We start from the raw sequence: 917,230 nt of genomic DNA, 5'->3' as shown, positions 1-917,230 counted from the left end.
GGGATTATCACGGTGAGTTCGACTACAACTTGCAATGGAAACCGTTGGGCGGCTTTCCTATTACCTTCGGCTGGCTCTCCGCGGTGCGAAGCGGCCAGATTAAGCTGCACCGCGGACTCGACGTCGGCGTGCCCAACCTGATCCTGCGCTCCGACCACAGCGTGGTCGAGGCGTCCGACGTGGTCGCACTGCAACGCGGCGACGCGGTCCTCGACGTCAACCACATCGCGCGCTGGGCCGGCTGCATCGGCAACCACAGCACCATCGTCCCCATCGTCGACGCCAAACACGATGTGTTCCTGTCCATCCGGGAACCACGCCAGGTTGCCTACCAACAGCTCGACTCCTGGCTGGACGACCATCTGGGCGCGGCCGACGTCGCGTCGCAGAACCGCTGAAGGGCTACTGCATGGAAAGCTACGACCTCGCGATCATCGGAACAGGTTCCGGCAACAGCATTCTCAACGACTGGTACGCCAAGAAGCGGGTGGCGATCTGCGAGCAGGGCACGTTCGGCGGCACCTGCCTCAATGTGGGATGCATTCCGACCAAGATGTTCGTCTACGCAGCAGAAGTCGCCGGGGCCGTCCGCTCCGCGGCGCGTTACGGGATCGACGCCCACATCGACCGGGTGCGCTGGGACGACATCGTGTCCCGGGTCTTCGGCCGCATCGACCCGATCGCGATCGGCGGTGAAGACTACCGGCGGGCCCAACCCAATGTCGACGTCTACGACGCTCACACCCGGTTCGCCGGGGTGCACGACGACGGCCGATACCTGCTCATCACCGACGACGGAGCGCAGTTCACCGCCGAGAAAGTGGTGATCGCGGCGGGTGCTCGTGCCGTGGTGCCGCCCGCCATTCTCGACTGCGGGGTGCATTACTACACCAGTGACGACATCATGCGAATTGCGGAATTGCCGGAGCATTTGGTGATTGTCGGGGGCGGCTTCGTGGCATGCGAGTTCGCGCACATCTTCTCCGCGCTCGGTGTGCGCATCACGATGGTGATTCGCGGCGGCTCCCTGCTTCGGCATCTCGACGACACCCTGTCGCGGCGATTCACCCGGATCGCATCCAGCAAGTGGGAATTGCGCAGCCATCGCAACATCCTCGGCTCTCATCAGAATGACGCCGGCATCGTTCTCGAGCTCGACGACGGCTCCGAATTGCAGGCCGACGCCGTGCTGGTGGCCACCGGCCGGCGGCCGAACGGTGACCAGTTGGACGCCGAGAAGGCCGGGATCGAGCTCGACGACCGCCGGGTCATCGTCGACCAATACCAGCGAACCTCAGCACGTAACGTTTTCGCGCTGGGCGACGTGTCGTCACCGTACGAACTCAAGCATGTCGCCAACCATGAGGCACGCGTCGTACAGCGAAACCTGCTTTGCGACTGGGACGACACCGCGGCCATGGTTGCCACCGATCATCGTTACGTGCCGGCCGCGGTGTTCACCGACCCCCAGATCGCCTACGTCGGGTTGACCGAGAATGAAGCAGTGGCACAGGGTTTCGACGTGTCTTGCAAAATCCAGGACTACGCCGACGTCGCCTACGGCTGGGCTATGGAAGACACCGACGGCATCGTCAAACTCATTTCGGACTCCAACACCGGGCAACTTCTCGGAGCGCACATCATGGGCCATCAGGCCTCATCGATCATCCAACCGCTGATCCAGGCGATGTCCTTCGGTCTGAGCGCGCACGATATGGCGCGCGGCCAGTATTGGATTCACCCGGGCCTGCCGGAGGTCGTCGAGAACGCACTGCTGGGGCTTTCGGACTGACCTCGTGGCATCCTCGATCTGCGATGTGCTGCCCGCCGCGGCCGCGCTACTCGGAGCAGCGCACCAGACCGACGCCTTCGGCCTGAGCGAGTACGCGGGAGATGTGCGGCGGGTCGTCGTTGTGCTCGTCGACGGCATGGGTTTGCAGTTGCTGCCCGAATTAGCAGACGGCGCACCGTTACTCGCGTCGGTCCTTGCCGGCGAGACGGGCCGCCTGGACGAGTTGGTCTGCACCTTCCCCTCGACGACGCCGACCAGTCTGGCGTCGCTGGGTACCGGGGTCCCACCTGGGCAGCACGGGCTGCTGGGCTTCACCGTCAACGTTCCAGGCACCGACCGGGTGCTCAACCACATTTTCTGGCGGGACGATCCGCCCGCTGCCCGATGGCAACCCGTTCCGACGTGGTTCGAACGCTTGCGGCCGGCAGGCTTCGACGCCCGCGCCGTGCTGCCCGCGCCTTTTATCGGCAGCGGACTGACCGAATCGGCATATCGCGGAGCCCAATTCTGCCCGACAAGCTACGACGACGATTACGCCGATGCCGTGATCCAACAGGTCAGCGACGCAACGGGATTGGTCTACGCCTACACCTCGGCGCTGGACACCGCCGCCCACCTGTTCGGCGTTGGGTCCACCGAGTGGCACGCCGCCGCGACGTATGTCGACTCGCTGCTGGCCCGTGTACTCGACGCGTTGCCACCGGACGCCGCGCTGCTGGTCACCGCCGACCACGGAGGCGTGAACGTGGCTGCCGACGCACGGGTCGACCTGGACGCCGACCCGCGGCTGTCGGCGGGGGTACGGGTGGTCGCCGGCGAGCCGCGGGTCCGCTACCTGCACACCGAACCTGGTGCCGCGCCCGACGTCATCGCCGCCTGGACGGAGCTGCTCGCCGGCCGGGCCGAGATCTACAGCCGTGACAACGCCGTCGCCGCAGGGTTTTTCGGCCCGGTCCGGCCCGAGCACCTGGCCCGCATTGGTGACGTCGTCGTCATCTGTCACGACATCGCGGTGCTGGCGGGTCGACGCGAACCGCCCGAGGTAGCCCAGCTGGTCGGCATGCACGGCGGTGCGACGCCCGTCGAGATGGCGATCCCGCTGATCAGTTTCCGCGGCTGAAGTCGGCCTTGCGCCACGCCGACCGGCGCAAGAGCCGTAATCCGTTGAGGCCGACGATGACGGTCGAGCCCTCGTGCCCGGCGACGCCGAGAGGTAAGGGCAAGGTGCCCAGCAGATCCCAGACAACCAGCACCCCGATGAATGCGGCGGCGATTACCAAGTTCGCGGCCACGACTCGTCGGGCGCGCCGGGACAGGTTGATCGCGGTTGGGATTGTCGTCAGGTCGTCCCGGATCACTACCGCATCGGCCGTCTGGAGTGTGAGATCGGAACCTGCCCCGCCCATGGCAATCCCACAGTTCGCCGCGGCGAGCGCGGGAGCATCGTTGATACCGTCGCCCACTACCGCCAGCTTGCGTCCCACCGCTTGAGCCTCGCGGACGATGCGGACCTTGTCGTCTGGCAACAATTCGCCGTGTACCTCGCGAATACCGATCCGCGCGGCGAGCTGGTTCGCCGCAGTCTGATTGTCGCCGGTCAACAGCATCGGTGGCGTGCCGGTAACGCGCGATGAGGCCTCGACGGCCGCCGCGGCTTCGCTACGTACTTGGTCGCTGATAGCTAGCGCGCCAATCGGATTCGCATCACAGGTGACGATCACTGCGGTGTAACCCTTTGCCTGCAACGTGTCGGCGACCTGCTGGTCAAATGCGCCCGCAACCGAATTCGGCGAGCTCACGCCGATTACGTGATCACTGACCCGGGCAGTGACGCCGCGCCCAGGAGTCGCGACGAAGTCGGTAGCGGCGGGCATCTGGAGGCCATGACCCCGAGCCGCGTCCACGATCGCCGCGGCCAGCGGGTGTTCGCTCGCATGCTCGGCCGCGGCGGCCAGCCGGAGGGTCTGTTCCTCGGTGTAGTTCGGGTCGAGCACGCGGATCTCGACGAGGGCGGGCGTGCCCCGGGTCAACGTGCCGGTCTTATCGAACGCGATCTGCGTGGTGCTACCCAACTCCTCCATCACCACAGCCGATTTGATCAGCACGCCGTGCCGTCCGGCATTGGCGATAGCGGCCAACAACGGTGGCATGGTGGCCAGCACCACCGCACAGGGCGAGGCGACGATCATGAACGTCATCGCCCGTAACAGGGCCTCCTGCAAGCGGTCGCCGCCCAACAGAGGAATCACGAAGACTGCGACGGTGACTGCAACCATGCCGACCGAATACCGCTGTTCGACCTTTTCGATGAACAGCTGAGTGCGCGCTTTCGTCCGGCTGGCCTGCTCGACCAATGACGCGATTCGCGCGACGACGGAGTCTTCGGCGAGACGATCGACGCGGATGTGCAGTGCGCCGGTGCCATTGAGTGTCCCAGCGAATACCTCTTCGCCGGCCGCTTTGTCGACCGGAAGAGGTTCACCGGTGATGGTGGCCTGATCGACTTCGCTAGCTCCCGACAGCACCGTGGCATCGGCGGCGATCCGCTCGCCCGGACGGACGACCACCACGTCGCCGATCCGCAGGGCCGCGGCGGCGACAGTCTCCTCAGAGCCGTCCTCGCTCACCCGTGTTCCCATCTCCGGTGCAAGGTCGAGCAGTCCACGTACCGAGTCCTCGGTTCGCGCCGTCGCCAAGGCCTCCAGCGCGCCTGAGGTCGCGAAGATAACGATCAGCAGTGCACCGTCGGTGATCTGTCCGATCGCCGCGGCGCCGATCGCCGCAACGACCATCAGCAGGTCGACGTCGAGGGTCTTGCCCACCAACGCCTTGAGTCCGGCCAGCCCGGGCTCCCAGCCCCCGGCCAGGTAGCAGCCGAGATACAGCGCCCACCACACCACGCGTGGGGCTTCGGCCAACTGCACAGTCAAACCGGCCAGAAACATCGCCAGAGACAATGCCGCCCAACGCATTTCCCCCAATGCGAACAACCCGGTTCGCCGCGTCGGCACCGTCACGGCAGCGACCCCCGGGCGCTGTGACGTAGTCGTCGGCACCGCCATGGTCCACCCCCGAATCCTTCACCGTACGAGCCGGCCCGACAATAGCAGAAAACATGAACACGTCTTCATGTGTGCTAGTCGGCTATGCTGAGCCGTCATGGGGCACGGAGTCGAAGGACGAGACCGGCCGGTCGCACGGCTCGATGCCGACGCGGCATCCCATGTCGCCACCACCCTGCAGGCCCTCGCGACGCCGAGCCGGCTCCTGATCTTGACCGAACTGCGGCAAGGCCCCCTGCCGGTGAACGAGCTCGCCGACACGATCGGGCTCGAGCAGTCCGCTGTCTCGCATCAGCTGCGGCTGCTGCGGAACCTCGGTCTGGTGGTGGGCACGCGCGCCGGCCGCAGCATCGTCTACAGCCTGTACGACAATCATGTCGCGCAACTGCTCGACGAGGCGATCTATCACAGCGAGCACCTGCGCATGGGATTGTCCGACCGTCCGAAATCGGCCGGCTGACCGGTTACAGCGGGGTGGTGTAGGCCGCGCTGATTCCCCCGTCGACCAGATAGCTCGCCGCAGTGATGAACGACGCATCGTCACTGGCCAAAAACGCGACCACGGCGGCGATCTCGTCGGCCTCGCCGAACCGGCCCATCGGGACGTGCACCATGCGTCGGGCGGCGCGGTCAGGATCCTTGGCGAAAAGCTCCTGCAGCAGCGGGGTATTCACCGGCCCGGGGCACAGCGCGTTGACCCGGATGCCCTGACGGGCGAATTGCACACCGAGCTCGCGCGACATCGCCAGCACCCCGCCCTTGGACGCGGTATAGGAGATTTGCGAGGTGGCCGAACCCATCACCGCGACGAACGAAGCGATGTTGACGATTGACCCACGTTCCGCGGGCACCATGTGGCGTAGCGCCGCCCGGCAGCACAGGTACACCGACTTCAGGTTCACATCTTGCACTCGCTGCCAGGCCGGCAATTCGGTGTTTTCGATCAGGTCGTCGTCCGGTGGTGAGATGCCGGCGTTGTTGACCGCGATATCCACCGCGCCGTGCTCGCGAGCGACCGTATCGAACAGCGCGTTGACGGATGCCTCGTCCGAAACGTCAACGGGCACAAATGAACCACTCAACTCGTCCGCCGCGGCGGTCCCGGTACGTTCGTCGATGTCGGCGACGACCACGGTGGCTCCCTCGGCGCGCAGCCGGCGCGCAGACGCCAACCCGATACCGCCGCCACCACCGGTCACCACGGCGGTCCGGCCCGCGAGCCGTTGCGTCAGATCAACAGTCATCCGTGCCGTTCCTCCTCACTGGCGCCGCTCAGGCGGTGCACTGTTCCGTCACCGGCACGCGTCATGGATGCCGCTCCTCCCCTTCGCGTAATCTCGCGCCGCCTCCACGATTGCCGAGAACAGTCGCAGGTCGTCCAAGCTTTCCTCGGGGTGCCACTGGACCGCGAGGACGAAGTCGTCACCGGGCAGTTCCAGAGCCTCGACCACACCGTCTGCGTCCCAGCCGCTGACGACCAGGCCCTCGCCGAGTTCCGCGATGGCCTGATGGTGATAGCACCGCGCATCCACGGATTCACCGACCAGCGACGCCAACCGGGTGCCGGCCACGGTGCGAACCGGCAGCGTGGAGAACACCGCGTTGCCGGCCCGGTGTCCGCTGTGCCCGATGACGTCGGGCAGGTGTTGGTGCAGGGTTCCGCCGAAGGCGACATTGAGTACTTGCGCGCCACGGCAAATGCCAAGCACGGGAAGCCTTCTCCCGAGAGCGGCGCCCAACAACGCGAACTCCCAGTCGTCGCGTTGCGGCGCGGGCTTGTCGTTGTTCGGATTCGGCTCTTGTCCGTAGCGTGCGGGGTCGATGTCGTTGCCGCCGGTGATCAGCAATCCGTCGAGGCCGTCGAGCACCCGCTCGGCGATGTCGGCGTCGACCGGCTGGGGCGGCAGCAGCACCGCCGCACCGCCGGCGTCGGTGACGCCCTTGAAGTACACCTCGGGCAGATAACCGGCCCGCACATCCCACACGCCCATCTGGGCACGGGCGAGATAGGTGGTCAGCCCGATCACCGGAGGTCTAAAAGCGCTCAAAGCCGCGCACCCTCTCCCAGTCGGTGACCGCCTTGTTGAACGCGGCCACCTCGACGCGGGCGTTGTGGACGTAGTGGTCGACCACCGGATCACCGAACGCCTGCCGGGCAACCGCCGACGCGTCGAACAGCGCCGCAGCTTCGGCCAGCGTACCCGGCAACCGCCCGGACTCGTCGTCCGTCACCGCGTCATAGGCGTTGCCCGTACACGGTTGCGGCAGCGGCACTTCCTGTTCGATACCGTGCAGTCCGCCAGCGATAAGCGCCGCGACAGCCAGGTACTGGTTCACGTCGCCGCCGGGCACCCGGCACTCCACCCGCAGGCTATCGCCGTGACCGACGACCCGCAGTGCGCAGGTCCGGTTGTCGAGTCCCCACGAGACCGCGGTGGGCGCGAAGCTGCGATCGGCGAAACGCTTGTAGGAGTTGATGTTCGGCGCATAGAGGAGAGTCAGCTCGCGAAGCGTGGCCAGTTGACCGGCCACGAAGCTCCGGAAGGTGGACGACATGCCGAGCGGGTCGCGGTCGTCGGCGCACACCGCGACCCCGTCCAGCGACCTCAACGACATGTGGACGTGACAGCTGTTGCCTTCGCGCTCATCGTATTTGGACATGAAGGTGAGCGACTTGCCGTGCTGGTCGGCGATCTCCTTCGCGCCGTTCTTGTAGATGCCGTGGTTGTCGCACGTGACGAGGGCCTCGTCGTAGCCGAACCCGAGTTCCTGCTGCCCGCGATTGCACTCCCCCTTGACCGCTTCCCACCGCAAACCCGCGCCCTGCATGTGCCGGCGAATGTCGCGCAGCAGCGGCTCGAGTCGGCTCGACGCCATCACCGCGTAGTCGAGGTTGTAGTCGCTGGCGGGAGTCAGATCTCGGTAACCGCTCGACCACGCCTGCCGGTAGGTGTCGTCGAACACCATGAACTCCAGCTCGGTGGCCGCATACGCGCGCAAGCCGTGCTCGCGCAACCGATCCAGCTGCCGGCACAGGACCCGTCGCGGCGCCGGCTCGATGAGCCGGCCATCGTGCCAGAGCAAATCAGCGAGCACCAGCGCTGTACCCGGCAGCCACGGAATGCGTCGCAGCGTGGTGAGATCCGGCTTCATCAGCATGTCGCCGTACCCGGTGTCCCAGCCGGCCATTTCGTAGCCCTTGACGGTATTCATGTCCACGTCGACGGCGAACAGGTAGTTGCAGCATTCGGCGCCCGCTGCGGCGACATGGTCGGTGAAGAAGGCCGCTGATACCCGCTTCCCCATGAGCCGGCCCTGCATATCGCTGAACGCCACGATCACCGTGTCGATCTCACCGGCAGCGATTTGCCGCTCGATCTCTTCGTGCGACAAGGTCACGGCGTGATGGTACTGGTCACCAAGTGCTGGTGCGCAGGACGATCTCGGCGGCTAGCTGCGCCGTCGACTCCTGCGCGTTGCGCCGTCCGAGCAACTCGACCACCCGGTAGTCGCCGTAGACGAACCGCTGGCTGGCCTGCGCAATCGAATGCGCCGCGGAACTGCTGACCAGAGCGGTCGTATTGATCTCGACGGGCGGGCATTCTTCGTCGCGTACGACGCCGGCGTGGTCGGCGACCCGCGGGTGACCCCGGTCGATCACCACCAAGCCGGTGAAACGGTCCAGCCGGGTCGCCGCCAGCTCCCACGCCAGTTCGGCTCCATCGCGGTCACCGACCAGTACGCCCCAGCTGACGTCGAGCACATCGAGGATGCCGACCACCGACTTGGGTGTCAGGCGGGGGTCGGGAGCGATGGCGATGGTGCGCAACGAGGCGGTGTGCAGTCGCTCGCAGACCGGGTCGTACGCCGGCAGCGCCCGCTGGGCGGCGCACAACAGCACCACGACGGAACCCTTCTCCGGACCGGTGTCACAGACCTGGATGGGGAACCCGTCGACGGTAGTCATCATCGCCGAAGGCACTCCCGCAAATTACAGTGAATTGCCCCGCGCGCGGACCGTTTTCGACCGGATCGGTAGCCGAGTGGCGAACCGAAACCCATCCGCAACATGCGACGCGCGACGCCGTCGTCGAAAGGCCTTGATTGGTGCAGTCATTGGCGGCGGTCACCGCAGAGCGGACACGATCGTCGGACGCTGCGGCGGGCCGTCGTCCAGCAGTTCGGTGATCGCTGCGACATCAAGATGCGCGTCCAACAAATCGGCCATCAGGTCTAACTGGGCATCGCGTCGCGCGACGACGTCGGTGTCGCCGGCAACCACGAACCCCTCGCGGCCCGCCGCGGCGGCGGCGTCGCTCAGCCACTGCCGCCGGAAGTCGTCGTTGTCGAACAAGCCGTGCCAGTGGGTTCCGAACACCTGACCACGCCGATAGCCTTCGGGCACCCCGTCGACATCGAACCAGGTCTCCTCGGTGCAGCGGTCCACCCGCCCGTGGTGAATCTCGTAGCCGTGCAAGCCGTCCTGTCGTCGGCGCAGCACCTTGTCCGGCGCGAACGCGATGTCGGCATCGAGCAGCCCCATCGCCTCGACCCGCCCGGAGCGACTCTCGACCGAGTCGTCGATCGAGCGGCACAGCATCTGAAATCCACCGCAGATGCCCAACACGGCGCGGCCGGAGGCGACATGAGCGCGAATTGCCTGGTCAAGACGCCGCGCGCGGAGCCAGGCCAGGTCAGCGACCGTGGCCTTAGTGCCCGGCAGCACGATCACGTCGGTCTCTGCCAGGTCGGCCGGCTCGCGCACCCACCGAACCAGGACGCCGGGTTCGCAGGCCAACGCCTCGACGTCGGTGGAGTTGGAGATCCGCGGCAACCGCAGCACCGCAACGCGCAGCCACTGCGACCCGCGAGGCGGTTGCGGCGTGCCGAGCACACGATGGGCCAGAACCGGAAGGGCGTCCTCGGTGTCGAGCCACAGGTCGTCGGTGTAAGGCAGAACGCCGTAGGTGGGACGGCCGCTGAGCTCGGCGAGTTGGCGCAGGCCGGGCTCGAGCAGTGTGACATCACCGCGGAATTTGTTGACGATGAAGCCGGCGATCAGCGCCTGGTCTTGCGCCTCGAGCACCGCCACCGTCCCGAACAAGTGCGCGAGCAGCCCCCCGCGGTCGATGTCGCCGACAACCAGCACTGGAAGATTCGCCGCACGGGCCAAACCCATGTTCACCAAGTCGGTTGCGCGCAGGTTGATTTCGGCCGGCGATCCGGCTCCCTCGCAGATCACTGCGTCGAAATCGGTTCTCAGCTTGGCCAATTCGTCCTGCACCACGGCGGACAACTCGTTGCGATGTGACCAATATCCGGCGGCGGTGGTACTCCCGGCCACCTGGCCCCTGACCACCAGTTGCGAGCTCATGTCGCCGCCCGGTTTCAGCAGGATCGGATTGAATCGCACACTGGGCGCCAAGCCCGCGGCACGCGCCTGCATCGCCTGAGCCCGGCCGATCTCGCCGCCCTCCACGGTGACCGCCGAGTTGTTCGACATGTTCTGTGCCTTGAACGGCGCAACCCGAATCCCTCTGCGCGCCAGTAGTCGGCACAACCCTGCGACCACCATCGATTTGCCCGCGTCGGATGTGGTGCCGGCGACCAGAAGCGCCCCGCTCACGTCACGGCAGGGTAAGAATTTCCGCGCCGGACTCGGTGACCAGCAAGGTGTGCTCGAATTGCGCGGTCCATTTGCGGTCGGTGGTGACCACCGTCCAGTCGTCGTCCCAGATCTCGTAGTCCAGCGACCCGAGGTTGATCATCGGCTCGATGGTGAACGTCATGCCCGGCTCGAGGATGGTGGTCACCGCCGGCTGGTCGTAATGCAGCACCACGAGCCCGTTGTGAAAGGTGGTGCCGATGCCATGGCCGGTGAAGTCACGAACGACGTTGTAGCCGAACCGGTTTGCATACGACTCGATCACCCGGCCGACGACCGACAGCGCGCGGCCAGGTTTGACCGCCTTGATCGCCCGCATCGTGGCCTCGTGGGTGCGCTCGACGAGCAGCCGGTGCTCCTCGGAGACGTTACCGGCAAGGAAGGTGGCGTTGGTGTCGCCGTGTACGCCGTCGATGTAGGCGGTGACGTCGATGTTGACGATATCGCCGTCTTCGATCACTGTGGAGTCCGGAATGCCGTGGCAGATGACCTCATTGAGCGACGTGCAGCAAGATTTGGGATAGCCCTTATAGCCCAGTGTCGAGGGGTAGGCGCCGTGGTCGATCATGTACTCGTGGGCGATGCGGTCCAATGCGTCAGTGGTGACGCCGGGCGCGACGGCCTTGCCGGCTTCCGCGAGCGCCTGGGCGGCGATCCGCCCGGCGACCCGCATCTTCTCGATCACCTCCGGCGTCTGGACCCACGGCTCGGTGCCCTCCTTAGCGGTCGGTTTGCCGACGTATTCCGGGCGCGCGATTGTTTTGGGCACGGGGAGCGTCGGCGACACCACGCCGGCGGACAAGGCGGAGCGGACAGGCATGTTGTCAGGGTATCCGCATCTGGCCGGGTCAGGCGCGGCCCCGCCGGCGCACCAGCGACCGGCGTGGTCCTTTGACCTTGACCGAGCCACACACCACGCGTCCGGTGAGCACCACGTGCGGAGTGCCTTCGGCCGGCGCCCCCTTGCGCCGGTCACTGGCACTGCCGCCGTACACCTCGACGTCGTCGATCGAGGCGCTAGCGCCGTCGGGCAATCGAATCTCCACCGATCCGAACCTCATGTCGAGTTCGATCACCACCACGGGTCCCGCGAATCTGGCGTTGACCAGATCCAGCTCCACCGAACCCATCCGCCGCACCAGCGCCAACCGGGTCGGGACGGTCCATTCGCCGTGACGCTTGAGCGACCCGGCCCAGCCGCGCAACTCGACCCGGTCGGCGGCGGAGGTGACGATCGCCCCTGGCCCGGGCAGGTCTAGGACCAGGCTGTCGAGCTCATTGCGGGTTCGTGCATACGACACGTGAGTCGACCGTTCCTCGAACTCGCTGATGTCAATCAGCCCGAGGGCGACCGCGTTGTGCAGGCGACGCAGCGTGCCGTTGCGATCGGCATCGGAGACGCGCAGCTCGGACAGTTCTTCGGGACGAGTCATGGCTTTATCAATCTACCGCCGCCGTCCGGCCAGCATCCAGGCTGACTGGACGACGACCCTGCGCAGACGCCGATTTGATACCGACAGTACGAAAAGGGAGCTTTATGGGAACCCGTTCTGAGCCTCATTTGCGTGTCGGCATTCCTGATTAATGCGTATTGTTTCAACCTTGTTGAATAAATCGACGCCGGTGATCGAAGTGTCAAAACAATTGTTGGTACCTCTCAGGCGATAAGTTCAAACATTTGGATCAGATATCTGATTTATTGGATGCTATCTCAAATAGTGGGACAGCGGCACAAGCGACTCGATCCGTTGGAAACCGGCCTCCCCGTACAGGTTGGCATCTGAACAACGCGCTGATCTGCGGATATATCCTACGATTTGGCGTTCGACATTCTGGCGATACTTCCGCAGGGCCGTCTGTTTTCGACGCTCCGATGCTCCGAACTCCTCGAACTGCGGGTAAGAGAACGCTTAACGCGAAGACATGTTCGGCTGAGTTTTCACCTGAAAATTCGCTTAACAAAGCTTCGATAGTTGTTATAAGCTTCGTTTCGTCGGACGGCTCGTCCGCCATGAGGGGGAGAAAGACTCATGTGCGAGCCATCGGCTGTGGGGCGGCAACCCCACAATCCACAAGGACAGACACCTAGATTGGAGGCTCGCACATGAGTCGCAAGCAGTTTAACGGACGGGGCCCTCGCGCCGCGTTCACTTTCACCACCGCGGTAGGGGGTGCAATTGCGACGGCGGCCCTCGGTATGGGCGCCGCGAACGCCGCACCGTTCGTCGACCCCTACGGCCCGAATGACGCCTACGCGGAATTGTTCGGCGCAGCGGGCACTCAAGGCGCAGACAACCACCTGCTGGACGTGAATGCGGCGCTCGCCAACCCGGCCGAATACCAGATCTTCGTCAACGACGTTCACGCATTCGAAGAAGCGCCGTTCGAGCACGGGATTTCGAACCTGATCAACGCGATCGACCCCAGCGCCTTCTACGAGCAGACGACGGCCGGTGTCACTGGCACCATCGCTGAAAGCGGCGGCGCCTACCTGGTTCCCGACGACGCGCTGGGATACCTCGCCACGGGCCTGGACTATGGTCTGCTGACCCCGACAGGCTTGAACTACGTGCTCACCCCGCTAATCGACATTCTGCTAGGTGAGCCACCGGCGGGTGCCGCGGCAGCAGCCGTCGACACCCCGTACGTCGACACCTACGCTCCGGGCGACGCCTACACCACGTTGTTCGGCGCTGAAGGTGCTCAGGGGGCGGCGAACCACCTGTTCGACGTCAACGCCGCACTGGCCAACCCCGAGCAGTACCAGATCTTCTACAACGACGTCGTGGCCTTCGAAGAAGCGCCGTTCGAGCACGGGTTGACGAACCTGATCAACGCCATTGACCCCAGCGCCTTCTACGAGCAGGTGTCAACCGGCATCACCGGCACCATCGCTGACAGCGGCGGCGCCTACCTGGTTCCGGATGACTTCCTGGGCTACCTGGCCACCGGCCTGGACTACGGCCTGCTCACCCCGACGGGCCTGAACTTCGTTCTGACCCCGTTGATCGACATTCTGTTGGGTGAGGCTCCGGCGTCAGTCGCGTCGGCCATCTGATCCATGTGATTCCACCTCGATGAGGGGTGGTGGTCTGGATCGGTGGGGAAGGGGGGTCTTCCCCACCGGTCCAGACGCCAGACGTCGAGCCAGCATCGGATTAACCCAGAGCCCCTGGAGTCTGCGAGCTCGGCGAAACAAAACCCTGTCGCCCGGTCGCCCCTCGCGGCCGGGCGACAGCTTTGTCTAAGCCATTGCGGCCGAGACAGATTCAGGCCAGATAGTCGCCGGGCATCGACTCGAACATGAACTTGGTCATCCGAACGGCATACTCCGAACTGCCGCCGCCCACAATCAACGACGCGAAGGCCAGATCACCGCGGTACCCCGCGAACCAGGAGTGCGATCCGCCGGGAAACTCGGCCTCACCGGTCTTGCCGTAGACCTCGCCGCAGCCGGCGATCTCCTTCGCGGTGCCATTGGTCACCACCAGCCGCATCATCGGACGCAGCCCCTCAACCATCTTCTCGGTGATCGGCGTGCTGTCACCGGTGATCGTCGTCGGGCGTCCCTCAATGAGCTTGGGCACCGGGGTCTTTCCGGCGGCCACCGTCGCCGCGACCATCGCCATGCCGAACGGCGAGGCCAACACTTTGCCCTGACCGAAACCGTCCTCGGTGCGCTCGGCCATGTCGACGGTCGGCGGCACCGAGCCGGTCACCGTGCTGATGCCGTCGATCTGGTAATCCAGGCCTATCCCGTATTGGTTGGCAGCCTGACTCAGCCCGCGCGGCGGCATCTGGCTGGCCAATTGCGCGAAGGTGGTGTTGCAGGAACTGGCGAATGCGCGCGACATCGGCACCACGCCCAGATCGAATCCGCCGTAGTTGGGGACCACCCGCTGCCCGATGTCGAGATGACCCGGGCAGCCCAAAAGCGTGTTGGGGCTTGCCATGTCACGCTCGAGCGCCGCGCCCGCGGTGACCATCTTGAACGTCGACCCCGGCGGGTAGAGCCCGGTGGTGGCAAGCGGACCGATTGCGTCGGCCGCGGAATTCTGTGCGACAGCGAGGATCTCCCCCGTAGACGGCTTGATCACCACGATCATCGCCTGCCGGCTCTGATTGTCCACCGCCCGCTGAGCGGCGTTCTGCACGGCGCGGTCCAGGCTGATCGATACCGACGGGGCCGGTGCGGGCGGAACCTCGTGCAGCACAGCCAAATCGACGTTGTTCTGGTTGATGCTGACGACCCGCCAGCCCGCCTCACCGTCGAGTTGCTCGATCACCGACTTCTTCACCTGGTTGATCAGGGCCGGCGCGAAGTGGTAGTCGGTCGGCAGTAGCTCGGCCTGCGGTGTGATCACGACGCCGGGCAGGCTGTTCAGCGCTGGGGCGATGCGGTTGTTGTCGTCGGTGCGCAGCGTGATCAGGTCGACTGGCTTGCCGGTGCCGCTCGCCTGCTCGGCCAGGCGCTGCGGGTCGTTGAGCGTGTCGTCGAGGGGGTGCAGCGCGTCGACCACCGATCGGGCGGTGCTGATCAGGAACGCGCCGGCCTTCGATGCGTCCAGCGTGTAGTGGTAGAGGTAGCCGGGTGCCAGAACGTCGGTACCGCCGACCTCGTTGACCGAGGCCCGTTTGGGCGGGTCGGCCCGCAGGGCGAGCGTCTGATGCTCACCGAGGCGCGGATGAAGGTCGGTGCTGCTCCAGCGCACCTGCCAATGACCTTCGTAGCGGGCCATTTTCAGCTGGCCGTCGTAGGCCCACATCCGATTCTTCGGCAGATGCCAGGTGTAGCGATAGCTGACCGAACCGGTGTCCTCGGCATACTTCGATCCAGTGATCTGGGTGTCCAGATGGCTCGCCTGCAGGCCGGCCCACGCGGCATTGAGCGCCTCACGCGCGTCACTGGGGTTGTCGCTGAGGTCGGCCGCCGCCCCGGTGTCACCGGTGGCCAGCGCGGTGAAGAACTTCTGGGCCGCCGGTGCAGGCCCTTCCTGTTTCGGCGTGCAGGCCGACATCGCGGACGTGATCAACACCGCCACACCGACTGTGGCAGCTGATGCGAATGTGAATTTTGTTGCCATTGTGGCTGATGTTAGAAAGACGCAGCCTCGATGCGGCGGAGGCGCACCGAGACAAACTCGTTATCGAGCCGAGTGTGAGTCGGAGGCGACGAGTGTGCGCACTGCGCGGCCGTCAGCGGCCTGTCGTCGCCAACGATTCACACTCGGTAGACGCGGGCCGAATTAGTCGAGCAGAATCGTGGCGAAGGTGCCGACCTCGGTGAAGCCGATGCGGTCGTACGTCGCCCGCGCGACTGTGTTGAAGTTGTTGACGTACAAGCTGGCCGTGCGCCCGGTGCCGACGATAACCGCCGACAGCGTCGCTGTTCCCGCGGTCCCGAGTCCACGACCACGCCACTCCGGATGCACCCAAACCCCTTGGATCTGGCTGACCGTCGGCGATTGCGACCCGACCTCGGCCTTGAAGACCACCTCGCCGTTTTCGAAGCGGGCCCATGCCCGGCCGGCCGCGATCAGGCTGGCCACCCGTCTGCGGTAGCCACGGCCACCGTCACCGAGCCGCGGGTCGACGCCGACCTCGCCGATGAACATGTCGATCGCCGCGACCAGGTAGCTGTCCAGTTCGTCCGGCTTGACCTGCCGCACACCGGGGTCGATCGCACAGGTCGGCATCGTGGTCAGGGACATCAACGGCTGATTGTCACGCACATCGCGGGCCGGACCCCAGGCCGGCTCGAGCCGGTGCCACATCGGCATCACCAACTCAGCCCTCCCGACCAGCGACGAGCAGCGCCGCGATCCGGTCAGCGCCGCGTCGGCGAAGGCGTAGAGGTCGGTGAGCTCGCCGCGCAGCGGAATGAGATTGGCGCCGGCGTAGCACAGCGACTCGTCGGGACCGCGACGCGTCCACAGCTCCCCACCGATCGAGTTGGGATCCATGCCGTAATCGGCCACCCTGGCGGCGACCATGCAGGAGCCGACCGGGTCGGCGTCGAAAACCCGGCGCACCGCGGCGCCGTCGCGCACAACTGACACCCGTCGCTCGCTGACGCGGCGGATGGGTGGAGCCGACATGCTGACTCTTTCTGCGACGGATCGAGGCCGGATAAGGCCACCGTCAGCTTACGGTTACAACTGGCGAACCGCTTGCCGTTGATCCTTCAGCTCCCGATTCGTTGGCCAATCGCATTGCCTCTTCGATCAATGTCTCGACGATCTGCGCCTCGGGCACCGTCTTGATCACTTCGCCACGGACGAAGATCTGGCCCTTGCCGTTGCCCGACGCGACACCGAGGTCGGCCTCGCGCGCCTCCCCCGGCCCATTGACGACGCAACCCATCACGGCCACGCGCAGCGGGACGTCGAGCCCGTCGAGGCCGGCGGTGACTTCGTTGGCCAGGCTGTAGACGTCGACCTGCGCGCGCCCGCACGACGGACACGACACGATCTCGAGCCCGCGGGGCCGCAGGTTCAGCGACTCCAGGATCTGGGTGCCGACCTTGACTTCTTCGACCGGCGGCGCCGACAGCGACACCCGGATGGTGTCGCCGATCCCCCGCGACAACAGCGCACCGAACGCGACGGCCGACTTGATGGTGCCCTGAAACGCCGGGCCGGCCTCGGTGACGCCCAGGTGCAACGGGTAGTCGCATTGTGCGGCGAGCTGCTCATAGGCCGCGACCATCACCACCGGGTCGTTGTGCTTGACGCTGATCTTGATGTTGCCGAAGCCGTGCTCTTCGAACAGCGATGCTTCCCACAGGGCGGACTCGACGAGCGCCTCGGGAGTCGCCTTGCCGTACTTCTCCATGAACCGCTTGTCCAGCGATCCGGCGTTGACGCCGATACGGATCGGAATGCCCGCTGCACCGGCGGCTTTCGCGACTTCGCCCACGCGGCCGTCGAATTCCTTGATGTTGCCGGGGTTTACCCGGACGGCGGCGCACCCGGCGTCGATTGCAGCGAAGATGTACTTCGGTTGGAAGTGGATGTCCGCGATGACCGGTATCTGACTCTTCTTGGCGATCGCGGCGAGAGCGTCGGCGTCTTCTTGACGGGGGCAAGCGACCCGGACGATGTCGCAACCGGCGGCGGTCAGTTCGGCGATCTGCTGAAGGGTCGAGTTGACGTCGTGGGTCTTGGTGGTGCACATCGACTGCACCGAAATGGGGTGGTCACTTCCCACGCCGACATCCCGGACCATCAGTTGTCGCGTCTTGCGCCGCGGCGCCAATGTGGGCGCCGGGGCGGCTGGCATACCCAGACCTGTGGTCACTATCTCTCCTATTGGAAAAGCCTGATTGGGTTGACCACGTCTGCGGTCACCGTCAACAGCATGTAGCCGACCACCAGAACCAGGACTACGTAAGTTGCCGGCATCAGTTTGAGGTAGTTCACCGGTGCCGCCGCGACTTTGCCGCGGGCCGACCTTACGAGGTTGCGCAACTTCTCATACAGCGCGATCGCGATGTGGCCGCCGTCGAAGGGCAGTAACGGCAACAGGTTGATGACGCCCAGAATGAAGTTCAACTGAGCCAAAAACAACCAGAAGGCCATCCAGACACCGTGATTGACGGTGTCTCCACCGATGATGCTTGCCCCGACGACACTGATCGGAGTGTCGAGGGAACGCTCGCCACCGCCGATGGCGTGGACAAGCGCGCCGATCTTGGTGGGGATGGCGACCAGCGACTTGCCCAGCAGCACAGTCAGATTGCCGGTGAAGCTCAGCGTGCCGGGTACCGCGCTGACCAGGTTGTAGTGGGTGGGCCCAGGCTGGGTGCCCACTACCCCCATCACGCCGATCGTGGCAGGCTTCGCACCGCCGCCTTTGCCGGTGGTTACCCAGCGCTGCTTCTGCTGAATGTCGACGTACTTGGTCATGGTCTGACCGTCGCGCTTGATGACGACGGGAACGGTGCCGCGCAGTTTCTGCACCACTCCGGCCATGTCGGAGAAATCGGACACCGGGGTGCCGTTGACCTTGAGCACCACGTCGCCGGCGCGAATCCCGGCGGCAGCCGCCGGACCGTCGCCGGCGCACTTCTCGAAGTCGCCCTGCTTGAGCTCGCTTGCCGCGCAGGCAGTTTGGCCGATGACCGCCGTGGGGTGCAGGTTGGGCAGGCCCCACGTCACCGCGATGGCGTAGATCAGTACCAGGCCGATGACGAAGTTCATGCCCGGTCCGGCGAACAACACCGCGACGCGCTTCCAGGTCTTCTGCCTGTACATGGCGCGGTCGTGCTCGTCAGGCTGTAATTCCTCGACCGACGTCATGCCGGCGATGTCGCAAAAGCCCCCGGCCGGGATCGCCTTGAGGCCGTATTCGGTCTCGCCGCGGCGGGTCGACCACAGGGTCGGACCGAAGCCCACGAAGTAACGGCGGACCTTCATCCCGGTGCCCAGGGCGACCCACATGTGGCCGCATTCGTGCAGCGCCACGGATATCAGGATGGCCAGTGCAAACAGCACGATGCCGATTACGAACATCATCGAACCGGTGAAACCTCCTGTGTGATCGCACTACGCGCGCGCTCGCGGGCCCAGCGCTGCGCGTCGAGTACGTCTTCCACGGTAGCGGGTTCTGCGGCCCACTGGTCGGCGGCGCTCAGGACATCGGCGATTGTCTGCACGATGGCCGGGAAACCGATTCGGCCGGCCAGGAAGGCCTCGGCCGCTTCTTCGTTCGCGGCGTTGTAGACGGCGGTCATGCAGCCGCCCGTTTCGCCGGCCTGCCGGGCCAGCGCGACGGCCGGGAACACCGCGTCATCCAACGGCTCGAACTCCCAGGTTGACACCGTCGAGAAGTCGCAGGCCGCGGCGGCCGCCGGCACCCGGTCCGGCCAGCCCAGAGCCAGCGCGATCGGCAGTTTCATGTCTGGCGGGCTGGCTTGGGCGAGCGTCGACCCGTCGGTGAACGTCACCATGGAGTGCACGATCGACTGCGGGTGCACGACGACGTCGATGCGGCTGTACGGAATGCCGAACAGCAGGTGGGCTTCGATGAGCTCGAGCCCCTTGTTGACCAGCGACGCCGAGTTCAATGTGTTCATCGGCCCCATCGACCAGGTCGGATGCGCGCCGGCCTGTTCGGGGGTGACGCCTTCGAGCTGGGCGGCCGACCAGCCGCGGAATGGTCCGCCGGACGCGGTGAGCACCAGTTTGGCGACCTCGTCGGCGCTGCCGCCGCGCAGGCACTGCGCCAACGCGGAATGCTCGGAGTCGACCGGCACGATCTGGCCGGGTTGCGCTGCCGCCAGCACCAGCGGGCCGCCGGCGATCAGCGACTCCTTGTTGGCCAGCGCCAGACGGGCGCCGGAAGCCAGCGCGGTAAGGGTGGGTTGTAGGCCGAGCGCACCGACCAGCGCGTTGAGCACGACGTCAGCCTCGGTGTTCTCGATAAGCCGGGTCGCGGCGTCGCTTCCCCGGTAGGTGACGTCACCGATTGCCTGCGCCGCGGCCTCGTCGGCGACGGCGAGGTTGCTCACCCCCGTCTCGGCGCGCTGCCGGGCCAGCAACTCCGGATGCCCGCCCCCGGCCGCCAGGCCGACCAGTTCGAAGCGGTCCGGGTTGGCGGCGATCACCTCGAGCGCTTGGGTGCCGATGGAACCGGTGCTGCCCAACACCAGGATCTTAAGCCGGCCGCTGCCGCCGAGCCCGCGGCCAGGCGCAGTTTCGGCGCCGTCACCGTGCAAAGTCACCCGTTCATTGTGCCGCGCTGCCGGTGCGACCGACGAACTTGCATATGCCAGAATGTGCAAGCATCCCGATCCCTACCCGAGGAGTGTGTCGTGGCCGGTACCGAGGTGGAACGCACGGGCGGTTACGTCAACGGCGTCGACGTCGCCGAGGTGCCGTCCGCTGCCTGGGGCTGGAGCAAGATCAGCCACCGCAGTTGGCACGTCTATGGCATCTTACTGATCGGCCTGCTGGTCGCATTCCTGCGCGGGAACCACGTCGGCCACGTCGAGGACATCTGGGTCATCGGCTTTGCGCTACTGGGCCTGTTCTTCCTGGTACGCGACTGGTGGGGCCGCCGGCGCGGCTGGCTCAGGTAGGCAGTTCCGCGGCCAACTGGCCGCACGCGGCGGAAATCTCACGCCCGCGGGTATCGCGCACCGTGCAGGCCACCCCGGCCGCCCGCACTCGCCGAACAAACTCCCGCTCCACGGGTTTCGGGCTGGCATCCCATTCGCTGCCCGGAGTCGGGTTGAGCGGGATCAGATTGACATGCACCAACGGACCCAATGCCCGATGCAGTCGCTTGCCCAGGAGATCCGCGCGCCACGGCTGGTCGTTGACATCGCGGATCAGCGCGTACTCCACCGACACCCGCCGGCCGGTCTGGTCGGCGTAGTAGCGAGCGGCATCCAACGCCTCGCTGACCTTCCACCGGTTGTTGACCGGCACCAAAGTGTCGCGCAGCTCGTCGTCGGGTGCGTGCAGCGACAGCGCCAGCGTCACCCCCAGCCGCTCGTCGGCAAGTCTGCGGATCGCCGGAGCCAGGCCGACCGTCGACACCGTGACCGACCGGGCCGAGATGCCGAAGCCGATCGGTGGCGGACCGGTGATGCGACGAACCGCGGCCAGCACCCTGGTGTAGTTGGCCAGCGGCTCCCCCATTCCCATGAACACGATGTTGGAGAGCCGGTCGCTCCACTCGTCGCGCAACGTGGCGGCCGCGGAGCGCACCTGCTCGACGATCTCGGCGGTCGACAGGTTGCGGGTTAGACCGCCTTGGCCGGTCGCACAGAACGGGCAGGCCATGCCGCAGCCGGCCTGCGAGGAGATGCAGACGGTGTTGCGCTTGGGATACCGCATCAGCACCGACTCGAAGGTGGTGCCGTCGACCGCCCGCCACAGTGTCTTGCGGGTCTCTCCGGCGTCGGTGGTGACCTCCCGGGCAGAAGTCAGCAGCGTCGGGAACAACGCCTCCGCCACCTGGCCACGGACCGCAGCCGGCAGGTCGGTCATCTGCTGCGGGTCGGCGATGAGGCGGCCGTAATACTGGTTTGCCAACTGCTTGGCCCGAAACGCCGGCAGACCCAACTCGGTGACGGCGGCGGCGCAACCGGCATCGTCGAGGTCGGCCAGGTGGCGCGGTGGCAGCGCGCGGCGCGGCGCGTCGAAAATCAGCTCGTGCTTCACGGAAAACCTCAGCGCAGCAATGTCAGGACGGTCCAGGTGGCGACCGCCGACGGTAGCGCTCCGTCCAGCCGATCCATCAGGCCGCCGTGGCCGGGCAGGATCCGGCCCATGTCCTTGATACCGAGGTCGCGCTTGATCTGCGATTCGACCAGGTCACCCAGCGTGGCGGTGGCCACGATCGTCAGACCGAGCAGCAGTCCGACCCACACCGGCCGGTGAGCCAACTGGGTCGCGGTCAACGTGGCCGCGGTAATCCCGAACAACAGCGAACCTGCCAGCCCTTCCCATGACTTCTTCGGGCTGATGGTCGGGACCATAGGGTGCTTGCCGAACAGCACACCGACCGCGTATCCGCCGACATCGGAGGCGACGACGCCGATCATCAGGCAGAACACCCGTCCGGAGCCGTCCGCCGGAAACGCCAGCAAGACGCTGAACGACCCAAACAGCGGCACCCAGGCCGCGAGGAAGACGGTCGCCGCGACGTCGCGCAGATAGTTGCCCGACGGCGAATCCGTCGAACCTTGCGGTGCGGTCGTCGAGCCGAGCGCCAGTCGCCAGAACATGCAGATTACGGCGGTGGCACCGAAGGCAGCCAGCAGACCGTACGCATGCTGATACCAGGCCAGCCAGACCATGGCTTCGCCGCCAAGTAGCAGCGGAACTGCGGGTATCAGATAACCGGCCTCGCGCAGCCTACGCACCACCTCGTGGGTGGCGACGGGCATCGCGACGGCAAGCAGTAAAACCCACAGGTAACGGTCCTTGATCAGGATCGCGATGATGCTGAAACCGATAGCGGCGCCTACCGCGATCGCAGCCGGCAGATTGCGGCCGGCCCGCGACTTCTTCGGCTTGGCCTCCTGCACCGCGTCGTCGGCGGGAAGGTCTGCGCCGGTATCGGTCTCTGCCACGGACGTCGTCTGCTGATCGGCCATTAGACCTCCAGCAGTTCGCCTTCCTTATGCTTGACCAGGTCGTCGATCTGTGTCACGTACTGCTGAGTCGTCTTGTCGAGGTCTTTCTCGGCGCGCGACACCTCGTCCTCACCTGCTTCGCCGTCCTTACGGATACGTCCCAGTTCCTCCATCGCCTTACGGCGGATGTTGCGGACGGAGACCTTGGCGTCCTCGCCCTTGGCCTTGGCCTGCTTGACCAGTTCGCGGCGGCGTTCCTCGGTCAATTGCGGCACCGCAACACGGATCAGCGTGCCGTCGTTGGTCGGATTGACTCCGAGGTCGGAGTTGCGGATCGCCGCCTCGATGTTGCCTAGCTGGCTGGCCTCGTAGGGCTTGATCACCACCAGCCGCGCTTCCGGGACGTTGATGCTGGCCAGCTGGGTGATCGGGGTGGCAGCGCCGTAGTAGTCGATGACGATGCGGTTGAACATGCTGGGGTTGGCCCGGCCGGTTCGAATCGTCGAGAGCTCGTCGCGGCTGACCCCGACGGCCTTTTCCATCTTCTCCTCGGCGTCGAAGAGGGTCTCGTCAATCATTTAGCGCCACTCCTCCTCATCGCGCTGCGCGCTCTGCATCGTCGTCGGCGTCATCTACCGCCACTCCTCCTCATCGCGCTGCGCGCTCTGCATCGTCGTCGGCGTCATCTAGCGCCACTCCGCCCTTCACGTTGTCACCAACGTTCCGATTTTCTCACCCGAGACGGCCCGGGCGATATTGCCGTCGGTCAGCAGGTTGAAAACCAGAATCGGCATGCGATTGTCCATGCACAAACTGAACGCGGTGGCGTCGGCCACCTGCAGACCGCGATCGATGACTTCCCGGTGAGTGATCACGGTGAACAGTTCGGCCGCCGGATTCACCCGCGGGTCCTCGGCGAATACCCCGTCGACCGCCTTCGCCATCAACACCACGTCGGCGCCGATCTCCAGGGCCCGCTGCGCAGCGGTCGTGTCCGTCGAGAAGTACGGCAGGCCCATGCCGGCGCCAAAGATGACTACGCGCCCCTTTTCCAGGTGACGCCGGGCCCGCAACGGAAGGTACGGTTCGGCCACCTGGCCCATGGTGATCGCCGTCTGGACTCGGGTGACAATGCCTTCTTTTTCCAGAAAGTCTTGCAGCGCAAGGCTGTTCATGACCGTCCCAAGCATGCCCATGTAATCCGACCGGGTACGCTCCATGCCTCGCTGTTGAAGTTGCGCCCCGCGAAAGAAGTTGCCACCTCCGATGACCACCGCGACCTGAACACCGGTGCGGACCACTTCGGCGATCTGGCGGGCGACCAGCGCGACGACATCCGGGTCCAAGCCCACCGATCCCCCGCCGAACATCTCGCCACCGAGCTTGAGCAGCACCCGGGTGTAGCGGGATCGATTTGACGACTCGGCGCCGTTGTTGCCCTGCTCCGCCATCTGACTCCTCGCACCGGAAGGCGCCGTCGGACTGCCTTCACTACGGCTGTCCCCTAAACAGCCGGGTCTATCCTGCCCTATCGGTCAGCCGCGCGTCCCGAGAGTCGGCACCGGAGATCAGTAGCCGTCCACGGTCCCATTGCCGAGGCAGATTAGTTGCGAAGCCGTCACCGCCGCGCGGTCGACGACGTTGCGGGTGTCGATCACGACCGCGCCGGGTGCGACGCGTCGCTCGACGGCTTCCCAGTCCAACTCGGCGAATTCCGGCCACTCGGTGAGCACTACGACAGCGTCCGCGTCCTTGGCCGCGACGTAGGGGTCGCGCGCCGTGGTGACCGGCAGGCGCTCGGCGTCGATGCTGTCCAGCCGCGGGTCGTAGGCGACGACCTGCGCTCCGGCCTGCTTGAACGCCGAGCAGACAGCGACCGCGGGCGAATCCCGAACGTCGTTGGTCCCCGCCTTAAACGTCAGTCCCAGCGCGGCGATTTTCGCTCCGTCGAGCCTGCGGTGGAGCTGCGTACGCACGGCACCGGTGACACGTTCGATCTGATCGGCGTTGGTCCGGCGTGCCGACTCCACTTCCGCGAGCACCACCCCGTGTTCGGCACAGGTGTGCAGCAATGCCGCGGTGTCTTTGGGTAGGCACGAGCCTCCCCAGCCAGGACCGGGGATCAGGCAATCCGGCCCAATTCGTTCGTCGCTACCCATACAGCGCGTGACGTCGCCGATATCGGCGCCCACGTGGGTGCACAGCCCGGCCAGTGAGTTCACGAACGACAATTTGACCGCCAGGAAGGCGTTGCTGGCGTACTTGGCCAGTTCCGCGCTTTCGACGCTCATCCGCAGGATCTGCTGGCCGGGATACAGCTTGGCGACGCGATCGGCGGCGGCTTCGGCATCGGCGGAAGCACCGATGACGACGCGATCGGGATGTAAACAGTCGGCGACGGCGTGACTCTCGCGCAAGAATTCCGGGCTGACGACGACGTGAATGTTGTGAGGTGCCAGCATTTGTTCGAGCCGACGGCTGGTGCCCACGGGCACAGTGGATTTCACGACGACGACCGTGTTGGGCGGCAACGCCCCCGCCAGAGAGCGAACCACATCCTCAACCGGCCCGAGGTCGGTGGTGCCGTCGTCATTCGTCGGTGTCGGAACGCAGACGAAGACGATGTCGCGATCGCCGAGCCGGCGGTAGTGCCTCGTGAAGCGCAACGTGCCACGTTCCAGACCGTCGCACATCAATTCAGCGAGCTCCGGCTCTGCGATCCCCGGGTGTCCCGCGCGTAGAGCAGCCACCCGGTCGGGATCGACGTCCATACAGAACGTGTCAATGCCCTTGGCGGCCAGACAAACCGCCGTTGTCAATCCGACGTATCCCGCGCCGACCACTCCCACCTTCACACTCATGCGCACTCCTGTAGCACCAGCTGAGTAGCTTCGATCACCTGCAGCGGCGTAATGCGCAACAATCCGGGGTCCGGATGTTCGGCGTGTGGGTCACCGCGCTGGCCCGCCCACACGGTGACGTGCCGGCCGTCGCCCCGCGGCCCCCACCGGTTCGGCGGCGTCGGCCCGAACAGCAGTACGGATGGCGTGGCGGTAGCGGTGGCAATGTGCCCCACGCCGGTGTCCCCGCAGACCAGCAACTGACAGTCACTGATCAGCGCCACCATTCCCATCACGTCTAATTCCCCTGCCAGTAAAGCGGATTCGGGAAGCCGCGCCTGGGTGACTACCGCTTCTGCGAGCACCCGTTCTTCGCGCGATCCGGTCACCACCACCCGATGCCCGGAATCGGCCAATGCGCACGCGACCGCGGCGAATCGTTCGGTCGGCCAGCGTCGCGCGGGCGCCGCGGCCCCAGGATGTATGACGACGACGCCCGCGCGCTTCGGATAGCCGCTGGGCCGGTCGATGTGTAGATCGCCCGGATCGCAGCTGATTCCGTGCCATTCCAACAGCGCGCACCATCGGTCGACCTCATGCACGTCCTCGCGCCATGGCGGATCGGTGACAGACGGATGGCGTGAATTCTGGTACGCGAGCAGACGTTTCGGTCGTGTCGCGAGCAGGTCGTCGACGCTCTCCGGTCCGTTTCCATGCAAGTCGACCGCGAGATCCGGCGGTGCGTAGGGCCAGGTGAGGTCGCCCAGCCCACGCGTCGGCAATACCTGGTCCACGGCACCGGCAAACATCGCCAGCGGTTCCAGTGATTTCGGTGTCGCCAACACGATGCGGGCCGACGGATAGCAACGGCGCAGACCGCGCAGCGCCGGAAGCCCGGTGAGCAGATCGCCGAGACCGAGTGCACGCAGGACCAGCACGGTTGCCGGGTCTGTTGTCACGGCCATGAGGATTCTTCCGACGAGCACACCACCATCTCGCGTATCTCGCTGCCGGGCGGCTGGCTAAGCGCGAAAACAACAGTCTCGGCGACGTTTTCGGGGTTGTTGAGCTTTGCGTCCGGCGGTGGCTTGTACTGCGCGTCGCGACCGTCGAAGAACGGTGTCTCCATGCCGCCGGGGATCAGCAGGGTGACTCCGACCTGGCCGGCCAGTTCGGCGGCCAGTGCCCGAGTGAAACCAACCACCCCGAACTTGGAGGCGCAGTAGGCGGTGGCGTCGCTGACGGCCTTGATCCCCAGCGTCGACGCGCAGGTCACCAGCCGGCCTCGGGTGGTCTTCAGAAACGGCAGGGCGGACCGGACGACCGCGGCGGTACCGAGCAGGTTGACATGCAACACCCGCTCCCAGTCTTTCGCTGCGACGGTCGCCAGCGGACCGCAACTGTCGACCCCGGCCGGGGTGAAGACGCCGTCCACCCGGCCTCCCACTGAGTCGGCCAACTCGCGAACGGCCTCCTCGACCGTTGCAGTGTCGGCGAGATCCGCCCACGCGTAGGGCACGTCATCGGAGGGCTTGACGATGTCGAGCACCAATGGCGTGCCCCCATGACGCCGAACCGCGCGCACCGTCGCCGCCCCCAAACCCGAAGCGCCGCCGGCGATCAGCACATTGCCGAGTGTCATTTGTTCACCTTCCTGATCAACGGACTGCGGAAATCAATTTCGACGACGAGTAGCCCGGGACGGTGGCCAGTAGCACCACTTCACCGCCGTGCCGCCGCACCACGTCGGCTTCCGGAAGGTCTTGACCGTCATAGTCGCCACCCTTCACCCAAATGTCTGGCCGCAGCTTTTCCAGCGCCGCGGTCGGCGACGTCTCGGAGAAGATCGCCACGCCGTCCACACATCCCAGGGCCGCCAGCACCCTGGCCCGGTCTTCGGCCGTAACCACCGGTCGTCCGGGGCCCTTGATCGCCTGCACAGATTCGTCCGAGTTGATCAGCACGATCAGAGCGTCACCGAGATCGCGGGCCCGCCGTAGTAGTCGGACGTGTCCGGTGTGCAACAGGTCGAAGCATCCGCCGGTAGCAACCACGCTCCCACCGCCTCGTCGCACCCGCTCGGCAAGCGCCTGAACCGATTTCATTCCGGATACGGCCCCGGCCGAACCAGTCAGTCCTGTCCCGCCGTCGATCGAAAGCACGCTCGAGACCCCAGTGGCCCCACCGGCGGCGACGAACCGCGAAGCCGCGGCGACTGCCTCGGTGGCCGCTTCCAGTTCGTCGGCGCCCTCGATCAGCGCGGTGGCGGCCGCGACGGAGAACCGATCGCCGGCACCGCACGTGTCGTGGTGGGCGGCCCCGGTGCTTTCGGGCGGATGAATGTGATGCGCGGAGCGTTGCCTGTCCGCGAACATGGCGCCGTGCGCACCAAGCGTGACGCTCACCGCGGTCGCCTCCCACTCCGCACGCAGGGTCGCCGCCAGTTGGCCGCCGCTTACCTGGGGCCCCGAAAGCTGCCTCGCCTCTGAGTGATTCGGCGCGATGATGGGGCATCCGGGCGTCGGTCGCGAGCCGCGGGGATGTGGATCCCACACCACCGGCGCCTGGACGGCCCCGAGGATTGCGCGCAGCGGGCCGTGGGCTGCCAACCCGTGGCCATAGTCGGCTACACAAACCGCAGCTGCGTCGTGCAGGACGGCCGCGACGTCGTCCGGTAGAGCTCCGTCGGCCGCGTAGCCGTCGCCATGGTCGACACGCACTACCGAGTGGCCGCCTGCGCGGACCCTGATCTTGCTCACCGTGGCACCGCGCAGCGGGACGCCGATCACCCGGATGCCGGGGTGATCATCGGCTAGGAGTCGGGTCAGTGCGTGACCGGCTGGATCGTCACCGACGGCGGTGATCAGCACCACGTCGGGGTAGCCGCGCGCAGCCAGCACCGCGGCCAGACCGGCGCCACCGGGTCGGTGCCAGATCCGGTCGGGTTCCACCACCGGTACGGGCGCTTCGGGCGACAGCCGATTGGCGGTACCGTCGACGTCCACGTCGAGCATCGAGTCACCAATGATCACAAGGGGTTTCATGCCGTTTGGACTCCTGTTCGTAACAGCGACTCGTCGAGTGCCATGCACAGACCGTGCACCAAGACCAAGTGCATTTCCTGCACGGTGGCCGTCGACTCGGCGTCGACGCCGATTCCGTCGTCACACATCGTCAGCAGCGGGTTGGGCGCCGGCCCGGTCAGCGCCCAGGTGGTGACCCCGATCTCGTGCGCGGCCCGGACCGCGGCAAGGACATTGGGGCTGGTGCCACTGGTCGACAGCGCCACCAGAACGTCGCCCGGGCGACCATGGGCCCGTACCCCGCGGGCGAACATCTCCTCGATGCCGTAGTCGTTGACGATCGCGGTGGCGGCGGAGCTGTCGGCGTGTAATGCGATGGCGGACAGTGGCTGTCGTTCGTCTTTGAAGCGGCCGACAAGTTCCGCGGTCAAATGTTGGGCCTCGGCCGCGCTCCCGCCGTTGCCGCAGGCCAGCAGCCGTCCGCCGGCGCTGAGTACGGCGGCTAGGTGGGTGCCCCAATCGCACAATTGTGTACTGGCATAACGCATTCGCGCGACCGCCGAGACCAGGTCGACGAAATGACGTTCGATCATGCGGCACCTCGATTCGTCAGGCCGGTGACAGCAGCGACGACGTCGCCGGCGGCGATGTCGTTCAGGCAGGGATGCCCCGGCACCGGGCAATCCCGGGCACGTGTGTTGCGGCAGGCGGCGTTCTGATCGCCCAGCACCGTCACCACGGTTCCGTACGGCAGCCAGCGCGCAGCGGGCACCACCGGCGCGAACAACGACACAATCGGCGCCCGCACCGCTGCCGCGAGGTGCGCCGGTCCGGTGTTCGGCGCCACCACGGCGCGAGCACCGGTGAACACCGTGGCGAGTTGAGCCAGCGTGGTTCGCCCGCCCAGGTCCACTGCGATGCCGGACGCCACGGTCGCGGTCAATTCGCGGTCTGCTTCAGATCCGGTGACCACGACGTCGTATCCGGCGGCAACCAGCGCGCGCACGATCTCGGTCGACTTTGCGCTCGACGGTTGGCGAGCCGGGACGGCGGCCGCTGGGTGGAACACCACGTAGTCCCGGCCACGCAGTGCCGCAGCCACATCAGGAGGTAGGGCGGCCGGGTGAGCGATCTGCAGGCCGGCGTCATCATCGGCCGGTAGCGGCCAACCTGCCGCCGCTGCCAGCGACAACGCGCGCAGCGGCTCGGCGACGTCGTTGTCGACGCGGTGTCGCAGATCCAGCAGCCGCCCCGGGTAGTCCTCACAGATCGCCCCGATCCAGGGAACCCCAGCCATCCGGCAGATCAAGGCGAGCGGCAAAGGCGATTGGTGAAACGAGGTGAAAATCAGCACCGCGTCGGGCTTTTCGTCGGTGATCTCGTCGGTCAGCGCCGTCACCGCGTCCGCGGTCACCGGCGCCGCGTCGAAATCGACCCAGCCAGCGGCCCACTCGATCACCCGGTCGACCCCCGGCAGCATCCGTGCGGCCGCGCTGCCCCGCCAGGAACACCACCCTGTCGTGGTGGGCCGAGACCGCACGGACCGCGGGTCCGGTGATCAGGACGTCACCCAGGCTGTCGAGCCTGGCCACCATTGCGGATGTCATGCCAGCCCTTTCAGCACCAGAGTGACCGCGTCGTTCAGCGTCGCCGCAACGTGGGCGCTGGAACGGGCGTGGCGGATCTCCGCGGGCAGGGTTCGCTCGGTGGGAACGAGGATCGCCTTGGCTTGCGCGGCCTGTGCGGCCTCGACGTCCCTACCGATGTCGCCGATCACCACACAGCGGCGCGGATCCAGGCCCAGCTCAGCGGCCGCCGCAATCACCATGCCGGGTGCGGGTTTTCGGCATTGGCAGCCGCCGTCGTGCAGGCATACCTGCCAGTTGTCGAAGGGCCCCAGTAGTTCCTCGACGCGGGTGTTCACCGCAAACAACTGGGCGCCGGTGATCAATCCTTTCGCGACCCCGGATTGGTTGGTGATCACTCCCAGCAGCAGACCACGCTTACGAAGCCGGTGCACGGCGCGTTCGGCGTCCGGCAGCGGAACGACGCCGCGCGGATCGTTGAGATAGGGGCCGTCTTTGATCAGCGTGTCGTCACGGTCGAACAACACCGCCAACGGTGGATCGCGCCGCTCGTGGCGGAACAGCCAAGTGCCCCATGCCCGTTGCGCCGTCGCGACCGGCGGGATGAGAATGCTCGAAAACACCATCGCGATCACCTCGCGAGCAGTGCGGGGACCGGGTGCGATGCGCCGCAAGGTGAAGTCGAGGGTGAGCGCCAACCAGGCCGTCGCGGCGCCGACCGCCAGGTAACGGTGTCGCGTGATGGCCGCGGCGATCGCGACCAATGCTGCCGCGGTGGTCGCGACGTGAGCGCGCAAGCGGCCCCGGGATTCACCGATTTCCGCACGCCACCGACGACCGTATTTGCGGCGCATCAGAGCGTCGTCGCGATTGCCGCGCTGCGCGCGGATACTGCTCCAGACCGTCGGCCGCCCATCCGCGATGGGGTGCTCGGCGGTACGCGTACCCGGCACGATGCGTCCACAGCACCGCGTCATGCGTAGTCCGAGGTCGGAGTCTTCCCGATAGGCGCGCGGAAAGCGCTCGTCGAAGCCCCCGCATTGCACCAGGGCCCGCCGCCGGTATGCCATATCTGCGGTGATCCATTGCGCCTCAGCAAGTCTGAGAGTGCGACGCTCGTCGTCGCTGGGGCGTTTGCCTTGTGGCAGCTGCACTACCAGCCTGCCCTGTGAACCCACCACCGCCTCGTCCACGCCGCGCAGGTCGCTCGTCAGTTGCTGACACCAATCAGCACTCGGCACGACGTCGTCGTCGAGGAAATTGATCCACTCAGTCGCGCACTGGCGCCATCCCGTGTTCCGTGCAGCCGCCGGCCCGCGACCACCCGAGCGAACCACTGTGACGGGCAGGCTGTTAGGCGGCAATCGAAGTGGCTCCTTCGGCAGCGGCCGGTCGTCCACAATCACGATGGCCGACGGGCGTGGTCCGTGTCCCTGGTCTAATGCGGCGAGCAGCCGGTTCAGCGACGGCCGGCCGATGGTCGGGATCACGATCGAGTAGTCCGTCATTGCGCGTGCCGCCGAACGATGAAGGGGCCGAGCGCCAACACGTCGATCGGTGCGCTGCCGAAGCACTCGAGCGCATCGCGTGGGCTGTCGACCATCGGACGTCCTGCGGTGTTGAAGCTGGTGTTGACGACGACCGGCACCCCGGTGATCGAGGCGAATTCGGTGATCATCCGATGCAAGAGCGGTTTGTCGGTGTCGACGGTCTGAATGCGTGCGGTGCCGTCGACGTGGGTGACCGCAGGTATCCGGTCGCGCCATGGCTCGGCGACGTCGTGGACGAACAACATGTACGGGCTGGGCAGGGGACCGCGCGAAAAGATGTGCGCTGCTTGGTCGGCTAACACCATGGGGGCAACCGGCCGGAACTGCTCGCGCCCCTTGACCCGGTTGAGACGTTCGAGATTGTTGACGTCGCGCGGGTCGGCCAGCAGCGAGCGGTTGCCCAGAGCCCGAGGGCCGAATTCCGAACCGCCCTGGAACCAGCCGACAATCAGGTTGTCAGCCAGCGCCTGCGCCACGTCCGCGGCCATGACGTCGGGGCGGTAGTGGGCAATGTCGGCGTCGTCTAACGCGGCCGCCAATTGCTCATCTGCCCAACTGCGACCGAGAGACGCCGACGGCATCGGCGTGATCGGTTCCTGATGTTCGGCGGCCAATGCCAGCGCCGCGCCCAGCGCGGTGCCAGCATCTCCGGAGGCCGGCTGGACCCAGACGTGAGGGAAGTCGCCCTCGTCGAAAACACGGGTGTTCGCTACGCAATTCAGCGCCACTCCGCCAGCCAGACACAATGTGTCCGAGCTGGTCCGTTGGCGCAGCCAGCTGACCAGTTGCAGCAGAACGTCTTCGAGTACCCGCTGCACACTGCATGCCAAATCGGCGTGGGCGGTGTCGAGCTGTTGTGCTCCCGGCGCTCGCGGTTCGGTGAACACAGTCCAGTCGACATTCGGGGCACGAAATGTGCCGTCGCCGCACGAGTACACGTGTTCGGCAAGTTGTTCGGCATACGTGGGACGTCCGTAGGAGCCCATCGCCATCACCTTGTACTCGTCGCTCGATCGCGTGAAACCCAGGTGCTCGGTGAGACTTTCATAGAGCAGACCCAGCGAGTGTGGAAGCTCCTGAGTGGCAAGCACATCGAGCTTGCCGTCGGAGTACTCGCCCGCCAGCATCGAGGTTGACTCACCGCGGCCGTCCACGACGAGCACGGCACTGTCGGGGCGTGGTGAGGCCAGCGCCGTCGAGGCCGCATGCGCGACGTGGTGACGGACGTGGCGGACCACGCCCGGGTCTAGTCCAGGTAGTGCCGTGGCCAGGAATTGCGGCGCCCGCCGGGCATACGACGTTCGCAAATGCTCCCAGTCGCGATCCTGGCCCTCGATCGGGCCACCGGACACTTCGGCCAACGCCGGATCATAGGAGTAGCCGACCGCATCCAGGTCCGCGGCGTCGAGGCCCGCGTGCCGCAAACACCAGCGCGCCGCGGCCACGGGAAGCTCCCAGGTGGAAAACGGCACCGCTTGCTTTCCGTGCTTGCGGCGCGAAAACCGCTCTTCCTCGGCGGCGGCGACCGTCTTCCCGTCGATGACCAGAGCAGCGGCTGGATCGTGAAATACGCCGTTAATACCCAAAATTCGCACGGCACCCCCTTGAGAGTCGGAATCACCAGATGGTGAGGTGCGCCCGAGGGGCACCTACCCGCGCTTCTTGGGGGTAAAGATCAGAGACTGACTAGCGTCGGGCTAGACGGCCACCTGCGTTGACTCGAAACGTGTGCGGAACCAGCCGACGGTTTGCGCCAGGCCGTCTTCGGCGCGCACGGTCGGTTCCCAACCCAGCTGCTCGCGTGCGGTGCGAATATCCGGGCAGCGCCGCCGCGGGTCGTCCTCGGCAGCCGGGATGTGATGAATGGTGGACGCACTGTTGGCGGCGTCGCGGACGACGTCGGCGATCTTTAATACGGACAATTCTCGCGGGTTGCCGATGTTCACCGGCCCGGCGATATCGCTGCCTGCCAATGCAACCAGTCCCGCAACGGTGTCGTTGACGTGACATAGGGAGCGCGTCTGGTGACCGCTGCCCGCGACGGTGATCGGCTCGTTGCGCAGCGCTTGACGGCAGAACGTGGGGACCATTCGGCCGTCGTCGGCACGCATCCCCGGCCCGTAGGTGTTGAAAATCCGTGCGACGCCGATGTTTGCGGCCTGAGAGCGGTGATGCGCGAACACCAACGCCTCGGCGAACCGCTTGGCCTCGTCGTATACGCTCCGCGGTCCCACGGAATTAACGTTACCCCAATAGTTTTCGTGCTGCGGATGGACGAGCGGGTCGCCGTACACCTCGCTCGTCGACGCCAGGACGAAGCGGGCTCGGCTGTGTTGCGCGATGTCGAGTGCCACCGCGGTACCGTCGGCGCCGACTCGAAGCGTCTCGATCGGCAGCCGCAAGTAGTCCGGCGGCGATGCCGGCGAGGCCAGATGGAACACGGCGTCGAACGCAATGCCTCGTATTTTCTCGCCGGGGTGCTCGGTGATGTCGTGTTCGATGAAATCCAGACCGCGACGGTTCTGCAGATCTGCCACGTTGTCCGGCGAGCTCGTCGACAAATTGTCGATGCAGACCACTCGCGCCCCGTCCGCCAGCAACCGGTCACAGAGGTGAAAGCCGACGAAGCCGGCTCCCCCGGTGACCAGGACATGACTGAGCGGACGCATCTGCGGCGGATACCCACACCACCGTCGAGCAAACCGGTTCAACGGCGATGGGCGGATTGACATGACAGCCAATGGTTTTTGACACGGCGCTTCAGCCGTACTGTTGCCGCTGCCCGGACGCGATCGGCTGATGGCTGGGCACTACGCGGCGATACATTTTCTCGGTGTCGGCCGCAATCCGGTCCCATGAATAGCGCGCCTGCGCGCGCTCGTACCCGGCGGCGGCCCAGCGGCGGAGTCGCCGAGGGTCGGCGAGCATCGAGTTGAGGGCGTCCGCGCACGCCTGCGGATTCTTGGGCGGTATCAGCACGCCGGTCGTTCCGTCGACGACGGTATCGAGCATGCCGCCGACCGCTGTCGCCAGCACTGGCAGTCCGCAAGCCATCGCCTCGACGGGAACGATGCCGAAGGGCTCGTACCAGGGTGTGCACGCCACCACGTCGGCGGAGCGCAGCACGGCGGGCATGTCGGCCCGGCTCACCGATCCACAGAGCCGAACCCGGTCGCCGACGCCCAATTCCGCGGCCAGCGAAGACAATCGGCAGGCTTCCTGATCGGACGACAACTCCTCAGCTGCCGGTCCACCGACAATCAGCAGTTCAGCGTCAGGGACTGCGGCCATTGCCCGGATCAGCACCTCGAAACCCTTGCGCGGTACCAACCGGCCGATCGAAACAATTCGAGCGCGGGATCCACGTGTCTTGCGTTCGCCGTCAGGGTGGAACCTGCTGATGTCAACTCCACAGGGAATCACCGAGATTCGTGACCGTGGACGCCCCAGACGCACCAATTCGAACACTTCGTCGGTGCAGGTGGCCGCCACCCAGTCGGCGGTTTGCGCTATCGAACGTTCCAGCGTCAGACGCGCCTGCGGGCTGGTGTCCTCGGCCCCCTGGTTGCGCCGCTTGACGACTCCGAGTGCGTGGAAGGTCTGCACCGTCGGTATCGCAGAGCGACGAACGGCGCGCAGCGTTGCGATGCCCGACATCCAGAAATGTGCGTGGGCGACGTCGGGCTCGGCGCGGTACCACTGTTCGGCCAGGAATCGCCCGAAGTCCGGCATGTGCACTAGCAGTTCGTCTTTCGGCACGGGCTGGGCCGGGCCGGCCGGCACGTTTACCACGGTGTAGCCGTCAGGTGTTTGCACCCGCTCGGGAAGATCGGGGCTGTCGCACCGGGTATAGACCTCGACGTCGTGGCCGCGGCGGGCAAGTGCCGCCGACAGCTCGGCGACATGGACGTTTTGCCCGCCGGCGTCGACTCCGCCCAGCGCGGCCAGCGGGCTGGCATGTTCGGACACCATGGCGATCCGCATCGTATGACCTTGTTCCACAGCAGTATTCGCGTTCACCGAATCACCTCCTCGATCAGCTCGTCCCACTGGTGTAGGAACCGGCTCAAGCCGAAACGCTGCAGTGCGAAGTTGCGGGCCGATTTGCCGGCGGCGCGTGCCGCCTCGGGGTCTGCAACGTACTGGCTGAGCGCGTCGATCAATGCGTCGACGTCGGCGCTGACCACGCCCGCCTCGCTCGGCACGACAAGTGGCGCCATCGTCGATGCCACCGCCACCACCGGCATACCGAGAAACATCGCCTCGATCAGCGACAAGCCGAGCGATGTCCAACGAGCGGTGTGCACATACACCCGTCTGCGAGAGACCTCGTCATAGAGCGCCGGTGGAAGCAGATCACCGAATCCCCGAATGTTGTCTCCGGTCAGTTCATCGCTGCCCATGCCCCACACGTCTATCGGCACATCGCGCGACAGCCGCGCCAGTAAATCGGCCCCCACCACGCGGCCCCGACGGACCGGCTCGTTGATCATCGTTGCCGCAGAAGGCAATTCACCGCTGTATCGATAACCGGGATCGATGATCCCATGGTCGATGACAGCAGTGGGTGCAGTACCGCTGTCCCACATCAACCGGTTGAAGTCGGTGACGTGGACGACGGTGATGTCGTCCCGACCGCTCAACGGATGACGGCTGCCCGTCGGCGACGGGTGCGGCGCATTGTGTTCGACGTAGACCGCGGGCACGTCGACGCCTGGGCGCCGCCCTGACCACGCCGCCGACAAATCCAAATCTTCGGGTCGTTGAAGCACCACGATGTCGATCGCCTCGTCACGAAGATCATCCGATCCGACCTCCGCGGCGTGCGGCCAATTCCGGCCCGACAGCCCGCGGCCATCGGCATCTTTGGCCTCGTTGACCGGAATGACGTAGCGGTGGTGGCCCTGCACGAACGACTCGGTCCACGAGCCGTGCACGTGCCAAAGCAAAATATTGAGCGGTGCCGTAGTCGGCATAGCAAACCGGCTTCCCGACCTCTTTGACCGTCAAACATTACCTAGCACCGCTTCGAATCGGTGTATCAGCGAGAACGCGTGAGGCCTCGCGTGGCAGGACCTTCCAGCAGTGTGCCGTCCGGCGCAAAGCGCGAACCGTGCAGTGGACAGTCCCACGAGTTTTCGACGCTGTTCCAGTTGACGATGCCGCCTAGGTGCGGGCAGACCGGTGAAACTTGATGCCGCTCGCCGTCCACGGCTGACTCAGCCCGCAGATGCCAGGGCGGACCGCTGACGACGCCACCTTGGTCGGCCGGCGACTTCGGTGAGCGCACGATCGGCGCCAGCCAGCCTTTGGTCATCTGGAAGCCGACTTCGAGATTGGCTTGCATCGCCGTGGTCAGTCCCGTGACCTCGTGCGGACTCCAGGCCGCGAAAGCGCGCGCCCAGTCCATCCGGCCACCCAGGATCCGGCTGCTGAGTATTAGTGCCGCGGCCACACCACCGGTGAGTCCCCATTTGTTGAAACCTGTTGCCACGAAGATGCTCTCGCTGCCCGGAAGGATCGGGCCGACGTACGGCAACCGGTCCACCGGTGTGTAGTCCTGCGCCGACCAGCTGTGCGTCACGGTTGCGCCCGGGAAATGGCTTCGGGTCCAGGACTTCAGTTCGTCGAGTTCGGCATGAGGGCTTTTTCGGCCCACGGTGTGCCCGGCGCCGGCAACGACGAGTCGTTCACCGCCGTCGACCGGCGCGTAGCGCACAGAGCGAGTCGGAGAACCAGCGGAAAGGAACATCGGCCGGGTGATGGCACCGGGTACTTCGAAAGCGAACCCGTAGGACCTGCTGGGTTTCAGTCTGGCGAAGAAGCCACCACGGTCCAGAATTGGGACACCCGTGGCCAGCACACACCGTTCGGCCTCGACGTCCACGTCGCCCTGCGCCGCGGCGACTCGAACCCGCACAGTCCCGTGACGCGGTAGGGATACCGAGCGCACTCTGGCGCCTTCCACCAGCTTTCCGCCGCGGTTGGTCAGCTCGCCAATCAAGCTGTCCAGCAATGGCATTGGGTCGAACTGCGCCTGATCGTCGAGCCGAACTCCGCCGTGGAACGGAAAGGGGACATCGGCGTCGTCGTCCCACACCGTGTCCAGTCCGACGAGCCGACTGGCGACCAGCTCGGCGCGCGCCCGCGGGACTTCGTTGGCGGACTGCGCATAGGTGTACGTTGGTTCGCGTTGCACGGGAACGGAATTGGTCTCGCAGTACCGCAACAGCCAGTCCTGGCCCTCGCGACTTCCCTGGATGTAGTCGCGCGCCAACGCAGGGCCGTGCCGAGCAACGATCGTCGAGAGATTCGTGCCTTGCAGCAAGCTGATCTTGCCGGTGGTGTTGCCGGTCGTCACCGCGCCAGGGGTGCGGGCCTCCAAGACCAGGACGTTCTTCCCTGCCCTGGCCAGCAGCACCGCGGTCACGAGGCCGGTGATGCCGGCGCCGACCACGACGATATCCGCAGCGGATTGATCCAGTTCTGATTTTTTGTGCTGGCCGTCGTGGCCGGCCAACCATAGCGAAGATGTCATTGCGCTTCGGGTACCCGACCGGTGAGAGCCGAAACCGCTGATGGACGTGGCAAAAAGACCGCCCAGCCAACGATTTCGTGTGCGACCTCACATCGGCCGCAGGAGGCCACGTCACCAGCGCCGCGAGCGTGGCCTAGGCGCTCAGCACCGCCGCGGAGGTTTGGTCTTCCGGACCCGCGGGAATGCCGCCGATCGCGGTGCGGTTCGGTGAGCGACGCTCGCCGGAGTCGCATCCAACCGGTCCAGCCGTCGGCCGGTGACCGAGACAGCAGTAAGACATGAGCCAAGAGGAGGACTCGATGTCGGACGACAACAAGAGCGGTCCAGAAGAAGGCATCAAGGGCGTCGTTGAAGGCGCTAAGGGCCTGGCCAAAGAGGCAGTCGGCAGTGTGGTCGGCAACAAAGACCTCGAGCAAGAGGGCGAGGCCCAGCAGGACAAGGCCGAAGCGCAACGCGACGCAGCCAAGAAGGAAGCCGAAGCGGAGGCAGCCCGTGGCGGCGCCGAGGCTGCGGAGAAGCGCCAGGAGTCGCACCAAAACTGAGCACGTCGGAAAAGGGGCTCGGTCCGCCATGGATCGGGCCCCTTTTGCCGTCTCTTCATAACCATGCGTGATTACGCGTCTTGCAAGCGGGGTAGCCGCACCGTCATCACCGTTGCCCAATCCGCCTATCCCGCCAGGAGGAAGCCGATGCAACGCGGAAGTGCCAAACATGGGCCGCACACCGACGACCAGCTCAAGGATGAGCTGCGCGGAACGGTGCAAGGAAACCGCTCAAGTCGCGTCGAGGAGTGGCGCGATCCAGAACCGCCGGCCGACGACGACCCAGATGTGGGCAACACCGTGCCGCGTGCGGACGAGATCGACGAGGACTAAGCGATGAGCTTCCCCAAGCAACAACAGACCCCGCCGGGCAGTCAATCCCGGATGGACCCGCGTCCCGACTGCGGCGAGGACAGTTACCGCGGATCGGGAAAACTGTCTGGCAAGAAAGCGGTTATCACCGGCGGCGACAGCGGTATTGGACGCGCCGTCGCCATTGCGTTCGCCCGTGAGGGTGCCGACGTGCTCATCTCCTACCTCGACGAAGACGAGGACGCCAAGGAGGTGGCGAGCTACGTCGAAGACGCCGGCCGCAAGTGCGTGTTAGTCCCCGGCGACTTGTCTGACCCCGCGCATTGTCGGGCGGTAATCGACCGTGCAGCACAGGAATTCGGCAGTGTGGACATACTGGTCAACAACGCCGCTTACCAGATGACGCACCAGTCGCTCGACGAGATCACCGACGAAGAATGGGATTACACCTTCAAGCTGAACGTGGGTGCGTTCTTCTACCTCACAAAGGCGGTGTTGCCGCACATGAAGCCCGGCTCGTCGATCATCGGCAGCTCGTCGGTCAATTCGGATAGCCCCAATCCCACATTGGCGCCTTACGCGGCTACCAAAGCGGCTATCGCCAACTTCTCGGCGAGTTTGGCCCAACTTCTGGGCAGCAAGGGAATTCGTGTCAACAGCGTTGCCCCAGGGCCGATCTGGACGCCACTGATCCCGTCGACGATGCCCGAGGAAAAGGTTGCCTCATTCGGAGAAAACACGCCCCTGGGCAGGGCCGGACAGCCCGTCGAGTTGGCACCGGTCTATGTCATGCTCGCCTCCGACGACGCCAGCTATGTCTCGGGCGCGCGGATAGCGGTCACCGGCGGTCGGCCGATCCTGTAACTGCAGAGTTGATCATCAGTGCCGCTCAGTTGCCGAAGTTCCCGGCCTGGGCGCCGACCACCTGCGCGGCGCCACCTTGAGCACCCAGCTGACGGGCTGCGTAGTCGGCCCCCTGCCCGATGACATCTGAACCGTTTGAATATGACTGGTGCGCCGCGAAGTTCATACCATCCGAGCACACGGGATCCTCGACCGCGCACACCTGAAGGGTCTTGGCTTGATAAAGGGGCCCGATGATGATCTGCGGTTGGCCGAGGAAGTTCATCGCGCGCACGTTCGGCGTTCCGAAGAACACGACGGCCGCCACGTGGCTGGCGACATCGGGGCTCAACGGCTTGGGGATAGTCGCTGGGTCGATATCGGCGGGAATCGAATCAGGGACGGCCGGCGAGGTGACGAACCCCATGACGGCCGCACCCTGCGAGTATCCGCTCAACACCATCTTGGTGTTCGGGCAGCTTGCGGCCATCGAAACGACATGTCCACCAGCATCTCTGATGCCGTCGAGACCCGTGGACCACTGGTCGCTGGCGGGATAGTTCACCGCGTAGACGTCCATCGATCGGCCGCCGAGGCGCTCCCGGAGCGCATCGACGAACGCCTGTCCGGTCGGGCCGACACCAGGCTCGTCACCGGTTCCGCGGGCGAAGACCACCTGGATGTCTGGGCAAGGCTGCGCCGATGCAGTAGCGGTGCCGGCGAGAAGGCCGAAACTGGCCGTCGTTAGGAGAGAAGTGATGAAATAGCGAAAAAAGTTACTGGTGCACATATTTGGCGAAATCCCAATCGAGTCATGATTTGGACAGGATCATTCGGCTCGCTGCGCCCGTTCCCCCGCGGCGGATAGCAACGCGCTCAATCGGGCACGGACAAGGGCCCTGACTAAACCTCCCCTATGCCTGGACAATGCGAGAAACCACAGCGCGTCACCCTTCGCTGGGTGGCGCGATCGGTTGGGACCGCGGATGCCGAGTTAAAGGAAGTTTGAGCGCCGATACCCGAAAACAGTGGCGCATGAGGACACTTCGCATCAACCGGCACCAAGCGGGCCGAGGTGATGGCTGCCCTGACGTCTGAAGACAGACCGCTAGTCCGCTCTTTATAACATAGGCGCAGTCGACCTGCCAGCGGCCAACCGACATTCCACAGCAACTTCGCAGAAGTCAACGCACCAACAGTTCATGGTTCCAGGTATCGAAATGCCTTTGTGCGGAACGGTTTTCGCTACCGTCTCGAACAGCTTTCCAAAGCCGCGTTATTTGCCGCGCACTTTTCGGTTGTGCTTCTTGATTGCGTCTACCAGTTGCGCCTTGTCCATTGTCGACCGACCGGCGATGTCAAGCCTGCGAGCAACGTCGAGCAAATGCTTTTTGCTGGCGTTCGCGTCGACACCCTCGGCCGACGGGCCGGAGTTGTCCGGTCCTCCGCCCTCGGCGAGCTTGTCCGACGGCCCCTTCTTCTTCTTGGGCAGCCAGCGGTCGCCGACTTTCTCGAAACTGTGTTTGAGTGCGGAATAGGCGACTCGATAAGCCCGCTCCTCGCTGCCGTACTCGTCGGCAGCCGCGTCATGAGCCTTGGCGAACGTGCGCTGCGCCTTGGAGTTGGATCGCTCTACGGTGCTGGGCAACTCGTTCTTTTTCGGCTGGCCGTCCTTGGTGGTTTTCGGCATTGTTAACCTTTCGAATTTGTCATCCCTCAGCCGACTGCTGAGCTTTTGCGTAAGCCAGTTGCAAGAAGTCCGCACCGGCCAGTGCGGTGAAACTTCCCGCGATCAACCGCGTGAGTCTGGGCGCGAAGATCAGTCCGATGACGAACCCGGTCGCTATCCACACGTCGAGGCAGAACGGGCAGGTGAGCAATTCGCCCAGACTGTGTCGGAGTTGGCTGGAATCGCGGGTTTCCTCGTGCACCTCTGCCGGCCCCGCGGTGCCCTCGTAATGCGCGAACGGCGCGCGCAGCGGGCTGGTCACGGCATCCTTCGTGATGGTGCGCGAGAGTTTGTGCGCGCCAACGGCAACAGTGAACAGGTCCTGGGGTCGCCAGCCGTCGGGCAACGTACGGCCGGTCGCGACCGTGCCGATGCCCGCCAGCGCGACGATACTGATGTAGGTGCTCATGACCGCGACGTAACCGCCGAGCGGCCGCGTGTGGTCGCCGCGATAGGCGTCTGCCTCGCGGCGCGCGCGCCGCGCGATGTCACCGGCCAGTTGTTGGGTGTTGGCCACAGTCGCTCCTTGGAATTGCGCCCGCGAATTCGCCCGTGCGTGTGGCGGGCGGTCCGGGGATCCCAGTTGGCTGCGGGATTGGCTGAGTTTTCAGGTCTGGTGCGGGGTACCCACCGTCTGCGCCGAATCAACCGAAAGGTCCCTTGCAATGGCACCGAACGCCGTTCTCTTCGATGTCGACGGCACGCTGGTCGACTCCAACTACCACCACGTCGTGTCATGGCACCACGCATTCCTCGACATCGACCAAGAAGTGCCATGCTGGCAAATCCTGCGGCTGATCGGCCGATCGGGTGACGAACTGGTCAGCGCGCTACTCGGCGACGAGCTCGCCGACAAGCACGGTGAACACCTGAAGAAGCTGCACACCAACTACTTTGTCGACTCCGCACCGCTGGTGCGCCGTCTTCCTGGCACCCGGGAACTGCTGGAGGCGATCGCCGAGCGAGGTTGGCGGTCGGTGCTCGCGACGTCGGCCGGCGAAGAAGAGCTGTCGGTCCTGCGAGGCGCGCTCGACGCGGACGACCTGATTACTGCGGTGACGTCGGCGGCCGATGCCGAACGCGCCAAGCCGTACCCCGACATCGTGGCCATCGCATTGCAGCGCGTCGACGCCCAGCCCTCGGAAGCGGTGTTCGTCGGCGACGCCGTCTGGGATGTTCATGCCGCCAAGCGCGCCGAGGTTCCCGTCGTAGCGGTGCTCAGCGGCGGAACCGCGCGCCAGGACTTGGAGGAGGCGGGGGCCGCCGAGATCTACGACGGACCGCCCGAGGTGCATACACACCTCGGGCGGATCGCCGAACTGTTTGGAAAATAGGGAGTTTCGTTGGCCAGTGACTAACCCAGGTGGGCAGAGAGCAGCCAGGCCGGCACCGACTTGCGTCCGTTGCCCTCGTCGCGAACATCGGAGAAGGGGAACTCGGGGCTGTCGGTGTGGGCAAAGTTGGCGTGGATTCTCGCCGGTCGAATCTCGTCGATGACCCAATACTTCGAAACCACCGCACGCAGCTCGTCTTCGGTAACCGGATTAGCGGGACCACCGTTGCCTGTATTCGCGAAGACCAGCACGTAGTAGGACGCCCCAGGCGCCGCGGCCCGCACAATCGATTGCTGGTATCCCTCGCGTAGCTCGACGGGCATCGAGTGGAAAAGCGTGCTGTCCACGATGGTGTCGAAGCGGCCTTCGGAACCCGCCGGATAGCTCGTGAAGTCAGTGATGTCGGCCACCTCGAGCGAGACGTTGGTCAGGCCCTGCGCCGCGGCATGCTCCCTGGCCAATTTGATCGCGGTGGGCGAGGCGTCCAGGCCGACTGCGTTGTGCCCTAACGCTGCCATGTGCAGTGCAAACGCCGCCTCGCCACAGCCGGCGTCGAGCACGTCGCCGCGGATCTTCCCCTGATCGATGAGCGCGGCAATCTCTGGCTGCGGCTCGCCGAGACTCCACGGCGGGCGGGACCCCATGCCGAACTCGCTTGCCTCGCCGCGGTAGGCCGGATCGAAATCGAAGTCGAACTTCTGCGTCTCAGTCATACCCCATATATATCAACGTCATTGATATGTGTCAACATCGTTGATATGGGCGCCTCAGAGAACGCACCACTCGGCTATTTGTTGTTCCAGGTGATGGCTGCTCTGCGGCCGGAAGTGTCGGCCGCACTAAGTCCGCTGGCCCTGACGCTGCCGGAATTCGTCTGTATGCGAATGCTTTCCATGACACCGGGGCTTTCCAGCGCGGAGCTCGCGCGGCTGGGCAATGTCTCACCTCAGGCGATGAATACGGTGCTGCATCGGCTGGAGAACGCGCAAATCGTGAGCCGACCCGCGTCCGTGGCGTCGGGCCGGGCACTTCCGGCGTCGCTGACCGCTGACGGCCGGGCGCTGTTGAAGCGGGCCGAAGCAGCGGTAGGCGATGCAGACGCCCGGGTGCTGGCCAAGCTGACGCCCGCGCAGCAGCGCGAGTTCAAACGGATGCTCGCGACGCTGGGACCCGACTAGACCGCCGCGTCGATGCGCGCCCAGGGCCGGGCGTCTTCGAGTTCGTAAGCCAGTTCCAGCAGTCGGGCCTCGTGGCCCATCGGCGCGGTGAACATCATGCCCACCGGTAGCCCGGCGGCGGACATGCCGAGCGGCAGCGAGATGGCCGGCTCCCCCGTCACGTTCTGCAGCGGGGTGAATGCGACCCACTCCTGCAGTCGGTCGATGATCTGGTCGTAATCCGCCATCGGGTCGAGGTAGCCGATCTGCGGCGGCTGGTCAGCCAGCGTCGGTGTCAGCACGATGTCGTAGGTGCGGGCCAGTCGCTGGGTGTACCGGCGTGTGCGGGACAGCCGGATCAGCGCGAGCGGCAATTTGTGCAGGTTACGACGGGCGTGCCGGTCCAGTCCCCGAGACAGGTTGTCCAGCCTGGTGACGTCGAAGCCGTCGCACGTCCGCTTGTTCTGCTGGATCTGGCCTAGCGCCAGCAGCCCCCAGTACAGCACGAAATCGGAGACGAAACTGGTTGGTACCGGCGGCTTTTCGAGGTGATCGACGTGGTGGCCCAGCTCTTCCAGGAGCGCGGCGGATTTCAAAGTCAGCTCGCGAACCTCTGGGCTGGACTCTCGAAGCAGCGAATGGGTGATCACAGCGATCCGCAACCGTTGCCTGCCGGGGTGCTGCACGTCGCCGATCGGACGGAGTTTTGCGGCAGGCCAGATTCGTTCGGCTTCCCGGTAGAACGCCGCGGTGTCGCGCACCGACCGGCTGACCATCCCGTTGGCCACGATCCTGATCGGCATCTGCCTGACCTCTTTGTCCAGCGGCAGCCGGCCGCGTGAGGGCTTGAGACCGACAAGTCCGTTGCAGGAGGCGGGAATTCGAATCGACCCACCGCCGTCGTTGGCATGCGCGATCGGCACGATGCCCGCGGCGACGAAGGCCGCGGAACCCGACGACGACGCGCCCGCGGTGTGGTCGGGGTTCCACGGATTGCGCACAGCTCCCAGCCGAGGGTGTTCGGCCGAGGCGCTGAAACCGTACTCCGACATCCGGGTCTTGCCCAGCGGCGTCATGCCAGTCCCCAGGTACATCTGGGTGAATTCGCCGTCGGCGGGCGCCGGACGCGGCGGCCAGGCGTCGGTGCCACGCATCGTCGGCATCGCGGCGACGTCGACGTTGTCCTTGACGAATGTCGGCACGCCGCTGAAGAACCCCGGCTTCGGCGGCGCTGCGGCCTCGGCACGAGCCTGGTCGAACGCCTGATACGCCAGCCCGTTCAGCGCCGGGTTGACCGCCTCGGTGCGGGCGATGGCCGCCTCGATGACCTCGACCCGGCTCACTCGTCCGGCGCTGAGAGCCTCGACCACACCAACGGCGTCCAAGTGGCCGAGCGCGTCATCGGCGAATGCGTGCACCATCGCCGACGATGCTACTGCTGGCCTACCTCGAAACGGACGAATCGCGTGACCGTCACACCGGCTTCGTCAAGCAAGGCCTTGACGGTCTTCTTGCTGTCGGACACCGACGGCTGTTCAAGCAGCACGACGTCCTTGAAGAACCCATTCAGCCGGCCCTCGACGATCTTGGGCAGCGCCTGCTCCGGCTTGCCCTCTTCCTTCGCGGTCTCCTCGGCGATGCGACGCTCGCTGGCCACCACGTCCTCGGGGACGTCGTCCCGGGACAGGTAGCGAGCCTTGAGCGCGGCGATCTGCAACGCGGCGGCGTGCGCCGCTTCGGCATTACCACCGGTGTACTCGACCAGCACGCCCACGCCCGGCGGCAGATCCGCCGCGCGCTTGTGCAGGTAGGTCTCGACGGTGCCGTCGAAGTACGCGACCCGGCGCAGTTCGAGCTTCTCGCCGATCTTCGCGGACAGCTCGGCGATCACCTGCTCGACGGACTTGGCACCGACGCTGGCGGCCTTGAGGGCGTCGACGTCGGTCGCCTTGGAGGCGGCGGCCGCGGCCACAATCTCCTCGGCGACCTTTTGGAACTCGGCGTTCTTGGCCACGAAGTCGGTTTCGCTGTTCAGCTCGATCAGCGCGCCGTCCTTTGCGGCGACCAAGCCCTCGGCGGTGGCCCGCTCGGCACGCTTGCCGACGTCCTTGGCGCCCTTGATGCGCAACGCCTCGACGGCCTTGTCGAAGTCGCCGTCGCTCTCGGAGAGTGCGTTTTTGCAGTCGAGCATTCCGGCGCCGGTCAGCTCCCGAAGTCGCTTGACGTCGGCAGCGGTGAAGTTAGGCACTTCTCAGCCTTTCCTAGGAAGGGTCAGGGGTTGATTCTGATGCGACGGCGGCGGCCTGCTCGGCCGGTGCAGCGGTCGCGGTTGCCGAAGCGAGCAGCTCCTGCTCCCATTCGGCCAGCGGCTCGGCGGCGTCGGCATCCGGCTTGCCGTCGGTGCGGCCGGCGCCGGCGCGGGCCTGCAGGCCCTCGGCGACCGCGGCGGCGATCACCTTGGTCAGCAGCGCCGCCGAGCGGATCGCGTCGTCGTTGCCCGGGATGGGGTAGTTCACCTGGTCGGGATCGCAGTTGGTGTCCAGGATCGCGATCACCGGGATACCCAGCTTGATGGCTTCCGCGACCGCGAGGTGCTCTTTGTTGGTGTCGACGACCCACACCGCCGACGGGACCTTCGCCATGTCGCGGATACCGCCGAGGCTGCGCTCGAGCTTGTTCTTCTCGCGGGTCAGCATCAAGATTTCCTTCTTGGTGCGACCTTCGAAGCCACCGGTCTGCTCCATACCCTCGAGCTCCTTGAGCCGCTGGAGACGCTTGTGCACGGTGGAGAAGTTGGTCAGCATGCCGCCCAGCCAGCGCTGGTTGACGTAGGGCATGCCGACGCGGGTCGCCTCGGCTGCGATGGATTCCTGGGCCTGCTTCTTGGTGCCGACGAACAGGATCGTGCCACCGTGGGCGACGGTCTCTTTGACGAACTCGTACGCCTGGTCGATGAACGTCAGCGTCTGCTGCAGGTCGATGATGTAGATGCCGTTGCGGTCGGTGAAGATGAACCGCTTCATCTTGGGGTTCCAGCGCCGGGTCTGATGCCCGAAGTGGGTGCCGCTGTCAAGCAGCTGCTTCATGGTTACGACAGCCATAGTGGCTCATGTCCTTTTGTCGGTTGATGCCCGGCGACGGGTGAAGTCGGGCCCTGGCGGCTGCTGCGATGCCGAACCCGTCTGAGACGGGACCGCTCGGCACGCGGTGCGAACTCCTAGTGGCACGGGAGACGCGATGCAGACGCGCGAAGTCAGCTCGTAATACGGGCTGCGCAGAGCAGTTTACACCGTTCGGCCAGGTGCTTTGTCCACACCGCTGGCTGGCCGGTTCGGCCGGCCCGCGATCAACTGACCAGGTGCGAAGCGCGTTGGTCGTGGCCCTGGCGTTGGCCTGCGCGCCGGGGGCCTACGCGGACGACGTTCGGCTGCGCTGGCCGCTACGGCCCGCACCCACTGTGACGCGGGCCTTCGACGCCCCGGCGGCGAAGTGGAACCCGGGTCACCGCGGCGTGGATGTGGCGGGGGCGGTCGGGCAGCCCGTGTACGCCGCGGGCGACGCGACTGTGGTGTACGCGGGCACGCTGGCCGGCCGTCCACTGGTGTCGCTGGCTCACCCCGGCGGCTTGCATACCAGCTACGAGCCGGTGCGGGCCGCCGTGCGAGTCGGTCAGCGGGTGGCGGCCGGAACGGTGATCGGCGAGCTGCTGGCCGGGCACCAAGGTTGCCCCGCCGCAGCATGCCTGCATTGGGGCGCGATGTGGGGCCCGGCGTCGCGCGCCGACTACGTCGATCCGCTGGGAATGCTGGCGTCGACGCCGATCCGGCTCAAGCCGTTGCATCAGTAGTCACACCTGCACCCGCCGAGTCGGTGTGTGCTTTCTGCCCACCTCATAGCGACAACTTGAGTGTGCGCCCCGGTTGTCGCTACGAGGTGGGCACGAAGCATGCCGCTCACCGGAGGGGGCCGGTGCGGCCTATGTGACTCAGGCGCGCGGATGCGCCTGGTCGTGGACCGCGCGCAACCGGGCGACCGTGACATGCGTATACAGCTGTGTGGTTGCCAGACTGGAGTGGCCCAGCAGCTCTTGCACGACGCGCAGGTCGGCGCCGCCCTCGAGCAGATGCGTTGCGGCGCTGTGCCGTAGCCCGTGCGGCCCCATGTCGGGCGCACCGTCGACCGCGCCGACGGTCTCGTGCACCACGGTGCGTGCCTGCCGCACGTCGAGGCGCCGCCCCCGCGCTCCGAGCAGCAACGCCGGGCCGGACTCCGCGGTCACCAACGCCGGCCGCCCGTCGGCCAGCCAGGCGCGCAGCGCCTCGGCAGCCGGCTCCCCGAACGGGACACTGCGCTGCTTGTTGCCCTTGCCGAGCACCCGCAGAATCCGGTGGGAGGTGTCGATGTCGTCGATGTCCAGGCCGCACAGTTCGCTGACCCGAATCCCGGTGGCGTACAACAATTCCACGATCAGCCGGTCCCGCAACGCCAACGGGTCCCCTTGCTGGGAACCGGAGGTGGCGGCCGACAGGGCGGCCAGTGCCTGATCCTGTCGCAGCACCGCCGGCAGGGCACGTCGCGCCTTGGGCACCTGCAAGCGACTCGCAGGATCGTTGGCCAGCAACCCGCGTCGCAGCGCCCACGCGGTGAACGTCTTGACCGCAGAAGTCCGGCGGGCCAGCGTGGTCCGAGCCGCCCCCGCGCCGGCACCAGCGGCAAGCCACGACCGCAGCATCGGCAGGCTCAACGCCGACAATCCGCGCCCCGGCGCGCGCTCGTCGAGAAAGGCAAACAACGACCGCAGGTCGCCCAGGTACGCGCGGCGGGTGTGCACCGAACGCAGGCACTGCAGTTCCAGGTAGCTGTCGAACTCGTCGAGGATCGCCTCCACTACCTCACCGTCGCAGAGACCGGCGGAGCGACTCAGGTGACGCGCCGCAAGGTGTCCGGAGTGAGATCTTTCAGCGTCGGATAGCCGTCGACCGCCATGGTCAAGTCCGTCTCGGCCAGCAGCGACCGCAGCACGTGCACGATGCCGTCGACGCCGTCGAGCGCCAAACCGTAGGCGTACGGACGCCCCACTCCGACCGCGGTAGCACCGAGCGCGAGCGCTTTGACCACGTCGGCGCCGCTGCGGACCCCGGAGTCGAACAGCACCGGCACGCCGTCGGCGGCCTCGACCACGCCGGGCAGGCAGTCCAGCGCCGCCAATCCCCCATTGGCCTGGCGGCCGCCGTGATTCGAGCAGTAGATGCCGTCGACGCCACCATCGATCGCGCGCCGGGCGTCGTCAGGGTGGCAGATCCCCTTCACCAGCAGCGGCAGCGTGGTCAGCGAACGCAGCCAAGGCAGGTCGTCCCAGGTCAATGGGTTGCCGAAGATCGATATCCATTTCAGCACCGCGCCCTGCGGGTTCTCCTCGGGCGGCTGCGCCAGGCTGGCCCGAAACACCGGGTCGCTGGTGTAGTTGGCCAGACACTTGCCGCGCAACTGCGGGAAGTTGGACGTGCCGAGGTCGCGTGGACGCCACCCGGTGACCCAGGTGTCCAACGTCACGACGATGCCTTTGAAGCCGGCGGCCTCGGCGCGGTGGACCAGGCTGGCGGCCAGGTCCCGGTCGGTGGGCGTGTAGAGCTGGAAGAAGCCCGGGGTGTCACCGAACTCGGCCGCGACGTCCTCGAGCGGGTCTTCGGTGAGCGTCGAGGCCACCATCGGCACACCGGTACGGGCGGCGGCCCGCGCGGTGGCCAGGTCTCCGTGACCGTCCTGGGCGCACAACGCGATCACGCCGATCGGCGCCATGAACAGCGGGCTGGGCAGCGTCAGCCCAAACAGGTCGACCGACAGGTCACGTTGCGCGGCGCCGACGAACATCCGCGGCATCAAACCCCAGTGCCCGAACGCCTCGGCGTTGATCCGCTGGGTGCGTTCGTCGCCCGCGCCACCGGCCACATACGACCAGATCGACGGCGGCAACGCCTGTTCCGCCTTCGCCTCGATGTCCGCGAAGATCATCGGTAGCTTGGGCACCACCCCGCCGAGGCCCTGCAGGTATATCTCGTTCTGATAGTCGCCGAATGCCATCCGTTGAGCATGCCAGCCGGCGATCGGGCTGACGAGGCTCTACTGCGCGCCGGCCTCGGCCGCAGCGAGTTCCTTCTTCCACTGCCGGAACGTCTCCTCGGTGCGGCCGCGCCGCCAGTATCCCGATATCGACGCCCATTTCGCGTCGACACCGCGCTCCTTGCGGATGTAGGGCCGCAGGTTGTGCATCACCGCCTGCGCCTCACCATGCACGAAAGCGTGCACCTGCCCGGGCATCCAGAACGCGGTCTTGACGGCCTCGACCAACGGCGAATTGTCGCCGGCGCGGTCCGACCCGACCAGGTCGGCGCGCCCGCCGCGCAGGATCCAGTTGATCTGGACACCCTCCGGTGCGGTCAGCGGAATCTCGTCCTCGGGCTCGGCGACCTCGATGAACACCTGACCAATTGCGTTGGGGGGCAGAGCTTCTAGCGCGACACTGATCGCCGGCAGCGCAGTCTCGTCGCCGACCAGCAGATGCCAGTCGGCCGCCGGGTCGGGGCTGTAGGCCCCGCTGGGGCCCATCACGTACATCGGCTGACCGGGCTGAGCCGCGGCCGCCCACGGTCCGGCGGCACCGTGCTCGCCGTGCACCGCGATGTCGACGGTCAGCTCACGAGCGACCGGGTCTGCGCGGCGAACGGTGATGGTGCGCACAACCGGCCTTCTGGATTCCGGCAACTCGTTGAACGAGTCCAGCGTCAGCGGCTGCGGCAGAGCGGCGACGTCGACGTCGTCGGACACGAAAACCAGCTTGACGTAGGAATCGGTGAACTCACTGGGGGTGAAGGAGTCGAACCCTTTGCCGCCCAGCGCAATTCGCACCATGTGGGATGTAAGTTGTTCGGTGCGCACCACTTCAAACGTGTGCACTGGTCGACCGGGCACCTGGTTCCTTTCATTGGGGCACTGACTCGACTATAGAGGCGTACCACCACGCGCCGGTTGCCTACGATTTCGGACGATCCGCCAGCAGCCGTCGACACGCTCGGCCAGGCCCGCGAGCTCGAGCATGGCCAGCGGAGCCAGAACTCGCTCCGGGTCGACGGCCGCGGCGACGGCAATTTCTTCGACGGAGGCGCTCCCGCGGCCCGGCAGCGCCTCATACACTCGCCGCTCCTGTTCGCTGAGCTCGTCCAGCGGACTCAGCGGTCGAGTGGGCTCTGGCGCCCACTCACCCATCCGGCCGACCAACTCGACGACGTCCTCCGCGCGGGTGATGACCTCCGCACCCGAGCGAAGCAGCGCGTGGCAACCGCTCGACGCCGACGATGTCGCCGGCCCCGGCACCGCGCCGACGACGCGGCCGAGCGCTCGCGCCCATGCGGCGGTGTTGGCGGCGCCACTGCGCAGGCCGGCCTCCACCACGACCGCCGCCCCGGCGAACGCCGCGACCAGCCGGTTGCGGGTCAGGAATCGATGCCGTGCTGGGCGCATGCCCGGCGGATATTCGGTGACCAGCAACCCGGCCGTGGCGATGCGATGAAGCAGGGCGGAATGCCCTGCCGGGTAGGGAACGTCGACGCCGCCCGCCAGTACGGCCACGGTGAGGCCGTCGACGGAAAGTGTCGCTCGATGCGCTGCACCGTCGATCCCGTAGGCGCCGCCGGAGACGACCGCGACGTCGCGCTCGGCCAAGCCGACCGCAAGGTCGGCTGCCATGTGTTCGCCATAGCTGGTTGCCGCACGGGTGCCGACGATCGCCGCAGCCCGTTGTGCGACCTCGTCGAGTCGGGCCTGCCCAACGACCCAGAGCACGAGTGGCGGCATGCCCTGCGGTCTGGTCGCGACGGCGGCGCCCCCAAAAGCGGCAAAGGCCAGTCCCGGCCATTCCTCGTCGTCAGGTGTCAGCAACCGGCCCCCGCGGCGTGCCAGCACTTCGAGATCCTCGGCGGCGCGGTCGATGTCCCGCCTGGCTTCGGTGCGTCGCGCCGTCTTGTCGTCGACGTCACCCCTGCGCACCCGCTCGGCGGCGTCGACGGGACCCACTCGGGCCACCAGGTCGGCCAGCTCGGCGCAGGGCGGTTCGACGACCCGGGACAGGTAGGCCCATGCTCGCTGCGTCGCGTCGCTCATCGCGGTGACCCCGGCTGCCGGAAACTGAAGGCGGTGGCCACCTCGTCGCGTCCCGGCGATGTGCGGCCGGCCAAGTCGGTCAACGTCCACGCCACCCGAAGCGTTTTGTCCAGGCCACGGATGCTCAAGACGCCGCGGTCCATCGCGGCCCGCAGCGGCGCCATCGCGGCATGGCCCGGGCGGAATTTTCGCCGCAGCAGCGTCCCGCTGACCTCGGCGTTGGTGCGGAATCCATACGCCAGCCATCGTTGCGCCGCCGCGTCGCGGGCCGTTGTCACCCGGTGCCGGACATTCTCCGTCGACTCCGGTTCCGTACCGGCGAACACACTCATCCGCACCGGATGCATCTCGACCCGCAGATCGACGCGGTCCAGCAACGGCCCGGACAGCCGGCCAAGATAGCGGCGTTTGACCCCGGCCGCGCAGATGCAGTCTTGGGGATCGGCCGGCGCGCAGGGGCACGGGTTGGCCGCCAGCACCAGCTGGAAGCGGGCGGGATAGCAGGCCACACCATCGCGTCGGGCGAGACGAATCTCGCCCTCTTCCAACGGCGTTCGCAGCGCCTCCAACGAGCTGACACCGATTTCGGCGCACTCGTCGAGAAAGAGCACCCCGCGGTGCGCGCGGCTCACGGCGCCGGGACGCGCCATTCCTGTCCCGCCACCGACCAGGGCGGCGACGCTGGAGCTGTGGTGAGGCGCCACGAATGGTGGCCGGGTGATCAGCGGTGTGGCGTCTGACAACAGACCGGCCACCGAATGGATCGCGGTGACCTCCAGCGACTCGTCATCCGACAGCGGCGGAAGGAGTCCCGGAAGGCGTTGCGCCAGCATGGTTTTGCCCACACCGGGCGGTCCGGTCAACATGAGGTGATGCGAACCGGCCGCCGCGACCTCGACGGCGAACCGCGCCTGGGTCTGCCCCACCACATCGGCCAGGTCGGCGGGCTGCTCCGGCTCGGGCGCCGGCCTGCTGATCCGTTCCTCGAGCTGGGCCGAACCCTTGAGCCAGGCCAGTAGGTGGGCCAAGCTGCGCACACCCCAAACGTCGATCCCGTCGACCAGGCTTGCCTCCGCAAGGTTCTCGGCCGGCACCACGGCGACACCCCAGCCAGCGCTTTTCGCCGCCAGCACCGCCGGCAGCACACCGCGCACTGGCCGAACGCGGCCGTCCAGCGCCAATTCCCCAAGGACCACCGCGGTTTCCAGATGTCGCCATGGCTTTTTGCGCTGCGCCGACAAGACCGCCGCCGCGAGCGCCAAGTCGTAGACCGATCCCATTTTCGGCAACGTTGCCGGTGACAACGCCAATGTCAGACGCGACTGCGGCCATTGGTTGTTGTAGTTGGTGATCGCGGCCCGCACCCGATCTCGCGACTCCTGCAGCGCCGCGTCGGGCAGACCGACCAGGTGCACGCCGGGCAAGCCCGAGGTGATGTCGGCTTCGATTTCGACGATCTGGCCGTCCAGCCCGAGAACTGCAACTGAGAACGCGCGTCCGAGCGCCATCAGCCGATGCCTTGAAGATGGTTCAGTTCCGGGACTCGCTGCCTACCGATCCGCACGCCGATGACGTCGATGCGTACTGCATTCCAACGCCGGTTCTGACCGGCCAGCCAGAGGCCCGCCAGGCGCCGCAACCGGCGGGCCTTCTGCGCCGTCACCGCTTCGGCCAGTCCGCCGAAGCCATCCCCTGTGCGGGTCTTGACCTCCACGAAGATCACCGCGTCCGCGACGGGGTCGACAGCGATCAGATCCAATTCGCCGTACCGGCAACGCCAATTGCGGGCCTCGATCCGCAGCCCGATTCGCATCAGGTGTTCAGCCGCCACTTGCTCGCCGAGTGCGCCGATCTCGGTTCGCGTCCACGTCGTCATGTGGCCACCTTGCGACCGGTCACCGACGCAGATCTGCGCGGACTGTCCGACATTGCCGGTTTATCCCCAGTTGGCTGGCAATCCCCAATGAGCACGGGCGGGTCCCGTTGATCCGCGATTCAACCGCCATTAACATCCCGTTCAGGCGAAGAAGCCCGCCGTTTCCAGCTGATGGCTTCTACCCGAGCGGGTCAGAAGGCGGGGTGGTAGCCCTGAGTCACGAGCTCGCTGCTCTGCGACCTGTCGATCGAAATCGCTTGCCAGCATTCGCTTTTGACAGGCACCCGTTCGATCGCAGTCCCTCCAGAGAGGAAATCCGATGTTGTTTGTCACCACTCAACCCGAAGCGCTGGCCGCGACGGCTGCCGGCCTGGCGAGTGTCGGCGCCTCGCTGAGCGCCGAAAACTGTGCCGCGGCGGCCCCGACAACGGGCGTGCTCGCACCGGCCGGCGACCCGGTGTCGGAGTTGACGGCATCCCAGTTCGCCGTGCACGCGCAGATGTATCAGGCGATCAGCGCCCAGGCCGAGGCGATCCATCACCAGTTCGTCAGCACGCTGCACGACAACGCCTCGGCATACGCCGCCGCCGAAGCCGACAACGCCTCAGCGGCCCGTTGAGTTAGGACAGCACAATGGATTTCGCGATGCTTCCGCCGGAAGTCAACTCCGCACGCATGTATGCCGGCCCCGGGCCGGGGCCGATGCTGGCAGCGGCGTCGGCCTGGGACGCGCTGGCAGCTGAGCTCCAGTCCACCGCTGCGTCCTATCGCGCTTCGATCACCGAGCTGACGAGTGGGCCCTGGCTGGGCGCGTCGTCGACGGAGATGGCTGCAGCGACCTCTCCGTACGTGGACTGGATGGCGATGACGTCCGCGCAAGCCGAACAGACCGCCACGCAGGCGCGGGCGGCGGTGGCGGCGTACGAGGCCGCGTTTGCGATGACGGTGCCGCCCGCGGTGATCGCGGCCAACCGGAACCTGTTGATGGCGTTGATCGCCACCAACGTGCTGGGTCAGAACACCGCCGCGATCGCAGCCACCGAAGTGCAGTACGCCGAGATGTGGGCCCAGGACGCGGCGGCGATGTACGGCTATGCCGGATCGGCCGCCGTAGCGTCGACGCTGACGCCGTTCGCCGAGCCGCCGTCGACGACCAATCCGGTGGCCGGAGCGCAGCAAGCGGCGGCATCGATCCTGTCGACCGGCTCGCGGGTGCTCGATGCCATTCCGCAAGCCCTGGCGTCCGCCGCAGCACCTGCGGCCGCGGACCCGACGGCCCTGATTCCGCTGTTGACCGTTCCGCTGACGGCGACCGCCGTAACCGTTGGCACAGTGGGCATTTCGGCATCCTTCACGTCGTTCGGCACCACGTATCGCGGCTTGCTGATCAACGCCGACCGCGACTACGACAACGGCAAAGGCCCGTTCACCGGCAACGGACCAGGTGGAACGATGCTGCCGCAATGGATCATCAGCGGTAAGGGTGGCGTCGGCGCCCCGTCGGACGCGGTCCCCTCGACAGAAGGCGCTCTCGGGCAGGCGAACAAGGTTGGCCGGCTCTCGGTGCCGTCCTCGTGGACCGTCGCCGCCCCCGAACTGCGTCCGGCCGCGTTCACGCTGCCCGTCACCACTGCCGAGGCGGCGCCGGTGGTCGGCGGCGCGGGCAACCTGTTCAGCAGCATGGGTCTGGCCGGTGCGGCCGGCGGGGCGGTCGGCAGCACCGCATCGGTCGGTCGCGGCAACGAACGTGTCCGCGTCACTCCCCGACAGAGCCCAACTCCGGCGCCGAAGCCGAGCGACGCGGTGACGGCGATCGCCACCGAGTTGCAGGAGCTGGCCGCGCGGGCACAGTCGCTGCTGGCCAAGCTGGCCGAATCGGGACTAGTGAGCACCGAAGAGATCACCGAGCAGAAACGACGCTTCCTCGGCTAGCCCCGATCAGCTGCGGGCGGGCACGTCCTTCTTGGCGGCCCGCAGGCTGTCCTTCTCGGAGCGTGCGGTGGCTGTCGCCTGGGCGATGCGAGAGCCGACGTCGTAGGCGACGATCTGGGCGGTGGCGCCGTCGACCCGGCTGATCGCCCCGGCCATCTTGTCGGCGGTGCGGTCGTGCAGCAGCCGACCGACCAGCGGGGCGTACGTACGGCGCGGCAAGAGCACCGTCACCTTGGTGCCCGGGTCGTCCTCGATCTCGCGCATCACCAACTCTTGTGCCGCACGGCTGAGATAGCGGTCCGGACACTCGAGCATCTGCAGCGGGATCTCGTCCTGGAAGTGCTGCCAGCGATCCTGCAGTCGTTGCGCGTGGCGAGTGTCGATGATGAAGTGCACCGCACGCAATTTGTCGGCGTGCAATCCGCTGGCGTAGTGCAGGGCCTCGATCGTGGCGAAGTCGAAGTGGTCCACCAGCACGACGACCGTGTGGTGCGGATACTTCTGCAGGTCGTGCGGCTCGGTCAGCTGCATCTCTAAAACCGCGTTCTCGCTGCGATATTCGCGGTTGAGCCGCATCAGGGCCACCACCAGGATCGGGAACACGACGCACACCAGCCAGGCGCCCTCGGTGAACTTCGCGATCGCGAAAATCAGCACGATAATCGTCGACAAGACCGCTGCCGAGAGGTTGATCGCCAGCTTGCGACGCCAACCGGGATCGCGATGACCCAGGTGGTACTTCGTCATGCCGTAGCCACAGATCGAGAAGCCCATGAACACGCCCATGGCGTACAGGGGCACGACCGCGTCCACAGAGCCGTCGGTGACAAGCACCAGGGTCGTGGATGCCACCGTGAGCACGATGATGGCGTTGGAGAACACCAGTTTGTGTCCGCGCTTCATCATCGGCCGCGGCAGGAAGCTGTCCTCGGCGACAAAGCTGGTCAACGCCGGGAATCCATTGAAGCTGGTGTTGGCGCCGAAGAACAGGATCAATGCGCTGGCCGCCTGCAGCATGACGAACAGCACGTTGCCGATCGCGCCGCCGCCGAACACCGCCCGCGCGATCTCCGACAGCATCGACGGGTACCCGGCGGCGTAGGGCGTCGCGTGGGTAACGTGAGCCAGCCAGATGACGCCGAACAGCAGAAATCCGAGCAGACAGGCCATCATGGTCAACGCCTTGCGCGCGTTGGGGCCCTGCGGCTGACGGAAGACGTTGACCGCGTCGGCGATCGCCTCGACGCCGGTCAACGATGTGCCGCCGTTGGCGAACGATCGCAACAACACCAGGATCGTCGCGCCCATGATGAACCCGTTGCCCTGGTGAATCGTCACGGCCCCCGGGATGTGCTCAGGGTCGTATGTCGGGAGATTGCCGATGATTTCGCGGACCACGCCGGTGACGATCAGCGCCGTCATCATCGCGGCGAACGCGTAGACGGGCACCGCGAAGAGCCGGCCGGCCTCTTTCATGCCGCGCAAGTTGCCGAACGACAGCAGCAGCAACGCGCCCACGGTGATCTCCAGGTGGTACGGCCCGAGGCTGGGAACGGCGGAGACCACCGCGACCGTGCCGGCCGAACACTGGATGGCCACCGTGACCACGTAGTCGATGAGCAGCGCCGCCGAGGAGAGTTGGGCGATTTTCGGCCCGAAGTTGGAGCGCGCCACGACGTAGGAGCCGCCGCGCTGGGTGTAGACCATGACGACCTGCCGATACGACGCGGTGACCAGCGCCAGGATCAGCAGGATGATGCCGCCGAGCGGCAGGATCAGGGTGAACGCCGCGAGCCCGGCGGCGGGCAGCAGCTCGATCAGGATCTGCTCGGGACCGTACGCCGTCGACGAGACCGCGTCGGGCGAAAGAGCGCCTAGCGCAATGGGATTCGACAAGGCCTCGTGTTCGAGATCCTCGTTGATCAGGGGCTTGCCCAGAAAAAACCGCTTCCATGCGTCGACGAATGTCGGCGGGGCCTTGTGCTCGTCAGCCAGCTCTACCACGGTGATGTCTTCCCGCCCTCACGGCCAAAATCTTTACGCAATACTTACGCTCGTGAAGGGTAGCGGCTCTTGCTGGAATAAGCAGAACCAAGTGGGCTTTACCAGCGACTATTCTCAGCCAATTACCAGGTCAACGCACCGCCGTTGACAGCCTGCAGTCAGGACGCGGGTGTCGTGGCCTGCGTCTTTTCCGAGCTGTCCGGCGAATGACCCGCTGCGTCGGCGTCGCCCGCCCGGATCGCCCGGGCAATCCGGGAGCCAATGTCGTAGGTCACAATTTGTGCGCTCGCGCCCGGGATGCGGCTGATCACTCGGGCCATTTTGTCGGCGGTGCGGTCGTGCAGCAATCGGTCCGCGAGCGGTGAGTACATCCGCCTCGGCAGCAAGGCCGTCACCGTGGCATCCGGGTAGTCCCGTTTGACCTGCTCGACCAGCCGGTAGGCGGCCCGCGTGAGGTTTCGGTCCTCGCAGTCCACCATCTTCAGCTCGACGTTCTGGCTGAACCGCGCCCAGCGAACCTGCAGCCGGGCCGCCCGCGCGTCGTCCATCACGAAATGAACGGCGGTCAGCCGGTCGGCGTGCAGGCCACGGGCATAGCGCAACGCCTCGACTTGAGCAGGATCGATCGAGTCGATGAACAGCAGCACTCGATGCCGCGGATGCCTGGTCAGATCGGGACGCTCGAAGCGGGTCAATTCCAGCACCGACGCCTCCGCGCGGTACTGCTTGTTGAGTTGGATCAAGGTGAACACCAGCGCAGGAAAGACCACGACGATGAGCCAGGCGCCCTCGGTGAATTTCGCGATGGCAAAGATCAATACGACGACCGTCGACAGAATCCCGGCCGACAAGTTGATAGCCATCTTGAAGCGCCAGCCGCTGTCCCGGTGGGTCAGATGGTGTCTCGTCATTCCATAGCCGGCCATTGCGAACGCACTGAACACGCCCATCGCGAACAGTGGCACTAGCGCGTTGACCGACCCCCCGGTGGCCAACAGCAACACCACCGCCAAAACCGCCAGCAGCAGAATGGCATTCGAAAACACCAGGCGGTGACCACGTTTCATCAGCGGGCGTGGCAGGAAGCTGTCCTCGGCGACAAAATTCGCCAGGGCGGGAAAGCCGTTGAAGCTGGTGTTGGCGCCGTTGTAGAGGATCGCCGCACTGGCCGCCTGCAGCATGAAATACAGCACGTTGCCGATCAATCCGTTGCCGAAAACCGCTCGCCCGATCTCTGACAGCATGGACGGATACCCCGCGGAGTACGGCGTCGCGTGGGTCACGAAGGCCAGCCACGCGACCCCGGCGAGCAACAGCCCGAGGATCCACGCCATGATGGTCAGCACCCGGCGCGCGTTGGCACCTTCCGGTTTCCGAAACAGGTTGACGGTATTCGAGATTGCCTCGACCCCAGTCAGCGACGAGCCGCCATTGGCGAACGCCCGCAGGATCACCAGCACTGTCGCACCCATCACCAGGCCGTTGCCCTGGTGCACCGGGACCGCCCCGTCGAGGTGGGCCGGGTCATAGGTCGGCAAGCCCCCGAACGCCGCGCGTACCACCCCGACCACGACCACCAGCGTCAGCATCGCGATGAACCAGTACGTCGGCACCGCGAATGTCCGGCCGGCCTCGCGCAACCCGCGCAGGTTGGCAAAGCAGAAGACCAGCACCGCGGCGATGGTGATGTCGAGGCTGTAGGGACCCAATGTCGGGATCGCGGAAACCACAGCCACCGTGCCGGCCGCGCACTGGATGGCCACGGTGACCACGTAGTCGATCAACAGCGCCGCCGCCGCCACTTGCGCTACGCGCGGTCCGAAGTTCTCCCGGGCCACGATGTAGGAGCCGCCGGCGCGCGTATAAGCCATCACGACTTGGCGGTAGGAGGCGGCGACCAGGGCCAGGATCAGCAGGAGCACGCCGGTGATTGGCAAAAGCAACACGAACGACGCCATGCCCGCCGCCGGCAGCAACTCGACCATGATCTGCTCGGGGCCGTACGCGGTCGACGAGATCGCGTCAGGCGAAAGTGCGCCCAGCGCAACGGGATTCGAAAGCTTTTCGTGCTGGAGTTCGTCGGTGATCATCGGCTTGCCGAGCACGACTCGCTTCCACCCGTCAACCAATGACGGTGTGATCTTGTAGTCGGCACCCGGACCTGTCACCAGGCATTCCTAACCGATCCGAAGGCTTCGTGCCGCGCTGAGTGGGGGCTCTGCCGTTATCCTTAACGGCATCTTGACGGCCGCCGATTCGGCAAGCGGGCGCGCAGGAAGTCGACCGAAACGGTCGATACGGTGACACGTGGCGCAAACGGCTTGAAATGATGTGCGGGTGATGGACGAGGCAAACAACGGTTCGGGCGCGAGGCCGACGGCAGCAGACCCTGCCACAGTTTTTTCTGCGCTGGCCGAGATCATCTACCAGGGTTCGGAATCGAACCAGATTTACGCGGCCATCTGCGTCGCCGCAACGCTCGTTGTCACCGGTTGCGATCACGCGAGCCTGCTGGTCCGGCGGGACGGTCGCTACGTCACCGTCGGCGCCAGCGACGCCATCGCGCAGCGCATTGACGACATGGAGCGCGCGGCCGGGGACGGGCCGTGTGTCGACGCGATCGAGGAAGAGACGCCACAAATAGAAAGCGACCTCACCAATCCCAACCAGTGGCCTCAGTTGGCGGCCAGGATGGTCGCCGAGACGCCGGTGCGGGGCGCGATGGGTTTCCGGATCCTCGTCGACAAGCGCAAGACCGGCGCCCTGAATCTGTTCAGTGACACACCGGGCGTCTTCAACACCGAAGCGGCCGGGCAGGCCGTGGTGTTGGCGTCTTTCGCCAGCGTGGCGATCAATGCCGTCGCGCAGGGCGAGGACGTCTCCACATTGCGGCGCGGGCTGCTGTCCAACCGGGAGATCGGCAAGGCGGTCGGGATGCTGATGATGCTGCACGGGGTCGACGAGCAGGAGGCGTTCAACATCCTGCGGCGGTACTCGCAGGACCTGAACATCAAGCTGGCCGACGTGGCTCGCTCGGTGATCGAGAGCCGCGGCAAGCCGGCATTCGGTCAGGGTAACCGGGTGTAGCGCGGGGACTGCCTATTCGGGCAGCCGCAGCTCAGGCTTTTCGACCTCTTCGATGTTGACGTCTTTGAAGGTCACGACGCGTACCTGCTTGACGAACCGGGCCGGCCGGTACATGTCCCACACCCACGCATCGGACAACCGCAGCTCGAAGTAGACCTCGCCGTCGGCGTTGCGGGGAACCATCTCGACGCTGTTCGCCAAATAGAACCGGCGCTCGGTTTCCACCACGTAGCTGAACTGGCCCACGATGTCCTTGTATTCGCGGTACAGCGAGAGCTCCATCTCGGTTTCGTACTTTTCGAGATCCTCGGCACTCATCAGCTCAACCGTCCTTCTCCGTCGCGTGGTTGATCGACCCGTCCCATCTTTCCGCACTCGTCGTGGATCCGCCGACCTGGCTGGTCATCGACGTCCGGCGCGCACTCAGCGACGACCCGGGCACCCGAAGGGGCGGCTACCCGCCGCACGTTGATGAACGAATACCGGTGCTCCGGGCAGGGGCCGAGCTCGTTGAGCGCCGCCGAGTGAGCCGGGGTGCTGTAGCCCTTGTGCACGGCGAATCCGTAGCCGGGGTGCTCTGCTTCCATGGCCACCATCAGTCGATCCCGGCTGACCTTGGCCAGCACGCTGGCAGCGGCGATACAGGCCGCCGCAGCGTCGCCGCCGATCACCGGCAGCGACGGCACCGCCAGTCCCGGCACCCGAAATCCGTCACTGAGCACATAGCCGGGACGCACCGGCAAGCCTGCCACCGCGCGGCGCATGCCCTCGATGTTGGCCACATGCACACCGCGCCGGTCGACCTCCGTCGACGGGATGAACACCACGTGGTACGCCAGCGCGTAACGACGAATCAGCGGATACAACTTCTCCCGCGACGCCTCCGTCAGCTTCTTGGAATCATCAAGAGCGGCAAGGCTTTCCAATCGGTTGGGGCCCAGCACGCAGGCGGCTACCACCAGCGGCCCGGCGCAGGCGCCGCGCCCGACCTCGTCGACACCGGCGACCGGCCCGAGGCCGCTGCGGTACAGCGCCGATTCCAAGGTGCGCAGTCCCGACGATTTGCGGATCACCGTCCGCGGCGGCCAGGTGGTCGCCATGGCTAATGGTTCTGCTGAGGATTCACCGCTCGGACAGCACCCCAGCGCGACGGCGGCCACACAATGAATCGAGCCTTGCCGATGACGTTGTCGACCGGCACCGTGCCGGCCATCGGGTCGCCGGTGCACAGGAGGCCGTTGATCGCATCTTGAGGGGTGCTGGTGCAGTGGGCCCGGGAATCGGCAGAGTGCGTGCGATTGTCGCCCATCACCCACAGCCGACCCTGCGGGACGTGGACCGGCCCGAACTCGGGACCGAGGCAGGGGTAGACCGCCGGGTCGGCGTTCAGCGTGGCCGGGTCCAGGTACGGCTCGTTCAGCCGTTTGCCGTCGACCGTCAGCCCGGTGTTGTTGCGGCACTCCACAGTTTGACCGCCGACCGCGATGACACGTTTGACCAAGTCGTTCTCGTCCGGCGGGACAAAGCCGATGAACGACAGCGAATCCTGCAGCCACCGAATCGCGGCGACGTGGGAGCGAATCGACTTGTAGCCCACATTCCATGGCGGCGGCCCCTTGAACACGATCACGTCACCGGGCTGCGGCGAGCTGAAATCGAAGGTGACTTTGTCGACCATGATCCGATCGCCGACGCAGCCCGAGCAGCCGTGCAGGGTGGGTTCCATCGACTCCGACGGAATCAGGTAAGGACGGGCCACGAACGTCAACATGACGTAATAAAGCGCCAGCGCGATGATCGCGAGGACGACGGTTTCGCGCAGTGCCGCGCGCTTTTTGTCCACGTGTTCGTCGTCGTGGGCCGGCTCTGAGACCGCCGGCTCCGGAGTGGACGGGGAGTTCTTCGCGACTACTGGATCGGCCGGACCGGAATCGGGTTGACCCTCGGGCGAGTCGGTCGTGTCAGTCACCGGTTTAGCGTAGCCAGCGGTCCCATGCGAGCGGGCAGCGCCGCCACCGAAACCCGGATCGCGCCGAGAATCAGCGCTTTTCCTTGATCTTGGCCTTTTTGCCGCGCAGCTCGCGCAAGTAGTACAGCTTGGCGCGACGCACGTCGCCGCGGGTCACGACGTCGATGTGGTCGATGTTGGGTGAGTGCACCGGGAAGGTCCGCTCGACGCCGACGCCGTAGCTCTCCTTGCGCACGGTGAAGGTCTCGCGGACCCCACCGCCCTGGCGGCGCAGCACCACGCCTTTGAACACCTGGATACGCTCCTTGGCGCCCTCGATGACCTTCACGTGCACGTTGATCGTGTCGCCGGGGCTGAAGGCGGGGAGGTCATCGCGCAGCGACGTCTTGTCGACGAAGTCCAGCGTGTTCATTTCGACAGACACTTCCTTGCGGTCGCGGCCCATGCTGCTGCGCTCCGCGCAGACGGCGCGTGAGCAGGCAACTGAGCCGATGGATTCGGACATCTGGGAGTCTCGCAGGGGGCGGAAGCGGGCCGGCCGGCCGGCAACCGCCGGAGACAACTGGTCAATTGTGCCAGATCAGGCTCACGCAGCGAAATCAGGCCGGATCGCCGTCGCTGACTGGCCCGACCCGACGTCGCGCGCGTGCGACGCAGGAGTGGTACACAAGTGCCTGTCATGACTATCCGAACGTGGTTTCCGGTGCTGCTCGTCGCCTCGGCGTTGGCGACGTCTGCCGGCTGCGCGAAGGCCAGCGGTGAGCCTCTGGCAGCCAGCTTCGACGGGCTCGCCACCCGCATCGCGCAGGCGACCAGCGACGCCGCCAGCCGCGGCGCGACCATCTCCGTCGCGGTGCTCGACCGCGTCACCGAGCGGATGGTGGCGGGCGGCAACGACCCATTGGCGGCGATCGCATCGGTAACCAAGCTGTTCATCGCCGACGACCTGCTGTCGCAGGAGTCGAACGGCCCGATGTCTGCGACGGACCGCCAGGCTCTGGACAGCATGCTGCGGTCCTCTGACGACGGCGCCGCGGAGAGGTTTTGGGCCGCGCGCGGCGGCGACACGATCGTCCATGGCGTTGCCGACCGCTATGGGCTGGCATCGACCCTTCCGCCGGGAGACGGGCAGTGGTGGAACACGATCAGCTCCGCGTCGGATCTGGTGCGCTATTACGACCGGCTGCTCAACGGCACCGGCGGGCTGTCGGCCGATCGGGTGAACGTCATCGTCGACGACTTGGCTGGGTCGACGGCCACCGGCACCGACGGCTATCCGCAACGCTTCGGCATCCCGGATGGGCTCTACGCCGAGCCGGTGGCCGTCAAACAGGGCTGGATGTGCTGCCTGAACGGCGGCAGCTGGATGCATCTGTCCACCGGCATCGTCGGCGCCGACCGGCGCTACGTCATGGTGATCGAGTCGCTACAGCCCTCGGACGACGCGACGGCGCGGGAGACGATCACGCAGGCCGTCAAAACGATGTTCCCGTCCGGGCAGATCGCTTAGTCCTGTCCCCGCTGCCACAGGTCGGGACGGCGTTCGCGGGTGCGCTGCTCGGCGGCCTGCCTACGCCACGCGGCCACGCGGGCGTGATCGCCGGACAGCAGCACGTCGGGCACCTCGAGTCCGCGCCAGTTCGGCGGCCTGGTGTAGGACGGCCCCTCGAGAAGCCCGTCGGAGTGCGAATCATCCTGGTGCGACAGTGGATTGCCCAGCACATTCGGCAACAGGCGCACCACGGCCTCGATCATCACCAGCGCCGCGGACTCGCCGCCGGCCAACACGTAGTCCCCGATCGAGACCTCCTCGACACGCATCCTTGTGCCGGCGTCGTCGACAACGCGCTGGTCGATACCCTCGTAGCGGCCGCAGGCGAACACCAGATGCGACTCGCTGCCCCACCGCTGCGCGGTCGCCTGGGTGAACAACCTGCCCGCGGGCGTCGGGACAACGAGAAGCGTTTCCGGTGAACAGATCTCGTCGAGCGCGTCACCCCAAACCGGCGCCTTCATCACCATCCCCGGCCCTCCGCCGTACGGCGAATCGTCCACCGAGTGATGGACATCGTGCGTCCACCGGCGCAGGTCGTGTACCGCGAGCTGGACCAGCCCGGACTCGATCGCCTTGCCGGGCAACGACTGGCGCAGCGGATCCAGGTAGGACGGGAAGATCGTGACGACGTCGATTCTCATATCGCCGCGACCTCAGTTCTCCAGGTCCAGCAGACCGTCGGGCGGATCGATCTCGACCACGCCCTCCTCCAGCGACACCGACGTGACGATGGCGCTGACGAACGGCACGAGCAATTCGGGAGCCTGCTCGCGCTTGACCGCCAGCAATTCACCGGCCGCGGTGTGCAGAACCTCGGTGACGGCGCCCAGTTCGAGGCCTGCGGTGGTGCGCACCCGGAGACCTTCGAGCTGATGGTCGTAATAGGTGTCGTCTTCGTCGATGGGCGGCAGGTCCGCGGAGTCGATGACGAAGACAGTGCCGCGCAGCGCGTCGGCCGCATCGCGGTCGGCCACGCCTTCCAGCCTCAGCAGCAGGCGGGCGCCGTGCGGGCGAACCGTGTCGACTGTGTAGGTGCGTTCCCGACGATCAGATCCTTTGGCCCGCAACCTCGCTCCCGGCGCGAAACGCAGTTCGGGATCGTCGGTGCGTATGTCGACGACGAGTTCACCGGCGACGCCGTGCGCTTTGACTACGCGCCCGACCGTCAGCTCCACGCTACTGGTCGGTGTCCACCACGTCGACGCGAATGCCACGGCCGCCGATGCCGGCGACCAGCGTGCGCAGCGCGGTGGCAGTACGTCCGCCCCGGCCGATCACCTTGCCGAGATCTTCGGGGTGAACGTGCACCTCGACGGTCCGGCCGCGCCGGCTGGTGACCAGGTCGACGCGCACATCGTCGGGATTGTCGACGATCCCGCGGACCAGGTGTTCGACGGCGTCAACGACAACGGTGCTCATGGCCGTGATCAGCTCTCGGCCGCGGGTTCGGCCTGCTCGGCGGCGGCCTCAGGCGCGGCTTGCGCCGTTGCGTCAGCCGGCTTCTCGGCGGCCTTCTTCGCCGGGGCCTTCTTCTGCTTGGGCTTGGCGGCCTCGGCGTCGGGTCCGCCGTCGGCGGCGGCCAGCGCAGCGTTGAACAGCTCCAGCTTGGTCGGCTTGGGCTCAGCGACCTTCAGGCGTCCCTCAGCACCGGGCAGACCCTTGAACTTCTGCCAGTCACCGGTGATTTTGAGCAGCTTGAGCACGGGCTCGGTGGGCTGAGCCCCGACCGACAACCAGTACTGGGCGCGCTCGGAGTCGACCTCGATCAGGCTCGGCTCTTCCTTCGGGTGGTACCGGCCGATGACCTCGATGGCGCGGCCTTCGCGACGGGTTCGCGCGTCGGCGACCGCGATGCGGTATTGCGGGTTGCGGATCTTGCCGAGCCGGGTGAGTTTGATTTTCACAGCCATGGTGAAGCGACTTCTCCTAGAAAGTGTCACGCTGCAATTCAGCGATGCGGGCGGGAGTGCCCGGATCCGGTTTTGCCTCGCGTGTGTGACCGGCCGGCAAGCACTGCAAACGCAGCGGGTCGCGCGACGGACAGCCGCCTATTGTGCCAGAGCCGGGGGCTAGGTCAGAAATCCGCGTGGCGGCGGATCGCTACACGACTTTCTGAATGCACTTGGTCTCGACCCGGCGTGTCATCCGCCAGCCGTCGGCAGTGCGAGAGAACTCGTCGTCGTACCAAAGCCCGCAGAACATCACTTGATCGTTCTCACCGCCCAATGCCATCGGGTTGAAGCAGATCGTCCGCGACGACGCGGTGTCGCCGTCGATGCGGACCGAGAAATTTCCCAGCATGTGCATATACATCGGGAAATTTGGCAGAACCTCGGCAAGCCATGCCTTGACCTCGGGGAACCGGCCCTCGATTCCGCCGAGGGCGGTGTAGTCGATGTAGGCGTCCGGGGTGAAAACCGCGTCGAGATCGTCGAAACGGCGGGTGTCGATAGCCGTTGAGTAGTCGACGAGCAGCTGCTGGATTTCCATCCGGTCCGAGATCTCGGCGTGGCTCAACATGGCTCCATTGAACACACCGCCGGTCGAGGATGCGGCAAGCTCCGCAAAGCCGACGAAGGCAGCCGAGCCGATGTTCCGACGGCGACCGCAGTGGGTGTCGCAGCCCGGTAAGGTCCCCTGCCATGCGGATGCTGATCGTCGCAATCGCGGCCGTGCTCTCCCTCGTCACTTCGGCGTCGACCGCGTCGGCCGACGCCGGCGTGCAGCCGGTCGGCTCAGTGCCGATTCCAGACGGCCCGGCGCAGACGTGGTTGGTGGCCGACCTCGACTCCGGCCGGGTACTCGCCGCGCGGGACGAAAACCTGCGCCACCCACCGGCGAGCACGATCAAGGTGTTGCTGGCTCTGGTGGTCCTCGACGAGCTGAGCCTCGACTCGACGGTCGTCGCCGATGCGGCGGACAGCCACGTCGAGTGCAGCTGTGTCGGCGTAACGGCGGGTCACACCTACACGACGCGTCAACTGCTGGATGGGTTGCTGCTGGTGTCTGGCAACGACGCCGCTAACACGCTCGCGCACATGCTGGGCGGTCTGGATGCCACGGTCGCCAAGATGGACGCCAAGGCAGCCTCGCTGGGGGCCGTGAACACGCATGCCTCGACGCCATCCGGCCTGGACGGTCCCGGCGGTTCAGGCTGGTCGACCGCTCACGATCTAGCGGTCATCTTCCGCGCCGCGATGGCCAATCCCGTGTTCGCTCAGATCACCGCGGAACCGTCCGCGTTATTTCCCGGGGATGGCGGAGATCACCCGATCGTCAACCGCGACGAGCTGTTGACGCGTTATCCAGGCGCGATCGGCGGAAAGACCGGGTTCACCGACGCCGCCCGTAAGACGTTCGTCGGCGCTGCCGCTCGCGGCGGACGCCGTCTGGTGGTAGCCATGATGTATGGGCTGGTGCGCGAAGGCGGGCCAACCTACTGGGATCAGGCTGGCGGCCTGCTCGACTGGGGCTTCGCTCTGAACCCGCAATCGGGAATCGGCACGCTGTAGGCCTGCTACGACAATGTCGGCGGTTTCGGCTAGTCTTCCAGTGCCGTGGCAGTCTATTGCACAGGAGTTCAATGAGGGTCCGCGGCATCTCGTCGACATGCGTCGACATCGTCCGTGGGTTGAGTCGACAGCCATTACCAGCGATGTCTGCGATGCCAGCCGGCTCCGCAGACGTCCGTGAGGAATGAGAGATCGATGATGACCGAAAACCAACACGCCGCGTCCGGTTCGCCACCTCAATCCGAAAAGGACGACTTCTTCTCCCACGAATCCGAGGTCGAAGGGCTGGCGGTGGTGTCCGTCGGCGGCAGTGTCGACATGTTGACCGCCCCGAACCTGTCCGAAGCGATCGATGCCGCGTTGGCGAAGAAACCCAGAGGCTTGATCGTGGACCTGTCCAAGGTCGAGTTCCTCGGTTCGGCGGGCATCAGTGTCCTGATGAAGACCCGCGACACACTCGGCGACGCCACCCCGTTCTGCGTTGTCGCCGACGGGCCGGCTACCCACCGGCCGCTCACCTTGCTCGGGATCAACGAGCTGATGAGCCTGTGCCGCCACCTCGACGACGCGGTCAGCAAGCTCAGCGGGAGCTGACCGCCGGGCGGGTACCGCTCAGCAAAGAGACCAGTAACGCAATGCGCCGCTCTTCGATCTCGGGTTGAGGCAGCACAGCCCGCAGCATCGCGGCGCCGTCGAAGGTGTTGGTCAACAACGCAACCATCACCGGGAAAGTGTCTTCGGCCAGATCGTCGGCACCAGGCAACGCACGCGCGGCATCGCAGATCTTGCTGGTGTACTGCTCGAGCACGTGCTGCAGCGTCGCGTTGAGCTTTTCGTCCGTGCGCGCGGCGATCATCAGCTCGTAGAGGACCGCATTGGTGTCGTTGCTGGTGATGTCCCGCAGGATGGTCAGCCCCCTCTCCAGCGCAGGGCGGTCGGACGGAATCGCGGCGACTTGCTTGCTGAACGAATCCAGTTGTCGCCGAAGCACTTCGTACGCGGTGGCGGCCATGAAATCGCCCATCGTGTCGAAGTGCCGGAACAGGGCCCCGACGGATACCCCGGCGCGCTTGGTGATGACCGCGGCGGAGGCCCGCGCGTACCCGATCTCTATGATCGTCGCGATGCTCGCCTCGAGCAGGCGTGCCACGGTTTCTTCGCGGCGTTGCTGCTGGGTCCGTGCCATAGCTTCCCCTATGCCACCGCGCCCGCGAGCTGGCGATGCGCCGAGCCCGCTCGCAGGTATCGGCCGGATTTCACGGTCGTACCGTAACCTTCGCGAAATTGCCCGTCGCGGAACACAATTGCGCCTCCGACACCCGTCGCGACCACGGCAGCGTCGTTGCGATTGACCATCCGGCTCAGGTCGCCGTAGAACGGCACTTTCTCCTCGTGGTAGGCCTCCACCGACTCGTCCAGGCCAGCCGGATCGATGACGACGAAGTCGGCGCGGTCGCCTTCGCGAAGCGTGCCGGCGTCGAGCCCAAACCATTCGGCCACTTCACCGGTGAGGCGATGCACGGCACGCTCGACGGTGATGAAGGGCCGACCCTGGTGGTAGGCGTCCAGCGTGCGCTTGAGGAATTTCACCGGGAAGTTGTAGAACGCCATGTTGCGCAGATGCGCACCGGCGTCTGAGAAGCCGAGGTGGATGCTGGGCTCGTTGGCGAGCTTGTTGAGTTGTTCGGGACGATGGTTCGCGACGGTGGTGGTCCAGCGCACGTTGCGCTCGCCGTTTTCCACCAAGACATCGAGGAACGCGTCCAGCGGGTGCAGTTTGCGTTCGTCGGCGATGGCGCCGAAGCTCTTGCCGATCAGGGACGCGTCCGGGCACTCGACGATGACCGCCTCGTGAAAGTCCCTGTGCCACAACGACGGGCCGAGCTTGACGCGGTCGAACTGCCGCCGGAATCGCCGGCGGTACTCCTCATCGGCGAGCAATTCGTTGCGCTCCAACTGGTCGCGCAGGTGCAACGCGGCGGTCCCGGCGCCGAACTCTTCGAACACCGGAAGATCGATCCCGTCGGAGTACAACTCGAACGGCACCGGCAGGTGCTGGAAGCGCACCTTGGAGCGCAGCAGGAAATTCGTCAGCCGGGTGAGCCGGCCGAATACGTGCACGGCCAACGGCATTGACTTGGCGTCGGCCGACACCAGCAGGCTCATGCGAACAGCCTTGCGCAGACCGAACAATGGGCTACTGGACAGGAAGAACAGCAACCCGGACTCGGCTTTCGCCACATTGGGCGCGCTCTGCAGAATGCGGCCGCGTTTACGCAACACCTTGATCAGCTTGCGGCGCTCCCGCCACGTGGCGAAGGTGGACGGCAGGGCGCGGGAGCGGAAGCGATCGCCGTCGAGTTTGTCGATCGCGGCGTCCATCCCGGACATGCCGAGCATGCCGGCCTTGAGAGCGTCGTCGAGCAGCGCCGCCATCGTGTCGAGTTCGGCGACGGTGGGTTCGACGTCGGGCGTTGTCGCACGTTCGAGACCCAGCACCGCGGTCCGCAGATCCGAATGACCTAGCAGCGAGCTGACATTCGGTCCGAGGGGCAGATTGTCGAGGGTCTGCACATACTCTGCCGGATTCGACCACGTCTTATCCTGCAGAGCGCCCAGAACGAACTTGCGGGGTACCGCCTCCACCCGACTGAACAGGTCGGCGGCATCTTCGGCGTCGGCGTAGACCGTCGACAGCGAGCACATTCCCAGCAGCACCGTGGTGACTCCGTGTCGCACCGATTCACGCAGGCCGGGATCCAACAGCACCTCGGCGTCGTAGTGGGTGTGCACGTCGACGAACCCGGGCACAACCCACTTGCCTCTGGCGTCGATGACCTCGGGGCAGCCCGCCTCATCCAGCCGGCCGGACGACACGGTGACCACAACACCGTCTCGGATGCCCAGCGAGCGGGTCTGCGGCGTCGCGCCGGTGCCGTCGAACCACAATCCGTCGCGAATGATCACGTCGTAGGCCATATGCGCCACTCCTCCACCTCGTCGGGGTGAAGCGACGCTAACATAGAGAGTAAGTACTCACAATCTTTCGTGGCGGAGCCGCCCTCGACGGTGAGGCACCCGCAAACGGCTCGGCAAAACGCCGTCAAGGCGTCTGTGTCTCGAAAACCGTTGCCGCAGTGTGGTTACCGCTGTCCGCATAGGCGATTCGCCGATGCATGTCCTCCGGCATATCGGGGAGCTCGGCGAGATCGAACCACCGGGCCTGGACGCTTTCGTCGTCGGCCGGGAACGGGTCACCAGACAACCAGTCCATACGGAACACATGGTCGAGATACTGCGCGTGGTCGCCGTTGACATGGACGATTGGCCGCGTCACGTGCACCCAGGCAAGCCGACGCGCGACGGCTTCGATACCGGCCTCCTCCAACACTTCTCGCACGGCACAGTCCGCCGGATTCTCCCCCGGCTCGACGATCCCGGTGATGGGAGTCCATGCGTGGTTGTCGGACCGCTGCACCAGCAGCACGTGGTGGTCGCGAATCACCACGGCGGTGATCGCCGGCAACCACAGCAGCGAATGGCCGATGTGGCGTCGAAGCTCGACGATGAATTCGGGGATCGGCACCATCCCTGTCTAACAGAGACAATGCACTCGAGGTTTCAGGCACCTTCGGAAGGACAACCGCTATGCCAGTTGCTCGGATCGACCTCGTCGAGGGCAAGTCCGTCGACTATCGGCGGACTCTCGCCGACGTGGTCTACGAGAGGATGATCGAGCGATGGGCAACGGCGTGGCGACCTATGCCAACCGGGTACCGACCGACCGGATCCGAACTCCGTCTAGGCCTGGTCTCGCAGACAAGCCGACTCAGAAGCGCCGGCCGCGCAGGATCACCACGTCGGGCCGATTCAGCACCGACGGTCCCTGACGCGGATCGTCCTTGAAGCACAACAGATCTGCCGACGCGCCGTCGTCGAGACCCGGGCGGCCCAGCCACTGCCGCGCATCCCAGCACGCCGCGCCCAGCGCTTCGGTCGGGCTCATGCCGATGCCCTTGAGGGCCTCGACCTCGTCGGCGATGCGTCCGTGGGCGATCATCCCCCCGGCGTCGGTGCCGGCGAAGATACGCAGCCCGGCGTCGCGCGCGGCGGCCAGCCGCGGGTAGGCGTTGGCGTACAGGTCCCGCATATGTGCGGCGTAGACCGGATACTTTCCCGCGGCGTCGGCGATCCCGGGGAAGTTTTCGACGTTGATCAGCGTGGGCACCAAGGCAGTTCGGTGTTCAACCATCAGCTCGATGGTGTCGTCGGTGAGCCCGGTGCCGTGTTCGATGCAATCGATCCCGCCGCGGATCAGACCGGGCAAGGCGTCCTCCCCGAAGACGTGCGCGGTCACCCGCGCGCCGTGGGTGTGAGCGGCGTCGATTGCGGCCTTGATCACGTCGTCGGACCACAGCGGAGCCAAATCGCCGATCCCGCGGTCGATCCAATCGCCGACGAGCTTGACCCAACCGTCGCCGCGGCGAGCCTGCTCGGCCACCGCCGCCGGCAACTGGGACTCGTCCTCGATATCGATCGGCAGACCGGGAATGTAGCGCTTCGGACGGGCCAGATGCCGACCCGCGCGGATGATGCGTGGCAGGTCGTCGCGCTCGTCGAGGCTGCGGGTGTCGACAGGCGAACCGCAGTCCCGCAGTAACAATGCACCGGCATCGCGCTCGGCTTCGGCCTGTGCGATCGCCTCGTCGACGTCCACACCTCCACCCGGACCCAAGCCGACGTGACAGTGTGCGTCGACCAGCCCGGGCAGGATCCAGCCGCCGTCGAAAATCGTGTCGGCACCGGCCACCGGCTGGTGGCTCACCCGGCCGTCGACGATCCACAGTTCGATGGGTTCTTCGTCGGGAAGCCCGATCCCTCGAACGTGCTGCGGCACTAGTGGTTGCCCGGGAACTTCAGCTTGGACAAGTCGAAATCGGCCAGGCCCGGCGGCAGTTCGTCGAGACCCTGCGGCATGTTGGACAGGTCCGGAAATCCGGCCGGCATGCCGGCGCCGAGCGGGCCCCGTGCCTTGGGCGGCGTCGGGCCTCGCTGCTTTTTGCCCTTCTTACCCTTGCCCTTTGCGTTCTTCCGGGTTGCCGATTTACGCCCCAGCCCAGGGATCCCCATGCCGCTGACCATCGACGACATCATCTTGCGCGCCTCGAAGAAGCGGTCGACCAGCTGGTTGACCTCGGACACCGTGACGCCCGAACCGTTGGCGATGCGCAGCCGTCGGGAGGCGTTGATGATCTTCGGGTCGGCGCGCTCCTGCGGGGTCATGCCGCGGATGATGGCCTGCAACCGGTCGAGTTGCCGGTCGTCGACGGCGGCCAGCGCCTCTTTCATCTGGCCCGCCCCGGGCAGCATGCCCAACAGGTTGCCGATCGGACCCATCTTGCGAATCGCCAGCATCTGCTCGAGGAAGTCTTCCAGCGTGAGCTCGCCCGATCCGATCTTGGCCGCTGCAGCTTCGGCCTGCTGAGCGTCGAAGACCTGCTCGGCCTGTTCGATCAGGCTCAGCACGTCACCCATGCCCAGGATGCGGCTGGCCATCCGATCCGGGTGGAAGACGTCGAAGTCTTCCAGCTTCTCGCCGGCTGACGCGAAAAGGATCGGCACACCGGCTATTTCGCGGACCGACAGTGCCGCTCCACCCCGGGCGTCGCCGTCCAGCTTGGTCAGCACGACACCGGTGAAACCGACGCCTTCGCCGAAGGCCTGCGCGGTGGCCACCGCGTCCTGACCGACCATCGCGTCCAGCACGAAGATGGTCTCGTCTGGTGAGACGGCATCGCGGATGGCGCCGGCCTGAGCCATCATCTCCTCGTCGATACCCAACCGCCCGGCGGTGTCGACGATGACGACGTCGAAGTGCTTGGCCCGTGCCTCGGCCAGACCGGCTGCGGCGACGGCGACCGGGTCACCGGGCCCGGCGGATTGGTCGGCGTCCGCCGAGGTGCCCGGGTGCGGCGCGTACACCGCGACGCCGGCGCGCTCCCCCACGATCTGCAGCTGGTTGACCGCCCCCGGACGTTGCAGGTCGCAGGCGACCAGCAGCGGGGTATGGCCCTGCTTGCGCAGCCAGAGCGCGAGCTTGCCGGCCAGCGTGGTCTTTCCCGAACCCTGCAGACCCGCCAGCATCACCACGGTCGGGGGGGTCTTGGCGAATGCCAGCTGACGGGTTTGACCGCCGAGGATGCCAATCAGCTCCTCGTTGACGATCTTGACGACCTGCTGGGCCGGGTTGAGGGCGCCGGAAACCTCCGCACCCTTGGCGCGGTCTTTGATACGGCTCACGAAGGCTCGGACGACGGGCAACGAGACATCGGCTTCGAGCAGCGCCAGCCGGATTTCGCGGGTGGTGGCGTCGATGTCGGCGTCGGTCAGCCGGCCCTTGCCGCGAAGTCCTTGCAAAGCACCGGTGAGCCGATCAGACAGCGATTCAAACACGCGGTCAAGCTTAATCGCTGGCCGAACGTCAAGTTGCCGGGCCGGATTGCCTGTGCCGGTCCCGCGGAGTCGACGCTGGACACACTGAGCGTGCTCGAGCCGATCGAGGGATCCTGCGACGACGCGCGACCGGCTAAACCTCCGCTGCCGCCGGCTCCTCCAGGACCGCGAGCAGCCGGTGCTCGATCGCGCTTCGGGTGCTCGACCCGGGTTCGCCGGTCGCCTTCGCGGCGGCGCTGTGCTGGGGCAGCGCGATGCAGAACACGTCGTCCACCATCGACCCGCGGGTGGACACCTTGGCCCAGTCGATGTCGACTCCCGCCCGCTCCAGGGCACCGGTGAGCAAGGCCAGCAGACCCGGGCGGTCGTTGGCCCGGATTTCGATGATCAGCCGACCGGGCGTGCCTTCAAACCACAGGATGCGTGGCGGCGCCGACGGTTGATGCACCGGAACTGCCGTCGGCGCGTCACCGATCGGCTTGGGTTTGGTGTCGGCAGAGCGCTGCTCCAGCGTGCCAAGCACGTCAGTTTGGCCACCTAGCGCACGAATCAGCTGCTGGCGCAACAACCCCGCGGCGGGCGGGCTGCCAAAGTGAGGTGCGACCACGAATTCGCTGATCGCGACGCCGTCTTGGACGTTGATCGAGGCCGAGTGCACGCGTAGGGAGTTCAGCGTCAGCACACCGGCCGCCTTCGAGAGCAACCCACGCTGGTCCGGGGCGATCACTACCGCCTGATATAAGCGCCGGTCGGCGCCGGGCCGCAATTCGACGTGCACCTTACGATCGGCGGCCAGCGCGAGGTACTCGGGGTCGAGGGGGTCGGCGTGCGGCAGCTCTTCCCCGTTCATCGCCATCCGACTGCGTCGCACCAGATCCGCGACCAGCGAGGCCTTCCAGTCGCTCCACACTCCTGGCCCGGTGGCCAGCGAGTCGGCTTCGGTCAGCGCATGCAGCACGTCGAGCAGCACCGGGTCGCCGTCGAGCGCTTCGCAGACCGTGGCGATCGTCTGCGGATCGTTGAGGTCTTGGCGAAAGGCAACCTTGGCCAGCAGCAAGTGGTGCAACACCAGCTTGGACAGCGCCTCGACGTCCGAGGGCCACATGCCCAACCTGGTGCCGATCTGGGTGGCGAGCTGTGCTCCGAGCACGCAGTGGTCGGCGTCGCGACCCTTGCCGATGTCGTGCAACAACGCCGCCAGGATCAACAAGTCGGACCGGGCCACCCTGGTCGTGAATATCCTTGCCCGCGAGACGGTTTCGGCGAGGTGGCGATCAACGGTCCAGATATGCACCACGTCGCGCGGCGGAAGATCTCGCACCGCCCCCCACTCGGGAAACAGCCTGCCCCACAGGCCGGTACGGTCCAGCGTCTCGATCACCGCGATGGTGTCCGGTCCGGCGGTCAACATCACCAGCAGATTGTCCAGTGCGTCGCGAGGCCAAGGCGTCGGCAGTTCGGGTGCCGTATCGGCCAGCCGTGTCAGCGTGGACACCGCGATCGGCAACCCGGTGACGGCCGAGGCCGCAGCCACCCGCAGCAACAGGGCGGGGTCGCTTTGCGGTCGGGCATCGCGAGCGAGCACGATCTCGCCGGCGTACTCCACCACGCCCTCGTCGAGCGGTCGGCGAGGGCGGCGCCGGATCGCCGACATTCCACGCCGCGGCAACGCGTTGGAGGCGGTCCGCAACCCCGCGTCGACGCGATAGCTGATGGTGCGTCCCACGTCGGACAGCACTCGCGACAGATCGAAACGATCACCGTAGTGCAATGCAGCGCTGATCTCGTCGGCGAACTGGGCCAGCACCTGGTCGTGGCCGCGACCCGACACCCGGTGCAACTCGGTGCGGACATTCAGCATCGTCAGGTGGGCCCCGGTCAGCGAGCCCAGCGGGTCATCGGCCTCCCCCACCGCCAACCGGTCGGTGAGATGGGCGATGGCCAGCGCGTCGAGGAGCTGGATGTCACGTAGTCCACCCCGCCCGGATTTGAGATCGGGCTCGGCGCGGTGGGCGATCTCCCCGAAGCGACGCCATCGCGCGTGGGTCTCGTCGACAACCTCGCCGAAGATGGATTGGATACCCGACCGCCACTGCCGACGAATGCCCTCGATGAGGCGGCCGGACAGCTCCTCGTCGCCGGCGATGTGGCGGGTGTCGAGCATAGCCAGGCAGGCCGAGACGTCCACGCTGGCGACCTTCAGCGTCTGGGCCACCGTCCGCACGCTGTGATCGAGGCGAATGTTCGCATCCCACAACGGGTACCAGAGCGAGTCGGCGACGTCTCGAACCGCGTCGGTGTTCATGCCGTCGTGCAGGAGCAGCAGGTCCAGGTCGGAGTAGGGCACCAGCTCGCGGCGGCCGAGCGAACCCGTGGCGACTATTGCAAAGCCGCTGCCCGGCATGATTCCGATCTCGGAAGCCTTTGTGGTCAGCCAAAATTCGTGTAGCTCGCCCCACGCTTCCCGCAGCGCGGCCGAATCCAACTCGTTCGGGCCCCGGGCCAGCAGCTTCTCCCGGGCCGCAGCCAAATCCGTTGCCGCACCAGAAAGCTTTTCCGCCACGGCCGGTCGTCCTGACGGATCGGGTGATTCTTCGTGCTGCTTCATTCCCGTCCTGGTCGGGTCGGCCCCACCGCCGGCATTGTTATCCGGCGGTTGTCAGATCGCGTCGGCTCCGCGCTCGCCGGTGCGCACCCGGACCACCGTCTCGACCGGGCTGACCCAGACCTTGCCGTCACCGATCTTGCCGGTGCGCGCGGCCCGCACGATGCTGTCGAGGGCTTTGTCGGCGTCGTAGTCCTCGACGAGGACCTCGACGCGGACCTTGGGCACGAAGTCGACGGAGTACTCCGCACCTCGGTAGACCTCAGTGTGCCCCTTCTGACGCCCGTAGCCCTGGACTTCGCTCACTGTCATCCCGATGATACCGACCTGCTCCAGGCTGGCTTTGATGTCTTCGAGCGTGAATGGCTTCACGATTGCGGTGATCAGCTTCATTGTTATTCCGCCTCTACTTTGTCGCCCACTCGATTATTGTCAAATGTGCTTTCGGGCAAACTTGCGTGCGGAAGAACGCCAGAGCCGGTGCCGCCCGCCGTCGCGAAGTCGTAGCCGGTCTCGGCGTGCTGAGACTCGTCGATACCCGCCGATTCGCCTTCAGGGCTCAGTCGTAGCCCGATCGTGTACTTGAGTATCAAAGCAAGGATGAGGGTGACGACGGCGGAGTAGCCCATCACGCTGAAGGCGCCGATGGCCTGCTTTTCGAGCTGCTCCCAACCTCCGCCGTAGAACAATCCCTTGACCGCGGCGGGAGCCTCGGGCGTGGCAACCAACCCGACGAGCAGCGTGCCCGCCAGACCGCCGACCAGGTGGACGCCGACCACGTCCAGTGAGTCGTCGAAGCCGAGCTTGAACTTCAGTCCGACAGCCAGCGCGCAGAGCACGCCGCCGACCGCGCCGATCACCAGAGCCCCGAGCACGTTCACCGAGGAACAGGACGGCGTGATGGCGACGAGCCCGGCGACGATGCCCGAGGCCGCGCCGAGCGTGGTGGCGTGGCCGTCGCGGATACGCTCGGTGGCCAGCCAGCCCAGCATCGCCGCGGCGGTGGCCACGGTGGTGGTGATGAAAGTCGATGCGGCAACGCCGTTGGAGCTGGTGGCCGAGCCGGCGTTGAATCCGTACCAGCCAAACCAGAGAAGGCCGGCGCCGAGCATCACGAACGGGACGTTGTGCGGCCGGAACAGCGTCGTCGGCCAGCCCTTGCGTTTGCCGAGGACGATGGCCAGCACCAAACCGGCCGTACCGGAGTTGATGTGCACCGCGGTTCCGCCGGCGAAGTCGATCGCTTTCAGCTTGTTGGCGATCCACCCGCCGTGCTCGGCCGTGACACCGTCGAACGCGAACACCCAGTGCGCAACCGGGAAGTACACGATGGTCGCCCACAGCCCGGCGAACACCAACCAGGAGCTGAATTTCAAGCGGTCGGAGACCGCTCCCGAAATCAGGGCGACGGTGATGATGGCGAACATCAGCTGGAAGGCCACGAAGACGTTCATCGGCAAGGTGCCGGCCAATGGAATGTCGGTCGCGGCTTTACCCGCCGCTGCGGCCGCGGAGTTGCCGCCGATGAGGCCCTTCAGCCCGAAGTACTCCAGCGGGTCGCCGAAGAAGTTGTCTTTGTCGTCGCCGAACGCGATCGAGTATCCATAAAGCACCCACAGCACGGTCACCACGCCCATGGCGCTGATGCTCATCATGATCATGTTGAGCACGCTTCGGGCACGCACCATACCGCCGTAGAAGAATGCCAGTCCCGGGGTCATCAACAGCACCAGTGCGGAACTTGCCAGCATCCAAGCGGTATCGCCGGTATCCGGCTGGCCCATTGTCGGGAAACTCACTCGCTTTCACCTCCGGTCAAGGCATGAACGGCCGTCAGACAAATGCCTGTGGCCTGCAGGAGAACCTTGCAAAGCGGTTGTTACAGAACGCGGCGCTGAAAGGTTTCGTCGGTGTTACATCTGCCGCGCGTCTACTAGCCAGCGGGGATCGCAAGCTCGGCCAAGCCGAGCGCAGCGGGTCGCCGCAAACTAACCCAGCAGTGCGTCGACGAACGCGGCAGGTTCGAACGGCGCCAGATCGTCCGGTCCTTCACCCAGGCCGACCAGTTTGACCGGCACACCGAGTTCCTGCTGGACACGAAAAACAATGCCGCCCTTGGCCGTGCCGTCCAGCTTGGTCAGCACGGCCCCGGTGATGTCGACGACATCGGCGAATACGCGCGCCTGCGCCAGCCCGTTCTGACCGATCGTCGCGTCGAGCACCAGGAGCACCTCGTCGACAGCTGCCCGCCGCGTCACCACGCGTTTGACCTTGCCGAGTTCATCCATCAGCCCCGTCTTGGTGTGCAGCCGTCCCGCGGTGTCGATCACCACGACATCGGCGCCCGCCTCGATGCCCTTGTCGACTGCGTCGAAGGCGACGGCCGCCGGATCGGCGCCCTCGGGTCCGCGCACGACATCAGCACCCACCCGTGACGCCCACGCCTGCAACTGATCGGCGGCGGCGGCGCGGAAGGTGTCGGCGGCGCCCAGCACCACGCGTCGCCCGTCAGCCACCAGCACCCGCGCGAGTTTGCCCACGGTGGTGGTCTTTCCAGTGCCGTTGACGCCGACCACCAACAGCACCGACGGGTGGTCGTCGTGCGGCAGTGCACGCACCGAACGGTCCAAATCGGGCTGCAGTTCGGCGATCAGCACGTCCCGCAACACCGCGCGGGCATCGGCTTCGGTGTGGACGTCCCGGCTCGCGAGTTGGCCACGCAGCTGCTCCACGACCGCACTGGTGACCGTTGGGCCCAGGTCGGCGATCAGCAGGGTGTCTTCGACCTGCTCCCAGGAATCCTCGTCCAGGTCACCACCGCCGATGAGACCGAGCAGGCTGCGCCCCAATGCATTTTGCGATCGGGCGAGCCGTTCGCGCAGCCGTTCCAACCGGCCTTCGGGGGGCGCGATCTCCTCTGCTGCCGGTGCCTCCACCGGCTCGGCGGGCGCGGCGGGCTCGGCCGCGGGTACCGGCTCAGCCGGCGGCGGCTCGACCGGTGCTGGCGTCGTATCGACTTGCGGCAGCTGCACATCGGCGACCGGGCGCTTGGGCGCGTCACGCGGAACAGTCGCGTCGTCGCCAATCGAGGGCAGCCCGGTGGTGTCGATGCGTTCGGGAGTTTCGGTGCGGCTGAACGTAATTCCCGACGACGCGGTGTACCCGCCGGAGCGATCCAGGGTGGGTGTCTGCTCGGGCCCGGAGAGGCTGATCCGGCGTCGCCGGTATCGAACCAATCCGATTACCAGGACGGCGATGACGATCAGTGCGGCGACAACCGCGATCGCGATCCAAAGAGCTTGCGGCAACGTATTCCTCGCTTATGTTGCGGTGACCAGCTGGTTGACCTGCTGACCACGCATCCGTTGGGAGATCACCGTGGTGATGCCGTCGTCGCGCATCGTCACGCCGTACAGCGAGTCGGCGACCTCCATGGTGGGCTTCTGGTGGGTGATGACGATCAGCTGCGATTTGGCGCGCAGCAGCTCGAACAGACCGATCAGCCGCCGCAGGTTGGTGTCGTCGAGCGCCGCCTCGACCTCGTCCATGATGTAGAACGGCGACGGCCGGGCCCGGAAGATGGCGACCAGCATCGCCACCGCGGTCAGCGACTTCTCGCCGCCGGACAGCAGCGACAGCCGCTTGACCTTCTTGCCCGGCGGCCGGGCCTCGACCTCGATGCCGGTGGTGAGCATGTCGTCGGGGTTGGTGAGCAGCAGGCGGCCCTCGCCGCCGGGGAACAGTGACGCGAACACACCTTGGAACTCGCGCTCGACGTCGACGTAGGCGTCGGTGAACACCTGCAGGATGCGGGCGTCGACTTCGGCGACGACGTCCAGCAGGTCCTTGCGCGCCGCTTTGACGTCTTCGAGCTGGGTCGACAGGAAGTTGAACCGCTCTTCCAGCGCCGCGAACTCCTCGAGCGCCAGCGGGTTGACCCGGCCCAGTTCGGCCAGCTCACGCTCCGCGCGTTTGGCGCGACGCTCCTGAGTGGACCGGTCGAACGGCAGCGGCGCCGGTGCGGTGACCTGCTCGCCGCGCTCGCGGGCCTGCTCGTATTCGGCCATCTCCAGTTCGCTCGGTGGCAGCGAAACCTGCGGACCGTATTCGGCGACCAATACGTCGGGCGACATGCCGAATTGCTCGAGCACCATCTGCTCGAGTTGTTCGATCCGCAGCGCCGCTTGGGCTTTGGCAACCTCGTCGCGATGCAGCGCTTCTGTGAGCACCCCGATCCGGGTGCCCAGTGCGTTCACCTCGTCACGGACCGCGGCCAACGCCGTCGAGCGTTGCTGACGCTCCGCGGCCAATACGTCGCGGTGCTGCGACGCGGCGCCCACCACTTGAGTCAGCCGATCGGCCAGGAGCCGCCCGGCCTGGGAGACCGCGGCCGCCACCTCGGCAGCGCGTTGGCGGGCAGCTCGGGCCTGCTGGGCCCGCACCCGTGCCTCGCGCTCCGCGGCCGCCGCTCGACGCAGCGAATCCGCTTTCCCGCGAACCGCATTGGCGCGTTCTTCGGCCGTACGTACCGCAAGCCGGGCCTCCACCTCGACGCCGCGGGCCACCTCGGCCGCCGCGGCGATCTGCTGACGCAGTTCACCATGACTGGGTTCGCCGGAAACCTCTTGCGGCTGTTCGGCATTGCCGAGCCGGATCTCGAGCTCACCGAGTTCGGCAAGGGTCTCGGCGCGCCCCGCCTCCAGTTCCTCACGCTGACGCATCAGCCGGTGCCACTCCTCGTCGGCGGCCCGGGCGTCCTGACCAAGTCGGCCGAGCTGCTCGTAGATCGCCGAAATCGCGGCGTCGGATTCGTTGAGCGCAGCCAGCGCCTGCTCGGCGGAGTCCTGGCGTGCGGTCTGCTCGCTCATGGCCCCGGACAGCGCCGCGCCCAGTTGGTTGGTCTGCTCCTCGGCGGCCGCGAGTTCGGCTCGCGCTCTGGCGATTTCGGACGTGATCTCCAATGTCGAAGGTTTACGGTCCGAGCCGCCGTTGATCCACCCGGCACCCACCAAATCCCCGTCGCGGGTGACCGCGCGCAATTGTGGTCGCGCGGCAACCAGCTCCATGGCCTCGGACAGGTCGCCTACCACGGCGACCCGCGACAGCATGGCGACCATCGCGCCGCGCAGTCGCGAGGGTGCCTCGACCAAATCGAGCGCCCAACGAGCACCGTCGGGCAAGGCGCCCAGCGGCCCCGGCTCGTCAGCAGGCCAATCGCTGAGCACGATGGCGGCGCGACCGCCGTCGGCCTGTTTCAGCGCGGTCACCGCATCGGCGGCCGCGGTGAAGTTCTCGGCCGCCAGCGCGTCGGCCGCCGAACCCAGCACCGCGGCCAGTGCCGCCTCGTAGCCCACCTGCACTTTCACGAGCTTGGCAATTGAACCGAAAAGCCCTGCTTCACTACGATTTTGAGTAAGCCAGGCAGCGCCGTCTTTACGCTCGAGGCCAACCGACAACGCGTCGATCCGGGCCCGCAGCGACGCGACTTGACGCTCGGCGCCACGTTCGGCGGCCTGCAGCTCGGCCACTCGCTCGTCGGCCTGTCGCAGCGCCGCGACCGTCCGGTCATGATGCTCGTCGAGACCGACTTCGCCTTGGTCCAGCTCTCCGACGCGGCCCTGCACGGTCTCGAATTCCGCCTTGGCGTGTTGCGCGCGGGCCGCCGCTTCCTCGATGCGTTCTGACAACTTGGCGACACCGTCGTCGATCGACTCGACTCGCGCCCGCATGGTCTCCACCTGGCCCGCCAGCCGGGCCAGGCCTTCGCGGCGATCGGCTTCTGCCCGTACCGCCGCCAGGTGAGCCTGCTCGGCTTCGGAGGCGGCGCGCTCCCGATCGGCCAACTCCGCGCGTGCGGCGGTGAGACGCGCGCGGGTGCTTTCGAGTTCGGCGAGCAATTGCTGCTCTGCCGCGGCGACCTGCTCGGCCTCGGCCTCTAATTCGTCGGGGTCCGGTCCACCGGTCGTCGCGGTCTCGACATCCAGATGCTGCGCCCGCTCACTGGCGATCCGCACGGTCGCGCTGACTCGTTCGGCCAAGGCGGACAACCGAAACCACGTCTGCTGCGCCGATTCGGCTCGCTCCGAAAGTCGGGCCAGCGCCTCTTCGTGCGCGGCCAGTTCCTCCGATGCCACGGCCATACGCGCCGAGGCTTCGTCGTGCTCGCGGCGCAGCGTCGCCTCTCCGTGGTTGGTGTTGTTGAGCTCGGCCTGGCGGGCGACCACATCGTCGGCGGCCAGACGCAACCGGGCATCGCGAAGGTCCGCCTGGATGGTCTGGGCGCGCCGAGCCACCTCGGCCTGCCGTCCAAGCGGCTTGAGCTGGCGACGCAACTCCGTGGTCAGGTCGGTCAGACGCGCCAGGTTGGCCGACATCGACTCGAGCTTGCGCACCGCCTTTTCCTTGCGCTTGCGGTGCTTGAGCACACCGGCGGCTTCCTCGATGAATGCCCGACGGTCCTCCGGCCGCGATTCCAGGATTTCGTTGAGCTTGCCTTGGCCGACGATGACGTGCATCTCCCGGCCGATGCCGGAGTCGCTGAGCAATTCCTGGACATCCATCAAACGGCAACTGCTGCCGTTGATTTCGTACTCGCTGGCACCGTCGCGAAACATCCGGCGGGTGATCGACACCTCGGAGTACTCGATCGGCAGTGCGTTGTCGGAGTTGTCGATGGTGACGGTGACTTCGGCGCGACCCAGCGGAGCCCGCGACGACGTGCCAGCGAAGATGACGTCTTCCATCTTGCCGCCGCGCAACGTCTTGGCGCCCTGTTCCCCCATCACCCACGCCAGCGCATCGACGACGTTTGACTTGCCTGACCCGTTTGGTCCGACTACAGCGGTGATACCGGGCTCAAACCGCAGAGTCGTCGGCGAGGCGAAGGACTTGAAGCCCTTCAGCGTCAGGCTCTTGAGGTACACGGCGTGCCAGACTACCGCTCCGCCCGACGACGATGCGGGACGCCGCGCATCCCGAGGTGGGGGTACCTCCCGGCTGAGAGGAAGAGCCGGGCTAGCGTTCCGAGAAGCCGCTGATGGCTTCGCCGCGCGGCGACCAGTCGGCTACGACGGTGTCGACATGGCCAGGAGTTTCCCCACTCTGTAACAGCAGTAACAGCTGTTCACACGGGTCACGTGGGCCTTGGGCGACCACCTGCACGCGGCCGTCGGGCCGGTTGGCTGCGTAGCCGGTCAGACCCAGCTCCAACGCCCGGGACCGGGTCCACCAGCGGAACCCCACTCCTTGCACTCGTCCATGCACCCAGGCGGTGAGCCGGACATCCTCATTGTCCGACATCGACGATCCGGAAGTTGACCTTCGTTCCCGCTTTAAGCGTTCGACCGACCGTGCACACCTGGTCGACAGCACGCTGGACCACCGTGAGCACGCGCTCTTTGTCGGCGTCGGCCAAACCCGACAGGTCGATTTCGAGCGCCTCGTCGAGCAGCGGATAGACTTCCTGCTCGCGGTCGGCGTCGCCGGAAACCCGAACGGTCGCGTGGTAGTCGTCACCGAGCCGGCGGGCCAGCGGCGAATCGCTCGACATCCCGCTGCAGGCGGCGAGAGCGATCTTCATCAGCTCGCCGGGCGTGAACACGCCGTCGACGTTGTCGGATCCGATGAGCACCTCTGCGCCCCGCGAGCTACGGCCGGTGTAACGGCGCACGCCGGTGCGCTCGACCCACAGTTGCGTCATGGTTCATTTCTACCTGTCGATTGACTCTGCGCTCAGGGCACGGGGCACTCGCACTTGGCGCCATGGACGCAGAGTCAACGCGCGACGGTCAGGCTCGCGGCCGCGGCTGACAGCGTGGGCAGTAGAACGACGATCGGTTCATGAACTTGTCCCGGCGGATCACCGCTCCGCAGCGCTTACACGGTTTACCCTCGCGGCCATATACATTCAGCGACCGGTCGAAGTAGCCGGACTGTCCGTTGACGTTGACGTACAACGAGTCGAACGACGTTCCGCCCTGGGCCAGCGCGTCGCGCATTACCTCGGCCGCCGCGTCGAGCAGCGTCGTCAGTTGTGGTCGAGTCAGCTTTTCCGCCAGCCGGGCACCGTTGATCTTCGCTCGCCACAGCGACTCGTCGGCGTAGATATTTCCGATGCCGGAGACCACCGTCTGGTCGAGCAACTGACGCTTAATCTCAGAGTGCTTGCGGCGCAACACCTTTACCACCGCATCAGTATCGAACCGGGGATCCAGCGGGTCGCGTGCCACGTGCGCGACGGGGATCGGAACCACGCTACCGTCGACAGTGACCAGATCGGCAAGCATCCAACCGCCGAACGTCCGTTGGTCGACGAAACTGAGCGTGGTCCCGTCGTCGAGCAGCGCGGCAATGCGCAGGTGGCCGGCGTTCGGGATATCGCCGAGCAACATCTGGCCGCTCATACCCAGATGAACGACCAACGCCTGCTCCTCGCCGCTGGGCGCATCGAGTGTCAGCCACAGATACTTTCCGCGGCGTTCTGTTGCGCTGATGCGTGCATCCAACAGTCGAGCGGTCAGGTCCGCGGGGCCGGCTTCGTGGCGACGGACCGCACGCGGGTGATGCACCCGGACGGCCGTGATCGTCTTGCCCACCACATGGGCCTGCAGACCCCGCCGCACCACCTCGACTTCGGGTAGCTCGGGCATCTAGCCGGCAGGCTCCCCGGGAAGGGCGCTCTCGTGTTGGTCGAGCTCGCGGCACGCCTGCTCGGCCGCCTTCTGCTCGGCTTCCTTCTTGGTCCTTCCGACCCCGAAGCCGTACTCGGTGTCCATCAAAACCACCACCGCGGTGAACTCGCGCTTGTGGTCGGGCCCAGTTGCGGAGACGCGATAGGACACCGCGCCGAGGCCGCGGGCCGCCGCCAACTCCTGCAAGCTGGTCTTCCAATCCAAAAGGCCTCCGGCATCGAGTAATTCGCTGAACAACCGCAGAATTACCTGCCGCGCCGCGTCGATGCCGCTATGCAGGTAGATTGCGCCGAGCAAAGACTCGAGGCTGTCGGCGAGAATGCTCGACTTGTCCATCCCGCCGGATTTCAGCTCGCCCCGGCCCAACAGCAAATGCGCGCCTAGTCCCTGATCGGTCAGTGAACGCGCAACCTCGGCCAGCGCCTGGGTGTTGACCACACCCGCACGCATCTTGGCCAGGTCGCTCTCCGGACGTTCTGGGTGCCGGTGGTAGAGCTCGTCGGTCACGGTCAGCCCGAGCACCGCGTCGCCGAGGAACTCCAGGCGCTCGTTGGTGGGCAGGCCTCCGTGCTCGTAGGCGTAGCTGCGGTGGGTCAACGCCAAGGTCAACAATTCGCCGGGCAGCTCGACGCCGAGCGCATCGAGCAGATCACTCACTACCGGCCCCGTCGTTCTCGCCCAGCATCGTCGTCAACTTCGCCCATCGCGGGTCGATCTCGTCGTGGTGATGCCCCGGCTCGGCGGTCGCGAGTGCGACGCCACACTTGGCGCACAGCCCCGGGCAGTCCTCCTGGCACACCGGTGAGAATGGAAGTTCCAGGCCCACAGCGTCGATAATCGGCTGCTCGAGGTCGACGGTGTCGGCAACGACGTGACCGACCTCGTCTTCGTCGGTGGTCGCCCGCGTGAGACTGTCCGAATAGGCGAACAGCTCGGTCAAGTCCACGTGAATCTGCTGCTCGAACGGAGCCAGGCAGCGCGCGCACTCGCCCGTCAGAGGTGCGGACATGGTCCCGCTCACCAATACCCCTTCGGACACCGACTCGACTCGTAGATCGAGGTCGAGCGGCGCACCGGAGGCGATACCGATCATGTCGAGACCCATGCGCGCGGGATTGGCGACGGTCTGCCGTAACAGGAACATCGCCCCTGGCCGGCGACCGAGCCGCGCGATGTTGACGACCAGCGGCGAGTCCGAACGCGGTTGAGCCGTCTGGCTGTGTTGGCGCGCCATGTCTGCGATTCTACGGGCGCCTACCAGCGGCTACCGCTGCGCGTAATCGTGGACGCCCGCCGCCGTGCGCAATTGGTGGCGGCCGCGGTTGACCGAGCGCAGGGTGGTGTTGAGGTGCTCCTCGAACTCGGCGAGCTTGCTGTCGACGTAGATGTCGCATTCGCCACGCAGCCGGTCGGCCTCCACGTGGGCGGCGTCGATCAACCGGGCGGACTCGGCGTTGGCCGACTGCACGACCTCGGTCTGCGACACCAGACGCTGCTGCTCTTTGATGCCCTCCTGCACGGCCTTCTCATAGGAGATGTTGCCGTTCTCGATCAGCCGGTCGGCCTCGGACTTCGCCCGCGTGACGGCGGCCTCGTACTCGCGCTTGGCCGACGCAGCCAGGCGCGCCGCTTCTTCGCGGGCCTCGCCGAGCATCCGCTCGCTGTGCTGGCGGGCTTCGCCGACCATCCGGTCGGCCTGCGCCTTCGCGTCGGCCAGAATCCGGTCGGCTTCCGCGCGGGCATGGTTGACCATCGACTCCGACTCGGCACTCGCCGACGACACCGTCGAATCCGCATGCGCCTTCGCTTCGTGCAGCAGCGAGTCGCGGGCGTCAAGGACGTCCTGAGCGTCGTCGAGCTCACCAGGAATGGCGTCCTTGATGTCATCGATCAGCTCGAGGACGTCGCCGCGGGGCACCACACAGCCCGCAGTCATCGGGAGGCCACGCGCTTCCTCGACAATGGCGCTCAGCTCATCGAGCGCCTCAAAAACTCGGTACACGGCAACACCCTCCCGGCTTCGTTGTTGTTACCAGTGTGCCTGGTGTTGCATATGTGACTGCGTTGCCAGGCTCGGTGTGTCGGGCTTTTTCCGGTATCGAAACCGTCCTCACTACCTGCACACTTGGGTGATTATGTCGACTTCTACTCGGTGGCGGCAATCCCGGATGACCTTGAGCGGCGAGGTCAGTCGCTCTGGAATACCCCTAGGGGGTATTTGGTTGGAGGCGTTATGACGCACGATGTGCTTGCTGCGGTGGGTCACGCCCTGGCGCTAGCAGGGTCGATGACGTGGGAAATTCTCTGGGCGCTGATCCTTGGATTCGCGCTTTCAGCGGTGGTTCAGGCGGTGGTGCGCCGTTCGACCATCGTGTCCTTGCTCGGCGACGACCATCCACGGACATTGGCCGTGGCGGCGGGTCTGGGCGCGGCATCCTCGTCGTGTTCCTATGCCGCGGTGGCCTTGGCCCGCTCCCTTTTCCGCAAGGGCGCCAATTTCACCGCCGCAATGGCGTTTGAGATCGGTTCGACCAATCTGGTGGTCGAACTCGGCATCATCCTCGCCCTGTTGATGGGTTGGCAGTTCACCCTTGCCGAATTCGTCGGCGGCCCGTTGATGATCGTGGCTGTGGCCCTGTTGTTTCGACTTTTCGTGAGGTCGCGACTTGTCGATGCCGCCCGCAGACAAGCTGACCGTGGATTGGCTGGATCAATGGAAGGCCATGCCGCCATGGACATGTCGGTGGCTGGCGACGGATCGTTTCTGCGGCGCCTGCTGTCCCAAGACGGCCTGACGGCGGTATCCCATGTCTTCGTGATGGAGTGGGCCGCCATCCTTCGCGACCTGATCGTCGGCCTGTTGATCGCCGGGGCGATCGGCGCCTGGGTACCCGAGTCTTTCTGGCAGCACTTCTTTTTCGCCAATCACCCGGTGTTGTCGACGTTGTGGGGCCCGGCCGTCGGCCCGCTCGTGGCGATCGCCTCGTTCGTCTGCTCGATCGGCAACGTGCCGTTGGCCGCGGTGTTATGGAACGGCGGCATCAGCTTCGGCGGCGTCGTCGCGTTCATCTTCGCCGACCTGCTGATACTGCCGATCTTGAACATCTATCGGAAGTACTACGGCACCAAGATGATGCTGGTACTGCTGGGCACCTTCTATACCGCGATGGTTTTCGCGGGGTACGTAGTCGAGTTCCTTTTCGGCACAGCAGGTCTCATCCCCTCGGAGCGCCATGCCATCGTGATGGAGTCCGGGATCTCCTGGAACTACACCACCTGGCTGAACATCGGCTTTCTCGGGTTGGCGGCGCTGCTCGTCGTCCGCTTCGTGGTTACCGGTGGCCTTCCCATGCTGAGGGCGATGGGCGGCTCCCCTGACACCGAGCACGAGCACCACCACCACCACTGCGATTGACGGGCTCGCAAACCTGACCCAATTTGCCAGGCACCGCACAGACCGGGCTAGGTTAACTCATGCCGAGTGCAAATAATTCACTTACTATGATGCCCAGGATTTGACGGACGTTGCCGCCCGAATGCGGGGGCCTGTGCGGTGACCACGCGATCGGATCGGCCGATCTCGACTGGAAGCTGACGGGCGGGCGTATGGCAGTGCGAGCTGCGATTCGGCGGGCCGACGAGCTGTCGGTCACCGCTTTTCTCGGCGATCTCCTCGATGCGCCGGTTGCCATGGTGATCGAGGGCGAAGCGGGAATCGGCAAGACGACACTATGGCTCGACGCGTTGGAGCGCGCCCGCGAACTCGGGTTCACGGTGCTGACCGCCCGGTCCGCCGAGGCCGAGTCGGTGTTGGCCTATGCCGGATTGGCCGACCTGCTGGCCGACATCGACGACTCGATCCTTGCCGATTTACCCGCACCGCAACAGCAAAGCCTGGATGCCGCCCTGCTACGTGGTAGCGCGTCGTCGGCGTCGAGCGATGCGCGAGCGGTCGGTGCGGCGTTTGTAGGTGTGCTCGAGCGCTTGGTCACGTGGTCTCAGCGCCCCGTGCTCGTAGCTATCGACGACCTGCAGTGGATCGACGTTTCCAGCGCCGACGCGGTGAGCTTCGCCGCTCGCCGCTTACCACGGGGGGTGGGACTGCTTGCCATTACTCGGAGCAATACGGTGGCGGCCCACGTGCAGCTTGCCCATCCTGACGCGGTACGTCGGATCAAGTTGCGCCCGTTGAGCGTTGGCGAGTTGCACCAAGTGCTGACCGTTCGGTTGGGAACCTCGTTTTCGCGGCCAACCCTGCTGCGTATCCACCAGATCGCCGGCGGAAACCCTTTCTACGGTCTGGAATTGGCTCGCGAGATCGACCCGAGGATCGGATCCGACTCCTTACAGCTTCCGAGCAGTCTCGCCGATCTGGTGGGCTCACGTATTGCGCGGATCGGCCGCGACGCGCTAGACGTGTTGCTGGCTACCGCCAGCGTGCCCGCGCCGACCGTAAGACTGCTGGCTCAAGCCACCGATAAGACCCCCGAGCGGGTGCTGGAAGTGTTGAGCGAGGCCGAAACTCACTCCGTGGTCGTCATTGACGGTAATCGGGTGTCGTTCACCCATCCTTTGTTGGCTCATGGCGTTTACAGTGAGTCGTCGCCGCGGCGGCAACGCGCCATCCACCGGAAGCTCGCGGAGCTCGTCGCCGAACCCGAACTGCGGGCACGCCATCTGGCGCTGTCGGATACCACCGGCGAGCCCGAAACCATCACAGCCCTGGACGCGGCGGCTGAGATCGCTAACGCCCGAGGTGCACCCGCGGCCGCAGCCGAATTACTCGACTTGGCAATCAATCTCGGCGCCACCGACCCGGCGCGCAGAATTCTGTGCGCGACACACCACTTCGCGGCCGGCGGCACCGGGCGCGCGCGTCTCATGCTCGAGGACGTGGTCGCCGATCTACCGGTCGGCTCACTTCGCGCCGAGGCTCTCTACCAGCTGGCCCTGGTCCGGCTTCACGAAGACGGTTTCGCCGACGCGGCAGAGCTTCTGGAGAGCGGACTACCGGAGCCGGGCACCGATGACCTATTGCGCGTCCGGATGTTGATCATGCTCGCCTATGCACTGTTCAACGCGGCGCAACCCGGTCATGCACTGGACCGCGTAAGCCAGGCGGTGACCGAAGCCGAGAAGGTAGCCGTGCCCATCCTCCTCAGTTCGGCCCTGGGCATGCACGAAACCTTGGGATTTCTCGCCGGACGTGGATTCGATCAAGCGACCATCCGGCGTGCGGTCGAACTCGAGGACCCGAATGCGCCGATTCCCGTGCCCTTCCGGCCCAGCGTTCAGGTCGCGCTGCTGCGCGGCTGGACTGGCGAGTTCGAACACGCCCGCAACGTGCTGGCGGCCGCAGGCACCAGATGCGTCGCTTTGGGTCAGGAACATGAATTGGTCTTCGTCGCCTTTTCACAGGCGATGATGGACCTCTGGCGCGGAGATCTGCACAGTGTCGCGATCGCCGGAGACGAAACGGTCGAGCGCGCATCGCAGCTCGGCGGCGACTTTCCGATGTTCATCGGCTTGACGATCCGCGGGGCGGCCGCCGCTTATGGCGGCCGTGTGACAGAGGCAGCGAACGATCTCGATGAAGCCATCGCCGCTGCAAAGCGTTGCGGGTCGATGCGAATGGGTGAATGGGCATCCACACTGCGCGGATTCGTGGAGAATTCCCTCGGTAATCACCAGGCAGCCCTGGACATCCTCGAACCGATGCTGGTCATGACCCGGATGCTGCCCGAAGCCACCGAAATCATCGCCGCGGCCTACCTCCCCGAAGCCGCCGAGGCTCTGATCGGCGTGGGGAGAATCGATGACGCCGAGCCGCTGATCGACACGTTGGAGGCCAACGGTCGCCGCCTGGACCGCGCCTGGATGCTTGCCACGGCGCTGCGCTGCCGCGCAATGTTGTGGGCCGCCCGGGGCGATCTCGACGCCGCCATCACGGCGGCCGAGCAGGCCATGACCGAGCACAAGCGCCTCCCCATGCCCTTCGAGATGGCGCGCACCCAGCTCTTGCTCGGACAGATCCAGCGCCGGCAGCGTCGACGCGAAAACGGGACCGCGACACTGCGCGATGCGCTGACCACTTTCGAACAACTCGGCACGGAGCTTTGGGCCGAACGCGCCAGAACCGAGCTGGCGCGCGGGATCGGAAGCAGACAGCGCGGAGAGGGATTGACCACGTCAGAGCGGCGTATTGCGGAACTTGCCGTATCGGGAATGACCAATCGCGACATCGCGGCGGCACTGTTCATCAGCCCGAAGACAGTGGAAGTCAACCTGAGTCGCGTCTATCGCAAGCTCAAGATCCGCTCACGCATGGAGCTTCAGCGAGCTTGGAACTCCGGCAGGGCCGACCAATAACTTTGTTCGCGAAATTAACTGGAGGCAGGCAAGCACGCTCGCAGCGACGCGCTACGCGCCAGCTCGACTGCGCGACCCTGCGGGTTGGCCGCACGCCGAGGCGCCGTCTGCCGGTGGATTCCCGGCGCGGTAAAGCAACGATTTGAGCTGGCGCCGATCGGCAGGGCTGAGATGGGCCAATAGCTGTTCATCGGCGGACGCAACCGCTTCTTCCGCCCGCTTGAGTAGTGCCTTGCCCTTGCGGCTCAGCTGCGCGGGTAGCGCGCGGCCCGAGGATGCCGTCGCCGGGCGGGTCACCAGTCCAGCGTCCTGCAAGCCCTGCAGGACCTGGTTCATCGCCTGGGCAGTCACGTGGGTGTGCCGGGCGAGTTCGGCGCTGGTGCGGCCCGGGTCTTCGTCCAAGATCCGCATGCAGACGAACTCGGGAAGGCCTAGACCCAGCGGGCGAAGTGCCTGCACCGCATGCGGCCGGAGTCGGGCCATCAGACCGCGGACCAGAAAGCCCAAGGGTTGATCCACGAAGTCGCTCATCTCGACCATGCTGACACGAAACCGCAGCTCTGGTGCCGCATTGGCCGGCGCGCCGGCTGCCCACCCGAGGCAATATCAAGTTTCTTGACACCGAAGAGGAGGGCCGGTATCAAGGAGCTAGATATCCAAACCGGCGACCGGGTCACTTCCGCCCCGGCGCCGTTACCTGAAGGAGGACAAGGATGTTCGGTGGAGGATTTGCGGGCGGCCCAGGATTTGCCGGCGGCCCAGGATGGGGTGGCCCCGGCTTCGGTTGGGGCGGACACGGCGGACCCGGCCACGGCTGGGGCGGACCCGGCGGGCCTGGATTCGGCGGACGCCACAAGCGGGTGGTGGTCGGTACGGCCGCGCTGCTGCTCGACGGGCCGGCGACTGCGGAGCAGATCGTGCAGCGGGTTTCCGAGGCGACCGACGGCGCTTTTGCGCCGCCGCAGGGAATCGTCGAGCTTGCCATCGGTAAGTTGGCCGGTCGCGGGTTCGTGACCGTCGACGACGGGGTCGCTACCCTGACCGAACTGGGCCGAAACGTATTGCAGTGGAAGGGAATCAGCAGCGAGTCCATCCACGCCAGGCTGGCCCAGGCCGGGAAGTTCGGCGACCTCGCGAAGATCCGCTGGGGCTTGGTCGAGCTCGCCGGATTGGCACGCACCATTCACTGGTCGGGCACCGACGCTCAGAAAGAGAAGCTGGCCGAGGCACGGACCAAGGTCCTGACAGCGATCACCGAGGCGAAGAAGTCACTACACGCCGCGCTCGCGGAAAGCTGAGATCACGAACGAGCAGCGCGGCCGCGGCATTCGCCCGGTCGCGCTGCTGGCTACTGCCCGTTGGTCTTTCGCAGTTTGGCGGCCAGCCGGCGATTCACCGCATCGGGCAGTAACTGGGACACGTCACCGCCTAGCGTCGCGACCTCTTTTGCCAACGATGACGACACGAACGAATACTTCGGGGCGGTGGCCACGAAAAACGTGTCGACGCCGGCGATGTGCTTGTTCATCTGTGCCATCTGCAGCTCGTACTCGAAATCCGTGCCGGTACGTAGACCCTTGACGATTGCCGTCATTCCGCGGGACGTTACGAAATCAACCACAAGCCCCCGGCCGGGCTCGACACTCACGTTCGGCAAGTGGGCTGTCGACTCTTCGATCATCGCGATCCGCTCGTCGACATCGAACATGCCCTTCTTCGCGGGGTTGACCAGGATCGCCACCACCACCTCGTCGAACTGAGCCGCTGCTCGCTCAAAAACGTCGATGTGACCCAGCGTCACCGGATCGAAGGAACCTGGGCACACCGCGCCGCTAGTCATCGGCGCCGCCCCTCGTCCGACCGTCGGATCGCACTGCCCTGTTGATCGAAACCGGCGCCATGCCCGATGACGGTACACGCCGTTCACATCCGTTCGGCCAGCTCCAAGCGGGTGTCGCCATAAAGCCGCTGCTGCCAGGGATCCCACCCGTCGGGCCAGCTCAAGGGTGGACTTCCGACTGCGCGCTCGACGACGACGAGACTTCCCTCGCGCACCCAGCCGTTGGCGGCCAACGCGACCAGCAATTGCTCGATGACCCGGGTGTCGACATCGTAGGGTGGATCCATGAGCACCAGGTCGACCGGACGAGTGGCTTTCGCGGCCAGCATGGTTGCCACCTGCCCGCGCCGCACCGTTGCCCCCGGCAGTCCGAGGGTAGCGATGTTGCGTTCGATCACCGCCGCCGCGCGGCGGTCCGACTCGACGAATAACGCCGAGGTTGCACCCCGCGACAGCGCCTCGAGACCGAGCGCGCCCGAACCCGCATAGAGGTCGAGCACCGCGAGACCGGCCAAGTCCAGTTGCGCGGACACGATGTTGAACAGCGACTCACGCACCCGATCGGTGGTCGGCCGGGTACCGTGCGGCGGCACCGCGACCCGCCGTCCCCCGGCGATTCCACCGATGATGCGCGTCAAATGCCGGGACTCCTCATCGGCGCCGCTCTTGCGGCGCATGACCCCGTCGTCGGCGCGTCAGGCGAGCACCACCAGCAAGTCCCCGCCCTCGACCTGGGCTGTGTCGGAGACCGCGACCCGTTCGACGGTGCCGTCGGCTGGCGCGGTGATCGGCGCTTCCATCTTCATCGCCTCGATGGTGGCGATGGTCTGGCCGGCGCTGACTTGGTCGCCGGCAGAGACCCCAACGGTGACCACCCCGGCGAACGGCGCAGCGACGTGCTTGGAATTGCCCTTCTCGGCTTTCTCCGCGGCGGGTACTTCGCTGGCGATGCTGCGGTCACGGACTTCCACTGGCCGCAGCTGACCGTTGATGATGCACATCACCGTGCGCATGCCGCGTTCGTCGGGCTCGGAGATCGCCTCGAGCCCGATCAGCAGCTCGACACCGGGCTCGAGCTGCACCCGGTGCTCCTCCCCCTGGCGCAGGCCGTAGAAGAATTGGTTGGCCGACAACCGCGAGATATCGCCGTAGGTTTCCCGGTGTGTCTCGAATTCCTTTGTCGGGCCGGGAAAAAGCAGGCGGTTGAGCGTGGCTTGGCGTTTGTGGCCGTGCAACCCGAGGTTGGTTTCGTCTTCCGGGGTCAATTCCTGGACCGGCTTCGGTTCGCCACGTCCGGCCAACGCCTTGGAGCGCAACGGTTCTGGCCATCCGCCCACCGGGTCGCCGAGGTCACCGCGCAGAAAACCGAGGACAGATTCCGGAATATCGAATTGCTCGGGATGCGAAGCGAATTCATCAGCGCTCAGGCCCGCGCCCACGAGTGCCAGCGCAAGGTCACCAACCACCTTTGACGAGGGGGTGACCTTGATCAGCCTGCCGAGGACCCGGTCGGCGCCGGCATAGGCCTCTTCGACTTCCTCGAACCGGTCGCCCAGCCCCAGAGCGATTGCCTGCTGGCGCAGATTCGACAGCTGCCCACCGGGGATCTCGTGGTGATACACCCGCCCGGTCGGTCCGGGCAGACCGGATTCAAAGGGAGCGTAGACCTTTCGCAGCGCCTCCCAGTACGGCTCCAGCCCGCAGACCGCCGACAGCGACAAACCGGTGTCGTAGTCGGTGTGCGCGGCGGCCGCCACGATCGAGCTCAACGCTGGCTGACTGGTCGTTCCCGCCATCGGCGCCGCCGCGCCGTCGACCGCGTCGGCCCCTGCCTGCCACGCCGCAATGTAGCTGGCCAGTTGACCCCCCGGCGTGTCGTGGGTGTGCACGTGCACCGGCAGATCGAATCGACTGCGCAGGGCCCCGACCAGCTCCCGGGCGGCCTGGGGGCGAAGCAGCCCGGCCATGTCCTTGATCGCCAACACGTGCGCGCCGGCCTCGACGATCTGGTCGGCCAGCCTCAAGTAATAGTCCAGCGTGTAGAGGTCTTCGGCCGGATCGGACAGGTCGCCTGTGTAGCACATCGCGACTTCGGCTATCGCAGAACCTGTTTCGCGTACCGCATCGATTGCGGGACGCATCGACTCGAGGTTGTTCAGCGCGTCGAAAATCCGGAAGATGTCGATTCCGGTGGCGGTCGCCTCGTCGACGAACGCAGAGGTGACCAGCTCCGGGTACGGCGTGTAGCCAACGGTGTTGCGGCCCCGCAGCAACATCTGCAGGCAAATGTTGGGCATCAGCTCGCGTAGCGTGGCCAGCCGCTCCCAGGGGTCTTCCTTCAGGAAGCGCAGCGCCACATCGTAGGTCGCGCCGCCCCAGCATTCGACGGACAGCAGCTGGGGCATGGTCCGCGCGATGTAGGGTGCGACGAGCCCGAGTCCGCTGGTGCGCACCCGGGTCGCCAGCAGCGATTGGTGAGCGTCGCGGAAGGTGGTGTCGGTGACCCGGACTCCTGACGAGTCCCGCAGCCAGCGCGCGAACCCCTCGGGGCCCAGTTCGACCAGCAGTTGCTTGGAGCCGGCCGGCGGCGTTGTGGTCAGGTCGATGTCGGGCAGCTTGTCCTGCGGGTAGACCGCCGACGGCCGGGAGCCGTGCGGCTTGTTGACCGTCACGTCGGCCAGGTAGTTGAGGATCTTGGTGCCACGGTCGGCCGACGAGCGCGCCGTCAGCAGCGCCGGATGCTCCTCGATGAACGCGGTCGTGATGTCGCCGGCCTGGAAATCGGGATCGTCCAGGATCGCTTGCAGGAACGGGATATTCGTCGACACCCCACGAATGCGGAATTCGGCGATCGCGCGCCGCGCCCGATTGACCGCGGTCGTGAAATCGCGACCCCGGCAGGTCAGCTTGACCAGCATCGAATCGAAGTGGGCGCTGATCTCCGCGCCCAGATTGGTTCCGCCGTCGAGGCGTATGCCCGCACCCCCGGGGCTGCGGTAGGTGGTGATCCGTCCGGTGTCGGGCCGAAATCCATTGGCCGGGTCTTCGGTGGTGATGCGGCATTGCAGCGCGGCCCCACGCGGGCGAATCGACTCCTGGCGCAATCCCAAGTCCTCGAGGGACTCCCCTCCCGCGATGCGCAGCTGGCTGGAGACCAGGTCGACGTCGGTGATCTCCTCGGTCACGGTGTGCTCGACCTGGATCCGCGGGTTCATCTCGATGAAGACGTGGTGGCCGCGCTCGTCGAGCAGGAACTCGACAGTGCCCGCGCAGCTGTAGCCGATGTGCCGGGCGAACGCCACCGCGTCGGCACACATCCTGTCTCGCAGCTCTTCTGGCAGATTCGGCGCGGGCGCCAACTCGACGACCTTCTGGTGGCGCCGCTGCACACTGCAATCGCGCTCGTAGAGATGAATCACGTTGCCGTAGTTGTCGGCCAGAATCTGAACCTCGATGTGGCGAGGGTTGAGCACAGCCTGCTCGAGGTAGACAGTCGAATCCCCGAACGCCGACTCGGCTTCCCGACTCGCCGCCTCGATGGCTTCGGGCAACGCATCGGCATCGGTGACTCGACGCATGCCACGACCGCCGCCGCCGGCAACGGCTTTGACGAACAACGGGAACTCCATCCCGTGTGAGGCGGACACCAGTTCGTCGACTGACGCCGACGGCGCCGACGATGTAAGCACCGGCAGACCGGCTTCGCGGGCCGCGGCGACCGCGCGGGCCTTATTGCCGGTCAGCGACAGCACGTCGGCTTTCGGGCCGACAAAGATGACGCCCTTCTTCGCACATTCGGCGGCCAGTCGCGGGTTCTCCGACAAAAACCCGTAACCCGGATAGACCGCGTCGGCGCCGGCACGCCGCGCGGTGTCGACGACCTCGTCCACAGACAGATACGCCCGCACCGGATGGCCGACCTCGCCGATTTGGTACGACTCGTCGGCTTTCAAGCGATGCAACGAGTTTCGGTCTTCGTACGGGTACACCGCTACCGTGCCGACGCCCAGTTCGTAAGCGGCCCGGAAAGCCCGAACGGCGATCTCGCCGCGATTGGCAACCAGCACTTTGGAGATCAACGTACGTTCCTGCTCCTCTAATCGAGACGGCGTGTTGTTCAGATCAGCGTGGACCAGTAGTCCCAGAATCGAACCACAATCAACAGAAAGACGACGGTGAACCAGATTGTGGCGATCGACCACCGCCAGTGGTGGAGTTCGTGCACGACAACTCCCTGGCGGTCATCGGACGGCCCGAACGCGACCGAGGAGACCACCACCAACAGCGAAAGCGTCGCCACCCACACCACCATGCAGTACGGGCAGAGCGCCCCAATGCGGTAGAGACTTTGAAAAATCAACCAGTGCACAAAGGCGGTGCCGAGCAGGGTGCCGATGGTCATACCGATCCAATACCAGCGCGGCAGCGGTACTTTCGCGACCGCCAGCACTCCGGTGAGGGTCACGACGGCGAACGCCGCGATACCGATCAGCGAGTTCGGAAATCCGAACGCGGACGCTTGCGGCGTCGTCATCACCGAGCCGCAAGCCACGACGGGGTTGAGATTGCACGACGGCACATACGCCGGGTTGATCAGGAGTTCGATCTTCTCGATCGTCAGGGTGGCCGATGCGATCAGGCCCAGCACTCCTGCGACCAAGATCAACCACGCGCCGGTCGTCGACAGCGTCGCCGGCCGACGGCCGGAATCTTCAACCGGCTCACCGGGAATGGCTGCCGACGGGGCGGTCACGACGCTGCTGGGGTGGCAGCCGAATCGATTCCCGGGACGTTACCGACGATTTCTTTGATCTTGCCGACAAACGCTTCGGGCGTCGAGAATTCGTAGTCCTGTCCGTTGATACGGACCGTGGGCGTGGCGTGAATGCCCGCCGATGCCACGAGGCCGTCGACCATCGGAAGATATTTGCCGTCCTTGATGCACTGGGGAACGTTGCCCACCACACCCGCCTCACGGGCCAGCTCTGTCAGCTTGGCGTTGTCGGGGAACGACGTCCCAGTCTCAGAGGGCTGAATGTCTTTGGTGTACAACGCGGTATGGAATCGGCGGAAGGCATCGATTGACTCATCGGCGATGCAGTAGGCGGCGTTCGCGGCGCGCGACGAATAGTCCTGATTCTGCGGCCGACTCAGGAAACCGGTCATGTAGTAGTCGGCGGCGATGGCGCCGTCATCGATCAGCTTGGAGACCGTCGGACCGAAACCGCGCTCGAAGTTGCCGCATGCCGGGCAGAGGAAATCTTCGTAGAAGGCGACGACGGCCTTCGGGTCGTGGGTGCCGTCCTTGGTCACCAGCTTGCTCGAGGTCACCCGGATCGCGCGTGCGCCTGTCGCGGCGGTCTTCTTGTCGTGCGAGATGACGATGTAGCCGACCAGCACGACGGCGAACAGGATCACGATCGAGGTGAGGCCGATCCTGACCAGCAGATCGCGTCGACGACTCGCGGCGTTCAAGTCGTACTTGGGGCGGTTTGATTTGGCGGCTTTTTCGGCCATGGGTTTGCTCACCATTCCGGGTTTGTCGACATCGCTGTCCGACCGCGGTGCGGGCGGGATCGCGCATAAGCCTACCTACGGCCGCAATTGCCGGACTCAGACGCGGGTGAGGTGTGCCCGCAACGCCGAGATCAATTCGGCGGTGGCCAGCGCGCTGCCACCCCCAAGCGGGAAGAGGCTGGCGAATCCGTGCGTCAGCGATCGCATCGAACGCAGGTCGACTCCGACGCCGGCCGCGCTCAGCGCCGCGGCATAGCTCTCGCCCTCGTCGCGCAGCGGGTCGAAACCGGCGGTCGCGATCAATGCGGGCGGCAGCCCCGACAACGACTCAGCCAGCAGCGGCGAAATGCGGGGATCGGTGGCAGCGGCGTCAGAGGAGCCCAGGTACTGCTCGGTGAACCAGTCGATGTCCGCTTTGGTGAGCAGGAATCCGTCGGCGAACAGGGTCAACGACCGAGTCTGCGCCGTGAAGTCGGTGCGGGGATAGATCAGCCACTGCAGGACGGGCTGTTGTGCACCCTCGTCGCGCGCGATCTGCGAGACGACCGCGGCCAGGTTGCCGCCGGCACTGTCGCCGCCCACGGCCAACTTGCCGGGGATTCCGCCCAACCGCTCGGCATGTTCGCAGGCCCACCGGAACGCCGCGTAGGCGTCGTCGACAGCGGCCGGAGCCGGGTGTTCGGGGGCCAGTCGGTAATCGACCGACAGCACATGGACCCCGGCGTCCCTGCAGGTCAACCGGCAGAGTGGGTCGTGGGTGTCGAGGTCGCCGATTGTCCAGCCGCCGCCGTGGTAGAAGACCACCAACGGCGCGGGGCCCGACGTCGCCGGGCGGTAGTGCCGAGCGGGAATCGAGCCGGCCGGTCCCGGAATGGACACGTCGCTGACAGCGACGTGAATCTGGGGTCCGCCGAAACCCTGTGTCATCTCCCGCATCTGGGTTCGCGAGATGTTGACGTCGCGGCCGATCACCAGCCCGTTCATTCCAAACGCGCGCATACCGGCCAGCGCCAGCTGCAGCGTCGGATCGAGGGTGTTGCCATCGATGGTCACGTCACGGCCGCCGGAGAGCAGTCGTTTCGCGCGGGTGGGCACCCACGGGATCACCCGGAGGCCGGCCGCGGTCGCCGCGGCCTGCAACCTCGCGGCCCATCCGCCCGCCTTGACCTGCGAATCCGAAACGCCTGGCAGACTTCGTGTCATGTCGAGTTCCTTGAGTCCTTCGGTCCCACTGAACGACGGTAATTCCATCCCCGTGCTCGGCTTCGGCGTTTTCAAAGTCCCGCCCGCGGACACCGAGCAGGCGGTCAGCACCGCCCTACAAGCCGGGTACCGCCACATCGACACCGCCGCGATGTACGGCAACGAACGCGAGACCGGCCGCGCGGTCGCCGCATCGGGCATACCCAGGGACGAACTGTACTTGGTCACCAAGTTGTGGAACTCCGAGCAGGGCTACGACAGCACACTGGCCGCCTTCGACCTCAGCATGGACCGGCTGGGCATCGACTACCTGGACCTTTATCTAGTGCACTGGCCCATGCCGAAGCGGAACAAATTCATCGACACCTTCAGGGCGTTCGCCCATCTTCGAGACCAGGGCCGGGTCCGGTCCATCGGCGTCAGCAATTTCGAGCCCGAGCACCTCACCGCGCTGGTCGACGCGACCGGGATCGTCCCCGCCGTCAACCAGGTGGAGCTGCACCCGCGGCTGCCGCAGACCGAATTGCGCGAGGTGCACGCCCGCCTGGGCATCGCCACCGAGGCGTGGGGCCCACTCGGCCAAGGTTCGTTGCTCACCAACCCCGCCGTCACCGCTGTGGCCGAGAGACACGGCCGCACCACCGCGCAGGTTCTGATTCGCTGGCATATCCAACTCGGTAATATCGTCATCCCGAAGTCGGTGAATCCTGAGCGTATTGCGAGCAACTTCGACGTGTTCGATTTTGAACTGAGCGAAAGCGACATGGCGTCGATCTCTTCGCTCGACGACGGAAACCGGCTTGGTCCAGATCCACGAACCTTCGATTTCACAGGCAGGTAAAGATGTCGGGCGGCGCTGACGTAGTCCCCTCCGTTGCACTCAACGACGAGAACACAATGCCGGTACTCGGCCTCGGTGTCGCGGAGTTGTCAGACGACGAGACCGAGCGAGCGGTCTCCACGGCACTGGAGATCGGCTACCGGCTAATCGACACCGCCGCCGTGTACGGCAACGAGGAAGCCGTCGGCCGTGCGATCGCGGCCTCCGGCATTCCGCGCGCCGAACTGTTCGTCACCACCAAGATCGCCAACGCCGACCAGGGTTTCCAGACGTCGCAGGACGCCGTCAAGGTCAGTTTGGACAAGCTCGGCCTCGACTACGTCGACCTGTTTCTCGTGCATTGGCCGATGGCGGCCCTGGGTAAGTACGTCGACACCTTCGGCGGACTGATCCAGGCTCGCGGCAATGGCCACACCAAGTCGATCGGGGTGTGCAACTTCACCGACGAGTACCTGGAGACGGTCATCGACCTGACGTATGTCACGCCGGCTGTGAATCAGATCGAGTTGCACCCGTTGCTCAACCAGGCCGAGTTGCGGGCCTCCAACGCGGCACGCAATGTCGTCACCGAGGCCTACAGCCCGCTCGGGGTCGGCAAGGTGCTGGACAACCCGACGGTGACGTCGATCGCCGGCGAGTACGGGCGCAGCCGCGCGCAGGTGCTGATCCGGTGGAGCATCCAGTTGGGCAATGTGGTGATTCCACGCTCTGCCAATCCCGAGCGGATCGCCGAGAACTTCGACGTCTTCGATTTCGAGTTGACCGCCGACCACATGGAGGCGCTGAACAGCCTCAACGACGGCACCCGGGTGCGGCAGGATCCGCTGACCTACACCGGCGCCTGATCAGCCGCTCGGGCACGTGCCCGCGGCTTGGCGCAACACGTTGCTTGACACCAGATCAATCGGCAGCCCGTAGCCGCGCGACACCGCGATGAACTGCACGGCGTACTGACAGTGGAACGCCGCGTTGGGCGGCATCCACAGCGCGGGCTGGGAGTCACCCTTGTCCTGGTTCGCCTGACCTTGCACGGCAAGGAGATTCGCGGGGTCGTTGGCGAAGCGGATCCGCTGCGTCAGCGGCCAGTCGTTGGCCCCCATGTCCCAGGCCAGCGCCAGCGGCACGATGTGATCGATCTGCACCGCCTCACCGACTTTGGCGCCGCGGTGAAAATTGATGCTGGCGTTGGTGTATGGATCGTGCAGGGTGCCGGTCTCGACGGCGTTGGGGCAGCGCTTGGTCCACACGAAGGTCTTGTCGACGAGGTCGCGGTTGAGGATGTCGTCGCGGGTATCACATCCGTTGTGCCCGCCCGGTGCGTCGGTGTCGTCGGTCCAGGCTTCGCCGAACGCGGCGCGGTGGTAGTCGTAGTGCCGTGCTCGCCACGGCACCACAGTGATCCCGCCGAGGACGTCGACACCGGGTTGCACGGTCGGCACGTCGGCGCGGGCCGCGAACTCCCGGTCGCGCTCTCCCGCCGAGGTAGCCACCACCTGGTAAGCGACCAGCACGGTGAGGATTGCGGTCGCCGAAAGCCAGAGCCACGCTCTGTGCGTCACGACTTGTCCAGGAATTCGATGCGTTCGTTTCCGGTGAACGGAGCGGCGAGTAACGCCAGTCCTCGCTGCGCCGCCGGATCGCCGTAAGCTCGTTCACAGAAGTCCCGAGCCGCTTCGATCACTTCGCGGTGATCGATCAGCGACAGCAGCTTCAACGTGATCGCGCGACCGGACTGGCTGCGGCCCAACACATCTCCTTCGCGGCGTTCCTGCAGGTCCAAATCGGCAAGCTGGAATCCGTCGAGGGTTCCCGCGACGGCGCTGAGCCGGCGACCGGCGCGCGATTGCGGCGGCATCCAGCTGGCCAGCAGACAGATACTTGCGTGTTCGCCTCGGCCGATTCGGCCGCGCAATTGATGCAACTGGCTGATGCCGAAGCGGTCCGCGTCCATCACCAGCATCACGGTCGCGTTGGGCACGTCGACGCCGACCTCGATCACGGTGGTGCACACCAGCACGTCGATCTCGCGGGCGCGGAACGCGGCCATCACCGCGTCCTTCTCGTCGCCGCTCAACCGCCCGTGCATGAGCCCCAGCTGCAGGCCAGAGAGCTGCTCGCGACTCAGCCGGTTGTAGAGCTCTTCCACTGTCGCCGAAGGTCTTTGGTTCGTCTCGCTCTGGCCGCCGCTGTCGCTGTCGTCGATCCGCGGCGCCACCACGTAGGCCTGACGGCCCTGGCGCACCTCTTCGATGATGCGATGCCAGGCACGGTCGAGCCAGGCGGGTTTCTCGTTGACGAAGATCGCGGTGGTGGTGATCGGCTGGCGGCCCCGGGGCAACTCCCTCAACGTCGACGTCTCGAGGTCACCAAAGACGGTCAGCGCCACCGTCCGCGGTATCGGGGTGGCGGTCATCACCAGCAAATGCGGCGTGATGCCGGCAGGAGCCTTGGCCCGCAATCGGTCTCGTTGCTCGACGCCGAACCGGTGCTGCTCGTCGACGACCACCATGCCGAGGTTGTGGAAGTCGACGCTGTCCTGCAGCAGGGCATGGGTACCTACGACGATGCCGACCTCACCGCCGGCGATCTCGGCCCGAACCTGCTTCTTTTGGGCTGCCGTCATCGATCCGGTCAACAACGCCAGCCTGGTCGCGTTGTCGTCGCCGCCGAGCTGGCCGCCCATTGCCAGCGGGCCGAGTACATCCCTGATAGACCGGAGATGTTGCGCAGCAAGGACTTCGGTCGGTGCTAGCAACGCGCACTGATAGCCGGCGTCGACCATCTGCAGCATCGCCAGCACCGAGACGATGGTTTTGCCCGACCCAACCTCGCCCTGCAAGAGGCGATTCATCGGCCGATTCGCCGCGAGCTCACCGGACAACACGTCGAGTACCTCGCGCTGCCCGGCGGTCAGCTCGAACGGCAGGCGATGCAGCAGTTCGTGTTTGAGTCCTTTCGGAGTGGACGGAGCCGGCGGACCCGACTGGGCGAGTTCGCCGTGGCGCCGACTGACCAGGGCCCATTGCAGGCCGACCGCCTCGTCGAAGGCCAACCGTTCCTTCGCCCGGCGCCGATCGACATCGCTCTCGGCTAGGTGGATAGCGCGCAACGCCTCGTCTTCAGAAATGAGATTATGTGTGGCACAGATACTTTCGGGCAACGGATCGGTGACCGGGTCGAGCAGCTCCAGCACCTGCCGGACGCAGTTGAAGATGTCCCAGCTCTGCAGCTTCGCGCTGGCCGGGTAGATCGGATAGAACGTGCGCTCGAAGGCTTCCTGCAGCACTTCACCGCTCACCGCCTGCGAGGCGTCGGCGATCATCTTCAGCGACCGGCTCCCATGATTGCGTCCGTCCGCGGAGTCCAGCACCAGAAAGTCAGGGTGGGTGAGCTGCATGGCGCCGCGGAAATAACCCACCTCACCGGAGAGCATCACGCGGGTGCCCTTGGACAGCTGATCGGTGATCCACTTCTTCGGGTGAAAGAAGGTGGCGGTCACCTTGCTGCGACCGGAGCCGACAGTGACGCGAAACAGTTTGTCCCTGGGGCGCTTTTTGATCGGGAGCAACGCCGCGTCGGTGATCACGTCGACCAGGGTGACGTGCTCGCCCTCCGGCGGCTGCTCGGCGTCGGCACCGCGGACAGATGAGCCTTCGACGTAGCTGCGCGGGTAATGGCGCAGCAGATCATCGACGGTCTGGATGCCGAAGACCTCGTCGAGCTGGCCGGCGGCCTTGGCGCCGACGATGAAGTCGAGGCGGTCGCTGAGCGCCGCCACGGCTACTCGACCCCGATCAGTAATGCGTCGCCGCGATGCCCTGTGCGATAGATGGCCAGCTCGATGCCCGGGTGCCGGTCGTGGACGTGCGCGCGCAGCGCCGACTCGACGGCGTCCTGATCGATGCCGTGGCCGACCAGCACGGTGATCAGCTCGCCGCCGGCACCCAAGAGCAGGTCGATCAGGCCGGCCGCGGCGGAGGCCACATCGGGGGCCACGATCAGCACCTCGTCGCCCGCGATGCCCAGGCCGTTGCCCGGCTCACAGGTGCCAGCCCACGTCAACGCCGTTTCGGTGGCGACGCGCACGGCTCCGTGCCGGGCGCTGCCCGCTGCCCTGGCCATCGTGTAGCCGTCGTCGACTGCCTGACGCCCGGGCTCGTGCACTGCGAGCGCGGCCAGCCCCTGCACCATCGAGCCGGTCGGCAGCGGCACCACATCTATGCCCCACCCGATCGCGGCGGTGCAGCCCGCCACGAGTTCCTCAGCCAGCACGTAGCCGTTCGGCAGCACCATCACCTGAGCGGCGCCGGTGTCGACGACCGCGCGCAGCAGCTGCTGAGCGGTGATGACGGTCGTCGGATCCTCGGCGAGCGGGTCGGGCCGCAGCACACAGGCGCCCTCGTCGTCGAACAGTTCGGCCGCGCCGTCCCCGTCGACGACGGCCAGCACCGCCCGCTCACGCGTCCAGCTACCTGGCGGCAATCCGCTGGTGCCGCTGGTCAGCAGTGAAATCTGGATTCGGCGCGGGTGCCCGGACCCCAGGCCCGCCTCGATCGCGGCACCGGCATCGTCGGTGTGGACATGTACCGAGTAGCCGCCCACCACGCCCGACGTCGCGATGGCCACCGATTCGCCGAGTTCGTCGAGCCGTTCGCGCAGTTGATCGGCTCCGTCGTCGTCGCACCCACCCAGCAGGTACATCACCTCGAACTGCGGCGCCGGGGGTTTCGCGGCGAGTTCGGCCGCGGGCTGTCGCGGTGCCGGCTCGTAGACGGCTCGGCTCGGCGCCTGTCCCGTGACCGTCGAACGCAAGGCGTCGAGGAGGACCAGCAGACCCCGACCGCCCGCGTCCACCACGCCGGCCTCCCCCAGGACGTCGAGCTGGTCAGGCGTCTTTTCCAGCGCCACCACCGCCGCGTCACCGGCGGCGATGACCGCTGCGGACAGGCCCGCGCTCGCCGCCTCGTCGACCGCCTCACCGGCTGCCTTGAGCACCGAGACGATGGTTCCCTTGACCTCGTGGCCGCCCATCGAGGCGACAACCAGGTCGACCCCGCGGTGCAAGGCGGCGCCGAGCAACGCCGCGTCGATCTCGGTGAGTTCGCCACCGGATTCCGCGGCCGCGTGGGCGGTGACATCGGCGATGCCCCGAAGAATCTGCGACAGAATGACCCCCGAATTGCCTCGCGCGCCGTTCAGGGCGCCGGCAGAGAGCGCAGCGGCCGTTTTCACCACGTCGTCAGACTTCGTCTCGGTATTGGCCTCCGCCAACGCCGAGCGCATCGTGAACAGCATGTTCACCCCGGTGTCGGAGTCGGCGACGGGAAAGACGTTGAGCCGGTTGATTTCGTCGATATGGGTGATCAAATCTCCGACCGCGGTGTGCGCCCAGTCGCGCAAGGCGGACGCGTCCAGCGCGCGGCTCGGCCCCGACCCCATCTCCGAACCACCTCCTCACGCGCCTCTCGGTGCGCGCCAGCCTATCCAGTCGCGGCGACAGCACAGGTCACCCGACACCTACCGGTTGTTGATCGTTTTGGCAGTTCCGCCTCGTTACGGCTATTCTTGCCAGGTTGTCCGGCCACCCGTCCAGGTTGCGCGCTGCGACGATGCAGGCCGGAATGGCCTGAGGAGAAGCAGGGCCTTTGGCCCTGGCCCAAGAGTCTGAGGAGTTTCACGTATGGCTGCCGTCTGCGATATCTGCGGGAAGGCCCCCGGCTTCGGCAAGTCGGTGTCGCACTCCCATCGCCGGACCAGCCGCCGGTGGGACCCCAACATCCAGAGCGTTCGCGTCGCCGACCGCCCCGGCGGCAACAAGCACCGCGTCAACGTCTGCACGTCGTGCATCAAGGCCGGCAAGGTCGTTCGCGGCTAGACCGTCCGGGACCGGCTAGGGCAGCGTCCAATCGACCGGTTCGGCGCCCATCTGGGCGAGTAATTCGTTGGCGCGGCTAAACGGCCGCGAGCCGAAGAATCCACGTGCCGCCGACAGCGGTGACGGGTGTGGTGATTCGATCGCCAGGCAGTCGCTGCCGGACAGCATTGGCTTGAGCGTCGAGGCGTCGCGGCCCCACAGGATCGCCACCAGTGGCTGACGCCGATCCACCAACGCGCGAATGGCACATTCGGTCACCGCTTCCCAGCCCTTGCCCCGATGCGACGCGGCATTGCGGGGTTGGACAGTCAACACTCGGTTGAGCATCATCACCCCGCGCCGCGACCACGGCGTCAGGTCGCCGCACGACGGTGCCGGCAACCCCAGGTCGCTGGTGTACTCACGGAAGATGTTCTCCAAGCTCCGCGGCAATGGACGTACGTCGGGAGCCACCGAAAAGCTCAGCCCCACAGCGTGCCCGGGGGTCGGATAAGGATCCTGTCCGACGATGAGCACCCGCACCTGGTCGAAGGGAAAGGTGAACGCGCGCAACACATTCTCTCCGGCCGGCAGATAGCCTCGACCGGCCGCGACCTCCTCGCGGAGGAACTGGCCCATCTTGGCGACCTGCTTCTCTACCGGTTGCAGCGCCGTCGCCCAGCCCTGGTCGACGAGTTCGCGCAGTGGTCGTGCGGTCACGCGGCTACCCTACTGGGCAAAAGACTGCCAGCCCGCGGCTCCCCGCCACGGCTCCCCGTCGACGAGCACGCTCGGTGGCCCGTCGAGCACTCGGCCGATAGGCCGCCATCCCATCGGAATCGCGCCAGCGAAGGCCGCGACCAGAGCGTGGTCTTCGCCGCCCCCGAGCACCCACTCCCACGGATCTGCACCGACGGCCTGCGCGGCGCTGGCCAACGCCGCGCGATCGGAGCGCAGCGTGTCGGTACTGAGATCGATTGACACCCCCGATGCCTCTGCCACGTGACCGAGGTCGCCGACCAGGCCGTCAGAGATGTCGATCATCGCCAGGGCGTCGGCCTCGGCGGCCGCGCGACCTTGCCCGTACGGCGGGCACGGCACGAGGTGTCGTCGACGGAGCTCGTCAAAGTCTTCAACACCGTTGTCCCACAACGCAAAACCCGCCGCAGACAAGCCCAGATGGCCGGTCACGGCGAGTTGCGAGCCCGGCCTTGCCCCCGATCGCAACACCGGCGCCCGGCCGCCGAGGTCACCGAGCACGGTGACCGACAGCACCCAGTGCGGGCTGCCGACCAGGTCTCCCCCAACGATGCCGGCGCCGACCCGCACGGCCTCGTCCCACATGCCATCAACGAGCGCATCGACCTGTGCGGCCGGGGTGTGCGCCGGGGCGCCGAATCCGACCACGAATCCGGTGACCCGTCCACCCATCGCCTCGATGTCGGCGGCGTTCTGTGCCACCGCTTTACGACCGATGTCGCGGGGGGTCGACCAATCCCGCCGGAAGTGGCGGCCTTCGACGAGCATGTCCGTCGACACCACCACGCGTCCGTCGCCGGCCGCGACCACCGCGCCGTCATCACCCGGTCCGATCAGCACGTCACGTGACGCCGCTCTACCGCGCGTCAGCCGCTCGATAACCCCGAACTCGCCGACATCGCCGAGCGTTGGGCCCAACCCATCGCTGTGCACACCGACAACGGTAGTTTCTAAAGCGCCTGAACCGAGCGGGGGGCGGTGGGAATGCCTGACGTTGAAGACGGCCCGTCACGGGCGGTGCTGATCGCTGCGTTGGTGGTGGCGATCGGCACCATCGGTGTCATCCTCGGCATCGCCGCGACCCGCCACCGGGTGGCGCCGGCGGTCGTCGCCGCCGTACCCGCACCAGGTGCGCAGGACCCGTTGTGCCACAACCTCATTGAGGCACTGCCCCAACGACTCGGTGATTACACCCGGGCTCAGCTCGCCCAGCCCGCCCCCGCCGGTGCCGCCGCGTGGCAGCCCGCGGGCGACGGGGATCCAGTGGTCTTGCGGTGTGGGTTGGATCGCCCGGCCGAGTTCGTCGTCGGGTCGCCTGTCCAGGTCGTCGACCGGGTGCAATGGTTCGAGGTCAGCCAAGACCAGCGATCGACGTGGTACACCGTCGATCGCGCGGTCTATGTCGCGCTGACGTTGCCGCCGGGCTCTGGGCCGACGCCGATCCAACAACTTTCCGACCTGATCGACCGCGTTGTGCCGGCCCGTCCGGTGGACCCCGCGCGGGGCTGATCGACCGACTTCTCCTCGGGCCGCGCCACGGCCCGCATCGTCGTCGGCGGCTGAACTAGCCGCGGCCGAATCATGCGCATCGAGTGTGCATCCTGGGATTCCAGTGTGGATCCTGGGCGGACAAAACGGCTATTTCGCCGCCGTCAGCACACACTCGACGACGTAGCTACACAGTCGAAGGGTCGAGCGCCGCGTACGGTCTAGCGCAGGCCGATTCCGCGCGACAGCGCGGTCTCCACCATCGTCGCCAGCAGTGTCTGGTAATCCATTCCGCTGGCCGCCCACATCCGGGGATACATCGAGATCGTGGTGAATCCCGGCATCGTGTTGACCTCGTTGATCATCGGTCCGTCGTCGGTGAGGAAGAAGTCCACGCGCGCCAGGCCCCGACCGTCGATTGCGGTGAACGCGCGAATTGCCAATTCCCGGACCGCATCGCTGACGTCGTCGTCGATCTTGGCCGGCACATCCAGCTCGGCGGCGTCGTCGAGGTATTTGGTCGAAAAGTCGTAGAAGGAATCTTCGCGCCCGCGCACCCCGGCCACCCGGATCTCACCGACCGTGCTGGCTTGCACTGTGCCGTCCGGGAATTCGAGCACACCACATTCCAGTTCGCGACCGACGATCGCGGCCTCGACGATCACCTTCGGGTCGTGCTGCCGGGCGTAGGCGATTGCCTCGGGCAGTTCGTGGCGGCCGGTCACCCGGCTGACGCCGATCGACGAGCCACCGCGGGCCGGTTTGACGAACGCAGGAAAGCCAAGTCTTTCGAGCTGTTCGGCGGCCAGGGCGGATTCCGACGGTCGCAATACCGCGTAGTCGCCGATCGGCAGTCCCTCCGCCACCAGCAGTTTTTTGGTGAACTCTTTGTCCATGCCGGCCGCGCTGGCCAGTACTCCGGCGCCGACGTACGGCACGCCCGCAAGTTCGAGCAGACCCTGAATGGTGCCGTCCTCGCCATACGGCCCATGCAGAACCGGGAAGACCACGTCGACCGACGCCAATACCTCGGCTCCACCGGGCGACAGCGAAACCAGCTGGCCGGCGCGTCGCGGATCGGCGGTCAGCGCCAACTCGGTGCCCGACTTCGAGGTCACCGTCGGCAATTGCCGGTTGGCGATCGCCAGCGCGTCGGGATCGCCGTCGGTGAGCACCCAGGAGCCTTCGGGTGTGATGCCCACGGCGACGACCTCGAATCGATCCGGGTCCAGGTTGCGCAGGATGCTGCCGGCCGAGACACAGGAAATAGCGTGCTCGTTGCTGCGTCCGCCGAAGACGACGGCGACCCGGACGCGGCCGGAATCGGGCGTCTTGGAGGGCAGGCGGGCGTCCACAACCTAGAGAGGCTACCGTCTGGCACGGCGGTACTGGTTACAAGCTCATTCCGGCTTGGTGCTGCGGCCGAGCAGGGCGATTACCGCTTGATCGACCGAAAGCCCCTTGTGACAGACCCGGTGGACCGCGTCGGTGAGCGGCATTTCGACGTCGTAGCTGGAGGCCAGCGCCAGCACGGACTCGCATGACGTCACACCTTCGACGACGTGACCACCGCGTGCCTCCATCGCCGACGTCAACGTCTCACCCTGGCCGAGGCTTTCGCCGAAGCTGCGGTTTCGCGAATGCGGAGATGTGCAGGTGGCGACCAGGTCGCCGACCCCGGCCAGTCCGGCCAGTGTCGCGCCTTTGGCGCCGACCGCGATGCCGAGCCGCATGATCTCGGCGAGCCCGCGAGTGATGATCGCTGCAGCGGTGTTCTCGCCCAGGCCGACCCCGGCCGCCATCCCGCAGGCCAACGCGATCACGTTCTTGCAGGCACCCCCGATTTCGGTGCCGATCACGTCGGCGTTGGTGTACGGCCGGAAGTACCCGGCATTCAGCATCCGCTGCACCGCCACGGCCCGGCCGGAGTCGCTGCAAGCAATCACGGTGGCGGCGGGCTGGCCGGCCGAAATCTCGCTGGCCAGGTTCGGGCCGGAGATCACGCCGACCTGTGACGTGTCGATCCCCGTCACGTCGACAATGACCTGACTCATCCGCATCAACGTGCCCAGCTCGATGCCCTTGGCCGCGCTGATCAACGTCGCGCCACTCGCGAAGTGGTCATTCCACGTTTCGAGGTTGGCTCGCATCGTCTGAGCGGGCACCGCCAACAGAACGGTCGTCACGCCGTCCAACGCTTGGCTCGCGTCGGTGGTGGCCGTGATGCCCGGCGGCAAGTCCACCCCCGGCAGGTAGCCGGCGTTACGTCGGGTGGAGTTGATCTCGGCGGCGACGTCGTCGCGGCGCGCCCACAGCCTGACCTCATTGCCGGCGTCCGCGAGCAGCTTGGCCAACGCCGTTCCCCACGCGCCCGAACCCATGACCGCTACGGCTTTTGTGGTGGGCATGTGTGCGCTGGTCCCGTCTTGTCAGTCTGCTCTAACTCCCGGCGCTTCACCGTAGCCCAGCGACGATGCAGGCCGGCACGGCCTGAGGAGGCGGGCAGTCCAACTCCAGCCCAGCGACGATGCAGGCCGGCACGGCGAGCGCCGCGACCGTCCGACGACGGATCCTGGCAGGATGGTGCGGTGAGCCCCAGCCGATCCGACGGAGACGTCGGCGTGATCGTGGCCGTCAAGCGGCTGGCTGCCGCCAAGACCAGGCTCGCTTCGATGTTCCCTGCGCCGGTCCGACAAGACATCGTGCTCGGAATGCTGGTCGACACGCTCACTGCGGCAGCGAGGGTGAGTGCGGTGCACTCGATCACCGTCGTGACGCCCGACGACGTCGCGGCCGCGGCGGCGGTCGAGCTCGGGGCCGCGGTGATCGCCGACCCGACGCCAGTCGGTCACCTGGATCCGTTGAACAATGCGATCACGGCCGCCGAACGGGTGGTTTCCGAGTCCGTCGCGAATGTTGTTGTCCTGCAGGGCGATTTGCCTTCACTGCAAACGCAGGAGCTGGCCGAAGCGATTGCCGCGGCACGAGCGCACCGGCGTAGTTTCGTGGCAGATCGGCTCGGCACCGGGACCGCGGCGCTATTCGCCTTCGGATCTCCGCTCGACCCTCGGTTCGGCCTCAATTCGTTTGAGCGACATAAGCTTTCGGGCGCTGTCGAACTCACCGGCGGATGGCCGGGACTGCGCTGCGACATCGACACCCCCGACGATCTGGCGGTCGCACGGCGACTTGGGCTGGGACCGGCGACGCACAGTGCGATCGAAGGGCTCTCTCACCAGGCCGGGTAACGACGGGTGAACGGTGGCTCAACGGCAAATGTCCCGCTCCGAGTCGGTGGCAGCATCACCCACCCATGGGGAATGATCGCAAGGGTGACTGACATCGAGACCCACGGCACCCCCGTCGCCGCCGAATGGCCTGCCGCCGACTCCGCGCCGGGAGCGCCGCCCGCCACCACGGCTGCCGCGGTCGAGAACGCACTTCCCGAAGACCGCTACCTCAACCGTGAATTGAGCTGGTTGGACTTCAACGCCCGGGTTCTCGCGCTGGCCGAGGACACGTCGCTGCCCCTGCTGGAGCGCGCGAAATTCTTGGCAATCTTCGCGTCTAACCTCGACGAGTTCTACATGGTCCGTGTCGCCGGCCTCAAGCGCCGCGACGAGATGGGACTCTCGGTGCGCTCTGCCGACGGACTCACTCCGCGCGAGCAACTTCGCCGCATCGGCGAACAGACCCAGCGAATCGCGACGCGCCACGCCGAAGTCTTCCTGAATTCGGTCGAGCCGGCTCTGGCTGCCGAAGGCATTCGGATCGTCACCTGGGCCGATCTCGACCAGCCCGAACGCGACCGGCTGTCGACCTACTTCACCGACCAGGTCTTCCCGGTCCTCACTCCCCTAGCGGTCGACCCCGCCCACCCCTTCCCGTTCGTCAGTGGCCTGTCGCTGAACCTCGCCGTCACCGTCAAGCGGCCCGACGACGGCGGTCAGCATTTCGCCCGAGTCAAGGTGCCCGACAACGTCGATCGTTTCGTCGAACTCGACGAACGGGCCGGATCCGAGGATTCGAGCGGCCCGAAAGAGGTCCGCTTCCTTCCGATGGAAGAACTGATCGCGGCTTACCTCCCGGCATTGTTCCCCGGCATGGAAATCGTTGAGCACCATGCGTTCCGGGTGACCCGCAATGCCGACTACGAGGTCGACGAAGATCGCGACGAAGACCTGTTGCAGGCGCTGGAACGCGAACTGGCGCGACGCAGATTCGGGTCGCCGGTGCGCCTCGAAGTCGCCGACGACATGACTGACCACATGCTCGAGTTGTTGTTGCGCGAACTCGACGTGAACCCCGGCGACGTGATTCAGGTGCCTGGGCTGCTCGATCTTTCGTCACTGTGGCAGATCTACGGCGTCGACCGTCCGGCGTTGAAGGATGGAGCTTTTGTCCCTGCGACTCATCCGGCATTCGCCGATCGGGAAACACCGAAGAGCATCTTCGCGACATTGCGCGAAGGCGACGTGCTGGTGCACCACCCGTACGACTCGTTTTCGACGAGCACGCAGCGTTTCATCGAGTTGGCCGCCGCGGATCCCAACGTGCTTGCGATCAAGCAGACGCTGTACCGCACCTCGGGCGACTCACCGATCGTGCGCGCGCTGATCGAAGCGGCCGGTGCCGGAAAACAAGTCGTGGCCCTGGTCGAGATCAAGGCCCGGTTCGACGAGCAGGCCAACATCAAGTGGGCGCGCGCGTTGGAGCAGGCCGGGGTTCACGTCGCCTACGGGCTGGTCGGTTTGAAAACGCATTGCAAGACCTGTCTGGTCGTGCGCCGGGAAGGCTCGACGATCCGGCGGTATTGCCACATCGGCACCGGAAACTACAACAGCAAAACGGCCCGGCTGTACGAAGATCTCGGCTTGCTGACCGCTGACTCAGACATCGGCGCCGATCTGACCGATCTGTTCAACACGTTGACCGGGTACTCCCGAAAAGTCTCGTACCGCAATCTTCTGGTCGCGCCCCACGGTATTCGCAACGGAATTATCGAACGCGTCAACCAAGAGATCGCCGCGCATGAAAAAAGCGGTAACGGACACATCCGGCTGAAGATGAACTCCCTCGTCGACGAGCAAGTCATCGACGCGCTCTACCGGGCGTCTCAGGCCGGCGTTCACGTCGACGTGGTGGTGCGCGGCATCTGCGCGTTGCGGCCAGGGGTGCCGGGCTTTTCCGAGAACATCGCTGTGCGCTCGATCCTGGGTCGGTATCTGGAGCATTCCCGGATCTTCAATTTCCGCGCGATCAACGAGTTCTGGATCGGCAGCGCTGACATGATGCACCGCAACCTCGATCGCCGGGTCGAGGTGTTGGTGCAAGTCAAGGATCCCCGCCTGACTGCTCAACTGAACGACATCCTCGATTCAGCACTGGACCCGGCGACCCGTTGCTGGGAATTGGGACCCGATGGCCATTGGAAGGCCATGCCGCAGGCCGGCCAGTCGGTCCGCGACCACCAGGTGGCGCTGATGGACAAGCACCGCAGCAGCTAACTGCTGCGCAGCCGCTAAGCTTCTGGCCGCGGGCCACCCGGGGCTCGAATTGACCTGCAGGAGTTCAGGTGTCGACACAAACCTCGTCGAGTCGCTCGGCGGGCAAGATCGTTCTCGCTGCGGGCGGCGTGCTCTGGCGCCCCGGTCATCGCGAGTCCGGCGAGGAAGTTGCGGTGATCCACCGTCCGCGGTACGACGACTGGTCCCTGCCCAAAGGGAAAGTCGATCCCGGTGAGACCGAACCGGTGACGGCCGTTCGCGAAGTCTTCGAAGAGACGGGTCATCGGGTTGAGCTCGGCCGGCGGATTGCGACGGTGAGTTATCCGATTGAGCCGCGCACGAAAAGGGTGCAGTACTGGTCGGCTCGCAGTATCGGCGGCAGCTTTGCCCCCAATAACGAGGTGGACGATCTGATCTGGCTGTCGGCCGCCGCCGCGATCAAGAAGGTGTCGTATCCATACGACCGAAAGGTATTGCGGCGGTGGGCCAAATATCCTGCAGACACGAAGTCGGTCTTGATCGTGCGGCACGCCACCGCGGGCAGTAAGTCGCGTTTTTCCGGCGACGACAAGCTACGGCCACTGGACAAGAAGGGCCGCGCGCAGGCCGAGGCACTTGTCGCGCAGCTGTCCGCCTTCGGTCCCACCGACGTCTACTCCGCCGACCGGGTGCGCTGCCACCAGACGGTGGAGCCGCTGGCCGAGGAGTTGGGCGTCACCATCAACAACGAGCCGAGCCTGACCGAAGAGGCCTACGCCGACAATCCCAAACGCGGTCGACGCCGTGTGTTGCAGATCGCCGAATCACACCGGACACCGGTGATTTGCACGCAAGGCAAGGTGATCCCAGACCTGATCGCATGGTGGTGTGAGCGTGACGGCGTACGGCCGGACAAGTCGCGCAACCGCAAGGGCAGTACCTGGGTGCTGTCGTTGGTAGACGGGCGACTGATCGCCGCCGATCACATCGGCAGCGCTCTCGCCTCGAACACCCTATCCTGACACGTAAATTCGCCGCGGACGGCTCGTTGGAGCCCGCTCCGCGGCGAATTTACGTGTGATGCGGTGAGTGCCTAGCGACGACCGCGGCGTGCTGTGGCCTTCTTGGCCGGAGCCTTGCTGGCCTTTTTGGCCGGCGCCTTCTTGGCGGCGGTCGTGGTCCGCTTGGTCACTGCCTTCTTGGCCGGAGCCTTCTTCGCAGCGGTCTTCTTGGCGGCGACCGTCTTCTTGGCCGGAGCCTTCTTCGCCGCGACCTTCTTGGCCGGAGCAGCCTTCTTCACCGCCGCCTTCTTGGCCGGAGCCTTCTTCGCAGCGGTCTTCTTGGCGGCGGCCGTCTTCTTGGCCGGGGCCTTCTTCGCCGCCTTCTTTGCTCCAGTTGCCACGACGCCTCTCTTCACTGCCGGTCCATCCGATGGGAGTTTTTGTGCGCCAGAGACAACGGCTTTGAACTGAGCACCGGGCCGGAAGGCCGGAACCGAGGTCGGCTTGACCTTCACGGTCTCACCGGTGCGGGGGTTGCGGGCCACTCGAGCGGCACGGCGGCGCTGCTCGAACACACCGAATCCGGTGATCGTGACGCTCTCGCCCTTTTGCACCGCGCGCACGACTGTGTCGACGAAATTCTCGACGGCCGCGGTTGCATGCCTACGGTCAGTGCCCAATTTCTCAGTGAGTGTATCGATGAGCTCTGCCTTGTTGACCATCCATATCCTCCGAAGCTAGTGGCCCTCTTTGGGCCGACTAGCAAACACGGTAAACCCTCAGGTGCCTGATTTCCAAGAGCCACGCGCAATTTCAATGGCTCACGGCGAATTTTTTGGGAATCCGCTTGCCCCCCTTGGGAGGTGGCGCGGTGGTCAAATACGCCCCTGGGGCGCCGTGAATTCGGCCTCGATCGAGCCGTTAAGAAGCGGGCAAAGTCTTCGGCTTCCAGTCCGGGCGGGCCGCCTCGTAAGCTTCGATCTGATCGCGTTTACGCAGCGTAAGGGCTATGTCGTCGAGTCCTTCAAGCAGACGCCAGGCGGTGTAATCGTCAATCTTGAACGGCACCACCACCGTTCCCGCCGACACATTCCGATCTTGAAGATTTACAGTGATTTCCAACCCGGGGCTGCTCTCGATGAGCTTCCAAAGGAGTTCCACATCATCTTGAGCAACTTCGGCCGCTAACAGACCGGCCTTCCCCGCATTGCCCCGAAAAATGTCACCGAAGCGCGACGAGATCACTACCCGAAAGCCGTAGTCCATAAGCGCCCACACCGCGTGCTCGCGTGAGGAGCCGGTGCCGAAATCGGGCCCGGCAACCAGTACTGAACCCCTGTCAAATGGGCTGAGATTCAAGATGAAAGAAGGATCGTTGCGCCAAGCCGCGAACAATCCGTCGACGAAACCCGTTCGGGTGACTCGCTTCAGATAGACCGCCGGAATGATCTGGTCCGTGTCGACATTGGAGCGTCGCAACGGCACTCCGATCCCGGTGTGGGTGTGAAATGCGTCCATTGTGGTTATCCCTGTCGTCAATTCAGGTCGGCCGGCGCGGAAAGCGTTCCGCGGACCGCGGTGGCAGCGGCAACCGCCGGTGACACCAGATGCGTACGGCTGCCCTTGCCCTGGCGGCCTTCGAAATTCCGGTTCGATGTGGCGGCGCAGCGCTCGCCAGGGGCCAGCTGGTCAGGGTTCATACCCAGACACATCGAGCAGCCGGCCTGGCGCCACTCGGCACCCGCGGCGGTGAAGATCTGGTCCAGGCCTTCACTTTCGGCCTCTGCGCGCACCCGCATCGAGCCGGGCACGATCAGCATGCGAAGGCCGTCGGCCACTTTCCGGTCCCGCAAGATGTCGGCGACCGCGCGTAGATCCTCGATCCGGCCGTTGGTGCACGATCCGACGAACACGGTGTCGACCGCGATCTCACGCATCGGCATCCCAGGCCGAAGGTCCATGTACGCCAGCGCTTTCTCGGCCGCCTGACGCTCGTGGTCATCGGTCATCAGCTCGGGGTCCGGCACGCTGGCTCCCAGCGGAACACCCTGACCTGGATTGGTGCCCCACGTCACAAACGGCGTCAACGACGCGGCATCCAGGTAGACCTCGGTGTCGAATTCGGCGCCCTCGTCGGTGCGCAGCTGATCCCAATATGCCTGCGCCGCATCCCACTGCGCACCGGTCGGAGCGTGCGGGCGACCGCGCAGGAATTCGTAGGTAGTGGCATCCGGTGCCACCATTCCCGCCCTGGCCCCGGCTTCGATGCTCATGTTGCAGATCGTCATCCGGGCTTCCATGGACAGGGATTCGATGGCGCTGCCGCGGTATTCGATGACGTGGCCTTGTCCGCCACCAGTGCCGATCTTGGCGATCACCGCCAGAATGATGTCCTTGGCGGTCACGCCGGCCGGCAGTTGTCCGTCAACGTTGACGGCCATCGTCTTGAACGGCCGCAGCGGAAGCGTCTGCGTCGCCAGCACGTGCTCGACCTCGGATGTGCCGATGCCCATTGCAATTGCGCCGAACGCGCCGTGCGTCGAGGTGTGACTGTCGCCGCACACGACGGTCATGCCCGGCTGGGTCAGCCCCAGTTGCGGGCCGACGACGTGGACGATGCCCTGCTCGATATTTCCCATCGGGTAGAGCCGAATCCCGAATTCCGCACAGTTCCGGCGAAGCGTCTCCACCTGATTGCGGGAGACGGGATCGGCGATCGGCTTGTCGATGTCGATCGTCGGCACATTGTGATCCTCGGTGGCCAATGTCAGGTCTGGGCGGTGGACCGGTCGACCCTCGAGGCGCAGTCCGTCGAAGGCTTGCGGACTGGTCACCTCGTGCACCAGATGCAGATCGATGTAGATCAGGTCGGGCTCGGTGCCACCTCCCGATGCCACCACATGGTCATCCCAAACCTTCTCCGCCAGCGTGCGCGGCCGCCCGGCAGACCCCGGGGCCGAAGTTTTCGTCACGAGCTCATCCCAATTCGTTGATCTCACTATGCGAGACGTTAGTATCTGTCTGTGAGACAGGATAGCGGCATTGGGGTGCTCGACAAAGCCGTGGGGGTACTGCAGACCATCGCCGAATCGCCCTGCGGTCTGGCCGAATTGTGCGAGCGGACCGGACTGCCCAGGGCGACCGCGCATAGGTTGGCCGCGGGCCTGGAGGTTCACCGCTTGCTGGCGCGTGACGGCGAGGGGCGCTGGCGACTAGGTCCTGCGGTGAACGAACTCGCGGCTCGGGTCAGCGACCCCCTGCTGGCGGCGAGCGCCGCGGTGTTGCCGCGATTGCGTGAGATCACCGGCGAGAGCGTGCAGCTGTATCGCCGCGAAGGCACCTCGCGGGTGTGCATTGCGGCGGTGGAACCGCCTGCGGGTCTTCGCGATACCGTCCTGGTCGGCGCGCGCCTGCCGATGACGGCCGGCTCCGGAGCCAAGGTGCTGTTGGCCTTCAGTGACGACGCCACCCGGGCGGCAGTGTTGCCCGATGCGAAGTTCAGCGATCGCACGCTGGCCGAAGTACGGCGGCGTGGTTGGGCGCAAAGCGCCGCCGAACGTGAACCCGGGGTGGCGAGCGTGTCAGCGCCGGTGCGTGACGCGCACGGTTCTGTGGTCGCCGCCATCTCAGTGTCGGGACCCATCGACCGCATGGGGCGCCGACCGGGCGCGCGTTGGGCCGCCGATCTTCTCGCAGCCGCCGACGCGTTGACGAGGCGGCTGTGACGCGCTCCTCTGCGGTGCGGCACCGAGTGTGCGTTCACGGCGACGACACGCCGCGGTGACCGCGCCGCTCGTACACACTCGAAACCGGCATCGCACACTCGCGTTAAGGCCCGGCGCGTGACCTGAGACACTGTCGCGATGGGAACCAACCAGCGCGCGCAGATCGTCATGTCCGAGTCGGAGATCGCCGATTTCGTCAACAACAGCCGTACGGGCACCCTGGCCACCATCGGGCCCGACGGACATCCGCACCTGACCGCGATGTGGTACGGCGTGGTCGACGGTGAGATCTGGTTGGAGACCAAAGCCAAGTCGCAGAAGGCCGTCAACCTGAAGCGCGATCCACGGGTGAGCTTCATGATCGAGGACGGTGACACCTACGACACCCTGCGCGGGGTCTCATTCGAAGGCTTCGCCGAGATCGTCGACGAGCCGGACGCGATCTTCCGTGTCGGCGTCAGCGTGTGGGAGCGCTACACCGGTCCGTACAGCGACGACATGAAGCCTGCTGTGGACATGATGATGAACAAGCGGGTCGCGGTCCGTATCGCCGCCCAGCGAACGCGCTCGTGGGATCACCGCAAGCTGGGGATCCCGGCGATGCCGGTGGGCGGCTCGACCGCACCGTCAGCCGGCTAGATCAGCCGGCTTGGAGGATGAAGTAGCCCCGATGGGATTCGAACCCACGCTACCGCCGTGAGAGGGCGGCGTCCTAGGCCGCTAGACGACGGGGCCGGACCAGTACCGAGCAGCCAGCATAGCTCACTGCCGAACGCCCACCTAATCGCTTGCGGTGGACCATTTCTGCTGGGGTACCAGGACTCGAACCTAGAATGGCTGAACCAGAATCAGCTGTGTTGCCAATTACACCATACCCCATTGGCTGCCTAAAACCGCTGGTCAGAGGCTTGTCGGTCGACGTCGTGCGGTCGAACGATCGCTGCTCCCAGCCGTGATGGGCCGACGAGCAGACTACCAAACAAATTCCTCACCTCTGACCAACGCCCGACTCCCCTGCCGCGGCACCGGGCGCCACGTTCGGCACGTCGCTTCGGCCCCTACTAATCCTGCTTTTGCACAACGGGATTCGACAGCGTCCCGATTCCGCCGATGGTGATGTTGACGGTGTCACCGTCCACGATAGGGCCGACACCGGCGGGGGTCCCGGTCAGGATGAGATCACCCGGCAACAGGGTCATCACTGCGGAGATCCATTCCACTATTGCGCCCACGTCGTGGATCATCAGCGACGTCCGGCTGTCCTGTTTGACCTCGCCGTTGACGTCGGTACGCAGCTCCAAATCAGCGGGGTCGATCTCGGTCTCGATCCACGGGCCGACCGGGCAGAACGTGTCATGGCCCTTGGCTCGGGTCCACTGGCCGTCGGATTTCTGCTGATCACGCGCGGACACGTCGTTGGCGATCGTGTAGCCAAGGATGCTCTCGGCGGCGCGGTCGGCGGTGACGTCCTTGCAGGGTCGGCTGATGACCGCCGCCAGCTCACCTTCGAAGTGCACCGGCGACGCATTGGACGGCAATCGAATTGGCACGTTGGGTCCGATGATCGCGGTGTTGGGCTTGAGGAAGATCACCGGGTCCGGCGGCGCCTCGCCGCCCATTTCGGCGATGTGGTCGGCGTAGTTCTTGCCGATGCAGACGACCTTGCTGGCCAGGATCGGGGCCAGCAGTCGCACATCAGCCAACGGCCAGGAGCGGCCGGTGAAGGTTGGGGTGCCGAACGGGTGCTCGGCAATCTCGCGGACGGTCATGTCGTCGGACTCGCCCTCGATGGAGACGAATGCGACGCCATCGGGACTGGCAATTCGGCCAAGGCGCATTCGCTTTAGCCTAGTCGGCCGACAATGCACGCCGAAACGGCGGGCTGAGGAGGCCGACCACAGCGATCCCGCTGCTTGTGTAAGCATTGATCATGACTTCGGACGCGGTCCCACTCAGCGTGGGCCGACGCTGGACGATCGTCGTCATTTCATTGCTGGTGACCGCGAGCGCGTTCGTCTTCATCAACGGCGTCGCGTTTCTGATCCCCGCGCTAGAAGAGGATCGCGGCACCCAACTCGGCGAGGCGGGCTTGCTGTCATCGATGCCGAGTTTCGGCATGGTGGCCACGCTGATCCTGTGGGGCTATCTGCTCGACCGGGTGGGCGAGCGGATCGTGCTGACCCTTGGGTCAGCACTCACGGCGGGCGCGGCCTACGCGGCGGCCAACACGCACTCCACCGTCGGCTTCGCGGCCTGGCTGTTCGTCGGCGGCATGGCGGCCGCGAGTTGCAATTCCGCCGGGGGCCGACTGGTCTCGGGATGGTTCCCGCCGGAACAGCGTGGCCTCGCAATGGGTGTTCGGCAGACCGCCCAGCCACTCGGAATCGCGTTGGGCGCGTTGGTAATTCCCGAATACGCCGAAGCCAGTAAGTCGGCGACGACGGCGCTGCTCTTCCCGGCGGTCCTGTGTGCGGTCGCCGCGGCACTCAGCGTCGTCGCGATCACCGATCCGCCACGCAAGGAATGGGACGAGGCCACCGCAGAGGAATTGGCCAACCCCTATCGCCGATCGTGGGTGCTGCGACGCATTCATGCCGTCTCGGCCCTGCTGATGGTTCCCCAGACGGTGACGGTCACGTTCATGCTGATCTGGCTGATCGCGAACTACAAATGCTCAATCGCGTTGGCGGGCTGTCTTGTGACGGTGTCGCAGGTGCTGGGCGCGCTGGGCCGCGTCGCGGTCGGGCGGTGGTCGGACCGGGTCGGATCACGACTGCGGCCGGTGCGCATCATGTCGGTCGTCGGTGTGCTGGTGCTGATCGGCCTGGCATTCGCCGATCATCTGCGTGCATCGATCGCGGTGCCGTTGATGGTTGCCGCGTCGGTCGTCGCCGTCCTCGACAACGGCTTGGAGTCCACGGCGATCACCGAGTACGCGGGCCCGTTCTGGAGTGGACGTTCACTGGGCCTGCAGAACACCTATCAGCGCTTGATGGCGGCCGGCGCGCCGCCGGTGTTCGGCGGATTGATCGCGTCGCACGGGTATCCGCCGGCATTCGTTGCGTGCGCGGTGTTTCCGCTTCTGGCGGTGCCGATCGTGCCGGCCAGGACGTTGCCGCCCGGCTTGGAGGTCAGAGCGCGGACGCAATCCTTTCGCCGACTTCGGCGGTGGATAGCTTTACGCTCGGGCGACTGGCCAGATGGGACGCCACGGCCTGGTCCACTCGCGCGGCGGCAGCGTCTTCGCCGACGTGGGAAAGCAGCAGCGCCACCGACATAATCGCTGCGGTCGGGTCGGCGACTCCCTGGCCGGCGATGTCCGGCGCGCTGCCGTGCACCGGCTCGAACATCGACGGGTTGGTCCGGGTGGCGTCGATGTTCCCACTCGCCGCGAGCCCGATTCCCCCGCACACCGCCGCGGCCAGGTCGGTGATGATGTCGCCGAACAGGTTGTCGGTGACGATCACATCGAAACGGCCCGGGTCGGTGACCAAATGGATGGTGGCGGCGTCGACGTGCTGATAGGCCACCTCGACGCCCGGATACTTCTCGCCGACTTCGTCGACGGTCCGCGACCACAGCGAGCCGGCAAACGTCAGCACGTTCGTCTTGTGCACCAGCGTCAGATGCTTGCGACGTTGTTGAGCTCGCGCGAAGGCATCCTCGACGACACGGCGGATCCCGAACGCGGTGTTGGTGCTGACCTCGGTCGCCACCTCGTGCGGGGTGCCGACGCGGATCGCGCCGCCAGTACCGGTGTAGGGACCCTCGGTGCCCTCGCGGACCACCACGAAGTCGATGGCTGGTTCACCCGCCAGCGGGCTGCTCACGCCCGGATACAGTCGGCCTGGCCGAAGGTTGACGTGGTGATCGAGTTCAAATCGCAGGCGTAGCAAAAGCCCTCGCTCCAGCACACCGCTGGGAACCGAGGGATCGCCGATCGCGCCGAGCAGAATCGCGTCGTGGTCGCGCAGTTCGGCGATCGTCGAATCGGGCAGCAGTTCACCCGTGGCGTGGAACCGCTTGGCGCCCAAGTCGTAATGGGTCTTTTCGACGCCGGGCAGGACCACGTCGAGCACCTTGACTGCCTCGGCAATCACCTCGGGCCCGATCCCGTCACCCGGGATGACGGCGAGTCTCACGACAGGTCAACCACTTCGAGTTTGTTGGCCGCGACGGCGGACCGGATCTCGGTGCGGACATCTGCGGGGATGTCGCGGTCGACGCGCAGCAGGATCGTCGCGCCCGGGCCCTCGGCATCCTCGGACAGCTGAGCGGCCTGGATGTTGACCCCCGCGGTGCCCAGCAGCGTACCGATCTTGCCCAGCGCCCCAGGCTGATCGGCGTAGTTGATGACGAGATAGATGCCCTGCGCGCGCAGATCGAAGTTGCGGCCGTTGATCTGGACGATTTTTTCCACCTGCTGTGGGCCGGACAGCGCGCCGGCCACGTTGACAACCGAACCGTCGGCGGCCACCGCGCGCACATCGACGACGCTGCGGTGGTTGGGGCTTTCGGTGGCAGTGCTGAGGTCGGCGGCCACGCCACGCTCCTCGGCGATCGCCGGGGCGTTGACGAACGTCACCTGGTCTTCGATAACCGCTGAGAAGAGGCCGCGCAACGCCGAAAGCCGAAGCACCTCAACATCTTCGGCGGCAAGCTCGCCACGGACCTGCACCGACAACGACGACGGCAGTTCCTCGGTGAGCGCGCCCGCGAGCAGACCCAGTTTGCGCACCAGGTCCAGCCAGGGCGCGACCTCTTCGTTGACCGTGCCGCCGCCGACGTTCACCGCGTCGGGAACGAACTCCCCCGCCAACGCCAGCTTGACGCTCGCCGCGACATCGGTGCCGGCGCGATCCTGGGCCTCTTCGGTGGAGGCACCAAGGTGCGGCGTCACCACGACCTGAGGCAGCTCGAACAGCGGGCTGTCGGTGCACGGCTCCTTGGAGTACACGTCGAGTCCGGCGGCACGGACCTGCCCGCTGGAGATCGCGTCGGCCAGAGCGGCTTCGTCGACCAGTCCGCCGCGGGCGGCATTGACGATGATGACGCCCGGCTTGGTCTTCGCCAACGCGTCCTTGTCGATCAACCCCGCGGTTTCGGGGGTCTTCGGCAAATGCACGGAGATGAAGTCGGCGCGGCCCAGCAGTTCGTCGAGCGACAGCAATTCGATGCCGAGTTGAGCGGCCCGTGCCGCCGACACGTAGGGGTCGTAGGCCACGATCTTGGCTTCGAAGGCGGCGAGCCGCTGCGCGACCAGTTGGCCGATGCGGCCGAGTCCTACCACTCCGACCGTCTTGCCGAAGATCTCGGTGCCCGAGAACGACGAACGTTTCCACTCGTGCTCGCGCAGCGTGGCGTCGGCCGCGGGAATCTGGCGGGCGGCCGACAGCAGCAACGCCAGGGCATGCTCGGCGGCGCTGTGGATGTTGGACGTCGGCGCGTTGACAACAAGCACACCCTGTTCGGTGGCGGCCTTGACGTCCACGTTGTCCAGCCCGACGCCGGCTCGGGCGACGATCTTCAGTTTCGGCGCGGCTTTGAGCACCTCGGCGTCGACAGTGGTCGCGGAGCGGACCAGCAGGGCGTCGGCTTCGGGCACCGCCGCGAGCAGCTTCTCGCGGTCCGGGCCGTCTACCCAGCGCACCTCGACCTGGTCGCCCAGCGCGGCGACGGTTGATTGGGCAAGTTTGTCAGCGATGAGAACAACAGGCAGGCTCACGCGGGCAAGCCTAATGGCAGCGGTTGTGCGCAGTTGCGTCACGGTCGCCGATCGGTGCTCCTAGCAGCGTCGAACGCGCACTCAACGCGAAAAAATCGCCAAAATGTCGCTCTGAGCGCACGTTCGACGCGATGTCGGTGCCGGGGTGAATCCTGTCAACAAGTACGACGACAGGAGATGCAGCAATGTGCTGGAGATGCGATCATCCCGAGGCCAGCATGCAGGATTGGCTGGACCTGCTCCGCCAGACGGTGGAAACGCACGGCTGGGCGGTGCAATTCGTGGAGAGCATAAGAAGCCCTTTCGCCTACACGATCGGTTTGCATCCGCAAGGACTGCCCGAATTACTGGTGACAGGACTGACGCCGCAACGGGCGACGCTGACCCTCAACAGCGTCGCCGATTATCTGGTGAACGGTGGGCGCCCTGTACCGGGCGACTTCATCACGCTCGGCGCTGAAGTGGAGCTTGCTGTCGTTCAGGTTGACCACCCCGAAGCGCACCTGAACATGGCGATGGCGCTGTACGGAAAAGACGTAAAGGCGCTGCAGCTGGTCTGGGCGGACGCGCAGGGGCACCGACCCTGGTGTCCCGAATTCAGTAACGGCGGATTACGCCAACCGGTGTTCGGCGTTCGCCCCGACTTATCGGATGGGTTCGCAACGTCGTGACGCCGAGTGTGAAGCCGCTGCGAAACCTTCACGAGGTAATCGCAGCAGCTTCACACTCGACGCGGAAACCTAAGCGGTTTCGGTGATCGGCCGGTCGACCCAGCTCATGAGGTCGCGCAGCTTCTTACCGGTGACCTCGATCGGGTGCTCGGCGTTCTCCTTGCGCAGCTGTTCGAGCTGCTTGTTGCCGCCCTCGACATTGGCGACGAGCTTCTTGGTGAAGGTGCCGTCCTGAATATCGCGCAGGATGCCGCGCATCCGCTCCTTGGTGTCTGCGTCGATCACGCGCGGACCCGACAGGTAGCCGCCGAATTCGGCGGTGTCGGACACCGAGTAGTTCATCCGCGCGATGCCGCCTTCGTACATCAGGTCGACGATCAGCTTGAGTTCGTGCAGCACCTCGAAATAGGCCATCTCCGGCGGATAGCCTGCCTCGACCATCACGTCGAAACCGGTCTTCACCAATTCCTCTGTGCCACCGCACAATACGGCCTGCTCACCGAACAGGTCGGTTTCGGTCTCGTCCTTGAAGGTGGTCTTGATGACGCCCGCGCGGGTACCGCCGATGGCCTTGGCGTAGGACAGGGCCAGCGCCTCACCGTTTCCGGTGGGGTCCTGGTCGACGGCGATCAGCGCCGGCACACCCTTGCCGTCGACGAACTGCCGACGCACCAGATGGCCGGGGCCCTTCGGCGCCACCATCGCGATGGTCACGTTGCCTGGCGGCTTGATCAGGTCGAAGTGGATGTTGAGCCCGTGACCGAAGAACAGGGCGTCGCCGTCGTTGAGGTTGGGCTCGATGTCGTTCTTGAAAATGTCGGCCTGCGCGGTATCGGGCGCCAGCAGCATGATCACGTCGGCCCACTTGGCCACCTCGGCGGGGGTGTCGACGGTCAGGCCTTGCTCCTCGACCTTGGGCCGCGACTTCGAGCCCTCCTTGAGCCCGACGCGGACCTCGACGCCGGAGTCGCGCAGGCTCAGCGAGTGCGCGTGCCCCTGGCTCCCGTAACCAATAACGCCGACCTTGCGGCCCTGAATGATCGACAGGTCGGCGTCGTCGTCGTAGAACATCTCCAAAGCCACGTGAATGTCTCCTTTTATCTCGGCTTTATTGCAGTGAATGACTTATTTGGCGGTACTGATGGCCCGCGGCCCTCGGGACAGTGCCACCACTCCGGACTGAACGATCTCGCGGATGCCGAACGGCTCGAGCACCTTCAGCAGCGCCTCCAGCTTGCCGCGGTCGCCCGTGGCCTCGATGGTCAGCGACTCCGGCGACACGTCAATGACCTTGCCGCGGAACAGGTTCACGGCCTCGATCACCTGGCTGCGGGTGCCGGCGTCCGCGCGGACCTTGATCAGCGCCAACTCGCGAGACACCGAGCTGTCGTCGTCCTGCTCAATGATCTTGATGACGTTGATCAGCTTGTTCAGCTGCTTGGTGATCTGCTCGAGCGGGGTGCTCTCGGCGGAGACCACGATGGTCATCCGCGACATGTCCTTCTGCTCGGTGGCGCCGACGGCCAGCGACTCGATGTTGAAACCACGCCGCGAGAACAACGCGGCGACGCGCGCCAGCACACCGGGCTTGTCTTCGACCAACACCGAAAGGGTGTGAGTCCGCGTCGTCGTGCTCATCAGGCGTGCCCCTCGACGCCGTCGTCGAACAGCGGACGGATCCCGCGGGCGGCCTGGATCTCGTCGTTCGAGGTCCCGGCGGCCACCATCGGCCAGACCTGCGCGTCGGCCCCGACGATGAAGTCGATCACCACCGGCCGGTCGTTGATCGCCCGCGCCTGGTTGATCACGTCGACCACGTCTTCCTCACGCTCGCAACGCAATCCGACGCATCCCAGCGCCTCGGCCAGCTTGACGAAGTCGGGGATCCGGCGCGAGTGGGTGGCCAAGTCGGTCTGCGAGTAGCGCTCCTCGTAGAACAGGGTCTGCCACTGGCGGACCATGCCGAGGTTGCCGTTATTGATCAGCGCCACCTTGATCGGCGCACCCTCGATGGCGCAGGTCGCCAGCTCCTGGTTGGTCATCTGGAAGCAGCCGTCACCGTCGATCGCCCACACCTCAGCCTCGGGCCGGGCCATCTTCGCACCCATCGCGGCAGGGACAGCGAAGCCCATGGTGCCCAAACCGCCTGAATTGAGCCAGGTTCGGGGCTTCTCGTAGGACACGAATTGCGCGGCCCACATTTGGTGCTGTCCGACGCCCGCGACGTAAATAGCGTCGGGGCCGGCGATCTGGCCCAGTTTCTCGATGACGTACTCGGGGCTCAGGCTGCCATCGCTCTGCGGTCCGTAGCTCAACGGGTAGGTGGCCTTGACCTCGTCGAGGTAGCTCCACCAGTCGGCAATGTCGATCTTCGAGGGTGCGTCATGGTGCCGCAGCGCGCCGATCAATTCCGTGATGACGGCTTTCACGTCACCGACGATCGGCACGTCGGCGTGACGGTTCTTGCCGATCTCGGCGGGGTCGATGTCGGCGTGGATGACCTTGGCCTCCGGGGCGAACGAGTCGAGCTGCCCGGTAACCCGGTCGTCGAAACGGGTGCCCAACGCGATCAGCAGGTCGCTTTTCTGCAGCCCGGCCACCGCCGAAACGGTGCCGTGCATACCCGGCATGCCCAGGTGCTGGCGGTGGATGTCCGGGAAGGCGCCGCGCGCCATCAGCGTGGTCACCACCGGGATGCCGGTCAGCTCCGCCAGCTCTCGTAGCTGCTCGGTGGCCTCGCCGCGAATGACCCCGCCGCCGACGTAGAGCACCGGCTTGCGCGCGGCAGCGATCAGCTTCGCGGCCTCGTTGATCTGACGGTTGTGCGGCTTGGTGTTCGGCTTGTAGCCGGGCAGATCCATCCGCGGCGGCCAGCTGAAGGTGCACTGGCCTTGTAACACGTCCTTTGGGATGTCGACGAGCACGGCGCCTGGGCGTCCACTCTTGGCGATATGGAAGGCCTCCGCCATCACCCGGGGAATCTCGTCGCCGTCGCGGACGAGGAAGTTGTGCTTGGTGATCGGCATGGTGATGCCCGAGATGTCGGCTTCCTGGAAGGCGTCCGTCCCGATCAGCGACCGCCCGACCTGGCCGGTGACGGCGACCACCGGAATCGAGTCCATCTGGGCGTCGGCCAGCGGCGTCACCAGGTTGGTGGCACCGGGACCGGAGGTTGCCATCATCACGCCGACCTTTCCGGTGGCGTGGGCGTAGCCGCTGGCCGCATGGCCGGCGCCCTGCTCGTGGCGGACCAGCACGTGGCGCAGCTTCTTGGAGTCGAAGAGCGGGTCGTAGACCGGAAGCACCGCACCGCCGGGGATCCCGAAGATGACCTCGACGTCGAGCTCCTCCAGCGACCGGATTACCGACTGTGCGCCGGTAAGTTGCTCGGGTGCAACATGTTTCGGCCGAATCGTCGGCGGCTTGGGGGCAGCTTTCGCCGCGTCGGAGGCGAGACTGGCGATCTCCGGCGACGCCGGCTTGGCGGGTGCGCTCACGGTTCCCTCTTAGTCCTCATGGTCCTTGGTCTTGCTCTGGAAAGTCGTAGATGATCGTCCTGTTGACGCCACATCGATGGTGGGCAACAAAAAACCCCCGTCAGCTCAGCAGCTGCACGAGGGTTGCGCGTTGGTGGACTCGATCAGTCAGGCACCAACGCGCATGTGGATTACTACGAGCTTTCCAGAAGTGTTCATCGCCCCACGACGGTAGCTGCAGTACTGGTCAAACGTCAAATTCCGGTGGCCGGCGGGATCGTCGACCGGCTCGGTGCCATGATGCATCCATGGCCACCGATTCAGCGGAAAACGCCGAACACGCTCCGCCGGTGGTGCTCAAGATCTCGCCGATGGCCCACTTTGCGGTGGGATTCTTCGCCCTCGGACTGCTCGTGCCGGTGCTGACCTGGCCGGCGACAGCTCCGCTGCTGATCATTCCGGTGCTGTTGTCGGCGTTGATCGTTCGGCTCCAGACGCAGGCCGATGAGACCGGCGTCACGGTGCGCACATTGCTCGGCAGCCGGTCGGTGCGGTGGGAGGACATCGACGGCCTGCGATTCAGCCGGGGCGCCTGGGGCCGCGCCCAACTGAAGGACGGTCACCAGGTGCGGCTGCCCGCCGTCACGTTCGCGACCTTGCCGCAGCTGACCCGCGCCAGCGCCGGCCGGGTGCCCAACCCGTATGCGGACTAACCGACCGGGTTGGCGCCGTGCAGCAATACCCACAGCCCGACACCGGCGCCGATTCCCACCACCAGCGCCGCAAACGAACCGATGAACGGTCTGCGGGCCCATCCCCGGCTGGCGTCGAAACCGTAGCGGCCCGGCCCGACCAAGATGACAGCGGCGGCCATCACGATCAGCGAGATCTCGTACTCGTGGCCGTTGGGCAGGAAGTACGGGAACGACCGATGACCGTGCTGCGCGGAGATCCCGGCCAGCACGCTGTTGGTCAGGTAGGCCAGCGCGCCCGCAGCGGCGATCGGCGTGAACAGGCCGAGCACCAGCAGGACACCCGCGCCGATCTCGCCGCCCGCGGCGCAGTACGTCAGGATGTCCGCGTGGTGGTAACCGGCGTCGGACAGCGCGTTCTTCAACCCGCCCAGGCCTTCTCCACCCCACCAGCCGAACAACTTCTGCAACCCGTGAGCGAGGAATACGGCACCGAGACCCACACGGAGAATGAGCAGGCCAAAATCCTGGGTGCCGCGGCGGCCGGCCGCGCGAACCCGCTCGTCGTCGAAGTGCTGGTGTTCGTCGATGCCGTCCGGCGCGAACACAGGGTGCCCGCCGGTGGGCTGGGGTTGGTACGGCAGCGGTTGATGACCGCCGATCACGCCGGCGCCGCTGCTCGACGAGCGAACGCCGCCGGAGTCAGCGGAGTCGTAGTGCGGGATCAGCGTGGTCTCGAAGTCGCCTGCGTAGGTCTCTGATGGCAGGTCGTCTTCGGGGTCGACCAATTGCGCGGCGGTCGGCCGCTCGGCAGTTGGCAGCGCGGACGAGTCCTGTCGTTGCCAATGTGCGTCTTTCGATTGACTGCTCACCCGTGCCAGGGTAAGGGCAATCTCCTGCAAATCGGGGATTTGAGCGGGGCTTTCGCGGACGTGATTTGCGTGCCGGACGACGGGAGTCGGTGTTTGCGGACGGATCCGGTCGGCGTTGGGCACCCGTCACGGGCGCAGACGACGGCATGTCCGTAACCTGGCAGTCATGCGGTTGTTGTGGACGGGGCGACGCGGAGTGCCCGCGCTCTGCTCGGCGATGCTGGTCCTGGCTGGTTGCGCCCAGTTCAACGACATCCAGTCCCAGCCGTTCACCACTGAGCCCGAGCGGCATGGCGCGCCGAGTTCCTCACCTCCTCCACCTCCGCCGCTGCCCGACAAGCCGTTCCCCAAGGAATGCCCGGCTCCCGGCGTGATGCAGGGCTGCCTGGAGAGCACCAGTGGGCTGTTGATGCAGCCCGACAGCAAGTCCGCTCTGGTGGCCGAGCGGACGACGGGCGCGGTCAAGGAGGTGTCCGTCAGCGCCGAGCCCAAGGTGAAGACCGTCATTCCGGTCGACCCGACCGGCGACGGCGGATTGATGGACATCGTGCTTTCGCCGACCTATTCGCAGGATCGATTGATGTACGCCTACATCAGCACCCCCACCGACAACCGGGTTATTCGGATAGCCGACGGCGACATTCCCAAAGACATCCTGACGGGAATTCCCAAGGGCGCCATGGGCAATACCGGCGCCATGCTTTTCACGAGCCCCACCACGTTGGTCGTCATGACCGGCGACGCCGGCAACCCGGCAGCGGCCAATGACCCGGCGTCGTTGGCCGGCAAGGTGATTCGCATCGAGCAACCCACCACGGTGAACCAGGCGCCACCGACGACCGCGCTCAGCGGAATCGGTGTCGGCGGTGGCATGTGCACCGACCCCGTCGACGGCTCGCTGTTCATCGCCGACCGGACGCCCACGGCGGACCGACTGCAACGGATCACCAAGGACTCCAAGGTGTCCACGGTGTGGTCCTGGCCCGACCGACCCGGAGTCGCGGGTTGCTCGGCACTGGACGGCACGGTGTTGATCAACCTGGTCAACACCAAGCAGACGGTCGCCATCCACCTCGCGCAGGGCAGCGGTGCCGTGACCGGTCAACCGGACGTCGTCCGGCAGGACACCCACGGTCACGCATGGGCGCTGAAGATGTCGCCGGACGGCAACATCTGGGGCGACACCGTCAACAAGACCAGCGGCGACGCACAGAAGCTGGACGACGTTGTCTTCCCGCTGTTCCCGCAGGGCGGTGGATTCCCGCGGGCCAACGACGACAAGACCTAGCGCGGTTGATGTCAGGCTTCGTGGCCGGGCGTGAGCCCCGCGACGTCGCGAGAGCTGACCAGATCGTCTGAGTCATCGCCCACCGCCCCCGCGACCGGTTCCAACAGGTAACCGACGTGATCGCCGAGCTCGATGCGCTCCAGCGTCCTGCCGACGAACCAGGCCGGCGCGTCGTCGAGGACCGGCATGCCCTCGGGTCCCGTATGCCATGAACAGCGCTCGAACTTGTCCACTTCGTCGCCGGTTTCGCCACCGAACAGTCGCGCCACGTCGACGTGGCGACGTTGCATCACATGCACTGCCAGGAACTCCGACTCGGCCGCGATCCGGCACGTGTGGTTGGACTTGGAGATCGCGGCCAGGAACCGCTGCGGATGAATGCTGGCCTGAGTGGCGAATCCGACCAGGCAACCCGATGGTTCACCGTCGGCCTGAGTCGTCACCACAAACATGGTGTCGTCCAGCAGGTCGACGAGCCGGTCAAACGCTTCGTTGTCCATTTATGTTGCAGCCGTGCCGCTTTCGTCTATTCGCGAGATGAATTGTTCGATCAGCGCGCTCACGAGTGCGGGATTTTCCAGCCCGGCCAAATGAGCCACGCCGTCGAGCACGTGAACGGACGCCCCCGGGATGGCATGGGCCATCTCGATCGCGTCGCGCGGCGGGAAGGTCGCATCTTCGACACCTCCGACCACCAGCACAGCTGTTTGTATGCGGCTCAACAGTTCCCGTTGGTCGGGTCGGCGCGGGACCACACTCTTCACTGCCCACGAGGCCGAGGCTATGTTGACCGACTTCACCGTTGCGCTCACGTGCTCGACGACGTCGGGCCGTTCTCGCATCGTGGTGGGGCCGAGAAACGCTTTAAGCACGGGACGGATCAGCAGCGGCCCGATCCCGCCGGTCCACTTCGCGGTCTGGAGCAAGATCGCGAATTCGATCTTCTGCCGGAGGCTGGCGCGACCGGCGGTGCAATTCATCAAGACGGCTCCCCCGACCCGGCCGGGATACGTCGCGGCGAAGGTCGCCCCGATCATGCCGCCCCAGGAGTTCCCGACGAAGTGCGCCTTGTCCAGGCCGACGCCGTCGAGGATGTCGGCTACGCACCGGGCGCAGTCGTCAAAACCGAAGAGCCCAGTCAGCGGCTGACTTCCACCTTGGCCGGGAGGATCGACGAGCACAACCTGGTGGTCGGCAATCAGCCGGTCGGCCACGCCGTACCACATGTCGCCTGTCATCAGCAGGCTCGGCCAGAAAACGATCGGCGTCCCAGATCCGCCGACTTGCAATCGGATTCGGCCGAGCGCGGTGTCGACCGTTTGTTCGCGGAGTTGCTGTCCAATACTTGTCATGTCGCTGCGGTCCCGTTCTGCGTCCGCCGGCCATCGGCTCGAGCTTGTGCGCCACCGAGTCTCTCATGGCGCCGCGCAATTGAGGGGTATCAACTTTTGCGGGGCCGTCAGTAAAAGTTCCTCCGAGAATTCGGGCCGCACGAACAATGACATCAAATCAATTCGGGCGTTTCACCGTGTCTGAGGCCGGGTATTGACCGACAATAATTTGGGCACGAGCCCTCGCAGTGAAAAGAGCGGTCGATGATTCAAACCGGCGTCGCGTCATATGAGGAATTGCTGGCCGACTTCACTGCGGCGCTCGAGACGGCCTTGTCCGGCGTGGGACCCAGCCCGACGTGTGCGACCCTGAGTCCGACTTTGTTGATGAGCCTCGAAGACATCGCCGGGGCCGTGCGCGGTAGGCGACCTACCCAAAGCCTGGTCACCCTGGCCTGCGCCGCGTTCACCGTGTATGCGGCCGACAGGAGTCCAATGCGGCAGTCTTATCGGGTGCGCCGGGAGGCGGCGGCGCCCGCGGTGCTGAAGCGCCGCGTCGTCGCGCAATCGGCCTGATCGTCGCTTACTACTGCGGGCTGAGATCGCCGGAGTCGACGAAGACCAGACCGCCCCCATCGAGGGCGACGGCCCACCGGCGACTCGCGTCGGCGATGAGCTCGTCGCCGATCGTGACACTGGTTCCGGCGTCTTGCCCGAAGTCGTCGACAATTTCGCCGGTTTTTTCGTTACTGCTGCCCGGATAAACCCGCACTCGCGTACCGACATTTATCTCTGAGTCAGAGTTGTTCACCGCAGTGCCCGATTCTTGACCTTCACCAGCACTCACGACGAGCCCCCATTCACGATCGCTTTGCTCAGGCGTCGGCCGCTTGTTGAGTGGGCCGCTCGACGGATCACAATATCCCCTCGAATACCCCGTTGCGTAACCCTCAAGCCACTTCGGCCGGGCGTTTCTGCCCGCCGGCACCACCGACGTCGTCGACGCGTCCACCACGGCCGCTCCGGCCCATGGGGCGTCAGGGTTCTCACCGATGAGTGTGAACGTACCTGCGAGCACGACGCGAGACTGCCTTGCTATTCGATCGGCTCGTCGCCAAGCACGGTGGTGCGCAACATTTCGCGTTGCGAGTCGGGGTCGTAGGGAGCAGCGCGGTGTAGCACACCCCGGTTGTCCCAGATGACCGTGTCGCCGATCGACCAGGAATGGCTGTATATCTTGTCCGGCGAGGTCGCTCGGCGCAGCAGGCCATCTAAGAGGGCGCGGCCCTCGTCACGGTCCATGCCGACGATGTAGTCGGTCGACGCGCCAAGCACTAACGACTTACGGCCGCTGCGATGCGTCCAGACCAGAGGATGCTCGTGGGTGGGGCGGCCCCGCCAACGCTCGACCTGCTCGGGCGTCGGGTCCGGATAGACCCGGCTTTGTGACGCTTCCAAGGAATGCACCACCCGCACAGAGGCGAACCGTGACTTCTCTTCATCGCCCAGCGCGTCGTACGCCGCATAGGAGTTGGCGAATTCAGTCTCGCCGCCCGACTCGGCGACCTGCACGGCCGAGAGCACCGTGGCCTTCTGTGGGCACTCGTCGCGCAGCGGTGTGCAGCCGTCGATGTGCCAGTCGAACGTCGCCTTGAGATAGGCCGCGGAGGCATTCTTGGATTTGTCCAACGTGACCGGGTAGATGCCAGGGACAGCGTGATGGCCGTCGGACGAGTGGTCGATTTCGCCGAGACGCCGGCAGAAGACAACCTGCGCCTCGGGATCCAGGTGTAGTCCGCGGAAAACCAGAACGCCGTTGTCTTCCAACGCATCTAACACCGATTGACCGACCGAGTCGTCGTGTGCCAGTGCGTCCGAATCCAAGCCGACGACCTCGGCGCCCACCGTGTCGTTGAGTTTGGTGATGGTGAGCAGACTCATGGTCGCTCCTCTCGGCAGGGGGATGCGTCAGGGCGTGGGTTCGCCGGTGCGGATCATGACCGCGTCGGCAGCGTCGACCGGCGTGGGCTGATGCATGACCTCGACGGCCATCGCGACCATGATCAGCGAATAGATCATCTGCAGCAGGTGCAAGACGTCGTCAGGCAAGTCGTCGAGGGGGAACTTGTCGCAATACTCGATGGCTTCTTCGAGGCGCGGAAAGAACGCGTCGTAGAACTCGTGGAGTTCGGGCATCGAGGCGCTCACCCGAGCGTCCCACCGCTCGGTCTCGGTGGCCAGACACCACCGCTGCGCGAAGCCCTCTAGTTCAGCGAATGCGCTGGGCAGCAGCGTATCTGACATGATCACACCTGCGCTGTCATGCGCTCACGGCGATACGCCTCGACCCACTCGACGACCACCTTGTGCAGGTGGCGAACCAGGATCTCCTGATCGTTGAGAGGAAAGTCGTCGACGATGCCGTATTCCAGCGCCGCCTGGGTGCCGCCGAGCATGCCGGCATCCTGCAGTGCGAACTCTTTGAGGACCACGGAGGCCACCTCATGCTCGATGCGTTCGCGCACGGTACGCGCCGGGTGGAAGTAGGTGTAGGCCTCGAAGCGGTGGGTGTTGTGAGAGGTGGGCCAATAGCGGTAGAGCAGGTACCAGCCGCCGTAGATCAAGATCTCGATGTTAGGGAAGATCTGGAAGTTGCTGATGCCCCAGGGTTCGATGCCGCCGGGGTTGAGTCCGGCCGGCAACTCGCCGATGTCTGGTGTGCGCCACGGCCCGACGAGTCCGCTACGCGTCGCACGCTCGATTGGGTACATGTACTCGGGCGGTAACAGCCAACGGCGCCGGCCTGCGGTCGAGACCAAGCGGTGTGGACCGTCCAGTTGGAAGTGCCCGCAAGTGAATCCGGCGTTCGGGTCGCGCACTTCTGACGGCACCTGCTGCGAGTGCAGCGAAGGCACGTGGTAGTACTCCTGGAAAGCGTCGGCGAAGATCTTCCAGTTGCTGTTGTTGTGCGCCACCCACTCGTACCGCTCGGTGAGCCTGGCGAATGGGTAGTCGTCGAGCGCGGTGATCATCGGCCCGAGGAATTCGCGCAAACCCTGGCGAGGCTCGGGGTCGAAGTTGATGAACACAAAGCCGTTCCACACCTCGCAGCACACTGGACGCAAGCCGTACTCGGCCGGGTCGAGGTCGAAAAACTCCGACTGCTGCTGGACGAACGTCAGCGCACCTTGTAGGTCGTACCGCCAGCCGTGGTACTTACAGGTGAACTGGCGACAGGTGCCACGAGTCTCCGCGCCGGGAAAATCATTCCACACCAATTTGTTTCCGCGGTGGCGGCAGACGTTGTAGAAGGCGCGAATCTGATCGTCCTTGCCTTTGACCAGAATCACCGACGTGCCGACGATGTCGATCTCTTTGGTGAGGTAGCTGCCCGCACGCGGCAGTTCCTCCACGCGGGCGACATTGAGCCAGGCCCGTTTGAAGATCGCGTCGCGTTCGAACTCGTAGAACTCCGCAGACGTGGAGTCCCTGAACGACACCGGTCCCGTCCCCAACTCGGGATAGTGCTCGGTCCAGGAACCTTCCGGGGGCCTGCCAGCCCTGGTCATCACCGCCTCCTCATGTCACATCACCGCTCCGCCGTTGACACCGAGCACCTGGCCGGTGATGTAACGGGCTTCGTCGGAGCACAGAAACCCCACCGCAGCAGCGACATCCGCGCTATTGCCGAGGTAACCCAGCGGGATATTGCTCGCCATCTGCTCGTTGGAGGGGAGGTATCCGGCCGCCTGACCCTCATGTTGCATGGGAGTCTCGATGCCCGACGGCGGAATGTTGTTGACCGTGATTCCCTGTGGCGCGTATTCGCGAGCCAGCGACTTGGTCAGGGTGATCACCGCACCCTTGGACGCCGCATAGTGGGCGGCGAACGGGGAGCCACGCTGCGCGCTGGATGACGAGATCATCACGATCCTGCCCCACTGCGCGTACACCATGTCAGGCAGCGCGACCTGACAGCAGTGAAAGGTACCGGTCAGGTTGACATCGATGATGCGCGACCAGGATTCGACGGTGATGTCAGCGAAGGGCGAGAACCTGAACTGGCCCGCGCTGGTCACCAACACGGTCACCGAGCCGAGTTCGCTGCGGACCTTGGCAAAGGCATGCTCGACCCCGGCGCGGTCCGTGACGTCGACACCTACCCCGATCGCGGTGATGCCGTCGGAGCGCAGGTCGTCGGTGACTCGTTGCGCGGCGGCCTCGTTGACGTCGAGGACCGCTACGTTCATGCCGCGCCGGCCCAGTTCATGGCAGGTCGCCTCGCCCATTCCTGACGCGCCGCCGGTGACCAGCGCAACCCTGGTCATTCGTAAACCACCCGCAGGGTTCGGCTGGTCGGAAGCGACTGGCACGTCAGCACCCAGCCTTCCTCGAGTTCGTCGGCGTCGAGCGCATCGTTGTTGAGCATTCGCACGCTGCCTTCGGTTACACGCGCCATACACGTTCCGCAAGAGCCGATTTCACACGACGACGGAGCGTTGAGGCCGGCCATCCGGGCGGTTTGCAGGACGGTGTCGCCATCGGCGTACGGCACCGTCACCGTTTGCCTGCCGAGTTCGATGGTCACCGACTCGGTACTCACGCCGTCGGCGGACAGCGGCTGGGCGGGACACCGCGTCGTGGAGGGCGAATCATTCATCGCCGTCAGAGTATCAACTACTTGTCATTAATCTCAAGTACTAGATATTTCCCCGTTGCACGACGACGCTTCCCGTCAGTTGTCGACGTGATCGGTGAAAAGTTGATGCCCGGTGCCCCTTTCGACGACACGGCCGAGGAGATCGCGCAGCGTTTGTTGCTCGTCGGCCGTGAGCACGCCGAACACTTCTTGGTGCGCCTCGATGGCATCGTTGACGACGGTTTCGGCGACCTCGCGGCCTTCCGCGGTGAGGTAGGCCTGCAGGATGCGCGCGTGCTGCGGGTCCTGTTTCCTCTCGACCAGGCCGCGACGTTCCAGCGCGGTGAGCGCAAGCTGCACTCCCTGCGGACTGATCAGCAGGCGGCGGGCCAGCTCGGCTCCCGACAGCCCGGGCTCATTGGCCAGCTGGCGCAGCACACCGATCTGGGCCGTGCTCACGCCGTGGACTTTCATGGCGTCGTTGATCGTGGTGAGCGAGTAGTAGAACGCCTGCTTGAGCAGCCACAGAATGTTGTCGGTGAGTTCCACGGTGACCCCTAGGCGGCAGGCGACTTGTAGATCTGCCCATTCTTCATGACGAAGCGCACGTCGAGGGTGGCAGCGATATCGGCGAATGGATCTCCGGGCACGGCGATGATGTCGGCGAGGTAGCCAGGCGCGAGTCGGCCGAGTTCGCCATCGGCCTCGATGAGTTCGGCCGCGACGATGGTCGCCGCCCGAATGGCGTGCGCGGGAGTCATTCCACGAGCGACCAGAGCACCGAGTTCTTTCGCGTTCTGGCCGTGGGGAATCGCCGGTGCGTCCGTGCCGCAGGCAATGCGCACACCGGCCGCAATAGCCTTGGGCAGCATGGCTTTTGCGCGCGGAAACACCTCGAGCGCCTTCGTGCGCAGTTCCGGTGCAATGCGATCGATGGCCATCGCGTCGGTCAGATACGTCGTCGAGACCAGGAATGTGCCGTGGTCGACCATCATCTGGATGGTCTCGTCGCTGGCCAGAAAGCCATGTTCGATGCAGTCGATGCCGGCACGGATGCAGGCCCGAATCGCGCTGTCGCCGACCGCGTGCGCCGCGACCCGAACACCGGCGCGGTGCGCTTCGTCGGCGATCGCGGCGAACTCGGCGTCGGAATATTGCTGCGCGCCGGGCGCGGTGCTGTGTGACATGACTCCGCCGGATGCCGACACTTTGATCAGCTTGGCGCCGTGTCGAATCTGATACCGCACGCAGGCGATGACGTCTGGAACGCCGTTCGCGATGCCCTCCGCAACCGACAACGGCATCACCCCGGGCGCGAGCCGCTGAAACACCGTGGGGTCCAGATGGCCGCCGTAGGGAGTGACGGCGTGACCGGCGGGATAGATTCGTGGGCCCACGTGCCAGCCTTGGTCGATGGCACGCTGCAAGGCGACGTCGAGCAGATAGCCGCCCGTCTTGACCATCAGGCCGAGATTGCGCACGGTGGTGAAGCCGGCCTCGAGTGTGGTGCGCGCGTTGACCGCTCCGCGCAACGTGCGATATGCCGGGTCATCCTGGACGCCGTGCATCGGCGAAGGCAGGCCTTCTGGACCACCGGGACCGCCGATGAGCAGGTTGAGTTCCATGTCCATCAGACCGGGCAGCAACGTGACGTCGCCGAGGTCGATGACCGTGGCCGAATCCGACAGCGGCGCTTCGGGATTGATCGCGGTGATCCGCTCGCCGTCGACCAGGATGAGCGCGGGCGTACGGATTTGGCCGGCGGCGACGTCGGCCCAGCGCGCTGCCCGCAGGACCGTGGGGGCGGTCACGGAACGGGCTCGGAGATGCAGTCCAGGGTCGAGGCGCCGGAGTCGGGAACACGGGGCTGCTTCCAACACTCCACCGGAAACGACACCATGATCATCGAATACAGCAGGTGCATGAGATTCTGCACGTCGTCAGGCAGGTCGTCGAGCGCGAACTTATCGCAAAACGCAAGCGCCTCTTCGGCCCGAGCGGTGATCGCGTCGTAAAACGCCTTCATCTCCACCATCGAACTTGCCAACCGCTTGGCGTATCGCTCGCGTTCGCTGGGCAGACACCACTCGGAAAACGGTTCCAGGTCGGCAAATTCCGCAGGCAACATCACGACGACACCCCCGCGGCCGCGCGGCGGTATTCGTCGATCCACGCCGCGGTTTCCTTGTGCAGGTGGCGCAGCAGGATTTCTTGGTCGTTGAGGACGAATGTGTCAACCACGCGCGATTGGATCATCGTCTGCGTCGCCTCCAGGGTGTTGGCGTCTTGCAACCCGTATTCCTTGAACGACACCGCTGCCAGTTCCTGGGCGACGCGCTCACGCGGTGTGCGTGGCGCCGGAAAATACAAAGTGCCTTCAAAGACGTGGCTGTTGAACGACGTCGGCCAGTAGTGGTAGGTCAGGTACCAGCCCTGTCCCCAGAACAAGATCACGAAATTGGGGAACAGCTGGAACGAATCCAGGCCCCACGGTTCGCATTTCGCGGGGTTCAGACCCTCTGGCATCGGGCCGAGGTCCGGCTTGTCCCAGGGCCCGAACAGGCCACTCTGGCAGATGTCCTCGATCGGCTTGCGCATGTCGGCCGCCATTTCCCAGGCGCGCACACCGGACGTGCTGACCAATCGATGCGGTCCGTCCAGGCGATAGTGCGGAGCCTCGAATCCTGCCTCCGCAGCGGCTTTCGAGTACGCGGTAGGCGACTGGTTCGCGTGCAGCACCGGCGCGTGATAAAACTCCTGGAACGCATCCATGTACAGCTTCCAGTTCGCTTTGACCTCCGAGCGGTAGGCCCAGCGTGAGGTCATCCGGTCGAAGGGATAGCCCTCCAACGCGGTGATCATGGGGCCCAAGAACTCTCGCAGCGATTGTTCCGGCTTTTCGGCGAAGTTGACGAAAATGAAGCCTTCCCACACCTCGCAGTGCACCGGCACCAGACCGTAGCGGCTTTTGTCGAGGTCGAAGAACTCGCTTTCTTGCTGCACGAAGGTGAGGTTGCCGTCGAGGTCATAACGCCAGGCGTGGTATTTGCACGTGAACTGACGACAGACCCCGCGCGTCTCCTCCAGCGGCATGTCGTTCCACACCAGCTTGTTGCCGCGGTGGCGGCACACGTTGTGGAAAGCCTTGATCTCGTCGGAACCGTTGCGCACCAGGATGATCGACGTGTTGGCAACCCGGAGTTCCCTGGTGATGTAGCTGCCTTTGCGCGGAAGTTGTTCCACCCGGCCTACATTGAGCCACGCGCGCTTGAAGATGGCCTCGCGCTCGAGTTCGTAGATCTCGGGACTGATGGAATCCTCGTACGAGACGGGCCCGGTACCCAACTCCGGGTAGTGCTCCGTCCAACTACCTTCGGCAGGTTTGGGGAATCGAGCCACAGCCGCTCCTCACTGGTCGGACTGGCACGGCGCTTACTCGAAACCGCTACGTCCGCAGTGGGTTAGCCGCACCCGCGGAGCCGACGGTATCCCCTCACGACGTCAATAGCAAGTAGTTGATACTCTCCCTCTTGGTCGTGCTCGTCGAGGGCTTCTCGCGTGCGGCGAATAGAGTCAAAAAATATGTGTTCCCAGTACTCCTGCACAGAGGACGCGAATGGTTGATCTCGAGTTCGACGACACGGTGGCCGTGATCACCATCAATCGTCCCGGCGCTCGCAACGCTATTGCGCCGCAAACCATGGACCAGCTCGAGGAGGCGATAGCGGGCGCAGCCGGCGCACAGTGCCTGGTCATCAGGGGTGAGGGCGAGAAGGCGTTCGTCTCAGGCGGAGATCTCAAAGAGCTGAGCGCGTTACGCACCGAGGAGCAGGCGGCGGCCATGGCATCGCGGATGCGGTCCATCTGCGACGAGCTTGCGCGCTTTCCCGCCCCGGTCGTCGCCGCATTGAACGGCCACGCGCTGGGAGGCGGGGCGGAGGTCGCCGTCGCCGCCGACATCCGGGTCGCCGCCGACGACATCAAGATCGGGTTCAACCAGGTATCCCTCGACATCATGCCCGCCTGGGGTGGGGCGGAGCGGCTCGCGACGCTCGTAGGCCGTGGCCGCGCGCTGATGCTGGCCGGTAGCGGAACGATCCTCACCGCGCCTGAAGCCGAGAAGTTCGGGCTGGTTGATCTGGTACTGCCCCGGGCGAGCTTCGACACCGAGTGGCGATCCTTGGCGCGGTCCCTGGCGAACAAGCCCGCCGGCGAGATCAAGCGCGTCATCGCCGGCGTGTCGGCAGACGATGCCATCGCCGCGTTCGCCGCCCTATGGGTTTCCGACGAACATTGGGCCGCGGCAGACCGGGTGATGAATCGCAGCCGATCGAAGTCATGAGCGTCGTCGCGATGGCCAAACTATCGGCGGCCTAGCGGGTGTCGTTGGTGGTGGCCGACTCGACCAGCAGCCGCCCGGCGGCGGTGTATGGATCACATCGACCCTCGGCGACCGCGGCGGCCAATTCCGCGAGTTCGGGATGGCGGTGCAGGCGAGTCTGTGCAAGCGACAGGATCTGCGCCCTGGCACGCGACGCCCGCCGGGCGGGCGTGTCCGCGCGGTGGTGGGCGTCGATCGCGTCCATGAGTTCGGTGACGCCCTCGGAACGGGCGGCCACGAGCGTGAGAACGGGCGCCGATGTCTCGGCGCGTAGATCGCGGGCGGTCTCCTTCGCGCCGTCGCGATCGGCCTTGTTGACGACCACGATGTCGGCGACTTCGAGCAGCCCCGCTTTCGCGGCTTGCACCGCGTCACCCGCCCCAGGGTTGAGGATCACGATGGTGGGGTCGGCGACGGCGGCGATCTCGATCTCCGACTGGCCGACGCCGACGGTTTCGAGCACGATCAGGTCGTAGGACAGCGCCGCAAGCAGCCGGATCGCCGCGGGCACCGCTGCCGCCAGACCGCCCAGGTGACCGCGAGTGGCAATCGAGCGGATGAACACGTCGGGATCGTCGATATGGGCGGCCATCCGGATGCGATCGCCGAGGATGGCGCCGCCGCTGTAGGGCGATGACGGATCCACCGCAAGCACCGCGACGCGTTGATCTCGAGCGCGGTAGGCGCCCACCAATACCGCGATCGTCGTCGACTTCCCCGCGCCCGGCGGACCAGTGATGCCGACCACGCGAATCGGCGCGGCGCCCAGGGCGTCCAGCACCTCGTCGCGGCGGGGGCCTTCGACCAGGCTCAGCAGGCGCCCCGTCGCCCGGGCAGAGCCGTTCAAGGACGCCTGAATGAGCTCAGAGATGTTCACGTGTCACCGACATACATCCCTCGAACTCTAAAGACTCGCTTTGCCGTGCTCACCGAGAAGCGGTGGTGCGCCGTAGTCGGGCTCGTAACCCTCGACCCGAATTGGGCTGCGGATCAATCGAAATGCTCCCGCGTTGATAACGACTTCGGGGTTGGCGGCCAGCGCCTCAGGCAGCGTTCGGACGGCGGCGACCGGCACACCGAGTGGACGCAACCGCGCTTCCCAGTTCGCCGCGGTATCGGTGGCCAGCGCGGCGCTCACCAACGCGAGAACCTCGTCGCGCCGCGCCGACCGCTCCCGCATCGTCTTGGGGCCAACAATATTGGCCTCCGCGGCGAATAGCCGCCAGAATTTGTCGTGCGTGATGAATAGCGCCAGGTAACCCTCTGCGGTCGAAAATAGCTGAGCCGGAACGTAATACGAATGAGCACCCATCGGTAGCCGTCGCGGCTCGCTGCCGTCGTTGAGGTAGGCGGACGCGCGATAATTCAGCTGAGAGAGCATCACGTCGCGCAGCGACACCTCCACCTGCCCTCCGCGACCGGACAGGATCTGGGCCAGCAGCCCAAGCGCGGCAGTGAGTCCGGCGGAATTGTCCGCAGCGGAATACCCCGGCAAGGTCGGTGGCCCGAGAGGATCACCGGTCAGCGCTGCGATGCCGGTCGTCGCCTGGATGACGTAGTCGAATGCCGGATCGTCTCCCGCATCCAGCCCGAAACCGGTCAGTGCTACGCATACGATCCGGTCGTTCCACACCCGCAGCGCTTCGTAGTTCAGGCCGTATCGGTGAATCGCGGATGGTTTCAAATTCGCCAGCACGGCATGGGATTCGGAGACGAGTTCGCCGAGCTCGCGCTGGCCTGCCTCGGACGTCAGATCCACACAGATGCTGCGCTTGCCCCGGTTGAGGCTGGCGAAATAGGAATCCCCGACCTGTCGGGAGATATCGCCACTCGGAGGTTCGATCTTGACGACCTCGGCCCCCAGATCCGCCAGCATCATCGTGGCGTACGGCCCGGCCAGCATGTGTCCGATCTCGAGGATCCGGATACCGGAGAGCGGTCCGGTCACATCAGGACCCGAGGTGGCGCACCGAGCCGCATCAGGCCTCGTCCCCGTCTTCGGTCAATGCCTTGACGTCGCGGACGAGCGTCTCCAGCGACGTCCCGGTCGGAAACACCGCTGCCGCACCGGCATCCAGCAATTTCTGCACGTCGGCCTGCGGGATGGTGCCACCGACGACCACAGCGATGTCGCCGGCGTCCGCGGCCCGCAACGCGTTGATCGTGCGGGTGGTCAGGGCCACGTGCGCCCCCGACAGGATGGAAAGCCCGACCAGCTTGACGTCCTCTTGCAGTGCGATCGAAACGATGTCCTCGATTCGCTGACGGATTCCGGTGTAGATGACCTCGAACCCGGCGTCACGCAGCGTGCGCGCAACGATCTTCGCACCACGGTCGTGTCCGTCCAGACCGGGTTTCGCCACCAGGACGCGTGCCCCCATCGTTACCCTTCCTTTTTCGCGCAAACGCAGAGCGGCGCAAGCACTTTCAGAACACCACCGGTTGCTGGAATTCGCCCCACACGGCTTTGAGCGCGGTGACCAGCTCTCCGACAGAGCAGTAGGCATTGGCGCAATCGATGAGACGGGGCATCAGATTCTCGGTGCCCTCGGCTGCCCGCGACAGCGCGGCCAGCGTCTCCTTGACCGCGACCGAGTCACGCTCGGCTTTGACTTTCGCCAAACGCTTCAGCTGGAGGTCGCGACCCTCGGCGTTGAGCTCGTAGGTATCGATGTCGGGTGAGGGCTCGTCGGTGACGAATTTGTTGACGCCGACCACGGGGCGCTCGCCCGACTCGACCTCCTGGTGGATCTTGAACGCCTCGTCGGCGATCAACCCCTGCAGGTAACCGTCTTCGATGGCGCGCACCATGCCGCCGTGCTTTTCGAGGTCGTCCATGATCTCGATGATCTTGGCCTCGGTGGCGTCGGTCAGTGCCTCGACGAAATACGACCCACCGAGCGGGTCGGCGACCTTGGTCACCCCGGTCTCGTAGGCAAGGATCTGCTGAGTGCGCAGCGCCAGCGTCGCGGACTCTTCGCTCGGAAGAGCGAACGGCTCGTCCCACGCGGCAGTGAACATCGATTGGACGCCGCCGAGCACCGCGGCCAGTGACTCGTAGGCAACTCGGACCACGTTGTTCCGCGCCTGCGGCGCATAGAGCGACGCGCCCCCCGCGACGCAGCCGAAGCGGAACATCGATGCTTTGTCCGTCGTGGCGCCATAGCGTTCCCGCACGATGGTCGCCCAGCGGCGCCGGCCCGCGCGGTATTTCGCGATCTCCTCGAAGAAGTCGCCGTGGGTGTAGAAGAAGAACGAGATCTGCGGTGCGAACTTGTCGATGGTCATGCGACCGCGTTCGACGACGGTGTCGCAATAGGTGACCCCGTCGGCCAAGGTGAAGGCCATCTCTTGGACGGCATTGGCGCCCGCGTCGCGGAAGTGAGCACCCGCGACGGAGATCGCATTGAACCTCGGCACTTCGGCGGCGCAGAACTCGATCGTGTCCGCGATGAGCCGCAGTGACGGCTCCGGCGGCCAGATCCACGTGCCCCGCGACGCATACTCCTTGAGAATGTCGTTTTGGATCGTGCCGGTGAGCTTTTCGCGGGGCACGCCGGTCTTTTCCGCGGCGGCGACGTAGAACGCCAGCAGGATTGCCGCGGTGCCGTTGATGGTGAAGCTGGTGCTGATCTTGTCCAGCGGTATGCCGTCGAACAGCAATTCGGCATCGGCGAGCGTGTCGACAGCGACACCGACGCGGCCAACCTCTTCGCCGTACTCCGGGTCGTCTGAGTCATAGCCGCATTGCGTCGGCAGGTCCAGTGCGACGGACAGTCCGGTGCTGCCCTGGTTCAGCAGGTAGTGATAACGCTTGTTGGATTCTTCGGCGGTGCCGAATCCCGAATACTGACGAAAGGTCCAGGTTTTGCCGCGGTAGCCGGACGCGAAGTTGCCGCGCGTGAACGGGAACTGTCAGGGCGCCGGCTCGGGCGCGCGATCGCTCGGCCCGTAGACGGACTCCAACGGAATGCCAGACGGAGTCTGCACCACGTCACTCATTGCCGACCCGGGCGTGAAGACACTCGATCACCGTCGTCAATTGCATTCCAGACCATCCTGCGATGTGGACACTGCCGATAGGTAGTGCGATTGCTGCAACAGTGTATGTCAATGCGATTCTCTTTTTCTGAGAGCGTCATGCTTTTCCACCGTGGGTCGGTTCTCACCCGACCAATGCTCCACGCTCAGCTCAATCTCAGCTAACATCTAGCTGCCTGTGGGGGGCCGACGCGCGTAGGAGACGCCATGGACATCACCGCTAGCCCTTGGACCACCGCAGGATTTGCGGTCGCACTGGTTGCCGCCGGTGCGCTGGGCGCCTCGGCTCCCGACCAACCCGGTGTGCAAACCCGCGCCGTGCGACTCGTCTCGGGAGACGTCCCCTGGGACCAGGTGCTGCAGACCGCACTGGCCAACTCGACCGACATCTACGACCACTTCTCCCCCGCCGCATTCGCCGATCTCCAGCAGTTTGCCGCGAACGTCCCGGCCTACCTCGAGGGCACCCGCAATTTCGATACCGACCTGGGCCTGGCGTACACGGCAGCAACCTCGGTGTTCCTCCCGTCGAATCCCGAGCCCTACATCTACTCCTCGGTCGCGCCAACCCCCAGCAACCTCACCATCGAAACGCTGTTGGGAAACATCCCGATATCACTCCCGGGCAAAGACGACCTGATCGGAATCCTGACCAACGGACTCCCCTACTCGATCGGGTTCTGCCCGCTCTGTCTCAGCGGAAACATTGATGTGTTGTCGCTTCTCGTCGGCAGCGACACCGCCGATGCGATCAAGCCGTATCTCGAGTTCTCGGGATCGCCGCTGAGCGGCATCCTGTGGGGCAGCTTCGGGACCACCGTCGGCCCACTCGTGCAGCTACACGACGACATCACAACCATCAGTGCCGCGCTCAGCGGCGCAGCTCCCGACTACACGACCGCGCTCAACGAACTGCTCGACGTGCCGGCGAACTTCAGCAACGCGTTCCTCAACGGCTACGGCCAAATCGGTCTCGGGACCCTCCTGGAGGATTTCGGAGCGACCGCGCCCTCGGGACTGGACGTCAACGCCATCCAGCTCGATCTCGGCGGGCTGCTCAGCCCGGCCGGCTCGCTGATCGACGGGATCGGCTTCACCCAATCGATCGGTGACTGCGATCTGCTGTGCGTGTCGCTCAGCGTCCCGTCGACTGAAGTCGGACCGCTCGCGTCACTGTTCCTGCAAGACCAGGCGATCGCGGAGGCGATCAACTGGGACGGCGTCGGTCAGCCGCTGGCCGCTCTATTCAGCGAGCTCACCGGGACGTTCAACTAGCTGCAGGCGGCAAGCACCAATTCGCGCACCCGCGCGGCGTCGGCCTGACCCTTGGTGGCTTTCATCACGGCGCCGACGATCGCACCGGCCGCCTGCACCTTGCCACCGCGAATCTTCTCGGCCACATCGGGATTGGCGGCCAGCGCTTCGTCGACCGCCGCCTGGATCAGCGAGTCGTCGCGCACCACGGCCAACCCCCGCGCCGTCATCACCTGCTCGGGCTCGCCCTCGCCGGCGAGCACCCCCTCGATGACCTGACGAGCCAGCTTGTTGCTGAGCTTGCCCTCGTCCACGAGCGCCACCACCGCCGCGACTTGGGCTGGGCTGATCGGCAATTCGTCGAGCTCCACGCCGGCCTCGTTGGCCTTCTGCACCAGGAAGTTGCCCCACCACGCACGCGCGGACTCGCTCGACGCACCCTGCTCGACCGTCGCGATGACGAGCTCGACAGCGCCGGCGTTCACCAGGTCGCGCATGACCTCGTCGGAGATGCCCCAATCCTGCTGGATCCGCTTGCGGCGTAACCACGGCAGTTCGGGAATGGTCTGGCGCAGCCGGTCGACGAGCTGGCTACTGGGCGCGACCGGCTCTAAATCAGGCTCGGGAAAATATCGGTAGTCCTCCGCGGTCTCCTTGGTGCGGCCCGCACTGGTGAAGCCGTCCTCGTGAAAGTGCCTGGTCTCTTGGACGACTCGGCCGCCCGACTCCAGGACGGCGGCTTGGCGCCGCATCTCGTAGCGGACCGCGACCTCGACGCTTTTGAGCGAGTTGACGTTCTTGGTCTCGCTGCGGGTGCCGAACTCGGTGGTCCCGATCGGTCTCAGCGACACATTGGAATCGCATCGCATCGAGCCCTGGTCCATTCGGACATCGGAAACGTCCAACGCGCGCAACAGGTCTCGCAGTGCGGTGACGTAGGCACGGGCGATCTCAGGGGCCCGTTCACCGGTCCCCTCGATCGGCTTGGTGACGATTTCGATCAGCGGGACTCCGGCCCGGTTGTAGTCGGCCAGTGACGTCGTCGCACCGGCGATACGTCCGGTGTCGCTGCCCAGGTGCGTGAGCTTGCCGGTGTCCTCTTCCATGTGCGCACGTTCGATGTCGATCCGCCAGATGCTGCCGTCATCGAGCGGAACGTCGAGATAACCGTTGACCGCGATCGGCTCGTCGTATTGCGAGATCTGGTAGTTCTTCGGCTGGTCCGGGTAGAAATAGTTCTTCCGGGCGAACCGGCCCCAGGGGGCGATGTCGCAGTTGAGCGCCAACCCGATCCTGATGGCCGACTCGACGGCGGCCTCGTTGAGCACCGGCAGTGATCCGGGGAGCCCGAGACACACCGGGCACACGTGCGTGTTCGGCTCGGCGCCGAACTCGTTGGCGCAGCCGCAGAACATCTTGGTCGCGGTGGACAGTTCGACGTGCACTTCCATGCCCATGACCGGGTCGTAGCGCGCGATCACGTCCTCGTAGTCGAGCAGCTCCGCACTCGCCATGGCCGCTGAAGTCATGGCAACGATCCTAATTGGCCGCCGGATTGGTCGCGCGATCGCCGCTGACACCGTCGCCGCCGGTCAGCAGCGCATGGTCGAAGACGGTCCGAGACGCGATCGCGTCGTCGCGGACGTCGCGGAAGTTGACGACGATCTGCTCGGCGAGTCGCCGCAGCTTGACGTTGCTCGACTGCGAGCGCCATCTCAGCAGGTCGAAGGCCGCATCCTCGTCGAGGCCGTAGACGAGCATCAGCATGCCTTTGGCCTGCTCGATCACCGCACGATGTTCGGTGATCTCGGCTACCCGTTCGGTGATCAGATCTTCGCGCGCCTTGTCGGCGCTCGGCGTGATGTCCACGTAATAGCCGTGGGTGCCGACCACCGTGTCCTGATCGTCGGTCAGCTGATCACCGACCACTACCATCTGATGGGTGACACCCTTGGTGTCTACGATGCGGTGGCGGGTGCTGAACGCGCAGCGGCTGTGCCGCATGGAATCGATGGTCTTGGCGACCGCGCGGCGGTCGTCGGGATGTTTGTGCCGCAACACCAACTCCGTCGTCGGAGTCACCTCGCCGGGCTCGTAGCCATGCATCCTCTGCACCTGCTCCGACCACTCCCAGCGCTCGTCGTCGAAGTAGAAGCGGAACCACCCGACCCGCTGTGGCGCACCCGCGAATGCCTGGCCGACCTCGACCTCGCGGCCGTCGAGTTCCGGGGCCATTACGACCGGCCCTCGCCGCTCGAAGGCTCGACTGCCTTGACACGGGACTGGCGGTCCAGCGCGGAGGCCCGCTGCGATGCGATGGTCTGCCGCAGGGTGTCAGCAGCGTCGCGGCACAATTCGCGGGAGCGGCTCTGCTCGCGCCGTGCTCGCTCGATGGTCACGGCAACGTCGGGTTTGCTTACCCGCGGCTGCGGACGTATGCGCGGTGATCGTGGATCGGCCAGCGCTGCGATACGACGGGCCGTACGGCCTCGGTGCGCTTTTTGCCGACACGCCGACGAGCAGTAGATCGCGTCCGACCGACCACGGAACCCGATTCCACATCCCCCGCACGACAAGAGTTCGGTCACGGACGATACGTTACAGCTAGCCGTTACGTAACGACTGTGTTCCGGCACTCGGTCACTGAAATAACAGCCGTGGGCGAGCGCCGTCTAGCCGAAGAAGGCGGCCGCGTCGTCGTAGCGGGTCTGCGGCACCAGCTTGAGCTGTCGTACCGCGTCGGCCAATGCCACCCGGCCGATCTCCTGTCCGCGCAACGACACCATCTGACCGTATTCACCGGCGTGTGCGGCATCGGCGGCGTTGACACCGAACCTGGTGGCAAGCACGCGGTCGTAGGCGGTCGGGATGCCGCCGCGCTGGACATGGCCGAGCACGGTTACCCGGACCTCTTTGTTGATTCGCTTCTCCACCTCGACGGCCAGCTGCGCGGCGACACCGGTGAACCGCTCGTGCCCGAACTCGTCGGTGCCGCCCTGGGCGAGCTTCATCGACCCCTCGGCAGGTTTGGCTCCCTCGGCGACCACGCAGATGAAGTGCGCGTCGCCACGCTGGAAGCGGCGCTTGACCAGACGACACACTTCGTCGATGTCGAACGGCTGCTCGGGGATCAGCGTCATGTGCGCTCCCGAGGCCAGTCCGGAGTTGAGCGCGATCCAGCCGGCGTGGCGGCCCATCACTTCGACCAGCATCACCCGCTGGTGCGACTCGGCTGTGCTGTGCAGCCGGTCGATGGCGTCGGTGGCCACCGTGAGTGCGGTGTCGTGGCCGAAAGTCACGTCGGTGCAATCGATGTCGTTGTCGATAGTCTTAGGGACCCCGACGACCGGCACGTTCTCTTCGGAGAGCCAGTGCGCGGCGGTCAGCGTGCCTTCACCACCGATCGGGATGAGCACGTCGATGCCATTGTCGTCGAGCGTCTGCTTGACCTGATCGAGCCCGGCCCGCAACTTGTCCGGGTTGACCCGCGCGGTGCCGAGCACCGTTCCGCCCTTGGCCAGCAGACGGTCGTTGCGGTCGTCGTTGGCCAACTGGATGCGTCGGTTCTCCAACAGTCCGCGCCAGCCGTCCTGAAATCCGACCACCGACGAGCCGTACCGGGAATCGCACGTACGTACCACCGCCCGAATGACCGCGTTGAGTCCAGGACAGTCACCGCCCCCGGTGAGAATTCCGATCCGCATGCACTTATCTTGCCCTCCGCACGCCGTCGGAGCAGGACATCGGTGGGGCGACGGTCTGGAGCGGGATACCGCCGGCTAAATCGCGGTTGGCAGCGCACCCCGAGCGGCCTCGTAGGCAGCCCCCACTCGGTAGAGCCGATCGTCGGCCAATGCGGGCGCCATGATCTGCAGCCCGACCGGCAGGTTGTCGTCGTCGGACAAGCCGGACGGCACCGACATTCCGCAGTGTCCGGCCAGGTTCAGCGGCAACGTGCACAGGTCGAACAAATACATCGCCAGCGGATCGTCGACCTTCTCCCCCAACGGGAACGCGGTCGTCGGGGTCGTCGGAGACACCAATACGTCGACCGACTGATACGCGGTGTCGAGATCGCGGGCGATCAGGGTGCGCACTTTCTGCGCCTGGTTGTAATACGCGTCGTAGTAGCCCGCCGACAATGCGTAGGTGCCAATCATGATGCGCCGCTTGACTTCTGGGCCGAAACCGGCAGCGCGGGTCAGCGCCATCACTTCCTCGGCGCTGTGCGTGCCGTCATCGCCGACCCGCAGCCCGTAACGCATCGCGTCGAACCGGGCCAGGTTGCTCGACACCTCCGAGGGCAAGATCAGGTAATAAGCCGGCAGCGCGTGGTCGAAATTGGGACAGTCGACCTCGGAGACGTCGGCGCCGAGCGCGGTCAGCTGCTCGACGGCTTTGTTGAACGACGCCAGCACGCCCGGTTGATATCCCTCACCGCGCAGCTGCTTGACCACTCCGACGCGCACGCCGCTGAGATCGCCTGCGGCACCCGCCCTTGCGGCGCCGACGATGTCGGGCACTGGGGCGTCGATCGACGTGGAGTCGCGTGGATCGTGTCCGGCGATCACCTGATGGAGCAGCGCGGTGTCCAAGACGGTGCGCGCGCACGGGCCGCCCTGATCAAGCGACGACGCGCAGGCCACCAGGCCGTAGCGCGACACGGTGCCGTAGGTCGGCTTGACCCCCACGGTGGCGGTCAGCGCCGCCGGCTGGCGGATCGAACCGCCGGTGTCGGTGCCGATCGCCAGCGGCGCCTGGAACGCTGCGAGCGCCGCGGCGCTACCGCCGCCCGACCCTCCGGGGACTCGATCGGTGTTCCACGGATTGCGGGTCGGGCCGTAGGCCGAGTTCTCCGTCGACGAGCCCATCGCGAACTCGTCCATGTTGGTCTTGCCGAGGATCGGAATGCCCGCGGCGCGCAGCCGCGCGGTCACGGTCGCGTCGTACGGCGAGCGCCAGCCCTCGAGGATCTTCGAGCCGCATGTGGTGGGCATGTCAACGCTGGTGAACACGTCCTTGAGCGCCAGCGGGACACCGGCCAAGGCCGACGCCGGTTGCTCACCGGCGGCCAGCGACTTGTCCGCGGCCGCCGCGGCTTCCAACGCGGTCTCGGCAGCCACGTGCAGGAAGGCCCGGTATTGCTGGTCGGTTGCCGTGATCTGGGCGAGAAAGGCCTGCGTGACCTCGGTAGACGACAGTTCCGTGGCGGCGATTTTCTCCGCCAGCGTCGCCGCATCCAGGCGGATGATGTCGTCGCTCACTGCGGTTCCCCGAGAATCTGCGGGACAACGAAGCGGCCGTCGAGCGCTTCGGGCGCCTGGGCCAGCGCCTCTTGTTGGGTCAGGCACGGCGTGGTCTGGTCGGGGCGGGTGACGTTGACGGACTTGAGCGGGTTGTCGGTCGCCTCGACGCCGGTGACGTCGACGGCCTGGATCTGGCCCACATGGGTCAAGATCGCGTCGAGCTGGCCGGCGTAGCTATCCAACTCGTCGTCGGTCAATGCCAGCCGGGCCAGTCGGGCCAGGTGGGCTACCTCGTCGCGGGAGATCTGGGACACGACAGAAAAGCCTAGCCGGGCGACGATGCGGCCCGCGCCGGGCCGCTGTGGGGGTACCTCCCAGCCGCGCAGCGGCGAGGGGGCGAACCCGGCACTCACGCCCAGCCGGGCGACGATCGGTGAACCTGGCCCGTGGGGCATCCGCCGACATGCCGAGCGCACGCCGCTGTGAAACAGTGTCCGCGTGTCGTCGTATCTGCTTCGGGTCCAGTTGGCCGACCGGCCAGGCAGCCTCGGCTCGTTGGCCGTGGCGCTGGGATCTGTGGGCGCAGACATCCTGTCGCTGGACGTCGTCGAGCGGGGACCGGACTACGCGATCGACGACCTGGTGGTCGAACTTCCGCCGGGCGGCATGCCGGATACGTTGATCACCGCAGCCGAAGCCCTGCAGGGCGTGCGGGTCGACAGCTTGCGACCACACAGCGGATTGCTGGATGCGCACCGGGAACTGGCGCTCATCGATCACGTCGCCGCCGCGGGCAACACCGCCGCCAAACTCCACGTGCTCGTCACTGAGGCACCGCAGGTGCTTCGGGTGAGTTGGTGTTCGGTGCTGCACAAAGCCGACGGCGGATTCGAGCGCGTCGCCGGCAGCGCCGGAGCGCCGGAAACCAGTCTCAGTGACGTGCCGTGGATGCCGATCGACCATGCCACTGCGCTCGACGCCACCGAGGACTGGGTACCGCAGGTCTGGCGCGACTTGGACACCACGTTGATCGCAGCCCCTCTGGGCTCCGACGACACGGCAGTGATGCTCGGCCGGCCGGGCGGCCCCGCCTTCCGTCCCTCCGAGGTCGCCAGGCTCGGTTACCTGGCCGGGATCGTCGGGACCCTGCTGCACTGAGTAGTCGGAAAACGGGGTATGCCCTCGAGCGTGAATCTGCTATCCGACGACCAGATCGCCGCGCTGTCGCCCGCCGAGCGACGTCAGCTGATCCAGCGCCTTGAGCGACCACTGTCGGACATCCTGCCGACCGCCCAAGCACACCGGATCCGCTGGAGCTGGCTGGGGTTCATGATCGGCGGGACTCTGGTGCTGATTCCGTGGATTGTGTATCTGAGCTTCGCGTTGCCCGACGACTATTTGGTGCACGACTGGACGGCGACCTGGGTCGGCTTCGACCTTCTGCTGCTTGGTTTGATGGCCGCCACCGTCGTGTTCGGGATGCTGCGCCGACAGGTCATGTTGCTGACTGCCTTCGCGACCGGAACGTTGTTGATCTGCGATGCCTGGTTCGACCTGATGACGGCCGGAGCCAACGACTTTCGGGTCGCTGAACTGACCGCGGCGCTTGGCGATGTGCCGATGGCCGCGGTACTGATCACCGGCACCCTGCGGCTGTTCCGATTCACCGCGATTCGGCTGTGGCTGCTGGAGCCGCACACCCCGCTGTGGCGCCTCCCACTACTCCCCTGACCCAGAAGCGCCTTCCTCCAACAGCTTTCGAAATCCGTCCTCGTCGAGAATCGGCACGCCGAGTTCGACTGCCTTGTCGTACTTGGAGCCGGGAGAGTCGCCTGCGACGACGTAGTCGGTCTTCTTCGACACCGAACCGGCCGCCTTGCCGCCCCGCGTCAGGATTGCCTCCTTGGCATCGTCGCGGGAGAAATTCGGCAGTGACCCGGTGACGACAATGGTCAGGCCCTCCAGCGTGCGCGGCACGCTGGAGTCACGCTCATCGGCCATCCGCACCCCTGCCGATCGCCACTTTTCGACGATCCGGCAGTGCCAATCGACGGTGAACCACTCCGTCACAGCGTCGGCGATGGTCGGACCGACGCCCTCGACTGCGGCCAATTGCTCGGTGGACGCAGAGGTGATCGCATCCAGGTCGCCGAACTCGGTGGCCAGCGCCCGCGCCGCCGTCGGCCCGACGTGCCGGATCGACAGCGCCACCAGCACCCGCCACAGCGGCTGCTTCTTGGCCTTCTCGAGGTTGGCGAGCAGGCGTTTGCCGTTGGCGGACAGCGTCCCCGCTTTGGTGGTGAACAAGTCGGTGCGCAGCAATTCGTCTTCGGTGAGGCTGAACAGGTCGCCCTCGTCCTCGATTACCTGTGCCTTCAACAGGGCGGTGGCGGCTTCGTAGCCGAGCCCCTCGATGTCGAACGCACCGCGACCCGCGACGTGGAACACCCGCTCGCGCAATTGCGCCGGGCAGGACCGCGAATTGGGGCAGCGAATATCGGCGTCGCCCTCCTTGGCCGGCGCCAACGGTGTGCCGCATTCGGGACACGTTGTGGGCATGACGAATTCGCGCTCGGAGCCGTCGCGCAGATCGACGACAGGGCCGAGCACTTCAGGGATCACATCGCCGGCCTTGCGGAGCACCACCGTGTCCCCGATCAACACGCCCTTACGTTTAACCTCCGCGGCGTTGTGCAGGGTGGCCAAGCCGACCGTCGACCCGGAGACGGTCACCGGCGTCATGAACGCGAACGGGGTGACACGCCCGGTGCGGCCAACGTTGACACGGATGTCGAGCAGTTTGGTCTGGACTTCCTGCGGCGGGTACTTGTAGGCGATCGCCCAGCGCGGTGCCCGCGACGTCGAGCCGAGCCTGCGCTGCAGCGCTACGTCGTCGACTTTGACGACGACACCGTCGATTTCGTGGTCGACGTCGTGGCGGTGCTCGCCCCAGTAAGCAATGCGCTCGAGCGCACCGGCCGCGTTCTCGACGCGGGTGGTGTGGTCGGAAACCGGTAGGCCCCAAGCCGCCAGGGCCAGATACGCGTCATGCAGGCTATCCGGCCGATAGCCCTCGACATGGCCCAGACCGTGGCAGATCATCCGGAGTTTTCGACGAGCCGTGACCGCCGGGTCCTTCTGGCGCAAAGATCCGGCCGCGCTGTTACGCGGGTTGGCGAACGGAGCCTTGCCGTCCTCGACGAGCGCGGCGTTGAGAGCCTCGAAATCGTCGAGGCGAAAGAACACCTCGCCGCGCACCTCCAAGACGTCCGGCACCGGGTGGTCATCGCTGGGCGTGAGCCGTTCGGGTACGTCGTCGATGGTGCGCGCGTTCAGCGTGACATCTTCGCCGGTGCGCCCGTCACCGCGGGTTGCGGCCCGCACCAAGCGGCCGTTGCGATAGACCAACGCCAAAGCAACGCCGTCGATCTTGAGCTCGCACAAAAAAGGAACGTCGCTACCGACTTCGCCATGGACGCGGCCGGTCCACAGGTCGAACTCTTCGGCGCTGAACACGTTGTCCAGGGACAACATTCGCTCGAGGTGATCAGCGGAGGTGAAATCGGTGGCGAACCCGGCACCACCGACCAGCTGGGTCGGCGAATCAGGTGTGCGCAGTTCGGGATGCTCGTCTTCGAGTGCGGACAACCGGCGCAGCAGTACGTCGAAGTCCGCGTCGGAGATGATCGGCGCGTCGCGCACGTAGTAGCGGAACTGATGCTCGCGCACTTCGTCGGCCAGTTCGCGCCACGTACGACGTATCTCCGGCGGGACAGGATCGTCCTCGGGTGAACTCACCTGGGCAGGCTATCGGAGGTCGCCGACAGCCCAGGTCAGCTAGTCGCGATACAGGTCGGGGAAGTCCGATTTGAGCGCCCCAAGCTTGGGCAGGTCATTGGCGACGATGTACGGGTTGTTCGGATGCAGCCTCAGATAGTCCTGGTGATACGCCTCGGCGGGATAGAAGTTGGCGCCAGTCGTCACCGTGGTCACGATCGGCGACGGGAACGAGCCCACCCGATTCAGTTGAGCGATGTAGGCGTCGGCGATCTTCTGCTGGTTGTCGTTCTGCGCAAAGACCACCGAACGGTAGGACGGTCCGACGTCGGGCCCCTGGAAATTGAGTTCGGTCGGGTCCTGGACCACACCGAAGAAGACCCGCAGCAACTGGCCGAAGGTGATTTGGCTCGGGTCGTAAGTGATGCGCACCGACTCGGCGTGGCCGGTAGTCTCGGAGCTGACCGTGTCGTAATTGGCCGTCGCCGCGTCTCCTCCCGCGTACCCCGACTCTGCCGACGTCACCCCTTTGACGTGTTGGTACACACCCTGCACACCCCAGAAGCAACCGCCGGCCAGCACCGCGGTCTCGCTCTTGGGACCGCCGGTGGCCGGCTCGTCCACCGTCGGAGACGGCAGAGCACTCGCCGTCGTACCGCTCGCGGAGGGGATGGCCGGGCCGTGGACGAGGAACGCCCCAGCGGCCAGCCCGACGAGTGCGAGCCAACTTGCCAACACCGCTCGCTGACGGCGGGTTCCGGTTGTGCGATTCATGTGCGTGCTGTCCTCTCGCGCCCAACTCTTGGCCGCATGTGAAACACGTTGCCAGACAATCCAAAGTTCAGTCTTCCACGTAGGCGCGCAGCCGGTCGATCGCAGCATCCCAGCGACGGGACAGCTCGGTCAGATAGTCCCCCGCATCGATCAACGGGCGAGTCTGCAGCGTCCAGATGCGTTGGCGACCGCGCCGGCTGCTGACCACCAGCCCAGCTGCCTCCAGCAACTCCAAGTGCTTCGTGGCAGCTTGCCGCGTAACCGAAACCGATGTGGTGACTTGAGAAGTCGAGCTCGGCCCGCTCTCACACAGGCGAATCACGATGCGCAACCGATTCGGGTCTCCGAGCGCATCGAACAGCGGCGCCGCCGCGAGTGCCGACCTCACACCCGCTGCTCCAACGACAAGTACTTGCGCACGAGTTCGGTCTGCTTGGCCCAGCCCCGGCCGTTGGCCTCGAACGCATCCCTGCGCCGCGTCTCGGCAATGGCGTCGAATCCCGACTCGACGATCCGGAGCTGCACACCGTCGGGCGTATCGGACAGCATGAATTCGACGAGCGTGGTGGGCTCGCTGTCGTAATCGACGCCCGGCTCGACGGCGAACGGATGCCAGCGGTAGGCGAAGCGCTGTGGCGGTTCCACCGCGACGATCTGCCAAGTCGCTTTCGCTCCGGCATGTGGTCGCTGCATCTCGGCGACCTCGTCGTCGACGGTGGTACCGGTGACTGTCGCGGTCACCGACGTCCCAGCGACGAACGGTCCGTCGACGCTGACGCCGAACCAACGGCCAAACTCCTGCGAATCGCTGATCGCCCGCCACACCCGCTCGAGTGGCGCGCGGAGCAGCACCTGCTTCTCAATGCGATCGGTGTTCATATGCAACCTCCTGGTTGCTTTGAGGAGATCACGTTCGACTGCGATATGCAACCGTTTAGTTGCGTTTGCGTGGACGTTGTATGTCAGATTGCCTCTGGGTCGTCGGCCAGACCCTCCGCCACGCGGCGGGCCAGTTCGATGGCGGTGCGGGCCCACTGCGGGGTCGCCCCGGCCAGCCCGCACGCCGGCACGATGCCGATCCGATCGCGCAACACCGACCGGTTGAACCCGATCCGGTCGGTGATGGTGACCGCGCTGCTCGCGACCTCTTCTGCGGCCGGGCGCCGAGCCGGGGCGATCGACGGCACCACCCCCAACATCACCACCCGGCCCGATTCGACGAACTCCCCAACCGCGTCCAGATCGGCTGCGGCCAACGTGCCGGCGTCCACCGACACCGCGCTAATGATGCTGCGCTGCAATATATTCCACGGAATCGAGGAGGCACAGCTGTGCACCACGACGTCCACGCCTACCGCCGATGCGCAGAGGTCGAGCATGGTGATCGCGACCGACTCCTCGACAGCAGCCACCGGGCTCAGCGAGGTCACACCCGTGAGGTGACCGGCGACGGCCGCAGGCAACGACGGCTCGTCGAACTGCACGACCACCGGCGTATCGAGCCGGCGGGACACCGACGCACGATGCGCGGCGACCCCTTCAGCCAGCGACGCGGCAATGTCGTTGAATGCGCCCTGATCGGTGATCGCGCGATGTCCATTTGGCAGTTCGAGTTCGGCGGCAAGCGTGATCGGACCCGGCGCCTGAACCTTGACCGGTCGACCGCTGCCCCGCAGGCCCGCCACCTCCCAAGCCTCCTCGAGGGCGTCGATGTCCTCGGCGAGAAGGCTGGCCGACCGCCGCGTGACCGCACCCGGCCGAGCCGTCAGGCGGTAGCCGCGCGGCACGGTGTCGAGCGCGATGTCGACCAGGAGTGCGCCCGCACGCCCGACGATGTCGGCGCCCACTCCCCTGGCGGGCAACTCCACCAGGTGGGCCATCGCCGAGCCCAACTCGCCGACGATGACTTCGGCGGCCGGTCGCGCCGCAGTTCCAGGCCACGAGCCGATACCGGTGGCGGTTGCGAAAACACTCACCCCAGAACCGTATTCGATCGCGCCTCGCGCACGCGGAGCGAGGGCTGGCCCGGCCGATTACCCTTGAGACCCACGATGACCACGCGACGGCTGGCCTTATGTGCCGCGGCTCTGTTGGCCGCGGCCTGCACCCGCGTGGTGGGCGGCGCACCGACGACGGAAACGGGCCTGACGCCCAGCGAATTCGACGTCGGACGGGTAATGCTCGATCAGCCCCGCATGCAGGCGATCACCGGCGGCGGAGAGCATCTGACGGTCATCCCGTCGATGGATACCGCGTCCCCGGTCGACATCGACACCTTGGCTCAGACCGCGCCACCACCCTGCCGGTTCGTGTTCGCCGAGACCGTGACGTTTGGACCCGACGTCGAGGCGTTCCACAAGACCACGTTTCAAGATCCGCCGCACGGCGGCATCATCTCCGAGGGTGCCGCGGCGTATCACGACGGGGATACCGCTCGGCGCGCGTTCGGCGCGTTGGTGTCCACCGTGCGCACGTGCGCGGACAGTTCGGTCGGCTACGGCCTCATCGGAGCATGGAACGCCGACGACCGGTCGCTGCAAACGCGGCCCGGCGGCTGCGGTCGGGACTACCAGATCAAATCTGTGGTCCTGATGGAAGTCACCTACTGCGGATTTCCGGACTCTGTGTCGACGATCGTGATGTCGAACCTCGCCGCGAACGTGCCGGGGTGACGCCGCAGGCACTACTGCGCGGCGGCGATGGTGGCGCTGGCGATGACCTCGTCGCCGGCCGGGTCGCGCCGATAGAGCACCAGCATCTGGCCCGGGGCCACGCCGCGCAGCGGCGAACGCAGACTCACCGCTAGGTGTTCGCCGGCCAGCCGTGCTTCGGCGTCGACGGTTTCGCCGTGCGCGCGGACCTGCACTGCGCAGTCGATGGCACCGGCCGGCGCCGTGCCCGCGGTGAACACCGGGCGCGTTCCGCTGAGCCGCCATACCTCCAGGTCGGCCGCCGAACCGACCCGTACGGTGCCACTCTCGGCGTCGATCGCGGTGACATATCGGGGTTGGCCGTCCGGCCCCGGGCCGGCAATGCCCAGCCCTTTGCGTTGGCCGATGGTGAAGCCGTGCACACCATCGTGGGTGGCCAGTACCTCGCCGCCCTGGCCGACCACCGCGCCGGGGCGCACCCCGATGCGCTCGCCGAGAAAGGCCCGGGTATCGCCGGACGGGATGAAGCAGATGTCGTGGCTGTCCGGCTTTTCGGCGACCGACAAGCCACGGCGGGCGGCCTCGGCGCGGATTTGCGACTTGGGAGTGTCGCCGATCGGAAACGCCGCGTGGCGCAATTGCTCGGCGGTCAGCACCGCCAGCACATAGGACTGGTCTTTGTCGGCGTCGACGGCGCGGCGCAGCCGCCCATCCGAAAGCCGGGCATAGTGCCCGGTCGCCACCGCGTCGAATCCCAGCGCCAGCGCGCGAGCGGCCAACGCGGAGAACTTGATTCGCTCGTTGCACCGCACGCATGGGTTGGGCGTTTCACCGCGGGCGTAGGACGACACGAAGTCGTCGATCACGTCCTCTTTGAACTTGTCGGCGAAATCCCACACATAGAACGGGATTCCGAGGACATCGGCGACCCTGCGGGCGTCACCGGCGTCCTCCTTCGAACAGCAGCCACGGGAGCCGGTGCGCAACGTACCCGGAGCGTGCGATAAAGCCAGGTGCACGCCCACCACGTCGTGACCCGAGTCGACCATCCGGGCAGCGGCAACCGACGAGTCGACACCGCCGCTCATCGCGGCGAGCACCCTCATCGCGATACCGCCGCGGTGGCAAGCGCGGCCTGCCGCGCCCGCGCGACGGCGCCGGGAATGACCTTCAGCGCCGCATCGACGTCAGACTCGACGCTGGTGTGGCCCAACGACAGTCGCAGCGATCCACGAGCACTGGCGGGATCGGCGCCCATCGCGAGCAGCACATGCGACGCCTGCGCGACACCGGCCGTACACGCCGATCCCGTGGAGCACTCGATTCCGTTGGCATCCAACAACATCAGCAGCGCGTCGCCTTCGCAGCCGTCGAAGGTGAAGTGCGCATTGCCTGGCAGCCGGCGGGAGCCGGGGGCGCCGTTGAGCCGGGTGTCCTCGACCGCAGTCAGCACTCCGTCGATCAGCCGGTCGCGCAGCAGCCGCAGCCGTGCGCCGTTGGCCTCCAGCCCGTCGACGGCGATCCGAATAGCCGTCGCCATACCGACGGCGGCGGCGACAGCGGGTGTGCCGGAGCGGATGTCACGCTCCTGACCGCCGCCGTGTGACAACGGCACGCACGCGACGTCGCGACGGAGCAGCAGCGCGCCTGCTCCGACCGGGCCACCGAACTTGTGCGCCGCCACGCTCATCGCCGAGAGCTGGCTGGCCCCGAAGTCGACCGGTAGCTGTCCGACGGCCTGAACCGCGTCGCTGTGCATCGGCACGTCGAATTCGGCGGCGATCGCGGCAAGCTCGTCGATCGGCATGATCGTGCCGACCTCGTTGTTGGCCCACATCACCGTGACCACCGCGACGTCGTCGTGGCGCTCCAAGGCGTCGCGCAGCGCAGCACCGGACACCGACCCGTCTGCGTTGGTGGGCAGCCAGGTGACCTCGGCGCCCTCATGCTCGGCCAGCCAAGTGACCGCATCCAAGACCGCGTGGTGCTCGACCTCGGTGGTGATGATGCGGCGGTGTTGCGGATCGGCATCGCGGCGCGCCCAGTAGATGCCCTTCACGGCGAGGTTGTCGCTCTCGGTGCCACCCGCGGTGAAGATCACCTCTGAGGGGCGGGCGCCGAGCTTGGCCGCAATCAGCTCACGGGCTTCTTCCATACGCCGACGAGCCAGACGGCCGGTGGCGTGCAGCGAGGAGGCGTTGCCGACGGTGGCCAACACAGCCGTCATCGCCTCGACGGCAGCGGGGTGCATCGGGGAGGTGGCAGCGTGATCCAGGTAGACCATGACTTGCCCAGGATAGCGAGGGTGCGGCCGGCCCGATCTCGGCGAGGTCAGGATGCGAGGACGGAGGGACGTTGCCCGTGATCCGGGCGCAGCGCCGGGGTGACGCGGATCGCGGCCTGACAGCGGCGGGCCAACTCCCGCCGATCGTTTCCGGGAAGCTGAAGCGATTCAACGTAGATCTTGGCCACCGTGCGCCGGGCGACCATCAGCCGACCGATCGAGGCCAGCAACGTGTCGTCGCCGATATAGGCCGGCACGGTGGAGACGCTGCCGTCGCGGTGCTGGTAACGCAGCCGCAGCGGCTGGACCGGCCGGCCGGTGTCCACGGCGGCCTGGAACATGGCCGGATAAAACGGCCCCGATCCCTGATGGGAACGGCCCGACGTGCCCGATAGCCCGCACCAGGTGGTGCCTTCGGGGAACGCCACCACCGTGTGACCGGCGTAGAGCCGGGCGGCGACGGTCGCCACCACCTCCGGCAGTTGTCGCAGCCTCGCGCGTTCGATCGGGATCACCTTGACAATGCGCGCCATCATCTTCACCGCGCCGCTGGCAGCCACATCGGCACGCGCCACGAACGACAGCGGCGAGGCGCGCCACCGACTGGAAGGCAGCGTTGCTCCGATGGTCAGGATGTCCAGCCAGGACATGTGGTCGCTGACCACGAGAACGCCGGGCAAATTGCGGATCGGCCCCCCGGATACCTGGATCTGGACGCCGAGACACCACAGCAGGAGCCGGCAGTAGATCTGCCTCGACTTCGACCAGCCCGGGATCACCCCGGCCAGCAGTGGCAGCGCGGGCGCCAGCAGCACCAGCAGGGTCATTCGCCGAGCGACCCGCAGCGCGACGATGAGTCGGCGGGTCGTCTCGTAGCCGCCGGCGCGTATGCAGTTGGTGTCGCAGGTGGCCCGCGGGAGCCAGGCGTGGTCGCGCGGCGCTGAGGTGCTCATCATGCGCCCAAGCTCGCTGCCTCAGTCGCCGCCGACATCGACCGGAGCCTTCGCAGGTAGCGGGTATCGGCTTGACGCTTGTCCAGCAAGGCCGGGAAATCCCCCACCCCAAAGTCGGGATCGAGGGCTGGCTCGCCGCAGATCTGGGCGCCCAAGCGCAGGTAGCCGCGCATCAGCGGCGGTATGACCGGCCGAGGCGGTGGCGCGATCTCGTCGAGGGTCCGGCCGTCGATGACGACCGGCCGATACGGGCGAACCGCATATTCCGCTGGAGCGGCGTGACGGCGCATGACGAAGTCACGCACACCGCGGATTTGCGTGCCCGCCGGCTCGCCCTCGACGACGACCGGCACCGACACGCAACCGGTGACGTAGTCGTAGTCGCAGTGGTCTAGATATGCCAGGATGCCGGCCCACATCAGCAGCACGACCGCACCGTTGCGGTGCTCGTTGTGCACCACCGCACGTCCCATTTCCACCAGCGACGGCCGCAGCGAATCGAGCGGCGTGACGTCGAATTCCGTTGCGGTGTAGAGCCCGCCGGCCGCGATCGCACCGGTCGGTGTCAGCATGCGATAGCAGCCGACCAGCGCACCGGAGTTCTCCTCGCGGACCAGGAGATGGTCGCAATGCTCGTCGAAGCGGTCGGCGTCGAGGTCGTCGTCCGCGCCGCTCAACGCGAATCCCGGCTCGCTGCTGAACACGTCGTAGCGCAGTCGTTGCGCGGCTTCGATGTGGGCCGGATCGTTGGACAGCAGCAGTGAATATCGCGGTTTTGCCGATGCACGCGTCCCCGGCTTGTCGGCGGCGATGAGGACCGATTCAGTGCCCATAGGCGCCACTGTCGCTCGGCTGATCAGCTAAATGGCATCGGAGCCGTAACGTGTCCGTGCACGGCAGATGACGAAGATCCACACCTCGGCGTTGCCTACGTCACAAAATTGGACCAGTATTCAGCCGTGACGTCTGGCGTTGGCGGAGGATCGTTCGATCCGGCTGCGTTACGCGCCAAGTATGCCGAGGAACGCCAACGCCGGCTCCGTTCCGACGGGATTTCGCAGTATGTCGAGATCACCGGTGCTCTCCGCAAGTTCGGCGAGGACCCCTGGGCCGACCCGAACTTCAGCCGAGACCCGATTCACGACTCCGTCGACGTCGCCGTGGTGGGCGCCGGCTTCGGCGGGTTGCTGATCGGGGCCCGGTGCAAGCAGCTCGGTGTGCACGACGTGCGGCTGATCGACAAGGCCGCCGACGTCGGCGGAACCTGGTACTGGAACCGCTATCCCGGAATCGCCTGCGACGTCGAGTCCTATGTCTACATGCCGCTGCTCGAGGAACTCGGTTACGTCCCCACCGAGAAATACGCCAAGGGTTCCGAGATCTGGGCTCACTGCCGCCGGATCGCCGAGCACTACGATCTATATCGAGACGCATGTCTGCAGACCGAGGTGCGCGAAATCCATTGGGAGCAAAACGATTCGCGATGGATTATTTCCACCGACCGCGGCGACGAGATTCGCGCCCGATTCGTGGCGCTGGCCAACGGGTATCTGCAGAAGCCGAAACTGCCTGGCATCGATGGCATTACACGCTTCGCCGGCCACACCTTCCACACCAGCCGGTGGGACTACCGCTACACGGGCGACGATTTGAGTGGGCTGTCCGACAAGCGGGTCGGCGTCGTCGGCACCGGGGCGACGGCCATCCAGTGCGTACCGCGGTTGGCCGAGGCGGCCGGCCAACTGTTCGTGTTCCAGCGCACCCCGTCGACCGTCGACGTGCGGGCCAACCGGCCCACCGATCCGGAGTGGGCCGCGTCGCTGCAGCCGGGCTGGCAACAGCGACGGATGGAGAATTTTCAAATCCTCACCGCCGGAGGAACTTCCGACGAGGACCTGGTCGACGATGCGTGGACCAGCCTGACCAAGAAAATGCCCATCGTCAACGAGGGCGGGCCCAACTCCGCCGAACTCGCCGACTTCGCCAAAATGGAGGAGATTCGTGCGCGGGTCGACTCGATCGTGACCGACGCCGCCACCGCCGAAGCCCTCAAGCCGTGGTACGGGTACTACTGCAAACGACCCTGTTTCCACGACGAATACCTGCAAGCCTTCAACCGCGACAACGTCACGCTAGTCGACACCCGCGGCGTCGGGGTCGAACAGATCACCGCCCGGGGCGTCGTCGTAGCCGGTGTCGAATACCCGTTGGACTGTTTGATTTTCGCCACCGGATTCGAGGTCGGCACCAGCTACTCGCGACGAACCGGCTTCGAGATCGTCGGCCGCGACGGATTGACCCTTACCGACAAGTGGGCCGACGGGGTCCGCACGATGCACGGCCTGCACGTACACGGCTTCCCGAACTGCTTCATCGAGAGCATCGCGCAATCCGGCTTCACCGTGAACTTCCCGTACTTGATCGACACCCAATCCCGACACATCGCCTGGGTCATCGCATGGGCGCTCCAGCACGGCGCCGCCGAACTCGAGACAACGGCGGAAGCCGAAGCCTCCTGGGTCGACACCGTCCTCGAGCGTTCCAGTCTGATCGCCGGCCGGCGGGAGTCATGCACGCCCGGCTATTACAACCGCGAGGGCCAAGCCAGTGCACGCCTCAACCGGGACAGCTTTTTCTTCGGCAGCCCAACCGAATACGCGGACATCCTGGATGCCTGGCGCAGCGCAGGCACGTTCGAGGGATTCGACGTCCGCGAGTCCACCTCAGCTCGGTAGCGCGACCCGGATAATCAGCCGCGGCTTCGCCCCGCGAGCCAGCAGTCGCTCGATGAACGTCACGATGGTGAACTCGAAACCATATTTATGGCGGATGACGCCGGCCAGCCGCTGCACGGTCGCGGCATCGGTGACCAATTCGGCGACTCCTTCGACAGGACGAGCACCCTCGCGAACCTTCCCGCTCCGACTGCAGGGCACCATCACGACTCTGGGATTGTTCTTGGCCCGCTTGGCCTTCCAGCTCTCGACCGGAGTCCAGAAGAACAGGTCGTCACCATCGCGCCCAATCCACATTGGTGTCGCGACCGCCGAGCCGTCTTTTTTGAAGGTCGTCAGCGAGACGAATTTTTCCGCACCTAGGGCCGATACGGGTTCTGTCATCGCGCTCCTTGCCCATGCTGGGTTGATTCGATCGCCTTCGGCAAGGGTATGGCACCCAGATGAGTCCTGACTCCCGACGCTGGTGTTTCGCCGACCAGCTCGGGCCGCACTTTCTGGACGAGCCCGACCAGCCGGTGTTGCTGATCGAGTCGCGGGCGGCATTCGCACGACGTCGCTTTCACCGCCGCAAAGCGCATCTGGTGCTGTCGGCATTACGCCACCGCGCAGCCGAGCTTGGCGAGCAAGCCGTCTTTTTACAAACGCGCACGTACCGCCAGGCGCTCGAGCAGCTCGACGAGCCGATCAGCGTGTGCCAGCCCACGTCGTGGGCTGCGGATCGGTTCGTCCGGTCACAGCCGAATGTCGAGGTGCTGCCGGCACGTGGGTTCTGCACCGACCGCGACGCCTTTGGCTCGTGGGCTGAAGGCCACCGCACGTTGAAGCTGGAGAACTTTTACCGCGATGCGCGCCGCCGATTCGACCTGTTGATGGACGGAAACAATCCAGTCGAGGGTCGGTGGAACTTCGACGCCGACAACCGTGAACCCGCTCCCAACACTGCCGAACTGGGGATCAAAGCCCCCTGGCGACCGGAGGAAGACGAGATCGACGAGCAGGTCCGCGCGGACCTGGACCGCTGGGAACGCGACGGCGATGTGTCGTTCGTGGGCCGCGACGGCCCGCGCGAATTCGCCGTCACCGCAGCCGAAGCACGGCAAGCTCTCGATGTGTTCGTACGAGATCGTCTGCCGCACTTTGGTCCGCACGAAGACGCCATGCTCAGCGGTGACCGCTTCATGGCGCACAGCCTGCTCTCGGCCCCAATGAACCTGGGTTTGCTCGACCCACTTGACTGCGCGTACGCCGCCGAGGATGCCTACCGTTCGGGCAAGGCGCCGTTGGCCAGCGTGGAGGGCTACATCAGGCAGCTGATCGGCTGGCGCGACTACATCTGGCATGTCTACTGGCATTTCGGCCGGGGCTACCGTCGGCGCAACGCCCTCGACGCGCACGGCCGGTTGCCGAAGTGGTTCGCGGAGTTGGACGCCGACTCCGTCGATGCGCACTGTTTGAAAGACGTGCTGGCCCAGGTCCGCGATCACGGCTGGGTGCATCACATTCCGCGGTTGATGGTGCTGTCGAACTACGCGCTGCAGCGTGGATGGAACCCCGCCGCGATGACCGACTGGTTCCACCGCTGCTTCGTCGACGGCTACGAGTGGGTGATGGTCGCCAACGTGGTCGGTATGTCGCAGCACGCCGATGGTGGGCTGATGGCCACCAAGCCGTACACCTCCGGTGGCGCCTACATCAACCGCATGAGCAACTACTGCGGCGACTGCCGCTACCGCCCCTCCGAACGGGTCGGCGACCGGGCCTGCCCGTTCACCGGCGGATACTGGTGGTTCCTGGAGCGCAATGCCAAACACCTGGAGAACAACCAGCGGATGACCCAGCCATTGGCCGGGATGCGACGCCTCAAAGACCTCGACGCCGTGGTCGAGCAACAACGAAGCCTCGGGGGGCGGGCGCCCTGATGCTCTCCGTCGACCGAGTCATTGCCGCGCCGCCGTCGGTGGTGTGGAGCGTCCTGGTCGACCTCGACGCATGGCCGCGGTGGGGGCCGACGGTCAGCGGCGGCCGACTCGATCCTCCGTACACCCGGCTGCAACTAGGTGCGACCGGCACTGTTCAGACGGCGGTGGGCATCGCCGCACCGTTCGTCATCACCGAGTTCGAGCCGGGCCGGCATTGGGCATGGAAGGTGGCCGGCATCCCGGCAACACATCATCGGGTCGAGCCGGTCGGCGACTACGCGCGGGCGAGCATGGCGGTTCCGGTGTGGGCGGCGGCCTATCTGTCGGTTTGCGCAATTGCGTTGCGCCGCATCGACATCATTGCGACCTGCGGTCCGTGAAGCGTCACCAGCCCATCGATCCCGGAATTCCCTTGAAGGGTCCGACAATCCAGCTGGTAATCCAGCCGCCGTAAAACCCGCCCGGTTGCGGGACAACCGTCTCCCCGTTGACTGTGCAACGGTCCACCGCCGCGGCCATCACGGCGACGGCCCCGGCCAGCGGCGCGAAACCCGGCGTGGGTCGAAGGTAGGTCCATCCGGCCCGCGGTGCCACTCTTGCGTCGGTCACCAGATCGAAATATGTTGCCTGCCCTTTCCATTCGCACCAGGACGCGCCATCAGCGCGGCGCAGCACCCCGTCGGCGAAAGCGGCCTGGGGCAGGTAGTACGTCGGCGGGTGGCTGGTCTCAAGCACCCGCCAGGCGCGGGTGGTCGACGCGACGGCGCGGCCGCCGAGCTCGACAGTGATCGATCCACCGAACTCTTCCAAACGTGGCGGACGCGGATAATCCCACACCGACTCCTGTCCGGGTCCTGGTCTATCAGGTTGGGGCCACGGTTGCACACAGCCATTGTGCCTCGCTTCACAGCATGTGTGACTCGCCGCACGGTGGGTAATCTGCAGCGTCGGGTCGCAGCCGTGCGGCGCTGAGAAATGGAAAGAGGGCGCTGTGTCAAACCCTGAGAACGCGACGCGCCCCGAGCGCATCGAGCAGTGGCCGGGCAAGGCATATCCACTGGGCGCTACGTACGACGGTTCGGGCACCAACTTCGCCATATTCAGCGAGGTGGCCGAGAAGGTGGAGCTCTGCCTGTTCGACGCGGACGGCGCCGAGACCAAAGTGGCGCTCAACGAAGTGGACGGGTTCGTCTGGCACGGGTTTCTTCCGTCAGTTGAACCGGGCCAACGGTACGGCTACCGGGTGCACGGTCCCTACGATCCGGCGGAGGGACACCGCTGCAATCCCAACAAGCTTCTGCTCGACCCGTATGCGAAAGCAATCGATGGCAACTTCGAGTGGCACCAGTCGCTGTTCAGCTACAACTTCGGCGATCCCGACAGCCGCAACGACGACGACTCCGCCCCACGCATGCCCAAGTCGGTGGTGATCAACCCCTTCTTCGACTGGGGCAACGACCGGCCGCCCGACCACGAATACGCCGATACCGTCATCTACGAGGCGCACGTCAAGGGACTCACCGAGCTACACCCGGACGTGCCCGAACGTCTGCGCGGAACCTATGCCGGGATCGCCCATCCCGTGATCATCGAGCATCTGAAAAACCTCGGCATCACCGCCATCGAGCTGATGCCCGTCCATCACTTCGCCAACGACTCCACGCTGGTCGACAAGGGCCTGTCAAACTACTGGGGCTACAACACAATCGGCTTCTTCGCGCCCGACTTCAAATACACCTCGAGCAACAGCCCGGGTGGCCAAGTCCAGGAATTCAAGACGATGGTCCGCGCCCTCCACGAAGAGGGCATCGAGGTAATCCTGGACGTCGTCTACAACCACACCGCCGAAGGTAACCACCTCGGACCGACGTTGTGCATGCGCGGAGTCGACAACGCGGCCTACTACCGCCTGGTCGACGACGACCGCCAGTACTACATGGACTACACGGGAACCGGTAACAGCCTCAACGTCGGCCACCCACACGCCCTGCAACTGATCATGGATTCGCTGCGCTACTGGGTCACCGAGATGCACGTCGACGGCTTCCGGTTCGACCTGGCCTCCACACTGGCTCGCGAGTTCTACGATGTCGACCGCCTTTCGGCCTTTTTCGAACTGGTGCAACAGGATCCGACGGTCAGCCAAGTCAAGCTGATCGCCGAGCCCTGGGACGTCGGCCCCGGCGGCTACCAGGTCGGCAACTTTCCGCCGCAGTGGACGGAATGGAATGGCAAATTCCGCGACACCGTTCGCGACTACTGGCGCGGGGAACCGGCGACGCTCGGCGAGTTCGCCTCCCGGCTGACCGGCTCGGCCGATCTGTACGAACACACCGCTCGCCGGCCGGTGGCGTCGATCAATTTCGTCGTTGCCCACGACGGTTTTACGCTTCGAGACCTGGTCTCCTACAACGAAAAACACAACGAGGCCAACGAAGAGGGCAACAACGACGGTGAAAGTCACAACAGGTCGTGGAATTGCGGGGTCGAGGGCCCGACCGACGATCCGGCAGTAAACGCCCTGCGCGCTCGGCAGCAGCGCAACTTTTTGGCGACAACCCTGTTAGCGCAGGGCGTTCCGATGATCTGTCACGGCGACGAGCTCGGCCGGACCCAGAACGGCAACAACAATGGGTTCTGTCAGGACAACGAAATCACCTGGGTGCACTGGGACAAGGCGGACACCGAACTGTTGGCATTCACCGCCTCGGTGTCGGCCCTTCGCGCCGACCACCCGGTGTTCCGGCGGCGGCGATTCTTCCAGGGAGTACCGGTGCGCCGCCGCGGAACCGAAGGACTACCCGACATTTCCTGGTTCCGCCCCGACGGCTCCGAAATGAACGACGACGACTGGGATTCGGGCTTCGGAAAATCGGTGACGGTCTACCTCAACGGTCACGGCATCCCCGACCTCGACAGCCGGGGCCAGCGGGTCACCGACGACTCATTCCTGTTGTGCTTCAACGCCCACCACGAACCCATCGAGTTCACCATGCCGCCCGGCGAGTTCGGTCGAGAGTGGACACCGGTGGTCGACACCTCCGGTGAACTGACCGAACAGGAAGACGCGCAACCGATTCCGGCAGCAAAGACGGTCCGGGTCGAAGCGCGGGCAATGGTGGTATTGCAGGCCGGCGGCGAGTGAGCCGCCGGCGCAACCTTTCCCGCGCTCAGCCGTGCGGAGCCTCGTCGATCTTGCTGTCCGGCTTGCCCAGCGTCTGGCAGTAGGTCACCGCCGACAACCGGGTGGCGCTGATCTGCAAGTTCGACGGTTCGGCGCCGCTCTTGTCCTTGAGCATCTTGCTGACCTCGTCGTTCTGCTTCTTCTCGTCCTGCGTGGTGAAGTCCTTGCACTTGGTGTCCCCACCGGTGTTGACGATCTGCGATGCAGAACATCCGCTGAACAGAACCGCGGCGATCGCGATTGCGGCCGGCGCCATTGCCTTCATCATCGGGTCCCTTCCCTGGAACGAGTTTGGCACCTGTTTGTACACCGCTACCTCAGGGTTCAAACGCGTAATTGACAGCTTCTTCCCAGCGAGCGGCCTGGCTTCCGCAATCAGGAATCGTCGACCGAGGTCACGCGGATGCGGATGGGCCCGGCTGGTTGCTGGCCCGGATCGACCACGGCACCGCGCTGGGTGATTTCCACGTCACCTGCGCGTGCCAACTCGAAGGCGATGCTGCGACTGGGCTCGGTCAACTCGCGCCAACGGTCGCCGCCGACCGCGCGGGCCGCATCGGAGGGACAGATGCTGCTGCCCGGGCCGCGGTGGCGCGCCAACGCCAGGATCGCCGCCCGCACGCGGGCGGTGGCCGATCCGCTGCCCAACGCGGTCTTGCCTGAAGCGGCGCCTGGGCCGCTGCCCTCGGCCACGCTGACCAGCTCGCGGTGCGGGTCGCTGCTCACCACACCAGGCTAGTAAGCAACCCGCCGACACTGCGGCTGGATGCAGACTCGACACCGCCACCGCGGCTAGACGCAGGCTCGACGGGCGGCCCCTCACATGCAGAAAGCCCCCGTCACGCGTACAGGCGTGGCGGGGGCTTTCCCGTTGGATCAGCCCTTGCGGGTCTTGACCGCCTCGGTCAGCTGCGGCGCGACCTTGAACAGGTCGCCGACGACGCCGTAGTCGGCGATCTCGAAGATCGGCGCTTCTTCGTCTTTGTTCACCGCGACGATCGTCTTCGAGGTCTGCATGCCGGCGCGGTGCTGGATGGCCCCGGAGATACCGAGCGCGATGTACAGCTGGGGCGAGACCGTCTTCCCCGTCTGGCCCACCTGGAACTGGCCCGGGTAGTAGCCGGAGTCCACGGCGGCACGCGATGCACCAACCGCGCCGCCCAGCGAGTCGGCCAACTCCTCGACCACGCTGAACTTGTCGGCGCTGCCGACTCCTCGACCACCGGACACCACGATGGTGGCCTCGGTCAATTCCGGACGGTCACCGGCGACGGCCGGTTCACGCGAGGTGATCTTGGTGGCGTTCTCGGCCGGCTCGGGAACCTCGACGTCGACCCGCTCGCCAGCACCATCGGACGGCTCGGCGTCGATTGCGCCCGGGCGCACAGTGATGACGGGGGTGTCACCGTTGGCCTGGCCCTCGACGGTGAATGCGCCACCGAAGATCGACCACGTCGCCTTGTTGTCAGGCTGCACGTCGACAACGTCGACCAGCAGACCAGAGCCGATCCGGGCGGCGAGCCGACCGGCGATCTCTTTGCCGTCCGCGTTGGCGGCCAGCAAAACCGCTGCGGGACTGGCGGATTCGGCCAACGAAGCCAGCACGTCGACGAACGGGGTGATCAGGTAATTCTCCGCATTGTCGGACTCGGCGACGTAGATCTTGGCGGCGCCGGCAGACTTCAAGCCGTCGATCAGTGGCTCGGCCGTGCCCGGCTTGCCTACGACGACGGCGGCGGGCTCGCCCAGAGCGCGTGCCGCAGTGATCAATTCGGCGGTGACCTTTTTGATAGCGCCTTCAGCGTGCTCGACGAGCACGAGTACTTCAGCCATGAGTTTTATCCGTGTCTTTCGGTAAGTGTGGACGTCTTAGATGATCTTTTGACCGACCAGGTACTTGGCGATGTCGTTGCCACCCTCGCCCTCGTCGGTGACCTTCTCGCCCGCGGTCTTCGGCGGCTTGGGCGTCGACGTCAGCACCTTGGAACCGGCGTTCTCCAGCCCGACCTCGTCGGGCTCGACCCCGATCTCGGCCAGCGTCAGCTTGGTGACTTCCTTCTTCTTGGCGGCCATGATGCCCTTGAAGGACGGGAAGCGCGGTTCGTTGATCTTCTCGTTGACGCTCACCACGGCGGGCAGCGAGGCCTCGACCGTGAAGACGCCGTCGTCGGTCTCACGCTCGCCGGTGATCTTGCCGCCTTCCAGCGACAGCTTGCGCAGGTGCGTCAGCTGCGGCAGGCCCAGGTACTCGGCGATCACGGCCGGCACCGCACCGCCGGTCCCGTCGGTGGCCTCGTTGCCGGCGATGACCAGCTCGGTGCCTTCGATCGTGCCCAGCGCGCGCGCCAACGCCCAACCGGTCTGGACGACGTCCGAGCCGTGCAGGCCGTCGTCGAGAAGATGAACGGCCTTGTCGGCGCCCATCGACAGCGCCTTACGGATCGCCTCGGTGGCGCGCTCGGGCCCCGCGGTCAACACGGTGACCGATCCTTCGGTGCCGTCGGCGGCTTCCTTCTCGCGGATCAGCAGCGCTTCTTCGACCGCGCGCTCGTTGATCTCGTCCAGCACGGCGTCTGCGGCTTCACGGTCCAGCGTCCAGTCGCCGTCTTTCAGCTTCCGCTCCGACCAGGTGTCCGGGACCTGCTTGATCAGGACCACGATGTTCGTCATGAGAGTGGCTCGTCCTCCTCGAGTGCGTTCTGCAGCAACAAGCCACAGAACTTATGTCACATCTTTGTGCGCACCGCACCCGCATGTTACTGACTGGTAACTTAGTGTGGCTTGCACCCCCACCATAGCGGGTCGTCCTGCGGGTTTCGCCCCCCCGGTGCCCTCACAGGCGCGTGATGCTCGTCGCTCGCACGGGAATACTTGCGGTGAACATTCGCGAACCCTTCACGACGGGTTAGCCTGCCTAGGCAATGAGCGCATTCATCCCTGACGTTCCGCATCCCCTCGCGGACACCGCGTTGCCGTTGACCGGTGAACGCACGATTCCGGGCCTCGACGTCGAGAATTACTGGTTCCGCCGCCATGAGGTGGTCTACCAACAGCTGGCGCGGCATTGCCGCGGCCGCGACGTGCTCGAGGCCGGTTGCGGCGAGGGCTACGGCGCCGACCTGATCGCCGGGGTCGCGCAGCAGGTGACCGCGGTCGACTACGACGCGTCGACGGTCGCGCACGTCCGCGCCCGCTACCCGCGCGTCCGGGTGATTCACGGCAACCTGGCCGAACTTCCCCTGCCTGACCAGTCGGTAGACGTCGTCGTGAACTTCCAGGTGATCGAGCATCTATGGGATCAGCCGCAGTTCGTCCGCGAGTGCGCCCGGGTGTTGCGTCCGTCCGGCCTGTTGATGGTGTCGACGCCCAACCGGATTACGTTTTCACCGGGCCGTGACACACCGATCAATCCGTTTCATACTCGCGAGCTCAATGCCATCGAGCTGACAGAACTGTTGCACGAGGCGGGCTTTGAGGTCCGCGGCATGTACGGCGTCTTCCATGGAGCTCGGCTTCGCGAGATGGACGCTCGACATGGCGGCTCGATCATCGACGCCCAGATCGAACGGGCCGTCGCCGACGCGCCGTGGTCGGAGGAACTGCTGGCCGATGTCGCTGCCGTCGCTGCCGACGACTTCGACATCGTCGAGGCCGGCACCGATGCGGCGCGACCCATCGACGACAGCCTCGACCTTGTTGCGATCGCGGTGCGCACGTGACGCCGATCGACAGTCCGAGCGAGCCGGTACCGGGGTTGTTCACCCTGGTGTTGCACACCCACCTGCCCTGGTTGGCACATCACGGCCGATGGCCGGTCGGCGAAGAGTGGCTGTACCAGTCGTGGGCGGCGTCCTATCTTCCGCTGCTGCAGGTTTTGCGCCGATTGGCCGACGAAGACCGGCACCGGTTGATCACGCTGGGTGTCACCCCGGTCGTGATGGCTCAACTCGACGATCCGTATTGCCTTGACGGGATGCATCATTGGCTCGCCAACTGGCATCTGCGTGCAGCCGAGGCGGCCAGCCTGCGACCCGGCGACACCTACGACGGATCGGCCGCCTCAGCCCCAGAAGCGCTGCGCGCCTTCGGCATTCGTGAGATGGCCGAGACAGAACGCGCGCTCGAAGATTTCCAGACGCACTGGCGGCACGGCGCCAGTCCGTTGCTGCGCCGCCTGATCGACGCCGGGACCGTCGAGCTGCTGGGCGGTCCCCTGGCTCACCCGTTCCAGCCGTTGCTCAATCCGCGACTAAGGGAGTTCGCGCTGCGCGAGGGATTGGCCGATGCCCGACAGCGGTTGTCCCACAAGCCCACTGGCATCTGGGCGCCCGAATGCGCCTATGCCCCGGGCATGGAGCACGACTATGCCGCCGCCGAAGTGGGCCACTTCATGGTCGACGGCCCGTCGTTGCACGGCGATACCGCGCTCGGACGGCCGGTGGGCGACTCCAGCGTCGTCGCATTCGGCCGCGACTTGCAGGTGAGTTACCGCGTGTGGTCACCGAAGTCGGGTTACCCCGGTCACGCCGCCTACCGCGACTTTCACACCTACGACCATCGCACCGGCCTCAAGCCGGCCCGCGTCACCGGCCGCAACGTACCGTCGGAGAAAAAGGCGCCCTACGACCCTGAACGTGCCGATCGCGCAATCGACAGCCACGTCGCCGACTTCGTCGACGTGGTGCGGCGCCGACTGATCGCCGAGTCAGCTCGGATCGGCCGACCGGCCCACGTAGTCGCGGCCTTTGACACCGAGTTGTTCGGTCACTGGTGGTACGAGGGGCCGGCCTGGCTCGAGCGCGTGCTGCGGGCGCTCCCCGAAGCGGGCGTGCGGCTCGGCACTTTGAGCGACGCCATCGACAACGGCCTCGTCGGTAGCGCCGTCGAACTGCCGCCCAGCTCTTGGGGTTCGGGCAAGGATTGGCAAGTGTGGTCGGGCGAGAAGGTGGCCGACCTGGTTCAGCTCAACGCCGAGGTGGTCGACACCGCCTTATCAGCCGTCGACAAGGCGTTGGACCACAGAGCATCACTCGACGGGCCGACCCCCCGCGACCACGTCGCCGACCAAATTCTGCGCGAGACCCTGCTCACCGTGTCTAGCGACTGGCCGTTCATGGTGAGCAAGGATTCGGCGGCCGACTACGCCCGCTATCGCGCGCACCTGCACGCCCACGCCACCCGTGAAATCGCCGGCGCCCTGGCGTCGGGCCGCCGCGAGGTGGCACAGCGCCTGGCCGAGGGCTGGAATCGGGCCGACGGATTGTTCGGCGCGCTCGACGCCCGGAGATTGCCGCGATGAAGATCCTCATGGTGTCGTGGGAGTACCCACCGGTGGTGATCGGTGGATTGGGTCGCCACGTCTACCACCTGTCGACCGCGCTTGCCGCTGCCGGCCACGAGGTCGTCGTGCTGTCGCGACGCCCGACCGGCACTGATCCGAGCACCCATCCGTCGTCGGATGAAATCAACGAGAACGTAAGGGTTCTCGCGGCCGCACAGGACCCGCACGAGTTCACGTTCGGCACCGACATGATGGCGTGGACCCTGGCGATGGGACACGCGATGATCCGCGCCGGCCTCTCGCTCAAAGAGCAGCGCAGCGACGAACCGTGGCGGCCTGACGTGGTCCACGCCCACGACTGGCTGGTCGCGCACCCGGCGATCGCACTTGCTGAATTCTACGACGCACCACTGGTTTCGACGGTCCATGCCACCGAGGCCGGTCGGCACTCCGGCTGGGTGTCCGGTCCCCTGAGCCGGCAGGTGCATGCGGTCGAATCGTGGCTGGTGCGCGAATCCGACTCGTTGATCACCTGCTCGGCATCGATGAGTGACGAGATAAACGAGTTGTTCGGACCGGACCTGGCCGATACCACGGTGATCCGCAACGGCATCGAAGCCGCACGCTGGCCGTTCGCGCGGCGCAAAAGCCGCACCGGCCCGGCGGAACTGCTCTACGTGGGCCGGCTCGAATACGAAAAGGGCGTGCACGAGGCGATCGCAGCGCTCCCCCGTATCCGGCGCGCCCACCCGGGTACCACGCTGACCATTGCCGGCGAAGGTACTCAACACGACTGGCTCGTCGCACAGGCACGTAAATACAAGGTGCTCAAGTCAACTCGCTTCGTTGGGCGGCTGGATCACGACGATCTGCTGGCCGCATTGCATCGTGCCGATGCCGCGGTGCTGCCCAGCCACTACGAACCATTCGGACTGGCGGCACTGGAAGCCGCCGCCGCCGGAACTCCGCTGGTCACTTCCAACATCGGCGGCCTGGGTGAGGCCGTCATCAACGGCGAGACCGGGATGTCCTGTCCGCCACGGAATGTGGCCCGACTGGCCGAAGCTGTCAACGCGGTGCTCGACGATCCGGCGGCTGCGCAGCGGCGGGCCCAGGCCGCGCGTCGGCGCCTGACGGCAGCGTTCGACTGGCACACGGTGGCCGAAGAGACCGCGCAGGTGTACCTGGCCGCCAAGCGTGCCGAGCGTCAACCGCTGCCGCGGCTGCCCATCGTCGAGCATGCGCTGCCGGATCGGTAGGCGTTGGCCTCCGGCGACGATGCAGGCCGGCAACAGCCTGAGGAGGAGCCGGGGAGTTCTTGGCCTCCGGCGACGATGCAGGCTGGCAACAGCCTGAGGAGGAGCCGGAGTTCTTAACGGCGGAGGTACCGTCGGCTCATGGGAATCGAATATTCGAGCGTGGTCGACGCCCCGATCTATGAGGTCTTCGACTGGCACGCCCGGCCCGGTGCATTCACGCGGCTGACACCGCCGTGGTCGCCGATGAAATTGATCAGCGAAGCGGAGTCACTGGAGAATGGGCGGGCCGAACTCGGCCTGCCCGGTGGTCTGCGCTGGGTGGCCGACCACCAACCGGACGGCTACGACCCACCGCGTCGCTTCGTCGACGAGATCGGTTCCGACGGGCTGGCGTCGCTGCCCGCAAAGCTGGCGGTGCGCTGGCGGCACACCCATGACTTCGAGGAGGTCGACGGCGATCGCACGCGGGTGATCGACCACGTCGACACGCCGGTTCCCGGGGCCGCGCTGAAGTCGATGTTCCGCTACCGCCACCAGCAACTGGCCGACGACCTCGCCGCACACCGCAGGGCGGCAGACCACGGACTAGCCCAGCTCACGGTTGCCATTACTGGTGCATCCGGGCTCGTCGGGTCGCAGTTGGCCGCGTTCCTGTCCACCGGCGGCCATCGGGTAATTCGGCTGGTTCGGCACGCCTCGTCGAATGCCGATGAACGACAGTGGAATCCGGGTAATCCAGACCCCGAGCTGCTGGCCGGAGTGGACGCGCTCATTCATCTCGCCGGCGAATCGATCGCCGGCCGATTCACCGAGGATCACCGCGCCGCGATTCGAGACAGCCGAATCGAGCCGACGCGTCGACTCGCCGAATTGCTCGCCGGTGCCACCGACGGACCCAAAGTTCTGGTTAGTGCGTCGGCGATCGGCTTCTACGGCTACGACCGCGGCGACCAGACGCTGACCGAGACCAGCGAGCGCGGCGACGGATTTCTCGCCGACGTTGTCGCCGACTGGGAGGACGCGACCACCCCGGCCGAGCAGGCCGGCATCCGCGTGGTGCGGGTGCGCACGGGGATCGTGCAGTCCCCCGCCGGCGGGACGCTGCGGTTGCTGCGGCCGTTGTTCGCCGCGGGACTCGGCGGGCGGCTCGGAGACGGTCAGCAATGGTTCTCGTGGATCGGGATCGACGATCTCGTCGATGTGTATCACCGCGCACTGTGGGACGCCGACCTCTCCGGTCCGGTCAACGCGGTAGCCACCGACCCGGTACGCAATGTCGAATACACCCGGGTTTTGGCGCGTGTGCTGCACCGGCCGGCGTTGCTGCCGGTGCCGCCGCTCGGGCCCAAGGTGCTTCTCGGCGACCAGGGCGCCCGTGAGCTCGCGCTGGCCAGCCAGCGGGTGCTGCCCGCAAGGCTGCAGCAGGCCGACCATCGCTTCCGCCGTCCTGGCCTCGAGCAAACCCTCCGGCACCTGCTGGGGCGGGGCTAGAGCCCGCGCGGGGAGTCGCGGATCGCAGCGACTGCGGCGGCGTCACCGGCAAAGTTCACGCGCACCGCGTCACGACCAGCGACGAACAACAGCAGCTCCTGCGGTTCGCCGGTGATCGTGACCGTCTCACCCCGACCTACTGTCGCGATGCGGTCGCCTTCGGGCGTCTGCAGGACGGCATGGGCGGGCAGCTTGCTCAGCATGATCCGGCTCATCAGCCCAAGCTGGCGCCGCAGTTGCACCGCGGTCGAAGCATCGAGCACGCGCGGCTCCCAGCCGTCGACGGCTCGGCGCACGTCCTCGTGGTGGATGAACATCTCACCGAGATTCGCGATCGGGTCGAGCAGCTTGAACGGTGAGTAGATCGGCGGACCGGATGCCACCAGCTCGACCAGTGCGTTCCAGTTGGTGGATCGTGCGACCTTGTCTTGGACTTTTGCGGTGTAGCCGGCCAGAAATGGCAGGGCGATCCCTGCGGTGGCGTCGATTCGTCGTTCGCGCACCACCAGGTGCGCGGCGAGGTCGGTGGTGTTCCAGCCTTCGCACAGCGTCGGCGCTCGCGGACCCACCTCGCGAAATGTCGACACCAGTGCACGTCGTTCGCGCTGCGCTGAAGTCATCTGCGCCGCTCCTCCTCATCGCTTCGCTCTGCATCGTCAACACTAGGCGCCTTGGATCGCTGGCGAGGCAAGGAGATGTTCAGTAAGTTAATCTTTAACTCAATGAAGTGAACCTTGGCTGGCCCGGGTTCGCCGTGTTTGTCTTTGCCCTTCGGGAGGTATAGCGCGTGAGTCCGAGGTATACGGCCAGGCCGCGACCCAACCGTGCGAGAGGGGCCTAAGTGGGCGAGCTGCGTGCACTCTCCTTGGCACCGCCGGCGGCCCCCGCTGAGCTAGATCAGCAAACGTGGTCAGATCCCGCGCAATTCGAGGTATGGCGGATCGGCTTACGTGCGAAAGTGCTGTCGCACCTGGGTGAATTCGTGGCCGCTCGATGCGCCGCAGAACTCGCGGAGTCGGGCGTCGACGTGGCCGGCGATATCCTGCTGAACTTCGTGGCCGGCGGAAAGTGCCTGCGGTCGACCTTCATGTACCTCGGCTGGCTGGCGGGATCCGCAGACAGCGACGAAGCATTGTTCGCGTCGGCCGGACTGGAATTGCTGCATGCCTTTGCGCTGATACAGGACGACGTGATGGATGCCGCGTCGTCGCGTCGCGGCCGCCCTGCCGCTCACATTCAATTCAGCCAGTGGCACCGAAAGCGAAAGCTTTCTGGAACTGCGGAAAGGTTCGGTGAGTCAGCGGCGATCCTGCTGGGCGACCTTTGCCTGATCTGGGCCGAGCAGATGATGCGGGAAAGCGGCCTGGAGTACCGGAGTCTGCGGCAGGCCTGGCCGCGGTATGACGCGATGCGCACCGAACTCGCGCTGGGCCAATTCGCCGACCTGGCAAGCGATATCCGCGATCTGCCTTCGATGGACACAGTTCTGGAAGTGGCACGTCGCAAATCGGGCAATTACACGGTGCGCCGGCCATTGGAGATCGGCGCGGCGATGAGCGGCTGCAGCGACCGCACCATCACAGGTCTGGGCCGATACGGCGAAGCGGTCGGCGAGGCGTTTCAACTGCGAGACGACCTGCTCGGGGTCTTCGGGTCCGCGGCGGTAACGGGCAAACCCGACGGTCAGGACCTCGTCGAGCGTAAGGCCACTAGCGTCGTCATCGCTGCACATCAGTTGGCCGACCCGGCCACTCGCACGCAGCTGACCGAGCTGATGAACATCGCCGATCTCGACGAGGACGCCATCAAGCGTTGGCGGTCCCTGATCGTCACGACCGGTGCCGTGCAGTGGATCGAAGACACGATCAGCGACCGGGTGGGCTCGGCGCTCAAGGAGCTCGACCAGCTCCGAATCAATGAACCGGTGCGCGCCGCTTTGACGAACATGGCTTCCGTGTGCACGGAGCGAACTGAATAATGCGCAGTGTGCCTGGCCCTAACAATCACGTCGTCGTTGTCGGCGCCGGCTTGGCCGGACTGACCGCGGCCCTGCATCTGGCCGGCCGCGGTCGCGAGGTGACTGTTGTCGAGCGCGAGAACTGGCCCGGCGGGCGTGCCGGGCGCGCCGACATTCGCGGCTATCAGCTCGATACCGGACCGACCGTGCTCACCATGCCGGACATCATCGACGAAGCTTTTGCCGCAGTCGGCGAAAACCGTTCGGACCGCCTGCAATTGATGCCGGTAGATCCCGCATACCGCGCGCAGTTCGCCGACGGCAGCAGCCTCGACGTGCACAGCGACGCGGACGCCATGGCGCAGGCGATTAGCGCGTTCGCCGGCGCGCAAGAGGCAGACGGCTATCGAAAGTTGCGCGATTGGCTGACGCGGTTGTACCGCACCGAATTCGACGGGTTCATCGCGGAGAATTTCGATTCGCCACTATCGCTGTTGAATCCGCAGCTGGCTCGCCTGACGGCACTCGGCGGTTTCCGCAAATGGGACACGATGGTCGGCCGCTACATCTCCGATCCGCGGTTACGTCGGGTGTTCACGTTCCAGTCGCTGTACGCCGGAGTCGCGCCCCGTAAGGCGCTGGCCGTCTACGCGGTGATCGCGTATATGGACACCATCTCTGGCGTTTACTTCCCACGAGGCGGAATGCGGGCGCTTCCCGACGCGCTCGCCGCCGCCGCGGCCCACGCGGGAGTGCGGTTCGTGTACGGCGCGACCGTCACGGGCTTGCAGCGCAACGCAAACCGAGTCTCGGCCGTGCTGACCGACACCGGCGAGCGCATCGCGTGCGACGCGGCGGTGCTCACGACCGAACTACCCACCACCTACGCACTGCTGGGCCGCCAGCCGCGGCGCGTCGGTCGTTTGCGGCCGGCCCCCTCTGCCGTCGTCGCCCACATCGGTCGACGTCGAACGGAATCAGCGAGTCCGCCACTAGCCCATCACAACATCATCTTCGGTGAGGAGTGGAACCAGACCTTCACCGACATCATCCAGGACGGCCGGCTGATGCGGGACCCGTCCCTGCTTGTCACCCGACCGACAGCCAGCGATCCCAGCCTGGCCCCGGACGGCCACGAGTTGTTCTACGTGCTCGCCCCGGCGCCCAATCTGGAGCGCGGGATAATTGACTGGTCGCGCATCGGTGACAGCTACACCGAGCAGCTCATCGATACCGTTGACGCACAGCTGATTCCGGGTTTCCGCGACGGGACCGATGTCTTGCATGTCGTCAACCCCGAGGACTGGGCAGCCCAAGGCATGATTGCCGGCACGCCGTTCGCGCTCGCGCATACGTTCGCGCAGACCGGACCGTTCCGACCCGCGAACACGGTGCGCGGCATCGACAATGCGGTCCTGGCGGGGTCGTCGACCGTTCCCGGTGTCGGCGTGCCCACCGCGATGATCTCGGGCCGGTTGGCCGCTGACAGGGTCACCGGCGTCGCTGACACATCACCACACACCGTCATCGCGAAAGCCGGCCGCTCGTGATCCGCACCGAGTTGAGCGCGGCCGGTATCGACGATCCGGAACTACGTGCGGCCTACCAACGTTGTCGGACGCTCAACGCCGCCCACGGCCGCACCTTTTTCCTTGCCACCCGGCTTCTCGCGCCCGACCAGCGGCCCCCGATCCACGCGCTCTACGGTTTTGCGCGCTACGCCGACGACATTCTCGACGACTTCGACTCGACCTTGGACACTCCGAACCGGGCAACCCGTCTGCAGCAGTTGTCCGACGAGTTCTTCTCCTCCGAAGAACATCCGGGCAACCCGGTGCTGGCCGCCGTCCGGCACACCGCGCGGCGCTACGCGATCCGCGACGAATTGTTCGACGATTTCTTGACATCCATGCGAATGGATTTGACGATCACCGACTATCCCGACCGCGACGCTCTCAACCTCTACATGAAGGGGTCCGCGGAAGCCATTGGCCTGCAAGTGCTTCCGATCTTGGGTACCGTCGTCTCCGCCGACGAGGCCGCTCCCCGCGCGGCGGCTCTGGGCCGGGCGTTCCAGCTGACGAACTTCCTGCGGGACATCGACGAGGATTTGCTACGTGGGCGCGTTTACCTGCCGGCTGACGAACTTGCCGCCTACCACGTTGACCGCGAATTGCTGACCTGGTGCCACACACACCGCACGACCGACCAGCGGGTGCGCGACGCACTGGCCGCTCAGCACGACATCGCCCGGGGCGTCTATCGCTTTGCTGCCGACGGCGTGGCCATGCTCGAGCCGCGCTCGCGTCCGTGCGTCTCGACCGCGTTGACGCTGTACGCCGAGATCCTTGACCGCATCGAGGACAGCGGCTTCGCCGTGTTCAGCCAACGCGCGACGGTCGGCAACGCGCGACGGCTGCGGGTCGCCGGAGCCGGCCTCATCCGGTCTTGGCGGGCGCGGCGCACACACGTCGCGTCCGATGCCCCCAGATCTGGTGCGGTGTAGTGGATCGCTGGCAGTATCTGATTGTGCTCGGTGCCTGCTTGGCCATCACCTTGCCGCTGGAGACCTTTCGCCCTGGCGTCTATCGCCAGGTTCGGCGTGCGGCTCGCGCCGTGCTGCCAGTGGCCGCGGTATTCGTGATCTGGGACGAAATCGCGATCGGCCTTGGCATCTGGACATACAACCCGGCATACGTGACCGGCGTGAACGTCCCGTTCCACATGCCGATCGAAGAGGTGTTGTTCTTTCTCGTGATTCCTCTGTGCGCGTTGCTCACCTACAACGCGGTCAGCGGGATTCTGCGACGGGTCACCCGCAAATGACGGGGCTCGGTTACACGGTCCCGGCTGTGGTGTCGGTGCTGGCCGTCGCAGTACTGGAGTTCACGGTGTTACGGACCGGGCTGTTTCGGCGCGGGGCCTATTGGCTGTCGATGATCATCGTGATCGGCTTCCAGATCCTCACCGACGGTTGGCTGACCAAGCTCAGCGCCCCGATCGTGATTTACGACAACCGGCAGACCAGCGGGATCCGGTTCCCATTCGACATTCCGATCGAAGACTTTCTGTTCGGCTTTGCCTTGGTCACCGCCGTCCTGCTGCTATGGGAGCGTCAACGTGAGCATCAGTAATTTCGGCCTACCCCGCGCGGACGTGCCGGCCGCCTTCGATGCCGGCGCCTCCGCATACGACCGGCTGGTCGGGGCGAGCCCGGGATACCATGCGCACCTTCGCCTTTCGGCCCAGCGGCTTCGGCTGCCCAACCAGGGACGCGGATTGCGGCTACTCGACGCGGGATGTGGTACCGGTGCGTCGACGGCCGCGTTGCTGAGCGTCGCACCGCACGCCGACATCGTTGCCATCGACGCGTCCAAAGGCATGCTCGACGAGGCGAAAAACAAGTCGTGGCCACCGTCGGTGCAATTTGTGCACACGCCCGTCGAAGGTCTCGCCGAAAACGGTGTCGTCGGACCGTTCGACGGAATCCTGGCCGCATATTTGATCCGCAATTTGGCCGATCCCGACACGCAGTTGCTCGCCCTGCGCAATTTGCTGGCGCCCGGAGCCACCTTGGCGGTGCATGACTACTCGGTGCGCGACTCCCGGCTCGCCACCGCGATATGGAACGCGGTCTGCTGGGGCATCATCATTCCGTCCGGGTGGTGGCAAACCCGGGACTCGACGCTGTATCGGCACCTGTGGCGCAGCGTGTTGAGCTTCGATGGCGCAACACGGTTGCGGCAACGGATGCGCGACGCGGGTTTCGTGGCGGTACATAGTGAGACGATGCCGGGCTGGGAGACCAACATCGCGCACACCTTCCTCGGGGACGCGCCATGACCGACCGGCACCGCCGCACTTTCCCTGCCCCGCAAGGCCTTCCGAGCGCGAAGGCCCTGTCGTCGCAGCCGCGGGCCGTCGTCGTCGGCGCTGGCATCGCGGGGCTTTCGGCCGCAACGGGTTTGGCCGAGCGGGGAATCTCCGTCGACGTCATCGAACGCCAGCAATATCTGGGCGGGCGAGTCGGCGCCTGGACCGAGCAGGTCGACGGCGCCGAGCTTGCCATGAACCGGGGTTTCCACGCGTTTTTCAGGCAGTACTACAACTTGCGTGCGCTGTTGGAGCGCATCGACCCTACGCTGTCGATGCTCACCGCGGTCGACGATTATCCGCTTGTCGACGGTGCCGGACGCCAAGACACCTTCCGCGGCCTGCCGCAGACGCCGCCCTGGAATGCCTTGGTATTCGCGTTGCGCAGTCCGACGTTTCGGTTCACCGATCTGCTCAAGATCGACGCGCGTGCCGCGGCACCGCTTGCCGCGGTCTCGCTGCCGGATATCTTTGCGCGCCTCGACCACATCGATGCCGAGACGTTTCTGCAAAGCATCAACTTCCCTGAGGCGGCCCGGCACTTAGCCTTCGAGGTGTTTTCCCGCAGCTTTTTCGCCAGCCCGACTGCGCTGTCGGCCGCGGAGCTGGCCACCATGTTCCATATTTATTTCCTCGGCTCCAGTGAGGGCCTGATCTTCGACGTCGCCAATTCCAACTTCGACACCGCTCTATGGGAGCCGCTGCGTCAGTACCTCGTCGACCTGGGAGTCCGCTTCCAGCAAGGCGTGTCGGTGTCGAGCATCGCCAGCGGGAGTGGCCAGACGTTCCGTGTGCACACCGACGCCGGTGAGCAGCTGGACGCCGACTCCGTCGTCCTGGCCACCGACATTGCCGGACTACAAGCGATTGTCGAGTCGTCTCCGCAGCTCGGCGACGAACTGTGGCGGGCGCGGATCAAGCGGCTGCGGACCGCGCCGCCGTTCCTGGTGCAGCGGCTATGGCTGGATCGTCCCGTGGCCAACGACCGAGCAGCGTTTCTGGGAACGTCCGGTCACGAACCCGTCGACAACATCAGCGTCCTCGACCGCTACGAACGCCAAGCCGCCGATTGGGCTCAGCGCACTGGCGGCTCGGTGGTCGAAGTACATTCCTATGCAGTCGAATCCGCGCAGCCCCAGAACGCGATGCTCGACCAACTGCACAAGCTCTATCCCGAGACCCGCCAGGCGCGGGTCGTTCATGAGCGCACACTGCAGCACCAAGATTGTCCGCTGTTCGCGCCCGGAACCTACGCGCACCGACCCGGAGTGGTGACCCCGCAACCGGGACTCCTGTTGGCCGGTGACGGGGTCCGAATTGACCTACCGGTCGCGCTGATGGAGCGTGCGGCCACCACGGGCTGGACCGCCGCCAACGAGATCCTTCAGCGGTGGGGCCTCGCCGGTCACCCGCTGGCGACGGTGCCCACCCGGGGCCGTTCGGCGTTGCTGCGCCATCTCGCCGGCCGAGAAAGGGTGGCGCAACCATGAGCATCGGCGACAGTGTGCGGCAGCGCTGGCCGAAAGACTGGCCGCTGCAACCGATCCCGTCTGCCACGTGGACGGGTCAGCGTCCTACTTATCGCGACGCCTCGCCGGCGATCATCGCGGCGGCGCTGGACCGGTCACAGCGCCGGCCGACGGGGAATTGGTACACCTTCGCCGCGAGTCGCGACGTTCGCCACGACAAACCGCTCGGGTGCACTGTTGCCGGTGTCGAGCTGGTCGCCTGGCGCGATCAGCAATCCCGGCTGTGCGTCGGCCCGCGAAGTTGTCCGCATCTCGGCGCCGATCTCGCGACGGCCGCAGTTCACGACGGCGACCTGATCTGTCGGTGGCACGGACTGTGCCTCGGTCGTGACACCGACGAATACCGCTGGCGACTACTCCCCAGCTGCGACGACGGCGTCCTGGTCTGGGTCCGGCTCGACGCCGTCGGCGGCGAAGAGCCGCTCGACCATCCGGTGATTCCGGACCGACCGACCGGCGACACCCTCGATGCCGTCGCAACGATGGTCGGCACCTGCGAACCGTCCGACATCATCGCCAACCGGCTAGATCCCTGGCACGGCGCGTGGTACCACCCGTATTCGTTCACTCAGCTCGAAGTACTCACCACGCCGACCGAAGAGGTGGACAGCTTCCTGGTTGCGGTGACGTTCCGGATCGGCCCGGTCGGCGTGCCGACCGTGGCCGAGTTCACCAGCCCTGAGCCGCGCACCATCCTGATGCGGATCGTGGACGGTGAGGGCGTCGGTAGTGTCGTCGAAACCCACGCCACGCCATTGGGTTTGGGGCCGGACGGGTTGCCGAGGACCGCAGTGATCGAGGCGACCGTCGCGCACTCGGACCGCACCGGCTTCCGGCGGGCGCTTTCCGCTGCCCCGATGATCACACCGCTGATGCGTCTGGCCGCCGCCCGGCTATGGAAGGACGACCTCGTCTACGCCGAGCGTCGCTATCAGCTACGTGCAGCCAAGGCGTGATCGTCGGCCCGACCTTCTCGACTCTGGGCGTAGGCATACGCACGCAGGTCAGCCAGCCAGTTCGGATACATCGCGACCCCCGGTCCGGTGTTCAACACGGGGTCGAAAGAAATGTCCCGGCCCGGCGTCGCGTGCGTCAGCGTCAGGCGCGCCAGCGGACGGAAGTGTGACGCTGCTCCGCCTTGCTCGATATCGATAGCAATCGCGTGATGACCGAGCGTGCTTCGGATGCCGTCCAACGAAAGTCCCGAGCCGTCGATCGGGGTCGCGACCTTAGCCCGCAACCACCAGTTCGTGCCCCGGTATCGCAGCGGAGCGAGGCTGGTCATCGAACTGCCGGCCCACGATGTCACCGGGCGAAGCCAAATCGAGCGAACGACGGGTCCCGGCACAGCCGAAGCCAGCAGGACGTCCCAGTGCGATGTCGAATCTTCTTCGGTCTCAACACGAAAGGCCAGGCCAATAATGTCAGGCAGAGCCGAAGGCGTTCCCAACGCTTTCGACAGCCGCGCAACGACCTTCGCCGAAGGTAGCGGCAAGCCGGTGCCGGCCGGTGCCAGCCGTTCGATCACGCCCTCTGCCACAACACCGTCAGGGTGGAATATCCGCCGTCCTCGTAACGCCGACCCCCATCGGAAAGGCGCGCTGAGCGATTCCATCAGACTCATCCGGATCACATTCCCGCTGCGGTCTAGCCGAAAACTGCAACGGGTATGCGGCGTTGGGCCCGAAGCGGCGTCGGGCCGGCCAGAGTTTCGGACGTTATTCAAAAGGTTAATAGTTAAGTTATTGTGGGTTCTACCCGTACGGAAAGCAGTTCCCGCCGCTGGTGACCCACTTGTCTTCTGATACGAGAAGGAGGCCCGTCAGTGGCGGACGAGTTCAGCAAGGGCGACAAGGTTTCGTGGAAAAGCCACGGCAAGAACGTCAAGGGAACGGTCGAGGAGAAGATCACCGACGACCGAAAGGCCGCCGGGCGCCAAGTCCGCGCGTCGAAGGACGACCCGCAGTACCGCGTAATCAGCGACAAGACCGGTTCCGACGCGGTTCACAAGCCCGACGCGTTGCGGCGCGACAAATCCTGAGGAGGCCAGAGACATGAGTTCCGAGGATGCCGCCACTTGGGATGAGTTTCACGACGCGGTCAACATGACCGCGCGCGAGCTCGAGAAGTGGCTTGACACCGACGAATCCAAGGAAGTCGGCCAGAAAAGCGGTAGCGGCGAATCCACTGGACACGAGAGCGGTCGACACATCATCTCGATTCTGAAAGCCAAGAAGGGCGACCTGACCGACGACGACTATGCCCACATGCGAAAGGTCGTTGGATACGTGAAACGTCATGCTGCACAACGCCCTTCCGGCGACGTGAAGGACACCCGTTGGCGTTACTCGTTGATGAACTGGGGCAACGATCCGGTCAAGAAGTAGTTGGGCGTCACGGAAGCGAACGTAACGACGATGGCGGCATTCGATGACCACCTGCGGAGGTCACAATCCGCGATGTATGTCCAGGCCAACCAATTGGTTTTCGATCTGCACCGGCGTGCGCCGTTGGACGTTTTCGAGCTACTGCAGGACCTGATCGCGGGCGCAGCGCAGTCGGTGCCAGGCGCGCGGCACGCGGGCATAACGGTTGTCCAGCCACGGCGGCCGGCCGAGACCGTGGCCAGGAGCGACCAATATCCGGTCGTGCTGGACGAGATTCGGAACGAGTGTGATCAAGGCCCGTGCCTGGCCGCGGCCGAGTCGCAGGAGACGATTCGAGTCGACGACGTTGCGCGTGACTCGCGCTGGCCGACCTATTGCCAGGAAGTGCTTGCGCGGACTCCGATCCGCTCGGTGATATCGCTGGCGATGCTGCGGGAAGGATCTACAGCCGCCAGCCTGAACCTGTTCGGTGACCATGCCCACGCCTTCGACGACCTCTCAGTCCACATCGGCCTGACCTTCGCCAGTCACGCCGCGCTGGCCTGGATGATGATGCGCCGCGACCAGCAGTTTCGCGCCGCACTGGTGTCACGCGACCTGATTGGCCAGGCGAAAGGCAGGATGATGGAGCGGTACGCCATCGACGCCGTCGAGGCCTTCGAAACGCTCAAGCTGATGTCCCAGGATTCCAATACGCCCCTTGCGGCTGTGGCGCAGCGTGTTGTCGCCGGCGACGACTGGCCGCCTCGGTAACGGGTGCGGCCGCGCAACAAGGGTTGCTGCTCGCCTAGTCAGTCCAGCGGGGCTGCGCCGCTGTCCATCCAGGCGAGTCCATCCGACATTGTGTAGGGTGCTCGCGTACCGTCCCTGATCCAGCCGGTTTGGATACCCTGGATCTCGATTCGCTGGGAAGGATGCGGTCAGGTGGCTAAACGCGGCGCAAGCACTTCTTCTCCCAGTCGGGCCCAGCTGGAGAAGCTGATGTCCGCCGACATGCGGGCGGTTACAGCTCAATCCGACCGAGTTGGCCGCTACTTCGCACGTCAGCACGCCGTCAGCGGCAACGATTTTCACGCGCTGTTGCACGTCATGGTCGCCGAGACGGCGGGTACTCCGCTGACCATGGCTCAGCTGCGACAGCGAATGGACGTCTCCCCTGCAGCGATCACCTATCTGGTCGATCGCATGATCGACGCCGGGCATCTCCGGCGTGAAACGGATCCGGCGGACCGGCGCAAAGCGCTGCTGCGCTACGAGGCCAGTGGGATGGAACTCGCGCACGGATTCTTCAATCCGCTCGGCGCCCACCTGCGGGCCGCATTGGCCGACCTGCCTGACGACGACCTGATGGCCGCCCACCGCGTTCTGACCGCGATGGTTGCCGCGATGTCCGTCTTCGAGGACGAACTCCTCGCCCGGCAGAAGGCGCCGGCCGAAGCGGCCACCGCGGCGACGACCCCGTCTAACTCGCAAGCAGGCAAGTCTTAGCGAGTGTGGATTGGCGCGACTCCGATGTGGCGGAGCGCCCGAAGGTCGGACGCGCCGGCGCCGTGCAGACAGATGCGCAGCTCGTCGATGAATCGCTGCAGCCAATCCACCACTGCCGCAGTGGATTCGATCGCCGCGGGCAGCAATGGCCGCGCGACGGCCACAACATCGGCGCCCAGGGCCAGCGCCTTCGCCGCATCCATGCCGGTGCGGATGCCACCGGATGCGACCAGCGGCACGGTGGGCAGCGCCGAACGCACCTCGATGACGGCCTGCGCTGTGGGTATCCCCCAGTCGGCCAGGTCGGGATACCGGACCTCGCCGTAGCGTACGAGTTGTTCCACCCGTGACCACGAGGTCCCGCCGGCGCCTGCGACATCGATCGCCGCTACCGGCAATTCGCCCGACTGACCGGTCAATTCGGCGATCGCCGAGCTACCGATGCCGTGGCCCACTTCCTTGAGCAGGATTGGATATTCGAGCGTACTTGCGACTTGACGCAATCGGTCGAGCGATCCGGAGAAGTCGCCGTCACCGTTCCACTGGACAGCCTCTTGCAGCGGATTGGTATGCACGGCAAGCGCATCCGCGCCGACCCGCTTCAGCGCGTTCGAGATATCTTGCGCGGCAGCTGCTGTCAATTGAGCAAGACCGATATTGCCGAACAGCAACACGTCCGGCGCGACATCGCGAACCGTGAAGCTGGATGCGGCCTGCTCTCCCAACGCACTGTCCAACATGATGCGCTGGGATCCGAGCATCATCCCGACGCCGAGCTGTTGCGCGGCGGCGGCCAAATTCTTGTTGATCGTGCCGGACAACTCGGCACCGCCCGTCATCGCGCCGACCAAGATCGGAGCCCGTAGCGGCGCCCCCAGAAAGTGCGTCGACAGCTCGACGTGCGCGAGGCTGGTCTGCGTCAGCGCGTTGTAGGGCAGGCGGTAACGTTCCAGACCGGTCGTGACGCCGGTGTAGCTGACCCGCTCATCCAGGCACACGTCGATATGACGACGCTTGCGAGTAGTCATACCGTTGGACTCCGTTGGCACCTGACCTCCCCTCTTCACGTGCTCAGTCGGCGGGCGGCTCGGGCAGTTTGAGCGATGCCAGGTCCTCCTGGTATCTGCGCATCGCCTCGATCAACGCGGTAAACACTCTGCTCGCTGCGTGCAGGTCGGCATCGGGCAAGTCTGCCATCGCGTCGTGAGAGTGGATGCCCAGCGGCGCGAAGAACGCACGCGCGGTCGCCAACCCGGATTCGGAATAACGCAGGATTACCTTGCGCCGATCCGCCGGGTCAGACTCCCTCTTGATGTGACCGGAGGCCATCATTCGATCCACCAGATAGGTGATCGCGGCGCCCGAAAGTCCCATCCGCTGACGCAGCTCGCCGGAAGTGACCGGCGCGCCAGCGGTTTCGGCCACCATCACGTGCAGCAGCGCCCGAAAGTCGGTGGGGCGCACGTCGTGGACGGCAGCGAAGGCGCGGCCGATCTGTTCGGACTCGGCCGTCATCACCCGCAGGCAGGCGGTGATCTGCTGCTCGAGTGCGGCGCGGCCGTCCGCGATCTGATCCGGGCCCATGACGTGAGTCAGTTTATCCGCAATTGAGCATTACTTCAGTTGATTAATACTTAAACGACTGAAATACTCCTCGTACCGAAGGGAGCTTAGGTGAGCAAGCAGACATTGGCCGCGACGAGTGTCGCGGTCGCGGCCACGGCGGGGATCGGGAGCGTCGCCAGCAAGCCACGAATCACCCGGTGGTACCGCACGCTCCGCAAGCCACCCTACGTCCCGCCCAACGGCGTGTTTCCCATCGCGTGGACGACCCTGTATGCCGACATCGCAGTGACTTCGGCGACCGCGATTGATCGTCTCCGCGCCGCTGGCCGGCACGACGAGGCACGTAATTACGTCGTTGCCTTGGGTGCGAACCTGATCCTCAATGCGGGATGGAGCTGGCTGTTCTTCAGATACCAGAAATTGGGGGCGTCGGCGCTCGGCGCAGTGGTGCTGGCGGCTAGCAGCGCTGATCTCGCCAGACGGACCGCCGCCGCCGATGCGCGCGCTGGCGTCGCCCTGACCCCGTATCCCCTGTGGTGCGCTTTTGCCACCCTGATGTCCGCTCATATCTGGGTACTCAACCGCCGATGAATCCGGTGACCCGCTGATGCCCGCGCTGTTGTGGTTCCGACGCGACCTACGACTGCGTGATCTCCCGCCGCTTTTGCGCGCCGCAGCGGACAGCGAAGACGTGCTGGCATGTTTCGTGCTCGATCCCCGACTGGAAGCGTCGTCGGGTGCGCGGCGGATCCAGTTTTTGTGTGACTCCCTGCGTCAACTGCGTGACGACTTGGACGGCCGACTGCTGGTCACCCGCGGGTCTGCCGAGGACCGAATCCCGGCTCTGGCCAAGGAAATCGACGCACCGAGTGTCCATGTGTCCGAGGACTTCTCGCCCTACGGTCGACGACGCGACAGCAAAGTGCGCGAGGCGCTGGGCGACGTGCCGCTGGTGGCCACGGGATCGCCGTATCTGGTGTCGCCGGGGCGGGTGGTCAAAGACGGCGGTGAACCCTACAAGGTGTTCACGCCGTTCTTCGGGCGCTGGCGCGACATGGGCTGGCGATCGCCGGCCCGTTCGACGGTCAAATCCGCGAAATGGGTTGACCCCAAGCAGATCGGTAAGGGCGCGCAGCCGGTCGACATTCCCGACCCCGGTGCGGACATCGACCTGCCCGCCGGCGAGGCCGCCGCGCGAAAGCAGTGGAAGAAGTTCCTCGCCAAGGGGCTCGAGACCTACGGTGACGACCGCAACACCCCGGGACACGATGGCACCAGCCGGATGTCGGCCCACCTGCACTTCGGCACGATTCACCCCCGGACGATGGCCGTAGACCTCGACCAGCGCCAAGCTGGTGCGCGAGCGTATTTGCGCGAGTTGGCCTTTCGCGACTTCTACGCCGCTGTGCTGCATCACTGGCCGCGCAGCGCCTGGTGGAACTGGAACCGCGACTTCGATGCCATCGAGGTCGACACCGGCGCGGACGCCGAGAAGAAATTCGAGGCGTGGAAGGCTGGCGAGACGGGGTTCCCGATCGTCGACGCCGGCATGCGTCAGCTGCGCGACACCGGCTACATGCACAACCGCGTACGAATGATCGTCGCCTCGTTCTTGGTCAAGGACCTGCATCTGCCCTGGCAATGGGGCGCCCGTCATTTCCTCGATCAGCTGGTCGACGGTGACATGGCCAGCAACCAGCATGGCTGGCAATGGTCCGCGGGCTGTGGCACCGATGCCGCGCCGTACTTTCGCGTGTTCAATCCCACCAGGCAGGCCGAAAAGTTCGATCCGTCGGGCAACTATGTCCGCCGCTGGGTGGCCGAGCTCGCCGACGCCAAAGACGTCACGCTGACCAAGGGTGAGCGGCCGGCCGGGTATCCCGAGCCCATCGTCGATCACAGCGCCGAACGGACCGAAGCGTTGCGCCGATACCAGGGGATCGGTTAGCGAGCGGCCTTCTTGCGCTCGATGTCGGCCAGCGCAGCAGCGAGTTCGGCGCGCTGAGCAGCCGAGGTTTCCCAGGCCAGCTGGCGGTTCTTGACGACTTTGGCCGGGGCACCAACCGCGATCGAGTAGTCCGGCACCTCACCGCGTACCACGGCGTGCGAGCCGAGCACACAGCCGCGCCCGATGGCGGTACCGCGCAATACGGTGACCTTCACCCCCACCCAGGTGTCTGGTCCGATTCGCACCGGGGATTTGACGATTCCCTGGTCTTTGATCGGCAGGGTGATGTCATCCATCCGGTGGTCGAAATCGCAGATGTAACACCAGTCGGCCATCAGTACCGAGTCGCCGAGCTCGATGTCGAGGTAGCAGTTGATCACGTTGTCGCGACCCAGCACCACTTTGTCGCCAAAGCGCAGCGAACCCTCGTGGGCGCGAATGGTGTTCTTGTCGCCGATATGCACCCATCGCCCGATCTCGAGCTGCGCCAGTTCGGGTGTCGCGTGGATCTCGACGCCCTTACCGATGAAGACCATTCCGCGCGTGATGATGTGCGGATTGGCCAACTTGAACTTCAGCAGCCGGAAATAGCGAACCAGATACCACGGTGTATAGGCGCGGTTGCGTAGCACCCATTTCAGCGAGGCCATCGTGAGGAACTTGGCTTGCCGTGGGTCACGCAGATTCGAGCCCCGCCAGCGGCGATGGATCGGGGCTCCCCACATGCTCGTCATGGCCGAAAAGCCTATCGCCGCCGCGTCGGGCGCGACGAGGCGGGCAATCACGGTTACGCAGTGCGCGGCGGGTTACCCTCGCAGCGTGTCCTGGCCGATCTCCCGCCGTGTTCTGCGGCATTGGGCATCGGTGGCGTGGGCGACGGTGGTGGCCGCAGTCGTTGCGGGTTGCGGTAACACCGACACGTGGGTCGACACTGTGCCGGGCGCGGGTTGGCCCGCTCAATATGGAGACGCCGCCAACAGCAGCTACAGCACGACATCAGGTGCCAGCCGGCTGAGCCTGCGCTGGACCCGCTCGGTTAAGGGTTCGCTGGCGTCGTCGGTGGCGCTCGGTTCACGCAATTGGCTCGCCGCCAATGCCCAGACACCCGGCGGGTGTTCGCTGATGGAGTGGGAGAACGACGACAACGGCCGCCAGCGCTGGTGCACACGGCTGTTCCAGGGTGGCGGCTTTTCGAGTCCGTTGTTCGACGGCTTCGACAATCTCTATGTCGGCCAGCCCGGAGCCATCCTGTCTTTCCCTGTGACGCAGTGGATTCGTTGGCGCCGTCCAGTGATGGGGATGCCGTTGACACCCAGGATCCTCGGGCACGGTCACCTCTTGGTCGCGACACACCTGGGGCAGGTTCAGGTTTTCGACGGCCATCGCGGGACGGTGGTGGGCAACTCGGTGGATCTGGTCGACAATGTGGACCCCCGCGACTTCACGCGTGGGCTCGCCGACTGCGGAGCGGCCAAGGAGGGCTGCCCGGTGGCGGCTGCCCCCGCCTTCGCGAAAAGCAGCGGCCTGATCGTCGTCGGCTTGTGGGAGCCGGGCGCCCCGGCGCCGATCCTGGTCGGGCTCAAATACCATCCCGGGCAGGATCCGCTGCTGACCCGCGAGTGGACCAGCAATGTGGTCAGCGCCGGCGTCGAAGCCAGCCCGGTGATATCGAGCGATGGCTCCACGATTTATGTCAACGGACGCGACAAGCGACTATGGGCGCTGCACACGGCTGATGGCCAGCCCAAGTGGTCGATTCCGCTGACATTCCTCGCACAGACGCCGCCATCGGTGACACCGGACGGCCTGATCGTGTCGGGGGGCGGGCCGGACACCCGCCTAGTCGCTTTCAAAGACGCCGGCGACCATGCGCAGGAGATCTGGCGCCGCAACGATGTCAGCCCACTGTCTACGTCGAGCCTGGCCGGAACCGGAATCGGCTATGCCGTCGTCACCGGCGGTCCTGGCGAGGGCGCGCGGGGCATGACGCTGCTGGTTTTCGATCCGGGCAGCGGCCGAACGCTTAATAGTTACCCGCTGCCGGAGGCGACCGGCTATCCGGTCGGGGTCTCAGTCGGTCGCGACCGCCGCGTGGTCACCGCCACCAGCGATGGCCAGGTATACAGCTTCGCGCCGAGCTGATGCCTAGCTTTTGATTGCCAGGGGCGGGACGGCATTCCGCGGGACATGAACTTGGCTGGCGCCCGCCAGCGAGGGCAACAGCTCGCCCGGAGCGAAGTAAAAAATGAGCTCGTCATCGGTGATCGCGAAGTTCTGGTAATGCGATGCATCCAATCCGGAGCCGGGTGAAATGGCGGCTCCCAGCCCGGTTTGCTTTCCCACTTCCCGTTGAACAATCGGGAAAATGGAGTCGAGCGGCTTGGCATTCGGCGCGAAAAGCGTGTCGAATGTGATTGCCTTCTGTCCGGCCACGTCGTAATTGAAGCTCTTATAAAAGGTCGACGGCCGCGGACCCCCGAGGTCTTCGAAAACCTTGAGCACCACGCTCCGGGTTCCGCCGGGCGCTTGGCCGGAGTGGAACTGTTCGGAAGTCACGTCCATTTGATAGGGCACGTCGCGTGGACCCGAGGCCTGAGAAGAGGTTTGCGCGACGTTGACGAAACCGTCGCGGTTTTGACCCAGAAAATCGGTCAGTGCCTGGTCTGGATAGTCCGCCGGAAATGTCATGTTGACGGTGTAGGCCGGCGTAACGGTGTGCACAGCGCAGATTTGATCTTCCTGCAGTACTCCACCCAACGTCGAGCAGCCCGAGTCTGCGACCGCTACCGCGCCGCCGGAGCAGACCAGCAGAGCTCCGGCCGCCACCAGCGCGGCCGACATGATCTTGCGCATCGGTCGACTTGTCCTCGCAGACTCAGAACGGCTCGAATGCCGTCTCGCCAGCGTACCTGGCCCTGTCTCGACGGACTGTAAACCTCTTGCCAATGAGCTCCCGCCCAGGTCAGCGACCACCGTCCTCCCTTACGGCGGCCGCTGACCCGGTCAGGCGGGCCTGCTGTTAGAACAGCCCGGCGAGATCAGTCCAGAAGTTGCTCAGATCGGCAGCCGTGCCGGCACCGTCGAATGCTCCCACTAGGTCGGTCCACAGATTGGCGAAGTCTCCGGCGCCGGCCGTGCCCGCACCACCGAGCAGATCCGTCCACCAGTTGCTGGCGTCGGTCACTCCACCCGAACCACCCAGCAGGTCGGTCCAGAAGTTGCTACCGGCCGTCAAGGCGCCCTGGGTGTCGCCGGAGAAGAGGTCAGACCAGAAGGCCTGACCCTCGGCCAATGCGCCCGTGCTGTCGCCGCTCAGGAGGCCGGTGCTCTCGGCAGCGCCGGCCGTGGTCGGGGTTCCGTCGCCGTAGAACTTCAAGATGTTGAATAGGTAATCCGCGCCCTGGGCCTTGGCAGTTCCAAGGTTGTCGCCCTCCATGTAGGCGCCGTCGTAACTGCCGGCTCCCAACGCGTTTCCGCCTGCCAGGGCGGTGTTCCCGTCGCCGAAGATGATGGCGTAGTTAAAGGTGCCGGGGTTGGCGGCGTCGTAGCCACCGGCATAGCCGGTGCTGTCGTCACCGAAGACAAAGGCCGTGTTTGCGGTGGAGTTTTGGGCCATCGCGTCGGTGTAGCCGCCGGCGACCGCCGTCGAATCCGTCCCGTCGACGCTCGCGTAGTTGCCCGTTCCGAATGCATAGGCCATCGCTCCCGCGCCATTGGCGATCGCGATGTTTCCTCCGGAGCCCGTGTAGGCCTCCGCCGTGCCCTCCTGGAAGATCGTCATTCCGTCGAAGGAAATGGCCAGGTTCAGGGCCGGGGTGGTGTCCGCGGCCGATAAGGCGCTACCGGAAAGAAAGCTGTCGACAGTCGAGAGCCAATCGAAGGTCGAATCCGCCGACGCAATTCCGGGCGTTGCCGCGACAGCTCCGCCAATGCCTAGCCCGACGGCCAGCATTCCCAGCCGTGTCAAAGCACGAGTGCTCCTCATGGATAGTTCCTTCCCCCTACGCACAAAGTGCGCGCCATTTAATCGTCAGCGCCCACCGCGCCGAGTGGCCCCTAGCCTATGCGGAAGCGTCAATTCTGTTCGAACAAAGCCTAATAATTGAAGAAAAATTCCTCAGCGCGCATTTGGTGAATTAAAGCCGGTTCCCAGTATCGCGGCTTCCCCCGAACAGGCGTCCTGTGCAGGATTTTGATCATGATCAGCGGCCGCCGGTATGGTTTTCGAGCCTAAGTATCGGAGTCATGATCAAGATCAATCTGAGAGATACCGGCTATCTTCTTAGAAGAAGTATTCGAACATCCGGAAATTTTTGCCAAGACCTTGGATTCAAACTCTGAGTTTGCCCGACGGCTCAGTGTCGGAGGTAACACGGCGGCACCCGGAAAATTTTTTCTTCGGTGATCTCGGCAGCTTGCTGGTGCCACTGAAGCCAATCATCGGTGCGTGGAGCGTCGCCCCGGTTTGTTGCAACTGGGTTTCCGCTGCTTCTCGCAACCGACAGCCTGAACGTGAGTGCCGCGGTCGCGGGTCGCAATTCCTTCGACAGAGCCGACGACGGACGGGCCGGCCCCAGGGCTAGCGGCCGTCAAGGTGCCTGACCAGGACAGATCTGATGGGGATCCCAGCAGCGAGCTGACAATCAGGCTCCCCGCCAGGAGCCCCACCCGGACCATGCCACGGGACTTCATCGTGAACTTCCTTTCGGTGACGGTCAGACCGGCAACGCGGACTCGTTCGGATGTGACTGCGAATTAACTGTAGGCGAGAAATTGTGTTAAAACCAGGTTACCTGACAAATGTTTACTAATTAGCAATGTCGGTCCCGTGAAGGACAGAGAAAGCACGCTGACGTGCACTAAATGGCTTTTCGGCCAAGAATGGGTCATAGCTGAGAGCATCGCTGGCAAATGCCCGAGCACACCGTCGGCCGCAACCCCTGGCGGGTTCGCGCTGAGGTCTTAACGTGAACCCGCCAGGAAGCCCAGGCGGCTATCGCCGGATATCGCGCCGCCGGGGGCGGCGAGACTGCGGCAGCCACATCATGTCCCGGTAATGCTTCGCTGCAGCCCCGCCGACCCCCGGCGCGCTTTCCTCAGTCTGCGGCGCGGACAGGCCTCAAATCATGGGGAGATCTCCCTATTTTTGGGCGACCGGCCGAGCCGTCCCCCGCCTCCGCCCAGGGCCCTCCCGTGGCGGGCGTCAGCTGAATGCCAGGGAAATCCCTGTATCCCGGGCCTACCCCGTCGACCTAGCGTCTCGAGCAGTGACCTGAGTTTTTGCTAAGAGACCACGAAGACCGGTCTTGCTCGGTCGCGACGAAAGGAACAGCAGATGGGAAAGTTTCACCGCATCGCGCGCGCTGGAGTCGTTGCCACCGGGCTCGGCCTAGGGGCCGCGGTGGCATCCGTGCCGGGCATCGCGACCGCCGACTACCTCAACGGCTCCGACATTGCCGCGTACCTGCCTGACTTCGGCGCGGTTGCGGCCGCGTCGGCGGCAGCGGTCACACCCCCGACGGTCCCCGATGACTTCTCCAACTTCGCCATCTCCTTCAGCGGAATCCCGCTGTACCAAAGCGGCAGCGCGCTCGCGCAGTCGAGCTTCGGCAACATCGCGATCGCCCACGGCGCCAGCACCTACGCGCTCGCCTACGGCGGGTTGTTCAACACGGCCAACGTCGACGGAGACGGAAGCGGTGCCTTCGTTGGTTCGGCAGGGAGCCTGGGCTTTCCGCTTTTCAACACCGCCTCGGTGACCGGCGACCATAGCGTCGCTGAAGCCGCGTACGGTTTCGGTTCCGGCAGTTACAACACCGCGACCGTAGTCGGCAACCAGTCGACCGCTTACGCGGGCACTCCGAATGGCGGGCTGACCACAGGCAGCTTCAACACCGCCACCGCCGAGGGCTATCAGGCTCACGCGGCCGCTGGACTGGATGGCAGCAGCGGCAATGTCGCCGATGCGAACGGCGACCTCGTCACCGATGTCAGCCCGAACGGACTGTCCGGCGCAGCCGATCCGGCCAGCGCCGCAGCGAGCGCCGATCTGCTCGACAGCGCAGCAGCAGCGGCATCAGTCACGCCGGCCACGCTCCCCGACGACTACTCGAATTTTGCCGTTTCCATCAGCGGACTCGATGTGATCTCGATCGGGCATGCCAGCGCCGAATCGAGCTTCGGCAACATCGCGATCGCTCACGGGCTGTATTCCGACGCCAACGCCATGAGCGGCTTCTTCAACTACGCAACCGCCGACGGCGATCACAGCACCGCTGTCGTCGGAGACACCGGATCGTTCAACTTTGCCTCTGCCACCGGTCTCTGGAGCTCTGCGGCAGCAGCCTGGGGCAGCGGCAATACCGCGGTTGCCAACGGCGACTACGCCGTTGCTCAAGCAGGCGCAGGCGATGGAACTGCGATCTACGACAGCAATTTGAACACAGCGACCGCCGAAGGCTCGCACGCCATCGCCTTGGCAGGCTGGGACGGGTCCAGCAACCACGTCGCAAACGCGGTCGGCGACAACGTCCATGTCTACGATCCGACGGGTACTCCCATGGGCTGGCCGGCCGAAAGCTGGACGACGGACCTGCTCACCTCGCTCGACGGCCATTCGGCTGCCACCGAGGGCGGCAACTGGTTCACCGACCTGCTGTCGTCGTTCGACGGCTCCGCCGCGGCGGAAAGCAGCAACTGGCTGACCGAACTGGTGGCGTCGTTCGACGGCGGGTCGGTCGCTGCCGATGGCGCCAATTTCTGGTCTGAGCTCACCACGCTGTTCTGAGCTGGGTACTGCAGGGTCGGTGACCACCGTTTGAGGCGGCAGACGGTGGTCACCGGCCCTTTAGCGCGACGCCCTGCAGACGAACGCGGTCCCCCGCGCCGCCGCGCCGGAGCCGATTCGCGTGATGATTACCGACAACGACTGGCCACCGCGGAGGCTCATCCGCCGGCGAAGCGCATCGGGATCGATATCCACGCCGCGGACCAGCACTTCGAGCGCGCCGCAGTCGAGCCGCGCCAAGACCTGACGTAGCCGCCGCTCGTCGAAAGCCAACTTCTCGAGTACCTCGAATCCACGTAGTCCCGCCGGTACATAGTCGCCGGACAGGTAGGCGATGTTCGGATCGAGCTGCCAGAGGCCGTGTCGCGCCGCGAAGTGACGCACCAGGCCGGCCCGCACCACCGCACCGTCGGGGTCGACAATCCATCGGCCCGCCGGGCGGACCGGGCAATCGTCTGGCTCCGCGTCGGTGAACCGCTCATCGCGATCCAGGATGCTGGCCCGTCGGCGTACACCCGGTTCGGCCAGGCCGGCCGACCACAAGCAGGCTTCTCGCACCGAACCTCGATACGACGTCACCTCGATCTCACCGTCAAAGCCGAGTTGCGTCACCGCGTCGAAATCGACTCCGGGCGCACACTTCACGACCAGATCGCGGTGCCGGTAGGTATCGATCAGCTCGTCGAGGGCGGGCCGGTAGTCACGAGGATCGAATCGGCGCCGACCACCGCTGCGTCGGACCGGGTCGGCAAGCACCACCGTGCCACGGGTGACCGGATGCAGCGCGTCGGCGCGGCACAAGTCGACGGCGCCGCGGAGGTTGTGGCGCGCCAACGCGAGGCGGACCGGGTCGATGTCGCTGCCGACGACGCGGGTCGCCCTGCCGAGCAACGCCGCCAGTTCGGTACCAATCGAGCAGGTGACGTCGTGAACGACCCTGTGCCGCAACCGATTCGACCGATGCAGGGCCACCGAACCGGCGCTCGCCTGCTGGAGCGCCTCGTCGGTGAACAACCAATCGTCGCTACCCGGCAGTTGGGACAACTTCTCCTGCGCACGCCGACGCAGCAACACCGTCTCCACCAGTACCGGCGTGCGGTCGCCGAATCGCTTCCGCAAGGCTGCGATATCGCCGACCCGATCCGACAGCGGACTGGCCGCGACCACGGCCAGCGCGGCCGAGCCTTCCTCCGACGTCAGGTAGGCGACGTCGTCGAGGGCGAAGTTCAGGACGGCTTGATCCCGGTGATCTCGACGTTGTAGAACCAGCCCTTGGGTACCAGGTGTCGCCAGACGTTGGCGTCGGCCCAGCTCAGCACTTTCCAGCTGCTGAACGCAAAGTTCGCCCACGCCCACCCCAACTTGTCCGGCTGCACCGCGTACTCGAAGGTCCGCAGCGGCCAGCCGAGCATCGCGGCGGTGAACTCGACGGTGGCGGTATCGACGTCTACGGCGCCGGCCGACCTGGCCATCTTCTCCAGCTCGGCGGGAGCAAAGGTGTGCAGGTCGACAATCGACTCCAGGGCCGCGGCACGCGAGGACTCGTCGAGCTCAGCCTGCGGACGCCGCCAACTCCCGAGACCCGGCAGCTTGGTGGCGTTGGTAGCGACCCGCCAGGTTAGCGTGGACAGCGTGCGCGCGTAGCTGTTGCCGACCGTGGTGGGCTCTCCGGCGAACACGAATCGGCCGCCCGGTCGCAGCACGCGAAGCACTTCGCGAAGCGTCAACTCGACGTCCGGAATGTGGTGCAGCACAGCATGTCCCACGACCAGATCGAAGGAGTTGTCGTCGTAGGGGATGCGCTCGGCGTCGGCAACGCGGCCGTCGATGTCTAGTCCCAGCGACTGTCCGTTGCGGGTGGCGACCTTGACCATGCCCGGTGACAGGTCGGTCACCGATCCGCGCCGGGCGACGCCCGACTGGATCAGGTTCAGCAGAAAGAAACCACTGCCGCAGCCCAGCTCGAGCGCGTTGTCGTACGGCAACCGGTGGATCTCGTCGTCCGGGACGACGGTGTCGAAGCAGTCCCGCGCGTAGTCGACGCAACGCTGGTCGTAGGAGATGGACCACTTCTCGTCGTAGTTCTCCGCTTCCCAGTCGTGATAGAGCACCTGGGCCAGCTTGCTGTCGTGGCGGGCGGCCTCGACCTGCTCGGCGGTGGCGTGCGGCTGCGGCGCCGGATCGGTACTGGTCATGGTCGCCCAGCCTATAGCGGTGATCGCAAGCGCGGCCCTGGCGGGCCGCGCGCAGCGGGTCGACGCCATCAATCACGGAGCCGGTCCACCGGCAGCTTGGCTACATTCCCGCGGCGCTGACCGTCACGGAGACGGCGCTGGCACCGGGGTTGGACGCGATCACCAGTTCGGCGGCGTTGGGCGCCGAGACGACCTCGCCGCCGGTGACGCTGACCTGGTAGCCGCCCGGAAATTCGACGCTGGGCACCGAGATCGTGGTGTGCGAGCCGGCCGGGAAGCTGCCCAGTCCGTCGGGCTCCTGAGTCGAGTAGCTGAACTGGAAGGTGCCGTTGGCGAACGAGTAGGACTCCGGGGTGCCGGAAACCAGTTGCGGGTAGGGCTCGGCGAGGGTCTCCAGGTTGGCGGTGTTGACGTTGGCCCCGATCGGCGGATCGGCCGGGTTGTAGACGAGCGACTCGGAATCAGGCGGGCTCGCGCTGGTGGTGATGTCGCCTTGGCCGGAATAGGCCCACTCCGTCCATCCGATCAGATGCTGGTCGGCGCCATGCATCGGTCCGAGGATCTGCGCCTGGTTGCTGGTGGCGCCGAATTCGCTCATGAACGCCGGAATCCCCTGCGCCTGCGCGTAGTTCTCGGCGTTGCCGACTATCCCGCTGACGCTCGGGATGCAGCCAAGCGGGCCGAGGTAGAACTCGCAGTAGTCGTGGAACGACAAGACGGTGTTCGTAGCGTCCACGTGATCGAGATCGACGGGCACGCCAGCGTTGGCGAGGACGTTGGGTTCGAAGAAGATCGGCGTGGTCGGATCGACGGACCGGATCGCATCGGCCCCCTGGTCGTAGAACGGCGTCAACTGCTGACTGTCGAAAAACGGGTTGCCGAACAGGGTCGACAGGAACGTCGACGAGCCCGGGGATGGTTCGTTGATGAGCTCGAACCCGGCCACGTTGGGATTGCCGTTGAAGGCGTTCGCCACGTATTGCAGCATCTGCGCGTAATTGTCCTCGAGCCCAATACCGTTCGATGCGTCGACGTTGGTCCACAACGACTCCCACGCCTGCTGCTCGGCGGGGTTGAAGAACTCGTTGTACGGGAACGGCAGCGACGGGTTGGCGCCGCCGGCGGTGACCGTCGCCCAGTCCGGCGCTCCCTCCCCGCCGAACGCGGTGGCGTACGCGTCCTGGTGGAAGTCGATGATGCTGTAGATCCCGTGGTTGCCGAGCGTCTGGACGGTCTGTTCGATCGAGTTCAGGTAGGCGCTGTCGAAGACGCCGGGCTCGGGTTCGAGGTAGGACCAGATGACGCCGAGACGCACTGCGTTGAAACCGTTCTGGGCCAGGAATGCGGCGTCGTCGTCGCTGAAACCGTCCGCCGACGGCTCGCCCGGCGCGATCTTGTAGACCTCGTTGACGCCGTGCAGCAGGACGACCTGACCGTCGCTGTTGGTCAGCCAGTCACCGCTGGCCGTGAGGCCGCCTTCAGTCGGCATCGCGGGAATTGCGCCGAAGTCGCCGACCATGCCGTGCTGGCCGAACGCGCCGGCATTGCCACCGGCTCCGCCCAGGGCGGGCAGGCCCGCCGCGGTGAGCCCGGCGCCCGCGGTGCCACCATCGCCGCCGATGCCGAACAGCGACCCGGCGTTGCCGCCGTCGCCCCCCGCGGCGCCCGCGCCGCCCGATCCTCCTTCGCCGCCGCTGCCGAAGAAGCCGACCGCGTCACCGCCCGCCCCGCCCGCCTGTCCGGGTTGGACACTGTCCCAGCCTTTTCCGCCGTCGCCGAACCACAGGCCGCCGTCACCACCGTTCGGGTCGGCGGAGGTTCCGTCGGCGCCGTTGCCGATCAGAAACTGCCCGGATGCCATGTTGATGGCATGGTCGACCTGCTCGCCGAATGGGCTGTTGATCCAGCTCTCGACGCCGGCATGCAGAGGATCGTAGATGTACTGCTGGAAAAGCGTTGCCGCAGAAACCGTTTCGGCGGCGCTGAGTGCCTGCTCGATGGCTTGGTTGCCGACCTCGGCGGATGTCGCGCCGGTGACGAGGTTGCCGAGCAGGTCGCTGAGGCCGAAGTCGTCGGCGTGTGCCGCAGGCGAGGTCAGCAATGCCGTCGCCGCGAATGCGGCACCGAAACTAGATCGGAAGATCATGTGCGACCCCGCTCGCTGACGCCGGTGTGAGCTAGCCCATACCTTAAGTCGGCGGCATCGTCGGCGGTCGCACATTGGCGTCGAATACTTCGAGGTAGCGGCGTCGCTCGACATCCCATCGCTCCGCGGGAGCTATCCGGTAGACGTCGTCGAGGGCGGCCTTGGCGGCTGCGAGCGCCGCGCCGGGCGCGTCGACGAAACGGCTGGCCCACGCCGCCGCGGTGTCGTATACGCCGTCGGGAGCCGCCAGCTCGTCGACCAACCCCAGGGCCTGGGCCTCCTCGGCGTCGAAGAATCGGCCGCTGTACACCAGCTCCTTGGCCTTGCTGGCTCCGACCGTGCGGGCCAGCCGCGCCATCGCCTCGCCGTCGGGAACCAGGCCGGCCAGGATCTCCGTCGCGCCGAAGCGAACGTTGTCGCCGCTCACCCTCCAGTCGGCGGCCAACGCCAGGCCGAGCCCGGCGCCAAGGGCGTATCCGGTGATTGCGGCGACGGTCGGCTTGGGAATCGCGGCGACGGCATCGACAGCGGCGCGGTGCACGCGTATCCAGCTCTCGGCTTCCGACGCGGTCAGGGTCCGCAGCTGTTGCATGTCGTCGCCGGCCGAAAAGATCTCGTGGCCACCGAACAGGATGACGGCGGAGACGCTGTCGTTGCCACCCACCTCGGCCGCCGCCTGCTCGATTTCCCGGTAGACCTGCCGGGTCAACGCATTGGTCGGCGGCCGTGACAGCACCACGGTCCCCACACCGGGGCGTGCGGCGTCGAAGTGGACGCTGACGAACTCGCTCAAAGGTGCCAACCCTGTCCACCGGCTTTGCGGGCCCGGTGATACCGGTCAGAGTCGAAGAACTCGAAAATCCAATTGTCACCGTCGATTTCGAGATTCGGCTGCACCGTGACGATCTGACGCTCGACGGCCAGCACGTCGGCGACGGTGTGCCCGTTCAGTGAATCCAGCTGGGTCCATGTCGGCGGTAGCAGGAAGCAGCGTCCGTTTTCGAAGTCGGCGATGGCCGCTTGCGGCGTGGTCCACTCCGCGCGGTCGGATTCGGTGTTGTCCCCGTCGGCCCGCTGCCCCTGCGGCAGCGCTCCCACGAAGAAGTAGGTGTCGTAGCGACGGGTGCGCTCAGCTTCCGGCGTCACCCAGTTGGCCCACGGCCGCAGCAGATCCGAGCGCAGCACCAGGCGCTCGCGGCGAAGGAAGTCGGCGAACGACAGCGTCCGTTTGTCGAGATCGCGTCGGGCGTCGGCGTAGACCGAGGCGTCGCCGACGATGCCGTCCGGGTCGTCGGCCGGGCCGGCGAACAGCACCCCGGACTCCTCGAAGGTTTCCCGGGCCGCCGCGCACACCAGCGCCGCGGCCAGTTCGGTGTCGGTGCCGAACCGCTCGGCCCACCACGCGGGCGGCGGTCCGGCCCACGCGATATCGGCGTTGCGGTCGCGGTCGTCGACACCGCCACCGGGGAAAACCATGGTGCCCGGGGCGAACTCCATCTTCGAGTGGCGCCGCATCAAAAAGACGTCTAGTCCGTGGCCGCGGTCCTGCCCGTCGCGCACCAGCATCACGGTCGCGGCCGGCCGCACCGGCAACGGAACGAACGTGTCTTCTGTCATCAGCGCCTCCGGTGTGCCGCGCGGGTACGGGTGCGGCGGGCGAAATAGCGCCCGTCGAGCACGTCCACCTCGATCGACTGGCCGAACGCCACGGACAGGTTCTCGCTGGTTAGCACGTCGGACAGCAGCCCCGCCGAGACGACCTGCCCCTCCGATAACAGCATGCAGTGGCTGAAGCCGGGTGGAATCTCCTCGACGTGGTGGGTGACCAGAACCAACGCCGGCGCATCCGGGTCGGCGGCCAGGTCGGCCAGCCGCGCCACCAGCTCCTCGCGCCCGCCCAGATCGAGGCCGGCCGCGGGCTCGTCGAGCAACAGCAGCTCGGGGTCGGTCATCAGCGCCCGCGCGATCAGGATCCGCTTGCGCTCGCCTTCGGACAGCGTGTGGTAGCGGCGATCGGCCAGGTGCTCGGCGCCCAGACTCTCCAGCATGTCGACGGCGCGGTGGTAGTCGACGTCTTCGTACTTTTCCCGCCAGCGGCCCAGCACCGCGTAGCCGGCGGAGACGACCAGGTCACGGACCACCTCGTCGCCGGGAATGCGTTGGGCCAGAGCCGAAGAACTCAGGCCGACCCGCGACCGCAACTCGGACATGTCGACCCGGCCGAGTCGCTCCCCGAGCACGTAGGCGACTCCCGAGGACGGATGCTCGGCCGCGGCGGCGATGCGCAGCAGCGACGTCTTGCCGGCGCCGTTGGCCCCGATGATCACCCAGCGTTCGTCCAACTCGACCGACCAGGTCACCGGACCGACCAGGGTGTGGCCGTCGCGGCGCAGCGACACGTCGGTGAAGTCGATCAGTAGGTCGGGGTCGACCGCCTCATTGGTCATGTCGGTTCCATCATCGGATTCTCCCGAATCTTGCGATCGCTACTGGGGCGGGATGTCGACGCGACGCACCACGCCGTCGAGCGCGTCGGCGGCTTCGATCTCTCCGCGCGTCACACCGAGCAGGAATAGCACGGTGTCCAAGTAGGGGTGGCTCAGCGACGCGTCGGCAACTTCCCGCAGCGCGGGTTTGGCGTTGAAGGCGATACCCAGCCCGGCGGCGGACAGCATGTCGATGTCGTTGGCGCCGTCTCCCACCGCGACCGTCTGTGCCATCGGCACACCGACCTGGCTTGCAAAGTTGCGCAGCGCCTTCGCCTTTCCGGCGCGGTCGACGATCTGGCCGACCACGTGACCGGTGAGTTTGCCGTCGACGACCTCCAGCACGTTGGCAGCCACGAAGTCGAGCATCAGCTCGTCCGCCAGCGGCTGGATGACCTGTCGGAACCCTCCGGAGACCACGCCCACGTGGTAGCCCAACCGGCGCAGCGTCCGGATCGTCGTCCGGGCGCCCGGAGTCAGCTCGATATCCCGGGCGACCTCGTCGAGCACGTCGGCCGGCAGCCCGGCCAGCGTCCCGACCCGCTGGTGCAGCGACTCGGTGAAGTCCAGCTCACCGCGCATGGCGGCGTCGGTGATCGCCTTGACGGCTTCCTCGGCCCCGGCCCGCGCCGCGAGCATCTCGATGACTTCCTGCTGGATCAGCGTCGAGTCGACGTCGAAAACGATGAGCCGCTTGGCCCGGCGCGCAATGCTGTAGTCCTCCAGCGCGACGTCGACACCCACTTCGGCGGCCACCCGGGTCAGCGCCTCTTGAAGACGGCCGTCGGCTCCGGTCGGCACCGACACCCGCAACTCCAAACCGGTGACCGGATAGTCCGACACACCGCGGATCAGGTCGATGTTGACGCCCAGCGCCGCCACTTCATGGGCGACGACACCGAACGCCTCAGCCGTGATGGGCCGGCCCAGCACCACGATCGTGTGCGTCGACGGTTCCCGGATGATCCGCAGATCATCGCTGCGCTCGATGGTGACGTCCAATCCGACACCGTGAATCGCCGCCTCGACCTCGTCGCGAAAAGCGTTGCCGTCGACGACATCTACCGGAGCCGAGACGACTACACCCAATGTGAGCCGGCCGCGGATTACGACCTGCTCGACGTTCAGCAACTCGACCTGGTGGCGCGAGAGGACGCCGAACAGCGCCGACGTCACGCCTGGCTTGTCGTGACCGGTGACGGTGATCAACGCCGACACCTTGCGCGGGGTACTCACCCCAGATTGCCTCCGGCAGAGGGCATTACGTGCGGACGTTGACGTCGTCGGCTCGGGTGACGTCGCCGTCCGACGGGCCGTGCGCCCGACCCACATGTGCCTCGGCGCGGATCCGGTCGATCATGTGCGGATAGTGCAACTCGAACGCGGGGCGCTCGGAGCGAATGCGCGGCAGCTCGGTGAAGTTGTGCCGCGGCGGCGGGCAGCTGGTCGCCCACTCCAGCGAATTACCGTAGCCCCACGGGTCGTCAACCGTCACGACTTCGCCGTAGCGCCAGCTCTTGAACACGTTCCAGACGAACGGGATCATCGAGACGCCGAGGATGAACGCGCCGATCGTCGAGACCACGTTGTAGGGCTGGAACCCGTCGGTGGGCAGGTAGTCGGCGTACCGACGCGGCATACCGATGTCGCCCAGCCAGTGCTGCACCAGGAACGTCACGTTGAAGCCGATGAAGGTCAACCAGAAGTGCAACTTGCCGAGGCGTTCATCGAGCAGGCGACCGGTCATCTTCGGGAACCAGAAGTAGGTGCCGGCAAAGGTCGCGAACACGATCGTGCCGAACAGCACGTAGTGGAAATGGGCGACCACGAAATAGCTGTCGGTCACGTGGAAGTCCAGCGGCGGGCTGGCCAGCAGCACGCCGGTCAGGCCACCGAGCAGGAACGTGATCAAGAAGCCGATGGAGAACAGCATCGGCGTCTCGAAAGTCAACTGCCCCTTCCACATCGTGCCGATCCAGTTGAAGAACTTGATCCCGGTCGGCACCGCGATGAGGTAGGTCATGAACGAGAAGAACGGCAGCAGGACCGCGCCGGTGGCGAACATGTGGTGCGCCCACACCGCGACCGAGAGAGCCGCGATCGACAGGGTCGCGTAAACCAGCGTGGTGTAACCGAAGATCGGCTTGCGGGAGAACACCGGGAAGATCTCGGTCACGATGCCGAAGAACGGCAGCGCCACGATGTACACCTCTGGGTGTCCGAAGAACCAGAACAGGTGCTGCCACAGCAGGACGCCGCCATTGGCCGAGTCGTAGATGTGGGCACCCAGGTGGCGGTCGGCGGCGAGCCCGAACAGGGCCGCGGTCAGCAGCGGGAAGGCCAGCAGCACCAGGATCGACGTGACCAGGATGTTCCAGGTGAAGATCGGCATCCGGAACATGGTCATGCCGGGGGCGCGCATACACACCACCGTGGTGATCATGTTCACCCCGCCCAGGATGGTGCCCAGACCGGCGACGATGAGGCCCATGATCCACAGGTCACCGCCCGCGCCGGGCGAGTGCACCGCGTCGGTGAGCGGGGTGTAGGCGGTCCAGCCGAAGTCGGCGGCGCCGCCGGGAGTGATGAAGCCGGCCATCCCGATCAGCGCGCCGAACAGGAAGAGCCAGAACGAGAAGGCGTTCAGCCGCGGGAAGGCCACGTCGGGCGCGCCGATCTGCAGCGGAAGCACCAGGTTGGCGAAACCGAACACGATCGGGGTCGCATAGAACAGCAACATGATCGTGCCGTGCATGGTGAACAGCTGGTTGTACTGCTCGTTGGACAGGAACTGCAGTCCGGGAGCCGCCAGTTCGCTGCGCATCAGCAGCGCCAGCAGGCCACCGATGAAAAAGAAGATGAAGCAGGTGACCACATACATGATCCCGATCAGCTTGTGATCGGTCGTGGTGATCAGCTTGTAGATCAGGTTGCCCTTGGGACCCGTTCGCGCCGGGTATGGGCGACTAGCCTCGAGTTCTCCCAAAGGGGGGGCTTCGGCAGTCAAGAGCTCCTCCAAACGTCGAGCAGGGCAACCGCAATCACAGAATCCCGAGTCTAGCCCGCCTACCGGCGCCGCGACGGACAGGTCCTACAAACTGTCGTAATAAGCGGGTGAACTCTCTTGGCTTGCCGCGACGCGCGTTCGGCGAGGTCGGCTTCACCTGGCCGGATGTTAACGTCGGACCCGTGCTGATCAGGGGTGGGCGACCCGCGCTGGCCGCTGCGATGACGGCAGCGCTGGCCGTCGCCGCGTGCAGCGGTTGCACCTCTGGATCCCAGGGAGGCGGCAAGCCGCCGTCGGTGTCGGTAATCACCAGCACGACTCAGATTGCCGGCGCTGGGGTGCTGGGAAACCAGCGCCGCCCCGACGAGTCATGCGCACCAGAGCCCGCCGGTCTGGATCCCGCCGCATCGCCGCGCATCGCGCACAACGCGGCCGGCGTCGAACCGGATACCGCCGAGGTGCCCGCCGACCCCCAGCGCATCGTCGTGCTCTCCGGCGACCAGCTCGACGCGTTGTGCGCGCTGGGTCTGCAGGCACGCATCGTCGGGGCCGCACTGCCTGACGGCTCGCCTGAGCAGCCGTCCTACCTGGGCACCGTCGTGCACAAAGTGCCGGGTGTGGGCACCCGCAGCCATCCCGACCTGAACGCGGTCAAGGCCGCCAAACCTGATCTGATTCTCGGCTCGCAGGCCTTGACCCCGAAGCTGTACGCCGATCTGGCGGCTATCGCGCCGACTGTGTTCACCGGTGCACCCGGTGCCGCCTGGCAGAACAACCTGCGCGGGGTCGCCGAAGCCACCGCGCGCGCCGACGCCGCCAACGACGTGATCGAACGCTTCACCGCCAAGGCTCACGACGACGGCGCCGCCCATGATTCCGCGCACTACCAGGCGTCGGTGGTGCAATTCACCGCGAATGCCGTGCGCGTCTACGGGTCCGACAACTTCCCGGGCAGTGTCTTGACCACGGTCGGCGTGGATCGCCCTGCGGCGCAACGTTTTACCGACAAGCCCTACATCGAGGTGGGCAGCACCGACCATGACCTGTCGGGCAGTGCCGACTTCTCGCCCGCCGACGCCGACGTCGTCTATGTGTCGTTCGACTCCCCTGCCGCCAAAGACCGTGCGCCGACGATCTTCGACAGTGACGCGTGGCGCCGGCTGTCCGCCACTCGCGACAACCGGATCTTTGTGGTCAACAATGAAATCTGGCAGACCGGCCAGGGCGTGGTTGCGGCCCGCGGCATCATTGACGACCTGCGCTGGATCAACGCGCCGATCAACTAGTCGCGGTGTGAGGTCGACCGCAGACCCGCGGTTACATAGCTTGTCTATGCTAATCTGGGTGGCGTTCAATGGAATTCGAGACAAATTCACGCGCACTGAAGAGGATCGTTGATGAGCACCGTTTCCGCGTACGCCGCCTCGGACAAGTCGGGGCACCTGACCAAGACCACGATCGACCGCCGCGAACCCGGCCCGCACGACGTTGCCATCGACATCAAGTTCGCCGGCATCTGCCACTCCGACATTCACACCGTGAAGGCCGAGTGGGGCACTCCCACCTACCCGCTTGTGCCTGGACACGAGATCGCGGGCGTCGTGACGGCCGTGGGTGCCGAGGTGACCAAACACGAGGTGGGTGACCACGTCGGCGTCGGCTGCATGGTGAACTCGTGCGGCCACTGCAGTAGCTGTACGGCCGGACTGGAGCAGTACTGCAAAAACGGCGCGATCATGACCTACAACTCCAAAGACGAAGACGGCACCATCACCCAAGGCGGGTACAGCCAAGCCGTCGTCGTGAACGAGAACTTCGTGGTGCGGATTCCTGACTCGCTGCCCCTGGACGCCGCGGCGCCGCTGTTGTGCGCCGGGATCACCCTGTTCTCGCCGTTGCGGCACTGGAAGGCCGGACCCGACACCCGGCTCGCGATCATCGGGCTGGGCGGCCTGGGGCACATGGGCGTCAAACTCGGCGCCGCGATGGGCGCCGAGGTGACGGTGTTGTCGCAGTCGTTGAAGAAGATGGAAGACGGCCTGCGCCTGGGCGCCAAGCACTACTACGCGACTTCCGACAAGGACACCTTCAAGAAGTTGCGCAACGGCTTCGACCTGATCCTGAACACCGTCTCGGCCAACCTGGACCTCGGCGCTCACTTGGGCCTGCTCGACGTGGACGGCACGCTGGTGGAACTGGGCATCCCGGAGCACCCGATGGAGGTGCACGCTTTCTCGCTGGCGCTCGCCCGCCGCAGCCTGTCCGGCTCGAACATCGGTGGCATCGCCGAGACCCAGGAGATGCTCAACTTCTGCGCTGAGCACAACACGCTGCCCGAGATCGAGGTTATCGAGGCGAGCTACGTCAACGAAGCTTACGAGCGGGTCCTGGCCAGCGACGTGCGGTACCGCTTCGTGATCGACGTATCGACTATCTGAGTCAGGGCGCCGTGGCGCCGGGCTGGTCGCTGATACCAGACAGCGGCCACCCGGCGGCGGCCAGCCGAGCGGCGACTCGGGCGATGTTCTCCGGACTCGCGTCGTAGTGCGTCATGTCGGCGATGAAGTCCGCGATCACGTCACGGTCGATACGGCTTCCCGACAAGTCTTCCTCGTCGATCGAGTCCACGACCTCGGTGATTTCTTCTTCGGTCAGCGGCGTGCTGCGCAGCAGTGCCAGCAAGGGGACACGGTCGGGCCCGGGGACACCTTCCGGATAGCCGACCTGCAGCCACTTGATGACGGATCGGAAGAACTTGGCCGCCGAAGTCGGTGTTATCGCCATTGCATCAGTGTCAGGGCTCGAGGGGCGGCGTCGCCACTGTCACGGCCGAACGCGGGTGAAATTCATCCGCCGTTCAGTCAGCGTGCCTGGCGAAGCGCGGAGTATGGCCCGGGGACCTGCCCTTGGTGGAGGACGGAAAACGGTCCGTGATGGGCACGCGGCGACGGCACTTGGGGTTCCACCGGCGCTACGTGCGTGCCATGCGCCTGGGCAAGGCCGGCCGAGCCGAACAGCAAGAGTGCACTCGAGGCCAGCGCCGTGACAACCCTGCGGACAACTGTGACGGCGGCCATGGACGACGAGTGTAATCGGCACTCGTTTTCATCTAGCCGCGTGACGCGCCCGCCTGAGATTTAGAAGTCCCAGTCCTCGTCTCGGTGATCGAGCTTCACGCGCCCCGACTCCTCGGAATGGGACTTAGAAGTCCCAGTCCTCGTCTTCGGTGATCGAGCTTCACGCGCCCCGACTCCTCGGAATGGGACTTAGAAGTCCCAGTCCTCGTCTTCGGTGACGACGGCCTTGCCGATCACGTATGACGAACCCGAGCCGGAGAAGAAGTCGTGGTTCTCGTCGGCGTTCGGCGACAGGGCCGACAGGATTGCCGGGTTGACGTCGGTCTCGTCGCGCGGGAACAGCGCCTCGTAGCCGAGGTTCATCAGGGCTTTGTTGGCGTTGTAGCGCAGGAATTTCTTGACGTCCTCGGTGAGCCCGACCTCGTCGTAGAGATCCTGGGTGTATTCGACCTCGTTGTCGTAGAGCTCGAACAGCAGCTCGTAGGTGTAGTCCTTGAGCTCGGCCTGCCGGGCCGCGTCCTCGTTGGCCAAGCCCTTCTGGAACTTGTAGCCGATGTAGTAACCGTGCACGGCCTCGTCGCGGATGATCAGCCGGATCAGGTCGGCGGTGTTGGTCAGCTTGGCCCGGCTCGACCAGTACATCGGCAGATAGAAGCCGGAGTAGAACAGGAAGCTCTCCAGCAGCGTCGAAGCGACCTTGCGCTTGAGGGGGTCGTCGCCGCGGTAGTAGTCCATGACGATTTCGGCCTTGCGCTGGAGGTTGGGATTCTCCTCTGACCAGCGGAACGCCTCGTCGATCTCGACCGTCGAGCACAGCGTGGAGAAGATCGAGCTGTAGCTCTTGGCGTGGACCGACTCCATGAACGCGATGTTGGTGTACACCGCCTCCTCGTGCGGGGTCAGCGCATCGGGAATCAGGCTGACGGCGCCCACCGTGCCCTGGATGGTGTCCAGCAGCGTCAACCCGGTGAACACCCGCATGGTCAACTGCTTCTCGCTGGGCGTCAGCGTTCCCCACGACGGGATGTCGTTGGATACCGGCACCTTTTCTGGCAGCCAGAAGTTGCCGGTCAGCCGCTCCCAGACCTCCGCGTCTTTCTCGTCTTGCAGACGGTTCCAGTTGATCGCGGAGACACGGTCGATCAGCTTCATTCCATCAGTCACCAGAACCCCACTTCACCAGGACGGATAGTCGACGTTGCGTAGGTCACAAACACTACCCCTGGGGTACGACATCGCGATGGAACACAACAACTTGTGTTTCCGCGTGTCGCACGCAGGACAGCTACTCGCTTTGCATACCCCTCATTCTGCGCTAGGTATTCCCACGACTTCGATGTACCATTTGGTACATGTTGACCGAAGACAGCATCGAGATCGACGCTCCACCGCAGCTGGTGTGGAAGGTGTTCAGCGACGTCGAGCATTGGCCCGACTGGACCGAATCGGTCACCTCGCTGATCGGTCACGACGGCCCCGACCTTGCTGTCGGCAAACGGTTCTCGATCAAGCAGCCCGGAATGGCGAAGCTGGTCTGGGAAGTCACCGACATCGACGCCGGATCCACGTGGACCTGGGTGCAACGATCAGCCGGAGTCGACGTCAGCGCCCGACATTGGGTCATCCCCCGGTCCGACGGGCGCACCCTGGTGCGTCAGCAACTCGAGCAACGCGGCCTGCTCGGCGCTTTGGTCGGACGAATGCTGGCAAAGAAGACCAGACGCTTCCTCGCACTCGAGGCCCAAGGACTAAAGAACCGCTCTGAGCAACTTCATCGCGCCAGTGGCCAGCCGTCCTGATCGGAGCCGGCGCGGTCAGTTACTGGACAAGCTGGTCGACGAGTTCGCCGCCGGCGGAGTAGGCGACCGGTCGCTGCGCGACGTCGCCGCGGCGGTCGGCACCAGCCACCGAATGCTGTTGCATCACTTCGGTTCTCGTGACGAGCTTCTACTGGCGATCGTCGCGGAAGTCGAGCGCCGGCAGATGGCCGTCCTGGCCGATCTGCCGACCGATCCAGCCGATCACTTTGCCGCGATGTGGGCCGATGTGAGGCGCCCAGAACTGCGGCCGTTCGAGCGACTGTTCTTCGAGTGCTACGCGCGGGCGGCCAACGGCGAGAAGCCTTTTGACCGAATGGTCCCCGGCGCCGTCGACGAGTGGCTAGAGCTCACCGAGGGTCTGGCCGAGCCCGCGGCGGCGCGACTCGGGCTCGCGGTCGTCCGCGGACTGTTGCTCGACCTGGTCGCCACTGGCGATGACGCAGGAGTGGACGCGGCCGCCGGCGCGTTCGCCCAGCTACTTCGACTTCGGCAATAGCGAGATGACGGTGTCGACCAGCTCTTCAGCCGTGGTGTGCCACTTGGCCATATCGAGGTGGCCACTGAGGTCCAGCCCGGTGATGCCGTGGGCCGTCGTCAGCAGCAGAGCACCGTAACGGTGCGCCTGTCGCGGACCGGTAATACGACCCACGATGTCGAGGAACAGGTGCTGGGTTCGCTCGGCCGCCTGGACCGCCCCCGCGATATCCCCTGTCGGCGTGCTGAACATCAACCGATACAGGTGCGGCCGGTCACGACCGATGTCGATCAGGGCGAGCAGACCCGACCGCAGGCACACTTCGGCCGAATCCTCGTTGGCGACAAGCACTTCCAATGCATCACCCAATTCCTGCAGCCCGTTGGCGGCCACTTGGGTCAGCAATGACTCCTTATCGGCGAAATGCCGATACGCCGCCGAGCGAGACACCCCGCTTCGCGCTCCGACCTCGCGGAGCGTCACGGCTTCCGGGCCACCGAGGTCGAGCAGGGCCGCGGCGGCGTCGATCAGCGACTGGCGGGTTGCCGCCGCACTCTCCGATCGTGTCGCCATCCGCAGAGCATATGCCCGCACCCCAGTTGACAATGTCAACTCAATTACCTAGCTTGAGTGGACAACGTCAACTGAAATTGCGCTGGAGGCAGTGATGGACCGCACCGAACTGATCGTCGTGACCGGGGCGTCCACCGGCATCGGCGCCGCAACCGCTAAAGAGTTGGCCGGCAGGGGCTTTCACGTACTGGCAGGTGTGCGCCGCGAGGTCGACGCGCAGTTGCTGCGTACCGTCGACGGCATCGAGCCCTGCATCCTGGACATCACCACGGACACCGACGTCGCGGCGCTCGCCGACCGCGTCGCCCGCGACTCTCGGCCGCTTCGCGCCCTGGTGAACAACGCCGGCGTCGCCATCAACGCACCCCTGGAGATACTGCCAATTGCCCAGTGGCGCCGACAATTCGACGTCAACCTGTTTGGCCACATCGCCGTGACGCAGGCGCTGTTCCCGTATCTGCTGAAGAGTTCCGGCACGGTGGTCAACATCAGTTCCATCGGCGGCAAGGTGGCATTGCCGACCTATGGCGCCTACGCCGGATCCAAGTTCGCAATGGAGGCCGTCAGCGACGCGTTGCGTCGCGAAACGGGCGGCACCGGAGTCAACGTCGTGGTCATCGAGCCGGGCGCGGTCAAGACGCAGATCGCCGAACGCGGAATCGCCACCTCCGAAAAGCTGACAGCAGCCATGAGCACCGAACAGCGCGCCCGCTATCACACATTGGTGAACGCCGTAACGGCACAAGCCCGTTCGTTCGATGCGACTGGCGTGCCCGCGGAATCCGCCGCGAAGGTGATCGCCCACGCCGCAACCGCGTCGCGCCCCCGGACTCGCTACACCATCGGACGCGACGCCGCGATGCTGGCGCGGGTCAGCCGACTCGTCTCCGACCGGACGATGGACCGCATCATGCGGCTCAATCTCCGGCAATTCAGTCGCAAAGCGAGCTAGGCACTGACCTTCGCCCGCGCGCCGCTGCCCACTCCGAAGAATTTGTACTCGGCCATCTTCAGCGAGCGGGTGTCGCGCCAGTACTGCCACGTCATACCGCTCCACAGGGTTCGGTTGACGCCGTGCTCGTCCAGATACCAACTGCTGCAACCACCGGTGTTCCAGACCGATCCGGCCAGCTTGTCCTGCAGTTCGGCGTTGGACCGATCCTGCGCAGAACGACTGGGCGCCAACGCTTGTGCGCCGGTCTTGTCGACCGCCGCGATCGCCTGGGCGACGTAGTGGATCTGCGACTCGATCATGAAGACCACCGAGGTGTGGCCCAACCCGGTGTTCGGCCCGAGCAGGAAGAACAGGTTCGGCATGTCGGCCACGGCAATGCCGCGATGCGCGACGACTCCTTCACGGTTCCAGCGGTCCACCAGGTCCTCGCCCCGCGGGCCCTTCACGTCGACGTAGGTGTAGGAGTCGGTGGTGTGGAAACCGGTGGCGTACACGATCACGTCGGCGGGATGCTCGACACCGTCGCCGGTCACAATGCCGTTCGCGGTGATCCGGTCAATTCGCTCGGTGATCAATGTCGCCTTCGGGTTGGCGACGGCCTGGTAATAGCTGCCTGAGTAGAGGATTCGCTTGCAGCCGGCACGATAGCTCGGGGTGAGCCGACGGCGCAGATCCTTGTCCTTGACGTTGCGGCGGATGTTCCAGCGGCCGACCAGCTCGACGGCGCGCAGCAGGCTCGGCCGCTGCGTCATGGCGAACCCGAGGCCTTCGAGGCCCCAGTAGATTCCGGAGCGCACCAGAAAACGCAGGCCGGGCACCGTCGCGAACGCCGTGCGGACCGCATCAGGCAGCAAGCTGTTCGGCCGTGGCACCACCCATGGCGGCGTGCGCTGGTAGAGCTGGACCTCGGCGACGCCGGCGTCACGTCGCACCAACTCCGGCACGATTTGGATTGCGCTCGCACCGGTGCCGATCACTGCGACACGCTTTCCGGCCAAGTCCACGCCGTGGTCCCACTCCGCGGAATGGAATGCGGGACCGCGAAATTCGTTCATGCCGTCGATGTCGGGCAAGCGCGGGATGTGCAGTGCGCCAGCGCCCGAGATCAGGAACTGCGCGACGTACTCGTCCCCGGATTCGGTGTAGACGTGCCACCGGTATTCGCTGTCGTCCCAGTGCGCGCGGCTCACCTTCTGCCCGAAGCGGATGTAGCGCCGCAACCCGTATTTCTCCGTGACGCCCTTGAGGTAATCCAGGATTTCTGGCTGCGGCGAGAACAGCTTGCTCCAGGTGGCTTTCGGCTCGAAGGAGAACGAGTACAGGTGCGACGGCACGTCGCATGCGCAGCCCGGGTAGCTGTTGTCGCGCCAGGTGCCGCCGATGTCGTCGGCCTTCTCGACGATGACGAAGTCCACGCCTTGCCGCTGGAGTGCGATGGCCATGCCCAGGCCGGCGAATCCTGTCCCGATGATCAACGCGCGGGTGCGAACCGGCTGGGCCGCTGCCTCAGGCTGGATGGTCGACTCGGCTGTACTCATGGAAATCGAGGGTAGCAACGCCGCCCGCGATCAAATAGCCGCCAAACAGAAGCCAGGGCTGCGGTCTGCGCGAAACCACGACCACAGCTTCTGCACCGCGGCCGCCCTCGGCTAGCTGGCAGCGGAGTTACGCGGCATCGCATCGTGAATCGGCTGGTCAGGGTCCAGCTTGATGCCGAGCATCTCGGCGGTGCCACTGATGACGCCCATCGTGATCGTGGTCAGATGCTCGACGAATTGGTCGTGAGGCATCCGACGTGGACTGTCCACGTCGGAGCCCAGCCACCATTCGGTGGCCGCCGCCGCGCAGCCGTAGGTCGCGAACGCCGCGAGCTCGAAGGCGCCGGGATCGAGTTCCATCTCCCGCAGCTCGTTGTTGAACATCTCCGCCATCGCCAGCGTGATCTCACGGCCCTCGCTCAACGTCCGGGTCGCCGATTCCGACTGCTCGGGGAAACGGCCCTGGATGAAGAACCGCAGCACGTTGGGATGCTCGTCGACAAGGTTCACGTATTCTTCCGCGGTCCGGCGGATGATCTCGCGTACGGAGTTGTTGGCGAAGTCAATCGACGGGAAGACCGCCGCCCACAGCATGTCGCGCAGCCGTTCGCCGATCGCTTGGAACAGGTCGGACTTGTCGGTGAAATGCCGGTAGATCTTGGGCTTGGCGGTGCCCGCCTCTTCGGCAATCTCTCGCACGCTCAGGTCAGGACCCAGGCGGTCGATGGCGCGAAACGCCGCCTCCACGATCTCCGCGCGCACCTTCTTGCGGTGCTCTTTCCACCGCTCGCTGCGCGCGTCGACCTTCACCGCGGGCTTGGGCCCGGGGTGCGGGATGGGAGGCCGCGGAATTCTGACCACGTCAAGCACCATACCCCGGTGCGGGCGCTGACCTGGCATTCCTCGCGCCGTCGAGTGGCCAGTTATGGCCGCCAAAACGCCGCCCGTTCGCGTGCATCAAGTGTCCACTCGGCGGAAGGACCTCGAGGGTCACAGCATGCAGGAGACGCAGCCCTCGACCTCAGTGCCCTCCAGCGCCATCTGCCGCAACCGGATGTAGTAGAGGGTCTTGATGCCTTTACGCCAGGCGTAGATCTGCGCTTTGTTGACGTCACGCGTGGTAGCGGTGTCTTTGAAGAACAGCGTTAGCGAAAGCCCTTGATCCACATGCTGAGTGGCCGCGGCGTAGGTGTCGATGATCTTCTCGTAGCCGATTTCGTAGGCATCCTGGTAGTACTCCAGGTTGTCGTTCGTCAGATACGGCGCCGGGTAGTAGGCACGGCCGATCTTGCCTTCCTTGCGGATCTCGATCTTGGACGCGACCGGGTGTATCGACGACGTCGAGTGGTTGATGTAGGAAATCGACCCGGTCGGCGGGACCGCCTGCAGGTTCTGGTTGTAGATACCGTGCTGCTGCACAGATTCCTTGAGCCGCTGCCAGTCGTCCTGGTTCGGGATCCGGATGCCGGCGTCGGCGAACAGCTGAGCCACCTTGTCGGTCTTGGGTTCCCAGACCTGCTGGGTGTACTTGTCGAAGAACTCACCGGACGCGTACTTCGAGTTCTCGAAACCCTTGAAGTGCGAACCGCGTTCGATCGCAATGCGATTCGAGGCACGCAGCGCGTGGTAGAGCACGGTGTAGAAGTAAATGTTGGTGAAGTCGATGCCCTCTTCGGACCCGTAGAAAATGCGCTCGCGGGCCAGGTAGCCGTGCAGGTTCATCTGCCCCAGCCCGATGGCGTGTGAGTCGTTGTTGCCCTGCTCGATCGACGGCACCGACCAGATGTGGGTCTGGTCGCTCACCGCGGTCAGCGCGCGAATCGCCACCTCGATGGTCTGCGCGAAGTCCGGCGAGTCCATCGTCTTGGCGATGTTCAGCGAGCCCAGGTTGCACGAAATGTCTTTGCCCACTTTGGCGTACGACAAGTCATCGTTGAACAACGACGGGGTGGACACCTGCAGGATCTCCGAGCACAGGTTCGAGTGGGTGATCTTGCCTTCGATGGGATTGGCCCGGTTGACCGTGTCCTCGAACATGATGTACGGGTAGCCCGACTCGAACTGCAATTCGGCCAGCGTCTGGAAGAACTCGCGCGCCTTGATCTTGGTCTTGCGGATCCGCGCGTCGTCGACCATCTCGTAGTACTTCTCGGTGACCGAGATATCGGCGAACGGGAGCCCGTAGACGCGCTCGACGTCGTAGGGCGAGAACAGATACATGTCTTCGTTGTTCTTGGCCAACTCGAACGTGATGTCCGGGATCACCACGCCCAGGCTCAGCGTCTTGATCCGGATTTTCTCGTCGGCGTTTTCCCGCTTGGTGTCCAGGAAGCGGTAGATATCGGGGTGATGCGCATGCAGGTACACCGCGCCGGCGCCCTGCCGGGCCCCCAACTGGTTGGCGTAAGAGAACGAGTCCTCCAGCAGCTTCATGATCGGGATGACACCAGACGACTGGTTCTCGATGTTCTTGATCGGTGCGCCGTGCTCGCGAATGTTGCTCAGCAGCAACGCAACTCCCCCGCCGCGCTTGGACAGCTGCAGCGCCGAGTTGATCGAGCGCCCGATCGACTCCATGTTGTCCTCGATGCGCAGCAGGAAGCAGCTCACCGGCTCGCCGCGCTGCTTCTTGCCCGAGTTGAGGAAGGTCGGGGTCGCGGGCTGGAACCGGCCGTCGATGATCTCGTCGACCAGCTTCTCGGCTAGCGCGGTGTCGCCGGACGCCAGCGTCAGCGCCACCATCACCACTCGGTCTTCGAACCGCTCCAAATAGCGCTTGCCGTCGAACGTCTTCAGGGTGTACGAGGTGTAGTACTTGAACGCGCCGAGGAAGGTCGGGAACCGGAACTTCTTGGCGTAGGCGCGATCCAGCAGCGTCTTAACGAAGTTGCGGCTGTACTGGTCGAGCACCTCGCGCTCGTAATAGTTCTCCTTGATCAGGTAGTCGAGCTTCTCGTCCTGATTGTGGAAGAACACCGTGTTCTGGTTGACGTGCTGCAGAAAGTACTGATGCGCCGCCTCACGGTCCTTGTCGAACTGAATCTTGCCGTCGGCGTCGTACAGGTTCAGCATCGCGTTGAGCGCGTGGTAGTCCGTTTCGTCGGGCAACCCGTGAGCGCTCGTGGTTACAGGCTCTGCAGCGACGGTTGTTGGCACGTCTGTTCCTTCCAGAAGTCAGCGAGGCCGGCGCGGACGGCGTCCACGTCGTCCGGGGTACCCATGAGTTCGAAGCGATAGAGGTAGGGGACGCCACACTTGCGGGAGACCACGTCACCCGCATAGGCGAATTCGGCACCGAAATTGTTGTTGCCCGCCGCGATCACACCGCGGATCAGCGACCGGTTGTGCTCGTTGTTCAGAAAGGCGATGACCTGTTTGGGGACGTAGCCACCGTCGTTGATGTTCGGAGTCGCCCTGCCGCCGCCGTATGTCGGCAGCACCAGCACGTACGGCTGGTCCACCTCGATGCGTTCGTGCAGCGGTATCCGCGTCGCCGGGATACCCAGCTTCTGCACGAATCGGTGTGTGTTCTCCGAGACGCTGGAGAAATACACCAGGCTGGCGGACGGCACGGCAACTACCTCCCTAAGTCCTACTGCGCCGTTTGCCGTTTAGGCGCTCAGAACGGCTCCGGTGAGCCCCTTGATCCGGTCTGGACGGAAGCCCGACCAGTGGTCGTTGCCGGCCACCACGACGGGGGCCTGCAGGTAGCCGAGAGCCATCACGTAGTCGCGCGCCTCGGAGTCCAACGTGATGTCGACCTTCTCGTAGGCGATGCCCTGCTTGTCCAGCGCCTTGTAGGTGGCGTTGCACTGCACGCAGGCCGGCTTGGTGTAAACGGTGACGCTCATCGGCGGTACGACCCCTCTTCGATGGTGAGACACAGCATGGACTGGCAAAACTCAGGTACTGCTAGTTCAGCGAACCGGCGGGCCATGGAATTCCCGTCTCGCCGGTCCGCGTCGGCCGGTTGTACCGGTCGGCTGGCGCTTCCCGACTGACCTGGTACTTCTGGGGCCTGTCGGTGTCGGAAACACTACACCTAGTGGTCGACAATCGGTGCGTATACAAGATGTTCTGAAAAACAATCATGAAATTCCCTGGTCGTAAGCCCTGGCGTCGGCGAGTCTTCGGCGTGTCGCAGGTCACAAAACGGCCTCGCGACGGTATACGGATAGAAGTACCACCCGGCACCGACATGTCGACCCGCCGTCGGCACGCAGCAAAGCGCCCCAGCGCCATCGAGGTCGCTGGGGCGCTCGGCTGAGAATTAGCTGACTTCGGCAGCCAGCTTGCCCAGCGCGTCGCGAACGTTTGCCGCCACCTCGTCGTGCTCGCGCGGGTGCTGACCGTTCAGCGTGGTGAACGGAATCGACAGCTTGATCGTGTCGATCACCCGGGCGCCGGCGATCCCGAACGACTTGCGGGTGTCGTCGTGCGCCCACACCCCGCCGTACTGGCCGAAAGACCCTCCGATCACGGCCAGCGGTTTGCCTTTGAGCGCGCCGTCACCGAACGGGCGCGACAGCCAGTCGATGGCGTTCTTGATGACGGCCGGGTAGCTGCCGTTGTATTCGGGCGTCACCACCAGGGCAGCGTCGGCGTCGGCTGCCGCGGCACGCAGGGCGGCGACCGGAGCGAGGGCCGGCGCTTCGGGGTTCATCACGTCGTCGATTTCGTCGTTGTAGAACGGCAGATCGCCTAGGCCCTCGAAGACGACGACGGTGATGCCGTCCGGGGCCACTTCGGTGGCCAGATCGGCGATCTGACGGTTGATCGACGCGGCGCGCAAGCTTCCTACCAGCGCCAACACTGTAGTGTCCGGCATATCACGTTCCCCTTCGCTCGTTGGTGTACATCCTTGCACCGATTAAACCGGACTGCAGTCCGCTTTGTTCCGGTGACGCTACAGTAATTCTGTGAACGCCGTCGACCCGGTTCGGGACCTGCCGGTTTCCGCGCCGCACGAGCGCGGTGACGCTGCCCGCAACCGTGCCCTCCTGCTCGACGCGGCACGCCGGCTGATTGACCAACGCGGGGCCGACGCGGTCACCATGGACGACATCGCCGCAGCCGCGGGAGTCGGCAAGGGTACCGTCTTTCGCCGCTTCGGGAGCCGGGCGGGGCTGATGATGGTGCTGCTCGACGAGGACGAAAAGGCCCTTCAGCATGCATTCATGTTCGGCCCTCCTCCGCTGGGTCCCGGCGCACCGCCGATCGATCGACTCGTGGCATTCGGGCGTGAGCGGATCCGCTTCGCCCACGCCCACCACGGCTTGCTGTCGGCGGCCAACCGCGACCCACAGAATCGGCACAACGCGCCCGCGGCCGTGTCGCGCACCCACGTGCGGGTACTGCTCCGAGCAGCGCAGTCCAGCGGCGACCTCGATGCGCAGACCGACGCGCTGCTGGCCCTGCTGGACGTGGACTACGTCGAGCACCAACTCACCGAGGGTGGCCACACCCTGACGACACTCAGCGACGCGTGGGAAAGCCTGGCCCACAAGCTTTGTGGACGATGAAGCCGCGCTGGATCCTGCACGTCGACCTCGACCAGTTCCTCGCGTCGGTAGAGCTGGGGCGCCATCCCGAACTGGTCGGGTTGCCGGTCATCGTCGGGGGCAACGGCGACCCCACCGAACCCCGCAAGGTGGTGACCTGCGCGTCCTATGAGGCCCGCGAATTCGGTGTGCACGCGGGCATGCCGCTACGCTCCGCGGCCCGGCGCTGCCCGGATGCGACGTTTCTGCCGTCGGACCCCGAGGCGTATGACGCGGCGTCCGAGCGGGTGATGGCGCTGCTGCGCGACTTGGGTCACCCGGTCGAGGTGTGGGGCTGGGACGAGGCTTATCTCGGCGCCGACGTAGATAACCCGGCCGAGTTGGCTGAGCAGATCCGCACCGTCGTCGCGGAGTCCACCGGCCTGTCGTGCTCGGTGGGCATCAGCGACAACAAGCAACGCGCCAAGATCGCGACCGGATTCGCCAAGCCGGCCGGCGTATATACGTTGACTGAGTCGAATTGGATGCCGGTCATGGGAGAGCGGCCCGTCGACGCATTGTGGGGCGTTGGCCCGAAAACCACGAAAAAGCTTGCTGCCCTTGACATCACGACGGTGTGGCAGTTGGCGCATGCCGACGCCGAACTGCTCACCGCTACGTTTGGACCCCGAACCGGGCTGTGGTTGCTGCTATTAGCCAACGGCGGCGGCGACGAGACAGTGAGCTCCGAGCCGTGGGTGCCACGCTCGCGCAGCCACGTCGTCACGTTCCCGCACGACCTCACCGATCGACACGAAATGGATTCGGCGATCACCACTCTGGCGTCGCGCACGCTGCGCGATGTCGTGGCCGAGGAGCGCATCGTGACCCGGGTGGCGGTCACCGTGCGCACCAACACGTTCTACACCCGGACCAAGATCCGCAAGCTCGACCAGCCCACCGTCGACGCCGGCACCATCGTCGCGGCCGCGCTGCGCGTGTTGGATCTCTTCGAACTGGACAGGCCTATTCGACTGCTCGGTGTTCGGCTCGAACTACAGATGCCGGAGCGGGCTTGAGAGTCTTGCTGAACACCAGGTTCACCTGCCGCATCGCGACGCTGTAGGGCCACCACGCCAGACGCTTGAACGCATACAGCGCGCGGATGTCGGCCGAGGTGTAGATCAGGAACCGGTTGCGGGCGACACCCGCCAGGATCTTCTCGGCGGCCTTCTCCGGCGAGACCGCGTGGCCGCTGAAGCGGTCCACCCAACGGCTAACCTGCGGGTCCTCGCGGTCGACGCCGGCGATCTCGACGGTGTTGACCAGCGGGGTCCGCACGGCGCCGGGCACTACCACCGACACCCCGATGCGGTAGCGGGCCAAGTCGAACCGAAGCACTTCGGAAAGGCCGCGCAGACCGAACTTGCTCGCGCTGTAGGCGGCATGCCACGGCAGGCCGATCAAGCCCGCCGCCGAGGAGACGTTGACCAAATGGCCACCGTTGCGCGCGGCGACCATCGGTGGCACGAAGTTCTCGATGACGTGAATCGGGCCCATCAGGTTGATCGAGATCATCCTGTCCCACTGCTCATGCGAGAGCCGGTCGACGGTCCCCCAGGCCGAGACGCCGGCGATGTTCATCACCACGTCCATGCTCGGGTGATCAGCGTGGATCGCAGCGGCGAACGACGCGACCTCGTCATAGTTCGAGATGTCCAGCGCCCGGTACACAGGAACCCGAGCGCCACGGGCGCGAACCTCGTCCACCGTCTCGGTCAGTCCGTCGGCGTTGCGGTCGGTGAGGTACAACTCGGCACCCTGACTGGCCAGCCGAAGCGCGGTCGCGCGGCCGATACCGCTGGCCGCACCGGTGATCAGACACCGCTTGCCCGCGAACGTCTTCTTCGACATGAGCAGTGACGATACCGGTCCGCGGCGCGGCTAAGTCTGCGGCGAGCCGCCCCACAACGCGTTGAGCCACAGCGCCTCCAGCACCCGCACCCCGCGCTGCACGTCACCGTGGTCACCGAGATAAGCGGTGTCACCGGAGAGCATCTGCGCGGTGGTGACCGACAAGGTGCGCACCAACGTTTCGATGTCATCACTGATCGGGTGCGCCGTGCCGGCCTTCAGTTCGTCTTCGACGATGCCGATGATCTGCCGGACGACACCCTCGACCTGTTGGTCGAGCAGGTCTCGGATTTCGGCGTCGGTATTTCGCGCGGCATTGCATGCCGACATCACCGGGTCGTTGTGGGCGTAGACCGCCGCGGCGCTGCCGACCATTCGCTTCGCGAACGCCGCCGGTGTTTCGTCAGCCCCGCGCGGAGCGAAGTATTCGGTCAATTCCTCGAGTTCCCGGGTGGCGTCAGCCAGGATCTGCGCCAGCACGGCGTACTTCGAATCGAAGTAGAAGTAGAACCCGGAGCGCGCCACGCCGGCTCGGTCGCTGATCGTGCTGACCGACAGCTGCGCAAACGGCTTCTCCTCGAGCAACTCGCGCACCGCCTGGACGATGGCGTGCCGCTGCCGGTCACCGCGGCGTCGCGGAACCGGCGCAGCCGGAACCCGCCGGGGCACCCGGTCGGCCTCCTGGTCGATTTGCACCACCAAACCTTGCACCACGCCACACCCAAATGGAAACTTGACAGCCGTCAAGTTTCACTCGAAGATATCGATAAGTGACGCCTGCCACAACGCCCGTGAGTGCCCGACCACCCTTGATCGCAGGCATCGAGGAGGAAAGACATCGATGTCCCAGGCCACCATCAACACCCCGAAGTACCTGCTTGACCAGGCGCGGCGACGATTCACGCCGTCATTCAACAACTTTCCAGGCATGGGCCTGGCCGAAGCCAGGCTGCGAAACACCCGGTTTCCAGAGACTTTCCTTGCTCATCCACCAGCAGGGAGTGGGCTCAAGCCGATTGCGGGCGATAGAGGGCTGCCGATCCTCGGGCACATGATCGAGATGCTCCGAGGTGGACCCGAATACATGATGTTCCTCTACGAGACCAAAGGTCCCTTCGTTTTTTGGGACTCGCCCATGTTGCCGTTCGTAGCCGCACTCGGCCCGGACGCCGCGCAAGAGATTTACTCCAACCGCAATAAGGACTTCTCCCAACAGGGTTGGACACCGGTGATCGGTGCCTTCTTCAACCGCGGCTTGATGCTGCTGGATTTCGAAGAGCACCTCTTCCACAGGCGCATCATGCAGGAGGCGTTTCACAGATCTCGGCTAGTCGGCTACCTCGAGCAGATGGACCAGGTCGTCTCGCAAGTAATCGCCGACGACTGGGTGGCCGACGACGCGCGATTCCTGCTTTACCCCGCGATGAAAGAACTCACCCTGGACATCGCCTCGATGGTGTTCATGGGACATGAGCCAGGCACCGATCGCGAACTGGTTACCAAGGTGAACAGTGCCTTCACCATGACCGTTCGAGCCGGCAACGCCGTAATCCGCACCGGCGTGCCGCCCTTCACGTGGTGGCGCGGCCTCAAGGCCCGTCAACTGCTGGAGAACTACTTCGAAGAGCGGGTCCACGAGCAGCGCCGCAAAGAGGGCAACGATCTGCTGAGTGTGTTGTGCCAAACGGCGGATGAGGACGGCAACCGCTTCTCCGATCAGGACATCGTCAACCACATGATTTTCTTGATGATGGCCGCCCACGACACCTCCACCACCACCGCGACGAACATGGCCTACCAGCTGGCCGCCAATCCGGAGTGGCAGGAACGCTGCCGCGACGAATCCGATCGGCTAGGCGACGGACCGCTAGACATCGAGTCGCTGGAGAAGCTGGAGTCGCTCGACCTGGTCATGAACGAGTCCATACGGCTGGTGACGCCCGTTCAGTGGGCGATGCGGCGGACGGTGCGCGACACCGAACTGCTGGGCCACTACTTGCCGAAGAACACCAACATCACCGCATTTCCCGGTGTGAATCATCTCCTGCCAGAGATTTGGACCGACCCACTGAAGTTCGACCCGGAACGCTTTACCGAGCCTCGCAACGAACACAAGCGCCACCGCGGTGCATGGACACCGTTCGGTGGCGGTGCGCACAAGTGCATCGGGATGACGTTCGGTCAACTTGAAGTCAAGACCATCATGCATCGGTTGCTCCGCCATTACCGGCTGGAACTGCCCCGGCCGGGATACCGGGCCAAATGGGATTACCGCACCATCCCGCTTCCGATGGACGGCATGCCGATCGTGCTGCGGCGCCTCTAGTCGCCGGCGGCGTACAGCCGGTTCGCGCAGGCGATCACCGCCGACAAAGCGGACTCCGTCGGGTCGTCCGAATAGCCCATCGCCCATTCGGCCCTGGTGCCGTCGGTGCCTTGAATGAACGTCGCTGTGGTGTCGTCGGAGCGCAACTGGTGAAACCGCAGCATCTCCAGGGCGACGCCTTGCTCGTGCAGCATCGCGGTCAGTGCGGCGACCGGCCCGTTCGCGGTGGCGGTAGCGGTCTCGATTCGATCACCGAAGACCAGCGCGGCCTGGAACGTTCGGGGCCCCAGCCGGGTGGCGGAACGGCCGTCCTCGATGCAGCTCCAGTGGCCCAGCCGCAGCGGTCCGGTGCTCGGCGCGTAGACGGCGGTGAAAGTGCTCCACGACATGGAGTCGGCGTCTTCACGCAGCCCACGCGGCAGCGGGACGCCGTCGAACAGCATCGTCGAGGATTCTGGAGCGAATGTGATGGTCATCTGCCGGTCTTCTCTGGTCTGAGGGAGTGACCGACGGGTAGTAGCTTTCGACCCACAGCGGGGGGTCGGTCTAGATCAGACCCCGCTGCGGGTGCTGGCTACTACGAGAAGATGTGGCACGTCGCCGAGATTAGCCGCTGCCGAGCGGCCGATGCAACTTCTTTTACAGCCACCACGTCGCGGCGGCGTCGAGGTGGCGCCGGATGCGGTGGCGGGCCAAGCTGTCATCGCCCCGACCGATCGCGTCGACGATCCGCAGGTGAGCGTGGCGGACGTCGATGAGATCCGCCTGGCTGGGGACTGGCTGGTCGGTGCTGGCCCAGTAGCGTCGAAAGACCTCGACTAGGATCCGCAGGAAAAGCTCCAACACGGGATTGCCTGCCAGCGTGGCCAGCCCGGCGTGGAACCGGAACTCCTCGACGCCTGCCCTTCCCGGGTCGTCGCCGACCTGCTCGATCATCCGACGCTGACTGTCGAGGAACGCGCGCACCTCCGGCTCGCGGTGGCGCGCGACGACCTTGGCGACGTTGTCGATCTCGATGGCGTCACGAATCAAGGTCAGGTCTTCGCGGCGAGGACGGCGGTACTGCAAATACAGCGCGATGGTGTCAATGCTGGCTTGCGCTTGGGGTTCTGTGACCACCAGACCGCCGCCCGGTCCGCGCCGAGTGGTGGCGACAGCGTGATACTCCAGCAGCCGCACCGCTTCTCGAAGCACCGCCCGGCTGACCTGGTAGCGCTCCAGCAACGCGATCTCGCTGCCGAAGACCTCGCCTACGGGCCAGCCGCTGTGCGCGATGTCGTCGCGGATGGCGGCGGCCAGTACTTCGGCCAGCTTGCCTTGTGGCGCTTCTTCCTTGGTGCGACGTTGACGACGCGGGCCGGGCTGGCGATGGTGGCGCAGCCACGCGCCGACTGATTGCGCGTGCTGCTCGCTCAGCGTCATCGCGCGGGTCGTATCACCAGCGATGACAGCCGCGGCGATGGCCGAGTGTTCACGGTAACGATGCTCGATCACCTCGAACGCCTCGGTGGCGGAATTCAATCGCGAGTCCTCGGCGTACCGGATGGTCAGCCGCGTGAGGATGTCGATAAACAATTGCAGCACAGGGTTTTTGGTCTGCTCGGCCAACGCGGTGTGGAACTCGTCGTTCGTCGACTGTCGGTCCTCTTCGGCGCGCAGCACCGCACGCAGTCGGTCGATGCCCGCTTCGTCGATCTGCTGCGCGGCCCGGGCCGCAGCAAGCGGTTCCAGTAGTAACCGCGCATCGAGCAGATCGCCGATCGTGATGTTTAGATACTCCAGGTAGATGATGATCGCGTGGGTGGCCGGAGCGGCGTCCGGTTCGCAGATCAGCAGGCCGCCGTTCGGGCCGCGCCGCATGCGCGCCACACGATGGTGCTCGATCAGCCGAACCGCTTCCCGCAGAACCGATCTGCTGACGTGGTAGCGCTCCTGCAGTGCCTGCTCCGAACCGAGCGACTCCCCGATCGGCCAGCCTCGCCGAATGATGTCGGCCTCGATACGGCGTGCGATCTGGGAAGCTCGCTTATTCGACCGGGCTTCGGCGCTGGGAGCGGACGCCAGAGCCTCACCGCTCAATGGCCGGCCCGCACAATTGGATCAGCATGTCAGCAGCATGCAACCCGCGATGGGCCCGCCGCCGACCGCGGCGACGGCCACCTCGGGACGTCGAGGCACCTGCCGCTCCCCAGCCTCGCCACGCAGCTGCAGGCACGTCTCATGCAGCAACCAGTAGCCGTGCATGCGGCCCGCCGAAAGCTGCCCGCCATAGGTGTTCAACGGCAGGGCACCGTTCAGGGCGATCCGCTCGGCCCCCTCGACGAACGGTCCCGCCTCGCCGTCACCGCAAATGCCCAGCGCCTCGAGCCAGGCGAAGGCCAGGAAGGTGAACCCGTCGTAGAGCTCTGCAAGGTGCAGATCGGCGGGTGTCAGATCGGTCCGCGCCCACAGTTGTGCCGCCGCGTCGACCGACGCCATCTTGGGGTAGTCCGGGCGATGGAACCAGCCGCCCGCGCCGTTGCTGCCGCCGATCGCCTCGACATGGACGGCCCGATGTGGGCAGTCGTCGGCGTAGCTGGCTGCCGAAACCACCAGGGCGATCGATCCGTCGATTGGGACGTCGCAGTCCAGCAGACCCAACGGCGACGACACCGGACGTGCGCTCAGGTAGTCGTCCATGGTCAGCGGATCCCGGTACACCGCACGAGGATTGAGCGCCGCGTTACGACGGCTGTTGATCGCGAGCCAGCCCAATTGCTCCTTGGTGGTGCCGTAGAGTTCCATGTGCCGGCGACACACCAATGCCAGCCAGTTCGCCGCCGAATATGCTTGGGCGGCAACCAGATCGTTGACATCGTCCATTGGACCGACCGCCGGCGGCGTCTCACCCTCCGGGGTTTCGAACATCTTCGCCAGCGGCGGGGCGGGCGCGTTCTCGTCCTGCTTGGCCAAAACGGTGCCGCCCAACATCTGGATGGTGCGGTAGATGACGACATGTCGCGCATGGCCTTCGGACACCGCGCGGCACGCCGAGATCACCGGGTTGAGCAGACCGCCGGTGCTGAAACCCGTACCACAGTCCGGGGCCTCGATGCCCAGCGCGGCGTTCACCTCGGCGGCGGGAGTGTCGCCCAGGGTCGCGATCCCGTCGATGTCACCGGCGCTCAAGCCGGCGTCGTCGATAGCGGCCCGGACCGACTCCAGCGTCAGATCCAGTCCGGGAATGCCGGTCCGACGGCCGATTCGAGAAATACCGATGCCGGAAATGATCGCGTCTTTTTCGAAGTAGCTCATCTACGCCGTCCGTCAGGTCAACCGAAGCGAATTGAGTGTACTGTATTGCCCGTGTCAACCGAGCTGCTGATCGAGCACTGCGACACCTGCGCCCGATGGGTCCACCCCGCGGCCGGCACCTGCCGCGACTGCGGCGGTTCGCTGGAAGCCAAGCCGGTGTCGGGCCGAGGGTCGATATTCACCTACACGGTCAACTACCACGCGTTCAATCCCGAGATCGAGACGCCGTATGTAATCGCCCTGGTCGAGCTCGCCGAGCAAGACGGGTTACGAGTGGCCGCGAACATCGTTGGGTGCGAACCGGATTCGGTGGCGTGCGGGATGCGCGTCCAGGCCCTACCGGAGTCCGGACCAGGCGGCGCACCGCGTTTCGTTCCCGCGGTGTGATCAGCGCCTGCGCGCTGTGACGATCAGATACTCCCACTCCATCACCGAAGACCCGGCCAAGTATCGGTCGCCGAGTTCGGCAAGCTCGGCGTCCAACGCCGCCACGCCGTCGCCGTCGCCGGCGATGCCCCGGTAGGCCGAGATCGTCGGGCCGTAGAACGTCTTGAAGTAGTCGCGAAACGCTGCACCGTCGGTGAAGTGGTCGACCCTCAGCGTGCGGCGTTGCGTCACAACGCCGGCGACGCGTTCGCCCAGCAAGCCCCGGACGTGCTCGGCGTCGCCCCACAGGGGCGGTGGCTGCACGCCGGGCGGCGGCGCCGGCACATACGGCTTCATGGTTGCGAACATCTGGCCGATGAAGCCGTCGGGCGTCCAGCTCAGCACGCCGATCGTCCCGCCGGGTCGGCAGACCCGCAGCATCTCGTCGGCCGCCTGCTGATGGTGCGGGGCGAACATCACACCGATGGCGGACAGCACGGCATCGAACGACGCGTCGTCGAACGGCAGCGCCTCGGCATTGGCTTCGCGCCACTGCAGGTCGAGCCCGCGACTCCGGGCGAGCGCCGCGCCGCGCTCCAGCAGTTCCGGAACCAGGTCGCTGGCAACAACTTTCGCCCCCGTGAGCGCCGCGGCGATCGCCACGTTGCCCGAACCGGCAGCGACATCGAGCACCCGCTGCCTCGTGCCTATCCCGCTTTCCCGCACCAGGACCGGGCCCAGCGGCGCCACCAACTCGGCTGCCACGGTTGCGTAGTCGCCCAGCGCCCACAGCGCCCGGTGCTTGCTTTCCAGCCCGCTCTCGGCGGTGTCGATCGTCGTCATGACGCCATCGTCACGCCTCGCGTCGAACCGTCTCCAGTGCCAGATCTGAACCCGGCGAGGTTCACGATCTGTACTAGTCAATTCTGTTGTCGCGAGTTCTACTAGGACCATGTCGACGTATGGCCAGTTCTGCCCGATTGCCAAGGCGATGGAGCTTCTCGACGAACGCTGGACCTTGCTCGTGGTCAGCGAGCTGCTCCGCGGCAGCGTGCACTTCAACGACCTACGGCGTGGATTGCCGAAAATGTCACCGGCGCTGCTGTCCAAGCGACTCAAATCGCTGACCCGCGCCGGCGTCGTCGAACGCCACGAGGCGGACGGCCGCGTCTCGTACGCGCTGACACCCTGCGGCCAGGAGCTCGCCGGAGTCGTCGGCGCGTTGGGCGCCTGGGGAATTCGCTGGATTGGTGAACTCGGTGACGCGGACCTTGACCCGCACCTGCTGATGTGGGATATCCGCCGAACCATTTCCGTCGACACCTGGCCGCGGACACGCACGGTATTGGAATTCAACCTTTCTGGCGTTGATCCCAAGGCCGCGCATTGGTGGCTGATGGTGTCGGAGGGCGAACCCGACGTCTGCGATTTCGACCCCGGCTACGACGTGACGGCCACCGTCGAGACGACCCTGCGCACCCTGACCCAGATCTGGCGAGGCGACGAATCCTGGGCGGCCGCCCTGCGGGACGGCAATCTGACCATCCACGGATCCGCCGACGCCCGCCGGGCCGTGCCGACCTGGCTGGGTCAGTCGCTCGCGGCCGCAGTGCCCCGACCGGCTTAGTTGATCAGCGGGTCGCGCGGCATCCCGAGGATCCGCTCGGCGATCTGGTTGCGGGTGACCTCCGACGTGCCGCCGGCGATGGCCATGCCGCGGGCACCCATTACCAGGCGGCCCGCCAGCGCTCCGGCGCCGTCGTACAGCGCGGTTTCAGGGCCGGCGAGCGCGGTGGTGATCGCAGCGCCCTCGATCATGTGGTCGGCGAGCTTCAGCTTGGTCACGTTGCCCTCCGGACCGGGACCCGAGCCCTCGACGCTGCGGGCGACACGGCGCAGGTTGAGCAGTCGTAGCGCGTTTTCCTCGGCCAGGTAGATGCCGACCCGAGATCGCATGCCGTTCAATCGGTCCGGGTCGTCCTTGACCTGCCGCACCAACTGCGGGGCGAGGTCCGCGTAGAACGAGCCGCTGCCGCCGATGCTGACGCGTTCGTTGCCCAGTGTCGCGCGGGCGACTGTCCAACCAGTGTTAGGTTCGCCGACCACGTCTTCGTCGGGGACGAAGACGTCGTTGAAGAACACTTCGTTGAAATCCGAACCGCCCGTGATCTGTCGCAGTGGCCGCACCTCCACACCGGGGGCCTTCATGTCGATGATCACGGTCGTAATGCCCGCATGCTTGGGTGCGTCAGGGTCGGTGCGCACGGTGGCCAAGCCTCGTGCGCAATAGTGTGCGCCGCTGGTCCAGACCTTCTGGCCGTTGATCTTCCAGCCGCCGTCCACCCGGGTCGCCTTGGTCTTGATCGACGCCGCATCGGAGCCGGCCTCGGGCTCGGAGAACAGCTGGCACCAAATCTCGTCCTTGCGCAGCGCCTTCTCGACGAATCGTTCGATCTGCCATGGTGTTCCGTGCTGAACGAGGGTCAGGATCACCCATGCGGTAATGCCGTAGTCGGTGCGCTTGATGCCGGCGGCGCGGAACTCTTCCTCGATCACCAATTGCTCCACCGCATCGGCGGCCAGTCCCCACGGCTTGGGCCAGTGCGGCATCACATAACCGGTCTCGATCAGCTTCTCACGCTGCTCCTGCTTTTCCAGCCCGGCGAACTGCGCGACGTCGGCACGGATGCGGCTGCGCATCTCTTCCGCCTCCGGCGGCAGGTCCAGGCTGTTCTCGCGGGTGACGCCCGCGGCGGTGCGTTCGAAAACGTCCTCGGCGGGGGCATCTCCGCCGAACAGTGCCGTCGTCACCAGCGCACGACGCAAGTGCAGATGCGCATCGTGCTCCCAGGTAAATCCGATGCCACCGTGCACCTGAATGTTGAGTTCGGCATTGCGGGCATACGCCGGAAACGCCAGTGCCGCAGCCGAAGCGGCGGCGAGCCGGAACTGGTCCTCGTCCTCCGATGCGGCACGGGAGGCGTCCCATACCGAGGCGATGCCCGACTCGGAGGCGACCAACATGTTGGCGCAATGGTGTTTGATGGCCTGGAACGTAGCGATCGTGCGGCCGAACTGCTGGCGCACCTTGGCGTAGTCGACCGCGGACTCGACGCAGTCGGCCGCGCCCCCGACCGCCTCGGCGGACAGGAGCGTGCGGGCTCGCGCCAGCAGCGAGTCGTGGGCCCCGCGCAGGATGTCCTCGTCGTTCACCTTGACGTTGTCGAGCCGCACACGTCCCGAGCGCCGGGTCGGGTCCAGGTTTTCGGGCACCTCGACCGAGACGCCAGGGCGACCACGGTCGATCACCAGCACGTCGTCACCGGCGGTGACCAAGAGCAGGTCGGCCAGCCCCGCCCCCAGCGCGATGCCGGCGTCACCGTCGGCGACCCCGTCGCCGAGACTGACCTGGCCGCCCACGCCGATGCCGGCGACCACAGATCCGTCGATGAGGCCGGGCAGCAACCGCGACTTCTGGTCCGCGGAACCGTCTTTCGCAATCACCGAGGAGGCGATGACGGTCGGTACGAACGGCCCGGGCGCCACCGCGCGACCGAGCTCGTCGATCACGACGACGAGCTCCGGCAGCCCGTACCCCGAGCCGCCGTGCTCCTCGTCGATATGCAGGCCCAGCCAGCCCAGTTCGACCAGCGCTTGCCAGAACGGCGGCCGGTCCTCTTCGGGCGCGTCCAGCAGCGACCGCGCGGCGGCGCGTGCCTTCTGCGAGTTGAGAAACCCGCGGGCTACCTCGGCGAGTTCGCGATGGTCGTCGGTCAGTGCGATACCCATTGCAGGGCCTTCCTCTTGGACGCCATTGGCCGGTCGGAAAGAGTGTACTTAAATACGGACGGCCTCCCAACCAGGTGGTCGGTCGGCGTGCACTGTCGCGAGAAAGAAGCCAGGGCTGCGATCTGACTAGTCATCAACACCCCTAACTACGAAGTGTTGCAACCACCCCCTGAACCCAAGGCCAGAATCACGACCCTGGCTTCTGTCTCGCGGAAAATCACTTGGGGGCGAAGCGCTGACCGGCGTCCAGACGCAGGCACTGACCGTTGAGCATCGGGTTGTCTACGATCGCGGCCGCCAGCTTGGCGTACTCCTCCGGGCGACCCAGTCGCTTCGGGAACGCCGCGTCTTTGGTCAGTGCCGACACGTACTCATCGGGAATGCCCTGAGTCATCCCGGTGAGGAAAAGGCTCGGCGCGATGGCCAGCACCCGGATGCCCAGTGAGCCCAGGTCACGCGCCATCGTCAGGCACATGCCCGCGATGCCTGCTTTCGCGGCGGTGTAGGCGACCTGCCCGATCTGTCCCTCGAACGCCGCGATCGAGGCGGTGTTGATGATGACGCCGCGCTCTTCGTCTTCCGGCTCGTTCTGACTCATGTGGTGTGCGGCGAGGCGGCTGATGTTGAACGTCGCGATCAGGTTGAGGTCGATGACCGATTGGAACGACTCGAGATCGTGCGGACCGGACTTCGACATCGTGCGCTTGGCGATGCCGCCACCGGCCGTGGTCACCGTGACGTGCAGGCCGCCGAGCTTCTCGACCGCGGTGTTGAGCGTCTCCTCCGTCGCGGCGTAGTCCGTGACGTCGACCGGGTAGAAGTCTCCCCCGATGCCGGCCGCCACGTCCTTGCCGTCGGATCCTTCGCGGTCGAAGATCGCGACGCTGGCCCCGCGGGCATGCAGCAACTCAGCGCTGGCGCGTCCCATGCCCGAGGCACCGCCGATCACGATGACCTTCTTGCCGTTGATCTCCATCCAAACCTCCCTGTTTGTCCGGGCGGGGCCCGCGAGTAATCAATTCCCCGGCTCCTCTCATCGCGCTGCGCGCTCTGCATCGTCACCGGGGCTACCTGCAGGTTATCGCGGCGGTACGTGACGTTGTCGGCCAGGCATGTAAAGGTGGGTTGTGCAGTTGATCGACGTCGCGACCACCTCGGTCGACGTGAGCGGGTCGGCGTCGCGGCGGGCCAAGACCACGCGAATTGCGGAATTGCTCGGCCACGCCAAGTCCGACCCAGCGCTGGTCGCCATCATCGTCGCGTGGCTCGCCGGTGACCTGCCACAGCGCCAGATCGGCGTCGGGTATGCAGCGTTGCGGTCGCTGCCACCCGCGGCGTCTGCCCCAAGCCTGACCGTGACGGGTGTCGACGCCGCCCTGTCGGCCATCAAAGCTGTCGCCGGCAAAGGGTCGCAGACCCGGCGCGCCGAGTTGATCGCCGAGTTATTCTCCGCTGCAACCGAACCCGAGCAGACATTCCTGCGTCGACTGCTGACCGGCGAGTTACGGCAGGGCGCGCTGATCGGCGTGATGGCCGATGCGGTGGCCGCGGCGGCCGAGCTGCCGGCCGCTGCGGTGCGCCGTGCGGCGATGCTCGGCGGTGCGCTGCCCGCGGTCGCCGCGGCCGCATTGCGCGGCGGGACCGCGGCACTGGACGAGTTCACCCTGCAGGTCGGTCGACCGGTCGGCCCGATGCTTGCACAGACCGCGGCCGATGTCGGCGAGGCGCTGGAAAAGCTCGGCGGCGAATGCGTTTTCGAGGCCAAACTGGACGGCGCGCGAGTGCAGATCCACCGTGCCGGCGACCAGGTCACGGTGTACACCCGCAGCCTCGACGACGTCACCGCCCGACTGCCGGAGGTGGTCGAGGCGACGTTGGCGCTGCCGGTGCGGGATCTGATCGCCGACGGCGAGGCCATCGCCCTGCGCCCCGACGGACGGCCGCACCCCTTCCAGGTCACGGGATCACGCTTCGGCCGCTCGGTCGACGTCGCGGCAGCGCGTGACACCCAACCGCTGTCGGTGTTCTTCTTCGACATCCTGCACCGCGACGGCACCGACCTACTCGACGCGCCGACCAGTGAACGCGCCATCGCGCTCGACGCGATTACGCCCCCGCAGCAGCGGGTCGACCGTTTGGTCACCTCCGATCCCGCCGCGGCGCACGGCTTCCTGCAAGCGACCCTGGCCGCGGGCCACGAGGGCGTGATGGCCAAGTCGCTGACCGCGCCGTACGAGGCCGGCCGGCGAGGAGCGGGCTGGTTGAAGGTCAAGCCCGTCCACACGCTGGATCTGGTGGTGCTCGCCGTCGAGTGGGGCTCGGGGCGACGGCAGGGCAAGCTGTCCAACATCCATCTCGGCGCCCGCGACCCCGCCACCGGCGATCTGGTGATGGTCGGTAAGACGTTCAAGGGGATGACCGACGCGATGCTCGAGTGGCAGACGGAACGGTTCCAGGAGTTGGCCGTCGGCGGCACCGACGGCTACGTCGTACGGGTACGGCCGGTCCAGGTGGTGGAGATCGCGCTCGACGGTGTGCAGAAGTCGACACGCTACCCCGGCGGTTTGGCGCTGAGATTCGCTCGCGTGCTGCGCTATCGCGACGACAAGGGACCCGACGAGGCGGACACGATCGACACCGTGCGAGACATGTACACGGGCTAAGCTGCCAGCGGCCCAATCCGGCGTGTTCTCCCGACAGGAGGCGCAGTGGTAGCACCACCGCAGCCCACCTCTCACACCGACGACCACCGTTTGAGCTACGTCCATACCGACGCTGCCCTGCCGCCGGTCGCCATCATCGACCGCTCGCCGATCAGAACCCGGCACAAAATCGTCTTCGGACTGATCGCGCTGATCGGCGCGGCCGCGTGGACGATGATCGCCGTTGTTCGTGGCGAGACGGTCAACGCGGTCTGGTTCGTCGTCGCGGCGATCTGCACCTACGTCATCGGATACCGGTTCTACGCGCGGTTGATCGAGACGAAAGTCGTCCGCCCGCGCGACGACCATGCCACTCCGGCAGAGGTTTTGGACAACGGAACGGATTACGTCCCGACCGACCGGCGCGTGCTGTTCGGCCACCACTTTGCCGCGATCGCCGGCGCCGGGCCGCTGGTCGGGCCGGTCCTGGCGACCCAGATGGGCTACCTGCCGTGCAGCATCTGGATCATCGTCGGCGCGGTCTTGGCCGGCGCCGTGCAGGACTACCTCGTGCTGTGGATTTCGACCCGGCGCCGTGGCCGATCGCTCGGTCAGATGGCGCGCGACGAATTGGGCGCCATAGGTGGCGCGGCCGCACTCATCGGCGCCTTCGTCATCATGGTGATCATCATCGCGGTTCTGGCGCTCGTAGTGGTCCGCGGCCTCGCTGAGAGCCCCTGGGGGGTGTTCTCGATTGCGATGACCATCCCGATCGCGGTCTTCATGGGCTGCTACCTCCGCTTCATCAGGCCAGGACGGGTCGCCGAAGTATCTGTTATCGGGTTCGTGCTGTTGATGGTCGCGGTGGCATCCGGCCACCAGGTTGCCGAAACAGCATGGGGCGCTTCGTGGTTGAACCTGTCAGCGGTAGCTGTGTCGTGGTTGATTGTGGGGTATGGATTCGTCGCCTCGGTGCTGCCGGTGTGGCTGCTACTGGCGCCGCGCGATTACCTGTCGACGTTCATGAAGGTCGGAGCCATCGCGCTGTTGGCGGTCGGCATCTGCGTTGCTCATCCGCTGATGCACGCACCGGCGGTCTCGCGGTTCGCGACGCATGGTGGCGGACCCGTCTTCGCAGGGTCGCTGTTTCCTTTTCTCTTCATCACGATCGCGTGCGGCGCGTTGTCGGGATTTCACGCGCTGATCTCCTCGGGCACGACACCGAAGTTGCTGGAGAAGGAAAGCCAGATGCGGCTGATCGGCTACGGCGGCATGCTCACCGAGTCGTTCGTCGCGGTGATGGCGCTCATCAGCGCGTCAATTCTGGACCAGCACTTGTACTTTGCGATCAATGCCCCGGCCGCTCGCACCGGCGGCAGCGCGGCCGCCGCGGCGGATTACGTCAATCAGCTTGGCCTATCAGGACCTTCGGCGACCGGCGCCTCGCTCACCGACGCCGCCTCGAGTGTGGGCGAAAAGTCGATCGTCTCGCGGACCGGCGGTGCGCCCACTCTCGCGGTGGGAATGTCCGAAGTGCTGCAGCGGTTTCTGGGCGGATCGGGGCTCAAGGCGTTCTGGTACCACTTCGCGATCATGTTCGAGGGGTTGTTCATCCTGACCGCTGTCGACGCCGGCACCCGGGTCGCGCGGTTCATGCTGTCCGACGCGCTGGGCAATCTCGGCGGACCGCTGCGCAAACTGCGCGACCCGAGCTGGCGTCCGGGTGTCTGGACCTGCAGTCTCGCGGTCGCTGCCGCGTGGGGCAGCATCCTGTTGATGGGAGTGACCGACCCACTCGGAGGGATCAACACGCTGTTCCCGCTCTTCGGTATCGCCAACCAGTTGCTGGCCGCGATCGCGTTGACCGTCGTCGCCGTGGTCGTCGTGAAAAAGGGATATCTGCAATGGGCGTGGATACCCGGCATTCCGCTGCTGTGGGACCTGATTGTCACGCTGACCGCGTCATGGCAGAAGATTTTCTCCGCCGACCCGAACGTGGGTTACTGGGCTCAGCACTTCCAGTACGCGGCCGCCAAGGCGGCGGGTAAGACGTCGTTCGGATCTGCCAAGACCGCCGATCAGCTGGCCGCCGTCATCAGGAATACCTCTATTCAAGGCACGCTATCGATCGTCTTCGCCGCGGTCGTGGTGATCGTGCTGATATCGGCAATCGGCGTGACAGTCAAGGTGATTCGCGGCAGCGGCGGTTTACCGCTCACCGAGGCCGATCCGGTGCCCTCGAAGACATTCGCTCCGTCCGGCATGATCGCCACCCCCGAGGAACGCCGCGTGCAACGCCAGTGGCTGGCCCTCATGCATCTCGACCATTGAGCATTGGTAACGGGTAGCGCGGACACAGCTGTCACATAGATCTCGGGTTTAGCGTGCTAGGAAGCCGTTAAACCCTTCACGTACAGCGTGTTTGACATCTCAATTGAGTAGCTTCGCGATGACCATGTACATGAACGGACGGAAAACGTCCGGCAAAGGATAAGGTTGGACCAGTGGCAGTAACAACTGATCGCCCGGTCCGACCAGTCGATGGCGACCCCTATACCGCGCCTGCTGGAGGACGTCGCCCCAGTCGGCCGTCCACCGCGAGCACCGCCCAGCCCCAACCGACAGGTCGCGAGCGCCGGCTCACAGCGGCGAGGCGGGGCGCCGTCGCCGTCTGGGCGGCCGTCGTCGTCTACCGAACCGCCACGGATGGGTTTGCGTTCAATCGCGAACTGCTGCTCCTCTACATCGCGACCGGGCTGATCGCCGCGAGCATCGGGCGCGGACACAGGGTATTAGCGGTGGTCCGCGACTGGTTGCCCTTCGCCCTCGTCCTGGTGCTCTACGACTTCAGTCGCGGTGCCGCCGACATGCTCGGCGCGCACACGTTCTGGCGGTTTCAGCCAGAGGCAGATCGCTGGCTGTTCTTCGGCACCGTTCCGACGGTGTGGTTGCAGGAGCACATCAAGCTCGCACAGCCGCCGTGGTGGGAAGTGATCATCAGCAGCATCTACATGTCGTTCTTCGTGCTGCCCTACATCGTGGCCGGCGTGCTCTGGCTGCGCGACCGAGCCGCATGGGCGGCCTTCGTCCGGCGGTTCGTCGCCCTGTCCTTCGCGGCGCTGGCCGTCTACGTGGTGCTGCCGGCCGCGCCGCCGTGGGCGGCGGCGAGTTGCACGCCGGCCGACGTTGCCGGTGGTCCGGCGAACCCGCCATGCATGTTCCACGGGGCAGCTGGCGTTCCCGACGGCGGTCTGCTGGGCGCCATGCACACCGGGCAGCCCGGCGCTCACCAATTCGTCGAGCGCATCTCGACCCGCGGCTGGGGAACCCTGCATTTGCAGTCGGCCGGGGCGCTGCTGGACTCCGGTCAGGCCAGCGTCAACCTGGTTGCGGCCATACCGTCGTTGCACGCCGCCGTGACCGCGATGATCTCGATGTTCCTGTGGCGACGGGTCAGGCCACCGTGGCGCCCCCTGCTGCTGGCCTACCCGCTGGCCATGGCGTTCGTGCTGGTGTATTCCGCCGAGCACTTCGTCATCGACATCCTGCTGGGATGGAGCCTCGCGGCGGCAGTGTGCGCGGCGATGGGTCTGCTCGAAGCCTGGTGGTCGCGCCGTCGCGGCGCAGAGTCACTCGGCCTGGGTCAACCAGCGGGCGATCTCGCGAGCGGCCTCGCCGTAGAACACCCGGTAGATCTGCTCGGCGACGTAGCCCACGTGCGGGGTGGCGGTGACCGTGTCCAGGGTGCGCAGCGGATGGCCCGCCGGCAGCGGCTCGGTGTCGAAGACGTCCAGACCGGCACCGGCAATGCGCCGGGATCGCAGCGCGTCGATCAGCGCCTGCTCGTCGACGATCGGGCCGCGAGAGGTGTTGACTAGCAACGCCGTTGGCTTCATCAATGCCAGTTCGGTGGCTCCCACCAAGCCGCGGCTTCGCTCGCTGAGCACCAGGTGGATCGTCAGCACGTCCGCGCTGGAGAACAGGTCGTCCTTCGACACGTAGCCGACCCCGGCCCGCTCGGAGGCCTCGGGAGTCAGGTTCGGACTCCACGCGACGACATCCATGCCGAACGCCTTGCCGACCTTGGCGACCCGGCTACCGATCCTTCCCAACCCGAGCACCCCCAGCGTGGTGCCCCCGAGTTGCCGGCCCACTGCCGTCTGCCACCCGCCGCCGCGGACCGACACCGCCTCGTCGACGACCCGCCGGGCGGTCGCCAGGATCAGCGCCCAGGTCAGCTCGACGGTCGACTCCACATAGCCACCGGTGCCGCTGACGTGGATGCCGCGTTCCTCGGCGGCCGCGATGTCGATCGAGGCGTTGAACGGACCGGTCGACGCGATCATCTTGAGCTGGGGTAGCCGCTCGATGACGCTTCGCGTCAATGGTGTGCGTTCCCGCATCACGCAGACCACATCGAAAGGGTGAAGGCGCTCGACCACCGCATCCGGGTCGCCGAGGTGGTCGTTGAACACGGTGATCGTCGCCCGGTCAGCCACCTGCGACCAGTCGGCCATGGTCAATGCGACGTCCTGATAATCGTCGAGGATCGCGACCCGCATCACGCCAATCTCGCACACCGGGGTTTAGCCGCCGAACCGGCCGGGTACAGACCCGACGCGAAGCAGCATTGTCCAGCGAAGGGAGCTGACGCGCATGGGAGCCCACGACAAGGTGAGCAACAAGATCGACGACATCGGCGGCAAGGCCAAGGAAGCGTTTGGCAAAGCTACCGGCGACGACAGCACCGAAGCCGAAGGCAAGCTCGATCAGGCGAAGTCCAGCGTGAAGGACGCGGTCGAGAACGTGAAGGACGCCTTCAAAAAGTAATTCGCAGACTTGAGTAAAGGACGGCCACCGGTGTACTCGACCCCGGTGGTCTTCCGCTTTCTAGGGGGCAGTCCAGTGCGTGCCGGATGCGGCGCCGTCCGCTGGCTCGTCGGCCCCGAAGACAAACGGCGCGAACACCACTTCCCGGCCGTCCGGGTCCCGATAGGTGACGGCGCCGGTCGCCGCCCAATAGGGATGAGAGTCAACAGGTTTGGCACCCGAGGCCGCTAGCTTCGCGGTAGCCCGCTGCTGGCTGGCATGGTCGGGAAAGTACATACACAGCTGCTCGTGACCGTCGACCGCGACGGGTTCGGTGGCCTCCACGATCTCGAAGGTCAGCGACGATCTCGGGAGACCGAATATCGCGCCGGTGCTGCCGTAACTCTCCACGAACGTCGCGCACAGCGGCAGGCCGACTAAGTCTCGGTAAAAGTGGACCGTCTCGGCGAAATGCGCTGAGCGCCGGGCGAATCGGAGAGCGGCTAGCGCGGACAGGTCCGCGGGCCAGGCGGTATCGGAGTGAGTCATGGCGAAAAGATTAGAACCTCAACCATTGTTCAGGTCAAGGCCCGACGCGACGCAAACCGGGCGATGCCCACGGTGTTGAATGCGTTCATGACCCACCAGATCCGCGTTGAGGTTTCCGCCGACCACGTCGCCACCGTCGAATTCGAACGCGGCCCCCGCAACCATTTCGATACCGCTCTGATCGCCGAACTGGCCGATGCCTTCGAGCGTCTCGACGCCGATCCCCGCGCGCGGGCGATCGTGTTGTGTTCGGCGGGACGGCATTTTTGCGCGGGTGCAGACCTGCCAGGCGCATTGAGCGGAAGCGCGCCTTCGGTCGAGGGATCCACCGGCTCGTTATACGACGAGGCTGCGCGGCTGTTCGCTACCCACACACCGGTCGTGGCCGCCGTGCACGGCGCCGCGGTCGGCGGCGGCCTCGGTTTGGCATTGGCTGCCGATTTCCGCGTCGCCAGTCCCTCCACCCGCTTCGTCGCAAACTTCAGCCGACTGGGGCTGCATCAGGGTTTCGGGATCACGGTGACGCTACCGGCGGTCGTCGGTTCGCAGCGCGCTCAGGACCTGCTCTACACCGGCCGCGAGGTGCCGGGCGACGAAGCGGCAAGCATCGGCTTGTGCGACCGCCTGACACCCGACGGCGAGGTGCGTGCCGGCGCCCACGCCCTGGCCGCGAAAATCGCGACAAGCGCTCCACTGGCGGTCGTCTCGATCCGCAAAACCCTGCGGGGTGATCTCGCCGAACGCGTACGCGCCGCGACCGCGCTCGAACAGGCCGAGCAGCTCCGGCTGGCGGCGACCGCCGACTTCGTAGAAGGGGTGGCGGCCACCGCGGAGCGCCGGGCGCCACGATTCACCGGCTCCTAACCAGCACCTTTGCCGTTATCGACGCGGTAAACGGCACCATGGACGGCCGACGCGGCATCGCTGGCCAGAAACGCGATCACGTTGGCCACCTCGAGCGGCTGCATCATGCCGCGCGGCGAGGCGGTGCGCAGGATCAGCTCGTAGTTGGGGTTGTCCGGAGGCGTGAAGTGTTCGATCTGCGGGGTCAGCATGCCGCCAGGACAAACAGCGTTGACGCGCAAGCGATCCGCGGTGTACTCCACCGCAAGGGCGCGCGTCAGCCCGATCAGACCATGCTTGGCCGCGCAGTACCCGGCCGAATACGCCTGGCCCTCGAGGCCGGCGATGGAGCTGACGTTGACGATGCTGCCACTTCGCTCGAGCAAGTGAGGCAGGGCGGCGCGGCACAGGTAGTACGGCCCGTTCAAGTTGACCGCAAGATCCTGCTGCCATTCGTCGTCGGTCATCGCCTCGGTACGGCGCATCTGATGACGTCCGGCGATGTTGACCAGAACGTCGAGGCCGTCGAACTCGTCGACGCACTGCGCGACGGCATCCCGACAGGCCTGGGCTGACGCGACATCGACGACGGCGTAGCGGCCACGTGGGATATCGGCGAACACGTCGGCCAACCGTTCGGTGTCGCGACCGACACCGAAAACCGTTGCGCCGTAGCGTGATAACAGCCGAGCCGTCTCAGCACCCAGACCCGAAGAGGCGCCGGTCACGAATGCGATCTTGCCCTCGAGCATCGTCGGCACCCCACTCACCAACCCGGCGCGCCGCGGTAGGCACGCATCCGCGTCACGCTAACGGGTCGCAACGCCTGTGGCACAACGATTCTCAGCCCGAAAAGCTGGACGACGGGTTCGGCTCGGAATCTGCGCCGAACACGGCGCGCGGCGATCAGCAGGAACAGGTTCACCGCCTGGCGTCCCAGCGCGATCCGGCTCGTACGCTGCCTCCACGACGACGGCGCGGCAGCCGCGCGTCGTCCGCAGAGATAACCCACCGACGTCGCCAATGCCAAGGCGGCTGTTACCGCGAGCATTGTCATGCTGATGAGCATTTCTGCTCACCATCGCGGTGAGGTCACACGCGGGCTACACCTCGGCTAAAACGCGAGGTGACCGTTCAGCCGATCTCGCTGTCGACGTTGACCGCCACGTAGCCGATCGGGATGCCGGTCCACATCGCGATGCATTCACGAGCCGCCACTTCGACCGCGGCGCGACGATGCGCACGGGTCGTCCTGCCGATCTCGGGAATTCGGATCACCCACCCGTCCGCGTCGCGAGTGACTTCTATATCGAAGCACTGGCCGACCGTCGGGCATTTAACGCGGGAAGCGAATCGCTGGGCGCTGCGCACCTGACGTGGGCGCACCAGCACGGGCTGAATACTCATGGCCGCTTTCGGAGAGTCGTGAACAAACCGCGGGCAAGCGTATTGCGGATTCGACGGAAAACCTAATCGACGCAAAGCGTCACCAATCCGATCTAGAAAAAGGCACTCTGAGCTGCGCCTTTATCATGTCTCGCTGGACGACGATCGCGCTCGTCACCAGTAGTTTTCCCATTGGCCAGCGCAGCGGGGATGAACCGAGCTGGGTCGGATGTTAAAACCAGCTGAGTTTGACCATCGAGACCCCAGGAATGAAGATGACCAACGGCATCGACGCCGAAGCCCACACTGCGGTGGAGTCTTCCACCACATACGCTGCTCAAAAGCGACCTCGCTTTGACGAAAGGCCTCCCCGTGCATGAGTCGACCCGTCCTGGCAAATCGCCTCTGGCATGGTGCGCACAGTCGGTGACGAAGCTGTTGCGGTGGACGATGGTCGTGGCGACGCTCTATGCGGCGGCAGTCACTACCCCGGCGATCAGTACCGCCGCCGCCGACGGGCAGTGCGCCGACGTCGAGGTCATCTTCGCGCGCGGCACCCTCGAGCCCCCCGGCCCCGGAACCGTTGGTCAGGAGTTCGCAGACGCCCTCACCGGGCGCCTCGGCGGGCGGACAGTCGACGTCTACGGTGTCAATTACCCTGCCTCGCTGAACTTCTCGCAAGCCGCCGATGGTGTTGCCGATGCGGCCAACAAGGTTCTGGACACTGTCAACAACTGCCCGGCCAGCAAGATCGTTCTCGGCGGCTACTCGCAGGGAGCCGCGATCGCGGGCTACATCACTTCGGACAGTGTGCCGCCGGGTTATGTGCTGCCGGCCGGCATCTCGGGACCGCTACCGCCCAACGTTGCTCCGCATGTCGCCGCAGTCACGCTGTTCGGCAAGCCCTCGGCCGGATTCCTCAACCTGGTCGACCGCGACGCGCCGCCGATCAGCATCGGGCCGTTGTATGCCAGCAAGACCCTGGAACTCTGCACGCCGCAAGATCCGGTGTGTTCCACCGGTGAAGGGTTCAGCCGCGCCGCTCACAGCGCCTACAAGACGAACGGCATGACCGATCAGGCGGCTGACTACGCCGCGACCAAGCTGCGCGGCCGCTAGCTAACGGCCTTCAGAGGGGCCGTCGCGCTAGGCGCACCCCCCTCGGAAGCTGCCGCGACTCGGGAGAACTGGAAGCAGGCCCGCGAAACCAAGTAGTTTGTCGGCTGGCCATTTCGCGCCGCGTAAGCGATGTCGAGCAGCGCGAGGGTCAACGGCCCGTCAGGGATGGCGGTTCGAGGCATGATCGATCCGGACAGTGCCCGATTCAGCGCGAGCTTGAACTCGCGCAGCAACTCGTCATAGGACGGCTGACCTACCGCTTCGCTGACCGTGTCTTCCATTCGACAATCCCCCTGGGCGCGTGTGTGTTGCGTGCATACCCCGGTGCGACAACCCCCAACCCCTGCGCGCTGCCCTACCGCCGGATTAGGTCACGCCGTCGTCGACGTCGGCGATCAGCGCGGCCTGGGAACCGCGACCACCACCAGGAAGATCGACGTGGGTCTTCCATCGCTCAGACCTCTTCCCGGCGACGTTTCTGCGACTTACGCTGACGTGATGAGACACATCGTGTTACGCGCGGTTCTGCTGCTGACGGCGTGGGCGATCGGACTCTTGTTGGCCGCGGCGGTGGTTCCGGGAGTCTTGTTGTCGCTGTCCGGGTTCCTCGTTGCCGTCGTGACCTTCTCGCTCGGGCAGGCGGCCCTGTCGTTGATTCTCTTGAAGCTGCCTCATGGCTATGCCTCGCTACTTTTGGGGGGCACCGGTCTGGTGCTGACCGTTGCCGCGCTCGGACTGGCGACGACGTTGTCGGCGGGATTCACCATTCCCGGCATGGCCTGCTGGGTGGCGACCACGCTGGTGGTTTGGCTCGTGACAACGATCGGCGCGGTATCGCTGCCGGAATTGCTGGGACCCGAGCAAGCTGGCACGACCTGACTCAAATTGCCTATTCCCGCAGGTGCGCGGGGTGAGTAGCATCCTTCATATCTCATCCGACGATGGAGGGAGACGAGATGGGCGACACTCATCACGACCCCACAGATCACGTTCGGACCACGCAACCGCATGCCGGCTTGGCCATGAAGGACAACTTCTACTGGCCCGGCTTGATCCTGTTTGCCATCTCCACCTTCGGAATGATCAGCACGGTTGTCGCCGCGGCCTATCAGCATTACGAGTGGCTGACGACGACGGTGCTGATCGCGGTGCTCGCGGCGGTCGCCGGGGCCCTGTGGCTCGTCGTCGAACACCGACGAGTGGGCGGCATCGAAAAACAGTGGCATGCGGCGCATCCCGGAGGGATGCTGCGCTAAATCGCTGGCCCGTCGTCAGCGAGTCCGCTGTGATAAGTCGCGGATACGGCGCTGACGACTCAGCGTCATTCCAGTCCGTTTGATGAGAGACGTTCAGTAACAGTTCTTTTCGCGCCGTGGGTCCCGCCCCCGACGGCTGATACGCCACGCTTTACTACGGGGCCGAGCGTGGGCCGGGCGATGCATTCACCACCTGGGGGTTGTTAAACTCACCGCCATCTTTTCAGCGGCAAATCGTACCTTCAGGTTAGTATGATATACAGGTGCAAACTTGCGATACCCGGGTCGCGGAGGTGTGAATTCTGTGTGGACGTCAACGAAAACTGGCCGATACCTGCGGTATTTCAGTTTCACGGCGGTCACGGTCGGCTCGTGACGCGGATTCCCGGTCGCTGGCTCGACCCGAACCTCAGCAAAGCCCTTAAAGAGGGCGCCGTATGGCAACGCACCCGCGGGGCACACGAACAATCCGTGCGCATCCTCAGAGAAGTCAACGGCCGCGTCGGAGACCGATACCTGGTTCAAGGCCTCGAGTCTGGGCGGCAGTGGTTGGTTTCGCAATCCACGCTTCTGGACGCCTACCGGCCAAAGCCCTAAAGAATTCGAGCGCAGCCATTCACGCCGCCGGGGTGTGACTATGTCGACCAATTGGTGAACGCTCCATTGACGACTGGGCGGGAACGGCTCGAGCACGCTGAGGATCGATCCGCGACGCCACCACCCATCCGTACTGTCCGATATCGCACTGTGGATGGGTACGGCAAACAATACGGCTCGCTGGCGCAAGCACCCGTTCATCGCAACGTCACACATCACCGCCGACGCCGCTAACGTAATCGTGCCCGGGCAGGTGATCAGAATTCCGTGAGCAGTGGCCCGTCGCTCATTCGGGCAGCCTTTCGATCGCACCATGGTCATGGCTTGGCTAGTCAGGCTTGACTTAAAGCCGAGGGGCGGCGCGCAGGACCAGCAGCCGCAAGTTTGCTGCCACGCATCGCTTGCCCCTCGGGCCAATACCTCGTGTTTCAGCGAGCTGGATCAAACGGACACATTGGGCAATAGGACGGAGCAGAATCCGAAAGCGTTGAGGCCACTTGAAGTTCAAGATCGGATGAAACAATGAAGAGATTCCTAACGTGCGCTTCATTGATATCCTTCGCCTTCTTTGTGTCCGTGCTCTCCTCGTCTGGATCGGCTCACGCGGACCTTTGCCCATATCCCGGCGTGGGGTCCGGCGGCGGCGCCCTGTTCTCCCAAGGCGGCTTCTGCGACTACCCCACCGAGATCAACGGCTCGCATATGCATTGTGAGGCAGGCGGATTCGGTGTCAACGGCATCCTCGGAGCCGCTGGCGGGGGCGCTAGCGTCGCGTTCGGTGGTGCCGGAATCGGCGCCCTCAGTTGTACGTGGCGCTGCCCAGACGGCGCGATGGCACCAGCACCCAACCCACCAGGCTTGTGGCGGGAATACATGGTGGTGATGAACTCTACGAACTTCTGCAAAGACCATATGGCACCGGATGGCTTTTGGAGCGCTCCGGTGCTACCGACTGAGGGAGTCCCGCCGGACGAGCGAGCGCCGGAAGCACCGGAAATCCCCGGACGACCGGTACCGAAACGGGCGCCACCGGCGCCCGCGTTACAAGTAACGCCGGGTGTACCGGGAGCGTTGACGCCGGGAATACCGAATCCGTAATGTGCCGCAAGCTCCGCCGGCTGCTCAGTAGTGACACGATGTTGGCGTGTGCGATGCTCACGACGGCGGCAGGGCGTTTCACGGGGTAACGGTGTCACTAGTGCGAAAAGCAGTGGCCGTCGGGATCCTCGCGCTTACCGTCGTCGCGGCATCGTCGTGTGGCAATGCAGCACGCACCCCGCTAGCCGAAGGCGCGCAGACGCTGGTTGCAAATCCCGCACCTCCCCCGACACCACATCCGGCTCCCACGCCTGCGTCGCCAACGCCCAACGCGGCTCCCCCACCCGACTTTGCGACGGTCTCCAAGCTGATGAACGATGCGATTGCGGCACATACGATCCCAGGCGGCGTCGTGGTGATCGGGCATGGCGGCAAGGTCGTCTTCCATCAGGTCTATGGCTCGCGCAAGCCTGCCGGGGAACCGGGGTTGGATGGATCGCCGGCACCTGCAGAGCCGATGACCGAAGACACCATCTTCGATGTCGCGTCGTTGACGAAATGCCTCGCAACGGCGACGGCGGTTATGCAGCTGTACGAACACGGCAAAGTCGAATTCGACGATCCCGTGCAAAAGTACTTGCCCGAATTCAATACAGCGAATGATCCACAGCGGGCCAAGGTCACGATTCGCATGTTGCTGACGCACACCTCAGGCGAACCAGAAGACGTGCGTCTCGACGATCCGTGGGGACTGGACACAGACGACAAAGCGGAAGGGATTCTGCGTGCACTCACCACGCCGCTGGAGTCGCCTCCCGGCGAGTATTTCAACTACGCCGATATCAACTTCATTCTGCTTGGCGCGCTGATCGAGAAGATCACCGGCGAGCCTGAAGACGTTTACGTTCAGCGCAACGTCTTTGAGCCGCTGGGCATGGACGAAACCCGCTACCTTCCCCCGGCCAAAGCATGTGGCCCGCATGTGATGCGGGGATCTGCGATTGGCTGGGCGCCGGCGCCGATCGGCGGCATGCCGGGAGGTTGTCCGGCGGGTACATGGAGCACGAGCCTGTTGTCGCGCACCGCGCCGACGGCACATGACGACGAAAGCAGAAACGATCCCGGTAAGAATCCCGATTTCGATGCTCTGCTGCGCGGCGCTGTGTTCGACCCGACGACGCGCCGCATGGGAGGTGTAGCCGGGCACGCCGGTGTGTTCTCGACAGCGCATGATCTCAGCCTCTACGCGCAGGCCCTGCTCGATCGGCTCGCGAACCGCCCCAGCAAGTTTCCCTTGACACAACCGACTCTGGAGTTGATGACCGCCCCAGAGCAGCCCGGGCATACGGCTGGGCAACTCGAAGCCGCCAACGATGCCTCCCAGCAAGCCATCGCAAAGACACCGAACACCTATGACCCCATGCTCGCTCCGCGCTATCCGGCGATCCGGGGGCAGAATCTACGTGGGTTCGGCTGGGATATCGACACCGCTTTTTCCGGCACGCGAGGCATGATTTTTCCGATTGGCAGCTTCGGCCATACCGGCTTCACCGGAACCTCGATGTGGATGGACCCGCGCTCGGATACCTATGTCCTTGTGCTCACCAGCGCGATCGATCCGCGCGACGATCCACCGATCGCGTATCTGAGAGGTGATGTGGCCACGGCAGCGGCGCGGGCCTTGAGTTGAGGGTGCGTCGTCCTGCCCCGATTGCGTTCATGCAATTCACGCCGGTCAAGCGCCATCGCTGTTAGCCAGCCTGGATCGCGGGTAGCAGGAACCCGATGCGGGTGTCGAGTTCGGCTGCGACGCTGCGAAATTGCGCTACGTCGGCCGCACCGGCTGAGGGATCAGGAAGACTCCAATGCACCGCCGTGGCCGAGCTGTGGTCGCGAGGGAACTCGCGCACCTTGTCGCACAGCGTAACGACGTAATCGAAGCGTCGATCATCCACCGCGGTAAGCGATTTCGGACGTCGACGGCTGATATCGATGTCGTAATCGTCCCGCATTACCCGCACGGCGTGGGGGTGAAGTCGCGGCTTTGGATGGCTGCCGGCGCTCGCCGTACGTACACGACCGTTGCTGCGGCGCCGAAGCATCGCTTCCGCCATGGGTGAGCGTGCGCTGTTACCGGTGCAGAGAAACAACACCGAGACACCAGCCGTGGATCGGCCGCCACCCACCGGAGTCAGCGCCGGGTGCAGAGCGGTTGCGGCGTCAGTGAATGCGGACGCGCACCGAGCAAGGTCGAGGTGATAGTAGGTGTCGCGACCGTCGAAATTGCTGCGTCGGGCACTGACCAAGCCTGCGCTGCGCAGCAGTCGCAAATGATACGAGACCAGGTTCTGCGGTGCGTCGATCGCGTCGACCAATTCACGAACCCTACGATCGCCGGTCCTCAACTCGGTCAACAGCACCCACCGCAGCGGGTGCGAGGCCATCTGTAACAGCAGCGGAACCGACACGCCATCAGTCATAGTCATCAGAAGATACATCAATTTAGATTGATGTATCGTGTGGCCGCATGACCGATGCCTTCCGCGCAGACGCCTCCCAGGACGTCATCCCGTTCCGGGAAGCCCTACGGGCCTGGTGGGCAATCTCGCTGCAGACCTTCGGCGGACCGGCTGGTCAGATTGCGGTCATGCAGCACAGCCTGGTCGACGACAAACGATGGATCGGTCAGAGGCGTTTCCTGCACGCCCTGAACTACTGCATGTTGCTGCCGGGCCCGGAGGCACAACAGCTCGCGATTTACACCGGGTGGCTACTCAACGGCACCCGCGGCGGCATTGCGGCCGGCACGCTGTTCGTCCTGCCCGGAGCGGTGACGATGCTGGCGCTGTCGGCGATCTATGTCCGCTTCGGCGACACCACCGCGGTGATGGCGATCTTCGCCGGCCTGGCTCCCGCGGTCGTGGCGATTGTGATTCAAGCTGTCTGGAAAGTGGGACGGCGTGCGCTCACCGGTCCCGCCCCGGTGGCGCTGGCCGTGGCCTCGTTCGTGGCATTGGGCGTTTTTGGGCTGCCGTTCCCCCTCGTCGTGTTGGCGGCAGGGATGATCGGCTGGGCGCTGGGGCGTTTCGCTCCGGCGGCGTTGCACCGGCCTGGCCGCAACCCCGAGGGCGAGTCGGGTTCAGCACCAGTCATTTCCGATGACGTCCTGCACACCGCGGCGCCCTCGCGTTCCCGGGCGCTCAAAGTGCTGGCCGTCGGCGTCGTGCTCTGGGCCGTGCCGGTTGTCTTGGTCGCGATCTTCACCGGCCCGTCGAGTGCGTTGACCGCCCAGGGTGTCTTCTTCAGCGGCACGGCGCTGGTGACTTTCGGTGGCGCGTATGCGGTGTTGGCCTACGTGGCTCAACGGGCCGTCGAGGTGTTCCATTGGCTGGCGCCCGGGGAGATGGTCCGCGGACTGGCACTGGCCGAGACCACCCCCGGTCCGCTGATCATGGTGGTGCAGTTCGTGGCGTTCGTCGGTGCCTACCGCCACCCCGGAACGCTAAATCCCTGGGCGGCAGCGACTCTGGGCGCATTGCTGACCACGTGGGTGACGTTCGTGCCGTGTTTCCTTTTGGTGCTGCTCGGCGCACCCTATGTCGAGCGGCTCCGCGACAATCAGGCGTTGTCGGCGGCACTGACCGGTATCACTGCCGCCGTCGTCGGCGTCATCGCGAATCTGGCCGTCTACTTTGCGATCCACACGCTGTTCGCGGCGAGCGTCCACCCGGCGTGGGGCCCGATCAGCATCCAACTGCCGGTGCTGAGTAGTTGGCGTCCGGTCGCGGTCGCCATCGCCGTCGTTGCCGCCGGGGTGATCTTCGCGTTGAAGTGGTCGGTGCCACGCACGCTGGGGCTGTGCTGCCTGCTGGGCTGCGCCGCAGCTCTCGCCCACCTGCCGATCAGTTAGAGCGGGTGTCTGCTGAGCGCCCAAAAAGGCGCTGACCTGCATAAATAAGTGGAGCTAAGGGTGTGTGAGTTCACGACATAGGTGACAGATGAGTCGCGTCATGGGTTACACCTGCGATGTCCGGTGATGAGTCGCGTCATAGGTGACAGTCATGGCTCATGTCGAAAGCGCGTGTGGTCGTGTTGGAAGTCGTCAGCGGAAACCTCACCGTCACCGCGGCTGCTTCGGCTTACGGGCTGTCGCGGCAACATATCTATCGGCTGCTCAAGCGTTATCAGCTCGGCGGTTTGGAAGCGGTTGAGCCGCGGTCGCGACGCCCTGCCAGCAACCCCCGGGCGGTCTCGGATGAGGTCATCGCCGCGATCGTGCTGCTACGGGAAAAGCTCGTCGCCGAGGGCCTCGACGCCGGTCCGGTCACGTTGCAGCACCATCTGGCCCAGCAAGGGTTGCCGGTGCCGGCGGTCTCCACGATCCGGCGCATCTTGGGCCATCACGGCTTGATCGTCCCGGCACCCCGTAAACGCCCGAAAAGCTCCTATCGCCGTTTCGCCGCCGAGCAACCCAACGAATGCTGGCAATCCGATTTCACCCACTGGAGGTTGGCCGACGGCAGCGACATCGAGATCCTCAACTGGCTCGACGACCACTCCCGATACCTGCTGTACTGCACCGCCTATCGCCGCGTCGCCGGTCCCGATATCGTCGCCAGCTTCACCGCCACCGCCGCCACCCACGGACTACCGGCCTCCACACTGACCGACAACGGCTCGGTCTACACCTCCCGATTCACCCACGGCCACAACGACTTCGAGCGCCTTCTCAACAGCCTGGGCATCACCCAGAAAAACGGTCACCCCGGACACCCCCAAACCCAAGGCAAAATCGAACGCTTCCACCAAACCCTCAAACGCTGGCTGTCCGCCCGGCCCCGACCCGCCACCATCGCCGCCGCCCAAATCCTGCTCAACGACTTCACCACGATCTACAACACCGAACGCACCCACCGAGCCCTACCACCAGCCACCACCCCAGCCCAGGCCTACACCGCCCGCCCCAAAGCCGGCCCCACCCACACCAGCGGCCGACACTTCCGCATCCGCCGCGACACCGTCGACCAATTCGGCAAACTCACCCTGCGCCACGGCAGCCGCCTGCACCACCTCGGCGTCGGCCGCATCCACGCCGGCACCTCAGTCCTGATCCTGGTGACCACCACCACCGTCACCGTCATCAGCAAAACCAGCCACCACGTCCTAAGCAGCCACCACATCAACGCCGACACAAACTACTGGCGCAACCAAAACAAAAACCCCGGCCGATGGCCGGGGAATCTGTAACCCATGACGCGACTCATCTGTCACCTATGACTCGACTCATCACATAAGTGGAGCTAAGGGGATTCGAACCCCTGACCCCCACACTGCCAGTGTGGTGCGCTACCAACTGCGCCATAGCCCCGAAGATGTGCCTGTCGAAGTTACACCACGGCTTGCCCGGCTTCAAAGTCGCTGGTCACGCTCGCTGTTCGGCGGACTCGGAATCCCAGTCGTTCTGGGTCAGCGGGTCGAGGTGTTGTGTCTCCGGTGAGAACATCCATACCACCGCGGAGCACAGCATGACGAAGGCGCTGACGACGAAGCCCCACTCGAAGCCGTAGTGCTCGGCGATCTTGGCGACCCCCATGGCGCCGGCGATGGCACCGAGGTCGGCCATCATCTGAAACGTCGCCACCGCGGTGCCCGCACGCGCCGCGTTGCCGAGGATGTCGGCGATCGCGGCCTGCTGCGGTGAGGCGAACACGCCCGAGGCGGCGCCCGCCACGCACGCGGCAACGAGGAACACGGTCAGCGACGACGAGATACCCAGCCCGACCGTCGCCACACTGCAGGCCAGCAGACCGCCGATCAACAGCCCGCGTCGGCCCATCCGGTCGGACAGGTAGCCGCTCGGCATCACCACGATCACGTTGCCGATCGCGAACACCGCCAGCGCCACGCCAGTCATCTGAGGTCCACGATGCAGCACGTCCGAAATAAACAGTGGGACAACGGCCATTCGGACACCGAACACCGCCCAACCCGTCGCGAAGTTCGACAGCAGCGCGGAGCGATACGCGCGGTGCCGCAACGCGGTACGCAGGGTGACGGGCGGATCGATGTGCTCGGCCGGCGCGCCGAGTTCCGACCCGCGCAAACTGAGGGAGACGGTCAGCGCGGTCAGCATCATGACGACGCCGTAGATGAAAAACGGCGCCCTGATCCCGAAACCTGCTGTGAGACTGCCCATCAGCGGGCCCGCGACCAGACCGACCAAGAACGAACTCGCGAACAGCCCAGCCACCCGCCCTCGGGCGTCAGGCGGGCTGATCCGAATCATCAAGCCCAGGGCGGAGATAAAGAACATCGTCGAACCGATGCCGCCGACCGCGCGGAGCACCAGCAGCTCCTGATAATTGTGCACAAAAGCACACGCGCCGGTCGACACCGATACGATCAACAGCCCGGCCACGTAGACCGGGCGCTCCCCTACCCGCTGCACCAGCATTCCGCTGGGCGGCGCGAAGCACAGCCGCATCACCGAAAAGATGGTGATCGCAAACGTCACCGCTTCGATGCTGACGCCGAAGGTGCGAGCGAATGTCGGCAGGACCGGCGACAGCACGCCGTAGCCAAGCGCGGCGATCACGTTGGCCCCGATCAGCACCCACGCTTCGCGCGGCAGCCTCGTCTTCTCACGACGCCACGCCGTCAAGCGAGCGCGCGGGGCGACGGAGATCATCCAATGACTGTATCGACTACCTGTTGCGCAGCTCTCTGTACGTCGGATAAGTGATCTGGACCACGAAACGACTCCGCATAGATTTTGTACACGTCCTCGGTTCCCGACGGCCGTGCGGCGAACCAGGCGTTGGCCGTCGTCACCTTCAACCCGCCCAGCGGAGCGCCGTTGCCAGGCGCCGTCGTCAGCTTCGCGGTGATCTGCTCACCCGCCAGCTCCGTGGCGCTGACTTGGTCCGGCGACAGCTTCGACAGCCGCGCCTTCTGCTCACGGTCGGCGGGTGCGTCGAGCCGCGCGTACGTCGGAGCACCGTATTTCTCGGTGAGCTCCTGGTAGCGCTGCGACGGCGTCTTACCTGTCACCGCGAGGATCTCGCTGGCCAGCAGCGCCAGGATGATGCCGTCCTTGTCGGTCGTCCACACAGATCCGTCGCGCCGCAGGAACGACGCGCCGGCCGACTCCTCACCGCCGAAGCCGATCGTGCCGCCGATCAGCCCGTCGACGAACCATTTGAATCCGACCGGCACCTCGACGAGTTTGCGTCCGAGGCCGGCGACCGCGCGGTCGATGATCGACGAGCTGACCGCGGTCTTGCCGACGGCGACGCCGGCGGGCCAGCTCGGTCGGTGGGTGTAGAGGTAATCGATGGCGACCGCCAGGTAATGGTTCGGGTTCATCAGGCCGCCGTCGGGGGTGACGATGCCGTGCCGGTCGGAGTCGGCGTCGTTGCCGCTGGCGATCTGGTAGTGGTCCCGGTTGGCGATCAGTGAGGCCATCGCGTCCGGTGAGCTGCAGTCCATCCGGATCTTGCCGTCGTGGTCGAGCGTCATGAATCGCCAGGTTGCATCGACCAGTGGGTTGACCACGGTCAGGTCGAGGTTGTGCCGTTCGGCGATCGCGGCCCAGTAGTCGACGCTGGCTCCGCCGAGCGGGTCGGCCCCGATCCGGATGCCTTCCTTGCGGATGACGTCGATGTCCACCACGTTCGGCAGGTCGGCCACGTAGGCGTCCATGTAGTCGTGCCGTTGGACGGCCTGCAGCGCCCGGGCCAGCGGCACCCGCTTCACCGCCTCGCCGCTCTTCAAGATGTCGTTGGCGCGCTTGGCAATCGCGTTGGTCGCGTCGGTCTCAGCCGGTCCCCCGTTGGGTGGGTTGTATTTGAACCCGCCGTCGTAGGGCGGATTGTGCGACGGCGTCACCACGATGCCGTCGGCCAGCTGGTCGCCGCGTCCGCGGTTGTAGGTGAGGATCGCGTGGCTGATCGCCGGAGTGGGCGTGTAGCGGTCGGCCGAGTCGACGGCCACCACGACATCGTTGGCGGCCAGCACCTCCAGCGCGGACACCCACGCCGGTTCGGACAATCCGTGGGTGTCGCGGCCGATGAACAGCGGCCCGGTGGTGCCGTGCGCGGCGCGGTACTCGACGATCGCTTGGGTGATCGCCACAATGTGGGCCTCGTTGAACGCACCGTTGAGGGCCGAGCCGCGGTGGCCCGATGTTCCGAACACCACTTGCTGCGCGACGTCGTCAGGATCGGGTTCGATCGAGTAATACGCGGTGATCAGATGGGGCAGATCGACAAGGTCTTCGGGCAGGGCCGGCTGACCGGCGCGAGGGTTGGCCACCATGGGTTCGATTCTGCCGAATAAGCTGCCAAAGCACTCCCTGCAACGGAAGGGATTTCGGAGAGTGGCCAACTCTGCGTCGCCCCGCGACTACCGCGAGTTGGCCGCGGTGTTCGTGGGAGGCGCCCTCGGCACCGTGATACGCACCGCTCTGAGCTTGCTGGTCGCCGCCGATCCGGCGCGTTGGCCCTGGCCGACATTCGCGGTCAACATCGTGGGCGCGTTCCTGCTCGGCTATTTCACGACGCGACTGCTGGAACGCCTTCCGCTGTCGAGCTATCGCCGGCCGCTACTGGGAACGGGGGTGTGCGGCGGCCTCACCACCTTCTCCACCATGCAGGTCGAGACGCTGCGGATGCTGGAGCACCATCATTACGGCCTGGCGGTCGAATACACCTGCGCCAGTGTCGTTTTAGGGTTGCTTGCGGTGCACCTGGCGTCAGGATTGGTTCGCCGGGCAGCGGTGCGCTGATGGTCTGGATCGGGGTGATACTGGCCGGCGGCGTGGGCGCCGTGCTGCGCTTCCTACTGGACGGCGCGGTCGCTCGCCGGGCGGGAAAGTCCTTCCCGTTCGGGACATTGGCGGTCAACATCAGCGGCGCGGCCCTGCTCGGTTTCCTTGGCGCTCTGGCGTTGGATCGCCAGGCGGCTCTACTCGCGGGCACGGCGTTCGTCGGTTCGTACACCACGTTCTCCACCTGGATGTTGGAAACGCAACGCCTCGGCGAGGAACGTCAGCTCCGCAACGCCGTCGCCAATGTCGTCGCCAGCATTGTGCTGGGCATCGGTGCGGCGCTGCTCGGGCAGTGGATCGGCGGTCTGGTGTGAACCAGCCCTGCCTGAAACTCACCACGTACTTCGGCGAGCGGCAACGCGCGACCAGCGACGCCCGCCGCCCAGCGTTTCTGGCCGATGCGATGCTGGATCTCTTCGACACCCGGGAGATCGCGACCAGCGTGATGCTGCGCGGCATCGCCAGTTTCGGGCCGCGGCACGTGTTGCGCACCGATGAGTTGCTGACTCTGTCAGAGGATCCACCGGTTGCGATTGCAGCGGTCGACGTCGAGTCGAAAATCAGCGGCCTAGTCGACGATGTAATCGCGATGACGGGCCGCGGCTTGGTCACGCTGGAACGCGCCGGACTCGGGGCCGCCGACTCACTCGATGTCAGCGGTGACGACGCCGTCGAACTCACCGTCTACATCGGTCGTCAAGAACGCATCGGTGGTCAACCCGCCCACCGTGCTGTGGTCGAACTTCTGCATCGAAACCAATTCTTCGGCGCCGCAGCATTTTTGGGTGTCGACGGAACCGCCCAGGGCGTGCGCTACCGTGCCGCGTTCTTCAGCCGCAACGTCGACGTTCCGATGATGATCATCTCGATAGGGACCGCCGCACAGGTGTCTGCAGTGATCCCCGAACTCAACGAGCTCGCACCCCGCGCGCTGCTGTGCGTGGAGCGGGCGCGGCTGTGCAAGCGCGGCGGCAAGCTGATCTCTCGACCACACCGATTGCCTGAGGCGGACAGCCAGGGTCGGCCACTCTGGCAGAAGCTGATGGTGCACACCTCTGAAACCACCACGTTCGGCGGCGCCCCCCTCCACCGCGCACTCGTGCGCCGGTTGCTGGACTCCGGCGTGACGCGAGGTGCCACCGTCGTGCGGGGTGTGTGGGGCTTCCACAGCGACCACATGCCGCACGGCGACAAGCTTTTCCAGCTGACGCGTCGGGTTCCGGTAGCGACGATCGTCGTCGATACACCGGAACGGATCGCCCGCAGCTTCGAGGTCGTGGACGAGCTGACGGCCGAGCACGGCCTGGTCACCAGCGAGATGGTGCCGGCCGTCATCTGGTTGGACGGAACAGGCCGAGCGGGTGACGGGCGGTTGGCCCGTCACGACTACTGAGGCTCAGCCGCCGCCAGCACAAGGATTTCCGCGCCTCAGGCGTCGGTCGGCGACACCGCCGATTTCAGGAACGCCGGAAAATCGGGAAACAGTTTGCGATCGACGATCTCGATGCGGGTGCCGAATGCGTCGATGTAGTAAGCGAACAGTGCCAACTCACCTGACGAGGTGTCAGCGGTTCACTCGAACGCAAAGCCGTTGGCCTCCAACGCTTTAGCTGTATCGGCCAGGTCGTCGACGAAGTATTCGAGGTGATGCACCGAGTTGCCGGCCGCCGCCGTCCACGGGCTCTCCAGATCGTCGACCTCGATGTCGCGTCCCCACAGAGCTCACTCGCCCGCTCTTCCTCTTGGATGCAGCACCGCAGGCAGACTAGCGCCCCCCGCGCAGCGTTTGGCCGCACTCTGCGCGGGTACGCAGAAGCGACCGGCCGCACGGCCGTCATCCATCGACGCGAGCAGTGCTGGGAGAAAATGATGTCCGAGATGATTATCGAATCGCCCGATGAGGTGATCGCGTTTCTCAAGGCACAGCACAACCTGATCGAGGACATGTTCGACCAGGTGTTGCACGCCTCAGACCCTAAGGCCCGCGAGAAACCATTTGTGCAATTACGGCAACTGCTGGCCGTCCACGAGACCGCCGAGGAGATGGTGGTACACCCGCGGGTGCGCCAAGCCAAGGAACCTGTGGACTCTATTGTTGACGCCCGTCTCGAAGAAGAGCACGATGCCAAGCAGTTGCTGTCGAGCATCGAGAAACTCGATGCCACCTCGCAGGAGTTCATCGACGAACTCACCAAGCTTCGGGATGCGGTGCTGGATCACGCCCAGCACGAAGAAACCTACGAGTTTCCCAAGCTCGAGGAACAACTCGGCGCCGAGGAATCCAAGCGGCTGGCAACAGCGGTGCGCGCCGCCGAGGCCATCGCGCCAACCCGTCCACACGCTGGCGTGGAGTCCGCCAAGCTGAACTTCGCCGTGGGACCGTTCGCGTCGATGCTCGACCGTGCTCGCGACCTCATCACGCACGGGCTCGGCTGAACCGACTGAGAGATGACACATGAGTAGGCACGAGAAGCCTGACGACGACACCGAAACCCAACCCGCGACCGAGAACGACACCGGCGACGACGGTTCGGCCAACCCGCCGACGTATCCGGCCTACTCCACCCCTCCCGCGGAGGGCTTACCGGACGCCGAGCACCGCTGATTGCTGCTAGGCGGTCAGCGTGCTGATCCGGCGGATGACTTCGTCGCGGCCCAGGGTACGGGCGATCTGGAACAGGTCGGGACTCTTGGTCGACCCGGTCAAGCCGACCCGGATCAGCTGTGAAGCCTCTCGGATCGACCCGGGGTAGGCCTCTGGGTTCTTCTTGTATTCCTTGGCGTTGGCCGCAAAGCCGAACTTCGCGGCCAAGTCGCGGATCTGCTGGAACCACTGCACCGAGTCGTCGAGATCCTGATAGGTCGCAACGAAGTCACCCGCGAACGACCGCACCAACTCGGGCGGCAATCCACCCAGTCGAGGGTCGTCGGCCGTCACCGGAGTGAACAGTTTGGCAAAGAAAAAGCCGTAGGCCTCCCGGAAATCCGACCACTTGCGCAGGTCTTTGCGCGGATTGTCGACGCCGTCGCGCTCGACGGCCAAAGCGGCCAGTGTTTGGTCGGGGTGAGCCTCGATCACAGCGTGCAGCTCGGTGTCGAACTCGCCCGCCCATACCGCCAATGCACCGTAGATCTGGGGCCCGCTCAGCGTCGCGATGTGGTCGGCGCTGATGTCCTCCAACTTCACTAGATCCACCAGCGGCCCGGCCCCGCCGCACTCGGCCAGCGAGATCGGCGCGGCAATCGCTTCGGGCAACGCAATCTCGGCCAGCCGGCCGTTGGCCAGCCCGCGCAGGTAGTAGAGCACCGCCTCGGCGGGATAACCGGAGCGGATGTAGAAGTCGACGTCGGCTTCGGGGTCTTTGCGCTTGGACAGCTTGCGTTTGCCGCCAGGGATCTGCTTCATCAGCAGCGCGATGTGCGCATAGGTGGGCGGCTCGAAACCCAACGCCTCGAACAACTGCAGGTGCAACGCCGTCGACGACAACCATTCCTCGCCACGGATCACCAGGTTGCACCGCATCAGATGGTCGTCGACCGCGTGAGCGAAGTGATACGTCGGAAGTTGCACGCCCGCAGACGATTTCAGGATGACGACATCGTTGTAGTTGTCTTCCATCGACAGCTCGCCGCGGATGGCGTCGGTGAACGTAGCGCGTTTTTCGGTGCGGCCCGGCGAGCGGAAACGCACCACGTAGGGTGTGCCCTTCTCCAGCTGCTCACGGACGGCTTCGTCGTCGGCGTCGCGCCACAGCGCCCATTCGCCGTAGTAACCGGTCGGCCGCTTCAGTTGCTGCTGTCGCGTGCGGATCTCGGTGAGCTGGTCTGCGGTGGCGAAGCACAGATACGCCTTGCCGGAACGCAGCATTTCCCGCGCGTAGCTCAGATAGATCGTGGCTCGCTCTGACTGGCGGTAGGGGCCGTAATCACCGCCGGCGCCGACTCCCTCGTCGGGAACGACCCGGAAATAGCCGAAGGCGCGGTCGAACTGTTCGTAGGCACCCGCCACTTCGCGTGACTGGTCGGTGTCTTCGATTCGGACGAAGTACCGTCCACCGGTCTCACGCGCGACCGACAGGTCGATCATGGCGGTGTAGATGCCGCCGAGGTGGATAAAGCCGGTCGGGGACGGCGCCAGCCTGGTCACCTGGGCCTCCGCGGGCAGGTCACGGGGCGGATAGCGCTGTTCCCACTGGCCCGGTTCGGGCAGGTCGGCGGGAAACAGACGGTCGACCTCGTGCAGCTCCAGCATTCCGGTGACGGCTCCAATCTCGGCGGGGGTCGCCTGGTCGATGTTAGCCAGGCTGGTCACCACCCGTTCCGTCCGTAGGCTGGGCGGGATGAGCGTCGCACCGGATCCGTCCGACGATGCGAACCTGGATGGTTCGCCGAGGAGGCGGTCCTTCAACCCAGTCACCGTTGCCCTGCACGACCGCTTCGCCAGCGACCTGCCCGAGATGGCCGTCAGCTGGCGGGCTCAGAGATTTCCTGACCCGCGGCTATTGGTCTTCAACGCGCCGCTTGCCGTCGAGCTTGGCCTCGACCCGATCTGGCTGCAGAGTCCCGACGGGGTGCGCTTCCTGGTGGGCGACCAGGTCCCCGACGGTGCCGCGCCCGTCGCGCAGGCCTACGCCGGGCACCAGTTCGGCGGCTACGTCCCGCGGCTCGGCGACGGCCGCGCGCTGTTGCTCGGTGAGCTCGCCGACCCTGACGGGCGATTGCGCGACATCCATCTCAAGGGCTCGGGTCCCACCCCGTTCGCTCGCGGCGGTGACGGGTTGGCGGCCGTGGGACCGATGCTGCGCGAGTACATCGTCAGTGAGGCGATACACGCGCTGGGCGTCCCGACGACGCGCTCGCTCGCGGTTGTGGCGACGGGTCAGGTGGTGCAACGCGAGACCCCGCTGCCGGGAGCCGTGCTGACCCGCGTCGCGTCCAGCCATCTGCGCGTGGGCAGTTTCGAGTACGCCGCCGCCACCCGCGACCTCGATCTGCTGCGGCGTCTGGCGGACCACGCGATCGCCCGCCACTATCCCGGCGCGGCGATGCTCGACAATCCCTACCTCGCGCTGTTCGAAGCCGTGGCCGCGGTGCAGGCATCGCTGGTGGCCCGCTGGATGCTGATTGGGTTCGTCCACGGTGTGATGAACACCGACAACATGACGATCTCGGGAGAGACGATCGACTACGGCCCATGCGCGTTCATGGAGGCCTACGACCCGGACACGGTGTTCAGCTCGATCGATCACTGGGGCCGCTACGCCTACGACAATCAACCGGCCATTGCCGGATGGAACCTGGCCCGATTCGCCGAGTCGCTGTTGCCATTGCTGGCCGATACGGTCGACGAAGGCGTTGCTTTGGCGCAGAAGGCGTTTCAGGTGTTTCGAGACCAGTACGACGCGACATGGACCGACGGGATGCGGGCCAAGCTCGGGCTGCCCGCCGAGGTCGACGCCGAGACGGTCGCCTCGCTATCGGAGGATCTACTCACCGCGCTCAAGGCCGGTCGCGTCGATTACACGTCGTTCTTCCGTGTGCTGGCTGACGCCCCTGAACGTCTTGAAGTCCCTGGCATCGACGGCTGGATCGCGCGCTGGCGAGCATTCCATCCCGATGCGGCACTGATGAATCGCAGCAACCCGATCTATATCCCGCGCAACCACCTCGTCGAAGAGGCGCTGACCGCAGCCACCGCCGGCGACCTTGATCCGCTTGCGCAGTTGCTCGCTGCGATCAGCGCCCCGTACGACGAACGACCGGGCTTGGAACGGTACGCCCTGCCGGCCCCGGACGAATTCGGCGTCTACCGGACGTTCTGCGGCACCTGAGCATCGAACGACAACGAGCGTAGGCTGGCTGGCAACAGTCTGGGGGGGACGTAATGGCCATAGAAAACTGGTGTGACGCGCCTGAAATCCATCCGTCGCAGATCCGCGTCGGCGATGTCATCGGCACGCGTCGCGAAACGAGCGTGCGCTACACCGTCAAAATGATCAGCGTTCCGCAGGCAAGCCCGCGGCGATGGACCTTTTTCGGCCGTGACGAACGAGGCCACGACTACGCGAAGGCGTTCGGTGAAGACGACCTCGTCCGGCGGTACGCGCAGGCATCCTGACGTACCGCCGCCGGGGCCGCTACCGGACGTTCTGCGGCACGTGATGCGCCCTCGGCGCCGAGCCCAGCTTGAACGATTTGCGAATCCCGTTGTCCAGCACGGCGGCTGGGGCAATCCTCTTCAGCAATGCGAGCCGACGGGCCAGCGGGCCGGCGGGATAACGCAGCTTCGGTGAAACGCTGGTCGCCGCTCGCACTACCACCTCGGCCACCACGGCCGGATCGTCCCCGGCGGGAATCGCGTCGGCGAGCACCTGCTTGACGTGCTCACGGATCGGCGCGTAGCCGACGATCGGCGAATCGGCGTCGACCGCGGCGGCCTCGAAGGAAGTGTTGGTGAAGCCTGGCTCCACCGCCGTCACGCGAACGCCGAATTCGCGGGTTTCGTGATCGAGGGATTCGGAGTAGCCCTCCACCGCGTGCTTGGTGGCCGAGTACAGCGCGCTGTACGGCGCCGGCAGAAAGCCCAGCACCGAACTGATGTTGACGATCCGACCGCTGCGCTGGGCCCGCAGATGCGGTAAGACTTCGCGGGTAACTCGCACCAACCCGAAGAAATTCGTGTCGAACAGTTGCTGCGCCTGTTCGATCGAGCTTTCTTCCGCGGCGCCGAGGACACCGAAGCCGGCGTTGTTGACCACTATGTCGATTCGTCCAGCCCGCTGAACGACCGTCGCGACCGCGGCGGCAACCGACTGCTGATCGGTGACGTCGAGGGCGATCAGCTCCACGCCGGGAATCGGCTCGGTGCGTTGCGGGTTGCGGCTCGTTCCGAACACCTCGAAGCCCTTGGCCGCGAAGGCGCGGGCGATAGCCTGCCCGATTCCTGACGAAGCCCCGGTAATCAACACCACGGGCGATCGCTGTGTCATGCTCACTCCTAGTAAACCGATTGGTGTACATCCGATGCGGCCACCCTACACACACTGGCGGAGAATGTAAACCGTTCGGTATACTCCTGCTATGAATAAGGCTGCACCCCCCAAAGGTGGCCGCGGCGCGCGTCAACGCATCCTGGATACGGCCACCGAGTTGTTCTACCGCGACGGCATCAACGCCACCGGCGTCGAGAAGCTCGCGGCCGAGTCGTCGGTTTCCAAACGCACGCTCTACCAACACTTCCCGAGCAAGACAGCGGTCGTGGAGGAATACTTGCGCGGCATGGAGCAACGCATCGCCGAAGGCGTCATGCACTCCGCTGACGACCTAACGCCGCGGGCGCGGCTACTCGCCGCTTTCGACGGCCACACTTCTGACGGAAAGACGTTTCGCGGCTGCCCCCTTCACAACGCGGCCGTGGAATCGGCCGGCACCATGCCCGCCGTGCAGGACATCGTGCGGGCATCCAAGATCGCCTTCGCCGAATGGCTCATCGACTTGGCCACTCAGGCCGGGGCTGCGAATCCGCAACAACTCGGCAACCAACTGGCGCTGCTCTACGAAGGTGCCGGCGCGCTGGCAACGTCGTTGGACGACGCCGAGCCGTGGGCCCGGGCCAAGGCGGCGGCTGAAGTGCTGATCGACGCCGCGCTCGACTAGCGCGCCCCGCGGACCAGCCGTCCCGGCCGCGCGCCGGTGTCAGCGCCGTCGCGACGAGTCACCACACCGTTGACGATCGTGGCGTCGTATCCCGATGCTCCTTGGATCAGCCTCTTGCCGCCCGCCGGCAGGTCGTAGGCCATCACCGGCCGGTGCAAGGTGATCGCATCCATGTCGATCACGTTGAGATCCGCGCGCTTTCCGATCTCGACGACACCGCGATCGGACAACCCGAAAAGTTGGGCCGTGTCGTAGGACTGCTTGCGAATAACGTACTCCAGCGGCAACTTTTCGCCGCGGCGCCGGTCTCGGGCCCAGTGCGTCAGCAAGAATGTCGGGAACGAAGCATCGCAGATCATGCCGCAGTGTGCGCCGCCGTCGGACAGCCCGACCACGCCGGCCGGATGCGTCAGCATTTCGCGAATCGCGTCGTGGTTGCCGTAGGCGTAGTTGTAGAACGGCAGCATCAGCATCGACGTCGCATGGTGTTCAAGCATCAGGTCGTAGAGCGTCGAGAGCGGGTCCTCGCCACGCTCGGCCGCGATTTTTTCCACGGTGCGCTCGTCAGTGGGCTCGTAGTCCGGCGGATCGCCCATCGCGTAGGTGCGTCCCATCGCATACTGCGCGAGCGCGAACATGTTGTCGAACAACAGAGTTGGATCTGGCGGCAGGTCGTCTTCGGCGAGGATCGCGGCCTTGACTCCTCCGTCAGCCAATCGCTTCGCGAGCTCCTCACGGGTGCATTCAGCCTTCAGCCGCCGGAAGGTGGGGCGATGGGTGAACGCGTGGTGGCCGTCGAATCCGAACAGCATGCCGAATGGACGCGCTGCGATCTGCGGATACAAGCGGCTGCCCGCGGCATGCGCCGCGGCCGAAATATCCAGCTGCTCGCGCCAGAGATCCGGGGCGGCGTCGACCTGGATCATGCCGAACGAGATCGGGCGATCGATCTCAGCGCCCAACCGCTGCATCCACTCCAGCTCCTTTTTGGGCGCGATGATGTCCTCGCCGGCTACGCCTTGCGGGGCCAATTCGAAGACCGCCTGGCCTCCTGCGGCCATCGCCCGGCCGAGCCCGAACAGCTCGTCCTCGGCGGCGTACGTTCCCGGCACCGGCTCGCCGTCAATGGCGCGGTGGCCGAGCGTACGAGAAGTCGAAAAGCCCAGTGCGCCAGCCTCGATCGCTTCCTGAACCAAACGTGCCATCGCCTTGATGTCGTCGGGTGACGCCGGCTCGTTGCGGGCGCCACGCTCCCCCATCGCATACGCGCGGATCGCACCGTGGGCCACCTGGCTGCCGACGTCGACGGCGAACTCCTGGCGCTCGATGACGTCTAGGTAGTCGGGGTAGCTTTCCCAACCCCACGAGATGCCTTCGGTGAGCGCGGTGCCGGGAATGTCCTCCACGCCCTCCATCAGGCCGATCAGCCAATCCTCTTGACCGGGCCGCACCGGCGCGAATCCGACACCGCAGTTTCCGGTGACGACAGTGGTGACGCCATGACCGCTGGACGGTTCCAGTAGCGCGTCCCAACTGACCTGTCCGTCGTAGTGGGTGTGGATGTCGACGAACCCGGGCGCGACGATCTTCCCGGTCGCGTCGATGGTTTCGGCGGCATCACCCTCCAACGGCGCACTGTCCGGTCCGCGGCGGCGAACTTCGACGATCGTGCCGTCTTTGACCGCGATGTCGGCGTGGAATCGGTCCGCGCCGGTGCCGTCGACGACGGTGCCGCCGGTGATTTTGAGATCGAACACAATTGCTCCCTAGGCCGCGCTGCCCGCAGGCTACAGTGACTACCGAAACGGACTGTAACACCGTTACAGAGATGTCGGGAGTAGTTGGATGACGACGCACGCGACGCCCGGCGTCCGGCGCGAGGATGCGACCGGTACGCCGCCTCGGCGGCCCACCCGGGTGCCGGCCGAGCGCTATTACTCCACGGCGTTCGCGCAACTGGAGACCGAGCGGATGTGGCCGAGGGTCTGGCAGGTGGCATGCACCGTGGACCACGTCGCCGAGCCGGGTGACTACTTCGAATACCGTTGCGGGCCTTACTCGGTGCTCATCGTCCGCGACGACGACGGCACCCTGCGTGCCTTCCAAAATGTCTGCCGCCACCGCGGTAATTCGTTGTGCGCCGGATCCGGTACCGGCTTACGCGAACTGCGCTGCGGCTACCACGGCTGGACGTGGGACCTGGCCGGAAAGCTGACCCGGGTCCCCAACCGCAAAGGCTTCGGGGCGCTGCCGCTGGCCGACCTTCCGCTGTTCACGGTCCGCGTCGACACCTGGGAGCGTCTCGTTTTCGTCAACCTCGACCTGTCGGCACCGTCGCTGGCCGACTATCTCGAAGCAGTACCAAGCGACATCGCCTGGCTCGGTCTCGGCGACTTTCGTTGCTACGCAACGATGACCGTCGACGTCGACGCGAACTGGAAGACAATCGCCGACGGGTTCAGCGAGACCTACCACATTCAGACGCTGCATCCCGAGTTGCACAGATGCATGGACGACGTCCACGCACCACAAGTGATTTGGGGCCATACGGGCAAGTCCGAACAGCTATATGGTGTGCCGAGTCCACGTCTCAAACAGTCATTGACCGACGCCGAGGTGTGGGACGCCTACGTCTGCACCCAGGGTGCACTGATGGGCGTCGCCGAGAACACCCCGTTTCCGGGTGGCCGACCCGTCATGGACGAGATCGCGCACCACATACGAGCGTTCGCGGCAGGGCGCGGCGTCGATGTGAGCTGGGCCAGCACCGACCAGTTGATGCGACTGCACCAGTACAACGTCTTTCCCAATCTGACCGTGCTGGCCAACGCCGACCACCTGACCGTGATGTGCTCTCGGCCGGGCGCCGACCCCGACCACGGCGAGCTGGTGATGATGCTGTGGATGCGCATGCCCGCCGGAGCACCACGCGGCACACCCGCCGACATTCGACTGGCCGCGGACCAGGCCGAGCCGGGTCTGGTTCTAACACAGGATATTTCGGTGCTTGCCGGGTTACAGCGCGGTCTGCATCAGCCGGGCCTTACGCATTTGACGCTGTCGGCGGAGGAGCGGCGCGTGATCAATTTGCACCGCAACCTCGACCGCTACCTGGACCTGCCCGAACACGAGCGGATACGCGGAGGTGATACCGGTGCCGGAAGCGCTTGACGCCGCGACGATCCTGGACACCGCCGCCAGCATCATCGAACGCGAAGGAGTCGAAGCCTTCAGCATGCGGGGCCTTGCCGAGGAACTCGGTGTGGCCGTCACGTCGATCTACTGGCACGTCGGCGGCCGCGACAAGCTCTTCGACAACCTGGTCGACCGGCTGCTCAGCGAGATGGCGCACCTACCCGTCGACGGCGACGACCCGCTGGAACGGATTGCCTCCCTTGCCCGTTCGCAACGAAAGGCGTTGATCGACCGGCAACACCTGCTAGCCATCGCCCATGAACGCGACCGGACGCCGACGCTGTTCTTACCCATCCAGCAGACGCTGGCCGCGCTGCTGGCCGAGCTGGGGGTGACTGGGACCGACGCCGCGTTGGTGTTGCGGGCGGTGCAGGTTCACGTCATATCGTCTGCAGTGATGCAGTTTTCGGCGGTTCGCGGAGCAAAACACGAGGAAGAAGATCCGTCGCTGTGGACCGACGATTGGCCGGATCATGCCCTGGTGCAAGCACTTCAGTCCCCCACTGATTACGACGCGGTATTCGAGTACGGGCTCGACGCGCTGCTCGCGTCGCTTTCCTGAGTGAGGAAGTCGGCCACAATTTCGGCCATCTCGTCGATCGCGGCACGACGAATGACTTCGAAGCCGTGTGTGCTCAGGGTGGGCAGGCAAAGCAGTCCCGCACGTGGAGTTACGCCGCTGGCCTTGGAGTGCGAGGCATCGGATTCGAAGGCGCCCAACGTGGCGGCTTGGGGTGACAGTCCACGCTCGCGGGCAATGGTCATCAAGCGGTCGGCGACGTCTTTGTCGTAGACACACAGCTGGTCGCCGTAGCCGACGATCGGTCCGCCGGCGACGGTGGTCCCGTACTCCCGTTCGGTGGGCCCCACCTCCAGCGCCACGGTGAGCGTGCCCGGCAACGTGGCGCTCGCGTAGGTCCCTCCGACTCCCCCGATCTCCTCGTTGGTGGTGAAGACCAGGTACACATCCTCGGGCGGCCGATTGCCCCGATCGTGAAGCAGTCGTGCGCTGCCCAGCAACGCCGTCACCGCGGCACGGTCATCGAGGAAATAGCAGCCGATGTAGTCGCCGAAGTGAACCAGGTCGCGCTTGCTGCGGTCGACGCAGACCCGCGTTCCGGGGTGCACTCCGGCAGCCGCAAGGTCGTCGGGGCTGCGCCCGGTGAAGACGTAGACGTGATGCCAATCCAGCGCGCGATCTCCCCTGTCGGGCTTGGTCTCCCAAATTCTGGAACTTTCCTTGGTGGTGTGCTCGGAGCCGAGAGTAAGCACGCCGGTCAGGGTCTGAGCGTCGCCGAGGATTGTGACCGGTCCGAGTCCGAAATTGCCCGGGTACATCGTGCCGAGCTGCGTCATGTGCAGCGTGCCGTCGGTCTCGATCCGCTTGACCATCATGGCGAGTTCGTCGAGGTGCGCCATGATCCGCGTTGCCGATCCGCCGGCAATGGAGCTGGTGCGCTGCCGGTGGTCGGGCGACTCCGAGGGGTGCGCCGCAACATAGCCGATGAGGTTGCCGGCCTCGTCTATCCACATGTCGTCCACGAGCGGTTGCAGCTCACGTGCGACCACCGCCCGGACCGCGTCCTCTTGCCCGCCCGGCCCGTATGTCCACAGCAGTTCCTGCAGCAGACGTTCGGTCGAATCGAGATCATGAAGCGCCATTGGTTCCCTCCCGTTGCTGCCAACCGTAGCGACCCCCGAAGAAGTGGTTTGCCGGGATAGGTGAAGTGGTAGCCGCAGGATCGACGGTGCGCGATGCTAGAACGCGGACGGGCGACGACGGGACGGCGGAGGTAGTGACGTGAACGAAGAGCAGCTCAAGGAGATGGGTTCTGGCCGCGGATTCATCGCTGCCCTGGATCAGAGCGGCGGAAGCACCCCCAAAGCGCTGGCTCTCTACGGAATTCCCGAAGACGCGTATGGCAACGAAGCGCAGATGTTCGATCTGATGCACCAGGCGCGCGCACGGCTGATCGAGAGCCCCAGCTTCACCGGCGAGAAGATTCTGGCGACCATTCTCTTCGAGCAGACGATGGATCGGACTGTCGCGGGTGAAAGCACCGTCGATTACCTGTGGAAGCAAAAGCACATCGTTCCGTTCGTGAAAGTCGACCAGGGGCTCGCCGACGTGCAGTACGGCGTTCAGCTCATGAAGCCGCTGACGCAACTGGAAGGGCTGTTGGAACGCGCGGTCGCCAAAGGGGTCTTCGGGACCAAGATGCGCTCATTCATCCAGGAGGCGAATGGCGGCGGCATCACAGCGATCGTCGACCAGCAGTTCGACGTCGCCGCGGCAATCGGCCGACACGACTTGATGCCGATCATCGAACCCGAGGTCAGCATCAAATGCCCCGACAAGCCCACCGCGGACCGGCTGCTGATGGAGGCAATACTGGCGAAGCTGGACGAGCTGCCGGACGACCGCCAAGTGATGCTCAAACTGACGCTTCCGGATGAGGACGGCCTCTACACCCCGCTTATCGAACATCCCAAGGTCCTGCGCGTCGTCGCGCTCTCCGGTGGCTACAGCCTCGACCAGAGCGCCGACATCTTGTCCCGCAACCACCTGTTGATTGCCAGCTTCTCCCGGGCGCTGACCGAGGGCCTGACCGTCGACCAAACCGAGACCGAATTCGACGAGAAACTGAAAGCGAACATCGACGAGATCTACGCCGCGTCGGTCACCTGACGAGGCCGCCAGCTCTGGTGTCGGGATCTAGATAAGCTGGCCGACGATGCTCAAAGTCCGCCACCAGCCGACCGCTCCCACCCGCACCCTGCGCCTGGCCTCGGGCGACGAAATTCCCGCGCACCGGCATGACGACCACCAAATCGTCTACGCCGGCCGCGGAGTGCTGGCGGTGACAACGGATCGGGGATCCTGGGTCGCTCCGGCGACCAAAGCGATCTGGATCCCCGCCGGCACGTTTCACGCTCACCGTGCCTACGGAGACGTGAAACTGCACACGGTCGGATTGGGCGCCGAGGACAACCCGCTGCGTCTCGACTCGCCGACCGTACTGGTCGTCGAGCCCCTGCTGCGCGAGTTGATCGTCGCCTACACCGGAAGTGCGGACGCGACCCCCGAGAGAGCACGGCTACGCGCCGTGCTCCTCGACCAGTTGCGGAGCTCTCCACAGCAACCCCTGCACGTGCCGACTCCGACCGCGCCGCTGCTCGTCGCGGTCTGCGACATGCTGCATACCGATCCTGGCGACGGCCGTACGCTCGCCGAACTCGGCCGCATCGTCGGGGCGAGTGAACGCACCCTGTCGCGTCTGTTCCGCCAGGACCTCGGCATGACCTTCCCGCAATGGCGGACTCAGCTGCGGCTGCACCGGGCTCTCGTTCTGCTGGCCGAGCGGACACCGGTCACCACGGTGGCCCACCAGTGCGGTTGGTCGTCGGCGAGCGCGTTCATCGAAGTGTTTCGCCGAAGCTTCGGCTACACCCCCGGCGCCGCAGTCCGATCGGAGACTCATCAATTCGACTCCGCTGCAGGCTAGTTGGGTTTAATTGCCCGCCATCGCAGTCGAACACCAGCAACGTCCACCCGAACATCGCTGAACCCGGCGCGGGTCAACCGCGCTTGCAAGTCGTCAGGTCGTACGGGGTTGTAGGTATCACCGATGTGGATGAGCCTAAACACCAACGAACCCACACGATCACTGCCGGCGAACACTCCGCCGGGCCGCAGCACGCGAAACGCTTCGGCGAAGAGCCGATCCTGCAAGTGAACCGTCGGAACGTGGTGCAGCATCGTGAAACACACCACCGAGTCGAAAGCCCGATCGGGCAAGCCGGTATCGCCGCCGTCACCGTGCAACACCCGCGCACGATCCCCATACAGTCGCATCAGCCGCTCGGCCATCGGCTGATCCACTTCTACGGCGGTAACCGAGCCCGCCCGGTCGAGCAGCGCGCGCAGAGTTGCGCCGTAACCCGGCCCGATCTCGAGCGTCGCCTCACCCAACTCGATGCCAGCGAGCGCCCACGGCAACAGGTCATCACGAACCGCGTCGGCCCACCCCTCCGAACTACAACGCCGCTGATGCAACAGGTTCATCGCCATGATGGGACGCCCTTCCTTGCCGAAAATCTTGTGTCGACGTGGACGCTACGAGACGGGACACCCTGCTGGCTTTCGAAAAAATGCCGTTTTATATCGGAAACCCGCCAGGGTGGGCACAGGCGCGAACGCAACGAGTCGCTTCGACCGCCGGCCGCCGATTGTTAACTCTCCGTTGCTGATTCGTTCATGCCAGGCCCGGGGTCGCCGGCGATATGCTGAGGCCCTTACCCGGTGTCATCCGCCCGGCGTGGACGGGTGATCGCGCTATTAGGAGGACCTATGACTCGGACTCGCGTGCTCGGCGGCGGCGCAGGCGGTGGCAAACTGCTGGGCGGCGGTGCAGGTGGCGGCAAGTTGCTGGGCGGCGGCGCCGGCGGCGGCAAGTAGCCACACTTTCGCTCGACTTCACAACCGGTCTCGCCCTTCATCGGGGCGAGACCGGTTTGTTGTCAGTAGCTCTCGCGCAGTAGCCGGTAGCGATGACCGACGCGCGCCGTGAGCATGGACATCTCGGTTCAGATCTCCTGGAATATATCTGGTGGCAGCCTCGTTGCGCCTCGCGTAAAGCGAGTGATTCGCCAAAGCCCGCCGACGACGTGCCCCGAGTCAGAGGGCGCGCCATAGCAGCGTGCTCGCGACGAGAGGTGGCGCTATGACGACAACGCAGATTCGCGAGAGCTTGCTGGTGAACGGGCTCGGCAAGCCGGTCCCCCTCAACGCTGTCGACTGGAAGATCAAGCACCACAACCCCTCCGCGTCTGCGGCCGAGGTCCAGGGCGACACCCTCGAAATGATTCGCGGCCTGGCCGACGATGGGCTGGTGAGACTGGGCGCGGTCCGCAAGCACCGTTTCATCCCGTCGCGGAGACCGTTGAATCGTTCAATGCATCGCATTTCCAGGCACTACGTCGACCATTACGACAACCCCAAAGCTTGGATGTTCTCGACGTGGATGGCCCTGACGGATGAGGGACGACGGGTCGCGCTATCGCTGGAGCAACGGACATTCGATTCGTACCGCGACAGTTGGGCCGGCATTGACCGGTGCAATCATGAACCCCCGCAGAGTGTTTCAGAGCAGCCAATGGCCGAACTGAAACAGCTTCGCCGTCAGGTCGACCAATGGCAGACCAACGGTGACTTCATGAGTCGGAACGTCGCCTGACCCTCAGTCGGTGACCGCCGCCAAGAAGCGGCCCGCCCGCAGGTCGGTGCCAAACCCAGGTGCGAATTCGCCTGCCTCATAGACGATGTGACCACCCACGAGGGTCGCGCTGATGAGTTCGTCGTTCCGGTTGACCATCCGCTTGACGTCCGGCGCCCCCGGGTACGGGGCTTCGGCGTAGGCGGCGCTCGAGCCGTCAAATCCGGCGGGGTCGACGATCGCGATGTCAGCGCGCTTACCTTCGCGAAGATACCCGGCGTCGAGGCCGTACCAGTCGGCGAGCTCGCCGGTCAGGCGCCGCACTGCGGTCTCGACCGGCATCGAACGACGGTGGTGCACCCGTTCCAGCATGCGCAGCCCGGAGTTGTAGAACGCCATATTACGAAGATGCGCACCGGAATCCGAGAAGCCGATCTGCACGTTCGGCGAACGCTGCATGCGGTCCAACACCTCTTCACGGTCGTTGGCCACGACGGTCCGCCAACGCAGCCGGGCCCCGTGTTCGACCGTCAGGTCCAGCAGCGCGTCGGCGGGTTCGATGCCGCGGATTTCGGCGACGTCGGCGAAGGACTTGCCCACGACGGATTGATCTGGGCAGGCGACGATTTCGGCGTCGGACAGGTCGCGGCTCCACACCCGCGGTCCGAACTGTTTGGTCATGTCTTTGCGGAACCGGCGACGGTAGGACTCGTCGGCCAACAATTTTCCGCGGCTCATTTCGTCGCGGAAGTTGAGCGCCGCCGAGCCCGAACCGAACTCCTCGAAGACGACGAGATCGACGCCGTCGGCATACATTTCGAAGGGCACCGGCAGGTGTTGCCAGCGGAAGTTGCCGCCGGCGAGGTTGGTCAGGCCGGCGGCGAGCAGGGTCAGCCGTGCCGCCCTGCGGTCGGCCTTGACGTCGGCGGCCGCGATCAGGGTCGTCTTCAACGCCTTTCGCCGTCGGCGGCCGATGCTTTGGGCAAGGTAGCGCGACACTTCGGCCTGCCTCGCCAGATTCGGGGTGCTCTGGTGCACGCGACCGCGTTGCCGCAGCACGGTGTTGAGTGCGCTGAACTCTGACCAGGTGGCGTAGGTCGACGGCAGCTGGCGCGCCGGAAAGCGGGTGCCTTCGAGCTTGGAGAAGGAACTGCGCAGGGTGGACAGTCCGATGAAGCCGGCGTCGAGCGCCTCAGCGAGCATCTGCTGCATTTGGGTGATCTGGGCGCGGGTGGGCCGGTAGTCCGCATCCACCGATTGACCGAGGCCCAGCACCGCGGCGCGGATGTCGGAGTGGCCGATGAAGGCGGCAACGTTCACCCCGAGCGGCAACGAATCCACCGCCTTGACGTATTCGGCCGGCCCACACCACGTTTTCGCTTCCTTGACCGCGTCGTGAACGATCTGCCACGGCAGGGCCTCGACGCGCGCGAACATGTCCGCGCAGTCGTCGGCGTCGCTGTAGACCGTCGACAGCGAACAGTTACCGAGGATGACCGAGGTGGTCCCGTGCCGGGCCGACTCGCCGAGCCCGGGACTGATCAGCACCTCCGCGTCGTAATGGGTGTGCACGTCGATGAGTCCGGGCAGCACCCATCGACCGCGGGCATCGACGGTGCGAGCACCCTCAGGCAGACCATGCCCGATCGTGGCGACCTTTCCGTCCCGGATACCGACGTCCGCGGTGATCGGCGCCGCACCCGTCCCGTCGAATACTGTCCCACCACGGATGACAACGTCCAAGCTCGGCACCACAACCCGCCTTTCGATACTCATAGGTATCCAGTCGATACTGGGGAGTATGCTCAGCCGCATGTCGCCTGTCAAGCCGCAGCGAACCCGCCCTACCCGAGGCGAGGTGCGGGACCGGATTCTTGATGCCGCCTCCAAGGTCTTCGCCGCCGAAGGTTTCGCCGGAGCCACCATCGACGCCATCGGCCAAGCCGCCGGCTTCACCAAAGGAGCCGTGTATTCCAACTTCGGCTCGAAGGACGAATTGTTCCTGGCGCTCCTCGACCGTGAATTCGAGCTCCGCGGTGAGCAGATTGCGACAGCGCTGGAAAGTGGCGGCGACGTCGCCGCAGCGGCTCAGTCGTTGAGTCGGTCGGTTCTCGACTCGGTTCACGATCACGCCGACTATTACGTGTTGTTCGTCGAGTACTGGCTGCGTGCGGTGCGTGATCCGGCTTTGCGTGAGCGCCTGATCGCACGTCGACGCGCAGCCGCCGCCCAACAGGCAGAGAACTTCGCCGACTCGTCCGCCGTGGTGCCGTCGGGTCGACCACTGGCCGATATCGCCCAGCTGGTAGTCACGATGAATCTGGGTATCGCAATGGAAGAAGTGTTGCGGCCGGGAACGATCGACCCGACGCTGCTCGCCCGGCTGATCACCACTTTGCTGAAATCTGCTGCCGCCCAGGGCGACTAGGAGCACTACATGGACACACAGGACGCTAGCGACGCGCCGGCGGTGATCACCGCTACCGGCCTGGGGGTCGACGGCGAACACGGACCGCTGTTCTCCGATATCGATGTGACCCTTCCCGAGGGATTCCACGCCATTCAGATGCCGGGTGGGCCCGGGCAGACCGCGCTGCTGCTGACGCTGGCGGGCCGGTTCAAGCCCACGCACGGCACCCTGAGCGTTCGGGGCGACACCACGCCCCGGCTAATACGTCGGCACTGCGCGATCGCGGCGTTCCCCGACATCGACGAGCTCGAGGAATCGGTCACGGTGCAGACCGTGCTGGCCGAGCAGCAACGCTGGCTGGCGCCCTGGTACGCGCGTATCCCCCGCGACGCGGGCCAGAGCAGGATGACCGAGGTATTCGGCGACATACCCGCGCCCGCGCCGAATACCTACATCGTCGAATTGTCGGACCTAGAGCTGTTTTTGCTGCGGATCACGCTGGCGACGATGTCGAGTCGTCCCATCCTGGTCGTCGGTGACCTCGAGCAGGTGCGGGACAACACTCGCCGCGCGATAGCGGTGGACCGGCTGGGCGCCCTCGCCGAACAGTCCACCGTGGTGGTCGGCGTGACCAATCCGCTCGGTGAGCAAGCACCAGACCATGAATTACACGATCACCGCGCCGAAGGAGACTGACGATGCTCGCTGGACTTGGATTCGGCTCGGAAATCAAGCGTTTCGGCCGCAGCCGGCTCAGCCGGGTGGCGATCGTCGTGCTGATGTTGCTGCCGCTGGTATACGGCGCGCTATACCTGTGGGCTTTCTGGGACCCGTTCGGCCATGTGAATAAAATGCCTGTGGCACTGGTCAACTCGGACAAGGGTGCGGTGGTGTCCGGGCAGCAGTTCAACGCGGGCGCCGAGATCGCCAAGAGCCTGACCGCCGACGGCAGCCTCGACTGGCACGTGACGAGCCCCGCGGAAGCGCGGAATGGAGTCGATCACGGCAAGTACTACTTCATGGTCGAGCTTCCGCCCGATTTCAGCGCGGCGATCGCGTCGCCGGTGACTGGGCAACCCAAGAAAGCCAACCTGATCGCCGTCTACAACGACGCCAACAACTACATCTCGACCAGTATCGGTCGCACCGCAATCGATCAGGTCCTCAACGCGGTCTCCTCTCGAATCTCCGGCCAGGCGGTCAATCAGATGCTGTCCGTGGTGGTGTCGTCGGGTGCCGGCATCAAAGAGGCGGCCGACGGGGCAAACCGGCTCGCCGACGGCGCAAGCCAACTGGCAGGCGGACTGGACACCGCGCGATCCGGCTCGGCGACACTGGCGACCGGAGCGCGACAACTCTCGGACGGAATCAACTCGGCCACCGACCCGCTGATCGCGGTGACCAAGGCCGTGTCCGAAATCGGTGGGAGCACCGAGCAGTTGCAGCAGGGTGCCACCGCACTGCAACAGGCCGGCGATCAGATCGGTGCGATCGCGACCGCGCAGGACAGCGCCGCCAATGCGCTCTCCGCGGTCATCGACCAGCTTGCCGCACGCCAGGATCCGCTGGCGAACAATGTGCGGGGTATCCAGGATCAGCTGCGCCAGCACCAGTTCACCCCCGACATTCGACGGCGCCTGACCGATGCCCAGAACGCCGCCATCAACTTGACGTCCGGGCTGCGCACGCCCGGCAGCCCGCTCAGTTCAGCCCTGAACCAAGTCGGTACCAAAGGTCAAGAGCTGACGAACAAACTCACCCAGCTGCGTGACGGGGCCCAGCAGGTCGCCGACGGCAATGCCCAAATGGCAAGCGGTATAGCCCAACTCGACGACGGCGCCCAACAGCTCAAATCCGGTTCCGCCGAACTGGCGACCAAGCTGAGCGACGGGGCCAAACAGGTGCCGAACTGGACCCAACAGCAGAAGGACGCCGTCGCCGACACCATCGGGGGCCCGGTACAACTCGAGAGCGCGCATGAGAACGCGGCACCGAACTTCGGCACCGGCATGGCGCCGTTCTTCCTGACGCTGGCGCTGTTCTTCGGGGCGCTAGTGCTCTGGATGGTGCTGCGGCCGTTGCAGAGTCGGCCGATCGCCGCCGAGGTAATCCCGATTCGGGTGGCTCTGGCAAGCTACCTTCCCGCCGCCGCGATCGCGACGTTCCAGGCGGCCATCCTCTACTGCGTCGTGCGATTCGGCCTGGGCATGCACGCCATACACCCGGCCTCGATGCTCGGCTTCATGATCTTGATCTCATTCGCCTTCGTGGCCGCCACCCAGGCGATCAACGCCCTCGTCGGCCCAGCGGTCGGCCGGGTGCTGATCATGGCGCTGCTCATGCTGCAGCTGGTCAGCGCCGGCGGCATGTATCCGGTGGAGACCACCTCCAAGCCGTTCCAGGTACTGCACCGCTTCGACCCGATGACCTACGGGGTCAACGGTCTTCGTCAACTCATCCTCGGCGGCATCGACGGCCGGCTCTGGCAGGCGATCGTGGTGCTGATCGGCATCTGGGCAGTGGCGATACTGATCTCGTCGCTGTCGGCTCGACGAGATCAGCTGTGGAACATTGACCGGCTGCTACCGGCCATCAAGGTGTAAGCCCTCGACGGTAAGCCCCGCGTAGCACGCCCGTGAGCTTTCGTTAACGAACCGGACGTAGATTGCGTGCCTGCCGTGTAGACGTCGCTGCGACAATCTGCACGTCCGCAGCAGACGCCCGTGCGCAGTGCACCGATCTAGGGAGTAGGACTCACCATGACCGATGTCGACCAGACACCCGCGGACGGAAAGTCCACTGCCGTGCGGGCCGACCTCAGCGAGCACTCCCGCACCGGGATGGGTGCCCACGCCCTGCAGCGGGCGATCACCGACCACCTTCGTTACTCGATCGGCCGCCCGGCTGCGGCCTTGAAGCCCGAGCACTACTACCGAGCGCTGGCGCTGGCCGTGCGCGACCGGATGCAGGACCGGCGAGTGGCATCGACCCAGACCTCGCTCGATCTCGGCCGTAAAGTCACCTGCTACCTGTCGGCAGAATTCCTGATGGGCCCGCAGTTGGGCAACAACCTGCTCAACTTGCGCCTCGAACAGGCGGCCAAGACCGCGCTGGCGGCGATGGGTCAGGACCTCGACGAGGTGCTGGCATGTGAGGCGGAGCCCGGCCTGGGTAACGGCGGCCTCGGCCGGCTGGCGGCCTGCTACCTCGACTCGCTGGCGACCCTCGAGCGTCCGGCGATCGGCTACGGCATCCGTTACGAGTTCGGCATCTTCAACCAGGAAATCCGCGACGGCTGGCAGGTCGAGAAGACCGACAACTGGTTGGTCAACGGGAACGCATGGGAGATTGCCAAACCCGACGTGAACTACTTGGTGAAGTGGGGCGGCTACGCCGAGCACTACACCGACGACAGCGGCCACGACCGGGTCCGATGGATCCCGGGACGTCTGCTCAAAGGCGTCGCCTACGACACCCCGATCCAGGGCTACGGCGTCAACACGTGCAACGTGTTGACGCTGTGGAGCGCGCGGGCCGTCGAGTCCTTCGCGCTGGAGGCCTTCAACACCGGTGATTATTACAAGGCCGTCGAAGACGAGGTGACCTCCGAAACGGTCACCAAGGTGCTCTATCCCAACGACGAGCCCGACGCCGGCAAGCGGCTGCGCCTGCTGCAGCAACACTTTTTCGTGTCCTGCTCGCTACAGCACGTGCTGCACATCATGGACGATCTCGCCGACGCCGGGGTCCGCGAGCTCCCACAGCGGTTCGCTCTGCAGCTCAATGACACTCACCCGTCCATCGGTGTCGCCGAGCTCATGCGGCTGCTGGTCGACGAGCGTCGTCTGGACTGGGACGAGGCATGGGCGATCACCGTCGCGACGTTCGGCTACACCAATCACACCCTGTTGCCCGAGGCGCTGGAGAAGTGGCCGCTGACGCTGTTCGCCGAGTCACTGCCCCGCCACCTCGAGATCATTTACGAGATCAACAGCCGATTCCTCGACGAGGTCCGCGCCCGGTTCCCCGGTGACGAGGACCGGATCCGTCGCATGTCACTGATCGGCGAGGACGGCGGCAAGAACGTCCGGATGGCGCACCTGGCCACGGTGGGCAGCCATGCCATCAACGGTGTCGCTGCACTGCATTCGGAGCTGCTGAAAGAGAGTGTGCTCAAGGACTTCTACGAGCTGTGGCCCGAACGGTTCAGCAACAAGACCAACGGGGTGACGCCGCGACGATTCCTCGCGCTAGCCAACCCGGGGCTGCGTGCTCTGCTGGACCGGACGGTCGGTGACGGCTGGCTGACCGACCTCGACAGGCTGCGCGGTCTCGAACCTTTCATCGACGACTCCTCATTCCGCGCCCAGTGGCGCGACATCAAGCGCAGCAACAAGTCTCGTCTGGCCAAGTACCTGCGTGCGGAGACTGGGATCGAGCTCAACCCGGATTGGATGTTCGATATCCAAGTCAAGCGCATCCACGAGTACAAGCGCCAGCACCTCAGCGTGCTGCACATCGTTGCGCTGTACTATCGGCTTAAGCAGAACCCGGGACTGTCGATACCGCCGCGCGCCTTCATCTTCGGCGGTAAAGCCGCTCCCGGTTATTTCATGGCCAAGCGGATTATCAAACTCATCAACGCCGTTGGCGAAACCATCAACGCCGACCCCGAGATCAACAAGGTCCTAAAGGTCGCGTTTGTGCCCAACTTCAGCGTGAAGAACGCGCAACTGATCTACCCCGCCGCGGACCTGTCCGAGCAAATCTCCACCGCCGGCAAGGAAGCGTCCGGAACCGGCAACATGAAGTTCATGATCAACGGCGCGCTCACCATCGGCACTCTGGACGGGGCCAACGTAGAGATGCGTGACGAAGTGGGCGCCGAGAACTTCTTCCTGTTCGGCCTCACTGAATCCGAGGTAGCGAACGTCAAGGCGAGTGGATACCGCCCGGCAGACTACATCGATGGCAATGACGAACTGGGCGCGGTGCTGAATCTCATTGCAGGCGGCCAGTTCTCCCACGGAGACGCTGAGGTCTTCAAGCCGCTGGTGGACAACCTGCGTTACGACGACCCGTTTCTGGTGTGCGCGGATTTCGCCTCCTACGTCGCCACCCAGGAGCAGGTCAGCGCGGCGTGGCTGGAGAAGGACGACTGGACCAAGATGTCGATCCTGAACACCGCGCGCAGCGGCAAGTTCTCTTCGGACCGGGCCATCGCCGAATACTGCGACGAGATCTGGAAAGTGTGGCCGCTGACCGTCACGATGTGACGTCGCGCCTCGGCGGGATCGGAAGCCGCGCACTTTCGTCGAGGTCGACATCGAGGGCATTGAGCATAAGCGCCAGGCCTGCGTACCGGTTGATGACCATCAGCGCCTCGACGGTGGCCTGCGAGCCGAGGGCCTGGTGGACACGGTCGAAGGTCTGCGCCGCGACGTGTTGCGTGGTCAGCAGCTCTGTGGTCAGCTCTAGCACCGCGAGTTCGTTCGCATCGAAAGGCGATGTCTGCCAGTCATTTTCAGAGAGAATAGCGTCGATCTCGGCACCACTTAGGCCGGCGGTGCGGGCGACGTCACGGTGCTGGCCGAGTTCGTAGGCGCAGTCCATCAGGTGAGCGGTGCGCAACACCACGATCTCGCGCAACCTGATCGGCAAAGTCGGGCTGGTCAGGGCCGCGTTGCCGGCCACCATCCAGCCGGTGAACACCTTCTCGGCGTTGGCCAGCGCACGGTAGACATTGAGGTCGCCACGCGCGTGTGTCAGTTCGCGGGCTTGGGGCGTCATGTCCGCCGGGTCGCGATAGCTGATGCGGGTCATCGGCCGTCGACCTCCACGTCGACCGCGTTGACTACCAGCGCCAGCCCGTAGTAGCAGCCGACGAGCATCAGGAGTTCGGCGATGCCCTCGTCACCAAAGATGTTGTGCGCTTTGGCAAACAACTGATCGCCTAGTCTGCGGGTGGTACAGAGCTCGGTGACCGTGTCGAGCGCTGCGCGCTCGGTGTCGTCGAAATCGGCGTCGTCGAAGTCATCGGTTTCGACGATTGCGCTGATCTGTTGCTCGGTCAGACCGGCGCGGCGGGCGACATCAATGTGCCGGTCGAGTTCGTAGCGCGAGTTCTGCAGCCGAGCGACCCGCAATATGACGAGTTCCCGCGCGCGAGGGGTGAACGTCGGGCTCTCGAGCAACTCGTCAAGCATCTGCGTCCACCCGGCGAACACGTCCGGGGCGTTAGCCAGCATCCGGAACACGTTGAGCTCGCCTCGACGCGCCATGAATTCACGGATGGCGTCGGGTTGCTCCTCGACGGCGACCAGCGGTATGCGTGACATCGGCGTCCTCCGTCGGCTATTCGGCGGCCAGTGTAAACGTCCAGTCCAGGGTGACGAACGGTTCGTCGACCGTTGCTCCGTCCGGGGCGATTCCGGGCTCGTGCCGCACGAAGTCCGCCATCAGTGAGTCTTGGTCGGCGAATACGGCATCGCGGCCGATGTAGGGGTCGTCGCGCCAGAACAGTTGAGTGATCAGCGGCTGATAGCCCTCGGCGGTGAACCAGAAGTGCACATGCTGCGGACGCATGGGCGAACGATTCGCCGCCCGCAGGATCTCCCCACACGGGCCGTCAGTCGGCACCGGGTAGTAGCGCGGCGTGATGGACCGGTACCAGAACCGCCCGTCGTGGTCGGTGGTCAGCAGTGCTCGCATCGCGAATTGATCGTGCAACTGCTCGGTTTGCTGAACGTCGTAGTAGCCCTTACCGTCGCTGTGCCAGGTGTCTACCCGTGCACCCGCGACCGGCTGGCCACGCTCGTCGACGACCCTGCCGGTGACGAACATTGGCGTGCCGGAGACGCCGGCGGAAATGTCGGAGCCGTTGTCGGCGGTGGGACGCCCCTCGACGTAGAACGGGCCGAGCAGAGCGGAGTCGGTCGCCGACGATCCGGTGTGCTGATTGATCTTGTCCAGCAACATGCTCAGGCCCAGGATGTCGGAGAGCAGCACGACCTCTTGGCGAGTCGGCGTGGAAGCCTTACCCACGCGTTCGACGAAATCCATTGCGGCGAACCACTCTTCACCGGTCAGGCGCACTTCGCGGGCAAACGCGTGTAGGTGCTCGACCAAGCACTGGAGCACTTCGCCGAATCGCGGGTCGGTCGAGTCGTCGAAGGTCCGCTGCACGGCCGCGGTGAGCGTTTGCTCGGTCAGGTTGGACGACATCAGCGTGCCCTTCGTGTGTCAAGGCCGGATCACGACACGGCCGCCGGCGTTGTCAGCGACGGCTTGATACGCCGCCTGCGCCTTATCGAGCGAATAGGTGGCGGCAATGGGAAGCGGGCGAAACTGCCCCGACTCGAAGTACGGCGCCATCCGCTCGAGACGTCGCGCCGAGTCGATCATGCTCAACTTTCCGCTGTCGACGCCGAGCACACGACTTTCGTTGCGGTACAGGGCGCGAATGTTGACCTCCACGATCGGTGAGCCGATCGCGCTGATCACTACCAGCCTTCCCCGCCGCGCCAGCCCGGCAAGTGCTGAGGGCGTCGTTGCGCCACCTACAGCGTCGTAGACGATCTGGGCGCCCTTGCCGTCGGTCAGCCGCTTGATTTCAGCGCCGACGTCGACGGCGGGATCGTACGCGACGAAGTGGTCGAGCACGGCTGCGGCCGGAGTATCGGGTCTGGGTGGACGGCGGCCCAGCCCAATGACTTTGCCGTCATGGGCATGTGCGATCTGCGCGACCGCTCCCCCGACGCCGCCCGTTATCCCGAACACGGCGACAGTCTCGCCGGCAACCAATTGTGCGGTTTCGATCAGCCCGTACCACGCGGTGACGAAATTGACGCCGACGGTCGCGGCTTCGTCGAAACTCAGCCGGGCCGGCTTGGGCGCAAGAGCGGCCACCGGGACCGAGATGAGCTGGGCGTGTGAACCGTCGCGACTGAAGCCGGTGTCTCCTCCGGTCCCCCACACCGCGACGCCCTCCCATTCGGCAGGCCCGCTGACCACAACGCCTGCGAAATCGCGACCGGGGGTACGCGGCAATACCGTCCAATCCATGGCACCGGCAACGTTTTTCACATCCGACGGATTGACCGACGCCGACTCGACACGAACCACCGCTTCCTCGGCGGTTACCTCAGGGGCCGGGACGTCTTCGAGGCGCAGCACCCCGGGCTCACCGAATTCGCTGAAACGCAAAGCCCGCATCGGCTCAGTCGTCGGGCGGTGCGGGCGTCGTCTTCGGGGTGCGACGCACCGCGCCCCAAAGTCCGGTGCCAACGCCCACCGCGGCGCCGCTCAAGCCGATCAACTGTTGTGAGCGCTTCATCTGTTGATGCACGCTCAGGCCGCCCAGCAGATCGGCAGCGTCCGCACCGGCGGAGGCCAGAAACCACCCGCGGGTGTTGCGGCCGCGCAGCGCGGATGCGGCGAGTAGCGCGCCGATCAGCGCGTCGCGGTAACCCATCGATCGCAGCAACAGCTGCGCGGTCGGTGACGGTTCGTCCGGGTCGCCCCACACACGGTTGGCCCGCAGCGGGTCGACGAGAAACGAGAGGCCAGAGGCAAGCCGGATGCTGCCCACCGCCAACGCAGCACGGTCGATCGTCATGGAGCCCGAGCCTAACAAGCGCCGTCGACGGCCGTGGTCGCACGGAATGCCAGAATTCAGGGCATGACCGCAGCGCCCCCTCCAGAGTCGACTCCAAGGTTCGAACCCGACGAAGGCTGGGTGCCGGCCGACGAGCGGCGCTTCGGCTTGGACCGGCGCACCCTACGCCCGACGCTGGCGGTGTTCGCGCTGGTCTTCGTGATGTCGGTGGTGTTGCCGGTGGTCAACGCAACCGTCCCGTACCACGACATCGTCAGGGCCGGCGATGTCATGCAACTCGAAGGCGGTGTCACCTTTGTCCCCGAGGCGGGCTGGGGCATCACGTCGGGCGTGCGCGCCGGCCACCCGCCGATATCGGGGCAGTACCCGTCCTCGGCCACCGTCGAAAACGGCGCCCTGAAATTCACGGTGCGCACGGGCGAGTTCCGCGGTGACGCCAACCAATTGCTCGATCAAATAGAAGCGACGTCCGACGCGCTGAACCAGGGCCGCGGAGTGCACATCACCGGCGCTCCGGCCACGATCACCACGGCTCAGGGCAAGCAGGGCGCGACGGTGCGGGTCACCGGACCGCACACCGGAGGCTTGATCGCCTCCTTCGTGTTCGACGGTCGCGGCGTGGAGGCCGTGGCCACCGGACCGACCGATGCCGGCACCGACCAGAGCGCGGCGGTGCTGCGGATGATCGGCAGCATCAGCGAGCCTAAGCTGGAAAAGAAATGACGACGATCGCCGAACTCGACCGCGCGCGCGACGTCGCCCTCGACGTCTCCGGCTGGGGCCGCCGGTTCGTGTTCTACCAGCCGCGCAACTTCGCCTTCTGGGGATACGTGGCGTTGGTCGGCATCGGCGTCCTCACCTTCTTTTCCACGCTGGCGCGTGAATACAACGCCTACGGCGAGGCGATCGGATTGGCGGTGACGTCGTTCGCGGTGTACGCGACGTTGTTCTGGTGGTTCACCGATCGGATCGACCACTACGCCAAACTTCCCCACAAGCTGATGGTCGTCGCGTTTCTGTGGGGTGGCTTCGCCGCCACCGGGGCGATGGCTGCCAACGCCAACGATGCACTGTTGGCCCTGTACGGCAAGAACTTCGGTCAAGTGTGGGCGCTGAACTGGGGAGCCGGTCTGGCTGCGCCTTTCACCGAGGAGCTGGCCAAGGGGTCGGGACTGCTGCTGCTCATCGCCCTTGCCCAGCGGCACGTGCGCACCGCCTTCGACGGGTTCATCCTCGGCGCGTTCATCGGTCTCGGATTCCAGATCATCGAAGACATCACCTACGCGATGACGTCGGCCGGAACTCAGTTCGGCGCCAACCAGATTGGCGCATCGGTGGGCACCATCATCTTGCGCATGCTCACCGGGGTGGCCGCGCACATCCTCTACAGCGCCATCTTCTGCGCCGGTGTGGTGTACCTGCTAGGCCGCCCGGGCGAGCCACGCAAGATCGGTCGCGGCCTGATCCTGATCGCGATTCCCATGCTGCTGCACGGGACCTGGGATTCGGTGTCCGCTATCGCCGGCCAGAATGCCTTGCTGCTGATCGGACTTTTGATCGGCACGATCATCGTCGCTTTGATCATTGTCGCGCGGGTTTACAAGCTGACCGTTGCCCGAGAACGCGAATTCGTCCGCGCCGTGATGGCGCCCGAGCAGGCTCGTGACGTCATCACACTCGTCGAGTTGGATGCGATGGCCGGTAACCGCAAGGCGCGCAAGGTGTATCGCAAAGCCGGGCGCAACCGTGGGGAGCGACGGCGGGCCCGCTACATCCTCAACGCTGCCTACGCGCTGGCCGACGAGCTGGCCGCCGCCCGAGGAGCCGACACCGACCGGGTACGGTTCGCGCGTTCGGAGGTCGCTCGCATCCGCGCGGGCTTACCATCGCCCTGGTGACGTTATCGGACGACTGAATCGTCGGGGACCCGCGGCGACTCGTCAGGCGTCCAGGCCAACGGTTGACCAGGCTGCCCGGGAAACAGGAAATCGACGAAAGCCGCTGCGGTGGGCTGCGGTTCATGATTGGCCAGGCCCGGCCGCTCGTTGGCCTCGATGAACGTGTACTCCTCGCCGGCGACATCCGGCACCAGTAAGTCGATGCCCGTCACCGGGATACCGATCGCCTCCGCAGCCGTCACCGCGACCCGGCACAGCTCGGGATTCACCTCAGGCGTGACGTCGTGAATGGTGCCACCCTGATGCAGGTTGGCGGTGTGCCGGACACGCAGCCGGTTGCCCTGCGGCAATACGTCATCCAGTTGCCAGCCACCCTCGATGACCGTCGCCTCGGTGACGGCGTCCAGCGGGATTTTCGACTCGCCGCCGGTTGCCGCGGAACGCCGCCGACTCTCTGCCAGGATCAAGTCGCGCACGCTGTGTTCGCCGGTGCCGATCACCTCGGGCGGCAGCCGCAACGCCGCAGCCACCACCCGGCCGTCGATCACCACGAGTCGCAAGTCGTCGCCGACCACCCGCTGCTCGATCAACACCTCGCGAAACTGCTCGCGGGCCAACGCGATTGCCGCGGTGAGGTCATCTGGTCCGTTCTCCGCGGTCACACCGACCGTGATGCCCTTGCCTTGCTCTCCCTTTGTCGGCTTGACGACAACCTCGCCCACTTCTTTGAGAAATGCGTAGTCTTCGTCGTCGAACGTCGCCAGGCGGGCGCGCGGCACGACGATGCCCGCATCTGACACCAGCCGTCGGGTCAGTCGTTTGTCGTCACACCGGCACATGGCAATGGCAGAGGTGAACTCCGACAACGACTCTCGGGTAACAACGCTACGACCGCCGTGGCTCAGACGCATCTCGCCGGTCTCGGCGTCGAGCACCTCCACCCAGATGCCGCGACGCAACGCTTCGTCGGCGATGATGCGCGCGTACGGGTTGAGATCGTCGACAGTCTCGGGCGGCGGACTGAACAACGGCTGGTTTATCGCGTTCTTGCGCTTGATGACCAGAACCGGGACCCGGCGGAATCCCAGCTTCTCGTAGAGTCGGATCGCGGCCGTGTTCTCGTGGGTCACCGACAGATCCATGTAAGAGCGGCCGGCGCGGCGGAAGTGCGCAGCCAGTTGCTTGGTCAGTGCGATGCCGATGCCGGGGATTCCGGCGCCCGGATCTACCGCCAGCGTCCACAAACTCGAGCCATGCTCTGGATCTTTGAACAGCACTTCGTGGTCGACTCCGGTGACCGTTCCCACCACAGCTCCGTCGTCGTCACGCACTGCGAGCAGATAGGTGACGGCCGGCTCTTCGAGATTGTTGCGCCAGATGACGTCCACCGGCGAGGGAACCATGCCGCACCTGACGAAGACCCGGTTCATTGCGTCGGCGTCGGACGTGTCTTTGATCGGTCGGACGGTGACACCGACCGGCAGTGAGGAGTTCGGGTCGTCTTCGGAGTCGTCGGTGAATCGCAGCCGATAGGTGTGGCTCGGGTCGATGAAAAGCTCGGAAGGTGCTCCGGCTACGACGATCTGGGGCTCACGGGCGTAGATGCAAATGTCGCGCCGCCCAGGCGCTTCCCGCCGGAGCGCGTCAGCCAGCGTGTCGGCGTCGGCGAACGTCTGACCGAAAAGGAGCCTGCCCCAGCCCAATTCGAGCTCCACGTCCTTCGACATGGCGTCAACCAAGTGCGGCGGTGACGCGTCGTGCAACCCGAGCGTGATCGCCTCGGGGTGGTCCGCCGATGGACCGATGGAAGTCATGCTGCCGGCCCGGTCACACCATGACGTTGTAACCACAGCTCGAGCAGAGCGATCTGCCAGAGTTCGTTTCCGCGCAGCGGGGTGAGCCGACCGTTGGGATCGGCCAACAGAGCGTCCACCGCTCCAGTATCGAATAACCCTCGCTCCTTGGCGACCGGAGAGAAGAGCGCGTCACGGACCATGTCCAGGTACGGGCCTTCGAGGTGCGTCAACGCGGGCACCGGGAAATAACCCTTCGGCCGGTCGATGACTTCAGACGGAATGACCCGGCGCGCAGCCTGTTTCAGCACACCTTTGCCGCCGTGCGCCACTTTCAGTTCCGGTGGGCAGGTTGCCGCCAACTCGACCAGTTCGTGGTCGAGGAACGGAACCCTGCCCTCGAGACCCCACGCCATCGTCATGTTGTCGACCCGCTTGACTGGATCGTCGACCAACATCACCATCGTGTCGAGCCGCAGTGCGCGATCGATGCCTGTCTCGGCACCGGCCTGGGCGAAATGCTCAGTGACGAAGCGCAAGCTGGGATCGCCCTGGGCGAGGTAACCCCCGGCGAGCAATGCGGCCAAACCTGCCTCGTCGCGATCGAAGAAGGCACCGCGGTATTGGTTGACCGCACCCTCCAAGGTGGCGGCGGCCGGTTCGCCCATCGGCGGGTACCAGTGGTAGCCGGCGAAGACTTCGTCGGCGCCCTGCCCGGACTGGACGACCTTGACGTGCTTCGCAACTTCCTGGCTGAGCAAGTAGAACGCAACGCAGTCGTGGCTGACCATCGGTTCGCTCATGGCGCCGATAGCGCCGTCGAGCGCGGGCAGCATGCGCTCGGTGCCGATCCGGATTTGATGGTGGTCGGTGTCGAAGCGCTTGGCCACGATGTCGGAGTACTGGAACTCGTCGCCCTTGATGTCGCCGGCCGACTCGAAGCCGATGGAGAACGTCGACAGGCCGTGCTGGCCGGCCTCGGCGAGCAGGCCGACGATGAGGCTGGAGTCGACTCCACCGGAAAGCAGGCAACCGACCGGCACGTCGGCGACCAGTCGGCGCTCGACCGCGGTACGAAGCGACGACAGCACGGCGTCTTCCCAGTCACGTTCAGACCAGCCCGCGCGGTCCTCGTGCCGGGTGAAGTCGGGCAGCCAATACGTGCTCGCGACCCGACGTCCGTCCGGTTCGATGGCAAGCAGCGACCCCGGCGGGATTTTGCGCACGCCCCGCAGGATGGTGGCCGGCGCCGGCACGACCGAGTGGAACGTCATGTAGTGGTGCAGCGCGACATGGTCGATGCGGGTGTCGACACCGCCGCCGGCCAGTAGCGCCGGCAGCGATGAGGCGAATCGAACGCGGTGGCTGTCCTCAGTGATGTAGAGGGGCTTGATGCCAAGCCGGTCGCGGCCGAGCAGGACACGGCCGCTGTCGCGTTCGACGATGGCGAAGGCGAACATCCCCATCAGGTGGCTGACAAAGTCGTCGCCCCAGCGGTGGTAGGCCTTGAGAAGAACCTCGGTGTCGCTGGTCGAGAAGAATCGGTAGCCGTAGCCCTGCAGCTCGGTGCGCAACTGCTTGTAGTTGTAGATGCAACCGTTCCAGGCGATGGTCAGGCCCAGGTCCGAGTCGACCATGGGCTGAGCGCCCGCCTCGGTCAGGTCGATGATTTTCAATCGGCGGTGACCAAGTGCAACTCGACCCTGTGACCAGGCCCCCGCGCTGTCGGGGCCGCGCGGCGTCATGACGGCGGTCATCGCCGCCACCGCCGCTAAGTCTGGTGCCCGACCATCAAGTCGCACCTCACCGGTGGCTCCACACACGTCAGTAACCCTACAGAGGTCCAATTCGGCGTGCGCGCCGTTGACTGGCGGCCGCGTTGCCCTTTAGTGCCGTGTGGCCTGCTCGTTCCACGTAACGCCTCACTTCCTGTCACCCGCGTTGTCTTGACCACACCCGCGCGGGAGCCGCAGCAATTTGTCGGCATCCTCGTTCTGCACCTGGAGGTAGCGGCGCCCGTTGGCGGCGGTAGCGACGCTGATCGCCGCACCGTCGCCGCTGACGCTGTCCGGCTCCATGAACAGCTGCAGTTCACCGGAGTCGGCGTACAACATCGCGTCGTCATTGGACAACATCCAGGGCTTGTGGTCCGTCGGCCAACGCCCCCCGACGAGCCGCACCTCGCCCTGGTCTGACTCCTCGCCGTCGCCGACCTCGACGCAGCCGATCCACAGTTTCGACGGCAGCGGCCGGAAATACACCGCCAGACGCTGACGATTGAAGTCCACATCGATCGGTATGCCGATCGGCGGTAGCGACGTACCCTCGGGGCGATCGTCGAGCGACTGCTTGACCTGCCGCGAGCCGAGGCCGACGCCGAACCAGTCGATGGTCAGCACCGTGGTGAGGTACTGCACGATCGCCAACGTCAAAAGGCCTCCCGCTCCGGCGGCGCCCACCCCGGCGGCGCCAGCTGCCCACGTCACCGGCAGCGCCAGCAGACCCGCGGTGGCCGCGGCGCCGGCCGCCGCCGCCACTTTGCCTGGGACCGTCAGGCTGAACTCCGGATTGACCTCCGCTTCAGGCGGATTCTGCGTCGGACGCACCCCGACAGTTTTCGGAAGCTCGTCGAGCCGCTCATGTACGCGTTTGACCTCGGCCTCGTAATCCTCGGGGCTGAGCTGACCGGCACGCTTCTGCTCGCCGGCGGCCCGCAGCGCCTGTTCGAGGCTTTCGATGGTTTCCAAGTCCGCCCGTCGCGTTTCCTTGCCGCCGGGATCCCGGGGTATCGCATCGAGGCCCATCTCGTAGGTGACGTGGAAGGTGGCCTTGAAGTCGTAGAGGGTGGTGTCGGCGCTGACGGTGCCGTCGACAACCAGCCGACCGTCTCCGGTTCGCGGCACGATGTCGGCGTCGAGCGCTTCCAGGCAGCGGTCCTGTCCGCCGATGGTGATGGTCTTGGGCCCAGCCAGCAGGCATGGCACATCGGCGTCGAAGTCGTCCTCGTCCAGGTCGAACGTGTTCATCACGGTGTCTCGGACTTGACGCAGGATGCTCCACCCGGTAACCGCCAATCCCGTTTTCTCGTGCGGGTTTTCAGCCAGAATCGACGGGGGCAACTCTTCTCCGGACGGAAGCTCCCGCACGGTCTGCAGCTGGATCACCATGGATTCGTGGGTCGTCCCGTCGACGTCGAAGCGCTGCACGAGCGCGTCGAGCGCTTTGACCGTGGTGTCGTCGCGCGATTCGGCGTCGACGTCCAAGGGGGACGGCATCAGGTCCATCACGCCGCGCTCCCCCATCTCGGCGAGTTTGGGACGCACGGCGTCGGTGATCTGCGCGGCCAGCGAGTCGAGCATCCTGATCCTGGCCTCGTCATCGGAAATTGTTGGGTGCTGCAGCTTTTCGAGGTTGACCATCAGCTCGCCGGCGATGCAATGGGTGATCCAGTAGGCCTCGGCGTAGTCGAGCTCCCAGGTGATGCGCGGGTCCTGATCGGCGAAGGCAATGCTGCCGTCCGGACGACGATCGATGTGCGCCCCGAATAGCTGCGGAGCGTAATCACCGGGTAGTGGGTTGGCCACCAGCAGTGGGGCGTCTTGACCGGTGAAGTCCAGCGCGATGGTTTGTTTGCCGGGCTCGGTTTCGCGCGGCTCAAGTTGATCATGGACGGTCAGCCGGCCAAACAGCGGAATCTCGTTGTAAGCGATTTCCCGAGATTCGTTCGCGCGAGGACCGTCTGGGATGGTGATCGTCGCGGGCGGCAATGACACCAGCGGTATGCAAGTCACCGAGTCGATGGTGATCTTGGAGTCGAAGATAGCCAGGTCGATAGCGAAATGCCTTAGCGGGTCGCGGGTTTCGTCGTCGTGCTGCTCCTGCCACAACCGCTGCTGGCCGTCGAAGACGAACCAGACGCGGTCTAATGTGAGATCGAGCGTGGCGGTCGCGGAGTAGCCAGGCCCGTCGACGGCCTCGGTGTATTTGTCCCCACTGAACATGTCGACGGTTTGGTCTTGGACGCGTTCGCGGTGGATCTCGATGATCGTGTCGGGCCGCTGCATGCCGGTCCTGTACCCAGATCGGGCGGTGTTGCAACCGCCACCGCAGTTTGCTCAGTACGGTGGAGCGATGGAGCCACGCCAGGTCGTTGCGACCTTCATGGCCGTCACGTTCGCGTTGCTGGCCTTCCTGATCGTCGCCGTCGATTGGGCTGCCGCTAACGGTCGCCTCAAGCGCAATCAATGGGTGGGGATTCGCCTGCCGTCGACCATGCGCAGCGACCGCGCCTGGCTCGCCGGCCACCAAGCCGCCTTGCGGTTGATGCCGCTGCACTTGCTCACCGGCGTCGGATTGTTGCTGGCTGTCTTGAGCGCGCCGACCATCGAGGCTGTGAATGTCATCGGCATCGTTGGCGCCGCTGTCTTCGTCGTCGTTGCGTTAATTACCGGAATTGCGGCTGGCAGGGCAGCGAAAGCGGTGGAGGAATAGCGCGGCGACTAGGCCGGGTTATCGGGACCGATTTTCGCAGCAGGCGAATACTTTTAAGCGCGGATACCAAAGGCGAAGCAACGCCCCTTAGAGTGGTTCTCCGATTTCGGGCAGCAGGGAGATGTCTTCTGGTTGGCCATACTTCCGAAACATCGCTGCGGTCTCTCGAACATTTCTCTTGGCCCAGGCAGTATTCAGCTGGCTAAGCACATCGTATTCGTACCTAAAACGGTCGGCACGATCGCCGAACTTCTTTGCGGCTTGACTCGAAATTACACCCTGGCAATACCAGTACAGAACGTCATCAAGGCTGCCTGACCGGTCGAAGCTGAGACGTCCTCGCTCGTAGAACGAGTAATGGTAAGAACCGTCCTCAGCAACATAAATGTTAAGTCCGTCACTTGTCCGCAGACCGACTCGAATAGGAGGGACGCCAAAAAAATCTGCAAACCGGTCTATCTCCGCCTGCAGTTCAGCGGATTTACCGTCCGAGGCGGGGTCCATAGTTATCCAAAATTCCTAGTCTGACAAGTTCTTGCACGGTTGGTGTAACGCCCTCGGGCCCTTGGATCATATATTGCAGCGTTCCTGGCGACGGTGTCTGGCCATAGAATGGTTCCACAGGGCCCTCGACGATTTGCCAGCCTGGGGGCAATCCTTTTCCTGTGACCATGTATCGGTTGTAGTCTCCTCCCGATGATTCGGGAGGCAATGCGCGATCAGCGAACGGCGTGCCGTCGGGCGCGAGGTAGCGGCCGTACTCGGAACCGAACCGGTCAATGATTGTGCCTTCGGGCAGATGGGCGGGTTGCAGTTCGTAGCCCGCCGGAAAACCGTCATTGCCTGGCCACGCACGAGTCTCAGGGGTGCCGAAGTGCGTCGCGAAGTCGTCCCACGACATTCCGCCTAACGGATCCCAACCTCGCATAACGGCCAGGGGCGCACCGCCTTCAGTCACAACTTGGGCGGGAAGACCGGCCTCGACAGCCGCTCCTGTTCCGCCGAACATCATCGCTGGGGCGGAAAGGGCGCCATCCGCGGCTCTCTCACCGAGGTAGTACGACGGGTTGTCCGCGAAACTCTTGACCTCACCCACCGCGTCAACAAAAGGAGCGGCAGGGCCGAATACCAGGGCTTCCTCCGCCTTCTGACCGAGCCCTTTAGCCATGCCGCTCCAGGCGTCGCCCATCTTGTCGAGCCCGTTTGCCCCGACGAGGTCCTGAATACCGGTGATGGAGGAATTCCATCTGTCACCGAATCCCTCGCCAAACCCGGGCGGCGGCGGCTTCGGCGGCTGCGGCGCCTCGTAGTGCGGCATGCCAGCGTCCATCCACTGCTGGGTGCGGGCGACAACGTCGTTCAATCTGGATTCGATTTGATCCGGTGGTACACCGTCGGCGATCATGCTTTTCCGCGCCAACGCCTTGAAGCTCTCGATATCCGCCGGGTTCAGTCGCTGCGGTGGCACAACCGGTGGCTTGAGTTGGCTCAGCATGCCCAGCGGATCCCCAGGCGGCGGCTTCTGGTCAGCCGGTTGGCCCCGCCCAAGCATCAGGTCCTGCAACGACGGTGGTCCCCCGGCGCCGGCAGGAACCGGCGGCCCCTTCGTGGGGTCGGCGCCCGGCTCGGGACTCGCCGGCCCACCTGGTAAGAGCATGTCCTGCCAGGTCTTTGGCTTACCGCTGGTGGCGCCAGCTGTTGAGCCCGGAGCAGGGGCCCCCGCCCCAGGTGCACCAGCACTCGTCGGAGGCTCCCCGACGGCTGCGCGCACGGCATTCGCTAGTTCCTGATCGGCGTTGTGCGCGTGCTGCTTACAGGCGTCGAGCTGCTCTTGCAGCAACTGTTCTTCGGCGACCAGGGTCACCTCGTCAAAACCGATCGCACCCACGCCGGCGTCGATTCGCCAGTCCGGGGTAATCGAGAAGCCATAACTTTCCGCGGTCTGCTCGATTCCATCGAGCTCCGACTTGACCGCCCGCACATCGGCTTCCGCGCGCGACACCGCCCCGGCTACCTGCCTGGATTCCTGCCCGTCCGCTTCGATGTCGCGGCGCGTCTTGCCGATGTCGGCGCGAAAAGCGTCTCCCGCTTCACCGTGCCATTCGCTGAGATTGTTGTGGACCTGCTGCAGGCTGTCACCCAGGGTCTGCAACGTTGCAGCCCGGTTGGTGGCGGTCTGGAACACCGCGTGAATCGCGTCGGCATCCCAGCGCTTGACGTCGGCCGGGGTCAGCGGCGCCACGAGCTACCTCTTTACTCCGCCAGCGACCGCAGTGATCGAGCTGCCTCGTCCTCGTTGTTCACGTAGCGGAGCATCGCCTCGGCGACATGCGTCCCGAGGTTGCCGACCTGCAGTTTGTGGTGTCCGTGCCGCGCCTCCCAGTGCGCCGCCAACTCACCTAACGCCTCTTGTGACGAGCCGATCCAGCCGGGTGCGGCGTCCGCCAACGCATCCTCGTGATCGACGAAGCTCAAGGCGGCCTCGCCGACCGAGTCCAGCATGTCGTTACTGCCGTTGTGTAGGGCGACGGGATCGACTTTCAACTCGTCCGTCACGGCGATCCCTCCTGTTCAGTGGTCCTGCGGGCTGAAGCATAGCCCGAACAAAAGGGGTCCGCCCCTCACCTTTTTGGGACAGCCATGCCGATTCCAGAGTCGCCAATCTGCCCCTAGGGGCGCCGAAGCGTGACGATCGTGACGTCGTCATGACCGTCATCCCACTCCATCACTTCTCGGATGCGCGACGCGGGCGCATCACCGGGACGGGTGAGGATCTCGGCGAGACGATTGATGCCATCGTCGATGGCCTCACCGCGACGCTCCACGAGACCGTCGGAGTACATGACCAACCTGTGGCCCGGCTCGATGGTGAAGGTACTGGCCGCATAGGTCACGTTTTTCAGCCCGATCGGTGGCGACAGCTTTATCGGAGCTTGAAAAGCCCTGACCGAATTCGTCAGGTACGGGATGAGGTGGCCCGCGCAGGCGGCCTCCACCCGACCGGACTGCAGGTCGATACGCGCGATGACGACGGTGGCGAACGCACGAGGCATCAAGTGCTCACAGAATTCGTTCAGCTCGCGGAGCGCCGCGGCCGGCTCGGTGCCGACGAATAATTGCGCACGCAACGCATTGCGTAGCTGAGCCATGGTCCCTGCTGCGGTAATCCCGTGTCCCGCAACGTCTCCGAGGACTACCACCAGGCGGCCGTCACGAAGTTCGAACGCGTCATACCAGTCGCCGCCCACGCGGCCTCCAGCCGCCGGTTCGTAATACGCTGAAAGCTGCCAATTCTCCAGTGTCGGAATCGAATCCGGTAGCAGACTCAACTGCATCGTTTCGGCCATCCGTAGTGCACTGCGTGTGCGGCGATACAACGACTCGACTAGGTGACGGCGCAGCGCTTCGGCCGATTCGGTTTCGGTCAGCGTCCAAGGCTCGCTGCGTTCCCGCACGACCTCGCGCCAGCGTTCGAACGACCTGCGTGGGCTGAGCCGGACTTCGTCGCCCTCGCTGACGGCAATCGCCTTGTTGTGTGGATCGCCACCCCAGTCCACGGAACGTTGCACCTCGCGCCGAAACCAGATGGCGTACTGGGCGTCCGGCAGGTTCAGCGCCAGCGCACCGGCGGCCACTTGCGGATCAATACGTAACGCCGGAACGTCCTGAGAAAGACATTCGCTGCTGGCGACGTCGTCTCCAGCCCCGCGAGCCCATTCGGCCACCGTGGCAACGACATCGGTCGGCGGAACGCTCCCCCGCACTTCGGTGTCGCCGTCGATGTTGACGACGACACCATCAGCGGGGACCAGGTCGAGCAAGTCTGGCGCACCCAGCAGCGCGGACGCGATCGGCTCATCGTCTCCCAGGGTCGCGGCGGTGAGTTTGGCCAGCACAGCCTGCGAGGTAAGGCGCCTGTGCAACTGGTCGTCTTCGAATTGATCCACCAGGCGCAGTGACAGGGTCGACCCTAAGAACTCCGCCGCGGCCCGAGTGCCGAACGGCGGCAGGTGAGGCCCGGCGTAGTGATGGCACGCGATGAGCCCCCACAACCTCCCGCGGCGGAGCAGCGAGATCGACATCGAGGCGTGGACGCCCATGTTCTGCAGGTACTCGATGTGGATCGGCGAGACGCTGCGCAACGTGGCGTAGGTGAGGTCGAGCGGCGTCCCGGTTTCCGGATCGACCGCGGGCACTAGCGGTGTCGGGGTGTAGTCGACATCCGAGATGAGGCGGATCCAGTTCTTCTCGTAGAGCGCTCGCGCCTGAGCCGGGATGTCGGTCGACGGATAGTGCAGACCGAGAAACGGATTGAGGTCGTCCCGCTTCGCCTCGGCCACGACTTCACCGTTGTAGTGGGCGTCGTACCGATACACCATCACCCGGTCGAAGCCGGTGAGATCGCGGACTGCGCGCGCGGTGGTGTTGTACAGCTCGGTGAGCGTGGTGGCTTGATTCAGCTCTTCGACGGAACTGCGCACAGCTTGGTAGGTGTTCGGGAACGAGAACGGCCGCTCACCGTAAGCGATTTCGAGTTCGACCAACAGCACGCCACCCGGTTCACGGCGCAGGATGGCGTCGAACGCGCGCACGTCACCGTTGACCTCGACATGGCATTCGAGCGGATTGCGTTGACGCAGTTCGCCGAACGTCGACGCAGCTTGCTGGACGCGCGCAGCCTGGTCGATTCCGATTAGCGCCGATAAATGCTGGCCCAGCACCTCGTCGACGGCGCGGCCGAGCAATTCGGCAACGTTGGCGCTCACCTGCCGAATGACGAAGGCGGGCTCGCGCAACACCACCAGCACCCCGCGTGGCTGGATGCTGCCCGGAATGTGGATGGGTTCGCGCGCGCAGTTATCCAGATCGATGGGCGTGCCGACCGGGACGAATCCGTCGACGGGCTGTCCGTCCGACATTGCTGAGTCACTCGTCACGCGAACGACTCACGACGTACGTGGAGGCGAGTTCGTCGAGCAATGCCTGATTGAGCTGGAACGCGAGTTTGACTTCGCGCATCAGAGTGTCGACCTGCTCTGCATTGGGGCTGAGGGAGTCAAGGCTGTTGCGGTATCGATCCTTGAGCAGTTTCGGCCGGCTTGGAAAGCGGTAGAGCTCCAGACCGGTGCCGCCGAGCTGAAAAACACTGTCGAGCGTACGGCCGATAACCTGTCCGCCGGACAGGTCGCCGAGATATCGGGTGTAGTGATGGGCTACCAGCGCTGCGCCGTCGTCAACGCTGAGCAGCCGAGACCGATACGACTCTGCGGCCGGCGACATGAGCATTCCGGGTGACCCGTCCGACCAGGTGAGCACGTCGGCATCGATGGCCGCTCGGCGCTCCAGCCCGGGGTCGTAGACCGCGGCAACCAGTGGGTCGCGTCGGTGGGCCCGCACCCTTTCCTCGAGCGCGGCGTACACCACCTGCAACCGAAGCAAATACGCGACGTACGCCTCTTTGCCGAGACGGCCACCGAGCAGTTCGGCGAAAAACGGCGAACTCTCCGCCAGGTCGTGTTCCCGCTGAGAGGCAGCCCGCATGACGGCCGATAGCTGCTTATCGGCCGCGGGAACTGCAGCATTCACCAATGTGCTCCACGGGTCGAGACTCACGGTGACGGGACAGTGACGGGGGCCGATTCGGACAGTCTGTCAGACACCTACCCACGGCTCACCTGCGAGGTGGCATGTCTTCCGGCTTTGCTGCCGCGACGACAAGCGCTCTCTCACCGCCCGTCGAATCTATTTCGACTAGAAGAGTTTATTCAAACCGTGACCCGGGAATTACACAAGTGTGATTCTTCGTTATCACTTCTGAGACACGTCCAGCCCTGAGCCGAAAGGGACAAACCAGATGAACACGATCCTGTACTTCAGCCCTGAAGGTGCCGTCTACGAAACTCGCGCCTACAGCAACGCGGATATCGTCAGACTGGTTCACGATTACGGGCTGGAAAGTCTGACCAGTTCCGATCGGCAATTCGACTTCTGGTTCACTCCCACGACACGGCGCTGCGGGCGGAAGGTGAACCGCGCCGCAACGGAATTGTTGCTGGCCACGACGCGCTTCACCGCGAAAACAGTGCCGCTTTTGTACGGCGCGGTAGTGCTCGCCACTCACGACTCCGTCGGCGAACTCGACGGCCTCAGCTGGCGGCAACTCGACCTTTTGTCGAAGCGCAGCACTACGCTGACCCGACGTGATGACCGCGTGCTCGACCGACGGATCAAGCGGGAGGCCCGCCGCCTCGAGAATCAGGCGTCGGCCAACGTGGTCACCGGTCGCTACGTCGAGCAACGCATTGTCACCGGGGGTTGACCTCAGTTTGTAACGTGAGCGCATGGAAGTGCCTCGCGGCTCGTTTGATCGTCGCCGGTGGTTGCGGCTGGCAACCGGATTTGCAGTCGCGTCGACGGTCGGCGCCTGCTCGAGCGCGGCGCCGTCGACGACCAATCCACGTTTGGCCAGTGCCTCCTCGGCGATGTTGATCTGCCGTGATGCCTGGGGCGCCCGACCGGCACGTCCGGGAGGCAAACACCACACCATCACGCGGATGACTTTGCATCACGAAGCGGTCGCCCTCGGCGACAACCGCAATGCCCCGGAAAGGTTGCGCCAGGATCAGCGATATCACCAGGATCAAAAAGGCTGGATCGATATCGCGTATCACGTTGCCGTGGACCGCAACGGCAATCTGTATGAATTGCGCAGCACCGATCTTGCCGGCGACACCGCGACCGACTACGACACGACCGGCCATTTCTTGGTGCTCTGTGAAGGAGATTTCGACCGCGAACCGGTATCAGAAGCTCAGCTGCGCGGCACCGCTCTTGCATTCGCTTGGGCCGCACAACAATTCCGCATCAAGTCTGACACGTTGGCCGGTCATCGGGACTTCGCCCAAACCTCGTGTCCAGGCGCAAACCTCTACGCCCACGTGGCATCGGGTGACCTCAAGCACCGGATCGACGCCCTTCTCGCGGCGGGTGGAGTCAATCTCGAGCGCTCCTGCGGGCCGGATGCTGCTGCGCATGTCGCCGCCATCGAAGCAGGCGGCTGACCAGCAGTCATCTTGTCGAGCGGCGCCCTTTCGAGGCGGGCTCGCAGGCGAATCCATCGCCGTCGAGGTCGAGGTCGGGCCGGTAGGCGGGATCGGTGGCGGGAATGCTGGACCGTCCGTCGGCGCGTGCCTCACTGCAATTCTGATATGGCGGATCAGCGATAGCCACGGTGGCGTTCTTGATTTCGAAGCTTAATAGCGTCGCGACGACCGCCGCCGAGAGCAGGCTGAGTGCACCCCTACCTCTGGCAATCACGGCGTCATTTTACGTAATGCGTGCGCGTCGAGCACGGTGAACACGTGAAGCCGCAGGCTCCGACAACGCTGCTAGAACAGTGCCATGAGTTCGGCCCACCAGTCCGCGGCGGTCGCCGCGGCGGCATTGGTTTCAGTGCCGAGCGTCGTGACGATGTCGTAGAGGTAATCGGCGCCCGAAGCGCCCTGGTTAACGATGTTGTCGTCGAAAAGAATGGCTCCGAAGTCGTAGTTGCCGGCGTGGAAGCCATTCACACCGGTGTTGACGATGTCGTTACCGGTGCCGAATGGGTCGAAGACGATAGCGGTGTTATTGCTGCTGTCGTAGCCCGACTGAAGAATATCGCCGCTGGCGGTGGCCTCGCTGTCATTGGCATCGATGAAGGCGAAGTCGTGGCTGCCGGCGCCGGCCAGCGCAAACTGGGGCTGGTCGCCGGTGAGGTTGTTGTCGCCGATGTCGATCGCGGTGTTGTAGTCACCACCGCCGGTCAGAGCGATGGCGTTCGTGCCGTCCGCGAACGAGAAGTTGCCGAGACCTGTCTGAGCAGTGGCATTTGACCCGTCGCCGAACGCGATCGCGAGGTCCCCCATGCCTGAAGTCGCCGTGGCGGTGTTGCCTGTGGTCGGGAACAGGTCGTAACCATCGATCGAGATCTGATAATCCAACCCGTCGGCCAAGGCCGGCGCGGCGGCCACCGCCGCGCCAATGCCCATTCCGAGCGCAAACATGCCGAGCTGGGCGAATCCGCGAGCGCTCACTGCGATCTCCTTCATCTCGACCGCGGCGATGAGCCTGTGGTCCCCACATGAAAAACACCTGAAAAAAGCCTGGGCTAGGTGCGAGTGCGGATCAATAGGGGCTTTCCCTACATTTTCGAGACCCTCGGCGCGTGTTCGTCGAGATAGCCGCAATGGGCCGCGCACGAACAGCCGGGCCGTTAGGGTCGTATTGTCGTCGTTGACCGGCTGGTGGAGGCACCATGAGCTATCGGACAATCGTCGTCGGGACTGACGGCTCGGAGTCGTCGTTCAAGGCGGTGGACCGCGCGGCAGCGATCGCGGCGCAGGAATCAGCGAAGCTGATCATCGCGAGCGCGCATCTCGACACATCCGAGAAGGGCGGCTGGTCACGGCCGCCGTCGCCGGATCGCCTGATGGACGGCAGAGCCGCCGACAGCCTGGGCGACTCCGGGTATCGAATGCACGGAAGCGCCCCGGTCTACGCAATTCTGCAGGACGCCCGCGACCGGGCGAAGGCAGCCGGCGCCCACGACATCGAGGATCGGTCGATCGTCGGTGCACCGGTGAGTGCGTTGCTGCACCTGGCAGACGAGGTCAAGGCAGACTTGCTCGTCGTCGGCAACCTGGGCATCGGCACCGTGGCCGGCAGGCTATTGGGATCCGTGCCGGATACCGTCGCCCGCAAGGCCAAGGTCGACATCCTGATCGTCCACACCGTCGGGTAGCGCAGACGCAACGGCGGCGAGGGACGATGTCCCTATGGTCGCCGTATATCGCGCTCCGATGCGGTCCCGCAACGATGCCGTGGAGTTGGAAGCCACTCTCGATCGCGCTCGTCGGCTCGGAATTTGCGGATTCGGGCAACTCGTCAGCCGATCCTCCGAACAGGAGAGACTCGTCCGCCGCATCGATCGCTTCGCCGAGCTGCCCGACGGCTCGTTCGTCTGGACCCGTGACACCGACGGGTTGTTTTGGCTAGGGCGTGTTTCCGGCGCGTACTTCTACGACGCCGACCAAGACGCGATGGCTGTTGACTTGGTACATGTTCGCCCTTGCGAGTGGTTAACCACCCCGATCCTGGAACACGACGCGCCAGCCGCCGCGGTTGCTACCTTCGGCCGGAGTGGCCGCAATTTCCAGGAAATTCACGATCCTTCGATCGGTGAAGAGACACAACGGATTTGGCAAGCACGATGATGTTGAGGCGTGTCGACTAAGGGCCGAGGAATACGTCGTTAAGCGTCACGGTCCGCAAGTTACGCGCGCGGATGAGGTCGCGGAGTTGCCCGTAAACGTGGGTGACCGGCAGATGGTTGAGGTGTCCGATCACAATTGCCTGCGGGGTGAACGACCGTTCGGCCATCTGGACGATGTAGTCCTCGGTGATCACGGTGGAATCCGACAGCGAGCCCGACCACAGCGTGATCGCGCGGTAGCCGAGATCAGCGGCAACGGCATCGACGGCGGCGTTGCGCTTTCCGTAGGGAGGCCGGAAATACGGTCGAGCGTCCACGCCGAAGGCGTTCTTCAAAAAGTCGTCGTTGTGGGTGATCTCGCGTGCGATTCGACTCGCTGGCACCTTTGTCAGGTTCGGATGCGACCAGGTGTGGTTGCCCAGCTGGATCTGGCCGCAGTCGACCAGCGGGCGCAGCAGCGCCAGGTTGTCGGTCCAGGAGCGGTAGGTGCCGTTGACGAAATAGGTCAGCCGGACGCCGGTATCTTTGGCGAACTCGGTGTAGAGGCGTACTACGTCGGTGTTCACGCCGTCGTCGACGGTCAGCGCCAACAGGTTGCCGTTGCCGGGGAGCTTGTTGAGCACGCCGCCACCCGGCAGCGCTACCCGCACTATGGGAGCAGGCGGTGGCAGCAACGCTTCGGCAACGGCTCCGCCGCGCCCTGCCAGCGCCGGTGCGACGGGAGCTGCGCCGGCTTTCGGGGGTGCCGGTGATCCGCCAAGGACGTCGCGCGTCGCGCCGATGCCGCCAATACCGCCGACAACCGCGGCGGAGAGCGCCGCGAGAAATCGGCGCCGGTTCAGCTCGGACACAGACGTAAATCATGCCATCGAGCAAACGCGCAACGCTGAACCTGCCTGCGCGTCGTACACATTTCTGCAGGCAGACGAATTCACGCAGGCAAAGCGAAGACCCCGACCGGTTATTTCCCGATCGGGGTCTTCCTCGGTGGAGCTGCCGGGAATCGAACCCGGGTCCTACGGCATTCCCTCAAGACTTCTCCGTGCGCAGTTCGCTATGCCTCTACTCGGATCTCTCGGTCACGCGAACAAGCCGAGATGACGATCCCAGTCGCTGTTTGATGTCCCCACGGGTCCCGCGACCGAACCCGTGGGTGGGTCCCTCTAGCTGATGCCAGGGTCCGGGCCGAGGGCAGTCCCGGTCTGACAGACACGCAGTCGCTTAGGCAGCGAGTGCGTAGTCGCGCTGATGTGAATCGGCGCTTATATGGTTGCAACGACGCTTACGGTGGTCTCTTGCCTGCACCGGCACGCTTCCCTTGATTCGATGCGCGAAGTCGAAACCGTTCAGCCCCTCGCACCCTCGCCGGATATCGGCAAGACAATCAATCATACGGGTGTTTCAACAGCTCGCCGCGGATTTTTCTTCCGCTACCGATCACGATCCGGCCAACGGTCAACCCCCCGGCTGTAGCCGAGGGGCTGAGCCGAGTACCTAGCTGATCCCTACGACTTCCTTGGCGATGGCAGCGACGCGGGTTTGCGCCGCGGACACGATGCGCTGGCGATTCTTGTGCGCCTCCTCGTAAGCGATGATCGCGCGAACATCGTCGACGGCGTCGAGTTCGCGGATCGAGGCCACCGCGTCGTTGACGTTGAGGCTGTCGTAGTCAGCGATCGGCAGTTCGCTGGCTTCGAGTACGCCGACCTCGGCGCGCGCCGTGTGCAGTGCGTCTGCGGCCTTCGTGGCACCTTCGGAGCGGGTGACCCGCTCGGCGGCCTGCAATGCGGCGGTCTGCGAGGCGGACAATGCCTTCACAGCAATCTCACCGGCATTTCCGCTGCGTTTCACCAGGTCGTTGAGTGCCGGGCCGGTGGAGCGCAGGGCCTCCACGGCCCGGTCGACTCCCCGCGCCGACCACGTGACGGGCAGGTTGACCAGCTTGACCGCCGTGCCTGCGGCCGCCTGCAAAGGGGTCCGCCGCAACGCGGCCGGGCCGCCGAGTGCATCCTCGGCCAACACGGTGGTCAACCAGTCGACAGTCGCGGAGTGCGCGGTGATCAGCCGGTCGGCCAGTGCTTCGACGCCGGGGTGCTTGGCCGCAACCGCCAGCGCCTTGGTGTAGCGCGCCCGGTCGAGCAGCTGGTCCTCGAGTGCGAGGTCGCCCAGCAATGCCTCTTCGAACGGAGCGGCCTGCTCGGTGAGCGCCTTGACGGCGGCGGCCGCGCGACCAAGGAATGGCCCGATGACATCGGGGAATCCCCCGAGTTCGCGAATCTGCGCCTCGATGGCTTCGGCGCGCTCACGGCCGTGAGCGGCATTCTGGGCGAGCTCCCGGCGCACGGCATCCGTGCGGGCCTGGGCAACTCGAGTTTCGGCGACCTGGATCTCGGTGTTGGTCAGATCCAACAGTGTGCGCAGTTGGGTCAGTAGTTTTGTCGTGTCCGGTGTGCTCAAAATTCTCAGCCCCCTGGTTAACGAATGTGCTTCGACGCGGCCGGGCGCGCCCGTTGAGGTCGCCTACCCGTCGCCGTCGGGCGTGTATGCGTACGACGACCGAGTGTGAGCCATGTCACTGTTCGCGCGGCTTTGACCAGCGCCGCCGGGTCAGACACGAAGTTGAGCCGGTCGAAGTCAGGCCGCGGCGATCATGCTGACCGACATCGCGGCCAGCACCATGCCGATCGCCTGCCATCGGGTCAGCCGCTCGCGCAACACGATGATCGCCAAAACCACCGTCGTCGCGGGGTACAGCGATATCAAGATGCTGGCCAGCGACAGCATCCATTTCTGGATCGCCAGCAGCATGCTGACATTCGCGCACGTATCGAGTAGTGCCGCAAGCACCGCCAAGCGCAAGGGCGTGGTCGAGGGAAGCTGCAGGTTCTTGCTCGCCGCGGCCAGCGCCACCACCAGCACGGTCGCCGCGGCGCGGGCGAAGAACAGCGGCCACATCCGGCAGACCACCGGGGCTTGATGCAGCAGCACGAAGTCCAGACCGAAAGCTACGCCCGAGCCGATGGTGAGCCAGGCGACCTTGCTGGTGAATCGGTGCGTACGGACGTCCTGGTCATCTGGCGACTCCCGGCTGACCAGGAGCACCGCAAACATCGCCAACACCACGCCCAGCGAGGCGATCGCGCCCGGTCGCTCACCGAGCGCTACCCCGACCGCGACGGGAACCGCCGCATTCAGCACCGCGGCCAGCGGTGAGACCACCGAGATCGGCCCGGCGCTTACCGCGGCGTAGAACCAGTAGACCCCGATCGCCTGGCTGATTCCGTAGAGCGAACCCCACAACAACGCGCCCGGGTGAATCGGGCCGCCGGCGGTGAAGGCCAGCACCCCCAGCAACAACGTCGCCAGCGGGTATGTCACCAACATGATGCGCAGCGCGGCCGCGCGCCGGGAAGCTACGCCCCCGACGAAATCACTGACGCCGTAGCTGACTGCAGAAAGCTGGGCGTATGCCGCTCCGATCAGCTCATGCCCTTGGCTCGTCTACCCAGTTCGCGAACCACTTCGCGCTGGGCATCGCGCTTGGCCATGTCTTGCCGCTTGTCGTGCGCTTGCTTACCGCGCGCTAATGCAAGCTCCACCTTGACTTTTCCTTCGGAGAAATACATCGACAACGGAACGAGCGCGAGGTTACCATCCTTGATTTTGCCGATGAGAACATCGATTTGGCGTCTGTGGAGAAGCAGCTTCCGGTTGCGGCGCGGCGCATGATTGGTCCAGCTGCCGTGGTGATACTCAGGAATGTGCAGGTTACGCAGCCAAACCTCGCCGTCGTCAACGGTGGCGAACGCGTCGGCCAACGACGCTTTGCCTTCCCGCAAACTTTTAACTTCAGTGCCGACTAAAACCACGCCGGTCTCGTAGACGTCCAGAATCGAGTAGTTGTGGCGAGCCTTGCGGTTGGTCGCCACAATCTGCCGGGCCGGAGCGGATTTGTTCGGCGGCTTCTTGGCCATCGCTACCGCCGCACGTAGAGGCGCAGCGTCACGTATGACGTGACGCCGGCGATCGCGACGCCGACCAGCAACAGCAACGGCGAGATGTAGAGGATGTCGGCGTAGTCCACTTTCGCTATCAGATGCGCTTGGTAGAACTGACTCAACGCGCTGTCGAGGAACAATGCCCGCACCACGATCAGCCCCAGAATCGCGATCACGACACCGACAGTCGCGGCGAGCATCGCCTCGACCAGGAACGGCAACTGGGTGTACCAGCGCGTCGCCCCGACCAGGCGCATGATGCTGATCTCAGTGCTGCGTGTGCGCGCGGCAACCTGAACCATGTTAGCGATCAACAGGATTGCTCCGATCGCCTGAACCAGCGCGACGGCGAAGGCCGCGTCGGAGAGCCCGTCCAGCACCGCGAAGAGCCGGTCGATCAGCTCCTTTTGGTTGAGCAAGTGATCGACCCCGGGCTGGCCTTGCATCGCGGCGTCGAATTCCGCGTGCTGCTCAGGGTTTTCGAGCTTGACGACGAAGGACGCCGGAAATGCGTCCTTGCTCGCCAGATCCTTGAATTGCGGGATCTTTCGGATGGCGTCGTTGTAGGCATCCTGCCGGTTGAGAAAGCGCACCGACTTGACGTCGCTGCGCTTTTCGATCTTCTCGCGCAAGGCCTTACATTCCGGGCTCTCGCAGTTCATGTCGTTGGCCGAGATGTCGTTGGTCAGAAAGACCTGGGTCTCGACCCGGTCGAGATAGATGCTGCGCGAATGGTCGGCCAAGCGGACTACCAGCAGACCGCCACCGAACAGCCCGATGGAGATGGCGGTGGTCAGGATCATTGCGACGGTCATCGTCACGTTGCGACGAAATCCGGTCAGGACCTCGTTGAAGAGAAAGCTAAAGCGCACTTACCGGTCCATCCCGTAGACGCCGCGTTGCTCGTCACGCACCAGCCTGCCCAGCGACAGCTCCACGACGCGCTGCCGCATCGAGTCGACAATGTGATGGTCGTGGGTCGCCATCAGCACCGTGGTGCCGGTGCGATTGATCCGCTCCAGCAGATCCATGATGTCGCTACTGGTCTCCGGGTCGAGGTTGCCGGTGGGTTCGTCGGCGAGCAAGATCAGCGGCCGGTTGACGAAAGCGCGTGCGATGGCCACCCGCTGCTGCTCGCCACCGGACAGTTCGTGGGGCAGTCGGCTGGCCTTGCCGGACAGGCCGACCATCTCGAGCACATCAGGGGTCACCCGGTTGATGACGTCGGGCTTCTTCCCGATCACCTCCAGCGCGAACGCGACATTCTCGAACACAGTCTTCTGCTGTAAGAGCCGGAAGTCTTGGAAGACGCATCCGATCACCTGCCGTAGCCGGGGAATGTGCCGGCCGGCCAACGTATTGACGTGAAACTTCGAGACCCGGACATCACCTTTGGTCGGCGTCTCGGCCCCGAGCAGCAACCGCATGAACGTGGACTTGCCAGAACCCGACGGACCGATCAGGAAGACGAATTCACCCTTGTCAATCTTGAGGTTGACGTTGTCCAGTGCGGGTCGCGCCGATGACTTGTACTGCTTGGTCACGCGGTCGAGGGTGATCATCACGGGTCGCCAGTCTAACCGTGAACGGCAGGTGTCCGGACGACGCGGCGCACTGGCAAGCCAGGACGCATCATCGGGGCGGTGCCGGTGTCGGGCCAGGAGGCGCGGGCGACGGCGTCGTGGTGCCGGGCCCGAACGGCGGCGGCAACACGATCGGCGGGAACAACGGCGGCGGCGTGGTTGTGGTCGTCGGGGGTGTGGTCGGCGGCGTGGTCCGGGCCGTCGTGGTGGGCGTGTAGGTCGGGGTGTTGTAGGTGGGCTGAGGCTGCTGTACCCGCGTCCGCGGTACCCAGGTGTAGTTGGGGTCTGGGACGTATCCGGGCGGCACGACTTGCGGCGCTGCCGGCGGTGGCGGTGGATGCGGCTTGTAGGTGTTGTACGTCCACCACGCCGCGCAGAACGCGATGACCAATACCAGCGTCGACGTCCGGACTCGCCCGCCGAACATGAAGTTCGGCCATTGCTTGTCGGCGTCTCGGCTGGGGTTTTCCAGGAAGTTGAGGGTGAGCTTCATCAGTGCTGAACCGACTCGCGGGCTTTTTCGTACTCGTGCTGTTGGGCTGCCGCCACCTCGGCGCCCGGACCTTCCACGACGCCTACCTTGGCGTCCTCGGCGGTCATGATGCCGGCACGGGCCAGCGCCCGGATGACCAAGACGCGCAGCTGGCGGCCGGCTTCGAACTGTTTACCGGGCAGGGTCCGGGCCACCAGGCGCAGGGTCACCGTGTCGACCTGGATGCTCTCGACACCCATCAGAGTGGGTGCATCCAGCAGGAGGTCCTTGAGGATGGGATTTTCCAGGGCGCTTTCGCACTCCTGGCGCAGCACCTCCGCAACCCGGTTGAGGTCGGCGGTGGTCGAAACGGGGATGTCCACCACCGCACGCGCCCAGTCCTTGGACTCGTTGACCGCCTTGACGATCTGACCATTCGGAATGGTCAGCACCTCGCCGTTTGGCGACCGTAGCCTGGTCACACGCAGCGTCACGTTTTCGACCGTGCCGCTGGCTTCGGTCGCCGAGACCACGGTCAGCGTCACCAGGTCACCAAACCCGTACTGCTTCTCGACGATCAGGAAAAAGCCGGCCAGGATGTCTCGGACCACCTGCTGGGCGCCGAAACCGAGGGCCGCACCGATCACCGTCGCGGGTGCCACCAGGCCTGCGACCGAGAAGCTGAACACGTCAGCTATTCGGACGATGCACCAGATCGCGATCAGGACGATCGCCACCCATTGGGCGACCGACGCCAGGGCCTGCCGATGCTTGGTCGACTCGGACCGGACCAGCGCGTCACCTTCGACGAATCGCTCGTCGAGTTGTCGGCTTATCTGCTCGGTGACCCAGGTGACAAATCGGACGGCCAAGACGGCGGCGATCACCACCATCACCAAGCGCAGGCCACGGGTGATGATCCATTGACCCAAAACGCCGTGCCAGAAGTCGTGCCAGCGCTGCGCCGTGCTCACCGCTAGAAGCGTTGTATTACTCGTCATCTTTTCTGTTACGCCACCTGATTCCTGCTTCCAGGAACCCATCGATGTCTCCGTCGAGAACGGCCGCCGGGTTACCTACCTCGAACTCGGTGCGTAGGTCCTTGACCATCTGATACGGGTGCAGCACATAGGAGCGCATCTGGTTACCCCAGGAGCTGCCGCCGTCACCCTTCAGGGCATCGAGCTCGGCGCGTTCTTCTAAACGCTTGCGTTCCAACAACTTTGCCTGAAGCACCCGCATCGCCGCAACCTTGTTCTGCAGCTGCGACTTCTCGTTCTGGCAAGTGACGACGATACCTGTCGGGATGTGGGTCAGACGAACCGCCGAGTCGGTGGTGTTCACCGACTGACCCCCGGGACCGCTGGAGCGATACACGTCGACGCGCAAATCCCCTTCAGGGATGTCGATGTGGTCGGTGGTCTCTACGACCGGCAGCACCTCGACTTCGGCGAATGATGTCTGCCGTCGGTTCTGGTTGTCGAACGGGCTGATGCGCACCAGTCGATGCGTGCCCTGTTCGACGGAGAGCGTTCCGTAGGCGTACGGGGCGTGGACGGCGAATGTCGCGCTCTTGATCCCGGCCTCTTCGGCGTAGGACGTGTCGAAGACCTCCACCGGGTATTTGTGTTGCTCGGCCCACCGGATGTACATCCGCATCAGCATCTCGGCCCAGTCAGCGGCGTCCACCCCGCCGGCGCCAGAGCGGATGTTGACCAGCGCTTCGCGCTCGTCGTATTCACCGGATAGCAGCGTGCGGACTTCCATCGCCTCGATGTCGGCGTGCAGAGCCTTCAATTCGGCGTCGGCCTCGGCCTTGGCGTCCGCTTCATCCTCCTCGGCGGCAAGTTCGTACAGCACCGGCAGGTCGTCGAGCCGCTGGCGCAGCCCTTCGACGCGGCGCAGCTCGCCTTGGGCGTGGGACAACTCACTGGTGACGCGCTGTGCCCGGGCTTGGTCGTCCCACAGATTGGGATCGGCGGCTTCGTGCTCGAGCTTGTCGATGCGGCTGCGCAGACCGTCGACGTCGAGCACTCGCTCCACCGTGGTCAGCGTGGTGTCGAGAGCTGCGATATCAGCTTGGCGGTCGGGGTCCACGCCTGATCACGTTACCGGCCAGCGCGATCAAGACCCACGGCGACAATGCGCTGCACCCCGTGGAGCAAGATCTAGCGCGGCAATCAGCGCTGCCCGCCACGGACGATGCGGCCTGCCGTTTAGCATCGTGGCTTATGCGTCCGTATCACGTTGCGATCGTCGGGTCTGGACCCTCGGGATTCTTCGCGGCGGCTTCCCTGCTCAAAGCCGCCGATGCCGACGACAACTTCGACATTGCCGTCGACATGCTGGAGATGCTTCCCACGCCATGGGGTTTGGTGCGCTCCGGGGTTGCGCCGGACCATCCGAAGATCAAGTCGATCAGCAAGCAATTCGAGAAAACGGCCGAGGACCAGAGGTTCCGGTTTTTCGGCAACATCGCGATCGGTGAGCACGTCACCGCGCCCGAGCTTGCGGAGAAATACGACGCGGTGGTCTACGCGATCGGTGCCCAATCCGACCGGCCGCTGAACATTCCCGGCGAAGAACTGCCGGGCAGCGTCGCTGCGGTCGACTTCGTCGGCTGGTACAACGCGCACCCGCACTTCGAAGAGGTCACACCCGACCTGTCCGGAGCCCGGGCGGTCGTCGTCGGTAACGGCAACGTCGCGCTCGACGTCGCCCGCATCTTGGTGACGGAGCCGGACGAGCTCGCCAAGACCGATATCGCCGACCACGCGCTGGAGTCGCTGCGCCCCCGCGGCGTGGAAGAAGTGATCGTGATCGGTCGCCGCGGGCCCCTGCAGGCCGCGTTCACCACGTTGGAGCTTCGCGAACTGGCCGACCTGGAGAACGTCGACGTGATCGTCGACCCTGCCGACTTCGAGCACATCAGCGAGGACGACGCGGCGGCGGTCGGCAAAGTCTGCAAGCAGAACATCAAGGTGCTCAAGGGCTACGTAGGTAAGGAGCCCCGCCCAGGGCACCGACGGATCGTGTTCCGGTTCCAGACCTCACCGATCGAGATCCACGGCCAGGAGCGTGTGGAAAAGATCGTGCTGGGACGCAACGAACTGGTCACTGACGACAGCGGGCGGGTGATCGCCAAGGACACCGGTGAGCGCGAAGAGCTGCCCGTGCAGTTGGTGGTCCGCTCGGTGGGCTACCGGGGGGTCCCCACCGAGGGCCTGCCGTTCGACGAGAAGTCCGGGACCATCCCGAACAGCGACGGCCGGATCGAGGGCAGTCGCAACGAATATGTCGTGGGCTGGATCAAGCGCGGTCCGTCCGGCGTGATCGGCACCAATAAGAAGGACTCGCAGGACACCATCGACGCGCTGATCGCCGACCTCACCGCGTCGGCCGACAAGGCGGACTTCGGCCCCGACCACGCCGACCTGATCGCCGCGTGGCTGCTCGAACGCCAGCCCAAGGTCGTCACCGATGCGCACTGGAAGCTGATCGACGAGCACGAGCGATCAGCGGGTGAGCCGCACGGGCGGCCGCGGGTCAAACTGCCGAACCTGACCAAGTTGCTGCATATCGGGCACGGCTGACGGCCGTCACTCGGCCGTCGGCGGGGTCTCCGGCGGCTCGTGGGGTTCGGTTGGCTCCGCCGGTCTCGGCGGTTCGGCTGGGGCGAACGCCCACTTTTCGGGATTGCGCTGGGAGTACACCACCGGCCTCAACTCCCCCATCGCCGGCCATCGGTCGACGTCGGCCGTCATTCGCTGGTAAACGGTGAAGTCACTGACGGTCGGCCCGTCGATGACGCCAGTGATCGTGACGTACTGCTCGCCGACGGCGTCTGGGCGTGGACTGACCCCGGTGATCAGCAACGTGCCGCTCAGCCAGTCACTGCCAGGGCGCTGACGAAACACGCGAGGCGCCAGCAGGCCAGCCCCGATCGCGATGATCAGCAGTACCGCGAGGATTTCCCACACGACGCCATGGTAGGTCGCCGGCGATCAGACAGACGTATCCCGATAGTCGGGGTGCCAATGCACCTGTGTGATCCGTTCAGCCAGTTCGTCGTCGCTTCGCTTCGGCGCGACACCCTCGGCCACCGCCTGCTGCGCGACGGCCTGCGCAATCCGGATGGCCACATCGGGCGCATCAGACCATGCCGGCAGCAGCGGCGCGTTCGGATCACTGAGCGCCGGCGATGCGTCACCGAGAGTGGCCGCGGCGACTCGCATCATCTCGTCGGTGACTCGAGTAGCCTGCGCGGCGGTCACGGCCAGCCCCATCGCCGGGAAGATATAGACGTTGTTGCACTGCGCCACAACATGTTCCACACCGTCGCGGTTGATCGGTGGAAACGGGGACCCGGTGGCGATCAATGCCCGCCCGTCGGTCCATGCGTCCAACTCGGCCGGGTGCGCCTCCGCGCGACTGGTCGGGTTGGAAAGCGGGAAGATGATCGGCCGTTCGGTCTTGGCGGCCATTTCGCGCACGATCGACTCGGTGAATGCCCCTGTGGCGGTGGACAATCCGAGTAGGACCCCAACATCGACGTGGTGGACGACGTCGGCGAGTTGAGCCGGGCCCGACAGGTCCCAGTCGGCGACGCGCTCGGCGGGTTGCGCGAAATCGCGCTGCGCCTCCGATAGGTCGGTGCGATCGTCGGTGAGCAGACCGGCCACATCGACCACCCAAATACGTTCCGAGGCAGCCTGTTCGGTCAGCCCCTCGGTTACCATCTCGCGACGGATCATGTCGAGAACGCCGATGCCCGCCGAACCGGCTCCCAGCATGACCACGTTCTGTTCCGACAACGGTCGATCGGCGACCTTCGCAGCGCCGTGCAACGCGCCGAGTGCGACGGCGGCGGTGCCCTGGATGTCGTCGTTGAAGGTGAGCAATGTGTCGCGATAGCGGCCGAGGATCGGCAGCGCGTGCGCGGTGGCGAAGTCCTCCCACTGCAGCAGGACATCCGGCAGCGCTTTGTGGACCGCGGTGACGAAGCGGTCGATGAATTCGTAGTACTCGTCGCCGTCGATGCGGCGGTGGCGCCACCCCAGGTAACGCGGATCCTGCAGGAGTTCGACGTTGTCGGTACCCACGTCGAGCACGATCGGCAGCGTGCGGGCCGGATCGATCCCACCGATCAGGGTGTAAAGCGACAGCTTGCCGATCGGGATGCCCATCCCGCCGATTCCTTGGTCACCCAGACCGAGGATGCGCTGGCCGTCGGTTACCACGATCACGTCGACCTCGCGTTGGGGTCGGTTGTCCAAAACCTCGTCCAAGTAGTCGCGGTCAGGATAAGAGACGAACAATCCCCTTGGCCGACGATAGATTTCGCTGAAGCGCTGGCACGCTTCACCGACGGTTGGCGTGTAGACGACCGGCAACGATTCGGGGATATGGTCGCGCAGCACCCGGTAGAACAGCGTCTCGTTGCGATCCTGCAGGGCCCGCAGATAGATGTGCCGATCCAGATCGTCGCGACGGGTGGAGAATTCGTGCCAGCAATGCGCCGCCTGCTCGTCCTGCGTCTTGACCGCCGTCGGCAGCAACCCCAACAGACCGAGCTCGTGGCGTTCGGATTCCGAGAAGGCCGTGCCCTTGGTCGTCAGCGCGTCAAAAAGGGCGGCTTGCCCTCGTTTCTGGTCAGCCACCCTTAATGTCCCTTCTGATGCGATATCGGCCTTGATCGCAGCTCACCGGAATCATCGCTGATCCGCCCGCGGACCGTGCACGGAAGTGTGCGTCCCCCAGTTGAACGAATTCGAAACGAACCCGCCTGCGCAAGAATGCGGGGTCGAGGATTACATAGACGTCACAGCGGGCGCGAAAGGCGGGCAAATGAGCGACGACGACCTAGCGGTGGGGTTGAGCCTTGCCGATCAGGCCGACGAGGTGACCTTGGCCCGATTCGGCGCGGTCGACCTCCGCGTCGACACCAAGCCCGACCTGACGCCGGTGAGCGATGCGGACCATGCGGTCGAAACGGGGCTGCGCGAGACATTGCGCGGCGTCCGCCCCGACGACAGCGTTCTCGGTGAGGAATTCGGCGGCACAACCAGTTTCGCGGGACGGCAGTGGATCATCGACCCGATCGACGGCACCAAGAACTTCGTGCGTGGCGTACCGGTCTGGGCCAGCCTGATCGCGCTACTCGACGACGGCGTGCCGCAGGTGGGTGTCGTCAGCGCTCCTGCACTGCAGCGACGTTGGTGGGCGTCGGCCGGCAACGGCGCTCACGTCACCGTCGGCGACGGACCCGCGCGGCGGTTGTCGGTTTCAGCTGTCGCGCAGCTAAATTCGGCCAGCCTGTCGTTTTCCAGCCTGTCCGGCTGGGCTGAGCTCGGCATTCGCGATCGCTTCCTCGAGCTCACCGACGACGTCTGGCGGGTACGTGCGTTTGGCGACTTCCTGTCGTACTGCTTCGTGGCCGAAGGCGCCGTCGACATCGCGGCTGAGCCCGAAGTGTCGGTGTGGGATCTGGCCCCGCTCGACATCCTGGTCCGCGAGGCGGGCGGCCGATTCACCAGTCTCGACGGCACCGGAGGACCGCATGGCGGCAACGCGGTGGCGACCAACGGTCTGCTGCATAACCAGGTCCTGGGGAAACTCGCTGCTGATTAAGCCGAAAACGTGTGAACTAAGTAACAGGTACTTTCTATCTTACTTTGGAGTAAGATAGCGTCATCGCACTGCCCCAACGACCGAGGCTGCATTCATGACAAACACTGTCACCCCCGCACATGGCTCACGAAACGGCTCCAAGCAGCGCCCCAAGCGCAGCGGCAAGGAGTCTGCAATCGGCCAGCAGACCCACAAGCGCACCGGCATCGACGTGGCGATCGGACTGCTCACGCCGCTGGTCGGCCAGGAGTTCCTGGACAAGTACGGCCTGCGCGACCCGCTGAATCGCGGACTGCGCTACGGCACCAAGCAGATCTTCTCCGCCGCCGGAGCGGCGAACCGCCAGTTCAAGAAGGTGGAGAATCTGCGCGGTGGCGCGACCCGACTGAAGACCAGCGGCAAGGACTACTACGACCTGACGCCCGACGACGACCAGAAGATGATCGTCGAGACCGTCGAAGAGTTCGCTGCCGAGATCCTGCGCCCGGCGGCGCACGACGCAGATGCGGCGACTACCTACCCTGCAGACCTCGTAAAGAAGGCCGCGGAGTTGGGCATCACCGCGATCAACATCCCCGAGGAGTTCGACGGCATCGCCGCCGAGCGCTCCAGCGTCACCAACGTCCTGGTTGCCGAGGCGCTCGGCTACGGCGACATGGGTCTGGCCCTGCCGATCTTGGCGTCGGCCGGCGTGGCCGCCACGCTGACCCATTGGGGCAGCGCCGGCCAGCAGGCGACCTACCTCAAGGAGTTCGCCGGCGACAACGTGCCGCAGGCCTGCGTGGCGATCGCCGAACCGCAGCCGCTGTTCGACCCGACCGCGCTGAAGACCACCGCCGTCCGGACTCCCAGCGGCTACCGTTTGAACGGCGTCAAGTCCCTGGTTCCGGCTGCTGCCGACGCCGAACTATTCGTCGTCGCAGCCCAACTCAACGGTAAGCCGGCGCTGTTCATCGTGGAGTCGTCGAGCGACGGTCTCTCGGTGAAAGCCGACCCCAGCATGGGTATCCGCGCCGCGGCACTCGGCCGCGTCGAATTGAACAACGTCGCGGTGCCGCTGAGCGCACGACTGGGCGAGGACGACGCGACCGACTCGGACTACTCCGAAGCCATCGCGCTGGCCCGGCTGGGCTGGGCCGCGCTCGCAGTCGGTACCTCACATGCGGTGCTCGACTACGTCGTTCCCTATGTGAAGGAACGCGAGGCGTTCGGTGAGCCCATCGCCCACCGCCAGTCCGTCGCCTTCATGTGCGCCAACATCGCGATCGAACTCGACGGTCTCCGACTGATCACCTGGCGCGGAGCCGCTCGCGCCGAACAAGGGCTGTCGTTTGTCCGCGAGGCCGCATTGGCCAAGAAGATCGCTACCGACAAGGGCATGCAGATCGGCCTGGACGGCGTGCAGTTGCTCGGTGGCCACGGGTTCACCAAGGAACACCCCGTCGAGCGCTGGTACCGCGACCTTCGAGCTATCGGTATAGCCGAGGGCGTCGTCGTCATCTAAGTCGGACTTCTACAAGGCAACGAAAGACCAATCATGGCAATCAATTTGGAACTCCCCGGCAAGATGCGCGCGGTGATCGAGAAAGCCCACCAGGGCGCCGCCGAGATGATGCGGCCGATCGCACGCAAGTACGACCTCAACGAGCACGCCTACCCGGTCGAGCTCGACACGCTCGCCGAGCTCTACGCTGGCGCCTCAGAGTCCAACACGCTGGATATGGCCGGCGCCAACGGACTTCGCGCCAGCGAGAGTAACGGCGAGAACCGCAACGGCGCCAACATGGCCGCGGCGCTGCAGGCGCTGGAGGCCAGCTGGGGCGACGCCGCCATGCTGCTGTCCATCCCCTTCCAGGGCCTCGGCAACGCCGCGGTGTCCGCCGTCGCCACCGACGAGCAGCTCGAGCGACTCGGTCGGGTCTGGGCCGCGATGGCGATCACCGAGCCGGGCTTCGGTTCCGACTCCGCGGCGGTGACCACGACCGCCAAGCTGGACGGTGACGAGTACGTGATCAACGGCGAGAAGATTTACGTCACGGCTGGCTCGCGGGCCACCCACATCGTGGTGTGGGCGACCCTGGACAAGTCGAAGGGTCGGGCTGCGATCAAGTCGTTCATCGTGCCGCGCGAGCACCCCGGTGTGACTGTCGAGCGGCTCGAGAACAAGCTCGGCATCAAGGGCTCCGACACCGCCGCGATCCGGTTCGAGAACTGCCGAATCCCGAAGGACAACCTGCTCGGAAACCCCGAAATCGAGCCGGGCAAGGGCTTTTCCGGCGTGATGGAGACTTTCGACAACACCCGTCCGGTGGTTGCCGCGATGGCCGTCGGCATCGCCCGCGCCACACTGGAGGAGCTGCGCAAGATCATGACCGACGCCGGCGTGGACATCTCCTACGACAAGCCGGCCCAGGTGCAGAGCGCCGCCGCGGCGGAGTTTCTCCGGATGGAAGCCGAGTGGGAGTCCAGCTACCAGCTGACCCTGCGCGCCGCATGGCAGGCCGACAACAACATCCCGAACTCCAAAGAGGCGTCGATGTCGAAGGCCAAGGCCGGCCGGGTGGGCAGTGACATCACCCTGAAGGCTGTCGAATTGGCCGGTACCATCGGCTATTCCGAGGAGACACTGCTGGAGAAGTGGGCGCGCGATTCGAAGATCATGGACATCTTCGAAGGCACTCAGCAGATCCAGCAACTGGTGGTCGCCCGGCGGCTGCTGGGCCTGTCGTCGTCCGAACTGAAGTAACCGTCAGGATCACCGGCTTCGCTCGCCTGCCAGGTCGAGTGCGATGTCGATGAGCATGTCTTCCTGACCGCCGACCATTCCCCGGCGGCCGGCTTCCTCTAGGAGTGTGCGGGCATCGATATCGAAGCGGCCCGCAACCACTTCGGCGTGCCGCAAGAAGCTCGAATACACGCCCGCGTAGCCGAGAGTCAGCGTCTCGCGATCTACGCGCACGGGGCGGTCCTGCAGCGGGCGGACGATGTCGTCGGCGGCATCTTGCAACGCGTGTAGATCGCAGCGGTGCCGCCATCCCAGACGGTTCGCCGCCGCGATGAACACTTCCAGCGGCGCATTGCCTGCGCCGGCTCCCATTCCAGTCAAGGATGCGTCGACGCGAGAGGCGCCGTGCTCCACCGCGGCGATGGAGTTTGCGACACCCAACGTCATGTTGTGGTGCGCATGGATGCCGATTTCGGTTGCGGGCGAGAGGTTTTGGCGTAATGCATCGACCCGCTCCGCGACATCCCGCATCATCATCGCCCCGCCCGAGTCGACCACGTATACGCACGACGCTCCATAGCTTTCCATCAGCTTCGCCTGTTGACTCAAGACTTGCGGGGTAGCGAGATGACTCATCATCAAGAATCCGACAGCGTCCATTCCGAGGTCACGGGCGGCTTCGACGTGCCGGGCCGCGACGTCGGCTTCGGTGCAGTGAGTGCCCACCCGCACGACCGTCGCCCCGGCCCGGTGAGCATCGCGGAGGTCTCGGACGCTTCCGACGCCGGGCAGCACTAGGGTGGCGACCTTGGCTTGCCGCACCACGGCGGCGACGGCTTCGATCCACTCCACGTCGGTGTGCGCGCCAAAGCCGTAAATACAGCTGGAACCGCCCAGGCCGTCACCGTGTGCAACCTCGACGGAGTCCACGCCGGCGGCGTCCAGAGCACCCGCAATCTTCGCGGCCTGCTCGAGTGTGTATTGGTGGCGCACGGCATGCATTCCGTCACGCAGAGTGACGTCGCTGATGTAGATCATCGGATGACTCCTGGCGTTTCGCAGCCACGGGCAGCGATCCGCTCGGCCGTGTTGAGGGCCGCCGCCGTCACCAGATCGAAAGGTCCTGCGTGAAAGGGAAAATGGTCCGCCGCGCCGATGATCTCCAGAAACATGGTGACACGAGTGCCGCTGAACTTGCCGGTCTCCGGGATGACGAGCGGGTCGGCGGCCGGGATGGTGTCGAACTGGATCGGTCGCTTGAGCCGGTACCCAGGCGCGTAGGCCCTGACCTTCTGAACCATCGCCGCGACATCATGTTCGATGCGATGCCGATCGGGGTCACCTTCGAGCAGGCAGTACACGGTGCAGCGAGCGGCAGGCGGCGGGTCGGCGGGGGTCACGATGGAGATCGTCTTCGCGCGCTGCGCGCCGCCGACGAATTGCACAGCGGCGGTTGTTTGTTCGTTCACGTGATCGATGTCGGTCCGCACGTCAGAACTCACCGCTTTGGTGGAAATCGATGACACGACCTCGGCGTACGACACGATGGCACTCCGCGTCATCGCAGCGACTACGGGGACGCCGACCTGAGCATCCCCCGTGGCCATGTTCAGATAGGCATCGTCGAGATTGTCGTCGAGATTCACCGCAGGCACGCACCAAGGCCCAGTCCCCGGAACCAGGTCGATCATGCGAGCCGCCGACCCGGTGGCACGATCACGGCCCCCGGGCAGGGTGTTGAATACGACTCGTGCGTCGGGGAATTCGTCGACGTGCATCGCCGAGATCGCCGAGACCGGCCCGTTGCGTCGTCCGATCTTCATCATCAGGTCGGTGCCGACCGGCCCGCTGCCGAGCACCAGCGCCGGAAAACTGCCCCTCGCCATCACCTGCGGTTACCTTCGGAGACCAGCCGCAGCGCGGTGTCGTACAGCGCCTGAGCGTGCAACTCGAAGAGCTCAAGCAAATTCACCGCGTCGCCATGGATCTCGCTGGCGATGAACAGCCCGTCGGCACCCGCGATCGCATACGTAACGAGTTGATGGATCTGCACATCGCTCAGGTCCGGGGCGAACTGGCGCATGTTGTCGGCTAATTGGCCGTGGGTTTGCGCGCGCACTTGGAGGAACATCGCGCGTGCTTTCGGCTCGACCGGGCGGCGTTCCAGCGACAGCATCAGGCCCAGCCGGATGAAGTCGGGCGAGTCCAGCAGGGCCTTCGCGATCTGCATCGCCATACCGGCCAAACGATCACGCGCCGAGCCTTCGACAGGAATCTCCCAGGCCTTCGCCCAGTCGGCAAAGCTGCGCTCGATCACCGCCGCGATCAAGTCGTCTTTGTTCTTGAAGTGCCAATAGATGGAGCTTGCCGGCAGCCCGCACTTGGCACTGACCAACGCGATGCTGGCGCCCTCGTAGCCGCGCTCGGCCGCGATCTCGGTAGCGGCTTCGAGGATGCGTTCGCGCGACAGCTCCCCGTCAGCACGCTTGCGGCGCGCCGGTTCCGATTTCTTGGCCACGGCATCCCCTTGACTCTGTAGTGATCGCTACATTACCGTAATAATCACTACAGAACAACCTCGACGACGAGAGGTCATCGTGACGGGTTCAGAGACCTACGACGTGGCGGTCATCGGCTACGGCCCGACCGGCGCGACTGCCGCCAATATTCTGGGTCAACTAGGGCTGAAAGTTGTTGTGCTCGAGCGAGATCCAGACGTCTACAACCGGGCCCGCGCGATCTCGACCGACGAAGAGGTGATGCGGATCTGGCAGTCGGTAGGCCTGGCCGAACGGTTGCAGCGCGACATGCTTCCCGACCGTCCGCTGACCTTCGTCGACGCCAACAACGTGCCGTTCATCGACCTGAAGATCCGGCCCCACGGTGCGGGCCATCCACCGCAGCAATTTCTGTATCAGCCCGCGGTCGACCGGGTACTGCGTGAAGGCGTCGCACGCTTCACCGACGTCGACGTGCTGCTGGAGCACGAATGCCTGCGGGTGCACCCTCATGACGATCGGGTCGAATTGATGTTGGCCGACCTCCGCACGGACACGCTGAAACGGATCCACGCGTCGTACGTGATTGCCGCCGACGGCGGCTCGTCGCCGACTCGAGGCCAACTCGGCGTTGGCTACACCGGGCGGACCTACAGCGAACGCTGGGTCGTCATCGACACGAAGGTACTCGAGGAGTGGGACGGCCACGACAGGTTGCGCTTTCACTGCAATCCCGACCGGCCCACCGTCGACTGTCCAACCCCACTGGGTCATCACCGATGGGAATTCCCTGCCCGCACAGGTGAACTCGAGGCGGATCTGCTTCGGCACGACGCGATCTGGAAGGTCCTCAACGACCAGGGCATTACCACACGCAACGTCGAGATTCTGCGGGCCGTGATCTACAGCCACCACGTTCGGGTCGCCGACCGATGGCAGGTCGGCCGCATATTTCTCGCCGGCGATGCCGCGCACGCGATGCCCCCGTGGATCGGGCAGGGGATGTCGGCCGGGGTGCGCGACGCCGCCAACCTGTGCTGGAAGCTGGCGGCCGTCCTCAAGGGGGACGCCTCGGATGCTCTGCTCGATTCCTATCAAGTCGAGCGCCAGCCTCACGTCACCGAGGTGACGCGACGTGCGGTTCGCACTGGGCGGGTCATCACCGAGCGAAACAGGGCGGTCGCCGTTGCGCGGAATCATCTGCTGCGCACCATCTTGAGGGTCCCCGGCGTCAACGGTCACCTGGACAGGCTGACCTGGATCCCTGCTGCGCGATACCGGCAGGGCTATCTGAGCACGGTCAGGCATCCCGCCGTGGGATGGCAAGTCCCGCAACCGTGGGTTGCCGGCGCCGACGGCGCGAAAACCCGTCTCGACGAGGTACTCGGCGGCCGGTGGGCCGTCATACACACGGGTGCGCCGCCCCGCGACGCGAATGCATGGGGAGTCCCGCTCATTGCGGTGACTGAACCCAGCCTCGTTCGCTGGCTGCAGCGCAGGAAGGCTGGGTCGGCGGTGCTGCGTCCGGACGGCTTCATCTATGCCGCAGCAAAACCCGGCCAGCCCTTGCCCCCACCGCCGACGGGTTGGGCATGCTCCACCGCGACCCGGGTGGAGGCCAACGCATGACCGCCACACTCGCCGAGCACACCGTCAGCGTCGCCGATAGGCGTATCTTCTTCGCCGAAGCGGGCAGCGGGCAACCCGTGATCATGCTGCACGGTGGCGGTCCCGGCGCGTCCGGGGTGTCCAACTATTCCCGCAACATCGATGTTCTCGCACAACACTTCCGGGTGATCGTCCCGGACATGCCCGGCTACGGCCAGTCCAGCAAGGGCGTCGACCAATCCGACCCGTTCGGCGACCTCGCCGATACCATCCGCGGCCTGATGAACGAAATCGACATCGCCACAGCGCATCTGGTCGGTAACTCCTATGGCGGCGCGGCCGCGCTGAGATTGGCACTGGACACACCGGACCGAGTGGACAAGCTCGTGCTGATGGGTCCCGGCGGCATCGGCACCACCCGTGGGCTACCGACTGTCGGCTTGACGAACCTGCTCTCCTACTACGGCGGCAGTGGCCCTAGTCGCGACAAGCTGGCCAGCTTCATCCGCAACTACCTCGTCTACGAGGGTGCCTCGGTGCCCGACAGCCTGATCGACACCCGCTACGCGGCCTCCCTCGATCCTGAGGTTGTTGCCGATCCCCCACTGCGCCGACCCTCGGGTCCGCTGGCACTGCGGACGCTGTGGCGGATGGACCTCACTCGCGACAAGCGGTTGACCCGGTTGACGACGCCGACGCTGGTGCTGTGGGGCCGCGACGACAAGGTCAATCGGCCGGCCGGCGGGCCGATGCTGGCGCGCATGATGCCCCACGCCGAGCTGGTCATGTCGTCGCGGACCGGCCACTGGCTGCAATGGGAGCGCGCCGCGCTGTTCAATACGCTTGTCGTAGATTTCCTCAGCGAATCAACGGTTTTCGACGCGTGAACGTCTTCGGCAGCGTCCACCTCGGCTACGTCGTCGTCGACACCGAGAAATTCGATGACTGGAGGCGCTTCGGTCGCGATGCCATCGGCATGCACCTCGACGAGACGCTGCCCGGGCTGATGCGGTTCCGGGTCGACGACCACCGGTGCCGCCTGCTGGTGCGACGTGGACCGGCCGAAGACGTCGGCACCCTCGGCTGGGAGATCGACGACCATCAGACGTTCGACGACGTGCTGGCCCGAGTAAGCGGCCGCGGCGTGCCGGTAGTGGAGGGAACGGCCGACGAAGCCGCGGTGCGTGGCGTCGAACGCCTGGTCCGGTTCCCGGGGCCCAATGGGTTGATGCAGGAGATCTTCACCCGGCCCTGCCTCGACGATGCACCGCTGGACATGGCTGCTCGCGGCGGCTTCGTGACCGGAAGGTTCGGCCTTGGTCACGTCGCCGTCACCAGTACCAAACCCGAACAGGTGCGCAGCTACTACGGCACGGTCTTCGACGCGCGGCTCACCGATTACATCGACGAGACGATCAGCGGCCTCAAGTTCAAAATCCGGTTCCTGCGCGTCAACGAGCGCCATCACTCGATCGCGATCGCGGCGGTGAACCGGCTGCCGGTCAACCCGATTCGCACGCGGGTGCAACACGTCAACGTGCAGGTAGCTGACCTCGAGGACATGACGGCGTCCTATCAGCGCGTCAAAGCCCTCGGCTTCGACATGGCTCTGGCGGTCGGTCAGCACACCAACGACCGGGAGCTCTCCTACTACGCCGTGACGCCCTCGGGATTCGAATGGGAAGTGGGCTGGAATCCAATTGTGGTCAACGAGAAAACCTGGGAGCCAACGACATATCAAGGAATCAGTATCTGGGGCCACACCCGCGAAGGGCAGACGATCGTCGAGAAGCTGACCCAGTTCAAGACCGCCGCCCGGTCGCTGCTGCACCGCGAAGACACCGTGCTCACGCTGGCTCACAATTGAGGAGGAGACCGTGCTACGCATCGACACCCATCACCACGTAATCCCGCCCGACTACCGAAAGGTGTTGCGGGAGCGCGGCCTCCTCGAATCCGGTGGACGCGCTCTGCCGGAGTGGAACGTTGACTCATCGCTTCAGGCGATGGCCGAGCTTGACGTCGGCACCGCGATCTTGTCCGTATCCACCCCTGGCACAGCGTTTTTGCCGAGCCCGGCTGATGCCGCCGCGCTGGCACGCGACCTCAACGACTACACCGCTGATCTCGCTGCGGCCCGGCCCGAACGATTTGGGTACTTCGCCACCGTTCCGCTACCGCACATCGATGAGTCGATCACCGAAACGGTTCGCGCGCTCGACGAACTCGGCGCCGACGGTGTTGTCTTGCTTGCCAACAACGCCGGAACCTACGTCGGTGAGGACGGTCAGGACGCGCTGTTCGCCGCCCTCGATGAACGCTCGGCCGTGGTATTGATTCATCCCGGGGAACTTCCCGGTCCCCAGGTGCCCGGCATCGTGCCGTTCGCGGTCGACTTCCTGCTCGACACCACACGTGCCGCATACCTGTTGGTGCGCAACGGTATTCCGACCCGCTATCCCAGCATCCGATTCATCCTCAGCCACGGCGGAGGATTCGTCCCCTACGCCAGCCACCGGATGGCGATAACACTGACCGCTGAAACCGGCCGCAGCCCGGCGGACATCCTCGACGATTTCGCGAGCTTCTATTTCGACACCGCCTTGTCCTCCAGCGCCGCGGCGTTGCCGACACTGCTGGCCTTCGCCCGGCCGGGTCATGTCACGTACGGATCCGACTGGCCCTATGCCCCTACCGTCGCCGGAAAGCTGTTCGCGGCGGGCCTGGAGACTTACCCGGCACTCGATGCTCAGGATCGGGTGGCCATCGAGCGGACCAACGCGTTGGCCCTGTTCCCCCGGCTCGGCGCTGCCCCGCAACCGATTCCGCAATCACCGGTTCAGCGCATCCGCCGTACTGTCAGCCGCTCGGTGCTGCGCGGGGTTGCTCGTCTGACAAGCACTAGTTGACCGGCGAGAAAACGTAACCCGATATGTCAGTGGTCCTGCTTAGCATTCGGACATGACGAACTGGATCAACACCGTCAGCCGTGACCATGTCGAAAGCGCGGTGCGCGGGCGGTTCACTCAGGCCAACCACGGCAAGCCGCACATGCTTGGCAAGATGGCCCGAGGCGACTGGATCGTCTTCTACTCACCGAAGACTCTCTACCCCGACGGCGAGCCGCTGCAGGCCTTCACCGCGATCGGCCGAGTTGCCGATGATGAGCCATATCAGGGTGAAATGGCGCCTGACTTCCACCCGTGGCGGCGAAACGTCGACTTCCTCGATTTCCGGGAGACACCCATCCGCCCGCTGATCGATCAACTCGACTTCATCGAGGATAAAGCCCGGTGGGGCTTCAAATTTCGATTCGGGGTGTTCAAGATCGACGAGCACGATTTGGAGGTGATCCGCTCGGCGATGACGGGCTCGTGAACCGTCAGCCTCGCCTCTCCCCGGATTCCTGCCATCTGCCTCAGGCCGGGTCCTCGGCGTCCCAGGGGACCATGCCGGATACCCAGTGCGTAATCACTTCCTCCTGGTCGTTGCGGTGCAGATGCCGCGGCGGTTGAGCAAAGGTCTCATAAGGCTTGCAGCGCACGACGACCCGATTCTCCTTTTCGGCCATCGCTTCGATGAACGGGCGGGCTTCCTCGCCGAGCGGCTGGCCGGACATCCGCCCGGCGACCGCCGTCATGACGTCGACGACCAGGTCGCGATCACTCTCGATGACCGCGTCCGCGTAGACCTGTAAGTAGGCGAATGGCCAGCGTTCGTCGAGCACACAGAGGCTCACCTTGCCGTCGCGCCCGATCACTCGGGCCTTGCCGCGGCCGGCCATCGTCGATACAAGCAACTCGCCGTCGTCGGTGGGGATGTAGTACACGATCGACATCCCGGGTCCGTCGTTTTTGCGGCGGTAGCCAAACACACACGTCCGATGAGTCCGCACGAATTCGCGCCGCTCTGACGGCAGCATGTCGCGGTCGGTGGGAGCCGTGAACGGTTCGGTCGAAAGGGGAAGCAGCATGGTCGGCCTGTCCTCGTCGTTTTATTAATGGTTACAGTGTTGCCGTTATTGCGGATGCTGTCAAGGGTCGCCATACTGACGCGGTGAGCACCACCAATTCCCGCACCCGCGGACGTCCACCGGTACCGCTGGACCGCATCGTCACCACGGCGCTGCAGATCGTCGACGACGAAGGCGCGGACGCCCTGTCGATGCGAACGCTTGCGCAGCGGCTGGACTCCGGTACCGCCACGCTGTATCGGCACTTCGCCGGCCGGTCGGAGTTGATCGCCCACGTCGTCGACCGGCTGTTCGGCACCATCGAATTGGACCCGGCAACACTTGGCGCGCTGCCCTGGCAGGACGCGGCTAAAGCGGTGGCCCACAGCATGTTTGACGTATTGCGACGCCACCAGAATGTGACGTCCCTCCTGTCCGGCAACGTGCCGATCGGACCGAACGCCCTTGCCGCCCGGGAACAGATGCTCGCGTTCCTGCTCGCCAACGGTTTCCCGACAGCACTCGCGGCGCGGGCGTACGCAACACTGGCCCGCTACATTCTCGGCTTTGCCATGCAACTCAACAGCAGCCATGGGGATCTCAGTGATGCGAAGTTGGCGCAGATCTTCCACGACCTCGACAGCAACGAGTTCCCCGCCACCGTCACTGTGGCGGATAGTCTCCCGGTGCCCCTGGACGACGAGTTCGCGTTCGGCCTCGACCTGATCGTCGACGGATTGGCTCAGGCGCTTCACCGTACGCAGTCGCCCGGGGCTAACGTCAACGGCTAGCGACTCACAACGGAGGTGGCATGCGCGCAGCACAATTGACCAGGCTGGACGGTCCTGAGGCGGTCGAGGTCGGTGAGATCGACGAGCCGACCGGCGACGGCGTCATCGTCGACGTGCATGCGGCCGGCGCGGCTTTCCCCGACGCGCTGCTGACCCGGGGCCTCTACCAGTACCGCCCGGACCCGCCGTTCGTCCTGGGCGCCGAGATCGCCGGCGTGGTCCGATCGGCCCCGGCCGATGCGCACATCAAGGAGGGCGACCGCGTCGTCGGTTTGACCATGCTGACCGGAGGCATGGCCGAAGTCGCCGTGCTGCAGCCTGACCGGGTGTTCAAGCTGCCGGACAACGTCAGCTTCACCGCGGGCGCGGGCCTGCTGTTCAACGACTTGACCATGTACTTCGGGCTTACCGTCCGGGGACGACTGCACGAAGGCGAATCGGTGTTGGTGCACGGCGCGGCCGGCGGCATCGGCACTTCGACGCTCCGGCTGGCCAAGGTGCTCGGAGCGTCCAAGGTCATCGCCGTTGTCAGCACCGAGGAAAAGGGCGACATCGCACGGGCGGCAGGCGCCACCGACGTCGTGCTGGCCGACGGCTTCAAGGACGCAGCCAAGGAACTGACCGGAGGTGCCGGTGTCGACATGGTGGTCGACCCGGTCGGTGGCGATCGATTCACCGACTCGCTGCGCTCGCTGGCTCCTGGCGGTCGGCTGCTGGTGATCGGCTTTACCGGCGGTGACATCCCGACGGTCAAGGTCAACCGGTTGCTGCTGAACAACATTGACGTCGTCGGCGTCGGATGGGGGGCCTGGGCGGGCACCCACCTGAACGCGTTGACCGAGCAGTGGGCCGCGCTCGAGCAGCTGCTGGCTTCCGGCAAGCTGCCGCCGCCCGAGCCGGTGGTCTACCCGCTGGAAGAAGCGGCGGCCGCGATCGCCTCGCTGGAGAATCGCACCGCAAAAGGGAAAGTCGTTCTACGCGTGCGTGACTGACGATTACGTCTCCGCGGAGATCACCTGCTCGCCGCCAGGTCGGACAAATTCCGGAGCGACTTCTCCAGATGTGAAGGCTCGAACGGCGGGAATTGAATGTGCTGGCGCAATTCGGCCGGAACCGCCGACCAGTCGTAGGTGAGCGTGACGTTGGCTTCGGTCGGCCCGGCGCCTGCGATGTCGTAACGCCAGACCCAGCCGCCGAATGACATCTGCCCGTCGCCGGCCACGTCCTGGCCCGGTTCCCAAGCGATGGCGCGGGGACGGTCGAATACCACGACCTTGTTGGCCATCTCGTAATTCTTGTTGGGGTGGTTGTCGTGGTACATCGCGATTCGGAAGATCTGGCCGGCCTCGGTCAGCGACTTCCCATCGAGCGATTCGCGCACCCATCCGGTCCCGTCGATGGCGGCGTGCGTCGTCGGGTCCGCCAATACGTCGAACACCGCTTCGGTCGACGCGGGGATGGTGAGGGTGGCGATGATCGTGTCTTTGGTCATGCCGAGACAGACTGCGCATGGGCGGAAAAATAATCTCCACGTGTCTTGTATGCGCCAGGAAAAAAAGTAATGTCACTTTCAGTTTTTGCCCGATCCGTAGGCAACGAACCTCTGGAGCTGATGTGGAATCCTTCGTTCACCTGCGCAAAGGCAGAACACCGCAACGGCTGCACGCCGATCTCGACGGCCTCAAAGACGACGAACTTGGCCGAGGCGGCTTCACCGGCCGCACCGCGAACCTGTATCGACGCAACGATCCCACTGCCTACCGATCCGAGGGTCCGCTGCGCCCGATCGACGTCCTCTCCAGCGAGCTCAAACCCAGCGACGCCACCGACGCCGACGGCGGGCCGCTGCTGATGTTCAGCAATGCGGACTGCCGGATCTCGTTGTCCCGCCGTGACCAGCCGATGCCCTACTTCGCCCGGTGCGTCGACGGCGACCTGCTGTGCTTCGTGCACCGAGGCGAAGGTCTGCTCGAGACCGAGTTCGGGCCGCTGCGCTACCGCTCCGGCGATTGGGTGTACCTGCCGAAGGCGTGCACGTGGCGCCAGGTGCCCGACGCAGAGACGACACTACTGATGATCGAAGCCAGTGACGAGTTCCGTGTTCCGCCGCCAGGCTCGTTGGGTCGCCACTTCCCGTTCGATCCTTCGCAGGCGGTCATCCCGGAGCCCGCGCCGATAGACGACGACGGCCGCGACGAGTACCGCGTCCGGCTGATCCACGAGGGTGGTCCGACAACGCTTGTCTACCAACACCATCCGCTTGATGTCGAGGGCTGGCGCGGGGACAATTTCGCGTTCACGTTCAACATCGCCGACTACAACGTGGTGACCTCCGACAGCGTCCACCTCCCGCCTACCGTGCACCTGTTCATGCAAGCCACCGGTGTTTACGTGATGAACTTCCTGCCTAAGCCCGCCGAAAGCGTGCCCGGCACGGAGCGCACGCCGTGGTACCACCGCAACGTCGACTACGACGAGATCGCGTTCTTCCACGGAGGCTCGCTGTACGGCATCCCGATGCCGCCCGGACTCATTTCTCATGCGCCCCAGGGCGTTCACCACGGCGCACCGGAGAAGGCACGCGAACGGGCTCGCCGCAAGTTCGACGAGTACTCGCGCGTCGACTGGATGGTCATCGCCGTCGACACCCGTCGACGGCTCACCCCGTCAGCGGAAGTGCTGGCGCACGACTTAGGACAGCACTGATGACGACCACCACTGCTCCGGTAAAACACGACTACGAGCGGATCCCGTATCTGGTTGCTTTTCAGAACAATTCGGAGGTTCGCGACGTCTACGGCGGTCTCGCCGAGATCGTTGTGCTGGAGAGCTATTTGCTCAAGCCCAAACAGCGTCCGTCGGACACCGTGCTGGTGTTCATGCATCCCATCGGCGGCGGGGCCTACCTGCCTATGATCAACGCGCTCGCCCGAGCAGGTCATCACGTCATCTACTGCAACAGCCGATTCCGCGGTACCGACTCCGCGCTGCTGATGGAGAAGGTCGTTGAGGATCTCGGCGCCGCCATCAAGGACGCCAAGGAGCGTCTCGGTTACCGCAAGGTGGTGCTCGCCGGGTGGAGCGGCGGCGGATCGCTGTCGGTGTTCTACCAGCAGCAGGCACAGCACGCGACCGTCACCTGCAGCCCGTCCGGCGACGGCCCCGACCTGACCAAGCTCGACCTGCCCGCCGCCGACGGCATCATGCTGCTGGCCGCCCACATCAGCCGGCACGGCACGTTGACCGAATGGCTGGACGCCTCGATCCTCGACGAGTCGGATCCTACGAAGCGTGATCCGGAACTGGACCTGTACAATCCGGACAATCCCAATCAACCGCCTTACAGCGACGAGTTCCTGTCCCGCTACCGGCTGGCACAGATCGAGCGCAACCGCCGAATCACCGCCTGGGTCAAGGACAAGCTGGCCGAGTTGCGATCCAGCGGGCGCCCGCACGATGAATTCGGATTCGTCGTACACGGCACCATGGCCGACCCGCGCTGGCTCGACCCGGCCGTCGATCCTAACGAACGGGTCCCCGGAACCTGCTATTTAGGAGATCCTCGAGTCGTGAACATGAGCCCGGTCGGCCTGGCACGCTTCTCCACCCTGCGCAGTTGGTTGTCGCAGTGGAGTTACGACGACGCGCACGGAGACGGGATCGCTTGCGGGCGGGACATCGCGGTACCGGCGCTGGTAATCGGCAACCTTGCCGACGACGCGTGCACACCCGAGCACACCCGGCGACTGTTCGAAGCCATCGGGCATCCAGACAAGGAGATGCACGAAATCCACGGCGCCACGCACTACTACGCCGGGCCTGACCAACGCGACAAACTGCGCGAGGCCGTCACCGTTGTCACGGATTGGCTGGAACGCCATGGGTTTGCGGGGGTTTCATGACGGGCGCATTGGAAGGCATCAGGGTGCTCGAATTGGGCACGCTGATCGCCGGACCATTCGCAGGACGGCTGCTCGGCGACATGGGCGCCGACGTGATCAAGATTGAACCCCCGGGCGCGCCGGACCCACTGCGCACCTGGGGCCAAGCCGAGGTCGACGGGCACCACGTGTTCTGGACCGTGCACGCTCGCAACAAGCAAGCCATCACCCTCGACCTGCGCCAACCGCGCGGCCGCGACGTGTTCCTTGATCTGGTCGAAAAATCCGACATCGTCGTCGAGAACTTCCGGCCCGGCACACTGGAAAAGTGGAACCTCGGTTATGACGTTCTCAGCGAACGGAATCCGAGGATCATCCTGGTCCGGGTGTCCGGTTACGGGCAGACCGGGCCCGACGCGCACAAAGCCGGTTACGCCTCGGTGGCTGAAGCGTCCAGCGGCCTGCGTCACCTCAACGGCTTTCCGGGCGGACCGCCGCCACGGCTGGCACTGTCGCTGGGCGACAGCCTGGCCGGAATGTTCGGCGCCCAGGGCGCGCTCGCCGCGCTGTACCGGCGCAGCGTCACCGGACATGGTCAAGTCGTCGACGTGGCGCTCAACGAATCATGCTTGGCTGTCCAGGAATCCACCATTCCCGACTACGACGTGGGCGGCGTCGTCCGGGGACCGTCGGGCACACGGCTGGAGGGTATTGCTCCCTCGAACATCTACCAGAGTGCCGACGGGTCGTGGGTGGTGATCGCCGCCAACCAGGACACCGTGTTCGCTCGGCTCTGTCGGGCGATGGGTCGAGCCGAGCTGGCCACCGACGAGCGTTTCGCCAACCATGTCGCCCGCGGCCGTAACCAAGACGAACTCGATGTGATCATCGGCGCCTGGGCCGCCGAGCGTCAGCCCGGCGACATCATCGAGACACTCAGCGCCGCAGGGGTGATCTCGGGACCGATCAACACCGTCGCCGAGGTGGTCAACGACCCACAGTTGCGGGCGCGCGGCATGCTCGTCGAGCACTACGACGAGCGTCTGGGCCGGCCCGTGCTGGGACCGGGTATCACGCCGGTGCTGTCGGAATCGCCTGGCGGCGTGCGCAATGCCGGGTCGGCGCGGCCGGGTCAGCACAACGACGACGTCTACCTCGGGCTGCTCGGCAAGACACCCGACGAGGTCGAGGTGCTGCGCAGCGAGAAGGTGATCTGATGGCACACGTCGACATCCGCGAGGTCGCGCTGCGCGACGGCCTGCAGATCGAAAAGCCAATCCCGTTGTCCGCCAAGCTGGATCTATTGGCCGCGGTCGCCGCCACCGGAGTACGCGAGATCGAAGCCACCGCGTTCGTCTCCCCGTCGAAGGTGCCGTCGATGGCCGACGCCGCCGAACTGGCCGCCGAACTGCATCGCTATCCCGGCATCGACTTCTCCGCGCTGGTAGCGAGCGCAGGAGGCGCCAAGCGAGCCGTCGCCGCCGGTCTCCGCTCGATCGAGTATGTGGTCGCGGCGAGCGACTCGTTCAGCCAGACCAACGTCGGGCGCAGCAGCGCACAGGCCACCCAGCAGATCGGCGAGATCGTTGCGATCGCACAAGACAGCGATGTCCGCGTGGAAGTGATCGTCGCCGTCGCCTGGGACTGTCCTTTCGACGGACCCACGGCACCGCAGCGGGTTCTCGATATCGCCAGCGCCGCAGTCGACTACGGCGTCGATCGGTTCAGCATCGCGGACACCATCGGCACCACTACCCCGGGACGAGTCCGGTCGCTGATCTCGCAGCTGCGCCCGGTCATCGGCGACCTTCCCCTGGGCGGCCATTTTCACAACACCCGCGGCGCCGGTCTGGCCAGCGCGTACGCCGCCGTGGAAGCGGGCGTCACCCGGCTGGATGCGTCGGCCGGCGGGCTCGGCGGATGCCCATTCGCGCCGGGTGCGACCGGCAATATCGCCACCGAAGACCTCGTGTACCTGTTGCGCGACAGCGGCATCGACACCGACATCGACCTACCTGCCGCGATCGCCGCCGCCGGTGTCGCGAAATCCGTTGTCGGACATGACTTACCGAGCGCCCTGTTGCGTGCCGGCGACCGGAAACACCTCGATGCCGTCTGACGTACTCACTCCGAAAGGCCGCCAGACCAGGGCGGCCATCGAGCAGGCCGCCCGTAAGCTCTTCGCGGAGCGCGGCTTTCACGGCACCACCCTGGCCGACATCACCTCGGCCGCCGGTAAGTCAGGTGCGGTATTCTACCGCTACTTCGGCGATAAAGAGGACTTGCTCGCCGCCCTGGCGGAGTCGTTTCTCCACGAGGTCGTCACGCCGTCGGGCCTCAGCCTCCACCTCGCTGACTCCGCGGACGACGAGGCCTTTTTCACCACGGTCGTGACCGGCTACTGGAACATGTTCAAACAGAACATCGGCATCATGATCGCCGTGGACCAGCTAGCCACCACCCAGCAGCGGTTCGCCGACGTGCAGAACGAGTTTCGCCGGTTCGGCATGGACATCGTCGCGGCATCGGTGCGGCGCGCACAGCGGCACGGTTACGCGTCCGACCTCAATCCCGAACACATCGCTGCGGCCATCGCGTTACTGTTCGAAAACTTCACCACGGTATTCGTCGGGAGCTCTGGTCTGGGGATCGCGATGAGCGACCACGACGCGATCGCGACGCTCGCCACGGTATGGAAGAAAACCTTGTACGGCTGAGAAGGAGAAATCATCGTGGATTTCACGTTGCCCGAACACCTTGCGGGCCTACTCGCCGACATGGATGCGTTCATCGAACGTGAGATCGCGCCGCTACAGGCCGAGAACATCCAGTACTTCGACAAGCGTCGGGAACACGCGCGCACCGACTGGGACAATGACGGCATCCCAACCCGAGAGTGGGAGGACCTGCTCGCCGAGATGCGCCGACGTGCCGACCGCGCCGGGTGGTTGCGCTACGGCCTGCCCGCATCGCTGGGTGGCCGCGACGGCACCAACATCGACATGGCGGTCATCCGGGAACATCTCGCGCACAAAGGCCTCGGCCTGCACAACGACCTTCAGAACGAGTCGTCGATCGTCGGCAACTTCCCGCAGGTGATCATGATGGAGCGGTTCGGCACCGACGAACAGCGCGCCGCCTGGTCCGAGGCGCTGATCACCGGGGAACGCTCGATGGCCTTCGGACTGACCGAGCCGCTGCACGGCTCCGACGCGACGTGGTTGGAAACTCACGCCAAGCCCGACGGTGACGATTGGATCATCAACGGCGCCAAACGATTCAACACCGGCGTACACCGCGCCACACACGACCTGATCTTTGCCCGCACCTCTGGCGACCCCGGCCAGGCGCAGGGCATCACCGCGTTCCTGGTGCCCACCGACACGTCCGGCTTCGACATCCCGTACTACTGGTGGACCTTCAACATGCCCACCGATCACGGCGAGGTCGAACTGACCGACGTACGGGTGCCCGCCGACGCCGTGCTCGGCGAGGTCGACCGGGGACTCGAGGTTGCGCAGACATTCTTGCACGAGAACCGAATCCGCCAGGCCGCCAGCAGCCTGGGGGCGGCCCAGTACTGCATCGACCGTGCCGCGGAATACGCGAGCACACGAAAGGTTTTCGGGAAACCGCTATCGGCCAACCAAGCCGTGCAGTGGCCGCTGGCCGAGCTGCAGACCGAAGCCCAGATGGTGCGCCTGCTGGTGCAGTACGCGGCGTGGCACCTCGACCGCGACCACCACATGGAGGTATCGGACAAGGTGTCGATGGCCAATTACCGCGCGAACCGATTGGTGTGCGATGCCGCCGACCGCGCGATGCAGATCTTCGGCGGCCTGGGCTACAGCCGTCACGAGCCCTTCGAACACATCTACCGGCACCACCGCCGATACCGAATCACCGAAGGTGCCGAGGAGATTCAGATCCGCCGAGTAGCTCAGCGACTGTTCAAGTTCGGCCGCGCGTGAACCTCGACCTGGCGCGGGAACTCGCCGAGCTGCTGGAACCGGTGCTCGGCCCTGGCACGACGGTCGAGAACCTGACTGCGCTGACGGGCGGCGCCAGCCGGACTACGTGGGCGTTCGACGCGGCCACCGGTCAACAACGAAGGGCGCTGATCCTGCGCACGGGACAGCCCGACGAAGTGCACGCGGGAATGGAGCTCGAAGCCAGCGCCCAGCGCGCAGCGGCGACCGCCGGCGCGCCGGTCCCCCGCATTTTGATCGCCGACGATTCCCCTGCGGCACTGGGCAATCCATTCCTGATCTGTGACGCGATCCCGGGCGAAACCATCGTGCGGCGCATTCAGCGTCGGCTGGGCGACGACGGTCGGGCCCGGCTTTTGAGTCAGTGCGCCGCAGCGCTGGCCGCCATCCATCGAGCTAACCCAGATCTGCCCGGCATCAGCGGCGAAGATCAGATGGCGGAGTGGCGTGAACAACTGGACATCATGAGCGACACGACTGCCACGTTCGAGTGGGCGTTTCGCTGGCTGGACGACAATCGGCCACCTGCTTCCCCACCGCGTCTGGTGCACGGCGATTACCGGATGGGCAACCTCATCGTCGATGAGTCCGGCCTAGCGGCCGTCCTGGACTGGGAACTGGTGCACATCGGCGAGGTGTACGAAGACCTGGCCTGGTTCTGCATCCGGGCCTGGCGCTTCGGCGCGCCAGTGACTCACGCGGCCGGCGGGCTGGGCAGCATCGAGGATTTTCTTCACCGTTATGAAAAGGCCGCCGGCGCAACGGTCGACCGAGCCGCGTTCCACTGGTGGTTGATCCAGGCCACCCTTCGCTGGGGAATCATCTGCCGCTACCAGGCGGAACGCCATCTCAGCGGGCAAACTCGCTCCGTCGAACTCGCGACTATCGGCCGCCGTGTCTGCGAGACCGAATGGGATTTGCTCGATCTGCTCGATAACACTGCCGCGCATACCGAATGAAGGCCTAGGGTTGTGCCGTGGCCACTCCTGATCAGGCAATCGAGGCAATCCGCGCGACCGGTGGCGCCCAGCCCGGCAATCGGGCGCTACACGCCAAAGGCAAACTCTACCGAGGCACCTTCACCGCGACTCCGGAGGCCGCCGGGCTCTCCCGTGCCGCGCACCTCAGCGGTGAGACGGTGCCCGCGCTGATCCGATTCTCCAGCGGCTCAGGCAATCCCGACCAACCCGACAATGCTCCAGGCGTCCGCGGCCTAGCAGTGAAGTTCACTCTGCCGGACGGGTCGACGACAGACGTCTCCACCCAAACCGCCAAGCTGTTCCCGGCGAGCACGCCCGACGGTTTCCTTTCGCTGTTGCGGGCGTCGCGCCCAGGACCCACCGCTCCCCTGCGCCTCATCGGGTATATCGCCACGCACCCGCGGTTCGTCAAGGCCCTGCCCGTCGTCAAAGAAGCGAACAAGGTGCCGGCCAGCTACGGCACCGTCGCTTACCACGGCCTGCACGCATTCCGCTGGGTGGCCGCAGACGGCAGCGAGCGGTTCGTGCGATACCACCTGCAACCGGTCGCAGGTGAAGACTTCCTGGCGCCGGACGTCGCGAAGACCAAAGATGCCAACTTCCTGACCCGGGAGCTTGACGAACGCCTTGCGGCCCAACCGGTTCGGTTCGACTACCAGGTTCAGATCGCCGCGCATGGCGACTCCACCGTCGATCCGTCGAAGGGCTGGCACAGCGATCAGACAGTCACCGTCGGGACACTCGAGATCACCGGTGTTGAAACGGAGCGCGAACATGGCGGCGACATCGTCGTCTTCGACCCGATGCGCGTCACCCCGGGCATCGAGCCTTCCGATGACCCGGTCCTGAGGTTCCGCACCCTCGCCTACTCGGCTTCGGTGAAACTACGCACCGGTGTCGACCGTGGCGCGGAGGCGCCCGCCACCTGATGACGTCGGCACACGGTCGACCCACCGCAGCGGAATTGATCGCCGCTGTGGCCGAATTCCTCGAGAAGGACGTCCGCGAGTCGACCTCCGGACAGGTCAACTTCCACTCCCGGGTCGCCGCCAACGCCCTGCGGATGGTCGAACGTGAACTGACCGCCGATTCCGATGACGGCGTGGCCGCCGTATTGACCCGTATCGGGTTCGACCACGAGGCCGCACTCGCCGCTGCTATCAGGGCCGGCGACGTGGACGGGGCCGACCCTGACGTGCGGTCGGCGTTACGCGCGCTGGTCGGCCGCCGGCTGGCCGCCGCCCACCCGGGCTACGAGCGCGAAAGTAGTACCCCGCCCGCCTAGTTTCAAGAAGACCTGTGTCGCGCCCGAATATCGGGTAACCAATCTTGGCTGATTTCTTCCGGTTTCGACTTCGACGGAGAGCCATCTATGGCCAGGACAGACATTGCAGCTTTGCTGGCGCTGGGTTCGGCGCTGTGCGTGGCGATCGGCGACGTACTGCAGCAGCGTGCAGCGCACAGCGTCGACGGCAGATCGCGCGGACACGTCACCGTGCTCATCGCGCTGCTGCGTAATCAACGCTGGTGGTGGGGTGCGCTGCTGTTGGTGGTGAGCATCGGATTGCAAGCGGCCGCGCTGGGCCAAGGCTCGGTCTTGTTGGTCCAGGCCTTGCTGACCTTTTCCGTGCTTTTCGCGCTGCCCATCAACGCGCGGCTGTCCCGCCGCAGCATGTCCGGCAGCGAGTGGATGTGGGCCGGCTTGCTGACCGCCGCGGTGACGGTCATTGTGACGCTCGGCAGTCCCAGAGCAGGTCGATCGAGCGCCTCGCTGCACACATGGCTCGAAGTGGCGTGTGTAGTGGCGCCCCTGCTGATTGTTTGCGTCGTCACGGGCACGATGCGAGGCGGCGCCACTGCTGCGGTGCTCTTCGCCCTTGCCTCCGGGTCGTTGTGGGGGATCTTCGCCGTGTTGACCAAAGAGGTCATGGCGCGACTCGGTCACGGCCCGTCTGCGGTTTTTACGACCCCAGCGCTGTATGCGTGCATACTGGCCGCCGCCGGCGGTGTGGTGTTGAGCCAGGCGGCATTTCGCGCTGGCTCCCTGGCGTCGTCGATGCCTGCGTTGCAAGTGTCGCAGCCGGTGGTCGCGGCGGTACTCGGAGTGATCGTTCTCGGCGAGAGCCTCAACACGGGCTGGGCCGGGATGATCGCCATCTACCTGGCGCTGGCGCTGATGGCCGCCGCCATCTTGCGGCTCGCCCGCCTCGACGCGGACGCGGCCGATCAGCAGCTGACCGAACGACAACGGGTGCCGGCTGCCTAACCGCCCTGCGACGCGGGCTGCCTTCTGATGATGTGTTCGTGATGTTGCGGTGTGTCGCCCAACCAGCGCCGTCGGCCCACCGCCGCCTCGGCTTCCTCACCAGTGCCGACCCGATCACGCAGGCGGGCAAGCGGTTTTGGTGCCCACCAAGTCCACCTGCCGAGCAGGTGGATGAACGCGGGCACCAAGACCATCCGCACTAAGGTCGCGTCCACTAGCACAGCCAGGGTCAAGCCGACCCCGAGCATCCGCATGAACGACACGTGCGCGGGAATCAACGCCGCGAAGGAGATCGACATCACCAGTGCCGCCGTGGTGACGACCCGGCCGATGCCGGCAATACCTTGCGCCGTGCTCTCGTCGTTGGCCGCGCGCGCCACGGCTTTGCTTGGTAGCACCTCACGGGTCACTTCTGAAGCCACCCAGTACTCGTGAATGCGCGAAACCAGGAACACCTCGTAGTCCATGGCCAGCCCGAAAGCGATGCAGAACAACAAGACTGGGATGTTCGCGTTCAATGTGCCGTTCGGTGTGGTACCGAAGGCGCTGAGGTGGCCGTCTTGGAAGACCCACACCAGCGCGCCGAAGGCGGCAGTCAGCGACAACACATTGCACACCAGTGCTTGACCGGGCAGCACCGCGCTGCCGGTCAACAAGAACAGCAGGGCGAAGGTGATGAGCGCGATCAGTCCCATCACCATCGGCAGCCGGGTGGTGATCGCGCTGACGCTGTCGCGGTTGATCTGCGCCAGGCCGGTCATTTCCACGGGCCGGCCCGACGGTGTGGCGACCTGGTGCAAGCGGTCCAGTTGGGTGTTTGAGGCGGCGGAATACAGCGGCGCGGTGGTCGACACCGTGAGATACGCGCTGCCGTGCTCCAGTCCGGTGGCCGCGGCCGGCGGCCCGGCCAGCGCGCCCCGGACGTAGGTGCCGTTCGGTGCGGTGACCGACGACACGTCCGGCACCCGCGCCAGGTCGGCGGCGTAGCGCCCCAGGTCAGCGAGGTCGCCGGCACCGGGAACAGCAATGGTGACGCCGGTCCCCAGGCCGTTGCCGAAGTCGTTGTCCAGCATGTCGGCCACCTGGCGCGCCGACGCCGACGGCGGAAGCACCCGCTCGTCCGGAAAACCCCATTTGACGTCGAGGAATGGGGTGCCCAGCAACAGCAGGAGCGCCACCACGCTCAGACCGACGGTGAGCGCGTGACGTATCACGAACCTCGTCGACCGGTACCAGAACTGGAGGTGGACGGGCTTGTGCGCATGATCACGCCACGTTCTGTCAGGCGGCATCAGCCGCCGGACCAGCTGATGGGCGTCGAGGGCGTCCAGTCGCGGTCCCAGAAGGACGATGGCAGCGGGGGTGATCACCACGGCCGCGATGGCGACGATGACCGCCGTAGCCACGATGGTGTACGCCGAGGACTTCAAGAAATACATCGGAAACAGCGCCATGACCGCCATTGACAGTCCGACTGTGGTGGCCGAGAACAAGACCGTCCGGCCGGCTGTTGCCATGGTCCGCACCAGCGCCTGGTGCGGGTCGGTCGTCCGCGCGCGTTCCTCGCGGTAGCGGCTGATGATCAGCAGGTTGTAGTCGATGGCCAGCGCCAGCCCCATCGCGATGCTCAGGTCGAGCGCGTACGTCGAGACGTCGGTGGTGAAGCTGATCAAACGCAGCACCGCCATGGTGCATACGATCGCGAATCCACCCAGCAGAATCGGCAGCGCCGCAGCGATCACGCCGCCCAGCACCCAGACCAGTACCGCGAAGCTCAGCGGGATCGCGATGGATTCCATCAACACCAGGTCGTGTTCGTTCTGGTCGTTGATCTGGGCGTAGGCCACCGCCATCCCGCCTGCCCGCATCGTGACCCCGTCGCGGTCGTGGACGAGCTGCGACGTCAAAGTGCTGGCGTATTTCTGCGCGTCGTTCTCGCCGCCCTTCAATCCGGCGGCGATCATTCCGGATTTGCCGTCCTTGCTGATCAGACCGGCGGCGGCCTGCGGCGGGGACGTCCAGGCCGACGACACGTTCAGCACCCACGGCGACCGTCGCAGCTGATCGACCACGTCGGTGCCGACCCGGCGCGCCTGATCGCTGTTCGCCCCGGCGGGCGCCGTCACCACGATCAGTATCTGCTGATCGGTCTGGTCGAATTTGTGTCGAAGCAGGTCGCTGGCGCGAGCGGACTCCGACGTGGGGTCCTGGAATCCGCCGCCCGAGAGCCGGTCTATCACCGGTAACCCGAAGATCGCCGCCCCGACGAGGAGCAAGACTGTCACGGCGATGATGCGGCGCGGCGCGGCGATTGAGAGTCGAGTGACTCGTTGCAACATCCCGGCGTCCCTCCGCTTTCGTTTTCGGCCCTCGAGGCGCATACCCGATCGAGGATGTACCACAACCCTCGCAGCGTCGTGCGCTGGATTGGCCCGGCCGGTTCGCGGGTACGTGACGACAAGCGTCGCCATGGATTCAGCAACTCAGTCTGGGCAGATCGGGCGTTTCGACATCTGATTTTTGCAGTGCCGACACCGAATGGGACAAGCGATGAATACGACGCAGGACGGCATCATCATTCGGCACCCAACCGAAAAAGATTGGGACGCAGTCTATGCGAACCAGGCACGCACGTTTGGTGATCCGATCGACGCGAGCAGTATCGAGGCGTGGAAGCAACGTGTCGATCTCGAAGACATTCTGATCGCCGAGGATGCCGCAGACCCGGACGACACTTTTATCGTCGGCACCACGATCATCTATCGTTCGCGACTCACGGTGCCCGGCGGCGCGAGTCTGTCTGCGGCGTGGTTGACGATGACTGCGGTCGCGACCACACACCAGGGCCGCGGCGTCTGGGCTCAGCTCAGCGCCAAAGGGCTGGAGATCCTGATCGAACGCGGCTATCCGATCGTCTGCGGCGTTCCGACACAGACCGAGATGTACGACAACGTCGGCGCGGGAGTGGCCACCTACAGCCAGAATTACGCCATCGATCGCCGCACGGCGAAACTACGCGACGCACCGAGCGATTTCCACACGCGCGAGATCAATGCGGCGCAGGCACTGCACGTCCTGCCCGGCATTTACGAAAGATGGTGCACTGCAACACAGGGAGCGGTCGAGCGCGACGGCGCCTGGTGGAGCGACTGCCTCGAGGATCGTCCCACGCAACGAGGCGGTGGATCAGCCCTGAACTGCACAACGCACCCAGACGGTTTTCTCACCTACCGCGTGTTCGGTCAGACAGCCCACGCGTTTTTGCCACCGCTCGGCACCATCGTCGTGGACGACTTCTGTGCCATCACGGACCAAGCGCACACGGAATTGCTGCAGACTCTGTTGAGCCTGGAGATGTTCGACGAGATCAGCATCGACCTGCCGCTTGACGATCCGCTTCAGCTCAAGCTCACCGACCCGCGCGCCGCGCGGGTCAAGGGCGTCAGCGACTGGCTGTGGGTGAGGATCAACGACATTCCCGAAGTGCTGGGGGCCCGCACATATAGCGCCGACGTCGATGTCGTGCTCGAGGTGGTCGACCCGCTCGGCCTGTCCGGCGGCCGTTTCCGGCTACAGGTGCGTGAGGGCGTCGGCAAATGTGTGCCCCACGAAGGCGACGCGGATGTCGAAATCGGCTTAGCGGACCTGGCGACGATATACACCGGCGCACACCGGCCTTCAGAATTGTTGCGTGCCAACCGAATCAAGGAATTACGCAGTAACGCCCTGCGCGAGCTGGACGCGACGTTCCGAGTGGACCGCGACCCGTTCTGCAACACGCTGTTCTGACACCTAACCGGCACCGCGGCGAGTACCGTTTGGCCATGCCCGCCAACGAAATCATCCTTGATGTGGGCGACGATCTGCTCGTGGCGAACGGGTGGCGCGGACGACGCGCGCCAACGACGATGCGGGGACGAAGCGATGAAGAGGAGTGGCGTTGATGAACGTCGAGACTTTGCTGAACGACCCAGACACCGCCGGAGTGTGGAACCTGGACCGCGACCGCTCCACCGTCGGGTTCAGCATCAAGAACTTCTGGGGACTGCTCAACGTCAAGGGGACTTTCACCGACCTCACTGGCGACGGCCAAATCACGGGTAGGGGCGCGATCTTCGGCCGGCTGGAAATCCAGGTGGCGTCGCTGCGGACCGGCATCGGAAAGCGTGACGAACACCTGCGTTCGGCCGACTTCTTCGACGCGGACCGCCATCCCGAGATCACCGTCGAAGTGACAGCGATCGAGCCAGCCGCCGGGAACGCCGCCACGCTCGCTGCGACGTTCACGATCAAAGGGGTGACCGCGCCGGTACCGCTGCCCGTCCAGGTCACCGAGGTCGGTAGCGGGGCCATGCGGGTCACCGCGAACGCGGTAGTCGACCGCGACCAGTTCGACATCGGATGGAATCGGCTCGGGATGGTCGGCAAAACCGCGACGGTCTTCGCCGACGCGTACTTCGTACGGGCGCCGCGGTAACCGCAGTCGGACGTTACGATCTGGACCGTGTCTGCCACCAGCCCCCTGCGGGTCCTCGTGTACAGCGACAATGCCAATACCCGACAGGCCGTCATGACGGCGTTGGGTAAACGGGTCCACCCGGACCTGCCCGAGCTGAGCTACGTCGAGGTCGCGACCGGACCGGTAGTGGTCCAGCAGGTCGACGCCGGCGGCATTGATCTGGCGATTCTCGACGGCGAGGCGACCCCGGAGGGCGGCATGGGCCTGGCCAAGCAGCTCAAAGACGAAATCGACCAGGGTCCCCCGATCGTGGTCCTGACCGGCCGCCAGGACGACGCTTGGCTGGCCAGCTGGTCGCGAGCAGAAGGTGCCGTCCCCCATCCGATCGACCCGATTCGGCTGAGCAGGACCGTCCTGGAGCTGCTGCGCGCCCCCGCATAAAAGCGCGAAAAACCAACGTCGACATCCCGCACACCCCGCCGATGGCCGGGCGTTTCGACGACTGACATCCAGCTCGAAAACGAGTCAAACAGCCCTGCGCTGTTTGCGATCCGCGACTCAAGACTTGTCGACTTCCCGAACCGGATGGCGCTTCATTCAGCGCCTAACTCGCTGTGGTTGAGGTCACAACTAACCTGCTGAGCGGGCGACCACACACGGTCGCTAGGCTGTGGTTGCGCTCACAGTCCAGCCCTAGACCAAGAGTGAGGAAGCGTCGTCGCGGCATGAATCTTTACCTGCCCATTCTCGTACTCGGAGGGATCGCCGCCGCCTTCGCGCTCGGCTCGGTCGCACTGGCCCAGATCACCGGTCCGCGCCGTTACAACCGGGCGAAGCTAGAGGCCTACGAGTGCGGGATCGAGCCCAGCGACCAACCCGCCAACGCGCCGCACGCCGGCAGCGGCCAGCGGTTTCCGGTGAAGTACTACCTAACGGCCATGCTGTTCATCGTGTTCGACATCGAGATCGTGTTCCTCTACCCGTGGGCGGTCAGCTACGACCAGCTCGGGATGTTCGCACTGATCGAGATGGTCATCTTCATGCTCACCGTATTCGTGGCCTACGCGTACGTGTGGCGCCGCGGCGGATTGACTTGGGATTGAGGTAGATCGTGGGCATCGAAGAAAAACTTCCCAGCGGATTTCTGCTGACCACCGTCGAACAGCTGGCGGGCTACTTCCGCAAGAGTTCGCTGTGGCCGGCCACCTTCGGGCTGGCGTGCTGCGCGATCGAGATGATGGCGACCGCCGGCCCTCGCTTCGACATCGCACGCTTTGGCATGGAGCGGTTTTCGGCCACCCCGCGCCAGGCCGACCTGATGATCGTCGCCGGGCGGGTCAGTCAGAAGATGGCGCCGGTGCTGCGCCAGATCTACGACCAGATGGCCGAACCCAAATGGGTGCTGGCGATGGGTGTCTGCGCCTCGTCGGGCGGAATGTTCAACAACTACGCGATCGTGCAGGGCGTCGACCACGTCGTGCCGGTGGACATCTACCTGCCCGGCTGCCCGCCACGCCCGGAGATGTTGCTGTACGCAATTCTCAAGCTGCACGAGAAGATTCAAGAAATGCCGCTCGGCGTCAACCGCGAGCAGGCCATCGCCGAGGCTGAGCAGGCGGCGCTCGCTGCGCGGCCGACGATCGAGCACCTCGGGCTGCTGCGATGAGCTCTCCAGAACACGACCCCAAGCGGGCCGCAGCCGAGGTCGGCGGCGACCCCGTCGGCTCCGACACTGCCGGCGCGGAACGGATCAGCGTGCGCCGCGGCATGTTCGGGGTCCGCGGCAGTGGTGACACCTCGGGCTACGGGCGACTGGTTCGCCAAGTCACCATCGACGAGGGAAGCCCACGTCCTTACGGCTTCTACTTCGACGAGGTCGTCGACCGGTTGTCAGAGGCGCTGAAAGCCGACGACGGCGTCGAATTCACCGACGCGATCGAGAAAGTCGTGGTGTACCGCAACGAGCTGACCCTGCACGTGCGTCGCGAGCTGTTGCCACAGGTGGCCCGTCGGCTGCGCGACGACCCAGAGCTGCGCTTCGAGCTATGCCTGGGCGTCAGCGGCGTGCACTATCCGGACGACACCGGACGCGAGTTGCACGCCGTCTACCCGTTGAACTCGATTACCCACAATCGTCGTGTGCGGCTGGAAGTGGCTGCGCCGGACGAGGATCCGCATATTCCATCGCTATTCGGGATTTATCCGACCAACGACTGGCATGAGCGCGAGACCTACGACTTCTTCGGCATCATCTTCGACGGACACCCGTCGCTGACCCGCATCGAGATGCCCGATGACTGGGAGGGACACCCGCAGCGCAAGGACTATCCGCTCGGTGGTGTTCCCGTCGAATACAAGGGCGCCAAAATTCCACCGCCCGACCAGCGGAGGTCCTACAACTGATGAGCGAGACCACTGGCACGGACACGTTGATCGCTGTCACCGGCCAAGACTGGAATCAGATCGTCGAGGCCGCCCGCAAGGGCGAGCCCGGCGAGCGGATCGTCGTGAACATGGGGCCCCAGCACCCGTCCACCCACGGCGTGCTGCGACTGATCCTGGAGATCGAAGGCGAGACCGTCACCGACGCCCGGTGCGGGATCGGCTACCTGCACACCGGAATCGAGAAGAACCTCGAATACCGGTACTGGACGCAGGGCGTCACCTTCGTGACCCGAATGGATTACCTGTCACCGTTTTTCAATGAGGCGGCGTTCTGCCTGGGTGTGGAGAAGCTGCTCGGCATCACCGACGAAATCCCCGAGCGGGTCAACGTCATCCGGGTGATGATGATGGAACTCAACCGAATCTCCTCGCACCTGGTCGCGTTGGCGACCGGCGGCATGGAGTTGGGCGCAATGACGCCGATGTTCACCGGCTTCAAGGGCCGCGAGATCGTGCTCACGTTGTTCGAGTACATCACCGGCCTGCGGATGAACAGCGCCTACATCCGGCCCGGCGGCGTGGCGCAGGACCTTCCCGCGGACGCCAAGACCGAAATAGCCGCTGCGCTGGTCGAATTGAAGAAGGCGCTTGCTGAGATGGGCGACCTGCTCAACGAGAGCGCCATCTGGAAGGCCCGCACCAAGGACGTCGGCTACCTCGACCTCACCGGCTGCATGGCGCTGGGCGTGACCGGGCCGGTGCTGCGTAGCACCGGGCTGCCGCACGACCTGCGGAAGGCCGAGCCCTACTGCGGATACGAAAACTACGACTTCGACGTGATCACCGACGACGGCTGTGATTCCTACGGCCGCTACATCATTCGCGTCAAGGAGATGTCGGAGTCGGTCAAGATCGTCGAGCAGTGCCTGGACAAGCTGAAGCCGGGGCCGATCATGATCGAGGACCGCAAGATCGCGTGGCCCGCCGACCTGAAGGTCGGTCCGGACGGATTGGGCAACGCGCCGGAACACATCGAGAAGATCATGACCGGTTCGATGGAAGCCCTGATCCACCACTTCAAGCTGGTCACCGAGGGCATCCGGGTTCCGGCCGGGCAGGTCTACGTCGCGGTCGAGTCACCGCGCGGCGAGCTGGGTGTGCACATGGTCAGTGACGGGGGCACCCGCCCGTACCGGGTGCACTATCGAGACCCGTCGTTCACGAATCTCCAAGCCGTCGCCGCAATGTGCGAGGGCGGCATGGTCGCCGACGTCATCACCGCGGTGGCCAGTATCGACCCGGTGATGGGCGGAGTGGACCGATGACCGCAGTACCCGAGGCCGGCGCCAGTAACGGCGGGCCCGGCCCCAACAACGGCGAACGCGTGTTCATTCGGCTCGGGCCGCCCGCGGAGGAGCCCGGTCAGTTCGTCACCGAAGGCGCGCCGAAGTCGTACGCGGCCGACGTGCAGGCTCGGCTCGAGGTCGACGCCAAGGAGATCATCGGCCGTTACCCCAACCCACGCTCGGCGTTGCTGCCGCTGCTGCACCTGGTGCAGTCGGAGGACGGGTACGTGACGCCGGCCGGTGTGGAATTCTGCGGCGCACAGCTCGGCCTGACCGGAGCCGAAGTTGCCGCTGTGGCAAGCTTTTACACGATGTACCGCCGCGGGCCCACCGGGGAATACCTGGTCGGGGTCTGCACGAACACGCTGTGTGCGGTGATGGGCGGCGACGCGATTTTCGACTCGCTCAAAGAGCACCTCGGCATTGGCAACGACGAGACCACCGACGACGGGTCGGTCACCCTGCAACACATCGAGTGCAACGCCGCGTGCGACTTCGCGCCGGTGGTGATGGTCAACTGGGAGTTCTATGACAACCAGACCGTCGAATCGGCCCGCACGCTGGTCGACGGTCTGCGTTCCGGCAATCCCCCGGCCCCCACCCGCGGAAACCTGTGCACGTTCAAGGAAGCCGAGCGGATCCTGGCCGGTTTCCCCGACCCGCGGCCCGACGAGGGCCAGGGCGGTGCCGGCGCCGCGACGCTGGCCGGACTCGAGGTGGCCCGAGAGAAGAATATGACCGCACCGTCTGCCGGGGAGGGCACGTAATGGGGTCGCCGACACCGCTGGCTCCAGTGCTGAGCCGATTCTGGGACGACCCGCAGTCGTGGACGCTGGAGACCTACCGCCGCAACGACGGCTACCAGGCGCTGGACAAGGCCTTGAAGATGGATCCCGACGCGGTGATCTCGGCTGTCAAGGACTCCGGGCTGCGCGGGCGCGGCGGCGCCGGCTTCTCGACCGGCACCAAGTGGTCGTTCATCCCGCAGGGCGACAGCGGCGCCGCGGCCAAGCCGCACTACCTGGTGGTCAACGCTGACGAGTCGGAACCCGGTACGTGCAAAGACATTCCGCTGATGCTGGCGACTCCGCACGTGCTGGTCGAGGGCGTCATCATTGCCTCGTACGCAATCCGGGCCAGCCACGCGTTCATCTACGTCCGCGGCGAGGTGCTGCCGGTTCTCCGGCGCCTGCAGAACGCCGTCGCCGAGGCTTATGCGAATGGCTATTTGGGCAAGGACATCGCCGGCTCGGGCTATGACTTGGAACTGGTGGTGCACGCCGGCGCCGGCGCCTACATCTGCGGTGAGGAGACCGCACTGCTGGACTCGCTGGAGGGCCGTCGCGGGCAGCCCCGGCTGCGCCCGCCGTTCCCCGCAGTCGCCGGCCTCTACGGCTGCCCGACGGTGATCAACAACGTCGAGACCATTGCCAGCGTCCCGTCGATCGTGCTGAACGGCGTCGACTGGTTCCGCTCCATGGGCAGCGAGAAATCGCCTGGCTATACGCTCTATTCGCTGTCGGGACACGTCACCAAGCCCGGGCAGTACGAGGCGCCCCTGGGCATCACGCTGCGCGAGCTGCTCGACTACGCCGGCGGCGTGCGGGCCGGGCACAAGCTGAAGTTCTGGACGCCTGGCGGATCGTCGACACCGCTTCTCACCGACGAACACCTCGACGTGGCACTGGATTACGAGGGCGTCGGGGCGGTCGGATCGATGCTGGGCACCAAGGCGCTGGAAATCTTCGACGAAACCACCTGCGTAGTGCGCGCGGTCGGCCGCTGGATCGACTTCTACAAGCACGAGTCCTGCGGCAAGTGCACGCCGTGCCGCGAGGGCACGTATTGGCTGAGCCAGATCTACCACCGTTTGGAAAACGGTCAGGGCACCACTGAGGACCTGGACAAACTCACCGACATCGCTGACGCGATACTCGGAAAATCGTTCTGCGCCTTGGGCGATGGCGCGGCCAGCCCGGTGGCTTCCTCGCTCAAGTTCTTCCGTGACGAGTACGTCGCACACATCGAGGGCGGCGGCTGTCCGTTCGACCCCAAGCTGTCCATGCTCGAGGCAGACGGAGTGAAAGCGTGACCCACACTCCTCCGCGCGAGGGTGCGTGTTTGCACCGCGACACGCCGCCCCGCTTGGCATTCTGCGCACGCTCGCGCACTAGTTCGCTGAAGGAGTGGCGCCAATGACGCAGGTGGCGGATACCGGAGAGAAGGTCACCGAGCCCGAGTTGGTGACGCTGACCATCGATGGCACTGAAGTCAGTGTTCCGAAGGGCACGTTGGTGATTCGGGCCGCCGAGCTGATCGGTGTACAGATCCCCCGGTTCTGCGACCACCCACTGCTCGACCCGGTCGGTGCCTGCCGGCAGTGCCTGGTCGAGATCGAGGGTCAGCGTAAGCCGATGGCCTCGTGCACGATTCCCGTCGCCGACGACATGGTGGTACGCACGCAGTACAGCTCCGAAGCGGCCGATAAGGCGCAGCACGGAGTCATGGAGCTGCTGCTGATCAACCACCCGCTCGACTGCCCGATGTGCGACAAGGGCGGCGAATGCCCCCTGCAGAACCAGGCAATGTCGAACGGCCGCCCGGATTCTCGGTTCGAAGACGTCAAGCGGACGTTCACCAAGCCGATCAACATCTCCTCGCAGGTTCTGCTGGACCGCGAGCGCTGCATCTTGTGCGCCCGCTGCACCCGGTTTTCTGATCAGATCGCCGGCGACCCGTTCATCGAAATGCTGGAGCGCGGCGCGCTGCAACAGGTCGGCATCTATGCCGAGGAGCCGTTCGAGTCGTACTTCTCCGGCAACGCCGTACAGATCTGTCCGGTTGGGGCGCTCACCGGCACCGCTTACCGCTTCCGCGCCCGCCCCTTCGACCTGGTCTCCAGCCCAAGCGTGTGCGAGCACTGCGCGTCAGGCTGCTCGCAGCGCACCGACCACCGTCGCGGCAAGGTTCTGCGCCGGTTGGCCGGTGACGAGCCGGAAGTCAACGAAGAGTGGAACTGCGACAAGGGCCGATGGGCGTTCACCTATGCGACGCAGGGTGACCGGATCACCACTCCCCTGGTTCGCGGCGCCGACGGCGCACTCGAGCCCGCGTCTTGGCCGCACGCCCTCGCAGTGGCGCTCGACGGCCTCACTAAAGCAGCGGGCGGCGCGGGCGTGCTGACCGGCGGTCGCTTGACCGTCGAAGACGCCTACGCCTACTCGAAGTTCGCCCGAATCGTGTTGCGCACCAACGATATCGATTTCCGTGCCCGCCCGCATTCCGAAGAGGAGACGCAGTTCCTCGCTGCCCAGGTCGCGGGCAAGCTCACCACCACCTACTCCGACCTTGAGTCGGCGCCGGTGGTGCTGCTGGCCGGCTTCGAGCCCGAAGAAGAATCGCCGATCGTCTATCTGCGGCTGCGCAAGGCCGCCCGCAAGCACGGGCTGCCGGTGCACGCCGTTGCGCCGTTCGCCAGCAACGGTTTACAGAAGATGCACGGCACGCTGATCCAGACCGCCCCCGGCGGCGAGGCCGCCGCACTCGACGGGCTGGCTGGTGGCGAACTCGCCAGCCTGCTCGCCAAGCCCGGTGCCGTGATCATCGTCGGTGAGCGGCTGGCCACCTCGCCCGGTGCGTTGTCGGCCGCGGCCCGGCTCGCCGAGAGCACCGGAGCGCGGCTGGCGTGGGTGCCGCGCCGCGCCGGCGAGCGCGGAGCCATCGAGGCCGGCGCGCTGCCCGGTCTGCTGCCCGGCGGGCGGCCGCTGAGCGATGAGACCGCCCGCGCTCAGGTCGCCGCGGGCTGGAATGTCGCCGAACTGCCCAGTGCCGCAGGGCGCGACGCCGAGGCCATCCTGGCTGCCGCCAAGGACGGAACCCTGGGAGCGTTGTTGGTCGGCGGCATCGACCCCTACGACTTCGCCGACCCCGACAAGGTGCTGGCCGCCCTGGACGCGGCGGGCTTCATCGTGAGCCTCGAGCTACGGCGCAGCGCCGTCACCGAGCGCGCCGACGTGGTCTTCCCGATCGCGCCGGCCGCGGAGAAGGCCGGCACCTACGTCAACTGGGAGGGCCGTCAGCGCAGCTTCTCGGGCGCGCTGACGCCGACCGCCACACCGGACTGCCGCGTGCTGGACACCCTTGCCGACGAGCTGGGTATCGACCTCGGATTCCCCACCGTCGCAGCCGGTCTGGCCGAACTCAACAAGTTGGGCACCTGGGACGGCGCACCACCCGAAGCACCGAAAGTTGACGCGGCGTCGTCTCCCGAGCCCGGCGCCGGTGAAGCCGTCCTGGCGGGCTGGCGGATGCTGCTCGACGACGGGCAGCTCCAAGACGGCGAGCCGCATCTCGCCGGGACCGCACGCACCCCGGTGGTGCGGTTGTCGGCCGAGACCGCGAACGGTATCGGCGCGGCCGACGGCGACGACGTCACCGTCAGCACCGCTCGCGGCTCGATCAGCCTGCCGCTAGCGATCACCGAGATGCCCGATCACGTGGCGTGGCTGCCGCTGAACTCACCCGGGTCGGCGGTGCACCGGCAACTGGGCGTGACGCCCGGTGCTGTGGTGAAGATTGGAGCTGCGCAGTGACCGCCAGCGACCCGAGCGTGCGCCGCACGAGCGGCGCCAGTGGGGAGGAGCGGCGCAAATGATGAGCGCCTTCGGACACGACACGTGGTGGCTGGTTCTTGCCAAAGCGCTTCTTGTCTTCGTATTCCTGGTTCTGACCGTATTGGTGGCAATCCTTGCCGAGCGCAAGATCCTCGGCCGCATGCAGATGCGGTGGGGACCCAACCGGGTCGGGCCGCGCGGCTACCTGCAAAGCCTCGCCGACGGCATCAAGCTGGCGCTCAAGGAGCCGCTGATCCCGTTCGGGGTGGAGAAGCCGATTTTCCTTCTCGCTCCGGCAATCTCGACCATCCCCGCGATCACCGCGTTCGCGTTCATTCCGTTCGGGCCGCAGGTGTCGGTGTTTGGCCACTGGACCCCGCTGCAAGTCACCGACCTGCCGGTGGCGGTGCTGTTCATCCTGGCGTTGTCGTCGATCGGGGTGTACGGGATCGTGCTCGCCGGGTGGTCGTCCGGATCGACCTATCCGCTCCTCGGCGGTGTGCGCTCCACCGCTCAGGTGATCTCGTACGAGGTCGCCATGGGCCTGTCCTTCGCGACCGTGTTCCTCTACGCCGGAACGATGTCCACGTCGGAGATCGTCACCGCCCAGAACCGGGTCTGGTACATCTTCCTGCTGCTCCCGTCGTTCTGCACCTACCTGATCTCGATGGTCGGCGAAACCAACCGGGCCCCGTTCGACCTGCCGGAGGCGGAGGGCGAACTGGTCGCGGGCTTCCACACCGAGTACTCGTCGCTCAGCTTCGCGATGTTCTTTCTCGCCGAATACATCAACATGACCACGGTCTCGGCCCTGGCTGCGACGCTGTTCCTGGGCGGCTGGCACGCGCCGTGGCCGCTGACCATGGTGTGGGCCGGCGCCAACAGCGGCTTCTGGCCGGTGCTGTGGTTCACCGCCAAGGTCTGGGTGTTCCTGTTCATCTACATCTGGCTGCGTGGTGTGCTGCCGCGATTGCGCTACGACCAGTTCATGGCGCTCGGCTGGAAAATCCTCATCCCGGTGTCGCTGGCGTGGGCGCTGATCGCCGCGGCTATCCGCACGCTGCGCGACCAGGGCTACGCGCACTGGACGACCGCGTTGGTCGTCGCGAGCCTCGTCGTCACAGCGGTGTTGCTGTATCTGCTGCAGAGGCCGTTCAGCAACCGGCATTTGCGTAAAAAGCGTCGCCGCACAGAGTCGGAGGCAAGGTCCGCGCAAGCGACGGCCTTGGAGCCGGCATTCCCTACGCCGCCGATGCCCGCCAAGCAACTAGCGGCGGCGACCAAGGAGACAGCCGATGGCTAAATTCCTCAGTTCCCTCGCCGGATTCGGCGTCACGTTCGGCGCGATGTTCAAACGCCCGATCACCGAGAGCTATCCGGAGAATCCGGGACCGGTCAAACCGCGCTACCACGGCCGTCACCAGCTCAACCGGTACGCCGACGGCTTGGAGAAGTGCATCGGGTGCGAGCTGTGCGCCTGGTCGTGTCCCGCCGACGCGATCTACGTCGAAGGCGCCGACAACACCGACGAGGCCCGCTATTCGCCGGGTGAACGCTACGGGCGGGTCTACCAGATCAACTACCTGCGCTGCATCGGATGTGGGCTGTGCGTCGAGGCCTGTCCCACCCGCGCGCTCACGATGACCAACAAGTACGAGATGGCAGACGACAACCGGGCCGACCTGATCTACGAGAAGCAGGACTTGCTGGCTCCGTTGCTCGAGGGCATGACCCCGGCCCCGCACCCGCGAGCCGAAGGCGCCACTGACGCCGACTACTACCGGGGCAACGTCACCGCGAATGGCTTGCGGCAGCTACCGATTTCGGATGTTTCCAAATGATCACTCACCTCGCGGCCGACGCGGTCGCTCGCACGTCCACGGGCGAAGCGGTGACTTTCTGGATCCTCGGCGCCCTGGCGCTGGCCGGCGCCCTCGGCGTGGTAGTGGCCGCCAACGCGGTCTACTGCGCGATGTCGCTGGCAATCACGATGATCGTGTTGGCGGTGTTCTACATGATCCAGGACGCATTGTTCCTCGGCGTCGTGCAGATCGTCGTCTACACCGGCGCGGTGATGATGCTGTTCTTGTTCGTGTTGATGCTGATCGGCGTGGACTCGGCCGAATCACTGGTGGAAACCCTTCGCGGACAACGGGTTGCCGCGGTGATCGCCGGGATCGGCTTGGGCGTGGTGCTGATCGCCGGGATCGGCAACGTCGCCACCGACCGATTCCTACCAAACGGCAACTCTGTGGACATTGCGCCGCAAGGCAACGTCCAAGGGTTGGCGGCGCTGATCTTCTCGCGGTATTTGTGGGCATTCGAACTCACCAGTGCGCTCCTGATCACCGCGGCAATCGGTGCGATGATCCTGGCGCACCGCGAGCGATTCGAGCGCCGGAAAACCCAGCGCGAGCTGTCCATCGAGCGGTTCCAGCCCGGTGGCCACCCGACACCGCTGCCCGGCCCGGGCGTGTTCGCCCGACACAACGCCGTCGACACACCCGCACGGTTGCCCGACGGGTCCCCCTCCCGGTTGTCGGTGCCTGCTGTGCTCGAGCCTCGACCGGTTGGGAACCGCGATCTACCGGCCCTGCACGGCTCCAACGGGAACGGAACGTCATGAATCCGGAGAACTACCTGTACCTGTCCGCACTGCTGTTCACCATCGGTGCGGCCGGTGTGCTGTTGCGGCGCAACGCGATCGTCATGTTCATGTGCGTCGAGCTGATGCTCAACGCGGTCAACCTCGCTTTCGTCACCTTCGCCCGGCTGCACGGCCATCTCGACGGGCAGATGATCGCGTTCTTCACGATGGTCGTCGCCGCCTGCGAAGTGGTGGTCGGGCTGGCCATCATCATGACCATTTTCCGTGCCCGCAAATCGGCTTCGGTCGACGACGCCAACCTCCTCAAGGGCTGACGCATGACACATCTGACCTGGCTGCTCGTCGCGCTGCCCGCGGTAGGCGCCGCAGTGCTACTGCTCGGCGGCCGGCGTACCGACCCGTGGGGACACTGGTTGGGCTGCCTCACTGCCCTGGCGTCGTTCGGTGTCGGCGTATCGCTACTGACCGACATGCTCAGCCGGCACGGCGACGCGCGGACCATCAGCCAAAACCTGTTCACCTGGATCCCGGTCGGCAACCTGCAGGTCGACTTCGGGCTTCAAATCGACCAGCTGTCAATCTGTTTCGTGCTGCTGATCACCGGGGTCGGATCGCTGATCCACATCTACTCGGTGGCCTACATGGCCGAAGACCCCGATCGCCGAAGGTTTTTCGCCTACCTCAACCTGTTCCTGGCGGCGATGCTGCTGCTGGTGGTGGCCGACAACTTCGTCGGCCTCTACGCCGGCTGGGAGGGCGTGGGTCTGGCGTCCTACTTGCTGATCGGGTTCTGGTATCACAAGCCGACCGCGGCCACGGCGGCCAAAAAGGCGTTCGTGATGAACCGGGTCGGTGACGCCGGACTCGCCTTGGCGATCTTCGTGATCTTCGCCAACTTCGGCACCTTGTCCTACTCAGGTGTATTCGGTCAGGCGGCGGGAGCCAGCCAGAGCGCGCTGACCTGGATCGGACTGCTGCTGCTATCGGGGGCGTGCGCCAAGTCCGCTCAGGTCCCGCTGCAGGCCTGGCTCGGCGACGCGATGGAAGGCCCGACCCCGGTCTCGGCCCTGATCCACGCGGCCACGATGGTGACCGCCGGTGTGTACCTGATCGTGCGGTCCAACCCGCTGTACAGCCTGTCCCCCAACGCCCGACTCGGCGTGATCATCGTCGGCACGGTGACGCTGCTCTTCGGGGCCTTCATCGGTTGCGCCAAGGACGACATCAAGCGCGCGCTCGCGGCGTCGACGATGAGTCAGATCGGCTACATGGTGTTGGCCGCGGGCCTGGGTCCAGCTGGCTACGTGTTCGCGATCATGCACCTGCTGACCCACGGCTTCTTCAAAGCGGGCCTGTTCCTCGGCTCGGGTTCGATCATCCACGCGATGCACGAAGAGCAGGACATGCGCCGCTACGGGGCATTGCGTGCCGCGCTTCCGATCACGTTCGCCACGTTCGGATTGGGCTATCTCGCGATCATCGGTGTATGGCCCTTTGCCGGCTACTTCTCCAAGGACGCGATCATCGAAGCCGCGCTGGGCGCCGGCGGTTTCCGCGGCTACCTGCTGGGCGGGGCCGCGCTGCTGGGCGCCGGCGTCACCGCGTTCTATATGACCCGCGTGATGCTCATGACGTTCTTCGGCGAAAAGCGTTGGGCCGAGGACGCGCATCCTCACGAGGCTCCCGCGTTGATGGCCTGGCCGATGATCCTGCTGGCCGTCGGTTCGGTGTTCTCCGGTGGTGTGTTCGCTATCGGCGGCAGGCTGCAGCACTGGCTCGAACCGGTCACCACCTTCGAAGAGAGCTCACATGTGCTGCCGACGTGGACGTTCAACGTCGTCACTCTCGGCACTGTTCTGGTCGGGATCGGCGTGGCGGTCCTGCTCTATGGTCTTCGTGCGGTGCCCGCGACGGCGCCGGCCGACGTGTCCGTACTCACCGTGGCTGCCCGCCGGGACCTCTACGGCGACGCGTTGAACGAAGAGGTGTTCATGCGACCCGGAGCGCAATTCACCCACGCGCTGGTCGAATTCGACGACCAGGGTGTCGACGGCTCGGTCAATGCGTTGGCCAATCTCGTTGGCCGCACGTCGGATTGGTTGCGAGGCTTCCAGACCGGGTTTGCCCGTAACTACGCCTTGTCGATGGTGGCTGGAGCGGCAATCGTCGGCGCCGCGATCCTGGCGGTACAGCTGTGGTGATTCTCGTCTTGGACGATCCGATGAAGGAGCAGCGCTCGTGACTAACGCCCCGTGGCTCTCGATCCTGTGGCTACTGCCACTGGTGGGTGCCGTCGTGGTCATCCTGATTCCACCGGGTGGACGGCAGTTGGCAAAGTGGCTCGGTGTCGCAGTGTCGCTGGCAGTGCTGGCACTGTCGATCGCACTCGCGGTCGCCTTCAAGTCCGGCGGCGCGACCTACCAGTTCACCGAATCGCACCCGTGGATACCGGCGTTCGGTGCCGGCTACACGATCGGCGTGGACGGCATTGCGCTGATGCTGGTGCTGGTGACCACGATTCTGGTGCCGTTCCTGCTGGTGGCCGGTTGGGAAGACGGCGGCGAAAGGGCCCGTGGCACACAAGCTTTCGTAGCGTTGACGCTGACCATCGAATCGATGGTGCTGATCTCGGTGATCTCGCTGGACGTGTTGCTGTTCTATGTGTTCTTCGAGGCGATGCTGATTCCGATGTACTTCCTCATCGGCGGATTCGGTGGTGGCGCCCACCGGTCGCGCGCCGCGGTGAAGTTCTTGCTGTACAACCTGTTCGGTGGGCTGATCATGCTGGCCGCGGTGATCGGCTTGTACGTAGTGACCGCGGAAACCGGATCCGGCACGTTCGACTTTCGCCAGATCGTCGCGGCCGTCACCTCGGGCACGCTGGGTGCCTCGTCGGGCGTGATGAAGGCATTGTTCTTGGGTTTCATGTTCGCGTTCGCGATCAAGGCGCCGCTGTGGCCGTTTCACCGTTGGCTGCCCGACGCTGCGGTCGAGTCGACTCCGGCGACGGCCGTGCTGATCACTGCGGTGATGGACAAAGTCGGCACGTTCGGGATGCTGCGTTACTGTCTGCAGTTGTTCCCCGACGCGTCAACCTATTTCCGGCCCGCCATCGTCGCGCTCGCCGTGATCGGCGTCATCTACGGCGCGGTCGTCGCGATCGGCCAAACCGACATCATGCGACTGATCGCCTACACGTCGATCTCGCACTTCGGCTTCATCATCCTCGGCATCTTCGTCATGACGACGCAGGGCCAGAGCGGGTCGACGCTGTACATGCTCAACCACGGCATCTCCACCGCGGCGGTTTTCTTGATCGCGGGCTTCCTGGTCTCGCGCCGCGGCACCCGCTCGATTGCCGCCTATGGCGGAATCCAGAAGGTGGCACCGGTGCTCGCCGGCACGTTCCTGGTGGCGGGCCTGGCGACGGTGTCGCTTCCCGGTCTCGCGCCTTTCGTCAGCGAATTCCTAGTGCTGCTGGGTTCATACAATCGCTACTGGCTGGCGGCCGCGGTCGGCGTGACCGCGTTGGTGCTGTCCTCGATCTACATCCTGTGGCTGTATCAGCGCGTGATGACCGGTCCCGTCACACCAGGCAATGAACGCATCCGTGATCTGGTGCCGCGCGAGATCCTCGTTGTCGCACCACTTCTCGCGCTGCTGTTGGTGCTGGGTATCTATCCCAAGCCCGTGCTCGACAAGATCAACCCCGCGGTGGGCAACACCATGGCGACCATCGGTGCGCATGACCCCGCGCCGATCGTCCGGCCCGGCACCGCCCACGTACCCGGAATGGCGGAAGGACCGCGGCCATGACGTCTCTCCTAGCGGCCTCGATGCCGTCGCCCAGCGTCGAATATGGACTTCTCGCACCAGTTTTCATCGTCTTCGGGGTCGCGGTGGTCGGCGTTCTGGTGGAGGCGTTCGTGCCCCGGAGGGGGCGCTATGGCACGCAGGTCGTGCTGGCTCTCGGCGGCCTGATCGCAGCGATCGCGGCAGTCATCGTCGTCTCCCGGCATTTCGATCCCCCCGGCCGCTACGCGGTGCTGCATGCGTTGGCGATCGACGGGCCAACGCTGCTGCTGCAGGCCGCCATCTTGCTGGTTGCGGTGCTCGCGGTGTTCTTCTTCGCGGAGCGGCAGAAGGGTGACAGTCCGGCCGCCGGACCGGGTGCCGCGACAGCTACCGCGCAGGTGCCCGCCGGATTGGAATCGTTCACGCCACAGGCATCGGCGGTTCCCGACAGCGCGGCCGAGCACGAAGCCGAACGGGCCGGCGCCAGCCAGACCGAGGTCTTCCCGCTGACGATGCTGGCCGTCGGCGGCATGCTGGTGTTTCCGGCCGCCAACGACCTGCTGACCATGTTCGTGGCGCTCGAGGTGCTGTCGCTGCCCCTCTACCTGCTCTGCGGACTGGCCCGGCACCGTCGCCTGCTGTCCCAGGAAGCAGCAGTCAAATACTTTCTGCTCGGCGCGTTTTCGTCGGCGTTCTTCTTGTACGGGGTCGCCCTGCTCTACGGCGCCACCGATACCCTGACGCTGCCCGGCATCGCCAAGGCGTTGGCGGCCGAACACAGCCATTCGATGGCGTTGATCGGCGTCGCGCTGCTGTCGGTCGGCCTGCTGTTCAAGGTTGGCGCTGTGCCCTTCCACTCCTGGATCCCCGACGTCTATCAGGGTGCGCCGACCCCGATTACCGGATTCATGGCCGCCGCAACCAAAGTCGCGGCCTTCGGCGCCCTGCTCCGCGTCGTCTACGTCGCGCTGCCACCGCTGCACGATCAGTGGCGGCCCGTGCTCTGGGCCATCTCGATTGCGACTATCGCGGTGGGCACCGTCACCGCGGTGTCGCAAACCGACGTCAAACGAATGCTCGCGTACTCCTCTATAGCCCATGTCGGTTTCCTGCTCACCGGCGTGATCGCCGACAACCCCGCGGGGCTGGCAGGCACGATGTTCTACCTCGTCGCCTACAGCTTCAGCACGGTGGGCGCGTTCGCGGTAGTCGGTTTGATTCGCGACGCGCACGGCGAAGAAGACGCCACCACCGCCCACTGGGCGGGACTGGGTCAGCGCTATCCCGTCGTCGGCCTGCTGTTTTCGATGTTCCTGCTGGCCTTCGCCGGTATCCCGCTGACCAGCGGCTTCATCAGCAAGTTCGCGGTGTTCTCGGCGGCGGCCAAGGGCGGCGCCGTGCCGTTGGTCATCGTCGGTGTCATCGGCAGCGCGGTCGCCGCGTACTTCTACGTCCGGGTGATCGTCCTGATGTTCTTCACCGAGCCGCACGCCGAACCCGTGCACGTGGTGATGCCCAGCTTCTGGAGTAAGACGGCGATCGCGGTGTGCGCGGTGATCACGATCGGGCTGGGCGTCTTCCCGCAGCCGTTGCTTGATCTCGCCCGGCAGGCCGCGCAGTTCCTGACCTGACGCCGACGGCGGATCAGGCTCAGCCAGGAGCGAGCAGCGGGCTGTAGTCGGTCGGCGGATCGACGAGATTCATTGACCGGTAGAGCTTTTCGCTCATGGCCGGGCTGGTCTCAGCGGCTGACAACATCGCTTCGCGGAAATCCAGCAGCTCCTTGGAAGGCGCGTTGTCCGGGTCACCGTCGTTCATGTAGCGATCGTTGAATAGATTCGACGCCCACATCGGGCCGATGAGTTCGGCAGTTGCAGCGAAAAAGCGCCGGCTCAGGTCGACGTCGGACTCCGCCAGGCAGTCCTGCAGCGACTTCGCTTCCAGCGCGGCCACCGTCATGCCTTGGCCGTAGATCGGGTTGGTGCTGCAGATCGCATCCCCGAAGACCAGAAAGCCCTGCGGGAACCGGTGCATCTTGTCGTAGCGCCGCCATGTCGCCCCCGGGTAGCGAAACACCGAAATCTCACTGATCGGCTGTCCTCGCTTCAACGCCCTCAGCAGCGCCGGAGGAGCGAATTGCGTTGCCATCCGAATCATTCCGGTGAGGTCTTCGGGTGGCTCGTTGTCCGCGACCCGTGTCAGGGTAAAGATCCAGGTGTCGTGTTCGTAGACCGAAAATGCCCCGCCGGTCGCCTTTCTCGGCTCCGGGACGACGAATGTCATCTTTTCTTTGATGATGCCCTCGGGAATGCGCATCAAGAGGCTGGCGTAGTTGGCGGTCGCCTTCGACTTCTCCACCGGCGGCCGTTCGTAACCAAGGTTTTCAAGGAAGGCAGGGGCCCGGGCACCGCGACCCATTGCGTCCACCACCAGGTCAGCGTCGAGCCGCTGCTCGATTCCGGCCTCTCGATCGGAGACGACGGCCCCGCTGACGCGATCCGGAGTGGGCGCGATCGGAGCAACGAATTCGTGGCCGTCGAGAATCGTCACGTTCTCGACGGCGGTGACTCGGCGACGGACGTGGCTCTCCAGCAGCGGTCGGCTCAACAGATGCAACGTCACCGCGGACGGATCGCTGAACTTGCCTTCCCGACTCAGCTCGTGACCGGCCACCCTGATGGACACGCGGGACATGTCGCCGTCGTCGCAGATCGCCGCGCCGTCGGCGACGGTCTCGTCGTGAATTCCGGGGAATAGTCGGTCGAGTTCCTGAGCGCCGCGGCTCCACAGCACATGGAAGTGCCGGCTCTGCGGGACTCCACGCCGATGGTCGACGGCCTCGGGCAGCGTGTCGCGTTCGACGACCGTCACCGCGTCGTAGAAATCGCTGAGCACCCGGGCGGCCAACAATCCGCCCATTCCCGCTCCACAGACGACGGCCCGCTCCCCCAGCTTGCCCACGCGATTGCCCCTTCGCCGATAACCCCTCCGCGGGACCACCGTACCGAAACAGTTAAGTATTTAGGCCGAATTGAGGAGCAGCGAAAGTCAGACGGCGGCAGAGTTGAGGTCGTCGAGGACGACCGCGGCCAAGTCCGGGCGCAGGACGCTCAATTCTTCGAGATCCTCGTCTGCACGCCGTTGCACGAGCAACGGGATGAAGTCTCGAACCCGGCTGCCTTGGAACTGGGAGTACGCGTGCCGTACCACTGCGGCGACGTGATCCAGGGGGACCGTCGAGTACTTTTCGGCCAGGCGACGTTCGACGTCCACGAGCATCGCCTGGTCCTCTCGCGGCATCCCGACATTGTGGTCCCCGACTTAGCACTGGTCAACATTTTCCGTTCACGCTGCCGTCAACCGATCCGCAGCCGGTTTCAATCACCGTCGTCACGCAGAAAAGGGCTTGTCGCCAGCACATATGTCGCGAACACCGCCAGCGGCGCCAGCAACGGCAACCACGGCAACTGCAACGGAAAGACGGTGGCGACCAGGCCCACGAGCGTGAACCCCAGCGCGGAGACCAGCGTCGCCGTGCTGACCGAGTCGAGGCCAACACCGCTACCGGCGGCGTGCCGCAGCACCAGGTAAATCGTGGCGGCCAGACCCGCGAGTGCCGCCACCACGGCCGTCGGGTTGCTCACCGCGATCGCCAGCACGGCCAGCAGTACCGCCAGCGTGGCAACCGGGCGCATCAACACCGCGAACCCGACTGCGACCAGCGCGGCCAGCGCGATGGCCCGGGCCGGGCCGTGCGTCCCCAACCCGACGGCGGCAACCATCAACACGCCACACGTTGTCGAGAGCAGATGCGCTGCGCTTCTCATGATCGGAGCCGCCGGCGATAATCCGGCACCGCGTGCATCGACTGGTCGAGAGTGCGATCGGGCTGCCAGGCCACCACGTCGACTCCGACCGTGCCCATGTCGCGGTACATCGCCGTGCGCTGCAGCGCCCACATCCGGTCGACCAGCGGATCTTGCGCCACCCGAAACGGTGCGCCCTGCAACACGTCGACCGCCACCACCACGTGGCCTCGCCGGCGCAGATCGATCAGGGCAAGCGCAAATTCGGTGTCGAGCAGCGTCGAGAATCCAATGACAATGGCACCCGCTGGAATTGCGGCACGCGGCGCCAAAGTCCCTGTGGTGCTCTCGAATTCATTACCGGCGCTCAGAACGGCGTCGAGCACTCGGTAGAACTGCCGCTGCCCGATGTCGGCACCGAGCCATCGGGGTCGACGCCCGCCGAGCGCGACGATGCCGGCCCGGTCACCGTTGCGCAGCGCGGTCTGCACCACCTGGGCGGCGCCGCGCACGATGCGCTCGGTGGCGTCGGTCGCGGGACCGGCGGGCTGCGGATATCCGTCGATCAACACCACGACGTCCGCCGAGCGGTCGGTCAGTCGCTGCGTGACGTGCAGGCGTCCGCGGCGGGCGCTCACCGGCCAGTTGACGGTCCGCAACTGATCACCCGGCACGTAGGTGCGGATGTCGGCGTATTCCACACCGCGACCGATGTGCCGGGTCAGGTGGGTGCCGAGCCGGTCGAGCAGCTCGGTGGGCGGCAGCATGGTTGCCTGGGGTGGAGTCATCGGAAAGACAGTCACCTCAGCCGCATCAACGACGCCCGCGCCCACCAGCAGGCCGCCGTGGGCCACGACGTCGACCGTCGCCCGCACCGGGTACCGGCCCCAGCGGTCGGCGCTGGCCGTCACGCTCAGCCGCTCGCCAGACGCTACGTCGACTCGCATCCCCTCTACCGGCACCGCCGCGAGTCTGATTGCGGTACCGAATGTTTGGGTAGTGGCCCACAGCGCCAGCTGAACCTGCTCGGCCTCGAAGCAGCGCTGCGAACCAGGCTCGGCATGCACCACGACCTTCGGCAGCTGCCGCTGCCAGGTGACCGAGCACAGCACCCCGAGCATCGGCGCGGCGAAGGCGACGAGTTGCCAGCACGACCTGATCAGTCCCGCGGCCAGCGCGAGTGCCGCGCAGGTGGCAATTGCGCGCGTCAACGGCGATGCGCGCCAACGTAGTTCAAATTCCCGGATCTCGATCACGGACGACCTACTGCGGGCCGCCGCGGGTTCGTGGCACGGGCAACCGTCGCAGGAGCTCCTCGACGACGTCCGAACCTTGGATCTTCCGCACCCACATCTCCGGCCGCAGCGTGATGCGATGCGCCACGGCGGGCGGAGCGAGCGCTTTGATGTCCTCGGGAATCACGTAGTCGCGCCCGAGCAGTAAGGCGCGGGCCCGTGCGAGCTGCACAAGGTCGAGTTCCGCGCGTGGGCTGGCACCGACCGCGACCTGCGGATGATGCCGAGTCGCGGCGGCCAGCGACACCACGTAGTTCAAGACGTCCTCGTGCACACTCACCTGTTCCACGGATTCGCGCATAGACAGCAGATCGTGTTGATCTACCACCTGATTGACTGTCGCGTCCGCCGATCCACGATCCAGCCGCCGACGCAGCATCGACACCTCGTCACGCTCGGACAGGTAGCGAAGTTCCAGCCGCACCGCGAACCGGTCCAGCTGCGCCTCAGGCAGCGGATATGTGCCTTCGTACTCGATCGGGTTGTCGGTGGCCAAGACGATGAACGGTTGCGGCAGCGGGTGCGTGACGCCGTCGATGCTGACTTGACCTTCGGCCATCGCTTCCAACAGCGCCGCTTGGGTTTTGGGCGGCGTGCGGTTGATCTCGTCAGCCAATAGCAGATTGGTGAAGATCGGACCGGGACGAAATTCGAAGCGTCCCGACTGCATGTCGTAGATCGTCGAGCCGAGCAAGTCGGCGGGCAACAGGTCGGGGGTGAACTGCACACGGGTGAAGTTGAGCCCGAGTGCGGCGGCGAAAGACCTTGCGATGAGAGTCTTTCCGAGCCCGGGCAGATCTTCGATCAGCACATGGCCGCGGGCGAGCACCGTCGTCAGGATCAGTGTGAGCGCAGCGCGCTTGCCCACCACGACGCTCTCGATCTCGTCGAGCACTGCGGTGGCCTGAGCCGTTGTCGTCGCAGCCGAGGTCATGATCGACGTCTACCCCCTGTCATACTTGCTCGAGCCGTTCGAGGATTTCCTCGAGCGTCGCGCGGCCGGGCCCCGGTTCGTTCACCCCGGTGCGTGAGACGTTGTTGGGGTCCACCCAGGCCCACAATTCAGGACCGAAAAGCGTTCGACCCGTAGCGTCGAACGCCATCGGATCCTTGGCTTGTTTTTGACCGGTGGCGATCGCAAAGCGCCGGGCCAGCATGGGACGTAGGTGCCGGTCCCAGTCGGCGCGTGTCGATTCGGATCGGTGAATCAGCGTCTGGGTTCTCGACAGCCAGCTGCGCAGCGTTTCCTCGAGGGCGTTCGGGATATCGGCAGGCGGTGCTGCGATGTCGCGTCCCAGCACCTGCCGCACATTGACCAACGCGAACAGCGCCGCGCCGCCCGCCATCCAGAGCACCAGCCGCCGATCGTGCAAAGACAACGCCGTCAGCTCGGCGCACAGCACCACCGAAACCCCCAGCGCGATCAGCCGTTTCATACCGAGCTCCGCAATTCGGCAAGCACCAGCTGCAACACGTCGATCGCACGGCCGCGATGCGTTTCGGTCATCACATGGGGGCTGAACCGCGCCTCTTCGAAGAGGCTCACAAGCTCGGCCGCGTTGTCGATGTGCAGCGCGTGATGCTCGACGGCGCGGGCCAACACCTCTGTGGGAGTGTCGAAATCCTGCGGGACCGCTCCAGGAATGCGACGAAACCCCCGTTCCATGGCCGCGTAGCAGGCGATGATCGCTTGGCGCGGTTCGTGACTCGGGTCTTCGATTTCAGCCAGTCCGCTTTCGGCCGCCCGCACCAACGACGTGGCGGCGGGGACGGACGCGGGTTCACTCGACGAAGGCGCGATCCCGGTGACCGGTGGTGCGACACGCCGCCGCCGGGTGGTCGCGGCACCCGCCACGCTCACGACGAGCAGCGCGACCGTGCCGACGATCAGGTAATGCAACACGTCGCGATCGGGCTCACCGTCTCGTGTGTCTGGCCGTTGAGGAGTGTTGCTCGGCGGTGCAGAAGTGCTGGATTGCGGTGGGGTCTGCGGCTGATCGACGTGGGGGTCAATGAATCGCGACAGCACAAGCAGCAGCACCAACCAGAGCGCCAGGACTGCGGCACCGATCAACAACACCTGCCACGCGGGTCGACCGCTGCCCCCGGACATGCGCCTCGGCAGCGGCCGTGCGCTGCTTGCCACCTGGCGCGGATCACGCAGCCGTGCGATCACCGACGCCGCCACTATCACCAGCGAGATGCTCAGCAGCGCCGCGACGTAGACAACAGAGCCGCCGCTGTGTGGTGGCTGCTGTCGGTCGGAGCGCTCGACGCCGGGCAGGTAGCCACGCAGTGCGGTGGCAATGACGATCAGCAGCACGATCACGGCGACCACACGGGCCGTCGCCTTGTCAAAGATCGGCACACTCGACAAGTGCCTATCGTGGCATGGAGTCGCCGCCCTCGGCCAGTGATCGGCCCTGTTCAATGCCGCTGGGTTCAGCGGCGCTCGGCGAGTTCCGCCAGCCGATCCAGCGACGCCCTCAGCTTGTCGCTGGTGGTCGCGCGAGCCCGAATGAGCCGATGCTCGTCGGTGAGCCGCGACCAGTCGTAGGTGTGCGTGACCCTGGTTCGGTGGTCGTCGAGCGGTTCGAGCTCCCAGCGCCACAGATGTCCGGGCGGTGGTTCCCCGGCCACCGAGGGGTTCCACGCGATGAGACGGCCTTCGGTGAACTCGACGATGTGATTGTGGCGCACGGCGCCGTTGATCAAGGTCATCGTGAAGACGTCACCGACCGAGCGGACGCGTTGTCCACCTTCGGCGTCCGCGAGATTGTCGTTGCCGTCCCACTGTGGCTGCTGAGCCGGGTCGGCGATCAGCTCGAAGATCTGATCGGCGCCGGCGGCGATTTCGCGGCTGGCGCTGACCACTCGCGGTGCTTCGTCGGGCATGAGTCGATTCAAGCACTCAGGCCCGGCGATACTCCGCCAGGTACGGCGGCACCGGTGTCGCCGGATCGAGGTCGGTTGCGGCGACGGGTAGGCCGGGCTGCAGAGTCAGCGGCAGGACTCCGGCCCAGTGCGGCAATGTCAGATCTTCCTCGTCGTCGACGGGTCCGCCCGTGCGCACCTTGGCGGAAACCTCGAGCAGGTCGAGGGCTAGCACGGCGGTCGCCGCGAGTTCGCGGGCGTTGGGCGGCCTGCTATCGGTCGACCGACCCCGCGCGACATGATCGACCACCGCGGCCAAGGCGCGCAGCTTCTCGTCGTCGTCGCGGACGAGCCTGGCGCTTCCGACCGCCACGACCGACCGGAACTCCATGGAATGGTGCATCCAGGACCGCGCCAGCACCAGCCCGTCGACCAGCGTTGCCGTGACGCAGACAGGTAAGCCGTCCGGGGCGCCGGCCGCAGCGATCATCGGGTGACTGCCCGTCGATCCGTGAAGGTAGAGCGTCTCGTCCACACGCGCGTGGATGGTGGGCAGCACCACGGGACCGCCGTCGCCGCCGAACCCCACGTGACAGACCAATGCCTCGTCGAGGATGCCGTGCACGGTGGCACGGTCGTAGCGAGCGCGTTCTCGATATCGGGTCGGCACGGTGCGCGCGGTCGGGGCGTACATCAGTTGCCTCTCCATTTTGTACTAGTACATAATAATGTATGTGCCAGGACAATACATGATCCGCGGGACCGGCGCTGAGGCCATTGCCTCCGACGTCGAGGCGGCCATTTCCTCCGGGGCCCTCGCGCCCGGCGCTGACCTGCCGCCGATCCGCGAGCTCGCCGGTCGACTGGGCGTCAACGCCAATACGGTGGCGGCAGCGTATCGCCTATTGCGGGCGCGAGGAGCGGTAGAGACGGCCGGGCGCCGCGGCACCCGGGTGCGGGAGCGACCGGCGACCACTCCCCGCTCGTCGCGCGGGATAGCCGTGCCACCGGGCACCCGGGACCTGTCCACCGGCAACCCCGAGCCTGCATTGCTACCTACTATCGCGAAAATCGCTGCGAGACAACGTCAGCCGGTGCTCTACGGCGATCCCGCGGTGTCGGCGGAATTAGCGGATTACGCTCGTACGTCGCTGCTCGCCGACGGCGTCCCCGCCGCGTACATCACCGTGACCGCCGGCGCGCTCGACGCCATCGAGCGGGTCCTCGCCGCCCATCTGCGCCCCGGCGACCGGGTCGGGGTCGAAGACCCGGGCTGGGCAAACCTATTGGATTTGCTTGCAGCAATGGGCTTTTCGGCCGAACCGATCAGAGTCGACGACGACGGGCCGCTGACAGCCGACGTCGCACGGGTGCTGCGACGGGGTGTCCGCGCGCTGGTGCTGACCAGTCGTGCCCAAAACCCGACCGGCGCGGCGATTTCGGCTGCGCGCGCCGCCGAGTTGCGCCCGCTGCTCGCCGAGCACGACGGTGTGCTGCTGATCGAGGACGACCACTGCGCCGGGATCGCCGGCGCGCCGTTGCACACCATGGCCGGCACCACCCGGCACTGGGCATTCGTTCGCTCGGCCGCGAAGGCCTACGGCCCCGACTTGCGTCTGGCACTGCTGACCGGGGATGAGCGAACGGTCGAGCGGGTCCAGGGTCGGCTACGGCTGGGCCCCGGGTGGATCAGCCACGTGTTGCAGGACCTCGCGCTCGGCCTGTGGCGCGACAAAGCCGCCGCGCGGACGGTGCTTAAAGCCGAGACCACCTACACCCGCAACCGCTCGAGCCTGCGGGTGGCGTTGACCGACCGCGGAGTGGCGTCCCACGCAAAGTCAGGACTCAACGTGTGGGTACCAGTACCTGACGAAACCGTAACGGTCACAAGGCTTTTGCACGCCGGCTGGGCTGCGGCACCCGGAGCGCGCTTCCGGATCGGTACGGCGCCGGGTATACGCGTCACTATCTCGGGGCTTGCCGACGACGACATCACGGCCCTAGCGGACGCGATCGCCGAAGCGCTGCATGCGGTCGGCCGCGCCAGTGTGTGACCTGCCATGCCGATAATGGCCAGATGCGAATCAGGCTGCGGCAGGCGGCTTTGGTAGCCGCCGATCTGGCGCCGGTGGAGGCCACCATCATGGATGAGCTTGGCGGGGAGCGGTGCTATCGAGATCCTGACGTTGCGCTGTTCGAGAGTCGTTTCCACCGCCGCTAAACCCGGTATCACCGGCGTGCATCTGCACCCGAAGGACGTCGGCGCCGCGATTCTGTCGGTCGACCAAGCCGACGAATGGGATGAGTGGCCCTGGGCGGGACCCCGTTGGCGCGATTACATCAACACCAGCGAAGTCACCGATTGAGTCGGCGTGGCGATGCAGTCGGGACGTCTTGCCGACACGGCCGGACGTTGGGCGTCGTTACTCGGACATGAAATCGAGAAAATCGACGACCAGTATCACGTCCGCCTCGACGAAGGTGTGCTGCGCTTCGTCCCTCCCACCGACGATCGTGGTGACGGTGTATGCGCGGTAGATATGCGCGCTACGAACGGACAGCCGCGCAGCACGGCACTGTGCGGCCTATAAATATCGTCGCCTAACCCCGGCGCAGTTATCCGGCGCAGTTATCCACAGTCGGAAGTTCATCCACAGACCGTGGTTTCCCGAGTGCCACGCGGCCGGCATTGTCGGGTGCATTCGTAGCCTCGAGTTATGGCTTCAGCGATCGGCGCCGATGAGGCACGGGAGCGGATCATCTCCGCTCTCGATGCCGTCGACGCTGCGTACGACGCGCTGCGGGCGACTCCGTCGACCCTCGCAGGCAACAGGTTTCGCGTAGAAGTCGCAGCGCGGCTGGAAGCTCAGGAGCGCGTCAACCGGGGCCTGATGTACCGGATTTTCGCCGAGATCGCGGACCCGCCGGACGAAGCCGGCGCTGTCGCGGCGGCACGATCTCAGCTCTGGCAGCGATTGCGCATCACGCCCGGCGAAATCACGCGGCGGTTCAAGCTTGCGGCTCGAATCCGGCCGCGCAGGTCATTGACCGGCGAGACGTTGCAGCCGGAGTTGCCAGAGCTCGCGGCTGCCGTCGAGAAGGGACTTATGGGCGAGGATCACATCCGCGCCGTGTGCCGAGCCGTCGATGTCTTGCCGGCGTGCGTTTCACCCGTCGACGTGCAAGCCGCCGAGCGCACGCTGGTCGAGCACGCGGCCGAGGTCGACGCGGGCATCGTGGTGAAACTCGGCCAGCGCATTGCCGACTATTTAAATCCCGACGGCCTGTTCAGCGACGAGGATCGCGCCCGCCGTCGAGGCTTGCGCCTCGGTCCTCAGGGGCCAGACGGGATGTCGCGATTGTCCGGTCTGCTCGACCCGGAGGCACGCGCGTACTTCGAGGCGGTCGAGGCCGCCGTGCGGCCGGGCCGTCACCAACCGGACGACGCCTCGCGCGATACCCGCAGTGCGGGCCAACGCTGCCACGACGCGCTCAAACTCGGACTCAAGACCGCGATCGCATCGGGCGGCCTCGGTGTACACCGCGGCCATCCGGTCACGGTGGTCGTCACCACCACGCTTGCCGAACTCGACCAGGCCGCGCATGCGGCCGTCGACGCTTCGCTGCCGATGCCGGCACCTGCCCGCACCGGTGGCGGATCCCGTCTGCCGATGCGAGACCTAATCCGCATGGCAGCCGACGCAATCCATTACCTCGCCGTGTTCGACAACCACACCGAACGTCCTCTGTACCTGGGCCGCCAAAAACGCATCGCGACGCACGATCAACGGCTGATCTGTTACGCCCGCGACCGCGGCTGTACGCGTCCGAATTGTCTTGAAGCGGGCTACCGCTGCGAAGTTCACCATGCAGACGACGACTGGGCGCATGGCGGGCGTACCGACGCGGACGCACTCTACTTTCTGTGCGGGTCGGACCATGGGATGGTCAGCCGCGGTGAAGCGCGCACGGTTGTCACTGACACGGGTCGCCTGGGCTGGACCGATGGCACCGGCCCGCCGGAAATCAACCACGCCCATCATCCAGAGGAACTGCTGGCAGACCCCGACCCGCCCGACGAAGATGCCGCTTAACCGGGGAAGGCGCTAAAGCTGCCGTCGAGCACCTGCAGGTGACCGATAGTCCGCCCGGTCACCACCGTGGGATCCACCAAAGCCAGCTCCGCCGCCGCACGCGCGAACTCTTGCGCTGTCGACGCCTCGGCGAATTCACGCGCGTAATACGAAAGCCCCGGCGTCATAATCGCTTTGGAAGGCGACAGTGCGATGACAGCAATGTTGTGCTGGATCCGCCTGTCATCGGACCGACCCTCCCTCGCGGGTCACCCCGTGCACGAGGATGGCCGTCGTCTGCTCCACCCAGTCGTCGTCGAGTGGCTGCTCGGGCCTGAGCAGCATCCGCAACAACGTCGAGCCGCCGATCAACTCGATCAACCGGTCGGGGTCGACGTCTGGATGCACCTCACCGCGCTCGACCGCTTCGCTGAGGCGCGTCTGGACCGCGGCGAACAGATCCGCGAACCGCGCCATCACCCGAGCATTCAACTCGGAATCGGCGCTCATGTCGGCGACCAGTCCGGGCAGGGCTGCACGCACTACCGGGGTGGTGAAGACATCGCGCGCGGCCGCGATCATCGCCCGGAGATCTTCTGCCATCCCTCGGGTCGGGCCGACGAGCGCGGTGGGCGCCACCGGGAATGCCGCTTCGTGTACCAACTCGGCCTTGCTCGACCACCGCCGATACAGCGCGGTCTTGGTCGTTCCGGCCCGCTCCGCGACCGCGGCCAGCGTCAGATTCGAATATCCAATTTGGACAAGCAGATCCGCGGTCGCCGTCAATATGGCAGCGTCGATGCGCGGGTCCCGGGGCCTTCCGGCGCCGGCGGCCTTGTCAACCATGGACGGGTCTGCTTTCATAACGCTACCCACCGTATCGTAATTGCCTCAGCGAAGAGGACCCTATGCCACATGAACCCGTGCTCGACCAAGTCGACAAGCTCCAGCGCTCCAGCCGCGACGTCACGACGTTGCCGGCGGTCATGTCGAAGTGGTTGTCGACGGTGCTGCCCGGCGGCGTGATACCTGACGTCACCGTCGAAAGCGGCGTGGACTCGACCGGCATGTCGTCGGAGACCATCATTCTCACCGCGTCCTGGACCGAGGACGGCAAGCCCGTCAGCCAGAAATTTGTGGCCCGGGTGGCGCCCGCCCCGGAAGACGTGCAGGTGTTCCCGACCTACCGACTCGACCACCAATTCGACGTCATCCGCAGCGTCGGCGAACTGACCGATGTCCCGGTGCCGCGGGTGCGCTGGCTGGAACCCAGCGGCGACGTCCTGGGCACGCCATTTTTCCTGATGGACTATGTCGAGGGTGACGTACCTCCCGACGTGATGCCGTACACCTTCGGCGGCAACTGGTTCGCCGACGCCCCCGCGAAGCGCCAGCGCGAGCTGCAGGACGCGACGGTGTCGGTGTTGGCGTCCCTGCACTCAATTCCGGACGCCGAGAAGACGTTTGGATTTCTGGCCGACGGCCAGGAGGGCGATACCGCCCTGCGCAGGCACGCCAACTGGGTCCGGTCCTGGTACGACTTCGCGGTGCCCGATATCGGCCGCTCACCCCTACTCGAGCGTACGTTCACCTGGCTCGAGGACAACTGGCCGCAGGACGCGGACGCGACCCAACCCGTGCTGCTGTGGGGCGACGCGCGGGTTGGCAACGTGCTGTATCGCGACTTCCAGCCGGTGGCAGTGCTGGACTGGGAAATGGTCACGCTGGGCCCTCGCGAGCTCGACGTCGCATGGATGATCTTCGCCCACATGGTCTTTCAAGAACTCGCCGGCCTCGCGACGTTGGACGGCCTGCCCGCTGTGATGCGTGAAGAAGACGTCCGCGACACCTATCAACGGCTCACCGGTGTCGAGATCGGTGATCTGCACTGGTTCTACGTGTACTCCGGAGTGATGTGGGCGTGCGTGTTCATGCGCACCGGTGCCCGCCGGGTGCATTTCGGCGAGATGGAGAGACCCGAGGACGTCGAATCGTTGTTCTACCACGCTGGATTGCTGAGGCGTCTTATCGGAGAGGATCAGTAAATGCTGGGCCCACTCGACGAATTCCCGGTACACCAGGTTCCGCAGCCGATCGCATGGCCGGGTTCCTCCGACCGCAACTTCTACGACCGCTCCTACTTCAACGCCCACGACCGCACCGGAGACATTTTCGTCATCAGCGGCATCGGCTACTACCCGAATCTCGGGGTGAAAGACGCCTTCCTGCTCATCCGGCGCGGTGACACCCAGACCGCGGTGCACCTGTCCGACGCCATCGATCAGGACCGGCTGCACCAGCACGTCAACGGCTACCGCGTCGAGGTCATCGACCCCCTGCACACGCTGCGCATCACCCTCGACGAAACCGAAGGAATCGCAGCCGATCTCACCTGGGAGGGCCTGTTCGACGTGGTCCAAGAGCAGCCGCACCTGATGCGCTCCGGCAACCGGGTCACCCTGGACGCGCAGCGCTTTGCTCAGCTCGGCAGCTGGAGCGGGCGAATCATCATAGACGGCAATGAGATTCCGGTCGATCCAGCGACGTGGATCGGCAGCCGCGACAGGTCTTGGGGCATCCGGCCGATCGGTGAGCCCGAGCCTGCGGGCCGGCCCGCCGACCCGCCGTTCGAAGGCATGTGGTGGCTCTACGTGCCGATCGCGTTCAAGGACTTCGCGATCGTGCTGATCATCCAGGAGGCGCCCGACGGTTTTCGCTCGCTCAACGACTGCACGAGGATCTGGCGCGACGGCCGCGTGGAACAACTCGGCTGGCCGCGGGTCAAGATCCACTACCGCTCGGGAACCCGCATCCCGACCGGCGCGACGATCGATGCGACGAGACCAGACGGCACGCCGGTGCACTTCGACGTCGAATCCAAACTCCCGGTCCCTATCCACGTCGGCGGCGGCTACGGCGGCGACTCGGACTGGTTACACGGCATGTGGAAGGGCGAGAAGTTCATCGAGCGCCTCACCTACGACATGAACGACCCCGTGATCATCGGCCGGTCCGGCTTCGGTGTCATCGACCATGTCGGTCGCGCGCTCTGTCGCGACGGCGACGGTGATCCGGTCGAAGGCTGGGGTCTTTACGAGCACGGCGCACTTGGGCGCCACGATCCGTCCGGCTTCAAGGACTGGCTGACCGTTGCGCCCTAACGCAATTCGTCGATGATCGCCGCCAGCGTCGGCAGGCCGATCGGCGCCGCCTGATAGAGGCAGACCGTGTCGGCGACGTCGCCGACACGGTCGCGAACGTGACGGCCCACATCGGCGGGTATGCCGCAGGCGGCGATGGTGTGCAGCATCTCGTCGGTGATCAGCCCGCCCATCTCCGCCCAGCGGCCCTGCTTGGACAGCGCGTTGAGTTCGGGTTGCAGGTCCTGCCAGCCGTGCGCGGCCAACACCGGCCGATACGCCGGCGTCGACCCGTAGAACGCCAGCAACGCACGCGTTCGGGCGTGCGCCGCTTCGATCTCGGCCTCGGTCTCGCCGGACGAGATGATGATTTCGGGCAGCACCGTCAACTCTGCGGTTTGACGCCCCGCCGCTGCCAGACCGTCGCGCACGATCGGCATTGTGTGGTCATGCAGAAAACGCTTGGAGCCGAATGGCATCACGAGTAGACCGTCGGCATGCTGCGCGACGGCGCGGGTCAGCCGGGGCCCCAGCGCGCCGACGTAGATGGGCGGCGGGCCGAACGGATTCGGGCCGGGATCAAACGTCGGGGTCATCAATGTGTGGCGGTAGTAGTCGCCTCGGAAGTCCAGCCGCTCGCCGGAATTCCAGGCGGCGAAGATCGCCCGCAGCGCGGCGATGAATTCGGTCATCCGGGCCACCGGCTTGTCGAAGTCGGCGCCGAACCGCTTCTCGATCTGCGCGCGGATCTGGGTTCCGAGGCCGAGGATGAACCGCCCCGAGCTGAGTAGCTGGTGGTCGTTGGCCTGATGGGCCAGATGAATAGGGTTGCGCGGGAACGCAATAGCCACGTTGGTCATCAGTTGAAGGTTGGGCACGGTGGCCGCCAGCGTCAGCGGCGCGAACACGTCGTGTGGGCCCTCGAACGTAGCGACCCCGGCGGCCCCCGCATCGCGAAGCTCCCGAGCGCGCTCGGCTGCGTCGGCGAGGCCGTACAACGCTGTGAACACTTTCACGGTGCCGCCTTGCGACGATGCGGGCGGTCCAACCACCCGAGAAAGAGTGAGGCCATCGAATGCGAGATTACCCAGCCGCAATGGGGTTGACTGAGGGGCATGTCTGATGCGACCTGGACGGCCGACGTCGTGGTGGTCGGAGCCGGCTTCGCCGGCCTCTCCGCCGCCCGTGAGTTGAGCCGACTCGGACACGACGTGCTGGTGCTGGAAGGCCGTGATCGGGTTGGCGGACGGTCGTATACCGGCCACATCGCCGGCATCCCGGTCGACATGGGCGGCACCTTCGTGGGCCCGACGCAGGACGCGGTGCTGAAATTGGCCGCCGATCTGGGCATCACAACCGTTCCGACATACCACGACGGCGCCAACCTGATTCGCTGGCGAGGCGCGGTGCGCTCGTATAGCGGCACCATCCCGCGGCTGTCCCTGAGCGGCCTCCTCGATCTCGCCCGCGTGCGTTGGCAATTCGAGCGCATCGCCCGGACCGTGCCGCTGGGTGAGCCGTGGACGGCCCGCCGCGCGGCCGCGTTGGATGGCCAGTCGCTGGGCCAGTGGCTACGGTCGGTGCGGGCCGGCGCCACGACCCGAGATCTGTTGGCGATCATGGCCCGGGTGACCTGGGGTTGCGAACCCGACGACGTGTCCATGCTGCACGCCGCCCGCTATGTCCGCGCGGCCGGCGGGCTGGATCGAATGCTCGACGTCGAAAATGGCGCGCAGCAGGACCGATTTGCGGCAGGCACGCAGTCCATCGCCAATGCCGCGGCGGCCGATCTCGGCGACCGAGTGGTGCTCCAGGCAGCGGTCCGACGCATCGAACACGACGGCGGCTGTGTAACAGTGGTCAGCGAAAAAGGCTCCGCGGAGGCGAAATTCGTGATCGTCGCCGTACCGCCGGAGCATTGGAGCCGCATCGAATTCAGCCCGGCGCTGCCTGCCGAACACGGCCAATTGCCCATCCACTGGCCTCAGGGTCGACTCAGCAAGGCCTACGTCGCCTACCCCACGCCGTTCTGGCGCGCCAAAGGGTTCTCCGGCGAATCGCTGTCCGACCAGGGCCCGGTGTTCATCACCTTCGACGTCAGCCCCGACCCGGGCGGGCCCGGAATCCTGCTCGGCTTCGTCGATTCCCGCAGCTTCGACGCGCTACCGGCCGGCCAGCGTCGCGAACGGGCGCTGGAGTGCTTCGCGGCATTGTTCGGCGACGAGGCGCTCACCCCGATCGACTACGTCGACCACCGTTGGGGTGCAGAAGAGTTCGCGCCCGGAGGTCCCACCGCCGCGGTGCCACCGGGCACCTGGACCCGCTTCGGGCCGCTGCTGCGGCGCCCGGTCGGGCCCATTCACTGGGCGGGTACCGAGACCGCCGACGAGTGGACCGGCTTTCTCGACGGCGCGGTCCGTTCTGGACAACGCGCCGCCGGCGAAGTCGCGGTACGGCTACAGGGCGTGCCGCAGAGCCACTGACTCGGCTAGTGCCCTCAGTTCGCGGTTGATCTCCCGCGGCCGCTCCAGCATCGAGCAGTGACCACCGGGTAATTCCACCAGCCCAACCAAATTCGGTGCGGCGGCCGCGATTCGGCGGGACTGGATCATCGGCGTCAGACGATCCCGTTGGCTGCCGATGACCAGCGTCGGCACCGTCAATCCGGTGAGGTCGATGTGTCGCCGGCCCATCGCACCGACGAGCGCCTTTCCGCAGCCGCCCCGCCCGCCGGGCGAGGTGGCGTTGAACAACTCGTAGATCAGTGACCCGACCGCGCGGTCCGCGTCGGCACCGACGGCCAGCATCGACACTATTTCGCGGCTGAGCCGACCCACCCCGGGCGGCACCACGAACGAACCGAAGAGGTTGATTAGCGTCCGCCCACCGAAGATCCGGGCCGCCGCCAGCGCCGGCGGCACCGACAGCAGGCGCACCTCGCGAAGCAAGTCACCGGTGGTGGTGTTGATCAGCGCCACGGCGTCCGCGCGCGACCGAACACGGTGCCGATAGTGGTCCGACCATGCTGCGATCGCCATGCCACCCATCGAATGGCCCGCGACGACGGCACGCTCACCTGGCCTCAGCGTGGCGTCGAGGACCGCGTCGACATCGGCGGCCAAATGGCTCAGGCTGTACCCACCGCGGCGCGGGCGTCCGCTGCGACCATGCCCGCGATGGTCGAACGCGATCACGCGATATTCCGTCGCGAGATCGGCAATCTGATAGGCCCACACTCGGATCGCGCAGGTGATGCCGTGCGCAAGCACGATTGGATAACCGTCCTCGGGCCCGAAAACTTCGGTGTGCAATCGGGTTCCGTCGGCGGATCGTACCGGCACGGTGCGGCTCGGGGGCAAAGCTACGGGCAGGGATTGCCGCGCACGTGCCGTTCGCAGAGAACTCATGGCGCTCCCGTCATGCGCGGCGACGTCGCCCCGCCCGGAGAGCGTATCCGAGGCGCACCGCTGATGTCTGTCGAAACTGACCCTGGCGACATTTTTCCCGAGCGGCTGCTTCGCTGCGGTTTGTCGTCCAGGGTTTAACGAGGTGTCCCCAGCGGTATGCCCGCTGCTATCGCGCGGTAGACATCCGATTTTGAAACGTCGTGGTGTGCGACCGCCATAGACTCACATCAGCAGGCAAATCGGCAACCGAGGAGCGGAGAGAACATGAGCACCATCGAGGCGGATGCAGCGACGCATACCTCGTCCGAGCAGGATTCGCAGCGAACCTTCGAGAGCGATGTGGCCGCGACGCAGGCCTACATGAGCAGCCCTCGCTTCGAAGGGATAACTCGCCTGTACTCCGCCCGCCAGGTCGTCGAGCAACGCGGCACCATCCCGTCGGACTACATCGTGGCACGGGAGGCTGCCGAGGCGTTTTATCCGCGGCTACGTGAGCTGTTCGCCCAGAAGAAGAGCATCACCACCTTCGGCCCGTACTCCCCCGGCCAGGCCGTGACGATGAAGCGGATGGGCATCGAGGGGATCTACCTCGGTGGCTGGGCGACCTCGGCCAAAGGCTCGAGCAGCGAGGACCCGGGTCCCGACCTGGCGAGTTACCCGCTCAGCCAGGTGCCCGACGAGGCGGCCGGCTTGGTCCGCGCGCTGCTGACCGCCGACCGCAACCAGCAGTACCTGCGCCTGCGGATGAGCGACGAACAGCGCCAACGCACGCCGGCGGTCGACTATCGGCCGTTCATCATCGCCGACGCTGACACCGGCCACGGCGGCGATCCACACGTGCGGAACCTGATCAAGCGGTTCGTCGAGGCAGGCGTGCCGGGTTACCACATCGAAGACCAGCGACCGGGCACCAAGAAGTGTGGTCACCAGGGCGGCAAGGTCTTGGTGCCGTCGGACGAGCAGATCAAGCGGCTCAACACGGCGCGTTTCCAGCTCGACATCATGGGTGTGCCGGGCATCATCGTGGCCCGTACCGACGCGGAGGCGGCCAACCTGCTCGACAGCCGCGCCGACGAGCGCGATCAGCCCTTCCTGTTGGGCACCACGAATCTCAAGATTCCGTCGTACAAGGCGTGCTTCCTGGCGATGGTCCGCCGCTTCTACGAATCCGGCTTCAAAGAGCTCAACGGGCACCTGCTCTACGCACTTCCCGAGGAGCAGTATGCGGCGGCCGATTCGTGGCTGGAGCGAGCTGGCATCGTCGCCTTGATCTCGAAGGCGGCGGCGTCACCCGACCATGCTCAACAGTCGATCGACGCGGTGTTCGACGAGATCGAGTCGAAGTTCGTCGACGCCTGGCAGCTCGACGCGGGCTTGATGACCTACGGCGAAGCGGTCGCCGAACTCCTCGAATTCAATGAGAGTGACGGCGAATCAAGCGACATGAGCGCCGACGAGTGGCGCGCGTTCGCGCAACGCGCTCCGCTCTTCACCGCACAGCAGAAGGCGAAGGAATTGGGCCTCAACGTCGCATGGGACTGTGAGCTGGCCAAGACGCCCGAGGGCTACTACCAGATTCGCGGCGGCATTCCCTATGCGATCGCCAAATCGCTTGCGGCAGCTCCCTTTGCCGACCTGTTGTGGATGGAGACCAAGACAGCCGATCTGGTCGACGCGCGCGAGTTCGCCGAGGCGATCCACGCGGTCTACCCGGACCAGATGCTGGCCTACAACCTCTCGCCATCGTTTAACTGGGACACCACCGGCATGACCGACGACGAGATGCGGGCGTTCCCCGAGGAACTCGGCAAGATGGGCTTCGTCTTCAACTTCATCACCTACGGCGGTCACCAGATCGACGGTGTGGCCTCCGAGGAGTTCGCTACGTCGCTGCGCCAGGAGGGCATGCTCGCCTTGGCCCGCCTGCAGCGCAAGATGCGTCTGGTCGAATCTCCTTATCGCACACCGCAAACGCTCGTCGGCGGCCCGCGCAGCGATGCCGCGCTCGCCGCGTCGTCAGGTCGGACCGCGACCACGAAGGCGATGGGCGAAGGGTCCACCCAGCACCAGCACCTGGTGCAGACCGAGGTGCCAAAGAAGCTGCTGGAAGAGTGGCTGGCGCTGTGGGGTGACCACTACAAGATCGGCGAGACACTGACGGTGCGACTGCGTCCCCGACGGGCCGGCTCCGACGTCCTCGACCTCGGCATCTACGGCGACGACGCCGACGAGCCGCTGGCCAATGTGGTCGTCGACCCGATTAAGGATCGGCATGGACGCAACATCCTCACGGTGCGCGATCAGAACACGTTCGCCGAGAAGATGCGCCAGAAGCGACTGATGGACGTCATCCATCTGTGGCTGATCCACCGGTTCAAGCCCGAGATCGTGTACTACGTGACGCCGACCGAGGACAACATCTACCAGACCGAGAAGATGAAGTCGCACGGCATTTTCAGCAACGTGTATCAGGAAGTCGGCGAGATCATCGTCGCCGACGTGAACCAGCAGCGCATTGACGAGCTGCTGTCCCCAGATCGCGAGGCGCTGAAAAAGCTGATCGCCAAGCAGGATTAGCCGCGACCAAAGCCGATCAGTGATCGGTGCGCGGAGGCGGCTTCACCTCGACGCCGCCGCCCTTGTGCTCGGGACCCGACGCTGGGTGTTCGGCCGGGACTCGTTCGCGGAACTTGCTCGCCTCACTCGACTCGTGGCGAGGAACGGGACGCTTCTCGGCGCGATAGGGCCCCGGCTTCGGTCGGGGCTTCCCGCCGGGAAAGGCCAGGCGAAATATAGTGCGGTGCACCGTGAACCATTGCCTCGAGAAGCGTCCGCTGTTGTAAGGCAGCTCGTAACGCTCGCAGATGTCCTTGATCTTGGGTGCGATCTCGGAGTACCGGCTCGACGGCATGTCCGGATATAGATGGTGCTCGACTTGGTAACCGAGGTTGCCGCTGATGACGTGAAACAGTGGGCTGCCGTCGATGTTGGCCGCGCCGACCAACTGCCGCAGATACCACTCGGCGCGTGTTTCGTTCTCGACTTCCTCCTGGCTGAAAGTGTAGGTCTGGTCGGGGAAATGCCCGCAGAAGATGATGGCGTGTGCCCACACATTGCGGATGATGTTGGCCAGCGCATTGGCGCCCAGAGTGCGCAGGAACGTGCTTTCCACGCCCGGGGCGACCCGGTCGAGGAAGTCCGCGGTCGCACCTAGCCGTCCCTTGCTCGATACGCGGCGCAACCGCCGGCCGATTCGGGAGGTCGCCGGCTGATCGAGCCGGCCACGTAAGGCCAACTGGGCCAGCGCGAAGGCACCTGCGCTGATCGTCGGCCATCCGAGATAGTCCTTCTTGATCTGCGAACGCGCCTTGACGCCAATGTCTTTCAAGTCCTTGCGGACCTCAGACCACGGCTTCTCGTGGGCCCGTATCGCCTCGATGTCCATGTCGTGGACCGCCACGCCCCATTCGAAAAGCAACGTGAGGAGCAGGTTATAGAGCGGTTGGCCGAGAAACCTCGGCTCCCACTTCTGGTGGGGATCGATCCGCATGATTTCGTAGCCGAGATCTTTGTCTTTGCCGCGAATGTTGGTATAGGTGTGATGAATGAAGTTGTGTGAGTGCTTCCACGACTCCGCACTAGAGGCGGTATCCCAGTCCCAGACCGATGAGTGAATGGCGGGGTCATTCATCCAATCCCATTGGCCGTGCATGACATTGTGCCCGATCTCCATGTTCTCCAAGATCTTGGCCATGCCCAGACATGCGGTTCCCAGAAGCCACGCTGTCTTGGATCGCGAGCCCAACAACAAGATCCGGCCCGCGACCACGATCTGGCGCTGAACCGTGATGACTCTCTTGATGTACGCGCGATCACGGTCGCCGAGGTCCGCGAACACTTCGTCGTGAATCGCGTCCAGTTCCTTGCCCAGTTTTTCGCGCTCTTGTTCTCCGAGATGGGCGAATGGGGTCTGGGTAGCTTGCAGAGTTGACGTCATGAGTGTTCCTATCGATCAGAGTTCGAGTTCGACGTTGCCTTCGGCGGCGTTGATACAGATCCGCACTTCCTGCTCGGTGGGTTCGGTGACCTCACCCGAGCGCAGGTCGCGCAGCTTGCCGGCCTTCACCGTGCCTACGCACGTGTGACAGATCCCGATTCGGCAACCGAACGCAAGCTCCAGGCCTGCGTCCTCGCCGGCTTGCAAAATGGATGTGCCGCCGTCACATTCGACGGTTTTGTCGCTTTTGAGGAAGTGGACTTCGCCGCCCTCGCCGTCGCCGGCGCCCCCGCCGATCTTCGGCTGGAAGCGCTCGAAGTGCAGGCGGTCCGGGTCGCCGTTTTTCTCCCAGTGCTCGACGAGTGCGTCCAGCATCTCCTCCGGACCCGAGCAGAACGCTTCGCGCTCACGCCAATCCGGACACTCGTCATCCAGGTCGCCGGGCTCGAGCCTGCCGCGATCCCCGGTGAGCCGGATGTCCAGCCGCATATGCTCGTGCCGGCTATTGATGTCTTCGAGAACGGGCAGAAACATCACCTGCTCGCGGGTGCGCGCGGAATGGATGTGCACGACGTCGCCGAGCTCCCCGCGATGATCCAGACTGCGCAGCATGCTCATGATCGGCGTGATACCGCTGCCGGCGCTGATGAACAACATTTTGGCAGGTAGCGGATCCGGAAGGGTAAATACTCCCTCGATTTCGCCGAGTCGCACGATCTCGCCGGGCCGGATCTGCTCGACCAGGTAGGGCGACACCACACCGCCGTCGACTTTCTTGGGTGTGACGCTGATCAGACCGTCCTCGGGCACCGGGTCGGAGGTGAGCGAATATGCACGCCAGTGATACACACCGTCGATGACGACGCCGAGGCGCACATATTGACCGGGCTTGTGACCTGGCCACTCATAGCCCGGTTTGATCAGCACGCTGGCGGCTTCGGATCCCTGCGGCTCGACACGCTCGACTTCTCCGCGTAGCTCCTTCGTCGTCCAGAGCGGGTTGATCATCTCGAGGTAATCGTCGGGCTCTAGCGGTTTGAACAACAGGCGGACAGCGCGCAGAAACAACCGGCGTCCGCGTGGGACCTGCGGCTCTGCTCCCCGTTCAGCCATGCGTTTCACAGTACACAGATGTGCACCCATATCAAGTGCTGATTGCTGAAAATACCCGTTTTACAGCAGCGACGTCAATTAACGCCACAGAAAAACTAGCGAACGAGCGTTCACGGTAAGTGCATTGTCGAACTTCGGGAGCGAGGCTCCGCTGCACTAGACAGGGACGTGCCCGATATTCGCCGCGGGCAAACCTCAGGCACGCGACGAATTCCGTTTGACGTGAGTAAATTAGCGCCGGCCACGGGAGAGGCGAACCCTCCGTGGACGGCGTCGGTCACGTGCCGACCAGTTCGGGATGGAACTTCGCCGCCATCCGGCGAAGTCCGTCCCGCCAGTCGACGGCGCTGGCGCCGACCAGCTCGTGCATCCGGGACGCATCAGTCGGGTTGCCGCGCAGTGCTTGCGGGCTTTCTTCGAACACGGGTTCCTTACCGACGAGGGCGCCCAGATAACGGCACCAGTCCTGCAGGCTGACGGTCTGGTCTCCGCACCAGTTGACGGTGACCGCAGGCACCGACGCGGCAGCCAGCAGCTTCGGGATCGTCGCGATGATGTCTTCTTCGTGAATGGGGTTGTAGCTGGCCGGAACTCCGGCGGGCACCGGGATCGGGATGCCGGCCAGCATCATCTCCATGTGGTAGAACGGCCATCCCCCGTTGTCCCCGTAGGGGACGTTGAGTCGGGCAATAACGGTCGGAATGCCGAGGGCGCGAGCCATGCTGCGGGCAACCACCTCGCCGGCAATCTTGGAGATCGAATAGGTCGGGAACAGCGGCTTGTGGTTGTCGCCCAACGCCGATCGCTCGGTTCGCGGCTCGTCATCCGGGGGGTCGTAGACGGCGGCCGACGAACAGTGCAGGAATGCCTTGGCGGCGCGGCAGTGCGCCATCAGCAGGCCTACCGACTCGGCATTAGCACCGAGGTCCTTGTCCCAGTCGCCACTCTTGGCCACGGCGAGGTTGAGAACATAATCGAAATCGGTTGGCAAAACGTCGAATTCGCCGGCGGCCAGGTTGACCTTCTCACAATGCACACCCGCGTCCTCCAGGTCTGCACGAGCCGCGCCATTGGTGAAGCGAGCGATTCCCCACACTTCATTGTCGGCCGCCAGGGCCTTCGCGATGGGAACCGCAACCTGACCGGTCGGACCGGTGATCAGGATTTTCGAGCCATGCATGAACTTCTCCTCTGTCAAGCCGATGGCGAACTCGTACGGTTGCGCCCATTGGTCAAAACAGCGACCGCTCCCAGTAGCGTCGCACCGAGAATCGCTGCGGCGAAAACGATTGTCAGCGGCGCGGCAGCGGATACCACAACCGCGACAACCCAGCCAACGCATCCACCGATCACCGCGACCGCGGCGATCTCCGGCCAGCGATAGCCGTGGATCCACCGGAAGGCGAGCAGCGGCGCCAGCAGGGTCATCGAGCCGACGAGCGCCATCACCGCCGCGCAGACCGTCCTCGGCGCCGTGAAGTGCGTCCCCAAGGTGCTCGCTACGCTCAGCGCCCCCAGCGGCGCGGCCAGCAGGCTGGTCTGTAACACACTGAGCCAGTTCGCTGTTCGAGCATTGGCTGCCGACAGCTGCTGGAGGCGCAGTTCGGTCAGCTTCTGCGCCTCACCGACCCGTTCGCGACAGGACTGCAAGTACGCGATCTCGTGACCGGCTTGGTTGTCTAGCCATTCGGCGAGTTTCAGCTCGCGGCCGAAAAGCGATAGCTCGTTCACGGCGCTGTCGATCTGCGCCGGCTGGTTGGCGCGCAAGTTGTGCGCGGCGATTTCTACGGTCTGTCGCAAGTCTCGGAGGTGGGTGATCGAGATCAGCAGTCCGGCCGCATCACCCTGCGCTCGTCCCAGTCGGCTTTGGGCGTCGATGAGTTCGTCGGCCGCAGCGCCCGTAGCCTCGAAGCGCTGGTGCAGTGCGAACAACTCGGCAAGACCGTCGTCCAACGCCCGCTCCTGCCGACGCAGCTCGTCGATGTCCTGCCTGAACACGGTCGCCTCGTACCGAAGCTTGCTGGCGTGCATGAAGTAGCGCACCAGCTGTCCAGCGTCGTCCCGGGCGCTGCTGATCGAACACCACGACTGCGCGGTGGCAGCGGCGGAGTCGACGGCGATCACGACAGCTCGCGAGCCCCATCGAAACTCCTTGATCCACAACGCGACTCCCGGCTCCACCAGAGCCGATGACTCGAACCCTGATCCGCCGTGGACGGTGAGGACGTCGCGGATGGTCGACTCGGGCGCGCCAGGCAGTTCCGACGCCGATCCCGTTGTGCTACCGAAGAACAACTCGACACAGCCCATCACGTCGTCGTATTCGTCGGGATCGAAAGCGTTGCGCCAGCTTTCGGACAGGCCGACCCAGCCATCACCTGTGCCGCTGGCCGACAGTGTCGGGTGCAGCCGAATGACGATCCCCGCCACATCATGGGCGTTGAACGCTATCGCGCTGTCACATCCTTCGGAGCCGGCCTTCCCGGCAACGACGCGAAAGAACACATCCTCGCTCGACACCTCGTCCGGTAAATCGGTCGGGATGTCGGGGTCGATGGGTTCCGAGATGCCCAACTTCTCCGCAGCCTCCCATGCGGCCGCCAAACCCTCGGAGCCATAATATTTTTCAGGCTTAAGCCGGACGAAGATCAGCACATGCAACGCCGGATCGGTGATTGCCACTGTCACCTTCGGCCGCCCTTGTCGACGAGCCGGTCGACAGTTCGATTGGCAAGCTCAACAAGCTCATTGGGCGCAAAGGTGGCGGCGAGGCGCTCCGGCCGCGCAATTGGCTCAGCCGCGAGGTGCATGGGCGGCGGGTAGGCCGTGCGAGATCGCCGACGCATCAGCACAATGACGACAGCGATCACCGCCCCCGCAACGGCAAGTAGACCGACAGCAACGAAAACGCCCGTTCCCCCGCCAGCCTGGGTCGGCGTGTCGGTGGAGGTCACCGAGGTAGGTGCGGCGGACCGTGACGGCGACGGAGCCCGGGTAGCGGGACCCGCCGCGTTGTGCGTCGAAGTCATCAGGCTCAAGATCCCGAATGCCAGGAGCAATGCGATGGCTAGGACTCCGCCACCCAGCCAGATCCAGCGCCGGGTTGAGCGCGACGCGGTCGATTGCGGATACCCCATCGACGGCGGGGCGCCGTAGCCGGCGGCTTGCGGCAGGTAGTTCGTTGGCGGCGGACCACCGTAGTCCGTGGACGGCTGCTGCGGCGGGTAGCTCATCGAGGGCGGCGGAGCGCCGTGGCCGGAGGCTTGCGGCGGGTAGCCCATGAAAGGCGGTGGGGCGCCGCCGGGCTGCGGTGGGTCGACGACCGGAGAAGCGCCGGTCGGGCAATCATCGTCGAGAATCGGCGGACTCAGACCGATTCGGTGGAGCTCGTCGAGTGCATATCCCAGCGCGTCCGCATTGTCGGTGTCGACGGCATGGTCGACGGCCGACAACGCACGTTCGACGGCCGGCCAACGCTCAGGCGGCAGAGTGACTCTACTGACGCTGCTCAGCGTCAAGGCAGTCTGTTCAACCAAATCGGGCGGCAAGCCTCCTGCCATGGCGGGATATTACGTCCGAGCTCTGGTGTCCACACGTGAAAAGCACCAGCGGACGTTTGTCTCCGGGAATCTCCGCTAACCGGGAACAAGGAAGTACACCGGTCGGTTTACAATCGCTGTAAGCACCCCGACGCTGAAGGAGCCACCCCATGTCCACCGTCCTTGTCACCGGAGCAGGCCGCGGTATCGGCCGCGCAATCACCGAAGAATTCATCCGGCGCGGTCACCGCGTCATCGGCACCGCGCGCAATCCCGCTTCGTTGGACGGGCTCGACGTGGCCCAACGGCTGTCCCTCGACGTCACTGACGACGCCAGCGTGCGAGCCGCGTTCGAAGCCGCCGGCGACGTAGACATCGTCATCGTCAACCCGGCTGAGATCTTCTACGCCGCGGTCGAGGCCATTCCACTCGAGGAATTGCAGCGGTTGTTCAGCGTCAACACTGTGGGCGCCCTGCGCGTAGCGCAGGCCGCGCTGCCCGGGATGCGTGCGCGCGGCGATGGCAAGCTGCTGTTCATGTCCAGCGTCCTCGGGCGCGTCGTATTGCCGACCGGCGCCGCCTACGCAGCGACCAAGTGGGCGCTCGAAGCGCTTGTCGAAGCCCTCGCGATCGAGGTGGCGCCGTTCGGGATTCAGCCCAGCTTGCTTGAACCGGGCGCGGTGAGTTCCGGAGCACTCGACAACGTCACGAGCTACACGCTGCCCGATGACCCTTACGCCCACCTGAAGGGTGACGAAGACGTGCGTCGCTCGATCATCACCCCGCAGCAGGTGGCCAGCGAGATCGCCGATGCCGCGGAGAAGCCGGAATTACCCCTGCGGATTCCGATCGGCGACCCGGCCCGGGCGCTGCTGGCCGCGCGCCGGGCGGCACCCGACGACGTTCCCTTCGCCTGACCAGCCCGGGCCGATCGCAAGCACGGCGCAGCCGGGCGCAGCGGGTCGGCCTAACAGCCCGGGCCGATCGCAAGCACGGCGCAGCCGGGCGCAGCGGGTCGGCCTGACAGCCCGGGCCGATCGCAAGCACGGCGCAGCCGGGCGCAGCGGGTCGGCCTGACAGGTAGGGCCCTTAAGGCCGCATCTCGTAGGCGCCGTCGTAGGCCCGGACCTGCTCCCACACCCGGTCGAACCGTGCGGAGTCGGTCACGGGCCTGCGTACGGCGCCTAGCGCCCAATCCTGTTGCGCCGAATTAGCACTCGCCTTGCCGTGCAGAGCGACGGCGTATTGCGAGAAGTCGCGAATCTGGACTTCGAAAATCTGATCCAGCAGATCGGATTCGAGCCCGATCAGATCCGCTTGCTCAAGGATCAACTGCCCGTACACCACCAGTGTGAACAGGTGGCCGACCACGAGCAGGAAGTCGAGGTCTTTCATCTGTTCGGGGTCCGGCGCGGCGGTCAGCAGCAAGGCTTTGAGCGCACGCGCCTGTTGGTAGAAAACGCCAACGTTCGGAATCTGAGCGTGCTGCTCGTAAACCCTTGTCCAGTCGGCGAATTGAACCTTCGACGCGCCGCGGGCCGGGCCTTGCGCCCAGAAGAACGTGTCATCGGCGGGATCGTTGCGGGTGCCGATCTCGGGATATTCCGCCGGGTTCAACATGAAGTTGGGCATGAATTTCAGGATCTGCGCCACATTGACGTGGACAGTGCCTTCCAGTCGCGGCAGCGCGCCGATCAGTCGCGCCACTTCGCAGAAGTAGGTGTTCTTCTCGAAACCCTTGGCGGCCAATACATCCCACCACAGCGTCACCACGGTCTCGCCCTCGGACGTCACCTTCGACTTGGTCACCGGGTTGAACAGCAAGTAGCGCCGATCGTCGAGGCTCGCGCTACGGAAGTAGTCGATGGCCCGATCGCTGAACAGCTTCATCGCGATGATGCGGGCATAGGCCTCGACGAAGCTGGCGCGCACGTGCGGGAAGTCGGTGACCGGGTTGCCGTACAGGATGCGGTTGTTGGCGTGCGTGATCGCCTCGTAGAACGCGTGCTCGCACATGCCGATCGAGCCGGAGCACAGGTTGAATTTGCCGACGTTGACGGTGTTCAGCGCGGCCGAGAATGCTTCTGGCCCGGTGCACAGAATGTCTTCTTCGTGCACCGGGTAGTCGTTGAGCCGGAAGTTGCTGACGAACATCTGGCCGTGCACGACGTTGCCGATCAATTCGTAGTTCTCGTGGGCGCTGTCGGCGACGAACCAGACGTAGCCGTCGGCCCCGTCGATGTCGGTACGGCGGGAGAACACCGACACCATGCCTGCGACGTTGCCGTTGCCGATGTAGTACTTCTCCCCCGACGCACGGAAGACCACTCCGTCGTCGTCGTCGGGTTTGGCGGGGGTCAGCAAGAGGTCGGTGTTGTAGATGTCGGCGCCGTGCTCGCGTTCCGAAAGCGCGAAGGCCATCACTCCGCCGGCCTCGAGCTGCGCGGCTGCCCGCTCCTTGGCCTTGATGTTGTCGCTCTGCCAGATCGGCCCCAGACCGAGGATCGTCACCTGTTCGGCATACCAATAGGACAGCCCGTAGAACCCGAAGATCTCGCTCAGTGCGGCGTTACGGGAAGTGTCCCACCGTTTGTTGGGGTCACCGCCGCTGTACTCCGACGGCGTCAGGAAGGTCGCGAAGATCTTTTCCTGCTTGATGAAGTCCAAGAAGTCCGACACCCAGGTCGCCTCGAGGTCGTCGCGCAGCAGCCTGGCCTTCCCTCGACCCTCGAACCAGTCGATCACCGCACGTAGCTGGCGTTTGGTTTCGGCATCGAAGTGCGCGGGGTCGTAGGTGTTCGGATCGAAAAGCAGTCCCATGGGCGTCGAATCTAGCTTTGTACATCTCGAGAAGCTAACGATTCCGTGATCGTGCGGCGTGGGTGCGGGATCTTCTCGGTCGCCGATGGTGCCGTGGAGACTTATGTCCTCTTACCTGCCTTGCACTCGACGTATCGCCGTCGCCGCGGCGGCGTGCTGGACGCTGGTCGCGATCGGCACACCGCTGGCCGTTGCCGACCCGGCCACCGATGCCCTCGGCTTCGTTGACTCCAGCGCGCGTTGCACCTCGCCCAACACCGCAGTCGCCTTCGGGAGCACCGCCGAATCGCGCGTGGCGATCTGTAAAAGCCCGGCCGGCCAACTCGGCTATCACGGCGTCCGGATCAGTGACGGCGCGAAACTGGTCGCATCGGCAACCGAGTCCGCGGACGGCAGCTACGTCGCCAAGCAGGACGGGGTCACCTACACGGTGACATCGAGCGCGCTGGTGGTCAGCGACGCCAACGGGGTGATCCGCCGCGAACCGATGACGTCGTTCCACGGGCCCAAGACCGGGCCGGTTCAGCAGACGCCGGCGGCCGCACCGAGTCCGTCGGCCGTGGCCAGTCCCAGTCCGACGAAACCGTTGCCACCGCCGCTGCCCGCCGAGGTCGGCGGAAAGCATTAGCCCGCAACCGAAATCAACTGGCTGACCGTATAGCTGTCGATGCCCTCGACGCCGAGCTTGCGGCCATAACCGCTGTTCTTGACGCCGCCGAAGGGCGCTGCGGGATCCATGGTCTAGCCCTCGTTGACGCCGAACCGGTCACGACCGCCGTCTGCACCAGTCAAATCCACGTTCCTGAGCGACCGCCCAAACCAGACATCCCTATCGCCCGGTGTCGATCACGGTCAGGCTCCGTCGGCCTCCTGCTCGCCATCAGTGCGGAGCGCGAAACGCGAAAGCCGACAACGGACGGCGGACGAGCGGCGCACCCACATGGCTTGACCAGGGTGCGCAGACAGTGCGACTATGGCACGCCTGTTGGGCGGTCGCTCAATTGGTCTGGACGCCGGCAATATCTGGAGACAACATGACCGCATCCGCGCGACCAAAGGCTCGCGACTCCACGACGCGCGACCTGCTGATCGCCGCTACCAGCCAGATCATGGTCGAGGAGGGTTACGCCGCAGCCACCTCGCGCCGGGTCGCCGCGCAGGCGGGCGTCAAACCTGCCTTGGTGCACTACTACTTCCCCACCATGGACGATCTGTATTTGGCGGTCTTCCGGGTCGGCGCGACGGTCTATCTGGATCGCCAACAGAAGGCACTTGCCTCCGACCGCCCGCTGCACGCGTTCTGGGATACCCTCACCGCGCCCAAGGACACTCGCCTGCTCCTAGAGTTCATGGGACTTGCCAACCACCGCAAAGAAATTCGCGCCGAGATCGCGACATGGTCGGAGCGCTGGCGCGAGCAACAGATCACCGCGCTGAATTTCGTTGTCCGCGAGCACGACCTCGACACCGATCAGTACCCGCCGGCGGCGCTCGCCGTGATCATCGCCGCGATCGGCCGCTCGCTGATCCTCGAGCAAGGACTCGGCACCGCCGGCGGTCACGACGAGGCGATCGCTCTGGTCCATCGATTCCTGGACAAATTCGAGATGCCCGAACCCAAGGGCCGTCGCGGCGCCGGCTAGTCTCGGCGAAGGCCGGTCAGGACAGCACGATCCGGAGCTTCTCCCAACCGCGCACGGTCGACGTCGACGCGAGTTGCGCTGTGTCGTAGTCGATGCCCCATTCCGGCCAGCGGTTCAGCATCTCGTCGAGCGCGACGCGACCCTCCAACCGCGCCAGGTTGGCGCCCAGGCAGTAGTGCACGCCTTTGCCGAACGTGATGTGCGAGATGTTGTCGCGGTGGATGTTGAAGATGCCCGGGTCGGTGTACCGGCGCGGGTCGCGGTTGGCGGCACCGAAGAGCAAGAGCATCGCGCTACCGGCCGGGACGGTGGTGCCGTAGAGCTCGAAATCGCTTGCCATCCAACGGGCGACGTGCGGTCCGGTCGGCTCGAAGCGCAGTGTCTCGTCGACGGTCCGGTTCAACAGCGATCGGTCCTGTTCGATCTCCCGGCGCTGCTCGGGATGCTCAGCCAGCACCTTGGCCAGCCACCCGATCAGCCGGCCGGTCGTCTCGTTGCCGGCACCCGCGACCACTTGGGTGTAGTGCAGCACCTCTTTGCGGGTCAGCTTTCGGCGCACGCCGTTCTCGTCGTCGAACTCGACGTTGAGCAGCGTGGTCATCAGATCGTCGGATGGGTTCTTCGACCGCCATTCGACGTAGTCGGCGTAGATCCGGCCGTCGGCAATGGAATCGGCGTCAGCGACCTTGAGCGGCGCGCCCGGCTTGGTGCGCAGGTTTGCGTCGTTGGCGTCGCGCACCGAAATCTGCTCGGACTCCGGAATCCCCAGCAGCATTCCGATGACGCGCATCGGCATCATCGAGGCGAGTTCGGCGATGATGTCGAACCCGTCCGACCCGACCAGCGGGTCGAGGCATCCTACGCAGTAGGCCCGAATCCGGTCCTCGATCTCGGCCATCCGTCGTGGCGTGAACACCCGCGACATCAGGCCGCGCAGCATTGTGTGCTCCGGCGGGTCCTGAAACATCATGACTCCGCGCGGCATGTCGAATGTCGACTTGACCAGCTCAAGGATGTCGCTGCGACGGCTCGAGAAGACCTCCCAGTTTGACAGGGCCTTCTCGACGTCTGAATGCCGTGAGATGGCCCAGAAGTCGTACTGCTCGTTGTAGTACAGCGGAGCCTCGTCACGCAGGCGGGCGTACGTCGGATACGGATCGGTGTTGATCCCGACGTCGTAGGGGTCGTAGTAGACGTCCGTGTCGTTGGTCAGAGTCATCGATTCGTCAGCCTCCGTCGACGAATTTGGGCGATCGCCCAAATCTGGGCGCACGCCATGTCTAGCAGGCAGGTGCGAAGCCCGTCAAGGGTTGGCGGCAGTCACGAATAGTCAAACGCCAAGCGGGTACACCGGTGCGACGTCCGCAAAGCGGCCGGGCCATCTAACCTGTCATCAGGCGTCCGTCCAAGGAAACGTGAGGGCACAGCATGAACACCATCGGTAAGACATCGGCGACCGCCGCCGCGGCCGTCGTGCTGTCACTGTCGAGCACCGCGATCGCGCACGCCACCGACCCGACCTACTTCTACAACAGCGACAACAGCATGCAGGTCAGCTACGGCGAGGGCGGTGGGGCGATCTTCGCGACCATTACCGACCTGCGAAACCCGCCGGGTGCTATCGAGGTCTGCCAGTATCACGCGGTGGGAGTCCAGGGCACGCCCGCACTTCCCTACATCCGCCAAACGACGCTCAACGGTCCGAACCCCTCACCGCCGATCACGATCATCTTTCAGCAACTCGGCGGGCACTACGCCGTGGACGTGAGTTGCCAGGGCACCGGCAATTCGGCGGCATTTTCGCCGGTCATTTACTGACCCCGACAAGCCTGGCCGAATTTGACACTTAATGCCTGACCAGGCATTAAGGTGCACCTCGTGAGTGCAAGCCGGTCGACCGACGGACGGGGCCGCTGGTTAGCCTTCGGGGCGACGCTCGCCGTTGCCGCCGGGATGATCTACGCCCAGAACACCGAGACGCCGTGCTGTGACCGCAAGCCGGTCGCGGCGGCGCCCAGCGCCAGCCCGGTCGCCCATCAACAACCGTCGCCCACCGCACCGCCGTCCCCGGCGCCGCCGCTGCGGCTGGCCAGTCCTGCCGAGATGAAATCGCTGACGGCCGACGCGCCCGTCGCGGCGCAAAGTTTCACGTTCGCGCTGCCGGCCGGCGTCGCTCCCGAGAACGGTCTACAGGTCAAGACGATCTGGGCGGCCCGCGCCATCAGCCTGCTGTTTCCCCAGATCACCACGATCGGCGGGTACCGCCAGGACGCATTGCGCTGGCACCCCAGCGGGCTGGCCATTGACGTGATGATCCCGAATCACAACTCCCCTGAAGGCATCGAGCTCGGCGACCAGATCGCCGGGTACGCGCTGGCCAACGCCAAACGGTGGGGTATCGACCACATCATCTGGCGACAAAAGATCTATCCCGGCGTGGGCAAGCCGAGCTGGACCGCGAACATGGGCAACGAGACCGCCAACCACTACGACCACGTCCATATCGCGACCGACGGTGGTGGCTATCCGACCGGTCACGAGACCTACTCGATCGGGTCGATGACACCGACGCCACCGGCCTGATCGACCACCCCGACAACGGCTGCGCGGCCGGTAAGCTGGCGCCGTCAGTTCCACAGAGCAATGGAGAAACATGAAACGTCCGGACTTCCGCGTCTTGCGTGTGGCGGCTTTCGGCATTCCGGCGGCGGCGATGATCCTGGCCGCACCGTTGGCTCACGCACAGACTGACATCGAGGACCACTGCAAAGCCCAAGGCGGTACTTACACCCAGAGCCAGGTGAGCGCGCACTTCGGGCAGGATGCGCAGTTGCAGGAAACCTGCACCATCGGCAACAAGAGCACGACCTGGACCAACGGCGTGCAAGGCCCGACATACGGCGGCTGAGCCACCTGGGAGACCTCGGTGGGACGAGTCGACGGCAAAGTCGCACTGATCACGGGCGGAGCCCGCGGCATGGGCGCCGAGCACGCTCGCTTGTTGATCACCGAAGGAGCCAAGGTCGTCGTAGCGGACATCCTCGACGACGACGGTGACGCTGTCGCAACGGAACTCGGCGACGACGCGCACTATCTACATCTCGACGTCACCCAGCCCGAGCAGTGGACCGCTGCGGTCACCGAGACCGTTCGCCGATTCGGGCGGCTCAACGTGCTGGTCAACAACGCGGGCGTGGCGGGCCGCAAGACTGTGCGCAAGTTCGAGCTCGAACGCTGGCGACACACCTTGGACGTGAATCTGACCGGCACCTTCCTGGGCACTCAGGCCGTCGTCGACCCGATGATCGACGCCGGCGGAGGCTCGATCATCAACGTCTCGTCGATCGAAGGCTTGCGCGGCGCGCCCTTTGCGCATGCCTACGTCGCGTCGAAGTGGGCGGTGCGCGGACTAACCAAATCGACGGCTCTCGAACTCGGGCGCTACAACATCAGGGTCAACTCGATCCACCCCGGATTGGTGCGGACTCCGATGACCGCCCACTTCCCCGATGACATCGTCAAGTCGGCGCTCGGCCGTCCCGCTGAGCCGATCGAGGTTTCACATTTCGTGCTGTTCTTGGCCAGCGACGAGTCGTCGTACTCGACCGGCGCGGAGTTCGTCGTCGACGGCGGAGTCACCGCCGACACCCCCAGGAAAGATGTGACCTAGCAACCCTTCGTCCCGGATGCGGAAAGCCGCCCGGCGTGCGTGAATGGTGGCATCCCGCCGCGGCGCGGTTCAGTCAAGCAAAGGGGTGATCCGTGTCGGACAAGACGCCCGATGACATCTTCAAGCTCGCCAAAGACGAGCGCATCGAGTACGTCGATGTCCGCTTCTGCGATCTGCCTGGCACCATGCAGCATTTCACGATTCCCATCTACGCCTTCGACGAGAACGTGTTCGAAGAGGGGTTGGCGTTCGACGGATCCTCCATTCGCGGCTTCCAATCGATCCACGAATCGGACATGCTGCTGCTCCCCGACCCCGAGACTGCGACCATCGACCCGTTCCGCACTGCCAGAACGCTGATCGTGAACTTCTCCGTACACGACCCCTTCACCCTCGAGTTGTATTCGCGCGACCCCCGCAACGTGGCACGTAAAGCGGAGAACTATCTGATCGCCTCCGGCATCGCCGATACCGCTTATTTCGGCCCGGAAGCCGAGTTCTACATCTTCGACTCGGTGAGCTTCGACTCGCGCACGAACGAGTCGTTCTACAAGGTCGACGCCGCGTCGGGATGGTGGAACACCGGAGCGGACAGCGAGCCCGACGGCAGCCCCAACCGGGGCTACAAGGTTCGCCCCAAAGGGGGGTACTTTCCTGTTGCCCCGGCCGACCATTACGTCGACCTGCGCGACGTCATGCTCACCCACCTGACCAATGCCGGATTCCACCTAGAGAAAGGTCACCACGAGGTCGGCAGCGGCGGGCAGGCCGAAATCAACTACAAATTCAACACGTTGCTGCACGCGGCCGACGACCACCAGATGTTCAAATACATCGTCAAGCAAACCGCTTGGCAGGCAGGCAAATCGGTGACGTTCATGCCCAAGCCGCTGTTCGGCGACAACGGCTCGGGCATGCATTCACATCAATCGCTGTGGACGGACGGCGTGCCCCTGTTCTACGACAAGGACGGGTACGCCGGTCTGTCGGACATCGCGCGGCACTACATCGGCGGGCTGCTCTACCACGCGCCGTCGCTGCTGGCGTTCACCAACCCGACGGTGAACTCCTACAAGCGGCTAGTCCCCGGCTATGAAGCACCGATCAATCTGGTGTACAGCCAACGCAATCGGTCGGCATGCGTGCGGATCCCGATCACCGGCGACAACCCGAAAGCCAAGCGTTTGGAGTTCCGCTGTCCCGACGCGTCGGGGAATCCATACCTCTCGTTTGCAGCCATGTTGATGGCCGGTTTGGATGGCATCAAGAACACGATCGAGCCGCCACCCCCGATCGACAAGGACCTCTACGAGCTTCCGCCGGAGGAGGCGGCAGAGATCCCGCAGGCTCCGACCCAGCTGGCCGCGGTGATAGACCGGCTGGAAGAGGATCACGAATACCTGACCCAGGGCGGCGTTTTCACGCCCGACCTTATCGCCACCTGGATCAGCTACAAGCGCGACTATGAGCTCGCACCCTACAACCTGCATCCGACGCCGTACGAGTTCGCGCTCTACTACGACGTGTGATCACTCGACCGGGTCGGGCGCCCACCTCGGCAGGCGCACTGCGGGCCGTCGCGTGGACCGGGCCGCGGCAAGTGCCACCGCACTCTCACCATTGATCGCGGTCAGCGGCGGCGGCTGACCCTTGCGAAGGGTCGCGATCAGCTCGCGATACGGGCCGATGAGATACACGGTGTCACCGGCTCGCAACTGCGAGTTGCGGCGAGGACGCAAGCTCACTGGCCCCTCCGGACGGGTGACCGCAATGACCCGGGTCTGCGTCGACATGTCGACCATGCGCAGACCGTCGAGTTCGCTGCCTTCGGCGACAAGCATGGCGCCGACCATGAATGACCGCTGACCGACCCAGAACGTACCTAATACCTTCAGTCCCATCGCGGCTCCGATGAACCACGGCGCCGCCAAATCGACGATGGAACGCACGTTTTCGAACCCGAACTGATCGCGCACCGCGGCGCTCAGCGCACGGCCCTGCACCCGTAGCACGATGGGCACAGCGGTGTCGGACCCCAACATCTCCAACAAGACGATGCCGGTCCGGATGTTCTCCATGTCGTCCTGAGTCACCACCGCGATTCCGCGGGCACGATCGCTGCGCGCCGATTCCAGCGTCGAGCGCGACGTGGAGTCGCCGAAGATCACCGGCACGTCGAGGTCGGCCAAAGTAGGCAGGAACCGGTTGTTCTCGTCCTGCTCGATGACCACCACGTCATAGCCGGCAGTGGTGAGATCGGTGACGACTCGAATCCCTGTCGAGCCCATCCCGACGACGACGATATGGTCGCGCATCCGGCGCGCGCGCCGCAGTCCGGCGGTATGAAGAAATCGGCGCGACAGCAGCAGGTCGGCGATCAAGGCGACCAGGATGGCGCTGACCGTCACGCCGCCGTACATCAACCCGATGGCGAACAACCGCAGCATCGAAGACTGCTGGGCAAAGCTGAAATCACCGAAGCCAACGCTCGAGATCGTCTCCGACGTGAAATAGAAGGCGTCGAGCCAGCTCATCCTCGGGTTGAGGTAGGCGAAGCGGACGATGGCTGTCGAGCCGAGCATCAACACCAGCGAGCCCACCAGCGAGGGCACCAACAGCGGATGGACGTCATGCCGCATGGCGCGCAGGGCATCGATGACGTGTCGAATTCTGGAGTTGCGCGAACGCGTCGCCGTCCACGACGGCACCTTGATTCCGCGAGCTTCGAGCTCGTCTTTCACGCCGATCATCGATGTCCAGTCACCGGCGTAGACCTGCTGGTCGCGCCCCGGACACGGCACCACCTCGCCGGGGTTAGGCGAGTTCTCGGCATGGACCACGGCGACCGGTGCCAAGTCACCGTAAATTTCGCGTAGCGTCCCGGCCTTGCGTACCTCCGAACCCCACACTACGAATTCGATTCCGGCCGTGGCGAACTGGTGCGCATTGCGGCACAGCACCGCCTCGACCACCGAGGGCGCCGCGAGTCTTGCGACGTTCAGGATGGCGCCCGGACCGCTGACCGCGGCAACGGCATCACCTAGGACGTTATCGCCGATGCGGGCCACCACCCGGACGTTCGGGCTGTATCTGCGAGCCAGCAACGCGATCTCGAGATTCAGTGCGTCATTGGATCCGGCACAGACGACCGCTCGTGCCCGGTGTACACCGGCGGCCAGAAGTTCGGCGGCCGAGCTGATTCTGATGATGCGGGCCCCGGCACCCCGCAGTTCCTCGATGATGGTGTTGGCCAGCGGATCGTCACCAGAGACGATGATCTCTCGGTGGAACTGAAAGACCTCGCCCATTGTCCGGCTACCACCTACGCTGTCACCTGCGGTTCAGGCTTTCTATGACTATCGGGCACCGGGCTCGATTGCGCCACCGCTACGAACGACGGTGCCTGGCAGGCAGATCAACACACACGCATGCAACAGGTTCGACCCGCGTTCGTCACCGCCACGAAATGTTCGAGGTGCCACGTCAGGCTCCACGTCGATGGTGACGTGCGCGAAGATTATTGCCCGAGATGCGGCAATCGATGTGCGCCGGCGCCAGGTACAGGCCGGCATTGGCCATCCATCGCATCTGACAATCCTCGACGACGATGGGCATGTCGCCCGGGATCTCGGCGAGCACGCGACGCAATTGTTCGACGTTCATCTGCAGCACACGCTCATGATCAAATACGCTTCCTGGCAATAGATTCCAGAACAATTACTGTCGTTCGAGAGCCAGACTGAAAAACGGGCGTTGAGAACCCGCTGAGAAGTATCGGTGGCGCACAGAACTTCACGCAGAATGGCACGTGTGAAGGTGTGGCCGTGGCGTCGAGGCTGGCTGGGACGGTTGCCGTCTCTCAGCAACTTAGGCATCTCGGCCCGCTCAGCGGCGGTGTCCGGCATCGTGGTGTTGTTGGCCTTCGCCTGCGCCGGCGCACTGTTCGATGTCATCCTGTACCGCTCCTTGATCACCGACGTCGACGATGCGACCGCGGGCAGGGTCCGCAGTATCGCCGAAGCCCTGCAGTCGAAGCCGACCGACGCCCTTCAGCGCGAGCTATTGACCATCAACCATCACGTCGTCGCCATCCAGCTGATCTCGCCCGACGGCAAGGTTGTCGAGCGTGCCGGAGCGGCACCCGACACACCGCTGGTTCCGACCAGCGATTTCGACCTGCACCTGCACCGAGGAATGCCCGACGACGCGGTTCCCAACGACGACATGCGGGTCAGCGGTCAAAAGGTGAGCACGCCTTCTGGGCAGTACACCGTGATTGTCGGCGGCGGTAGCGAGGAGGTCGAGGCAACCGCCCGGACGGTCGCCTTATTGCTGGCATGCGGCGGCCCGTTGATCGCCGCAGTGGCCGCAGGGGCGAGCTACCGGCTCGTTCGTCACTCGCTGCAGTCAGTCGATGCGATCCGGGGCCAGGTGGCGGAAATTTCCACATCTGACCTGGCGGAGCGAGTTCCGGTGCCGGCGAGTCGCGATGAGATCTCGGCTCTGGCGGTCACGATGAACGAGATGCTGTCGCGCCTGGAAGCCGGCCATCGGGCGCAACAGCGCTTCGTCGGGGACGCCTCTCACGAGCTGCGCAGCCCGTTGGCCACCATCATCTCCGGATTGGAAGTGGCACAGGCACATCCCGAGCTGCTCGATGCCGAACTCGCGGTCAACACCCTGCTACCCGAGGCCCAGCGGATGAGAGCGCTGATCCAAGATCTGCTCGTCCTGGCACGGGCCGACGAGCAAAGTTTGGTGTTGCGCACCGAGCAGGTTCAGCTGGATGACATCGCCGAAGTGGAGGCGAGCCGGGCACGCCGCAGCGCCGAATGCTTGATTCACACTGCCATGTCGCCGACACACCTGACAGGTGACCCGGCAGCGCTATCACGGGTTGTCCGCAACCTGGTGGACAACGCTGTCCGCCATGCCAGATCACGAGTCGACATCGATGTCGGCAGTCTGGACGGAATGGTCACGGTCTCGGTGAGCGACGACGGCCCGGGCATACCTCGGGAGGACCGGAGCCGGGTTTTCGAGCGGTTCGTTCGGCTCGACACCGACCGGGCCCGAAGTAGCGGCGGCAGCGGGCTGGGCCTGGCTATCGTTGCCGAATTGGTTGCCGCGCACGGCGGTACGGTCTCAATCCGCGACCGGTCCGGAGGCGGGACCACGGTGGTGGCAGAACTTCCTCAGCACAACATCCGATAACCGAGCCCGCGGATCGTCTCGATGGTGTTGGTACCAAAGGGAACATCGATCTTGCGACGCAGATAACCCACGTAGACCTCGACCACGTTGTCTGGGCCCTCGTAATCCGGCCCCCACACGTTGCTCAAGATGTCGGCCCGGGTCACGACAGCGCCCTTGTTGTGCAAGAAGTACTCGAGCACACCGTACTCGCGTGGCGTCAAGTCAATCGGGGTCGAGTCGCGTCGGACCGTTTGTTGGGCGGGGTCGACTGACAGCGAACCCGCCGCCAACACGGTCGGCCGGCACAGCCGATAACCGACTCCGCGGATCGTCTCGATGGTGCTGGTACCAAAGGGAACATCGATCTTGCGACGCAGATAACCGACGTATACCTCGACAACGTTGTCAGGACCCTCGTAGTGGGCGTCCCACACGTTGCTCAGGATCTGCGCTTTGGTCACCACCGCGTCCTTGTTGCGCATGAAGTACTCGAGCACACCGTATTCCCTTGGCGTCAAGTCGATCTGCGTCGAGCCGCGATGGACCGTGTGCCGAGTAGGGTCGAGCGACAAGGAGCCCGCCGTCAACACCACCGGTCGCTCGGGCGCTCCACGACGTACCAGTGCGCGTAGCCGCGCCACGAGTACCCGGAATGAAAACGGCTTGGTCAGGTAGTCGTCCGCGCCGAGGTCGAAGGCGTCGATCTCGTCGTATTCCCCGTCCTTGGCGGTCAGCATGAGCACCGGCGTCCACACTCCGCGGGCTCGCATCCGGCGCAGCACCTCATAGCCGCTGTGACCGGGCAGCATGATGTCGAGAATCACCACGTCGAAGCTGTTTTCCGTCGCTTCGTGAAGGCCTTCCACACCCGTCTGGGCGGACACCACGACGAAGCCCTCGGCCTTGAGTCCCATGGCCAGGGTTGCCGACAGCCGAGGCTCGTCCTCGACCAGCAAAACCCTCACGTGTTTCTCCTATGTCAAGCCGCTGCCGGTTGGCAAGGCTGAGTTCGGTGTTGCTGGTCGGTGTGGAGGCGGCCGAAGACGACGCGGGCGAGGCGGCGTTTGAGGCAGCGCAGGGCTTCGGGATTGGAGTCGCCTGCGGCTAATCGATGACGGTAGTAGGTCTGTCCGAGGCCCTCGAGGCGGATTTGGGTGACGGCGATGCGGTGCAGGGCGGCATTGAGTTGTCGGTTGCCGGAGCGGGTCATGCGGACTCGACCGGCGGTGTTGCCCGACCACACTGGTACCGGGGCCACCCCGGCATGCCGTGCGAAGGCGGCCTCGCTTTTGAACCGGGTCACTCCTGCCGTCTCACCGACGAGCTTGGCCGCGGTCAACTCCCCGCACCCGGGCATCGCCAACAGTGTCGGGGCAATCGCGCGCACTCGCGCACCGATCCGCTTGGCCAGCGCGTCGATCGCTTCGGTCAGCCGGTCGATGTCGGCGAGCTCATCGCGGGCCAGCTCGGCGACTAGACCGGGAACGGTCGTCAACCAGGCGCCCAACAGCAGGCGATGTTTAGCGCGATCCAACGACCCAGGACGGGGGGCGCGCTCGGGATCAAGTTCATGAACTCGCCAGCGCAACCGGTTGATCGTTGCAGTCCGTTGTGCCACAAGAACTTCCCGGCGATCCACCAGCAGCTTCAGCTCGCGGGACACCTCATCATGGGACGCTACCGGCAGATCGGGTTCACGCAGGAATCCCCGCGCAACTGCGAGCGCATCGATCGGGTCAGACTTGCCCCGGGTCCGTGCCGACGCACGGGTTTGGGCCATTAACTTCGGTGGTACTCGCACCACCTTTTGGCCAGAACCCAGCAAGTCGCGTTCCAGGCGCGCTGACAAATGCCGGCAATCCTCGATTGCCCACACCACCTCGGCGCCAAAGCGTTCCCGGGCCCACATCACCGCCTCAGCATGCCCGGCAGTGACCGCTCTGACAGTCTTCTCGCCGAGCTTGCGCCCCACCTCGTCGACAGCAACAAAGGTATGGGTGTGCTTGTGAACATCGGCTCCAACAACAACCATAGGGGTTGCCTCCTTCACTGTGAGGTGACGGTTGGGCCGGTCGGCGGACAAACCTCAGTGGGGGCGGTGCCACGCTCCTATCAAGTCACGCCGGCCGGTCCTTCACACCCGGTGCCGGCAAAACGCATGAACGCCAACCGAAGGCGGCAGGCAGGCTATGAGCCAGACACCAGGTGATCAGGATCCAACCACCGCAACCTCCTGCGGCACCTCACCCTGACACTGACGGCACGCTACGTGGCCAGACCTGGATGTGTTGTGGCTGGACGGTGACCACGCCCAGCGTGACCGCCGGCACCTTCGTCAACTGGCGCGTCGTGGCCCCGCTCATCGCGATTCATCCTCGGTCTTTGGCTAACTGTCGGGACTATGAATACGACAGTTCCGCTGAGAAATCGCTGAGAGCTGAGCTCGAACGCCTGATCTACGCGCGCGTCAGTGGATACCGAGTTGGTTACATTCCAGGACAAAGAGCTCGGTAGGCGGATCCGTCCCATGACGGTGCAGCTCCTGGCCCTCGCTGGTCGAATAGAAGTGATCCGACTGGGCTTTCACGCACCGCTGCAGCTTGTTCTGCCCGGAGTTGTACCAGACCCACAGCAGCGCTACTACGAGCACGGTCGTGGCGACCACAGGCAGGAAGACTCGTCTTCTCATGTCCGATCAATCTTACGGGTAGGCGAACCGGTCATCGCGCGCCCGTCATGCTCGAAAGTTCTCGGCGCAGTTCGCGATACGCGGCGACGAGTTCTTCGATCGAGAAGCCGATGTTCGCACCACTTGGATTGGGCAGTACCCATGCCGGCGTTCCGGCGAAGCCCGGGGCAAACCTCCCCCACGGCACGTCGGGAGTGCCGAGCATGCAGGCCAGCGCTCGCTTACCCAGGAAGGCGATCATACGAGGCTCGTAGCGGCGGATCTTCGACTCGAATTGCGGCCGAGCGGTTCGGAACTCGACGGGTGACACCTCGCTGGCGGATGACGTCGGTCGCTGTACCACCGCCGTCACGCCGCACCCGTAGTCAAGCAATCGGCGTTGATCGGCGGGCTGGAGGCGGCAATCTGTGAAACCGGCAAGATGCAGCACGGGCCAAAAACGGTTGTTCCGATGCGAGAAGTGATAGCCGTCCTTGACGGCGCTCGCGGCATAGTTGAGTCCGCAAAAGACGACATCGAGACCCTCGGTCAGGATATCCGGCTCGAACTCGGGCACGTCCGCGCTCCCACACGATTCGATATGTTGTGACGTACAACGCTTCTGGCGCTCGCAGCATCCGAACGCGCCTGCGCGGATGATTATTTCCCGCCCGAAAGACCTATGCCGCAGCCACCGTCACGCCGACCAACCCGGGACTCGCCAGCGCTGCCGCCACAATCGGATTATCGAGCCTGGGCGCCGATGAGCTGCGGGACCATCGAGGCGGCGACGGGTGCACCGATGTGATAACCCTGACCGATGTCGCAGCCGTGCTCGCGCAGCCAGTCCGCGGTGGCGGCGTCCTCGATGCCCTCGGCTACCACGGTGACGTCCAGTTCGTGGGTCAGGTCGATCACCGCACGCACCACTGCCGCGGCACGCTTGTCGTCGGTGATCGACGAGATGAATTGCCGGTCCAGCTTGACCTCGTCGACAGGCAGGTCACGCAAATACGACAGCGCCGAAAACCCGCTGCCGAAGTCGTCGATCGCCACCCGGATACCCACATCACGCAGCCGTCGCAATACCGTCGTCACCCGGTCAATATCGTTGACGATCAGATCCTCTGTGATCTCGACGGTGAGCAAAGCCGTTGACAGGTGCCGACTTTGGAGCGCTCCACATAGAGCGTCGGGCAGCCCCGCGTCCTTCAGATCCGGGGCGAACACGTTGACCGCGACCGCCGTGTCGACACCGGCTGTCTGCCACCGCACCGCGTCGTCGAGGGCTTTGGTTACGACCAACTCAGTCACTTGCCGCATCAGCCCGTGCTGTCGCACAAGGCCCATGAACGTATCCGGCCGCAACTCGCCCAGTTCCGGATGCGGCCAACGCAACAACGCCTCCAGCCCTACGACCCGGCCAGAGCGTAGATGAATCTTCGGTTGGTACACCAAGGTCAATTCGGCGTGATCGATGGCTCGGCGCAACTCTCCCAGCAGGCGAATCTGCGCAGCGCCGTCGGCGGCGGGCCGGTCGGCAGCGCGACCGGCCCGCTCCGTGACGTCAGGCACGGCCAGTTCCATATCGGGGCTGAAAGAATGCATGCCCGACGAGCGCGAGCGCTTGGCGGCGTACATCGCCATGTCGGCCCGCTTCAGCAGCAGGTGCGGTGCAATATCGGGCTCGTCAGGCGACGCCAGGGCAATGCCGACGCTGGGACGCACGAGGATCGTTTCCCCCGCGATGAAAAGTGGCTGTTCGAAGGCCTCGACGACGCGGCCCGCGACCACGTAGGACTGGTCCTCCGGCCCCTCGAGCAAGAGAGCGAACTCGTCACCGCCTAGCCGTGCGACCGTGTCGCCGGGACGGACGCTGTCGGCGATGCGTTGTCCGACCCTCACGAGAACGTTGTCGGCCACCGGGTGGCCCAGGCTGTCGTTGACCAGCTTGAAGTCATCGATGTCGATCGATACGACGGCAACCGATCGTTCGTCGCGCTGACGAAGGGTCAAGGCGTGGGTGAGTCGGTCGTGGAACAGCGTGCGGTTGGGTAGGCCGGTCAATGGGTCGCGCAGCGCTTGCTGAGCCGCGTCGGCCAGCAGCCGTCGGGTCTCCGCGGCGGCCACCACCTGCCGCGAGACCACGCTGATCATCAGGAGCGGCACGAGCAACGACTCAAAACCCGACATGACGATCGCCGGTCCCACGGTGCCGGCCAACAACAACGGCACATACGGCAGCCACAACGACGTATTCGACGAGACCGTTTCGGGTCGGTGAGTCGAGGAAGAACGACGACTCATTTGTGCCGCGGCGGCGAACGCGATCGAGGCGGCGAACCAGCCAAGATCGAGCAGGCTACCGGCATGGAATCGGCCGCTCGCAATGAGGCTGACGTAGCCGGTATTGGTGGCGGTCAACAACAGTATGGCGGCGCCGAGCAGCCACAGCTCGCGTCGATATCGCGGTTCGGCACGCCCGGTGATCAGTACCACCGTGGTCAGAACCGTCAGGTCGCCGATCGGAAGCAGCACTCTGAGAACTGGCACGTCTCGATTCGCGGCGTAGGTGTCGTAGACACTGTGTAACGCGACTATCCACATCAACAGCAGCAGGCATAGTCCGGCCGTGATGCCGTCCAGGACGTTGCGCAACCGCGACCCCCTCAGCGGTCCGGCCGGAAAGAACGTCAAGGCCCCCGCCATGAGCAGCGTGCACGCCAGATACCAAAGGCCCGGTGAGGCCGGAAAGGGCTTGTCTTGCAGCAGACCTAGGTGCAGAGCCCAGATCACGTTTCCGGCCGCTCCGACGCCAAGCGCGACCGACAGCAACGTCCAGGCTCTGCGGCCGGCCCCGGCAGCACACCGGGCGGCAAAGACCGCCCATGCCGTCGCGTAGATCGACGACGCCACCAGCGTCAGACTGTCGACGGCGCGGACCACGCCTTCGCCGCCCCAACGCAAGGTCAGTTCTAGCGCGAGCGCAATGCCGACGACGAGCGGGAGGAGCAGCAGTCCGGCACCCAGCAGTCGTCGACGAACGGTCATGCCCCCACGACCTCCCTGGCTCGCAGATCGATTCACCGAGCGTGCCAGAAAATGCCCATATTGGGGCGCTTTTGCCGAGTGGATGGTTTGCTGGGCGGCCTAAACCGGGTCGACGAAGATCGGCTGCTCCCCCGACATTCCGGCCACCACGGCGGCGACCTGGTTGGGCTTGCCGATCAGTCCGGTCTGGAGTTCGGATTCGAGTTTGAGCGCCCCGGCGGCGTCATCGCTGACCCAGGTTTCGTCGTACAGGCGCTTCGCGGCCCGCACGGCGTCGGGAGACTTCTGCGCGATCTCCTCCGCAAGCGCGAGCGCCGCCGCGAGCGGGTCCTCGCTGGTGCGGGTGACCAAGCCGAGCGCCAAAGCCTCAGTCCCCGAGACTATTCGGCCGCTGAAGGTCAGCTCCTTTGCCACATCGATGGGCAGCAGCCTCGGCAGGGTCTGCGTGATGCCCATGTCGGGAACCAGGCCCCACTTGACCTCCATCACCGAGAGCTTCGCATCCGGTGCGGCGATCCTGATGTCGGTGCCCAGAGCGATCTGCAGGCCACCGCCGAAGCAGTTGCCGTGGATCGCGGCGATCACCGGCGCCGGCACCAAAGACCAGTCGTAGGCCACCCGCTGAGCGAAGTTGGCCAGTCGGCCGTCCTCACGCTGGAGCAGCACGCCCGTGCCGCCCTGACCGGACATGAAGCTGGCAACGTCCAACCCGGAGCAGAAACTCTTACCCTCCCCATGCAGCACGACCGCACGCACGGATTGTTCGCCCGCCAACCGCTCCGCGGCCTTCGTCAGCCCCTCGAACATGGCCTGATCGAGCGCGTTGTGCTTGTCGGTGCGCACCATGGTCACCGTCGCGACGCCGGCGGCGCCAATTTTCACCTGGACTCTGTCTTCAGACATGCTCGGGAATGTACTCCGCCAGTCATCGGGGCCTCGGGGTGTCCGCCTCGTCAGGTGGCCTTGAGCTGGAGGCGCTTGCGTCGCCTCACCAGGATGCTGGGCAACCAGTCCCCGACCTCGACGGCTTCGATCCAGGTCGTGCGCTCGAGCACGGTCCGAAAGACGATCTGCGCCTCGAGGCGCGCCAGTGCCGCACCGACGCAGAAGTGCGCGCCTTTGCCGAATGTCACGTGCCCCTTGGCGCTGGACCGGTCGAGACGAAATTCGTCGGGCGCCTCGAAATGCGCGGGGTCACGGTTGGCCGCCCCCCACATCAGCAGCAGATGAGCGTTCGCCGGCACCGGAACCCCGCCGAGGGTGGTATCGCGCCACACGTGCCGGTAGTGGCCGCGAAACGGCGGCTCGTAGCGCAACGCCTCTTCGACGAACGCATTCAACAGGGTTGGGTTTTCGCGAAGCTGCGCCTGAATTTCCGGGCGCTCAGCCAGGATCCACGCGGCACTGCCCAGCAGCGACGCCGTGGACTCACCCGCCGCGCTGAACAAGGTCAGCATGATGTTCATCGCAACGGTCTGGTCCACTTCGCCCGCGGCGTAGCGAGCAGCCATATCTGGTATCAGTCCGGGTTGCTCGGTGCCAGTTGACTTTTCGAAATGTTGGGTGACGTAATTCGCCAACTCGAAGGCCGCCACCCCGGCCTCCTGCAACTGAGCCTGGGTGACGACACCGTCGAGCAGTGTCGTGGTCGCGAAGCCCAGACGAATGAGATCGTCGACGTCGCCTTCGGGTAGCCCCAACAGCTTGGCGACGACCATCATCGGGAGGCGGTTGGCGATCGCGCTCATCCATTCGATCTGCCCGTCACGGAGGTTGTCATCCCACAGTCGTTGCGCGACGTCGTTGGCAAACTCCTCGATGACGCGAACCCGCTTTGCGGACAAGTGCGGCAACAAGATCTTTCGATGTATCGCGTGTGTCGGGTCGTCTGCGGTGGCCAGGGCGTGGCCGGGGCTGCCCGCCTCCATCATCGGGAACGGTGTCACGGTCCCGTCTTCGCCGTAGACCATCGTCGCGGTCAGATTCGAGGAGAAATCCTCGACCCGCTCGACGGCTTCGATCAGCGCGTCCCAGCCGCACACGGCATAGAACTCGGACTCGCCGATCCGGTGCACCGGGGCCGCGGATCGCATGCGTTCGTAGAGCGGATACGGGTCCTGCAGCGCCTCGGTGCCAAAGAAATTGTCCGGGTCCGACAGCACTGTCACCGCTTCAGATTGGGCGTCACCGCAGGCAGGGTCAACATCGTCCGACAAAGTTGAAAAGCGGACATGTTCGTCCGGGGCGACCGGCTTATCAACTACGACGGCGGACCTGGGACTTCGATGAGAAAAATGGTCTTTGGTTTCTCAGTGTGAGAGAAAGCTTTTATTTCGTCGCCGCCCAGGGCACCATCGACACATGCCGCGCGACGACTGGCTGCTGGGACAAGACAGACACAGCGCGGCCGCGGACAAGCTCTACACCGCGGCTGCCGATCTGATCGCGGAGGCCGGCTACGAGGCCTTCAGCATCGAGGCGTTGGCCGCGAAAACCCACTGTTCGCCCGCCACCATTTATCGCCGCGCGGGCGGCAAGGCCGCCATCCGCGACGCCGTCGTGACGATCCAAGCCACCCGGATCTTGGGATCCGTGCGCGACGCCATCGACGGTCTCACCGGCCCCGAGCGCGTTGTGACAGCGACAATCGTTGCGCTGCAACGTATCCAGGCAGATCCCTTGGTGTCACTGATGCCGTCAGCGCAGCTGGGGCCTGGTAGTGAATGGCTGACCACGTCGCCGGTCGTCAGCAGCTTCGCTGCCGAGATGCTGGGTGAGGACAACGCCGACCCGCTTGCGGCGCAGTGGCTGATTCGGGTGTTCCTCGCGCTCTGGTGTTGGCCCGTCAAAGACGCTGCCGCCCAACGCGTTATGGTCCAGCGCTTCCTGGGTCCATCTTTCGGCGGTGGATAGCTGCAGGTCACACCGCGGCAGTCGGCGCTAGGCCAGCAGGTATTGCTCGACCTGGCGGACGGCTATTGATCCCTCGCCCACCGCTGATGCCACTCTCTTGACAGAGCCGCTGCGAACGTCGCCGGCCGCGAAAATGCCGGGGCGGCTGGTTTCGAGCATCATCGGTTCGCGAGCAATGCGCACTCCTGCTCGACCGTTGGCCGAGTACAACGCTGCGGAACCGGTAGCTATAAAGCCGAAGTCATCGAGCGACACCGCACCGTGTAGCCATGCCGTATTGGGCGCAGCACCGATGAACACGAAGAGCGCCGTGGTATCGATGCGGCGCTCGCCGCCGGTGTGATTATTCTGCGCGACAATCGTTTCGACCCGCTTGTCCCCGTGGATTTCGCGGACCTCGGTGTGCAAGCAGACGGTAATCCGGGGTTGCTGGTGTATCTGGTCGACGAGGTAGCGCGACATGTCCTTCCCGATGTCGCCGGCGCGGATAAGCAGATACACGCGAGCGACCCGAGACGCCAGGAACACGGCGGCCTGCCCGGCGGAGTTACCACCGCCGACGATCACCACCGGACCGGCGCCGCACAGTAACGCCTCCTGGAATGTCGCGGCGTAAAAGATTCCGTTGCCCTCGAATCGCTCGATCCCGGGCACACTGAGCCGCCGATATCTGGCTCCCGTCGCCAATATGACGGCCCTGCCGACGATCGACGACTCGTCGCCAAAGCAGACCAGGTGCTTACCGCCGTCGGATTCGAGGTGGCACGCCTCGGCCGAGATCATCAGATCCGCACCGAACTTGTCGGCCTGGATCAACGCCCTTTCGGCCAGTTCGGCGCCGGAAAGCCCGCTGGGGAAGCCGAGATAATTCTCGATCCGCGACGACGTGCCGGCCTGTCCCCCAGCGGCGATCGCTTCAGCCGCGGCGGTACTGAGCCCGTCCGACGATCCGTACACCGCCGCGGCCAGGCCGGCAGGACCGGCACCGACGACGACGATGTCGCGTTCGTCGTGGCTGACGTCGGAAACCGGCAGGCCCATCCGCCGGGCCAGTTCGCTATTGGGCGGGTTGCGAAGGACCTCGTCACCCCAGATCACCACGGGGGTGTCTTGCGGCGCCACCCCGAACCGCCCTAATAGCGATTCAGCCTGCTTGTCACGCTCAAGATCGAGCCATCGATGCGGCAGCCTGTTTCGGGCCACGAACTCCCGCAGCCTCGTGGTGTCCGGTGAATAGCACGATCCGACGATCCAAAATCCGGTGCCCTCTTCGATGAGCAAGGTACGTCGGAGCAGGAAGGCCCGCAGGATGACATCACTGAGCATCGGGTCCTCGGCGACCAGGCTGCGCAACGACTGTGCGGCGACGACAAGGACCTCACCCGCCTGCGCCACCTGCGCGGTGTAGAACGCGGCCTCTCCGTCGAGGTCACCGACTTCGCCGAGAAACCGTCGCGGACCATGGACCCCGATAGTCCGTCGTTCACCCAGTGGATCCGAGACTGTGACGGCGACCTTCCCGGACAGGATGGCGTAAAAACGACCGGAGGGCTCGCCCTCGCGAACCAGGATGTCTCCGACACCGACCGAACGCTTTTGCCCACCGGCTTCAAGAGTGGAGATCTGAACGTCGTTCAGCCGCGGATAGGCCCCGAAGACATCCGGCGTTTCTTGCAACGCCGCCTCAGACATAGTTCTCGTGGACATAGCACCAGCGCCAATCCGCCTCCATGGCAGCCACGATGGGATGGCCGATGGTGTGCGCATGTCCCCGTGCGTGACGCATCGGCGACGAATCGCAACAACCGACATGTCCGCACGTGAGACACAGTCGTAGGTGCACCCACGGCGTCCCGAGCCGAAGACATTCCTCGCACCCGTTCGAGCGCGGCTCAACCTGCCGAATCGCTTCAACGTCCGGGTCGAAACCGATCGACGTCATGGTCATCCCTCCTTCGTACTGTGTCCGGTCAGGGCCTGATCCAGCCAAGACCTCAGTGCCGCAACGGATGCGGCTCCCGATTTGCGGGCCACCATCTCGCCGCGTTCGACAACCAGCAACGTCGGTACCGCTTGCACCGAAAAGCGTTGCGAGGTGGCCGGCGCCTTGTCGACATCGACCTTGACCAATTTGAGTTGGCCGGCGCGCTCCGCGGCGAGTTTCTCCAGGGCGGGACTCACCATCCGGCACGGTCCACACCACGTGGCCCAGAGGTCGACAACGACTGGGACAGCGGCCTTCTCGACGACGTCCGCGTAATCCTGGTCGCCGGCGTCGACAATCCAGGGCAACCAGTGACGGCAGTGGCCGCAGCGCGGCTTGCCGTCCGCGACGGCGGGAACCCGGTTGCGTGTCCCGCAGTTCGGACATGCCACGACGTTGGATTGCATATTCGCGCTCTCGTCAGGCCGCCACGGCGGACTCGGAGTAGGTGACCGCCAAGTCGCCGTCAACGACCGTGATGCGGATGACGCCGCCGGACTGGATCTCGCCCCGCAGCAGCGCACGCCCGATCTTGGTCTCGACCTCGTGCGCGATGTAGCGACGCAGAGGCCGCGCGCCGTATACCGGGTCGTAGCCGCGCTCGGCAATCATCCGACCGGCCTCCGCGGTGATGTCGAGCTGAACCTGCCGCTCCGCCAATCGCTTCCGCAGGTCCTCGAGCTGGAGCTCGACAATCCGTTCGATCTGTGTGATTGCCAGCGGCGTGAACAACACGATGTCGTCGACGCGATTCAAAAACTCGGGGCGGAAATGTCCACGCAGCTCGGCCATCACGCGTTCCCGTGCGTCAGGTTTGATCTCGCCGTCGCCGGTCACGCCGTCGAACAGATAATGCGATCCGATGTTGGATGTCATGATCACCACCGTGTTGCGGAAGTCCACGTGCCGGCGCTGCGCATCGGTAAGCCGACCGTCGTCGAGCACCTGCAACAGCGTGTTGAACACATCGGCGTGTGCCTTCTCGATCTCATCGAACAGCACAACCGAATAGGTGTCGAAAAGCGCTGCGGCAAGGGTTTTGGCGAGTTCGGTCTTGCCGACTCCGGTGGGCCCGAGGAAGATGAACGATCCGATCGGCCGCCGTGGATCGCGTATTCCGGACCTCGCGCGGATCACCGCGTCGGCGACCAGCTGCACCGCCTCGTCCTGACCGATCACCCGTTCGTGCAGTATCTCGTCGAGTCGCAGCAGCTTTTCCCGCTCGCCCTCCTGCAGCCGCGACACCGGGATGCCGGTCCACGCGGAGACGATCTCGGCGATCTCGTCCTCGGTGACGACTTCGCGGAGCAGCCGCCGTTGGCCCTGCTTGGACCTCAACTGCTCCTCGGCGGCCGCGAGTTTGCGTTCGACTTCTCGCATTTCGCCGTAGCGCAGCTCTGCGGCACGATTGAGGTCGTAGTTGCGCTCCGCTTCTTCGGCGCCTCGCCGTAGCTGTTCCAGTTGCTCACGGAGTTCCTGAACGCGCTTGATCGCCTGCCGCTCGGCGTCCCACTGCGCCTGCATCGAATCGGCCTCCGCGCGCAGGTCCGCCAGCTCCTTGCGAAGTTCTTCCAGCCGAGTCTGGCTAGCCGGGTCGGCCTCCTTCGACAACGCGGCCTCTTCGATCTCCAGCCTGGTGACGCGCCGGGTGATCTCGTCGAGTTCGGCTGGCATCGAATCGATTTCGGTCCGTAGCCGTGCGCATGCTTCGTCGACGAGATCGATCGCCTTATCGGGAAGGAACCTGTCGGTGATATAGCGGTGCGACAGCGTGGCGGCGGCCACCAGCGCGACGTCCTGGATCTTGACGCCGTGGAAGACCTCGAGGCGCTCGCGCAGTCCACGCAGGATGGAGATGGTGTCCTCGACGTCGGGCTCGTCGACCACGACCGTTTGAAATCGGCGTTCCAGCGCGGCGTCGTTTTCGATGTGCTTGCGGTATTCGTCGAGTGTGGTCGCACCGATCATGTGCAGTTCGCCGCGCGCAAGCATCGGCTTGAGCATGTTTCCGGCGTCCAGGGAACCCTCCGTCGCCCCTGCGCCGACCACGGTGTGCAACTCGTCGACGAACAGCAGGATGCGGCCCTCCCCGGCCTTCACCTCTGATAGCACCGCCTGCAACCGCTCTTCGAATTCGCCGCGGTACTTCGCGCCCGCCACCAACGAGCCCATGTCCAGAGAGAAGATGGTCTTGTCCCGCAGACCTTCCGGGACGTCGCCGCGCACGATCCGCTGCGCGAGCCCCTCGACGATGGCCGTCTTGCCGACCCCCGGGTCGCCGATCAGCACCGGATTGTTCTTGGTCTTGCGACTCAGGATCTGGATCACCCGGCGAATTTCGGAATCCCTGCCGATCACCGGGTCGAGCCTGCCTGACTGTGCCTCGGCGACCAGGTCACGCCCGTACTTCTCCAGGGCCTCGTAGGAACCCTCCGGTGTCGCGGAGGTTACCCGCTGGTTGCCACGGACCGTTGTCAGCGCTGCCAGGAAGGAGTCACGAGTCACATTGTGGCTCGCCAGGATTCGCCCTGCCGCCGTCGACGTGCCCTCTTCGGCCAGTGCTATCACGAGGTGTTCGACGGAGACGTAGTCGTCCTTGAGCCGCTTGGCTTCCCGTTCGGCGGCTTCCAGCACCCTCGCGAGGCGCCGGGTGACGGAAACCTGGCCCGGCGTCGCGCCCGGACCGCTGACCCTGGGTCTGCGTTCCAGTTCTCGCTGAAGATCCGCGCGCAATGCCGCGACGTCGACGTCGGCAGCGCTGAGCAGACGCGGCACCAGGCCTTCGGGCTGGTCGATCAGTGCCGCCAAGAGGTGCTCGCCGTCGACCTCTATGTGGCCCATTCGGGTGGCGATGTTCTGCGCTTCCTGCAGGGCCTCCTGCGATTTCTGCGTCAGACGGTTGACGTCCACAGCAAAGTCCTTCCTCCGCGTGACGCTGATTCGAGTTGCTCGATACGGTCGAGCAGGTCGAGAACCAGCCCGATCGCCGCGTAGTTGAGGCCCAAACCGGTTCGTAGGCGTTGGATCCGGGCGACGACGGCTACCGCGGACGGGTCGAACAACGGCTCGCCGCGGACATCCGGTGTGCACGGCAGCAGGCCAAGCGCGACCAGTCGGCGGACCATGTCCGGGTGCAGGCCAGATCGATGCGCCATGTGGTCAACCGACCACCCCGGCCGCCGCGCCAACGCATAACGGGGTGCCGTCATCGAGACCTCCTCGGGTCGAAGGTGGAGTCCACAGCCAATTGCTCGAACAGTTCCCGTTCCCGCGCAGTCGGTTTGGCCGGCACCATGACCTTGATTTCGGCGAACAGGTCGCCTGGTTTTCCCTTCGGGTTGGGCATTCCCTCCCCGCGCAACCGCAATCGTCTGCCGGTGGACGAGCCGGGGGGCACCTTCACTTTCGCCTCGCCACCCGGCGTCCGAACTGCCACCGTGGCGCCAAGCACCGCTTCCCACGGCGACAGCGGCAGGTCCGCGACGATATCGCGCCCGTCGAGTCGAAAGTGTTTGTCCGGCTTGATGTGGACAACCAGGTATAGGTCGCCTGGCGGACCGTCGCCGCGGCCGCGACCGCCCTCCCCAGCCAGTCGAATACGTTGTCCATCGACCACGCCGGCCGGGATGTTCACCATGTAGTTGCGGCCGCCGAGTGAGATCTGTCGCTTGCCCCCGCGATAGGCCTCCTCGACGGTCAGCTCGAGTTCAGCCTCTTGGTCAGCACCCGGGATCGGACCGAAACCCCCACCGCCGCTGAACATGTCGCCGAAGAGATCTTCGATGTTGATACCCGCTCCGGCACCGAAGCCTCCTGTGCTGTAACGGACCCGTCCGCCCCCTGGCGCCCCGCGAAAACCCCCTTGGCCACCCATCCCGGCACCTGCGCGCGCCTGCTCTTCCCAGTCGTCGGGGACATGCCGGAAATCGTCGCCGAACCGGTCGTACCGTTTGCGTGTCTCCGGGTCGGACAGGACGTGGTAAGCCTCGTTGATCTCTTTGAACCTGTCCTCAGCGCCCGGATCCTTGTTGACATCGGGGTGAAATTTGCGCGCCAACGAACGAAATGCCTGCTGAATCTGGTCGGGGGTGGCATCCCGGGACACCCTGAGGGCTTGGTAGAAATCGCGTGCCACTTAAAGGTCACTCCTCACGTCGGCTGACCACAACGGCGGCCGGCCGAAGCTGGTTGCTGCCCTCCCCGTATCCCGCACGCAGTACCTCCATGACGATGCCGGGTGCGGTATCGGGCGCGTCGACCACGCCAACGACTTCATGACGCTGGGGGTTGAAAGGCACACCCGTCTGGTCGTCACGCGCGTAGCCGAGTTGGTCGAGTACCTTCACCGCCTGGTCGAGAATCGTTCGGACGCCCTCGATCACCGCGTTCGGCTGCCCGCCGTCGTGGGCGAGGGCACGCTCGAGATCGTCGACGATCGGCACCCACGCACCGGCGACGCGAGACCGCTCCGCGGCTCGTTCACGGTCTAGTTCGCGGGTGTAGCGCTTGCGTAGGTTGTCCAGATCAGCAACCGCACGGCGCCAGCGGTCCTCGAGTTGCGACAGCTCGGCGCTGGAATCCGACTCGGGCGAATTCGGTCCCGGCGCAGTATTTGTCGTTCCGGACCGCGTATCTTCGGGGCCCGAATGATCAGGGCTGGCCATCGGCTAGCTCCGGTCGAACTCGGCGTCGACAACGTCATCGTCGGCCGGCTGCGCGGCCCGCCCATCTCCCGGTTCCTGGCCGTTGGTCCCAGCGGTCGGTGAGGGCTGCAAGCCGTACAGCATCTGTTGCAGCTCAGATGTCAACTGCTGAAGCCGGTTCAGCGGTGCCTGTTCGTTGACCGCTTGGCGCGCATCGGTGATCAGCATTTCCGCTCGGCTGCGGTCGTGCGGGGCGACGGCCTCGCCGAGTTCGGCGAGCCTGCGCTCGACTTGATATGCAGCCGAGTCGAGTTCGTTTCGCGCTTCGACATTTCTACGCAGTTCTTCGTCTTCACGGCGGTGCGTCTCTGCTTCGCGAACCATTCGCTCGACCTCGCTCTGGTCGAGGTTCGACTGCTCGCTGATCGTGATGCCTTGCTCGGCCCCGGTGTCCTTGTCCCGCGCGGTGACGTTCAGGATCCCGTTGGCGTCGATATCGAAGACCACTTCGACCTGCGGCTCACCGCGCGGTGCGGGTCGGATGTTCTCCAGCTTGAACCGGCCGAGAACCCGGTTATCCCCTGCTAGTTCGCGCTCGCCCTGCAGGACGACGATGTCGACCGCGGGTTGGTTGTCAGCGGCTGTGGTGAACACCTCGCTGCGCCTCGCGGGGATCGTCGTGTTGCGCTCGATGATCTTTGTCATCAGTCCACCCGCGGTCTCCACGCCCAGCGAAAGCGGTGTGACGTCAAGCAACAAAACGTCCGACACCTCACCTTTGAGCACCCCGGCCTGGATTGCCGCGCCCATCGCGACGACCTCGTCGGGGTTCACACTCATGTTCGGATCTTTGCCGCCCGTGAGCCGGCGCACGAGACCCTGGACGGCGGGGATACGAGTCGACCCGCCGACCAGGATGACCTCGTCGATGTCGTTCGCCGAGACTTTGGCGTCTGCCATCGCTTAATGAACCGGCCCCATGGTGCGCTCGACCAGGTCGTGGGTCAGATCGTCGAATTTCGATCGGTTGACGGTCATCGTCAGATGCTTGGGGCCGTTTGCGTCAGCCGTGATGAACGGCAAATTCACCGCTGTCTGAGCCACCGACGACAGTTCGACCTTCGCCCGCTCTGCGGCTTCGAAGAGACGTTGCAGCGCTTGGGGATCCGAACGCAAGTCGATGTTGTTCTCGCGCTTGAACTCGTCGGCGAGGAAGTCGACGAGCCTACGGTCGAAGTCGTCTCCACCGAGATGGGAATCACCGGCTGTCGCGCGAACTTCGACGACACCATCACCGACGTCCAAAAGGCTGACGTCGAACGTGCCGCCGCCGAGGTCGAACACTAGTACCGTCTCGTGGCCCTTCTTGTCCAGACCGTAGGCCAGCGCGGCAGCCGTCGGCTCGTTGATGATGCGCAACACATCCAGGCCCGCGATCCGGCCCGCGTCCTTGGTGGCATTGCGCTGAGCGTCGTTGAAATACGCGGGTACGGTGATGACCGCTTCGCGAACCCGCTCACCGAGGAACTTGCCCGCGTCGTCGACGAGCTTGCGAAGCACTTGCGCGCTGATCTCCTCGGGCGAATACAACTTTCCGCGAATGTCAAAGCGCGCTTCGCCATTCGGGCCCTCGGCTACGTCGAAGCTGACCGCCTTGGCCTCTTCTGAGATTTCGTCGAAGCGGCGGCCGATGAACCGCTTGGCCGAATAGATGGTTCCCTTCGGATTCATGATCGATTGCCGGCGCGCCAGCTGGCCCACCAGCCGTTCACCGCTCTCGGTGAACGCGACCACCGAGGGTGTTGTCCGGGCTCCTTCCGCGTTGGAGATCACGACCGGCTCGCCGCCTTGCCAGGCCGCAATCACGGAGTTGGTGGTGCCTAGGTCAATGCCTACTGCGGTTGCCATGCTTTAGTCCTTTCGTTCGCGACTGTGCCTTCTCGCGTGCTCACGGCGCGTGGTTGCGACGAACCGGTGCGCAGCGCCTGCCGGCGTTCGTCGGCACTGTTGATCTCCACTTTTCGGGGTGTACTCGCTTGAGATACCGGGATGGTGAGCATGAGGACGCCGCGCTCGCAGGCAGCGGTCATGTCGCCGGGTTCGAGGTCGGCATCGAGAAATAGCCGCCGGCGAAATCCGCCGTGCGGCCGCTCGTCGACGATGACGTTGTCGCCCGCCCGATGCAGCGCCTGACGGCGGACGCCGATCTCGACGACGTTGCGCTCGACGGTGACTTCGACATCATCCGGGTCGACACCGGGCAGGTCGATGGCCACCATCAGCTGGTCGCCGCGCCGTACCATCTCGATCGGTAGAGGCCGCGGCATTCGTGCGCCACTGACGACCGTCGTCCCGTCCTGCTCCGGCAGCTGATCAAAATTCATGAACACCATGAGCGTCTCCTTCAAACTCGTGGTTTAGCTGCCTCGCCGGATCCACGGTCGACTCGTCATGCACATGGGCTGAACACGTTCTCGTACAACAATCCTGGCAACTCGACGCCAATGATGCGTGCGCCCCACGGGTCGAAAAATTGCGACGCGATTCGGCCTGTCAGCACGAACGCTTCGACAACCCTGACTCCGACCGCGCAGACGATTCCGCTTCGGCGCCCCCTCAGCGCGGCATTCACGCAGGGCTATGTATCACGCCGAGATGTAGTCGGCGATCAGCCGGTGGACGACATCGGAGGCATCCAAATGCATGAAATGCCCTGCGCCGTGGATGATCTCGTGGCGGCTGCCCGCCGGCAAGGCCGACGCCCCCAGGGCGCCCAGTCGTGGGTCGATCGCACCGTCGATATGGCCGTGCAGAAAGAGAATCGGGATCAGCGGCACTCCCCGCAGGGCATAGCGGTCGAGGTGTCGATTCCGCCTGCCCCGTCGCAACGGCCGGAACTGTGCCCGGTAATACGACAGTGCGGCGGTGCGACGGCCGCGGTCGGGCAGCGCCTCGAAGACGTGGGCGAGGTCGGCTGTGGCGTCGTACCCGGGCGGCGACCAGTCGCGCCACAACCTAGGAATGACTCTGTCGAGCATGCGTTCGGAAAGCCCGGGTAGCTGCTGGAACAAGACGTACCAACTCATCCGGGCCTGTCGCGGCAGCACCCGCACCACATCAGCGCCGTTGCCTGCTCCCGGTGTCAGCCCCGCGATCAGTGGGATGCCCATCGACACCACTTTCTCGAATGGGTTATCCGGGTATGCGGCAACGGCGTTGGCCGTAAACCCACCCCAGTCATGACCGATGAGTACGGCGTCGACGCCCCCACCCAACGCCTGATGCAACGCGATCGCATCCGACATCAACGCGCCGCCCCCATAGTCCCCGTCGCGCACCAGTTCGGTAGGCGCGTATCCGCGCATGAACGGCGCGACCACACGGAAGCCGTGCTGGGCGAAGTGCGGGCCGAGTTGGCGCCACGTCCACGCGGTGTCCGGGTAGCCGTGCAGGCACAGCATCAGGCGGCCGTCGGCAGGTCCCCAGGCCAGCGCCGCGAATCGCAGATGTGGCACCTCGACGGTGATTTTCTCGGGAGAGGTCATATGCCCGCCTGCTGCTTGGCGAACGGCGTCGTGCCTTCGCCCCACCGATCGGTGCGCATGGGACGAGATCTTGGCGATTCAGCAAAGCGGGTGTCAAGGATTCAGCGCACTGCCCGATCGTGTCGCTCGGCTAGGCTTGTCGAAATTTGTTGAGCTACCGCAACCTCGAATCTGCAGACAGAGGCACCGGAAAACCCTTCATGACGAAGCATTCGACCCTCACGAGACGGCCCCGGATTCCACCGCCTGAGCGTGACCCGTTCTACGCCGTTCCTGCAGGTCTCGATGAGATGGCCCCGGGGACGGTGTTGCGCGCACGGTCGGTGCGGCTGGCATTCTTCGGCCGTTTCCGGCAGGGCAGGGCGACGCAGCTGATGTACCGCAGTACCGAGTCGCGCGGACGCCCCGAAGCGGCCGTGACGACGGTGATCGTTCCGCGCGGCGTCGATCCGGCGAGTTGCCCGCTGCTGTCGTATCAGTGCGCCATTGACGCTGTGGCGGCGCGCTGCTTCCCGTCCTATGCCCTGCGTCAGGGCGCCGAGTTGGTCGGGGCCTCGGTGCAGGCGGAGTTTCTGTTCGTCGCCGCGGCCCTGTCGCGGGGATGGGCGGTCAGCATCCCGGACCACGAGGGTCTCGAGGGCATGTGGGGCGCGCCCTACGAGGCGGGGTTCCGCGTTCTCGACGGTCTACGCGCCGCCGTCAACCACTCGGAGCTGGGGCTGTCGTCCAACGCATCGATGGCGGTGTGGGGCTATTCCGGGGGCGGACTGGCCAGCGGATGGGCCGCCGAAGCCGCCGCAACGTATGCGCCCGAACTCAATATCGTTGGCGCAGTGATGGGTTCACCGGTGGTGGACCCGGAAAGCGTTGCGCGCCGGTTGAATGCGTCACCCTGGGCCGGCCTTGCGGCGTTGATGGTGGCGTCACTGGTCCACGTGTTCCCGGAGGCGCAAAAGGTCGTCGACGAACACGCGACCGAAGAGGGCAAGGCCCTACTCACCCAGATCGAAGGGATGTCGACCGGCGAGGCGATTCGGCGCTTCCGCAAGGTCGACATCGCCGACTTCGTCGACCTGACCTTCGAGGAATTGTTCGCGCTGCCCGAACTGCGGCATGTCTTCCAGGCGACCCGGCTAGGGCAGAAGACCCCCAGCATGCCGGTGCTCCTCATCCAGGGCGTGCACGACAAAATCGTCGACGTCGCCGACGTGGACAGGCTGGCGCAGACCTATACCGACGGCGGAACCGCGGTGAGCTATCACCGCGACCCCTTCGCCGAGCACCTGCTGCTGTATCCGTTCGCGGTTCCGATGAGCCTGTGGTGGCTCGCTGAACGACTCGCCGGGAACGACCCGCCCACGTCCCGTCACACCTGGCCGGCGCTGCTGGACCGGCGCACCTACGCCGGCCTGCCCGCTCTGGCGGGTGGCGCGGCGAACGCCGCGATCCGTCTCGCCAAGCGGCGTCGGCGAGCATAATCAGTCGCCAAATCACGTACTGCGCGTCATGGCTGCGCCGAACGCGGTTAAATGGCAAGTGTTTTCGCTTCTGCTAGTCAGGCCCCGAATAAGCTCAGGAGGAGTGCGTTGGGCGCCTCGACCCAGAGCGCGTTGTTTCCCAAGACCTCCCACTGCTCAGCGAGCGGAAAGTCGCCGATGGTGAGGAGGTTCGCCGCATGAGTGAAGTCGGTCTGGGCGATGTCGTAGTACCCCTGCGCCTCGGCCAGTCCCCCTGCGAAGTCGGCGGGCACAGTGACCGCCTCGATGTCGAACGGATTCGCCACCGGAGTGTTGGTCAGTACATCAAGCCCGTCGATGTACAAGTTTTCCAGCGGCGCGATCAAGGTGTTGTCGACGCCCGCGAGATATGCATCGAGCGCGTACGTCGGTTCGCCCAGCGCCAGGTATTGGCCGCCCAGGGTGAAAAGTTCGTTGCCGGCGGCGTAGACCACGTCGAGGTTATTGACGATGTCGGTATAGGGATCCGCGTGTACGGCCGGCGCCATCACGAGTCCGCTCAGGGGATAGAGCACCAGTCCGGCGGCGGCGGCGCCGAGTGCTGCCATGTGTCTGATGCGCCGCGTAGTGGTGGTCACGAGAGTCTCCTTGGGTCGCGTTCGTCTGAGCTAATGCTGAGAATCGTCGCTGCTCCAGTGATCGGCGCGCATGGGGAAAACTCCCCAAATACCGTGCGGAACCCCCTCCTCCGCGTCGCTCAGTTTCAGGCCCTCCACGCATGAAAAACGGCCCCCGGAGTGATCTCCGGGGGCCGTTTGCACTAGTGGCGGGGACAGGGGATCAGCTAGTTCGCAAGAGCCCACGCGCACCGAAGACTTCGACGGATTTCGCGGCCGCGCGATTAGCCGCCGAGGCAGCGGCATCGATGGCATCGCCGTCTGCCAGCCTCGCGGCGAACACGCCGTTGAAACTGTCGCCTGCGCCCGTTGTATCGACGACGGATACGTCAAGGGGTTCAATATGCACCGGCGATTTTCCCGGTTCGCATAGAAGTACACCTTCTCCGCCCATCGTCACAACGACCGGCGCTCCGGTGTACTCGCATAGTTCGGTAGCTGCGGTACGAATGTCCCTGGCCGATAGGCCGATTCGCATGGCGAGCTGGCGGCACTCCCCTGCGTTCGGAGTGAGGATCGGCTTGTAGGCGAACGCGTCGAGCACTTCGTCGACCGGCGGCGCGGGGTTGAGAACACAGGTCGCGCCGACCGATTCGGCGTGCTCGACTGCGGCCAGGACCGCGTCGCCGGGTATCTCGGTACTGACGAGCACGCAGTCGTTCGGGCGAAGCTCGCCTTGCAGGATCTGCGCAACGGTGTCGCCGGCGACTTCCGCGTTGGCTCCCACTCCTACGGTGATCTGGTTCTCGCCCGCGTCGTCGACGACGATCATCGCCAGACCGGTGCTGGCGCCGTCGCACCGTCGCACCCGTCGAGTGTCGACGTTGCAGGAGTTGAGGTCTGCCAGCGCGAGTTCGCCGTTCGCATCAACTCCGACGGCGCCGATGAGCACCACGTTGGCACCGGCTCGAGCTGCTGCTACGGCGGCGTTGGCCCCCTTACCGCCACCGTGGTGCTCGGCGCGATCACCCACGACGGTCTCGCCCGGACTCGGAAACCGACTGGTCTTGATCACTATGTCGATGTTGATCGCACCGACGACGTAGACCGTTGGCCGACAGGTTGTTTCGTGCATGCCGCTGCCCTACCGAGGTGGCGGCGCGACCGAGTCGCGCACCATCAGCTCGGCTGGCAACAACTCGGGAAGTGGACTCGCGCCGTTGCCCGCCATCAGATCGAAGAGCAGGGTCGCCGCTTGACGTCCCATGTCGCGGGCAGGCTGGCGGACGGTCGTCAGTCTGGGGGTCAGCAAGGAGACGAACGGAATGTCGTCGAACCCGACAACGCTGACCTCCGAGGGCACGGAGATACCCACGGATCGGCAGTATTCGAGTACGCCGACCGCCATCAGGTCGTTGGCGCACAACAGTGCCGTCGGTCGTTCAGATGCCGGCACGCTCAGTGCGGTCTTGCCCAACTCCCATCCGGATTGCTGGCGATAATCCCCCCAAAAGACCGGCACAGCATCCGGATTCACCCCGACGGCCGCCAGCGCCTCGCGGTATCCCGAGAGCCGCTGCTGCGTCGTCCACAGCGATTCCGGACCGGCGATGATGGCCAGGTTGCGGTGCCCGGCGTCGGTGACGCACTGGGCGACCTCCCGGGCGCCGCGGCGGTTGTCGGACACGATGGCGGGCAGATCGTCGAAGCCGGGCACGAACTCATCCACGAGAACGACCGGACCTTGACGGGTCAGCTCGACGATCGAGCTCGACGACGTGCGAGACCCTGCCAGGTAGACGATCCCGTTGAGGCGCTGACTACGCAGCAGCCGTCCATTGATGGACTCATCGTCAGCTGTCGCCTCGGGCGCGCACAGAACCACCAGCCCGCCGTTGGCGGAAACGACTTGCTCGACGCCTTCGACAAGTAGCGCGAAGAACTGATTGGACAGCTCGGGAATGACGAGCCCGATGTTGGGGGAGGACCGCTTCTTCAGCCCGCGTGCCGCTTCGTTGGGTGCGTAGTTGAGCACCCGGACGGCATCCAGGACTCGTGTCCTGCGGCTCGGTGCCACCGGGCCGCTGTCGTTGAGCACATAGCTGACAGTGCTCAGCGACACGCCTGCATGGCGCGCAACGTCTTTCATGGTAGGGCGTCGAGCGGTATTCATCTGGCGGTGCATCCTACTCGTTTGTCAGGCCGTCTTGACCGAGCCGCGCCCTGCTTCGTATCGACCGCTGGTCCACGTCAGCAACGAGACCCACAAAGCCTGGTAGTGCTCCCAGTCGAGAAACTCCGGAGGGGCCCAATGCGGAGCTAGATCAGAAGTGAAAGCAGAAACTCTACCGGCGCCATGGGTTCCCACGACCAGCAAGGGATCATCTCGATAGCGCGCGATGACCTGAGCGTCAGGTTTGGCAACTACCCGGTTGTAGCCGAGCAATGCCGGCCACCTGGGCGGCGTTTCGCCGAGTGCATCGTGGTCCGGCACGTCGAATTCCGCAACGGCACCTTCGGGGACCTCGATCCTGTCGTCGAAAGCCAAGAGCTCGACCGGCAAGACGTCGGCCAGTGGGCTCATACCGTAGCGCGCCCGACCGTCGATGCCCGTGAACGAAAGGTAGCCGCCGACCATCAGCAATCCCCCGCCGCGCTGGACGTAGTCGGCGATCAACGACAGTCGGTTGACGGTCGGCTTCGACCGGAGAAACGTGTCGTCGGTCAGCAGAAACGTGTTGGCGCCTACATCGCTGATCACCACGACGTCGTAATCCTCAAGGCGCTCAAGGCTCGTCGGGAATCGACTCGAGACTTCGTGGCCGCGTATGTACGTCACGTCAATGCCACCGCTGGAGACAGCTTCGAGGAATTCGCCCGCGCCTTCTTCGTACTCCGTGGAGTGGAAGTGGTCGAATCCCTTCATGTGAGTGGTGTGTTTGATCCACGACTCCCCGACCACCAATGCACTTAGCTGGCCAAATCCCTTTTTGCTCATCCAGTCTCCAGGTGTCGAGGTTGCTATGAGAACAGCGGGAACAGTGCTGCCGTGGTATCGGATGCCCTCGAACACCAATCGGGCGAGGCTTGCACTGGCGCTGCACGGTTGCGGTGATGCCGGGCGCGGGATTCGACTACCTGACGAACCGGCCCTCCCCACGTGACGCATGCAGCCCACTCCACGGCTGCGCTAGTATCGTTTCTATCCTATTCGAGCCTGCCATGCACGGTCAAGCGACGATCTACGGCTTCGGCAGTATCGGACCGAGGTCACCTGCGCCAATACCGCACGCTTCGCGGCCAGGCCATCGACGTATCCGAATGGTAATCCGTTCCAACCAACCCTGGGAGTCTCTGACACGCCGACTATCCGGCGTCCACGGTGCTATCACGTCCTCAGCCCCATCAATGCTCCCGAACCGATTGACAGCGAACGATTTAAGACTTCTTGCAACTGAGGGGAAGGCACTACGACGCGGGGCCTAGGGTGATCCCGCAGAGACATCGGGGAAGGTCGCGAATATAATCGTTTCTGGCAATTGCCAACGCGTCCAGCCGCTCCTTGCCGACCCGGAACGACCGAGATCGAGGACTCTTTATGAACATCGTCTCCGCATATGCCGCCCTCTCGGCAACCGAACCGCTCTGCAAGACGACGATCAGCCGCCGCGACCCCGGTCCGCACGACGTCGCGATCGACATCAGGTTTGCGGGTATCTGCCACTCCGACATTCATGTCGCTCGGGCCGAATGGGGGCCGACGAACTACCCGATGGTTCCCGGCCACGAAATCGCCGGCGTCGTCGCCGAGGTCGGCGCCCGGGTGACGAAGTACAAGAAAGGCGACAGAGTCGGCGTGGGTCTCATCGCAGACTCCTGCCGTGAATGCCGCAGCTGCCGGAATGGTCTGGAGCAGTACTGCACGATCGGGCTGACCCCGACGATCAATTCCATCGGCCGAGATGGGCAGCCGACGCAGGGTGGTTACAGCGAATCGATAGTGATCGACGAAAACTACGTGGTGCGCATTCCCGACTCACTGGCGCTGGACAAGGCCGCGCCGTTGATGTGCGCGGGCATCACGCTTTTCTCGCCGCTGCGACACTGGCACGTCGGAAGCGGCACCCGTCTTGCGGTCGTGGGCTTGGGCGGTTTGGGTCATATGGGGGTCAAGCTTGCGGCGGCAATGGGCGCCGAGGTGACGGTGCTTTCCCAAACATTGAAGAAGATGGAGGACGGGTTGCGACTGGGCGCCGACCGGTATTACGCGACCGCGGACCCGGACACCTTCCGCACGTTGCGTGGCAGCTTCGACCTGATCGTCAACACCGTGTCGGCCAACCTCGACCTCGGCGCCTACCTGGATCTGCTCGATGTCGACGGCACACTCGTCGAACTCGGAATCCCGGCGCATCCGTTGGAGGTACCTGCCGGAGTGCTGCTGGCGGGGAGACGCAGTTTGTCCGGCTCGCAAGTCGGCAGCATCGGCGAAACCCAGGAAATGCTGGACTTCTGCGCCGAACACGACGTGACGCCCGACATCGAACTCATCGAGCCCGATTGCATCAACATGGCCTATGAGCGCGTGCTCGCCAGCGACGTGCGCTACCGCTTCGTCATCGACATCTCAAAGCTGTGATGCGACAACGCGTTCCGCGAGCACGCCGTCAGGACGCGTCGGCCAACGCGTGCGGTGCAGAACGCAGCGGTGCAACGGCATCCGCGTAGTAACTTTGCGGTACCTCTCGCTCACTGCGTTCGATCAGCTCGCTGAAGTCCCACTTCTTCAGCAACTTGCCGTTGCGGAACACCGGCTGCAGCACGTTGTCGCCGGGCGCGATCGATTCGCGGCGCACCGTTTGGTAGTCGCCGTCGGCGTACCGCAGAGCGAGGCGGCCCCGCTTCGAAGCCTTGACTGCGTCTCCGGTTGGCTGCTTATTGATATCGCGCCACTCACCGTTGACGCACACGGCGCTAGCCTTCTGACCGAAGGCACTGGTGTCGCGATTGCAATGCTGCAACAACCCGCCACCCATGCCGAAGACCGCGTTCTCGGCGGAGAAGCCGCGGCGTTCCAACTCCGCGTAGACCAAGGGCAGGCTTTCGCGAGTTACCCCGTCGCCCTGGACAACCCGGACGAAATCGGGCAGCACCTTGAAGCCCTTACTGTTCGTGGTGCTGCCGAAACCGTCGATCAACCACTGGGTGGTATCAGCCGTCACCTGCACCACGTCGCCGGAATCGGGACGCACCCCGACCAGACCGGGGAAGTTGCTCACGACATCGCGGAGCTCACCGCAGATGATGTTCTTGACGGCGTTCTCGTGGTCGTAGGTATCGGTGAGCAACAGGGCCATCCCATGCTTGGCGTGTACCTCCAGCATGTTGCGCATGGCGGCTGCCTCGTTCTCGCGGCCCCACGCGCAAAAGCCGGCGTGTTCAGAGTTGGGTCCCGAATTCGACGGCGCCACAGCGTTATAGAACTCCTTGGCGGCAATGATGCCGGGGACGGTATCGCTTTGTGAGAAGTTGACCAAGTGCGCCAGCCCGCCCAGAGCAGCCGATTCCTGTGAGCTGACACCACGCGCGCCATAATCGTGTAGGCAGTGACGCAGCAACTCTGGATGGTCAGACGTACGGTCGAGCGCCTCCTTGATCACCTGCTTGGCCAGCCAGCTGATGGTTCCCACGGTGGTTGGGTACCAGACGGCGCGCAATAGCGCCGTCTCGAAAAAGCTTGTCACCCAATAGTATTTGGGATCGGTGTTGATGATCTGGACCAAGACGTTACGGATGGGCAGTACCAAGCCTTCCGGTACCGCCTCGATCTCCACCGGGAGGAACCCGTCGTGGTCGTTGACAATGCCCATCCAGTTGTCGCGATTGAAGTGCATGCCTTGTTCACGCATGTAGTACTCGGCCTGGTCGACGTCGTCGATGGTGATCGGCTTCATCAGGTACTCGCGCAGAAATGCCTGCAGCCCAACGAACATCGTCACGGGGAACTCTCCGCCGCGCGCCTCGATATAGCTCGAGACGTACTCCGTGCCCTTCGGGTACAGCGGGTAGTGGCAATGCTTGTAGTTGTCGGTGTTGATGATGATGTTGGCGTAGCTACTGCGCGACATCAGTGCTCCTGTTCTCGGTGTGAGCGAATGAGACGAGGCTCCAACATTTTGAATCCCGGCTCGGCCAACGACGCACTGCTGCGACCGTCGCATCGCACTGACAAAATAGTAACGTTTCTATTGGCCCTGTCAATCGGAGTGCAGCGATTCGACAACGCAAATGAGCTGCAGGTTTCCCAGCAGGATTAACCGGTTCTTTACCTAATTAGCTGCGCTCACGCATATCTCGCGCGCACTCCACCCGCGTCATCGGAAGGCAATGTGTGCGAATAGGAGGCGTAACAAACTGGAATCGATTCCATTACCCTAGGCGATGGAAGCTTGGCAGGCCGATGAGCACGCCCACCTCGGGACGTTATCCAGTCAACGCCACTGGTGTCGCGTCATTGGCTTGCCGGGCCTCAGGTGCGTAATAGCTCGACGGAGTTGGCATTTCGCTTCGCCGGATCAGGTCGCTCATGCTCCATTCGCGAAGCAGCTTTCCGTCGCGGAACACCGGGGTCAGCAGATTTTCCTCGGCAGGGATCTCCTCGCGCCGTACCGTGCGGTAGTCCCCGTCCAGTTTGCAGAGCGCGAGCCGCCCGGCCTTCGAGCGCTTCATCGCGCTTCCCTTCGGCGACTTGAAGACATCGCGCCACTCACCTCTGATGCGTACCGCGCTGGCCTTCATACCGAAGTTCATCGAGTCGCGGTCCGGCTTCTGCAACAGTCCACCGCCCATCCCACACAGCACGTTGTCGGCGGCCAGGCCACGCGCTTCGAGCTCGGCGTAGATAGCGAGGTAGCTGTCCAGTGTGAGGCCGTCGCCTTGGACCACCCGGATGAACGGTGGCAGCACACGGTAGCCTTTGCCGTTGGTCTCGTAACCGAAGCTCGCCATGAGACTTTCGACCGTTTCCACTGGGGTGAGGACTGCGTCACCGGAATCGCAGCGAACGATCACAAGTCCTTCGAAGCCGCGAACCTCCGAGTTCAGTTCCTTGCCAAGGATGTTCTTCACGGCATTGTCATGGTCGTAGGTGTCGACGAGGAGCCCGACGGCCGCGGCACCAGGGAAGTTCAGCAAACGCCTGAACGAGTTGGCCTCGTTCTCGCGGCCGGCCGCCGCGACAGTGGCGTGTTCTTGGAACACCGCGGCGCCACTCGGCGCGGGTCCGTTGTACCAGCGACGCGATCCCAAATACCCGGGGACGTTGTCAGTCTGGTCGAAATTGATGAGGTGCGCGACTCCGCCTAGTGCTGCGGACTCGAACGAGCTGACACCGCGCGCGCCGTAGTCGTGGAGGTAGAGCCGGATCATCTCGGGGTGGTCCGACGTCTTCTCCAGGAAGCCTCGAATGTGTTGTTTCGCAATCCAACTGGTGGTGGCGACGGTGGACGGGTACCAGACGGCACGGAGCAGCGCGGTTTCGACGAACCCGGTGACCCAGGGATACTTAGGGTCGGTGTTGACGACCTGGACGAGTACGTTGCGCGTTGGCACGACAGTGCCTTCGGGCACTGCCTCGATTTCCAATGGCAGGTGGCCGCCATGGTCGTTGAGTAGGTCGATCCAGATTTGACGCTGGAACGGGACTCCCATGGACACGTGCACGTCGTGAGCTTCGTGAATGTCCTCGATCGTGAAGGGGTGCATGAGGTACTCACGCAGGAAAGGCTGCAGGCCGGTGAACAAGATCGACGGATACATGCCGCCCCGGGACTCGATGTAGCTCGAAACATATTCGGTGCCTTCGGGATACATCTGGCTGTGCGCATTCTTGTAGGTGTCTACGTTGGTGATGATGTTTCCCGAGTAGCGTTGCTGCGCCATGTGTTGGGTTCCTGTCCTGGTCGTGTGCCAGAGCGCATCTGGCAGTGCGCAGGGCCCGATGGAGTGAGCGATGACTGACTCGAAAGCTTAAGTTCCGCCGGGGCGACCCGCAACGCGAATAACGTTTCTATTTTCTGGCCAAATCAGTCGCGGGTTCCGCTGTCGCATCGCCGGCGTCGACAACCAGGCAACTCAGCCGGAACAATGTCGCGCGGAAACACGAGATCTGTAACAACACGTTTACGTAACACCGTATTGGCTCGCTCACATGCATATATCGCCGATTAACGGGTTGCACAGTTCGCGTCCGACGAGGAGTGCGCGGCCCCGAGTCGTGGGGTTAAGGTCGGACCCGCGCGACGACGAGAACGATCTTCGGGCCTGTGGTAGAAACGTTATTGTCAGCCGGCGAGGAACGCTCAGGTCTTCGACGTATCCGTGGACCCATCGGAGCCGTCGGCGCCGAGCACGTCCCGGCCCGACCGCGGTGTTTGTGTTGGCGCACTGCCCTATTGGCGCGTTGCCGCCGGAAAGGCCAGCCGCTAATGGATGGCGACTACGTCTACTACGTCGACTGCGACCCCGGAATCGACGATGCGCTAGCCCTGCTCTACCTCTTACAGACCGGGGTCGAGGTGGTGTCCATCGGCGTTGTCCAGGGAAACGTCGAGGTCGCTGTGGGGGCTGAAAACACCGCCCGATTCTTGGCCCTTGCGGGGCGCACAGACATCCCGATCTCGCTCGGCGGTCACCATCCCATGATCGGCGAATTCTGGGGAGGAGCCGCGGTGATACACGGCGTCGACGGGTTCGGTGGCGTCGAGCTGGCCCGCTCCGAGGCGGTCTTCGACGATCTGTCATCCAGCGACCGGCTCGTCGACCTTGCACACCGCTATGGGACCCGGCTTCGAATCATCGCGTTGGGGCCCCTCACCAACATCGCGGCGGCGATCACGCGCGAGCCGTCGCTGCCGCATCTGGTTGGCAACATCACGATCATGGGCGGCGCCTACCAGGCGGCCGGCAACGTAACTCCACACGCCGAGGCGAACATCTACGCCGATCCGTACGCGGCCGAGCACGTGTTTTCCGTACCTTGGCGGGATCTGCTTCTGGTACCGCTGGACATCACGACACAGCACATGTTCAGCACGGCCGACAACCAGCGACTGGCCGCCTCCACGGATCCCCTGACGCAGCGGGTTGCCGAGATGGTCGAGTTCTATCTGAATGCGTGCCGTCCCAAGTACGGCGGAGGGGAATGCCCGCTGCACGATCCGCTTGCCGTCGCGTTGGCGATCGACGCGGTGAAGCTCACCGACGTACGACCATGCCGGCTGAGCGTGATCACCGGCGATACTCCCGACCTCGGCAGGACCGTCGTGTCGATGCTCGACGAGGACGGCGCCGAGTCGCGAACGCGCATCGCCCTAGCGGGCGAACCCGACCTTGCGCCGCTGCTGTTGAACTCCATCGGATGCTGACACCCGGGTTATAGAATCGTTTATGATATGACTTTGGGGTTACAAATCGCTCAACGGTGTTGTGCAGTAAGGCATTACAGCTGGCCTGAAGCAATTGCCTTTGCGGGCAACGGATTAGCGCTCACGCGCGCTGGGAAGGAACGAGATGTCCGGTTACACAGAGGCAAAGCGCAAGGCCGGGGCGCTTATCCGGGCGTCGATGCCAAAACACGAGATTCGCTTCCCACGTCTGTTCCATCCCGACGAGATTGCGGCCATGCCTCGCATCGCGTTCAGCAAGGGTGTCGAGATGGGGGCGTTCATCTCCCGTGAGCGCGAAGGTTCGCGTTACTACAGCCAGGGCATCGCATTTCACGCCGGGGATGCAGAAGACGTGGTCTGGCAGGCGACGAGCTGGGATGAGGCGTTCTGCTGCCTCAGCGGAAAGATCCGTGTCGTGGCCACCGACGCCGACGGGCTGGAATTGGACTACACGCTCGAACCGGGCGATCACTTCTGGGCGCCAGCCGGCTATCAGTATGCCGTGAAGGCAACGGGAGTCGACTCGACGAGCTTCGTGACGACGGCGCCGCAGTTGCCTTCTGGATGGCGTCACACCGGCGACGACGCGTCCTACAGCGACGCCCTGATCGCATTGCGTCCCTAACGGCGGCACAGGCACTGCGCACAGGACTGCGTCCGGGTCACCTCAGCAGCCCGGTGGCACGACGACGCTCGACCACGCAGCCACTTAGAAGAGGTGATTGTTGCCGCCGAACACCTCGCTGACGGAACGATCGGTGAAGATCCGGCGGATGGAATCGGCCAGCAATGGAGCGCACGACACCACCTCGATCGTCGCCGGAGCGCCACCGCGCAGTGGAATGCTGTCGGTGACAACGATCCGCTCGAAGGGCGATCCGGCCAGGGTTTCGTAGGCCCGACCGCTGAGTACGGGATGGGTGACCGCAGCGAAAACCTTTCGTGCGCCGGCTTTCTGGACGGCCTCGCCTGCCGCGCGTAGTGTCCCCGCGGTGTCGACGATGTCGTCGACGATAATCGCAGTCTTGTCGCGCACGTCGCCGATGACGTGCACGATTTCCGCCACCTGTTGACGGGGTCGCTCTTTGTCGAGGATCGCGAGATCGGCACCGACGCGCGTGGCGAACTGTTTGTTCAACTTCACCCTGCCCGCGTCGGGCGCGACGACAACCAGATCGTCGTCGAGGCCGATGAAGTGGTCGGCCAACATCATCAGCGCGGTCATGTGATCGACCGGTATGCCGAAAAAGCCCTGTAGCTGGCCGGCGTGCAAATCCATGGCCAGCACGCGATCCGCACCGACCGCCTCCAGTGTGCGGGCCACCATGCGCGCCGAAATCGGCTCGCGCGGGGCAGACTTCTTGTCTTGCCGGGAGTAGCCGTACCAGGGCGTCACGGCGACCACGCGATGAGCACTCGCACCGACTGCTGCATCAATCATCACAAGCAGCTCCAGAAGCGCGTCGTTCGCGTTGATTCCCGCCTGTGGATTCCCGCACATCGGCTGCACCAGAAAGACATCGGCGCCCCGGATCGACTCGTCGAAACGGCAGTAGACCTCGTCGTTGGAAAACGTCTTGAGGGTGACCGAGCCGAGTTCGACACCGAGCTGAGCGGCGATGTCGAGAGCCAAACCCGGGTTGGCGCGTCCCGAGAAAAGCATCAACTGCTTCTCGTAGCCAACTCGCAGCGACGCGGTCACGCGCCGACCCACTCGACATCGAGACCAAAATCCGGTCTGCAACGGCGCCTTTCGTCGTCAACAGTCGGTTCCTCACACTGCCTCATGCGCTCGCCTTCGTCGTCATGTCGCTGCGGTCTGTCACTCCGGTTGCCGGTGCTGCCGCTGCGTTCAAGTTGATCATAGCCGTGAAAGTGGTAACGTTTCTATCGAAGAGATCGTGATTATTAATGCATGCTATCGCCGTAGATATTCTTCATCCAGCTCGTGAACTAGAAATGTTTCATTCGAGCAAAGCTGGCGGGATCGTGTTCGCGCGCGTCGAAAGGACGGTGTTCCAGGTGGGTGGACAACGTACGGCCCCTGGGATTCGGGTGGCTGTGGCCCAACATTGCCGCGGGAATGACGTCTCCATGGCACGCGTCTTCTCCGGCACCCAATGGCGGGAGTTGACGCCTCCCCCGCCCGGCGGAGTCGAGACCGTCCGGATCGAAGCACCCGATCTCCGGAGAGCACAGCGCTTCAGCGCGCAAATCCGAGCCGATGCGGTTGACGACGGGTGCGGTCCCTCGGTCATGCTCGACATCGAAGTTGTGATCGATGCCGACCCGCCAACCGCTCGCCGGCGCCTGAGTGCCGCGCTGGAGACCCTGAACGACTGCGCGTCCAACACAGTGCGCTTCGTCGGCACAGCCAGTGGCCTGGCAGGGCTCATCGCCGACGTCTACGTCCTAGGCATAGCCGACGGTGTCGCCCTGATTCCCCTTGCCGACCAACGCCAGATGTCGGAAGAGTTTGACCTCGTCGTGCGACTGCTGCACGCAAAGGGCCTGCTGCAGCCCGAAGCGAGCACCCCACTGCACGCTGCGGGCTGATTCAGCGCGGGCATTCGTGCGGTGACGGGCGCGGCGCGACGGCCTACGGATGGCGGGCGTGACGTTCGGCGCCGTGCACGTCCACCAGACTACGTCCGAGCCGATACGCTTCGCGAAAATCAACGCCCACATACGATTTCGCGGCCAATTGATTCAGCGGATCCTTGGCGTTGACCGCGATGGTATTCGGCAACCAACTGAACAGTGCGACGTCAGAGGTGGAGTCACCGTAGGCGACGCAGTTCTGGGGGCCGAGGCCCAACAGGGCAAGAATTTCCCGGGTGATTGAGACCTTGTCCTCAGCCAAGAGTGTCGACGTGGCGGTCACGGTCTCACCGATCCAGATGTTCGAGCCGAAGGCGGCGTGGGCACCCCACCCCTCGAGGCGTTTGACGAAAAAGTGCGGCGATTGCGAGATGACGATGCTGCGTTCGCCGCGTTCGTGGATGTCGTCGAAGACGTCTCGGACGCCGTGCATCCACATCGCAGCATCGAAGGCCCGATCGATCTGTTCCTCGGTCACCCCGTGCCACAGCGCCAGCGCACGGTTCCAGAAAGAGATGTCGTCGATCTCGCCCCGTAGATAGGCCTCCTCGATGTCCGTCGCCTCGGCGAGTCGCCCGACGTATCGCGAAAGCTCGACGATTGCGGCGCCCATCAGCAGCGTGCCGTCCATGTCGAAGACGTGGAGCAGCGGCCCTGCTTCCACCAGCGGGATCGGGTGTCGCGGGTGCATTGCCTCCCCTTGTCCTGTTCGAGGCGGCGCTGATCTTCGGCCGAGGCGGCCTCGACGAACGCCAAGCTTGAGCCGCGACTCCGCGATTGCGTTGCGCGGGAACGACCTTCAGCCGCCTCGGGGGCCTCTCAGCCGGAGTGGCGCGCTCGACCGTATGTCAGTTTAAGGTGTGCACATCGCGGATGCAACGTGAATAACGTTTCTACCGGCCTACCGTCGGCGCGGCCCTCGCTCGCCCCGAATAGCTTGTGGCATGGTTGATTAGCGAACGTCGAGCATTCTGTACCGTGTGGTAGAAACGTTAATCGAGTGCGGAGGTATCCCGGTGCAGGTGACCACCGTCTTGGGTCCTGTCTCAGCAGACGACCTCGGCATGGCGTTGACGCACGAGCACCTCTTCAGTGATTGGACCCGACCTGCGAAGGTTCCCGAGGAAGCGGCTGAGCGTGCGCTGTACCACGCTCGGGTCGACGCCTCCATCAGTTGGCTCCTGAGCGACAATCCACGCTGCTGCTTGGACAACTGTCGTCAAGATGATGCCGACGCCATGGTCGAGGAGCTGCAGAATTTCGTCGGCGCCGGCGGGCGGACGGTCGTCGACTGCACGAACGCAGATATCGGTCGGAATCCCCTCGTGTTGCAAGAGATTTCGAAACGAACCGGACTCAACATAGTGATGGGGTCGGGTTGGTACGTTCACCCCTTCCACGACGAGAGCAAAGCATTGGCCACCGCCGACGATCTGTGCGACGAACTTGTCGCAGAGTTCGCGAACGGAGCCGGCGATACCGGTGTGCGGCCCGGCATCATCGGGGAGATCGGAGTCTCGCCGAAGTTCACCGACGGGGAAAAGACGCGCTTGCGCGCCGCATGTCGTGCCCAACGCCAGGTCGGAGTTCCGTTATTCATCCATCTCCCGGGGTGGCAGCGACGAGCATTCGAGGTGCTCGACATAGCGGTGAACGACGAGGGGGTGGCTCCGCAAGCGATCGTGTTGTGCCACATGGACCCTTCCGGGGAGGATGTCGAGTACCAGCGGGCTGTGGCGGGCCGGGGAGTGTGGCTTGAATTCGACATGATCGGCATGCCGTATTACTACGCCGGCGAAGGGCAATCCCCCGCGCCGGAGCAGACCGCGCGCGCCATTGCGGGACTGATTCGCGACGGACACGCTGCACAAATCCTGCTCAGCCATGACTTGGCTGCAAAGAGCATGTGGACGCGCAACGGCGGCAACGGGATCGGCTACGTCCCGCGATTGTTCCTGCCTCGACTGCAGCGGCATGGCGTACCGACCAGCGTGGCAGCATCGCTGATGACCGCCAATCCTCGCAACCTCTTCAGGCATTCGCTCGCCGCCCGCTGAGGGTCTGGCTGCGGCCGTAACCTCAGTAGGAGTGTTAACCGGATAGAAACGTTTTTACCCGGGCCTCGGGCACTTCGAGTGGCTAGTATTTCTCGGTAGATCGGGTATGCGACTGCCGGATGGCTATGGCAGCCGAATGAAGAATCGAAACCATTCGATCGGGCACCGGAGCTCAGCAGGGCAGCGAAGGTGCGACGTCATCGACGCAGTCAAAGTTCCTTACTCGCCGAGCAAGTGACCACATCGCCTTCAGGAAGGTTTTCAGATGAGTGAATCCTCGCTCTGGCGCAACATGGCGGTCAACGCAGACATCAACAAGAACGGAATGTACGCGATGTACCCGGATGGGACCGAGTATGTTTCGGCATACCTCGAAGCACGCGGCGGCCCGTATGGCGCAACGCTTTTCGTCGGGCTCCAAGCGTTTCTCATGGAGTACCTGTCGCGACCGATCGCGGTCGAGGATGTCCAGGAAGCAGAACGCGTCGTCCGTGGCCACGGCTCGCGATTCAACCGCGAGGCCTGGCTCGACATCGTCAACGAATACGACGGCTACCTGCCCTTGGAAATCGAGGCCGTTCCTGAAGGATCGGTGGTGCCGACGCGCAATGTACTGCTGCAGGTGATCAACACCGACCCCCGATATCCATGGCTTCCCAGCTACATCGAATGCGCGTTGCAGCGGGCACTGTGGTATCCGAGCACTGTCGGCACCACGAGCTGGATATGCAAGCAATTCGTGCGCGGTTCGCTGGAACGAACGTCGGATCATCCAGAGCTACTCAGGCTCTACCTCCACGATTTCGGTGCGCGAGGCGCCAACTCGTTCGAGTCGGCAGCTCTCGGCGGTATGGCGCACATGGTCAACTTCGACCGGTCGGACACTGTCCCGGCCTATATCGCAGCGTCGCAGTACTACAACGCCGCCTACCCGGGCGCAGTCAATCTGTTGTGCGAGCACTCCAACGTCTCGGCGGCAGGGCCCGACGGCGAGGCCAAGTTCTTCCGGCAACTGCTGAGCAACACTCAGGACGCCGCTATCGCGTTGCTGGTGGATACCTATGACCAGGACAACTGCGTGCGCAACGTCATTGGGAAGGAATTGCACGACGACATCTTGTCGTTCCCCGGTTTGGTGGGTATCCGCTGCGACTCCGGAGATCCGATAACCAACCCGGCCGACGTCGTCGAAGACCTGATGAAAAGCCTAGGATCATCGACAAATACCAAGGGCTTCAAGGTATTACCGCCCAACGTCCGCGTGATCCAGGGCGACGGCCTGAACGTGAACACGTTCCGCGAACTCTATGCGGAGCTGGAACGGCGCGGGCTTGCCGCGGACAACGTGCTGTGCGGGATGGGCAGCGGCCTCTTGCAAGAGGTGAATCGTGACACTCAGTATTTCGGTTATAAAGCGAACGCGGCGCAGATCAACGGCACCTGGCACGACATCTCCAAACGGCCGAAGGGCAGCGCCATCAAGCACTCCAAGGCAGGACGCCTGGCACTGGAATACGTCGACGGCGACTACCGCACCGTCGCGCGAGACTCGATCCCGGCCGAAAAGAACGTTCTACAGCCGGTTTTCCGCGACGGACGAATTCTCACGGTCTGGGACTTCACCGAGCTGATCGAGCGCAGCGAGCGGCCGACACCGGCCTACTACTACGAAGACCTCGCCGACGATCTTCAAGCGGCGTCATGACGACACCCGAACCACGGCCTATATCTGCGCGAATGCGTTGCAGCCGAAAGATTTCCATCACAACAGGTTAAGGACAGACGTACATGGCACTCAAAATCTGGGTTACCACACCCTTCTTCTACCCTGACATGAACCGTCCCTGGTCAGAACTCCTCAACGACATGCTCAGCGTCGTCGACGCCGCGGAAGACCTCGGCTTCGAGGGCGTCTCGATCAACGAAAACCTCTTCCAGAACTACGTCACCAACCCGTCGTCGTTGGCCTTCAGCGCCTTCGTGGCAGCACGAACCAAACGCCTGCGCATCCTGCCGGGAGTAGTGGTGCTGCCCTACTACAACCCCCTGCTCATCGCCTCGGAGATGAGCCTGCTCGACCACCTAGCTCCCGGACGCATGGGCATCGGCGTCGCGCGGGGAGGCAGCCGGTACCAATTGGACCGCCTCGGGGTTGATCCCGCCGAAGCGCGTTCGATCTATGAAGAGTCGCTGCACATCATCAGACGCCTGTGGGCCGAGGACGATGTGAGCTACGACGGCAAATTCTTCTCCTTCCCGCCCACGACAATCGTTCCCAAGCCGCTGACGAAGCCACACCCCGACATTTGGGTGGCCTCGCAGAGCGTCCAGGGCGCGGAAAAGGTGGGTCGGGAGGGCTTGAACCTCATCACAGCCCCCAACTACGGAAGCTTTGAGCCCTACGGCGACCTGGAAGCGCTGCTGCAGAGTTACAACGACGCCGCCGAGGCGAGTGAGCATCCACGCGGTGAGGTGATGGCGCTGCGCCATACGTGGCTCGGCCACACCGAGGAGGAGGCCCTGGAATACTTCGACGATTTCGTCAACGAGTACAACTTCTACATCGCATTCGTGAAGGACGAGGGTAACCGGGCGAGCCGGGAGGACCGCCTCGCCGCACGCGGCGTCGGCGACAAGGACCGCAAATACATCGTCGGTGGGCGCGTCACGCCTGAGACCGAACAATTCTCGTCAGACAACCTCGCTGACAAGTACTCCGACCCCATTCTGACTACACCCGACAAGATGATCGAGCGGTTCAAGACCTACGAAAAGCTGGGCGTCGACCACCTTTCCTGCTTAATAGCGGTGGGCATGCCACGCGAGGCGATGATCAAGCAAATGGAGTTCATGGCCAAAGAAGTCCTGCCGGCATTCGCGGACTAGGCGCGCGGCGTCGGGCCCGCGTCTTCGACTCTCGAGCGACAACGACAAAGTGAGGACTACAGCATGCCCATCTCCGTAGGAGAGCTCGCCCCTCTCGACGGCATGAAGCGCTGGGCCTTCCTGGAAAAGGCGCAACGGCTCCGATTGGCCACCGCTCTTCCCGGCGAGCCCATCAACCTCTCACCGGTGTGGTTCGTCGTCATCGACGACACCGTGCACATCCCGCTCGATCCGACCGTAGGAGACCCCGGGCAGACGACGACACCCGACTTCCGCCATATCGAAAACATCGACGCCGGTGGCCGAGTGTCTGCACTAGTGGACGAGGGCGACGAGATCGCGAACTTCCGCGCTGTCCAACTGGAAGGCACCGCCAAGGCAGTCACCGATCCCGAGATCATCGAACTGCTACTGGACTTGGTGGCAGAAAAGTACTTTCACCTCGGTCACCCGCACCTCGAGTACTACTTCAGCGCAGGCGCTGTCGCGGCACGACGCTGGTATCGGATCGTTCCCGAACGCCTTGACGGCTGGGACATGCGCGAGCTACCCCAGCCGCCCGTCCAGGATTTCCTGTCATTCCCCGACCACCTCGGCGCCAGGAGCTAAGCAGATGCTCTACGAGGTTCGCGAATACGTCGCCGTGCCCGGACGGCTCCCTGCGGTGATCGAACTCTTCAACGAAGCCACCATTCCCCTGTTCGCCAAGCACGGCATGGAACTTGTGCACGTCGGCCGCACCTCGGTCGGCCCGGAATCGCTGAACGAGCTGGTCTACACGTTGCGATTCGACGACATCGCCGAAATGCAGCAGAAGTGGACGGCGTTCCTCCACGACCCGGAGTGGGTCGCTGCGGCTGCAGCCAAGGAAGCCGAGGGACCGATGTTGCAGACGATCCGACGTCGCCTGCTCGACCCCGGACCGTTCCAAACAGCGAGCGGAACCCATTCATATGAGTGAGCGGACCAGCTTCTTGTTCACGAACTCGTCCATGCCGTAGCGGCCCAGCTCGCGACCGAAGCCGGACCGCTTGACGCCACCGAACGGGGTTTCGGCCTGGTCGAGCATCACCCCGTTGATGTAGACCATTCCCGCCTCGATGCGGTCGGCGACCCGGTATGCCTGTTCGCGGTCGGCGGTGAAGATGTACGACCCCAGGCCGTAAGGGGTGTCATTGGCGACGGCCACCGCCTCGTCCTCGCCGCTGACGCGGAACACCATGGCCACCGGCCCGAACAACTCCTGCCGGTACGCCTCGCTGTCGGCCGTGACGCCGGTGAGGACGCCGGCCGGGAAGAACGCGCCGCGGCGCTCCCCCGCCGAGGCCAATCGTGCCCCGCCGTCGACCGCCTGCCGGATCTGGGCCTCCAGCCGGTCGGCGGCCAGCACCGAGGAGAGCGGCGCCAGGTCACCGCTGGCGGCGAGCACTCGGGCGGTGAAGCGCTCGAGGAAGTCGTCATAGAGGTCCTCGACCACGATGAATCGCTTCGCCGCGTTGCACGACTGGCCGACGTTGTCCAAGCGGGCCGCCACGGCGGCGTCGACGACGGCGTCGATGTCGTCCGCGCCGAGCACGATGAACGGGTCCGACCCACCCAGCTCGAGGACCACCTTCTTGAGATTGCGGCCGGCGATCTCCGCGACCGCCGCGCCGGCGCGATCCGAACCGGTCACCGAGACGCCGGCGATGCGCGGGTCCCCAATCATGTCGGCGACTTGTTCGTTGGTCGCGTAGACGTTGACGTAGCAGCCGGCGGGGAAGCCGGCGTCGTCGAAGATCCGCGCGATCGCGGCGGCCGAACTCGGGCACTGCGGCGCATGTTTCAGCACGATCGTGTTGCCCACCATCAGGTTCGGGCCGGCAAAGCGTGCGATCTGGTAGCTGGGGAAGTTCCACGGCATGATGCCGAGCAGCGGGCCCAGCGGTGCACGCTTGATCACGGCGCTGCCCTGGGCGTCGGGCCCCAGGTCGACCGGTTCGTCGGCCAACAGCGTCGCGCCGTGTTCGGCGTAGTAGTCGTAGATGTCGGCGCTGAAGTCCACCTCCCCGAGCGCGTCGGGCAGTGGCTTGCCCATCTCGGTGTTGATGATGCGGGCGAGGTCGTCGCGGCGCTCGCGGTGCAGCTCGGCGACAGCGCGCAGCAGCGCCGCGCGGTCGGCCGGCGCTGTCGCCCGCCCCCAGGACGAGGCGGCCGAAGCCGCCGCCACCAGGGCGCGCTCGATCTGTTCGTCGGTGGCCTCGGGGTAGGTCTCCACGACCTCCCCCGTCGCCGGGTTCGTGACCAGGTAGCTACTCACTGCACTCCTTCTCGTGGCGGGAAACGGAAGCCGGAACCTAAGCTCAACCGGTCAGCGCGCGGCCGTGACATCGCCGCCCGCCCGCTGCGCCAGCCACACCGGGAGTGCCGCGGCGAGCGTCAGCACCGCCGCAGCCACGTTGACCACCGGGGCCTGATTCGGGCGAGACAGGTTGTCGTAGATCCATAGCGGCAGCGTCTTGGTGGGTCCGGCGGTGAACGTGGTGACGACGATCTCGTCGAAGCTCAACGCGAAGGCCAGCAGCCCGCCCGCCAGCAGCGCGCCCCGCAACTGCGGGAACGTCACCCAGCGGAACGTCTGCCAGGCGGTGGCGCCCAGGTCGGCCGAGGCGTCCTCGAGGCTCGACCCCAGCCGGCGCAGCCGGGCCTGGACGTTGTTGAACACGACCACAATGCAGAAGGTGGCGTGGGCGACCACGACGGTGGCAAGGCTCAGCCGGACACCGAGCACCGAGGTGAACGTCGTGCCCAGCGCGATGCCCGTGACGATGCCCGGAAGCGTGATGGGCATCGTCAGCAACAGGCTCACGGCGTGCCGCCCGAAGAACCGGTGCCGCTGCAGCGCGAAGGCGGCCATGGTGCCCAGCACCAGCGCGATCGCCGCGGCGCAGGCGCCGACGAGCAGGCTCGCCGCGAGCGCCTGCCACGCGCCGCCGCTGTGCGCGGCCGCCCGCCACCACTGCAGTGTGAACCCGGTGGGCGGGAAGGCGAAGGTGCGTGAACGGTTGAACGAGTTGATCACCACGAACACCAGCGGCAGGTAGAGCAGCACCAGCACCCCGACGGCCCAGCCGGCTATCAGGCGGCGCAGCCCGGGCGACAGGACGGTCACGAGTCCTCCTCCAGCGCCCCGGTGGCGCGCAGCGCGAACAGGTAGACCAGCACGGCAGCCAGAGGGACGTAGCACAGCGCTGCCGCGAGGGGCTGGTTGTTGGCGGTTACCAGCTGCCCGTAAATCACGTTGCCGAGGAGTTGCGCCTTGCCGCCGACGATCTGCACGGCGATGTAGTCGCCCAGCGACAGCGAGAACGTGAAGACTGATCCCGCGGCGATACCGGGGAAGATCAGGGGTGCCGCGACCCGGCGCAGGGTGGTGCCGCTGCGAGCGCCGAGGTCCGCGCTGGCCTCCAACAACGAATCCGGTACCCGCGCGAACGCCGTGAAGACCGGAAGGATCATGTACGGCAACCACAGGTAGGCCAGCGTGACGATGGTGGCCGCCAGCCCGTAACCCGCGAGCTGGTCGCCGGTGAGCCAGTCCAGGAGTCCGGACGGGGCCAGGAGGCCCCGCCAGGCGTAGGCCTTCACCAGGTAATTTGCCCATAGCGGTGTGGTCACGGCGACGACGAGCGGGACGCGGGCCCGCGGCGACGCGATTTTGGCCATGAACAATGCGACCGGGACGGCCAACACGGCGTCGAGCGCGGTGACCGCGAGCGCGACCAGGATGGTGCGGACGGTCACCGTCCCGAAGACCGGGTCGCGGAGGAGGGCCTGGAAGTTGCCGGTCGTATAAGCGTGCACGACCTCTCCGGTGAAGTCGTTCACCAACCAAAACGCGCTGACCAGCAGCACCGCCATGGACGCCAGGTAGGCCACGGTCAGCCAGCCGAGTGGGGGCAACAACAGCAGCGCCGGCCCGAGCCGGCGCAGCGATACCGCGGCCGACCGCGGCGGCCGGATCAGCCCTTGATCTGCTGCCACTTGTCGACCCATTCGCTGTAGGGCGTGCAGTTGTCGCCGCTGCCGTCGACGCACTGCTTCTGCGGCGAGGTCCAGTAGTGGATGGCGGCGGCCAACTTCTCGTCCGTGGCGTGGTAGACGTCGCAGAAATCCTTCTGCGACGTGTGGTCACACGCCTTGGTCTGCGCGGGTGCTTCGCCGAAATACTCCGCGACCTGGGCGTTGACCGCCGGCGAGGAGATCCAGTTCATCCACTTGTACATGCAGTTGGGGTGCGCGGCCCGCGCCGCGATCATCCAGGTGTCCGACCATCCGGTGGCGCCTTGGGTAGGCAGCACGGTGTTCACCCGGACCTTGTTGTCGGCGCCGATGGTGTTGGCGATGACCTGCCAGGACGTGCCGATCACCGAGGTGCCCGACTCGAACGCCTGTACTTCCTTGGTGTAGTCCGCCCAGTACTCGCCGACGGCCGCCCGCTGCTTCTTGAGCAGGTCGACCGCGGCGTCGAGCTGGGTGGGCGTCAGCGAGTAGGGGTCCTTGATGCCCAGTTCGGGCTTGGTGGTCGACAGGTACAGCGCGGCGTCGGCGATGTAAATGGGCGAGTCGTAGGCGGTGACCTTGCCCTTGTATTTGTCGGCGTCGTCGAACACCGCGGCCCACGTGTTGGGCGCGTCCCGCACCACGTCGACGTTGTACATCAGCAGATTGGCGCCCCAGCCGTGGGGGATGCCGTACATCTGACCGCCGACGGAGTTCCACCCTCGCTGCTTGAGGAACGAGGAGACGGTCGCGTAGTTGGGGACCAGGTCGGTGTTGACCGGAGCGACCGCCCCGCCGTAGATCAGCCGCAGCGAAGCGTCGCCCGAGGCGGACACGCCGTCGTACTGGCCGGTGCGGATCAGCTGCACCATCTCGTCGGAGGTGTTGGCGACCTTGACGTTCACCTGGCACCCGGTCTGGTTCGCAAACGGGTGCACCCAGTCGTCGGCCTTGTTGTTCGAGCCGTCCTCGGCATAGCCGGCCCAGGCGACGATGTTGAGCTGGCCCTCCCCGTTACCCAGGGTTTGCAGCTGCGGGATGCTGGGCGGCTTGGTGCCGCCGGTCCCCTGCGTCGCGGATTTCGACGAGCAACCGCCCAACGTCCAGGACAGCAGGACGGCGCCGACCGCAGCGGCGGCTTTCAGTCTGACGTTCACTGCTGACTCCTCTTCTTCGTTTCGACGGCGCCCGGCCGGTCAGCCGGCGAGCGGGTGCAAGGCGTCCTGCGACCAGGCCAGCGTGACGGGTTCGCCCCGGCGCACCGAATCGATGGTTCCGGCGGCGTTGAGGCTGGTCACCGACAGCGTTGCGGGGCCGACGTCGGCCAGCAGCCGGGTGCTGGCGCCGGCGTAGATGACTTCGGCGACCGTGCCGGCGCGGGTGACGTGCCCGGCGGGGGTGGGCGCGCCGTCGGGAACGATCGCGATCTTCTCGGGTCGTAGCGCCCATGTGCCGCTGCGGCCGAGCAACTGCTCGGCGGCGGCGCCGGAGAGCACATTGGAGGTGCCGACGAATCCGGCGACGAAGCGATTGGCGGGCGACTCGTACACCTCGCGAGCCGGACCGACCTGCTCGATCCGCCCGTCGTTGAACACCGCCAGGCGATCACACAGGGTGAGTGCCTCGTCCTGGTCGTGCGTGACGAACACGAACGTGATGCCCACCTCGCGCTGGATGGCCTTCAGTTCCACCTGCATCTGCTCGCGCAGCTTGAGGTCGAGCGCGCCCAGCGGCTCGTCGAGCAGCAGGATCGCCGGGCGGCAGACCAGCGCGCGGGCGAGTGCGACCCGTTGCCGCTGTCCCCCGGACAGCTGGTGTGGTTGGTGCTGGCCGCGGTCGGCGAGCCGGACCATCTCCAGCGCCTCGGCGACCCGCGTGGCGCGCTCGGCCTTGCCCACCTTTCTGACTTTCAGGCCGTAGGCGACGTTCTCGGCGACGCTCAAATGCGGAAACAGGGCGTAGTCCTGGAAGACGGTGTTGACGTCACGCCGGAACGGCGGCAGCCCGGTCGCGTCGACGCCACCGAGGGCGACGACGCCGTGGGTCGGCTGTTCGAACCCGGCGATCATCCGCAGCACAGTCGTCTTGCCGGATCCCGACGGTCCGAGCATCGCGAACAGCTCGCCGTCGAAGATGTCGAGATCCACACCTGCCACGGCCGTGGCGGACCCGAAGGTTTTGCCGACGTTCCGGAGCGAGATTGCCGGCGTGGCGCAGGTAGCCGGGCTATTCATCGGAAAAATCTATAACCTTAGTTTTTATATCGCAACCGGTGCGGCAGAATGACGTCCAACCTCGGGAAGGATGCGATTGGCACGGCACTATTACGGGCACGCGACAGCGGCGGTCTTCGCCCCGTTCAAGCCGATGTTTCGGGCCGAGTTCGTGATCAGGCGGCTTCGCGACGCCATCGCGCTGGGTTTGCTCCCGGACGGAACGCAGCTGCCCGGCGAAGCCGACCTCGCGGCGTCGCTGGGAGTATCCACCGTGACGGTCCGCGAGGCGCTGGCCGCGCTGCGCAACGACGGGCTTCTTCAGACCCGGCGCGGACGCGGTGGCGGCAGTTTCATCGCACTGCCGCCGGGCGGCGCGAGCGCGATCATCCGCCGGCGGCTCCAGTCGCTGAGCTTGATGGACCTGCGGGACCTAGGCGACTTCTACGCTGCGGTGTCGGGCGCCGCCGCGGCCTGTGCGGCCCAGCGAGGCACACCCGACGAAATCGAGCAGATCCGTGGCGCGGCCGAGCGGTTCGCCGCGGCCGCCGACGTCGGCGCCCGCCGCCAGACCGACGCCCGGCTCCGGCTCCTGATCGCCACCACCGCCCAGTCCCCCCGCCTTTACGCCGCGGAGGTGGAATTGCAGGCCGAGATCGGCACGCTGTTGCGGCTCACCTTCGAGCTGAAAGACGCGTTTCGCCACGACGCCGAGCTGGTAACCGAGCTGGTCGTCGCCCTCCGTGCGGCTGACGCGGCCCGCGCCCGGCACGCCGCCGAGCAGCGCGTCCGGGCGGCGACCGCCCGCCTCACCGAACTGCGCATCGACCTGGAACGCCCTTGACCGCATCCCAGCCAGAGCTCGACCGCGTCCTGCAAGCCATGGCGGACCTTGCCAGCGAGGCATTCGGCGCGGCCGACCGGATCGAGTCGGCCGTCAGCGCCCAGCTCGAGAACAGCCCGCGGCCGACGCGCGACGGCCTTGCCCAGATCGAGCCGGTGGCCGCCGAGGTACTCGCCGCGCCCGGGTCGAACATCCAGGGGGTGGGGTTCGTGGCGGCGGCCGGTGTCATGCGCGAGGCAAGACTGTGGCTGGAATGGTACGTCCGCGACGGCAACGGGCGGCCAAGCCGCCTAGAGGTCCATCCCGACCCGCTCGATTCCGACCTCGAGGATTACGAGCCTTTGACCTGGTACGCGGTGCCCCGCGACACCCGCGCACGACATGTGGCGGGTCCGTATCTGGACAGCCTGTGCAGCGACGACTACATGCTGACGTTCACCCAGCCGATTACGGTCGACGGCACTTTCGTCGGCGTTAGCGGGGCCGACATCACGGTACGGGCCGTCGAGCGGACCCTGCTGCCGGTCCTTGGTTCGCTGTCGGCGCCGGTGGCGGTGATCAACACCCAAGGCCGGACCCTGATCAGCAACACCGGCGCGCTGCTTTGCGGCGAGCTGGTCAGGACGCCGCTGGCCGAACTCGACGCCCGATCGCTGCCGGGGACCCCCCTGCACGTCGTCGGCCTGAAAGGCTAGGCGTCGCCCGAAGATTGGGTCGGGGCCACCGCGTAAGGGGTCGCCCCGGGCGAGCACATCGACCTGCGATCGGCTCCCGCCAGTTTCGGGTAGGGACCACAGTGCGTGGTGCGGGTGTCAGGCCCAGCTGGATCCGACGGCGGAGTCGGTCGACGACATGTTGTTGCCTGCCGTCTGGACTTTTTGGCCGTGGGAGTTGGCTTGTTCGTAGATGACCTGGAAGTTGCGGCCCAACTGGGTGATGAACTCCTGGCAGGCCACCGAACCCGAGCCACCCCAGAAGTCACCGGCGGCCAGCACATCGCGGACGATGCTCTGGTGCTCGGCCTCCAGGGAGGCGGCCTGGGCGCGGATCAGGGCGCCGTGGGCATCCACGTCACCGAACTGGTAGCTGATCGACATGAGTGTTCTCCTAGGTAGTTTCGGTGTCGGTGGATTAGCTGGACAGGATCTGCTGCGAGGCCTGCTCTTGGGCTTCGTAGTTGTTCGCGTCGCGGATCAAGCCGTCGCGCACACCGTGCAGCATGTTCACGATGTTGCGGAACGCCGTGTTCATCTGACCCATCGTGTCGTAGCTGGTGGCCTGAGCAGTACCGGACCAGCCGGCCCCGGCGATGTTCTGGCTCGAGGTCCACATCTTGCGGGCCTCGTCCTCCACGGTCTGGGCGTGCACGTCGAAACGCCCTGCCATCGCCCGCATCTCGTGCGGGTCAGTCATAAAACGAGTAGGCATATCTCTTCTCCTTGGTGTGGTGGTGTGCGGTGGGGAGCTGCGTTGCTGTTAGCCGGCTGAGGCGGCGTTGGCGGCCTCGGTCGCTGCGTAAGATCCTGCGCTTGTTGCGAGCATGTTGACGAATTGCTCGTGAATGGCTGCGGCCTGGGCGCTGATGGTTTGGTAGAGCGCGGCGTGTGCGTTGAATTGCGCCGCGGTCAGGCCCGAGACTTCGTCGGCGGCCGCCGGGGGCAGTCCGGTGGTGGCGCTGGCGGCGTAGGCGTTGCCGGCGTTGACCGATGAGCCGATGCCGGTCAAGGTGCCGACCGCTGAGGAGATGGCCTCGGGTTGTGTGGTCACAAAGGACATGGGTGTTTCCTTTCTGGGGTGTTATTTGTGGAGTGCTTCTTTGATGAGCATGTTCGCCGAGCGTTGGAGTACGTCGCGTTCCTTGGCGAGTTCGGCTCGGAGTCTGCGTAGCCGTCGAAGCTCCGCGCGTCCGCTGAGCGCGACGCCACTGTCGTGCTCGCTGTTGTCTTGTGTCCCAGTCTGATCCGGCGTGTCCTCGTGGGCGCCGGGGGCGGCGGCGATGGCCGGGATCACCTTGGCGCGCGACGGAGATCGCAGACGCCCCTCGCCGTTGCGTGGTGCGTTGACCACGCTGCCGATGGGGCCCATGACCGGCGCACCGAACGAACCCGGGGCGGCCAGCGCCGCCTCGGGGACAGCCCCCAGACCGCCGGCAAGCGGCATCTCGGCTGAGGCCAGCCGGATCGCTGGCGCGCTGCCCCATGTCGGTGGCACCGAGAGCCCGCCGACGGTCGCGGCCTCCCCCACTCCGGCTGACACGCTCGTACTGGCCAAGCCCGCCCCGAGCGCACCGCCGGAGACATCCGATGCGGTGGCCGCGGCGGCCGCGGCAGCGGGGGCGTTGATGGCCGCTTGCGCGATCAAGGCACCTTGCACCATGGACGCCGAAATGAACGGGGAGACAACGAAACCGGCGCCGGAGATGGCATACATCCCGCCGTTGAAGGCCCCGAAGTAGCCGAAGGCCAGGTTGCTGTCGTTGACGAAGTCACCGATCGGGCCGGTGGTCAACAGGTTGAGCAGATCGTCATAGATCGGGTTACCCGTTGCCCCGGGTGAGGCTTGCGCCGGTGATGCCAACGACTGCAACGCATTCGGTACCTGCGACAGGGTTTGGCCCAAACCGCCGGTTCCGTTGGCTTGGCTGACCGCGCCGCCCTGAGCCGCGGTGCCGGACGGGTTGGTGGTTTGCGGTGCTTCATCAAACGGTGTCAACTGCGTCGCCGCCGAGGCCGCGCCGGCGTAGCCGTACATCGCGACCGCGTCTTGGGCCCACATCTCGGCGTACTGCGTCTCCGTCGCCGCGATCGCCGGGGTGTTTTGCCCCAGAATGTTGGTGGCCACCAGCGAGGCCAGCAACGTGCGGTTCGCGGTGATCACCGGTGGGGGCACCACCCCGGCGAACGCCGTCTGATAGGCCGCCGCGGCCGCTTTAGCCTGAGTCGCGGTCTGCTCAGCCTGGCCGGCGGTGGTGTTCATCCACGCCACATACGGCGCCGCCGCGGCGGCCATCGCGGTCGCCGACGGACCCAGCCAGCCCCCACCGGTCAAATCGGTGATCACCGACTGATACGAGCTGGCCGCCGCACTGAGCTCTGAGGCCAGGCTGTCCCACGCTGCGGCACCGGCCAGCAACGGACCCGCCCCGGCCCCGGCATACATCCGCCCCGAATTCACCTCCGGGGGCAACACCGCAAAATCCATCATCGAATCGCCTCTCTGATCAACCGGGCTGCCGCATCACGTTCCATGGCCAACTCCGCCATCTCCTCGCGCAGGGCATCAAGCTCGGCGCGTTCCTGATCGCTGAGCGAGCCAGAATCCTCTGATCCCGGCCGGCTCGCCTGCGGCCCACGCTCCAGCGCGTCGCCGTGGGCAGCGCCGGGGGCGGCGGCGATCGCCGGGATCACCCTGGCCCGGCTGGGGGGTCGCAGACGACCCTCGCCGTTGCGTGGCGCGTTGACCACGCTGCCCACCGGGGGGATTCCGCCGAACATCCCGCCCGGGGCGCCCACACCAGCCTCGGGGACGGCTCCCAGGCCGCCGCCGGCGATGGGCATCTCGGCCGAAGCCAGCCGGATCGCCGGCGCGCTGCCCCACGTCGGTGGCACCGACATCCCACCCAGCGAGGCGGCCTCTCCCATCCCCGCCGACACACCGGCACCCGCGCCGGAACCCAGCGACGCCGCCAGATCCGCACCCAACCCAGCACCCGTGGCATCCGAGGCCGTCGCGGCAAACGCCGCCGGCAACGCCCCCGCCTCCGGAAGAGCCAACGACAACAGCGGGCCGACGAAGAATCCCGGCAGACAGCCGACGAATCCGATGGCACTGACCGCAAACCCGTAATCGTTGCCCAACACCCCCAGCAGTTCACCCACGGCCTGAACCAACGGATCACTCAAAATGTCACCGATCGCATCCGCCGGAGACGCCGCCTGCGCCGGTGATGCCAACGACTGCAACGCATTCGGTACCTGCGACAGGGTTTGGCCCAAACCGCCGGTTCCGTTGGCTTGGCTGACCGCGCCGCCCTGAGCCGCGGTGCCGGACGGGTTGGTGGTTTGCGGTGCTTCATCAAACGGTGTCAACTGCGTCGCCGCCGAGGCCGCGCCGGCGTAGCCGTACATCGCGACCGCGTCTTGGGCCCACATCTCGGCGTACTGCGTCTCCGTCGCCGCGATCGCCGGGGTGTTTTGCCCCAGAATGTTGGTGGCCACCAGCGAGGCCAGCAACGTGCGGTTCGCGGTGATCACCGGTGGGGGCACCACCCCGGCGAACGCCGTCTGATAGGCCGCCGCGGCCGCTTTAGCCTGAGTCGCGGTCTGCTCAGCCTGGCCGGCGGTGGTGTTCATCCACGCCACATACGGCGCCGCCGCGGCGGCCATCGCGGTCGCCGACGGACCCAGCCAGCCCCCACCGGTCAAATCGGTGATCACCGACTGATACGAGCTGGCCGCCGCACTGAGCTCTGAGGCCAGGCTGTCCCACGCTGCGGCACCGGCCAGCAACGGACCCGCCCCGGCCCCGGCATACATCCGCCCCGAATTCACCTCCGGGGGCAACACCGCAAAATCGATCATCACGACCTCCTATTGGGCTGAATGCCGAGCTCAAGTGATCGGGCAGCGGAAACACAAAAACGACCCGCATGAAGATGCAGTGCGAACGCACGTGCCTTCCTGCTCGGCATGATCGCCACCTCCCACGTCGGTAACTCCATAGTTAGAATCGTTTCAAATATGGTGAGCCCGTGAGAGTGCAGTTTGTACTCGCAAGGGATCATCGTGACATTCCAGAACGGCACTGTTCAGGGCCATCTCCAGGGGTCCTACAGGTTACTCGCAGGTCCTGTAGTCCGTGTTCAGAGCGTATCCGCAACAGGGCCAAACTGGCCACGGATGTAACGTTTCTGGTGTCCAGATTTAACAACCTCTGAGTGGGTAGTCGGCCGGGCAGAGTCCCATTCCGTCTCGGCCGACGCCGAGACAGTCACTACTACAAGAATCGATTCTGGCGAAGGTGGCCACCCGCCGGGTCTGACGGGCAGATCCGGCGCGCGAGTCGTCCTTGGCGCAGGCTTTGACTGACGTGAGGCGCACCTCGCGGACGTTGCGCGATTCGTCCGCGCGTCCTGCGCGCCGTAGCGTTCAGCCCGCTGTTTCAACACCGTTCTCCGGCTCATACCCCGCCCGCAGGTAGGACACAACGCCATCGCGGTAGTCGAGAAATCCCTTGTACGCGGCGATCTCCTCGTCGAGTGTCTCGATCACGGTCGCAAGTTGCTGCGACCATGCAGGGATTCGGCGAACGTCCCTCAGCGAGGCCATGAAGGTCCGGATGTTGAAAGTCACCGCGCCCGTCATCGGTAGGCGAATGAAGTGCTCGAGCTCGATTCGAAGCCGGGCCCGGCCGAAGTCTCCGTCGCGGACCATTCTCGGCACATCGCGTCCCCACTCGTGAAGCTCCTCGAGGCTCACATCGAGTTTGTGTGAATCAGACGCCGAGAGGGTCCAATTCACCCGCCGGTAAACTTCGTCGGCGCGCAGGTAGCGCAGGAACCGCTCGGCGCGGGTGACGATTCCCTGGGAAATCAGATGCGGGACGGGTGCATGGATTTCGTACATATCCATTCCCACGTCGAAAGATACCGACCAAGCCGCGGCGAAGGTCACTGCGCCAGCGTCGAAGTAGAGTCGGCCGTCTCGCTCGACGACCAACAGGAGGTCATCGGGCACCTCGCGGGCAAGGAAGTCCAGCGGCCCGCGCGGTAACGAGTCCCAGTCACCGAACACAAAACGCTGGTCTGTGCCCAGTATTGCGTTGCGCCAATGAAATTGGCCGTCCGGCTGCTCGAGTAGCCGCATCATCTGCGGGTACGCCCGATCCAGGTCACGCAGGTAATACAGCAGCAGGTCCCAGCACGCGAGCTCCATTCCCGGCCTGAGCTTGACCCGATGCGGATCGGCGTCGAGGATTCTGCGCCGTTCTGCCATGATCGCGGGGTACTCCGCCCCACCGAGGTCGACGAGGTGTCGTCCCCATTCGCCTCCCCGGGTGACGCAGGGCACCCGGGCGGGCTCGACGTTGACGGTGTACTCGAACGTGGAGTCGTCATCGGGAAATGGCCATGGCAAATTGCTCAGATGGTCCACAGGCTGGGCGAGGTAACGCTGCACGGGGGTGTCGCGGTGATTCTGGATTGAGACGTTCATAGGCCCACCTCGATGTCCCGGCCACGTGAGACGCAGCTCAACATGGTTGTGTTTGTTGACTTCTCCTCGTCGGTGAGGACGAAGTCGCGGTGTTCGATTTCGCCGGCAAGCACGGTGATGCGACACTCGCCGCACACTCCCCGGCGGCACAAATTGCGCACCTGCAGGCCATGATCGAGTAGCCGCTGAAGGAGGGACACTCCAGCTGGCACGTCGATCACCTCCCCGGAACTCGCCATGATGGCCGTGAACGGGTCGCCTGGATCCTGCTGGGGCGCCGTAAAGCGCTCGAGATGCACACGTGCTGAAGGCCATCCGGCATTACGGGCAGCGCGCAGGTAGGTGTCGAGCAGCGCAGGGGGCCCGCACGCATAGGCGTGCGTGCCCAACGGCTGCGCGCGAAACCGCACAGACATCATGTCGATCGTGTCCTCGACCGTGAGGACCTCGCGCAATGTGATCCCCGGCCTGTCGGCGATTTCACGCAGATCGTCAAGATGAGCGGCGTTGCCCGGGCGATAGGAGTAGATGATGTCTGCGGTGCCACCACGACGCGCAATCGCGCGCGCATGGGACAGGATCGGCGTTACACCTATCCCGCCGGCAACCAGCAATGCGTTGCGCTGATTGAGGATTGGGGAAAACATCGCTCGCGGGCCTTCGATCTCCACGAGGTCGCCGGCCTGCAGCTGGTCGTGCATTAGATCGGATCCACGGCCTTCGCCGCGACGCATCACCGAGATGCCGTAGCTCGCAGGCAGTACGCCGTCATCGACTAGGGAGTATGCGTTGCGGTGCTCGCCGACGGTGACGATGAGATGACTGCCCGGTTGGTAGGGCGTCAACGGCGTGCCGTCGTCAGAGACCAGGCGGTAGTGTTTGATCTGCGGCGTCAGCGACGTCACCGAGGCAACCCTGAGCGACCGCGATGCGGTGGTGTAGGCCGGATGCAAGTGCGCTTGGTACGCGACGTCTGTTGCCGTCATGCCAACGTCCTCGCTTGGGCGTCGGATGCGAGAAAGCTGCCCCGAGTGGCGGAGCAGTGCCGATGAATCTCGACTTGCCTTCGGCACCCTGGACATTCGACGATCTCACCGGGCTGCCCGACGACGCGGTGGGTGTCGCGGCAGTGCGCACAATACATCGGTAGGTCGCGGGTGTGGATCACGAATGCGCTGAGTTCCTCGGGCAGGGCGCCCGCGGTGCGGGCGGCGGCCAGCGTGAGCAACACATCATGCTGACCGCCGACAACCATGATGCGTACTCCGGTACACGCCTTGGCTATTGCCTGCTCCACGGCGCGCCGGTTGTTGTCGTCGGCCAGCGAGCCGACGGCCAATAATCGGGTCGGCGCAACGCAGGCAGCGGCCGTCATCCAGTTCTGCGCGACATCATGCGCCTCGGGTTCTGAGCTTGCGGCAATCACCAAGAATGTCGCCCCCTCGGGATCGATACCGTCTGGCGTATCAGGCCAGACCGGCATACCGGGCTGCGGCGCGGCGCCGGGAGGACCGACGACGACTAGCTCCGGGCGGGTCGCACCCAACGATGTCGTTGTCAGGCCGGTCTTTTCGATCGTCATGTTCTCGCGTCCCTGCACTCTGGTCGGGTGCGTTGCCTGCAGCGCATGAGCACCCATGCAATGAAACTTGCTCCACCATTATGAAACCCTCGGCGTGTTTCGGGACTGTGTCGGACATGTTGAGCATGCGGAACATGCGAGGGTCGCCGTGGTCACGCCAGGTGAACATAGGGACGCCAACACCGTTGGTATTAACAAGTTTAGGCTTTGTCGGTCCGGCCCAGGCGCGGTTACCGAACGGGAGAACTCCAGCGCAGGACAACCCTGCCCGACGCGCCCGGCCGGTGCGCCACATTGTCGTCAGGCTACTGCTGGTGTTCGGCGGGTTCCAGCCCTCCGGCTTTCCGCAACACCGGGAGAAACCGTGCTTCGCCGGCGGCTGTCGTTGAATCACTATGTCCGGAAATGATTTTGATGCCAAACGGCAGGGCGGAAATCATCTCCGGAATAGATGCGACAACCAGATCCGCTTGTTGCCACAGTATCTCGCCGTAGGGTCGCGCGTTTCACAGCACCACCACCGACCGCAGGACGTCGCCCTTCTTCATTTTCTCGAATGCACTCTCGATGTCACCGAGACCGATGCGTTCGCTGACGAACTTGTCCAGCGGCAACCGACCCTGCTGAAAGAGGTCGATGAGAACTGGGAAGTCGCGCTCGGGAAGGCAGTCGCCATACCACGAGGACTTTAGGGACCCGCCCCGCGAAAAAAAGTCGACCAGTGGCATTTCCAACTGCATTTCCGGGGTGGGAACGCCGACCAGTACCACGGTTCCGGCGAGGTCGCGGGCATAGAAGGCGGTCATATAGGTCTCCGGGCGGCCGACCGCGTCGATGACGGCGTCGGCCCCGAATCCGCCGGTGAGGTCCTGCACGGCGCCCACGATGTCGTCGGTGGCCGACGCGTCGATGGTGTGAGTAGCGCCAAGCTCGCGCGCCCACTGCAGTTTACGGGCGTCACGATCGACGGCGATGATGGTGCGTGCGCCGGCCAGCCGGGCACCGACGATGGCGGCATCGCCGACGCCGCCGCATCCGATGACGGCGACCGAGTCGCCTCGGCCGACTGCGGCTGTGTTCAGTACCGCGCCCAGGCCCGCCATGACTCCACAGCCAAGCAGCCCTGCGACGGCCGGTTCGGCGTCGGGAGCGACTTTGGTGCACTGGCCCTCGTGCACAAGCGTTTTCTCGGTGAACGCGCCGATGCCCAGGGCGGGGGTGAGGGCGGTGCCGTCCTCGAGCGTAAGGGGAACCGACGCGTTGTAGGTGTCGAAGCAATACCAGGGCCGGCCGCGTTTGCAGGCCCGGCACTGGCCGCACACCGCACGCCAATTGAGGACGACGAAGTCGCCGACGTCGACGTGGGTGACAGATGTCCCGACCGCCTCGACGATGCCTGCCGCTTCGTGACCGAGCAGAAAGGGGTACTCGTCGTTGATACCGCCGTCTCGGTAGGCCAGGTCGGTGTGGCATACGCCGCAGGCCTCGATCTTCACGACCACGTCGTGGGCCCCGGGATCGGGAACGACGATTGTGGCGATTTCGGTCGCTGCACCCTTGGCGCGGGCGATGACACCCTTCACATGCTGCACTGGTATTCCTGTTCGTCGAAGTTTCTCGGACCTGCCGGAATTGACCACTCGTTCATCGCATCTCACCGGCGCCGACGTAGGGAAATCGTGTGGTGAGCGCTTGCCCTTCCGCGAAACGCGAGAGCCGGAAGTCGGATTCGGGAATGCGGGGGTCGGTGGAACGCCCCTCCACGACGAGGTCGGCGACCAGTCGTCCCACCGCAGGGGCGATCTTGAACCCGTGTCCGCTGAACCCGGCGGCGATGACCAATCCGTCGATGCCGCAACGGGAGATCACCGGATTCCAGTCGGGTGTCACGTCATAACAGCCGGCGTAGCTACTGCTGATCGACGCGTTGTCCAGCCCGGGAAAGCGAGTGCTGATCTTCTCGACGGCGAGGTCGAGGAAGGCTTCATCGGCGCGATTGTGGTAATGGTCCGGGTCGGCGGCGTTGGCCTCGGAAAGGTCGGAATTGCCGAACAGGACGTCGCCTCCCAGCTCGGGCCGGATGTACTGCAGTGACACCAGGTCGGAGAACACCGGCACCGGTCCCAGCTCGACCCCCGGAGCGACCATGACGATCTGCTCGCGGTGCACCCTGATCGGAAGGTCGATACCGCACGGCGCCAGCAACGGCGACGTCCACACGCCCGTGGCGATAACGACTGTGTCCGCGTGAATTTCGGTGCCGTCGATCAGGGCCACCCCGACGACGCGATCACCGGACAGGAGCAGCCGGGCGACTTCCGCGCTTTGCCGTAGGCGGACCCCGGCGGCCCGCGCGGTCACGATCATCGCTTGGGCGGTCAGGTACGCGTCACCGTAGCCGCCGCGGGCCTCCCAGCCGAAGGCTCCGAATGGTTCGAGATCGGCGGAGGGCCACAGTTTCGCGACTTCCGACTTGTCGATCTCCTCGGTCTGAACCCCAACGTCACGTTGGGCGGCAAGACTTTTGCGCATATTGTCGACGTTGGCTTCGCTGACTCCCACCACGTAGCCGGTCTGTCGGAAACCGATGTCGGTGCCGAAGATCTCGTGCGCCTTCTCAAAGACCTCGAGGCCAACGGCCGCCATGGCGGCTAACGAGCTCACCCCGTAGTGGCAGCGCACGATCCCGCTCGACTTGCCGGTCATTCCCGATCCGACGGTATTACGTTCGACGACAACGACATCGGTGATACCACGCTGGCTCAGCGCCCAGGCCGCCGCGACGCCCTCGATACCGCCGCCGACGATGACGACACTCGCTCTTTCAGTCGTCACAGCCCACCACTGATCCCGGGAATCCAGTCGGTGCCGGCGAGCGGCACGCGAGCCATGGCCGCTGCCTCGATGGTGACGGCCACCAAATCCTCCGGTTCGAGATGGCAGACGTGTGCCTTCCCGCACGCACGCGCGATCGTTTGCGCCTCCATGGTCAGTACACGTAGGTAGTTGGCCAGCCGGCGGGCTCCCTCGATCGGGTCCAACCGCGCCGCGAGCTGAGGGTCCTGCGTGCTGATGCCCGCGGGGTCGCGACCGTCCTGAAAATCATCGTAGAAACCTGCTGCGCTGCCCAGCTTCTCGTATTCGGCGGCATACTGCGGATGGTTGTCCCCCAGTGCGATCAGCGCCGCCGTGCCGATCGCTACGGCGTCGGCGCCCAGGGCAAGTGCCTTGGCGACGTCGGCGCCGTTGCGGATACCGCCCGAGACGACCAGCTGGACCTTGCGGTGTACCCCGAGCTCCTGCAGTGCCTGGACGGCCTGCGGAATGGCGGCCAGGGTGGGGATGCCGACGTGCTCGATGAACACCTCCTGCGTCGCCGCGGTGCCGCCCTGCATGCCGTCGACCACCACCACGTCGGCGCCGGCATGGACGGCCAGTTTCACGTCGTAATAGGTACGGGAGGCCCCGATCTTGACGTAGATGGGTTTCTCCCAGTCGGTGATCTCGCGCAGCTCGTTGATCTTGATCGTGAGGTCGTCGGGGCCCGTCCAGTCCGGGTGCCGGCACGCGCTGCGCTGGTCGATGCCCGGCGGGAGCGTGCGCATGGCCGCGACGCGTTCGGAGATCTTCTGACCCAACAGCATGCCGCCCCCGCCGGGTTTTGCGCCCTGTCCGAGCACGATCTCGATGGCATCGGCCTTGCGAAGGTCGTCGGGATTCGTCCCGAAGCGCGACGGAAGGTATTGGCAAACAAGCTGTTTGCTATGGCTGCGTTCTTCCACCGTCATGCCGCCGTCACCGGTCGTTGTCGACGTACCGGCCTCGCTGGCGCCCCGGCCGAGCGCCTCTTTGGCCTGCGCGGACAGCGAGCCGAAGCTCATCCCCGCAATCGTGACTGGGATCGCCAGGTGCAGAGGCTGCTTGGCGTGCCGACCGCCTAGGACCACGTCGGTTCCACAGCGCTCGCGGTAGCCCTCTAGCGGGTAGCGCGACATCGAGGCACCCAGGAACAACAGGTCATCCAGATGTGGCAGCGGCCGCTTGGCTCCCCAGCCGCGGATGTCATAGATTCCCGTCTCCGCCGCACGCTGGATAGCCGCGATGGTGCCGCGGTCGAAGGTGGCGGACTCGCGGAGTCCCATCCGGGCACGAGCGTCGCCGGGATCGGTGAATGGCACGGAAGTGGTCATCAGTAGGCACTCGCGTTGTCGACGTGGAAGTGGTAGAGCGAGCGGGAAGAGCCGTACCGCGTGTAGTCCGCGGTGTTGTCGTCCTCGTATCCGGCGGCCTTGAGTAGCTGCGCCAACTCAGCATGATGCTCGTCGCGCATCTCTTTGGCCACGCAGTCGGCGCCCAGGGTGGCGACGTTGCCGCGCACGTAGATTCGCGCTTCGTAGATGGAGTCACCAAGCGCCTCCCCGACGTCGCCGCGCACCACCAGCCGGCCGGCCTGGGCCATGAAGGCGCTCATATGACCGACGTTGCCGCCCACCACGATGTCGACGCCTTTCATCGAAATCCCGCATCGCGCCGCGGCGTTGCCCTCGATCACCAGCAGACCGCCGTGGGCGCTGGCGCCCGCCGACTGAGACGCGTCGCCACTAACCCACACCGTGCCGCTCATCATGTTCTCGGCAACGCCGGTGCCGGCGTTGCCGGCGATGGTGACCTCGGCTTGCTGGTTCATACCCGCCGCGTAATAGCCGACGTGTCCCTCGATTGTCACCTTCACGGCCGCGTCAAGGCCGACCGCGACGTTGTGCGCGCCGGCGGGGTTCTCTATCACGAACTCCCCGAACAGATCCCGCTCGTGCAGGGCCGCATTCACCTGTCGCAGCGAAACGTTGTTCAAATCGAAACGTGTGACTACCTGTTCCATGCGTACACCACCTCCGGTTGCGGTTCCCAGACTCGAGCCAGTTCGACGTTGGGCAGCGCAGCGAGCGCGCGGTATTCACTCGCGATCGCAACCCAATCGTCGGTTTCGGCGATGACGGCCGGCTTGCACGCGATGGCATCCCGAACCACGGCAAAAGAATCGTGGTCGGACACCACCAGCGTGTAGAAACCGTCGAAGGCGCCGCACAGTTCCTTCAGCGCGGTTTCGACGTCGCGACCCTGGGCGAGTTGGTTGGCCACGAACCGGGCGCCCACTTCGCTGTCGTTGTCCGAATCGAATTGGACACCGGCCCGGATGAGTTCGCGTCGCACGGAGGCATGATTGGAAAACGAGCCGTTGTGCACCAGGCATTGTTCGGGTCCGACGGCATACGGATGGGATCCCGACGGCGTCACCGCCGATTCTGTCGCCATGCGGGTATGACCCACGCCCTGCCAACCCGAAGCGGCCCCCAGCCCCCAGCGCTGCACCAGTTCGACGGGTCGCCCAACTCCCTTGAGCACGGCCAGGTCTCGGCCGAAACCGGCGGCCACGGCGTTGGGGAACACGGCGCGGGCGGCGTCGAGCACCAGCTGGGGAGCGACGGCACTGCGCAGTAGCAGCGTCTCGTCGACGAAGGAGGCATCGACGGTATGACCGAGCGCGGAGCCGACGGCGTCGGCAGCGGCCTGCGCGCTGCCGCTAATGCCGATGAGACTCACACAGGATTGCCCGGCCGGCGACCAGGTGGGATTGCCGTAGATGGCCACTCCGGCAGAGTCGGCGCCCCGGTCCTGCATCTCGCCGAGCATCACGCTGAGCAACGCGCCCAGCTGTGGGTAGAGATCCGGGTTGCGGAGATGCAGCCCGACAATTCCACACATCGTCGTGGTCCCTTCGTTTCTCGAGACGGCCGTCAGAAAGCGGTCAGGTACGTGTCGATTTCCCACGGGCTGACCGTCGAGTGCCAGGCGAAGAATTCCTTGCGCTTGAGCTCCGCGTAATACTTCGACACTCGTGCGCCTTCCATCGGGTCCCCCGACGGCATCGCCGCATCGAGGACGGATGTCATCACCGCGTCGGATTCGAGATGCTCGACCGCGTGCAACAAGGTCAGCGGCAGGGCGCGCCGGGCAGGGTCGAATTCACCGACGGGACCGGGATCGATACTGCGTTTGACGCCGTCCATGCCGGCACCCAGAGTCGCAGCTATGGCCAGATAGGGGTTGGCTGAGCCGTCGCCGCCGCGCACTTCGACGCGCTGGTTGTCGGGTACCCGAACGTAGTGGGTGCGGTCGTTGCCGCCATACGTCGGGGTGCGTGGCGCCCACGACGCCCCAGATGTCGTCGATACGGCGCCAGTTCGCTTGTAGGAGTTGACCGTTGGGGCAATCAGCGCCTGCAGCGCGGCGGCGTGATCGAGGATCCCGCCGACGAACCCGTATGCGGTCTGCGACAGTCCGAGCGCGCGGGGGTCCTCAACGCCGGGAAAGACCGGCGATCCGGCACTGGTCAGGGACAGGTGCAGGTGCAGGCCGCTTCCGGTGCGGTCGGTGAACGGTTTCGGCATGAAGGTCGCGATCATGCCGCGTTCGGCGGCCAGCATCGAGAGCAGATAGCGCAGCGTCACGACGCGGTCGGCGGTAGTCAAGGCGTCGGCGAATTTGAAGTTCTGCTCGAATTGTCCGTTGCCGTCCTCGTGGTCGTTGGCGTAGTTGCCCCAGCCGAGGGTGTTCATCGCGTCGCTGATCGCGGTCAGATGGTCGTACATGCGCGTCAGGGCGCGGGCGTCGTAGCACGGTTGCGCCGCGGTGTCCTCGGCGTCAGCCGTGGTGAGAGTGCCGTCCGGCGTCCTTTTGAGCAGGAAGTACTCGACCTCGGCCCCGACCCACGCTTCGAACCCGGCGTCGCCGACCTGCTGGAGGACGGCCTTGAGCAGGTTGCGCGGCGCAAACGGCCACGGCCGCCCCAGCACGTGCGGATCGCAATGCACGATCGCCAATCCGGGCTTGATGAACGGGATGGGGGTGAACGACGCTGGGTCGGGGATAGCGACAAGGTCGGGATCCTTGGGCTCCTGTCCCATTGCGCCGACGGCATATCCGGCGAATCCGACGCCCTCCGTGGAAAGTTCGTCGACCGCTGTGACGGGAACCAGCTTGGCGCAAGGCTTTCCGTTGAGGTCGACGAAAAGCGCTAACACGAACGTCGTGTTCGTGTCCCGACACAGCGCCGCAAGGTCACGGGTCGACATGATGGACTCTTTCCCTAGGATCTAATAACAGTGATCATAGTTTATTAATAGTGGATCTACAACTCATCCGAGTGCTCACGCCGCGCACAGACCGATCGGGGTATTCAGCGCATCGCGGCCGCGTTTGACGCGTCTGCGGTACGACGGACCGGCGACCAGTGCGGTGCCACCGATCACCAGCGGAGCGGCTAGCAACCAGGGCGGGTGCACGACGACGAGCGCTATCGTCAACAGGAACGCCGCCCCGGCGAGAAGCGCGATCTCTCTTCGCACTTTGCGTAATTCGGTGACGCCGGCAACGACTGTCGATAACGCGTCAGCTGTCGGGCGCCACCGCCGCGCACACGATGGGCACGTCCACGCCATGGCTGTACCGCGGACATCGTGACTGGCGTGGGCGCCGCAATGACAGCGGAAGCGCAGTCTCACCGAGGACATCATGCGGCGTCCTCGACCGTCGACGGCAACACGGCAGAGTTTACTACTGCTGGAATATGAGTACGAAAAGTAAACCGCTGCTTGTCCTGCACCACGCGCCGGTATGCGTAGAGGGCGCATCCCGTTGCCAGCAGGCCCACCCCCACCAAAAGCTCGCGGATCCCGCCGTAGCCCGTCATCGCGAACGATGTTGAACCGACGACGATCAGCACGGCGTTGAACGCGGCGAGCAGTCCTGCCACCCAGAGCCAGGGTGTGGACAATCGCAGCGGGCGATGCAGTTCGGGACGGTCCTTGCGCAGCAACAACACTGCCGACAGGGCAAAGACGTGACAGACCACGTAGCCCATGTTGCTGGCCGCCAAGACCGCGACCGTGGTGGGCAGGAAGAGTACGGCCAATATGTTCAACGTGACGTCGACGTACATGCCGCGGTTGGGCACGTTGTGCTTGTTGAGGTGGTCAAACCACTTGATGGTCATGCCACTGCGGGACATGCCGTAGAGGGTGCGGGCACCGCCGGCACTGGCGGCGTTCATGCCGAGCAGAAAGCTGCCGATCATGCAGACAATGACGATGTCCGACCATCCCGCACCGATTTCGCGATGCAGAAGGTCGGCGTAGAAGCCGAGCGGCGCCTGGGCCATGGCCTGCTGGCTGACGACTCCTCCCAATGCGACGGGCAGTATTGCGTACACGGCCAGACAGAACATCGCGGACCGAATGAGCGCCTTGCTCGTATCTTGCTCGGTGTCGTGGTATTCGGGCGCGAAGGTTGCGCAGACCTCGATGCCGTAAGCCGACCAGGCGTTCAAGTAGAGCCAGACCAGGGCGAGTTGGACAGCGCCCCAAGTGCTTCCGGCCGCGCCCGCGAAACCCCAAGACAGATGCGAGAGCGAGAAGTCGGACAAGAAGAACGGCACAACCATCAAAAGGAAGAGCGGGACGAACAGCAGACTTCCGGTCAGATACCCCATGATCTTCATCGGTTTGACGCCCATCGAGTTGACGATCCACAGCGCGATGATGAGCGCGATGGCGATCACGCGGGCCAGGTCCAGGTGGACGATGTGCGCGACACTCCACGTCTGGCTGGGAAACCATTGCGCCTGAACGAGTCCGCCGGTGGTGAGGCCGAAGATCGCCAACACCGACGACCAACCGGCCCAGTAGCCGATCGCCGACATGGGTCCGGCCGGACTGAAGCGTGACCGCCAGCCCTCGAACGCGTACATGGGAATCCCGCCGGCGTGTTCGGGGAACATGGTCGCGGGCTCGGTGTAGATCTTGTTCTGCAGCACGGCGATGACCATCGAGCCCAGCCACACCGTCAATGCGCCCGCTGCTCCGACCTGGCCGGTGGTGTATCCCAGGTTGGCGATGATGAAACCGGGATTCGACAGCGTCATGACGAAGCCGTCGTACCAATTCATTGTCTTGAGCAACTGGCGTTCGTCGGCCTCGGCGACGGCCACGCCGTGTGCAGAGGTGATCACATCCGGGGGTGAATCGTTCATGAGGGTGGCGACTCCTATTTCGAAATAGTGGTCAGTGGTGTCTGCGGTTACTGGTGGCGCTGGGCTTCTTCGGCAGCGATACCGAACCCCTTGCGGGGCAATCCTTCTGATTGCGGTCGGGCTCTTGGTCAGGGCCCGGCCGCGGCGCCCGCACGGGCGGCAAGCCAGGCTGCGGCGCGGTCTTTGTATTTGATGATGCCTTTGTAATCGGCCATGTCGTCCGGTAATTCGGCCAGCACCGCCGCGGTGCGTTCACGCCACGGTTCCACGGTGGCCAGCTGCTGCAGCGGAAGCATGTAAGTGCGGATCAAGAACATGATCGCGCCGGAACTGGGCAACCGAATCAGATGCTGGACTTCGACGCGTAGGTGCACCAGCGCCGCGAATGTCTCGTCGTCGACATGCTGGATCCACTCTCGATCGGGACCCCACTCGGGATATCGCTCGGTGGACACATCCAGTCGCCGCCGGATGGTCATCGTCCAGTTGGTGCGCCGGTAGGGCTGATGGGGCTGGAGCTGTTTGAGGAATTCATGGGCGCGTGTGATCACCCCTTCCCGGCGAATCCTGGGAACCGGACCGTGGATCTCCAGGAAGCTCATGCCGACGTCGAACCCGAAACTCCAATCGGCGGCGAAGGTCACCAAACCTGCGTCGGCGAACAGGGTGTCGTTGCGCTGGTCGAGTAGCACGATGTCTTCTTGGACTTGCCTGGCGATATAGCGCAACGGATCTTCGGGCAGTGTCGACTCGTCGCCGTAGACGAAGTCGCACGTGCGATCCAGCAGCCGGTTCTCCCAACGCCAGCTGCCATCACCGTTGTGGGACAACCGCATTGACTCCGGGTAGTCGGCGCTCAGATACCGCATGAGGGTGAGCATGGTGTCCCAGGCCGCGGGCCGCATGTGCGGCAGCACGACGCATCGGGTCGGGTCGGCCGCCAGGACGTCGTCGCGCGCGGCGAGTTCGCGGTGATATTCGCAGTCGACGTCGAGTACCTTCAGGCCCCACTCGCCGGCGGAGCTCGGCACCGCCACCTGCGCGGGTTCCACGTTGGTGCTGTACCGGTAGTGGTCATCGACGAACGGAAACGGGAAGCCCCGCACGAGTTGGTCGTCGGTGGACTCGGTTATCACAGGGGCACCTCCAGGCTGGGTCCCGCGGCGCGCGACACGCAGCACATCATCGTGTCGCCGCGCCGTTTGGTGTCGTCGTCGAGAAAGAGGTCTCGATGCGTGGGGATACCGCCCGTGACTGGGATGCGGCATTCCCCGCAGACCCCCTGGCGGCAACGGTTGGGCACCTCGACGCCCGCATGCTCCAACGCCTCCAGAAGTGACGTTCCCCTCGGAACATCAACGGTCCGTCCGCTTTTGGTCAAGTTCACCGTGAAAGGCTCACCCGCATCGAGCGTTCCGACACCGAACCGCTCCACGTGCAGACGCGACGACGGCCAGCCCGATGCAATCGCGGTGTCGAGTACGTAGTCGATCATCGCTGCCGGACCGCACACGTAGAGGTGGGCGCCGACCGGCTGGTCGCCCAGAACCTTCTCCAGGCGCATGCAGAATTCGTCCTGGTCGACGAAGAGCTCGGCATCGGGCCCGGCCAACTGGAGGACGTCGTCCACGTGCGCGCCGAGCCCCTCCCGGTAGCTATAGAGCACCTGTACCTGGTGATTCCACCGGCGGGCGTTGCGCAGGTGCGACACGATCGGCGTGACGCCGATGCCACCGGCGATCAGCAGGTGTTTGGCCGCGCGGGGATGCGGCGGAAACGCGCTGCGTGGTGTCAGGGCGGTGATCACGTCGCCCACCGACAGTTGTTCGTGCACCCACCGCGACCCGCCGCCCCCGTCACGCACATGCAGTACCGACACGTCGTACTCGAGCGGGTCGACGCCGTCGTTTGTCAGGCTGTAGGAGTTGCGCTTGCCACCGCAATCCAACGTCAAATGACTGCCCGCGACGAACGGTGGCAACGCCCGCCCCTCCGTTGGCCGCAGTCGCAGACTGCGGATCCCCGGTACCGGTTGTTCTATAGCGGTAACGGTCAACTTGATGCCGGCAGCGTTCACGGCACCACCGCTTCGGCGTCGACCATGTAGCCCATGAACTGCCCCAGGCGTCGCGAGACATGGTGATACACAACGAGAGTGCGCTGACAGCCGTCGCACATTACGGTGCCACCGACCTCGACGACCGCAGAGGTGGCGGCGCGACAGTGCGTGCAGAACACCTCCACCGGTCCGTCGCCGACGGTCAGCGCCGCGAACTCATCGTCCTCCAGGCCCGCGCCCAGAGCCGCGGCCCGCAGGGCCAGACATGCGCCGACCGGCCCGGCCACCCCTACGCGCACGCCAACCCGAGCCCGCCCCAGCGCCTCGACGAGCACCGCACACGCAGACGGCACATCGTCACCGGTCCATAGCTCGACCGAGCCGCCGGCGACGTCCTCGACCCATCTCCGCACGATGCGCTCGGCCGCGCTGCCCACACCGATGAACACGTAGGCCGCGCCACCGGTGTCGACGGCCGTCTCGGCCGTCCCGAGCACCCACGACGGAATGCTGGTGTCCGCCAGATTTGTCATCATCGATCCCGCGCGTGTCAGAGCAGGTCTGCGCTGCGGTCACCGCAGTAGAAGGCCAATGCGTAACTCGGCGTTGAGAAGTAGATCCGCGAGCCCTTCGGGAAAAAGATCGCGTCCTTGGCTTTGGCGACGAGTGTCTGGCCGGTGTCTCGGTTCTCGAGCAGGAACTCGCCTTCCAAGACGACCTTCATCTCGTCGTAGGTGTAGACGTAGAGCAGCGGCTCATCGGAATGCTTGAGTTCGAAGAAACCCGAGCACATGCGGCTGCCCTCGGGATTTTCGTACACATCTTTGATGAAGCCCTTGGTGTGCGGCACTCCCATCGAGGGCAGGTTCTTCCACGCATCCGGGGTGACCCGGAAGGACGCTTGCACGGCGGTGGGCTCCATCGCATCTCCATTTCGCTGTAGGCAACGACATCGACTATCAGGAAACCGCAGCAATGTTGCCGACAGGTCAAAGAGTTGTTTCTCTAAATGAACTTCCGATTCTTTACAGTGGACCACTGTCGCACATAAGACCAGGTGTTTGTGGGTCATCCCATGTGAACGGTCGTTGACCACCAGGCGCGGGTGGGCCTCGGGCGCGCCCGACGCTGGTAGACGAGAGGGAAGAGCGTCCACTGGTATGAAACAGTACTCATCGACTCCCAATGCAGCAGAGGGCGCAGGTCACCTTTGAGACGCGAGATAAAAAATCGAAACCTCGCCCCAGCGGAGAAGGCCACGTGCAAGCCCCGCGTGGTGTTTCATGACAGGAAACAATGCCTGTTAAGCTGGCCCGCGTGGAGGACCGCGAATTGAAGGTTGTGCGCGACACGGGCGATCCGGCACCGCTCAATCGTGAAGTTACCGGTGAGGCACTCACCGGTAACGACCTCGAGAAGGCGATCGCCCGTCAGGTCCGCACGCTCCGCCGGGCCGCCGGGCTGTCGATAGCCGATATGGCGGCCAAAGTCGGAATTTCCAAGGCGATGCTGTCCAAGATTGAAAATGCCCAAACATCTTGCAGCCTCTCAACATTGGCAAGATTGGCGGCCGGATTGGACGTCCCGGTAACGGTGTTGTTCCGCGGCGCTGACACCGGGCACGAAGCCGTCTACACCGAGAACGGCCGGGGTTCGCAGATCGTCGGCCGAGGCACCCGGGTAGGCCACCACTACGAGCTCTTGGGGGCGCTCCGGGGCCCACACAAGCGGCTCGAACCGGTGCTCGTGACCTTGACCGAGGCAAGCGAGATCTTTCCCCAGTTTCAGCATCCCGGCACCGAAGTCCTCTACATGCTCGAAGGCGTCATGATGTACGGCCACGGCGAGGCCGAATACACACTTCGCCCTGGCGACACGCTGCTGCTCGACGGCGAGACGATGCACGGACCGCATCAGTTGGTGCGCTTGCCGATCAGATTTTTGGCGATCACCGCCTACCCCGACGACCGGGCCGCCATTTGAGCCGCCCGAGCCAGTACCCGACTTTGCTCAGCGGCTCGCAGATTGCCCGCGCCTAAGCCATCCGGGTGCATAGAAACGCCTTCGCGCGGGGAGCAAGGGAAGAACCGACCGTCCTCGCGGTAGGCGTGCTTGGGCCAAATCCGTTCCCATGCGGCATCAAAACGGCCCCCGGAGTGATCTCCGGGGGCCGTTTCTCTTTAGTAGCGGGGACAGGATTCGAACCTGCGACCTCTGGGTTATGAGCCCAGCGAGCTACCGAGCTGCTCCACCCCGCGACGGGTGAATATCAGGTTACTTCAACGCGCACGAGGGCACCAAATCGCGCTCTGACCAGCGGCTATTTGGCGTTGTTGTACTTGGTGATCGCCTCGTCGAGGCGCTGCAGCGCCGCCCCATAGCCCGCGAAATCCCCGGACTTCTGGGCGTCGCGGGCAGCACCCATCGCCGTCTCGACGTCCTTGAGCGCGGCGGCCTTGGCCGGCGACAGGCTCACCGCGCCGCTGGGCGGTGGCACGGCGGCATTGGCCGGAGGTGGCGGGCTCGCGGGCGGTTCACCGGGCGGCGCGGCGGCGGGTGGGGCCGGTTCGGTGGGCGCAATACCGGCCGCGGTCGCGCTGGCGCCGGGGCCGAACAACCCGTTGAGCGCGTCGCCCACGGTTGGCCCGTAGCCGATCTTGTCGTTGTACATCATCGCGACGCGAATCAACCTGGGATACGACGAGGCCACGTCGCTCGAACCGGGCGAGGCGTAGACCGGCTCGACGTACAGCAAGCCGCCCTGCGCCACCGGCAGGGTCAGAAGGTTGCCCCACTTGATCCGGTTCTGGTTGTCACGCCCGATCACGCCGAGGTCTTGGGACACAGCCGTATCCGTCGTGATCGCGTTGTTGGCCAGCTTGGGGCCGTTTACCTGACCCGGGATGGTCAGCACCGTGATCTTGCCGTACGTCGACGGATCGGAACTGGCGCTGATGTAGGCGGCCAAGTAGTCGCGCTTGAACCGGTTCATCGCGCTGGTCAACTGGAACGACGCCGAATTGTCATCCTTGGCAATGTTTTTCGCAACGATGTAATACGGCGGCTGGTAACTACTGGCTGTCGGGTTCGGGTCCAGCGGCACATCCCAGAAGTCAGAAGTGGAGAAGAACGTCACCGGGTCGTTGACGTGATACTTCGCCAGCAGCATCCGCTGAACCTTGAACAGGTCTTCGGGATAGCGCAGGTGCGCGGCCAGTTCGCTGGTGATGTCGCTCTTCGGCTTGACCGTTCCCGGAAAGACTTTCATCCATGCCTGCAGCACCGGGTCGTGCTCGTCCTGCTGATAGAGCGTCACGGTGCCGTCGTAGGCGTCGACGGTGGCTTTGACCGAGTTACGGATGTAGGACACTTGCTTGTCCGGCGCGAGCCGGTTGAACGCCACCTCGGTGGAGTCGGCGGTGGCCGACGACAGCGAAGTCAGTTCGGAGTACGGATAGTTGTCCAGCGTGGTGTAACCGTCGATGATCCACACCAGCCGCTTGTTGACGATCGCCGGATACACGCTGCTGTCGGTGGTCAACCACGGCGCCACCGCCTCGACGCGCTGCGCCGGGTCGCGGTTGAACAGAATCTTGCTGTTCGATCCAATGACATTGGAGAACAGAAAGTTTCGCTCCGCGAACTTGGCCGCGAACACCCCGCGCGAGATCCAGCTACCGAGTGGCACACCGCCGGTCCCGGTGTAGGTGTAGTTCTTGGTCTCTGTGTTGGTCTCGTAGTCGTATTCGCGGTCCACGCCGTTGCGCCCGACGATCGCGTAATCGGCCGGGGTGCTGGCGATCACCGGCCCGAAATACACCCGAGGTTGGTCCAGCGGCGCCGGACCGGTGGACGTCACGCTGCCGTTCGCGCCGACCACAGTGGCCTTGAATTCTGGGTAGCCGCCGTTTTGGTTGGGGTCGTTGGCAATTCCGCGCACGGTGTTGGCCGGCGAGGCGATGAAGCCGTTGCCGTGGGTGAAGACGGTGTGACGGTTGATCCAGTCCCGCTGGTTGTCGATCAGGTGATCGGGGTTGAGTTCGCGGGCGGCAACCACGTAGTCGTGCAGGTTGCCGTCGCGATCGCGGTACCGGTCGATCGACAACTGGTCGGGGAAATAGTAGAAGTTCTTGCCCTGCTGGAACTGCGTGAACGCGGGGCTGATGATGGTCGGGTCGAGCAACCGGATGTTGGAGGTGGTGGCCCGGTCTGACGCCACCTGTTCCGCCGTGGTCTTCCCGTCGCCGCTGTAGTCGCGGTAGGTGACCACGTCGTCGGTCAACCCGTAGGCCTGCCGGGTGGCGGTGATGCTGCGGCTGATGTATTCGCGTTCCTTTTGCGCCGCATTGGGCTTGACGCTGAACTGCTCGATGACCAGCGGCCAAGCCGCGCCGACGACCATCGAGGACAGCAGCAACAGCACCAGTCCGATGGACGGAATACGCAAGTCGCGCAACACGATCGCGGAGAACACCGCGACCGCGCAGATCAGCGCGATTGCCAGCAGGATCAGCTTTGCCGGCAGCACCGCGTTGATGTCGGTGTAACCGGCCCCGGTGAACGGCTTGCCCGCCCGGGTGTGCGACAACAACTCGTAGCGATCCAGCCAGTAGGCGACCGCTTTGAGCAGCACCAGCGTTCCGACCAAGCTGATCAACTGGATACGCGCCGAGCGGCTGAGCGCACCGGTACGACCGGACAAGCGGATGCCGCCGAAGATGTAGTGCGCCAGCAGATTCGCGACGAAAGCCAGAAAAATCGCTACGAACAAAAAGCTGAGCACCAGTCGGTAGAACGGCAGATCGAAAGCGTAGAAGCCGAGATCCTTGCCGAACTGCGGGTCGCGGACCCCGAAGCTGCCTCCGTGCAGGAACAGTTGAATGCGGACCCAAAAGGTCTGCGCGACAATCCCTGCCAGCAAGCCGATCGCCACCGGCACCCCGACACCGGTCGCCCGCAGCCGGGACATCACCAGCGTGCGATAGCGCGCCACCGGATCGCTGCCGTTACTGGGGACAAATACGGGCCGAGTCCGATATGCCAGCGCCAAGCCCGCGAACACGATGCCGCCGACCAGCACGCCGACTACCACGAACACGATCAGCCGGGTCATCAACACGGTGGTGAACACCGACCGGTAGCCCAACTCTCCGAACCAAAGCCAGTCGACATAGGCATCGATCAGCCGAGGACCGACCAGCAGCAGGCCGATCACGGTCAACGCGATCGCGATGAGAGTCCGGCTGCGTCGGGTCAGCTTCGGAATTCTGGCGGCGGGCCGCATCCCCACTAGCTACGCTCCCTGATCAGTCTCGACAGTGGCTGTTGACGGATGAATTCGACTGTACGCACGCTTAACACCTCGGCGGCTGCCCGCCGGAGGCCACGGCATGCAATGCGTCCACTGCCCCGCCGAGGGTGTCGACCTTGATCAACTGCAGGCCCGCCACCTTCTCGGCGTTCGCCTCGTAGCAGTTGCCGGCCGGCACCAGAAAGACCGTCGCGCCCGCGTCGCGGGCCGCGCTCATCTTGTGCCCGATGCCGCCGATACGGCCGACCTCGCCGTCCGGCTTGATCGTGCCGGTGCCCGCCACGAACTTCGAGCCGGCAAGATTTCCCGTGGTCAGCTTGTCGATCACGGCCAGGCTGAACATCAGCCCCGCCGACGGTCCGCCCACGTTGGCCAAGTTGAAGTCGACCGCGAACGGGGCCCAGGGTGCGTCGGTCACCGAGACGCCGACGAAGCCGTAGTCGCCCTTCGGGTGGTGGCCGAGGGTGATCTGCGCCGACCCGGGATCGGCGTTCTTCCGGCGGAAGTCGACTGTGATCTGTTGTCCGGGTTTGGTGGTTTTCAGGAACGACGTGAACTGCTCGACGTTCGCTACCGGCTTACCGTTCACCGCCTGGATCGCGTCGCCGGCCTGCAGCTTGCCCACCGAGGGGCCGGGGTCCGTCAGGGTCACGATCGTGACGGCTTCCGGGTATTTCAAATATCCCAGGGCCGCGAATTCGGCGTTGTGCTCCGATTCCTTGAAGTCGGCGTCGTTGGCCTTGTCGACTTCTTCGCGCGACTGGCCCGGCGGATAGACCAGGTCGCGCGGCATCAGCTGCTCCTGGCCGGAAAGCCACAGCGTCAGCGCCTCGGCAAGGCTGAGCCCGTCCCGCTGGGACACCGTCGTCATGTCCAGGTGGCCCGTCGTCGGGTGCGTTTGAGTGCCCTTGATCTCGACAACCTGCTTGCCGTCGACCTCGCCGAGCGTGTCGAACGCGGGACCCGGGCCCAGCGACACGTACGGCACCGTCACCGCCGCCAGCAGCACGCCGAACACGACGATCGGGGCCAGCGCCACCATCAGCGTCAGAATCCGCCTGTTCACGCCGCTAAGACTAGACGGCGTGGTCAGACCGCCCGGGCTCATGCGGGGCGGGTTCACTCAGAGCGTGACGGCGGCCCGCGCGTCCCGCTGTGACGATGAGTACCGTTGTGGACATGGCTGACCTGCCTTTCGGGTTCTCCGCAGGAGACGACCCGGACCGCGACAAGCGCCGCGACAACGACCCCGGATCCGGCTCGGGATCTGCCGACCCCTTCGGATTGGGCGGCCTGGGCGGTGAGTTCAACGTGGCCGACCTCGGCCAGATGTTCACCCGGCTGGGGCAGATGTTCAGCGGGGCCGGCGCGATGGGTGGGCAGTCTTCAGGACCGGTCAACTACGAGTTGGCGCGCCAGCTGGCGTCGAGCTCGATCGGCTTCGTGGCTCCCATCCCGAGCGCGACCCGCGAGGCCATCGCCGACGCCGTCCACCTCGCCGAAACCTGGCTCGACGGCGTGACCGCCCTGCCAGCAGGCACCACCAAGGCCCTCGCGTGGACTCCCAACGACTGGGTGGACAACACCCTGGAGACGTGGAAACGGCTGTGCGACCCGATGGCCCAACAGATCGCGACGGTCTGGGCCTCCTCGCTGCCCGAAGAAGCCAAGGCGATGGCGGGCCCGCTGATGTCGATGATGTCGCAGATGGGGGGCATGGCATTCGGCTCGCAGCTGGGCCAGGCGCTGGCCCGGCTGTCCAAAGAGGTCCTGACGTCAACCGACGTCGGATTGCCGTTGGGCCCCAAGGGAATCGCCGCGCTGCTGCCCGACGCCATCGAGTCGTTCGCCGAAGGACTCGAGCAGCCCCGCAGCGAGATCGTCACGTTCCTAGCCGCCCGCGAGGCTGCCCACCATCGCCTGTTCAGCCACGTGCCATGGCTGTCGAGCCAGCTACTCGGCGCGGTCGAGGCCTACGCCAAAGGCATGAAGATCGACATGCACGGCATCGAGGAACTGGCCCGCGACTTCAACCCGGCGTCGCTGAGCGATCCCGCCGCGATGGAACAGCTTCTGGAACAAGGGGTCTTCGAACCGAAGGCGACGCCGGAGCAGACCCATGCGCTGGAGCGACTCGAGACGCTGCTGGCGCTCATCGAGGGTTGGGTGCAGACCGTGGTCGACGCCGCACTGGGCGAGCGCATCCCCGGCGCGGACGCACTCGGCGAGACGCTGCGCCGCCGCCGGGCCACCGGCGGGCCCGCCGAGCAGACCTTCGCCACTTTGGTTGGTCTCGAGTTGCGACCACGCAAGCTGCGCGAGGCGGCGGCGCTATGGGACCGGCTGACTCAAGCAGTTGGCGTCGATGCCCGCGACGCCGTGTGGCAGCACCCCGATCTGTTGCCCGGCACCGACGACCTCGACGACCCGGCGGCCTTCATCGACCGCTCGCTCGGCGGTGACACCAGCGGAATCGACGAGGCGATCGCCGAATTCGAGCGACGCGCCGAGTCCGGCGACGACGGTCCCGGCGCAGCGGATAGCTGACCGCTCGGCAAAGACGCCTGGGGCGATCTCGTCGAAAGTCCGTCACATCGAAAACTTAGGGTTTAGCTTAAGAACACCTGTGACTGTCATAAACGTGCGGACGGGAAGTACCGGCGATGACTCAACGACGAGCTATCAAGCACAACTCTCACTCACGGCAGGCGATGAACCGGCGCCGTAGGCGAACCGTGGTGGTGACCAGCGCGATCACTGGATTCCTCGCGATCGGACTGGCGCAACTGGCTGACGCACCCACCGCCCGCGCCGATGGCCTCGACGTAGTCTTCGACCAGGTCGTCAACGCGATCACGCATTCGTTCGGCGACCTGGCCGGCGTATCGGGCGCGCTTCCGGATCTCGGCAGTATGGCCGCCGCGGCCAGCCCGGCCGATACCTGGTTGCAGGTGCTGGAACAGGACTGGGCCGGGTTCAGCCAGCAGGTCGATACCGCGCTCGGCGCCTGGTTCAACCATGCCGATGCCGTCGCCAGCACGGACGCCACGGCGATGAGTCCGAACCTGCTGGTCAACCCCGGCTTCGAAACCGCCGACCCGTCCGGATCGGGCTACAGCGGGGTGACCATCCCGGGCTGGACAGAGACCGGCACGCCGACGGTGATCGCGTACGGCACCCAGGGCGGATATCCGATTGGCTTGCCGACTCCGTTCCCCAAGTTCTTTGACTTTCCGCAAACCCCGCCTCCCGGCGGCGGCGACAACTTCGCCGGCGGTGGACCCGTGGCCACGTCCAGCATCAGTCAGACCGTCGAGTTGAGCGGCGAGGCCGGGAAACCGTTCACGCTGAGCGCCGACCTCGGCGGCCAGGGCTGGGACCCGTCTACGGCCGACGTGCAGGTCACCTTCTACGACGGCGACCAAATCGTGGGCACCGACTCGCTCAACCCGGTCACCGTGTGGGATCGCTTGGGCTTCACCGGGTTCGAGGAACGTGACATCTCCGGGACGGTGCCCGAGGGCACCACCTCCGCGGTGGTGACCACGACCTTCACCGACAAAGACTGGGTCTTGGGCAATTACAACGGCGCCTACGCCGACAACGAATCGTTCACGGTCGGCGATCCGACCCTCACCCCGCCAACCCTCACCACGCCGGAATCCAACGTCGGCGAGCTGGACCACGTGTTCCTGATCTACCTGGAGAACAAGGGCGTCAACGACATTGTCGGCAGCCCCAACGCGCCGTATCTGAACAGCCTCATCAACTCGCAACTGTATGACTCGAACTACTACGCGTTGGGCCACCCGAGCGACCCCAACTACATCCGGCCGTTGGGCGGTTCCGACTTTGGCATCGACTACAACCCCAGCTTGGCCGGCATCAACGCACCCAACCTCATGCAAGAGATGGATCTGGCTGGGATCTCGTGGGCCGGCTACGCGCAGAGCATGCCCACCCCGGGCGACCTCGTGTCATCGGGCGACTACTCCGTCGACGAATTACCCTTCACCCAATTCAGTTACGTCACCGACAACACGCCCGCGTACCTGGCGGATCACCTGCTCCCGCTGGGGAACCTGTCCGACGACCTTCAAGACCCGGGCAGCTTCCCCGAATTCACGTGGATCGCTGCCAACGAGGCCAACAACGGGGAAGGCCCCATCGATAGTCTCCAAGGCCTCGCCCAATTCATTTCCACCCAGTTCACGGACCATCAGTACAACGTCGAGGCGGCCGACCAGTTTGCCCAGCAAGAGGTATCAGCTATCGAGAACTCGCCGACGTGGACAAACCCTGACGAGAAGGACGTCATCATCGTCACGTTCGACGAGGACAACAACAACCTGTCGTTGGGCTTCGGGAACGAGGGCAACAACGTGCCGATGATCATCATCCCGAACGGCGGCGCCGTGGCGTCTGGAATGGAAGACGGCCCCTTCACCACCGACCAGTACGCCAACGAGTACAGCTTGATGGCCACCATCGAAGACGCCTTGCGTGGCAACGCCTCGCCGATGGCGACGGACCCGTTGGCGCCGCTCACGGCAAACGACATGTACGCGACACCGATGAACGCCTTTTGGCGCACCACCAACTGACGCTGTGGATAGCTGAATCTCGCCTCGCAGCCTGGCGTGGCACAGTGCCACGATGGCTCAGGCGGGCGAGCTGTACGTTCTCGACTCCGCGCTGCCGGTGCTTCTTCGCCCCGACGGCGCGGTACAGGTGGGCTGGAGTCCGCGTCGCGCCGTGCTGATCCGGCCACCGCGTGGCGTGACCGCCACGGGTCTGGCCGCCCTGCTACGAGCGATGCATTCGCCGATACCGATGAGCGAGCTGCGACGCCGGCCCATCGGGCTGAGTAACACCGGATTATCCACTCTGCTTACGCAATTGGAGGCGGCCGGAATCGTGAGGCGCGGCGCCCGGCAGCGACCGACGCGCTCGGCGTCGATCCGGGTGCACGGTCGCGGCCCGTTGTCGGAGTTGCTGGCCGAGGGGCTGCGGTGCTCGGGGGCCAGAGTCAAACAAAGCAACCAACCGCACGCGGCCGTCACCTCAGCCGATGCCGACCTCGTGGTGCTGGCCGACACCCTGGTCGCCGACCCGCGCATGGTGCGTGAGCTGCACAGCAACGGCGTCGCGTACCTCGCGGTTCGGGTCCGCGACGGCACCGGACTCGTCGGCCCCCTCGTGGTGCCCGGCGTCACCAGCTGCCTGGACTGTGCTGACCTGCACCGTCGGGATCGCGACGCGGCATGGCCCGCGATCGCCGCGCAGCTGCGCGACACCGTCGGGGTGGCAGACCGGGCGACGCTGCTGGCCACCGCGGCACTTGCACTCAGTCAGGTCAACCGGGTGATTGGTGCGGTCCGCGGCACCGACGCCGATCCCCCGGCCTCGTTGAGCGCCACACTGGAATTCGACGTGCACGCCGGCTCGATCGTCGCGCGCCAGTGGCCCCGGCATCCGCTGTGTTCCTGCTGACGGCGGTTGTGGCCGAACCGATAGAGCATCCACAGCCTTGTCGTGGATGATGGTTACGTGTCAGAGATCAAGCGCAGAGGCGCCTCGCGGAACGCGAAGTTAGCGGGTTTGGCGGGTGGCATCGCCGGTCGCACGGCGCTCGGGTTCGGCAAGCGGTTGGCTGGCAAATCTCAAGACGAGGTCAACGCCGAGCTGATGGAGAAGGCGGCTCACCAACTTTTCACCGTGCTCGGCGAGCTGAAGGGCGGCGCGATGAAAGTCGGCCAGGCCCTGTCGGTGATGGAAGCGGCCATCCCGGAGGAGTTCGGCGAGCCGTACCGCGAAGCACTGACCAAGTTGCAAAAAGATGCTCCGCCGATGCCCGCCGACAGGGTGCACCGGGTGCTCGACGCGCAGCTGGGTACCAAGTGGCGTCAACGGTTTTCTGAGTTCGACGACACCGCGGTGGCCTCGGCCAGCATTGGCCAGGTGCACAAGGGAGTGTGGGCCGACGGCCGCGAGGTCGCCGTGAAGATCCAATACCCGGGTGCCGACGAGGCGTTGCGCGCCGACCTGAAGACGTTGCGGCGCATGGTCGGAGTCGTCAAGCAACTCGCTCCGGGCGTCGACGTCGAAGGCGTTGTCGACGAGCTCATCGAGCGCACCGAGATGGAGCTGGACTACCGGCTCGAAGCCGAGCACCAGCGCGCCTTCGCCAAGGCGTACGCCGGCCACCCGGACTTCCTCGTCCCTCGGGTGGTGGCCAGCGCCCCCAAAGTCGTCGTGCAGGAATGGATCGACGGCATCCCGATGGCCGACATCATCCGCGAGGGCACCGTCGAGCAGCGCGACCTGCTGGGAACCCGGTTGGCCGCCTTCATCTTCGACGCGCCGCGCCGGATCGAGATGATCCACGGCGACGCCCACCCGGGCAATTTCATGCTGATGCCCGACGGAAAAATGGGCGTCATCGATTTCGGTGCTGTCGCACCGCTTCCCGGTGGATTCCCGGTCGAGCTCGGAGCGACGATCCGATTGGCCCGCGACAAGAATTACGACTTGGTGCTGCCGACCATGGAGAAGGTCGGCTTCATCCAGAAGGGCGAGCAGGTGTCGGTGCGCGACATCGACGAGATGTTGCGCCAGTACGTCGAGCCGGTCGAGGTCGAGGTCTTCCACTACACCCGTAAGTGGTTGCAGCGCATGACATACCGTCAGCTGAACCAGGGCGTCGCGCAGATCAAGACGGCCCGGCAGATGAATCTGCCACCGAAGCTGGCCATCCCGATGCGGGTGCTGGCCAGCTCGATGGCGATCCTGTGCCAACTGGACGCGCACGTGCCGACCCAAAAGCTCTCCGAGGAATTGGTACCCGGGTTCGCCGAGCCGGATACCGCTACCGCGTAACGGCTTTCGTCACCTACGCGGCGACCTTGCGGGGGCGGCCCCGCGGACGTTTGCGGCTGACGACCGAGCCCCGGTCGAGGATCTCGCCGCCCCACACCCCCCAAGGTTCGGCGCGGTCCAGCGCCTCGGCAAGGCACGCACGCCGGATCGGGCAATCGGTGCACAGCTGCTTGGCGCGCTCCAAGTCGGACGGGCTGTCGGCGAACCACAGGTCGGGATCGCTGACGTGACATGGCAACTCGGGCCGCTGATCGTCGGGATCTGGTTCCGCGGTCATGTCGTAATACCTGCTTCCTGGTCTGGCGTGCGTCGGGTGATTTCCGGACCAGTGGCGAGGTGCTGAGGAAAAAAATCGGCCACGGATCCTGGTGACTTCGGGTCCGTGGCCTTTGGTGAGATTGTGGGCTTGCTACGTGGGTAGAGCCCCGATCCACGGACGCTGGGTCTTGGCGGCGGCAATGCGCTTGTGCGCGGCCGCCGAGATGGCGGCATGGGCGGAGCCGACATCGCCGGCCGGGCGTACGTCGAACGCGTTGCGCGTGATCATGAGGGCTCCCCCCTTTCGTCTAGGCATGCGAAAGTGTGCGGTTAGAGGCTAAATGCTACCAGCGCGACGCGGCAAGCGATTTTCTGACCTGTGGTTTTACTTACGTGCGACTGCGGACGAGTTCTAGGACATCGGGCCCGAACTGCTCGAGCTTGCGTGCACCGATGCCTGGAATGGCGACCAGCGCGGCGTCATCGGCGGGCAGCATTTCGGCGATCGCGATCAGCGTGTTGTCGGTGAACACCACGTAGGCCGGGACATTCATCTCCTTGGCAGTGCGCAGTCGCCAGTCCTTGAGTTGGAGCAGGAGCTCGTCGTCGATGTCGGCGGCGCACGTCTCGCAGCGGCGAAGCATGATCGCCGTCGGGGTGCTGAGCTGGTTGTTGCAGATGCGGCAGCGTGACGCGGGCCCGCTCTTGCGCCGGGCGCGATTCGGCGCGGCGTCGACCTGGGTCTGCGGTGACAGCCCGTTGAGGAAGCGCGACGGCTTGCGGCTCTGCCGCCCGCCCGGGTTGCGGGCCAGCGCCCAGCTAATCGCCAAATGCACTCGCGCCCTTGTGATTCCGACGTAGAGAAGTCGACGCTCCTCTTCGACCGCCTCACTCTCGCCGCCGTGGGCCAATGCGTGCGAGATGGGTAGCGTGCCGTCAGTCAGCCCCACCAAGAACACCGCGTCCCACTCGAGTCCCTTGGCGGCGTGCAACGACGCCAACGTGACGCCCTGCACGACAGGTGGGTGGCGCGAGTCGGCACGGGTCCGCAACTCCGCGACCAACGCTGGCAGGTCGAGGTCGGGCCGGTGCGCGACTTCTTCGTCGACCAGCTCGGCCAGCGCCACCAACGCTTCCCAGCGTTCCCGGGCCCGCGTTCCGGTCGGCGGCTCGGCGGTCAGCCCGAGCGGCTCGAGGAGACCGCGGACTACCTCGGGCAGCACGGAGCCGGGTTCCACGTCTCGGCTTGCCGCCCGCTGCAGCGCGAGCAGGGCCTGCCGGATTTCCTGGCGGCTGAAGAATCCCTCACCGCCGCGAACCTGATAGGGGGCTCCCGCCTCCGTCAGCGCCTCTTCGTAGACCTCGGACTGGGCGTTGATGCGGTAGAGCACCGCGATCTCCGAGGGCGGTGTGCCGGCCTCGATCAGTCGCGCGATCGACTTGGCCACCGCGGTGGCCTCGGCCACCTCGTCGGGATAGTCGCGAAACGTCGGCTCCGGGCCGGGATCCCGCTGGCCCACCAGGTGCAACTTGCTGCCGGCGACCCGGCCGCGAGCGGCGGCGATCACGCGGTTGGCTAGCGATACGACCTGCGGCGTCGACCGGTAGTCACGTTCCAGGCGCACCACGGTGGCGTCCGGGAATCGCCGCGAAAAGTCCAGCAGGTAGCGCGGCGAGGCCCCGGTGAACGAGTAGATGGTCTGGTTGGCGTCACCGACGACAGTCAGGTCGTCGCGGTCGCCGAGCCAGGCCGAGAGCACCCGCTGCTGCAGCGGGGTGACGTCCTGGTATTCGTCGACGACGAAGCAGCGGTAGCGATTACGGAACTCCTCGGCTACCGCGGCGTCGTTCTCGATGGCTGCCGCGGTGTGCAGCAGCAAGTCGTCGAAGTCGAGCAGCGCCAGGCCTTGGGCGTTGTTGCCGCGGGCCTTCAGCGACTCGTAGGCGGTGTAGACGGCGGCGACCTTCGCGGCGTCCAGCGGGACGTCGCGGGCTGCCTCGGCCACCGCGTCGGGATACTGCTCCGGCGAAATCAACGACGCTTTGGCCCACTCGATTTCGCCGGCCACGTCACGGACGTCGTCGGTGCTCAGTTTCAGACCGGCGCTGGTGGCACCGCGCGCGACGACGGCGAACTTGGTGTCGAGCAACTGCCAGCCGGTGTCGCCGACCACCCGCGGCCAGAAGTAGCGCAGCTGCCGGTGCGCGGCGGCGTGAAATGTCATCGCCTGCACACCACCGACGCCGGTCTGCGCGGCGGCGCCCAAGGCGCGAAGCCGGGTCCGCATCTCACCGGCGGCGCGCTGAGTGAACGTCACGGCAAGCACCTGACCGGGGGCGACGTGACCGGCCGCGACGAGTTGGGCGATGCGATGGGTGATCGTGCGGGTCTTGCCCGTCCCTGCCCCGGCCAGCACACACACCGGGCCGCGGGGAGCCAGCACGGCCTCACGCTGCTCGTCGTCGAGATCGACGGTGAGGGAGTCGGTGTTGGCAGCGATCGCCGGCATGGCGTCCATCTTGGCAGTGCTCGCCGACAGCCGTCCGGCAGCGCCACGCCGCGGCATCTCCGATCTGCCCTCTATCGTGGAGGGACTATGACTAACGCTTCCATCACCATGTACAGCACACCGTGGTGCGGCTACTGCCATCGACTGAAGACCGTGCTCAAGTCGGCGGGCATCGCCTACGACGAGGTCGACATCGAGCAGGATCCCGCCGCGGCCGAGTTCGTCGGCTCCGTCAACGGTGGCAACCACGTCGTGCCGACGGTGAAATTCTCCGACGGCTCGACGCTGACCAACCCCAGCGGCAACGCGGTCAAGGCGAAGCTGGCCGAGCTGGGCAGCTAGCCCGCATCGTCAACCGGCGTAGTTCGATTGCCGGCCTCCTCCTCAGGCCGTCCCGGCCTGCATCGTCAACCGGCGTAGTTCGATTGCCGGCCTCCTCCTCAGGCCGTCCCGGCCCGCATCGTCAACCGGCGTAGCCCGATTGCCCGGCTCCTCAGCGGGACGTACCGTCCCGCATCGTCACCGGGCGTAGTTCGATTGCCGGCCTCCTCCTCAGGCCGTCCCGGCCTGCATCGTCAACCGGCGTAAGCCCAGGACTCCACGATCACCCGTGCGATCGACACCGACCCGGGCAAGAGCAGCCGAGACTCCGAGTCGCTGCTCCAATCGCCGACCTGCAGGGCCGCGCGAATCTCGTCGCGGGTGAACCACTCCGCCTCGGCGATCTCGCCGTCGTTGAACGCGAACGGCTGAGCCGGATCGGCCACCGCGTGAAAGCCGATCATCAGGGAACGGGGAAACGGCCACGGCTGGCTACCCAGGTAGCGGATGTCGCTGACCGTCAGCCCGATCTCCTCGTAAATCTCTCGCGCGACACAGGTCTCGAACGACTCCCCCGCCTCGACGAAGCCGGCCAGCAGCGAGAACATCCGGGCCGGCCACACCGTCTGCCGGGCCAGCACCGCGCGGTCGCCGCCGTCGTGCACTAGACAGATGATGGCCGGGTCGATGCGCGGGAATTCCTCGTGACCGGTGACCGGGTTGATACGGGCCCAGCCCGCCCGCACCGGTTTGGTCGGCGAGCCGTCGATCGAGCTGAACCGGGAGCTGGCATGCCAGTTCAGCAACGCCGCCGCGGCCGACACCAGTTGCGCGCCGACGTCGTCGAAAAGCTGCCCGGCCCGGCGCAAATCGGCGACCTCGGCTTTGATCTCCGGGTCTTCGGGCGACTCCAGCGGACCCCGGACCGCCCACACGTGCCGGCCGTCCTCGAGGCGGCCCAGGAATACCGCGTCGAGTGGCGGCTTGTCGGCCAGTTTGCTCGCTTGGCCGAGCAGAACCTTGCCATCGGCGACCATCACCTGGTTGCGCGAGTCGAGCCGCAGCAGGGCGGCGTTCGGCCATCCCGCGATCGCGGCATCGGTGTCGGTGCGCACCTGATCGGCACGGTCTGCGCCGATGCGCGATAGCAGCGGCACGCTATTGAGCTGGAAATCCACGTGGGGTCCCGCCTTACTTACCCGTGTTACGGACGTAGAGCAGTCGGTCGCCGGACTCGAGGGCGTCCGCCTCGGGCGCGTCGACGCGCAACAGCCGGCCATCGCGCACCACCCCGAGCACGATGTCGGGCAGGTGCCGCGGCGAGCCGCCGAGCTCGGTCTGTTCGACCTCGCGTTCGGCGATGGCGAATCCGTGCGACGGCGTCAGGAGGTCGTCGATCATCTCCACGACGCTCGGCGTGGTGGTGGCGACACCGAGCAGCCGGCCCGCCGTCTCGGAGGAGACGACCACCGAATCGGCGCCGGATTGCTTGAGCAGATGCTGGTTTTCCGCTTCGCGGATCGACGCGACGATCTTGGCGTGCGGCGCGACTTCGCGGGCGGTCAGGGTGACCAGCGTTGCGGTGTCGTCGCGACCGGTGGCGACGATGATGGACGACGCGTGCTGGGCTGAGGCGAGCCGGAGCACGTCGGATCGCGTGGCGTCGCCGTGCACGGTCACCAGGTCGGCGGCGGCGGCGTTGTCGAGAGCCGCGTGGTCGATGTCGACGACGACGAAGTCCTTGCCGGCCGCCTCGTCACCGCACATCGCGGCGACCGCGGTCTTGCCTTTGGTCCCGTAACCGATGACGACGGTGTGGTTGCGCACTGTGCTCCTCCAACGCTGAATCTTCCAGGCCTGCCGGGATCGCTCGGTGAGCACCTGAAGGGTCGTGCCGACCAACACCACGAGGAAGAGGATCCGCAACGGCGTCAGCACTAGAACATTGATCAGCCGGGCGAATTCGGTAGATGGGGTCAGGTCGCCGTAACCGACCGTGGTCAGGGACACCGTCGCGAAGTAGACGCAGTCCAGGAACGTCAGCGGTCCACCCCGCACGTCGGTGTAGCCGTTGCGGCCGAGGTAGACGGTGACCACCGCGGCCGCCAGGGCCAGCAACGCAACAACGACCCGGCGCCAGATCGCCCGGATCGGACTGAGCTGAACCTCGGGGACACGCACCACTCCCACGAGCGCGTAGCCGGGCTTGGTGGTCAGCGTCTCGTCGAGAGCGCGTTCCCGACGGCTAACTCTGACCACTGCTGATCGGCTCGTAGGGACGCACGACACAATGTAACCATGACCGCCATCACTCCCAGTTCTGACCGCGACGCCGGCCGGACGCTTGCCTACCGCATCGCGGCGCTGCTGCTCGGCGTAGGCACGCTCCACTTCGTGGCACCTAAGCCCTTCGACGGCATCATTCCCGTCGAGCTGCCCGGCAGCGCGCGGTTCTATACCTATGCCTCCGGCGTGGCCGAGGTCGTGATCGGCGCCCTGCTGCTGCCGCTGCGCACCCGCCGTGCGGCGGCGTTGGCTGCGGCCGCGTTGTTCCTGGCGGTATTTCCGGGCAACGTCAACATGGTTCGGCTGTGGTGGGACAAGGGGTGGCCAGCGCGTATCGCTGCCCTGGCCCGTCTGCCGTTACAGATCCCGATGATCACCACGGCGCTCAAGGTCGCGCGCAACTCCTAACGGGCCAGCAGCCCGGCCATCTCGTCGGGCCCTGGCAACGTATCCGGGACGACGGTGCACCCGGTTCGCACGTAGTGAAATGCGGTGCGCACCAACGATTCGTCGCAGCCGCTGAGCGCAGCCCAAGCGATGCGGTAGACGCCGAGCTGGATCGCGGCGTGCCGAGCGGCGTCGGAGCCCTGCGGCCGCTCACCGGTCTTCCAATCGACCACGGTCGCGCCGCCGTCCGGCTCGGCAAATACCGCGTCAATACGACCACGAATCACCTTGCCGCCGATGGCCATTTCGAATGGCACCTCGACAGCGATCGGTGTCCGCGCCGCCCACGGTGAAATCAGGAAGGCCTCTTGCAGCGCCGCGAGTTCTTCGGCGTCGCGCTGCGCGATCTCGGTGTCGGCGGCGCCGGGCAGATCGGCAAGATCGAACAGCCGCTCGGCACCATAGAAACGCTCGACCCAGTCGTGGAAGGCATTGCCCAGCAATGCATGTGGCTCGGGTCGTGCCGGTAACCGGCGGGTGAGTCGCTGCGCCGCATGGTCGGGATCGCGGGCCAGATCGACTAGGCTGCTGACCGACAGCCCGTTGGGCAGGGTGCGCGTGGCCGGCTGCGCGGCCTGGGCACGCTCCTTCAGCAGGGCGTCCACGTCGGCGGCCCACCCTTCATAGTCGGCGGCCGACACGGCAGCGTCGGATGACATCGCGGCCCTGACGAGTTCGGCACCGCGCTGGACGTCGACGCGGCGAGCAGCCAGCGGGTCGACGGGCCAGCTCGCCTCCTGCACACCGTCGCGCAACGGGTTTCGTTCCCCGTCGGGCGGCGCGGGCGCCCAGTATTCGACGACACCACAGGGTCGGCCCGCGTCTGCCGATCGGTCGATGATGTCCTTCAGTTCGCACAGAAAGTCCGATGGCCCCCGCGGCTTGATGCCGGTGGCGGCCCAGTGGTGGCCGGACAGTAGCAGCGTGTCCTCCGAGCGGGTGATCGCCACATAGAGCAGTCGACGCTCCTCGTCGATGCGGCGTTGCTCGAGCTGAGCGCGGTGCTTAGAGATCCTGTCCGACAATTGCTTTCGATCGGTCACATCCGACGTGTCGAGCACCGGCACGCCGTGCACGCCCTTCACGGACCGGTCACCGCGCAACAGCGGCGGGAGGTCGGCAGCATCGGTGAGCCAGGTGCGGGACTGGGCAGTCGACGGGAACAACCCGCCCGATAGGTGCGGCACGGCGACCACCTGCCACTCCAAACCCTTTGCCGCGTGGACGGTCATCACTTGAACCCGGTTCTGCGCGACCACGACCTGCGCCGGCGCCAAGCCGTTCTCGACAATCGCCGCCGCGTCCAGGTAAGCCAGCAGCTCAACGACCGAAGCCAGCGAGTCGCCCCCAGCGGCGGTCCGATCGGCAAAGCCGTGGACCACGTCGGCGAAGGCGTCGAGCTGCTCGGTGCCGGCCCATCCGGAGCCCCGTGACGCCGCTCGCACCTCGCAGTCGACACCGAGCAGTCGGCGAACCTCCGCGACCAGGTCGGGCAGCGGGTGACCGAGGTGGCCGCGCAACGTGTTGAGCTCGTCGGCGAGTTCACCGATACGCCGATAACCCTCCGCCGAATACATCTGTGCTGGACCAGGATCGGCGAGCGCGTCGGCCAGGCCGGCGGTATCGGCCTGCGGGTCCGCGGCTTGTGCGATCCGTTCCGCCGTCTCGCCGGAATGCGCCGTACGGCCGTCGTCGAGCTCGACAGACCCATGGTCGCGACCCGCGGCGCCCGGCTCCGCCGCGCTTGCGATCGCGACGGAACGCCTCCACAGCGTCGCTATGTCGCGGGCGCCGAGCCGCCACCGGGGACCGGTGAGCACCCGCATCGCGGCAGCCCCGGCAGTGGGGTCGACGACCAGCCGCAGCATCGCCATTACGTCGGCGACCTCGGGCACCGCGAGCAGACCTGCCAGTCCTACGACTTCCACGGGGATGCCGCGGGCGCGCAGCGCTGCGGCGATCGGCGCAGCGTCGGTGTTGCGGCGCACCAGGACCGCGGCGGTAGGCGGCGCCACCCCGTCGATTGCGGCCTGCCGGTAACGCTGTTGCAGATGGTCGGCGAGCCACTCGCGTTCGGCCAGCACGTCGGGCAGCAGCGCGCAGCGCACCGTGCCGAGGTCGGCGCCGGGCCGCGCACGCAGCGCGTTGACCGCCACCGAACGCTGCCGCGCATCGGCCGACATGGCATTGGCAACATGCAACGTCGTCGGCGGGTTGCGCCAGCTCGTGCTCAACTCCAACACCGGGGCCGGGCTGCCGTCGGGCAGCGGGAAATCGGTGGTGAAACGCGGCAGGTTGGTGGCCGAGGCGCCGCGCCAGCCGTAGATGGACTGGATCGGGTCGCCGACCGCGGTAAGCGCCAGTTGTTCGTCGACTCCACCACCGAACAGCGACGACAGCAACATCCGTTGCGCGTAACCGGTGTCCTGGTATTCATCCAGCAGCACCACACGATAACGGCCGCGCAGTTGTTCGCCGACCTGTGGCACCGTCATCGCCAGCCTTGCGGCGCAAGCCATTTGGCTGCCGAAGTCCATCACCTTCTCGGCCCGCATCCGCCGGTGCAGGGCGTCGATCAGCGGCACGAACTCGGCGCGTTCGGATTGGGTGGCCAGCATGCGCAGCAGCCACTGGCTGGGGCCGCGGTCGCGTTGGTAGGGGCCTGCCGGAAGGGTGTGCACCAACCGCTCGAGTTCGACATGGGTGTCGCGAACCTGGTCGGTGTCGACGAGATGCTCGGCAAGTTGACCCGACAGCCGCAGCACCATCGCGGTGACAGCGGCCGGGTTCTTCTCGGTGTTGAGCTCTCCCGGGTAGGAGTTGACGACGTCGAATGCCAGCTGCCACAGTTCGGTCTCGCTGAGTAGGCGGGTGTCGGGTTCGACGGGTTGTGCCGAGCCGGGGGTCGACAGCAAGCCGTATTCGCGGAGCAACTGGCCGGCGAAAGCGTGATAGGTGCTGACTACCGGCACCCCAATGGGCTCGTCCGGTTGACCGCACACGACCAGCCCCGTGCCGCTGAGACGGGCCAGTCGGGACCTGACCCGGCGCAACAGCTGACCCGCCGCTTTGCGGGTGAAGGTCAGGCCGAGTACCTGTCCGGGATCGGCGTAGCCGTTGGCGACGAGCCACACGACCCGCGCGGCCATGGTCTCAGTCTTGCCGGCGCCGGCGCCGGCGATGACCACCAGCGGTCCCGGCGGAGCGGCGATGACCGCGGCCTGTTCCTCGGTCGGCTCGAAAAGGCCGAGTGCACTGGCTAATTCGGCCGGGCTGTAGCGTGCCGGCGCGAGGACGGTCATGCGGGTTCCTTTCCGTCGAGCCCCGTGTGCGCCGGGCAACTCGGCCGCACCGGGCAGTGCGTGCATCCGTCGTTGACCCTCGCAATGAATTGCGGTCCGGCGGTGGCTGCGGCCGCGTCCCGGATCTTGGCGCGCCACTGGTCTCGCGCGTCGGGCGTCAGCGGATCCTGCTCGCGCTCGGTGGCGCCGCCCGACCCTGGCTTGCCGAGATAGACGAGACGGCCGCCGCCGGGCTCGTCGCCGTGGTCGACCAGGCCTTCGGCCACCGCAAGCTGGTAGGCGGCCAGCTGAGCGTGGCGCTGCGCATCGTCCTTGGTAACCGGCGTCTTGCCGGTCTTGACGTCCACGATCACCAGCCGCCCGGCCGCGTCGCGTTCGATGCGGTCGACGCGGCCGCGCAGCCGGACCTCACCGTCGGCCAGAACCCCGTCGACCTCGACTTCGACGCCGACTTCGGTGAGCTGCCCACGGGTCTGCGCCCGCCACGCCAGGAAAGCCTCCACCATGGCCCGGTGCCGGACAAGTTCATTGTCGGCGTACCAGCGTGATTCGAAAGGCAGATGCCGCCAAGCGCGTTCCAGGTCGGCGAGCAACTCGGACTCGCTGCGACCCGGCTCGGCGATCAGCGCGTGCACGAGAGAGCCGACGGTCGAGCCGAGGTCGCGTGCATCGGTGCCGCCGTGGCGTTCGGCCATCCAGCGCAGCGGGCAGTCGGTCAGCGTCTGCAGGCTCGACGGCGTCAGCGTCACGACATGTTCTGGATGCTCTTCCCTGCTCCACATCGGCTCGGTCGTGCTGACTTCCGCCATGCCATACCAGCCGGCGGGGTCGGCGCCCGCGACGCCTGCCGCCGCCAGGCGCGCCAATTGGGTTGCGGCACAGCCTCGCATCGCGTCGCTGACCGCTCCCTGCGGTGCGCACACGACACCGCGCAACCGGCCCACCACCGCGCTGGTGGACAGCACTCGCGGCGCGACGACCGGCTGCGGCAGGTCGCCGCCATTGGGGCGTGCCAGGTCGGCGGCTCCGGTAGACCACTGGGCGATTTCGGCGAAGAACGGTGACGGCATGCTGGCCTCGTCGACGCCACTGCTCTCGCCGTCGACCGCGGTGACGAGCAGCCGGGTGCGCGCCCGTCCCAGCGCGCCGACCAGCAGGCGCCGCTCCTCGGCGAGCAGCGGCGCGCGCATCGACGCGCTTTCGGCAACGCCGTCCAGCACGTCCAGCAGCCGCTGTGTACCCAGCACTCCCCCGCGCGGAACCGTGTTGGGCCACAACCCTTCCTGCAAGCCGGCGACGACGACGAGATCCCACTCATGGCCGAGCGCCGCGTGGGCGCTGAGCACCGAGACCTCCTCCGCGGCAGCTCGTTCGGCACCAGCGGTGAAAAGCTGCTCGGCCGTCAGATGATCGATCAGTCCGCGCAACGATGCGCCGGCGGTCCGCGCGAGGTACTGATCGGTGGCGTCGAACAACGCCGTGACCGCGTCGAGATCGCGACCAGCCTGGACGCCGGCGGGACCGCCGCGCTCACACGCGGTCAGCCAACGACGCTGCAGACCAGACCGCTGCCATGCCGCCCACAGCGTGTAGCGCGGATCCTCGCCGCGCCGGTGGGAGTCGGCGGCCGCGTCCAGCACCCCACGCACCCGCCCCAGCGACTTGGCCTGGGTCGCGGTGAGCCGGGCCGGCGACGTAGCGCCCAGCACCTCCACCAGCTGGTCGCCGAAATCCTGTGACGCGCCGCCCTTTTCGCCGCGCCGCAGGGTGCGCCGCAGTTGACGCAGCGACACCGGGTCGACCCGGCCGATCGGGCCGGTCACCAGCGCCCGGGCCTGCTCACCGGTGAGCCCGTCGGCCGTCGCGGCCAGCACCGTACACAGCGTCCGCACCGCGGGCTGCGCAGCCAGCGGCCCGGTGAGCGCGGTCGGGGCAACCGGTACACCGGCGCGCGCCAAGGCGTGCGGCAGCCCAGCCGCCCGCGGGACCGACCGCACCACGACCGCCATCTGCGACCACGGCACGCCGTCGACCAGATGAGCGCGCCGCAGGTAGTCGGCGATCATTGTCGCCTCGGCACCGGCGGAGCCGGCCAACTGGACTCGCACCGAACCGTAATCGTCTCCGCTGCCGTCGATCTGGCCCCCGCCGGCCAGGCGACCCGCGATGCCCGAGACAGCCCTCGCCACGGCCGGGGCGCAGCGGTGTGACGTCGTCAGCGTGACCGATGGAGTGCCCTGGCCCAGCAGCGCGGCAGGCTCGGCGCCACGGAAGCCGAACACCGCCTGGTCCGGGTCGCCGGCCAGCAGCGTCACTTCTGCCCCGGCCGCCAGCACCCGCACCAACAGGGCGGCCTGCGGATCCAGTTGCTGCGCATCGTCGACCAGCAACACACCGATCCGGGCCCGTTCGCCCGCGAGCAACTCCGGGTCCACCGCAAACGCCTCCAGCGCGGCGCCCACCAGTTCGGCGGCCCCGACCGCCGGTGTGGTCGCCTGCGGAGCCGCCGTTCCCACGGCGGCCCGCAGCAGCATCACCTGTTCGTAGTTGCGCGCGAACCGGCCCGCGGCAACCCATTCCGGACGGCCCGACAGCCGACCCACCCGCTCCAGCTGCTGCGGGTCGACCCCGCGCTCGGCGCATCGGGTCAGCAGCTCGCGCAGTTCGGCCGCGAAACCCGTCGTGCTCAGGGCCGCCCGCAGTTCGGTCGGCCATCCGTCGGCACCGTCGGCGATCTCGCCGGCCAGCAGCTCGGCGATGATCGCGTCCTGCTCGGCGCTAGTCACGAGCCGCGGCGGTGGACCGCCGGCACGCTGAGCCGCCAGCCGCAGGACGGCAAACGCGTAGCTGTGCACGCTGCGCACCAATGGTTCACGGATGACCGCGGGACGCAGACCCATGCGCTGGGACTCCAGGAGTCGCGCCGTCAGCGCGCTGCGCGCCTGGGCGCCGATCCGGCCCGACCCGGTGAGCAGCAGAACGGATTCCGGATCGGTGCCCATCGCGATGCGGGCAGCTGCCACGTCGATCAGCAGCGAGCTCTTCCCCGTGCCGGGCCCGCCCAGCACGCGTACCGTCCCGCGCAGACCGGGATCGAGCACAGGGTGGGCCTCTGGGCCCCAGTGGAAGGACATAGCCGGAATGACACCACGGGGGTCCGACAAGTCGGCCGGATGACGTACTGGCACGATCGACATGTGACTTCGTTGCACGTGCATAGGTTCGGGCCCGACGGTCCAGCGCGGTTGCTCGCGCTGCACGGTCTCACCGGACACGGCCAGCGGTGGGGACATTTGGCCGACCGCTATCTACCCGAATTGGCCGTCATCGCACCGGATCTCATTGGACACGGCCACTCGACGTGGGATGCCCCGTGGACGATCGACGCCAACGTGTCCGCGCTGGAAGGTCTGCTGGCGCGAGAGGCCGACGGACCGGTGACGATCGTGGCGCACTCGTTCGGCAGCGCGATCGCCCTGCGACTCGCGGCCGCCCATCCCGACCGCGTCTCAGACCTCGTGCTGCTCGATCCGGCAGTCGCACTCGACGGCGGGTGGATGCGCGAGATCGCCGACGCCATGTTGGCCTCGCCCGATTACGCTGACGCCGCGGAGGCCCGCGCGGCGAAGACCAACGGTTCCTGGGCGGGCGTGGATCCCGCCGTCGTCGACACCGAATTGGACCAGCACCTCGTCACGCTGCCCAGCGGTCGGTGCACCTGGCGGCTCAGCTTGCCGGCCATGATGTCCTATTGGAGCGAACTGGCTCGTGATATGGCGTTGCCGCCCAAAGGAACTCACACCACCGTGGTGCGGGCGGCGTGGACGTCACCGCCCTATGTCACCGATCGCCTGGTCGCCGCGCTGGCGGAACAGCTGGGCGAGGATCTCGAATACGTGACCTTGGAGTGCGATCACATGGTGGCCGAGACCAAACCCGCCGATGTCGCCGCGCTGATCCTCGAGCGAATGGTGTGAGCATGGCGCCGATCACCGATGAGCAAGTCGAACGGGTGCGCGCCTTAGTAGCGTCGATTCCCCCGGGCCGGGTTTCGACGTACGGCGATATCGCAACGGTGGCAAAGCTTTCCAGCCCGCGCATCGTCGGCTGGATCATGCGCACCGACTCGAAGGATCTGCCATGGCACCGGGTGATCACCGCGTCGGGCCGCCCGGCAAAGCACTTGACCACCACGCAACTCGAACTCCTCCGGGCCGAAGGGGTGCTGGCAGAAGACGGCAAGATTCCGCTCGACGAGCTGCGATTCGTCTTCCCCGACTAGAGGATCAGCCGCACCAACGCGGCCGTCCGCGCCAGACCCGGGAACGCCGCGGCGGTGGAGCGCGGATGCAACGCATGCACCGCAAGGCGGAACATCAACGCGCGCAACAACATCTGCGGCCACTCCGGCAGGGCGTTCCAGCGGTCGATGAGCCCCTCGTCGGCCTCACCCCAGGACAATGCGTCGACGACGACCACGCCCGCCGCCCACGACGCGGGCCGCCAGTACGGCGTGATGTCGATGATCCCGGGCGCGGCCGCGCCCGCGAACAACACGGTGCCATAGAGGTCGCCATCGACCAATTGATTCGGGCTCTTGGTCGGACGACGAAGTCCGGCAAGCTGATTGATCAGCTCGACCGAGCGCTGGCCGTCCGCGGTGGGTGACGCCGTACGCGCCGACGCCGGCACGGATTGCAGCGGGCGTTCCTCCCAGGCGGCCCGGTCGGCGGCGATGAAGACGTCGACGTCGGCCCACGGCGCGGTCGGCCCCTGGGTCAGGAAACGCGGCCGCTCGAGCTTGCCGGTGGCCTCGTGCAGCCGCACCGCGGCCGACACCACCTCGTCATGCCGCGGCTCGGGTTGACCGGCGACGAACGTGTCGGCGCGCCAACCGGAGACCACGTAGCGCCCGTCGGTCGAGCGCACCGGGCGGGCCAATCGCACTCCGTCGACGAACAACGTTTCGCGCACCCGCGCGGACCAGGCAGCCCGGGCGTTCTCGGCGACCATCGAGAGCACCACCTCGCCGCAACGCCAGCCGCCCTCCCACGCGGCACCCAACGGAATTGGCCGAACGCCGCTCAATCCGAACGCCGACAACACATGCTCGGGCGGCGGCTCGATACTCACCCGAACAGCCTAAACTTCGGCCAGCGAAGTCCCGGGACTAGACACGGACTCGTGATCGCCGCGCGGCGGATCAGTACATCACCATGTCGGGCTGCATCTGCTGCGCCCAGGCCACGATGCCGCCCTGCAGATGTACGGCATCGGCAAACCCGGCGTTGCGGACCGCCGTCAGCGCCGCGGCCGAGCGGACTCCCGTCTTGCAGTAGAGCACCGGCCTGCGGTCGCGCGGTAACCCGGCCAGACCCTCACCGGAGTCGATCGACGAGCTCGGGATCAGCTGAGCACCGTCGATGCGATTGATGTCCCACTCGGCCGGCTCCCGCACGTCGATCAGGATGATCGTGTCGCCGGAATCGAGTAGGTTACGCAGTTCCCGTGGGGTGATAGCCGAGTCGCCGGCCGCCGGCGGGGCGACTCCGCAGAACTGCTCGTAGTCGACCAACTCCGTGATCGGCGGCGCAGCCGGGTCCTTGCGGATCGCGATCGTCCGGTGGCTCATCGCCAGCGCGTCGTACATCAGCAACCGGCCCAGCAGCGGTTCGCCGAGGCCGGTGATCAGCTTGATCGCCTCGGTGCCCATCACCGACGCGATCGAGGCGCACAGCACGCCCAGCACGCCACCTTCGGCGCACGACGGCACCAGGCCTGGCGGTGGCGGCTCCGGGTACAGGTCGCGATAGTTCAGGCCTCGACCGTCCGGCGCGTCCTCCCAGAAGACCGACACCTGGCCCTCGAACCGGTAGATGGATCCCCACACGTACGGCTTGCGAGCAAGTGCCGCGGCGTCGTTGACCAGGTAGCGGGTGGCGAAGTTGTCGGTGCCGTCGAGGATCAGGTCGTACTGCTCGAACAATTCGACGGCGTTATGGCGGTCGAGCCGCGCCTCATGCAGGCGAACCCGGACCAGCGGATTGATCTCGGCGATCGAGTCACGCGCCGACTGCGCCTTGGGCCGCCCGACATCGCCGACCCCGTGGATGATCTGGCGTTGCAAGTTCGATTCCTCGACCACGTCGTCGTCGACGATGCCGAGGGTGCCGATGCCGGCAGCGGCGAGGTACAACAGTGCCGGCGCGCCGAGACCTCCCGCGCCGATCACCAGCACCCGCGCGTTCTTCAGTCGCTTTTGACCGTCGACGCCCAGGCCGGGGATGACGAGATGCCGGCTGTAGCGGGTCAACTCGTCCGGCGTCAGCTCGTCGGCCGGGTCAACAAGCGGGGGCAGCACTCCACCAGGCTAAACCTGCCCGGCGTGCCCCCTCGCCGCTACGTCGCCGCGCGCGTTAGGCGATCGGATACGGCCAGGGATTGAAGCGACAGGTCTTGCCGTCCGGCTTGACGTACTCCGGATCGAACTTCGAGTTGTCGTCGTCGGAGGTGGAGAACGTCTGCTGCATCATGATCGGCGCCAGACCGCCCGGTTTGTCGCACGGCTCGTGGCGCAAGTAACCGATGGCGTGGCCGACCTCGTGGTTGATCAAATATTGCCGGTAGGAGCCGACGTCACCCTGGAAGGACAGGGCACCGCGCACCCAGCGGGCCTCGTTGATGAACACCCGCGGTTCGACACCGGCCCCGTAAGACGGGTTGTAGCAAGACGTCTCGAGCGGAAATTCGTAGCCGCAACCCTCGCGGACGGTCATCGGCGTGCTCAGCGAGATGCGGATATCGGGCTTGACGCGGCCGGTGCCGTCGACCCTGGCGAACGCGAACTGCGCGTCGTGGGTCCAGCTCTTCGGGTTCGCCAGCGTCGAGTCGACCATCGCGGCAAACGCGTCGGCACCGCCGAACGCGGTGGGATCCATGCCGTTTTCGACCTCGACGGTGTATTTGAAGACCTTGACCGCACCCTGACCGACCTGCGGTGTCACGCCCGGAACCACCTGCCATGTCTTGGCGCCTGCTTCGGTGAAGGGTCCGCCGTTGGGCAGCATGCCGGTGGGCAGGCTGGCGTCGTATTGGGTCAGGCCGCGGGGCGGGGCGTCGACGATCACCGTGCCGACCGCGCCGATCTTCGGCGGACCCTGCAACGGGTGACCCGAGGCAGGCGCAGAAGCGCTGGTTCCGGTGACGGTCTGGTAGAGCACGACACCGGTGACCGCGATCAGCACCGGCAGCGCGTAAGCGCGCCAGCCGTAGGTGGAGACAAAACGACCCAGCCAACTTTGCTTGCGCCAGCGACTGCTGTCCCGATTCGACCGGACCCGTCCGGGGCCTCCCCACGCCAGTGGGTCGCGCTGAGCGCGTAGCGGCTCGCGCCAGTCTTCGCGAAGAACCGGCGTCCGGCTGCCCCCGCGCCACTCGGGGTCGAAGGTCACTGTCCCAGAATGGCACAACACCAGCTAGCTGGGACTCTCGGCGCGCCAGAAGCCGCCGTTATCACGTTGGCGCGCGGACATACAGGACTTGGGTAACAGTTGAACATGAGCGCGGGTAGTAGTGTCTTTCGGATCAACCGCGCTCTCGGCCCACGGCGCGAAGACAGCAGATTGAGGAACGGATGAGCGATCTCGCCAACGCTGCCGGCAGGAGCGGGGTGAAGCCCGGCAACTCGGCCCGGCGCGGAAACCGACTGCCTCGTGACGAGCGTCGGGGCCAGTTGCTCATCGCGGCCAGCGACATCTTCGTCGATCGCGGCTACCACGCCGCCGGCATGGACGAGATCGCCGAGCGCGCTGGTGTGAGTAAACCCGTTCTCTACCAACACTTTTCCAGCAAGCTCGAGCTGTATCTGGCGGTGCTGCAGCGCCACGTCGAGAATTTGGTGTCCGGCGTGCGCCAGGCGCTGCGCACCACCACCGACAACCGGCAGCGGCTGCGGTCAGCGGTGCAGGCATTCTTCGACTTCATCGAGCACGACAGCCAGGGCTACCGGCTGATCTTCGACAACGACTACACCACCGAGCCCCAGGTCGCCGCCCAGGTGCGGGTCGCCACCGAGTCGTGCATCGACGCGGTATTCGACTTGATCAGTGCCGACTCGGGTTTGGACCCGCACCGCGCGCGGATGATCGCCGTGGCTCTGGTCGCGCTCAGCGTCGACTGCGCCCGCTATTGGCTGGACGCCGACCGCCCGATCAGTAAGGACGACGCCGTCGACGGCACCGTGCTGTTCGCGTGGGGCGGCCTGTCACACGTGCCCCTTACCCGGTCGTAGAGGCCCCGCTCTTAGCGGCGCTCCCGCCGATCCCGATCCCGAAGCCGACGCGGCGCGAGTCGGCGGCGCCGATCTCGACGTAGGCGATCTTGGCCGAGTTGATCAGGAAGCGGCGACCCTTCTCGTCGGTCAGGCCCAGCACGTCGGCGTCCTTGGACAGCGCATTGGCGACCAGCTCCTCGACTTCGCTCGGCGTCTGCGCGCTGGTGAAGACCAACTCACGCGGGCTGTCCGTGATACCGATCTTGACCTCCACGCCGGCCCCTTCCCATGTTTTCGCTCGATGATGCTTGCGCCTTGCAGGCTAGTGGACGCCGAGGAGGCGTGCCCAAAGCCGGTCCGTAGCAAGACTTCGCGGCGGTGCCTGTTGGCAAATCGTGACCTGACACGCCCATGCTCACAGCGCCGACGCCCAGTCACATCACTAACATTTGCACCATCAGCACCATGAATTACCTGGACCGCGAGCTTCAGGACTACGACGCCGACACCGTCGACGACCTCTACGCCGACGGCGATGACCCGTCGGCCGATGAGCGCTGGCGACCAGTCGCGGCGATCGCCGGGATCGTCTTCGTGCTCGCCATGATCGCCACCGTCGTGATCGTCAACGGCGGTGACAGCGCCTCGACATCGGCGACGGTCGTGGTGCCGCCGAGCCACAGCACGTCGCCGCGGTTGGTCCCGGCGCTACCGCCGGAGACGGTTACTACCGTGACGCCGACGTCGCGTCCGCCCAGCCCGACGGCGACCAGCACCGTGCCGAGCGAGACGCCGCCACCGCAGACCACCCCACCGATCGCACCGGACGTGGCCGCCCGCACCTTCGTGTACCGAGTGACCGGTACCAAGGGCCTGCTGGATCTGGTCACGGTCGTTTACACCGACGCGTCCGGTGCGCCGCAGACCGACTTCAACGTGTCACTGCCCTGGTCGCGAACCGTCGTGCTCAACCCCGGCGTGAGCACGCGATCGGTTGTGGCGACCAGCCTGACCGGCCGCCTGAACTGCTCGATCGCCGACAGTGTGGGTCAGAACGTCGCGATCTCGACCAGCAGCACGATGATCGCCGCCTGCACGCCCTAGGTGTGATTGCCCAACTCCTCAACGCACCGTCTCGCGGTGCGCATCGTCATTGGGCTAGGTCTGATTGCCCGACTTTTACGCGCCCGCTAGGCCAGGCCCAGTTCGCGCGTCCGCTCGTCGTGAGTGCGCTGCAATCGGTCGAAGAAGCCGCTGAGCTGCGCTAGACCGTCGGTCCTCGACACCACCAGGTCGACCAGTTCGTCGTGCTCGGCGAGCACATACTGCGCCTGGGTGATCGCTTCGCCGAGCAGACGGCGCGACCACAACGCCAGCCGGCTGCGCTGCTTGTTGCTCTTGGTGACCGCGGCGCGCACCTCGGCGACCACGAACTGCGAGTGCCCGGTCTCCGACATCGTCGAGCGCACGACATCGGCCACCTCGTCGGGCAGCGCATCGGCGATCTCGAGGTAAAAGTCGGCCGCCAGCGCGTCCCCGATGTACGTCTTGACTAAGGCCTCCAGCCAGGTGCTCGGGGTAGTGAGTCGGTGATATCCCTCGAGCGCGGAGGCGTACTTCGAAATGGCCGGCAGCACGTCGACACCACGGCTTTCCAACGCGTCGCAGAGCGTTTCAAAGTGAGCCATCTCCGCGGCGGCCATGCTTGCCATCGAGATTCGGCCGCGCAGGTCCGGAGCCATCCGCGCCTCGTCGGTGAGCCGGTAGAACGCCGCGACCTCGCCATAGGCCAGCAGCGCGAAAAGTTCGACGACGCCGGGATGGTCCGCGGGGAGCCTCGTCGGCGGCGGATCGGCCAGCTTGTCACCCGGCGAAAGCGGAGTCATGGCACCCACTCTAGGTGCCTTGGGCGACGACCCGCTGTGGGCGCCGATGCCGCCCTTGCGATCGCCCAACAGGGTCTTGCCCGGCGACCCGCCGCGGGCGCCGAGGCCGCGAATCGAGGTTCGAGGCACCTACCGGCTACAATCAATACAGGTAACGGTGGTAGATCCGTACCACTTCAGCCTAGGCAATGTGCGTGCACGCAGTTGGCCCGCTTCTCATCTGTGCAGGGCCCCGCGAATCGGCAACGTATTCGACTCCTCAACTGGTGCGCGCGTGACCGCAACGATTGACCAATCGAATACGAACCCCGAAAGGCATAGTGCTTCACGCATGACCTCATTCATCACACCTGACCTACCTGAGCCCAAGGCCACCTTCGCCGACCTCGGTATCCGCGCCGAAATAGTGCGAGCGCTCGGCGAGAAGGGCATCGAGTATCCCTTCGCCATTCAGGAGCTCACCCTTCCACTGGCGCTCACCGGCGACGACCTGATCGGCCAGGCCCGCACTGGCATGGGCAAGACGTTCGCCTTCGGCGTTCCGCTGTTACAGCGGATCACCACATCTGGCCCAGACCGACCGCTGAACGGAACACCCAGGGCATTGATTGTGGTGCCCACCCGCGAGCTGTGCCTGCAGGTGCATGGCGACCTCTCCGACGCCGCCAAGTACCTCAACGCTGAGGACGGGCGCCCGCTGTCAGTGGTATCGATTTACGGCGGTCGACCGTACGAGCCGCAGGTCGAGGCGCTGCGCGCCGGAGCGGACGTCGTGGTCGGAACGCCGGGACGGCTGCTCGACCTGGCCCAGCAGGGCCACCTGCAGCTCGGCGGCCTGTCGGTACTGGTACTGGACGAGGCCGACGAGATGCTTGACCTCGGCTTCCTGCCCGACATCGAGCGCATCCTGCGCCAGATCCCTGACGAGCGGCAGTCGATGCTGTTCTCGGCGACCATGCCGGACCCGATCATCACGCTGGCCCGCACCTTCATGAATCAGCCGACCCACATCCGGGCCGAGGCGCCGCACTCGTCAGCCGTCCACGACAGCACCACGCAGTTCGTCTACCGAGCCCACGCTCTGGACAAGGTCGAGCTGGTCAGCCGGGTCTTGCAGGCTCGCGGCCGCGGCGCCACGATGATCTTCACCCGCACCAAGCGCACCGCCCAGAAAGTCGCCGACGAACTCGCCGAGCGCGGTTTCGCCGTCGGCGCCGTGCACGGTGACCTCGGGCAGATCGCCCGCGAGAAGGCGCTGAAGCAGTTCCGGTCCGGCGCCATCGACGTGCTGGTCGCCACCGATGTCGCGGCCCGCGGCATCGACATCGATGACATCACCCACGTCATCAATTACCAGATCCCCGAAGACGAGCAGGCTTACGTGCACCGTATCGGCCGGACCGGCCGAGCCGGCAAGACCGGCATCGCCGTCACGCTGGTCGACTGGGACGAGCTGCCCCGCTGGACAATGATCGACAAGGCGCTCGGCCTGAGCTACCCGGAGCCGGCCGAGACGTACTCGAACTCTCCGCACATCTACGTCGATCTGGACATCCCGACCGACACGACGGGCCGCATCGGGGCGCCGAAGAAGTCTCCGGTGAAGCGCAGCCCGTCCGTCGGTGACCGCGGCAGCAGTGACCAAGCACCGGCGCGGAAGAGCACCCGCCAGCGCCGTCGTACCCGTGGCGGCCAATCCGCGACCGGCCACTCCGTGACCAACGGCGAGACCGACGGATCGGCAGCACCCGAAGGCGCTTCCGACGCACCGTCCGGTGACGGGACCCGCGCGCGGCGTCGCCGGCGTCGTCCCCGCAAAGCCGCGGGCGCCGAAGCTCCCGTGGCCACCGCGAACTGATCGGGCGGCTCCCGCGCGCGATGGTCAAGCCGGAACGCCGCACCAAGACTGATCTGCTGGCCGCGGCCGCGATCGCGACGGTGACCGTCGCCGTCGCGGCTGTGATCTGGTGGACCAGCGACGCGCGGGCGACCGTCAGCCGCCCGGCGGCTGTGCCCGCGCCCAACCCGACGCCCGCGCATGCGGTGCCGACGTCGTTGCGGGAGCTCTGGCACGCCAACAGTGCGGCGACGGCGCAGCCGGTCGCCGTGGCCGGAACCGTCGTCACCGGCGACGGTCGTGGCGTCGAGGGCCGCGACCCGGCCACCGGCGCCGTTCGCTGGACCTACTCGCGCGACACCGACTTGTGCGGCGTCTCATGGGTATATCGCTACGCGGTAGCGGTATACCGCGACGACCGGGGTTGCGGCCAGGTCAGCACACTCGACGCAGGCACCGGCCAGCGGGGGCCGGCCCGCAGCAGCTACAGCAATCGGAAGGTCGAGCTGTCCTCGGATGGCACGACAGTGTTGTCGGCCGGCGATACCCGTCTCGAGTTGTGGCGTTCGGACATGGTCCGGATGCTGTCCTACGGCGAGATCGACGCGCCGGTGAAGCCGACATCGAAGGGCCTGCACACCGGCTGCCGTCTGGCGTCGGCCGCAGCCAGTTCGTCGGCGGTGTCGGTGTTCGAGGCGTGCGGGCGCCAGGCCGACCTGCGGCTCACTCTGCTGCGACCGGCCAAGGAAGAAGACGAGCCTGACCAGCGCAACCTCGCTGAACCGGGCATCGGCGCCGATTCGGGTGCCAAAGTTCTGGCCGTCTCGGAAACCCGGACCGCGATCTACCTGCCCGCGCCGCAGCCCAGGGTCGACGTCATCGACGAGACCGGGACCACGATCGGGAGCACCCTGCTGCCCGAGCCACCGCTGACCTCCAACGTGGTGACCCGCTCCAGCAACTTGATCACCTGGTGGACGGGCAGGCGCGTGATGGTATTCGACGCGGCGAACCTGACTTACCGCTATTCGGTTGGGCCCGCGGGCGATTCGACTCCGGCGGGCCCGGCCACATTGATGGCCGGCAGACTAATAGTCCCAGTCACCGACGGAATCGCCGTCTGCGATCCGGTCACCGGGGTGGGCGAGGACTTCCTGCCGGTGCGCCGACCGCCGAGCCAGGCGCCGGTGATCCCACTCGCATCGGGCTCCCAGCTGCTCGAACAGCGCGGCACGACGCTCGTCGCGTTGGGTTAGTCAGGCAACGACGATGCGCGCCGGAACGGCCCGAGATGCGGGCACACCCGGCGGCGAGGGGGCGAGTCGGCTCTGCGGATTAAGCCTCGATCGCGAATGTCGGCAGCGCCTTGCCCGACTTCCAGTGCTTCAGCAGCGCCTGCGCCAATTCCTGGTAGGCGGATGCACCTTTGTTCTTGCGTGCCGACAACACCGACGAGCCTGACGCGCTGGCCTCGGCGAAGCGCACCGTACGCGGGATCGGCGGCGCCAGCACCGGCAGGTCGTAGCGGTCTGCGACGTCGAGCAGTACATCGCGCGTGTGCGTGGTGCGGGGGTCGTAGAGCGTCGGCAACGCACCCAGCAGCGCCAGCTTGGGGTTGGTGATCTGCTGGACGTCGTTGACGGTCCGCAGGAACTGGCCGACCCCGCGGTGCGCGAGAGTCTCGCACTGCAGCGGCACGATCACCTCGTCGGCGGCGGTCAGCCCGTTCAGGGTCAGCACACCCAGCGATGGCGGGCAGTCGATCACGACCACGTCGAAGTCGTCGCCCAGTTTCTCGAGCGCCCGCTTCAGCGCGTATTCGCGGCCGGCCCGCATCAGAAGCATCGCCTCGGCGCCAGCCAGGTCGATGTTCGCCGGTAGCAGCGTCATCCCTTCAGTCGTCTGGACCAGCGCGGCGCTGGGTTCGACGTCGCCGAGTAACACCTCGTGCACCGACACCGGCAGCTTGTCCGGGTCCTGGCCGAGCGAGAATGTCAGACAGCCCTGCGGATCCAGATCGACCAGCAGCACGCGCTTGCCTGCGTCTGCGATCGCCGCACCCAGCGACGCGACCGTCGTCGTCTTGGCCACCCCGCCCTTCTGGTTGGCTACCGCCAGCACTCGGGTCCCCTTCATCAGACGACGCTCCTCCTCATATATCGCTTGCGGGCGGTGAGACCACGCCGCCACTCCTCGGTCGTTGGCGGTGAATACGCCGCCACTCCTCGGTCATGCACCGCTCATGCGGCGCATGACCTTGTCGTTGGCGGTGAATACCTGCCATCCAAGCATTAACACCATGGTGCCCGCGCGTGGATGGCCAAGTGTGTCAGGCACAATCGGTCGATATGGGCGTCCTGAGCCACCGGCTGGTGTTGCTTCGCCACGGCGAAACCGAGTGGTCGCTATCTGGCCAGCACACCGGCTCCACCGATCTCGAGCTCACCGACAACGGACGGGCCCAGGCGAGCGCCACCGGACCGACGCTGACCAACCTCAATCTCCAGGATCCAAAAGTGATCAGCAGCCCGCGCCGGCGCGCCGTCGAGACGGCCGAGTTGGCCGGCCTCAACGTCGACGAGGAAACCGAGCTGCTGGCCGAATGGGACTACGGGTCCTACGAAGGCGTGACGACGGCAGACATCCATAAAACAGACCCGAACTGGCTGATCTGGACACACGGCTGTCCCGGTGGTGAATCGGTCGCTGAAGTCAGTGAGCGGGCAGACCGAGCCGTTGCGCTGGCGCTGGATCTGATGGCTTCTCGTGACGTCGTCTTCGTCGGTCATGGCCACTTCTCCCGAGCCATCATCACTCGTTGGGTGCAATTGCCGCTCGTCGAAGGCAGTCGCTTCGGTATGCCCACGGCTTCCATCGCCCTCGGCGGCTTCGAACACGGCATCCGCCAAGTGAATGCGCTGGGCCTGCCCCATCCCAATGACGGCTGATCCACCGTTTGTGCTCTGCGGGCCGCCCGGCGTACTGATCGCCGACGGCGTGCAAGCTTGTTATCAAGACGTCGCCGCCGCCCAGTCGGCGCTTCGCTCGGGTGAGACTCCAATAGTGTTGGGCGCGTTGGCTTTCGACGTTCACGGCCCGGCCGCGTTGATCGCGCCCAGGTCAGTTCAGCATGCCGAAGCGCTGCCCGCCTGGCCGATCGGGCCGCTACCTCCAGTCCGGGTCACCGGCGCTATCCCGGAGCCCGACGAACACCGCGCCCGTATCCGGCGCGCGTGCGACGAACTGACGGCAGCGGGCAGCACGCTGCAGAAGGTGGTGCTGGCGCGCGCACTGCGGTTGACGGCCGACGGCCCGCTGGACGCCCGGATCATCCTGCGCCGCCTCGTCGACAACGACCCGGCGGCCTACGGCTACCTCGTCGATCTGTCGGCGGCCGGCGGCGCCTACCAAGACACCGCCCTGGTAGGCGCGACGCCCGAGTTGCTGGTCGCCCGCGACGGCGATCGGGTGACCTGCCAGCCATTCGCCGGCTCGGCACCGCGGGCCGCCGATCCGGAGCTCGACGCCGCCGCGGGCGCCGCGCTGGCCGAGTCCGCGAAGGACCGCCACGAGCATCAGCTGGTTATCGGCACCATGGCGCAAGCGCTGCGACCGCTCTGCAGCGAGCTGACGATCGCGCCGCGGCCCACCCTGAGCCGCACCAGCGCGCTGTGGCATCTGAGCACACCGATCACTGGTCGGTTACGCGATACGTCCACTACCGCAATCGATCTGACGCTCGCGCTGCATCCCACCCCAGCGGTCGGCGGAGTGCCCACCGATGCCGCCGCCCGGCTAATTCGAGCACTCGAGGGTGATCGCGGCTTCTACGCCGGCGCGGTCGGCTGGTGCGACGCCCGCGGTGACGGACGCTGGGTGGTCACAATCCGCGGCGCACAACTTTCCGCCGACCGGCGCTCGGCGCTGGCCCACGCAGGTGGCGGTATTGTCGCCGAATCCGACCCGGACGGCGAAGTCGCCGAAACGACAACCAAATTCATCACGATTCTGACCGCGTTAGGGGTTCAACGATGACGCACATCCGCCGCGCCGAACCCGCCGATGTCGCGGCGATCACCGCCATGATCCACGATTTGGCGGCCTTCGAAAAGGCCCCAGATCAGTGCACGGTGGTTGAAAAACAAATCGAGACAGCACTTTTCGGAGAGCCGACCACGCTTCACGCGCACGTAGCAGAGGTAGACGGCGAAGTCGCTGCAATGGCGCTGTGGTTTTTGAACTTCTCGACGTGGGACGGCGTCGCGGGCATCTACCTCGAAGACCTGTTCGTGCGACCCCGATTTCGCCGCCTCGGGCTGGCCCGCGCACTGCTGGCCGCGTTGGCGAAGGAATGCGTGGACAACCACTACACCCGACTGGCGTGGGCCGTGCTGAACTGGAACACCGACGCGATCACGCTGTACGACGCGGTCGGCGGCCAGCCGCAGACCGAGTGGACTACCTATCGGGTGTCGGGTTCGGCGCTGGCAGAACTGGCCGGCTCGGATTGATCCGCCCCTGCTACCCATCGCAGCGCGGCAGGGCTGAATAACAGCGCCAGCACGACCAGCGACAGGCCCGCTACCGAGATGCCGATCAGCGGCCGATGCGAGCCGGTCGTCAGGTAGTAGGCGACGCCCAGCAGCAGCAGTTCGGCGAATACCGCCAGCCCGCGGCCCCAGCGTCTGCCGCTGCGCAGCGCCCAGCCGGCTGCGAGCACCGCACCGCCGGCCAGCGCGAACCACGCCGACGTCCCGAATACGTTGTTTCCGCGGTGGCCCGCGCCACCGACCGCCCGGACCAACAGCACTGCGGCGACCGCGACGCCCGTCGCCCCCTGAGCAGCAACGATCGCGCCGGCGCCGCGCACGCTGGTCGGAGGTCGCCTAATCACCAGCACAGCGTAGCCATAGGCCGGGCCCGTAGGCTTTGACCTCATGCGCGCCGTGCTGGTCGTCAACCCGACCGCTACCTCGACCACTACGGCCGGCCGCGATCTGCTCACGCATGCACTCGCCAGCCGCCTTGAGCTGACCGTCGAGCACACCCGGCACCGCGGCCACGGCGGCGAGATCGCGCAAGCCGCCGTCCAGGACGGCGTCGACCTGGTCGTCGTCCACGGCGGTGACGGCACCGTGAGCAATGTGGTGAATGGCCTGCTGGGCAAGCCCGGCAACGGGTTGCCCACCGGACACGTCCCGGCGCTGGCGATCGTGCCGGGCGGATCGGCGAACGTGACGGCGCGCTCGCTAGGCATTCCGCCAGGCCCTATCGACGCCACCAACCAGCTGATTTGGCTGCTCGACAAGTACGGCCCCGAAAAGCAGTGGCGCCGAATCGGCCTGATCGACTGCGGCGAGCAGTGGGCGGTGCTGAACGCCGGCATGGGCGTCGACGCCGAGGCGGTGGCGAAGGTGGAGGCCCAGCGCGAGAAGGGCCGCAAGGTCACGCCGACCCGCTACATCCTGGCTGCGACACGAGCCACCATCGGCTACTCCCGTAAACCCCCGCGCCTCACCGTGGAGGTGTCCGGTCGTGCGCCCGTGACCGGCACGTATTTCGTGTTCGTGTCGAACTCCAGCCCGTGGACCTACGCCGACGCCCGACCGATGTGCACCAACCCCACGACCAGCTTCGAGTCCGGGCTGGGCGTCTTCGGCGTCACCCGGTTGAAGGTGGTGCCGAGCCTGCGACTGGTCGGCCAAATGTTCGCCAAGGAACCCAAGATCGCGGGCAAGCAGGTCGTTCGCGAGGACAACGCGGACTGGGTTCGGGTGACATGCGCCGATCCGCCCATGGCGAGCCAAATCGACGGCGACTACCTGGGCCTGCGCGAGGGAATGACATTCCGCTCGGTTCCCGACGCCCTTGATGTGGTCGCACCGCCTGCAAAAAAGGCCCTCTGACCTGCGACAACCGGGCATTGTGGGCAAAACCACTGGTCAGCCTTCAAGGCACTGTAGTACAAAAGATTAAGGGATTTGGTAACAGATCTCTGAAGTGAGATAGCCCACGGACCAACGAGCCTCTATTGACATCTGTTGAGCCTGTGAAACGATCGAGACATCGCATGCAACGGTACGGAAACATTTCTTGTGCCTGCGTTAACAGCCGAAGAAAATCATTCGTGCGCACTGCTGCGCACATAGTGAGGAGCAACGACTAATGGATTGGCGCCACACAGCGGTCTGTCGCGACGAGGACCCGGAGCTGTTCTTCCCTGTCGGGAACAGCGGTCCGGCCCTTGCACAGATCGCCGACGCGAAACTGGTCTGTAACCGCTGCCCGGTAACCACGGAGTGCCTGTCGTGGGCGCTCAGCACCGGGCAGGACTCTGGCGTCTGGGGTGGGATGAGCGAAGACGAGCGGCGTGCACTGAAGCGTCGCAACGCTCGGACGAAGGCCCGTACCGGAGTCTGACTTAAGTCACCTTTCGACAGTGCGGCCCCGATGACGTCGGGGCCGCACCGTAGTGTAGGGCCTAAGCCGCGGAGCCGACTCCTTCCCAGGCCGTTCCGGCCCGCATCGTCGTCGGCTAAGCCGCGGAGCCGACTCCTCCCCGGGCCGTTCCGGCCCGCATCGTCGTCGGCTAATGCGTGGCCCGTGCGCGACGCCCGATCGGGACCCGCAACACCACGTCCGTGCCGCCTTCAGGGGCATCATGCATGTTCAGCGAGCCGTCGAGTTCGGCCGAGACCAGCGTGCGGACGATCTGCAGGCCGAGTCGATCGGACTGCTCGATGCTGAATCCCTCGGGCAGCCCGCGGCCGTTGTCGTGTACGACGACGTCGAGCCAGCGCGCGGACCGTTCGGCGCGGATCGTCACCGCCCCGCCGCCCGACCCCGCCTCGCAGGCGGCCGTATCGAAAGCATGCTCGATGGCGTTCTGGACGAGTTCGGTGATGACCATGATCAGCGCGGTCGCCCGGTCGGAGTCCAGGACGCCCAGCACGCCGGCGCGGTTGATCCGAATCGGGGTGTCCACCGTCGCGACGTCGTTCATGATCGGCAGGATGCGGTCGATCACTTCGTCGAGGTTGACCTCCTCGTCGACCGACATCGACAGTGCGTCGTGCACCAATGCGATCGACGACACCCGTCGTACCGATTCGATCAGCGCCTCTCGGCCTTCTGCGTTGGTGGTCCGGCGGGCCTGCAGACGCAGCAGCGCAGCGACCGTCTGAAGGTTGTTCTTCACCCGGTGGTGGATCTCCCGGATGGTGGCGTCTTTCGACATCAGTGCCCGATCCCGGCGTTTGATCTCCGTGACGTCGCGGACCAATACCGCGGCGCCGGCCGCCGCCCCGTTGAGCACCAACGGAATAGTGCGCAGCAGCACCGCGGCTCCGCCGGCATCAACCTCGATCCGCATGCTGGCCCCGCCGCGCAGCGAGTTGAGCACATGCTCGGCGAGTTCGTGGGCCTCGAATGGGTCGGAGATCAGCGGTCGGGTGATCGCGATCAGGTTGTGCCCCTCCAACTCCGACGTCAGGCCCATCCGGTGGTAGGCGGACAAGGCGTTGGGGCTGGCATAGGAGACCACACCCCCGACGTCGAGTCGGATGAAGCCGTCACCGACCCGCGGGCTCGAGCGTGACATCGCCAGGTCACCCACGTTGGGAAAGGTGCCCTCCGACAGCATCTGGACGAGGTCGGCCGCGCAGTCGAGGTAGGCGGTCTCCAATTGGCTGGATTTGGGAGTCTCGGCCACGGCGGTCTGGTGGGTGAGTACCGCAACCACCGCGTCGCCATAGCGCACCGGTACCGCTTCGATGTTCACGCCCGTTTGTTGCCACGAATATTGTTGTCCGGCAGCGCTTTCCAATCGGATATCGCCGGACTCGAAGGCCGCGGAAATCGGCGGCATGCGGTCGGCGTCGAGCACGGTTCCCACCGCATCGCGCAACAGCACGGTCGGTGCGGTGTTGGGTCGGCACTGCGCGACGCAGACCAGCGAACCGTCGTCGCGGCGAACCCACATCAGGTAATCGGCGAAGGACAAGTCGGCGAGCAGCTGCCACTCGCCTACCACCGCGTGCAGATGGTCTACGGCATTGCCCGGCAGGACGGTGTGTTCGGCGAGCAGGTCACCGAGGGTCGACATCGGCGATCTCCGTTACGAGGCTCAGACGGCTAGCTGATCACAGCGATAAGATCGCCGGCCTGGATGACGTCTCCGACCGACACGCTCACCTTGCTGACCGTTCCGGCGACCTCGGCCAGAACGGGAATTTCCATCTTCATCGACTCGAGAAGCACCAAGGTGTCGCCCTCGCCGATCTGGTCGCCCTCGTGGACCACGACCTCGAGCACGCTGGCCACGATCTCTGCCCGCACGTCCTCGGCCATCATCACCCCATTCGTCTGTCAGCGAGCCTGTCGGCACTCGCATTGCTTCATCGAACCACAGTCGATTTCCTCAGTTGCACTCTGAGCATCCGATGCTCTCCGCGCGGCGTCGTCGGTGCCGCTTCAGGCGGCCAAAAGATCACGATTCATGTCACGGAGATATCGATAAGCAAACTCCAAGATCACTAAGAGAACCTATAGAGCTGCTTCCGTGACGGTGTCGTGTTCGAATTGTGACATTTGGCAAGCAGAGTGTCCCAAGTGAATGGAGTGCCTAAAGCTCCTGGAGTGATACGCCCCAATTTGAGGAGTAATCCCTTGTCCGACAACATGATTGCGCGCATTACAGTCCGCGGACCATTGGCCCGAATGGCGACCGGTTTCGGGGTGGCGATGGCAGCATTCGCCATTGTCGGGCTCGGTGCCGGCGCCGCTGCAGCCGCTCCCCAGCAACCATTTGCCGCCGACGACCCGATCCCCGGCCTTCCCGGCGGCGCGGGTGGCGCAGTGAACATCGCCAACTCGCTGTTCGGCTCTCTGAGCGGGCTGATGAACAACGTCATCCCGGGCGCAGGTGATCTTTTGATGCCGGCCACCGGCGCGCTGGGTGGCGGTGGGGGCCTGCCGGGCGGGCTGCCCGGTGGACTCGGCGGGTTGCCCGGTGGCCTTCCTGGCGGCATCCCGGGTCAGACCCCGGGGCTCGGCGGGATCCCGGGTCAGACGCCGGGGCTTGGCGGCTATCCGGGTGGGCTGCCCGGCCAGACCATGCCGGCACAACTCCCCGGTGGCCTGCCCGGCCAGCTTCCTGGCCAAACGCCGAGCTATCCCGGTGGTCTGACCGGCCAGCAACTGCCTGGACTAGCGCCCACTGGACTGCCCGGAGGCCCGGCCGCGCTGACACCGGGACAGGGTCCTGGTCTCGTACCGGTGGCTCCCGCACAGGCGCCGTTGGCCGGCCAACAGGGCCCGGTCTCGTCAGCGAGTGCCAACGGCGGCACGTTGGTGCACGTTCCGGTCGTCTAGCGGTTGGCTTGCGACGGCAGCGGCATGACAGACTGAACGCAAGCAGAACCGCGAGGAGGATCAGTCATGGCCAAGCGAGGCCGGAAAAAGCGCGACCGCAAGCACAGCAAGGCCAACCACGGCAAGCGGCCCAACGCTTAACCAACCGCCCACAAGCAACAAAGACGCGGACCGTCCGACAGGCGGCCCGCGTCTTTGTTTGTGTGCGTTCAGCGCCCCTGAATGATGGTGGTCCGGCGGATCTCGACGCGCAGGCGCTCGCGCAGGCTTTCCGGAGCCCGCTCACCACGGCACTTCGTCGAGATCAGCGACTTCAGCCGCTCCTCCAGCCCATAGATCTGGAAGCACGGCGGGCAATCCTCGAGATGTTGCCTGAGCTTGGCCTGCGCCTCCGGGCTGCACTCCCCGTCGAGCAGGGTCCATACCTCGGCGAGTACCTCAGCGCATCCGGGCTTGATCGTGGGTTCCGACGAGAAGTCGCTCATGACGACACCTCCTCCGCTGCCTGGCCACCGCGAATGAAACCGCGATCCCTCGCAACGTCGGTCAACAATTCCCGGAGTTGACGCCGGCCGCGGTGCAAACGTGACATCACGGTCCCGATCGGAGTGTCCATGATTTCTGCGATTTCCTTGTACGGAAAGCCTTCGACGTCGGCGTAGTAGACCGCCATCCGGAATTCCTCGGGCAGCGCCTGCAGCGCTTCTTTGATCTCGTTGTCGGGCAGCGCCTCGAGCGCCTCTACCTCTGCGGAGCGCAGGCCCGTCGAGGTGTGCTCAGCTGTCGCGGCCAGTTGCCAGTCGGTGATCTCGTCTGTCGGATACTGCGCCGGTTGCCGCTGTTTCTTGCGGTAACTGTTGATGTAGGTGTTGGTCAGAATCCGGTAGAGCCAGGCCTTGAGGTTGGTGCCCTCTTTGAAGGACCGGAATCCCGCGTAGGCCTTGACCATGGTTTCTTGCAGCAAGTCCTCGGCGTCAGCAGGGTTCCGCGTCATCCGCAACGCACCGCCGTAGAGCTGGTCGAGCAGCGGGATCGCGTCGCGCTCGAATCGGGCTGTCAGCTCGGCGTCGGTCTCATTGGACCGGGTGCGCGCAACGCCGTCGTCGGCGGGATCAACCGCCGCTTCCGACTCGGTAGCGCTGTCGGTATCAGCCATGGTGAGTGACGCAGTCCCTTCTATCGCGATACCGGTGAACAGGTCCATCAACACCGGACCCATCGGGTACCCGGCCAACTGCTGTTCGCCCACGAGGCAGGTCGCCGTTGACACGCGATTCTCCTTCTCAATCTAGAGGCTGGGACTGACACTGTCTGCTTTGCCTTGCTCAACAGCGGTAATCGACTTGGTATTTCCGGACCGCCAACTCGCCGCAATTGTGAGCAGCGTTACTGTGACGCTCATGTCGCTGAAAGCAAAGACCATGTTCATCTCGGGAGCCAGCCGCGGAATCGGCCTGGCCATCGCCAAGCGGGCCGCTCAAGACGGCGCGAACATTGCATTGATCGCCAAGACGGCCGAGCCGCACCCCAAGCTGCCGGGCACCGTCTACACCGCCGCCAAGGAGCTCGAGGAGGCGGGCGGACAGGCACTGCCGATCGTCGGCGACGTCCGCGACCCGGATTCGGTGGAGGCCGCCGTCAACCAGGCCGTCGAGCAGTTCGGCGGCATCGACATCGTGGTGAACAACGCCTCAGCGATCAACCTCGGCTCGATCAGCGAGGTGCCCATGAAGCGGTTCGATCTGATGAACGGCATTCAAGTGCGTGGCACCTACGCGGTCTCACAGGCATGCCTTCCGCACATGAAGGGCCGGGAGAACCCGCACATCCTTACCCTGTCTCCCCCGATTCTGCTCGGCAAAGAATGGCTGAAGCCGACCGCTTACATGATGGCGAAGTTCGGAATGACGTTGTGCGCGTTGGGCATTGCCGAGGAGATGCGCGACGAGGGTATCGCATCGAACACCCTGTGGCCGCGGACGCTGGTGGCCACCGCCGCGGTGCAGAACCTACTTGGTGGTGACGAGGCGATGGGTCGGGCCCGCAAGCCGGAGATCTACTCCGACGCGGCCTACGTGATCCTCAACAAGCCGGCCAAGGAGTACACCGGCAACACCTTGCTTTGTGAAGACGTATTGCTGGAATCCGGTGTGCAGGACCTGTCGGTCTACAACTGTGTGCCCGGTGGCACGCTGGGCGTGGACTTCTGGGTGGACGGCGTGAACCCGCCCGGGTACTCCGGTCCCTGACGACCATCGCTAGCCGGAAAGCAACGCGGGCGCTGGTGCAGTTGATCGACGCCGGGGTGCCGCACGAGGTGGTCACCTACCCCCACGACCCGCGCGAACGCTCGTTCGGTGGCGAAGCCGTCTGCGAACTGACCGCCGACGGCTCCGTGGTGCCCGGGCAGATTTTCAAGACGCTGGTCATTGCGGTTCCCGGCGGGATGGCCGTCGCGGTGGTGCCGGCGTTGGCGAAGCTTTCGCTGAAGGCCGCCGCCGCAGCGCTGGGCGCAACCAAGGCCACCATGGCAGACCAACGCGCTGCCGAGCGGGCGACCGGTTACGTGCTGGGCGCGGTCTCGCCGCTCGGTCAGCGCACGCGACTGCCGACGGTCGTCGACTCCGGTGCGATGGCTTTCGAGCGGATGTACGTCAGCGCCGGCCGCCGCGGCTGGGACGTCGCGGTGGCGCCCGCCGACCTGGTGCGACTGACCGACGCGGTAATCGCTGATATTCAGGCCTGAGGTTTCGACAGCATGCCGCGCACGCTGTCGGCGAACGCGGCGGTGGTGAAGCAGACGGGTTCGGCGAATTCCTCCATGGTCAGCGCGTCGTGCCAGCCTGCGTCGGCGGTGGCGCGCAGGAGCGGCTTGGTCATGGCGACCGCATGTGAAGGCATCGCCGCGATCCGCGAGCACCACTCGTCGGCGGCATCGAGTAGGCGGTCGTGGTCCACTACCTGTTGGACCAGCCCGAGGCGTTGCGCCTCGTAAGCGTCGATGTGCGTGCCGCGGAGGTAATAAGCAAGCGCGCCTTGGTAGCCCAGCCGCCGGGTCAGCGCCCAACTGGTGCCGACCTCGGGAAGCAGGCCGAGCCGACCGAACGCGGGCACGATCAGGGCGCGATCGCTGGCGACGGCGAGGTCGCACGTCAGCGCCCACGCCAGGCCGACTCCGGCGGCTGGGCCGTTGATGGCGGCGACGAAGATGGTGTCCGATCCCGCGATGAGCCGGGCGATTCCGCCGAATTCCCGACGGATCCAGCGCCAGACATCAGCGACACCCTCTGGGCCGGAGAGGTTTTCGGTCGCTGTCTGCATCATCCTCAGGTCGCCCCCCGCACTGAAACCCGGGTCGCGACCAGTGAGCACTACACTGCGAATGCCCCGATCTGAGACGAGAGTTTGCAGTGCGCAACGCAATTGACGGACGAGTGGCGCCGACAAGACATTGAGCCGGTCAGGTTCGTCGAGGGTGACGATCGCCCGATCACCGCGATGCTCGATGTGCACCCGACGCGGTGCGTCGGCGTCGTCGCCCTCGGTGACCAGTCGGTTGTAGAGCGTTTCAGTCATCATTCTCCTCGTTAGCATTGGCCCGCAAGGACGCCCAGGCAGCGTCAGCGAATGTCGCGATCACGCCACGCGGCATTCGGGGCTCGTCGCCGGCAATCCAGTACCGGCTGAATTCCTGCGCCGGGCCAAACCACAATGCGGCGGTGACGCTGCCTTGCATCGGTCGCAGCACGCCGTAGCCGTGGTGCGGCCTCCACCAGTCCCCCACCGCGGCGAAGAACGACCGGTTCGAGTCGTCGAGGGCCGGACTGCGCAGCCGGTCCCCCAGCAGTAGCGCGGCCTCGCTGCGGTTCGCGGCGACCCATCGCAGATGGTGTGCGACACCGCCGCGGATCCCGTTCTCGGCCGTGTCATGGCGACGCAGCATCACCAAGAATCCCGCTTGGTATTCGGCCATCACCTGGGCGTAGACGGCCGCCGCCAGGGTGGGCTTGTCCGGAAAGTGGTGGTAGAGCGCGCCGACGCTGACATCGGCGTCGCGCCGGATTTCGTCGAGGGTGGCGGCCAGCGCCCCGTCCCGCGCAAAGCGGCGGCGGGCCGCTTGCATCAATCGGACTCGTGCATCGGCAGCTGGTGGCACGAGGATTACTCTAACTCAACAGAGGAATCCTCGGTAGGGGGTCAGGGCCGGTCTCCGGGTTCGCTGAGGAAGGTCTCGATCACGGGTGCGAATTCGGTCGCATTGTGTACGAGATCAACTCTCTGATCGGCTTCAACTTCGGCGACGGCCATCTGCACAACACCGACCTGATTCGGGCCGTACAAACCGAGGCCGCGTTCGAGCCGGGCGAGTGCGTCATCGCCTGGGTCGAGTCTGAGGCGTTCGGCAGCGGAGTGCAGCACTACCAGCTGATCGACGCCGCGCTCGGGGTGATCGAGCGGGGCACGTGGAAGGTCGCCGATGCGGTCGCCGAACAGCCGTGGCTGCCCAACGGCCCGATCCCGACTAGCGTGGAATGGTCCTTGAGTGGCGGCAAGCCCGCTACCCGCAGGGACCAGGAGCACGAGCACGGTCACGGAGCGATGGCATGAACACGGCAGTGGTGGTGGGTAGTGGGCCCAACGGGCTCGCCGCCGCCGTCTCGCTGGCCGCCGAGGGCGTGCAAGTCACCGTCCTCGAGGCGGCCGACGAGGTCGGCGGCGGCGCCCGCAGCAGCGAGGCCATCGTCCCAGGCCTGCTCCACGACCACTGCTCGGCGATCCACCCGATGGCGGTCGGGTCGCAGTTCGTCAGCCGCTTCAATCTGGACCGCTACGGCTTGACGTGGCGCTGGCCGGAGATCGATTGCGTCCACCCGCTCGACGACGGCAGCGCCGGTGTCCTGCACCGCTCGGTCGACCAAACCGCCGCTGGCCTCGGTCGTGACGGCCCACGATGGCGCGGTGCGTTCGGATACGCGGCCTCCCGGTTCGATGCGCTGTCCGACGACATCATGGGACCGCTACTGCGGATGCCCCATCACCCGCTGATGCTGGCCCGGTTCGGAGCGCCGACCGTGCTTCCGGCGTCGGCGTTCGCCCGACTGTTCCGCACCCCCCAGGGCCGAGCCTTGTTCGGCGGCGTTGCGGCGCATGCCTTTCGGCCATTGCATTACCCGATGACCTCGGCGATCGGGATGGGCATCATCACCGCCGGCCATCGGCACGGCTGGCCGGTCGCCGAAGGCGGATCGCAGTCGATTACCAACGCGATGGTGGCGCTGCTCAGCGAGCTGGGCGGCAAGATCGAGACCGGTGTCCGGGTGCAGACGGCGTCGCAGCTGCCACCTGCTGACATCACGATGTTCGACCTCGCTCCCGAAGCCGTGGCCGGCATCCTCGCCGATGTTCTGCCCCGCCGAGTTTCTCGCGCTTTCAGCAAGTTCCGGCGCGGACCGGGCGCCTTCAAGGTCGATTTCGCCGTGCAGGGCGGCGTGCCCTGGACGAACCCGGACGCCCGTCGAGCAGGCACGGTGCACGTAGTGGGCGATTACCGCGAACTGGCCGCCGCCGAGCGTGATGTCCATGCCGGACGCATGCCCGAGCGGCCGTTCGTCTTGGTCGGGCAACAATACCTCGCCGACCCGGGGCGGTCAGTCGGTGACATTCACCCAGTATGGACGTATGCCCATGTGCCCAACGGCTTTTCCGGCGACGCGACCGAGGCGATCATCGCCCAGATCGAGCGCTTCGCGCCGGGATTCCGGGAACGGATCGTGGGACAAGCGGTCCGGAACCCCGCCGAATTCGCGACCTACAATGCCAACTACGTCGGCGGCGACATCATGACGGGTTCCAAGGACATCCGCCAGCTGACGTTCGGTCCGCGAACCACGTTGTCGCCGTACAGCATTGGCTTGCCAGGCATGTTCATCTGCTCAGCGGCCACTCCCCCCGGCCCCGGCGCGCACGGCATGTGCGGCGCGAATGCGGCCGAGGTCGCGCTCGATTATCTGGGCACGCGCTTGGCGATGTAGTACTCGTCGGTCCGGCTGTGGTCGACGGTGTATTCGATTGCAGCCGTGAAGTTTTCGGAGTCGTAGCCCAGCCAGCGCTCGGTGCGTTGACGCTCGAATTCGCTCCACGACGCGACGGTGAACCTTTCGAGGAACAAGTCCGCTTGTTCGACACTGTGATACAACCGCCAGCTGTGACCGCCGGTTCGCAGCCGTGATCGCCGCACTCTGCTCATCGCCTTGACGAAATCGTCCTGCTTCTGCTGCGACACCCGGTAGCGGACGACCACCAACACTGGGCCGTCGTTCGGGCACGGCTCGAACATCAGCATCGGCTCGGGCCACGCGGTGGAGACGTCGATATTGATCTTGCCGGTATTGGGCAGCAGCGGCAGCACGACGACGCTGAGAGCCGCAGCGCCCAGCGACACCGAAGACGACACCAGAGCCATGTCGCACGACACCTGCGAGGCGAGCGCTCCCCAGGCGTAGGCGCCAAGGGCCTGTGCCCCGGTCGAGATGAGCAGATAGATCGACAACGCCCGCGCCCGCACCCACTGCGGCAACACCAACTGGGCGGCCGCGTTCAGCGTCGCCAGCGTGATCAGCCAGGCCACCCCCGAGAGCATCAGGATCGGGATCGCCGCGGCGAACGGCAGCCAGACAACCGCAAGCGGCGCAGTCCCGTACACCGCGGCGGAAGCCGCGAGCAGGACATTGTCCGACATCCGCTCGTGCAGCCGGGCGGCGACGACGGCGCCGATCAAAGCGCCAAAACCGATGGCCCCCAACGCCACACCGTAACCACCGGCCCCGAGGTGCCAACTGCGGGCCGCGGCTACCGGCAGCAGGGCCAACAGCGCGGAGGCGGGAAACAGGAACAGCGCCGTGCGCAGCAGAATCCGGCGGAAGATCGGGCCGTTGACGACATAGAGCAGCCCGCTGATGATGGCCTGCCCGAAGTGCTCTCGTTCGATAGGCGCGAGTTGCTTGGGTCGCTTCCATACCAGCAGGGCGACGATGATTCCCGCGAACGAAATCGCATTGATCGCGAAGACCGCTGCGGGACCGGCCAATGCGACGATGCAGCCGCCGATGGCCGGCCCGATGGCTCGGGACGCGTTGCCCGAGACACTCCCCAACATCGACACGGCCGGGATCTGCTCTCGCGGCACGACTTCGGGCTGAATCGCCTGCCAGTCGGGTCCCGCGACCGCCGACGCGCAACCGATAGCCACGGTGAACATCAGCAGCGACGTCGGGGTGAGGCGGCCCAGATAAGTCACCACCGCAAGGGCCATCGCGACCACGACAGCGTAGGACTGAAGGAATATCAGCAGCCGACGTCGGTCGAAGAGGTCGGCTAGCGCCCCGGCGAACAGCCCGAGCAGCAGGGTCGGTCCCAGGCTCGCCGTCTGGACCAAGGCGACGATGACGTCAGGGCTGTGCCTCTCCACCAGAAACCATTGGGCCGCAACGCCCTGCATGAACGTCCCGATGTTGGAGCCGAATGCGGCCAGAAAGAGGTTGCGGTAGACGCGATTGCGCAGCGGCGCCCACACCGACGGCTGCTCACCGCTCAGCTGCTCACGCGTATCAGCCACCATCGACGAGATTCTGACACGAGGGCCACATCCCGCGCGCCTCAGTATTTGTAAAAACCCTCTCCGGACTTGAGGCCGAGCTTGCCCGCATCGACATAGTCCTGCAACAGGTCTCGCGCGTGCGTCGGCAAATGCGGGAAAACGTCGGTGTAGTGCTTCTCGATGTCGAGCGCGACGTCGAGACCGACTAGGTCCATCAGCTGGAACGGCCCGGCCGGTGCGCCCAAGTTGAGCTTGTACATGCCGTCGACGTCTTCGGGACGAGCCACTCCCTCGGCGACGACCGCCAACGACTCCCGCTTGATGGCGGCCCACACTCGATTGAAGATGAAACCGGTGCACTCCTTGCGCGCTTCGAAAGGGTAGACGCCGAATTCGGGCAGCACAGCGAGCAGGGTGTCCAGAACAGCACGGTCGGTCTCGCCGTCGGACATCAGGTCGACGCCGTTAACCTCGGGCGGCATGTAGAAGTGCGTGTTACACAGCCGCGTTTTGTCGCGCACCTTCTCCGCCATCAGACGGGATGGATAGGACGACGAGTTGGTCGCGAAGATCGTGTCGGGTGGGGCCGCTTGGTCGATATTGCCCCACAGCGAGATCTTGATGTCGAGTTTCTCCGGTGCCGATTCCACGGCCAGCCATGCGCCGTCGAGCGCATCGGCGAGCGATGTCGTCGTGGTCACGATGCCGGGTTCACCGAAAGCGCGACCATCGATAACTCTCGAAAGATTTTCGGCCACATATTGTTCGGCCTCCGCGAGCTGTTCTTTGCGGCGGGCGTAGATGTGGACGGGCCCGCCGCGGCTGGCGAACATCAGCGCGATGCGTCGTCCCAAAGTGCCCGCGCCGATCACAGCGACCGGCCGGTTGCGGATGTCGTCGAATGCATAGCTGTAGGCGCTCACACACGCATGCTAAGTCTGCGTAGCGCCTCGGGGAGTCGTCGTCGACGGACAAAGCTGTGTGCTGCGTTGTGCGCGACCGACAACTAGAGCAGCGTGGCCTGTTCTGGCTGAGGCTCGGCCGGCTCCAACAGCTCGGGCCCGTTGTTGCGGATGTTGTTGACCAGCGTCGAGACTTCTCGCATCTCGATGCCGTCGATGTTCGGCGGCGCGGCCAGGAAGTCGAGGTCTGCCGGGGCATCGGGATCCAGCCAGCGGTCCCATTCGCTTTCCGGGACGATCAGCGGCATCCGGTCGTGGATCTGGCCGAGCCGGTCGACCGCGTCGGTGGTGATGATCGTGCAGCTCAGCAGTGGCTGACCGTCCCCCGGAGGTTTCCACACTGACCACAGGCCGGCCATGAATAGCAGCTCGCCGTCGGCGCGGTGCAGGAAGAACGGCGTCTTGCGAGCCTTCTTTCCGGTGTCGGCGGGGTTGGCGCGCCACTCGTAATAGCCGTCCATTGGCACCAGGCACCGTTTGGACTTGGCGCTGGAGCGGAATGCCGGCGAGGTGGTGACCTTTTCGGCGCGGGCATTGATCAGCAACGGACCTTTGGACTCCGGCGCGCCGTCGTCCCCAGCCTTGGCCCACGGCGGGATCAATCCCCAGCGCATCGATCGGACGCGGCGGGTCGGCTCGTCGTCGGGTTCGGTGTGGCGGCTGACCACCGTGGTGATGGTGGTGGTGGGTGCCACGTTGTAGTTGGGACCGGTGGACTCGGCAGTGCGGGCCTCGTTGATCGCATGGATCTTCTCGGCCAGCACCGCCGGGTCTGTCGTCACCGCGAATCGTCCACACATGCCTCTCATGGTGCCAGCGGATCGGGTGGGTCTGGATCTCCGCGCAGCATTTCGTCTGGGTGATGGGCGTGGTTGATTTCCGGTGGGCCGGTGCCATCGGTCCATCCCAGGCGTCCGTTTTCCATGACAACGGTGTGTGCTTCGCCCCGGCTGACCATGCCGTGATCCGACCCGCACAGAAAGTGAAGCTTGTCCGCGTCGGTCTGACCCCCGCGCGCCCACTCGTCGCGATGATGAACCTCGCAGCGATATCCCGGCTCAAGACAGTTCGGGCGTGTACAGCCGCGGTCGCGGGCATAGCAGATCAGCCGTTGATCGTGGGTCGCGATGCGTTTCTGGCGGCCCAGGTACAGAGGACGTTCGGTGTGGTCGTCGAACACCGCGAGGTAATGGATTGCGTCGGCTGCCATGCGGATCAGGTCTCGCATCGGCAGCCTCGATCCACCACCGGTACGGGCGGGTGCAGCGCCCGCGGCGTTGGTGAGTTCGGCAAGCGTGGTGGCGACGACCACCGTGACCGGATGGCCGCGGTGTACCCCCAGACCGCCCGATGCGATCGCGGTCTTGAGTCCGAGTTTGAGCGCGTCGTGGCAGCGTTGGGCGGGGGTGCGGGTATCGCGTTGTTCGGTGTCCTCGTCAGGCTGGTGACGGCCCGGCCGCACCGCGGCCTCGACCGCCTCGAAGTACGCGCGTGCCTCCGGGTCGAGCCAGCCCGAGAGTCGCGACATCCCGTCGGGCTGTTGCCTGCCCAGGTGTAGCCCACGTCGTCGGGCGCGGTCCTCGTCGCTGAACAGGCCGTCGGGATTTAAATAGTCGGCAATGCGCTGGCCGAGTTTGACCACGATGCCCGCGTCGACCTCGGCCGCGTGCTCGACCAGCGTGCGCTCGGCGGCTTGCACGTCGACGGGTGAAACGCACGCCGGCAAGACATCGACGGCTCGGCACACCGCCCGGATGTGATCCTCGCCCATAAGGCCGTTCTCGACGGCAGCCGCGAGCTCTGGCAACTCCGGCTGCAACGTCTCGCCGGTCAATGACCTACGCGGCCGGATTCGAGCCGCAAGCTTGAACCGCCGCGTGATTTCGCCGGGTGTGATACGCAGTCGCTGCCATAGGGCTGATCGCGCCGCTGCAACCGCGCCGGCTTCATCCGGTGGGTCGGCGATCTCGGCGAAGAATCGATACATCAGTCCGCGATTGGTGCGCTCCTGGGTTTCCAACCGCTCAGCCACGTCAATGCGAAAAGCGTTGCCCACCATGACCGAGGAGGTTTCGCGCACCAAGCGGTGGGCGGCATCGACAGCGTCCAGGGCAGCCAGGATCTGCTCCCGTGCCTGCTCGGCGCTGATCGACGAACTCATGTCTCCGACGTTAAGAAGCAACCCGACAAAACCGTCGGGATACTTAGGCGCGCAGGGGACGCTGTGGATGAACGCTCAACTGTGGATAACTCGGCCCACCAGCAGTAGGCAAGAATGGAGCACGTGAGCACCTGGCCTGCCCCCTTCGCACCCCGGCCGGTCGACGCGACGGTGACGGTGCCGGGCTCGAAATCGCAGACCAACCGGGCACTGGTGCTCGCGGCGCTAGCCGCGGCCAACGGCGTCTCGAAGATCAGCGGCGCGCTGCGCAGCCGCGACACCGACCTGATGATCGGCGCGCTCACGGCGCTGGGCCTACACGTCGACGGAGAGGCCGATCACGTCGAGGTCAGCGGGACGATTGCCCCCGCCGATGACGCCCGCATCGACTGCGGCCTGGCCGGCACGGTGTTGCGGTTCGTCCCGCCGCTGGCGGCACTCGGGCTGACGACAGTGACGTTCGACGGCGACGAGCAGGCCCGTGTCCGGCCGATCGCACCGCTGCTTGGCGGCCTGCGCGGACTCGGCGTCGACATCGACGGCGACCGCCTGCCGTTCCGGGTTCGCGGGGTGGGAAAGGTCGCGGGTGGGGCGGTGGACATCGACGCCTCGGCCTCGTCGCAGTTCGTGTCCGGGTTGCTGCTGGCGGGCCCGTCGTTCACCGACGGCCTGACCGTGCACCACGTCGGCGCATCGCTGCCGTCGGCGCCGCACATCGCGATGACGGTAGCGATGCTGCGTCAGGCCGGCGTGGATGTCGACGACGCAACGCCCAACAGCTGGCAGGTGCGGCCTGGCCCGGTCGCGGCGCTGCACTGGCACATCGAGCCGGACCTGTCGAACGCCGTCGCGTTCATCGCCGCGGCCGTCGTCAGCGCGGGTACGGTTCGCATCACCGGCTGGCCGGCTGCGAGCATTCAGCCCGCCGACGCCATCCTGAGTATCCTTACGCAGCTGAATTGCGTTGTGAAACATGATGATACGCACCTGGAAGTGCGGGGACCGCAGTCCTACAACGGCTTTGACGTCGACCTGCGCGACGTCGGCGAGCTCACCCCGTCGGTGGCGGTGCTCGCCGCGCTGGCGGCGCCGGGGTCCGTGTCGCGGCTGTCAGGGATCGCGCATCTGCGTGGCCACGAAACCGACCGGCTCGCCGCGCTGAGCGCCGAGCTCAACCGGCTCGGCGGGAACTGCCGTGAAACCGCCGACGGGCTGGAGATCACCGCGACACCACTGCGGGCCGGCACCTGGCGGTCGTATGCCGACCACCGAATGGCGACGGCCGGCGCGATCGTCGGTCTGCGCGTCGACGGCGTGCAGGTGGACGACATCGAGACCACCGCGAAGACGCTGCCGAACTTTCCGGCGATGTGGGCGAACATGGTTGGGAAGTCCACCGTTTGAAGCCGGACGACTACGACGAGTCCGACGTCAAGATCCGCTCCGGGAAAGGGTCCCGGCCGCGGACCAAAACCCGCCCCGAGCACGCCGATGCGAAGTCCGCGATGGTGGTCAGCGTCGACCGCGGCCGCTGGGGGTGCGTGCTCGACGGCGATCCCGATCGGCGCGTCACGGCCATGCGGGCTCGCGAACTCGGCCGCACTCCGATCGTCGTCGGCGACGACGTGGACGTCGTCGGTGACCTGACGGGCCGGACCGACACGTTGGCTCGCATCGTCCGCCGCGGCGAACGGCGAACGGTGTTGCGGCGGACCGCCGATGACACCGACCCGACCGAACGGGTGGTGGTCGCAAATGCCGATCAGCTGCTGATCGTGGTGGCGCTGGCCGATCCCCCGCCCCGCACCGGACTGGTCGACCGGACGCTGATCGCCGCCTATGCGGGCGGGTTGGCTCCGATCCTATGCCTGACCAAGACCGATCTCGCCCCCGCCGAACCGTTCGCCGAGCAGTTCGCCGACCTCGACCTGACCGTGATCACCGCCGGCCGCGACGACCCACTGGACGCGGTAACGCACCTGCTGGTCGGCAACATCACCGTGTTGCTGGGTCATTCCGGAGTGGGCAAGTCGACCCTGGTGAATCGGCTTGTGCCGCAGGCTGATCGCGCCGTCGGCGAGGTGACCGACATCGGCCGGGGGCGGCACACGTCGACGCAGTCGGTGGCGCTGCCCTTCGACCGCGACAGCTGGGTGATCGACACCCCAGGAATCCGCTCGTTCGGGCTGGCTCATATCAAGCCCGACGATGTCGTGCTGGCATTCTCCGACCTGGCCGAGGCCATCGAAGACTGTCCACGCGGTTGCGGGCATCTCGGCCCGCCGGCCGACCCGGAATGCGCGCTGGACACCTTGACCGGGCCGGCGGTTCGCCGCGTCGCCGCGGCCCGACGTTTGCTGACCGCGCTACGCGAGCCGTGATTCAGGCCTCGGCCTGCGACCGGACCCAGTCCAGGTTGGCTTGCATGTTCTGCCGCCATTCGGACAGCCGGTTGGCGACGATCCTGGCCTCCTTGTCCGGCATCGCGACAATCGCCGGGGTGAGCCCCGACGGGCCGGGGCCCATCCTCCCCCACTGCCTCACCAGCACGCCGTCGCTGGTCGGTTCGACCTCGAATCCCCACCTCGCTCCAGGGCCGTCGGGTCCGACCACGTCGTACACCCAGCGACGCTGAGCTCCGCCGTCCTCGACCTCGACGACTTCGCACACCGTCGACCACTCACCGAACGCCTCGTGCTTGCTGCGCCCTTGAAAACGTGCGCCCACTTCGACGCCGGTCGCGCCGTCGAGCCAATCGACGCACTGCAGTTCCGACGAGCAACGCGTCGGCAGGTTGATGTCGGTCAACAGAGCCCACGCCGTGGGCACGTCGCACCGAACGCGCTGAGTCACTTCGACTGTGGGTAGATCGCGGTAGCGCATGGTGGTTAGCATGCCATCAGTGTCAGGGTGAGGTGCCGCAGGAGGTTGCGGTGGTTGGATCCTGATCACCTGGTGTCTGGCTCATAGCCTGCCTGCCGCCTTCGGTTGGCGTTCATGCGTTTTGCCGGCACCGGGTGTGAAGGACCGGCCGGCGTGACTTGATAGGAGCGTGGCACCGCCCCCACTGAGGTTTGTCCGCCGACCGGCCCAACCGTCACCTCACAGTGAAGGAGGCAACCCCTATGGTTGTTGTTGGAGCCGATGTTCACAAGCACACCCATACCTTTGTTGCTGTCGACGAGGTGGGGCGCAAGCTCGGCGAGAAGACTGTCAGAGCGGTCACTGCCGGGCATGCTGAGGCGGTGATGTGGGCCCGGGAACGCTTTGGCGCCGAGGTGGTGTGGGCAATCGAGGATTGCCGGCATTTGTCAGCGCGCCTGGAACGCGACTTGCTGGGTTCTGGCCAAAAGGTGGTGCGAGTACCACCGAAGTTAATGGCCCAAACCCGTGCGTCGGCACGGACCCGGGGCAAGTCTGACCCGATCGATGCGCTCGCAGTTGCGCGGGGATTCCTGCGTGAACCCGATCTGCCGGTAGCGTCCCATGATGAGGTGTCCCGCGAGCTGAAGCTGCTGGTGGATCGCCGGGAAGTTCTTGTGGCACAACGGACTGCAACGATCAACCGGTTGCGCTGGCGAGTTCATGAACTTGATCCCGAGCGCGCCCCCCGTCCTGGGTCGTTGGATCGCGCTAAACATCGCCTGCTGTTGGGCGCCTGGTTGACGACCGTTCCCGGTCTAGTCGCCGAGCTGGCCCGCGATGAGCTCGCCGACATCGACCGGCTGACCGAAGCGATCGACGCGCTGGCCAAGCGGATCGGTGCGCGAGTGCGCGCGATTGCCCCGACACTGTTGGCGATGCCCGGGTGCGGGGAGTTGACCGCGGCCAAGCTCGTCGGTGAGACGGCAGGAGTGACCCGGTTCAAAAGCGAGGCCGCCTTCGCACGGCATGCCGGGGTGGCCCCGGTACCAGTGTGGTCGGGCAACACCGCCGGTCGAGTCCGCATGACCCGCTCCGGCAACCGACAACTCAATGCCGCCCTGCACCGCATCGCCGTCACCCAAATCCGCCTCGAGGGCCTCGGACAGACCTACTACCGTCATCGATTAGCCGCAGGCGACTCCAATCCCGAAGCCCTGCGCTGCCTCAAACGCCGCCTCGCCCGCGTCGTCTTCGGCCGCCTCCACACCGACCAGCAACACCGAACTCAGCCTTGCCAACCGGCAGCGGCTTGACATAGGAGAAACCCATGAAGGTCGGCGCAATGATCGAACCTCGGCTGCCCGGCGCCGTCGACTTCGCACTGGCAGCCGAGCAGCTCGGTGTCGCGTCACTGTGGATACCCGAGGTATGGGGCTACGACGCGCTCACCGGCCTGGCGTACCTGGCCGCCAAGACGTCGGCGATACAGCTGGGAACCTTTGTCGTGCAACTGGGCTCGCGCACTCCGGCACTGCTGGCGACGTCAGCGCTGAGCCTTCAGGAGCTGTCGGCCGGCCGCTTCATCCTCGGTGTCGGCACGTCGGGCCCGCGGGTGATGGAGGGTTGGCACGGCGTCCGGTTCCGCAAGCCGGTGCAGACGACCCGGGAGACGATCGAGATCATCCGTTTGATCAGTCGCGGCGAGCGGCTCGAACATGCGGGCGAGATCTACCCGTTGCCGCTGCCGGACAGTCGCGGGTCGGCGCTCAAGCCGATGGTGCGGCCCGAGCATGTACCGGTCTACATCGCGGCGATGGGCCCGCGGAATCTCGAGCTGACCGGTGAGGTCGCCGACGGGTGGCTGGGCAACGCGTTCATCCCCGAGGCGGCCGACGTGTTTCTCGGCCCGCTGACCGTCGGAGCGCACCGGGCCGGCCGCACGCTCGACGACCTCGACCTGGTGGCGCCCGTAGCTCTGGAATTCCACGACGATCAGGCGTCAGCCGACGCCGCGACGCGCCGGCACGCGGATGGGTACGCCTTCACGATCGGCGCGATGGGGGTCGGCGGGCAGAACTTCTACAACGATGCGTTCAGCCGGCTCGGTTATGCCGACGAGGTCAACACCGTCGCACAGTTGTGGCAAGCGGGCGACCGCGAAGGGGCCCGTCAGGCGGTGCCGCTGGATCTCGGCCGCCTGACGAATCTGATTGGAAACGAAGACATTATCGCCGAACGCGTCGCGCGCTACCGTGCGGCGGGCATCACGACTTTGTTGGCCAAACTCGAAGGCGACCACGAATACCAACTCGCGGCGCTCAAGCGGCTGGTTGCGATCGCGGCGTGAAGGCGTGAAACAGCAGCCAAGGCTGTGAATCTGCACGATTAGCGACCTTAACTTTCCCCCGCAAGCGGAAGGTGCCCCCAATTTCGCGCAGACTAGATGCGCATCATCGGGAGCGGGCGCAGCGGGTGCCGCACGGCGTAGCCGGACAGGCCCTTGGCCAGGAAAGCGTGAAAGCCGTTGTACGGCAACGCTTTGACCACCGCCCGGACAGCCGATCGCTCGAGGCCGTGTCGCAGCACGCCGTGGCTCACGTCGACGAGGTCGGCTTGCCGGAACGTCTCGGTGACGCGGTCGTCGTTGAGGGGTCGCAGCCGATGATGCTCGGTGATCAGCGCGCGCAGCAGATTGACGTCGGCGATCCCGAACTCGTCGGCATACGCCGCCGCTAGATCGGCCGACGGCTTGAGGTAGTCGAACGTGCCCGCCGTCCAGATGGCCAGGTCGTGGGCCGCCCACGCTAGTGCCGCGACGTCAGGAATCGAAAAACCAAGCAGCAGCTGGTGATACGTGAGGCCACGGTAAACGTGGTTGCGATACGCTGAGAACTCGTTGCCCAAAGCGTCGCGATGCCGCTGCAGTACGGCCTCGACGATCGGGTGCGCGGTGACAACATCCACCGCGCTAAATCTACGAGGCCAGCTCCTCCTCATCGCGCTCCGCGCTCTGCATCGTCGCTGCCCACCCTACGAGGCCAGCTCCTCCTCATCGCGCTCCGCGCTCTGCATCGTCGCTGCCCACCCTAGGCGGCTAACTCGTCCCGTCCCGGCGTTTGCGCCTCAGCGGTGGCCCGCTTAGCACGACGCCAGCCCCGCACGGCCGCGATCGCGGTTTTGAGACCACGGCGGCGTCCGGTCGACGGGTCGATGCCGGCGAAACCGGGTTCCAGTTCGGCGAACATCGACTCGCTGCGAGTCTCCGGAGCGTTGTCGGCGGTGTCACGCAGGTACTTGTCGGGTAGCGACAGCTTGGCGATCGTGCGCCACGTCTTGCCGTACTGCACAAGGAAAGGTCCTGTGGTGTAGGGCAAGTCGTATTTGTCGCAGATCTGGCGCACCCGCACCGCGATCTCCTCGTACCGGTTGCTCGGCAGGTCCGGGAAGAGATGGTGCTCGATCTGGTGCGACAAGCTACCGCTCATGAAGCGCATCACCGGGCCGGCGTTGATATTGGCGCTGCCCAGCATCTGGCGCAGGTACCACTGACCCTTGGATTCGCCGAGCATGTCGGTCTTGGTGAACTTCTCAGCCCCGTCCGGGAAGTGGCCGCAAAAGATGATCGCGTTGGCCCACACGTTGCGGATGATGTTGGCCACGATGTTGGCCTTCAGCGTCGACTTGAACGACGCCCAGGGCGACATCGACGTCAGCGCCGGGAAGGCGACGTAGTCCTTGAACACCTGGCCGCCGGCCTTGGCCAAGAACTCGTCGACCCGCTCCGTCGCCTGGTCGTTGTCCATCCGGCCCATGACGATCTTGCCGATCTCCACGTGCTGCAGACCGACGCCCCACTCGAAGCCAAGCGCGAGCATGGTGTTGTAGAACAGGTTGAGCAGGTTGAAACGCTTCCACGGCTGGTCACGAGTGACCCGCAACAGGCCATAGCCCACGTCGTCGTCCATGCCGAGGATGTTGGTGTACTTGTGGTGCAAGAAATTGTGGGTGTAGCGCCAGTGCTTGGACGACCCGCTCATGTCCCACTCCCAAGACGACGAGTGGATCTCGGGGTCGTTCATCCAGTCCCATTGGCCGTGCATGACGTTGTGGCCGATCTCCATGTTCTCGATGATCTTGGCCACCCCGAGCGTCGCGGTGCCCGCCCACCAGGCGGAGCGGCGCTTGCCGAGCGCCAGCATCAACCGGCCGGCGACCTCGAGGGCACGCTGCGCGGCGATGGTGCGGTGGATGTAGCGCGCGTCGCGCTCCCCGCGGGAGTCTTCGATGTCCCGGCGGATGGCGTCGAGTTCGACGCCCAAGTTTTCGATGTCGGCGTCCGTCAGATGCGCAAAGACATCGAGGTCGGTGATCGCCATCGTGCTGTTGCCTTCCTGCAGGTATGAGTTCCTGACCTACGCCATCGTAACCTACGATAGCGTAGGTTACTAGTCGGTAACTCCTAAACGTCGAGAGTACAGTTGCCGGACGCGGCGGAAACACAGGTCTGCACGCGTGTCCCCGGCTCGCGTTCCAGGCCCGTGCGCAGATCGCGGACGTGACCCTCGGTCAGGGTTACCACGCAGGACTGGCAGATACCCATCCGGCAACCGAAGGGCATCTGTACGCCCTGCTGCTCACCGGCATCCATCAGCGACGTCGCCCCGTCGACGGCGACGCTCTTCCCGCTTTTGGCGAAGGTGACGGTCCCGCCCGACCCGGCCGGTGCGGCTTTCGACACCGCGAACCGCTCCAGGTGCAGACGGGTTTTGAGCCCAGCCGCCGACCAGACCTGCTCGGCGGAGTTCAGCATCGCCTCGGGCCCACAGGCCCAGGTCTGCCGCTTGCGCCAGTCCGGCACCTCGTCGTCCAGTCGTGCTAGATCCAGCCGGCCCTGACTGCGCGTCGCGCGCAGTTGCAGGCGGTAACCGGGCTGATCGACCGCCAGTTGCGCGAGCTCCGCGCCGAACATCACATCGTCGGCGGTGGGCGCCGAATGCAGGTGGACCACATCGGTGATCTGATCGCGGCGCACCAGCGTGCGCAGCATCGACATCACCGGGGTGACGCCGGAGCCGGCCGTCAGGAACAGCACGGCCGGCGGAGCCGGGTCGGGCAGCACGAAGTTCCCCTGAGGCGCGGCCAACCGGACGATGGTGCCGGGCTGCACGCCGTCGACCAGATGCGTCGACAAAAATCCCTCGGGCATCGCCTTGACCGTGATCGTCACCGTTCGGGTGCTGCGGTGCGCGTCCGTCGTCACCGGGCTGGATGTCAGCGAGTACGAGCGCCAGCGCCAACGACCGTCCAGCAGCAGACCAATGCCGATGTACTGGCCGGGCTCGTAGTCGAAGGTGAAGCCCCAGCCCGGCTTGATCACCAGGGTGGCGGAGTCGTTCGTCTCGCGGCGGACCTCCACGATGCGCCCACGCAACTCGCGCGCCGACCACAGCGGGTTGGCGAGTCGGGTGTAGTCGTCCGGCAGCAGCGGCGTCGTGATGCGTCGGGCGAGTTTGCGCAGCGCGTGCCAGCCGGGGTGAGTCTCCACTCCGGCCAGCGTAATCGGCTGGGTTTCCACCACGTCGGCGACAGCTCGTGACACTTTTCTGTCCATTCCGGAAACTTCCTGCTCTGGCACGGGACAGAACCTACGGTACCGTAACCTACGGTGCCGTAGCTAGAGCGGTGGGCGGCAGTCAGAGCAATTCGAGCAGGAACGGCAGCTCCTGGACCGCATACCAGGCCAGGTCGTGGTCTTGGGCGTCCCCGACTGTGAGCTCGGCGTCCTCGTCACCCAGATCGGCGGCGTCCACCACCTCGATCGCCGCTTTGACCTGCTCTTCCGCCGCGGGATTGTCGACGAACGCCGCAACCACGTCGTCGATGGTCACCGGGTCGGCGATCCGGACCACCGCGTCGTCGAGGTCGGGACGCAATGTGACATCGCCGACATCCGCCACCAGCACCGCGCGTCGCAACGGCAGAGCCTCCGCCGGGTCGGCCGCGTCCGCCGCGCCGGCCAGCAGCCGCAGCGACGCCAACGCCGCCTCACGCATCGCTACTTCGGCCAGTTCGTCGTCGTCGCCCTCGGCGTAGGCCTCTCGCAGCTTGGGTGTCACCGCGAAAGCAGTACCGCTGACGGGACGCAGCGAACCGTTGGCGACGAGCTGCTGAAGCATTGCCAGCGTGGCCGGGATGTAGATGCGCATCAGTGAGCGGTTACCCAGCTTTCTCCTTGGGGGGCATCAACGTTGCCACATGATCGGTCACGTAGGTCGACAACTCGCGCGGCGGCCGCTGATAATTACCGCTGATCTCGCGGCGCGACGGCAGACTGACCTTGGGCCGTTCCACTTCCTGGTAGTCGATGGTCGACAGCAAATGCGCCATCATATTCAGCCGGGCGTGTTTCTTGATGTCCGACTCGACAACGAACCACGGGCTGCCGGGCGTGTCGGTATGCACCATCATCTCGTCCTTGGCCCGGGAATAGTCCTCCCAGCGATTCAGCGACTCCACGTCCATCGGGCTCAATTTCCATTGCCGCACAGGATCATTCAGCCGTCCTTTGAATCGGCGCAGCTGCTCGTCATCGGAGACCGAAAACCAGTACTTGCGGAGCAAGATGCCCTCTTCGATCAACATCTGCTCGAAAATCGGGGTCTGCCGCAAAAACAACGCATGCTCTTGCGGCGTGCAGAATCCCATCACTTTCTCGACGCCCGCGCGGTTGTACCAGGATCGGTCGAACAGAACGATCTCACCCTTGGCGGGTAACTGCGCGATGTAACGCTGGTAATACCACTGTCCGCGTTCGCGATCGGTCGGGGCGGGCAACGCTGCGATTCGTACGACGCGCGGGTTGAGGTATTCGGTGATCCGCTTGATGGTTCCGCCTTTACCCGCCCCGTCGCGGCCCTCGAAGATCACGACGACTCGTGCCCCGGAGAACTTCACCCACTCTTGCAACTTGACGAATTCCGTTTGCAGACGGAATATTTCGGCCTCGTAGATGTCCTCGGGGATTTTCGACGGCGCGGTCTTTTTCGCTTTTTCGCCAGACTTTTTGGCTTGCTTCGTTTTGGCTGGGGAGCCGCTCGTGGTCATGCTAGTGAATCGTAAAGCGGTGGGCCGCAACTTTCTCGGCAAGCGGCGCGGCTACTGGGCCGCTTCCAGCAGTTCATCGAGCGACTCGCCCAGCAACGCCGGCAGCATGTCGACGTCACTCATCGCGTCTCGATCGGCGTTGATGCCGTAATACAGCATGCCGTTGTAGGAAGTCACACCGATGGCCAGCACCTGGTTGTTCAGCAGCGGCGGCACCGGATAGCTCTCGAGCAACTTCGCGCCGGCCACGTACATCTGCGACTGGGCCCCCGGGGCATTGGTGATCAACAGGTTGAACAGCCGCGGCGCGAGTCCCGTTGCGACTCGGATTCCCATGGCGTGCAACGTCGGTGGCGCAAAGCCCGACAGCGTCGCGATGGTGCGCGCGTCGACCAGGCTGGCCGCGGTCGGGTTGGATTCGGTCGCATGGGCGATCTGCGACAACCGCACCACCGCGTTGCCCTCGCCCACCGGCAGGTCGACCAGGAACGGCGAAACCTGGCTGATCGCCTGTCCACGGCTCGACGAGTCAAGGGCCTCGTAGACGGGTAGGGGCGCCATCGCGCGCACGGTCGCGGTCGGGGCCGGCGGTTCGCCGCGGGACAGCAGCCAGTTGCGCAGCGCACCGGCGATTACGGCCAGCACGACATCGTTGACGTCGCAGGTGTAGCGCGTTCGGATGGCCCGGTAGTCGTCGAGTCGCCCGCAGGCGACGGTGTAGCGGCGGTTACGCGACACTGTGGTGTTCAGCGGGCTGCGCGGTGCCGAACCACGGGCCAATGTCCGGGCGACGTCGACCATCCGCCGACCGGTGTCGAGCACTTGGCCCGAGTTCGTCGCCAGGTCGACCAAACCGCTGTAGACCGCCTTCATCTGCTGCTGGGGCCGAGTGGCCCAATCGCCGATCGCGCCGAGCAGCAGTTGCACAGTGCCGGGTTCCCGGCCGGGCACCCAGATGTCCTCGACGAACGGCGGCGGGCGGCGAGTCCGGTCGGCGATCACATGGCTGATCTCGACGGCGCCCATCCCGTTGATCAGCGCCTGATGCGACTTGGTGTAGAGCGCCAGCCGATTCTTGGCCAGGCCCTCGACGAGGTACATCTCCCATAGCGGCCGCGACCGGTCCAGGGGTCGGGCCGCCAGCCGGCCGATCAGCTCGTGAAGCTGCTCGTCGCTGCCCGGTGACGGTAGCGCGGAGCGACGAACGTGATAGGTGATGTCGAAGTCACGGTCGTCGACCCAGACCGGACGGGCCAGCCGCATGGTGACTTCGCGAACCTTTTGCCGGTACCGCGGCACCTGCGGCAACTGTCGCTCGACAGTGGCCAGCAAGGTCTCGTAGCTGAGCCCGGCACGCGGCTGACGCAGAATCGACAACGTGCCGACATACAGCGGAGTCGCTGAATTTTCCAGTTGGTAGAAAGAGGCGTCCGAAGCGGACAAGCGGGTCACGTCGCCTCTTTCTTCTCAGGCCCTTGGGAATTGGTTCTGCAACCAATATGCCGGAAACGCTATCCGGCCGTCGGGCCCGCTCACAGGGCGGGTACGCGGACGCTCGGGTTATGCGATGATCCTCACCACGCGGCGATCGCAACGGAGCAAGCCGCAACGGAAAACGTCTGCCACTCTCCAGCAGGCCAGTACGCTTGGCCCTTTAATTTTCGCGGGAGAGTTCAATGTTGACCGATTCTGACCCGGCGGACTCGAGTTCCTCGAACGAGGAGCCGTTCGCCATCACCCGGGTCGTCGATTGCGAGCCGCCCGCTCGCGACGTCCGGCAGTGCCGTCCCGCGCCCACCGCTGTGCGACGGCGCACGCCGGGACTCCCACAGCGACCTCCACCGGTAGCCGCGATGCCGCTGCCCATGCGCCAGGCGGCAACATTCGCCGATGCCGCCCTGCGCCGGGTGTTGGAGGTCATCGACCGACGCCGCCCCATCGCCCAGCTGAACGGACTGCTGGCGGTCGGCCTGGTCGACTCGGTGCTCTCGGCCAATCGACTGTCCTGCAGCCGCGATGGCGTGGCGGTGTTGCGCCGGGTGCGGCTGCAGCCAGCCGGCCCGACCGCGGCCGAAGTGTTCGGCAGTTACAGCCGTGGGGCCCGCACGCATGCCATCGCCTGCCGCCTCGAGGCCCGGCCGACTCCTGATGGCGCCGGACGGTGGCAGGTGGTCGCCCTACACATCGGCTAGCCCGGCAATTGGGCTAGCCCGCCAATTGGGCTAGCGCCGCTTGGGCTTGGAGTGCCTGCCCTGACGGCGGGCGGCCTCGCGGCGCTCGCGGCGTGTTCCGCCAGAGGCGCTGGCAGCAGATTTGCCGCCGTTGCCCTGCACCTGGGCCGAGCCGTCCTCGGCGGGCCCGGTGTAGGTCAGCGGCGGCGCTTCGTTGTCGATTCCCTTGGCGCGCAACGCCGGAACCGCCTCGCGGGCACCCTGCTGCTGCGACCTGGCCGCGGCCGCGGTGGCGAACTCGGCCAGTCCCTCCGGCTCGGCGACGTGTCCGACCTGCTGCGCCGGCGGCGCCGCCTCGACCGCGACGTTGAACAGGAAGCCGACCGACTCTTCCTTCAGGCCGTCCAGCATGCCGGTGAACATGTCGAAGCCCTCACGCTGGTATTCGACCAGCGGGTCGCGCTGGGCCATCGCACGCAGGCCGATGCCTTCTTTGAGGTAGTCCATCTCGTAGAGGTGTTCGCGCCACTTACGGTCGATGACGTTGAGCAGCACGTTGCGTTCCAGTTGGCGCATCGCGCCCTCGCCGGCCAGTTCTTCGAGCTCAGCTTCGCGCCTGGCGTAAGCCCGCTCGGCGTCGGCGACCAGCGCGTCGAGCAGCTCCTCGCGAGTCAGCTCGCCGGGCTCACCGACCTCGTCGCCGTCGATCAGCGTCTCGTGCGCGATGCCCACCGGATACAGCGTCTTCAGGGCCTCCCAGAGTTTCTCCAGGTCCCAGTCCTCGGCGTAGCCCTCGGCGGTGGCGCCGTCGACGTAAGCGGTGATCACGTCGACGAGCATGTCGTGGGCCTGCTGCTGCAGATTCTCGCCTTCCAGAATGCGACGGCGTTCGGCGTAGATGACCATGCGCTGCTGGTTCATCACTTCGTCGTACTTGAGGACGTTCTTGCGGACCTCGAAGTTCTGCTGCTCGACCTGGGTCTGGGCGCTCTTGATCGCCCGGGTCACCATCTTGGCCTCGATCGGCACGTCGTCAGGCAGGTTCAACCTGGTCAGCAGCGATTCCAGCGCCGCGCCGTTGAAACGACGCATCAACTCGTCACCCAGTGACAGATAGAAGCGCGATTCGCCCGGGTCGCCCTGGCGGCCGGAACGGCCGCGCAGCTGGTTGTCGATCCGGCGGGATTCGTGCCGCTCGGTGCCGAGCACATAGAGCCCACCGGCCTCGGTGACCTCCTTGGCCTCGGCGGCGGCCTCGGCCTTCACGACGGGTAACTCGTCATGCCAGGCCGCCTCGTACTCCTCGGGCGTCTCGACAGGGTCCAGTCCCCGGGCTCGCAGCCGCAGGTCGGTGAGGAAGTCGACGTTGCCGCCCAGCACGATGTCGGTACCACGGCCGGCCATGTTGGTGGCGACCGTGATCGCGCCCCGGCGTCCGGCCTCGGCGATGATGCCGGCCTCCTGCTCGTGATACTTCGCGTTGAGGACGTTGTGCGGGATGCGCCGCTTCTGGAATTGGCGCGACAGGTATTCCGAGCGCTCCACGCTGGTGGTACCGATCAGCACCGGCTGGCCCTTTTCGTAGCGCTCGCTGACGTCGTCGACGACGGCGATGTATTTGGCTTCCTCCGTCTTGTAGATTAGGTCGGTCTGGTCGACGCGGATCATTTCTTTGTTGGTCGGGATCGGCACCACGCCCAGCTTGTAGATCTCGTGCAGTTCGGCCGCCTCGGTCTCGGCGGTACCGGTCATGCCGGACAGCTTGTCGTAGAGCCGGAAGTAGTTCTGCAGCGTGATGGTGGCCAGAGTTTGGTTCTCGGCCTTGATCTCGACGCGCTCCTTGGCCTCGATGGCCTGGTGCATGCCTTCGTTGTAACGGCGCCCCACCAAGGTTCGGCCGGTGAACTCGTCGACGATGATCACCTCGCCGTCGCGCACGATGTAGTCCTTGTCGCGGGCGAAGAGTTCCTTGGCCTTCAGCGCGTTGTTGAGGTAGCTGACCAGCGGCGAATTGGCGGCTTCGTACAGGTTGTCGATGCCGAGCTGGTCCTCGACGAACTCCACGCCGAGCTCGTGCACACCGATGGTCCGCTTCCGGATGTCGACCTCGTAGTGGACGTCCTTCTCCATCAGCGGAGCCAACCGCGCGAATTCGGTGTACCAGTTCGAGGCGCCGTCGGCGGGGCCGGAGATGATCAGCGGTGTACGGGCCTCGTCGATCAGGATCGAGTCGACCTCGTCGACGATGGCGAAGTTGTGGCCACGCTGGACGCAGTCGTCCAAGGAGTGGGCCATGTTGTCGCGCAGGTAGTCGAACCCGAACTCGTTGTTGGTGCCGTAGGTGATGTCGGCGCCGTAGGCGATGCGGCGCTCGTCGGGCGTCATGTGGGCCAGGATCACCCCGACGTCCAGGCCCAGGAAGCGGTGCACCCGGCCCATCCACTCGCTGTCACGTTTGGCGAGATAGTCGTTGACCGTGACGATGTGGACGCCATTACCGGCAAGGGCGTTGAGGTAGGCCGGCAGCACCGACGTGAGGGTCTTGCCCTCACCGGTCTTCATCTCTGCGACATTGCCGAAATGCAGCGCGGCACCACCCATCACCTGCACGTCGAAGTGCCGCTGGTCGAGCACCCGCCAGGCGGCCTCGCGGGCCACCGCGAACGCCTCGGGAAGCAGGTCGTCGAGGCTCTCGCCGTCGGCGTAGCGCTTCTTGAACTCGGCCGTTTTGGCACGCAGTTCGTCGTCGGTCAGCTTCTCGGTCTCGTCGGACAGGGTGTTGACGTATTCGGCCACCCGCTTGAGGCGCTTGACCATGCGACCTTCGCCAACGCGCAGCAGTCTAGAAAGCACGTCACCATCCTAGGTGACGGGCTGCTTCGGCAGCCGAACGTCGACTTGACGCGCGGTTTGGCGCGGGATCGCGCGACAAGTCGACGTGGGCCGCCGGCGTCAGGCCAGCCGAATCAGACCGTAGTCATAGGCGTGCCGCCGGTAGACCACCGACGGCCGCTCGGTCTGGCTGTCGTAGAACAGGAAGAAGTCGTGGCCGACGAGTTCCATCTCGTAGAGCGCGTCGTCGACCGACATCGGCCTGGCCTCGTGCTCCTTGGTGCGCACGACGCGGCCGGGTTGGTGATGGCCGTTGGCGCCCTCCGGGTCGCCGAAATGTGGGATGTCGATGTCGTCTGCGACAGGCTCGGGCTCGGGGAGCACAGCGGTGGCGGCTGCCAGCGACACCGGCGTCTTGTCGCCGTAGTGGACCTTGCGACGATCCTTGACCTTGCGGAGTCGACCCTCGAGCTTGGCGACCGCGGCCTCGAGCGCGGCGTAGAAGCTGTCGGCACAGGCTTCGCCGCGAACGACCGGGCCCCGACCGCGAGCGGTGATCTCGACGTGTTGGCAGGACTTGCGCTGACGGCGATTGCGTTCGTGGTCGAGTTCGACGTCGAACAGGTAGATGGTTCGGTCGAATCTCTCCAACCGAGCGAGCTTTTGCGAGACATAGATGCGAAAGTGGTCAGGGATCTCGACGTTGCGCCCCTTGACGACAACCTCGGCGTGCGGGGTCGGTTCGTGCTCGTCGATGTCGGCCGGAGGTTCAGCCAGCAGCTGTCCGGAATCCATGATTTGCCTTGACATACTTGACAACTCGCCTTCTCTCGCGTTGCACGCTTTTCACGCGCGGGGCCATGGACAAACGCGCCGACGGGGTGTCAGAACTGGATTGGCCGCCCGCCGATGCAAGGTGTCGAGAACTCACCCCCTACCGGTCGAACGGTGGCGCCTTGCAGGAATCAGATGCTCTGCGTTCAGGCGTTGTTGGTGCTTGCGATCGACGGTAGACCGTCCATGGGCGGGAGTGCCACCGTTTGGCGCGACCTGTTGCGAGTTCTTCATAAACGATCACGCCGCAGCCAGCGCCAGCACAGCCGACACCCGTGCGCCGGCCGCCTGCAACACCCGGACCGACTCACGCGCGGTCGCCCCGGTGGTGATGACGTCATCGACCAGCAGCAGCTCGCCTTCGGGCGGCAGCCGTCGTCTCGTCAGCAGCACGCGGCCGGCGATGTTGCGCTCGCGCGCCGTGCTGCTCAGGCCCGCCGAGTCGCGCGCCCACGGCTTCATCCGCAGCGCGCGGACCACAGTGATGTCCGGGTGACCGGCGCTCGCCATTGTCGCGATGCGGGTGACCGGGTCTCCCCCGCGCCGACGGGCCGACCAGCCGCGTGTCGGGGCCGCGACGACGGTCAGCGGGACATCGAGCAGGCCCCATTGCAGCAGCCGGTGCAGACCCTCGGCCAGCGACAGCGACAGCGGTCGCAGCAGGTCCGCGCGGCCGCGGTCCTTCACTCCGACGATCGCCCGCCGCCGCGCCCCCGCATACCGCCCGAGCGCGAACACCGGCACCTGCGGGTCGATGCGCGGCGTGACGACGCGCGGAGCGTCGGCGCCCAACGCGAGTTCGTCGGCGCAGACCACACACCATCGAGTCGACGACGCGCCGCAACCGCCGCACTCGAGCGGCAGAACCAGATCCAGCACGCCGCCAGTGTGCCGCGAAGCACCGACAGCTCTCAGACGCTGCCGAGTCAGCCGGGCATTACCGGCATCGCTCCGCCGGTCATGAAAGGCGGGACGTCGAGCCAGCCCTGCAGACCCTCTCCCCCGGAGATCGACAATTGCATCACGCCGCGCGGATCGGCGACGTAGACCGTCGACGGGTTGGCGGCGATGACCCCGACCGGTTGTTGCAAATTACCGGTCGGCGCATCGGAATTCACGCCGTCGATGTTGACGTAGGACACTGGGTGTTCGGCGTCAGTGCGGCTCACCGCGATGTCTTCGTCGGTGCGCCAGGCCAGCGAGATCACCGAAGAACCGAGCCCGAAGCCGAGTCGCCGCGGATAGGTCAGCGCGAACTGGCCGGCCTGGGTCTGCTCGACGCTGGAGCAGATCACCTGCCCGTTGATCAGCATCGCCGCGCGGGTGCCGTCGCGGGAGAGCTGCAACTCGGCGATGACGCCCGGGAATTTACTCGACACCGCAGCCGAGTCGACCGGCAGGCGGGCCGGCTGACCCGAGGCCGTCTCCTGGATGGCGCGCAGCACGGTATTGCCGTCGGCGACCACCCACACCGCGTCGTCCAGCGACCAGGTCGGTCGCGAAAGGGTATGTCCGTCAGCGGCTTCCGCCGCTTCCCCACCGAGGTCGCCGATCCACAACGACGACGACATGTCGGGCGCACCCGGCCGCTGTACCACCACCGAGGCCGCCTGATGACCGTTGCGCGACAGGGCGGCCGCGGCCTGGTCGGTAGCCCGGCCGAAGGCGCCCGGCACCGGGTCGGAGCGCTGGCCGTCGAGGGCCACCACCCGGCCGCCGATCAGCGCGTGCACCCCGGCGGCGGCACCTTCGGCGACGCCCGGGTCGGTGGCGGCGACGTCGGTGGTGTTCCAGCCGTCGGCGAACCGCTCGTCGAGCGACGCGCCGTCGGCCTTGATCACGTAGGGGCCCTTGATGTCGGCGCGCGCCAGCGTCCAAATGATTTGCGCCGCAACCAATTGCCTGCTGCGCGGGTCGGCGACCGTCAACAGCTCCAAATCCACCCGGGCGCCGCCGTAACCGCGGCCGACACCGCTCTTTCCGCCGTCGGCGCGGGTCACCGGTCCGCGCAGCCGCACCGGCGGGGTCAGCATGTTGTGCACGCTCTTCACCATCTCCGGGCGCGGACCGGCGATCAGCTTGGACACCAGCTCGGTGGCCAACTGGTCGCGATCGGACACCGCGACGTAGCGCGGGTCCGGCACCATCGTCTTGCCGGTCGGGTCGGAGAAATACAACGTGTTGCGCTTGTAGGTGGCCTGGAACTGCTGCCAGTCCAGGAACACCCCGTCGGGCAGCTTGTCGATGCGCCAACCGCCCGGCGTCTTGACCAGTTCGATCGGCCCGGGGTCGGGCAGCTGACCCTCGGCGGTCTCGAATACTCCCATGTCCGACAGTGAGCCAAGCACCTCGGCCCGCATCGTCACGGAAACCCTTTCGGCGCTGTGGGTTTCGACGAATACCACGTGGTCGATCAGCAGTGAGCTACCGGCGTCGTCCCAGTTGTTGGACGCCGACTGGGTGAGGAACTGCCGCGCCGCGAGATGCCGGTTAGCCGGATCGGCGGTGGCCTTGAGGAATTCGCGCAACAATACGTCAGGATCCATGCCGGGCGTCGGCTTGGGCAGGTTAGCCGGTGCCGGCCGGTCGACGGTCCCGATGGCCTGCGGCGCCGACCCGTTCGGCACACCCGCACAGCCCGCCAGTACCGCGGCCAGGGTGACCAGCAGAGCGATCAACCGCCGCATCACACGCCTCGATCGGCATGCTCGCGCTGCCGCGGCGTGCGTTCTGGGGCAACGGGTTTCATCGGCAACGGGCTGGTGGTCACCTTGTGGCCGCGCACCAGCGGCAGGGTGAGGCGGAAACACGCGCCGTTGCCTGGCTCGCCCCAGGCCTCCAACCGTCCCTGGTGCAACCGAGCGTCCTCGACGCTGATCGCCAAACCGAGGCCGGTCCCGCCGGAGCGGCGCACCCGCGAGGGGTCCGATCGCCAGAACCGGCTGAACACGAGCTTCTCCTCGCCCGGTCGCAGCCCGACGCCGTAGTCACGGACGGTGACCGCGACGGTGTCTTCGTCATAGCCCATCCGGATCCGCACCGGCTTGTGCTCGGCGTGATCGATCGCGTTCGCGATCAGGTTGCGCAGAATGCGCTCGACCCGTCGTGGGTCGACCTCAGCGATGACCTCTTCTTCGGGCATGTCGACAATCATCTGCACGCCGGCATCCTCGGCCAGGTGCCCGACGTTGCCCAGCGCGCTGTTCACAGTCGTCCGCAAATCCACTGCCTCGACTGACAATTCGGCGACACCGGCGTCGTGACGCGAGATTTCCAGCAGGTCGCTCAGCAGCGACTCGAACCGGTCGAGCTCGTTGACCATCAGCTCGGTGGACCGCTGCAACGCGGGTTCGAGGTCTTCGAGGTGGTCGTAGATCAGGTCGGCGGCCATCCGGACGGTGGTCAACGGGGTGCGCAGCTCGTGGCTGACGTCAGAGGTGAAGCGTCGCTGCAGGTTTCCGAACTCCTCGAGTTGGGCGATCTGACGCGACAGGCTCTCGGCCATGTCGTTGAAGGACACCGCCAGCCGGGCCATGTCGTCCTCGCCGCGGATCGGAATGCGTTCGGACAGATGGCCGTCGGCGAATCGCTCCGCGGTGCGCGCCGCCGCCCGAACCGGGACCACCACCTGGCGGGTGACCAGCCACGCGATACCGGCCAGCAGCACCATCAGCACCAGACCACCGGTGGCCATGGTTCCCCTGACGAGTGCGATCGTGCTCTGCTCGTTGCCCAGCGGGAACACCAGGTAGAGCTCCAGGTTGTTCACCCGCGACGTGGTCGGCGTGCCGATCACCAGCGCCGGGCCGGAGAAACCCTCGGTATGCACCGACGCGTACTGGTAGGCCACCTGTCCGGCCTTGACGAATTCCCGCAGCGAATCGGGCAACTGGTCGACCGGCCCGGCCGACGCGGCGGGGCGCGGACCCTGGCCCGGAACCACCAGCACCGCGTCGAACGCGCCGGCCAACCCTGCGCCGGAGGTGGGATCGGTCTTGGACGTCAGCGTGTTACGGGCCAACTGCAGGCTGCTGTCCAGCGAGCGGGCCTCCTCGCCACTGACGATTCCGCTGACCGTGCTGCGCGCGCGTTCGATCTGCTCAGTCGCGGCGCGCAGTTTGACGTCGAGCACGCGGTTGGTGACCTGGCTGGTCAATACGAAGCCCAGCGCCAGGATCACGGTCAGCGACATGCCCAGGGTCAAAGCGAGCACCCGCAGCTGCAAGGATCGGCGCCAGGCCACACCCATCGCGCGGCTCAGTGTGCCCATGCCCCGCATGACCGGGCCGGACCGGCCGGAACGACCACGAAAACGCGGTCTCGAGCTCCAGATCAACGACGCCGCTCCTGGTCGAGGCGACCTACATCAACGCCGCCGCTCCTCCGCATCGCCAAAGCTTTGCATCGTCGGCGGCGGGTCCGGATCACGGAGGTCCGGCCTTGTAACCCACTCCTCGAACGGTCAGTACAACGGTCGGGTTCTCGGGGTCTTTCTCCACCTTGGCCCGCAGACGCTGGACGTGCACGTTCACCAAACGGGTGTCCGCGGGGTGGCGGTAGCCCCACACCTGTTCGAGCAGCACATCACGAGTAAACACCTGGCGCGGTTTGCGCGCCAACGCCACGAGCAGGTCGAACTCCAGCGGCGTCAGCGAGATCTGCTCGCCGTTGCGGGTGACCTTGTGGGCGGGCACGTCGATGTCCACGTCGGCGATCGACAGCATTTCGGCGGGCTCGTCCTCGTTGCGCCGCAGCCGGGCTCGCACGCGGGCGACCAATTCCTTGGGTTTGAACGGCTTCATGATGTAGTCGTCGGCGCCCGACTCCAGCCCGAGCACCACGTCGACGGTGTCGGTCTTGGCCGTGAGCATCACGATCGGAACCCCGGAGTCGGCGCGCAGCACCCGGCATACGTCGATGCCGTTCATGCCGGGCAGCATCAAGTCCAGCAACACCAGGTCGGGCCGCAGTTCGCGCACGGCGGTCAGCGCCTGGGTGCCGTCACCAATGACGGCGGTGTCGAAACCTTCCCCCCGCAGCACAATGGTCAGCATCTCGGCCAGCGACGCGTCGTCGTCAACCACGAGAATCCTTTGCCTCATGGTCTCCATGGTGTCACCAGAACGCGACAAAACGGGGCTGCCACACGCGCGTTTCGTGCACCTATTACCACAGCCGTCTCAGAACCGAGTGGCAACTAAGCCATTAACTGCTCCTTGAGGCGGCCCGGATCGACCGTCTCGTCGACCACCAGCCAGCGGCCGCCCCAGTTCGAGGCGGCCAGCTCGGCGTACACCGCGCCGGTCCGCTGCTGCAGCCCGGCGTCGCGTTCGTAGGCGTCGCGCGCTCGGCCGGCGTCCATGCTTGCGCGGTGCCGGGCCCGCTGATCAGCCAGTTCGGCCGACACTCCGAGCAACACCTGCCAGTCCGGCGCCGGCAGTCCCAGCCGGCCATATTCGATGTCGTGCACCCAGCCAACCGCCTCGCCGCTGGCCGGCTGGTGCAGACGTGCGGCGCTGTAGGCGGCGTTGGAGGCGACATAGCGGTCGAGGATCACCACGTCATGGTCGTGACACAGTTCGCGGATCTGATCGGCACCACCCGCGCGATCCAGCGCGAAAAGCATGGCCATCGCATACACCGACGACGCCAGGTCGCCGTGCTGACCGTGCAATGCCTCGGCAGCGACGTCGGCGGTCACCGACTGCCCGTACCGCGGGAACGCCAGGGTCGCCACGGATTTCCCGGCGGCCTCGAACCTCGCGCGCAGGCCGTCGGTGAGCGTCCGCTTGCCGGCGCCGTCGACGCCCTCGATGGCAATCAGCACGGCGCGCCTTCCGACGAGGGGCGCGAACGCCCGGCTAGTCGGGCGTTCGGCCGCCGGCGCCCGGCTGACCGGGCCCTCGGCAACCGGCGCTTCGGCAACTCAGTAGCGGTAGTGGTCCGGCTTGTACGGGCCGTCGACGTCCACGCCGATGTATTCGGCCTGCTCCTTGGTGAGCTTGGTCAGCTCGCCGCCGAGCGCCTCGACGTGGATGCGGGCGACCTTCTCGTCCAGGTGCTTGGGCAGCCGGTAGACCTCGTTGTCGTACTCGTCGTTCTTGGTCCACAGTTCGATCTGCGCGATGACCTGGTTGGAAAAGCTGTTGCTCATCACGAACGACGGGTGGCCGGTCGCGTTGCCCAGGTTCAGCAGCCGGCCCTCGGACAGCAGGATGATCGACTTACCGGTGTCCGGGAAGGTCCACAGGTCGACCTGGGGACGGATGTTGGTCTTGATCGCGCCGGACTTCTCCAGTCGGGCGACCTGGATCTCGTTGTCGAAGTGACCGATGTTGCCCAGGATCGCCTTGTCCTTCATCGCCTTGATGTGCTCAAGGGTGATGATGTCCTTGTTACCAGTGGTGGTGATGATGATGTCGGCCTCGCCGATCACGTCTTCCACCCGCTTGACGTCGAAGCCCTCCATCAGCGCCTGCAAGGCGTTGATCGGGTCGATCTCGGTGACCGTCACGCGTGCGCCCTGGCCGGCCAGCGACTCCGCCGAACCCTTGCCGACGTCGCCGTAACCGCAGATCAGGGCCTTCTTGCCGCCGATCAGCACGTCGGTACCGCGGTTGATGCCGTCGATAAGCGAGTGCCGGCAGCCGTACTTGTTGTCGAACTTGGACTTGGTCACCGAGTCGTTGACGTTGATCGCCGGGAACGACAGCTCACCGGCGGCGGCGAACTGGTACAGGCGCAGCACCCCGGTGGTGGTCTCTTCAGAGACGCCCTTGATCGACGCGGCGATCTTGGTCCACTTGTCCTTGTCGGTCTCGAACCGCTTGCGCAGCAGGTTCAGGAACACCCGGTGCTCGGCCGAGTCGTCTTCGTCGTCCGGCGGAACGACGCCGGCCTTCTCGTACTGCGCGCCGCGCAGCACCAGCATGGTGGCGTCACCACCGTCGTCGAGGATCATGTTGGCCGGCTCGTCCGGCCAGGTCAGGATCTGCTCGGCGGCCCACCAGTACTCCTCGAGGGTCTCGCCCTTCCACGCGAACACCGGCACACCCTGCGGGTTCTCCGGGGTGCCGTGCGGGCCGACGACCACCGCGGCGGCGGCGTGGTCCTGGGTGGAGAAGATGTTGCAGGACGCCCAACGGACCTCCGCACCCAACGCGGTCAGGGTCTCGATCAGCACCGCGGTCTGCACAGTCATGTGCAACGAGCCCGAGATGCGGGCGCCCTTGAGCGGCTGGACGTCGTGGTATTCGCGGCGCAGCGACATCAGACCCGGCATCTCCTGCTCGGAGAGCTCGATGTCGCGGCGGCCATAATCGGCCAACGACAGGTCGGCGACCTTGAAGTCGATCCCGTTCACCACGTCGGCGGTCAGCGGATGTTCGGTCGTCGTCATAGTGTTTCTGGCCCAATCTTCGTCGGTGTCAACTACTTAGCTTGCGTACACGGTAGTCCCCGACGCGATGATGCAGTGATGCCGGGTCAGGAAGAGCGACCCGCACTGCGAGGATCGGCGGGGCTGCCAAAAGTTTTGGCGACCGTCGTGGCCGAGGCGCGGCGGCTTCACTGCACCATTATTGCCGTTATCTGCCCGCGCACGCCGGGCGTCACTATCGGCAAAGGGGCGAAGAACAGCTACTATCCCTGGTCCACACCCGGTGTTCCCGGTGTGCCGGGCGTTCCGTTCGCATAGCCGTTCCCGCCGTTTCCTCCGTCGCCGCCCTGTAAGCCAGATGAGGCGGTGCCACCGGCGCCACCGGCGCCGCCGGAGCCGTTGCCGCCGGCCCCCACGCCACCGCCGTTTCCGCCGAAGCCGCCGTTGCCTCCGACGCTTCCGGCGTTGCCGATGCCGCCGGCGCCTCCGTCTCCGCCGGGGCCACCGGCGACGACGCCCGCCGTGGTCCCGCCGTTGCCCGCGAGGCCGCCGGAGCCTCCGACGCCGTGGTTGTAGTTGCCTAGACCGCCGGTGCCGCCGGTACCGCCGGTGCCGCCATGGACGCCCACAAAATCGCCGAGGCTGCTGCCCCCTTTGCCCCCGGTTCCGCCGGGGCCACCCGTGCCGTCGAGGATGCTGGCACCGCCGCCACCCCCGCCGCCGCCGCCGCCCCCGTTGCTAAAGCCGCCCTCTACGCCCAGGCCGGGCGATCCTCCAACGTTGATGCCATCGCCACCGCCGTAACCGCCGTCGCCGCCCTGACCGCCGGTGGGGATAAACGGGGACAGCCCGTAGCCATAGCCACCGTGGCCGCCCGCACCACCGGCACTGCTGTAAGCGCCATCGAAGCCATTGCCCCCGTTACCGCCGTCGCCGCCGTCGCCGCCGTATCCGAGAGCGTTTTGCGGGACGGAGGAACCGGGCGGCAAAGACGACTCAGTGTCTCCGCCGCTGCCGCCTGTGCCGCCGGTGCCCGCGATGTTGGCGGACCCGTAGCCGTTACCGCCGTCACCGCCATTTCCTCCGGTACCGCCGTGCACCTGATCGCCCGTGCCAAAGCCGCCATTACCGCCGTTACCGCCGTTGCCGCCGTTCCCATCTGCGCCGCCGTTACCGCCATTACCGCCGTCACCGCCGGCTCCGCCCGTACCGTTGTCTATAGCGGTCGGCCCGCTGCCACCATTGCCGCCGGCACCGCCGACGCCGCCGAACCCAGAACCGCCGCCGTCACCGCCGACTCCGCCGTTGCCGCCGGCACCACCCGTGGTTAAGGCAGCGTTGCCGACGTCTTCACCGTGCCCGCCTGTTCCGCCTGCTCCACCGTTGCCCAGCGCACCGCCGGACCCGCCGGCACCGCCGTCACCGCCTTTATTGGCGATTCCATTCAAAAAGCCGGTCGGGCTGTAGCCGGTCCCGCCCCGACCGCCGGTGGCCAGGCTGTACGTGCCGTTGGTACCGGTGGTGCCCGTGGTCGAGCCGGCGCCCCCGGACCCGCCGGCGCCAACGGCGCCCGGCTGGCCGGCCGTACCGCCGGTTCCGCCGTTGACATGGTCGCCGTTGCCGTTGGCGCCGGCGCCGCCATCGCCGCCGGTGCCGGCGTCGCCGCCGTTACCGCCGTTGCCACCGGCCCCCTCGGTGCCGTTGGTGCCGAAAGACCCTGCCGTGCCGCCCGCTCCGCCAGCGCCGCCGTTGCCGCCGGCCCCGCCGTTACCGCCGTCAACACCTTTGCCGCCGACGCCGTCGTTCACCCCGGCCACACCGGTTACGCCGTCGGCACCGTCGGCGCCATTGCCGCCGTCGCCACCGCCACCACCGGCCCCGCCGGCACCGCCGCTACCGAAGATGTCGAAGAGTCCGGCTGAACCGCCCGCTCCGCCGGCTCCACCGTTCACGCCGCCGGTGGCCGCAGTGTTAACAGTGCCGTCCGCCCCGTCGCTGCCATCGCCGCCGTGGCCGCCGTCGCCGCCGTTGCCGTAGAACAGCCCGCCAGCACCACCGTCACCACCGGACCCGCCGTCGACGCCGTCACCACCGGCACCACCATTGCCCCACCAACCGGCGTCCCCACCGGCACCGCCTTGGCCGGCGAAGTCGGTGGCACCATCGCCGCCGTTGCCGAATATCAACCCGCCACCTTGCCCTTCGGCCTGCAGCAGCGTGCCGCCCCCGACTCCATCAGCACCATTACAAATCAGGCCGCATGCGCCGCCGGCGGAATCGGCGGCCGGGACAGCCTGACTAAACCACGCGTTGAGCGCCGTATCCACCTGCTGACCAAACGAACTGCCGATCCAGTCCTGCTCAAGTCCTTGCAGGAACGACGTCCATGGATCGGCCGCGCTGAGCGCCGCGCCGGCATCGGGCAGATCGGCAGCGCTCACACCCAACGAGCCCAGATCCGCACCGGCAGATGGATCCAACGCGATCCACGGATCAACAAGCCCCGCAAGGGAATTAATGATCGGATCGAGGATCGCACCGAACTCGTCGGCATGAGCGGCCGGCGCGTGCACGAACGACGCCGTGCCACATGCCAAAAACGCGCCAGCGCCCAGGCCGACTAGCTGACGACGCCAGGCCTTGCCACGTGGGTGCTTCCCGTTACGACGCCGACCAGCCATTGCCCCAAACCCTTCATTAGACGTACACAAGTAACGTGCCTCGTCGGGTGGGACATGCCTCTAAGGTTGCTCTAAGCTACCGCTCATTCTGCGATAAGGGAAGCCGAAAGCGTCTCAACTGATCTCTTGGCCCCCCTGGTCGACGCGGACCCCGTAACGCTCAGCTGCGGGCGTCATCAGTCGTGCCAGGTCAGCGGCCACGTCATGGTCGGCCTCCGGCGGCATCGACACATAACTCATCGCCAGCCGGACGATGGCGCGCGCCAGCATCCCGGAGTCCTCCTCGCTGGCCCGCATCCAGCTGTTCATGAACGACGACGTCAGCCGGGCCGAGCAGTGCGTGATGATCGGTCCGCTGTCGGTGGTGATGATCTGCAGCAGATCCGGTTTGGCGACCCCAGTCTGCAGCGAGATCACCAGCGGATCGGCTGCCGAGTCGGCGAAGAAAGCCCGAAAGCCCTGCAGCAGTGCGGCATAGACGTCGCCCACGTTGGCGTAGATGGCGTCCTCGACGGCACCCGCCAGGCGGTCGGCCAGCCGCAACGCGTAGCCCTGGGCCAGGCCTTGCCTCGACCCGAACTCGTTGTAAATGGTCTGGCGGCTGATGCCCGCGGCGCGGGCGACGTCGGCCAGCGTGATCGCCGACCAGTCGCGGCTGCCGAGCAGTTCGCGCATCGCGTCGAGCACCGAATCACGCAGCAGGGCCCGCGACGCCTCGGCGTACGGGACCCTTCGCATATGCGCGACCCTAATGGGTATTGCGCTGCTGCTGCGTGCGGCAGCGCCGGATGTCACGAGCGGGCGACTTCGACCATCTCGAAGTCGGATTTCGCGGCACCGCAGTCCGGGCAGCTCCAGTCTTCGGGGATGTCGTCCCAGCGGGTGCCGGGGGCGATGCCGTCCTCCGGCCAGCCCTTGGCTTCGTCGTACTCGAAGCCGCACTGGACGCAGACGAAGAGTTTGTAGGCGTTCATGTCGTTAGTCCTTACCTAGATCGATTCGAAATCGGGCTTCTCGCGTACGGCGCAGTCTGGGCAACCCCAGTCCTCGGGAATGTCGTCCCAGTTGGTTCCTGCCGGGAATCCTTCTCGCACAGCGCCTTCGGCTTCGTCGTAAACATAGTCGCAACCGGGGCAACGGTAACGTGCCATTACGCGGCGGCCCCGTAGCGTGCCAACACCTTCTTACGCAGCCGCGGCTGGATGTTGACGCGGGTGATGTCGCCGTCATAGTGCTCGAGCACCCGGTGGTCCATCAGCTTGCGCCACAGCGGCGGAAAGTAGGTCACTCCGATCAGCGCGGCGTAACCGCTGGGCAGGTTCGGCGCGCCGTCCATGCTGCGCAGCGTCTGGTAGCGCCGAGTCGGATTCGCGTGATGATCGCTGTGCCGCTGCAGGTGATAGAGGAACAGATTCGTCACGATGTGGTCGGAGTTCCAGCTGTGCTCCGGCGTGCAGCGCTCGTAGCGGCCGTTGTCCTTCTTGACCCGTAGCAGGCCGTAGTGCTCGAGGTAGTTGACCGACTCCAACAGGCTGAACCCGAAGACCGCCTGGACGATCAGGAAGGGGATCAACGCGGGCCCGAACACCGCGAGCAGGGCGCCCCACAGCACCACGGTCATCAGCCAGGAGTTGACGACGTCGTTGGACAGGTAGGTCGTGGGGTTCCACGGGTTGCCGCCCTGACGCCGGATCCGCTGAGCCTCCAGGTGCAGCGACGACTTCGCGCTGCCAATCACGCTGCGCGGCAGGAACTCCCAGAACGTCTCCCCGAAGCGCGCTGAAGCTGGGTCCTCCGGTGTCGCCACCCGGACGTGGTGGCCGCGGTTGTGCTCGATGTAGAAGTGGCCGTAACCGGTCTGCGCCAGGGTGATCTTGGACAACCAGCGCTCCAGCGATTCCTTCTTGTGTCCCATTTCGTGGGCGGTGTTGATACCGACGCCGCCCAGCGTCCCGACTGATAGCGCGAGGCCGATCTTGGCCGGCCAGCTGAGCGACCCCTCGTAGCCCAGCCAACTCAGGTTCGACGCCGTGAACAGGTAGGCGCCGAGCACCAGGCTGATGTACTGGAACGGAATGAAGGCATAGGTGCAGTAGCGGTAGTACTTGTCGTCTTCGAGCCACTGCATGGCCTCGTCGGGCGGATTTTGGCCGTCGGCGCCGAACCGCAGGTCGAGGGCCGGCAGGACCACGTAGAGCAGGATCGGGCCGATCCAAAACCAGACCTGCGAAGCAGCCTGCCAGCCCGCCTGGTTCATCGCCCAGATGATCGGCAGGATCGCGATCAGCAGCGTTGGGACGATCAGTCCCATCAGCCACATGTAGCGCTTCCGGTCCTGCCAGACCTGCGGGCTGAGCGCCCCTGCCGGTGAAGTCATATCGCCAACCTCCTTGTGAGCCATCGCACCTTAGGATTGGACATTACTGCTTGCTACGTCCGTTGTCTAGACATTGATGCCATCTTTGTAAACCGTAGCCGGTCAAGCGCGGGCGTCGAACGTGGATCTAGGACGGGAAAGCGGCGGAAAACCCGGCCTCAGTGCGCGCTCGGCGAGCACGGGCACCGGGCACGGACGCCGGGCAGCAGCCACCGGCCGATCGGCCGGTCAGCGGCCAGGTGCAGCTAGGCGGCGGCCGCGCCGTAGCGGGCGAGGGTCTTCGCGCGCAGTCGCGGTTGCATGTTGACCCTCGACACGTCGCCGCCGTAGTGCTCGAGCACCCGGTGGTCCATCAGCCGACGCCACAGTGGCGGGATGTAGGTCAGTCCGATCAGCGCCCCGTAGCCGCAGGGAAGAGTCGGCGACCCGTCCATGCTGCGCAGCGATTGGTAACGCCTGGTTGGGTTCGCATGGTGATCGCTATGGCGCTGCAGGTGATACAGCAAGAGATTGGTGACGATGTGGTCGGAGTTCCAGCTGTGCTCCGGAGTGCAGCGTTCATAGCGCCCGTTGGCCTTCTTCTGCCGGAGCAGGCCGTAGTGCTCGAGGTAGTTGACCGCCTCCAGCAGACTGATGCCGAACGCCGCCTGGATGAGCAGGAACGGCAGCAGTGCCCATCCGCACAGCGCGATCAGCACGGCCCACAACACGACGGTCATCAGCCACGCGTTGAGGGCGTCGTTGAGTAGGTATGTTCTTGGGTTCCACGGATTGCCGACCTTCTGGCGTATCCGCTTGGCCTCCAACCGCAACGCCGAGCGCAGGCTGCCAACCACGCTGCGCGGCAGAAACTCCCAGTACGTCTCACCGAAGCGGGCCGACGACGGGTCCTCCGGCGTCGCGACGCGGACATGGTGACCCCGGTTGTGCTCGATGAAGAAGTGCCCATACCCGGTCTGCGCCAGGGAGATCTTGGACAGCCAGCGCTCCAGCGATGCCTTCTTATGTCCCATTTCATGCGCGGTGTTGATGCCGACGCCGCCCAGCGCGCCGATCGAGAGCGCCAGGCCGATCTTGGCCGGCCAGCCCAGCGGGCCTTCTTGACCCAGCCAACTCAAGTTCGGCGCGGTGAACACCCCGGCCGCCAGGAACAGGCTCAGGTACTGCAGCGGCACGAACGCGAAAACGCAGGCCCGGTAGTACTTGTCCTCCTCGAGTCGCCGAGCGACGTCGTCGGGCGGGTTCTGCCCGTCCGCCCCGAAATGCACGTCGAGGGTGGGCATAACGACGTAGAGCAGGATCGGGCCGATCCAGAACAACACTTGGGAAGCGGGGTACCAACCCAACTGGTTCATCCCCCAGATGAACGGTGTGACGGTGATCGTCAGCGTGGGAAAGACCAAGCCCATCATCCACAGCCGGCGCTTCTTGTCCCGCCAGTCGGGCGTGCTGTCTGCAGATTCTGCGGGCATACCGCACACCTCCGGCGAATCTCCTGATCTCGAGACGCGACGAGACGATGTGGTGCCTCGAGTGATCTTGATTCGCTGATGGTAATTCGGTCGACCACTCCTTTCAATCGGAGCGATTCCTCAGTTGCACATCGCCATTGACATCGGCATCGCGCCTGGCCACTGCCGAATTTCGAAATCCGTAGGCGGCGTAGATCAGAATCCCGACCGCCATCCACAGCCCGAAGCGAATCCAGGTCACGACGGTCAGGTTCACCATCAACCAGACACACGCGCAGACCGACGCGATGGGCAGCAGCGGCACCCACGGCGCCCGGAATCCGCGCGGCAAGTCGGGCCGGGTGCGACGCAGGACAATGACGCCGGCGGATACCAGCAGGAACGCGAACAAGGTGCCGACGTTGACCATTTCCTCGAGCTTGTCGGCCGGAAATGCCGACGCCGTGGCGGCGACCAAGACCGCAACCAGCACCGTGATGCGCACCGGGGTGCCGTGGGAGCCGGTCTTGGCCAGTCGCCGTGGCAGCAACCCGTCGCGGGACATCGCGAACAGCACCCGGCAGCCGCCGAGTAGCAACACCATCACGACCGTGGTCAGCCCGGCGAGCGCGCCGATCGAAATGACCCCCGAAGCCCAGTGCACACCGTTGGCCGCGAACGCGGTGGCCAGGTTGGCCTGGTGGCCGCTGGCCGTCGTCTTCAGTTGGGTGTAGGACACCATCCCGGACAGCACGACCGAGACAGCCACGTACAGCACGGTCACGATCCCGAGCGTGGCAAGGATTCCGCGCGGGACGTCACGCTGCGGATTCTTCGTCTCCTCGGCCATGGTCGCCACGATGTCGAACCCGATGAACGCGAAAAACACGATCGACGCCCCGGCGAGCACGCCATACCAGCCGTAGTGGCTGCCGTGCGCGCCGGTGAGCAGCGACAGCACCGACTGATTGACGCCGCTACCGGAGCGGTCGGCCTCCGGCGGCGGGATGAACGGCGAGTAATTCGCCTTCTTGATGTAGAACGCACCGACGACGATCACCAGCAGTACCACCGTCACCTTGACAGCGGTCACCACGGTGGAGAACTGCGACGACAATTTCGTGCCGAGCCCGAGCAGTGTAGCCACGATCGTCACGATCACCAGCGAACCCCAGTCGAGCTGCACCGGCCCAACCGCGATGCTGTCACCGGCGAGCTTGAACACGGTGTGCAGGTAGCTCGACCAACCCTTGGCGACGACGGCGGCGCCGATCACCAGTTCGAGCAGCAGGTTCCAGCCGATGGTCCAGGCGATGAACTCACCGAACGTGGCATAGGAGAAGGTGTAGGCGCTGCCGGCCACGGGCAGCATCGACGCGAATTCCGCGTAGCACAGCGCCGCCAGGCCGCAGGTGATCGCCGCGATCAGAAACGATATCCAGATCGATGGTCCGGTGATGTCTCCGGCGGTGGAAGCGGTAACGGTGAAGATGCCCGCGCCGATCACCACCGACACTCCGAACACGCACAGGTGCCACCAGCTCAGGTCCTTGCGGAGTTGGGTGTCGGGATCGTCCGTATCGGCAATCGACTGCTCGATCGACTTGGTGCGCCAGCGATCAGCCATGGTCTGCAGGACATTACCGAGTACCGTGGCGACATGGGTGGGGACAGCGCTCGGAGACACGCGGTGGTGATCGGCGCCAGCATCGGCGGATTGTGCGCGGCGCGAGTGCTCTCGGAGTTCTACGACCGAGTGAGCGTGTTCGAGCGCGACGAGTTGCCCGAAGGACCCGGCAATCGCACAGCCGTGCCGCAGGGCCGGCACGTCCACCTACTGATGGCTCGCGGCGCGCAGGAATTCGACGGCCTGTTCCCGGGGCTGCTCGACGAGATGGTCGCCGCCGGCGTGCCCATTTTGGAGAACCGGCCTGACTGCATTCACTTCGGCGCGGCCGGCCACGTGCTGGGGACCGGCCGCACGCTGCGGGACGAGTTCACCGCGTACGTGCCTAGTCGCCCGCAGCTGGAATGGCAGATCCGGCGGCGCGTCTACGACATCCCCAACGTCGAGATCCTGCATCGCTCGGTGGCTCAGCCGTGTTTCGACGTCGACGTCCAGCGGGTCACCGGGGTGCTGCTCGACAGCGAGGCCGACGAGCCCGACTTCGTAGCTGCCGACCTCGTCGTCGACGCGGCGGGCCGCGGCACCCGGCTGCCGGTCTGGTTGGAGCAGTGGGGTTTTCAGCGTCCGCCGGAGAAGACCGTCGAAGTGGGCATCGGCTATGCGTCGCAACAGTTGCGGTTACCCGAGGGAGCTATCCGCGAGCGCGTCGTGGTGGCGGGCGCCTCGCGGGAGGAACCGCTGGGGCTGGGCCTGCTCGGCTACGAGGACGGCACCTGGACACTGACAGCGTTCGGCGTCGCGAAAGTGCAACCGCCGCAAACGTTTTCCGAGATGCAGGCGCTGGCCGGCAAGCTGCTGCCGGCACGCATCGCCGATGCGTTGCAGCGCGCCGAGCTCGTCGGCGAAGTGGCGTTCCACAAATACCCCGCCAGCCGGTGGCGGCGCTACCACGAATTGGACCGGTTCCCGGCCGGGATCTTGCCGCTCGGCGACGCGGTGGTCAGCTTCGACCCCACCTACGGGCAGGGCATGACGATGACCTCGCTGCAGGCCGGGCACCTGCGCCGCGCGCTGGCCGACGGTGGCGATGTGGTACGCAAGGTCAATCGGGCCACCGCCAAGACCACCTTCCCGGTGTGGATGATGACCGCGATCGGCGATCACGCCTTCCACCACGCGACCGGCGACAAACCGTGGTGGTTCGGGCCGGTGGGCAATTTGTTCGACCAGTTTCTCGGCGCGGCGGAGACGGATCCCGTTCTGGCCGAATGGTTCCTGCGACGCTTCTCGTTGCTGGACAGCCTTTACATGATCCCGTCGGCCAAGCTGGTCGGCCGGACGATCCGGCACAACATGCGGCTGTGGCTGGGCGAGCGTCGGGCGGGTAAACCCCGTCGCGAGCTCGTGACTAGCGCCGCTCCTCCGCATTAGCAACGCTGCGGAGGCGGGCTCGGGCCGCCGGCGCGTTACAACCCCACGGTAGCCCGGAAGATCTTCGTTGGCTCCTGCGCGACCAGCCGGATCGGGCCGTCGTCGGCGGCGACCCACGCGGCGGCGCCGCGGCTCAGCGTCAGCGTTCCCGATTTCCCGTGTACGGCGGTGGTGCCCTCGATGCAGAGCAGTATCTGCGGGCCTTGAGGAGCGCCGGGCCGCAACGGCGCGTCCACTTCGTGACCGACCTGCTCGTCACCGAGGGTGAGCATCGACGCCGCGAATTCTTCTGTTGGCGTGTCGTAGAACGACGCCAGCCCGTCGGGGTGCGTGTCGGCCCGCAGCTCCGACTCGGTGGTGGGATTGAAGTTCAGCACGCGCAGCAGTTCCGGAACGTCGACGTGCTTGGGTGTCAGGCCGCCGCGTAATACGTTGTCGGAGTTGGCCATTACCTCCAGGCCCACACCCCGCAGATAGGCGTGCAGATTTCCAGCCGAGAGATAGATGCCCTCGCCGGGGTTCAGCGTGATCCGGTTGAGCAGCAGCGAGGCGAGCACACCGGCGTCGCCGGGATAGCGTTCACCGAGTTCCAGCACGGTTTTGGCTTCGGCCGCGAATTCCGTTGCCCCGGAGCTCACGTAGTTGATCGCGCCGTCGAGCACCGCGGTCACCAAGACGTCGACGTGCGGTTGCGGCGCGGTGATCCAGGTGGTGAACAGCGCCCGCAGCCCGTCGGCGTCCGACTGGTCCTTCAGCAGATCGATGGCCGGGTCCAGGTCCGCCACGGCAAGGGCCTGCAACAGCTCGACGGTCTTGGCGGCAGGCCGAAATCCGGCGAGAGCCTCGAATTGATGCAGCGCCACCAGCAATTCGGGTTTGTGGCTGGCATCTCGGTAGTTGCGCACCGGCGCATTGACCGGAATTCCGAGTCGCTCCTCGCGTTGGAAGCCTTCGGCCGCCTGCTCGGCGCTGGGGTGCGCCTGGAGCGAGAGCGGTTCGTCGGCGGCCAAGACCTTCACCAGGAAGGGCAGCGCGTCACCGAATCGGCTACGCACCGCGGCACCGAGCTGGCCCTCGGGGTCGTCGATCACGGTCTGCAACAACGACACGTCGCCGCCCGGCTCCTGCAGCCACGACGGGTCGCCGGGGTTAGCGCCCAGCCAGAGTTCGGCTTCGGGATGCGCGGCCGGTACCGGGCGACCAGTGAACTCCGCGATGGCGGTCCGCGACCCCCACGCGTATGTCCGTATCGCTCCGCGTAGCAACTGCACTTGCCATTACCTCAGAACCAGTTATCCCCGCACCAGCCGCAAATAAACCGCCGCCATCTCCAACCGGACCGCCAATATCGCCAGCTGTTGCTCGGCCCGTTGCGCTCCGGGCAGGGCGGGGCCGCGGTCCACCGCGTCCGGCACGTCCCCGGCGCCGACCAGGTCGACGTCGTGCAAACCGGCAACCCGTGCCGTGACTACGGCCCGTTCGGCTTCCAGTGTCAGCACCAACAGCCTCAGCCGATCCGCGATCGGTCCATCGATTTCCTCGTCGTGGAACAACGATTCCGTCGGATCGACGAAGGCGGGCCCCGGACCGGCCCGCAGTGCCACCAAAGCGTCCGCCATGCTGCTGGCGGCCGCTACCTCGTGCGCGACGCGGAGCAGCATGCCGGACGCGTGTCGAGCCAGCGCGAGCGTCGCGGCGCAGTCGCCGGCAAACACCACCCGGCGTCGCGAGATCCGCTCGACCAGTGCCTTGGCCGGATTGGTGAACAATTCACGCCCGGCGCTGTTGCGCAATGCTTCCGCGTCCAGTTCGTCGGCCATGGCCGCCAGGTCCACCCGAAGTCGGGAATCGACGGCGCCAAGGACTGCCAGCCCAGCGGCCAGGAACCGAGAAAGTCCGAACTCGGGCGCAACCGGCAGCCGTGGCTCCAGCACCGCGACCCGGCCCGCGGTGCTGTCCCGCATCGGGCCTTCATACGGCGTAGCGATCACCACTCGTGCGCCGCGGCGCACTCCACTCGCGGCCGCCCCGACCAGAGCCGGGTCGCCGGGATCGTCTCCGGCGACGATCAGGACGTCCAGCGGTCCGATCCACGGCGGCGCCTCGGCGGCGATGACGATCGGCGCCGGCGCCGACCCGCCGGACGTCGCGGCCAGCATCGTGCCCGCCGTCTCGGCGACGCCGCGCCCGGCCACCCAGATGATGGTCCGCGGTCGGTCACCCGAGTCGTGCAGCGAATCCAGGGCGCCTTCGTCGACGGCGGCGGCGGCTGACCGGACGTGTGCGCCGGCCATCGACGCCGCCCGCAGCAGCCCGTCGCGATCGGCCCCGAGCAGGCCGTCGGTGTCGTCGAGGTCGATCACGGCGGGGGCCGCGTTCACCTGACGGCCTCGGGTTCGGCTCGCCGGTCCGTGAGCCGCCTGATCTCGCGGGCGACCTGTTCGACGACCGCGTCGACGTCCTCGCTGCTGCGCCCTTCCACGTTCAGCCTTAACAGCGGCTCGGTGTTGGAGGTACGCAGGTTGAACCAGCTGCCTTCGCCCAGGTCGACCGTCACCCCGTCCAGGTGGTCGATGGATTGAATCCGCTTGCCGAATGCCTTGAGCACCGCCTCGACGCAGGTCGCAGAATCGTCGACGGTGAAATTGATTTCGCCGGACGATTCGTAGAGTTGGTAGTCCGCGGTTAGGTCGGACAACGGGCGGTCCGCCCGGCCGAGTGCGGCCAGCACGTAGAGCGCGGCGAGCATGCCCGAGTCGGCTCCCCAGAAGTCGCGGAAGTAGTAGTGCGCCGAGTGTTCGCCGCCGAAGATGGCGCCCGTTTCGGCCATCAGCGCCTTGATGTAGGAGTGCCCCACCCGCGATCGGACCGGGGTGCCACCGCGCTCGATCACCAACTCGGGCACCGCGCGTGAAGTGATCAGGTTGTGGATCACGGTCGCGCCGATTTCGCGGGTCAACTCCCGCGCGGCGACGAGCGCGGTGACCGTCGACGGCGAGACCGGGCGGCCACGCTCGTCGATGACGAAGCAGCGGTCGGCGTCGCCGTCGAAGGCCAGCCCGATGTCGGCCCCGCTCTCACGCACGAACGTCTGCAGATCGGCCAAGTTGGCCGGGTCGAGCGGGTTGGCCTCGTGGTTCGGGAACGAGCCGTCGAGCTCGAAGTACAGCGGCAGCAACGTGAGCGACTCGATGGCACCGAGGACCGCGGGGGCGGTGTGGCCAGCCATCCCGTTGCCCGCGTCGACGGCCACCCGCAGCGGACGCAGTCCGTCGGTGTTGACCAGCGAGCGCAGGAATTCCCCATACTCGGCCAGCACGTCTTTGTCGGTCGTGGTTCCGGCGGTGGTCCCGGTGGGCGTTGGCACACCGGCGATCACCTCGTCGCTGATGGTCGTCAGTCCGGTGTCGGCACCGACCGGTTTGGCCCCCGCCCTGCACAGCTTGATGCCGTTGTATGCGGCCGGATTGTGGCTCGCGGTGAACATCGCGCCCGGGCAGTCGAGCAGCCCCGAGGCGAAGTAGAGCTGATCGGTGGACGCCAGCCCGATCCGGACCACGTCCAGGCCGTGCTCGTTGACGCCGTCGCCGAAGGCGGCCGCCAGCGCTGGAGAGCTGTCCCGCATGTCGTAGCCGACGACGACCTGGTGGGCGCCTTCGCTACGCATCAACCGGGCGAAGGCCGCGCCGACCTCTTTGACGAACGACTCGTCGATCTCCGTACCGACCAGACCTCGCACGTCATACGCCTTGATGACACGGTGAACAGCCGCAGGGGGCCGAGACATCGAGAGGGCTCCTGACGACGGCGACGTATTAGGGTGCCGCCAAGCCTATCTCGGGTAGGCGACAAGAGGGTGAGCACGCCTATTAAAGCTTTGCTACTCCGCGGGGTCGGGCAGCACCCGCAGGTGACCGCGGCGACGACCGTTCGTCGCCGGTCGCGGGGCGGCCGTCGTCAGCACTCCGGTGGCGGGCGCCTCGGCCGGCGCCACGCCGAACTGCCCGGCGGCCTCGTGAAAGCCGTTGACGGTGCCACCGCCGGCGGCCACATCGCGGCCCTCCCGCACGGCCTCGGCCAGCGCGATCAGATCGTCTTCGTCGGGGTTGGTGGCCAGCGGGCCGGCATGCCGAACCAGTTCCCACCCGCGCGGGGCGGTGATGCGGCTGGCATGGCTCACGCAAAGGTCCCAGGAGTGCGGCTCGCTGGCGACGGCCAGCGGGCCGACGACCGCTGTGGAGTCCGAGTAGACGAAGGTCAGCGTCGCAACCGCGTAATGCGGACACCCTGGCCGGCAGCAGCGACGCGGAACGTTCACGATCGAGAGGTTATCGTGCGAAAACGTTCGCGCCCCGGCGGACACGCGCATGCATTCGGGCCTGGATGCCCAACCGTTACCATCGCCAGGTGAGCGATTCGCGCAGCTCCCCGCGCGGTCGGCGCTCGCCGGGGAAAAAGGTGTCGCGCCGCGGCCGCGACATGCGGGGCCCACTGCTGCCGCCGACAGTTCCGGGATGGCGGAGCCGCGCCGAACGCTTCGACATGGCGGTTCTCGAAGCCTACGAGCCGATCGAGCGGCGTTGGCAGGACCGACTGTCCGGGCTCGACGTCGCCGTCGACGAGATCCCGCGGATTTCGGCGAAGGATCCGCACAACGTGCAGTGGCCGCCCGAGGTGGTCGCCGACGGGCCGATCGCGCTGGCCCGGTTGATCGCCGCGGGCGTCGACGTGCGCGGCAGCGCCACCCGTGCGCGAGTTGTGCTGTTCCGCAAACCAATCGAACGACGCGCCAAAGACACCATCGAGCTGGCCGAACTGCTGCACGAAATTCTGGTGGCCCAGGTCGCCACCTATCTGGATGTCGAACCGTCGGTCATCGACCCGACGATAGAAGACGAATAAATGGGTGATCGCAAGCGCGGCGCCGCCGCGCGCCGCGGGTCACAAGACGAATAAGCGGGCGACCGCGAGCGCGGCTGCTGCACGCTCAGCGGGTCACCCGCTATTCGATGATCTTTGAGGTCAGATGATTCCGCGCTTGAGGCGACGACGCTCGCGCTCGGAAAGCCCACCCCATATGCCGAACCGCTCGTCGTGAGCCAAGGCGTACTCGAGGCATTCGCTCCGCACTTCGCAGCCAAGGCAGATCTTTTTGGCCTCGCGGGTGGAGCCGCCCTTCTCAGGAAAGAACGCCTCTGGATCCGTTTGTGCGCACAATGCTCGGTCTTGCCACTGGTCGGTTGCCTCCTCGGTGCCCTCGAATTCGTCTTCGATGGCGTCGGGAACCAAACTCAAATGGGGCCTTTGCGATACCCCTGTCAACGGCAGACCGGGCACGGTGTGCGGTGTTCCTCCCATTAGCCCCCGAAGGTGTTCATAGGACATGCTCCGCCTCCTCACCTGGTTTCGTAGTTCGCGATTGTGACCACTGTTTTGATTTCGGTCATCTCTGATTCGAACATTTGATCGAATCTCGGTCTGCGACACCGAATCCGGCCGGCCAACCGAAATGACACTGCTGTGATTACACACGGGTAAGACCGGATTCGCAAGCGAATCGGCAGATTTCCATACCATCTCGTGATCAATTTTTTGCGGCACTGAGCCTTGACCGGGCGTGGCGTGTCGGTCACACCTGTCACACAAGGCAATCCGGCACCAACCGGGTGATTCTCTCACCCGACTCTCCCCGGGTTTGCGACGTCGCCGCGCGTACTGTCGTGCGGTGTGAAGGTGACGGTTTTGGTCGGCGGGGTCGGCGGCGCGCGCTTCCTGCTGGGGGTGCAACAGCTGCTCGGCCTCGGCCAATTCGGCTCCGGCTCCTCGCCTGCCGGCGACCACGAACTGACGGCTGTGGTGAACATCGGCGACGATGCCTGGATGCACGGGGTGCGCATCTGCCCGGACCTGGACACCTGCATGTACACCCTGGGCGGGGGCGTCGACCCGGAGCGTGGCTGGGGCCACCGCAACGAAACCTGGCACGCCAAAGAGGAACTCGCGCAATACGGGGTTCAGCCGGACTGGTTCGGACTCGGTGATCGAGATCTGGCGACGCACCTCGTGCGCAGCCAGATGCTGCGGGCCGGTTATCCGCTCTCCCAGGTGACCGCCGCGTTGTGCGACCGCTGGCAACCCGGTGCGCGACTGCTGCCCGTCACCGACGACCGTTGCGAAACCCACGTCGTCATTACCGATCCCGACGACGGGAGCCGACGAGCGATTCATTTCCAAGAGTGGTGGGTGCGTTACCGCGCGCAGGTGCCGACCCACAGCTTCGCATTTATTGGGGCCGAAAAAGCCAATGCCACAACAGAAGTCACTGATTCGATTGCCGACGCCGATGCGGTCTTGATTGCCCCGTCCAACCCAGTGGTGAGCGTCGGCGCGATCCTGGCCGTCCCCGGGATACGCTCGGCACTGCGGTCCACTGGCGCCCCCATCGTTGGCTACTCGCCGATCATCGGCGGAAAACCATTGCGCGGGATGGCCGATGCGTGCCTGACTGTCATTGGCGTGGAGTCGACCGCTGAAGCGGTCGGTCGGTATCACGGCGCGCGAGCCGGCACCGGCATCCTGGACTACTGGCTGATTCATGAGGGCGACCATGCCGAGATCGACGGCATGGGAGTGCGTTCGGTGCCGCTGCTGATGACCGACCCCAAGGCGACCGCCGAGATGGTTCGAGCCGGGCTCGAGCTTGCGGGCGTGGCGGTATGAGCACCAGCGAGCACGGCGCCGCGTCGCCGATCGAAATCCTGCCGGTGACCGGGCTTCCGGAGTTCCGGCCCGGCGACGACCTGACCGCGGCGCTCGCGACGGCCGCGCCCTGGTTGCGCGACGGCGACGTGTTGGTGGTGACCAGCAAAGTGCTGTCCAAGTGCGAAGGCCGCCTGGTGCCCGCGCCGGAAGACCCCGAACAACGAGATACCCTGCGCCGCAAGCTCGTTGACGCTGAATCCGTTCGAGTACTGGCGCGCAAAGGCCGTACGCTGATCACCGAGAACGGGCTGGGTGTGGTGCAGGCGGCGTCTGGCGTCGACGGATCCAACATCGGCACCGACGAATTGGCTTTGCTGCCCGTCGATCCCGATGGCAGTGCCGCGGCGCTACGGTCCGGGCTGCGCGACGTCCTGGGTGTCACCGTCGGTGTCGTCATCACCGACACCATGGGCCGCGCCTGGCGCAACGGCCAAACCGACGCCGCCGTGGGCTCGGCCGGCGTCTCGGTGCTGCACGGCTACGCCGGCGCGGTCGACCGGCACGGCAACGAACTGGTGGTCACCGAAGTCGCGGTCGCTGACGAAATCGCGGCCGCGGCCGACCTCGTCAAAGGCAAGCTGACCGCGGTCCCGGTCGCGGTCGTGCGCGGGTTGCCCGCCGCTGTGGTCACCGAAACCGGGGCGACCGCGCGCCATCTCGTGCGCTCTGGCACCGACGACCTGTTCTGGCTCGGTACCGCGGAAGCCCTGGAGCTCGGTCGCCGACAGGCGCAGCTGTTCCGGCGCTCGATACGCCAGTTCGCCGACGAGCCCGTGGCGCCGCACCTGATCGAAGACGCGGTGGCCGAAGCGCTGACCGCCCCCGCACCGCACCACACCCGGCCGGTGCGCTTCGTGTGGCTGCAGACCCGGGCCATCCGCGACCGGCTGCTCGAGCGGATGCGCGACAAGTGGCGAGCCGACCTCACCGGCGACGGCAAGCCCGCCGACGCGGTCGAGCGACGGGTCGCGCGCGGCCAGATCCTCTACGACGCACCCGAAGTCGTCATCCCCTTCCTGGTGCCCGACGGCGCCCACAGTTATCCCGACGCCGCCCGCACCGACGCCGAGCACACGATGTTCACCGTCGCGGTCGGCGCCGCGGTTCAGGCCCTGCTGGTGGCCTTGGCGGTGCGCGGCGTCGGCAGCTGCTGGATCGGGTCGACGATTTTCGCCGCTGACTTGGTTCGCGCCGAGCTGGACCTGCCCGGGGATTGGGAACCGTTGGGCGCCATCGCGATCGGCCATCCGAACGAGCCCGTCACCGAGCCTCGCGAACCGGTAAAGGTCGGCGATCTGCTGGTGCGCAAGTGAGCGTGCGGTCCTCGGCGATCGCGCTGCTCAGCGACTGGCGGCCACCAGACCATTCGCAGGACTCGATCCGCAACGCCGTGCTGGCGTTCCTAGACGCCCGCGAGGACGCCTGCCGGCGGGAATGCGTGCCAGGACACATCACCGCGTCGGCGCTGGTGCTGGACGACAGCGGGGGCCAAGTCCTGCTGACGCTGCATCCGCGACTCGGCCGGTGGGTCCAATTGGGCGGGCACTGCGAGGATTCCGACGCGGACATCCACGCGGCCGCGCTGCGTGAGGCCGTCGAGGAATCCGGTGTCGGCGGGTTGACGCTGTCGCCCGACCTGGCCGCGATCAATGTGCACGCGCTCACCTGTTCGCTGGGTGTGCCGACCCGCCATCTCGACCTGCAGTTCGTGGCGCACGCGCCGGCAGGCGCGCAGATCGTGCTCAGCGACGAATCCGTCGACCTGCGTTGGTGGCCAATCGACGGGCTGCCCGACGGCACCGACGAGGCACTGAGATATCTGGTGCAGCAGGCGACCGGAGCGGGCGGCCGGCTGTAGTCTCGCCGCCGCCGTCCGCCGAGAGTGCGGCTAGACGCACGCTCGAGCCCCAGAGTGCGGCCAGCCGCAGGCTCGGCGAGTGAAGCCCGCCTAGACGTCGCTGGAGTAGCGGATTCCGCCGTCGGGGATGGCGACGCCCGGCCATACCCGCGCTCCGCGCAGCAGCTCGCAGCGGGCACCGATGTCGGCGCCGTCGCCGATCACGCCGTCGCGAATCAGCGCGCGCGGACCGATCCGCGCGCCGAACCCGATGATCGAGCGCTCGATCACGCTGCCCGCCTCCACCTTCACGCCGTCGAAGATCACCGCGCCGTCCAGCCGTGCGCCCGGCCCGATTTCGGCGCCGCGCCCGACGACCGTGCCGCCGATGAGCAACGCACCCGGCGACACCGCCGCGCCGTCGTGCACCAGCTGTTCACCGCGGTGGCCGCCGAGCGCCGGCGACGGCGCGATGCCGCGCACCAGATCAGCCGAACCGCGTACGAAGTCTTCCGGGGTGCCCATGTCGCGCCAGTAGCTGGCATCGACGTAGCCGCACACCTTGACGCCGTCCGACAGCAGCGTGGGGAACACTTCCCGCTCGACCGACACCTCGCGCCCGCGCGGGATGCGATCGATGGTCTCGCGGGAGAATACGTAGCAGCCGGCGTTGATCTGGTCGGTCGGCGGATCTTCCGTCTTCTCCAAAAACGCTGTCACACGGCCATTTTCGGTCGGCACGCAACCGAAGGCGCGCGGGTCGCCGACCCGAACCAAGTGCAGCGTCAGGTCGGCCTGCTGCTCATAATGGGAGTCCAGCAGCTGACCGAGGTCGGCACCGGACAGCACGTCGCCGTTGAACACCATCGCTGTGTCGTAGCGCAGACGGCTCGCCACATTGGCGATTCCGCCGCCGGTGCCCAGCGGCGTCTGCTCCGTGACGTACTCGATCTGCAGACCCAATTTCGAGCCGTCGCCGAATTCCGCCTCGAAAACCGTCGGCTTGTAGGACGTTCCGAGAATCACGTGCTCGATCCCGGCCGCGGCAATGCGAGACAGCAGGTGAGTCAGGAACGGCAGACCGGCCGTCGGCAACATCGGCTTGGGCGCCGAGAGCGTCAGCGGGCGCAGCCGGGTGCCCTTGCCGCCGACCAGAACAACCGCGTCAACCGGTTTCATGTCAGCTCCGCCCTTCGGAGTTACGCATCATCACACGCGACCGCACTGCCAGGCCGGCCCGGAAGCCCCAGCGCAGCGGCGCACGCCAAGGCCCAGGATGCCGGTCGGCAAGGTAGGTATAGGTGCTTTTGTGATGCGCGGCCAGATTGCGCGACGATTCGCGCGCGGTCGCATGCCCTTTGTGGTGAAGCACTTCGGCCGTCGGCACGTAGACGTTCAGCCAGCCGGCCCGGCCCAGCCGGTCGCCGAGATCGACGTCTTCCATGTACATGAAGTAGCGCTCGTCGAACCCGCCGACCTGCTCGAACGCCGCGCGGCGCACCAGCAGACATGAGCCGGACAGCCAGCCGACCGGTCGCTCGCTGGGTTCGAGCCGCTCCTGGCGGTAGGCGGCCGTCCACGGGTTCTTCTTCCACAGCGGTCCGAGCACGGCGTGCATCCCGCCGCGGATCAGGCTGGGTAATTCGCGCGCCGACGGATACACCGACCCGTCGGGGTCGTGGATCAGTGGACCCAGCGTCGCAGCGCGCGGCCAGCGCGTCGCGGCGTCCAGCAGCGCGTCGATGCTGCCCGGACCCCACTGAACGTCGGGATTGGCCACGACGATCCACTCGTCGGCGTCACCCAACTCGGCTACCGCGCGGTTCACCGCGCTGCCGTAACCGAGGTTGTCCCCCATGGGCAGCAGCTGAACGCCCGGATAGCGCTCGACCGCGGCCTGCGGGGTGCCGTCGGTGGAGCCGTTGTCGGCCATCAAAACGCTCACCGGCCGCTCGGTCGCGTGGGACAGCGAGGCCAGGAAACGGTCGAGATGCACGCCCGGCGAATAGGTCACGGTCACTACCGGCAGGACGTCACTCACGCGTTGAGGGTAGCGGTCGAGGAGGCGCAAGCGCCTCAGCAGGGAACAGCGAGCGCCGCGGCGAGTGCATCGCGCCACGGACGCAGCGGCGAGAGTCCCGCCGCTTGCGACTGGCGACCGGACAGCGCCGAGTACGCCGGCCGCACAGCCGGTCGTGGGTTGTCGGCACTGCTCACCGGCCGCACCCGGTCGGGGTCGGCGCCGAGAATCTCGAACACCGCGCGAGTCTGCCCGTAGCGCGTGACCTCGCCGGCATTGGCGGCGTGCACGATGCCGCCGGGGGCGTGCACTTTGCCGTCGGCCACCTCGAGCAGGGCAGCGACCAGGTCAGCGGTATAGGTGGGCGAGCCGGTCTGGTCGTCGACCATGTTGACGACGGCGTCTCCGGCGGCCAGTCTGCGCATCGCCGCAACGAAGTCCTTGCCGTTGCCGCCGGTGTAGACCCACGCGGTCCGGACCACCACGGCCTGCGGCAACGCCTCCAGCACCGCGTGCTCGCCGGCCAACTTGGTCTGCCCGTAGACACTCAGCGGGCGGGTTTCGTCATCTGGCTCGTATGGACGGGAAGCAGCGCCGTCGAAGACGTAATCGGTCGAGATGTGCACCATCTGCGCGCCCACCTGCGCGCAGGCCTGCGCGATGTAGCCCGGGCCGGCGGCGTTGATCGCATGCGCGCGGTCCGGTTCGCGTTCCGCGTCGTCGACGGCGGTGTAGGCCGCGCAGTTGACCACGATGTCGCCGGCCTGCACGATCTGGCCGGCGCGCTGGGGATCCGCGATGTCCCATTGCGACGACGTCAACGCCAGCACGTCACGTCCCTGTCTGGTCGCCTCGGCCTTGAGGAAGCTGCCAACCTGCCCGCCTGCCCCAGCGATCACAATTCTGCTAGCCAATCTAGCGCCGCTCCTCCTCATCGCTCCGCTCTGCATCGTCGCCAGCGGCCATCGATCGCAAGTCTGGCACGCCGAGACCCGGTTACCCCAGTTACGGGTGTTACACAAGTAATCTAGCGTGATGCCTGAGCAGCGGGTGATTCGTGTGATTGCGACGGTGACGGCCGCATTGGTCGTCCTGGTGACGGGGGTGGCGTGGAGCAAGGTCCGCTCCTTCGAGGACGGGATCTACCACGTGTTTTCGCCGTCGCTGGGACATGGTGACGATGACGGTGCGATCGACATCCTGCTGGTCGGTATGGACAGCCGCACCGACGCGCACGGCAACCCGCTGAGCCCGCAGGAGTTGGCGTCGCTGCGGGCCGGCGATGAAGTGGCCAGCAACACCGACACGATCATCCTGGTCCGCATCCCCGACAACGGGAAGTCGGCGACCGCGATCTCGATCCCCCGCGACACCTACGTGTCCGCGCCGGGTCTTGGGAAAACCAAGATCAACGGCGTCTACGGCCAGACCAAGGAGGAGAAGCGGGTCAGCCTGGTCGAATCCGGTGCCGCCCCGGACGAGGCCGAGCGAGAGGGCACCGAAGCCGGCCGCGAGGCGTTGATCAAGACCGTCGGCGACCTGACCGGGGTCACCGTCGACCACTACGCCGAGATCGGGCTGCTCGGCTTCTCGCTGATCACCGACGCCCTCGGCGGAGTCAATGTCTGCCTCAAAGCACCTGTCTACGAACCACTTTCGGGTGCCGACTTTCCAGCCGGTCCGCAGAAGCTGAATGGTCCGCAGGCGCTGAGCTTCGTCCGCCAGCGGCACGAACTCCCCCGCGGCGACCTCGACCGCGTGGTACGCCAGCAGGTGGTGATGTCGTCACTGGCCCACCAGGTGATCTCCGGCAAGACGCTGTCCAGCCCGGCCACGATGAACCGCCTGCAGGCCGCGATCCAGCGTTCGGTCGTGCTGTCGTCCGGTTGGGACATCATGGATTTCGTCAACCAGCTGCAGAAGCTCGCCGGCGGCCGGGTCGCGTTCGCCACCATTCCGGTGCTCGACGAGTCCGGCTGGAGCGACGACGGCATGCACAGCGTGGTGCGCGTCGATCCGCATCAGGTGCAGTCCTGGGTTTCCGGCCTTTTGGAAGGGCAAGCCAAGGGCAAGACCGAAGAGCTCAGCTATGCGCCGGACAAGACCAACGCCAGCGTGCTCAACGACACCGACATCAACGGGCTGGCCTCGTCGGTCTCACAAGTGTTGACCGCCAAGGGATTCGGCACAGGCAAGGTCGGCAACAACGACGCCGCGCACGTCAAGAACAGCCAGGTGCAGGCCGCCAAGCCGGACGATGTCGGCGCTCAGGCCGTCGCCAAGGAACTCGGCGGCCTGCCCGTCGTCGCCAATTCCTCGGTGCCGCAGGGCACGGTCCGGGTGGTGCTCAGCAGCGACTACTCGGGCCCAGGCTCGGGACTCAGCGACGGCGGCCCGAAGCTGGCGGCCGCGTCGCATCCCGACTCGTCGGACGCTCCGCCGCCGTCGCCGATCCTGACCGCCGGCTCCGACCACCCGGAGTGCGTCAACTAATACTGGAGCGGTGACGACACCGTGCCGACGACGATGCAGAGCGCGAAGCGCGATGAAGAGGAGTGGCACCAATTAATCTCAGCGCCGCGATTCTGGATCCGATGCTGCGTGCCGACCCGGTGGGCCCGCGCATCACCTACTACGACGACGCGTCCGGCGAGCGCATCGAGTTGTCGGCCGTGACGCTGGCCAACTGGGCGGCCAAGACCGGCAACCTGCTGCGCGACGAGCTCGGTGCGGGCCCCGGTAGCCGCATTGCGGTGCTGCTGCCCGCACACTGGCAGACCGCGGCGGTGCTTTTCGGGGTCTGGTGGATCGGCGCCGAAGTCGTGCTCGACGGGGATGCCGACGTCGCACTCTGCACGGCCGACCGTCTGGACGAGGCAGACGCCACCGGGGCCGGCGAGGTAGCGGCGCTCTCACTCGACGCCTTCGGCCGTCCGGTGCCTGACCTGCCGATCGGCGTCACCGACTACGCGACCGCGGTGCGGGTGCACGGTGACCGGATCGTCGGTGAGCCGAATCCCGGCCCGGCGTTCGACGGCCGATCCGTCGGAGAGTTACTGGATGCGTGCCACCGAGCCGCAGAAACGCTGACGTTGACGTCGACCGACCGGGTGTTGTCCAGCGCGGCATGGGACAGGGCCGACGCCGTGATCGACGGCCTGCTCAGCGTGCTGTCGGTGGGCGGGTCGCTGGTCTACGTCGCCAATCCCGACCCCGCCACGCTCGCCCGCAAGTCGGAGACGGAAAAGGTCACGCGCACGATCTAGCCACTCCAGCCCCACCAGCATCACGACGGGTGGCGTGCACCTTTTGCCCGCCTTCGAGCGAATTTGCCGATGTGCGGCTCCAATTCGCTCAGAGGCGGGCACATCGGTACCCCCGTCGAGCGTGGTACGCCTGGGATAGCTGAGGCTCCTGCGAATGCCCGGCCGAGCGGGCGCTCGGCTCCAGGGGCCCGCCGGCCGGGCGCTCGAGCAATCGAAAGCCCGCGACGACACATGTTGATATCGCTATATGTCGATGCTACCGTCGTCTGAGGTCGTCGAAACGAATAAACTCGTGCCCACGAGACAACAGGAGGACGTTCGCAATGGTGCTGTCAGGCCTACTCGGAAAAGCTGCTGGGACGGTGGTCACCGGGCTGGTCGGCGTCAGCGCCTACGAGCTCGTGCGCAAGGGTTTGAGCAAGGCCCCCATCCACGAGGCCGCGGTGTCGGCGACCGAGTGGAGCCTGCGCGGCACCCGGCGAGCCGAGGAAGCCGCGGAGTCGGCCCGGCTGAAGCTGGCCGACGTGGTGGCCGAGGCCCGCGAGCGCATTGGCGAGGAGGCGCAGCCGCCCGCCATCGGCGACCACGATCACGACCACGACCACTGATCGGCGCGCTGTGCTCGCCGAGGTGACGACCGATCTCCAGGTCGTGTCCGACGCCGCGGGGCGCATGCGGGTGAAGGCGCCCTGGGTGCGCGCGAATTCGCGGCGCGCGGTCGCGGTAGAGGAAGCGGTCGACCGTCAGCAGGGCGTGCGCGCTGTGCACGCCTACCCGCACACCGGCTCGGTCGTCGTCTGGTATTCGCCGAAGCGGACGGACCGCGAGAAAGTTTTGAAGGCCATCGCCGAGGCCGAACACGTTGCCGCCGAACTGATTCCCGCTCGCACTCCGCGATCGGCGGACATTCGCAACACAGAAGTCCTGCGCATGGTGATCGGCGGCGCCGCGCTGGCGCTGCTCGGTGTGCGCCGCTACGCGTTCCAGCGTCCCCCGCTGCTGGGCCCGTCCGGTCAGCTGGTCGCCACCGGCGCAACGATTTTCATGGGCTACCCGTTCCTGCGCGGCGCGTTGCGCGGGCTGCGATCCGGCCGCGCCGGCACCGACGCATTGGTGACCACCGCGACGGTGGCCAGCCTGGTGTTGCGAGAGAACGTCGTCGCGCTCACCGTGCTGTGGCTGCTGAACATCGGTGAATACCTTCAGGATCTGACGCTGCGTCGCACCCGGCGGGCAATCTCGGATCTGCTGCGTGGCACCGCCGACATGGCCTGGATTCAGCTGGACGACGGTAACGAGGTCCAGGTGCCGGTCGATACCGTTCAGGTCGGCGACGACGTGGTGGTCCACGACCACGTGGCGATACCGGTCGACGGCGAGGTGGTCGACGGCGAGGCAGTGGTCGACCAGTCCGCGATCACCGGCGAGACCTTGCCGGTGAGCATCGTCGCCGGCAAGGTCGTACACGCCGGATCAGTCGTGTTGCGCGGCCGCCTGGTGATCCGTGCCCGCGCGGTCGGCAACCAGACCACGATCGGTCGGATCATCTCCCGGGTAGAAGAGGCCCAGCTCGACCGGGCACCGATCCAGACGGTCGGCGAGAACTTCTCCCGGCGCTTCGTGCCGATATCGTTCATCGTCTCCGCGGTCACGCTCGTGTTGACCGGAGATGTCCGGCGCGCGATGACGATGCTGCTGATCGCCTGCCCCTGCGCGGTCGGCCTGTCTACGCCCACTGCGATCAGCGCAGCGATCGGCAACGGCGCACGCCGCGGCATCCTGGTCAAGGGCGGGTCCCACCTCGAGCAGGCCGGTCGGGTCGACGCGATTGTCTTCGACAAGACCGGAACCCTCACCGTCGGCCGGCCCGTCGTCACGAACATCATTGCGCTGCATGATGATTGGCAGCCTGAACAGGTGCTCGCCTACGCAGCGAGCTCGGAACTGCACTCCCGGCACCCGCTGGCCGAGGCGGTGATCCGCTCGACCGAGGAACGCCGGATCACCATCCCGCCGCATGAGGAATGCGAGGTGCTGGTCGGTCTGGGCATGCGGACCTGGGCGGACGGCCGGACCCTGTTGCTGGGCAGCCCGTCGCTGCTGCGCGCCGAGCACGTCACGGTCTCACAAGAGGCGTCGGACTGGGTGGACAAGCTGCGCCAGCAGGCCGAGACTCCGCTGCTCCTTGCCGTCGACGACACCCTGGTGGGCCTGATCAGCCTGCGGGACGAGGTCCGCACTGAAGCGCCCGATGTGTTGAAGAAGCTGCGCGCCAACGGGATTCGTCGCATCGTCATGCTCACCGGCGATCATCCCGAGATCGCGAAAGTCGTTGCCGCCGAGCTCGGTATCGACGAGTGGCGCGCCGAGGTGATGCCCGAGGACAAGCTCGAGGTAGTCCGCCACCTTCAAGACGAGGGGTACGTCGTCGGTGTGGTCGGCGACGGCATCAATGACGCGCCCGCGCTGGCGGCCGCCGACATCGGTATTGCGATGGGCCTCGCCGGCACTGACGTCGCGGTGGAGACCGCGGATGTGGCGCTGGCCAACGACGACCTACGGCGACTGCTGGACGTGGGCGACCTGGGAACGCGCGCGGTCGAGGTGATCCGGCAGAACTACGGCATGGCGATCGCCGTCAACGCCGCAGGGCTGCTGATCGGCGCCGGGGGCGCGCTCTCGCCGGTGCTTGCCGCGATCCTGCACAACGCGTCCTCGGTGGCGGTCGTCGCAAACAGTTCACGTCTGATTCGGTACCGCCTGGACTGAATGCCGCTGGAGAAACACGCTGGCCTCGTACGATGTGCGGATGTCATCGACCCCGCTCGACCCAGTTGCCAGCGAACGGCTCTCACACGCCGACCGCGTGTTCACCTCGGATCTGTCCATCAACGAATTCGCGCTGCTGCACGGCGCCGGCTTCGAACCCCTCGACCTCGTCATGGGCGTCTCGGTCTACCACGTCGGTTACCAATTCACCGGTATCCGGCAACAATCCGAGCTGCCGGTGCTCACGGAGGCGACGTATCGGGCCCGGTGGAACGCGATGGCCCGCATGCAGGCCGAAGCCGACGCGCTGGGCGCCGACGGTGTCGTCGGCGTTCGCCTGGAATGGCGCCAACACGGCGCCGAGGCGGAGCACCTGGAGTTCATCGCGGTCGGCACCGCGGTGCGCTACACGCCCAAACCGGGGGCCTTCAAGCGGGCCAACGGGCAGGCGTTTTCCAGCCACCTGACCGGACAAGACCTGACCACCCTGCTGCGCTCGGGTTGGGCACCGGTCGCCTTCGTCATGGGTAACTGCGTCTTTCACATTGCCGCGCAGGGCTTTATGCAGACTCTTCGGCAGATGGGCCGCAATACCGAGATGCCACAGTGGACGCAGGGCAACTACGAAGCCCGCGAGTTGGCCATGTCGCGGATGCAGGGTGAAGCCGAACGCGACGGCGCCAGCGGCGTCGTCGGAGTCCACTTCAACATCCAGAACTACGCCTGGGGCTTTCACACCGTGGAGTTCTACGCCGCGGGAACCGCGGTCCGCCGCAGCGGTACCGCCGAGACGATCGCGCCGCAATTCGTGCTGGCCATGAACGACTGATGGCCTTCAGTACCTGATGGCACAGTTCGACGCCGAGCGAGTAAGCCGCACAATATCCGACGCGCTTTCGGGCCCCGGCGGAATCGGATTGGTGATCAACGTCTTTGCGGGCCTGCCGGGAGTGGTGCACACCGCCGAGCGTCGCGGGATGTTCAGGTCGCACCCCGCGCGGCTGCAGATCGGCGACTGGCGGTACGAGGTGACCCCCGACGCCCGGCTGATGGCGGCCCACGTGGTGGGCGGCGTCGTGATCGGCGAGGAGGTGTTGCTGGCCGACGCGGTGGGGCCGCACCTGGCTCGCGCCCTCGGTCAACTGGTCGCCCGGCACGGCTCCGCGGTCGTCCCCAACATCGACGCGGCGGTCGACGCGCTGAGCGCCGGCACCGGCTGACACCCGAGGATGCGACAATGTCGCACGTAAGGCGATGACGACGTAGGAAGCCGGTGCGAATCCGGCGCGGTCCCGCCACTGTCATCGGGGAGCGACCCTCACCAGCCACGGCCCACCCGGCCGGAAGGCGAGGCAAGCAGCGATCCGAGAGCCAGGAGACTCACGTCATCGCGTCCTGCGAGCCGGGGCGGTCGACCCCGAAAGCGAGAGTCGATGTCACGCCGATTCTGTGCGGCGCTGATCCTGAGCAGCTGGCTACCGGTGGCCTGCGCCGCGCCGCCGCCGCTAGGCGGGCACCCAGACCGCGGCTGCATCACCGACGTGCGGCCCGGCGCGGACCACTTCCCGGACAAATCCACGGTTCTCGACGCCACCAATTTCACCCTCACCTATCACCAGCACTATCAGGTGCTGACCGTCAAGCAGCCGTATCCACACGGCGATCCGGAGAGCTACGTGCTGGTGCGCTGCGGCGCACCGCCCGCGCACCTTCCCGCCGATCTGGCCGGTGCGCAACGGATCACGGTCCCGGTCACCAGCCTCTATTCGGCCTCGATCACCCAACTGGGCATGGTCGCCGAACTGAGTCGCGTTGACACGGTCACCGGGGTGGCCGATACCGCCGACGTCGTCGATTCCGCACTGCGGCAGCGCATCAGCGACGGCAAGACGGTCGGCTACGCCTCGGGTAACCAGGTCAACGTCGAGGCTGTGCTCGCCGCTCACCCCGATGTCGTGGTCACCGCGGGCACCGACGACTCGAGCTATCGCAAGTTGCGCGACGGTGGCATCAGCGTGGTCGCCGACGCCGAATGGCTGGAGTCCACGCCGCTGGGCCGCGCCGAGTGGATCAAGGTGTTGGCGGCCCTGACCGGGACCGAGAAAAAGGCCGCCGAGGTGTACGCCCGAGTGCGCGAGGACTACCACGCGCTCGTCCGGCGATCGGCCGGCGCCCGACCGGTCGCCGTGCTGCCCGGAACGATGTACCAGGGCACCTGGTTGATGCCCTCCGGCGGCGCCTACGCCGGTCGCCTCCTTCGCGACGCGGGCGCCAGCTATCCGTGGTCCGACGAAACGAGCAGTGGGACATTGGAATTGAACTTCGAGTCGGTCTACGCCCGCGCCGGCCAGTCGCCGCTCTGGCTGGTCGACAGCAACTGGAAGACCGTCGAGAACGCAGTGGCCGAGGACCACCGGTACGCCGATCTTGCCGCCGTGCGCAACGGCCAGGTCTGGTCGGCGACCAAGGCGGTCGCCCCGGAGGGCGGCAATGACTATTGGGAGCGCGGCGCGGCCCGGCCCGACCTGATCCTGGGCGACCTAGTGGCGATCCTGCATCCGGAGCTGGCACCCGGCCACGAGTTCAGCTTCTATCGTCGGGTCGCCGCCGCATGACCGCGACCTCGGCGGCTTCAATCATGGTGCGGCTCAACCGAACCACGGTGGTGTTGACGGCGTCGGCCGCCGCCGTGCTGGTGCTCGCCGTGCTGGGTCTGGCGCTGGGCCCGGTTCGCGTGCCGCTGCTCGACACCGTCCGGGCCCTGGTGGGAGCGCAGGCCTCGGATCCACGCTGGCAGGTGATCGTGCACGAAACGCGGGCGCCCCGGGTCCTGACCGCGATCGCAGCGGGCGCCGGCGTCGGCGTCGCGGGCCTGCAGATGCAGACGCTGTTCCGCAACACCCTCGCCGACCCTTACGTCCTCGGTGTGAGCTCGGGCGCCGGCTTGGGCGTCGCGGTCGTCGTGATGGCCACCGGGTCGGGCTTCACGGCGGGACTGGCCGGCTGCGGACGCGCCGGCGTGGCGATCGCCGCCGCGGCCGGCGCAGCAGCCGTGCTCGCAATCGTGCTGAGCCTTGCCCGCTGGGTGCGATCCGCGGCGACGTTGCTGCTGATCGGGGTGATGCTCGGCGCGGCGAGCACCGCGCTGGTGAGCGTGTTGCTGGTGTACGCCGACCCGCAACGGGTGCAGCAGTACCTGCTGTGGGGTCTGGGTAGCTTCGCCGGCACCACATGGCAGGACCTGCGGCTGCTGCTGCCAGCGGTCGCGGTGGGACTGGCCACGGCGGCGCTGACGGTGCGCGGGCTCAACGCGTTGCTGCTGGGCGAGAGTTACGCCCGCACGATGGGCATCGACGTGCGACGCGCACGCGTGATCACGGTCCTGTCGGCGTCGTTGGTGGCCGGTGCCACCACCGCGTTTTGCGGGCCGATCGCGTTTCTCGGGCTCGCGGTCCCCCACCTGGCCCGGCTGGCGCTGGGCTCGTCCGACCATCGCGCCGTGCTGCCCGCGACGATGCTGATGGGAGCGGCCACGGCGCTGGTGTGCAGCATCGCCAGCCAGTTCCCGGGCACCGAGGCGGTATTGCCGATCAATTCCATGACGGCTTTGATCGGGGCGCCGATCGTGGTGCTGGTGCTGGTGCGTAACCGCCACGGCGTGGGGATGCAACGGTGAGCCTGCAACTCCAGGACCTCACGATCGGCTATCGCAAGCGGCGAACGACCAGCACGGTCGCCGCCGGGTTGTCGGCGGTGGCCCCTCGTGGTCAGCTCACCGTGTTGTTGGGCCCCAACGGCTGCGGCAAGTCGACACTGATCCGTACCATCTGCGGACTGCAGCCCGCGCTGAGCGGTCGGGTGCTGCTGGACGGCACGGATTTGGCCGGCGTCGCCGCCGAGCGGCTGGCCCGCCGCGTGGCGGTGGTCCTCACCGATCCGGTCGATCCCGGCCTGCTGTCGGCGCGTGACCTCGCGGCATTGGGCCGTATCCCCTACCTCGGCCTCACCGGCCGGTTGCGCCGCGAAGACCACCGCATCGTCCAGCAGGCGCTCGCCGCGGTGGGCGCCGGGCACCTGGCCGACCGCCCGGTGGCTGACCTGTCCGACGGTGAACGGCAGCGGGTGCTGACCGCCCGCGCGCTGGCTCAACAGCCCGAGATCCTCGTGCTCGACGAACCGACCGCCTTCCTCGACGTGGCGTCGCGCACCGGTCTCGTGCAGACGTTGCGCGACCTGGCCCGCAGCCAGGACCTGACCGTCGTGACGTCGACCCACGACCTCGACCTGGCCCGCCGGGAAGCCGACTGGGCCTGGCTGCTCGGCCGCACGCTCGTCGAAGGAGCTCCCGGCGATCTCATCGGCACGGCACAGATGGATTCGGCTACCGTCGACGCGCTCACCGAGCTTCGCGGGGTCAGCCCGTACTTTGCCGTGGGCACCGGGCCGCTCGACGACGGCTGGCACCCGGTGCGGCGGCTCTACGATGACACCGCACTGCTGGCCGGGATAGTCGAGCGGGTCAGGGTACGAATGGACGTGACCGAGCTTCGCGTCGCGGCGTCGACGTTCTTTCTCGGCTTTGCCGCGCGGCTGTGGTCGATCGGCGTCGGCGGTGTCGCCGGCTACGGAATGCTCGTCGACCTCTCCCCCGAGCGTCTTCTTTTTCGCGAGGTCGACGGCCAGATCGCGCTGCACCTCGAGCAGCCACGAGCACGCCGGTGCGATGATCTGCCCGCCGCGCTGGCCGACATGGTGCTCGACCGGCATTTGACACCGCTGGCGGCAGCGCTGCACCGACTCGGTCCGATCTCGACGGGGCTGTTACGGGGCAATACGGCCTCGGCTCTGCTCGGCGCGGCCGGGGTCTTCGACCGCGACCGCTCCACCACGTCGGCATGGGACTTGGCCCGCGCCCTGTGCGCCGACCCGCGGTTGAGTGCGGCCGTCCGTTTCGGCGATAACGACTACCGCCGCACGAGTTGCTGTTTGTATTACCGCACGCCTCATGGGGGGCTTTGCGGAGACTGCGCCCTTGACCGGGTGCCCGGAAAGGAGACCCGATGATCGACTTCAGCCCCGCAGTCGAGACCACCGAAGACAATGGCCGCGAGCAGGTTTGGCCCTTGCCGACCGACGAGAAGAATCTGCTCGACCTCATCACGCTGTGTTTCGAGGAGTATTGGGACGAGATCTGGTTCGGTGTCCTGGTCGAGGGCGCGGCCTGGGAAGTGGCGGCCCCCAACCCGCCCAAGCGGATCTCGATGTACGACGGATACGCGACCGTCGACTTCGGCCGGTGGCATTTTCACCTGTGCATCGGCGAACACAAGGACAGCGGTCCCGAACTCGGCCGGATCCGGCGGTGTGCCCGCGCGGAGCTGTACCGGCGGATCGGCAACGACGGCTCCCCCACTTCGTGGGGAGTCCGCTTGTTCAACGGTCGCGGCGACCAGTTGATGACGTTGATGCTGCCCAGCCCGTTCCTGACCAACGTCCAGCAGATGCGCGACGAACCGGCCTTCGCACAGCTGGAGCTCTGGGATCGGCTACGCGCGAAGTTCCTCGGACTGGACCCCGATCCGCTCGACCGCTCCGGTAAGGGTTTTCGGCACAGCTGAGTCAGCAGCAGTCTTCGCCGCGCCACGATTTGACGCCCTGCCACACCGATGCGGCGGCGATCGCCAGTCCTACGGCCGGGTCGAACCACCAGCAGCCCGGCCAGACCCCGGCGACCGCGAGTCCGACCAGCACGGCGGCGGCCTGCGCTCCGCACAGGTAGTTCTGGGTGCCTTCACCGGCCGTCGCCGCCGATCCCAGGCTGACGGCCAGCGTGTGCTTCACCCGACCCAGGATCGGCATCAACACCAGCGAGGCGGCGGTCAGCACAATGCCGATCACTGACGTCTCGGAGTGATGCTCGCCAAGTATGTGATGGATGGACTCGGCGGCGATGTAGGGCGCTGTCAACCAGAACGACCAAGCGACACCGCGCTGCGCCCGACGCTCCGCGGTCGGCGAGAGGGTCCGCGTCCCGGAGAAGCGCCAGGCGACCATCGCGCTGCCGAGCGCCTCGGGCAGACTGCCCAGCGCCCAGCCCACCAGCGCGATCGAGCCGACCTCGAGGCCCTGCCACAGCCCGATGACGCCCTCGGTGAGCATGGCGAACATGCTGACCCAGGCAAGCCGCCAGGCCCAATTTGCGCGGTGGTGCCACTGCGCATCGCGCGCTACGGCATCTGCATGCGCGTGCCCGGATTCGCAGCAGGCATCAGCGACGAGTCCGGCCTGGTTGCTGCTCGAACGGGATTCGGTCACTCCGCGATGTTAGGTCACGGCGTGACGCGGGCGGGCCCACCTCGCTGTCAAGAAGGCGGAAGGGGCCGTTTCATGGTGCAGACGATGCTCCACTCGAAATAGAAATCGCCGCCCTTGTCGTAGCCGGCGAAGTGGTGGGATACCTGGACGCGCTGCACCGAGGAGTTCACCACCTCCCAGCCCTGCAAGCCGTGAGCGTTGGTGTGACGGTTCGCCTCGTCGATGACGACCTGCAAGGACTCGTTCGTCACGCTGATGAACGTGGTCTCCCAGCGTTGCGGGGACCAATTGCCGGCAGACACCCCGGACGCGGGAACGGGCGAAGGTGCGGTCATAAGGCGGTACCTTAGGCCGCCGCAGCCTGCGAAAAGTGAATGCCAACTGGCCGATGCATTAAGTGATGTCAACGCGCACGATTCGCGCTCGCGCCCACCGTCACAAGGTATTTCCCAGCCATGGGTGGCACCCTGGCTGGCATGGCGCGCACCGAGAACGACACCTGGGATCTGGCAACGAGCGTGGGGGCTACGGCCACCATGGTGGCCGCCGGGCGAGGGCGGGCCACCAAAGTGGGGCTGATCGACGACCCGTTCGCCGAGCCGCTGGTGCGGGCGGTCGGCGTCGACTTCTTCACCCGCTGGGCGACCGGAGAGATCAGCGCCGACGAGGTCGACATCCCCGGCCACCCGTGGGGCATGCAACCGATGACCGACCTGCTCACGGTCCGAACCCGTTTGATCGACCAGTTCCTGAACGACGCGACCGCGTCCGGCATCCGTCAGGTCGTCGTGCTGGCCTCCGGTCTCGATGCCCGCGGCTACCGGTTGTCCTGGCCCGCCGACGCCGTGGTGTTCGAAATCGACCAGCAACAGGTGACGGACTTCAAGACGGCGACGCTCGCGGCTGCGGGCGCCGAGCCGACCGTCGACCTGCGCGCGGTACCGGTCGATCTGCGCGACGACTGGCCGGCAGCCCTGCGTCAGGCGGGTTTCGACAGCAACCGGCCCACCGCCTGGGTCGCCGAAGGCCTGCTCGCCTTCCTGCCGCCGGAGGCACAGGATCGGTTGCTGGACAACATCACTGAGCTCAGCGCGCCGGGGAGCCGACTGGTGGTCGAGATCTTCTTGAGTACGCCGGAGTCGCTGGAGGTGATGCGGACCTCGTCGCAGAAGTGGTACGAGCACGGCCTCGACGCCCGCATCGACGACCTCTGGTACGGCGGCGAGCGCCACGACGTCGCACCGTACCTGCAGGAGCGCGGCTGGCAGGCGACCAGGCGTCGGTCCGCTGAATTGCTGGCCGACGCCGGGCTGACAGTGCCACAGCGCAACGACGGCCAGACCGAAAACTACTACTGCACAGCCGAACTCGGTTAGCCCTCGGCCAGCCTGCACTGCCAGAAGCCGACGTCGTGCCACGAGCCGTGTTTATAACCGGCCTCACGAAGATGGCCGACGGGAGCGAACCCATGCCGCTCGTGCAGCCGCACGCTCGGCTCGTTGGGCAGCGCGATCACCGCGATAGCACTGTGAAATCCGCTGCGCCGCAACGCATCGAGTAGTTCGGTGTACAGCGTGTCACCGACGCCGCGGCGACGCGTCGACGGGTCGACGTAGATGGTGGATTCGACGGTCCACTGGTAGGCGGCGCGCTCGTTCCAGGGCCCCGCGTAGGCCGTGCCTACGACGTCGTCGTCGATGACGGCGACCAGCCATGGATATCGCTCGTGCCGCTTGGCCCATAAGGCGCGGACCTCGTCGATGCCCTGCGGTTCGGTGCGGAAATTGAAGACGGAATGCTCGATGTAGTGGTTGAGGATCTCGCGAACCCGCGCCAGGTCGCCGGCGGTGGCGGGCCGCACCTGCACGGCGCTCAACGCCGCATCACGGGGTCGTCGACCGGTAGCCGTCGATGTCTTTCTGCTCGAGCGACCTGGCCAGCGATTCACCCTCCGCCGTGAGCGCCAGCCACACCGAGTACATCCACTTCTCCGGATCCCCATAGTGTTTGACGTACGCGTGGGAAATCGTGCGCAGCGAATGGTCCAGCGAATGACGCCAGGCCGAGAAACGGTGCGTCTTACCACGGCGCTCACCCAGCCGGAACAGGCCGTCGCTCACCCATTCCCGGATGGCGTCCAGCGTCTCGTTCTGCAGCTCGGCCGGCGAAGCCGACGGATGATGGTGTCGCACACGCCAATCCACCGCGTTCAAATCGATCGGCCCGCCGAGGGCGTCGACTAGCAGCTGATTGCGGACTACTGCGCGCGATTCATCCGTCATCGTCGTCACCGTACAGTTCGGCGCCGGTTCTCGATACCGGGCGCAGGAACGAATGATTCGCCGACGTTTCGAGGTGGCGTGCCGCGTGGTATGGCAAGATCATCTCCGTTAGGCGATGACGAAAGAGGAAGCCGGTGTAAATCCGGCGCGGTCCCGCCACTGTCATCGGGGAGCGACCCTCACCAGCCACGGCCCTCGCGGTCGGAAGGCGAGGCAAGCAGCGATCCGAGAGCCAGGAGACTCGCGTCATCGCGTCCTGCGAGCCGGGGCGGTCGACCCCGAGAGCGAGAGTCTCCTATGACGCTGAGCGCGTTGTTCTCCGCAATTCCCGACATCCGTGCGTGACCGCCCCGGTCTGGATGGCCGCACCTCCGGAGGTCCACTCGGCGCTGCTGAGCAGCGGCCCGGGGCCAGCATCCTTGCTGGCGGCCGCGCAGGCGTGGACCGAACTGAGCGCGGAGTACGCCGAGGCCGCCGATGACTTGACGGCCGTAATCGGCGCGGTGCAGGGCGCCGCGTGGGACGGTCCGAGCGCGGCGGCCTACGCGGCCGCGCATGCCCCCTACCTGGCGTGGCTGGCCAAGGCGGGCGCGAACAGCGCCGCGATGGCCGTCGAGCAACAGACCGCCGCCGCCGCGTACACCGCCGCGCTGGCCGCCATGCCCACCCTCGGTGAGCTGGCCGCCAACCACGCCACCCACGCTGTGCTGACGGCGACGAATTTCTTTGGTATCAACACGATTCCGATCGCCGCCAACGAGGCCGACTACGCGCGGATGTGGGTCCAGGCCGCCACGGTGATGAGCACCTACGAGGGCGTCGCGGGGGCCGCGGTCGCCGCGGCGCCACAGTCCGAACCGGCGCCGACGATCGTCAAAGCGGCCGCGGCCACCGACCCGTCGACGCCGCCAGCGTGGTTCGAGCAGTTGCAGAGCTTCCTAGAGGGGCTGTTCCCCCAGCCCCCGTATCCGGATCCCAGCCAATTCCCGCTCTACCAACAGCTGTTGGACTTCTTCAACGAGATCGGCTATACCGGCGTCAACGACCCGATCGGGACGTGGCTGCAGGGCCTGGACCCGTCGTGGCTCCCGCCAATCGGGGTGCCCGGCTCGTGGCTGGCCTACACCGGTGATCCGTTGAGCTACCTCAATCCGGCCACCATCGCCTACGTGCTGTCGGTGCCGCTCGACCCGGGATCCTATGTCGCCTTCACCGGCATCGTCATCGCCGACGACCTACTGGCGATCGCCTACACCGCCGCGTTCAACCCGCAGGCGCTGATCCTGGTGATTCCGGCCGCCATGGTGGAGATCGTCGGCTCGACGATCGGCAACACCATCCAACTGCTGCACTACATCCTGCAATCGACGCTGCTCCCGCTGCTACCGGCTCTGCTGCCCGCCGCGACGGCATCACTGGTTCCGCTGGCGGCGGCGCCCGTCGGCCTGGCCGGCCTGGCCGGTCTGGCCGGGCTGGCCGGCCTGGCCCCGACAACCGCACCCATGCTGGCCCCGGCCTTTGCGATGGCCCCGACCCCGCCCCCGCCACCCGCACCCGCACCGATGGCACCGGCGCCGGCCCCCGCGCCGTTGGTCCACGCCCCGGCCGCGGCCCCGGCGCCACCTCCGCCGCCCACGCCGGCGGGACCGCCCGGCGTGACCATGCCGGCATACATGTACATGGTCGGCGATCTCGGTTTGGCCGCGCAGCAGGCCAGGGGCGCCAGCAAGAGGGCCAGCACGGCAGCCATCCAGATCGACGAAAACCCCTCAGCTGCAGCAGCTTCCGAGGATCTGCAGCCGGCCCAGCGTCGCCGGCGGGCGAAGGCCACGATGATCGGCCGCGGCTACGAGTACATGGACCTGGAGCCAGAGCCAGCCGTGACCGCATCGGACAGCGGCGCCGGGCCCCTGGGGTTCGCCGGCAGCGCCGCCCGCGAGGACGCGGCCGAACCCGGCGGGCTGGCCACGCTGAGCCGGGACCACTTCGGCGGCGAGTCGACTGTGCCGATGCTGCCGAACACGTGGAATCCGCAGCTCGACTGACGCCGACGACACGCGACGCCGCTGTAGCGTGCAGACATGGTGGATTTTGCGCTGCGCTCGTGCGGGTTGCGTGGGCACGCGACTTTTGCTCCCGATGAGCCGAAGCTGCGTGAGCGTCTGACGGTCGACACCCCCGTCGGCGAGGCTTGGCGCTGTCTGCGCTGTGAGACCTTCGTGGTCGGCCCGCCGCGTCGCTCCGGCCCGGCGAACACCGCGCCGGAGATACCGCGCGGACGATTCCTGCGGGACCGCACCCTGATGCGCGCGCTCGCGATCGAACGCGCCTTTCGCGCCGTGATCTTCCTGTTAGTGGCCGCGGGCGTGGTGAAGTTCAGTGGATCGCGAGTCAAGTGGCAGCACGTGCTGGATCGCGACATGCCCCTGCTGAAGCCGCTGGCCGACCAGGTGGGCTGGAATCCAGAGAATTCCAAGCTCGTTCGCGAGATCACCCACGCCTTCGCCCTGTCCTCGTCGACGCTGCAGTGGATCGCGATCGCCCTGGCCGGGTACGCGTTGATCGAGATCGTCGAAGCGGTCGGGCTGTGGCTGATGCAACGGTGGGGCGAGTACTTCGCGGTGATCGCGACCAGCGTATTCCTGCCGCTGGAGATCTACGAGTTGACCGAGAAGGTCACGGCGTTAAGGCTTTTCGCGCTGGTGATCAACATCGTCGCAGTGATCTGGTTGCTGTGGAGCAAGCGGCTGTTCGGGCTGAACGGCGGCGGTAAGGCCTACCGCGAAGAGCACGAAGCCGAAAGCCTACTCAGCGTCGAAACCGCGAGCCTGAGCGAAACCGCGGCGAGCGCAACGGCGTAACTATCTCGACGGCCCGCCGGTCTGCTGCTGCAGCGCGTACGCGACGGCGTGGGTGCGGTTCTGTACGCCAAGCTTGGCCAGGATTGCCTCGACGTGGTGGCCGACCGTTTTCGGGCTGATGTGCAATTCGGCCGCGATCTCGGGGTTGCTCAGTCCCGCGGCGAGCAGGTCGAAGACCTGACGTTGCCGCCCGGTCAGGGCGTGTGGGTCAGACGCCTTGTCCGCCTGGCGCGTCCGGGGGGCCCGGTCGCGCAACACGGCCAGCCGCTGCTGTGCGCGACGGGCGGCGGCCTTGGCGCCCAGCCGGCGGAAGGTGTCGAGCGCCGACGTCACCGCCGACACGTCGCCACCAAGTCGAGCCAGCGCCGCGTCGTAGACACAACCGCGACTCGTCCAGTCTTCGGCGGCTTTCTCCCAGTGCCCACTGATCTCGAGATCGAACGGAGTGGAAGCACCGTTATGGCCGTCGTCGATTGAGCCGCCCGCCACGTGAATCCAGCGACGCAAGCTGCCCAGCAACCACGGATCGGCGTGGGCACCAGACGCGGCCAGTCCGGCGCGAGCTTCGGCAACGGCCCGCTCGTCGTCGCCGGCGAGCCAGGCGACCTCGGCGCGCGCCGCCCACACCACGCCCAGGTGGACCAGGTCGGTGGGCTGCGCGTTATCGTCGACCGGCGCGAGACTCAGGGGTTGGCCGCGGCGGGCCTTCAGCAGAGTGAGCGCGACCAGTGGCAAGACCCGGTGCTGCGCACTGAGTTCGGGGCGGGTCAGGATCTGCTCGGCGTCAGCGGCGGCCCGCTGCCAGTCGCCGCGGTGCAGCGTGGCCAACGTGGCCGCGGCGGCCAGCAAAGAGCTGAACATGCCGAGGTCGCGGTCGTCGCAGAACCGCATACCGTCGGCCAGATAGCCTTCGGCGCGGTCCAATTCGCAGCGCAGCACGGCGTACCAGTAGATCAGCACGGAGAAAACCGCGGCGTGTTCCTCGAGGCCCGGTGTCGACAGTGCTTCCCGCCAGACGGCCTCCAGGTCTTCCCAGCCGATGCCGGTGCTGAATACGGTGGTCAGCGCTATGTAGCCGCGAGCCCGGATTTCGACTCCGGGATCACACAATTCGCGCCCCAGCGCATGGGCGCGCGCGGCGTAGTCCGCGCACGCCGGATCCAGGGCGAGGGCACTGATGTGCGCCATGTTGATCAGCGACCAGGCCAGTTGCGGCGACGGGCCGAGCGCCTCGAGCAGCCGCAGCGATGCGTGCGCCGTGTCGATGGCCTCGGTGGCACGGCCCAGCGGCTGCAGCAGACGCGACAGCCAGCGAAGATCGTCGCCCTCGGCGAGATGGTCGGCCAGCTTGCGGCGCAACGCGATCGCCTCACGCAACGATGCGACCGCAGGTTCGGCGCCACCGCTGAGGTAGCACGCGAAGGCGTGCCGCTCCAGCCAGACGACCCGTTCCTCGTCGCTGGCGTCGACGGCGTGACGCAGTGCGAGTGCATACAGGCTCGCGGCCTCCCGGTTGGCGCCCAGCGATGCGGCGCGTTGTGCGGCGGCGATGCCGTAGCGCACTGCCGCGTCGCTTTCGCCGGCCTCCTCGGCGTGAAACGCCAACGCAGCCAACTTGTTCGGATCGATAGGCGGCTCAGCCAGTACCGTCAGGGCACGCCGGTGCAGCTCGATTCGATCGAAGTCGGCGATCTGCGCCCGGGTGGCCCGGCGGGCCAGTTCGTGCCGGAAGCCGACCACGCCTCCGTCGGCGATCAGCACGCCGGCGCCCAGGCATTCGTGCAGCGCGACGCGAGCTTCGGGGCACATCTTTTCCAGCAGTGCGACTTCGGCGCGTTGCCCGCACACCGCCGCGGCGTGGGCCACGTCCCGCGCTTTGGCCGACAGCCGCGCCAATCGGCCACAGACGGCCTCGGACACGCTGCGCGGCAATGCGTTTCGGCTCAGCGCCGCCGGTCCCGCAGCCAAGACCTCGGTGACGAAGAACGGGTTGCCGCCGCTGACCTCGTACAACTCAGCAGCGTTCACGCCGCTTCCGGCTGCCAGCGTCGCCACCGACGGGAAGCTCAACGCGCTCAACTCGATTCGGCTCACCTGCGCGCAGTTGGCCACGTCACCCAACGTCACCGCCAGCGGATGGGTCGGCGACAGCTCGTCGTCCCGGAACGAGATCACCAGCAGCAGCCGCAGCGCACTGACGCGCCTGGCCAGGAACCGCACCAGGTCGAGCGTGGCGCCGTCGCCCCAATGCGCGTCCTCGATCACCCAGACCCATCGGCCGCCGTCACCCAACGCGGCCAACAACTGTCGATAGATCTTGGCGGTGTCGCCCGAATCGACGGCCTCGCTCAACGCCGCTCCGGCGGCGGCGTCCAGTCCGGACAGGGCGTCGGTCAGCGGCCCGAGCGGCCGCGGCGCACCCAACGGGTCACACCAGCCGCGCAAAACCCGGGCGGGCGGCTCGAGCTGATCGGCGAATCGGGCAAGCAGTGTGGTCTTGCCGACGCCGGCCTCGCCGCGCAGCAGCACCACTTCCCCCGCACCGCCGCGAACCACGCGGCGCGCCAGCGCATTCAGCTGCGACAGGGGCGCCTCGCGTTCCAGCAAAGCATTCACCAGCGGGGACATGATGCACAGAGACTGTATCGCCACCGCACCCAAGATGCGCGTCAACTGCGCATCTGCTGGGAATTTGCTGAACGGCGTCCTAACGCAGCAGCGCGCGTGACATCACCACACGCTGAATCTGGTTGGTGCCCTCGTAGATCTGGGTGATTTTGGCGTCGCGCATGAACCGCTCCACCGGGAAGTCGGTGGTGTATCCCGCACCGCCGAACAGCTGAACGGCGTCGGTGGTGACCTCCATCGCGATGTCGGAGGCAAAACACTTCGACGCCGCGGAGATGAACCCGAGGTTGCCCTCGCCGCGCTCGGCGCGCGCGGCGGCGCTGTAGACCATCAGCCGGGCGGCCTCGACCTTCATCGCCATATCGGCCAGCATGAACTGCACACCCTGGAAATCGCTGATCGACTTACCGAACTGCTTACGCTCCTTGGTGTAGGCGATCGCGGCGTCGACCGCGCCCTGGGCGATGCCGACGGCCTGCGCGCCGATCGTGGGACGGGTGTGGTCCAGGGTTGCTAGCGCGGTCTTGAAGCCGGTACCGGGTTCACCGATTATCCGATCGCCGGGAATACGGCAGTTCTCGAAGTACAACTCGGTCGTCGGCGAACCCTTGATCCCGAGCTTCTTCTCCTTCGGACCGACCGTGAAGCCCTCGTCGTCGATGTGCACGATGAACGACGAGATGCCGTTAGCGCCCTTGTCCGGGTCGGTCACGGCCATCACCGTGTACCACGACGACTTACCGCCGTTGGTGATCCACGCCTTGGCGCCGTTGAGAATCCAGTCATCACCGTCGGCCTTGGCCCGGGTCTTCATCGACGCCGCATCGCTACCGGCCTCACGCTCACTCAGCGCATACGACGCCATCAACCCGTCGTTGGCAATCGAGGGCAACACCTGCTTCTTAAGTTCCTCCGAGCCCCGCAGGATCAGGCCCATCGTGCCCAACTTGTTGACCGCTGGAATCAGCGACGCCGACGCATCAACCCGCGCGACCTCCTCGATCACAATGCAGGCGGCCACCGAATCCGCGCCCTGGCCGTCATAGGCCTCGGGAACATGCACGGCGTTGAAGCCCGACGCGTTCAGGGCCTTGAGCGCCTCCTCGGGAAAACGCGACTGCTCGTCGACCTCCGCGGCATACGGCGCGATCTCCTTCTCCGCCAACGCGCGGATCGCCGCCCGCAACTCGTTGTGCTCGTCCGGCAACTGGAACAAGTCGAACGACGAATCTCCGGCCCATTGAGCCATGCTGGCCTCCTCTTGTCTCTGCCCGACCGCAAGTGCTACTGGCCGGTAACTTTACCGTGACACTCCTGCAGCGCCGAATCCTTGGCCAGCACCGACTCCGCCAACTCTTTCTGGAAGGCCACGATCCGGTCGCGGAGGGCCGAATCCGACGCCCCGAGAATCCGCACCGCGAGCAGGCCGGCGTTGCGGGCGCCTCCAATGGACACCGTCGCCACTGGCACCCCGGCCGGCATCTGCACGATCGACAGCAGCGAGTCCAACCCGTCCAGCTTGGCCAGCGGGACCGGGACACCGATCACCGGCAGCGGCGTCGCCGAAGCCACCATGCCGGGCAGGTGGGCAGCGCCGCCGGCGCCGGCGATGATCACCTCGATGCCGCGACCGGCGGCCTGCTGCGCGTAGTCGAGCATCCGCTGCGGGGTGCGATGCGCCGAGTACACACCGATCTCGTGGGCGATGCCGAACTCGGCGAGCGCGTCGGCGGCAGCCGACATCACCGACCAGTCGCTGTCGCTGCCCATGATGACGCCGACCCGTGCGTTAGTCATCTGCGCCGCTCTCCCCCGCAAGCGGGAGGTGCCCCCACCTCATCGCGCTGCGCGCTCTGCATCGTCGCTGGCGGAGTCATGGGGATCCCATCCGTCGGTCCATTCGCCCGTTGACAACCAGTGTGCCGCGCGTTCGGCGCGTTCACGCAGGTTCGCCAACTCGGCCGGGTTGTCGGCGATGAAGTTGATGTGGCCGACCTTGCGCCCGGGGCGTTCTTCCTTGCCGTAGAGGTGCACCCGGGCATCGGGCATCCGAGCGAACAAGTGGTGCAGGCGCTCGTCGATCGTCATCGCGGGGGTCGGCGCGCCGCCCAGCACGTTAGCCATCACCGTCAGCGGCGCGACGGCGTCGGTCTCGCCGAGCGGATAATCGAGCACCGCGCGCAGATGCTGCTCGAATTGACTGGTCCGCGAGCCGTCCATGGTCCAGTGTCCGGAGTTGTGCGGGCGCATTGCCAGCTCGTTGACCAGCAACTGGCCGTCGACCGTCTCGAACAGCTCGACGGCCAACACACCGACGACGCCGAGTTCGGCAGCCAGCTCCAGGGCCAGCCGCTGGGCCGCGACGCCGACCTCCTCCGGCAGGTCGGGGGCCGGCGCGATCACCTGCACGCAGATCCCGTCGCTCTGGACGGTCTCGACCACCGGCCAGGCCGCGCCCTGCCCGAACGGAGAACGCGCCACCAGTGCCGACAGCTCGCGACGCATCGCGACCCGCTCCTCGACCAATACCGGCACCCCGGAATTTAAGTAGTCGTCGGCGATCTGGCGGGCGTGTGCCAGGTCGGCGGCCATCTGGACGCCACGACCGTCGTAGCCGCCTCGGCCCGCCTTCACCACGAGCGGGCCGTCGACCGCCTCGGCAAACGCGTCGACATCGGAAAGGCTGTCGATGGCCGCGTAGCGCGGCACCGGGGCGCCCAAGGCTTCCAGGCGGCGCCGCATGACGATCTTGTCCTGCGCATGCACCAGGGCCTGCGGCGGCGGCGCCACGTTTACTCCCTCGGCAACCAGCTTGTCGAGCAGCTCCGACGGCACGTGCTCGTGGTCGAACGTGAGCACGGTCGCACCTTCGGCAACCCGGCGTAACGCATCGAGGTCGGTGTGCGTGCCGATCACGACGTCCGGGCTGACCTGCGCGGCCGGATCGGCGTCGGACTCCGCCAATACACGCAGGGTCTGACCCAGCGCGATTGCCGCCTGATGGGTCATTCGAGCCAACTGGCCACCGCCGACCATGGCGACGGTCGGCGCGACATTAGGGGTATCGGGCACGGCAATCATGGTGTCATGGCCGCCGGTGAGGGCTCGTGACGCAGTCACGCTGATGCGCTCACAGAGCACCCTTAACCCCTGATACGTAGACTGCGACATTGTGTCCTTCGCCGATGCCACGATCGCCCGACTCCCGGGGCCGATCCGCCCCTACGCCGAGCGCCATCACGAGCTGATCAAGTTCGCGATCGTCGGCGCGACCACGTTCGTCATCGACTCCGCGATTTTCTACACGCTGAAGCTGACGATCCTCGAACCCAAGCCGGTCACCGCGAAGGTCATCGCTGGCATCGTCGCGGTCATCGCGTCGTACATCCTGAACCGGGAATGGAGCTTCCGCGACCGCGGCGGTCGCGAGCGCCACCACGAGGCGTTGCTGTTCTTCGCGTTCAGTGGCGTCGGAGTGCTGCTCAGCATGGCGCCGCTGTGGGTGTCGAGCTACATCCTCGACCTGCGGGTGCCGTCGGTATCGCTGACGGTGGAGAACATCGCCGACTTCATCTCCGCCTACATCATCGGCAACCTGCTGCAGATGGCGTTCCGGTTCTGGGCATTCCGCCGTTGGGTGTTCCCCGACGAATCCGCTCGCAGCGCAGACAAGGCGCTGGAGTCGCTCACTGCCGGCGGGATCGCCGAAGTCCTGGAGGACGTCGAGGAGACCGGCAACGTCACGCTGATGCGGGCGTGGCGATCGCGCGGCGGCCGGGCGAGTCAGCTCGGCGATTCCTCGGATCCCAGGGTGTCGAAGACCTCGTGATACAGCAGCGCGTGGACCTGTTCCACGCGTGGAATGTCGTGAAATTCCAACGGATCCTGTGACGCCGACTCCACGACCAGTGTTCCGGTGCGCAGTAGCCGGTCGACGAGCCGGTGCCGGAATTCCACGCTGTTGATCCGGGCCAGCGGGATGTCGATCCCACTGCGGCTCAGCACCCCGTGCCGGTACATCACCCGACGGTCGGTGATGACGAAATGCGTTGTCAGCCAATTCAGGAACGGCCACAACGTCAACCAGCCGATCAGCACCAACCAGATCGCGCCGATCACGTAGTACACGACCTGCTTGACGTTCGCGTCCCAACTCGTGCCGTTGACCACCGCGCACCCGAACGACGCCGCCGCGCTGGCCAGAATCAGGACAACGACCGGCCAGAACAGCCGCTTCCAGTGCGGGTGGCGGTGTAGGACCACCTGCTCGTCATGAGCAAGCACATTGTCGGGGTAACCCACGCTGGCACTTTAAACGCTGGGGCGCAGGTGCGTGATGTCTCCGGCAGATATCGCCACGGTCTGTCCGCCGGTGTCGATGCACAGCCGTCCGGTCTCGTCGATCGATCGCGCGACACCGACCACTTCCCGGTCACCGGGCATGCTGGCCCGCACCCGGGAGTTCAGCGTGAGGCTGTAGCGCTGGTAGTCGGCGGTCAGCGCCGGGTCGGCGCCCCCGGCGGTGCGCCAGGCATCGATGCGCACCGCGAGTTCACGAAGTATTCTGCGCGCCAACGCGTTCCGGTCAAGCGCCGGCGAGCCCAGCATCAGCAGCGAGGTCGCGACGGGATCAGGCGCCTGCTCGGCGGTCAGCGTCACGTTGAGCCCGAGGCCGAGCACGATCACCTGGCTCGGCGCGGCGACTTCGGCAAGGATCCCCGCCAGCTTGCAGCCGTCGACCAGGACGTCGTTGGGCCACTTCACCCCCGCCTGTACGCCGATTGCGGCCAGGGCGTCCGCGACCGCGACACCGGCGGCCAACGTCAGCCATCCCCAGCCCCCTTGCGGCACCGAGGCGGCGGCCACCCCCACCGACAACGCGACCTGCGTGCCGCGCGGCGCCGACCATTGCCGGCCGTGGCGACCCCGACCGGCATTCTGGTACTCGGCGAGCAACACCGACCCGTCGATATCGGAGCCGGCTTGCGCCCGCGCGAGCAGATCGGCGTTGGTGGAGCCGGTTTCGCTGACGACGTCGAGTTCGCGCCACGGCAGGCCGGGACCGACGAGGCCGTCGCGCAACACAGTCACATCGAGTGGCGCGTCAAGCGGCTCCATGGCTGACCAGCCTAAGTCAGCAGGCGTCACCTGCCCAGCGATTCCGCGTCGACCTCGCAGTCGCCACCGGAAGACGCTGGCTTGGAAGATATTTCGCTTTCAGGGTCGACACCGTACGCGCCCTCGACGGCTCCGGCCAGCGCGATCCGGTTGCCGCCGTTGCGCTTTGCCGCATACATCGTCTCGTCGGCGCAGGCATGGATCGTGTCGAACGCCGCAACGCTGTCGACGGTGCCGCTGGCCACCCCGATGCTTGCCGTGACCTTCGGCGTCTCGGGCTCCTCGATCGCGGCTCGCATGTTTTCCGCGATCGCCGCCGCGGCCTGCAGGGGCATCTGGTCGAGAGCGACGAACTCCTCACCACCGGTGCGGGCGACGAACGCCGACGGTCCGACCGCGACCCGGATCTGCTCGGCGGTGCGCGCGATGACGGCGTCGCCGATCTTGTGGCCGTAAATGTCGTTGATGTTCTTGAAACCGTCCAGGTCGACGACGAAGACGCACAACGGATTTGGCGACGAGGCCAGTGCGTCGAGCTTGCGGTCCAGGTAGTTGTCCAGCCCACGCCGGTTGGCCAGGTCGGTGAGCGGATCGGTGAGCGACTCGATCGCGTTACTGCGGATCAACCAGAAGCCGAACTGCACGAAGGGGAAGATGCCGGCCGCCACCGTCCACGCGATCAGCCCCTTGGCGCCGGCCACCGCCAATGCGTCCGGACGATCCGAGAATGCCAGCCAGGCGGTGGCGGCAACGATAGTGACGGATGCCAGCGTCATGTGGGCTGCGATAGCCCGCGGTCCGAAGTAGAACACGATCGAAACGCCGGTCATGGCGAACAGCGGCGTGGTGCTCAGCGCCGCCAGCGGTTCGGCGTGCAGACCTGTCGAGATGGCGATACCGATGTCGGCGAACGCGTATAGCGCCGCCGTCACCCACGCCGGCGGCCATGGGGAAAACCACCAGAAGACGATCCAGCCGATCGAGCACACCAGCATGTATACGACCGCGGCATGGCTCAGCCACCGCGGCTCGACGAGGTCCTCGAAAAGCAGACACAGCAGGGCCAGCGTGGTGACGACGCCACCGAAGACATTGCTGCCGCGCAGATAGCTCAGCAGCCCGCGCCTGCGGTAGAAGTCGACAACCCAGGTGTAGTCGCCCGGTTCGTTCCACCACTGCCGAACCAGGCGCGCGCCTTCCGACTTCACCGGCATTCCTCCGAACCCTGATCCCACCGGGACAAACAAGGTTTAAGTGACGCAGATTACCTTTGCTGGGTTTATAGAACAAAAGTCCAACTTTCAAGACTCACGCCACGCCGCCGGTGCTGGGACCGCCACAATTTAAGGGACCGCTAAGATCTCTCACCATGACGAGCACCTCCGAGTCCGACGTTGAAGTTGAGGCACGCGCAGAGCACCACATCGACATCCACACCACCGCGGGCAAGCTCGCCGAACTCCGCAAGCGCAGCGAGGAGTCATTGCACCCCGTTGGTGAAGCCGCCGTCGAGCGGGTGCACGAAAAGGGCAAACTCACCGCCCGCGAACGCATTTACGCTTTGCTTGACGAGGGATCGTTCGTCGAACTCGACGCGCTGGCCCGCCACCGCAGCACCAACTTCGGGCTGGAGAAGAACCGCCCGCTCGGCGACGGGGTCGTCACCGGCTACGGCACGATCGACGGCCGCGACGTCTGCGTCTTCAGTCAGGACGCCACGGTGTTCGGTGGCAGCCTCGGCGAGGTCTACGGCGAGAAAATCGTCAAGGTCCAGGAGCTGGCCATCAAGACCGGCCGCCCGCTGATCGGCATCAACGACGGCGCCGGCGCGCGCATCCAGGAAGGCGTCGTCTCGCTCGGCCTCTACAGCCGGATCTTCCGCAACAACATCCTGGCCTCCGGCGTCATCCCGCAGATCTCGCTGATCCTGGGTGCCGCGGCGGGTGGCCACGTCTACTCCCCTGCGCTCACCGACTTCGTCATCATGGTCGACCAAACCAGCCAGATGTTCATCACCGGACCGGACGTCATCAAGACCGTGACCGGTGAGGACGTCACGATGGAGGAGCTGGGTGGCGCGCACACCCACATGGCCAAGTCCGGCACGGTGCACTACGTCGCCTCGGGCGAACAGGACGCGCTGGACTATGTCCGCGATTTGCTCAGCTACTTGCCGCCGAACAACTTCACCGACCCGCCTCGCTACCCCTTTGCCGTCCCCGAGGGCGCCATCGAGGACAACCTGACCGAGGAAGACCTCGAGCTCGACACGCTGATTCCGGACTCGGCCAACCAGCCCTATGACATGCACGAGGTGATCAGGCGAATCCTCGACGAGGACGAGTTCCTCGAGATCCAGGAGGGCTACGCCCAGAACATCGTCGTCGGGTTCGGCCGCATCGAGGGCCGGACGGTCGGGATCGTCGCCAACCAGCCCACCCAGTTCGCCGGCTGCCTGGATATCAACGCCTCCGAGAAGGCCGCGCGCTTCGTGCGGACCTGCGACTGCTTCAACATCCCGGTGGTCATGCTGGTCGACGTGCCGGGCTTCCTGCCGGGCACCGGCCAGGAATACAACGGCATCATCCGTCGCGGAGCCAAGCTGCTGTACGCCTACGGCGAGGCCACCGTCCCCAAGATCACCGTCATCACCCGTAAGGCCTACGGCGGCGCGTACTGCGTCATGGGATCCAAGGACATGGGCTGCGACGTCAACGTGGCGTGGCCGACGGCGCAGATCGCGGTCATGGGCGCGTCGGGCGCGGTCGGCTTCGTCTACCGCCAGAAGCTCAAGGAAGCCGCCGAAAACGGTGAGGACGTCGACGCGCTGCGGCTGCAGTTGCAGCAGGAGTACGAGGACACTCTGGTCAACCCGTACATCGCCGCCGAGCGGGGCTATGTGGACGCGGTGATTCCGCCCTCGCACACCCGCGGCTACATCGGGACCGCGCTGCGGTTGCTCGAGCGCAAGATCGCTCAGGTGCCGCCGAAGAAGCACGGGAACATTCCCCTGTGAGTCGAGTGAGCGGAACGAACGCAGTGAGTGACGGGAACGAGACGAACGATCAAGCCCCTGTGAGTCGAGTGAGCGGAACGAACGCAGTGAGTGACGGGAACGAGACGAACGATCAGGCTCCTGCGGACGCCGACGAGAACGCGGCGCACGTGCCGCACATCGAGGTGCTCAAGGGCAACCCGACCGACGACGAGGTGGCCGCGCTGGTCACCGTGCTGGCCAGCGCGTCGAGTGGCCCCGGGATCCAGGGCGAACCGGAGTTCTCCCGGTGGGGTCTGCCCGTCGACAAGCTGCGGTACGCGGTGCATAGCTGGCAGCGCCTGACGCTGGTGCAGCGAACCCACATGCGGGGCCGTTGACCAGACTCGTATTAGCTTCGGCGTCTGAGGGTCGCCGCCGCGTACTGCGGCAGGCCGGTGTCGATCCGCTGGTCGTGGTGTCCGGGGTGGACGAGGACGCCATCATCGCCGCATTAGGCGCCGATGCCGCTCCCGGCGACGTGGTTCGCCATCTCGCCGAAGCGAAGGCCGAACACGTCGTCACGCTGCTCGACGCGGAGGTCGCCGCGAATTGTGTTGTGGTCGGCTGTGATTCGATGCTCTACATCGACGGCAGGCTGGTCGGCAAACCCGAGTCCATCGACGCGGCCCGGCGCGAATGGCAGTCGATGGGCGGCCGGTCCGGCCAGCTGCACACCGGACACTGCCTGGTCCGGCTGGCCGACGGCCTGACCACGCAGGCATCCGAATCCTTCGCCACCACCGTGCATTTCGCCGAACCCGACCCGGCAGACCTCGAGGCCTATCTGGCGACCGGTGAATCCCTCGCCGTTGCTGGCGCGTTCACGATCGACGGCCTTGGCGGCTGGTTCGTCGACCGAATAGACGGCGACCCGTCCAACGTCATCGGCCTGAGCCTGCCGCACACCAGAGCGCTGCTGCAACGGGTTGGCGTGTCGATTGCCGAACTGTGGGCCGCCAATCCGGTCGGACGGTGAAATCGACGTTTCGCAGGCAAAGCGCGAGAACATCGCTGCAACACGTCAATCTCACGTAATGCCACGCAGTTTGAACGCATCGTCTACTCGTTTGACGATGTCGGACTTCCGGTCCTCGGCGACAACCCGCACGACGATCCAGCCCAGCCGCTGCAAGGTTTGCATACAGCGAATGTCTCTCACATACTGCCTGCGGTTCGTCCGGTGTTGATCGCCGTCGTATTCGGCGGCCATCTTGAGTTGCTCCCAACCCATATCGAGGATCCGGACGGGTCGCCATCCGTCGGATACCGGAATCTGGGTAACCGGGCGAGGAAATCCCGCGTCGATCAACAGCAACCGCAACCAGGTTTCCTTCGGCGATGCCGCGCCACCGTCGACAAGCGGCAGTACCGCTCGTAGTCGGCGCAGCCCGCGAGCGCGCGGATAACGCTGGGCCAACCGCAGCACGTCGTCCACCGAAAAGGGTGTTGCATACATCAAGGCATCGAGCCGTGCCACCGCCTCATCGCGTGGCAGGTGTCTTCCGATGTCGAACGCCGTACGGGCCGGCGTCGTCACGGGAATGCCTGCGACCACCGTGATTTCGTCATCGGCCAGGCGTTCGTTGCGTACCAGCAGGCCGCGTTGTGGCCGCACAGCCCGGGCGAGCAGCTCTACGGGCGTCTCCGATGCGATCCAGTTGGCGCCGTGCAGGGCCGACGCCGCCTTTCCGCTCACCACCGCCGGTCCCGGACAAGCCAGCAATGCCCCGAGAGTTCGATCCCGTAGCGACAGCTCGTGTGCTTTGGGGACATACACTCCGCGGTAGATCGGGCGGTACCAGCGCTGCAATTCATGTCGGGTCAGCCGACCGGCCGCCACCGCTTGGCTCCCAACGAAGACGTCCCGCACGGCAGCATCGTGGCATCCGCATCCGACACCCCTTTAAATCGACGTTTTGCAGGAAAAGTGCGAGTGCGGGGCCGCATAACGTCGATCTCGCGGTGAAAGCTGACGGCGGATTGCCAGGTAGGCTCGCGGTGTGCCGCTACCCGCAGATCCCAGCCCGACGCTGAGTGCTTACGCCCACCCAGAACGGCTGGTGACGGCCGACTGGCTGGCCGGCAATCTGGGCCGGCCGGGTCTGGCGATCGTGGAGTCCGACGAAGACGTACTGCTCTACGATGTCGGCCACATCCCGGGAGCGGTCAAGATCGACTGGCACACCGACCTCAACGACCCGCGGGTGCGCGACTACATCGACGGCAAGCAGTTCGCGGAACTGATGGATCGCAAAGGCATTTCGCGCGACGACACCGTCGTGATCTATGGCGACAAGAGCAACTGGTGGGCGGCGTACGCGCTGTGGGTCTTCACGCTGTTCGGCCACCCCGACGTCCGGCTGCTCAACGGCGGACGCGACCTGTGGATCCACGACGGCCGCGACACCACGCTGGACGTGCCGAGCCGCTCGTCGTCGGGTTATCCCGTCGTGCAGCGCAACGACGCACCGATTCGTGCCTACAAGGATGATGTCCTGGCCGCGTTGGGCAGCGGGCCGCTGATCGACGTGCGCTCCCCCGACGAGTACACCGGCAAACGCACCCACATGCCCGACTACCCCGAAGAGGGCGCGTTGCGCGCGGGCCACATTCCCACGGCCCGATCGATCCCTTGGGCCAAGGCCGCCGACGACAGTGGCCGCTTCCGCAGCCGCGACGAGCTGGAGCAGCTGTACGGGTTCATCGAGCCGGACGACAAGACAATCGTGTACTGCCGTATCGGCGAGCGGTCCAGCCACACCTGGTTTGTGCTGACGCATCTGCTGGGCATCCCGGGTGTGCGCAATTACGACGGCTCGTGGACCGAGTGGGGTAACGCCGTGCGAGTGCCGATCGTCGCGGGTGAAAGCCCCGGCGCCGTTCCCGCCTGATGAGCATGCCCGCGCCGCTGGCCGAGGTCGTCGCCGACTTTGGCGAGGTTCAGGGGCAGGACAAGCTCAAGCTGCTGCTGGAGTTCGCCGACGATCTGCCGCCGTTGCCCGCCGACCTCGAAGAGGCGGCGATGGAGCCGGTGCCCGAGTGCCAATCACCGCTGTTCCTTCATGTCGACGCCGACGATCCGGACCGGGTCCGGCTGTATTTCAGCGCCCCTGCCGAGGCTCCGACCACGCGCGGTTTCGCGTCGATTCTCGCCGCCGGTCTCGACGAGCAGCCCGCCGCCGACATCCTTGCGGTGCCCGACGACTTCTATACCGATCTTGGTCTGGCAGAACTGATCAGCCCGCTACGGCTGCGCGGAATGTCGGGGATGCTGGCCAGAATCAAGCGCCGAGTGCGCGAGTCGACGGCGAAGTAGACACCGGGTCTACTCGCTCACGGCGCGCCGCATAAGCTACCTCCGAAACGACTTGTAAGAATTTCTCTTAGACAACACGAAGACGTGCGCATCAGGAGGCGAAGTGGCCAGTCACGCCAGCTCGACGATCTCGAAAGTTCTTGTCGCCAACCGCGGTGAGATCGCGGTGCGGGTCATCCGCGCGGCCAAGGACGCGGGACTGCCCAGCGTGGCGGTTTACGCCGAGCCCGACGCCGACGCTCCTCACGTGAAGCTGGCGGACGAGGCCTTCGCCCTGGGCGGTCAGACCTCGGCGGAGTCCTACCTGGACTTCGGCAAGATCCTCGAGGCCGCGGAGAAGTCCGGCGCCAACGCGATCCACCCGGGTTACGGCTTCCTGTCGGAGAACGGCGACTTCGCCCAGGCGGTGCTCGACGCCGGCTTGATCTGGATCGGGCCGAGCCCGCAGTCCATCCGCGACCTCGGTGACAAGGTCACCGCGCGTCACATCGCCGCCAAGGCACAGGCGCCGCTGGTGCCCGGCACCCCGGACCCGGTGAAGAACGCCGACGAGGTCGTCGCCTTCGCCAAGGAGTACGGCGTGCCGATCGCGATCAAGGCGGCGTTCGGCGGTGGTGGCCGCGGCATGAAGGTTGCGCGCACCATCGAGGAGATCCCCGAGCTGTTCGAGTCGGCGACCCGCGAGGCCGTCGCCGCCTTCGGTCGCGGGGAATGCTTCGTCGAGCGTTACTTGGACAAGCCGCGCCACGTCGAGGCCCAGGTGATCGCCGACCAGCACGGCAACGTCATCGTCGCCGGTACCCGCGACTGCTCGCTGCAACGCCGCTTCCAGAAGCTGGTCGAGGAGGCGCCTGCGCCGTTCCTGACCGACGCGCAGCGCAAGGAGATCCACGAGTCCGCCAAGCGGATCTGCAAGGAGGCCGGCTACTACGGCGCCGGCACCGTCGAGTATCTGGTCGGCCAGGACGGCCTGATCTCATTCCTCGAGGTCAACACCCGCCTGCAGGTCGAGCACCCGGTCACCGAGGAGACTGCCGGCATCGACCTGGTGCTGCAGCAGTTCAAGATCGCCAACGGCGAGAAGCTGGAGCTCACCGAGGACCCGACGCCCCGCGGGCACGCGATCGAGTTCCGGATCAACGGCGAGGACGCCGGACGCGGCTTCCTGCCGGCCCCCGGCCCGGTGACCAAGTACGAGACTCCCAGCGGGCCCGGCGTGCGGCTGGACTCCGGCGTGGAGGCCGGTTCGGTGATCGGCGGCCAGTTCGACTCGATGCTGGCCAAGCTCATCGTCTACGGCGCCACCCGCGAGGAGGCGCTGGCGCGGTCGCGTCGCGCGCTAGCCGAGTTCCACGTCGAGGGACTGGCCACTGTCATCCCGTTCCATCGGGCCGTAGTGTCCGACCCGGCGTTCATCGGCGACGACAACGGCTTCAGCGTGCACACCCGCTGGATCGAGACCGAGTGGGACAACACCATCGAGCCGTTCACCGGCGGGGAGCCGATCGAGGACGACGCGTCGCCTCGGCAGACGGTCGTCGTCGAGGTTGGCGGTCGCCGCCTCGAGGTGTCGCTGCCGGGTGACTTGGCGCTGGGCGGCGGTGGCGGTCCCGCGACCGACTCGGTCGGCGCGATCCGCAAGAAGCCGAAGCCGCGCAAGCGTGGTGCTGCCGGCGGCGCCGCAGCGTCCGGTGACGCGGTGACCGCTCCGATGCAGGGCACCGTGGTGAAGGTGGCCGTCGAAGAGGGACAACAGGTTTCGTCCGGCGACCTCGTCGTGGTGCTGGAAGCCATGAAGATGGAGAACCCGGTCACCGCGCACAAGGACGGCGTTATCACGGGTCTGGCTGTGGAGCCCGGCGCCGCGATCACGCAGGGCACGGTGCTCGCCGAGATCAAGTAGCGCGGCTCATCGAACCCCGTCCGGCGACAATGCGGGCCGCCGGAGCGGCCCGAGGAGGAGCCGGACATCGAACCCCGTCCGGCGACAATGCGGGCCGCCGGAGCGGCCCGAGGAGGAGCCGGACATCGAACCCATCGAGATCAACGCCGGCCAGTGGTATTTGCGCGGCCTGCGCGCCGACGACCGTATCGACGATCGTCCCGCCCTGGCCGCTCTCGGTGTCAGCGATCCCGACCATGTCGCGCATAGCGACGCCGCATGGCTCTCTGACGCGCGGTACTCGTGGGCGGTGTGCGAGCCCACGACCGGTGAGCTGCTCGCCGAAGTGACGCTGGACCCGGCGACCGGAGGGGTCACCGGGCGGGCGCGTCCCGGTCACGGCGACGCGGCCGACGCGGCGGTCGCGTCGGTCCGGCGATTCGCTGCGACAATCGTTGCGCGCGAACATGATTCGGACTGAAGCCGGTGCTTCACGTCGCTGACCAGGCTTTCTTAGAAAGCGTCTTAAACGTTGTCGTCAGCCAGTACTCGGGAGTAGTGTCTTAGCCAGGTTGAGTTTCCAGCCGCAGGAACAGCGTTAATTGACGTAAGGGGAGTCTGTTCTCCCGGGCTTTCCTCGCGCGCGGCACTTATTCCGCTTGACGTGATCCACAGAACGCATAGTCGACTGATGGAGTCACACCATGTCTGCTGTATTTACAACCACCGCTGCGCCGGTTCGAGGAGCCGATGCGGCATTCCCACCGCCCGCCTGGGAAAACCACTCCGCGCGCTTCAGCGCGAGGTGGGAAGACGGCCGGGTGATTGTCACCGCTCAGGGTGAGCTCGATGCGTCCAACGCCACTCAGTTCGCCGACTACTTCGACCTGTGCATCAGCGATTCCACTCCACTGGTCGTCGATCTGAGCGGCCTGGAATTCTTTGGCACGGCTGGCTTTTCGGCGCTACACCTGATCAACGTCAGGTGCGCCGGCGCCAACCTGCGCTGGGCTGTGGTGCCGAGTAAGGCGGTATCGCGGCTGCTCCGAATCTGCGACCCCGCGCACGCGCTGCCGATGAGCACATCGGTGCACGCGATGCCGGACGTCGACAACGACGACCCGGACCAGAACCAGTTATTCCAGCTCGTCCCGTAGCCGGGACAGCGACTTCGCCAGCAACCGCGAGACGTGCATCTGCGAGATGCCGACCCGCTCGGCGATCTGGGTCTGCGTCATCGATTCGAAAAACCTGAGCACGAGCACCGTTCGCTCGCGCTCCGGTAGGCCCTCGAGCAGCGGTCGCAGTGCTTCGCGGTTCTCGATCCGCTCCAGGCCGTTGTCGACATCGCCGAGGGTGTCGGCAATGGCTCGGGCCTCTTCGTCACCGCCGCTACCGCCGCCGCTGTCGATCGACAGCGTGTTGTAGGAGCTTCCCGCCACCAAGCCCTCGATGACCTCGAGCCGGTCCATGTCGAGTTCCTGCGCCAGCTCGGTGGCGGTGGGCGCGCGTCCCAGCCGCTGCGAGAGGTCGGCGGTGGCGGTGCCCAACCGCAGGTGCAGTTCTTTGAGCCGACGCGGGACTTTGACCGACCAGCTGTTGTCACGGAAGTGACGACGAACCTCGCCCATGATGGTCGGCACTGCGAACGAGACGAAATCCGAACCGGTTTCGACGTCGAACCGCGCCACCGCGTTCACCAACCCGACACGGGCCACCTGTACTAGATCGTCACGCGGTTCGCCACGGCCCTCGAAACGGCGGGCGATGTGGTCGGCCAGCGGTAGGCAACGCTCGACGATCTTGTCGCGGTGGCGCTGGAAATCCGACGACTTCGCGTCGAGAGTCGCCAACTCGCGAAACATGTCGGGAACGTCAGCGTATTCGTTGGGCCGAGAAGACTTGGAACCGCCGACAGCTCGCGCTGTCACGTGTGAGAGCCCGCCCGTCGGGTGGTCAATGCAACACCGACAATGCCATTGCCGCTCTTGAACGTCTGGACGTCATCTGCCAGCGACGTCAGGACGTGCCAGCTGAAGCTGCCCGGCGATACCACGTCTTCGGTAGCGCACGTCGTCGATGCCTCGACTCGAAGTTTGTCGGCGTGCGGGTCGATCACGATCTCGAGAGTGGCATTGGGCACGGCCGAACGAATCAATCGCGTACACACCTCGTCGACCGCCAGCCGAAGATCGGCGACGGCGTCGAAGTCGAGGTCCTCGAAGGTACCGACGGCACCGACCAGCGTCCGTAAGACCGCGAGGTTCTCCAGCGTCGCCGCCACCCGCAGCTCGATCGCGCGATCGCCGCGTTGCTGATCTTTCGCGGTTTTCGCAGCAACCGTCATCGGACCTCCCGGCATAGTTTGACCGACATTACCCTCGCGCTCGAGCTGGTTAGTCATGATCTCCACCTGGTGATACTCGGGTTGATCGCAGTGGGCATCTTCTCATCGCATTCGTGATGGTGTCGACATGATCGGATGACCCGCGGACAGTCCGCCTCTAGAGCTCAGCGTCGGTTCAGAGCAGGTACCCACGGAGCCGACTGTCAAACCAGCCGATCCGACCGACGAGAGCCAGAACCCAGATTATCCGGCGAGCACCGGCGCCGCGATGGGTGCGCCCATCGTCAGCGTGACGAACGTCAGGACCATCAGCACCCAGCCGGCGCCCTGCCAGGCCCACCAGGTGCCCTGATTGCGCCACACCCGGTAGGTGCGTACGAACGCCCACACCCCGGTGGCAAACAGGATCAGCGGTCCACCGAAGGCCAGGACGGTCAGCTGCGGGGCGCCACACGCGGCGGTGTCGACCGACATCGCACCCTTGCACGTGCTGTCCCACAGCGCGGCGAGGACGAGATAGCCGACGCCGGCCGCGGCCGCCAATACGGCATAACGGATGGCGTGGTGTACTTCGTGGTCCACCTGGCCCAGGCGATCACCCGTCGAGTGGCTCTGTTGTGTGTGCATCCGAGATCCTCTGTCGCTGTCCCGCGCCCCCCTGCGTGACCCGCATATACCCAGCGCAATGCGGGCGGCAAACCAGCTCAGGCGTGTTCGGCGTCACCCAGCACACGTGCCGGCGCGCCGCGCCGAATTATGACTGTCGCCGCCGCGATACCGATCACGAACAATCCCAACCGGCCCGGCTCGAACAGCAGGCGGTCCCGCTCCTTATCGGAGTCCCCGCCGTCGTGGGTTCGCTCCTGCCATCTAGAGCGCACAGACGCCTCAGCCGATCATTCGAAAATTCGCTGAGGACTCGAACACACGGTAGACGTCCGACTACGGCACCGCGACTAGCACCGGATTCTTTCCTGTCGCTGACCCATGCTCGTCGAACGATAAGTTTGCAGGCCTTACAGAGCGTTGCGGGCCTGCGCAAAGAATCGCCAAGTACAGTCTGCTGTATGCGAACGCCGAGGCGCCGGTTGTCACCGGATGATCGCCGAGCCGAGCTGCTCGCGTTGGGCGCAGAAGTCTTCGGTCAACGGCCCTATGACGAGGTGCGCATCGACGAGATCGCGGAGCGCGCCGGCGTCTCGCGAGCTTTGATGTACCACTACTTCCCGGACAAGCGCGCATTCTTCGCGGCCGTGGTCAAGGGGCAGGCTGACCAGCTCTTCGAAACCACCAACACGCCCCCGGCCCCCGGTCAAAATCTGTTCGAAGAGGTGCGCGGCGGCGTTCTCGCCTACATGCAGTACCACCAGGAGCACCCGCACGCGGCGTGGGCGGCCTACGTCGGGCTGGGCCGTTCCGATCCGGTGCTGCTCGGTATCGACGACGAGGCCAAAGACCGCCAGATGGAACACATCATGAGCCGCATCGTCGAGGTGGACGGTTCGGGCGGTCAGCTCGAACCGGAGGTCGAGCGCGACCTGCGGATCGTCATTCACGGCTGGCTGGCGCTGACGTTCGAGGTGTGCCGGCAACGCATCATTCATCCGGAAACCGACGCGGGCCAGCTGAGCGACGCTTGCGCGCATTCGCTGCTCGACGCGATCACCCGGGTCAAGAACATTCCCGAGCAGTTGGCCAAGGCAGTCGCGCCCGACCAGCGCTGACACCGCAATGTCAGACCCGGTTGTCATGATGGCTGGGTGAGCCACCTACCCGGTAAACCGTCGGATGCACTGGCGCGGTTCAGCGTCGTCACTCGTGACTGGTTCACGGGTACCTTCGCCGCGCCCACCCCGGCGCAAGCCGACGCCTGGTCGGCGATCGCCGACGGTCACAACACCCTCGTCATCGCCCCGACCGGCTCGGGCAAGACGCTCGCCGCGTTCCTGTGGGCGATCGACGCACTGGCGAGCGCCCCCCGCACCGAACGCGAGCCCGGCACGCGCGTCCTCTACATCTCACCGCTGAAGGCACTGGCCGTCGACGTCGAACGCAACCTGCGCACGCCGCTGGCCGGCATGGCGCGCGTCGCTGCGCAGAAGGGTCAACCCCCGCCGGAGATCACCGTGGGCCTGCGATCCGGCGACACGCCACCGGCCCAGCGCCGGCAGTTGATCAGTCATCCACCGGACGTGCTGATCACCACACCCGAGTCGCTGTTTCTGATGCTGACCTCGGCGGCCCGGGAGACGTTGGCCGGCGTCCAAACCGTGATCGTCGACGAGGTGCATGCCATCGCGGGCACCAAACGCGGCGCGCACCTGGCGTTGTCGCTCGAGCGGCTCGACGACATGTTGCCCAAGCCGGCCCAGCGAATCGGCCTGTCCGCGACCGTCCGTCCAGCCGAGGAAGTGGCCCGCTTCCTGTCGGGGGCCGCTCCCACCACCATCGTCTCTCCGCCCGCGGCAAAGACCTTCGAGCTGGCGGTGCAGGTCCCGATCCCCGACATGGCTAACCTCGAAAACGGCAGCATCTGGCCGGATGTCGAGGCGCAATTGGTCGACCTGGTCGAAGCACACAACTCAACGATCGTCTTCGCGAACTCGCGGCGGCTGGCCGAGCGGCTGACCGCCCGGCTCAACGAGATTCACGCCGAACGCACGGGCGCGACGCTGTCCGACGATCCCAACCCCAAAGTCGCCGGCGGCGCCCCGGCGCATCTGTTGGGCAGCGGCCAAACCTATGGCGCCCCGACGTTGCTGGCCCGCGCCCACCACGGTTCGGTCAGCAAGGAGCAGCGGGCGATCGTCGAGGAGGACCTCAAGTCCGGTCGGCTCAAGGCGGTGGTAGCGACCTCCAGCCTGGAGCTCGGCATCGATATGGGGGCGGTCGACCTGGTCATTCAGGTGGAGTCGCCGCCGTCGGTGGCGTCCGGTCTGCAGCGTATTGGCCGCGCCGGACACCAGGTCGGCGAGATTTCACAGGGCGTGCTGTTCCCCAAGCACCGCACCGATCTGATCGGCTGCGCGGTGACCGTGCAACGGATGCTTACCGGGCAGATCGAGACCATGAAGGTGCCGACGAATCCGCTCGACATCCTGGCGCAGCACACCGTGGCCGCGTCGGCGCTCGAACCGCTCGACGTCGACCGCTGGTTCGATTCGGTGCGGCGGAGCGCGCCGTTTGCGACATTGCCGCACAGTGCCTTCGAAGCGACATTGGACCTGCTGTCGGGTAAGTATCCGTCGACCGAGTTCGCCGAGTTGCGGCCCCGCCTGGTCTACGACCGCGACAACGGCACCGTCACCGCCCGGCCGGGGGCGCAACGCCTCGCCGTCACCTCGGGCGGCGCGATCCCCGACCGTGGACTGTTCACCGTCTATCTCGCCACCGACTCCGAGTCGCCCTCTCGCGTCGGTGAACTCGACGAGGAGATGGTGTACGAATCGCGCCCGGGCGACGTCATCGCGCTGGGCGCCACCAGTTGGCGGATCACCGAGATCACCCACGACCGGGTGCTGGTGATTCCCGCGCCCGGCGAGCCGGCCCGGTTGCCGTTCTGGCGGGGCGACGATTCGGGGCGACCCGCCGAACTCGGCCGCGCGGTCGGCGCATTCACCGGAGAATTGGCCGCGCTGGAACGAGGTCCGTTCGAAAGCCGTTGCGCCGAGCTCGGATTCAACGACTATGCCACCGAGAACTTGTGGCGGCTGCTGGATGATCAGCGCTCGGCGACCAACGTGGTGCCCACCGATGCGACGCTGCTGGTGGAGCGGTTTCGCGACGAGCTGGGCGACTGGCGGGTGATCTTGCACTCGCCTTACGGTCTACGGGTACACGGTCCGCTCGCGCTGGCCGTGGGCCGACGACTGCGCGACCGCTACGGCATCGACGAGAAGCCGACCGCGTCCGACGACGGCATCGTGGTGCGGCTGCCCGACACCATCTCAGACACCGGCACCGACTCACCGCCGGGTGCCGAGCTGTTCGTGTTCGATGCCGACGAGATCGATCCGATCGTCACCGCGGAAGTAGGCGGATCAGCGCTGTTCGCGTCCCGGTTCCGGGAATGCGCCGCGCGTGCCTTGCTGCTGCCGCGCCGCCATCCCGGCAAGCGATCGCCGCTGTGGCATCAACGCCAGCGGGCGGCCCAGCTGCTCGACGTGGCTCGCAAGTACCCGGATTTTCCGATCGTGCTGGAGACGGTCCGCGAATGCCTGCAGGACGTCTACGACGTGCCGACGCTGGCCGGGTTGATGGGTGATATCGCCGCGCGCAAGATCCGCGTCGTCGAGACCGAGACCGCCACCCCGTCGCCGTTCGCCGCATCGCTGCTGTTCGGCTATGTCGGCGCGTTCATGTACGAGGGCGACAGCCCGCTCGCCGAGCGGCGCGCCGCCGCGCTGTCGCTCGATCCGACCTTGCTGGCCGAGCTGCTGGGCCGCGTCGAGCTGCGCGAGCTGCTCGACCCAGAGGTGGTCGCCGGCACCGGCCGGCAGCTGCAGCACCTGTCACCTGATCGCGCCGCCCGCGACGCCGAAGGGGTCGCCGACCTGCTGCGGCTGCTCGGCCCGTTGACCACCGACGAGGTAGCGGCCCGCGCCGGCGGCGCCGATGTCGGCGGCTGGCTGGAAGCGCTGTACGCCGCCAAGCGTGCGCTACCGGTGTCGTTCGCCGGTGGAAGTTGGTGGGTGGCGATCGAGGACATCGGCCGGCTGCGCGACGGCGTCGGGGTGGCGGTGCCGGTGGGCGTGCCGGCCAGCTTCACCGCGGCCGTCGCAGATCCCCTCGGCGAGCTGATCAGCCGCTACGCGCGTACCCACGCGCCGTTCACCACCACCGACGTCGCGACGCGATTCGGGTTGGGGCTGCGGGTCGCCGCCGACGTGCTGGGCCGACTGGCCGCCGACGGGAAGCTGGTTCGTGGTGAGTTCTCCACCGATGCGCTCGGCGATCAGTGGTGCGACGCCGAGGTACTGCGAATCCTGCGCCGCAGATCGCTGGCTGCGCTGCGGGCACAGGTGGAGCCGGTCAGTACCAGCGCCTATGCGCGGTTCCTGCCGGCCTGGCACGGTGTCGGTACCGGCTCGCCGCCCAACTATGGACTCGACGGCCTGCTCGCGGTCATCGATCAGATCGCCGGCGTCCAACTGCCCGCGTCCGCGATCGAATCGCTGGTGTTGGCGCCGCGAGTCCGCGACTACTCGCCCGCGCTGCTCGACGAGCTGTTGGCCTCCGGAGAGGTGCTGTGGTCGGGGGCGGGATCGATCTCGGGCAGCGACGGCTGGATCGCATTCCACTCCGCCGACGCCGCCCCGTTGACGCTGGCCGTTGGGTCGGAGATGGAGTTCACCGCGGTCCATCGGGCGATCCTGGACATGCTGGCCGGCGGCGGGGCGTTCTTCTTCCGACAGCTGACACAGCAGGGTGTCAGCGAGGCCGAGCTCAAGACCGCGCTGTGGGAGTTGATCTGGGCCGGCTGGGTTACCGGCGACACGTTCGCGCCGGTGCGGGCGATGCTGTCGGGTGCGCCGGGTCGCAAGCGCTCGCCGCCGGCCCACCGGCCGGGTCGCGGCAAGCGCACCCCGCGGCTGAGTCGCTACAGCGTCGCCAACCCGCAGGCGCGGGCCGCCGATCCCACCGTCGCCGGCCGCTGGTCGGCACTGCCTACGCCCGAGCCCGACTCCACCACCCGCGCCCACCATCAGGCGGAGCTGCTGTTGAACCGGCATGGCGTCCTGACCAAAGGCGCGGTCGCCGCTGAAGGCGTGCCTGGGGGCTTCGCCATGCTCTACAAGGTGCTGACGGCGTTCGAAGACGCGGGCCGTTGCCAGCGCGGCTACTTTGTCGAGTCCCTCGGCGGGGCCCAATTCGCGGTGGCATCCACCGTCGACCGGCTGCGCAGTTACCTCGACGGCGTCGACCCGGAGCGGCCCGAATACCGCGCCGTGGTGCTCGCCGCCGCCGACCCCGCCAATCCCTACGGCGCCGCACTGCCCTGGCCCTCGCGGTCGGCCGACGACGGGGCCGCGCGGCCGGGCCGCAAAGCGGGTGCGCTCGTCGTGCTGGTCGATGGCGAGCTGGTCTGGTTCCTCGAGCGCGGCGGCAAATCGATGCTGAGCTTCGCCGCCGACGACGACGCCAACCACGCCGCGGCGGCCGCGCTCGCCGATCTCGTCGCGGCCAGGCAGGTCAACTCGATCTTGATCGAGCGGATCAACAGCGCATCAGTGCTGGCACCGGAAGTACCGCCGAGTGTGGTCACGGCCCTGACCGACGCCGGCTTCGCCCGCACCCCGCGCGGACTTCGGCTGCGGTAACCATGCCAGAGGGCGACACCGTGTTCCGTACCGCAGACAAACTGCGGACGGCCCTGCTCGGGCAGACGCTGACGCGCTGCGATGTGCGCGTCCCGCGCTACGCCACCGTCGACCTGACCGGCGAGGTCGTCGACGAGGTGTGCAGCCGCGGCAAGCATCTGTTCATCCGTGTCGGACCGGCGAGCATCCATTCGCATCTGAAAATGGACGGCGCCTGGCGGATCACGTCGACGAGCCGGCGGGTGGATTACCGAGCGCGAATTATTTTAGACACCAACGATGTTCGTGCGATCGGTATCGACCTGGGCGTGCTGGAGATCCTGGAACGCGGCCAAGACGAGGACGCAATCAGCCACTTGGGGCCGGATCTGCTCGGTGACGACTGGGACGCGGATGTGGCCGCCGCCAATCTGATCGCGGACCCCGATCGACCGATCGCCCAGGCATTGCTCGACCAGCGGGTGATGGCCGGCGTCGGCAACGTCTTCTGCAACGAGTTGTGCTTCCTCAGCGGACATCTGCCCACCGCTCCGGTGAGCGCGATCGCCGATCCGCGCCGTCTGGCAGTCCGCGCACGCGACATGTTGTGGGTCAATCGGTTACGCGCAAACCGATGCACCACCGGCGATACCAGGCCTGGACGGCAGGTCTGGGTGTATGGCCGTCGCGGTGAAAGTTGCCGTCGCTGTGGCACGCCGATCCGCTGGGACGACAGCGGAGAACGGGTGGCGTATTGGTGCCCCTCCTGCCAACGTTGAATGCCCAGGGAATGGCCATTCGGTTAACGTTCAGGGTTGCCGGTCGTGGCTGCGCCGCGCGGTTCAAAAGTCCGGCCGCAGCATGCAATGATCGCACTGACAGTCACTCTGCGTGCTGCCGTAATACTCGCGCGTTCTGCTCAGCGGACCGGATGAGAAAGGACGACCACCCGAGTGCGCTTGCTCAATCCTGTGCGATCAGTTGTGATCGGCCTGGCCCTGATGCTCCCACTCAGCGTCGTAGCGATCACCGCGCCCTGCGCGGGTGCCGATGCGGTCGATGCCAGTTTCTTGAAAGCATTGGAGTCCAAGCAGATCACGTTCGCGTCCGGGCAAGCGGCAGTGGTCGCCGGACACCAGGTCTGCGACGCACTCGACAGCGGTAGAGCATCAAGCGATGTCGCGAACGACGTCATGCAGCAGAGCGGCCTCGACGGCTACCATGCAGGATTCTTCGTCGGCGTGAGCATCGCCGCATTCTGCCCGCGGCACACCGGAGCCTGACCACAGGATCATCGAATTATGTTCAGCTGCAGACGGTTTCGGGGTCATCCCGCCGACGGCGGCGGCTTCATCACGTTGCCCTTGAGCTCGGCGCCGATCGAAATGTCCTCGTACTTCTGAGCCTTGCGCTTGCGCCAGCCGCTGCCCGGCGAAATCGGCGGTGCCATCAGCGGCGGCATCATCGAGGTCCCCGGAGTTGCACCAGTGCCGAGCGGCGTTGCCGCCGAGGCGAGTTGCACGGGTGTCTGCGACGTGGCCAGCAGCGTCCCTGCACCGGGCGGCGCCATCAGACCGCCCATCGGCACCGCAACCCCGGTTGCCGCCGCCGCGGTGGGCGCAGAGAGCCCGGCCGCACCCAGAGCCCCCAGTCCCCCGCCGCCACCCAGCGACCCCAGCGCCCCGGCGGCGCCGCCGCCCAGGCTGCTGGCGGCACCACCTAGAGCATTTTCGCCTTCTGAGACACCCTGGCCGACCTGGGCGCTCACGCCCGACAACGCCTGCGCCGACTGGCTTTGAGCCAGATAACTGAGCAGGTTGATCGGAAAGCCCGACGAGATGAACTGGTTGGCGTAGGTGTTGGCCAGTCCGACAAATCCCTCGTTGGGATCGAAGGCGGTCGGTATTGCAGGAGCGGGGCTGGCCGCGGCCGAGGTGGCCCCGGTCGTCGCCGCGGAATTTGCGGCGGTCGTGGCGGCAGAGGACTGCTGCGCGGCAGCCTGCTGGGCCTGTTGCTCGGGTTGCCCCGACGGATTCGTCATCGACACCGGCGACGTGAACTGCGGCAGCGTGGTGGCCTGGGTCGAGGCGGCCTGATACCGGGTCATCGCCGCGGCGTTGGTGGCCCACATTTCCTGGTAGGCGGCCTCGGTTGCGGCGATTGCGGGCATATTCCTGCCAAAGATGTTGGTGGCCAACAATTTAGCCAACAGCGTCCGGTTCGCCAGCACCTGCGCGGTCGGAACCACCGTCGCACTGGCGGTGTTGAACGCCGTCGCGGCGGCCTGCGCTGCCGCGGCGACCTGCTGCGCCTGCTGCGAGGTGGTGCGAAGCCAGGTCAGATATGGCGCGACGGACTGCGACATCGCCGCCGCCGACGGCCCATGCCAGGCATCGGCCATTCCCGACACCGTCGCGGTGTAGTTGTCGGCCGCGTCCTCAAGGTCGGCGCCGAGCTGACGCCACGCGGTGGCGGCGTCGACCAGGGACTCCGAGCCTGGGCCCGAGTGGATCAGTGCCGAGATGACTTCGGGCGGCAGCGTCGTGAAATCCATGACGAACGCTTATCGACGTAGGAAAACGATGGGAACACCGGGCCGACTGCGGTAGCAATAAGACTCATACATAGCGTTCCCTCATCTCATGAAATCGCGTTGATCGAGTTCAGCAGCCGCGGCTTGAACTCATCCGGGATCGGAATGTACCCGGCGCTGAGCAAACCTTGCTGACCCGACCCGATCGAACTCTGCAGGAAAGCCCGCACGGCCTGACCCACGTTGGGGTCTTGATATTTCGAGCAGACGATCTCATACGTCGCCAGCACGATCGGATAGGCGCCCGGCTGGTTCGGCCGATAGAACGAGATGGTGTCGAGGGCGAGGTCGTCGCCCTTCTTGATGAACCACGCCGTAGAGATGGTCTTGCCGACCGACTCGGGGCTGATCGCGACCGCGTCGGGGCCGGCCGAGGTGATGATGCTGGCGGTGTTCAAATGCTCGGATTGCGCGAACGACCAGGCGAGATAGGTGACCGAGCCCTCGGTGTTTTTCACCTTGTCGGCGGCGCCGTCGTTGCCGACGACGCCCTCGCCGACCCCGCCGTTGAACTTCCGTCCCGCGGGAAAGCCCCAGGTGCCCCTCGAGGCGGTGTCCAGATATCGCTGGAAGTTGTCCGTGGTCCCAGATTCGTCGCTGCGAAATATGACGTGAATCGGCTCGTTCGGGAGTTGGACGCCGAGATTCTGCAGCTGAATCGCGCCGTCGTTCCACATGTTGATCTGGCCGTTGAAGATTTGCGCCGCGGTCAAACCATCGAGATTCAGCGTCTTGACACCGTTGACGTTGAACGCGATCGCGATCGGGCTGATCACCATCGGCAGGTTCCAGGTCGGCGAACCACACCGCTGCTGGGCCTTGTCATATTCGACTCGCGTCAGTGTGGAATCGGAACCGGCGAAATCGTTCTTGCTTTCCAGGAACTCGTTGATTCCGGCGCTGGAGTCGTCGGCGGTGTAATCCAGCGACTGCCCCGGGCAGGCCTGCGCGAAAGCTTTGCCGAATTCGGCCATCGCGTTCTTCTGAGCGGTCGAGCCGCTTGCCTTCACTTCCGCCTTACCGCCGCAGGTCACCTTCACCGGCGGCGCGCTCGTCGTCGAACTTCCGCCGGCGGCGTTGTTGTGACTGCCGCATGCTGACAGGACCACCACCCCCGTCACCAGAATGCTCAGTGCGGCGCTAAATCGGTTGAGCTTCAATCGAATTCCTTCAGACGGTCAGCGGAGTCAGTCGCACCGGCGTGTCGCGCGCATTGCTGTATCGCTCGCATCCATGAGGCATGGTAACAAGATTCGGCCTGCGGCAATTATGGCCCGACTTTCATAAGGCCGACGGGTTTTGCGATTTCAGCCGCCGTTTGCCCCGCGTTCATGCATCCGACTCGCGCGATTATCGCTCGCTTTCGGGGCGAGCGGTAGGCGGGCTATTGCCGCAACCGGGTGCGCCGACGGCCCACCTGAGCCCCGTGGTCCTGAAAATCGCAAACCAGTTGCGTATCAACCGGTTTGTGCATAATCGCCGACGGGCACTAGGCACAGTATCGGCCCAGCCCCCGGTCGGGATCGTGACGACCTAGGTTGTCGCCTAGAGCCCGAACAGCGAGCTGGCGACAGCCTCGGCGGAACCGCTGGCAGTCAGACCGAGCAATTGGTCGACTGTCTCGGTCGCCAGCGCGGGATCCAACGCGGTCAGGAAGGCGGCCAGCGTCGTGGAATCGGTCACCACGTCGCCGGTGCCCAGGTCACCCAGGTTGGGAACCGAGATCAAGTCCGTCAGCAGCGTTTCCCAGCGTCTCATTGCCCAGCGTCTCGGTCGGGGCCAGCGGCGCGCTGATGGTCAGGTTGTCCAGGAACACGTTCTGGGTGCTCGTGAGACCGAGCACGGTCCCCACGTCCGTGTCGGCACGCGGGGTCGCGGTGCCGGTCAGGTCGAAGATTGTCAACCAGGAGCGAATCGCCTGCGGACCGGACCGCCGCCCGGTCTTGGAGAACGAATGTTCACGCAGTGTTGACACGTACCTGCCGGGTTGTCGGCCTTGGTCGCCTATCGTGGAATACGTGCGGCCGGCGCACTGTTGCAGCCCACGTGACATGAGTCGCATGTTCCCGCCGCGATGGCCTTGATCACAAATGCCCACATTTTGAGCCAAAGAGGGCTCCGCAATCGTTGATGAATTGCCCGGTACTTACCAAAGGACGGACGACGTGGAAACACTGCAAGATTTCGTCAGCGGACGCTTCGCTGACCTGACGACCACTAGCGGCCTAGCCGATTGGGCGCGTCACATGCTCAACGCGGTCACCTCGGCGGCCTCGTCGGTGCGCCTCACACCGGCCACCACGCCCGCCGCGTCACCCCGACCCGGCTACGTCCTGGTCGGCCCCGAACTTCCCCTGATCAGCCCAGGGGTCGAGCGCTGCTGACAGCCGCCGCGCGCTGACGAACTCGCGGCGCGCGCCGCTGAACGGGTCGTCGAACTCCAATCGCTGCGCCAGCAATTGCAACGGCGTCGAGAAATCGTCGTCGGCGACGCTGATTACTCGCGGATACAGCGGGTCCCCGTAGATGGGGAGACCTAGCGCCGCCATGTGCACCCGAAGCTGATGCGTACGACCGGTCCGCGGTGTCAGCCGATACAACCCGTCGGCCGACAACAGCTCGACGAACGTCACCGCATTGGGCTCGCCGGCTTCCTCGATCGCTTGGAAGTCGCCGCGACGCTTGATGATTCGACTGCGCACTTCGCGCGGCAATGCGACGCACGGGTCTACGGCCGCCCTAGCCAGATACGTCTTGTCCACCGCGCCACGGGCAAACATCGTCTGATACGCCCCGCGGAGCTCGCGACGCTTGGTGAACAGCAGCACCCCCGCCGTCAACCGATCCAGCCGATGCGCCGGGCTGAGTTCGTCGAGCCCGAGCTGTCGGCGCAGGCGTACCAGCGCCGTCTGCGCCACGTGCCGCCCACGCGGCATGGTGGCCAGGAAGTGCGGCTTGTCGGCGACCAGAATGTCGTCGTCCTGGTAGAGCACCGGGATGTCGAAGGGCACCTCGACCTCGTCGCGCAGTTCGCGGTAGAGGTAGACCACGGCGCCAGCCGGCAACACGGTGGCGGGATCGAGCACTGCACCGCTCTGATCGACGACCTCCCCGGCGACCGCTTTCGCGGCCACCTCAGGACCGAACCTACTGGCCAGCTCCTCGCCCAGCGGCCCGCCGTGCACCCGCAACCGCGCCGGTCCCAGCCCGTCGCGGGGCGGCAGCGGCGCTCGCCTCATGTGCAGCCCCTAATTCAGCGGCACCGGCTCGAGGATCTCCGCGCGTGCCTCCGGGGCGCTGGCCCGCAGGGCATCGGCGGATGCGTCGTCGGGCTGGGTCTGGGACAGCACTTCGGCCTCGACTCGCGCTGTGTAGGTCTGCACTTCGCGGTCCACGTCGGCCGCGGTCCAGCCCAGGATTGGCGCGACGATGTCGGCTACCTCGCGTGCGCAGTCCACACCGCGGTGGGAGTACTCGATCGCGATGCGGGTCCGCCGCGCCAGCACGTCCTCCAGGTGCAGCGCACCCTCGGCCGCGACGGCGTACGCCGCCTCCACCCTGAGATAGCCGGGAGCTGCGGCGATCGGGTTGAGTAGGTCGCGCCGGTCGGCGGCCATCGCCAGGACTTCGCTCATCAGCGACCCGTAGCGGTCCAGCAGATGGCGCACCCGGTAGGGATGCAGGCCTTCGAGCGCGCCGACGTGTTCGGTTTGGTTGATCAGCGCGAAGTATCCGTCAGCGCCCAACAGCGGCACCTTCTCGGTGATCGACGGGGCAACCCGGGCCGGAACATATTGCGCTGCAGCATCAATCGCGTCGGCACCCATCACGCGATAGGTGGTGTACTTACCGCCGGCGATGGCGACCAGTCCCGGGGCGGGCACCGCGACAGCGTGCTCGCGCGATAACTTGGACGTCTCTTCACTTTCGCCGGCCAGTAGTGGCCGCAGGCCCGCATACACGCCGTCAATGTCGTTGTGGCTCAACGGAGTAGCGAGCACGGTGTTGACGGTGCCGAGAATGTAGTCGATGTCAGCCTTGGTGGCGGCCGGGTGCGCCAGGTCGAGATTCCAGTCGGTGTCAGTAGTTCCGATGATCCAGTGGTTTCCCCACGGGATCACGAACATCACCGACTTCTCGGTACGCAGGATGATCGCGACGTCGCTGACGATCCGGTCGCGGGGGACGACAATGTGCACGCCCTTGGACGCGCGCACCCGGAATCGCCCGCGCTGCTTGGACAACGCCTGGATCTCGTCGGTCCACACCCCGGTCGCGTTGACCACGACGTGCCCGCGGACTTCGTTGATCGCACCGTCCTCGGAGTCGCGCACTCGCACCCCGGTGACCCGATCGCCTTCGCGAAGCAACGACACCACCTGGGTCGACGACCGCACCACGGCGCCGTAGTGCGCGGCGGTGCGCACGACGGTCAGGGTGTGCCGGGCATCGTCGACAACGGTGTCGTAGTAGCGAATTCCGCCGATCAGTGCGCTGCGCTTCAGCCCCGGAGACAGCCGCAGGGCGCCGGCACGGGTCAGATGTTTCTGCGCGGGAACCGATTTCGCGCCGCCAAGTTGGTCATAGAGCATGATGCCGGCAGCCACGTACGGCCGCTCCCACCACCGCTTGGTCAGCGGATAGAGAAACGGCAGCGGCTTGACCAGATGCGGGGCCAGCGTGGTCAGCGACAACTCGCGCTCGAACAGCGCCTCGCGCACCAAACCGAATTCCAGTTGCTCGAGATAGCGCAGACCGCCGTGGAACATCTTCGACGACCGACTCGACGTGCCGGAGGCGAAGTCACGGGCTTCGACCAACGCCACCTTCAGCCCCCGCGTCGCGGCGTCCAGCGCAGCGCCTGATCCCACCACCCCGCCACCGATGACGACGACGTCGAACTGCTCGCTGCCGAGGCGTTCCCACGCCGAGGCGCGTTGTTCGGGGCCCAAATAGCTCGCCGGCACGCGATCCGCGTCGCTCACGACACAAGTCTCCTGTCGGTTACTCGTCAGTAGGTCGCTGTTTCAGGCTACCTGTCGGAACGGCCCCGCTCTCCCCATCGCGTCCCGCGGCCGCGGGTTCAGTCCAGGTCGTCATGTGCCATCAGGCGACGCGCCGCTTCGGTGATCGATCCCGACAGCGACGGGTACACGCTCAGGGTCTGCGCCAGGTGGTTCACCGTCAGCCGAGTCTGGACCGCCATGGCGATCGGCAGGATCAGCTCCGAGGCGATGGGTGCGACCACTACGCCGCCGATCACCACGCCCGTGGCCGGGCGACAGAAGAGCTTGACGAAGCCGTGCCGCAGCCCCGACATCTTGGCCCGCGCGTTGGTGCGGAGCGGCAGCATGATGGTCCGGGCCTGCACCAACCCCTCGTCGATCGCGGATTGAGGGACACCGACGGCAGCCAGTTCGGGGCGGGTGAACACCGCAGCGGCGACGGTCCGCAGCCGGATCGGCGTGACGGCCTCGCCCAGGGCGTGCCACATCGCGATCCGGCCCTGCATCGCCGCGACCGAGGCCAGCGGCAGCAGGCCCGTGCAGTCGCCGGCGGCGTAGATGTTGGACACCGAGGTCCGTGACACCCGGTCGACGGTGAGGTAACCCCCGCGCCCCAGTTCGATGCCGACCCGGTCCAGCCCCAAGCCGCCGGTGTTCGGCACCGAGCCGATCGTCATCAGCGCGTGGCTGCCCTCGACGGTCCGGCCGTCGGCCAATGTCACCAGCACCCCCGCATCGGTACGGGTCACCGAGTCGGCCCTGGCGTTCTTGACGAGTTGGACGCCGCGTTCGGAGAAGATCCGCTCCAGCACGGCGGCCGCGTCGGCGTCCTCGTAGGGCAGGATCTGGTCACGGCTGGCCACCACCGTCACGTCGACGCCCAGTTCGGTGTAGGCGTGGACGAACTCGGCGCCGGTCACGCCCGAGCCGACCACGATCAGATGCTCCGGCAGCGCATCCAGGTCGTATAGCTGACGCCAGGTCAAAATGCGTTCGCCGTCGGGGCGCGCGGTCGGCAGCTCGCGGGGGCTGGCCCCGGTGGCGATCAGCACTACGTCGGCCTCGTAGATGCTGGTGCCGCCGTCGGGCGCGGTGGCCTGCACTTGGTGGGTGGCAAGACCCGGCGTCGTGTCGACCAGCGCGCCCCTGCCCTCGACGACGTCGACGCCGGCGCTGAGCAGTTGCGCTTTGACGTCTGCGGACTGTTCGGCGGCCAGCCGCTTGACGCGCTGGTGGATGTCGGACAGCGAGATCTTGGCGGCCTCGATATCGACGTCGAAGCCCAGATGCGGCCCGCGCCGCAGCTCGGTCCGGACCCCGGTCGAGGCGATGAACGCCTTCGACGGCACGACGTCGAAGAGCACGGCCGCGCCGCCGATGCCTTCGGAGTCGATGACGGTCACGTGGGCGTCACGTGCCGCCGCGATGAGCGCCGCCTCGTATCCGGCGGGTCCTCCCCCGATGATCACGATGCGGGTCGCCACGACACATAACCTAGCCCGTCGACGATGCAGCCGCCGTGCGGCTGAGGAGACGGGCCCGTCGGTCTAAGAACGTTGCGGATATGCGCCGCGCCCGCGCACGCCGTCTAAGATTTCTCCGTGCCGCTCTACGCCGCCTATGGCTCGAACATGCATCCCGACCAGATGCAGCAGCGTGCACCGCATTCCCCGATGGCCGGAACAGGCTGGCTACACGGTTGGCGGTTGACGTTCGGCGGCGAGGACATCGGTTGGGAAGGCGCGCTGGCCACCGTCGTCGAAGACCCCACCTCGAAGGTGTTCGTGGTTCTCTATGACATGACGCCGGCCGACGAGGCCACCCTTGACCGCTGGGAAGGGTCCGAACTGGGCATCCACAAGAAGATCCGTTGCCGGGTGGAACGCCTGTCGTCGGACACCACGACGGATCCAGTGCTGGCCTGGCTGTATGTGGTCGACGCCTGGGAAGGCGGCCTGCCGTCGGCGCGTTACATCGGCGTAATGGCAGACGCCGCCGAAATAGCCGGTGCACCAAGCGAATACGTGCACAAGATCAGGACCTGCCCGGCCCGCAACGTCGGACCGGGCCACGGCGAATAGCTTAAGGCGGCACTCGTCGGCTGGTCTCCAGCGCGATACACAATTCCGCCGCCGCACGAGGGTCGTTGAGGGCGCGACCGGTGTACTGCTCGAGCTTGCGCAGCCGTTGGCGGACGGTGTTCGGGTGGACGAACAACACGGTGGCCGCGCGGTCGGCCGAGCCGCGGCTGTCGAACCACGCTTCCAACGTGTCCAGCAGCGCATCGCGCTCGTGACCAGGCAGGTCGTCCAGGGGACCGAGGACATTTGCGGCGATGCGGCCCATCACCTCCGGCGCCGCCGCAGTTGTCACCGCCAGCACGTCGCGGTCGAAGACTGTCACCGGTCCGCGGTCCGGCCGACCTGCGGTCATGGCGATCCTGGCGTATCGCAGCGCACCCGCGGTGTCGGCCAGGTCCGGAATCGGCGGACTGATGCCCACCCGGGTCTCGCCGTATCCGCTCAACGCCTCGACCACGGTGTCCAGGACGCCCTCGGGCCCGAGCTGCAGGATGCCGATCTCGATGTCGGGCTGAAGGCGCCACGCGGAGTAGATGCCGCGCGCGGCCAGTCGGCCTTCGATCCCAGGCAGCACCGAGCGGCCGATGCTGGCCAGTTCGGCGCACACCACCAGGTAGGGTCCCTGCAGCGAAATGCGAAGCGTGTCAGCGGTATTCCATAGATCGACGGTGTCGGCGAGGCGTCCGTCGATCAGCGCTTGCACCATCGCAGACCGTTCCTGTTGACGGTCGACGAATTGCCGGGCCATCTCTTGCTGGTATCCGGTCACCATCGCCGTGGTGAACTCCTCGAGCACGCGCCACATGGCCGAGGAGGCGCCCACGACCCCGGCGTCGGTGACGGTGTTGCGGCCAGCGGCCTCGGCGGCGAGTTCGTCCCAGATGAATCGCGCGCACAACCGATAGGAGTCCATGACCGCAGCTAGCGGGACACCGGCCGCCGCACGGTTACGGCCGGTCTCTGCCGCGGCGCGGGTATCGAAGCCGGGCGTCGCGGCTCCGAATGCGCCGAGAATCGAGCCGAGATGCTCGCGCACGGTTGACCGCAGATCCTCGTCAGACACCAGGGCGACGGTGCGGTGAAATCCCACCTCCCGGCGCATCAGGGCCAACATGGTGTCGGCGAGTTCGTCGGCGCGCGACAATAGAGCGTCGCCCAGTTCGGCAAGCTGGGCCACGACGGATTCGGCCGGCATACCGGCAGCGTAGTCGCCGCCGATCAGGGAATAAGCACGGTGGAGCCGTGCGTCTTGCGTCCCTCGAGGTCGCGGTGCGCTCGGGCCGCTTCAGCCAGCGGGTACGTCGTGCCGGTCGTCACTGTGACTGTTCCGTTCCTGATCGCGTCGAACAACTCCGCTGAGCGCCAAGCGAATTCGTCGTAGTCACGGTTGAAGTGCGTTCGCATGGGCCGGGTCAGATACACCGAACCTGCCGCGTTGAGTCGCTGCGGATCGACCGGTGGGACGGGTCCGCTCGAGGCCCCGTAGAGTGCCAGCGTGCCTCGAACGGCCAAGCTGGCCAGGCTGGCATCGAACGTCGACTTTCCAACCCCGTCGTAAACCGCCGCGACACCGTGCCCATCGGTCAGCGAGCGAATCGTGCGGCCGAAATCGGTGGGATTGTCGGGATAGTCGAGCACCTCGACCGCCCCGGCCTGACGTGACAGTGTCGCCTTCTCAGGAGTCGAGACGGTGGTGACCACACGGGCGCCCAGGCTGGTCGCCCACTGGGTCAGGATCAGCCCGACTCCCCCGGCGCCGGCATGCAACAGCACGGTGTCGCCCGTGCGGACCGGATACACCGACTTGATCAAGAGATGCGCGCTTGATCAAGAGATGCGCGGTGTGCCCCTTGAGCAACGACGACGCGGCGACCTCCGGGGTGATGCCGGCCGGTACCGGGGTGACCAGATCGGCCGCCGCCACTGTGAATTCGGCATAGGCACCCATCGCGTCCGAGGTCGCAACCCGGTCGCCCATCGCCAGTCGGGTCACGCCGTCACCCACTGCGGCGACGGTGCCGCAGACCTCGCTGCCGACGATAAAGGGCAGCGGACGAGAGTAGAGCCCGGTCCGGAAATAGGTGTCGATGAAATTGACGCCGATGGCCTCGGCCTGGATCAACACTTGATCGGGCCCGGGTTCGGGCACGGGGCGGTCGACGGTGGCGAGGACTTCGGGGCCGCCGTGCTTCGACACCTCGATGGCGCGCACGGTCAGCCTAGGTGGGCGACCTGGGGCGTGGTGGGCACGACGATCACGGTCGGCCCCTCGACACCCAATGCGGCTTCGAACTCCTTGGCCAGATGCTCGGTGCCGTCGACCGTGACGGCCCGACAACCGAACCCGACCGCGAGAGATTCGATGTCCAGCCCGGGCAGGTCCAGTCCAGGCACGTTGGGCGTCTTCTCCAGCAGTGCAAAGGATTTCAACACGGCGTACTCACCGTTGCGCATCACGACGAACACGATCGGCAGCTTGTGCTGCGCGGCGGTCCAGATGGCCTGGATCGAATACTGGAACGAGCCGTCTCCGATCGTCGCCACCACGTGGCGCTTGCGCCCGACGGCCCGATCGCCGAGCGCAACCCCGACGGCGCCGGGCACACCCCAGCCGATGCCACCGCTCCCGGTCGCGAAGAACGACCGCGGCCGGACGGCCGGCAACCAGCGCTGCTGCTCGGCCATGGTGGACGTCGATTCGTTCGCCAGGGCGGCCGATGGCGGCTTCAGGGCGCTCAACGTGGAGTAGACCTGATGCGGCGTCAGCGGGGCGCTCGCGGCCTCGCCGGTGGCGGGGCTGCGGTCCAGCGGCGTGGGTGTCGGCCGGTCGGGCTTGGATTCGAGCAGCGGCGTCAACTCCCGCAGGGCCAGCAGCGTGTCGCTGAGCAGGCTGTCGCCGACCGGCGCCGCGCCGGCCAGGAACGGGTCGTTGGTGATGTGCAACAGCTCGCTGCCCTCCGGCAGATATTCGCCGGCCACGTACGGGTAGTACCGAAAGACTTGTGCACCAACGACAATCACCAGATCGTGACCGCGGAGTACCTCGGCCACTTCGGCGATCGTCATCGGCAGCAGGCCCTGCCAGAGCGGGTGATCCTCGGGGAAGCCGGCCCGATCGGTGAGCGCACTCCCGTAGACCGGCGCGTGCACCGCCTCCGCGAATTGCACGCCCGCGTCCCAAGCGTCGGCCCGGTCGACCTCCGGACCGATGACCAGCAGCGGCCGCCGCGCCCGATTTATCCGTTCGGCGAAGCTGTGCAGGCGGTCGGCGTCAGGTGCGCAGCGATTGGTTGCCGTGCGAACGACTGCGGGTCCGAGTGCCGGCTTCTCCCAATCGTCCAGTGGGATCGACAGATACACCGGGCCGGCCGGGGGTTGTAAGGCGACCGTGTAGGCGCGCATGAACGCCGCGGGCACGTCCTGCGCCCGCGCCGGTTCGTAGGACCACTTGACCCACGGCAGGGGTAGCTGCGTTGCCCCGGTGTTGGTCAGGTATGGCTCACACAGCGACATTTCACGCGTCTGCTGTCCCGCGGTGACGATCAGCGGGGTGTTGCTCTTGTAGGCGGCGACGAGACTTCCCATCGCGTTGCCGGTACCGGCGGCGGTGTGCAGGTTGACCAGCGTCGGCTTGCCGGTGGACTGGGCGAAGCCGTCGGCCATCGCGAGAACCGAAGCTTCTTGCAGGCCAAGGACGTAAGTGAAGTCGTCCGGAAAATTTTTGAGGAACGTCTGCTCGGTCGACCCCGGATTGCCGAAGACCGTGGTCAGCCCCAGCGTGCGCAGCAGGTCGTAGGTGACATCCCAAACAGTGGATTGCGTTGCCATCCCGGAATCATTGCAGCCTTGTGCGCGGCACCTCAGTGTTGCGGGCGACATCGTTTCCAGTCGGAAACTGTGCCACTACACAGTGTCGACGCCCTAGGCGTGGGCGGCGGACTGTTCGATGATGTTGACCATCAAACGCACTCCGATTCCCAGTGCGCGCTCGTCGAGGTCGAAGTTCGGCTGATGGAGGTCCAGCTGTGGGCCATGACCGGACCACACGCCGAGGCGGGCCATGGCGCCCGGCACTTCCTCGAGATACCAGGAGAAGTCCTCGCCGCCGCCGGACTGCTTGGTGTCGGCCAGCGCGTCCGGTCCGATCGCCTCGATGGCGTGGGTGATGATCCGCGTCGACACCTCTTCGTTGACCACCGGCGGCACCCCGCGGTGATACTGCACAGTGTGCTCGATGTGCAGCGGAGACAGCAACGCCGAGACCGTCTCGCGCACGACGTCTTCCATGTCCAGCCACGCCTCACGGCTGGCGGTGCGGACCGTGCCCTCGAGCGTGCCGCTCTGCGGAATGGCGTTCGCCGCCACGCCCGCATTGACCGCCCCCCACACCATGACGGTGCTGTGGCGCGGATCGATGCGACGGGAGAGCACACCAGGCAATCCGGTGATCAGCGTTCCCAGTCCGTAGACCAGGTCGCCGGTCAGGTGTGGCCGCGAGGTGTGTCCCCCCGGCGACGTCAGGCTGATCTGAAGCATGTCGGCGGCCGAGGTGATCGGGCCCGGCTTCACCGCAACCTTTCCGACGGCCAATCGGGGGTCGCAGTGCAGCGCAAAGATGCGGCCGACGCCCGACATCGCCCCGGCCGCTATCGTGTCGATCGCGCCGCCGGGCATCAGCTCCTCGGCAGGCTGGAAGATCAGCCGCACTCCGACCGGCAGCTCCGGCGCGGCGGCCAAGGCCAGCGCGGTGCCGAGCAGGATCGCGGTGTGCCCGTCATGTCCACACGCGTGAGCGGCGTTGGGCATCGTCGAGGTGTAGGGCGCGCCGGTCCGCTCGGCCATCGGCAGCGCGTCCATGTCGGCGCGCAGCGCGACTCGTGGCTCCCCTTCGGGCCCTAGGTCGCAGGTCAGCCCGGTGCCGCCGGGCAACACCTTCGGATTGAGCCCTGCCTCGGCCAGCCGCTCGGCGACGAACTGCGTGGTGACGAATTCCTGGCGGCCGAGTTCTGGATAGCGGTGGATGTGGCGCCGCCAGTCGACCAGCTCGTCGTAGTGCGCGGCCAGCCACGCGGCGGCGACGTCGGAAAGGCTCATGAAGACGCCCGCCTGGCGTGCGCCGCCAGCACCCGATCGCGCTGATCCGGGGTCTCGGCGAGGCGAACAATGGTGCGTGCCAACATGATCGCGCCGTCGATGACGGCGTTGTCGGCGCTGGGCGTGATCGCCGCCGCGGTGAAGTCGGGCTGATGAAGCGACGCGCCGCCGGCGTCGACGCCGACCATCGGGTGGATGCCGGGCAGCCGCTGGGTGACGTTGCCCATGTCGGTACTGCCCAGCGGTACCGCCGCCTCGTATTCCTTCGGGATCGGCGATCGCCCGAGCTGGCTCATCTCCGCCCGCACGGTTTCGGCCAGCCAGGAGTCGGGGTTGAGCGCGTCGTACACCGGCTCGGTCTGCGCGATGTCGTAGTCACAGCCGGTGGCCACCGCGCCGGCCAGGAAGCAATTGCTCGCCTTGGCTTCGAGATCGGCCAGCGATGACGCGTCGGTGGCGCGCATCGTGTACTGCAGCTCGGTATGCGCTGGAATGACATTGGCGACCTGCCCGCCGCGGGTGACGATGCCATGGAGCTGCTGGCCAGGAGCCAATTGCTGGCGCAGCAACCCGACCGCTACCTGTGCCACCGTTATCGCGTCGGCGGCGTTGATGCCCAGGAACGGCGCGGCCGACGCGTGGGACTCTTTTCCGTGGTAGGTCACCCGGATGGCCGACAGCGTCAGGGATCGGGCCGCTGCGATGTCCACCGGACCCGGGTGCACCATCACCGAGACCGCCAGGTCGTCGAAGACCCCGGCGTCGAGCATCAGTACTTTCCCGCCTCCGAACTCTTCGGCGGGAGTGCCCAGCAGCGACACCCGCAGACCCAGCTCGTCGGCCACGTCGGCCAGCGCCAGCGCGGCGCCCACCGCCGACGCCGCGATGATGTTGTGGCCGCACGCGTGGCCGATCTCAGGCAGCGCGTCGTACTCGGCGCAGATACCGACGGTGAGCGGCCCGCTGCCGTAGTCGGCCCGAAATGCGGTATCCAGTCCACCGGCGGCGCGGGTGACCTCGAAACCTCGTTCGGCGACCAGGGTTTGCGCCTTTGCGCAGCTGCGGTGCTCGTCGAACGCCAACTCCGGCTCGGCGTGAATCGCGTGCGACAGCGCGACGAGGTCGGTGCTTCGGCGCCGGACCGTGTCGTCGACGCGATCCAGCGCCGGGGTGGAGGACATCGTCGCAGTATCTCACCGCCGCGCCCCGGCGGGCACAACGACTAGTGGCGGTCGACCGTCAGCACGGGGGGCTGCCACTGCGGTGAGCGGCCGAGATGAGCGAGGATGCGGTCGAGGTCGTCGGTCGGCGTGTGGGTCGAAATCGCCGGCCCGAACGGCGCATTGTCGACGGCCCGGAAGTCGCCGTCGGGTACGAGGAGCGCCAACGGCACCGCCCCGGCCAGCACGTCGGCGGGAAGCTCGAACGGGCGGCCGACCGTGCGGGCGACGTCCCAGCCGTGCACCACGTAGTCGATGTAGTGGAATCCGATCGCCATCGCACCAGGGAAGGCCGCGTCGCCGCCGAGCTCCGGCAGGACGAACGGCGCGTCGAGCACGTCGGGACCCGCGAAGGCCTCGATGACGTCGGACGCGGCGGCAGCATAGGTGCCGGCCGGGTCGGCCGCCACCGCGTCGCCAACCGTTCCGGTCTGCCACACCGCCCGGTCGCCGCCGCCCCGAGCGGCTGCGGCAAACCCGCGGTGCTGGACGGTCATGTGCGTGAGCAGGTCGGCGAGGTTCCAGCCGGCGCACGGCGTGGTTTTGGACAGATCGTCGACGGTGACGGTCGAGACGACGTCGACGGACGCCAGCACTGCGATTCGATGCAATGGTCGAAGGTCTTGATTAGTATGCATTCGCTTATCGTATGCGTTTGCTTACTATATGTCCACCTTTATCATCACGGGGTGGTGCGCAAGGCAAAACGTCGAGACCTCGCGGAGATGCTGGCCGAACTCGGACGCCAGGCGGTCGCGGCTGAGATGCCGGTGCTGGCCGAGCACGGCCTGTCGATGTGGGGCTACGTCGTTCTGCTTGCCTTGGACCGCTCCCCGATTCGGACCCAGGCCGCCCTCGCAGACGCGATCGGCGCCGACAAGACACGCATCATTCCGACGCTCGACGAATTACAAGCGCATGGTTTCATCGAGCGGACGCCCGATCCCGACGACCGCCGGGCCCGCTTGCTGGCGATCACCGAAGCCGGCCGCGCCGTCAAGGATGCGGCGCAGGCCGACATCCAGCGCGGCGAGGAGCAGTGGCTGAGACAGATTCCCGCTTACGACCGCGACGTCTTTCTGCGGGTGCTGGATCAGCTCAGCCGGCGTCGTGCCGATTAGGCTGGGAGCTTGTGCTCGCAGAAACCGCAGCGCAGTTCATCGCCGACCGCATCGGTATCGGTGACCACGACGTAGCGATCGTGCTGGGCTCCGGCTGGTCGCCCGCGGTGTCCGCATTGGGCGAGCCGACGGCGATCCTGCCGATGGCCGATGTGCCCGGGTTCACCCCGCCGTCGGCGGCCGGCCACACCGGCCAGGTCATCTCGGTACGCATCGCCAGTCATCGCGTCCTGGTGCTGGCCGGGCGTGTGCACGCCTACGAGGGCCACGACCTGCAGCACGTGGTGCACCCCGTGCGAACGGCGTGCGCGGCCGGCGCCCGCATCGTGGTGCTGACCAACGCCGCCGGTGCTGTGCGCGAAGACTTCGCCGTCGGCCAGCCGGTGCTGATCAGCGACCACCTCAACCTGACCGCGCGGTCGCCGCTGGTGGGCGCCCACTTCGTCGACATGGTCGACGCGTACGCGGCGCGGCTCAGAAGGCTGGCTCGCGAGGTCGATCCAGGGCTGGCCGAAGGCGTCTACGCCGGGTTGCCCGGTCCCCACTTCGAGACGCCCGCCGAGATTCGGATGCTGCGCACGCTGGGCGCCGACCTGGTCGGGATGTCCACGGTGCACGAGACGATCGCGGCGAGAGCCGCGGGCGCCGAGGTGCTCGGCGTCTCGCTGGTCACCAACATGGCGGCCGGTATCACCGGGGCGCCACTCAGCCATGTCGAGGTGCTCGAGACCGGCGCCGCGTCGGCGGCCCGGATGGGTTCGCTGTTGGCCGGCGTAGTCGCACGGCTGTGAACCGCGCCATCGACCCAGCAGACTGGATAGCGCACGACCCCGACCCGGTGACCGCGACTGAGCTGGCCCACTGCTCCGAAGATGAACTCGCACAGCGCTTTTCCCGGCCGCTGTCGTTCGGCACCGCGGGTCTGCGCGGTCCGGTGCGCGGTGGCCCGGACGCAATGAACCTCGCGGTGGTGCTGCGCGCCACGTGGGCGCTGGCGCGGGTTCTCGACGACCGCGGGCTGGCCGGCTCAACCGTGATCGTAGGACGCGACGCCCGACACGGGTCGGCTGCGTTCGCCACCGCGGCCGCCGAAGTGCTTGCCGCCGAAGGCTTTCTGGTGACGCTGCTGGCACAGCCGCTGCCGACGCCGGTGCTCGCGTTCGCCGTCCGCCATGTCGGTGCGGCGGCCGGTATTCAGATCACCGCCTCGCACAATCCGCCCGCCGACAACGGCTACAAGGTCTATTTGGAGGGTGGTATCCAAATCGTCTCCCCCACCGACCGCGAAATCGAAAGGATCATCGCGGCAGCGCCATTCGCCGATGAGATCAATCGGGTGCCGGTCGAACCGTCCGGCTCAGCGTTGGTCGAGCAGTACATCACGCGGGCCGCCGCAGTGCGGCGCTCGAACTCGGTCCCGATCCGCGTGGCGCTGACGGCCCTGCATGGGGTGGGCGGCGCGGTGGCAGTCGAAACGCTTCGCCGCGCGGGCTTCGTCGACGTGCACACCGTCACCAGCCAGTACGATCCCGACCCAGACTTCCCCACGGTCGTTTTTCCCAACCCCGAGGAGCCGGGGACCACCGACGAGTTGCTGGCGCTGGCCGTCGACGTCGATGCCGACGTCGCCGTCGCGCTCGATCCCGACGCCGACCGGTGTGCCGTCGGAGTGCCCACGCCGACCGGTTGGCGGATGCTGTCGGGAGACGAAACCGGTTGGCTGCTAGGCGATTACATTTTGTCGCACGCCCAGACCGCCAACGCCGTGGTGGCTAGCACGGTGGTGTCGTCGAGGATGCTCGCCGCGATCGCCGCACACTGGGGTGCCCGGCACGTCGAGACCCTGACCGGGTTCAAGTGGTTGGCCCGGGCCGACGCCGACTTGCCCGGCAGCGGGTTGGTGTACGCCTACGAGGAAGCCATCGGACATTGCGTCGACCCGGAGGCGGTTCGTGACAAGGACGGCATCAGCGCCGCGGTGCTGGTCTGCGAATTGGTCGCGACCCTCAAACAAGCGCAGCGCTCGCCGCTCGACGCGCTCGACGACCTGGCCCGGCGCTTCGGGGTGCACAGCGGCGCCGCGGTGTCGCGTCCGGTCTCCGATGCCGCAGGGGTCGCCGCACTGCTGCGCCGGCTCCGCGCGTCGCCACCGGACCGGTTAGGTGAATTCTCCTGCACCACAGCGGACTTGATGCCGAGGACCGATGCGCTGATCTTCACCGGCGGTGACGCCGGCGCGTCCGCCCGGGTGGTGGTCCGGCCGTCGGGCACCGAACCGAAGGTGAAGTTCTATATCGAGGCCACCTCTGGCGACCGCGCTCGCGCCGACGCGTTGCGTGACAGACTCGTCGACGACGTCCGCGACTGGTAGCGCCGCTTTAGCGCGGCCCGAATTGCCGGTCTCCGGCATCACCGAGGCCCGGAACGATGTAAGCGCTGTCGTTGAGACCGTCGTCGATGGCGGCGGTGAACAGCCGCGCCTTGGGCGCCGCTTTCTGCAGCGCCGCAACACCTTCCGGAGCGGCCAACACGCACACCACGTCGATGTCGTCCGCCCCACGCCGCTGCAGCAAGCCGATGGCATGCACCATCGAACCACCGGTGGCCAGCATCGGGTCGAGAACGATCACCCGTTGACCGCGTAGATCGTCCGGCAACGACTCCAAATACGGTGCGGGGCAGGCGGTTTCTTCGTCGCGGGCTACTCCGACGAATCCTACCGAGGCCTCTGGTAGTAGCAGCTGGGCCTGGTCGACCATGCCGAGCCCGGCCCGCAGCACCGCCACGAGAAGCGGCGGCTCGGCCAGTCGCGCTCCGGTGGTCTCGGCCAACGGCGTACGCACCGCGACGGTTTCGCGTGGTACGTCGCGGGCCGCCTCGTAAACGAGCATTAGCGACAGCTCACTCAACGCGGTGCGAAACTCGGCGTTGCCGGTGTTCTCGTCACGCAGCGTGGTCAGCCGCACTGCAGCCAACGGATGGTTCACCACATGCACGTCCACGCGACGTGACTTTAGCGTGCGGTTAGGCGCCGAAGAAGTTGAAGACGTCGAACCCGTAGCCGACGAGATCGACCAGCGGCTGCCCGGAGATCAACGGCGAGCCGTCGAAGATCACGTCCGGGGCCAGCGACGGCATACTCGCCGTCAGCTCGGCCCACGACGTCAGCAGCGAAACGTCCAGCTGGTTGGTCAGGTCATACGGCGTCAACAGCGCGTCGACGAACGACGAGGGCAGCGGAGACTGCCCGGCGTCTGCCAGCAGGTCGTTGAGCGGATCGATAACCGTGTGCGCCGCAGCGTATTCCACACCGGCCAGCATCTGCAGCGGATCCATCTTGTCGAAGAAGCCGGCCCCGTCGGACAGCGCCAGCTGACCGTACGCGTCGACCTGCCAGGGCCCGGCCACACCGATCGGATCGGCGCCGGGGACACCGATGCCCGCATCCGGGTCACCCGGATTGCCGTAGCCCCAATTGTTGACCAGGCTCGCGAAAGGGTTGAAGGCGTCGTAGAAGAAGCGTCCCGCCGGCCCGCCGTCGTACATGAACGCCAACGACGGCAGCGGCGCGGGAATCGCGTAGAAATTCGTGTCGCCGATCTTGCCGAGGTCGATGATGTTGTTGACGTCGAGATTCACGCTCGGATCGGGTTCTGGGTAGTAGGGGTGGACGGTCTCGATGCCGAGCAACGCATTGCCCACCGCGAACAGGTTGAGCGGGTCGGACGGGAAGTTGTTCCAGCCGTCGTACTCGCCGATGTAGATGTCGGTGTCGATCCCCGAGGTCGGCGTCGGGTCCAAGCCCATCGGAATACCGAGGAAGGGAACGTGCTGCGGCTCCGGGTCCAGGCTGAATTGACCGACGCCGTCCGGGAATTGGAAGCGGTCCAGGATGCCGCTGACTGGATTGTTCGGGTCGGCAAGCAGCGTGACGTGCAGATGATCCAAGTTGGGATCGTGACTGTTGATGAGTTCGTTCATCCAGACGGTGGCGACGGTCGCGCTCTGCGAGTAGCCGAGCACTGAAACGTTGTTGCCCGCGTCCAGCGCCAATTTCGGAGCTCCATTAAGAGCATCGACGCCTCTAACCACCGAATCGCCGAAGTTCAGATTGTCCTGGCTCGCCGAGCAGATGATCGGGCAGAACTGCTCCGGAGTCTCCAGCGCCTGGTAGCTGTAGCCCGACGGGAGATACAAATTCTCGACGCTGCTCAGGTAGTTCGAGTCCGGTATCGGATTCCCGGTGCCGCCCATGATCCAGCCCTCGTTGGCGACCAGACCGACCTCGGCTATCAACGCCCGCACCCCGGCCTGAAAGGCCGGTGTCATGGTCATCGCGGTCGCGCACGCGGCTGCCGCGGCAAGAGCACCGAGAGCGCGAGTCCGCGCAGCCGTTATCGCAACCGTCATCGCAACCTCCATGCCCGCGGACGGCACCCCCGACCCTGCGTGGCTGAATCGTAAGGGGGCGCATTTGGCCATGCGGCAAAGTTGTAAAAATTTCTCAGGAATACGGTGCACGACACAGCATCAGCAATCCCGATGGCACTCCTACGCCGCTCATATACTGCCGCCATGCAACGCCGAGCAAGGCGTGCCGGCAGGCCGAGTCGAGTACTCAGCCTGGTCGGGGTGCTAGCCGTCGCCGCGGCCGTCATGCCATGGCACACCCCTGTTCAACAGGCGTTCGATACCCGCGTCGACATGACCGCGACGGCCCTCCCCACCCCCGCGCACGTGGTGATCGTCGTCGAAGAAAACCGCTCGCAGAGCAACATCATCGGCAACAAAGCGGCACCGTTCATCAATCAACTGGCCGCGGGTGGGGCGATGATGTCGCAATCCTTCGCCGAAGTGCATCCCAGCGAACCCAACTACTACGCGCTGTTCGCCGGCAACACCTTGGTGAAGGACAACGTCTGTCCGGTCGACGCGGGCAACGAACCGAACCTCGGCTCGCAGTTGCTCGGGGCCGGTTACACCTTCATCGGCTTCGCCGAGAACCTGCCCGCGCCGGGCTCGGAGGAGTGTCGTTCAGGCAAGTACGCGCGTAAACACGTTCCGTGGGCCAGCTTCACCAATATCCCCGCCGCGCGGTCCCTCCCGTTCTCGGCCTTCCCGGCACCAGGGAATTACGCCAGCCTGCCGACCGTCTCGATGGTCATCCCCAACCTCGACAACGACATGCACGACGGGTCGATCGCGCAGGGCGACCAATGGCTGCACCAGAACCTGTCCCAATACGCGTCGTGGGCGCGGGCCAACAACAGCCTGCTGATCCTCACCTGGGACGAGGACGACAACTCGTCCCACAACCAGATCCCGACGGTGATCTATGGAGCAGGAGTCCGGCCGGGCACGTACGACCAGCCGATCAGCCACTACAACGTGTTGTCGACGCTGGAGCAGATGTACGGGCTGCCCAAGCTCGGCTATGCGACGCGAGCCCCGGTGATCTCCGACATCTGGGGTGCCTGACCCCGGTCCGGCGGCCCGTCGTCGCTATTGTGTGCCGCATGGCTGCTGACCTCGTGCCAATCCGCTTGAGCCTGACGGATGGTGACCGCTACACGGTATGGGCACCCCGCTGGCGTGACTCAGGCGACGAGTGGGAGGCGTTCCTCGGCAAAGACGAAGATCTCTACGTCTTCGAGTCGCCCGCAGATCTGGTCGCGTTCGTGCGGACCAACACCGACAACGACCTCGTCGACCACCCGGCCTGGCAGGCGCTCACCGAGGCCAACGCTCACAAGCTGGAGCCCCGCGAGGACAAGCACTTCGACCTGGTGGCGGTCGAAGATCTGGTCGCTGAGAAGCCGACCGACGAGTCGGTGGCGACGTTGGCCAACGCGCTGACGATCGTCTCGTCGATCGGGTCGGTGTGCGAGCTGCCGGCGGTGATGAAGTTCTTCAACGGCAACCCCACGCTGGGCTCACTGAGCGGCGGCATCGACCACTTCACCGGCAAGGCCGGCCTGAAGCGCTGGCACGCCATCGCCGACGCGGTCGGGCGCAGCTGGGACGACGTGCTGGGCGCGATCGAGAAGATCGTCAGCATCCCGGACGTCGACAGCAAGGTGTCGGAGGCGGCGGCGGCCGAGTTGGCCGAACCGGTCGAGGAAGAGGAGCTCGAAGCCGACACCCCCGACGAGGACGTGGAGTCCGAGACGGTGCCCGTCGACGACGAGACGACCACCGATCGTGCGGCCGGCGACGAAGTGGTGCTCGGCGGTGACGAGGACTTCTGGGCCAAGGTCGGCATCGACCCGATCACGATCATGACCGGGACCAGCACCTTCTATACGCTGCGCTGCTACTTCGACGATCGCCCGATCTTCCTGGGCCGCAACGGAAGAATCAGCGTATTCAGCTCGGAGCGCGCGCTGGCCCGCTACCTTGCCGACGAGCACGACCACGACCTGTCGGACCTGAGCACCTACGACGACATCCGCACGGCGGCGACCGATGGCTCGCTGCACATCCACATCACCGACGACAACGTCTACGTTCTCAGCGGGCTGGCCGACGACTTCGCCGACGGCCCCGACGCGGTCGACCACGAGCAGCTCGACCTGGCCGTCGAATTCCTTCGGGACCTCGGCGACTACTCCGAAGACACGACCGTCGACAAGGCTCTCGACGTCGACGAGCCGTTGGGCAAGCTGATCGCCTACGTCCTGGATCCCGATTCGACGAGCAAGCCCGCCGGCCCGTACGCGACGGCGGTGCGGGAGTGGGAAGAACTGGTGCGTTTCGTCGAGTCGCGGCTAAGGCGCGAATAGCGCCGCAAGCCTGCGACGAACCAAAATGCGAGAGTCGCGGCTAAGGCGCGAATAGCGCCGCAAGCCTTCAGAACTTCAAGTGCTGGCTGACGTCGCCGAGTTGGTCGACGAACATGACGCGGCTGTCGAACCACCATTTGCCGTCCACGCGGTGGAAGGTGTCCTTGTAGTGACCGGTGACGATGACCTGCAACGGCAATGTCGGCGTCGCCTGGGTGACGGAGTAGTACGAGCTGCTGTGGGCGAGGCCCGCGGATCGGTCGATCTCGAGTTGCACGTTGCTGGTGGCGTGCCGCGTCTTGGGCGTTCCATCCTCGTAGATGTGGATGGCCATCTCGTACATCTTTCGCACTCCGGCGGCACCCTCGAATACCGTCTCCGGCGGCCCATTTTCGACTCCGCAGATGCGTCCGTACGCGAATAGCCCAGCCACGCCGTCCAAGTCGCCCGCATCGAGCAGTTCGGCATATCGGTAGATCAGGTTCGCGATCTGCTGCGCATTGTCGCCGGAGGACACAGCCAGAATCGTGTCAGACGCGCCGCATCGCCGGGTACGTTTCCCGTCATGGGTGAACTCGACAACACGGTCGCGGTGATCACCGGCGCGGCGCGCGGGCAGGGTCGCAGCCATGCCGTCGCGCTGGCCGAACAGGGTGCCGACATCATCGCGATCGACATCTGCGCCGACATCGACGCGATCCCTTACCCGTTGGGCAGCACCGCCGATCTCGAGAAGACCGCCCAGTTGGTCCGCGACACCGGCCGCAAGGTCGTACCCGTTGTCGCCGACGTTCGCGACCTCGCCGCGCTGGAGGCCGGCGTCCGGGGCGGCATCGACGAACTCGGGGACATCGACATCGTGGTCGCCAACGCCGGCGTGGTGGCCATCGGCGACCCGCAGATCCGTGCCGAGCCGGTGTTCACCACCATCGTCGACACCAACCTCACCGGGGTGTGGCACACGCTGCTCGCCACGGTGCCGTCGATCATCCGCAAGGGGCGGGGCGGCTCGGTGGTACTGGTCAGTTCGTCACAGGGCCTGACCGGTCGCGGCGGCGACGGCAGCGCCGCGATGTTCGCCTACGCCGCATCCAAGCACGGCGTCGTTGGGCTGATGCGTTCGGCAGCGAATGCCTATGCGCCACATAAGATCCGAGTCAACTCGGTGAATCCGAGCGGTGTCGCGACACCGATGATCATCAACGACTTCGTGATCAACGGGATGACCGCTAATCCCAATCCCGCCGTGTCGCAGATGCTGCTGCCCGACACTCCGCTGGTCGAGGCGCAAGACGTCACCGAGGCGGTGCTGTGGCTGGTCAGCCCGCGGGCCCGTTATGTCACCGGGATTTCCGTGCCGGTCGACGCGGGCCACCTGGTCATGTAGCGCGTGGTGCGCGAAAGTGCATCTGCCGAACCGTTTGTCGAGTAGCGGCATCGGTCACGACACTCTCGGGGCGCCCAGCGCCTCAGCCGACGAGAACGGCGTAGCGCGGCTTGATCACCTCGTCGATGAGCGCCAATCGCTGGTCGAACGGGATGAACGCCGACTTCATCGCGTTGACGGTGAAGCGCAGCAGATCGCTCCACCCGTAGCCGAACGTCTCGACCAGCAGCGCCATCTCGCGCGTCATCGTGGTGTCGCTCATCAACCGGTTGTCGGTGTTGACCGTGACGCGAAACCGGGTGCGGGCCAACAGGTCGAAGGGATGCTCGGCGATGCTGGCCACCGCCCCGGTCTGCACATTGGAGCTCGGACACATCTCGAGCGGAATCCGCTTGTCCCGCAAAATGGAGGCCAGGCGACCGAGGTGCACCTCTCCGTCATCGGCGACGTCGATGTCGTCGACGATGCGTACCCCGTGACCCAACCGATCGGCACCGCAGAAACCGATCGCCTCCTGAATCGACGGCAGACCGAAGGCCTCGCCCGCATGAATCGTGAAGCGCGCGTTGTTGTTTCGCATGTATTCAAACGCATCCAGGTGACGGGTCGGCGGGTAGCCGGCTTCCGCGCCGGCGATGTCGAATCCGACGACGCCCTTGTCCCGGAACCGGATTGCGAGCTCGGCGATCTCCCGCGACACCGCGGCGTGCCGCATCGCGGTGACCAGGCACCGCACCACGATCGGGCGCCCGGCGGAGGCGGCCGCCTTCTCGCCATCGGCAAACCCGGCGAGCACCGCATCGACTACCTCGTCGAACGACAAGCCCTCGTTGATGTGCAACTCCGGAGCGAACCGCACCTCGGCGTAGACCACTGAATCCTGCGACAGGTCCTCCACACACTCGAAGGCGACCCGGTGCAATGAGTCCGGCGTCTGCATCACCGCGACCGTGTGCGAGAACGGTTCGAGGTACCGCTCGAGCGAGCCGCTGTGCGAGGCGGTGCGGAACCACTGCGCAAGCGTGTCGACCTCGGTCGCGGGCAGGCCGTCGTACCCGATCTGGCCGGCGATGTCGAGCACGGTGGAGGGTCGCAGACCGCCGTCGAGATGATCGTGCAGCAACGCCTTGGGCGCCCGCTTGATCGTCTCGAAACTCAATGGCGTGGTCATCAGGTGATCCGATCGATGATCAGCGGCCGGTCGGCCGGCGGCGTGTCGGCGACGGCGAAGCCCGCGTCCAACTCGGCGATCGCGCCCGGAAACCGTTCCGGCGTATCGGTGTACAGGGTGAACAGCGAGTCGCCCGCTGCCACCGGGCTGCCGGGGCGACGGTGGATCCGCAGGCCCGCGCCAGCCTGGACCGCCTCCCCCGGCCGGGACCTGCCCGCGCCGAGCCGCCACACCGCTAGCCCCACTGCCATTGCGTCGATGTCACCCATTGTGCCGCCTCGAGTGGCGGTGACGGTTTCGGAGTACTTACCAACAGGCAACGGTACGGACAAGTCGCCGCCCTGCGCGGCGACCAACGCCCGGAAGCGGTCCATCGCCGTCCCGTCGCGCAACGTCTGCTCGGGCTCGACACCGTCGATGCCCGCGAGTTCCAGCATTTCGCGCGCCAGCGACACGGTCAGCTCCACGACGTCGGCTGGGCCCCCGCCGTCGAGCACCTCGAGCGCCTCGGCGACCTCGAGCGCGTTGCCGACGGCCGCCCCCAGCGGCCGGTTCATGTCGGTCAGCACCGCACAGGTCGGCAGCCCGTGCTGGGCACCGAGCGCGACCATGGTCTCGGCCAGATCCCGGGATCGGGCTTCCGAACGCATCAGCGCGCCGGAGCCGACCTTGACGTCGAGCACCAACGCGCCGGCGCCCTCGGCGATCTTTTTGCTCATGACCGAACTGGCGATCAGCGGTAACGACTCGACGGTGGCGGTGATGTCGCGCAACGCGTAGAGCTTCGCGTCGGCGGGAGCCAGCCGCCCGGCCGCGAAAATGACCGCACCGACCTCGCTGAGCTGTTGTCGCACTTGCGCATTGGTCAGCGAAGCGGTGAAACCGGCGATCGCCTCCAGCTTGTCGAGAGTGCCGCCGGTGTGCCCGAGTCCACGACCGGAAGCCTGTGGAACCGCGCCGCCGCAAGCGGCGATCACCGACACCAACGGCAAGGTGATCTTGTCGCCTACCCCGCCCGTCGAATGCTTGTCGACGGTGCGCAGCGCCCTACCGTCGCGTCGCAGATCACTGAAGTCGAACTGGTCACCAGAGGCGATCATGGCGACCGTCCACCGGGCGATCTCGCCGTAATCCATGCCACGCAAAAACACCGCCATCAGCAGCGCCGACATTTGTTCGTTGGCGACGTGTCCGTGGGTGTAGGCGTCGATCACCCAGTCGATAGCGTCGTCGGACAGCCTGTTTCCGTCGCGCTTGGTCCGGATCACCGTCGGCGCATCGAGGCGGTTCACGGGCGGCGTCGCTGGTAGTTGTCGAGATCAGCCGGCCCGAACGCGTCGGGCAGCAGGTCGCCGAGCGGCCGCGGCGCGTCCGGATGGTCGACGAGCAGCTCGGGTCCGCCGTGCTCCAGCAACACTTGGCGGCAGCGCCCGCATGGCATCAGCGGCGCTCCCCCGCCGTCCACACATGCCAGCGCGACCAACCTGCCCCCGCCGGTCGTGTGCAGCGCACACACCACGGCGCATTCCGCGCAGAGACCTAGGCCATATGAGACATTCTCCACATTGCAGCCGGTGATCACGCGACCGTCGTCGACGAGTGCCGCTGCCCCGACCGGGAAGCCTGAATAGGGCGCGTACGCGCCCTGCGTCGCGTGAGTTGCCCTGTCGCGCAGCAACTTCCAGTCGATTGCGTCAGCCACGGTTTCGGTACCGCAGGTGCTGGCAGAGCATCCAAAAACCTCGCTCACTGTTGGCTAACTCACACGACCAGCCTAGATTCTGCGTGCACCAAAGCGTGGGCAGACACGAATTACCCGTGGGAAAGACGAGAATGTGCCTACATTGAATCCATCTCGGCCACCAGGGAGGCGCTGATGACGACGACGTCCGCGAATCCGGCTCCACCGGAACAGTCATCGGGATTACGTCGTCTGCGCCGAACGCTCTACCGCGGCGATCCGGGAATGTGGTCCTGGGTCCTGCACCGGATCACCGGCGCCACCGTCTTCTTCTTCCTGTTCATCCACGTGCTGGACACCGCGCTGGTCCGAATCAGTCCGCAGGCCTACGACGAAGTCATCTCGACGTACAAGACGCCGCTGGTCGGCCTGATGGAACTCGGACTCGTCGCCGCCGTGCTCTACCACGCGCTCAACGGCATCCGCGTCATCCTGATCGATTTCTGGGGGCAGGGTCCGCGCTATCAACGTCAGATGCTCTGGGCGATCGCGGTCGTCTGGATTCTGGTGATCATGCCGGCCGCCGTCGTGGTCGCCATCCACATGACGGAGCACTTCCGATGAGCTCTCCCGATCTTCAGCTCGGCCGCGGCCAGGTCGCACCGGTTCGCCAGCGCAGCCACGACCGCCCGGCCGGCCTGGACAATCCTCGCGCGCCGCGCCGACGCAGCGGCATGCCAAATTTCGAGAAATATGCCTGGCTGTTCATGCGGTTCTCCGGCCTCGTGTTGGTGTTCTTGGCGCTCGGGCACCTGTTCGTCATGCTGATGTGGGAAGACGGGGTCTACCGCATCGACTTCAACTACGTTGCGCAACGCTGGCATTCGCCGTTCTGGCAGACCTGGGATCTGCTGTTGCTATGGCTGGCCCAACTGCACGGCGGCAACGGGTTACGCACCATCATCGACGATTACAGCCGCAAGGATTCCACCCGCTTCTGGCTGAACAGCTTGCTGGTGCTGTCGATGATCTTCACGCTGGTGCTCGGCACCTACGTGCTGCTGACGTTCGACCCCAGCATCTCAGCTAGGTAAGCATCTCGGGGTAAGTGAGGCGAACTACACGTGATTAGCGAACACCGATACGACGTGGTGATCGTCGGCGCCGGCGGCGCCGGAATGCGGGCGGCTGTCGAGGCCGGACCACGAGTGCGCACAGCGGTTTTGACGAAGCTCTACCCGACGCGCAGCCACACCGGCGCTGCCCAGGGCGGCATGTGCGCGGCGCTGGCCAACGTCGAGGACGACAACTGGGAATGGCACACCTTCGACACCGTCAAGGGCGGCGACTATCTCGCCGACCAGGACGCGGTCGAGGTGATGTGCAAAGAAGCGATCGACGCGGTGCTCGACCTGGAGAAAATGGGGATGCCGTTCAATCGCACCCCCGAAGGCCGCATCGACCAGCGCCGCTTCGGCGGACACACCCGCGACCACGGCAAGGCGCCGGTGCGGAGATCCTGTTACGCCGCAGACCGTACCGGCCACATGATCCTGCAGACGCTGTACCAAAACTGCGTCAAGCACGACGTCGAGTTCTTCAACGAGTTCTATGCTCTCGACCTGGTACTCAGCGAGACCTCGAACGGTCCGGTGGCCACCGGCGTCGTCGCCTATGAATTGGCCACCGGCGACATTCACGTCTTCCACGCCAAGGCTGTCGTACTCGCCACCGGCGGCTCCGGTCGGATGTACAAGACCACGTCGAATGCGCACACGCTGACCGGCGACGGGATCGGCATCGTGTTCCGCAAGGGACTTCCCTTGGAAGACATGGAATTTCACCAGTTCCATCCGACCGGTCTGGCCGGGCTGGGCATCTTGATCTCCGAGGCCGTGCGCGGTGAGGGCGGCCGCTTGCTCAACGGCGAAGGCGAGCGATTCATGGAGCGCTACGCGCCGACGATCGTCGACCTGGCTCCGCGCGACATCGTCGCCCGCTCGATGGTCCGCGAGGTGCTGGAAGGCCGTGGCGCCGGTCCGCACAAGGACTACGTCTACATCGACGTCCGCCATCTCGGCGAGGAAGTGCTCAACGCCAAACTGCCCGACATCACCGAATTCGCCCGCACCTATCTCGGCGTCGACCCGGTGAAGGAACTGGTGCCGGTCTACCCGACGTGTCACTACGTGATGGGTGGCATCCCGACCACCGTCACCGGTCAGGTGCTGCGGGACAACACCAACACGGTGCCGGGCCTGTACGCGGCCGGTGAATGCGCGTGTGTCTCGGTGCACGGCGCCAATCGACTCGGCACCAATTCGTTGTTGGACATCAATGTCTTCGGTCGACGGGCCGGCATCGCCGCTGCCGCCTACGCCAAGGGGCACGACTTCGTGGAGATGCCGCCGAATCCGGCGACGATGGTGGTCGGCTGGGTGGGCGACATTCTGTCCGAGCACGGCAACGAGCGGGTCGCCGATATCCGCGGTGCGCTGCAGCAGACGATGGACAACAACGCAGCGGTGTTCCGCACCGAGGAGACCCTCAAGCAGGCGCTGACCGACATCCACGCGCTCAAGGAGCGGTACTCGCGAATCTCGGTGCACGACAAGGGCAAGCGCTTCAACAGCGACCTTCTGGAAGCCATCGAACTCGGCTTCCTGCTGGAGCTGGCCGAAGTCACCGTGGTTGGGGCCCTGAACCGCAAGGAATCTCGCGGCGGCCACGCTCGCGAGGACTATCCGAACCGCGACGACGTCAACTACATGCGCCACACCATGGCGTACAAGGACGTCGGATCCGACACGCAACGCACCAAGCTGCTCAGCGACATCCGGCTGGACTTCAAGCCGGTGGTGCAGACCCGATACGAGCCCAAGGAGCGCAAGTACTGATGACTGACGTCGTGGATGCCCCCGCGGGCGACCCGCTTAGCCCTCCCCTGCCCGCGGCCCCTGACGGCTCCGTAATGGTCACGCTGCGGATCGCCCGGTACAACCCGGAAAATCCCGAGCAATACGCCGATTCCGGCGGGTGGCAGAGCTTCCGGGTGCCATGCCTGCCGACCGACCGAGTGCTCAACCTACTGATCTACGTCAAAAGCTACCTCGACGGGACGCTGACCTTTCGGCGCTCATGCGCACACGGGGTGTGCGGGTCCGATGCGATGCGGATCAACGGTGTCAACCGGCTGGCCTGCAAGCTGCTGATGCGAGACTTGTTGCCCAGCAAGCCCAAGAAGGACATCACGATCACGATCGAGCCGATCCGCGGGCTGCCGGTGGAAAAGGACTTGGTCGTCGACATGGAACCGTTCTTCGATGCTTACCGCGCGGTCAAGCCGTACTTGATCACCAGCGGCAATCCCCCGACCCGGGAACGGATCCAAAGCCAGACCGACCGCGCCCGCTACGACGACACCACCAAGTGCATCCTGTGCGCGGCGTGCACCACCAGTTGCCCGGTGTTCTGGAACGAGGGCAGCTACTTCGGCCCGGCGGCCATCGTCAACGCGCATCGGTTCATCTTCGACAGCCGGGACGAGGGGGCCGCCGAGCGGCTCGACATCCTCAACGAGGTCGACGGCGTCTGGCGTTGCCGTACCACGTTCAACTGCACCGACGCCTGTCCGCGCGGCATCGAGGTGACCAAGGCAATCCAAGAGGTCAAGCGCGCACTGATGTTCGCTCGCTGACGCCTCGCGCGCCCAGCAGGGTGAGTGTTGGCAGTTGACGAGGCAGCCCGTCACACATCCGCACGCTGTCTCGTCTGACTGGCATGACACAGAAAACCCGTATCGAGTCCCTGCCCCCGAAACGCACCAATTGGCTGGTGCGCGCAATGTACCGGTACGCCAAACGACGCTTCGGCGAGGTCCCCGAGCCGTTCGCCGTGGTAGCGCACCACCCTCGGCTGCTGGTCGCCAACGCCGTGCATGAGGGCATGTTGCAGTCTGCGTCCCGCAAGCTGCCCTCGAATGTCCGTGACGTGGCGGTGTTCTGGACGGCACGCACTGTCGGATGCTCCTGGTGTGTCGACTTCGGCGCAATGCTGCAGCGCCTCGAGGGGCTCGACGTCGAACGCCTCGAGGACATCGACAATTACGCGAACTCGCCGCGTTTCACCGACGACGAGCGCGCCGCGGTCGCCTACGCCGACGCGATCACCGTCGATCCACACACCGTCACCGACGAACAGGTCGCGGATCTACGCGCGCGCTTCGGCGACGGCGGAGTGATCGAGTTGACCTACCAGATCGGCGTCGAAAACATGCGCGCCAGAATGAATTCCGCGCTGGGCATCACCGAGCAGGGCTTCAACTCCGGCGATGCGTGCCGGGTCCCGTGGGCGGATTCGCCAGCGGCGAGCCGGTGAACTTCTCCGGATTCGCGATATCCCAAAGAGCGCTGACCTTTCCGTCGCGCACTGTCATCGCGGTGATGCGCGGCGTGATCGCCTGATACTCGTCGCCGCCGGACGAGCCGGCGGTGTAGGCACCGAGTTCGCCGTTGACCAAGGCCAGCTGACTCGACGTCATGAAGGCAGGCCCGTAACGCTTCGCGAGCCCGAATAGGAACCGTGCGACCTTGTCCGGTCCGTGGATCACCCGGGCTGCGGTCGGTGCCATCCTGTTCGAATCACCGGTGAACGTCACGTCCGGATGCAGCAGGGCGACAGTGGCCGCCAGGTCCCCGGAGGTGATCGCCGCCATCAGCCTGCCCACGACCTCGTTGTGCGCAGGATCGGGTTTCGGCGGCGGATCGGCGCTCACCGCCCGACGGGCCCGCGACGCCAGCTGACGAGCGGCTGCCGCCGTCGTGCCCAACACCTCGGCGATCTCGGCGAACGGCACCGCGAACCCGTCGTGCAGGACGAATGCCACCCGCTGATCAGGCGACAGCCGTTCGAGCACAACCATCGCCGCGAACCGCGCGTCCTCGTTCGCAACCACCACCGACAACGGATCGTCGCCGTCGAACCCCGTCACCACGGGCTCCGGCAACCACTCACCCAGATAGCTTTCCCTGCGGTGGGCCGCCGACCGCAGGCGGTCCAGACCGAGCCGACTCACGACCGTCGTCAACCAGGCACGCGGATCGGCGATTTCATCGTCGTGCGCGTCCCAGCGCAGCCATGCATCCTGCACGATGTCTTCGGCGTCGGCGACGCTACCGGTGAGGCGATAGGCGACCGACATGAGGTGAGGCCGCGCTGCTTCGAATTCGTTGACCTGGGCGGAGGCCATAGGGCGAGCGTAACGCTGGATCGCCGGACGGTCGTCGCCGCTATTGTGGGCGAGTGCATGTGTTGTCGGTCAATGTGGCGCGAGCGCGCGCCAATCCCGATCCTCGTGCGCTGTCGCCGGTGACCGGCATCGACAAACAGCCCGTCGACGACGCCGTCCTGGTCCGTGTGCCGGGCCATACGCAGCATGATGCCAGCGGCTTGATCGGCGACACCATCGGCAATCCCAAGCTGCACGGCGGACCCGACCAAGCCGTCTACGCCTATGCCCGCGAGGATCTCGACAACTGGGAAGCGCAACTCGGCGTCACGCTCGACAACGGGATGTTCGGTGAAAATCTCACCACCGTGGGCGTCGACCTGACCCAGACCCGGATCGGCGAACGATGGCGCATTGGATCCGGCACGCTGCTGCTGGAAGTCACCGCCCCGCGTACACCGTGCCGAACGTTCGCGTCGTTCCTGGACCGGCCCCGCTGGATCAAGACATTCACCGAGGGGGGTGCGCCCGGCGCATACTTCCGCGTGCTGTCCCCGGGCTCCGTCCGCGCCGGTGACGCGATCTCAGTCGAGCACCGCCCCGACCATGACGTCACCATCGGTCTGGCGTTCACCGCCAGGATGAAAGATCCGGGCCTGGCTCCCGCGCTGCTTCAGGCCGATGCCTTGTCCGCCGAGCTGAAAAGATTTGCGCGTGAACGCGTTACATGAGTGATCACCTCTGGCTGCATTTCGCCAAGCACGGGCCCGACATCGCGCCGCCGGTCATCACCCGCGGCGACGGCGTAACCATCTACGACGACGCCGGCCGGAGTTATCTCGACGGGCTGTCCGGTCTATTCGTGGTGCAGGTCGGACACGGCCGCGCCGAGCTGGCCGAGGCCGCCGCCCGGCAGGCCGGCACGCTGGCCTACTTTCCGCTGTGGGGATACGCCACCCCGCCGGCGATCGAATTGGCCGACCGGATCGCCGGATACGCGCCGGGCGACCTGAACCGGGTCTTCTTCACCAGCGGCGGCGGCGAGGCGGTCGAGTCGGCCTGGAAACTCGCCAAACAATATTTCAAGCTCAGCGGCAAACCGGGCAAATACAAAGTCATTTCGCGTGCGGTTGCCTATCACGGCACACCGCAGGGCGCGCTGGCGATCACCGGCCTGCCCGCCTACAAGACGCCGTTCGAGCCGCTCACCCCGGGCGGATTCCGGGTGCCGAATACCAATTTCTACCGCGCCCCGGAGTGGATGCGGTCCGACGCCAAGGCTTTTGGGCAGTGGGCCGCCGATCGCATCGCCGAGGCCATCGAGTTCGAAGGGCCCGACACTGTCGCGGCGGTTTTCCTCGAACCGGTGCAGAACGCGGGCGGCTCGATCCCGCCGCCACCCGGCTATTTCGAACGAGTCCGCGAGATCTGCGACCACTACGACGTGCTGCTGGTGTCCGACGAGGTGATCTGCGCCTGGGGCCGGATCGGATCGATGTTCGCCTGCACCGAGTTCGGCTATCAGCCTGACATCATCACCTGCGCCAAGGGATTGACGTCCGGGTATTCGCCGATCGGCGCCATGATCGCCAGCGACCGGCTGTTCGAACCCTTCGACGACGGCTCGACGGTGTTCCCGCACGGCTACACGTTCGGCGGCCATCCAGTCTCGGCGGCGGTCGCGCTGGCCAATCTCGACATCTTCGAAAGAGAAGGCCTCAACGCCCACGTCAAGCGTCAGGCTCCGGCGCTGCGCGCAACACTGGAGCGGCTGTACGACCTGCCGATCGTCGGTGACGTCCGGGGCGAGGGCTTCTTCTACTCGATCGAGCTGGTCAAAAATCAGGTCACCCGCGAAACGTTTACTCGGGACGAGGCCGCAAAGCTGTTGCCACACATCGCCTCTTCGCTATTCGCGGCAGGCCTGTACTGCCGCACCGATGACCGCGGCGACCCCGTGGTCGTCATCGCCCCGCCGCTGATCAGCGGGCAACCCGAGTTCGACACCATCGAGGCAACCCTGCGAACCGTGTTGAAGGACGCCCTGTGAGCGCGCCAGCGACCCGAACCGACGCCGCATGAGCGGCGCCCATGAGGAGGAGTGGCGCAGATGACTAAGCCGCCCATCGATCCGATCCGCTGGCAGCCGCCTGCCTCGAGACCGCTGCCCGAACCGAATCTCACTGCGGCGCTGCACATCGTGGACGTTCCGGGCACCGCCGCCGAAGACGTCGTCGCCGACGCCGCGGGCAACATCTGGACCGGTGTCGAGGACGGACGCATCGTCCGGATCAGCCCTGACGGCAGCTCGGCGCATGTGGTCGTCAGCACCGGTGGGCGACCGCTGGGCCTGGCCGTCACCCGCGACGGTCGTCTGCTGATCTGCGACAGCCACCGCGGACTGCTGCGCTATGACCCGGTCAGCGGCGCGCTGGAAACGCTGGTCGCCGAGGTCGGCGGCCGCAAGCTCACGTTCTGCTCGAACGTCGTCGAATCATCGGATGGCACAATATTTTTCACCGAGTCGACGAGCCGCTTCTACTACGAGTACTACAAGGCCTCGATCGTCGAAGCACGGCCGACCGGCGCGCTGTTCCGGCGTGATGTCGACGGGACGGTCACCGAGCTGGTCGGCGACCTGCACTTCGCCAACGGTGTCACGCTGACCGCCGACGAGTCGGCAGTGGTGTTCGCCGAGAGCGCCGGATGTCGGGTGTCGAAGTTCTGGCTCACCGGCGACCGCACCGGAACGGTCACCCCGTTGGTCACCGAGTTACCGGGCTATCCCGACAACATCTCGACCGGTCTGGACGGCAGGATCTGGGTGGCCCTGGTGTCGGACCGCAATGCGCTCAGCGAATGGCTTGCCCCGCGCGCCCCGATCATTCGCCGCGGGATGTGGAAGCTTCTGCCCTACAGCTGGCTTCCCGACCCGAAGCCGACGGTGTGGGTGGTCGGGTTCGATCCCGACGACGGGCACGTCGTCGTTCAGCTGCACAGCCAGCATCCCGACTTCGGACTGGCCACAGGGGTGGTGGAAACACCGGGACGACTCTGGTTGGGCCGCATCGGCGGCCCGGGAATCGCCTACCTCGATTTGCCACATCCGTAACAACAGTCACAGCGCGGCTCCCGGGAATCGGGCCGGCGATCGCCTAGTCTGCACCCATAATGGCGATCTTCAGAACTGCATCGTGCCTGGCAGCGGCGGGTTTCATGCTGAGCACCCCGGCGCTGCTCGGCATGCCGGCAGCGTTCGCGGAGCCCAGCCCCGGGCAAGGGCCAGTCCACGACCTGTGCCCGTACAAGGTGGCAACCCCGGCCGCGGTCGATTCGTCGGAGGTCCCGCAGGCCGGCGAGCCGCCGCTGCCGCTGCCGGTGCCGCCGTCGCCGATCGGCGGTAACGCGCTCGGAGGCTGCGGGGTGGTCACGGCGGCGGATACCCCGCCGGTACCCGGCGACATCTCGGCCGAGGCCTGGGTGGTGGCCGACCTGGACAGCGGCGCCATCGTCGCGGCTCGCGACCCGCACGGCCGGCACCGCCCCGCGAGCATCATCAAGGTGCTCGTCGCGATGGCGTCGCTGCGTGAGCTCAACATCAACAAGGCCGTCGACGGCACGCCTGAGGATGCCGCGGCCGAAGGCACCAAGGTGGGCGTCGCGCCGGGCGGCACCTACACCGTCAATCAGTTGCTGCACGGGCTGCTCATGCACTCCGGTAACGACGCCGCGCACGCGCTGTCCATGCAATTGGGCGGCATGCCGGTCGCGGTGGACAAGATCAACGCGCTGGCCGCAAAACTGGGCGGCAAAGACACCCGCGCCGCCACCCCGTCGGGCCTGGACGGCCCCGGCATGAGCACCTCGGCCTACGACATCGGGCTGTTCTATCGATTCGCCTGGGAGAACCCGACTTTCGCCGACATCGTGCACACCGAGAAGTTCGACTTTCCCGGCCACGGCGACAGCCCCGGCTACGTGCTGGAGAACGACAACCAACTGCTGTACCACTACCCGGGAGCGCTCGGCGGCAAGACCGGCTACACCGACGACGCCGGGCAGACCTTTGTCGGCGCCGCGAACCGTGACGGGCGACGCCTGATGGCGGTGTTGCTGCACGGCACCCGTCAGCCGATCGCGCCCTGGCAGCAGGCCGCCCATCTGCTCGACTACGGGTTCGCGACCGCGCCAGGCACACGGGTCGGAACGCTCATCGAACCCGATCCCGCGCTCGCCGCGCCGAAGCCCGCAGCATCGGGCGACAACGGCAACGGGCCCGCCGCCAACGCAGCCGCGCTGATACCCAGTGCGGATGCGCTGCCGATTAGGGTCGGTGTCGCGGTGATCGGTACGGTCGTCGTGTTCGGCTTGATCATGGTCGCGCGTTCGATGAACCGACGGCCCCAGCACTAGAGCAGCGGCGTGGGAAACCCCGGGGCGACCCACTCCGGAGGGGAGATTGTGAGCCGCATCGGCCAATCACTGCGAACCCGGCGGCGATTGCTGATCGCCGTCACGGCGGCGGCGCTGGGCGTGATCTGCGGCTACGACTTGTCCAACATCGCCGGCGCGCTGATGTTCATCACCAACGATTTCAGCCTCACCGTCCGCAAGCAGGAGCTCCTGACGACGATGGTGGTGATCGGCGAAATCTGCGGTGCACTCAGCGGCGGATTCATGGCCAACGCGATCGGGCGCAAACGGTCGATGATGCTGGTGGCGGGCGGTTACGCGGTGTTTTCGCTACTAGGTGCCGCCGCGGCGTCCATGCCGTGGCTGATGACCGCACGGATGCTGCTGGGGATGACGATCGGGCTGTCCGCCACCGTAACGCCGGTCTACATCGCGGAATCGGCGCCCGCGCGGTTGCGCGGTTCACTGCTGGTCACGTACCAGGTGGCGACGATCCTCGGCATTATCGGCGGCTACCTGTCGGCGTTCGCGCTGGCGGATTCGGGCAGCTGGCGCTGGATGCTCGGGCTGGCCGCCGTACCGGCGCTGCTGGTCCTGCCGCTGCTGGCCAACATGCCCGACACCGCGCGCTGGTATCTGTTCAAGAACCGGATCGACGATGCCCGCAAGTCGTTGCTCCGGATCGAACCCAACCGCGACGTCGAGCAGGAGCTTGCGGAGATTGCCGACGCGATGCGCGAAGAACGCGGCGGATCCATCCTGGAGATGCTGCGCATGCCGTACCTGCGTGCCACCGCATTCGTCGTCGGGATCGGATTCTTCGCCGAGCTGAGCGGGATCAACGGCATCATCTACTACAGCCCGCTGCTGTTCCAGGCCATGGGTTTCGAGGGCAACTTCTCGCTGCTCGTCTTGCCCGCGCTGATCCAGCTGGCGTCGCTGGCCGCAGTGGTGGCCTCGCTGCTGCTGGTCGACCGGATCGGACGCCGGCCCATTCTGCTGTCCGGCATCGCCGCCATGATCGTCGGCGACGCCATCATGGTCGGCGTGTTCGCCGCCAAATCCACGGCGGTGTCCGGCCTCGGCTATGTCGGGCTGGTCACCTTCACCATGGGGTTCACCTTCGGCTTCGGCGCGCTGGTCTGGGTCTACGCCGGTGAAAGCTTCCCGGCCCACCTGCGGTCGCTGGGCTCGAGCGCCATGCTCACCGCCAACCTGACGGCCAACGCGCTGATCGAGTCGACGTTTTTGACCATGCTGAACAGTCTCGGGGGCGCGTGGATGTTCACGATTCTGGGCCTGCTCGCCGTTACCGGATTCTTCCTCATCCATCGGTTCGCACCAGAGACCAAAGGACGACAGCTCGAAGAGATCCGCCACTTCTGGGAGAACCACGGCCGTTGGCCCGACGAAACTCCCGTGGCGGCACCAGATGTACCGGCATGCCGCTGATCGCGGCCGGGTCGGTCGTACTCGAGCAGGGTGTCTGCCGGCCGGGCTGGGTGCATACCGCGGACATTGAGATCGTGGGGTGCGGCGCCGGCCCGGCGCCGGGGGTGCCCGACGTCGACTGGCCCGACGCGACCATCGTGCCCGGCTTCGTCGACATTCACGTACACGGCGGCGGCGGCGCCTCCTACATCACCGGCGACGTCTCAGAGATCATGGGCGCGGTCAACTTTCACCGCGAGCACGGCACCACGACGACGCTGGCCAGCCTGGTGACGGCGGCCCCAACCGATCTGCTGGCCGGAGTGCGACGGCTCGCCAACGCGACGCGCGCGGGCCTCGTCGCCGGCATTCATCTCGAGGGGCCCTGGCTCAGCACCGGCCAGTGCGGAGCGCACGATCGAGCCCAAATGCGTGACGCCACATCCGCCGAGATCGACGCGCTGCTGGCCGCGGCCGACGGGACCATCCGGATGGTCACCCTGGCTCCCGAGCGCCCCGGCAGCGATGACGCGATCGAGCAGCTGGTCGACGCCGGAGTGGTTGTGGCGCTGGGCCATACGGACGCGACCTACGAACAGACCCGCCGCGCCATCGACCTGGGCGCCACGGTGGGCACGCACCTGTTCAACGCGATGCGGCCGCTGCATCACCGCGAACCGGGACCCGCACTCGCGTTGCTCGAGGATCCGCGAGTCACCGTGGAGCTGATCGCCGACGGCGTTCACGTCCATCCGGCCGTCGTGCACGCAACGGTCCAGGCGGCCGGAGCCGACCACGTCGCGCTCGTCACCGACGCCACCGCTGCGGCCGGCGCTGCGGACGGCGAATATCAATTGGGGGCAGTGCCGGTCGATGTCGTCGACGGCGTCGCGCGGGTGCGCGGCACCTCGACGATCGCCGGCAGCACCGCGACCATGGATCGGCTCTTCGGCATGGCGGCCGGCTTCGGTTCCGACCGGGACGCCGCGTTGCTCGCGGCGGTACAGCTGACCTCGACGACTCCCGCGCGGACGCTCGGCTTGCGCCGGGTCGGTTGCCTGCGCGTGGGCAACGACGCTAATCTCGTCGTCCTGCAACCTGATTGGCGCGTCAGCGCAGTCATGGCCAAGGGCAGTTGGCTCGCGGACAACTAGCCTTTGCTACCGTCGACGGGGTCAGCATCTGATACCGGACGAGGCGCACCGTACCCGGCCAGCGACAAGACGGCGCGGGAAAGGCGTGCGATGGCCTGGCTGATCTTGGTGGCGTCGGGCATTCTCGAAGCGGTGTGGGCAACGGCGCTGGACCGCTCCGTAGGCTTCTCCCGACTGATCCCTTCGCTCATTTTTGCGGTGGCACTGCTGTTTTCGATGACCGGGCTCGCGGTCGCGATGCGTACCCTGCCGACCGGAACCAGCTACGCGGTCTGGGTCGGCATCGGCGCGGTGCTCACGGTCGGCTACGCGATGCTGACCGGCGAGGAGACGGCCTCGCCGGCCAAGCTGGTGCTGATCGCCGGGGTGGTCGGCTGCATCGCGGGGCTGAAGGTAGTGGGTTAGTCGGCGCCTGACGCCGAGGAGAACCACAACCGTTGCTCCACTTGGCATTTGAACAGCAAGGCTTTGCACACCGCGTCGCAGCGCCGGCCATCGGCACCGAGCGCATACCGCGCATGGCATTGTTAAACGCGCCGCTGATCCGAAAAGGCGCATACGCGCGGCACGTGCACTAGATTCTTGCGCAAGGAGCAGTTCGGCAGCCAGCTGCTCGCGGAGACCGTGCTGATGTCGGGGGGCGAGTCATGCAGCGATCAACGCTGGTGAAATTCGGCGTCGTCAGCGTTGTCGTTTTCATCGTTGCCACGTACGCGGGCTTGATCGTCCTGTTCGCCGACACCGTGCAGAGCGCATCGGCCAACAACCTCTCCGACAGTTCTGACACAGCCGATCAGACGATCGCCACGTTCACCGCCGAAGAGATGCAGCCAACCAATAGCGCGGTCGTGGCCAACCTGGCGGTCACTCCCGGAGCGGCGTACCTCGATCCACAGACCCACCGCCTCAACCAGGATCTCATCCTCGCCATCAGATCCGCGGCACAGCCCAACCGCCGCGAGTTCGCCAAAGGGACACTGCCCGGCGTCTTTCCGGTGCCGCTGACTCTCGCGGGACACCTCGAACGCTGGCCTTTCGACCAATATCATTCGGGCCCCATCGAGGTGCAGATCATTCACGACGGCAACGGTTCCAACCAGACTGAACTCATACCGGTGACGTTCATCGATCACGTCCCGGGACTCATCGTCAGCTCCAGCCAGATTCCCGGACAGCGTGCGTACCGACTGACGGTGCGCCGGTCGCTGAGCCACGCGGTCATCGCCGTCGTCGTCGTGGCGGTGCTCGTCACCCTTGCGGTGCTTGCCCTGGTGGTCGCGATCCAGACCGCTCGGAATCGTCGAAAGTTCCAGCCGCCGATGACAACTTGGCTGGCGGCGATGCTATTCGCCGTGATCCCGCTTCGCAACGCGCTTCCCGGCGCGCCACCGTTCGGAGCCTGGGTCGACGTTGCGGTCGTGCTGTGGGTGATCGTGGCGCTCGGGATGGCCATGCTGATCTACATCGATTGCTGGTGGCGCCACCTCAAGCCCGAGCCCGCGACACCGCCGACGAACTAGTCGACCCGTTCGCGGCGGGTCAGCCACGAAAGGCTAAGCGCACCAACGGCCCCCACGAGAACAGCCATCGCCAGCTGGCGCGCCCTGAGTAGATCGCCCGGTGGCAGCTGGGGAACGTTCACCACGACCTCCGGCTCTGCAGCCGGCGGCGGCTCGTCGTGGTCGTCGAGCGGATGACCGTCCGACGTCGCCGCCCAGGCCGTCGCGTAGAGCAGCAGCCGCGCGGTGACATTCGCAAACACCATCAGGCCCAACACCGGGCCGAACGTGGCGCCGGCCGGGCTGCGGAGCACCGACCTCAGGTAGAACGTGGCGAACAGCTTGAACAGTTCGAAGCCCACCGCCGCGACCAACGCCGCCCGAACCGACGTACGAAAGTTGACCGGATAACGCGGGAGTCGGGCGATCATCCACCCGAATACCAACCAAGACAACAGGAAAGACACCAGCAGGGACGCCGCGCGCAGCACGACGTCCAGTATCGGCACGTCGTGCACGCCGATGAGGCGCAACAGCCGGGCCATCGGAGCCGCACCGGCCAGCGCGCTGAGCGCCAGCGTCGCGAAGATCGCCACGAACGACGACACCATCGCGCCGAAATCGGAAACTTTGGTGCGCAGGAAGCCTTTCGAGCCGTCGCTCTGCCGCCACAGTTCCGTCAGAGCGACCCGGAGGTTGCCCATCCAGCTCAGACCAACCCACACCGCCACGGCGAGACCGATGACCCCGACCGAGGTCCGCGCCTGAATCGCCGAATTCATCAGGTCGAGCATCTGCTGCCCCAGCACGCCGGGCACCGAGTGCCGGACCTTCTTGTCGATCGCATCCAGCATTTCCGGGTGCTGGAACAGCAGGAAACCGGCGGCGCTGAAACCGACCATCAGCAAAGGGAACAACGCGAAGATCGTGTAGTAGGTCAGCCCGGCCGCGAAAAAGTTGCCCTGGCATTCGTCGAACCAGTCGTTGGCCCGAATCGCGTGATCGAGCCACCCGTACCGCGTCCGCAGTCGATCGAGAATGCCTGGTTTGGCGGGTTCGCTCATGACCTACTCGCTACGGACGTCTGGGTAGAAAGCCTAACCGGTCGTATACCCGGTCTACGGTCTTGCTAGCCACGTCTTCGGCGCGCGCGGCCCCCGCCGCGAGCACGCCTTCCAGTTCCGCGGGGTCGGCCAGCAACTCGTCGACACGCTCCTTGATCGGGGTGACGAATTCGACCACGGCGTCCGCGGTGTCCTTCTTCAGGTCCCCGTAACCACGTCCGGAGTATCCGTCGACGAGCGTGGCGACTTCCACGCCGGTGACCGCGGACTGGATGCTCAGCAGATTCGAGACCCCGGCCTTGGCCTCGGGGTCGAATCGGACTTCACGCTCGCTATCGGTCACCGCAGAGCGAATCTTCTTGGCGGACAACGCCGGAGGGTCGAGCAGGCTGATCAAGCCCGCATCGGTGGCCGCTGATTTGCTCATCTTCGACGACGGGTCTTGCAGGTCGTAGATTTTCGCGGTGGCCTTCGGAATCAGCACCTCGGGAACCACGAACGTGTCCGGGTAGCGCGCGTTGAACCGCTGTGCGATGTCGCGGGCCAGCTCGAGGTGCTGACGCTGATCCTCGCCGACCGGCACCAGCTCGGCGTCGTAGGCCAACACATCGGCGGCCTGCAATACCGGGTAGGTGAACAGGCCGACCGTGGTCGCATCGCTGCCTTGGCGCGCCGACTTGTCCTTGAACTGCGTCATCCGGGAGGCCTGGCCGAATCCGGTGAAGCAGCCGAGCACCCAGGCGAGCTGCGAATGGGCAGGCACGTGACTCTGCACGAAGATCGTGCTGCGGGCCGGGTCGATGCCGAGCGCCAGATACTGCGCGGCGGTGACCAAAGTCCGGCGGCGTAGCACGTCGGGATCCTGCGGGACCGTGATCGCGTGCAGGTCGACGACGCAGAAGAACGCGTCATGGTCTTCCTGCAATTGCGCCCACTGCGTGACGGCACCCAGCGCATTTCCGAGGTGGAGCGAGTCGGAGGTGGGCTGTACACCGGAGAAGACCCGGCTGGTTCCAGAGGTGCTGCTCATGATGCCCAATCTTTTCACGCCCCGCACCGGCGCTTCTTGCAGTACCGCAGGTATCGGCTTTAATGTCGGCTGCATGATCAACCGCGCGCCCATCCACCTCGGTGCCGGCGAACCGGTCCTGCTGCTCCATCCATTCCTGATCTCTCAGGTGGTCTGGAACGACGTCGCCCAGCAGTTGGCCGACACCGGCGACTACGAGGTCTTCGCCCCGACGATGGCGGGCCACAACGGCGGCCCCAAGTCCGGCACCTGGTTCTTGAGCTCCGCGGTGCTGGCCGACCACGTCGAGCGGCAGCTCGACCAATTGGGTTGGGACACCGCGCATATTGTCGGCAATTCGCTGGGCGGCTGGGTGGCATTCGAATTGGAGCGACGCGGGCGGGCCCGCACGGTCACCGGCATCGCGCCCGCTGGCGGGTGGACCCGCTGGACCCCGGCCAAGTTCGAGGTGATCGCCAAGTTCGTGGCGGGAATGCCGTTCTGGGCGTTCGCCCGTTTCCTGGGTCCCAAGGCTCTGCGGCTGCCCGGCACCCGCGGGCTGGCGACGCTGCCGATCAGCGGGCGCCCCGACGGCGTCACCGACGAGCAACTCGCCGCGATCGTCGACGACGTCGCGCACTGCCCGGCCTACTTTCAGCTGCTGGTCAAATCACTGTGGAACCCCGGGCTGCTCGAGCTGGCCCAGACCGCCGTGCCGGCGCACCTGGTGCTGTGCCAGAGGGACCGGGTATTCCCCGGGCCGCGCTCGCACCGCTACTTCCGGGCCCAGCTCCCGGAGGGCACCCGCATCACCGAACTCGACGGCGTCGGGCACATCCCGATGTTCGAGGCGCCGGCGCGGGTCACCGCAGTGATCAACGACTTCCTGAGCGAGCACATCCAGCGCCCACACGCGGTGGATCCGTCGGCCAGCTAGCCGACCGACCCGGCACGCGCGCGCTGCTCCACGATCGTCAGCGCACGGTCGGCCCAGCGGACGTTCTCTTCTTCGTAGGAGATTCCGCGCAGCAACGTCAGATACGGCCCCACCCGCGGCGCAGTCGCCAGAAATTCCTCTTCACTGCGACCGTCCAGAATCCGGGTCCGAAGGCGTTCGTAGCGTTGGACTTTCGCCTCCGCCCGCTCGCGGCGATCGGCAATCAGGTCGTGCACGGCAGCCGCGTCTCCGACGTCGAACGCCGAGACCTTGATCAGCAGTTCGTCGCGGATTGCCGACGGCTTGGGCGGCCGGGCGGTGAACTCGCGGATCGCCTCGTGACCCGCGTCGGTCAGCGAGAACATCCGCTTGTTGGGCCGCCGCTCCTGCTCGACGACGCGGGCCTGGATCAGCCCCTGCTCGGCGAGACGCTCGAGTTCGCGGTACAGCTGCTGCGGCGTGGCCGCCCAGAAGTTGGCGACCGACGCGTCGAAATCCTTGGCCAGGTCATAGCCGGACGACTCGCCCTCGAGGAGCGCGGCCAGCACGGCATCGCGTAGCGACATCACCTCATCGTACAACTACGATTAGTCAACAAAGTGATTATTCGCCTATGGACATACGAGCGGGCAAGTCCTAATGTCGAGCACACCTACTCAACTAATTGACCATTCGAGGTGTCCGATGCATCCCTTCCGCAAGGCGGTCGAAGAACGCGACGAAGCCGCCATCCAAGCCATGCTCGCCGACGACGTCGTGTTCACCAGCCCGGTGGCGTTCAAGCCCTACGCCGGCAAGCCGATCACGGCGGCGATCCTGCGCGGCGTGCTGCGGGTTTTCGAGAATTTCCGGTACGTGCGCGAAATCCACGACGGCGACACCCACGCGCTCGAATTCGAGACCGGCATCGTCGGCTCCCCTGGCGTCACCGTCAACGGCTGCGACTTCATCCATGTCAATGCGGACGGTCTGATCGACGACTTTAAGGTGATGGTGCGACCGCTTTCCGGAGCGACGGCCTTGTCCGAAGCGATGGGCGCACAATTTCCGAGGATCCAGCAGGAAGCCGTCGAACTGGCCGACCAGTTCGCCCGGGCCTAGAGGCAAAGGAGCAGCCAGGCATGCGCATCGGACTAGGAATCAACTATGCGGGCGGATTCAAGGAGGTGGCCGCCGAGGTAGCCGACCTCGAGCGGGCCGGCCTCGACATCGTCTTTGTCCCCGAGGCATATTCCTACGACGCGGTGAGCGCGCTCGGCTACCTGGCGGCCAGCACCGACCGGGTCGAGTTGGCATCGGGCATTCTGCAGCTCTACACCCGTACGCCCACGCTGACCGCGATGACCGCGGCCGGTCTGGACTACGTCTCCGACGGTCGTTACGTGCTCGGTCTCGGCGCCTCCGGGCCGCAGGTGATCGAGGGATTCCACGGCGTCCGCTACGACGCACCGATCGCCCGGACCCGCGAGGTCATCGAGATCTGCCGCGCGGTCTGGCGGCGCGAGAAGCTGCAGTACCAGGGCGACCACTATCAGATCCCGTTACCCGCCGAACAGGGCACCGGGCTGGGCAAGGCCTTGAAGCTGATCAATAAGCCTGTGCGGGAACGCATTCCGATCCTGATTGCCGCGCTGGGACCCAAGAACGTAGAGCTGGCCGCCGAGCTCGCTGAGGGGTGGCAGCCGATCTTCTTCCTTCCCGAGAAGGCGCAGGATGTCTGGGGCAAAGCGCTGGCCGCCGGTCAGGAAAAGCGCGACCCCACACTGGGTGACCTGCAGGTGTTCGCCGGCCCGACCCTGGCCATCGGCGAAAATGTCGAGCCGCTAAGGGAAATCGTCAAGCCGCACCTGGCGCTCTACATCGGTGGCATGGGCGCCAAGGGCAAGAACTTCTACCACACGCTGGCCACCCGCTACGGGTACGGCGCCCAAGCCGATCGCATTCAAGAGCTCTACCTGGCCGGCGACAAAGAGGCGGCCGCCAAGGCGGTCCCGGACGACCTGGTGCGCGACGTATCGCTGATCGGGACGCCCGGATTCGTCAAAGAAAGGATCGCGGCTTTCCGCGAGGCCGGGGTGACGACGCTGAACGTGGTGCCGATCGCGGGAACCGCCAACGAGCGGGTGAAGCTGATCGACACGCTGCGCGGGCTGGTCGACTGACCCCGCCGGTCAGTCCTCGCGAGCCGCCGCCAGGGCGGCGTTGAAGGTCTTGCTGGGCCGCATCACCGCGATGGTCTTCTCGTCGTCGGGCCGGTAGTAGCCACCGATGTCGACCGCTTCGCCCTGCACCTCGTTGAGTTCGGAAACGATCGCGTCTTCGTCCTTGCCCAATTCGTCCGCCAGAGCAGCGAAGTGCTGGCGCAGCTCCTCGTCGTCATGCTGGTTGGCGAGTTCCCGCGCCCAGTACAACGCCAGGTAGTACTGGCTGCCGCGGTTGTCGAGCTCACCGGTCTTGCGCGACGGGCTCTTGTTGTTGTCCAGCAGCGTCCCGATCGCGGCGTCGAGCGTCTTGCCAAGGATCTTGGCCCGCTCGTTGCCGGTCTTGATCCCGACCTCCTCGAAACATGCTCCGAGAGCGAGGAATTCGCCGAGCGAGTCCCACCGCAGGTGGTTCTCCTCTACCAGCTGGTGGACATGCTTGGGCGCCGAGCCGCCGGCTCCCGTCTCATACATGCCGCCGCCGGCCATCAAAGGCACGATCGACAGCATCTTGGCGCTGGTGCCCAGCTCCAGGATCGGGAACAGGTCGGTCAGGTAGTCGCGCAAGATGTTTCCGGTCGCGGCGATGGTGTCCTCACCTCGCATCACCCGCTCCAGCGTGTACCGCATAGCCCAAACCTGCGGCATGATGTTGATGTCCAGGCCTTCGGTGTCCAGCTCCTTCAGGGCCGCCTTGACCTTCTTGCGTAACTCGGCTTCGTGCGGCCGTTCGGTGTCCAACCAGAACACCACGGTCATGCCGGAGTTACGAGCCCGGTTCACGGCCAGCTTGATCCAGTCCTGGATTGCGGCGTCGGTCACGACCGGCATCCGCCAGATGTCGCCTTCCTCCACGTTCTGGCTGAGCAGCACTTCGCCCGATTCAAGGTCGACAATGTCGGCGACGCCATCCTCGGGAATCTCGAAAGTCTTGTCGTGCGAGCCGTATTCCTCTGCTTGCTGCGCCATCAGACCGACGTTGGGGACGGTGCCCATCGTGGTCGGGTCGAACTGCCCGTGCGTTTTGCAGAAGTTGATGATCTCCTGATAGATGCGCGAGAACGTCGACTCGGGGTTGACGGCCTTGGTGTCCTTCTGGCGGCCGTCGGCGCCGTACATCTTGCCGCCCGCGCGGATCATGGCAGGCATCGACGCGTCGACGATCACGTCGCTGGGCGAGTGAAAGTTACTGATGCCCTTGGCCGAATCGACCATCGCCAACTCCGGGCGGTGCTCATGGCAAGCGTGCAGGTCGCGGATGATCTCGTCATGCAGCGAGGCGGGCAGCGTCTCGATCTTGTTGTACAGGTCGACCAGCCCGTTGTTGACATTGACGCCCAGTTCGTCGAACAGCTCCTGGTGCTTGTCAAACGCTTCCTTGTAGAAGGTCTTGACGGCGTGGCCGAAGACGATGGGGTGACTAACCTTCATCATCGTCGCCTTGACGTGCAGCGAGAACATCACGCCGGTCTTATAGGCGTCTTCGATCTGCTCCTCGTAGAATTCGATCAGCGCCTTCTTGCTCATGAACATGCTGTCGATGACGTCACCGTCGTGCAGCGAGACCTTCGGCTTGAGCACAATCGTCTTGCCGCTCTTGGTCTTCAGCTCCATCTTGACCTCGCGGTCGCGGTCCAGCGTCATCGACTTCTCGCCGTGGTAGAAGTCCCCCTTCTTCATCGTCGCGACATGCGTGCGCGACGCCTGCGACCACTCCCCCATGCTGTGCGGGTGCTTGCGCGCGTACTCCTTGACCGCCTTCGGGGCGCGACGATCCGAGTTACCCTGTCGCAGAACGGGGTTCACGGCGCTACCGAGACACTTGGCGTAGCGGTCGCGAATCTCCTTGTCTTCGTCGGACTTCGGGCTCTGCGGGTAGTCGGGGATCTTGAAGCCCTTGCCCTGTAGTTCCTTGACCGCGGCAACCAGCTGCGGCACCGAGGCGCTGATGTTCGGCAGCTTGATGATGTTGGTGTCAGGTTCTTTGGTCAGCCGACCCAGCTCACCCAGGTTGTCGGGCACCTTCTGCTCGTCGGTCAGATAGTCGGAGAATTCGGCCAGGATCCGCGCGGCCACCGAGATGTCGCTGGTCTGGACGGTGATGCCGGCCGGCTCGGCGAACGCCCGCACGATCGGCAGAAACGCATAGGTCGCCAGCAGCGGCGCCTCGTCGGTCAGCGTGTAGATGATGGTCGGCTGGTCGGCGCTCACGTATTTCTCCCGGTATCGGTTAGATCCTGACGGGCTTCGCGGTGAATCTGCTGCCACGTTATCAAGCATGTTTGCGCCGCCGCCGACCTCGATCCGGCGGCTGGCACGCGTTCGCCTTGATGAGCTAGGCTTCTCCTTGGTCATGAGCGCCAGCGTCAAGCCCCGGCTTGCTGGCCGGCAACCCTCCAACCGCGGTGGGGTGCTCCGGGTGAAGACCAGGTTTCGTAGCTGACAGTGGCTACGCGGCAAGCGCGGGTCCGCCGTGATGGGCCCCCCGGAGTAGACAGGGAAACCTGATGCGCACCTGTGTGGGCTGGCCCATCGTGTGTCGTTGACGGCTTCCCGGAAAGCAATCCACCGTGAGTTCCGATAGCACCCCTGAGACCGATCCGACCGCCGGCTGGTCGTTCGAGACCAAGCAGATCCACGCCGGCCAGCAACCCTGCCCCGCCACCGGCGCCCGTGCGCTGCCGATCTACCAGACCACGTCGTACGTCTTCGACGACACCTCGCACGCCGCGGCGCTGTTCGGGCTGGAAGTGCCCGGCAACATCTACACCCGCATCGGCAACCCGACCACCGACGTCGTCGAGCAGCGCATTGCCGCCCTGGAGGGCGGGGTGGCCGCGCTGTTCCTGGCTTCGGGTCAGGCCGCCGAGACGTTCGCGATCCTCAACCTGGCTGCGGCCGGCGATCACATCGTCTCCAGTCCACGGCTCTACGGCGGCACCTACAACCTGTTCCACTACTCGCTGCCCAAGCTCGGCATCGAGGTCAGCTTTGTCGAAGACCCCGACGACCTCGAGTCATGGCGTGCCGCGGTGCGACCCAACACGAAGGCGTTCTTCGCCGAGACCATCTCCAACCCGCAAATCGACGTCCTGGACACCCCCGGCGTTTCTGCTGTGGCACACGACAACGGTGTGCCGCTGATCGTCGACAACACCGTCGCGACGCCGTACCTGATCCAGCCGATCAGCCAGGGCGCCGACATCGTCGTGCACTCGGCCACCAAATACCTCGGCGGGCATGGCGCCGCGATCGCCGGGGTCATCGTCGACGGCGGAACCTTCGACTGGACGCAGGGTCGTTTTCCTGGCTTCACCGTCCCCGATCCCAGCTACCACGGTGTGGTGTTCGCGGAGTTGGGTCCACCGGCTTTTGCGCTCAAGGCGCGGGTGCAACTGCTGCGCGACCTGGGTTCGGCGGCATCGCCGTTCAACGCTTTCCTGGTCGCTCAAGGTCTGGAGACGCTGAGCCTGCGGATCGAGCGACACGTCGCCAACGCCCAGCGGGTTGCCGAATATCTGGAGGGCCACGACCTCGTGCAGGCGGTCAACTACGCCGGTCTGCCCAGCTCGCCGTGGCACGAGCGGGCGAAGAGGTTGGCGCCGAAGGGAACCGGCGCGGTGCTGTCTTTTGAGCTGGTCGGTGGGGTCGACGCCGGCAAGGCCTTCGTCAACGCCCTGAAGTTGCACAGTCACGTCGCCAACATCGGCGACGTCCGATCGCTGGTGATCCACCCGGCGTCGACGACCCACGCTCAACTCAGCGCGGCCGAACAGCTGGCGGCCGGGGTCAGCCCCGGTTTGGTGCGGCTGGCGGTCGGTATCGAGGGAATCGACGACATCCTGGGCGACCTCGAATTGGGCTTTTCCGCCGCTCGTCCATTTGGCGGCGTCCAAGCCGCCGGCGAACGCGACCCGCACGCCGTGGCGGCGTTCTGAGGAGTCGGCAGGTGACAATCTCTGACATGCCGACGCAGACGCTGCCCGCCGAGGGCGAAGTGGGCATCGTGGACGTGGGCTCGCTGACGCTGGAAAACAGCATGGTGCTCGACGACGTCAGCATTGCCGTTCAGCGGTGGGGCGAGTTGTCGCCCACCCGCGACAACGTCGTCGTCGTCCTGCACGCGCTGACCGGCGACTCGCACGTCACCGGGCCTGCCGGTCCCGGGCATCCCACACCGGGCTGGTGGGACGGAATCGCGGGCCCGGGTGCGCCAATCGACACCCGCCGGTGGTGCGCGGTGGCCACCAACGTACTGGGAGGCTGTCAGGGCTCGACCGGGCCGCGGTCGACCGCGCCCGACGGAAAGGCTTGGGGCTCAAGGTTTCCGCTGGTGTCGATCCGCGACCAGGTCACGGCGGACGTGGCGGCGCTCGCGGCGCTGGGCATCACCGACGTCGCCGCGGTGCTGGGCGGATCGATGGGTGGCGCGCGAGCGCTCGAGTGGATGGTCTCCTATCCCGAGCGGGTCGGCGCCGGGCTGCTACTGGCCGTCGGCGCGCGCGCGACGGCCGACCAGATCGGTACGCAGTGCACCCAAATCGCCGCCATCAAAGCCGACCCGAACTGGCAGGGCGGCGACTACTACGACACCGGACGCACCCCGGACGCGGGACTCGAGATCGCTCGCCGCTTCGCCCACCTGACTTACCGCGGCGAGGCCGAGTTGGACAGCCGGTTCGCCAATGAGGCCCAACGCGGTGAAGATCCCGCGGCCGGAGGCCGCTACGCGGTGCAGAGTTATCTGGAGCATCAGGGCAGCAAGCTGGTGTCGCGGTTCGATGCGGGCAGTTACGTCGTGCTCACCGAGTCGTTGTCCAGTCATGACGTCGGCCGTGGCCGCGGCGGCGTCGAGGCCGCACTGCGGGCCTGCCCGGTACCTGCCGTGGTTGGTGGCATCACCTCCGACCGGCTCTATCCGCTGAGGCTGCAGGAGGAGCTGGCCTCGCTGCTGCCGGGATGCGACGGCCTCCGCGTGGTCGATTCGATCTATGGGCACGACGGGTTCCTGGTAGAGACGGACGCCGTGGGGGATTTGGTGCGACAGACGTTGGATTTGGCCGCGGCGAAGGGTGCGTGTTCGCGGTGAGTCAGTCTTCACAGGCCCGCTCACTGTCATTTGGCTCTGAAGCGGCCGCGTACGAGCGCGGGCGCCCGTCGTATCCGCCGGAGGCAATCGACTGGTTGCTGCCCAGCGGGGCCCGCGACGTGCTGGACCTCGGCGCGGGAACCGGCAAGCTGACCAGCCGGCTGGTGGAACGCGGGCTGGATGTGATCGCCGTCGATCCGATCGCCGAGATGCTGGAGATGCTGCGCACATCGCTTCCGAATACGCCGGCGCTGCTCGGCACCGCGGAGGAAATCCCGCTGGCGGACAACAGCGTCGACGCGGTGCTCGTTGCGCAGGCATGGCACTGGTTCAACCCTGACCGGGCGATACCGGAGCTGGCCCGAGTGCTTCGCCCCGGCGGCCGACTGGGTCTGGTGTGGAACACCCGCGACGAGCGATCCGGCTGGGTGCGGGAATTGGGCAGCATCATCGGCCGCGACGGCGACCCGATGCGCGACCACGTCACGTTGCCGGAGCCCTTCACCCACGTCGAGCGCCACCAGGTCGAGTGGACGAATTATCTGACCCCGCAAGCGTTGATCGATCTGGTCGCGTCGCGCAGTTACTGCATCACCTCTCCCACTCAGGTCCGCACCAAGACGCTGGACCAGGTGCGCGAGTTGCTGGCCACCCATCCCGCGTTGGCCAATGCCGGCGGTCTTGCGTTGCCGTACATCACGGTGTGCGTGCGCGCGACGCTCGCGGCTTAGCCCTGGGGCCCGCCGCGTCGGGCGACCGCGGCTATTGTGCGAGCTGTGAAACCGCTGCTGGCCTTCTGCGCCTTGGTTGTAGGCACTGCACCGCTTGCCCACGCCGACGACATCGACAGCGCGTATCAGGCCAACGTTCAATCGGTCGGCGTTCCCGCCGACAGTCCCGCCGCGGCCGGGCCCTACGGACGGCAGATGTGCGATCGTCTGCCCGCGACCGGTTTCGACCCGCTGGTCGCCGCGGTAAACCACGAGAATCCCGGGCTGACCATGCACCAGTCCGCCATGGTCATCGGCGCGGCCGTCGCGAACTTCTGCCTCGACAAGTCCTACTTGCTGCCGCACGACCTCAAGTACTAAGCCGCTTCGTCGTCGTCTCCGTTTTGGAGGAGTTTTTCGGGGTGGTGGTAGGTGTTGGTGCGGGGTTGGCCGCGGTCGAGGTGGGGTGGTGGGATCCATTCGGTTTCGCCGCGGTGGTTTTTGCGGGTGGTCCAGCCTTGTTCGGTGAGGGCGTGGTTGGGGGGACAGGTCAGGGTCATGTGGTTGACGTCGCTGACGGGGTGGGTGCGGTAGGGGTCGTCGTGGTGGACCTGGCAGTGGTAGCCCGAGACGTCGCAGCTGGGGAAGGTGCAGCCGCGATCTCTGGCGATCAGGACGAGTCGTTGGGCCGGTGTGGCCAGGCGTTTGCTGTGATACAGCGCCAACGCTTTGCCGCGCTTGAAGATGGCCAGGTAGTGGTGGGCGTGTTGGGCCAGCCGGATGACATCGGACATCGGTAGCAGGGTGCCGCCGGCGGTCAAACCCCGCCCGGCGCCGGCTTCTAGCTCCTGGAGTGTGGTGGTGACGATGATGCTGGTGGGTAGCCCGTTGTGTTGGCCGAGGTCGCCGGAGGCCAGTAGGGCGCGTCCGGCGGTGAGCAGGGCGTCGTGGGTGCGTTGGTGGGCGCCGCGGGTGTCGCCCTGGATCGCCTCTTGGGACGGGGTACCGGAGATGCAGGGTTCAGCGTCGTTGGGGTTGCACATGCCGGGTGCGGCGAGTTTGGCGAACACCGCATCCCAGGTAGCCCGCGCCTCCGGGGTCAAATAGCCGCTGATCTTGCTCATGCCGTCGATGTCTTGGCGGCCGATCGTGATGCCGCGGCGTGTGGCGCGGTCGATGTCGGTGAAGTCGCCGTCGGGGTTGAGGCAGTCCATCAGCCGGTCGGCGAGTTTGGCCAGTTCGTCGGGGCGGTGTTCGGTGGCGCGCTGGGCGAGTTCTTGTTCGGCGCGTGCGCGGGTGCCGACATCGACGAAGTCGGGGATGCGTTGCCAAAACGAGCGGATCACCGCGACATGGCCGGCGCCCAGCTCCCCGGCGCGTTGGGCGGCAGCGGTCGCGGGCAACACCGGCGCCAACACCTCACCGTTCAAGGCCCGCCGCTCGCCCAAATCGGCGGCTTCGTGGATACGGCGGGAGGCCTCTGAACGGCTGATCCGGAGCCGGTCGGCCAGCACCGCGGGTAGTTTCCCACCCAGCACCGCCTGGTCTTCGTGGCCCAGCTCGTTGATCAACTCGTGCTCGACCGCGGGCAGCTGCCGGCGGAACACCTCGAAGCTTTCCAGGACGTTGAGCCGCTCCGGCGTCGTCAACGCGTCGAACCCGAGGTCCAGGGTGCGTTTCATCGCAGCGCGCAGCGCGTCGAGACCCTCGACGACATCCTCACGACTACTCGAGCGCATGTTCGAATTGTAACGACACCCACCGACATCCGAAGAACTCATCCACAGCTGAAACCACAGTGACGGAAGTGGTTTGAGACGAGACGAGCGGTGGGCTACGCCTCGACGGCGAGATCAGACGACCGACGTCAGACCGGCATGCCGGAGAACATCACCCGACCTGGGTCGTACTTCTGCCGAACGGCGTCCAACCGCGACAGGTTCGGGCCGAAGTAGCGCCCCGCGGGCTGGCCCGCCTCGAGGTAATTCACATAGCCGCCAACCGAATACGGCCCAACGGCCCGATGCGCCTCGGAAAGCCACGCACGAGCGGCCGCGGGGTCACCCGTTTCGACATACCACTGCACCAACGACGACTGCCGGCGCCAGGGAAACGCGGTTGCCCCGACTGGTACATCGGCAAGCGCGCCATCCAGTGCGTGCATAATCGCCAGCATGCGACCCGCCCCGCGCGGGAATGCGTCGACCGCAGCGGCGATCCCCTGGGCGGTGGCCGGCGTCATGGAGGCGAAAACGTCTGACCCGCCGACATATCCGAGCGGTGCCGGGTTGAGGTTGTTGACCGCAAGGTAATTCGTCAAGTCCAGGTAGTTGAAAGTGTGATGCTCCGTGCCGCTGGGTTGCAGACCGACGGCCGACGTGAGGGCAGACGCGACACTGCCGCCCGATCCAGCGGGGCAGGTCGCCAAAATCCGGCAATGCGTGCCCATTTGGTCGACCGTCGCGTCGGCCAACGCCCAGCAACTACGGTCTGCGGTGCGTAGCCAGTTTTGCCAGCCGACCAACACTTGTGCAAAAGAATGCGCCGGAAAGTCGAGGTTCACCGCGTCAACCTGACTCGCCGGGAATGTCGCGAAGGTCAAAGATGTCGTTACACCGAAATTTCCGCCCCCGCCGCCGCGCAGCCCCCAGAACAAGTCGGGCTGTGAATTCGCCGATGCGACAACGGATTGCCCGCCGGGAAGCACCACGGTGGCCGACCGCAGGGCATCGGACATCAGACCGGCGTGCCGCGAATGCGCGCCCAGTCCGCCACCGAGCGCGTGACCGGCCGCGCCGACCGACGGACAGGTGCCAGTCGGAATTCCCCGACCCGCCGCGGCCAGAACCTGGTGCACCGCATACAAACTGGTCGCCGGCGGGACGGTGACCAGCCCGGTGGCCGGGTCGTAGTCGACGCCACCGGGCAACTGGCGCAAATCGAGCACCATCGCTCCGTTCGCGACCGACGCCCCGACATACGAGTGCCCGCCGCCGCGCGGTGCGACCTTCAGATTGTTCGTAGCCGCGAACGCCATTGCCTTCTGCACGTCGGCCTGCGATGTCGGGACGACGACCGCGGCCGGCGTCTGCCCGTTGTAATTGACGTTGAAAACTGCTTTGGCGGAGCCGAATTGCGGCGATTCCGGTCGGATGACCTGGCCGCCGATCGACAGAGCGTCCCAGCCTGCGGCCACGGGCTCGGCAAAGGCACGACCCACCCCGGCACACGCACCGCCCACCAGCGCACCGACCGCGCCGCGCAGAAATGCCTGACGTGAGATCTCACCTGGCATGCTCGAATTGTCGTGCACGCGAACCCAAGACACGCCGCAACAGCACGCGTATCACCGCGTGTCGCGCTAAACGTACGCGAACCTTTACCGCGCCGTGTTCATTACGTGACGGCGGTACGCCAGAGTTCCTGGCTATGGGGATGTCGTTGCTGAAAAACCAACCGCTGACCGTGCGCATGCTGGTCGGCGTGGGGTGCATGATCACGGTTGCCACTGCGTTTTCCATACCGGGTGACGCCGACCCCAGCGACGACAACTTCATCGACGCGCTCAGCCATGCCGGAATCGAGTACGGCGAACCGGGGAACGCGATGGCCGTGGGTCAGTCCATCTGCCCGCTGCTGGCCGAGCCGGGCGGCAGTTTCGCGGCCGCCGCATCGGGCGTAGCGCATCGCGGCATGTCACCGCAGGCGGCCCGGATGTTCACGGCTATCGCGATCCAAACGTATTGCCCAGATAGACTGAGCGGCAACGGAATAACGGGCGTCCCAGGAGTCTAACGCGTCCCGAGCGGATCGATCGTCCAGGCGATGTAGACCATCGCCGTCGCGACCGAGGTCAGCATCGCGAAGTCGATCGCCCTGCTGCGCACCACCAATAGGCCCGCGCGTTCGTCCGTCAAAGCCAACCGCAGCACCGCGGCCACACCGACGCCGATCCCGATCAACAGCGAGCCGCGGCGCCAGAAGTTCGCGGCCGCCAAAGCGAATGCCACGACGAAGATCAGGACGACCGACACTATCGGCCATTGCGGCCGGAGCCAGCGCACGCTCAGCGACCTTCCGCCAACTCGACGACGTTGGTCAGCAGGAACGCTCGGGTCAAGGGGCCAACCCCACCCGGGTTCGGCGACACGTGGCCCGCAACCTCCCAGACGTCGGGATGCACGTCACCGGTGAGCTTGTCGTCGACTCGGCTCACGCCGACGTCGATCACGGCGGCACCGGGGCGCACCATATCGGGGGTCAACATGTGCGGCACCCCGACTCCGGCGACGATGATGTCGGCCTGCCTGGTCAGCGCTGGTAGGTCACGAGTTCCGGTGTGGCACAACGTTACCGTCGCATTCTCCGAGCGGCGGGTGAGCAGCAGCCCGAGTGGGCGGCCGACCGTGACGCCGCGTCCGATCACCACGACGTGCGCGCCGGCGATTTCCACGTCGAAGCGCCGCAGCAGATGCACGATGCCGCGTGGAGTGCAGGGCAGCGGCGCCGGGTCCATCAGGACCAGCCGGCCGAGATTCGTCGGGTGCAGACCGTCGGCGTCCTTGGCGGGGTCGATGCGCTCCAGCGCCGCGTTTTCGTCCAAGTGCTTAGGGAGCGGCAATTGGACAATGTAGCCGGTGCACTCCGGGTTGGCGTTCAGCTCGTCAATGGTCTCGTTGAGCTTGGCCTGGGTGATGTCGGCGGGTAGGTCGCGACGCAGCGAGGTGATGCCCACCTTCGCGCAGTCGGCGTGCTTGCCGCGGACGTAGGCTTGCGATCCCGGATCATCGCCCACCAGGACGGTGCCCAGCCCCGGCGTCTTGTCCGCTGCGGTCAGCGCGGCCACCCGCTCCTTGAGGTCGACGAAGATCTCATCACGCGTCGTTTTGCCGTCCAAGGTAATTGCAGCCACGTGCTTCAGTTTGGCATGCCGAACACCTGCCACGCGCACTCGAATCAATGGCGACCCGCCGCGTTCGGCCCCGCCGAACTTGCGATCGCCACCTCCCGAACGGCGACCCGCCGCGTTCGGCTCCGCCGACCTCGCGATCGCACCGACCTCCCGAACGGCGACCCGCGGCGTTCGGCTCCGCCGACCTCGCGATCGCACCGACCTCCCGAACGGCGACCCGCGGCGTTCGGCTCCGCCGAACTTGCGATCGCCGTAGGCTCCTGACCATGTCCGAAGCCCCGGATGTGCTGGCACCGGCAAAGCTCGGGCCCATCACGCTGCGCAATCGCATCATCAAATCCGCCACGTTCGAGGCCCGCACACCCGGCGCGCTGGTCAGCGACGACCTGATCGAATACCACCGCCTGCCGGCCGCCGGCGGCGTCGGGATGACGACGGTGGCCTACTGCGCCGTCTCGCAGGGCGGCCGCACCGAAGGCAACGGCATCTGGATGCGACCGGAGGCCGTGCCCGGCTTCCAGAAGTTGACCGACGCGATCCACGCCGAGGGCGCCGCGGTCAGCGCGCAGATCGGTCACGCCGGACCGGTCGCCAACGCCCGATCGAACAAAGCCACCGCGCTGGCGCCGGTGCGGTTCTTCAACCCGATCGGCATGCGCTTCGCCAAGAAGGCCAGCCGCGACGACATCGACAACTTGATCGCCGACCACGCCAACGCCGCGAAGCTCGCCGTCGAGGCCGGATTCGACGCCGTCGAGGTGCATTTAGGCCACAACTATCTGGCGAGTGCGTTTCTCAGCCCGTTGATCAACCGCCGCACCGACGAGTTCGGCGGGTCGCTGGAAAACCGCGCCAAAGTCGCCCGCGGCATGGTGCTTGCGGTCAAACGCGCCGTCGGCGATCAGATCGCGGTCACCGCGAAGCTGAACATGTCCGACGGAGTGCGCGGCGGCATCTCGGTCGACGAGGCCATCACCACCGCCAAGTGGCTACAGGATGACGGCGCCCTCGACGCGATCGAGCTGACCGCCGGCAGCTCGCTGGTCAACCCGATGTACCTGTTCCACGGCGACGCCCCGCTCAAGGAGTTCGCCGGCGCGTTCCCCCCACCGCTGCGCTGGGGCATGCGGATGACCGGCAAGAAGTTCCTGCGCGAATACCCGTACCGCGAGGCCTATCTGCTGCGCCACGCCAAACGGTTCCGCGCCGAGCTGACGATCCCGCTGATCCTGCTGGGCGGGATCACCAATCGCGAAACGATGGACCTGGCGATGGCCGAAGGCTTCCAGTTCGTCGCCATGGGCCGGGCGCTGCTGGCCGAGCCCGACTTGATCAACCGGATCGCCCGGGACGGCGCCGGCGTTCGTTCCGCATGCACGCACTGCAACCGGTGCATGCCGACGATCTACACCCGTACCAGCTGCGTGGTGACCGGCGCGCCTGACCTCCTGGCGCGCTGACCGACCCGCAGCCGATACAGTCGGCACAGTGAGCCATCCAGCTAATGTGGGGGCGATGAGTCACGCCGCCCCACCCGCGCTGACAGTCCACTACGACGGATCCCAACGTAGTTTCGCAGCCGGTCACGACATCGTGGTCGGTCGCGACCTGCGCGCCGACTTACGCATCACGCACCCGCTGATCTCGCGGGCACACCTGCTGCTGCGTTTCGAGCAGGGTCGCTGGCGGGCTATCGACAACGGCTCGCTGAACGGCACCTACGCCAACGGACGACGGGTGCCGGTGATCGACCTGCACGACGGCCAGACGATCAACATCGGCAACCCCGACGGTCCGCAGTTGAGCTTCGAGATCGGACGCCACGACGGGGTCGCCGGCCGGCCGCCGCAGACCACTTCGATGCCGATTGCCAGGGCCGGCGCGCCCGCGCGGCCACCCCAGCAACCGGGTCCCGGACTGCCGCCGCGCCCGGCCGCCGCGCCAAGGTTGTCCGGCCCGACCGGCCAAATGCCCGGGGCGAGTTCCGGTCCGGGTCCACGGCCCTACCCCGGCCCACCACCCCCGCCGCCCTATCCCGGGCAGCGTCCACCGGCCTACCCTCAGGGGCCGTCGCAGCCGCCCCCGCCCCGGCAACCTGTGGGCCCGCCTCAGATCGTTCAGCAAGACACCCGGATGGCACCGCCGGTCGTAAGCAAGCCGCCCGAGGTCGGCAACCTGGCGACCAAGATGATCCAGGCGATTTTGCCTGGCTCGTCGACGCCGAATAAACCGGCCGGCTCGTTGACCATCGGTCGCGCCAATGACAACGACATTGTCATCCAGGACGTGCTCGCGTCGCGCCATCACGCGTTCCTGGTCGACTCGCCGCTCGGTGCCGAGATCCGTGACGCCAACAGCATCAACGGCACGTTCGTCAACGGCGTGCGGGTCGGCTCGGCGGTACTCAACGAGGGCGACGTGGTGACGATCGGCAACATCGACCTCGTCTACAGCGACGGCAACCTGATCCGACGCACCGAAGCCGCGACGCGCACCGGAGGCCTCGAGGTCAACAGCGTGCACTTCCGGATCGACGGCAAGGAATTGCTGGACGGCATCTCGCTCACCGCCCGCCCCGGCACGCTGACCGCGATCATCGGTGGCTCCGGTGCGGGCAAGACTACGCTGTCGCGGCTGATCGCCGGCTACACCAAACCCAGCGCCGGAACGGTGACTTTCGAGGGCCACAACATCCACGCCGAGTACGCGACGATGCGCAGCCGGATCGGGATGGTTCCACAGGACGACGTGGTGCACCGCCAGCTGACCGTCAACCAGGCGTTGGGATACGCCGCCGAACTGCGGTTGCCGCCGGACACCAGCAAAGAGGAACGCGCCCAGGTCGTCGCGCAGGTGCTCGAGGAACTCGACCTGACCAAGCACGCCGACACCCGAGTCGACAAGCTCTCGGGCGGGCAGCGCAAACGCGCGTCGGTCGCGCTCGAGTTGCTCACCCAGCCGTCGCTGCTGCTGCTCGACGAGCCGACGTCGGGCCTCGACCCGGCGCTGGACCGCCAGGTGATGTTGATGCTGCGCCAGCTCGCCGATGCCGGTCGTGTGGTGCTGGTCGTCACGCACTCGGTGTCTTACCTCGACGTCTGCGACCAGATCTTGCTGATGGCCCCGGGCGGCAAGACCGCCTTCAACGGACCGCCGAGCCAGGTCGGCGAGGTCTTGGGGACCACCAACTGGGCGGACATCTTCGCCAACGTGGGCGCCGACCCGGACGAGGCGAACCGTCGCTTCCTGGAACGCAACGGCGGCAGACGCGAGCAGAAGCCACCGGATAAGGAAAGCCCTGCGGATCTGGGCGAGCCCGTGCACACCGACCTGCTACGCCAGCTCTCGACGATCGCGCGACGTCAGGTCCGGCTGGTGATCTCCGACCGCGGCTATTCGGTGTTCCTAGCGGTGCTGCCGTTCCTGATCGGCGCACTGTCGCTGACCGTGAAGGGCCCGAAACCCGGTCTGGGGCCCGCTGATCCGCTTGGTCTGGCGCCCACCCAGCCGCAGTACGTCATGGTGCTGCTCAATATCGGGGCCGTGTTCATGGGTACGGCGCTGACTATCCGTGACCTGATCGGCGAGAGACCGATCTTCAAGCGAGAACAGGCCGTTGGTCTTTCCACGACCGCGTATCTGCTGGCGAAGGTCGCCGTGTTCTGCGCCTTCGCCACCACTCAGGCGGCGATCGCGACGATCATCGTCCGAATCGGAAAGGGCGCGCCCACTGCGCATCCGCCCTTCTTCGGCAACTCGACGTTCTCGTTGTTCGTGACGGTCGCCGGCACCTGTGTGGCGTCGGCGATTCTCGGACTGCTGCTCTCCGCGGTCGCGCAGTCGAACGAGCAGATCATGCCGCTACTGGTGGTGTCGATCATGTCGCAGCTGGTACTCGCCGGCGGCATGATCCCGGTGACGGGCCGAGCGGGCCTGAATCAGCTGTCCTGGATCACGCCCGGACGCTGGGGGTATGCCGCCGGGGCGTCGTCCATCGACTTCCCGAGCCTGGTGAAGGTCAAGCAGATTCCGACCAACGACCCGATCTGGCAGCACTCCAAGCACATCTTCTTCTTCGACATGGCGATGCTCGCGGCGCTGTCGCTGTTCTACGCCGGCTACGTGCGGTGGAGCATCCGGCTGAAACGCTAGGCGTCCAGCCGTAGACCGTGGGCGGCGGCGTAGGCCAGTGCCTGCTCGATGTCGATGCGCGCCTTCGTCAGCGTCGCCGTCGTCCACAACGACGGATCGACGATCGCGCCGCGCAGGTCGGCGTCGTCCAAACGGGTTCCGACGCTGCGCGCACCGGAGAGGTCCGCGCCGCGCAACACGGTTTTGCGCAGGTCGGCCTCGACCAGGTTGGCCTCGCGCAGCCGGCAGCCGCTGAAGTCGATGCCGCGCAGGTCATTCCCGCCGAGTGTGGTCAGGGTGAAGTCGACCTCATCGAGGGTCAGCGGTCGAAACCGGCACCGCACGAACACCGAGCCCAGCATGCTGCACTGGCGAAACGTGCTGTGCCACAGGGTGCTCAGATTGAACGTGCAGTTGCGGAACGCCGACCCCAGATGCTCGGACTCAGCGAGGTTCACCCCGCTGAAGTCGCATTGGGTGAACACCACCCGCTCGGTGCGGAGTCTGCTCAAATCGTCGTCGCGGAAGTCGCGGCCGACGAATTCGCGATCGGTCCAGTGCACTATGCGCTGTGCGACAAACTCGCCAGCGCGTATTCGCTCACCGCGATCAAGGCATCGGTTGCCGACCTGCGGTCGCGGGCGTCGACGTTGATCACCGGGACGTGTGCGGGCAGCGTCAACGCCTTGCGTACCTCGTCGGCCGGATACCTTGGCGTGCCGTCGAACTCGTTGACCGCGATCAGGAACGGCAGGTTGCGGTGTTCGAAGAAATCCACGGCGGCAAAGCAGTCCTGCAGGCGCCGACAGTCCACCAGGATCACCGCGCCGATAGCGCCTCGCACCAGGTCGTCCCACATGAACCAGAATCGGCGCTGCCCGGGCGTCCCGAACAGGTAGAGCACCAGATCCTCGTCGAGTGTGATCCGGCCGAAGTCCATCGCGACGGTGGTGGTGCGCTTGTCCGGCGTGGCGTCGACCATGTCGACACCGGCAGACGTGTCGGTGACCATCGCCTCGGTGCGCAGCGGCATGATCTCGGAGACCGCGCCGACGAACGTCGTCTTCCCGGCGCCGAATCCGCCGGCGATGACGATCTTGGTGGACGCGGTATCGCGCGACTTATACGGGGACGCGGCCCCCGCATCAGAGCGCTCGTAGGCCACGGAGCGTCCTTCCTATCAATTCGCGGCGTTCATCACGGGTGGAACTGTCGGTCAAAGTCCGATTGACTCGAAGGTAGCCCGAAGTCACCAGATCGCCGACCAACACGCGCGTGACACCCAGCGGCAAATTCAGACGAGCCGAGATTTCGGCCACCGACGGGCTCTTCACGCACAGTTGCACGATTCTGCCCCGGACGTCGCCCGACGGCCACCGGTGAAACATCGCCGACTGCAGCGCCTGCACGGGCGCTTCCAACGGGATGTCGACGTTGGCCTTGGTCCGGCCCGCTGTCAGCGTGTACGGCCGGACGAGGCTCGCCTCGGACGGCGGCGGTTCAGAGCCCGACGGTTCGCGCTTGTCCATGCCGGCTCACGAGTGTGAGAAATCCGAGTCAGCACGTCGGCTCGATTGCACGACATTGCCCACCCGTTCGACCAACACGGCCATTTCGTAGCCGATCTGTCCGATGTCGCACGACGTCGCGGCCAAGACGGCCAAGTGCGACCCGTCGCCGACCTGCATCAGCAGCAGGTAGCCGTTCTGCATCTCGACCACCGACTGCAGCACCTGGCCGCCGTCGAAGAGCTGGGCCGCGCCGCTGGCGAGGCTTGCCAGACCGGACGACACCGCGGCGAGTTGGTCGGCCCGCTCCTTGGGTAGGCGCTCGCTGGACGCCATCAGCAACCCGTCGACGGAGACCAGGATGGCGTGCGCCACCCCGCGAACCTCGCGGGCGAAATTCGACACCAGCCAGTCGAGCGAGTTGTCGGAGCTGAAACCAGAGGTCATTCGGATCCTTGATCGTCATCGCGGGCGTGCGAGCGTCCTGCTCGGACGCCACCGAAATGGCTGCTCATCGAGGCGCGGACGGCCTCGGGATCGCGCACCGGGGCGCCGCGCGCCGAGGTGGGTCCGGAGGCAGACCCGCCATTGGTCCCGTTGTCGTCGGTGCGGTGGTGTGCATTCCCGTTCGGCTCGCCGCCGCCGGGCACCAGCCTGGCGCCGGGTTCGCGCACCGGCAGACCATGCTCGGTGTGCGCCTCCACTGGCGCGTCCTCGGCTTCGGCGGCCGCCGACCAGCCGCGGTCCCACACCGTCTGCCAGTCCAGGTCCGGGCTCTGCGCCAAATCGTGCGGGTCGACCAGCCACTCGGAAAGCATCTGCTTGTAGATCAGGTCGTCGTCAGGCGGGCCGGCGGAGGGCGCCGCCTCGGCCGTCCAGACGTCGTCCGTTTCCGGTGGCTCCGGTTGTTGGGGCGGCTCGGCCGCGGAGGCCTGTCGGTTCTCCCGGCTGAATCGGACGCGTGAACCAAAGAACGACGAGGTGTTCGAAACCGGCTGTGCCGCCGGCGGTGTGGGAGTCGGCTCGGCGGTTTCGGCCGGCTCCTGGGCAGGCGGGGCGGTCGGAGCGCCGGTGATTCCGCTGCTGCCGGGACGACGCCTGGGCAGCAGGCTGATCGGTGAATCGGGCGACTGCGACCCGTCTCGATCCGAAGCGTCCGCGGCGGGATACGCCGGAAATTCCGGGCTGGCGGGCGGCTCAGGCACCGGGAACGACGCCGTCGGCGGTTCGACGTCGGGCGAAGCGGCCGGCCCCGCGTCGTCGCCATCCAGCACCGCCGCCGGCAGGTACACCTCGGCGGTCGTGCCCGAGCGTGCCTCTTCCACGGACGACCCACGCAGCCGGACCCGGATGTCATGCCGGTTAGCGAGCCGGCCAACCACGAACAGTCCCATGTGACGGGCACTGTCGGGGCTGACCTCTCCCCCGGCGCGTAGGCGCATGTTGGCGATCCGGCGGTCGCCGTCGGTCATGCCCAGCCCTACGTCGACGATCTGCAACAACACCGCGCCGTCGCTGCGGAATCCGGCCGAGACCCGCACCGGCGACGCCGGCGGCGAGTAGCGCAGCGCGTTGTCGATCAACTCCGCGAGCAGATGGACGATGTCGCCGGAGGCCGCGCCATTGATCGCGCAGTCCGGCACCATCGACGTCTCGACCCGGCGGTAGTCCTCGACCTCGGACGCGGCCGCGTGGATGACCGATGACAGCGGCACTGCCGTGCGCTGGTCACCGCGCGTGGTCTGCGCACCCGCGAGCACCAGCAGGTTTGCGCCGTTGCGCCGCATCCGGGTGGCCAGGTGGTCGAGGCGGAACAGGCTGTCGAGCCGCTCGGGGTCCTCTTCGTTGCGCTCCAGGCGGTCGATCAGCGAAAGCTGCTGGTCGACCAGCGACCGGTTGCGTCGCGACATCGTCTCGAACATGTCGTTGACCAGAGTGCGCAGCCGGGCCTCGTCGCCGGCCAACAGCAGTGCCTGGGTGTGCAGTTCGTCGACCGCGTGGGCGACCTGACCGATTTCCTCGGTGGTGTGGACCGGTAGCGGCTCCGGCGGCGATTCGTCACCGGAACGCACCCTGGCGATCTCCCGCTCGAGGTCCTCGTGGGCCACCTTCAACGCGCCGTCGCGCAGCACCCGCAGCGGCCGGATCAGTGAGCGCGCAACCAGCAGCACGAGCACGATCGCGGCAAGGATGGCGGTCACCACCACGACGGAGTCGCGGATTGCGACGTTGCGCCGGTCGTGGGCCTGGTCTTCGACGGCTTTGGTGACCTTCGGGGTGATGTTGTCGATGATCTGCGCGGCGATCCCGTCGGTGGTCTGCACCGAGCGCAGCAAGACGGGGTTGTTCACCAGCTTCTGGGCCGGATCGGACATCAGGCCCATCCGCGTCACCATCTGCTGTTGCAGCGTCTTGGCCTCCGGCGAGCCGACGCCGAGCACCTCGGCCATCCCGAATAAGGTCGACGGCTCGGTACCGGCAAGCGTGGTCATCGACGTTCGCAACTCGGGTTCGGGCAGATCGGCGCCGCGAGCCATCAGCAGCTGTTGCATCATCATCTGGCCGCGGGCCCCGACCGCGCGGCTCAGGCCCTGCGCCTCAGCCCTGATCTGTTCGTCGTCCACCCGCACCGACGCGTCGATCGCATTCTCGGCGGTCAACAGGATGGGCGCGAAGCTCGTGACGCGTGCGCGCAAGCCGATGGCGTTGGACGCGACGCTGTCCAGCAAGGACTGGCCGCCTTCCAGCATGCCGTTGATCCCGTTCTCGACGTCGGTGTCGACGTCGGTGCCGTGCAAGCGGGCTTCGAGTTCGCTCTTGCGGGCGTCGTAGTTTTTCTTCGCGCCGTCGGCATCGCCTCCGGTCGAGTTCGCCAGCAGCGCGACGTCGAGCGCCGACATGTATTTGGTGATCGCTGGGACCATCTCGGCGCGGTCGGCGGCCAGCCGTAGTCGATGAGCATCGGTGACCGCACCCGCGATCCGTAATCCACCGAAAACCATTGCCAGCATTAATGGCAACGCGACAATGGCAACGACTTTCCATCTGACCGGCCAATTAGGGAGCGACCACGACGGCGGACGTTTCGCGGATACGGGCTGCGCGCTTCCGCTGTCGGCGGGCTCATTGTTGGTCGACGATTTCGCCCGCGTGGCGCGAGCAAACATGGTCACCGGACCAGCGCGGTGTTAGCGTCCGCTCCGCTGAATCCCAGTGTTAGCGCGTCGTTCATGAGACTTCCTGCTAATTGCGCCCACCTGCAGCGACGGGCAAAGCGATACACGCCTGGCAATTTAGCGAGTATGCCAGGCTGCGGCGGTAGTGACCACAATTCTTACTGAACAGACAGAGTTCACCGACGCGCATCAGATGTCGGCGTCGACGGCCGAGCAAATAATTTCGGACGGGTGTCGGAGCCCCGGGTCGCAGCTCCTTTCCGGTTACCGTGTCTTGTGTTCAGGCTGCTGTTCTACTCACCACGAATTCCGCCCAATACGGGCAATGCGATCCGTACTGCGGCGGCCACCGGAGCGGAACTTCATCTGGTCGAACCGCTCGGTTTCGATCTCTCCGAACCCAATGTGCGTCGCGCCGGTCTGGACTACCACGACCTGGCGTCGGTCAGTGTGCATCCCAGTCTGGACGACGCGTGGAGCGCGATAGCGCCGCGACGAGTGTTCGCGTTCACCGCGCACGCGACTCAACTGTTCACCGACATCAGTTACCAGGCCGGCGACGTGTTGATGTTCGGTCCGGAGCCCACCGGGCTGGACGCGGCGACGCTGGCCGACCCGCACATCACCGCGCGGGTGCGCATTCCGATGCTGGCCGGCCGGCGGTCGCTGAACCTGGCCAATGCCGCCGCGGTCGCGGTGTACGAGGCGTGGCGGCAGCAAGGCTTTCCTGGAGCCGTCTGACTAGCATTTCCGTCATGGCACTCAACGATCGTCCGTTGGTTCGCTGGGTCAACGCGTTGTTCAGCGGGCTCGCCGAAGCGCCGCTGGTGGGCGGCGTGGTCCGGCGTAAGTTCATCGTGATCCGCTACGTCGGCCGACGCTCCGGTAAGACGTTCGAAACCCCGGTCGCGTATTCACGTCGCGGCGACGCCTTGACGATCGGCGTCTCCTGGCCCGACCAGAAATCGTGGTGGCGCAACTTCCTCGGCGAAGGTGGGCCGATCACGCTGGTAGGCCTCGACGGCGCCGACCGGCAGGGGCACGCCGTCGCCGAGCGCGACGCCAAAGGTGGGGTCGCGGTCAGGGTGCAACTCGCCGGCTGACTTACCAGGTGTTCCAGTGCGTGAGTTGCTCGGCGGGCAACCGCTTGGCGGGCTTGAAATCTGTGCCCTTGGTGTAAGCGATCGGGAATAGGCCGCCCTGGCTGTACTTCTCGTAGGGCATACCGACGATGTCGGCGACCTTTTCTTCGCCGCCACGGATCAGGTGCAGCGTCGTCCAACAGGTGCCGAGCCCGCGCGAGCGCAACGCGAGGCAGAAGCTCCACGCCGCCGGGTGCAGTGACGCCCAGAATCCCGCCCCGCCCATCGGCTGCTGGTCCTCGCGGCCTTCGATGCACGGGATCATCAGGACGGGCGCCTCGTGGATGTGCTCGGCCAGATAGGTCGCGGAATCGCGGACGGCCGGCATCCGCTCGCCGCGGGTGTCTCCCTCGGCGTATTCCTGCGCCGGTGATTTCAGGTAGCCCCGCGCGTTGTCCAGGTAGATCTCGCCGATCGCCTTCTTCTTGTCTTCGTCTTCGACGAAAACCCATTGCCAGCCTTGGGAGTTGGAGCCTGTCGGCGCCTGCAGCGCCAGATTGAGACATTCCATCAGGACCTCGCGCGACACCGGCTTGTCGAAGTCGAGGCGCTTGCGGACCGAACGAGTGGTGGTGAGCAGTTCGTCGACAGAAAGGTTCAGGGCCATGCTTGGAGGTTACATTCGCAGCCATGAGCATCGAATTCACACCGGAAGTTGTCAGCAGGCTCGAGTCGGACAACTTCGGATGGCTGACGACTGTGGCCAAATCGGGACAACCGGTGCCCCGGCTGATCTGGTTTTACTTCGACGGAACCAGGCTGACGCTGTATTCCATGCCGCAGGCCGCCAAAGTCGCCCATATCAAGGCGCATCCTCACGTGAGCCTGAACCTGGACTCCGACGGTAACGGCGGGGGCATCATCGCCATCGGTGGTACCGCGGCGATCGACGCCACCGAGGTGAACTGCAAGGACGACGAGCCCTACTGGGCCAAGTACGGCGAACTCGCCAGGGAACTGGAGTCGGCCGAGGGCATCTCGATGGATGCGTTCAGCACCCGGTTGGCCATCACTCCGACCAAGGTCTGGACGACGCCGGGCACATAGGACCACAACACTCACCGGAAGTCGCGGGACTTCGATCCGATCTTCAAGGTGAGCTTGGCGAACCGCTCCGCCATGACAGTGACTGCGCCACTGGCATTTTGGACCTGACCTCGGACCAGTAGCGCCGGGGCGCTCTGCGCCAGCTTGCGGTGCCGCGCCCACACCGCGGGTGTGCAGAGCACGTTGACCATGCCGGTCTCGTCCTCGAGGTTGATGAACGTCACCCCCTGCGCCGTCCCCGGCCGCTGACGGTGGGTGACCGCCCCGGCGATCAGCACCCGGTCGCCGTCGGGCACCGACAGCAGGTCGGCGGCGGGCACCACTCCCATCTCGTCGAGATCCGACCGCAGGAACTGGGTCGGGTAGCTGTCCGGGGAGACACCGGTGGCCCACACGTCGGCCGCGGCCAACTCCACTTCGCTCATCCCGGGCAGCGCCGGAACGTGCGATGAGGAGCCCACCCCCGGCAGACGATCCGGCCGCTGGGTGGCGGCCGCACCGGCCGCCCACAATGCCTCGCGTCGCGACATCCCGAAACAACTCAGTGCACCCGCGGTCGCCAACGCTTCGGTCTGGGGCACAGACAGCTGCACCCGGGTCGTCATATCCAGCAGAGAAGAGAAGGGACCGTGTGCTTTTCGTTCCTCGACCAGCTTATCGGCCAAGTCTTCCCCGATATGACGGACGCTGCCCAACCCCAGTCGCACCTCAGTTCCAGCGTTCTCCAGCGTGGCATGCACCAGGCTGGCGGCCACGCACGGACCGTGCACCGTGACGCCGTGCCGACGCGCGTCGGCCACCAGCGACTGCGGTGAGTAGAAACCCATCGGCTGCGCACGCAGCAGCGCGGCGCAGAACGCCGCGGGGTGATGCAGCTTGAACCACGACGAGTAGAAGACCAGCGACGCGAAGCTCAGCGAATGACTTTCCGGGAAGCCGAAATTGGCGAAAGCCTCCAGTTTTTCGTAGACCCGGTCGATCACCTCGTCGGGAGCGCCGTGCAGGTTTCGCATGCCGTCGTAGAACCGGCCGCGCAATCGCTGCATGCGTTCGGTCGACCGCTTGGAGCCCATGGCGCGGCGCAGCTGGTCGGCCTCGGCGCCGGAGAACCCGGCGCAGTCGACGGCGAGCTGCATCAGCTGTTCCTGAAACAGCGGCACTCCCAACGTCTTGTGTAGCGCCGGCTCCATCGACGGATGGTCGTACACGACTTCGTCGAGGCCGTTGCGCCGCCGGATGTACGGGTGCACCGATCCGCCCTGGATGGGCCCGGGCCGGATCAACGCCACCTCAACCACCAGGTCGTAGAACACCCGTGGCTTCAGCCGCGGCAACGTGGCCATCTGCGCGCGCGACTCCACCTGGAACACCCCGACCGAGTCGGCGCGCTGCAGCATCTCGTACACCGCTGGTTCGGACAGGTCCAGCGCGGCCAGGTCGACCTTGATGCCCTTGTGTTCGTCCACCAGGTCGATGGCGTAGTGCAGCGCCGAGAGCATACCCAGGCCGAGCAGATCGAACTTCACCAAACCGATTGCCGCGCAATCGTCTTTGTCCCACTGCAGCACGCTGCGGTTCTCCATGCGCGCCCATTCGACCGGGCAGACGTCGGCGATCGGCCGGTCGCAGATCACCATGCCACCGGAATGGATGCCCATGTGCCGGGGTAGGTTCTGAATCTGGTCGGCCAATTCGACCACCTGCTCGGGGATACCGTCGACGTCCGCCGGTTGTCCACTCCAGTGGCTGATCTGCTTGCTCCACGCGTCCTGCTGGCCTTGCGAGAAACCCAGGGCACGGGCCATGTCGCGTACCGCGATTCGACTTCGGTAGGTGATCACGTTGGCGACCTGGGCGGCGTAGTCGCGGCCGTATTTGTCGTAGACGTATTGGATGACCTGCTCGCGCAGATCCGACTCGATGTCGATATCGATGTCGGGCGGACCGTCGCGCTCCGGCGACAGGAAACGCTCGAACAGCAACTCGTTGGCCACCGGGTCGACGGCGGTGACGCCGAGCGCATAGCAGACTGCCGAGTTGGCCGCCGACCCCCGGCCCTGGCACAGGATGTTGTTCTCTCGGCAGAACCGGGTGATGTCATAGACCACCAGGAAGTATCCCGGAAACTTGAGTTGCTCAATGGTTTTCAGCTCGTGCTCGATCTGGGCATACGCCTGGGGCGCCCGGGCCCGGGGACCGTAACGGAGCAGCGCCCCCGCCATCGTCAACTCGCGCAGCCAGCTGTCTTCGGTATGACCTGGCGGCACGTCGAAGGGGGGTAGTTGCGGGGCGATCAGCGCCAGGCCGAAGGCACACTGCTCGCCGAGCTCGGCGGCGGCCGCCACCGCGCCGGGGTGCTGCGCGAACAGCCGCGCCATCTCCTCGCCGGAGCGCAGATGCGAACCGCCCAGCGGGGCCAACCAGCCGGCCGCCTCGTCCAGCGACTGCCTGGCCCGAATCGCACCCATGGCCATCGCGAGTCGACGCCGCGACGGTCCGGCGAAATGCGCACCGGTGGTCGCAACGCATGTCAGACCGAATCGCGTTGCCAATAATGCCATTTCGGCATTGATGTCGTCGTCGACCGGACATCCGTGATGGGTCAGCTCGACGCTGACCCGATCGGAGCCGAACCGATCCACCAGATCGGCTAGTGCCGCCGCGGCGGCGTTCGGACCGCCGGCGGCCAGCGCGGAACGGACGTGGCCCTTGCGACACCCGGTCAAGATGTGCCAGTGGCCTCCGGCCGCCGCGGTGAGCGCGTCGTAATCGAAACGGAGTTTGCCTTTCTCGCCGCCGGCCAGATGCGCCGCCGCCAGCTGACGGGACAGCCGCCGATAGCCTTCCGGTCCGCGAGCCAATACCAGCAGATGCGGGCCGGCCGGGTCGGGGTCCTCCGTCCTGGCCGCCGACCCTAGCGATAACTCGGCGCCAAACACCGTTTGCATGTCCAGTTCCACGGCCGCTTCGGCAAACCGCACCGCGCCGTAAAGGCCGTTGTGGTCGGTCAGCGCGATGGCCCGCAGGCCCAGCCGCACCGCCTCTTCGACCATTTCCTCCGGCGCACTGGCACCGTCGAGGAAGCTGTACGCCGAATGCGCATGCAACTCGGCATAGGGCACCGACGAACGCGCCGGCCGCCCATCCTCCGGCGGCCGATAGGCAATTCGCTTGGGAGATCGTGGCGCCTCGTCGGCAGGGGTCCACACCGTCGGCGTGCCGGAACGACGCGGCTTGCCGGAGAGCACCCGCTCCATCTCCGACCACCCCGGCGGCCCATTACTCCAACCCACCGGCCCAGTGTATCGAATGTATGTTCGAACAAGCTACGGGTTCTGGCTCAGCAACGCTCTCAGCCCGTCGAGCATGGCGACCGCGTCGTCGGGATCGCCGGCGCGTCCGCGTGCCTGGACGCCGATCACCGCGGCGCGCAGCGCGTCGGCAAGACTTTCCGGCGCCGACGGCAGCGGTTCCCCTGCGTCGGCAGCGCGGTGCAGCGCGGCAACTAGACCGTCGCGCAGCCGTCGCACATATCGCTCGGTGAGGGCCTTGATGCGTGAGTTGCCGTTGATCGGGTTCTGCATGGTGTTCCACACCAGACATCCCGCCGTGCCCAATGGGCCGCCGAGCAGCCCCTGCAGATTGTCGAGAAACGCGTTGACGTCCGCGACGCCGCGGTGGCCGCGCTCCAACGGGGCCAGCATTTCATCGGCCAAGGCCAAGTATCGCGCCAATGCCGCTTCGAGGATGTCCGCCTTGGTTCCGAACGATCGGTACAGCGTCGAGGACGACAACCCGGTTGCGGCGAGCATCTCCTCCTGGGTCGCTGCGTCATAGCCTTTGCTCCACAACAGCAGGAGCAGCGCAGACAATGCGCTGTCGCGGTCGAACTGCGCGGGACGTCCTGGGCGCCGCGGGCTGTGGGTGACAGTTGACATTTGAAGTGAGTCTACTCAATACTCCGAACTGCCATATGGAGTTGCTCTACTCAATTGGAGGGCGCGGTGCCGAAAATTGGTGACAAAGTCACAGTGCGGACGCTGACAACCGTCGATGGAGGCGCCGTCACGTGCCCGCCACTCACGGACTTGTGCACCTTCAACTACGGCGCTTCGCCGGCTGCCCGATCTGCAACCTGCACATGCACGAAGTGGCAGCACGACACGACGAGATCAGCAAGGCCGGCATCGCCGAGATCGTGGTGTTCCATTCCTCCGCCGACCGGCTCCGCCGCTACGTCACCGAACTGCCCTTCGCCATGGTGGCCGATCCCGAACGCACCCTCTACCGAGAGTTCGGCGTGGAGAACTCGCTCCGCGGCGTCTTCAACCGAAACGTCGTGCGTGCCGCCGGCCGCGGCATGCGACAGGCCCACTCGGCGCGAGCCCTCGTCGGCAGTCTGGCACCCACCGAGAATCACCTGAGCATGCCGGCCGACTTCCTCATCGCCCCGGACGGCACAGTGGTCGCACACAAGTACGGCGAGCATGCCGACGATCAGTGGTCGGTGGACGAATTGCTGCGGCTGGCCAGCGCATGACGTCCGCGCTGCTGGAACGACACCGCGCGTCGGGCCGGGTATTCACGGCGAGCGGTATCCGATCTTTCGTGCTTGACGACGGGCCACCCGACGGCGAACCGGTCGTCTGCGTGCATGGTGTGCCGGCGTCGGCTTACCTCTATCGCAAGGTGGTGCCTGCGCTCGCCGCCCGAGGACTGCGCGGCATCGCGATCGACCTTCCCGGACTGGGTCTCGCGGAGCGACCGGCCGACGCCGACTACAGCTGGACCGGGCTTGGCCGATGGCTCGAAACAGCTGTGGATGCACTGGAACTCCAGCGTTTCCATTTAGTGGTGCACGATATCGGCGGGCCGATCGGATTCGAGCTCGCTACCGCCCGTCCACACCGGGTTCGGTCCCTCACGGTGCTCAACTCGCCCGTGGCAGTGCATAAATTCCATCGGCCATGGATGATGGAGCCGTTCGCCCACCGAGGCGTCGGTGAAATGTGGTTGAAATCGACGCAGCTGCCGGGGATCTTCTTGGCCTTGATGCGGTACATCGGAGTCACGCGACATGTGCCTGCCGCCGAAATCGCTTGCTACATACCATTGTTGCTCGGTGATGACGGCGGCCGCGCCTTTCTGAAGATCATGCGGGGCTTCGAGCTGACCGCCGCCAAGCAGAATCTTTATCTGTCCGCGGTGCGAGACACACCGTATCCCGTACAAATCGTATGGGGAGTGCGCGATCGCGGGCTGACGTGGCGCCGCTACGGCCTAGAGGCACAACGCGCGGCTGGGCTCGATCACTCGACACTGCTGCAAGGCAAGCATTTCGTCCAGGAGGACTGCCCCGACGAAATCGCCGACGCCGTCTACCAACTCGCGAAGGAAATTCGCTGATTCTGCCTACAGGTGCCAGCGGCTGTCTTGGCCGGGTGGTTGGGCGGCGCGGAGTTGCCCACGCGCGGTCGCCGGTTTGCGCGCCCCCGGGTCGTGCACGTTGCGGTCGGAGGCAAGCCGATACTTGCCGCCAAACCGACCGCACACTTATTTGCGCGTGCAGTGCCCTTCGTAATGAAATGCGTTGAAAACGAACACCCTTAGTAGGGTGACGCCCGACACTCAGAGCAACATATTCTTTTACTCGTGTCCAGTTACGTTGCGACCCAATGACTCCTGTTGTTTACACGAATTAATGTCGTCGCCACCTCTGACCAGTGGTCACCGCCGATACTTGAACAGATCCCAAGCGATGCAATGCCTGAGAAACGGCGGTGATGACCCGTGGAGCAGCTCAATACGCTCGATGCGGGATTCCTCGCGGCCGAGGATTCTGACCGCAACGTCAGTTTGGCAATCGGTGGAATCGCGATCATCGATGGCGCGCCGCCCAAGTATGACGAATTCAAAGCTGTTCTGGCACAACGTGTTCAAGCGATTCCACGATGTATTCAGATGCTGCGCACCCAGCCCTTCGATCTCGGGGCGCCGCAGTGGGTCGAGGATCCCGCGTTCGACATCAACCGTCATGTGCGGCGCATTGCGGTCCCACGGCCGGGCGATGACACCGAACTGTTCCGGGTCGCCGCCGATGTATTGGAACGCCGCCTCGATCGCGACCGCCCGCTGTGGGAGTGCTGGGTCATCGAAGGGCTGAAGGGCAATCGGTGGGCGATCCTGATGAAGATCCACCATTGCCTCGCCGACGGCATCTCGGCGACCCGCATCCTCGCCCGCCTGTGTGACGACGTCGAGGGCGACGTGTTTGCTCGGCCCGTCGCAAAGCGAGCCAACCGGCGCCCACACCTGACGCCGGTTCCCGACCATCCGCCGCGCAACAACCCATTGAACAGCCTGTGGCGAACTGCCACTGGTATCACCAGCGCCGTGGCCCGTACGGTCGGCGGCGCGACCGACATCGCCGGCAGCCTGTTGCGCCCAACCGCAGGATCGTCGCTCGTCGGACCAGTGACAAGCATGCGTCGCTACCGCGCGGTCCGCGTCCCGCTCGCCGATGTCGAACGCGTCTGCGACAAGTTCGACGTCACAATTAACGACGTCGCGCTGGCCGCGATCACGGAGGGCTTTCGCTCCGTTCTGCTCGGTCGCGGCGAGGATCCGCGGCCGGACGCGCTGCGCACGCTCGTACCGGTGTCGGTCCGCTCCCCCGATTCTGTCGACAAGCCCGGCAACAAGATCTCGGTCATGCTGCCCTACCTGCCCGTCGACGAGGGCGATCCGCTCCAGCAGCTGCTCGCCGTGCACAACCAGATGACCCGCACCAAAAATGGTGGCCAGAAGCAGGCGGGCAACATGGCCGTCTCCGTGACCGGTTATATCCCGTTCATGGTGTCCTCGTGGATGATTCGACTGCTCACGCGCCTGCCGCAGCGCGGGATCGTGACGTTGGCCACCAACGTTCCGGGTCCACACCAACGCCTGGAGATGATGGGTCGCACCGTCGCGCGGCTGCTGCCGATTCCGCCGATCGCATTGCAGCTGCGTACCGGTGTCGCCATCTTGAGCTACGCCGATGATTTGGTGTTCGGTATCACCGCGGACTACGACACCGGCTCCGACATCGACGAGCTAGCCGACAGCATCAAGATCGCCGTCGAGCGCCTGGACATGCTCACCCAGGATTCGCTCCTGCTGTTCGAGAAGAAATCGGTCTGAGGATCACCGACTAGCCTGATTACCGGCACCGCGACCGCGGGCCGGGAAGGCGGGGCGGGCAATGTCGGTGATCATCGACCCACGCCGCCTGGATGCCGTGCTGTTCGATGCCGAGCCCGACGACGCGTTCGAGGCCCGGCTGCGCGAGGCGGGCGTCCGCACAAGTCGATCCGATGCCGCCTCGTTCGTCGAGTCGGCTGATCGCCTCGGTGTCCGGGCCGGCCGCTGCGCCGTCGTCACGTCGACCGAGGACAGCGCATCAGCCGCCCGGGCAGCCGGTTTCGCGCTGGTGATCGACCTCGCCACCGGACACCGCATCGGCGATGTCGTCGTCCGCAGCGGGGATCGGCGGATGTCCGAATTGCCCGACGCCCTGCAGGCGCTCGACGTCACGAGCGAACCCGCGGTGTTCTACGACTTCGACGGCACGCTGTCCGACATCGTCACAAACCCGGACACCGCGCGCCTAGCCGACGGCGCCGCGGAGGCGCTGACCTCGCTGAGTACTCGGTGCCCGGTGGCCATCCTCAGCGGCCGCGACCTAGCCGATGTCCGCGAGCGGGTCGGCCTTCCCGGCCTGTGGTACGCCGGCAGCCACGGATTCGAGTTGACCGGACCCGATGGCATGCACCACCAGAACGACGAGGCAGCCGCGGCGATTCCGGTGCTGGCCGAGGCCGCCTCCGAGCTGGCCGAGCAACTCGCCGGCATCGCGGGTGTGGCAGTCGAACACAAGCGATTCGGGGTCGCCGTGCACTACCGCAACGCGGCGCGGGACCGTGTCGGCGAGGTGACCGCGGCCGTCCGCGACGCCGGGCAACGCACCGCCCTTCGGGTGACGACCGGCCGCGAGGTGATCGAGCTGCGTCCAGATGTCGACTGGGACAAGGGAAAGACACTGCGCTGGGTGTTGGACTACATCCGCGACAACGAAGGTGGTGGCCGGCTGCTGCCGATCTACCTCGGCGACGACATCACCGACGAGGATGCCTTCGATGCGGTGGCCGACGACGGCATCGCGATCATGGTGCGGCACACCGACGACGGCGACCGTGCCACCGCCGCCCACTACGCGCTGGACGACCCTGACCAGGTGCGCGAATTCACCGAGCGGCTAGCCAGCCAGCTCGATCACAAGACCGCCTGCGACTGAATGGTTTTCGCGGCCAGCTTGCCGCCCTCGCCGCGGATCTCCGTCTCGACCACGATGACGCGGCGCCCGACGTGCAGCGGCCTGCTGTACGCCTTGACGGTGCCGGAGCGGGTGGCGGCAAAGAAGTTGGTCTTGGACTCTATGGTGGTGGTCCCACCCGCGCCCTCGGGCAAATTGAGGAACGCGCACACCGCACCGGAGGTGTCGGCCAGCGCCATCACGATGCCGCCGTGCAGCACGCCGCCTCCCGTCGTGAGTTTCTCGGCCCAATCCACGCTCAGCACAACCTCATCGGGACCCGCGGCGTCCGCGGTGATGCCCAGCGTGACGGCGAGCGGAACGAGGCCGTGGATCATCTCCGTCGCGGCGGTGTCCGTCATCGGCTCACTTTCCCATCGAATGCAATGCCTCGGCGGTTTCGGCGTCGGCCGGATAGAACGATTCGATTGCGACCTCGGCCACCGTCACATCCAACGGCGCCCCGACGACGGCGATAATGCTGAAAAATGCCAGCTCTTTTCCATTGTGCCGCAACCGAAGTGGCACAGCGACGTCGGTGGGCTCGGGGCGCCCGGCCGCACCGCCCGGGTACGCGGTGACTTCGTCCAGCAGCTCGGCAAGCCGAGGATCGCGCGTCGCGCGGACTTGGCGATGCAGTCGCTCGAGTGCATGAGCGCGCCACTCGGGCAGGTTGACGATGCGGGGAGCCATGCCGTCCGGGTGCAGCGATACCCGCATGGCGTTGATGGGCGGCGTGAGCAGTGCCGGATCGCAGCCCTCGATGAGAACCGCGATTGCGGCGTTGCCGTCGAGCATGTCCCACCAGCGGTCGATCACCAGCGCCGGATACGGTTGGTGGCCGGCAAGGATCTGGCGCATCGCGGCCCGGAATCGGGTCAGCTCCGGCTCGTCGAGCGAATGTTCGGGATAAACGGGCGCGTATCCCCCGGCCAGCAGCAGTGCGTTGCGTTCCCGCAGCGGGACGTCGAGTTGCTCGCTGAGCCGCAGGATCATGTCGGGTGTCGGCTGCGAGCGCCCGGTCTCGACGAAGCTCAAATGGCGAGCCGAGACCTCGGCTTGAATCGACAAGTCGAGCTGGCTGATTCGGCGCCGCTCGCGCCACTCGCGCAGCAGTTGACCGACCGCCGGTGTGGCCCGCGGGGTCCGGCTCAGGGTCGTCATCGCCCCGATGTTAGACGCGGGGTGTCAGCGCCACGATTACCTCGCGGGTAATGCCGACAATGCCCGGCGACGGCACGAATCGCCTCGCGTCGGCGGCAATGCAGTAGTTGCCTCATTCGAATGAAGTAGCTCGGTACTTATTCAACCGCCTGTACCGCGGTGCAAATTGTGAGACACGTGCTGGGCATCTTCTCAGATAGGAATCCCGATATGAGTAACCGCAAGCGCAACCGCCGGTACTTGGTAGGCGTTGAGCTAGCTATCGGCGCGGCGGTTATTGCCGCAACGGTCGCATCCGCTTCCGCCGCCAACGCCGACAGTGGCATTGACGTACAACTAGACCCGTTCGAGCTGCTCTTCGGCGATACGGGCTTCAACTCTTGGACCGTCGCGGCCGACAGCTCGTTGCTGAGCAGCGATCCGGTCCTGGCGGCCGACCTTGCCACGAGCGTCGATGACTTCCATACAGGTTTCAGCGACTTTTCACTCGTCCCCACCGACCCGTTCAGCGTGCTGGTCACCTATGTGGACCCGGCCGCGTTCAGCGACTACCCCGACTTCGGCGGCCTTCCCGTCGACGGCATTGGGGATCTTGCTGTGGGCTTGGATTACGCGGTGTACGCCAGCGGCCTTGGCCCGGTCCTGGACCCGGTCATCGGGGGATTCTTCCTACCAATCGAGCTGCCATATTTCCTTGAATTCTTGTTCGGCGCTTGACGCGGTGAACGCCGCTCAGCGAGCTCTCCCTCGACTGGTCATCTCGGTGGCCGACTGACGTCAGTCGTCCTTGTCGTCGTCCGACTTCTTATCCTTGGCGTCGTCGGATTCGCTGTCGCCGCCGATATTCAATTCGAGTGTCGCCCAGTGGCTCGGCGAGACGAAGACTGTCCAGTCCCCTTCGTCGCGACCCATCTTGACGACACCGTTGTCGATCTCCCACTTGGTGCTGTCGTCGTAGTCCGTGGACTGCCCGTCGCTATAGGTGAGTTTGAATGCCATGCCCGGGACTGCCACGCTGGCGACCCCGTTAAACCTCGGTGTATTCGACCGCTCCATCCTCCAACACCAGGCGCGCATTGCTCCCGTCGGGCCCGGCGGCTTCGGTGCGGAACACCGCCTTGCCCGGCTCGGTGCGCCAGATCAGCGTCGTCAGCGTCTCGCCGGGAAACACCGGCTTGGTGAATCTCGCGTCGATGGCGGTGATGGCATGGGCGTCCCCATGGCCGAGTTCGGCAATCAGCGCGCGACCGGAAAACCCGTAGGTGCACAGCCCGTGCATGATCGGCTCGGGAAAGCCGGCCAACTCCTTGGCGAACCACGGGTCGCTGTGCAACGGATTGCGGTCTCCGGAAAGCCGATAGATCAGCGGCTGGTCTTTGCGCGTCGGCAGCGCAATCCGGGCATCCGGCTCGCGGTCAGGGATCTCCGGCGCGACGGGACGCTCGCCCGGTTGTCCGCCGAAGCCGCCTTCGCCGCGGATCACCAGCGTGGTCAGCGTTTCGGCGATCAGCGCACCAGTGTCGGGATCGGTGCCGCGCCCACGCAACATGACGATCGCGTTCTTGCCTTCACCCTTGTCTTGGATGTCGGTCACCTCCGTGACCACCGAGAGCCCTCCGGCCGGCGGCAGCGGCGCGTGCAACCGGATGCCCTGCGACCCGTGCAGCAGCATCGCCCAATTGAACGACCCGACCTTGCCGGCCGCTGCGAATGCCGGGCAGCAGATCACCGCGTACGTCGGCAATACCTGCTGGTCGATTCCGTGACTGTTCTCGGTGGTGAACTTCAGGTCGTCGAGTCCGGCGCCCACACCCAAGGCGTAGAGCAAGGTGTCGCGATCGGTCCACTCGAACAGCACGGGTTCGGTGGTCGCTCCGACGGCATTCGGGTCGATCGCCATGCCGGCCTCCTTCTGCGATCAGGTTTCCGCGAACAGGTTCTTCGAACGATCTAAGCCATTCCACACCCGATCGTTTGTGTGATTTTGCGGGCCAACCCGGGCAAACGGCCCACGTCGAGGGCCCGGGCAAGGCAGGCTATCGCCATGCGCAATCGCACCGTCATCTGGAAGGCCGTTGCCGTCCTCGCCGCCGTCATCACCGTCGGCGCCTGCTCGAGCTCGCCTCACGTCCGCAGCATCACGCTGACCTTCATCCGGCATGCCGAGTCCGAAGCCAACGTCGCCAAGATAATCGACAGCGACATTCCCGGTCCGGATCTGACCGAGGAAGGCCGGGCACAGGCAGAGCAGCTGGCACATCAGCTCTCCCGCAACAGTTTCGATGCTGTCTATGCCTCTCAGATGGCCCGTACCCAGCAGACCGCTGCGCCCCTGGCCCACGCGCTCGGCAAGACCGTCGAAATCCTCCCCGGTCTCAACGAGATCAACGCGGGCAGGTACAACCACACACCGTCGAAGGGGGCGTGCGTCCAAACGGATCACGATCGATGGTTGGACGCCACGTGCTCGCCCCATCTGCTTGCGCCGGCGGACTGGCTGAACGGTGATGTCCAGGACGCCATTCCCGGCTCGGTCAACGGTAATCAGTTCAATGACCAGTTCACTGCGGCGGTGCAGAAGATTTACGACGAGGGCCACGCCAAACCGGTGGCGTTCTCGTCTCGCGAGTCGATCATGTACTGGACGTTGATGAACGTGAAAAACCCCAAGGACAGCCTGGTGAAGACTCATCCCCTGTCGAACGTCAGCCGCGTGGTGATCACCGGCAGCCCGACGCTGGGTTGGACACTGGTCGACTGGGACGGAATCCGGGACTTCAGCTACTGACTGAACGGTAGTTTCACAGCGGTACGGTACTGGACAGTACTGGCCGCTTCCGTCTAGGGTGATCGCCGTGACCCGAACGGCACCGCGCGGCATGGAACCCTCACCGTGGTCGCCGCGGGAAACCGAGTTGCTCGACGTGACGCTGCAGCTGCTGCAGGAGCACGGCTACGACCGCCTCACTCTAGACGCCGTCGCCGCCCGGGCCCGGGCCAGCAAGGCCACCGTCTATCGGCGCTGGCCATCGAAAGCCGAGTTGGTGTTGGCCGCCTTCATCGAAGGCTGCCGGCAGATCGCGGTTCATCCCGACACCGGCACGCTGCGCGGCGATCTTGTCCAGCTCGGACGCGTGATCAGCGAACAAACACACGAACAGGCCGGCATCATCCGTGCGGTAATGGTCGAGATATCACGCCACCCCGCACTCCACGCGGCGATGCAAACCGAATTCCTCGACCAACGAAAAGCCCTCATACAAGACGTCCTTCGCGACGCGGTCCGTCGCGGCGAGATCGACGCTGCCGCGATCAGTGACGAGCTCTGGGACCTGCTACCTGGGTACCTGATATTCCGGTCGATCATGCCTAACCGGCCACCCACCGACCAGACGGTCGAAGCCCTCGTCGACGAAGTCATCATTCCCAGCCTGACCCGGCACCGAAAGGCGAACGGATGAGGCGCTTTTCGATCACGGGCGTGGTGAGGCGGCGCTGGATGACTCTGGTCACCGTCGTGGTGGTGTCGCTAGCCGGCTTCGCGGTCTACCGGTTCCGCGACGCCTTCGAATCCAACAAAAGCACGGCCGATGGCGGTGGGATGTCGAATCAGATCGTCCCCTTCAATCCCAAGCACGTTGTCTACGAGGTATTCGGAAACCCTGGCGCCACAGCAACAATCAACTATCAGGACGTGCACGCCGCTCCTCAGCGGGTCGACAACGTCCCGCTGCCATGGTCTTACACGATCACCACCACCGATCCTGCTGTCATTGCCAACGTGGTTGCCCAGGGCAACGGCTCCACGTTGGGGTGCCGCATCACTGTCAACGGCATCGTCAAGGACGAAAGGACCGTGAACGAAATGAGCGCCTACACCTTCTGCCTGGACAAGTCCGGATGAGCAGCCACGGCGTTCGCCGGCCGCGAGCCGCGCACACCATCCACCGGCTTGCGGTGCCGATCCTGCTGTTCTGGCTCGCATTGGCGGCGGTCCCGAATATCTTTGTGCCGCAACTGGAAGAGGTCGGCAGGCTGCACAACGTCGGCCTCAGCTCCCCCGAAGCACCGTCGTATCAGGCGTTCAAACACATCGGCAAAGTCTTCCACGAGTTCGATACCGACAGTTCGGCGATGATCGTCCTGGAAGGCGACAAGCCGCTCGGGGCCGACGCCCACGCGTTCTACGACGCGATGGTCCGCAAGTTGGAACAGGACAAGAAGCACGTTCAGCACGTCCAGGACTTCTGGGGAGACACGCTCACGGCCGCCGGATCCCAGAGCAGCGACGGCAAGGCCGCCTACGTGCAGCTCTTCCTCAACGGCGCCCAGGGCGAGGCGTTGTCCAACGAATCGGTCGACGTCGTCCGCAGCACCATTAACCACATGCAGCCGCCGCCAGGTGTCAAGGCGTACCTGACCGGCGCCGCCCCGCTGATCGCCGATCAGTTCACCGAGGGTAATAAGGGATCCAACAAGGTCACCGCGCTCACGGTCGGCGTGATCGCCGTCATGCTGTTCTTCGTCTACCGATCGTTCGCCACCACCCTGCTTGTTTTGGCGACCGTCTTGATCGAGATGGCCGCGGCACGGGGATTCGTTGCCTTCCTGGGCAATTCCGGAATTCTGGGGCTATCTACGTACGCCACAAACCTGCTCACGTTGCTGGTGATCGCCGCCGGAACGGATTACGCGATATTTTTCGTCGGCCGCTATCACGAAGCACGGTCCGCCGGTGAAGAGCGCGAAGACGCCTACTACTCCATGTATCACGGCACCTCGCATGTCGTACTCGGCTCGGGCCTCACGGTCGCCAGCGCCGTGGCTTGCCTGAGCTTCACCCGGCTGCCCTACTTCCAGAGCCTCGGCCCGCCCGCGGCAATCGGCATCCTGGTGGCCCTGGCCGCCTCGCTGACTCTGGGCCCGGCAATCCTGGTTGTTGCCAGCCACTTCGGTCTCTTCGACCCCAAGCGCGTACTTCAGACGCGCGGCTGGCGCCGCATTGGAACAGCCATAGTCCGTTGGCCCGGACCAATTTTGGTGGTCTCGGTCGCGGTCGCGCTGATCGGCCTGCTCGCCCTTCCCGGCTACAAGACCAGCTACGACACCCGGCCCTACATCCCCCAGACCGCGGCGGCCAACGTCGGCTACTCCGCTGCCGAGCGGCACTTCTCCCGCGCCCGGTTGGAGCCCGAACTGCTGATGATCGAGGCTGACCACGACCTGCGCAATCCAGCCGACATGCTGGTACTGGACAAGGTGGCCAAGGGCGTCGTGCACATCCCCGGGATCGCTCAGGTGCAGTCCATCACCCGGCCGCTAGGTGCCCCACTCGACCACAGCTCGATCGCGTTCCAGATCAGTCAGCAGAGCATCGGCCAGGTGCAAAACCTGAAGTACCAGGCGGACCGCGCGCACGACTTGCTCACGCAGTCACAAGAACTCGACAAGACGATCGCGATCCTGCAGCAGCAGTACACCCTGCAGCAACAACTGGCCAGCGCGACTCATGACGAGACGCAGAAGTTCCACGAGACCTTGGCGATCATCAACGAGGTCCGGGACAAGCTGGCCAACTTCGACGACTTCTTCCGGCCGCTGCACAGCTACTTCTACTGGGAGAAGCACTGCTACGACATCCCGATCTGCTTCGCGCTGCGCAACACCTTCGAGTCCATCGACAGCATCGACGAGCTCACCGAGAAGTTCGAAGACCTGACCGCCAGCCTGGACAAACTCGACGCGATCCAGCCGCAATTAGTGGGCTTGATACCGCAGCAGATTGCCAGTCAAGAGGTCAATCGCGAACTGACACTGAAGAATTACGCCACGAACCTCGGGATCAACAAGCAATCCGCGTTGGCCAATGACAATCCGGCCGCGCTGGGACAGGCGTTCGACAAGTCGAAGAACGATGACCTGTTCTATTTGCCTCCGGAAGTGTTCGACAACCCCGACTTCAAGCGCGGGCTGAAGCTGTTTGTTTCACCCGACGGCAAGGCCGCCCGGATGATCATCACGCACGAGGGCGATCCAGCGGAACCCGCCGCCATTGCTCACGTGGACCCGATCAAGTTGGCCGCGCACGAGGCGGTGAAGAACACTCCGTTGGCGGGCGCCAACTTCTACCTCGGCGGCACCGCCTCGACCTACAAAGACATCGAGGACATGGACAGGTATGACCTGCTGATCGTCGCGACCGCTTCGCTGAGCCTGATCCTGCTGATCATGATGATCATCACCCGCAGCCTGGTCGCGGCGATCGTCATCGTCGGGACGGTAGCGCTGTCGCTGGGCGCCTCATTCGGCCTGTCGGTGCTGGTGTGGCAGTACCTACTGGGCATCAAGTTGTATTGGGTCATCTTGGCTTTGGCGGTCATGATCCTTTTGGCGGTCGGGTCCGACTACAACCTGCTGCTCATATCCCGGTTCAAGGAAGAGATCCACGCGGGGCTCAAGACCGGCATCATCCGGGCGATGGCCGGCTCCGGATCGGTGGTCACCGCCGCCGGACTGGTGTTCGCGGTGACCATGTGCGGCTTCGTGTTCAGCGGGCTACAGGTCCTCGGACAGATCGGCACCACCATCGGCCTCGGGCTGCTGTTCGACACCTTGATCGTCCGTTCGTTCATGACGCCGTCAATCGCCACGCTGCTCGGGCGGTGGTTCTGGTGGCCGTTGCGGGTCCGCCCGCGTCCGGCGAGCTCGATGCTCCGACCGTACGGACCGCGACCCGCCGTTCGTCAGCTGCTGCTGTGGGACGACCCGGAGGACACCGACGCCGCGGCCCCATCCCGCTGAGCGGCGCTGGGGTGATCGCGTCACAGTGCGTTGACATGCCGCGCTACCAGGCGCACCCTGTCCCTCATGCGTTATGTCGTTACCGGCGGTACCGGGTTTATTGGGCGCCGCGTGGTGTCCCGTCTGCTAGATGCCAACGCGGACGCGGAGGTCTGGGTGCTGGTCCGCCGGCCCTCGCTCGGCCGCTTCGAACGGCTGGCCGAATCCTGGGGTGAGCGAGTAAAACCCCTGGTCGGCGAGCTGACCGAGCCGCACCTCGGGCTCACCGACGAGGCCATCGCCGAGGTCGGCTCCGTCGACCACGTGGTGCACTGCGCGGCGATCTACGACATCACCGCCCCCGAAGCCGAGCAGCGCGCGGCGAACGTGGACGGCACCCAGGCCGTCATCGACCTGGCCCGCCGATTGGACGCGACCCTGCACCACGTGTCCTCGATCGCGGTGGCCGGCGACTTCCACGGCGACTACACCGAGGACGACTTCGACATCGGACAGCAGCTGCCGACGCCGTACCACCAGACGAAGTTCGAAGCCGAGCTGCTGGTGCGCTCAGCCACCGGGCTGCGCTACCGGATCTACCGGCCGGCGGTTGTCGTTGGTGATTCGCGGACCGGCGAGATGGACAAAATCGACGGCCCCTACTACTTCTTCGGCATGCTGGCCAAACTGGCCGTGCTGCCCAGGCTGACGCCGATCATGTTGCCGGACACCGGCCGCACCAACATCGTGCCGGTCGACTACGTCGCCGATGCCATGGTGACGCTGATGCACGCCGACGGCTCCCCTTCTTGGGACGGCCGCACCTTCCACCTCACCTCACCGAAAACCATTGGGTTGCGCGGTATTTACCGAGGGGTGGCCGCCGCGGCCGGTTTGCCGCCCCTGCGCGGTTCGCTGCCCAAGTCGGTGGCCGCGCCGGTGCTCAAGGTGAGCGGCCGGCCTAAGGTATGGCGCAACATGATCGCCACCCAACTGGGCATCCCGGGCGAAGTGCTCGACGTCGTCGACCTGGCCCCCACGTTCGTCTCCGATCAGACGCAGGAAGCGTTGCGCGCCAGCGGGATTGCGGTGCCCGAGTTCGCCAGCTACGCACCGGCGCTGTGGCGATACTGGGCCGAACACCTCGATCCCGACCGGGCCCGCCGCAACGACCCGCGGGGTCCGCTGGTCGGCCGCCACGTGATCATCACCGGAGCCTCCAGCGGTATTGGCCGGGCAGCGGCGATCGCGGTGGCCGAGCGCGGTGGATGCGTTTTCGCGTTGGCCCGCAACGGCGATGCGCTTGACGACCTGGTCGCCGAGATTCGGTCGAACGGCGGCCAGGCTTACGCATTCACCTGTGATGTCACCGATTCCGGGTCGGTCGAGCACACCGTCAAGGACATCCTGGGCCGCTTCGACCATGTGGATTACCTGGTGAACAATGCTGGCCGGTCGATCCGCCGATCGGTGGTCAACCAGACCGACCGGATGCACGACTACGAGCGGGTGATGGCGGTCAACTATTTCGGTGCGGTGCGGATGGTGCTGGCGCTTTTGCCGCACTGGCGTGAGCGCCGCTTCGGTCACGTCGTCAACGTCTCCAGCGCCGGGGTGCAAGCACGCAGCCCCAAATACAGCGCTTACCTGCCGACCAAGGCCGCGCTCGACGCGTTCTCGGAAGTGGTTGGCACCGAGACACTCTCCGACCACGTGACGTTCACCAACATCCACATGCCGCTGGTGGCCACCCCGATGATCAAGCCGTCCCGGAAGCTGAACCCGGTCCCGCCGATCACCGCGGAGCACGCGGCAGCCATGGTGGTTCGGGGCTTGATCGACAAGCCGTCGCGCATCGACACACCGTTGGGCACATTGTCCGAGGCCGGTCACTACTTCACCCCGAAGTTGTCGCGCCGGATCCTGCACCAGCTCTATCTGGGCTATCCGGACTCGGCGGCGGCACGCGGCGAGGCCCCTGCGGCTGAAATCGACCTGAAGGCGGCGGCCGGACGGCCGTCGTCGCGCCGACCGAAGCCGCCGGTCCGCGCCGCGGTTGCCAAGGTTCGGGTACCGGGCCCGGTCAAACGCGTCGTCCGCCTGGTTCCCGGCGTGCACTGGTAACAGCGATATCGGTCGTCAACGAACCGGGTTACCCTGAGACCGTGGGGCACGGCGGGGACCTGGACGACACCATCGGCGAGGCACAGCTGGTCCGTCGGGCGTTCGACAGCCTTCCCTCGTTCATCGTCGCGTTCGACGGTCCCGACCACCGTTACGTGGCCGCGAACGCGGCCACCCGACAAGCGTTTCCCGCGGTCAGACTAGGCGTTCCGGCGCGAGAGTTGTTTCCCGAGTTCGAAGATCAGAATCTGATCGACATCCTCACCCGGGTGTATCGCACCGGGGAAATCCAGCAGGGCCGCGAGTGGCGGTTCCAGTTCGACTTCGACGGATCCGGAACGATGCAAGAGGTGTGTGGCGACATCGTCGTCAGCCCTCGGGTCGGAGTCGACGGCGCCATAGAAGGCACTCAGGTGATGCTGACGGATGCCACCGCGCGGGTGCAGGAGCGCCGGGCCGCCGAAGACCGCGAAGCCGAGTTGTCCGAACGCTACACGCACGTACGAGATCTCGGAATCCTAGTCCAACGCGCGCTGCTCTCCCCGTCGCTGCCGGTGCTGCCCGGAGCAGACATTGCCGCCGAGTATCTGGTCGCCACAGAGGACACCGGCGCCGGTGGTGACTGGTTCGACGCCGTCGTCGGCGATTCCGGAAGCGTTTTCCTCGTGGTCGGCGATGTCGTCGGCCATGGCGTCGACGCCGCGGCCGTGATGGCCCAACTGCGCACGGCCATTCGAGTGCACCTGCTCGCCGGTAGCGGCATCGCCGAAAGCCTCACTGCAGTCGATGAATTCAGTCGACACGTGCCAGGCTCGAAAGCGGCAACCGTATGTATCGCCCGGCTCGACCCGAGCACCGGGTCGTTCGAGTACTGCACGGCCGGGCACCCTCCCCCGCTGCTGATCGCCGGCGGCAGGCCTCGCTTCCTCCAGCCGAGCGGCGCGGGTCCGCTCGGCAGCGGCATCGGCTTTCGCACCGCGGCCGAGACCATCGCCGTCGGTGACGCCATCCTGATATACAGCGACGGCATCATCGAGCGTCCGGGCCGACCGCTGGCCGCCAGCACCGCTGAATTCGCCGACATCGCCGCACGCATACTCGGCGGCTCGGCGTTCCCCATCGAGGCGCCGACACGTCCTGTCGAACGGTTGTGCTCCCAGACACTGGAATTGATGTTACGCACCACCGGCTACAACGACGACGTGACTTTGCTTGCGGTGCAACGCCGTACGCCGCCACCGGCGCTGGAGCTGTCGGTCGATGCCACCGTCCACGCCGCGCGAGATGTCCGAGAGCCGCTGCGGGCCTGGTTGGCCGAGATCGGCGCCGACGACGTCGACGTGTTGGTCATCGTGCAAATACTGTGCGAGTTCGTCGAGAACTCCTACGAGCATGGATATCGCTCGTCGACCGTCGACCGCATCGAGGTGCAGGCCAGGCTCGACGAGCGGGGCGAGGTGCACGCCTCGGTGACCGACCACGGCCAGTGGAAGGCCCCGTCGTCGGACCCAGGCATGCGGGGGCGTGGGTTGATGCTGGCGAATGCGTTGGCCACCGCCAGCCGCGTCGCCGGAACCGACCGGGGCACCGTCGCTTCGATCACCCACCGGTTGAGTCGGCCGGCGCGCATTGTCACCGACCCCAACGTCCTGCCGGCCGCCGCACCGTCCGCCGCGCCTGAGTTCTTCACCGAAGTCGTCGAAGGTCGTCTCGTGGTCCACGGCGACGTCGACAACGCTACCGCACCGATTCTCGCGACTCATATTGCGCGTCAGAGTCGTTCGGGTACACATTCGTTGACTGTCGAGCTGTCGGCCGTCACGCATCTGGGCTCCACGGGACTGCGGATCCTGGCGGAGGCGCAAGAGCGGTCGCGCCAGCACGGGACCGACCTGGGGCTGATCGCACCTCCGGGTTGCCCGGCTCATCATGTGCTGGCTCTGGTCGGGCTGCCGCTCGCGGGCGAGATCGTCGCCAGCCCGGTCGACTGAGCTTGACGGGTATCGTTTCGGCGATGGCCGCTCCAGTTTTCGTCGACGTCGACACCGGCGTCGACGACGCCATCGCGCTGATCTATCTGCTCGCCAGCCCCGATGCTGACGTCGTCGGCATCGCCTCGACCGCCGGCAACGTGCCGGTGCAACAGGTGTGCCTGAACAATCTCCGGTTACTCGACCTGTGCCGCGCCGACGCTGTGCCGGTGTTCAAGGGCGCAGAGCATCCGCTGAATTCCGCCGCGCGCGCCAAGAGCCGGGTCCATGGGCCGCAGGGATTGGGTTACGCCGAGCTGGCAGCGACGGCTCGGGAACTGCACGGCGACGACGCGGCAACGGCGTGGGTGACAGCGGCACAACGATATCCGGGCGAACTGATCGGGGTGGCCACCGGTCCGTTGACCAACCTGGCGCTCGCCCTGCGCATTGAGCCCGAACTGCCGGCACTGCTGCGCCGGTTGGTGATCATGGGCGGCGCCTATGACCACCGCGGAAACACCACCCCGGTCGCGGAGTGGAACATCGTTTTCGACCCCGAGGCGGCGTCCGAGGTATTCGCCGCCTGGTCGCCGTCGGAAGACGTTGACCCGCAGCGCCTTCCCATCCTGTGCGGTCTCGACGTGACACGCCGGATTGCGCTCACTCCCGAGATTCTTTCCCGCTTGGCCGCGGCTGCGGGTTCGACGACGACCGTCTTGAGCATCGACGACGAGCGCGGCACCCGGTCGACGGCGTCCAACCCGCTGATTCGGATGATCGAAGACGCGACGCGCTTCTACCTGGAGTCCTACCACGACCTGGGCCACGGTTACCTCGCACATCTGCACGATCCGCTGGCCGCGGCGGCAGCGCTGGATCCGCAACTCGTGCAGACGCAACCCACCACCGTCGACGTCGAGTTGGCCGGCACCCTGACCCGCGGCATGACCGTCACCGACTGGTCGGGACGATGGTCGCGAAAGCCCAACGCATTGATCGCGGTTGACGCCGACCCTGCGTTGTTTTTCGACCGCTTGATCGAGCGGGTCGGACTGTTCGCCGCGTCGCTGGGGTAAAAGCCGCACTCTGGTCGGCCGCGGAGAGGTTATCGTAAGCCCCGTGCTCACGATCGCGCGGCGGACGATCAGTCTGTGGTGGCAAACCTGGCCGTGGCTCGTCGCGATCTACCTCATCGGATGGTTCCTGAGGTATTGGGCATTGCATCTGGCCATGCATGTCGGCCTGATGCACGGCGACTTCTGGGGAAGTCTGGTACTTCCGCTCGCCCCGTTGATTCGACTGCTGACCTATTTGGCCATGTTCTTGGTAATCCGCTCGGTGGCACCGGGATTGAGGGGGGTCGAGACCGACGACGAGCAGGCTAAGGGCGTCTTTGACGTGGTGATGACGGCCATCTTGCCATTCCTCGTCATCTACACCGCGTGGAAACTGATCATCGAGGATTACTACATCTACATCACCAGTGTGGCGCACGTGCTCCTGAACGACTGGAAACATGCTGCGGTCAGCGAGATCTACAGCCCCGATGTCAGCGGTAAGTTGTGGATCGCGATCCTGATCGCATTCACGCTGCGGCAACTGGTGACCCGTTTCCGTGACCGGCTACCGCGTTGGACGATGATCGTCGCCGCCTATCTGGAGGTGGTGTGGCTCTATTTCGCGCTCAAGGCGTCGTCGGTCCTGCTCTTCGGATCTCCGCGGTGGATCCGGGAGCGGCGAATCGTCGTGTGGTTCAGCGGTGTTCGCGACCAGGTATTCGCCCACGTCGCGTGGCTTGCGCACGTGTGGAATGCGACGGGGATGGTGCTGGGCGCGGTCGTGTCGGTGGTGACGTTGGCGCTGGCCTGGTTGGCGATTGGCTCCGTGGTGTACGGAACGCCGCTGACGCCGACCTGGGCCAACGCGCGGCGGGTGTTGCTGGGTGAGCGAACCGCGACGGTTGTCGAGAGCGTGATCGAACGCGGTCAGCGTGCCACGCAACCGCGCTGGCAACGGCTGCCGACCGAGATCCGCAGGCGTGCTACGGAGTTCGCCCGATCGCAGTTGGGGCGCTTCGGACCGATTGCGGATGCCTGGCGGCTGATCCTGCACGGCGGTGCGCTACCGATTGCATTCTTTGTGCTGGCCTACACGGGGTTAGTCCTGCTGGCGCCCAACGGTGCTTACTGGGACATGAAAGTAACTGACGGCTACCTGTGGCGTGCCGTGGCGTTGATCATCGGCCCGCACGACTGGCCCTGGTGGCAGACCTACGATCAACTCATTCGGGCGCTGATCGGGGCGGTCGTCGACCCCCTGCGCATCGCGCTGGTGGCGGCGGCGTACTGGTTCTGCGTCGATCGGGTGCGCGAGCAGCAGGCCCGCGAGGCGGCTGACCGGGTCGACGAACTAACCGGTGTTGAAGCGGACCACGAGTAGGTCGGTCGACTTGGAGATCTCTTTCTTGTTGTCCCATGAGTGCGGATAAAACCAGACGTCGACCGAGGTGGGCGTGACGTCGTTCGGGACGATGATCGCTACCAGCAGCGGCTCCGGGTGGCGGGGCGAACAGATGGTGGAGACACCGCCGTTGACCTCCCACTCTGTGATGCCCAGCGAAAAGGATGCCTTGGTCCATTGCCGCTTGCCCGAGTTCACCATCACGACGCACGAGTCGTACCCCGCCGGAATGCTAACCGGCTTACCGTCTTTGGTTTTCCGCAGCAGGTAGGTGGCGAGGCGGGCATTGGGCGGCAGGTCGTACGGGTCGGCCGGCAAGATGGACAGGTGCCGCCGCAACTGCTTGGTGGTGGGCGGTGTCGTCGACGACAGTTGCCAGTCGGTGCCGGCGATGCTGATCGAATGTCCCCACGGCACGGTGTATTTGGGCTCGCGAAAGCCGATATGGTCGCGCCAAGCAGGGCGCGTGATCGTGATCCCGATCAGAACGACGACGAGGGCGCTGATCACCAGCGCCCGGCCATTGCGGCGGATCCACACGTTCACGTGTGGCTCAGTTCATCGAGATTCAGGGAAACGGCGGGCACGAGGCCGGACAACGGCATGTCGATGACGATCCTCGAATCGAGGGGCCGAAAATCCATCTCCGCCATGCTGCTTTCGAGAAGTGCGTTGCTGACGCGAAGCGTGGCGCTTGTCGGAGTCTTCGGCAGCTCGAAGGCCAACGGGCCGCTCGCCGGGAGGCCTGGCTGCACCAATTCATTGAGCGCGGACAGGTTGGTGTTGAAGGTGTTACCGTCGGCGACCAACTCGAAGCGAGGCGATTGCGGCGTCAGTACCGGCTGGTAGTTGACCATCATGACGAGCCAGATGCCTTTTGATCTGAAGCGGTTGAACCCGTCGTGCCCTTTGGCAGTCAACTCGTGAGCCAGATAGGTGCGCTGGACGGTCGCGATGATGTCGCGACCGGCAATACGTTGCCCGACCGATCCGTGAACGTCTATCGGGGCCCACGACTGCAGCTTCGTAGGCAACAACGACCACATCGCGCCGGCAGTGAGCAGCAATACGGTCGCGAGAACGACGCGCGCCGTAGGTAACAGCGGCTTGAGCAGCGTCATAACGCCCCCAGGTGTGGGATCCGCAACTCGGCGAAATGATCGTCGTCGCCGGCCCAGCGATGGCCGAGTACGAACGTGGAGATGTATCTGCTCATCTTGTGGATGTGAACTGTCACGTCGGACCGGTAGCTGAGCTCGGCGCGCGACACCAACCACAACACCGAGTAGTCATAGGTGAAGCCGGCATCGATGGACGGAACGACAAGCGTTTCCCTGCCGCGAAAGGTCGCCCCGAATCGATGAGCAACACCGTTGAGCCCGAACAACTCGGCGTCCGCGCGAGGGTGTGGGGCACAATCTTCAGGTTTGCCCGCGAACGCGCTTGGAAGCGGAAACGGGACGGACTCATGCGCGACGTTCTGGATCGTCACCTTCAACACCAAGTATTGACATTCCGGCGACGGGCGGGTCATGGCGGGCCAGTGGTCGGCGAGCGAGACCGAGTGCGGCGTTACGAGCAGCGCTCCGGCATTGTATGTCTGGCCGAACGAGATCGGCACGACGTGATGTGCGGTCTTCAGTCCGCCGAAGGCGGCCGTCACCACCAGGGCGATGGCAACGGCCATCCAGCGCAGCTGTTTGAGGGAAAGCCGCTGCCAGACGGTCGGCTGCGTGTCGTCGACGGTGGTCGTAAGTTCGTCTTCGCCAATAGGCAGCTGTTTGTCCTCGCTGTCAGACAAGACGCGTCTTCCCCTCGGCCGCTGGTGGATTGAGCCTGATCGTACCCGGGCGTGACGGACCGGCGACGCGCATTTTTTACTCGTAGATTCCCTCGAGATACCACCGCCGCTGCCGATAGCAGAGCAGTAGCGCGGTACCGGGATCGGCCGGTCGATCGCCTTCCAGCAGCACTTGAACCCGAGCGGTCCGACCGGCCTTTTGACCGGCACCATGCCGGTCGTCCCACCACCGTTCGTCGACCGGCCACGGGCCGGCCCACCAGTGCAACCGGTTGTCGCGGCCGCGGGCGGTCAGCCGCGCCGGGTCGGCGGAAAACAACCCGCGACTGGTCACTCGGACCGAATTCCCCTGAGCGTCAAACAATTCCACCGGATCGTCGAGCAGCACCGTCGGCGACGGTTCCGGAAGCTGGCCGGGCCATGGCCGGTTCGGGTCGGCTTGCGGCACCGGTTCGTCGCCCAGCGGTGTCAGCGTGATGCGTTCGGCCGGTCCGCGACCGCCGGACAGCGTCGGCACCTGCACCGCCTCGGGACCGAGCAGACCCTGAACCCGGACCAGCGCTCGACGAGCCCGCATCCGATCTTCTTCGCCAAGGCCGCCCCACAGCGGTAACTGCAGCGCACCCGCAGACACCACCTCCACCGCCCGCAGCCGTAACTGCACTACCGGCGCGGTGGGTCGATCGACCACCATCCGGGTGTTCAACCAGCCGTCCAGTTGCCAGCGCACCCGATCGGCGGTGGCATCCTCGGTCAACGGCTCGGCGCAACGCCAAACCCGAGTCAGCTCTTCACCATTGGCGGTAACGGCTTGGACGGCCAACCGGGTGCAGCCCACCCCGGCGGCCAGCAGCGTCTGATGCAACGCGCTCGCCAGCGAACGCCCAGCGAAGGCCGCAGCGTCGACCCGGTCGATCGGCGGATCGCACTGCAGCACCGCATCGAGTTCGACCGGCGGCTCGCGTCCCGACGGCCCGCGGTCCGGCTCGCCCCGGGCGAAGCGGTGTGCACTCACCGCGTCGGCCCCGAACCGGGAGGCCACATCCGTTCGCGACAAGTCAGCAAACTGCCCGATAGTGCGAATACCCATCCGCCACAACAGATCTGCAAGGTCAGCCCGACCCGGGCCGGACAAGCTGGGCTCGGTGGCGAGCTGGCGGATGGACAGCGCCGACAGAAACCGGGCGTCTTCCCCCGGCGCCACGACCCGGCCCGCACGGGCGGCGAAAACCGCGGTGGACAACTCATCGGCGATTCCGACCTGGCACTCGGCGCCAGCCGCGGCCACCGCATCGGTCAGTCGCTCGGCGACCTGCTGTTCGGACCCGAAAAACCGGGCCGCTCCGCGAACCGGCAACACCACCAGGCCAGGCCGCAACACCTCGACGCGAGGCACCACGTCGTCCACCGCTGCGGCAACCCCCTCAAAAAAGCGGGCGTCACGCTCGGGGTCGGCGGCCACCACGTGCAGTTGTGGGCAGCGGGCCGATGCCTCACGTCGTCGCAGCCCTCGGCGCACACCCACCGACCGGGCCGCCGACGAACACGCGATCACCCGGTTGGCCAGCGTGACGGCGACCGGCGACGTCGCCGGCAGTCCCGCGGCCGCTGCGGCGGCGACCGCGGGCCAGTCCATGCACCAGATCGCCAATACCCGGGAAGCCACGCTCATCCCGCCCGGGCCCGCCTGATCGCTCGGCCTGCCGCGCACACCTCGAGCCGTACCTTGTTGATTCGCCCGAAACCTGGCTCGTCCGAAGTGGTTTCGTAACCGCTAACTCGAGCCTTGAGCCGTATCGACGCACCCTGCCAGTCGCCGTCGGTGACCAGCAAGGTGCAGCCTTTCTGCTGAGCCCGGGCCACAACCGCCCGGGCCCTGGTCATCGGTACCGATCGCCCACCCAGCGCAAGCACGATCAGGTCCATGCCGTCCATCAGCACCGCGGCCACCTCCACCGGGTCGGTCCCGGGATCCGGGATCACCGCCAGCCGGCTCAGGTCGGCACCCATTTCCGTCGCGGCCAGCAGGCCGACATCCGGCTGGCCGACGATAGCGACATTCCCGCCGGCGGCCGTCACCGCCGCCACCATGCTCAGCGACAATGACCGGGCACCCGTCAGCACCGCAACGGCCCCTCGTGGCAACGCATCAGGTAACACCGCAGCCAACAACTGCGGAACCGGAAGCCTGGCCTCCGACTCCGGAAGCAGGTCGTCTACATGAGCGTGGCCGCGCCGAGGTGAGCCGACCTTCCCGGATACCGCCGCCATCTGTTTGCGCAGCTGTTTTAGCTGCTCAGCGCGGTTATGCTGATGCTCTTCGGAGGCAAGCATCGCCGTCATGGCCCACTCCTGTGGTACGGGTGTTACTGCTGATGTTCGAATGCATGTTCGAATACCTTCAGTCAATACCCACCCACCGACAAGGTCAAGCGGATGCCCTTCGCCGGCACGAGCCAGCAAACTCCGGCTGTCAGGCTGTCAATGGACACGCCGCTTCGCGGTCAGCATCGGGTGTGCGGGTTGTGAGTGTGAAAGTGGCTATTTCAACGATGAAAAGCTGCACAGTCGACGCCAGCCCAAGGCGGCGCGCATCGTCGTCGGGCTATTCCCGATTGCCCGACTCCTCCTCATCGCGCTACGCGCTCTGCATCGTCGTCAGGCTATTCCCACTCGATCGTGCCCGGAGGCTTGCTCGTCACATCGAGCACCACGCGGTTGACCTCGGCCACCTCGTTGGTGATCCGGGTCGAGATTCGCTCCAGCACGTCATAGGGCACCCGAGTCCAGTCGGCGGTCATGGCGTCCTCGCTGGACACCGGTCGCAACACGATCGGATGCCCGTAGGTCCGGCCGTCACCCTGCACTCCCACCGACCGAACGTCGGCGAGCAGCACCACTGGGCACTGCCAGATCTGCTGATCCAACCCCGCCGAGGTCAACTCCTCGCGCGCAATCGAGTCGGCGCGACGCAGCGTGTCCAGCCGATCGGCGGTGACTTCGCCGACGATGCGGATCGCCAATCCCGGACCCGGAAATGGCTGGCGCGCAACAATGTCCTCGGGCAGGCCCAACTCTCGGCCCACCGCGCGCACCTCGTCTTTGAACAGTAGCCGTAACGGCTCGACCAGAATGAACTTCAGATCGTCGGGCAGACCGCCGACGTTGTGATGGCTCTTGATGTTGGCCGCACCGCTACCGCCACCGGACTCCACCACGTCGGGATACAGCGTCCCTTGCACCAGAAACTCGGTGTCGGTGTCCTTGTCTCCCAGTGCATCTCGCACCGCGCCTTCGAACGCCCGGATGAACTGCCGACCGATGATCTTGCGCTTTCCTTCAGGGTTGGTCACCCCGGACAGCGCGTCCAGGAAGGTCTTCTGGGCGTCGACGGTGACCAGATTGGCGCCGGTGGCGGCGACGAAATCCCGCTGCACTTGGGCGCGCTCGCCCGCGCGAAGTAGACCGTGGTCGACGAAGACACACGTCAGCCGGTCCCCGATGGCTCGCTGGACGAGCGCGGCGGCCACCGCCGAATCCACTCCGCCGGACAGCCCGCAGATCGCGTAGCCGTCGCCGACCTGAGCTCGCACCTGCTCGATCAACGCCTCGGCGATACCGGCCGGCGTCCAGTCCGGGGCGATGCCGGCGAACTCGTGCAGGAAGCGTGTCAACACCTGCTGGCCGTGCGGGCTGTGCAGCACCTCGGGGTGGTACTGCACGCCGGCCAGTCGGCGCGCCTTGTTCTCGAACCCGGCCACCGGGGCGCCGGCGCTGGTGGCAATCACCTCGAAGCCGTCGGGCGCCGAAGTGACGGCGTCGCCGTGACTCATCCACACCGGCTGAGTCTGCGGAAGGTCTGAATGCAGCTCTCCCCCAACCACATTCAGCTCCGTGCGACCGTATTCGCTGGTGCCGGTCCGGGCGACCGTACCGCCGAGGGCCTGAGCCATCGCTTGAAATCCATAGCAGATGCCAAACACGGGCACGCCCAGGTCGAACAACGCCGGATCGAGTTGCGGCGCACCCTCGGCATAGACGCTGGCGGGCCCGCCGGATAGCACCACGGCCAGCGGATCGTGGGCCTTGATGTCGTCGACGGAGGCGGTGTGCGGGATGACTTCCGAGAACACCCGCGCCTCACGGACACGCCGGGCGATCAACTGCGCGTATTGCGCGCCGTAATCGACCACCAGCACGGGACGAGGCGATGCGGACTCCACCGGGACAGTCTAGAGGCGCATTACCGAAACAACCGACCTTGACGCCAGTGTAGTCATGTGTCTACAGTAGCTAACATGACGCTGTAGTCAATCGACTACAGTCCTGGTTTGAAAGGACCCTCCATGGCCATGACCGTGACCCGGCTGGGCAGTCGCATCGGCGCCCGCATCGACGGGGTCGAGCTGTCCGGCGACCTCGATACCGACACCGTGGCAGACATCCGGAAAGCGTTGTTAGGCCACAAAGTGATCTTCTTTCGCGGCCAGCATCAGCTAGACGACGCCGCACAACACGCGTTCGCCACGCGGCTTGGCATTCCCATCGCCCATCCCGCAGTGCAGCAGGAGAAGATGCCGGTGATCACACCGATCAATTCGGAGTTCGGCAAAGCCAACCGCTGGCACACCGACGTCACGTTCGTCGCCGACTACCCGGCAGCGTCGGTCCTGCGTGCCGTCACGCTGCCGAGCTACGGCGGCTCCACGCTGTGGACCAACACCGCTACGGCCTACCAGGAATTGCCCGAGTCACTCAAACACCTCGCCGACCATCTCTGGGCGCGGCACAGCAACCGGTTCGACTACATCCCGCCCGCCGCGATGCAGACCGACGAGCAGAAGTCCTACCGTGATCGTTTCGAAAAGATCGACTTTCGCACCGAACACCCCGTCGTTCGGGTGCACCCCGAAACGGGTGAGCGCACCCTGGTGGCCGGCGACTTCGTTCGCGGGTTCGTCGGCCTTGACACCTATGAGTCGCAGACTCTGCTCGAGCTATTACAACGTCGAATTACGATGCCGGAGAACACCATTCGATGGGACTGGGAGTCCGGCGATGTCGCCGTCTGGGACAATCGGGCCACCCAGCACCGGGCCGTCGACGACTATGACGATCAATACCGGTTGATGCACCGCGTCACCGTGCAAGGTGACGTGCCGGTCGACATTCACGGCCAACCCAGCAGGGCGATCAGCGGTGCGCCGCTGCGGGCAGTGCAAGCCTCAGCAAGCTGACGGGTGAGAGCTCGCTCACTGCCGTCGGACGGCTCAAGGTACGGTCACGCCCATGACATCGCCTGATGCCAGCACCCGTGAACGTCTGCTGGACGCGGCCATGGCGCTCTTCGCCCGGCAGGGGTATGCCGCCACGTCGATCGCCGACATCCAGCAAGCCTGCGGCCTGTCCCCCGGGTCCGGGGCGCTCTACAAACATTTCGCGTCCAAGAAGGCGCTGTTGCACGAGGCGGCGCGGCGGCAGATGCAACAGATGAGCGCTATGCGCGACGACTACAACCGCACACGACCCACCGATGTTCAAGGCGCACTGCGTGCCGGCGCAGAACAGATCTGGGCCAGCATCGACAACAACTCCCCGCTGTTGCGGGTCATGTTCCGCGAGCCCGAGGCCCTCGGCGAAATGATGGAAGAGGTGTGGTCGACGGTCGCGACCACCGCGTACCAGCGAATGGGTCGAGCGTTACAAGCGGCCACCGATGCCGGCGTCGCGCCGATCCAGGATCCGCAGGCAACCGCCACCGTGCTGGCGGCCGCGCTGGCATACCTCCCGATCGCGCGGCTGCTGATCGGACACACGCCCGGCAACATCGACGCCGAAGAGTTTCGCGAGGCGTGGCTCAGGTTGGCCGAGGGCGTGTTCACCGGCACCCCGGCGAGCTGACCGCGCGGCGCGAGATCCGGCGACCGAGCAGCGGGAAAACAGCCCGTCAGCCGGAACGGATGGCGAAGCCGGTTCGGGCATGGTGAGGTGTAACTGCCCACGCAGAAACCAACACTGGAGGAGGACCCGCAGTGCTGGGTCTACCGGAAGCCGTGCACGCCTGCCTGTTCGATCTCGACGGCGTGCTCACCGACACCGCGAGCGTGCACACCAAAGCCTGGAAGGTGATGTTCGACGCCTTCCTCGAGAAGCACGCCGAAGAGAACGGTGAGAAATTCGTCCCGTTCGACCCGGTTGACGACTACCTGAAGTACGTCGACGGCAAGAAGCGCGAAGACGGAGTGCGCTCGTTCCTTGCCAGTCGTGACATCGAATTACCCGACGGCGAGCCTGACGACTCGGCCGACAAGGACACCATTCACGGCCTGGGCACCCGCAAGAACGACGCATTCCAAGAGACGCTGCACAAAGACGGTGTCAAGGTTTTCGACGGCTCGCGGCGCTACCTGGAGAAGGTTGCGGCCGCCGGGTTGGCCACCGCCGTGGTGTCGTCGAGCGCCAACACCCGTGAGGTGCTCGAGATCACCGGGTTGGAGAAATACATTCAGCAGCGCGTCGACGGGGTAACGCTGCGCGAGGAGCACATCGCGGGCAAGCCGGCGCCCGACTCCTATTTGCGCGCCGCCCAGCTCCTCGGCGTAGAACCCGGCGACGCAGCGGTTTTCGAGGACGCCCTGTCTGGTGTCGAGGCCGGCCGTGCGGGCAATTTCTTCGTCGTCGGCGTCGACCGGGTGGGCCAGGCGGACGAGTTACACAGTCACGGAGCCGATGTCGTGGTGACCGACCTCAGCGAACTACTTTAGGAGCCCGCGATGATTCCCGATGACACGCTGCCTGTCGAACCGTGGCAGATCCGCGAGCCCAAGCTGAATCTCGATGTGCTGGCTCAGTCGGAGTCCCTTTTCGCGCTATCCAACGGGCACATAGGGATTCGCGGCAACCTCGACGAGGGCGAACCGCACGGCTTCCCGGGCACCTACCTGAACTCGTTCTACGAAGTGCGGCCGCTCCCCTATGCCGAAGCGGGCTATGGATACCCCGAGGCGGGGCAAACGATCGTCGATGTGACCAACGGCAAAGTCCTGCGGTTGCTGGTCGACGACGAACCGTTCGACGTTCGCTACGGCAAGTTGCTCAGCCACGAGCGGATTCTCGACCTGCGCGCCGGAACACTCAAGCGTGACGCACACTGGCAGTCCCCGGTCGGTAAGCAGGTCCGGGTGACCTCGACCCGGCTGGTGTCACTGGCGCAACGCAGCATCGTCGCGATCGAGTACATCGTCGAGGCCGTCGACCAATTCGTCCGTGTCACAGTGCAATCCGAGCTGGTCGCCAACGAAGAGCAGCCGACGACGTCCGGTGATCCGCGTGTCGCGGCCATCCTCGACAATCCGCTCGAAGCAGTCCAGCACGAGGACACCGAATGTGGCGCACTGCTGATGCACCGCACCCGGGCGAGCGCGCTGATGATGGCCGCCGCGATGGACCACGAGATCGAAGTCGAGGGCCGCTTCGAGATCAGCAACGACGCGAGCGGCGATCTTGCCCGCACCACGGTGATCTGCGGCCTACGACCGGGCCAGACACTGCGCATCGTGAAATACCTGGCCTACGGTTGGTCGAGCCAACGGTCGCGCCCCGCGCTGCGCGACCAGGCCGCCGCCGCGTTGCACAGCGCCCGGTACAGCGGCTGGAAGGGGCTGGTCGAGGCGCAGCGCAAAATCCTCGACGACTTCTGGGACGGCGCCGACGTCGAGGTCGAGGGCGACCCCATCTGTCAGCAGGCGGTCCGGTTCGGGCTGTTCCACCTGTTGCAGGCCAGCGCACGGGCCGAGGGTCGCGGCATCGCCAGCAAGGGCTTGACCGGCACCGGTTACGACGGTCACGTGTTCTGGGACACCGACGGGTTCGTCCTTCCGGTACTTACTTACACACTGCCGCACGCCGCCGCCGACGCATTGCGTTGGCGGGCATCGACTTTGGACCTGGCGAAGGAACGCGCCGCTCAGCTGGACCTCAAGGGCGCCGCCTACCCGTGGCGAACGATCCGCGGGCAGGAGTGTTCGGCGTACTGGCCGGCCGGCACTGCGGCGTGGCACATCAACGCCGACATCGCGATGGCGTTCGAGCGCTATCGCGTTGTCACCGGCGATGATTCGCTGGAAAAAGAGTGTGGGCTGGAAGTGCTCGTCGAGACTGCTCGGCTCTGGCATTCGCTCGGGCATCACGACCGGCACGGCGTGTGGCACCTCGACGGTGTCACCGGACCGGACGAGTACACCGCGATCGTGCGCGACAACGTCTTCACAAACATGATGGCGGCCCATAATCTTCGGGTGGCCGCCGACGCCTGCGCCCGGAACTCGGAGGCTGCGCTGCAGTTGGGAGTGTCCAGCGACGAGACGGCGTCATGGCGCGCGGCCGCGGACGCCGCCCACATCCCGTTCGACGAAGAACTCGGTGTGCACCCCCAGTCCGAGGGCTTCACCACGTACGCCGAGTGGGACTTCGAGAATCGCAACAAGTATCCGCTGCTGCTCCACGAGCCTTACGCGTTGTTGTACTCGTCGCAGGTGGTCAAGCAGACCGACCTGGTGCTCGCAATGTATTGGCAGAGCCACAAATTCAGCGACGAGCAGAAGGCACGCAACGTCGACTACTACGAACGCCGCACGGTGCGTGACTCGTCGCTGTCGGCGTGCACGCAGGCCGTGATGTGCGCCAACGTCGGTCACGTGGAGTTGGCGCACGATTACACCTACGAGGCGGCGCTGGTCGACCTACGGGATCTGCACCACAACACCAAGGACGGGCTGCACATGGCGTCGCTGGCCGGTGCGTGGACCGCACTGGTTGCCGGCTTCGGCGGTCTCCGCGACGACGAGGGGATCCTCTACCTGGACCCGTATCTGCCGGACGCTATCTCGCGACTTCGATTCCGGTTGCGCTGGCGCGACTTCCGGTTGACCGTGGACGTGATTCACGACGAGGTCACCTACACGCTGCGTGACGGACCCAGCGACCAGCAACTGATGATCCGGCACGCCGGCGAAGACATCGAACTCAGCACCACCGAGCCGACGACGATCAAGCTGGTCAAGCGCGAGCCGCTGCTACCCACGCCGCAACAGCCGCCGGGCCGCGCCCCGATGCATCGAAACGCTTACCGCTCGGTCAACCAGCTGAGCTGACCGACCCCGGGCTAATGCGGCGCTCCTCAGCATCGCTGCGCTCTGCATCGTCGCTGCTCGAACTGACGCGGCGCTCCTCAGCATCGCTGCGCTCTGCATCGTCGCTGCCGGACTCTTCCTGCTGCTTGACCTCGTCGATCGACTCGATCGGCAGCCAGCGCAGCGCACCTGGAGCTGACTCCGGCACCACCGGGTGCTCGGGCGCGATCGGATCCAGGTGACGGTAGCCCTCGCCCTGCGCGGGGCGAACGTCGTTGTCGCCCTTGTTCGGCCACAGCGACGCGGCCCGCTCGGCCTGCGCGGTGATCGACAGCGACGGGTTCACGCCAAGGTTGGCCGAGATCGCCGCGCCGTCGACCACGAACAGCGACGGGTAGCCGTAGACCCGGTGGTACGGGTCGATGACGCCGGCCTCCGGGCTATCGCCGATGGGGGCGCCACCGAGGTAATGCGCGGTCAGCGGAATGTTGAACAGCTCGCCCCACGTTCCGCCGGCGACGCCGTCGATCTTCTCGGCGATGCGGCGGGTGGCCTCGTTGCCGACCGGGATCCAGCTCGGGTTCGGCTCGCCGTGGCCCTGCTTACTCACGACGCGACGGCGGCCAAGCTTGGTCCGTTTGGTGTAGGTCGTGATCGAGTTGTCCAGGTTCTGCATCACCAATGCGATCATCGTGCGCTCACTCCACCGCCGCGGGTTGAGCAGTCGCAGTGTGCCCCGCGGGTCGTTCCCGGCGTTGTCCAGCAGCTGTCGCCACCGAGGCACGTCGCTGCCGCCTTCGCCGGGTCCGTCGGTCATCAACGTCTGGAGCAGACCCATTGCGTTGGAGCCCTTGCCGTAGCGGCACGGTTCGATGTGAGTGTCCGACGACGGGTGAATGGACGACGTGATCGCGACGCCGTGAGTCAGATCGAGGTCGTCGCTGACCTTGAGCCGACCGGCCCCGACGATCGACTCGGAGTTGGTGCGGGTCAGCTCCCCGAGCCGCTCGGACAGCTTCGGGAGCTTGCCCTTGTCGCGCATCTTGAACAGCAGCTGCTGCGTGCCCCACGTCCCCGCGGCGAGCACGACATGCTTGGCAGTGAAGGTGCGCTTCTTGCGGCGAACGGCCCGACCGGTGCGCGCGGTGCGGACCTCCCAGATCCCGTCGGCACGCTGTTCGAAGCTGGTCACCGTCGTCATGGGGATGATTTCGGCGCCGTTGCGTTCCGCCAGCCCGAGGTAGTTCTTCAGCAACGTGTTCTTGGCCCCGAAACGACATCCAGTCATGCAGCTGCCGCATTCGAGGCAGCCGGTGCGATCGGGGCCCGCCCCGCCAAAATAAGGGTCGGGCACCGTCTGACCGGGCGTCTTCTTGCCGTCCGGCCCGAAGAAGACGCCGACCGGGGTCGGCACAAAGGTGTCGCCGCACCCCATGTCGTCGGCGACCTCTTTCAGAATGCGGTCGGCATCGGTGAAGGTCGGGTTGGTGACAACGCCGAGCATCCGCTTGGCCTGCTCGTAGTGGGGCATCAACTCCGACTGCCAGTCGGTGATATGGGCCCACTGTTTGTCTTTGAAGAACGGCTTGGACGGCACGTACAGCGTGTTCGCGTAGTTCAGCGACCCGCCGCCGACGCCAGCGCCGGCCAGGATCATCACGTTGCGGAGCAAATGGATGCGCTGGATGCCGTACATGCCGAATTTGGGCGCCCACAGAAATTTGCGGAGGTTCCAGGAGGTCTTGGCCATGTCCTCGTCGGCGAAGCGCCGGCCGGCTTCTAGTACGCCGACCTTGTAACCCTTCTCCGTCAACCGCAGCGCGGTGACGCTGCCGCCAAAACCCGAACCGATGATCAAGACGTCGTAGTCAGGTTCCACGCCGTCCAGTATGGACTTACCGGCGGGTAATGTTCCAGCAATCCTGCTCAGAGCAGCCCGGCCCACCCCACGACCCAGCGTCAGCTACCGACCGTCAGCCCGACCTTCTGGAATTCTTTGAGGTCGCAGTAGCCCGATTTGGCCATCGAGCGACGGAGGCCGCCAACGAGATTCAGCGAACCGAACGGGTCGTCGGACGGGCCGTTGAGCACCTGTTCCATCGGCAACCGTTCGCCGACCGCGGTCTGCAGCAGCGCGCCGCGCGGCAGCGACGGGTGCGCGGCCGCGGACGGCCAGAACCAGCCTTCCCCCTGCGCCTCGGCGGCCTCGGCGAGCGGCGTGCCCAGCACCACCGCGTCCGCGCCGCACGCAATCGCCTTCGCGAGATCACCCGAGGTGTGGATGTCGCCGTCGGCGAGCACGTGCACGTAGCGGCCGCCGGTCTCGTCGAGATACTCGCGCCGCGCCGCGGCGGCGTCGGCGATTGCGGTGGCCATCGGCACGCTGATGCCGAGGACCTCGTCGCTGGTGGTCACTCCCTGGGTCGAGCCGTAGCCGACGATGACACCCGCGGCACCGGTGCGCATCAGATGCAGCGCGCTGCGGTGGTCGATCACGCCACCGGCCACCACGGGAACGTCCAACTCGGAGATGAAGGTCTTGAGGTTCAGCGGCTCGCCGTGACTGTCGACGCGCTCGGCAGACACGATCGTGCCCTGGATGACCAGCAGGTCGATGCCGGCCGCCAGCAGCGCCGGCGTCAATGCCTGCGCGTTCTGCGGGCTGACCCGTACGGCGGTGGTGACGCCGGCTTCGCGGATGCGGGCCACGGCGGCGCCCAGCAGATCGGGATCCAGCGGCGCAGCGTGGAACTGCTGTAGCAGCCGGATCGCCGCCGAGGGCTCAGGCTCTTTGGAGGCCGCCTCGATGACCTGAGCGACCTTGGCCTCGACGTCGGCGTGACGACCGATCAGCCCTTCCCCGTTGAGCACGCCGAGGCCCCCGAGTCGGCCGAGCTCGATGGCGAACTCCGGAGAAACCAACGCATCGGTCGGATGCGCCACAATCGGGATTTCGAAGCGGTAGGCGTCGAGTTGCCACGCCGTGGTGACGTCCTGCGACGAGCGGGTGCGTCGCGACGGCACGATGTTGACGTCATCGAGTTCGTAAGTGCGCCGGGCGGTTCGGCCCATGCCGATCTCAACCATGTCACGCATGAGCGGTCCTTAGGTCAATTCACCGAGCGTAGTAGTTGGGTGCTTCGGCGGTCATCGTGATGTCGTGCGGATGGCTTTCTTTCAAACCCGCCGCGGTGATGCGGACGAACTGCGCCCGCTGGAGTTGCTCGATCGTCTCGGCGCCGGTGTAACCCATCGCGGCCCGCAGCCCGCCGGTGAGTTGGTGGATCACCGACGATAGCGGCCCGCGGAACGGCACCCGGCCTTCGATGCCCTCGGGCACCAACTTGTCCTCCGAGAGCGCGTCGTCCTGGAAGTAGCGGTCCTTCGAGTAGGACTTCGCCTCACCCCTACCCTGCATGGCGCCCAGTGAGCCCATTCCGCGATAGCTCTTGTACTGCTTGCCGTTGACGAAGATCAAATCGCCAGGCGCCTCGCCGGTTCCGGCCAGCAACGAGCCCAGCATCGCGGTGGACGCGCCGGCCGCCAGCGCCTTGGCGATATCACCGGAGTACTGCAGGCCACCGTCGGCGATCACCGGAACGCCGGCCGGGCCGCAGACCGCGACCGCCTCGAGGATCGCGGTGATCTGCGGGGCTCCGACACCGGCGACCACGCGGGTAGTGCAGATCGAGCCCGGTCCGACGCCGACCTTGACCGCATCTGCTCCGGCTTCGACCAGGGCGGCGGCGCCTGACCGGGTCGCGACGTTGCCGCCGACGATCTCGACGCGGTCACCGACCTCGCTCTTCAGCTGGCGGACCATGTCGAGCACCAAGCGGTTGTGCGCATGCGCGGTGTCGACTACCAGGATGTCGGCGCCCGCGTCGGCCAGCGTCATCGCGCGCACCCACGCGTCGTCACCGACACCGACAGCGGCGGCGACCAGCAGGCGTCCGTCGCTGTCCTTGGTCGCGTACGGATGCTGCTCGGTTTTGACGAAGTCTTTGACTGTGATGAGCCCGGTCAGCCGGCCATGGCCGTCGACGATCGGCAACTTCTCGATCTTGTGCCGGCGGAGCAGACCCAACGCAGCATCCGCGCTGACACCTTCCTGGGCGGTGATCAGCGGGGCCTTGGTCATGACCTCGGCGACGTGCTTGGACTGGTCGACCTCGAAGCGCATGTCACGGTTGGTGATGATGCCGACCAGCTGACCTGCGTCGTCGATGACGGGCAGCCCGGAAATCCGGAAGCGCGCGCACATGGCGTCGACTTCGGCCAGGGTGTGGTCGGGCCTGCAGGTGACGGGGTCGGTGACCATGCCGGCCTCCGACCGCTTGACGGTCTCGACCTGGCTGGCTTGCTCGGAGATCGGCAGGTTGCGGTGCAGCACGCCGAGTCCGCCGGCCCGCGCCATCGCGATGGCCATCCGGGACTCGGTGACGGTGTCCATCGCCGAGCTGACCAGCGGGACCTTGAGCCGGATGTTCTTGGTGAGCTGACTGGAGGTGTCGGCGGTCGCGGGCACCACATCGGAGGCAGCGGGAAGCAACAGAACGTCGTCGAAGGTCAGTCCGAGCATCGCGATCTTCTGCGGATCGTCACCGCCGGTGGGTACGGGTTCGTCCGGGAATCCGCCAACCCCCGGATACGAGGTGACGAGAAGGTCGCCGCTGCCTTCGAGACGGGACAAGCCGGATGACATAGGCGGGGCCCTCCCAATACGAGCGCGGGGTAATCAGCCCATCCTATCGGCTGGTCCCGTCAGTGGCGGACGGCGCGCGCCGCGCGGGTATCGCTAGCGTGATGCCCGTCGGCCTGCGTACTGTGGACCCGTGCGCGACTACCTTCCGCCTGGGCTGCCGCCTGACCCGTTCGCCGACGACCCCTGTGATCCGTCGGCGGCTCTTGACGCGGTCGAGCCGGGGCAACCGCTCGACTCGCAGGAGAGGATGGCGGTCGAGGCCGACCTGGCCGACCTCGCGGTGTACGAAGCGTTGTTGGCGCACAAGGGAATCCGCGGCCTGGTGGTGTGTTGCGACGAGTGTCAGCAGGACCACTATCACGACTGGGACATGTTGCGCGCCAACCTGCTGCAGTTGCTGGTCGACGGCACCGTCCGACCGCACGAGCCGGCCTATGATCCCGAGCCCGATTCGTACGTGACGTGGGATTACTGTCGCGGATATGCCGATGCGTCGCTCAACGAGGCGACGACGGATACCGAAGGGTTCCACGGCCGCCGCTGAGCGGTTTGTTTTACTCAGCCACCAAAAGGATTGGGCGCCACGGTAATCACCGGCGTACCTGGCGGTACCACCCCAACCGAGGCCGTCGGACGGGGCGCCGGCGGGTGGGCGTTGCGGCTGACCACCTTCGCGTTCAACCGGTTCACCTTCTCGATCAGCCCACGTTTGCGACCGCTGTCTTTGACCGTCTGGACATTCGCCCCGACCGCGGCCAACTTCTCGTGAGCCTGGTCCCACTGGCCCAATGCGATCATTTGCTCAACCTGATCCAGATCAGCCTCCGCCGACATCGCGACCTTGTCGTCGTGCACGGATGCCGGCTCCCCGAACAGCGCCGTCCGGACGCCGTAGCACGCGTCACCGGGCTTGACCTGCCCTAACACCGCGCCAAATGCAGCGAGAGCGACAACGGCCGCGGCCGTGAGAGTCACCAGCGCCATTCGACGCCGGGCTCGCCGCTGGCCCGCCAGCCCCCGCTGTAGTGCGGCCACGGCGTCCTGCTCGGCGCACACATCGGGGGCCGAGCGACCCCGCAATTCGTCTCGCCAGTTTTCCAACAGCCCGGCCAGCTCCCGATCCCCTGCGTCACTGGCGCCCGCCAGGTCGGCGAAGTCGACCGGCTCGCGATTGGCAAGGGCATCGACGAAGCGGGCGCTGCGCGCCACCTCGTGCGGCCGGGGCTGGTCGAGGCGCTCAGACATAATCACGTCCCGCCGCGGTGATCACGGCCTTGAGCCGCGTCAGCGCGCGGTGCTGGGCGACGCGCACAGCTCCGGCAGTGCTGCCGACGGCTTCGGCGGTTTCCTCCGCGCTCAGCCCGACGACCACGCGCAGGATTAAGATCTCGCGTTGCCTGTCGGGCAGGACGTCGAGCAGCTCGCTCATTCGGGTCACCGAGTCGGCATCAATCACCGACTGCTCGGGACCTGGCTCACCGGACAACCGCTCGGGAACGGAATCGGTCGGGTAGGACAGATCGCGGCCCACAGCGCGGTAGGCGTCGGCGACCTTGTGTGCGGCGATGCCGTACACGAACGCGAGGAAAGGGCGGCCGCGATCTCGGTAGCGCGGCAACGCCATGACGGCGGCCAAGCACACCTCCTGCGCCACATCGTCGGCCGATAGACCGCTCCGCTCGAAAGCCCCAATGCGCGCGCGGCAGTAGCGGACCACGATCGGACGGATGGTTTCCAGAACCTCTCGAAGCGCGTCCCGATCGCCTGCGATGGCGTCGGCGACAATCGCGTCGAGACGTTCCTCCTGCGTTGTCATCGGCGGCAACGTCTCCAGCGTTACGGGCCGGGCGGCTCCCGGCCCGGTGGGGTGTCGTCTCGACAATAACGAGTCGTGAGCAGTCATGGCCGTCGCCAGCTCCCACCCCAGTGCTCGACGCGGCGCGCGCAGTCGTCCCGGACGCCCCGCAACTCGGCAAGCCTGTCTTCGCCGACCGACAGGTCGACAAGCAGGCAGGCCAGCGCCCAGCGCAGCGGGACCAGGCCCAACTCGCCGGTGAGCTCGAAAGCGGCGTCGGCGACGGATCGCGCGCGGTCCACGGCGCCGGCGCTGCACAGGGCCGCGGCAAGCACCACCCGGCTCTTGGCCCCGTGCCGGGCCGCGCCGTCGAGGGTGGCCGCTGCTAATTCGACGGCGGTCTCGGCATGGCGCACCGCGGCAGCGCCGTCACCGCTGACCATCGCCAGCTCGGCCGCGACCCATGACCGCCGGACCGCCAGCCGGTGCGGCGCATTCGCCACGAACGGGTCCGCGCGCACCAGCAGCATCGCCGAGGTGGACAACCGCCCGACGCCCAGTGCGTCGGCCGCGAGCCCGGTCAGCGCGTCGCCGACCGCCTCGGGGTCATCGGCCGCCAGCCCCAGTGCGCGACCGTCGAAGCCGCGAGCCCGGTCGTGCCAGCCCAGCTGGCGCAGAAAGGACGCCTGCGTACTGTGGGCGAGCGAAGCGAGGCGGCCCGACGGGTGGGCCCGGACCAACGCCGCAAGGTCTGAGGAAGCGCTGCCGTAGCGTCCCTGTCCCCCGGCCGCGACCGCCCGCAACCAGCGCTGGGCCGGTGTTCTTGCCGACGGCAACGGCCAACGACCGGGCTGGTCACCGAAGGCGGCCGCCGCCACGTCCGACGCATCGGACAAGTTGTGAGAGATATCTATCACGGCGCCGTATTCGTTAAGACTTCATGGTTTCTGGGTTACACCGGTATTAAATGCGACGATGATCGTATTCGTTATGCATGCGGCACGATTTCGCCTTACGCTGCGGCATTTCCGCGTCGAGTGCGCTGAACATGCATTCCTCCGCTCAACCGATCGCGCGCCTCGATGAAATCGAGGTAAATTCCCATGCCGCACTTGGGCATTCAGCACAGTGAAGCATATTGACGGGAATTCCCTAGCGCCTCTACGTTTGTCGCGACGAGTAGTCACCGATGACCCGCTCGACCTGATCATGGGCGCGTAGAGAGGGACTTCAATGCCGCAACCGGAACAACTACCAGGCCCGAATGCAGACATCTGGGACTGGCAATTACAGGGACTGTGCCGCGGCGTGGATTCGTCGGTGTTCTTCCATCCGGACGGCGAGCGTGGCCGGGCGCGCCTGCAGCGTGAGCGCCGGGCCAAGGAGATGTGCCGCAGCTGCCCGGTGATGACGCAGTGCCGCACGCACGCCCTCGATGTGGGCGAGCCCTACGGGATTTGGGGCGGTCTGTCCGAGACCGAGCGTGAGTTGCTGCTCAAGCGCGACATTGGTCGGACCCGCAGCATCCGGCGCAGCGCTTAGCTCGTCCGGCTTCAAGCACATCGGACGGGTCGGCCCCTAGAGGATCGACCCGTCCTGCTTGTACTGCTCGATCTTGTCCCAGTCGACACCGGCGTCCAGCAGGATCTCTTCGGTGTGCTGCCCGTGTTCGGGGGCGCCAGTCGGCTGGACGTGATGCCCGTCGAACTGCACCGGGTTGGTTGGCAGGATGTAGGGCTTGCCGTTCATCGCCTTCACCTCCGGGATGTATCCGTTGGCAACGACCGCCGGGTCTTCGTGTAACTCGCTGGCCTTCTGCAGGACGGCCCAGGCGCCGGAGAGCGGCTTGAGAATGTCGCGCCACTGGTCGACGGTCTTCGACGCGAATTCGGCGTCCATGATGTCGATCAGCTCGCCGCGGTTCATGAACCGGTTGTGCCCGTCGGCGAACCGCTCGTCGGTGATCAGGTCCGGTCGCCCGATGACCGTCATGAACTCCGGGTAGAACTTGTCGCCCTGCAACATCATCAGCGTGATGAAGCGACCGTCTTTGGTCTGGTAGTTGCCGACCAGCGGGTTAGGCATGTCGCGATGGGTGAACGTCGGTATCGGGTCGCCACCGTAGAGGTTGGCCGCCGTCACCTGTGGTGTCATCGCCCACGCAGCGAGGCCCAGCAGCGACACGTCGACGACCGAGGTCTCACCGGTCGCCTTGCGCTTGTACAGCGCAGCGGCGATCCCGCCGGCGATCGTCAGCCCACCCATCAGGTCACCGAAGGCCGGGGTCTGCATCACCGGTTCCGGCAGTTCGCGGGTCAACGCATCGGCGATTCCGCCGCGCGACCAGAAGGAGACACCGTCATAGCCAGGGCGGTCGGCATCGACGCCGTCCGGGCCGTATCCGGACCCGCGCACATAGATGATGTCGGGGTTGGCGGCGCGAATCTGCTCGATGCCGATGCCGAAGTGATCACGCCGGCTGGGCAAATAGCTGGTGAGGAACACATCGCTGGACTTCGCCAGTTCGTGCACGACCTCCTGACCGCCCGGCGTGGTCAGGTCGATGCCGATGGATCGCTTCCCACGGTTCGGCATTTCGATCATGTAGTTGACGGCGGTCGGCCCGCCCGGGATGAGACCCATGGTGACCAGTCCGCGCTGCGGGTCGCCGCCCTCGCGTGGTTCCACCTTGATCACGTCGGCGCCCCACTCGGCCAGCACCGCGCCGGCCGCGGGAACGAATGTCCAGGCCGCGACTTCGAGCACGCGAATACCGCTCAGTGGTCTGGCGTCAGTCATGCCGAATCCTCCGAATTCGCAATAGTTTCCAAGTTATGCCCCAATGAGTCCGAAACGACGGTACGCCGCGCGGATGTCGACGCGCGCCTGCTCGGGCAACGCGGCCTGCGGCGGTCGAGATTCCGGGTAGGAGCCGATTGGGAGTCCGACCACCGACGCGGCGTACTTGAACGCGCCGCCCCAGTGCGTGAAGTAGTCCGGCCGGCCGGGATAGCGGGTGAACCAGCCACGTATGTCGAGTTCGAACTGGTCGATACCGGATTCCTTGGCGAAATCCATTGCCTCGACCAGCTTGTCGTTCCAGACCAAATCCCAGTATTGAGACAGCACTCGCTTCTCCGCGGTCTCGGAGAGGTAGCCGGTGGTACCGAGTTGGGCCGGGCCGACGATGCCGGACCGTAGCCACCCGGCCCGGTAGACGGTCGTATCACATTCCCAGATAACGAGATCCGGCGCGAGCTCATGCAGCATCCGACTCTGGTGCGGCCGGAAGGCACCCTCCTTGGTGGCGCACACCGCAGGGACTTCTTCGACGATTCGAGCGCTCTCCTGCGCGGAGAGTACATAACCCGAGCTGGGCGAGTTGAACATCCCGAGCGCGATATCGGTCCGGTCGGCGATATAACGGAAGAAGTTCAATACCCCCTCGCCGCCGTGCAATTCCATCATCGGGGTCTGGAGGTAAACAATGTCGGCGCCGGCCTGTTCGGCGTGCTGAGTCAGCTCAAGGCAGTCTTTGGCCGACATCGCCGCGGTGCACGACTGTACGACTACGCCGGGATCGATGCTGCGAGCCTCGTCAATAGCGATCTCCAGCAACTTCTTTCGTTCGGCGATGGTCAGCGACCAGAATTCTGCAACGCCGCTGGTCACCCACAGCATGGGGTGGCCGAGGGTGCCCACGCAGTGCCGGACCAGGGTGCGGTAGGCGTCCCAGTCGATGTCGTCACCGTCGGGCCCGCTGAACGGGGTGTACAGCGAATTGCCGATGCCGCGCAACGCATTGCGCGCCCACTGGCGAGCATCTCTGGCGTTGGTCATGTGCGCTCCACGATGTCGAAGATGGCCGCAGCGGACGTCACCGGTTTGTCGGCATTGCCCTCGTCGTGCAGCAGCATGCGTACGCCGACCCTGCCCGATCCACCCACATGGGCGGTGCCCTCTACCCGGAACGGGCCGACTTTGCCGCGCGACATGAACATCACGTGCCAACTCACCACCTGCAGCTTGCGGGTTCCCACTGCCTCGGCGGCCAGATCGATCGCGGCGGTTTCCAGCACCACATGCTGCGGTCCGATGTGCAGGGCCGCATCCGGCGAGGCCAACTCCACGCTGAGCGCCGGCAACTGCCAACGATCGTCCGGGCGCTTGGACGCGCCGAATGCCTGCCATAGTGGCGGCAGGTCGGGGGTATCCTCGATCACCAACTCAGTGCCCGAAACATCCATTTTGCCAAGGCCTTCCGGCGGGATGCCGATGATCGCGCCCTGGCCCTCGTTGAAGGCGATCACGCGTTCCGGATTGTCGGCGTCGACGATCTTGCATCGCCCGTAGCCCATCGTTCGGCCTTGGTGGACATTGCCGGAGCCCACGATCTCGACCCGTGTGACGTCGTAGCCGGGATCCACGATCTGCACAGAGGCGATCACTGGGTTGGGGACCGCCACCATGTCGGTCTGGCAACCCTCCGGCGATGCGATCGCCAATGGCGCCACCATGATTCCGCCTGCTTCGTTGCGCATGTCGCGGCGGATCACGACCGTGTCGTCGGTGTCGCCGATGTTCATCGCCGAGTGGTTGCGCCCGATGTAGCGATAACTCAGCAGCCCCGTCCAGCGCCGATACAGCTCATCTCGATAGGCGTCAGGGTCGCCCAGGAATTCTCTGATGTCTCGCAGCGGTCCGGACAATCGTGGCATTCCTCCTGAGCGAAACGTTGAGCAGACGCTCAGTTAGGACTTTACGACTGTGCCCGTCAATGTAAAGGCCATATCGGCGATCTATTGCGGATCGAAGAGCACCGGCACCGACGTCGGCGACCGAAAGACCTGGCCGCGGACATGCGGATCGTCGGCGTCGGGATCGAGCCGCAGGTTGGGCAGCCGGTCCAGCAGCAGGTTGATCGCGGTGCGCATTTCCAGCCGTGCCAGGTGCATGCCCAGGCAGACGTGGACGCCGTGCCCCCACCCGAGGTTCGACTTGGCCGGCCGGAAAATGTCGAAGGTGTCGGGGTCTTCATAGCGGTCTTCCTGACGATTCGCCGCACCGAGCATCGGCATGACCGTCGCGCCGGCGGGAATCTTGACGCCGCCGAGCTCGGTGTCGCGAGTGGTCACGCGGGTGATGGTGAGCAGCGGCGGCTCCCATCGCACCCCCTCCTCGATCGCCTGCGGGATCAGTGAACGGTCAGCCCGGATTGCGTCCAGTTGCTCCGGGTTCGACAGCAGCCCGAGCAATAGGCTGCCCAAGGAGCGGTGCGTGGTCTCGACGCCGGCGGGCACAGCAGTCGCAGAAACGAGAAGATCTCCTCGTTGGTGAGCTTCTCGCCGTCGATCTCAGCTGCGCCCACATCGCCGGAGATCGCGTCGTCGAAAGCCCCGAAGTCCTCGAAAGCTGTTCCATGTCTACGTATTCCCCTTCAGCCCCTTTGCTGCGCTTAGCCGCAAACGTCACCAGCCGCTGCATTTATATTTGGTTTGCATCGGGGTGTGGCAGCGCGCCAGCAAACCCTGGGCAGATCTTCGGTGAGCCGCATATGCTCCGCTTCATGCAGACGCTGCTGTGCAAGCTCGGGCTCATCCTCTTCGTCTTCGGATTGGTCACCGGCTTCGTCGTTCCGAAGGTGAAGAACCCGCGAATGGGATTGACCAGCCACCTTGAAGGCGTGCTCAACGGCATGTTTCTCGTACTGCTCGGTTTGCTCTGGCCACACGTCCAGCTGAGCCACGCCTGGGCTGTGACAGCGGAGTGGCTGATCGTGTACTCCGCCTACGCCAACTGGGCGGGCACACTCCTCGCGGCCATCTGGGGTGCCGGCCGCAAACTGACTCCGATCGCCGCGGGCGACCACGAAGCCTCAAAGGTCAAGGAGGGCGTCTTCGGCTTCCTGCTTCTGTCGCTGTCGGTGGCCATCGTGGTCGGCGTCGTGATCGTGATCGTGGGACTGTGAGTCAGATCAGCCGCCTGGACAGGGTCCCGGGATCCACATGTTCCAGCACGTCCCCGGCGGCGGCGGCAGATAGGGCCCTCGCCCCGGAAGAGACTGCGGCGGAGGCGGATTGGGCCCCTCATAAATCCCTTGGCCTTGGTTGGCCTGCTCGGGTGCGACGTGATAGTAGGTGTGGCACACAGACATGTCCCAGGTCACCGGCTGGTAAACGTGGTTCTGCGTCAGGTGGAGCAGGGAATCACCCGGGCACCAACGATTCGGCCCCCAGCAGACATGGTCAACCATCGCTGCCGGTCCGCAATCGTCGTCCGCTCTCGCGGTACCGGTTACCAGTCCGGCAACTGCCAGTCCACCGCATGTCAACGCCGCCGCGACCCACTGCTTCATAACCCTGGAGTCTTGCCGCTGGCCGGTTACGCGCACATCGGGCAAATGCCCCATTTCCGCGATCGTCGGGATCACCCGGTTTGGCCTCATCAAATTCCGTCGTTCAGCATCCCGTGCTCGATGAGATCTTGGACCTGCTCCCAGGCGAATGTGACGGCTGCGTCGCTGGTGGGCAACGGTCCGTCGAGCAGCAGGTTGGCCAGGCCGTGCACCGCTGACCAGACCGCGATCTCGGCGCCCGGCCTGCGGCGAGTATCCAGGAGCCCAGCGGCCTGGGCTTCGTCGAGCACTTGACCAAGCACCTCGAAGGGCTCGGCTCCGACGTTGGCGGCCGTGGGGACGTCGCCGCCGGCCGTGGCCGGATGCGAGGTGAACGCGGCGCGAAAGAGGCCGGGCTCGCTGAGAGCGAAGTGGATATAGGCGGTACCGACCGCTCGCAACCGCCCGCGGGGGTCCTTGCTGCGATTGACCCGTCGGCGCATCTCCTCGGCGAGCTCGTTGCGGGCGACAGACGACACCTCGGCCAACAACGCTTCACGGTCGGCGAAATGGCGGTAGGCGGCTGAGTGCGACACCCCCGCGGCGCGGGCGGCCTCGCGCAGGATCACTCGATCCGGCCCGCCCTCGCGGGCCAACGCGATGCTGGCCTGAACCAGCGCTGACCGCAGTGCGCCGTGGTGGTAGCCCTTTTTGCCTGGGGCGTCGCTCATACCCTCACCATCGCACGCCAACCGGAATGTTGACAACGGTCACATCCGATCGCATACTGGCGATGTAACCGGTGGTCACATCGCCACGTTTTCAACCGTGAAAGGAAAGTCCGATGACAAACAAGCGCGTGCTCGTTACCGGTGCGACGGGCAAGGTCGGCGGCGCGGTTGCCGCCCAATTGTTGGAAAAGGGTGTGCCGACGAGGGCGTTGGTGCACCGGGGCGACTGGCGAAGCGATCGCCTGCGCGCATTGGGCGCCGAGATCGTCCTCGCCGATATGCTTGACATCCAACAGGTTCAGGCCGCGATGGACGGGGTGGACCGACTCTTCTTCAATCCGCTCTATCACCCACACGCTCTCGACAGCGCGGTCAGCTTTGCCATCGCCGCGCGGCGCTCGGGTGTCGAAGCGGTGGTGGCATTGGGCCAGTGGCTGGCCAGCCCAGAGCATCCGTCGCTGATGACCCGGCAGATCTGGTTGATCGACAAGTTGTTTGAGCTGTTGCCGGATACTGCGCACGTCGCGGTTGATCCGGGATTTTTCGCCGACAACTACTTCAACGTGCTTCCACTGGCCGCACAACTGGGCGTGCTGCCGCTACCGGCCGGCGGCGGCCGCAACGCGCCACCGTCGAACGAGGACATCGCCAGGGTTGCCGTGGGCGCACTGCTGGACCCGCGGCGTCATGACGGCCGGGCTTACCGCCCGACCGGTCCAAAGCTGTTGTCCAGCAACGATATCGCCGATGCCCTCGGTGAGGCATTGGGCCGACGGGTACGGCACATCGATATTCCTCCGTGGATGTTCATGAGGGCCGTGCGAGTAAACGCGAAACGACTCGGCGCCGACCGGTACTTCGAGTCCGGTGTGCGTCATTACCTGCCCGAATCCGCTCTGGGGACTTGGGAGGTGGGCGGCCCGACCACCCATGTGCGCGATGTCGCCGGAGTCGAACCCGAAGACTTTTTGACGGTTGCACGCCGTTACGTCGACGCCGCGGATACCCGGCGCACCGCCGGCAACTTCCTCCGCGAGGTCTGGAACTTCACGTTGACCGGGCTCGTGCCGGCGCATCGTCTGGACCGGTTCGACCGGCTTCAGCAGCATCCCCAGCCCGCCAATCCCCGGTTCTCGGGCGAGTCGGCCGTATGGCGGAGCGAGCACGCTCCATCGGTCGACGCGGCGGGCGATCGGTTTGGCCTACCCGAGCTTCGACTGTCGTCCTAGTCGCGCGAGCCGCGCGTCGGATCGATGCCGAAATCGTTGCAATGTCACGCTCGAGCGTGCGCGATCAGCAAATGGTGCGGGACCGCAGCGTCGAGGCGACGGTCGTCGACCTGCCCGAAGCCCGCGTTACGCAGAGCGGCAACCACGTCGCGGACCGGACGAAGCTTGAAGCCGTAGGCGGTGAACGGTAAACGGGCCATTGCATCAGGATCACCGATGCCTACTACGGCGAGTCCGCCGACGCGCAGCACCCGGAAGAGTTCGGCGCACGCCGCATCAAGATCGTCGACGAAGTACAGGGTGTTGACCGTGATCGCTGCGTCCAGCGACTTGTCACCGATCGGCAGGCCGGTGAGTGACCCATGGAGAAGCTTCATCGAACCGGCCGCGATGTGGGTGGCGAACTGCGCCCGGGCACGCGAAAGCATATCGTCGGAAAGTTCTACGCCGTAGACGGTCCCGTGCCGTCCGACCAACTGCAGCAGCACTCTTAAGCCGAGCCCGCCACCGAAACCGATGTCCGCCACCGCATTGCCGGTTCTGGCTGCAGCCTCCGCGGCAGCGGCCACTGCCCGCCGGTTGCCACGATTGAGCAGTAGCGCCACCCCACGGCCGACGACGCCGTGCGGCCGGCCGAGTTGCCCCGCAACGGCGGCCAACAATTGCCCGCGTAAACCCGTCACCGCTTACCTCAGAACTGTCGTCGGGTTAGTCGGCCTATCGTGCCACGGCCGACCGTCGCAGTCGCTGCAGTCTCGAGGTGTCGACCCGACAAGCCGTCAGCCGCCGAGTCCCTTCTTGACGGCCGCGTCTTGTTTCTGGCCGACGTCGGTCACGAAGTCCGGTGGTGGCGGAGGTGAGTCTGACCCGCCGACGAACTGAAGCGTGACGAAACCTCGGCCCTCGGTGAACAACAACACCGTCAGATTCTTCGACCCGTCGGGCGAGGTACCCGCCAATAGAGTGCCGTCGGCGCCGACGTTGGTCGCATCCACCTTCGGGTCTTTCACCAGGCCTTGTCCCGACTTTGCGGCGTTCAGGGCGCTGGTGGCGGCGGCCGGGTCGGCCAGGACTCGAACAGTGTCGACAATCTGGACGTCCTTGACCGTGACGCCGTTCTGATCCTCGGGGTGGGGTTGGCTGCGGAACGTTATCGCAGCACCCGGCTGGCCGTCGGGGTTGTTGGTCGGTGGGTCGGCGACGAAGGGCATCGGCGCATCGATATCAGTCACCTTGATCAATAGCGCGGTGTAGTCGCTCGGCTGGGCCGTCGCCGAGGTGTTAGGACCCGAGCTACTCGATGCGGTGGCGGCAGTAGCCGATCCCGCTTTCGTTGTCGACGACGACGAGCTACTGCAGCCGGCCACCAAGGTAACCAGCACCGTCGCTGCTAGCGGGCCGGCAAGCACCATCTGGGAAACCCTCATCCTGTCCTACTCCTTGTCGAGTCCCCCGATGTGCGGGCTCATGCTAGCGGCGCGGCGGGCTGAGAGCGTGGAAAACAGACAAACGTCTCGATGGGGTTGCCTCGAACCCAGCTCAAAGGAAAAGGCCGGAGAGAAGAAGGTCGAACAGGAAAGCTAGCCCACCGATCTCGGCCGGGATGCTCTCGATGGAGGTCAGGAGATCCCAGAGGCCCACCTCGTTACCCGCGATCCCAGTAGCAAACAAGGTGTAATCCAGGCCCACGGCAAGGTCGGCTAGACCGTTGTCCGGAACGCCCCCGTCGATGCCGAAACCGAAGTCTCCGGTGAAGGCGGACGGGTCAATGACAGAGAGCAGGTAACTGAATGGAGTGTCCCCGTCGGGAAAGCTAGCGTTACCGAGCAGACCTCCTAGGAAGTTTTCAACGCTCGTATCAAGGCTGGCGGCCAGGGGCGCATCGCTGTTGAGCAACGCGGCATCGGCCGTCGGTGTCCAGGCGTTGAACCCGCTGTCGCCGAAGAGATCCTCGAACGGGTCGGGTACGTCTGCGCTGGCGGCGGGACCGTGCGCGACCAAAGCCGAAGCAACGGCGACAGCGATGCACACACCGCCAACTCGCCTGCGAATGTCACTGCTCATAGCGGGGCTCCCGTTGCAGAGGATGCCGATCAATTCGAATTAATGGTCTTCGAATTTCAGCCGCACGCCTGCAGTAGGCGCCTACTTAAATGCCGGACACTGCCTACTTAACCGCTCAAGCCTTCTTCCTCGTCGGGGACGGCGTGCCCGTGGCATCCCGCCTTCGACGACACATAAACCGTTGCCACGACACGCCGTTGAAGTCCGCAACCGTTGCAGTTTCGCGTGAAAGGGCGGCGATTACCCGCCATTCAGCCATTCTTGGTCAGCTGAGAGACGATGGTGTAGCTGCCGCAGGAGTGTGTCATTACCAAGGAGTTCTTGTCGATCGACTCGGTGCACTCTCCCGCTCCGTTGAGCATCGGCAGGATTCCGGTCCAGCTGTTGCCTTGCAGGTGGAGATCGGTCCCCGCTCCGGTTTGCGTCTGCAGATGGACGCAATCCGGACCGCACGGTGTGAACGTTGTCGTTGTTACCGCTCCCCTTGGACCTTTGATGGCCGTTGCCGTGTACGTCCCATCGAGCGGGTCTGCCGACACCGGCCCGGCCAGCCCAACAGCTGCTCCTGCTAGAGCAGCCGTGATCGCCATCGCGCGAATCATCGTCATTGGATTCCTTCCTCGTGGAATTAGATGTCCGCACGGTAGGCCTACTCAAGCGCGAGGCGATATAGGGATTTCCCTGGGAATGGCCGCAACTTATGGCGCCGCAATGAAGTCGTCCCTGGTCATAACGGAGGGTGTGTCGTCAGAGGCGTATTGAGCCCGTAGACCCTGACCAATGCCGACTTACCTTTTAGTTCGCGCGGTCCGCGGTCGACGAGGCCTGCCGGCGGCGACGCCAATGCGTCGACGGTGAATTTGGTGAGAACGATTGTGTCTCTAGTGGTTTTGGTGAGTTGCTCGACGCGGGCGGCGACGTTGACTGTGTCACCGATGAGGGTGAATTCCAGTTTCCCGCCGCCGCCGATGGTTCCGGCGATTACCTTCCCGGTGTTGATGCCAATGCCGATTCGAAGTGTGGCGCCGAATCGCTCGGCGACCATGCGCTGGATCAAACTCGCGGCATTCACCGCGGCGTCGGCGTGACCGGAGAGATCGTTAGGCGCGCCGAACACCGCCAGTGCACCGTCGCCCAGGAATTTGTTGACGTGCCCACCCGCCTCGACGACAGCAGGCACAACGATCTCGAATAGTGCATTCAGCCGGGCGACGGTGTCCTCGGCGCTGTTCGCCTCGGCGAATGGCGTGAAGTCGCGGATGTCGACGAACATCACGGTCACCTCGCGACGCTCACCGGTGAACACATCGTCACCCTGCTCAAGCAGCCGCGCCGCCAGGAGGGGGTCGACGTAGGTGCCAAACGCGGCCTGAAGTCGTTGCCTCTCAGCCAGACCCGCCTGCATGCGGTTGAACGATGCCGCCAACGCACCCAGGTCGTCGTCCTGAACCACCGGCAGACGTTGCGAATAGTCACCGGCCGCAACACGTTTGGTTCCGTCGGAAAGATCTCGAATGGGATGCAAAGACGGCGACACGATCGCGCCGACGGTCATCGGCACCGCGAAGCCGACCGTCAGTCCACATCCGATCACAACCGTGAGCACAGGAGCCCTAGCGACCTGGCCGATGACTGCTGCCAGCAATGCACCCGCGACGGTGAACACGAATACCGCAGCGAGTATGGCCACGTTGGACCACGCCGCGAATGTTGGGCGCGAGCGGGGCAGCGAGTCACCGATGTTCGTGTCAGCAGCGATGGCGGCCCGGACCGGGCGTAGCGAAGTTTCGACGAAACTGTGCACCCCAATCAGGTGAACGCCGGCTCCAATCGCGGCACCGATGATCCCGTACTCGACGAGCCGCAACCCGGTGCCCCCCGCGAGTGCACCGACAACGACACATAGCGCGAGGCTCCAGACGGGGCCGACCACCACCGCCCGGGAAACCGTCCGCCGCGCGTAGGTATAGGTCGAAACTAGTGCGGTTTCTCGATCGACGCCGCCGTCGGCTGCCCACTGCTCCGCAAGTCGAATACCGCCCTGGCCGGGGAGGACCAAAAGATAAGCCAGGAGAGGCACGGCGACAACTGTGGCGACGGCCGCTTCGACGTAGTGGCTTGACCTTTCATAGGCGACGACGACGAGCGACAGAAGGAGATAAATCTGCAACATCAATACCGCGGTGACCGCGTAGATCACCCACGAGTACCGAGGCCCGTACCGGTCCCACGCCCACTGCCAGATGCGTTCCATGCAGGAAACAAAACACCCCCGACCGCATGGGCCGGGGGTGTTTCGTCGTTCACGTTCTAGTGGTGATGGTGGCCGTGACCGTGGTCGTCGGCCTCCTCGGCGGGCTTGTCCACGACGGCCGTCTCCGTGGTCAGGACCATCCGCGCCACCGACGCCGCGTTGAGCACCGCCGACCGGGTCACCTTGACCGGGTCGATGACCCCGTCGGCCGCCAGGTCGCCGTACTCCAGCGTCGCCGCGTTCAGGCCATGCCCGACCGGCAGTTCGCTGACCTTGCTGACCGCAACCGCACCGTCGAGCCCGGCGTTGGTCGCAATCCAGAACAGCGGGGCGCTGAGGGCGTTGGCGAACACCTCGACACCACTCGCCTCGTCGCCGGACAGCGACTTCTGCAAATCGGCGAGAGCCTTACGGGCGTGCACCAACGCGGATCCACCGCCGGACACGATGCCTTCCTCGACGGCGGCCTTGGCCGCGGCGACCGCGTCCTCGACCGCTTCCTTGCGCTTTTTGAGCGCAGTCTCGGTCGCGGCACCGACCTTGATCACGGCAACGCCGCCGGCCAGCTTGGCCAGCCGCTCCTGCAGCTTCTCGCGGTCCCAGTCGGAGTCGGTGGACTCGATCTCGGCGCGCAACTGCTTGGCGCGGTTGCTGATCGCTTCGGCACCACCGCCGCCTTCGACGATCACGGTGTCGTCCTTGCTGACCACGACGCGACGGGCCGACCCGAGAACCTCGAGGCCCACCTCGCGCAACGTGAGCCCGACGTCGGGGTTGACCACCTGACCGCCGGTGACGATGGCCAAGTCCTCCAGGAAGGCCTTGCGGCGGTCGCCGAAGAACGGAGCCTTGACCGCGACGGCCTTCAGAGTCTTGCGGATCGCGTTGACCACCAGGGTCGACAGCGGCTCACCCTCGACATCCTCGGCGATCACCAGCAGCGGCTTGCCCGCTTCGGCGACCTTCTCCAGCAACGGCAGGAAGTCGGGCAGCGAGCTGATCTTGTCGCGGTGCAACAGGATCAGGGCGTCCTCGAGCACGGCCTGCTGGGCGTCGAAGTCGGTCACGAAGTACGCCGACAGGAAGCCCTTGTCGAAGCCGACGCCCTCGGTGAAGTCGAGCTCGGTGTTCAGGGTCGAGGACTCCTCGACGCTGACGACGCCGTCATCACCGACCTTGCTGATGGCCTCGCCGACCAGGTCGCCGACCTCTTCGTCGCGCGACGAGACGGTGGCGACCTGCGCGATGCCGGTCTTGCCAGACACCGGCGTGGCGGCAGCCAGCAGTGCCTCGGACACCGCGTCGGCGGCCTTGCCGATGCCCTGCCCCAGCGCGATCGGGTTGGCACCCGCCGCGACGTTGCGCAGTCCGTGCTTGATGATTGCCTGCGCGAGGACGGTCGCGGTGGTGGTGCCGTCACCGGCGATGTCATTGGTCTTGGTGGCAACCGACTTGACCAGCTGGGCGCCCAGGTTCTCGAACGGATCTTCCAGGTCGATCTCACGGGCCACCGTCACACCGTCATTGGTGATGGCAGGCCCACCGAACGCCTTGGCCAACACCACGTTCCGGCCACGGGGACCCAGCGTCACGCGGACCGCGTCGGCGAGCTTGTCCACGCCGGCTTCCATTGCCCGGCGCGCAGTCTCGTTGAACTCAATCTGCTTGCTCATAAATGTCCTTATGCCTGACGAGTACCGCCCCGGAACTCACCCGTTGAAACGGGAAGCTCCGGGGCGGGACACGAGTGCTTACTTGTTGACGACAGCCAGCACGTCGCGTGCGGACAGGATCAGGTACTCCTCGCCGTTGTACTTGATCTCGGTGCCGCCGTACTTGCTGTAGATGACGGTGTCGCCCTCGGACACGTCCAGCGGAATCCGCTTCTCGCCGTCCTCATCCCACCGGCCGGGGCCGACGGCGACGACTTTGCCCTCCTGGGGCTTTTCCTTAGCGGTGTCGGGAATGACCAGACCGGATGCGGTCGTGGTCTCGGCCTCGTTGGCCTGTACGAGGATCTTGTCCTCGAGTGGCTTGATGTTGACGCTCGCCACGATTGGAGCCCTCCACTTAGTTAGTCAAGTCCGGGGCGGTTGCCCCGATTTACCAGGTGTTGCGGCTTTCGCCCGTGCCTGTGCGTCGTCGTCGCGGGTGCCGACGCGAGGATTGGCCGATTGCCACCTAGCACTCTATACATGTGAGTGCTAGCACTCAAGGTTGGGCCGGTGCTTTATGCGACTTGGCCGCGCACCACCGGCAGCCCCGGGTCGCTGGCCACGTCCAGCGGCGATGGGGAAGCTCCTGCAGCCAGCAGGTGCGCGGCAAACGCGGCGATCATCGCACCGTTGTCGGTGCACAGCCGCAGCCGCGGGATACGCAGCGTCAGCCCGGCCGCCGCGCAGCGCTGAGCCGCGAGTTCTCGCAACCGCGAATTGGCAGCCACACCGCCGGCCACGAGCAGCGTGGACACGCCCAACTCGGTCGCGGCGCGCACCGCCTTCATGGTCAACACGTCGGCCACCGACTCCTGGAAGCCGGCGGCGATGTCGGCGGTCGAGGCGTCCGGGTGGCTTTCGACGTAACGCGCGACTGCCGTCTTCAGGCCGGAGAAGCTGAACGCATGCGGCTCGTCGCGCGGCCCGGTCATGCCACGCGGAAACCCGATCGCGTCCCGGTCGCCGGTCTGCGCGAGATCGTCGAGCACCTTGCCGCCCGGATAGCCCAGACCCAGCAGCCGGGCGACCTTGTCGTATGCCTCCCCCGCCGCATCGTCGACGGTGCTACCCAGTTCGACGATCGGCTCACCCAGCGACCGGATGTGCAACAGATGGGTGTGACCGCCGGAGACCAGCAACGCCACGCTCTCGGGCAGCGGCCCGTGCTCGTAGACGTCGGCAGCAAGATGGCCGCCCAGATGGTTGACCGCATAGAACGGCACGGACCACGCCGCTGAATAGGCTTTCGCCGCTGCCACTCCCACCAGGAGAGCACCCGCCAAGCCCGGGCCGATGGTGGCGGCGACGATGTCGGGCTTCTCCAAGCCGGCTGTCTCCAGTGCGCGGCGCATCGCCGGCCCGAGCGCCTCCAGGTGTGCCCGCGACGCCACCTCGGGCACGACTCCGCCGTAGCGGACATGTTCGTCGACGCTGGACGCCACCTCGTCGGCCAGCAGGGTCACCGTTCCGTCGTCGGCGAGCCGGGCGATACCGACACCCGTTTCGTCGCAGGATGTTTCGATCGCAAGAATCGTTCTACTCATGTGGCGGCACTCCTCATCGCGCTCCGCGCTCTGCATCGTCGTCGGCGCGTCATTTGGCGCCACTCCTCCTCATCGCGCTCCGCGCTCTGCATCGTCGTCGGCGCGGGTGGGCGCCTCCCGCCGCATGGTGTACGCGTCAGCTCCGCTGATTCGGTAATACCGTTTGCGCAAGCCGACTTCGGTGAAACCCACGCTGCGGTACAGCGCAATCGCCCGGTCGTTGTCGGTGCGGACCTCCAAGTGCACGACGGAGTCCGCGGCGATGCTCAACAGCGCATCCAGCATGCGTCGGCCGATACCGCGACCCTGGTACGCGGGGTCGACCCCGATGGTGTGGATCTCGTATTCGAAGGGCGGTGTGCGACCGAGTCGCGAGATGCCGCCGTAGCCGACCAGCCTGTCGTCGGCATCATCGCTGACGCGTGCGGCAACGTAGTGGTTGTGGTCGGCGGCCAGTTCACGTACGAAAGCGACTGTGGGCCAAGGGTCGTCGCCGGGGAACAGGATCGACTCCAACTCCGCGCAGCGGGCGGCGTCGGCTGGCGTCAACGCGTCGATGGTCAGGGTCACGGGGCCGCCTGTCGCTCGACGAGCGTCTTGGCATCCGGGCGCCGCAGATAAAGCGGCACCAACGCGTTCGGCGGTAGCGACCAGTCCACCACGGCAACCAAGCCCACGGAGTTGGGATACACCGGCTCGACGACAGGCAGACCGAACCGCGACGCATGATCGGGCGATCCCGCCACCGCCCGCGCACCCCCCGCGTCGACGTCGGCCGGCGCGCTGACCGCCGGGCCGTCGATGCGAACGCCGTCGCGGTAACGCGCCCAATAGATTTCGCGGCGACGTGCATCCGTGACCACCAATGTCTCGCCGCTGGTCTGTACCCCGATCGCATCCAGGCTGCACACCCCGTACACCGGGATGCCCAGCGCGTGGCCGTACGCCGACGCGGTCGCCATGCCGACCCGCAGACCGGTGAACGGGCCGGGCCCGCAACCCACCACCACGGCGCCGAGGTCGGCCATCGAGCGACTGGCATCGGCCAGAGCGGCCAGCACATTCGGGGTGATCCGCTCGGCGTGCGCGCGCGCGTCGACAGTGACCCGCTCGGCCAGCAGCTCGCCGTCGGCGACGACACCGGCGGTCACGGCGGGCGTCGAGGTGTCGATGGCAAGTACGAGTTTCACGGGCAGCTCCACTGCCACGTCGCAGTCCTGGTGTCGGAGTTGCTGATTCGCTCCAGACGGATATCGAGGTGACGGTCGGACAACCGTTCGGCCAACCCTTCACCCCACTCCACCACGACGACCGCGTCGTCGAGTTCAGTGTCGAGGTCGAGGCTTTCCAACTCGTCGAGCAGGTCGGCACCGGTGTGATCGAGCAATCGGTAGACGTCGACATGGATCATCGCCGGGGCGCCGATTCGGCGCGCCGGATGCACCCGCGCCAGTACGAAAGTCGGTGACGTCACCGGCCCGTCGACGTCCATGGCCGCGGCAATTCCCTTGGTCAACACCGTCTTTCCTGCACCGAGCGGGCCGGACAGGACGACGACGTCGCCGGCGCGTAATTGACCGCCTAATTGCGAGCCCAGCGCGACGGTGTCTTCGACACTCGGCAGGGTCGCGATGCCGCCGGTGGCCCCGTCAGTCACGTCGCATGACCCGATCGCGCAGTCGCTGGCTGAGCACCGCGAACCTACCCGGGCTCGCGTGCTTCACCAGGCGCACCAACCCGTCGTTGACCGACGCCGGCTTGTCCAGCAGGACGAGATGGCCCGCCCGGGCCACGATCACCAACTCGGATTCTGGCAACACCTCCGCCATTTTCCTCGAATACTCAGCGGGCGTGACCAAATCACGGTCGCCGCAGACGATCAGCGTCGGAATTCTCGCCAGCGTCGGCAGCGCCGCCGTCTCGTCGTGCACCTCCAACGCGTGCAAAAACTCCACCATGGTCGGGACCGGCGTGCCGAGCATCATTTTCTCCGAGAACGCCGCGATGCTCGGGCTCACCCGTTTGTCGGTGTAGGACGCCGCGCGCAGAACCGGCCCGATCAGCGAACGAACGGCGGTGCGACCCCGGTCGACCAATTTCGGCGCCGATCTAGCCGCGCGCCGAACCGCATCCAGCGCAGGGTTGTTCAAGATCTCACCGAGCGGCGACTCGGCGACGCCTTCGGCCGCCGACGAGATCAGCGCCGCGCCGGTGATCCGACTGCCGTAGCGCTCGGGGAACTGCCGCGCGTGCGAGAGCACCGTCATGCCGCCCATCGAGTGGCCGACGAGCACGATCGGGCCGCGTGGGGCGATCACTTGAAGGACCGTCTCCAAATCCTGACCCAGTTGGGTGATCGTGTAGGTTTCCGGCGGCGCTTCGTCCGACCGACCGTGGCCTCGCTGATCGTAGAAGATCATCCGGACCTTCGGGCCCCACTCCTCGGACAGCCGCATCCGTTGAAAGTGGAAGGCTCCCATGCGAAGACAGAAGCCGTGCGCGAATACGACAGTCAACGGTGCGTCGGTGGGGCCGACCTCGCGCACCGCGAGATGGATCCCGTCGGGCGTGGTCACCAGGTAGCTGCGGTCGCCGTCCAGCGCTTCGAAATCCTCATGGGCGAACGGGTCGTCGACCTTCGCGCGGCGAGTCAGCACCGAATGGGCCACGGTGGCTCCGGCAATGGTGCCGACGGCGCCGACGCCGGCTGCGCCGGCCAGCCACCTGCCCCGCGCCGGCTTGCCGATATGCAGACCGTCATGATGGTTATCGCTCAATGCTTTTCAGCCTCGCGATAGGTTCGGACAATGCGTCCGCGCGGGCTGGTCACCACTTCGTAGTGGATGGTGTCCAGCAGGTCCGCCCATTCCTGGGCGGTGGACTCACCGTCAGTGCCGGGCCCGAACAGGATGGCCTCGTCGCCTTCGGAGACGTCGACGGGTCCCGGGCCGAGGTCGACGAGGAATTGGTCCATGCAGACGCGGCCGACACCGGGTCGCCGCCGCCCGTTGATCAACACTTCCAGCCGCCCGCCCAGCGACCGGAAGACACCGTCGGCGTAGCCGATCGGCATCAGTGCGACGGTGGTGTCCCGCCGCGCGATCCAGGTGTGCCCGTAGGACACGCCCTCGCCGGCGTGTACCGGCTTGACCAGTGCGACAGTGCATTTCACGGTCATAGCCGGCCGCAGCCCCATATCGCCGCGGGACGGCACCGGGCTCAGCCCGTACACGGCGATGCCGGGCCGGACCAGGTCGTACGCCAGGTCGGGACGCGACATGGTCGCCGACGAGTTCGACAGATGCGCCACCTCGAACGACACCTTCTGCTCGCGCGCCAGTGCCACGACGTCGGCAAAGCGTTGCGCCTGAACATTATTGATCGGGTTGTTGGGCTGGTCGGCGAACACCATGTGAGACATGAGGCCGCGCAGCCGAAGGCAGTCTTCGGCGACGGCGCGCCCGAGCGCTGCGAGCATCGATGGGTATTGCGCCAGCGGAACCCCGTTGCGGTTCAGACCGGTGTCCACCTTGAGCGTGACCGACGCGGTGCGGCCGGTGCGCCGGACCGCGCCCAGCAGCTCGTCGAGCTGTCGCGCCGAGGACACCGCGATCTGCACGTCGGCCTGCAGCGCCGGGCCGAAGTCGATGCCGGGCGGGTGCAGCCAAGCCAACACCGGTGCGGCGATGCCCGCGGCGCGCAGCGCGAGCGCCTCGTCGATGGTGGCCACGCCCAGTTCGGCGGCGCCCGCGGCCAGGGCGGTCTGCGCCACTTCGACGGCGCCGTGGCCGTAGCCGTCGGCCTTGACCACAGCCATCACCTGCGCGCTACCGGCGTGGTCGCGCAGCACCCGCACGTTGTGGGCGATGGCGTCCAGATCTACGAGGGCCTCGGCAAGGACACCCGGGGTCAGGGAGATCGGCGTTGCGGACACGGCCGCCATTCTCCCAGACCCCGCGATCGGGCCGGCGAACGTCAGTGCGCGAAATGTTCCGCGTGGTAGTGGCCGCCCGGTTTGAGCTTGTCCAACGAGGCCAGCGCGCTGCGCGCGTCGTCGTGCAACGCGCGAGCCAGGTCGGCCGACAGACCCTCCCGCACCACGATGCGCAGCACCGACACGTCGGTCGCGTTGTCGGGCATGGTGTAGGCCGGCACCTGCCAGCCGTACCCGCGCAGCTCGTGGGACACGTCGAACTCGGTGTAGCCGCGGTCCTTGGCCAGCCGGAAGCTGACCACGGGTATCGCCGAGCCGTCGGAGATGATTTCGCAGTGGTCGCCGGTTCGCAGCTGCTCGCCCAGCCAGCGCGCCGTCTGCGACAGCGTCTGCATGACCTGCGTGTAACCCTCCCGGCCCAGCCGCAGGAAGTTGTAATACTGGCCGACCACCTGGTTGCCGGGCCGGGAGAAATTCAGCGTGAAGGTCGGCATGTCACCGCCGAGGTAGTTGACGTGGAACACCAGCTCCTCGGGTAGGTATTCATGGCTGCGCCACACCACGAATCCGACGCCCGGGTAGGTCAGGCCGTATTTGTGGCCGCTGACGTTGATCGACACCACCCGAGGTAGCCGGAAATCCCACTTCAACTCCGGGTGCAGGAACGGCACCACGAATCCGCCGCTGGCGGCGTCGACGTGGACGGGCACGTCCACACCGCCGTCGGCGGCCACTTTGTCCAGCGCCGCGCAGATCTCGGCGATCGGCTCGAGTTCACCGGTGTAGGTGGTGCCCAGGATCGCGACCACGCCGATGGTGTCCTCGTCGACGGCGTCGACCACCTGCTCGGGTGTGATGACGTAACGCCCCTCCTCCATCGGTAGGTAGCGCGGCTCGACGTCGAAGTAGCGGCAGAACTTCTCCCAAACCACCTGGACGTTCGAGCCCATCACCAGGTTCGGGGTGCGGCCCTTCCAGTCCTTGCCCACCTTGGCTCGCCAGCGCCATTTGAGCGCCAGCCCGCCCAGCATCACCGCTTCACTGGAGCCGATGGTCGATACCCCGACAGCGCTGGACGGGTCGTCGTCGCGGAGATTGTCGGCGTGGAACAGGTCGGCGACCATGCAGACGCAGCGCTGCTCGATGGCCGCGGTGGCCGGGTATTCGTCCTTGTCGATCATGTTCTTGTCGAAGGTCTCGGCCATCAGGCGGCCGGCCTGCGGATCCATCCAGGTCGTGACGAAGGTCGCCAGGTTCAGCCTCGAGCTGCCGTCGAGCATCAGTTCGTCGTGGATGAAGCGGTAGGCGGCGTCGGGGTCCATCGACTCCTCGGGTAATCGGAGCGCGGGTACCGGGGTGGTGAACAGCCGGCTGGTGTAGGCCGGGCTGACGGTATGCGACGGCATCGACGGGTGATGAGGCAAAGCGGTTCCTTTCGGTTAGAGCGCGGCGACGGCTGAGCGGAGGTGGGCCAGGATGCGCGACGCCGAGGTCGGTGCGTCTCCCGGGCCGGGGTCGGCTGCGGACAAGGCCGCGGCACGGGCATGCACGAACGCTGCGGCAGCCGCGGCGTCGGCAGGAGGCAGGCCCGCGGCGAGCAAGGCGCCGATCATTCCGGACAGCACATCGCCGGATCCTGCGGTTGCCGCCCAGGACTGCCCCGCCGGGTTGAGGTAGACCGGACCACCGGGATCGGCGACGACGGTGACGTTGCCCTTCAGCAACACGGTCGCGCCCAGCCGTTCGGCCAGCTCGCGGGTAGCGCCGATGCGGTCGTCGCCCGGCGGCCCGCCCGCCAGTCGGGCGAACTCACCGGCGTGCGGGGTCAACACGGTTGGCGCGCGCCGGGAGGCCAGCATGTCGGGATGAGCCGCCAGGATGGTCAGCGCGTCGGCGTCGACCAATACCGGCAGGTCGGTGTCCAGCGCGAACCACAGTGCGGCAGCGCCCGTTTCGTCGGTCCCGAGTCCGGGTCCCACGACCCAAGACTGCACCCGCCCGGCGGCCGATGGGGTCGGCGAGGCGATCACTTCGGGCCAGTGCGCGAGCACCTCCTGGTGCGCGCTGCCGGCGTAGCGAACCATGCCGGAGGTGGCCGCTACCGCGGCGCCGGTGCACAACACCGCCGCCCCGGGATACGTCGACGAGCCGGCCATGACACCGGTGACGCCCTGGGTGTACTTGTCGTCGTGTGGTCCGGGCACCGGCCAGCGCGCTGCGACATCGGCCGCCTCGAAACCCAGGATGTCGGTGTCCGGCAGGTCGAGACCGATGTCGACCAATTCCACCCGCCCGCAGTCGGCCAGCGCATGGGCCGGCTTGAGGCCGCCGAACGTGACCGTCAGTGCGGCATGCACCGCGGGGCCGCCGATTGCGCCGGTCGCGACGTCGACGCCGCTGGGGATGTCCACGGCTACGACCGGAATGCCGTGTGCGTGCACGTTTTTGAATACCTCGGCCGCGTCCGGTCGCAAGGGCCCCGAGCCCGAGATGCCGACCACCCCGTCGATCACGAGGTCGGTCCACACGTCGACGCGCTCGACGATGTGACCGCCCGACTTCTGGAAAGCGGCCAGGCCTTTGCGGTGCGTGCGTTCGGGCTTGAGCAGTATCGCGTCGGCGGCCACCCCTCGGCGTCGCAGATAGGTCGCCGCCCACAGCGCGTCACCGCCGTTGTCGCCGGAGCCGACGACCGCGCACACCCGTCGTCCGGCGACTCCACCGGTGCGAGCGGACAATTCGGCGATAATCGCGCTCGCCAGCCCGTATGCCGCACGCGCCATCAACGCGCCGTCGGGCAGGGTGGCCAATAGCGGCGCTTCGGCCTCGCGAATAGCGTCCGCCGAGTAGTAGTGCCGCATCGTGACAACGTTACGTGCCCGGCCGCGCGGGTACTGTCGATTAAACAGGCTAAACATCGCAGAGGGGTGGGCATGGCACGCACTGACAACGACACGTGGGACCTGGCTAGCAGCGTGGGCGCGACGGCGACCGGCGTGGCAGTGGGACGCGCACTGGCGACTCGCGCAGACAACCCGCTGATCAACGACCCATTCGCCGAGCCGCTGGTGCGCGCCGTCGGTGTCGAATTCTTCACTCGGGTCGCCACCGGCGAGCTCGACGCGAACGAGGTCGACGACGGCGGCGAGTTCGGGTTGGCGCGAATGGGCGACATGATGGCCGTGCGCACCCGCTTCTTCGACGACTTCTTCCTCGAGGCAGCCAGCAGCGGAATCCGCCAAGCGGTGATCCTGGCCTCAGGCCTGGACGCCCGCAGCTACCGGCTTCCCTGGCCCGACGGCACCACCGTTTACGAGATCGACCAGCCGACGGTGATCGAGTTCAAGGCCAGGACGCTCAGCGGTCTCGGCGCCACACCGACCGCCGGCCTGCGGGCGGTCGCGGTCGATCTGCGCGACGACTGGGTCACCGCCCTGCGCGGAGCCGGCCACGACTCAACCCAGCCCACCGCGTGGAGCGCCGAGGGCCTGTTGCCGTTCCTTCCGCCGGAAGCACAGGATGCGTTGTTGGACAACATCACCCAGCTGAGCGCGGCCGGCAGCCGGCTCGCAACCGAAAACATGCCGAACGCCAGCGAGGCCGTGCCGCTGATGGCCGACCGCATGAGGCAGTCGACCGAGGCATGGGCCAAGCACGGGTTCGACGTGGAGATGACCGATCTTTGGTACGGCGGCGAGCGCAGCGACGTGGTCGAGTATCTCGCGGCCCATGGCTGGCAGGTGTCGGCCGTCGGTGCGGCGGAGCTGGTTGTCACACATGGCCTTTCGGCTCCTGCTTCGATCGACGACGAGGCAGCCAATTTTGCGGGGCTCAGTTACGTGAGCGCGATCCGGCAGTAGTCGACCTCGGTCGTGCCATCGGGTAGAACAAGAGCCCGATGAAGATTGCCGAGAAGTGGCCGATCGCGGTGAAGTTGAAAGCGGCGACCAGCTGCGTCAGGCACACCGCGATCATCACGGCGAGGTACACCCATCGCCACGGCCGGGCGACGCGATATGCCAGCACGGCGATCACCCCGACCATGAAGTAGCTGACCCCGATGTCGGTGGCTCGGACCAGCCGCTCCGGCGCATCGTGGTACTGGATCGCCAGATACAGCCAGCCTTCGCTGATGTAGGTGGCGACGACGTGACACGTCAATCCGACTGTCAGCCAACGTAACTGCCCGAGCCAGTGTTCGGCAGGCGCCAGAAACACGGTGAACAAGATGAGATATGGCGCCCAGTAGTAGCCGTCGATCCACAGCAGGCTCTCGAACAGCGCCGACAGTGGATCGGTGGCCAGGTGGCGGATGTTGGTCGAGTAGTGCACCAGAAACTCGCGCAGCTGACGCTCTCCGAGCCGACGCTGGATGATCGTGGTCACCAACAAGACGGTCAGCCACAGATAGGTCAGCGGCGCGCCGCGGACGAATCGCCATCCTCGACGCACACCACTCACCGTCGCATGAGCCACCCTTGATCCGGCGCCACCCCGCGCGTACGGTGAGTTTTCCAATTACGAAACCTCACGTATCGTAATAGAGTTTGCGGCGCAGGCGCTCATCGATGATGAGAAAGGATCCTCTTGGTGCGCAGCCGTTACGCGGGCCAACCTTTCAGTACCTCCGACAGCGACATTGCGGCCGCGCTCGAGCAAGTCAGCATTCCCACCCTGCTGCTGTCGCTGGTGCACATCACCGGCGATTCCCGCTTCGTGCGCGATTTCAAACCAGCCGGAATCTTCCTCAACGAAGTGCAGGGCTTCATGTCCGAGGAGGAGAAAGCCCGCGCCCGCGCCGAGGCGCTGCAAGTGATCGCCGACTATCGCGACCGCGGGTGTCCGGAGCTCGCACCGCTGCCCGCCGACCTGATCAAGGAAATGATGGATTGGGCGGCGTGCGAAAGCGTGCCCGACGACTACGTACCGCTGCTCGCCGAGGAGATGGACCTCGAGGGCGTCGATCCGCGCCGGCCGGCGCCACTGGACTCAGATCACGCCGCGCAGCTACCGGTCGTGGTCATTGGCTGCGGTGAGTCGGGGATCCTGGCCGGAATCCGGTTGCGGCAAGCCAACATTCCCTTCACGATCCTCGAGAAGAATGCCGGCCCGGGCGGGACATGGTGGGAGAACAGCTATCCGGGGGCACGTGTCGACGTCGCGAACCACTTCTACTGCTACAGCTTCGAACCCAGTAACGACTGGTCGCATTTCTTCGCCGAACAACCGGAGCTGCAAAGCTACTTCGACCGGGTGATGGACAAGTATCAGCTCAACGACCACGTGCGCTGGCAGTGCGAAGTCGTCTCGCTCGAGTGGGACGACGAGGACGGTCTCTGGACCATCACCTCGCGGGAAGGCGACGAGGGCCTGACCACCATGCAGGCCCGGGCCGTGATCACCGCCGTCGGCCAGCTCAATCGCCCGCACGTACCGAAGTTCAACGGCGCGAACACGTTTCGTGGCCCGTCGTTTCACTCCGCGGCATGGGATCACTCTGTCGACGTCACCGGCAAGCGTGTCGCGCTGATCGGCGCCGGTGCCAGTGGCTTTCAGATCGCCCCGACCATCGCCGGCGATGTCGAGCACCTCACCGTCTTCCAGCGCACCGCCCAGTGGATGTTCCCCAACGCCATGTATCACGACGAGGTCGGCGACGGCGTCCGCTGGGCGATGGATCACCTGCCGTACTACGGACGCTGGTATCGATTCCTGGTGCTGTGGCCGGGATCTGACAAAGGACTCGACGCAGCGCGGGTCGACCCGGACTACGCCGACCAGGACTATGCGGTCAGCGAGATCAACGCCATGGCCCGGCTGATGTTCACCGACTGGATCACCGGCCAGGTCGACGGCGACGAGGAACTACTCGCCAAGGTGCTGCCGGACTATCCCGCGACCGGCAAGCGCACGCTGCAGGACGACGGCACCTGGCTGCGCACGCTGCGCCGCGACAACGTCGAACTGGTGCGTACACCCATCCGGGAGATCACCGCCGACGGCGTCGTGACCGACGATGGCAGACACCACGATGCCGATATCATCGTGTACGCCACCGGCTTTCGTCACACCGATGTCCTATGGCCGATGACGATCACCGGCCGCGACGGCGTCAACCTGCACGAAGTGTGGGGCAGCAAGCCGTTCGCTTACTTGGGCATTACCGTCCCGCAATTTCCCAACTTCTTCATCATCTACGGCCCGGGCGCGCATCTGGCCCACGGCGGAAGCCTGATCTTCAACTCCGAGCTGCAGATGCGCTACATCAACAGCTGCCTGGCGAAACTGGCTGACGCGGCGGTGCATTCGATTGAGCCGACCGCTGAGGCAGCCGCGGACTGGCATCAGCGAACCCAGCGCGAGATCAAGCAGATGGTGTGGGCGCATCCCGCGGTCGAGCATTCCTACTTCAAGAATGCCGACGGTGAGATCCACACTGTGAGCCCGTGGCGGCTCAACGAGTATTGGGCGGCAACCCGCGAGCCGGACTGGGCCGCGTTCGATGTCCGTCTCTCTACTAACGACTGACCGGAGCGGCTTGCGCAGCGGCTTCGGGTCTCAAATGTCGCCACCAGCAGGTGATGTAGATCAGCATCGACACAACGAGGGCGACGATCACCCACAGCACAACCGTCACGTCGACCCAGCCCCCGAAGGGCGGTGAACCCGGTAGTGCATTGCGCAACGGGACAACCGCGAAGAGCATTGCCGCGTACCAAGTCGTCATCGGCGGCTGGAACTTACGCCGATTACGCAGTGTCTGAATCGCGACGAACAAACCCAGAGCGGCGATCGCAACGAGCACACCGCAGATGACGAGTCCGAACGCCGCCGCGGACAACGAACGCCGCATGGTGATGTGCTGAGACCCGACAGTCTGCCCGTCGCTGGCGACGGCCTGCCAGCCCGGCAGATGGTTGACGATGGTGACCGGCAACGCTTCCGGCACACCGTTTTCCCCACCGTGCAGCAGCTGCACCTCAATCGGACCCGAACGATAACGGTCGAACGGCCACCGTTCGGTTTCCCCGGCAATGGTCAACGGGACCGGGAAGACGCCCGGGAGCATGCCCTTGGTCCAGGTGCGGCGGGTCGGTGTGGCAGCGGATCGAACCCAGACGCTCATGTCCTCGGTGATGTGCTTGGTTTGCGGGTCCAGCAGCGAGTTGGCAGGTGAAATCGCCAGGTTTACCAGCAATACGCTGTAGTTGGATTGGATATCTTCTACTGAGATGATCGCTGTGGACTTGTCACTGGGAACCGCGACCTCTGCCTGATGGTGGACGGCGGCGCCGTGGGCATACAACGCGATCGAAGCGATGTAAATCGCGACAACGGCTGCAACGATTCCGAACGCACCGAACTTCACGGCTGCACCAAGCACCGGCCGCGCCCGGCCACCACATGGTCACTCACGCACTTGCCCCCCGGGACGCTCTCGTTCAGGGCAATGTAGTTGACCGTGGGCTTACGCGCGACCGAACTCGCCAAGCGGCGAGGGCCGATTGTCTCGTTCCTCCTCGCCGCGTCCCGCGGCGCATCGTCACTCGACGGTGACGGATTGTCTTGTTCCTCCTCGCCGCGTCCCGCGGCGCATCGTCACTCGACGGTGACGGATTGTCTTGTTCCTCCTCGCCGCGTCCCGCGGCGCATCGTCACTCGACGGTGACGCTCTTCGCCAGGTTTCGCGGCTTGTCGACGTCGTAGCCGCGGGCCTGCGCGACCGACGCCGCGAACACCTGCATCGGAATGGTGGACAGCAGCGGCTGCAAAAGCGTTGAGACCGAAGGGATTTCGATCAGGTGGTCGGCGTAGGGCCGCACCGTGTCGTCGCCTTCCTCGGCGATCACAATGGTGATCGCACCGCGAGTCTGGATCTCGCGGATGTTGGACAGCAGCTTGCCGTGCAGGGTGGCCGAACTCTTCGGTGACGGCATCACGACGATCACCGGCAGGTCGTCTTCGATCAGCGCGATCGGCCCGTGCTTGAGCTCGCCCGCGGCGAAGCCCTCGGCGTGCATGTAGGCCAGTTCCTTGAGCTTCAGCGCACCCTCCAGGGCGACCGGGTAGCCGACGTGGCGGCCCAGGAACAGGATCGTCGACGCCTGCGCGAACCTGTGCGCCAGGTCGGCAACCGGCGCGATCTCCCCGATCACACGGCCCACCAGGTCCGGCATCGCTTCCAGGTCGCGATATTCGCGCTCGACCTCGTCGGGGTATTTGGTGCCGCGTGCTTGCGCCAGCGCCAGGCCGACCAGATAGTTCGCCGCAACCTGTGCCAAGAAGGTCTTGGTCGACGCCACGCCGATCTCGGGTCCGGCGCGCGTGTAGAGCACCGCGTCACATTCGCGCGGAATCTGCGAGCCGTTGGTGTTGCAGATCGCGAGCACCTTGGCCTTCTGCTCCTTGGCGTGCCGCACCGCTTCCAGGGTGTCGGCGGTCTCCCCCGACTGCGAGATGGCGATGACGAGCGTGCTGCGGTCCAAAACCGGGTCTCGGTAACGGAATTCGCTGGCTAATTCGACTTCGACGGGTAGCCGTGTCCAGTGTTCGATGGCGTACTTCGCCAGCAGGCCGGAGTGGTATGCCGTACCGCAGGCAACGATGAAGACCTTGTCGATCTCGCGCAGTTCCTGGTCGCTGAGGCGCTGTTCGTCGAGGACGATGCGGCCGTCGACAAAATGCCCGAGGAGTGTGTCGGCGACGGCAGTGGGTTGCTCGGCGATTTCTTTGAGCATGAAGTACTCGTAGCCGCCCTTCTCGGCGGCGTCGAGGTCCCAATCGATATGGAATGGGCGAGCATTCGCGGTGTCGTCATTGCCGTGGAAGTCGGTGATCCGGTAGCTGTCGGCGGTGATGGCGACGGCCTGGTCCTGTCCGAGTTCGACGGCGTCGCGGGTGTGCCCGATGAACGCGGCGACGTCGGAGCCGACGAACATCTCGCCCTTGCCGATGCCGACGACCAACGGCGTAGACCGGCGCGCGGCGACGATCGTGCCCGGTTCGTCGGCGTTGGCGAACACCAGCGTGAAGTGCCCCTCGAGGCGTCGCAGCACGGCCAGCACGGAAGCGGTGAAGTCGCCGGCCGTATCGCCGTGGTGATAGTTCCACGCGACCAAGTGCACGGCCACTTCGGTGTCGGTGTCGCTGGCGAACTCGACACCGGCGTTTTCGAGCTCGTGGCGCAGCGGCGCGTAGTTCTCGATGATGCCGTTGTGGACGACGGCGATCTTTCCCGCCGCGTCGCGGTGCGGATGGGCGTTGCGGTCGGTGGGACGTCCGTGCGTCGCCCAGCGGGTGTGGCCCAGCCCGGTCGTTCCGCTAAGCGAGTCGGCGTCGGTCTCGGCGAGGGCGACCTCCAGGTTGGCCAGCCGGCCTGCCCGGCGCCGGACCGTCAGCTCACCGTCGCCGTCGACCAGCGCGATCCCGGCCGAGTCGTAGCCGCGGTATTCCATCCGGCGTAAAGCGTCGACGACGACTTCGAGGGCAGGTTGATGCCCGACGTAGCCGACGATTCCGCACATAGGCTGCCAGGATAGTGCAGTGACCGGGGTCTGGGCGCATACGCGGCCGCCGCGCCACGCAGTGCAGCCGCCCCAACTGGGACGGCTGCACCCTCCTGACCTGCGCTAGGCCAGATATGTATGTAATTTTCGGCGTGCTGGCTGAGCCTAGTGCTGCCAACCCTGGTGGTTGTCCCAGCCGGGTCCGCCCGGGCCCCGACCGTTGTCCCAACCCGGGTGGTCCCAGGGGCCTGGTCCGTCCCCGTGCCAGGGCCCGTTGCCGTGCCAATGGCCCGCGTCGTGAGGCTCGCCGTCGAAGTAGTTGTCATCGTGGCAGCGTCCCCAGTCGAAGTTGTTACCCCAACCCGGGTCCCACCACTGCCCCGGACACCAGTGGTAGTCCGGCATCGGAGCCATCGGCATAGCCTCAGCGACGCTCGCCGCGCCGACGCCAGCGAGTCCCAGACCCGAGGCGATAGCGGTCGCAGCTGCGATTCTCTTGATGTTCATCACCCGTCACTGATACCACCGCGCAGAACTCAGCTAAACCCTTAGCCGGCAGAAGTTGTTATGAATCGCTGTGAATGACGTTGGTATTGACTAGGTTTCAATAGCTGGTGCAATAGCGTTGACGGCAGCGTAAGCATTCTGGACTGCGGCATCTCAGTTGCAGCGAAACCCGCAGCGCAAAATCTGCCGGATTGCTGTCAACAAACTTCGTATCGACTGAGATGCCCTGCGGGCGAGGTATCGGCAGCGTGGATGACGTGCGCTACCGTCATCGGGTGGCAAAGACCAGCAAGCTCGTCGGTTCCTTACGCCGACGCGGTCCGCACAAGGTGCTGCGCGGCGACTTGGCCTTCGCGGGGTTGCCGGGGGTGGTCTACACGCCCGAAGCGGGTCTGCACCTACCTGCAGTGGTGTTCGGTCACGACTGGCTCACCGGTGTGTCGCGGTATTCGGGATTGCTGGAGCACCTCGCGTCGTGGGGCATCGTCGCGGCGGCCCCGGACACCGAGCGCGGGGTGGCGCCGTCGGTGTTGAACCTTGCCTTCGACATGGGCACGGCGCTGGACATCGCGACCGGAGTCCGCTTGGGCCCGGGCAAGATCAGTGTCCAAACCGACAAGCTCGGCGTCATCGGGCACGGTTTCGGCGGCTCGGCCGCGGTGTTCGCCGCCGCCGGCATGAAGACCAAGCCGCAGGCGGTCGCCGCGATTTTTCCCGCCGTCACGACTCCGTCCGCCTCGCAACCGGCGGCATCGTTGCGGGTGCCTGGCGTGGTGTTCAGCGCACCGGGATCTGCCAAAGCTTTGCGTTACAACGCTATCGAGCTTTGGCAGGCCTGGGATGCGGCAACCCTGCGGATCGTGAAGAAGGCGAAGGCCGACGGATTGGCAGAGGGCCGACGGGTGACGGCGGCATTCGGGCTGGGCGGTCCAGATCGCAAGACACAGAAGACCATTCGTGCCCTGCTCACCGGCTACCTGCTCTACACACTCGCCGGCGACAAGACTTACCGTGATTTCGCCGACCCCGACGTACAGCTGCCCAGAACTCTGCCGATCGGCGATGAGGCCGCAGTGGTGAGTCCCGAAGAGAAGTTCGTCGCGCTGCTCAAGGGCTGAGCCCCGAACTACTGTCCGGCTTGCGGCAGCTGGTCCTCGGCGATCTCACACGGGGTCGACCCGTCGGGTGGCGCAACCGCCGACGGTTGATCAGCGGTCTGCGTGGCCTCGGGCGAGGGTTGGCCGACGGGCCCTGCGGCCGGGTCGGCGACGGGCTCCGCTGGCGCCGAGGGACTTTCGGCTGTAGCGGCTTCGGGTGTCGGACCGCCAACGACGCTGGCCGGCTCGGCGACATCCTTAGCTCCGTCCGGCGTGTCGTCGTCATCGACCACGGGTTCGCCGTCATCGGGGTCGCCGTCGTCGACGCCCAGGGGGTCTTCTGTGTCGCCCAGCCCGTTGTTACCGAGGCCATCGGTAAGTGAGCTCAGCAAACTGCCGATGCTGTCGACGATGCCGCTGACGATCCCGCCGATGCCACCGGTCATGCCGCCGAGGCCACCGAGACCACCGGAGCCAGTGGACAATCCAGCGGCGTCCCCCAGCGGATCCAGGGGCGTCGGGGGCGTCGGGGGCGTCTCTTCCGGCTCGTCGGCGGGAAGCGGTTGTGCCGCTTCGGGTGTCGGCTGCGGAGCGGCGAACCCGGGCACCCCGGCCGGCACGGTCGGCAATGGACTGGCCGATAACGGACTGGCCGGTAACGGTATCGGCGGCGGCGCGGCCGGAACCGGCTGCTCGTCTGGATGCCACTGGGGACTCAAATCCCCTGGGATGTCGAACCGCACCTCGGCCGTCGAGGCCAACGCATGGATGGCCGCGTCGTAGGACGCCGCGATCGAGGCATTGGCTGAGCTCATCGCGGCGAGCCAATCGTTGCGAATGTCGTTGTCGACGAACGGTATGACGTGGCGATGGACGATCACCTCGGCGGCCGAGCGGTCACCCGCTGTGACCGCCTGCGCGGCCGCCAACCACGTCGAGCGCTCGGCAGCGGATCGCTCGTCGATGGCGACGGTAGTGGCGACCTTGCCGTCGACGGCCTGCCATACGTCGTCGCGCAACGTGGCGCAGTGCTCGGCGGCCGCCCGGACACGGGTGGTCACCTCTTCCGCCACGTCGCAATGGCGCTCGAGGAATCGTGCCGCCGACTCCGCGCCCGAACCCCGCCACGCGGCCGCGAGTTCGGTCACTTGCGTCCGCTGCAGCCACAGCGCCTCTTCGATCGCCGTGACCGCGGAGCGCAGCGTGGTGACGTCGTCGTCGAGTACCCGAAGGTCAAGTCCCACTTCGGTTTCGTACCAGTCCCCCACCTGAGAGGCATGCGCGGTGAGGTCGGGCTGCTGGTAGCCGAGGACCTCACAGGCCCGCACGTATCTTTGTAGGTGATCGACCGCGGGCCGTCCTTCGGCAAGCCGTGTCGTCACGTCGAACCGCTCGGTCATCAGCCGACCCGCGCCGCGGCGAACCGGTCGGCGTCGACGTACCGGTCGACCCCGGTGCGCAGCGCAGAGCTGACTTCCATGCTGGCGCGTGCCCATTGCGCGAGTTCGCCGCCGAGTCGGTGCAGCGCGAACCGCAGCGCGTCGCCCTGGCCGATGTACGCGCGGCCCGAGGCCGTCCCGTCGAACGCCAACCGACCGAACTGGGCGCGGACCGCGCCGTCGATCAGATGAGCGGCGTCGTCGAAGCGTTGCGCGACGGCATGTATCGAAGCAGCGTCGACGAATGCGTCTCGTTGTGCCATGACAAGTTCGACGCGACGAGTCGCGGGAAGGTTCCGTCTTAGCGGGTGGCGCGGACCGTCTCGGCGACGTGAGCCGCGAGCCGGTGCGCGACGTGTTCGTCGTCGGCTTCCACCATCACCCGGATCATCTGCTCGGTTCCTGAGGGCCGCAACAGGATTCGACCAGTATCGCCGAGCTCGTCCTCGACTTCCTGCACGGCGGATTGCACTGCCGGCGCGGCGACCGCGGCCGCCTTGTCGGCGACGTCGACGTTGATCAGAACCTGCGGGAGGGTGTGCATCGGCGAGGCCAGCTCGCCCAGCGAGGCTCCGGTTTGGGCCATCCGCGACATCAGCCGCAGACCAGTCAGGATGCCGTCACCGGTGGTCGACAGCGCCGGCAACACAATGTGCCCGGATTGTTCACCACCGAGGCTGAACTTGCCAGACCGCAACTCTTCCAACACATAGCGATCGCCGACGCTGGTGGTGCGCACCTCCACCCCGGCCGCGCGCATCGCCAGGTGCAGACCGAGGTTGCTCATCACCGTCGCCACCAAGGTGTTGCCGGCCAGTTCACCAGCCTCCTGCATCGCCAGCGCCAAGATCACCATGATCGCGTCGCCGTCGATGACCTCACCCGAGGCGTCGATGGCCAGGCAGCGGTCGGCATCACCGTCGTGCGCCAAACCGAGGTCGGCGCCGTGCTCCAGCACCGCCGCACGCACCACATCCAAGTGGGTCGAACCGCAGCCGTCGTTGATGTTGAGGCCGTCGGGTTCGGCGTTGATCGCGATCACGCGCGCCCCGGCAGCGCGGTAGGCGCGCGGCGCGGCGATCGAAGCGGCGCCGTGCGCGCAGTCGACCACGACGGTCAGCCCGTCGAGTGGAACGGTGCCGGCCTTGCCGACCTGACGCAGATAGCGGTCCAGGGCGTCTTCGGCCTCGACCACCCGGCCGATGCTTGCGCCGACGGGACGCAGGCCGGGCCCGCCCGCGACCAGGTCCTCGATCTGGTCTTCGGTCGCATCATCGAGCTTGTGCCCGCCCGGACCGAAGATCTTGATGCCGTTGTCGGGCATCGGGTTGTGCGAGGCGGAGATCATCACGCCGAAGTCGGCGTCGTAGGCGTGGGTCAGGTAGGCCACGGCCGGGGTGGGCAGGACGCCGCAGCGCAGCGCGTCGACGCCCTCGCTGGTCAGGCCCGCGATCACCGCGGCTTCCAGCATTTCGCCGCTGGCCCGGGGATCGCGCCCGATCACCGCGACGCGGCGACGTCCGCTGTCCGCCCTGGTCAGACGCCGAGCGGCCGCGGCACCGAGAGCCAATGCGAGCTCGGCGGTGAGCTCGCGATTGGCAACCCCTCGGACGCCGTCGGTGCCGAATAGACGACCCATAGTTCTCCTTTATGCCGCGAGCGTGCGCGTTTGTACGCCGACACGCCGACGCATGCGTACAACGATGCACGCTCGCGGCCAAAAAGATCAGCGCTTGCTGTACTGAGGCGCCTTGCGGGCCTTCTTCAGGCCGTACTTCTTGCGCTCGGTGGCACGCGGGTCACGGGTGAGGAAGCCGGCCTTCTTCAGGGCCGGACGGTCCTCGGGCTGGACCAGGATCAGCGCCCGGGCAATCGCCAGCCGCAGCGCGCCGGCCTGGCCGGACGGGCCGCCACCGTCGAGGTGGGCGTAGACGTCGAAGGCGTCCACCCGGTCCACGGTCACCAGCGGAGCCTTGATCAGCTGCTGGTGGACCTTGTTCGGGAAGTAGGCCTCCAGGCTGCGGCCGTCGAGGTCGAACTTGCCGGTGCCGGGCACCAGACGGACCCGCACGACGGCTTCTTTGCGGCGGCCGACGGTCTGGATCGGGCGCTCGATGACGATGTGGTCCTCGCGCGGCGCCGGGGCGGCGGCCGCGACGGTCTCTTCGACGACCTCGGTCTCGGTTGCGGCAATGTCGGTCACTGGGCCACCTGCTTGATCTCGTACGGGGTCGGCTGCTGAGCAGCGTGGGGGTGCTGGGGGCCGGCGTAGACGTGCAGCTTGCGCTTGATCTGACGGCCCAGCTTGTTCTTGGGGATCATGCCGACGATGGCCTTCTCCACCACGCGGTCGGGGTGCTTGTCCAGCAACTCGCCGATCGTGCGGCTCTTGAGCCCGCCGGGATAACCCGAGTGACGGTAGGCCAGCTTCTTCTGCAGCTTGTCGCCACCGATGGCGACCTTGTCCGCGTTGATGACTATGACGTAGTCGCCGCCGTCGACGTTCGGGGTGAATGTGGGCTTGTTCTTGCCACGCAGCAGGTTGGCTGCTGCGACGGCAAGGCGACCGAGCACCACGTCCTGGGCGTCGATGACGTACCACGTCCGCGTGGTGTCACCCGCCTTCGGCACGTATGTGGACACGCGCTTACCTCTCGTTTCCGGGTGTTCAACCCGATTGTGGATCCCGGTGACCCGGGTGCCGATCAGACGCTTGCGGACGGGATGCTCTCGGCGACCGACGTTGACCCGAGTCCCGGCGTTCCGCACGCCAACGGAGCAGCTTACCGGCGGACATCCGCGCAGGTCAAAACGCGACCCCCAGCCCTCGACGCCCGCAGCGTAGACTAAATAAAATCGCGGTGACTTTAAATACGAGGAGGTCAAGGGTGCCGAACAGTGAGGCGAACGAGCCCGAAGCGACCGACCGATTGATCGACAAGATGTGGCGCAAACGCGCCGAACTGCTGTGGTGCATGGCCGCCGTCATCGCGCTGCTCTCCGTCGTGCGCCCCGTCGTGCTGATCGGGGCCGCGCTGGTGATCGCGACCATCGGGGCGGCGTGGATGGGCTTTCACGAACTGATGACTCGCGCCGACCGGGACGATGCCGAACGGCCCGTGGCTCCGCTGCGCCCGCAGGCCGACCCCCGGCAGCCGGGCACCTCGGCACCGCACGCCCCCTGGCAAGGTGGCCACGCCGCCTGATCGAGAATGCCTGCGCGGTTCCGCCGGTCTCTCCTACCGACGGAACCGCGCAGAGTCTTTGTGTGGTCAGGGCCCCTGGCGGGCCCACACTCCGGCGGCTCGGTGATCGGCGGCCGCCACATCGTCGGCGCCGTCCCGGACGGCGTTCCCGAGGTCCGTCAAGATCTCGTTGAGCGCGTGGGCGGCCTGATGCCACTTGAGCTGCTCGACGGCGTACGCCGTCGCCGCCTCACGCGTCCATAGTTCGTGCAACGGCGCGACGTGCGACTTCAGATCCTGGAGTGCCGCATTGAACCGCGACGACGCGGCGTGGATCTCCTGGCGAACGGACGTCTCGATCTCGTCGAAGTTGTAGGACAGGTGCTGGTCGATCACGATGGCCTCACAGATGTCCGGCGGCGGCGCCGATGTGCCGCGCGTGATTCTCGGCGGCATCGCGCAGCGTGATTTCGTTATGGCGAATGGTCTCCGCGATGGCGTGCAACGCTTGATGCAATTTCGTCGACTCCGCGTTCCACCTATGCACCACCTCGTTGAATCGCGACGCCGCCATCCCGCCCCACACCGACTGCGGTACCGCGGTCATGCGACCGATGAACGCCTGCAGCGCCGCACGCATCTCCTCGTTGCGGCTGTCGATGGACGCCGAGATCGAGCGCATGAGATCGAAGTCCGCGCTGAGTGCATTGCCGCCCGTCGGTGCGCTCACGTGTCCTCCTTCCGCCGGTTGTCGGGCTTTGCCCACGCTTACGAAATGTCAGACTCGATCCAGCGGCGTTTGGTTCCGCTATTTCAGGTCAGGGCCCGTGCCGTGCGGATCGCCAGCTCGCACTCGCGGCTCACGGCATAGGGGCGATCGCTCGGGTTCTGACATCCGATGCTGATCCGAACCAACGCGTCGACCCACACTGTCCAACGGATCTCATGCCCGGCCCGAATCTCGCGGTAGGTCACCACCGGACGTCCGGCGCGGTGGTCTCTCGGGTTGAAATCGACGAAGACACCGACCGGCGCCGCATCTATCGCCGTTTTGAGGAAGTCGGCGGTTGCGTCCAATCCGGGGAGCGCAACGCGCGACTGTGTCACGTGCAACGCAACGTCGGGATCGGTTGGCGACGTTATCTGCACCCGCGCCGATCCGGGGCCCGCGACGATGCGGCGCGTCGGCCACCCGGCCGGAACCTCCACGGCTACATGCCCTTCCACGATGAACGTTGTCGAAAATGAACTTTCCCGCGGTGCGGGATGACGATGACGTACCTCCACACCGAGGAGCGCTGCGGCCACCGACGCCGACGCCGCCGCGACGCGTCGGGCGCTCCGCAAGGATCGACGGCGAGCCGATGCGCTGAGGCTTTCGACACTCGATTGCAGTTGTCCGACAATCCTTTTCAACCGGGCGTCATCGACCACCACCACGTCCGTCAGTCCGTTGCGACGCAGCGCCGCCGCGATTGCCCCCGCGACCCTGCCAGCGTCCGGCACCACCGCCGCAGCGTCGATGACCACCGCTGCGCTGGCGCCGCATGTCATGGTCGAAATCGACTCCGCTACCGCCTCGGCGACAGTTTCGACGTCTCGATTTCGGCGTTCGACCGCCACCGCCTCACCGGTCGTGACGACGAAATCGGCGGTGATCTCGACTACCGCCGCCGCACCCGCACGTGCCGCCTGTCTGAGCAGCCATGACCGGGACCGGGTCTGCGGGTCGCCCGTCAACGCCTCTGCGGCTGAACGGATCACCTCGACACGCGCCGACGACCACCAGGACGGGTGGACCACCGTCACGCCACGGGCCGACCCGCAGTCGACCGACGCCAGAGCCTGCCGCCACAGCGACGCGACGGTGACTGGTCGAAGACCGACGAGCGCTAGCGGATCGTCGATGCCATCGAGTGCCGCCCGCTCGACCTGGTGATCTGCCACCGTCACGCCGCCGCAACACAATCGGCGAATCGCCGCCGGTCCGGCCTCGATGAGGTGCGCCTCCACGGTCACGGCGTCCAACCGACGTGAATCATCTGCGGGTCGCCACGTCCGCGTGAGATGAGCATTCCGCGCCCGGGCGGTTGCGGCGATGGGCGCACCGTGCCGATTGCCAGGCCATCGTCGGGGCTCGCACTCATCAGCAGCGTGGCGCAGCCGGCGTCGCGGATTCCGGCGAGCACAGGTTCGAACAGCGCGCGGGCGGCGCCGCCACTGCGCCGAGCCACCACGACATGCATCCCGACGTCTCGGCTGTACGGCAACATCTCCAGCAGAGGCATCAGCGGATTGCCGCCGACACCATCGACGAGCTCGTAATCGTCGATCACGATGTAGATGTCCGGCCCCGACCACGACGACATTCGCCGCCGTAATGCCCCGAGCACCTGCGGCATGGCGTCGGCTATCGCGTCGGCCGAAGGAAGGTAGCCGCCAAGGTGTCCGGACTCTGGCCCGACCACGCCGAGCAGCGACCGCCTCGGGTCGACGACAAAGAGTTGAGACTGCGCCGGGGTGCTCGTTCTCATCAGCTCCCGACAAAGGGTGCGCAAGGTCGCGGTCTTTCCGCACTCGCTGTCGCCGAGGATCAGCAGATGCAGCTGCCGCGTGAAATCGATTGTCAGCGGCTCGAGCTCAGTTTCTTCGACTCCGACGATGGGCCCGGCATTAAGCGCACCCGCCTGGCCGATTACGAGGTCCAGGTCGATGCGGGCGGGCAGCACCGGAACCGGCGGGGCGGTCCAGCCTCTGGAGAGTCGCAGCGGAGAGTCGTCGCCGTCGAGGCGGGCCAACGCGATGACCATGTGCAGGCCATCGGGAGATAGGCCCCGCCCGGGCGTGCTGACCGGCACCTCGTGGGCCAGCCGGCGATCGATTTCGGAGTCCGACGGGTCGCCGAGCCGCAGCTCGATTCGCGTTCCGATCTGGTCCCGCAGTGCGGGCCTGATCTCCGGCCAGCGCGAGGCCGCGATTATGACGTGCACACCGTACGAAAGGCCGTCGGCAGCAAGCGAAGTCACCCACGATTCCGCTGCCTCGAACTCGCGCTGCAGGCTGACCCACCCGTCGACAACCAGAAAGACGTCCCCGAATCGGTCGCAGCGCGGGTCATGTGCAGCCCGCAGTTGTCGATAGTGCGCCATGGATTCGATGCCGTGCTGGCGAAAAAGTGTCTCGCGCGCCCGCACAATGCCACCGAGCCGGGAAAGGGTGCTGCGGACTCGCTCGATATCGGAGCGCCCCGCGACGGAGCCGACGTGCGGCCAATCTCGCAGCGCCGCCAGGGAACCGCCACCGAAGTCGAGGCAGTAGAACTGCACGAGGCGCGGTTCGTGCGTGACCGCCAGCGCGGTGATCAGTGTGCGCAGGGCTGTCGACTTTCCGGACTGGGGTGCGCCGACCAGGGCGACGTTGCCCGCGGCCCCTGACACGTCGACAACCAGAGGCGTTCGTCGCTGCTCGAAGGGACGGTCGACGACCGCGATCGGAGCCGTCAACACGGTTGTGGGCCCGACGTCGTGGAGAACCGCATCCAGTTCCGGCGATGCGGAAAGCGGCGGCAACCAGACCTCATGTGCGCGTGGACCTTCGGTGGACAGCCGACCGACTATCGCCTGCAGCACGCTCGGGTATTCGGCAGGTTCCGTTCCCGCGCCTTGATCAACCGAGACCTGGCCGACGGGCGCGGTGGTGAACGGATGTACAAGCCCCGGCGCCGCTCCTCTCGTGGAGCGCCCCGGCTCGTGCACGGCAGCGGGCGTCGGGCCCGAGACGAACGCCGTCTGGAATCGGATCGGCGCATCGGTGCCTACCCGCAGATAGGCGGCGCCCGGTGTTGCGGGTAGCTCGTACGCCGCGGACGTCCCCAGCACGAGCCGGGAATCGTTCGATGACAACGTCTTCAGGCACAGGCGGTAGGACAGGTGTGATTCCAAGCCCCGCAGGCGGCCTTCGTCGAGCCGTTGACTGGCCAACAGCAGATGTATGCCCAGCGATCGTCCGAGCCGGCCGATCGCAACGAAGACATCGGCAAAATCCGGTTGCTGAGTCAGCAATTCGGAGAATTCGTCGACGATGATGAACAGCACGGGCAGCGAATCGAGCCGCGCGCCGGCACGTCGCCGACGCTGGTAGGCCGCGATTCCGTCGAAGTTGCCCGCGGCACGGAGCACTTCCTGCCGGCGGTTCATTTCACCCATCAACGCATCCCGCATGCGGGTAACCAACGCCGCTTTGTCGGCCAAGTTGGTGATGACCGCCGCCACATGCGGAGCGGGCTCCAGTCCCGCGAACGTCGCGCCGCCTTTGAAATCGACCAGCACAAGGTTGAGTTCCTCCGACGAATGGCCGACGATCATGCCCAGTGCCACGGTCCTCAACAACTCCGACTTCCCGGAGCCCGTCGCGCCGATGCAGAGTCCATGCGGTCCCATCCCCTTCGCCGCGGCTTCTTTGATTTCCAATTCCACCGGCGCGCCGGCGGCGTCAATGCCGAGCGGCACACGAAGGAACATGCCGCGCCGAGCGATCCTGTGCGCGACAGGCGAATACGACGCGACATCGACGATGTCGACCAGGTGCTGCCAGTCCGTCCCGCGGGAAGTCGCAGGACTGGGGCCACCCCGGCACCCAGCCAGTCGCTGTGCGCACAGAAGCGCGGCGGCGTTACTCAGCCGATCGGCCTGTGCGCCGACGAGGTGGCCGCACACGACGACGGTTACCGGATCGTCGTCGATACCGTCGATCGCCAGTGTCGCGACGCCACTTCGTGCGGCATCGCCGACGCCCTCCTCGCTGTCGACCACGACGACACCGTGATACCCGTGTGCAACCACCGCGTCTCGTGCCGACGACAGCGATGAGTAGACCATCCGGACCGGACCCGCGTCATCGCAGGCCGTCGGATGGCGATTGTGCGGCAACCATTTCAGCCACTCCCAGTGCGGCCGATGTACGTCGGTCACGACGGCGGCGATCAAGACCGTTGCCGGGCTGTGCATCACGGCCAGTTGGCAGATCATTGCTCGCGCCAGTGCGCGCGCCTGACTTCCATCACCACGAAGCGTCACCGTGGCCGAGCCGCTCAGCGCAACGACGATCGGAATGTTCGCCACGGTCGAATGAGTGTGAAGGAGACGTTTCAGCGCGGAAACCCCTACCGGATCGAATCGGTGCACTGTGTCCATCGGAGGCTCGATCAACCGCGTTGCAAGCGAAACGTTTCCGACGCCGATCCGCACTGAGCAGAAATCGCTGTCGGTGGGCGTCCGTTCCCACATCCGCGGCCCGCCGATCAGCGTCCACAATGTGTCGGGATCAGGGTGGCACCAAACCATCGAACAATGTTGTGCCGCCGCGGTCTTCACGGCGGAGTTCCGAATTTCGGAGAGGTACTCGAGGTAGTCGGCGCGACGGGCATTGACCTCCCCGCGCCGCCGATCCACACCGGAGACCGTCGTCGCGATCGCCGACACCAGCATCATGAGCGGAAGCATCATGAATGCCGGGTTGCGAGCAACGGTCGAGCGCGCGTAATACGCGGCCGCCATTACCCCCGCCGTCACAACCGCGGTCACGATCGGCACAAGGCGCGCGACCAGGCTCGACGGCGCCGGGGCGCTGGCCTCGGGCGGCGCCACGACGGCAATGTCGTTCGTCGCGTGCCGGGGCGGCGGAACCCGTTTGGGCGACAGACCGTCCATGCCTCGGGCACGGTAGGCAAAAGCACGATCGGCGACAACTCGCCTGTGGAGCAACGGATACGGGTACGTCGGATAGCCGCTAGCGTCCGAACCGACGGAGAACGGAGCTGGCTGTGTATCAAGGATCGGGTGCAATAACTCAACGACGGCTGACGGTTCGCGCCAATGCCACCAGCGTCGACCTCGTTTTGCCGGACGCGATGCCGGTTGGATCGCTCCTTCCGCCGATTCTCGACGCCCTCAACGATGCGGGCGGTGTCGACCCGGCTCTGACCGCTGTTTCGTATCGGCTGTCCTTGCCGGATGGCAGTCTGCTGGATGGATCGAAGACACTAACCGAACTCGAGATTCGCGATGGCTGTACATTGCTGCTGATTGGCTCCACGATGGAATTCGCGCCTCCACCGTGCGACGACATGGCCGAAGCAGTATCGGTGACGGTCGCCGGGGCGGCGCGGCCATGGACTCGACGCTTGGCCCGCGCTGTCAGCTCGCTATCCGCCGGTTGCCTGGCCGGTGTCGCGGCGACGGTGCTGATCCGAACAGCGTTTGGTGAAGACACGCACCGCATGGGTTGCACCGGCGTCGCCGTCAGCGCTGGCTTGCTGGCACTGCTGGCGTCGCTGAGTGCATTCCGTGTTTTCGATGAACCCGACGCCGGCCTGCCACTGGGATTGGCGGCGATCGTTTTCGTCGCGCTTGCCGGCTTGTTCGTCGTTCCCGGCGGGCCCGGCGCACCGAACGCACTCGTCGGATTCGCTGCCGCGGCAACCACCGCGGCCGCGCTGCGCGTATTCACTGGTCGTCCGGAAACATTCACTGCGCTGGCATGCGTTGCGACGACAGGGGCGGCCGCCGCGGCCGTCGGAGTCCTGATCGGCGCGCCCCTCCCGGCAGTCGGTGCGGGAATGGCCGCCGCCTCGCTGGCGGTCATCGAAGCCGCGGCACCGCTGTCAATGTTGCTCGCTCGACTATCGCCTGTGAACGACGACGGCCCAGATGGCTTGCACGCGAGAACGCTTCACGCGCACACATGGCTGACCAGCGTGATCGCGGCATTTTCCGCATCGGCGGCCATCGGTGCTGTCAGTGCAACCCGGAAGCCGGACGCGCCCACAATCGTCTTCGCGGTCGTCGTGGGTCTCACGCTGGTGCTCCGGGCGCGACGACACCACGACGTCAACAGATCACTGCCCGCCATTGTCTGCGGAGGGGTTACGCTCTGCGCTGCCATCGTCGCAGCCGCCGTCGCATACCCGAGGTACACGTTCGAGATCGCTGCGGCCGCAATGGCGTTGAGCACGTTCGCGCTGTACCTCGGATTCGTGGCCGACCCGACGACCGGGGTCCCGACTGGGCGACGAGGTGTGGAACGAGTGCAGTATTTCACGCTGGCGACGGTTGCCCCGTTGGCATTCTGGGTGTGCGGTCTGTATGGCGCCGCGCGCAGCCTGACCGTGCCGTGATGCAGTCACGCTCGGCGATAGGCAGGTGTGTGGTCATCGCGGCGTTGGTCGTTGTGTCAGGATGCATCACACCGTCGGCGCATGCGGTGTCGCCGCCGCCCATCGACCCGAGTCGGCTCCCGCCGCCCGCGCCCGCGCGCCCTCCCCTACCGACCGTGCAGCGCGAGACCTGTGCGACGCTGTCGATGACTCGCGGCGTCGACTCAACGCAACTCTCCGGCCTCGATCTGCAGCAGGTGTGGAAGCTCACCACCGGTTCGGGGCAGCGCGTCGCCGTCATCGACACCGGGGTCAGCTCACACCCGCGGCTGCCGCATCTGACCGCGGGCGGCGACTATGTCTCCGCCGGAAACGGGACCCAAGACTGCGACGGGCACGGGACCGCAGTGGCCGGGATCATCGGCGCTGCAGCTGATCCCACGCACGCCGATGCCTTCAGCGGTGTCGCTCCAGGAGTCGAGCTGATCAGTGTCCGGCAGTCCAGCACAAAGTTCGGCGCGGTCGCCGACGCGACGAACTCCGGCTTCGGGGATGTGGACACCATGGCCCGGGCTGTCCGGACCGCGGCCGACCTCGGTGCCACTGTGATCAACATTTCCTCGGTGGCCTGCGCTCGCGGAGAGGCGGCGCTCGACGACCGGCCACTGGGCGCCGCGTTGGCCTATGCCGTCGACATCAAGAACGTCGTGGTGGTGGCGGCGGCCGGAAATACCGGCAGCGGGCAATGCCCGGAAGGTCAGGCGGGATCCACGGTGATCGTGAGCCCAGCCTGGTACGACGACTTCGTACTCACCGTGGGGTCGGTGAACGCACGCGGAGAGCCGTCGTCGTTCTCCATGGCCGGGCCGTGGGTCGATGTCGCCGCCCCTGGCGAAGGGGTGATATCGCTGAGTTCATCGGGCACTGGGCTCGCCAATGCGATTGCCGCACAGGACCGCCCGGCTCCGCTGTCGGGAACGAGCTACGCCGCACCCGTGGTCAGCGGCCTGGCCGCGTTGATCCGCTCGCGATTTCCCACCTGGACCGCTCGCCAGGTAATGCAACGCATCAAAGCTACCGCACATCATCCGCCGAGCCGATGGGATCCACAGGTCGGCGCGGGCAGGGTGGACGCTCTCGCCGCGGTGAGCACCGATACACCGACCACGCCCGCCGCGCCGCCAACCCGGAAGTCGGCACCCGTCGCTTCACCTGTGCGTGCCGCAGCACCGGACCGTAGGGCACAGCGTGCGGCGATCGCCGGGGCAACCATTTGCGGTGCCGCATCGGTCGGAGTGCTGACTTTTGGCGCTCTGCGCAGCCGACTACGGCGTGCCGGTCGATCGGGCAACGAGCGGAACGTCATGTGCGACTAAGGCATTGGCTCGGCTTAAATCCGGCCCCGCGGGCAGTGTGGCCAGTATCGGCCACGGCGCCGGGATCATCGTAGGGGGCAGGCCGAGGTCCCGGGCGGCGTCGTCGTCACGAACGGAGAAACGCACACCGGTGTCGGCGATCAGGTAGCGAATACCCGCCGCAGCATCGCCACCCGACAGACTGGTCGCTCGTACGTAAGCCAGCCGTCCGGGTGGCACATACACGGCATCGACAGCGGGTCCTCCCGCGTCGGCCTGCGCCAGGATAACCGGGGCATGCCCGACCGGAATTGGCGGTGCGCCAAGCGAAACCGACACCGCCGCGCCCCCCGGCGGCGCTGATGTCCATCTCGCACAGATCGTCGTATCACGAGCCGGCGCCTGCAGAGAAGACCGGTCGGGAAAGTCGGACACCGCCAGCCGCGTCACCGCTTTGGTGGCGCGGATGACATCGGGTGCTACCGGGATCGCCGTGCGAGTTCCGTGCGAATCGGAGAATCGCACCAGATCGGCGGCAAGCTGCCCGACCCGCTGCACGCCGTCCCGCAACACCACGTAATATTCGTCGCCACCGCTGCGGGCTACCCGTAGCACGCTGCCGACCGGAAAGCCGGGCAGCGAGTCAGGCCCGCGCTTGCCGACGTCAGGAATTCGTGGCGCTGCGATCGGCGGCGCCTCCGGGACCAGGTTCAGCAGAGTTGACGACACCTGTAGCGGCGCCTGGTCGACGATCCGCAAAGCGCGCACAACCGCGGCGTCATCCAGATTCACCACCGCCCGGCGACCGGCGAACAGTAGATATGTCGACCCACCCGCCGTCGAAACGAGCAGGGTCTGATCAGGCGTCAAAGCGTCTGGTTGCGATGCTGCTCCGACGACAACCGTCGTCCGGTCGGCGCTGTCACAGACGGTCCACCTCGATTCGCTTTCGCTCAGCGGCTCGCCGAGGAACTGCGGCGCTCCGGGGATACCGAGCGTCGCGCCCAGCTTGTCGCGACGGAGCGCAACGGCGTCCATCGGTTGCGGGTCAGCATTGGTCCGTGCGATCAACCGGGCGGAGGCCAGGTTCAGCACTGGGTGCAGTGTCTCGCCCAACCGGACGTATAGCGCTCCCGAACGCCTCTCCATCAGGATCGGCGCGTTGCTCGCGGCCGGCACCGGACGCAGCACAGCCAGCAGCACGCACCCGACGGTGGAGACGACCGCAAGGACCAGTCCGACGCCCAACCACTGCGCCGGGGCGCGGATCGACTCGTTCACCGCGCGCAGATCGATGCCCAGCAAGGCACACTCGATCCGCCGTCGCAGGAACCGGTGTCCACTGATCTGCAGCCGCGTCGTCGGATGCCATGCCATCCCTCGTCACGATAGGCAGCGGCCGCGCCCTAGCCTGCCGCCGGTCCACAGGCGACGGAAGATGTGACCAGAGTGGCAAAAATCCGTAGAATCAGCTGGTGAGCATTAGCCGTAAGAGCTGTTACGCGTCGCGTCGCGCCTGGTCAAACACATTTAGCCTGACCGCCGCCGCATTGCTGAGCACCGGTGCGTTGCTTGTCGCGCCCGGCGCCGCCCCGTCGGCGAAGGCCGACAACTGCCCGGACGTCGCGGTGACCTTCGCCCGCGGCACCGACGAGCCCAAGGGTCTGGGCCGCGTCGGCCAGGCCCTCGTCGACGGCATCCGGCAGAACACCGGCAAGAACGTCGACGCCTACGCCGTCGACTACCGCGCCACCCTCCTGCAGATCCACGGCAACGACGGCGCCAAGGACGCGATCAAGCACATCAAGGAGATGGCCGACAAGTGCCCGGCCACCCCGCAGGTGCTCGGCGGCTACTCCCAGGGCGCGTCGGTGGTCGACATCGTCACCGGAACGCAGATCGGCGGAATCGGCTGGGGCGACTCGCTTCCCGCGCAGTACGCCAGCCACGTCATCGCGGTCACCACGTTCGGCAACCCGGCCGACCGCAGCGGCGGCTCGATCGCGGCGCAAAGCGCGATGTTCGGCGCCAAGGCCGTCGACTACTGCAACCCGGAAGACCCGATCTGTCACGCCGGCGAGGGCAACGAGTGGAAGGGCCACACCGACGGGTACGTGCCCACCTACACCAACCAGGCCGCCAGCTTCGTGGCCACCCGACTGCTGTCGGTGCTGGCGCCCACCATTCCCGCAGGCCCGCTTGGTATCCCGCCCGGTCCCGGCTCTCCGGGCCCGTTCGGTCCCGGTCAGGGTCCGGCGCCCGGCCCGGTTCCCGGTGCACCCGGCCCGACCGTGGTCGACCAGACCACCCCGGCGTCCTTTCACTGACAGAACATGACGCCGCGGTCCGCGCTGGCCTGGCTGATGTCCGGCTTGCTCGCCGCAACTCTGCTGCTTGCTCCCGCGACGGCGCCAAGAGCGTCCGCCGCCTGCTCCGACGCCGAGGTGGTGTTCGCTCGGGGGCGCCAGGAGTCACCCGGCGCCGGGATCCTGGGCAACGCCTTCGTCAGCGCGTTGCGATCGAAGGTCCACAAGAACATCGGCCTCTATGCGGTGCGCTACCCGGCGGACACTGAAGTCGCCGTCGGCGCCAACGACATGAGCGCTCACGTGCAGTCGACGATCAACAGCTGTCCCGACACCCGCATCGTGTTGGGCGGCTACTCGCTGGGCGCCGCGGTCACCGACGTCGTGATCGCCGCTCCCGGCGCGATGTTCGGCTTCACCAATCCGCTGCCGCCCGGGGCCGATCAGCACATCGCGGCGATCGCCCTGTTCGGCAACGGCACCAATTGGGTCGGGCCGATCGCGAACTTCAACGGGCTCTATGCCGATCGCACCATCGACCTGTGTCACGGCGCCGACCCGATCTGCAACCCGGCCGATCCGCACACCTGGCAAAACAACTGGAACCAGCACATGGCCGCCGGCTACATCCAGGACGGCATGGTGAACCAGGCGGCCGACTTCGTCGCCGGCAAACTCGGCTGACCGCCGCGATTTACAGGTTGCTCACAGCGGGCGAATAACCTTAGCGGCTACCGTTTGCTCATGCGATCCGGCCTATTCCGTCTAGCAGCGGTGGCGACGTTCGCGGCCGGTTTGCTGGCCGCCCCGGCCTTCGCTCCCCTGGCATGGACGCCGCTGCCACATGCCTCCGCTGCCTGCCCCGGTGTAGAGGTGGTGTTCGCCCGCGGCCGTGAGGAGCCACCCGGACTCGGCGCGGTCGGCGACGCATTGACCAATTCGCTGCGCGCAAAGGTGCCGAACATGTCGGTCGGGGCCTATGGCGTCAACTATCCGGCAAATATCGATGTCGAGAGCGGCGCCAATGACATGGCCGGGCACGTTCAATCCATGGCCAGAAGTTGCCCGGACACCCGCGAGGTGCTCGGCGGCTATTCCCTCGGCGCCGAAGTGGCTGACGTAGCGACCGCGGGGCGTATACCCCCGGGTATGGATCGGCACGTCGCGGCGGTCGCCTTGTTCGGTAATGGCACCCACCACGTCGCCCCCGCTTTCGCAGGCAAGACGATTGACCAGTGCGCGCAAGGTGACCCGATCTGCAAACCGGGCATCCACGACATGCACTGGTCGTCACACTTGCAGCCGTCCTACATCGACTCGGGCCTGGTGGATCAGGCCGCGAACTTCGTCGCGGGCCGGCTCTAGCGGGTCCGCAAGTCGCGGGTGATCAACGTCCGCGCCTGCAACTCACTGTCGGGCGGATAGTCGACGCCGACTAGCGTCAGCCCCCGCGCCGGCGCGGCGGCGAAATCACTGGAACGCTTTGTGTCGCCGAGTAATGCGGCGCACCAGTCCGCGGTGCGCCGGTGTTCACCGACCGACAGCACCGCTCCGACCAGTGAGCGCACCATCGACCAGCAGAACGCGTCGGCGGTGACGTGGGCGGTGATCAGGTCACCGTCGAGCTCCCAGTCGAACCGCTGCAGGTCGCGAATCGTGGTCGCGCCCTCGCGGTGACGGCAGAACGCGGCAAAATCGTTCAGGCCCAACAGCTTCTGCGATGCCGACGACATCGCGTCGACGTCGAGCGACCGGGGCCAGCTGGTGATGTAGCGGGCCTGATGCGGTTCCACCCCGTAGACCGCCGTCGAGATCCGGTAGACATAGTGCCGGCGCAGCGCGGAGAAGCGGGCGTCGAAACCGGCTGCCGCACGGACGATGTCGCGGACGCGGACGTCGGCGGGCAGCAGGCGGCCCAGCCGACGAACCAGCGGCTGGAATTCGGCCTGATTCGGCCGAGGGGTGCGTGGATAGACGTTGGGCAGCGCGTCGGCGGGGACGTCGACGTGGGCTACCTGGCCGGTGGCATGCACGCCGGTATCGGTGCGCCCGGCAGCGCGCAGCCGCACCGGGCTGCGGAACACCGTCGACAGCGATTCCTCGAGAACACCCGCGACGGTGCGCTGCCCGGCCTGCGTCGCCCAACCGGCGAATTCCGTTCCGTCGTAGGCGATGTCGAGCCTAAGACGAACGTACCCGCCATCGGCTTCGATGGCGGGCACGTCGTTCAACGGCTCCTGGTCAGGACTCGTCAGCGTCTCCGGCCTCGGCTTCGGCGGTGGTGGTCTCCGCCTCAGCGGCCTCCGCCTCAACGGGAGCCTCGGCCTCGACCGTTGTCGGCTCCTCGACCGCCTCCGGCTCCACCGCGGCCTGCGGCGCTGCCGCGGCGGCCACTGGGGCCTTGGCGGCCGCCTTCGACGCGCCGACCCGACGCGCACGGTCGGCCTCAGACGTCACCGTCTTCTCCTGCACCAGTTCGATGACCGCCATGGGCGCGTTGTCGCCCTTGCGGTTCTCGACCTTGATGATGCGCGTGTAGCCACCGTTGCGGTCGGCAAAGTGCGGGCCGATCTCAGCGAACAGGGCGTGCACCACGTCCTTGTCGCGGATCTTCTTGAGCACCTCGCGCCGGTTGTGCAGCGTGCCCTTCTTGGCGTGGGTGATCAGCTTCTCGGCGTAGGGCCGCAATGCCCGCGCCTTGGGCTCGGTCGTCTTGATGCGGCCGTGCTCGAACAGCGCCGTCGCCAGGTTGGCCAGGATCGCCTTCTGGTGTGCAGACGACCCGCCGAGGCGAGGACCCTTGGTGGGCTTGGGCATTGCGACTTCTCCTTGAAGTGGCCGACCCCCGTATCAGGTAGGGCCGGGACGGACGTTGGTTGTGTCCGGTTCCTCAGCGGCCGAACAACGGCCGCATCGTCACCGAACGGGTTAGAGCTGTTCGGTTTCGGCGTAGTCCTGGTCGTCGTAGGCGGCGGCCTCGGCGGACCAGGTACCGGTGGCGACGTCGTAGCCGGCGACCTCCGACGGGTCGAAGCTGGCCGGGCTGTCCTTGAGCGACAGGCCCAGCTGGTGCAGCTTGACCTTGACCTCGTCGATGGACTTCTGACCGAAGTTGCGGATGTCGAGCAGGTCGGACTCGGTACGCGAGACCAACTCGCCGACGGTGTGCACGCCCTCCCGCTTGAGGCAGTTGTACGAGCGCACGGTCAGGTCCAGGTCGTCGATCGGCAGGGCGAACGACGCGATGTGGTCGGCCTCGGCCGGCGACGGGCCGATCTCGATGCCCTCGGCTTCGACGTTGAGTTCCCGTGCCAGACCGAACAATTCGACCAGCGTCTTACCCGCGGACGCCAGCGCGTCACGGGGGCCGATCGAGCTCTTGGTCTCGACGTCGAGGATCAGCTTGTCGAAGTCGGTGCGCTGCTCGACACGCGTCGCGTCCACCTTGTAGGTGACCTTCAGGACCGGCGAGTAGATGGAATCGACCGGGATACGGCCGATTTCGGCACCCGAGGCCTTGTTCTGCACGGCCGGGACGTAACCGCGGCCGCGCTCGACGACGAGCTCGATCTCGAGCTTGCCCTTGTCGTTCAGGGTCGCGATGTGCATGTCGGGGTTGTGCACGGTGACGCCCGCCGGCGGCACGATGTCACCGGCGGTGACCTCACCCGGGCCCTGCTTGCGCAGGTACATGGTGACCGGCTCGTCCTCCTCGGAGGACACGACCAGGCTCTTGAGGTTCAGGATGATGTCGGTGACGTCTTCCTTGACACCCGGCACGGTGGTGAACTCGTGCAGCACACCGTCGATGCGGATGCTGGTGACGGCCGCGCCCGGAATCGAGGACAGCAGCGTGCGCCGCAGCGAGTTGCCCAGCGTGTAGCCGAATCCCGGCTCCAGCGGCTCGATGACGAACTGCGAACGGCTGTCGCTGATGACCTCTTCGGACAGAGTGGGTCGCTGTGAAATCAGCATGGTGTTTCGTTATCTCCTTCTCGGCACCCGCTATTTGATGCCGTTGAGGCACTCGCGCCGGTTGGCGCGAGTGGTCTTACTTCGAGTAGTACTCGACGATGAGCTGCTCGGTGAGCGGCACTTCGATCTGCGCGCGCTCGGGCAACTGGTGGATCAGGATGCGCTGCTGCTCGCCGACCACCTGGATCCAGCTGGGGATCGGACGGTCGCCGGCGGTCTCGCGGGCGATCTGGAACGGGACCGTGTTCAGCGACTTGCCCTTGATGTCGATGATGTCGTACTGCGACACCCGGTAGCTGGGGATCGTCACCTTGACGCCGTTGACCGTGAAGTGGCCGTGGCTGACGAGCTGACGCGCCATCCGGCGGGTGCGGGCGATGCCCGAGCGGTACACGACGTTGTCGAGCCGGCTTTCCAGGATCTGCAGCAGCTCGTCACCGGTCTTGCCGGGACGGCCGGCCGCTTCTTCGTAGTAGCGGCGGAACTGCTTCTCCATCACGCCGTAGGTGAAGCGGGCCTTCTGCTTCTCCTGCAGCTGCTGGCGGTACTCGCTCTCCTTGATCCGCGCGCGGCCGTGCTGACCGGGCGGGTAGGGGCGCTTCTCGAACGACTGGTCACCACCGACCAGGTCGACGCCGAGACGGCGCGACTTGCGGGTGACGGGTCCGGTGTAACGAGCCATGTCTTCTTACCTAGACCCTTCTGCGCTTGGGCGGGCGGCAGCCGTTGTGCGGCTGGGGGGTGACGTCGGAGATGGCGCCGACCTCGAGGCCGGCGGCCTGCAGTGAACGGATCGCGGTCTCGCGGCCCGAACCGGGGCCCTTGACGAACACGTCGACCTTGCGGACGCCGTGCTCCTGCGCCTTGCGGGCGGCGTTCTCGGCGGCCAGCTGTGCGGCGAACGGCGTCGACTTACGCGACCCCTTGAAGCCGACGTGACCCGACGACGCCCACGCCAGGACGTTGCCCTGCAGGTCGGTGATCGTCACGATCGTGTTGTTGAACGTGCTCTTGATGTGCGCGGCGCCGTGCGGGACGTTCTTCTTTTCCCGGCGCCGGGTCTTCTGACCCTTCTTGGGCGCGGAGGCGGCCTTCTTTGCTGGGGGCATGACTTACCTGGCCTTCTTCTTGCCGGCGATGGTGCGCTTCGGACCCTTGCGGGTACGCGCATTGGTCTTGGTGCGCTGACCACGCACAGGCAGGCCGCGGCGGTGCCGAAGGCCCTGGTAGCAGCCGATCTCGATCTTGCGGCGGATGTCGGCCTGCACTTCACGGCGCAGGTCACCCTCGACCTTGAGATTGCTTTCGATGTAGTCGCGCATCTGGGTCACCTGGTCGTCGGTGAGGTCCTTGGTGCGCAGATCCTTGTCGATCCCGGTCGCGGCGAGGATCTCGATCGAACGAGTCCGGCCGATGCCGAAGATGTACGTCAGCGCGACCTCCATGCGCTTATCGCGCGGGAGGTCGACGCCCATTAGTCGAGCCATGGGGTGGCATTCCTTCTCTATGCGGAGGTCTCAATTCCCAGCCCGTTCCCGACCAACTGCTTCGGGGTCCGGCCTCCGTTCCGGACGTGGCTGAAGGCCTCATGCCTTCAGTGGTGCTGGGAGGTCCACATTCAGTTGTGTGCGGTCAAGCTCTGTAGGACTAGCCCTGACGCTGCTTGTGGCGCGGATCAGAGCAGATCACCATGACCCGTCCATGCCGACGGATCACCCTGCACTTGTCGCAGATCGGCTTGACGCTCGGGTTCACCTTCACGGCTGTTCTAGGTCCTGTCTGTGTTCTCGTCGGTTGCTTGTTCGGGCTTTTTACTTGTATCGGTAGACAATGCGGCCCCGGGAGAGGTCGTAGGGAGACAACTCCACCACCACCCGGTCCTCGGGCAGGATGCGGATGTAGTGCTGCCGCATCTTGCCGCTGATGTGGGCAAGCACCTTGTGGCCGTTTTCCAGCTCAATGCGGAACATCGCATTGGGTAGGGGCTCGACCACGCGGCCCTCGACCTCGATGGCGCCGTCCTTCTTGGCCATACTGTTCTTCAGATCCTCTTTTGGTTTCGTCGCTTCGTTTCGTTGCTTCGCAGCCCTTGTGGGCGCAGCACGCACCAGCCCTACAACGTGAGCCAGTGAGAGGAAATTCCTACGACAGGGCACGCGAGAAACCAGCGCGATAACGCACCGTTGCTCTACGATACCCGCTGATTCCTGCTGGCCAAAATCGCTCGTGGTGAACCCACGACGCCCACTGTCGCTCCCCGCGCGGGCGTGTGCAGGCGCATAATTATCGCTAATGACTAGCGCCGCAACTGCCGAAGCCGTCTCTCGCAAACCGGTGATGCTGACCGTCGACGACGACCCGGCGGTCTCCCGGGCCGTCGCCCGCGACCTGCGCCGTCGTTACGGCGATGCCAACCGCATCGTTCGTGCCGAATCCGGCCCCGATGCGCTCGACACCCTCAAGCAGCTCAAACTGCGCGGCGAGACGGTCGCCATGCTGGTGGCCGACTATCGGATGCCGCAGATGACCGGCATCGAGTTCCTCGAGGCGGCGATGGACCTCTACCCCGCCGCCAAGCGGGTGTTGCTCACCGCATACGCCGACACCCATGCCGCGATCGACGCAATCAACGTCGTCGACTTGGACCACTACCTGCTCAAGCCGTGGGATCCGCCTCAGGAGAAGCTCTACCCCGTCATCGACGACCTGCTCGAGGCCTGGCGGCGGGCCCCGGAGCGCGCGATCCCGCACACCAAGCTCATCGGTCACCGCTGGCACGCGCGGTCCTGGGAGGCCCGCAACTTCCTGGTCCGCAACGGGCTGCACTACAAGTGGTTCGAGGCCGACCACCCCGACGGCGAACAGTTGCTGCTGGCCGCCGGGGAGGACGGCAAGCGGCTGCCCGTCGTCGTGACCGAGAAAGGCGACCCGCTGGTCGAGCCCACCGACGCCGAGCTGGCCGACAAGCTGGGCCTGACGACCACACCCTCACAGGACTTCTACGACCTGATCGTGGTCGGTGGCGGGCCGGCGGGCCTGGCCGCCGCCGTGTACGGCGCCTCCGAAGGCCTGCACACGGTGTTGATCGAATCCACCGCAACCGGCGGGCAGGCCGGCCAGAGCTCGAAGATCGAGAATTATCTCGGCTTTCCGGACGGCGTCTCCGGTGACCAGCTGGCCACCCGGGCTCGCCTACAAGCGGAGAAGTTCGGCGCCGAACTCATCACCACGCGCACGGCGGTGGCCCTGGAGGCCAGCGGGTCCAAGCGCACGATCCGCTTCGACGACGGCAGCTCCATCGACGGGCGTTCGATCATCGTCGCCACCGGCGTCGCCTACAACCAGCTGACGGCCGACGGATGCGACACCCTGTCCGGGCGCGGGGTCTACTACGGAGCCTCGGTCGCAACGGACTGCGAAGGTGAAGAGGTCTACGTCATCGGCGGCGCGAACTCGGCGGGCCAGGCGGCAATGCACCTGTCGACCCAGGCGAAGTCGGTCACGATCCTGGTGCGCGGGCCGTCGCTGGAAGCGTCGATGTCGCACTACCTGATTCAGCAGATCGAGGCGCGACCCAACATCACCGTCCGCACGTGCACCGAGGTGCACTGCGCGACCGGTGACGAGCATCTCGAGACCCTGACCCTGCGCGACAACAAGACCGGCGCCACCGAGGAGGTCAGCTGCGCGCGGATGTTCATCTTCATCGGCGCCGCGCCCCGCACCGACTGGCTCGACGGGGTACTCGCCCGCGACGATCACGGCTTCATCCTCACCGGCCCGGACCTGCGCAACGTGTGCGGCTGGACGCTGGACCGTCCGCCGCACCATCTGGAGACCAGTGTGCCGGGCGTATTCGTCGCCGGCGATGTTCGGTCGGAGTCCGCCAAGCGAGTCGCGGCGGCGGTCGGAGAAGGGTCGATGGCTGTCATGCTGGTTCACCGTTACCTGGCGGAATCGTGACCGTCGAACGTGGTTGTGACGCAGACGAATTGCGTACGCTGTTCCTGTTCGAGCATCTGACCGACGAGCAGCTCGCGACGCTGTGCGCCGACGGGCAGATCGCCCACTACGAGCCGGGCCCGCTATTCCTGGAAGGCGAGCCCGCCACCTGTTTCTACGTGCTGATCGAGGGTGAACTGGCGATGTCCAAGCTCTCCGGCGGCCAGGACATCGAAACCAACCGAACCTCGCATCGGGGCGTGTATTGCGGTGCGTGGCAGGCGTTTACCGGCGAGAAGCAACAGCTCTACACCACCTCGGTACACGTGACCAAGCCGTCGCGGTTCTTCGTGATGGACGCCCCGGCGTTCGCTGAGTTCATGAAAGACCAGTTCCCGATGGCGGTTCACCTGCTCGACGGCATCGCCGTCGGCACCGAACGAACCCGCCGCCTGATCGACAATCGCGAGAAGCTGCTCGCGCTGGGCCAGTTGTCCGCGGGTCTTACCCATCAGCTGAACAACCCGGCCGCCGCCATCGCGCGCGCGGCCCAGGAGTTGCGTGGCCGCATCTCCAACATGCGTTCCAAACTGGCCATGCTGGCCGATGGCACGGTGAGCCCCGAGACGCTGAATGCCTTGGTACTGCTGCAGGATGCCGTCGCCGAGCAGGTCGCCAAATCGGCGTCGCAGCACCTGAGCGCGATCGAGACCTCGGACCGTGAAGACGCGGTCGGCGACTGGCTGGACGATCACGGCATCGACGACGGCTGGGACATCGCTCCGACGTTCGTCGAGGGTGGTATCGACACCGACTGGCTCGAGCGGATCGCCGCCACCGCCGACGAACTCGAAGCATCGGCGTCGTTGGAGCAGGCGATCAAATGGATCAGCTACACGATCGAGAGCGAGCTGCTGATGAATCAGCTCGTCGAAGCAAGCCAACGCATTTCGGCGTTGGTGGCCGACGCCAAGCAGTACTCGCAGATGGATCGGGCACCGTTCCAGGTGGCCGACGTGCACGATCTGCTGAAGAGCACGTTGACCATGTTCGCCGACCGGCTGGGCAAAGACAGCACCTGCCACGTCAAGGTGGCCAAGGAGTTCGATCGAACTCTGCCGCAAATCCCCTGCTTCCCGGGGGATCTCAACCAGGTGTGGACGAACATCATCGACAACGCGATCGCGGCGATGGGTAGCGCCGGCGGCACGCTCACGATCCGCACCTGCCGCGAAGCCAACGAAATGTTGCGAGTCGAGATCTGCGACACCGGCCCGGGTATCCCCGAGGATGTGCTCGAGCACATCTTCGAACCGTTCTTCACCACCAAACCGGTGGGCGAAGGCACCGGCCTCGGCCTGGATCTGGCGTGGAAGATCGTGGTCAACAAACATCACGGCGATCTGCGCGTCGAGTCGGTGCCCGGCGATACGCGGTTCATCGTGCTGCTGCCGCTGGAGATGCCGCCCGCGGTCGACGTTGCACTCCCTGAGAACGTCGACGCCGCCGAGGAAATAGCGCGAGCGTAAAAACTTTCCCGTCCACCGTTGCACCGGCGTCGAATAATTAACGGTGTGGCCGGTCGTCGGTCCGGGTACGCCAGGCAGGGCGACGAGCGGAGACGTCAATTTTCGGCTGTCCCAGTACCAGGTGCCGCCGTCGTCGCCAGGGGCAACGACACGGGGGGCGTAGAACATGGGCAGCGACGGGCAGAAATTCTCGGTGACCGGTGACATCTCGACAGATGTCAGCGAGCGCGTCGCGATGGCGCGACATTTCTCCGCCATCGGGCAGATGCCGTTCTTCCAGGAGATCAGTTCGGTCAACCCGCCACGGGTGGGCGTCCGCGGGCGCCAGTGCGTGCTGCTGGGTTCCAACTCCTACATCGGCCTGTCGACGCATCCGGACGTGGTCGCCGCGTCGGTGCGCGCGACCGAGGAATTCGGGACCGGGACCACTGGCAGCCGACTACTCAACGGGACCTACAGCCTGCACGTCACGCTGGAGAAGACGATCGCGGGCTGGCTCGGCCACGACGACGCGGTGGTATTCACCACGGGCTACCAGACCAACGTCGGCACCATCCAGGGTCTGATCGGCCCGGACTGCCTCGCCGTGGTGGACTCCTATGCGCACGCCTCGATCCGCGACGGGGTACGGCTGAGCCGAGCCGTCGAGGAGAGATTCGACCACAACGACGTCGCCTCGTTGAAGGACGCGCTGGCACGTCACGCCGGAACGACGTTTCGACGCATCTTGGTTCTGGTCGACTCGCTCTATTCGATGGAGGGCTCGACCGCCCCGCTCGAACAGATCATCAGCGTCTGCAAGGACGCGGGCGCGCTGCTGATGGTCGACGAAGCCCACGGCATCGGGGTATTCGGGCCGACCGGTGCCGGCTTGTCCGAACTCACCGGCACGGCTCAGGACATCGACGTGCTGATGGGCTCGCTGTCCAAGGCGATCGGCGGGCTGGGCGGTTTCGTCGCCGGCTCGCAGGACATCATCGACGAGATCCGATTCAGCGCGCGTTCACTGTGGTTCAGCACGTCGGGAACGCCCGGCGCGATGGCCGCCGCAGCCGCAGCGATCGACGTGATCCGCAGCGGCGAGGGTGCCGAACGCCGGAAACGCTTGGAGCGCAACGCTCGTCTGATGCGTGAATGCCTCAGGCCGCTCGACGTCGAGTTGAACCGACCCGACGAGGACAGTCCCGATTGGTCCCCCATCATCCCGATCAGGTTGTTCGACGAATTGCGGACGGTGCTGAGCTGGAACAACTTGAGCGACGCCGGAGTCTTCGTCACGCCGGCGATCTACCCGGCCGTGCCCGTCGGTAAGCCGGTGCTGCGAGTGTGCATGACCTCGGAGCTGAGCGTCGACGAAATCCGTTGGTCGGCACAGACGCTCGCCGGCGAACTCTCGTGGGCTCTGGCAGCTGCATGAGGGACGGCTTTCGGCTCGCGATCACGGGCGCGACCGGCGACTTCGGTCGTGCCGTGCTGCGATGGGCGTGCGACCACGACGACATCGCCGAAGTTACGGCGCTGGGACGTCATCCGACAAGTTTGCGGCACAGCAAGATTCGCCAGGCACATCTGGACCTGAGCGGTTCGTTCGACCTCGCGCCGGTGCGCGGTTACGACGCGCTGGTCCATCTGGCGTACTGCGTCGAGGAGCCACGCGACAAACGCCGCGCCTACCAGGTCAACGTCGCGGCGACCCGAACCCTCCTCGAACAGGCCCACGAAGTGGGAATCGGGCAACTGATTCTGACCTCGAGCGCGAACGCCCTCGGCGTGACGGCCTGTGGCACCGGCCGGCAATACCCCGAGACCCGCTATCCCGCCGGCGACCAGGACACTGGCCACTACTACTTCCAGCACAAGGCGCTGGTGGAGCATCTGGCGAACTGGTACTGGGCGAACGGCGATGGCAAGACGACGTTGGCCGTCGTACGGCCCTGCTACGTAGTGGGCGGGCATTTCGACAACTCGGGGCTACGGACCATGTTGTCGAAATCGGTTGTGTTTCCGTCACCGTCGCGGTCGTTCTATCAGTTCCTCTGGGACACCGACCTCGTCGACGCCTATGCGGCGATTCTCGACCGAGGGCTGGGCGGCCTCTACAACGTGTCCCCGGCGGACCACATCAGCGTGCGAGAAGTCTGCACGATCACCGGCGCCCGGTTGATCCCGGGTCCGCTGCGCCTGTTGAAGCCGGGGGCGAACCTGCTGTTCCGTATGCACCTGTCTCCCTTCTCTGGTCACTGGGTGACGCTCGGTGATCCGCTGCTGGACTCCGGGCTGTTGCAATCCACCACCGACTGGCGGCCGTCGATGAATTCGGCTGCGGCGCTGAAGAAGTACTTGGCCGCCCGCGACAATTAAGGAGTCACCCTGATGGACCGCACCGATCTCGAAGCCCGACTTTCCTACGTCGGCGCCGTGCGAAGGCACCTGCCCGAACTCACCGACACGCTGGAGAAGTTGGGACTGATGGCCGTCGAAGACCCCGCAACCGGAGTGGTCGACCTGTGGAAGCAGCACGGCGGCCCGCGCCTGACCGCACCCCGAGATCTCAGCGGGCTCGGCGCGACATGTGTGGAAACCGTTGAGCTGCAACGCGGTGTCGGCTATCTCAGCCCCTCGCTGGCCGCGGCGACCACCATGCACTATCTGTCGGTCGCCGGTCTGGTCGACTTCGCCGAGACCGCCGACGAGACGACCGTGGGGCTGGTCAAGTCGCTGATCGAGAACAACACCGTGTTCGCGTCGGGCTTCTCCGAGGGCACGATCGACGGCAGCGTCTTTCGCCCCACCATGACAGCGGAGTCCGTCGACGGCGGTTACACGGTGACCGGCAGCAAGAAGCCCTGCAGCCTGGCCGACAGCATGGACTGCGTGATGGCCAGTGTGGTGCTCAGCGACACCGATCAGCGAGCGATCACGCTGATCTGGAACGGTAGCGAGGGACTGTCCGTCGCACCGTTGTGGACCAGTTCCGCGCTGGGCGCCGCGCAGACGCATGCGGTGAACTTCGACAACGTCTTTGTCCCCAGCGATCTGTCCATGGTGAGCGACGTCGAAGATCCCGATGGCCGCAACGAGAAGTCGGGTTACGTGCTGTTCGGCTTGATCATCACCGCGGGATACATCGGCGCCGCCACCCGGCTCGCGCTCAAGCTGGTGGACCGGCCGCAGTTCGACGAGTCCGATTTCGTCGAGCTGTTCTCTCCGATCGAGGGCGTGTGGCGGGCCCTGCGGATGGTCGCGGCCCGTTACGACGACGGCGACCGCAGCGACGCGTTGTTCGCGGATCTGCTGTGGATCCGGCTGGGGCTTCGCGACCAGCTACAGACCAGCGTCGCGCGGATGGTCTCGCGGGTCGGCGGGGTCGGCTTCGCGACCGATCCCGAGGTCGCCTACCTGGTCGGGTGTATCAGCGCCTACTCGTTCCATCCGCCCAACCTGCGCGAGGCGGGGACCTTCCTGATCGACCACGAGTTGGCCGGTCAGATCGACCTGACCCGCGGCTAGCTCTCGCTGACTCCTACGGCCGCATGGAGTTTGGCGAGCGGCTTGGGTGCGTACCAGTTCCACCGGCCGACCAGCTTCATGAACGCGGGCATCAGCACCATCCGCACGAGTGTGGCGTCGACAATCACGGCGAGCGCCAGGCCGACGCCGATCATCCGCATGAATGACACCTGGCCGGTGGACAGTCCGGCGAACACGATCACCATCAGCAGCGCGGCGGCGGTGATGACTCGGCCCGCGGTGGCGATGCCCATTCTCACCGCCTCGGTGTTGTCCTCCTGGCGCTGTGCGGATTTCAGCCAATGCTCCCTGATCCGCGACAACAGGAAGACCTCGTAGTCCATCGACAACCCGAACGCGGTGGCGAACAGGAACACCAGCACGTCGGCGACCAGAGTTCCGGTCGCCGTCGTGCCCAGGCCACCGAGGTGTCCCTCCTGGAACACCCAGACCAGCGCGCCCAGCGTCGCCGACAACGACAACGTGTTGAGCACCAAGGCTTCCAGGGGCAGCACGAGGCTGCCGGTCAGCAGAAACACCAGGACGAAAGTTGTTGCCGCAACCAGCAACAGGACCACCGGAAGCCGGTGCACGATCTGATCGACCGAGTCGCGGTTCAACTGGTCGGCGCCAGTGAACAACGCCTCGGCACGATGCGGCACCGGGACCGACCGAAGCTGGTCGACCGCCGTTCGATACCGGGAGTCCAGCGACGAACCCGGGATGCTCGCCGACATCCACACGCTTCCGTCCTTGACGCCAGCCGGAAGCCCTGGCGGCCCGACGACTTGACCCTGGACGTACGAACCGCTTGGCGCCGCAATGGCTTCCACGCCGGGCACGTTCGACAGCGCGGTCGCGTAGTCGGCGATGTCGCCGACGCTGAGCTCACGTGCGTCTGGGATGACGATCGAGGTGGCCGCCGACGGATCGGCGGGAAACTCACTGCGCACGATGTCGCCGGCTTGGCGGGATTGCGCGCTCGTCGGAAGCACCCGATCGTCAGGCAGACCAAAGTGCGCGCCGGCGAACGGCGACCCGAGAAGCAGCAGCAGGGCCACCACCGCCACAGCGCAGGGCACTGCGTGGCGCATGACGAATGTCGCAACCCGATACAAAACACCTTGCCGCACATCAGGATTCGGGTGACCACGACCGAACAACGCCCTGATGTTCAACGACTCGATGCGGTCGCCGAGCAGTGTGATCACGGCGGGCGCAACGACGACGGCGTACAGACCGGCCAACGCGACCACCCCACAGCCGGCGTATGCCATCGAGCGCAGGAAATACATCGGGAACACTGCCAGCGCGCTGACCGCCAGAAACACCGTGCAGGCGGAGAACAAGATCGTCCGCCCCGCAGTCACCATGGCATGGCGCAGGGCGACGTCGCGGTCGCCCACCTCGGCGTACTCCTCCCGGTACCGGTGAATCAGCAGCAGCGTGTAGTCGATCGCCAGGGCCAGGCCCATCGCGGTGGTCAGGTCCAGCGAAAAGACCGACACGTCGGCGAACATCGTGATCACCCGCAGCATGCCGAGCGTCCCGATGATCGCCAAGCCACCCACCACCAGCGGTAGCAGCGCGGCGAACAGCCCACCGAACACCCACACCAACACGATCAGCGACAGCGGCAGCGTGATCGCCTCGGCCCCGACCAGGTCCCGCTCTGACTGGTCGTTGATCTCCGACGCGACGGTCGCCGTCCCTCCGGCGATCACCTGTAGCCCGTCGCGCTGCCCGGTGAACCGGTCCGCGATTGTCTTGGCATGCTTGGGCGCGTCGTTCTCCGAACCGGTGATACCCGCGATCACCAGCGCGGTGTTGCCGTCCTTGCCGACCAGGGTGGCAGCCAGCGGTGACCCGTCCCAGGGCGATTCGACATCCTTGACGAATTCGGATCGGCGTAATTCATCGACAAGCGTGCGGCCCGCCGCCGCTGTCGACTTATCCTGCACGCTGCCCCGGGCGCGGATCACCAGCGTCAGATCCATCTCGCCCTGGCCGAATGTCGTGGTGAGAACCTTCATACCGCGCGATGACGGCGACCCCGGGTCTTGAAACCCCGCTGCGCCAAGATGTTCAGTGACAGTGGCGCCGAAGATGGCTGCGACGACGGTGAACAACAACACTGCGGCGAGCGCTCGCCTGGGCGCCGCGATCACCAGGCGCGCCAGCATCGAAAGCATCGGGGCGAAGCTACCCAAAGCCATCCGGTACCAAACCTGGAATAGACGCGGTCCGGCGGTAGGTTGGAGGCAACATGACCGATTCTGCTGCGAGCAAACCCAACCTCGGCCGGTTTGGATCTTTCGGACGTGGCGTCACGCCTGAGCAAGCCAAAGACATCGAAGCCCTCGGCTACGGAGCGGTCTGGGTCGGCGGTTCGCCGCCCGCCGAGCTCGCCTGGGTCGAACCGATCCTGGAAGCCACGACCACGTTGCAGGTGGCCACCGGCATCGTCAACATCTGGTCGGATGCGGCCAAGCCGGTGGCGGAGTCGTTCCACCGGATCGATCGCGCCTACCCGGGCCGTTTCCTGCTGGGAATCGGCGTCGGACACCCCGAGGCGGTCACCGAGTACCGCAAGCCCTACGACGCGCTGGTGGAATACCTCGACGAGCTCGACGAGTTCGGGGTGCCCGCCCACCGGCGGGTCGTAGCGGCCCTGGGGCCGCAGGTGCTGAAGCTGTCCGCGCGACGCAGCGCGGGCGCGCACCCATACCTGACCACCCCGGAACACACCGCTCAGGCCCGCGAACTGATGGGGCCGTCAGCGTTCCTCGCGCCTGAACACAAGGTGGTGCTGACCACGGATGCCGAGCATGCCCGCGCCGTGGCCCGCAAGATGCTCCCGGTCTATTTCAACCTGGCCAACTACCGCAACAACTGGAAGCGGCTCGGATTCTCCGAGGAAGAGACGACATTTCCGGGCAGCGACCGGCTGATCGATGCCGTGGTCGCCTACGGCACCCCGGACGCCATCGCGGCGCGGCTCAAGGAGCACCTTGACGCGGGTGCCGACCACGTGCCTGTGCAAGTTCTGACCAAAGATGAAAACCTGGTGTCGGCCCTGGCGGAATTGGCGGGGCCGCTGGGACTGACACCGGCCTAGACCACGACAAGGGGACGTGATGACCGAGGGCGTTTCGCTCAAACCCGACTTGGGCCGCTACGGGGTTTGGCTGGGCAGCCGCTCGGTGAGCCCTGGCGTGGCCAAGCAGATCGAAGCGCTGGGCTACGGCGCGGTCTGGGTGGGCGGTTCACCCGACGCCGACCTCAGCTGGGTGGAGCCGGCGCTGGCGGAGACGTCGACGCTGCAGTTGGCCACCGGGATCATCAACATTTGGGCGTCGCCGGCTGCGGACGTGGCCGCGTCGTTCGAGCGTATCGAAAGCGCTTATCCGGGAAGGTTTTTGCTGGGCATCGGGGTGGGACACCGCGAACACACCGACGTCTACCAAAAGCCGTTCGACGCCCTGGTCGAGTACCTCGACGCGCTGGACGCCGCGTCGGTGCCGACCAGTCGACGAGTGCTCGCGGCGCTCGGGCCGAAAGTGCTGGCGCTGTCCGCCGAGCGCAGTGCGGGTGCCCACCCGTACCTGACCACGCCCGAGCACACGGCCCACGCCCGGGAACTGGTCGGCAACACGGTGTTCCTGGCTCCCGAGCACAAGATCGTGCTCACCGACAACGCCGACGAGGCCCGCGACATCGGGCGCCGGACCGTCGAGTTCTACCTAGACTTGAGCAATTACGTCAACAATTGGCGCCGGCTCGGATTCACCGACAGCGATGTCACTAAACCCGGCAGCGACAAGTTGATTGACGCGGTTGTCGCACACGGCACGCCCGAACAGGTGGCGACCCGACTCAACGAGCACCACGAGGCCGGGGCCGATCACGTCGCCATCCAGGTGCTGGGCGGACCCGACGGCAAGCTTCTCGGCGCGCTGGAATCTCTCGCCGGACCTTTGGGATTGACGCCCCTGAGCTGACCGCCGCGCTAGGGTCTTGTCCATGCGGTTGTTGGTCACCGGGGGGGCCGGGTTCATCGGTGCCAATTTCGTGCACTCGACTGTGCGCAATCATCCCGAGGACACGGTGACCGTGCTGGACGCGATGACCTATGCGGGCAGCCGTGAGTCGCTGGCCCCGGTTTCGGGCGACATCACGCTGGTTCAGGGCGATATCACCGACGCCGAGCTGGTCTCGCGGCTGGTCGCCGAGTCCGACGCGGTGGTGCATTTCGCGGCCGAGACCCATGTCGACAATGCGCTCGCCGACCCAGAGCCGTTCGTGCAGACCAACGTCGTCGGGACGTTCACCATCCTGGAAGCGGTGCGCCGGTATAACGTGCGGCTGCACCACGTCTCGACCGACGAGGTGTACGGTGACCTCGAACTCGATGACACGCAGCGGTTCACCGAATCCACGCCGTACAACCCGTCGAGCCCTTATTCGTCGACCAAGGCCGCCTCGGATCTGTTGGTGCGAGCCTGGGTGCGGTCTTACGGTGTGCGGGCGACAATCTCCAACTGCTCCAACAACTATGGGCCGTTCCAGCACGTGGAGAAGTTCATCCCACGTCAGATCACTAACGTGCTGACCGGCCGGCGGCCCAAGCTGTACGGCACGGGCGCCAACGTCAGGGATTGGATCCACGTCGACGACCACAACGACGCCGTACGCCGCATCCTCGACGGGGGCCAGATCGGGCAAACCTATCTGATCGGCGCCGACGGCGAACGTGACAACCTTTCGGTGCTGCGGACCCTGCTCGAGTTGATGGGCCGTGAGCCCGACGACTTCGACCACGTCATCGACCGCACCGGGCACGACCTCCGCTATGCGATCGACCCCTCGCAGCTGAGCTCCGAATTGGGTTGGGCACCAAAGCACACCGACTTCGCTGAAGGCCTGCGGGCCACCATCGACTGGTATCGCGACAACGAATCCTGGTGGCGGCCACTCAAAGACGCTGTCGAGGCGCGCTACGAACAACGGGGGCAGTGACGTGGAGGTCCGTGAACTCGAGATTGCCGGCGCATGGGAGATCACTCCGCGTTTGCATCCGGATTCGCGGGGCCTGTTCTTCGAGTGGCTCACCGACCGGGAATTCACGGGATTCGCGGGCCATCGACTCGACGTCCGCCAGGCCAACTGCTCGGTGTCCGCGGCCGGCGTACTGCGCGGCCTGCACTTCGCCCAACTGCCGCCGAGTCAGGCCAAATACGTGACCTGCGTATCGGGTTCGGTGTTTGACGTCGTGGTCGACATTCGGGTGGGCTCCCCCAAATTCGGTCGATGGGACGCTGTGACGCTGGACGACCGCAGCCGCAAATCGGTGTACATCTCCGAAGGACTCGGCCATGCTTTCCTTGCGCTGGAGGACAATTCGACCGTGATGTACCTGTGCTCCTCGGAGTACAGCCCGCAACGCGAACATACAATTAACGCCACCGACCCGGCACTGGCGATCGAGTGGCCGGACGGTCACGAATTGGTGATCTCCGACCGGGATGCCGCGGCGCCGACGCTGGACGAGGTGCGAGCCGCGGGACTGCTGCCGACCTGGGACGAGGCCCGGGCTTTTGTCGAGGGTTTACACGCCCACTGAATGACGGTTGGTTACCTGCCGTTGGGGGTACCTTTAGCTGGGGTTTCAGACTAAAGACCCCGTCTTGGCGTCAAGGAGGTCGTCATGCTTCATCAACTGTTGCTGGCCAGCTACAGCCAGCCGGAAGCCGCAGGCTTCATCTTGCGTGGCATCAAAGGCATTTTCGTCGCGATCGGCAGCGTCATCGCCGCGATCGTCTGCGCAATCATCGCAGGAACCAAGGGCCGCAGCGCAATTGGCTGGGGAATCCTCGGATTCTTTTTCAGTATTTTGACGCTGATCGTCGTGATTGTAATCCCGTCCAAGAAATAACCGGCGACTAGAAGGGCGGCGGCTCGTCGTTCGCGACGAGCGGGATGGCGGCAGACTCACGCACTTTACGAGTGTGATGCCGTTGCGCGGCAATGTAATTGGCCCGGTTCTGCGCGCGGGTTCGCACCCGCCTGGGCATCATCGCGGCTCGGTCGACGCAGCACGACCGACCGAGCGATTGCTCGAGCCCGCCGGTCGGCGCGCAGAGACTTGGGAACAGCACCGCGCTGCCGGGCGTCGTGACATAAGTCTGCCCCGCGGGTGACGTCCAGATCAACGTGCCGTCGGCGAGCTGTCGGTCGTGCCAGCCCCAGAAGGTCTTCATCAAATGGTGCAGGCGGCATAGGGTTTTCAAGTTCGAGGCGTGAGTTGCTCCGCCGTCGGCGTGCGGAACCGTGTGGTCGATGTCGGACCGTGTCGCGGGTTGATCGCAGCCCGGGAAGCGACAGGTGAGGTCGCGACAACGGACAAAGTCGGCCAGCGCCCGCGATGGCCGGTATCCCGGTTCAGGCGGTGCATCCGCGGGATGAACCAACGGGCGCAGCTTGGCAGTACGGGCCAACTCGGCAACCAACTCAGCCGGGATGAGCGCGTCAGACCCGATCAACGAGCCGGGCTTCGGCGCGTTTGGCCGGAGGCTTGCTTCGTCTGCTACGACATGGATCACCACCGGGCTTGCGGGCGGCTTCGATCCCGCCGGACAGCCGGACCGTCCGCAGCGGCAGGCGAGTCGATCGGCACCGACTGCGAGCGCGCCCATCGCGTCGGCCCGAAGCTGACTACGAGTCCGCGGGTCGTCGGCGCACACCGTCGCCGCGAGCGCATCCAACCGGGCATCGACCGCATGCGCATCGGTCGTAACGAGCCGGCCGAAAACCTCGGTAAGACCGTCTTCGTCGCCCCAGATCGAGAACTCGCGACCACCGCGGCGCTCCCGCCGTCGCCGCACTGCATCGCGGTCGACGCGCGCCACGACCGAATCCACGTAGCCACCCAACCGGCCCTGGGTGATACCCGGCCAGCGTGGGACTTTCACCGCCAGGTCGGCGTCGACGGCGGCCAGTATGTCGGGATCGGTGATCAGATCGGTGCGGTAGACGATGGTCCGAAAGGTCCGGTAGTCGATGTCGCCTGCGCACAGCAGCGCCCCGACCCGCGGTAACCGCAGCCGCAGCGCCCGGGCGTATTCCAGGTAACTGTCCGCCAACTTGCGCGTGATGCCCAGCGCCGCCGCGATCTCGTCGTTGATCGCGTCGTGGGTGTCGGTCCCCCAGCTCTCCCGCTCACCGAATCGCCTCAGCCACAGCACATCCAATTCGCCGACGACGGTCAGCCGCTCACCCGCTGCGCGGTTCTCCGCCCGCGCAGCAGCGCGCAGCCGGTCGATGACGGACGACGCTTCTTCGAACATGCGTTCGATAATGCCAAAGGGGTCGGACAAGAATGCACCGCGAGACGGGATCAGGGTGAGACGATGCGCTGATGGTCAGCGTCAAGGCCGAACGGCCGGGGTGTGCGATAGCCCGGAATCGGCACTACGACGCGGCCGCGGCCCGGCGCCGCCGGTTGCTGCTGTTGGCGACCGCCATGGGCGTCGCCATCACCGCGGGCTTCGGCGTCATGGAGTTGGTCTTGAGCCCGAGCCCGAGTTACATCGGCTTGGTCGACCTCGGTGTCGCCACGGTGCTGGCGACGGTTCCGCTGCTCTACCGATTCGGCGAGCTCGCCCCGCCCCTGGCCTACATCACGGTCGTGTATGCGGCCGTCACCTTTTTGTGCTGGCACCTAGGTACCGGCTCGGGTGTCCAGTTCTACCTTCTCATCACGGGCGCGGCCGCAGTGATGATCGTCGGAATCGAACGCGTCGGTCTGGCCGTCGCGGTGGCGGTGGTCGGTGTCGCCATTGTCATCGCGCTGGAATTCACCGTCCCGCACGATACCGGCGCCGAACTTTCGTGGCTCATCACCGTGGGGTTCGTCGTCAACGCAGGCGCGGCGGGCGTCATGGCGGTCGCGATCGTCTGGTACGGCTTACGCCAGATCGCCAGCGCCGAGGCGGCTCTGGAGCAGGAGTATCAGCGTTCCGAAGCGTTGCTGGCCAACATCCTGCCCGGCGCCGTCGCTCAACGACTCAAGGACCGGCCCGGGTCGGTGATCGCGGACAAATACGACGATGCGTCAATCCTTTTCGCGGACATCGCCGGCTACACCGAGCGGGCCAGCGACACGCCGCCAGAGGAGTTGATCAGTTTTCTGGACGACCTCTACAGCAGTCTCGACCTGCTGGTGACGCGGCACGGCTTGGAGAAGGTCAAGACCAGCGGCGACGCCTACATGGTTGTCAGTGGCGTCCCGGAACCCCGCGCCGACCACCTCGAAGCGCTGGCCGATCTGGCCCTCGACGTCGCCGAAGCTGTTGCCGGCCTAACTGATTCGCGTGGTCGTGCCGTTCCGCTGCGCATTGGCTTGGCCTGCGGTCCGGTGGTGGCCGGCGTGGTCGGATCGCAGCGCTTCTTCTACGACGTCTGGGGCGATGCCGTCAACGTCGCGTCCCGGATGGAGTCCACCGCGGAGGTCGGGCGTATTCAGGTGCCGGACGACACGTATCGCCGCCTGCGCGGTCGTTTCGTGTTCACCGAGCGCGGCGAGATCGACGTGAAGGGCAAGGGTGTCATGCACACCTGGTACCTGACCGGGCGAAGACAGGACGCGTGATCGCCCACAATCCGACCGTCAGCAACTCGGCGATCACGCTGATCGCCGCGTGTGGGGCTGGCTGCCAACCGGTTTCGCTGAAACCGAACAACCCGACGGTGCGCGACAAGACGAAGGCGACCAGTGCGCCACCGGCCAGGCCGGCGGCGGCCCACTGCAGCCATCACGGGCCGCCGAGCAGGATCAGCAGAGCGAGCGCGAGCGAGACGCTTGCCTGCGCGAGAAAAGCAGATCCGATCATCGGGATATGGTGATAGCCATGGATATAGAGATACGCATGGCTGACGCCGCTGACCGCCGTCGCCACCGCGATCGCTAGTCGTATCAGAATCATTGCAGCGTCTTTTCTTTCAGCGCGAGTGTGGTGTGACCTCGGTCGTAGCTGACCTCTCGGATGCCCAGCGCGTCCCGTAACTTTCCGGCGGGCAGTGTCACCGGCTTGGGAGCCGGTCCGTCACCGGGATGCGGTAGCGGATAGGCGGTAGTAGTTCCGCTGTGGAACGTCACGTTGCCCTCGGTCTTGGAAAACAGTTGGTGTACATGGCCGTTGAGGCAAGTGACTGACGAGAATCGGCGCAGGTAGCTGAGCGCTTGGGCGGCGTCGTCGGTGCCCCACCCCCAATCCGGGTACATGGCGAACAGCGGAATGTGGCTGAACACGATGATCGGGGTGTCACTCGGCAGCGCCGCCACGTCTTTGGCGACGAAGTCCAACTGATCGACACCGAGATGCCCGAGCTTTTTGAGGTTCAGCGTGTTCACCAACGCGATCACGTGCACACCGGCGATGTCGAAGCTGTACCAGCCGTCACCTCGTGTCCCGGCACCGAACGCGCTGCGGTACTTTTGGCCGACGTCGTCGATGGAGTCATGTTCGCCAGGAACGGTGAAGACGTGCTGGGTCCGCAATCCGGACATCATCTGCTTGACCTGATCGAACTGCCCGGGGGTGGCCAGATGTGTCAGATCACCGGTGTGGATCACGAAATCAGGCTCGTAGCCCAGGTTGTTGATCTGACCGATCGCATGCGTAAACGACCCTGCGACATCAGGATTGGCTTTACCCGTGAACCCGATGTGACTGTCGCTGACCTGAGCGAAACGCAACGCGGGCCGGCTCGGGCTGCGTGCCGCGTCGGCGGTGCCGGCGACGTGGGAGACGACCTCGCCGCCGACCACCGCGAGGCCGACCGCCGCGCCGAACCACGCGCTGTGCCGGATGAGTTGACGCCGGTTCATGGTGTGCGGCTCGTCGGTCATGGCGTCACCACCACGGTGGCGCGCATGAACGGGTGGATCGAGCAGACGTAGTCATAGCTGCCGGCTTTGGGGAAGGTGAAGGAAAACGTTGCCTGCGAGCCCATTCCAGGTGAGTGGAAAGATCCGTCGTTGGCGACAACGGTGTGCGGTTCCTCGTCCCGGTTGGTCCAGGTGACCGTGCTCCCAGCCTTGACGGTGATCGTCGCCGGTGAGAACGCGAAGTTGTCGATGGACACCGCGTTTCCGGCCACCGGAGCCGAGGGTCCGGCCGTCGGAGCTGACGGCCCCGCAGGCATGTTCGGCATCGGCGACATGCCGCCCATCCCCGGTGTGGACGCCGCCGGACCGAACGTCACCGACGGCGCCTTGGCCGGCGGCGGCGACGAACACCCCGCCACCGTCACCGTCAAGAGCAGAACGCGCGCGCCCCAGAGTTGTCCGCGCATGACCACACACCTCCATCGTGGCGTGCAATCACGCCTCGCCAAGAGATAGGGCAGCGGGTTACAGCGTCAGGCCGGCTCGTTCGGAGACGCCGGGACGAACACTTCGATCACGCCATCTTGCTCGCGAACCATCAACGTGGGCAGCGGTTTCGGCGCTATCGGCAGCTGATGGGTCAGCACCAGACCGGCGGGCGTAAACGACGTCGTATGGCACGGGCAGCGCAACCGATCGTCGGGTGCGTCGAACCACAGCCGGCAGCCCTGATGGGTGCAGACACCCGACACGGCCTCGGGCTTACCGTCGACCCGACGGACGAATCCGATCACCGAGCCCACGTCGAAAGGCCGCATGGCGCCTTCGGATACGTCACCACTCGCCGCGACCCGGACCCAGCGCCCGGTGTTGGGCGTGAGCTCTTGCGGCCCGTCGTTGTTCCGCTGGGCGACCTGCGTGCCGTCGATCAATGCGCGGTCGATGGACACCGCCGCGACCGCAGCCGCCGCAGCGGCCGACGTGCCGACGATGACGCTGCGACGGGTGGCATTCGCCGTCGGCGCGGTCCGCGCGGAACCGTCTTGTTGGGCGGCGAGTCGCCGATGCAGATCGGTCAAGAATTCCGGACGCGGCGCGTCGCTGTCCGGGCGCGCGGACTGGAGGTCGATCGCGGTTCGGATCTGGGCGGCCTCGAAGTCGTCGGGCCGGAACGGCTTTGGGCGACGGCCGCGCAGCAGGTCGTCGATGTAGGAGCGCAATGCTCGCGTGTTCATGATCCGCCCTCTTCGTTGACCTGCGCGGCCAGTCGCAACGCCCGATGCTGGAGCACCTTGGCATTGGCGACACTAACCCCTAGTTCGGCCGCCGACTCCTTGATCGAACGGTTGTGCAGGAAGCGAAGTTCCAGGATTCGTCGATAGTTGTCCGGCAACTGTGCGAGGACACCGGCGACCCGCTGCGGCGCGGTGCTGATGGCCTGCTCGCTTTCGGGTGGCTGCTCGATATCGTCGATCGAGGTGATCTCGCGGCCCAACGTCTCGCGCCAATGGGCGGCCAGCACGGTTCGCGCGGTGGTCCGCAGATAGCCGCGGATCTCGCCGACACTGGCCGTCAATCGCAGGGGCCGCAACGCGGCGAGGAACACCTCTGCGGTGAGGTCCTCGGCGTCGGCCCGGTTGCCGACGCGGGCATAGATCGTGCGGTATACCCAGGTGGCGTTGTCCTGGTAGACCGCTTCCCAGTCCGGGTATCCGTCGCCGGGCACCAACCGCAGCGGTCGCGGGGCGACAGAATCACCGTGTGCCGTCACATGCTGCCTGCCTGTCGAAAGCGTGGCTCCGCCGAGAATCTTGCCTGTCAGTGGTCCATAGCGTCTCGGGTTACACGGAGCAGCCCGTGACTAGCCTTTGCGGCGGCGGAACAGGATGGTTACGCTGCGTCGCCGGTTGAGATATCCGGGTGCGAACGTGAAGTCGTCGGTCTTGTGAAAGAGGTGTCCCTCGAACAGGACTGCGCGGTTCTCTCGATAGGGAATCACGGTCGATTCCGCGTTCTGCGCCTCGAGGAACTCGCGAACCTTCTCGCCGCCGGAGTTGTAGTCGTCGTAACTCCAGTCGCTGGGCGCCTTCTTGTCCCACATCACCAGGCCGCCGCTGTCCGGGTCGAGGTTCGCCGAATCGGGGGTGATCCACACGTTCAGCGAGTAGTCGGCGTCATCGCCGTGGATGTCGGTACCCGGCAGATGGCCGTCGTAGACGAAGGCCCACCAGGCGGCCAACTGGAAGTCGGCGAATGGCTCACCCATCGCCGCAGCGAACTCCTCTGCGACCGCGAAAAGGGAGACGCTGGCGAATCCGTGTTGGGGAAACGCCCCGACGTAGCCGAACGGGTAGGCGTGCCGCCAGACCGTGGATTCGAGGCAAAACCGTCGCAGCTGTGCCAGTGCGTCCGGTGTCAAGAAGTCGTCGATCACCTGAACTTCTCTGCCGGCCGCGAGTTCTTGCCGGATAGGCACGTAGTCGACAGCCGGGTTCAGGTATGAGGGCAGTCGCTCCTCGGCAACCCTCACGTAGGGCGGGTCGGCGAGCATCCGGCCGTTGATCGGGTTCAGCGATATCCACGGCGGCTCGCCGTCAGCGGCATCGATGACCTCGCTCAGGCCCTGACGCATACCTTCGAGCCCACTGACGAATCCGTTGACGGACGCCTGCTGCTGGTCGTTGCTGGCCATGATGTGCTCGAGCTGTTCGACATTGTGCAGGGCGAAATGAGCCGGAACCGAGTATTGAGCGGGCGCTGCCGCGAGGCGCTCCTCGCGACCGAGGGCGGCGACCTGTTCGAGCTCCGACAGCGCCAGGCCGTAATTCTCCTGCGCGACATACACTCTCGCGAGCGCATCGTGAGCAGGCGCGGACGACGGGTCGGTGTCCACCGCGCGCGTGGCGTAATGCAACGCCTTGTCGAGCTCACCGAGTTCCAGGGTGGTGGATGCCAACAGGTACAGCACCGGGAGCGTCGGGTCGTCATCGACGACGTCCTCCAGCACGGTAACGGCAGCCGCGAACTCGCCCCCCTGCACCAGACGTTCGGCTTCGGCCAAGGCTGTCGTCGCAATCGACACGGATTCCGCCACCGCTGTTCCTACCTGTCGTGTGTGGAGCACACCGTCCAATCGTGCAGCGTACTTGGACAAAAAGACGTCGGCCGGACACCGTTAAGGTGCCCGGCCGACGGAAAGGTAGGTGCTAGCCAGCTGACGCGGCGTTGGCGGCCTCGGTCGCTGCGTAGGAACCGGCGCTGGTGCCCAGCGTGTTCACGAACTGCTCGTGAATCGCGGCCGCCTGGGCGGCGACGGCTTGGTAGAGCTGCGCGTGAGCGGCGAACTGGGCAGCGGTCAACGCCGACACTTCGTCGGCCGCAGCAGGTACGACGCCGGTCGTCGGGCCGGCCGCGGCGGCATTCTGGGCCGAGAAGGACGAGCCAATGCCGCCCAGGGCGGTCGCTGCCGAGCTCAGGGCTTCGGGCTGAGTGGTCACGAATGACATGTGCATGTCTCCTCAATACGAACTTCGCGACGGCGCGCGAAGCGGTCTAACGGTGGCCTGTGCGAGAACCGTAAGACCAACTATGCCGGATGGGAAGACGAGGAGGCCAGTGCCGGCCGATCTCACGATGCCGCGGGCGTCGTACCCGGCCGGCCCGCGTGCGTATCGAGGTGCTCGAACACCGTCGGCGCCGCCATACTCCCGCTCACAGCCGCCGTTAAGAATCTCACCGTAAAAAACGCTGGCAACGAGCCTCGTCCGCGCGGTCTGACCGAGCCCGCGGGGTCCGGGATTTTGGATAACCAGATTTTTATTGTTGGCCCCCTGCCATTCACTTTTTGCGAGCCGGATCGATGCCACCACTCGCCCCTCCAATAGCGCAGCTGAAGGCCTGTTTTCACGACCAGTCGCGCCCACCTTCGGCAAGGTCGGAGCGGCACACCAGCGCCGGCGTTTCGACCCCGCCGTACGACAGCTCGGTCCGTCGAACCGCTGAGTCTCACTAATCTTCTGGCTGCGGAATCGTTCCAGGCAGCTGCCAGGCGCTGTGCACTGAATTGCCAGCTGCGGAGGAACGCTTCGTGAAGCTTTCAATCGCCCTGCGCGTACCGGCGCGGGGCTCTGGGGACCACACAGCCGAGCGAGGGACACGGATGGTTTTCGATTTCGGGGCGCTACCGCCGGAGATCAACTCCGGCAAGATCTACACGGGTCCGGGGTCGGCGCCGCTGCTGGCCGCCGCCGCGGCGTGGGAGGCGCTGGCGAGCGAGCTGCAGACCACCGCGGCCGGTTACGCCTCCACGCTCACCGAGTTGACCTCGAGTTGGCAGGGGCCCTCGTCGCAGGCTGCAGCCAGCGCGGCGGCGCCGTACACCGCGTGGTTGAGCACGACCGCAGCCCAAGCCGAGCAGACGGCGGCGCAGGCACAGGCTGCCGCAGCCGCCTACGAGGCTGCGTTCGCCGCCAGCATCCCGCCGCCGGTCATTGCGGCAAACCGCGCCTTGCTGGCGGCGTTGGTCGCCACCAACTTCCTCGGCATCAACACACCGGCCATCGCCGCGACTGAGGCCGCCTACGCCGAATTCTGGGCTCAGGATGCGGGAGCGATGTACGCCTACGCCGGCGCCGCGGGGGCGGCGACCCAGCTGCCGGCCATCACTGAGGCACCAGCCACGACGAACGACAGCGGGCAGGCCAGCCAGGCGGCGTCCACCGCGCAGGCAGCGGCATCCCAGCCCGCTGACGCCACGAGCGATCTCCTGGCGTTCCTGACGCAGATCAACACCCAGTTGACGACGCTGAACACCGACATCACCAGCTTCAGCACACAATTGACGGCCGCTCAGACCGCGTTCATCAACTCGCTGGGAATACCGGCCATCACGGCGACGCTGCCCCCGGACGTGACGGGCGGCGTGTCGAGCGTGTCGAAGTTGATCAGCGCGCTGAACAGCAGCATCAGCACGTTCCTCGCCGGGCCGTTCAGCCCCTTGGGGTATGCCTCCGGCGCGATCAGGAGCTTCTACCAGGCGTCTATCAGCATCCCGGGCCTCGGTGTCGGCATTCAGGGCATCGGGCCGCTACTCCACCCGACTCCCATCACCGGGGCGCTGTCGCCGTTGCTGCACAGCGGGCTGCTGAGCGGTTCGTACTCCGGGGCGGGCAGCGCCGAGACGCTGGCATCGGTCGGGCGGGCCAGTTACATCGGTTCGCTGTCGGTGCCGCAGAACTGGGCCGCCGCCACACCCGCGGTCCGCTCGGTCGCGGCCGAGATGGAGGCATCCGCGGTCGACGCGGCCCCCGAGATGGGACTCGCCCAGCCCGGCATGTTCGGCCAGACGGCGCTATCCAGCCTCGCCGGACGGGCCATCGGCGGTACCGCCACCCGCGCGGCCGTTGGTCAGGGTTACCGCGTCCCCGGCGCGGTGGCGGCCGACGAGATCGCCACCAGCGCCACCATCATCGTCATCCCGCCGAGCGCGGAATAAGGAGAGTCAGCAATGGTTTTCGATTTCGCAGCGCAGCCGCCGGAGCTGATCTCCGCCAAGATCTACGCCGGTCCGGGAGCGGAGTCGCTCCAGACCGCGGCCGCGGCCTGGGACGCGTTGTCCAGCGAATTGCAGTCGACCGCAACCCAATTCGAGTCGACAATTGCCGGCCTGGTCGGCGGCGACTGGACCGGCCCGTCGGCTGAGGCCGCAGCCGCGGCCGCCGCGCCGTTCGTGTCCTGGTTGTCGACGACGTCCGGCCAGGCAGAGCAGACCGCGGGCCAAGCCCGGGCCGCGGCCAGCGCCTACGACACGGCGTTGGCGGCGACCGTTCCGCCGGCCGAGATCGCGACAAACCGCGCTGAATTGCTGACGCTGTTGCAGGCCAACATCTTCGGCCAGTACAACGCGGCGATCGCCGCCCTCGAAGCGGAGTACGAGCAGTTCTGGGCACAGGACGTGGCTGCCATCACCGGGTACTCGGCATCGTCGCAATCGGCGACGTCGGGATTGGGCTCGTTCACCGAGGCGCCGGAGACGACCAACCCAAGCGGGACCGCCGCGCAGGCTGCCGCCACGCAGGCCGCCGCCGCGGCACCGTTGGACCCCTCGGGAATCCTCACCGAGATCGAGACCATCACGAACTCGTTCTCGACGGCCCTGACCAATCTCAATACCTCCTACACGAACTTCTTCACCAACGCGTTCGGCCTCATCCCGGGCGGCTCCAACCTGCAGTCGCTGTACCAGGGCGTGTTCAGCTTCGCCAACAGCGTCGGAAGTCAGGCGACGTACACCAACGTCGTCAACAGCTCGACCAGCATGGGCATCTCGCAGTGGAAGAACTTCTTCGTCTACCAGCCGTGGAGCCACGGCATCGGGCTCGGATCGCTGGGCGCCGGGCTCTCGTCACCGGGACATGCCGGCGGCCTCGGTATCGCACCCAAAGCCGCGGCGGCAGCGATCGGCGGCGCGCACACGATCGGCAAGCTGTCGGTGCCGCCCAGCTGGGCCGGAGCGACCCCGGCGATCAGGCTCGCCGCAACCTCCTTGCCGGACGGCGCCTTTGCCGCGACGGCCGCTCCCACCATGGAAGCGCCGCTGAGCGCGCTCAACCAGGCCACCTTGGGCAGCTTGGCCGGCGGTGCGCTGGGGAGCCCCGCATCTCGCGTCGTCGCCTCGACGGGTGTACGCGCCAAGGTGGTGACACCGACGCGCTCGAAGGGGCCGGTCCCGTTGGACAAGGTCATCGCGAAGCTGCAAGAGGCACCCGACGAGGTCCAGCACTGGAACGTCGACGAGGCCGGACTCGACGACCTGGTCGCCAAGCTGTCGACAAAACCAGGCATCCACGCCGTGCATCTCACCGACGGCAAAGCCACGGCAGCGGTCCAAAAGGCCGCAACTGAAACAGGTTAAGGGGGATCGATGAAACAACTACTCGCTCTGGTCGGCATATCGCTGGGTCTGGCGCTCGCCACGCCGGCACACGCCGAACCCGGCGTCGACGAGCCGGCCACCGACGACAACAACGGCGCGTTCATCGCCGACTTGAAGAAGGTCGGAATCGGCTTCTCCGATCCGGGGCAGGCCGTCAGCGCGGGCCAGGCCGTGTGCGGTGCACTGCACAACGGGATGCACGGCTTGCATCTCATTCAGCACCTGCAGGAGAGCAATCCGGCTCTCACCGAGAACGGTGCCGCGCAATTCGCGGTGATCTCGGCGAAGGCGTACTGCCCGAAGCAACTCGACGAGGGTGGCGAGCCCGGCAAGAAATACCTCAAGGGCAACGCTCCCGGTAAAGGCACCGGCGAGGACGAGACGACCGTGCTCAAAACCGAAGACCACAGCAAGACCAGCGCCAACCACACCGGTGGCGGCGACTAACGCCCGATGGTTCGAGTGCGGTATTCCTGAGGGATGACGAAACGGCGGGCAAAGCGGTGGGCCGCGACAGCGATGACCGGGGTCGCGCTGTTCGCCGCACCGCTGGCGCATGCCTCGCCTGACGACGCCTTGCTGGCCCAACTCAAAGCCGACGGAATCGCGGGGCCCTCCGATGCCGTCCTACTGACGTCGGCCCACAGTGCTTGCGATTTGCTTGCCACCATGAACGGGGACGAAGTCGGCACGGCCGTGCACGAGCAGACAAGGCTGGACGACAACCAGTCGACGGTGTTCGTCGCGGACGCAATGCACTACCTGTGCCCAGAACGCGACCACTCCGGCGGGCAGATCTGGCAGACCACCCATCCGGGCGGACAAGCACTGCAGTGAAGCCCTCGCCAATGATCGGTGCGGCCTTCGTTTGCGCTGCAGTCGCATGGGCGCCCCCGGCATTCGCCACCTCCCAAGACGACAACTTCCTAGCCATGCTCGACAGTGCAGGCATCCCGGCCAACGACGGCATCCCCAGCGTCATCGCGGCCGGTCATCAGGTATGTGCGGACCTCGCCAACGGGGAATCGCCGGCCGACATCGCGGACAAGCTTGCGTATGCCGCATACGACGATGCCCCGATCAACCCGCTCGACCAATACCAGCGCTCGATGGTCTTGTTCGTTCGGGTGTCCACCCAAGCTTTCTGTCCTGGACGCGCGGGCCGCGCAGCGTCGTAGGCGAGCCCGCTCAACGCCTCTGCCAGCGCCCTTGCCACCGGTGCAGTCAGGTTACTAGGATGTCCTAGTAACCTGACTGCTGACGTTCTATGTCCGAGGGACACCCATGACTCAGAAGATTCCGCATTTCATCGACGGGCGCCGTAGCGACCTGTCTTCGACCCGGACCGCCGATGTGCTCAACCCGAGCACGGGCGAGGTGCAGGCACAGGTGCTGCTGGCCTCGGCCGCTGACGTCGACACCGCGGTGGCTTCGGCCAAGAAGGCGCAACGGGAATGGGCCGCCTACAACCCCCAGCGCCGTGCCAGGGTCATGATGAAGTTCGTCGAGTTGGTCAACGCGAACGTGGAAGAGTTGGCCGAACTCCTTTCCCTGGAACACGGCAAGACCGTCCCGGACGCCAAGGGCGACATTCAGCGCGGCGTCGAGGTCATCGAATTCGCCATCGGGATCCCGCATTTACTCAAAGGCGAGTTCACCGAGGGCGCCGGCACGGGCATCGACGTCTACTCGATCCGCCAGCCGCTCGGCGTGGTCGCGGGCATCACGCCGTTCAACTTCCCGGCGATGATCCCGCTGTGGAAGGCCGGCCCCGCGCTCGCATGCGGAAACGCGTTCATTCTCAAGCCTTCCGAGCGCGACCCGTCGGTGCCGGTCCGTCTGGCCGAGCTGTTTCTCGAAGCGGGCCTTCCCCCCGGTGTGTTCCAGGTGGTCCAGGGCGATAAGGAAGCCGTCGACGCGATCCTGCATCACCCGGACATCGAGGCCGTCGGATTCGTCGGCAGCTCCGACATCGCGCAGTACATCTACGAGACCGCGGCCGCCAATGGCAAGCGCTCGCAGTGCTTCGGCGGCGCCAAAAACCACATGATCGTCCTCCCGGACGCCGACCTCGACCAAGCGGTCGACGCGCTGATCGGGGCCGGCTACGGCAGCGCGGGTGAGCGTTGCATGGCGATCAGCGTCGCCGTTCCCGTCGGGGAAGAGACGGCAAACCGGTTGCGCAACAGGCTGGTTGAGCGCATCAACCAGTTGCGGGTCGGCCACAGCCTGGACCCGAAGGCCGACTACGGCCCGCTGGTCACCGAGGCCGCCCTCAAACGGGTGCGCGACTACATCGTCCAGGGCGTCGAGGCCGGCGCCGACCTGGTGGTCGACGGCCGCGAGCGCACCACCGACGAGCTCACCTTTGACGACCAGAGCCTGGAGAAGGGCTTCTTCATCGGGCCGACATTGTTCGATCACGTCACCACCGACATGTCGATCTACACCGACGAGATCTTCGGTCCCGTGCTGTGCATCGTCCGCGCGCACGATTACGAAGACGCGTTGCGCCTGCCCACCGAACACGAATACGGCAACGGCGTGGCAATTTTCACCCGCGACGGCGACGCGGCCCGCGACTTCGTGTCCCGGGTGCAGGTCGGCATGGTCGGCGTGAACGTGCCGATCCCGGTGCCGGTCGCCTACCACACCTTCGGCGGCTGGAAGCGGTCCGGCTTCGGCGACCTGAACCAGCACGGCCCCGCGTCGATCCAGTTCTACACCAAGGTCAAGACCGTCACCGAGCGGTGGCCGTCGGGCATCAAGGATGGCGCGGAGTTCTCCATCCCGACCATGAAGTAGCCCGGGATGGAACTGTTCAGCCTGGACGACGACGAGCGGGTCATCGCCGAGACGGCCGCCGCGTTCGCCGCCAAGAAGATTGCCCCGTATGCCCTGGAATGGGATGCCACGCACCACTTTCCGATCGACGAACTGCGCGAGGCGGCCGGACTGGGTATGGCCGCGATCTACTGCCGCGACGACGTGGGCGGCAGCGCGCTGCGCCGTCTCGACGGGGTGCGGATCTTCGAGCAACTCGCGATGGCCGACCCGACGACCGCGGCGTTCCTGTCGATCCACAACATGTGCGCATGGATGGTCGACACATTCGGCACCGCCGAGCAACGCAAGGGCTGGATTCCGCGGCTGGCGTCCATGGACGCAATCGCCAGCTACTGCCTGACCGAGCCGGGTGCGGGTTCGGACGCCAGCGCGTTGAGCACCAAAGCGGTTCGGCAGGGTGGTGACTACGTACTCGACGGCGTCAAGCAGTTCATCTCGGGTGCGGGCGCCTCGGACGTCTACGTGATCATGGCCCGGACGGGATCGAGTGGCCCGCGTGGGATTTCGGCGTTCATCGTCGAAAAGGGCACGCCCGGGCTCAGTTTCGGCGCTCACGAAGAGAAGATGGGCTGGAACGCGCAGCCGACCGCACAGGTCATCCTCGACGGTGTGCGGGTGCCCGCCGACGCGATGCTCGGCGGCGCGGATGGTGAAGGCGGCGGCTTCGGCATCGCGATGAACGGCCTCAACGGCGGCCGGATCAACATTGCCGCGTGTTCGCTGGGCGGCGCGCAGGCCGCCTACGACAAGGCCGCGACGTACGTCGCGCACCGCGAAGCGTTCGGGGCTCCTCTGCTCGACGAGCCGACCATCCGATTCACGTTGGCCGACATGGCCACCGCGCTGGAAACCTCGCGGCTGATGCTGTGGCGAGCGGCCGCCGCGCTGGACGGCAACGCCGACGACAAGGTCGCGCTCTGCGCGATGGCGAAGCGTTACGTCACCGACTCGTGTTTCGACGTCGCGGACAAAGCCCTGCAACTACACGGCGGCTACGGCTATCTGCGCGAATACGGTCTGGAGAAGATCGTGCGCGACCTCCGGGTGCACCGCATCCTCGAGGGCACCAACGAGATCATGCGGGTGGTCGTGGGACGAGCCGAAGCCGCCCGAGTCCGCGCAAACGCCTAGGAGAGCCATGACTGATCCCTTCACGGTCGCGTTTCTAGGGCTCGGCCACATGGGCGGTCCGATGTCGAAAAACCTGGTCGACGCCGGCCACACCGTCCGCGGGTTCGACCCGGTGCCGGCCGCGGTCGAGGCCGCGACAAGCAACGGCGTCCAGGTGCTGGACAGCGGGGCGGCGGCGGCGACCGGTGCCGATGTCGTGATCACGATGCTGCCGAACGGCGATCTGGTGAAGCGTTGCTACGGCGACATCCTGCCCGCTGTCGATCAGGGAACGTTATTCATCGACAGCTCAACGATTTCCGTCGACGACGCCCGCGAGGTACACGCTTTGGCGGCCAAGCATGGCGTGGCCCAACTCGATGCACCCGTGTCCGGTGGTGTCAAAGGCGCGATCGCCGGCACGCTGGCGTTCATGGTCGGCGGCGACAGCGATGCGCTGGAGCGGGCCCGTCCGGTGCTGGAACCAATGGCGGGCAAGATCATTCACTGCGGCGATGCCGGAGCCGGGCAGGCCGCCAAGGTGTGCAACAACATGGTGCTGGCCGTACACCAGATCGCGATCGGCGAAGCGTTCGTGCTGGCCGACAAGCTCGGGCTGTCGGCTCAGTCGCTGTTCGACGTCATCACCGGCGCAACCGGCAACTGTTGGGCGGTGCACACCAATTGCCCAGTGCCCGGCCCGGTTCCGACGTCGCCGGCCAACAACGACTTCAAACCCGGCTTTGCCACCGCGCTGATGAACAAGGACCTGGGGCTGGCGATGGACGCCGTCCACTCGACCGGCTCGAGCGCGCCGCTGGGCAGCCACGCCGCCGAGATGTACGCCACATTCGCAGCGACCAACCCCGACAAGGACTTCAGCGCGATCATCGAAACGCTACGCGGCTAATTGCGTTGACGTACAGAGTCGCTCAAATCGACGTTTTGAAGGCACCCACTCGACATTCCGCTGCAAAACGTCGATGTGAACGGCTGGCTTTCTACGCAGCTTGCCGTAATTGCCAGCGGCGGTGCGCCTGTTGGCAACTGGTCGCCGATAGCGGCTCGTCGACGACCACCGCGGGCACACCCGCCGTCGCCGACGCCCGAAGCCCGTCGGGACCCGTGACGGCCAGCGCGGCGCAGGACGTTATTCCCATCTCCCACAACGCCAGCCGATAGAGCTCTCCCCCGTCAGCCGGACCCCCGGCGGCGTCGGGCAAGTCATCGACCGTCACGATCGTCTCGACCAGGCCGTCGCCGAGAAGGTGACGCACCATCGTCTCGACTTCGGCCCGGGGTCGGGCGCTGACCACGCCCACCCAGATGCCCGCGACGAATAGGCTCATCACCGCGTCGATCAGATCCGTCCTGGCCGCCATGTCGCAGTCGTGCTCGACCCGAGCGAGCACCGTATCGGCGTCGAAAATCACCGCACGCAAGTCGTCGGTTTCGGTCCGCGACTCGCGGTCCCACCAGAACGTCCGGGTCGGACGGGCTCTCCCCTTGGCTCGCACGCCTCACAGGGTGCCCCCAATCGACCTGACCTAGCCTCCCCCATTAGGGGGATTCGGATGGCCAAACGGTCGCTTTTGCCTAGGGTGGGGCCATGTTTTCTGCGCCGGTCCGCGTCGTCTTGGTCGACGACCACGAGATGGTCATCGAAGGACTCAAGGCGATGCTGACCTCGTTCGACAACCGAGTGCAGGTCGTCGGGCAGGCCGTCGGGGTGGAGCGTGCGTTGGAGGTCGTCGACACGCTGCAGCCCGACGTCGTGCTCTGCGACGTACGCATGCAGGGCTCCAGCGGACTGGACCTGTGCAAGATGCTTCGCGAGCGCGGGTCAAACCGCAAAGTCGTGATGCTGTCGGTCTACGACGACGAGCAGTACCTCTACCAGGCGCTGCGGGTCGGTGCGAGCGGCTACCTGTTGAAGAGCATCAGCAGCGACGAGCTGGTCCGTCAGCTGGAGCGGGCCCACCAGGGCGACACGGTCATCGATCCGGGGATGGCAGCCCGCGCCGCCGACACCGCAGCCCGGATGCAGCGCGACGAATTCTGGCCGGGCGCGCGACAAGGACTGACGCAACGCGAGAGCGAGATCCTGTCCTGCATGGTCAGCGGGCTGTCCAACCGCGGGATAGCCACCAAACTGGTGATCGGCGAGGAGACCGTCAAGAGCCACCTGCGGGCGATCTACCGCAAGCTCGGTGTCAGCGATCGCACCGGCGCGGTGGCTACCGCCCTGCGCGAAGGCATCTATCAATGAGCCCCTCTCGTCGCCAATCCCATGCCGTGCATGACCTCGTCGACACCGATCGCGAATTGGCGTTGCTGCGCGAGCTCATCCAGGCCGCGTCGAGCGGTCCCGGGGTCGAGCCGCTAGCCGCCGCGGCGGCTCGAATGATCACCGCCGCCACCGGGACCGACGTGTGCTTCGTCCACGTGCTCGACGACAGTGACCGCTCGCTGACGCTGGCCGGCGCGACGCCACCGTTCGACGGCCAAGTGGGAAAGATTCGACTGCCGTTGGGATCTGGCATCTCGGGGTGGGTGGCCAAACACCGCGAGCCGGTGGTCATCACCGACGACAAGGAGGCCGACCCCCGCTACCTGCCGATCCAGTCGCTGCGCGGGCGCGACTTCACGTCGATGGTTTCGATGCCAATGGAGACCGACCCGGGTGGACTGGTCGGCGTGTTGAACGTGCACACCGTCGCCCGTCGCGAATTCACTGACCGCGACGTCGAATTGCTGCGCGTCATCGGCCGCCTGATCGCCGGCGCCATGCACCAGGCGCGGTTGCACCGGCAGCTGGTGGCCAGGGAGCGGGCCCACGAGTTGTTCGTCGAACAGGTCATCGAGGCGCAGGAGATCGAACGCCGCCGGGTTGCCGGCGACATCCACGACGGGATCTCCCAGCGCCTGATCACGCTGTCCTACCGCCTCGACGCGGCGGCCCGGGCCGTCGGCACGGATGCCGCCGAGGCGTCCAGCCAGCTTGCCGAGGCGCGTGAACTGGTCGGTTTGACGCTGGGCGAAGCCCGAGCCGCGATCAGCGGCCTGCGGCCGCCGGTACTCGACGACCTGGGTCTGTCCGGCGGGCTGGCCAGCCTGGCTCGCTCGATCCCGCAGCTGGACACCGAACTCGACCTCGCCGATGTCCGGTTGCCCGAGCACATCGAAATCGCGCTGTACCGGATCGCCCAGGAAGGCCTGCAGAACATCGTCAAGCACGCCAATGCGTCGGTCGCGCGGGTGCGCTTCGCCATTGACGACGGGCCCACCGCACGCCTCGAAATCGTCGACAACGGAGTAGGTTTCGACACTTTCGAGCATCCGCTGGGCGGCGACGAGATGGGCGGCTACGGCGTGCTGTCGATGGCCGAACGCGCCGAGTTGGTCGGCGGGCGGCTCAACATCCGCTCGCGGCCCGGCTCCGGGACCGCGGTCACCGCGACGATTCCGGTGCCCGCCCTGACCGACTAGCTTGGAAAACTGGCGCCGAAAGTGCAAGTACCGACGTGAACCGCGAGTAGCAGCGTCGCTACTGACACTTTCGCGTCGAAGCCGTGCCCGCCCTGACCGACTAGAAGTCGCCGGCGTTTCGCCGCAGCGTCTCGATCGACGACACCAGCGCCCGCGACTCGTGTTCTGACATGCCGACGTCGGAGAACACCTGCTCGTTGAGCGTGACGGTGGCGTCCTCGACGGTCGACCGGCCCAAATCCGTAATTTGCACCAACGTGGTGCGCCCGTCGGTGGGGTGCGGCACCCGCTCCACCAGCTTGTTGGCCTCCAGTCGTCGGATGGCGTGGGTGACGCTGGTGACGTGCACCTGCAGCCGATCGGATGCCTTGGTGATCGGCAACGCCCCGCTGCGGCTGAACGCCAGAAGGCGCAACAACTCGAAGCGTGAAAAGCTCAAATCGTAAGGGCGCAAGGCATTCTCGACGCGAGCAAGCAGAATCTGATGCGCCCGCATTACCGAGGTCACCGCGACCATTCCCTCGGCGACGTCACCCCAGCCGGCCCGTTCCCAATTCGCGCGTGCGACCGCGATGGGGTCGCGGTTATCAGGTCGGGTCGGGGCCACGCCCCTTCATACCATTGATTTTTCCACCGCGGTCAGCACCGCCAGGGTCGACGACATTTCTCCGACCGAGATGCGTGCGCCGCCGTCGTCGTAGTAGCGGACCCGCAGGCCCGCTTCGGCGAACACCTCCTGCCAGGGCCGCCGCGCCATGGGCAAGTAGACGAAGTTGGCGTGCGAGTCCATGCTGTAGACGCCCATCGCCATCAGCCGTAGGCGCAGGTTATTGCGCTCCGAGGTGATCCGCCGAATGCGCTGCCCGAGCTGGTCTTCGGCGTCGTAGGAGGCGGCCACCGCGGCCACGCTGACGTTGCTCATCCCGAACGGCAGTTGCAGGCCCGAGATCGTCGATGCCAGCTCAGGCGCGGCAAACCCGTACCCGATGCGTAGCCCCGCCAGTCCGTATGCTTTGGAAAAGGTCCGCAGCACAACGACGTTGGGAAAGCGGCGCACCAGTTCGGGTCCGTCGATCCGGTACCGCGACGCGACGAATTCGACGTACGCCTCGTCGAGCAGCACGATGGTGTTGCTGCTCACCTGGTTCAAGAACCATTCGATCGACGAGATCGCCTCCAGGGTGCCGGTCGGATTGTGCGGGCGGCACAACACGACTACCTTGGCGTCGGTCGCCGCCTCGGCCATGGTCACCAGGTCCTGATAGCCGTAGGGGTCGAGGGGAACACTGACCGGCGCCAGCCGCGCCATCTGAGCGAAGATCGGGTAGCCGTCGAACGTCGGTGTGCTCATCACGATTCGATCGCCGGGCCGGGTGACCGCGTGCAATACCTGCATCGCCACCCCGGACGCTCCCGGTCCGACCACCACCTGATCGTCGTTCAGCCCGATTCGGTCGGCGATCATGCGGGGCATCTGGCCCGGTAGGAACTCGGGGTAACGATTGGCCGAGTCCAGACTGTGCGCGAGTGCCGAGCGCACGGCAGGCAACGGCGGGAAAGGGCTTTCGTTGAGCGACAGGGCGTGCGGGTCGATCGCTTGCGGCAACGCGGCGATGATCTCGGCAGTCGCCGAGGTGCAGAGCGCCGGCTCGCCCATCAGCCGCGACCTCCCCAGCGCACCGCGGCGGCGCCGGCGAAGTCGCCGGCATGGGCGAACGCCGCCATCATGACCACGTCACCGGCCTCGAGCCGCCCGTCGGAGATGGCACGGTCCAGGTTCACCGGGATGCCGGCCCCGAACAGGTTGCCGCACTCGTCGTAGGTGTCGAGGTGCCGCGACTCGGGCAATTCCAGAGCCTCGCGCCAATTGCGCAGGAACACCCGGTTGGGCTGGTTGGTGACGAGTAAGTCGATGTCCTTGCTGCTCAAGCCGATTCGGTCGCACACCGCGAACGCCACCTCGGGCACCTGACGATTGCCACGGGCCAACACCTTGGCGATCTTGGTCTCGGTGAACCCGATGCACGCCTCGCCCGGCCCGGGCTGCCACCACTTCCGCGCCGGATCGATGGCCAGCGTCATGTCGCCGGCGTACTCACCGTACGTGCGGCATTCGACGTCCAGGATGGGTGACTGGTCCGACAGCGCGACCAGCCCGACCGCGGCGCCGTCTCCGGGAATCGCGGCCTGGGCCTTGCGGCGCACTCCCGGCTGGTCGAACACCTGCCCGGCCGCGTTCTGTGCAACCGCGATCAGCGCCGTCCGTCCCTCTCCCGAGGCGATCAGTCGCCGAGCGACATTGAGCGCCAACACGAATGCCGCGCAGCCGCCGTTGTGCAGATCCAGCACCCAGGACGGTCGCATGCCGAGCCGGTGCGCGATCGCGCCGCCGCCGCCGTAGAACGGCATGTCCGGCATCTGCGCGTGCGTGATCAAGATGTCGACATTGTCGACGACGTCACGACCGTGCCGATCGATGAGGCCTTGCGCGGCACGCTCGATCATGTCGGTCGCGGATTCCTCGGGGCCGACGTGGTGCCGAAAGCTCGGACCGCGGAACATCACGTTGTCGCGCAACTCGTCCGAGTCGGCGAACTGCGCGTAGTAGTCGGCACCAATCGGCTCGCCGGGAAGATAGCTGGCGACGTCGAGGAGGCTGACGCTGGGCTGCCCGGTCATTTCATCCACGCCGGCGTGATCGGAAGACCATGACGGTGCCGGTACTCGGCGATGCTCTTCAGGTTGTTCAGTTCCAGCGTGTGACCAGGCCCGAACAGGTCCCAGAAGTCGCCGACCCAGCCGGTGCGCCCAGCCGGTGCGGTCTCGGGGTAGGGGTTTCGGTCGTAGAACGGATGCCGGCAATTGGTCCACAGCACAACCGAACCCGGCTTGTCGAGCACCACCCGCGCGTCGAGGATACGCATCAGGTAGATCATCCAGAGGTGGCGGCCCTGATCCCAGGCGCAGTGATAGTCGACGGTCCGCGCCTCGGAGTTGGCGTAGGTGCGGGTGTAGATCGTGGTGTCGGGCAGCAGCCGGTCGTAGGCCTCCCACAGTCCCGGTTCCTCGGTCGGGGTGAAGCCGCGCAGTGTGTACGTCCACTCCTCCAGGCTGCGGGTGTCCGACAGGTATGCGAACAGCTCGTCGGGCGGGCAGTCCACGTAATCGTTGACCGTGCAGTACTTTCCGAATACTTCACTGTGCGGATACACCGAGCGCATCTGTGACAGGAACGTTCCGGCCGTCTCTTCCAGTGGCGTCGTCTCGATGCGGACCACCCCGTCGATCGGTCTGGTGGTGCCGGTGTGGGTGACGATATCGTCAAGCGCTGGCAGCGACATGGGCGTGATCCTCCTGTGTTGGTGACACATACTGGTGGTTGGTGCGATTGCTTACAGAAGCTCCGAGAAACGGTGCAAAAGGCGGGATTTCGTCGGCGGCACACTCGACGCTGACGACCGAGGGGCCGTCGATGTCGAGCGACGCGCGCACGGCCTCGGCCAATCCCGCTGCATCGCTGACGTCCGTCGAGCTCAGCTTGGGGAACATCGTGGCCAGGCCGGCCCCCAGGTGACTGGGCGTAAAGCGGTTGTAGCTGTAGAGGTCGTCGTAGTAGAGCTGCTCCCGGGTCACGCACATGGCGTGGGCGTTGTTGTTGAGCAAGACAAACGTGATCGGCAGCCGGTAATGCACCGCTGTGTGCACCTCCATGCCGTGCATGTAGAAGGCGCCGTCGCCGGCGATCACGACGACTCGACGGCTGGTCCCCTGGGCCTTGCGACGGGCGAACGCCATCCCGATGCCGGCTCCGAAGCTGTAGCCCATCCCACCCATGCCGAGGGCGACCGCGAAGCGGCCCCGGCGGCGGACCGGCAGGTAGTGAATGGCCGCCGCGCCGGTGTTTCCCGCGTCGACGACGATGTCGACGCCGGCAGGCAGCGTCCGATCCAGTTCGGCCATCGCGTCGCGGTAACGCACCCCTGGCCCGTCGAAGTGGGGTGGGGTCAGTTCGGTGTGCGGGACAACGTCGGGCACCCGGATCCCAGCGGCCCGGCCGGCACCGGTCAGCGCTTCGGTCAACATTCGCAGCGACGTCCGCAGATCGTCGGTGTGGATATGGGTGCAGGCCAGGTACGGCGGTGCCGAACCGATAGACATAGTCGGCACTGCGGCCAGGGCGTCTTCGAGACCCGCCCGCGCAGTCACCGACAGTCGCGTGCCCACGACCAGGCACAGCCCGCTTTCGGCCACCGCCCGGGCCACCCCTGGGTGACCCATCACGCCGGTGACGCCCAACGCGGACGACGAGCCGAAACCGGGGGTTCCCGCGACGTCTTTGGCGTCTGGCACGCAGGCCACCTGTGCGCGCAGCACACCGCGGAGCTCGGCGAGTTCGGCACGCGCATCGTCTCGAGCGACCTGCTCGCCGGCGATGATCGTGACCGGGCCGGCGGTGCGCCGCACCGCACGCGCAATCGGGTGCGGATCACCGACGGACCGGCGTCCGGCGACGCCCAGGGCGCATCCAGGTTTTATCACGGTTTGCTGAATGTCTTTGGGCAGCAGCAAAACTGCTGGCCCGCCGGTTTTCGCCGCCGCGATCGCCGCCGGTAGCGCCGAGACGATCTCGGCGGCGTTGCGCACCCGCTTGCAATACACCGACACCTGCGCGAACAACGCCTCGGCGTCCAGCGAGCCATTGCGTCCACTGGTGTCCTGAAAGCTGCCGCGCCCATCCATCCCGGTGGCGGGCTGACCGACCAGGGCCAACACCGGTATCCGACTGGCATACGACTCACCAAGCCCCGGAACGAGATTCAGTGCACCGCCCCCAGAGGTCGCGGCAACCACACCGAGCCCGGTTCCGCTGCGGCTGTAGCCATCGGCCATCGTGGCGGCGGAAAACTCATGCTTGGCCAGCACCGCGGTGACGTCCGGCCGGAAGTATGCGGCGTCATAGAGGTCCTCGATGTTGGCACCGTCGACACCGAAGATGTACTCGATGCCGGCGCAAGCGAGTTGCCGGACGATGTGGTCGACCACTCGGTACTTCCTCGACATATCAGGGACACGGTGTACACCCAACTCCGGTTCAATCCCGTCGCGAGTGAACCTCGCGGCATCCGGCTACGTATTAATCCCTGTGCAAGACGTCATTGTGGTGGGCGCCGGGCCCGCCGGCCTCGCCGTCGCCCGTGAACTCGGGCACCGCCATGGCGTCTCGGCCCTAGTCGTCGACAAGGCGTCCGCTCCCGCGATGTCGTGGCGCAACCGCTACGACGACTTCCGGTTGAACACCAACGGCTTCTTGTCACACCTTCCCGGACAACGGATTCCGCTCCGGCATGGACGCTGGCCGACCAAGGAAGACATGGTCGCTTACTTCGACAGCTATGTCCGGCGCCAGCAGATCGCGCTCGACCTGGGCCGCGAAGTCACTTGCATCGAGCGGGCGCCCGCGCGGTGGCGGGTTGCCACCTCATCGGGCGACCTTGGTGCGCGCGCCGTCGTGCTGGCCACCGGCCGCTACCGCACTCCCGCCATCCCGCGCTGGCCCGGTCTCGCCGAGTTCACCGGCGAGGTGGTGCATTCCGTCGACTTCCGCAACGCGTGGCCGTTCCGCGGCCGCAACGTGCTGGTGGTCGGCGCGGGCAATTCGGCCGCAGACATCGCGGTGCAGCTGGCCGGCAATGGCGCGGGCAGGGTGTGGCTGGCGGTCCGAACACCGCCACATCTCGTGCGCCGTGCGATCGGGCCGATCCCGTCGGACGTCTTCCTGGAACTGTTCGCGCGTGTGCCCGCACGGCTGGTCGACCCGGTCATCGCAGGGCTCAATCGTGCACTGCTGGGCAACCTTTCGCCCTACGGCTTCGCGAAGCCGCCGATGGGGCTGAAGGCGACCGTCGAAAGCCGGGGCCGCATCCCCACCCTGGCCGACGAGCTCGTCAGGCAGGTGCGGGCCGGCCGGATCGACGTGGTGGCCGCGGTCGCGGCGCTCGAGCCCGATCGCGTCATCCTGGCCGACGGCACCGGCGTCGCCCCGGACGCGATCATCGCGGCGACCGGTTTCGAGCCCGACCTGGGCGGCCTGGTCGGCCATCTCGGCGTTCTCGACGAGAACGGCCATCCGCGCGGCGGTTTCTCCGCCGATCTGGGCGGTGGGTTGTTCGCGATCGGTCATGGCATTCCACCCAACGGCCCGCTACGGGCGATTCGGCGGGCAGCATCGCCGCTGGCAGCCGAGATCGCCGACTACCTCGCGGCCACGACGAAGGGCAGGCAATGGCACTACTCACGGCAAAGCGGTACTTCCACCGCGGTGTAGACGGCTACGAAGCGGCACGCCGCGAGACGGTGTGGAATGGCATTCTGCCGCAGCGCTTTCCCGACGTGATCGTGCAGGCATGCGATACCGACGACGTCGTTGCCGCGATTCGCCATGCGCGCTCGCGGGGGTATCGGGTCGGCATCCGTTCGGGTGGACACAGTTGGGCGGCAAGCCATTTGCGAGACGGCGGCATGCTGCTCGACGTCAGCCGGCTCGACCACTGCAGTGTCAATGCCGACACGATGACGGCCCGTGTCGGGCCGGGCGTGGTCGCCAGTACATTTGCCACCGACCTCGACGCCCAGGGCCTGTTTTTCCCGTCCGGCCACTGCGAAGGCATTCGGCTCGGCGGCTACCTGTTGCAGGGCGGATACGGCTGGAACAGCAAGGTCGTCGGGCCGGCGTGCGAGAGCGTGCTGGGGCTGGAGGTCGTCACCGCCGAAGGCGACACGCTCTACTGCGACGAGCGGCAGCACCCCGACCTGTACTGGGCGGCCCGCGGTAGCGGGCCCGGATTCTTCGGTGTGGTCACGTCTTTCACTCTGCGCGTCTACCCTCGTCCGGGCGTGCTAGGAACCAGCCTGTACATGTATCCGATCGAAGTCGCCGACGAGGTGTTCAGCTGGGCCCGCTCGATCGACGTCGATGACCGGGTCGAGCTACAGGTACTGACCTCCCGCAACTCCCCGGAGGTCGGGCCCGACGTGCCCACGATCGCGATCGCGTCGCCGGTGTTCGCCGACTCCGACGACGAGGCAACCCGTGCCCTCGCAATCCTCGGCACGTGCCCGGTCATCGATCGCGCGACTGTCAACGTTCCGTACCTGCCGACGACGCTTGCCAATTGGTATACCGTGGTGATGATGAAATACCCTGCGGCGCATAGGTACAGCGTCGACAACATGTTCACGTCCGCCTCGGCCGACGAGTTACTGCCGGGAATCCGCCGAATCATCGAGACGTTGCCCCCGCACCCCTCGCACTTCGTGTTCGCCGGCTGGAAGCCGTCCGCGCAGCGCGCCGCGATGGTGTACGGCGTCGAAGACGAGTTCTACCTGGGCCTCTACACGGCGTGGAGCGATCCCGCCGACGACGAGAACTATGGCGACTGGGCGAGGTCGAATATGGCAGCGATGTCGCATCTGGCTACCGGCATCTCGCTGGCCGACGAGAATCTCGCCCGGCGCTCAGCGACATTCATCACCGAGCCGAATATGGCTCGGCTGCAACAGATTCGCGCGGCCTACGATCCCGAAGGCATGTTCCACAGCTGGATGGCGCAGCCCTAGCCTCAGAGGGAACGCTGCAGCAGCACCCGTCCGTCGTCGGCGGAGACCACCTGCACTTGGGAGATCTGCTCGACCGGTGTCGAGGTGCTGCCGGCCAGTTTCGCGGTATGGCCCGGGTCGGCGATCCAGGTGGCCAGCTGGGTGTGGGTGCCGTCGCGGCCGACCACCACCATTGCCAGCCTGTCGTGATGCGCGGTCACCGGAGCCAGGCAGACGCAGTTGAGGTCGATGTAGGTGCCCCACTCCTGGCTGTTCAGCGAGACCGTCGAGGCCAGCGCCTTGGTGCCGACCTGGTCCATCTGCAGCGCGGAAACACTGGCCCGCGGCGGCGTCGACGCCGGATTGTGCGGCCAGATTCCGACGAACAGGGCGACCGCCAGCAGCACGGCCGCGGCGGCCCCCGACGTCCACGTCACCATCCGGACCCGGCGCCGGCGGCGACGCACCTCGGTCATCAGTGACGGCAGCAGGTTCGGCGGCTCCTCGAGGTGGCCGCCGGCGTCCATCGCGGCCACCGTGCCGCCGTCCAGCTTGGAGAGCAGCGCCGGCATGCCGCTGAGTTCGCCGACGGCCGCGCTGCACAGCGGGCAGCCGCTCAGGTGTGCTTCGAACTCGCGCCGATCGGCGGGCGACAGCGATCCGAGCACGTAGGCCGCGTCCCAGGTCGCGTATTCGTGGCTGTCACCGGCGGGCATGTCACTGTCACCGGGTTGGCCGAAACCCCCGATAACCCTCATCGTGACTCCCCAATTGCTGCCATGCACAGGTATTCGTAGCGGACGGCGGCCCGGACGGCCGCAACCACATCATTGCTATTTGGGGCAGTCACCGGGTCACCCCCATCTCCTGCAGAGTGAGTCGCAAGGCCCGCACCGCGTAGTGTAGCCGCGATTTGACCGTCCCCTCGGCGATGTCGAGGTCGGCCGCGATCTGTGCGGTGCTCCAGCCCCGGTAGTACGACCGCTCGATGACGGCGCGGTGGTCGACCGACATCTGGGCCATGGCGTCGGCGATCAGCAAACGGTCCAGGGCGGAGTCGACCTCGTCGGGCGTCGAACGCTCCGGCACTCCCGGATCGTCCAGTGAGCCAACGATATTGCGGAACTTCGGGCTGCGTCGTTCGTCGATGATCATGTTGCGGGCAACGGTGAAAAGCCATGCCCGCGCTGAACGTTCGGTGTCACCGACCACTTCGGGGTGCTGCCAGGCGCGCAGCAGCGTCTCCTGGACGACGTCTTCGGCACGGGCTGCGTCGCTCGTCAGCCGGAGCGCGTAGCGCCACAACGGCGCCGCGTGCTCGTCGTAGAGCGCCTTCATCAACGCGGCCTCGTCGTCCGCATCGGTGACTCGACTCACTCGATCACCTCCTGACAAGTGATACGAGTTGCGTCCCTTCCCAGTTCATCGCGGGGTTTCAGCATCGTCGACCCGGCTCAGTCCGGGATCCAGTTGCCGTGGAACCCGTGCGGCACCCGGCGGGGCATCCGTACTCGGGCCAGCGGCTCGCCCTCGAAGTCCGACGCATCGATGATCACCAGATCACTGCTGTCGGTCGACGGGTCGTAGACGTAGGTCAGGTACCACCCGGCGAGTTCATCGGAACGGCTGTCGGCGGGGGCGAACACCGCCTCGCCGGGCATCGCGGGCGGATCGTGCCGGCCACCGCCCCCGAATCGGTGCTCCACCGCGGTGTCGCTGCGCAGGTCGTAGCGGACCAACGCGCCGCCGCCGACCGCGACCGAATAGCGGGCGGACGTTCCGGCCAACCGGTCGTCGACGCGGGGGAACTCCACACCGCGATCGTCGAGCTGAGTCTCTTCGACCGCGCCGGTGTGCAGGTCGATCGTCCAGCGCCACAGTGCCGCGTCGCCGGTGAATTCGCTGTTGGAGCGCCACATTTCGTCGTATCGCAGGACTTCGAGCACGATCGCGCGACCGGAGTCGTAGGCGTTCGCGACGTGAAAGACGAAGCATGGGTCGATGTCGAACCACCGCAGCTGTCCGTACGGGTCGTCGCGGCGCAACACCCCGAGGCGGGCGGGGTATTGGTCGTTCCAGCGGTACGGCAGATCCCGGTCGCCGGGCCGGCTGAGCGCCACGCCGAGGTCGAACAGCACCGGCAGGTCGAGGAAGACGACGTGCTGCGCGGTCAGGGCGAAATCGTGCATCAGCGTCAGCGCCGGCACGTCGATCGGGCGGCTGATCGTCAGCCGGCCGGCGGCGTCGGCACGGTGGTAGTTCACGTGCGGCTCGAAGATGTTGCCGCCGCCGAAGAAATGCAATTCGCCGGTCTGCGGGCAGATCTTGGGGTGCGCCGTCATCGAGTCGGTCAGGGTGCCGTTGAAATCGTGTACGCCCAGCGTTTTCAGGTCGTTGCTGATCTCGTAGGGCAACGAGAATTCCATCAGCGCCAGGGTCTTTCCCGCATGCCGCACCACGTGGGTATTGGCGAAGCTCGAATGCAGATTCCGGCTGCCGTCTGGGTTGTAGAGCGGGACTGCAGAATCGAAGCTCTCGGTGCGTACCCAGCGATTGCGGTACCAGGCGGCGCGACCGTTCTCCAGACGCACGCCGTGCACCATCCCGTCACCTACGCACCAATGCGCCTCGCCGGCACGGGGATTGGGGCCGTTGCGCAAATACCAACCGTTGAGTTCGGCGGGAATGCGGCCCTCGACCGGTAGGTCGAACTCCGTCAACTCGTCGTGGACCGGGGCGTAGTTGCCGGTGCGAAAGATCGGAAAGACGGTCTCCGGCTCGACGACCGGCGCTGCCGTCAGCTGAATGCTGTCCGCCGCCGCCGCGAGCCGTTGATCTGCTTTCGCGAGCAGGCCCGGTAGCAGATCGGGGCACGGCGGCACCGCCGTGTCGTCGCGGGCCAACGACATCAGCGGCGCCAGGGCGACAAGTTCATCGACCGCTTCCTGGCACGGCGTGCAGCGGAGCAGGTGCGTCTCGAATTCGCGCCGATCGGCGTCCGACAGCGAACCCAATACGTATGCGGCATCCCACATCTCGTACTCGTGGGCTCCCATCGGCTCGTTGCCGTTCCGATACCCCGTCATTGCGTCACACCCATTTCCACCAGAGCCTGACGAAGCGCTCGCAGCGCGTAATGCAGCCGCGACTTCACCGTGCCCTCGGCAATCCCGAGATCGGCGGCGATCTGCGCGGTTGTCCAGCCCTGGTAATAGGACCGGCCGACAACCGCCCGGTGTTCGGCGGACAACTGCGCCATCGCGTCGCCGATCAACGCGCGGTTCAGCGCCGCTACGGCCTCATCGGGACCAGTGGTTTCCGGAGGGCCGGAGCCGTCCACCGGTACCGCCTCGTGGCGGTACCGGGCGCTGCGCCGGTCGTCGATGACCATGTTTCGAGCAACGGTGAAAAGCCACGCACGCGGGGACTGTCCGTTGCGCAGGACGTGAGGGTGTTGCCACGCCCGCAACAAGGTTTCTTGCACCACGTCCTCGGCATGGGCATGATCGCCGGTCAACCGCCACGCATAGCGCCACAAAGCAGCGGCGTGCTGGTCGCACAGCCGCTCCAGAGCATTCGCATCCGCGCCGGCGCCAGGTATGTCCATCACCAGCCTTTCGGTGATGACACGGTGCAGGTGTCCGTTTGGTTCACCGCCACCGGCACGGAGATCAGGCGAGGGTCAGGATGCGAGGTCCGTTCTCGGTGGCGGCGACGGTGTGCTCCCAGTGTGCGGCCCGTGAGCCGTCGGTGGTAGTGACCGTCCATTGATCGTCGAGCACGACGGTCTTGCGCGTTCCCAGGGTCAGCATCGGCTCGATGGCCAGAACCGATCCGACACCCAGGATCGGGCCACGCCCCGGCGCGCCTTCGTTGGGCAGAAACGGGTCCATGTGCATCTGACGACCGATGCCGTGGCCGCCGTAGCCCTCGACGATGCCGAACTTGCGCCCGTACCGGGCCTCGGCCGCGTGGGTGGCTGTTTCGATGGCATGCGAGACATCGGTCAGGCGGTTGCCGGGGATCATCGCCGCGATACCCGCCTCCATCGACTCCCTGGTGGCTTGGGAGAGCAGTTCGTCGGCGGGAATGAGGGCCCCGACACCGAATGTGATCGCGGCGTCACCGTGCCAGCCGTCCAAGATCGCGCCGCAGTCGATCGAGACCAGGTCACCGGCGGCCAGCTGCTCAGTTGTCGACGGAATCCCGTGCACCACACGGTCGTTCACCGACGAGCAAATCGACGCCGGGTATCCGTGGTAGCCAAGGAACGACGGCGTGGCGCCCGCGTCGCGAATCACCGACTCGGCGACTTGGTCAAGGTCGTGGGTCGTGGCCCCGGGCACCGCGGCCTCCCGCGCTGCGGCCAACGCGGCGGCGACGACGGCGCCGGCGGCGGCCATCGCGTCGAGTTCTCCCGCGCTTCGCTGCGGTACCACCTTGCGGCTGCGCAGGCCGGCCAGGCCGATCACCGCTACTGCCCGAGAGCCCGCAGGGCCCGCGCGAAGACCTCGTCGACGGAGCCGACGGCGTCGACGGTCGTGAGTTCGTCGCGGTAGAAGTCGATCAGCGGCGCGGTTTCGGCGTGGTAGACGTTCATCCGGTTGCGGATCACGTCGTCGGTGTCGTCGGCGCGGCCCCGCGATTTGAGGCGTTCGAACAGCACATCCTCCGGCACCCGCAACTCCAGGACGACGTCGAGCGCGGTTCCGCGGCGCTCGAGCATGTCGTGCAGCGCCTCGGCCTGCGCAACCGATCGTGGGTAGCCGTCGAGGATGAAACCGGCTTCGGTGTCCGGGTTGTTCAGCCGGTCGTCGACAAGCTCGTTGGTCAGCTCGGATGGCACCAGGTCACCGGCATCCAGGTAGCGCTTGGCCTTCAGCCCCAGCTCGGTGCCGTTGCCGATGTTCTCCCGGAACAGGTCTCCGGTGGACAGGTGCGGGAGCTCGAGTTTCTCGGCCAGCTTGACCGCCTGCGTGCCCTTGCCGGCTCCGGGCGGGCCCAGCAACACAACTCTCACTTCAGGAACCCTTCGTAATTGCGTTGCATGAGCTGACTCTCGATCTGCTTCACCGTATCCAACCCGACCCCGATGGCGATCAGCACGGCGGTACCACCGAAGGGCAGGTTCTGCACGGTTCCGGTGCTACCGATCTTCAGGAAGAGGTTGGGCAGCACCGCGATGAGACCGAGGTAAATCGAGCCCGGCAACGTGATCCTGCTCAGCACGTAGCGCAGGTAGTCGGCGGTCGGCTTACCCGGCCGGATACCGGGGATGAAGCCACCGAACTTCTTCATCTCGTCGGCCCGCTCGTCGGGGTTGAAGGTGATCGAGACGTAGAAGTACGTGAAGAAGATGATCAGGCCGAAGTAGATGGAGATGTACACCGGGCTGGCCGGGTTCGTCAGGTAGTTGCCGACGAACTTGTCCCACCAGCTGTTGCCCAAGCCGCCGCTGCCGCTGCGGACCAACTGGGTGATCAGATGCGGGATGTAGATCAGCGAGGACGCGAAGATCACCGGGATAACGCCGGCCTGGTTGACCTTCAGCGGCAGATACGTCGAGGTGCCGCCGTACATCCGCCGGCCCACCATGCGCTTGGCGTACTGCACGGGGATACGACGCTGTCCCTGTTCCACGAACACCACGCCGACCACGATGATCAACGCCGCCACACATACCGTCGTGAACACGACTCCGCCGCGGCTGTCCAGAATGCTCTTGCCCTCGCCCGGGATGCGGGCGGCGATGCCGGCGAAGATCAGCAGCGACATACCGTTGCCGATGCCCCGCTCGGTGACCAGCTCACCCATCCACATGACCAGGGCCGCGCCTGCCGTCATCACCAGCACGATGACGACCAGCGTGAAAATGCTTTGGTTGGCGATGATGTCCAGGCTGCAGCCCTGCAGCAGACCGCCGTTGGCCGCCAGCGCGACGATGCTGGTGGCCTGCAGAATGGCCAGGGCGATCGCCAGGTAGCGGGTGTACTGCGTCATCTTGGCCTGCCCGGCCTGGCCTTCTTTGCGGAGCTCTTCGAACCGTGGGATGACCACGGTGAGCAGCTGCACGATGATGCTCGCGGTGATGTAGGGCATCACCCCGACCGCGAAGACCGTCAGCTGCAGCAGGGCACCACCGGAGAACAGGTTGATCAGCGAATAGATCTGCCCCGCGTCCCCGCCGCTGACCTGGGCGATGCACTTCTGCACGTTGGGGTAGTTGACACCGGGCGACGGAATCGTCGCGCCCAACCGGTAGAGGACCACGATGAACAGCGTGATCAGGATCTTCCGTCTGAGGTCGGCTGTTCGCAGCGACGAGATGAAAGCCGAAAGCACTCTTCCTCCTGCGCAAGCCGGTCTTTGGTCGCGGCGTGCCTACTCGGCTGGTGCATCCAGCCGGACTGTCGTGAAACGGTCTCGTGGTCCTGCCTCGCGCGCCGGGCACATGCAGGCAGGACGTGTGTCGACGCGCGTCAGACAGTCTACGAGACTAACAGCGCGTGAAGCGTCCGCCCGCAAATGGGTGCGCGGCGGCACAGCACTCGCACAGCGACGGGGCGTAAGGTTTCACTGGCTCTTTACCTTGGCTAAATATCCAACGACTACTGCTGAGTGTGAATGGAAAGGGTGATCATGACGCGCAGCGACTCCGATACATGGGACCTTGCCTCCAGCGTGGGCGCCACAGCGACGATGGTCGCGACGGCCCGGGCGCTGGCCAGCCGGGACACCGACCCGATCATCAACGACCCCTTCGCGGCCCCGCTGGTCCGGGCGGTGGGCATGGAGTTCTTCACCCGGGTGGTCGACGGGGAGGTCGACCCGTCCGCCGCCGGGGAGAACGGTGCCGGCGAGCTGCAGACCGAAACCGACTCGATGGCCGTGCGCACCAGGTTCTTCGACGACTTCTTCACCGACGCCGCGGCGGCGGGCATCCGCCAGTCGGTGATCCTGGCCGCCGGGTTGGACTCGCGGGCCTATCGGCTGAACTGGCCGGCCGGCAGCGTCGTCTACGAGGTCGACCAGCCGCAAGTCATTGCATTCAAGACCGAGACCATGGCGGGTTTGGGCGCCGAGCCGACGGCAGAGCGCCGCACGGTCGCCGTCGACCTGCGCGAGGACTGGCCCGCAGCGCTGCGGGAGCACGGCTTCGACGACACCAAACCGTCGGCGTGGAGCGCCGAGGGGCTGCTGATGTACCTGCCGCCGGAGGCGCAGGATCGGCTGTTCGACCACATCACCGCGCTGAGTGCGCCCGGCAGCCGGATCGCCACCGAATACCACCCCGACAACGGCCGGTCGATGGCCGAGCGGGGCAAGGCCATGAACGACCGGTGGGCCAGCGTGGGCTGCGACGTCGATCTGTCGGGCTTGTTCTACGAAGGCGACCGCAACAACGTCGGCGACTACCTCACCGGCTCCGGCTGGGACGTGGTCACCCGTAATCGCCGCGATCTGTTCGGCGAATACGGCCGCGCATATCCCGACCACGACGAACAACTGGCCGCCTTCCGGAACATCGTGTCCGTCATCGCGACTCGCCGATAGGAGGCTTCACATGGCCGCACATGACACCATCCGACACGACGGCGACTCGTGGGACCTCGCGTCCAGCGTGGGCGCGACGGCCACCGCCGTCGCGGCCCGGCGGGCGATGGCATCCAAGGGCCCCCACCCGCTGATCGACGATCCCTTCGCCGAGCCGCTGGTCAGGGCCGTCGGTGTCGACGCGTTCGTCAAGATGATCGACGGCGAGATCGAACTCGGCGACGAGGACCCAACCTCGACGTATCAGCGACTGGCCGAGGGCATGGCGGTCCGGACCCGGTTCTTCGACGACTTCTTCGCGCAAGCCGCCAAAGGCGGTGTGCGTCAGGCCGTCATTCTGGCCGCCGGTCTCGACACACGCGCGTATCGGCTGTCCTGGCCGGCCGGCACCACCGTCTTCGAGGTGGATCAGCCGCAGGTCATTGAATTCAAAACCCGCACGCTGGCCGACCTGGGCGCGACGCCGACGGCGGAACGTAAAGCCGTAGCGGTCGACCTCCGCGACGACTGGGTGAGCGCGCTGCAAGACAACGGATTCGGCTCCGAGCGCCCCACGGCGTGGATCGCCGAGGGGCTGCTCGGCTACCTGCCGCCCGATGCCCAAGATCGACTTTTCGACACCATCACCACTCTGAGTTTCAGTGGCAGTCGGATCGGCACCGGCTACGTTCCCGACATTCACGATCGAATCACGAAGCGGGGCAGGCAGATCAGCGAACGCTGGCGCAAGCTCGGGCTGAACATGAACTGGTCGGAGCTGGTGTACGACGGCGAGCGCAACGACGCCGCCGAGTATCTGGCCGAGCGCGGTTGGCAGACGGTCACGCACACGACACGAGAACTCTACGCCGCCAACGGTTTTGAGCTTCCCGATGCGGACTCTCTCGAAGGGTTGGGCGACATCCGGTACCTCTCGGCCGAACTACCGTAGCGACACCAGCTCGAGGAACCGGTGGTAGCGCTCCTGTACCGGAGCCAGCCACGCCGGGTTCGGGTCGACCGTGCGCTCGACGGTAGCCCACCTGGCGGCGTCGGTGATCTGCGATTCCGCACCCAACGCCATCCGGGCCAGGAAGGCCGCGCCCAACGCGGCCCCCTCGGCCACCCCGGACACCTGCACCGGCCTGCCAGTCGCATCGGCGATCGCCTGCAACCACGGCTGTAGCCTGGTGCCGCCGCCCGCGACCACGACGCGCGACACGTCGGCACCGCTGAGGTCGATCAGTTGCCGCACAACGAAACCCGACGCCTCGTAGGCGGCCCGTCGCAGCGCCGCAGCGTCGTGACCGAGGTCCAGGCCGTCGAGCGTCCCACGCCGGGCGGGGTCGTGCAGCGGCGCGCGTTCGCCTCGCAGGTACGGCAACCACACCGGCACCCGTCGTGGGTCGGCCGCGGCCGGGTCGCCGGGCCCGAGCACCCGATCGACCCAGCCGAGGAATAGCCCCCCGGCGTTGCTCGCACCACCGACCTGGCTCATCCCGGTCGTGGTCGGGATCGTCCACAGTCCCGGCACCTGCCGCGCGTCGGGAATCGTCACCCACACGATCAACGTGGTGCCGCACAGCACCAGCACGTCGCCGACATCGTCGGCGCCCGAGACCATCTGCTCACACACCGCGTCGATAGCCCCGACGCCAAGAATGGCATCACCGGCCTGCCCGGCCGCGGTGCCCGGTGGCGCGACCCGCGGCATCTGCTCGACCGTCGCGCCACGGTCGGCGAGGGCTGCGGCGTTCCAGCCATCTGCGTCGAACAGCGGCGACGCGGTGAACGCGGTCGGGAAGTCGATCACCGCCTCGCCCGCCAGGGCATGGTTGGCCACCGCGGGCGCGGCCCAGTATCCGGCCGCCGCCGGAGCGTGAGCGGCGGTCCAGCGCAAGAACTCCGCGGCCTCGCCGACCGGGAACGGCCCGTCGGCAAGTACGCCCGGGACGCGGCCCCGGCCGTCACCGTAGAGCAACCCGGGGCTGACCGGTGTGCCGGCCGCGTCGACCGCGGTCAACGAGGGAACCATCGCGGAGACGGCGATCGCTCGCGCATCCGGACGGTCCAACCGGGACAGCGCCGTCAGCGGTCCCCGTCGCCATGCCTCGTCGGCGTTGTGCTCCAGCAGATCCGGCGCCGGCACCCGCAACTCGTGCGGGATGCGTGCCCGCGCGACCACCCGGCCGTCCTGGTCCGCGGCCACCGCCTTGACCGCGGTGGTGCCGACGTCGATGCCGATGGTGACCTCTGTTGCCACGGGCGTCACCGTACGCCAGCATTGGCACTCGTGACCCGTGCTCTGGTGACGGCCCCGCTCCGTGGCGAGGGATTCGACAAACTGCGCCAGCTTGCCGAAGTGATCTACGACCCCTGGATAGATCAGACGCCGCTGCGGATCTACTCAGCCGAGCAACTGGCCGAACGGATCTCGGCTGAGCGCGCGGATGTCGTTGTGGTGGAAAGTGATTCGGTCGCCGGGCCAGTACTGGATCTCGGACTGCGCGCCATCGCGTCCACCCGCGGCGATCCCAACAACGTCGACGTCGCCGGCGCGACCGCGGCCGGCATCCCGGTGCTGAACACCCCGGCCCGCAACGCGGACGCGGTCGCCGAGATGACGGTGGCGCTGTTGTTCGCCGCCACCCGGCACGTGCTGGGCGCCGACGCCGACGTGCGCGCCGGGGAGGTGTTCCGCGACGGCACCATCCCGTATCAGCGGTTCCGCGCCTGGGAATTGGTCGGGCGGACGGTCGGGTTGGTCGGGCTGGGCGCGATCGGGCAGGCGGTGCGATGGCGACTGCTCGGGCTCGGCATGCGCGTGATCGCCCACGACCCCTACAACGACGAGGCGCAGCACAGCCTGGAGGAGCTGCTCGCCGAAGCCGACATCGTGTCGCTGCACGCGCCGGTGACCGCCGAAACCTCCGGGTTGATCGGGACCGAGGAGTTCGCGGCGATGCGGGACGGCGTCGTGTTCCTCAACAGCGCCCGAGCTCAGCTGCACGACACCGATGCGCTGGTCGAGGCCTTGCGCGCCGGCAAGGTCGCAGCGGCCGGCCTGGACCACTTCGTCGGCGAATGGCTGCCGACCGACCACCCGCTGGTCGCGATGCCCAATGTGGTGCTCACGCCCCATATCGGCGGTGCGACGTGGAACACTGAGGCTCGCCAGGCCCGGATGGTCGCCGACGACCTCGACGCGCTGCTGTCCGGTGGGACGCCGATCCACATCGTCAACCCGGAGGTGCTGTGAGATTCGTGGACAACCCGGAGGCCGCAGTGCTGGCGGCGGCCAAGGACATGTTGCGGCGCGGACTGGTCGAAGGCACGGCGGGCAACATCTCGGCCCGCCGCGAGGACGGCAACCTGGTCATCACGCCGTCGTCGGTCGACTACGCCGACATGGCGCTCGAGGACCTGGTGGTAGTCGATCCCGACGGCGCGGTGCTGCACGCCCGCGAGGGCCGGAGCCCGTCGACCGAGATGAAGCTGCACCTGGCCTGCTACCAGGCGTTCGACGACATCGGCAGTGTCATTCACAGTCATCCGGTGTGGGCCACCATGTTCGCGATCGCCCACCAGCCGATCCCCGCCTGCATCGACGAGTTCGCGATCTACTGCGGCGGCGACATCCGCTGCAGTGAGTACGCCGCGTCGGCCACCCCCGAAGTGGGCACCAATGCGGTGAAGGCGCTCGAAGGCCGGGCTGCCGCGCTGATCGCCAACCACGGCCTGGTGGCGGTTGGACCGCGACCGGACAAAGTTTTGCATGTCACCGCGCTCGTCGAGCGGACCGCGCAAATCGTCTGGGGGGCAAGAGCTCTGGGCGGGCCCGTCCCGATCCCCGATGATGTCAACGCCAACTTTGCCGGCGTCTACAGCTACCTGCGTGCCAACCCGATGTAGTCCCGGGGAGACATGCCGTGCGCGCGGCGGAACAACCGGCTGAAATAGCCCGGATCGGATATCCCGACTCTGCGCGCGACCTCGCCGACTGGAATGTCGTTGTGGGCCAGCAATTTGCGTGCCTCGGCCATGCGGCTCTCGATGATCCACTCCTGCACGGTGCGGCCGGTGCGGCGGCGCACCACGGTGGTCAGGTGCCCGGGCGTGATTCCCACCTCCCGCGCCACGTCGCGCAGCGACAACGGCTCGCCGAGACGCCGGTCGATCACCGCGAACACGTCGGCGAGTAACGGTTCTCCACTGCGCCGAAAATCGTCGACGACGTCACCGGCGATCCGCGCGACGTCGATCAGCAGCAGCGTGAGGTGTGCGAGCGCAGCCTGTTGGTACCCGTCTCGGCGTCCGGAAAGTTCCGCCTCGATCTCCTCGATCGCGGAATTCCAGTGCGGTCGGCGGGTTTTCGGCAATTCCAATCGCAGTAGCCCGCCCGAACGTCCGTGCAGAAAGGGGAACAGCAGCGGATGCGTCCGCCACGTCGGCCACGGTGATTGCCCGTCCTCGCCGAGCGCCGCCGGGTCGAATACCACTCCGATCCCGCCTTCGAGGTCGACGAGGTGGGTGGGATCCAGCACCTCTCCGGCGGCCACGACGTACACCCCTCCGGCCGATGGCCGGTACCACAGCGCCGGAAAATCGTGAATGTGGCGGCCCTGGTCACGCACCTCGTCAGTGTGTCGGATGACCGCCAGCAGGGGCGTATGCGGGTCGGTCCGGTACTGGTACACGGGTACGCCGTCGCGATGACGGATCAGGCGGGTCGGCGCAGTCATCCCGCCAAAGATAATCCAGATCTGACCGACTATCACTCAAACCTGCTTGCCTGCAGCGCTAGAGGATCGTTGGCATGACCAATAATCGTCTTAACCACCGCCATGACTACCTGCCCGCGGCTCAGCACGACGCGCTGCTGCCGGCCTATGATCTGATGTCCCGCTTGCTGGGCATCGGCGCGGTGCATCAGACACTGATCGCGCACGCCGACCTCACCGACGGCGACCGCGTGCTGGAGATCGGCAGCGGCACCGGCAACCTGACCCTGCGTGCCAAGCGCTCCCGTCCCGGGATCGATGTGGTCGGCATCGACCCCGATCCGCTGGCTCTGGCCCGCGCACGCCGAAAGCTCAACGGCGAGACAGGGATTCGCTTCGACCAGGGTTACGCGCAGACGCTGCCCTACGCCGACCAGGCGTTCGACCGGGTGCTTTCGTCGTTGATGCTGCATCATCTCGACAGCGACGGCACGGCCGCGGCGCTAGCGGAGGCGTTTCGGGTGCTGCGGCCCGGGGGCAGGCTGCACATCGTCGACGTCGGTGCGGACACGACCGAGCACGACGGCCGGCTAGCGCGCTTCTTCGCGCGCCGTCGTCGGGCGGCCGCGCATTTCGGCGCCCCAATCCCCGAGCTCGTGCGCGCGGCCGGATTCGACTGCGCCGAGGATGGGATGCAACGCCGTCCTGTCGTCGGACCTCTGATGTTCTACCGCGCCACCCGTCCGAGCTGACGGCAGCCGGGAATGACTCGGCGTCACCCGGGTTTTAGCAATATGGCTGCCCCGAGCGGCCCTGAACCGCGTGGTAAGCTCGTTATATTGGCTAAGTAATTAACGTGGGCTCTTCTTTGGAGGGATGGCGATGGCACGCACCGACGGCGACACCTGGGATCTCGCATCGAGCGTCGGCGCAACCGCCACCATGGTGGCGTCGGCCCGCGCGATGGCCAGCAAAGCCGATCCCGCCCTGATCAACGATCCGTACGCTGAACCGTTGGTTCGCGCGGTCGGCCTCGACCTGTTCACCAAGCTAGCCACCGGTGAGCTGTCCCCTGCCGACCTGGAGGACGAGAGCGACGGTTCCGCGGGGGTCCAGCGGATGACCGACAATATGGCGGTCCGCACGAAGTTCTTCGACGAGTTCTTCATCGAGGCGACCAACGCAGGCATCAAGCAGGCGGTAATCCTGGCATCCGGGCTCGACGCGCGGGCGTATCGGCTGCCGTGGCCTGACGGCACCACGGTGTACGAGATCGACCAGCCTCAGGTCATCGAGTTCAAGTCCCGCACCCTCGCCGAGCTGGGCGCCCGACCCACCACGCACCGGCGCGCGGTCGCGGTCGATCTGCGCGACGATTGGCCGGCCGCGCTGAAGACGGCGGGCTTCGACCCCGCTGAGCCCAGCGCATGGAGCGCCGAGGGCCTCCTCGGTTACCTGCCGCCCGAGGCGCAGGACAAGCTGCTCGACACCATCACCGAACTCAGCGCGCCGGGCAGCCGGATCGCCACCGAAAGCGGGCCGACTCGCGACAAGGACCACGAAGAGCGGATCAAGCAGCGCATGCGGACCGTATCGCAGCGCTGGAGCAAGCACGGTCTCGATCTCGACATGACACAGCTGGTGTATTTCGGCGACCGCAACGAGGCGTCGCCGTACCTGTCGGATCGCGGCTGGGAGATGGGCGGTAGCACCATCCGAGAGTTGTTCGCGCGAAACGGCCTAGCGCCGATTGTCGAGGACGACCTGCCCTTCGCCGACCGCCTCTACGTCAGCGGCACGCTGACCGACAAGAAATAGGAGCTGGCCGCATGCCACGCACTCACGACGACAGCTGGGATCTCGCCTCCAGCGTGGGCGCCACCGCGACGATGGTCGCGACGTCACGCGCGATGGCCTCTCGCGGACCCGAGCCGCTGCTTGACGACCCGTTCGCCGAGCCGCTGGTACGCGCCGTCGGCCTGGCGCCATTCGTGCGGATCCTCGACGGCGATCTCGGCCTCGAGGACGACCCGCTGCTGAACCGTAAGGCGCGAACCGAGCAGATGGCCGTTCGGACAAGGTTTTTCGACAACTTCTTCACCAGCGCCGCCAAGTCCGGAATTCGTCAGGCGGTGATCTTGGCCTCCGGTCTCGACACGCGGGGCTACCGGCTGCCGTGGGGTGACGGGGTGGTGGTCTACGAGGTCGACCAGCCCGAGGTGATCGACTTCAAGACACGCACTCTGGCAGATCTCGGCGCGGCACCGACCGCGGAACTGCGCACGGTCGCGATCGACCTGCGCGACGATTGGCCGGCAGCGCTGCGCGCCAGCGGTTTCGACGACAGCCAGCCGACCGCGTGGAGTGCCGAAGGCTTGCTGCCCTATCTGCCTGCCGATGCGCAGGACCGTCTGTTCGACAACATCACCGCGCTCAGCGCGCCGGGTAGCCAACTGGCCACCGAGCATGTCGACGACCCGAACGCCTTCACCGAAGACCGGCTCAAGCAGGTCAGCGAGAGGTGGCGCAGCTTCGGCTTCGACCTCGACGCCGGTGACCTGTTCTACATCGGCGATCGCGCGGTCGTAGCCGACTACCTGACCGAGCACGGCTGGCGCGTCGATGCGCATCCCGCGAAAGAGTTGTACGCCCGCAACGGTTTCGCGTTTCCCGAAGAGTCGACGATGAAGTTCTTCGGCGAGATGAGCTACGTCAACGCGACGCTGACATGACCCGCACCGACGACGACAGCTGGGACTTGGCGTCCAGCGTGGGCGCCACCGCGACGATGGTCGCCGCGGGCCGCGCGATGGCGAGCAAGGACCCGCGGGCACTGATCAACGACCCGTTCGCCGAGCCGTTGGTTCGCGCCGTCGGGCTGGACTTCTTCGTCAAGATGATCGACGGCGAGCTCGACTTCTCGGCGCTGCTCGACGCGTCGCCAGATCGCACGCAGGCGATTGTGAACGGAATGGGCGTGCGTACCAAGTACTTCGACGACTACTTGCTGGACGCCGTGCGTGGTGGCGTACGGCAGGTGGTGATCCTGGCGTCCGGATTGGACGCCCGGGCCTACCGGCTGGACTGGCCGGCGGGGACGGTCGTCTACGAGATCGACCAGCCGCAGGTGATCGAGTTCAAAACCCGCACGCTCACCGACCTCGGTGCCGAACCTACCGCGACGCGTCGCACGGTGGCGATCGATCTGCGCTACGACTGGCCGACCGCGCTCAAGGAGGCCGGTCTGGACACCAGCGCGCCGACCGCCTGGCTGGCCGAGGGCCTGTTGATCTATTTGCCGTCCGAAGCTCAGGACCGCTTGTTCGACAACATCACCGCGCTGAGCGCGCCGGGCAGCACCATCGCCACCGAATATGTACCGGCTCTGAAGGATCTGGATCCCGAGGAGGCGCGCGAACGAACCGCGATTTTTCGCGAGCATGGCCTCGACCTCGACATGCCATCACTCATCTACGCCGGCGAGCGCAGTCACGTCATCGACTACCTGCGCGGCAAGGCGTGGGAAGTCACCGGCACGCCCCGGGCGGAACTGTTCGCCGACAACGCGTTACCGCTCCCCTCCCCCGACGACGACGATCCGCTCGGCGAGATCATCTACGTCAGCGGAAAGCTCGCGAATTAGAAGCGGGACTGGCCCGTCCACAGCACGCTGGCACCGGTCAGCGACCGCTCAGCCTGCTCGACGATTCCGAGCACCGAATGAGCGATCAACCCGCCCAATGCATCTGGCAGCGACGCCGCCGCGGGCTGGGACGACGAACGCGGTCGCAGGTAGTCCCACACCGACGAGCCCGGGTAGCTGACCAGACGCACCTTGTCGTCTTCGCCCAGGCCGGCCAGCACCTTGGCCTTTCGGACCGCGGCGCGCAAGCCGCCGAGCTCGTCGACCAGACCGTGGTCGAGGGCGTCCGCGCCGGTCCACACCCGCCCCCGCGCGACCGCGTCGACGGCCTCGACACTCAAGTTGCGGCCCTCGGCCACCCGCTCGACGAAGTCGGTGTAAAACAGGTCCGCTTCCGCCTCGACCTGTGCCTGCTGCTCGGGCGTGAAGCGGGCGTTGATCGACCAGGCATCCGCGTTGGCGTTGGTGCGCACCGAATCTGAGCCGACACCGAGCCGGTCCTTCAAGTCCCGGGCGACCAGTTTGCCCGTCACCACCCCGATTGAGCCCGTGATCGTGCCAGGGTTGGCGACAATCGCGTCGGCGCACATCGACACGTAGTAACCGCCGGACGCCGCGACCGCACCCATCGAGGCGACCACCGGCTTGCCCCGCTCACGGGCCTTCTTGACTTCCCGCCAGATCGTCTCCGACGCCGTGACCGAGCCGCCGGGCGAGTCGACCCGCAGCACGATCGCCGACACCGACTCGTCGTGCGCCGCTTCGCGCAGGGCAGCCGCGACGGTGTCGCCGCCGGCGTTGGACGAACCGAACGGCAGCCGTGATCCCCCACGGCCGCTCACAATCGGCCCTGCGACGGTGACCACCGCGACCGTCGACTTAGGCCCGCGCCCGGGTATCGACGGCCCGGTCGCCCGCGCGTAGCGGCCGAGGAAAAGCCGCGGTGGAGCGTCGTCGTCATCGGCGTCGATGGGTGAATCCTCTTCCCCGCCCACCAGTTCGGCGATGCGCGCGTAAGCCTCGTCCCGGAAACCGACCCGATCGATCAGCTTCGACTCGACGGCAACGTCGCGTAGCAGCGGCGCGCGGTCGGCCAGGCCATCCAAGGTGTCCTGCCCGATGCCGCGCGATTCGGCAATCGCCTGCCAGACCTGACCACGTAGGCTGTCCAGCAGGCGCGTGTCGGCTTCCCGGTGCGCATCGGTGTAGCGGTCCTGCGTGAAAAGGTTTGCCGCGGACTTGTATTCGCCGCGCGCGACGAACTGCGCCTCGATGCCCGCCTTGTCCAGCGCGTCGCGCAGGAACAGAGCGCTGGTCGCGAATCCGATCAGTCCGACCGTTCCCGACGGCTGCATCCACACCTCGCCGAATGCCGACGCGAGGTAGTACGACAGCGTGCCTGGGTATGTCTCGGCCCAGGCTAGCGACGGCTTCACCGCGGTGAACGCCGCGATGGCTTCGCGCAGTTCTTGCACTGGTCCAGCCGCGGCGGCCGGAAGCTGAACTTGGGCGATCAAGCCTGCGACGCGCGGGTCCTCGGCAGCCCGGTGTAACGCCGCGACGGCCTCGCGCAGGATCAACGGCCGGCCGCCACCGGAGATGATCGCCACAGGATCGAGACCGGAGGTCTCCGGCGGCGCCACCCGTAGGTCGAGTTCGAGCACACAACCGCTGGGAACGCCGTGGTGGCGGGCGGTGTCGACCCGGCGGGCCAGTGCGCGAACGTCGCCGATGGACGGCGGATCAGGCAGGAAAGAAAACATGCGACGAGCCTACCGATGGCCCGCGTCGCCACCCGACCGTACGGTGAGAGGGTGCGGTTTTCGATCTCAATTCACCAATTGGATTCGACCGGCTTCGACGCCGCGGGGGTGCGCGATTATCTGGCTCGCGCCGAGCAACTCGGCTTCGAGGGCGGCTGGGTGCTCGAGCAGACTATCGGGCCGGCGCCGCTGATCGCGCCGCTGGAGATGCTGGCCTACGCGGCGGCCTGCACCGAGCGGCTGCGGCTCGGGGTGGCCGTCGTGGTCTCGTCACTGCATGATCCGCTGCAACTGGCGTCGTCGATCACCGCGGTGGACCGGCTCAGCCACGGCAGGCTGGATGTGGGCGTGGCGCCTGGTGGCGGTCGACGTCAATTCGCTGCTTTCGGCGTGAATGCCGACACCTTCATCAGCAGTTTCACCGAAGGTCTGCAGCTGATGAAGGCAGCCTGGTCTGACGAGCCGCGGCTCACGTTCGACGGCCGTTTTCGTCAAGTCGACGATCTACCGATCACGCCGAAGCCCGTGCAACGGCCACATCCGCCGATTTGGTTCGGCGGTCAAGCACCCAAGGCCCTCGCCCGCGCCGTGCGTCACGGCGATGCGTTCATGGGTGCGGGTTCATCGACCACGGAGAAGTTCCGCGAGGCAGTCCAGGGCGTGCGGAGCGAACTCGCCGAGCAGGGCAAGGACGCGGCGCAGTTCCCGATCGGGAAGCGGGTCTACCTGATGATCGACGACGACGCGGCGCGGGCCCGGGAGCGCGTACTCGAGGGCTTGCATCGCATTTACGGTGGGTTGCCCGGCGTCGAGGACGTGCCGGTGTCCGGCCCGGTCGACGATGTCGTCGGCGGTTTGCGGGCCGTCATCGACGCGGGCGCCGAGACGATTCTGCTCAACCCCGTCGGGCGCGACGTGGCCGAAGACCGTGAGCAAATGGAACGCCTTGCCGCAGAGGTTATCCCGCAGCTGAGCTGACGCTTCGCAATCGAACATGTCCTGAGTGCCGATAGCGGCTTTCACCTCGTCGTTACGCCGGAATCTCAGGTTGGGCGTTTTCGCGTCGACACGAGGTAACTAGGAGGGGCGTTATCTCAGGTTTCTCATCGTAGGGGCGAGTCTGCGCGAACGTGAATTGTTTGCTCTGCGGTGGGCGTTCGGGCGGGCCTGCCGTTAAGGTTTCGACCACGCAATTCAAGCCTCGAGAAAAGGGGTTCGATGCTGTCGCTCGATCACGGGAGTGCGCCTTCGCGGGCGCGCCGGTTACCGAGACGACAGGCCAGCCACGCGGTGGAACCCGTTGTGACGCTGTGCCTGTCGGTGACGCCGAACGCGACGGAATTGGTCGTGGTGCGCGGGGAGGCCGTGCTTGATCGCGTCCACACTCCCATGGACGTCTCACGACTGCGGCAAGTCGTCGATACCGTACTGCAGACTCGAAAGTTGGCGATCGTGAACGGCTATCGCGTCGACGCCATCGCTGTCATAGGCGACGGCAGCGACGGCGTGATCGCGGCGCTCACAGACGCCGGACTGAGTGGCGTCACCGCCCTGGACCCTGCTGTCGCGTGTGAAATCTTCACCGAACCGCAAGACATCGAAAATGCCGTCATCAATGACGCGCGGGCGCGAGCTCGTCGACGCTGGATGTTCGCCGCCGCCATGGTAATCGCCTGTGGCGCATTGCTTTTCGCGGTCGTCGACCGATGGGAAGCCGCTCACCGTCACTCCGACCCAGGTGAACCCGCCGTGACGCCACGCCGCGCCGACACCACGGCCCCGAGGCCGCCGGCCAACCCGGTAATCGTCATCCCGCCGCCGAGCATTCCGGTCCAAGAAGTTCCCGAGCCGCCGCCACCGACAAGGACGCCGACTCGTCAAGCACCGGTGCAGAGGGAGCAGCCTGCGCAGCAGGCCCCTCCAGCGCCCCCGCTCGTCGAGCAACCTGAATCTGCACCGGCAGGCAATTGCCTATTCCTCTGCGGAGTGACCCTGTAGCCACCCGCAGAGCTGATGAGCCGGTTTACAGCTCGGTGGCCGAACCGCCTGCCGCGGTGATCTTTTCGCGAGCGCTGCCGCTGAACTTGTGCGCGGTGACGTCGACTTTGGCGGCTAGCTTGCCGTCGCCGAGGACCTTCACGAGGGTGTTCTTGCGGACCGCGCCCTTGGCCACCAGCTCGTCCAGTCCGACCGAGCCACCTTCGGGGAACAGCCGGTTGATGTCGCCGACGTTGACGACCTCGTACTCGGTGCGGAACCGGTTACGGAAACCCTTGAGCTTGGGCAGCCGCATGTGAATCGGCATCTGCCCACCCTCGAAGGTGGCCGGCACGTTCTTGCGAGCCTTCGTACCCTTGGTGCCTCGACCCGCGGTCTTACCCTTGGAGCCTTCACCGCGACCTACGCGGGTGCGCTTGGTCTTCGACCCGGGCGCGGGGCGCAGGTCGTGCAGTTTGATGGTCACTTGCTGCCTCCTTCGGCCGGCTCGACCTCGACGAGGTGCTGGACGGCCTTGATCAGACCACGGGTTTGCGCGTCGTCATCGCGCACCACCGACTGCCGAATCTTCCGAAGGCCCAGCGAGCGAAGGCTTTCCCGCTGCTTCCAGCGGGCGCCGATCGTGCCACGCACCTGAGTGATCTTGAGTTGCGCCATGATTACGCGTTTCCTTCACGAGCGGCGCTGGCGGCCAGCGTCTCACTTTCGCGGCGGGCGCGCAGCATGCCGGCCGGAGCAACGTCCTCCAGCGGCAGTCCACGTCGCGCGGCAACCTCTTCGGGACGCTGCAGCATCTTGAGCGCAGCGACCGTCGCATGCACGACGTTGATCGCGTTGTCGCTACCCAGCGACTTGGCCAGGATGTCGCGCACACCCGCACATTCCAACACCGCACGAGCCGCACCGCCGGCGATCACACCGGTACCCGGGCTGGCCGGACGCAACAACACAACGCCTGCCGCAGCTTCACCCTGGACCGGGTGCACGATGGTTCCGCCGATCAGCGGGACGCGGAAGAATCCCTTGCGCGCTTCCTCGACACCCTTGGCGATCGCGGCCGGAACTTCCTTGGCCTTGCCGTAGCCGACACCGACCATGCCGTTGCCGTCGCCGACGATGACCAGCGCGGTGAAGCTGAAGCGCCGACCACCCTTGACCACCTTGGAAACGCGGTTGATCGTGACAACCCGCTCCAGGTAGTTGCTCTTGTCTCCGTCACGGTCACGACCGCCACGGCCGCCACCGTCGCGGCGGCCCCGGTTGTCACGCGAGTCGCGACGGTCGTCGCGGCCCTCGTTGGTCGGGCCGGCCGTTCCAGCCGGTTGCTCCGCCATTATGCGGTCCCTTCAAAGTCGTTGCTTGCCATCAGAATTCCAAACCACCCTCGCGAGCGGCGTCGGCCAGTGCCGCGATCCGCCCGCCGTAGGTGTAACCACCACGGTCGAACACCACGGTGTTGATACCGGCGGCCTTGGCGCGCTCGGCGATCAACTGCCCGACCCGGACGCTGTGCGCCTTCTTGTCGCCCTCTACGCCGCGCACGTCCGCCTCGATCGACGAGGCGGCGGCCACGGTCGTGCCGGTCAGGTCGTCGACCAACTGCACGTGGATGTGCCGCGACGAGCGGTGTACCACCAAGCGCGGACGCTCCGCGGTGCCCGAAATCTTCTTGCGCAGCCGCGCGTGACGACGCAGCCGCTGCCTGCGCCGAACGGCCGACACGTTCTGCCCGGACGGCTTCTGCGCGGTACCAGCTTGTGATTGCGCCATGACTACTTACCTGTCTTTCCGACCTTGCGGCGGATCTGCTCGCCTTCGTAGCGAATTCCCTTGCCCTTGTAGGGATCGCTCTTACGGAGACGGCGGATGTTGGCCGCGATCTGGCCGACCTTTTGCTTGTCGATGCCCGAGATCGAGAACTTGGTAGGTGTCTCGACCGCGAACGTCACACCCTCGGGCGCGGTGATCAGCACCGGGTGGCTGTAGCCGAGGGCGAACTCGAGGTTGCTGCCCTTGGCTTGCACGCGGTAACCGACGCCGAAGATCTCCATCTTGATGGTGTAGCCCTGCGTGACGCCGGTGACCAGGTTGGACACCAGGGTGCGGGACAGCCCGTGCAACGACCGGTTGTGCCGGTCGTCGTCCGGACGGGTCACCACGATCGCGCCATCTTCGTTGCGCGCCACCGTGATTGGCTCGGAGACCTTCAGGTCTAGGGTGCCCTTGGGTCCCTTCACCGAGACCTTCTGGCCGTCGATGGACACCTCGACCCCGGACGGGATCACAATCGGTTGCTTACCAATACGCGACATGTCAGTCCTTCCTCACCACACGTACGCGAGGACTTCGCCGCCCACGCCCTGTCTGGCTGCCTGACGGTCGGTGAGCAGGCCCGACGACGTCGAAATGATCGCCACGCCCAGGCCGCCGAGCACACGCGGCAAGCTGGTCGACTTCGCGTAAACCCGCAGACCGGGCTTGGACACCCGGCGCAGGCCGGCGATGCTGCGTTCCCGGCTCGGCCCGTACTTGAGCTGGACGGTCAGCGCCTTGCCGACGCGCGCGTCCTCGGTGCGGTAGTCGGTGATGTAACCCTCGCGCTTGAGGATCTCGGCGATGTTGGCCTTGATCTTCGAGTGCGGCAGCGTCACCTCGTCGTGGTACGCCGAATTGGCGTTGCGCAGACGCGTCAAGAAGTCTGCGATGGGGTCGGTCATTGTCATCGTTTAGTTCCCCCGCCCCTCACCAGCTGCTCTTCTGCACGCCGGGCAACTCGCCCGCATGCGCCATTTCGCGCAGGCAGATCCTGCACAGCCCGAACTTGCGGAACACCGCGTGCGGACGGCCGCATTTGTTGCAGCGGGTGTAGGCGCGCACCGCGAACTTCGGCTTGCGCTGGCTCTTGTTGATCAGAGCTTTTTTCGCCATGTCACTTCTCCTTGAAGGGAAAGCCGAGGCCGCGCAACAGCGCTCGGCCCTCGTCGTCATTGGTCGCCGAGGTGACGACGGTGATGTCCATGCCACGCGGGCGGTCGATGTTGTCCACGTCGATCTCGTGGAACACCGACTGCTCGGTCAGCCCGAAGGTGTAGTTGCCCCGGCCGTCGAACTGCTTGGGGCTAAGTCCGCGGAAGTCGCGGATACGCGGAAGCGAGATCGAGATCAGCCGGTCCAGGAACTCCCACATCCGGTCGCCGCGCAGCGTGACGCGTGCGCCGATTGGCATGCCCTCGCGGAGCTTGAACTGGGCGATCGACTTGGTGGCCTTGCGGATCTCCGGCTTCTGGCCGGTGATCAGCGCCAGGTCGTTGACCGCGCCGTTGATCAGCTTGGCGTCGCGGGCGGCGTCGCCGACACCCATGTTGACGACAACCTTGACCACGCCCGGGATCTGCATGACGTTGGCGTAGGCGAACTCTTTGTTCAGCGCGTCACGGATCTCGTCGACGTAGCGCGCCTTCAGGCGGGGCTGAACCTTCTCGGTGGTCGTCATGACTCAATGTCCTTGCCGTTGCGCTTGGAGATGCGAACCCGCTTGCCGGACTCCTCGTCGACCCGGTAGCCGATCCGAGTGGGCTGGCCGTCGGAATCGACCACCATCACGTTGGAGACGTGGATCGGCGCTTCCTGCGTGACGATTCCGCCCGACTGCGCACCGCGCTCGTTGGAAGAGATCGCGGTGTGCTTCTTGATCCGGTTGACGCCCTGCACGAGCACCTTGTTGCGGGCCGGGTACGCCTGCAGCACTTTGCCTTTGGCGCCCTTGTCCTTACCCGAGATGACCAGGACGGTGTCGCCCTTGTGCACCTTCATCTACAGCACCTCCGGGGCGAGCGAGACGATCTTCATGAAGCGCTTCTCACGCAGTTCGCGGCCGACCGGCCCGAAGATGCGCGTTCCACGCGGGTCGTTGTCAGGCTTGATGATGACGGCTGCGTTCTCGTCGAACTTGATGTAGCTACCGTCCGGGCGGCGGCGCTCCTTGACGGTGCGCACGACGACGGCCTTCACCACGTCACCACGCTTGACGTTGCCGCCGGGAATGGCGTCTTTCACCGTCGCCACGATGACATCGCCAATGCCGGCGTAGCGCCGCGACGAGCCGCCGAGCACGCGGATGCACAAGATTTCCTTGGCACCGGTGTTGTCGGCCACCTTCAGCCGCGATTCCTGCTGAATCACTCGATCTCCTGACCTGGTTCACGTATGCACGCGCGGTCAAGCCGGAGGATTTGAACGCTTTCGCGGGCATAGTCCACCAGACCTGTCGTGCATGGTCTTCGCTGTCGAAAGGCACGCGGGGCTGACGGAAAAACTCAATCGCCAGCCGAGGTCTGCCCACGGCAACCCCTAGAGTCTAGGTGAAGAGCTGCTCAGCGCAAAATTCCTGCGGAATCAGCCTTGACCAGCAGCTAGAAGGGCGGTGGATCGTCGTCTCCGCTGGGCGGAGCGGAATCCCTGCGGCCAGGGCTTCTCTTCCCCTAGCGTCTGGCCATGAGAACAACCGAGACGGATCGAGCCGGGTCGATGCCTCCGGCCCGCAAAGTGTTGTGCGGCGTGTACGCGCTGATCGCGCTCCTAGCGCTGGTGGCGACGTGGAGCCAAACCGTCAATTACATCCACAGCGGTGCCGCCTTCTTCGGCACCTTCTGGCAAGACACCAGGGTCAATGCCGCGTCGCGCAACGTCGCCGCCGACGCGCTGATGCTGAGCATGTCCGTCGTCATCTTCATGGTCATCGAAGCCAGGAAACACCAGATTCGCTTTGTCTGGCTCTACGTCATCGGCGGAGTCTTCATCGCCATCAGCGTGACCGTTCCGCTCTTTCTGCTCGCACGCGAAATTCGGATCGGCGGCGCAGAACGCCCGCACCTTCGCCCACTCGACGTGATCTTCTTGATCGTGTCGAGCGCTGGAGCTCTCACCCTCACTGCCTGGGTCGACGCGGGTTGAACTCTTGTTCGAGCAGCGCAGCGACACGATCACTGACCCCCTCAATCCCCTTGCCGGACATAGGAGTAGATGTACAGCGCCATGGCGGTCGCGAGCGCGAGGAGCACCCACTGCACCAGTGCCTGGTCGATCATCGAACCCGGCGGCGGTGCACCGGGCAAGATATTTCGCAGCGGGACGATCGCGAACAAGTTCGCCGCGTACCAGGTTGCGAACGGAGGCACGAACTTTCGCCTGCCCATCGCCATCGGAATGGCCACGACCAACGCCAGGGTCGGCAGGCTGATCAAGACCAGGATGATGCCCAGGTCGAAGATCAGCGGGCCCTTGGCCCGGTGCAGCGTCACCACCACATTGCTCCTGTTGTGGCTGCCGGTTTCGCTGTTGTCACTGTTGCGCTGCGTGGTCGCGTCCCAGCCGTCCATCGCGCCGGTTACCTGGACGCGGGCCGGAAGTCGCTTGCGTTCGGCGCCGTTTCCGACGAACACGTCGGCCGAGATCGGCTCGGACTTATAGGAGTCAAAGGGCCATGCGCCCGGATCGCCGTGCGCCTGGATCGTGGTGCTGACCTGAGCCGGCGCCTTGCCCGCGGGGTACTTCAGGTCACCGAGATCGTTGGGCGGATACAGCCGTACGGCGATGTCGGTGTTGAGCTCGTCGAAGCGCTTGTCTTCCAACGACTCACCGGGATAGATCAACACATTCACCGTAAGCCGGTTCGTGGTGGGCTTCAGCTCTTCCAGGCGGATCTGCACGACCGTCTCGTCGAGACCGGCCTGGCTGAGATCGAGCGGCGGTAACGGGCCTTCGGTCTTCTGCAGGAGGTGGACGCCGAACAAGGAGAGGCCGTAGGCGGCGAACACGGCCATCACGATCGCCACGCCGATCACGATGCGCGGCCGATGTCGTTCTTTCGCCGGAGTCGGCCGCGAGACCGACGAGGGTGTCTGAACGGTCATTGCTGGCCGCCATCCCGAAGGGTGCGGGCCGCTTGCCTGAAGCGGACGGGCCCACTGCGGTGGACGGCAGCCGGTGAGGGCAACACGCGCGTCACGTTAGCGAAGTCAGATCCCAATCGCGCGGTGAAAGATGGATACCGCCAAGGACGCCTGCAGCTCGTCACCCGTTGGCCACTTCGCAGTAACGCGCAGTTCAGGAACACTAACGGTAGACATGAATTCGCCCGCGGGACGGGACAGTTCGGCCCTCGAACCGCTAATCTAGCGTCGGTTCGCGTGCACAGCTCGCTGGCCGGAAACTCTCAAGAAATTGTCAATATCCGGGGTGAGGCAACGACATGAAGTACAAGCGACTAGCCGCCGCCGTCAGTTTGCTGGCCGCGGGCGCCACCGTGCTGTCGGGGTGCGAAGTCCCTCACACCAGCATGGCGTACGCGAGCGAGGTCGTGACCTGTGGAGGCAAGCCGGCGATCTCGGCCAGCGGCTCCACCGCCCAAGCCAACGCGATGAAGCGCTTCGTCAGCGCCTACAGCAAGTCCTGCCCCGGTCACGATCTGAACTACACCGCGAACGGATCGGGCGCCGGCGTCGCCGACTTCCTTTCGGGCAAGAGCGATTTCGCCGGTTCGGACATCCCCCTGAGCGACGACCAGGCGGCCGCCGCCAAACAGCGCTGCGGTGGAGCCGAGGCGTGGAACCTGCCGGTGGTCTTCGGGCCGTTGGCCATCACCTACAACCTGCCGAACGACTTCCTGGTGCTCGACGCCCAGACGGTGGCCGGCATCTTCAACGGCAGTATCACCCGCTGGGATGACCCGCAGATCACGGCGCTGAACGCGTCGATGCCGTCCGAAGACATCCATGTCGTCTATCGCAGTGACAAATCGGGCAGCACGGCCAACTTCCAGGACTACCTCAAGTCCGCGGCCGGCAACGTGTGGACCCAGGGCACCGGCAAGGAGTTCAAGGGCGGCGTGGGGACCGGCGCCAAGGGCAACGACGGCACCTCGTCGATGGTCAAGAACACCGAAGGCGCGATCACCTACAACGAGTTGTCGTTCGCGATGGACCAGGGTCTGTTCGCCGCCGAGATCAAGACGCCGGCCAGCCGGAAGACGAGGCGACCGGTCCGCATCGGCACCGACTCGGTCGGCAAGACCATCGCCGGAGCCAAGATCGTCGGCAAGGGCAACAACTTGGTGCTCGACCTGTCGTCGTTCTACAACCCCAGCCAGGACGACGTCTATCCGATCGTGATGGCGACCTACGAGATCGTCTGCTCGAAATACCCTGACCCGCAAGTGGGGATGGCGGTCAAGGCCGCCCTGGAGGCCACCCTCGGACCTGGCCAGATCGATTTGGACAAGCACGGCTACATTCCGCTGCCGCCGGACTTCCAGTCGAAGGTGATGGGAGCGGCCACCGCCATCAGCTGACCCGGTCGCTTACGCATCGAAAGCCGATGTGTGTGGTCGCGGTGTCCTGCGACTGCGGGGAGCGCGCCGCCGGCCGGTAGCGGTGGCAATACTCCGGGGCACACAGGTGTGAGCCGCCTTTGAGTGTCTGCGTGACCGCGGGATCGGCGGGTCCGGTTGGCGCGCAACAGCTTTTGGGCGGTTGATCAATCCGGTGATGCGCCGAGAATTCGGTGGTCGTCCACTCCCATACGTTGCCGATCATGTCGAACAAGCCGAAACCATTCGGCGGAAACGTCGCGACCGGCGACGTGCCCGGCCACCCGTCATTGCGGTACGGGAACCGGCCCTGCCAGGTGTTGGCCATCGGCTTCCCGTCGGGCTTTTCGTCGTCGCCCCAGGCGTAGGTGGTGGTGGTCCCGCCGCGGGCGGCGTACTCCCATTCTGCTTCGGTCGGCAGTCGTCGTCCCGCCCAGCGCGCATAGGCGGCCGCGTCGGGATAGGCCACCTGCACCACCGGATGCTCCGCCCGGTCGGCGACGTCGCTGCCCGGTCCGAACGGGTGCCGCCAGCAGGCTCCCGGCACCCAGGTCCACCACTGCCGCCAGTCGCGCAGATCGACCGGCCCCGAAGTCGGGCGGAAAACCATTGCGCCGGACTGCAGCTCGTTCGGGTCGGCGCCCGGGTACAGGGCCGGGTCGATCGGCTGCTCGGCGATCGTGACATAACCTGTCGCATCGACGAATTCGGCGAACTGCGTGTTGGTCACCGGGTGGCGTTCGATTGCGAACGCGTCGATGCGCACCGTGTGGATCGGAGCTTCCTCCGGGTAGAAACTGGTTGATCCCATTCGGAATGACCCGGTCGGCAGTTCGACGAGTTCGGTGGGCATCGATTCAGGGTATGACGACCGCGAAATCCTGCATCAATGCGGCTTTGGCCGAGGCGAACCCCGCAGCGTCCTCGGGCCCCTCCATGTGGACGACGACCAGGTAATTGCCGGTGTTGGTCCAGATGTGGGTGATGCGATCGGCGAACACGACCGAGCCCGACGACCCGCCGAACGTCCCGGTCAGCTTTTGGCTGCTGTAGCCGCAGAATTTCGCGCCGACGATGTCGACCTGGAGGTCGGGTTTCGAGTGCGCGAGGTTGTCGGTGTACGCGGTGAAGGCGGCGGCGGGCCCGAGTTTCGTCGCGGCGATGGTGACCGTCCCCGTCATCGAGTCGGGGCCGGTGAGTGACAACGCGAGATCTTCGTGACCTTGCTCGCTGGTCCACCTGTCAGGCAGCGTGATGGTGATTCGTGGCGCGGCGGCCGCGACGACTTGAGCTACCGTCCCGATACCGCCGCTGGCCGGGCCGGGGAAGCAGAGAAACGCGTTGGGCGGAATGTGATCGGGCACGGTGGTCTCGATACCGGGGGCTGGTGGGAAGTTGCCCGTCCTGGGTTGACGCGCCTGTGCTGCCGACCCACCGGTCCACGCCCCGACCCCGTCGACGGTCCTGGCGCAGCCCGTGAGCGCGACTGCCAAGATTGCTGCTGCGGCCAGCGCGGGCAGAAGCACCCTCGGCAGCAGGTTAGTCACGCGAAAAGGCTAGCGCCAATTCTTTTTCCACGTCTTGATACGGCCGACCGGACAGATCGACGGTGACCTGCGCGATGGTGCCCCCGGTGAACACGAACGGCGCCTTGTAGCGGCTGGACACTGCCGAACCGCCGTTGCGGCCGACCGTGATTCCGGCACCGGCCAGCCCGAAGGTGCCCGGATGCGTCTGCACGTCGGCCAGCGTGCCGACTGTCGCGTCGTCGATGAACAGCGTGACGTCACCCAGCGGCGTGTGGCTGTTCTCGACTGTGCCCGCACGGGCGTAGCGGACACCGAACACGTGCCGACCCAGAGGTACCGCCTCCGTCGAGGCGACCTCCTGCTGCCGTTCGCCGAGGAAGTTGTAGACGTAATGCAGCCGGCCGTCCTGGATGAACAGCGCGTGGCCGCCGTGGGCGCCGCCCTGCTTGAATAACACACCCTCGGCTCCTGTGCTGTCGACGGTGACGTCGGCAAGCACCGCGAAGGACCGGCCGCGCAGCTCGGCGCCGGCGCCGATCCCGACGTCGGCGCAATCGGGATAGTAGGTGTAGCTATCGCGATCACCGGCCAACAGCGGCCGCGAACGCATCAACGTCTCCATCACGTTGAGGTCCGACAACGGCAGACCGTTGTACTTCGCAGCTTCGGAAAACCAGAGCGCCTTGAGCTCTTCCAACTTTTCGGGATGCTCTCCGGCCAAGTCGTGGCACTGGCTGCGGTCGGCTTCGATGTGGAAGAGCTCCCAACGGTCGGCGTCGAAATGACTCCAGCCCGCTGGCGTGGCGGCGTGCACGGTGTTGGCGAACCAGCCGTTGTGCCAGACGCCTCGAGTACCCAGCATCGTGTAGAACTGAGTCTGCTTGCCGGTGTCGGCGGATGGATCGGCAAGCGCGGCTTTGAAACTCACGCCGTCTAGCGGCTTCTGCGGGATACCTTTGACGGTCTGCGGCGGCTCGATGTTCAACAGGTCGTAGACGGTCGGGGTGATGTCGCATACGCTGACGTAGTTGTCGCGCACTTCACCGTGCGCTGCAATCCCTTTGGGCCAGGACACAATTGCCGTGTCGGCGATGCCACCCTCGTGCGAGGCGTATCGCTTGTAGAGCTTGTAGGGCGTGTTGAATGCCATCGCCCACCCGATCGGATAGTGGTTGTAGGTCTGCGGCCCGCCGAGCTGGTCGAAGAGCTTCATGCTCTCCTCGACGGTGTCGATGTAGCCGTTGAAGAACTTGCCTTCGTTCACCGACCCGTTGGGACCGCCCTCACCGCTGGCTCCGTTGTCGGAGATCACCACGATCAGCGTGTTCTCCAGCTGACCCGATTCCTCGAGATAGTCCAGGATGCGCCCGATCTGGGCGTCGGTGTAACTGAGGAATCCCGCGAACACCTCCGCCATGCGGCTGAAGAGTCGCTTCTCTTCGTCGTTCAGCGAGTCCCACGGCCGCACGGTGTCCTGCAGAGGCCACGGCTGGCCGTCGGGACCCTTGACGTCAAGGTAGGGATTGACCGGCGACAGCTCGGTGTCCTGCGGCACGATGCCCATCGCCTTCTGCCGCTCGAGCACGATCTCGCGGTACCGCTCGTAACCCATGTCGAACTTGCCGGCGTACCGGTCCGCCCACTCCCGGAAGACATGGTGCGGCGCGTGACCCGCGCCCGGGCAGACGTAGCTGAACCACGGCTTGTCCGGAGCGATCACCTTGGCATCGCGGATGAACTCAATTGTCTTGTCCGCCAGATCTTTCGACAGGTGATAGCCGTCCTCCGGGGTGCCGGGCGGGTTCACTGGGTGGTTGTCGTAGACCAGGTCCGGGTACCACTGGTCAGTTTCGCCACCCAGGAAGCCATAGAAGCGCTCGAATCCGCGCGACGTCGGCCAGTGCCGTTTGGTCGCAGCCAGGTTCGATTCTTCGAGTGGGGTCAGATGCCACTTGCCGACGCAGTAGGTGTTGTAGCCCCGTTCGGCCAAAACCTCTGACAGTAAGGCGGTTTCGAAGGGGATACGGCCGTTCGAGTTGGGGAATCCTTCGGTGAACTCCTCGATCATGGCCATGCCGACCGTGGTGGCGTTGCGCCCGGTCAGCAGCGACGCGCGGGTCGGCGAACACAACGCCGTGGTGTGAAACTGCGACAGCCGTACGCCGTGCTCGGCGATCCGGGTCATCGCCGGCATATCGACCAAACCGCCGAAGCAGTCCCAGGTCGCGATGCCGGTGTCATCCCACACTAGGTACAGGATGTTGGGTGAGCCCTCCGGCGCGGTCGGCGCGGCGTAAGGGCCCCAATCTGGTTCCGAATCACGGATATCCAGCTCGATCTTGCCGTTGAACTCGCCTACCATCCTGGCCTCACTTTCGTAGCGGCCCCCCAGGATTCCCGATGCAGACTACACCGCTGAGCCGAATTGTCGGCCAACATTGACTGACCGGCTACGCCTGTTCTTGGTCGTCGTCCGGTGTCCAGGTGTGCGGCAGCATCGGCATGCTCGGGCCACCGCCGAAGTCGTCGGCCAGCGTCGCCAGACCCGCAGGTTGCTGGCGGGCGTGGGTGACGGTGCCCGCGAAGCCGAGTGGGCCCGCGCCGCTGTCGGACGCCGCCGTGGAGCCTCCGGGATCATCACTCTGTGGCTCGTAATCCATTGTGGCGTCGGCGTAGTCGTGCTGTCGGGCCTGCTGCTGACGGCGCTTGCGAGCGCGCCGCCGGGTCGCTTCCGCGGCGGCGACCGCGGCCGACTCGCCGGGGGCTTTCAGCCGCGCGCTTGCGGCTGCGCCCGCCCGGGCCCCGGAGTCGAATCCGATCGGTGGGCCGCCGTTCGCGGCAACCGCATAGGGAAGAGCAAACCCATGGGCGGCGGTCGGCGGTGGTGGTGTCGGCGCCGGCGCTGTGCCGGTTGCGGTGCTCGGCGCGGGCGCCGTCGGGGCTGGCGCGGCGGTTGCGGGCGGGGCCACGGTCGCGGCGGCCAGCGGAGTGGACGCAACCACCGGCGCGAGCGGCAACGCCGAGATCGGCGGGACGGGCGGAAGGAATGGCTGAAAGAGCGAGGGATCGATCAGGCCCGCCACGGCAGCCACCGACGCCACCGCTGCCGCGGCGGCGGCTGGAAGGACGCTAGTGGAGGAACTCGCCGCGATGGCGGCAGCGACCACGGGATGCGCGACCAGAAACGCGACGATGTTGGCGGGCGTCAGGCTTGCCAACGCCGCCTCGGGGTTGGTGGCCAGCAACTGCGCGAAGTTCTCGAGGTCCTGGACGAGCGTCACGGTGTTCTTGACCCAGTACAGCGTGGTCAGCGGGTTCGTGTACGAGGAGTACGGCAGCCCGTTGATCGTGCCGGCGCTAGGGTCCCAGGTGATGCCTCTGGCCTGAAGGAACTGCACGATCAGCTGATCGAGCGGCGTCTCGGTGGTCGCGTCAGCCGGTGACGCGGCAGAGCTGGAGTTGCTGTCCGACTTGAGGATTGGCGGAGCTGGCGCGGTCACCGGTGTCGCCGCTACGGCCGAGCCGGCCACCGCTTGATAAGTGCCCATGGTGGTGGCGGCCTGAATCCACATGCGCGCATAGTCCGCCTCGTTCAGCGCGATCGGAATCGTATTGATACCAAAGAAATTGGTGGCTACCAGGGCGCCGTGCGCGACATGGTTGGTGGCCAGCTCCGGCAGCGTGGGCATGGCGGCCAGGGCCGCGGTGTGCGCCGCGGCCAAAGTCTCGTGCTGGGCGGCCGCGGCCGCGCTGTTCGTGCTGGCCTGATTCAGCCACGCCAGAAACGGCGCGTTCGCGGCGACGAACGACTCGGCGCTGGGACCTTGCCAGGCACCGCTCTGTACCTGCGCGAGTAGACCGGTGAGTTCGTCTGCGACTGAGGCGTATTCGGCGCTCAACGACGTCCAGGCGTCGGCGACCTGCAGCAGTGGGCCGGCTCCCGGGCCGCTGCTCAGCAGTGCCGAATGCACCTCCGGCGGTGCCGCGATCCAGATCAGCGCGGTCATCGCTAGCCGGTTGCGACGAGGTACAGCGAAGACGCTGCAGCGTCACCAGTGGCGTAACTGGTACCAGACTCCCCCACGCCGACGCCCGCCCGGCCCAGCTCTTCGGCGCCCCGGGCAGCCACCGCTGTGTGCCATCCGCCGCGGCTACTGAACTCCGCGGCGCTCTGCAGCGACACCGGATCGGCCGCTGGAGGCACCACTGCGCTGATGAGGGGCCCCGCAGCGGCATGCGCGGCCGCCAGTCGTGCCGTCAACGCCTCGACGCCGGCGCAAGCAGCAGACAAGCCTTCGGGAACGACGCGCAAAGTCATATCTGCCACTCCTTCGATGGTCTGGTCACGGGTACGGGAGAACGGCTGATTCGCAAGGTAATCAAGGCACGTCGACATTTCGCGCGACAGCGTTGACGCGCAGTCGGCCCCAGCCAGCCGGTTCTTTCGACGTCGCGATGATTCGGGACCTCAAAAGCATTGGCAGTCAACGTATTACGATTGTGGCGGTGCTTGTACCCGCGCGGTGTCTACACTTCTTCGAATCACGATGGTTTTTGACCCCGCGACCCTGATACCAGCGCGGATGCCGACATTCGACTCAAGCTGATTCCGGTGTACCGTGACCGGTCCTCGGGCAAGGGAATACCTGTGAGCTTCCGTTTCACACTCGAATGGCCCGGCGCTCGTTCGCCGATGGCGGCACAGACGGCATCCGACTTGTGACACCGATAGGCTGACCAGCTATCGCAGAGCGGCTCCGCCGCCGTTCACTGATCCTCACGTGGAGAGTGATGAACAACCAATTCCTGCCGCTGGTGGTCGGCGCGGTCATGCTCGCCCTCGGGCTCACGCTGACCGTTGACGACTTCCGCCGGGCCGCCACCGTACGACGCCCGCTGTTGGTGGCACTGATCTGTCAATCGCTGGTGTTGCCCGCACTGTGCCTGCTGATCGCCGAGGCACTACATCTGACGCCCAACCTCGCCGTCGGTCTGATGCTGATGGCGGCGACCCCTGGTGGCATGTTGGCCAACGTGGTGAGTCATCTTGCCGACGGCGACCTGGCGCTCAACCTCACGCTCACCGCGATCAACGCGGTGTTGTCGATCGTCGCCATACCGGCGATCCTGGCCTTCTCGCTGACGTGGTTCCTCGGCGAAGAACGTTTCATCCCATTGCAATTCGACAAGTTCTTCGGTGTCATCGCGATGGTGCTGATACCCGTCGCGATCGGCATCGCGATCCGCAACCGGTTTCCCGAGTTCGCCCGCCGACTGCACAAGTTGGTCAGAGTCGCGGCCGCGGTACTGCTCGTGCTGGCCGTTGTCGGCGGGATCGTCAGCGGCCAAACCACGCTGTGGAAGGACTTCGGCGTGCTGAGCGCGGCCGTCGCCCTGTTCTGCGCGATCAGCCTCTCAGTCGGCTACCTCGTATCCCGCGGGATGCGACTCGGTCCTCGGCAAGCTGTCGCGGTCAGCCTGGAAATCGGACTGCACAACGCCGTGGTGGCGATCGGTATCGCACTCAGTCCGCAGCTGTTGAACAACGCCGACATGGCCTTGCCGGCAGCGGTTTACGGGATCATCGGGCCGCTGATTGCGCTGACGTTCGTGGTCGCCGTGCGCCGCCTGGATCCGGCTTACCGTGCGGCTTCCACCGCACGGGCCGGCTGAGGCTACTTAGCCTTCTCGAGAATCTCGACAAGCCGCCAGCGCTTGGTGGCCGACAGCGGACGAGTCTCCATCAAGGACACGCGGTCACCGATGCCGGCGTCGCCGTGCTCGTCGTGCGCCTTGACCTTCTTGGTGGTCCGGATGATCTTGTCGTACAACGGGTGGCGCATGCGATCCTCGAGCTCGACCACGATGGTCTTCTGCATCTTGTCGCTCACCACGTAGCCGATGCGGGTCTTGCGACGGCCGCGCGGCTTCGGGGTGGCTGGAGTGTGCTTGGGCCCCTTGGCGCGAGCGTCGGTCGCCGGCGCTGCCTTCTTTGCAGGGGCTGTCTTCTTCGCCTCAGCCATTAGGATTCCTCATTTCCAGCGCCATCAGGGCCTGCGGCCAGCCCGAGTTCGCGTTCACGGAGCACGGTGTAGATCCGTGCGATTTCCTGGCGGACCGTGCGGAGCCGACGGTTGTTGGCCAGCTGACCAGTCGCCATCTGGAAGCGCAGGTTGAACAGCTCTTCCTTGGATTCGCGCAACTTGTCGATCAGCTCTTCGTCGTTGAGCTCGCGCAGTTCGCCAGGCGAAGTTCCCACTGCCATCAGAACTGATCCTCTCGGGTGACGATGCGTGCCTTGATCGGCAGCTTGTGGATCGCACGGGTCAACGCTTCCCGCGCGGTCTGCTCGTTGGGGTAGCTGAGCTCGAAGAGCACACGACCCGGCTTCACGTTGGCAATCCACCACTCCGGCGAGCCCTTACCCGAACCCATCCGGGTTTCGGCGGGCTTCTTGGTCAGCGGACGGTCCGGGAAGATGTTGATCCACACCTTGCCGCCACGCTTGATGTGCCGGTTGATGGCAATACGAGCGGACTCGATCTGCCGGTTGGTGATGTAGGCGTGCTCCAGTGCTTGGATGCCGTAATCGCCGAAGCTCACCGACGTTCCGCCGCTGGCGATCCCGCGCTGGCGCGGGTGGTGCTGCTTGCGGTGCTTGACTCTGCGGGGAATCAACATGGTTTAGCTCTCCGTACTCTGCGCCTCGACGGCGGGCGCCTCTGCCGTGGCAGGTGCGGCGCTCGCGGTGTCCTCGGCGGCCCCCAGCGCGCTTCGGCCGGCCTCGGTACTGGTAGCCGTCGTCCCCGCGGATCCGCTACGACGCGGGCGGGTGCCCGACGGACGTTCGCGGCGCGGACGCTCAGCTCCAGCCGACGGCGCAACCAGCTCGCGCTTGCCACCGACGATGTCGCCCTTGTAAATCCAGACCTTCACGCCGATTCGGCCGAAGGTGGTCTTGGCCTCGTACAGGCCGTAGTCGATGTCGGCGCGCAGCGTGTGCAGCGGCACTCGACCTTCGCGGTAGAACTCCGAACGGCTCATCTCGGCGCCACCGAGACGTCCGGAACACTGCACCCGGATGCCCTTGACGTTGGGCTGCCGCATCGCCGACTGAATCGCCTTGCGCATCGCGCGGCGAAACGCCACGCGGTTGCTCAGCTGCTCGGCCACACCCTGGGCAACGAGCTGTGCCGTCGACTCGGGGTTTTTCACCTCGAGGATGTTGAGCTGCACCTGCTTGCCGGTGAGCTTTTCCAAGTCGGCGCGAATGCGGTCGGCCTCGGTGCCGCGGCGACCGATGACGATGCCCGGACGGGCGGTGTGGATGTCCACCCGAACCCGGTCCCGGGTGCGCTCGATCTCCACGTCGGCGATGCCGGCGCGCTCCAAGCCGGTCGACAGCAGCTTGCGGATCGCCACGTCTTCCTTGATGTAGTCCGCGTACTGCTTGTCGGCGTACCACCGGGACTTCCACTCGGTGGTGATGCCGAGGCGGAATCCGTGCGGATTGATCTTCTGGCCCACTACTCCGAGCCCTCCTTCGCTTCCGAAGTCGCTTCAGTCCCAGCGGACTTCGCGGCAGGAGCCTTGGCTCCAGATGTCTTGGCCGCAGCCGCCTTCTTGGCGGGCGCCTTCTCTGCCGTTGCCTTCTTGGCAGGCGCCTTCTCGGCGGCGGCCTTCTTGGCGGGAGCCTTCTTCGCGGGAGCCGTGCCCGCGGCCTTACTGGCCTGGGCGCGACGCGCGCGGGTGGCGCTCGCGGACTGCGAACTCCGCCCGTCCTTGCTCGGACGGCTTTCCACGATCACGGTGATGTGGCTGGTGCGCCGACGGATCCGGAACGCACGGCCCTGGGCGCGCGGGCGGATCCGCTTGGCGGTGGGACCGTCGTCGGCGTAGACCGTGGCGACCACCAGGGTCGACGGGTCGAGCCCATTGTTGTTCTGCGCGTTGGCCGCAGCGCTAGCGATGACCTTGGCCACCGGCTCGCTCGCGGCCTGCGGCGCCCAGCGCAGGATGTCCAGCGCTTCGGTCACCGACTTGCCGCGGACCAGGTCGATGACCCGGCGCGCCTTGGTCGGCGACACCCGCACGAACCGCGCTTTGGCGACCGCCGAAGGAAATTCAGTAGCCGTGCTCATCGCCGCTTGGCCTTCCGGTCGTCTTTGATGTGTCCCTTGAAGGTGCGCGTCGGTGCGAACTCACCCAGTTTGTGGCCCACCATCGATTCGGTGACGAAGACCGGCACGTGCTTGCGACCGTCGTGGACGGCGAAGGTGTGGCCGATGAAGTCGGGAATGATGGTCGAACGGCGCGACCAGGTCTTGATGACCTGCTTGGTGTTCTTCTCGTTCTGTACGTCGACCTTCTTGAGTAGATGGTCGTCGACGAACGGACCCTTTTTGAGGCTGCGTGGCATATCTGTTACTCCTGGCTGCCGCTAGCGAGACTTCTTGCCGGTGCGCCGGCGTCGGACGATGAGCTTGTCGCTGGGCTTGTTGCCCTTACGGGTACGGCCTTCCGGCTTACCCCACGGGCTGACCGGGTGGCGACCACCGGAGGTCTTACCCTCACCACCACCGTGCGGGTGGTCGACCGGGTTCATCACGACACCACGGACGGTGGGACGCTTGCCCTTCCAGCGCATGCGGCCGGCCTTACCCCAGTTGATGTTGGCCTGCTCGGCGTTGCCGACCTCACCGACGGTGGCGCGGCAGCGCACGTCGACGCGGCGGATTTCACCGCTCGGCATCCGCAGCGAGGCGTACGTGCCTTCCTTACCCAGCAACTGGATGCTCGATCCCGCCGAGCGGGCCAGCTTGGCGCCACCGCCCGGGCGGAGCTCCACGGCGTGCACCAAAGTACCGGCCGGGATGTTGCGCAGCGGCAGGTTGTTGCCGGGCTTGATGTCGGCGTTGGCGCCGGACTCCACCACGTCGCCCTGGGAAAGTCCCTGCGGCGCAATGATGTAGCGCTTCTCGCCGTCCAAGAAGTGCAGCAGCGCGATGTTCGCGGTGCGGTTCGGGTCGTACTCGATGTGCGCGACCTTGGCGTTCACGCCGTCCTTGTCGTTACGACGGAAGTCGATCACGCGGTAAGCCCGCTTGTGACCGCCACCCTTGTGACGAGTGGTGATGCGGCCGTGCGCGTTACGCCCACCCTTGCCGTGCAACGGCTTGATGAGCGACTTCTCCGGAGTCGAGCGAGTGATCTCGGCGAAATCGGAGACGCTGGCACCGCGACGACCCGGAGTCGTCGGCTTGTACTTGCGAATTCCCATGTCTGTTAAGTCTCTCTATCCTCGGCTGTTCGCGGCTACGCCGTCGCGCCGAACAACTCGATCGGCTTGCTGCCCGGCGCCAGCGTCACGATGGCGCGCTTGGTGCTCTTGCGTTGACCGAATCCACTCCGGGTCCGCTTGCGCTTACCCTGCCGGTTCGCGGTGTTCACCGCGGCGACCTTGACCGAGAAGATCTTCTCGATCGCGATCTTGATCTGCGTCTTGTTCGAGTCGGGGTGCACCAGGAACGTGTACACGTTGTCGTCGATCAGGCCGTAGGACTTCTCCGAGATGACCGGGGCCAAGATGATGTCGCGGGGATCAGTGACGGTCGCCATCAGGCCGAAACCTCCTCGGTGCTCTGGGTGTTCGCGGCGATGTAAGCGTTGAGCGCCTCCACCGAGAACACCACGTCGTCGGCGTGCAGCACGTCGTACGTGTTCAGCTGATCCGGCGACAGGATGTGCACACCGGGAAGGTTGCGCACGCTCTTGGCGCCGGTCTCGTCGCTACGTCCGATGACCACCAGCACCTGCTTGCGGTCGGTCAGCGTGGCGAGAAAACCCTTGGCGCTCTTGGTCGACGGCGTCTGACCCGACACCAGCTCGGTGATCGCGTGGATGCGGCCGTTGCGGGCCCGGTCCGACAACGCGCCGCGCAGTGCGGCGGCGATCATCTTCTTCGGGGTGCGCTGGCTGTAATCGCGCGGCTGCGGGCCGTGCACGACGCCACCGCCTGTGAACTGCGGCGCACGGGTCGAGCCCTGACGCGCCCGACCAGTGCCCTTCTGCCGGTACGGCTTACGACCACCACCGCGAACGTCGCCGCGAGTCTTGGTCGCGTGTGTGCCCTGCCGTTTGGCCGCCAGCTGCGCCGTGACGACCTGATGCAGCAGAGCGATGTTCGCGGGCGCGTCGAACAGCGCGGCCGGCAACTCGACCGAGCCGTCGGTCTTGCCGTCAGGCGTCTTGACGTCGATCTTGATGGCCTTGCCAGACGTGTCTGTAGCCATTACTTCTCACCTCGTTTGATCGCGCTGCGAACCACCACGAGTCCGCCGTTGCGTCCAGGCACCGCGCCCTTGATCAGCAGCACGCCGTTCTCGGCATCGACCAAGTGCACCAACAGGTTCTGGGTGGTGACACGGTCGTTACCCATCCGGCCGGCCATCCGGGTGCCCTTGAACACACGCGCGGGGGTGGCACAGCCACCGATGGAACCGGGACGGCGGTGAACCGCCTGCGCGCCGTGGCTGGCGCCCTGGCCGCGGAATCCGTGACGCTTCATGGTTCCCGCGAAGCCCTTGCCCTTCGACGTGCCGGTCACGTCGACATAGGTTCCGGCAGCGAAGATTTCGGCCGTGAGTTCCTGGCCGACCTGGTAATCGGCCGCGGCCGCCTCGTCGTCGAGACGCAACTCGGCCAGGTGCCGACGCGGGTTGACCCCGGCAGCGGCGTACTGGCCCGTCACCGGCTTATTGACCTTGCGGGGACTGATCTCGCCGTAGGCCAGCTGCACCGCGCTGTACCCGTCAACTTCCGGAGTACGGATGCGGGTAACCACGTTCGGCCCGGCCTTGACCACCGTCACGGGGACAACGCGGTTGTTCTCGTCGAACACCTGCGTCATGCCCAGCTTGGTGCCCAGAATGCCCTTTCTCGCCATTGCTCGCAGCTCTCCTACTGGATGTTGACGTCGACGCTGGCAGGCAGATCGATGCGCATCAGCGCGTCAACGGTTTTCGGGGTCGGGTCAAGGATGTCGATCAGGCGCTTGTGAGTGCGCATCTCGAAGTGCTCACGCGAGTCTTTGTACTTGTGCGGTGAGCGGATAACGCAGTACACGTTCTTCTCAGTCGGCAGCGGCACTGGGCCAACCACACTGGCGCCCGTACGGACAACCGTCTCGACGATCTTGCGCGCCGAGGCGTCAATGGCCTCGTGGTCGTAGGCCTTGAGCCTGATGCGGATCTTCTGTCCCGCCACGCTTCCTCACTCTCCAGGTCGAGACCCGGTTTCCTCACCGAACTTTATTGCCTGCGATCGGCCTAGCCGACCGAGGCGCCCGGTTGTTGCGCCGCTGTTTACCTGTCTTGGTCCACCGGCCCCCGCGGTCGGGTGTGTCGCCCTCACGCAGCCTGGTTCGCGACCGAAATTGGTCTCGCTCCAGATTGGGACCGGACGCGCCCGTTGTGGGCGCTGGTCGTATGCCCGGCCAGGCGCGAACCCGGCTCAAGGCAACCCGAACAGTATGCCCTAGATCGCGGTGAGGGCCAAATCTGTCCGACCACGGGTAAACCGCGCACCTGGGCGGTCGAGCACCAGGCTATTGCTCCAGTGTGCGAGACGTCGCAATTAGCGGCTCGACCTGCACTGATGCCGACGAGGATGTAGGAAGACGCCGTCACGAGCGCCCCAGTCCTACGATTCGACGGCATGACGACCATGACGCCGACCTACAGGGCGTGGAAGACGCTGGCGAGCAAGCCGGGCGGGAGCCGGTTGTTCTCGATAGGAGCGATGGCGCGGGCCCCCTACTTCGCTTCGGTGCTCCCCCACGTGGTGCGAATGGAGCCGGGCCTGGCCGAGGTGCGGGTACCGAAGTGGTTCTTCGTCTACAACCACCTCCACACGGTGCACGCGATCGCGTCATGCAACGCCGCCGAGATCGCGATGGGAATGCTGATGGAGGCCACCATCCCGCCGAGCCATCGGTGGATACCGAAGGCGATGAACGTCCAGTACCTCGGTAAGGCCACCACGTCGCTGCTGGCCCGGGCCGAGCTGGATCCGCCGGCTTTCGGGCAGCTGCCAGATGGGCAAAAAGGCTGGGACGTCGTCGTGCCGGTCAGCATCACCGACCGCGGGGGCGAAGAGGTCGTTCATGCCGACATCACCACCTGGGTGACGCCGGCCGGCTAGGGCTGGGCTAGATATGTCCCGTGGCCGCGGCGCACCAGACCGCCGTCGAACTCGAGCACCTCGTTGACCAGACCGCCCCTTTGGTTGCGGTAGTTGATCACCAATGTCGACACCCCGGCGTATGCGCCGACCACGTCGAAGTGCACGTCGGGAACGGCTTCCAGTGCGGCGCACCAATATTCGCGGAGCGAGGCTTTGCCCGTCACGACTCCCGCCGACCCGGGAACGACGTTTGCCGCGACGGGCGAGGTGAACACGACGTCGTCGTGGAAGTGCGCGAGCACAGCTTCCACATCGCGACGGTTCCAGGCAGCGGCCCAGTCCTCGGCGAAAGTGATCGGGTCGGGCGTACTCACTGTCTGCCCTTCAGGGTGGCCCAGAACGGACACTGGTGTTCCGTCTCGAAATCGGTGTCGAGCTGGCTACCACCGGGCCGCAACGACATCCAGTAGTTGTGCTCGGGATCAGCGTTTTGCGCCGGCCAGTCGGGCAGACCTGCGGCCTTGGGCGCGCCATCGGTGACGAAGTGACTCCAGTAGCTCATCATCTGGTCGGACAGAATCTGCTGCGCGCGATCAAGTGACGGCGCGCCACCCATGCTGAACAGGTACCGCAACTCCAGCGAGTGGCTTGCGCCCACCGGGAACGGGGCGTGCCGCATGAAATCGGGCTCGGGCGCGTGCGGATCGTCGAACTCGTACGAGTAGACCGGTGCGTTGCGGCTCAGCGAGTCGGCGAATCTGTCTGCGGTACAGGCAAATACGCCGTCGGTGGCCGCGGCCGAGTACGCCAGCGACACGTCGCCGCCGTAATGGTCGGGCGAATAGTGCGCCAGCACTTGGGCGCCGTCGTCGCCGAAGATGTCGGTGAGCACGCGTGGGTATTCAGCGGGGCTCACTCCCCGATGCAGCTTCGAGGCCCGTAGCGCCGCGAACAAGGTGAACTCGTCGTGGTTGACGCCGATCAGCACCGGAACGCGCGCGGCCCGGTCGGCGGCGAACGCCGTCATCGGATTGTCCGGCAGCGTCGCGGTTCCGGTCACCGGGCCGGACAGCGCATCGGAATCTCCCAAGAAGTAGTACCAGGGTGGACGCTCGAGTTTGGTGGCAGGCAGGGCCCGCAGGCACCGCGCGGTGGTGGCTGGATTGCGGCAGCCGGCCGCGACCGCGTAATCGGTGCTCTGCCGTTGCCCGAAAGCCAGCTCCGCCTGCGCCTGGCACGGGGCACTCTGGATGATGGCCGCCCGGAACAGTCCAGCCGACCCGGGCGCAATCAGGTGGTCGCACACCGACATGCCGCCCGCCGATTCGCCGGCAATCGTGACTTTCTTCGGGTCACCGCCGAATGCGGCGATATTGTCGCGGACCCATCGCAGGGCGGCCTGCTGGTCGGCGAGGCCGTAGTTGCCGACGGTGCCGGCTGGGCCGAGCGATGGATGGGCCAGGAAACCCAGGGCGCCCAGCCGGTAGTTGACCGTGACGACGACGATGTGTCCCTTGGCCGCCAGCCAGCGTGAGTGGTAGATGTCGCCGCTGCCGTTGACGAAGCCTCCCCCGTGGATCCACACCATCACCGGACGTTTCTCGCCGTGCTGCGCACGCGGCGGCGTCCAGACGTTGAGCGTCAGGCAGTTTTCGCTGGTCGGCTTGCCCACTCCAGGTTTGAGACCGGTGTCCTGCATGCACTGCGGCCCGGCCTTGGTTGCGTCCAACATGCCCGACCAGCGCGCGGCGGGTCGCGGCAATTGCCACCGCAGCGGCCCCAGCGGTGGCTCCGCATACGGAATGGCTTGGAACAGGCGGTAATCCGCGGCCACCTGGCCGCGGACCGATCCCATCGCGGTGCGCACGACGCCGGCATCCAGCGGGCCGGCGTAGGCCGGTTCCGCCTTATGGGGCTTGACGACGGCGTCCTGTCCGCATGCCACCACAAGCAGGGCCGTCATCAAGACGACGGCCCACGCTCGACGGCGACCAGGCGAAAGGATGGACACGATACGACAGCCTACGGATTACTGGAGAGCGGTCACCGGCTAATCAACGATCACCGAGATCCTGTATGACACGTGTCAAAAAGGAGCGGCAGGTGGCTCCGGCACGTCATGCGTCTCGGGTACCGCTGTCGCGGCTGAAATCCCCAGACCTCGAGCCGATCTCGACGACGTCAGTCGGCGCTCCCGAGCGCCTGCTGGTTCGTTACGGCCTTGTTCTGCTCGCGTTGCACATGTAGGAACCCGTCGACGGCGGCTTCGGCGCATTCGCGGTAGTCGAAGTTGGGCAGAGTGGACAACCGGCCCAGCACAGCCGGGCCAATCAGGAGCGCAATCGCCCGGGTTCGATCGATGTCGCCCAACTCCTCGGCATCGGGGCTGTTGAAGATCGCATCGAACGGCGCTGCGTATTGCTGGGCGATGCGTTCACGCAAGGTGCTGATCGCGGAACTGTCGGACGTCGGAGTCCGCCGCGACTCGGGCAGCTGCTCCAGGTCACGTCCCAGCGCCAGCCAGCTCATCGCCATCACCATGCCCGAGCTCTCGGCAATCGACTGTCCGAAGGCCAGGACCACGGCGATCAGCCGGTCGCGCAGGGTGCCGTCGTCGGACGGCATCGGCGCCGGCGGTATCAACCCGCTGAAAGCCGCTGCCAGCAAATCGTTTCCGCTCGGGAAGTGGCGGTACAGGGTGGCACGGGCGACGTTGGCGCCACGGGTCACCGCGTCGACGGTCACCGCGCTGGGACCCCCGGCACGAAGCAGTGCGGTGGCGGCCTCCAGCAACCGGGCCCGAGAGCGTGCCGGGCGCGGATCGGTCTTGTCCGCGATGTGGACCACCTCCTCGTGTCCGCCCTAGACAGCGTACGCAAACGTCTACGCCGGCGACAGCAACCCTCCCGCGACTCAACCGACAAACTCTGCGGCCCGATGGCCCAGCATCGCGATGGTGGCGTGCGGGCCGCGACTGGGGATTGCCGGCAGAACCGACCCGTCGATCACCCACAGCCCGTCGATCCCGTGCACTCGGCACCGGTGGTCGACAACCGCGGCTGGATCCCCGGCGTGGCCCATGGGGGCGCTCCCACACAGGTGCTGCGACGTCGACCACACCGGATCACCGATTTCGGTTGTCGCACTGGCGATTTCGTGGGCCAGTTGGCAACCGTCCGCCAGCGCCGCGAGGTCTGCCGGTTCGCTGTCGTAGTGGTGCTCGACGACCGGCGGCACCGTCGGGTCGGCCGATACCAGCACGACTCGTCCGCGGGCAAGTGGCCGCATCAGCGCCACCCCGAGGTGGGGCCAATCCGGATGCCCCGGTGTTCCGTCGCCGACCATGGCCACGAAGCCGCCGGTATACGGTCGGATCTCGACCCCGTCCGGGGTGCTCAGCACCACCTCGAGCACCGGCCGTCCGGCTTCGACCGCCCACGTGGTCGGCAGCACCAATTCCGGGTGGTCGCTGCAGCCCACGCCGACCGGCAGCGGGGCGATCACGTCCACCCCCACGGCGCGCAACATCGCCTCCTCACCCACGCCGGAAAGCATGAGCAGATGTGCCGACTCGATCGCCCCCGCGCACAGCACGACGTGCTCGGCGGTGACCGAGATTTGACCCCGCGGACCGACGGCGTCCACGCCGCGGGCTCGTCCGTCGGCGATGCGCAGGCGAAGCGCCCGGGTCCGGGTCAGCAGCGTCAGGTTGGCGCGGCCCAGTGCGGGCAGCAGATAGGCGGCCCCGGGCCCGATCCGCATACCGTCGACGATGTTGAGCGGGACCGCCCCGACACCGGCCGGCAGCGCGTCGGCCTGACCTACGTCGTTGAGATCGGGCAGCCAATCGAAACCATGCTTACCAGCCGCCTCAACGAAAACTGCTGTGCTGCCGGTTAATTCACGGGTGCGGCGCACCAGGATCGGGCCTTTGTCGCCGTGGGCCGGACCATGGAAGTCCAGGTCGGTCTCGATTGCCCGGAAATGCTCGACGACGTCCGACCAGCCCCAGCCTGGCAAGCCAAAGCCGTCGAAGTCAGCGCGCAGACCGCGGCAGAAGTATCCGCCGTTGACGGCGCCTGATCCACCGACGACGGTGCCGCGCATGATCGCCATCTGACGGGCAGGGTGATCGGTGAGCGTGGTCTGGTAGCGCTGAACCAGCGGGCTGGCCGCGCCGATCGGCAATCGAAGCCCGTTACCGGTTTCGGCCCGCAATCTGGGGTCGTCGAGACCTGGGCCCGCTTCCAGCACCGTCACCGAGCGGTTGGGATCCAGCGAAAGCCGGTTCGCGACAACAGATCCAGCGCTTCCTGCCCCAATGATCAGCACATCGCTGTGCAGCGCCGCTACGGTCAGGACTCAGACCCGGATCTGCGGCTTGAGTGGACCGACGTTGCGTTCCCGCACCACGCCGTACCACAGGCCCAGCCCATAAGCGAGATCGTCGATCCGCTTGAGCACCAGGTACGTGAGCAACCCGATCGGACGGGCATCGTCGTCGGCGGCCTGCCGGCGGTTGGCCCAATCCACCACCCCGTCGACGATCGCCGCGACCACGACGATCCGGCGACACGAGCGGAACAGCATCGCAGCGAGCAGGGCGACCGGCCAGTAATGCCGGCAGATCGCCGATGCCAGCTGCAGGGCCGCCGACCACAGGCTGCGGGCGGCCACCGTCACGACGTCCCACATCTGGGTCTCGGTACCCTGCATGCTCTTCGCGACTCGGCGACCGGTGAGCCCGGCAACGAAGAGTGACGCCAGGTAGCCGAAGCTGGAGCCGAGCGCCATCAAGATCCAGGCGCTCAACGCCCAGCCGGAGATCATCAGCGGCGCGATCTTGTCCGGGTGCCGGACCGACAGCGGCGCCGCCGACCCTCCGTAAAACGCTTTGCGCGCAACCCAATCCCGCAATTCGGTCCGATGATCGTGCGCCACTTGGGCGATCGGCTCGTACCGCAGTCGGGCACCGGCCTCGACGAGCCGCCAGCACAGGTCGACGTCTTCACCTGACCGCAGCGTCTCGTCGAACCCACTGATATCCCGCAAAGCCGAGGTGCGACAGATGATTGCGGCGCTCGGCACATAGGAAACCCTGGTGTAGGGAATCACCGGTGCTTCGCGCTGGCCGAGATCCAGTGACGAACGCACCGCCTCGTAGCGGCCGACCAGATGGTCGGTCTGAGCGAGTCCAACGATTCGCGGGGCGACCAGCGCGACGGTCGGATCGCAGAAGTGCCCGAGCAGCGCCTCGAGCCAGCCGCGGCGTGGGACGACGTCGGAGTCGAGGAACGCGACGAAGTCCGTCGTGCAGGCCGCCAACCCGGTATTGCGGGCCGCGGCGGGACCCCTGCTCTGCGCGTGCCGCAGGATTTCGAGGTCAGGGTGCCCGGCGGCGAAATCTTCGTGCCGGACCGGCGTCGAGGAGCCGTCGTCCACGATGACGATCCGCAGGCCGCGCAACGCGGCCACCACCCGTCTCAGCCCAGATGCATTGTCCCGCACCGGAATAACCACGGTCACATCACGGTGTGACGGACCGCCCGCCGGGCGCGGATGGGCTACGGTCGCGTCGAGTAGCGTGCGGGCCAACTCGGCGCTCAGCGCGTCACGCACCTTGAGCCGGCCGTCGGCCAGCATGTCCTGTGCGGCGGGCGCCAGCCGCAGGATCCGGGTGGGCGATCCGCCCAGCAGAGCCGACCCCTGGCCAAGCACCCTGACCCGGCGGTCGACTTGCACAGCGAACCCGTCCGGCAAACGCGCCTGTGTCATCGATGCCGCCCCCGCCAGCCGGCCCAGGGGGTCACGTGAGCATCCCGTCGGCGGCAGGCGCCCACCGCTCGATTCGGCGCAGACAATCGTCGACCATCTCGGCGAGCATCCGCTCACCGTCGGCGGCGGTCGCGGTGGTCGGGTCGCCCAGCACGCCGACTTCACTGACGGCGGCCACTCCCCCGGTGCGCATCGACGGGAGCAACTGTGACAGCGGAGCGTTGTTGCCGGGGCGCAGTCGGTCGGTGCGAACCTCGGCGGGCGAAATATGCAGCAATACTGAAGTTTCGGAGTGCCCGGCGTGGGCATCGCCGCCGACGACTGCGCACGGGCACCATGCGACGTCGCGTCCCTCGCGGCGCAAAAGTCCGACGGCCTGTCCCAGCGCAGCGATGTTGCCGCCATGACCGTTGACGAATACCAGCCGCTGCGCCCAGCAGGTCGCCGACCTGCCGTACTCGACGAGCAGCGCCGTCAAGGCGTCGGTGCCGATCGAGATCGTCCCGGAAAAACTCTGATGCTCGCCGCTGGCGCCGTAGGCGATCGCCGGGGCGGACAGCCAGGTCAGGTCCGGATCATCGGACAGGTTTGCTGTGAGCGCTCCGGCGACGGCCGCGGCGATTCGGGTGTCGGTGTCCAACGGCAGGTGCGGGCCGTGCTGCTCGGTAGAACCGACGGGGATAGCCAGCCCTATTGGCATGCTCTGCAGTTGGCTCGATGTAGAGCCCCCGAGGTCGGGCTGGACTACCACCCGGTGATGGTAAGACGAATTCACCTGCAGTGCATTGGTTGTTGGCGCTATAGAATAAGTTTTTTCGGCCGGCCGTTCACTAAAACCGGTCCGCGTCGCCTCGTCAGCCCCGTGAGTATCAACATACCCGCTGGTCTCGTGGGCCCGCGGTTACGCTCCGGCGGCGTTCGCGCCGAGTTCCCGGGTGAAGCCGTCCGGCACCAGGACGTCGTCGCGGTTGAGGTCGTGCACCGACGCGCGGCCAAGACCCATCAGCGCGGAGTTGATTCCGCCGTGCATGATGTCGAGCACGTTCTCCACGCCCGGTTGCCCGGCGGCGGCGAGACCCCACAGGTAGGCCCGTCCGATCATCACCGCACGGGCCCCGAGCGCCAAGGCCTTGACGACGTCGCTGCCCCGCCGGATACCGCCGTCCAGCAAAACCTCGACCTGGTCGCCGACCGCGTCGGCGACGGCGGGCAGAGCGCGAATTGACGCCGGCGTACCGTCGAGGTTGTTGCCGCCGTGATTCGACACCGAAATCGCCGAAACACCAGCATCCACAGCCCGTTTCGCGTCGTCGATGCGCATCACGCCCTTGAGCATGAACGGTCCGCCCCAGAGTTCGCGCAGCCACGCGATGTCCGCCCAAGTCGGCGGCGGCGTCGTCATCCACTCGCCGTACGCGGCGAAGAACGGCGGCCCGGCTTCCCCGCGCGGTGCCAGGTTGGGCACCCGGAGGTCCGGCGGACGCAGCGTCTTGCCGAATCGCCACAACCAGCCCGGCCGCGTGATGACCTCCGGCGACATCCGCAGCATTGTCCTCAGGTTCATCTGCTCGGGGATCTTGGGACTGCCCCAGTCGCGACCGTGAGAGAACGACCAGTCCGTGGTGACGATCAACCCGACCGCCCCGGCCTGCCGAGCACGCTCGACGCGGGCCGCGATCACGTCACGCCCGCCCGACCAGTAGACCTGGAAGAACAACTTCGGGTTGGCCGCAATCACGTCCTCGATCGGCTTACTGGCGAACGACGACAGGCCCATCGCGGTCCCGCGTGCCGCGGCGGCTCGCGCAACGGCCACCTCGCCGTCCGGGTCGACGGCCTGAACGCCGGTCGGTGAAATGATGACCGGCAGCGAAATCTCTTGTCCCATAACGGTTGTAGACAAGTCACGCTTCTCGAGCGCGCCGACCACGTGCGGGGCGAAGCCCAGCTCGCCGAACGCCTCGACGTTGTCGGAAACGGTCAGCCCTTTTTCGCTCGCGGCGACCAGCGCGGAGTACGACGACTTCGGCAACCGTTTCTTCGCGCGCTGCTGGGCGATGGCGACGGTTTCGAACCAGACGTCACGGGCCACGACTAAACCGGGCTCTCGTTGCAGAGTCGCTGCGGCGGCATGCTCAACGTCAGCGGGACAGGGCCGCTCTTGCGCCGACCGCTGTGCGAGTGGTCGCCGGCTGGGCGCGGCTTGTCGCGCTCCTGCGCCAGTGCCGGCACGCCGTAGCCCTGGACGCATTCCGGGTCGGGGCCGTCGAGCGGGAGCCCGGTGAAGAACTTAGCCGCCATGCATCCACCGCGACAGCTGTCGTAGTGCCCGCAGCTGCCACAGGCCCCGGCCGATTGCGGCTCGCGCAATTCGCGAAACAGCGGAGCGTCTTTCCAGACTCGGTCAAACCCGCCGTCGGACAGCACGTTTCCGGCCAGAAAGCGGTCGTGGATGGCGAACGGGCAAGCGTAGACGTCGCCGACTGGGTCGATCAGGCAGACCACCCGGCCGGCGCCGCACATGTTCAGCCCGGCCAGCGCGCCCGGTTCGCCCAAACCGGACAAGTGGAAGAACGAGTCGCCGGTGAGCACTCGCTCTCCCTTGGCGACGAGCCAGTCGTACAGCTGGACCTGTTGGTCGCCGGTCGGATGCAGTTCGTCCCAGACGTCGGCGCCGCGGCCCGAGGGGCGCAGCCGGGTGATCCGCAGCGTGGCGCCGTATCGGCTTGCCAGCGCGGCGAAGTCGTCGAGCTGGTCGACGTTGTGCCGGGTTACCACGACCGAGATCTTGGCGTCCTTGAAACCGGCCGCGGCCAGGTTTTCCAGCGCACGAATGGCCATCGCGAACGAACCGGGTCCGCGGACCGCGTCGTTGATCTCGGCAGTGGCGCCATCGAGGGAGATCTGAACGTCGACATAGTCGCTGGCGGCCAGCCGGGCGGCAACCTCGGGAGTGATACGCACGCCGTTGGTGGAGAACTTCACTCCGACGTGATGAGCCGTCGCATAGTCGACGAGCTCCCAAAAGTCCGGCCGCACAGTCGGTTCCCCACCACCGATGTTGACGTAGAACACTTGCATGCGTTCCAGCTCGTCGATGATGTCCTTGCACTCCTGCGTGGACAGCTCACGCGGATCGCGCTTGCCCGACGACGACAGGCAGTGCACGCAGGCCAGGTTGCAGGCGTAGGTCAGCTCCCAGGTCAGGCAGATGGGTGCGTCCAAGCCTTGTTCGAACTGCTCGATGAGCCGTGGCACTGTGGATGTCATTTGCGCCCCTCCTCCTCCGCCGGGACCAACATCTGTGAACCGGCCAGCACGCCGAGCGCGTGCACGTAGGGATCCCTTTGAGACTCCTCGACGCCGGCCGCCCGTAGCGCGGCGCGAACGTCAGGGTGATCAGCCAGCGACTGCACCACCGTCAGGATGGTGCGGTTCTTCAGGAACGACAGCTTGCGAGTTCCGAAGTGGTACAACAACGCACCGAACGATTCGGGGCGCACGGCGACCTGCGAATGCAGCCGCCATGGCTGATCGATGTCGAACTCGACTCGCCCGCCCAGCCCCGTCATGGGGGCGCTCACAGTCAGTAGACCCCGCACATCCCGTCGATGGACACTTCTTCGACCAGCGTCTCGGTGACGAGTTCGGTCTCGGTGTCGGCCTGCTGCGTTGGCTCCATGACCATGCCTTTCTTCGGGGTCGGATTCGACAAGTTGCGTGGATGTGGTCAAAATCTCAGTCAGAATATGGCATCGAGTGCCGAAATGGAAGGGCGGGACCATGGCCCAGCAGCGGCCGCGGCTCGGGCGCCGTCGGACCACCACGCGAGAACACATCTCCGACGTCGCGATCGAGATGTTCGTCAGCCGCGGCTTCTCCGAGGTCAGTGTCGACGACATCGCGCTGGCTGCAGGGATCGCGCGACGCAGCGTATTTCGGTACTACGCGTCGAAGAACGCGATTCCGTGGGGCGACTTCGACGCTCATCTGCAACACCTGAGCCGGCTGCTGGCCGATGTCGACGTGGACATGGCGCTCGGTGACGCGCTGGAGGCCGCGCTGCTGTCGTTCAACACCTTCGACGACTCCGAGACCGCCCGGCACCGACAGCGGATGCGTGTGATCTTGCAAACCGCTGAGCTGCAGGCGTATTCGATGACCATGTATGCGGGATGGCGTGACGTGATCGCGTCCTTTGTCGCCCAACGGACCGGCGCTCAGACCAACGATCTGCGACCGCAAACCGTTGCCTGGATGATGCTCGGCGTCGCTCTGAGCGCCTACGAGCACTGGCTCGATGACGAATCGGTCTCGTTACCGCAAGCTTTGAGCGACGCCTTTGACGTGGTCCGTGCGGGACTGAAAAATCTAGAGGCATGAGCCGATTGCTGCAGACCATCGAGATGCAAGGGCAGGTCTGCGCCGGGATGGGATCGGCAATGTACGGCGAGTTGCTGCCGCGAATCGGAGCCGACGTCGAGGCCGGCGGCGTCTTCGCGCGGATCTTCGCCGGGCACGAAAACGACTCTGCCCGCATGGCTTTGCCCCTGCGGCTGCTGGGCGGACTGCATCGGCTTGCGCTCGACGCGAGCGAGCCGGGTTTGCGACGCTGGTATCCCAGTGTCGGCGGGAAGTGGGAAGCCGAGGCCGCCTGGCCCGATATCGTGGCTGCGGCGGCGAAGCACGCCGACTATCTGCGGGCCGCTCTCGAGCAGCCTCCGCAGACCAACGAAGTCGGTCGCTCGGCGGCGCTGATCGGTGGCCTGTTGACGTTGTCGGACCGATTCGGGTTACCGGTAAGGCTTTTCGAGATCGGCTGCAGCGCGGGACTGAACCTGCGGGCCGACCACTACCACTACAGTTATCCGGCCGGCAGCTGGGGCCCGGCCGATGCACCGGTGACCATCGAAGACGCCTGGCACGGCGTGCTGCCACCGGCCGCCGACCTGACCATCGTCGAGCGTCATGGCTACGACATCGCGCCGCTAGACGCCACCACCGCTGCGGGTGAGATGACACTGCTCAGCTACGTCTGGCCCGACCAGCAGGCTCGGCTGGACCGGTTGCGCGGCGCGATCAGCGTGGCCCGTCAGGTGCCGGCCACCCTGCACCGCCGCAACGCAACTGAGGCGGTGGAAGGGCTGGGCCTGGCCGACGGCACACTCACCGTCCTATGGCATTCGATTATGTGGCAATATCTTTCGCTGCCCGAGCAGTCGACGATAAGCGCTCACATCGATGCGCTGGGTGCACAAGCCACACCTGCATCGCCGTTTGCGCACCTGACGCTGGAACCGCATCGACGCGCCCCGCAAGCCGATGTCGAGTTCGTGGTCCGCGCGCGCTGCTGGCCTGACCGGGACGAGCGGCTGCTGGCAACCTGCTCGCCGCACGGCCCGCCGGTCGTATGGGAGTAGTCACTGAACGCTGTTGCTGGCGGCCAGAAATGGTAGGGCGAGGGCCAGGAACCCGGCCGGGTCCGAGGAGAACACCACATGACCGGTCGGCAACACCTCGAATTGCGCGCCCGGGATGGCCGCCGCGGTGGCGCGACCAAAGGGCATCAGGGCCACGGTGTCTTGTGAACCCCAGATAATCAGGCACGGCGCAGTGATCCGGTCGGCGAGCCGTCGCAAATTGTGTTCGGGCGCAGCGAAACTGCGCCACAACGCGGCCGCAAGGGCGACGCCCTCGGGAGTTCGGGCACGGGCGAGCGCACGTTCCTGTATAGCGAGGTCGTTATCACTGGTCGCCTTCATGTAGCTGCGGATGGAGCGCGGCAGTACTCGCTTCATCACCGAGGGTGTCCCGAGCAGGCGGCAGAACGAGCCGACGACCGGGTTGGCGACGAAGCCACCCGTATTCACCAGGATGAGTCGGGAGACCCGTTGCGGGTCGGTGATCGCCAGCCGCGCCGCAGCGAAGCCGCCGACCGAGTTGCCGACGAACGCCGCAGGCGGCAGGTCGAGCTCGGCGACGACGTCGACCAGCACGTCGGCGAATAGTGCGGCACTTGGTTGCCGATTCGGGGCCGGCGAATCGCCGTGGCCGGGCCAGTCGAGCGTGATCACGCGATGCTCGCGCGTCAGGACCGGCACGATCGCGTCAAAGTCGTGGCGGTCGTGCAACGTGGCGTGCAGCAAGACCACGACCGGTCCCTCGCCGACGTCGCTGTAGGCAACCTGCCCCGCTCGTGTGTGAACCATGCTGACCATGACCGTTTCCTTTCATTGACCGACCGGTCGGTCAAAGCTACCATCGACGGCATGCCGTCTCAAGGAGTACCGATGCCCGCTCCCCCTGCCGACGCGCCGTTCGCGGCGAAAATGGCCTACTACCGAACCCAACACACCCGTCCGGCAACACGATTCGCGCACATGGTCGGGCACTCCGGTGATTGCCGCCGGCATTCCGTTACTGGTGGCCAAGCCGCGCGTCGGATGGTCGATGTTTCTCGGGGGCTGGATGTTGCAGATCGCCGGACACTACTTCTTCGAGCACAACCTGCCCTCGACGCACCGGGGATGGATCACCTACCAGCTCACCGGGGTCATTGACGTGTGCGAGCAGTACGGCGAACTGCTCGCGCGACGCGGTCAGCGCAAGGCCGCTCGCCGGGCCGCGGTTAGAGTGCCGACATGACCTCGACGTCATCCGCCGTCCCCACGGGCGCCCGCAAGGAGGCGATGGCCAGAACCCGAGAAGCGCTCGTCGACGCGGGCCTGGAACTGGCTGAGCGGACCGGGCTGGCAGGCTTGAGCGTCAATCTCATCGTGCAGGAGGCCGGCGTTGCGAAGGGCACCTTTTTTCACCACTTCGGCGACCGCGCTTCCTACCTTCTTGCGCTGCACCGGGAATTCCACGATCGGCTGACCGACCAAGTTCAGTCCGCCATCGACGGCATGGCTCCGGGAGGACGTCGCCTCACCGTCGTCGCCACGACCTACCTCGACGGCTGCCTCCGCGACCGCGGCGTACGCGCTCTGCTTTTGGAGGCTCGCGCGGAACCAGCGGTTACCGATGAAATCGCTCGCCGCAACCACGCCGGCGCCGAGCTGTGCAAGGCCGACTTCGTTGCCCTGAAACGCCCACACCCGTACGAGAGCGCGCAGCTGTGGATCGGCATGGTCGCCGAGGCCGCATTGATCGAATACCAGTCCTCGACAGCGCTTCCCGAGTTACGGGTAGCCCTCGAACGGTTCCTGTATTAACCCAGAAGCTCCGAGATCGGCGCTGCCGCCGCGATTTTGCCACGCGCCTTCATGACCTTGCCGGGCATTCCACCGCCGACGACGCCGGCCACCGCACCGTCGCGTTCGTAGTAGGCCAGGAATTTGCGGCCGTCGTCCTCCACGATGTGAACGGTATCCGTGGCGACCGGCTCACCCAGGCACTGGATCTTGACGTCGTACTGATCGCTCCAGAAGTACGGGACGACCACGGCCGCCGGGGCGTCCTGGCCGAGCATTGCCGGCACCACGGCACGGGCCTGTTCGGCGACGTTGCTCCAATGTTCCACCCGCACTTGGTGTCCCTTGGTGTCGCGCCAGGAGGCGACATCGCCGAGGGCCCACACGTTGGGTGCGCTGGTTCGTCCGGCGGCATCACAGATGACTCCGTTGTCGACCTCGATACCGCTGCCCTCCAGCCAGTCGGTCGCCGGGCGCGAGCCGATGCCCACCACCACCAGGTCGGCGGTCACCTCAGTGCCGTCGGTCAGGTGCACGCTCTCGACGTGAGAGTCGCCGCGCACCTCGGCCACTCCGACCCCGGTGCGGACGTCGACGCCCTCGTCGCGGTGCAGCCGCGCCACCAGCCCGCCGATCTGCTCGCCGAGAACGGCCGCCAGGGGCGCGGGCTGCGGCTCGACCAGCACGACGTCGACCCCCAACCCGCGCAAACTGGCCGCGACCTCACAGCCGATGAATCCGGCGCCGACCACCACGGCTCGCTGCGCTTTGGACGCGTGCTGGCGCAGGGCCAGACTTTCGTCGAAGGAACGCAGCACCCGAATCCCGTCGAGGTCCGGAAAGCTCGGGATGCGCCGTGGCACCAAACCCGTCGCGATCACCAGTTCGTCGTAGCCGAGCGTCGATCCGTCGTCGAGTGTGACGGTCTGCGCCCCGGTGTCGACGCCGGTGGCGGCCGACCCCAGCCGCAGGGTGATGTTCTTCTCGTCGTAGAACTCGCGCGGCTTGAGCGTCACGTCGTCGACTTCGCTGCGCAACACCTCTTTGGACAGCGGGGGGCGGTCGTAGGGCAGATGGACTTCGTCGCTGACAATGGTGATCGGCCCGGCGAACTCCGCTCGGCGCAATTGCTCGGCGGTACGGGTCGCGGCGAGTCCTCCACCGACGATCAGGATTCCGTTGCCGCCTGCGCTAGTGGTCATTTGGAGTTCATACACGATTGCGGTGACCCGCGGTTGCTCACCCCTGTGCGCGCGACCGGTCGATCAAATTGGACAACACGACGATGCTTTCGCTGCGTTCGATATCCGCACTGGTGCGGATGCGCTCGAGCGCATCCTCCAAATGCGGCATGTCGCGCGCCAGCACCCGCAGGAGCGCGTCGGAAGGACCGGTTACCGTTGCAGCACTTGCGACTTCGGGAATGTCGACCCAGGCGCGGCGCAGCTGGCTCGGAGAGATGCGGCCGTGGCAGAAGACCTGGACGTAGGCTTCGGTCTTCCAGCCGACGGCGTTGCGATCGATCACGGTGGTGAATCCGCGGATCACCCCGCTGTCGAGCATCCGGTCGACGCGCCGTTTGACCGCGGGGGCCGACAACTTCACCCGCTCGCCGATTTCGGCGAATGTCGCGCGGGCGTGCTGAGCTAGTTCGGCCAGAATCTGCTCATCGAGGTCGTCCAATCGGTCCATCACCCCTCCAGGCACAACAGATATTTGAATTATCGCACTTTGCGCAATAAATAGCTGGTACATACGCAATGAACATCAATGCGTTGCGTACAGGTCTCCCCTACCGTTGAGACATGACGACCTTCGCGGATTCCGGAACCCAAGCCAGGCGTCACGTCACCGACCGCACTGCCACGGTCCGGCACTATGTGATGACCCCGCCGCGATTCTTCGCGGTCGAGTACGCCATCAACCCATGGATGGATATCACCACTCCGGTCGACGCGTCCGTCGCGTTGACTCAGTGGCAGCGTCTGCGCGACGTGTATCGGCAACTGGGACACCATGTCGACGTGGTCGAGCCGGTGCCCGGCCTGCCGGACATGGTGTATGCCGCTAACGGCGGTCTGATCATTGACGGCACCGCTGTGGTCGCACGCTTCAAATACGCTGAGCGCAAACAGGAGTCAGAGGCCTACGCCGCTTGGCTGTCGGCGCACGGCTACGAACCACATCAGACTCGTCACGTGAACGAAGGACAAGGTGACCTGCTGCCGGTGGGCGACGACATCCTGGCCGGCTATGGATTTCGAACCGACTTGCGGGCACATGGTGAAATAGCGGGAATCTTCAACCGGCGCGTGATCAGCCTCGAATTGGTCGACCCGCGCTTCTATCACCTCGACACCGCACTGACCGTGCTCGACGACACCACCATTGCCTACTACCCGCCAGCCTTCAGCTACGTCTCGCGGGCGCACCTCGAAACCCTCTTCCCCGACTCGATCAAGGTCGACACCGCCGACGCCTACGCCTTCGGCCTGAACGCCGTGTCCGACGGCCGGCACGTCGTGCATCCGGCCGCCGCCGTCGGTTTCGCGCGGCAACTGACAGAGGCCGGTTTCGAGTCCATCGGCGTCGAAATGCCCGAGTTGCTCAAGGGCGGTGGGTCCGTCAAGTGCTGCACGCTGGAGGTCTACTCGTGACGACGATGGACACCTTCGCCGGAAGCGGCACTCTGACTGAGAGCGCCATTGCGCTGGACGAGCGCGCATGCGCGCACAACTACTCACCGCTGCCGGTGGTGGCCGCCAGCGCCGAGGGGTGTTGGATCACCGACGTCGAAGGACGCCGGTTCCTGGACTGCCTGGCCGCATACTCGGCGGTGAACTTCGGGCACCGCAATCCCGAGATCACCGCGACTGCGCACGCCCAGTTGGACACCGTCACACTGGTCAGTCGCGCCTTCCACGCCGAAGCACTGGGTCGGTTCTGCGCGGCGTTGGCGAGCTTGTGCGACAAGGAGATGGTGTTGCCGATGAACAGCGGCGCCGAAGCGGTCGAAAGCGCGCTGAAGGTGGCACGCAAATGGGGCACCGACGTCAAGGGCGTACCCATCGACAAGGCCAATATCGTGGTCGCCGACAACAACTTTCACGGCCGGACCATCAGCATCGTCAGCTTCTCGTCAGACCCCGTGGCGCGCGCGGGCTTCGGACCATTCACCCCCGGCTTTCGATCGGTGCCGTTCGGGGATGCGGACGCCCTGACCGAGGCGATCGACGAGCACACCGTCGCCGTCCTGCTCGAGCCCATCCAGGGTGAGGCCGGCGTGGTAGTGCCCCCACCGCACTACCTGCCGAACGTGCGTGAAATCTGCTCAGCACGTGACGTTCTCATGATCGCCGACGAGATCCAGTCCGGCCTGGCTCGGACCGGTCGGACTTTTGCCTGCGACCACTGGGGGGTGGTGCCCGACGTCTACCTGCTCGGTAAGGCGTTGGGCGGCGGCGTGGTGCCGCTGTCGGCGGTGGTCGCCGACAGCGACATCCTCGCGGTGTTACATCCCGGCGAGCACGGGTCGACGTTCGGCGGCAATCCGTTGGCCGCGGCGATCGGCAGCACGGTGGTGTCGATGCTGGCGCGCGGCGAGTTCCAGGAGCGCGCGGCAAGGTTGGGAAAGCGACTGCACGGGCGGCTGCGCGCGCTGATCGGCCACGGGGTCATTGCCGTGCGCGGACGCGGGCTTTGGGCCGGCGTCGACATCGACCCGGCGCTGGGCAGCGGCAAGACGATCAGTCTCCGCCTGGCCGAACGCGGCATCCTGGTCAAGGACACCCACGGGTCGACCATCCGCGTCGCGCCGCCACTGGTGATCACAGAGGCGGAAATCGACTGGGCCATCGAGCAATTGGCCGAGACGCTGGCCGACCTGGCGGCCTAGTACTTCAGCACGCCTTTGTCGACCGGGATCTGGGCTCCGGTCAGCGTGCCCGAACCGTCGCTGACGAGCCATGCCACCACGTCGGACACTTCGGCGGCACCCATGAAACCGTTCGGCTGCAGCGGCATCGGTCCGAAGCTGTGGATGAAGTGCGGGTGCTTGCCAAAGACCTCCATCATCAACTCGGGCTCGATCATCGGCGTCTCCACCGAGTAGGGATGGATGGAGTTGACCCGAATCCCGTACTCTCCCAATTCGATTGCCAACGAGTTGGTCAGGCCGGTCAAGCCGTATTTGGACGCGGAATAGTGACCGTTACCCGGAGTCGCCTTCAGGCCGGCCGACGAGCTGACCACTACGATCGCCCCACCGTTACCCGCCTCGATCATCGCGGGCACCACCGCGCGCACGGTCTGGAAGGTGCCCGTCAGGTTCACGCTGATGACGCTGTCCCACTGTTCGTCGGAGAGTTCCCACACCCGTCCCCAGCTGAGCACGCCCGCGTTGGCGATCAAGATGTCGAGGCGGCCGAATTCCTCGACGCCGTCGGCCACCAGCCGGCGCAGCGCGGTGTCGTCACGGGTATCGACCTGGCGGGCCAGAATCTTGCGGCCTTCGGCCTCGACGACGCGGACCGTCTCGGCCAAGTCTTCAGGCGTCGCAGCGGGGTAGCTGATGGTGTCGGACACCGGCGCGCAGATGTCGAGGGCGATGACATCGGCGCCCTCGCGCGCGAGTCGCGCCGCATGCGCGCGGCCCTGGCCGCGCGCCGCTCCGGTGATAAACGCCACCCGTCCCTCGAGTGCTCCCGACACGACAGCCCCTTTCGCCGACTGCCGATCAGGCTAGCAGCGAAACTGAAACGCGTTCTAATCGCGGGTAAGGGGGGGTGCCGAGCCGATCAGAGCTCGGCGATGATCTTCTGCCGCGCCGCGGCGTATTCCGCCTCGGAGATGGCGCCGCTGGCGTGCAGCTTCTCCAGCTCTTCGAGCCGCTGCCCGGCCGACGGCTGAGCAGGCGCGGCGGCTCCTCCGGCGGCTGCGGGCACCGGCTGCGCCTCGGCCGCACGTCGGACCACCGCCATGATCTGCTGTCGGACGGCCGGGTAGTTGCGGATGTCGACGGTGCCGGACATCGGTAGGTTGCTGGCCTTATAGATCTGCAGGATCTCCATCAGCGGGCCGGCCTGACCGGTCAGGTCGTAGGTCTTGTGGTCCTCGGAGCTGGTGATCTGCATGGGCACCACTCCGGCCACCAACGCGCTTGCCTGCCAGTCGATTTCGTATTCACGCGTGTTCGGGTCGACCAGCACGACGAGTTTGCGCGCGGTCACGATCGCCTGCTTGGTGAAGTCGACGGTCACCCGCTTGCGATCGGTGAAATCGACTCCGGGGCCGGTGATCCGCAGGTCAAGGTTCACCACCGGGTGTTCGTTGATTCGGAGGCCGGTTTCGCCCATGCCCTGGATCTGCGCCGTGGCCAGCACACCGGTCTGTCGCAGCGCCGCCATCTTCGCCGACGATTGGGCGCCGCGGTTGGCCAGCCACAACGCCACGAACACGTCGATGACGGTGATGAGCACACCCACCCACAGCAACCACGACGTGCTCTGCTGAATCGTGGTGCCGATGGAGGAGTCGACGGAACTGAACTGATCACCCATCAGGCCGGGCAGCACGAAATAGGTGATGAGGAAGATGGGGCCCACCAAACCACCGCAGACGAGGACGATGAGTTGGGCCTTCAAGTAACGCGCAAGCATGGTTGCTCCAGGGGTCAGCAGGATCGATAACGCGGGACAACGCATCGCTCGGCGAAGCGAAGCATAACCCGCTCGGACGCAGAACGGCGGCTGTAAAGCAGCCGCCCCGCGGCCCGACAGCTATGAGACTCCCCGACAGGCCTTAATGAATTCCGAATGGACGCCCCGATGCAAAAACGGCGCCCACCCTTGCGGGGTGGGCGCCGTCTTCAGGCGATCACTGAGTCGAACTTCTTCGCCTCCTGCGCGGGGCTACGCCCCACGTCGTCGAGGAAGTTACTTGATGATCTTGGTGACCCGGCCGGCGCCGACGGTGCGGCCACCTTCACGGATCGCGAACCGCAGGCCGTCGTCCATGGCGACGGGCTGGATCAGCTTGACCGAGATCTCGGTGTTGTCACCGGGCATCACCATCTCGGTGCCCTCCGGCAGCGTCACCACACCGGTCACGTCGGTGGTGCGGAAGTAGAACTGCGGACGGTAGTTGTTGAAGAACGGCGTGTGCCGGCCACCCTCGTCCTTGGACAGGATGTAGACCTGGCCCTCGAAGTCGGTGTGCGGGGTGGTGGTGCCGGGCTTGGTCACAACCTGACCGCGCTCGACGTCCTCACGCTTGATTCCACGCAGCAGCAGACCGACGTTGTCGCCAGCCTGGCCCTGGTCCAGCAGCTTGCGGAACATTTCCACACCGGTGACCGTGGTCTTGGTGCTGGCCGGCTTGATGCCGACGATCTCGACCTCTTCGTTGACGTTGATCACGCCGCGCTCGACACGGCCGGTCACCACGGTGCCACGACCGGTGATGGTGAACACGTCCTCGACGGGCATCAGGAACGGCAGCTCGGTCTCGCGAACCGGGTCGGGAATCGACTCGTCGACGGCGTCCATCAGTTCCTCGACGGACTTGACCCACTTCTCGTCACCCTCGAGGGCCTTGAGTGCCGATACCTTGATGACCGGGGCGTCCTCGTCGAACTCCTGGGCGGCCAGCAACTCGCGGACCTCGAGCTCGACGAGCTCCAGCAGCTCCTCGTCGTCGACCATGTCGGCCTTGTTCAGCGCCACCAAGATGTAGGGCACGCCGACCTGACGGGCCAGCAGCACGTGCTCGCGGGTCTGCGGCATCGGGCCGTCGGTGGCGGCGACCACCAGGATCGCGCCGTCCATCTGGGCGGCACCGGTGATCATGTTCTTGATGTAGTCGGCGTGACCCGGGGCGTCGACGTGTGCGTAGTGACGCTTCTCGGTCTGGTACTCCACGTGGGAGATGTTGATCGTGATACCGCGCTGACGCTCTTCGGGTGCGTTGTCGATCTGGTCGAACGCGCGCGACTCGTTGAGTGCCGGGTACTTGTCATGCAGAACCTTGGTGATAGCCGCGGTCAACGTGGTCTTGCCGTGGTCAACGTGACCAATGGTCCCGATGTTGACGTGCGGCTTCGTCCGCTCGAACTTCGCCTTCGCCACTTCTGTGTCCTCCTGGACTAGTTGGTGCTTGTTAAAAGCAGTGTTGTTATTTCGGTTGTGCCGCGGTCGTGACCGGGCAAGATTACTCCGTCGACTGCGCTGCGCTCACTCGCCCGTCGCCTTCGCTACGTCCCATTGCTCGGACGCCGGCCTCGTGAACCTTGCGGCTCACTCGCCCGTCGCCTTCGCGATGATCTCCTTCGACACGTTCGCCGGAACTTCGGCGTAGGAGTCGAAGACCATGGAGTAGTTCGCCCGGCCTTGAGTCTTCGACCGAAGGTCGCCGACGTAGCCGAACATCTCCGACAGCGGCACGTGGGCCCTGACCACACGTGCGCCGCTGCGTTCCTCCATGGCCTGGATCTGGCCACGGCGGGAGTTCAGGTCGCCGATCACGTCACCCATGTAGTCCTCGGGCGTGGTGACCTCGACAGCCATGATCGGCTCCAGGATGACCGGCTGTGCTTGCTGCGCAGCCTTTTTCAGCACCTGGGAACCAGCGATCTTGAATGCCATTTCCGACGAGTCGACGTCGTGGTAGGCACCGTCGAGCAGGGTCACCTTTAGGTTCACCAGCGGGTAGCCGGCCAGCACGCCGTACTGCATGGCGTCCTGGGCACCGGCGTCCACCGACGGGATGTACTCACGCGGGATGCGACCACCGGTGACCTTGTTCTCGAATTCGTAGGTCGCGCCGTCCTCGCCCTCGAAGGGTTCGAGGTTGATGATGACCTTCGCGAACTGGCCCGAGCCACCCGTCTGCTTCTTGTGGGTGAACTCCACGTTCTGCGCCGGCCGGCGAATGGTCTCCTTGTAGGCCACCTGCGGCTTACCGACGTTCGCCTCGACCTTGAACTCACGACGCATGCGGTCGACCAGGATGTCCAGGTGCAGCTCGCCCATCCCGCCGATGACGGTCTGGCCGGTCTCCTGGTCCAGGTGAACCTTGAAGGTCGGGTCCTCTTCGGCGAGCTTCTGGATCGAGAGGCTCAGCTTCTCCTGGTCGCTCTTGGTCTTGGGCTCGATGGCGACCTCGATGACCGGGTCCGGGAAGGTCATCGACTCCAGCACGATCTGGTCGTTGGGGTCGCTCAAGGTGTCACCGGTGGTGGTGTCCTTCAGACCGATCACGGCGTAGATGTGGCCGGCCGATGCCGTCTCCACCGGGTTCTCCTTGTTGGAGTGCATCTGGAACAGCTTGCCCAGCCGCTCCTTCTTGCCCTTGGTGGCGTTGATCACCTGGCTGCCGGAGTCGACCTTGCCCGAGTACACCCGGACGTAGGTCAGCTTGCCGAAGAACGGGTGAGTGGCAACCTTGAACGCCAGCGCCGAGAACGGCTCGTCGGTCGACGGGTTGCGGGTGATCAGCTCGTCTTCCTTGCCCGGTACGTGGCCTTCGGCAGGCGGCACGTCCAGCGGCGAGGGAAGGTAGTCGATCACGGCGTCCAGCATCGGCTGCACACCCTTATTCTTGAACGCGCTACCGCACAGCACCAGGTAGGCCTCGGAGCTGATGGTCAGCTTGCGCAGCGCGCCCTTGATCTCGTCGATCGAGAGCTCCTCGCCGCCGAGGTATTTCTCCAGCAGCGCCTCGTCGGTCTCGGCGACCGACTCGAGCAGCTTGCTGCGGTATTCGTCAGCCTTGTCCTGCAGTTCGGCCGGGATGTCGATGGTCTCGTAGGTCTCACCGAGCTTGGTCTCGCCGCGCCACACTTTGGCCTTCATCTCGACCAGGTCGACGACGCCTTCGAAGTCACCCTCCGAGCCGACGGGCAGCTGGATCGGGATGACATTGGCGCCCAGCCGGTCTTCCATGGTCTTCACCGAGAAGTAGAAGTCGGCGCCGATCTTGTCCATCTTGTTGACGAAGCAGATGCGCGGGACGTCGTACTTGTCGGCCTGCCGCCAGACCTGTTCGGACTGCGGCTCGACACCCTCTTTGCCGTCGAACACGGCCACCGCGCCGTCGAGGACGCGCAGGCTGCGCTCCACCTCGACGGTGAAGTCGACGTGTCCGGGAGTGTCGATGATGTTGATCTGGTTGTCGTTCCAGAAGCAGGTGGTCGCCGCGGAGGTGATGGTGATCCCCCGCTCTTGTTCCTGCTCCATCCAGTCCATGGTGGCGGCGCCGTCGTGCACCTCACCGATCTTGTAGCTGATACCGGTGTAGTAGAGGATGCGCTCGGTCGTCGTCGTCTTACCGGCGTCGATGTGCGCCATGATGCCGATGTTGCGGACCTTGGTCAGGTCGGTCAGCACGTCCTTCTGTGCCACAGAAGTCTTCCCACTCTTTCGATTACTCGGTTGATTCGCTGTCAGCGCTCCGGCAGCTCTGCCTTCGGAGCCGACCGGCTCCTACCAGCGGTAGTGCGCGAAGGCGCGGTTCGCCTCGGCCATCTTGTGGGTGTCCTCGCGCCGCTTGACGGCGGCACCCAGGCCGTTGCTGGCATCCAGGATCTCGTTTGCCAGGCGCTCGATCATGGTCTTCTCGCGACGCTGCTTGGAGAAGCTGACCAGCCAACGCAGGGCCAGCGTCACCGAGCGCTCCGGACGAACCTCGACCGGCACCTGGTAGGTGGCACCACCCACACGGCGGCTGCGCACCTCGAGGGCGGGCTTGACGTTGTCCATTGCGCGCTTCAGCGTGATCACCGGGTCAGTGCCGGTCTTGTCGCGAGCTTGTTCGAGCGCACCATAAACAATGCGTTCGGCCAGCGATTTCTTCCCGTCCAGCAGAACTTTGTTGACCAACTGGGTGACCAGTTGCGATCCGTAGACCGGGTCGTTGACCAGTGGACGCTTAGGCGCGGGCCCCTTGCGCGGCATTAGCTCTTCTCCTTCTTGGCGCCGTAACGGCTGCGAGCCTGCTTGCGGTTCTTGACACCCTGGGTGTCCAGCGAGCCGCGGATGATCTTGTAACGCACACCCGGCAGGTCCTTCACACGACCACCACGCACCAGCACCATCGAGTGCTCCTGCAGGTTGTGGCCCTCACCGGGGATGTAGGCGGTGACCTCAACCTGGCTCGTCAGCTTCACACGGGCGACCTTGCGAAGCGCCGAGTTCGGCTTCTTCGGGGTCGTGGTGTACACGCGGGTGCACACGCCGCGACGCTGCGGGCTGCCCTTGAGGGCCGCGGTCTTGACCTTGGCGACCTTGTCTCGGCGACCCTTACGGACCAGCTGCTGAATGGTTGGCATCTACCGGCTTCCTACTTCGTTCTTTTATTGCTGCTTGATTCTGGGTGCTGCTAAGTCTCTGTACTGCTCTTATGCCCGCCCGCAGTCCCCCGCGGCCGGGTGTGTCGCACGCGGCCGCCGCAGGATCAATCCGTTGCGTAGTTGGCATGCGAATTGGCCCGGCGTGCGCGTCCTAGGGTGAAACGCCTAAAACCGCCAGGCACGAAGCTCCACAATACCCGCCGCGAGTAAGGCAGGTCAAAGCGACGACGTCGGCGTCCAATGCACCAACGTACCGCGTGACCCTACCGGCCCTCACCGGCGCGGGATCCGCTGCGTAACTCCATGCCGGCGGCGAGCCGAAGCACCATGTCGGAGAACACCGAGTCGGTGTCGATGTCGTCCATCACGCCGGTCATCTCCAGCAGCACGAAACCGTGCATGGCCGACCAGAACTCCAGGGCGGCATAGAACGCCTGCTCGAGGTCGAGACCGTAGGACGACAGGACTGCGATCACCGGCGCGGCGGCGGCCCGGGTCGCGGCGGTGTATTCGGGATCGTCGCCGACGCCCAGCGGCATCCGGGTGAAGGCCGAGTACCGGCCTGGGTGGTGGTGGGCGTAGCTGCGGTAGGCGCTGGCCATGACCAGCACCGCATCGTCGCGAGCGCGGCCCTCGCCAACCCGGTTCAGCATGTTGATGATGTCGTCGATGACGCGAATGCGCACCGTACGGCGCAGGTCTTCCAGGCTGTCGACGTGGTTGTACAGCGACGGCCCCTTGGTTCCGAGCTGTGTCGCCAACGCGTTGATGGTCAGGGCGTCCCAGCCCTCGCGATCCAGGAAGGTCAAGGCGGCGTTGACGATGATGTCGCGGCTGAGCCTGGCGCCGCGCGTTCCGGATCTGGAGGCAGCACCCGACCGGCCTGCCGATGACTCCGGCTCAGCTGGCATGGTGGTCGCCCTTCCGTTGTGTTCAGCAGGGTTGTCTACGGGCTCTTGTCCGCGCTACCCCGGAACGAAGAACTCTAGTCTGCCGGTGACGTCAGCACGTAGGCTCTTTTCAGCAGACCGCGCGCCGTGGCGAGAGGAACCCGCGATGAATTGGTCGATCTCCTGCCGCGTCATGGCGGCCAGCGCCATCGCAATCGCGTTCACCTCCGCTCCGACCGGACTGGCCAAAAACGGCGACACCCACATCACCGGTGAGGGCGTCGAGCAGACGATCGACTGCGGCGGCGCCACCCTGATCGTCGTCGGCACCCGGAACACCGTCAACGCGCTGGGAACGTGCTGGGCGATATCAGTGATGGGCTCGGGCCACACCGTGGTCGCCGACAACGTCATTCACGACATCACCGTGTACGGGTCTAACGAGTCGATCTTCTACAAGAACGGTGACCCCGTCGTGTGGGACCGCGGCCGCGAGCTCGGCATGACCAACCGCATCAGTCACGTAGGAAGTTAAACGCTTGTCTTTCAGCAACTCTCGTCGTTCGGCCGTGGTGGCGGGCCTGGCGCTGTCGGCCGCAGCGATCTTCGGGGCCGCCGGTTGCGGGCAGGGCAACCACGGCACGGCTCCGTCCAGCGGCTCCCCCACCTCGTCGACCGCGCCGTCGACCAGCAGCACCGGCGCCCAGTTCGACATCGGCAACACCATCAACTACGTATCGACCGGCACCACAACCACTCTCGACTGTGCCGACGGCAAGTCGCTGAACATCGGCGGATTCAACAACACGCTGACGGTTCGAGGCACATGCAGCACGGTGAGCGTCGGCGGTGGCGACAACAAGATCACCGTCGACAAGATCGACAAGAACATCAACGTCGTCGGCTCCCACAACGCGATCAGCTATAAGGACGGCAACCCCAAGGTCGAGAACCTCGGCAGCGGTAACACCATCAACAAGGCTCAATAGCGCTGGGCGGCTTATGCCTTTGCGCCGTGCCGACCGGCTCCCGCGGCGAAACGGCCGGCACCTTCGTTCGCCTCGGCGGCGACCCGCGCGATGCTGGCGAACTCGTAATCCAGCGCTTCGGCCTCGGGCAGCCCCCACTGGTGCAGCGCCGACAGCCGGTCAGATCGCAGGCACTGCTGAGGCAGCGCAGCCAGTTCGGCCGCCAGCTCCTCGGCGGCGTCGCGCGCTCGGCCCTTGGGCACAACGCGATTCGCCAAGCCGATTGCCAGCGCTTCGGCGGCGTCGACCGCACGACCGGTGAGGATCATGTCCATCGCCCGGCTCTGCCCGATCAGCCGCGGCAGCCGGATCGTGCCGCCGTCGATCAGGGGCACCCCCCATCGGCGGCAGAACACCCCGAAGACAGCGTCCTCTTCGGCAACCCGCAGATCGCACCACAGCGCCAGTTCCAGGCCCCCGGCGACCGCGTAGCCGCTGACCGCGGCAATCACCGGCTTGGACAACACCATTCGGCTCGGTCCCATCGGGCCGGGACCGGTGCGATGCACCGCGTTGGCGTCCGGCGTGCCGAACGCTTTCAAATCCGCTCCTGCGCAGAACGTTCCGTGGTCACCCCACAGCACGGCCACCGACGCGGACTCGTCGCGGTCGAACTCGTCGAACGCTTCGAACAACGCGGAGGCGGTAGGACCGTTGACTGCATTACGTGCCTCCGGCCGGTCGAGGATCACCGTGGTGACCGCGCCGTGGCGTTCTACCCGTACCGGATCGCTCATGTCGCCTCCGCAAGTCGGATGTCGTCGCGCCGCGCGAGCAGTTCGGCGGCGAAGTCGTTGTAGGCGGCCCTTAACCGCATGCCCGGCCAGCCCGCGGGCAGCAGTTCATCGGGCAGTACCGGGTCGGTCAGGATGTGACGGACCATCGCGGCGGCGATCACGAATCGCTCGGGAACGTCAGCCGCACCGGCCATCTCGTGCAGAAGTCGCCGACCGTCGCGCACCCACGACGGCAGGTCCCACAGTCGACCCGCAAGCTCGGCGGGGTCGTCGTCGCGGGCCTGCACGATGCGCACCCGCTCGCGGACGTCGGCTCCGAGGTCGAGCTCGAGGTTGTCCGGCCGCATCCACACGCCTTCACGTAACTCACCGAAGCGTTTGTGCTGCAGCGTCATTCGCAGTGCCGCCCGGGTGCGCGCGTCGGTGCCGACGCTGGTGACGATCAGCGTCGTCCAGTTTCCGTGCCACGGGCGCAACTGCGGCCGCATGGCGTCGTCCTGCCTGCGCTGCCGGGCGAGCAGGCGGTCGGAGAGCCGGTAGCCATCGGCCGAGCGAACCAGGTCACCCGCGCTGACCATCCGGGTCAATGCGACGCGCAGGGTGGCTTCTTTGATGTCGAAGTCGCCCGTGAGCCTGATCAGGTCGGCGGCGCTGGCCCAGGCCGGATGAGCACCGAGCATGACGCTCAGCACCACCGACCGAGCGGTCATCCGGGCCAGCGACTTTGCCATCAGGGTCAGACCTGCGATGCCCGTCGGCCGTAATCACCGAACGGTTCGTCGCGATGCTTGACCGCCTCGCGGAAACCGTGCTCCACCGCGTCGGCAACGAATGCATGGCCTTCGGGGGTGTGCCGGGCGACGCCGTCGAACACGGTGCTGACCATCCGGCTGGTGGCCACACCCTGTTGCAGCAGAGCGGAATTGAGCGCCAGCTTGACCATGATCAGCTGATTGACCGGCACCGCGGCGATCCGTTCGACCAGGCGTTCGGTGCGCTCGTCGAGGTCCTTGGGATCCGGTGCCTCGACGGCCAGGCCCCACTCGGCGGCCTGGGCGCCGGTGATGCAATCCCCGGTCAGCAGCAGGCGTTTCGCGCGCTGGTCACCCAGCCGGTGCGCCCACATTCCGGCCGCCGGAACACCCCAGACCCGAGTCGGCGGGTAGCCGATCTTTGCGTCCGCGGCCGCGATCACCTGGTCGGCGTGCAACGCGATGTCGGTGCCACCGGCCACGCAGTAGCCGTGGATCTTCGCCACCGTCGGCTTGTCCGCATACAGCAGGCTGGAAAACCCGCGGACGAAGCGACTCATCATCTGGTAGTCGATCATCGGATCCCACGGCTGATTCGGTAAGTGGTTGACCGCCTGCGTTTTACCGTCCAGCGACGTGCCGTGGTACGCACCGGTGCCGCCGGCCGAGCCGGTGCGATCGGCGTAGGCGCTCAGGTCGAATCCTGCGCAGAACCCCTCCCCGCGACCCGACACCAGGATGACGTGGACCGCTGGGTCCAGGTCGGCACGCTCCACCAACGCCGAGAGTTCCAACGGCGTATCCGCGATAATCGCGTTGCCCTTCTCGGGCCGGTTGAATGTGATCCGCGCAACCCGGTCGGTGACCTCATAGGTCATCGTCTTCAAGTTGTCGAAGTCGACCGGCCTGATCGCGTGCGTCATGAGCGCTGCTCGAAGGGTGTCATCCCTTTACTAGAGCACGCTCAATGATCGGCGCGAGATCCAGCCCGGTCGGCATGGTGCCGAAGGCGCCGCCCCACTGGCCTTCCAACCGAGTGGCCAAGAACGCCTCGGCGACGGCCGGGTGCCCGTGGCGCACCAGCAGCGAACCCTGCAGCGCCAGACAGATGTCTTCGGCAACCTTGCGGGCCCGGTACTGGATCGTCTCCAGGTCGCCGAGTTGCGGGCGCAGTTGCTCGACGTGGCGATCCAGTCGGGCGTCCTGACCCGCGCTCTTGGCAAGCTCGCCGAACAGGACCTCGATGCACTCGGGCCGAGTCGCCATGGCGCGCAACGTGTCCAGCGCGCTGACGTTGCCGGAGCCCTCCCAGATGCCCATCAGCGGCGCCTCGCGGTACAGCCGCGGCATACCGGATTCCTCGACGTAGCCGTTGCCGCCCAAACATTCCATGGCCTCGGCGGCGTGCGGGGTAGCACGCTTGCACACCCAGTACTTGCTGGCCGCCAGTCCGATACGGCGCAACAGCGCCTCGGTGTCGTCACCGCGCACCGCGTTGTCGGTGGCACCGGCCATTCGCATCGCGACCATCGTGGCCGCCTCGGCCTCGACGGCCAGGTCGGCCAATACGTTACGCATCAACGGCTGGTCGATCAGGTACTCACCAAATGCCTTGCGATGCTGGGCATGATGGACGGCTTGGGTGAGCCCGGTACGCATGCTGGTCGCACTGCCCAGCGTGCAGTCCAGCCGGGTGAGGTTGACCATCTCGATGATGGTGGGCACACCGCGGCCTTCCTCGCCGACGAGCCACGCGGTAGCGCCGTCGTATTCCACCTCGCTGGACGCGTTGGCGTTGTTGCCGAGCTTGTCCTTCAGGCGCTGCAATCGCATCCGGTTGAGGCTGCCGTCGGGTAGGACGCGCGGCAGGAAGAAGCAGGACAGGCCGCCGGGCGCCTGGGCGAGCACCAGGAAGATGTCGCACATCGGCGCGGAAGTGAACCATTTGTGACCGGTCAGCCGGTAGGTGCCGTCGCCGTTGGGGGCGGCCTCGGTGTTGCCGGCGCGCACGTCGGAACCGCCCTGCTTCTCGGTCATCGACATGCCGGCAGTGATGCCGAGTTTGGTTGTCGCAAGCTTCAATTCGGGGTCGTACTGGCGGCTGGTCAGCAGCGGCTCGTAGATCGCTGACAGCTCCGGGTTGAACCGCAACGCCGGAACCACCGCGTAGGTCATCGAAATCGGGCACATGTGACCCGGCTCGGCGGTCCAGACGCTGGTCTTGGCAGCGCGCACCACATGCGAGCCGCGGCGGTCGTCCGCCCAGGGAGCTGCGTGCAGTCCGTGCTCGATAGCGACCTGCATCAACTCGTGGTAAGCCGGGTCGAACTCGACCTCGTCGATCCGGTTGCCGTACCGGTCGTGGGTGCGCAGGATCGGACGGTTGCGTTGGGCCAGCTCGCCCCAGCGTTGGGTTTGGCGGGCGCCCGAGATCGCCCCGACCGCGGTCACCTCGTCCAGTCCCCACTGGCCGCCCTCGCGGATCAACGCCTCGATGAGCACCGGCGACGTGGCCGGGTTGTGCTCCTCCAATGGCGGCACCTGGTTACTGACGACATGGGTATCTGGCATGCCGCCTATATTACATTTTTCCTACAACCGCACAAGAGGTGTAATGCTCAGCGGTGGTGGCCGTCGAAGAATTCCCAGAGCTTGGTGGTGGCGAAGTCGGGCCAGCGGTGTCCGCCGTCGGCGACGGTCACCAGTGCGACCCCCAGGCCCTGCGCGCACGACGCCGTGGAGGTCGTGACCTGGCCGTCGGTTTTCTCAGTTGGTGGCTGGCATCGATCGATGTTGCGCCACAAGGCATTCAACTCGGGTACCGCGGGGCCGTCGATATGCGCGAAGCCGTGGCCGGGGCCGCCGCCATAGGGAATGTTCGGATCGGCGGTGCCGTGCACCGCCATCACCGAGGTGGGGTGCGGGGACCTGCACGGGTCCAGTTGGGTGCCGGCCACCGGGCCGACCGCGGCGAACAGGGTGGTGTTGCAGGCCAGGGTGTAGGCCATGATGCCGCCGTTGCTCATCCCGGTGGCGTATACACGCGACGCGTCGATGCCGATGTGTCTGGCGACGTCGCCGATGACCGCGCTGATGAAGGCGATGTCGTCGATGTGCTCACGGGCGGGTCTGCCACAGCAGCCGCCGCCATTGACGTTCCACGCGCGCTTGACGCCATCGGGGTAGACCGCGACGAACTTGTTCGAATCGGCCAATTGGTCCCAGCCGTAGGATCTTTCGGCTTGCTCGGCGTTACCGAAGCCGCCGTGCAACACCACCACCAGGCTGGTTGGATGGGTCAGACCGGCCGGCTTGTGTAGACGGTAGACCCGATCTTGGCCGCCCACGCCGATGGTGTGAATGCTCGCGCCGTCGACAAATCCCGACGGCGGCTTGGGCTGGAGGACCGAACATCCCGCGAGAACCAGCACGATACCGAGCAGCATCGCGACTCCATGACGCATCTCAGGCGCTCGTCTTCTCCCGCAGGAAGGCGATATCGTCCTTGCGGCCCTCTTCGGCCGTCTCGCAGATCACCGGCGCGTCGGCCGCTTTGACCACCGCCACCAGCAGATCGGGATCGATCTGACCGGTGCCGAAATTGGCGTGCCGGTCTCGCCCCGAACCCGCCGAGTCCTTGGAATCGTTGCAATGCACCAGGTCGATTCGGCCGGTGATCGCTTTGATCCGGTCTACAGCGTCGACCAGTCCTTCGCCGGCCGCCCAGGCGTGACAAGTGTCGAGGCAGAATCCGATACCCGCGTCCCCGATGTGGTCCCACAGCCGGGCGATCGTGTCGAAGTGGCGGGCCATCGCGTGGTCGCCGCCGGCCGTATTCTCCAGATACACCGGGACTTTCGTCTCCAGCTGGTCGAGCGCCTTGCGCCAGCGCTGAAAACCCTCGTCGAGGTCGTCGTCTTCCGTTACGTGGCCGCCGTGCACGATGACGGCGGCGGCGCCGATGTCGGTTGCCGCGTCACAGGTCTGCTGCAAGATCTTGCGCGACGGAATCCGCACCCGGTTGTTCGCCGAGGCGACGTTGATCAGGTACGGAGCGTGCACGTAGATCGGCAGGGCCGCGGCTTTGAGCTGGGCGGCGTCCTCACGCGGTTTCGGGGCCTTCCAGCTCTGCGGGTTGCCGAGGAAGATCTGGACGACGTCGGCATTTTCGGCCGCGGCGGTGGCCAGGGGATCCTGCGGGCTGATGTGTGAACCGATGAGCACGCGGGCCAGTCTAGTGAGAGCGGCCGACGGGCTCCCCCGAACGCGCGGCCCGATTGCTTGCGAATGTGCGGCTGGACGCACTGTCGACGCCGAATGTGCGGCTGGACGCACTGTCGAGCGCCGGGGCACGAAAAAGCCCCGAGCCGAAGCTCGGGGCTTTTTCGTTTGTCGACTAGCGAAGTCTTGTCCGACTCCTCAGCGACTCGTACCGAGTCGCATCGTCGTCGAACTATCGGTAGTCGGAGTAGCCGTAATCGTCCAGCGGAACCGCGGCTCCGGTCGCCTGGCCGAAGTCCGGGCTGTAGTACTGATCCTCGTAGGACGGGATCGTGTACGCCGCAGCGCGGGCTTCTTCGGTCGGCTGCACCTGGATGTTGCGGTACCGGTTGATGCCGGTTCCGGCCGGGATCAGCTTTCCGATGATCACGTTCTCCTTCAGACCCTGCAGCTTGTCGCTGCGGCAGTTGATCGCCGCATCGGTCAGCACGCGCGTGGTCTCCTGGAACGACGCCGCGGACAGCCACGAGTCGGTGGCCAGCGACGCCTTGGTGATACCCATCAACACCGGACGCCCGGCCGCAGGCTCGCCGCTCTCGGCCACCACGCGACGGTTCTCCGCCTCGAAGTCGGCACGGTCGATCAGCGAACCGGGCAGGAACTCCGTCGAGCCCGAATCGATGATGGTCACGCGGCGCAGCATCTGCCGGACGATCACCTCGATGTGCTTGTCGTGGATGGACACACCCTGTGCGCGGTAGACCTCCTGGACCTCCTTGGTCAGGTGGATCTGCACCTCGCGGGGGCCCTGCACACGAAGCACCTCGTGCGGGTCGGCCGAACCTTCCATCAGCTGCTGGCCCACCTCGACGTGGTCACCGTCGGCGAGCAGCCGCTCGGAGCCGTCCTCGTGCTTGAACACCCGCAGACGCTGACGCTTCGAGAGCTTGTCGTAGACAACCTCTTCACCGCCATCGTCCGGAACGATGGTGATCTTGTAGAAGCGCTCGCCATCCTCCAAACGCACCCGTCCGGTGACGTCGGCAATCGGTGCCTTACCGCGCGGCACGCGCGCCTCGAACAGCTCCTGCACACGGGGCAGACCGCCGGTGATGTCCTCACCGACACCACCCTGGTGGAAGGTACGCATCGTCAGCTGCGTGCCCGGCTCACCAATCGACTGCGCCGCAACGATACCCACGGCCTCACCGATGTCGACCAGCTTGCCGGTGGCCATCGAGCGGCCGTAGCAGGTCGCACACACACCGGTACCGGTAGTGCAGGTCAGCACGGAGCGGACCTTCACCTGCGTGATGCCGGCCGCCAACAGCGCGTCGATCTGCGGGTCACCCAGGTCCTCGCCGCGAGCGACGACGACATTGCCTGCCTCGTCGGTCGCGTCGGTGCCCAAAGTGCGGGCGTAGGCCGAGGTTTCGATGTGCGGGTCGCGGATCAGCGTTCCGTCGGGCTGACGCTCGGCCAGCTCGACCAGGATGCCGCGCTCCGTGCCACAGTCGGTCTCGCGAACGATGACGTCCTGCGACACGTCGACCAGACGACGGGTCAGGTAACCCGAGTCGGCGGTACGAAGGGCGGTGTCCGCCAGACCCTTTCGGGCACCGTGGGTGTTGATGAAGTACTCCAACACCGTCAGGCCCTCACGGAACGACGACTTGATCGGGCGCGGGATGAACTCACCCTTGGGGTTCGTCACCAGACCCTTCATGCCGGCCAGCGTCCGGGTCTGGGTGAAGTTACCGGTGGCACCCGAGTCGACGATCGTGATGATCGGGTTGTCGGCCGGGTAGTGCTCACGAAGGGCCTCACCGACCTTGTCGGTGGCTTCCTTCCAGATCTCCACCAACGCCTCGTTGCGCTCGTCGTGGTTCAAAGCACCACGCTGGTACTTCTTTTCGACCCCGTCGGCTTCCTTCTCGTAGGCGTCGAGGATCTCGCCCTTGTTCGGGGGAACCAGCACGTCGGCCATCGAGACGGTGACACCCGAACGGGTGGCCCAGTGGAAACCGGCGTCCTTGAGCTTGTCGACGGTCTGCGCCACCACGATCATCGGGTAGCGCTCCGCCAGGTCGTTGATGATCGCAGCCTGCACCTTCTTGTGCATCTGCTTGTCCACGAACGGATACCCGACGGGCAACAGCTCGTTGAACAGCACCCGGCCCAGCGTCGTCTCCGCGACCCAGGCATCGCCTGGCTGCCAACCGTTTTGACCAAACCGCTCGACCTCGATCTCGGCGGGCGGACGCAGCTGCGTCAGCCGAACCTTGATCTTGGCCCGCACGCTCAGGGCGCCACGGTCCATCGCCATGATGGCCTCGGCCGGCGAGGCGTACACCCCGGACTCCGGCTGATCCTTCGTGGCGGGCGTGTATTCGCCCTTGTCGCCGGCGATTTCGGTGGTCAGGAAGAACAGCCCGGTCACCATGTCCAGACGCGGCATGGCCAGCGGTCGACCCGAGGCCGGCGACAGGATGTTGTTCGACGACAGCATCAGGATGCGAGCCTCGGCCTGCGCCTCCGCGCTCAGCGGCAGGTGCACGGCCATCTGGTCACCGTCGAAGTCGGCGTTGAACGCCTCACACACCAACGGGTGCAGCTGAATTGCCTTGCCCTCCACCAGCTGCGGCTCGAACGCCTGGATACCCAGGCGGTGCAGCGTCGGTGCACGGTTCAGCAGCACCGGGTGCTCGGCGATGACCTCTTCGAGGACATCCCACACCTGCGGACGCTGACGCTCGACCATGCGCTTGGCACTCTTGATGTTCTGCGCGTGGTTGAGGTCGACCAGCCGCTTCATCACGAACGGCTTGAACAGCTCGAGAGCCATCAGCTTGGGCAGACCACACTGGTGCAGCTTGAGCTGCGGGCCGACCACGATGACCGAACGGCCCGAGTAGTCGACACGCTTACCGAGCAGGTTCTGACGGAACCGGCCCTGCTTACCCTTGAGCAGATCCGACAGCGACTTCAGCGGGCGGTTACCCGGCCCGGTGACCGGGCGGCCGCGACGGCCGTTGTCGAACAGCGCATCCACCGACTCCTGCAGCATCCGCTTCTCGTTGTTGACGATGATCTCGGGCGCGCCGAGGTCGATCAGCCTCTTGAGTCGGTTGTTGCGGTTGATCACGCGGCGGTACAGATCGTTGAGGTCGGAGGTCGCAAAGCGGCCACCGTCGAGCTGCACCATTGGCCGCAGCTCCGGCGGAATCACCGGAACGGCGTCGAGCACCATGCCCATCGGGGAGTTGCCCGACTGCTGGAATGCCGCAACGACTTTCAGACGCTTCAGGGCACGCAGCTTCTTCTGCCCCTTGCCGTTCTTGATGACGTCACGCAGGATCTCGGCCTCGGCATCGATGTCGAAGTTCTCGATGAGCTTCTGGATCGACTCCGCGCCCATGGCGCCGGTGAAGTACTCGCCGTAGCGGTCGATGAGCTCGCGGTAGAGGTTCTCGTCGACGATCAGCTGCTTGGGAGCCAGCTTGGTGAAGGTGTTCCAGATCTCCTCCAGCCGGTCCAGCTCGCGCTGGGCCCGGTCGCGGAGCTGGCGCATCTCACGCTCGCCACCGTCACGAACCTTGCGCCGCGCATCGGCTTTCGCGCCCTCGGCCTCCAACTCGGCCAGGTCGGCTTCCAGCTTCTGCGCACGCGCCTCGAGGTCGGCGTCGCGCTGATCCTCGATCGCCTTGCGCTCCACGACCATCTCGGCCTCGAGCGTGGACAGCTCGTTGTGCCGCATCTCGTCGTCGACCGCGGTGATCACGTAGGCGGCGAAGTAGATGATCTTCTCGAGATCCTTCGGCGCCAGGTCGAGCAGGTAGCCCAACCGGGACGGCACACCCTTGAAGTACCAGATGTGCGTGACGGGCGCGGCCAGCTCGATGTGACCCATCCGCTCGCGACGGACCTTGGCGCGAGTCACCTCGACGCCACAGCGCTCACAGATGATGCCCTTGAAGCGCACGCGCTTGTACTTGCCGCAGTAGCACTCCCAGTCGCGAGTCGGTCCGAAGATCTTCTCGCAGAACAGGCCGTCCTTCTCCGGCTTCAATGTGCGGTAGTTGATGGTCTCCGGCTTCTTGACCTCACCGTAGGACCAATTACGGATGTCCTCCGCGGTGGCCAGGCCAATTCGGAGTTCATCGAAGAAGTTGACGTCTAGCACGTAACTCCCTTTCCCCTTGCGGGTTTAGTAACACTGTGTTGAATGGACTCGCGCAAGCGCTCGTCGCTAAGCCAGGTCCTCGACAGAAGCGGATTCGTTGCGGGACAAGTTGATTCCCAAGTTCGCCGCAGCGCGCTCCAGGTCCTCGTCATCGCCGTCACGCATCTCGATGGCCGCGCCGTCGCTGGAGAGCACCTCGACGTTGAGGCACAGCGACTGCAACTCCTTGAGGAGCACCTTGAACGACTCGGGGATGCCCGGCTCGGGGATGTTCTCGCCCTTGACGATTGCCTCGTACACCTTGACCCGGCCGACGGTGTCGTCGGACTTTATGGTCAACAACTCCTGCAGCGTGTACGCGGCGCCGTAGGCCTGCATGGCCCAGCACTCCATCTCACCGAACCGCTGACCACCGAACTGCGCCTTACCACCCAACGGCTGCTGGGTGATCATCGAGTACGGGCCAGTGGACCGGGCGTGGATCTTGTCGTCCACCAGGTGGTGCAGCTTCATGATGTACATGTAGCCAACGGTCACCGGGTACGGGAACGGCTCACCGCTACGGCCGTCGAACAGGTTCGCCTTGCCGTCCGCGTTCACCATCACGTCGCCGTCGCGGTTAGGCAGCGTCGAGCCCAAAAGCCCTTGCAGCTCAGCCTCTTTGGCGCCGTCGAAGACGGGCGTCGCAACGATCGAGTCCGGCTGCGAGCTGTGCAGATCCTCGGGCAGGTTCGCCGCCCAGTCCGGAGCACCTTCGATGTTCCAGCCGGCCTTGGCCACCCACCCGAGGTGGGTCTCCAGGATCTGGCCGATGTTCATCCGTCGCGGCACACCGTGCGTGTTCAGGATGATGTCCACCGGGGTGCCGTCCGGAAGGAACGGCATGTCCTCGACCGGCAGGATCTTGCCGATGACGCCCTTGTTGCCGTGGCGTCCGGCCAGCTTGTCACCGTCGGAGATCTTGCGCTTCTGAGCGACGTAGACGCGGACCAGCTCGTTGACACCGGCCGGCAGCTCGTCGTCGTCCTCGCGCGAGAACACCCGGATGCCGATGACCTTGCCGGACTCACCGTGCGGCACCTTCAGCGACGTGTCACGGACCTCGCGGGCCTTTTCACCGAAGATCGCGCGGAGCAACCGCTCCTCCGGGGTCAGCTCCGTCTCACCCTTCGGGGTGACCTTGCCGACCAGGATGTCGCCGTCGCGGACCTCTGCACCGATGCGGACGATGCCGCGCTCGTCGAGGTCTGCCAGCACCTCGTCGGAGACGTTCGGGATGTCCCGCGTGATCTCCTCGGCACCCAGCTTGGTGTCGCGGGCGTCGATCTCGTGCTCCTCGATGTGGATCGAGGTGAGCACGTCCTCTTCAACCAGGCGGTTGGACAGGATGATCGCGTCCTCGTAGTTGTGACCCTCCCACGGCATGATCGCGACGAGCAGGTTCTTGCCCAGCGCCATCTCGCCGTTGTCGGTGCACGGCCCGTCGGCGATGACCTGGCCGGCCTCGACCCGCTCGCCGGAGTCGACGATCGGACGCTGGTTGGCGCAGGTGCCGTGGTTGGACCGGGCGAACTTGCGCATCCGGTAGGTGTGCCGGGTGCCGTCGTCAGCCATCACGGTGACGTAGTCCGCCGAGACTTCCTCGATGACACCGGCCTTGTCCGCGACGACGACGTCGCCGGCGTCGATCGCGGCGCGCAGCTCCATGCCGGTACCCACCAGCGGCGCCTCGCTACGCACCAGCGGAACCGCCTGGCGCTGCATGTTGGCACCCATCAGGGCACGGTTGGCGTCGTCGTGCTCGAGGAACGGAATCATCGCGGTGGCCACCGAGACCATCTGGCGTGGCGAGACGTCCATGTAGTCGACCTCGGCCGACGACACGTACTCGACCTCGCCGCCCTTGCGTCGAACCAGCACGCGGTCCTCGGCGAAGTGGCCGGCGTCGTCGAGCGGCGAGTTGGCCTGGGCGACGACGTGGCGGTCTTCCTCGTCGGCGGTCAGGTACTGGATCTCGTCGGTGACGACACCATCGGTGACCTTGCGGTACGGCGTCTCGATGAAGCCGAACGGGTTGACCCGTGCGTACACCGAGAGCGAACCAATCAGACCGATGTTCGGACCCTCAGGAGTTTCGATCGGACACATCCGGCCGTAGTGGCTGGCGTGCACGTCACGAACCTCGAGGCCGGCGCGCTCACGTGACAGACCACCGGGGCCCAGCGCCGAGAGACGACGCTTGTGCGTCAGACCCGACAGCGGGTTGTTCTGGTCCATGAACTGCGACAGCTGGCTGGTGCCGAAGAACTCCTTGATCGCGGCGACCACCGGGCGGATGTTGATCAGGGTCTGCGGCGTGATCGCCTCGACGTCCTGAGTCGTCATCCGCTCGCGGACCACGCGCTCCATCCGGGACATACCGACCCGGATCTGGTTCTGGATCAGCTCGCCGACGGTACGCAGACGACGGTTACCGAAGTGGTCGATGTCGTCGGTCTCCACCGGCACTTCGACGCCGCCGGGGATGGTCATCGAGGTTTGGCCCTCGTGGAGGCGCACCAGGTACTCGACGGTCGCGACGACGTCTTCCTCGGTCAACGTGGTCGACGACGTCTCGGCTGGCGTCGCGCTCAGGCCCAGCTTCTTGTTGATCTTGTAGCGACCGACGCGGGCCAGGTCGTAGCGCTTCTCCTTGAAGAACAGGTTCTCCAGCAGGGTCTGCGCGGACTCCTTGGTCGGCGGCTCGCCCGGACGCAGCCGGCGGTAGATCTCCAGCAGCGCCTCGTCGGAGTTCGACGTAGGGTCGCGCTCGAGGGTCTGCATCATGATCTCGGAGAAGCCGAAGCGTTCCCGGATCTGCTCGTTGGTCCAGCCCAGCGCCTTGAGCAGCACGGTGACGGCCTGGCGGCGCTTGCGGTCGATGCGGACGCCGACGGTGTCGCGCTTGTCGATGTCGAACTCCAGCCACGCGCCGCGGCTCGGGATCACCTTGACGCTGTGCAGCACCTTCTCGGTGGACTTGTCGATGGTGTCGTCGAAGTACACGCCCGGCGAGCGGACCAGCTGGCTGACCACCACACGCTCGGTGCCGTTGATGATGAACGTGCCCTTCTCGGTCATCATCGGGAAGTCACCCATGAACACCGTCTGGCTCTTGATCTCGCCGGTGTTGTTGTTGATGAACTCCGCGGTGACGAACAGCGGGGCCGCGTACGTCATGTCCTTGTCTTTGCACTCATCGACCGGGGCCTTCACCTCGTCGAATCGAGGGTCGGAGAACGAGAGCGACATCGAACCCGAGAAATCCTCGATCGGCGACAGCTCTTCGAGGACCTCTTCGAGACCGCCCTTGGGGTCGACCTCGCCGCGTTCCACCGCGCGCTCACGCCAGGTGTCCTTACCGATCAGCCACTCGAAAGAATCGGTCTGAACATCCAGCAAACCGGGAACCTCGAGAGGTTCGCGCAGCTTGGCGAACGAGACGCGATCTGGAGCACCGGGTACAGAACTGTTAGAAGAGGAAGTAAGTGAGTCGTTCTTGCTCTGGCGGGAGACTGCCAAGATGCATTCCTTCCAGCACCTCACGCGACTACAGATCCGGAGATCACTCCGAGCCGTTCGCCGCTATAACTTTGTCGGTTCGGCTGGCGGACGATCTGTCCGAATCTCACGCACGCAGCTAATTCGCTTTGGTCAGCGATAGCTCAAGCTAGGACCACGATGTCGTGTGGCGGGTGTGAGGTGGGCAGGAGGCAGCCAGCGCAACGTCCAACAATAGCGCAGGACGGCGCATTCCTCAACTACCGTGCTCGGGGGTATCGGCGCTGGCTGGCGTCTCTACTTTCCCGTGCATACATGCTGCCCAACAGAGTGACGCGTGCAGAGGGTTCCGTCAAGAGGTGACGCACCTTGTTTGTGGAACAAACTCCTTCCGTGACGGTGGCAAGGGCGGCGAAGCCGGACGCAGCCGGCCGGCACCAAATAGCCGGATCCGGGGTTTTCTCTACCCGCGCTGCGTCGGTATCGAGGCGGTGTCGGGGTCTTCGTACTTGTGGGCCGGGTTGTGCGCGGTCTTGTCGTTTTCAAAGGACTCGAGGATGGCTTCCTGGGCCTGCTTGGGCAGCAGGTGCAGGTTCTCCCGGACCCGGTCCTGGCGGCGCTTGGCGGCTTTACGCTCCGGCATCCCGGGCGTCGCGGTGACCTGTGGCGGCACGCCCTCGATCTCGTCGACACCACCGTCGTGGTGGCCGGCCTCCAAGTGGGCCTGCTCCTCGGCCATGGTGGCCTCGTCTTTTTCCTCCGACATACCGATCGGCCCGATCCGGCGGCCGTTGAGGAACTGGCGCACCACCGGCTCATCAGAGGTCAACAACACCTCGCGCGGGCCGAACATGACCAGCTTGCGGCGGAACAGCATGCCCATGTTGTCAGGCACCGTGCGGGCGATGTTGATGTTGTGCGTGACGATCAAGATCGTGCAGTCGATCTGGGCGTTGATGTCGATCAACAGCTGCGATAGGTATGCGGTACGCACCGGGTCCAGACCGGAGTCCGGCTCGTCACACAGGATGATCTGCGGGTCGAGCACCAGCGAGCGGGCCAGCCCGGCACGCTTGCGCATACCACCGGAGATCTCACCGGGGAACTTCTTCTCATCCCCGGTCAGACCCACCATGTCCAGCTTCTCCATGACGATGTCACGGATTTCGCTTTCCTTCTTCTTGGTGTGCTCGCGCAGCGGGAATGCGGTGTTGTCGTAGAGGTTCATCGACCCGAACAGCGCGCCGTCCTGGAACATGACGCCGAACAGGGTGCGAATGTCGTAGAGCTCCTTGGCCGAACACTCGGTGATGTCGGTGCCGTCGACGATGATCGAACCCCGCTCGGGGCGCAGCAGACCAATCAACGACTTCAAGAAGACGGACTTGCCCGTACCCGAGGGGCCCAGCAGAACGCTGACTTCCCCCTCCGGGATTTCCATCGTGACGTCTTCCCAGATTCGCTGGGACCCGAAGGACTTGGTCAGTCCCTCGACCGAGATACCGATGCCCATGCGAAACCCTCCCGCTGATGTTGCTGATCGCAGCCCAAGCCCAGCTTGTGGCTTGAGTCACTGTAGCGCACGGTTAGGCCAGATTTGATCAGTCCTGAGGCGCCCAGTTGCCGTGAAATCCCATCGGTACGCGCTGCGGTAAGTGCACTGTCGCCACCGACTCACACGTTTGCGCGTCGAGCAGCACCAGCTGGCCTTCGGCACGTCCGCGGTGATACCCGTAACCGATCAGGATTCCGTCGTCCTCAGACAAACTAGCCGAGTCGGCCGCCGGGCGCGGGACGAAGGACATCTCGCCGAGCAGCAGCTCCGGGTCGAGCGGGGCGACCATGCTCGATCCACTCGCAAAGTCGTGCTTGTAGAGCGACGACAGCATTTGCGATCTGCCTGAGTCCACGAAGCCACCCTCGATGCCGACGGTGTAGCCGAAGCGGTGCTTGCTGCCCAGCAGTGTCTCGTTGATCCGCGGGAACTCCTGCGAGCGGTCGTCGAGGCGTTCGGTCCCGACTTTTCCGGTGACGAGGTTGATCGTCCACCGGTCCAGGGTGGGTGCGGTGTCACCGGGTCCACGACGGTCGCGGTCGAACATCCGCTCGTACCGGACCACGTCGAGTACCAGCACTTCCTGGCCGTTGCGGTCCTCCGAGTAAGCATTCAGCGGGTGGTAGACGTAGCAGGGTTCGACGTCGAACCACCGCACATCACTGTTTCCACCTTCGCGCGGCATCACGCCGATGCGCGCCGGGTACTTCGGGTTCCAGGCGTAAGGCAGCCGGTAATCCGACTTCTCGTTGCGGTTGAACCTCGCGGCGATCGGCCCGGGCACCGGCACCTGACCGACGACGGCTTCGGCCACGATCTGGGCCGGGCGCCGCATCCAGCGTGGCATCTTCGTCGGCAGCACCTGCATCGGGTCGAGCGTGACCGGCAAGTCGTAAAGCACGACGTATTTATCTGTCAGCGAGAAGTCGTGCATCATCGGCGACCCCGATACCGAGATGTCGACGGTGCGACGGGCCCGCCCGGTTGTGTCGATCACGGAATACTGCACCGACTTGCCGCGTGCGAACGAGTAATTCACCGCGTGCAGTTCGCCGGTACGCGGGTCGCGATGCGGGTGGGCGGCATAGCCGCCATACAGGGTGCCGTCGAAGTCGCATGCCCCGACGGTGTCGAGCTCGTCGGTGAGTTCGTAATTGGCGACACCACCCTCGACCAGCGCCAGCGTCTTGCCGGCGTGGGCCAAGACGTTGGTGTTGGCGCCCAGCGCCTGCATGCCGCTCTTCAGGTTCGGCGCGACAGCGGCCTCACCCAGGGCCTGACGGACCGCAGCGCTGCGCACCCACCGGTTGCGATACCAGTTGGCCTTTCCGCCCTGCAGCGACACCCCGTGGACCATTCCGTCGCCGGTGAACCAGTGATACGTCACCGGGTCGACCTCGGCGACCGGGTTCGGCCCGTTGCGCAAGTAGCGACCGTGCAAGAAATCCGGGATGTGCCCGGTGACCGGCAAGTCGGTGGCGGTCACCTCGTCGCGGACCGGGGCGAGGAAATCATCCAGATATGGGTTGGCCGGCGGTGTAGTTACGGCGTTGGTCACGGCGGGGCTCCTAGCTCCTATAACATTGATATTTCACCGTTATACGCACCCGTCGCCAGGTGTGTCAAGATGTCTGCTGATGACGTCTTCGATTCCCCGCCAGCCGCGCAACGTGCGCGACGAACTGCTGCGCGTCGCCGTCGACATCCTCGACCAGGACGGGCCGGACGGACTGCAGACGCGCAAAATCGCCAGCGCCGCCGGAACGTCGACGATGGCGGTCTACACATACTTCAGCGGTATGCCGGGCCTGATCGCCGCGGTTGCCGAAGAAGGGTTGCGTCAGTTCGACGCGGCGTTGACGATGCCGTTGACCGACGACCCGGTCGCGGATCTGATGGCGACCGGAATCGCCTACCGGCGCTATGCGATCGAGCGGCCGCACATGTATCGGTTGATGTTCGGCAGCACCAGCGCGCACGGGATCAATGCGCCGGCGCACGACGTGCTCACGCTGACCCTGGCCGAGATCAACGACCACTACCCCAGTTTTGCGCACGTCGTGCGCGGCGTGCACCGGGCGATGCAAGCCGGCCGGATCGGCGGCTCACCCGACGACGATGCTGGTGTGGTGGCGACCGCCGCGCAGTTCTGGGCGGCGATTCACGGGTTCGTGATGCTGGAGCTGGCCGGGTCGTACGGCGCGCAGGGCAACGCGGTCGGTCCGGTGCTGGCGGCGTTGACGACGAATTTGCTCGTGGCCCTGGGTGATTCGCCGGAGCTGGTGCGCAAGTCGCAGCTGGCGGCGGTGCAGCGCTGAATGCACGAAACCCCCGGAACCCGTTGGGGCTCCGGGGGTTTCTGCGTGGAAACTACTTGACGGTGACCGTGGCGCCGGCGGCCTCGAGCTTGGCCTTGGCGTCGTCGGCGGCCTCCTTGGGCGCCTTCTCCAGAACCGGCTTCGGCGCGCCGTCGACCAGGTCCTTGGCTTCCTTCAGGCCAAGGCCGGAGACGATTTCACGCACGACCTTGATGACGCCGATCTTCTTGTCACCGGCGGCCTCGAGGATGACGTCGAACTCCGACTGCTCCTCGGCGGCCTCGGCCGGGGCACCACCGGCGGCGGGGCCGGCAGCGGCGACGGCGACCGGAGCGGCCGCGGTGACCTCGAAGGTCTCTTCGAACTTCTTCACGAACTCCGAGAGCTCGAGCAGGGTCAGTTCCTTGAAGGCGTCGAGCAGTTCGTCGGTGGAGAGCTTGGACATGTGGTGGGTCCTTCCTGGGTGTTACGGGTTATTCGGTGGTTTCGGCGGGTGATTCCGCAGATGTTTCGGTGGTCTCTGCCTCGGCAGACGGCGCTTCGGCGGCGGGGGCCGTAGCGTCGGCCGGGGCTTCGGCGGCTTTCTTCTCTTGCAGTGCAAGGGCAAGCCTGGCCATCTGCGAGGCGGGCGCATTGAACAGCCCGGCCGCCTTGGACAGGTTGGCCTTCATCGCTCCGGCCAGCTTGGCCAGCAGGACCTCGCGCGACTCCAAGTCGGCGATCTGCTCGACTTCGGCGACCGACAACGCGCGGCCGTCCATGTAGCCGCCCTTGATGACCAGTGCCTTGTGGTCCTTGGCGAACTTCTTGATCGCCTTGGCGGCGTCGACGGCCTCGCCGCTGACGAACGCGATCGCGGTCGGGCCGACGAACAGTTCGTCGAGACCTTCGACGCCGGCGTCCGACGCGGCCCGCTTGATCAGCGTGTTCTTGGCGACGGAGTACGTCGCCGAACCAGCCAGCGAGCGGCGCAGCTCGGCCAGGTTCGCGACCGTCAACCCGCGATACTCGGTGATCACGGTCGCCGTTGAGCTCTTGAACTGCTCAGCGATGTCTGCAACGGCTGTGGCCTTGTCAGCCTGTGCCATGCATTCCTCCTTGGGTTCTTTCAGCCCGGAAACGACGAACGCCCCGACGCAGGATGCGGTCGGGGCGTGAAGATGGCGTCGTCGAGCGGCGCCGTGCCTCGTCCTCCTGCGTGGGCCGCCGGCGCCATACTTTCTGTACGGGTCCGGACCTTCAACCGATTGCTCGGTGACCGACGGTCTTCGGTGGATCGCCGACCACCATACAGTGAGCAGCCGCGATCAGCCAAAACGGCGAGTCCCACCCGTCACAGCTCCCGGCAATGTGCCGGCTTGCCCGCCTTCGAGCGAATTGCCGCTGCCCGTAGTGCCAACTCGCGCTGGCGGATCCGGTATTCGGTGCCCCGGGGCATCCCGCCCGGGGCGTACACCCCATATCTGACGTGTCGGACTCGACCGCGACGGCGCTCCCACCGCAACGCGTCCGACACCGACTTGTTGACGGGGCTATCGGCGGTGAACCCGTGGAAGGCGAGCGCGTCGACCAGCTCGCGGACGGTGGACCGGCCGTGCCTGGCCAGGTGCATCGTCAGGACATATCGCAACTCGATACCGCGCAGGGTGTACATGAACGGAAGTTCGCACGCCGGTACGACAAGCACCGCGAATTCGCTCAGAGGTGGGCACATCGACACCCGGTCAGCATCGGTGACTCAAGTGACTCGTGAGACAAGAGCGGCGGCCCCGATCAAGCCGGCGTTGCCGCCGAGCGCGGCCGGTACCACCCGTAGGCCGCGGACGAAGCTCAGCCCCGCGTAATTCGCGAGCGCGGCCCGCAGCGGGTCGAATAGCAGCGGGCCGGATCTCGCCACTCCGCCACCGAGGACGACGAGGTCGAGATCGCACACGGCGCCGACCGACGCGATCATCGCCGCAAGCGCGGTGGCCCCCCGCTGAAAAGCGCTGAGCGCTGCGGCATCACCGGCCTGTGCGGCGTCGGCGAGCGCGACGGCGTCGGCGTCCGGTGGCCCGGCCCAGCCGTTGGCCAGGGCCCACCGGGTCATCCACGGACCGGATGCGACGGTCTCCACGCACCCCTGTCCGCCGCAGGCGCAACGCTGCCCGTCGGGTTCGACGACGACGTGGCCGACGTGGCCGGCGTTGCCGGTCCGCCCGTGATACGGCTTGCCGTCGAACACCAGTCCGCCGCCGACCCCGGTCGAGACCACCATGCCGAGCATGAAGCGTGCCCCGTCTCCGGCGCCACGCCAATGCTCGCCGAGGGCCATGCAGGTGCCGTCCCCGGCCAATTCCACCGGCACGTCGGCCACCACCGAGGCGACCCGGTCGCGCAGCGCAAAGCCTTGCCAGGAGGGGATATTGATCGGACTGACCGTTCCCGCGACCCCGTCGATCGGGCCCGCGCATCCGATGCCTACCGCAGCGACGGCGCCGTCGGCGGTCGTGATCGCGTCGGCGATCATCCGATCGAGAACGCTCCAGACATGTTCGGCGTCTTGGTGTTTCGGGGTCGGCTGGACGAAGCTGTGCAGGAGGTCGCCCGCAGGGTTGACGAGTCCGACGGCAAGCTTGGTGCCGCCGATGTCGAGCGCCAGGGTCAGCATCTCGGTTCAGTGCCGATGGGTGTTGTCGGGCTGACGCGGGTCGCCGGGATGCTCGTAGCCGTGCGCGAGCTGTACCAGGTCGGCGCGGCGTTGGTCCAGCCATACCCGGAACGCGCGACGCCGTGCGGCGGCCCGTAGGTGCTCGGCGATCACGGAACGCACCTCCGGAAGTGGTGGGATGGTCGTCGCTGGGGAACGCCAGCCGTGGTGGTCCGGCCGAGAGCCAGCGAACCGTAACGGGTTTCGGTCGTGGTAGGCGGCGACGTCGTCGTCGCTCACCGCAACATCGGCGGTGATGCGGGCGAACAGCGCTCGCGCGCGGGGGTCGGCGAGGGCGGCGGCGGCGATACTGCCGATCTCGAGTCGGGCGGCGATGTCGGGCAGCAGGTCGTCCTCGGCGGGGGCGTTGTCAAGATCGACGTCGAGGACCTCGGCTTCGACGGCGACGACGCGTTCGGTGACGATGAGCTGAGTGAGCCAGCGCCGCAGCTGCCTGCCTTCACTGGTGCCAACGGCGGGTAGGGCGGCCGCCAGCGGCCCGTCACGCAGCCGCGCCTCGCGGGCGTCGAGCTCCTCGACGGGCACCGGAACTCCTTGCACGACAGCGATAGTCATTGCACGATCACCTTCACGGCGGGCGAGTACACGAGTCGGCCGGCGCAGCCGATCCGGATCAGTGCCCACCACTGACCTGGCTCCACCCAGGCCGGGGGGTTCACGTCGAAGCCGATATCCACGGTGCCGCGGGCCGGCACGACGGCGCCCAGCACGGCGGGGCCGATCCATTCCCATGTCCCCCACGGGCTGATCAGGTGGGCCTCCAGACTCAGGTCGCCACCGGCCTTGCTGACGATGGTGGCGGTCAGCCGGGCCGAATCACCCGCAGCCACAACAACGTCCGTCGGCTCCTTGGACAGCTGGATGAGCCCGCTGTCGTCGGCGCCGCCCACCGAGATCAGCGCGACGTCCTCGACCACCTGACGCCAGGACGTCGGAACCCCGACCTCGGTGACCGCCAGTTGCGCGCGCACCGGATACACCCCGGGTTCGACACCGCCGGGCGTGGTCACCACGAGGTCGGCTTCGAGATGTTGGCCCGCGGGCAGCGTGAAGGGCAGCGCAGCGGGCTGGGCCGACCAGCCGGGCGGGCAGACCACCGACACGGTTCCCGTCAACGACGCATCGGTGCTGTCGCTGGCCAACGTGAGGCGCAACGACACCTCGGCGTCCGGGCCGGCGGTGAGCTGGTGCGGGTGCAGGTGCGCGACGGCCGGCAGGCCTCCCAGCGGCGCCGGCCCTCGGTTGTGTAACCAGTAGCGCGCATACAAGGGTTGCGCGGCCTCGGCGTCCGTTGCCAGCGAGTGGTTTTCGGCGTCGAATAGCCGCGGCAGGTCGATGCGCGCCAAGGCCGTGCCGATCTGGTGGCCGTGCAACGCCCTCAGGTGTTCGCGGCCTAGCGCCCGCTCCAGCAGGTCGGCGGACCGCAACTCCGACATCGTTCCCAGCGGCGAACGCACGTCGAGCGTGGCGTCCCCGCCCTGGGTTTCGACCAGGCGCAGCGCCACATGACCCGGGTCGACGCGCTGGGCGCTGCCGTGCGCGAGGGGGTTGCCGGCCGCCTTCAGCGCGCCCAGCTGCACCGCACCCGCGGGTTCGACCTGTAGCAGCGAACCGCTCGCGGGCAACCCGCCGGGCGATCCCGACGACGTCACGGCTAGCAGTGGATGGGAGAACTCGGCGCTGCGGGCGGGGATTTCCGCGCGACGCCAGTCACCGCCGCCACACACCAGCGCGTAGTCGAAAGTGTGCGTCCAGTGCTGCAATTGGAACGCGGAGCCGTCGGGGGCGGTGCGCCGCGGCTCGTCGATCCAGATGCCGGAGGGCCAACCGGTGCACGACCGCATCAGCGCGGTGTGCAAGGTGCCGTCGGTCTCGACGGCGAAGCTGGGCACGCCGCGGTTGCACAGGGCGACCGTGCGCGATTCGAAGCCCCGCAGACCGGTCGCGGCGCGCTGCTCAACAGCGATCTCGGCGTCGGCGAGGTCGTCGACGAGCGCCGCAATCGCCATGGCGAGGTGTGCGTCGTCGCGCCCGGCGATCACCAGCACCGGCAGCGCCCGCGGATCGCGCAGGTCGGCGTCGGGAATCCAGGCATCAGCCAACGGCGTGGCCGCCGGCACCCACACTCGGGCGCAGCCGGTGTCGGCGAGCTGCCGGTCGACCTCGCGGGCGTAGACCGGATCGGCGGCCGCCAACACCGTCTCGGTAAACACGTTGCGGCCCAGCGTGATCCGGGTATCGGGCAGGTTGGAGTCGACGCCGAGCAGCCCGTAGCGCGGCTTGTCGGCGCTGCTGCAGGTCGCGGTGACCCCGGCCCGCACCAGCGCCACCACCAGGTCGCGGGCGAGGCGGCCGCCGGCAGCCTCCGTGGGCGCCACGACCTCGGCGACCGACACCGCCCGCACACCTTCACCGGCGCGCACCCGCGCCGCCGACGACAACCCGAACCACCCGTACGCCGGGTTGTCCAGCGTCCACGGATGGTCAGCCGTGTCCACCGCCGAGTCGGAGTCGTTGTGCAGCAACGCGAAACCGCGACCTACGACGGCGTCGCCCACCTCGCTGACTGGCATCGCGCCCGGCACCGGACACGGCCACCGCAGCCGCAGCAGCCGGTCTTCACCGACGAAGTCGTCGATGGTGGTGGCACAGTCGACGCGGTCGACCCCGCGCCACAGTGTCAATGTCTGGGTGTATCGCAATAACTCGCCGATCCGACCGCGGACCACCAGCCGTCGCCCCAAGGGACTGCGGTAGGCCTGGACCTCCGCAGCTGACTCCGACGAGCCGATCACCGGTCCTTTCGGCAGCAGGTGCCAGGGGCCTTCGCCGCCGGTCGGATGCGCCGGGTATTCCTCGTAGACGGCCAGTTCGTTGCCGACTCGGCCCTCGGCGATCAGCTGTGTGCCGTCGCGAATCAGCGAGACCACTCCCCCGCCACGCGCCGGGTCGACCGCCAACCGGTAGTGCTCGTTGGCAATCTCGTTGCCGTCCAGCGGCTTCCAACCACCGTCGGGGTCGCCGGCGGCGAGGCGATACGACCGCCAACCCACCGAGAGCACGTCGCGGGCCAGCCAGCTGACCGTCGTTCCGCCGTGTTCGACCAACGTGGGCAGCGCCGTACCGTCGTGGTCGAGCACCTGGACGCCGGCACCGAGGGGCTCTGCCAGCCGGGCCGTGACGATGTCGGTCCTGTTGTGCGCCAGCGTGTTCCACACGACCATGTCGCCGTCGACCGCGCCGGACAGCAGTGCCAGCGAGTTGTCCCGGGCCGCGCGGCCCAGCTCCCATGCATCTCGCCAACCGGTCAACAGGTCGAGGTAGACCTGGTCGGACTCCGAGCCGGTGATCGCGTCGTGATGCGCGCCGTAGGCCAACTGAACCCACGCCTTGGCGAGCGCGGCGTGCGGGTAGTCGGCGCCGCCGACCACACCGGCGAACACCGCAAACTTCTCCGCATCGAGCACCGCGTCCTCGGCGGCGCGGTTGGCCTGTTTGGTGTCGATGAACGACACGTCCTTGCCGGTGTAGATCGGGTTCATGTCCCGGGTCTGCGGCGACGGCGTCTCTCCGCGCTCGTCGAGCTCGGTGCGCACCGCGGCGAAAAACTCGCGCGGCAACGCACAGACGAACCGCGGCCAGGTGTACCGCGCGCCCCAGTCGCGATGAATCTCGGTGACCCACTTGTTCGGTGGCGTGTAGTCGGTGCCGACGGGCAGCAGCACGTTGCGGGTCAGCGCGACCTTCTTCAGCTCGGTGAACAGCTCGTAGCAGGCCCGCTCGGCTTCGGTCACCGTCGTCGACTCGTCCATCCACCAGCCCGCCGAATAATGCGCCGGCATGTAGTGGGTCAGCAGGCCGCGGCCCGACGGCGAGATCCACTCGAACTCGCTGCTGAACTGCATGCCCGACACGCCGCCCTCACTGTGCATCGGGCCCCACTGGTGGTGTGGTCCGCGGGCCCACGAACTCGAGGTCAGCCCGGCGTCCGCGGCCATTCCCGGAAACTGCGGGTCGTGACCGAAGACGTCGAGCTGCCATGCGGTCTCGGGTTCGCCGCCAAGCACGTCGCGCTGAAAACCGATGCCGTGGACGAAGTTCCGGATCGTGGTCTCGGGGCTGGTGAGATTGGTGTTGGGCTCGTTGTACGTGCCGCCCATGATCTCCACGCGGCCCTGCCTGATCAGCCGGCGCAGGTCGGCCCGGTCCTCGGGATGGGTGTCCCAGTAGGGCTTGAGATAGTCGACCTCGGCGAGCACGAACTTGTATTCCGGTTCCCGACGGGCCATTTCGAGATGCGCGTGCACCAACTCGAACGCGTTGGTCTGACGAGCCCGGCCGGGCGGATCCTCGGTCCACACGCTGGTGTAGGCGCCCTGGGTGTTCCACCACACCGGGTCGTAGTGGAAGTGGCTGATCATGAACATCGTCCAGCCCGGCTCGGCGACGACGAAGTCGAACGTCGCCGTGGCCGCTCCGGCGTGCACCGTGGCCGCCCGCGTCTGCCCGACCACCGGACGCTCGACCGACACCGGCACTTCCACAGCGCCGTCGACCACGCCCCACGCAGATCCGCTGAGCCCGTCACCGGAAACGCGGACCTCGACCGGCTCGGCAACGCCGTCCAGCGTCACCCGGACCAGCTGCACCGGCGCGTCCGCCGGGCCCACGAAGAGATCGGTCGACTCCGCCGACGTCACCTGCATTCCCGCACCCTACGACGCAGATGTCGGCCCGGGGTGCAAGGCTTGCGACACGTCAGGAGAAAGGACCGTCGATGCCTGCTCTCGCCTCGCCCGTCGCTGACGAACGCAGCGCGCTACGTGAATACCTCGCCTTTCACCAGAGCGCGTTTTTCGCGGTGGCCTACGGGCTGACCGACGAACAGGCCCGCTCGTCGCCGTCGGCCAGCGACCTGTCGATCGGCGGGTTGATCAAACATGTCACCGCCATGCAGCGCACCTGGATGTCGCGGGTCGCCGCCGCGCCGGACGCCCCACCGCGCGATCCCCGGTCGTTCGACGAGATCGCCAGGGATTTCGCCGACCAGCACGTGATGACGGCCGACGAGACGCTCGACGGCCTGCTGGAGAAGTTCGAGGCCGAGTGCGCGAACTCGCTGCGCTTGGCCGAGACGGCGGACCTCGACGCGAAAGTGCCGGTGCCGCAGGATATCCCGTGGTTTCCGAAGGGCATCAAGGATTGGTCGGTGCGGTGGGTCATCTTGCACGTGATCAACGAGCTGACCCGGCACTCCGGTCACGCCGACATCGTCCGGGAAAGTATCGACGGCGCCACCATGTACGAGCTGGTCGCCGCGCTGGAAGGCTGGTCGATCGACGGCTGGGTGCAGCCCTGGAGGCCGGATGGAGAGTCGTAGCGGCCTAACGCGCAGTAACGGCGCGAAAAACACTGTCGAGCTTTACTACGAAGACCTCGGCGACCCGAAAAACCCGGCGGTGCTGCTGATCATGGGCCTGGGCGCCCAGCTGCCGATGTGGCCGGACGGCTTCTGCGCGCAGCTGGTCGACGCGGGCTACCGGGTGATCCGGTTCGACCACCGCGACACCGGCCTGTCGGCGAAGATGCACGGCCAGCGCGCCGCAGGATCGGTGTACCGCCGGGTCGGCCGCTATCTGGTCGGCCGGCGCAGCCGGGTGCCCTACACCCTCGAAGACATGACGGGTGACGCCGTCGCACTGCTCGACCATCTCGTCATCGGCCGGGCGCACGTCGTCGGCGCCTCGATGGGCGGCATGATCGCCCAGATCCTGGCCGCCACCGAACCGGCGCGAGTCGCGTCACTGGCCGTCGTGATGTCGACCACCGGCAAGCCGTTCTCCCGGCTGCCCGCCTGGCGAGTGATCCGGCTGGCGTTCAACGCGCCCGCCAAAGACGCCACCGACGAGGAGAAGCTTGCGTTCGAGGTGCGCAATGTCGCGGTCTTCAACGGCCCCAATTTCCTGCCGCCGGAATCCGAGCTGCGCCACCGCGTCCAACAGTTGGCGCAGCGGTCGACCTACCCGCCCGGCGTGCTGCGCCAGTTCGACGCCGTGCTGGGCACCGGCAGCCTGCTGCGCTTCAGTAAGGCGATCACCGCGCCGACGGTGGTCCTGCACGGCTCCCACGATCCGATGCTTCGGCCCGGCAACGGCCGCGCCGTCGCCGCCGCCATCCCGGGCGCCCGCTACGTGGTGATCGACGGCATGGGCCACGACCTTCCCGAACCGGTGTGGCGGCCGATTGTCGAGACGCTGACGGAGAATTTCGCCAGGACCGCCGGGCCGTGAGCGGGGTCACAAGAATTGTGACTTGAAAGAGCCGTTTTGGCAGACTGCACCAATGAGTTCCAACAACCACCGCGGGGTTGCCAGGCTTGACCGGGTACCACTACCGGTCGAAGCGGCGCGCATCGGCGTGACCGGTTGGCAGCTCACCCGCACCGCAGGCCGCATCCTGACCAAGCTCCCGACCAAGGGCCCGCTACAGCAGAAGGTCATCAAGCAGCTTCCGCAGACCTTCGCCGACCTGGGCCCGACCTACGTCAAATTCGGCCAGATCATCGCCTCCAGCCCCGGCGCCTTCGGCGAGCAGCTGTCCCGCGAATTCCGCGGCCTGCTCGACCGCGTTCCGCCGGCCGACAAGGACGCCGTGCACAAGCTCTTCAAAGAGGAGCTCGGCGGCGACCCGAAGGACCTGTTCGCCCACTTCGACGAAGAGCCCTTTGCCTCGGCGTCGATCGCGCAGGTGCACTACGCCCGCCTGCACACCGGCGAAGAGGTCGTCGTGAAGATCCAGCGGCCGGGTATCCGCCGCCGCGTGGCCGCCGACCTGCAGATCCTCAAACGCTTCGCGCAGGCCGTCGAGCTGGCCAAGCTGGGCCGCCGGCTGTCCGCGCAGGACGTCGTCGCCGACTTCTCCGACAATCTGGCCGAGGAGCTGAGCTTCCTGCTCGAGGCGCAGTCGATGGAGGCCTGGGTCTCCCACCTACACCCGTCGCCGCTGGGCAAGAACATCCGCGTGCCGCAGGTGTACTGGGACCTGACCTCCGAGCGGGTGCTGACCATGGAACGGGTCCAGGGCATCCGGATCGACGACGTCGCCGCCATCCGCAAGGCCGGCTTCGACGGCACCGAATTGGTCAAGGCGCTGCTGTTCAGCCTCTTCGAAGGCGGGCTGCGGCACGGCCTGTTCCATGGCGACCTGCACGCCGGCAACCTCTATGTCGACGAAAAAGGCCGGATCGTGTTCTTCGACTTCGGCATCATGGGCCGCATCGACCCGCGGACCCGCTGGCTGCTGCGTGAGCTGGTGCACGCCCTGCTGGTGAAGAAGGACCACGCCGCGGCTGGCAAGATCGTCGTGCTGATGGGTGCCGTCGGCACCATGCGACCCGAGGCCGAAGCCGCCAAGGACCTGGAGAAGTTCGCCACACCGTTGACCATGCAGACGCTCGGGGAGCTGTCATACGCCGACATCGGCAAGCAGCTGTCCGCGTTGGCCGACGCGTACGACGTCAAGTTGCCGCGCGAGCTGGTCCTCATTGGCAAGCAGTTCCTCTACGTCGAGCGCTACATGAAGCTGCTGGCCCCCAAGTGGCAGATGATGTCCGACCCGCAGCTCACCGGATACTTCGCCAACTTCATGGTCGAGGTCACTCGCGAGCACAACGAATCCGAATTAGAGGTCTAACGCATGCAGATCCGAACCGGCACGGCACGTTCGGGCGACTTGGACATCTACTACGAGGATCTGGGCGAGCCGACCGACCCGGCCGTCTTGCTGATCATGGGCCTGGGCTCGCAGCTACTGCTGTGGCGTGACGGGTTCTGCGAGAAGCTCGTCGCCCAGGGGCTGCGGGTGATCCGCTACGACAACCGCGACACCGGCCTGTCCAGCAAGACCGAGCGGCGCAGCAACGGCGGCGCGATGATCCCGAACATGGTCAAGTTCTTCCTGGGCATTCCTGGAAAAGCCGACTATCGGCTCGAAGACATGGCCGACGACGCTGCCGCGATCCTCGATCACCTCGGCATAGACCGCGCCCACATCGTCGGGGCCTCGATGGGCGGCATGATCGCCCAGATCTTCGCGGCACGCTTCAAGGAGCGCACGCGATCGCTGGCGGTGATCTTCTCCAGCAACAACCGGCCATTCCTGCCGCCGCCGCATCCGCAGGCGCTGTTGGCCGTGCTGCGCGGCCCGTCGCCCAAGTCGCCGATCGAGGTGATCGCCGACTACTCGGTGAAGGTGTGGCGGATCATCGGTAGCCCGCGCTACCCAACTCCCGAGCAGCAGCTGCGCGACGACGCGATCCGGGCCTACGATCGCTGCTACTACCCGTGGGGAACCGCCCGGCATTTCAGCGCGATCATCGCCAGCGGCAGCCTGGCCCACTACGACCGCCAGATCACCGCGCCGACCGTCGTATTGCACGGCAAGGCCGACAAGCTGCAGCGGCCGTTCGGCGGCAAGGTGGTGGCCCGCACGATCCCCGGCGCCCGCCTGGTGTTGTTCGACGGCATGGGTCACGACCTTCCCGAAGAATTGTGGGATCAGATCACCGGCGAGCTGACCACGACCTTTGCCGAAGCCTGATCCAGAAATCCGCCGATTCGGCCTGACCAGCGAAAGCGACTAGGCTGACCGGTGAATCGTCGGGGGGCGAACAGTCACATCCAGCACGGATGTCATCGAGAAATCCAGGAAGGCGCGCAGCGCAATGGCACAAAAGCTGAGGCCGCATTTCGAAGATGTGCAGGCCCATTACGACCTGTCCGACGAGTTCTTCGCACTCTTCCTCGACCCAAGCCAGACCTACAGCTGCGCCTACTTCGAACGCGACGACATGACGCTCGAAGAGGCCCAGCAGGCCAAGGTCGACTTGGCGCTGGGCAAGCTTGGCCTGCAGCCCGGCATGACGCTGCTCGACGTCGGCTGCGGCTGGGGTAGCACGATGCGCCGCGCGGTGGAGAAGTACGACGTGAACGTCATCGGCTTGACGCTGTCCAAGAACCAGGCCGAATACGCTCAGAAGACGCTCGACGCGATCGATAGCCCCCGGTCCAAGGAAGTCCGCCTGGCCGGCTGGGAACAGTTCAACGAGCCCGTCGACCGGATCGTCTCGATCGGCGCCTTCGAGCACTTCGGGCACGACCGCTATGACGACTTCTTCACGATGGCCTACAACGCGCTGCCTGACAACGGCGTGATGCTGCTGCACACCATCACCGCGCTGGTGCCGGCGCAGATGACCGAGCGCGGCATGCCCCTGACGTTCGAGCTGGCCCGATTCATGAAATTCATCGTCGACGAGATCTTCCCGGGTGGCCGGTTGCCGTCCATCGAGATGGTCGAGGAGCGATCCGCGAAGGGCGGGTTCACCCTCACCCGGCGGCAGTCCCTACAGCCGCATTACGCCCGCACGCTGGACTGTTGGTCCACCGCGCTGGAGGCGAACAAGGACAAGGCGATTGAGATCCAGTCGCAGGAGATGTACGACCGCTACATGCACTATTTGACCGGTTGCGCGAAGGGATTCCGGGTCGGCTACGTCGACGTCAACCAGTTCACGCTGGAGAAATAGTCGCCACTTCATCCAATAAACGACCATGTTGGGCGTTCCTTGGACGCGACTTAGGTATGGTGCTTTCGCAACGTGGGGGGCGTCATACCCCGGGCCGTAGGAAAGGGTAAGCAACGCTGATGTCTGAAAAGCAAGATGGTTCGATTACGACTCGAACGCGTCCGGAGGACATTCAGGCGCACTACGACCTGTCCGACGACTTCTTTGGACTGTTCCAGGATCCGACGCGGACCTACAGCAGCGCCTACTTCACCCGCGAGGACCAGTCGCTCGAGGAAGCCCAGATCGCCAAGGTCGACCTGAACCTTGACCAACTGGACCTCAAGCCCGGTATGACGCTGCTCGACATCGGCTGCGGTTGGGGCACCACAATGCGCCGTGCCGTAGAGAAGTACGACGTGAACGTCATCGGCCTGACGCTGTCCAACAACCAGCACGCCCGCGCCCAGCAGATCCTGGACAGTGTGGACACCGACCGCACCCGCACGGTCCTGCTGCAGGGCTGGGAAGACTTCCACCAGCCGGTCGACCGGATTGTGTCCATCGAGGCCTTCGAGCATTTCGGCTTCGAGAACTACGACCACTTCTTCAAGAACACCTTCAGCATCATGCCCGACGACGGGCGGATGACCGTGCAGAGCAGCGTGGCCTACCACCCCTACGACTTGAACGCGCGGGGCAAGAAGATCACCTTCGAGACGGCACGTTTCATCAAGTTCATCCTCACCGAGATCTTCCCCGGCGGTCGGCTGCCGTCCACCGGCATGATGGTCGAGCATGGCGAGAAGGCTGGTTTCGTTGTGCCCGAGCCGATTTCGCTGCGCGAGAGCTACATCAAGACCTTGCACATCTGGGGCGACGCGCTGGAAGCCAACAAAGACAAGGCGATCGAGATCCAGAGCGAAGAGGTCTACGAGCGCTACATGAAGTACCTGCGCGGCTGTGAGTTCTACTTCTCCGAGGAGATGCTGGACGTCAGTCTGGTGACCTACCTGAAGCCTGGCGCGGTCGCCGCGTAACTTTTCTCGGCGGTCTGTCGGATCGGGCTCGCGCCATTCGTCGGACAGGTAGAGAGTGGGACACAGGGTTCTGCTCACTACCGGAGGTGACGACCATGCAGTACCTCGCTTTGCTGATCAGCCAGGAGCGCGCACTCACGCCCGACGAGCGCGCCCAAGGGATGGCGGCTTACCAGAGCTTCCACGCCAAGGCCGGATCGGCGATCCGTGCTGGCGACGCGCTGTTGCCGCAAGCCGCCGGGGCCCGGATCACCGGCGGGCCTGACGCGCCGACCGTGAGTGACGGCCCGTTCGCCGAGTCGGCGGAAATCGCAGCCGGTTACTACGTGTTCGAGGCCGACAATCTCGACGACGCGCTGGCGCTGGCCCGGGACATTCCAGCCGCCCAGCACGGCGCGATCGAGGTACGCCCGATCGTGCACACCATCGACGAGGCGTGGTCCCGTCACGACGCCGGGTGGCTGGCCCTGCTCCTCGAGACACCACAGACCGCTAATACACCGGGCACGCCGGAATGGGAAGCCGAGGCGGTCCGGCACGGCGAATTCGCCGCTGCTGCAGGCGATCACATCGTCGGCGGTGCGGCCCTGCACGAGGCCGCGACGGCCACCACCGTCCGCGTCCGCGACGGCGAGGTCTTGCTCACCGACGGCCCGTTCGCCGAGAGTGCCGAGATCGCGACCGGCGTCTACCTGCTGTCGGCTACCGACCGCGACGAGGCCGTCAAGCTGGCGTCGATGATTCCCGCTTCCGCTGTCGAGCTGCGGCAGTTGGCCGGTGTCTCCGGGCTCTAGCCCATCAATGGTCAACCTGGACGGCGTCTTTCGGCGCGAGTGGGGCCCGGCCGTGGCCGCGCTGGCCCGTTGGTCAGGCGACCTCTCCGTCGCCGAAGACGCCGTTCAGGAGGCCTTCGCCGAGGCACTGCGGGCCTGGCCGCGCGACGGCGTGCCGGACAACCCCGGCGGTTGGGTGCTGACCGTGGCACGCAACCGCGCCCGCGACCGGTTGCGTCGTGAGACGACCCGTCCGGGAAAGGAATTGGCAGCTGTGATTGACGAGGTTTACCGGCGCACCGAGGCGGACGTCCACCCGGTCCGCGACGACGAGCTGCGGATGATGTTCACCTGCGCGCACCCGGCCCTCGACCGGTTGTCGCAGTTGGCTTTGACACTGCGGCTGGTGTCGGGTCTGACCGTCGCCGAGATCGCCCGCGCGCTGCTGCAGACCGAAGCGGCTGTCGGCCAACGCATTACCCGCGCCAAGACCAAGGTTCGGCACGCCAAGATTCCGCTGCGGGTGCCGCCGGCCGAGCTGTTGCCGGAGCGCACGCCGCACGTGCTCAGCTGCATCTACTCGGTGTTCACCGAGGGCTACTGGTCGACCGCCGGACCGTCGGCGATTCGCGACGAGCTCTGCGACGAGGGTGTGCGGCTGGCGTCCGAGTTGTGCACGCTGATGCCCACTGAACTCGAGGCCCACGCACTGGCGGCCCTTGTGCTGCTGCATGATTCACGACGCTCGACGCGGGTGGACGCCGACGGCGCACTGGTCCCACTCGAGGAGCAGGACCGTCACCGCTGGGACCGCGGCCGGATCGCGCGCGGCCTGGAGCGGCTCAAGCAGGCCCGTGGATCGACCGGACCCTACCTGCCGCAGGCGGTGATCGCGGCCCTGCACGCGACGGCACCGTCGTGGGAGCACACCGACTGGCGCACGATCTGCACGGCCTACGACAAGCTGGTGACGATGACCGATTCGCCCGTCGTGCGGGCGAATCGTGCGCTGGCGATCGGCTTCCGCGACGGCCCGGACGCCGGCCTGGCCGCGCTGGAGCAGGTCGCTCATGACCCGCGGCTATCCCGATCCAACTTGGTCGCGTCGGTGCGGGCCGACTTGTTCCGCCGAGCCGGCCGCCGCGACGACGCGCTTATCTGGTATCGAACAGCTCTGGAGTCCAACGGTTCTGACCCGGGCCGCGAGTATCTGCGGCGACGGATCGTCGAATGCGGCGGCTAGTGCCCGCGGTGGCCCAGCTCGCCGTTGAGGTACAGCGCCCGGCACGCCCGGCGGGCGAGCTTGCCGCTGGTGGTACGCGGGATCGAGCCCGCCGACACCATCAGCACGTCGGCCAGCGGCAGGCGGTGGCGCCGCGAGACCGCCGCGCGGATCGCGTCGACCACCGTTTGCGGGTCGGCCCGACCCGCGCCGGGCGCGCGCTCGGCGACGATCACGACCTTCTCGCCGGCGTCGTCGGCAGGGACGGAAAACGCGGCGACGTAACCTGATCGGACCTTCGGCGACGCCTCAGCCGTGGTGGCCTCGATGTCCTGCGGGTAATGGTTGCGGCCGTCGACGATGATCATGTCTTTGATCCGACCGGTGATGTGCAGCTCGCCGTTGAGGTAGACTCCGAGGTCGCCGGTGCGCAGCCAGGTGGCATCGGTGGGCGCCCCGTCGGCGTGGCTGCCAGTCGGCAGCCTGCGCTGGAGTTTGTTGCCGAAGACCCGCTCGGTTTCGTCGGGCCGCCCCCAGTAACCCTGTCCGATGTTGTTGCCGTGCAACCAGATTTCGCCGACTTCACCGTCGGGGACTTCCACTTCGGTGTCGGTGTTGACGATGATGCCCCATTGGCTGCGAGCGATCCGGCCACACGACACCGACGGGACGGCGTTGGGCGCGTCCGGCGACACCGGAACCGCAAGGTCGTTGCTCAACTTCTCGCGGTCGAGATAAACCACAGACGGCGCGGCGGAGAGGTCGATGGTCGACACGAACAGCGTCGCCTCGGCCATGCCGTAGGACGGCTTGACCGCCGTGCTCGGCAACCCATAGGGGGCGAACGCCTTATTGAACTTCTCGATCGAGCTGATCCGCACCGGCTCGGAGCCGTTGATCAACGACACCACGTTGGTCAGGTCGAGATCTTCGCCCTCGTCGGGAAGCCCGCGCTCGACGGCCAATTCGAACGCGAAGTTCGGCGCCGCGGCGAAGGTCGGCCCAAATTTCGACTCCGAGGCGAGTTGGCGGATCCACCGCAGCGGCCTGCGCACGAAGGCTGTGGGCGACATCAGGGTCACCTGGGTACCGAAGACCGCGACGCACACGATCTGCAGTAGGCCCATGTCGTGATACAGCGGCAACCAGCTGACGCTGCGGATGTCCCAGTCGATCCCGGTCGAGATCACCATCTGCAGCACGTTGGTGCCGATCGCACGGTGCGTGATTTCTACGCCGACCGGCGCCCGCGTCGAACCCGACGTGTACTGCAGGTAGGCGATGTCGTCGGTGTCGACCTCAATCTGCTGGAACGTCGCACCGACCGAGTCGGGAACTTCGTCGATCGCGATCACCCGCGGCCGGCCGGCCCGCGGCAGCGAGCGGACGAACTCTCCGACGGCCGCGGCCGCGGCAGAGGTGGTCAACACCACCGACGGCTTGGCGTCGCTGAGCACGGCGTCGAGGCGTTCGGCGTGGCCCGGGAACTCCGGCGCGAACAGCGGCACGGCGACGTCGCCGGCTTTGATCGCGGCGAAGAAGCCGACGATGTAGTCGATGCCCTGCGGCGCCAGGATCGCCACCCGGTCGCCCTTGGAGGTGACCTGTTGCAGGCGGGCGCCGACGGCCCGCAACCGGGAGCCCAGTTGACCCCACGTCAGCTCGATCGCCCTGCCGTCGGTGTCATGGGAGTAGTCCAGGAACCGGTAGGCGATCGCGTCGCCGATCTCGTCGATATGGCGGTCCAGGAACGTCACCAGGCTGACGCCATCGGGCAGCACAATCTCGCCGTCTGCATCGAGGTAGTCAGTCAACTCAGGGCGTTGAAACCGACTGCCCTCGTTTTTGCGGGCGTGTGGCATGAGGAGAGTCTAAGAGACGTGACCGCGGTTCACAGTGAGCACCCGACCGCGAACCGCCGTCTGATTTAGGCCTCGGCGAAGTTCCGGGTAACCGCCGGGTCGACCGGAATGCCTGGTCCGGTGGTCGTGGAGACCGTGATCTTCTTCAGATAACGGCCCTTGGACGACGACGGCTTGTGCCGCAGCACCTCGTCGATCGCCACGCCGTAATTCTCAGCGAGCTGCTTCTCGTCGAAGGACGCCTTGCCGATCACGAAGTGCAGGTTGGCCTGCTTGTCGACGCGGAAGTTGATCTTTCCGCCCTTGATGTCCGAGACGGCCTTGGTGACATCCGGGGTGACGGTGCCGGTCTTGGGGTTCGGCATCAGGCCACGCGGACCCAGGATGCGCGCGATCCGGCCGACCTTGGCCATCTGGTCCGGCGTCGCGATCGCCGCGTCGAAGTCCAGGAAGCCGCCCTGGATCTTCTCGATCAGGTCGTCGCTGCCGACGACGTCGGCGCCGGCCGCGGTGGCCTCTTCGGCCTTCTCACCGACGGCGAACACCGCGACGCGGGCGGTCTTACCGGTGCCGTGCGGCAGGTTGACCGTGCCGCGGACCATCTGGTCGGCCTTGCGGGGGTCCACCCCGAGCCGGATCGCGACCTCGACGGTCGCGTCCTGCTTGGTCGACGACGTCTCCTTGGCCAGCTTCGCGGCCTGCAACGGGGTGTAGAGGTTGTCGCGGTCGACCTTCTCAAGCGCCGCGCGATATGCCTTGCTGTTCTTGCTCATTGATGCATCCAATCTCGGTGTTGGGTTGTGGTTGTATTTGTCGGTCGGACTCCTCCTCAGGCCGTTACCGGCCTGCATCGTCGTTCCGACTACGGGCCGAAGCTGGCCCTCCCACGTTTCGACGTAAACGTCGATTATTCGACGGTGATTCCCATCGACCGGGCGGTGCCGGCGATGATCTTGGCGGCCGCGTCGATGTCGTTGGCGTTGAGGTCGGCCTTCTTCGTCTCGGCGATCTCGCGGACCTGGTCCCAGGTGACCTTGGCGACCTTGGTCTTGTGCGGCTCGGCCGAGCCCTTACCCACCTTCGCGGCCTTGAGCAGCAGCCGGGCAGCCGGCGGCGTCTTCAGTGCAAAGGTGAAGCTGCGGTCCTCGTAGACCGTGATCTCCACGGGCACGACGTTGCCGCGCTGGCTTTCCGTCGCGGCGTTGTACGCCTTGCAGAACTCCATGATGTTGACGCCGTGCTGGCCGAGCGCCGGACCGACCGGCGGAGCCGGGTTGGCCGCACCGGCCTCGATCTGCAGCTTGATCAGCCCGACGACCTTCTTCTTCGGGGCCATGAGTGTTGGTGTTCCTTTCTGGTTGCCGGACTCCTGAGCGGGGCTCCCCGCTGTCGCCCGACGTCGTAACTAAATCTTCGAGACCTGGGTGAAGCCCAGCTCCACAGGTGTTTCGCGGCCGAAGATGGACACCAGCACCTTGAGTTTCTGTTGTTCGGCGTTGACCTCGTTGATCGTCGCCGGCAGCGTGGCGAACGGGCCGTCCATGACGGTGACCGACTCGCCGACCTCGTAGTCCACCTCGACCACGGGACGTTCCAGACCGCCTTCGGCCACCGCGGTGGCGGTGGAAGCGGCGCCCTTGGCGGGCTTCTTCGCGGCTCCCTGCGGCAGCAGGAACTTCACCACTTCGTTGAGCGTGAGCGCCGACGGCTTGGAGGTGGCACCGACGAACCCGGTGACACCCGGGGTGTTGCGCACCGCGCTCCACGACTCGTCGGTCAGGTCCATTCGAACCAGGATGTATCCGGGCAGCACCTTGCGGTTGACCTGCTTGCGCTGGCCGTTCTTGATCTCGGTGACCTCTTCGGTGGGCACTTCCACCTGGAAGATGTAGTCGCCGACGTCCAGGTTCTGCACGCGGGTCTCGAGGTTCGCTTTGACCTTGTTCTCGTAGCCGGCGTAGGAGTGGATCACGTACCAGTCGCCCGGCTTGGAGCGAAGTTCGGCCTTGAGTGCGACGGCGGGGTCGACGTCCTCGTCCTCGGCCGGGGTCGCGGGCGCGGCGGCGTCGTCGGCTGTGTCGACCGACGTCTCAGCATCGGCCGTTTCGGCTGCGTTGTCGGTGACCTCGTGCAGCGCGGCTTCGATGTCGACCGTCTCACCCACCGGCTGCTCGCCGTCGGAGGTAGTCACGGTTGTCTGGGTCCTTCCTAATAATTCAGCGCGTGGTGATCGTCGTCTTCAGAGCTCAGCCGAACACCAAGAGCACTAGCTTGGCCAAGCCCAGGTCCACCAGGCCGATCAACGTCACCATGAACACCAGGAACGCCAACACCACCGAGGTGTAGGAACTCATCTGTTTGCGGTTGGGCCAGATGACCTTGCGCAGTTCGCCGACGACCTGCTTGAGGTATGTGATGACGAAGACCAACGGGTTGTTCGACGGCTCGCCGGACGCCTTCTTGGCCTTCTTCGCCTTCTTCGACGTGGTGTCGCTGTCGTCGGCGTCGCTGTCGGTGAGCTCGACCGCTCCAGACTGCTCGGTCTCGGCCCGCTGACGGGACCGCTTGCCGCTGGGCCGCTGCGGGCGCGTCACGACTGCCGTACGAACGCCTTGCGCGTCGTCGGTGCCGTCGGCTGCGGCGTCGGCATCGTCGCGTTCGTCGCTCACCGCATGCTCCTTCGTTCACTCGTGTGTGTGATGGTCACCTTCTCCAGTGTCCACCTTTTCAGGTCCGACTCCTCCTCGGGCCGGAACCGGCCCGCATCGTCATCGAACGCCTTTCAGGTCCGACTCCTCCTCGGGCCGGAACCGGCCCGCATCGTCATCGAACGCCTTTGCAGGGGCGACAGGACTTGAACCTGCAACCTGCGGTTTTGGAGACCGCTGCTCTGCCAGTTGAGCTACGCCCCTTCGCTGGTTGGCAGGCCAACCTGCGCGTGTCGGGGCCTTCCAGGAAGCGCGCTTCGCCCACTGAAGGGAAAATACGCTGATCCTGGGAAAACCCCGAGGTACGAGTGTACAGCGGAGCAGGTGTCAGGTACTAATCACGCGGTCCTGACGACCTGGCCGCTTTCCATGTCCCACTTGAGGTTGACCGAGTTGTCGCCCTCGTGGCCCATCATCGTGGTGTAGGCCTCGAGCACGAGCTCACCGTGCTGATCGGTCAGCGTGTTCTTGGTGACGACGATGTCGGCACCGAAGCGCTCGTTGACCGAGTCGATGACCATCCGGGCATGCAGTTCGTCACCGACCAGAATCGGCCTGTGGTACAGAAACTGCTGGTCCACCTGGACGATCTGCATGGTGTCGTAGCCGGTGTCGACCTTGCGCATGAAGTCGGCCTGGACGAGTTTCGCCAGGATCGTGACAAACGTCGGCGGCGCGACCAGCGAGTCGTAGCCGAGATCGGCCGCGGCCTTCTCGTCGAAGTGGGCAGGGTCGGTCGCGAGCACCGCCTTGGCGAAGGCGCGAACCATCTCGCGGCCGACCACGAAACTGTCCGGGTAATCCCAGACCATTCCCCGGATGTCGGTGTTGATCGCCACGGCTAGGCCAGCTTCGCCGAGGCGATCGCCCGACCGAAGATCTTCTTGCCGTCAGTGGTGGCCGTCAGGGCGATCGTCACCGACTTGCTTTCCGGGTCCACCGATTTCACGCGGCCGCTGAAAACGATCTCGGCCCCCTTGCCGTCGTTGGGTACCGGCACCACCGCGGTGAATCGCACGTTGTACTCGGTCACCGCGCCGGGGTCGCCGACCCAGGAGGTGACGAAGCCGCCGCCGATGCCCATGGTCAGCATGCCGTGCGCAATCGCGGTGTCGAGCCCGACGACCTTGGCGATCTCGTCGTCCCAGTGGATCGGGTTCAGGTCACCGGAGACGCCTGCATAGTTCACCAGGTCCTGGCGGGTCAGCGGATATACCTTCTCGGGCAGCTGGTCACCCACCTTCACCGACTCGAATTCACGCAGTGGCATCGCTGAAACCCTCTTCTCCCTCACCGGCCCGGCCCGCCAGGGTCGTATAGCCCTCTTGCACAACGTCACCCGATTCGTCGGTGACGATGTTCTTCAACACAATGATGTCGGTCCCGTGGGCCTGCCGAACCGAGTCCACGTAGACGTCGCAGTACAACTTGTCGCCGGCCTTGATCGGTCTCAGCAGTTTGAGCACCTGGTCGACCTGCACGATCTGGGCGTCCTGAAGGCCGATGTTGGCGTCCTCGAAGAACGAACGCTGCGCGCGGTAGCCGAACACCGAGATGAACGTCAGTGGCGCCAGCAGCGAGTCGTGACCCAACTCGGCGGCGGCCTTCTCCTCGAAGAAGGGGGCGTCGTCGTTCTTGACGGCTTCGGCGTATTCGCGGATCTTTTCCCGCTCGACCTCGTAATGATCGGGGTAGCGGTAGTGCCTTCCGACGATTTTTTGGCCCAACGACACAGCTCTTGAACCTACCTAGTCGATCTGAGTAGATAGCTGACGCCGAGCGTCAGCGTGTCTCGCGGTGCGCCTGGTGCTTGCCGCAGTTGGGGCAGAACTTCTTCAGTTCCAAGCGGTCGGGGTCGTTGCGGCGGTTCTTCTTGGTGATGTAGTTGCGGTGTTTGCACACCTCGCACGCCAAGGTGATCTTGGGCCGTACGTCAGTGCTGGAGGCCACGTCGATTCTTCTTTCCGGTCTTCGTTGTTGTCTTGTAGCGATGGCCGGACTTGAACCGGCGACCTAACGATTATGAGTCGTTCGCTCTAACCAACTGAGCTACACCGCCTCGCCTACGGGCCACCTGCCTGCTCGGCGTCCGCCGAGCCCCCTAACGGAATCGAACCGTTGACCTTTTCCTTACCATGGAAACGCTCTACCGACTGAGCTAAGGGGGCCGCACCCGAAGATCACTCGGGCCTAAAAGAGGGTACAGGTTGCCGCGCGAGCGCACCAAAACGGAGAGGTGCGACCCGCAGCCCTGAACCCGCTTAGGCTGTTCGGGTGCCCGACGCCTCTTCCGCAGACCAGCTGTACTTCCGCCAACTGCTCTCCGGCCGCGACTTCGCCCGGGGCGACGGGATCGCGGCGCAGATGCGCAACTTCGCCTACCTGATCGGCGACCGGCAAACCGGCGACTGCCTGGTCGTCGACCCCGCATACGCGGCCGGCGATCTGGTCGACGCGTTGGAAGCCGACGGGATGCACCTGTCCGGAGTGCTGGTCACCCACCACCATCCTGACCACGTCGGTGGCTCGATGATGGGCTTCGAGCTCAAGGGCCTGGCCGAATTGCTCGAGCGGGTCAGCGTCCCGGTTCACGTCAATTCCGAAGAGGCGCTGTTCGTCTCGCGTATCACCGGAATCCCGATGAGCGACCTGACCTCGCACGAAAATGGCGACAAAGTCGACGTCGGCGACATCGAGATCGAGCTATTGCACACGCCGGGACACACGCCGGGCAGCCAATGTTTCTTGCTCGACGGCCGTTTGATCGCCGGCGACACACTTTTTCTCGAGGGCTGCGGTCGCACCGATTTTCCCGGCGGGGATTCCGACGAGATATTCCGCAGCCTGCAAAAACTTGCACAGCTGTCGGGCGATCCGACAGTATTTCCCGGACACTGGTATTCGGTAGAGCCAAGCGCCTCGTTGTCGGAGGTCAAGCGTTCAAATTACGTATACCGGGTGTCAAATTTGGAACAGTGGCGAACTCTGATGGGCGGGTAGCGAGCGCTGACGAAGTCGTCCGCGAATTTTCACGCGACCAAGCGCGTGGTGTAAACGAAAGCGATGGGTTCTTCGATGGAATGGATCCGCGATCGGTGGCATGAGGTGGCGGGTACCGGATCCGCGACCTGGCTGGCATGGGCGGTGTGGGCACTGCTTGCGCTGGGCGTCATCGCCCTGATCTACGCGAACGTCCAAATCCGCCGGAACCGTCGTCTGGCCGCGGAAGAAAACCGCCCGCACGTCAGCATGTTCATGGAGCCACACGCCGCCGATTGGCACGTGATCGAGCTGGTGGTCCGCAACTTCGGCAAGACCTCGGCCTACGACGTCTCGTTCACCTTTCCCCAGCCGCCGACCGTCGCAGAGTACGAGAACGCCACCGACGGCTACGCCGACGTCGTCGAGCTCCAGCTCCCCCGCCAGCTGCCGACGCTGGCCCCCGGCCAGGAGTGGCGGACGGTGTGGGACTCGGCGCTGGACCGCAGCGAACTCGGTGAAGGCATCGAGTCGCGATTCCCGGGCACCGTGACCTACTACGACCGGGCCGAGGTTCCGCGTGGCTGGAAGTTCTGGCGGCCCCGGCGGCGGCCGCTGGAAACCAAGGTGGTGCTCGACTGGGCGTCGTTGCCACCGGTGCAGCGCATCGAGCTGATGACCAACCACGACCTGGCCAAGCGCGAAAAGCAGAAGCTGGAGCTGTTGCGCAGTCTGCTGACTTACTTCCACTACGCCACCAAGGAAACGCGGGCAGACGTGTTCCGCAGCGAGATCGAGCGGATGAACCGCGCCGTCGACGAGACCAAGGACCGGTGGCGCACTCGCCAGATCGACGCGCCGCCGACCGACGTCAGCCTGCGCTGGGGTAACGCGCAGGAGGAACTCGGCAAGCACCGCAGCGAACGCGTCTGATTCAATCGCTGCTATGAGCGGTCCAGTCACCTATCGTCTCGACGATTCCATCGCGTTCATCACGATGGACGACGGCAAGGTCAACGTCCTCGGCCCGACGATGCAGCAGGCATTGCAGGACGCGCTCGACCACGCGGACCGCGACGAGGCCAGCGCTGTCGTGATCGCCGGTAACGACCGGGTTTTCAGCGGCGGATTCGATCTCAAGGTCTTCAATTCCGGTGACATCCCGGCCGCCATCGACATGCTCAAGGGCGGCTTTGAGTTGTCGCACCGGCTGCTGTCCTACCCCAAGCCGGTGGTGATGGCCTGCACCGGGCACGCGATCGCGATGGGCGCCTTCCTGCTCGCCAGCGGCGACCATCGAATCGCCGCCCCCGGGTACAACATTCAGGCCAACGAGGTCGCGATCGGCATGACGATCCCTTACGCGGCCCTGGAAGTGATGAAGCTGCGGCTGACGCGCGCAGCGTTCCAGCAGTCGGCCGGGTTGGCCAAGACGTTCTTCGGTGATACCGCGTTGGCTTCCGGATGGGTCGACGAAATCGTGCTGCCCGACATGGTGCTGCGCCGCGCCGAGGAGGCCGCCCGGGACTTCGCCACGCTGAAGGGGCACGCCCACGCCGCGACCAAGCTGCGGGCCCGGGCCGAGGCGTTGACGGCAATTCGCGCCGGAATCGACAACATGGCAGACGAATTCGCTAGCTAGCGGGTCGCCGGAATCGTTCGAGGTATTCGTCCCAGTTCCACGCCGACAAGAAGTCGATCGCCTCGTTGTAACCGTTCTGATAGAGCTCTTGCTTCTGCTTGTCCTTGATGCCGAAGTCGAGGAACCCGACTTTCGACGAGTCGACGCGGATCGCGCGTGAGTCGACCCAAGGCTGATTCAGGTAGGCCTGGTCGCGGCCCACAATCATCGTGGTGATCAATGCCTCGATCAACGGCGGGCCACCGAAGAGCCAATTGACCGGCGCCAGAGCGGGAATCACCTTGTCGTTGCCCTGCGGCAGGTTGGGCAGCAGGGTGACCCCGAAGGTGGGCCAACGAGGCAGCCTGCCGTCACGCCGGTCGAAGGAGTCGATCGGGAAATTCGACAGCATGCCGCCGTCGACGAGGGTCGAGGTCAAACCGCTGGCGCTGGTCAGCTTGGTGGTCCGGAAAAAGAACGGGATCGACATCGATGCCCGCACCGCATCGGCGACCGGTTGCTCGTCAGGATCGAGGCCGTAGAGCCGGCGGTAGTCCCATGGGAACCGGACCAGCTGGCCGGTGGTGACGTCGGCGGCCGTGACGACTAACCGGTAGCGCTGCTCTCGCGGCAGGTGTGGGGCGTCGATGGCCAGGTCGCCGAACGTGTGCACCCCGAGATTGGCCAGCTGAGACCGGATCCAGTCGTGGGCGAAATCGCCCTTGTAGATCCCGGTTTCGCTGACCACGCCCCACGCCGGTCCGAGTAGCGGAATGCTGGTGATCCGCGTCGGGTCGAGGAATTTCTGGTACGGCAGCGTCATGGTCAGCTGCTCGACATCCTCGGGGCCGAGTTGGTCGGCGCCGGCCGCCAGGATCGCGCCGACGACCGAGCCGGCCGAGGTGCCGGAGACTCGCTGGATCGCGTAGCCGGCTTCCATCAGCGCGACGACAGCGCCGGAAAGCCCGATGCCCTTGACGCCGCCACCCGAAAGGACAAGGTCTGCCTTGAGTTCGGAGGTCACGTCCTCACGGTAGCGGCCGGGGTGATGAGGTCGAGGACTGCCTCATACCGTTGAGTGACGTCGTCGCGGTCGGATGCGTCGGCGACGGTGGCGAGGTTCGACCGCTGGATGGCCTCGGCCTGACGGATGAGCGCCGTTCGTCGTCGCCGGTCGGGTACCTGTTCGATGACTTTGGCGATGGCGTCGAGCTGGCGAATCATGATGGCGGGCATGCCGACTGCAGCCTGACGGATCGTGTCGAAGGTCCGCTCGACGAGACGGTCGAAGCTGGGTTGGAAGGCGATGACGCGGATGTCACCTTCGGCGTCGCGACGCACCCGGTGCGGGTGCCACATCGGGGCGATGCGGCACAGGCAGTCCGCGATCCAGTCGACGCACGTCATTCCGGTGAACGTGTCGTTGACCGCCGGCGACAAGGCCCGCAACGCTATCTCGACCAGTTGGTCGAAACCGAACGAAACATCTTGCGGCAGTGTGCGATACGCACCAGCGACATGTCCTAGTGCCAGATGTTCGGCAACCGAGCCGGCCGCCTCTGGGGGCCATACTTTCGCGATCACCTGACCGGCGACCATGAAGTGGCCGGGTCGATGCGGCAGCTGCACGACCGCATCGGCTTTGGTGGCGATCTTGACCAGGACGTCGTGCCGAATGACTTGCAGGTAGCCGCTGCGAGGTGTGCGGATCGGGGCACCCTCGTCCGCGAGTCGGGCCAGCAGCTCGTCCGGTGACGGCCCGCGGGCCGCGCCGACGCCGAATGCATCGGAGTTCTCCATCGCCGTGACCTCGTTGACCAACGTGGTGGCGATGTTCGCGATCACCACCGGCAGCTGGATCATGGTGGCGATGTGGTTGAGGAAGAAGATCAGCACCGCCACGTCGAGAAGCGTGAACAGCAGGGTCACCGTGATCGACAGGTGCGGCACGAAGTCACCGTGCGGACCGCCACCCACCGAGACCAGCGCGATCATCGCGTAGCAGAAGCTGGCCACGAAGGTGCCGAGCGATAGTTGAGTTCCGGGGTCGCGCACGAAGTTGCGCAGCATTCGCGGACCGAACTGCGTCGACGCCAGGGTGAGCGCCACGATGGTGATCGAGAAGACGATGCCGACGACGGTGATGATCGCGGCGGCGACGGTGGCCAGCAGCACCCGAGCGACGTCGGCGGTGCCACTGAGCACCCAGGTGGGTAGCCGGATCACGCCGTCGTAGGCTGACCGGTCGACGGCATAGGTCAGGCCGAAAAGTACGACGGCAGCGATGGTCTCGACCACGGGGACGAGCCACAGATTAGTTCTCAGCGCTTCTCGGCGCCAATCGGCCTCGGTGTATGGACCGCGCATTCGATCACATGTTAGGCGTGCCGGGTCATTTCCGCCCGCCTCTTGACGAGTTCTTTACGGCTGTGCCGAAACCCAGTCATAGGCAAGGAATTTGCCGTCGAAAGTCACCACGACGCGGTCGCCGGCCGGGTGTGGTCTCTTGCGCAGGTCGACGCTGAAGTTGATCGCGCTCATGATGCCGTCGCCGAAGTTCTCGTGGATGAGTTCTTTGAGTGCCGGGCCGTACACCTGCAGCGCCTCGTAGAAGCGGTAGATGGTCGGGTCGGTGGGCACCGCGGTCGGTAACCCGCCGCGCATCGGGACCGCGGCCAGCACTGGGATCGCAGACTCGTCGAGACCCAGCAACTCGACCAGCACCGTGCCCAGTTCGGCGGGTATTGGGTGCTGGCCGAGCAGGGCGGCCGTGGTCCAGACGACGGGACGGTTGATCGCGTCGGCCAGTTGCTGCCAGGTCAGGCCTTTCGCCAGACGGGCCAGCACAATTTGCTCGGTGATCTCGTTGCGGGTCATGAGCTACAGCATGCCGCAGCGGTGCAGACGTCGGGCTACAGGCGGACGAACGCCGCGGTGTCGTAGTAAGTCCGGAAGGCGTCGATCAGGTCGCCTTCGGTTTCCAGCACACTGACACCCTGGTAGCGGAAGTCGCTGCCGTCTTTGAGCGTGCCTTCGGACGTCCACTCGAGGAACGCGACTCGCTCGCCGCTGGCAACGCTCTGGAACGTCGCGTCTATGTCGTCGAACACATCGCGATAGCGCTCCCAGAATTCGCGAGCGCCGAGTCTTCCGTGCTCTTCGTGCGGCATGCCGGCTTTGCTGAGCGTCGCGTCGTCGGTGAACAAGTCGACAAGTGGTCCGGCATCACGGTTGCGGTGCAGGTCGGCCAATGCCGCGGTGAATCGTTCGGTGATTGCTTGCATACGCGTGGGTACCCGGACCCCGCGGGATGACACACGCCGTCACGCCGTCACGCCGACCGCCGCGCCGAAGCCAATTACCAACAGAACCAACATGTTTTGCTCCAAGGCGAATATCGCGGTCAGCGAGATCGTGAGTCAAAAGGACTTTGGACTCTGATCCCGAGGCATTGCGGCACTGAATCTGATCTGAACGGCCCTCGTGGCCGGGAGTGCCGAAGCGAAGGATCGGTAGCAGCATTTCACGTCGAGCAGGAGTTTTTCATGGCCAGGTATAGCGGCCGCACGCTCATTGCCACCACCTACGGTGTCGCATTGCTGACGGCTGTTGTCGTCTCGGCGTTGTGGGCCCACGACAGTCTCTTGACCGCACCCCCGGCCCGGCCCAGCGCGGTCGCCGTTCAGCCGGCCGGTGTGTTGCCGCCTTCGCTGCCAGCGCAAGCCCGTGGGTGGCTGCGCCAGGGTCAATCGGCGATCCACGACCTGTTCGTCGCGGGCGACTACGCCGTCATCGACGCGTCGGAGAAGAACGTCGCCGGGGCCGGGGTGGCCTGCCAATCCGCGAGTGCCGCCGCCGCCCGCCTCCAGGAACACCTACCGAGTCCGGACTCATCGGCGAACCTGTTGTTGCAGGAGGCAATTGGTGACTATAGGGCCGGAATACACCGCTGCCTTTCGGGTGCCCATGACAACGACGCCGCACGCCTGGATAGGTCGATGATCGACATCAAACGTGGCGGCGCCGAACTGCAGGATGCGATCGAGATCCTGATCGCCGACGAGCACATCGAATCTCCCGACCATCACAGGCTGACTGTGTAGCGCCCGTCCGACCATATGTGCGAACGACCATCAGAGATGATTACTCGCGGTCAGCCGTGGGTACGCTGCGCGCAACTGTTCCCGGCGGCTCATTGACGACGCGCCGTTCCCCAGTACGTTCAGGAAAGTTCGCCATGGCAGCGTCCCGTCAGTCGCCTAGCAGATATCAACGCGAGCAACGCTTTACGGTCGTCAGTTGGGCGGTGCTGGTCGCACTCGGCGCGCTGCTGGCCGCCTACCACAACTGGTCGACCGAACGATCGGCATCGTCGGACGACGGCGCCGCACCGCCGGTCGCGCCCACATTGACCATGCATGCCTGGCTGGACCAGTCTCAGCCCGCCATCAACGGGATGGTGGCCGCGCGCAACGACATTGCTGCCGCCGCGTCGCGCCAGGACATTGCGGCGACGGGCAAGGCATGTCGGCATGCCGCCGACGCGGTCACCGACCTTCGGGGCCACATGCCCAGCCCGGAGGCACCGGTGAATCAGTCGCTGCAGCAAGCGATCAGCAGCTACACCGCCGGGTTTCCATTCTGCGTGTCGGCGTCCGGCAATGTCGACGGCCAGGGCATGCAACTGGCGGCGCGATTCATCAGTGAAGGCGATACCGCGATGCAGTTGGCGCTCGACATCATGGCCGACGAGCCCGGCGGGCAGGGCGGCGCCTTCGGGGTGCTGATCGTCTAGCGGGTTTCCCGGCCCAACTTTGCCGTTCGCGGTTTGCCCAGAAATGCGTCGAGCAGTGGTTTATTGCGTACCGTGAGAGCGTGGCCGCCATAGACCGCAGCCGGACCGTCGCCGCCGACCCGCAAACCGTCTGGGACGTGCTGGCCGACTTCGGCTCGATCAGTTCGTGGGCCGACAACATCGACCATTCGTGCATCCTCAATCACGGCGAGCACCCGCTGGGCACTACCCGGCGCGTGCAGATCGGTCGCAACGCGCTGGTGGAGACCATCACCGAGTTCGATCCCCTACGTGCGCTGGCCTACGACGTCGACGGCCTGCCCCCGCGGATCCGGCGCTTCACCAACCGGTGGAGTCTGCGGCCGACCGGTGACGGCACGACGGTGACGCTGACCAGCACGGTGACCATCGGTCCTGGTCCGGTGCGCACGCTCGCCGAACGCGCCCTGTGCCGTCTGCAAACCCGACAGTCCGACATCATGCTTGCCGGTCTGGCGCAGCGATTGGAGGCCGCTGGTGACCGCTCGACCTGACGTCATCGTCCTATTGACCGACGAAGAACGCGCGATCCCCCCGTACGAGTCACCCGAGGTGCTCGCCTGGCGTCAGCGAACGCTGCTCGGACGCAAATGGTTTGACGATCACGGCGTCGCGTTCACCCGGCACTACACGGGGTCGCTGGCGTGTGCACCGAGCCGTCCGACGATCTTCACCGGGCACTACCCCGATCTGCACGGCGTCACCCAGACCGACGGCCTGGGCAAGATGCCGGACGACTCGCGGATGCGCTGGCTACGCGCGGGCGAGGTGCCCACGATGGGCAACTGGTTCCGCGCCGCCGGCTACGACACCCACTACGACGGCAAGTGGCACATCTCGCACGTCGACCTCCACGAGGCCGACGGCAGTGTGCTGCAGACCAACGACGAGGACGGCACCGTCGACCATGTCGCGGTGCACCGCTATCTCGACGCCGATCCCCTTGCGCCGTTTGGCTTCTCGGGGTGGGTCGGGCCGGAGCCGCACGGCGCGCTGCCAGGCAATGCCGGGGTGCGCCGCGACCCGTTGGTCGCAGACCGGGTCGTGACGTGGCTGATCGACCGGTATGCGCGACGTCGCACCGGTGATCCCTCGGCGCAACGGCCGTTCCTGTTGGTGGCCAGCTTCGTCAACCCGCACGACATCGTGTTGTTTCCGGGCTGGTTGCGCCGCAGCCCGATCAGGCCGTCGCCGCTGGACCCGCCGCACGTGCCCGCGGCTCCCACCGCCGACGAAGACCTGGCGAGCAAGCCGGCGGCGCAGATCGCGTTCCGCGAGGCCTATGCCAGCGGTTACGGTCCGGCGCCGATCATCGAGCGGGCTTACCGCGGCAACGCGCAGCGCTACCGCGACCTGTACTACCGGTTGCACGCCGAGGTGGACGGACCGATCGACCGGGTGCGCCGCGCCGTCACCGAGGGTGGCTCGGACGACGCGGTGTTGGTGCGGACGTCCGATCACGGCGATCTGCTTGGCGCACATGGTGGTTTGCATCAGAAGTGGTTCAACCTCTACGACGAGGCGACCCGGGTGCCGTTCGCGATCGCCCGGATCGGCTCAAGGGCGACGCAGCCGCGGGTGGTGTCGGCGCCGACGTCGCATGTCGACGTGTTGCCGACAGTGTTGGCCGCGGCCGGCGTGGATGTCTCCGCTGTGGCTGACGAACTGGCCGAGTCGTTCTCCGAGGTGCATCCGTTGCCTGGCCGGAACCTGATGCCAGTGGTGGACGGCGGGGCCGCCGACGAGGATCGGGCCGTCTACATCATGACCCGCGACAACATCCTCGAGGGCGACAGCGGCGCCTCGGCGGTTGCCCGCCGGTTGCGGCGGACGGCGAATCCCCCTGCGCTGATCCGCATCCGGGTGCCCGCCCACGTCGGGTCGAACTTCGAGGGCCTGGTGGTGCGCGTCGGTGCTCACCTGTGGAAGTTGGTGCGGACGTTCGACGATCCCGCGACTTGGACG

At 65.8% G+C, this 917,230-nt stretch carries 888 protein-coding genes, 7 tRNA genes, 1 other RNA gene, 23 pseudogenes and 4 riboswitches (2 of these 923 cut by a window edge); of the genes and pseudogenes, 360 read left to right on the top strand and 559 right to left on the bottom strand.

Annotated elements, in window-relative coordinates:
- The 3 genes in view from MKK62_RS18780 to MKK62_RS18770 are tightly spaced (at most 11 nt apart) and all read left to right on the top strand, a layout consistent with a single transcriptional unit that may run on beyond the window.
- Positions 1–398, top strand: partial view of an alpha/beta hydrolase gene (locus MKK62_RS18780; protein ID WP_240258418.1) — the 3' portion only. It extends 619 nt beyond the left edge of the window; 398 of the gene's 1,017 nt are visible here — the last part of the coding sequence; its start codon lies off the left edge, out of view; its stop codon occupies positions 396–398.
- A gap of 11 nt (positions 399–409) precedes the next feature.
- Positions 410–1,792 (top strand): mycothione reductase, encoded by a 1,383-nt coding sequence (gene mtr / locus MKK62_RS18775; protein ID WP_240258419.1) that lies wholly within the window; start codon positions 410–412, stop codon positions 1,790–1,792.
- Between the two features lie 4 nt (positions 1,793–1,796).
- The gene (locus MKK62_RS18770) at positions 1,797–2,912 is read left to right on the top strand and encodes an alkaline phosphatase family protein (protein WP_240258420.1); all 1,116 of its coding nucleotides are present in this window, start codon (positions 1,797–1,799) and stop codon (positions 2,910–2,912) included.
- Here the strand turns inward: MKK62_RS18770 and MKK62_RS18765 are convergent.
- Positions 2,896–4,854, bottom strand: coding sequence for a heavy metal translocating P-type ATPase (locus MKK62_RS18765; RefSeq protein WP_240258421.1), 1,959 nt, complete (start codon positions 4,852–4,854; stop codon positions 2,896–2,898). The genes MKK62_RS18770 and MKK62_RS18765 overlap by 17 nt on opposite strands.
- Before the next feature lie 97 nt (positions 4,855–4,951).
- On the opposite strand from MKK62_RS18765, the gene MKK62_RS18760 reads away from it, so the two are divergent.
- A complete protein-coding gene (locus tag MKK62_RS18760) occupies positions 4,952–5,314 on the top strand; it encodes an ArsR/SmtB family transcription factor (protein WP_240258422.1) in 363 nt (120 codons plus the stop codon).
- 4 nt (positions 5,315–5,318) lie between these two features.
- On the opposite strand, the gene MKK62_RS18755 is transcribed toward MKK62_RS18760, so the two are convergent.
- The 7 genes from MKK62_RS18755 to MKK62_RS18725 form a co-directional block, all read right to left on the bottom strand.
- Positions 5,319–6,098: a 3-oxoacyl-ACP reductase gene (locus MKK62_RS18755; protein WP_240258423.1), complete on the bottom strand. Its 780-nt coding sequence runs from the start codon at positions 6,096–6,098 to the stop codon at positions 5,319–5,321.
- Positions 6,099–6,146: 48 nt separating this feature from the next.
- On the bottom strand, positions 6,147–6,881 hold the full coding sequence (locus MKK62_RS18750; protein ID WP_240264061.1) for a gamma-glutamyl-gamma-aminobutyrate hydrolase family protein: 735 nt from the start codon (positions 6,879–6,881) through the stop codon (positions 6,147–6,149).
- Positions 6,882–6,888: 7 nt separating this feature from the next.
- Entirely contained in the window at positions 6,889–8,253 is a 1,365-nt protein-coding gene (locus MKK62_RS18745; RefSeq protein WP_240258424.1) for a glutamine synthetase family protein, read from the bottom strand.
- Between the two features lie 16 nt (positions 8,254–8,269).
- Positions 8,270–8,821 carry an alpha/beta hydrolase gene (locus tag MKK62_RS18740; protein ID WP_434085101.1) on the bottom strand — a complete coding sequence of 184 codons (552 nt, stop codon included), beginning with the start codon at positions 8,819–8,821 and terminating at the stop codon, positions 8,270–8,272.
- Between the two features lie 159 nt (positions 8,822–8,980).
- Positions 8,981–10,429, bottom strand: a complete 1,449-nt coding sequence (locus tag MKK62_RS18735) for a cobyric acid synthase (RefSeq protein WP_240264062.1) — start codon at positions 10,427–10,429, stop codon at positions 8,981–8,983.
- A gap of 52 nt (positions 10,430–10,481) precedes the next feature.
- Positions 10,482–11,339 carry a type I methionyl aminopeptidase gene (gene map / locus MKK62_RS18730; protein WP_240258426.1) on the bottom strand — a complete coding sequence of 286 codons (858 nt, stop codon included), beginning with the start codon at positions 11,337–11,339 and terminating at the stop codon, positions 10,482–10,484.
- A gap of 28 nt (positions 11,340–11,367) precedes the next feature.
- Positions 11,368–11,952: a DUF1707 SHOCT-like domain-containing protein gene (locus MKK62_RS18725; protein ID WP_240258427.1), complete on the bottom strand. Its 585-nt coding sequence runs from the start codon at positions 11,950–11,952 to the stop codon at positions 11,368–11,370.
- Positions 11,953–12,623: 671 nt separating this feature from the next.
- On the opposite strand from MKK62_RS18725, the gene MKK62_RS18720 reads away from it, so the two are divergent.
- Positions 12,624–13,577: a hypothetical protein gene (locus tag MKK62_RS18720; RefSeq protein ID WP_240258428.1), complete on the top strand. Its 954-nt coding sequence runs from the start codon at positions 12,624–12,626 to the stop codon at positions 13,575–13,577.
- Positions 13,578–13,788: 211 nt separating this feature from the next.
- On the opposite strand, the gene MKK62_RS18715 is transcribed toward MKK62_RS18720, so the two are convergent.
- From MKK62_RS18715 to dxr, 5 genes are all read right to left on the bottom strand, one after another.
- Complete coding sequence (locus MKK62_RS18715; RefSeq protein WP_240258429.1) at positions 13,789–15,603, bottom strand: penicillin-binding transpeptidase domain-containing protein; 1,815 nt, start codon at positions 15,601–15,603, stop codon at positions 13,789–13,791.
- 162 nt (positions 15,604–15,765) lie between these two features.
- Complete coding sequence (locus MKK62_RS18710; protein ID WP_240258430.1) at positions 15,766–16,617, bottom strand: GNAT family N-acetyltransferase; 852 nt, start codon at positions 16,615–16,617, stop codon at positions 15,766–15,768.
- A gap of 43 nt (positions 16,618–16,660) precedes the next feature.
- Positions 16,661–17,818 carry a flavodoxin-dependent (E)-4-hydroxy-3-methylbut-2-enyl-diphosphate synthase gene (gene ispG / locus MKK62_RS18705; protein ID WP_240258431.1) on the bottom strand — a complete coding sequence of 386 codons (1,158 nt, stop codon included), beginning with the start codon at positions 17,816–17,818 and terminating at the stop codon, positions 16,661–16,663.
- An 8-nt stretch (positions 17,819–17,826) separates the two neighbouring features.
- The gene (locus MKK62_RS18700) at positions 17,827–19,035 is read right to left on the bottom strand and encodes a M50 family metallopeptidase (protein WP_240258432.1); all 1,209 of its coding nucleotides are present in this window, start codon (positions 19,033–19,035) and stop codon (positions 17,827–17,829) included.
- On the bottom strand, positions 19,032–20,237 hold the full coding sequence (gene dxr, locus MKK62_RS18695) for a 1-deoxy-D-xylulose-5-phosphate reductoisomerase (RefSeq protein ID WP_240264063.1): 1,206 nt from the start codon (positions 20,235–20,237) through the stop codon (positions 19,032–19,034). The genes MKK62_RS18700 and dxr overlap by 4 nt, the downstream gene beginning before the upstream one ends.
- Positions 20,238–20,333: 96 nt before the next feature.
- Between dxr and MKK62_RS18690 the strand changes: the two genes are divergently transcribed.
- Positions 20,334–20,600, top strand: coding sequence for a DUF2631 domain-containing protein (locus MKK62_RS18690; RefSeq protein WP_240258433.1), 267 nt, complete (start codon positions 20,334–20,336; stop codon positions 20,598–20,600).
- Here the strand turns inward: MKK62_RS18690 and rlmN are convergent.
- From rlmN to MKK62_RS18610, 16 genes are all read right to left on the bottom strand, one after another.
- On the bottom strand, positions 20,593–21,690 hold the full coding sequence (gene rlmN, locus MKK62_RS18685; protein WP_240258434.1) for a dual-specificity RNA methyltransferase RlmN: 1,098 nt from the start codon (positions 21,688–21,690) through the stop codon (positions 20,593–20,595). The two genes, MKK62_RS18690 and rlmN, sit on opposite strands and share 8 nt — an antisense overlap.
- Positions 21,691–21,698: 8 nt before the next feature.
- Entirely contained in the window at positions 21,699–22,604 is a 906-nt protein-coding gene (locus tag MKK62_RS18680; protein ID WP_434084965.1) for a phosphatidate cytidylyltransferase, read from the bottom strand.
- A gap of 23 nt (positions 22,605–22,627) precedes the next feature.
- Positions 22,628–23,185 (bottom strand): ribosome recycling factor, encoded by a 558-nt coding sequence (gene frr / locus MKK62_RS18675; RefSeq protein ID WP_240258436.1) that lies wholly within the window; start codon positions 23,183–23,185, stop codon positions 22,628–22,630.
- A 126-nt stretch (positions 23,186–23,311) separates the two neighbouring features.
- The gene (gene pyrH / locus MKK62_RS18670) at positions 23,312–24,058 is read right to left on the bottom strand and encodes a UMP kinase (RefSeq protein WP_240258437.1); all 747 of its coding nucleotides are present in this window, start codon (positions 24,056–24,058) and stop codon (positions 23,312–23,314) included.
- Positions 24,059–24,175: 117 nt separating this feature from the next.
- On the bottom strand, positions 24,176–25,468 hold the full coding sequence (locus MKK62_RS18665) for a UDP-glucose dehydrogenase family protein (protein WP_240258438.1): 1,293 nt from the start codon (positions 25,466–25,468) through the stop codon (positions 24,176–24,178).
- Positions 25,465–26,412 (bottom strand): glycosyltransferase family 9 protein, encoded by a 948-nt coding sequence (locus MKK62_RS18660; protein WP_240258439.1) that lies wholly within the window; start codon positions 26,410–26,412, stop codon positions 25,465–25,467. The genes MKK62_RS18665 and MKK62_RS18660 overlap by 4 nt, the downstream gene beginning before the upstream one ends.
- Entirely contained in the window at positions 26,403–27,089 is a 687-nt protein-coding gene (locus MKK62_RS18655) for an SDR family oxidoreductase (protein ID WP_240258440.1), read from the bottom strand. The genes MKK62_RS18660 and MKK62_RS18655 overlap by 10 nt, the downstream gene beginning before the upstream one ends.
- 16 nt (positions 27,090–27,105) lie before the next feature.
- On the bottom strand, positions 27,106–28,491 hold the full coding sequence (locus MKK62_RS18650) for a PfkB family carbohydrate kinase (protein WP_240258441.1): 1,386 nt from the start codon (positions 28,489–28,491) through the stop codon (positions 27,106–27,108).
- Positions 28,488–29,063: a D-sedoheptulose-7-phosphate isomerase gene (locus MKK62_RS18645; RefSeq protein WP_240258442.1), complete on the bottom strand. Its 576-nt coding sequence runs from the start codon at positions 29,061–29,063 to the stop codon at positions 28,488–28,490. The genes MKK62_RS18650 and MKK62_RS18645 overlap by 4 nt, the downstream gene beginning before the upstream one ends.
- On the bottom strand, positions 29,060–29,950 hold the full coding sequence (locus tag MKK62_RS18640) for a glycosyltransferase family 9 protein (protein ID WP_240258443.1): 891 nt from the start codon (positions 29,948–29,950) through the stop codon (positions 29,060–29,062). Before MKK62_RS18640 ends, MKK62_RS18645 begins: the two co-directional genes overlap by 4 nt.
- 123 nt (positions 29,951–30,073) lie before the next feature.
- On the bottom strand, positions 30,074–31,564 hold the full coding sequence (locus MKK62_RS18635) for an HAD-IIIA family hydrolase (protein WP_240258444.1): 1,491 nt from the start codon (positions 31,562–31,564) through the stop codon (positions 30,074–30,076).
- Positions 31,561–33,201 carry a carbamoyltransferase family protein gene (locus MKK62_RS18630; protein WP_240258445.1) on the bottom strand — a complete coding sequence of 547 codons (1,641 nt, stop codon included), beginning with the start codon at positions 33,199–33,201 and terminating at the stop codon, positions 31,561–31,563. Before MKK62_RS18630 ends, MKK62_RS18635 begins: the two co-directional genes overlap by 4 nt.
- A gap of 102 nt (positions 33,202–33,303) precedes the next feature.
- A complete protein-coding gene (locus tag MKK62_RS18625; protein ID WP_240258446.1) occupies positions 33,304–34,275 on the bottom strand; it encodes an NAD-dependent epimerase/dehydratase family protein in 972 nt (323 codons plus the stop codon).
- 91 nt (positions 34,276–34,366) lie between these two features.
- Positions 34,367–35,590, bottom strand: coding sequence for a glycosyltransferase (locus MKK62_RS18620; RefSeq protein ID WP_240258447.1), 1,224 nt, complete (start codon positions 35,588–35,590; stop codon positions 34,367–34,369).
- Positions 35,591–35,622: 32 nt separating this feature from the next.
- The gene (locus MKK62_RS18615) at positions 35,623–36,582 is read right to left on the bottom strand and encodes a glycosyltransferase (RefSeq protein ID WP_240258448.1); all 960 of its coding nucleotides are present in this window, start codon (positions 36,580–36,582) and stop codon (positions 35,623–35,625) included.
- A gap of 65 nt (positions 36,583–36,647) precedes the next feature.
- Positions 36,648–38,144 carry an FAD-dependent oxidoreductase gene (locus MKK62_RS18610; protein WP_240258449.1) on the bottom strand — a complete coding sequence of 499 codons (1,497 nt, stop codon included), beginning with the start codon at positions 38,142–38,144 and terminating at the stop codon, positions 36,648–36,650.
- A gap of 299 nt (positions 38,145–38,443) precedes the next feature.
- On the opposite strand from MKK62_RS18610, the gene mbp1 reads away from it, so the two are divergent.
- The 3 genes from mbp1 to MKK62_RS18595 all read left to right on the top strand — a co-directional run bounded on the left by mbp1 (position 38,444) and on the right by MKK62_RS18595 (position 39,862).
- Complete coding sequence (mbp1, locus tag MKK62_RS18605) at positions 38,444–38,686, top strand: microaggregate-binding protein 1 (protein ID WP_240264064.1); 243 nt, start codon at positions 38,444–38,446, stop codon at positions 38,684–38,686.
- A 147-nt stretch (positions 38,687–38,833) separates the two neighbouring features.
- Positions 38,834–39,019: a hypothetical protein gene (locus MKK62_RS18600; RefSeq protein ID WP_240258450.1), complete on the top strand. Its 186-nt coding sequence runs from the start codon at positions 38,834–38,836 to the stop codon at positions 39,017–39,019.
- Between the two features lie 3 nt (positions 39,020–39,022).
- Complete coding sequence (locus MKK62_RS18595) at positions 39,023–39,862, top strand: SDR family oxidoreductase (protein WP_240258451.1); 840 nt, start codon at positions 39,023–39,025, stop codon at positions 39,860–39,862.
- Positions 39,863–39,887: 25 nt separating this feature from the next.
- Here MKK62_RS18595 and MKK62_RS18590 read toward each other — a convergent pair whose 3' ends face one another.
- The 3 genes from MKK62_RS18590 to MKK62_RS18580 all read right to left on the bottom strand — a co-directional run bounded on the left by MKK62_RS18590 (position 39,888) and on the right by MKK62_RS18580 (position 42,087).
- Positions 39,888–40,631 (bottom strand): cutinase family protein, encoded by a 744-nt coding sequence (locus MKK62_RS18590; RefSeq protein WP_240258452.1) that lies wholly within the window; start codon positions 40,629–40,631, stop codon positions 39,888–39,890.
- A 486-nt stretch (positions 40,632–41,117) separates the two neighbouring features.
- Positions 41,118–41,531, bottom strand: a complete 414-nt coding sequence (locus MKK62_RS18585) for a ChaB family protein (protein WP_240258453.1) — start codon at positions 41,529–41,531, stop codon at positions 41,118–41,120.
- 19 nt (positions 41,532–41,550) lie between these two features.
- On the bottom strand, positions 41,551–42,087 hold the full coding sequence (locus MKK62_RS18580; RefSeq protein WP_240258454.1) for a DUF1360 domain-containing protein: 537 nt from the start codon (positions 42,085–42,087) through the stop codon (positions 41,551–41,553).
- A gap of 148 nt (positions 42,088–42,235) precedes the next feature.
- Here MKK62_RS18580 and MKK62_RS18575 point away from each other — a divergent pair, with 148 nt between their 5' ends.
- A complete protein-coding gene (locus tag MKK62_RS18575) occupies positions 42,236–42,904 on the top strand; it encodes an HAD family hydrolase (RefSeq protein ID WP_240258455.1) in 669 nt (222 codons plus the stop codon).
- Positions 42,905–42,924: 20 nt separating this feature from the next.
- Here MKK62_RS18575 and MKK62_RS18570 read toward each other — a convergent pair whose 3' ends face one another.
- Positions 42,925–43,617 (bottom strand): class I SAM-dependent methyltransferase, encoded by a 693-nt coding sequence (locus MKK62_RS18570; protein WP_240258456.1) that lies wholly within the window; start codon positions 43,615–43,617, stop codon positions 42,925–42,927.
- Positions 43,618–43,662: 45 nt separating this feature from the next.
- Between MKK62_RS18570 and MKK62_RS18565 the strand changes: the two genes are divergently transcribed.
- Entirely contained in the window at positions 43,663–44,082 is a 420-nt protein-coding gene (locus MKK62_RS18565; RefSeq protein ID WP_240258457.1) for a MarR family winged helix-turn-helix transcriptional regulator, read from the top strand.
- Here MKK62_RS18565 and MKK62_RS18560 read toward each other — a convergent pair.
- The 3 genes from MKK62_RS18560 to rpsB are packed head-to-tail and all read right to left on the bottom strand — an operon-like array spanning position 44,079 to position 47,162.
- Entirely contained in the window at positions 44,079–45,482 is a 1,404-nt protein-coding gene (locus MKK62_RS18560; protein ID WP_240258458.1) for an amidase, read from the bottom strand. The two genes, MKK62_RS18565 and MKK62_RS18560, sit on opposite strands and share 4 nt — an antisense overlap.
- A gap of 11 nt (positions 45,483–45,493) precedes the next feature.
- Positions 45,494–46,309 (bottom strand): translation elongation factor Ts, encoded by an 816-nt coding sequence (gene tsf / locus MKK62_RS18555; protein ID WP_240258459.1) that lies wholly within the window; start codon positions 46,307–46,309, stop codon positions 45,494–45,496.
- A gap of 13 nt (positions 46,310–46,322) precedes the next feature.
- Positions 46,323–47,162: a 30S ribosomal protein S2 gene (gene rpsB / locus MKK62_RS18550; protein WP_240258460.1), complete on the bottom strand. Its 840-nt coding sequence runs from the start codon at positions 47,160–47,162 to the stop codon at positions 46,323–46,325.
- A gap of 257 nt (positions 47,163–47,419) precedes the next feature.
- On the opposite strand from rpsB, the gene MKK62_RS18545 reads away from it, so the two are divergent.
- Positions 47,420–47,908, top strand: a complete 489-nt coding sequence (locus tag MKK62_RS18545) for a M23 family metallopeptidase (protein WP_240258461.1) — start codon at positions 47,420–47,422, stop codon at positions 47,906–47,908.
- Between the two features lie 138 nt (positions 47,909–48,046).
- On the opposite strand, the gene MKK62_RS18540 is transcribed toward MKK62_RS18545, so the two are convergent.
- Genes MKK62_RS18540 through MKK62_RS18515 form a run of 6 tightly spaced genes read right to left on the bottom strand, consistent with a single transcriptional unit; the run spans position 48,047 to position 54,094 of the window.
- Positions 48,047–48,949: a tyrosine recombinase XerC gene (locus MKK62_RS18540; RefSeq protein WP_240258462.1), complete on the bottom strand. Its 903-nt coding sequence runs from the start codon at positions 48,947–48,949 to the stop codon at positions 48,047–48,049.
- A gap of 32 nt (positions 48,950–48,981) precedes the next feature.
- Positions 48,982–50,142: a lactate 2-monooxygenase gene (locus tag MKK62_RS18535; protein ID WP_240258463.1), complete on the bottom strand. Its 1,161-nt coding sequence runs from the start codon at positions 50,140–50,142 to the stop codon at positions 48,982–48,984.
- Positions 50,143–50,181: 39 nt separating this feature from the next.
- Positions 50,182–51,030: a siderophore-interacting protein gene (locus MKK62_RS18530; RefSeq protein ID WP_240258464.1), complete on the bottom strand. Its 849-nt coding sequence runs from the start codon at positions 51,028–51,030 to the stop codon at positions 50,182–50,184.
- A 30-nt stretch (positions 51,031–51,060) separates the two neighbouring features.
- Positions 51,061–52,218: a DNA-processing protein DprA gene (dprA, locus tag MKK62_RS18525; RefSeq protein ID WP_240258465.1), complete on the bottom strand. Its 1,158-nt coding sequence runs from the start codon at positions 52,216–52,218 to the stop codon at positions 51,061–51,063.
- Entirely contained in the window at positions 52,215–53,726 is a 1,512-nt protein-coding gene (locus MKK62_RS18520; RefSeq protein WP_240258466.1) for a YifB family Mg chelatase-like AAA ATPase, read from the bottom strand. Before MKK62_RS18520 ends, dprA begins: the two co-directional genes overlap by 4 nt.
- Complete coding sequence (locus MKK62_RS18515) at positions 53,726–54,094, bottom strand: YraN family protein (protein WP_240258467.1); 369 nt, start codon at positions 54,092–54,094, stop codon at positions 53,726–53,728. Before MKK62_RS18515 ends, MKK62_RS18520 begins: the two co-directional genes overlap by 1 nt.
- Positions 54,095–54,413: 319 nt before the next feature.
- Between MKK62_RS18515 and MKK62_RS18510 the strand changes: the two genes are divergently transcribed.
- Together MKK62_RS18510 and MKK62_RS18505 are read left to right on the top strand one after the other, a co-directional pair.
- Positions 54,414–54,713 (top strand): PE family protein, encoded by a 300-nt coding sequence (locus MKK62_RS18510; RefSeq protein ID WP_240258468.1) that lies wholly within the window; start codon positions 54,414–54,416, stop codon positions 54,711–54,713.
- Between the two features lie 14 nt (positions 54,714–54,727).
- Positions 54,728–56,026: a PPE family protein gene (locus MKK62_RS18505; RefSeq protein WP_240258469.1), complete on the top strand. Its 1,299-nt coding sequence runs from the start codon at positions 54,728–54,730 to the stop codon at positions 56,024–56,026.
- 6 nt (positions 56,027–56,032) lie between these two features.
- Here the strand turns inward: MKK62_RS18505 and MKK62_RS18500 are convergent, their stop codons facing one another.
- On the bottom strand, positions 56,033–58,036 hold the full coding sequence (locus MKK62_RS18500; RefSeq protein ID WP_434085100.1) for an APC family permease: 2,004 nt from the start codon (positions 58,034–58,036) through the stop codon (positions 56,033–56,035).
- Between the two features lie 233 nt (positions 58,037–58,269).
- Positions 58,270–60,198, bottom strand: a pseudogene (locus MKK62_RS18495) (APC family permease); the annotation flags it as partial.
- A 172-nt stretch (positions 60,199–60,370) separates the two neighbouring features.
- On the opposite strand from MKK62_RS18495, the gene MKK62_RS18490 reads away from it, so the two are divergent.
- Positions 60,371–61,117 (top strand): GAF and ANTAR domain-containing protein, encoded by a 747-nt coding sequence (locus tag MKK62_RS18490; protein ID WP_240264065.1) that lies wholly within the window; start codon positions 60,371–60,373, stop codon positions 61,115–61,117.
- 12 nt (positions 61,118–61,129) lie between these two features.
- Here the strand turns inward: MKK62_RS18490 and MKK62_RS18485 are convergent, their stop codons facing one another.
- From MKK62_RS18485 to rplS, 4 genes are all read right to left on the bottom strand, one after another.
- A complete protein-coding gene (locus MKK62_RS18485; RefSeq protein ID WP_007171389.1) occupies positions 61,130–61,435 on the bottom strand; it encodes a DUF2469 domain-containing protein in 306 nt (101 codons plus the stop codon).
- Positions 61,435–62,217 carry a ribonuclease HII gene (locus MKK62_RS18480; protein ID WP_240258472.1) on the bottom strand — a complete coding sequence of 261 codons (783 nt, stop codon included), beginning with the start codon at positions 62,215–62,217 and terminating at the stop codon, positions 61,435–61,437. The genes MKK62_RS18485 and MKK62_RS18480 overlap by 1 nt, the downstream gene beginning before the upstream one ends.
- Before the next feature lie 2 nt (positions 62,218–62,219).
- Positions 62,220–63,086: a signal peptidase I gene (gene lepB, locus MKK62_RS18475; RefSeq protein ID WP_240258473.1), complete on the bottom strand. Its 867-nt coding sequence runs from the start codon at positions 63,084–63,086 to the stop codon at positions 62,220–62,222.
- Between the two features lie 70 nt (positions 63,087–63,156).
- On the bottom strand, positions 63,157–63,498 hold the full coding sequence (gene rplS, locus MKK62_RS18470; protein WP_067334446.1) for a 50S ribosomal protein L19: 342 nt from the start codon (positions 63,496–63,498) through the stop codon (positions 63,157–63,159).
- A 234-nt stretch (positions 63,499–63,732) separates the two neighbouring features.
- On the opposite strand from rplS, the gene MKK62_RS18465 reads away from it, so the two are divergent.
- Complete coding sequence (locus tag MKK62_RS18465) at positions 63,733–64,596, top strand: serine hydrolase (protein ID WP_434084964.1); 864 nt, start codon at positions 63,733–63,735, stop codon at positions 64,594–64,596.
- On the opposite strand, the gene trmD is transcribed toward MKK62_RS18465, so the two are convergent.
- From trmD to MKK62_RS18440, 5 genes are all read right to left on the bottom strand, one after another.
- Positions 64,593–65,282, bottom strand: coding sequence for a tRNA (guanosine(37)-N1)-methyltransferase TrmD (gene trmD / locus MKK62_RS18460; protein ID WP_240258474.1), 690 nt, complete (start codon positions 65,280–65,282; stop codon positions 64,593–64,595). The two genes, MKK62_RS18465 and trmD, sit on opposite strands and share 4 nt — an antisense overlap.
- A 12-nt stretch (positions 65,283–65,294) precedes the next feature.
- Positions 65,295–65,816 (bottom strand): ribosome maturation factor RimM, encoded by a 522-nt coding sequence (gene rimM / locus MKK62_RS18455; protein ID WP_240264067.1) that lies wholly within the window; start codon positions 65,814–65,816, stop codon positions 65,295–65,297.
- A gap of 1 nt (position 65,817) precedes the next feature.
- Positions 65,818–66,060, bottom strand: coding sequence for an RNA-binding protein (locus tag MKK62_RS18450; protein WP_025736282.1), 243 nt, complete (start codon positions 66,058–66,060; stop codon positions 65,818–65,820).
- 8 nt (positions 66,061–66,068) lie between these two features.
- Positions 66,069–66,551: a 30S ribosomal protein S16 gene (gene rpsP / locus MKK62_RS18445; RefSeq protein WP_240258475.1), complete on the bottom strand. Its 483-nt coding sequence runs from the start codon at positions 66,549–66,551 to the stop codon at positions 66,069–66,071.
- 190 nt (positions 66,552–66,741) lie between these two features.
- Complete coding sequence (locus MKK62_RS18440) at positions 66,742–67,161, bottom strand: nuclear transport factor 2 family protein (RefSeq protein WP_240258476.1); 420 nt, start codon at positions 67,159–67,161, stop codon at positions 66,742–66,744.
- A gap of 122 nt (positions 67,162–67,283) precedes the next feature.
- Here MKK62_RS18440 and MKK62_RS18435 point away from each other — a divergent pair, with 122 nt between their 5' ends.
- Positions 67,284–68,153, top strand: coding sequence for a D-alanyl-D-alanine carboxypeptidase family protein (locus MKK62_RS18435; RefSeq protein ID WP_240258477.1), 870 nt, complete (start codon positions 67,284–67,286; stop codon positions 68,151–68,153).
- A gap of 195 nt (positions 68,154–68,348) precedes the next feature.
- A complete protein-coding gene (locus MKK62_RS18430) occupies positions 68,349–68,747 on the top strand; it encodes an STAS domain-containing protein (RefSeq protein ID WP_350355729.1) in 399 nt (132 codons plus the stop codon).
- Here the strand turns inward: MKK62_RS18430 and MKK62_RS18425 are convergent.
- From MKK62_RS18425 to sepIVA, 16 genes are all read right to left on the bottom strand, one after another.
- Positions 68,734–69,339: a TetR/AcrR family transcriptional regulator gene (locus MKK62_RS18425; RefSeq protein ID WP_240258478.1), complete on the bottom strand. Its 606-nt coding sequence runs from the start codon at positions 69,337–69,339 to the stop codon at positions 68,734–68,736. The genes MKK62_RS18430 and MKK62_RS18425 overlap by 14 nt on opposite strands.
- Before the next feature lie 8 nt (positions 69,340–69,347).
- Entirely contained in the window at positions 69,348–71,132 is a 1,785-nt protein-coding gene (locus tag MKK62_RS18420; protein WP_240264069.1) for an N-acyl-D-amino-acid deacylase family protein, read from the bottom strand.
- Between the two features lie 124 nt (positions 71,133–71,256).
- Positions 71,257–71,742: an NUDIX hydrolase gene (locus tag MKK62_RS18415; RefSeq protein ID WP_240258479.1), complete on the bottom strand. Its 486-nt coding sequence runs from the start codon at positions 71,740–71,742 to the stop codon at positions 71,257–71,259.
- Between the two features lie 240 nt (positions 71,743–71,982).
- Positions 71,983–73,050 (bottom strand): metal-dependent hydrolase family protein, encoded by a 1,068-nt coding sequence (locus MKK62_RS18410; RefSeq protein WP_240258480.1) that lies wholly within the window; start codon positions 73,048–73,050, stop codon positions 71,983–71,985.
- A complete protein-coding gene (ffh, locus tag MKK62_RS18405; RefSeq protein WP_240258481.1) occupies positions 73,050–74,606 on the bottom strand; it encodes a signal recognition particle protein in 1,557 nt (518 codons plus the stop codon). The genes MKK62_RS18410 and ffh overlap by 1 nt, the downstream gene beginning before the upstream one ends.
- Before the next feature lie 133 nt (positions 74,607–74,739).
- Positions 74,740–77,214, bottom strand: coding sequence for a [protein-PII] uridylyltransferase (locus MKK62_RS18400; protein ID WP_240258482.1), 2,475 nt, complete (start codon positions 77,212–77,214; stop codon positions 74,740–74,742).
- Positions 77,215–77,265: 51 nt separating this feature from the next.
- On the bottom strand, positions 77,266–77,604 hold the full coding sequence (locus tag MKK62_RS18395) for a P-II family nitrogen regulator (RefSeq protein ID WP_240258483.1): 339 nt from the start codon (positions 77,602–77,604) through the stop codon (positions 77,266–77,268).
- A 2-nt stretch (positions 77,605–77,606) separates the two neighbouring features.
- Positions 77,607–78,995, bottom strand: a complete 1,389-nt coding sequence (locus tag MKK62_RS18390; protein WP_240264070.1) for an ammonium transporter — start codon at positions 78,993–78,995, stop codon at positions 77,607–77,609.
- A gap of 204 nt (positions 78,996–79,199) precedes the next feature.
- Positions 79,200–80,519 (bottom strand): signal recognition particle-docking protein FtsY, encoded by a 1,320-nt coding sequence (ftsY, locus tag MKK62_RS18385; protein WP_240258484.1) that lies wholly within the window; start codon positions 80,517–80,519, stop codon positions 79,200–79,202.
- Positions 80,520–80,531: 12 nt separating this feature from the next.
- Positions 80,532–84,134, bottom strand: coding sequence for a chromosome segregation protein SMC (gene smc, locus MKK62_RS18380; protein ID WP_240258485.1), 3,603 nt, complete (start codon positions 84,132–84,134; stop codon positions 80,532–80,534).
- A 91-nt stretch (positions 84,135–84,225) separates the two neighbouring features.
- A complete protein-coding gene (locus tag MKK62_RS18375; RefSeq protein ID WP_240258486.1) occupies positions 84,226–84,510 on the bottom strand; it encodes an acylphosphatase in 285 nt (94 codons plus the stop codon).
- Positions 84,497–84,910 (bottom strand): OsmC family protein, encoded by a 414-nt coding sequence (locus tag MKK62_RS18370; RefSeq protein WP_240258487.1) that lies wholly within the window; start codon positions 84,908–84,910, stop codon positions 84,497–84,499. Before MKK62_RS18370 ends, MKK62_RS18375 begins: the two co-directional genes overlap by 14 nt.
- Positions 84,911–84,998: 88 nt before the next feature.
- A complete protein-coding gene (mutM, locus tag MKK62_RS18365) occupies positions 84,999–85,859 on the bottom strand; it encodes a bifunctional DNA-formamidopyrimidine glycosylase/DNA-(apurinic or apyrimidinic site) lyase (RefSeq protein ID WP_240258488.1) in 861 nt (286 codons plus the stop codon).
- Entirely contained in the window at positions 85,860–86,558 is a 699-nt protein-coding gene (gene rnc, locus MKK62_RS18360; RefSeq protein WP_240258489.1) for a ribonuclease III, read from the bottom strand.
- Positions 86,551–87,135: a YceD family protein gene (locus MKK62_RS18355; protein WP_240258490.1), complete on the bottom strand. Its 585-nt coding sequence runs from the start codon at positions 87,133–87,135 to the stop codon at positions 86,551–86,553. Before MKK62_RS18355 ends, rnc begins: the two co-directional genes overlap by 8 nt.
- 30 nt (positions 87,136–87,165) lie before the next feature.
- Positions 87,166–87,903, bottom strand: a complete 738-nt coding sequence (sepIVA, locus tag MKK62_RS18350) for a cell division protein SepIVA (protein WP_240258491.1) — start codon at positions 87,901–87,903, stop codon at positions 87,166–87,168.
- Positions 87,904–88,134: 231 nt separating this feature from the next.
- Here sepIVA and MKK62_RS18345 point away from each other — a divergent pair, with 231 nt between their 5' ends.
- Positions 88,135–89,316, top strand: coding sequence for a permease (locus MKK62_RS18345; protein WP_240258492.1), 1,182 nt, complete (start codon positions 88,135–88,137; stop codon positions 89,314–89,316).
- 191 nt (positions 89,317–89,507) lie between these two features.
- On the top strand, positions 89,508–92,270 hold the full coding sequence (locus tag MKK62_RS18340; RefSeq protein WP_240258493.1) for a helix-turn-helix transcriptional regulator: 2,763 nt from the start codon (positions 89,508–89,510) through the stop codon (positions 92,268–92,270).
- 51 nt (positions 92,271–92,321) lie between these two features.
- Here the strand turns inward: MKK62_RS18340 and MKK62_RS18335 are convergent, their stop codons facing one another.
- Positions 92,322–92,810 (bottom strand): MarR family winged helix-turn-helix transcriptional regulator, encoded by a 489-nt coding sequence (locus MKK62_RS18335; protein ID WP_240258494.1) that lies wholly within the window; start codon positions 92,808–92,810, stop codon positions 92,322–92,324.
- A 173-nt stretch (positions 92,811–92,983) separates the two neighbouring features.
- Between MKK62_RS18335 and MKK62_RS18330 the strand changes: the two genes are divergently transcribed.
- Positions 92,984–93,568 carry a hypothetical protein gene (locus MKK62_RS18330; RefSeq protein ID WP_240258495.1) on the top strand — a complete coding sequence of 195 codons (585 nt, stop codon included), beginning with the start codon at positions 92,984–92,986 and terminating at the stop codon, positions 93,566–93,568.
- 50 nt (positions 93,569–93,618) lie between these two features.
- Here MKK62_RS18330 and coaD read toward each other — a convergent pair whose 3' ends face one another.
- The 6 genes from coaD to MKK62_RS18300 all read right to left on the bottom strand — a co-directional run bounded on the left by coaD (position 93,619) and on the right by MKK62_RS18300 (position 100,830).
- Positions 93,619–94,110 carry a pantetheine-phosphate adenylyltransferase gene (coaD, locus tag MKK62_RS18325; RefSeq protein ID WP_240258496.1) on the bottom strand — a complete coding sequence of 164 codons (492 nt, stop codon included), beginning with the start codon at positions 94,108–94,110 and terminating at the stop codon, positions 93,619–93,621.
- 83 nt (positions 94,111–94,193) lie between these two features.
- A complete protein-coding gene (rsmD, locus tag MKK62_RS18320; protein WP_240264071.1) occupies positions 94,194–94,748 on the bottom strand; it encodes a 16S rRNA (guanine(966)-N(2))-methyltransferase RsmD in 555 nt (184 codons plus the stop codon).
- Between the two features lie 57 nt (positions 94,749–94,805).
- Entirely contained in the window at positions 94,806–98,189 is a 3,384-nt protein-coding gene (locus tag MKK62_RS18315; protein WP_240258497.1) for a pyruvate carboxylase, read from the bottom strand.
- Between the two features lie 38 nt (positions 98,190–98,227).
- Positions 98,228–98,842 carry a vitamin K epoxide reductase family protein gene (locus tag MKK62_RS18310; RefSeq protein ID WP_240264072.1) on the bottom strand — a complete coding sequence of 205 codons (615 nt, stop codon included), beginning with the start codon at positions 98,840–98,842 and terminating at the stop codon, positions 98,228–98,230.
- Positions 98,843–98,859: 17 nt separating this feature from the next.
- The gene (locus MKK62_RS18305; RefSeq protein WP_434084963.1) at positions 98,860–99,642 is read right to left on the bottom strand and encodes a DsbA family protein; all 783 of its coding nucleotides are present in this window, start codon (positions 99,640–99,642) and stop codon (positions 98,860–98,862) included.
- An 81-nt stretch (positions 99,643–99,723) separates the two neighbouring features.
- The gene (locus tag MKK62_RS18300; RefSeq protein WP_240258498.1) at positions 99,724–100,830 is read right to left on the bottom strand and encodes an alpha/beta hydrolase; all 1,107 of its coding nucleotides are present in this window, start codon (positions 100,828–100,830) and stop codon (positions 99,724–99,726) included.
- On the opposite strand from MKK62_RS18300, the gene MKK62_RS18295 reads away from it, so the two are divergent.
- Positions 100,829–101,671, top strand: a complete 843-nt coding sequence (locus MKK62_RS18295; RefSeq protein ID WP_240258499.1) for an aldo/keto reductase — start codon at positions 100,829–100,831, stop codon at positions 101,669–101,671. The genes MKK62_RS18300 and MKK62_RS18295 overlap by 2 nt on opposite strands.
- Positions 101,672–101,673: 2 nt before the next feature.
- Positions 101,674–102,516: an aldo/keto reductase gene (locus MKK62_RS18290; RefSeq protein WP_240258500.1), complete on the top strand. Its 843-nt coding sequence runs from the start codon at positions 101,674–101,676 to the stop codon at positions 102,514–102,516.
- Here MKK62_RS18290 and MKK62_RS18285 read toward each other — a convergent pair whose 3' ends face one another.
- Genes MKK62_RS18285 through MKK62_RS18275 form a run of 3 tightly spaced genes read right to left on the bottom strand, consistent with a single transcriptional unit; the run spans position 102,517 to position 107,110 of the window.
- Positions 102,517–103,230 (bottom strand): HNH endonuclease family protein, encoded by a 714-nt coding sequence (locus MKK62_RS18285; RefSeq protein WP_240258501.1) that lies wholly within the window; start codon positions 103,228–103,230, stop codon positions 102,517–102,519.
- Complete coding sequence (recG, locus tag MKK62_RS18280; protein WP_240258502.1) at positions 103,227–105,449, bottom strand: ATP-dependent DNA helicase RecG; 2,223 nt, start codon at positions 105,447–105,449, stop codon at positions 103,227–103,229. Before recG ends, MKK62_RS18285 begins: the two co-directional genes overlap by 4 nt.
- A 2-nt stretch (positions 105,450–105,451) precedes the next feature.
- On the bottom strand, positions 105,452–107,110 hold the full coding sequence (locus MKK62_RS18275) for a DAK2 domain-containing protein (protein ID WP_240258503.1): 1,659 nt from the start codon (positions 107,108–107,110) through the stop codon (positions 105,452–105,454).
- Positions 107,111–107,351: 241 nt separating this feature from the next.
- Here MKK62_RS18275 and rpmB point away from each other — a divergent pair, with 241 nt between their 5' ends.
- A complete protein-coding gene (gene rpmB / locus MKK62_RS18270; RefSeq protein ID WP_067341086.1) occupies positions 107,352–107,546 on the top strand; it encodes a 50S ribosomal protein L28 in 195 nt (64 codons plus the stop codon).
- A 15-nt stretch (positions 107,547–107,561) separates the two neighbouring features.
- Here rpmB and MKK62_RS18265 read toward each other — a convergent pair whose 3' ends face one another.
- Together MKK62_RS18265 and MKK62_RS18260 are read right to left on the bottom strand one after the other, a co-directional pair.
- Positions 107,562–108,245: a uracil-DNA glycosylase gene (locus MKK62_RS18265; RefSeq protein WP_240258504.1), complete on the bottom strand. Its 684-nt coding sequence runs from the start codon at positions 108,243–108,245 to the stop codon at positions 107,562–107,564.
- 9 nt (positions 108,246–108,254) lie between these two features.
- A complete protein-coding gene (locus MKK62_RS18260) occupies positions 108,255–109,217 on the bottom strand; it encodes a thiamine-phosphate kinase (RefSeq protein ID WP_240258505.1) in 963 nt (320 codons plus the stop codon).
- Positions 109,218–109,268: 51 nt separating this feature from the next.
- Between MKK62_RS18260 and MKK62_RS18255 the strand changes: the two genes are divergently transcribed.
- Positions 109,269–109,793, top strand: coding sequence for a DUF3515 domain-containing protein (locus tag MKK62_RS18255; protein WP_240258506.1), 525 nt, complete (start codon positions 109,269–109,271; stop codon positions 109,791–109,793).
- Positions 109,794–109,993: 200 nt separating this feature from the next.
- Here MKK62_RS18255 and MKK62_RS18250 read toward each other — a convergent pair whose 3' ends face one another.
- The gene (locus MKK62_RS18250; RefSeq protein WP_240264074.1) at positions 109,994–111,115 is read right to left on the bottom strand and encodes a D-alanine--D-alanine ligase family protein; all 1,122 of its coding nucleotides are present in this window, start codon (positions 111,113–111,115) and stop codon (positions 109,994–109,996) included.
- A gap of 57 nt (positions 111,116–111,172) precedes the next feature.
- Positions 111,173–112,180 carry an NAD(P)H-dependent glycerol-3-phosphate dehydrogenase gene (locus MKK62_RS18245; RefSeq protein ID WP_240258507.1) on the bottom strand — a complete coding sequence of 336 codons (1,008 nt, stop codon included), beginning with the start codon at positions 112,178–112,180 and terminating at the stop codon, positions 111,173–111,175.
- Positions 112,181–112,360: 180 nt separating this feature from the next.
- Between MKK62_RS18245 and cofC the strand changes: the two genes are divergently transcribed.
- The 3 genes and pseudogenes from cofC to mutT1 all read left to right on the top strand — a co-directional run bounded on the left by cofC (position 112,361) and on the right by mutT1 (position 116,280).
- Complete coding sequence (gene cofC / locus MKK62_RS18240; RefSeq protein WP_240258508.1) at positions 112,361–113,020, top strand: 2-phospho-L-lactate guanylyltransferase; 660 nt, start codon at positions 112,361–112,363, stop codon at positions 113,018–113,020.
- A gap of 65 nt (positions 113,021–113,085) precedes the next feature.
- Positions 113,086–115,279 (top strand): annotated as a pseudogene (locus MKK62_RS18235) (RNA degradosome polyphosphate kinase).
- Between the two features lie 68 nt (positions 115,280–115,347).
- Positions 115,348–116,280 carry an 8-oxo-(d)GTP phosphatase MutT1 gene (gene mutT1, locus MKK62_RS18230; protein ID WP_240258510.1) on the top strand — a complete coding sequence of 311 codons (933 nt, stop codon included), beginning with the start codon at positions 115,348–115,350 and terminating at the stop codon, positions 116,278–116,280.
- A 71-nt stretch (positions 116,281–116,351) separates the two neighbouring features.
- Here the strand turns inward: mutT1 and MKK62_RS18225 are convergent, their stop codons facing one another.
- The 3 genes from MKK62_RS18225 to leuC all read right to left on the bottom strand — a co-directional run bounded on the left by MKK62_RS18225 (position 116,352) and on the right by leuC (position 119,231).
- Entirely contained in the window at positions 116,352–116,981 is a 630-nt protein-coding gene (locus tag MKK62_RS18225) for an HU family DNA-binding protein (protein WP_240258511.1), read from the bottom strand.
- A 199-nt stretch (positions 116,982–117,180) separates the two neighbouring features.
- Positions 117,181–117,777, bottom strand: coding sequence for a 3-isopropylmalate dehydratase small subunit (leuD, locus tag MKK62_RS18220; protein ID WP_240258512.1), 597 nt, complete (start codon positions 117,775–117,777; stop codon positions 117,181–117,183).
- 17 nt (positions 117,778–117,794) lie between these two features.
- Positions 117,795–119,231, bottom strand: a complete 1,437-nt coding sequence (gene leuC / locus MKK62_RS18215; protein ID WP_240258513.1) for a 3-isopropylmalate dehydratase large subunit — start codon at positions 119,229–119,231, stop codon at positions 117,795–117,797.
- Between the two features lie 51 nt (positions 119,232–119,282).
- On the opposite strand from leuC, the gene MKK62_RS18210 reads away from it, so the two are divergent.
- Positions 119,283–119,984, top strand: coding sequence for an IclR family transcriptional regulator (locus MKK62_RS18210; RefSeq protein WP_240258514.1), 702 nt, complete (start codon positions 119,283–119,285; stop codon positions 119,982–119,984).
- Positions 119,985–120,122: 138 nt separating this feature from the next.
- Positions 120,123–120,623 (top strand): PPOX class F420-dependent oxidoreductase, encoded by a 501-nt coding sequence (locus MKK62_RS18205; protein WP_240258515.1) that lies wholly within the window; start codon positions 120,123–120,125, stop codon positions 120,621–120,623.
- A 23-nt stretch (positions 120,624–120,646) separates the two neighbouring features.
- Here MKK62_RS18205 and MKK62_RS18200 read toward each other — a convergent pair.
- From MKK62_RS18200 to MKK62_RS18190, 3 genes are all read right to left on the bottom strand, one after another.
- Positions 120,647–120,719 (bottom strand) — tRNA-Glu (locus tag MKK62_RS18200).
- Between the two features lie 72 nt (positions 120,720–120,791).
- Positions 120,792–120,863, bottom strand: a tRNA-Gln gene (locus MKK62_RS18195).
- Positions 120,864–121,045: 182 nt separating this feature from the next.
- A complete protein-coding gene (locus MKK62_RS18190) occupies positions 121,046–121,822 on the bottom strand; it encodes a fumarylacetoacetate hydrolase family protein (protein ID WP_240258516.1) in 777 nt (258 codons plus the stop codon).
- Positions 121,823–121,914: 92 nt separating this feature from the next.
- On the opposite strand from MKK62_RS18190, the pseudogene MKK62_RS18185 reads away from it, so the two are divergent.
- Positions 121,915–122,934: pseudogene (locus tag MKK62_RS18185) on the top strand (MFS transporter); the annotation flags it as partial.
- Between the two features lie 181 nt (positions 122,935–123,115).
- Here MKK62_RS18185 and MKK62_RS18180 read toward each other — a convergent pair.
- A complete protein-coding gene (locus tag MKK62_RS18180; protein WP_240258517.1) occupies positions 123,116–124,126 on the bottom strand; it encodes a 3-isopropylmalate dehydrogenase in 1,011 nt (336 codons plus the stop codon).
- The gene (gene serA, locus MKK62_RS18175; protein WP_240258518.1) at positions 124,123–125,709 is read right to left on the bottom strand and encodes a phosphoglycerate dehydrogenase; all 1,587 of its coding nucleotides are present in this window, start codon (positions 125,707–125,709) and stop codon (positions 124,123–124,125) included. Before serA ends, MKK62_RS18180 begins: the two co-directional genes overlap by 4 nt.
- 218 nt (positions 125,710–125,927) lie before the next feature.
- Between serA and MKK62_RS18170 the strand changes: the two genes are divergently transcribed.
- Complete coding sequence (locus MKK62_RS18170; protein ID WP_240258519.1) at positions 125,928–126,380, top strand: DUF4262 domain-containing protein; 453 nt, start codon at positions 125,928–125,930, stop codon at positions 126,378–126,380.
- Between the two features lie 69 nt (positions 126,381–126,449).
- Here the strand turns inward: MKK62_RS18170 and ilvC are convergent, their stop codons facing one another.
- From ilvC to MKK62_RS18155, 3 genes are read right to left on the bottom strand one after another with little or no spacing between them, the layout of a single operon-like run.
- Complete coding sequence (ilvC, locus tag MKK62_RS18165) at positions 126,450–127,451, bottom strand: ketol-acid reductoisomerase (RefSeq protein ID WP_240264075.1); 1,002 nt, start codon at positions 127,449–127,451, stop codon at positions 126,450–126,452.
- A gap of 54 nt (positions 127,452–127,505) precedes the next feature.
- On the bottom strand, positions 127,506–128,018 hold the full coding sequence (ilvN, locus tag MKK62_RS18160) for an acetolactate synthase small subunit (RefSeq protein WP_240258520.1): 513 nt from the start codon (positions 128,016–128,018) through the stop codon (positions 127,506–127,508).
- Positions 128,018–129,877: an acetolactate synthase large subunit gene (locus tag MKK62_RS18155; protein ID WP_434084962.1), complete on the bottom strand. Its 1,860-nt coding sequence runs from the start codon at positions 129,875–129,877 to the stop codon at positions 128,018–128,020. Before MKK62_RS18155 ends, ilvN begins: the two co-directional genes overlap by 1 nt.
- Before the next feature lie 287 nt (positions 129,878–130,164).
- Between MKK62_RS18155 and MKK62_RS18150 the strand changes: the two genes are divergently transcribed.
- Positions 130,165–130,569 (top strand): PH domain-containing protein, encoded by a 405-nt coding sequence (locus MKK62_RS18150; protein ID WP_240258521.1) that lies wholly within the window; start codon positions 130,165–130,167, stop codon positions 130,567–130,569.
- On the opposite strand, the gene MKK62_RS18145 is transcribed toward MKK62_RS18150, so the two are convergent.
- On the bottom strand, positions 130,566–131,420 hold the full coding sequence (locus MKK62_RS18145; protein ID WP_240258522.1) for a DoxX family protein: 855 nt from the start codon (positions 131,418–131,420) through the stop codon (positions 130,566–130,568). The genes MKK62_RS18150 and MKK62_RS18145 overlap by 4 nt on opposite strands.
- Positions 131,421–131,586: 166 nt before the next feature.
- On the opposite strand from MKK62_RS18145, the gene MKK62_RS18140 reads away from it, so the two are divergent.
- On the top strand, positions 131,587–132,708 hold the full coding sequence (locus tag MKK62_RS18140; protein ID WP_240258523.1) for a PQQ-dependent sugar dehydrogenase: 1,122 nt from the start codon (positions 131,587–131,589) through the stop codon (positions 132,706–132,708).
- An 11-nt stretch (positions 132,709–132,719) separates the two neighbouring features.
- Here MKK62_RS18140 and MKK62_RS18135 read toward each other — a convergent pair whose 3' ends face one another.
- Together MKK62_RS18135 and MKK62_RS18130 are read right to left on the bottom strand one after the other, a co-directional pair.
- Entirely contained in the window at positions 132,720–133,208 is a 489-nt protein-coding gene (locus tag MKK62_RS18135; RefSeq protein WP_240258524.1) for a flavin reductase family protein, read from the bottom strand.
- Complete coding sequence (locus MKK62_RS18130; RefSeq protein ID WP_240258525.1) at positions 133,209–134,060, bottom strand: alpha/beta fold hydrolase; 852 nt, start codon at positions 134,058–134,060, stop codon at positions 133,209–133,211.
- 243 nt (positions 134,061–134,303) lie between these two features.
- Between MKK62_RS18130 and MKK62_RS18125 the strand changes: the two genes are divergently transcribed.
- On the top strand, positions 134,304–134,615 hold the full coding sequence (locus tag MKK62_RS18125; protein ID WP_240258526.1) for a hypothetical protein: 312 nt from the start codon (positions 134,304–134,306) through the stop codon (positions 134,613–134,615).
- A 10-nt stretch (positions 134,616–134,625) separates the two neighbouring features.
- On the opposite strand, the gene MKK62_RS18120 is transcribed toward MKK62_RS18125, so the two are convergent.
- From MKK62_RS18120 to MKK62_RS18075, 10 genes and pseudogenes are all read right to left on the bottom strand, one after another.
- On the bottom strand, positions 134,626–134,886 hold the full coding sequence (locus MKK62_RS18120) for a hypothetical protein (RefSeq protein WP_240258527.1): 261 nt from the start codon (positions 134,884–134,886) through the stop codon (positions 134,626–134,628).
- 248 nt (positions 134,887–135,134) lie between these two features.
- Positions 135,135–135,980, bottom strand: a complete 846-nt coding sequence (locus tag MKK62_RS18115; RefSeq protein ID WP_240258528.1) for a TauD/TfdA dioxygenase family protein — start codon at positions 135,978–135,980, stop codon at positions 135,135–135,137.
- A gap of 27 nt (positions 135,981–136,007) precedes the next feature.
- A complete protein-coding gene (locus MKK62_RS18110; RefSeq protein WP_240258529.1) occupies positions 136,008–136,343 on the bottom strand; it encodes a hypothetical protein in 336 nt (111 codons plus the stop codon).
- 2 nt (positions 136,344–136,345) lie between these two features.
- Positions 136,346–137,608: an aromatic ring-hydroxylating oxygenase subunit alpha gene (locus MKK62_RS18105; protein ID WP_240258530.1), complete on the bottom strand. Its 1,263-nt coding sequence runs from the start codon at positions 137,606–137,608 to the stop codon at positions 136,346–136,348.
- A gap of 15 nt (positions 137,609–137,623) precedes the next feature.
- Positions 137,624–138,367, bottom strand: coding sequence for an SDR family NAD(P)-dependent oxidoreductase (locus MKK62_RS18100; protein WP_240258531.1), 744 nt, complete (start codon positions 138,365–138,367; stop codon positions 137,624–137,626).
- Positions 138,364–138,642 (bottom strand): annotated as a pseudogene (locus tag MKK62_RS18095) (2Fe-2S iron-sulfur cluster-binding protein); the annotation flags it as partial. The gene MKK62_RS18100 and the pseudogene MKK62_RS18095, both read right to left, overlap by 4 nt.
- 132 nt (positions 138,643–138,774) lie before the next feature.
- On the bottom strand, positions 138,775–139,227 hold the full coding sequence (locus tag MKK62_RS18090; protein ID WP_240258532.1) for a MarR family winged helix-turn-helix transcriptional regulator: 453 nt from the start codon (positions 139,225–139,227) through the stop codon (positions 138,775–138,777).
- Positions 139,228–139,235: 8 nt separating this feature from the next.
- Entirely contained in the window at positions 139,236–140,489 is a 1,254-nt protein-coding gene (locus tag MKK62_RS18085) for a metal-dependent hydrolase family protein (RefSeq protein WP_240258533.1), read from the bottom strand.
- Positions 140,486–140,806, bottom strand: coding sequence for a hypothetical protein (locus MKK62_RS18080; protein ID WP_240264077.1), 321 nt, complete (start codon positions 140,804–140,806; stop codon positions 140,486–140,488). Before MKK62_RS18080 ends, MKK62_RS18085 begins: the two co-directional genes overlap by 4 nt.
- Positions 140,806–142,077 carry an aromatic ring-hydroxylating oxygenase subunit alpha gene (locus MKK62_RS18075; RefSeq protein WP_240258534.1) on the bottom strand — a complete coding sequence of 424 codons (1,272 nt, stop codon included), beginning with the start codon at positions 142,075–142,077 and terminating at the stop codon, positions 140,806–140,808. The genes MKK62_RS18080 and MKK62_RS18075 overlap by 1 nt, the downstream gene beginning before the upstream one ends.
- A gap of 217 nt (positions 142,078–142,294) precedes the next feature.
- On the opposite strand from MKK62_RS18075, the gene MKK62_RS18070 reads away from it, so the two are divergent.
- Positions 142,295–143,020, top strand: a complete 726-nt coding sequence (locus tag MKK62_RS18070) for an enoyl-CoA hydratase/isomerase family protein (protein WP_240258535.1) — start codon at positions 142,295–142,297, stop codon at positions 143,018–143,020.
- Between the two features lie 31 nt (positions 143,021–143,051).
- Here the strand turns inward: MKK62_RS18070 and meaB are convergent, their stop codons facing one another.
- The 4 genes and pseudogenes from meaB to MKK62_RS18050 all read right to left on the bottom strand — a co-directional run bounded on the left by meaB (position 143,052) and on the right by MKK62_RS18050 (position 147,061).
- Complete coding sequence (meaB, locus tag MKK62_RS18065) at positions 143,052–143,936, bottom strand: methylmalonyl Co-A mutase-associated GTPase MeaB (RefSeq protein WP_240258536.1); 885 nt, start codon at positions 143,934–143,936, stop codon at positions 143,052–143,054.
- Between the two features lie 27 nt (positions 143,937–143,963).
- Positions 143,964–144,962, bottom strand: a complete 999-nt coding sequence (locus MKK62_RS18060) for a CaiB/BaiF CoA transferase family protein (RefSeq protein WP_240264078.1) — start codon at positions 144,960–144,962, stop codon at positions 143,964–143,966.
- A gap of 76 nt (positions 144,963–145,038) precedes the next feature.
- Positions 145,039–145,440, bottom strand: coding sequence for a cobalamin B12-binding domain-containing protein (locus MKK62_RS18055; RefSeq protein WP_240258537.1), 402 nt, complete (start codon positions 145,438–145,440; stop codon positions 145,039–145,041).
- A gap of 46 nt (positions 145,441–145,486) precedes the next feature.
- A pseudogene (locus MKK62_RS18050) lies at positions 145,487–147,061 on the bottom strand (methylmalonyl-CoA mutase family protein).
- A 246-nt stretch (positions 147,062–147,307) separates the two neighbouring features.
- Here MKK62_RS18050 and MKK62_RS18045 point away from each other — a divergent pair.
- Complete coding sequence (locus tag MKK62_RS18045; RefSeq protein ID WP_240258538.1) at positions 147,308–148,375, top strand: hypothetical protein; 1,068 nt, start codon at positions 147,308–147,310, stop codon at positions 148,373–148,375.
- Here MKK62_RS18045 and gatB read toward each other — a convergent pair.
- The 5 genes from gatB to gatC form a co-directional block, all read right to left on the bottom strand.
- Positions 148,372–149,883 (bottom strand): Asp-tRNA(Asn)/Glu-tRNA(Gln) amidotransferase subunit GatB, encoded by a 1,512-nt coding sequence (gene gatB, locus MKK62_RS18040; protein WP_240258539.1) that lies wholly within the window; start codon positions 149,881–149,883, stop codon positions 148,372–148,374. The two genes, MKK62_RS18045 and gatB, sit on opposite strands and share 4 nt — an antisense overlap.
- 10 nt (positions 149,884–149,893) lie before the next feature.
- Positions 149,894–150,589, bottom strand: coding sequence for a PAS and ANTAR domain-containing protein (locus MKK62_RS18035; protein WP_240258540.1), 696 nt, complete (start codon positions 150,587–150,589; stop codon positions 149,894–149,896).
- 437 nt (positions 150,590–151,026) lie between these two features.
- Positions 151,027–152,058 carry an ATP-dependent 6-phosphofructokinase gene (locus MKK62_RS18030; protein WP_240258541.1) on the bottom strand — a complete coding sequence of 344 codons (1,032 nt, stop codon included), beginning with the start codon at positions 152,056–152,058 and terminating at the stop codon, positions 151,027–151,029.
- 75 nt (positions 152,059–152,133) lie between these two features.
- Positions 152,134–153,618, bottom strand: a complete 1,485-nt coding sequence (gene gatA, locus MKK62_RS18025; RefSeq protein WP_240258542.1) for an Asp-tRNA(Asn)/Glu-tRNA(Gln) amidotransferase subunit GatA — start codon at positions 153,616–153,618, stop codon at positions 152,134–152,136.
- Positions 153,615–153,914, bottom strand: a complete 300-nt coding sequence (gene gatC / locus MKK62_RS18020; RefSeq protein WP_240264079.1) for an Asp-tRNA(Asn)/Glu-tRNA(Gln) amidotransferase subunit GatC — start codon at positions 153,912–153,914, stop codon at positions 153,615–153,617. The genes gatA and gatC overlap by 4 nt, the downstream gene beginning before the upstream one ends.
- A gap of 184 nt (positions 153,915–154,098) precedes the next feature.
- Between gatC and MKK62_RS18015 the strand changes: the two genes are divergently transcribed.
- Together MKK62_RS18015 and MKK62_RS18010 are read left to right on the top strand one after the other, a co-directional pair.
- Positions 154,099–154,758: an ACT domain-containing protein gene (locus MKK62_RS18015; protein ID WP_240258543.1), complete on the top strand. Its 660-nt coding sequence runs from the start codon at positions 154,099–154,101 to the stop codon at positions 154,756–154,758.
- A gap of 18 nt (positions 154,759–154,776) precedes the next feature.
- Entirely contained in the window at positions 154,777–155,331 is a 555-nt protein-coding gene (locus MKK62_RS18010) for a hypothetical protein (protein ID WP_240258544.1), read from the top strand.
- On the opposite strand, the gene ligA is transcribed toward MKK62_RS18010, so the two are convergent.
- The 5 genes from ligA to MKK62_RS17985 form a co-directional block, all read right to left on the bottom strand.
- Positions 155,320–157,398, bottom strand: a complete 2,079-nt coding sequence (gene ligA, locus MKK62_RS18005; RefSeq protein WP_240258545.1) for an NAD-dependent DNA ligase LigA — start codon at positions 157,396–157,398, stop codon at positions 155,320–155,322. The two genes, MKK62_RS18010 and ligA, sit on opposite strands and share 12 nt — an antisense overlap.
- 39 nt (positions 157,399–157,437) lie before the next feature.
- Complete coding sequence (gene msrA, locus MKK62_RS18000; RefSeq protein ID WP_240258546.1) at positions 157,438–158,151, bottom strand: peptide-methionine (S)-S-oxide reductase MsrA; 714 nt, start codon at positions 158,149–158,151, stop codon at positions 157,438–157,440.
- 67 nt (positions 158,152–158,218) lie between these two features.
- Entirely contained in the window at positions 158,219–158,539 is a 321-nt protein-coding gene (locus MKK62_RS17995; protein WP_240258547.1) for an ArsR/SmtB family transcription factor, read from the bottom strand.
- Complete coding sequence (locus MKK62_RS17990) at positions 158,536–159,030, bottom strand: SRPBCC family protein (protein WP_240258548.1); 495 nt, start codon at positions 159,028–159,030, stop codon at positions 158,536–158,538. Before MKK62_RS17990 ends, MKK62_RS17995 begins: the two co-directional genes overlap by 4 nt.
- A gap of 83 nt (positions 159,031–159,113) precedes the next feature.
- Positions 159,114–160,127, bottom strand: a complete 1,014-nt coding sequence (locus MKK62_RS17985) for a uroporphyrinogen decarboxylase/cobalamine-independent methonine synthase family protein (protein ID WP_240258549.1) — start codon at positions 160,125–160,127, stop codon at positions 159,114–159,116.
- A gap of 75 nt (positions 160,128–160,202) precedes the next feature.
- Here MKK62_RS17985 and MKK62_RS17980 point away from each other — a divergent pair, with 75 nt between their 5' ends.
- Complete coding sequence (locus tag MKK62_RS17980; RefSeq protein WP_240258550.1) at positions 160,203–160,823, top strand: sensor domain-containing protein; 621 nt, start codon at positions 160,203–160,205, stop codon at positions 160,821–160,823.
- An 11-nt stretch (positions 160,824–160,834) separates the two neighbouring features.
- Here MKK62_RS17980 and mnmA read toward each other — a convergent pair whose 3' ends face one another.
- The 4 genes from mnmA to MKK62_RS17960 are packed head-to-tail and all read right to left on the bottom strand — an operon-like array spanning position 160,835 to position 164,872.
- Positions 160,835–161,908 (bottom strand): tRNA 2-thiouridine(34) synthase MnmA, encoded by a 1,074-nt coding sequence (gene mnmA / locus MKK62_RS17975; protein ID WP_240258551.1) that lies wholly within the window; start codon positions 161,906–161,908, stop codon positions 160,835–160,837.
- The gene (locus tag MKK62_RS17970) at positions 161,905–163,086 is read right to left on the bottom strand and encodes a cysteine desulfurase family protein (protein WP_240258552.1); all 1,182 of its coding nucleotides are present in this window, start codon (positions 163,084–163,086) and stop codon (positions 161,905–161,907) included. Before MKK62_RS17970 ends, mnmA begins: the two co-directional genes overlap by 4 nt.
- Positions 163,087–163,133: 47 nt before the next feature.
- Positions 163,134–164,039 (bottom strand): lysophospholipid acyltransferase family protein, encoded by a 906-nt coding sequence (locus MKK62_RS17965; RefSeq protein WP_240264080.1) that lies wholly within the window; start codon positions 164,037–164,039, stop codon positions 163,134–163,136.
- The gene (locus tag MKK62_RS17960; RefSeq protein WP_240258553.1) at positions 164,039–164,872 is read right to left on the bottom strand and encodes a GNAT family N-acetyltransferase; all 834 of its coding nucleotides are present in this window, start codon (positions 164,870–164,872) and stop codon (positions 164,039–164,041) included. The genes MKK62_RS17965 and MKK62_RS17960 overlap by 1 nt, the downstream gene beginning before the upstream one ends.
- Before the next feature lie 126 nt (positions 164,873–164,998).
- Between MKK62_RS17960 and MKK62_RS17955 the strand changes: the two genes are divergently transcribed.
- Entirely contained in the window at positions 164,999–166,774 is a 1,776-nt protein-coding gene (locus MKK62_RS17955) for a flavin-containing monooxygenase (protein WP_240258554.1), read from the top strand.
- Here MKK62_RS17955 and MKK62_RS17950 read toward each other — a convergent pair.
- Positions 166,763–167,158 carry a PPOX class F420-dependent oxidoreductase gene (locus MKK62_RS17950; RefSeq protein WP_240258555.1) on the bottom strand — a complete coding sequence of 132 codons (396 nt, stop codon included), beginning with the start codon at positions 167,156–167,158 and terminating at the stop codon, positions 166,763–166,765. The genes MKK62_RS17955 and MKK62_RS17950 overlap by 12 nt on opposite strands.
- 59 nt (positions 167,159–167,217) lie before the next feature.
- On the opposite strand from MKK62_RS17950, the gene MKK62_RS17945 reads away from it, so the two are divergent.
- On the top strand, positions 167,218–168,696 hold the full coding sequence (locus MKK62_RS17945; RefSeq protein WP_240258556.1) for a cryptochrome/photolyase family protein: 1,479 nt from the start codon (positions 167,218–167,220) through the stop codon (positions 168,694–168,696).
- Complete coding sequence (locus MKK62_RS17940; RefSeq protein WP_240258557.1) at positions 168,696–169,076, top strand: SRPBCC family protein; 381 nt, start codon at positions 168,696–168,698, stop codon at positions 169,074–169,076. The genes MKK62_RS17945 and MKK62_RS17940 overlap by 1 nt, the downstream gene beginning before the upstream one ends.
- A 4-nt stretch (positions 169,077–169,080) precedes the next feature.
- Here the strand turns inward: MKK62_RS17940 and MKK62_RS17935 are convergent, their stop codons facing one another.
- Positions 169,081–169,581 (bottom strand): DUF427 domain-containing protein, encoded by a 501-nt coding sequence (locus MKK62_RS17935; protein WP_240258558.1) that lies wholly within the window; start codon positions 169,579–169,581, stop codon positions 169,081–169,083.
- A gap of 106 nt (positions 169,582–169,687) precedes the next feature.
- On the opposite strand from MKK62_RS17935, the gene glgX reads away from it, so the two are divergent.
- A complete protein-coding gene (gene glgX, locus MKK62_RS17930; RefSeq protein ID WP_240258559.1) occupies positions 169,688–171,841 on the top strand; it encodes a glycogen debranching protein GlgX in 2,154 nt (717 codons plus the stop codon).
- Between the two features lie 25 nt (positions 171,842–171,866).
- Here the strand turns inward: glgX and MKK62_RS17925 are convergent, their stop codons facing one another.
- The 4 genes from MKK62_RS17925 to MKK62_RS17910 all read right to left on the bottom strand — a co-directional run bounded on the left by MKK62_RS17925 (position 171,867) and on the right by MKK62_RS17910 (position 174,550).
- The gene (locus tag MKK62_RS17925; protein ID WP_240258560.1) at positions 171,867–172,148 is read right to left on the bottom strand and encodes a hypothetical protein; all 282 of its coding nucleotides are present in this window, start codon (positions 172,146–172,148) and stop codon (positions 171,867–171,869) included.
- A gap of 107 nt (positions 172,149–172,255) precedes the next feature.
- Complete coding sequence (locus MKK62_RS17920) at positions 172,256–172,606, bottom strand: DUF3253 domain-containing protein (protein ID WP_240258561.1); 351 nt, start codon at positions 172,604–172,606, stop codon at positions 172,256–172,258.
- Between the two features lie 150 nt (positions 172,607–172,756).
- Entirely contained in the window at positions 172,757–173,713 is a 957-nt protein-coding gene (locus MKK62_RS17915; RefSeq protein ID WP_240258562.1) for an electron transfer flavoprotein subunit alpha/FixB family protein, read from the bottom strand.
- Positions 173,714–173,749: 36 nt separating this feature from the next.
- Entirely contained in the window at positions 173,750–174,550 is an 801-nt protein-coding gene (locus tag MKK62_RS17910) for an electron transfer flavoprotein subunit beta/FixA family protein (protein ID WP_240258563.1), read from the bottom strand.
- A gap of 251 nt (positions 174,551–174,801) precedes the next feature.
- On the opposite strand from MKK62_RS17910, the gene MKK62_RS17905 reads away from it, so the two are divergent.
- From MKK62_RS17905 to MKK62_RS17890, 4 genes are all read left to right on the top strand, one after another.
- Positions 174,802–175,599, top strand: coding sequence for a class I SAM-dependent methyltransferase (locus tag MKK62_RS17905; protein ID WP_240258564.1), 798 nt, complete (start codon positions 174,802–174,804; stop codon positions 175,597–175,599).
- A 5-nt stretch (positions 175,600–175,604) separates the two neighbouring features.
- On the top strand, positions 175,605–177,179 hold the full coding sequence (locus MKK62_RS17900) for a 1,4-alpha-glucan branching protein domain-containing protein (RefSeq protein WP_240264081.1): 1,575 nt from the start codon (positions 175,605–175,607) through the stop codon (positions 177,177–177,179).
- Complete coding sequence (locus MKK62_RS17895) at positions 177,176–178,420, top strand: glycosyltransferase family 4 protein (RefSeq protein ID WP_240258565.1); 1,245 nt, start codon at positions 177,176–177,178, stop codon at positions 178,418–178,420. The genes MKK62_RS17900 and MKK62_RS17895 overlap by 4 nt, the downstream gene beginning before the upstream one ends.
- A 138-nt stretch (positions 178,421–178,558) precedes the next feature.
- A complete protein-coding gene (locus MKK62_RS17890; protein ID WP_240258566.1) occupies positions 178,559–179,911 on the top strand; it encodes a TIGR01777 family oxidoreductase in 1,353 nt (450 codons plus the stop codon).
- Here the strand turns inward: MKK62_RS17890 and MKK62_RS17885 are convergent.
- Positions 179,908–180,531 (bottom strand): TIGR03085 family metal-binding protein, encoded by a 624-nt coding sequence (locus MKK62_RS17885; protein WP_240258567.1) that lies wholly within the window; start codon positions 180,529–180,531, stop codon positions 179,908–179,910. The two genes, MKK62_RS17890 and MKK62_RS17885, sit on opposite strands and share 4 nt — an antisense overlap.
- Before the next feature lie 230 nt (positions 180,532–180,761).
- Here MKK62_RS17885 and MKK62_RS17880 point away from each other — a divergent pair, with 230 nt between their 5' ends.
- Genes MKK62_RS17880 through MKK62_RS17845 form a run of 8 tightly spaced genes read left to right on the top strand, consistent with a single transcriptional unit; the run spans position 180,762 to position 188,226 of the window.
- The gene (locus tag MKK62_RS17880) at positions 180,762–181,889 is read left to right on the top strand and encodes a polyprenyl synthetase family protein (protein WP_434085099.1); all 1,128 of its coding nucleotides are present in this window, start codon (positions 180,762–180,764) and stop codon (positions 181,887–181,889) included.
- Complete coding sequence (gene crtI, locus MKK62_RS17875; RefSeq protein WP_240258568.1) at positions 181,889–183,418, top strand: phytoene desaturase family protein; 1,530 nt, start codon at positions 181,889–181,891, stop codon at positions 183,416–183,418. The genes MKK62_RS17880 and crtI overlap by 1 nt, the downstream gene beginning before the upstream one ends.
- Positions 183,415–184,374 (top strand): phytoene/squalene synthase family protein, encoded by a 960-nt coding sequence (locus tag MKK62_RS17870; protein ID WP_240258569.1) that lies wholly within the window; start codon positions 183,415–183,417, stop codon positions 184,372–184,374. The genes crtI and MKK62_RS17870 overlap by 4 nt, the downstream gene beginning before the upstream one ends.
- On the top strand, positions 184,374–184,694 hold the full coding sequence (locus tag MKK62_RS17865; RefSeq protein WP_240258570.1) for a lycopene cyclase domain-containing protein: 321 nt from the start codon (positions 184,374–184,376) through the stop codon (positions 184,692–184,694). The genes MKK62_RS17870 and MKK62_RS17865 overlap by 1 nt, the downstream gene beginning before the upstream one ends.
- Positions 184,691–185,002: a lycopene cyclase domain-containing protein gene (locus MKK62_RS17860; protein WP_240258571.1), complete on the top strand. Its 312-nt coding sequence runs from the start codon at positions 184,691–184,693 to the stop codon at positions 185,000–185,002. The genes MKK62_RS17865 and MKK62_RS17860 overlap by 4 nt, the downstream gene beginning before the upstream one ends.
- Positions 184,989–185,711 (top strand): class I SAM-dependent DNA methyltransferase, encoded by a 723-nt coding sequence (locus tag MKK62_RS17855; protein WP_240258572.1) that lies wholly within the window; start codon positions 184,989–184,991, stop codon positions 185,709–185,711. Before MKK62_RS17860 ends, MKK62_RS17855 begins: the two co-directional genes overlap by 14 nt.
- Positions 185,708–187,231 carry a hydroxysqualene dehydroxylase gene (locus MKK62_RS17850; RefSeq protein WP_240258573.1) on the top strand — a complete coding sequence of 508 codons (1,524 nt, stop codon included), beginning with the start codon at positions 185,708–185,710 and terminating at the stop codon, positions 187,229–187,231. The genes MKK62_RS17855 and MKK62_RS17850 overlap by 4 nt, the downstream gene beginning before the upstream one ends.
- Positions 187,228–188,226 carry a DUF5914 domain-containing protein gene (locus MKK62_RS17845; protein ID WP_240258574.1) on the top strand — a complete coding sequence of 333 codons (999 nt, stop codon included), beginning with the start codon at positions 187,228–187,230 and terminating at the stop codon, positions 188,224–188,226. Before MKK62_RS17850 ends, MKK62_RS17845 begins: the two co-directional genes overlap by 4 nt.
- Here MKK62_RS17845 and MKK62_RS17840 read toward each other — a convergent pair.
- Positions 188,202–188,894, bottom strand: coding sequence for a phosphodiesterase (locus MKK62_RS17840; protein ID WP_240258575.1), 693 nt, complete (start codon positions 188,892–188,894; stop codon positions 188,202–188,204). The genes MKK62_RS17845 and MKK62_RS17840 overlap by 25 nt on opposite strands.
- 201 nt (positions 188,895–189,095) lie before the next feature.
- Between MKK62_RS17840 and MKK62_RS17835 the strand changes: the two genes are divergently transcribed.
- The 4 genes from MKK62_RS17835 (at position 189,096) to MKK62_RS17820 (ending at position 191,145) form a co-directional block, all read left to right on the top strand.
- Positions 189,096–189,311 carry a hypervirulence associated TUDOR domain-containing protein gene (locus tag MKK62_RS17835; protein WP_240258576.1) on the top strand — a complete coding sequence of 72 codons (216 nt, stop codon included), beginning with the start codon at positions 189,096–189,098 and terminating at the stop codon, positions 189,309–189,311.
- Positions 189,312–189,324: 13 nt separating this feature from the next.
- The gene (locus MKK62_RS17830) at positions 189,325–189,657 is read left to right on the top strand and encodes a DUF3140 domain-containing protein (protein ID WP_240258577.1); all 333 of its coding nucleotides are present in this window, start codon (positions 189,325–189,327) and stop codon (positions 189,655–189,657) included.
- A 30-nt stretch (positions 189,658–189,687) separates the two neighbouring features.
- Positions 189,688–190,410: a GAF and ANTAR domain-containing protein gene (locus MKK62_RS17825; RefSeq protein WP_240258578.1), complete on the top strand. Its 723-nt coding sequence runs from the start codon at positions 189,688–189,690 to the stop codon at positions 190,408–190,410.
- Between the two features lie 171 nt (positions 190,411–190,581).
- Positions 190,582–191,145: a MarR family winged helix-turn-helix transcriptional regulator gene (locus MKK62_RS17820; RefSeq protein WP_434084961.1), complete on the top strand. Its 564-nt coding sequence runs from the start codon at positions 190,582–190,584 to the stop codon at positions 191,143–191,145.
- Here the strand turns inward: MKK62_RS17820 and fni are convergent.
- Together fni and MKK62_RS17810 are read right to left on the bottom strand one after the other, a co-directional pair.
- Positions 191,142–192,173, bottom strand: coding sequence for a type 2 isopentenyl-diphosphate Delta-isomerase (gene fni, locus MKK62_RS17815; protein ID WP_240258579.1), 1,032 nt, complete (start codon positions 192,171–192,173; stop codon positions 191,142–191,144). The genes MKK62_RS17820 and fni overlap by 4 nt on opposite strands.
- Positions 192,174–192,216: 43 nt before the next feature.
- Entirely contained in the window at positions 192,217–192,729 is a 513-nt protein-coding gene (locus MKK62_RS17810) for a MarR family winged helix-turn-helix transcriptional regulator (protein WP_240258580.1), read from the bottom strand.
- A gap of 90 nt (positions 192,730–192,819) precedes the next feature.
- On the opposite strand from MKK62_RS17810, the gene MKK62_RS17805 reads away from it, so the two are divergent.
- Positions 192,820–193,302, top strand: a complete 483-nt coding sequence (locus MKK62_RS17805; protein WP_240258581.1) for a TspO/MBR family protein — start codon at positions 192,820–192,822, stop codon at positions 193,300–193,302.
- Between the two features lie 16 nt (positions 193,303–193,318).
- Entirely contained in the window at positions 193,319–194,659 is a 1,341-nt protein-coding gene (locus MKK62_RS17800) for a cryptochrome/photolyase family protein (RefSeq protein WP_240258582.1), read from the top strand.
- Here the strand turns inward: MKK62_RS17800 and MKK62_RS17795 are convergent.
- A complete protein-coding gene (locus MKK62_RS17795; protein ID WP_240258583.1) occupies positions 194,656–195,393 on the bottom strand; it encodes an acyltransferase in 738 nt (245 codons plus the stop codon). The genes MKK62_RS17800 and MKK62_RS17795 overlap by 4 nt on opposite strands.
- A gap of 130 nt (positions 195,394–195,523) precedes the next feature.
- Here MKK62_RS17795 and MKK62_RS17790 point away from each other — a divergent pair, with 130 nt between their 5' ends.
- The gene (locus MKK62_RS17790) at positions 195,524–196,801 is read left to right on the top strand and encodes an outer membrane protein assembly factor BamB family protein (RefSeq protein ID WP_240264084.1); all 1,278 of its coding nucleotides are present in this window, start codon (positions 195,524–195,526) and stop codon (positions 196,799–196,801) included.
- A 3-nt stretch (positions 196,802–196,804) separates the two neighbouring features.
- On the opposite strand, the gene MKK62_RS17785 is transcribed toward MKK62_RS17790, so the two are convergent.
- Positions 196,805–197,512, bottom strand: coding sequence for an esterase (locus MKK62_RS17785; protein WP_240258584.1), 708 nt, complete (start codon positions 197,510–197,512; stop codon positions 196,805–196,807).
- Between the two features lie 166 nt (positions 197,513–197,678).
- Positions 197,679–198,644 carry a hypothetical protein gene (locus tag MKK62_RS17780; RefSeq protein WP_240258585.1) on the bottom strand — a complete coding sequence of 322 codons (966 nt, stop codon included), beginning with the start codon at positions 198,642–198,644 and terminating at the stop codon, positions 197,679–197,681.
- A 1,350-nt stretch (positions 198,645–199,994) separates the two neighbouring features.
- Between MKK62_RS17780 and MKK62_RS17775 the strand changes: the two genes are divergently transcribed.
- Positions 199,995–201,446, top strand: coding sequence for a hypothetical protein (locus MKK62_RS17775; RefSeq protein ID WP_240258586.1), 1,452 nt, complete (start codon positions 199,995–199,997; stop codon positions 201,444–201,446).
- 60 nt (positions 201,447–201,506) lie between these two features.
- Here MKK62_RS17775 and MKK62_RS17770 read toward each other — a convergent pair whose 3' ends face one another.
- The 8 genes from MKK62_RS17770 to ctaD form a co-directional block, all read right to left on the bottom strand.
- Entirely contained in the window at positions 201,507–202,715 is a 1,209-nt protein-coding gene (locus MKK62_RS17770; RefSeq protein WP_240264085.1) for a THUMP-like domain-containing protein, read from the bottom strand.
- Positions 202,673–203,641: a class I SAM-dependent methyltransferase gene (locus MKK62_RS17765; RefSeq protein WP_240258587.1), complete on the bottom strand. Its 969-nt coding sequence runs from the start codon at positions 203,639–203,641 to the stop codon at positions 202,673–202,675. Before MKK62_RS17765 ends, MKK62_RS17770 begins: the two co-directional genes overlap by 43 nt.
- Positions 203,642–203,741: 100 nt before the next feature.
- A complete protein-coding gene (locus tag MKK62_RS17760; RefSeq protein ID WP_286670865.1) occupies positions 203,742–205,787 on the bottom strand; it encodes a cellulase family glycosylhydrolase in 2,046 nt (681 codons plus the stop codon).
- A gap of 43 nt (positions 205,788–205,830) precedes the next feature.
- Entirely contained in the window at positions 205,831–206,580 is a 750-nt protein-coding gene (locus MKK62_RS17750; RefSeq protein ID WP_434084960.1) for an enoyl-CoA hydratase, read from the bottom strand.
- Positions 206,577–207,404 carry an NUDIX hydrolase gene (locus MKK62_RS17745; RefSeq protein ID WP_240258591.1) on the bottom strand — a complete coding sequence of 276 codons (828 nt, stop codon included), beginning with the start codon at positions 207,402–207,404 and terminating at the stop codon, positions 206,577–206,579. The genes MKK62_RS17750 and MKK62_RS17745 overlap by 4 nt, the downstream gene beginning before the upstream one ends.
- On the bottom strand, positions 207,404–208,234 hold the full coding sequence (locus tag MKK62_RS17740; RefSeq protein WP_240258592.1) for an ABC transporter ATP-binding protein: 831 nt from the start codon (positions 208,232–208,234) through the stop codon (positions 207,404–207,406). The genes MKK62_RS17745 and MKK62_RS17740 overlap by 1 nt, the downstream gene beginning before the upstream one ends.
- A gap of 39 nt (positions 208,235–208,273) precedes the next feature.
- Positions 208,274–209,509, bottom strand: a complete 1,236-nt coding sequence (gene serB, locus MKK62_RS17735) for a phosphoserine phosphatase SerB (RefSeq protein WP_240258593.1) — start codon at positions 209,507–209,509, stop codon at positions 208,274–208,276.
- 25 nt (positions 209,510–209,534) lie between these two features.
- Positions 209,535–211,280, bottom strand: a complete 1,746-nt coding sequence (gene ctaD / locus MKK62_RS17730) for an aa3-type cytochrome oxidase subunit I (RefSeq protein WP_240258594.1) — start codon at positions 211,278–211,280, stop codon at positions 209,535–209,537.
- A 221-nt stretch (positions 211,281–211,501) separates the two neighbouring features.
- On the opposite strand from ctaD, the gene MKK62_RS17725 reads away from it, so the two are divergent.
- Entirely contained in the window at positions 211,502–212,566 is a 1,065-nt protein-coding gene (locus MKK62_RS17725) for an iron-siderophore ABC transporter substrate-binding protein (protein WP_240264086.1), read from the top strand.
- A gap of 111 nt (positions 212,567–212,677) precedes the next feature.
- Positions 212,678–213,718 (top strand): NAD(P)-dependent alcohol dehydrogenase, encoded by a 1,041-nt coding sequence (locus MKK62_RS17720; protein ID WP_240258595.1) that lies wholly within the window; start codon positions 212,678–212,680, stop codon positions 213,716–213,718.
- A gap of 1 nt (position 213,719) precedes the next feature.
- Here MKK62_RS17720 and MKK62_RS17715 read toward each other — a convergent pair whose 3' ends face one another.
- Both MKK62_RS17715 and nrdF read right to left on the bottom strand, forming a co-directional pair.
- A complete protein-coding gene (locus tag MKK62_RS17715; RefSeq protein WP_434085098.1) occupies positions 213,720–214,058 on the bottom strand; it encodes a DUF3349 domain-containing protein in 339 nt (112 codons plus the stop codon).
- A 488-nt stretch (positions 214,059–214,546) separates the two neighbouring features.
- The gene (gene nrdF, locus MKK62_RS17710) at positions 214,547–215,521 is read right to left on the bottom strand and encodes a class 1b ribonucleoside-diphosphate reductase subunit beta (RefSeq protein ID WP_240258597.1); all 975 of its coding nucleotides are present in this window, start codon (positions 215,519–215,521) and stop codon (positions 214,547–214,549) included.
- 188 nt (positions 215,522–215,709) lie between these two features.
- Between nrdF and MKK62_RS17705 the strand changes: the two genes are divergently transcribed.
- Entirely contained in the window at positions 215,710–216,156 is a 447-nt protein-coding gene (locus MKK62_RS17705; protein WP_240258598.1) for an SRPBCC family protein, read from the top strand.
- Positions 216,140–216,673: a TetR/AcrR family transcriptional regulator gene (locus MKK62_RS17700; RefSeq protein WP_240258599.1), complete on the top strand. Its 534-nt coding sequence runs from the start codon at positions 216,140–216,142 to the stop codon at positions 216,671–216,673. Before MKK62_RS17705 ends, MKK62_RS17700 begins: the two co-directional genes overlap by 17 nt.
- Here the strand turns inward: MKK62_RS17700 and MKK62_RS17695 are convergent.
- Positions 216,653–217,225, bottom strand: a complete 573-nt coding sequence (locus tag MKK62_RS17695) for a TetR/AcrR family transcriptional regulator (RefSeq protein WP_240258600.1) — start codon at positions 217,223–217,225, stop codon at positions 216,653–216,655. The genes MKK62_RS17700 and MKK62_RS17695 overlap by 21 nt on opposite strands.
- A gap of 94 nt (positions 217,226–217,319) precedes the next feature.
- Between MKK62_RS17695 and MKK62_RS17690 the strand changes: the two genes are divergently transcribed.
- A complete protein-coding gene (locus MKK62_RS17690; RefSeq protein ID WP_240258601.1) occupies positions 217,320–218,177 on the top strand; it encodes an SDR family NAD(P)-dependent oxidoreductase in 858 nt (285 codons plus the stop codon).
- On the opposite strand, the gene MKK62_RS17685 is transcribed toward MKK62_RS17690, so the two are convergent.
- The 6 genes from MKK62_RS17685 to MKK62_RS17660 form a co-directional block, all read right to left on the bottom strand.
- A complete protein-coding gene (locus tag MKK62_RS17685) occupies positions 218,174–219,718 on the bottom strand; it encodes a flavin-containing monooxygenase (protein ID WP_240258602.1) in 1,545 nt (514 codons plus the stop codon). The two genes, MKK62_RS17690 and MKK62_RS17685, sit on opposite strands and share 4 nt — an antisense overlap.
- A gap of 111 nt (positions 219,719–219,829) precedes the next feature.
- The gene (locus tag MKK62_RS17680) at positions 219,830–220,579 is read right to left on the bottom strand and encodes a TetR/AcrR family transcriptional regulator (RefSeq protein ID WP_240258603.1); all 750 of its coding nucleotides are present in this window, start codon (positions 220,577–220,579) and stop codon (positions 219,830–219,832) included.
- Positions 220,580–220,708: 129 nt separating this feature from the next.
- Positions 220,709–222,826, bottom strand: coding sequence for a class 1b ribonucleoside-diphosphate reductase subunit alpha (gene nrdE / locus MKK62_RS17675; protein WP_240264087.1), 2,118 nt, complete (start codon positions 222,824–222,826; stop codon positions 220,709–220,711).
- A 17-nt stretch (positions 222,827–222,843) separates the two neighbouring features.
- The gene (gene nrdI, locus MKK62_RS17670; protein ID WP_240258604.1) at positions 222,844–223,290 is read right to left on the bottom strand and encodes a class Ib ribonucleoside-diphosphate reductase assembly flavoprotein NrdI; all 447 of its coding nucleotides are present in this window, start codon (positions 223,288–223,290) and stop codon (positions 222,844–222,846) included.
- A gap of 39 nt (positions 223,291–223,329) precedes the next feature.
- Entirely contained in the window at positions 223,330–223,569 is a 240-nt protein-coding gene (locus MKK62_RS17665; protein ID WP_240258605.1) for a redoxin NrdH, read from the bottom strand.
- 419 nt (positions 223,570–223,988) lie between these two features.
- On the bottom strand, positions 223,989–224,546 hold the full coding sequence (locus MKK62_RS17660) for an NAD(P)H-dependent oxidoreductase (protein WP_240258606.1): 558 nt from the start codon (positions 224,544–224,546) through the stop codon (positions 223,989–223,991).
- Between the two features lie 91 nt (positions 224,547–224,637).
- Between MKK62_RS17660 and MKK62_RS17655 the strand changes: the two genes are divergently transcribed.
- Positions 224,638–225,240, top strand: a complete 603-nt coding sequence (locus MKK62_RS17655; RefSeq protein WP_240258607.1) for a TetR/AcrR family transcriptional regulator — start codon at positions 224,638–224,640, stop codon at positions 225,238–225,240.
- The gene (locus tag MKK62_RS17650; RefSeq protein ID WP_240264088.1) at positions 225,228–226,277 is read left to right on the top strand and encodes a DNA polymerase IV; all 1,050 of its coding nucleotides are present in this window, start codon (positions 225,228–225,230) and stop codon (positions 226,275–226,277) included. The genes MKK62_RS17655 and MKK62_RS17650 overlap by 13 nt, the downstream gene beginning before the upstream one ends.
- Here the strand turns inward: MKK62_RS17650 and MKK62_RS17645 are convergent.
- Both MKK62_RS17645 and MKK62_RS17640 read right to left on the bottom strand, forming a co-directional pair.
- Positions 226,225–227,112, bottom strand: a complete 888-nt coding sequence (locus MKK62_RS17645; RefSeq protein WP_240258608.1) for an SDR family oxidoreductase — start codon at positions 227,110–227,112, stop codon at positions 226,225–226,227. The genes MKK62_RS17650 and MKK62_RS17645 overlap by 53 nt on opposite strands.
- Before the next feature lie 30 nt (positions 227,113–227,142).
- Positions 227,143–227,802, bottom strand: a complete 660-nt coding sequence (locus tag MKK62_RS17640) for a TetR/AcrR family transcriptional regulator (protein WP_240264089.1) — start codon at positions 227,800–227,802, stop codon at positions 227,143–227,145.
- A 151-nt stretch (positions 227,803–227,953) separates the two neighbouring features.
- Here MKK62_RS17640 and MKK62_RS17635 point away from each other — a divergent pair, with 151 nt between their 5' ends.
- On the top strand, positions 227,954–229,438 hold the full coding sequence (locus tag MKK62_RS17635) for a cytochrome P450 (RefSeq protein WP_240258609.1): 1,485 nt from the start codon (positions 227,954–227,956) through the stop codon (positions 229,436–229,438).
- Here MKK62_RS17635 and MKK62_RS17630 read toward each other — a convergent pair.
- The 3 genes from MKK62_RS17630 to MKK62_RS17620 all read right to left on the bottom strand — a co-directional run bounded on the left by MKK62_RS17630 (position 229,435) and on the right by MKK62_RS17620 (position 232,732).
- Positions 229,435–229,914 carry a 2-isopropylmalate synthase gene (locus MKK62_RS17630; protein WP_240258610.1) on the bottom strand — a complete coding sequence of 160 codons (480 nt, stop codon included), beginning with the start codon at positions 229,912–229,914 and terminating at the stop codon, positions 229,435–229,437. The two genes, MKK62_RS17635 and MKK62_RS17630, sit on opposite strands and share 4 nt — an antisense overlap.
- A gap of 163 nt (positions 229,915–230,077) precedes the next feature.
- Complete coding sequence (locus MKK62_RS17625; protein ID WP_240264090.1) at positions 230,078–231,502, bottom strand: FadR/GntR family transcriptional regulator; 1,425 nt, start codon at positions 231,500–231,502, stop codon at positions 230,078–230,080.
- 36 nt (positions 231,503–231,538) lie between these two features.
- Complete coding sequence (locus MKK62_RS17620) at positions 231,539–232,732, bottom strand: thiolase family protein (protein ID WP_240258611.1); 1,194 nt, start codon at positions 232,730–232,732, stop codon at positions 231,539–231,541.
- Positions 232,733–232,777: 45 nt separating this feature from the next.
- On the opposite strand from MKK62_RS17620, the gene MKK62_RS17615 reads away from it, so the two are divergent.
- Positions 232,778–233,119, top strand: coding sequence for a Zn-ribbon domain-containing OB-fold protein (locus MKK62_RS17615; protein ID WP_434084959.1), 342 nt, complete (start codon positions 232,778–232,780; stop codon positions 233,117–233,119).
- Here MKK62_RS17615 and MKK62_RS17610 read toward each other — a convergent pair whose 3' ends face one another.
- Positions 233,120–233,941, bottom strand: coding sequence for a class I SAM-dependent methyltransferase (locus MKK62_RS17610; protein WP_240258613.1), 822 nt, complete (start codon positions 233,939–233,941; stop codon positions 233,120–233,122).
- Between the two features lie 109 nt (positions 233,942–234,050).
- Here MKK62_RS17610 and MKK62_RS17605 point away from each other — a divergent pair, with 109 nt between their 5' ends.
- Positions 234,051–234,725 carry a winged helix-turn-helix transcriptional regulator gene (locus MKK62_RS17605; protein ID WP_240258614.1) on the top strand — a complete coding sequence of 225 codons (675 nt, stop codon included), beginning with the start codon at positions 234,051–234,053 and terminating at the stop codon, positions 234,723–234,725.
- Here MKK62_RS17605 and MKK62_RS17600 read toward each other — a convergent pair.
- Both MKK62_RS17600 and MKK62_RS17595 read right to left on the bottom strand, forming a co-directional pair.
- Positions 234,722–236,887 (bottom strand): acyl-CoA dehydrogenase family protein, encoded by a 2,166-nt coding sequence (locus MKK62_RS17600; RefSeq protein ID WP_240258615.1) that lies wholly within the window; start codon positions 236,885–236,887, stop codon positions 234,722–234,724. The genes MKK62_RS17605 and MKK62_RS17600 overlap by 4 nt on opposite strands.
- Positions 236,888–237,104: 217 nt before the next feature.
- Entirely contained in the window at positions 237,105–237,863 is a 759-nt protein-coding gene (locus tag MKK62_RS17595; protein ID WP_240258616.1) for an SDR family NAD(P)-dependent oxidoreductase, read from the bottom strand.
- Between the two features lie 151 nt (positions 237,864–238,014).
- Between MKK62_RS17595 and MKK62_RS17590 the strand changes: the two genes are divergently transcribed.
- The 3 genes and pseudogenes from MKK62_RS17590 to MKK62_RS26610 all read left to right on the top strand — a co-directional run.
- The gene (locus tag MKK62_RS17590) at positions 238,015–239,550 is read left to right on the top strand and encodes an ATP-dependent DNA ligase (RefSeq protein ID WP_240258617.1); all 1,536 of its coding nucleotides are present in this window, start codon (positions 238,015–238,017) and stop codon (positions 239,548–239,550) included.
- A gap of 45 nt (positions 239,551–239,595) precedes the next feature.
- Positions 239,596–241,860: a carbon starvation CstA family protein gene (locus MKK62_RS17585; protein ID WP_286670864.1), complete on the top strand. Its 2,265-nt coding sequence runs from the start codon at positions 239,596–239,598 to the stop codon at positions 241,858–241,860.
- Positions 241,861–242,396: 536 nt separating this feature from the next.
- Positions 242,397–243,050 (top strand): annotated as a pseudogene (locus tag MKK62_RS26610) (phosphatase PAP2 family protein); the annotation flags it as partial.
- Between the two features lie 108 nt (positions 243,051–243,158).
- Here the strand turns inward: MKK62_RS26610 and MKK62_RS17575 are convergent.
- The gene (locus tag MKK62_RS17575) at positions 243,159–244,091 is read right to left on the bottom strand and encodes a D-2-hydroxyacid dehydrogenase family protein (protein WP_434084958.1); all 933 of its coding nucleotides are present in this window, start codon (positions 244,089–244,091) and stop codon (positions 243,159–243,161) included.
- 94 nt (positions 244,092–244,185) lie between these two features.
- Here MKK62_RS17575 and MKK62_RS17570 point away from each other — a divergent pair, with 94 nt between their 5' ends.
- Positions 244,186–244,359, top strand: a complete 174-nt coding sequence (locus tag MKK62_RS17570; RefSeq protein WP_240258619.1) for a CsbD family protein — start codon at positions 244,186–244,188, stop codon at positions 244,357–244,359.
- A 60-nt stretch (positions 244,360–244,419) separates the two neighbouring features.
- On the opposite strand, the gene MKK62_RS17565 is transcribed toward MKK62_RS17570, so the two are convergent.
- Positions 244,420–244,887, bottom strand: coding sequence for a VOC family protein (locus MKK62_RS17565; RefSeq protein WP_240258620.1), 468 nt, complete (start codon positions 244,885–244,887; stop codon positions 244,420–244,422).
- Between the two features lie 87 nt (positions 244,888–244,974).
- Between MKK62_RS17565 and MKK62_RS17560 the strand changes: the two genes are divergently transcribed.
- Entirely contained in the window at positions 244,975–245,751 is a 777-nt protein-coding gene (locus MKK62_RS17560) for an enoyl-CoA hydratase/isomerase family protein (RefSeq protein WP_240258621.1), read from the top strand.
- On the opposite strand, the gene MKK62_RS17555 is transcribed toward MKK62_RS17560, so the two are convergent.
- The 3 genes from MKK62_RS17555 to MKK62_RS17545 all read right to left on the bottom strand — a co-directional run bounded on the left by MKK62_RS17555 (position 245,748) and on the right by MKK62_RS17545 (position 247,101).
- A complete protein-coding gene (locus MKK62_RS17555) occupies positions 245,748–246,482 on the bottom strand; it encodes an SDR family NAD(P)-dependent oxidoreductase (RefSeq protein ID WP_240264092.1) in 735 nt (244 codons plus the stop codon). The genes MKK62_RS17560 and MKK62_RS17555 overlap by 4 nt on opposite strands.
- A gap of 14 nt (positions 246,483–246,496) precedes the next feature.
- On the bottom strand, positions 246,497–246,787 hold the full coding sequence (locus MKK62_RS17550) for a hypothetical protein (RefSeq protein WP_240258622.1): 291 nt from the start codon (positions 246,785–246,787) through the stop codon (positions 246,497–246,499).
- A gap of 77 nt (positions 246,788–246,864) precedes the next feature.
- Complete coding sequence (locus MKK62_RS17545; RefSeq protein ID WP_240264093.1) at positions 246,865–247,101, bottom strand: long chain fatty acid-CoA synthetase Faa4p; 237 nt, start codon at positions 247,099–247,101, stop codon at positions 246,865–246,867.
- A gap of 465 nt (positions 247,102–247,566) precedes the next feature.
- Between MKK62_RS17545 and MKK62_RS17540 the strand changes: the two genes are divergently transcribed.
- A complete protein-coding gene (locus tag MKK62_RS17540) occupies positions 247,567–248,235 on the top strand; it encodes a cutinase family protein (RefSeq protein WP_240264094.1) in 669 nt (222 codons plus the stop codon).
- Here MKK62_RS17540 and MKK62_RS17535 read toward each other — a convergent pair.
- Positions 248,232–248,516, bottom strand: a complete 285-nt coding sequence (locus MKK62_RS17535; protein ID WP_240258623.1) for a hypothetical protein — start codon at positions 248,514–248,516, stop codon at positions 248,232–248,234. The two genes, MKK62_RS17540 and MKK62_RS17535, sit on opposite strands and share 4 nt — an antisense overlap.
- A 217-nt stretch (positions 248,517–248,733) precedes the next feature.
- Between MKK62_RS17535 and MKK62_RS17530 the strand changes: the two genes are divergently transcribed.
- The 3 genes from MKK62_RS17530 to MKK62_RS17520 all read left to right on the top strand — a co-directional run bounded on the left by MKK62_RS17530 (position 248,734) and on the right by MKK62_RS17520 (position 252,816).
- Positions 248,734–249,114, top strand: a complete 381-nt coding sequence (locus tag MKK62_RS17530; RefSeq protein ID WP_240258624.1) for a hypothetical protein — start codon at positions 248,734–248,736, stop codon at positions 249,112–249,114.
- Between the two features lie 62 nt (positions 249,115–249,176).
- A complete protein-coding gene (usfY, locus tag MKK62_RS17525; protein ID WP_240258625.1) occupies positions 249,177–249,491 on the top strand; it encodes a protein UsfY in 315 nt (104 codons plus the stop codon).
- Between the two features lie 2,005 nt (positions 249,492–251,496).
- Positions 251,497–252,816 (top strand): serine hydrolase domain-containing protein, encoded by a 1,320-nt coding sequence (locus MKK62_RS17520; RefSeq protein WP_434084957.1) that lies wholly within the window; start codon positions 251,497–251,499, stop codon positions 252,814–252,816.
- 61 nt (positions 252,817–252,877) lie between these two features.
- Here MKK62_RS17520 and MKK62_RS17515 read toward each other — a convergent pair whose 3' ends face one another.
- Positions 252,878–253,612, bottom strand: a complete 735-nt coding sequence (locus MKK62_RS17515) for an arsenate reductase/protein-tyrosine-phosphatase family protein (protein WP_240258627.1) — start codon at positions 253,610–253,612, stop codon at positions 252,878–252,880.
- 41 nt (positions 253,613–253,653) lie between these two features.
- Here MKK62_RS17515 and chrA point away from each other — a divergent pair, with 41 nt between their 5' ends.
- Positions 253,654–255,036 carry a chromate efflux transporter gene (chrA, locus tag MKK62_RS17510; RefSeq protein ID WP_240258628.1) on the top strand — a complete coding sequence of 461 codons (1,383 nt, stop codon included), beginning with the start codon at positions 253,654–253,656 and terminating at the stop codon, positions 255,034–255,036.
- 158 nt (positions 255,037–255,194) lie between these two features.
- Positions 255,195–256,373: an IS481 family transposase gene (locus MKK62_RS17505; RefSeq protein WP_240258629.1), complete on the top strand. Its 1,179-nt coding sequence runs from the start codon at positions 255,195–255,197 to the stop codon at positions 256,371–256,373.
- A 48-nt stretch (positions 256,374–256,421) separates the two neighbouring features.
- Here MKK62_RS17505 and MKK62_RS17500 read toward each other — a convergent pair.
- The 3 genes from MKK62_RS17500 to pgm form a co-directional block, all read right to left on the bottom strand.
- Positions 256,422–256,494: transfer RNA gene (locus MKK62_RS17500), tRNA-Ala, on the bottom strand.
- A gap of 54 nt (positions 256,495–256,548) precedes the next feature.
- Positions 256,549–257,814 carry an MFS transporter gene (locus tag MKK62_RS17495; protein ID WP_240258630.1) on the bottom strand — a complete coding sequence of 422 codons (1,266 nt, stop codon included), beginning with the start codon at positions 257,812–257,814 and terminating at the stop codon, positions 256,549–256,551.
- Complete coding sequence (gene pgm / locus MKK62_RS17490) at positions 257,811–259,442, bottom strand: phosphoglucomutase (alpha-D-glucose-1,6-bisphosphate-dependent) (RefSeq protein WP_240258631.1); 1,632 nt, start codon at positions 259,440–259,442, stop codon at positions 257,811–257,813. The genes MKK62_RS17495 and pgm overlap by 4 nt, the downstream gene beginning before the upstream one ends.
- A 61-nt stretch (positions 259,443–259,503) precedes the next feature.
- Here pgm and crcB (MKK62_RS17485) point away from each other — a divergent pair, with 61 nt between their 5' ends.
- The 5 genes from crcB (MKK62_RS17485) (at position 259,504) to MKK62_RS17465 (ending at position 262,558) form a co-directional block, all read left to right on the top strand.
- Entirely contained in the window at positions 259,504–259,911 is a 408-nt protein-coding gene (crcB, locus tag MKK62_RS17485) for a fluoride efflux transporter CrcB (protein WP_240258632.1), read from the top strand.
- Entirely contained in the window at positions 259,911–260,267 is a 357-nt protein-coding gene (gene crcB, locus MKK62_RS17480) for a fluoride efflux transporter CrcB (protein WP_240258633.1), read from the top strand. Before crcB (MKK62_RS17485) ends, crcB (MKK62_RS17480) begins: the two co-directional genes overlap by 1 nt.
- On the top strand, positions 260,264–261,346 hold the full coding sequence (locus MKK62_RS17475; protein WP_240258634.1) for a DUF190 domain-containing protein: 1,083 nt from the start codon (positions 260,264–260,266) through the stop codon (positions 261,344–261,346). Before crcB (MKK62_RS17480) ends, MKK62_RS17475 begins: the two co-directional genes overlap by 4 nt.
- Before the next feature lie 476 nt (positions 261,347–261,822).
- Positions 261,823–262,389, top strand: a complete 567-nt coding sequence (locus MKK62_RS17470; protein WP_240258635.1) for a hemerythrin domain-containing protein — start codon at positions 261,823–261,825, stop codon at positions 262,387–262,389.
- A 19-nt stretch (positions 262,390–262,408) separates the two neighbouring features.
- Positions 262,409–262,558, top strand: coding sequence for a hypothetical protein (locus tag MKK62_RS17465; protein ID WP_240258636.1), 150 nt, complete (start codon positions 262,409–262,411; stop codon positions 262,556–262,558).
- Between the two features lie 6 nt (positions 262,559–262,564).
- On the opposite strand, the gene MKK62_RS17460 is transcribed toward MKK62_RS17465, so the two are convergent.
- Positions 262,565–264,265, bottom strand: coding sequence for a glutamate--tRNA ligase (locus MKK62_RS17460; protein WP_240258637.1), 1,701 nt, complete (start codon positions 264,263–264,265; stop codon positions 262,565–262,567).
- 28 nt (positions 264,266–264,293) lie between these two features.
- Here MKK62_RS17460 and MKK62_RS17455 point away from each other — a divergent pair, with 28 nt between their 5' ends.
- Both MKK62_RS17455 and MKK62_RS17450 read left to right on the top strand, forming a co-directional pair.
- Positions 264,294–265,784, top strand: coding sequence for a protein adenylyltransferase SelO (locus MKK62_RS17455; RefSeq protein ID WP_434084956.1), 1,491 nt, complete (start codon positions 264,294–264,296; stop codon positions 265,782–265,784).
- A 53-nt stretch (positions 265,785–265,837) separates the two neighbouring features.
- Positions 265,838–266,071, top strand: a complete 234-nt coding sequence (locus MKK62_RS17450) for a hypothetical protein (protein WP_240258638.1) — start codon at positions 265,838–265,840, stop codon at positions 266,069–266,071.
- A 19-nt stretch (positions 266,072–266,090) separates the two neighbouring features.
- Here MKK62_RS17450 and MKK62_RS17445 read toward each other — a convergent pair whose 3' ends face one another.
- On the bottom strand, positions 266,091–266,942 hold the full coding sequence (locus MKK62_RS17445; RefSeq protein WP_240258639.1) for an oxidoreductase: 852 nt from the start codon (positions 266,940–266,942) through the stop codon (positions 266,091–266,093).
- Between the two features lie 91 nt (positions 266,943–267,033).
- On the opposite strand from MKK62_RS17445, the gene MKK62_RS17440 reads away from it, so the two are divergent.
- On the top strand, positions 267,034–267,609 hold the full coding sequence (locus MKK62_RS17440; protein ID WP_240258640.1) for a TetR/AcrR family transcriptional regulator: 576 nt from the start codon (positions 267,034–267,036) through the stop codon (positions 267,607–267,609).
- Here MKK62_RS17440 and MKK62_RS17435 read toward each other — a convergent pair.
- The gene (locus MKK62_RS17435; RefSeq protein ID WP_240258641.1) at positions 267,606–269,366 is read right to left on the bottom strand and encodes an N-acyl-D-amino-acid deacylase family protein; all 1,761 of its coding nucleotides are present in this window, start codon (positions 269,364–269,366) and stop codon (positions 267,606–267,608) included. The two genes, MKK62_RS17440 and MKK62_RS17435, sit on opposite strands and share 4 nt — an antisense overlap.
- A gap of 88 nt (positions 269,367–269,454) precedes the next feature.
- Between MKK62_RS17435 and MKK62_RS17430 the strand changes: the two genes are divergently transcribed.
- Positions 269,455–270,780: an aromatic ring-hydroxylating oxygenase subunit alpha gene (locus tag MKK62_RS17430; protein WP_240258642.1), complete on the top strand. Its 1,326-nt coding sequence runs from the start codon at positions 269,455–269,457 to the stop codon at positions 270,778–270,780.
- Entirely contained in the window at positions 270,764–271,366 is a 603-nt protein-coding gene (locus MKK62_RS17425; RefSeq protein WP_240258643.1) for a TetR/AcrR family transcriptional regulator, read from the top strand. The genes MKK62_RS17430 and MKK62_RS17425 overlap by 17 nt, the downstream gene beginning before the upstream one ends.
- On the opposite strand, the gene MKK62_RS17420 is transcribed toward MKK62_RS17425, so the two are convergent.
- Positions 271,312–272,466, bottom strand: coding sequence for a M42 family metallopeptidase (locus tag MKK62_RS17420; protein ID WP_240258644.1), 1,155 nt, complete (start codon positions 272,464–272,466; stop codon positions 271,312–271,314). The genes MKK62_RS17425 and MKK62_RS17420 overlap by 55 nt on opposite strands.
- 163 nt (positions 272,467–272,629) lie before the next feature.
- On the opposite strand from MKK62_RS17420, the gene MKK62_RS17415 reads away from it, so the two are divergent.
- Positions 272,630–273,493 carry a fructose bisphosphate aldolase gene (locus tag MKK62_RS17415; RefSeq protein ID WP_240264096.1) on the top strand — a complete coding sequence of 288 codons (864 nt, stop codon included), beginning with the start codon at positions 272,630–272,632 and terminating at the stop codon, positions 273,491–273,493.
- Positions 273,494–273,539: 46 nt separating this feature from the next.
- The gene (locus MKK62_RS17410; protein WP_240258645.1) at positions 273,540–274,310 is read left to right on the top strand and encodes an AraC family transcriptional regulator; all 771 of its coding nucleotides are present in this window, start codon (positions 273,540–273,542) and stop codon (positions 274,308–274,310) included.
- On the opposite strand, the gene MKK62_RS17405 is transcribed toward MKK62_RS17410, so the two are convergent.
- Positions 274,307–274,876, bottom strand: a complete 570-nt coding sequence (locus MKK62_RS17405; RefSeq protein ID WP_240258646.1) for a class I SAM-dependent methyltransferase — start codon at positions 274,874–274,876, stop codon at positions 274,307–274,309. The two genes, MKK62_RS17410 and MKK62_RS17405, sit on opposite strands and share 4 nt — an antisense overlap.
- Before the next feature lie 652 nt (positions 274,877–275,528).
- Here MKK62_RS17405 and MKK62_RS17400 point away from each other — a divergent pair.
- Positions 275,529–276,041, top strand: a complete 513-nt coding sequence (locus MKK62_RS17400; protein ID WP_240258647.1) for a hypothetical protein — start codon at positions 275,529–275,531, stop codon at positions 276,039–276,041.
- Positions 276,042–276,044: 3 nt separating this feature from the next.
- Here the strand turns inward: MKK62_RS17400 and MKK62_RS17395 are convergent, their stop codons facing one another.
- Positions 276,045–277,772, bottom strand: a complete 1,728-nt coding sequence (locus MKK62_RS17395) for an N-acyl-D-amino-acid deacylase family protein (protein WP_240258648.1) — start codon at positions 277,770–277,772, stop codon at positions 276,045–276,047.
- Positions 277,773–277,821: 49 nt separating this feature from the next.
- On the opposite strand from MKK62_RS17395, the gene MKK62_RS17390 reads away from it, so the two are divergent.
- The 4 genes from MKK62_RS17390 (at position 277,822) to MKK62_RS17375 (ending at position 283,706) form a co-directional block, all read left to right on the top strand.
- Entirely contained in the window at positions 277,822–278,448 is a 627-nt protein-coding gene (locus MKK62_RS17390; RefSeq protein WP_240258649.1) for a TetR/AcrR family transcriptional regulator, read from the top strand.
- Positions 278,449–278,457: 9 nt separating this feature from the next.
- Positions 278,458–279,126 carry an ATP-binding cassette domain-containing protein gene (locus tag MKK62_RS17385; protein ID WP_240258650.1) on the top strand — a complete coding sequence of 223 codons (669 nt, stop codon included), beginning with the start codon at positions 278,458–278,460 and terminating at the stop codon, positions 279,124–279,126.
- Between the two features lie 2 nt (positions 279,127–279,128).
- Entirely contained in the window at positions 279,129–281,033 is a 1,905-nt protein-coding gene (locus tag MKK62_RS17380) for a YhgE/Pip domain-containing protein (RefSeq protein WP_240258651.1), read from the top strand.
- A 237-nt stretch (positions 281,034–281,270) separates the two neighbouring features.
- On the top strand, positions 281,271–283,706 hold the full coding sequence (locus MKK62_RS17375; RefSeq protein WP_240264097.1) for a glycogen/starch/alpha-glucan phosphorylase: 2,436 nt from the start codon (positions 281,271–281,273) through the stop codon (positions 283,704–283,706).
- Here the strand turns inward: MKK62_RS17375 and MKK62_RS17370 are convergent.
- The 5 genes from MKK62_RS17370 to MKK62_RS17350 are packed head-to-tail and all read right to left on the bottom strand — an operon-like array spanning position 283,696 to position 287,047.
- Complete coding sequence (locus MKK62_RS17370) at positions 283,696–284,253, bottom strand: carboxymuconolactone decarboxylase family protein (protein WP_240258652.1); 558 nt, start codon at positions 284,251–284,253, stop codon at positions 283,696–283,698. The genes MKK62_RS17375 and MKK62_RS17370 overlap by 11 nt on opposite strands.
- Complete coding sequence (locus tag MKK62_RS17365) at positions 284,250–284,768, bottom strand: carboxymuconolactone decarboxylase family protein (protein WP_240258653.1); 519 nt, start codon at positions 284,766–284,768, stop codon at positions 284,250–284,252. The genes MKK62_RS17370 and MKK62_RS17365 overlap by 4 nt, the downstream gene beginning before the upstream one ends.
- Positions 284,769–284,784: 16 nt before the next feature.
- Positions 284,785–285,654: a dioxygenase family protein gene (locus tag MKK62_RS17360; protein ID WP_240258654.1), complete on the bottom strand. Its 870-nt coding sequence runs from the start codon at positions 285,652–285,654 to the stop codon at positions 284,785–284,787.
- Between the two features lie 18 nt (positions 285,655–285,672).
- Positions 285,673–286,644, bottom strand: coding sequence for a quinone oxidoreductase family protein (locus MKK62_RS17355; protein ID WP_240258655.1), 972 nt, complete (start codon positions 286,642–286,644; stop codon positions 285,673–285,675).
- Between the two features lie 4 nt (positions 286,645–286,648).
- Positions 286,649–287,047, bottom strand: coding sequence for a DUF4267 domain-containing protein (locus MKK62_RS17350; protein WP_240258656.1), 399 nt, complete (start codon positions 287,045–287,047; stop codon positions 286,649–286,651).
- A 63-nt stretch (positions 287,048–287,110) separates the two neighbouring features.
- On the opposite strand from MKK62_RS17350, the gene MKK62_RS17345 reads away from it, so the two are divergent.
- Both MKK62_RS17345 and MKK62_RS17340 read left to right on the top strand, forming a co-directional pair.
- Entirely contained in the window at positions 287,111–287,770 is a 660-nt protein-coding gene (locus tag MKK62_RS17345) for a hypothetical protein (RefSeq protein ID WP_240258657.1), read from the top strand.
- On the top strand, positions 287,767–288,945 hold the full coding sequence (locus tag MKK62_RS17340; protein ID WP_240258658.1) for a PrsW family intramembrane metalloprotease: 1,179 nt from the start codon (positions 287,767–287,769) through the stop codon (positions 288,943–288,945). The genes MKK62_RS17345 and MKK62_RS17340 overlap by 4 nt, the downstream gene beginning before the upstream one ends.
- A 2-nt stretch (positions 288,946–288,947) precedes the next feature.
- Here the strand turns inward: MKK62_RS17340 and ngg are convergent, their stop codons facing one another.
- The 3 genes from ngg to MKK62_RS17325 all read right to left on the bottom strand — a co-directional run bounded on the left by ngg (position 288,948) and on the right by MKK62_RS17325 (position 294,802).
- Positions 288,948–290,759: an N-acetylglutaminylglutamine synthetase gene (ngg, locus tag MKK62_RS17335; RefSeq protein ID WP_240258659.1), complete on the bottom strand. Its 1,812-nt coding sequence runs from the start codon at positions 290,757–290,759 to the stop codon at positions 288,948–288,950.
- Positions 290,756–292,561 carry an N-acetylglutaminylglutamine amidotransferase gene (locus tag MKK62_RS17330; RefSeq protein ID WP_240258660.1) on the bottom strand — a complete coding sequence of 602 codons (1,806 nt, stop codon included), beginning with the start codon at positions 292,559–292,561 and terminating at the stop codon, positions 290,756–290,758. The genes ngg and MKK62_RS17330 overlap by 4 nt, the downstream gene beginning before the upstream one ends.
- Positions 292,562–292,660: 99 nt before the next feature.
- Positions 292,661–294,802 carry a hypothetical protein gene (locus MKK62_RS17325; RefSeq protein ID WP_240258661.1) on the bottom strand — a complete coding sequence of 714 codons (2,142 nt, stop codon included), beginning with the start codon at positions 294,800–294,802 and terminating at the stop codon, positions 292,661–292,663.
- Here MKK62_RS17325 and MKK62_RS17320 point away from each other — a divergent pair.
- Positions 294,780–295,229 carry an SdpI family protein gene (locus MKK62_RS17320; protein WP_260060440.1) on the top strand — a complete coding sequence of 150 codons (450 nt, stop codon included), beginning with the start codon at positions 294,780–294,782 and terminating at the stop codon, positions 295,227–295,229. The genes MKK62_RS17325 and MKK62_RS17320 overlap by 23 nt on opposite strands.
- A gap of 87 nt (positions 295,230–295,316) precedes the next feature.
- On the opposite strand, the gene MKK62_RS17315 is transcribed toward MKK62_RS17320, so the two are convergent.
- From MKK62_RS17315 to MKK62_RS17295, 5 genes are all read right to left on the bottom strand, one after another.
- Entirely contained in the window at positions 295,317–295,652 is a 336-nt protein-coding gene (locus tag MKK62_RS17315) for an Imm63 family immunity protein (protein ID WP_350355762.1), read from the bottom strand.
- Between the two features lie 58 nt (positions 295,653–295,710).
- A complete protein-coding gene (locus tag MKK62_RS17310; protein WP_240258664.1) occupies positions 295,711–297,471 on the bottom strand; it encodes a glycohydrolase toxin TNT-related protein in 1,761 nt (586 codons plus the stop codon).
- Positions 297,472–297,482: 11 nt separating this feature from the next.
- On the bottom strand, positions 297,483–297,785 hold the full coding sequence (locus MKK62_RS17305) for an RNA 2'-phosphotransferase (protein WP_240258665.1): 303 nt from the start codon (positions 297,783–297,785) through the stop codon (positions 297,483–297,485).
- Between the two features lie 113 nt (positions 297,786–297,898).
- Positions 297,899–300,148, bottom strand: a complete 2,250-nt coding sequence (locus tag MKK62_RS17300) for a SpoIIE family protein phosphatase (protein ID WP_240258666.1) — start codon at positions 300,146–300,148, stop codon at positions 297,899–297,901.
- Positions 300,149–300,155: 7 nt separating this feature from the next.
- Positions 300,156–300,815, bottom strand: coding sequence for a biliverdin-producing heme oxygenase (locus MKK62_RS17295; protein ID WP_434084955.1), 660 nt, complete (start codon positions 300,813–300,815; stop codon positions 300,156–300,158).
- Between the two features lie 268 nt (positions 300,816–301,083).
- Between MKK62_RS17295 and MKK62_RS17290 the strand changes: the two genes are divergently transcribed.
- Positions 301,084–301,548 (top strand): hypothetical protein, encoded by a 465-nt coding sequence (locus MKK62_RS17290; protein WP_240258667.1) that lies wholly within the window; start codon positions 301,084–301,086, stop codon positions 301,546–301,548.
- Positions 301,549–301,570: 22 nt separating this feature from the next.
- Complete coding sequence (locus tag MKK62_RS17285) at positions 301,571–302,290, top strand: N-acetylmuramoyl-L-alanine amidase (RefSeq protein WP_240258668.1); 720 nt, start codon at positions 301,571–301,573, stop codon at positions 302,288–302,290.
- Between the two features lie 7 nt (positions 302,291–302,297).
- Here the strand turns inward: MKK62_RS17285 and MKK62_RS17280 are convergent, their stop codons facing one another.
- Both MKK62_RS17280 and MKK62_RS17275 read right to left on the bottom strand, forming a co-directional pair.
- Positions 302,298–302,546, bottom strand: a complete 249-nt coding sequence (locus MKK62_RS17280; RefSeq protein ID WP_240258669.1) for an excalibur calcium-binding domain-containing protein — start codon at positions 302,544–302,546, stop codon at positions 302,298–302,300.
- 71 nt (positions 302,547–302,617) lie between these two features.
- Positions 302,618–303,304, bottom strand: coding sequence for a hypothetical protein (locus MKK62_RS17275; RefSeq protein ID WP_240258670.1), 687 nt, complete (start codon positions 303,302–303,304; stop codon positions 302,618–302,620).
- Positions 303,305–303,525: 221 nt separating this feature from the next.
- Here MKK62_RS17275 and MKK62_RS17270 point away from each other — a divergent pair, with 221 nt between their 5' ends.
- Together MKK62_RS17270 and MKK62_RS17265 are read left to right on the top strand one after the other, a co-directional pair.
- Positions 303,526–304,011 carry a universal stress protein gene (locus MKK62_RS17270; RefSeq protein ID WP_240258671.1) on the top strand — a complete coding sequence of 162 codons (486 nt, stop codon included), beginning with the start codon at positions 303,526–303,528 and terminating at the stop codon, positions 304,009–304,011.
- 34 nt (positions 304,012–304,045) lie between these two features.
- Positions 304,046–304,483: a GAF domain-containing protein gene (locus tag MKK62_RS17265; protein WP_240258672.1), complete on the top strand. Its 438-nt coding sequence runs from the start codon at positions 304,046–304,048 to the stop codon at positions 304,481–304,483.
- 16 nt (positions 304,484–304,499) lie between these two features.
- Here MKK62_RS17265 and MKK62_RS17260 read toward each other — a convergent pair whose 3' ends face one another.
- The 10 genes from MKK62_RS17260 to prfB all read right to left on the bottom strand — a co-directional run bounded on the left by MKK62_RS17260 (position 304,500) and on the right by prfB (position 312,632).
- On the bottom strand, positions 304,500–305,324 hold the full coding sequence (locus MKK62_RS17260) for a polysaccharide deacetylase family protein (RefSeq protein WP_240264099.1): 825 nt from the start codon (positions 305,322–305,324) through the stop codon (positions 304,500–304,502).
- A gap of 143 nt (positions 305,325–305,467) precedes the next feature.
- Positions 305,468–305,836: a transfer-messenger RNA gene (gene ssrA / locus MKK62_RS17255) on the bottom strand.
- Positions 305,837–305,976: 140 nt separating this feature from the next.
- Positions 305,977–306,939, bottom strand: a complete 963-nt coding sequence (locus tag MKK62_RS17250) for a ferritin-like domain-containing protein (RefSeq protein ID WP_240258673.1) — start codon at positions 306,937–306,939, stop codon at positions 305,977–305,979.
- Positions 306,940–307,116: 177 nt separating this feature from the next.
- Positions 307,117–307,965, bottom strand: a complete 849-nt coding sequence (locus MKK62_RS17245) for an EamA family transporter (RefSeq protein WP_240264100.1) — start codon at positions 307,963–307,965, stop codon at positions 307,117–307,119.
- The gene (smpB, locus tag MKK62_RS17240; protein WP_240258674.1) at positions 307,962–308,456 is read right to left on the bottom strand and encodes an SsrA-binding protein SmpB; all 495 of its coding nucleotides are present in this window, start codon (positions 308,454–308,456) and stop codon (positions 307,962–307,964) included. Before smpB ends, MKK62_RS17245 begins: the two co-directional genes overlap by 4 nt.
- A 2-nt stretch (positions 308,457–308,458) precedes the next feature.
- Positions 308,459–309,352: a permease-like cell division protein FtsX gene (ftsX, locus tag MKK62_RS17235; RefSeq protein WP_240258675.1), complete on the bottom strand. Its 894-nt coding sequence runs from the start codon at positions 309,350–309,352 to the stop codon at positions 308,459–308,461.
- A complete protein-coding gene (gene ftsE / locus MKK62_RS17230) occupies positions 309,353–310,042 on the bottom strand; it encodes a cell division ATP-binding protein FtsE (protein WP_240264101.1) in 690 nt (229 codons plus the stop codon).
- A gap of 70 nt (positions 310,043–310,112) precedes the next feature.
- Complete coding sequence (locus MKK62_RS17225; RefSeq protein ID WP_240258676.1) at positions 310,113–310,556, bottom strand: Rv3103c family proline-rich protein; 444 nt, start codon at positions 310,554–310,556, stop codon at positions 310,113–310,115.
- Positions 310,556–311,536: a mechanosensitive ion channel family protein gene (locus tag MKK62_RS17220; RefSeq protein ID WP_240258677.1), complete on the bottom strand. Its 981-nt coding sequence runs from the start codon at positions 311,534–311,536 to the stop codon at positions 310,556–310,558. The genes MKK62_RS17225 and MKK62_RS17220 overlap by 1 nt, the downstream gene beginning before the upstream one ends.
- The gene (prfB, locus tag MKK62_RS17215; RefSeq protein ID WP_240258678.1) at positions 311,526–312,632 is read right to left on the bottom strand and encodes a peptide chain release factor 2; all 1,107 of its coding nucleotides are present in this window, start codon (positions 312,630–312,632) and stop codon (positions 311,526–311,528) included. Before prfB ends, MKK62_RS17220 begins: the two co-directional genes overlap by 11 nt.
- A 134-nt stretch (positions 312,633–312,766) precedes the next feature.
- On the opposite strand from prfB, the gene MKK62_RS17210 reads away from it, so the two are divergent.
- Positions 312,767–314,128 (top strand): FAD-dependent oxidoreductase, encoded by a 1,362-nt coding sequence (locus MKK62_RS17210; protein WP_240258679.1) that lies wholly within the window; start codon positions 312,767–312,769, stop codon positions 314,126–314,128.
- A gap of 6 nt (positions 314,129–314,134) precedes the next feature.
- Here the strand turns inward: MKK62_RS17210 and MKK62_RS17205 are convergent, their stop codons facing one another.
- Entirely contained in the window at positions 314,135–314,515 is a 381-nt protein-coding gene (locus tag MKK62_RS17205; protein ID WP_240258680.1) for a hypothetical protein, read from the bottom strand.
- 24 nt (positions 314,516–314,539) lie between these two features.
- Complete coding sequence (locus tag MKK62_RS17200; RefSeq protein WP_240258681.1) at positions 314,540–316,195, bottom strand: NAD-dependent malic enzyme; 1,656 nt, start codon at positions 316,193–316,195, stop codon at positions 314,540–314,542.
- Between the two features lie 187 nt (positions 316,196–316,382).
- On the opposite strand from MKK62_RS17200, the gene hisN reads away from it, so the two are divergent.
- The 3 genes from hisN to MKK62_RS17185 all read left to right on the top strand — a co-directional run bounded on the left by hisN (position 316,383) and on the right by MKK62_RS17185 (position 319,911).
- Positions 316,383–317,165: a histidinol-phosphatase gene (gene hisN, locus MKK62_RS17195; RefSeq protein ID WP_240258682.1), complete on the top strand. Its 783-nt coding sequence runs from the start codon at positions 316,383–316,385 to the stop codon at positions 317,163–317,165.
- Positions 317,166–317,259: 94 nt separating this feature from the next.
- The gene (locus tag MKK62_RS17190; RefSeq protein ID WP_240258683.1) at positions 317,260–318,669 is read left to right on the top strand and encodes an acyl-CoA dehydrogenase family protein; all 1,410 of its coding nucleotides are present in this window, start codon (positions 317,260–317,262) and stop codon (positions 318,667–318,669) included.
- A gap of 33 nt (positions 318,670–318,702) precedes the next feature.
- Positions 318,703–319,911: an acyl-CoA dehydrogenase family protein gene (locus MKK62_RS17185; protein ID WP_240258684.1), complete on the top strand. Its 1,209-nt coding sequence runs from the start codon at positions 318,703–318,705 to the stop codon at positions 319,909–319,911.
- Between the two features lie 9 nt (positions 319,912–319,920).
- On the opposite strand, the gene dmpG is transcribed toward MKK62_RS17185, so the two are convergent.
- The 3 genes from dmpG to MKK62_RS17170 are packed head-to-tail and all read right to left on the bottom strand — an operon-like array spanning position 319,921 to position 322,408.
- Positions 319,921–320,928, bottom strand: coding sequence for a 4-hydroxy-2-oxovalerate aldolase (dmpG, locus tag MKK62_RS17180; RefSeq protein WP_240258685.1), 1,008 nt, complete (start codon positions 320,926–320,928; stop codon positions 319,921–319,923).
- Positions 320,925–321,776 carry an acetaldehyde dehydrogenase (acetylating) gene (locus MKK62_RS17175; RefSeq protein WP_240258686.1) on the bottom strand — a complete coding sequence of 284 codons (852 nt, stop codon included), beginning with the start codon at positions 321,774–321,776 and terminating at the stop codon, positions 320,925–320,927. Before MKK62_RS17175 ends, dmpG begins: the two co-directional genes overlap by 4 nt.
- Positions 321,776–322,408, bottom strand: coding sequence for a TetR/AcrR family transcriptional regulator (locus MKK62_RS17170; RefSeq protein ID WP_240258687.1), 633 nt, complete (start codon positions 322,406–322,408; stop codon positions 321,776–321,778). The genes MKK62_RS17175 and MKK62_RS17170 overlap by 1 nt, the downstream gene beginning before the upstream one ends.
- Positions 322,409–322,487: 79 nt before the next feature.
- Here MKK62_RS17170 and MKK62_RS17165 point away from each other — a divergent pair, with 79 nt between their 5' ends.
- The 5 genes from MKK62_RS17165 to MKK62_RS17145 are packed head-to-tail and all read left to right on the top strand — an operon-like array spanning position 322,488 to position 327,374.
- Entirely contained in the window at positions 322,488–324,017 is a 1,530-nt protein-coding gene (locus tag MKK62_RS17165; protein WP_240258688.1) for a bifunctional 3-(3-hydroxy-phenyl)propionate/3-hydroxycinnamic acid hydroxylase, read from the top strand.
- Complete coding sequence (locus MKK62_RS17160; protein WP_240258689.1) at positions 324,014–324,883, top strand: alpha/beta fold hydrolase; 870 nt, start codon at positions 324,014–324,016, stop codon at positions 324,881–324,883. Before MKK62_RS17165 ends, MKK62_RS17160 begins: the two co-directional genes overlap by 4 nt.
- On the top strand, positions 324,880–325,863 hold the full coding sequence (locus MKK62_RS17155) for a VOC family protein (protein WP_240258690.1): 984 nt from the start codon (positions 324,880–324,882) through the stop codon (positions 325,861–325,863). Before MKK62_RS17160 ends, MKK62_RS17155 begins: the two co-directional genes overlap by 4 nt.
- A gap of 10 nt (positions 325,864–325,873) precedes the next feature.
- Positions 325,874–326,905 (top strand): amidohydrolase family protein, encoded by a 1,032-nt coding sequence (locus MKK62_RS17150; protein ID WP_240258691.1) that lies wholly within the window; start codon positions 325,874–325,876, stop codon positions 326,903–326,905.
- Between the two features lie 52 nt (positions 326,906–326,957).
- The gene (locus MKK62_RS17145) at positions 326,958–327,374 is read left to right on the top strand and encodes an EVE domain-containing protein (protein ID WP_240258692.1); all 417 of its coding nucleotides are present in this window, start codon (positions 326,958–326,960) and stop codon (positions 327,372–327,374) included.
- Between the two features lie 40 nt (positions 327,375–327,414).
- Here MKK62_RS17145 and MKK62_RS17140 read toward each other — a convergent pair whose 3' ends face one another.
- Positions 327,415–327,969, bottom strand: a complete 555-nt coding sequence (locus MKK62_RS17140; protein ID WP_240258693.1) for a pyridoxamine 5'-phosphate oxidase family protein — start codon at positions 327,967–327,969, stop codon at positions 327,415–327,417.
- A gap of 128 nt (positions 327,970–328,097) precedes the next feature.
- Here MKK62_RS17140 and MKK62_RS17135 point away from each other — a divergent pair, with 128 nt between their 5' ends.
- Together MKK62_RS17135 and MKK62_RS17130 are read left to right on the top strand one after the other, a co-directional pair.
- Positions 328,098–328,739 (top strand): TetR/AcrR family transcriptional regulator, encoded by a 642-nt coding sequence (locus MKK62_RS17135; RefSeq protein WP_240264102.1) that lies wholly within the window; start codon positions 328,098–328,100, stop codon positions 328,737–328,739.
- Between the two features lie 20 nt (positions 328,740–328,759).
- The gene (locus MKK62_RS17130) at positions 328,760–329,731 is read left to right on the top strand and encodes an NADPH:quinone oxidoreductase family protein (protein ID WP_240258694.1); all 972 of its coding nucleotides are present in this window, start codon (positions 328,760–328,762) and stop codon (positions 329,729–329,731) included.
- A gap of 20 nt (positions 329,732–329,751) precedes the next feature.
- Here MKK62_RS17130 and MKK62_RS17125 read toward each other — a convergent pair whose 3' ends face one another.
- Positions 329,752–330,231 carry an SRPBCC family protein gene (locus MKK62_RS17125; RefSeq protein ID WP_240258695.1) on the bottom strand — a complete coding sequence of 160 codons (480 nt, stop codon included), beginning with the start codon at positions 330,229–330,231 and terminating at the stop codon, positions 329,752–329,754.
- A 122-nt stretch (positions 330,232–330,353) separates the two neighbouring features.
- Here MKK62_RS17125 and MKK62_RS17120 point away from each other — a divergent pair, with 122 nt between their 5' ends.
- The 10 genes from MKK62_RS17120 to MKK62_RS17075 all read left to right on the top strand — a co-directional run bounded on the left by MKK62_RS17120 (position 330,354) and on the right by MKK62_RS17075 (position 339,855).
- Complete coding sequence (locus MKK62_RS17120; RefSeq protein WP_240258696.1) at positions 330,354–331,445, top strand: homogentisate 1,2-dioxygenase; 1,092 nt, start codon at positions 330,354–330,356, stop codon at positions 331,443–331,445.
- Positions 331,445–332,641 (top strand): alpha/beta hydrolase, encoded by a 1,197-nt coding sequence (locus tag MKK62_RS17115; protein ID WP_240258697.1) that lies wholly within the window; start codon positions 331,445–331,447, stop codon positions 332,639–332,641. The genes MKK62_RS17120 and MKK62_RS17115 overlap by 1 nt, the downstream gene beginning before the upstream one ends.
- Entirely contained in the window at positions 332,638–333,837 is a 1,200-nt protein-coding gene (locus MKK62_RS17110) for a CaiB/BaiF CoA transferase family protein (protein ID WP_240258698.1), read from the top strand. The genes MKK62_RS17115 and MKK62_RS17110 overlap by 4 nt, the downstream gene beginning before the upstream one ends.
- Positions 333,834–334,739, top strand: a complete 906-nt coding sequence (locus tag MKK62_RS17105; protein WP_240264103.1) for a hydroxymethylglutaryl-CoA lyase — start codon at positions 333,834–333,836, stop codon at positions 334,737–334,739. The genes MKK62_RS17110 and MKK62_RS17105 overlap by 4 nt, the downstream gene beginning before the upstream one ends.
- Complete coding sequence (locus tag MKK62_RS17100) at positions 334,729–335,337, top strand: TetR/AcrR family transcriptional regulator (protein ID WP_240258699.1); 609 nt, start codon at positions 334,729–334,731, stop codon at positions 335,335–335,337. The genes MKK62_RS17105 and MKK62_RS17100 overlap by 11 nt, the downstream gene beginning before the upstream one ends.
- A 15-nt stretch (positions 335,338–335,352) precedes the next feature.
- On the top strand, positions 335,353–336,591 hold the full coding sequence (locus MKK62_RS17095; RefSeq protein WP_240258700.1) for an acyl-CoA dehydrogenase family protein: 1,239 nt from the start codon (positions 335,353–335,355) through the stop codon (positions 336,589–336,591).
- Positions 336,588–337,568, top strand: a complete 981-nt coding sequence (locus MKK62_RS17090) for a phosphotransferase family protein (RefSeq protein WP_240258701.1) — start codon at positions 336,588–336,590, stop codon at positions 337,566–337,568. The genes MKK62_RS17095 and MKK62_RS17090 overlap by 4 nt, the downstream gene beginning before the upstream one ends.
- Before the next feature lie 17 nt (positions 337,569–337,585).
- Positions 337,586–338,518, top strand: coding sequence for a catalase family peroxidase (locus MKK62_RS17085; protein ID WP_240258702.1), 933 nt, complete (start codon positions 337,586–337,588; stop codon positions 338,516–338,518).
- Positions 338,518–338,874 carry a DUF6285 domain-containing protein gene (locus tag MKK62_RS17080; RefSeq protein WP_240258703.1) on the top strand — a complete coding sequence of 119 codons (357 nt, stop codon included), beginning with the start codon at positions 338,518–338,520 and terminating at the stop codon, positions 338,872–338,874. The genes MKK62_RS17085 and MKK62_RS17080 overlap by 1 nt, the downstream gene beginning before the upstream one ends.
- Positions 338,875–338,961: 87 nt before the next feature.
- A complete protein-coding gene (locus MKK62_RS17075; protein WP_240258704.1) occupies positions 338,962–339,855 on the top strand; it encodes a DMT family transporter in 894 nt (297 codons plus the stop codon).
- Here MKK62_RS17075 and MKK62_RS17070 read toward each other — a convergent pair.
- Positions 339,852–342,194, bottom strand: a complete 2,343-nt coding sequence (locus tag MKK62_RS17070) for an MMPL family transporter (RefSeq protein ID WP_240258705.1) — start codon at positions 342,192–342,194, stop codon at positions 339,852–339,854. The two genes, MKK62_RS17075 and MKK62_RS17070, sit on opposite strands and share 4 nt — an antisense overlap.
- A 211-nt stretch (positions 342,195–342,405) precedes the next feature.
- Between MKK62_RS17070 and MKK62_RS17065 the strand changes: the two genes are divergently transcribed.
- The 17 genes from MKK62_RS17065 (at position 342,406) to nuoN (ending at position 360,692) form a co-directional block, all read left to right on the top strand.
- A complete protein-coding gene (locus MKK62_RS17065) occupies positions 342,406–343,644 on the top strand; it encodes a GNAT family N-acetyltransferase (protein ID WP_240258706.1) in 1,239 nt (412 codons plus the stop codon).
- A gap of 151 nt (positions 343,645–343,795) precedes the next feature.
- Positions 343,796–344,332, top strand: a complete 537-nt coding sequence (locus MKK62_RS17060) for a YceI family protein (protein ID WP_240258707.1) — start codon at positions 343,796–343,798, stop codon at positions 344,330–344,332.
- Positions 344,333–344,359: 27 nt separating this feature from the next.
- Complete coding sequence (locus MKK62_RS17055; RefSeq protein WP_240258708.1) at positions 344,360–344,755, top strand: Rv3143 family two-component system response regulator; 396 nt, start codon at positions 344,360–344,362, stop codon at positions 344,753–344,755.
- A 284-nt stretch (positions 344,756–345,039) separates the two neighbouring features.
- Positions 345,040–345,417: an NADH-quinone oxidoreductase subunit A gene (locus MKK62_RS17050; RefSeq protein WP_240258709.1), complete on the top strand. Its 378-nt coding sequence runs from the start codon at positions 345,040–345,042 to the stop codon at positions 345,415–345,417.
- Between the two features lie 8 nt (positions 345,418–345,425).
- Positions 345,426–345,980: a NuoB/complex I 20 kDa subunit family protein gene (locus tag MKK62_RS17045; RefSeq protein WP_240258710.1), complete on the top strand. Its 555-nt coding sequence runs from the start codon at positions 345,426–345,428 to the stop codon at positions 345,978–345,980.
- Entirely contained in the window at positions 345,977–346,717 is a 741-nt protein-coding gene (locus MKK62_RS17040) for an NADH-quinone oxidoreductase subunit C (RefSeq protein WP_240258711.1), read from the top strand. Before MKK62_RS17045 ends, MKK62_RS17040 begins: the two co-directional genes overlap by 4 nt.
- Positions 346,717–348,024: an NADH dehydrogenase (quinone) subunit D gene (gene nuoD / locus MKK62_RS17035; protein WP_240258712.1), complete on the top strand. Its 1,308-nt coding sequence runs from the start codon at positions 346,717–346,719 to the stop codon at positions 348,022–348,024. The genes MKK62_RS17040 and nuoD overlap by 1 nt, the downstream gene beginning before the upstream one ends.
- Complete coding sequence (gene nuoE, locus MKK62_RS17030) at positions 348,021–348,812, top strand: NADH-quinone oxidoreductase subunit NuoE (RefSeq protein ID WP_240258713.1); 792 nt, start codon at positions 348,021–348,023, stop codon at positions 348,810–348,812. The genes nuoD and nuoE overlap by 4 nt, the downstream gene beginning before the upstream one ends.
- On the top strand, positions 348,812–350,137 hold the full coding sequence (gene nuoF, locus MKK62_RS17025) for an NADH-quinone oxidoreductase subunit NuoF (protein WP_240258714.1): 1,326 nt from the start codon (positions 348,812–348,814) through the stop codon (positions 350,135–350,137). Before nuoE ends, nuoF begins: the two co-directional genes overlap by 1 nt.
- 103 nt (positions 350,138–350,240) lie before the next feature.
- Entirely contained in the window at positions 350,241–352,637 is a 2,397-nt protein-coding gene (locus MKK62_RS17020; protein WP_240258715.1) for an NADH-quinone oxidoreductase subunit G, read from the top strand.
- Positions 352,638–352,698: 61 nt separating this feature from the next.
- Positions 352,699–353,961, top strand: a complete 1,263-nt coding sequence (nuoH, locus tag MKK62_RS17015) for an NADH-quinone oxidoreductase subunit NuoH (protein WP_240258716.1) — start codon at positions 352,699–352,701, stop codon at positions 353,959–353,961.
- Entirely contained in the window at positions 353,954–354,499 is a 546-nt protein-coding gene (nuoI, locus tag MKK62_RS17010; protein ID WP_240258717.1) for an NADH-quinone oxidoreductase subunit NuoI, read from the top strand. The genes nuoH and nuoI overlap by 8 nt, the downstream gene beginning before the upstream one ends.
- Positions 354,496–355,284 (top strand): NADH-quinone oxidoreductase subunit J, encoded by a 789-nt coding sequence (locus tag MKK62_RS17005; RefSeq protein WP_240258718.1) that lies wholly within the window; start codon positions 354,496–354,498, stop codon positions 355,282–355,284. Before nuoI ends, MKK62_RS17005 begins: the two co-directional genes overlap by 4 nt.
- A complete protein-coding gene (gene nuoK / locus MKK62_RS17000; RefSeq protein ID WP_240258719.1) occupies positions 355,281–355,580 on the top strand; it encodes an NADH-quinone oxidoreductase subunit NuoK in 300 nt (99 codons plus the stop codon). The genes MKK62_RS17005 and nuoK overlap by 4 nt, the downstream gene beginning before the upstream one ends.
- A 3-nt stretch (positions 355,581–355,583) precedes the next feature.
- On the top strand, positions 355,584–357,467 hold the full coding sequence (gene nuoL / locus MKK62_RS16995; RefSeq protein ID WP_240258720.1) for an NADH-quinone oxidoreductase subunit L: 1,884 nt from the start codon (positions 355,584–355,586) through the stop codon (positions 357,465–357,467).
- 37 nt (positions 357,468–357,504) lie between these two features.
- Complete coding sequence (locus MKK62_RS16990; protein WP_240258721.1) at positions 357,505–359,082, top strand: NADH-quinone oxidoreductase subunit M; 1,578 nt, start codon at positions 357,505–357,507, stop codon at positions 359,080–359,082.
- Between the two features lie 20 nt (positions 359,083–359,102).
- A complete protein-coding gene (nuoN, locus tag MKK62_RS16985) occupies positions 359,103–360,692 on the top strand; it encodes an NADH-quinone oxidoreductase subunit NuoN (protein WP_240264104.1) in 1,590 nt (529 codons plus the stop codon).
- A gap of 19 nt (positions 360,693–360,711) precedes the next feature.
- Here the strand turns inward: nuoN and MKK62_RS16980 are convergent, their stop codons facing one another.
- The 9 genes from MKK62_RS16980 to MKK62_RS16940 form a co-directional block, all read right to left on the bottom strand.
- A complete protein-coding gene (locus MKK62_RS16980) occupies positions 360,712–362,022 on the bottom strand; it encodes an FAD-dependent oxidoreductase (protein ID WP_240258722.1) in 1,311 nt (436 codons plus the stop codon).
- An 87-nt stretch (positions 362,023–362,109) separates the two neighbouring features.
- A complete protein-coding gene (locus tag MKK62_RS16975; protein WP_240258723.1) occupies positions 362,110–362,361 on the bottom strand; it encodes a three-helix bundle dimerization domain-containing protein in 252 nt (83 codons plus the stop codon).
- Between the two features lie 77 nt (positions 362,362–362,438).
- Positions 362,439–362,888 (bottom strand): hypothetical protein, encoded by a 450-nt coding sequence (locus MKK62_RS16970; RefSeq protein WP_240258724.1) that lies wholly within the window; start codon positions 362,886–362,888, stop codon positions 362,439–362,441.
- Complete coding sequence (locus MKK62_RS16965; RefSeq protein ID WP_240258725.1) at positions 362,885–364,123, bottom strand: DUF58 domain-containing protein; 1,239 nt, start codon at positions 364,121–364,123, stop codon at positions 362,885–362,887. The genes MKK62_RS16970 and MKK62_RS16965 overlap by 4 nt, the downstream gene beginning before the upstream one ends.
- 7 nt (positions 364,124–364,130) lie before the next feature.
- Entirely contained in the window at positions 364,131–365,099 is a 969-nt protein-coding gene (locus MKK62_RS16960) for an AAA family ATPase (protein WP_240264105.1), read from the bottom strand.
- A 16-nt stretch (positions 365,100–365,115) separates the two neighbouring features.
- Entirely contained in the window at positions 365,116–365,598 is a 483-nt protein-coding gene (locus MKK62_RS16955; protein WP_240258726.1) for a hypothetical protein, read from the bottom strand.
- Positions 365,595–366,530: a DUF4129 domain-containing protein gene (locus MKK62_RS16950; RefSeq protein WP_240264106.1), complete on the bottom strand. Its 936-nt coding sequence runs from the start codon at positions 366,528–366,530 to the stop codon at positions 365,595–365,597. Before MKK62_RS16950 ends, MKK62_RS16955 begins: the two co-directional genes overlap by 4 nt.
- A 74-nt stretch (positions 366,531–366,604) precedes the next feature.
- Positions 366,605–367,057, bottom strand: coding sequence for an SRPBCC family protein (locus MKK62_RS16945; protein ID WP_240258727.1), 453 nt, complete (start codon positions 367,055–367,057; stop codon positions 366,605–366,607).
- A 16-nt stretch (positions 367,058–367,073) separates the two neighbouring features.
- Complete coding sequence (locus tag MKK62_RS16940) at positions 367,074–367,745, bottom strand: pyridoxamine 5'-phosphate oxidase family protein (protein ID WP_240258728.1); 672 nt, start codon at positions 367,743–367,745, stop codon at positions 367,074–367,076.
- Between the two features lie 25 nt (positions 367,746–367,770).
- Between MKK62_RS16940 and MKK62_RS16935 the strand changes: the two genes are divergently transcribed.
- The 3 genes from MKK62_RS16935 (at position 367,771) to MKK62_RS16925 (ending at position 371,130) form a co-directional block, all read left to right on the top strand.
- Positions 367,771–369,090, top strand: coding sequence for an aminotransferase class I/II-fold pyridoxal phosphate-dependent enzyme (locus MKK62_RS16935; protein WP_240258729.1), 1,320 nt, complete (start codon positions 367,771–367,773; stop codon positions 369,088–369,090).
- A 93-nt stretch (positions 369,091–369,183) separates the two neighbouring features.
- Positions 369,184–369,402, top strand: coding sequence for a hypothetical protein (locus MKK62_RS16930; RefSeq protein WP_240258730.1), 219 nt, complete (start codon positions 369,184–369,186; stop codon positions 369,400–369,402).
- Positions 369,403–369,753: 351 nt separating this feature from the next.
- On the top strand, positions 369,754–371,130 hold the full coding sequence (locus tag MKK62_RS16925; RefSeq protein WP_240258731.1) for a 13E12 repeat family protein: 1,377 nt from the start codon (positions 369,754–369,756) through the stop codon (positions 371,128–371,130).
- Here the strand turns inward: MKK62_RS16925 and MKK62_RS16920 are convergent.
- Positions 371,127–371,339 (bottom strand): annotated as a pseudogene (locus tag MKK62_RS16920) (oxidoreductase); the annotation flags it as partial. The gene MKK62_RS16925 and the pseudogene MKK62_RS16920 overlap by 4 nt on opposite strands.
- Positions 371,340–371,352: 13 nt before the next feature.
- A complete protein-coding gene (locus tag MKK62_RS16915; RefSeq protein WP_240258732.1) occupies positions 371,353–371,973 on the bottom strand; it encodes a TetR/AcrR family transcriptional regulator in 621 nt (206 codons plus the stop codon).
- A 44-nt stretch (positions 371,974–372,017) separates the two neighbouring features.
- On the opposite strand from MKK62_RS16915, the gene MKK62_RS16910 reads away from it, so the two are divergent.
- Positions 372,018–373,154 carry a phosphotransferase family protein gene (locus tag MKK62_RS16910; protein ID WP_240258733.1) on the top strand — a complete coding sequence of 379 codons (1,137 nt, stop codon included), beginning with the start codon at positions 372,018–372,020 and terminating at the stop codon, positions 373,152–373,154.
- On the top strand, positions 373,155–374,270 hold the full coding sequence (locus tag MKK62_RS16905; protein WP_240258734.1) for an Rv3169 family protein: 1,116 nt from the start codon (positions 373,155–373,157) through the stop codon (positions 374,268–374,270).
- Here MKK62_RS16905 and MKK62_RS16900 read toward each other — a convergent pair.
- A complete protein-coding gene (locus MKK62_RS16900; protein WP_240258735.1) occupies positions 374,267–375,265 on the bottom strand; it encodes a TIGR03617 family F420-dependent LLM class oxidoreductase in 999 nt (332 codons plus the stop codon). The two genes, MKK62_RS16905 and MKK62_RS16900, sit on opposite strands and share 4 nt — an antisense overlap.
- Positions 375,266–375,364: 99 nt before the next feature.
- On the opposite strand from MKK62_RS16900, the gene MKK62_RS16895 reads away from it, so the two are divergent.
- On the top strand, positions 375,365–376,732 hold the full coding sequence (locus MKK62_RS16895) for a flavin monoamine oxidase family protein (RefSeq protein ID WP_240258736.1): 1,368 nt from the start codon (positions 375,365–375,367) through the stop codon (positions 376,730–376,732).
- On the opposite strand, the gene MKK62_RS16890 is transcribed toward MKK62_RS16895, so the two are convergent.
- On the bottom strand, positions 376,706–377,656 hold the full coding sequence (locus tag MKK62_RS16890; RefSeq protein WP_240258737.1) for an alpha/beta fold hydrolase: 951 nt from the start codon (positions 377,654–377,656) through the stop codon (positions 376,706–376,708). The two genes, MKK62_RS16895 and MKK62_RS16890, sit on opposite strands and share 27 nt — an antisense overlap.
- 264 nt (positions 377,657–377,920) lie before the next feature.
- Between MKK62_RS16890 and aceA the strand changes: the two genes are divergently transcribed.
- Entirely contained in the window at positions 377,921–380,233 is a 2,313-nt protein-coding gene (gene aceA, locus MKK62_RS16885; RefSeq protein ID WP_240258738.1) for an isocitrate lyase ICL2, read from the top strand.
- 16 nt (positions 380,234–380,249) lie between these two features.
- On the opposite strand, the gene MKK62_RS16880 is transcribed toward aceA, so the two are convergent.
- From MKK62_RS16880 to MKK62_RS16860, 5 genes are all read right to left on the bottom strand, one after another.
- Positions 380,250–381,653 carry a fatty acid desaturase family protein gene (locus tag MKK62_RS16880; RefSeq protein ID WP_240258739.1) on the bottom strand — a complete coding sequence of 468 codons (1,404 nt, stop codon included), beginning with the start codon at positions 381,651–381,653 and terminating at the stop codon, positions 380,250–380,252.
- Between the two features lie 15 nt (positions 381,654–381,668).
- A complete protein-coding gene (locus tag MKK62_RS16875) occupies positions 381,669–382,766 on the bottom strand; it encodes a ferredoxin reductase (protein ID WP_240258740.1) in 1,098 nt (365 codons plus the stop codon).
- A gap of 277 nt (positions 382,767–383,043) precedes the next feature.
- The gene (locus tag MKK62_RS16870; protein ID WP_240258741.1) at positions 383,044–383,946 is read right to left on the bottom strand and encodes an NAD-dependent epimerase/dehydratase family protein; all 903 of its coding nucleotides are present in this window, start codon (positions 383,944–383,946) and stop codon (positions 383,044–383,046) included.
- A gap of 14 nt (positions 383,947–383,960) precedes the next feature.
- Positions 383,961–385,448 carry a CATRA conflict system CASPASE/TPR repeat-associated protein gene (locus MKK62_RS16865; RefSeq protein ID WP_240258742.1) on the bottom strand — a complete coding sequence of 496 codons (1,488 nt, stop codon included), beginning with the start codon at positions 385,446–385,448 and terminating at the stop codon, positions 383,961–383,963.
- 2 nt (positions 385,449–385,450) lie between these two features.
- Positions 385,451–386,326, bottom strand: coding sequence for a CATRA system-associated protein (locus tag MKK62_RS16860; RefSeq protein WP_240258743.1), 876 nt, complete (start codon positions 386,324–386,326; stop codon positions 385,451–385,453).
- A 149-nt stretch (positions 386,327–386,475) separates the two neighbouring features.
- Here MKK62_RS16860 and MKK62_RS16855 point away from each other — a divergent pair, with 149 nt between their 5' ends.
- Positions 386,476–387,222 (top strand): SDR family oxidoreductase, encoded by a 747-nt coding sequence (locus MKK62_RS16855; RefSeq protein ID WP_240258744.1) that lies wholly within the window; start codon positions 386,476–386,478, stop codon positions 387,220–387,222.
- Positions 387,223–387,394: 172 nt separating this feature from the next.
- On the opposite strand, the gene MKK62_RS16850 is transcribed toward MKK62_RS16855, so the two are convergent.
- Entirely contained in the window at positions 387,395–389,125 is a 1,731-nt protein-coding gene (locus MKK62_RS16850; protein WP_240258745.1) for an acyl-CoA dehydrogenase family protein, read from the bottom strand.
- Positions 389,126–389,228: 103 nt separating this feature from the next.
- On the opposite strand from MKK62_RS16850, the gene MKK62_RS16845 reads away from it, so the two are divergent.
- Positions 389,229–389,753, top strand: a complete 525-nt coding sequence (locus MKK62_RS16845; protein WP_240258746.1) for a hypothetical protein — start codon at positions 389,229–389,231, stop codon at positions 389,751–389,753.
- On the opposite strand, the pseudogene MKK62_RS16840 reads toward MKK62_RS16845, so the two are convergent.
- Positions 389,750–389,887 (bottom strand): annotated as a pseudogene (locus tag MKK62_RS16840) (aldehyde dehydrogenase family protein); the annotation flags it as partial. The gene MKK62_RS16845 and the pseudogene MKK62_RS16840 sit on opposite strands and share 4 nt — an antisense overlap.
- Positions 389,888–390,159: 272 nt before the next feature.
- Here MKK62_RS16840 and MKK62_RS16835 point away from each other — a divergent pair.
- Positions 390,160–390,768 carry a TetR/AcrR family transcriptional regulator gene (locus MKK62_RS16835; RefSeq protein WP_240258747.1) on the top strand — a complete coding sequence of 203 codons (609 nt, stop codon included), beginning with the start codon at positions 390,160–390,162 and terminating at the stop codon, positions 390,766–390,768.
- 16 nt (positions 390,769–390,784) lie between these two features.
- On the opposite strand, the gene MKK62_RS16830 is transcribed toward MKK62_RS16835, so the two are convergent.
- Positions 390,785–391,987, bottom strand: a complete 1,203-nt coding sequence (locus MKK62_RS16830) for a cytochrome P450 (protein ID WP_240258748.1) — start codon at positions 391,985–391,987, stop codon at positions 390,785–390,787.
- A gap of 209 nt (positions 391,988–392,196) precedes the next feature.
- Between MKK62_RS16830 and MKK62_RS16825 the strand changes: the two genes are divergently transcribed.
- The 5 genes from MKK62_RS16825 to glnA all read left to right on the top strand — a co-directional run bounded on the left by MKK62_RS16825 (position 392,197) and on the right by glnA (position 395,967).
- Positions 392,197–392,586, top strand: a complete 390-nt coding sequence (locus tag MKK62_RS16825; protein ID WP_240258749.1) for a hypothetical protein — start codon at positions 392,197–392,199, stop codon at positions 392,584–392,586.
- A gap of 45 nt (positions 392,587–392,631) precedes the next feature.
- On the top strand, positions 392,632–393,351 hold the full coding sequence (locus tag MKK62_RS16820; protein WP_434085097.1) for a VldE C-terminal domain-containing protein: 720 nt from the start codon (positions 392,632–392,634) through the stop codon (positions 393,349–393,351).
- 70 nt (positions 393,352–393,421) lie between these two features.
- Positions 393,422–393,676: a hypothetical protein gene (locus tag MKK62_RS16815; RefSeq protein WP_240258751.1), complete on the top strand. Its 255-nt coding sequence runs from the start codon at positions 393,422–393,424 to the stop codon at positions 393,674–393,676.
- Between the two features lie 18 nt (positions 393,677–393,694).
- The gene (locus MKK62_RS16810) at positions 393,695–394,438 is read left to right on the top strand and encodes a glucose 1-dehydrogenase (RefSeq protein WP_240258752.1); all 744 of its coding nucleotides are present in this window, start codon (positions 393,695–393,697) and stop codon (positions 394,436–394,438) included.
- A gap of 92 nt (positions 394,439–394,530) precedes the next feature.
- Positions 394,531–395,967 (top strand): type I glutamate--ammonia ligase, encoded by a 1,437-nt coding sequence (gene glnA, locus MKK62_RS16805; protein ID WP_240258753.1) that lies wholly within the window; start codon positions 394,531–394,533, stop codon positions 395,965–395,967.
- Here glnA and MKK62_RS16800 read toward each other — a convergent pair whose 3' ends face one another.
- Both MKK62_RS16800 and MKK62_RS16795 read right to left on the bottom strand, forming a co-directional pair.
- A complete protein-coding gene (locus tag MKK62_RS16800) occupies positions 395,968–397,746 on the bottom strand; it encodes an NAD-binding protein (protein WP_240258754.1) in 1,779 nt (592 codons plus the stop codon). It abuts the gene before it with no gap.
- A 175-nt stretch (positions 397,747–397,921) separates the two neighbouring features.
- Positions 397,922–398,110 (bottom strand): hypothetical protein, encoded by a 189-nt coding sequence (locus MKK62_RS16795; RefSeq protein ID WP_240258755.1) that lies wholly within the window; start codon positions 398,108–398,110, stop codon positions 397,922–397,924.
- A 129-nt stretch (positions 398,111–398,239) separates the two neighbouring features.
- On the opposite strand from MKK62_RS16795, the gene MKK62_RS16790 reads away from it, so the two are divergent.
- Entirely contained in the window at positions 398,240–399,652 is a 1,413-nt protein-coding gene (locus MKK62_RS16790; RefSeq protein ID WP_240258756.1) for a sensor histidine kinase, read from the top strand.
- Here MKK62_RS16790 and MKK62_RS16785 read toward each other — a convergent pair.
- The 8 genes and pseudogenes from MKK62_RS16785 to MKK62_RS16750 all read right to left on the bottom strand — a co-directional run.
- Positions 399,634–399,936 (bottom strand): annotated as a pseudogene (locus tag MKK62_RS16785) (winged helix-turn-helix domain-containing protein); the annotation flags it as partial. The gene MKK62_RS16790 and the pseudogene MKK62_RS16785 overlap by 19 nt on opposite strands.
- A 3-nt stretch (positions 399,937–399,939) precedes the next feature.
- Positions 399,940–400,599, bottom strand: a pseudogene (locus tag MKK62_RS16780) (response regulator transcription factor); the annotation flags it as partial.
- A 14-nt stretch (positions 400,600–400,613) separates the two neighbouring features.
- Positions 400,614–401,684 carry an IS110 family RNA-guided transposase gene (locus MKK62_RS16775; RefSeq protein ID WP_240258159.1) on the bottom strand — a complete coding sequence of 357 codons (1,071 nt, stop codon included), beginning with the start codon at positions 401,682–401,684 and terminating at the stop codon, positions 400,614–400,616.
- A 417-nt stretch (positions 401,685–402,101) separates the two neighbouring features.
- Entirely contained in the window at positions 402,102–402,323 is a 222-nt protein-coding gene (locus tag MKK62_RS16770; RefSeq protein WP_240258757.1) for a hypothetical protein, read from the bottom strand.
- A 31-nt stretch (positions 402,324–402,354) separates the two neighbouring features.
- A complete protein-coding gene (gene mug, locus MKK62_RS16765) occupies positions 402,355–402,879 on the bottom strand; it encodes a G/U mismatch-specific DNA glycosylase (RefSeq protein ID WP_240258758.1) in 525 nt (174 codons plus the stop codon).
- 167 nt (positions 402,880–403,046) lie between these two features.
- Complete coding sequence (locus MKK62_RS16760) at positions 403,047–405,353, bottom strand: putative bifunctional diguanylate cyclase/phosphodiesterase (RefSeq protein WP_240258759.1); 2,307 nt, start codon at positions 405,351–405,353, stop codon at positions 403,047–403,049.
- A gap of 99 nt (positions 405,354–405,452) precedes the next feature.
- The gene (locus tag MKK62_RS16755; RefSeq protein WP_240258760.1) at positions 405,453–406,256 is read right to left on the bottom strand and encodes a crotonase/enoyl-CoA hydratase family protein; all 804 of its coding nucleotides are present in this window, start codon (positions 406,254–406,256) and stop codon (positions 405,453–405,455) included.
- A gap of 50 nt (positions 406,257–406,306) precedes the next feature.
- Positions 406,307–407,521 (bottom strand): cytochrome P450, encoded by a 1,215-nt coding sequence (locus MKK62_RS16750; RefSeq protein ID WP_240258761.1) that lies wholly within the window; start codon positions 407,519–407,521, stop codon positions 406,307–406,309.
- 193 nt (positions 407,522–407,714) lie between these two features.
- Between MKK62_RS16750 and MKK62_RS16745 the strand changes: the two genes are divergently transcribed.
- Entirely contained in the window at positions 407,715–408,266 is a 552-nt protein-coding gene (locus tag MKK62_RS16745; RefSeq protein ID WP_240258762.1) for a TetR/AcrR family transcriptional regulator, read from the top strand.
- 27 nt (positions 408,267–408,293) lie between these two features.
- Here the strand turns inward: MKK62_RS16745 and MKK62_RS16740 are convergent, their stop codons facing one another.
- From MKK62_RS16740 to MKK62_RS16695, 10 genes and pseudogenes are all read right to left on the bottom strand, one after another.
- Positions 408,294–409,958: an FAD-dependent oxidoreductase gene (locus tag MKK62_RS16740; RefSeq protein ID WP_240258763.1), complete on the bottom strand. Its 1,665-nt coding sequence runs from the start codon at positions 409,956–409,958 to the stop codon at positions 408,294–408,296.
- Entirely contained in the window at positions 409,951–410,208 is a 258-nt protein-coding gene (locus tag MKK62_RS16735; RefSeq protein WP_240258764.1) for a UBP-type zinc finger domain-containing protein, read from the bottom strand. The genes MKK62_RS16740 and MKK62_RS16735 overlap by 8 nt, the downstream gene beginning before the upstream one ends.
- 2 nt (positions 410,209–410,210) lie before the next feature.
- Positions 410,211–410,657, bottom strand: a complete 447-nt coding sequence (gene trxA, locus MKK62_RS16730) for a thioredoxin (RefSeq protein WP_240258765.1) — start codon at positions 410,655–410,657, stop codon at positions 410,211–410,213.
- Between the two features lie 13 nt (positions 410,658–410,670).
- Positions 410,671–413,160: an ATP-dependent Clp protease ATP-binding subunit gene (locus MKK62_RS16725; RefSeq protein ID WP_240258766.1), complete on the bottom strand. Its 2,490-nt coding sequence runs from the start codon at positions 413,158–413,160 to the stop codon at positions 410,671–410,673.
- On the bottom strand, positions 413,142–413,459 hold the full coding sequence (locus MKK62_RS16720; RefSeq protein ID WP_240258767.1) for a chaperone modulator CbpM: 318 nt from the start codon (positions 413,457–413,459) through the stop codon (positions 413,142–413,144). The genes MKK62_RS16725 and MKK62_RS16720 overlap by 19 nt, the downstream gene beginning before the upstream one ends.
- Positions 413,456–414,385: a DnaJ C-terminal domain-containing protein gene (locus MKK62_RS16715; protein WP_240258768.1), complete on the bottom strand. Its 930-nt coding sequence runs from the start codon at positions 414,383–414,385 to the stop codon at positions 413,456–413,458. The genes MKK62_RS16720 and MKK62_RS16715 overlap by 4 nt, the downstream gene beginning before the upstream one ends.
- A 7-nt stretch (positions 414,386–414,392) precedes the next feature.
- Complete coding sequence (locus MKK62_RS16710; protein WP_240258769.1) at positions 414,393–414,914, bottom strand: nucleotide exchange factor GrpE; 522 nt, start codon at positions 414,912–414,914, stop codon at positions 414,393–414,395.
- 3 nt (positions 414,915–414,917) lie between these two features.
- Positions 414,918–416,801 (bottom strand): annotated as a pseudogene (gene dnaK / locus MKK62_RS16705) (molecular chaperone DnaK).
- The gene (locus tag MKK62_RS16700; RefSeq protein ID WP_240258770.1) at positions 416,786–417,286 is read right to left on the bottom strand and encodes an Hsp20/alpha crystallin family protein; all 501 of its coding nucleotides are present in this window, start codon (positions 417,284–417,286) and stop codon (positions 416,786–416,788) included. The pseudogene dnaK and the gene MKK62_RS16700 overlap by 16 nt, the downstream one beginning before the upstream one ends.
- 252 nt (positions 417,287–417,538) lie before the next feature.
- Positions 417,539–418,438 carry an alpha/beta fold hydrolase gene (locus MKK62_RS16695; RefSeq protein ID WP_240258771.1) on the bottom strand — a complete coding sequence of 300 codons (900 nt, stop codon included), beginning with the start codon at positions 418,436–418,438 and terminating at the stop codon, positions 417,539–417,541.
- A gap of 200 nt (positions 418,439–418,638) precedes the next feature.
- Between MKK62_RS16695 and MKK62_RS16690 the strand changes: the two genes are divergently transcribed.
- Entirely contained in the window at positions 418,639–419,916 is a 1,278-nt protein-coding gene (locus MKK62_RS16690; RefSeq protein ID WP_240258772.1) for a lipase family protein, read from the top strand.
- 77 nt (positions 419,917–419,993) lie between these two features.
- Here MKK62_RS16690 and MKK62_RS16685 read toward each other — a convergent pair whose 3' ends face one another.
- The 4 genes from MKK62_RS16685 to MKK62_RS16670 form a co-directional block, all read right to left on the bottom strand.
- Positions 419,994–420,533 (bottom strand): hypothetical protein, encoded by a 540-nt coding sequence (locus MKK62_RS16685; protein ID WP_240258773.1) that lies wholly within the window; start codon positions 420,531–420,533, stop codon positions 419,994–419,996.
- 202 nt (positions 420,534–420,735) lie between these two features.
- Positions 420,736–421,647, bottom strand: a complete 912-nt coding sequence (locus MKK62_RS16680; protein WP_240258774.1) for a PfkB family carbohydrate kinase — start codon at positions 421,645–421,647, stop codon at positions 420,736–420,738.
- Positions 421,648–421,656: 9 nt separating this feature from the next.
- A complete protein-coding gene (locus MKK62_RS16675) occupies positions 421,657–422,634 on the bottom strand; it encodes a LacI family DNA-binding transcriptional regulator (RefSeq protein WP_240258775.1) in 978 nt (325 codons plus the stop codon).
- Positions 422,635–422,709: 75 nt separating this feature from the next.
- Positions 422,710–423,510, bottom strand: coding sequence for a glutamine amidotransferase (locus MKK62_RS16670; protein ID WP_240258776.1), 801 nt, complete (start codon positions 423,508–423,510; stop codon positions 422,710–422,712).
- 600 nt (positions 423,511–424,110) lie between these two features.
- On the opposite strand from MKK62_RS16670, the gene MKK62_RS16665 reads away from it, so the two are divergent.
- Positions 424,111–425,151, top strand: coding sequence for an NAD(P)-dependent alcohol dehydrogenase (locus MKK62_RS16665; RefSeq protein WP_240258777.1), 1,041 nt, complete (start codon positions 424,111–424,113; stop codon positions 425,149–425,151).
- Between the two features lie 28 nt (positions 425,152–425,179).
- Here the strand turns inward: MKK62_RS16665 and MKK62_RS16660 are convergent, their stop codons facing one another.
- Positions 425,180–426,640 (bottom strand): nicotinate phosphoribosyltransferase, encoded by a 1,461-nt coding sequence (locus MKK62_RS16660; RefSeq protein WP_240258778.1) that lies wholly within the window; start codon positions 426,638–426,640, stop codon positions 425,180–425,182.
- A gap of 355 nt (positions 426,641–426,995) precedes the next feature.
- Positions 426,996–428,453, bottom strand: a complete 1,458-nt coding sequence (locus MKK62_RS16655; protein WP_240258779.1) for a nicotinate phosphoribosyltransferase — start codon at positions 428,451–428,453, stop codon at positions 426,996–426,998.
- 545 nt (positions 428,454–428,998) lie between these two features.
- Between MKK62_RS16655 and MKK62_RS16650 the strand changes: the two genes are divergently transcribed.
- Both MKK62_RS16650 and MKK62_RS16645 read left to right on the top strand, forming a co-directional pair.
- On the top strand, positions 428,999–429,937 hold the full coding sequence (locus MKK62_RS16650; protein ID WP_240258780.1) for a nucleoside hydrolase: 939 nt from the start codon (positions 428,999–429,001) through the stop codon (positions 429,935–429,937).
- Positions 429,938–430,082: 145 nt separating this feature from the next.
- Entirely contained in the window at positions 430,083–430,583 is a 501-nt protein-coding gene (locus tag MKK62_RS16645) for a cupin domain-containing protein (RefSeq protein ID WP_240258781.1), read from the top strand.
- Positions 430,584–430,667: 84 nt separating this feature from the next.
- Here the strand turns inward: MKK62_RS16645 and MKK62_RS16640 are convergent, their stop codons facing one another.
- On the bottom strand, positions 430,668–431,660 hold the full coding sequence (locus MKK62_RS16640; RefSeq protein ID WP_240258782.1) for a ribose-phosphate diphosphokinase: 993 nt from the start codon (positions 431,658–431,660) through the stop codon (positions 430,668–430,670).
- Positions 431,661–432,052: 392 nt separating this feature from the next.
- Between MKK62_RS16640 and MKK62_RS16635 the strand changes: the two genes are divergently transcribed.
- Entirely contained in the window at positions 432,053–432,514 is a 462-nt protein-coding gene (locus MKK62_RS16635) for a hypothetical protein (RefSeq protein ID WP_240258783.1), read from the top strand.
- 43 nt (positions 432,515–432,557) lie between these two features.
- Here the strand turns inward: MKK62_RS16635 and MKK62_RS16630 are convergent, their stop codons facing one another.
- A complete protein-coding gene (locus MKK62_RS16630; RefSeq protein WP_240258784.1) occupies positions 432,558–433,250 on the bottom strand; it encodes an HAD family hydrolase in 693 nt (230 codons plus the stop codon).
- Between the two features lie 325 nt (positions 433,251–433,575).
- Here MKK62_RS16630 and MKK62_RS16625 point away from each other — a divergent pair, with 325 nt between their 5' ends.
- The 5 genes from MKK62_RS16625 (at position 433,576) to MKK62_RS16605 (ending at position 438,463) form a co-directional block, all read left to right on the top strand.
- On the top strand, positions 433,576–434,616 hold the full coding sequence (locus tag MKK62_RS16625) for a phosphotriesterase family protein (RefSeq protein ID WP_240258785.1): 1,041 nt from the start codon (positions 433,576–433,578) through the stop codon (positions 434,614–434,616).
- A gap of 265 nt (positions 434,617–434,881) precedes the next feature.
- Positions 434,882–436,321, top strand: a complete 1,440-nt coding sequence (locus MKK62_RS16620) for a nicotinate phosphoribosyltransferase (protein ID WP_240258786.1) — start codon at positions 434,882–434,884, stop codon at positions 436,319–436,321.
- 83 nt (positions 436,322–436,404) lie between these two features.
- Complete coding sequence (locus MKK62_RS16615; RefSeq protein ID WP_240258787.1) at positions 436,405–437,502, top strand: LLM class flavin-dependent oxidoreductase; 1,098 nt, start codon at positions 436,405–436,407, stop codon at positions 437,500–437,502.
- 63 nt (positions 437,503–437,565) lie between these two features.
- Positions 437,566–438,111, top strand: a complete 546-nt coding sequence (locus MKK62_RS16610) for a pyridoxamine 5'-phosphate oxidase family protein (RefSeq protein WP_240258788.1) — start codon at positions 437,566–437,568, stop codon at positions 438,109–438,111.
- A 4-nt stretch (positions 438,112–438,115) separates the two neighbouring features.
- Entirely contained in the window at positions 438,116–438,463 is a 348-nt protein-coding gene (locus tag MKK62_RS16605; protein WP_240258789.1) for an NIPSNAP family protein, read from the top strand.
- On the opposite strand, the gene MKK62_RS16600 is transcribed toward MKK62_RS16605, so the two are convergent.
- Genes MKK62_RS16600 through MKK62_RS16580 form a run of 5 tightly spaced genes read right to left on the bottom strand, consistent with a single transcriptional unit; the run spans position 438,452 to position 443,777 of the window.
- On the bottom strand, positions 438,452–439,801 hold the full coding sequence (locus MKK62_RS16600; protein ID WP_240258790.1) for an NAD-dependent succinate-semialdehyde dehydrogenase: 1,350 nt from the start codon (positions 439,799–439,801) through the stop codon (positions 438,452–438,454). The two genes, MKK62_RS16605 and MKK62_RS16600, sit on opposite strands and share 12 nt — an antisense overlap.
- Before the next feature lie 51 nt (positions 439,802–439,852).
- The gene (locus MKK62_RS16595) at positions 439,853–440,653 is read right to left on the bottom strand and encodes an ABC transporter permease (protein WP_240258791.1); all 801 of its coding nucleotides are present in this window, start codon (positions 440,651–440,653) and stop codon (positions 439,853–439,855) included.
- The gene (locus MKK62_RS16590) at positions 440,650–441,525 is read right to left on the bottom strand and encodes an ABC transporter permease (protein WP_240258792.1); all 876 of its coding nucleotides are present in this window, start codon (positions 441,523–441,525) and stop codon (positions 440,650–440,652) included. The genes MKK62_RS16595 and MKK62_RS16590 overlap by 4 nt, the downstream gene beginning before the upstream one ends.
- Positions 441,504–442,700, bottom strand: coding sequence for an ABC transporter substrate-binding protein (locus MKK62_RS16585; RefSeq protein WP_240258793.1), 1,197 nt, complete (start codon positions 442,698–442,700; stop codon positions 441,504–441,506). Before MKK62_RS16585 ends, MKK62_RS16590 begins: the two co-directional genes overlap by 22 nt.
- A gap of 39 nt (positions 442,701–442,739) precedes the next feature.
- A complete protein-coding gene (locus tag MKK62_RS16580) occupies positions 442,740–443,777 on the bottom strand; it encodes an ABC transporter ATP-binding protein (protein WP_240258794.1) in 1,038 nt (345 codons plus the stop codon).
- A 70-nt stretch (positions 443,778–443,847) separates the two neighbouring features.
- Here MKK62_RS16580 and MKK62_RS16575 point away from each other — a divergent pair, with 70 nt between their 5' ends.
- Together MKK62_RS16575 and MKK62_RS16570 are read left to right on the top strand one after the other, a co-directional pair.
- Positions 443,848–444,600: a FadR/GntR family transcriptional regulator gene (locus MKK62_RS16575; RefSeq protein WP_260060439.1), complete on the top strand. Its 753-nt coding sequence runs from the start codon at positions 443,848–443,850 to the stop codon at positions 444,598–444,600.
- On the top strand, positions 444,597–445,295 hold the full coding sequence (locus MKK62_RS16570) for a cache domain-containing protein (protein WP_240258796.1): 699 nt from the start codon (positions 444,597–444,599) through the stop codon (positions 445,293–445,295). Before MKK62_RS16575 ends, MKK62_RS16570 begins: the two co-directional genes overlap by 4 nt.
- A 117-nt stretch (positions 445,296–445,412) precedes the next feature.
- On the opposite strand, the gene MKK62_RS16565 is transcribed toward MKK62_RS16570, so the two are convergent.
- From MKK62_RS16565 to MKK62_RS16465, 20 genes and pseudogenes are all read right to left on the bottom strand, one after another.
- Positions 445,413–445,697 carry a WXG100 family type VII secretion target gene (locus MKK62_RS16565; protein WP_067336045.1) on the bottom strand — a complete coding sequence of 95 codons (285 nt, stop codon included), beginning with the start codon at positions 445,695–445,697 and terminating at the stop codon, positions 445,413–445,415.
- A 34-nt stretch (positions 445,698–445,731) separates the two neighbouring features.
- Positions 445,732–446,028 (bottom strand): WXG100 family type VII secretion target, encoded by a 297-nt coding sequence (locus MKK62_RS16560; RefSeq protein WP_240258797.1) that lies wholly within the window; start codon positions 446,026–446,028, stop codon positions 445,732–445,734.
- A 48-nt stretch (positions 446,029–446,076) separates the two neighbouring features.
- Positions 446,077–446,376 carry a PE family protein gene (locus MKK62_RS16555; RefSeq protein ID WP_240258798.1) on the bottom strand — a complete coding sequence of 100 codons (300 nt, stop codon included), beginning with the start codon at positions 446,374–446,376 and terminating at the stop codon, positions 446,077–446,079.
- A gap of 21 nt (positions 446,377–446,397) precedes the next feature.
- Positions 446,398–447,801 (bottom strand): PPE family protein, encoded by a 1,404-nt coding sequence (locus MKK62_RS16550; RefSeq protein ID WP_434085096.1) that lies wholly within the window; start codon positions 447,799–447,801, stop codon positions 446,398–446,400.
- Positions 447,801–449,180, bottom strand: coding sequence for a PPE family protein (locus MKK62_RS26465; protein ID WP_286670863.1), 1,380 nt, complete (start codon positions 449,178–449,180; stop codon positions 447,801–447,803). Before MKK62_RS26465 ends, MKK62_RS16550 begins: the two co-directional genes overlap by 1 nt.
- Positions 449,181–449,747: 567 nt before the next feature.
- Positions 449,748–450,812: a heme-dependent oxidative N-demethylase family protein gene (locus MKK62_RS16535; protein ID WP_240258800.1), complete on the bottom strand. Its 1,065-nt coding sequence runs from the start codon at positions 450,810–450,812 to the stop codon at positions 449,748–449,750.
- Positions 450,809–451,798, bottom strand: a complete 990-nt coding sequence (locus MKK62_RS16530; RefSeq protein ID WP_240258801.1) for a PDR/VanB family oxidoreductase — start codon at positions 451,796–451,798, stop codon at positions 450,809–450,811. The genes MKK62_RS16535 and MKK62_RS16530 overlap by 4 nt, the downstream gene beginning before the upstream one ends.
- Positions 451,795–452,451 carry a dimethylamine monooxygenase subunit DmmA family protein gene (locus MKK62_RS16525; RefSeq protein ID WP_260060438.1) on the bottom strand — a complete coding sequence of 219 codons (657 nt, stop codon included), beginning with the start codon at positions 452,449–452,451 and terminating at the stop codon, positions 451,795–451,797. Before MKK62_RS16525 ends, MKK62_RS16530 begins: the two co-directional genes overlap by 4 nt.
- Positions 452,452–452,900: 449 nt before the next feature.
- Positions 452,901–453,992 (bottom strand): S-(hydroxymethyl)mycothiol dehydrogenase, encoded by a 1,092-nt coding sequence (locus MKK62_RS16520; RefSeq protein WP_240264108.1) that lies wholly within the window; start codon positions 453,990–453,992, stop codon positions 452,901–452,903.
- Between the two features lie 46 nt (positions 453,993–454,038).
- The gene (locus MKK62_RS16515; RefSeq protein WP_240258803.1) at positions 454,039–455,229 is read right to left on the bottom strand and encodes an NAD(P)/FAD-dependent oxidoreductase; all 1,191 of its coding nucleotides are present in this window, start codon (positions 455,227–455,229) and stop codon (positions 454,039–454,041) included.
- Positions 455,226–456,584 (bottom strand): FMN-binding glutamate synthase family protein, encoded by a 1,359-nt coding sequence (locus tag MKK62_RS16510; RefSeq protein WP_240258804.1) that lies wholly within the window; start codon positions 456,582–456,584, stop codon positions 455,226–455,228. The genes MKK62_RS16515 and MKK62_RS16510 overlap by 4 nt, the downstream gene beginning before the upstream one ends.
- Complete coding sequence (locus MKK62_RS16505) at positions 456,584–457,273, bottom strand: GltB/FmdC/FwdC-like GXGXG domain-containing protein (protein ID WP_240258805.1); 690 nt, start codon at positions 457,271–457,273, stop codon at positions 456,584–456,586. Before MKK62_RS16505 ends, MKK62_RS16510 begins: the two co-directional genes overlap by 1 nt.
- Positions 457,261–458,157, bottom strand: coding sequence for a class II glutamine amidotransferase domain-containing protein (locus tag MKK62_RS16500; RefSeq protein WP_240258806.1), 897 nt, complete (start codon positions 458,155–458,157; stop codon positions 457,261–457,263). Before MKK62_RS16500 ends, MKK62_RS16505 begins: the two co-directional genes overlap by 13 nt.
- A gap of 32 nt (positions 458,158–458,189) precedes the next feature.
- Positions 458,190–459,527, bottom strand: a complete 1,338-nt coding sequence (gene glnT, locus MKK62_RS16495; protein ID WP_240258807.1) for a type III glutamate--ammonia ligase — start codon at positions 459,525–459,527, stop codon at positions 458,190–458,192.
- A 75-nt stretch (positions 459,528–459,602) separates the two neighbouring features.
- A complete protein-coding gene (locus MKK62_RS16490) occupies positions 459,603–459,800 on the bottom strand; it encodes a hypothetical protein (protein WP_240258808.1) in 198 nt (65 codons plus the stop codon).
- A 164-nt stretch (positions 459,801–459,964) separates the two neighbouring features.
- Positions 459,965–461,482, bottom strand: coding sequence for an APC family permease (locus MKK62_RS16485; RefSeq protein WP_240258809.1), 1,518 nt, complete (start codon positions 461,480–461,482; stop codon positions 459,965–459,967).
- Positions 461,483–461,613: 131 nt separating this feature from the next.
- Positions 461,614–462,618 (bottom strand): annotated as a pseudogene (locus tag MKK62_RS16480) (heme-dependent oxidative N-demethylase family protein); the annotation flags it as partial.
- Complete coding sequence (locus MKK62_RS16475) at positions 462,615–463,559, bottom strand: PDR/VanB family oxidoreductase (RefSeq protein WP_240258810.1); 945 nt, start codon at positions 463,557–463,559, stop codon at positions 462,615–462,617. The pseudogene MKK62_RS16480 and the gene MKK62_RS16475, both read right to left, overlap by 4 nt.
- The gene (locus MKK62_RS16470; RefSeq protein WP_240258811.1) at positions 463,556–464,074 is read right to left on the bottom strand and encodes a dimethylamine monooxygenase subunit DmmA family protein; all 519 of its coding nucleotides are present in this window, start codon (positions 464,072–464,074) and stop codon (positions 463,556–463,558) included. Before MKK62_RS16470 ends, MKK62_RS16475 begins: the two co-directional genes overlap by 4 nt.
- A gap of 17 nt (positions 464,075–464,091) precedes the next feature.
- Entirely contained in the window at positions 464,092–464,463 is a 372-nt protein-coding gene (locus MKK62_RS16465) for a cupin domain-containing protein (protein WP_240258812.1), read from the bottom strand.
- Between the two features lie 419 nt (positions 464,464–464,882).
- Here MKK62_RS16465 and MKK62_RS16460 point away from each other — a divergent pair, with 419 nt between their 5' ends.
- The gene (locus MKK62_RS16460) at positions 464,883–465,524 is read left to right on the top strand and encodes a helix-turn-helix domain-containing protein (protein ID WP_240264109.1); all 642 of its coding nucleotides are present in this window, start codon (positions 464,883–464,885) and stop codon (positions 465,522–465,524) included.
- 201 nt (positions 465,525–465,725) lie between these two features.
- On the opposite strand, the gene MKK62_RS16455 is transcribed toward MKK62_RS16460, so the two are convergent.
- From MKK62_RS16455 to MKK62_RS16445, 3 genes are all read right to left on the bottom strand, one after another.
- Positions 465,726–465,799: transfer RNA gene (locus MKK62_RS16455), tRNA-Met, on the bottom strand.
- Positions 465,800–465,861: 62 nt separating this feature from the next.
- Positions 465,862–468,831 (bottom strand): UPF0182 family protein, encoded by a 2,970-nt coding sequence (locus tag MKK62_RS16450; protein ID WP_240258813.1) that lies wholly within the window; start codon positions 468,829–468,831, stop codon positions 465,862–465,864.
- A gap of 64 nt (positions 468,832–468,895) precedes the next feature.
- Entirely contained in the window at positions 468,896–469,918 is a 1,023-nt protein-coding gene (locus MKK62_RS16445) for a YlbL family protein (RefSeq protein WP_240258814.1), read from the bottom strand.
- A 95-nt stretch (positions 469,919–470,013) separates the two neighbouring features.
- Here MKK62_RS16445 and MKK62_RS16440 point away from each other — a divergent pair, with 95 nt between their 5' ends.
- The 4 genes from MKK62_RS16440 to MKK62_RS16425 all read left to right on the top strand — a co-directional run bounded on the left by MKK62_RS16440 (position 470,014) and on the right by MKK62_RS16425 (position 475,731).
- The gene (locus MKK62_RS16440; protein WP_240258815.1) at positions 470,014–471,399 is read left to right on the top strand and encodes a zinc-dependent metalloprotease; all 1,386 of its coding nucleotides are present in this window, start codon (positions 470,014–470,016) and stop codon (positions 471,397–471,399) included.
- A gap of 188 nt (positions 471,400–471,587) precedes the next feature.
- The gene (locus MKK62_RS16435) at positions 471,588–473,456 is read left to right on the top strand and encodes an alkaline phosphatase family protein (protein ID WP_240258816.1); all 1,869 of its coding nucleotides are present in this window, start codon (positions 471,588–471,590) and stop codon (positions 473,454–473,456) included.
- 52 nt (positions 473,457–473,508) lie between these two features.
- Positions 473,509–474,345, top strand: coding sequence for a cyclodehydratase (locus tag MKK62_RS16430; RefSeq protein WP_240258817.1), 837 nt, complete (start codon positions 473,509–473,511; stop codon positions 474,343–474,345).
- Between the two features lie 42 nt (positions 474,346–474,387).
- Positions 474,388–475,731 (top strand): macrolide-binding ATPase MABP-1, encoded by a 1,344-nt coding sequence (locus MKK62_RS16425; RefSeq protein WP_240258818.1) that lies wholly within the window; start codon positions 474,388–474,390, stop codon positions 475,729–475,731.
- Between the two features lie 13 nt (positions 475,732–475,744).
- Here the strand turns inward: MKK62_RS16425 and MKK62_RS16420 are convergent, their stop codons facing one another.
- From MKK62_RS16420 to MKK62_RS16410, 3 genes are all read right to left on the bottom strand, one after another.
- The gene (locus MKK62_RS16420) at positions 475,745–476,008 is read right to left on the bottom strand and encodes a WhiB family transcriptional regulator (protein ID WP_240258819.1); all 264 of its coding nucleotides are present in this window, start codon (positions 476,006–476,008) and stop codon (positions 475,745–475,747) included.
- 132 nt (positions 476,009–476,140) lie between these two features.
- Positions 476,141–476,278: a hypothetical protein gene (locus MKK62_RS16415; protein WP_240258820.1), complete on the bottom strand. Its 138-nt coding sequence runs from the start codon at positions 476,276–476,278 to the stop codon at positions 476,141–476,143.
- Positions 476,279–476,378: 100 nt separating this feature from the next.
- The gene (locus MKK62_RS16410; protein WP_434085095.1) at positions 476,379–478,508 is read right to left on the bottom strand and encodes an ATP-dependent DNA helicase UvrD2; all 2,130 of its coding nucleotides are present in this window, start codon (positions 478,506–478,508) and stop codon (positions 476,379–476,381) included.
- A 78-nt stretch (positions 478,509–478,586) separates the two neighbouring features.
- Here MKK62_RS16410 and MKK62_RS16405 point away from each other — a divergent pair, with 78 nt between their 5' ends.
- Positions 478,587–478,841 (top strand): mycoredoxin, encoded by a 255-nt coding sequence (locus MKK62_RS16405; RefSeq protein WP_240258822.1) that lies wholly within the window; start codon positions 478,587–478,589, stop codon positions 478,839–478,841.
- Between the two features lie 233 nt (positions 478,842–479,074).
- Here the strand turns inward: MKK62_RS16405 and nudC are convergent, their stop codons facing one another.
- Both nudC and MKK62_RS16395 read right to left on the bottom strand, forming a co-directional pair.
- Entirely contained in the window at positions 479,075–479,998 is a 924-nt protein-coding gene (gene nudC / locus MKK62_RS16400) for an NAD(+) diphosphatase (RefSeq protein ID WP_240258823.1), read from the bottom strand.
- A gap of 13 nt (positions 479,999–480,011) precedes the next feature.
- Positions 480,012–481,079 (bottom strand): potassium channel family protein, encoded by a 1,068-nt coding sequence (locus MKK62_RS16395; protein WP_240258824.1) that lies wholly within the window; start codon positions 481,077–481,079, stop codon positions 480,012–480,014.
- A 39-nt stretch (positions 481,080–481,118) separates the two neighbouring features.
- On the opposite strand from MKK62_RS16395, the gene MKK62_RS16390 reads away from it, so the two are divergent.
- Entirely contained in the window at positions 481,119–481,514 is a 396-nt protein-coding gene (locus MKK62_RS16390) for a DoxX family protein (RefSeq protein ID WP_240258825.1), read from the top strand.
- Here the strand turns inward: MKK62_RS16390 and MKK62_RS16385 are convergent.
- Positions 481,511–484,855: an ATP-dependent helicase gene (locus MKK62_RS16385; RefSeq protein WP_240258826.1), complete on the bottom strand. Its 3,345-nt coding sequence runs from the start codon at positions 484,853–484,855 to the stop codon at positions 481,511–481,513. The genes MKK62_RS16390 and MKK62_RS16385 overlap by 4 nt on opposite strands.
- Positions 484,852–487,989, bottom strand: a complete 3,138-nt coding sequence (locus MKK62_RS16380) for an ATP-dependent helicase (RefSeq protein WP_240258827.1) — start codon at positions 487,987–487,989, stop codon at positions 484,852–484,854. Before MKK62_RS16380 ends, MKK62_RS16385 begins: the two co-directional genes overlap by 4 nt.
- 63 nt (positions 487,990–488,052) lie before the next feature.
- On the opposite strand from MKK62_RS16380, the gene MKK62_RS16375 reads away from it, so the two are divergent.
- The gene (locus tag MKK62_RS16375; protein ID WP_434084954.1) at positions 488,053–488,832 is read left to right on the top strand and encodes an alpha/beta hydrolase; all 780 of its coding nucleotides are present in this window, start codon (positions 488,053–488,055) and stop codon (positions 488,830–488,832) included.
- Positions 488,833–488,834: 2 nt separating this feature from the next.
- A complete protein-coding gene (locus MKK62_RS16370; RefSeq protein WP_240258829.1) occupies positions 488,835–489,137 on the top strand; it encodes an MGMT family protein in 303 nt (100 codons plus the stop codon).
- Here MKK62_RS16370 and MKK62_RS16365 read toward each other — a convergent pair.
- The 3 genes from MKK62_RS16365 to MKK62_RS16355 form a co-directional block, all read right to left on the bottom strand.
- A complete protein-coding gene (locus MKK62_RS16365; RefSeq protein WP_240258830.1) occupies positions 489,134–489,988 on the bottom strand; it encodes a TIGR02569 family protein in 855 nt (284 codons plus the stop codon). The genes MKK62_RS16370 and MKK62_RS16365 overlap by 4 nt on opposite strands.
- A 70-nt stretch (positions 489,989–490,058) precedes the next feature.
- Positions 490,059–491,213: an adenylyltransferase/sulfurtransferase MoeZ gene (gene moeZ / locus MKK62_RS16360; RefSeq protein ID WP_240264110.1), complete on the bottom strand. Its 1,155-nt coding sequence runs from the start codon at positions 491,211–491,213 to the stop codon at positions 490,059–490,061.
- Positions 491,214–491,271: 58 nt separating this feature from the next.
- A complete protein-coding gene (locus MKK62_RS16355) occupies positions 491,272–492,306 on the bottom strand; it encodes a DUF3152 domain-containing protein (protein ID WP_240258831.1) in 1,035 nt (344 codons plus the stop codon).
- A 182-nt stretch (positions 492,307–492,488) separates the two neighbouring features.
- On the opposite strand from MKK62_RS16355, the gene fasR reads away from it, so the two are divergent.
- Complete coding sequence (gene fasR, locus MKK62_RS16350; RefSeq protein ID WP_240258832.1) at positions 492,489–493,145, top strand: HTH-type transcriptional activator FasR; 657 nt, start codon at positions 492,489–492,491, stop codon at positions 493,143–493,145.
- Here the strand turns inward: fasR and MKK62_RS16345 are convergent.
- On the bottom strand, positions 493,132–493,401 hold the full coding sequence (locus tag MKK62_RS16345) for a DUF3107 domain-containing protein (RefSeq protein WP_240258833.1): 270 nt from the start codon (positions 493,399–493,401) through the stop codon (positions 493,132–493,134). The genes fasR and MKK62_RS16345 overlap by 14 nt on opposite strands.
- A gap of 191 nt (positions 493,402–493,592) precedes the next feature.
- Here MKK62_RS16345 and MKK62_RS16340 point away from each other — a divergent pair, with 191 nt between their 5' ends.
- A complete protein-coding gene (locus tag MKK62_RS16340) occupies positions 493,593–494,231 on the top strand; it encodes an MmpS family transport accessory protein (protein ID WP_240258834.1) in 639 nt (212 codons plus the stop codon).
- Between the two features lie 86 nt (positions 494,232–494,317).
- Here MKK62_RS16340 and MKK62_RS16335 read toward each other — a convergent pair whose 3' ends face one another.
- Positions 494,318–495,013: a ferritin-like fold-containing protein gene (locus MKK62_RS16335; protein WP_240258835.1), complete on the bottom strand. Its 696-nt coding sequence runs from the start codon at positions 495,011–495,013 to the stop codon at positions 494,318–494,320.
- A 343-nt stretch (positions 495,014–495,356) separates the two neighbouring features.
- On the opposite strand from MKK62_RS16335, the gene MKK62_RS16330 reads away from it, so the two are divergent.
- The gene (locus MKK62_RS16330) at positions 495,357–496,871 is read left to right on the top strand and encodes a DEAD/DEAH box helicase (RefSeq protein WP_434085094.1); all 1,515 of its coding nucleotides are present in this window, start codon (positions 495,357–495,359) and stop codon (positions 496,869–496,871) included.
- 20 nt (positions 496,872–496,891) lie between these two features.
- Positions 496,892–498,106 (top strand): Rv3212 family protein, encoded by a 1,215-nt coding sequence (locus tag MKK62_RS16325; RefSeq protein ID WP_240258837.1) that lies wholly within the window; start codon positions 496,892–496,894, stop codon positions 498,104–498,106.
- Positions 498,107–498,185: 79 nt separating this feature from the next.
- Here the strand turns inward: MKK62_RS16325 and MKK62_RS16320 are convergent, their stop codons facing one another.
- Positions 498,186–498,986: a ParA family protein gene (locus tag MKK62_RS16320; RefSeq protein WP_240258838.1), complete on the bottom strand. Its 801-nt coding sequence runs from the start codon at positions 498,984–498,986 to the stop codon at positions 498,186–498,188.
- Between the two features lie 212 nt (positions 498,987–499,198).
- On the opposite strand from MKK62_RS16320, the gene MKK62_RS16315 reads away from it, so the two are divergent.
- The 3 genes from MKK62_RS16315 to MKK62_RS16305 are packed head-to-tail and all read left to right on the top strand — an operon-like array spanning position 499,199 to position 501,361.
- Positions 499,199–499,798: an acid phosphatase gene (locus MKK62_RS16315; RefSeq protein ID WP_240258839.1), complete on the top strand. Its 600-nt coding sequence runs from the start codon at positions 499,199–499,201 to the stop codon at positions 499,796–499,798.
- A complete protein-coding gene (locus tag MKK62_RS16310) occupies positions 499,788–500,885 on the top strand; it encodes an isochorismate synthase (RefSeq protein WP_240258840.1) in 1,098 nt (365 codons plus the stop codon). The genes MKK62_RS16315 and MKK62_RS16310 overlap by 11 nt, the downstream gene beginning before the upstream one ends.
- Positions 500,882–501,361, top strand: a complete 480-nt coding sequence (locus tag MKK62_RS16305; RefSeq protein ID WP_240258841.1) for a GNAT family N-acetyltransferase — start codon at positions 500,882–500,884, stop codon at positions 501,359–501,361. The genes MKK62_RS16310 and MKK62_RS16305 overlap by 4 nt, the downstream gene beginning before the upstream one ends.
- Here the strand turns inward: MKK62_RS16305 and MKK62_RS16300 are convergent.
- The gene (locus MKK62_RS16300; RefSeq protein WP_240258842.1) at positions 501,313–501,744 is read right to left on the bottom strand and encodes a hypothetical protein; all 432 of its coding nucleotides are present in this window, start codon (positions 501,742–501,744) and stop codon (positions 501,313–501,315) included. The two genes, MKK62_RS16305 and MKK62_RS16300, sit on opposite strands and share 49 nt — an antisense overlap.
- A gap of 43 nt (positions 501,745–501,787) precedes the next feature.
- Between MKK62_RS16300 and MKK62_RS16295 the strand changes: the two genes are divergently transcribed.
- The gene (locus MKK62_RS16295; protein WP_240258843.1) at positions 501,788–502,756 is read left to right on the top strand and encodes a diacylglycerol/lipid kinase family protein; all 969 of its coding nucleotides are present in this window, start codon (positions 501,788–501,790) and stop codon (positions 502,754–502,756) included.
- Between the two features lie 259 nt (positions 502,757–503,015).
- Positions 503,016–503,270, top strand: a complete 255-nt coding sequence (gene whiB1, locus MKK62_RS16290) for a transcriptional regulator WhiB1 (RefSeq protein WP_240258844.1) — start codon at positions 503,016–503,018, stop codon at positions 503,268–503,270.
- 169 nt (positions 503,271–503,439) lie between these two features.
- Here whiB1 and MKK62_RS16285 read toward each other — a convergent pair whose 3' ends face one another.
- A complete protein-coding gene (locus tag MKK62_RS16285; RefSeq protein WP_240258845.1) occupies positions 503,440–504,954 on the bottom strand; it encodes a sensor histidine kinase in 1,515 nt (504 codons plus the stop codon).
- A gap of 29 nt (positions 504,955–504,983) precedes the next feature.
- A complete protein-coding gene (locus MKK62_RS16280) occupies positions 504,984–505,199 on the bottom strand; it encodes a biotin/lipoyl-binding carrier protein (protein ID WP_006245864.1) in 216 nt (71 codons plus the stop codon).
- Between the two features lie 369 nt (positions 505,200–505,568).
- On the opposite strand from MKK62_RS16280, the gene MKK62_RS26460 reads away from it, so the two are divergent.
- Positions 505,569–506,222, top strand: coding sequence for a hypothetical protein (locus MKK62_RS26460; RefSeq protein WP_286670862.1), 654 nt, complete (start codon positions 505,569–505,571; stop codon positions 506,220–506,222).
- Between the two features lie 66 nt (positions 506,223–506,288).
- Complete coding sequence (locus MKK62_RS26605; protein ID WP_011728008.1) at positions 506,289–506,363, top strand: 50S ribosomal protein bL37; 75 nt, start codon at positions 506,289–506,291, stop codon at positions 506,361–506,363.
- Between the two features lie 68 nt (positions 506,364–506,431).
- Here MKK62_RS26605 and rsrA read toward each other — a convergent pair whose 3' ends face one another.
- Both rsrA and MKK62_RS16265 read right to left on the bottom strand, forming a co-directional pair.
- A complete protein-coding gene (gene rsrA, locus MKK62_RS16270) occupies positions 506,432–506,707 on the bottom strand; it encodes a mycothiol system anti-sigma-R factor (protein ID WP_240258846.1) in 276 nt (91 codons plus the stop codon).
- Entirely contained in the window at positions 506,704–507,378 is a 675-nt protein-coding gene (locus MKK62_RS16265) for a sigma-70 family RNA polymerase sigma factor (RefSeq protein ID WP_434085093.1), read from the bottom strand. Before MKK62_RS16265 ends, rsrA begins: the two co-directional genes overlap by 4 nt.
- Positions 507,379–507,622: 244 nt before the next feature.
- On the opposite strand from MKK62_RS16265, the gene MKK62_RS16260 reads away from it, so the two are divergent.
- Complete coding sequence (locus MKK62_RS16260) at positions 507,623–508,471, top strand: SDR family oxidoreductase (protein ID WP_240258847.1); 849 nt, start codon at positions 507,623–507,625, stop codon at positions 508,469–508,471.
- Positions 508,472–508,506: 35 nt separating this feature from the next.
- Positions 508,507–508,968 (top strand): YbaK/EbsC family protein, encoded by a 462-nt coding sequence (locus MKK62_RS16255; protein ID WP_350355728.1) that lies wholly within the window; start codon positions 508,507–508,509, stop codon positions 508,966–508,968.
- On the opposite strand, the gene MKK62_RS16250 is transcribed toward MKK62_RS16255, so the two are convergent.
- On the bottom strand, positions 508,959–509,798 hold the full coding sequence (locus tag MKK62_RS16250; protein WP_240258848.1) for an enoyl-CoA hydratase/isomerase family protein: 840 nt from the start codon (positions 509,796–509,798) through the stop codon (positions 508,959–508,961). The genes MKK62_RS16255 and MKK62_RS16250 overlap by 10 nt on opposite strands.
- Positions 509,791–510,345, bottom strand: a complete 555-nt coding sequence (locus tag MKK62_RS16245; RefSeq protein ID WP_240264113.1) for a TetR/AcrR family transcriptional regulator — start codon at positions 510,343–510,345, stop codon at positions 509,791–509,793. Before MKK62_RS16245 ends, MKK62_RS16250 begins: the two co-directional genes overlap by 8 nt.
- A gap of 149 nt (positions 510,346–510,494) precedes the next feature.
- Between MKK62_RS16245 and MKK62_RS16240 the strand changes: the two are divergent.
- Both MKK62_RS16240 and MKK62_RS16235 read left to right on the top strand, forming a co-directional pair.
- A pseudogene (locus MKK62_RS16240) lies at positions 510,495–510,830 on the top strand (DUF3556 domain-containing protein); the annotation flags it as partial.
- Entirely contained in the window at positions 510,827–512,254 is a 1,428-nt protein-coding gene (locus tag MKK62_RS16235) for a phytoene desaturase family protein (RefSeq protein ID WP_240258849.1), read from the top strand. The pseudogene MKK62_RS16240 and the gene MKK62_RS16235, both read left to right, overlap by 4 nt.
- Here MKK62_RS16235 and MKK62_RS16230 read toward each other — a convergent pair.
- The 4 genes from MKK62_RS16230 to MKK62_RS16215 all read right to left on the bottom strand — a co-directional run bounded on the left by MKK62_RS16230 (position 512,227) and on the right by MKK62_RS16215 (position 516,942).
- Positions 512,227–513,840: an MFS transporter gene (locus tag MKK62_RS16230; protein WP_240258850.1), complete on the bottom strand. Its 1,614-nt coding sequence runs from the start codon at positions 513,838–513,840 to the stop codon at positions 512,227–512,229. The genes MKK62_RS16235 and MKK62_RS16230 overlap by 28 nt on opposite strands.
- 38 nt (positions 513,841–513,878) lie before the next feature.
- Positions 513,879–514,742, bottom strand: a complete 864-nt coding sequence (locus tag MKK62_RS16225; protein ID WP_240258851.1) for a 3-hydroxyacyl-CoA dehydrogenase family protein — start codon at positions 514,740–514,742, stop codon at positions 513,879–513,881.
- An 83-nt stretch (positions 514,743–514,825) separates the two neighbouring features.
- Entirely contained in the window at positions 514,826–515,581 is a 756-nt protein-coding gene (locus MKK62_RS16220; RefSeq protein ID WP_240258854.1) for an SOS response-associated peptidase, read from the bottom strand.
- Positions 515,582–515,586: 5 nt separating this feature from the next.
- Positions 515,587–516,942, bottom strand: a complete 1,356-nt coding sequence (locus tag MKK62_RS16215; RefSeq protein ID WP_240258856.1) for an HNH endonuclease signature motif containing protein — start codon at positions 516,940–516,942, stop codon at positions 515,587–515,589.
- A gap of 123 nt (positions 516,943–517,065) precedes the next feature.
- Between MKK62_RS16215 and aroA the strand changes: the two genes are divergently transcribed.
- Both aroA and rsgA read left to right on the top strand, forming a co-directional pair.
- The gene (gene aroA / locus MKK62_RS16210) at positions 517,066–518,346 is read left to right on the top strand and encodes a 3-phosphoshikimate 1-carboxyvinyltransferase (protein ID WP_240258858.1); all 1,281 of its coding nucleotides are present in this window, start codon (positions 517,066–517,068) and stop codon (positions 518,344–518,346) included.
- Entirely contained in the window at positions 518,343–519,323 is a 981-nt protein-coding gene (gene rsgA, locus MKK62_RS16205; protein ID WP_240264114.1) for a ribosome small subunit-dependent GTPase A, read from the top strand. Before aroA ends, rsgA begins: the two co-directional genes overlap by 4 nt.
- A 1-nt stretch (position 519,324) precedes the next feature.
- Here the strand turns inward: rsgA and MKK62_RS16200 are convergent, their stop codons facing one another.
- On the bottom strand, positions 519,325–519,837 hold the full coding sequence (locus tag MKK62_RS16200) for an SRPBCC family protein (RefSeq protein ID WP_434084953.1): 513 nt from the start codon (positions 519,835–519,837) through the stop codon (positions 519,325–519,327).
- Positions 519,838–520,049: 212 nt separating this feature from the next.
- Here MKK62_RS16200 and MKK62_RS16195 point away from each other — a divergent pair, with 212 nt between their 5' ends.
- Positions 520,050–521,120: an IS110 family RNA-guided transposase gene (locus MKK62_RS16195; protein WP_240258159.1), complete on the top strand. Its 1,071-nt coding sequence runs from the start codon at positions 520,050–520,052 to the stop codon at positions 521,118–521,120.
- Positions 521,121–521,134: 14 nt separating this feature from the next.
- Positions 521,135–522,154, top strand: coding sequence for an LLM class flavin-dependent oxidoreductase (locus MKK62_RS16190; RefSeq protein ID WP_240258860.1), 1,020 nt, complete (start codon positions 521,135–521,137; stop codon positions 522,152–522,154).
- Between the two features lie 92 nt (positions 522,155–522,246).
- On the opposite strand, the gene MKK62_RS16185 is transcribed toward MKK62_RS16190, so the two are convergent.
- The 6 genes from MKK62_RS16185 to MKK62_RS16160 all read right to left on the bottom strand — a co-directional run bounded on the left by MKK62_RS16185 (position 522,247) and on the right by MKK62_RS16160 (position 528,363).
- On the bottom strand, positions 522,247–522,771 hold the full coding sequence (locus MKK62_RS16185) for a hypothetical protein (protein WP_240258862.1): 525 nt from the start codon (positions 522,769–522,771) through the stop codon (positions 522,247–522,249).
- Positions 522,772–522,893: 122 nt separating this feature from the next.
- On the bottom strand, positions 522,894–524,183 hold the full coding sequence (locus tag MKK62_RS16180; protein ID WP_240258864.1) for a fatty acid desaturase family protein: 1,290 nt from the start codon (positions 524,181–524,183) through the stop codon (positions 522,894–522,896).
- Positions 524,184–524,266: 83 nt separating this feature from the next.
- A complete protein-coding gene (locus MKK62_RS16175; protein WP_240264116.1) occupies positions 524,267–525,418 on the bottom strand; it encodes a ferredoxin reductase in 1,152 nt (383 codons plus the stop codon).
- A gap of 82 nt (positions 525,419–525,500) precedes the next feature.
- A complete protein-coding gene (locus MKK62_RS16170; RefSeq protein WP_240264117.1) occupies positions 525,501–526,016 on the bottom strand; it encodes a DUF6912 family protein in 516 nt (171 codons plus the stop codon).
- Between the two features lie 7 nt (positions 526,017–526,023).
- Positions 526,024–526,911: a polyphosphate kinase 2 gene (gene ppk2, locus MKK62_RS16165; protein WP_240264118.1), complete on the bottom strand. Its 888-nt coding sequence runs from the start codon at positions 526,909–526,911 to the stop codon at positions 526,024–526,026.
- A 51-nt stretch (positions 526,912–526,962) separates the two neighbouring features.
- Positions 526,963–528,363: a WS/DGAT/MGAT family O-acyltransferase gene (locus tag MKK62_RS16160; protein WP_240258866.1), complete on the bottom strand. Its 1,401-nt coding sequence runs from the start codon at positions 528,361–528,363 to the stop codon at positions 526,963–526,965.
- A gap of 224 nt (positions 528,364–528,587) precedes the next feature.
- Here MKK62_RS16160 and MKK62_RS16155 point away from each other — a divergent pair, with 224 nt between their 5' ends.
- Entirely contained in the window at positions 528,588–529,103 is a 516-nt protein-coding gene (locus MKK62_RS16155) for an Rv3235 family protein (RefSeq protein WP_240258869.1), read from the top strand.
- A gap of 30 nt (positions 529,104–529,133) precedes the next feature.
- Here the strand turns inward: MKK62_RS16155 and secA are convergent, their stop codons facing one another.
- From secA to MKK62_RS16080, 15 genes are all read right to left on the bottom strand, one after another.
- On the bottom strand, positions 529,134–531,935 hold the full coding sequence (secA, locus tag MKK62_RS16150) for a preprotein translocase subunit SecA (RefSeq protein ID WP_240258877.1): 2,802 nt from the start codon (positions 531,933–531,935) through the stop codon (positions 529,134–529,136).
- Between the two features lie 99 nt (positions 531,936–532,034).
- Positions 532,035–532,709, bottom strand: a complete 675-nt coding sequence (hpf, locus tag MKK62_RS16145; protein ID WP_240258899.1) for a ribosome hibernation-promoting factor, HPF/YfiA family — start codon at positions 532,707–532,709, stop codon at positions 532,035–532,037.
- 279 nt (positions 532,710–532,988) lie between these two features.
- Positions 532,989–533,627 carry a ComF family protein gene (locus tag MKK62_RS16140; RefSeq protein WP_240258901.1) on the bottom strand — a complete coding sequence of 213 codons (639 nt, stop codon included), beginning with the start codon at positions 533,625–533,627 and terminating at the stop codon, positions 532,989–532,991.
- Between the two features lie 47 nt (positions 533,628–533,674).
- The gene (gene lpqB / locus MKK62_RS16135; RefSeq protein WP_240258912.1) at positions 533,675–535,435 is read right to left on the bottom strand and encodes an MtrAB system accessory lipoprotein LpqB; all 1,761 of its coding nucleotides are present in this window, start codon (positions 535,433–535,435) and stop codon (positions 533,675–533,677) included.
- Positions 535,435–537,084, bottom strand: a complete 1,650-nt coding sequence (gene mtrB / locus MKK62_RS16130; protein ID WP_240258919.1) for an MtrAB system histidine kinase MtrB — start codon at positions 537,082–537,084, stop codon at positions 535,435–535,437. The genes lpqB and mtrB overlap by 1 nt, the downstream gene beginning before the upstream one ends.
- A gap of 88 nt (positions 537,085–537,172) precedes the next feature.
- A complete protein-coding gene (mtrA, locus tag MKK62_RS16125) occupies positions 537,173–537,859 on the bottom strand; it encodes a two-component system response regulator MtrA (protein WP_067341807.1) in 687 nt (228 codons plus the stop codon).
- Between the two features lie 86 nt (positions 537,860–537,945).
- Positions 537,946–538,575 (bottom strand): dTMP kinase, encoded by a 630-nt coding sequence (locus tag MKK62_RS16120; protein ID WP_240258921.1) that lies wholly within the window; start codon positions 538,573–538,575, stop codon positions 537,946–537,948.
- 99 nt (positions 538,576–538,674) lie between these two features.
- Complete coding sequence (gene ahcY / locus MKK62_RS16115) at positions 538,675–540,147, bottom strand: adenosylhomocysteinase (RefSeq protein ID WP_240258923.1); 1,473 nt, start codon at positions 540,145–540,147, stop codon at positions 538,675–538,677.
- 242 nt (positions 540,148–540,389) lie between these two features.
- Complete coding sequence (locus MKK62_RS26455) at positions 540,390–542,807, bottom strand: hypothetical protein (RefSeq protein WP_286670861.1); 2,418 nt, start codon at positions 542,805–542,807, stop codon at positions 540,390–540,392.
- A gap of 114 nt (positions 542,808–542,921) precedes the next feature.
- Positions 542,922–543,545: a TetR family transcriptional regulator AlkX gene (gene alkX / locus MKK62_RS16105; protein WP_240258932.1), complete on the bottom strand. Its 624-nt coding sequence runs from the start codon at positions 543,543–543,545 to the stop codon at positions 542,922–542,924.
- 53 nt (positions 543,546–543,598) lie between these two features.
- Entirely contained in the window at positions 543,599–543,781 is a 183-nt protein-coding gene (locus tag MKK62_RS16100; protein WP_240258935.1) for a rubredoxin, read from the bottom strand.
- 15 nt (positions 543,782–543,796) lie between these two features.
- Positions 543,797–543,958, bottom strand: a complete 162-nt coding sequence (locus MKK62_RS16095; protein ID WP_240258937.1) for a rubredoxin — start codon at positions 543,956–543,958, stop codon at positions 543,797–543,799.
- The gene (locus MKK62_RS16090) at positions 543,958–545,184 is read right to left on the bottom strand and encodes an alkane 1-monooxygenase (protein ID WP_240258939.1); all 1,227 of its coding nucleotides are present in this window, start codon (positions 545,182–545,184) and stop codon (positions 543,958–543,960) included. Before MKK62_RS16090 ends, MKK62_RS16095 begins: the two co-directional genes overlap by 1 nt.
- A 245-nt stretch (positions 545,185–545,429) precedes the next feature.
- A complete protein-coding gene (locus MKK62_RS16085) occupies positions 545,430–546,656 on the bottom strand; it encodes an alkane 1-monooxygenase (RefSeq protein WP_240258941.1) in 1,227 nt (408 codons plus the stop codon).
- Between the two features lie 103 nt (positions 546,657–546,759).
- Positions 546,760–548,262, bottom strand: coding sequence for an APC family permease (locus MKK62_RS16080; RefSeq protein ID WP_240258943.1), 1,503 nt, complete (start codon positions 548,260–548,262; stop codon positions 546,760–546,762).
- Between the two features lie 33 nt (positions 548,263–548,295).
- On the opposite strand from MKK62_RS16080, the gene MKK62_RS16075 reads away from it, so the two are divergent.
- Positions 548,296–549,693 (top strand): FAD-dependent oxidoreductase, encoded by a 1,398-nt coding sequence (locus MKK62_RS16075; protein WP_240258945.1) that lies wholly within the window; start codon positions 548,296–548,298, stop codon positions 549,691–549,693.
- 35 nt (positions 549,694–549,728) lie between these two features.
- Here the strand turns inward: MKK62_RS16075 and manA are convergent, their stop codons facing one another.
- The 4 genes from manA to MKK62_RS16055 form a co-directional block, all read right to left on the bottom strand.
- Complete coding sequence (manA, locus tag MKK62_RS16070) at positions 549,729–550,964, bottom strand: mannose-6-phosphate isomerase, class I (protein WP_240258947.1); 1,236 nt, start codon at positions 550,962–550,964, stop codon at positions 549,729–549,731.
- Between the two features lie 21 nt (positions 550,965–550,985).
- Positions 550,986–552,074 carry a TobH protein gene (locus MKK62_RS16065; protein ID WP_240258949.1) on the bottom strand — a complete coding sequence of 363 codons (1,089 nt, stop codon included), beginning with the start codon at positions 552,072–552,074 and terminating at the stop codon, positions 550,986–550,988.
- Complete coding sequence (locus MKK62_RS16060; protein WP_240258956.1) at positions 552,071–553,480, bottom strand: phosphomannomutase/phosphoglucomutase; 1,410 nt, start codon at positions 553,478–553,480, stop codon at positions 552,071–552,073. The genes MKK62_RS16065 and MKK62_RS16060 overlap by 4 nt, the downstream gene beginning before the upstream one ends.
- 93 nt (positions 553,481–553,573) lie before the next feature.
- Positions 553,574–554,011: a DUF3499 domain-containing protein gene (locus MKK62_RS16055; protein WP_240258957.1), complete on the bottom strand. Its 438-nt coding sequence runs from the start codon at positions 554,009–554,011 to the stop codon at positions 553,574–553,576.
- 161 nt (positions 554,012–554,172) lie between these two features.
- On the opposite strand from MKK62_RS16055, the gene MKK62_RS16050 reads away from it, so the two are divergent.
- Positions 554,173–554,595, top strand: a complete 423-nt coding sequence (locus tag MKK62_RS16050; RefSeq protein WP_240264119.1) for a metallopeptidase family protein — start codon at positions 554,173–554,175, stop codon at positions 554,593–554,595.
- Positions 554,596–554,715: 120 nt separating this feature from the next.
- Here the strand turns inward: MKK62_RS16050 and MKK62_RS16045 are convergent, their stop codons facing one another.
- Positions 554,716–555,051, bottom strand: coding sequence for a WhiB family transcriptional regulator (locus MKK62_RS16045; protein ID WP_240264120.1), 336 nt, complete (start codon positions 555,049–555,051; stop codon positions 554,716–554,718).
- Positions 555,052–555,420: 369 nt separating this feature from the next.
- On the opposite strand from MKK62_RS16045, the gene cofD reads away from it, so the two are divergent.
- From cofD to MKK62_RS16030, 3 genes are read left to right on the top strand one after another with little or no spacing between them, the layout of a single operon-like run.
- Positions 555,421–556,413: a 2-phospho-L-lactate transferase gene (cofD, locus tag MKK62_RS16040; RefSeq protein WP_240258960.1), complete on the top strand. Its 993-nt coding sequence runs from the start codon at positions 555,421–555,423 to the stop codon at positions 556,411–556,413.
- The gene (locus tag MKK62_RS16035; RefSeq protein WP_240258962.1) at positions 556,410–557,768 is read left to right on the top strand and encodes a coenzyme F420-0:L-glutamate ligase; all 1,359 of its coding nucleotides are present in this window, start codon (positions 556,410–556,412) and stop codon (positions 557,766–557,768) included. The genes cofD and MKK62_RS16035 overlap by 4 nt, the downstream gene beginning before the upstream one ends.
- Complete coding sequence (locus tag MKK62_RS16030; RefSeq protein WP_240258970.1) at positions 557,765–558,313, top strand: NUDIX hydrolase; 549 nt, start codon at positions 557,765–557,767, stop codon at positions 558,311–558,313. Before MKK62_RS16035 ends, MKK62_RS16030 begins: the two co-directional genes overlap by 4 nt.
- A gap of 90 nt (positions 558,314–558,403) precedes the next feature.
- On the opposite strand, the gene manB is transcribed toward MKK62_RS16030, so the two are convergent.
- From manB to rfbD, 3 genes are read right to left on the bottom strand one after another with little or no spacing between them, the layout of a single operon-like run.
- A complete protein-coding gene (manB, locus tag MKK62_RS16025) occupies positions 558,404–559,471 on the bottom strand; it encodes a mannose-1-phosphate guanylyltransferase (RefSeq protein WP_240258972.1) in 1,068 nt (355 codons plus the stop codon).
- Between the two features lies 1 nt (position 559,472).
- Entirely contained in the window at positions 559,473–560,333 is an 861-nt protein-coding gene (locus MKK62_RS16020) for a glycosyltransferase family 2 protein (protein WP_240258974.1), read from the bottom strand.
- Positions 560,334–560,368: 35 nt separating this feature from the next.
- Complete coding sequence (gene rfbD / locus MKK62_RS16015) at positions 560,369–561,226, bottom strand: dTDP-4-dehydrorhamnose reductase (protein WP_240258976.1); 858 nt, start codon at positions 561,224–561,226, stop codon at positions 560,369–560,371.
- A gap of 118 nt (positions 561,227–561,344) precedes the next feature.
- Between rfbD and MKK62_RS16010 the strand changes: the two genes are divergently transcribed.
- The 10 genes from MKK62_RS16010 to MKK62_RS15965 all read left to right on the top strand — a co-directional run bounded on the left by MKK62_RS16010 (position 561,345) and on the right by MKK62_RS15965 (position 571,965).
- A complete protein-coding gene (locus tag MKK62_RS16010; protein WP_434084952.1) occupies positions 561,345–562,805 on the top strand; it encodes an LCP family protein in 1,461 nt (486 codons plus the stop codon).
- 101 nt (positions 562,806–562,906) lie between these two features.
- Positions 562,907–563,578 (top strand): TIGR03089 family protein, encoded by a 672-nt coding sequence (locus MKK62_RS16005; RefSeq protein ID WP_240264121.1) that lies wholly within the window; start codon positions 562,907–562,909, stop codon positions 563,576–563,578.
- 323 nt (positions 563,579–563,901) lie between these two features.
- Positions 563,902–564,186: a DUF1490 family protein gene (locus MKK62_RS16000; protein ID WP_240258984.1), complete on the top strand. Its 285-nt coding sequence runs from the start codon at positions 563,902–563,904 to the stop codon at positions 564,184–564,186.
- 64 nt (positions 564,187–564,250) lie between these two features.
- Positions 564,251–566,347, top strand: a complete 2,097-nt coding sequence (gene ctpC, locus MKK62_RS15995; RefSeq protein WP_240264122.1) for a manganese-exporting P-type ATPase CtpC — start codon at positions 564,251–564,253, stop codon at positions 566,345–566,347.
- Positions 566,348–566,387: 40 nt separating this feature from the next.
- Entirely contained in the window at positions 566,388–567,176 is a 789-nt protein-coding gene (locus MKK62_RS15990; RefSeq protein ID WP_240258986.1) for a heavy metal-binding domain-containing protein, read from the top strand.
- A 16-nt stretch (positions 567,177–567,192) separates the two neighbouring features.
- Positions 567,193–567,567 carry a DUF5073 family protein gene (locus MKK62_RS15985; RefSeq protein ID WP_240258988.1) on the top strand — a complete coding sequence of 125 codons (375 nt, stop codon included), beginning with the start codon at positions 567,193–567,195 and terminating at the stop codon, positions 567,565–567,567.
- Positions 567,568–567,749: riboswitch (cobalamin riboswitch) on the top strand. It begins immediately after the preceding gene.
- Between the two features lie 31 nt (positions 567,750–567,780).
- On the top strand, positions 567,781–568,962 hold the full coding sequence (locus tag MKK62_RS15980; RefSeq protein WP_240258990.1) for an ABC transporter substrate-binding protein: 1,182 nt from the start codon (positions 567,781–567,783) through the stop codon (positions 568,960–568,962).
- Positions 568,959–570,023, top strand: coding sequence for a FecCD family ABC transporter permease (locus tag MKK62_RS15975; protein ID WP_240258992.1), 1,065 nt, complete (start codon positions 568,959–568,961; stop codon positions 570,021–570,023). The genes MKK62_RS15980 and MKK62_RS15975 overlap by 4 nt, the downstream gene beginning before the upstream one ends.
- On the top strand, positions 570,020–571,411 hold the full coding sequence (locus tag MKK62_RS15970; protein WP_240259002.1) for an ATP-binding cassette domain-containing protein: 1,392 nt from the start codon (positions 570,020–570,022) through the stop codon (positions 571,409–571,411). Before MKK62_RS15975 ends, MKK62_RS15970 begins: the two co-directional genes overlap by 4 nt.
- Complete coding sequence (locus tag MKK62_RS15965) at positions 571,408–571,965, top strand: DUF7676 family protein (RefSeq protein WP_240259004.1); 558 nt, start codon at positions 571,408–571,410, stop codon at positions 571,963–571,965. Before MKK62_RS15970 ends, MKK62_RS15965 begins: the two co-directional genes overlap by 4 nt.
- A gap of 1 nt (position 571,966) precedes the next feature.
- Here the strand turns inward: MKK62_RS15965 and MKK62_RS15960 are convergent, their stop codons facing one another.
- Complete coding sequence (locus tag MKK62_RS15960; protein WP_240259007.1) at positions 571,967–572,662, bottom strand: cation efflux transmembrane domain-containing protein; 696 nt, start codon at positions 572,660–572,662, stop codon at positions 571,967–571,969.
- A 47-nt stretch (positions 572,663–572,709) separates the two neighbouring features.
- Positions 572,710–572,997, bottom strand: coding sequence for a hypothetical protein (locus tag MKK62_RS15955; protein WP_240259008.1), 288 nt, complete (start codon positions 572,995–572,997; stop codon positions 572,710–572,712).
- Between the two features lie 141 nt (positions 572,998–573,138).
- Here MKK62_RS15955 and MKK62_RS15950 point away from each other — a divergent pair, with 141 nt between their 5' ends.
- Complete coding sequence (locus MKK62_RS15950; protein ID WP_240259011.1) at positions 573,139–574,038, top strand: class I SAM-dependent methyltransferase; 900 nt, start codon at positions 573,139–573,141, stop codon at positions 574,036–574,038.
- Here MKK62_RS15950 and MKK62_RS15945 read toward each other — a convergent pair.
- Both MKK62_RS15945 and MKK62_RS15940 read right to left on the bottom strand, forming a co-directional pair.
- Positions 574,035–574,529, bottom strand: a complete 495-nt coding sequence (locus tag MKK62_RS15945) for a GNAT family N-acetyltransferase (RefSeq protein ID WP_240264123.1) — start codon at positions 574,527–574,529, stop codon at positions 574,035–574,037. The two genes, MKK62_RS15950 and MKK62_RS15945, sit on opposite strands and share 4 nt — an antisense overlap.
- A 16-nt stretch (positions 574,530–574,545) precedes the next feature.
- The gene (locus MKK62_RS15940) at positions 574,546–574,944 is read right to left on the bottom strand and encodes a hypothetical protein (protein WP_240259013.1); all 399 of its coding nucleotides are present in this window, start codon (positions 574,942–574,944) and stop codon (positions 574,546–574,548) included.
- Positions 574,945–575,003: 59 nt separating this feature from the next.
- Positions 575,004–575,207: riboswitch (cobalamin riboswitch) on the top strand.
- A 78-nt stretch (positions 575,208–575,285) separates the two neighbouring features.
- Here MKK62_RS15940 and MKK62_RS15935 point away from each other — a divergent pair.
- Together MKK62_RS15935 and MKK62_RS15930 are read left to right on the top strand one after the other, a co-directional pair.
- Complete coding sequence (locus tag MKK62_RS15935) at positions 575,286–576,989, top strand: PPE family protein (protein WP_240259015.1); 1,704 nt, start codon at positions 575,286–575,288, stop codon at positions 576,987–576,989.
- A gap of 36 nt (positions 576,990–577,025) precedes the next feature.
- Positions 577,026–577,805, top strand: a complete 780-nt coding sequence (locus MKK62_RS15930) for a DUF2127 domain-containing protein (RefSeq protein WP_240259023.1) — start codon at positions 577,026–577,028, stop codon at positions 577,803–577,805.
- On the opposite strand, the gene MKK62_RS15925 is transcribed toward MKK62_RS15930, so the two are convergent.
- The 5 genes and pseudogenes from MKK62_RS15925 to MKK62_RS15910 all read right to left on the bottom strand — a co-directional run.
- Entirely contained in the window at positions 577,806–580,433 is a 2,628-nt protein-coding gene (locus tag MKK62_RS15925; protein ID WP_240259025.1) for an ATP-binding protein, read from the bottom strand.
- 79 nt (positions 580,434–580,512) lie between these two features.
- Entirely contained in the window at positions 580,513–581,682 is a 1,170-nt protein-coding gene (locus MKK62_RS15920) for an acyl-CoA dehydrogenase (RefSeq protein ID WP_240259027.1), read from the bottom strand.
- A 35-nt stretch (positions 581,683–581,717) separates the two neighbouring features.
- The gene (gene purE / locus MKK62_RS15915; protein ID WP_240259029.1) at positions 581,718–582,230 is read right to left on the bottom strand and encodes a 5-(carboxyamino)imidazole ribonucleotide mutase; all 513 of its coding nucleotides are present in this window, start codon (positions 582,228–582,230) and stop codon (positions 581,718–581,720) included.
- Positions 582,231–582,234: 4 nt separating this feature from the next.
- Positions 582,235–582,310: pseudogene (locus MKK62_RS26600) on the bottom strand (hypothetical protein); the annotation flags it as partial.
- A pseudogene (locus MKK62_RS15910) lies at positions 582,288–583,514 on the bottom strand (5-(carboxyamino)imidazole ribonucleotide synthase); the annotation flags it as partial. The pseudogenes MKK62_RS26600 and MKK62_RS15910, both read right to left, overlap by 23 nt.
- A 91-nt stretch (positions 583,515–583,605) precedes the next feature.
- Here MKK62_RS15910 and MKK62_RS15905 point away from each other — a divergent pair.
- Positions 583,606–584,262 carry a GtrA family protein gene (locus MKK62_RS15905; protein ID WP_240259030.1) on the top strand — a complete coding sequence of 219 codons (657 nt, stop codon included), beginning with the start codon at positions 583,606–583,608 and terminating at the stop codon, positions 584,260–584,262.
- On the opposite strand, the gene MKK62_RS15900 is transcribed toward MKK62_RS15905, so the two are convergent.
- The 3 genes from MKK62_RS15900 to MKK62_RS15890 are packed head-to-tail and all read right to left on the bottom strand — an operon-like array spanning position 584,217 to position 586,759.
- Positions 584,217–584,735: a PH domain-containing protein gene (locus tag MKK62_RS15900; protein ID WP_240259037.1), complete on the bottom strand. Its 519-nt coding sequence runs from the start codon at positions 584,733–584,735 to the stop codon at positions 584,217–584,219. The genes MKK62_RS15905 and MKK62_RS15900 overlap by 46 nt on opposite strands.
- Before the next feature lie 9 nt (positions 584,736–584,744).
- Positions 584,745–585,551 carry a biotin--[acetyl-CoA-carboxylase] ligase gene (locus tag MKK62_RS15895; RefSeq protein ID WP_240259046.1) on the bottom strand — a complete coding sequence of 269 codons (807 nt, stop codon included), beginning with the start codon at positions 585,549–585,551 and terminating at the stop codon, positions 584,745–584,747.
- Positions 585,552–585,577: 26 nt separating this feature from the next.
- On the bottom strand, positions 585,578–586,759 hold the full coding sequence (locus MKK62_RS15890; protein WP_240259049.1) for a GGDEF domain-containing protein: 1,182 nt from the start codon (positions 586,757–586,759) through the stop codon (positions 585,578–585,580).
- 161 nt (positions 586,760–586,920) lie between these two features.
- Here MKK62_RS15890 and MKK62_RS15885 point away from each other — a divergent pair, with 161 nt between their 5' ends.
- The 3 genes from MKK62_RS15885 (at position 586,921) to MKK62_RS15875 (ending at position 589,564) form a co-directional block, all read left to right on the top strand.
- Positions 586,921–588,567, top strand: coding sequence for an acyl-CoA carboxylase subunit beta (locus MKK62_RS15885; protein WP_240259051.1), 1,647 nt, complete (start codon positions 586,921–586,923; stop codon positions 588,565–588,567).
- An 86-nt stretch (positions 588,568–588,653) separates the two neighbouring features.
- On the top strand, positions 588,654–588,926 hold the full coding sequence (locus tag MKK62_RS15880) for an acyl-CoA carboxylase subunit epsilon (protein ID WP_434084951.1): 273 nt from the start codon (positions 588,654–588,656) through the stop codon (positions 588,924–588,926).
- The gene (locus tag MKK62_RS15875) at positions 588,923–589,564 is read left to right on the top strand and encodes a Maf family protein (protein WP_240259057.1); all 642 of its coding nucleotides are present in this window, start codon (positions 588,923–588,925) and stop codon (positions 589,562–589,564) included. The genes MKK62_RS15880 and MKK62_RS15875 overlap by 4 nt, the downstream gene beginning before the upstream one ends.
- A gap of 51 nt (positions 589,565–589,615) precedes the next feature.
- On the opposite strand, the gene MKK62_RS15870 is transcribed toward MKK62_RS15875, so the two are convergent.
- Positions 589,616–590,458, bottom strand: a complete 843-nt coding sequence (locus tag MKK62_RS15870; protein ID WP_240259059.1) for a type IV toxin-antitoxin system AbiEi family antitoxin — start codon at positions 590,456–590,458, stop codon at positions 589,616–589,618.
- A gap of 130 nt (positions 590,459–590,588) precedes the next feature.
- On the opposite strand from MKK62_RS15870, the gene MKK62_RS15865 reads away from it, so the two are divergent.
- The 5 genes from MKK62_RS15865 (at position 590,589) to MKK62_RS15845 (ending at position 594,943) form a co-directional block, all read left to right on the top strand.
- Positions 590,589–591,479 carry a sulfurtransferase gene (locus MKK62_RS15865; RefSeq protein WP_240259060.1) on the top strand — a complete coding sequence of 297 codons (891 nt, stop codon included), beginning with the start codon at positions 590,589–590,591 and terminating at the stop codon, positions 591,477–591,479.
- Positions 591,479–591,904: a SufE family protein gene (locus MKK62_RS15860; RefSeq protein ID WP_240259069.1), complete on the top strand. Its 426-nt coding sequence runs from the start codon at positions 591,479–591,481 to the stop codon at positions 591,902–591,904. Before MKK62_RS15865 ends, MKK62_RS15860 begins: the two co-directional genes overlap by 1 nt.
- Positions 591,905–592,007: 103 nt before the next feature.
- On the top strand, positions 592,008–593,807 hold the full coding sequence (locus tag MKK62_RS15855; protein WP_240259071.1) for an acetyl/propionyl/methylcrotonyl-CoA carboxylase subunit alpha: 1,800 nt from the start codon (positions 592,008–592,010) through the stop codon (positions 593,805–593,807).
- A 124-nt stretch (positions 593,808–593,931) separates the two neighbouring features.
- Positions 593,932–594,267 carry a hypothetical protein gene (locus tag MKK62_RS15850; RefSeq protein WP_240264125.1) on the top strand — a complete coding sequence of 112 codons (336 nt, stop codon included), beginning with the start codon at positions 593,932–593,934 and terminating at the stop codon, positions 594,265–594,267.
- A gap of 223 nt (positions 594,268–594,490) precedes the next feature.
- Positions 594,491–594,943 carry an STAS domain-containing protein gene (locus MKK62_RS15845; protein ID WP_240259072.1) on the top strand — a complete coding sequence of 151 codons (453 nt, stop codon included), beginning with the start codon at positions 594,491–594,493 and terminating at the stop codon, positions 594,941–594,943.
- Here MKK62_RS15845 and MKK62_RS15840 read toward each other — a convergent pair.
- From MKK62_RS15840 to MKK62_RS15825, 4 genes are all read right to left on the bottom strand, one after another.
- Entirely contained in the window at positions 594,923–595,717 is a 795-nt protein-coding gene (locus tag MKK62_RS15840; RefSeq protein WP_240259074.1) for an RNA polymerase sigma factor SigF, read from the bottom strand. The two genes, MKK62_RS15845 and MKK62_RS15840, sit on opposite strands and share 21 nt — an antisense overlap.
- Positions 595,714–596,133 carry an ATP-binding protein gene (locus MKK62_RS15835; protein WP_240259075.1) on the bottom strand — a complete coding sequence of 140 codons (420 nt, stop codon included), beginning with the start codon at positions 596,131–596,133 and terminating at the stop codon, positions 595,714–595,716. The genes MKK62_RS15840 and MKK62_RS15835 overlap by 4 nt, the downstream gene beginning before the upstream one ends.
- A 243-nt stretch (positions 596,134–596,376) precedes the next feature.
- Positions 596,377–596,760 (bottom strand): hypothetical protein, encoded by a 384-nt coding sequence (locus MKK62_RS15830; protein WP_240259077.1) that lies wholly within the window; start codon positions 596,758–596,760, stop codon positions 596,377–596,379.
- Between the two features lie 77 nt (positions 596,761–596,837).
- Entirely contained in the window at positions 596,838–597,014 is a 177-nt protein-coding gene (locus tag MKK62_RS15825) for a hypothetical protein (protein WP_240259082.1), read from the bottom strand.
- A gap of 186 nt (positions 597,015–597,200) precedes the next feature.
- On the opposite strand from MKK62_RS15825, the gene MKK62_RS15820 reads away from it, so the two are divergent.
- The 4 genes from MKK62_RS15820 to MKK62_RS15805 all read left to right on the top strand — a co-directional run bounded on the left by MKK62_RS15820 (position 597,201) and on the right by MKK62_RS15805 (position 603,715).
- Positions 597,201–597,857: a TetR/AcrR family transcriptional regulator gene (locus MKK62_RS15820; protein WP_240259084.1), complete on the top strand. Its 657-nt coding sequence runs from the start codon at positions 597,201–597,203 to the stop codon at positions 597,855–597,857.
- A gap of 36 nt (positions 597,858–597,893) precedes the next feature.
- Positions 597,894–602,453 (top strand): ATP-dependent helicase, encoded by a 4,560-nt coding sequence (locus MKK62_RS15815; protein ID WP_240259094.1) that lies wholly within the window; start codon positions 597,894–597,896, stop codon positions 602,451–602,453.
- 2 nt (positions 602,454–602,455) lie between these two features.
- On the top strand, positions 602,456–603,211 hold the full coding sequence (gene nei2, locus MKK62_RS15810) for an endonuclease VIII Nei2 (RefSeq protein WP_240259096.1): 756 nt from the start codon (positions 602,456–602,458) through the stop codon (positions 603,209–603,211).
- A gap of 192 nt (positions 603,212–603,403) precedes the next feature.
- On the top strand, positions 603,404–603,715 hold the full coding sequence (locus tag MKK62_RS15805; RefSeq protein ID WP_240259098.1) for a DUF732 domain-containing protein: 312 nt from the start codon (positions 603,404–603,406) through the stop codon (positions 603,713–603,715).
- A gap of 44 nt (positions 603,716–603,759) precedes the next feature.
- Here the strand turns inward: MKK62_RS15805 and MKK62_RS15800 are convergent, their stop codons facing one another.
- The 7 genes from MKK62_RS15800 to MKK62_RS15770 all read right to left on the bottom strand — a co-directional run bounded on the left by MKK62_RS15800 (position 603,760) and on the right by MKK62_RS15770 (position 611,515).
- Positions 603,760–604,986, bottom strand: a complete 1,227-nt coding sequence (locus MKK62_RS15800) for a PPE family protein (RefSeq protein WP_240259106.1) — start codon at positions 604,984–604,986, stop codon at positions 603,760–603,762.
- An 86-nt stretch (positions 604,987–605,072) separates the two neighbouring features.
- A complete protein-coding gene (gene pstS / locus MKK62_RS15795; protein WP_240259108.1) occupies positions 605,073–606,185 on the bottom strand; it encodes a phosphate ABC transporter substrate-binding protein PstS in 1,113 nt (370 codons plus the stop codon).
- A gap of 385 nt (positions 606,186–606,570) precedes the next feature.
- Entirely contained in the window at positions 606,571–606,753 is a 183-nt protein-coding gene (locus MKK62_RS15790) for a hypothetical protein (protein WP_240259110.1), read from the bottom strand.
- Positions 606,728–607,078, bottom strand: a complete 351-nt coding sequence (locus MKK62_RS15785) for a hypothetical protein (protein WP_240259114.1) — start codon at positions 607,076–607,078, stop codon at positions 606,728–606,730. The genes MKK62_RS15790 and MKK62_RS15785 overlap by 26 nt, the downstream gene beginning before the upstream one ends.
- Positions 607,079–607,337: 259 nt before the next feature.
- A complete protein-coding gene (locus tag MKK62_RS15780) occupies positions 607,338–608,264 on the bottom strand; it encodes a pseudouridine synthase (RefSeq protein WP_240259121.1) in 927 nt (308 codons plus the stop codon).
- A gap of 9 nt (positions 608,265–608,273) precedes the next feature.
- On the bottom strand, positions 608,274–610,010 hold the full coding sequence (locus MKK62_RS15775) for a glycerol-3-phosphate dehydrogenase/oxidase (RefSeq protein WP_240259148.1): 1,737 nt from the start codon (positions 610,008–610,010) through the stop codon (positions 608,274–608,276).
- Between the two features lie 98 nt (positions 610,011–610,108).
- Positions 610,109–611,515: an NAD(P)H-quinone dehydrogenase gene (locus MKK62_RS15770; protein ID WP_240259150.1), complete on the bottom strand. Its 1,407-nt coding sequence runs from the start codon at positions 611,513–611,515 to the stop codon at positions 610,109–610,111.
- Between the two features lie 117 nt (positions 611,516–611,632).
- Between MKK62_RS15770 and MKK62_RS15765 the strand changes: the two genes are divergently transcribed.
- Positions 611,633–612,112, top strand: coding sequence for a gamma-glutamylcyclotransferase family protein (locus tag MKK62_RS15765; protein WP_240259159.1), 480 nt, complete (start codon positions 611,633–611,635; stop codon positions 612,110–612,112).
- Between the two features lies 1 nt (position 612,113).
- On the opposite strand, the gene MKK62_RS15760 is transcribed toward MKK62_RS15765, so the two are convergent.
- The 6 genes and pseudogenes from MKK62_RS15760 to MKK62_RS15735 all read right to left on the bottom strand — a co-directional run bounded on the left by MKK62_RS15760 (position 612,114) and on the right by MKK62_RS15735 (position 619,064).
- Positions 612,114–613,307: a PucR family transcriptional regulator gene (locus MKK62_RS15760; RefSeq protein ID WP_240259161.1), complete on the bottom strand. Its 1,194-nt coding sequence runs from the start codon at positions 613,305–613,307 to the stop codon at positions 612,114–612,116.
- A gap of 23 nt (positions 613,308–613,330) precedes the next feature.
- Positions 613,331–614,324 (bottom strand): annotated as a pseudogene (locus MKK62_RS15755) (quinone oxidoreductase family protein).
- Between the two features lie 2 nt (positions 614,325–614,326).
- A complete protein-coding gene (gene mdlC, locus MKK62_RS15750; protein WP_240259176.1) occupies positions 614,327–615,940 on the bottom strand; it encodes a benzoylformate decarboxylase in 1,614 nt (537 codons plus the stop codon).
- Between the two features lie 93 nt (positions 615,941–616,033).
- Complete coding sequence (locus MKK62_RS15745; protein WP_240259178.1) at positions 616,034–617,206, bottom strand: amidohydrolase; 1,173 nt, start codon at positions 617,204–617,206, stop codon at positions 616,034–616,036.
- The gene (locus MKK62_RS15740) at positions 617,203–618,387 is read right to left on the bottom strand and encodes a M20 family metallopeptidase (RefSeq protein WP_240259180.1); all 1,185 of its coding nucleotides are present in this window, start codon (positions 618,385–618,387) and stop codon (positions 617,203–617,205) included. Before MKK62_RS15740 ends, MKK62_RS15745 begins: the two co-directional genes overlap by 4 nt.
- A gap of 41 nt (positions 618,388–618,428) precedes the next feature.
- A complete protein-coding gene (locus MKK62_RS15735) occupies positions 618,429–619,064 on the bottom strand; it encodes a TIGR03086 family metal-binding protein (protein ID WP_240259182.1) in 636 nt (211 codons plus the stop codon).
- Positions 619,065–619,151: 87 nt separating this feature from the next.
- On the opposite strand from MKK62_RS15735, the gene MKK62_RS15730 reads away from it, so the two are divergent.
- Genes MKK62_RS15730 through MKK62_RS15720 form a run of 3 tightly spaced genes read left to right on the top strand, consistent with a single transcriptional unit; the run spans position 619,152 to position 621,918 of the window.
- Positions 619,152–619,547 carry a MarR family winged helix-turn-helix transcriptional regulator gene (locus tag MKK62_RS15730; RefSeq protein WP_434085092.1) on the top strand — a complete coding sequence of 132 codons (396 nt, stop codon included), beginning with the start codon at positions 619,152–619,154 and terminating at the stop codon, positions 619,545–619,547.
- Positions 619,548–619,558: 11 nt separating this feature from the next.
- Positions 619,559–620,338 carry a purine-nucleoside phosphorylase gene (locus MKK62_RS15725; protein WP_240259194.1) on the top strand — a complete coding sequence of 260 codons (780 nt, stop codon included), beginning with the start codon at positions 619,559–619,561 and terminating at the stop codon, positions 620,336–620,338.
- A gap of 8 nt (positions 620,339–620,346) precedes the next feature.
- Complete coding sequence (locus MKK62_RS15720) at positions 620,347–621,918, top strand: phospho-sugar mutase (RefSeq protein WP_240264126.1); 1,572 nt, start codon at positions 620,347–620,349, stop codon at positions 621,916–621,918.
- A gap of 7 nt (positions 621,919–621,925) precedes the next feature.
- Here MKK62_RS15720 and upp read toward each other — a convergent pair whose 3' ends face one another.
- The gene (gene upp, locus MKK62_RS15715) at positions 621,926–622,549 is read right to left on the bottom strand and encodes a uracil phosphoribosyltransferase (protein ID WP_240259196.1); all 624 of its coding nucleotides are present in this window, start codon (positions 622,547–622,549) and stop codon (positions 621,926–621,928) included.
- 22 nt (positions 622,550–622,571) lie between these two features.
- Complete coding sequence (locus MKK62_RS15710; RefSeq protein WP_240259198.1) at positions 622,572–623,957, bottom strand: PE-PPE domain-containing protein; 1,386 nt, start codon at positions 623,955–623,957, stop codon at positions 622,572–622,574.
- A 165-nt stretch (positions 623,958–624,122) separates the two neighbouring features.
- Between MKK62_RS15710 and MKK62_RS15705 the strand changes: the two genes are divergently transcribed.
- Both MKK62_RS15705 and satS read left to right on the top strand, forming a co-directional pair.
- Complete coding sequence (locus MKK62_RS15705; protein ID WP_240259200.1) at positions 624,123–625,025, top strand: alkaline phosphatase family protein; 903 nt, start codon at positions 624,123–624,125, stop codon at positions 625,023–625,025.
- A gap of 38 nt (positions 625,026–625,063) precedes the next feature.
- The gene (gene satS, locus MKK62_RS15700) at positions 625,064–626,329 is read left to right on the top strand and encodes a protein export chaperone SatS (RefSeq protein ID WP_240259202.1); all 1,266 of its coding nucleotides are present in this window, start codon (positions 625,064–625,066) and stop codon (positions 626,327–626,329) included.
- Positions 626,330–626,396: 67 nt separating this feature from the next.
- On the opposite strand, the gene MKK62_RS15695 is transcribed toward satS, so the two are convergent.
- Positions 626,397–626,846, bottom strand: coding sequence for a nuclear transport factor 2 family protein (locus MKK62_RS15695; protein ID WP_240259204.1), 450 nt, complete (start codon positions 626,844–626,846; stop codon positions 626,397–626,399).
- Between the two features lie 48 nt (positions 626,847–626,894).
- On the opposite strand from MKK62_RS15695, the gene MKK62_RS15690 reads away from it, so the two are divergent.
- Positions 626,895–627,716, top strand: a complete 822-nt coding sequence (locus MKK62_RS15690; RefSeq protein ID WP_240259206.1) for a mycofactocin-coupled SDR family oxidoreductase — start codon at positions 626,895–626,897, stop codon at positions 627,714–627,716.
- An 82-nt stretch (positions 627,717–627,798) separates the two neighbouring features.
- Here the strand turns inward: MKK62_RS15690 and MKK62_RS15685 are convergent, their stop codons facing one another.
- Genes MKK62_RS15685 through MKK62_RS15675 form a run of 3 tightly spaced genes read right to left on the bottom strand, consistent with a single transcriptional unit; the run spans position 627,799 to position 630,589 of the window.
- Positions 627,799–628,887, bottom strand: coding sequence for an adenosine deaminase (locus tag MKK62_RS15685; protein WP_240259208.1), 1,089 nt, complete (start codon positions 628,885–628,887; stop codon positions 627,799–627,801).
- On the bottom strand, positions 628,887–630,179 hold the full coding sequence (locus tag MKK62_RS15680) for a thymidine phosphorylase (RefSeq protein WP_240259210.1): 1,293 nt from the start codon (positions 630,177–630,179) through the stop codon (positions 628,887–628,889). The genes MKK62_RS15685 and MKK62_RS15680 overlap by 1 nt, the downstream gene beginning before the upstream one ends.
- Positions 630,176–630,589, bottom strand: coding sequence for a cytidine deaminase (locus tag MKK62_RS15675; protein WP_240259212.1), 414 nt, complete (start codon positions 630,587–630,589; stop codon positions 630,176–630,178). The genes MKK62_RS15680 and MKK62_RS15675 overlap by 4 nt, the downstream gene beginning before the upstream one ends.
- 174 nt (positions 630,590–630,763) lie before the next feature.
- Here MKK62_RS15675 and sdhC point away from each other — a divergent pair, with 174 nt between their 5' ends.
- The 5 genes and pseudogenes from sdhC to MKK62_RS15650 form a co-directional block, all read left to right on the top strand.
- Positions 630,764–631,192 carry a succinate dehydrogenase, cytochrome b556 subunit gene (gene sdhC, locus MKK62_RS15670; RefSeq protein WP_240259214.1) on the top strand — a complete coding sequence of 143 codons (429 nt, stop codon included), beginning with the start codon at positions 630,764–630,766 and terminating at the stop codon, positions 631,190–631,192.
- The gene (locus tag MKK62_RS15665; protein WP_240259215.1) at positions 631,189–631,662 is read left to right on the top strand and encodes a succinate dehydrogenase hydrophobic membrane anchor subunit; all 474 of its coding nucleotides are present in this window, start codon (positions 631,189–631,191) and stop codon (positions 631,660–631,662) included. Before sdhC ends, MKK62_RS15665 begins: the two co-directional genes overlap by 4 nt.
- A gap of 30 nt (positions 631,663–631,692) precedes the next feature.
- Positions 631,693–633,465, top strand: a complete 1,773-nt coding sequence (gene sdhA, locus MKK62_RS15660; protein ID WP_240259225.1) for a succinate dehydrogenase flavoprotein subunit — start codon at positions 631,693–631,695, stop codon at positions 633,463–633,465.
- Positions 633,465–634,265 carry a succinate dehydrogenase iron-sulfur subunit gene (locus MKK62_RS15655; protein WP_240259227.1) on the top strand — a complete coding sequence of 267 codons (801 nt, stop codon included), beginning with the start codon at positions 633,465–633,467 and terminating at the stop codon, positions 634,263–634,265. The genes sdhA and MKK62_RS15655 overlap by 1 nt, the downstream gene beginning before the upstream one ends.
- Positions 634,266–634,333: 68 nt before the next feature.
- Positions 634,334–634,945, top strand: a pseudogene (locus MKK62_RS15650) (carboxymuconolactone decarboxylase family protein); the annotation flags it as partial.
- Here the strand turns inward: MKK62_RS15650 and MKK62_RS15645 are convergent.
- Positions 634,887–635,816 (bottom strand): sigma-70 family RNA polymerase sigma factor, encoded by a 930-nt coding sequence (locus tag MKK62_RS15645; protein ID WP_240259230.1) that lies wholly within the window; start codon positions 635,814–635,816, stop codon positions 634,887–634,889. The pseudogene MKK62_RS15650 and the gene MKK62_RS15645 overlap by 59 nt on opposite strands.
- A 59-nt stretch (positions 635,817–635,875) precedes the next feature.
- On the opposite strand from MKK62_RS15645, the gene MKK62_RS15640 reads away from it, so the two are divergent.
- The 8 genes from MKK62_RS15640 to MKK62_RS15605 all read left to right on the top strand — a co-directional run bounded on the left by MKK62_RS15640 (position 635,876) and on the right by MKK62_RS15605 (position 644,313).
- Positions 635,876–636,526, top strand: a complete 651-nt coding sequence (locus MKK62_RS15640) for an MOSC domain-containing protein (RefSeq protein WP_240264127.1) — start codon at positions 635,876–635,878, stop codon at positions 636,524–636,526.
- Positions 636,523–637,845, top strand: a complete 1,323-nt coding sequence (locus tag MKK62_RS15635) for an aspartate aminotransferase family protein (protein WP_240259232.1) — start codon at positions 636,523–636,525, stop codon at positions 637,843–637,845. The genes MKK62_RS15640 and MKK62_RS15635 overlap by 4 nt, the downstream gene beginning before the upstream one ends.
- A 60-nt stretch (positions 637,846–637,905) precedes the next feature.
- Complete coding sequence (locus MKK62_RS15630) at positions 637,906–638,907, top strand: SMP-30/gluconolactonase/LRE family protein (protein ID WP_240259234.1); 1,002 nt, start codon at positions 637,906–637,908, stop codon at positions 638,905–638,907.
- 59 nt (positions 638,908–638,966) lie between these two features.
- Positions 638,967–640,208 carry a D-alanyl-D-alanine carboxypeptidase family protein gene (locus tag MKK62_RS15625; protein ID WP_240259236.1) on the top strand — a complete coding sequence of 414 codons (1,242 nt, stop codon included), beginning with the start codon at positions 638,967–638,969 and terminating at the stop codon, positions 640,206–640,208.
- A gap of 48 nt (positions 640,209–640,256) precedes the next feature.
- A complete protein-coding gene (locus MKK62_RS15620) occupies positions 640,257–641,660 on the top strand; it encodes a sugar porter family MFS transporter (RefSeq protein ID WP_240259245.1) in 1,404 nt (467 codons plus the stop codon).
- A complete protein-coding gene (nagA, locus tag MKK62_RS15615) occupies positions 641,651–642,793 on the top strand; it encodes an N-acetylglucosamine-6-phosphate deacetylase (RefSeq protein WP_240259259.1) in 1,143 nt (380 codons plus the stop codon). The genes MKK62_RS15620 and nagA overlap by 10 nt, the downstream gene beginning before the upstream one ends.
- Before the next feature lie 15 nt (positions 642,794–642,808).
- Positions 642,809–642,872: riboswitch (guanidine-III (ykkC-III) riboswitch) on the top strand.
- 11 nt (positions 642,873–642,883) lie between these two features.
- A complete protein-coding gene (locus MKK62_RS15610; protein ID WP_240259261.1) occupies positions 642,884–643,198 on the top strand; it encodes a DMT family transporter in 315 nt (104 codons plus the stop codon).
- A 242-nt stretch (positions 643,199–643,440) separates the two neighbouring features.
- A complete protein-coding gene (locus MKK62_RS15605; protein ID WP_240259263.1) occupies positions 643,441–644,313 on the top strand; it encodes a DUF4436 domain-containing protein in 873 nt (290 codons plus the stop codon).
- Here MKK62_RS15605 and yhjD read toward each other — a convergent pair.
- Positions 644,310–645,356 carry an inner membrane protein YhjD gene (gene yhjD / locus MKK62_RS15600; protein ID WP_240259272.1) on the bottom strand — a complete coding sequence of 349 codons (1,047 nt, stop codon included), beginning with the start codon at positions 645,354–645,356 and terminating at the stop codon, positions 644,310–644,312. The two genes, MKK62_RS15605 and yhjD, sit on opposite strands and share 4 nt — an antisense overlap.
- Before the next feature lie 10 nt (positions 645,357–645,366).
- Positions 645,367–646,386: a tryptophan--tRNA ligase gene (gene trpS / locus MKK62_RS15595; protein WP_240259274.1), complete on the bottom strand. Its 1,020-nt coding sequence runs from the start codon at positions 646,384–646,386 to the stop codon at positions 645,367–645,369.
- 73 nt (positions 646,387–646,459) lie between these two features.
- Here trpS and MKK62_RS15590 point away from each other — a divergent pair, with 73 nt between their 5' ends.
- Positions 646,460–647,302, top strand: a complete 843-nt coding sequence (locus MKK62_RS15590) for an alpha/beta fold hydrolase (RefSeq protein ID WP_240259276.1) — start codon at positions 646,460–646,462, stop codon at positions 647,300–647,302.
- Here the strand turns inward: MKK62_RS15590 and MKK62_RS15585 are convergent.
- Entirely contained in the window at positions 647,299–647,868 is a 570-nt protein-coding gene (locus tag MKK62_RS15585; protein ID WP_240259278.1) for a PadR family transcriptional regulator, read from the bottom strand. The two genes, MKK62_RS15590 and MKK62_RS15585, sit on opposite strands and share 4 nt — an antisense overlap.
- A gap of 118 nt (positions 647,869–647,986) precedes the next feature.
- Between MKK62_RS15585 and MKK62_RS15580 the strand changes: the two genes are divergently transcribed.
- Both MKK62_RS15580 and MKK62_RS15575 read left to right on the top strand, forming a co-directional pair.
- The gene (locus MKK62_RS15580) at positions 647,987–648,403 is read left to right on the top strand and encodes a nuclear transport factor 2 family protein (protein ID WP_240259280.1); all 417 of its coding nucleotides are present in this window, start codon (positions 647,987–647,989) and stop codon (positions 648,401–648,403) included.
- Between the two features lie 20 nt (positions 648,404–648,423).
- The gene (locus MKK62_RS15575) at positions 648,424–649,464 is read left to right on the top strand and encodes an LLM class F420-dependent oxidoreductase (protein ID WP_240259282.1); all 1,041 of its coding nucleotides are present in this window, start codon (positions 648,424–648,426) and stop codon (positions 649,462–649,464) included.
- Between the two features lie 9 nt (positions 649,465–649,473).
- Here MKK62_RS15575 and MKK62_RS15570 read toward each other — a convergent pair whose 3' ends face one another.
- On the bottom strand, positions 649,474–651,714 hold the full coding sequence (locus MKK62_RS15570; protein WP_240259290.1) for an NADP-dependent isocitrate dehydrogenase: 2,241 nt from the start codon (positions 651,712–651,714) through the stop codon (positions 649,474–649,476).
- Positions 651,715–651,852: 138 nt separating this feature from the next.
- Positions 651,853–651,972, top strand: a riboswitch (SAM riboswitch).
- A gap of 101 nt (positions 651,973–652,073) precedes the next feature.
- Between MKK62_RS15570 and MKK62_RS15565 the strand changes: the two genes are divergently transcribed.
- The 4 genes from MKK62_RS15565 to MKK62_RS15550 are packed head-to-tail and all read left to right on the top strand — an operon-like array spanning position 652,074 to position 655,683.
- A complete protein-coding gene (locus MKK62_RS15565) occupies positions 652,074–653,441 on the top strand; it encodes a bifunctional o-acetylhomoserine/o-acetylserine sulfhydrylase (protein WP_240259292.1) in 1,368 nt (455 codons plus the stop codon).
- Between the two features lie 11 nt (positions 653,442–653,452).
- Positions 653,453–654,592 carry a homoserine O-acetyltransferase MetX gene (gene metX / locus MKK62_RS15560; protein WP_240259294.1) on the top strand — a complete coding sequence of 380 codons (1,140 nt, stop codon included), beginning with the start codon at positions 653,453–653,455 and terminating at the stop codon, positions 654,590–654,592.
- Complete coding sequence (locus tag MKK62_RS15555; protein WP_240259296.1) at positions 654,589–655,323, top strand: class I SAM-dependent methyltransferase; 735 nt, start codon at positions 654,589–654,591, stop codon at positions 655,321–655,323. The genes metX and MKK62_RS15555 overlap by 4 nt, the downstream gene beginning before the upstream one ends.
- Before the next feature lie 45 nt (positions 655,324–655,368).
- On the top strand, positions 655,369–655,683 hold the full coding sequence (locus MKK62_RS15550) for a DUF732 domain-containing protein (protein ID WP_240259304.1): 315 nt from the start codon (positions 655,369–655,371) through the stop codon (positions 655,681–655,683).
- Here MKK62_RS15550 and MKK62_RS15545 read toward each other — a convergent pair.
- Positions 655,680–657,041 carry an HNH endonuclease signature motif containing protein gene (locus tag MKK62_RS15545; protein WP_240259312.1) on the bottom strand — a complete coding sequence of 454 codons (1,362 nt, stop codon included), beginning with the start codon at positions 657,039–657,041 and terminating at the stop codon, positions 655,680–655,682. The two genes, MKK62_RS15550 and MKK62_RS15545, sit on opposite strands and share 4 nt — an antisense overlap.
- 128 nt (positions 657,042–657,169) lie before the next feature.
- The gene (locus MKK62_RS15540; protein WP_240259314.1) at positions 657,170–658,597 is read right to left on the bottom strand and encodes an FAD-binding oxidoreductase; all 1,428 of its coding nucleotides are present in this window, start codon (positions 658,595–658,597) and stop codon (positions 657,170–657,172) included.
- Positions 658,598–658,731: 134 nt separating this feature from the next.
- On the opposite strand from MKK62_RS15540, the pseudogene MKK62_RS15535 reads away from it, so the two are divergent.
- Positions 658,732–659,091 (top strand): annotated as a pseudogene (locus tag MKK62_RS15535) (DUF732 domain-containing protein); the annotation flags it as partial.
- A 2-nt stretch (positions 659,092–659,093) separates the two neighbouring features.
- Here the strand turns inward: MKK62_RS15535 and MKK62_RS15530 are convergent.
- Entirely contained in the window at positions 659,094–659,372 is a 279-nt protein-coding gene (locus MKK62_RS15530) for a DUF3017 domain-containing protein (RefSeq protein WP_240264128.1), read from the bottom strand.
- Positions 659,369–660,214 (bottom strand): bifunctional methylenetetrahydrofolate dehydrogenase/methenyltetrahydrofolate cyclohydrolase, encoded by an 846-nt coding sequence (locus MKK62_RS15525; RefSeq protein ID WP_240259318.1) that lies wholly within the window; start codon positions 660,212–660,214, stop codon positions 659,369–659,371. Before MKK62_RS15525 ends, MKK62_RS15530 begins: the two co-directional genes overlap by 4 nt.
- A gap of 266 nt (positions 660,215–660,480) precedes the next feature.
- Here MKK62_RS15525 and MKK62_RS15520 point away from each other — a divergent pair, with 266 nt between their 5' ends.
- Positions 660,481–661,674 carry an NADH:flavin oxidoreductase gene (locus MKK62_RS15520; protein WP_240259320.1) on the top strand — a complete coding sequence of 398 codons (1,194 nt, stop codon included), beginning with the start codon at positions 660,481–660,483 and terminating at the stop codon, positions 661,672–661,674.
- Positions 661,675–661,729: 55 nt separating this feature from the next.
- On the top strand, positions 661,730–664,366 hold the full coding sequence (locus tag MKK62_RS15515; protein ID WP_240264129.1) for an FHA domain-containing protein: 2,637 nt from the start codon (positions 661,730–661,732) through the stop codon (positions 664,364–664,366).
- Here MKK62_RS15515 and MKK62_RS15510 read toward each other — a convergent pair.
- From MKK62_RS15510 to MKK62_RS15490, 5 genes are read right to left on the bottom strand one after another with little or no spacing between them, the layout of a single operon-like run.
- Positions 664,363–664,911 carry a pentapeptide repeat-containing protein gene (locus MKK62_RS15510; protein WP_240264130.1) on the bottom strand — a complete coding sequence of 183 codons (549 nt, stop codon included), beginning with the start codon at positions 664,909–664,911 and terminating at the stop codon, positions 664,363–664,365. The two genes, MKK62_RS15515 and MKK62_RS15510, sit on opposite strands and share 4 nt — an antisense overlap.
- On the bottom strand, positions 664,908–665,510 hold the full coding sequence (locus MKK62_RS15505; RefSeq protein ID WP_240259322.1) for a GTP-binding protein: 603 nt from the start codon (positions 665,508–665,510) through the stop codon (positions 664,908–664,910). The genes MKK62_RS15510 and MKK62_RS15505 overlap by 4 nt, the downstream gene beginning before the upstream one ends.
- Positions 665,491–665,874, bottom strand: a complete 384-nt coding sequence (locus MKK62_RS15500) for a DUF742 domain-containing protein (RefSeq protein WP_240259324.1) — start codon at positions 665,872–665,874, stop codon at positions 665,491–665,493. The genes MKK62_RS15505 and MKK62_RS15500 overlap by 20 nt, the downstream gene beginning before the upstream one ends.
- Positions 665,875–665,880: 6 nt before the next feature.
- Entirely contained in the window at positions 665,881–666,300 is a 420-nt protein-coding gene (locus tag MKK62_RS15495) for a roadblock/LC7 domain-containing protein (protein WP_240259332.1), read from the bottom strand.
- Positions 666,297–669,026, bottom strand: coding sequence for a sensor histidine kinase (locus tag MKK62_RS15490; protein ID WP_434084950.1), 2,730 nt, complete (start codon positions 669,024–669,026; stop codon positions 666,297–666,299). The genes MKK62_RS15495 and MKK62_RS15490 overlap by 4 nt, the downstream gene beginning before the upstream one ends.
- 279 nt (positions 669,027–669,305) lie before the next feature.
- Between MKK62_RS15490 and MKK62_RS15485 the strand changes: the two genes are divergently transcribed.
- Both MKK62_RS15485 and MKK62_RS15480 read left to right on the top strand, forming a co-directional pair.
- Positions 669,306–669,770: a tRNA (cytidine(34)-2'-O)-methyltransferase gene (locus MKK62_RS15485; protein ID WP_240259335.1), complete on the top strand. Its 465-nt coding sequence runs from the start codon at positions 669,306–669,308 to the stop codon at positions 669,768–669,770.
- Positions 669,771–669,784: 14 nt separating this feature from the next.
- Entirely contained in the window at positions 669,785–670,132 is a 348-nt protein-coding gene (locus MKK62_RS15480) for a hypothetical protein (RefSeq protein ID WP_240259337.1), read from the top strand.
- Position 670,133: 1 nt separating this feature from the next.
- Here MKK62_RS15480 and MKK62_RS15475 read toward each other — a convergent pair whose 3' ends face one another.
- On the bottom strand, positions 670,134–670,778 hold the full coding sequence (locus MKK62_RS15475) for a nitroreductase family protein (protein WP_240259345.1): 645 nt from the start codon (positions 670,776–670,778) through the stop codon (positions 670,134–670,136).
- Positions 670,779–670,801: 23 nt separating this feature from the next.
- On the opposite strand from MKK62_RS15475, the gene MKK62_RS15470 reads away from it, so the two are divergent.
- Positions 670,802–671,218, top strand: coding sequence for a TIGR03667 family PPOX class F420-dependent oxidoreductase (locus MKK62_RS15470; RefSeq protein WP_240259353.1), 417 nt, complete (start codon positions 670,802–670,804; stop codon positions 671,216–671,218).
- Positions 671,219–671,229: 11 nt separating this feature from the next.
- Here the strand turns inward: MKK62_RS15470 and MKK62_RS15465 are convergent, their stop codons facing one another.
- Together MKK62_RS15465 and MKK62_RS15460 are read right to left on the bottom strand one after the other, a co-directional pair.
- Positions 671,230–674,511: an error-prone DNA polymerase gene (locus tag MKK62_RS15465; protein ID WP_240259355.1), complete on the bottom strand. Its 3,282-nt coding sequence runs from the start codon at positions 674,509–674,511 to the stop codon at positions 671,230–671,232.
- A 33-nt stretch (positions 674,512–674,544) separates the two neighbouring features.
- Positions 674,545–675,156, bottom strand: coding sequence for a TetR/AcrR family transcriptional regulator (locus MKK62_RS15460; RefSeq protein WP_240259357.1), 612 nt, complete (start codon positions 675,154–675,156; stop codon positions 674,545–674,547).
- Between the two features lie 131 nt (positions 675,157–675,287).
- Here MKK62_RS15460 and MKK62_RS15455 point away from each other — a divergent pair, with 131 nt between their 5' ends.
- The 4 genes from MKK62_RS15455 (at position 675,288) to otsB (ending at position 679,553) form a co-directional block, all read left to right on the top strand.
- Complete coding sequence (locus tag MKK62_RS15455; protein ID WP_240259359.1) at positions 675,288–675,758, top strand: peroxiredoxin-like family protein; 471 nt, start codon at positions 675,288–675,290, stop codon at positions 675,756–675,758.
- Entirely contained in the window at positions 675,755–676,624 is an 870-nt protein-coding gene (locus MKK62_RS15450; protein ID WP_240259361.1) for an alpha/beta fold hydrolase, read from the top strand. Before MKK62_RS15455 ends, MKK62_RS15450 begins: the two co-directional genes overlap by 4 nt.
- A gap of 384 nt (positions 676,625–677,008) precedes the next feature.
- A complete protein-coding gene (locus MKK62_RS15445) occupies positions 677,009–678,400 on the top strand; it encodes a WS/DGAT/MGAT family O-acyltransferase (RefSeq protein WP_240259363.1) in 1,392 nt (463 codons plus the stop codon).
- 61 nt (positions 678,401–678,461) lie between these two features.
- Positions 678,462–679,553 (top strand): trehalose-phosphatase, encoded by a 1,092-nt coding sequence (gene otsB, locus MKK62_RS15440; RefSeq protein WP_240259372.1) that lies wholly within the window; start codon positions 678,462–678,464, stop codon positions 679,551–679,553.
- On the opposite strand, the gene MKK62_RS15435 is transcribed toward otsB, so the two are convergent.
- A complete protein-coding gene (locus tag MKK62_RS15435) occupies positions 679,532–679,933 on the bottom strand; it encodes a PaaI family thioesterase (RefSeq protein WP_240259374.1) in 402 nt (133 codons plus the stop codon). The two genes, otsB and MKK62_RS15435, sit on opposite strands and share 22 nt — an antisense overlap.
- Positions 679,934–679,937: 4 nt before the next feature.
- On the bottom strand, positions 679,938–680,735 hold the full coding sequence (locus MKK62_RS15430) for a helix-turn-helix domain-containing protein (protein WP_240259376.1): 798 nt from the start codon (positions 680,733–680,735) through the stop codon (positions 679,938–679,940).
- 210 nt (positions 680,736–680,945) lie between these two features.
- Here MKK62_RS15430 and MKK62_RS15425 point away from each other — a divergent pair, with 210 nt between their 5' ends.
- Positions 680,946–681,452, top strand: coding sequence for a hypothetical protein (locus MKK62_RS15425; RefSeq protein WP_240259378.1), 507 nt, complete (start codon positions 680,946–680,948; stop codon positions 681,450–681,452).
- A 60-nt stretch (positions 681,453–681,512) separates the two neighbouring features.
- On the opposite strand, the gene MKK62_RS15420 is transcribed toward MKK62_RS15425, so the two are convergent.
- Complete coding sequence (locus MKK62_RS15420; protein WP_240259380.1) at positions 681,513–681,734, bottom strand: hypothetical protein; 222 nt, start codon at positions 681,732–681,734, stop codon at positions 681,513–681,515.
- Positions 681,735–681,762: 28 nt separating this feature from the next.
- Positions 681,763–682,635, bottom strand: coding sequence for a MaoC/PaaZ C-terminal domain-containing protein (locus tag MKK62_RS15415; protein ID WP_240259382.1), 873 nt, complete (start codon positions 682,633–682,635; stop codon positions 681,763–681,765).
- A 144-nt stretch (positions 682,636–682,779) separates the two neighbouring features.
- Here MKK62_RS15415 and MKK62_RS15410 point away from each other — a divergent pair, with 144 nt between their 5' ends.
- The 8 genes from MKK62_RS15410 (at position 682,780) to MKK62_RS15375 (ending at position 694,051) form a co-directional block, all read left to right on the top strand.
- Complete coding sequence (locus MKK62_RS15410) at positions 682,780–683,523, top strand: histidine phosphatase family protein (RefSeq protein WP_240259384.1); 744 nt, start codon at positions 682,780–682,782, stop codon at positions 683,521–683,523.
- Between the two features lie 91 nt (positions 683,524–683,614).
- On the top strand, positions 683,615–684,196 hold the full coding sequence (locus tag MKK62_RS15405) for a TetR/AcrR family transcriptional regulator (RefSeq protein WP_240264131.1): 582 nt from the start codon (positions 683,615–683,617) through the stop codon (positions 684,194–684,196).
- On the top strand, positions 684,193–684,639 hold the full coding sequence (locus tag MKK62_RS15400; RefSeq protein WP_240259386.1) for an MmpS family transport accessory protein: 447 nt from the start codon (positions 684,193–684,195) through the stop codon (positions 684,637–684,639). The genes MKK62_RS15405 and MKK62_RS15400 overlap by 4 nt, the downstream gene beginning before the upstream one ends.
- A complete protein-coding gene (locus MKK62_RS15395) occupies positions 684,636–687,536 on the top strand; it encodes an MMPL/RND family transporter (protein ID WP_240259388.1) in 2,901 nt (966 codons plus the stop codon). The genes MKK62_RS15400 and MKK62_RS15395 overlap by 4 nt, the downstream gene beginning before the upstream one ends.
- Positions 687,537–687,602: 66 nt before the next feature.
- Positions 687,603–689,639 carry an SDR family oxidoreductase gene (locus tag MKK62_RS15390; protein WP_240259390.1) on the top strand — a complete coding sequence of 679 codons (2,037 nt, stop codon included), beginning with the start codon at positions 687,603–687,605 and terminating at the stop codon, positions 689,637–689,639.
- 41 nt (positions 689,640–689,680) lie between these two features.
- Positions 689,681–691,630 carry a SpoIIE family protein phosphatase gene (locus MKK62_RS15385; RefSeq protein WP_240259392.1) on the top strand — a complete coding sequence of 650 codons (1,950 nt, stop codon included), beginning with the start codon at positions 689,681–689,683 and terminating at the stop codon, positions 691,628–691,630.
- Positions 691,631–691,653: 23 nt separating this feature from the next.
- Positions 691,654–692,688 (top strand): nucleoside hydrolase, encoded by a 1,035-nt coding sequence (locus tag MKK62_RS15380; protein ID WP_240259394.1) that lies wholly within the window; start codon positions 691,654–691,656, stop codon positions 692,686–692,688.
- Positions 692,689–692,731: 43 nt separating this feature from the next.
- The gene (locus MKK62_RS15375; protein ID WP_240259396.1) at positions 692,732–694,051 is read left to right on the top strand and encodes a hypothetical protein; all 1,320 of its coding nucleotides are present in this window, start codon (positions 692,732–692,734) and stop codon (positions 694,049–694,051) included.
- On the opposite strand, the gene MKK62_RS15370 is transcribed toward MKK62_RS15375, so the two are convergent.
- From MKK62_RS15370 to guaA, 6 genes are all read right to left on the bottom strand, one after another.
- Positions 694,022–694,618 carry a hypothetical protein gene (locus tag MKK62_RS15370; RefSeq protein ID WP_240259397.1) on the bottom strand — a complete coding sequence of 199 codons (597 nt, stop codon included), beginning with the start codon at positions 694,616–694,618 and terminating at the stop codon, positions 694,022–694,024. The two genes, MKK62_RS15375 and MKK62_RS15370, sit on opposite strands and share 30 nt — an antisense overlap.
- The gene (locus tag MKK62_RS15365) at positions 694,615–695,193 is read right to left on the bottom strand and encodes a hypothetical protein (protein WP_240259399.1); all 579 of its coding nucleotides are present in this window, start codon (positions 695,191–695,193) and stop codon (positions 694,615–694,617) included. The genes MKK62_RS15370 and MKK62_RS15365 overlap by 4 nt, the downstream gene beginning before the upstream one ends.
- Entirely contained in the window at positions 695,190–695,873 is a 684-nt protein-coding gene (locus MKK62_RS15360; protein WP_240259401.1) for a hypothetical protein, read from the bottom strand. Before MKK62_RS15360 ends, MKK62_RS15365 begins: the two co-directional genes overlap by 4 nt.
- 76 nt (positions 695,874–695,949) lie before the next feature.
- Complete coding sequence (locus MKK62_RS15355; RefSeq protein ID WP_240259403.1) at positions 695,950–697,545, bottom strand: Y-family DNA polymerase; 1,596 nt, start codon at positions 697,543–697,545, stop codon at positions 695,950–695,952.
- On the bottom strand, positions 697,542–698,216 hold the full coding sequence (gene imuA', locus MKK62_RS15350; protein ID WP_240259405.1) for a DnaE2-dependent mutagenesis accessory factor ImuA': 675 nt from the start codon (positions 698,214–698,216) through the stop codon (positions 697,542–697,544). The genes MKK62_RS15355 and imuA' overlap by 4 nt, the downstream gene beginning before the upstream one ends.
- 320 nt (positions 698,217–698,536) lie before the next feature.
- Positions 698,537–700,096, bottom strand: coding sequence for a glutamine-hydrolyzing GMP synthase (gene guaA, locus MKK62_RS15345; protein WP_240259414.1), 1,560 nt, complete (start codon positions 700,094–700,096; stop codon positions 698,537–698,539).
- A 123-nt stretch (positions 700,097–700,219) separates the two neighbouring features.
- On the opposite strand from guaA, the gene MKK62_RS15340 reads away from it, so the two are divergent.
- From MKK62_RS15340 to MKK62_RS15325, 4 genes are all read left to right on the top strand, one after another.
- Positions 700,220–701,110, top strand: a complete 891-nt coding sequence (locus MKK62_RS15340; protein ID WP_240259416.1) for a TauD/TfdA dioxygenase family protein — start codon at positions 700,220–700,222, stop codon at positions 701,108–701,110.
- A gap of 52 nt (positions 701,111–701,162) precedes the next feature.
- Positions 701,163–701,774: a TetR/AcrR family transcriptional regulator gene (locus MKK62_RS15335; protein WP_240259418.1), complete on the top strand. Its 612-nt coding sequence runs from the start codon at positions 701,163–701,165 to the stop codon at positions 701,772–701,774.
- A gap of 131 nt (positions 701,775–701,905) precedes the next feature.
- Complete coding sequence (locus MKK62_RS15330; protein WP_240259420.1) at positions 701,906–702,637, top strand: beta-phosphoglucomutase family hydrolase; 732 nt, start codon at positions 701,906–701,908, stop codon at positions 702,635–702,637.
- Positions 702,638–702,646: 9 nt separating this feature from the next.
- A complete protein-coding gene (locus tag MKK62_RS15325) occupies positions 702,647–705,025 on the top strand; it encodes a glycoside hydrolase family 65 protein (protein ID WP_240259430.1) in 2,379 nt (792 codons plus the stop codon).
- A 30-nt stretch (positions 705,026–705,055) separates the two neighbouring features.
- Here the strand turns inward: MKK62_RS15325 and MKK62_RS26595 are convergent.
- From MKK62_RS26595 to guaB, 4 genes and pseudogenes are all read right to left on the bottom strand, one after another.
- Positions 705,056–705,124 (bottom strand): annotated as a pseudogene (locus MKK62_RS26595) (hypothetical protein); the annotation flags it as partial.
- Between the two features lie 37 nt (positions 705,125–705,161).
- Positions 705,162–706,883 (bottom strand): annotated as a pseudogene (locus tag MKK62_RS15320) (FAD-dependent oxidoreductase); the annotation flags it as partial.
- An 80-nt stretch (positions 706,884–706,963) separates the two neighbouring features.
- Positions 706,964–708,091 (bottom strand): GuaB3 family IMP dehydrogenase-related protein, encoded by a 1,128-nt coding sequence (locus MKK62_RS15315; RefSeq protein ID WP_240264132.1) that lies wholly within the window; start codon positions 708,089–708,091, stop codon positions 706,964–706,966.
- Positions 708,092–708,119: 28 nt separating this feature from the next.
- Positions 708,120–709,709: an IMP dehydrogenase gene (gene guaB / locus MKK62_RS15310; RefSeq protein ID WP_240259439.1), complete on the bottom strand. Its 1,590-nt coding sequence runs from the start codon at positions 709,707–709,709 to the stop codon at positions 708,120–708,122.
- Between the two features lie 130 nt (positions 709,710–709,839).
- Here guaB and MKK62_RS15305 point away from each other — a divergent pair, with 130 nt between their 5' ends.
- Complete coding sequence (locus MKK62_RS15305; protein ID WP_240259441.1) at positions 709,840–710,253, top strand: DUF5319 domain-containing protein; 414 nt, start codon at positions 709,840–709,842, stop codon at positions 710,251–710,253.
- Between the two features lie 14 nt (positions 710,254–710,267).
- Here the strand turns inward: MKK62_RS15305 and MKK62_RS15300 are convergent, their stop codons facing one another.
- From MKK62_RS15300 to MKK62_RS15290, 3 genes are all read right to left on the bottom strand, one after another.
- On the bottom strand, positions 710,268–710,954 hold the full coding sequence (locus tag MKK62_RS15300) for an anti-sigma-D factor RsdA (protein WP_240259443.1): 687 nt from the start codon (positions 710,952–710,954) through the stop codon (positions 710,268–710,270).
- Positions 710,947–711,525 (bottom strand): sigma-70 family RNA polymerase sigma factor, encoded by a 579-nt coding sequence (locus tag MKK62_RS15295; RefSeq protein WP_240259445.1) that lies wholly within the window; start codon positions 711,523–711,525, stop codon positions 710,947–710,949. Before MKK62_RS15295 ends, MKK62_RS15300 begins: the two co-directional genes overlap by 8 nt.
- Before the next feature lie 83 nt (positions 711,526–711,608).
- Positions 711,609–712,412 (bottom strand): hypothetical protein, encoded by an 804-nt coding sequence (locus MKK62_RS15290; protein ID WP_434085091.1) that lies wholly within the window; start codon positions 712,410–712,412, stop codon positions 711,609–711,611.
- Between the two features lie 325 nt (positions 712,413–712,737).
- Here MKK62_RS15290 and MKK62_RS15285 point away from each other — a divergent pair, with 325 nt between their 5' ends.
- Entirely contained in the window at positions 712,738–713,046 is a 309-nt protein-coding gene (locus MKK62_RS15285; RefSeq protein WP_240259453.1) for a WhiB family transcriptional regulator, read from the top strand.
- A 36-nt stretch (positions 713,047–713,082) separates the two neighbouring features.
- On the opposite strand, the gene MKK62_RS15280 is transcribed toward MKK62_RS15285, so the two are convergent.
- The 4 genes and pseudogenes from MKK62_RS15280 to MKK62_RS15265 all read right to left on the bottom strand — a co-directional run.
- Positions 713,083–714,303: a CaiB/BaiF CoA transferase family protein gene (locus MKK62_RS15280; protein WP_240259455.1), complete on the bottom strand. Its 1,221-nt coding sequence runs from the start codon at positions 714,301–714,303 to the stop codon at positions 713,083–713,085.
- Between the two features lie 33 nt (positions 714,304–714,336).
- The gene (locus MKK62_RS15275; RefSeq protein WP_240259457.1) at positions 714,337–715,344 is read right to left on the bottom strand and encodes a dihydrodipicolinate synthase family protein; all 1,008 of its coding nucleotides are present in this window, start codon (positions 715,342–715,344) and stop codon (positions 714,337–714,339) included.
- Entirely contained in the window at positions 715,341–716,213 is an 873-nt protein-coding gene (locus MKK62_RS15270; RefSeq protein WP_240264134.1) for a hypothetical protein, read from the bottom strand. Before MKK62_RS15270 ends, MKK62_RS15275 begins: the two co-directional genes overlap by 4 nt.
- A gap of 90 nt (positions 716,214–716,303) precedes the next feature.
- Positions 716,304–716,893 (bottom strand): annotated as a pseudogene (locus MKK62_RS15265) (cytochrome P450); the annotation flags it as partial.
- A 177-nt stretch (positions 716,894–717,070) separates the two neighbouring features.
- Between MKK62_RS15265 and MKK62_RS15260 the strand changes: the two are divergent.
- Positions 717,071–717,472 (top strand): styrene oxide isomerase, encoded by a 402-nt coding sequence (locus MKK62_RS15260; protein WP_240259459.1) that lies wholly within the window; start codon positions 717,071–717,073, stop codon positions 717,470–717,472.
- Positions 717,473–717,948: 476 nt separating this feature from the next.
- Here the strand turns inward: MKK62_RS15260 and MKK62_RS15255 are convergent, their stop codons facing one another.
- Positions 717,949–718,569 carry a TetR/AcrR family transcriptional regulator gene (locus MKK62_RS15255; RefSeq protein WP_240259461.1) on the bottom strand — a complete coding sequence of 207 codons (621 nt, stop codon included), beginning with the start codon at positions 718,567–718,569 and terminating at the stop codon, positions 717,949–717,951.
- A 113-nt stretch (positions 718,570–718,682) separates the two neighbouring features.
- Between MKK62_RS15255 and MKK62_RS15250 the strand changes: the two genes are divergently transcribed.
- Positions 718,683–719,798 carry an NmrA family NAD(P)-binding protein gene (locus MKK62_RS15250; protein WP_240259468.1) on the top strand — a complete coding sequence of 372 codons (1,116 nt, stop codon included), beginning with the start codon at positions 718,683–718,685 and terminating at the stop codon, positions 719,796–719,798.
- 44 nt (positions 719,799–719,842) lie between these two features.
- On the opposite strand, the gene MKK62_RS15245 is transcribed toward MKK62_RS15250, so the two are convergent.
- From MKK62_RS15245 to MKK62_RS15175, 15 genes are all read right to left on the bottom strand, one after another.
- Positions 719,843–720,481, bottom strand: a complete 639-nt coding sequence (locus MKK62_RS15245; RefSeq protein WP_240259470.1) for a class I SAM-dependent methyltransferase — start codon at positions 720,479–720,481, stop codon at positions 719,843–719,845.
- A 96-nt stretch (positions 720,482–720,577) separates the two neighbouring features.
- Positions 720,578–721,225, bottom strand: coding sequence for a hypothetical protein (locus MKK62_RS15240; RefSeq protein WP_240259478.1), 648 nt, complete (start codon positions 721,223–721,225; stop codon positions 720,578–720,580).
- 112 nt (positions 721,226–721,337) lie between these two features.
- Complete coding sequence (locus MKK62_RS15235; protein WP_240259480.1) at positions 721,338–721,862, bottom strand: hypothetical protein; 525 nt, start codon at positions 721,860–721,862, stop codon at positions 721,338–721,340.
- Positions 721,863–722,113: 251 nt separating this feature from the next.
- Entirely contained in the window at positions 722,114–722,470 is a 357-nt protein-coding gene (locus MKK62_RS15230; protein ID WP_240259482.1) for a hypothetical protein, read from the bottom strand.
- A gap of 119 nt (positions 722,471–722,589) precedes the next feature.
- Positions 722,590–724,116, bottom strand: coding sequence for an adenylate/guanylate cyclase domain-containing protein (locus MKK62_RS15225; RefSeq protein ID WP_240259490.1), 1,527 nt, complete (start codon positions 724,114–724,116; stop codon positions 722,590–722,592).
- Positions 724,117–724,172: 56 nt separating this feature from the next.
- The gene (gene groL / locus MKK62_RS15220; protein WP_240259499.1) at positions 724,173–725,789 is read right to left on the bottom strand and encodes a chaperonin GroEL; all 1,617 of its coding nucleotides are present in this window, start codon (positions 725,787–725,789) and stop codon (positions 724,173–724,175) included.
- 78 nt (positions 725,790–725,867) lie between these two features.
- Positions 725,868–726,170 carry a co-chaperone GroES gene (gene groES / locus MKK62_RS15215; RefSeq protein WP_240259501.1) on the bottom strand — a complete coding sequence of 101 codons (303 nt, stop codon included), beginning with the start codon at positions 726,168–726,170 and terminating at the stop codon, positions 725,868–725,870.
- A 176-nt stretch (positions 726,171–726,346) separates the two neighbouring features.
- Positions 726,347–727,375, bottom strand: coding sequence for a tRNA (adenosine(37)-N6)-threonylcarbamoyltransferase complex transferase subunit TsaD (gene tsaD / locus MKK62_RS15210; RefSeq protein ID WP_240259503.1), 1,029 nt, complete (start codon positions 727,373–727,375; stop codon positions 726,347–726,349).
- Between the two features lie 69 nt (positions 727,376–727,444).
- On the bottom strand, positions 727,445–727,945 hold the full coding sequence (rimI, locus tag MKK62_RS15205; RefSeq protein ID WP_240259517.1) for a ribosomal protein S18-alanine N-acetyltransferase: 501 nt from the start codon (positions 727,943–727,945) through the stop codon (positions 727,445–727,447).
- Positions 727,942–728,565 carry a tRNA (adenosine(37)-N6)-threonylcarbamoyltransferase complex dimerization subunit type 1 TsaB gene (gene tsaB / locus MKK62_RS15200; protein ID WP_240259527.1) on the bottom strand — a complete coding sequence of 208 codons (624 nt, stop codon included), beginning with the start codon at positions 728,563–728,565 and terminating at the stop codon, positions 727,942–727,944. Before tsaB ends, rimI begins: the two co-directional genes overlap by 4 nt.
- Entirely contained in the window at positions 728,562–729,032 is a 471-nt protein-coding gene (gene tsaE / locus MKK62_RS15195) for a tRNA (adenosine(37)-N6)-threonylcarbamoyltransferase complex ATPase subunit type 1 TsaE (protein WP_240259543.1), read from the bottom strand. Before tsaE ends, tsaB begins: the two co-directional genes overlap by 4 nt.
- Entirely contained in the window at positions 729,025–730,152 is a 1,128-nt protein-coding gene (locus tag MKK62_RS15190) for an alpha/beta fold hydrolase (RefSeq protein WP_240259545.1), read from the bottom strand. Before MKK62_RS15190 ends, tsaE begins: the two co-directional genes overlap by 8 nt.
- Positions 730,149–731,309 carry an alanine racemase gene (gene alr, locus MKK62_RS15185; RefSeq protein ID WP_240259547.1) on the bottom strand — a complete coding sequence of 387 codons (1,161 nt, stop codon included), beginning with the start codon at positions 731,307–731,309 and terminating at the stop codon, positions 730,149–730,151. Before alr ends, MKK62_RS15190 begins: the two co-directional genes overlap by 4 nt.
- Before the next feature lie 41 nt (positions 731,310–731,350).
- Entirely contained in the window at positions 731,351–732,715 is a 1,365-nt protein-coding gene (gene gad, locus MKK62_RS15180) for a glutamate decarboxylase (protein ID WP_240259549.1), read from the bottom strand.
- A 33-nt stretch (positions 732,716–732,748) separates the two neighbouring features.
- On the bottom strand, positions 732,749–734,170 hold the full coding sequence (locus tag MKK62_RS15175) for an NAD(P)H-hydrate dehydratase (protein ID WP_240259551.1): 1,422 nt from the start codon (positions 734,168–734,170) through the stop codon (positions 732,749–732,751).
- A 72-nt stretch (positions 734,171–734,242) separates the two neighbouring features.
- On the opposite strand from MKK62_RS15175, the gene MKK62_RS15170 reads away from it, so the two are divergent.
- The gene (locus MKK62_RS15170; protein ID WP_240259553.1) at positions 734,243–735,169 is read left to right on the top strand and encodes a class I SAM-dependent methyltransferase; all 927 of its coding nucleotides are present in this window, start codon (positions 734,243–734,245) and stop codon (positions 735,167–735,169) included.
- Here MKK62_RS15170 and MKK62_RS15165 read toward each other — a convergent pair.
- Positions 735,141–735,770, bottom strand: coding sequence for a rhomboid-like protein (locus MKK62_RS15165; RefSeq protein ID WP_240264135.1), 630 nt, complete (start codon positions 735,768–735,770; stop codon positions 735,141–735,143). The genes MKK62_RS15170 and MKK62_RS15165 overlap by 29 nt on opposite strands.
- 129 nt (positions 735,771–735,899) lie before the next feature.
- Here MKK62_RS15165 and MKK62_RS15160 point away from each other — a divergent pair, with 129 nt between their 5' ends.
- Positions 735,900–737,837, top strand: coding sequence for a flavin-containing monooxygenase (locus MKK62_RS15160; protein WP_240259561.1), 1,938 nt, complete (start codon positions 735,900–735,902; stop codon positions 737,835–737,837).
- Here MKK62_RS15160 and MKK62_RS15155 read toward each other — a convergent pair.
- From MKK62_RS15155 to MKK62_RS15145, 3 genes are all read right to left on the bottom strand, one after another.
- Positions 737,827–738,693: a DUF4436 domain-containing protein gene (locus tag MKK62_RS15155; protein WP_434084949.1), complete on the bottom strand. Its 867-nt coding sequence runs from the start codon at positions 738,691–738,693 to the stop codon at positions 737,827–737,829. The genes MKK62_RS15160 and MKK62_RS15155 overlap by 11 nt on opposite strands.
- A gap of 271 nt (positions 738,694–738,964) precedes the next feature.
- Positions 738,965–740,833, bottom strand: coding sequence for a glutamine--fructose-6-phosphate transaminase (isomerizing) (gene glmS / locus MKK62_RS15150; RefSeq protein WP_240259565.1), 1,869 nt, complete (start codon positions 740,831–740,833; stop codon positions 738,965–738,967).
- 147 nt (positions 740,834–740,980) lie between these two features.
- On the bottom strand, positions 740,981–741,322 hold the full coding sequence (locus MKK62_RS15145) for an Mtp family mycobacterial-type pilin (RefSeq protein ID WP_240259567.1): 342 nt from the start codon (positions 741,320–741,322) through the stop codon (positions 740,981–740,983).
- A gap of 275 nt (positions 741,323–741,597) precedes the next feature.
- Here MKK62_RS15145 and MKK62_RS15140 point away from each other — a divergent pair, with 275 nt between their 5' ends.
- Positions 741,598–742,440: a dienelactone hydrolase family protein gene (locus MKK62_RS15140; protein ID WP_240259569.1), complete on the top strand. Its 843-nt coding sequence runs from the start codon at positions 741,598–741,600 to the stop codon at positions 742,438–742,440.
- 8 nt (positions 742,441–742,448) lie between these two features.
- Here the strand turns inward: MKK62_RS15140 and MKK62_RS15135 are convergent, their stop codons facing one another.
- From MKK62_RS15135 to rplM, 5 genes are all read right to left on the bottom strand, one after another.
- A complete protein-coding gene (locus tag MKK62_RS15135; protein WP_240259571.1) occupies positions 742,449–743,819 on the bottom strand; it encodes a hypothetical protein in 1,371 nt (456 codons plus the stop codon).
- Positions 743,819–744,121: a type VII secretion target gene (locus MKK62_RS15130; protein ID WP_240259573.1), complete on the bottom strand. Its 303-nt coding sequence runs from the start codon at positions 744,119–744,121 to the stop codon at positions 743,819–743,821. Before MKK62_RS15130 ends, MKK62_RS15135 begins: the two co-directional genes overlap by 1 nt.
- 38 nt (positions 744,122–744,159) lie before the next feature.
- The gene (glmM, locus tag MKK62_RS15125; RefSeq protein WP_240259584.1) at positions 744,160–745,497 is read right to left on the bottom strand and encodes a phosphoglucosamine mutase; all 1,338 of its coding nucleotides are present in this window, start codon (positions 745,495–745,497) and stop codon (positions 744,160–744,162) included.
- A gap of 87 nt (positions 745,498–745,584) precedes the next feature.
- A complete protein-coding gene (rpsI, locus tag MKK62_RS15120) occupies positions 745,585–745,980 on the bottom strand; it encodes a 30S ribosomal protein S9 (protein WP_434085090.1) in 396 nt (131 codons plus the stop codon).
- A gap of 77 nt (positions 745,981–746,057) precedes the next feature.
- The gene (rplM, locus tag MKK62_RS15115; protein WP_240259610.1) at positions 746,058–746,501 is read right to left on the bottom strand and encodes a 50S ribosomal protein L13; all 444 of its coding nucleotides are present in this window, start codon (positions 746,499–746,501) and stop codon (positions 746,058–746,060) included.
- 245 nt (positions 746,502–746,746) lie between these two features.
- Here rplM and MKK62_RS15110 point away from each other — a divergent pair, with 245 nt between their 5' ends.
- Positions 746,747–747,064, top strand: a complete 318-nt coding sequence (locus MKK62_RS15110) for a hypothetical protein (protein ID WP_240259612.1) — start codon at positions 746,747–746,749, stop codon at positions 747,062–747,064.
- 66 nt (positions 747,065–747,130) lie between these two features.
- Here MKK62_RS15110 and MKK62_RS15105 read toward each other — a convergent pair whose 3' ends face one another.
- The 4 genes from MKK62_RS15105 to eccCb form a co-directional block, all read right to left on the bottom strand.
- The gene (locus MKK62_RS15105) at positions 747,131–747,436 is read right to left on the bottom strand and encodes a WXG100 family type VII secretion target (protein WP_240264136.1); all 306 of its coding nucleotides are present in this window, start codon (positions 747,434–747,436) and stop codon (positions 747,131–747,133) included.
- Between the two features lie 10 nt (positions 747,437–747,446).
- Entirely contained in the window at positions 747,447–747,725 is a 279-nt protein-coding gene (locus MKK62_RS15100) for a WXG100 family type VII secretion target (RefSeq protein ID WP_240264137.1), read from the bottom strand.
- 131 nt (positions 747,726–747,856) lie between these two features.
- Positions 747,857–749,062, bottom strand: coding sequence for a type VII secretion-associated protein (locus tag MKK62_RS15095; protein WP_240259621.1), 1,206 nt, complete (start codon positions 749,060–749,062; stop codon positions 747,857–747,859).
- On the bottom strand, positions 749,059–752,751 hold the full coding sequence (gene eccCb / locus MKK62_RS15090; RefSeq protein ID WP_240259631.1) for a type VII secretion protein EccCb: 3,693 nt from the start codon (positions 752,749–752,751) through the stop codon (positions 749,059–749,061). The genes MKK62_RS15095 and eccCb overlap by 4 nt, the downstream gene beginning before the upstream one ends.
- Before the next feature lie 113 nt (positions 752,752–752,864).
- Between eccCb and eccD the strand changes: the two genes are divergently transcribed.
- Together eccD and mycP are read left to right on the top strand one after the other, a co-directional pair.
- A complete protein-coding gene (gene eccD, locus MKK62_RS15085; RefSeq protein ID WP_240259648.1) occupies positions 752,865–754,217 on the top strand; it encodes a type VII secretion integral membrane protein EccD in 1,353 nt (450 codons plus the stop codon).
- Positions 754,217–755,572 carry a type VII secretion-associated serine protease mycosin gene (gene mycP, locus MKK62_RS15080; RefSeq protein WP_240259658.1) on the top strand — a complete coding sequence of 452 codons (1,356 nt, stop codon included), beginning with the start codon at positions 754,217–754,219 and terminating at the stop codon, positions 755,570–755,572. The genes eccD and mycP overlap by 1 nt, the downstream gene beginning before the upstream one ends.
- On the opposite strand, the gene eccB is transcribed toward mycP, so the two are convergent.
- A complete protein-coding gene (gene eccB, locus MKK62_RS15075; protein ID WP_240259665.1) occupies positions 755,522–756,928 on the bottom strand; it encodes a type VII secretion protein EccB in 1,407 nt (468 codons plus the stop codon). The two genes, mycP and eccB, sit on opposite strands and share 51 nt — an antisense overlap.
- A gap of 176 nt (positions 756,929–757,104) precedes the next feature.
- Between eccB and MKK62_RS15070 the strand changes: the two genes are divergently transcribed.
- Genes MKK62_RS15070 through MKK62_RS15060 form a run of 3 tightly spaced genes read left to right on the top strand, consistent with a single transcriptional unit; the run spans position 757,105 to position 759,222 of the window.
- Positions 757,105–757,878: a cutinase family protein gene (locus MKK62_RS15070; protein WP_240264138.1), complete on the top strand. Its 774-nt coding sequence runs from the start codon at positions 757,105–757,107 to the stop codon at positions 757,876–757,878.
- 6 nt (positions 757,879–757,884) lie between these two features.
- On the top strand, positions 757,885–758,541 hold the full coding sequence (locus tag MKK62_RS15065; RefSeq protein WP_240259667.1) for a cutinase family protein: 657 nt from the start codon (positions 757,885–757,887) through the stop codon (positions 758,539–758,541).
- 60 nt (positions 758,542–758,601) lie between these two features.
- The gene (locus tag MKK62_RS15060; protein ID WP_240259669.1) at positions 758,602–759,222 is read left to right on the top strand and encodes a cutinase family protein; all 621 of its coding nucleotides are present in this window, start codon (positions 758,602–758,604) and stop codon (positions 759,220–759,222) included.
- Here MKK62_RS15060 and truA read toward each other — a convergent pair.
- The 8 genes from truA to infA form a co-directional block, all read right to left on the bottom strand.
- Positions 759,219–760,112 (bottom strand): tRNA pseudouridine(38-40) synthase TruA, encoded by an 894-nt coding sequence (gene truA / locus MKK62_RS15055; protein ID WP_434085089.1) that lies wholly within the window; start codon positions 760,110–760,112, stop codon positions 759,219–759,221. The genes MKK62_RS15060 and truA overlap by 4 nt on opposite strands.
- The gene (gene rplQ, locus MKK62_RS15050; protein WP_240259687.1) at positions 760,099–760,674 is read right to left on the bottom strand and encodes a 50S ribosomal protein L17; all 576 of its coding nucleotides are present in this window, start codon (positions 760,672–760,674) and stop codon (positions 760,099–760,101) included. The genes truA and rplQ overlap by 14 nt, the downstream gene beginning before the upstream one ends.
- Before the next feature lie 111 nt (positions 760,675–760,785).
- Positions 760,786–761,832 carry a DNA-directed RNA polymerase subunit alpha gene (locus tag MKK62_RS15045; RefSeq protein WP_240259689.1) on the bottom strand — a complete coding sequence of 349 codons (1,047 nt, stop codon included), beginning with the start codon at positions 761,830–761,832 and terminating at the stop codon, positions 760,786–760,788.
- A 76-nt stretch (positions 761,833–761,908) separates the two neighbouring features.
- On the bottom strand, positions 761,909–762,514 hold the full coding sequence (gene rpsD, locus MKK62_RS15040) for a 30S ribosomal protein S4 (protein ID WP_067341979.1): 606 nt from the start codon (positions 762,512–762,514) through the stop codon (positions 761,909–761,911).
- Positions 762,515–762,524: 10 nt separating this feature from the next.
- On the bottom strand, positions 762,525–762,941 hold the full coding sequence (gene rpsK, locus MKK62_RS15035) for a 30S ribosomal protein S11 (protein ID WP_240259698.1): 417 nt from the start codon (positions 762,939–762,941) through the stop codon (positions 762,525–762,527).
- A gap of 3 nt (positions 762,942–762,944) precedes the next feature.
- Positions 762,945–763,319, bottom strand: a complete 375-nt coding sequence (gene rpsM / locus MKK62_RS15030) for a 30S ribosomal protein S13 (protein ID WP_240259706.1) — start codon at positions 763,317–763,319, stop codon at positions 762,945–762,947.
- Positions 763,320–763,479: 160 nt separating this feature from the next.
- Positions 763,480–763,593, bottom strand: coding sequence for a 50S ribosomal protein L36 (gene rpmJ / locus MKK62_RS15025; protein WP_003879483.1), 114 nt, complete (start codon positions 763,591–763,593; stop codon positions 763,480–763,482).
- A gap of 50 nt (positions 763,594–763,643) precedes the next feature.
- A complete protein-coding gene (infA, locus tag MKK62_RS15020; RefSeq protein WP_003418601.1) occupies positions 763,644–763,865 on the bottom strand; it encodes a translation initiation factor IF-1 in 222 nt (73 codons plus the stop codon).
- 259 nt (positions 763,866–764,124) lie between these two features.
- Here infA and MKK62_RS15015 point away from each other — a divergent pair, with 259 nt between their 5' ends.
- The 5 genes from MKK62_RS15015 to MKK62_RS14995 all read left to right on the top strand — a co-directional run bounded on the left by MKK62_RS15015 (position 764,125) and on the right by MKK62_RS14995 (position 770,813).
- Positions 764,125–765,795, top strand: coding sequence for an NAD(P)/FAD-dependent oxidoreductase (locus tag MKK62_RS15015; protein WP_240259708.1), 1,671 nt, complete (start codon positions 764,125–764,127; stop codon positions 765,793–765,795).
- On the top strand, positions 765,792–767,303 hold the full coding sequence (locus tag MKK62_RS15010; protein ID WP_240259710.1) for an ATP-binding protein: 1,512 nt from the start codon (positions 765,792–765,794) through the stop codon (positions 767,301–767,303). Before MKK62_RS15015 ends, MKK62_RS15010 begins: the two co-directional genes overlap by 4 nt.
- Before the next feature lie 166 nt (positions 767,304–767,469).
- Positions 767,470–768,720: an aminotransferase class I/II-fold pyridoxal phosphate-dependent enzyme gene (locus MKK62_RS15005; RefSeq protein ID WP_240259712.1), complete on the top strand. Its 1,251-nt coding sequence runs from the start codon at positions 767,470–767,472 to the stop codon at positions 768,718–768,720.
- Entirely contained in the window at positions 768,717–769,664 is a 948-nt protein-coding gene (locus MKK62_RS15000) for an NAD-dependent epimerase/dehydratase family protein (RefSeq protein WP_240259714.1), read from the top strand. The genes MKK62_RS15005 and MKK62_RS15000 overlap by 4 nt, the downstream gene beginning before the upstream one ends.
- A 12-nt stretch (positions 769,665–769,676) precedes the next feature.
- Complete coding sequence (locus MKK62_RS14995; RefSeq protein WP_240259716.1) at positions 769,677–770,813, top strand: acyl-CoA dehydrogenase family protein; 1,137 nt, start codon at positions 769,677–769,679, stop codon at positions 770,811–770,813.
- Here the strand turns inward: MKK62_RS14995 and MKK62_RS14990 are convergent.
- A complete protein-coding gene (locus MKK62_RS14990; protein ID WP_350355726.1) occupies positions 770,810–773,029 on the bottom strand; it encodes an MMPL family transporter in 2,220 nt (739 codons plus the stop codon). The two genes, MKK62_RS14995 and MKK62_RS14990, sit on opposite strands and share 4 nt — an antisense overlap.
- 50 nt (positions 773,030–773,079) lie before the next feature.
- Here MKK62_RS14990 and MKK62_RS14985 point away from each other — a divergent pair, with 50 nt between their 5' ends.
- The 5 genes from MKK62_RS14985 (at position 773,080) to MKK62_RS14965 (ending at position 776,748) form a co-directional block, all read left to right on the top strand.
- A complete protein-coding gene (locus tag MKK62_RS14985) occupies positions 773,080–773,931 on the top strand; it encodes an LLM class F420-dependent oxidoreductase (RefSeq protein ID WP_240259718.1) in 852 nt (283 codons plus the stop codon).
- Positions 773,932–773,950: 19 nt separating this feature from the next.
- Positions 773,951–774,814 carry an LLM class F420-dependent oxidoreductase gene (locus MKK62_RS14980; RefSeq protein WP_240259720.1) on the top strand — a complete coding sequence of 288 codons (864 nt, stop codon included), beginning with the start codon at positions 773,951–773,953 and terminating at the stop codon, positions 774,812–774,814.
- A gap of 22 nt (positions 774,815–774,836) precedes the next feature.
- Entirely contained in the window at positions 774,837–775,832 is a 996-nt protein-coding gene (rfbB, locus tag MKK62_RS14975) for a dTDP-glucose 4,6-dehydratase (protein WP_240259722.1), read from the top strand.
- 1 nt (position 775,833) lies between these two features.
- Positions 775,834–776,436, top strand: a complete 603-nt coding sequence (gene rfbC / locus MKK62_RS14970) for a dTDP-4-dehydrorhamnose 3,5-epimerase (protein ID WP_240259724.1) — start codon at positions 775,834–775,836, stop codon at positions 776,434–776,436.
- 84 nt (positions 776,437–776,520) lie between these two features.
- Positions 776,521–776,748 (top strand): deoxyribodipyrimidine photolyase, encoded by a 228-nt coding sequence (locus MKK62_RS14965; protein WP_240259726.1) that lies wholly within the window; start codon positions 776,521–776,523, stop codon positions 776,746–776,748.
- A 7-nt stretch (positions 776,749–776,755) separates the two neighbouring features.
- Here MKK62_RS14965 and MKK62_RS14960 read toward each other — a convergent pair whose 3' ends face one another.
- On the bottom strand, positions 776,756–778,159 hold the full coding sequence (locus tag MKK62_RS14960) for an HNH endonuclease signature motif containing protein (RefSeq protein WP_240259728.1): 1,404 nt from the start codon (positions 778,157–778,159) through the stop codon (positions 776,756–776,758).
- A gap of 71 nt (positions 778,160–778,230) precedes the next feature.
- On the opposite strand from MKK62_RS14960, the gene MKK62_RS14955 reads away from it, so the two are divergent.
- Positions 778,231–779,463, top strand: coding sequence for an adenylate/guanylate cyclase domain-containing protein (locus MKK62_RS14955; protein ID WP_240259730.1), 1,233 nt, complete (start codon positions 778,231–778,233; stop codon positions 779,461–779,463).
- On the opposite strand, the pseudogene MKK62_RS14950 reads toward MKK62_RS14955, so the two are convergent.
- The 7 genes and pseudogenes from MKK62_RS14950 to MKK62_RS14920 all read right to left on the bottom strand — a co-directional run bounded on the left by MKK62_RS14950 (position 779,420) and on the right by MKK62_RS14920 (position 784,208).
- Positions 779,420–779,797: pseudogene (locus MKK62_RS14950) on the bottom strand (hypothetical protein). The gene MKK62_RS14955 and the pseudogene MKK62_RS14950 sit on opposite strands and share 44 nt — an antisense overlap.
- Positions 779,794–780,723, bottom strand: coding sequence for a metallophosphoesterase family protein (locus MKK62_RS14945; protein WP_240259732.1), 930 nt, complete (start codon positions 780,721–780,723; stop codon positions 779,794–779,796). The pseudogene MKK62_RS14950 and the gene MKK62_RS14945 overlap by 4 nt, the downstream one beginning before the upstream one ends.
- Positions 780,720–781,169, bottom strand: a complete 450-nt coding sequence (locus MKK62_RS14940; protein WP_350355725.1) for a cupredoxin domain-containing protein — start codon at positions 781,167–781,169, stop codon at positions 780,720–780,722. The genes MKK62_RS14945 and MKK62_RS14940 overlap by 4 nt, the downstream gene beginning before the upstream one ends.
- Before the next feature lie 66 nt (positions 781,170–781,235).
- Positions 781,236–781,937, bottom strand: a complete 702-nt coding sequence (locus MKK62_RS14935) for a QcrA and Rieske domain-containing protein (protein WP_240259734.1) — start codon at positions 781,935–781,937, stop codon at positions 781,236–781,238.
- Positions 781,934–782,473 carry an RNA polymerase sigma factor gene (locus MKK62_RS14930; protein ID WP_240259736.1) on the bottom strand — a complete coding sequence of 180 codons (540 nt, stop codon included), beginning with the start codon at positions 782,471–782,473 and terminating at the stop codon, positions 781,934–781,936. The genes MKK62_RS14935 and MKK62_RS14930 overlap by 4 nt, the downstream gene beginning before the upstream one ends.
- A gap of 90 nt (positions 782,474–782,563) precedes the next feature.
- Entirely contained in the window at positions 782,564–783,796 is a 1,233-nt protein-coding gene (locus MKK62_RS14925; protein ID WP_240259738.1) for a tetratricopeptide repeat protein, read from the bottom strand.
- A 112-nt stretch (positions 783,797–783,908) separates the two neighbouring features.
- Entirely contained in the window at positions 783,909–784,208 is a 300-nt protein-coding gene (locus tag MKK62_RS14920; RefSeq protein WP_240259740.1) for a PE family protein, read from the bottom strand.
- A 653-nt stretch (positions 784,209–784,861) separates the two neighbouring features.
- On the opposite strand from MKK62_RS14920, the gene MKK62_RS14915 reads away from it, so the two are divergent.
- From MKK62_RS14915 to mmsB, 8 genes and pseudogenes are all read left to right on the top strand, one after another.
- Entirely contained in the window at positions 784,862–786,196 is a 1,335-nt protein-coding gene (locus MKK62_RS14915) for a PPE family protein, SVP subgroup (RefSeq protein WP_240259750.1), read from the top strand.
- A 12-nt stretch (positions 786,197–786,208) separates the two neighbouring features.
- Positions 786,209–787,615: a PPE family protein gene (locus MKK62_RS14910; RefSeq protein ID WP_240259752.1), complete on the top strand. Its 1,407-nt coding sequence runs from the start codon at positions 786,209–786,211 to the stop codon at positions 787,613–787,615.
- A gap of 9 nt (positions 787,616–787,624) precedes the next feature.
- A pseudogene (locus MKK62_RS14905) lies at positions 787,625–787,969 on the top strand (DUF732 domain-containing protein); the annotation flags it as partial.
- Positions 787,970–788,116: 147 nt separating this feature from the next.
- Positions 788,117–788,473 carry a DUF732 domain-containing protein gene (locus MKK62_RS14900; protein WP_240259756.1) on the top strand — a complete coding sequence of 119 codons (357 nt, stop codon included), beginning with the start codon at positions 788,117–788,119 and terminating at the stop codon, positions 788,471–788,473.
- A gap of 95 nt (positions 788,474–788,568) precedes the next feature.
- A complete protein-coding gene (locus MKK62_RS14895) occupies positions 788,569–788,814 on the top strand; it encodes a DUF732 domain-containing protein (protein WP_240259758.1) in 246 nt (81 codons plus the stop codon).
- A gap of 106 nt (positions 788,815–788,920) precedes the next feature.
- Positions 788,921–790,441: a CoA-acylating methylmalonate-semialdehyde dehydrogenase gene (locus MKK62_RS14890; protein WP_240259760.1), complete on the top strand. Its 1,521-nt coding sequence runs from the start codon at positions 788,921–788,923 to the stop codon at positions 790,439–790,441.
- Positions 790,442–790,453: 12 nt separating this feature from the next.
- The gene (locus tag MKK62_RS14885) at positions 790,454–791,614 is read left to right on the top strand and encodes an acyl-CoA dehydrogenase family protein (RefSeq protein ID WP_240264141.1); all 1,161 of its coding nucleotides are present in this window, start codon (positions 790,454–790,456) and stop codon (positions 791,612–791,614) included.
- 7 nt (positions 791,615–791,621) lie between these two features.
- The gene (mmsB, locus tag MKK62_RS14880; RefSeq protein WP_240259769.1) at positions 791,622–792,503 is read left to right on the top strand and encodes a 3-hydroxyisobutyrate dehydrogenase; all 882 of its coding nucleotides are present in this window, start codon (positions 791,622–791,624) and stop codon (positions 792,501–792,503) included.
- Positions 792,504–792,594: 91 nt separating this feature from the next.
- On the opposite strand, the gene MKK62_RS14875 is transcribed toward mmsB, so the two are convergent.
- Positions 792,595–793,110, bottom strand: coding sequence for an HAD family hydrolase (locus MKK62_RS14875; protein ID WP_240259777.1), 516 nt, complete (start codon positions 793,108–793,110; stop codon positions 792,595–792,597).
- A 92-nt stretch (positions 793,111–793,202) separates the two neighbouring features.
- Here MKK62_RS14875 and MKK62_RS14870 point away from each other — a divergent pair, with 92 nt between their 5' ends.
- Together MKK62_RS14870 and MKK62_RS14865 are read left to right on the top strand one after the other, a co-directional pair.
- Entirely contained in the window at positions 793,203–793,862 is a 660-nt protein-coding gene (locus MKK62_RS14870) for a response regulator (RefSeq protein WP_240259779.1), read from the top strand.
- A complete protein-coding gene (locus MKK62_RS14865; RefSeq protein ID WP_240259781.1) occupies positions 793,859–795,082 on the top strand; it encodes a GAF domain-containing sensor histidine kinase in 1,224 nt (407 codons plus the stop codon). The genes MKK62_RS14870 and MKK62_RS14865 overlap by 4 nt, the downstream gene beginning before the upstream one ends.
- 100 nt (positions 795,083–795,182) lie before the next feature.
- On the opposite strand, the gene MKK62_RS14860 is transcribed toward MKK62_RS14865, so the two are convergent.
- Genes MKK62_RS14860 through MKK62_RS14840 form a run of 5 tightly spaced genes read right to left on the bottom strand, consistent with a single transcriptional unit; the run spans position 795,183 to position 800,143 of the window.
- Positions 795,183–795,689: a MarR family winged helix-turn-helix transcriptional regulator gene (locus MKK62_RS14860; protein ID WP_240259783.1), complete on the bottom strand. Its 507-nt coding sequence runs from the start codon at positions 795,687–795,689 to the stop codon at positions 795,183–795,185.
- Between the two features lie 6 nt (positions 795,690–795,695).
- Entirely contained in the window at positions 795,696–796,739 is a 1,044-nt protein-coding gene (locus MKK62_RS14855) for an aminotransferase class I/II-fold pyridoxal phosphate-dependent enzyme (RefSeq protein WP_240259791.1), read from the bottom strand.
- A complete protein-coding gene (locus tag MKK62_RS14850) occupies positions 796,739–797,761 on the bottom strand; it encodes a 3-oxoacyl-ACP synthase III family protein (protein ID WP_240259809.1) in 1,023 nt (340 codons plus the stop codon). Before MKK62_RS14850 ends, MKK62_RS14855 begins: the two co-directional genes overlap by 1 nt.
- Positions 797,758–798,423 carry a DUF8713 domain-containing protein gene (locus MKK62_RS14845; protein WP_240259811.1) on the bottom strand — a complete coding sequence of 222 codons (666 nt, stop codon included), beginning with the start codon at positions 798,421–798,423 and terminating at the stop codon, positions 797,758–797,760. The genes MKK62_RS14850 and MKK62_RS14845 overlap by 4 nt, the downstream gene beginning before the upstream one ends.
- Positions 798,404–800,143: a thiamine pyrophosphate-binding protein gene (locus MKK62_RS14840; RefSeq protein ID WP_240259815.1), complete on the bottom strand. Its 1,740-nt coding sequence runs from the start codon at positions 800,141–800,143 to the stop codon at positions 798,404–798,406. The genes MKK62_RS14845 and MKK62_RS14840 overlap by 20 nt, the downstream gene beginning before the upstream one ends.
- Before the next feature lie 82 nt (positions 800,144–800,225).
- Here MKK62_RS14840 and MKK62_RS14835 point away from each other — a divergent pair, with 82 nt between their 5' ends.
- The gene (locus MKK62_RS14835; RefSeq protein WP_240259817.1) at positions 800,226–801,407 is read left to right on the top strand and encodes a flavin-containing monooxygenase; all 1,182 of its coding nucleotides are present in this window, start codon (positions 800,226–800,228) and stop codon (positions 801,405–801,407) included.
- Entirely contained in the window at positions 801,365–802,699 is a 1,335-nt protein-coding gene (locus MKK62_RS14830; protein ID WP_240259819.1) for an FAD-binding oxidoreductase, read from the top strand. Before MKK62_RS14835 ends, MKK62_RS14830 begins: the two co-directional genes overlap by 43 nt.
- A gap of 2 nt (positions 802,700–802,701) precedes the next feature.
- On the opposite strand, the gene MKK62_RS14825 is transcribed toward MKK62_RS14830, so the two are convergent.
- The 7 genes from MKK62_RS14825 to secY form a co-directional block, all read right to left on the bottom strand.
- Positions 802,702–803,394 carry an anti-sigma factor family protein gene (locus MKK62_RS14825; protein ID WP_286670903.1) on the bottom strand — a complete coding sequence of 231 codons (693 nt, stop codon included), beginning with the start codon at positions 803,392–803,394 and terminating at the stop codon, positions 802,702–802,704.
- A gap of 130 nt (positions 803,395–803,524) precedes the next feature.
- The gene (locus MKK62_RS14820; RefSeq protein WP_434085088.1) at positions 803,525–804,016 is read right to left on the bottom strand and encodes a sigma-70 family RNA polymerase sigma factor; all 492 of its coding nucleotides are present in this window, start codon (positions 804,014–804,016) and stop codon (positions 803,525–803,527) included.
- A 116-nt stretch (positions 804,017–804,132) separates the two neighbouring features.
- Positions 804,133–805,764 (bottom strand): carotenoid oxygenase family protein, encoded by a 1,632-nt coding sequence (locus MKK62_RS14815; RefSeq protein ID WP_240259829.1) that lies wholly within the window; start codon positions 805,762–805,764, stop codon positions 804,133–804,135.
- On the bottom strand, positions 805,761–806,285 hold the full coding sequence (locus MKK62_RS14810; protein ID WP_240259831.1) for a sigma-70 family RNA polymerase sigma factor: 525 nt from the start codon (positions 806,283–806,285) through the stop codon (positions 805,761–805,763). Before MKK62_RS14810 ends, MKK62_RS14815 begins: the two co-directional genes overlap by 4 nt.
- A gap of 64 nt (positions 806,286–806,349) precedes the next feature.
- Complete coding sequence (map, locus tag MKK62_RS14805) at positions 806,350–807,150, bottom strand: type I methionyl aminopeptidase (RefSeq protein ID WP_240259837.1); 801 nt, start codon at positions 807,148–807,150, stop codon at positions 806,350–806,352.
- 2 nt (positions 807,151–807,152) lie between these two features.
- Positions 807,153–807,698 carry an adenylate kinase gene (locus tag MKK62_RS14800; RefSeq protein ID WP_240259839.1) on the bottom strand — a complete coding sequence of 182 codons (546 nt, stop codon included), beginning with the start codon at positions 807,696–807,698 and terminating at the stop codon, positions 807,153–807,155.
- Positions 807,695–809,020 (bottom strand): preprotein translocase subunit SecY, encoded by a 1,326-nt coding sequence (gene secY / locus MKK62_RS14795; protein WP_240259841.1) that lies wholly within the window; start codon positions 809,018–809,020, stop codon positions 807,695–807,697. The genes MKK62_RS14800 and secY overlap by 4 nt, the downstream gene beginning before the upstream one ends.
- Positions 809,021–809,317: 297 nt before the next feature.
- On the opposite strand from secY, the gene MKK62_RS14790 reads away from it, so the two are divergent.
- Positions 809,318–810,232, top strand: a complete 915-nt coding sequence (locus tag MKK62_RS14790) for a class I SAM-dependent methyltransferase (protein WP_240259842.1) — start codon at positions 809,318–809,320, stop codon at positions 810,230–810,232.
- 10 nt (positions 810,233–810,242) lie between these two features.
- A complete protein-coding gene (locus MKK62_RS14785) occupies positions 810,243–811,163 on the top strand; it encodes a class I SAM-dependent methyltransferase (RefSeq protein WP_240259845.1) in 921 nt (306 codons plus the stop codon).
- Here the strand turns inward: MKK62_RS14785 and MKK62_RS14780 are convergent.
- Positions 811,155–812,483: a xylulokinase gene (locus MKK62_RS14780; protein WP_240259850.1), complete on the bottom strand. Its 1,329-nt coding sequence runs from the start codon at positions 812,481–812,483 to the stop codon at positions 811,155–811,157. The genes MKK62_RS14785 and MKK62_RS14780 overlap by 9 nt on opposite strands.
- Positions 812,484–812,495: 12 nt before the next feature.
- Between MKK62_RS14780 and MKK62_RS14775 the strand changes: the two genes are divergently transcribed.
- Together MKK62_RS14775 and MKK62_RS14770 are read left to right on the top strand one after the other, a co-directional pair.
- Positions 812,496–813,470 carry an NAD(P)-dependent oxidoreductase gene (locus MKK62_RS14775; RefSeq protein ID WP_240259852.1) on the top strand — a complete coding sequence of 325 codons (975 nt, stop codon included), beginning with the start codon at positions 812,496–812,498 and terminating at the stop codon, positions 813,468–813,470.
- On the top strand, positions 813,467–814,123 hold the full coding sequence (locus tag MKK62_RS14770) for an L-fuculose-phosphate aldolase (protein WP_240259853.1): 657 nt from the start codon (positions 813,467–813,469) through the stop codon (positions 814,121–814,123). Before MKK62_RS14775 ends, MKK62_RS14770 begins: the two co-directional genes overlap by 4 nt.
- Here MKK62_RS14770 and MKK62_RS14765 read toward each other — a convergent pair.
- Positions 814,099–814,953, bottom strand: a complete 855-nt coding sequence (locus MKK62_RS14765; protein WP_240259855.1) for a helix-turn-helix transcriptional regulator — start codon at positions 814,951–814,953, stop codon at positions 814,099–814,101. The two genes, MKK62_RS14770 and MKK62_RS14765, sit on opposite strands and share 25 nt — an antisense overlap.
- 74 nt (positions 814,954–815,027) lie before the next feature.
- Here MKK62_RS14765 and MKK62_RS14760 point away from each other — a divergent pair, with 74 nt between their 5' ends.
- From MKK62_RS14760 to MKK62_RS14745, 4 genes are all read left to right on the top strand, one after another.
- On the top strand, positions 815,028–815,684 hold the full coding sequence (locus MKK62_RS14760) for a class I SAM-dependent methyltransferase (RefSeq protein ID WP_240259857.1): 657 nt from the start codon (positions 815,028–815,030) through the stop codon (positions 815,682–815,684).
- 124 nt (positions 815,685–815,808) lie between these two features.
- Positions 815,809–816,750: a class I SAM-dependent methyltransferase gene (locus MKK62_RS14755; protein WP_434084948.1), complete on the top strand. Its 942-nt coding sequence runs from the start codon at positions 815,809–815,811 to the stop codon at positions 816,748–816,750.
- Positions 816,751–816,761: 11 nt separating this feature from the next.
- Positions 816,762–817,664 (top strand): class I SAM-dependent methyltransferase, encoded by a 903-nt coding sequence (locus tag MKK62_RS14750; protein WP_240259861.1) that lies wholly within the window; start codon positions 816,762–816,764, stop codon positions 817,662–817,664.
- Complete coding sequence (locus tag MKK62_RS14745; protein WP_240259862.1) at positions 817,661–818,575, top strand: class I SAM-dependent methyltransferase; 915 nt, start codon at positions 817,661–817,663, stop codon at positions 818,573–818,575. The genes MKK62_RS14750 and MKK62_RS14745 overlap by 4 nt, the downstream gene beginning before the upstream one ends.
- On the opposite strand, the gene sppA is transcribed toward MKK62_RS14745, so the two are convergent.
- Positions 818,572–820,338 (bottom strand): signal peptide peptidase SppA, encoded by a 1,767-nt coding sequence (sppA, locus tag MKK62_RS14740; protein ID WP_240259863.1) that lies wholly within the window; start codon positions 820,336–820,338, stop codon positions 818,572–818,574. The genes MKK62_RS14745 and sppA overlap by 4 nt on opposite strands.
- 51 nt (positions 820,339–820,389) lie before the next feature.
- Between sppA and MKK62_RS14735 the strand changes: the two genes are divergently transcribed.
- Positions 820,390–821,316, top strand: a complete 927-nt coding sequence (locus MKK62_RS14735) for an LLM class flavin-dependent oxidoreductase (RefSeq protein WP_240259865.1) — start codon at positions 820,390–820,392, stop codon at positions 821,314–821,316.
- 324 nt (positions 821,317–821,640) lie between these two features.
- A complete protein-coding gene (locus tag MKK62_RS14730; protein WP_240259867.1) occupies positions 821,641–822,336 on the top strand; it encodes a hypothetical protein in 696 nt (231 codons plus the stop codon).
- A 25-nt stretch (positions 822,337–822,361) separates the two neighbouring features.
- On the opposite strand, the gene rplO is transcribed toward MKK62_RS14730, so the two are convergent.
- From rplO to rplN, 10 genes are read right to left on the bottom strand one after another with little or no spacing between them, the layout of a single operon-like run.
- Entirely contained in the window at positions 822,362–822,802 is a 441-nt protein-coding gene (gene rplO / locus MKK62_RS14725) for a 50S ribosomal protein L15 (protein ID WP_240259869.1), read from the bottom strand.
- On the bottom strand, positions 822,799–822,993 hold the full coding sequence (gene rpmD, locus MKK62_RS14720; RefSeq protein ID WP_240259871.1) for a 50S ribosomal protein L30: 195 nt from the start codon (positions 822,991–822,993) through the stop codon (positions 822,799–822,801). The genes rplO and rpmD overlap by 4 nt, the downstream gene beginning before the upstream one ends.
- Before the next feature lie 2 nt (positions 822,994–822,995).
- Positions 822,996–823,670, bottom strand: a complete 675-nt coding sequence (gene rpsE, locus MKK62_RS14715; protein ID WP_240259877.1) for a 30S ribosomal protein S5 — start codon at positions 823,668–823,670, stop codon at positions 822,996–822,998.
- Between the two features lie 31 nt (positions 823,671–823,701).
- Positions 823,702–824,106, bottom strand: a complete 405-nt coding sequence (rplR, locus tag MKK62_RS14710; RefSeq protein ID WP_240259878.1) for a 50S ribosomal protein L18 — start codon at positions 824,104–824,106, stop codon at positions 823,702–823,704.
- 2 nt (positions 824,107–824,108) lie between these two features.
- A complete protein-coding gene (rplF, locus tag MKK62_RS14705) occupies positions 824,109–824,648 on the bottom strand; it encodes a 50S ribosomal protein L6 (RefSeq protein WP_240259880.1) in 540 nt (179 codons plus the stop codon).
- A gap of 12 nt (positions 824,649–824,660) precedes the next feature.
- Entirely contained in the window at positions 824,661–825,059 is a 399-nt protein-coding gene (rpsH, locus tag MKK62_RS14700) for a 30S ribosomal protein S8 (RefSeq protein WP_067336833.1), read from the bottom strand.
- Between the two features lie 19 nt (positions 825,060–825,078).
- Positions 825,079–825,264, bottom strand: coding sequence for a type Z 30S ribosomal protein S14 (locus MKK62_RS14695; RefSeq protein ID WP_067336836.1), 186 nt, complete (start codon positions 825,262–825,264; stop codon positions 825,079–825,081).
- Position 825,265: 1 nt separating this feature from the next.
- Complete coding sequence (gene rplE / locus MKK62_RS14690) at positions 825,266–825,829, bottom strand: 50S ribosomal protein L5 (RefSeq protein WP_240259882.1); 564 nt, start codon at positions 825,827–825,829, stop codon at positions 825,266–825,268.
- Positions 825,826–826,149: a 50S ribosomal protein L24 gene (rplX, locus tag MKK62_RS14685; protein WP_240259884.1), complete on the bottom strand. Its 324-nt coding sequence runs from the start codon at positions 826,147–826,149 to the stop codon at positions 825,826–825,828. The genes rplE and rplX overlap by 4 nt, the downstream gene beginning before the upstream one ends.
- On the bottom strand, positions 826,150–826,518 hold the full coding sequence (rplN, locus tag MKK62_RS14680) for a 50S ribosomal protein L14 (RefSeq protein ID WP_045373371.1): 369 nt from the start codon (positions 826,516–826,518) through the stop codon (positions 826,150–826,152).
- 312 nt (positions 826,519–826,830) lie between these two features.
- Here rplN and MKK62_RS14675 point away from each other — a divergent pair, with 312 nt between their 5' ends.
- The gene (locus MKK62_RS14675) at positions 826,831–827,289 is read left to right on the top strand and encodes a DUF2834 domain-containing protein (protein ID WP_240259886.1); all 459 of its coding nucleotides are present in this window, start codon (positions 826,831–826,833) and stop codon (positions 827,287–827,289) included.
- Positions 827,290–827,330: 41 nt separating this feature from the next.
- Here the strand turns inward: MKK62_RS14675 and MKK62_RS14670 are convergent, their stop codons facing one another.
- The gene (locus MKK62_RS14670) at positions 827,331–828,248 is read right to left on the bottom strand and encodes a DUF4436 domain-containing protein (protein WP_240259888.1); all 918 of its coding nucleotides are present in this window, start codon (positions 828,246–828,248) and stop codon (positions 827,331–827,333) included.
- Positions 828,249–828,586: 338 nt separating this feature from the next.
- Here MKK62_RS14670 and pstS (MKK62_RS14665) point away from each other — a divergent pair, with 338 nt between their 5' ends.
- On the top strand, positions 828,587–829,684 hold the full coding sequence (pstS, locus tag MKK62_RS14665; RefSeq protein WP_240259890.1) for a phosphate ABC transporter substrate-binding protein PstS: 1,098 nt from the start codon (positions 828,587–828,589) through the stop codon (positions 829,682–829,684).
- Here pstS (MKK62_RS14665) and MKK62_RS14660 read toward each other — a convergent pair.
- The 5 genes from MKK62_RS14660 to MKK62_RS14640 all read right to left on the bottom strand — a co-directional run bounded on the left by MKK62_RS14660 (position 829,677) and on the right by MKK62_RS14640 (position 835,549).
- A complete protein-coding gene (locus MKK62_RS14660; RefSeq protein WP_240259892.1) occupies positions 829,677–830,555 on the bottom strand; it encodes a formylglycine-generating enzyme family protein in 879 nt (292 codons plus the stop codon). The genes pstS (MKK62_RS14665) and MKK62_RS14660 overlap by 8 nt on opposite strands.
- A 4-nt stretch (positions 830,556–830,559) precedes the next feature.
- Positions 830,560–831,249, bottom strand: a complete 690-nt coding sequence (locus MKK62_RS14655) for a hypothetical protein (protein WP_240259894.1) — start codon at positions 831,247–831,249, stop codon at positions 830,560–830,562.
- Entirely contained in the window at positions 831,242–833,593 is a 2,352-nt protein-coding gene (locus tag MKK62_RS14650) for an arylsulfatase (RefSeq protein WP_240259896.1), read from the bottom strand. The genes MKK62_RS14655 and MKK62_RS14650 overlap by 8 nt, the downstream gene beginning before the upstream one ends.
- An 88-nt stretch (positions 833,594–833,681) precedes the next feature.
- The gene (locus tag MKK62_RS14645; RefSeq protein ID WP_240259897.1) at positions 833,682–835,238 is read right to left on the bottom strand and encodes a PPE family protein; all 1,557 of its coding nucleotides are present in this window, start codon (positions 835,236–835,238) and stop codon (positions 833,682–833,684) included.
- Between the two features lie 2 nt (positions 835,239–835,240).
- The gene (locus MKK62_RS14640) at positions 835,241–835,549 is read right to left on the bottom strand and encodes a PE family protein (protein WP_240259898.1); all 309 of its coding nucleotides are present in this window, start codon (positions 835,547–835,549) and stop codon (positions 835,241–835,243) included.
- 473 nt (positions 835,550–836,022) lie between these two features.
- On the opposite strand from MKK62_RS14640, the gene MKK62_RS14635 reads away from it, so the two are divergent.
- Positions 836,023–836,904, top strand: coding sequence for a bile acid:sodium symporter family protein (locus MKK62_RS14635; protein ID WP_240259899.1), 882 nt, complete (start codon positions 836,023–836,025; stop codon positions 836,902–836,904).
- A gap of 2 nt (positions 836,905–836,906) precedes the next feature.
- On the opposite strand, the gene rpsQ is transcribed toward MKK62_RS14635, so the two are convergent.
- The 11 genes from rpsQ to rpsJ are packed head-to-tail and all read right to left on the bottom strand — an operon-like array spanning position 836,907 to position 842,496.
- On the bottom strand, positions 836,907–837,254 hold the full coding sequence (rpsQ, locus tag MKK62_RS14630) for a 30S ribosomal protein S17 (RefSeq protein WP_240259908.1): 348 nt from the start codon (positions 837,252–837,254) through the stop codon (positions 836,907–836,909).
- Positions 837,254–837,496 carry a 50S ribosomal protein L29 gene (gene rpmC / locus MKK62_RS14625; protein ID WP_240259910.1) on the bottom strand — a complete coding sequence of 81 codons (243 nt, stop codon included), beginning with the start codon at positions 837,494–837,496 and terminating at the stop codon, positions 837,254–837,256. The genes rpsQ and rpmC overlap by 1 nt, the downstream gene beginning before the upstream one ends.
- The gene (gene rplP, locus MKK62_RS14620; RefSeq protein ID WP_240259930.1) at positions 837,496–837,912 is read right to left on the bottom strand and encodes a 50S ribosomal protein L16; all 417 of its coding nucleotides are present in this window, start codon (positions 837,910–837,912) and stop codon (positions 837,496–837,498) included. Before rplP ends, rpmC begins: the two co-directional genes overlap by 1 nt.
- A 3-nt stretch (positions 837,913–837,915) precedes the next feature.
- On the bottom strand, positions 837,916–838,758 hold the full coding sequence (gene rpsC, locus MKK62_RS14615) for a 30S ribosomal protein S3 (RefSeq protein WP_240259932.1): 843 nt from the start codon (positions 838,756–838,758) through the stop codon (positions 837,916–837,918).
- Complete coding sequence (gene rplV / locus MKK62_RS14610) at positions 838,758–839,372, bottom strand: 50S ribosomal protein L22 (RefSeq protein WP_240259939.1); 615 nt, start codon at positions 839,370–839,372, stop codon at positions 838,758–838,760. The genes rpsC and rplV overlap by 1 nt, the downstream gene beginning before the upstream one ends.
- Positions 839,369–839,650: a 30S ribosomal protein S19 gene (rpsS, locus tag MKK62_RS14605; RefSeq protein ID WP_006245110.1), complete on the bottom strand. Its 282-nt coding sequence runs from the start codon at positions 839,648–839,650 to the stop codon at positions 839,369–839,371. Before rpsS ends, rplV begins: the two co-directional genes overlap by 4 nt.
- Positions 839,651–839,671: 21 nt before the next feature.
- On the bottom strand, positions 839,672–840,511 hold the full coding sequence (gene rplB, locus MKK62_RS14600) for a 50S ribosomal protein L2 (RefSeq protein WP_240259941.1): 840 nt from the start codon (positions 840,509–840,511) through the stop codon (positions 839,672–839,674).
- Positions 840,512–840,546: 35 nt separating this feature from the next.
- Entirely contained in the window at positions 840,547–840,849 is a 303-nt protein-coding gene (rplW, locus tag MKK62_RS14595) for a 50S ribosomal protein L23 (RefSeq protein ID WP_240259943.1), read from the bottom strand.
- Positions 840,849–841,523: a 50S ribosomal protein L4 gene (gene rplD, locus MKK62_RS14590; RefSeq protein ID WP_240259945.1), complete on the bottom strand. Its 675-nt coding sequence runs from the start codon at positions 841,521–841,523 to the stop codon at positions 840,849–840,851. The genes rplW and rplD overlap by 1 nt, the downstream gene beginning before the upstream one ends.
- Complete coding sequence (rplC, locus tag MKK62_RS14585; RefSeq protein WP_240259947.1) at positions 841,523–842,176, bottom strand: 50S ribosomal protein L3; 654 nt, start codon at positions 842,174–842,176, stop codon at positions 841,523–841,525. The genes rplD and rplC overlap by 1 nt, the downstream gene beginning before the upstream one ends.
- A 14-nt stretch (positions 842,177–842,190) precedes the next feature.
- The gene (rpsJ, locus tag MKK62_RS14580; RefSeq protein ID WP_003873519.1) at positions 842,191–842,496 is read right to left on the bottom strand and encodes a 30S ribosomal protein S10; all 306 of its coding nucleotides are present in this window, start codon (positions 842,494–842,496) and stop codon (positions 842,191–842,193) included.
- Between the two features lie 450 nt (positions 842,497–842,946).
- Here rpsJ and MKK62_RS14575 point away from each other — a divergent pair, with 450 nt between their 5' ends.
- Complete coding sequence (locus MKK62_RS14575) at positions 842,947–843,432, top strand: hotdog fold domain-containing protein (protein WP_240259948.1); 486 nt, start codon at positions 842,947–842,949, stop codon at positions 843,430–843,432.
- Here the strand turns inward: MKK62_RS14575 and MKK62_RS14570 are convergent.
- The 10 genes from MKK62_RS14570 to mftA all read right to left on the bottom strand — a co-directional run bounded on the left by MKK62_RS14570 (position 843,429) and on the right by mftA (position 852,871).
- Positions 843,429–843,788 (bottom strand): nuclear transport factor 2 family protein, encoded by a 360-nt coding sequence (locus MKK62_RS14570; RefSeq protein ID WP_240259950.1) that lies wholly within the window; start codon positions 843,786–843,788, stop codon positions 843,429–843,431. The genes MKK62_RS14575 and MKK62_RS14570 overlap by 4 nt on opposite strands.
- Positions 843,785–845,377 carry a carboxylesterase/lipase family protein gene (locus MKK62_RS14565; protein WP_240264142.1) on the bottom strand — a complete coding sequence of 531 codons (1,593 nt, stop codon included), beginning with the start codon at positions 845,375–845,377 and terminating at the stop codon, positions 843,785–843,787. The genes MKK62_RS14570 and MKK62_RS14565 overlap by 4 nt, the downstream gene beginning before the upstream one ends.
- A gap of 218 nt (positions 845,378–845,595) precedes the next feature.
- Positions 845,596–846,261, bottom strand: a complete 666-nt coding sequence (locus tag MKK62_RS14560) for a TetR/AcrR family transcriptional regulator (RefSeq protein WP_240259952.1) — start codon at positions 846,259–846,261, stop codon at positions 845,596–845,598.
- Positions 846,262–846,327: 66 nt separating this feature from the next.
- Positions 846,328–847,773 (bottom strand): mycofactocin dehydrogenase MftG, encoded by a 1,446-nt coding sequence (mftG, locus tag MKK62_RS14555; RefSeq protein WP_240264143.1) that lies wholly within the window; start codon positions 847,771–847,773, stop codon positions 846,328–846,330.
- 3 nt (positions 847,774–847,776) lie between these two features.
- Positions 847,777–849,189 carry a mycofactocin biosynthesis glycosyltransferase MftF gene (mftF, locus tag MKK62_RS14550; RefSeq protein WP_240259961.1) on the bottom strand — a complete coding sequence of 471 codons (1,413 nt, stop codon included), beginning with the start codon at positions 849,187–849,189 and terminating at the stop codon, positions 847,777–847,779.
- Positions 849,190–849,220: 31 nt separating this feature from the next.
- Complete coding sequence (mftE, locus tag MKK62_RS14545; RefSeq protein WP_240259970.1) at positions 849,221–849,964, bottom strand: mycofactocin biosynthesis peptidyl-dipeptidase MftE; 744 nt, start codon at positions 849,962–849,964, stop codon at positions 849,221–849,223.
- Positions 849,965–850,090: 126 nt separating this feature from the next.
- Positions 850,091–851,281, bottom strand: a complete 1,191-nt coding sequence (gene mftD, locus MKK62_RS14540; protein ID WP_240259979.1) for a pre-mycofactocin synthase MftD — start codon at positions 851,279–851,281, stop codon at positions 850,091–850,093.
- Between the two features lie 2 nt (positions 851,282–851,283).
- Complete coding sequence (gene mftC, locus MKK62_RS14535; RefSeq protein WP_240259988.1) at positions 851,284–852,459, bottom strand: mycofactocin radical SAM maturase; 1,176 nt, start codon at positions 852,457–852,459, stop codon at positions 851,284–851,286.
- Entirely contained in the window at positions 852,456–852,761 is a 306-nt protein-coding gene (gene mftB, locus MKK62_RS14530; RefSeq protein ID WP_240259996.1) for a mycofactocin biosynthesis chaperone MftB, read from the bottom strand. Before mftB ends, mftC begins: the two co-directional genes overlap by 4 nt.
- 14 nt (positions 852,762–852,775) lie before the next feature.
- Positions 852,776–852,871, bottom strand: a complete 96-nt coding sequence (mftA, locus tag MKK62_RS14525; protein WP_240260005.1) for a mycofactocin precursor MftA — start codon at positions 852,869–852,871, stop codon at positions 852,776–852,778.
- A 101-nt stretch (positions 852,872–852,972) separates the two neighbouring features.
- On the opposite strand from mftA, the gene mftR reads away from it, so the two are divergent.
- Together mftR and MKK62_RS14515 are read left to right on the top strand one after the other, a co-directional pair.
- Entirely contained in the window at positions 852,973–853,572 is a 600-nt protein-coding gene (mftR, locus tag MKK62_RS14520; protein ID WP_240264144.1) for a mycofactocin system transcriptional regulator MftR, read from the top strand.
- Entirely contained in the window at positions 853,569–854,609 is a 1,041-nt protein-coding gene (locus tag MKK62_RS14515) for a DUF2332 domain-containing protein (RefSeq protein ID WP_240260007.1), read from the top strand. Before mftR ends, MKK62_RS14515 begins: the two co-directional genes overlap by 4 nt.
- On the opposite strand, the gene MKK62_RS14510 is transcribed toward MKK62_RS14515, so the two are convergent.
- Positions 854,610–855,407: an alpha/beta fold hydrolase gene (locus MKK62_RS14510; RefSeq protein WP_240260016.1), complete on the bottom strand. Its 798-nt coding sequence runs from the start codon at positions 855,405–855,407 to the stop codon at positions 854,610–854,612.
- 178 nt (positions 855,408–855,585) lie between these two features.
- Between MKK62_RS14510 and MKK62_RS14505 the strand changes: the two genes are divergently transcribed.
- The gene (locus MKK62_RS14505) at positions 855,586–855,834 is read left to right on the top strand and encodes an Mpo1-like protein (RefSeq protein WP_240260017.1); all 249 of its coding nucleotides are present in this window, start codon (positions 855,586–855,588) and stop codon (positions 855,832–855,834) included.
- Positions 855,831–856,403 (top strand): TetR/AcrR family transcriptional regulator, encoded by a 573-nt coding sequence (locus MKK62_RS14500; protein ID WP_240260019.1) that lies wholly within the window; start codon positions 855,831–855,833, stop codon positions 856,401–856,403. The genes MKK62_RS14505 and MKK62_RS14500 overlap by 4 nt, the downstream gene beginning before the upstream one ends.
- Here MKK62_RS14500 and MKK62_RS14495 read toward each other — a convergent pair.
- Both MKK62_RS14495 and MKK62_RS14490 read right to left on the bottom strand, forming a co-directional pair.
- Positions 856,400–857,584 carry an NAD(P)/FAD-dependent oxidoreductase gene (locus MKK62_RS14495; protein WP_240260021.1) on the bottom strand — a complete coding sequence of 395 codons (1,185 nt, stop codon included), beginning with the start codon at positions 857,582–857,584 and terminating at the stop codon, positions 856,400–856,402. The genes MKK62_RS14500 and MKK62_RS14495 overlap by 4 nt on opposite strands.
- A gap of 37 nt (positions 857,585–857,621) precedes the next feature.
- Positions 857,622–858,074, bottom strand: a complete 453-nt coding sequence (locus MKK62_RS14490) for an Rv2324 family transcriptional regulator (RefSeq protein ID WP_240260023.1) — start codon at positions 858,072–858,074, stop codon at positions 857,622–857,624.
- A gap of 113 nt (positions 858,075–858,187) precedes the next feature.
- On the opposite strand from MKK62_RS14490, the gene ddaH reads away from it, so the two are divergent.
- Positions 858,188–859,039, top strand: a complete 852-nt coding sequence (gene ddaH, locus MKK62_RS14485) for a dimethylargininase (RefSeq protein WP_240260031.1) — start codon at positions 858,188–858,190, stop codon at positions 859,037–859,039.
- 5 nt (positions 859,040–859,044) lie between these two features.
- Positions 859,045–860,277, top strand: a complete 1,233-nt coding sequence (gene rocD / locus MKK62_RS14480) for an ornithine--oxo-acid transaminase (protein ID WP_240264145.1) — start codon at positions 859,045–859,047, stop codon at positions 860,275–860,277.
- On the opposite strand, the gene MKK62_RS14475 is transcribed toward rocD, so the two are convergent.
- The 7 genes from MKK62_RS14475 to MKK62_RS14445 all read right to left on the bottom strand — a co-directional run bounded on the left by MKK62_RS14475 (position 860,274) and on the right by MKK62_RS14445 (position 867,638).
- A complete protein-coding gene (locus tag MKK62_RS14475; protein WP_240260033.1) occupies positions 860,274–861,092 on the bottom strand; it encodes a mycofactocin-coupled SDR family oxidoreductase in 819 nt (272 codons plus the stop codon). The genes rocD and MKK62_RS14475 overlap by 4 nt on opposite strands.
- A gap of 86 nt (positions 861,093–861,178) precedes the next feature.
- Entirely contained in the window at positions 861,179–862,039 is an 861-nt protein-coding gene (locus MKK62_RS14470) for an SHOCT domain-containing protein (protein WP_240260035.1), read from the bottom strand.
- Positions 862,040–862,315: 276 nt separating this feature from the next.
- A complete protein-coding gene (gene tuf / locus MKK62_RS14465; protein ID WP_067334850.1) occupies positions 862,316–863,506 on the bottom strand; it encodes an elongation factor Tu in 1,191 nt (396 codons plus the stop codon).
- Positions 863,507–863,674: 168 nt separating this feature from the next.
- Positions 863,675–865,780, bottom strand: coding sequence for an elongation factor G (gene fusA, locus MKK62_RS14460; RefSeq protein ID WP_240260046.1), 2,106 nt, complete (start codon positions 865,778–865,780; stop codon positions 863,675–863,677).
- 81 nt (positions 865,781–865,861) lie between these two features.
- On the bottom strand, positions 865,862–866,332 hold the full coding sequence (gene rpsG, locus MKK62_RS14455; RefSeq protein ID WP_108926244.1) for a 30S ribosomal protein S7: 471 nt from the start codon (positions 866,330–866,332) through the stop codon (positions 865,862–865,864).
- The gene (gene rpsL, locus MKK62_RS14450) at positions 866,332–866,706 is read right to left on the bottom strand and encodes a 30S ribosomal protein S12 (protein WP_007767794.1); all 375 of its coding nucleotides are present in this window, start codon (positions 866,704–866,706) and stop codon (positions 866,332–866,334) included. The genes rpsG and rpsL overlap by 1 nt, the downstream gene beginning before the upstream one ends.
- Positions 866,707–866,990: 284 nt before the next feature.
- Entirely contained in the window at positions 866,991–867,638 is a 648-nt protein-coding gene (locus MKK62_RS14445) for a TetR/AcrR family transcriptional regulator (protein ID WP_240260048.1), read from the bottom strand.
- 145 nt (positions 867,639–867,783) lie between these two features.
- On the opposite strand from MKK62_RS14445, the gene MKK62_RS14440 reads away from it, so the two are divergent.
- Positions 867,784–868,152, top strand: coding sequence for a DUF3060 domain-containing protein (locus MKK62_RS14440; protein WP_434084947.1), 369 nt, complete (start codon positions 867,784–867,786; stop codon positions 868,150–868,152).
- A 4-nt stretch (positions 868,153–868,156) separates the two neighbouring features.
- Positions 868,157–868,606, top strand: a complete 450-nt coding sequence (locus tag MKK62_RS14435) for a DUF3060 domain-containing protein (RefSeq protein ID WP_240260050.1) — start codon at positions 868,157–868,159, stop codon at positions 868,604–868,606.
- 11 nt (positions 868,607–868,617) lie between these two features.
- On the opposite strand, the gene MKK62_RS14430 is transcribed toward MKK62_RS14435, so the two are convergent.
- The 10 genes from MKK62_RS14430 to MKK62_RS14385 form a co-directional block, all read right to left on the bottom strand.
- Positions 868,618–869,382, bottom strand: a complete 765-nt coding sequence (locus MKK62_RS14430) for a crotonase/enoyl-CoA hydratase family protein (protein ID WP_240260052.1) — start codon at positions 869,380–869,382, stop codon at positions 868,618–868,620.
- Positions 869,379–870,101, bottom strand: coding sequence for a PaaX family transcriptional regulator C-terminal domain-containing protein (locus MKK62_RS14425; RefSeq protein WP_240264147.1), 723 nt, complete (start codon positions 870,099–870,101; stop codon positions 869,379–869,381). The genes MKK62_RS14430 and MKK62_RS14425 overlap by 4 nt, the downstream gene beginning before the upstream one ends.
- A gap of 17 nt (positions 870,102–870,118) precedes the next feature.
- Positions 870,119–871,057, bottom strand: a complete 939-nt coding sequence (locus MKK62_RS14420; RefSeq protein WP_240260054.1) for a crotonase/enoyl-CoA hydratase family protein — start codon at positions 871,055–871,057, stop codon at positions 870,119–870,121.
- Positions 871,058–871,076: 19 nt separating this feature from the next.
- Positions 871,077–872,705 carry an acyl-CoA dehydrogenase family protein gene (locus MKK62_RS14415; protein WP_240260062.1) on the bottom strand — a complete coding sequence of 543 codons (1,629 nt, stop codon included), beginning with the start codon at positions 872,703–872,705 and terminating at the stop codon, positions 871,077–871,079.
- A 47-nt stretch (positions 872,706–872,752) separates the two neighbouring features.
- On the bottom strand, positions 872,753–873,598 hold the full coding sequence (locus MKK62_RS14410; RefSeq protein WP_240260064.1) for a CE1 family esterase: 846 nt from the start codon (positions 873,596–873,598) through the stop codon (positions 872,753–872,755).
- Position 873,599: 1 nt separating this feature from the next.
- Positions 873,600–874,358: a deoxyribonuclease IV gene (locus MKK62_RS14405; protein WP_240260066.1), complete on the bottom strand. Its 759-nt coding sequence runs from the start codon at positions 874,356–874,358 to the stop codon at positions 873,600–873,602.
- A 229-nt stretch (positions 874,359–874,587) separates the two neighbouring features.
- Positions 874,588–878,538: a DNA-directed RNA polymerase subunit beta' gene (locus MKK62_RS14400; protein WP_240260068.1), complete on the bottom strand. Its 3,951-nt coding sequence runs from the start codon at positions 878,536–878,538 to the stop codon at positions 874,588–874,590.
- A 66-nt stretch (positions 878,539–878,604) separates the two neighbouring features.
- A complete protein-coding gene (gene rpoB / locus MKK62_RS14395; protein ID WP_240260079.1) occupies positions 878,605–882,099 on the bottom strand; it encodes a DNA-directed RNA polymerase subunit beta in 3,495 nt (1,164 codons plus the stop codon).
- A 442-nt stretch (positions 882,100–882,541) separates the two neighbouring features.
- On the bottom strand, positions 882,542–883,591 hold the full coding sequence (locus MKK62_RS14390) for an ABC transporter ATP-binding protein (RefSeq protein WP_240260081.1): 1,050 nt from the start codon (positions 883,589–883,591) through the stop codon (positions 882,542–882,544).
- Positions 883,592–883,679: 88 nt separating this feature from the next.
- The gene (locus tag MKK62_RS14385; protein ID WP_240260083.1) at positions 883,680–885,191 is read right to left on the bottom strand and encodes a carotenoid oxygenase family protein; all 1,512 of its coding nucleotides are present in this window, start codon (positions 885,189–885,191) and stop codon (positions 883,680–883,682) included.
- Between the two features lie 79 nt (positions 885,192–885,270).
- On the opposite strand from MKK62_RS14385, the gene MKK62_RS14380 reads away from it, so the two are divergent.
- Complete coding sequence (locus MKK62_RS14380) at positions 885,271–885,951, top strand: TetR/AcrR family transcriptional regulator (protein WP_240260085.1); 681 nt, start codon at positions 885,271–885,273, stop codon at positions 885,949–885,951.
- 52 nt (positions 885,952–886,003) lie between these two features.
- Here the strand turns inward: MKK62_RS14380 and rplL are convergent, their stop codons facing one another.
- From rplL to MKK62_RS14350, 6 genes are all read right to left on the bottom strand, one after another.
- A complete protein-coding gene (gene rplL, locus MKK62_RS14375) occupies positions 886,004–886,396 on the bottom strand; it encodes a 50S ribosomal protein L7/L12 (protein ID WP_240260087.1) in 393 nt (130 codons plus the stop codon).
- A gap of 28 nt (positions 886,397–886,424) precedes the next feature.
- The gene (gene rplJ, locus MKK62_RS14370; RefSeq protein WP_240260089.1) at positions 886,425–887,039 is read right to left on the bottom strand and encodes a 50S ribosomal protein L10; all 615 of its coding nucleotides are present in this window, start codon (positions 887,037–887,039) and stop codon (positions 886,425–886,427) included.
- 245 nt (positions 887,040–887,284) lie between these two features.
- Positions 887,285–887,605 carry a hypothetical protein gene (locus tag MKK62_RS14365; RefSeq protein ID WP_240264148.1) on the bottom strand — a complete coding sequence of 107 codons (321 nt, stop codon included), beginning with the start codon at positions 887,603–887,605 and terminating at the stop codon, positions 887,285–887,287.
- A gap of 84 nt (positions 887,606–887,689) precedes the next feature.
- Entirely contained in the window at positions 887,690–888,601 is a 912-nt protein-coding gene (locus tag MKK62_RS14360) for an ROK family protein (RefSeq protein ID WP_240260091.1), read from the bottom strand.
- Positions 888,602–888,607: 6 nt separating this feature from the next.
- A complete protein-coding gene (locus tag MKK62_RS14355) occupies positions 888,608–889,216 on the bottom strand; it encodes a DUF7158 domain-containing protein (RefSeq protein WP_240260093.1) in 609 nt (202 codons plus the stop codon).
- Positions 889,213–893,367, bottom strand: a complete 4,155-nt coding sequence (locus MKK62_RS14350) for a glycoside hydrolase family 38 N-terminal domain-containing protein (protein WP_240260111.1) — start codon at positions 893,365–893,367, stop codon at positions 889,213–889,215. Before MKK62_RS14350 ends, MKK62_RS14355 begins: the two co-directional genes overlap by 4 nt.
- Positions 893,368–893,438: 71 nt before the next feature.
- Here MKK62_RS14350 and MKK62_RS14345 point away from each other — a divergent pair, with 71 nt between their 5' ends.
- The 8 genes from MKK62_RS14345 to MKK62_RS14310 all read left to right on the top strand — a co-directional run bounded on the left by MKK62_RS14345 (position 893,439) and on the right by MKK62_RS14310 (position 901,282).
- Entirely contained in the window at positions 893,439–894,041 is a 603-nt protein-coding gene (locus tag MKK62_RS14345) for a DinB family protein (protein WP_240260113.1), read from the top strand.
- Positions 894,028–894,951: an alpha/beta fold hydrolase gene (locus tag MKK62_RS14340; protein ID WP_240260129.1), complete on the top strand. Its 924-nt coding sequence runs from the start codon at positions 894,028–894,030 to the stop codon at positions 894,949–894,951. Before MKK62_RS14345 ends, MKK62_RS14340 begins: the two co-directional genes overlap by 14 nt.
- A 52-nt stretch (positions 894,952–895,003) precedes the next feature.
- Positions 895,004–896,353: an ABC1 kinase family protein gene (locus MKK62_RS14335; protein ID WP_240260131.1), complete on the top strand. Its 1,350-nt coding sequence runs from the start codon at positions 895,004–895,006 to the stop codon at positions 896,351–896,353.
- Between the two features lie 3 nt (positions 896,354–896,356).
- Complete coding sequence (locus tag MKK62_RS14330; RefSeq protein ID WP_240260140.1) at positions 896,357–897,259, top strand: alpha/beta fold hydrolase; 903 nt, start codon at positions 896,357–896,359, stop codon at positions 897,257–897,259.
- A gap of 124 nt (positions 897,260–897,383) precedes the next feature.
- Complete coding sequence (locus MKK62_RS14325) at positions 897,384–898,247, top strand: cyclopropane mycolic acid synthase family methyltransferase (protein WP_240260149.1); 864 nt, start codon at positions 897,384–897,386, stop codon at positions 898,245–898,247.
- Positions 898,248–898,366: 119 nt separating this feature from the next.
- On the top strand, positions 898,367–899,266 hold the full coding sequence (locus MKK62_RS14320; protein WP_240260161.1) for a cyclopropane mycolic acid synthase family methyltransferase: 900 nt from the start codon (positions 898,367–898,369) through the stop codon (positions 899,264–899,266).
- 95 nt (positions 899,267–899,361) lie between these two features.
- Positions 899,362–900,060 (top strand): YciI family protein, encoded by a 699-nt coding sequence (locus tag MKK62_RS14315; RefSeq protein WP_240260168.1) that lies wholly within the window; start codon positions 899,362–899,364, stop codon positions 900,058–900,060.
- Between the two features lie 7 nt (positions 900,061–900,067).
- The gene (locus tag MKK62_RS14310; protein ID WP_240260170.1) at positions 900,068–901,282 is read left to right on the top strand and encodes an RNA polymerase sigma factor; all 1,215 of its coding nucleotides are present in this window, start codon (positions 900,068–900,070) and stop codon (positions 901,280–901,282) included.
- Here the strand turns inward: MKK62_RS14310 and MKK62_RS14305 are convergent.
- The 12 genes from MKK62_RS14305 to MKK62_RS14250 form a co-directional block, all read right to left on the bottom strand.
- Positions 901,279–903,123 carry a fatty acyl-AMP ligase gene (locus MKK62_RS14305; RefSeq protein WP_240260172.1) on the bottom strand — a complete coding sequence of 615 codons (1,845 nt, stop codon included), beginning with the start codon at positions 903,121–903,123 and terminating at the stop codon, positions 901,279–901,281. The two genes, MKK62_RS14310 and MKK62_RS14305, sit on opposite strands and share 4 nt — an antisense overlap.
- A 65-nt stretch (positions 903,124–903,188) precedes the next feature.
- Positions 903,189–903,896 carry a 50S ribosomal protein L1 gene (rplA, locus tag MKK62_RS14300; protein ID WP_240260174.1) on the bottom strand — a complete coding sequence of 236 codons (708 nt, stop codon included), beginning with the start codon at positions 903,894–903,896 and terminating at the stop codon, positions 903,189–903,191.
- A gap of 134 nt (positions 903,897–904,030) precedes the next feature.
- The gene (gene rplK / locus MKK62_RS14295; protein ID WP_240260178.1) at positions 904,031–904,459 is read right to left on the bottom strand and encodes a 50S ribosomal protein L11; all 429 of its coding nucleotides are present in this window, start codon (positions 904,457–904,459) and stop codon (positions 904,031–904,033) included.
- 69 nt (positions 904,460–904,528) lie between these two features.
- Entirely contained in the window at positions 904,529–905,314 is a 786-nt protein-coding gene (gene nusG / locus MKK62_RS14290) for a transcription termination/antitermination protein NusG (protein ID WP_240260190.1), read from the bottom strand.
- Between the two features lie 55 nt (positions 905,315–905,369).
- Positions 905,370–905,792, bottom strand: a complete 423-nt coding sequence (secE, locus tag MKK62_RS14285) for a preprotein translocase subunit SecE (RefSeq protein ID WP_240260192.1) — start codon at positions 905,790–905,792, stop codon at positions 905,370–905,372.
- Positions 905,793–905,962: 170 nt separating this feature from the next.
- Positions 905,963–906,035: transfer RNA gene (locus MKK62_RS14280), tRNA-Trp, on the bottom strand.
- 134 nt (positions 906,036–906,169) lie between these two features.
- On the bottom strand, positions 906,170–906,670 hold the full coding sequence (gene hadC, locus MKK62_RS14275; RefSeq protein WP_240260200.1) for a (3R)-hydroxyacyl-ACP dehydratase subunit HadC: 501 nt from the start codon (positions 906,668–906,670) through the stop codon (positions 906,170–906,172).
- Between the two features lie 2 nt (positions 906,671–906,672).
- A complete protein-coding gene (hadB, locus tag MKK62_RS14270) occupies positions 906,673–907,101 on the bottom strand; it encodes a (3R)-hydroxyacyl-ACP dehydratase subunit HadB (RefSeq protein ID WP_240260209.1) in 429 nt (142 codons plus the stop codon).
- Positions 907,088–907,564, bottom strand: coding sequence for a (3R)-hydroxyacyl-ACP dehydratase subunit HadA (gene hadA, locus MKK62_RS14265; RefSeq protein WP_240260224.1), 477 nt, complete (start codon positions 907,562–907,564; stop codon positions 907,088–907,090). Before hadA ends, hadB begins: the two co-directional genes overlap by 14 nt.
- Positions 907,565–907,613: 49 nt before the next feature.
- Positions 907,614–907,781, bottom strand: coding sequence for a 50S ribosomal protein L33 (gene rpmG, locus MKK62_RS14260; protein ID WP_003898538.1), 168 nt, complete (start codon positions 907,779–907,781; stop codon positions 907,614–907,616).
- A 35-nt stretch (positions 907,782–907,816) separates the two neighbouring features.
- Positions 907,817–907,890, bottom strand: a tRNA-Met gene (locus MKK62_RS14255).
- 36 nt (positions 907,891–907,926) lie between these two features.
- Positions 907,927–907,999 (bottom strand) — tRNA-Thr (locus MKK62_RS14250).
- Positions 908,000–908,105: 106 nt separating this feature from the next.
- Between MKK62_RS14250 and MKK62_RS14245 the strand changes: the two genes are divergently transcribed.
- The 3 genes from MKK62_RS14245 to MKK62_RS14235 all read left to right on the top strand — a co-directional run bounded on the left by MKK62_RS14245 (position 908,106) and on the right by MKK62_RS14235 (position 910,452).
- Positions 908,106–908,831: an MBL fold metallo-hydrolase gene (locus MKK62_RS14245; RefSeq protein ID WP_240260225.1), complete on the top strand. Its 726-nt coding sequence runs from the start codon at positions 908,106–908,108 to the stop codon at positions 908,829–908,831.
- A gap of 63 nt (positions 908,832–908,894) precedes the next feature.
- Complete coding sequence (locus MKK62_RS14240; RefSeq protein WP_240260226.1) at positions 908,895–909,743, top strand: DUF8453 domain-containing protein; 849 nt, start codon at positions 908,895–908,897, stop codon at positions 909,741–909,743.
- Positions 909,744–909,756: 13 nt separating this feature from the next.
- Complete coding sequence (locus MKK62_RS14235) at positions 909,757–910,452, top strand: crotonase/enoyl-CoA hydratase family protein (RefSeq protein WP_240260227.1); 696 nt, start codon at positions 909,757–909,759, stop codon at positions 910,450–910,452.
- Here the strand turns inward: MKK62_RS14235 and MKK62_RS14230 are convergent.
- Genes MKK62_RS14230 through MKK62_RS14215 form a run of 4 tightly spaced genes read right to left on the bottom strand, consistent with a single transcriptional unit; the run spans position 910,445 to position 913,715 of the window.
- Entirely contained in the window at positions 910,445–911,455 is a 1,011-nt protein-coding gene (locus MKK62_RS14230) for a patatin-like phospholipase family protein (RefSeq protein ID WP_240260229.1), read from the bottom strand. The two genes, MKK62_RS14235 and MKK62_RS14230, sit on opposite strands and share 8 nt — an antisense overlap.
- Positions 911,452–912,798, bottom strand: a complete 1,347-nt coding sequence (locus MKK62_RS14225) for a DUF2254 domain-containing protein (protein WP_240260230.1) — start codon at positions 912,796–912,798, stop codon at positions 911,452–911,454. Before MKK62_RS14225 ends, MKK62_RS14230 begins: the two co-directional genes overlap by 4 nt.
- 54 nt (positions 912,799–912,852) lie before the next feature.
- Positions 912,853–913,308: a cyanase gene (cynS, locus tag MKK62_RS14220; protein ID WP_240260231.1), complete on the bottom strand. Its 456-nt coding sequence runs from the start codon at positions 913,306–913,308 to the stop codon at positions 912,853–912,855.
- Between the two features lie 35 nt (positions 913,309–913,343).
- Entirely contained in the window at positions 913,344–913,715 is a 372-nt protein-coding gene (locus tag MKK62_RS14215; protein ID WP_240260234.1) for a nuclear transport factor 2 family protein, read from the bottom strand.
- A gap of 261 nt (positions 913,716–913,976) precedes the next feature.
- Here MKK62_RS14215 and MKK62_RS14210 point away from each other — a divergent pair, with 261 nt between their 5' ends.
- From MKK62_RS14210 to MKK62_RS14195, 4 genes are all read left to right on the top strand, one after another.
- Positions 913,977–914,534, top strand: a complete 558-nt coding sequence (locus MKK62_RS14210) for a hypothetical protein (RefSeq protein WP_240260235.1) — start codon at positions 913,977–913,979, stop codon at positions 914,532–914,534.
- 134 nt (positions 914,535–914,668) lie between these two features.
- Positions 914,669–915,226, top strand: coding sequence for a hypothetical protein (locus MKK62_RS14205; protein WP_240260237.1), 558 nt, complete (start codon positions 914,669–914,671; stop codon positions 915,224–915,226).
- A gap of 80 nt (positions 915,227–915,306) precedes the next feature.
- Entirely contained in the window at positions 915,307–915,759 is a 453-nt protein-coding gene (locus tag MKK62_RS14200) for an SRPBCC family protein (protein ID WP_240260239.1), read from the top strand.
- Positions 915,743–917,230: the 5' portion of a sulfatase-like hydrolase/transferase gene (locus MKK62_RS14195; protein WP_240260249.1), read on the top strand. Its footprint extends 246 nt past the window's final position; the window shows 1,488 of its 1,734 coding nt (coding positions 1–1,488); its start codon is at positions 915,743–915,745; the stop codon falls past the right edge of the window. The genes MKK62_RS14200 and MKK62_RS14195 overlap by 17 nt, the downstream gene beginning before the upstream one ends.

It is taken from the genome of Mycobacterium paraterrae (assembly GCF_022430545.2).
Classification (GTDB): Bacteria; Actinomycetota; Actinomycetes; order Mycobacteriales; family Mycobacteriaceae; genus Mycobacterium; species Mycobacterium paraterrae.
This window is presented reverse-complemented; position numbering and strand designations above follow the sequence as displayed.

Excerpts from the sequence above, each read along its gene's own strand:
- MKK62_RS17945 (WP_240258556.1), top strand. The coding sequence starts at position 167,218 with ATGAGTCCTGACTCCCGACGCTGGTGTTTCGCCGACCAGCTCGGGCCG.
- gad (WP_240259549.1), bottom strand. The coding sequence starts at position 732,715 with ATGCCGTCGCATACCGTCAGCCCGGCCTACACCAGCCGGCTGTTCACC.
- MKK62_RS16645 (WP_240258781.1), top strand. The coding sequence starts at position 430,083 with ATGTCCGGTTACACAGAGGCAAAGCGCAAGGCCGGGGCGCTTATCCGG.
- MKK62_RS18760 (WP_240258422.1), top strand. The coding sequence starts at position 4,952 with ATGGGGCACGGAGTCGAAGGACGAGACCGGCCGGTCGCACGGCTCGAT.
- MKK62_RS16945 (WP_240258727.1), bottom strand. The coding sequence starts at position 367,057 with ATGCCCGACGAAGCACCGCGAGTGGTCAGCGCCAGCCGCGAAATCGCC.
- manB (WP_240258972.1), bottom strand. The coding sequence starts at position 559,471 with ATGAAACCGGTTGACGCGGTTGTTCTGGTCGGCGGCAAGGGCACCCGG.
- MKK62_RS16930 (WP_240258730.1), top strand. The coding sequence starts at position 369,184 with ATGAGCTTGGCGGGGAGCGGTGCTATCGAGATCCTGACGTTGCGCTGT.
- MKK62_RS17630 (WP_240258610.1), bottom strand. The coding sequence starts at position 229,914 with ATGACCATCACATTCGCTCCAGAATCCTCGACGATGCTGTTCGACGGC.
- MKK62_RS16005 (WP_240264121.1), top strand. The coding sequence starts at position 562,907 with ATGCTGCGTGCCGACCCGGTGGGCCCGCGCATCACCTACTACGACGAC.
- MKK62_RS15295 (WP_240259445.1), bottom strand. The coding sequence starts at position 711,525 with ATGACAACGCAGGAGGAACGTCTCGACGCGATTGTCGCCGACGCCATC.
- MKK62_RS15965 (WP_240259004.1), top strand. The coding sequence starts at position 571,408 with ATGATCGACTTCAGCCCCGCAGTCGAGACCACCGAAGACAATGGCCGC.
- rplC (WP_240259947.1), bottom strand. The coding sequence starts at position 842,176 with ATGGCGAGAAAGGGCATTCTGGGCACCAAGCTGGGCATGACGCAGGTG.
- MKK62_RS17265 (WP_240258672.1), top strand. The coding sequence starts at position 304,046 with ATGGTCGCCGTATATCGCGCTCCGATGCGGTCCCGCAACGATGCCGTG.
- MKK62_RS16620 (WP_240258786.1), top strand. The coding sequence starts at position 434,882 with ATGAGTGAATCCTCGCTCTGGCGCAACATGGCGGTCAACGCAGACATC.
- MKK62_RS16970 (WP_240258724.1), bottom strand. The coding sequence starts at position 362,888 with ATGAGAAGCGCAGCGCATCTGCTCTCGACAACGTGTGGCGTGTTGATG.
- MKK62_RS14760 (WP_240259857.1), top strand. The coding sequence starts at position 815,028 with ATGACCAATAATCGTCTTAACCACCGCCATGACTACCTGCCCGCGGCT.
- MKK62_RS17350 (WP_240258656.1), bottom strand. The coding sequence starts at position 287,047 with ATGACGATCGACCGTGCTGCGTTGGCGGTGGGCAGCATCCGGCTTGCC.
- MKK62_RS17595 (WP_240258616.1), bottom strand. The coding sequence starts at position 237,863 with ATGGAGATCAACGGCAAGAAGGTCATCGTGATCGGCGGTGCCTCGGGC.
- MKK62_RS15395 (WP_240259388.1), top strand. The coding sequence starts at position 684,636 with ATGAGCAGCCACGGCGTTCGCCGGCCGCGAGCCGCGCACACCATCCAC.
- MKK62_RS14410 (WP_240260064.1), bottom strand. The coding sequence starts at position 873,598 with ATGCGTCATGGAGTCGCGATGCTGCTCGGTATCGTGCTGGTTCTCGCG.
- MKK62_RS17345 (WP_240258657.1), top strand. The coding sequence starts at position 287,111 with ATGACCGCAGCGCCCCCTCCAGAGTCGACTCCAAGGTTCGAACCCGAC.
- MKK62_RS16485 (WP_240258809.1), bottom strand. The coding sequence starts at position 461,482 with ATGAACGATTCACCCCCGGATGTGATCACCTCTGCACACGGCGTGGCC.
- MKK62_RS15475 (WP_240259345.1), bottom strand. The coding sequence starts at position 670,778 with ATGGCCCTGAACCTTTCTGTCGACGAACTGCTCACCACCACTCGTTCG.
- MKK62_RS16745 (WP_240258762.1), top strand. The coding sequence starts at position 407,715 with ATGCCGCGCGACGACTGGCTGCTGGGACAAGACAGACACAGCGCGGCC.
- MKK62_RS17190 (WP_240258683.1), top strand. The coding sequence starts at position 317,260 with ATGACAAACACTGTCACCCCCGCACATGGCTCACGAAACGGCTCCAAG.
- crcB (WP_240258633.1), top strand. The coding sequence starts at position 259,911 with ATGGTCTGGATCGGGGTGATACTGGCCGGCGGCGTGGGCGCCGTGCTG.
- MKK62_RS17505 (WP_240258629.1), top strand. The coding sequence starts at position 255,195 with ATGTCGAAAGCGCGTGTGGTCGTGTTGGAAGTCGTCAGCGGAAACCTC.
- MKK62_RS16655 (WP_240258779.1), bottom strand. The coding sequence starts at position 428,453 with ATGGCGCAGCAACGCTACTCGGGAAACATCATCACCAACGTAGACACC.
- MKK62_RS14340 (WP_240260129.1), top strand. The coding sequence starts at position 894,028 with ATGGAGAGTCGTAGCGGCCTAACGCGCAGTAACGGCGCGAAAAACACT.
- MKK62_RS16605 (WP_240258789.1), top strand. The coding sequence starts at position 438,116 with ATGCTCTACGAGGTTCGCGAATACGTCGCCGTGCCCGGACGGCTCCCT.
- MKK62_RS16955 (WP_240258726.1), bottom strand. The coding sequence starts at position 365,598 with ATGAAACGGCTGATCGCGCTGGGGGTTTCGGTGGTGCTGTGCGCCGAG.
- MKK62_RS15060 (WP_240259669.1), top strand. The coding sequence starts at position 758,602 with ATGCGATCCGGCCTATTCCGTCTAGCAGCGGTGGCGACGTTCGCGGCC.
- MKK62_RS18535 (WP_240258463.1), bottom strand. The coding sequence starts at position 50,142 with ATGGCATTCGGCGACTATCAGAACGAGATATACCTGCAGGGCCTCGGC.
- MKK62_RS15175 (WP_240259551.1), bottom strand. The coding sequence starts at position 734,170 with ATGCGGCACTACTACTCGGCGGACGCTATTCGCGAGGCCGAAGCGCCG.
- MKK62_RS18150 (WP_240258521.1), top strand. The coding sequence starts at position 130,165 with ATGGCCACCGATTCAGCGGAAAACGCCGAACACGCTCCGCCGGTGGTG.
- MKK62_RS15925 (WP_240259025.1), bottom strand. The coding sequence starts at position 580,433 with ATGTCCCCGCTGGTGAATGCTTTGCTGGAACGCGAGGCGCCCCTGTCG.
- MKK62_RS17145 (WP_240258692.1), top strand. The coding sequence starts at position 326,958 with ATGACGAACTGGATCAACACCGTCAGCCGTGACCATGTCGAAAGCGCG.
- MKK62_RS15635 (WP_240259232.1), top strand. The coding sequence starts at position 636,523 with ATGAGTGATCACCTCTGGCTGCATTTCGCCAAGCACGGGCCCGACATC.
- MKK62_RS14660 (WP_240259892.1), bottom strand. The coding sequence starts at position 830,555 with ATGCCCACCGAACTCGTCGAACTGCCGACCGGGTCATTCCGAATGGGA.
- MKK62_RS15800 (WP_240259106.1), bottom strand. The coding sequence starts at position 604,986 with ATGGATTTCACGACGCTGCCGCCCGAAGTCATCTCGGCACTGATCCAC.
- MKK62_RS14870 (WP_240259779.1), top strand. The coding sequence starts at position 793,203 with ATGTTTTCTGCGCCGGTCCGCGTCGTCTTGGTCGACGACCACGAGATG.
- rpsH (WP_067336833.1), bottom strand. The coding sequence starts at position 825,059 with ATGACAATGACCGACCCCATCGCAGACTTCTTGACGCGTCTGCGCAAC.
- MKK62_RS17285 (WP_240258668.1), top strand. The coding sequence starts at position 301,571 with ATGGAAGTGCCTCGCGGCTCGTTTGATCGTCGCCGGTGGTTGCGGCTG.
- MKK62_RS14490 (WP_240260023.1), bottom strand. The coding sequence starts at position 858,074 with ATGGACCGATTGGACGACCTCGATGAGCAGATTCTGGCCGAACTAGCT.
- rpsL (WP_007767794.1), bottom strand. The coding sequence starts at position 866,706 with ATGCCAACCATTCAGCAGCTGGTCCGTAAGGGTCGCCGAGACAAGGTC.
- MKK62_RS17415 (WP_240264096.1), top strand. The coding sequence starts at position 272,630 with ATGGGTTCTGGCCGCGGATTCATCGCTGCCCTGGATCAGAGCGGCGGA.
- MKK62_RS17910 (WP_240258563.1), bottom strand. The coding sequence starts at position 174,550 with ATGACGAACATCGTGGTCCTGATCAAGCAGGTCCCGGACACCTGGTCG.
- MKK62_RS17465 (WP_240258636.1), top strand. The coding sequence starts at position 262,409 with ATGAGTAGGCACGAGAAGCCTGACGACGACACCGAAACCCAACCCGCG.
- MKK62_RS17765 (WP_240258587.1), bottom strand. The coding sequence starts at position 203,641 with ATGACCAGTACCGATCCGGCGCCGCAGCCGCACGCCACCGCCGAGCAG.
- rpmB (WP_067341086.1), top strand. The coding sequence starts at position 107,352 with ATGGCTGCCGTCTGCGATATCTGCGGGAAGGCCCCCGGCTTCGGCAAG.
- MKK62_RS17325 (WP_240258661.1), bottom strand. The coding sequence starts at position 294,802 with ATGCAGCGGCCCGACACGATCATCGAGATCCACCGCGAACGCGTCCAA.
- MKK62_RS15500 (WP_240259324.1), bottom strand. The coding sequence starts at position 665,874 with ATGGACAAGCGCGAACCGTCGGGCTCTGAACCGCCGCCGTCCGAGGCG.
- ilvN (WP_240258520.1), bottom strand. The coding sequence starts at position 128,018 with ATGAGCACGACGACGCGGACTCACACCCTTTCGGTGTTGGTCGAAGAC.
- MKK62_RS18565 (WP_240258457.1), top strand. The coding sequence starts at position 43,663 with ATGGGCGCCTCAGAGAACGCACCACTCGGCTATTTGTTGTTCCAGGTG.
- MKK62_RS18430 (WP_350355729.1), top strand. The coding sequence starts at position 68,349 with ATGATGACCGAAAACCAACACGCCGCGTCCGGTTCGCCACCTCAATCC.
- MKK62_RS15735 (WP_240259182.1), bottom strand. The coding sequence starts at position 619,064 with ATGCATACTAATCAAGACCTTCGACCATTGCATCGAATCGCAGTGCTG.
- mftF (WP_240259961.1), bottom strand. The coding sequence starts at position 849,189 with ATGACACAGGCGCGTTTGCCGGACGGGTTCGCTGTGCAAGTCGACCGC.
- MKK62_RS16700 (WP_240258770.1), bottom strand. The coding sequence starts at position 417,286 with ATGGTGTTCATGAATTTTGATCAGCTGCCGGAGCAGGACGGGACGACG.
- map (WP_240258426.1), bottom strand. The coding sequence starts at position 11,339 with ATGCCTGTCCGCTCCGCCTTGTCCGCCGGCGTGGTGTCGCCGACGCTC.
- mtrA (WP_067341807.1), bottom strand. The coding sequence starts at position 537,859 with ATGGAGACCATGAGGCAAAGGATTCTCGTGGTTGACGACGACGCGTCG.
- MKK62_RS16875 (WP_240258740.1), bottom strand. The coding sequence starts at position 382,766 with ATGGCTGAACGGGGAGCAGAGCCGCAGGTCCCACGCGGACGCCGGTTG.
- MKK62_RS17785 (WP_240258584.1), bottom strand. The coding sequence starts at position 197,512 with ATGCGCAAGATCATGTCGGCCGCGCTGGTGGCGGCCGGAGCTCTGCTG.
- mutM (WP_240258488.1), bottom strand. The coding sequence starts at position 85,859 with ATGCCCGAGCTACCCGAAGTCGAGGTGGTGCGGCGGGGTCTGCAGGCC.
- MKK62_RS17605 (WP_240258614.1), top strand. The coding sequence starts at position 234,051 with ATGTCGACGTATGGCCAGTTCTGCCCGATTGCCAAGGCGATGGAGCTT.
- frr (WP_240258436.1), bottom strand. The coding sequence starts at position 23,185 with ATGATTGACGAGACCCTCTTCGACGCCGAGGAGAAGATGGAAAAGGCC.
- MKK62_RS18510 (WP_240258468.1), top strand. The coding sequence starts at position 54,414 with ATGTTGTTTGTCACCACTCAACCCGAAGCGCTGGCCGCGACGGCTGCC.
- mnmA (WP_240258551.1), bottom strand. The coding sequence starts at position 161,908 with ATGAGGGTGCTCGCCGCGATGAGCGGCGGTGTCGACTCGTCGGTTGCC.
- MKK62_RS15240 (WP_240259478.1), bottom strand. The coding sequence starts at position 721,225 with ATGAGGGTTTCCCAGATGGTGCTTGCCGGCCCGCTAGCAGCGACGGTG.
- MKK62_RS17185 (WP_240258684.1), top strand. The coding sequence starts at position 318,703 with ATGGCAATCAATTTGGAACTCCCCGGCAAGATGCGCGCGGTGATCGAG.
- MKK62_RS17050 (WP_240258709.1), top strand. The coding sequence starts at position 345,040 with ATGAATCTTTACCTGCCCATTCTCGTACTCGGAGGGATCGCCGCCGCC.
- MKK62_RS15100 (WP_240264137.1), bottom strand. The coding sequence starts at position 747,725 with ATGCGCTCGATCTCGGCGTCCATCGACAGCCGCAACGAGGAGATGCGT.
- MKK62_RS16770 (WP_240258757.1), bottom strand. The coding sequence starts at position 402,323 with ATGAGAAGACGAGTCTTCCTGCCTGTGGTCGCCACGACCGTGCTCGTA.
- MKK62_RS14910 (WP_240259752.1), top strand. The coding sequence starts at position 786,209 with ATGGTTTTCGATTTCGCAGCGCAGCCGCCGGAGCTGATCTCCGCCAAG.
- MKK62_RS16260 (WP_240258847.1), top strand. The coding sequence starts at position 507,623 with ATGTCGCTGAAAGCAAAGACCATGTTCATCTCGGGAGCCAGCCGCGGA.
- MKK62_RS17890 (WP_240258566.1), top strand. The coding sequence starts at position 178,559 with ATGGGAATCGAATATTCGAGCGTGGTCGACGCCCCGATCTATGAGGTC.
- MKK62_RS16915 (WP_240258732.1), bottom strand. The coding sequence starts at position 371,973 with ATGAAAGCAGACCCGTCCATGGTTGACAAGGCCGCCGGCGCCGGAAGG.
- MKK62_RS18640 (WP_240258443.1), bottom strand. The coding sequence starts at position 29,950 with ATGCTGCCGGGGGTCGACCGGGTGATCGAGTGGGCCGCTGGCTGGGTC.
- MKK62_RS18035 (WP_240258540.1), bottom strand. The coding sequence starts at position 150,589 with ATGGCCCCGGAACTCGACGGCCGCGAGGTCGAGGTCGGCCAGGCATTC.
- MKK62_RS17970 (WP_240258552.1), bottom strand. The coding sequence starts at position 163,086 with ATGGTCTACCTGGATCACGCTGCCACCTCCCCGATGCACCCCGCTGCC.
- MKK62_RS17845 (WP_240258574.1), top strand. The coding sequence starts at position 187,228 with ATGAGCATCGGCGACAGTGTGCGGCAGCGCTGGCCGAAAGACTGGCCG.
- MKK62_RS14750 (WP_240259861.1), top strand. The coding sequence starts at position 816,762 with ATGCCACGCACTCACGACGACAGCTGGGATCTCGCCTCCAGCGTGGGC.
- MKK62_RS15745 (WP_240259178.1), bottom strand. The coding sequence starts at position 617,206 with ATGAGCCTTTCCGACGTCGCCGCCGCGTGGCTGGCCGCGCACTACGAC.
- MKK62_RS18740 (WP_434085101.1), bottom strand. The coding sequence starts at position 8,821 with ATGACTACCGTCGACGGGTTCCCCATCCAGGTCTGTGACACCGGTCCG.
- MKK62_RS17940 (WP_240258557.1), top strand. The coding sequence starts at position 168,696 with ATGCTCTCCGTCGACCGAGTCATTGCCGCGCCGCCGTCGGTGGTGTGG.
- MKK62_RS15685 (WP_240259208.1), bottom strand. The coding sequence starts at position 628,887 with ATGACCACGCCATTGAGTTTCGAGACGATCAAGCGGGCGCCCAAGGCG.
- MKK62_RS16880 (WP_240258739.1), bottom strand. The coding sequence starts at position 381,653 with ATGACGTCAACTCTGCAAGCTACCCAGACCCCATTCGCCCATCTCGGA.
- sppA (WP_240259863.1), bottom strand. The coding sequence starts at position 820,338 with ATGTTTTCTTTCCTGCCTGATCCGCCGTCCATCGGCGACGTTCGCGCA.
- rplL (WP_240260087.1), bottom strand. The coding sequence starts at position 886,396 with ATGTCCAAGCTCTCCACCGACGAACTGCTCGACGCCTTCAAGGAACTG.
- pstS (WP_240259890.1), top strand. The coding sequence starts at position 828,587 with ATGAAGTACAAGCGACTAGCCGCCGCCGTCAGTTTGCTGGCCGCGGGC.
- MKK62_RS16265 (WP_434085093.1), bottom strand. The coding sequence starts at position 507,378 with ATGGCTGATACCGACAGCGCTACCGAGTCGGAAGCGGCGGTTGATCCC.
- MKK62_RS16155 (WP_240258869.1), top strand. The coding sequence starts at position 528,588 with ATGTTGACCGATTCTGACCCGGCGGACTCGAGTTCCTCGAACGAGGAG.
- MKK62_RS18305 (WP_434084963.1), bottom strand. The coding sequence starts at position 99,642 with ATGGTGAGCAAACCCATGGCCGAAAAAGCCGCCAAATCAAACCGCCCC.
- MKK62_RS14985 (WP_240259718.1), top strand. The coding sequence starts at position 773,080 with ATGACCGATTCTGCTGCGAGCAAACCCAACCTCGGCCGGTTTGGATCT.
- MKK62_RS17160 (WP_240258689.1), top strand. The coding sequence starts at position 324,014 with ATGACCGCCACACTCGCCGAGCACACCGTCAGCGTCGCCGATAGGCGT.
- MKK62_RS16315 (WP_240258839.1), top strand. The coding sequence starts at position 499,199 with ATGGGCGTCCTGAGCCACCGGCTGGTGTTGCTTCGCCACGGCGAAACC.
- MKK62_RS17660 (WP_240258606.1), bottom strand. The coding sequence starts at position 224,546 with ATGCCGGACACTACAGTGTTGGCGCTGGTAGGAAGCTTGCGCGCCGCG.
- MKK62_RS26455 (WP_286670861.1), bottom strand. The coding sequence starts at position 542,807 with ATGGCTGGTCGGCGTCGTAACGGGAAGCACCCACGTGGCAAGGCCTGG.
- MKK62_RS18395 (WP_240258483.1), bottom strand. The coding sequence starts at position 77,604 with ATGAAGCTGATCACCGCAATCGTGAAGCCATTCACGCTCGAAGACATC.
- MKK62_RS17810 (WP_240258580.1), bottom strand. The coding sequence starts at position 192,729 with ATGGGCCCGGATCAGATCGCGGACGGCCGCGCCGCACTCGAGCAGCAG.
- MKK62_RS15895 (WP_240259046.1), bottom strand. The coding sequence starts at position 585,551 with ATGGAGCCGCTTGACGCGCCACTCGATGTGACTGTGTTGCGCGACGGC.
- MKK62_RS15520 (WP_240259320.1), top strand. The coding sequence starts at position 660,481 with ATGTCCGAAGCCCCGGATGTGCTGGCACCGGCAAAGCTCGGGCCCATC.
- MKK62_RS16800 (WP_240258754.1), bottom strand. The coding sequence starts at position 397,746 with ATGGGCGAGGTCTTTCAGTTCCACCGAGAGATCATCGTCTCTGGTGAC.
- rpsG (WP_108926244.1), bottom strand. The coding sequence starts at position 866,332 with ATGCCGCGCAAGGGGCCCGCGCCTAAGCGTCCACTGGTCAACGACCCG.
- MKK62_RS17685 (WP_240258602.1), bottom strand. The coding sequence starts at position 219,718 with ATGAGTACAGCCGAGTCGACCATCCAGCCTGAGGCAGCGGCCCAGCCG.
- MKK62_RS15710 (WP_240259198.1), bottom strand. The coding sequence starts at position 623,957 with ATGACGGTTGCGATAACGGCTGCGCGGACTCGCGCTCTCGGTGCTCTT.
- usfY (WP_240258625.1), top strand. The coding sequence starts at position 249,177 with ATGGAGGGAGACGAGATGGGCGACACTCATCACGACCCCACAGATCAC.
- MKK62_RS15415 (WP_240259382.1), bottom strand. The coding sequence starts at position 682,635 with ATGGCGATCGACCCGAATGCCGTCGGAGCGACCACCGAACCCGTGCTG.
- rpsK (WP_240259698.1), bottom strand. The coding sequence starts at position 762,941 with ATGCCCCCAGCAAAGAAGGCCGCCTCCGCGCCCAAGAAGGGTCAGAAG.
- MKK62_RS18190 (WP_240258516.1), bottom strand. The coding sequence starts at position 121,822 with ATGCGCCTTGGCCGAATTGCCAGTCCCGATGGCGTCGCATTCGTCTCC.
- rpsD (WP_067341979.1), bottom strand. The coding sequence starts at position 762,514 with ATGGCTCGTTACACCGGACCCGTCACCCGCAAGTCGCGCCGTCTCGGC.
- trpS (WP_240259274.1), bottom strand. The coding sequence starts at position 646,386 with ATGAGCAGCACCTCTGGAACCAGCCGGGTCTTCTCCGGTGTACAGCCC.
- MKK62_RS16385 (WP_240258826.1), bottom strand. The coding sequence starts at position 484,855 with ATGACCGTCCTCGCGCCGGCACGCTACAGCCCGGCCGAATTAGCCAGT.
- MKK62_RS15045 (WP_240259689.1), bottom strand. The coding sequence starts at position 761,832 with ATGCTGATTTCACAGCGACCCACTCTGTCCGAAGAGGTCATCAGCGAC.
- MKK62_RS16215 (WP_240258856.1), bottom strand. The coding sequence starts at position 516,942 with ATGAGTTCGTCGATCAGCGCCGAGCAGGCACGGGAGCAGATCCTGGCT.
- nei2 (WP_240259096.1), top strand. The coding sequence starts at position 602,456 with ATGCCAGAGGGCGACACCGTGTTCCGTACCGCAGACAAACTGCGGACG.
- MKK62_RS15015 (WP_240259708.1), top strand. The coding sequence starts at position 764,125 with ATGACTAGCGCCGCAACTGCCGAAGCCGTCTCTCGCAAACCGGTGATG.
- MKK62_RS16530 (WP_240258801.1), bottom strand. The coding sequence starts at position 451,798 with ATGACGGCAACAGACGTCGCGTACCAAGCGCACTTGCATCCGGCCTAC.
- nuoK (WP_240258719.1), top strand. The coding sequence starts at position 355,281 with ATGAATCCGGAGAACTACCTGTACCTGTCCGCACTGCTGTTCACCATC.
- MKK62_RS15975 (WP_240258992.1), top strand. The coding sequence starts at position 568,959 with ATGACCGCGACCTCGGCGGCTTCAATCATGGTGCGGCTCAACCGAACC.
- MKK62_RS15985 (WP_240258988.1), top strand. The coding sequence starts at position 567,193 with ATGGCACAGTTCGACGCCGAGCGAGTAAGCCGCACAATATCCGACGCG.
- MKK62_RS18600 (WP_240258450.1), top strand. The coding sequence starts at position 38,834 with ATGCAACGCGGAAGTGCCAAACATGGGCCGCACACCGACGACCAGCTC.
- MKK62_RS17905 (WP_240258564.1), top strand. The coding sequence starts at position 174,802 with ATGAGCGCATTCATCCCTGACGTTCCGCATCCCCTCGCGGACACCGCG.
- MKK62_RS18665 (WP_240258438.1), bottom strand. The coding sequence starts at position 25,468 with ATGAGTGTGAAGGTGGGAGTGGTCGGCGCGGGATACGTCGGATTGACA.
- MKK62_RS16510 (WP_240258804.1), bottom strand. The coding sequence starts at position 456,584 with ATGACCACTTCCGTGCCATTCACCGATCCCGGCGACGCTCGTGCCCGG.
- MKK62_RS16680 (WP_240258774.1), bottom strand. The coding sequence starts at position 421,647 with ATGCACGAAACAACCTGTCGGCCAACGGTCTACGTCGTCGGTGCGATC.
- MKK62_RS16080 (WP_240258943.1), bottom strand. The coding sequence starts at position 548,262 with ATGGCTGATCGCTGGCGCACCAAGTCGATCGAGCAGTCGATTGCCGAT.
- MKK62_RS14350 (WP_240260111.1), bottom strand. The coding sequence starts at position 893,367 with ATGCAGGTGACGTCGGCGGAGTCGACCGATCTCTTCGTGGGCCCGGCG.
- MKK62_RS17270 (WP_240258671.1), top strand. The coding sequence starts at position 303,526 with ATGAGCTATCGGACAATCGTCGTCGGGACTGACGGCTCGGAGTCGTCG.
- rpsP (WP_240258475.1), bottom strand. The coding sequence starts at position 66,551 with ATGGCTGTGAAAATCAAACTCACCCGGCTCGGCAAGATCCGCAACCCG.
- MKK62_RS18520 (WP_240258466.1), bottom strand. The coding sequence starts at position 53,726 with ATGGCGCTCGGACGCGCGTTCTCAGTTGCAGTTCTCGGGCTGGACGGC.
- MKK62_RS18440 (WP_240258476.1), bottom strand. The coding sequence starts at position 67,161 with ATGTTGAGCCACGCCGAGATCTCGGACCGGATGGAAATCCAGCAGCTG.
- MKK62_RS17515 (WP_240258627.1), bottom strand. The coding sequence starts at position 253,612 with ATGACTATGACTGATGGCGTGTCGGTTCCGCTGCTGTTACAGATGGCC.
- MKK62_RS17470 (WP_240258635.1), top strand. The coding sequence starts at position 261,823 with ATGTCCGAGATGATTATCGAATCGCCCGATGAGGTGATCGCGTTTCTC.
- MKK62_RS16045 (WP_240264120.1), bottom strand. The coding sequence starts at position 555,051 with ATGGGAGGAACACCGCACACCGTGCCCGGTCTGCCGTTGACAGGGGTA.
- MKK62_RS17965 (WP_240264080.1), bottom strand. The coding sequence starts at position 164,039 with ATGAGCACCTCAGCGCCGCGCGACCACGCCTGGCTCCCGCGGGCCACC.
- MKK62_RS16760 (WP_240258759.1), bottom strand. The coding sequence starts at position 405,353 with ATGACCGTTCGTCGACGACTGCTGGGTGCCGGACTGCTGCTCCTCCCG.
- rpsE (WP_240259877.1), bottom strand. The coding sequence starts at position 823,670 with ATGGCGGAGCAACCGGCTGGAACGGCCGGCCCGACCAACGAGGGCCGC.
- hadB (WP_240260209.1), bottom strand. The coding sequence starts at position 907,101 with ATGCCACTGCGTGAATTCGAGTCGGTGAAGGTGGGTGACCAGCTGCCC.
- MKK62_RS17210 (WP_240258679.1), top strand. The coding sequence starts at position 312,767 with ATGCGTCCGTATCACGTTGCGATCGTCGGGTCTGGACCCTCGGGATTC.
- rplK (WP_240260178.1), bottom strand. The coding sequence starts at position 904,459 with ATGGCCCCGAAGAAGAAGGTCGTCGGGCTGATCAAGCTGCAGATCGAG.
- MKK62_RS16245 (WP_240264113.1), bottom strand. The coding sequence starts at position 510,345 with ATGCAAGCGGCCCGCCGCCGCTTTGCGCGGGACGGGGCGCTGGCCGCC.
- MKK62_RS18490 (WP_240264065.1), top strand. The coding sequence starts at position 60,371 with ATGGACGAGGCAAACAACGGTTCGGGCGCGAGGCCGACGGCAGCAGAC.
- MKK62_RS15400 (WP_240259386.1), top strand. The coding sequence starts at position 684,193 with ATGAGGCGCTTTTCGATCACGGGCGTGGTGAGGCGGCGCTGGATGACT.
- MKK62_RS17065 (WP_240258706.1), top strand. The coding sequence starts at position 342,406 with ATGAATACGACGCAGGACGGCATCATCATTCGGCACCCAACCGAAAAA.
- MKK62_RS15950 (WP_240259011.1), top strand. The coding sequence starts at position 573,139 with ATGGCGCGCACCGAGAACGACACCTGGGATCTGGCAACGAGCGTGGGG.
- fni (WP_240258579.1), bottom strand. The coding sequence starts at position 192,173 with ATGACTACTCGCAAGCGTCGTCATATCGACGTGTGCCTGGATGAGCGG.
- MKK62_RS14995 (WP_240259716.1), top strand. The coding sequence starts at position 769,677 with ATGGACCGCACCGATCTCGAAGCCCGACTTTCCTACGTCGGCGCCGTG.
- MKK62_RS17290 (WP_240258667.1), top strand. The coding sequence starts at position 301,084 with ATGAACACGATCCTGTACTTCAGCCCTGAAGGTGCCGTCTACGAAACT.
- MKK62_RS17860 (WP_240258571.1), top strand. The coding sequence starts at position 184,691 with ATGACGGGGCTCGGTTACACGGTCCCGGCTGTGGTGTCGGTGCTGGCC.
- MKK62_RS18435 (WP_240258477.1), top strand. The coding sequence starts at position 67,284 with ATGCGGATGCTGATCGTCGCAATCGCGGCCGTGCTCTCCCTCGTCACT.
- MKK62_RS17740 (WP_240258592.1), bottom strand. The coding sequence starts at position 208,234 with ATGACCAATGAGGCGGTCGACCCCGACCTACTGATCGACTTCACCGAC.
- hisN (WP_240258682.1), top strand. The coding sequence starts at position 316,383 with ATGAGCGACGACGACCTAGCGGTGGGGTTGAGCCTTGCCGATCAGGCC.
- MKK62_RS14440 (WP_434084947.1), top strand. The coding sequence starts at position 867,784 with ATGAATTGGTCGATCTCCTGCCGCGTCATGGCGGCCAGCGCCATCGCA.
- MKK62_RS15300 (WP_240259443.1), bottom strand. The coding sequence starts at position 710,954 with ATGTCTGAGCGCCTCGACCAGCCCCGGCCGCACGAGGTGGCGCGCAGC.
- MKK62_RS18725 (WP_240258427.1), bottom strand. The coding sequence starts at position 11,952 with ATGACTCGTCCCGAAGAACTGTCCGAGCTGCGCGTCTCCGATGCCGAT.
- MKK62_RS16465 (WP_240258812.1), bottom strand. The coding sequence starts at position 464,463 with ATGGAGCCCACCGCCGTGCAAGCGTCCTTCCGGGTCACCCCGGATGCG.
- MKK62_RS18330 (WP_240258495.1), top strand. The coding sequence starts at position 92,984 with ATGTTCGGTGGAGGATTTGCGGGCGGCCCAGGATTTGCCGGCGGCCCA.
- MKK62_RS16975 (WP_240258723.1), bottom strand. The coding sequence starts at position 362,361 with ATGCCGCGAGAGGACCAGGCGATGCTCGTGGACGTCGAACGTCGCCTG.
- MKK62_RS15480 (WP_240259337.1), top strand. The coding sequence starts at position 669,785 with ATGGCACTCAACGATCGTCCGTTGGTTCGCTGGGTCAACGCGTTGTTC.
- MKK62_RS17130 (WP_240258694.1), top strand. The coding sequence starts at position 328,760 with ATGCGCGCAGCACAATTGACCAGGCTGGACGGTCCTGAGGCGGTCGAG.
- MKK62_RS15170 (WP_240259553.1), top strand. The coding sequence starts at position 734,243 with ATGGCACGCACTGACAACGACACGTGGGACCTGGCTAGCAGCGTGGGC.
- MKK62_RS14965 (WP_240259726.1), top strand. The coding sequence starts at position 776,521 with ATGCTTCATCAACTGTTGCTGGCCAGCTACAGCCAGCCGGAAGCCGCA.
- rpmD (WP_240259871.1), bottom strand. The coding sequence starts at position 822,993 with ATGGCGCAACTCAAGATCACTCAGGTGCGTGGCACGATCGGCGCCCGC.
- MKK62_RS15785 (WP_240259114.1), bottom strand. The coding sequence starts at position 607,078 with ATGTCACGTGGGCTGCAACAGTGCGCCGGCCGCACGTATTCCACGATA.
- MKK62_RS18375 (WP_240258486.1), bottom strand. The coding sequence starts at position 84,510 with ATGTCGGACAATGAGGATGTCCGGCTCACCGCCTGGGTGCATGGACGA.
- MKK62_RS15585 (WP_240259278.1), bottom strand. The coding sequence starts at position 647,868 with ATGTCGCTACGCGATGCCGTGCTGGCCGCGCTCCTCGAGGGCGAGTCG.
- MKK62_RS15275 (WP_240259457.1), bottom strand. The coding sequence starts at position 715,344 with ATGACCAACGCCAGAGATGCTCGCCAGTGGGCGCGCAATGCGTTGCGC.
- MKK62_RS16505 (WP_240258805.1), bottom strand. The coding sequence starts at position 457,273 with ATGGAACAGGTAGTCACACGTTTCGATTTGAACAACGTTTCGCTGCGA.
- MKK62_RS15460 (WP_240259357.1), bottom strand. The coding sequence starts at position 675,156 with ATGTCAACTGTCACCCACAGCCCGCGGCGCCCAGGACGTCCCGCGCAG.
- MKK62_RS17565 (WP_240258620.1), bottom strand. The coding sequence starts at position 244,887 with ATGACTCACTCCGATACCGCCTGGCCCGCGGACCTGTCCGCGCTAGCC.
- MKK62_RS14980 (WP_240259720.1), top strand. The coding sequence starts at position 773,951 with ATGACCGAGGGCGTTTCGCTCAAACCCGACTTGGGCCGCTACGGGGTT.
- MKK62_RS16230 (WP_240258850.1), bottom strand. The coding sequence starts at position 513,840 with ATGGTGGCTGATACGCGTGAGCAGCTGAGCGGTGAGCAGCCGTCGGTG.
- MKK62_RS14745 (WP_240259862.1), top strand. The coding sequence starts at position 817,661 with ATGACCCGCACCGACGACGACAGCTGGGACTTGGCGTCCAGCGTGGGC.
- MKK62_RS17535 (WP_240258623.1), bottom strand. The coding sequence starts at position 248,516 with ATGGAAGACACGGTCAGCGAAGCGGTAGGTCAGCCGTCCTATGACGAG.
- MKK62_RS16710 (WP_240258769.1), bottom strand. The coding sequence starts at position 414,914 with ATGGCCAGCCCTGATCATTCGGGCCCCGAAGATACGCGGTCCGGAACG.
- MKK62_RS17420 (WP_240258644.1), bottom strand. The coding sequence starts at position 272,466 with ATGGCGCTTCATGATCTCGATTCGACCGAACGTCTGCTGCAGGAACTG.
- MKK62_RS15325 (WP_240259430.1), top strand. The coding sequence starts at position 702,647 with ATGATTCCCGATGACACGCTGCCTGTCGAACCGTGGCAGATCCGCGAG.
- sdhC (WP_240259214.1), top strand. The coding sequence starts at position 630,764 with ATGACGACGACGTCCGCGAATCCGGCTCCACCGGAACAGTCATCGGGA.
- MKK62_RS17370 (WP_240258652.1), bottom strand. The coding sequence starts at position 284,253 with ATGACCCGCATCAGCTATCGCGACCCGGCGGACATGACGCCCCAAGCC.
- MKK62_RS18655 (WP_240258440.1), bottom strand. The coding sequence starts at position 27,089 with ATGACACTCGGCAATGTGCTGATCGCCGGCGGCGCTTCGGGTTTGGGG.
- MKK62_RS14240 (WP_240260226.1), top strand. The coding sequence starts at position 908,895 with ATGGGTTCTTCGATGGAATGGATCCGCGATCGGTGGCATGAGGTGGCG.
- ddaH (WP_240260031.1), top strand. The coding sequence starts at position 858,188 with ATGACGACCTTCGCGGATTCCGGAACCCAAGCCAGGCGTCACGTCACC.
- MKK62_RS17320 (WP_260060440.1), top strand. The coding sequence starts at position 294,780 with ATGATCGTGTCGGGCCGCTGCATGCCGGTCCTGTACCCAGATCGGGCG.
- MKK62_RS16755 (WP_240258760.1), bottom strand. The coding sequence starts at position 406,256 with ATGTCTGAAGACAGAGTCCAGGTGAAAATTGGCGCCGCCGGCGTCGCG.
- MKK62_RS18060 (WP_240264078.1), bottom strand. The coding sequence starts at position 144,962 with ATGCTGGCCGGGCCGTACGCCACGATGATGCTGGCGGATCTGGGGGCC.
- MKK62_RS18080 (WP_240264077.1), bottom strand. The coding sequence starts at position 140,806 with ATGTTGCCTGCGGAATTTGCCGACCTGGAACCGTTTTCCGAGTGGTGT.
- MKK62_RS15835 (WP_240259075.1), bottom strand. The coding sequence starts at position 596,133 with ATGACGGTTGCTGCGAAAACCGCGAAAGATCAGCAACGCGGCGATCGC.
- MKK62_RS16415 (WP_240258820.1), bottom strand. The coding sequence starts at position 476,278 with ATGATCACGCGCAACGCGTTCGACGTACGCCCGGCCGGCGATGTCGGC.
- MKK62_RS16035 (WP_240258962.1), top strand. The coding sequence starts at position 556,410 with ATGAGCACCAGCGAGCACGGCGCCGCGTCGCCGATCGAAATCCTGCCG.
- MKK62_RS15655 (WP_240259227.1), top strand. The coding sequence starts at position 633,465 with ATGACTGACGTCGTGGATGCCCCCGCGGGCGACCCGCTTAGCCCTCCC.
- MKK62_RS17635 (WP_240258609.1), top strand. The coding sequence starts at position 227,954 with ATGTCCCAGGCCACCATCAACACCCCGAAGTACCTGCTTGACCAGGCG.
- MKK62_RS17840 (WP_240258575.1), bottom strand. The coding sequence starts at position 188,894 with ATGAGTCTGATGGAATCGCTCAGCGCGCCTTTCCGATGGGGGTCGGCG.
- rplE (WP_240259882.1), bottom strand. The coding sequence starts at position 825,829 with ATGACGACCACCGAGAAGGTTCAGCCCCGCCTGAAGGCGCGCTACGTC.
- MKK62_RS16090 (WP_240258939.1), bottom strand. The coding sequence starts at position 545,184 with ATGACTTCACCGGCAGGGGCGCTCAGCCCGCAGGTCTGGCAGGACCGG.
- MKK62_RS16560 (WP_240258797.1), bottom strand. The coding sequence starts at position 446,028 with ATGCCTACTCGTTTTATGACTGACCCGCACGAGATGCGGGCGATGGCA.
- rpmC (WP_240259910.1), bottom strand. The coding sequence starts at position 837,496 with ATGGCAGTGGGAACTTCGCCTGGCGAACTGCGCGAGCTCAACGACGAA.
- ngg (WP_240258659.1), bottom strand. The coding sequence starts at position 290,759 with ATGACTTCCATCGGTCCATCGGCGGACCACCCCGAGGCGATCACGCTC.
- MKK62_RS16085 (WP_240258941.1), bottom strand. The coding sequence starts at position 546,656 with ATGCCCGCAGAATCTGCAGACAGCACGCCCGACTGGCGGGACAAGAAG.
- rpsS (WP_006245110.1), bottom strand. The coding sequence starts at position 839,650 with ATGCCACGCAGCCTCAAAAAGGGTCCGTTCGTCGACGACCATCTACTC.
- MKK62_RS16735 (WP_240258764.1), bottom strand. The coding sequence starts at position 410,208 with ATGACGTCGATCGGTTTCGACCCGGACGTTGAAGCGATTCGGCAGGTT.
- crtI (WP_240258568.1), top strand. The coding sequence starts at position 181,889 with ATGCGCAGTGTGCCTGGCCCTAACAATCACGTCGTCGTTGTCGGCGCC.
- MKK62_RS15590 (WP_240259276.1), top strand. The coding sequence starts at position 646,460 with ATGATCAACCGCGCGCCCATCCACCTCGGTGCCGGCGAACCGGTCCTG.
- MKK62_RS16000 (WP_240258984.1), top strand. The coding sequence starts at position 563,902 with ATGGTGCTGTCAGGCCTACTCGGAAAAGCTGCTGGGACGGTGGTCACC.
- MKK62_RS17720 (WP_240258595.1), top strand. The coding sequence starts at position 212,678 with ATGAGCACCGTTTCCGCGTACGCCGCCTCGGACAAGTCGGGGCACCTG.
- MKK62_RS15845 (WP_240259072.1), top strand. The coding sequence starts at position 594,491 with ATGTCTGCTGTATTTACAACCACCGCTGCGCCGGTTCGAGGAGCCGAT.
- MKK62_RS14500 (WP_240260019.1), top strand. The coding sequence starts at position 855,831 with ATGACCTCGACGTCATCCGCCGTCCCCACGGGCGCCCGCAAGGAGGCG.
- mmsB (WP_240259769.1), top strand. The coding sequence starts at position 791,622 with ATGACTGATCCCTTCACGGTCGCGTTTCTAGGGCTCGGCCACATGGGC.
- MKK62_RS14755 (WP_434084948.1), top strand. The coding sequence starts at position 815,809 with ATGGCGATGGCACGCACCGACGGCGACACCTGGGATCTCGCATCGAGC.
- MKK62_RS17950 (WP_240258555.1), bottom strand. The coding sequence starts at position 167,158 with ATGACAGAACCCGTATCGGCCCTAGGTGCGGAAAAATTCGTCTCGCTG.
- MKK62_RS14365 (WP_240264148.1), bottom strand. The coding sequence starts at position 887,605 with ATGTACACCCTGCGCGGTATCGAGTTGCGATATGTCCTGACGATGCAC.
- MKK62_RS18515 (WP_240258467.1), bottom strand. The coding sequence starts at position 54,094 with ATGACGACGTGGACGCGAACCGAGATCGGCGCACTCGGCGAGCAAGTG.
- MKK62_RS18720 (WP_240258428.1), top strand. The coding sequence starts at position 12,624 with ATGAGTCGCAAGCAGTTTAACGGACGGGGCCCTCGCGCCGCGTTCACT.
- MKK62_RS17665 (WP_240258605.1), bottom strand. The coding sequence starts at position 223,569 with ATGAGCGTCACCGTTTACACCAAGCCGGCCTGCGTGCAGTGCAACGCC.
- MKK62_RS14960 (WP_240259728.1), bottom strand. The coding sequence starts at position 778,159 with ATGTTCGAAGAAGCGTCGTCCGTCATCGACCGGCTGCGCGCTGCTGCG.
- pyrH (WP_240258437.1), bottom strand. The coding sequence starts at position 24,058 with ATGGCGGAGCAGGGCAACAACGGCGCCGAGTCGTCAAATCGATCCCGC.
- MKK62_RS18425 (WP_240258478.1), bottom strand. The coding sequence starts at position 69,339 with ATGGCACGGACCCAGCAGCAACGCCGCGAAGAAACCGTGGCACGCCTG.
- MKK62_RS17540 (WP_240264094.1), top strand. The coding sequence starts at position 247,567 with ATGGTCGTGGCGACGCTCTATGCGGCGGCAGTCACTACCCCGGCGATC.
- MKK62_RS15830 (WP_240259077.1), bottom strand. The coding sequence starts at position 596,760 with ATGCACACACAACAGAGCCACTCGACGGGTGATCGCCTGGGCCAGGTG.
- MKK62_RS15760 (WP_240259161.1), bottom strand. The coding sequence starts at position 613,307 with ATGCCGGCCGAATCCGTCGTGGCCCAGCTTGCCGAACTGGGCGACGCT.
- rsrA (WP_240258846.1), bottom strand. The coding sequence starts at position 506,707 with ATGAGCGACTTCTCGTCGGAACCCACGATCAAGCCCGGATGCGCTGAG.
- MKK62_RS14420 (WP_240260054.1), bottom strand. The coding sequence starts at position 871,057 with ATGACGCACGCGATCAGGCCGGTCGACTTCGACAACTTGAAGACGATG.
- MKK62_RS17340 (WP_240258658.1), top strand. The coding sequence starts at position 287,767 with ATGACGACGATCGCCGAACTCGACCGCGCGCGCGACGTCGCCCTCGAC.
- ilvC (WP_240264075.1), bottom strand. The coding sequence starts at position 127,451 with ATGTTCTACGACGACGACGCCGACCTGTCGATCATTCAGGGCCGCAAG.
- MKK62_RS16555 (WP_240258798.1), bottom strand. The coding sequence starts at position 446,376 with ATGTCCTTTGTGACCACACAACCCGAGGCCATCTCCTCAGCGGTCGGC.
- MKK62_RS17690 (WP_240258601.1), top strand. The coding sequence starts at position 217,320 with ATGGACCGCACCGAACTGATCGTCGTGACCGGGGCGTCCACCGGCATC.
- MKK62_RS16095 (WP_240258937.1), bottom strand. The coding sequence starts at position 543,958 with ATGGCACGTTACCGTTGCCCCGGTTGCGACTATGTTTACGACGAAGCC.
- coaD (WP_240258496.1), bottom strand. The coding sequence starts at position 94,110 with ATGACTAGCGGCGCGGTGTGCCCAGGTTCCTTCGATCCGGTGACGCTG.
- infA (WP_003418601.1), bottom strand. The coding sequence starts at position 763,865 with ATGGCCAAGAAGGACGGCGCCATCGAGGTCGAGGGCCGCGTGGTCGAG.
- MKK62_RS17125 (WP_240258695.1), bottom strand. The coding sequence starts at position 330,231 with ATGACCAAAGACACGATCATCGCCACCCTCACCATCCCCGCGTCGACC.
- MKK62_RS15230 (WP_240259482.1), bottom strand. The coding sequence starts at position 722,470 with ATGACGATGATTCGCGCGATGGCGATCACGGCTGCTCTAGCAGGAGCA.
- MKK62_RS17825 (WP_240258578.1), top strand. The coding sequence starts at position 189,688 with ATGGCGGCATTCGATGACCACCTGCGGAGGTCACAATCCGCGATGTAT.
- MKK62_RS18615 (WP_240258448.1), bottom strand. The coding sequence starts at position 36,582 with ATGCCGACTACGGCACCGCTCAATATTTTGCTTTGGCACGTGCACGGC.
- smpB (WP_240258674.1), bottom strand. The coding sequence starts at position 308,456 with ATGGCCAAGAAGCCGCCGAACAAATCCGCTCCGGCCCGGCAGATTGTG.
- MKK62_RS15740 (WP_240259180.1), bottom strand. The coding sequence starts at position 618,387 with ATGTCCTCCACCCCGGCGCTGGATCGCGTCGACGACACGGTCCGGCGC.
- MKK62_RS14305 (WP_240260172.1), bottom strand. The coding sequence starts at position 903,123 with ATGCCACACGCCCGCAAAAACGAGGGCAGTCGGTTTCAACGCCCTGAG.
- rpsM (WP_240259706.1), bottom strand. The coding sequence starts at position 763,319 with ATGGCTCGACTAATGGGCGTCGACCTCCCGCGCGATAAGCGCATGGAG.
- rplQ (WP_240259687.1), bottom strand. The coding sequence starts at position 760,674 with ATGCCCAAGCCCACCAAGGGTCCTCGCCTCGGCGGGTCGTCTGCACAC.
- rplV (WP_240259939.1), bottom strand. The coding sequence starts at position 839,372 with ATGAGCACGGCTACTGAATTTCCTTCGGCGGTCGCCAAAGCGCGGTTC.
- fasR (WP_240258832.1), top strand. The coding sequence starts at position 492,489 with ATGAGCGATCTCGCCAACGCTGCCGGCAGGAGCGGGGTGAAGCCCGGC.
- MKK62_RS18100 (WP_240258531.1), bottom strand. The coding sequence starts at position 138,367 with ATGACCAGGGTTGCGCTGGTCACCGGCGGCGCGTCAGGAATGGGCGAG.
- MKK62_RS16870 (WP_240258741.1), bottom strand. The coding sequence starts at position 383,946 with ATGCATGGCTCGAAAATCCTGATCACCGGTCCGACCGGTCAGGTTGCG.
- mycP (WP_240259658.1), top strand. The coding sequence starts at position 754,217 with ATGCAGTCACGCTCGGCGATAGGCAGGTGTGTGGTCATCGCGGCGTTG.
- MKK62_RS17005 (WP_240258718.1), top strand. The coding sequence starts at position 354,496 with ATGATCACTCACCTCGCGGCCGACGCGGTCGCTCGCACGTCCACGGGC.
- lpqB (WP_240258912.1), bottom strand. The coding sequence starts at position 535,435 with ATGCGGCGGTTGATCGCTCTGCTGGTCACCCTGGCCGCGGTACTGGCG.
- MKK62_RS15630 (WP_240259234.1), top strand. The coding sequence starts at position 637,906 with ATGACTAAGCCGCCCATCGATCCGATCCGCTGGCAGCCGCCTGCCTCG.
- MKK62_RS18400 (WP_240258482.1), bottom strand. The coding sequence starts at position 77,214 with ATGAAGCAGCACGAAGAATCACCCGATCCGTCAGGACGACCGGCCGTG.
- MKK62_RS14765 (WP_240259855.1), bottom strand. The coding sequence starts at position 814,953 with ATGACTGCGCCGACCCGCCTGATCCGTCATCGCGACGGCGTACCCGTG.
- ppk2 (WP_240264118.1), bottom strand. The coding sequence starts at position 526,911 with ATGACCACGAGCGGCTCCCCAGCCAAAACGAAGCAAGCCAAAAAGTCT.
- ftsE (WP_240264101.1), bottom strand. The coding sequence starts at position 310,042 with ATGATCACCCTCGACCGCGTGACCAAGCAGTACAAGTCATCGGCGCGA.
- MKK62_RS16910 (WP_240258733.1), top strand. The coding sequence starts at position 372,018 with ATGCCACATGAACCCGTGCTCGACCAAGTCGACAAGCTCCAGCGCTCC.
- MKK62_RS16295 (WP_240258843.1), top strand. The coding sequence starts at position 501,788 with ATGCGCGCCGTGCTGGTCGTCAACCCGACCGCTACCTCGACCACTACG.
- MKK62_RS15390 (WP_240259390.1), top strand. The coding sequence starts at position 687,603 with ATGCGTTATGTCGTTACCGGCGGTACCGGGTTTATTGGGCGCCGCGTG.
- MKK62_RS18340 (WP_240258493.1), top strand. The coding sequence starts at position 89,508 with ATGGCAGTGCGAGCTGCGATTCGGCGGGCCGACGAGCTGTCGGTCACC.
- MKK62_RS15405 (WP_240264131.1), top strand. The coding sequence starts at position 683,615 with ATGGAACCCTCACCGTGGTCGCCGCGGGAAACCGAGTTGCTCGACGTG.
- MKK62_RS18295 (WP_240258499.1), top strand. The coding sequence starts at position 100,829 with ATGTCGAGTTCCTTGAGTCCTTCGGTCCCACTGAACGACGGTAATTCC.
- MKK62_RS17885 (WP_240258567.1), bottom strand. The coding sequence starts at position 180,531 with ATGACTTCAGCGCAGCGCGAACGACGTGCACTGGTGTCGACATTTCGC.
- MKK62_RS14575 (WP_240259948.1), top strand. The coding sequence starts at position 842,947 with ATGACGACCATGACGCCGACCTACAGGGCGTGGAAGACGCTGGCGAGC.
- MKK62_RS17220 (WP_240258677.1), bottom strand. The coding sequence starts at position 311,536 with ATGACGAGTAATACAACGCTTCTAGCGGTGAGCACGGCGCAGCGCTGG.
- MKK62_RS16650 (WP_240258780.1), top strand. The coding sequence starts at position 428,999 with ATGGATGGCGACTACGTCTACTACGTCGACTGCGACCCCGGAATCGAC.
- rplA (WP_240260174.1), bottom strand. The coding sequence starts at position 903,896 with ATGAGCAAGAACAGCAAGGCATATCGCGCGGCGCTTGAGAAGGTCGAC.
- MKK62_RS18585 (WP_240258453.1), bottom strand. The coding sequence starts at position 41,531 with ATGCCGAAAACCACCAAGGACGGCCAGCCGAAAAAGAACGAGTTGCCC.
- MKK62_RS15690 (WP_240259206.1), top strand. The coding sequence starts at position 626,895 with ATGGGTGAACTCGACAACACGGTCGCGGTGATCACCGGCGCGGCGCGC.
- MKK62_RS14635 (WP_240259899.1), top strand. The coding sequence starts at position 836,023 with ATGAACAACCAATTCCTGCCGCTGGTGGTCGGCGCGGTCATGCTCGCC.
- MKK62_RS16335 (WP_240258835.1), bottom strand. The coding sequence starts at position 495,013 with ATGACTCCGCTTTCGCCGGGTGACAAGCTGGCCGATCCGCCGCCGACG.
- MKK62_RS17040 (WP_240258711.1), top strand. The coding sequence starts at position 345,977 with ATGAGCTCTCCAGAACACGACCCCAAGCGGGCCGCAGCCGAGGTCGGC.
- MKK62_RS14820 (WP_434085088.1), bottom strand. The coding sequence starts at position 804,016 with ATGAAGGCGCTCTACGACGAGCACGCGGCGCCGTTGTGGCGCTACGCG.
- MKK62_RS14205 (WP_240260237.1), top strand. The coding sequence starts at position 914,669 with ATGGCAGCGTCCCGTCAGTCGCCTAGCAGATATCAACGCGAGCAACGC.
- MKK62_RS14785 (WP_240259845.1), top strand. The coding sequence starts at position 810,243 with ATGGCCGCACATGACACCATCCGACACGACGGCGACTCGTGGGACCTC.
- MKK62_RS15315 (WP_240264132.1), bottom strand. The coding sequence starts at position 708,091 with ATGGTTGAGATCGGCATGGGCCGAACCGCCCGGCGCACTTACGAACTC.
- MKK62_RS14565 (WP_240264142.1), bottom strand. The coding sequence starts at position 845,377 with ATGACGGCCCTGCTTGTGGTGGCATGCGGACAGGACGCCGTCGTCAAG.
- MKK62_RS16190 (WP_240258860.1), top strand. The coding sequence starts at position 521,135 with ATGAAGGTCGGCGCAATGATCGAACCTCGGCTGCCCGGCGCCGTCGAC.
- mbp1 (WP_240264064.1), top strand. The coding sequence starts at position 38,444 with ATGTCGGACGACAACAAGAGCGGTCCAGAAGAAGGCATCAAGGGCGTC.
- MKK62_RS18370 (WP_240258487.1), bottom strand. The coding sequence starts at position 84,910 with ATGACGCAACTGTGGGTCGAGCGCACCGGCGTGCGCCGTTACACCGGC.
- MKK62_RS16525 (WP_260060438.1), bottom strand. The coding sequence starts at position 452,451 with ATGGGTGCTCATGCGCTGCAGGCAACGCACCCGACCAGAGTGCAGGGA.
- MKK62_RS17100 (WP_240258699.1), top strand. The coding sequence starts at position 334,729 with ATGCCGTCTGACGTACTCACTCCGAAAGGCCGCCAGACCAGGGCGGCC.
- MKK62_RS17705 (WP_240258598.1), top strand. The coding sequence starts at position 215,710 with ATGTTGACCGAAGACAGCATCGAGATCGACGCTCCACCGCAGCTGGTG.
- MKK62_RS14315 (WP_240260168.1), top strand. The coding sequence starts at position 899,362 with ATGCAGTACCTCGCTTTGCTGATCAGCCAGGAGCGCGCACTCACGCCC.
- dmpG (WP_240258685.1), bottom strand. The coding sequence starts at position 320,928 with ATGATCTACATCAGCGACGTCACTCTGCGTGACGGAATGCATGCCGTG.
- MKK62_RS18660 (WP_240258439.1), bottom strand. The coding sequence starts at position 26,412 with ATGGCCGTGACAACAGACCCGGCAACCGTGCTGGTCCTGCGTGCACTC.
- MKK62_RS15380 (WP_240259394.1), top strand. The coding sequence starts at position 691,654 with ATGGCCGCTCCAGTTTTCGTCGACGTCGACACCGGCGTCGACGACGCC.
- MKK62_RS18635 (WP_240258444.1), bottom strand. The coding sequence starts at position 31,564 with ATGACGGACTACTCGATCGTGATCCCGACCATCGGCCGGCCGTCGCTG.
- MKK62_RS15355 (WP_240259403.1), bottom strand. The coding sequence starts at position 697,545 with ATGAGCGTGGCTTCCCGGGTATTGGCGATCTGGTGCATGGACTGGCCC.
- MKK62_RS17070 (WP_240258705.1), bottom strand. The coding sequence starts at position 342,194 with ATGTTGCAACGAGTCACTCGACTCTCAATCGCCGCGCCGCGCCGCATC.
- MKK62_RS15980 (WP_240258990.1), top strand. The coding sequence starts at position 567,781 with ATGTCACGCCGATTCTGTGCGGCGCTGATCCTGAGCAGCTGGCTACCG.
- rpsQ (WP_240259908.1), bottom strand. The coding sequence starts at position 837,254 with ATGGCTGAGGCGAAGAAGACAGCCCCTGCAAAGAAGGCAGCGCCGGCG.
- MKK62_RS15410 (WP_240259384.1), top strand. The coding sequence starts at position 682,780 with ATGCGCAATCGCACCGTCATCTGGAAGGCCGTTGCCGTCCTCGCCGCC.
- eccB (WP_240259665.1), bottom strand. The coding sequence starts at position 756,928 with ATGGCATGGCATCCGACGACGCGGCTGCAGATCAGTGGACACCGGTTC.
- MKK62_RS17140 (WP_240258693.1), bottom strand. The coding sequence starts at position 327,969 with ATGCTGCTTCCCCTTTCGACCGAACCGTTCACGGCTCCCACCGACCGC.
- MKK62_RS15780 (WP_240259121.1), bottom strand. The coding sequence starts at position 608,264 with ATGAGGCGAGCGCCGCTGCCGCCCCGCGACGGGCTGGGACCGGCGCGG.
- MKK62_RS17400 (WP_240258647.1), top strand. The coding sequence starts at position 275,529 with ATGACGACAACGCAGATTCGCGAGAGCTTGCTGGTGAACGGGCTCGGC.
- MKK62_RS15580 (WP_240259280.1), top strand. The coding sequence starts at position 647,987 with ATGCATCCCTTCCGCAAGGCGGTCGAAGAACGCGACGAAGCCGCCATC.
- rplJ (WP_240260089.1), bottom strand. The coding sequence starts at position 887,039 with ATGGCACAGGCTGACAAGGCCACAGCCGTTGCAGACATCGCTGAGCAG.
- MKK62_RS16285 (WP_240258845.1), bottom strand. The coding sequence starts at position 504,954 with ATGTCGACCCTCGGTGACCTGCTCGCCGAACACACCGTCCTGCCGGGC.
- MKK62_RS16420 (WP_240258819.1), bottom strand. The coding sequence starts at position 476,008 with ATGACCGCGGAACCAGATCCCGACGATCAGCGGCCCGAGTTGCCATGT.
- rplD (WP_240259945.1), bottom strand. The coding sequence starts at position 841,523 with ATGGCTACAGACACGTCTGGCAAGGCCATCAAGATCGACGTCAAGACG.
- MKK62_RS18755 (WP_240258423.1), bottom strand. The coding sequence starts at position 6,098 with ATGACTGTTGATCTGACGCAACGGCTCGCGGGCCGGACCGCCGTGGTG.
- MKK62_RS18205 (WP_240258515.1), top strand. The coding sequence starts at position 120,123 with ATGGGAACCAACCAGCGCGCGCAGATCGTCATGTCCGAGTCGGAGATC.
- MKK62_RS16440 (WP_240258815.1), top strand. The coding sequence starts at position 470,014 with ATGAGTACCGTTGTGGACATGGCTGACCTGCCTTTCGGGTTCTCCGCA.
- MKK62_RS14895 (WP_240259758.1), top strand. The coding sequence starts at position 788,569 with ATGCTCGACAGTGCAGGCATCCCGGCCAACGACGGCATCCCCAGCGTC.
- mftB (WP_240259996.1), bottom strand. The coding sequence starts at position 852,761 with ATGACGGGGCTGGGCGGGCGAGTCGAGTTCGACATCGATCAGCCATGG.
- MKK62_RS15225 (WP_240259490.1), bottom strand. The coding sequence starts at position 724,116 with ATGGAACGCATCTGGCAGTGGGCGTGGGACCGGTACGGGCCTCGGTAC.
- MKK62_RS16665 (WP_240258777.1), top strand. The coding sequence starts at position 424,111 with ATGAACATCGTCTCCGCATATGCCGCCCTCTCGGCAACCGAACCGCTC.
- tsaD (WP_240259503.1), bottom strand. The coding sequence starts at position 727,375 with ATGAGTAGAACGATTCTTGCGATCGAAACATCCTGCGACGAAACGGGT.
- MKK62_RS16180 (WP_240258864.1), bottom strand. The coding sequence starts at position 524,183 with ATGGCGATCACCGACCTCGATGTCTTTGCGCATCTGACGGACGCCGAC.
- MKK62_RS14445 (WP_240260048.1), bottom strand. The coding sequence starts at position 867,638 with ATGCCAGCTGAGCCGGAGTCATCGGCAGGCCGGTCGGGTGCTGCCTCC.
- MKK62_RS16575 (WP_260060439.1), top strand. The coding sequence starts at position 443,848 with ATGCGATTGGCACGGCACTATTACGGGCACGCGACAGCGGCGGTCTTC.
- MKK62_RS18505 (WP_240258469.1), top strand. The coding sequence starts at position 54,728 with ATGGATTTCGCGATGCTTCCGCCGGAAGTCAACTCCGCACGCATGTAT.
- glmS (WP_240259565.1), bottom strand. The coding sequence starts at position 740,833 with ATGTGCGGAATCGTCGGCTACGTCGGGCATCAACCTGCCCTCGAAGTC.
- MKK62_RS14380 (WP_240260085.1), top strand. The coding sequence starts at position 885,271 with ATGACGTCTTCGATTCCCCGCCAGCCGCGCAACGTGCGCGACGAACTG.
- MKK62_RS16905 (WP_240258734.1), top strand. The coding sequence starts at position 373,155 with ATGCTGGGCCCACTCGACGAATTCCCGGTACACCAGGTTCCGCAGCCG.
- MKK62_RS16610 (WP_240258788.1), top strand. The coding sequence starts at position 437,566 with ATGCCCATCTCCGTAGGAGAGCTCGCCCCTCTCGACGGCATGAAGCGC.
- nuoL (WP_240258720.1), top strand. The coding sequence starts at position 355,584 with ATGACACATCTGACCTGGCTGCTCGTCGCGCTGCCCGCGGTAGGCGCC.
- MKK62_RS16340 (WP_240258834.1), top strand. The coding sequence starts at position 493,593 with ATGAATTACCTGGACCGCGAGCTTCAGGACTACGACGCCGACACCGTC.
- MKK62_RS15000 (WP_240259714.1), top strand. The coding sequence starts at position 768,717 with ATGAGGGACGGCTTTCGGCTCGCGATCACGGGCGCGACCGGCGACTTC.
- MKK62_RS16370 (WP_240258829.1), top strand. The coding sequence starts at position 488,835 with ATGGCGCCGATCACCGATGAGCAAGTCGAACGGGTGCGCGCCTTAGTA.
- MKK62_RS16890 (WP_240258737.1), bottom strand. The coding sequence starts at position 377,656 with ATGAGTTCTCTGCGAACGGCACGTGCGCGGCAATCCCTGCCCGTAGCT.
- MKK62_RS16630 (WP_240258784.1), bottom strand. The coding sequence starts at position 433,250 with ATGCACCCGCGACACCCGATCCCGCTGGTGGAAGCAGGGCCGCTGCTC.
- MKK62_RS17960 (WP_240258553.1), bottom strand. The coding sequence starts at position 164,872 with ATGGGCACTGAATCGGTCCTCATCGCCGCCGACAAGCCGGGGACGCGT.
- MKK62_RS17745 (WP_240258591.1), bottom strand. The coding sequence starts at position 207,404 with ATGACAGAAGACACGTTCGTTCCGTTGCCGGTGCGGCCGGCCGCGACC.
- MKK62_RS15450 (WP_240259361.1), top strand. The coding sequence starts at position 675,755 with ATGACGTCCGCGCTGCTGGAACGACACCGCGCGTCGGGCCGGGTATTC.
- MKK62_RS14415 (WP_240260062.1), bottom strand. The coding sequence starts at position 872,705 with ATGCCAGATACCCATGTCGTCAGTAACCAGGTGCCGCCATTGGAGGAG.
- MKK62_RS18700 (WP_240258432.1), bottom strand. The coding sequence starts at position 19,035 with ATGATGTTCGTAATCGGCATCGTGCTGTTTGCACTGGCCATCCTGATA.
- MKK62_RS15575 (WP_240259282.1), top strand. The coding sequence starts at position 648,424 with ATGCGCATCGGACTAGGAATCAACTATGCGGGCGGATTCAAGGAGGTG.
- MKK62_RS18450 (WP_025736282.1), bottom strand. The coding sequence starts at position 66,060 with ATGAGCACCGTTGTCGTTGACGCCGTCGAACACCTGGTCCGCGGGATC.
- MKK62_RS16940 (WP_240258728.1), bottom strand. The coding sequence starts at position 367,745 with ATGGAGAGGCAACTGATGTACGCCCCGACCGCGCGCACCGTGCCGACC.
- MKK62_RS16250 (WP_240258848.1), bottom strand. The coding sequence starts at position 509,798 with ATGACTGAAACGCTCTACAACCGACTGGTCACCGAGGGCGACGACGCC.
- MKK62_RS15705 (WP_240259200.1), top strand. The coding sequence starts at position 624,123 with ATGCAACGCCGAGCAAGGCGTGCCGGCAGGCCGAGTCGAGTACTCAGC.
- MKK62_RS16690 (WP_240258772.1), top strand. The coding sequence starts at position 418,639 with ATGACGAAGCATTCGACCCTCACGAGACGGCCCCGGATTCCACCGCCT.
- rplF (WP_240259880.1), bottom strand. The coding sequence starts at position 824,648 with ATGTCGCGTATTGGTAAGCAACCGATTGTGATCCCGTCCGGGGTCGAG.
- MKK62_RS17610 (WP_240258613.1), bottom strand. The coding sequence starts at position 233,941 with ATGACGACGATCGACACCGCCGAGAGCGGGCTGGAAAGCAAGCACCGG.
- MKK62_RS14330 (WP_240260140.1), top strand. The coding sequence starts at position 896,357 with ATGCAGATCCGAACCGGCACGGCACGTTCGGGCGACTTGGACATCTAC.
- MKK62_RS15130 (WP_240259573.1), bottom strand. The coding sequence starts at position 744,121 with ATGGCACAACGAGACGCATTCGTCGACGCTGCTTCGATACATGCCGTC.
- MKK62_RS16825 (WP_240258749.1), top strand. The coding sequence starts at position 392,197 with ATGAACACCATCGGTAAGACATCGGCGACCGCCGCCGCGGCCGTCGTG.
- MKK62_RS18570 (WP_240258456.1), bottom strand. The coding sequence starts at position 43,617 with ATGACTGAGACGCAGAAGTTCGACTTCGATTTCGATCCGGCCTACCGC.
- MKK62_RS17780 (WP_240258585.1), bottom strand. The coding sequence starts at position 198,644 with ATGAGGAGCACTCGTGCTTTGACACGGCTGGGAATGCTGGCCGTCGGG.
- nuoF (WP_240258714.1), top strand. The coding sequence starts at position 348,812 with ATGGGGTCGCCGACACCGCTGGCTCCAGTGCTGAGCCGATTCTGGGAC.
- MKK62_RS16410 (WP_434085095.1), bottom strand. The coding sequence starts at position 478,508 with ATGGACGCCATGCCGGCGATCGCTGCCAACACCGACTCCCTCACCGTC.
- MKK62_RS16790 (WP_240258756.1), top strand. The coding sequence starts at position 398,240 with ATGGCACGTGTGAAGGTGTGGCCGTGGCGTCGAGGCTGGCTGGGACGG.
- mftA (WP_240260005.1), bottom strand. The coding sequence starts at position 852,871 with ATGGAGCCAACGCAGCAGGCCGACACCGAGACCGAACTCGTCACCGAG.
- MKK62_RS14310 (WP_240260170.1), top strand. The coding sequence starts at position 900,068 with ATGGTCAACCTGGACGGCGTCTTTCGGCGCGAGTGGGGCCCGGCCGTG.
- MKK62_RS15645 (WP_240259230.1), bottom strand. The coding sequence starts at position 635,816 with ATGGCCTCCGCCCAGGTCAACGAATTCGAAGCAGCGCGGCCTCACCTC.
- MKK62_RS16500 (WP_240258806.1), bottom strand. The coding sequence starts at position 458,157 with ATGTGTGGAATTGTCGGGCTGCATCTCCGCAACCCGGATCTCTACCCA.
- rplP (WP_240259930.1), bottom strand. The coding sequence starts at position 837,912 with ATGTTGATTCCCCGCAGAGTCAAGCACCGCAAGCAGCACCACCCGCGC.
- MKK62_RS16470 (WP_240258811.1), bottom strand. The coding sequence starts at position 464,074 with ATGACAAATCTGGCGGACACCAGCATTCCGTCGTGGGTGCTCGGGACG.
- MKK62_RS17575 (WP_434084958.1), bottom strand. The coding sequence starts at position 244,091 with ATGCGGGTCGCGATCCTCGACGATTATCAGGACGTCGCATTGACCATG.
- MKK62_RS17355 (WP_240258655.1), bottom strand. The coding sequence starts at position 286,644 with ATGCGGGCTTTGCGTTTCAGCGAATTCGGTGAGCCCGGGGTGCTGCGC.
- MKK62_RS16310 (WP_240258840.1), top strand. The coding sequence starts at position 499,788 with ATGACGGCTGATCCACCGTTTGTGCTCTGCGGGCCGCCCGGCGTACTG.
- MKK62_RS15135 (WP_240259571.1), bottom strand. The coding sequence starts at position 743,819 with ATGACCGAGCGGTTCGACGTGACGACACGGCTTGCCGAAGGACGGCCC.
- MKK62_RS15260 (WP_240259459.1), top strand. The coding sequence starts at position 717,071 with ATGCAGACGCTGCTGTGCAAGCTCGGGCTCATCCTCTTCGTCTTCGGA.
- MKK62_RS14670 (WP_240259888.1), bottom strand. The coding sequence starts at position 828,248 with ATGACCGTTCAGACACCCTCGTCGGTCTCGCGGCCGACTCCGGCGAAA.
- MKK62_RS16855 (WP_240258744.1), top strand. The coding sequence starts at position 386,476 with ATGTCCACCGTCCTTGTCACCGGAGCAGGCCGCGGTATCGGCCGCGCA.
- MKK62_RS17080 (WP_240258703.1), top strand. The coding sequence starts at position 338,518 with ATGACGTCGGCACACGGTCGACCCACCGCAGCGGAATTGATCGCCGCT.
- MKK62_RS17385 (WP_240258650.1), top strand. The coding sequence starts at position 278,458 with ATGGACACACAGGACGCTAGCGACGCGCCGGCGGTGATCACCGCTACC.
- MKK62_RS16895 (WP_240258736.1), top strand. The coding sequence starts at position 375,365 with ATGTCTGATGCGACCTGGACGGCCGACGTCGTGGTGGTCGGAGCCGGC.
- MKK62_RS16830 (WP_240258748.1), bottom strand. The coding sequence starts at position 391,987 with ATGACTCTGACCAACGACACGGACGTCTACTACGACCCCTACGACGTC.
- MKK62_RS14830 (WP_240259819.1), top strand. The coding sequence starts at position 801,365 with ATGGCACTACTCACGGCAAAGCGGTACTTCCACCGCGGTGTAGACGGC.
- MKK62_RS17990 (WP_240258548.1), bottom strand. The coding sequence starts at position 159,030 with ATGAACACCGATCGCATTGAGAAGCAGGTGCTGCTCCGCGCGCCACTC.
- MKK62_RS18055 (WP_240258537.1), bottom strand. The coding sequence starts at position 145,440 with ATGGGGGCACGCGTCCTGGTGGCGAAACCCGGTCTGGACGGACACGAC.
- MKK62_RS14810 (WP_240259831.1), bottom strand. The coding sequence starts at position 806,285 with ATGGACATACCTGGCGCCGGCGCGGATGCGAATGCTCTGGAGCGGCTG.
- guaB (WP_240259439.1), bottom strand. The coding sequence starts at position 709,709 with ATGTCATCCGGCTTGTCCCGTCTCGAAGGCAGCGGCGACCTTCTCGTC.
- alkX (WP_240258932.1), bottom strand. The coding sequence starts at position 543,545 with ATGCGAAGGGTCCCGTACGCCGAGGCGTCGCGGGCCCTGCTGCGTGAT.
- MKK62_RS14840 (WP_240259815.1), bottom strand. The coding sequence starts at position 800,143 with ATGTCGAGGAAGTACCGAGTGGTCGACCACATCGTCCGGCAACTCGCT.
- MKK62_RS17695 (WP_240258600.1), bottom strand. The coding sequence starts at position 217,225 with ATGGCGACACGATCGGAGAGTGCGGCGGCAACCCGCCAGTCGCTGATC.
- MKK62_RS14510 (WP_240260016.1), bottom strand. The coding sequence starts at position 855,407 with ATGGTCAGCATGGTTCACACACGAGCGGGGCAGGTTGCCTACAGCGAC.
- MKK62_RS15930 (WP_240259023.1), top strand. The coding sequence starts at position 577,026 with ATGGTGGATTTTGCGCTGCGCTCGTGCGGGTTGCGTGGGCACGCGACT.
- MKK62_RS15285 (WP_240259453.1), top strand. The coding sequence starts at position 712,738 with ATGCCGCAACCGGAACAACTACCAGGCCCGAATGCAGACATCTGGGAC.
- MKK62_RS16405 (WP_240258822.1), top strand. The coding sequence starts at position 478,587 with ATGACTAACGCTTCCATCACCATGTACAGCACACCGTGGTGCGGCTAC.
- MKK62_RS16635 (WP_240258783.1), top strand. The coding sequence starts at position 432,053 with ATGGCACGCGTCTTCTCCGGCACCCAATGGCGGGAGTTGACGCCTCCC.
- MKK62_RS17760 (WP_286670865.1), bottom strand. The coding sequence starts at position 205,787 with ATGATCTTCCGATCTAGTTTCGGTGCCGCATTCGCGGCGACGGCATTG.
- whiB1 (WP_240258844.1), top strand. The coding sequence starts at position 503,016 with ATGGATTGGCGCCACACAGCGGTCTGTCGCGACGAGGACCCGGAGCTG.
- aceA (WP_240258738.1), top strand. The coding sequence starts at position 377,921 with ATGAGCACCATCGAGGCGGATGCAGCGACGCATACCTCGTCCGAGCAG.
- MKK62_RS18620 (WP_240258447.1), bottom strand. The coding sequence starts at position 35,590 with ATGCGGATCGCCATGGTGTCCGAACATGCCAGCCCGCTGGCCGCGCTG.
- MKK62_RS16660 (WP_240258778.1), bottom strand. The coding sequence starts at position 426,640 with ATGTCGCGCAGTAGCTACGCCAACATCATCATCAACACCGACAACTAC.
- MKK62_RS17915 (WP_240258562.1), bottom strand. The coding sequence starts at position 173,713 with ATGGCTGAAGTACTCGTGCTCGTCGAGCACGCTGAAGGCGCTATCAAA.
- MKK62_RS17020 (WP_240258715.1), top strand. The coding sequence starts at position 350,241 with ATGACGCAGGTGGCGGATACCGGAGAGAAGGTCACCGAGCCCGAGTTG.
- MKK62_RS16835 (WP_240258747.1), top strand. The coding sequence starts at position 390,160 with ATGACCGCATCCGCGCGACCAAAGGCTCGCGACTCCACGACGCGCGAC.
- MKK62_RS16845 (WP_240258746.1), top strand. The coding sequence starts at position 389,229 with ATGTCCTCTTACCTGCCTTGCACTCGACGTATCGCCGTCGCCGCGGCG.
- MKK62_RS15540 (WP_240259314.1), bottom strand. The coding sequence starts at position 658,597 with ATGCCAGGTGAGATCTCACGTCAGGCATTTCTGCGCGGCGCGGTCGGT.
- MKK62_RS18130 (WP_240258525.1), bottom strand. The coding sequence starts at position 134,060 with ATGACAAGTATTGGACAGCAACTCCGCGAACAAACGGTCGACACCGCG.
- MKK62_RS17375 (WP_240264097.1), top strand. The coding sequence starts at position 281,271 with ATGGGTGCCCACGCCCTGCAGCGGGCGATCACCGACCACCTTCGTTAC.
- MKK62_RS17600 (WP_240258615.1), bottom strand. The coding sequence starts at position 236,887 with ATGGGTATCGCACTGACCGACGACCATCGCGAACTCGCCGAGGTAGCC.
- MKK62_RS16075 (WP_240258945.1), top strand. The coding sequence starts at position 548,296 with ATGGGTGGGGACAGCGCTCGGAGACACGCGGTGGTGATCGGCGCCAGC.
- MKK62_RS18575 (WP_240258455.1), top strand. The coding sequence starts at position 42,236 with ATGGCACCGAACGCCGTTCTCTTCGATGTCGACGGCACGCTGGTCGAC.
- MKK62_RS18290 (WP_240258500.1), top strand. The coding sequence starts at position 101,674 with ATGTCGGGCGGCGCTGACGTAGTCCCCTCCGTTGCACTCAACGACGAG.
- MKK62_RS16305 (WP_240258841.1), top strand. The coding sequence starts at position 500,882 with ATGACGCACATCCGCCGCGCCGAACCCGCCGATGTCGCGGCGATCACC.
- MKK62_RS18735 (WP_240264062.1), bottom strand. The coding sequence starts at position 10,429 with ATGGTGGTCGCAGGGTTGTGCCGACTACTGGCGCGCAGAGGGATTCGG.
- MKK62_RS15255 (WP_240259461.1), bottom strand. The coding sequence starts at position 718,569 with ATGAGCGACGCCCCAGGCAAAAAGGGCTACCACCACGGCGCACTGCGG.
- mftR (WP_240264144.1), top strand. The coding sequence starts at position 852,973 with ATGGCCCAGCAGCGGCCGCGGCTCGGGCGCCGTCGGACCACCACGCGA.
- MKK62_RS18335 (WP_240258494.1), bottom strand. The coding sequence starts at position 92,810 with ATGGTCGAGATGAGCGACTTCGTGGATCAACCCTTGGGCTTTCTGGTC.
- MKK62_RS17365 (WP_240258653.1), bottom strand. The coding sequence starts at position 284,768 with ATGTCACGCATACCGCTGGTCGCCGTCGAGGAGCAACCCGACGCCATC.
- MKK62_RS15235 (WP_240259480.1), bottom strand. The coding sequence starts at position 721,862 with ATGAGCAGTGACATTCGCAGGCGAGTTGGCGGTGTGTGCATCGCTGTC.
- MKK62_RS16740 (WP_240258763.1), bottom strand. The coding sequence starts at position 409,958 with ATGTCTGAGGCGGCGTTGCAAGAAACGCCGGATGTCTTCGGGGCCTAT.
- MKK62_RS17555 (WP_240264092.1), bottom strand. The coding sequence starts at position 246,482 with ATGCTCGAGGGCAAGATCGCATTCGTGACCGGCGCCTCTTCGGGTCTG.
- nagA (WP_240259259.1), top strand. The coding sequence starts at position 641,651 with ATGCCGCTGATCGCGGCCGGGTCGGTCGTACTCGAGCAGGGTGTCTGC.
- MKK62_RS14650 (WP_240259896.1), bottom strand. The coding sequence starts at position 833,593 with ATGGTAGGCGAGTTCAACGGCAAGATCGAGCTGGATATCCGTGATTCG.
- glnT (WP_240258807.1), bottom strand. The coding sequence starts at position 459,527 with ATGTCGACCCGTGACCTTGCGGCGCTGTGTCGGGACACGAACACGACG.
- ahcY (WP_240258923.1), bottom strand. The coding sequence starts at position 540,147 with ATGACGACGACCGAACATCCGCTGACCGCCGACGTGGTGAACGGGATC.
- MKK62_RS18765 (WP_240258421.1), bottom strand. The coding sequence starts at position 4,854 with ATGGCGGTGCCGACGACTACGTCACAGCGCCCGGGGGTCGCTGCCGTG.
- MKK62_RS16925 (WP_240258731.1), top strand. The coding sequence starts at position 369,754 with ATGGCTTCAGCGATCGGCGCCGATGAGGCACGGGAGCGGATCATCTCC.
- gatB (WP_240258539.1), bottom strand. The coding sequence starts at position 149,883 with ATGACTTCAGCGGCCATGGCGAGTGCGGAGCTGCTCGACTACGAGGAC.
- MKK62_RS18300 (WP_240258498.1), bottom strand. The coding sequence starts at position 100,830 with ATGACACGAAGTCTGCCAGGCGTTTCGGATTCGCAGGTCAAGGCGGGC.
- MKK62_RS17445 (WP_240258639.1), bottom strand. The coding sequence starts at position 266,942 with ATGACACAGCGATCGCCCGTGGTGTTGATTACCGGGGCTTCGTCAGGA.
- MKK62_RS16580 (WP_240258794.1), bottom strand. The coding sequence starts at position 443,777 with ATGAATAGCCCGGCTACCTGCGCCACGCCGGCAATCTCGCTCCGGAAC.
- MKK62_RS14845 (WP_240259811.1), bottom strand. The coding sequence starts at position 798,423 with ATGTCGCTGCCAGCGCTTGACGATATCGTCACCCACACCGGCACCACC.
- MKK62_RS16220 (WP_240258854.1), bottom strand. The coding sequence starts at position 515,581 with ATGTGTGGACGATTCGCGGTGACGACAGACCCGGCGGTGCTGGCCGAG.
- MKK62_RS16535 (WP_240258800.1), bottom strand. The coding sequence starts at position 450,812 with ATGAACGTCTCAATCCAGAATCACCGCGACACCCCCGTGCAGCGTTAC.
- MKK62_RS17550 (WP_240258622.1), bottom strand. The coding sequence starts at position 246,787 with ATGACAATGCTCGCGGTAACAGCCGCCTTGGCATTGGCGACGTCGGTG.
- pgm (WP_240258631.1), bottom strand. The coding sequence starts at position 259,442 with ATGGTGGCCAACCCTCGCGCCGGTCAGCCGGCCCTGCCCGAAGACCTT.
- MKK62_RS15495 (WP_240259332.1), bottom strand. The coding sequence starts at position 666,300 with ATGACCTCTGGTTTCAGCTCCGACAACTCGCTCGACTGGCTGGTGTCG.
- MKK62_RS14825 (WP_286670903.1), bottom strand. The coding sequence starts at position 803,394 with ATGCCCGCCGGTGACAGCCACGAATACGCGACCTGGGACGCGGCCTAC.
- MKK62_RS15065 (WP_240259667.1), top strand. The coding sequence starts at position 757,885 with ATGACGCCGCGGTCCGCGCTGGCCTGGCTGATGTCCGGCTTGCTCGCC.
- MKK62_RS15365 (WP_240259399.1), bottom strand. The coding sequence starts at position 695,193 with ATGACGCTGCTCAAGCCGCTGTTACCTACGGCGCGCGTCGTTCTCGCG.
- MKK62_RS14865 (WP_240259781.1), top strand. The coding sequence starts at position 793,859 with ATGAGCCCCTCTCGTCGCCAATCCCATGCCGTGCATGACCTCGTCGAC.
- MKK62_RS14390 (WP_240260081.1), bottom strand. The coding sequence starts at position 883,591 with ATGGGCATCGGTATCTCGGTCGAGGGACTGACCAAGTCCTTCGGGTCC.
- MKK62_RS16615 (WP_240258787.1), top strand. The coding sequence starts at position 436,405 with ATGGCACTCAAAATCTGGGTTACCACACCCTTCTTCTACCCTGACATG.
- MKK62_RS17225 (WP_240258676.1), bottom strand. The coding sequence starts at position 310,556 with ATGAAGCTCACCCTCAACTTCCTGGAAAACCCCAGCCGAGACGCCGAC.
- MKK62_RS15820 (WP_240259084.1), top strand. The coding sequence starts at position 597,201 with ATGCGAACGCCGAGGCGCCGGTTGTCACCGGATGATCGCCGAGCCGAG.
- MKK62_RS26465 (WP_286670863.1), bottom strand. The coding sequence starts at position 449,180 with ATGATCGATTTTGCGGTGTTGCCCCCGGAGGTGAATTCGGGGCGGATG.
- MKK62_RS18110 (WP_240258529.1), bottom strand. The coding sequence starts at position 136,343 with ATGTCAGATACGCTGCTGCCCAGCGCATTCGCTGAACTAGAGGGCTTC.
- MKK62_RS16060 (WP_240258956.1), bottom strand. The coding sequence starts at position 553,480 with ATGTCTCGGCCCCCTGCGGCTGTTCACCGTGTCATCAAGGCGTATGAC.
- nuoI (WP_240258717.1), top strand. The coding sequence starts at position 353,954 with ATGGCTAAATTCCTCAGTTCCCTCGCCGGATTCGGCGTCACGTTCGGC.
- glmM (WP_240259584.1), bottom strand. The coding sequence starts at position 745,497 with ATGGGTCGTCTATTCGGCACCGACGGCGTCCGAGGGGTTGCCAATCGC.
- MKK62_RS14355 (WP_240260093.1), bottom strand. The coding sequence starts at position 889,216 with ATGACTATCGCTGTCGTGCAAGGAGTTCCGGTGCCCGTCGAGGAGCTC.
- MKK62_RS16720 (WP_240258767.1), bottom strand. The coding sequence starts at position 413,459 with ATGACGGCACCCCGTTATGCGTTGGCGCGGCGGCCGGGGTGGTCGGTT.
- MKK62_RS15665 (WP_240259215.1), top strand. The coding sequence starts at position 631,189 with ATGAGCTCTCCCGATCTTCAGCTCGGCCGCGGCCAGGTCGCACCGGTT.
- MKK62_RS14920 (WP_240259740.1), bottom strand. The coding sequence starts at position 784,208 with ATGTCATTCGTGACCACTCAGCCCGAAGCCCTGAGCTCGGCAGCGACC.
- MKK62_RS15515 (WP_240264129.1), top strand. The coding sequence starts at position 661,730 with ATGAGTCACGCCGCCCCACCCGCGCTGACAGTCCACTACGACGGATCC.
- MKK62_RS14320 (WP_240260161.1), top strand. The coding sequence starts at position 898,367 with ATGTCTGAAAAGCAAGATGGTTCGATTACGACTCGAACGCGTCCGGAG.
- satS (WP_240259202.1), top strand. The coding sequence starts at position 625,064 with ATGGCTGCTGACCTCGTGCCAATCCGCTTGAGCCTGACGGATGGTGAC.
- MKK62_RS16860 (WP_240258743.1), bottom strand. The coding sequence starts at position 386,326 with ATGGCAGGAGGCTTGCCGCCCGATTTGGTTGAACAGACTGCCTTGACG.
- MKK62_RS18275 (WP_240258503.1), bottom strand. The coding sequence starts at position 107,110 with ATGGGGTCGGGGCCGAGCCGCGCGCTGGACGCGTCCGCCTTGCGCGAC.
- rpsB (WP_240258460.1), bottom strand. The coding sequence starts at position 47,162 with ATGGCTGTCGTAACCATGAAGCAGCTGCTTGACAGCGGCACCCACTTC.
- MKK62_RS16565 (WP_067336045.1), bottom strand. The coding sequence starts at position 445,697 with ATGTCGATCAGCTACCAGTTCGGTGACGTGGATGCCCACGGCGCCCTG.
- MKK62_RS15885 (WP_240259051.1), top strand. The coding sequence starts at position 586,921 with ATGACGAGCACCTCCGAGTCCGACGTTGAAGTTGAGGCACGCGCAGAG.
- trmD (WP_240258474.1), bottom strand. The coding sequence starts at position 65,282 with ATGAGAATCGACGTCGTCACGATCTTCCCGTCCTACCTGGATCCGCTG.
- purE (WP_240259029.1), bottom strand. The coding sequence starts at position 582,230 with ATGACTAACGCACGGGTCGGCGTCATCATGGGCAGCGACAGCGACTGG.
- MKK62_RS16695 (WP_240258771.1), bottom strand. The coding sequence starts at position 418,438 with ATGACCTCTCCCGAGAAAATCACCGTCGAGGTGCCACATCTGCGATTC.
- MKK62_RS18710 (WP_240258430.1), bottom strand. The coding sequence starts at position 16,617 with ATGTCGGCTCCACCCATCCGCCGCGTCAGCGAGCGACGGGTGTCAGTT.
- MKK62_RS17895 (WP_240258565.1), top strand. The coding sequence starts at position 177,176 with ATGAAGATCCTCATGGTGTCGTGGGAGTACCCACCGGTGGTGATCGGT.
- rocD (WP_240264145.1), top strand. The coding sequence starts at position 859,045 with ATGGACACCTTCGCCGGAAGCGGCACTCTGACTGAGAGCGCCATTGCG.
- MKK62_RS14945 (WP_240259732.1), bottom strand. The coding sequence starts at position 780,723 with ATGACCGACGAGCCGCACACCATGAACCGGCGTCAACTCATCCGGCAC.
- msrA (WP_240258546.1), bottom strand. The coding sequence starts at position 158,151 with ATGAATCGCACAACCGGAACCCGCCGTCAGCGAGCGGTGTTGGCAAGT.
- MKK62_RS17620 (WP_240258611.1), bottom strand. The coding sequence starts at position 232,732 with ATGAGCTACTTCGAAAAAGACGCGATCATTTCCGGCATCGGTATTTCT.
- MKK62_RS14855 (WP_240259791.1), bottom strand. The coding sequence starts at position 796,739 with ATGGGCGAGCCGGCGCTCTGCACCTCGGCGACTGCCGAGATCATCGCC.
- MKK62_RS16430 (WP_240258817.1), top strand. The coding sequence starts at position 473,509 with ATGGCTCAGGCGGGCGAGCTGTACGTTCTCGACTCCGCGCTGCCGGTG.
- mdlC (WP_240259176.1), bottom strand. The coding sequence starts at position 615,940 with ATGGCAACGCAATCCACTGTTTGGGATGTCACCTACGACCTGCTGCGC.
- rplB (WP_240259941.1), bottom strand. The coding sequence starts at position 840,511 with ATGGGAATTCGCAAGTACAAGCCGACGACTCCGGGTCGTCGCGGTGCC.
- otsB (WP_240259372.1), top strand. The coding sequence starts at position 678,462 with ATGTCGGTGATCATCGACCCACGCCGCCTGGATGCCGTGCTGTTCGAT.
- imuA' (WP_240259405.1), bottom strand. The coding sequence starts at position 698,216 with ATGACGGCGATGCTTGCCTCCGAAGAGCATCAGCATAACCGCGCTGAG.
- MKK62_RS15730 (WP_434085092.1), top strand. The coding sequence starts at position 619,152 with ATGCTGGCCGAACTCGGACGCCAGGCGGTCGCGGCTGAGATGCCGGTG.
- MKK62_RS15340 (WP_240259416.1), top strand. The coding sequence starts at position 700,220 with ATGGCCATGACCGTGACCCGGCTGGGCAGTCGCATCGGCGCCCGCATC.
- MKK62_RS18225 (WP_240258511.1), bottom strand. The coding sequence starts at position 116,981 with ATGGTCAACAAGGCAGAGCTCATCGATACACTCACTGAGAAATTGGGC.
- MKK62_RS18560 (WP_240258458.1), bottom strand. The coding sequence starts at position 45,482 with ATGGTGCACGCATTCGCCGATGACGCGCTCGGCCACTTGGACGCCGTT.
- MKK62_RS18245 (WP_240258507.1), bottom strand. The coding sequence starts at position 112,180 with ATGCCCACCACAAAAGCCGTAGCGGTCATGGGTTCGGGCGCGTGGGGA.
- MKK62_RS16050 (WP_240264119.1), top strand. The coding sequence starts at position 554,173 with ATGCGGGGCCCACTGCTGCCGCCGACAGTTCCGGGATGGCGGAGCCGC.
- nuoE (WP_240258713.1), top strand. The coding sequence starts at position 348,021 with ATGACCGCAGTACCCGAGGCCGGCGCCAGTAACGGCGGGCCCGGCCCC.
- MKK62_RS17450 (WP_240258638.1), top strand. The coding sequence starts at position 265,838 with ATGGCCATAGAAAACTGGTGTGACGCGCCTGAAATCCATCCGTCGCAG.
- MKK62_RS17455 (WP_434084956.1), top strand. The coding sequence starts at position 264,294 with ATGAGCGTCGCACCGGATCCGTCCGACGATGCGAACCTGGATGGTTCG.
- MKK62_RS14325 (WP_240260149.1), top strand. The coding sequence starts at position 897,384 with ATGGCACAAAAGCTGAGGCCGCATTTCGAAGATGTGCAGGCCCATTAC.
- MKK62_RS14515 (WP_240260007.1), top strand. The coding sequence starts at position 853,569 with ATGAGCCGATTGCTGCAGACCATCGAGATGCAAGGGCAGGTCTGCGCC.
- MKK62_RS14815 (WP_240259829.1), bottom strand. The coding sequence starts at position 805,764 with ATGACGGGGTATCGGAACGGCAACGAGCCGATGGGAGCCCACGAGTAC.
- MKK62_RS17775 (WP_240258586.1), top strand. The coding sequence starts at position 199,995 with ATGGGAAAGTTTCACCGCATCGCGCGCGCTGGAGTCGTTGCCACCGGG.
- MKK62_RS18590 (WP_240258452.1), bottom strand. The coding sequence starts at position 40,631 with ATGTGCACCAGTAACTTTTTTCGCTATTTCATCACTTCTCTCCTAACG.
- MKK62_RS18125 (WP_240258526.1), top strand. The coding sequence starts at position 134,304 with ATGATTCAAACCGGCGTCGCGTCATATGAGGAATTGCTGGCCGACTTC.
- MKK62_RS16815 (WP_240258751.1), top strand. The coding sequence starts at position 393,422 with ATGAAACGTCCGGACTTCCGCGTCTTGCGTGTGGCGGCTTTCGGCATT.
- MKK62_RS17115 (WP_240258697.1), top strand. The coding sequence starts at position 331,445 with ATGACGACCACCACTGCTCCGGTAAAACACGACTACGAGCGGATCCCG.
- MKK62_RS15425 (WP_240259378.1), top strand. The coding sequence starts at position 680,946 with ATGAGTAACCGCAAGCGCAACCGCCGGTACTTGGTAGGCGTTGAGCTA.
- rplW (WP_240259943.1), bottom strand. The coding sequence starts at position 840,849 with ATGGCGACCGTCACTGATCCCCGCGACATCATCTTGGCCCCGGTCATC.
- MKK62_RS14210 (WP_240260235.1), top strand. The coding sequence starts at position 913,977 with ATGGCCAGGTATAGCGGCCGCACGCTCATTGCCACCACCTACGGTGTC.
- MKK62_RS17390 (WP_240258649.1), top strand. The coding sequence starts at position 277,822 with ATGCTCAGCCGCATGTCGCCTGTCAAGCCGCAGCGAACCCGCCCTACC.
- MKK62_RS18650 (WP_240258441.1), bottom strand. The coding sequence starts at position 28,491 with ATGAAACCCCTTGTGATCATTGGTGACTCGATGCTCGACGTGGACGTC.
- groL (WP_240259499.1), bottom strand. The coding sequence starts at position 725,789 with ATGAGCAAGCAGATTGAGTTCAACGAGACTGCGCGCCGGGCAATGGAA.
- MKK62_RS15335 (WP_240259418.1), top strand. The coding sequence starts at position 701,163 with ATGACATCGCCTGATGCCAGCACCCGTGAACGTCTGCTGGACGCGGCC.
- MKK62_RS15430 (WP_240259376.1), bottom strand. The coding sequence starts at position 680,735 with ATGACGACCCTGAGCCGGACCCCGCGGGCCACACCGGCGGTCGGTCAA.
- MKK62_RS14215 (WP_240260234.1), bottom strand. The coding sequence starts at position 913,715 with ATGCAAGCAATCACCGAACGATTCACCGCGGCATTGGCCGACCTGCAC.
- MKK62_RS17530 (WP_240258624.1), top strand. The coding sequence starts at position 248,734 with ATGAGACACATCGTGTTACGCGCGGTTCTGCTGCTGACGGCGTGGGCG.
- MKK62_RS17800 (WP_240258582.1), top strand. The coding sequence starts at position 193,319 with ATGCCCGCGCTGTTGTGGTTCCGACGCGACCTACGACTGCGTGATCTC.
- MKK62_RS18345 (WP_240258492.1), top strand. The coding sequence starts at position 88,135 with ATGACGCACGATGTGCTTGCTGCGGTGGGTCACGCCCTGGCGCTAGCA.
- MKK62_RS14955 (WP_240259730.1), top strand. The coding sequence starts at position 778,231 with ATGGTCAGCGTCAAGGCCGAACGGCCGGGGTGTGCGATAGCCCGGAAT.
- MKK62_RS16235 (WP_240258849.1), top strand. The coding sequence starts at position 510,827 with ATGAACACGGCAGTGGTGGTGGGTAGTGGGCCCAACGGGCTCGCCGCC.
- yhjD (WP_240259272.1), bottom strand. The coding sequence starts at position 645,356 with ATGAGCGAACCCGCCAAACCAGGCATTCTCGATCGACTGCGGACGCGG.
- MKK62_RS17850 (WP_240258573.1), top strand. The coding sequence starts at position 185,708 with ATGACCGACCGGCACCGCCGCACTTTCCCTGCCCCGCAAGGCCTTCCG.
- MKK62_RS15940 (WP_240259013.1), bottom strand. The coding sequence starts at position 574,944 with ATGACGGATGAATCGCGCGCAGTAGTCCGCAATCAGCTGCTAGTCGAC.
- MKK62_RS18115 (WP_240258528.1), bottom strand. The coding sequence starts at position 135,980 with ATGAGTCTGCTCACCATCACCAAACTCAACGACACGGTGGGCGCCGAG.
- MKK62_RS15005 (WP_240259712.1), top strand. The coding sequence starts at position 767,470 with ATGGGCAGCGACGGGCAGAAATTCTCGGTGACCGGTGACATCTCGACA.
- MKK62_RS18480 (WP_240258472.1), bottom strand. The coding sequence starts at position 62,217 with ATGGCGACCACCTGGCCGCCGCGGACGGTGATCCGCAAATCGTCGGGA.
- MKK62_RS16550 (WP_434085096.1), bottom strand. The coding sequence starts at position 447,801 with ATGGATTTTGCGGTGTTGCCCCCGGAGGTGAATTCGGGGCGGATGTAT.
- MKK62_RS18045 (WP_240258538.1), top strand. The coding sequence starts at position 147,308 with ATGGACATCACCGCTAGCCCTTGGACCACCGCAGGATTTGCGGTCGCA.
- MKK62_RS14790 (WP_240259842.1), top strand. The coding sequence starts at position 809,318 with ATGACGCGCAGCGACTCCGATACATGGGACCTTGCCTCCAGCGTGGGC.
- MKK62_RS15625 (WP_240259236.1), top strand. The coding sequence starts at position 638,967 with ATGGCGATCTTCAGAACTGCATCGTGCCTGGCAGCGGCGGGTTTCATG.
- leuD (WP_240258512.1), bottom strand. The coding sequence starts at position 117,777 with ATGGACGCATTTCACACCCACACCGGGATCGGAGTGCCGTTGCGACGC.
- MKK62_RS15605 (WP_240259263.1), top strand. The coding sequence starts at position 643,441 with ATGCAGCGATCAACGCTGGTGAAATTCGGCGTCGTCAGCGTTGTCGTT.
- MKK62_RS15280 (WP_240259455.1), bottom strand. The coding sequence starts at position 714,303 with ATGACTGACGCCAGACCACTGAGCGGTATTCGCGTGCTCGAAGTCGCG.
- MKK62_RS14470 (WP_240260035.1), bottom strand. The coding sequence starts at position 862,039 with ATGCTTGCGCGTTACTTGAAGGCCCAACTCATCGTCCTCGTCTGCGGT.
- MKK62_RS15610 (WP_240259261.1), top strand. The coding sequence starts at position 642,884 with ATGGCCTGGCTGATCTTGGTGGCGTCGGGCATTCTCGAAGCGGTGTGG.
- MKK62_RS17570 (WP_240258619.1), top strand. The coding sequence starts at position 244,186 with ATGGGAGCCCACGACAAGGTGAGCAACAAGATCGACGACATCGGCGGC.
- MKK62_RS14940 (WP_350355725.1), bottom strand. The coding sequence starts at position 781,169 with ATGCGCGGACAACTCTGGGGCGCGCGCGTTCTGCTCTTGACGGTGACG.
- rfbB (WP_240259722.1), top strand. The coding sequence starts at position 774,837 with ATGCGGTTGTTGGTCACCGGGGGGGCCGGGTTCATCGGTGCCAATTTC.
- hpf (WP_240258899.1), bottom strand. The coding sequence starts at position 532,709 with ATGGATTCCGGACAGCTGCTGGCTGAACCTCCGGCCGACATCGACGAG.
- MKK62_RS15420 (WP_240259380.1), bottom strand. The coding sequence starts at position 681,734 with ATGGCATTCAAACTCACCTATAGCGACGGGCAGTCCACGGACTACGAC.
- MKK62_RS14335 (WP_240260131.1), top strand. The coding sequence starts at position 895,004 with ATGAGTTCCAACAACCACCGCGGGGTTGCCAGGCTTGACCGGGTACCA.
- MKK62_RS18030 (WP_240258541.1), bottom strand. The coding sequence starts at position 152,058 with ATGCGGATCGGAATTCTCACCGGGGGCGGTGACTGTCCTGGACTCAAC.
- MKK62_RS15920 (WP_240259027.1), bottom strand. The coding sequence starts at position 581,682 with ATGGCTCAATGGGCCGGAGATTCGTCGTTCGACTTGTTCCAGTTGCCG.
- MKK62_RS14890 (WP_240259760.1), top strand. The coding sequence starts at position 788,921 with ATGACTCAGAAGATTCCGCATTTCATCGACGGGCGCCGTAGCGACCTG.
- nuoN (WP_240264104.1), top strand. The coding sequence starts at position 359,103 with ATGCCGTCGCCCAGCGTCGAATATGGACTTCTCGCACCAGTTTTCATC.
- MKK62_RS16670 (WP_240258776.1), bottom strand. The coding sequence starts at position 423,510 with ATGAGCAAAAAGGGATTTGGCCAGCTAAGTGCATTGGTGGTCGGGGAG.
- MKK62_RS14235 (WP_240260227.1), top strand. The coding sequence starts at position 909,757 with ATGAGCGGTCCAGTCACCTATCGTCTCGACGATTCCATCGCGTTCATC.
- MKK62_RS14360 (WP_240260091.1), bottom strand. The coding sequence starts at position 888,601 with ATGCTGACCCTGGCGCTCGACATCGGCGGCACCAAGCTTGCCGTCGGA.
- MKK62_RS17300 (WP_240258666.1), bottom strand. The coding sequence starts at position 300,148 with ATGTCGGACGGACAGCCCGTCGACGGATTCGTCCCGGTCGGCACGCCC.
- MKK62_RS16380 (WP_240258827.1), bottom strand. The coding sequence starts at position 487,989 with ATGTCCTTCCACTGGGGCCCAGAGGCCCACCCTGTGCTCGATCCCGGT.
- MKK62_RS15145 (WP_240259567.1), bottom strand. The coding sequence starts at position 741,322 with ATGAACATCAAGAGAATCGCAGCTGCGACCGCTATCGCCTCGGGTCTG.
- MKK62_RS18715 (WP_240258429.1), bottom strand. The coding sequence starts at position 15,603 with ATGGCAACAAAATTCACATTCGCATCAGCTGCCACAGTCGGTGTGGCG.
- MKK62_RS14430 (WP_240260052.1), bottom strand. The coding sequence starts at position 869,382 with ATGAGCGATCCGGTACGGGTAGAACGCCACGGCGCGGTCACCACGGTG.
- MKK62_RS17110 (WP_240258698.1), top strand. The coding sequence starts at position 332,638 with ATGACGGGCGCATTGGAAGGCATCAGGGTGCTCGAATTGGGCACGCTG.
- MKK62_RS17725 (WP_240264086.1), top strand. The coding sequence starts at position 211,502 with ATGACGGCAGCGCTGGCCGTCGCCGCGTGCAGCGGTTGCACCTCTGGA.
- MKK62_RS17645 (WP_240258608.1), bottom strand. The coding sequence starts at position 227,112 with ATGTCGAAGAAGACGTTCGCGGGCAAGCGGTGTCTGATCACCGGTGCG.
- MKK62_RS18170 (WP_240258519.1), top strand. The coding sequence starts at position 125,928 with ATGCAGGATTGGCTGGACCTGCTCCGCCAGACGGTGGAAACGCACGGC.
- MKK62_RS18140 (WP_240258523.1), top strand. The coding sequence starts at position 131,587 with ATGCGGTTGTTGTGGACGGGGCGACGCGGAGTGCCCGCGCTCTGCTCG.
- cynS (WP_240260231.1), bottom strand. The coding sequence starts at position 913,308 with ATGACCCGCAACGAGATCACCGAGCAAATTGTGCTGGCCCGTCTGGCG.
- MKK62_RS14900 (WP_240259756.1), top strand. The coding sequence starts at position 788,117 with ATGACGAAACGGCGGGCAAAGCGGTGGGCCGCGACAGCGATGACCGGG.
- MKK62_RS14915 (WP_240259750.1), top strand. The coding sequence starts at position 784,862 with ATGGTTTTCGATTTCGGGGCGCTACCGCCGGAGATCAACTCCGGCAAG.
- MKK62_RS15545 (WP_240259312.1), bottom strand. The coding sequence starts at position 657,041 with ATGCGCTCGAGTAGTCGTGAGGATGTCGTCGAGGGTCTCGACGCGCTG.
- nuoH (WP_240258716.1), top strand. The coding sequence starts at position 352,699 with ATGAGCGCCTTCGGACACGACACGTGGTGGCTGGTTCTTGCCAAAGCG.
- ctpC (WP_240264122.1), top strand. The coding sequence starts at position 564,251 with ATGCGGGTGAAGGCGCCCTGGGTGCGCGCGAATTCGCGGCGCGCGGTC.
- MKK62_RS14675 (WP_240259886.1), top strand. The coding sequence starts at position 826,831 with ATGAGAACAACCGAGACGGATCGAGCCGGGTCGATGCCTCCGGCCCGC.
- MKK62_RS18255 (WP_240258506.1), top strand. The coding sequence starts at position 109,269 with ATGCCTGACGTTGAAGACGGCCCGTCACGGGCGGTGCTGATCGCTGCG.
- MKK62_RS14850 (WP_240259809.1), bottom strand. The coding sequence starts at position 797,761 with ATGACCGGGCAGCCCAGCGTCAGCCTCCTCGACGTCGCCAGCTATCTT.
- MKK62_RS18420 (WP_240264069.1), bottom strand. The coding sequence starts at position 71,132 with ATGGCCTACGACGTGATCATTCGCGACGGATTGTGGTTCGACGGCACC.
- MKK62_RS15955 (WP_240259008.1), bottom strand. The coding sequence starts at position 572,997 with ATGACCGCACCTTCGCCCGTTCCCGCGTCCGGGGTGTCTGCCGGCAAT.
- MKK62_RS17980 (WP_240258550.1), top strand. The coding sequence starts at position 160,203 with ATGACCACGCGACGGCTGGCCTTATGTGCCGCGGCTCTGTTGGCCGCG.
- MKK62_RS14695 (WP_067336836.1), bottom strand. The coding sequence starts at position 825,264 with ATGGCGAAAAAAGCTCTGATCAACAAGAGCCAGCGCAAGCCGAAGTTC.
- MKK62_RS18625 (WP_240258446.1), bottom strand. The coding sequence starts at position 34,275 with ATGCGTCCGCTCAGTCATGTCCTGGTCACCGGGGGAGCCGGCTTCGTC.
- MKK62_RS14645 (WP_240259897.1), bottom strand. The coding sequence starts at position 835,238 with ATGACCGCGCTGATCTGGATCGCGGCACCGCCGGAGGTGCATTCGGCA.
- MKK62_RS14345 (WP_240260113.1), top strand. The coding sequence starts at position 893,439 with ATGCCTGCTCTCGCCTCGCCCGTCGCTGACGAACGCAGCGCGCTACGT.
- MKK62_RS26460 (WP_286670862.1), top strand. The coding sequence starts at position 505,569 with ATGGCGACCGGTTTCGGGGTGGCGATGGCAGCATTCGCCATTGTCGGG.
- MKK62_RS17560 (WP_240258621.1), top strand. The coding sequence starts at position 244,975 with ATGACCCACCAGATCCGCGTTGAGGTTTCCGCCGACCACGTCGCCACC.
- MKK62_RS17175 (WP_240258686.1), bottom strand. The coding sequence starts at position 321,776 with ATGGCGAGGGGCAGTTTTCCGGCGCTGGTGCTCGGCAGCGGGCCGGTC.
- MKK62_RS16320 (WP_240258838.1), bottom strand. The coding sequence starts at position 498,986 with ATGAAGGGGACCCGAGTGCTGGCGGTAGCCAACCAGAAGGGCGGGGTG.
- MKK62_RS17830 (WP_240258577.1), top strand. The coding sequence starts at position 189,325 with ATGAGTTCCGAGGATGCCGCCACTTGGGATGAGTTTCACGACGCGGTC.
- rplS (WP_067334446.1), bottom strand. The coding sequence starts at position 63,498 with ATGAACACGCTGGACTTCGTCGACAAGACGTCGCTGCGCGATGACCTC.
- MKK62_RS17410 (WP_240258645.1), top strand. The coding sequence starts at position 273,540 with ATGCTCAAAGTCCGCCACCAGCCGACCGCTCCCACCCGCACCCTGCGC.
- MKK62_RS17360 (WP_240258654.1), bottom strand. The coding sequence starts at position 285,654 with ATGTCGTCCAACCTGACCGAGCAAACGCTCACCGCGGCCGTGCAGCGG.
- MKK62_RS15435 (WP_240259374.1), bottom strand. The coding sequence starts at position 679,933 with ATGACGGACACCGCCGCGACGGAGATGATCCACGGCCTCGTTCCGCTC.
- MKK62_RS17520 (WP_434084957.1), top strand. The coding sequence starts at position 251,497 with ATGAACGATGCGATTGCGGCACATACGATCCCAGGCGGCGTCGTGGTG.
- MKK62_RS16100 (WP_240258935.1), bottom strand. The coding sequence starts at position 543,781 with ATGAACGCCTACAAACTCTTCGTCTGCGTCCAGTGCGGCTTCGAGTAC.
- MKK62_RS17440 (WP_240258640.1), top strand. The coding sequence starts at position 267,034 with ATGAATAAGGCTGCACCCCCCAAAGGTGGCCGCGGCGCGCGTCAACGC.
- trxA (WP_240258765.1), bottom strand. The coding sequence starts at position 410,657 with ATGCAATCCAACGTCGTGGCATGTCCGAACTGCGGGACACGCAACCGG.
- MKK62_RS14990 (WP_350355726.1), bottom strand. The coding sequence starts at position 773,029 with ATGGCTTTGGGTAGCTTCGCCCCGATGCTTTCGATGCTGGCGCGCCTG.
- MKK62_RS18105 (WP_240258530.1), bottom strand. The coding sequence starts at position 137,608 with ATGACCAGGGCTGGCAGGCCCCCGGAAGGTTCCTGGACCGAGCACTAT.
- eccCb (WP_240259631.1), bottom strand. The coding sequence starts at position 752,751 with ATGGACGGTCTGTCGCCCAAACGGGTTCCGCCGCCCCGGCACGCGACG.
- MKK62_RS18595 (WP_240258451.1), top strand. The coding sequence starts at position 39,023 with ATGAGCTTCCCCAAGCAACAACAGACCCCGCCGGGCAGTCAATCCCGG.
- MKK62_RS17925 (WP_240258560.1), bottom strand. The coding sequence starts at position 172,148 with ATGATGAAGGCAATGGCGCCGGCCGCAATCGCGATCGCCGCGGTTCTG.
- MKK62_RS17380 (WP_240258651.1), top strand. The coding sequence starts at position 279,129 with ATGCTCGCTGGACTTGGATTCGGCTCGGAAATCAAGCGTTTCGGCCGC.
- MKK62_RS15470 (WP_240259353.1), top strand. The coding sequence starts at position 670,802 with ATGAGCATCGAATTCACACCGGAAGTTGTCAGCAGGCTCGAGTCGGAC.
- rplX (WP_240259884.1), bottom strand. The coding sequence starts at position 826,149 with ATGAAGGTGCACAAGGGCGACACCGTCCTGGTCATCTCGGGTAAGGAC.
- MKK62_RS14640 (WP_240259898.1), bottom strand. The coding sequence starts at position 835,549 with ATGACTTTGCGCGTCGTTCCCGAAGGCTTGTCTGCTGCTTGCGCCGGC.
- rplR (WP_240259878.1), bottom strand. The coding sequence starts at position 824,106 with ATGGCGCAATCACAAGCTGGTACCGCGCAGAAGCCGTCCGGGCAGAAC.
- MKK62_RS18070 (WP_240258535.1), top strand. The coding sequence starts at position 142,295 with ATGGTTGATCTCGAGTTCGACGACACGGTGGCCGTGATCACCATCAAT.
- MKK62_RS18645 (WP_240258442.1), bottom strand. The coding sequence starts at position 29,063 with ATGATCGAACGTCATTTCGTCGACCTGGTCTCGGCGGTCGCGCGAATG.
- MKK62_RS17430 (WP_240258642.1), top strand. The coding sequence starts at position 269,455 with ATGACGACGCACGCGACGCCCGGCGTCCGGCGCGAGGATGCGACCGGT.
- MKK62_RS17795 (WP_240258583.1), bottom strand. The coding sequence starts at position 195,393 with ATGACGAGCATGTGGGGAGCCCCGATCCATCGCCGCTGGCGGGGCTCG.
- MKK62_RS18485 (WP_007171389.1), bottom strand. The coding sequence starts at position 61,435 with ATGAGTGCCGAGGATCTCGAAAAGTACGAAACCGAGATGGAGCTCTCG.
- MKK62_RS16325 (WP_240258837.1), top strand. The coding sequence starts at position 496,892 with ATGGTCAAGCCGGAACGCCGCACCAAGACTGATCTGCTGGCCGCGGCC.
- MKK62_RS17075 (WP_240258704.1), top strand. The coding sequence starts at position 338,962 with ATGGCCAGGACAGACATTGCAGCTTTGCTGGCGCTGGGTTCGGCGCTG.
- nuoD (WP_240258712.1), top strand. The coding sequence starts at position 346,717 with ATGAGCGAGACCACTGGCACGGACACGTTGATCGCTGTCACCGGCCAA.
- MKK62_RS14225 (WP_240260230.1), bottom strand. The coding sequence starts at position 912,798 with ATGCGCGGTCCATACACCGAGGCCGATTGGCGCCGAGAAGCGCTGAGA.
- chrA (WP_240258628.1), top strand. The coding sequence starts at position 253,654 with ATGACCGATGCCTTCCGCGCAGACGCCTCCCAGGACGTCATCCCGTTC.
- MKK62_RS16850 (WP_240258745.1), bottom strand. The coding sequence starts at position 389,125 with ATGGGACTGCTTTTCGATCCGAACACCTACGACCCCGCGCACTTCGAT.
- MKK62_RS18355 (WP_240258490.1), bottom strand. The coding sequence starts at position 87,135 with ATGGCGCGCCAACACAGCCAGACGGCTCAACCGCGTTCGGACTCGCCG.
- MKK62_RS18390 (WP_240264070.1), bottom strand. The coding sequence starts at position 78,995 with ATGGGCCAGCCGGATACCGGCGATACCGCTTGGATGCTGGCAAGTTCC.
- MKK62_RS15860 (WP_240259069.1), top strand. The coding sequence starts at position 591,479 with ATGAGCATGCCCGCGCCGCTGGCCGAGGTCGTCGCCGACTTTGGCGAG.
- dprA (WP_240258465.1), bottom strand. The coding sequence starts at position 52,218 with ATGAGCGACGCGACGCAGCGAGCATGGGCCTACCTGTCCCGGGTCGTC.
- MKK62_RS16390 (WP_240258825.1), top strand. The coding sequence starts at position 481,119 with ATGACCGCCATCACTCCCAGTTCTGACCGCGACGCCGGCCGGACGCTT.
- MKK62_RS17405 (WP_240258646.1), bottom strand. The coding sequence starts at position 274,876 with ATGGCGATGAACCTGTTGCATCAGCGGCGTTGTAGTTCGGAGGGGTGG.
- mftC (WP_240259988.1), bottom strand. The coding sequence starts at position 852,459 with ATGACATCCACAGTGCCACGGCTCATCGAGCAGTTCGAACAAGGCTTG.
- MKK62_RS18135 (WP_240258524.1), bottom strand. The coding sequence starts at position 133,208 with ATGGACAACGAAGCGTTTGACCGGCTCGTCGACCTGCTGGACGACACC.
- MKK62_RS15250 (WP_240259468.1), top strand. The coding sequence starts at position 718,683 with ATGACAAACAAGCGCGTGCTCGTTACCGGTGCGACGGGCAAGGTCGGC.
- MKK62_RS15990 (WP_240258986.1), top strand. The coding sequence starts at position 566,388 with ATGTCATCGACCCCGCTCGACCCAGTTGCCAGCGAACGGCTCTCACAC.
- mtr (WP_240258419.1), top strand. The coding sequence starts at position 410 with ATGGAAAGCTACGACCTCGCGATCATCGGAACAGGTTCCGGCAACAGC.
- MKK62_RS16200 (WP_434084953.1), bottom strand. The coding sequence starts at position 519,837 with ATGCTAACCACCATGCGCTACCGCGATCTACCCACAGTCGAAGTGACT.
- MKK62_RS14495 (WP_240260021.1), bottom strand. The coding sequence starts at position 857,584 with ATGACCACTAGCGCAGGCGGCAACGGAATCCTGATCGTCGGTGGAGGA.
- MKK62_RS16280 (WP_006245864.1), bottom strand. The coding sequence starts at position 505,199 with ATGGCCGAGGACGTGCGGGCAGAGATCGTGGCCAGCGTGCTCGAGGTC.
- MKK62_RS16175 (WP_240264116.1), bottom strand. The coding sequence starts at position 525,418 with ATGGACAGAAAAGTGTCACGAGCTGTCGCCGACGTGGTGGAAACCCAG.
- MKK62_RS18610 (WP_240258449.1), bottom strand. The coding sequence starts at position 38,144 with ATGACATCTTCGCTATGGTTGGCCGGCCACGACGGCCAGCACAAAAAA.
- MKK62_RS17495 (WP_240258630.1), bottom strand. The coding sequence starts at position 257,814 with ATGATCTCCGTCGCCCCGCGCGCTCGCTTGACGGCGTGGCGTCGTGAG.
- MKK62_RS18010 (WP_240258544.1), top strand. The coding sequence starts at position 154,777 with ATGCCCTCGAGCGTGAATCTGCTATCCGACGACCAGATCGCCGCGCTG.
- MKK62_RS14935 (WP_240259734.1), bottom strand. The coding sequence starts at position 781,937 with ATGAACACGCGAGCATTGCGCTCCTACATCGACGACCTGCTGCGCGGC.
- MKK62_RS18415 (WP_240258479.1), bottom strand. The coding sequence starts at position 71,742 with ATGGTGCCGATCCCCGAATTCATCGTCGAGCTTCGACGCCACATCGGC.